Below are 776,093 nucleotides of genomic sequence, written 5' to 3' on the forward strand. Positions count from 1 at the left end.
TGTTCGGGTACCGGCTGCTGTTCGACGTCCGGATCGTGCCGGAGCAGGGCATCGACGCCTCAGGCAGCGTGGACAAGCCGATCGTGCTCGGGGACGGCGTCTTCCAGCTCTCGGACAGCACGGGGGAGAAGGGCCCGGAGGGCGCGGTGAACACCCTGGTTGTCAGCCGCGTCGGCGACCACTACGTGTTCCTGTCCGGCAAGCTCGAACTGCTCGGCATGAGTGCGATGATCAGGGCCACCGCCAAGGAAGGCGGCTGGGAATTCACCTGGCGGGCCGCGGCTTTCATCTTCACCAACTCGGTGTCCTGCCTGCTCAAGGACGGCGCGTTCGCCGCGGCAGTCGGCGGGATCCTGTCGTTCCGGGTGAAGACGACCCAGCCGGTGAAGGTCGGCGGCATCGTGATCATCCCGGCCGGACTGGACTTCTGGGTCCGCTTCGAGATGACCGTCGCGATCGCGATCAACCCGGACTTCAGCTTCGCCGTCAGCGGTTCCTTCAAGTTCGGCAGCCAGACGCTGACCCCGGACCGGTTCAACCTCGACGCGCTGCGGGACTGGAAGAAGCTGGAAGCCGCACTGGTGGACTACTTCGCCACCCAGCCCGGCAAGATCTTCCACGAATTCGCCGCCAGCGCCGAGAAGTGGGCGAAGGCGGTGGGGGAGGGCCTGATCAAGGGACTCGACGACGTCGCGAAGATCCTCAAGGAGGCCTTCGGGGTCGCCGCGTCCGAGGCAGCCCGGTTGCTGAAGCTGGCGGGCTACACCGCGGAGAAGGCGGTCGAGGCGCTGCACCAGATCTGGAACATGACCAAGGACCAGGTGACCAAGGCGCTGCAAGCGGCGTGGAACCTCACCGCGGGCGAGGCGAGGAAGATCGTGGACAAGGTGTGGGAGCTGTTCAAGTCCTGCGCGCTGGAACGCGCGACGAAGATGCTGTGACAGCGAGGTGACCACGGGTGGCGTACAACCTGACGTACACGTCGAAAGAGCGTCCCGCCGCGCCGTTCGCGGCGGTGCCGAACTACAAGAAGGACCTCAGCGGACCGGCGCAGCCGCCCAACACCGGTGTGCCGATGACGCGGCACCACATCATCCCCTACAGCACGCTCAAGAACTACTGGAACGCGCTGCTCGCCCAGGGCCGGTTCGGCGATCTGCGGCTGGTGCTGGGCGAGATCGCCAGGACGATGGGCCGCTACCGGCTGAACTTCAACGACGCCGAGCGCAGCGGGGTCGCCGAGCTCGCGCGGAGCATCAGCACCGAGACCCACGATCCCGGTGCGACGGGCAAGCCGAAGTTCTACGACGGGCTGATGCAGGTGTACTGCTGGCTGCCGGGAAACCTGTTCCTCGGGCCGAAAGCCCGATCGGACGACCCGGGCGAGGGGTTCGACCGCGCTGCCGGTCTCCTCGGCCTGTCCTGGTACGGCCAGCTGGTGCGGGCCTACGACAGCATGCAGCGCTACACCACCGATCCCTCCGGTGGCAACGCGGTCGCCAGCGCGCTGTGCCGGACGGTCAAGCGGCAGGACTACGCGCCGGTCGACGCGAAGAGGTGGACCCTCTCGCAGGGCACCTACCGGATCACCGGTTGACCACCGGTCCCGGCGGGCGGATCCAGTAGGTGCCCTGCCAGAACCCGGCAACCGGTGGGTACTCGATCGGGAAGCGGGCGCAGGGCTGCACCGACGTGCCGTGCGCCGGATCGGAGATCTGCAGCTCGCGCCGCCCGGCGTGGTAACCGGTGACGAGCACGAAGTGGGCGACGTCGGATGCCTGGACCTGGACCCCGACCGGCAGCCCCACCTCGATCTCCGCGGCCAGCCGGGCGAACCCGGGATGTCCCGGACTCCAGTGGTCGAAGCAGCCCACCACCGCCAGCGCGTCCTCCAGCCGAGCGAAATCGCCGCCGGGCGACGGCCCGGCCGGCCGCGGAGTCGCCTCCGCCACGACCTCCTGCGACCACCCGCGGGCACCGAAGTACCAGCCGAGCGAGCACGCCACCGCGGCCCAGCACCAGTCCGCCCGCCGCTGCCGTTCCACCACCAACGCCAGCACCCGCTGAGCCGACGCTGTCCGGCGCTCCCGCGTTCGCTCCGCCGCGGGATCGACATCCGTGGGCTCCACCCGCAACCGCATGCCCACTTCGTAGCGCCCTCCGCGAAGATGCGCACGCTCCCGGCCACGTCCACGGCCGTCCTGGTGGTGCCGGGCTGTCACCGCCGACCACCAGGCACCGTCGTCCTTGGATCTGATGTAATGGCCCTCTCGGAATCAGCAACTGTTTCGTTGATGGTCGAGGGGAGTGTTGTGGTGAGCAGGCAGCCGGATGTGACGCTCACGCAGTTGCGGTACTTCGTGCAGGCCGCGTCCTTGTTGAGCATGACGAAGGCCGCCGAGGAGCTGCGGGTCGCTCAGTCGGCCGTGTCGACGGCCGTCGCTCAGCTGGAGAAGCAGGTGGGCACGCCGCTGTTCATCCGGCAGCACGCGCGGGGGCTCGTGCTGACCGCGGCGGGCGAGGAGTTCCTGCGGGACGTTCGCGGGCTGCTCGCGCACCTCGGCGAGGTGCTCGACGCCGCGCGGGGCCGCGGTGACGACGTGCGCGGGCACATCCGGCTCGCGTGCATGGTCACGCTCGTGCCGTTCGTGATGCCCGAGCTGCTCGCGGAGCTGAGCTCGGTCCATCCCGGGCTCGACGTCGAGGTGCTCGAACTCGAGGCCGCCGCGGTGAGCGCCGCGCTGCGCAGCGGCACGGTCGAAGTGGCGGTGACCTACGACCTGGGGCTCGGGCAGGGCGTGGTGCGGGAGGTCATCGCCGAGGCGCCGCCGTACGTGATCCTGCCGCCCGGGCACCGGCTCGCCGCGCTGCCGGAGGTGCGGCTGCGCGATCTGGCCGAGGAGCCGATGGTGCTGCTCGACCTGCCGCACAGCCGCGAGTACTTCCGCGAACTGCTGGCCGCCGCCGGAGCGCCGCCCCGCATCGCCTACCGGTCGCACAACGTCGAGGCCGTTCGCGGGATGGTCGCCCAAGGACTGGGCTTCTCGCTGCTGAACCAGCGCCCGGGGCTGGACGGGACTTACGGCGGCGGGCGCGTCGAATCGCGTGCCATCGCCGATGACGTGCCGTCGCTGTCGGTGGTGGTGGCGTGGATGGAGTCCGTGCGCCGCACCGCTCGGGCCCGCGCGGTCACCGACAGCGCCCGCACGGTCGTCGAGCGGCTGCGCGCGGCGAACGGGCAGCTGGGCAAGAAGCGCCGCGCGCCGCGGTCCTGACGCCGGTGCATCGGATTTGCCGATGCATTGGACCTGTTATCTCTGTTTGAGTGATTTCCGGTGAGGTCATAGCGTCCCCTCCCAACACGTCGAGGACATCGGCGCTGTTCACGGCAGGGGCGCGCAGCGCCGTCCTGCCGCCGTCCCCGCGACGACCGCTGGAGGCCCCGTGTCCGGACCTGCACCACGTTCCGCCGCCGATGCCGCGCTCGACGCGGCCGTCCAGGCCGATCCCGCGACGCTGCGCCGCAGCGTCGCGGCAGGCGCGATCGGCGTTTTCGTCCACTGGTTCGACTGGGCCGTCTACGCCTACCTCGCCACCACCATCGCAACGGTGTTCTTCCCCGCCGAGAACGAGGTCGCCGGCGTGCTGTCGGTGTTCGCCGTGTTCGCGGTGTCCTTCGCCATCCGCCCGCTGGGCGCGCTGGTGTTCGGGCCGCTCGGCGACCGCATCGGCCGCCGCCGCACGCTGTCCATCGTCATCATCGTGATGTCGCTGGCCACGCTCGCGATCGGCCTGCTGCCCGGGTACGCGACGATCGGGATGGCCGCGCCGGTCCTGCTGGTCGCGATCCGGCTGGTGCAGGGCTTCGCGGCGGGTGGCGAGTTCGGCAGCGCGGCCAGCTTCCTCGCCGAGTACTCGCCGCGCGCCCGGCGCGGTTTCGGCGTCAGCTGGCTGGAAGTCGGCTCGCTGCTCGGATTCCTGTCCGGATCGTTCGCCTTCTACCTGCTGTCGGTCTCGCTGACCCCGGAGCAGATCACCGACTGGGGCTGGCGGATCCCGTTCCTGATCGCGGCGCCGATGGGCGTGATCGGCTACGTCATCCGCACGAAGATCGAGGACACCCCGGAGTACCGGGTGCTGGAGGCGACGGACTCGGTGTCGCGCAGCCCCGTCAAGGAGCTCTTCCGCGTCAACGGGCGGCAGCTGCTGCAGGCCGCCGGGCTCATGACGCTGATGCACGTGCCCTTCTACGCGGTGCTGACCTACCTGGTGACCTACCAGACCGACCACCTGGGGCACTCCGCCGAGAGCGCCGCGCTGCTGTCGACCTTCGTCTCGCTGCTCGGGCTCGTGCTGGTGCCGGTGTTCGGCCGGTTGTCCGACCGGATCGGCCGCAAGCCCGTCCTGGTCGGCGCCGCCACCGCGCTGCTCGTGGTGGCCACGCCCGCCTACCTGCTGATGCAGACCGGGATGCTCGGCACCGTCGTCGCGGGGCTCGTGCTGGCGGTGATCCTCTCGGCGATCCTCGGCAGCTACGCCGTGTGGTCCGCGGAGATCTTCCCGACCCGGACGCGGCAGAGCGGGTTGTCGATCGCCTACAACATCACCGCCGCGCTGTTCGCGGGCACGGTGCCGTTCCTGATGACGGTCCTCATCTCGGCCACCGGCAGCCTGCTGGTCCCCGGCCCCTACCTGATGGTCGCCGCGGCGATCGGGCTCGTCGCCGCGCTGAGCATGCGCGAGACGGCCGGGAGCAGCCTGCTGCAGGCGCAGGACATCGACGCCGCACCGGCCGGAACCCTCGCGGGCAAGGGCGATTCCTGACGATCGCGGGCGTGCGCCTGTCGCGCGCCCGCACGGCCGAGTGCATCTGCCATAGCGATGCAGATCTTCAAAAAGATGTTCTGGTCTGTTGCAGCGGATTCGCCCAGACTCGGATCACCGGCGATCACGCCGCGATCCGCCGGAGCGAGAACGCCGGGACCAGTGGAACGGAGGTTCACATGTCGCAGCACGAGACCGAGGTCCTCGTGGTCGGCGCAGGACAGGCCGGGGTGGCCATGAGCGAGCACCTCGGCGCCCGCGGCATCCCGCACCTGGTGCTGGAGCGCCATCGCATCGCGGAGCGCTGGCGCACCGGGCGCTGGGACTCGCTGGTCGCCAACGGCCCGGCCTGGCACGACCGCTTCCCGGGCATGGAGTTCGCCGACGTCGACCCCGACGGCTTCGCCTCGAAGGAACAGGTCGCGGACTACTTCGCCGACTACGCGGAGAAGATCGGCGCGCCGATCCGCTGCGGCGTGGACGTCCGCAGCGTGCGGAAGAACGCCGGGCGCCCCGGCTTCCGCGTCGAGACCTCGGACGGCGTGATCGACGCCCGCTACGTGGTGGCGGCGACCGGGCCGTTCCAGACCCCGGTGATCCCGCCCGTCGTCCCCGCGGACGCGGACGTGACCCAGCTGCACTCCAGCTCCTACCGCAACCCGCAGCAGCTGCCCGAAGGCGCGGTGCTCGTGGTCGGCGCCGGGTCGTCGGGCGTCCAGATCGCCGACGAGCTGAGGCGCTCCGGACGGCAGGTCCACCTGTCGGTCGGCCCGCACGACCGGCCGCCGCGCCGCTACCGGGGTCGCGACTTCTGCTGGTGGCTCGGCGTGCTCAACAAGTGGGACGCCGCGGCGCCGCCGCGCGGGGCGGAGCACGTCACGATCGCGGTCAGCGGCGCGCAGGGCGGCCGGACCGTCGACTTCCGGGAGCTCGCCGCCAGCGGCATCACGCTCCTCGGCATGACCCGCAGCTACGCCGACGGCCGGATGCACTTCGCCGATGATCTGCGCCAGAACATCGCCAACGGCGATGCCAACTACCTGAAGATGCTCGACGAGGCCGACGACTACATCGAGCGCAACGGGCTCGACCTGCCCGCGGAACCGCAGGCCCGCACCTTCGGCCCCGACCCGGACTGCGTCACCGACCCGATCGCCGAGCTGGACCTCGCCGCAGCCGGGATCACCTCGATCATCTGGGCGACCGGTTTCCGGCCCGACTACGACTGGCTGCAGGTCGGGGCCTTCGGCGAGGACGGCAAGCCGCAGCACACCCGCGGCGTGTCCGCCGAGCCGGGAATCTACTTCCTCGGCCTGCCGTGGCTGTCGCGGCGCGGGTCGAGCTTCATCTGGGGCGTCTGGCACGACGCCGCCTACGTGGCCGAGCACATCGCGATCCAGCGCAGCTACCTCTCCTACCGCACCGAACCGACCGAGACGACCGGAGCCGCCTGATGCCGACGCACACCCGCATCCGCCCGTTCAACACCCGCGACACCTATCCCGAGCAGAACCTCGACAACGACCTGTGCCAGGCCGTGGTCGCGGGCAACACGGTCTACGTCCGGGGCCAGATCGGCCAGGACCTCGACACCAGCGAATCGGTCGGCATCGGCGACGTCGGGGCCCAGGCCGAGCAGGCGATGGCCAACATCGACATGCTGCTGCGCGAGGCGGGCAGCCGGATGGAGCACCTGGTCAAGCTGACCATCTACCTGGTCGATCCGCGCTACCGGGAGACCGTCTACCGGACCGTCGGCCGCTGGACGAAGGGCGTGCACCCGATCTCCACCGGCGTGGTGGTCTCCGCGCTGGCCCGCCCCGAGTGGCTGTGCGAGATCGACGCCATCGCCGTGATCCCGGAGGACGAACGATGACACCCCTCGTATCAACCGGAGTCCTGCTCAACCGCACCTCAGGGGACCGTGAAGCAACCCGGCCACGAGAAACCCCCGAAACGCAAGATCACTCCTGGACGCAAGCACCACTGAAAATCGCGGAGTGGCGGGATTGCGAGGCGGGACAGTGACCTTCTCGATCGCAGCCAGGCAGGACGGCCGCTTCGGCATGGCCGTCAGCTCGTCCAGTCCCGCGGTGGCCGCGCGCTGCCTGCACCTGCGGCCGGGCGTCGGCGCCGCCGCCTCGCAGAACATCACCGATCCCCGCCTGGGCGGGCGCATCCTCGACCGGCTGGCCGTCCACGGCGACGCTCCGCGCGCTCTGCGGGAGGTCGGCGGGGACGCGACCGATCTCGCCTACCGCCAGCTGTCGGCGGTCGGGCCGACCGGGCCGACCGCGTGGTTCAGCGGCGAGCACACCCTCGGCACCCACGGCGCCGCCGTCGGTGCGCACTCGGTGGCCGCGGGGAACCTGCTCAGCAGCACCGAAATCCCGGCGGTCATGGTCGCGGCCTTCGAAGCCGCGACGGGCGAGCTCGAAGAGCGCCTGCTCACCGCGATGCAGGCGGCGGTCGCAGCGGGCGGCGAGGCGGGACCGGTGCACTCCGCGGGGCTCGCCGTGGTGGCGGCCGACGTGGAGTGGCCGGTGACCGACCTGCGCGTCGACTGGGCCGAGGACCCGATCGACCGCCTGGCCGAAGCACTGGAGATCTGGCTGCCGCAGCGCGACGACTACGTCCGCCGCGGGCTGCAGCCATCGGCCGCGCCGTCGTACGGCGTTCCCGGCGACCTGTAGGAGGAATCGCATGCCGAGCGAGAAGGACGCGGTCCGCGCCGCGGTGGACCGGGCGGCCGCCGACCTGGTGGAGCTGTCGACGACGCTGCACGCCCGGCCCGAGACGGCCTGGGAGGAGCACTTCGCCGCCGCGGCGGTCCCGCAGCTGCTCGACCGCCGCGGCTTCACCGTGACACCGGCCTACCTGGGGCTGGAGACCGCGTTCCTCGCCAGCTACGGCTCGGGGCCGCTGCGGATCGCGCTGTGCGCCGAGTACGACGCGCTGCCCGGGCTCGGGCACGCCTGCGGGCACAACCTCATCGCCTCGTCGTCGGTCGGTGCCGCGCTCGGGCTGGCCGAGGTCGCCGACGATCTCGGCCTGACCGTCGAGGTCTACGGCACCCCGGCCGAGGAGGGCGGCGGCGGCAAGATCGAGATGCTGGACCGCGGCGCGTTCCGCGACGTCGACCTGGCGATGATGGTCCACCCGGCGCCGGTCGACGTCGCCGAGGCGCGGCCCTTCGCGGTCAGCCACTCCCGGATCTCCTACACCGGCCGGTCCGCGCACGCCGCGGCCTACCCCGAGGACGGCGTGAACGCCGCGGACGCGTTCACCGTCGCCCAGGTCGCCATCGGCCTGCTGCGCCAGCAGCTGCCGCCGAGCTCGCGGGTGCACGGGATCGTCACCTCCGCCGGTTCGGCGCCGAACGCGATCCCGGAGTCCTCCTCGGGCCGGTGGTACGTGCGCGCGGAGACCCTGGCCGAGCTGGCCGAGATCGAGCCGAAGGTGATGCGCTGCTTCGAAGCGGGCGCGCTGGCGACCGGAACCGCGCTGGAGGTCGAGGCGGAGAGCAAGCCCTACGCCGAGTTCCGCACCGACGAGCGCACGCTCGCGGCCTACCGGGCCAACGCCCTGCGGCTGGGGCGCGAGTTCGCCCCGGACGGGCTGGCCGGCCGGATGAACCGGGCGTCGACCGACATGGGCAACGTCTCGCAGGTCGTGCCCGCGATCCACCCCTACATCGGGATCGGCTCGCTGCCCGCCACCAACCACCAGCGCGAGTTCGCCGCGCACTGCGTCGGTCAGCAGGCCGAGCGCGCCCTGCTCGACGGAGCGACAGCGCTGGCCTGGACCGGGGTGGACCGGGCCCGCGACGGCTCCTGAGGAGATCTCCATGCCCGATCCGGCCACGCGGTCCGAGCACGACATGCTCGGCACCGCCGCCGTGCCCGCCGAGGCCTACTACGGCGTGCACACCGCGCGTGCCCTGACCAACTTCCCGATCAGCGGCGAAACCCTGGCCGCCCGGCCGCACCTCGTCGTGGCGCTCGCCGCGGTGAAGCAGGCCGCGGCGGCGGCGAACACCGAGATCGGGGCGCTGCCGGAGCGGATCGGTTCGGCGATCGTCGCGGCGTGCCAGGAGATCCGGGCCGGGCGGCTGCACGACCAGTTCGTCGTCGACCTGGTCCAGGGCGGGGCGGGCACCTCGACGAACATGAACGCCAACGAGGTGATCGCCAACCGGGCGCTGGAAGTCCTGGGCCTGCCGCGCGGCGACTACGCGACCGTGCACCCGCTCGACCACGTCAACCTCGGGCAGAGCACCAACGACGTCTACCCGACGGCGGTCAAGCTGGCCCTGGACGCGCACCTCGGCGAGCTGCTGGCCGCGCTGGCCGTCCTGCGGGCGGCGTTCGAGGCCAAGGCAGCGGAGTTCGCCGACGTGCTGAAGATGGGGCGGACCCAGCTGCAGGACGCCGTTCCGATGACGCTCGGCCAGGAGTTCGGCGCGTTCGCGGTGACCCTCGGCGAGGACGAGACCCGGCTGTCGGAGGTCCGGCTGCTGCTGCACGAGCTCAACCTCGGCGGCACGGCCATCGGCACCGGGCTCAACGCCCGCCCGGGCTACCGGGAGGCCGCGCTGGCGCACCTGCGCGACATCACCGGGATCGGCACGCTCGTCTCGGCCACCGACCTCGTCGAGGCCACCCAGGACGTCGGGGTGTTCGTGCAGCTGTCCGGCGTCCTGAAGCGGACGGCGGTCAAGGTCTCGAAGATATGCAACGACCTGCGGTTGCTGTCCTCCGGTCCGCAGGCCGGGTTCGGCGAGATCGCGCTGCCCGCGCGGCAGGCGGGTTCGTCGATCATGCCGGGCAAGGTGAACCCGGTGATCCCGGAGGTGGTCAACCAGATCGCCTTCGACATCATCGGCAACGACGTGACGGTGACCCTGGCGGCCGAGGGCGGCCAGCTCCAGCTCAACCCGTTCGAGCCGGTCATCGCGCGGGTGCTCAGCGCCGGGATGGGCCACCTCGCCGCCGGGCTGCGGGTGCTGGCCGAGCAGTGCGTGGCGGGGATCGAGGCCCGCCGGGAGCACCTCTCGGCGATCGTCGCGAGCTCGGCCGGGCTGGTGACGGCGCTGAGCCCGGCACTCGGTTACGAGACGGCGTGCGCGCTCGCGGTGGAGGCGCACCGCGATGGCCACCCGGCGCTCGACCTGGTGCGCGAGCGGACCGCGCTCACCGAGCACCAGCTCGCCGCGCTGCTCGCCCCCGACGTGCTGACCGGCCGGGAGCGCGCCCGGTCGAGGTGACCTCGCATGCCGCCGATTGACCACTATCCAAAGTGGTAGTCATCGCTGAGGTGGCGGGCATGATGACCACGGTGTCCTACGTGGAACGACGCCCGCCGGGACGGTGTAGGGGATTTCCTTAGCCGCGTCGGGGATTCGCTGAGCCCCGGGAGGGGAACCCCCAGTTGTTGCCCCGGTCACGCGAAATTAGCGTACCGGGCACGCCGACGACCGCCGGCCCGGTCCTTCGCCGATCCCCGGCGGGCCCGATGAGATCACCGAACTGCAGAGGGCGCTTGCCGATGACCGACGAATTGCTCCCCGAAGCGCGGAAGTCGTACCGGTACCAGTGGTACGTGGTGGCGGTCTGCATGATCGCCTACGTCTTCTCCTTCGTCGACCGGCAGATCCTGTCGCTGATGATCGAGCCGATCAAGCGCGACCTCGGCCTCACCGACACCCAGTTCAGCCTGCTCAACGGGCTGGCCTTCTCCCTGCTGTACTCGTTCATGGGGCTGCCGATCGCGATCCTCGCGGACAAGCGGTCCCGGCCGCTGATCATCTCCATCGGCATCGCGTTCTGGAGCCTGGCCACCGCGCTCTCCGGCCTCAGCAAGGGATTCGTGCACATGTTCCTGGCGCGGATCGGGGTGGGCGTCGGCGAGGCCGCGCTGTCGCCCGCGGCGTACTCGATGTTCAGCGACATGTTCCCGAAGAACAAGCTCGGGCGGGCCTACGGGATCTACTCGCTCGGCTCGTTCATCGGCGGCGCCGCCGCGTTCATCATCGGCGGCTACGTCATCAACCTGCTCAACTCCGTGGAGACCATCGTGCTGCCGGTGGCCGGTGAGGTGCGGGCCTGGCAGCTGACGTTCCTGATCGTCGGGCTGCCCGGTCTGCTGCTGGCGCTGCTGGTGTTCCTGACGGTGCGCGACCCGGGCCGCCGCGGCCTCAAGCACGACGCCGACGGGGGAGTGCAGAAGGTCGCGCTGCGCAACGTGTTCGGCTTCCTGTGGAGCCACCGCACGACCTTCGCCACGCACTACCTGGGCTTCTCCCTCTACGCCCTGGTGCTGCTGGGCATGATGGCCTGGACCCCGGCGTTCTACATCCGCGCCTTCGGCCTGACCTCCACCGAGGCGGGCTACCTTCTGGGCGTGGTCGTGCTGGTGGCCAACGGCAGCGGCGTGCTCTTCGGCGGCTACCTGATCGACCTGCTGGCCAAGCGCGGGTACTCCGACGCGGCGATGCGCGCCGGGGTGATCGGCGCGGTGGGCATGACGGTCCCGGTCATCGCGTTCACGCAGGTGGGGAACCTGTGGGCGTCGCTGGTGCTGCTGGCGGTGGCGATGTTCTTCGCCTCCTTCCCGATGCCGGCCTCCACCGCGGCCATGCAGGTGCTCAGCCCGAACCAGATGCGCGCCCAGGTCTCGGCGATGTTCCTGCTGATCTCGAACCTGATCGGCCTCGCGCTGGGCACCACCCTGGTCGCGCTGGTCACCGACCGGGTCTTCGGGGACGAGAAGATGGTCGGCTCGTCGCTGTCCATCGTCTACGGCATCGCCTCGCTGCTGACCATCGCGCTGCTGTGGCGCGGCTGCAAGCACTTCCGGCAGAGCCTCTCGCGTGAAAAGCTGCTCATCGAGCAGCGCGAGACCGTGCAGGCCGGCTGAGTTCCGACACGAGAAGGGTTCGACGAGTTGAGAATCGCAGTCCTCGGAGGCGGGCACGGGTGCTGGGCCGCAGCAGCGGAACTCGCCGAGCAAGGCCACGACGTGCGGTGGTGGCGGCGCGACGCCCGAGCGCACGAGGCCCTCCGCGCGGCAGGCGCCGTCACCGTCCGCGATCACCGCGGCACCCGGCAGGTCCCGGTGGGCGACGCCGACGGCGCGATCCGGCCGGTCACCGACCTCGCCGAGGCGGTGCGCGAGGCCGCGCTGATCGTCATCCCGCTGCCCTCGACCACCCACCAGGACCTGGCGGCGCGGCTGGCCCCGCTGCTGGCCGACGGCCAGGTCGTCTTCCTGCCGCCGGGCACGCTCGGCTCCGTGCTGTTCGCCAAGGCGATGGCCGGGGCGGGCAACTCCGCCGAGGTGGCGTTCGCCGAAACGGGCACGCTGCCCTACTTGGCCCGCAGGCACGGCGACACCGAGATCGTGATCAGCTGCTACGCGACGCGGCTGCCGACCGGGGTGTTCCCGAGCCGGCTGGCGGACAAGGCGTTCGGCGTGCTGCGCGAGGCCTACCCGAGCGTCGAGGCCGCCGAGGACGGGCTCAGCGGGGCGCTGATGAACGCCGGGCCGATCATCCACCCACCGCTGATCATGATGAACGCCGGGCCGCTGGAGCACTTCGAGGCCTGGGACATCCACAACGAGGGCACCCAGCAGTCGATCCGCCGGGTCACCGACGCGCTGGACGCCGAGCGCGTCGCGCTGCGCGAAGCGCTCGGCTACCGCGCCCCGCACTTCCCGCTGGCCGACCACTACGCCACCGACGGCGAGGAGTGGATGTACGGCCGCGCCGCGCACGAGAAGCTGACCGACAGCGGCGACTGGCGGGAGAAGATCGACCTGCTCAGCCACCGGTACATGCTGGAGGACACCCGGCTGGGCCTGTCCCTGCTGGTCTCGGTCGGCCGGTGGGCGGGCGTGCCGACCCCGGTGGCGCAGGGCCTGCTGAGCATCGCATCGGCGATCACCGGGCGCGACCTCTACGCGGAGGGGCGCACGCTGGAGAGCCTGGGCCTGGCCGGGCTGTCCCGGGACGAGTTGGCTCAGCTGCTGGTGGAGGGGTTCGAGTCGTGACCGACGAGATCGCGGTGATCGGTGCCGGCCGGATGGGCGAGGGCATCGCGCTGACGTTCCTGGCGGCGGGCCTGCCGGTGGTGCTGGCCGACGTCAAGGAGCGCACCGACGACGAGCGCAGCGCCTACTGCGGGCGCGTCCGCGACCGCCTCGCCGAGCAGCTGCGCGCGAAGGTCGGCGACGACGCGGCACTGGCCGGGTTGACGGTGTGCGGCCGGGAGACGGCGGAGCTGTCCGGCGCGGCGGTGGTGTTCGAGGCGGTGCCGGAGGTCATCGAGGTCAAGCGCGAGGCGCTGGCCTGGGCCTGCACCCGGGTCGGCGAGTCCGCGGTGATCGCATCGACCACCTCGACGTTCCTGGTCACCGAGATCGCCAAGCTGGTCGACCGGCCCGGCCGGGTGGTCAACGCGCACTGGCTCAACCCCGCCGACCTGATGCCGCTGGTGGAGGTCAGCCGCAGCGACGACACCGACCCGGACGCGGTCGCGACGCTGACCGGTCTGCTCGAGCGCATCGGCAAGGTCCCGGTGGTGTGCGGCCCGGCGGCGGGCTACATCGTGCCGCGGCTGCAGGCGCTGGTGATGAACGAAGCCGCCCGCATGGTCGAGGAGGGCGTGGCCAGCGCGGCCGACATCGACCTGGCGGTCCGGGCGGGCCTCGGCCCGCGCTTCTCGGTGCTCGGCCCGCTGGAGTTCATCGACTGGGGCGGCTGCGACATCCTCTACTACGCCTCCCGCTACTTGAAGGGCGAGCTCGGCGAGCGCTTCCAGCACCCGGACGTGATCGAGCGGCACATGACGACCGACCGCCGCGGCCTGCAGGACGGTGCCGGTTTCTACGACTTCGACCCCGCCGGAGTCCCGGAGTACCGGGCAGCGCGCATGCGCGAGTTCCAGGACGTCTTCGGCCTCCGCGAGCCTCACCTGCGCAACGGCACCCCAGTCCCGACCAAGCAGGAGGACTGAACCTCGGGTGACGCGGCGAGATCGGTGTCGCGGGCGCGGTTCAGGCGGGTATAGCCTGGAAGGCTTCCTCACAACGCCGAGCCGTCATCCGGGAGAGGGGCAGCTGGGGACATGCCGAACGCGGAACGGGCCGACTTCGCCGGGAACAGCGATGCGGAGCTGCGGGAGGTGACCGTCGGCGAGCTGGATCCGCACGACGGCACCATCTCCGTCGTCGACTACGACCCCGGCTGGCCCCGGCTCTTCCAGCGGGAGGCGAGCCGGATCGCGGCTGCGCTGGGGGACATCGCGTTGCGGGTCGAGCACGTCGGGTCGACCGCGGTGCCGGGACTGCCTGCGAAGCCGGTCATCGACGTCGTCCTGGTCGTGCCGGACTCCGCGGACGAGCGTTCCTACGTGCCTGCGCTCGAATCGGCCGGCTACGTGCTGCGGGTCCGGGAACCGGACTGGTGCGAGCACCGGCTGCTGAACGGCCCGGACACCGATGTCAACCTGCACGTCTTCAGTTCGGGCGAGCCGGAGATCGGCCGGATGCTGCTCTTCCGCGATCGGTTGCGGGCCAGCGACTCCGATCGCGATCACTACGCGCGAACCAAGCGCGAGCTGGCGCGACGCGTGTGGCGGCACGTGCAGGACTACGCCGATGCCAAGACCGCCGTCGTGCAGCAGATCATGCGCCGGGAGCCCAGCCAGCGCCGTTGAACCCCTTTGGCGCGGCGAGGTTGTCAGGGGCGCGGCCGGATGCCCCAGACGTCCTGGAGGACCTGCGGGGTCAGGACGTCGTCGGGCGCGCCTTCGGTGATCAGCCGTCCGGTGCTGAGCACGAGGCAGTGGTCCGCGCGCTCGGCTTCGGTGAAGTCGTGGGTCACCTGAACCACTGTCGTGCCACGGGTTTTGGCGTGCTCCAGCGCGTCGGCGATCAGCCGTCGCGCCTCTGCGTCCAGTCCGGTGGCCGGCTCGTCGAGCAGGAGGAGCCCGGACTCCTGGGCGAGGCCTTGCGCCAGCAGCGCGCGCTGCCGCTGGCCGCCTGACAGCGAGCCGAGCCTGCGGGCGGCCAGCGGGCGGAGTTCCAAGCGGGCCAGGCATTCCTCGACGACGGCCCGGTCGTGGGCGGTCAGCCGCCGCCACGGGCCTCGGTGCGCCCACCGCCCCATGGTGACGGTGTCGCGGACGCTGATGGGCAGCGAATCCGACACCGCGCTGCGCTGCGCGACGAACGCGGGCCGTTGGCCGGTCATGCCCTCGACGGTGCCCGCGGCCGGGCGGAGCACACCCGCGATCGCGCTGAGCAAGGTCGACTTCCCGGATCCGTTCGGCCCGATGATGGCGGTCGTCCGTCCGCGCGGGAGTTTCGCGCTGAGACCGCGCAGCACCGGTTCGCGCGTGTAGCCGACGGTCAGGCCGCGGATGGTGATCTCCGTTCGATCGCTGGCGATCGTCACTGCACTCCTCACGTGGTGTTCGACGTCACCGCCATCTTATCGAAATTGAAAACCATTTGCGATAGTGTCCTCGGTCATGGATTGGCTGTTCGTCCCGTTCGAGGTGTCCTTCGTGGCGCGGGCGCTGTGGGCCGGGGTGCTGGTCTCGTTGATCTGCGCGCTGGCCGGTACGTGGGTCGTCCTGCGCGGCATGGCCTTCCTCGGCGACGCGATGTCGCACGGAATGCTCCCCGGCGTCGCGCTGGCTTCGCTCTTCGGCGGGAACCTGCTGCTCGGCGCGGCGCTGAGCGCTGGTGCGATGACGCTCGGCGTGACCGCGCTGAGCCGGTCTTCGCGGCTGTCGCAGGACACCGCGATCGGGCTGCTGTTCGTCGGAATGCTGTCGCTGGGCGTGATCGTCGTGTCGCACTCGCAGTCCTTCGCGGTCGACCTGACCGGGTTCCTCTTCGGCGACGTCCTGGCGGTGCGCCAGCAGGACCTCGGATTCCTCGGGGTCGCGCTGGTCGTCGCCTTCGCGGTGTCCGCGCTCGGCCACCGGTCGTTCGTCGCGCTGGCCTTCGATCCGCGGAAGGCGCACACGCTGGGCCTGCGGCCCCGGTTGGCGCACGCCTGCCTGCTGGGCCTGGTCACGCTGGCGATCGTCGCCTCGTTCCACGTCGTCGGAACGCTGCTGGTGTTCAGCCTGCTGATCGCGCCGCCCGCGGCGGCCGTGCTCTGGGTGGACCGGATTCCCGCGATCATGCTCGGCGCGGCCCTGCTCGGCACGACCGCGACGGTCATCGGGCTGGTGGCGTCGTGGCACTGGGGCACCGCGGCCGGAGCGACGATCTCGGCGGCCGCGGTCGGGCTGTTCTTCATCTCCGCGCTGGCCGCGGAAATCCGCCACCGCGCGCAGCGGCTGTCGGCCACCTCGCGGGTGGACGCAGGAATCGAAAGGTGAACGTGAACCGAATCGGAAAGAAGACCGTTGCCGCAGTGGGGTTCTCGGTCGCGAGCCTGCTCCTCGGAGGGTGCGCGAGCGGCGTGCCGGAACCGCCTGCCGAGGTGTTGCCGCACGGCTACGTCGAGGGCGCGGAGGAGGCCGCCGAGGCGCAGTCGCGCCTGGTTATGTCCGATGTGGACTCCGGGACCGTGCGGGTGCTGGACCTGATCACCGGTGATGTGACGGACGTGGGGCGGGCGTCCGGCGTCGAGGAGGCCACCGGTGACGGGAGGTTCGCCTACCTGGCATCGGGCGGGCAGGTGCGGATCGTCGACAGCGGTGCCTGGATGGTCGACCACGGCGACCACGTGCACTACTACCGCGCCGCCGTTCGCGAGGTCGGCGCGATCCCGGGGCCGGGGCTGGTGGGCGCGCACAGCGATCCCGCGGTCGTAGCGGTGTCCTTCGGCGACGGCCGCGCGAGCCTGCTGGACCGCGCCGAGCTCGATGCCGGCAGGATCGCCGGAACCGGCACCGTCGAGGGCGTCGCGCGGGAGGCGGCGGTGGTGCCCTACGACGGTCACCTCCTCGTGCCGGTGGAACAGCCGGGCCAGGTCCAGGTCCGCGACCGGGACGGGCAGCCGGTGACGACCATCGACCAGCCGTGCCCGAGCCCGGCCGGTGCCGCGGTCACCCGGCGAGGCGTCGTGTTCGGCTGCGCCGACGGCGCACTGCTCGTCACGTCGGACGACGGAACGTTCGGCGGAGCGAAGATCCCCTACCCGCAGCCGGTTCCCGAAGCGGAGCGGGCGCGGGAGTTCGACCACCGGCCGGGCAGCGACGCGCTCGCGGCGAAGGCCGGGGAATCCGGCGTCTGGTCGCTGGACGTCGCGCACCGCACGTGGACGTTCGTCGCCACCGGCCCGACGCTGGCGGTCAGCGCGGTCGGTGCCGGTGCACCGCTGCTCGCCGTGACCCCGGACGGAGCTCTGCGCGCCTTCGACGGTGAAACCGGCCGGGAAACGGCGGCGGTCCAGCTGCTGAGCGCGCCGGATGGTGCCGCGCCGACGATCGAGGTCGACACCACGCGGGCCTACGTCAACGACGCGGGCGTGGTCCACGAGATCGACTACAACGACTCCCTCCGCCAGGCCCGCACCTTCGAGCTCGGCGGCCGGATCGGGCACGTGGTGGAGACCGGGCGATGAGCGCGGCAGATCACCGCGGTGTTCGGAGGCTGCTCGTCGCCGTGGGAATCGCCGTCCTGCTGGTGCTCACCGGCTGCACCGCCGCGGGCCAGGACCGGTCCGGCGTGGTCGTCACGACCAACATCCTCGGTGACCTCACCCGGCGCATCGTCGGCGGCGAAGCCGAGGTGACGGTGCTGATGAAGCCCGACGCCGATCCGCACTCGTTCGCGATCTCGGCGCAGGAGGCGGCGAAGCTGGAGCAAGCCGGTCTCGTCGTCCACAACGGACTGGGGCTGGAGGAGGGCATCGCGCGCAACGTCCGGGCAGCCGAGTCCGCCGGGATCCCGGCGGTCGCCGTGGGCGAGCGGGTCGATCCCCTCGGCTACACCGCGGCGGACGCCGACGGGCAGCTCGACCCGCACTTCTGGACCGATCCCCGGCGGGTGAGCCGGGCGGTCGACGTGATCGCCGAGCAGGTCATCGCCCACGTCGACGGCGTGGACCCGCAGGTCGTGCGCGCCAACGCCGCGCAGTACCGGAGCGAGGTCGACCGGCTCGACGCGGAGCTGGGTCAGCGGTTCGCCGCCATCCCGGCCGAGCGGCGCAAGCTGGTGACCAACCACCACGTGTTCGGATACCTGGCCCAGCGGTACGGCTTCGAGGTCATCGGTGCGGTGGTGCCCAGCGGGACGACGCTCGCCTCGCCCAGCGCATCGGACCTGAAGTCGCTGGCGGACACCATCCGCGCGGCGGGCGTGCCCGCGATCTTCGCCGACTCCTCGCAGCCGGACCGCCTCGCGCAGGTCCTCGCCGACCAGGCCGGACTGCACGTCGAGGTGGTGCCGCTGTTCTCCGAATCGCTGAGCTCGCCGGGGCGGGGCGCGGGCGACTACCTGGAGATGATGCGGTCCAACACCGATTCCATCGTCCGGGCGCTCGGCCAGCGCTGAACCCGATTTCGTCAATCCACAGTGGAATGGTGATGATGAGTACCAGTTTACGCAAGAAGATCACGGCCGGGTGCGCCACCGCATCCCTGGCGGTCGTGCTGGCGGCCTGCGGCACCGCCGCGCCCCAGCCGGAGGCGGCCGCGGTCGTGGCCGATCCCATCGCCGTCACCTACGACGGTGGCGTGCACGTCCTCGACGGCAAGACGCTCCAGGTCGTCAAGGACCTGCCGCTGGCCGGTTTCAACCGCCTCAACCCCGCCGGTGACGACCGCCACGTCCTGGTCTCCACGACGACCGGTTTCCGCGTCCTGGACGCCGTCGGCGCGGTGCTCACCGACGCCGAGTTCGCCGGTGCCAAGCCTGGCCACGTCGTGCGGCACGCCGGCAAGACGGTCCTCTTCGCCGACGGCACCGGTGAGGTCACCACCTTCGACCCCGCGGAACTCGGCGACGGCCTGCCGCCGACCGAGGTGTACCGGGCGCCGGAAGCGCACCACGGCGTCGCGATCGAGCTGGCGAACGGCGAGCTCGTGATCACCGTGGGCAACGAGGAGGAGCGGCGCGGCATCGCGGTGCTCGACGCGGCGCGCGAGGAGATCGCGCGCAACGAGGACTGCCCCGGTGTGCACGGGGAGGCCACCGCGCAGGGCGAGACCGTCGTGGTCGGCTGCGAGAACGGCGCGCTGATCTACCGCGACGGCGCCATCACGAAGGTCACCAGCCCCACCGAGTACGGCCGGATCGGCAACCAGGCCGGTTCCGACGCCTCGCCCATCGTGCTGGGCGACTACAAGCAGGACGAGCACGCCGAACTGGAACGCCCCGAGCAGGTCGCGCTCATCGACACCGCCAACGGCACGCTGCGGCTGGTCGACATCGGCACCAGCTACACCTTCCGCTCCCTCGCCAGGGGAGCCGCGGGCGAGGCCCTGGTCCTGGGCACCGACGGCCGGATCCACCAGATCGACCCGGTGACCGCCCAGGTGACCCGGTCCATCCCGGTCCTGGACCCCTGGCAGGAGCCGCTGGAGTGGCAGCAGCCCCGGCCTGCGATCTTCGTCCGCGGCGGTACCGCGTACGTCACCGATCCGGGCAAGAAGGAGATCCACGCGATCGACCTCGCCTCGGGCCAGCGCCTGGCCACCGGGAGCCTGCCCGCCACCCCGAACGAGCTCAGCGGCGTCCAGGCCTGACGTCCTCCGGGACCGCACCGGGATCCGGGGAACGCCACCAGGTTCCCCGGATCCCGGTCTGGTCGGCGTGGCCGACCGCGGCGGGAGGACTTCGCGGCAACGGCCTCAGATCAGCGGCGATCGCGTGGTGAAGTTCTGCCCGTCGTCGTCGGACACCACCAGCTCGGATTCGGTCGCGACGAACAGGCGTCCGTTGGCGAAGGTCATCGCCTGCGGTGGGCCGGGGAGCTGACCGCGCGGCGTCCAGGTCGTTCCGCCGTCGGTGCTGAGGTGGACCAGGCCCCGCACGTCGATGCCGTAGGCGCGGTCGGGAGCCGGCCAGTCGGCGAGCAGCAGCAGCGGGCCGCCAGGGGCGGTGGTGAAGGTCCGCCCGCCGTCGGTGCTGCGAGCCAGGCCCTGCTCGGTGGTGGCGAGCAGCTCGTCGGGATCGGTCGGGCTCACCGCGAGGTCCGCTGCGGCCAGCTGGGCGCGGCGGTCCCAGGAGAGGCGGTCTTCGCTGACCATGATCTCGCCGGTCGTGCTGCTGTAGCCGTAGACGCGGCCGTGCTCGGCCTGCAGGGAGTGGAAGTCGATCTCGCCGTGCAGGGACAAGGGGTGCCAGCTGACGCCCCCGTCGGTGCTCTCGATCAGTCCGAGGTTCTTCGGCATGCCGGTGTCGGCCGGATCGGGGTGGCCGCTGCCGAGGAACCGCCCGGGGCCGGCGACGACGAAGCCCATGATGTCCTGCCGCCGTTCGCTGACCCGTTCGGGAACGCCCTCCGCCGGGATGCGGAAGAGGCCGTTGTGCGTGGCCGCGTAGAGCTCGCCGTCACCGGGATCGACGCCCAGGCCGTGCACGTGCAGCATCGTCTCCGCCTGCGGGGCGGTGGAGGTCTGCGGGGCGTCGCGCGTACCCGACCAGACTCCGGCGACGACGATTCCGATCAGCAGCAGCGCGGTGACCGAGAGGACGACCGTTCGGCGAGTGCTCTGCCGGGTGCCGATCTGTGCCGGTGCGCGCCGCTTCGAGGCCATGCTGCCCCCTGTTGCTCGGTTCGTCCGGGCGGTGCCCGCTTCCGGCACGAATATACTATCCACCTTAGTACTTGATCTGCATGGCCCATCGTACTAGCGGTAATAGTATTGAGGTGCCCGGCTCGAGCCCGTCGCTACCCGAGGTCCCCAGGTTCCGGTCAGTGGACGTAGTCCTCGCCGCTGGCGCGGACGGTGACGTCGCTGATGCTGATGCCCCAGGGCTGGTCGATGACGTGCACCACCGCTCCGGCCAGGTCTTCGGGCGTGATCAGCCAGTACTTGGCCGAGTTCACGTCGGTGCTCTCGGGTGGGAGCGTGCCGTTGGTGAAGTGGGTGACGTTCTCGGCGAACTGCGCCGCCCGCTGGCCGACCAGGCCGACGATCGCGTTCTCGTTGACCACCGAGTCGCCCAGGTTGGTCCCGAAGATGCCGGTCGGCTTCACGGTGGTCACCTTGATCTTGCCCTTGGCCTCGATGCGCAGGGAATCCGACAGCACGGTCACCGCGGCCTTCGTCGCGCTGTAGACCCCGGACCCCTCGGTGCCCGCGTTGCCGTAGATCGAGGAGATGTTGACGACCTGGCCGCGCCCCTGCTCGATCATCTGGTCGTAGACCGCCGAGATGCCGTTGACGACGCCCTTGACGTTGATGTCGATGGCCCGGTGCCACTTCTCCCACGCGCGCTCGTGGTCGGCGAAGTAGGCCAGCGGCATCACGCCCGCGTTGTTGACGAGCACGTCGATCGCGCCGAAGGTCTCGATCGCGTGACGTGCGGCGGCCTTGACCTGCGCCAGGTCGGCGACGTCGGCGACCTGCGCGGTGCAGGCGAAACCGGCTGCCCGGATGCCGTCGAAGACCTGCCCCAGGTTCTCGGCGTCGACATCGATGCCGACGACCTTCGCGCCGCCGGCGGCGCACTTCTCCGCGATCAGCCTGCCGAAACCGCTACCGGCACCGGTCACCACGACGACCTTGCCCGCCAAGTGCTGCGACATGAATTCCCTCCACACCTGATCATCCGCCCGAGCTCCGCGACGGAAACGCTATCGCCGATATCGCGTTCCGGGCCCGTATTCCACTGTTCGAGGTAGTCCGCCGACGAGCCCGAGCAGTGGACCCGGAGGGCTTCCCGCCGGGAGGTCAGGACGAGTGGCGGGCGAGGAGGTCGTCGAGGCGGGTGCCGACGTCCGCGCAGTTCTGGCGCACCACCGAGAGGAACGCCGCGAGGACCGGTGAGGAATCGGTGGCGCGGAACGACATCTGCAGGTCCGGCAGCCGGAACCGGGGCGTGACGTCGCAGAACCAGATGTCGTCGCGGGCGATGAGCCGCATCCGGTCGGGGCCGAGGCCCACTCCGGCGCAGCAGGCGGCGAGCCCGGCGATGGTGTGCACGTCGCGCGCCATCGCGGCACCCTCGAGGGCGGCCGGGGCCAGCTCGAACAGCGGCCGCAGGTAGGAGCTCGCGGCGTCCGCGCTGGCGATCAGGGGCTCCTGGACCAGCTGCTCGACGTCGATGGACGGGAGCCCGGCGAAGGGGTGCGCCTTCGGGACCACGGCCACCAGGTGATCCGCGCCGATCGGCACGGTGATCAGGTTCTCCGCTCCGGCCCCGCGAGGGCCGCCGCGGCCGACGGCGACGTCCAGATCGCCGGCGAGCAGCGCGGCCGCGGAGGCGGGGCTGTCCAGCTCCTGGAGCGTGAGCCGGACGTCCGGGTGCGACCGGCGGAACCGGCCGAGCACTCCCGGCAGCGGGTGGAGCAGCGCGGAGCCGATGAACCCGATCCGCAGCCGTCCGGTCTCGCCGCGCGCCGCCCGCCCGGCGTCGACGCGGGCCCGGTTCATCTCCGCGAGCGCCGAGCGCGCCCGGGCGAGGAACGCTTCCCCCGCGGCGTTGGGGAAGACGCCGCGCGAGGTGCGGTCGAAGAGCCGCTCGCCGACTTCCCGTTCCAGGGCGGCGATCTGGGTCGACAGCGGCGGCTGCGCGATGCCCAGCGAGGTCGCGGCGCGGCCGAAGTGCTGGTGCTCGGCGAGCGCGAGCGCATAGCGGAGGTGACGGGCTTCCACGGAGTCGACGATACGTCAGAAGTATCGCGGGACGCTTCGTCAGATATGGCTGTGGATGACGCCGGGGTCGCGGGTGTGACCTGATCAGGTCAACGATCACCTACCCGGAAGGGCTCCACGTGAACCGCCCGTCCTCCTCCGAGACCGTCGTCGTCCTGGTGCACGGTGCCTGGCACAACGCGCTGCACTGGACCTCGACGCAGCGCGCCCTCGCTGGCCACGGCCTTGCCAGCGTCGCCGTCGACCTGCCCGGCAGCGGCCTCGGCGCGCCGGTGCCCAGCGGCTACCTCCAGCCCGGTCAGCCGGGGCTGACCAGTGAGAAGTCCGCGCTCGGCGACGTCACGGCGCAGCACTCCGCCGATGCCGTGATCGATGCGCTGGTCGCTGCTCGCACGCGGTACCGCAACGTCGTCCTCGTCGCGCACAGCGCCGGAGGTTCGGCCGCGTCCGCCGCCGCGGAGCAGGCTCCGGAGCTGCTCGATCACCTCGTGTACCTCTCCGCGTTCGTCCCCGCGGGCCGACCCCGGTTCAGCGACTACATCGAAGCGGAGGAGAACGCCGGTGCCATCCGGATCCCGCCGCTGGGCGATCCGGCCGAGCTCGGTGCCGTCCGGATCAATCCGCTGTCCCCGGATCCGGCCGCGATCGAGCTCATCCGGCTGGCGTTCCTGAACGACCTCCCGGCGACCAGCCCGGACACCTGGCGCCAGTTCCTGCACCCGGACCACCCGTTCTCCAGCATGACCACGCCGGTCCCGGTCACCGCCGGGCGCTGGGGACGGCTCCCGCGCTCCTACATCAGGCTGACCGAGGACCTGGCCCTGCCGCCCGTGACCCAGGACCTGATGATCGCGGAGGCGGACCAGGTGGTGCCGGACGACCCGATCCAGGTGCGCTCCTTGCCCGGCGGCCACTCGCCGTTCGCGACCAGGCCCGCCGAACTGGCGGCGCTGCTCGCCGAGATCGCGCTGGCAGTCCGGTGAGGATCGGCCGGAGGATCCTGCTGCCGGTCATCCTGTCCGGAACCTTCGTCCAGCTGTTCAGCGTGACGGTCATGCAGGTGGCCGTGGTGGACGTGCAGCGGGATCTCGGTGCCGGTGCGGGGGAGAGCCAGCTCGTGCTCGCCGGTTACACCCTCACCTACGCCTGCTCCCTGATCGTCTCGGCGCGGCTGGGAGACCGGTACGGCTACCGGCGGATGTTCGTCGCCGGGATGGCGCTGTTCACCGCCGCCTCCCTCGGATCGGCCGCCGCGCCGAGCGCTGGGGCGCTCGTGGTGGGCCGTCTCGCGCAGGGCGTCGGCAGCGGCCTCATGGCGCCGCAGATCCTGTCGATCATCCAGTCGGCGCTGCCCGCCGGCCGCCGTCCCGCCGCGTTGAGCGCGTTCGGCGCGACCATGGCGGCGGCTTCCATGGCGGGCCCGGTGCTCGGTGGCGTGCTGATGCAGCTCCACCCGCTGGGCTGGCGGGCCGCGATGTTGCTGGTGGTGCCCGTGGGCGTCGTCGCCCTGGTGCTCTCCCCGGCGCTGCCGCGCGTCGAACCGGCGCGCGAGGCGAAGCGCATCGATCCGGTCGGCGCGAGCCTGAGCCTGGCCGGACTCGTCCTGCTGGTGCTGCCGCTGACCGCGGGCCGGGACGCCGGCTGGCCGATGTGGACGTGGCTGAGCCTGGCTTCGGCGGTGGTGCTGCTGACCGGTTTCGCGGTGTCCCAGCGGAAGGTGGCGGATCCGCTCGTCCACCCGGCCACCTTCGCCGATCCCGCGACGAGGTGGGGCCTGGCGATCGTCCTCGTCTTCAACGCGGGCGTGCCGTCCTTCACGCTGCTGCTGTCGATGCACCTGCAGGGCGCGCAGGGCTGGAGTCCGCTGGAGGCAGGGCTGGGCATCATCCCGTACGCGGCCGGGGCTCTCGTCGGCAGCGGGTTCGCGAACGTCCTGGGCAGCCGCTTCGGCCCGTGGGCCCTCGCCGGGTCGGCGGTCGCGATGGGGCTGGCGGCCATCGTCGTGGCGGCGACCATCGACGGTCCGCGGTGGCCGTACTGGTTCGCGCTGTGCCTCAGCGGAATCGGCTTCGGGGTGTTCACGGCTTCGGCGTTCACCCAGATCATCGCCCGGGTCGGCGCCGAGGCCGCCACCTCGATCTCCGGCCTGCTCCCGACGGCGCAACAGCTGGGCGGAACCCTGGGCGTCACGCTCGCGGGCATCGCCTACTCGGCGGCGGAGCACGCGATGTGGCACGCGATGGCGTACGAGGCGGCGGTGTTCGCACTGGCCGCGATCTGCACGACGAGACTGGCCGGAGCGGGGGTCCGCGCTCTCGCCGGGCGATAGCGCCGAGCCGCGTCAGGGGCGGGAATCCGTTGCGCGCAGGGCCACTTCGGCTGCGCGTTGCATCGCCTGGCGGGTTTCCCGCGGCGTCTGGTCGAGGCCGAGGCTCGTGATCGCCGCGGCGTTGATCGCGCCCATGAGCGCACCGACGGTCGCCGCCGCCGATGTCGCGTCGAGCAGGTCCGGGTAGGCGCGGTGCAATGCGTCGGCCAGCCGGGTCTGGGCGCTGAACAGCACGTGCAGCATCCGGGCCTGCACCGCCGGGTTCGTGACCACGAGTTCGGCGCGCAGCTCCGCCAGCCCGCTGGGCAGCTCGGTCGCCGAGACGTTGGCGATCATGCTGTCGGCCGCTGCGGCGAGCACATCGCGGACGGATGACGCCGGGCCGCGGTCCTCGATCGCCCGCAGCGCGAGGCCGGTCCGGACCTCGGCGTCGGCCAGCAGCACGTCCTCCTTGGTGGGGAAGTGCAGGAAGAACGTGCGCTTGCTGACGTCGGCGGCCTCGGCGATCTCGGCGACGGTCGTCCGGTCGTAGCCGCGCTCGTCGAACAGCCGGATCGCCGCTGTCACCAGCGCTTGGCGGGTGAGCTGCTTCTTCCGTTCGCGTCGGCCGGCCTCCACGCACCGGACCCTACCTTGCCGAGCCATGGATTCACCAGGTATAAAAATGCACCAGGTGAACTGAATGAGGAGGATGCGGTGGCGGAGCTGGCGGGACGCGCGGTTCTGGTGACGGGAGCCGGCCGGGGAATCGGTCGAGCCGTGGCGCGGTACCTGGCCGCGGCCGGGGCGAACGTCGTGGTCAACGATCCCGGCGTCGAAGTGGACGGATCCGGGGGCGACGAGGGCGTCGCGGCCGCGGTCGTCGAGGAGATCCGCGCTGCGGGCGGCCGTGCGGTCGCCGACACCGGCAGCGTCGCGGACTGGGCGGCGGCGCAGCGCATGGTCGAGCTGGCCGTCGCCGAGTTCGGCGACCTGCACGCGGTGGTCAACAACGCCACCGTCCAGGTGAACAAGGGCGTGGAGCGGTTGGGCGAGGCCGAGTTCGACGACGTGGTGGCGGTCAAGCTGAAGGGCACGTTCGCGGTGACCCGGTGGGCCGCCGCGCACTGGCGGCGCCAGTACGACCGGGGAGCGCGCGTCGACCGGTCGGTCGTCAACACCGCTTCCGGGGCAGGGCTGCTCAACCCGCTTCCGGCGCAGACGAACTACGCGGCGGCCAACGCCGGGGTCGCGGCGATGACGACCGTGCACGCGCTGGAGCTGAAGCGGCTCGGGGTTCGGGTGAACTGCGTCAGCCCGTCGATGGTCCGCACCCGGCTGACGACCGGGGTGCCCGGCATGCAGCAGGCACCGGAGGCGGGGCTGGACCCGAAGGACCCGGTCACCGTGGCGCCGCTGGTCGCTCACCTCGTCGACCCGGACTGCGCGCTGTCCGGTCAGGTGCTCTCGGTGCGCGGCGGTTCGATCGCGGTCAACCACGGCTGGAGCGGTGGCGACCGGATCGACAAGGACGGGCAGCTCTGGACGACCGGTGAACTCGCCGAAGGCCTGGCGGGGCTGGACCTGGAGGACCCGTTCGACCGGCTGGCCACGGCCATCGGCGGCGCGCTGGGTGCCGAGGGCCGGGAGCGGTTCGAGGAGCTGGTGAACGCCAACCTCGACGCGGTGTGACGGGGCCCGTTGGCCCCGGGTCGACGGGCTCGTCCGTCAGAACGGCCGGTCGGCACGTGTGGCGCAGGTCAATGACGACCGCCCTGGGCGGACGGTCGATTCCGGACGATTCGTACAGTCGAGGCCAATGGCCCTCGTGCCGTATCCGCGGGGTGCGGGACGGGACGTCTGGTGAGCGGAGGTGGCGAAGTCGCTGCCACCCGGCACCGCGCTGAGGGTTGACGTCACACCCGCCGACACGAAAGTGCTGCCATGCTCGAATCGAACTCGTCCCGCTCCGCGGCGTCCCGCCGCACGTTCCTCGCCGCCACCCTGGTCGGCGGAGCGACGCTCACCGCCTGCGGAACCGCCGACGCGGAGGTGCAGAACATCGAAGAACACGGGGTCGCGCCGGAGGAATTCGCCGAATCGCACGAGATCGTCGTCGACATCCTGCTCTACGACGGGATGACGGCGCTCGACGCCATCGGCCCTTACGACCTGCTGAACTACGTCCCGAACCTGACCATGCGCTTCGTCGGGCTCACCGCCGAACCGGTGCTGACCGACTCGGGCCTGCTGCGCCTCACCCCGACGCACACCACGGCCGAGGCGCAGAACGCGGATGTGCTGCTCGTGCCCGGCGGGCCCTCCGCCAAGTCGATGACCGAGAGCCGCGTGCTCGTCGACTGGGTGAAGCAGTCGGCGAGCACGGCGACCTGGGTCGTCTCGGTGTGCACCGGTGCGTTGATCCTGGGCAGCGCCGGAGTGCTGGGGGGCCGACCGGCGACCACGCACTGGGTGGCGATGAAGGCGCTCACCGGTTTCGGTGCGGAGCCGCGTCCGGAGTCGCGCATCGTCCGCTCGGACAACGTGGTGACCGCGGCCGGTGTCTCGGCGGGGCTCGACGCCGCGCTGTGGCTGATCGGCCGGTGGCGCGGGTCCGCGGCGGCCGAAACGGCGCAGCTGTGCATCGAGTACGACCCGCACCCGCCGTTCGACAGCGGGCACTACAGCAACGCTCGCGAGGCGACCAGGACCGCTGCCGCCGACCTGCTCTCGCAGGCGCTGAAGCGCTGAGGCGATGACGGGTGCTCGCCCGGCAGCGAGCACCCGTCACCGGTCAGTCCAGGACCCGCCCGAGGAAGCCGCGCAGGTAGCCGGCGACGACGTCCAGGTGGCTCTCCAGCAGGAAGTGCCCGCCGTCGATCAGGTGCACCTCCGCGTCCTCGGCGTCACGGGCGAAGGCCTGCGCGCCCGCCGGGCCGAAGATCTCGTCGTTGCGGCCCCACACGGCCAGCACCGGCACCTCGCTGGTGCGCAGGAATTCGTGCAGCAGCGGGTAGAGCGCGCGGTTGTGCTGGTAGTCGTGGAACAGCGCCAGCTGGATCTCGTCGTTGCCCTCGCGGGAGATGCGGGCGAAGTCGTGCTCCCAGGTGTCCGGGCTGACCACGCTCGGGTCGGGCACGCCGTGCAGGTACTGCCAGCGGATGGCCTCGAAGCTCAGCGCGGCGCGGACGGCGGGCTCGGTGTCGGGGCCGGGGTTGGCCCCGTAGGCCCAGAGCCCGGCCCAGAACGAGTCGACGAAACCGTCCTCGTAGCCGTTGCCGTTCTGGGTGACGATGGCGGAGATCCGTTCCGGGTGCGCGAGCGCGAGGCGCCACCCGATGGGAGCGCCGTAGTCCTGGACGTAGATCGCGTAGCGGTCCAGGCCCAGCTGGTCGAGCAGCCCGGAGGTGAGCTCGGCGAGCGCGTCGAAGGTGTAGGTGAACTCGGCCGCGGAAGGCGCGGCGGAGTGGCCGAAGCCGAGGTGGTCCGGCGCGATCACGTGGTAGTCCCCGGCCAGCAGCGGGATGAGCTCGCGGAACATGAACGAGCTGGTGGGGAACCCGTGCAGCAGGACGATCGCGGGAGCGTCGGCGGGGCCGGCTTCGCGGTAGAAGATCTCGTGGCCGTCGACGACGGCGGTCCGGTGGTGCACCGAGCTCATTTTCTAACCCCTTTGAAGGTCTGATCCGGTTAGCTGCTCGCCATGCAAGCACGCGATCAGCTAACCTGTCAAAGGGTTCGATCCGGTTAGGAAGGAAGTGCCTGGTGGAAGCGCTGCTGGACCTGCTCAACAGCAGGCCGCTGATCAACGGAGCGGAACAGGACGCGCTCGCCGACCCGGCCGGAGGCAAGCGCTGGGCGCGGGAGCACGGCGGCGAGGGCAGCCCCGAAGAGCTGGCGCTGCTGCGCGAGGCGCGGGACGCCTTGCGGGACGTGGTGTGCGGAGAACGCCCGCCCACCGCGCTGAACCCGCTGCTCGAAGGGGTGCGCCAGATCCCGGAGGTCACCCGGGACGGTCTTCAGTGGACGGTCGAGTCGCCCCCGCACGCCCGCCTCGTCGTCGAGGTGATCCTGGCCTGGGCGGCCACCGAGCAGCAGCTGCCCGGCCGCCTGCGCCCCTGCGCGAACGAGAAGTGCCAGCTCTTCCTGCTCGACCGGAGCAGGGCCAACCGGGCCCGCTGGTGCTCGATGGCCACCTGCGGCAACCGGGAGAAGGCCCGCCGCCACTACAACCGAACCCGCTGACCCGCGTCGCCGGGCGCTGAGCGGGAGCCGTGGTCAGCTGGTGCGGTTGGCGTGCCACATGGTGTGCTCCCGGCTGATCGCCGATTCCGCGTCGACCACCTCGTCGGACCACTGCTGTTCGGTCAGGTCGCGGTCGAGCAGGTCGTGGACCGTCGCCAGTTCGTGGGAGGCCATCACGTACGCCGTGGCGGTCGTGCTGTGCTGGCGGGTGGCGCTCCACGCGGCGATCGCCGAGATCGCGGCGGCCACGATGCCCGCCAGGTCGAAGTCGACCACGCCGATCGCCTTGGCCAGCGCGCTGGCCACGCCGAGCACCTCCATGGTCAGCATGATCGTCCGGAAGATCCGCGCGCGGCGCTGGTGGAAGAGCGCCTTGGCGGCGTACCACTTCTGCTGGTCGTGCACGCGGCCGGTCAGGTAGGCCGCCTTGCGCTCGGCCAGCGGGGCGGCGCGGAGAGCGCGCATGTTGCCGGTGATCGCCGAGGAGGTGTTGGGCAGCAGCAGGACGCCGGGCTTGTCCTTCTGCAGGGCGCGGATGCGCGAGACGAACTCGTCGTCGGCGCCTTCGGAGCCCAGCGCGAACGGCGCGGCTCCCACGGCGTAGCGCCAGGTCAGGGTCTTCACCGACTCGGCGAGCGCCCGACCCTCGTACCAGACCCTGTCCGGCCGCGACCCGGCGGTGGCCATCTCGATCACCATCACCCCGACCAGCGCCAGCGCGGTCCCCAGCGCGAACACGTCGAAAGCGCCTACTCGCACGGAGAACGCGGCGAACACCGCAGCCGACACGGTCAGCAGCAACTGCGCGCGGACGCCCCGCAGGTAAGAGCGCTGCTGCCGCACCGAAGCCGTGTCCGCCGCCTGGAACAGCCCCGGGTAGTCGTCGTCGCTCAACGTCCGAAGCTGATCGGTACTCGACATGCGCACTCCATGACTCGGGAACCCCCAGTGAATCCTGGCCGAACCACCCACCGGAAGAGGCCGTTTCGGCACAACTCCCCGGACCGGGTGATCCAGGCGATCAGGTGCGGGAGTCGAGCCAGTCGCGGACTTCGCGGCGGAGCAGGAGGAAGCCCAGCACCGGCAGGGCGATCGCGCCCGCCAGGTAGACGATGATCTGGAAGGGCAGCAGCACGGCGAGCGGGGCGAACGACCTGGACGCCGCGGACAGCGCGGCCATCCAGATCACCGCGATGAACGCCATCCACACCAGGGCCACCAGGAGCACGAACCCGGTGAAGATGCTCATGATCTGCAGCATGAGCACCGCGACGGGGCCACCGCGCAGGGCGCGGCGCATCCACAGCACGAACGGGACCACCCACAGCGCCGTCAGCACGGTCAACCCGAAGACGGTGTCGAACGTCGGATTCCCGGTGATCGCGAGGAGGCCGCTGACCTCGCCGGGGCCCGCCCCGATCATCATGACCGCCAGCGGCACGATCAGGTAGGCGAGCTCGGCGCAGCCCCAGAACGAGGCGAACGCGGCCACGCAGGCGGTGACCACCTTCGGCCGGGGCGCGGGTTGCCGGGCGCTCGGTGGCCGCAGGCCGCGGGGGAGGGCTCGGGCGGGGACGTCGATGCGCGGGAACCTGCCGTTGAGCAGCTCCAGGTGCGGAGTCCAGTCCTGCTCGAACCAGATCAGGGCGCGGACGTAGCGGGAGCGGAAGAGCTTGCCGCGGACTCCTTCCGGCGGGTGCTCCGGCAGCCCCTTCGGGAAGACGTGGCCCACCGAGCTCCGGAATTCCTGGTACTGGTGCCGGTCCCTGGTGATGACGACCGCCAGGCGGCCGGGGGCGTTGCGCTGCACCACCTGGCGGACTTCCCACTCCAGGCTCCGGCCCGGTCCAGCGGCCAGCAGCACGAGGTCGGCCCGGTCGAGAGCGGCGAGGATCTCGTCCTGCCACTGCTCGTCGGTGGTGTAGGCGCGTTCGGCGCCGGTGCGCGGCAGCCGGTCGCCGGGCTGTCCGAGCGCGACCATCCGGCCGAACGGTGCGACGCCTCGGGCGATCTGCTGCTCTTCGGTGCGGACCTCGTTGACCGAGACCAGGAACTGGCGGAGCAGCAGGTGGCGGAGACGCAGCTTCGGCGTCCGCGCGAGGCCGCGGTCGTCGGAGAACGAGCGGAGGAAGAGCACGATCCGCTCGTCCGGGGCCAGGGCGCGCAGGCTCGGCAGGACCGGCGCCAGGTGCCGTCGGCCGCGGAGCACGGCCCACAGGCCGGTTCCGATCAGGGCCAGGCCCAGCACACCGCCGGCCACCTGCAGCCAGTCCGGCCCGACGCTGGTGAACGTGGGGGACAGGACGCCCATCAGCAGTGCGAACCAGCCGAAGGACTCCAGCCGCCGGCCGGTCGTCCGGGATTGCTCGATCTTCGAGACCTGCGCTGGGCCGTCCGCCACTGGTGCATCCTCGCCGGTTCGGGGACAAGAGCAGATCACCAGCGTAGCGAGATCCGGCCGCGCACAGGGGTGAATGCCGGAGCTCTCGCGCGGCGGATTCCCGCTGCACGGCTTGGGTTTCGGGCGAGTGGATGTTGTGCCCGCAACATCTCGGCTGCGCGAACCGGATGTCGGGAAGGGGCTGATCGGGCAGGTGTTGGCCTCCTGGGCTGCGGCGTATTCGATGCTGTCCACGATGATTGTTCCAGTGTTGCAAGAGATCCCTCGGGAACTGTCCTAAATGGTCTGCTGTCGCCAGCGGTGCGAGGAAGTGCCTCGCTGGAACATCGCGGCTCCACATCGGCATCGTGGTGATCGGCTTCGGCGGTTCTGCGGTCGGCGTATGAGGAACGCCACTCTCGGCGGCGCGCTCGTGGACGTGCCTTGCGGGCGCAGGCAGGGTGGTCGGCAGCACTGGCGCCCTGCGGGGTGTCGCGTCCGAAGCGTTGGCGCTCGCGAGGCGTCGTCGGGAGGTATGCACATGACCGAACCGGGCAAGGCCGATGAGTCGGCCGCTGAGAAGCCGGTGACCGGGGAGAACCCGGAACCGGACGGCTCGGCGCAGGCCGGGGACCAGGCCGGGGCCGCGCAGCACGACGCGTCCGACGAGGCGCCAGTGGCCGCTGAGGCCGAGGAGGCCCCGGTCGCTCCGAAGGGCAGCGGGAGCAAGAAGGGGCTGTTCGTCGGGCTCGCCAGCGGTCTGCTCGTGGGTGCTGCCGCCGCGTTGGCGTTCGCCGGGTTCGTCAAGCCGGACTTCCTGGTCGGGCCGGGCAAACCGGACGACACCGCGTCCGCGGTCACCGCCGCTCTGGCGGGCAAGGACGCCAGCGGTCTCGCGGCGAGCTCGTGCCGTGCTCCTGATGGGACGCTGGCCCCGCAACTCCCGCCGCAGGCGTTGCAGCTCATCCAGGCCGCGGAGCAGTCGGGCCCGTCGCGCTGGGCACTGGACAGCGAGGCGCTGGCGCCGGTCGACCTCACGATCGACGTGCAGGGCCAGACCCAGACCGTCCCGATCGACGTGGTCCTCGGCGTGACCGACGGCGAATGGTGCATGAAGGGCATCGCGGACCGGCAGCAATAGCCGCTCGGCGGGTCCGCCGCGACGGCGTGTGGTGGGCCTGCTGGCCGTGCGGCCCGGTGTCGTGTAGATTTAGTTCTGGTCGTAGTAGTTCTGTTTCGTGTTTTGCGCAGGCTCGCAGGATATCGATGCGGGTGAGCCGCTTTCTTTGGTGAAGCTGGAGTGAGCAGCCGTCTGAGACACCTCCGGCCCCGGCAGGCGCGCAAGGTGCCGCCGGTTCCTCTCTAGCTCTCAAGGAGATCGTCATGGCACAGGGAACTGTGAAGTGGTTCAACGCTGAAAAGGGCTTCGGCTTCATCGCCCCCGACGACGGCGGCCCGGACGTGTTCGTGCACTACTCGGCCATCGAGGCCTCGGGCTTCCGCGAGCTGTCCGAGGACCAGCACGTGACCTACGAGGTCACCCAGGGGCCGAAGGGCCCGCAGGCCGCCAGCGTGCGCGTCTGACCTGCTTGTTCTCCGCTGGCCCCCGTCCGGAACCGGACGGGGGCCAGCGGCGTTCGACACCGTTGGCGCCAGTCCGCGAGTGACCGTCCTGGCAGGCGGTGCCCCGCTCCTCATCGGACGATCAGCGTTCGCCGCGGCGGTGGCGGAAGTCATGCCGGGCCACCGCCAGGAACACCTCCGGCGGGTTCAGCACCCGCAGCGACCAGTGGTCCAGTCGACGCAGCGCGGTCTCCAGGCGGGAACGGGCCTTGCCGGTCATCGCGTGCTCCTCGTCTCGAGCGACGTCGCGCGGTGCTCCGGGTGGGCGGGCCGGTGCAGCAGCCACCAGATCGCGAGCAGGCACAGCGCGTTGAGTCCGAACAGGATGATCGGGACGGAGGTGGTGGAGGTGAGTTCGATGCCCACGCCGATCAGCGGCGGGAACACGACACCGCCCAGCATCGACGCCGCGATCACGTACGCACCGGCGCGCTGCGCGTCGGGCACCATCCGGTGCAGCCACGGCAGCCCGGTGGGGAAGACCGGTGCGATGAACAGGCCGAGACCGGCGTAGGCGTACGGCGCCAGCGACGGCACCACGGCCAGCGCGAGGCAGACCGCCATGCCGACGCAGCTCCAGGTGAGGATCCGCTGCTCGGACCACCGCAGCGCCAGCGGGGCGACGAGGAACCGGCCGATCGTCATCATCAACCAGTACGCGGCGGTGGCCGACGTCGCCGCGCTCGTGGTGTAGCCCGCGGCGATCAGGTGGGTCGGCTCCCAGCCGCCCGCCCCGGATTCGACGCCGATGTTGAGCACGTACAGGACGACGAACGCCCCGGTGATGGCGATGGTGCGGTTGCGCAGCATCGCGCCCCGGTCCGGCGCTGTGCTGCCGCCGCTGTCCACGCGCGTGTTGCGCACGCCGCGCAAAGCCGGGATCAGCGCCGTCGAGGCGATCGCGAAGGCGGCGAAGACGAGCGGATAGCTGTCCGGGCCGAGCTGGGCCAATGCCACCGGAGCGAGGATCGAGCCGACCCCGAAGAACGCGTTGAGCAGGTTCAGCATGGCCGGGCTGCGTGCGCCGAAGCCGATGGCGAACAGGTGGTTGAGGCCGTAGTCGATCGAGCCGTAGCCCAGGCCCGCGACGAAGGCGCCCAGGAGGGCCACCGGCCACGGCGGTGTCATGGCGAACACGACGGCGCCCGCGGCCATGGCCAGGTAGGAGCAGCCCAGCAGGAGGCGGTTGCCGATCCTGCCGCAGCACCGGTGGAACACCACCACGCCGAGCAACCCGCCGACGAAGTGGGCGCTCAGCCCCAGGCCGGCCACCGCGGGGGAGACCCCGTAGTTGGCGCGCACCGCCGGGATCGCGGGACCGTAGAGGGCCTGGAGCGCGCCGATCAGCACGAATCCGGCGAACGCTCCGGCGATCCCGACGCCGCTGAACAACCGCGGCCCGGCGTCCTCGTCTTCACCCACGGTGCACGGCCCCAGAGGTTGTGAACGGTCACGTGAACGTTCACGAGGATCCTGCGGGAGCCTGCCGATGTCAAGGTGCCGGGCGTTCCCGGGTGGCTGCGCGGTGTGCTGTGATGGGTGGATGGCGGCACCGGCGCGAAGGCCCACGATCAAGGACGTCGCGCGCGCGGCGCAGGTCTCGTACCAGACCGTCTCCCGGGCGATCAACGACAAGCCGGAGATCGACCCGGACACCAAGCGCCGGGTCCTCGACGTCGCCGAGCAGCTCGGATACCGGCCGAGCAGGCACGCTCGGGCCCTGGTCAAGCCCCGCCCGAGCACGCTCGGCCTCACCGTCCCGGACCTGACCAACCCCTTCTTCCCCGAGGTCGTCGCCGGCGTGATCGACTCCGCCGCGGCGAGCGGCTGGCAGGTCAACGTCGTCAGCGGCGCCGGGGGACCGGCCGCCGAGGCCGAACTGCTGCGGTCCTTCGCCGCGGAGGTCGACGCGCTGGTCGGCTACTTCAACCACCTCGACCGCTCGCCCGAGGGCCTCGACATCCCGGTCGTGCTGCTCGACGCCGAGGTGCCGATGCCGCGGTGCGCAGCGGTCGCGGTGAACGTCGACGCGGGCGTGCGGGCCGGAGTCCAGCACCTGCTGGACCGCGGGCACCGCCGCCTCGGCATGATCGACTGCTCGACCAGCTGCGACCGCCACCAGCGCCGCAAGTCCTTCCAGCAGGCCCTCGCCGACCACGGGATCGCGCTGCCCGCCGACGCGGTCGTCGACAGCGAGCAGTCGATCCCGGGAGCCGAGCGGGCGACGCACCAGCTGCTGGACCGCCACCCGGAGGTGACCGCGGTGTTCGCCTTCAACGACCTGACCGCGGTCGGGGTCGTGCGCGCCGCGCACGCGCGCGGGCTGCGGGTCCCGCAGGACTGCGCGGTGCTGGGCTTCGACGGGCTGATGCTCGGTGAGCTCATCACACCGCCGCTGACCACGCTGCACATCGACAAGCGGCGCCTGGGCGCCCTCGCGGTCGGCGAGGTGGAGCGCCTGCTCGCGGGCGAGCGGGAACCGGCGGAGGTCGAGTTGACGCCGGAGCTCGTCGTCCGCGAATCGGCCTAGTGGCCAGTTCGACCGGAACTCGCCGCCGGTTCGGCGCACGCAGCACGAGCTCGGGCTCGTTCACAGGGCAATTCTTACTGTGAACGAGCGCGTATCGCGGGTGGGACCGGGCAGAGTGAACAGCCGGAAGGGCGTCGCTTGCACGGCAGGGCGGTGGTTGCGCACGCTTCCGGGCATGGACGCAGCTGATCTTCGTACGCTCCACCGCTTGATGCTGGTGGCGCGACGGCTGGACGAGGAGGCCATCGCGCTGCAGCGCCAGGGCGTTCTCCCCGCCTACGCGCCGGCGAAGGGGCAGGAGGCCGCGCAGGTGGCCAGCGGCGCCGCCCTCGACCTGGACCGCGACTTCGCGTTCCCCACCTACCGCGAGCTCGGCGTGGCGGTCGGCATGGGCGTCGATCTCGTCTCCTACCTCGCCTCGCACCGCAACCTCTGGCACGGCGGGCTCTACGATGCGCAGGCCTCGCGGCTGGCGCCGCTGAACGCGGTCGTCGGCGGGCCGGTCCTGCACGCCGTGGGCTGGGCGATGGGTGCGAAGCTCGACGAGACCGGCGGTGCGGCCATCACGTACTTCGGCGACGGCGCCAGCTCGCAGGGCGACGTGCACGAGGCGATGAACTTCGCCGGCGTGTACCGGCTCCCGGTGGTGTTCTTCTGCCAGAACAACGGCTGGGCGATCTCGGTGCCCACCGAACGGCAGGTGGCCGGCGGCTCGGTGGCCGCTCGTGCCGCGGGCTACGGCATCGAGAGCCGGCGCGTCGACGGCAACGACGCGGTCGCGGTGTTCGATGCGACCCGCGACGCCCTGGAGCGGGCCCGCGACGGCGGCGGGCCGACGGTGATCGAAGCGATGACCTACCGGATGGGCCCGCACTCCACTTCGGACGATCCGGGCCGCTACCGGACGCTGGAGGACGAGCAGGCGCGGGCCGGGCGCGATCCGCTCGTGCTCGCCGCGCAGCAGCTCGCCGCCGACGAGGTCGCCGCGGCCGAGGAGAACGCCGCCGCCGTGGTGCGCGAGGTCCGGGAAGGCCTGATCGCGCTCGACGTGCGGCCCGGCGAGGAGCTGTTCTCGTTCGTCTACCGCGAGCCCACGAAGTCCCTGCTGGAGCAGCAGCGGGCGTGGAAGGAGCACCTCGATGCCTGAGCTGTCCCTGCAGAAGGCCCTCAACCTGGCCCTGCAGCACGCGTGCGAGGACGACGACCGGGTGCTGATCTTCGGCGAGGACGTCGGCACGCTCGGCGGCGTGTTCCGGGTGACCGACGGCCTGCGCGCCAAGTTCGGCGAGCACCGCGTGTTCGACACGCCGCTGGCCGAGTCGGGGATCATGGGCATGGCGGTCGGGCTGGCGATGCACGGCTGGCGCCCGGTGCCGGAGATCCAGTTTGACGGCTTCAGCTACCCGGCCATCGACCAGATCGTGAACCAGGTGGCGCGCATGCACTACCGCAGCCGCGGTGCGCTGACCATGCCGATCACGCTGCGGCTGCCCAGCTTCGGCGGGATCCGCGCACCGGAGCACCACAGCGAGAGCCTGGAGGCGCTGTTCGCGCACGTACCGGGCTTGAAGGTGGTGAGCCCGTCGACCCCCTCGGAGGGCTACCACCTGCTGCGGCAGGCGATCGCCGACCCCGACCCGGTGATCTTCCTGGAGCCCAAACCCCGCTACTGGCAACGGGAATCCTTCGACCCGACCGAACCGGTCGAGGTGCTGCCGCCGGGCACGAGCCGGGTGGTGCGCGGCGGCAAGCACGCCACGCTCGTCGCGTGGGGCGCGATGGTCGCGCGCTGCCAGCAGGTCGCCGAGCTCGCCGCCGAGGACGGGGTCGAGCTGGAGGTGCTGGACCTGCGCTGGCTCAAGCCGATCGACACCGACGGCCTGGCCGCGTCGGTGGCCAGGACCCGCCGCGCGGTCGTGGTCCACGAGGCCCCGCTGACGGCAGGGCTGGGCGCGGAGGTCTCCGCGCTGGTCACCGAGCGCTGCTTCGCCGACCTGCGCGCCCCGGTGCAGCGCGTCACCGGCTACGACGTGCCCGTCCCGTCGGGCGAGCTGGAGGACGAGTACCTGCCCAGCGTCGACCGGATCCTGACCGCCGTCCAGACCACCTTGGAGTACCGCCGTGGCTGAAGTGACCTTTCCCCTGCCCGACCTCGGCGAGGGCCTGATCAGCGCAACCGTGCTGGAATGGCTGGTGGCGGAGGGCGACTGGGTGGAGCGCAACGCACCGCTGGTCGAGCTGGAGACGACCAAGTCGGCGGTGGAGATCCCCTCGCCGCAGTCCGGCCGGGTCTCGCGACTGCACGTCGCCGAGGACGCGGAGCTGGAGGTGGGGGAGCCGCTGGTCACCTTCACCGTCTCCGACGACCAGGCGGGCATCGTCGGAACCGTCCCGGAAGAGCAGAAGCCGCAGCGGCGCGTCCGCCTGACCCTGCCGGAGGATTGACGGTGTTCGCCACGACCGGCGACGGCGCGAAGATCTGGTACGCCACGGCACCGGGACCGGCCCCGGTGCTGCTGATCCACGGCTTCGCCTCGGACAGCGAGAGCACCTGGGTGCGCACCGGCTGGGTGCGGGCCCTCGCCGACCACGGCCACGTCCTGGTCGACCTGCGCGGCCACGGGCAGAGCGATCGCCCGGCCTCCGGATACGCGCCGGGAGCACTGGCCCGGGACGTCCTGGCCGTGCTGGACGAAGCTGGTGCGTCCACTGTGGATGTGGTCGCGTACTCGATGGGCGGCTTGGTCGGGTGGGAGCTGGCCAAGCTCGCACCCGGCCGGATCCGCAGGCTCGCCCTGGGCGGGATCGGCGGCCGGGCGGCCGACGGCGACTCGATGCGCCGCGTGGCGGAGACGCTGTCGGCAACAGGCCTGGACGCGTGCATCGAGGAGGTGACGGGCCACCGGCTCGAAGGCCCGCCGCCCGCCCCGGTGATCTTCGCCGCCGGGGACCAGGACGAGGTGGCAGCCGACGCCCCTGAGCTCGCCGCAGCTCTCCACGCGCCGTTCGTCCCACTAGGACGCCGAAACCACTTCAACGCGGTGTCCAGCCGCCTGTTCAAGGAGTCCGCGACGACGTTCTTCGAGGGCTAGAGCAAGCCCGGCCACCGTGGTGCAGCCGGGCAACGCTCAGGTTCGCGCCAGGTGGTCGCGCTTGCGCGTGATCTCCTCGAACAGCTGCTGGAACGACGCGGCGAACTTGTCCACTCCTTCGCGTTCCAGCACTGCGGTGACGTCGTCGTAGTCGATGCCGGCCGCGGCGAACCGGTCGAGGCAGCTGCGCGCTTCGTCGACATCTCGCTCCAGGGTGTCGGCGATGCGGCCGTGGTCCTGGAAGTCCTCCAGCGTCCCGGTCGTCATGGTGTTCACGGTGTCCGGCCCGATGAGCTGCTCGACGTAGCGAACATCCCGGTACTGCGGGTTCTTCGTCGAGGTCGACGCCCACAGGCAGCGCTGCGGGCTCGCACCGGCGGCTGCGAGCTCCGCCCATTCGGCACCCGAGAACATCTCCTTGCAGCCCTGGTAGGCGAGCTTGGCGTTGGCGATGGCGAGGCTGCCCTTGAGCTCCTCGTGCCCGCCGGTGGCGTCGAGCCGGCGGTCGGCTTCGGTGTCGACCCGCGACACGAAGAACGACGCCACCGAGGCGACCGACCGCAGGTCTCCGCCGCTGTCCCGGAGCCGCCGCAGCCCCCGCAGGTAGGCCTCGCCCGCGGCGCGGTGCCGGTCCAGGGAGAACAGCAGCGTGACGTTGACCGGGATTCCGGCTGCGATGGTCTCCTCGATGGCCGGCAGCCCGGCCCGGGTGCCGGGGATCTTCACGAACAGGTTCGGCCGGTCGATCATCCGGTGCAGTCGTGCGGCTTCGGTGACGGTGGCCCGGGTGTCGTCGGCCAGGTTCGGGTCGACTTCGAGGGACACCCATCCGTCCCGGTTGTCCCGATCGCGGTCGAAGACCTCGCGGAGGGCGTCGCACGCGGACCGGATGTCCTCGCGCGCGATGGCCAGGAAGACCTCCTTGGGATCGGGCTCCACGGCCAGCAGCTCGCGGAGCTGGTCGTCGTAGTAGGTGCCCTCCGCGATGGCGCCCTGGAAGATCGTCGGGTTGGACGTCACCCCGGCCAGCCCGCGTTCGACGAGGCGGGCCAGGTCACCGTCGCGCAGGAACCGCCTGGACAGGTAGTCGACCCAGGCGCTCTGCCCGTGCTCGGCCAACGCGTGCAGTGGTGTCCTCATGGCATCTCCCGTACGAGTCGTGTCCACCGGACTACCCGGAAGATCCGTCGGCCACACCCGGTCGGTGGACACCAGCGGCGGCTGGGCCGATCCGGTGATCCTCGAAGGCGAAATCGATCTGCGGCCCTGCCCGATGTGTGCGTCGGCGAGGCGCCGGGTAGCGCTGGGCTGCCGCTGAACGTCGACGAGTGGAGGAGTGAGAAGCAAGTGGCCGCCACGCATCGTTTGCCCAAGCCCGTCAGCGAGGCCTGGCACTGGCAGCTCCACGCCGCCTGCCGGGACGTGAACGTCAGCCGGTTCTTCCACCCGGAGAACGAACGCGGCAGCGCGCGCGAGGACCGCGAGGAGCAGGCGAAGCTGATCTGCGCCGGGTGCCCGGTGAAGCAGCAGTGCCGTGCGCACGCGCTGAAGGCCCGTGAACCGTACGGCATCTGGGGCGGTCTCGGTGAGCGGGAACGACGTGAGCTGATCAATCGCGGCCTAGCCGCGTGAAACCGGGAGCGCCTCCGCGGTGGGTTCCCGCGCCGGTCGCGGGAGTCGCTCGGACCGGTGCTGGGTACAGCTCGGGTGGAAGCGGTCGACCGCCGGTGAGCAGGTGTTGCAGGTGAGGAACCGGATGGCGCGCGATACCAGGATCGGACCGTTGCGCTTGCGCCGCGGCGTGCTGGGCACGACGACGTGGTCGCTGCGGCTCGGTCGCTGGTCGTGGACCGGGCGCCGGCGTTCCAGCCGCGGATTCCGCAGGTCGCGCTTGCGCCGCTCGTCGTGACGGGTCGGCGGTGCGCGGTGAATCGTCCCACGGGAACGCGGGCGCAGCCCGGGTCTGCCGCGGGTTCCTCCTAGAACCAGTGCTTGCGTCCGGCGATGGCGTGACCGGTACCGCCGGCGATGGCCAGGACGGCGCCCACGACGACCGCGACGATGCCCAGGGTCCAGATGATCTGGATCCCGGTGAGGAAGCCGATCAGCAGCAGGATGATTCCCAACGTGATCATGATCGGGCCCTTCTCCTGGTGAGTTTCCCGGTGCCCTGGTGGTACCCGTCGGCGACGACATCCATCCGACCCGGCATCGTCCCCGACCGCAGCTATTCGCCGCCCTTCTGGACGTAGGCGTGGACGAAGTCCTCGGCGTTGTCCTCCAGGACGTCGTCGATCTCGTCCAACGTGGCTTCGGTGTCCTCGCTGAGCTCCTCCCGGCGCTGCCCGCCGACCGGCTCCGGCCCGGTCTCGGCGTCGTCGTCCTGGTGGTGCCGCTGATGGTTCTGCGTCTGGCGCATGGGCTCACCTCGCTCCCGGTGTCCTCCCACCGCACTACCCCGCTGGTCGGAGCGGTAATCCGTCGTCGGCCAGCGGGGGCCGGTGCTCAACCCGTTGTCGTGCGCAGGTTTGCCCTGCCTTCCCAGGGGGCAAACCTGCAGGCCCAGGATGTGAACCTCGAGGCGGTGCGCATGGCCGACTCGCGATCGGCTCCGGCGGCGGATCACCTCGTCCGCTACACCGAGACGTCTGCGGGGCTCATGCGCAGCAGGGTGTTCGGCTGCGAGCGCGTCGGCGCGCCCCCGGTGATCGCGCTGATGGGGATGGGCGTCTCCGACTACTTGATGCCCGCCATGCGGGCGTTGGCGACGTGGACGCAGGCGCACCTGGTCGATCTGCCCGGTCTTGGTGGCAGCGGGCCGGCTCGTCGGCGGTCGGACGTGCCGGGGTACGCCGCGGCGGTGGCCGACTGGATGGACCGGGCGCAGCTGCCTCCCGCGGTGTTGATCGGGAACTCCAGCAGCACGCAGGTGGCCGCGCACGCAGCGGCGATGCGGCCGGAGCTGGTCCGGCTCCTCGTGCTCGCCAGCCCGACCGTGGACCCCGCCTACCGGTCGGTGCCGCGCGTCCTCCTGCACTGGCGGTTGGACGCCCGCCACCCGATGCCGGGTCTGCAGCAGCAGCACACGCCGGACTGGGCACGTGCCGGGTTCGGGCAACTGCGGCACCTCCTCCAGGTGCACCTGCGAGACCGGCTTGAAGAGACCGTGCTCCGGGTGCGGGGCCCGGTGCTGGTGCTGCGCGGTGACCAGGACGGGTTGTCCACCGAGCGGTGGGCGCGAGCGCTGGCGGCCGCGGCCGCGGGCGGTCGCTTCGCGGCCGTGCCCGGTCCGCACAGCTTCGTCTGGTCGGCGCCGTCGGCGTGGTTGGAGCCGATTCGCGAGGCCGCGGCGTCCGTCCCGGGGCGCGGGGACACCGGAAGCGCACCGCGTTGACCTCAGACTGCTGCACCGTCCGGTGGTTGGTGGACGAGCCGTCGCGCGCGCATGCGCGGTTCGGCTCAGGAACGGGGTTTTGGGCGCTGCCACACGCGGGATGCGACCGCTTCCGCCAGGTTTCGGAGCGCTGCCACGGCTCCTCGTTGGTCGGCCGACCTCGCCGCCGGGCTGCCGCCGTCCTCCGCGAGTCGATCGCAGCGGTGGCTTCGGAGAGTGCTCAGCTGCTCGGTGAGCTCGTCGATCTCGCCCTGCTTGGCCGCGATGGTCCTCGCCAGTTCGTCCGCGTCGGCGGCGTGCGCAGCGGCTTCGTGCTCGAGCTCGATCACCCGGGTGTACAGGGCGATCCGGTTGTTCTCCAGCGCGGCCAGCAGCGCGGATCTGCTGTAGGGCCGGAGGACGTCGATGAGGTCGGTGTCGGGTTCCGCGGTCGGTCGGAGCATGATGCCGAGGCCGAAGACGGCGGGGATCAGCTCCAGGTGCCAGCCGGGTGCGGCGGCCAGGGTGTCCTCGACGGCGGTGAGGACGCCGTTGCGCTCGCCGCCGGCGTGCGTTGCCCAGGTGAAGGCGCCACGGCCGATGAATCCGGACGGGGTGAGCCCGTCGTGCCCGACGGTGGGACCGTCGGGGGTGGCCGGGTGCCGGTCCGCGGGGTCCAGATAGGACGGTTCGTAGTACATGTCGCGGCGCGCGCACGGCCACAGCAGGTCGTGGAGCACGACGACGGCGTCCGGCGCGTGGGTGGTGATCCAGGCGAGCTCGGCCCGGACCGTGGCGTAGTTGTGGTCCCCGTCCAGCACGTACAGATCGGCCACCGGCAACTCGGCGAGGACGGCCGGGGACGGTTGTCCGGCCAGGTGCAGGGCGCCGTCGTCGGCGATCGCGGCGCGGAGTTCCGGCGTGGGATCGGGTTCGACGCAGTGCACCGCGGTCGCGCCGAGCTCCGCGTAGAGGGAGCTGACCTGGCCGGACTCCACGCCCACTTCGACGACGGTCGAGATGTGCCGGTGGGTGAAGAGGTGCTCCAGGACTTCCCGGAACAGCGCCACGGAGTGCAGCAGCAGCGGCTGCTGCCGGGCGGTGCGGGCTTGCGCGTGCGGGTCGGTCCGGCTGCCCAGCTCGGGCCGGGTGCTCATCAGCGCCCGCCCAGCTGGCGGAGCGCGATCCGGGCCGCACCGGCCGCGACTCCCCGGAACCCCCGCGCCCGGTACTCCTCGCGGGCCCGGCCGGTGACCCGGGCCAGCCCCGATGCGGGGGTGAGCCGGGGCGCGAGGCCGGACATCGACTGCGGCAGCACGGCGAAGGCGATGGTGACCTGGGCGGAGGCGATCGGGCCTCCGGCGCGGTTGGCCAGCGGCAGCCAGATCGCCGCGTGCGGGGAGTGGAACTCGACGAGGTTCCCGCCCAGCCAGGTGCACTCGGCGAAGACGAGCCCGGCGAAGTCATCACCGTGCTCCCACCGCAGCACCCGGGGATTCGGGTCGCCGCTGACGAACGCGGTGACCTCGATCCAGTCCACGCGCACGATCGCGGGTCGTCCCGGGATGGCGAGCGAGATGTCGGTGGCGCCTTCGGATTCGAAGTTCAGCCGTGCGAAGGACAGTCCGTTGTGGTTGATCCGGACGCGCCGGCGCGGGCCGTCCCACCACTCGTCGTCGGGCGTGCGGAAGCGCAGCCGGGTTTCGGAGGGCTGCGACGGTTCGAACGCGCCCGCGTCGACGGCGCCGCTGCGCATCGCGCGCACGGCCGCGCTCAGGTGCGGGTCCGAGGCGGCGAGGAGCTCCGGCCAGAACGCGTCCCGCATGTCCAGGTCGTCGAGGTCCGGCGGGGACAGGTAGGGCACCGCCGGGACGAGGTCGTCGGGCAGGATGCGGGTGATGACCGAGGAGCCGAAGTTGTCCTCGTGCTGCCAGTTCCCGAAGACCGCCGCCTCGGCTTCGGTCGGGGCCTGCACCGCTGAGCACATGATCTCGGCCAGCCACCGCGCAGCGGCGCCGGTGGTGAGCTCAGGCCACGACCCGTCGCTGCGGGCGACGTAGCGGTTCCAGGACTCCTGGAACGCCGCGATGCCGTACTGCACCGCCCGCCATTCGAGGTCCTGGGCCGGGCTGGTGCTCTGCGCGCCGAGCTCCGGCGAGCCGTCGTCGGCGAAGTCGATCAGCGAGCCGCACCGGGCGCTGACGCACTGCTCGACCACCTCGGGGCTGCGGCTGAGCGCGTGGACGACGTCCTGCGGGTGCCCCATCTGACCGAGGTAGGCCTCGCTGCGCAGACCGGCCAGGTAGAGCCGGGTCGCCCGCTCGTTGGTGGCGAGGTAGAAGCCGCTGGGCCGGACGCCGGAGCCGCTGCGGCGCAGGACCTGGTCGAGCTGGAACTGGATGGTCCCGCCCCAACCGAGATCGACCAGCGGCAGCTCGGGTGCGTCCAGCGCACCGGCGCGGCGCAGCGACAGCAGCAGCCGTTCGCGCGCGGCGGTCACCGTGCTCGCCAGGCGGTTCGTCAGGTGCGGCGACTCGGTCAGCGCGACGGTGACGCGGTCGACGACGTCGGGGTGGTTGAGCAGCGTGCCGAGCTTGTCGGCCAGGGCCGGGACGTCGCCGGGGCGCAGCTTGAGCGATGCCAGCAGCTGCCCGACGGTGAGCCGGTAGCTGCGACCGATGAAGTCGCGCACCGACTCGTGGTCGAAGCAGTCCAGCGCCGCGATCGAGGTGACGTGCCGGGACAACCAGATCGGCTTGGCGGTCACGTTCCACCCGCGCACCCGAGCGGCGTTGTTCACCAGCTCGGAGAGCAGCTCGCCCTCGCGCATCGGGCACCACACCACCGGCGTGCCCGACTGGTGCGCCCGGCGGGCCACCCACTCGGCGAAGCCGGTCAGCACCGGGCCGAGCACCGAGGCCCCGTAGCGCCAAGCCGTCCGCACCGACGTGCCGACGTCTTCGGGGGCGGACAGCAGCGTCTTCGCACGCAGGCTGGTCAGGCCGAAGTCACCGTCATCGGCTTGCACGAGCGGGTGGAACGGGCCGAAGGAATCCACGGACTCGCCTTCGCGGTCCAGCACCCGCGCGAACTCCGCGTCGATGCGCCGGTAGTGCACGGTGCGCACCCCGAGCTCGCCGGGGACCTCGTGATCGGCGACCTCGTTGTCACCGACGTGCACCACCTGCTCCGGGCTCGTCCCGAGCTCGTGCAGCACGATCTTCCACAGGCCGGACCCCTTGTCCAGCCCGTGCTGGTGCGAGCGGAACACCCGTGCGTCCCGCAGCGGTTCCAGCTCGGGGCGGTCGAGGAGGTGCGCCAGCTGGTCCGCGGTGAAGTAGGTGTCCGACACCAGCACGATCGGGATGTCGTTCTTGTCCGCGACCTGGACCAGGCGCGCGACGTCGAGGTCGACGACCGTCACCGCGCGCTCCAGCTCGACCTCCGCGCCGACGAGCTCCTCCAGCGAAGCACCGGTGAACACCGCCTGCGGCATCTCCCGCCAGATGTCGAACAACGACACCTCGCCGCACGCCGAACCGCTGGCGTGCCGCGCCCGCTGCTCGGCCTCGATGCGCATGCGCCGGAACGTCGCGTCGGTGACCCACTCCGGGCAGCGGCCGTCGCGCCGCAGCCGCGCCCCGAGCATCCCGAACAGGTCGGTCGGCCGCGGCACGCGCCGCCACAGGATCGTGTCGAAGACGTCCAACGACAGCACCGAGCAGGAACCGTCGGAGAGCAACCGCTCCGCCCGCTCCAGCGGCACAGCGCCGGAGGCCCCCATCGCGTCAAACAAAGCTCTTGATCTCCATTCAGCGAACAACGTGGAAATCCCGGTGCGGGACAACGCCCCAGGATCTCCGCACGCCACATTTCCGGCGCGGTGAAGAGGAATTCACAGCAGGCCAGGCTTGCCGCCCCGCAACATCACGACCCGGACAGGGATCCTGTCCCCAGTGGACGGAAGCTGCTGGCGGAGCTGCGCACTGCTCCATCGCTTCCGTCTCGGTGCGCGTCCGGAGCCGGAGCGCAGTGACGACTCCACGGACGACCCGAGGTCGCCGCACCTCCGGCGACCGGCAGCGCAGCGGGTATTCGCGGAAGTGACACCCCGACTCCTCTTCGTGACGGTTTGACCCGTATGTCCTGTCTACATCAACTATCGCCCGAATGGTCTTGAATGTTCCATCGAACGGAGGTAACTCAGGTCACTCTCGATGCCCGCTGCGGCCCGGAAGAGCGCTGTGCACTGATCCAGTCACACAGTGGAGCCGGATCGCTCGAAAGCTCCTGGAACAGCGAACGGGGGTGTGGGAGGGCAACGCCTTCCCACACCCCCGGACTGCGTGGTCAGCGGTGTGCGCTGGGCAGCGGTACTTCGAGGCCACCGGCGAAATCGCCGTGCCATTCGGTTCCGTTCTCGAAGGCGGTGCCGTCGGAGCGGGCGACGTAGACCTGGGCGCGGCCGCCGCGGGTGAAGGTGATGACGTCGGCTTTGCCGTCGCCGTTGAAGTCGCCGACGCCGGGCCATTCGTCGTGGATCGAGAAGAAGTCGTTCCACCGGTCGTTGTTCTCGACGAAGCTCTCGCCGGTGGACAGCGACACGTAGACGTAGCCCTTGTCGCCGCGGAAGAACGTCACGACGTCGTCCTTGCCGTCGCCGTTGAAGTCCCCGACGGCGGGGATCTCACCGGCGGGGGAGAAGAGGTTGTGCCACTTCCAGCCGTCCTGGACGAAGCGTGTCCCGTCGGAGAGGGAGACGTAGACGGCGCCGCGGTCGGTGAAGGTGATGATGTCGGCCTTGCCGTCGCCGTTGAAGTCGCCAACGGCGGGTTTCTCGGTGCCGAGGGCGAAGCGGTCGTGCCACTTCTGCGCGGGCTGGAACTGGCTGCCGTTGGACAGCGAGATGAACACATCACCGTAGGTGCGGCCGGAGAAGGCGATGATGTCGTCCTTGCCGTCCCCGTTGACATCGCCGACGGCGACCTTCTGGTTGGACAGGCCGAAGTGGTCGTGCCAGCGCTGGGTGGGCCCGAACTTCTGGCCGTCGGAGAGGGCGACGTGGACGGGCCCGTTGTTGAAGGTGACGACGTCGCTGATGCCGTCGCCGTTGAAGTCGCCGGTCAGCGGGATCGCGCCGTTGCCAGCGAGGTTGCCGCTCCACTGCGAGGCGGCACCGAACTGCTCGCCGTCGGAGACCGCGACGGAGGTGGTGGTGCCCTTGAACGTGGCGATGTCGTCCTTGCCGTCGCCGTTGAAGTCGGTGACGGTGGCGTTGCGGCTGGTGGCCTTGACCGTGTTGGACACGGCGACCTGGGTGCCGTCGGCGTCGAGGACCGCAACGCGGTAGTGCCAGGTCTGCCCGGCGGGCAGCGAGGTGTGGGTGAAGCGGTTCTGGGTGGTCTCGCCGAGCAGGTTGCGGGCCTCGATGGCGACGTTAGGGTTCTGGGCGCCGTAGACGCGGTACTTGCCTGTCATGGCGGTCCAGGACAGGTTGATCGCGTTCTTACCGGCCGGAGTGGCCTGCAGCGCGACGACCTGGCTGGCCATCCAGTCATACAGGTCATCGGCCCGGGCAGCCGTCGCACCCGCCTGCTCGGTCGTTTCGCCGATGCATCCGGCCTGGTACGAGCCGCTGGCGACCGCGACGAGCTCCCCACCGCGCAACACGGGGCCGCCGGCGTCGCCCTTGCAGATGTTGGCCCCGCCGCTGCCCTGGAGGTTCAAGGCACCGGAGCTAACGGAGTCCACAGTGAACTCACCGGTGTGCGCCTGGGCGGGCACCCACTGATCAGCGGTGCGCCCAAAACCGGACACCTGCAGACCCTGCCCCGCGCTTGGCGCCGCTGAGGCCACCGTCACGGGCGCGACACCGGTGACAGGCTTGTCGAGGTGCGCGAGGACGAGGTCCCGGTCCTCACGCGGCACGATCCGGTCCACAACCCGCTCGTGCGTACCGACCGTTGCGGTGCTAGCCGTGTGCGGCGCACCGGACTCCACCTTCTCAGGCTTGCTCGGGATAGGGGCGAAGCAGGCCGCCGAGGTCACCACCCACTGCGGAGCCACCAACGCACCGGAACACGCCGCGTCATTGCTTCCGATGCGGATCTTGGCCAGGTACGGCTGAGCACCGGCATCAGCGGTGGTGCCACCGGACACGGCATACGCCGGAGCCGACACCAACGCGGCACCGGTCACGGTCACCGCCACGGCCGTCAACAGCCGCGCACGGAACGGGCGAATCATTGCTACTCCTTGCATGAAACGGACTTACGAGGCGTGCAGTTCGACGAGAGTCGCTGGATCACTGCTTTCACCCTCGCCTACCGGGGTGTATTCACCGGGACTGATGTCGACGGCCTCGGTCTTGCCGTTGCTCGTGATTCGCGCGGCAACGTTGTGACTACCACCTTGGATCGCGAAGACCCGGGGAATCTCCATGGTCAGCCAGCCCGACGCCCCGACGACCCGGAAGCACGAATCCCGGAGAGTGATGCTCTTGACCCGGATGACCGGGCCTTCGGCAGCACAATCGGCCAGCACGATTCCCCCGTCACCCTTCAGCAGCCGGATGCCTCTGTCTGCGAAAATCTGATCCGCGCCCGGGTAGTCGTACTCTTCCACTGCGGGTGGAGGGTTCACGGGTAATGCCGAACTTGCTGCATTGTCCTCGCTGCTCACTGCCGAAGCCGCGCTGGGAATGACGACCAGTGAGCTCAGTGAGAGAAGCGCGAAGAGTTTTAGTGCATGTTTCATCCAGGCCTCAAAGGTTGATCTGCGGTGTGGTGCTGTCGTGCAAAGGTGCTGCTTAGGTTTTTGGTCCACCTCACTGGTGTACTCGCTTACCTGGAATGCGGTATGAGCCAGCGCGGCCGAGTTCGCCTTGTTTATGCGTCTGCTGGATGCTTGCATCCGCGTCGCGCGCAGCGGCTGCGGAGAAGGCGGGATCGGCGTGCTTCGCAGCTGGCCGATCCCGCTGCCTCAGCGTCTAATTAGGGTCACGGGTCGTCATCGGTGTGTTGATCCTCCGCGGCTTTGCGGATGCGCTTCGCCCATCGGTCGGTGACGACGATCAGCGTGAGTCCGATGATTGCGGCGCAGGCTAGCGCAACCCATGTGACCCATTTTGGAATGTCAAATAGATTCAGTAAGATCGTCTGTGGGATGATAAGGAATCCGACCATCCTGCATGCCCACCAGCTCGGCGGGTACCTGACGCGTTCCATTAACGCGCGCCGCGCTCGATGCGCTTGGCCCATCGTTCGGTGAGAATAATCAGTCCGATCGCGATCAGAAGGGCGCAGATCGCGGTAGTCAAGGTGATCCACTTCGGTGCGCCGAATAGGGCAGGTAGCATGCCTTGCGGTGTGATAGCAAACCCGACCACCCGGCACGTCCACCAAATTGGTGGATACTTGACATCACGTCGTGGGGACTTGGAGTGAATCATCGGCGCGTTACTCCTTTCTGGCTCAACATACGAGAGAGGCCGTACTGATTCCGGCTCCGAGGAGGGAGACTGCTACCCCTGGGGCGGTTCCCGCTCCGGTAACTGCCAGTCCTATTCCGAAGCCTGTGACAAGGGTTCCAAGGCCATAGAATAGATATGTGCATGCGCTACTTACAGTCTCCTCCCTTTCTCTGATCTTTTCCCTTTTCTTCATGTCATTTATGGCTGCGCAGTCAACTTGAACTGTGGAACCGTTGAGCATCTCGTATGGCGGGCATCCGTCAGGTGAGTACGCGACGTTTCGGATGTCAGCGTCGGTGACAGGGGCTTCGTTGCGGAGGTTGTCGCCGTGGTACTTCGGTCGGAGTTCCGCGGTTTTGGCTTCCAGTGCTTGCCGGGATGCTTCCGCGGCTGCTGCTGCGGCCGCTGCGGAGCCGGCGTGCTGGTTGGCTTGCCAGGCGTCCTTCCAAGCCTGGTCGGCTGCTGTGAAGGCAGCGTTGGCATAGCTGCGAGCGTCGGTGGCCGAGCGGACGGCCACTACCGCGGACACCCCCGCTTTGCGGGCGCTCTGCTGGGCACTGGCCGCCGCGTCGCGTGCCGAGGCTGCGGCCTGTTCGGCCGAGGCACGTGCGGCATTCGCAGAAGTTTGTGCCTGACTGGCGTAGTCAGCGGCCTGGGCTGCCGAGTTCTGTGCCTGAGCAGCGTGCTCGGCGGCTTCGGCGGCGGCCTGACGAGCCTTCGCCGCGGAGGACGCAGCGGTGTGAGCGTCCTGTACTGCTTCGGCGGCGGCCTGCATGCCCCGGGAGACCAGCCGGTCCATGTCGGCCGCGTGCGCTGCAGCCTGCTCGTCGCGCTGCTTGAACAGGTACTGCTCGGAGAGCACGAACCTCTCGGTCCAGCCCGGTGGGCCCTGCAACGCCGCCTCGGCTGCGTTCTTGGTCCGGGGGCCACCGGCGGCCTTGATTCGCGCCGATGCGATCTCCATGTCCTTCGTACGGGCCGTGAACTGGCCTTCCCGCAAGAACTTCCGCCGGTCTTCCGGCGTGCCCTGCATCGCCGCTTCGGCTGTCTCGCGCACGGCGGGGCCGATCGCGGCAGCCTTGATCTGCATGACCTTCAGCTCATCCAGTTTGTCCCGGTTCGGGTAGTGCTGATTGACCAGGAACTCACGCATCTGAGCGTCGGTGCCGTTCAACGCGGCCTCGGCGGCCTGACGGAGCTCCTCAGGCTCGCCCATTCGAGCAATCTGGGCGACTCGTTCACGGTCGTCCTGGACCGCGGCGGCTTCACGCCCCGTGCTGAGCCACTGCCGGACATCGGTCTCCGTGCCGGATAGCGCTTGTTGCGCGGCCTTCGCGCTCCACGGACCGCCAGTGCTCAGGATGTTGACCGCAGCCTGCCTGCCGTTGCTCAGCAAGGTTTCGGCATCCGCATCGGGTGCGCTCGCCGTTTCCAGCAACCGCTGGATCTCGGCGTCGACCCGCTCTTGTTCGGCGGCATCCCAGGAGATGAGGTCCTGATTTTCCCGCCATGATGCATGCGCTTGCTTGGCGGCGTCGATGAGCACTTGGCCTTCTTGCTCGACTCGCTGGGTCTCAGCTTCCCGAGCCAACGCGACGACCTGCTTCGCCTGCTCAGCAGCGGCCACGGACGCCTCTGCCGCGACGATCGCGGCATCGGCATGCCTGGTCGCTTCGGCCGCCGCATCCGCAGCTTCTCCCGCGTGGTCGGCAGCTTCCTCAGCCGCCGTCGCCGCATTATTGGCGTGGCGGGCGGCCGAGTCCGCCGCTTCAGCAGCGGTGTTCGCCGCCGCGATCGACCGGCCGGCCAGCGCCGAGGCGGCATTCGCAGCCTGCCGGGCCCGGTTGGCCTGCGCTCGCGCTTCAGCACCAGCCGCCGCTGCGCGCCGTGCCTCAGCCTCGGACACCCCCGCATACCGCGCCGACGCTGCCGCGGCTTCGCCCGCAGCCGCAGCGTTGGCGGCCGCACTGGCCGCCGAACCTGCCGCACTCTGCGCCTGCGCTGCTGCGTTCCCGGCTTCGCGGGCTGCAACCGCCACCTGCGTGGCCTGAGCCGCCGCAGCCCGCGCCGCATGCGCGGCGTCACGCGCGGTTTTCGCCGCATTGGCGTCCATCGCCGCAGCCGAGGCCGCCGAGTACGCCCGTGAAGCGGCCTTGCCCGCCATGCTCGCCGCTGACGCGGCATTAGCCGCAGCGTTCGCGGCAACCCGTGCCGCCGCATCCGCCGCATTCGCCGCACTGATGGCAGTGCGTGCCGCTGCTGCGGCCTGCTTGGCCATGGACGCCGCTTCTGCGGCCGCCGCCGAAGCACGCCGCGCATCGCCTTGGGCCGCTTCGGTTTCCGCACGAGCACGTTCCGCGGCCCGTTTGGCCTGTTCGGCGGCCTTCAACGCACGATCAGTGGCCTGCTGCGCGGCCACCGTGTGCTCACGAGCCTGCCGCCCGGCTTCCTCCGCGCGCTCCACCAGCTCGGTTACCGTGGACTTCTCCACATCCCGGGTCTGCGCGATCTCCCAGTCGTAGTTGAGGAAACGCAGCAGCGCCTCATCGCTGTCGGCCTGCAGCGCCGCCTCGGCGGCTTCCTTCACGTACGGCCCACCAGCTGCTTTGGCCTGCACCACCCGCAGTTCCAGATCGGTGCGGTTCGGCTGCTTCCAGCCCTCCTGCAGGAATGCCTCCAGAGCTTCCCTGGAACCGTCCTGCAGCGCCGCCTCAGCCGCGGCCTGCACCTGCCCGCCACCGGCAGCCTTCATCCGGACGGTCTGGATCTCCAGATCCTTCAGGTAGTGCGGGCGAAACCCTTCCCGCAAGAAGGATTCCAACGCTTCGAGGGTGTTGGTCTCCAGGACTTCGTTGGCCGCGGCCTCGGTCGCTGGACCGCCCTGAGCCATCAAATCCATTACCTGCGCACGAAAGTCCTGATGCCGAGCTGACTCCACCCCGTTGTTCAAGAACTCCCGAAGCTCAGCGTCGGTACCCGCCAGCGCCGCACCAGCGGCCTCCCGGACGGCCGCCCCTCCGGTCAGCCACAACTGCATCACCGCAGCCCGGTCCTCCGGCGAGACCACCTGGGCCTGGGCCACAGCGACCGGCGCCGCACCGGACAGGCTCATGCCGAGACTGAGGACCACTCCACACACCACACCAGCGCGACCGTAACCACGGCCGCGTCTTAAGCGCGTCACGCCAACGACTCCCTCATCCCAGAAAGAAGAACACGAGGAAAAGATCGTTGATCAACCTACGTGGGCGGAATGGGTGATTCGAGCCTATCGCCCTTTTTATGGCTCTTGGCACTTTGTGTAACAAGTGATCGATATGTTACAAACCGACGAACTTTGGTGGCGGGGGCTTGGTGGGGTGAACCTCGGTGTCGCAGTTGGATTCACGCGGTACCACTGGCTGCTCTGCGTCGCTGCCCGTCTGTTGCGCCGCATCGATATGGGTGACCGGCCCGAACTCGCCGGGCTGCCCCATCGCCTGGTCGGCGGGCTTGATTGCCAGTCGGTGCGTGGTGTCGACCTGAGGTCGTTGTTCCGCAGTGGAATGTTATGATTCCGGCAAATGGGATATCGGTAGATCTGGTCGAAAGGGCGCGATGGGCCTGCTTTGGTGGCGAATCGTGGCGTGGGGGGCGGTCGTTGGAGCTTTGATCGCTGGTGCCTGGCTGGCTGCGCAAGCCATGGAGGGGCTTCTGTCCTGGGCCGCTCCTGCAGTCATGTGGAGTGCCGCCGTGGGCGCCGCGATCATCCTGGTCTGGGAGAGAAGGCAAGAGCGGAACTGATCGCGGATTCACGGTGAGCGCTGCTACTCGGTCCAGGAACGCCTTGGAAGGCAGCGGATAGGCTGCGGAGGCGATGCTGATGAGCAGCCATCGGGAGTCGGAGGAGGCCCGCCGTGTCGGATTTGGATCCTGTGCCACCGCTGCCCAAGACCGTGGATGCCAGGCAGCCGAGTGCTGCTCGGGCCTACGACTACTTCCTCGGCGGGTCGCACAACTTCGCCGCTGACCGGGAGTTCGCCGATCAGGTCCTGGCCATCGCTCCGAGCATCCCGGCCGTGACGCGGTTGAACCGGTCGTTCCTGCGACGCGCCGTGGTCTACTGCCTGGAGCAGGGCATTCGTCAGTTCCTCGACCTCGGTTCCGGCATTCCGACGGTCGGCAACACCCATCAGGTCGCCGAAGACGCCGGTGTCCCGGCTCGCGTGGTCTACGTCGACAACGAGCCGGTGGCCTATCACCACGCCCAGCACGTGCTGGGCGGGTCGGAGACGACGACGATCATCCAGGCCGACATGCGTGATCTGTCCGTGGTGCTCGGCCACCCGGACACGAGCAGGCTGCTCGACTTCAGCCAGCCGGTCGGGCTGTTGGCCGTCGGCGTGCTGCTGTACCTGGAGGATCCGCAGCCGGCGGAGCTGATTCGCGCTTACCGGCAGCACCTCGCGCCCGGATCGCTCGTCGCCGTGTCCACCCTGACCGACGAGCACGCCTCGCCGGAGCTGCGTTCGGAGATGGAAATGCTGCGCGGCGCCTACGAGGCCGCTGGCGAACCCGTGTACCCGCGCGACCACGCCGAGATCCTGCCCTGGTTCGACGGCCTCGACCTGGTCGAACCTGGTCTGGTCACGCTGCCCGAGTGGCACACCCGGGACCCGAAGGAGCTCGACGACGTGGCCAGGCCGCTCGGCTACGGCGCCGTCGCGCGAGTGCCCTGACGCGAGCCGCGCGCCCGCCGTTCACCGTCCACTGTGGTTAGACGGTCCGGGTGTGGTGGCGGCCCATCGGGACCATGAGCGGTTTTCCCGAGATCGGGTCCTCGATGATCAGGCAGTCGAGGCCGAAGGTGGCGCGCACCGATTCCTCGGTGAGGACCTGCTCGGCGGTGCCCGCCGTGTGGAGGCCGCCGTCGGCCAGGGCGATCAGGTGGTCGGCGTAGCGGGCGGCCAGGTTCAGGTCGTGCAGGACGAGCACGATCGTCGTGCCGCGCGAGCGGTTCAGGTCGGTGAGCAGGTCCAGCACCTCGACCTGGTGGCTCACGTCCAGGAACGTGGTCGGCTCGTCGAGCAGCAGCAGCTCCGTCTGCTGGGCCAGGACCATGGCGATCCAGACCCGCTGCCGCTGGCCGCCGGAGAGCTCGTCCACGGCGCGGTCGGCCAGCTCCACCGTCGCGGTCGCTTCCAGCGCCGCCGCGACGGCCTCGTCGTCCTCCCGTTTCCAGCGCGAGAGCACGCCCTGGTGCGGGTGGCGGCCGCGGCCGACCAGCTCGGTCACCGTGATGCCCTCCGGGGCCAGCGGCGACTGCGGCAGCAGGCCCATCCGGCGGGCCAGCTGCTTGGCGGGCATGCGGTGCACGAGCTTGCCGTCCAGCAGCACCCGGCCCGACTGCGGCGCCAGCAGGCGGGACATCGAGCGCAGCAGCGTCGACTTCCCGCAGGCGTTGGCGCCGACGATCGCGGTCATCTCGCCCGGCGGGATCGCCAGGTCCAGCGAGCTGATCACCGAGCGGTCGCCGTAGCCGATGGCCAGGTCTTCCACCGCGAGCGTGGTCACAGCGATCCTCCAGCGCGATTCGTGCGGACGATGAGGTAGATCAGGTAGGGGGCGCCGAGCGCACCGGTGACGACGCCGACGGGGTAGCGGGCGCCGAGCAGGAACTGGCCGCTGAAGTCCGCCACCAGCACCAGCAGCGCTCCGACCAGCGCGGCGGGCACCAGCAGCGAACCGCTCGGCCCGACGAGCCGGGCGGCGATCGGGCCTGCGAGGAACGCGACGAAGGCGATCGGGCCGGTGGCCGCCGTGGCGAACGAGATCAGCCCGACCGCGCAGACGATCACCACCACCCTGGTCAGGTCGAGGCGCACGCCGAGCGCGGCGGCGGCGTCGTCGCCGAGCTGCATGGTGGCGAGGCGGCGGGTCTGGGCCAGCAGCAGCGGCCCGAGCACGAGCAGGGCGCACAGGACGGGCACCACGTCGGACCAGGCGACGCCGTTGAGGCTGCCGGTCAGCCACCGCAGCGCCTGCTGGAGATCCCACTCGCCCGCTCTGCTGAGCACCCAGCTGATCGCGCTGTCCAGCACCGCGGCGATGCCGATGCCGACCAGGATCAGCCGTGTCCCGGCGACGCCGCCGCGGTAGGACAGCAGGTAGATGAGCAGTGCGACGCCGAGCCCGCCTGCGATGGCGAACACCTCGACGGCCGCACCGGACAGCGACAGCGTGACGATCGCGAACGCGGCGGCGGCGCTGGCGCCCGCGCTGACGCCGATCAGGTCGGGGCTGGCCAGCGGGTTGCGCAGCATGGTCTGGAAGGTCACGCCGCCGAGACCGAAGCAGCATCCGGCCAGCGCCGCCAGCACGGTGCGCGGCAACCGCAGCCGCCCGACGGTGAACGACGCTCCCGGCACCCGCTCGCCGAGGATCACGGCGAGCACGTCTCCCGGCGGGTAGAACCGCTGGCCGACCATGAGCGACACCGAGGCGGCCACCAGGACCAGCGCGGTGAGCACCGCGATCACGGTCCGCCTGCGGCGGGACTGCGCGATCCTGGTGCGGGCTACGAGTTCGACGGTGTTCACAGGGCTCGGACCTTCTGCCGGCGGACGATCCAGATGAAGAACGGTGCCCCGACCAGGGCGGTGATGATGCCGACGTCGATCTCCTCCGGCCGGGCCACCAGGCGGCCGACGACGTCGGCGACCGTCAGCAGCACCGCGCCGCCCAGCGCGGAGAACGGCAGCAGCCAGCGGTGGTCGACGCCGATCAGCAGCCGGCACAGGTGCGGGATGACCAGGCCGACGAAGGCGATCGGGCCCGCCGCCGCGGTCGCCGCGCCGCAGAGCACGACGGCGCCGAGCGAGGAGAGGGCGCGGATCAGCGCGACGCGCTCGCCGAGCCCGGCGGCCAGGTCGTCGCCCAGCGCGAGGGAGTTCAGGCCGCGCGCGGTGAGCAGGCAGATCACCAGGCCTACCAGCAGGAACGGCAGCACTTGCCCGATCCGGTCGAAGGACGCACCGCCGACGCCGCCGACCTGCCAGGACCGGAAGGTCGATGCGACGTCGTTGCGGGCCAGCACGACCGCGTTGATCAGCGCGGCCAGCGCCGCCGAGGTCACCGCACCGGCGAGCGCGAGCTTGAGCGGCGTGGGCCCGCCGTGCCCGAGCGAGCCGACGGTGTAGACGAACACCGCGGCGACGGCCGCCCCGAGAATGGCGACCCAGACGTGCGAAGCGGCGCTGACCAGTCCGAACGAGACCATGCCGGTGGCGATCGCCAGCGAAGCGCCCAGGTTCACGCCCAGGATCCCCGGATCGGCGAGCGGGTTGCGCGTCACTCCCTGCATGACCGCCCCGGCGATGCCGAGCGCCGCACCGACGAGCGCCGCCAGCACGGTTCGCGGAACGCGTTGCGCGACAGCGGCTTGCGCCAGCGTCCGGTCCGCGCCGCCCACCCCGGCCAGCACGTCGGCGGCGGTGACTCCGCGCGCACCGATGACCACCGACGCGATCGCGGCGACGAGCAGGGCCGCCAGCACGACGAGCAACCAGGCGAACCGCAGGCGGGTGGAGCGCGCCGTGCCGCTCGCCCGGTCGGTCGCCGCGGTCATTCGACCCGGTCAGCGGCCGCCGCGAGCTTGCTCGCGTACTCGTCGAGCACCCACGGCACCGACATCGGCGTCGGGTTGGCGGCGGTGCCCGCGGGCGAGCTGCCGGGCAGCATGACGACCGAACCGCTGGCCACGGCGCGCATCTTGGACAGCAGCGGGTCGGCGGCCAGCGTGCGGCCGACCTCCTCGTCGCCGTAGCCGACGACGATGTCCACGTCGTCGAAGACGTCGATCTGCTCGGCGCTCTGCCTGCCGGTGAACTTGTCGGTGCCCGCCGACGCCGCCGCGATGCTGCCCGGGGTGCGCATGCCGAGGTCCTCGAAGAACCGGGTGCGGGTGTCGTGCGCGGTGTAGTAGCCGATCTGGCTCAGGTCCGTGGTGTCGAAGTGCGTCATGAACATCGTGGTCTTCGACCGCAGCTGCGGGTACTTCGCCTTGACGGCGTCGATCTGGCCCTCGATGTCGCCGATCAGCCGCGCACCGTCGGCGGACCTCCCGATCGCCTTGCTGCTCAACGTGATGCTGTCGCGCCAGGAGGTGGCCCACGCCGTCTCGGGGTAGGCGACGACCGGGGCGATCTCGCTGAGCGTGGTGTACTCCTCCTTCGTCAGCCCGGAGTACGGCGCGAGGATCACGTCCGGCCGGGTGTCGGAGACCGCTTCGAAGTCGATGCCGTCGGTCTCGTCGAACAGCACCGGCGGCGGGGCGTTCAGCTCGGCGAGCTTGGCCTCGACCCACGGCAGCAGCCCATCGCCGTCGTCGTCGCCGAAGTTGGCCTTCGCCATCCCGACGGGCACGATGCCCAGCGCCAACGGCACTTCGTGGTTGGCCCAGGCCACCGTCGCGATCCGCTCCGGCTTCGCCTCGATCGTGGTGGCGCCGAAGGCGTGGTCGATCGTGACGGGGAAGGCGTCGCCGCCGGCCGGGTCCGGGGCGGTGCTGCCGGTGTCGTTCCCGCTCGTGGACGAACAGGCGCTGAGCGCCAGCGCGGCGATGACCGCGGTGGCGGCTGCCCGCAGGAGACGTGGACGCATGCGGAGAATCCCTTCCTTCGAGAGCCCGGAACCGCAGGTCAGAAGCACACCGGCCCGCGTTGTGTGCTTAGGCTAACCTAAATCGGAGCGCGATTGTGCATTCCGGCGAACCGGACGCTGTGATCTGCGTCCGGTGCGGTGGTCCGAGGGAACAGTCCTCTGTGGACTCGAAGGGGGTGCGGCGGAGCGCGCGCGGAATTCCCCGGGGAGGAAGAACCTCCTCCCACTCTCAACGTATAGCGCACCCCGGGGCTTGCGGCAAGACCCCGGGTGTGCTGCAGAATCTCCCGCCGAGGCCACGACCTGCGGAAATCGCGGGTTCGCGGTACTACTGGCCGGAACGCGACCTGGGAACGGCCCGGCTCGCCGACGGCCGCCTACTCGTACAGGAGAAAGCAGTGGTTGATACCGCAAGCGGTGCGGCGATGTCGTCGGGCGGTTGCGTGCTGGACCTCCAGGAGATCGATCGGAGCCAGCTCGCCGTCGTCGGGGGCAAGGCCGCGCACCTGGGGGAGCTTTCGCGGATCGACGGCATCGACGTGCCGCCCGGTTACTGCGTGACCGCGGACGCCTTCCGGCGGGTCGTGGCCGAAGCGCCGTCGCTCGAAGACGAGCTGGATCAGCTGTCGCACCTGGACCCGGAGGACCGGGGCGCGATCGGTGCGCTCAGCGCGGAGATCCGCGACGCCGTCGCGGCGATCCCCGTTCCCGCGGAACTGGCGGAAGCGCTCACCCGCCCGCTGGCCCGGCTCGGCGAGGACGCCGCCTACGCCGTCCGGTCCAGTGCGACGGCCGAAGACCTGCCGACGGCCTCGTTCGCAGGCCAGCAGGACACCTACCTCAACGTCGTGGGAACCGCGGCGGTCCTGGAGCGCATCAGGGCGTGCTGGGCCTCGCTGTTCACCGACCGGGCCGTGATCTACCGGCTGCGCAACGGTTTCGACCACCGCAAGGTGCAGATGGCCGTGGTCGTGCAGCGGATGGTCGCACCGCAGGTCTCCGGCATCATGTTCACCGCCGACCCGGTTTCGTCGAACCGCAAGATCACCAGCGTGGAGGCCGGTTTCGGGCTCGGCGAGGCGCTGGTGTCCGGTCTGGTGAACCCGGACGTCTTCAAGGTGCGCGACGGCGAGGTCGTCGACAAGACCATCGCCGCCAAGGCGCTGGCCATCCGCGCGGTGCCGGGCGGCGGGACGCGGCAGCAACCGGTCGAACCGGACGAGCAGGAACGGCCGACGCTGACCGACGCGCAGGTGGTCGCGCTCGCGCGGCTGGGCAGGCGGATCGAGGCGCACTTCGGCGCCCCGCAGGACATCGAGTGGTGCTCGGCGGGCGGTGGCTTCCAGATCCTGCAGGCCAGACCGGTCACCACGCTGTTCCCCGTTCCCGAAACCGGGGACGCCGACCGGCACGTCTACGTCTCCGTCGGCCACCAGCAGATGATGACCGACGCGATGAAACAGCTGGGCCTGTCGGTCTGGCAGCTGACCACGCCGCGGCCCATGGCCGAGGCCGGCGGGCGGCTGTTCGTCGACGTCACCGCGAACCTGGCCGCACCGGCCAGCCGCGACGGGCTCTTGGACGCCTTGGGCAAGTCCGACCCGCTGATCAGGGATGCGCTGCAGTCCGTCCTCGACCGCGAGGACTTCGCGCTGCCGCCGGCGGAGGAGAACACCGACGGCCCGCCGGTGTGGGAAACACCGGCGTCGGTGGAGGCCGATCCGGCGATCGTCGAGGAGCTCATCGCGCGCAGCGAGGAATCCCTGGCCGTCCTCGACCGCGACATCCGGGCGAAGTCCGGAGTGGACCTGTTCGACTTCGTCCTGGAGGACCTCCGGGAGCGCAAGCGGCTGTTCGACCCCAAGGGCCTCCAGGTGATCATGACGGCGATGAACGCCTCGTGGTGGCTCAACGAGAAGATGCACGAGTGGCTGGGGGAGGAGAACGCCGCCGACGTGCTCACGCAGTCCGCCCCGGGCAACATCACCTCGGAGATGGGGCTGGCGCTGCTGGACGTCGCGGACGTGATCCGCCGGCACCCGGAGGTGGTGGCCTTCCTGCGCGAGGTCGACGGCGACGACTTCCTCGACGAGCTGCCCGAACTCGCGGGCGGGCGCGAGGCGCAGGAGGCGATCCAGGGCTACCTCGACGAGTACGGCGTGCGCTGCGCCGGGGAGATCGACATCACGCGACCCCGGTGGAGCGAGCGCCCGAGCATCCTGGTGCCCGTGATCCTGGGCCACGTGGAGAACTTCGAGCCCGGGGTCGGCAAGCGGCGCTTCGAGAAGGGCCTGCAGGAGGCGTGGCAGAAGGAGCAGGAGCTGCTGGAGCGCGTGCGGGCCCTGCCGGACGGCGAGCAGAAGGCCGCCGAGACCAAGTCGATGATCGACCGGCTGCGGACCTTCATCGGCTACCGGGAGCACCCCAAGTTCGTCATGATCTGCCGCTACTCCCACTACAAGCGGGCGATGCTGGCGGAGGCCGATCGCCTCGTGGCGGCCGGTGTGCTCCACGACCGCGAGGACATCTTCCACCTCAGGTTCGAGGAGCTCCGCGAGGTCGTGCGCACCGGCGAGGTCGATTACCGGCTCATCCGCGAGCGCGCGGAGGCCTTCGACGGGTACCGGGCGCTCATGCCGCCCCGGGTGCTGACCTCCGACGGCGAGGCCGTCACCGGCTCCTACCGGCGCCGGGACGTGCCCACCGGTGCGCTCGTCGGGCTCCCGGTGTCCACGGGGATCGTGGAGGGGCGCGCCCGCGTCGTCCTGGACATGGCCGAGGCCGATCTCGAATCCGGCGACATCCTGGTCACCACCAGCACCGATCCCAGCTGGTCGCCGGTGTTCGTCACGATCGGCGGCCTGGTGACGGTGGTCGGCGGGCTGATGACCCACGGCGCGGTGGTCGCGCGTGAGTACGGGCTGCCCGCGGTGGTCGGGGTGGAGCACGCCACCCGGCTGATCCGGGACGGGCAGCGCATCCGCGTGAACGGCACCAGCGGGTACGTGGAAGTCCTGTCCGGCTGAATCGCAGCCCGGGACCCGGGGAAGCGGCGACCTCAACGTGCCCAGCCGGGCAGCCACACGTCGCGGTCGCGTCGGGCTTGGTGACCGGCTCGGAGGTGGTCGAGCAGGTCGGCGAGTGCGGGGTGGGCGTTGGTCTCGCGCCAGATCACGAAGAGCGGGTAGGCAGGCGTGGGGCCGACGATCGGGATCCGGCGCAGGTCGTAGCTCTCCGGCCAGAGGAATCTCGTTCCTTCGCCGATGAACGTCGCGAGTCGGTCGGACTCGGCGATCTCGGCGAGCAGCGCTTCGTACCCGAAGCTCGGTCCGACGGCATCGACGGTGAGCCCGAAGGCCTGAGCGAGGTCCTGGTAGAAGCCGATCGGTTCGGCGTCGACCATGCCGGGCATCCAGATCGGGTGTGCGACGAGATCTTCAGGGCTCAGGCGCTCGGCGTTCGCGAGCGGGTGGCGCGGGCCCACCAGGACGTGGATCCCGTCGTCGATCACGCGCTCCGCGCTGAGTCCACCGGGAACCTCCCGGTGGGTGTCCCGCAAGGATCTGAAGGTGGCATCGATGGTTCCGGTGGCGACTTCGGCCAGCGCGGCGTCAGCGGTCGAGTTGACCAGGGTCACGACGTCGAGCTCGATGTCCGGGTGCTGCTGGTGGAAGGCGTGCAGGGCGGTGCCGGGCGCCACTCTGCGGCTGACCACGTCAACGCGCAGCGCTCGACGACCGGGAGTGACCGCGGAGATCGCTCGTTCGGCGACGCGAAGGAGTTCCCGCGCATGCGGCAGGAAGGCCTGCCCGTCGACGGTCAGGGTGACGCCGCGCGGTGTGCGGCTGAACAGCCGGACTCCGAGTTGCCGCTCGAGGGTCGCGATCCGTTTCGAGGCCGCCTGCTGGGTGATGTCGAGCTCGTCAGCGGCTGCCTGGAACTGGCCGTGCTGCGCGATGGAATCGAAAGTGCGTACCGCGACTAGGTCCACGGTCGTGAACCGTAGCTGAACAACTGCTGGTTGTGGCGCGCCGTCGCCACGGTTGTTGGCCCGCAGCGAGCATCGCCGAGAAGCTCGTCGCGGAACAACGCGGGGTTGTTCGCGAAAGAGAGCGGAGTTCAGCGGAAATGGGACAGCGACGCGCCTCCTTGGGGCGTGAGTTCGGGTTTCTGTGGGGCGCCCACGCGGTCAGCTCGCTCGGCACCGGGTTGGCGTTCGGTGCCTTCTCGATCGTCGCGATCACCGTGCTGGAGGCGACCGCGGAGCAGGTGTCGATGCTGGCGGGCGCCGGGTTGGTGGTCGGAGCCGTGCTGGCGGTCCCCCTCGGACCGTGGCTGGAGACGCGCGCGAAACGGCCGGTCATGGTGGCCTTGGGGTTGATCCGGTTCGCGGTCCTGGCGTCGATTCCAGCGGCACACCTGCTCGGGGCGCTGACCTTCGCGCACCTGCTCCTGGTGTCGATCGTCACCGCGGCGGCGAAGATCGCCTTCGGGGCGGCCAGTGGCGCGTACCTGCGGAGCATCGTGCGGCCCGACCAGCTCGTGGCGGCGAACAGCCGCTTCGAATCGGTCACCTGGTCGACCACCGTCGTCGGGCCACCGGCCGGCGGAGTGCTGATCGGGTTGTTCGGGCCCGTCGTCACCGTCGCCGTCGACGCGGTCAGCTACCTCCTCTCGGCGCTCGGCATCGCAGCGATTGCGACGCCCGAGGAATCCGCGACACCCTGCTCGCGGAGTCGTCGATGGACTGACCTGTTCGAAGGCTGGCGGTACATCCTCTCCGTTCCCAGCCTGCGGGCCCTGCTCTTCAACTCGTTGCTCGTCAACGGCCTGATCATGGCCGCCGAACCTCCACTGGCAGCGCTCATGCTCGGTCACCTCGGGTTCTCGGCCTGGGAGTACGGGCTCGCGTTCGCGATCCCGTGTATCGGCGGCTTTCTCGGGGCGCGTTTTGCCCCGGCAGTGGTTGCCCGATTCGGTGAGTGCTGGGCGCTGCGCGTGATGGGGACGCTGCGGGCGTGCTGGCCGCTCGGCCTCGCGTTCGTCCAGCCGGGCTGGATCGGGCTCGCGACCGTCGTCGTCACCGAGACCGGGTTGATCGTCTGTTGCGCGCTGTTCAACCCGGTGCTCGCCGCACACCGGCTCAAGCGCACCGACCCCGCGCTGCAGGCCCGGGTTCTCACCGCCTGGTCGATCAGCAGCGCGATGAGCATCGCCGCCTTCACCTTGCTCTGGGGAGCCGTCGCCCATCTGCTCGGCGCGCGCGGAGCTATCGCACTGGCGGGGATCCTGATGCTCGCCACGCCGCTCCTCCTGACGCGTCGCGTCCTCCGGCTCGACATCCCGGTGGCGGGAGGCACTTCGCGAGAGCCGGTCGGCGCGCGAGCTCCTAGGAGCCCGAATCGACAACGTCGCTGAGGACTGCCGCACACGCGGCATCGCCCGCACTACCTTCTGCGCGTGGGACGGCCGCCGGTTCGGGACCTAGTCGTTCGAGGCCGGTTTCCACTCGTCGACGAGGAGTCCGAACAGGATCTCGTCCATGAACTCGCCCAGCACCCAGGCCGAGGAGCGCGTCACGCCCTCGCGGGTGAAGCCGTTGCGCTCGGCGGCGCGCTGCATCGCGACGTTGTCCGACAACGTCTCGATCTGCAGCCGGTTCAGGCCGCGCTGGGCGAAGCCGTAGTGGCACAGCACCGCGACCACGTCGGTGCCGTAGCCCTTGCCGCGGGCGGTGGGCAGCAGACCCATGCCGATGTGCGCGAAACGGCTGTGGGTGTCGATGCCCCACAGCGTCGCGGTGCCGACCAGCTCCTCGCTGTCCAGGGCCACCACGGAGAAGTGGACCAGGTCCTCCTTCTTGTCGTCCACCACGAACGGCGAGTGCTCGCTCGGGGCCGCGATCGGCCGCCACGGGCCGACCGCGGCCCGCGAGGAGTTGACCACGTCTTCTTGCAGACCGGCGTGCAGGATCGGGATGTCGTCCGCGCGCCGGGCCCTGAGCAGGACCTTGTTTCCCCTGAGCATGCGAGTTTCCTACCCGATCGGAGCAGTCGGTGGCAAACGGTTTGCGTGATCGCCACGGACTGCGACGTCCCAGGCGGGCCGGCCCGCGAGCCGGCCCGCCTGTCCGGTCAGGACCGGGACTTGGGCTGCGCGCGGTGATCGGCGGCGGTGCCGACGTCGGTCAGGTGCGGCCAGCGCGGTTCGTCGCCCTTCGGATCGTCGCCCAGGATCGTCACGCGGCGGCCGATCCGGCGTTCGGTGTAGTCGTTGACCGCGTAGTGCTGGGTGGCCCGGTTGTCCCACAGGGCCACCGCGCCCTGCGTCCAGCGGAAGCGGCAGATGTTCTCCGGCCGCTCCGCCACCGCGAACAGGTGCGCCAGCAGCGCATCGCTCTCCGCCCGGCGCAGCTGCGGGATGTTCATGGTGAACATCCGGTTGACGTACAGCGACCGCCTGCCGGTCACCGGGTGCACCCGCACCACCGGGTGCTCGGCCTCGAACTGGGTGCCGTTGGGGTGCACGAAGGCGTGCACGGCGGTGAGCCCGTCCAGGAGGTCGCGCAGCGGTGCGGAGAGGTTCTCGTAGGCCAGGTGCTGGTTGCTCCACATCGTGTCGCCGCCGCGCGGCGGGCAGTGCACGATCTGCAGGACGGAGGCGATCGGCGGGCTGGCGTTGAAGGTGACGTCGGTGTGCCAGACGTCGGCCTTCGCGCCCTGGTCGGAGTCGAGCACCACGATCTCCTCGTGCCCGTCGAGCTTGGGCAGGAAGGGGTGCACCTCCAGCTCGCCCAGGAAGCGGCCGAACCTCTTGTGCGCCTCGGGGGAGAGCTCACCGGCCTCCGGGAAGAAGAGCACGAGGTTGTCCATGAGCAGGTCGTGCAGCCGCCCGAAGGACTCCTCGGTCAGCTCCTCCAGGTCCAGGCCGCGCACCTCGGCGCCCAGCGCGCCGGAAACCGGGCGGACGTCGAATTCGGTCATTGGGTGGTCACCTCGTTCTTCTTTGACAGCAGGTGTTTTCGGGCAGGATGACGAGTGTTGCCGGGCAGTGCGGTCGGTTTCCGCCGTGGTTGTTGACGCCGTGAGCGGCGGGCAGTAAGGATGAGGAGGACGGAGGCGCTCGGGTGTTCACTTCGAAAGGAACCAGGTGTCCATGGATTCCGCAGGATCTCAGGAGGATTTCGCCGACGCTGGTCGCGAGCTGGCGAAACTCATCGATCTGGCAACGCCTTTCGCCATTCGCGTCGCGGTGACGATGCGGCTGCCGGAACTGGTGTCCGAGGGCAAGGCCGGGCTCGACGAGCTCGCCGCCGCCTCGGGTGCGCACCGGGGATCCCTGGACCGGCTGCTGCGCCACCTCGTCCACATCGGACTGTTCAGCGAACCGGAGCCGGGTGCCTACGGGCTGACGGCGCTGTCCCGCCAGCTGCTGTCCGAGGACGGCGCGTGGATCCGGAACTGGCTCGACCTGGAGGGCCCGGGCACCCGGATGGACCTGGCGTTCAGCGGCATGCTGCACTCCATCCGCACCGGCGGTTCGGCCTACGGCGCGGTGCACGGCACCCCGTTCTGGGACGACTACCAGCGCAACGACGACCTGCGGCGCTTCTTCGGCGACGTCATGACCGCCCACGCCTGGCAGACCGGGCCGGTGCTGGCCGCGGAGTTCGACTGGTCGCAGGTGCGGACGGTCATCGACGTCGGCGGCGGGCAGGGCGCGCTGCTGGCCGAGATCGTCCGGGCGAACCCGCACCTCGACGGCGAGGTGCTGGACCTGCCCGCGGTCGAGCCCGAGGCCGACCAGGCCCTGCGCGAGGCGGGCGTGGCGGAGCGGATCTCGTTCGTGCCCGGCAGCTTCTTCGACCCGCTGCCGCCGGGCCGCGACGTCTACGTGGTCTCCCGCGTGCTCACCGACTGGAGCGACGAGGACGCGGTGCGGATCCTGCGGCGCTGCGCCGAAGCCGCCGGGGAGGACAGCCGGGTGCTCATCGTGGAGGTCCTCGCCGGTGACTCCCACGCCAAGTACAACACCTCCTTCGACCTGCAGTCCCTGGTCCTGCTGGGCGGCCAGGAGCGCAGCGTCGCGGACTTCGAGGCGCTGGTGGACAAGGCCGGGCTGAACCTGACCGGGTCCCGCAGCTGGCCGGGCGGTCTCGTGGTCGTGGAGTCCAGGCCGCGGAAGTGACCCCGGCACGGCGTCGGCCCTCATGCCCACCTGGGCCGGCGCCGTGCGCGGGGATCCGGTAGCAACCCGAGCTGGCAGAGCCGGTCGAACGGCGTGAGCGGGTGCAGGCCGAGCCCGGCCAGGTTGTGCATCACGGTGAAGCTGAGCCGCTGGTTGGCCCCGGTGTTGCGCAACGCGCGCCTGCCGAGGGTGCGGCCCACCCAGGACAGGTCGGTCAGCATGCGCGCGGCGTTGTGGCTGATCTTGCCGATCTGGATCAGCTCGGGCATCCGCCGCTGCTGGTACTCGCGCAACGCGGTGTCCACATCGGACGCATCCAGGCAGCGTCCGGCGAGGCAGCCGCGCAGGGCGTCGGCGTCGTAGATGGCGCTGTTCATGCCCTGGGCCGCCATCGGGTGCACGGAGTGCGCCGCCTCGCCGATCAGCGCCATGCCGGGGGCGAACAGGCCGTCGGCGACGAACCGGCCGACCGGCAGCAGCTGCCGCCCGGCCAGGCTGCTCCGCAGCTGCTCCTCGAACGCCGCCAGCTCGGGCAGCTCCGCGATCAGCGCACCGGCCCAGCGCTGCAACCCGTCGTGATCCATCCCGCGCAGCTCGTCCGGTTCCGCCTGGACGTAGAGCCGGACCCGGTCGCCGGGCAGCGGATAGCGCATCCGCAGCCCGCGGTCGGTGACGTAGGCGGCCACCGCCGCCTCCGCGCCGGGCACGTCGGGGACGTCCAGGGCGACCAACCGGTGCGGGTAGTCCTTCCGGTTCGCCCCGATACCGGCCGCCTTCCGGAGCTTCGAGGAGACGCCGTCGGCGGCGATCACCAGCGGGGCGCGGAGTTCCCGGTCGGAACCGGCCTCCCGCACGGCCAGCCCGGTGATGCGCCCGGATTCGTCGCGGAGCGCTTCGCGGACGCTCACTCCCCGGCGCAGCGTGACGTTCTCCGGCAGGCCGTCGACGAGCGCACCCAGGATCGACTCGTGATCGGCGGAGAGCAGCCAGTTGGTCTCATCCGGCAACTGCGCGTAGTCCAGCGACATCCGGCCCCCACCGCCGCCCTCACCGGCGATGAGCGCGGAGAGCCGCACCGCGCCCTGCCGCTCCAGGAGCTTGGTGACGCCCCACTCGTCGAGGATCTTCAACGCCCCGGGCTGCAACACCTCGCCCTTCGGCACCCGGGGCACCTTGGGCTGCTTCTCGGCGATCAGGACCCGCAGCCCCAGCGAACCCAGCGCGTGCGCGGCCGCCAGACCGCCCACACCCGCACCGCAGACCACGACATCGGCGTCGTCCCGGGTGATCTCTTCGGGAACAGGGGCGCTCACGTCGGCTGGACCTCCATGTCATCGGTGGCGATCTCGTGCCGCGACCGCATCACGGCCTGAGTCCACAGGCTGAAGACGAGCACCAGCGCGAGCAGCGGCACGACCGCGGCGGCGGGCGCGGTGCGGGCCAGGACGGCGCTGGCGAGGACGAGTCGTTCGGCGACCAGGAATTCGTGCGCCCGCAACGCGCGGGCCTGCCCGAGAGTCGGGGCCAGCAGCGGCAGCGGCAGGACCGCGACCAGCCCGACGCAGGCCGCCGCACCCAGCAGAACCGGGAAGCCGGGCCGGTGCGGCAGCAGAAGACCGATCGCGGCGATGAGGATCGCTGCGACGTAGAGGACCACCGCCAACCAGGCCGCGAAGCGGACTCCGCTGCGCACGGGCACCGACCGGTAGCCCGCGGCCCGGTCGCCGTCCACGTCGCGCAGCGTGCCCACGAGGTTCGACGCCGCGTCGTGCAGCAGGAACACCGCGGAGAACGCGACCGCGGGCCAGCCGGGCAGCGGTGCCGCGACCATCGCGCCGATCAGGAAGCCCAGCGCGGTGATCAGGCCGCGCACCAGGTTCCCGGAGAAACCGCGCGCCTTGCAGTACCTGCTGTAGGCCACGATGCCGGCCAGCGCCAGCACGACCAGCACCAGCGTCCGCCAGTTCACCCACGCCAGCAGCGCCGCCGCCGCGACCGCGAGCCCGATGCCGCAGGCGAGCGCGGTCTTCGGAGCCAGCCTCCCGGACGGGATCGGGCGCTGCGGCTTGGCGATCCGGTCCAGCTCGCGGTCGAAGTAGTCACCGAGGTAGTGCCCGGCCAGCCAGCCGAGCGCGACTCCGCACCCGGCGACGACGAACGCGGCGAACCCGGCCGCACCACCGGCACCGGCGCCCGCGACGCCCACCAGCACCGGGTAGCACAGCGTGTACGGCCGCCAGGTCTGCACGTGCGCCCACAGGATCCGGCGCGCTGCCGCCCATCGGTCGCGCATGGCTACCGGTTCCGGTCGATGGCCAGCTCGGCGATGGCCAGCATCAGCTCGACCGCGGCCGTTCCCGGCAGGTCCGCGATGCTCTCGCGGGCCTGGGCGATCTCGTCGGCGGCGAGCTTGCGGCTGAGCTCCAGCGCTCCGGTGCTGGTCAGCAGCTCCCGCATGAGCCGGTGCGCGTCCGCCGCTGGCATCCGGCCCGACAGCGCCTCGGCGAACCGGGCGCGGTCGGCGTCCCCGGCGGCCTGGTGGCCGACGAGCACCGGGAACGTCGGGCGCAGGTTGGCCACGTCGCTGGTGCTGGGTTTGCCGGTCGTGGGGGAGTCCGCCAGGTACGGCAGCAGGTCGTCGTAGATCTGGAAGCCCAGGCCCAGGTGCTCGGCGTAGCGCGTGGTGGCCTCGACGTCCTCGGCGGCGGCACCACCGAGGACCGCCCCGGCCCGGCAGGCGCCCCGGAACAGCGCGCCGGTCTTGAGCGCGACCATCTCCCGGTAGTCCTCGACCGGGCAGTTCAGCTCGCCGACCAGCCCGGCCTCCTGCACCTGCCCCCGGCAGACGTCGGCTCCCGCGGCGGCCAGCACCCGGGCCGCTTCGAGCACGTCGGCGGGCGGCACCGCCGTGCACTCCAGCAGTGCGCTGACCATGTTCAGGATCAGGAAGTCACCGGTGACCAGCGCATCGGGCATGCCGAAGTGGGCGTGCACGGTGGGCCGGCCCCGGCGCAGCTCGTCGTCGTCGATGATGTCGTCGTGCACCAGCGTCGCCACGTGCAGGTACTCCACGGCCAGGGCGGCGGGGATCAGCCGGGTGCTGTCACCGCCGGTGGCCTCGGCCGAGGCGAGCAGCAGCATCGGCCGCAGCATCTTGCCGGGCGCCAGCAGCGCGTGGCCCGCCATCCGCTCGGTCCGCTCGGCGGCCGCCGACCACCTCTTGCGCATCTCGCGGTTGAGCAGGTCGGTGAGCTCGGCGGAGTTGAACTCGGCTGGTGCGGCGCGGGTTTCGGCGTTGGTCATGTCAGACCCGCTCGCCGTTCAGGAAGCGCCGGGTCAGGTCGAGCAGCGCTTCGTTGGCCTCCGGCGTGCCGACCGTGACCCGGACCCCGGCGCCGCTGGCGAGCGTTCGCACCTCGACGCCACCGGCCGCGCAGAAGCGCACGAACGCGTCGTTGTCGGCACCGAGCGGCAGCCAGTGGAAGTTGCCGTGGCTGCGGGGGACCGCGAGGCCGAGAGCGCGCAGCTGCTCGCCGACCCGGTCGCGTTCGGCGGCGACTTCCGCGCACTGCTTGCGCATGACCTCCTCGGCCCGCAGCGCGGCGAGCGCGGCGTCCTGCGCCACCGTGCTGACCCGGAAGAAGTACGAGCCGGGCCGGAGAGCGGTGACCACCTCAACGCTCGCGACGAGGTAGCCGACCCGGAGCCCGAGCAGCCCGTGGGACTTGGAGAAGGTGCGCACCACGCACACGCGCGGGTCCTCGGCGGCGAGCCGGAGGCCGTCGGCGGTCTCGGCGCGGTCGGCGAAGTCCACGTACGCCTCGTCGATCAGCACCAGCACGTGCTCGGGCAGGCGGTCCAGCAACGCCCGCAGCTCGGCGTCGCCGAACACGGTGCCGGTCGGGTTGTTCGGGTTGCACAGCAGCACGACCTTGGTCCGCTCGGTGACGGCGCCGGCCATCGCCGCGAGGTCGTGGGCGTCCTCGCGCAGCGGCACCGGCACCGCCTCGGCGCCCGCCGAGCTCACCATCAGCGGATACATCTCGAACGACGGCCACGCGTGCACGACCTCGCCACCGGCCGCCAGCGCGTTGAGGAACTGCTGCAGGAGCGCTCCCGAGCCGGGGCCGACGAACACCCGCGCGGCGTCGACGCCGTGGTGCCCGGCGATGGCCTGCGTCAGCCCGCTGGACATCGCGTCGAGCGTCAGGTTGACCCGGTCGGCACCGTCCACAATGGCCTCGTGGACTCCGGGCAGCGGGGCCGCGAAGTTCTCGTTCAGGGACAACTGGTGCCGGACGGTAGTCACAGGATCTCCGTTCATGACGTGCGCGTGCTGGTGTTGCGCGGGGAGAAGCCGATCCGGGCCGGGCACGGGGGAGGAGCGCCGGGTTCGCCGGGGAGGTGGCTCAGCGGTTCCCGGCCGGAACTCGCTGGGCAGGGCCGCGGCGCGCGCCGTTGCGCGGACCCGGGCCCGGTGGGAGTGCGTCGGTGGTGGGGAACCCGTGGCTTGCGATCTCCAAGTTCACTCCTCCCGCCCGGGTTGGTCCCGGTGTCGGAAAGCTCCTCCCGCCGGTGCGCTCCTGCTCTTCTGAGCGGTTGTCCGAACGGGTGGCGACGCGCTGCTTTGCGGGGCGGGCCAGGCGGATTCGTCTTCTCGTCGAGGACTTGTGATAGCGATCTTGATTACACCGGTCAGGTGGCGGCGTGTCAACGAGTCCGCCCGGGGGAAGGCCGTCGCGAACGCCGGAGCTGCCCGAAGGGGCCGAAAGTCCATCAACTTGACGACGTCTCTGGCCTGCGACGATGCGGTCGCGAGTCGCGGTCGGTCGATGATTCCGGAATCCGTTCTGGGCTGCGAGGTTCACCGCCTCGGCGCTCATTTGAGCACGTCGAGGGAGAAGGCTCGCGCTGCGCTCCCGGCGCTGGGAAAACGTGCGCGATACACGTCGGACTCGTGCGCGGCAGTGAATTGGCGAGTTCTCGACATGCCCGAAAATGCCTTGCTGGTAAGCGAATACCGGATTCCGGGCGCACCAGCGCCGATGCCGCACATCCCGGACGTCTCGGATCCGGGACCTGGCCGAGTCGGGAACGGCCGCGTAGGGTGAACCGCGAATCGGTTGAGACGCAACGCATCTCGCCTGCCGCCGGCGACCGCGACGCCGGGCGGGCAGGTCATCGCAGCGCTGGTGCCGCGGCCGCCCCCGAGCCGTTCCCGCGGCCGCCGTGCCCACTGACGAACGCCGAACACCACCACCGGGCTGGAGGAATCCGCATGACGACGGTGCAGGTCGACCCCGATCCGTTCACGGATGCGCTCGACGAGGCGATCTGCGAAGGCGCGGAGGCGCTGTTCACCGCCCAGCGCGCCGACGGCGTCTTCGACTACAGCGAGGACAACCTGACCTCGACGCTGGGCACGGTCGGCGCGCTGTCGGCGCTGCACTACGCCGACCCGGACGGCAGCGCCGACCTGATCGCGGCGGGGGCCGGGTGGCTCCGGCGCACCCAGAACGCCGACGGCGGCTGGGCGATGGTCCCCGGCCTGGCCAGCGAGGCCGGCCCGACGGCGGTCAGCTCGGCCGTGCTCCACCTGGTCGACCCCGGTGGCAGTGCGGACGCGGTGCGCGACGGGCAGCGCTGGATGAGCGACTTCGGCGGCCTGGACGCGATCCCGCACCCCGAGGTCGTCTCGTGGTGCCGGCAGTACTACGGCTTCGTCGGCTGGCTGGCCGCCGAGGAGATGCGCCGGTTCCCGCTGGAAGTGGCGCTGTGGCCGGGCCTGTACCGCAGGCTGTTCGACCTGCGCATCCCGATGGCCTTCGCGCTCGGCCTCGCCCAGGCCCGGCACAAACCGCTCACGCGCTTCCAGCAGGTGCTGGCCCGCTTGGGCGAACCGAATGCGCTGAAAGCGATCCGGCAGGTCTACGAGCACGAGGGCTCCACCGGCGCCTGGTGCGAGAACGCCTGGGTCACCGGCCTGGTCTGCACCGGACTGGCCCGCGCGGAACTGGCCCCGGACATGGTCGAAGCCGCCGTCGGCTGGTTCCGCCGCACGATGCACCCCGACGGCTGGTGGCAGACCGGCCCGCTCGACGCGGCGTGGACCATGTACGCCGCCCGCGGGCTCTCCGAAGCCGGATACGCCGAGGACCCGAGGCTGGCCGCCTCGGTCGACCTGTTCGTGCGCCTCCAGCAGCACCGGCCGTTCCTGGCATTCGGCTGCCCACCGGGCTATTGGGGCTGGGCCGGGACCGAGGGCTGGCCGTCGACCTTGGAGACGGGCGAGATCCTCTCCGTGCTGTGCCGCCTGCCCGGCGCGAAGCAGGCACCGGCGATCGAGCGGGGCGTGGACTGGCTGACCCGCGTGCAGGACACCCGCGGTTCCTGGGGCCTGTGCGTGCGCAACACGAAGGTCGCCAACAGCGGACCGTGCCCGATGACCACCGTGCAGGCGGTCGACGCGCTGCTCGACGCGGGAGTCCCGGCGGACGACCGCCGGGTGCGCCGCGCGCTGAAGTGGCTGGCCGGGGTCCAATTGCCGGACGGTGCCTTCGAATCCGTGTGGTACCGGCACCACACGATGGCCACCGCCGCGGTGCTGGAGACGTTCGCGAGAGCGGGCTCGGCGGACGGCGAGACCGCGCGCCGGGCCAAGACGTGGTTGACCCGGGCCCGGCGGCCGGACGGTTCCTGGGGCGACGGGCACGATGCGCCGGCCACGGTCGAGGAGACCGGCTGGGCGATCTCGGGCCTGCTCGCCGCGGGTGCCGATCCGGCCGACGTGCGTCCCGGCGTGGCCTGGTTGCTGGAGCATCGCGCACCCGGCGGCGGGTGGCCCGCGGAGAGCGTCCACGAGTACGTGCGCTTCGTCAGCCGGTACAGCAACCCCGCGTTCACCCAGGGCATGGCCCTGCGCGCACTCGGCCGCTACCGGCGGGCGGCCCGCGGATCCGACGTTGGAACGGAGCACTGATGACGACGCAAGAGGACTCCTTCACCGAGCACTACTGGCGGGACCCGCACGCGGCGCTGGCAGGCACCCGCGAGACCTGCCCGGTCCGCGAGGTCGACTTCGAGGGCGGCCGCACCTGGCTGGTCACCCGCTACGCCGACGTGCGGGCGTGGCTCGCCGACCAGCGGCTGGCGAAGGACTGGCGCTCCAGCCTGCCCGCCGAGGAGCGCGCCGCCGCGCCGCCCGGCCTGCCCGCCCCGATGTCGCACATGCTGACCTCGCTCGACCCTCCGGAGCACACCCGGCTGCGCAGTCTGGTCACCCAGGCGTTCACCGCGCGCCGGATCGCCGCGCTGCGCCCGCGCGTCGAGGCCGTCGCCGAGGAACTGCTGGCGGAGCTGCCCGAGGACGAACCGGTCGACCTCGTGGCGCGTTACGCGATCATCCTGCCGATGGTGGTGATCAGCGAGCTGCTCGGCGTCCCGGAGATCGACCGCGAGGAGTTCGCGCGGCTGTCCACCGTGCTGATCGACGAATGCCCGGAACCGGAGCTGCTGGCCGCCTCCACGCAGATGGCGACCTACCTGGAAGGGCTGGTCGCGGCCAAGCGCGCGGCACCCGACGAGGCGTTGCTGTCCGCGCTGATCACCGCCTCCGACGAGGGCGACCGGCTCTCCGACCTGGAGATCGTGGCGATGGCCATGCTGCTGCTCATGGCGGGCCACGAGACCACGGCGGTGTTCCTCACCAACAGCGTCCGCGCCCTGGTGAACGACGATTCCGCCCGCGAGCGCCTGGCCGACCCGGACTCGGTGCCGTCGCTGGTCGAAGAGCTGCTGCGCTGGCTCTCGCCCGCGCTCAACGCTTCGCTGCGCTTCGCGACCGAAGACCTGGAGATCGGCGGGGTCGCGATTCCCCGGGGCGCATCGGTGATGCTGTCGACGGGTGCGGCCAACCGCGATCCGGAGCGGTTCGCCGAACCGGACGTGCTGGACCCGGACCGCAACACCACCGGCCACCTCGCCTTCGGCTACGGCATCCACCGCTGCCTGGGCGCCGCCCTGGTCCGGCTGGAAGGCGAAGTGGGCCTGACGGCGCTGTTCAACCGCTTCCCGGAACTGCGCGTGGTCGCCGACCCGGCGGAGCTGACCTTCCGCCGCAGCGTCCACGTGCACGCCCCGCGCACGCTGCCGGTGATCCTCGGCCCTCGCACCTCGTGAACGTCAAGCAACGCTATAACGCCCCAAAGCGCTCACCGCACCGAACAGCGGAAGAACGGGGTGAAGGGCACCTTTCGCCGAGTATGTTGGTGAAAGGTGCCCTTCACCTCGGTGTTGGTGCTGCCGGTGCGACACCTCGTCCCGGAGACGAAGGTGCTGGAGCGTGCGCACGGTGAATCCGAGGACTTCCTCCGTGCGGGAGTTGGGCGAAGGCGTGGTCGCGCGGGCTGCCCGTCGCCATAATCCGGTGCGTGACGGGTGAACACGCGGATTACAGGCAGGTCCGGCTCAACATCACCGAGCTGGTGCGCGATGCCGGGGGAGCGGCTGGCGTGCCCGTTCCGGCATGTCCGGGGTGGGCGGTGCCCGACCTGCTCCGGCACCTCACCGAGATCGCGCACCTGGTGCTGGGCAAGCTGACCGGACGACCTCCGGCGGACCTCGGCGGAGCCGACCCGCTCCGCGACTGGGGCGAGGTCGGGCCGGAGCTCGAACGGGCCCTCGCGGAGCGAGGCGACGGAACCGGGACGCAGCTGGTGGCCGACGCCGTCGTCCACGAACTGGACCTGCGCTGCGCACTGGCGGCACCGCTGCCCGCGCGACACCCGGCCTACGCCTGCGCGTTCAGGTTCGGCATGGCGCAGATGGACCGGTCGATCCGGGAAAAGGGCCTTCCAGCGGTGACTTTCGCGACCGGCGAGGAGTCGTGGGTGCTGGGCGGCGACGATCCCGTCGCATCGGTGCGCGCCGAGCCGGTCGACCTGCTCCGGTCGTTGTGCGGGCGGCGGACGCACGAGCAGATCGCCCAGCTGGCGTGGAGCGCGGATCCCGCGCCGTGGCTGCCCGCCTTCACCTGGGGGCCGTTCACACCACCGGAGAACCCGGTCGAGGAGATGATCCGGGACCGCTAGTTGCCGCTGGCCAGGACGTTCGTCGTACCGAGGATGACGGCTTCGTGGCGAGTCGGGCTCGTAGACCTGTGCCTCACGAACCGGATGCATAGAGCACGGCGGTTTCGGCGGCGCGGTTGTGCAGGGACGTCCGCAGCCATTGCGGGGCAAGGGCCTCCGCGCGGGTCGCGAGCTGCCAGAGCGCCCACTCGGCGTGTCTGGGGTCTTGAAAGGTCACCTCCATCCGCAGCCAGCCGTCAGGATCTTCGTCCTCGGAACGGATGGCGAGCGCGGTGGCCGCCAGATCCTCGCGGCGCGCCGGGTCCAGCCGAACCAGCACGGTGATCTGGTCGTCCCCGTTGCGGAAGTGGAAGCTGCGTTCCTGCCAGACCTGGTCCAGATCGACCCGTTCGGGTCGCTGCGCTCGTTCTGCGAGCTCTTCGGCCGCCAGGATCCGGGAGAGCCGGTAGGTGCGGTCGGCACCGGCGTGGGTGGCGAGCAGGTAGCCCGTTTCGCGGACCGTGACCAGGCCGATCGGGTCTACGGTGCGCAGCTTCGGCGACCGACCGGCCGCGGCGTAGCGGATGCGCAGCTTGCGCCCGGCCAGCACCGCGCGCCGAACCTGGACCATCGTCTCGTCGGACACCTCCTCGGTGACAACGCGGCGCGAGAGCAAGTCGGCCTCGGGGTCGATGAGCAGGCGCTCGGTCAGGCCGGCCCCGGCGTTCTGCTGGCTCTGGGGCAATGCATCGATCACCTTGAGCATGGCCGAGGCGAGCGCGGATCCGAGCCCGAACGCCTGCGCTCCTCGCCGCGATCCGGCTACCAGCAGCGCGAGTGCTTCATCGTCGGTCAAGCCGGTGAGTTCGGTCCGGAATCCGGGAAGCAGCGCGAAACCCCCGTGCCGACCGCGCTCGGCGTGGACCGGGACCCCGGCCAGCGACAGCGCGTCGATGTCGCGCAGAACAGTTCGGGTGGACACCTCCAACTCGCGGGCGATCGCACTGGCGGACAGCCGTCCGCGCTGACGCAGCAACAACACCAGGGAGACCAGTCGGTCGGCGCGCACCCGCACAGTCCTATCAACGAATCACGACACGAGGTGGCGTGATTCGCCGGGAGCATGGTGCGACGACCACCGAACAGCCCGCGGCGGTCATGAAACGAGAGGGTTCAAGTGGGATCTCAGCTCAATCCGTGCATCACGTTCAACGGCAATGCGCGGCAGGCGATGGAGTTCTACCGGCAAGTCTTCGGGGGCGAGCTGGAGGTGGGAACCATCGCGGACTTCGGCTCGCCGGAGGCGCCCAACGCCGACAAGGTCATGCACTCCCGCCTCGACACTCCTGGCGGCTACACGCTGATGGCCTGGGACTTTCCTGACGACAGGCCAGGCCACCCGCCCTACCGGCCGGGGAACGACGTCGCGCTCTTCCTGGGCGGTGACGACGGCGAACTGCGCGACTTCTTCCACAAGCTGGCCGAGGGCGGCGTCGTCACGCTGCCGCTGGAGAGGCAGGTCTGGGGCGATGAGGCGGGCTCGGTCGTCGACAAGTTCGGGATCACCTGGATGTTCAACATCAGCGCCCAGCGCTAGCTGCCGCTGGCGCGGAACTTGTCGATCATCCGGCGGTCGCGCTTGGTCGGGCGCCCGGCTCCGCGCTCGCGGCGGGCCACCGGGTTGGCGACCTGCGGCGGCGGCGCCGGGGTGCGGTCGATGTAGCAGGTGATGGCATCGGCCGCTCCGACGCGGCGCTGGATCACCCGGACGACCTCGACGATCCGGGTCCGGTCACCGACGCGGGCCCGGATCTCGTCGCCGGGGCAGACGGTGGTCGCGGGCTTGGCCGGGCGGTCGTTGACGCGCACGTGCCCGCCGCGGCAGGCGGCCGCGGCGTCCGGCCGGGTCTTGGTCAGGCGGACGGCCCACAGCCAGCGGTCGACACGAGTGGATTCCACAGCAGCATGATGACACGCCGTTCAAGTTCATTTCCCGAGTGACCGGCCTTGTTGCATGTTGCATGCTACTCGATTTAGGTTGGCCCGGTGACCACGGAGCACCTCGACACCGCTCGGTGCGCGTCAGCCGAGGAGCCCGCGCAGGCGGTCGGCGACGCCGTGGTCGTGGAACTCCGACCGGCGGCGGGACTCCTGGTCGATGAGCAGGCTCGCCGTGTTGATGATGTGGCGGCTCATCGCCGCACCGGTGGCCGCCTCGTCGCCCGCCATGAACGCGGCGTAGATGTCGGCGTGGTCTTCGAAGCACTCGAGGGGTGTCCGGGACGTCGGAACGGTGCCGACGCCGCTTTCCAGGACCATGTCGCGCTGCTCGCGCAGGACCCCTGCGGCGCGGTCGTTGCCGCTCAGCTCCAGCAGGACGGTGTGGAAGTCGCGGTCGGTGCGCAGCGTGAGCTCCGCGTCCTCGGCGGTGGCCGCCTCGCGGAACCGGTCGTGGACCTCGGTGAGGCGGCGGCGGATGCCCGGGTCGTCCTGCGCGTGGCGCGTGGCGCGGCGGGCCAGCGGGACTTCGAGCATCAGCCTGACCTCGAAGCCCTGCAGGAGCGCCTCGACGGACGTCGCCACGATGCGGATGCCGCGGTTGCGCTCGATCTCGACGAGCCCGAGGCGGGCCAGTTCGTGCGAGGCCTCGCGGATGGGCGTCCTCGACACGCCGAGCTGCTCACCCAGCGCGGCGGCGCTGTACAGCCGGCCGGCCTCCAGCTCGCCGCTGGTGATCGCCGCCCGGAGCTGGTCGAGGACCCGACCGGTCATGCTGCTGACGTCGAGAGCTTCCACCCCGCCCATTCTGCCGGACGCATCCGCCGGTGAACGTCGAGAGGAATCAGATGGTCGAGAAGCGACGAGTCGCGGTCGTCGGCGGCGGCATCATCGGTGCCGCGGTCGTCCGGGAGCTGACGCAGCGGCTCCCCGGAGCCGAGATCGTGCTCTTCGAGAAGGAGCGCGAGCTCGCGGCCCACCAGACCGGGCACAACTCCGGTGTCGTCCACGCGGGCCTGTACTACGAGCCCGGCGGGCTGAAAGCGCGCCTCTGCCGTCGCGGTGTGCAGCTGCTGCAGTCCTACGTGGCCGAGCGCGACATCCCGTACGAGCGCTGCGGGAAGGTGGTCGTCGCCCTCGACGAGGCGGAGCGCGGGCGCCTCGAAGCCATCCACGACCGGGCGAAGCGCAACGGTGTTCCCGGCGTCCGGCTGATCAGCGGCGGCGAACTCCGGGAGATCGAGCCGGAAGCGCGCGGCATCGCGGCCGTCCACTCGCCGGACACCGCGATCATCGACTACGCCGCGGTCACGCGAGCACTCGTCGACGACGCCCGCAACGCCGGGGTGGACGTGCGCCTGGGCGTCGAGGTGTCGAGCATCGGGACGGCGCCCGCGGGCGTGCGCGTTCGATCCAGCCGGGGTGACGAGCGGTTCGACAACGTGATCGCTTGCGCGGGCCTGCAATCCGATCGGCTCGCCCGCCGTTCCGGCGCGGCGAGGTCCCCGTCGATCGTGCCCTTCTTCGGCCAGTACCTGGTGCTGGAGCCCCGTTTCCGCGACATCACGCGCGGACTCGTCTACCCGGTGCCGGATCCGAAGTACCCGTTCCTGGGCGTGCACCTGACGAAGCGCGTCGACGGCGCGATGACGGTCGGGCCCAACGCCTTCCTGTCCTTCTCGCGCGAGATCTACCGGGGGCTGGGCATCGACGTCCGCGACGCGCTGGAAACCGCCGCGGATCCCGGGTTCTGGCGCTTCGCCGCCGGAAACCTCGCCGGTGCGCGGCGGGAACTCCTCGGTGTGCTGTCGACGAAGAAGTTCATCAGGGACGCGGCTCGCTACGTCCCGGCGATCGAGGACGCCCGCTTCACGCGCCTGCCGCGCGGGATCCGCGCCCAGGCCCTCGCGGCGGACGGCAGCCTCGTCGACGACTTCGTGATCCAGCACGTCGGCCCGGTGACGCACCTGCGCAACGCTCCGTCGCCCGGTGCCACCTCGTCGCTGGCGATCGCCGAGCACATCGTCGACAACGTGCTCGAACGCCACGGGCTGGATGCTCGTTAGGCCCCTTTCATGTGGCCGTGTGCCACGGCGGGACATCTGGGCGGTTCTCCCGGTCGATCAAGGAATCGACCCGAGGCGCGCAGGAACATCCACCCGCAGAGCTCTCTGCCCGGCCGGTGCTTCCGGCTTCGCCGGAGGCCGGGCGCGCGCTCGGTGAGGTTCTGACCTGCGGAACCTGACGAAAGTAAGGCCGGGACCTGGCCGAAAGGGGATGCCGGTCGCTGCCGATCGTGCGCAGCGCGGGCGCGCTCGCCATTCCTAGCGTGATGAGCGTTGATCACGAGATGTGGATGGAGGTGCGCCGAGTGGTTCCGGCTGCACGTGCGAGCGAATCGGGAAGCGTTCTCTACGACGGCATCATCGGGTTCGCCGATGCCGTGCCCGGCCCGATCCAGTCGTTGTTCGCCGCCTACACGAAGGCCGGGCTGCTGGTGCTGGGCTTTCTGTGCCTGCTGGCGTGGTGGCGGGCCCGTGCGGGAGGGGACGGCCGCGCGGTCGCGGTGTCCCTGCTGGGCCCGGCGGCCACCGTGGTCGCCTACGCGCTCAGCGAGCTGGTGAAGGTGCTGGTCGGCCAGGACCGCCCGTGCCGCGGTCTGATCGAGGGCAGCACGGTCCTGCCCTGCCCGGAGGTGGGGGACTGGTCGTTCCCCAGCAACCACGCCACCATCGCCGGAGCCGCGGCCATGGCCTTGATCCTCGCCTGGCGCCGGCTGCTGCCGTGGGTGATCGGGCTCGCGGTGCTGATGGCCTTCTCCCGGGTCTTCGTCGGCGTGCACTACCCGCACGACGTGCTGGTCGGCCTGCTCCTCGGCGCGGCGGTGGTCTGGCTGGTGGTGTCGCTCCTGAGTTCGCCCGCCACGCGACTGGTCACCCGATTCCAGGACCACCGCGTGCTCGGTCGGCTGCTGGTCGCTGCGCCCGGCGTGACCGCACCCGAGGCGCCGACCCGCCCCACGACCCGGGAAGCGGGCGACACCCCGCACCGACCGACCCCGCCCGCGGAGCAGCCCACCGTCCGGATGCGGCGCCACTCCCAGCCCGAACCACCCCAGCGCCGCCGACGCTGAAACCCCGGAATCACCCGGGGCGGTGTCAATTTCGTACGAAATTGACACCCCGCCTGTCTCGGGAGGTGCCGCTAGTCGTCGATCAGGTCGGCTTCGTGGGCGATGATCGCGGCCTGCACCCGGTTGCGCACGCCGAGCCGGGTGAGGATGGTGCTCACGTAGCTCTTGATGGTGCCCTCGACCAGGAACAGCTCCCCGGCGATCTCCTGGTTGGACCGGCCCGCGCCGAGCAGCGCGAGGACCTGGCGCTCCCGGTCGCTCAGCGCGGCCACCGCCGCCCTGGCCCGTTCGGCGCGCAGCATCCGGTCGCCGCCGAAGTTGCTGATCACCCGGGCGGCTACCTTGGGCGACAGGTAGGCGGCGCCCTCCGACACGGCGCGGACACCGGCGATCAGTTCGCGGGGGTCGCCGGACTTGAGCAGGAAGCCGCTGGCCCCGGCGCCCAGCGCGCGGGCGATGTAGGAGTCCTCGGAGAAGGTGGTGAGCATGAGGACCGCGGTGTCCTTCGCCGACCGGCAGATGGCCTCGGCCGCGCCCAGGCCGTCCAGCCCGGGCATCCGGATGTCCAGGGCCGCGACGTCCGGCCGGTGGCGGGTCACCAGGTCGATCGCCTCGTGCCCGTCCGCGGCCTCGGCGACGACCTCGATCCCGGGATCGGTCTCCAGGATCCCCCTGATCCCGGTGCGCACCATCGCCTCGTCGTCGGCGACCACCACTCGAATCATCCGCACTCCTCAGGGCTTCCCGGTCGATGGTATCGGCGCGCGGCGGGAGGCACGGTGAGAGCACCGCGGTGGTTGTCCCGGGTCGTCGCGGCGCAGACCCGCGGGAACCTGGCGCTGTGGCTGGGACTGGCCGTGCTGGTGCTGGCCGAGCGCACCACGCAGGAGCAGGGCGGTGCCCCGTGGTGGCTGGTGCTCTGCGGGGTCGCCCTGCTGGTCGCGGCCGGTGCGGCGCTGCGCACCCGCCCGGTCCTGTCCTGGCTGGTGATCGTCGCGCTGGCGGTCGGGCAGTTCCACGGGACGGCGTTGGGGCCACCGGTCCTGCTGTCGTACCTGCTGGCGCTGGTCGTCGCCGGGCACGAAGCCGGCCGGGCGGTCGAGGACGTCCGGCGCCCGATGGCGGTCTTCGCGGTGGCCGCGGCCGGCGGGCTGCTGGCGGTGATCGCGCTCGGATACCTGCTGGACAGCTCGCTGCCCCGGGTGGCGAACGACCTGGTGCACGCGGTGTACGCGCTGGTGGTGCTGGTGCTGTTCGGCGTCCTGCCCTGGCTGACCGGTCGCTACCGCCGGCTCAACGCCGGCCTCATGGCGGCCGGTTGGGAGCGGGCGCGGCAGCTGGAGCGGGAGCGGGCGATCGCCGCCGAGCGGGAGCGGCTGCGGGAACGGGCCCGCATCGCCCAGGACATGCACGACTCCCTCGGCCACGCGCTGAGCCTGATCGCCTTGCGCGCCGGGAAGGCGGAGGTGGACCCGGCCGGGGACGAGCAGCTGCGCGCCTTCGCCGGACGCATCCGGAGCGCGGTGACGGCCGCGGCGGAGGAACTGCACACCGTCGTCGGGGTGCTGCGCGAGGAGGATTCGCCCGCGCCGACCGAACCGGTGCACGAGAGCGTCGCGGAACTGGTGGAGCGCACCGCGCTGTCCGGTGTGGACGTCCGGTTGGAGAGTTCCGGTGAAGAGGTGCCGCTGCGGGCGATCGCGGACCGCGCCGTGTACCGCGTGGTGCAGGAATCCCTGACCAACGCGACGAAGCACGCCTCAGGCGCACCGGTCACCGTGCGATTGGTGCACGGAGCGGACGAGACCACTGTGGAGGTGATCAACGGCCCGCCGCCGCCCGGCGTGCTGCCCGCTCCGAGCCGGGGCGAGCGCGGGCTGATCGGCCTGGCGGAGCGGATCCGGATCGCAGGCGGTTCCCTGGCCGCCGGCCCGCTGGACGGCGGCTTCCGGGTTTCCGCGACGTTGCCGCACGCCGATCCGGGCCCGCCGCCGGGCCCGGTGGTGCCGGGCGAACCGGCCCGGTTCGACGAGGAGCAGCGGCGGATCCGGTGGCGGATCGCCAAGGGCCTGGCCCTGCCGGTGGGGGTGAGCGTCGCGGTGGTCGTCGTGGTGATCGGCCTCTACGCCGGGTGGGTCTACAACTCGGTGCTGGCCGAGGACGCCTACGACGGGCTCGTCGTCGGCTCGTCCCGGCCAGCGGTGGAGGCCGTGCTCCCGGCGTTCGACCTGCGATCGCTGGAGATCGCAGCCGAGCCGCCGCGCCCCGCCGGGTCCGCGTGCGCCTACTACCTGACCAGCGACGTCGTCGTGCCCGAACCGCAAGAGGTGTACCGGCTCTGCTTCGCGGGCGAGCGGCTGGTGAGCAAGGACGTCATCCCGGTCGGCGGCTAGTGCTGTGACCGGGAAGGTCCACCGGGTTGCGGTGCTGGTCGCATCCGGGCTCGTAGTGTGGCCGGATGCCCGATGACCTCTTCGCCCTGTGGCCCCTCGCGCCTGCCTCCGAAGCCGACTGGCTCGCCGACCTCACCCAGGGGGACGGTCTCACCGGTTACGAGGCACCTGGGCGGCCCGACGCCGCCTGGGTGCTCGGGGGCATGTACGAACGCGGGAGCGCCGCGGGCGATTCGGTCAACGACGGCCAGGGCCGGGACGAGCACCCAGGCCCGGGATGGGAGCGACTGCGCTGGGCGGAGCTGGCCGCCCGCGTCGGTGATCCGGTCGTGCCCCAGGGCCTGTACCCCTGTTCTCGCTGCTTCCCCTCTGCGGAAGGGACGGGCATCCGGCCCGGCTCCATCGAGTGGCCCGCCGAGGGCAGCCTCGACAGGCCGACGTGGGACCAGCTGATCCGATTCCTCATCGCGCACAGCCCCCGGGGTGCGAACACGCCTTGCCTGGCCTACTACAACCCGATCGTCGCGCAGGACTTCGAAACGGGGCACCTCCGCACGGGTCGCCTCGGCGATGCCCAATCCCTCTTCGACAACCCGGACATCCCGCACACCCCGTCCAACCTGTGGGCCGCGGACCGCGCCTGGGTCGTCTGCACGGACTACGATCTCTGGGGCACCAAGGTCTGCGGCCCCCACCTGCTCGTCGAGGCCCTGCTCGCGGACACCGAGCTCGAAGCCGTCCGCCTGCCCTGGACCAGTTAGACCGGAGTCGGTGCCAACCCGGTGAGGGTCTCCTCTCGATCGGACGTGACGGCACGTCCGATCGAGACGGGTGACCACGAGCTCCGGCTGCTCAGGCCGTCGCCGCGGCCGCGGCCCGGCCGGCCTGGCGGCCGGAGAACAGGCAGCCGCCGAGGAACGTCCCCTCCAGCGCGCGGTAGCCGTGCACGCCGCCGCCACCGAAGCCCGATACCTCGCCCGCCGCGTAGAGCCCGGGGATCGGGTTGGCCTGCGCGTCCAGGACGCGGCCGGACAGGTCGGTCTGGAGGCCACCGAGGGTCTTGCGGGTCAGGACGTTCATCCGGATGGCGATCAGCGGGCCCGCCGCCGGGTCCAGGATCTTGTGCAGCGGCGTGGTGCGCGCGAGCAGATCGCCGGAGTAGGCCAGCGAGTTGCGGATGCCCATGATCTGCTCGTCCTTGGTGAAGTTGTTGTCCACCTGGCGGTCCCGCGCGATGATCTGGCGCTCCAGGTCGCCCGCGTCCAGCAGGTCCGCACCGGCCAGCCGGTTCATCCCGGCCACCAGCTCCGGCAGCGTCTTCGCGGTGACGAAGTCCTCGCCGCGGTCCTGGAACGCCTTGACCGGCGGCGGTGTCGAGTTCAGCATCCGGCTCGCCAGGTAGCCCGCCAGGTCCTTCCTGGTCAGCTCCGGGTTCTGCTCGGAACCGGAGAGCACGAACTCCTTGTCGATGATCCGCTGGTTGAGCACGAACCAGGAGTGGTCGTAGCCGGACTTCTTGATCAGCTCCAGCGTGCCGAGGGTGTCGTAGCTGGGGATGCCGGGGTTCGGGAACCGGCGGCCGCGCGCGTCGAACCACAGCGAGGACGGCGCGGCGAGCACCCGGATGCCGTGATCGGGCCAGATCGGGCTGTGGTTGGCCAGCCCCTCGGTGTAGTGCCACATCCGGTCGCGGTTGACCAGCCGGGCGCCCGCCCGCTCGCTGATGGCCAGCATCCGCCCGTCCACGTGCGCCGGAACGCCGGTCACCATGCGCTCCGGCGGCGCGCCCAGCCACTCCGGCCAGTTCTGCCGCACGAGGTCCTGGTTGCCGCCGATCCCGCCGGAGGTGACGATCACGACCGGTGCGCGCAGCTCGAAATCACCGACCCTGGTGCGGGAACTCGGGGTGCCGCGCGGTGCGTCGCTGGGTTCGAGGACACCACCGCGCACGCCGTCGACGACACCGCCGGTGACCGTGAGCTCGTCGACCTGGTGGCGGAACCGGAAGGTGACCAGGCCCTTCGCGGCGGCTTCGCGCACCTTCTTCTCGAACGGCTCCATCACACCGGGGCCGGTGCCGAGCGTGAGGTGGAAGCGGGGCACGGAGTTGCCGGGGCCGTCGGCGCGCTGACCTCCGCGCTCGGCCCAGCCGACGATGGGCACCCAGCGCACGCCCATCCCGTGCAGCCAGGACCGCTTCTCGGTCGCGGCGAAGTCGAGGTAGGCCTCGGCCCACTGCGCGGCCCAGTAGTCCTCGCCCAGCGGGTCGTCGGGGCCGCGGTCGAAACCGGCGTTGCCGAACCAGTCGGCGCGGGCCAGCTCCAGCGAGTCGCTGATTCCTGCCAGCCGCTGCTCCGGCGAGTCGATGAAGAACAGCCCGCCGAGCGACCAGAACGCCTGCCCGCCGAGGCTGGCTTCGGGTTCCTGGTCCAGGAGCAGGACTTTGCGGCCCGCGGCGGCCAGCTCCGCGGTGGCCACCAGTCCGGCCAGGCCACCGCCCACGACGATCGCGTCGGCGTCGGAACCTCCGGCGGGGCCCGGTGCGGCGGCTGCGGCGCCGGTGGGCAACGCCGCGCCGACCGCGGCCGCGCCGCCGCTGATGAGCACCGACCGCCTGCTGATCCGGCCGTTCCCGCGAGAGTCCATCGCATCCCCTGTTCGTGCCCGACGACGTGCCGCCGACCGCAAGTTACCTGCGGGTAAGACGTTGGTTACCATGCTGAACCCCCGCCGGGGGCAGTGGTGGTGGTGAGTTCTCCAGTCTTGGGAGGTCATCGTTGTGATCGACTCCAACGCGCTCGGACTGCGCTGGCGCGGCGAACCGCTCGACCAGGTCCTGGCCGCCGCCGCACCCGCGCTGGTGCCCACCGTGCTGGCGCGGCTGGTCGACGAACTCCCCGCCTACGCCGAGCTGCCGGAGGAGGAGCTGCTCGGCGACATCACCCGGATCATCCAGCGCGGCATGACGATGGTCGTGCGGATGCTGCGCGACGGCGGTGCGCCCGACCCGAAATCCCTGGCGGACCTGCGCGAAGACGTCCTGCACCGGGCCGAGGAGGGCGTGCCCATCGAGGCCGTGCTCAACGCGCACAACGTGGGCGTGCAGGTGGCGTGGGAGCACTTCAGCGCGCAGGCCAGGCCCGAGGACGTGCCTGCTCTGGTCGGCGTCGTGGAACTCGCACTGCGCTACCTGCGCGAGATCACCGCGGTGGTCTCCTCCGCGTACTTCCAGGAGCGGGACGTGTTCCTGGCCGATGCGCACGCCGCGCAGCAGGCCCTGCTGTCCGCGCTGCTGACCGGGGACGACCCGTCGGACGCGGCGGCCAGGCTGGGCATCCAGCCGGCGGCCGGCTACGCGGTGCTCGACGTGGAGATCGCCGAGCACCCGGACGAATCCGCACCGGGCACCAACGCCGACGTGGCGCGGTGGCGCAAGCTCCGCCGGTTCCGCGCCGAACTCGAACGCCGCACGTCGCAACCGCTGCTGTCCCGGCTCAACGGGCACGGCGGGATCGTGCTGCTGGCCTGCGACGGCGCCACCGAACCGGGCCTGCGCGTCCACGACCTGGTCATGGCGTCGGGCGCGGCGGCGGGCGCGGATGTGACGGTCGGCGCGGTACCGGCCTCGGTGCCCGGCATCCCCGAGGCCGCGCGCACCGCGCACGAGCTGCGGAGGATCGCGGTGGCCGGACGCCCGCCCGGCGTCTACACCCTCGCCGACCTCGCGCTGGACTACCAGCTCACCCGCCCGGGCCCGGCCCGCGAGGTGCTGGCGGGCAAGCTCAGCGCGATCGAGGACGAGTCGGACCTGCTGGCAACGCTGCGCACCCACTTCGCCACCGGTCTCAACCGCCGCCGCACCGCCCGCAGGCTGCACGTCCACCCGAACACCGTCGACTACCGGATGCGCAAGATCGCCGAGCTCACCGGCCTCAACCCGGCGGATCCCACCGATGCCACCGACCTGCGCGCCGCCCTCATCGCCCGCACGCTGCCCTGAGGCCTGCGCTGGCCCCGAGAGTCCTCTGTGGACCACTCGGTTTTCCCGCCCTGCCGCGGTGGAACACGGCCTCCGGTCGTGAGGAGCGGGTGATCCGGGAAACGGGGCTTGCGGGAATTCCAGCTCTGGTGCATACTTGCGGCGAACCTCGCGGATGTCGGCCCAGCCGCCCGCAAGCTTCCCCCTCTGATTCTTCCAGTCCCGGCGCAGTCCGGGCTTTTCTCCCCGGCGATCCGGATGCACCCGGACGCCCCTCTCCCCAGGAGTGCCCGAACCATGTCCTACCGAGGAATTCTCGACATCCGCGGCAAGTCCGCGACCCTCGGCTTCGACCCCGGAGGGGTCGACGTGCCGATGAAGCTCGTCCACGCGCACGGCCTTCGCCGAGGTGACGAAATCGTGCTGGACGGCGGAGAACTGGTGTCGCTCAACGGTGCACCGCCGGTGCGCGGGCGCCCCGAGTTCGACCGGCTCACGCCCGTGCACCCCGATGAGCGGCTGGTGCTCGAGAACAGCCGCCACCAGCTCGTCACCCGCGTGATCGACCTCGTCGCGCCGATCGGCAAGGGGCAGCGCGCGCTCATCGCCGCGCCGCCGCACACCGGCAAGACGACGCTGCTGCAGTCGATCGCGCACGCCGTGGCCACCAACCACCCGTCCGCGCACCTCATGGTGCTGCTCGCCGACGAGCGGCCGGAGGAGGTCACGGACATGCGCCGCACGGTGCGCGGCGAGGTGATCGCCTCGACGTTCGACCGGCAACCCGCCGAGCACACCCGCGCCGCGGAGCTGGCCGTCGAACGCGCCAAGCGCCTGGTCGAAACGGGCCGCGACGTCGTGCTGCTGCTCGACTCGCTGACCCGGCTCGGCCGCGCCTACAACCTCGCGGCCCGCTCGTCGGGGCGAGTCCTGTCCGGCGGTGTCGACGCCTCGGTGCTGCACCCGATGAAGAGGATCCTGGGCGCGGCCCGCAACATCGACGGCGGCGGCTCGCTCACCATCGTGGCCACCGCGCTGATCGGCACGGGTTCGCAGGCGGACGCGGTGTTCTTCGAGGAGCTGAAGGGCACCGGGAACTCCGATCTGCGCCTGGACCGCGTGCTCGCCGAGCACCGGATCTTCCCGGCCATCGACCTGCCGGGTTCGGGCACCCGCCGCGACGAGCTGCTCCAGCCGCCGCGGGAGCTGATCGCGATGGCCGGGATCCGGCGCGCCCTGGCGGGCCAGGACCCGAAGCGCGCGGCGGAGCAGTTCCTGGAGCAGGTCCGCAGGACGAGGTCGAACGCCGAGTTCGTCGCGGCGGTCTCGGGATCGCTGACCGCCCCGGCGGCGGCCGCCTAATTCATGATCGATCCGAATTCCGCCGCCCGTGGATGATCATTCTCGGATTCGTTTCCGCAGCTCGCCGACCCCGGGATGCGGCAATTCAGCGCTGGTTGGAGATCAATTTCCGGGAAGTTCGCGACATCGTCGGATGAGGTTACCCACCCCTGGCGGACCAAACCGGATCCCATGCGTCACAATTGTTGCGCATCCCGGATTACGCGTTTCCGGATCCCAGCTGCTCGCACTCATTCCGAGGTGGAGATCGTGCCCGATCACGTCGCGTCCGATGATGAACTCGTCCCGGTGCCCACCGGAGGCGGCCGGAGCTGCCCGATCGCGATCACCGAGGTGGCGGTGCGCGGCCCCTGGGGAACCCGGAGGACGGCCCGAGCGCTCCGCTCCACCGGCGTCGTCTCGGCCGACGTCGTAGCAGGCGCCTGACCACCGCGCCCCGGCTCCAGAACTCGTCCCGCCAGGAGTCCTCGCGCGAGTGAACCGCGATCTGCGCACGCTGAAAGCGGATTGGCCTTGATCTCCCGGGACTGCCCGCCAATACCTTCCCGCAGCGCTGGGCTCCGGTGGCGGAAGCCGGCCGGTTCTTCGTGCGCGCTCGGTCGTGCTCCGCGGCAATTCGGGCAGCAAGGCGCACGGGCGGCCTCCTGGATCGCCCGGTCCAGGAGGCCGCCCGGCGAGATCAGTCGGACGACCGGGTGGATTCCGCGTCCTGCCGGGGCTCTTCGTCGCCGCGGCGCAGTTTCCGGGCGATGAGCAGGGAAACCGGGATCCCGATCGCGAGGACCACGATCAGCACCAGCTGGTCGGACACCAGGGCCGATGCTCGCTGCACCCAGGCCTGGATCGTGAACTGGGCGTCGATGCTGACGATTCCGCTCAGCGAACCGGTGCCGTCGGTGGTGAGGAACAGCACGCCGAGGGCGATGAAGACCAGGCCGGACAGCAGTGTGATGCTGTGCACGCGGAGCGGGCCGAGCTTGAGCTCGCGGCCCCGCAGCCACTGGCGCCGCCCGAGGTCGAAGCGGTCCCACAGGGCCGCGATCACGAACAGCGGCAATGCCATGCCCAGCGCGTAGATGGCCAGCAGGATGCCGCCGTAGGCGGGGCTGGATCCGGTCATGGCCATGGTCAGCACGCTGCCGAGCAGGGGACCGGCGCAGAAGCCGGCCAGCCCGTAGACGGTGCCCAGCAGGTACACCGACAGCGAGGACGAGATCTTGATCCGCCCGCTCAGCCGCTGCGCCGCCGAGGAACCGAAGCCGAACCCGAGGATCTGGGCCAGGCCGAGCAGGATCATCATCGATCCGCCGATCAGCACCACGAGATCGCGGTTCTCGTTGAACACCGCGCCGACCGAGCCCGCGAACACGCCCATGGGGACCAGGGTGGTGGCCAGGCCGAGGTAGAAGATCGCCGTCCGCAGCAGCAGCCGGATCCGGTCGGCGAAGGCGTAGGCGAAGAACGAGGGCACCAGCATCGCCGAGCACGGGCTGATCAGCGACAGCACACCGCCGAGGAACGCGCCGAAGTATCCGATCGTCATACCTTGGCCCGCTCCGCTTCGATGACCGCGATGAACTGGTCCAGCGGCTGGGCGCCGAGAACCGGCTGGCTGTTGATGATGAACGACGGGGTGCTGGACACACCGAGGGACTGGCCCTCGAACGCGTCGGTCTGGATCTCCTGCATGATCGCCGGGTCGTCGCGGTCGGCGTTGAACTTAGCGATGTCCGGCACGCCGACCTCGCGGGCCAGCTCCTGAATGGTCTCCTCCGGGAACGACGGCTTGTCCCCGCCGTTGCCGCGCGCGTAGGCGGCGTTGTGGAACTCCCAGAACAGGCCTTGCCGGGCGGCGGCACGGGCCGCCTTGGCGATCTCCAGGGATTCCTCGCCGAAGATCGGGAAGTCGCGCCACTCCAGGCGCAGCACCCCGGTGTCGACGTACCGCTTGATCAGCTCCGGCTTGACGTCGGCGGTGAACTTCGAGCAGAACGGGCAGCGGTAGTCCTCGTACATGATCATCACCACCGGCGCGTCGGTGCGCCCCAGTGCGAACGGGTCGTCGGGCTGGCGCCGCTGCAACGCCTTCAACGCCGCGGTGACCTCGTCCTGCTGCGGCGCGGCGGCCTGCTGCGCCGGGTCCGGGGCCGGTTTGCCGCCGAACGCGCCCCATGCCAGCGCTGCGACGACGGCCACCACCAGCGCTGCGAATCCCCAGCGGAGCGCCGGCGAGCCTTTAGCGGTCATCACGCCCACCCTTTTCTATCCAAGTTAGTAGAACTCTTATCGTGCATAGTAGGCTCGTCGAGCCGGCCCGACGTCGGCACCCCCGGGAGAAGGAAGGTCCTGATGAGCGAGTGGACTGCGCGGCACTGGTCGGTCGCCGCGCTGGCTTCGGCGGTCGTCGCACTGGTGACCGGCGCGGTGACCGGCCTGGTGCCGAACCCGGTGTTCACGAGGATGATCGAGGCCCCGTGGTGGAGCTACCCGGTGTGGCTCGTCTCCGCGGTCCTGTCCGGGCTGCTGGTCGCGACCTACCTGGCACCCAGCGCGCAGTCCGAGGCCGAGCGCACGCGCGACCAGCGCCGCAACGTCGTCGGGGCGGTGCTGTCGTTCCTCGCCGTCGGCTGTCCCACGTGCAACAAGCTCGTCGTGCTCGCCCTGGGCACCAGCGGCGCGATCAGCTGGTTCGGCCCGCTTCAGCCGCTGCTGGCGATCGGCTCGCTCGCGCTGCTGGGATTCGCGCTGCGCGCCAGGTTGCGCTCGGCACGGGTCTGCCGGCTGTCCGGGGCAGGACGTCCATGACTTACGCTCCCGGTTCGGGAGGGGGAGTTGCGATGCGCAGCCTGGGGCCGCTCGAGTCGGCCGTGATGGATCAGCTGTGGTCGGCGGGGGATCCGCTGAGCGTGCGGGAGGTGCTCGACGGCCTCCGCGATCGCGGGCTCGCCTACACCACGGTGGCCACCGTGCTGGAGAACCTCCACCGCAAGCAGTGGGTCGACCGCGAACGGGTCGGCCGGGTGTGGTTCTACCGCCCGCACCTGCAGGCCAGCGAGCACGCCGCGCTGCTGATGCGCGAAGCGCTCGCGGCCAGCAACAGCCCGCGCGCGACGTTCCTCAAGTTCGTCGACGAGATCACCGAGGAGGAAGCCGCGATGCTGCGGGAACTGCTCGCCGAGGCACCGGAGGACTGATGACACCGCTGCTCATCGGGTTGTTCGCCTACGTCGCGGCGCTGGCGGTGCTGGGTCCCCGGCTGATCCGGGCCAGCCGCGGCTGGCAGTCCGCGGCGCCGCGGCTCGGTCTCGTCTTCTGGACCGCGCTGGCCACCTCGTGGGTCGTGGCGGTGATCAGCGCCGGCCTCGCCGCGATGGGTCAGCTCTCCGGCGGACACGGGCTGGCGGCGCTGCTGCACGCCTGCCTGCGCGCCCTGCTGACGATCGTCGGCGTGCACAGCCTCGCCGACGCGCCCGCCGCGATCGCACTGCTCGGATCCGGCGTGGTGATCGCGCGGCTGCTCGTGGTCGCCGCACGCCACGTCCGGCAGACCCGGCGGCACCGCGAGCTGCACCGCAAAGCCCTGAGCTCGTCGAGAACGGTCGTGCGCAACGGAATCCGCGTCGCGGTGGTGGAAGCCGAGCAACTCGCCGCGTACTGCGTGCCCGGGCGCTGCTCCACCATCGTGCTCACCACCGGCGCGCTGCGGCGCCTGGTCCCGGCCGAGCGCGACGCGGTCATGGCGCACGAGATCGCGCACCTGCGCGGCAAGCACCACCTCATGGCCGGCTGGGCGGCGATCCTCGCGCACGCCTTCCCCTTCGTGCCGCTGCTGAAGGCGGCTTCGCAGGAGATCGCCCGCCTGGTCGAGTGGATCGCCGATGATCGAGCAGGTCGCAGGCACGGGAACCGCGCGGTGGCCCGGGCTCTGGCGGTGATGGCCACGAGCACGGCCGCCCCGGTGCCGAAGGTGGCCCTCGCCGCGGCGGGTTCGGGTGTTCCGGAGCGGGTCCGGCGCCTGGTCCAGCCGAGGGTGGCGGTGCAGTCGGCGTGCTGGCGGATCGTCGCCGCGCTCGCGCTGCCCGTGGTGGCGCTCGTCGCGGCGGCGGCCGTGCTCGTCCCGTGCGCCACGGCGGACCCGACTCCCATCTGCTCCGGCCGCCCGAGCCTCTCCGTCTCCGCGGGGTAGAACATGCCGAAGCAGGGCGCAACGGCGTTGGTCGTGCCGCTTCCGGAAGCCGATCCGCTGCTGGCCGCCGTCGCGGACCGCTTCCCGGACGCGGTGCGCCCGCTGCCCGCGCACCTGACGCTGCTGTACCCGTTCCTGCCCGCCGGCGCGCTCGACGAGCAGGTGTTCGCGGCCCTGGACGAGGTGTTCGCCGATCAGCCACCGCTGCGGGTCGAGTTCGCCGAATGCCGCCGGGCGAGCGGGTTCGCCGCCCTGCTGCCCGATCCGGCGGACGGCCTGTCCGCGCTGGTCGGCGAACTGCGCCGCCGGTGGCCGGATCTGCTTCCCTACGACGGCAGGTTCGGCGCCGAGGTCGACCTGCACGTGACGGTCGCGCTGAACACCGCGGAAGCGACGGCCGATGCGGTGACCCGCGAGATCATCCCGGAGTTCACGCCGATCCGGGCGCACCTGCGCGAAGCCCGGCTCATCGCGTTCCATGGCCAGTGGCAGCTGCGCAGGCGCTTCGAGTTCACCGCCTGACCCCGGGGGGGGCGGTGTCAATTTCGTACGAAATTGACCGTCACCCGGGTGAACGTCAATTTCGTACGAAATTGACGCGGCCCACGGCACTCGGGCTCCTGGGGGTGGTGCTCTCGCTTGGTCGTACCGCGTTCGTGCGTCGCAGCCGACCTGGACTCGGTCGTTGACCGCGGACATTCGCGGCGATAGGACATGAGCAGGTCCCGTCGTGGCGTCCGCAGGAGGGCAGTCCGTGAACCTCACCGCTCATGCCGATCTCGTCCCGCCCCACGACGCCGAGCGCGCCACGCTGCTCGCCCGCGTTCACGACCCGGAATCGGGCGGGCCGTGCGTGGCCGCCGTGCGCGGTCGGACGGTGGTAGATCTGACCGAGGTCGAGCCGACGGTGTCGGGCTTGCTGGAACGTCCCGATGCGGTGCAGATCGTGCGCTCCCACCCCGGCGGACGCGCGTGGCAGCTGCCCGATCTCCTGCGGGCGACGCTCGACGGGCATCGCACCGAGGCCCACTTCCTGGCCCCCGTCGACCTCCAGGTGCTCAAAGCCGCTGGTGTCACCTTCGTGCGCAGCATGCTGGAGCGCGTCATCGAGGAGCGGGCCGACGGCGACCTGCGCCGGGCCGAAGCGATCCGCGCCAAGCTCGGCGATCTCGTCGCCGGGCGGATCTCGCAGGTGCGGCCCGGCACGCCCGAAGCCGAGCGGGTCAAGGAGGTGCTCGTCCAGGAAGGCCTCTGGTCGCAGTACCTGGAGGTCGGCATCGGCCCCGATCCGGAGATCTTCACCAAGGCCCCGGTGCTGTCCGCGGTGGGCACCGGCGCCGAGATCGGCGTGCTGGCCCGGTCGACGTGGAACAACCCGGAACCCGAGCTGGTGCTCGCGGTGACCTCCGCCGGAGTCCCGGTGGCGACCACCCTCGGCAACGACGTGAACCTCCGCGACTTCGAGGGGCGCAGCGCACTGCTGCTGACCGAGGCGAAGGACAACAACGCCTCCTGCGCGATCGGCCCGTTCCTGCGCCTGTTCGACGCGGACTTCACCCTCGACGACGCGCGGAGCGCGGAGATCTCCCTGCGGATCACCGGTGCGGACGGCTACCGGCTCGAAGGCGTCAACCCGGTCGCGGAGATCAGCCGGGACCTGCTGGACCTGGTCGGCCACGCCTGCGGGCGCCACCACCAGTACCCGGACGGGTTCGCGCTGTTCACCGGCACGATGTTCGCCCCGACCGAGGACCGCGACGTGCCGGGCCAGGGCTTCACGCACAAGCGCGGCGACGTGGTGCGCATTTCGTCCCCGGCGCTGGGCTCGTTGATCAACGCGGTGACCAGCGCCGAGGACGCCCCGGACTGGGAGTTCGGGATCCGCGCGCTGATGAGCAACCTGGCGGCCCGCGGCCTCCTGGGGAGGTGACCTACTTCGCCAGTGCGGCGTCGACGGCACCGGTGAGGTGCTGGTAGGAGTCGGGGACGAACTTCTTGCCGTTCAGGAAGAAGGTGGGCGTGCCGTCGACGCCCACGGCCAGCCCGTCGTTCCAGTCCTTCTTGACGCGGGCAGCCGTGGCGGGGCTGTTCAGGTCGGCCTGGAAGCGCTCGACGTCCAGGCCGATGGCGCGGGCGTAGTCCAGGAACACCGCCTCTTGGGACTCCTGCTTCTCGCCCCACGCCCGCTGGTTGTCGAAGAGCGCCCGGTACATCTGCTCGAACTTGCCCTGCGCCGCGGCCGCTTCGGCGGCTCGGGCCGCCAGGTCGGCGTTGCGGTGGCTGGGCACCGGGAAGTAGCGGATGACGTAGTTGATGCGCCCGTCGTAGTCGGCGCGCAGCTGCTCCATCGCCGGGTAGACCGCGCCGCACGCCTCGCACTCGAAGTCGAGGAACTCCACCAGGGTCACCTTGCCGTCCGCGGCGGTGGACAGCTGGTGGCTGTCCTCCCGGACCAGCAGCTGGGCTGGCAGCGGGCCGGGTTCAGCGGGGGCTGCCTCCGGATCCGCCGGCCGGTTCAGGAGCAGCAGCGTGAAGATCGCCACCGCCGCGACACCGATGACGACCAAGGTCAGTTGGAGGTTCCTGCTCATGGGCCACCCTTGCTCATGCGTGCAACTGCTGCGCCTCGTTGCGGCACTAACTTCGATAGTAGATGAGCGCTCCGGTGGCGTGGCGGCGACCTTCGCGCAGTTAAGTCCATTGTGGATTAGAATTCACGATACGTGGCCGTACTAGATGATCTAGTAGACAAGGCCGGGATGGTGTCGTAACCTTGCCGCGACCTTCCGCGGGTCGCTGTCGGTGACGGTTTTCGGGGGCCGTTCGGGTGGACCGCGGCTGCCAGGTGCTGTGCGCGCTGGCAGTGGGTCGTCGGCTGGGGGGTGCAACGCGAACGTGATGATCTGAAAGGCGGCACGTGCGACACGATCGGGCCAGCGGCGGTACCCCCGCATCCAGCCGCGAGGAGCGCCTCGCTTCCCGGGGACGCGTGCAGGAAGACCCGGAGGACCGGGTTCTGGAACAGCGTCCCGGCCTGCGGCCATCAGGTGTGGTCCGCTCCTACGTGACGATGCTGGGCGTCATGGGCGGAGCGCTCGCCGCGGCGAGCGTGGCCTCGACGCACGAAGCGCAGGCGTCCGGGCACCTCGAAGGACTCGACGGCGGCATCGCGCCGGTGGCCTCCATCGGTCACATCATCGCCGACGGGCCTGATCCGGCACCGGCCTCGCCCAACCTGCTGCCCGCGCAGTCGGCGGCCGGCGAGCACGACGAGCTGGCGGGCCTGAACAAGAGCCTCCGCCTCGACGAGGAGCGCGCGGCGGCGGAGGCCGAAGCGGCCCGCCAGCGGGAGGCCGCCGAGCGGGAGGCGTTGCGCAACCGCGTCGTGTGGCCGGTGGCGGGGCGGATCACCTCGATGCCGGGCGCGCGGTGGGGGACCACGCACTACGGCCTGGACATCGCCAACCGCATCGGCACCCCGATCTACGCGGTCAAGCGGGGCGTGGTGATCGACGCCGGCCCGGCCAGCGGCTTCGGGCTGTGGGTGCGGCTGCGGCATCCGGACGGCACCACCACCGTCTACGGCCACATCAACCGCACGCTGGTGAGCAAGGGCGAGAGCGTTGAAGCGGGCGAGGTCATCGCCGAGGTGGGCAACCGCGGCCAGTCGACCGGCCCGCACCTGCACTTCGAGGTGTGGGACGCGAACAGCCGCAAGGTGAATCCGTACACGTGGCTGCGGAACAACGGCGCCCGGGCCTGATGAGTCCTACCAGCTGAGCTGCTGGCAGCGGCTGGCCGCTTCGGCGGTCTCGACCTGCAGGGTCGCGTGCTCGAGCTGGTACTTCTCGGCCAGCAGGCGCTGCGCGGCCACCAGCACGGCCGAGGAGTCGGCGTCGGCGTCGACCTTCAAGTGCGCCGAGGCGACCTCCATCCCGGAGGTGAGGGTCCACACGTGCAGGTCGTGGGCCTCCTGCACGCCGGGCAACGTGCCGAGGTCGGTGGTCATCCCGGCGACGTCGATCCGCTCGGGGGCGTGCTGCAGGAGGATGCGCAGCGCGCCCTTGCCGAGGCTGAACGCCCTGGGCAGCACGAACAGGCCGATGGCCACACCGATGATCGGGTCGGCGTAGCGCCAGCCGAACAGCAGCGTCACGAGGCCGCTGACGAGCACGCCGATGGAACCCAGCATGTCGGCCATGACCTCCAGGTAAGCGCCTCGGACGTTGATGCTCTCCTCGGCACCGGAGCGCAGCAGCAGGAGCGCGGCGATGTTCATCACCAGGCCGACGACGGCGACGATGCTGACCGGCAGTCCCGGGACCTCCGGCGGCTCCTCGAACCGGTCGACCGCCTCGTAGAGCACCCATCCGGCCACCGCGAACAGCAGCACGGCGTTGAACAGCGCGGCGAAGACCTCGGTGCGGTAGAGCCCGAACGTGCGGTTGGCGCGGGCGCTGGCCCGTTGCGCGATCAGGATCGCGGTGATGGCCATGAGGATGCCGGACACGTCGGTGAACACGTGCGCGGAGTCGGACAGCAGCGCCAGCGACCCGGTGGAGAGGCCGACGACGACCTGCGCCGCGAAGGTGACCAGGCCCAGGCCCGCGGCGAGCCACAGCCGCCGGAGGTGCTTCGAGGAGGCGCTCGCCGCCTGGGCGGGCGATATCCCGTGTCCGTGTCCGTGCCCCATGTCCATCCCTTCCGTTGCCGTCATCCCGATACATAGTGACATGCGCATGAATGCACGACAAGGGGAGGGGAGGACAAGGGGCACGTGGTTCAGTCGGGCTGCTTCGGGGAGTGGGTGATGGATTTGCCGGTGAGGCTGAGGTGTGCTTCGAGGCGCATCCGCTCGGCGATGTGCGGGTAGTGCAGCTCGAAGGCCGGGCGCTCGGAGCGGATCCGGGGCAGCTCGGTGAAGTTGTGCCGCGGCGGCGGGCAGGAGGTGGCCCATTCCAGGGAGTTGCCGTAGCCCCACGGGTCGTCGACCTCGACGACCTCGCCGTAGCGGTAGCTCTTGAACACGTTGTAGAGGAACGGCAGCATCGAGGCACCCAGGATGAACGCGCCGATCGTGGAGATCGTGTTCAGCATGGTGAAGCCGTCGGACTCCAGGTAGTCGGCGTACCGGCGCGGCATGCCCTCGTTGCCCAGCCAGTGCTGGACCAGGAACGTGCCGTGGAAGCCGATGAACGTCAGCCAGAAGTGCAGCTTGGCCAGCCGCTCGTCCATCATCCGGCCCGTCATCTTCGGGAACCAGAAGTAGATGCCCGCGAAGGTCGCGAACACGATCGTGCCGTAGAGCACGTAGTGGAAGTGCGCCACCACGAAGTAGGTGTCCGACACGTGGAAGTCGACCGGCGGCATCGCCAGCAGCACACCGGTCAGACCGCCGAAGAGGAAGGTGACCAGGAAGCCGACGCTGAAGAGCATCGGTGACTCGAAGGTCAGCTGCCCCTTCCACATGGTGCCGATCCAGTTGAAGAACTTCACCCCGGTCGGGACCGCGATCAGGAACGTGGTGAAGGCGAAGAACGGCAGCAGCACCGCGCCGGTGGCGTACATGTGGTGCGCCCACACCACGACCGACAGGGCCGCGATGCCCAGCGTGGCGTACACCAGGCCGGAGTAGCCGAAGATCGGCTTGCGGCTGAACACCGGGAAGATCTCCGAGACGATGCCGAAGAACGGCAGCGCCACGATGTAGACCTCGGGGTGGCCGAAGAACCAGAACAGGTGCTGCCAGAGGATCACGCCGCCGTTGGCCGGGTCGAACACGTGCGCACCCAGGTGCCGGTCGGCCATCAGGCCCAGCAGCGCGGCGGTCAGGATCGGGAACGCCATCAGGATCAGCACGCTGGTCACCAGGATGTTCCAGGTGAAGATCGGCATCCGGAACATCGTCATGCCCGGCGCCCGCAAGCAGACCACCGTGGTGATCATGTTCACCGCACCCAGGATCGTGCCCAGACCGCCGACGAGCAGGCCCGCGATCCAGAAGTCGGCGCCGACGCCGGGTGAGTACACGGCGCTCGACAGCGGGGTGTAGGCGAACCAGCCGAAGTCGGCCGCGCCGCCCGGAGTCAGGAATCCGGCCACCACGGTGAGGCCGCCGAACAGGTACAGCCAGTAGCTGAAGGCGTTCAGCCGCGGGAACGCGACGTCCGGGGAGCCGATCTGCAGCGGCAGGACGTAGTTGGCGAAGCCGAACAGGACCGGGGTCGCGTACAGCAGCAGCATCACCGTGCCGTGCATGGTGAACAGCTGGTTGTACTGCTCCTGCGACAGGAACTGCATCCCCGGAACCGCGAGCTCACCGCGGATCAGCATCGCCATCAGGCCGCCGACGAGGAAGAACCCCATGGAGGTCACCAGGTAGAGGATGCCGATCTGCTTGTGGTCCGTGGTGCGCAGCATCCGCGCCGCGTACGAACCCTTGCGCGCTGGGCGGGGGCGCGCGGCGACCGGCCGCGGCACAACCGTTGTCATCCTCGTCTCCTGACTGCCCGGCGTCCGGGCGCTGCGTAGCGTCACTATATAACCTAGTACTATTGACCGTAGTATTACGGTGGTCCTCGTGAAACGAGCAAGTGCGGGGAAGCAGGCGAGCAAGGCGCTGGCGGGTGGCCGCGGGCTGCCGTGGACGGGCATCGCCGCGGTCGCGGTCGTGCTGGCGTTCGCGGGCGGCATCTTCGGCTACGTCTACGTCCAGTACGCGGACAAGGCCGAGCGCGACGCGGTGATGGCGAAGTGGACGCCCTCGGAGACCAATCGCGATCCGGCGCGGAACATCCCGGGTGTGGTCGTCGAGGAGTACGAGGCTGCCAAGCACGTCGATCCGGCGCAGCGGGTGAACTACGACCACAGCCCGGCTTTCGGCGGGCCGCACGACGGAATCTGGGCCGCGTGCGAAGGAACGGTGTACGACGTCCCGGTGCGGACCGAGAACCTCGTGCACTCCCTGGAGCACGGTGCGGTGTGGATCGCCTACGACCCGGAGCGGGTCGACGGCGCCGCGCTCGACGCCCTGCGCGCGAAGGTCGACGGGCAGCAGTACATGGCTTTGTCGCCCTATCCCGGCCTGGACCAGCCGATCTCGCTCCAGTCGTGGGGGCGCCAGCTGAAGCTGGCCGACGCCGGCGATCCGCGCATCGACCAGTTCATCTCCTCGACGCGGACCAACCCCTACACCCACCCCGAGGTCGGCGCGTCCTGCTCGGCGCTGGGGCCAGGCGGATTCGACCCCGACTCCCCGCCGCCCTTCGACCCGAACCCGCCGGGGCCGGACGCGGTTCCGATGGCCGCGGGCCGCGGTGCGGCGGGGCAGGAGGAACCGGCGTGAACTCGCTGCGCACCGCACCGCGCCCGGTGCAGATCGCCCTGGGCGCGGCGATGCTGCTGGCCGTCGGGCTGCTCGTGGCTTCCGGGGTGCTGTCCCTGCGGATGGGCGAGCCGGACGCGGCCGACCCGGTCGACGTCGGGTTCTCGCAGGACATGAGCGTGCACCACCTGCAAGGCGTGCAGATGGCCTCCATCGCGCGGGAGAAGAGCCAGGACCGGCTCATCCGCCAGCTGGCGTTCGACATCGAGACCACGCAGCTGGAGCAGACCGGCCGGATGAAGGGCTGGCTGAGCCTGTGGAACGAACCCGATCTGGCACCGGGCAACCCGATGACGTGGATGGCGGGCGAGCACGACCAGCACTCGTCGCAGCCGACCGCGATGCCCGGCATGGCGTCCGAACAGGACCTCGACCGGCTGCGCTCGCTCGACGGGCCGGAGTTCGACGCGTTCTTCCTCCAGCTGATGATCCGCCACCACCGGGGCGGTGCGCCGATGATGCAGTACGCCGCCGAGAACGCCGACCGCCCCCAGGTGCGCAACCTCGCCCAGCAGATGCTGACGGCGCAAACGGCGGAGCTCGACGTGATGACGCGAATGCTCACCGAGCGGGGCGCACGTCCGTTGCCGGACTGACGTGCGACCACCGACAGGTGGGGGACTCCCGCGATTTCAATTGAAATCAGACGTCTGATTTCAATTGAAATCGCGCAACCGCCCGACGCGACACCGGCGTGTCGGGCGGTTCCACGTGGTGGTCAGGACATCAGCCGACCGCTGGTTGCAGGCCGGGTGCGCTCAGCCGCCGGGTGCGCTGGAGCGCGGCGATGGCTCCCGCGCACAGCAGGCCGATGACCGACATCGTCAGCCAGGGCAGCGCGGGCAGTCCGGTCGAGCGGGCGAGGTCGAGCACGCTGCAAGACCGAGCGCCCGCCGGTCCGTCGCAATGCTTTTGGGTTAAGCGGCGCGCGGTCGGCACGGTGCGCCACTACTGCTATGAGCCTTAGTGGCCCATGCGAAGGATGATCGGCGGTGTCGCGCGAGGTGCGGTGGTGACTGATCGTCACCTCTGGGGTTGCTGGTCAGAAGCCGAACGCGAACGGGCAGGTGATCATCGCCAGCACGGGCAGCAGTGCGATACCGGCGAGCGTCGGCAGGGTGGCCGCGGTCAGGCCCGCCATGCCGGAGGTCAGGGCGCGCTTGGCCTTGCCCGGCGCCGACGGCAGGTCGCTGAGGTGGTGCAGCCGGAGGGCGACCGCGCTGTCGGCCATCCCCAGCGCGTGCGCGGGCATCGAACCGCCGCCGCGCCCGCCGGACATGTGCAGCAGCGCGGAGCGCACCGCACCGGGACCGTGCAGGTGCGCGGCCGAGCGATCGGCGGCCAGCTCGACGGCGGTGCGCACCAGCTCCGGGGAACGCCGCATCAGCGGGAGCCACGGGGCCGAGCGGGACAGCGCCTCGGCCAGGCCGACCAGCAGGTGGTGGCGGCCGCGGAGGTGCGCGCGTTCGTGCTCCAGCACCGCGGCGGCATCGGGGCCGAGGCGGTCGCGGACGCCGTCGGTGGCGACCACGAAGCCCGGAGCGCCCGCGACGCTGTAGGCCATCGGCTCGGGGTGCGGGAGCCACATGATCGGGAACGCGCCGGACTCGGGGCGCGCCGCGATGCGCAGCAGGTCGAGGTGGCGGCGGTGCTCGCGCCGCTGGCGCCGGGCGTGCCGCAGCAGTCCGATGCTCACCCGGGACGACAGGCCGGCGATCGCGGTGAGCAGCAGGAGTCCCGCGGCCAGGTGCAGCTGGGGTGCGGAACCGTGCTGCAGGGCCGTCCAGCAGTGGTGGAGCAGCTGGACGAGCAGCGGTGCCGGGCCGTGGGTGGGCAGCACCGTGATCGTCAGGGCCGCGGTCACGGTGACGAACGTGGTGGCGACCAGGCCGCCCCACGTCATCAGGACGAGCTGCGGGTCCATCCGCCGCTGCAGCATCCGGTTCAGCACCGCGGGGCCGAACCCGGCGACGAACGCCACGCCGAGCAGCAGGGCGACGGCGAGGATCATCGCCGGGGCCGCCGGCGCAGGCCGCGCCGCAGGGCGGCCGTCTCGTCGTCCGAGGCCGACTGCGCGAAGTGGAGCAGGACGGCTTCGGGGTCGCCGCTGGAGTCCAGCAGCTCGCGCAGCACGCGCGAAGCGGCCTCCTCGCGGCTCTCGGCGGGCGTGTAGAGGTAGGCGCGGTTCTGCAGCTCGCGGTCCGCCCAGCCCTTGCGGTGGAGGTTGTCCAGCACCGTCATCACCGTCGTGTAGGCGAGATCGCGCGTTTCGTTGAGCTTCGCGAGGACTTCGCGCACGGTCATGGGCGCTGCGGACGTCCACAGCACGTCCATCACGCCGTTCTCGAGCTCTCCCAGGCCCTGCATGCCACCTCCCGTCTCCGGGTGTCGAGGATACCGGGCCGGGGATGCGGGCCAGTGGTGGAGTGACCTGCGCCGCTAAGTACTATCCGATCTAGTAGTCAGATGGTCCTGCGGAGGTGGTCGAGATGTCGTTGCCCGGAGCCGGATCGCGGAGCGGCGGCGAGCGCGCGGGGGTTGCGCCGTGGACCTGACGGATCTGGCGATCTCCGGCCCGCTGCTGCTCGCCGCACTGCTCGCGGTGGTGGCCGGAGCGGTGTCGTTCGCCTCGCCGTGCGCGGTCCCGCTGGTGCCGGGCTACCTCGCCTACCTCGCGGGTCTGGTGGGTGTCCAGGCGCCTGCGGCCGACCTCGCGGAGCGCGACGAGCGCCGGCCGGTCGGCCGGTGGCGGGTCGCCGGTGCGGCGCTGCTGTTCGTGCTCGGCTTCACCGTCGTGTTCGCGGCGGCGACGGTCACGGTGCTCGGCTTCTCGGACGCGGTGCTGGCCAACGAACTGCTGCTGCAGCGGATCGGCGGGATCGTCACCGTCGTGATGGGACTGGTGTTCCTCGGCTTCATCCCGCCGCTGCAGTTCGGCTGGCGGGTGCGGCACACGCCGCGCCGCGACGGCCTGTGGGGCGCGCCGCTGCTGGGTGCCGTCTACGGCCTCGGGTGGACGCCTTGCCTCGGCCCGACGCTGACCGGCGTGATCGCGGTGGCCAGCGGGACCGACGTCGGCCCCGCCATGTGGCGCGGACTCCTGCTCGTGCTGGCCTACTGCCTCGGGTTGGGGCTGCCGTTCGTGGTGCTGGCGCTCGGTCTGCGCTGGGCGGTCCGGGCGGCGGACTGGCTGCGCAGGAACGTCCGCCGGGTGCAGCAGGTCGGCGGGGTCTTCCTCATCCTCATCGGGCTGGCGCTGGTGACCGGCCTGTGGGGCGAGCTGATCAACTGGATGCGCGGGCCGATCGCGGGCTTCACGCTGCCGATCTGATCGCGCCGGGGGCCGCGGACCGGTCTCGCGCTGGGGGTGAAGGTGGCGAGGGCCGGTCCGCGCCCGGTGGTCGCCGGGTTCTGGGGTCCGGCGAGCTCGTCAACTATCTCAGATAGTAATTTGCTTGACAAGATCCGCAGAGCTCAAGATCTCGCTGTGCGCAAGGGAAACTCAGCTACTGAGGTTGGTGGCGGGAAACGGGTTGCGATTCGAGCGGCTGCCGAGCCCGCTTCTCGCGTTCGAACCAGGGCTCCAGGCTCGTGTAGGCGTCGCGGAACTCGGCGTGGCGGCGGGCGTAGTCGCCGTGGCGGTCCGGGTCCGGCGCGAACTCGCGGTCCACCGTGGACAGATCGCGTGCGGCGCGGAAGTCGTCCACGAGTCCGGTACCCACGGCAGCGGTCACCGCCGCGCCGAGGCTGTTGGCCTCCTCCACGATGGTGCGCCTGCGCACGGTCGCGCCCCAGACGTCGGCGAGCACCTGCAGCCACAGGTCGCTGGCGGCTCCACCGCCGATCGCATCGACGCGGGTGACCGGGTGGCCTGCTTCGCGGAAGGCCTGGATGCAGGTGGCCAGGTTGAACGCCACGCCCTCCAGCACGGCCCGGGTCAGGTGGGCCTGGCCGTGGTGGCGGGACAGGCCGACGAACGCCCCGCGCGCCGCGGAGTTCCAGTGCGGCGAGCGCTCGCCGAGCAGGTGCGGGAGGAAGAACAGGCCGCTGGTGTCGGCGTCGGCGGCCTCGGCGAGCAGCCGGGCGAAGCGGTCCTGCTCGCCGGGGTCGGGCCGGAGCACGCCGGTGATCCACTCCAGCGATGCCCCGCCGGCCTGCATGGTCGCGGTCGGCACGTAGCGGCCGGGCACCACGTGGTCGAAGGTCATCGTGCGCATCTGCGGGTCGTGCAGCGGCTGGGACGCCGACATCGACACCCACGACGACGAGCCCAGGTAGGTGTAGGCGCCGTCCTCGGGATCGATGATGCCCGCACCCAGTGCGGCCAGGGGTCCGTCGCCGCCGCCCAGCACCACGGGAGTGCCCGCGGGCAACCCGATCTCCGCCGCGATCGCGGGCCGTACCTCGCCGACCTGGGTGGCCGAAGCGACGAGCGGCGGGAACAGCGAGCGGTCCAGCCGCGCGGCGTCGAGCACGGTCTGGGACCAGTCCCCGGCCCGCTGGTCGTAGGCGTTGGTGCTGGAGGCGTCCGACGGGTCGGTGCGCAGCACGCCGGTGAGCCGGTGCACGACGTAGTCCTTGGCCAGGCAGACGTGCGCCACCTGCGCGAAGTTCTCGGGCTCGTGGTCGCGGACCCACATCACCTTCGACAGCGAGTAGGTCGGGTGCACGCGGTGCCCGAGCAGGCGGTACATCTCGTACGGGCCGAGCTCCGCGTTGAGCCGGTCGGCCTGCTCGGCGCTGCGGTGGTCCGCCCAGATCAGCGCCGGGCGGATCGGGCGGTGCTGCCGGTCGAGCAGCACGGCGCCCATCATCTGGCCGCTGAACCCGACGGCCCGGACCTCGGCGGGCCGGGTGCCGGTCCGGGAGAGCAGGGCGGCGGTCGCCTCGCACACCGCGCGCCACCACGCGCGCGGGTCCTGCTCGGCGATGCCGCCTGCCCGGAAGTCGGTGCCGTACCGCGTGGTCACCGCGGCCACGAGAGTCCCGTCGGTCGTGTGCAACGACGCCTTGTTCCCCGTGGTTCCCAGGTCATGCGCGATGATCACGCCGCTTACCTCCCGCGCGCACGGCGGCCGCGGATCGGCGGCATCACCGGTTGGTCGTGTTGAGCTCATAATGTCGTCCTGTCATGACAGGAAGTCAAGAACTCGGCCGCGCGGAAGGTGCTGTAACGGTTCAGGCGTCGGTGACGCGCATCAGGGTGTTCGGGCCCGCGGTCGCCGAGCTCTCCAGGTCGACGTCGAACCGGCTGCGGTCGCCGCGGTGGAACGCCACGAACACCTCCACCGGGCGGTCGTCGGCGCCGAAGCTGGTGCTGCGCAGCAGGAGGACCGGATCTCCCTCCGGGATGTCGAGGTCGGCGGCCAGTTCGGCACCTGCCTTCGCCGCCTCGACCGAACGCCTGCCGCGCTTGAGCCGGACCCCGTAGTTCTGCTCGAGCAGCGTGTACAGCGACTGCGTGGAGAGGTCCTCGTCCTCCAGTCCCGGGGCGATGTGGTGCGGCAGGTGGGTCGCGGTGAACACCCAGGGCTCGTCGTCGACGAAGCGCAGGCGCTCGATGGCGATCACTGGGGTGCCCGGTTCGAGGTCCAGCGCCGAGGCGGTCTGCTCGTTCGCCGGCACGACCTCGATCCGCCGCACGTCGCTGCGCAGCGACGACCCGCGCGCGGCCACGTCGGCGTACAGGCCGGTGAGGGACTGGACGAGGCCCTCGGCGATCTTCGGCTTCGCGACGAAGGTGCCGCGGCCCTTGACGCGTTCGACCACGCCTTCGGCTTCGAGGTCGGACAGCGCCTGCCGCACCACCGTGCGGGAGACGTCGTAGGTCTCGCACAGCTCGTGATCGCCGGGCAGGCGGTCGCCGGGTGACATGCCGCGCCGCTCGATGTCGCTGACCACGATCTGCTTGAGCTGGTAGTAGAACGGCAGCGGGGACGAGCGGTCGATACGTGTCACCATGTCATGAGAGGATATCAGGAATCACCGCGCGTCGAGATCTCCGGCGCGGAATCCGCCCGGATCCGCACGCTTGGCAACCTGTCCGGACAGGATTACATTGCTCCCCGGCGCGACCGCCGCGCCGAATCGAGCGATCGGGAGCATCCGGATGGACGAACTGCTGCGACTTGACCGACTGCGCCGAACCGGGGTGATCGCCGTCCTGCGCGCACCTTCCGCCGACGTCGCGGTGCGCGCGTCCGAAGCGCTCATCGCGGGAGGTGTCACCGGCATCGAGATCACCTACAGCACGCCGGACGCGCCTGCCGCGATCGGGAAGCTCCGCCAGGTCCACGGCGATGCGATCCACCTCGGCGCGGGCACGATCCGCACCGCCGAGCAGGCGGAGGAGGCCGCGGCCGCCGGTGCGCAGTTCCTGGTCAGCCCCGGCACCGATCCGGCGGTCGCCCGGGCCATGCTCGGCACCGGCGCCGACGTCCTGCTCGGCGCCCTGACGCCGAGCGAGGTCATGGCCGCGCACCGGCTCGGCGCGCACGCGGTCAAGATCTTCCCGGCCTCGCTGGGCGGGCCCGCCTACTTGAAGGCGCTGCGCGGACCGTTCCCGGACATCGCGATGATGCCGACCGGCGGCGTCGCCTCGGGCAACATCGCCGACTGGCTCGACGCGGGTGCGGTCGCCGTCGGGGCCGGTGGTGAGCTCTGCCCGAAGGCGGCGATGCTCGCCGAGGACTGGGGCGAGATCCGGGCCATCGCGCGGAAGTTCGCGCTCGCGCACCGGGAAGCCGCCGCTCGCGCCTGATCCGCCGCGTTGCCGGGCGGACGAGGATCCGCTCTTGACATCCTGTCATTACAGGACGACAGTTAGCTCCACTTTCACCCCCGAGGAGGAATTCCCGTGCCGGAGTTCGCCGTTGCCCCGATCGACCCGATGTCGGTCACCTTCCAGCCCGCCACCGGCGGCATGAACCCGAGCGGCCCGGTGCTGAGCCGGCGCATGTCCGACCTGGAGGGCCTGTTCGCCGACACCGCCGCCTGGCAGGAAGCCCGCGACGGCGCCGACCCGGTGGTCTACGAGGTCGCGTCCTCCCCGGTGCCGGAGGCGCCCGGCGAACTGCCGCAGTCGATCACCACCATTCACCCGGGGACGGTCGGCGGCGAGTTCCACATGACCAAGGGGCACCAGCACCCGAACCCGCAGGGCGAGATCTACTTCGGACTGTCCGGCACCGGCGGCCTGCTGCTGTTCGACGGCACGACGCCGAAGTGGATCCCGATGGCGCCGGGCGTCATCGGCTACATCCCGCCGGGCTGGGCGCACCGCAGCGTCAACACCGGCGACGAGCCGTACCGGTTCCTCGCCGTGTACCCGGGCGACGCCGGGCACGACTACGGCTGGGTGCTCGAGCACGGCATGGGGTGGCGGGTGCGGCGCGGTGCGGCCGAGCCGCAGCTCGTGCCGTTCCGGTCCGAGCCCGTCGCGGGCTGACCCGAGAAAAGCGAACGAGGAGCTGCAATGGCGCGCATACGGTTCGTCTCATCCGGTGTCGCGGCCGCGATCGCGGTGGTCGCGGTCGGGGCCGGCCTGGTCGGCGGCAAGGCGGCCTTCGGGCCGGCCGCGGAAGGGACCGGCTCCGGCACGAGCGGGGTCGCGGGCACCCGGATCGACGTGATCACGAAGGCGACCGACTCGGAGTTCTGGCAGTCGATGCTGGCCGGTTCCGAACGGGCGGGCGCCGACCTGGGCGTGGAGCTGGGCCTGTTCGGCCCCACTTCGGAGACCGACATCGACCAGCAGGTCAGCCTGGTGGAGAACTCGATCGCCCGCGGGGCCAAGGCGATCGTGCTGGCCTCGAACTCCTCCACCGCGCTCAACGGCGCGGTGGACCGGGCCCGGCAGCAGGGCATCAAGGTCATCACGGTGGACAACTCGATCACCACCGCCTCCGAGGGCTTCATCGGCACCGACAACGTCAAGGCCGGGCAGCAGGCGGGGCAGCGGATGTGCGAGCTGCTCACCGCGCAGGGCAAGGCGGCGGGCAAGATCCTGCACGAGAGCTCGACCTCCGGCCAGCAGGTGCTGGCCGACCGGTTGACCGGGTTCCGCGCCGGGCTCGCCGAGAAGTGCCCGCAGGCGGCGGTCGTGCAGACCGCGGTCAACGACAACGACCTGAACAAGGCGGTCGGGCAGGTCAACGACGCGATCACCGGAATCCCGGACCTGGCGGGAATCTTCGCCGACAACAACACCTCCGGCACCGGTGCGGCGCGCGCCGTCGCCGAGCGGGGCGCGGCCGACCGGCTCGCGGTGGTGGCCTTCGACTCCGACCCGGCCGAGGTCGAGGGGGTGCGCACCGGTTCGATCGACGCGATCCTGGTGCAGAACCCGTTCTTCTTCGGCTACCAGGGCGTGGTGGAGGCGGCGATGTCCGTCGCGGGCAGCACCCCGCCGGTCGACCTCGACCCCGGTGCCGTCGTCATCGACAAGTCCGATGTGGACAAGCCGGAGTACGCCCAGCTGCTCGACCCGCCGAAGACCAAGGGCTGAGCGATGGCCGACACCGCAGTGATCAGCCTGCGCGGGGTGCGCAAGACCTACCGCGCCGTGACCGCGCTGGACGGCGTGGACCTGGAGGTGCTCCCCGGCGAGGTGCACTGCCTCGCCGGGGAGAACGGGGCGGGCAAGTCCACCCTGATCAAGATCCTCACCGGCGCGGAGACCCGGGACGCGGGGGAGTACCTGGTGTCCGGGGAACCGATGCGCCCGGTGCTCACCCCCGCGGTGGCGCGCGATGCCGGCGTCGGCGTCGTCTACCAGGAGCTCAGCCTGCTGCCCGAGCTCACCGTGTCGGCGAACCTGTGCATGGGGCGCTTCCCGTCCCGCGCCGGCTTCCGCGACCTGCGGCGGCAGCGCGAGATGGCCACCGCGATGCTCAGCCGGGTCGGGCTGGCCGAGCTCGACCCGGAAACCCGGGTCGCCGAGCTGCCGACCGCGACCCGGCAGCTGGTGGAGATCGCCCGCGTGCTCGGCCAGAACGCCAAGCTGGTGATCTTCGACGAGCCGACCACCGCGCTGTCCGAGCAGGAGGCGGCGGCGCTGCTCGACCGCATCCGCGCGCTGCGCGACGAAGGCGTGGCGGTGCTCTACGTCAGCCACCGCATGGAGGAGATGTTCGCCATCGGCGACCGCGTCACCGTCCTGCGCGACGGCAGGCTGGTGGCCACCGAACCGATGGCCGGGCACACCGAGGACACCCTGGTGCAGGCGATGGTCGGCCGCACCATCGAAAGCCTCTACCCGGGCGAGCGCGCCGGAACCGGTCAGGTCCGCCTGGAACTGCGCGGGGTGCGGCCGGTCGGCTTCGACGAGCCGGTGGACCTCTCGGTGCGGTCCGGGGAGATCCTCGGGCTGGCCGGACTGCTCGGCTCGGGCCGCAGCGAGCTGCTGCGCGCCGCGTTCGGCGCGGACCCGCTGCTGGCCGGCCAGGTGCTGGTGGACGGCCGGCCGGCCGACACCTCCTCACCGCGGGCCGCGGCGCGCAGCGGTATCGGTCTGCTGACCGAGGACCGCAAGGAGTCCGGGCTGATGCTCGGGCTGAGCATCGAGAAGAACGTGGCCATGGCCAGCATCGGCGCGGTCAGCTCGTTCGGCGTGCTGCGCCGCGGCAAGGTGCGCGAGCACGTCGCCGCCGCGGCCGACGGGCTGCGGGTCAAGTTCGGCGACTGGACCGACCCGGTGTCCTCGCTCTCCGGCGGCAACCAGCAGAAGACCCTGGTCGCCCGGTGGCGGGCCACCGGAGCCAAGGTGCTGCTGCTCGACGAACCGACCAAGGGCGTGGACGTCGGCGCGAAGGCCGACATCTACCGGGTCATCGCCGAACTGGCCGCCGCCGGGCTGGCCGTCGTGGTCGTGTCGTCCTACCTGCCGGAACTGCTCGGCTTGTGCGACCGGATCGCGGTGGTCCGGCAGCGGCGCATCGCCGGGTTCGCGGATCCGGCCGAGGCCACCGAAGAGGACGTGCTGCACCTCGCGAGCCCCGTCACCGCGCAGGAGGCCTCGTGAACCGCGAACCGTGCCCGACGAGAACACAGGAGATGCGATGACCGACGTCGCAAGCGCCCCCGCGCCTTCCGCGGCGGGCGGCAAGCGCAAGCGCAGGCCCAGGCCTCGACCGGCCGATTCGGAGATCCTGCGGCTGAGCCACCTCTTCGACCGCGGGTTCGGCGGCATCCCGGTGCTGCTGGCGATCGCGTTCGCGCTCAGCCTCGCCACCGACTCGTTCCTCACCGGCACGAACCTGGACAACCTGGGCCGCCAGGTGTCGATCTACGCGATCATCGCGGTCGGCCAGCTGCTGGTGATCCTCACCGCGGGCATCGACCTGTCGGTGGGCTCGGTGGTCGGGTTGGCCGGGGTGGTCGCCGCGACCGCGGTGTTCGAGACCTCGGGCGGCCTCCCGGTGGCGCTGGCCGTCGTCCTGGCGCTGGTCGTCGGCGCGGCGGCCGGGTTGATCAACGGAGTGCTGGTGGCGGTGCTGCGGATGCCGCCGTTCATCGTGACCCTGGGCATGATGGGCATCGCCCGCGGTGCGACGCTGCTGCTGACCGACGGGCGCACGGTGCAGCCGCTGCCCGCCGAGTTCACCGCGATCGCGGGCGGTTCGGTGTTCGGGGTGTCGAACCTGACCTGGCTGATGCTCCTGGTGACGGTGCTGATGGCCTGGCTGCTGCGGCGCACCGTGTGGGGCCAGTACGTCTACGCGGTCGGCTCGAACGCGGAATCCGCCCGGTTGACCGGTGTTCCGGTGCGGCCGGTGCTGCTGTCGGCCTACGCGCTGTCCGGGCTGCTGGCCGCCTTCGCCGGAGTCCTGCTGGCATCCCGGCTCGGCAACGGCGTGCCGACCTCGGGCACCGGCTACGAGCTGCAGGCCATCGCCGCGTGCGTCATCGGCGGCGCCAGCCTGTTCGGCGCCAAGGGCACCGCGCTCGGCGCCCTGGTCGGTGCGCTGGTGGTCGGGCTGCTCAACAACGGCGGCACGCTGCTGGGTGTGGACCCGTTCTGGCTGCAGATCGCGATCGGGGTGCTGATCCTGATCGCCGTGGGTGCGGAGAACCTGCGCGGCGGCGGGAAGTCGCGCCTGCCGGGGATGGCGGCGAGATGAGCGGCACGGTTCTGGTGACCTCGCGGTCGTTCGGCAGCGGCGCGGTGCCCTGCGCGGACGAGCTGACCGCGGCGGGCCTGCGGGTGGTCCGCGGGTCCACAGTGCACGATCCGGCCGAGCTGGCCGGCCCGCTGGCCGAGGCGGTGGCCTGGATCGCGGGCACCGCACCGATCACCGACGAGCACCTGGCCGCAGCGCCCCGGCTGAAGGTGATCGCGCGGTACGGCGTCGGGGTGGACAGCGTGGACCTCGCAGCCGCCGCCAGGCGGGGCATCACGGTCACCAACACCCCGGGGGCCAACAGCGAGGCCGTCGCAGATCTGACGATCGCGCTGCTGCTCGCGGCGTTGCGCGGTGTGGCCGCCGGGGACCGCGCGGTGCGCGCAGGCTCGTGGCGGACCCGGCGCGGCCGGGAACTCGGCACCCTGGTGCTCGGGGTGGCCGGGCTCGGCAGGATCGGCCGGGGAGTGGTGCGCCGCGCCCGCGGTTTCGGCACTCGCGTGCTCGGCCACGACCCGCACCTGGACCCGGTGGTGTTCGAGGTGCTGGGCGTGCGCAGCGCCGGGCTGACCGAGCTGGCGGCCGAGTGCGATGCGGTGACGCTGCACGCCCCGGGAGGGCAGCAGCTGGTGGACCGGGCCTGGCTGGAATCGGTGAAACCCGGCCTGATCGTGGTGAACACCGCGCGAGCCGACCTCGTCGACGAGCAGGCCGTGGCCGATGCCCTCCGGTCCGGGCAGCTCGCCGCGTACGCGGCGGACACCCTGGCGGGGGAGGCGGCGGGCGGGGCGAGCCCGCTGCTGGCCGCCGACCTGAGCGACCGCGTGGTGCTCACCCCGCACGCCGGTGCCCAGACGGTGGAGGCCGTGGACCGGATGGGCACGGGTGCGGTGCGCGCCGTGCTCGACGTCATCTCCGGCCGGACCCCGGAGAACCCCGTTCTGATCGAGGAGAGGACCGCATGACCGAGCTGAACGACGACGCGGCGATGGGCTTCGTCGGGGTGAGCACCGGGCAGTCCTCGATCCGCGAGGTCTTCCCGGCGTGGGCGCGCGTTCTCGGGCTGCCCTCGGACCGGCTGGTCGGCTTCGACCTGCCGGTCGGCGCGACCCGCGAGCAGTACCGCGAGACGATCAGCGCGATCCGCGACGACCCCGGCCTGCGCGGTGCCCTGATCACCACGCACAAGATCGGGGTGCACGACGCGGCCGGTGACATGTTCGCCGAGCTGGACGAGTTCGCGAACCTCTGCGGTGAGATCTCCTCGGTGTCCAAGCGCGGTGCCGCGCTGGTGGGGCACGCGAAGGACCCGATCACCGCGGGACTGTCCATCGAGGAGTTCCTCGCCCCGGACCACTTCGCCAGGACCGGCGCGGACCTGCTGTGCCTGGGCGCGGGCGGTGCGGGCACCGCGATCGCCTGGTACCTGGCTGGCCGCGACGACCGGCCGCGCCGGATCGTGTGCACCGACACCGATGAGCACCGCTTGGCCGAACTGGTCGAGGTGCTGCGCCGGGGCGGTCTGGACACCGGGAACGTGGTGACCGCGGTCGCCGGCGGCCCGGCCGACGAGCTGGTCGCGGCCTGCCCGGCGGGCAGCCTCGTGGTCAACGCCACCGGACTGGGCAAGGACCGGCCCGGCTCGCCGGTGTCGGACGCGGTCCGGTGGCCGCACCGCGCCGTCGTGTGGGAGCTGAACTACCGGGGGAGTCTGGAGTTCCTCGGCCAGGCCCGGGCGGGCGAGGAAGCGGCCGGGCTGACCGTGGTGGACGGTTGGCGGTACTTCATCCACGGCTGGTCGCAGGTGATCGCGGAGGTCTTCGACCTGCGGCTGGACCAGGAGACCGTCAGCGAGCTCGCCGCGGCGGCCGGGGCGGTGCGATGACGGTCCGCACCGTCCTCGGCGACGTACCCGCGCAGGAGCTCGGCCGCACCGACTACCACGAGCACCTGTTCCAGGTGTCCCCGTTGCTGCCGGGCGACGAGCTCGACGACGAGCAGTGCAGCGGGCAGGAGGCGCGGCACCTGCGCGAGGCGGGGATCGAGGCGATGGTCGAGGCGACGCCGATCGGCCTCGGCCGCGATCCGGCGGGCATGGCCCGCATCGCCGAGCGCACCGGCCTGCACGTCGTCGCGACCACCGGTGCGCACCGGCAGGCGCACTACCCGGACGGCCATCCGTTGCTGGCGAGCACCGAGGAGGCGCTCGCCCAGCGGTTCACCGCCGATCTCGTCACCGGGATGTCCGATGTGGACGGAATTCGCGCCGGGCTGCTGAAAGCGGGGATCGGCTACTGGTCGATCACCGCGTTCGAACACCGGGTGCTGGCCGCGGTCGCAGCCGCGCACGCGGCCACCAGGGCGCCGGTGATGGTGCACCTGGAGCACGGCAGCGCCGCGTTCGAGGTGCTCGACGAGCTGGGCTCCCACGGTGTCCGGGCCGACCGGGTGGTGCTCGCCCACGCCGACCGCAATCCGGATCCCGGCCTGCACGCCGAGCTCTGCGCGGCGGGGGCCTACCTCGGCTACGACGGCATCGCTCGGCACCGCGACCGGCCGGACTCGGTGATCCTGGAATGCCTGCTCGCCACCGCCGAACGCGGTGGTGCCCAGCGCCTGCTGCTCGGCGGCGACGTGGCCCGCCGCAGCAGGTACCGGGCCTACGGCGGGATCCCGGGCCTGGAGTACCTGCCGAAGCGGTTCCTGCCCCGGCTGGTCCGGGAAGGCGGCGCAGAACTCGCGGACGCGATCATGCGCGCCAACCCGGCCCGGTTGCTGGACTGGCACGCGTGAACACCATTCCGGCCGCGGCCGGAATGGTGTTCACAGTTCGGGCAGGCGGCTGATGTCGAGATCGGTGCCGGCGATTTCGGTGCGCAGCTCGTTGAGCCGTTGGTACTGCTCGACCGCCGAGGTGCGCTCGGCCGCGGCGAGTTCCAGCACGAGGGCGTGCAGGATGGTCAGGGGAGCGATGAGTTCGTTCGCCGCGCCCTCGGTGGAGTCGGGCAGCGGCAGCACGGTGTCGGCGCGGGTTTCCCCGGCCTCGTCGATGGCCTCGGTCAGCAGCACGCTGCGCGCGCCGATCCGGTGTGCGTGGTCGAGGACGATGCCGATCTCGCGGAACACCCGCAGCGGTGCGATGACGACTACCGCGTGCGCGGGCTGCAGCCGCAGGAGTTCGTCGGCGAGGCGGAAGCCGGTCGCGGTCCAGGAATCCGCCGGCTTGCCCGCGCGCCGCAGGCTCAGCGCCAGGTGGTCGGCGATGGCGGCGCTGGGACCGATGCCGTAGGCCCAGATGTGCTCGGCGTCGGTGAGCGTTGCGACGGCGCGCGTCCAGTCCGCGCTGTCGACGAGCGCGGGCACGTCGCCGAGAAGGGCCAGTCCGGCGTCGATCACGGGTTGCAGCACGCCGTGCTCGGAGTGCAGCCGCTGCACCCGGTCGTCGAGGACCTGCGCGGGATTGCGGCGGCGGGCCAGGTGGTCGACGAGGCTGCGCTTGAGGTCGTTGAGCCCGTCGAAGCCGAGCTTGCGCGCGGTGCGGATGACGGTCGCGTCGCTGGTGCCGGTGACTTCGCCGAGCTTGGCGGCCGAGGAGATCGCCGCCTCTTCGGGGTGGCGCTGCAGGTAGTCGGCCACCGCTCGTTCGCCGCTCGCGAGCTTGCCCGCCCTTCGGATGCGTTGCCCCAGCGACTCCGGGTGCGAAGTGTTCACGTCGCCCATTGTGCCTCCGCCCGGCTCGTGCCCTCGTTCGTCCGGGACTCGGCGCACCGGAATGCCCGTCGCCGGGCCGATCCGGTGGTCCGCGGTCACCGCGCCGCGGTGCGCGCGGTGGAGCCGCGGACGACGAGTTCGCTGGGGAACTGCTGCTTCCTGGGCGGCAACGAGCGGTCGTTGACCCGCTCCAGCAGCAGGTGCACCGCGGTGCGCGCCATCTCCGCGATGGGCTGCCGGACCGTGGTGATGTCGTAGGAGTCCCACGAGGTCATCGCGATGTCGTCGTACCCGATCACCCACACGTCCTCGGGAACGCGCCGGTTCAGGGACACGGCGCCGTCGACCGCGCCCAGCGCGGTCAGGTCGTTGGCGCAGAAGACGGCGGTGGGCGGGTTCTCCCTGGAGAGCAGTTCGCGCATCCCCGACCTGGCGAGGTCGTGGGCGAAGCCGCCGTCGGCGGTGAGCTCCGCCTCCAGCGGCCGGCCGAGTTCGGCCAGTCGGTCGCGGAATCCGCGCTCCCGGTGCCGGGACGTGCTCGGCAGCTCGGGACCGCGCAGGAAGCCGATCCGGGTGTGCCCGGTGGCGACCAGGTAGTCGGCGACCGCCCGGCCGCCGGCGAGGTTGTCGGTGGTGACCTGGTCGCAGTCCAGCGAATCCAGCCCGCGGTGCAGCAGCACGATCGGATCTCCCCGCCGGAGCGCGCCAGCGAGCCGCTCGGAGCCCTCGGTGACGGTGGTGAAGATCAGGCCGTCGACGGTGCCTTCGTCCAGGGCGCGCAGGGCGCTCTCCCCGCCGGGGTCGGGCGCGTTCCACAGCACCATCCGCTGGCCGGCCGCGTCCAGAGCTTGGCCGACCGCTTCCAGCAGTTGCGGGTAGAACGGGTTGGTGATGTCGGCGACCACGACGCCGATGGTCGAGGTGCGCCGGGTGCGCATGGTCCGCGCCGCGGCGTGCGGCCGGTAACCGGCTTGCTCCATCGCGGTCAGGACGCGTTGCCGGGTCTCCGGGGCGACCTTGTCGCTGCCCTGCAGGACCCGGGACACCGTCATCTGCGAAACGCCGGCCAGCTGCGCCACGTCCCGGCTGGTGACCATCGATTACCTCCAGGGCCTGGATCGAGGGAGTCCGAACTGCGGGTTTACGTAAACACCCTATCGGCCTACAGTGCGATGTGTACGTAAACATCCGAAGGGATCACGACAGCCATGGCTTTCGCGCTCAAGGCCCCGGCCACCAGCTCGGCGGCGACCACGACCTCGTTGCCCGACGTGCAGGAGAAGGTCGAGGCGATCGTCGCCGACATCCGCGCCCGCGGCGACCAGGCGGTTCGCGAGTACTCGGCGAAGTTCGACAACTGGCAGCCCGAGTCGTTCCGGCTGTCGGCCGCGCAGATCGAGGAGATCGTCTCGCGGGTTCCGCGGCAGGTGATCGCCGACATCGAGTTCGTCCAGCAGCAGGTCCGGTCCTTCGCCGAGCGGCAGCTGGCGTCGATGCAGGAGTTCGAGGTGGAGACCCTGCCCGGCGTCCACCTGGGGCAGAAGCACATCCCGGTCGCCGCGGCAGGTGCGTACGTGCCGGGCGGTCGCTACCCGCTGCTGGCCTCGGCGCACATGACGATCCTGACGGCCAAGACCGCCGGGGTGCCGCGCGTGGTGGCCTGCACGCCGCCGATCCGCGGTGCGGTGCCGGACGCGACCGTGGCGGCCATGCACCTGGCAGGCGCCGACGAGATCTACCTGCTCGGCGGCGTTCAGGCGGTGGTGAGCATGGCGCTGGGCACCGAGACCATCGCGCCGGTGGACATGCTGGCCGGTCCCGGCAACGCCTTCGTCGCCGAGGCCAAGCGGCAGCTGTTCGGGGAGATCGGCATCGACCTGTTCGCCGGCCCCACCGAGGTCCTGATCGTGGCCGACGAGACCGCCGACCCCTTCGTCGTGGCGGTGGACCTGCTCAGCCAGGCCGAGCACGGCCCGGACTCGCCCGCGGTGCTGATCACCACCTCGGAGGAGCTGGGCCGCTCGGTCGTCGAGCACGTCGACGGCCTGCTGCCGGAGATGCCCACCCGGGACAACGCCGAGCCCGCCTGGCGCGATCACGGCGAGGTCCACGTCGTCGAAAGCCTCGACGCCGCTTACGAACTCGCCGACACCTACGCCAGCGAGCACGTCCAGATCCTGACCGCGCAGCCGCGCGAGGCGCTCGCGAAGATGCGCAACTACGGTGCGCTGTTCCTGGGCGAGGGGACCTGCGTGTCCTACGGGGACAAGGTCATCGGCACCAACCACGTGCTGCCCACCCGCGGCGCCGCCCGCTACACCGGCGGGCTCTGGGTCGGCAAGTACCTCAAGACCGTGACCTACCAGGAAGTCACCGACCCGGCCTCCAGCGCGAAGCTCGGCGAGGTGTGCGGACGCGCGGCCCGCGTCGAGCTGTTCGAGGGCCACGCCCGCTCCGGCGACGTCCGGGCCGCCAAGTTCGGCGGCGCGCAACTTCCCTGGGCGCCCGACGCGTTCGCCCGCTCCTGACCAGCCAGCCCGAAAGGCGCACATGTCCTCCAACGCAACGGCGCGTGCCGGGGCCCCGTCGGCGTCGAGAACGCTGACGTCCAGCACCATCGGCAGCGTCATCGAGTGGTACGACTTCACCATCTACGGCACCGCTGCCGCGCTGATCTTCAACCAGCTGTTCTTCAGCAACATCAGCCCGGCGGCGGGCACGCTGGCCGCGTTCGGGACCTTCGCGGCCGGGTTCATCGCCCGCCCGCTCGGCGGGTTCGTGGCCGGCCACTACGGTGACCGGCTCGGCCGCAAGGCGACCTTGGTGATGACCCTGACGTTGATGGGCGGGGCCACCACGCTCATCGGCCTGCTGCCCACCTATCAGCAGATCGGCATCGCGGCCCCGGCGCTGCTGGTGCTGCTGCGGCTGGTCCAGGGCTTCGCGGTCGGCGGCGAGTGGGGCGGGGCGGTGCTGATGGCCGTCGAGCACGCGCCGGAGGGCAAGCGCGGGCGCTACGGCGCTTGGCCGCAAACCGGCGTGTCGGCCGGGCTCCTGCTGGGCACCGGCGTCTTCAGCGTCGTCTCGCTGCTGCCCGAACCGCAGCTGATCAGCTGGGGGTGGCGGATCCCGTTCCTGGTGAGCATCCTGCTGGCCCTGGTGGGCCTGTACATCCGGTTCCGGATCACCGAGTCCGAATCCTTCGTGGCGGCAACCGAATCCGGCGGACCGTCGCGCCGGCCGCTGGTCGAGGTGCTGCGCACGCACCCGAAGCAGATCCTGATCGCGATCGGGGTCCGCTTCGCCGAAGGCGGGAACTACTACGTGTTCACCGTCTTCATCCTCACCTACATCACCCAGCAGCTCGACCTGCCGCGCCAGGCCGGGCTGACCGGGGTGATGCTCGCGGCCGCGTTGAACATCGCCGCGCTGCCGCTGTGGGGTGCGTTGTCGGACCGCCTCGGCCGCCGACCGGTGTTCATCGGCGGTGCGCTGTTCATGGCCGCTTACGCGTGGCCGTTCTTCTGGCTGGTCGACACCAGGTCCCCGGCGTTGATCGCGCTGGCCCTGGCCATCGCGCTCGCGGTGCCGCACGGAGCGGTCTTCGCGCCCATCGCTGCGTTCTACGCCGAGCTGTTCGAGCCGCGCGTGCGGTACAGCGGGGTGTCCATCGGCTACCAGATGGGAAGCGTGCTGCTGGGTGGCTTCACCCCGCTGCTGGCGACATCGCTGATCCTGTGGTCCGGCGGGGCTTCGTGGAGCGTGGCGGCGCTGGTCGCGGCAGGGGCGCTCATCGCGGCCGCCTCGATGTTCGCTGCTCCGGAAACCTTCCGCCGCAGCCTCTTCCCGACCAGGAACGCGCCGGAGCGGCAAGTCGAGGCGTGAGGTTCCGTGAGCGTTTCGGGGCGCTATAGCACCCCGAAACACTCACGGGCCCGTGCTCGCCGGAAGGCGCTCCCTTCGGCCGCACCCCTGATATGAAGTATTTACGTTGTCCATTGTGCCTATGTGAAGTGAATGCTACGTTTCTGAACTGTTGGAGCCACTGCTCCCCGACCTCCTGCGGAGACCGTGATGAAACCAGTTCAGCAGTCGAGCGTCGCAGTCATCGGAGTGGGCACGATGGGCAGCCAGCTGCTGCACCGGCTCGCCGCCGACGGCCTCGCGGTGACCGGCTTCGAGCAGTTCGACATCGGCCACCAACGCGGCGCGGCCGGCGGTGAGACGCGCATCTTCCGCGTCGCCTACAAGGAAGGCGGCAACTACGTCCCGCTGCTGCGCGAAGCGCGCTCGGCGTGGCAGGAACTCAGCGCCCGCGCGGGTGTACCGATGCTCGAACCCTGCGGCGCGATGACCATCGGGTCGGCCGAGGACCCCGACGTGCGCACCGTGGCCGACGTGACCGAGCGGTGGGGTCTCGACGTCGAACGGCTCGACCACCGAGAGGCCGCCCGCCGGTTCCCGCAACACCGGCTCTTCCCCGACGACGTGGTGCTGCTCGACCGCCAAGGCGGCCTGCTGCACCCGCAGCGCGCGATCGTCGAAACGACCCTCCTCGCGGAGAAAGCCGGAGCGAGGCTCTACACCGGCACCACCGTCGAGGACGTCGTCGACGACGGCAACGGCGTCGCCGTGCACTTCCGCCGCGGCTCGGAGATCCAGGTCGAGAAGTTCGACCAGGCGGTCGTGTGCACCGGGCCGTGGATCACCCGCAGCGTGCCGGTGCTCGCCCGCGACATCGAGATCCGGCGCGCGGTGCTGTGCTGGTTCGAGACCGCGGAGAACTGGGATCCCGAGCGCTTCCCGGTGGGGATCCGGCGCAGCGGAGGGGAGAACACCTTCTCCTTCTTCCCCGACGTCGGCGGCGGCGTCAAGATCAACCTGCACGTGCCGAAGTCCATCGTGGACGACCCGGACCTGCTGGACCCGGTGGTGGCACCGGACTACGTCGCCAGGGTGTCCGCGGCGGTGTCGCGCTGCCTGCCCGGGCTGCCGCCGCGCCCCGCCGAGGTGCGGACCTTCATGGAGGGCTACACCGCCGACAACCACGGCATCATCGGCCGCGACCCGCACCGGCCGAACGTGCTGGTGATGGGCGGCTTCTCCGGTCACGGCTTCAAGCTGGCGCCGGTGTTCGCCAGGGCGGCCGCCGAGCTGCTCCGCACCGGCCGCACCGACGTGCCGATCGACCACCTGTCGCTGTCCCGCCTCCGCTAGAGCCGGATCGGTGCTCCTCCCCGTCCGCGTAGCGGTGGGGCAGCGCCACCTCGGCCACCCCTCGTCGAGCGGCTGGTGCCGCTCGCTCGACCGACCCTCGAGGAATGCCATGCTCCGCATCGGTATCGACGTCGGCGGCACGTTCACCGACGTGACCGCGCTGGACACGGCCACCGGCCGGTTCCACATCCACAAGCTGCCCTCCACCACCGACGACCAGTCGGTCGCCGTCGCCGACGGCGTCCGCGCGGTGCTGCGCCTGGCCGGCGCCGACGCCGCCGAAGTCGGCTACCTCGGCCACGGCACCACTGTGGCCACGAACACCGTGCTGGAATCCAACGGCGCCCGCACCGCGCTGGTGACCACCGCGGGCTTGCGGGACGTCCTGGAGATCGGCCGCCAGCAACGCCCCAGCCTCTACGACATGGACGCCGACAAGGCGCCGCCGCTGGTGCCGCGGTCCCAAGTGCACCCGGTGGTCGAGCGGATGTCGGCCGAGGGCAAGGTGCTCGAACCGCTCGACGCCGACGACCTCGCGGCGGTGATCGACCGGGTGCGCGCCGACGAACCCGAGGCCGTCGCGGTGTGCTTCCTGCACAGCTACCGCAACGCCCACCACGAGCTGGAAGTCGCCGAACGGCTGCGCGCGGCGCTGCCCTCGGTCTACGTCTGCGCCTCCGCCGAGATCGCACCGGTGTTCCGCGAGTTCGAGCGGTTCTCCACCACCGTGGTCAACGCCTACGTCGGGCCGAGGATCAACCGCTACATGTCGCGGCTGGCCGAGCGCATCCGGTCCACCGGGGTGCCGGTCGAGCCGAAGGTGATCGGTTCCAGCGGCGGCATGATGTCGTTGGAGTCGGTCGGCCGCTACCCGGTCACGACGCTGCTGTCCGGGCCGTCGGCAGGCGTGGTCGCCGCGTCGCAGGTCGCCGGGCAGGCGGGCTTCGAGAACCTGATCACCTTCGACATGGGCGGGACCAGCACCGACGTCTGCCTGGTGCGCGACGGCCGCGCGCTGGTGTCCGCGCAGCGCCGCATCAACGACCGGCCGGTGCGCACCCCGTCGCTGGACATCCACACCGTCGGCGCCGGTGGCGGCAGCATCGCCCGGGTCGACACCGGCGGGGCGCTGGAAGTCGGCCCCAGCAGCGCCGGGTCCCAGCCCGGTCCCGCCGCCTACGGGCGCGGCGGGACCGAACCCACCGTCACCGACGCCAACGTCCTGCGTGGACGGTTGAACCCGGAGCACATCCTCGGCGGTGCCCTCGCCGTCGACCACCAGGCGGCGATGCGGGCGGTCGAGGGCATCGCCGCCGCGATGGGCGTCGACCGGACGGTGGCCGCGCGCGGCATCGGCCGGATCGCGGCGGTCAACATGGCCGGTGCGGTGCGCAAGGTCTCGGTGGAGGCGGGCGAGGACCCGCGCGGCTACGTGCTGGTCGCCTTCGGCGGCGCAGGACCGCTGCACGCCGTCGAGGTCGCGCGCGAGGTCGGCATGAGCACCGTGCTCGTGCCGCCGAACCCGGGAACGCTGTGCGCGCTCGGCCTGCTCGTCACCGACATCCGCACCGAGTTCGCCAGAGCGATGCTGGCCGACGCAGCTGCCAGCGACCTCGACAAGCTCAACGAAGCGCTGCACGAGGTGCACGGCGCGGCTCAGGACTGGCTGGCCGCCGAAGCACCCTCCGATGCGGACACCGCCATCACCGGCGTGGCCAGAATGCGCTACGCCCGGCAGAACTTCGAACTGCCCGTGCCGCTGCCGCAGCAGGTGATCGACGCGGCGCGGTTCGACGCCGCCGCGCTCGCCGAGCTCGTCGCCGCCTTCCACGACCAGCACGCCAAGAGCTACGGATTCGCCCACCGCGACGCCCGGGTGCAGATCGTGGAGGTGCAGCTGACCCCGACGGCGGTGGCGGACAGACCCGAACTGCCCGCCATCGGGGAGGGAACCGACCCCGCCGGTGCGCTGCTCGGGTACCGACCGGTGGACTTCGACGAGACCGGCGAGATCGACACCCCCGTCTACGACAGGTCGGTCCTGCGCGCGGGCACGGTGCTGCCCGGCCCGGCCATCGTCGAACAGCTCGACACGACCACGGTCCTCACCCCGGCCTCCACCGCGCGCGTCGACCGCTGCGGCAACCTCGTCATCGAACTGGAGCAGCGTTGAACACTCCCGACACGATCACCGTGCAGGTCATCGGCGCGTCCCTGGTGACCATCGCGGAGGAGATGGGCGCGGTGCTGCGCCGGGCCAGCTACTCGACCAACATCAAGGAACGCTCGGACTGCTCCACCGCGCTGTTCGACGAACACGGCAAGCTGGTCGCCCAGGCCGAGAACATGCCGATCCACATGGGATCGATGACCGGCCTGATCGACTCGCTGGAAGCCGCCGCGCTGCCCGTGCGGCCCGGGGACGTGTTCATCACCAATGACCCCTACCACGGCGGCGGCACCCACCTGCCGGACATCACGATGGTCAAGCCGGTCTTCGACGCCGGCGAGCTCATCGGCTACAGCGCCAACATCGCGCACCACTCCGACATCGGCGGCCGGGTGCCGGGCAGCAACGCCGGTGACTCGAACTCGCTGTTCCAGGAGGGACTGCGGATCCCGCTGGTCAAGTTCGCCACCGCCGCCGGGGTCGAGCGGGCACCGCTGGCGTTCGTCGAGCTCAACTCGCGACTGCCCCAGGAACGGCGGGGTGACATGCTCGCCCAGCTCGCCTCGGTGGAGATCGGGGAGCGGCAGCTGCGCGAGGTGCACCAGCGCCACGGCCGCGAGACCGTCCGCGCTGCCACCGCGCACCTGCTGGAGCACTCCCGGAAGCGGCTGTCGGCGGCGCTGCGCGCGGTCCCGGACGGCACCTACCGGTTCCGCGACCGCATGGACCCCGGCGACGGACCCGCCACCGAGATCGTGGTGGCCGTCACCGTCACCGGCGACCGGGTGGCGCTGGACTTCACCGGCACCGGCCCGCAGAGCCCGGTCGGCATCAACGTGGTGCGCCCGGCGCTGGAAGCCACCGTCTACTACGCGTTGAAGGCGGTGCTGGACCCGGGTATCCCGCCCAACGGCGGGTTCTTCGACGCCGTCGAGATCAGCGCGCCGCACGGCAGCATCGTCAACCCGGTCGAGCCCGCGCCGGTCACCGCCCGCACCGACACCTGCCAGCGGGTCGCCGACGTCGTGCTCGGCGCGCTGGCCGAGGCGGTACCGGAACGGGTGCCCGCGGCCAGCCACAGCACCGTCACGTACGTGACGTTCTCCGGGGAGCACGACGGGGAGTTCTTCGTCTACCCGGAGGTGGTGGCCGGCGGTGGCGGTGCCCGGACCGGCAAGGACGGCATGGACGCCGTCCAGGTGCACATCACCAACTCCTCGAACCTGCCCATCGAAGCGCTGGAGCAGGAGTACCCGCTGCTGGTCGACACCTACGAGCTGATCCCCGACTCCGGCGGCGCGGGCACCCACCGCGGCGGCCTCGGCGTGCGCCGGGACGTGCGAATCCGCTGCGACCACGCCGAGTTCTCCGCGCACGCCGACCGGCAGGCGTCCCGCCCGTGGGGCTTGCGCGGTGGCCAGGACGGCAGTCCCGGACAGTTCGTCATCAACCCCGGCCGCGCCGACGAGCGGCGGCTTCCGGGCGGCCGGATCTCCGGTGTGCAGCTGCGCGAAGGCGACGTGCTGCGGGTGGAGAGCCCGGGCAGCGGTGGCTTCGGCGACCCCGCGCAGCGCTCGCCCGAGCAGGTCCGGGAGGACCTGCGCAACGGCCGCATCACCGAACGAGCAGCACGCGAGCACCACGGATTCACCTCGGCCGACTGACTCCCGGCACTGATTGGAGTGCAGGAATGACGACGACATCGACCGTTTCCGCTCCACCGCACAGATCACTGGTCCGCAGGGTGACCTGGGCGACCTGGTCGGGCTGGGGCCTGGACGGCTTCACCAACCAGATGTTCCCGCTGGCGCTCGGCGGCATCATCGCCACGCTCGGCCTGACCACCGCTCAGGGCGGCCTGGCCACCTCCAGCGCGCTCATCGCCTCGGCGGTGGGCGGCGTGGTCGGCGGACGCCTGGCCGACCGGTTCGGCCGGGTCCAGGTGCTCGTGCTGGTGATCAGCGCCTACGCCCTGTTCACCGGACTGACCGCGACCGCGCAGAACTTCGAGCAACTGCTGATCTGGCGCACGCTCGAAGGGTTCTTCTTCGGTGCCGAGTGGCCGGTGGGCGCGGCGCTGATGGCCGAGTACGCCGCGCCGGAGCGCCGGGGCCGGGCGTTGGCCTGGATCCAGTCGGCGTGGGCGGTCGGCTGGGGCGCGGCCAACCTCGCCTACGTGCTCAGCCACGCGTGGCTGCCCGAAACCGTCGCCTGGCGGGTGATGTTCGCCGTCGGCATCCTGCCCGCGGTGGTGGCCCTGCTGATCCGCCGGAACTTGCGCGACGTGCCGACCGTCCGGGTGCGGCGCGAACCGCGGCAGAAGGGTGCGTTCGCCGAGCTGTTCGCCCCGGGACTGCGCAGGTACACCGTGCTGGGCACCCTCTTCGGCGCCACCGGTCTGGCCAGCACCTACGCCCTGCAGACCTGGATCCCGCTCTACCTGAAGGAAGAACGCGGTCTGAGCGTGAGCGGCACCGCGCTCTACATCTGGTTCATGATCGTCGGCAACTGGCTCGGCTACGTGCTCGGCGGGCACGTGCACGACCGGATCGGACGACGCTGGGCGTTCACGCTCTTCTACTCGGGTACAGCGGTTTTCGGCTTCCTGTTCATGGCCGTTCCGGTCCAGGCGCTCTGGTACGACCTGCTGCTCGCGGCTGTGGTCGGGTTCTTCGTCTCGGCTCAAGCATCGGGCAAGGGAGCCTTGTTCACCGAATTGTTCCCGGCGCGGGTGCGCGGGACCGGGGCGGGCATCACCTACAACGTCGGCCGCGGTGTCGCGGCGTTCAGCCCGGCCCTGATCGGCTGGGCATCGGACGGCATCGGGCTGGGCAGCGCCATCGTCGCGGTCCTGCTGGTCTGCACGGTGCTGACGGTCCTGTTCATCTGGCTGCTCCCGGAGACCAAGGGCCGGGTGCTCGACTAGGGGCTTCGCCGGAGCAGGAGGGAGATCGCCGGGCACCACCTGTCCGGTGCGAACTCGACACACGGAGGATTGAGAGCTCGATGGAGAGATTCCTTCCCGCGGCCAAGCGCAGGTCGCTCCCGGTCGCGGTGCTGGGTGCCCTCACCGCCGCCACCCTTCTGTCCACAGCGGCCTCGGCAGCCGAATCGTCCACCACCGCGGCTGATCCGGCCGCGACAGCGGAGCAAGCGCCGCGGACCGCGGTCGATCCGGCCTCGGCGGCGAAGCGAGTGGCGGCGCCGATCGTCACGGGTCCGGTGCCGGTGGCGATGCCTCCCGGCACCGACCTCGCGCACGACTACCCGCAGTTGGCCGCGGAACCGGGATTCGACCTGTCCGGGCGCGGCTACGTCGAGGAGGAGCACTTCTTCGAGGGGGAGGCGACGCGCTACGACACACCGCCGATGGCCGACGGCGTCGCGGTGTCCACCGGCAACCCGTACAAGACCCGGATGATCGTCCGGCGCCCGGACGACCCCGCGAAGTTCAACGGCACCGTGATCGTCGAGTGGGTCAACGTGACCTCGGGCTACAACCTCGACGTGCACTGGCAGGAATCCCGCGACTACCTGACCCGCGAGGGCTATGCCTACGTGGGCGTGTCGGCGCAACGCGTCGGCGTCCAGCAGGAGCCCTACGGCCTGACCGCGTGGAGCCCGACCCGCTACGGCACGCTCGACGTCACCGCGGGTGGCACGATCACCGACGACTCCTTGTCCTACGACATCTTCTCGCAGGCCGGACAGGCCGTTCGGACCAACCCCGCCGTGCTCGGCGGGCTGCGGCCGGGCACCGTGCTGGCCGTCGGGCAGTCGCAGTCGGCGTCGCGGCTGGCGCTGTACTACAACTCGATCCACCCGCTGGCCCAGGTCTACGACGGCTTCATGCTCTTCGTGGGCAGCGGCGGGCCGTTCCGGACCGACATTCCCGCGAAGCTGCTGCGCATCAGCACCGAGACCGAGGTCTTCTTGAACCGGGTGCCGCAGCAGGCGGATTCCGGGGTCTTGCGCTCCTGGGAGATCGCGGGTGATTCGCACGTCGACTACTGGTTCATGATGAACCGCATGCAGGGCGTCGCGCGCGACGGCCTGAAGCCGTTCTCGTTCACCTGCGACCGGCCGCCGCTGAGCCACGTCGACACCAAGAACGTGCTCAACGCCGGATACCACCACCTCGTCAACTGGGTCCGCCACGACAAGCAGCCGCCCATCGCGCAGCCGATCCGGACGACGCCCGCGCCGGACGGGGTGGCGATCCCGCGCGACGAGAACGGGCTCCCGTTCGGCGGCATCCGGTTGGCCGAGGTCGACGCGCCGACCGCGACCAACACCGGCGAGAACTCGGGGCAGGAACTCTGCCGTCTCTACGGATCGCACCAGCCTTTCACCGCTGAGAAGCTCGCTTCGCTGTACCCGACGCACGACGCCTACGTGCGGGCGGTGCGCGATGTGACGAACAGGAACCTCCGCGAGGGCTTCATCCTCGAGCACGACGCCGCCGAAACCGTCCGCGAAGCGCAAGCATCGCGCGTCGGCACGCCCAACCCGCTCCCGATCCCATGACCACAACCGCAAGGTGATCGAGAGGGCGCCGCAGGCTCCGCCGAGGCGGTGCCTGCGGCCTGGCAGCGAGATCTCGGCCTGGATCGAGGGCGTCAGGCGAGTTCGACGACCTCGCCTGACGCCCCGGCCGCGTCCAGCCTGCCGGAGCGTTCCTCCGCGAGCTGCACTTCACTGTCCACATCGGATTGTCCGGTGATGTCGCGGTTCTGGAAAGCTCCACTCGAGTCGGCTGTTCAGCATTGACTGCCTCTGTTTGGTGTGACTAAATATCGCTACCCGAACGGAAGGGCAGAAGCCGTGGTCGACAGCGCTCGTCCGGCCGAGCCGGCCGCCGATGGTCCGAGCCGGTTGGTGGGGGCGGAGATCAAGCGGATCCGCGCCGAACGCGGCCTGACGCTGCGGGATCTGGCGGAACGCTGCGGCTTGTCTCCGGGCTTCCTCTCGCTGGCCGAGCGGGGCATCAACTCGATCTCGCTGACCTCGTTGTTCGCGCTGGCCACCGCGCTGGACGTGGACGCGGTCGAGCTGCTGGGCACGGCCGGTCGCCGGAGCCGGCGCGAGTACTCGGTCACCCGGCACGACGACCCGGACGCCACGCGGGTGGTGATGGGCGAGCGGGAGCACCGCGTGCTGACCGCGGACCTGCCCGACCAGCACCTCGAAGCGCTGGTCACCAAGGTGCACCCGACCACCGAGCCATCACCGGTCACCCAGCACGACGGCGAGGAGTTCTGCTACGTGCTGCGCGGTGAGCTGACGTTCCTGCTGGCGGACGAGGCCGCGGTGCTCGCCGCGGGCGACTCGGTCCACTTCAAGTCCAGGATTCCGCACGCCATCCACAACCGCGGCACCGACATCGCCGAGGTCCTCTGGACGGTCGACCGCCCGATGCTGCGGCGACCCGACGGCACGACGCGCTGACCGCGCTTCGCCTCACCCCTTCCGCCGGTGCACGCCATCCATCGAAAGGCGGCCATGAGCGAGCAGACGAAGGTTTCCCCGAACGACCGAGGCTTCTTCGGCCACCCCCGCGGTCTGGCCACGCTGTTCTTCCTGGAGATGTGGGAGCGGTTCTCCTACTACGGGATGTCCGCGATCCTGCTCTACTACCTGTACGACCGGACCTCCGACGGCGGGCTCGGGATGGACAAGCCGACCTCGTCGGCGCTGGTGTCGATCTACGGTGCCCTGGTGTTCATGTCCGGCATCGTCGGCGGCTGGCTGGCCGACCGGGTGCTGGGCATGCGCCGCGCGGTCCTGCTCGGCGGCCTGCTGATCATGTGCGGTCACCTGGTGCTGACGGTGCCCGGCGGGTTGCCCGCGCTGCTCGTGTCGATGTTTCTGATCGTGGTCGGCACCGGGCTGCTGAAGCCGAACGTGTCCAGTCTGGTGGGGGAGCTGTACTCGCCGACCGACAACCGCCGCGACGCCGGGTTCTCCCTCTTCTACATGGGCATCAACCTGGGTGCTTTCCTCGCACCGTACCTGGTGGGCACGCTCGGGCAGCAGATCGGCTACCACCTCGGCTTCGGTCTTGCGGCCGTGGGCATGGCCGTCGGACTGGTCGCCTACGTCCGGGGGCGGGGGAGGCTGGGCCAGGCCGGGGACGTGCCGACGAACCCGCTGCGCGCCGGTGAGCGGCGCCAGGTGGGGATGCGCGCAGCTGCGGGAGCCGCGGTGTCAGCGGTGGCGATCGTGGCTCTCGGAGCCACCGGGTCCCTGACCGTCCAGGCGCTGATCAACGCCGTGTCGGTGCTCGCAGTGCTGCTGCCTGCCGCGTATTTGATCATGATGCTGCGCAGTCCGCACACCGACGCGGTGGAGCGGTCCCGGTTGATCGCCTACATCCCGCTGTTCCTCGGCGCGGTGTGCTACTGGGTCGTCAACGAGCAGTCCGGCTCGGTGCTGGCGCAGTTCGCCGACACGCGAACCGACCTGGAGATCTTCGGGTTCGCGGTGCCGTCGTCGTGGTTCCAGTCGCTGAACCCGATCGCCACCCTGGTCCTGGCACCGACCTTCGCCTGGCTGTGGATCAGGCTGGGTGACCGGCAACCCGCGACGCCGCGCAAGTTCGCCATCGGCCTGCTGCTCGGCGGGGCATCGTTCGTGCTGATGGCCGGGCCCGGCCTGCTGCACGGCGTGGATGCGCCGGCCAGCCCGTGGTGGCTCGTCGGGAGCTACTTCGTGGTGATCTGCGGGTCGATGTGCCTGTCGCCGGTGGGGTTGTCGGCCACCACCAAGCTCGCCCCGCGGGCCTTCCTGGCGCAGATGATGAGCCTGTGGTTCCTGGCCTCCGCCGCGGCCGAAGGCATCAACGCGCAGCTCGTGCAGTTCTACCGCGCGGAGACCGAAGTCGGCTACTTCGCCGGGGTCGGCGCGGCGGTGATGGCGGCCGGAGTCGTCATGCACCTGATGACACCGTGGGTGCAGCGGCGCATGGGTGGTGTGCGGTGAGCGGAAATCGGTCGAACCAGGAGGAGCGGAAGATGAGAGTGGCGGTCATCGGGAGCGGCATCGTCGGTGCGGCAGCCGGTTACGAGTTGGCGCGGGCCGGGGCGGACGTGGTCCTGGTGGACTCGCTGACCCCGGGCCGTGCGACCTCGGCCGGTGCGGGGATCATCTGCCCCTGGTCGTCTCAAGTGGACGATCCGGACTGGTACCGGTTCGCGGTCGCCGGGGCGGAGCACTACCGGGGACTGCTGGCGGCGTTGGCAGCTGACGGGGAGGTCGAGCTCGGCTACCGCCGGGTCGGGTCGCTGCGACTGGTCACCGACGACGAATCCGAGGAGGCCTTTCGGCGCGTGGCCGGGCGCGCCGCGGAGTCCCCGATGGCCGGCGAGGTGGAGCTGATCAGCGCACGCCGGGCCCGCGAGCTCTTCCCTCCACTCGAGCACGACGGCGCGGCGATCCACATCCCCGGAGCAGCGCGACTGGACGGGCGGTTGGTCCGCGATGCGATGCGCCGCGCCGCGGTTCGGCGCGGCGCCCGGATCGTCAACGGCACGGCCGCGATCGTCGCCGACAGCGCGGTCCGCGGCGTGCGGGTCGACGACGTGCTCATCGAGGCGGATGCCGTGATCGCGGCGGCCGGTGCCTGGTCGCCGCAGCTGCTGGAACCGATCGGCGTCCAGGTGCGGGTCGTGCCGCAGCGCGGGCAGATCACGCACCTGCGGCTGCCGGGAGTGGAAACCGCGAACTGGCCGGTCGTGCTGCCGCGGTCGCGGCACTACCTGCTGGCCTTCGACGACTCGCGGGTCGTGGTCGGCGCGACCCGCGAGGACGACGCCGGTTTCGACCACCGGGTGACCGCCGCCGGGATGGCGGAAGTGCTCGGTGAAGCGCTGTCGGTGGCTCCCGGACTGGCCGGTGCCACGCACGTGGAGACGCGCATCGGGTTCCGCCCGATGGGACCCGACATCCGACCCTTGCTCGGTGCGATTCCGCAGGTCGCCGGGCTGGTCGTGGCCAACGGGCTGGGAGCGTCCGGGCTGACGATGGGCCCGTACGCGGGTTCGGTCGCGGCGCGGTTGGCCCGCCAGGTCGATCCGGGGATCGACCTGGCGCCCTACGACCCGCTGCGCTGAGGGTTCGGCCCGCGGTTTCACCCCGCTGCTGGCGATGTCGCTGATCCTGTGGTGTCGTGGGTGTTTTGGGGCGCTATAACACCCCGAAACACTCACGGCTCAGCGCGCAACCTTGCCGTGATCGCCTGCGGTGATCGGCCGGATCAGCGGCGCGGGGCGGCCTCGGAAGGCCAAACAAGCCGCACGTTGCGGATCCGGGAGAACAGGGCGTGCGCTCCGTCGGCCGAAGCGCACCTCGCCCGGAGCGTGCCGTCGGGATCGAAGACCGACGCGCGCTGTTCGAACTCCAAGCCCCAGGCGTAGATCCCGCAGTCCACGCGGTCCCCGTGCTCCTCCACCAACGCGAACACCCTCGGCGGCGAGCTGTCGGCTTCCTCCTGCACCAACGCGGCGAACTCCGGCTCCGGCAACGAGCAGCTGCTCAACGCCTATGGCGTCAACGACCCGACCGTTCGTGACGAGCTCGTAAACCTCGCGGAAGCGTCGCGCGACCAAGGCTGGTGGACCCGTTTCAACAACGAGTTGCCCGACGATGTCCGGCAACTGCTCAGCATCGAGGGCGGGCTGGTCGCGCTGCGCGACTTCCAGACCCAGCTCGTGCACGGACTCCTGCAAACCGCCGACTACGCCCGCGCCGTCATGCATGCCGTCTATCCAGGTACGTTCGCCCCGGATGACGTGGAACGACGAGTTGCTGCCCGGATGGTTCGACAGCTGATCCTCGCCAAGGACGATCCGCCCCAGCTGCACTTCATCCTCGATCAGACGATCCTGGAACGGGTAGTCGGCCGGGCCTCGGTCATGCGAGACCAGTTGCGCAAGCTTCTCGACGTGGCTGAATCCCCGAATGTCACGATCCAGATCCTTCCCGAGGAGGTGCCGGGAACCCCAGGATTGGAGGGTCCGTTCGCTCTCTTGACCCTTCCGGATCCGATTCCGGACATCGGCTACACGGAAGGTCCGGCGGGTAGCCTCTACATCGAAGATCGCGAACAGGTTCGAAGCCGCACGCTGCGTTTCGGGATCCTCACCGAGCTGGCTCTCTCCCGTGCGGATTCCCTCGACGCGATCAGCAAGGCGGTGAAGAATCACCGGTGAACGACGGAGGTCATCGATGGCAGAGGTGAACCGCTCAGCCGAGTTTCAGTGGCGCAAGAGCAGCTTCTCCGGTGGTGGCAGCAACGGTGGGGGCCAGTGCGTCGAGGCCGCTGCGTTGCCGGATGGTCGTGTCGCGATCCGCAACAGCAACACGCCTGAGGACGGCGTCGTTCTGTTCACCCGTGCCGAGAGCTCGGCTTGGCTCCAGGGCGTCAAGGCGGGGGAGTTCGACGACCTCGGCTGACGCCAGTCGATCGGTCCTGAAACCGGCGATGCCCGCCTGCTCGTGCAGGCGGGCATCCGCGCGCTCGGGGTCAGGCGCCGAGGGTTTTCTTCAGCGCGGTCAGGCCGTCGGTGTAGATGCCGTGGAACAGGGCGATCGCTTCCTCGTCGGTCGCTCCGTCCGGGGTGAAGGTACCGGACCACTCCACTCGGCTCCGCTCGTCGGACACCGCGTGCACGGTGATCGTGGAGCGGTAGCCGGTGACGGGGAACGGGGCCTGCACGATGGAGTAGGTGTACGTGCGGGCGTCGTTGTCGAAGGCTTCGAGCCGTTCGACGATCACGCCGCCGTCCTCGTTGGTGAGGGTGCGGACGCGCCCGCCCTCGCTCGGCTCGCTCACCGGGACGTAGGGCAGCCAGTCGGGCAGCGCGTCGAAGCCTCCGATGAGCTGCCAGATGCGGTCGGCGGGGACGGGGATGTCGGTGGTCGCGGTGGTGGTTGCCATGGTGATCTCCTGATCAGGTTCAGGCGTGGGGGACGGGCGCGTGCTGCGCGATGAGGCCTTCGGCGCGCAGGGCTGTCCAGAACTCGGCGGGCACGGTCTCGGCGTGCGCGGCGACGTCCTCGGCGATGCGGCTCGGGCGGGTGGCGCCGGGGATGGTCGCGGCGACGGCGGGGTGGGCGAGGGAGAACTGCAGCGCCGCCGCCTTGATGCTCACGCCGTGCTGCTCGGCCAACGCCTTGATGCGCTCGACCTTGGCGATGATCGCGGCGGGGGCCTTCTGGTACTCGAAGTGCTGGCCGCCCGCGAGGATGCCGGAGCTGTACGGACCGCCGGCGACGATGTCGACGTTCTGGGCCTCGGCGGCGGGCAGCAGGCGCTGCAGGGCGCGCTCGTGGTCGAGCAGCGTGTAGCGGCCTGCGAGGAGGAAACCGTCGGGCTTCGGCTCGTCGAGGTCGAGCGTCATCTCCAGCGGCTCGACCTTGTTCACGCCCAGGCCCCAGCCCTTGATGACGCCTTCGTCGCGCAGCTTCTGCAGGACGCGGAACGCGCCGGTGCGGGCGGACTCGTAGGCGGCCACCCACTCGTCGCCGTAGAAGTCCTGCGCGACGTCGTGCACCCACACGAAGTCGAGGTGGTCGGTGCGCAGCCGCTTGAGGCTGTCCTCGATGGAGCGCATCGTGGCGTCGGCCGAGTAGTCGTTGGCGATCTTGTTGGGACGCCCGTGCTCGAAGATGCCGCCCTTCTCGCCCAGGTCGCGGGCGGCGGGGTCCTCGATCTCGTCGAGGATGATGCGGCCGACCTTCGTGCTCAGGACGTAGTCGTCGCGGGGGTGGTCGGCCAGCACCTCGCCCAGCCGGATCTCGGCCAGGCCCGCACCGTAGAACGGGGCGGTGTCGAAGTAGCGGATGCCGTTGTTCCAGGCGGCCTCCACGGTGGCCGCCGCCTCCTCGTCGGGGATGGCGCGGAACATGTTGCCCAGCGGTGCGGTGCCGAAGCCCAGCTCACCGGGCAGGTAGGACTTGATGGCCATGCTGTGGATCCCTCGAATTCCTTGCTGTGGCGGGAAATCGCGTCCTGTCGGTGCGCGGTCCGCCGGTTGACAAGTTCCAGGCTAGGAACGAAACTTGAGACTGTCCAAGACTTGCTTGGACGTAGTTGAGTCTTCAGAGGTCTTAAGATGTTGGACTTGCGGCAACTCCGCTACTTCGTCGCCGTAACCGTTGCTGCTGGCCGTGCCCGCGAAGCATCCGCTCGCCGACCAGGCGGAAATCGCGCCCGGTGACCTCGACGGCCTGCCGTGGATCGCGATCGAGAACGCCCAGGACCCCGCCTGGCGGGACACCTTCGTCGCGTCCTGCGCCGCAGTGGGTTTCACGCCGGACATCCGCCTCGACGCCGCGGAACCGCTGACCGCGCTCGGGCTGGTGGCCTCCGGGCTCGGGCTCGCGCTGGTGCCGAAGAGCATGGCGAGTGCGACCGCGGAGGACATCGAGGTGCGCGAACTCCCATGGCACGACGGTTGTGTCCAGCTGTGGGCCGCCTGGCACCACATCGACCTGCGCCCGGTGGTGACTTCGTTCCGCGCCACTGTTCTCGGCACGCGCAGCGCCGAATAGCCATTGTGGACGGTTCAAGGCGTCCTGGTCGATGGCGCTCCCGGCAGCGGGGCGGCCGGACGAGGTGGTCCAGTGCGGTGAGTTCGGAAGGCATTGTGATCGTTGACCTTTCGATCACAAGGCGACCACCCGCCGCTGTGAAACCAAACTCAGCCGCCACCCCACTCCGCTATCACCACCGAATCACCCTGCCCTGACCTGAAAGGAAGTCGCACGGGTGGAGAACCTCTGCCCGTGCGACCTCTGCGGTGAGCGTCAGTTCAGGGTGTCGGGGTCCGGGCCGGTGCGCAGGCCCCGGTCGAGACCGGCGATGGCGGTCATCTCGTCCTCGGACAGGGTGAAGTCGAAGACGTCGATGTTCTGCTGGATGCGGGCCGGGGTGACCGACTTCGGGATCACGATGTTCCCGAGCTGCAGGTGCCAGCGGATGACGACCTGGGCGGGCGACTTGCCGTACCGCTCCGCGATGTCGGTCAGCGTGCTCTCCTGCAGCATCGCGCCCTGGGCCAGCGGGCTCCAGGCCTCGGTGGCGATCCCGTGCTCGGCGTGCACGGCGCGCAGCTCGCGCTGCTGGAGGCCGGGGTGCAGCTCGACCTGGTTGACCACCGGGACCAGCGAGCTGTTGTCGATCAGCCGGCGCAGGTGCGCGGGTTGGAAGTTCGACACACCGGCGGCGCGGACGCGGCCGTCGGCGACCAGCTTCTCGATGGCCTTCCAGGTGTCCAGGTACAGGTCGCGCGCCGGGGTCGGCCAGTGGATGAGGTACATGTCCACGTGGTCCAGCCCGAGCTTGTCCAGGCTGCCGTCGAAGGCCGCGAGGGTCGAGTCGTAGCCCTGGTCGGCGTTCCACAGCTTCGTGGTGATGAACAGCTCGTCGCGGGCGATCCCGGACTCGGCGATGGCGCGGCCGACGCCGGCCTCGTTGCCGTAGATCGCCGCGGTGTCGATGGACCGGTAACCGGCCTGCAGGGCGGTGGTGACGGCGGCGGTGGTCTCGGCGTCCGGGACCTGGAAGACGCCGAAGCCGAGCTGCGGGATCTCGACGCCGTTGTTGAGGGTGACGTTGGGAACCATGATCTCTTGGAACTCCTGTTGATTCGGTGCGGATCGGGTCAGTGGTGGGCGGCAACCGGCTCAGCGTGCTCGGACGCCGGGACGGCGGTGGTGGCCCGGGTGCGGCGGTCGAGGAAGGCCGCGAGGAACGACAGCAGCAGCGCGGTGCCCGCGAGGATGGCCCCGACCCAGTTGGGCGAGGTGTAGCCGAACCCGGCGGCGATCACGACGCCGCCGAGCCAGGCGGCCAGCGCGTTGCCGAGGTTGAAGGCACCGATGTTGGCCGCCGAGGCCAGGGTCGGTGCGGCGGAGGCCTGGTCGAGGATCCACTTCTGCAGCGGCGGCACGGTCGCGAAGCCCAGGGCGCCGATGGCGGGCAGGGTGATCGCGGCCAGGAGCTGGCTGTGCGCGGTGACCGTGAACAGCAGCAGGGTGCCGGACAGGGCCGCGAGCGCGACGAACAGCATGGGCATCAGGGCCTTGTCGGCGAACTTGCCGCCGAGCAGGTTGCCCAGGAACATCCCGATGCCGAACAGCACGAGCAGCCAGGTCACGCCGCCCTCGGAGTAGCCGGCGACATCGGTCATCATCGGTGCGATGTAGGTGATCGCGGCGAACACGCCGCCGTAGCCCAGGACGGTCATCGCCATGGCGAGCCAGACCTGCACGTTGCGGAACGCGGCGAACTCGGTGCGGATGTTGGCGGCCTCGGGCTTGCCCTGCTCCGGGATGAGCGCGGCGACGCCCAGGAATCCGACCACGCCGAGCAGTGCGACGATGCCGAAGGTGACTCGCCAGCCGAAGGCCTGTCCGACGTAGGTGCCGCCGGGCACGCCGATGATGTTGGCGATGGTCAGCCCCATGAACATCAGCGAGATGGCCGAGGCCTTCTTCGCGGGCGCGACCAGGCTGGCGGCGACCACGGAACCGATGCCGAAGAACGCGCCGTGCGCGAACGAGGCGACGATGCGGCCGATGAGCATGACACCGAAGGTGGGGGCGGCGGCCGAGAGCGCGTTGCCCACGATGAAGACGCCCATCAGGAACAGCAGCATCTTCTTGCGGGACACCTTGGTGCCCAGGACGGTGAGGATCGGTGCGCCGACGAGGACGCCGAGCGCGTAGCCGGACACCAGCCAGCCCGCGGCGGGGATGCTGACGCCGAACTCACCCGCGACCTGCGGGAGCACCCCCATGATCACGAACTCGGTGGTGCCGATCCCGAAGGCCCCGATGGCGAGAGCCAGGAGCGCGAGAGGCATGTCGAGGCCTTTCCGGTAGGACTGCGTATGTGCCTTACAGGCGTCGACAATAGTTGCGCACGCTTGATATTTCAAAGTGGGTGTAGTGTGATGTGCGAGATAGTTGCATGCGCCTCATAGGCGTGCAAGCTTGTAATGTCCGTGTGGTAGGCCCACCGACAGGAGGTCCTCGTGGGACTCGCCGACGATGCGGTCGAGGTGCGCGCTCATGGCTGGCGCACGCTCGCCGCGCTGCACGGGGCGCTCGACGCGGCTCTGGAGAAAGCGCTTCAAGCCGGGCACGGCCTCTCGGTCGTGGAGTACGCGGTGCTCGACGCGCTCAGTCGCCAGGACGGCTGGCACATGCGCATGCAGCAGCTCGCCCGCGCCACGGCGCTCAGCGGCAGTGCGACGACGCGGCTGGTCAGCCGACTGGAAGACCGCGAGCTGCTGACCCGCATCCTCTGCAAGGACGACCGCCGGGGGATCTACACCGAGCTCACCGACGCGGGCCGGGCCCTGCTGGAGCGAGCCCGCCCGGCCCACGACGCCGCGCTGGAGGCGGCGCTCGCCGAAGCGTCCCGAACTCCCGAGCTCGCCCCGCTGGTCGATGCCCTCCACGGTCTGGCTCGGCCTGCGCAGGCATCCGGGTGCTGACTGCGTTCCGCGGAGTGTTCCGGCCGGTCTTCGGCGGTTCAGCCCGGTGCGGACGGTTGTCGCTGTTCGTCCAGCAGCTCCAGGAAGGCCCGGGCGGCGGGTGAGATCCCGGACGCGAGCGAAACCGCCTGGACCGTGCGGGATGCGAACCCCGACGTCGTGGCGCTATCCACAGTGGACATCCGGGCTGCGACCGCGGCGAAGACCACACCCAGGCCGAGTCCGCGCGCGACGAGCTGCTCCAGCATCGCCGTGGTGTCGGCCTCGAAGGCGACGGTCCGGGTGACTCCGGCCGCGGCGAACGCGGCGTCGTTGTGGCCCCGGATGCCCGAGCGCGGCGGCATGTCGACCATGTCCTCCTCGGCCAGCTGAGCGGGCGTGACCTCCGCGGAGCCGGCCAGCCGGTGGCCGCGCGGGACGATGGCGACGAGCTCGTCCTGGTTGAGCACGCGCCCGGCGAATCCACGGGGCAGCTCGCCCGGCCCGATGTCGACGAAGGCGATGTCGCTGGTGCGTTCGCGGACCTGCTGCAGCTGGTCCCGGACCAGGGAGGAGCGCAAGGTCACCCGGACGGCCGGGTGCCGCTCCCGGTAGGTGGCGAGCAGGCCGGGCAGGTCCACGGCGGTGAGCGGCGCGATGCTGCCGATGACCAGGCTGCCCCGGATCTCGCTGCTGCGGGCCACCGCCTCGCTGCGGGCGCGCTCGGCGGCGGCCAGCGCTTCCCTCGCCGGTCCGAGGAACCCCTCGCCGGCCGGAGTGATCTGGACGCGGCGGCTGGTGCGCTCGAACAGCCGGACTCCCAGCTCCTTCTCCAGCCGGGCGATCTGCTCGCTGAGCGCGGACTGGACGACGAAGCAGCGCTGGGCGGCCCGGGTGAAGCTGCCGGTCTCGGCGACCGCGACGGCGTAGGTGAGCTGGCGGAGTTCCACCGATCCATCGTGATGACCGATCGGTTCTATGGCAACAACCTGTTGGACCGATGGATGCGCACGGGGAGAGCATCGGCGGCAGGCCGGATCCGCCACCCATCCGCACTCCCGGAAGGAAGAACCGTGGCTCCCTCCGCTGCTCAGCAGCCGCCGCTCCAGAACGTCGCACCGGCGATCCGCCCGCGCACCGGCCCGGGGCGGGGGACGGTCCTGCTCCTGTCCGCAGCCGTCGGGCTGTGCGTGGCGAGCAACTACTACGCCCAGCCGCTGCTGGGCACCGTCGCCGGTGATCTGGGCATGTCCGCCACCGCGGCATCGCTGATCGTCACCGTCTCCCAGATCGGCTACGCGCTGGGGCTGGTGTTCCTGCTGCCGCTGGGCGATCTGCTGGAACGCCGCCGCCTGGTGTGCGGGCTGACCCTGGCGACGTCGGGTTCGCTGGCGCTGACCGCGATCGCCCCGAACGGTGCCCTGCTGCTGGCCGGTGCCGCGCTGACCGGCCTGCTGTCGGTCACGGCGCAGATCCTCGTGCCCTTCGCCGCGGACCTCGCCGCGCCGCACCAGCGCGGCCGGATCGTCGGAACGGTGATGACGGGTCTGGTGCTGGGCATGCTGCTCGCCCGCGCCGCGTCCGGGGCGCTGGCCACCACCGGGGGCTGGCGGACGGTCTACGGGGTCGCCGCGCTGGCCATGCTCGTCCTGACCGCGGTCCTGCACCGCGCGCTCCCGCAGCTCCGGGGAACTGCGGCTCTGCGCTATCCGGGACTGGTGCGCTCCACCGCCAGGCTGCTGGTCGAGGAGCCGGTCCTGCGGGTGCGCGCGGCGATCGGGATGCTGGCCTTCGCCTGCTTCAGCGTGCTGTGGACGTCGCTCGCGTTCCTGCTGTCCGGGCCGGACCATGGCTGGTCGGAGGCCGAGATCGGGTTGATCGGCCTGTTCGGCGCCGCGGGTGCGGTCGCCGCTCAGCTGGCCGGGCGGCTGGCGGACCGCGGGCTGACGACGCACACCACGATCGCCAGCGCGGTCGCGCTGCTCGCGTCCTGGGGGCTGCTGTTGCCGGGCGCGCACAGCCTCGTGCTGCTGATCGCCGGGATCGTGCTGCTGGACCTGGCGCACCAGGGCGTGCACATCACCAACCAGTCGCTGATCTACGCGCTGCGCCCGGATGCGCGCGGGCGCATCACCTCCGCGTACATGACCTGCTACTTCGCCGGTGGTGCGATCGGTTCCGCCCTGGCCGCGGTGGTGCACGCCCGAGCCGGGTGGACGGGGGTGTGCGCACTCGGCGCGGTGCTGGCGGTCGCGTTGTGCCTGGTCTGGGTGGCGAGCATCGCGCGCGTGCCGCGGACCGGGTCCCGGGAGCTGTGGTCGGTGGCGGGCGCGGTGTTCCTGGGCGCGAGCGTGCTGGCGCTCATCGCCGCGGTGCTGCGCCTCGCCCTCTGACGAGTGCGGCGTCCCCGGCCCGGCCGGGGACGCCGGTCAGGGCAGGATCGAGTCGACGTAGCCGCCGTCCACGCGCACCGCGCCGCCCGTGGTGGCCGAGGCGAGCGGCGAGGCGAGGTAGACGACCATGTTCGCGATCTCCTCCGGCTCGATCAGCCGCTGCAGGAGCGACTGCGGCCGGTTGGCGCGCATGAACTCGCGCTGCGCCTGGTCCCAGGGCAGGGACCGGTCGACCAGCTGGTAGACGAAGTCCTCCACGCCGCCGGTGTGGGTCGGCCCGGCGATGACCGAGTTCACCGTGACCCCGGTGCCCGCGGCGGCCTTCGCGAAACCGCGGGAGGCCGCGAGCAGCGCGGTCTTGCTCGTGCCGTAGTGGATCATCTCCTCCGGGATGACCACCGCGGAGTCGCTGGCGATGTTGAGCACGCGGCCCCAGCCGCGGTCGGTCATCGCGGGCAGCAGCAGGCGGGTCAGCCGCACCGCGGCGAGGACGTTGACCTCGAAGTAGCGCAACCAGTCGGCATCGGTGATCTCCAGCGGCGGGGTGGCGCCGAAGATCCCGAGGTTGTTGACCAGGACGTCGACTTCGCCCGCCGCCTCCACCGCGAGGCGCGCGCCGTCCTCGGTGGTCACGTCGGCCACGGCAGGGCGGACGTCGGCATCCGGGAAGTCCTGCCGGATGCGGTCGACGGAGTCGCCGACGGTGTTCTCCGAACGGCCGTTGACGACGACCGCCGCGCCCGCGCCGGCGAGTCCGCGTGCGATCGAGTAGCCGATCCCCGCCGAGGATCCGGTGACGAGAGCGGTCTTCCCGCTGAGGTCGATGTGCATGCCCAGCCCTTCCTGTCGGGAGAGTCCTTGGCCGGTGGCGTGGCGATTCTCCTCCTGGTCCGGGCCCGCCGCTGGCGATCTCAGCGCGGCGCGGAACCGGCGAAGTCGCGCAGGAGACCGCCGGTGATGTCCGGGCTCTCGAACATCGGCGTGTGGCCGACGCCGTCGAGGATCTCGATCCTGGCGCCGGGGATCCGCCGGTAGTCCTGCGCGGAGGACGGCTGCCACCGCCGGTCCTGGGCGCCGAAGATCACCAGGACCGGCAGGTCGAGTCCGGCGAGCCGGTCGGGGACGGGCCGTTCGGCCAGGAAGGCGTCCACTGCGGCGTCGGTCGCGGTGAGGCTGCGATAGGTCATGGCCCGGACGTCGGCGACGAGCTGTTCGGGGACCTGGACCTCGCGGGTGAACGCGGTGCTCAGCGCGCCGCGGAGCACGCCGTCGGTGCGCAGCCGCCAGAGCAGTTCCCCGACCACCGGCGTGGTCATGAGGTCGGCGGCGAAGCTCTCGCCGAGGAACGCCTCCGCCCGCGGCCCGGTGTCGACCAGCGCGACCGCCGCCACCAGGTCGCGGCGCTGCGCGGCCAGCGAGGTGGCGACGGCGCCGCCGGTGGAGTGGCCGACCACGGTCGCGCGGCGCACCCCGAGCCTGTCGAGCACCGCGCCCAGCCGGGCCGCCTGGTCCGCGATGCCGTAGCCGTCGCGCGGCTTGGCCGAACTGCCGTGCCCGAGCAGATCCACCCGCACCACGTGCAGGTCCCGCAACGCGGGCAGCACCGGTTCCCACCACGCCGTCGAAGCGGCCAGGCCGTGCAGGAGCACCACCGCGGGCGCATCCCGCGGGCCGTCCTGCACGACGTGGAGATCTCCGCCGGGGGTGCGCACGATGTGCTCACCGGCGGCTTCGGCCGTCTCCGAGCGCACTGACAGCGAGTTCCACGCCAGCAGGGCAGCGAGCCCGCCTGCGGTCAGCGCGGTGATCCGCCGCAGTCGGCGCCGGGGCTTGGTCGTCTCGTTCACGGTTCCTCCGTCTCGTCGGGCGCCACCACCCTCGCGGCGCTGGGTGCGGGAGGTCTTGGAGGAATGTCCGCGCCGCTGGCCTACATTCGAGGTGTGCGACCAGTTCGTGCGGGTTCCACCGCTGATTGGGAGATCGCGCGGCCACCGGGGGCGCTCGCGCTGCCCGGGGTCGACATGGCCGGGTTCGGCATCCGCGGTCCCGTCGAGGTGCGCGCCATCCCGCACCCGGCCGTCACCGTGGCCGTCGAGTTCGGTGACCGCTCGTTCGAGGTTCGCGGCGCACCCGGCCGGATGCGGTCGGAGAGCCTGGCCGCCGGGATGGGCTTCGGCGCGTTCCAGGTGCGCGCGGAAGGCATCGCGTGCGTCCAGGTCCGCCTGTCGCCGCTCGCTGCGGCTCCGATGCTCGGCGTTCCGCTCGCCGAGCTGCGCGGCGACGTCCTGAGCCTCGACGACCTGTGGGGCAGGGACGTGCGGCGCTTGCGGGAACGGCTGCACCAGGCCCGGACCTGGGCGGAGCGCTTCGCGCTCGTCGAGGCGGAGCTGTCCGGTCGCCTCCGCGCTGGACGGGCGGTCGAGCCCGAGGTGGCCTGGGTGTGGCGCCAGATCGTCGCCAGCCGCGGCCGGGCCGCGGTGGGCGAGCTCGCGGCCCGGACCGGGTGGAGCAGGCAGCGGCTGTGGTCGCGCTTCGGTGCGCAGATCGGTCTGACCCCCAAACGGGCCGCGATGCTGGTCCGCTTCGACCACGCCGTCCACCGGCTGGTGCGCGGGGACGGGCCTGCGCAGGTCGCGGCGGACACCGGCTACGCCGACCAGTCCCACCTCCACCACGACGTCCGCGCCTTCGCCGGGACGACCCCCGCCGCCGCGGCCGACGAACCGTGGCTGACCGCGGACGACGCCGCCTGGCCGGGGCGGGGCTGACCCTTGCTGCGCGCGGCGCGGGGAACATAGGGTGGATTGCGCGTAAGTGATCGATATAAGCTGAAAACAATCAGCTTGTGACAAGTGTGTGCAGTCTGGTCGGTGCGCGCGGTCGTGCGGGAAGGTGACTCATGGACGTAAGGACAGGTGTGCTCGGGTGCGGGCTCCGGGTGGGGATCGCCGATCACGCCCACCGTCCCGGCGAAGGATCGCGGATCGTCGCGGTGTCCGATCCGGACCCGGAGCGCGCCGCGGCCGCCGCGCAGCGCTACGACGGCGACGTCCGGGTGACGCACTCGTTCGACGAGCTGCTGGAGAGCGAGCTCGACGCGGTGTTCGTGGTCAGCCCCGACCACCTGCACGAGGAGCACGCGATCCGCTGCCTGGAAGCCGGCATCGCCGTCTACCTGGAGAAGCCGCTGGCGATCACCACCGAGGGCTGCGACCGCGTGCTCGCGGCGGCCGAGCGCACCGGCGGCAAGCTCTACGTCGGGCACAACATGCGGCACATGCCGGTGATCCGCACCATGCGCGACCTGATCACCTCGGGTGCGATCGGCGAGGTGAAATCGGTCTGGTGCCGCCACTTCGTCGGGCACGGAGGCGACTACTACTTCAAGGACTGGCATGCCGATCGCAGCAAGAGCACGAGCCTGCTGCTGCAGAAGGGCGCGCACGACATCGACGTCCTGCACTGGCTGGCCGGCGGCTACACCAGGCGCGTCAACGCGCTGGGCGCGCTGACCGTCTACGGCGAGATCACCGACCGCAACGAGCACGAGGTCTACAAGACGGGCCACGACTGGGCCGAGTACCAGCAGAACTGGCCGCCGCTGAGCCAGACCGGCCTCAACCCGGTGGTCGACGTCGAGGACCTGAACCTGGTCAACCTGCAGCTGGACAACGGCGTGCTGGCCAGCTACCAGCAGTGCCACTACACGCCGGACTACTGGCGCAACTACACCGTCATCGGCACCGAGGGCAGGCTGGAGAACTTCGGCGACGGCGAGGGCGCGGTGGTCAAGGTGTGGAACCGCAGGCACCGCGGCTACGCGCCGGAGGCCGACCGGGTGGTGGAGGTCGAGCGCGCCAGCGGCGGGCACGGCGGCGCCGACCCGCGCATCGTGGCCGAGTTCCTGGAGTTCGTCAGCGCCGGGGTGCCGACCGTCACCTCGCCGATCGCGGCCCGGGAAGCGGTCGCCACCGGCTGCGCGGCGACGGAATCCCTGCGCAGCGGCGGAGCACCGGTCGAGGTGACCGCACCGGAAGCCGCGCTGCTCGACTACTTCGCGAAGTCCAGCCGTTCCTGAGCAGCGCTGCGCCCGCCGGACCCGGCGGGCGCAGCACCCTCGGTGGCACCAGGTCGCCGGACGCCTCGGTGAGCTTGCTCCTGGTCCGTCGCGGCGTGGTGGAACACGTGCGACCCGGCCGCTCAAGCGTCCTCTGTGGAATTCCGGGGGAACTCGGCGGTTCGGAACGGGCCCCTCCGCGGTGGTGCGGTCGGGCGTCCCCCATGTCGGCGAATGTGCGGTGGTTCCGCCTGTTCGGCCGAGCCATCGCAGCGCGGTCGTGATCCTCTTCCGGACGTCGGGCCGCACGGTCGAGTCACGCGGGTCGACTCCTGCTCATCTCAGCCGAGGAAGGCCCGCATGTCCGGAAGCCAGAACGACCCAGCCGAGCGCGGAACCATCCAGACCTGGCTCCGCTCCGCGATCGGCGCAGTGCTGCTGTTGGCGCTGGTGGGAACGCAGTCCGCGCTCCCCCCGATCGGTTCTCCACCGGCCCAGGCCTCCGTCGCGGTGGTCGAGCCGCTGACGGACGAGGAATGGGCCCACCACGTCGAGGAGGTCCGGCAGCGCACGGACGAGGGCCTGGCGCAGGGACTGGCCACTGACGTGCAGTACACCACCGGCGGTGACCGGGTGCACTGGCTGCCCGAGCGGGTGCTGCTCCAGCGCGAGATCGTCGACGAGCTGTACGCGCGGGGAGCGGAGGTGCCCTCGGACGGTGCGGCGGTGTTCACCGGCGGCTTGCCCGGCGCGGGCAAGACCACCGCGCTCAAGCAGAACCCGCACATCGATCCCGACGACTACCTGGTCGTGAACTCCGATGACGTCAAGCAGGAGATGTGCGAGCGGGGGATGATCCCCGAGCTGCCGGGCCTGGCGCCGATGGAGGCGGCGGACCTGATCCAGGAGGAATCGTCGCTGGTCTCCAAGATGCTCGCCGATCGCGCCTACCGGGAGCGCAAGAACATCATCTGGGACATCACGATGTCCTCGGCCGGATCGGTGAACAAGCGGCTGGACGCGATGCGGGGGAGCGGCTACCACGAGATCAAGGCGCTGTTCCTGGACGTCCCGGTCGAAACCAGCGTGGAGCGGGTCGACCAGCGCCACCGCCGCGGGTACGAGAAGTTCCGCAACGGAGACCGCTGCAACGGCCGGTACGTGCCCGCCGAACTCATCCGCGAAAGTGCCGATCCGCAGTGGGGAAGCGTCAACAGGAAGGCGTTCGAGGCGACCAAGGGCCGATTCGACCAGTGGTTCCGCTACGACGCTTCCGGGAACGAGCCCGTCCTCGTGGCGGCGGGGGAGGGGAACCAGCCGGAATGAGCGAGGTGACCGAGCTGCTGGCCGGACTGCGCAGCGGTGCGCTGGGTCTCGATGAGGTCGTGGCGCGATTCCGGCAGCGCAGCTGGCCCGCCCCGCCACCGCCCGGCCGGCGCACCGCGGCGGATCCGGCGGAAACGACGCCGGGATCGTTCGAAGAGGTGGTGCTCGCCTACGCCCGGCGGGACATCACCGACGAGCAGTACGCCGCGCTGCTCGAAGCCGCCCGGTCGGCAGGCCGACCGGAGCAGGAACCCCCAGGTCGGTAGCAGTAGTCGGCTGGGAAGTGCCGAGCACCGCTGCGCCCGCCGAGTCCGGCGGGCGCAGCGGCGTTCGGTCACCTCAGGTCGGTGGTGTCGATGCCGATTCCGGACAGCAGTGCGGTGACCGGGCCGTCGGGTTCGGCCAGCAGTTCGGCGAGCAGGTGGTCGGTGCCTGCCGGAACCCTGTCCTCCCCGGCACGCCATCGGGCCTTGGTCAGCACTTTCTCGAGGGCCGGGTTCTCGGGGAACTTCTCGGCGTACGGGTGGTTCTCGGCCTCCGGGAACAGGTTTCGCGCGGCATCGGCCGCAGCGTGCAGCGTGAGCCCGCGGGCCCGCAGTCGTTCAGCTGCGGTGTTGCTCCCGGCCAGTTCCGGTGAGAACCGTTGCCCGGCGGTGGTGAGCTGTTCGTCCAGCGCGAGAACGGCCAGCAGCAGGTGCGCGGTCGTCATCTCGCCGTGCCCGAGCCGGACCGCCTGGCGGCGGGCTTCCATCCGGAGCGCCATGAACACCGGTGCGCCGTTGCCGAAGAGCTTGGCGACCAAGCGCACGGACATCTGGCCGCGCTGTCCGTCGAGCAGCCCCATCTTCCGCAGCGTTCGCGCGGTGTCGGTGTGGGGCGGTTCGCCGGGCTCGCCCGCGCTCGGGTGCACCCGCAGTCGCGCGAGTACGTCGCTGCGGTCGACGCGGCGTTCGCGAAGCGCCTCGTGGGCCCGGTTGTCCGGGGTGTGCAGCAGGCCCATCAGCAGGTGCGTGGTGTTCGCCCGCGGAGTTCCGTGCTCGTCGGCGTAGAGCAGCGCTTGCCGGAGAGCCGCGCGCAGCGCACCTGTCGGTGGCGGGACGTCGGAATCGGTCTGCCGCGCGGCCCATGCTGCTTCGCGAAGCAGTCCGGTCACCGCGAGGTCGTGCACCGGCTCGGCATCGTCGTCGTGCACCCAGTGGTCATCGATTCCCTTGGCCCGGATCACGCCCATCATCGATCCGCTGGCGCGAACGGTGGGCGCGAGAACCCCACCGGCTGCGGAATCGCCGTCCAGCAGCGCGGAGAGCACGTGCTCGGTTCCCACTTTGGGCTGGGTTCGCCGGATGGCTTCGCGGAAGGCGAGGGTCAGCGCTTCGGCGACATCGCGGGAGATTTCGGTGCAGGGCAGGGTCTTTCCGGACATGAGATTCCTCCTCGTCAACGGGTGGTGGTGGCCAGACCGCGCCGGCGGGCCTGCCGGTCGACCCACCAGGTGTAGAGCAGCGTCGTGATGGCTACCGGCAGGACGTCCCACAGCGCGTAGTCGCCGCCGGCCTGGTTGAGATCCGGCATGCCCTGGGTGGATTCGAGCACCATGAGGACGACGTTGTTCACCACGTGCAGCGCGATCGCGGCCTCCAGCCCGCCGGTGCGCAGGGTCAGCCAGCACAGCGCGATCGCGAACAGGAACATCTCGCCGAGCACCCAGGGCTCGGTGTGGTCGTGCAGCCCGGTGAACACCAGCGAGCTGATGACGACGCCCGGCCACGGGGTCCGCGTCCAGGAGGAGATGGTCTGCACGAGCCACCCGCGGCAGAGGTACTCCTCGGCGGCGGCCTGGAACGGGATCAGAGCCAGCGCCAGCACGAGCACCGCGAAGAAGGTCGGCCATCCCGGCCACGCCGCGGCGTCCCAGTCCGCGCCCCGGAGCAGATCGGCCCCGATCGCCAACCCGATCGCCAGCAGCGCCCAGCCCAGGCAGTGCAGCAGCCAACCCCACCGGAGCCGGCCGGCCACGCTGGACACCGACCCCGGCCGCCGCTTCCCGATCCAGCGGACGGTGAGCGCGATGAGGGGCAGCAGGGCCCCGATGGCGGCGAACCCGTACCCGAAGTCCCAGAGCGGATCGGCGAAGCGCAGATCGTCCCCGATCACGGGGTCGGAGACCAGCGCGAGCCCGATCACAGCCCCGAACAGCAGCATCGAGGTCACCACCGCCAGCACGAGCAGCAGCACCATCTCCACCCAGGGCCGCCACCAGCGGTGCGAGCCGGTGCGCCCGAGCAGGTGGTACGGCGTGCCGCTGCCAGGCGGGGAGTCCTGGGTGGTGGCCGGTTCGGTGAGCAACTGAATCATCCCTCCGCGTTCGTGTCACCTGCGAACCTAGGGATCGATCACCACCCGGACATGTGCCGATCGGCCACCCCTCCATGGCCGATCGGCCAAGGCTGCCGACCCGATCGGCTCGCCCGGTTGCCGGGATGAAGGACGTCCTTCACCCGACCCCGGGCAGGGCTGGGCGCCACCGCCTGCGCACGAGCATGATCACGGTGAGGACCCGGGAGCGCAGAGCGCCCCATTCCTTCCAGGCGTTTCCCGCCACTGCGCACCTTGTCGGCGCCCGGCCTCCGGGTGGCCCGCCGACCTGGTCGGTTTGGGAGGGTGTTTCCGGATCTAGGATGGTGGAGTGATCCGTGTGCTCATTGCCGATGACGAGAACCTCATGCGAGCGGGCATCCGGCTCATCCTCGCCAACGCCTCCGACGTCGAGGTGGTGGCCGAGGTGGGGGATGGCCGGGCTGCGGTCCGGGCCTGCCGGGAGCAGGTCGTCGACGTGGCGTTGCTGGACATCCAGATGCCCGGTGGTGACGGGCTCGGCGCTGTCGAGGACATCGCTCGCGAGTCGCCGAACACCAACGTCATCATGCTCACCGCCTTCGGCGAGGACGGGCACGTGGCGCGGGCGTTGCGGGCGGGGGCGAAGGGTTTCCTGCTCAAGGACACCGGGCCGAGCGAGCTGATCCGGGCCGTGCGGCTGGCCGCCGAAGGCGAGTCGATCCTGGCTCCGCAGATCACCCGGCGGCTCATCGAGCGGCACCTCCGCTCGGGCACGGACCGGACTTCGGCGGCGCGGCGCAAGATCGACCAGCTCTCCGAGGCCGAGCGCGAAGTGCTGCGCCTGGTCGGTTTCGGGCTGTCGAACGCGGAGATCGCGAGCGATCTCTACATCAGCGCGGGCACGGTGAAGGCGCACCTGAGCCGCGTGCTCACCAAGCTCGACTGCGCGAACCGGGTTCAGGCCGCGATCCTGGCCCACGACGCGGGTCTGCTCGCCGACCGGCCGTGATCAGCCGATCACCAGCGCGACGACCAGCATCACCAGCCCGATGACCACCGGCAGGACCGCCAGCATGCCCAGGCAGCCCGCCCCGAGCACGCGGGGCCACGTGAGGGCCTCCGCGGCGAGCGGCTCGGGTGGCGGCTGATCCGGCAGGACCGAAGGATCAGGCCGGTCGGTTCCGGCCGGGTGGGTGGGAATCGCCGCTGCGACGAGGAAACCGCCTTCAGGTGTTGGTCCACTGTGGAGGTTTCCGTCGAGCAGCGAGATCCGCTCGTCGAGCCCCACGAGCCCGCTCCGCGTTCCCGGTAGCCGCCGCCCGCCGGCCTGCGCGGGACCGTTGACCACGCGGACGTGCACGCGATCGCTCTCGACAACGATCTCGACGCCCGTGCGCGCGGTCGAAGCGTGCTTGTGGACGTTGGTCAGGCCCTCGCGCACCACCCGGTGCACCGCGCGGCGGGTGCGCGGGTCCGCGTGGTCGAGGTCCGCGCCGGTCCACCGCAGGTCGACGTCGATGCCCGCCGACCTGGATTCCGCGACGAGATCTTCGACGTCGGTCCGAGTGCCGATGCGGTCGTCGGGGCCGAGATCCGACTCCTCGGCCCCGCGCAGGACACCCAGGATCTCGCGGAGCTCGGACAGCGCACTGCTCGCTGTGGTGCGCAGGAGTACGGCCTGGCCGCTCAACTCGGGCGCGTCCTTGGCAGCGCTGAGTTCGAGCGCCCCGGCGTGGATCGAGATCAGGCTCAACCGGTGCCCGAGCATGTCGTGCATCTCGCCTGCGATGTGCCCGCGTTCCTCCACGCGAGCCTTGGCCGCGGTGAGCTGCTGCGCCCGCTCCAGGTACTCGTTGCGCTCCTGGAGCAGGCGGACCCGCGGACGCCGGTGACCGAGGAGCGCCCCGACAGCCGCGGGCAGCACCAGCAGGAGCACCGCGCTCACCGCATATCCGGCGACTACCTCGCCGAACCCGTTGAACTGGGCGGACTCGAACGCGAGCATGAGCGCGAAGTCCACGACGGCGGTGGCCAGCACGGCGAGCCACAACCGGCGAGCAGGTGCGATCCGCCGAGCGGCGGCGAAGGTGATGACGGGGAGGACAGCTGCGGCCCAGAAGTTGACACCGGCGAACACCGGCGCCGTGGCCAGCAACGTCGCGACCGGCCACCTCCAGCAAGCGTGAACCAGCAACGCGGTCCAGCACGCGAGCCCGATGGTCCAGCCGATGTGACCGAGAGGCAGGGGGAGCAGCGGAACCGGGAAGAGCCCGATGGCGAGCACCAGTGCGGAGAGCACGGCGTCGCGAACGAGCAACCGCCGAGGTGTCGTGCGAACCTGTTCCACCGCACCGGAAACCGCGCTGCGAAACCGGGCTAGATGCGGGGACAACGCGACCAACTACCTCACCTCTGGCTGCACGACCGGCCCAGCACCGGCCGGAGCCGAGTCTAAATGCCGCGAATCCGGTGCCGGTGCGCCGCTGTCAAGGCCGTGGACGCGGCGATCGGCCTGCGCATCCCGCTCTCGATTCGTTTTCCCCTGGTCAAGGACCGTGAGTGCTTTTGGGGCTTATAGCACCACAAAACACTCACGGCACTCGACCAGCACAAACGGTGGCCGGTCGACTGCCGCGGAGGACCGAAGACCGATCTCACCTGCCCAGTGCTCGCGAAGAACCCGGCGCTGCGGTGGGCAGCGCCGGGCATCGGGTCAGGACTTCGCGGTTGCCGGGTCGGCTTCTGCTACCTCGGCGGCGAAGTGGCAGTGGGAGGTGTGGCCTGCGCCCAGGTCGTGGGCCTCGGGGACTTGGGTTGCGCAGTCCGGTTGGGCCATCCAGCAGCGGGTGTGGAACGGGCAGCCGGGTGGCGGTGCGATCGGGGAGGGCGGGTCTCCTTCGAGGACGATGCGCTCCTGCTCCGGTTCGTCGTCGAAGCCGGGGCGCGGGATCGCCGAGAGCAGGGCCCGGGTGTACGGGTGCGAGGGGCTGTCGTAGACCGCGTCGCAGTCGCCTTCCTCGACGACCCGGCCCAGGTACATCGTCGCGATGCGGTCGCAGAAGTGCCGCACCACGTCCAGGTCGTGCGCGATGAACACCACCGTCAGCGACAGCTCGCGCTGCAGCTCGGCGAGCAGGTTGAGGACCTGCGCGCGCACCGAGACGTCGAGCGCCGAGACCGGTTCGTCGCAGATCAGCACCTCCGGGTTCAGCGCGATGCCGCGGGCGATGCCGATGCGCTGGCGCTGGCCGCCGGAGAACTCGTGCGGGTAGCGGTCGAGGTGGTCCGGGCGGAGGCCGACCTGTTCGAGGAGTTGCTCCAGCCGCGGCCGCAGGCCCGATTCGGGCACCGCGTCGCGGTGGATCCGGAACGGTTCGGCCAGGATCGAGCCGACCGTCTTGCGCGGGTTGAGCGAGGCGTAGGGGTCCTGGAAGACCATCTGGATGTTGCGGCGCATCCGGGTCCGCTCGGCGCCCTTCGCGCCGTGGACGTCGATGCCGCGGTAGCGGACCTGCCCGCTGGTGGGCTTCTCCAGCGCGGTGAGCAGCCGGGTCAGCGTGGACTTGCCGCACCCGGATTCGCCGACGATGCCCAGCGCCTCGCCCTTGCGCAGTCGCAGGCTCACGCCGTCGACGGCCTTGACGGTGTCGGTGGCGAGGCCGAACCGCCCACCGCCGCGCTTGCGGTAGTGCTTGGTGACGTCCTGCACTTCGAGGATGTTCTGCTCGGTCACGACGAGACCTCCGCCCAGTAGTGGCACCGGGTTTGCCTGCCGTCGTCGAGCAGCAGCAGTTCCGGTTCGACCGTCTCGCACTGCTCGCGCGCGATGGCGCAGCGCGGGTGGAAGCGGCAGCCCGCGGGCCGGTCGGTGAGGCTCGGCGGCAGGCCGCCGATCGCGGGCAGCGGCCCGCCGCGGTGCGAGCGCCGCGGGATGGAGTCGACCAGACCCTGGCTGTACGGGTGGACCGGTGCGGTGAACAGCTCGCGGATCGGCCCGTGCTCGACGACGCGCCCGGAGTACATCACCAGCGCGCGGTCGGCCATCCGGGACGCGACGCCGAGGTCGTGGGTGATCAGCACCAGCGCCAGCCCGCGCTCGGCCTGCTGCTCGGCGAGCAGGTCGAGGATCTGGGCCTGCACGGTCACGTCGAGCGCGGTGGTGGGCTCGTCGGCGATCACCACCTCCGGGTCCAGCGCCAGCGCCATCGCGATCATGATGCGCTGGCGCATCCCGCCGGAGAACTGGTGCGGGTAGTCACCGGCGCGGCTGGCCGCGGCGGGGATCCGAACCCGGTCCATCATCTCCACCGCCTGCTGCCAGGCCTGCCGCCGCGTCGCGCCGCGGTGCAGCCGGTACAGCTCGCCGATCTGCTTGGCCACCGGTTGCACCGGGTTCAGCGCGGTGAGCGCGTCCTGGAAGATCAGCGAGACGCGAGCGCCCGTCGCCGCGCGGCGCTGCCGGTCGGACATCGCGAGCAGGTCCTCGCCGCCGAGCTCGACGGTGCCGCCGGTGATCTCGGCGGGCGGGGTGTCGAGGATGCCCATGATCGCCTGCGCGGTGACGCTCTTGCCCGAGCCCGATTCGCCGAGCACGGCGAGGGTTTCGCCCGCACCGACGGAGAAGCTGACGTCCTGGACGGCGTGCAGCCGGCCGGCGGCGGTGTGGAAGTCGACGCTGAGGCCGCGCACGTCGAGGACCGCGGCCTGCTGCCGCTCCTTGGCGTTCACGATTTCCTTCCCTTCGGGTCGAGGCTCTCCCGCAGGCTGTCGCCGAGGACCACGAACGCCAGCACGGCGCCGGTCAGGAACAGCGCGGGGTAGATCAGTAGGTGCGGGCTGGCCTGCCACTGCGCCTGGGCGGTGGACAGCTGCAATCCCCACGAGATCGCGGGCGGCTGGAGCCCGATGCCGAGGAAGGTCAGCGCCGCCTCGGCGGCGATGATGCCGCCGATCTCCAGGGTTTTCAGCACGATCAGCGAGGTCAGCGCGTTCGGCGCGATGTGGGTGCCCATGATGCGCAGGTGGCTGCCGCCGAGCACGCGCGCGGCCTGCACGTACTCCAGGTTGCGGATCTTGAGCACCGAGCCGCGCATGTAGCGCATGCCGCCGGGCCAGCTGAAGACGATCAGCACCAGGCTCACCGTCCAGACCGTGCGCTCCTCGAAGAGGTTGAGCACCACGATCGCGGCGATGATCATCGGCAGCCCGAACACCACGTCGGCGATGCGCGAGACCACGCCGTCGACGACGCCGCCGAAGTAACCGGCCAGCGCGCCGAGCACCGCGGCGATCGCGAAGGTCGCGACCGTGACGATCAGGCCGATCGCGATCGACGGGCGGGCGCCGTGCACCACGTTGGCGAAGTAGTCGCAGCCCTGCATGTCGAAGCCGAACGGGTGGCCCGGCGCCGGGCCCGCGCCGCTGAGCCGCAGCTCGCAGTGCATCGGGTCGGCGGAGGTGAACAGGCTCGGCCACACCGCCATCAGCACGTAGCCCGCGGCGATCAGCGCCGCCACCACGAACAGCGGTGCGCGCAGCGGTTTCGGCAGCCGCCCGACCAGGGTGAACCGTCGGCGGGGTGCGGTGGGAGCGGGGGAGAGATCGGTTCGGTCAGCCATTGCGCACCCTCGGGTCGATGATTCCGTAGCTGATGTCCACCAGCAGGTTGACCAGCAGGTAGATCAGGATGATGAAGGTCGCCACGCCGACCACGATGGTGCCCTGCTGGGTCTGCACCGCCTGCACCAGCAGGCCGCCGATGCCGGGCAGGTTGAACACGCTCTCGACGATCACGGCGCCGCCGAGCATGGCCGCGAGGCTGAGCCCGAGGTAGGTGACCACCGGGATCATCGAGTTGCGCAGCGCGTGCCCCCACACCACGCGGCCCGGCGATGCGCCCTTGGCCCGCGCGGTCCGGATGAACTCCGAGCCCAGCGTGTCGACCAGGCTCGACCGGGTCAGCCGGGCCAGCGGTGCGGCGGCTTCCAGAGCCACCACCAGCGCCGGGAGGACGAAGCTCAGCGGCCAGCCCTCGGCGATGCCGGCGATCGGGAACCACTCCAGCTTCAAGCCGAACACCAGCTGCGCCATGAAGGCGATCACGAACCCGGGCAGCGCCACGAACAGCACCGTGAACGCCAAGGTCAGGTGGTCACCGGCGCGGCCGCGGTGCAGGGCGCCGAAGATGCCGACCGCGAGGCCGATCACCAGCTTGAGCACCCAGGCGGTCAGCGCCAGCTGCAGCGTGGTGGGCCACCGCTCGGCGATCATGTCCAGCACCGGGCGGTCGAAGAAGTCGGTGCCGAAGTCGCCCCGCAGCAGCCCGCCCATGTAGAGCAGGTACTGGGTGATCAGCGGCTCGTCCAGGTGGTACCGCTCGCGCAGCGCCTCCACCGTGGAGGGCGGCAGCGGGCGGTCGCCCGCCAGCGAGGCGATCGGGTCCCCGGGCATCGCGTAGACCAGCGCGAAGATCAGGAACGTCACGCCGAAGAGCACCGGCAGCATCGCCGCGATGCGGCGGATCAGGTATCCGAGCATGGTCGCGGCCTCACTCCTCGCGGCCGGGGCCGCACTCGAACGCGGTCAGGTAGTACTGGAGATCGCCGCCGAGCGTGCCCGGTTTCGCGCACGGCGCGTGCGCGGCGTAGATGCCCGGGTAGTAGAGCGGGATCCCGGGCATGTCCTCGAAGATCAGGTCTTCGGCCTGCTGCCAGTACCGCGCGGCCTGCAACTCGTCGCCGCTGCCCAGCGCCTTGGCGATCAGCTCGTTGGCGGCCGGGTTGTCGTACTGGGTGTACTCGTTGCCGTCGCCGCCTTCGCGGAACATGCCCAGGTACTGGTCGGGGCTGGGGTAGATGTCGCCCCACAGGCTCAGCGACGGGCCGGTCAGCGTGCCGCTGCTCTGCGCCTGGGTGAGCTGCGCGGGCAGCACCGGCCGCAGCCGGACGTCGGCGCCCAGCTCCTGCCGCAGCGCGTTGGCGATGGCCAGCGCGATCTGGGACATCTCGGTGCCGCCGCCACCGCCGGTGTTGGAGTACCAGATGAACACCGGTTCCTTGAACCCGCCCGCTTCGGCGACGAGCTGTCGGGCGCGATCCGGGTCGTAGGTGCAGTCCTTGCACGCGTCGGCCCGGTAGGCCGGGCCGACGGCCTCGACGATCAGGGAGCGCGCGGGCGTCGCCGATCCGCGCAGCAGGGCGCCGGCCATCGCGTCGCGGTCGATCGACAGCGAGATCGCCTTGCGCAGCCGCGGATCCTTCAGCGACTCGACGTACTCCGGGATCAGCATCTGGGTGATCTGGCGCTGCTGCGGGATCGCGAACAGGCCCTCGTCGCCGAGCTGGTTGCGGGCGTCGTCGAGCAGACCACCGGGCAGGTTGCGCAGCACGTCGAGCTGACCGGCCTGCACGTCGCGGTAGGCGGTGTCCTGCGACTGGTAGATCTTGAAGTGGATCTCCTCGGCCGCTCCGGGCGGCACCTCGCCCTGGTAGTCGTGCCAGCGCTTGAGCACGATCCGCTCGTTGCGGTCCCAGCGGACGAACTGGTACGGGCCGTTGCCGACCGGCGCCTGCGAGTAGGCGGTCGGATCGGCCAGGCCCTCCTTCGGGATCGGGCAGGCGGCGTAGGAGGCGATGATCTTCGGGAAGTCGTAGTCGGGCTGGGTGAGCGTGACCCGCAGGGTCAGCTCGTCGAGCACCTCCAGGCCGCGCAGCGTGTCGCGCTGCGGCTGGTCCTCGTTGAGCTCGGCGTAGCCGTCGATGACGCTGAAGGTGGAGCTCGCCTTGTACGCGTTGGGCCCGTAGGAGACCGCGTTCCAGGTGTCGGCGTAGGTCTGCGCGGTGATCGGCTCGCCGTTCTGGAACTCGCGGCCCGGTCGCAGCTTGATCGTCCACACCAGACCGTCGGTGGTGTCCACGCGCTCCGCGCCGCGCATCCGGATGTCGCCCGCGTCGGCGATCCCCAGCCCGGTCAGCGGCTCGCACAGTCCCATGTAGACCTGGCTGCCCGAGTTCTGCTGCGAGTTCAGCTCGTCCGGATCCGGGTACTGCGCGACCCGCAGCACCCGTCCGGCGTCGGTGTCGTGCGCACCGCAGCCCGCCAGCAGCGCCAGGCACGTCCCCGCGGCGAGCACCAGCCGCCTCCGGAGCTTCTGGGCCATCTGTCGCTCTCCCTACACTCAACCCTTGCGCATGTTTGCTCGTTAGTTGGTTTTATCGAGCAACTTCATGCAAGTTGGCACATTATTAACGTGCTTCGTGGTGCCTGTCACTACCCCAGTTCGCAATGCCTCGCCGTGCGTCCGCGGTCGTGACTTGACGTGCTCGGTGTGTCACGCACGGCTTTTGGCTGGTGATGACCCCCGTGGCGGGGTGGTGGAGCCACCTGAAGATCGTGTGATTGATACTGATCGATCGGATGCTTGTTGAATCACTTTTGTGCATCTAGTCTGGCGATGTGGCGCGCTGCGACGGTGCTCGCCACGGAGAACGACGGGTCTGGGAGGACTTGATGGCGTCTGGCGGATACCTCGTGGACGGCGAGATCGGCAGCCAGCCGGAGTGCTGGCTGCGCGCATCGGAGCTGGCCCAGGAGGTGGCTGGTGTGCTGCCCCAGCGCGGTGAGCGCGTCGCAGTGGCCGGGTGCGGCACGTCCTGGTTCATGGCCATGGCCTACGCGGCCCTGCGGGAGGCCGCCGGCGAAGGTGTCACCGACGCGTTCCCCGCATCCGAGATGCCGCTGGGCCGCTCCTACGACCGCGTGCTGGTGATCACCCGCTCGGGCACCACCACGGAGGTGCTCGAACTCCTGCGCAAGCTGCGCGGCACGGTGCCCACGGTCGGCATCACCGCGGTCCCCGGCGCGCCCATCGCGGAGGTCTGCGACGAGCTGGTCGCGCTGGAGTTCGCCGACGAGCAGTCCGTGGTGCAGACGCGGTTCGCGACGACCGCGCTCGCCCTGCTCCGCGCCTCGCTCGGCGAGGACCTGACCGGTGCTGTCGAGGACGTCCGCGCGGTGCTGGCGACCGAGCTCGGCGAGCTGCCCGCCAGCGAGCAGATCAGCTTCCTGGGCCGCGGCTGGACGGTCGGCCTGGCGCACGAGGCGGCGCTGAAGGTGCGCGAAGCCGCGGGCCTGTGGTCGGAGGCCTACCCGGCCATGGAGTACCGGCACGGGCCGATCAGCATCGCCGAGCCCGGCCGCACGACCTGGATGTTCGGCGAGGCGCCGACCGGGCTGGCCGCCGAGGTCGCCGCCACCGGAGCCGCCTACCTCGACAGCGGGCAGCACGACCCGATGGCGCACCTGGTGCTCGCGCAGCGGGTCGCGGTGGCCGCGGCGGTGAACCGCGGGCTCGACCCCGACCACCCGCGCAACCTGACCCGGTCGATCGTCCTGGACGAGGTGTGACCGAGCCGGTGATCGGCGTCGACGTCGGCGGGACCGGGACGAAAGCGGTCCTGGCCGACGCGTCGGGAACGGTGCTGGCGCAACGGCACCGCCCGACACCGCCGCGGGCCGAGCGGGTGCTGGAGCTGGCCTGCTCGCTCGTCGCCGAGCTCTCCGCGGACGCCGCACCGGCGGCCGTCGGGCTCGTGGTGCCCGGGATCGTCGACGAATCCCGGGGCGTGGCGGTGTTCTCGGCGAACCTGGGCTGGTCGGAGGTGCCGTTCCGGTCGCTGCTGGCGCAGCGGCTCGGGCTCCCGGTGGCCTTCGGCCACGACGTCCGGGCCGGAGCGCTGGCCGAACACCGGCTCGGCGCGGCGCGCGGTGCGGCGGATGCCGTGTTCCTGCCCGTCGGCACCGGCATCTCGGCGGCGCACGTGCAGGCCGGACGGGTGCACGCCGGGGGCGGGTACGCGGGGGAGATCGGCCAGGTGCCGGTATCCGGGGGCCGGTTGGAGGCGGTGGCCTCCGCGGCCGCGATCAGCAGGCGCTACCAGGCGCGCACCGGGAACCCGGTGGCGGGCGCGGCGGAGGTGGCGCAGCGGGTCGCCGCCGGGGACCCGGTCGCCGCCGAGGTCTGGGACGAAGCCGTCGACGCGCTGGGTGGCGCGCTGATCTGGCTCACCGCCCTGCTGGCACCGGAAGTCGTCGTGGTGGGCGGTGGTCTGTCGCAGGCGGGGCCGCTGCTGTTCGACCCGCTGGCGCGCCGGCTGGAATCCGACTGGCCCCTCGCGCGCGCTCCGCGGCTCGTGCCCGCCGAACTCGGCGATCGCGCGGGCAGCCTGGGCGCGGCGCTGCTGGCCGCCGACCTGGCGGCGAAGATCAACAGCACGGAAATGAGGTAGTAGCAATGCCTTTGGTCGGCACGGGAAGCATCGTGGAGACCGCCGTCCGCGCCGGTCGCGGGGTCGGGGCGTTCAACGTCATCGGGCTGGAGCACGCCGAAGGCCTGGTGGCGGGCGCGGAGCGCGCGGGTCTCGCGGTGGTGCTGCAGATCAGCGAGAACTGCGTGCGCTACCACGGCGCGCTGGAGCCGATCGCGCGCGCGACGCTGGCCCGCGCGCGCGAGTCGGAGGTGCCGGTGGCCGTGCACCTCGACCACGCCGAATCCGAGGAGCTGGTGGACGAGGCCATCGAGCTCGGGTTCGGCTCGGTGATGTTCGACGCCTCGAAGCAGGGCTACGCCGACAACGTGGCCCGCACGCGCGCCGTCGCGGCCCGGTGCCACGACGCCGGGATCTGGGTGGAAGCCGAACTCGGCGAGGTCGGCGGCAAGGACGGCGTGCACGCGCCGGGCGCCCGCACCGACCCGGGCGAGGCCGCCGAGTACGTCGCCGCAACCGGTGTGGACGCGCTGGCCGTGGCGGTCGGCACCTCGCACACGATGCTGACCCGCGACGCCGCGCTCGACTTCGGCCTCATCCAGCGGTTGCGCGAGGCGCTGGGCGTTCCGCTGGTGCTGCACGGTTCTTCGGGCGTGTCCGACGACGATCTGGGCACCGCCATCCGCAGCGGCATGACAAAGATCAACATCTCCACGCACCTGAACAAGACGTTCACCGAGGCGGTGCGGGAGGTGCTGGCGGGCAACCCGAAGCTGGTCGACCCGCGCAAGTACCTCACCGCGGGCAGGGACGCCCTGGCCGCCGAAACCGCGCGCCTGCTCGGAGTTCTGGCCGGATGATCATCACCGTCACCCCGAACCCGGCGCTGGACGTCAGCTACCGCGTGGCGCAGCTGAACCCCGGGCGATCCCACCGCGTCCGCGACGTCCACGAACGCGCCGGCGGCAAGGGCCTCAACGTCAGCCGGGTGCTGCACGGCCAGGGCATCCGCACGCTCGTAGTCGCACCCGTCGGCGGTGCGCACGGCGATGCGATCCGCGAGGATCTCGACGCCGCGGGGATCGAGCACCTCCTGCTGCCGGTGCCCGGGCCGACCCGCCGCACCATCGCGGTGGTCGCCGAGGAGGACACCTCGGGCGAGGCGACCCTGTTCAACGAGCCCGGCAGCCACCTCGGCGAAGCGGACTGGCAGCGGTTCCGGGCTCTGCTCACCACGCGGCTCGCCGGTGCCCCGGTGCTGGTGTGCTCGGGCAGCCTGCCGCCCGGATGCGGCGCGGACAGCTACGCGGAACTGGTCGGCGACGCCCGTTCCCGCTCGGTGCCCGCGATCGTCGACGCCACCGGGCCCGCGCTGCTCGCCGCCGCGGAAGCCGGGGCGGATCTCGTCAAGCCCAACGCGGTCGAGCTCCGCGAGACGACGGGCCAGGACGATCCGGTCACCGGGGCCCGCCAGCTGCGCGACCGCGGCGCGGCAGCGGTGATCGTCTCGCTCGGCCCGGACGGGCTGCTCGCGGTGACCGGTGAGGGAAGCTGGCGCGCCGCACCGCCTTTCGCGGTGAGCGGCAACCCGACGGGCGCTGGTGACGCGGCGGTGGCGGCGCTCGCCGCCGGGATCGCGGGCCAGCAGGACTGGCCCGAACGGCTGCGCAACGCCGTCGCGTGGTCCGCAGCGGCCGCTGCGGCACCGGTCGCGGGAACGCTCGACGGCGGCGTGCTGCGCGAGATCTCCGATCGCATCGCGGTCCAACCCGCTTGAACAGGAGCGCATCGATGGACCGGCACGCGCGGCTTTCCGCACTGCTCGACCTGCTCGGCGAACGCGGCAAGGTCACCGTGGAGGAGATCTCCACCGCGCTCGGCGCTTCGGCGGCCACGGTCCGCCGCGACCTCGACCACCTCGCCGAACAGCAGCTGCTGACCCGCACCCGCGGCGGTGCCGTCGCGCAGAACATCGCCTACGACCTGCCGCTGCGCTACAAGGCGGCCCGCAACGCCCGCGAGAAGAGTCGCATCGCGCGGGCGGCAGCGGCGATGGTCGCGCAGGGCTCGGTGGTCGGCGTCAACGGCGGGACGACGACCACCGAGATCGCGCGTGCCCTGGTGGCCCGCGCGGACCTCGCCGACGCAGGCGAGCGCACCTCGCTGACCATCGTCACCAACGCCCTCAACATCGCCAACGAGCTGGTGGTGCGGCCCCAGGTCAAGATCGTGGTGACCGGGGGAGTGGCGCGGCCGCAGTCGTTCGAGCTCACCGGGCCGCTCGGCACCCACCTGCTGGAGGAGATCACCCTCGACGTGGTGTTCCTCGGCGTGGACGCGGTCGACCCGGCCCGCGGTGCGTTCGCGCACAACGAGGGCGAAGCGAGCATCAACCGCCTCATGACCGAACGCGCCGAGCGCGTCGTGGTCGTCGCGGACGGCTCGAAGCTCGGCCGCACCGCCTTCGCCCACATCTGCCCGGCGGAGAGGATCGACATGCTGCTGACCGACTCCGCCGCACCCGCCGAACTCCTCGAACGCTTCGAAACCGCGGGAGTCCCGGTCAAGGCGGTTTGACCGGTGCAAACGGTCCGGCCGGTCACCGGGGCGGGACGTTCGGCGGGCATCGCGGCGTCCGTGGTGCTGAACCTGCGAGCCGGTCGACTCCGGCCTGCTGGACACCACGGTGGGCAACCCGCCCTACGGGGCGAGCAAGCGGGCGATGGACCGGATCACGCTGGCCGTCGCCCGCGAGCTCGCCCAGCTGGGAGTCAGCCGCAACGCGATCAACCCCGGGCCGACCGATACCGGCTGCGCGAATCTGGTCGTGTTTCTCTGCTCGGCGGAGGGCGGGTGGATCAACGGGCAGCTCCTCCACAGCGACGGCGGTCTCGGGTAGTCGAGCCGCCGCCGTCCGCCCTCCACCGTCGAGCTCGGCGGTTGCGCGGGGATCCGCTCAGGCGAGCAGCTCGCGCGCGTCCGCCCACATGCGCTCGACGATCTCGCCCGCCGGTGCGGTCGTGGCCAAGGACGCGCTCTGACCGGCCCAGTTGTTGGCCCGGTCGACCCCGGTCGCACCACCCCGGCGCCACTGGCCGACGAGTCGCCGCTGAACGGGGTAGTGGGCGGGCAGCGGAGCGTCGGCGGCGGCCCACGCCGTGACGAAGGGCGTGGCCACCGCACGTCCGAGCCTGCCGCTGTAGGCGCGGGTGGTGACCGTCCGCTCCGGCGGCAAACCGTCCAGGGCAGCCGACCAGTCGGCGTTGATGCCGGCCTCGGGCGAGCGCAGCAACGCGGTTCCCACCTGGACGGCGCTCGCGCCCAGCGCCAGCGCGGCGGCCACACCGCGGCCGTCGGCGATCCCGCCTGCCGCGATCACCGGAACGTCCAGGCGGTCCACCAGGTGCGGGAGCAGCGCGAACAAACCGACGTCGATCTGCTCGGCGACCTGCGGGTCGAAGCTGCCCCGGTGCCCACCGGCCTCCATGCCCTGGGCGACGACGGCGTCCGCACCGGCTTCCTGGGCGGCCAGGGCGTCGGCCAGGTTGGTCGCGCAGGCGAACCACGCGATGCCCTCCCGGTGCAGCCGCGCCACGAAATCGGGCTCGAAGAGCCCCATGATCGAGGAGATGACCGCGGGCCGGGCGGCCAGCATGGCCTCGCACTGCTCGGCGAAGACCGGGCCCGGTGCCCCGGTCTCGCCCGGTTCGCCGAAACCGGCCAGGAACCGCTCCGCGGCCTGCTGCCGCTCGGGCGCGTCGACCGGCTCGTCCGGGATCCAGATGTTGAGCTGGCACGGGCCGTCGGTGCCCGCGCGGAAGCTCTCCACCCACCTGGTGATGCGCTCGGGCTGGTCGAGAACCACGCCGTTGGCGCCCATCCCGCCTGCCTCGGCCACCGCGATCGCCAGCTCCGGCGGGCAGGCACCGGCCATCGGCGCTTCCAGGATCGGCGCGCGCAGCCCGAAGCGCTCGCAGAAGTCCTGAACCCGTTGCTGCGTCCGCTGTGCCACTGCTGTTCTCCCCGCTCTCGCCCTGGGCATCCGGTGCCAGGTGAACGCTAAGCTCTGCCTGGCATCGTGTCCAACGATGAGTGACGAACGCAGCCATCGTCATCCGCGAACCCAGGGGATGGGAGTGATCGCGTGGAGTTGTCCGACCTGCGGATCTTCGCCGCGGTGGCCCGCGCCGGTGGCATCACGCGCGCGGCCGCGGAGCTGCACACCGTGCAGTCCAGCGTCAGCGCCCGCGTGGCGGGGCTGGAACGGGAGCTCGGCGCGACGCTGCTCCGCAGGCACGCGCGCGGAGTCACCTTGACCGCGGCAGGGGAGCAGTTCCTCGACTACGCCCGGCGGATCACCGCGCTCGCCGACGAGGCCGTCCGCATCGCGCGGGACGAGACGCCGTGCGGTCCGCTGCGGATCGGAGCGATGGAGACCACGGCGGGAATCCGGCTGCCACCGGTCCTGGAGGCCTACACCGCGGCCTGGCCCGAGGTGGACCTGTCGGTGCTCACCGGGCCCACCGACGCGCTGGTGGCGCAGGTCAAGGACCACGCCCTCGACGGAGCGCTCGTCGCAGGCCCCGTCGGCGACCGGGAACTGCACGAGGAGGAGATCTTCACCGAGGAACTGGCCGTCATCACCGCCGCGCGCCACTGCGACCTCGACGATGCGCTGCACATCCCTCGACTGCTGGTGTTCCGGGCGGGATGCTCGTACCGGCGCAGGCTCGAATCCGTCGCCCGCGCCCGCGGTGCGGAGCCGAAGATCCTCGAATACGGCTCCGCGGAAGGCATCCTCGGCTGCGTGGCGGCAGGTCTCGGCATCACGATGCTGCCCCGCGAACTGGTGGAACGCTCCGGGCTGCGCCACCGGCTCCGCCTGCACCGGGCAACGCCGGTGCCGACGGTCTTCATCCGCCGCCGCGACGGGCAGGCCACCACGGCGCTGGAGGAATTCGCCCGCCACCTCCGCGAAACCCGCGAACCGGGGTCCCCGCAGATCGCCTCCTGACCGTCGGCGCCGATTTCGAAGACCGGACGGGTCAGTCGCTGGTGCGGCGGAAGACGGTTTCTCGGTGCCAGGCGAAGTAGGGTTCTGACTCCTGTCGGTGAGCGGTGCAGCGCCGTCCGTTCAGATGCAGGAGCTGGTCCCGGAACCTGCCTGCAGGAGCCATGTCCGGTGGGGCGGTTTCGACGTGTCCGTCGGCGTTCACGGTGATCCAGCCGGATTCGTAGAGGGCGTCGCAGCCGAGGCTGCATGCCAGCATGGCCACCTGGTGCAGGTCTTCGCGTTCGGAGTTGCTGCACACCGCTCGTTTCTTGATGTGCGCGGCGACCAGGAACGACATGGGGAAATGGTGTCCGCAAAGCGCGCATTCCGCTGCGTCACGGTCTCCTGCGAGCAAGCGCCGGAGCTGCGCCTGTTCTGTGCGGACCTTGACCTGGGCGACGGTGTCCAGGCCGCCGAAGTGCGGATCCTCGGCCACTCGGGTGCTGGTCGGGGCGTGCAGCGTCACCGCGGTCGGGTCCTCGGTGAACCGTGCGCCGGGCAGTGTGGCCAGGACAGCGCCGATGAGCGAGCACCGGTGGCCCAGTTCGTCGACGTGCAGGTGAACTGATCCACGGACGGCAAGCAGGTCGAGGCCCTTCTGGACTTCGCTGATCCTGAGGGACTGTCCGGATGGTGAACCATCGGTGCGTACCAGTGCTGCGTCGCCGTGGACGGCGAGGACGGTGTGCGACTCCTCGGATGCGGTTCGGATCTGCTCGCCCACGAGCGCTCGCAGCAGGGTCCGTGCACCGGGCAATGCGATATGCGTGCCACCGAGCCCGACCCGGGCCAGGAGCGTCTGGTGATCGGTGATGCCGCGCAGATGCTCTTCCAGCAGCAGGCCGACGACGTCTGCCCGGGTGGTGTCATCACGCAGGAGTTCGGCGGCCTGGTGGGTCAGGCCGGCGACCGCGGTGACATCGCCAGCGGTCGGGACATCAGCGAGTCCGTGCACTTCCCAAACCTGCGGGCTGGTGCGGAGGTGCCAGAACGGGTATTGCGGAGTGGTCTTGGAATGCTCGTGGCCGAACTCAGCGAGCAGAGCCCCGACCTCGCCGCGGAACTCGGGCCAAGACACGAGCCGGCATCTGCCATCGGCTACCCGACCGATCGCCCACAGCAGTGCCAGGGGTTTGTGCAGGCTCGGCCGTCCCTCGTGCCGGTGCAGGCTGAGCTTCCTCACCGCTGAAAGCAGTCCGTCGCGAGTGAAGGGGTTGACCGCCAGTGAGCTCGGGGTGTCCGGGGCTGCCAGGTCTGCGGCCAGCCTGGTCGCGTCACCGGGGCCGTAGCCTGGCACGGCGAGCAGGAGCTGGATCCGCTTGCGGTTGTTGCCCTCTTTCGTCGCTCCTGCGGGAAGTCCGACACGCCCTTGGGCGCTGGTGAGGTCCAGTCGCAGCCGGTCGATGTCGTCGACCGCGCCAAGATCCAACGGCCCGTTCACGAGGGCACGGTCCTTTTCGGGCAGGCCGGCCACCCGTTTGGACACGACCGTGGCGGAGAGCAGCACGGCATGCCGCGCGCGGAGCCTGATCAGCAGCAGCGTCAGTGCGGGAACGTACTGGTCATTGCGCGGCCGTTCGTTGCCCGCGGTTCTTCCTCCCGCGCTCTCCAGCACCAGGTTCAGGTGCGTCCCGTCGGTTTCCACGTCGAATTCGGCGTTCAACTCCACACCGTCATCACCTCGCGCGCGCACGCCAGGAGAGTCGCACACGTCCCCGACAGTTCGAAGGGCTGGACCACCGGGCCAGTTCACCGGTACGTGTGCGGTGGGCTCGCCTTCCACGCTCGGTCGAGGGAATCGTCCCAAGTGCCGTCCCGGTCGAAGCTGGCGGCCCGGCAGCCGCGGGACATGGGCGCCGCGGCACTGTGGCGCCAGGGAGAGCCCTCGATTCGGGCTATTGCGTGGCCGCAGTGCCGGCATACTGCGTGCCCCATCAATTCGTCAGCCAGTCGCTCGAACTGCGCGGTGCGGTCCGCGACCTCTTCTTCGACGCCCCGCAGCACCTCCTCGGCGCTGGAAACCCCCGCCGAGGAGATGATGTCGCGCACGAGTACCGCTGCTTCGGTGGCGATGTCGGCTCGGCGAGCGGCATCGACGAGGCTCTGCGCAGAACCGCTCTTCGGTGATTTGCGCACCGTCCGCTCGGCCAGGTGAACCGGCAGATGGCTCGACACAGATGACCGGTCCTCACCGGTCTCAGAATCCGTTACCGAGTCTCGCAGGCGTCTGCGGGCCACTTCGAAGGCCCATGCCTCGGTGGATGCCTTCTTGGCGACGTTGAAGTGAGTGCTGGTCGCCGCACCCATCACCGTGTGGAACTCCTCCATCAGCGCGCCCCAGTGGTCGCCGCCTGCGAAGTCCTCTGGGCACCAGCCGTAGTGACGCACGAGTTCGTCACGCACTTGATCGAAATGGTGAAGGCTCTTCCGCACGGGTCCGAACGTGTCGATGCGGAGGCCGACGCGTTCCGCCTTGGCCAGCAACTCCGGCTCCACACCTTCCCACTTCACGTGGCCGTCGCGTTCACAGGCGTAGTCGACCCAGGACCAGAACGCCTCGGCGTCCGCGACATCGGGAGCCTCTCGGTGGTGGTGCGGGCAGAGAAGGGCGAAGTTGCGCACATCATTGGAACCGCCGAGCGACTCCGGGACCACGTGGGCCCTCTCCACCGGTGTCTGCCAGCAGATCAGGCAGATCGGCTCCTCGAGACCGAGGTAGTCGGCGATGGCCCGGACCGGGGGTCTGGATCGGCGTCGGTGCGGGTGGCCGTCCCGGTTGCGCACGCGCAGCTCGTTGTGGTCGTAAGCGTGCTCGCGGTCCGGGTCTCGTATGTTCAGGACGGCAGGAACGTCCTCGCGTTGCGGCCCCGGGTTCCTCACCCGGAAGAGAGGCGTGCTGATCTCCGTGAGGTATGGACTGAGGAAGCTCAGCAAGAACTCGTGGATGATCTCGAAGGCATCCGCGTCATAGCCTCCGGCGGCGTTGCGGTGCCCTTGGACGTCGAGGTAGAGGCAGCGCGGGGAACCGGGTGCTGTTGCCGCAGCTTGCTTGAGAATCGAGAAGAGGCGGGTAGCGCACTTGGTGAAGTCCTCTTCGACCCGCATGTCGTGATAAAGCACGATCTTCTTCGTCGTTCCGCCTGCTTCCGATCCCTCGGGTGGGGTTGCGCCTCGCATGGTTCCGGAACCGGGTGAGCGCTGACCAGGAGTCGGCTTCTGCGGGCTGTCGTTCATGAGCGCACAGTAGGCGCGAGCCCGGGCTGCGGGAAGTCGCGGTCTGCGGTGGTGACGCCATGGGTTCGGTCAGGACTCCTTGCGCAGCGGTGAGAACCAGGCTGCGATGACGCCGAGGAGCAGGACGAGGACTCCGGCGGCGATTCCGGTCCGAGGGCTGGCCCCGGACATCGCCACCGCTCCGGCGAGTGCGGCTCCGGTCGGCATGCCGATTCCCCAGGACAGCATGCGGCAGGTCGTGTTGATGCGGCTCTGGAGTTCGTCGGGGCTGATCTGCTGGCGGTAGGTGATCGCGTTGATGACCACAGTGGAGTAAGCGGCTCCCCACGCGGTGGCCGACAGCGCCGCGGCGATCCAGTGCGTGCTGAGCAGCACGGCGCAGCCGCACAGCAGCGAGACGGGCAGTGCGCCGAGCGCCAGGCGGGCACCGCCGTAGCGCTGGTTCAGGCGCGGCACGATCCGCGAGGCGAGGAGCCCGCCGACTCCCCAGCCGCTGAACAGGACCGCGATGCGCCAGTCTCCCGACGGCGGCACGCCGAGGACGCGATCGGCCCACGGCACGAGCATGGCCACGTAGGCGCCGCTGGCGACCGAGTGGGTGGTGCCCACGAGGGTGAGGGCGCGGACCACCCGGTGGCGGGCGAGGAAGGCCAGGCCGGTGCGGATGTCGGCGAGGATCGAGGTCGTGGTCCGGCGGTCGGCGGTGTCCTTCGGCGTGGACAGCGGGCGGACGATCGAGCGGACCAGCAGTCCGGAGGCCAGGGCGGTGACGACGTTGACGGCGATCAGCGGCGCGGGCGAGACGATCGCGACCAGCAGGCCGGTCAGCGGCGGGATCGCCAGTTCGGCCAGCGTCGTCGCCGCGTAGACCTTGGAGTAGGCCGCGGTGAGGCGCTGCTTGCCGACGAGCGTGGGCAGTGCGCCGAAGTTGGCCGAGTCGAAGATGACAAACAGGGTCTGCACGCAGAATCCGACCACCAGCACGTGCGGTGCGGTGAGCACGCCGAAGGCCCAAGCCACCGGGATGGTGGCCAGCAGCGCGGCGCCGCCGAAGTCGGCGATCAGCATGAGTGCGCGGCGGTCGGCGCGGTCGGCCACCGCGCCGGCGATCAGGCCGAACAGCAGGTAGGGGAGCGCCTCGGCGACGGCGATGGCCGATGTCCAGCCGGGTGAGCCGGTGAGCTGGTAGACGAGGACGGGCAGGGCCACCGTCGCGACGAGGCTGCCCGTCACGGATGTCGCGCGCGCGGCCAGGTAGCGCCGGAAGTCCTGATCGATGTCGGCCTCGTCGATCGTGGTGTGGGACACCCGGGCAGTGTAATTGGTAATCATTTTCGTTTACGCAAGGGTCTGGTCGGTGGGATGCATCACGGGGGTGACTGTTGATCTAGTGATTGAAAATGATTGTCAGTTGCGGTTCACTGGGCCGTGCCGATCGGGAGGAGGTGAACGACATGGACGACGTGTTCCAGCGGGTGGAGGTCGAGCGGGAGCTCCCGCACAACTCCGCCAGCCACAGCAACGCCCTCGTGGAGAACCCCTTCGAGGACGACGAGTGACCACCCGCCGGTGCCGGCGCCTCGCGAGGTGCCGGCACCGGCTAGCAAACCCCGGAAAGGCAGGACCGATGGGACATCCCCGGCTCCGTCCCGGCTGCTCGGTGTTCACCGTCGAAGGCCGCGGAACCGTGCTGCGGGACGCCGCGGGGCAGATGTTCGACATCGCGCTGCCCGACGAGGCCGTGCGCAGCGCGTTGACCGGCGCGGAAACCGAGGCGCTGGCGGCATTCCGCAAGGCCGGGCACCTCGGTGAGCGCGCGAGGTGGCCCGAGGATCGCGCGCGGGTGGTCGTGCTCGCCGACGAGAGTGCTGCGCTGTGCGAAGCACTGCGTCGCGCGGGAGCGGAACCGGTTGCGGCGCCTGCGGATTCGAGCTTGGCGGACGTCCTGGGCGGTGATCCGGCAGCGGTGTGCGCGTGGTCCGATGGTCCTGCTCCCAGCGCGTGGCGTGAACTCGATGTGCTCGTCGACCACGGAGTGGCGTGGCAGCGCGCGAGCCGTGAAGGCAGGCACGTCCTCATCGAGCCGGTGGCGGGCGCCGTGCGGCACCGCGACGTCGTCGCTCGTCGGCTTGCCGCAGCGGGCTCGGGCCACCGCCACCTCGCGGAGTTCTGGGCGCAGCACGATGCCGGAACCGCGCTGCACGGCGAGGAGACCACCGATGCGGCGGATCTCGCGCTCGTCGTGGCGTTGCTGGTGACCGACCTCCGGGCGTGGGCGATCGGTTCGGACGCGGGCGGCAGCGCGTTCCAGCCCGAGCCGCTGCCCGCGAGCAGGCGGTTGCGCGTCGTCGGGCTCGACACCGGCGCGATCAGCGATCACCCGGTCCTGCCCGTTCCGGCCAGCGCACCGTGATCAGCGAACACCGCGTCGCCGCCGACGGTTGCCTGCTCGCCGCGACCGTGGTGCCGGCCGACGCCCCGGGACCGGTCGTCCTGCTGCGCACGCCGTACGGGCGGCACCACTTGCTCGGTGAAGCGCGGGGCTGGGCTTCGCGGGGCTTCACCTGCGTGATCAGCGACGTGCGAGGACGTTTCGACTCGACCGGCGAATTCCGGCCCTACGCGCACGAAGCAGCCGATGGTGCGGCACTGGTCGACTGGATCGCCGAACAGGACTTCGGCGGTGGCCCGCTGCTGACCGCAGGCGCGTCGTACGGTGCGCACTGCGCCGTCGTCGCTGCGCTGGCCAGGCCCGATGTGGTGCGCGGAGTGCTGGCGAGCGTCCCGGCGCTCGGGCTCGGTGAGACCGCGCGAGAACCCGGTGGCGCTGCCCGGCTCGCCTGCCGCCTGGGATGGTGGGCCGAACACGGCGGCACCGCTCGGCCGCGGGCAGCGCACGACCTCGACCTGCTCTCGGAACTCCCCGTCGCGGGGCTCGTCGAGCGAGCGCTCGGCACCACGCCGCCGGGCTGGGACGAGCTGTGGACGGCACCTCGCCGCGACGAGCGGCTGTGGGACGGGGTGCGCGGGCTGCGCATTCCGCTGCTGGCGGTCGGTGGCGTGCACGACTCCTTCGCCTCGCACACCGTCGAACTCGCCGAAGCCTGGGGCGGACCGACCCGCCTGGTCCTCGGCCCGTGGGGCCACGACCTGGATGCGCGCGAGCCCGGCGCCGCACTCGGCGGAGAGCGGATCGGCTCGCTGTACGTGCGGTGGGCGCGTCAGGTCTGCGGCGGAATCAGCGGGAACGCGGCCGTGATCGCCGTCGGACCGCACGGCCGGTGGCTGAACCTGACCCCCGATCGCACGAGATTCGCTTGCGCGGTGGTGGAAAGCGCCTTCACCGCCGACCCGGCCGCACCGTTCCGCTCGGACACCGCCTCCGCCGAACCCGGGAGCCGGGCGCTGGTGCGCACCGATCCGCTCCACGCGGGCGAGATCGCCGGAGGAGTGACCGTGACCCTCGACGCCGAGACCGACGCCGTCGACTCCGACTGGGTCGTGCGCATCGCCGTGGACACCGGTCAGCGGATCGTGCCCCTGGCGCACGCGATCAGCCGCTGCGAACACGCGACGGCACGTCGCGAAGTCGTGATCACGACACCGCCCGTCGGTGCCCGGATTCCCGCCGGTGCGCGGCTGGTCGTCGAGGTCGCCGGGCACCACTGGCCCGCGCACGCGCGAAACCCGCACACCGGCACCGATCCGGCCCACGCGACGGAACTCCTCGCCAGCGCGCGCCGCGTGCGCGCGGCGCACCTCGACGTGCCGTGGCGGCCGCCCGGAACCGGTGCGGTCCCGCCTGCCGATCTGCTCGAACCCGACCAGGAGGTCACCCCGGATGTCCGCTAGCCCGCCGATGCCGGTGGAGTCGCTGATCGACCCCGTCACCGGGATCGTGCGCCGTCTCGTCGACGTCGCGCCGGTGGAGGGCGCGCCGCCCCGCTACACGGGTGTCACCGCCGAAGTCGCCGACGCGCGCAGGCTCGGCGCGTGGCCCGCGGACCGCGTCAGCCTCGGCACCACCTTCGGAGCCCCGGAAGGCGCCCGCACCGCCGCGCTCGGCGAGGCCGTGGAGCGCTACTGCGGGAACCGCGTCGCACCGGACCTGCGGTCGGCGACCGCGGCGGAGCTGACCGGTGAGCGGATGTTCGGCCCGGACGACCTCCCGTTCTTCGCCCCGTGGCAGCACGACGCCCCGCGCTGGCCGTACCAGCGGTTCACCGACGACCTGCCGGTGAAGTGGGTGCAGGGCACCGAGGACGGCGAACCCTGCTGGCTGCCTGCGTCCTGGGTGCACCTGAACTACCACAGCGGCGAGCGACGTCGCGAGCCTCGCCTGCACCACCTGAACTACGCGGGCATCGCGACCGGCGCCGACGAGCGCGACGCGTTCCGGCGCGGGTTGCTGGAACTGCTCGAACGCGACGCGCTGGAGCTGTGGTGGCACCTGGGCGGTCCGTCGCGGGGGATCGACGTCGACTCGGTGCCCGGCCTGGCCGGTGAGATGGCGGGATCCCGGCTGGCGGTGCACCTGGTCGAGCTGCCGACCGAGCACCCCGTCGCCTGCGTGGCGGCCGTGGTGGTGGACCCGGTGACCGGGATCGTCGGCGGCGGTGGCGCGGCGCGGTTCGATCCGGTGGAGGCGTGCACCAAGGCAGTGCTGGAAGCCGTGCACACGTGGGTGTTCACGCTCGGCCTGATCGACCCCGGCGGCTGGGTCTTCGAGGCGATCCGCGCCGGGATCCTCGCCGAAGGGCTCTACCTGCCGTTCCGGGCCGACCGCCGCCACCTGGACGACGTCGGCGCGCACTTCGGCCGGGTCCGCGACCTCGGTGCGCAGGTCCAGGTGTGGCTGGACGAACGCGTGCAGGAGCGCTCGCTGCACCGGTTCACCGAGCCGGAGCAGGTGATCGGAGCCGGTGAACTGCCGCGCGGTGACCTGGATTCGCTGCTGGCGAGCCTGCGCGGCGCCGGGTGCCGGATCGCGCACGCCGACCTGACCACCGACGACGTGGCGCACACGCCGCTGCGGGTCGTGCGGGTGTGCGCCACGGGCCTGGTGCCGAACGCGCCCGCGGCCTTCCGGTACTGGGGGCTGCCGCGGTGGCGCGAAGTCATCGAAGCACGCGGCTGGGCTCCGGGAGCGGACCCGCTCAGCGGGCCGGACGGGCTCGTCGTCGAACCCCCGCCTTTCCTGTGAGCGCCCGAGAATCGTTGCGCCGGGCATGGCGCGGAGAACCGCCCGGTGCCACCGAACACGCGTTGCGGCCGGCGGAATGCCGGAGCTGGCCGGGGCCCGAAGTCGTGCTGGGCCGGTGGCCGCGCGGTGGGGTCGGCGCGTTGCTGGACCTCGCACTGGCTTCGTCACCGCGGCGAGCCGGGGGAGTGCAGCTGCGCCGCGTGCCTTCGGCGGGCGGGCGGTACCCGGTCGAAGCGCACGTCGTCCACCGCGGCACCGCCTGGCGGTACGACCCGGTGCGCCACGCGCTGGCCGCACCCGCGCCGTCCCGTCCGTCCACACCGGACCTGGCCGTCGTGCTGTCGGTGAACCCGGTGCGGACGTGGTGGCGGTACGGCCCGCGGTCATTGCCGGTGCTGCTGCTCGACCTGGGCCACGCGATCGGCGCACTGCTGGCGGCAGCCGCCGCGCTGGGGCATCCGGCACGAGCCACGACAGGCCTGGGCGCGGACGTGCTGGCGGAGCGGGCGGGCCTTCCGCACTCGGGCGGCGTCGTGCGCTGGCCCGGGTGCGCGCCCGAGTTCCCGCTGGCAGTGGTGGAGATCGATGCTGCCGTCACCGTCCCGTTGGCGACACCGGCCGAGCGCGCGCCCTTCCCGGAACCGCTGCTCGACGACGTCGTCGCGGCGCACGGTGAAGCGGCGTGGGATCAGCTGATCGCGGCGCTGGCCGAGTTCGGTGCCGGAACGTCGGAGCGGGCGTGGCAGTGGCACGGGCCCCCACCGGCAGCTCCCGACCTGCTGGCCCGGACGGCTGCGCCGTGGGAAGCGGTCAACCCGGGCCGCGTGCCGGCGGAACCGGCGAGCGCAGCTGCGCCGATGGCGGTGGGGCGGGTCGCGATGCTGGAAGTCGCGGGAAACGACCTGGTGGCAGACCTCGCGCCCCGTTCGTGCGGACAGCCGGAACTGCTGGGTGCGGGCGGGCTGCTGCTGGCCACCGGAACCGTCGACCCCGAGCCGCCGACGGCGTTCGCCGAACACCTCGGAGCCGGTCTGGCGGTGCACGCGGCCTGGTTGGCCGCCACCGGCCTGGGCCTCCCGGCGCGGCCGGTCGGCTGCTGGATCGACGCGGTCCTGCACTCCGCGGCGGGCCCGGCCCGCCTGCTCCACGCGCTCGCGATCGGCGGGCGGACAGACCTGAACCGCAGCTGAGGAGGACGGAACAGCATGATCATCCCGGGGTTGGCGTCGGTGACCTTTCGGCAGCTCGACCCGGCGCAGGTGGTGTCGGTGGCGCTCGACTGCGGACTGCGGGTCGTGGAGTGGGGCGGTGACGTGCACGTCCCCGCCGGCGCCATCGGCACCGCACGCGCGGTGTCCGCGCTGTGCGCCGATCACGGCATCGCGATCGGCACGTACGGCTCGTACTACAAAGCCGGTCACACCACCGAGGCCGACTTCGACGCGGTGCTGCGCACGGCCGCGGCGCTGGGCGCTCCGCGCATCCGGGTGTGGGCCGGAGTGGTCGGCTCCGCGGACGCCGACGCCGAGCAGCGCGCCCGCACCGTGGCCGATCTCCGGCGCTGCGCGGATGCGTGCGCGGCAGCGGGAATCCGGCTCACCGTCGAGCACCACGTCGAGTCGCTGACCGACGACATCGACTCGGCGGTGCGGCTGCGCGAGGAGGTCGGCCACGAAGCGCTGGTCGCGCACTGGCAGCCGCGCGAGCTGCCGGACGTCGCGGAGTGCGTGCGGGAAGTGCGTGCGCTGCTGCCGGACCTGGCGTCGGTGCACGCGTTCTCGTGGGGCGCGGACGGGTTCACCGAACGGTTGCCGCTCGCCGACCGCGCCGACCTCTGGGACGCCGTCCTGCGCGAACTCGCCGCTGACGGCGAGCGGCGGGAGGTGCTCCTGGAGTTCGTGCCCGGCGACAGCGCGACCGCCTGCCGCCGCGATGCGGCAGCGCTGCGCGATCGCATCGCGGCGGCCGTGGACAACTGAACATGAAAACGGTTACCGTCAGGTCTTCGACTCTTCCCAGGAGGAACCCAGTGCGCGCTGAGCGCAGCACCGCCCGAATGCTTCTCGCAGCCCTGCTGACCGCGCTGATCGGCCTCGCCGGCTGTTCGGCCGCTCCGGACGAGCAGCCCGCCGACGCCGCACCCGCCCCGGCTTCGATGATCGACCGCGCGGCGCAGCCGTTATCGGCGTCGACGACCATCACCGACCCGCACGGCCAGCAGGTGAGCCTGCCGAAGGCGCCGGAGCGGATCGTGTGCCTGAGCGGCCTCTGCGACGACATGCTCGTCGAACTCGGCATGACACCGGCAGGCACGAGCAACCCCGACCTGCTCGTGCACCCCGCGCTGATGGGGGAACGGGCCGCGTCGGTTCCGGTCGTGCAGGGCAGCTTCGGCTCCGAGGACGTCGAGAGCATCGCCGCACTGCGACCCGACCTCGTGATCGGGCTCTCCGGGGTGCACGACGCGTTGCGCCCCGCGATCGAAGGATTCGCCCCGCTGTGGCTGACCGAACCCGCCGACTGGCAGGAATCGGTCGAATACCTGCGGAACCTGGGATCGCTGACCGGGCGCACCGAACAGGCCGTGACCGCCGAGACGGCCTTCCGCGCCAAGCTCGCCGACGCCGCGCAGGCCACCCGGGCGAGCGGGCAGGCCAGCCGGAAGGTCGTGCTCATGTACGGCAGCGCCGAGTCCATCGGCGTGGACACCAGCGACTCGCTCAAGGGCGATCTGCTCGCCCAGCTGTTCAACTACCCCTTCCCGGCCCAGGGCGCCGACGTCGAGACGGCCAGCAACTACAGCATCGAGGAACTGCTGGCCAAGCAGCCCGACGTCGTGCTGGCGTACTCGCTGCTGTTCTCGCCGGAAGACCGCACGCTCAGCGCGCAGCTCGCCGGCAACCCGGTGTGGCAGCAGATCCCGGCGGTGCAGGAGCAGCAGGTGCACGAAGTGCACGCCAAGCTGTTCGGCTCCGGCCGCGGCACCCGGAGCCTGGCGGCGATCATCGACGAAGCCGTGGAACTGGTGCCCGCGACCCGATGAACGCACGATTCCGGTGCAGTGACTGGCTTCTCGCAGGTGCCCTCGCGGTGGTGCTGGTCGCCGCGTCGTTGATGCTCGGCGAGCCGTTCGTGGGCGTGAACCGCCTTCCGCACGCGCTGACCGCCGACGGCGGTGTCGAGCACACCGTGGTGGTGTTGCTGCGCGCACCGCGAGTGGTGCTCGCCGTGCTCGCCGGAGCCCTGCTGGGCGTCGCCGGCCTGCTGCTGCAGGAATCCCTGCGGAACCCGTTGGCAGTGCCGGAAATGCTCGGCGTCTCCAGCGGTGCGGCAGCTGCCGTGGCGGGATGCGTCGCGTGGGGAGTGTCGGTTCCCGGTGCGCCCCTCGTGCCCGCGCTGGCGGGTTCCGCGATCGGCGGTGCCATCACGATGCTGGCCGTGCGCGGGGTGCGCGACCGGGCGGCAGTGCTGCTCATCGGCGCGGCCGTCAGCGCGGGGCTGCACGCGGTGATGCTGACGGCGCTGTCCCTGTCGGACTCGCGCGACCAGGGCGTCCTGGTGCGCTACCTGCTGGGCTCGCTGGCCGGGACGACGTGGGAGACCGTCGCGACGACGGCCCCAGGACTGCTGATCGGCCTCCCGCTGGCCGCGCTGATGATCCCCTCGCTCGGCGTGCTGCGCCTCGGCGACGACACGGCCGCCGCCCTGGGCGCATCCCCGGTCCGAGCGCGCGCAGCGACGTTGGCCGTCGGCTGCCTGCTCACCGCCGTGGTGGTCGGGCCATGCGGACCGGTGGCCTGGGTCGGTTTCCTCGCGCCGCAACTGGGCCGCTGGCTGCGCCCGCGCGGCACGCACCGGTCGTGGCTGGCGTGGTCGGCCGCGCTGGGTGCGCTGCTGGTGGTCGCAGCCGACCTGCTGGCGCGAACGGTGCTGCACCCGGTCGAACTGCCGGTGGGCGGGCTGACCGCGGTCGTCGCGATCTGCACCGGGGTGCTGCTCCTGCTGCGCCGCAAGATGTCGGTGGTGGCGCGGTGATCCAGCGGATTCCCCGCACGCTGCGGCTGCTCGCGCTGCTCTGCGCAGTGCTGGCCCTGGCCCTGGCGCAGCTCGCTACCGGATCGACGGCTTCAGCCGCGGAAACCCTGGCCGCGGTGCTCGGCCACGCGGACCAGCTGACCGCGCAGATCGTCCACGACCTGCGGATGCCGCGGATGCTCGTCGGCGCCGGGGCGGGCATGTGCCTGGGCATGGCCGGTGTCGTGCTGCAAGCCGTGCTGCGCAACCCGCTGGCCTCACCGGACGTGACCGGAGTCGGCTCGGGCGCGGTGCTGGGCGCGGTCGCCGCGACGCTGATCGGCGGCGACTTCGCCGCACCCACCCGGATGATCCTGGTGGCAGTGGTCGGCGGCACGCTGGGCGGCGCCGTGCTCTGGCTGGTCGCGATGCGGGCAGGCACCGATCCGGTGCGGTTGGTCGTGATCGGCGTGATGGTCTCGGCTGCGTTCAGCGGCGGCAGCATGGTGCTGCTCACCGCGCGCCCGCAGCTGACCGGGTCGATGGCGCAGTGGCTGATCGGCTCGCTCAACGGGCGAACCTGGGCGCACTGGTCGGCGTTGTGGCCGTGGCTGCTCACCGCCGCGGTGGCCGGGCTGCTGGTGTCCGCGGTGATCCAGCTGCTGTCGGTCGACGACGACCACGGCCACGCCGTCGGCCTCGCGATATCCCCGTGGCGCAGCGCGGTCCTGCTGATCGCGGTGGTGCTCACAGCGGTTGCGATCGCCTCCGTCGGCGCGATGGCCTTCGTGGGACTGCTCGCCCCGCACGCCGCGCGCGCGTTGTTCGGCGCCGACCTGCGCTTCGCCCTGCCCGCGGCCGGAATGCTCGGAGCCGCCGCGGTGTGCGGCGCGGACGTCGTGGCCCAGACCGTCACGTCGTGGGCCGCGGACCCCTCCCGCGCAGGTGTACCCACCGGAGCGGTGACCGCGGTGCTCGGCGCGGTGGTCCTGATCCGGGTAGCCAGGCGAAGCTCGACCACCGGAGGGAACTGATGAGCGCCTTGCAGGCCAACGAGGTCACCGTCCGATTCGGCGATCGGGTGGTCCTCGACGGCGTCGATCTCGCCGTCTCCGACGGTGAATGGGTGGCGCTGGTCGGCCGCAACGGCTGCGGCAAGACGACGCTGCTGCGCGCGCTCGGCGGACTGCACGCCCCGGACGCCGGTGAGGTGCTCGTGCGCGGCCGGGCGCTGCGCGCGTTGTCCCGCCGCCAGATCGCCCGCGAGGTCGCGGTGCTGCCTCAGTCGATGCCATCGGTACCCGGTCTCACCGTCCGGCAGCTGGTGCGCCAGGGGCGGTACGCGGTGCGCGGGCCGCTCGGCATGCTCGCGGGCGGGGACGACGCGCAGGTCCGCGAGGCGATGGCGGTCACCGGTGTCGAACCCTGCGCCGACGAGCTGGTCGACCGGCTCTCCGGCGGCGAACGCCAGCGCGTGCGGCTGGCGCTGGCGCTGGCGCAGGACACCTCGATCCTGCTGCTCGACGAGCCGACCACCTACCTCGACATCGGCCACCAGCTGGAAGTCCTCGAACTGGTCCGCCGCCTGCAGCGCGAGCGCGGGCTGAGCGTGGTGACCGTGCTGCACGACCTGGAACAGGCCGCCCGCTACGCCGACCGCGTCGTCGCCCTGCGCGACGGCGCGGTCCACACCGAAGGCCCGACCGCCGAGGTCGTCGACGAGGAACTGCTGGCAGCGGTGTTCGGCGTGTCCGGGCGGGTCTGGCTCGACGAGCTCACCGGCAGGCCGCTGTGCACCTACGACTCGGTGCACGCCGAGCAGTAGCCCGGCGACACGTCCGGATGGCAGCATGTCCAGGCATGACGCGGTCGTTCACCCTGGTCCAGCTCCGCTACTTCTGCGCCGTCGCGGAGCTGGAGAACATGACGGCCGCGGCCGCCGCGCTCAACGTCACCCAGTCCACGTTGTCCTCCGCCGTCGCCCAGCTCGAACAGGTCATGGGCACACCGCTGTTCACCAGGCTCCCGCGCCGCGGACTGCGGCTCACCCGCGCCGGCCGTCGCCTGCGCGAGAGCGCACTGCTGCTGCTGGAGGACGCCGACCAGCTACCGGGCGCGGTCCGCGAAGAAGGCCCGGTGCTGGCCGGCGACCTCACCGTCGGCGTGTTCGGACCGCTCGCGCCGTTCCGGGCCGCGGTCATCCTGGAGGAGTTCGAGCGCGCGCACCCCGGCGTCACCCTGTCGTTCCTCGAAGGCGACCAGGAATTCCTCCGCCGGGCGCTGCGCGACGGCAAGTGCGAGCTCGCGCTGATGTACGACCTGGGCCTCGGCGGCGAACTGCCGCGCCGCGTGCTGCGACGAGTCCCGCCGCACGTCATCGTCTCCCCGGACCACCCGCTGGCCGCCACCCCCGAACAGCCGGTGAGCCTGCGCGAGCTGGCCGCCGAACCGCTGATCCTGCTGGACCTGCCGCACAGCCGGGAGTACTACCTCAGCCTCTTCAAACTCCTCGGCGTGGCACCGAAGATCCGCCACCGCGCCAGCGGGTACGAGACGGTCCGGGCGTTCGTCGCCCGCGGGCACGGCTACTCGGTGCTCAACCAACGGCTGCCGCACGACCTCACCTACGCGGGCAGCCCGGTCGTGCCGCTGCCCGTCGTCGAAGACCTGCCGCCGATCGAAGTGCTGCTCGTGCGGCCGGGCGGCACCCGGGCCACCCTCAAATCGAAGGCATTCGAAGAGATCTGCCTGCGCGTCTACGGCGTGACCACATGACCGGCGCACGCACGCCAAGCCACACCCCCGAGGCAGACCTGCCCCCGAAGTCGGCACCATCAAGCAGGAAAACGTCATGCTCGCCGGTGACCCGACCTCGGGCTGCCTGCGTTCGCCGTCGACCCGCAAGACCGGCTGATCGACAACCCGAGGTTCCTGCGCCGCGCAGAACGCAAGCGAGTACAGCGGGAACTGTCCCGCAAGCGGAAGGGCTCGAACAACCGCGCCTAAGTTTCCAGCATCCGGGATCTGAGCACGTCGAATTCGCACCCCGGCGCGTCCGGATCGAAGCCGTGCTCGATCAGCCAGCGCGAGGCCAGCAGGCTGCGCAGTGACCACCAGGCGCGGACCACGTCCCGGTCCACGCCAGGGCCGTAGCCGGCCAGCAGGTCGTCCAGGCGTTCCTCGTGCCCGAGCGTCAAGGTGGCGAGGTCGAACATGGCGTCGCCGGGGGCCGCCTCGGACCAGTCGATGACGCCGGTGACCTCGTCACCGTCGACGAACACGTGGGTGATCTGCAGATCGCCGTGGATGAACACCGGTTTCCACGGCCGGAGCGCGGCCCCGGCGATCTCGCGGTTGCGCCGGATCACCTCGGCGGGCAGGACGGCGTTGTCCAGCAGCCACGCGCACTCGCCGTCGAGCTCCACTACCACGTCGTCGACGCTGCGCCCCGGCCACGGCGGCAACGGTGCGTCGTGCAGCCTCCGCACGGCGGCACCCGCCGCAGCCCACGCCGCCGGCGATGCGGCCGACGGTTCGCCGAGGACGCCGAGCGCTTCGCCCGGCACGGCGGCGATCGCGAGCACAGGCGGCTCGTGCCAGAGGATCGGCGGGGTCGGTATCGGCGCCATGGCCATCGCCCGCACCTCGACGTCGGCGTGCGCCGGGTCGCCGTCGACCTTCAGGAACACCTCGCCGACGCGCAGCGTCGCGCGCTGACTGTGGGCGACGACGACTTCAACCTCTTCCACAATGGCCATCCTTGCGCGGATGGCAGCCGATGTCGCCAGATTTTGCAGGCGCCGGGACGCAGCCGGTCAAACCGGTCGTTTCCATCGACTGAGCCGATCGTGCAGTTGCGGTCGAATCTGTTGGACACCTCGCGTGCGGCTGCTGAGCATGGTCACACCTGCGACGCCTTCGTCGCCCCACCTCTCGTTGGGAGCAGCCAGTTGAGGACGAGCGAGCACGGCACCCGCGGCAGAGCCCCGACCCGCCCCACGGGCGTCCAGAAGCGCGTTCTCGCGGGTGGCAGCGTCGGGCAGTTCATCGAGTTCTACGACTTCACCCTCTACGGCCTGTCCGCCGTCACCCTCGCCGCGCTGTTCTTCCCCGGCGAGAGCCAGCTGGCGAGCATGCTGTCCACCTTCGCCACCTTCGGCGTCGCCTTCTTCGTCCGGCCCCTCGGCGGGCTCTTCTTCGGTGCGCTCGGCGACCGCATCGGGCGCCGCAAGGTCCTCTACACCACGCTGCTGACCATCGGTGGCGCGACCACGCTGATCGGCCTGCTGCCCACCTACACCACGATCGGCGCCGCAGCGCCCGCGCTCCTGGTGCTGTGCCGACTCGCGCAGGGCTTCTCCGCGGGCGGTGAGTCCGTCGGCGCCCCGGCGTTCGTGTTCGAGCACGCACCGCTGGACCGGCGCGGCTTCTGGCTCTGCATCACGATCTCGGCGACGGCACTGCCCTCCGTGGTCGGCGGCACCCTGATCTTCGTGCTCTCGAACGTCCTGAGCCCCGAGGACTTCCTGTCCTACGGGTGGCGCATCCCGTTCCTGCTGGCGCTGCCGCTGGCCTTCATCGGCCTGTGGATCCGCAGCCGGACCGAGGAGAGCCCCGCGTTCCAGCAGGTGCTCCGGAAGGCCGAGCACCGCGAGCACTCCCCGGTGCGGGAAGCCTTCCGCGAGAACAAGGTCCGCATGCTGCAGGTCATCTTCGTGATGGGCCTGACCGCGCTGGGCTTCTACTTCCTCAGCGGCTACTTCGTGTCCTACCTCCAGGAGACCGGCCTCAGCCGCGAGGCGTCCCTGGTGACCAACGCGGTCGCGATGCTGCTCTACGCCCTGCTGCTGCCCGTCGGCGGCATCATCGGAGACCGCTTCGGGCGCAAACCCATGCTGATCGCGGGCTCGCTGGCGCTCGCAGTGCTGGCCGTGCCGTCCTTCAGCCTGGTCACCAGCGGATCCCTAGGTCTCGCACTGCTCGGGCAAGCCCTGTTCGTGCTGTGCCTGATCACCTACGGCGGCGGCTGCTACGCGTTCTTCGTCGAGATCTTCACGACCCGGACGCGGTTCACCTCCGCCGCGGTGAGCTACAACGTCGCCTACGCGGTGTTCGGCGGCACGGCACCGTTCGTCGGCACCTACCTGGTCGGCAGCACCGGGTGGGAATCCTCGCCCGGCTGGTACATGGCCGCTGCCGCGTTGATCGTTCTCGTCCTGCTGGTCACCACCCGGGTGCCCGAGACCCGGCAGCGCGTCGATGCGGAGGTCGCCCGATGAACGCCGAAGCCTTCCTGACCGATTTCCACCAGGTGGCCGCGATCGGCGCCACCCCGGCCGGCGGCGTCGAGCGCCAGGCCGCCACCCCTGAGGACAAGCAGCTGCGGGACTGGTTCACCGCGTTCGCCGCAGAACGGGGCTGGCCGGTCCGGATCGACTCCATCGGCAACCTGTTCGCGCTCGTCGAGTGGCGGCCAGGCGCCGACTACGTCCTGGTCGGATCGCACCTGGACAGCCAGCCGCTCGGCGGCCGGTTCGACGGCGCCTACGGCGTCATCGCGGCCCTGCACGCGGCCGACCGGCTCGCCGCGCGGGTCGCGCAGGGCGAGCCGCCGAAGTACAACCTCGCCGTCGTCGACTGGTTCAACGAGGAGGGCAGCCGGTTCGCGCCATCGATCATGGGCAGCTCGGTCTTCGCCGGGCTGATGGACGAGCAGGAGATGCTGCAGGTCACCGATCCCGACGGCGTCACCGTCGCCGAAGCGCTGGACGCCATCGGCTACCGCGGCACCGATGAGCGGCCGAAACCGGCGGCCTACGCCGAGATCCACATCGAGCAGGGACCCGTGCTCGAACGCGAGGGCATCGCGCTCGGCGCGGTGGACCGCAGCTGGTACACCCAGAAGCTGGACGTGGAGGTGCTGGGCGAGCAGTCGCACACCGGCGCGACCGCGATGGCCGACCGCCGGGACGCCCTCGTCGCCGCGTCCAAGGTCGTGGTGCTCGTCCACGACGTGACCGACGACTTCGAACCGGAGTCGATCGTCTCCTCGGTCGGCTACCTGACGCTCGAACCGAACTCGCCGATCGTGGTGCCCCGCCGCGTCCACCTCGTCGCCGACATCCGGGCCAACGCGCCGGAGATCGTCCAGCAGGCCCGCGCGCTGCTGCTGGAGCGGATCGCGGTGGTGGCCCGCGAGCACGACCTGACCATCGACGTCCGGGACTTCGACGTCCGCCCGGTCCAGCACTTCCCGGAACAGGGCCTGGAGATCGCTGAGAAGGTGGCCGCCGACCTCGGGACCGGCATCCGGCGGATCAACACCATGGCCGGGCACGACTCGGTCGCCATGAACCGCATCGTGCCGGCGCTGATGCTGTTCATCCCCTCCATCGACGGCGTGAGCCACTGCGAGCGCGAGTTCACCAGCGACGACCAGATGGCCACCGGGGTCGACGCGCTCACCGAGGCGACCTGGGAACTGCTCAACGGCGAACTGGAGGCCGAGCGGTGACAGACCTCGTCCACCTCGACGCCATCGCCGCGCTGCGGGCCTTCCGCAGCCTGGAGCTCTCCCCGGTGGAACTCCTCGATGCCCTGGCCGACCGGACTGAGCGGGTCAACGGCGACCGGAAGACTGGCGTCAACGCCTTCACCGAGACCCTGTTCGAGGAGGCGCGCGCCGAAGCCGAACGAGCGGCTTCGGCCTACCTCCGCGCGGCCCGCACCCGGGAACCCACCGCGCCGCTGCTCGGGATCCCGGTGGCCACCAAGGAGAAGCACGCGCTCGCCGGTCGGCGGCTCGAGCAGGGATTGGTCGCGCACGCGGGACGCGTAGCCGAGGCGGACCACCCCGTCGTCGAGCGCATCCAGCGCGCGGGCGGGATCGTGCACGCGCGCACGACCACACCGGAGTTCAGCTGCGCCACGGTGACGCACAGCGCGATGTGGGGCGTGACCCGCAACCCGTGGAACCTCGACGCCACTCCGGGCGGATCCTCCGGCGGCGCGGGTGCCGCACTGGCCGCGGGCATGACGACGCTGGCGACCGCATCCGACATCGCCGGCTCGACGCGCGTGCCCGCGGCGTTCACCGGCACCGTCGGCTACAAGGCCCCTTACGGCCGGATACCAGGCCTCCCGCCGCTCAGCGCCGACTGGTACCGAGGGGATGGACCGATGGGGCGCACGGTGGCCGACACCGCGCTGCTCGCTTCGGTCATGTCGGGACGGCATCCCGCCGACCACACCTCGTGGGGGCCGGAGGGCGCGCCGATCGTGCTGCCGGAAGATCCGGTGGCCGCGCTGCGCGGTGTCCGCATCGGGTTCTCCCCGGACCTGGGTGCTTTTCCGGTCGACCCCGAGGTCGAGTCGGCCACCGCGGACGTCGTCGCACGGCTGGAGCGTGCCGGTGCCGTCGTCGTGCCGGTCGAACTGCCGTGGACGGGTGAGCAGGTGGTGCGCACGATCTTCGCCCACTTCGGTCAGATCCTGGCTCCGGCCATGGTGCGGGAATCCGGTGCGGTGGCGGAGCTGGCGCCGTACGCCCAGCGCTTCATCGCCGATGCCCGCCGAGCCGCTGAACGAGACGACCTCGTCGAGTCCCTCGTTCTCGATGCCGCCATGCAGGGCGAACTGGCCACCGCGATGGTCGACGTGGACGTGCTGCTCTGCCCGACCAACGCGGTCACGGCCTTGACGGCCGACGGCGACTACCTCGACGGAATCGACATCGGCGGAGACCACCGGAAGCACTACTGGGAAGCGCACCTGACCAGCCCGTTCAACGTCGCGAACCGATGCCCGTTGCTGGCGGTGCCCAGCGGCACGGCCAGCAACGGTGTCCCGACCGGTGTCCAGGTCGTGGGCCACCCGCACGACGAGCAGGCGGTGTTCCGGGTAGGCGCGGGCATAGAAGCCCTCGTGCCCCGGGAGCCTTGGCCGGACCCCATCGGCTGACCACTGCCACGACTGGACTTCGCCCGCGGCAGAAGCGATTTCGCATGAGATCGGCGATGTCGCCGGTGGGGGCGAGTGGCTGCTTTCAGCCGGAATCGCGGTCGCCCGGCACCGCGAGGTGGGATGAGTCGGACACGTGGCCGGACCCGTGGGAGCGCGTGACTCACCTGTCGAACCCAACTCGTACCGACCCGCGGGCTACCGAGGTGCCGATGGGCAGGTAGGGGAAGCCCACCCGACCGAACCGTTCAGAGAATCGCGCTGATCGGTTTGGTCGGGTGGGCGTGCGGGGGCGGCCGCCCGGGGTGGGCGGCTCAGGTGACGTGTGTTGCCTCCTCCGCCTGGCGTGGTCGCGGGATGAGCTGGTGGAGGAGGGCGTTGTGTTCGGTGCCGGTGGGCCGGCCGCCGGGTCTGGGTTTCCGAGCGGAGTCCACTGTGGTGGGTGGGGTGAACACGGGGCGGTCGTTCTCGATGGCGATCGCCCAGTGCTGGGTGTGGACGGTTCGGTGGTGGTGGCCGCAGAGCATGACGAGGTTGTTCAGCTCGGTCGCGCCGCCGTCGAGCCAGGACTGGACGTGGTGTGCTTCGGGAGTGCCGGGCGGGCGGTCGCAGGCGGGGAACGCGCACGTGCCGTCGCGCAGGAGCAGTGCGGCGCGCAGGTGGGGCGGCGCGGTGCGCTCGGCACGGCCCACGTCGAGGGGGAGTCCGTCGCTGTTGAGGACGACGGGGAGGATTTCGGCGTCGCAGGCGAAACGCCGGACGGTGGCGGCCGTGATCGGCTGCCCGGTGGCGGTCAGCGTGCCCGGCAGAACACCGCGACCGGTGTCCTGGAGCGTGCGGGTGAGGGTGTTGAAGTCGATGGTGATGGTGATGTGCGGGCGCTGACCGCCGGAGCGGGGCAGCTGGTCGGAGGCCAGGGCGATGTCCAGCAGGGCGTCGAAGGCGTCGGCGTTGCGCTGGCCGGGGCTGCGGAAGTCCGGTTGACCGTCCTCGGCGGGCAGGGGTGCGGCCAGCGGCTGGAGCGCGGCGCGGAACTTCGCGCCGGCCTCGCGGGAGAGCCGGGCGTTGATCACCGTCATCCCGTCGGCGTCGGTCCTGTAGTGCAGCTCCCGCAGGACGTGCTGCACCTGTTCGGTGCGGAAGGCGTTGTCCTCGTCGAAGTAGTAGCGGATCCGCTCGGCCAGTGTGGCCAGGTCGTGCGGACTGTGGTTCCGGGCGTGCTCGGTGAGCACTGCCTCGGCCTGGCCCACCTCGGCCGGGGTGCAGACCGGTGCCATGCGGCGCACGCCGTTGATGATGGTCCGCGCGTGGTCGACCGTGATCGCACCGGCGGTGATGGCCTCGGCGACGGCGGGCAGTTCCGCGGGAACCTGCTCCCCGGTGGCCGTGGTGCGTTCGGTGGCCGTCCGGGCCACCATGACCCGGCTCTTGGCCTCTCCGGCGGCGATGTTGAGCTTCTCCCGCACCCAGGTCTCGGTCTTGCGCGCGCCCTGCGCTGAGGGGATGCCCCGCTGCTCGGCTTCAGCGATGGCCCGCAGCTGAATTGCCACCGCGGCCCGCATGAGAGCCTCGGTATCGGCGATCACAGCCATCAGCTCGGCATCCGAGCACACCGGGATGGTCGACTGTGGACTCTCACCGTCCACACCCGACCCCGCCACCAACGCCATGACGTCCATGAGATCCACGATGCCAGCGTCGAACGCCTGTTTCACCACACGAACAGGTGTAAACCAAGGCCGGTGATCGGTAGCGCATGGGTCCTAGCCTGCCCCTGTGGCGTTCGCCCGTCCCCGGATTCCCAAGCCCTCGAAATCCCCGGAAGACCTGATTTCCATTCAAGTCGCGGGTCCCTTTCAAGGGAGGGGGCTCCGGGCGACGGCTGCTTTCGCAGCTGCACCGGAGAGCCGCGCCCCTGCTTCGGGCGGGCTAGGCGGTGGGGGAGTGCGTCGCGGGATCCTGCTGGCGCGCAACGGGTTCGGGTGACGTCCGGGTGTTCGGCCGGAGCATCTGCAGGACGACCAGCGCGCGAGCGGCTCGTTTGTCGCGCGCGATGATCGCTGTGGCGCCCGCGAGGACGGTGAGCACCGCCGTCGGTGCGAAGCGGAGGACGAGCAGGACCACGGCGACGGAAACGGGCGCGCCAACGATGCAGGTCAGGGCGGACATCACGCGTTCTCCCTCGGTCGGGCGCAGGGGCGCGCCGACGGCGCGTCCCAGCACCTGCTGAAGAGGAACGCCTGCACCTCCACGGCCAACCGGTCCCCCGTTTCCGGTCACCGAGTCAGGGACAGACGATCTCGGACATCGCCAGTGTGCCACCGCCCGCGCAGGCCGGGTACGTCCGATCGGCTGCATCGGAAGCGTACCGACTACACGCTTGTGCAGTGAACTGTCCGTGCGTACAGTCGGAGGTGGAGGTGCTCATGACCGAACCCGAAGACCTCACCGCTCGTGCGCGGATCCGGGATGCCGCCCTGCGGCACTTCGGCGAGCACGGCTTCGACCGGGCGACGATCCGCGGGATCGCCGAGACGGCCGGGGTGTCGTCGGGCCTGGTGCGCCACCACTTCGGTTCCAAGGAAGCGCTGCGCGACGCGTGCGACGCCCACCTGGCCAAAGCGCTCGGCAAGATCAACGACCAGGTCAGGGCCGACAGCGGCCCGGGCGAGGTCAACTACGTCGCGGTCGCCGGAGCGGTCTTCGGGCCCTACCGCGGCTACGTCCTGCGCGCCCTGACCGAGGGCCGCGCGGCGCCGGTGTTCGACGAGCTGGTGCGGCTCGGGGCGCAGTGGCTGGCCGAAGCCGACGAAAAGCGTTCCGACGCACCGGAAGTGTCGCGCAAGGCCAGGGCGACCGTGGGCGCGGCGATGGCGCTGTCCGTCTCAGTGCTCCACGAGCACGTGTCGCGGGGGCTCGGCGTCGACGTGTTCAGCCCGGAGGGCGCCGACCTGCTGGCACGGGCCCTGCTCGACATCTACTCCCACCCCTACCTCAGCCCGGAGGAAGCGGCCGAGTTGCGAGACCGCTTGCCGCAGGGCGGAAAGAGTTCCGGATGACGGCTCCCATAGAGATCCGCGGACTGGTCAAGACGTTCGGCCGCACCACCGCGCTGGACGGCCTCGAGCTCACCGTGAACGCCGGCGAGGTGCACGGGTTCCTCGGGCCGAACGGTGCGGGGAAGAGCACCACGCTCCGCATCCTGCTCGGCCTGCTGCGCGCGGACGCGGGCACCGCCAGGCTGTTGGGCGGCGATCCGTGGCGCGATGCGACAGAACTGCACTCCAGGCTGGCGTACGTGCCCGGGGACGTGACGCTCTGGCCGGGATTGTCCGGCGGTGAGGTCATCGACCTCCTGATGCGGGAGCGCGGCCCGGCCGCACGCGCGCGGCGGGCGGAGCTGATCGAACGTTTCGACCTGGATCCGCGGACCAAGGCCCGCGCCTACTCCAAGGGCAACCGGCAGAAGGTGGCGCTGATCGCCGCGTTCGCCTCCGGCGCCGAACTGCTCGTCCTCGACGAACCCACCTCAGGCCTGGACCCGTTGGTGGAGCAGGTCTTCCGGGACCTCGTGCGCGAACAGCGCGGCGTCCGGACGGTTCTGCTGTCCAGTCACGTGCTGACCGAGGTCGAGGACCTGTGCGACCGGGTGACCATCGTCCGCGCCGGGCACACGGCCGGCACCGGAAGCCTCGCGGAGCTCAGGCACCTGGCCCGCACCTGCGTCGAAGCCGAGATTCCCGGACCGCCCGACGGGCTCGCCGAGCTGCCAGGAGTGCACGACCTGCGCGCCGACGGCGATGTCGTGCGATTCGAGGTCGACACCGCGGCTCTCGGCCCGGCGCTGCGCCAGCTCGACGCGCTCGGCGTCCGCCGCCTGGTCAGCCGACCACCGACCCTGGAGCAGCTGTTCCTGCGCCACTACGAGAAGGCCGGGCAGCGATGAGCGCCGGGACGGCGAGCCTGGTGCGGTTGGCGCTGCGGCGCGAGCGCACCATCGCGCCGTGGTGGATCGCGCTGCTCATCGCGCTGGCCCTGGTACTGGTCTCCTACATCGAGCGGGCCATGCCAACCCCGGAGCTGATGGCCGAATACGTCGAGCTGATCAACCGCAACAACTTCTTCCGGGCGCTGGGCGGCGGATTCGTCATCTCCGACCTCGGCTACCTCGCGGCCTGGCGCAGCGGCGGGTTCCTCTACCTGTTCAGCGCGTTCGCCGCCGTGTTCGTGGTCGTCCGGCACACCCGCGCCGACGAGGACGCCGGGCGCATCGAGCTGCTGCGCGCGGGTGCGATCGGCCGCCGTGCCCCGCTGACCGCAGCGCTGCTGGTGGCGGGCGGGACCAGCCTCGCCGGTGGCGCGGCCACCGCGATCGCACTGATCGCCATCGGGATGGACCCGGCCGGATCGCTCGTCTACGGCGCGGCGGTCAGCGGGGCCGGAGTGCTGTTCGGCGCCATCGCAGCGGTGTTCGCCCAGCTCAGCCGGATGGCCCGCACCGCGCGAGCGCTGAGCTTGCTCGTGCTCGGAGTCGCCTACATCCTGCGCTACGCCGGTGATGCGTCCGGGCTGTACTGGATGAAGTGGGCGTCGCCGCTCGGCTGGATCCACGCGGTGCAGCCGTACTGGACCAACCGCTGGTGGGCGCTCGTGCTTCCGCTCGGGGTGAGCGCTGTCCTGGCAGCCATGGCGTACCGCCTGGTCGACCGCCGAGACCTCGGTGCCGGGTTGCTCCCGGAGGGCCGCGGGGCTGCGGCCGCACCCGGCCTGCGCGGACCGATCAGCCTGGCGTGGCGGCTTCACCGCGGTTTGCTGCTCAGGTGGGCCGTCGCGGTGGCCGTTTTCGCGGTCGGCGCCGGTGGTTTCAGCACGATGATGGACCAGTGGAAGCAGGCCCCCGGAACCACGACGGACAACCTGCTGCGCGGCTTCGGCGGCAGTCCTGGAGCCGATCTCGCCTCCTTCGGGCTGTGGGCCATGATCCTGATCTTCGCGCACGTCATCGCGCTGTACCCGGTGCTCGTGGTGCAGCGGATGCGCGCCGAGGAGCGCTCCGGCCGCGCGGAGCTCGTGCAGTCCACGCCGCTGACCCGAATCCGTTGGGCCGCAGGGCATCTGGTGGTGCTGAGCCTCGGTTCGGCGGTGCTGCTCGCGATCGCGGGTGGGGTGTTCGGCGTGTCCTTCGCCTTCTTCGTCGGCGATCCCGCGACCGACATCCCGCGCGTGTTCGCCGGAACGCTGGGCACCCTCCCGGCCGTCTGGCTGGTCGGCGCGATCTGCGTGCTCGCTCACGGCGCGGTGCCGCGGGCTTCCGCGGCGATCGGCTGGGCGGTCTGGGCAGCGGTGGCGGTGCTGGGGCGTGTCGCCGGTCCGCTGTACGGCGGTTGGGGTGGAACGCCCTTCGAACCCTTCCACCACATCCCGAACACGGTCGCCGGGGCCCCCTTCGACCCGGTACCAGCACTGATCATGCTAGTGCTGTCGGCGCTGCTGATCGCCACCGGCCTGTTCGCCCTGCGCCGCCGCGACTTCGGTTGAGCCGCGCCCCTCAGCGCAGTTCGCCGACGGCTCCGTAGCCGTTGGCCGGGCTTTCGCCGGTGTCCGACGGCCAGTGGTTGATCGGCGCGAGCCCGGGCTCGACCAGTTCGCAGCCGTCGAGGAGCGCGGCGATCTCGTCGCGGCTGCGCACCACCAGCGGCGTCGGCGTGCTGCGGTAGACGTCCTGACCTCGGTGGGCCTCGCTCTTGGTCATGGTGGTCATCGACGCGTGCGACAGGGCCACGAAGCTGCCCGGCGGGCAGGCGTCGCAGTAGGTGCGCAGGATCCGGTCGGGTTCGTCGGAATCGGGCACGAAGTGCAGGATGGCCACGGCCAGCACCGCCACCGGCCGGGAGAGGTCGAGCAGCCCGGCCACGCCCGGCGCGGCCAGGACCTCCGCCGGTCGGCGGATGTCGGCCTGGGTGACGCTGACGTCGGGCTCGTCGACCAGCAGCGCGCGGGCGTGCGCGACCGCGACGGATTCGTGGTCGACGTAGGCGATCCGGGCGCGCGGGTCGTGCTGGTGGGCGATCTCGTGGACGTTGCCGACGGTGGGAACTCCCGATCCCAGGTCGAGGAACTGGTCGATGCCCCGCTCGCACAGGTATCGCACCACCCGGCCGAGGAACTCCCGGTTCATCCGCGCGAACCGGCCGATCTCCGGGGTGACCGCCAGCGCCCGCTCGGCCGCCTCGCGATCGACGGCGAAGTTCGCCGCCCCGCCGAGGTAGTAGTCGTACATCCGCGCCACGTTGGGCACCGAGGTGTCCACCCGGGCTCCGGTGGTGCCGGGTATCGGGTCGTCGCGGTCGGGTCGGTCCATCGTCGGCCTCCAGCTGCCGGGTGTGCGACACCCTAGCGTTCGCGGGCCCGGTGGTGGCTCAGTTCGCCGCCGCGAGGCCGATCCGGTCGGCCAGCCGGGTGATGTAGGAGGTGACGACTTCGGCCGGCGCGTCCGGCAGCCCGAACAGGACCTCGGTCACGCCGCAGGCCGCCCACCCGGTCAACGTGTCCGGGTCGGGTTTGCCCGCCAGCGCGATGACTTCGGGTTCGCCGTCCCGGCCCGCTTCCTTCCAGAGCTCCCGCAGGCGGCGCACCCGGTCCTCGACGTCGCGTTCGCGCGGCGTGGTGATCCAGCCGTCCGCGTGCTGCACCGCCCAGGCGAAGTTGCGCTCGGTGCCGCCCGCGCCGAGCAGCACCGGGATGTGCCCCGCCCGCACGGGTTTGGGCCAGGCCCAGCTCGGGCCGAAGCTGACGAACTCGCCGCCGTAGCTCGCTTCCTCCTGCGTCCACAGCGCCCGCATGGCGCCGAGGTACTCGCGCAGCGCGGTCTTGCGCCTGCCGCCCGGGATTCCGTGATCGGCCAGTTCGTCGGTGTTCCAGCCGAATCCGGTGCCCAGTGCGACGCGCCCGCCGGAGAGGTGGTCGAGCGTCGCGATCGTCTTGGCCAGCGTGATGGGATCGTGCTCGGTGGGCAGGGCGACGGCGGTGGACAGCGTGATCCGGTGCGTCACCGAAGCCGCGGTCGCCAGCGCGACCCACGGGTCGAGGGTGCGCTGGTAGCGGTCGTCGGGCAGTTCCTCGGTGCCCGTGCCCGGGTGCGCGGCGTCCCGCCGCACGGGGATGTGGGTGTGCTCGGGGACGGCGAACGAGTGGAACCCCGCCTCTTCCGCGGCCCGCGCGGCTTCGGCGGGCGAGATGCCGCGATCGCTGGTGAACAGCACGACGCCGTATCGCACCGGCATTCCTCCGATCCCTGCTCGGTTTCCGGACCACGATTAGAACACGTTTCACTTCGTGGCGGAACGGCTGGACGTCAGCGGTCGGGGAGCGTGGCCAGCAGCTGGGCTTCGGTGGTCCGGACCTGGTCGGCCAGACCGGCCAAGATCGACTCCAGCCCGGTGGGGGATTCGTCGTCGGCCGGTGCGGGAACTTCCAGCGCGTCGAGTGCGGCTTTGAGCCGTTCGACGTCGGTGCTTCGGCCGAGAGCGGCGGTGGTGCCGAGCATCGAGAGGTCGCGCAGCGCGGCCCGGAAGCGGTCGAGTTCGGCGAGCTGGTCGTCGTCGAGCTTCTCGCGGTCGGGGGTGAGCTCGACGCGGGCTCGCGCCGCTTCCCGGTGCAGGACGAGCGTTTCGGTGTCGTGGCCCGGCTCGGTCATCGCCCGCAGCGCCCGCGCGGTCGTCGTGCGCGCGGCGACGATCCGGTGCCGCAGCGGTTCTGGGCGCAGGCCGGGGACCACGGCGAAGCCGACGAGGACGCCGATGAGCGCTGCGGTGAGCGTCAGCACCGCGTACTCGACCAGGGTGTGGACCGGATCGGTGTGCCGCAGTGAAGTGTTGAAGCCGACGGTCACGACCACCATGAACGTGTAGGCCAGCGAGGGCCGGGACATCATGTTCCACAGCGCGATGACGAGCGCCGTCAGCGCGACCACGGGCAGGTGGGGCGCGGGCACCACCAGGATGATCACGACGGCCAGCGCCGCGCCCGCGACCAGCCCGACGACGCGCGGACGCGCCTTGATCAGCGTCTCGCGCCAGCTCGCCTGCAGGATGCCGAACGTGGTCATCAGCGCGGTCGCCACCAGCGGATCACCGGCGGGCAGGTACGAGGTGATCACCAGGATCAGCAGGAGCCCGAAGGCCGTGCGCACCGCGTGCCGGACCTGGATCGAGCGCAGCCGCACGCTCGGCCGCAGAACGGACGTCCGCAGCCGGTCGGGCAGCGCCACCCGGGAGGTGTCCCGCTCGGTGATGGCCCGTTCGACGGCGTCGAGGGCCGCCGAGGCCTCGGAGCCGAACTCGACCGCTGCGGCACCGGCCTCGACCTGCGGTGCGGGACCGGGCTTCTTGGCGCGCAGCAGCTCGGCGAGCTCGTGGGCGCGGGTGCGCAGCGCGACCAGTTCCTCGTCCGAGGCTTCCACCTGTCCCGCGCGCTGGACCGCCTCGGCCGAGTGCAGGGCCAGGCGGTAGCGGGATGCGGCGCCGAGCGCGATGCCGAGCCAGCGGCGGCGGCCGTCGGCCAGCCACGTGTCGAAGGCCGTCGTCAGGGCGGGAGCCTCGGCGTCGAGGACGTCGGCGATCTTCTCCCGGGTCGCCTTGGACGGATCGCCGATCCCGAGCAGGACGCGCAGCACGACGGCGATCACCACCCCGGTCACCGCGGCGACGACGACCTGCCAGGGGCCGGCAGGCCCGATCAGCGCCATGCCGTAGGCGAACAGCGCGACCATGCCCAGCCCGAGGCCGACGGTGACGAAGCGCGGTCCGCGCAGCGGCAGCAGCGCCGCGACGAACACGATCAGCACGATCACGGCGATCGCGGCGGGCCGGGAGATCTCACCGAGCAGCCGCGGCACGATCGCCGCGAACAGCAGCAGCGGGCTCAGCGCGGCAGCCAGGCGGAGATCGGCGCGCAGCGGTCCGCCGAGGAAGGCGATGAGCGAGTACATGGCGACGAACCCGCCCACGACGGAGGCCGAGCCGGCGCCCACCGCGTAGCCGATGAGGAACGTCGGTGCCAGCACCACCGCGAACAGGACGAGCAGCAGCGGGCTCCCCTTCGCCGGGGTCGACGTGCCGTTGGTGGTGCTCATCTGCCTCCTCGCTCCGAACAGCGGTGTGCGGTCCGGAGGATCATGACGGCTCTCCCACCCGCGCACCACCGCACCGGTCTCGTGCTCGAACCCGGTGCACACCGTCAGCGGGTGGCTCGCGCCCGGTCTCGTCGAGCACGGAGACGTCTGAGCCGCAGTGCACCGCGCCGACCAGCTTCGCCGGGTGCGCGGCGGCCACCCGAGCGGTCCACCCGCGGCACCGCGTTCGGTAGGTTCTGCTCCAACTGGAGCAACGGTGTGAGGAGAACGCCAATGACGATGGAACCCGCCGACGTGGACCTGGACTTCGGGCTCGCGGACAAGGTCGCGGTCATCACGGGAGGGGCATCGGGCATCGGCGGTGCGATCGCGGCTGCCTACGCCGCGAAGGGTGCCCGGGTTGCCATCCTCGACCTGCAGGAAGAGGCGGCACGGGCCCAGGCCGACCGGATCGGCGGCGGCGCGCGGGGATTCGCCTGCGACGTCTCCGACGCGGCCTCGGTCGAGGCGGCGGTGGCAGCCGTGATCGACGCTTGCGAGCGCGTCGACGTGCTGGTCAACAGCGCGGGCGTGGCGCTGCTGGCGCCTGCCGAAGACCTGGGCCGGCAGGCCTGGGACAAGACGATGGCGGTCAACCTGACCGGCACGTTCCAGGTCTCGCAGGCGGTGGGCAAGCACATGCTCGCGGCGGGACGGGGGCGGATCATCAACCTCGCCTCCCAGGCCGGGAGCGTCGCGCTGGACCAGCACGCCGCCTACTGCGCGTCCAAGTTCGGCGTGATCGGCCTGACCAAGGTGCTGGCCACGGAGTGGGCCGGTCGCGGGGTCACGGTCAACTCGATCTCGCCCACGGTGGTGCTCACCGAGCTCGGCCGCAAGGCGTGGGAGGGGCCCAAGGGCGATGCGCTGAAGGCGGTCATCCCCACCGGCCGCTTCGCGCTCCCCGAGGAGATCGCGGCCACCGCGGTCTTCCTGGCCTCCGACGCCTCGGCGATGATCAACGGGGCCGATCTGCTGGTCGACGGCGGCTACACGGCGCGCTGACTCCCGGACCGGGCCACCGCCCGCGATGGCCCGGTTTCCGCCGGTTCCGCCCAGGACCGGCCGATTCGGCTGCGGGAGGCGAGGGCGGCGGCTGCCGGTGCGGCGTTACCCGCTCCGCTGCTCGGTCTCCCGTTTCCGGTGGTCGCTGGGCCGTGCGCCGCGCAGCCGCTTGAACGCCACGCTCAGCGCGAAAGCGTTGGAATAGCCCACTTTCCGCGCGATCACGTCCACCGTGCGGTCGGTCTTGCGCAGCAGGTCGGCGGCCAGCGCGATCCGCCAGTTCGTCAGGTAGGTCATCGGCGGTTCACCGATCAGCGCGGTGAACCGCCGGGCCAGCGCCGCCCGCGACACCCCCACCTTCGCCGCCAGCTCCGCCACGGTCCACGGGTGGGCGGGCGCGTCGTGCAGCAGCCGCAGCGCGGTGCCCACCACCGGATCGTCCATGGCGCGGCACCAGGCCGGCGCACCGGCGTCCGGATCGTCGAACCAGCTGCGCAGCGCGGAGACCAGCATCAGGTCCATGAGCCGGTCCAGCACGAGCTGTTGTCCGGGCCGGTCCCGGGTGATCTCCTCGGCGACCTGCTCCGGGGACGGGAAGGGGCGCTCCTGGGCAGGCACCACCAGCACCGCGGGCAGTGCCTGGAGCAGCTGCGCGCTGAGCTCTCCCTGGCGCTCGAATGCCCCGCTGAGCAGCACGGCGGCCCCGGCCGCCGGTGTTCCGCAGGTCCGGGCGGCCGCGCGCTCGCCGCCCCCGGTCGCCGAGCAGTAGTCGGCCTCGGTCACCACCGCCGACGGGCTGGTCGCCGGATCGTCGGCCACCGAGTAGGGCACGTCACCGCGGATCACGGCGATGTCGCCCGCTTCGATGCGCACCGGTTCGCGCTGGTCGGGGACGATCCACGCGGGACTGTTCAGCATCGTGGCCAGCGTCAGCGAGGCACCGCTGGACATCCGCAGCGCCCACGGCGGCCGGACGATCGCCTGCCGGAAGACGGCGCCGCGCGCCCGCACGTCCGCCAACAGCTCTGACACGGCGTCCATGCCCACAGCGTAGACGCACGAACATCGAGCGGAGCTCATCAGCCATGGATCGTCTCGATTCCCGCTGATTGGCTGGAGTCATGTCTGAAAAGCCGATTCTCGTCACCGGCGCGACCGGCAAGTCCGGCCGCCGGGTGGTCCGCCGGCTGCGCGCCGCGGGGCTGCCGGTTCGCGCGGCGTCCCGCGGCGGCGAGCACACCTTCGACTGGGCCGACAGCCGGACCTGGGATCCGGCCTTGGAGGGAGTCCGCGCCGCCTACCTCGTGCAGGTGGACGGCACGCGGTTCGTCCGCCCGTTCGTCGAGCGAGCGGTGCGGCACGGGGTGCAGCGGCTCGTGCTGGCCTCCGGTCGCGGCATCGACGACCCGGATTACGCCAACGACCCGGGCGGCGTTCGCGACGCCCTGCTCGACAGCGAGGCCGCCGTGCGGGAGAGCGGTCTGGAGTGGACGATCAGCCGGCCGGGCTGGTTCGCGCAGAACTTCAGCGAGGGCTTCTTCGCCGAGGCGATCGCCGCCGGTGAGCTGCGGTTGCCCGGTGGTGACGGGGCGGTCAGCTTCGTCGACGCCGAGGACATCGCGGCGGTCGTGGTCGCGGCGCTGACCGGGGCGGGCCACTCCGGCCAGATCTACGAGCTGTCCGGGCCCGAGCCGGTGACGTTGGCGGAGGCGGTCGCCGCGATCTCCGCCGCGGCCGGCCGCGAGATCCGCTACGTGCCGCTGTCCGTCGAGGACTTCGTCGCGGAACTGGTCGCTCAGGGGCTCCCGGCCTCGGAGGCAGCGGGATTCGCCGACGTCCTCGAACCGCTCCGCAACGGCACCGACTCCTACGTCTCCGACGGCGTGCAGCGAGCTCTCGGCCGCGCCCCGCGCACCTTCGCCGAATTCGCCGAGTCCACGGCCGCTGCGGGCGGATGGTCGGTCTGAGAATGCTGTCGGCATACATCAGGAGGGACACCCGCAGGCCGGGGAAGCCCCGACAAGCTCTGACCGCTGTCAGTACCCGGCGCCTGCTTCCTGCAGGGCCTTCCAGAATCCGTGCACGATCTGGTCACCGGGAAGTCCGAACGAGTTCAGCACCTCCGCCCAGGCCAGGGCATCGCCGGACTCCGTCAGACCGTCCATCACGCGCTGGTAGACCGCGTTGTCGTTGAGGATCTCCCGGGGCATCGGCGACGGGAACGCGGGCGGCCCCCAGGCGATCGGCGCGGCGGGCGGGAGCAGCAGGTCACCGGCGTCGGCGAAATCGGCGGGCCGGGCCCAGAAGTTCTGGCCCGGTGAGCCGTAGGCGCCGTGCGCGGTGGGGAGGCGTTGCAGCTGGCCGCTGAACGCCTGCGCGTTGGAGATGGGGTTCGCGGCGTGGCAGACCACGTCGTCCTCCCGGCAGATGCTCGCCACTTTGATGTCGCCGAACTCGCGCGGGCCGGGCGTGTGCATGCCCGGCCCGTCCGGCGCGACCGACATGATGCCGCCGGAGGGGCCCTGCACCGCGGTGTTCGTGACGTGGCGCCGCGGATCGGCGATCAGCACGGCGTTGACCAGCTGGTCCGGGACCTCGTCCCGCGCGGCCAGCAGCTCGGCGGCGTCACCGGAGATGAGCGCGCCGAAGGAGTAGCCGACGAGGGTGATCCGCGAACCCGGGCAGGCGCGGTGGAAGTCCCCGACCTTCCGCTCCAGCGCCGGGGCCGCCACCCGCCGCGTGTTGTCCAGGCTGTGCGGGTGCACGCCCGGGACGATCCCGTCGTCGTACCGGAACTTCTCGGCACGGGCTCCGGGCGGCACGGTCGTCCCGGCGTCGTCCCAGGTCCGGCCGGTCAACCCGCGCCCCCGGCCGTCGGTGAGGACGTACAGGTCGCTGCACCCGGCCGATTCCGGTGGAGCTGCGGAGGCGATCTCGACACCGCTCAACCCGGCGGCGACCAGCGCGGCACCGGACAGCGCCAGGCACGTCTTCTTCGCGAATCGCATGCGGCACCTCATCCATTCGCGCGGGCGCGCGATCCGGGAACGAGCACGGCGTGAGCATGCTCGCCCGGTGGTGATCGCGAGTCAACGCCAGATCGCCGGATTGGCTTGTTCCCGCCGCGGCGGGAACTTCAGCCGGCCAGGTGCGCGTCGAGCCAGGCGGTGATCTCGTCGAGCACCTGGTCCCGCTCCGGCTCGTTGTGCGATTCGTGGTGCAGGCCCTCGTGGATCCGGAACGTGAGGTCGGTGGATCCGGCGCGGTCGCGCACCAGCTCGCTGGCGGACGGCGGCATCAGCCGGTCGGCGCCGCCGTGCAGGACCAGCAGCGGCATGGTCAGCGACGGCAGGCGCTGCGGCATGTCCTCGGCGGTCCGCATGATCTCGACCGCGGTCCGCGCCCGCATCTTCCCGTTGTGGTTGAGCGGATCGGTGCGGAAGTCCCGCACCACCGCGGGATCGCGGCTGATGGTGTCGGCGTCGATGGTGCGCACGCCGAGGTCGGGCAGCAGCTTCGACAGCAGCGGCGCGACGATCCGCTCCACAGTGGACACCGGTCCGGCGTCGAGCGCGGGCGCCGAGATCACCGCGCCGCGGATCCGCTCCAGCGGCGTTCCGGTGAGGTACTGCAGCGAGATCAGCCCGCCCATGCTGTGCCCGTAGACGAACACCGGTGCGCCGCTGTGCCGGTCGGCGGCCAGCCGGGCCAGCAGGCCGACCCCGGAGACGGCGGCGGCCATGCCGCCGATGTTGCCGCGAGTGCCCGGCGACCGGCCGTGCCCGGGGTGGTCCAGCGCGTGGACGGCGTAGCCCGCCGCGTTGAGCCGCGCCGCGACGTGCCGGTAGCGGCCGCTGTGCTCGTGCAGCCCGTGCACCAGCACGACGACTCCGACCGGCTGCTCGACGGTCCAGCTCTGCCAGTACTGCCCCGAAGGCAGCCTTCCCTCGGAGTGGGCCGCGGCGGGCACCGCGCGGTCGTGCGCCTCGGTCATCGAACACCTTCCGCCTGATCGTGGGACTTCCCGCGCAAGCTTCGTCCGGTGATCGCTCCACGGCAACTCATCGTGCTGCTCAGCACGTCCTTGACTTCGTGCGCGCTCGAAGTTTCACGATCGGCTCCGGACCGCCGTGGACCGCACGGCGCCTAGCAGGAAGGCGAATCATTGTCCGCGAAGAAGGTTTTCGCCGTCGGCGGCGGCCTCGCCGTGATCGGACTGCTCGCACTGGCTCCCGGCTCGGTGCCCGCACCGCCCGCGGCGGCGTCCCCGGCCGCGGCGCAGGTGATCGAGCTCGACGTGGGCAACGACCAGTTCGTGCTCACCGACGTCGGCGAGCACGGGCTGAGCCTCGGCGACGAGTACGTGTTCTCCGACGTGCTGTACCGGAACGGGCAGCGGGTCGGCTACGACGGCGGCTCCTGCCAGGTGACGCACGTGGACGGCGAGCGGATCACCACCAACTGCACGCTGTCGCTCCAGCTGCCGGACGGCCAGCTCACCGCCCAGGCGGTGTGGGTCCGCGGTACCGACGGGCCGATGGCCGTCACCGGAGGTACGGGCGCCTACCGCAACGCCCGCGGTGAACTGCACGTCACCGACGTGCAGACGCCGAACGAGAAGTACCGGATCGTGATCACGCTCTGACTCGGTGAACCAGCCGGTCAGAGCTGGTGGCCGGCGCGGGCTGCGCTCCCGCGCCGGCCACCGGTGGTCGCACGCCGCCGCTGGATGATCCAGTTCAAGCGCCCGTGCGCCGCCATGATCCCGAGCACGACCAGCGCCGCGCCGACCGGCTGGTTCCAGGTGAGGGGCTCGCCCAGCAGCACGACCCCGAGGAGCACACCCACGACAGGTGAGAGGTAGGTGACCGCGGCGGCGTTGGCCGCGCCCCAGGCGGCGACGACGTTGTTGTTCCACACGTAGGCCAGCCCGGTGCCGAAGACGCCGAGGACGACCATGCTGATGACGACCGCGCCGCTGAGCCGGTCGACGGGCTCAGCGGCCACCCAGGGCGCCCCGACCACCATGATCACGGCTCCGATGAGGACCTGGACGAAGGCGAGCGCGGGGGCGGAGTGACCGCGGCCGGAGACGAAGCGGCGCAGGTAGGCGAATGCGAGGCCGTAGCAGGCGGTGGCGCCCAGGCAGGCCAGCTGGGGGAGGAGGTCGTAGTGCTCGCCCAGTCCGCGCCAGGGGCCGATGATCGCCACCACGCCCGCGAACCCCAGCAGCAGCCCGCAGGTGCGGTCCCGGTTCATCCGCTCGCCCGCCAGCATCGCGGCGGCGAAGAGCATCGCGACCAGCGGTGTGGTGGCGTTGAAGATGCTCGCCAGACCCGACGAGATCCGCTGCTCCGCCCAGGCGAACAGCGTGAACGGCACCACGCACAGCAGCATCGCGACCACCGCGAGGTGGCCCCACACGCGCGGGTCCCGCGGCACCGGCCGGCGGGCGACCAGCACGACCGCGCCCAGGGCCAGCGCGCCGAAGACCATCCGGGCCAGCACCACCTGCGCCGGGGACAGGTCCTCCAGACCGATCTTGATGAGCAGGAAGCTCGATCCCCACGCCACGGCCAGCAGGACGAACTGGACCACGACTCCCGCGAACATGCCGACTCCTCACGACGGGCACCCGCCACCAGCCAACCCCCGGAACGCTCGGCGAGCTGGCGGAATCCGGCCATCGCACTGGTCGGGGAGCGAAGCGGTCCGACCGGTCGGCTGATCAGCTTCCGCCGGCGACCAGACCCTCTGCGACGAGCCCGGCCTGCACCGCCTCGCCGAGCGCCGCGACCGCGCTCATCGGCCGGACCATCACGGTGAACTCCTCGATCAGGCCGTCGTCGTCGAGCTGGATCAGGTCGATGCCGTGGATCTGCTTGCTGCCGACCACTGCGCGGAAGATCAGCTGGTGCGTGTCGGCGGGCGCGCCCGCCGCAGTCTCCGCCGTGCCGTGCAGCTCGCCGACGTACCGGAACTCGTCGAACACCCGCAGGAGAACTCCGAAGACGCCGAGGACCGCGGTGCGGCCCTCGAACGGGGTGAACTTGACGGGGCTGAAGAACCTGGGTTCGGGGGCGAACAGCGGCTCCAGCCCCTCGGCGTCGCGCTGCTCGACTGCGGTGCGGAAGCGGTCGACGGTGTCCATCCGATCTCCTTGGTCAAGGATATGATTAGTCTTATTGTTGACTATAGTGAGATGCGCACCCGGCCCGGGAGGAAGTGACATGGCGTTGCGGCATGCGGTGCTCGCTGCGTTGCTGGACGGCGAGCTCAGCGGGTACCAGCTGGCCAAGGCCTTCGACGCGGGCATGGCGAACTTCTGGCACGCGTTGCCGCAGCAGCTCTACTCGGAGCTGGCGAAACTGGAGAGGGAGGGGCTGGTCGCGGGCCGCGAGGTGGTGCAGGAAACCCGGCCGAACAAGCGGTTGTTCACCGTCACCGAAGCGGGGTTCGCCGAGCTGCACCGGTTCGCCGGGGCGCCGTCCAAGCCCTCGTTCATCCGCGACGACCTCATGGTGAAGGTCGCGGCCGCGGACTCGATCGAAGCCGCCGAGCTGATCGGCCAGCTCGAAGAACGCGCGGCGATCGCCACCGCGAAGATCGAGCTCTTCGAAGCGCTCCTGCGCAAGATGCGCGGTGAGCTCGACGAAGCGGAGTTCCTGGCTCGCGGCGGGCGGATCGGTCCGTACCTGACGTGCTTGCGGGGACGGCAGTTCGAGCAGGGGAACCTGGACTGGTGCATTCGCGCCGCATCCGTCCTGCGGGCCAGGGAGGGCGCTGATGTTCAGCGGTGACCGCGACTGGGAAGCGCGCGGTCCCCTGCGATTCGTAGCGCTCGGCGACAGCCAGACCGAAGGCCTCGACGACGGTGACGACGTGGTGGGCTACCGCGGCTGGGCGGATCGCCTCGCCGAGCGCATCGCGACGGCGAACCCGCAACTGCAGTACGCGAACCTCGCGGTGCGCGGCAGGCTGGCCCACGAGGTGCGCGCGGAGCAACTGGCCCCGGCGCTCGCGCTGGCGCCCGACCTGGTCACCGTCATGGCCGGGGTGAACGACCTGATCCGCCCGAGATTCGACGCCGCGGCCGTGGGCGACCACATCGAGCACGTGCTCGGCGAACTCGCGGCCACGGGCGCCGCGGTCGTCACGTTCACCTACCCGGACCCCGGTCTGCGGCTGCTGGCCGGGCGCCTGCTCACCGCGCGGACCTGCGACCTCAACGACCGGATCCGCACCGCGGCGCACCGCTGCGGTGCCATCGTCGTCGACCTCTCCGCTCACGCCGTCACCTCGGATCCCCGGCTGTGGAGCGGCGATCGGTTGCACCTCAACGCTCTCGGGCACGCTCGGCTGGCCGGAGCCGTGAGTCACGCGCTGGAAATCCCGGGCAGCAGCGCGGACTGGAGCGCCCCCCTCCCCGCGCGGCAGCCGCTGTCCGCGCAGCACCGAGTCGCCGAGGAACTCCGGTGGGTGGCCGGTTTCGTCGGTCCCTGGATCGTGCGCCGAGTGCTCGGCCGGTCTTCGGGAGACGGCCGCAGCGCGAAGCGCCCGACGCTCGGACCTGTGCGCGCGGGCCCACCCGCGGCCGGAGCGGCGAACGCCGAACCCTGAACGAGAGCCGGAAGTTCTGGTCAGGCGGTCAGGTCGAGGGCGGCCCGGATGATGGTGTCGGTGTCCAGGCCGTGGTGGCGGTAGACGTCGTCGAGCGAGCCGGACTGGCCGAAGGACGTCACCCCGAGAGCCGTGGTGCGGACCTGGTTGATGGTGGCCAGGAAGGACAGCGCGTGCGGGTGGCCGTCGAGGACGGTGACCAGCGGTGCGGCCCGGTGCGCGGGGAAGAGCTGGTCGAGGATCCAGGATTCGGCGGTTTCCCGGCCCTGGCGAGCTCGGACGGCGCGGTGGAGCAGGTCGGGGCTGGTCACGCAGATGACGTCGGCGGGGACGCCGAGCTGGTCGAGCCGGGCTGCCGCGGCGAGGGCTTCGGGGACGACGCCGCCCATCGCGGCGATCGCGACCGCGGGGCGCTCGACGCGCCGGAGCGGGTAACCACCGGCCACCACCTGGCGCCTGCGGCGTTCGCGGGCCGCGGCGTCGTCCGGGACGGCCGCGAGGCCCTGATCGACCGGCCGGGTGGACAGCCGGAGGTAGGCCGAACCGCCGTCGGGCCTGCCGAGGCGGCTCAGCGCGGCCAGCAGTGTCCACTCGGTGTCGATGGCGAAGGCCGGTTCGTAGCTGGTGCACCCGGGCTGTTCGAGCCCGATCGACGGCGTCTTGATCGACTGGTGCGCCCCGCCCTCCGGCGCGAGCGAGACACCGGAGGGCGTGCCGACCAGGATGGACTGACCACCGGCGTAGATGCCGTAGGACCACGGTTCCAGCGCGCGTTCGACGAACGGGTCGTAGACCACCCCGATCGGCAGCAGCGGCCGTCCCCAGCGGCTCCACGTCGCGCCGAGCTCGCCGAGCAGCCCGGCCAGGTTGACCTCGGCGATGCCCAGCTCGATGTGCCTGCCGGTCGGGTGCTCCTGCCAGTGCAGGATGGTCTCCCCGTCGTCGGCGAACCAGTTCGTGCGCTCCACCGGCGACCAGACGCCGACCTTGTTGACCCAGGCACCGAGGTTCGTCGTGGAGCTGACGTCCGGGCTGACGGTGACGACGCGCTGGGCGACGTCCGGTGCCTGCCGGGTGAGGTCGAGCAGCACGCGGCCCAGCGCGGCCTGCGTGGTGGCGGTGCCGGTGGGCGTCCGGCCGAAGTCGGCCGGGACCGCGGGCGGCCGGGCCTGCGGCGGCTCCGGCCGGTGCAGTCGCCGCGCGGCCGCGGTGCAGAGCTCGTGCGCGGCGCTGCCCGCGGGGAGCGGCCGCCACGGGTCGTCGAGATCGGTGCCGAGCGCTTCGGCGAGTTCGCGCATCTGCTCGTCGTTGAGCAGCGAGGAGTGGTTCTGCGGATGTCCCCGGGTGGGCAGGCCGTGGCCCTTGACGGTGTAGGCGAACAGCACCGTCGGGCGGGTGTCGTCGATCGCCGCGAACGCCTCGTCGAGAGCGCCGAGGTCGTGTCCGCCGAGGTTGCCGAACGCCTCGACGAGCTCGGCATCGTCCACTGCGGTGAGGAAGTCGGCGACGGCGCCGGAATCCGGCCCGCCACCGGGCAGCCTGCGCCGCAGCTCGGCCGCGTCGCAGCGCAGCAGCCGCTGGTACTCGGGGTTGCTCATCGCGTCGATGCGGGCGCGCAGGTGCACGCCGCCGGGCCGGTCGAGCAGTTCCTCGAGCCGCTGCCCGTACTTGAGGGTGATGACCTGCCAGCCGGCCGCGGTGAACATGCCCTGCAGCTTCCCGGCGGCGATGTGGGGCACCACGCGGTCCAGCGACTGCCGGTTGAGGTCGACGATCCAGACGAGCTCGCCGAGCTCGGCGGTCACCGGGTCCAGCACCGCTTCCCAGACGGCTCCTTCGTCGAGCTCGGCGTCACCGATGAGCGAGTACTGGCGGCCGGTGCCGCCGTCGACGCACCGGCGCGCGATGGCGCCCCAGACCGGCGCGGTGGCGCCGATGCCGACCGAACCGGTGGAGTAGTCGACGGGATCGGGGTCCTTGGTGCGGCTCGGGTAGCTCTGCAGCCCGCCGAACTCCCGCAGCCGCGGCAGGTAGGAGGCGTCGAGCCTGCCCAGCAGGTGGTTGATGGCGTGCAGCACCGGCGAGGCGTGCGGTTTCACCGACACCCGGTCCTGCGGTCGCAGGTGGCGGAACCACAGCGAGGTCATGATCGACACCATCGACGCCGAGGACGCCTGGTGCCCGCCGACCTTGAGCCCGGTGGGATTGGGCCGCACCCGGTTGGCGTGGTGGATCATCGCGGTGGACAACCACAGCACGCGGTCGGCGACCTCGCGCAGGGCGTCGTGGTCGGTGCGGTGCGGATCGGTCACCGGGCTCGCCATGGGATTCCCTCCGTGCTGGATCGATTACAGTGGCGTCGTGGGGAGAACGGCTTCGGACGACTGGGGCGACTCGGTCGGTGCGCGGGTCAGGGAGCTGCGCCGCGGGCGCGGGCTCACCTTGAAGAAACTAGGCGAGCACGCCGGGCTCTCGCACGCGTTCTTGAGCCAGTTCGAGCGCGGCCTGACCACCGCCAGCGTGAACACGCTGCAACGCATCGCGGTCGCGCTGGGCACCACGGTGTCGGCTCTGCTGGCCACCCGCACCGAGCAGGAGATCGGCGTGCTGCGCGCGGGCGAGGGCGTCGCGGTGCCGCGGGCGGACGTGCCGGACGGCACCACGGTGCGCTCGCTGAGCCGCGCCGACTGGCCGGTGCAGCCGATCGAGTACACCGGTGGTCCGGTGGAGTTCGGCGACTACTTCGAGCACGTCGGGCACGAGATGCTGTACGTGGTGTCCGGGCGCATCGAGCTGGACTTCGCCGGTGGCAGGCGCGAGGAGCTCGGTCCCGCCGACGTGGCGACCTACCCGGGCAGCACGCCGCACCGGTGGCGGGTGCTCGGCGAGGAGCAGGTCCGGGTGCTGGTGATGGTCACCGACCGCTGAGCGCCGGGTTCAGCGCAGCAGCGGCACGACCTGCTCGCGGAAGCGCTGCATCTGCTCCTCGGCCATCGCGTAGGTGTGGCCGGGGAAGTGCGGGAAGACCACCAGGTGCTCCAGGCCGAGCGAGTCCTTGTGGTGCTGCACGGTTTCGGCGACCTCCTCCGGGGTGCCGACCGCCCACATCTTCTGCTCCGTCGACTGCTGGAGCGTCGGCACCAGCCCGGGTGCGGCGGGTTTGCCGTCCTCGCCCCGGTAGCCGCGGCTCCAGCCGAACGGGGCCAGCAGGTTCCAGAACTCGTCGTGGCCGGCACCGCCGATGCGCCAGGCGGTCTCGTGGTCGTCGGCGATGTGCACCGGCAGCACCAGGATCCGCTTGGCGCCGCTGGAGAGCGCGACGTCGTGGTGCTGCTGGTACAGCTCGGCGTAGCGCTCCCACTGGTCGCGGACGAACCCGTGGTACTGGTTCCACCAGACGCAGCCGTGGCCGACCTCGGCGGCGTAGCCGAGGGTGGGCGGGCTGGTGACGGCCTGCCAGATCTCCACCTCGTGCAGCGGCCCGGGCAGCAGCGTCAGGGTGTCCACCGAACCGTCCGGGCCGTGCGTGCCCGCGGGCGGCAGTTCGAAGAACTCGCCCTTGTAGGAGAAGGTCTCGTTGCCGAGCGCGGTGCGCACGACCTCCATGTACTCGGCGAACACCTTGCGGTTGTGCGCGTCGACCTCGTCGCGCTTGGCCCCCGATTCCAGGTAGCCCATGTCGGCCTGGTGCATGCCGAGGCTGCGAAGTTCGCGGGGGACGGTGCCGCGTCCGACGCCGAGCACCGCGCGGCCACCGGAGAGGTTGAGCAGCGTGCTGAAGTCCTCGGCCAGCCGCAGCGGGTGCCACTGGGGGACGATGTTGAACATCGCGCCGACCTGGATGCGCCGGGTCTTGGCGACCAGGTGGGACTGCAGCATCAGCGAGTTGGGCACGATCTCGTAGCCCTCGTGCTGGAAGTGGTGCTCGGCCAGCCAGTAGCTGTCGAAACCCAGCTCCTCGGCGCGCACGCCGAGGTCGACCAGGTGCTGGGTCGCCTGCCACACCTGCTGGCGGGTCGCGCGGCGCTGCCCGGCGGGCAGCGGGTTCCCGGCCAGCACGTCGGGCATCTCGACCGAGCCGAAGAAGAACACCCCGTAGCGCAAGGCGACCTCCAAAATGTAAGTGACATCAACATTTGTTGGCCCAGTGTCGCGCATATCCGTGCCGAGTCAAGCGCGGATTCCCGTTCTTGACTTGCTGGAACCGCAGGTGCACGATCGGTCCGAATGTTGGCTGCATCAACATTTCGTCACCGATCACGCGCCCTCCGCGCGCATCGGTGCGTTCCAGGGAGGCCGCCATGGTCGAAGACCCCGCCAGAGCCACCACCCCGCCCGGATCCTCGCGCCGGGTCGCCGTCGAGCAGAAGGGCATCGAACCGGTCCTCGACGGCGAACGGCACGGCACGCCGCTGTCCGCGTTCACCCTGTGGTTCGCCGGAAACCTCCAGTACTCGGCGCTGGCGGTCGGGGCGATCCCGACGGCCTTCCTCGGCCTGAGCTTCACCCAGGCCGCGCTCGCGCTGATCATCGGCACGCTGATCGGCAGCCTGCTGCTGGGCGTCGCGGCCACCATGGGCCCGCAGGCCGGAGCGCCGCAGATGGTGCAGTCGCGCGGCCCGTTCGGCTACTTCGGCAACTTCCTGCCGGTCGCGCTGCTGTTCCTGACCGGGTTCGGCTACTTCGCGGTGAACACCGTGCTCGGCACCTACATCGTGCGCGAGCTGTTCGGCATCCCGTTCCTGGCCGCGCTGGTCGTGGTGGCGCTGGTGCAGATCGTGATCGCCATCATCGGCCACGACTTCGTGCACCGCGTGGAACGTGCCCTGGTCGTCGTGATGGCCGTGCTCTTCCTGATCATCACCGGCTACGGCATCGCGCGCGGCGACCTCGGCGCCGGTGGCGATCCGGGCGCCAACACGCTCAGCGGGGCGATGCTGATGACCGTGGCGATCTGCTCGTCCCGCACGTTCGGCTGGGCGATCGGCGCATCGGACTACACCCGCTACCTGCCCCGCGAGACCGGTCGCCGCAGGCTGCGGTGGTCGGCGTTCGGCGGCGCGGCCATCGCCGGGCTGTGGATGCACCTGCTCGGCGCGGCGATCGGCACCGCCATCTCGCCGGACAGCCCGACCGACCTGGTCACCCAGCTCATCCCGAACGGGCTCGCGGTGCTCGCCCTGGTGGCGCTGCTGGCCTCGACGATCGCGGGCAGCGTGCTCGACATCTACTCCGGCTCGCTGGCCCTGCTGATGGCCGACGTCCCGCTGCGCCGCTGGGTTTCGGCGCTGCTGACCGGGATCCTGGGCGCGGCGCTGGGCTGGTGGGCCGGGCACACCGAAGGAGCGGTGTTCGGCAACTTCCAGAACTTCCTGTTCCTGGTGGGCTACTGGATCGGGCCGTGGCTGGGCGTGACGCTGGTGGACTTCCTGGTGCACCGCCGCGACGACGTGGACGTCGACGTCTTCTACGACCGCACCCGCCGGGTCCGCTCCGGGCTGCCGGCGTTCGCGATCGGCGTGGTCGTCTCGATCCCGTTCATGCACCAGAGCCTGTTCACCGGGCCGATCGCCGCCGCGTTCCCGCAGCTCGGCGACATCACCTACTGGGTCGGCGGCGCGGTGGCCGCGGCGGCCTACTACTTCCTCACCCGCACCCGGGAGACGCGATGACCGGAAAGCGCGGCCTGGGGCCGCTCTTCTACGGATCGGCCGAACAACCGTGGAGCCGCGGCGCCGCTGCCGGGGAGTTCGTCTTCCTCAGCGGGATCGACGGCGTGATCGACGACGAAGGCCGGACCGTCACAGGCATCGCCGGGCAGACCCGGACGACGCTGGACCGGATCCGCGCGCTGCTGGCCGATGCGGGTGCCGAACCCGACGACATCGTTGCGCTGGACCAGTTCGTCGCCGATCCGGCCGAACGCGCCGAGTACATGCGCGCCCGCGACGAGTGGTTCGCCGAGCACGCGCCGGGACTGCTCGACGAGCGCTCCTACGCCTCGCTGCTGATCTACCCGGCGCTGGCCACCCCGCAGATGCGGGTGGAGATCCGCGCAGTGGCGCACAAGAAGGAGGAACCGTGATCGTGTCCCGCGAGTTCGCCGAGCTGAGCGCCGCCGACGTGGGCGCCGCCCGCCCGTCGTCGGTGGCGGTGCTGCCGGTGGGTGCGATCGAGCAGCACGGCCCGCACCTGCCGCTGAGCACCGACGCGCTGGTCGCCGAAGCGGCGGCGCGCGCGGTGGTGGACCAGCGCGGCGAGGAGCTCGACCTGTGGTTGCTGCCCGCGCTGGCGTTCGGCCGGTCCGTCGAGCACGTCTGGGCGCCGGGCACGCTGTCGCTGTCGACCGCGACGTTCGCCGCGGTGCTCGACGACATCGGCCGGTCGGTGGCGGCCACCGGCATCCGGCGGCTGGTCTTCGTCAACGGCCACGGCGGCAACATCTCCGAGATCCAGACGGCGCTGCGCGACATCCGGTTGCGGCACGGGCTGATGACCTTCGCCACCAACACCTTCGTCCCGGTCGAGCGCGACGAGTCCTTCGCCGACGCGGAACTCGGCCTGGGCGTCCACGGCGGCGCGATGGAGACCTCGCTGGTGCTGCACCTGCGCCCCGACCTGGTCGACCTCTCCGCAGCGCGTCGCCGGATTCCCCAGCGCCTCAACGACAACGAGCACGTCCGGTTCGGCGGCAGCGTCGCCTTCGGCTGGCTCTCCGACGACTTCGGCCCCGACGGCTACCTCGGCGACCCGACCCGCGCGAGCGCCGAAGCCGGTGAACGGGGCTTCTCGGCCCTGGTGGCGGAGCTGGGCGACCAGCTCGCCGAAGTGGCCCGCTTCGACTTCGCCGACTTCTCGTGAGGGGATCAGCCATGCAGCACAGCGAATCGAACGGCCCGCTGGTCGTCGGGATCGGCGGCACGACCAGAGCGGGCTCCTCCAGCGAACGCGCGTTGCGCTTCGCGCTGGAGGTGGCCTCGGAACTCGGTGCGAGGACGCTGGTGTGCGCCGCGGCCGAGCTCGACCTGCCGATGTACCGGCCGGAGGATCCCGGTCGCACGCCCGAAGCGGCGCGGCTGGTCGAGGCGCTGCGCCGGGCGGACGGCGTGCTCATCGCCTCGCCCGGCTACCACGGCGCGGTCTCCGGGATGATCAAGAACGCCCTCGACTACACCGAGGACCTGCGCACCGACGTCCGCCCGTACCTCGACGGGCGGGCGGTCGGCTGCATCGCCACGGCGGCGGGCTGGCAGGCGTCGACCGCGACGCTGGCCCAGCTGCGCGCCATCACGCACGCCCTGCGCGGCTGGCCGACCCCGCTGGGAGTCGCGATGAACTCGGCGCTCCCGTGCTTCGACGACACCGGAACCCCGACCGGCCAGCCCGCGGACCAGCTCCGGGCGGTGGCCCACCAGGTGGTCGAGTTCGCCCACCACCACCTCCCGGACCGCCTGGCGTCCTGACCCGGGCGCTCACGATCGGGTGAGGGGTGAAGGGCACCTTTCGCCAAGTATGTGGGCCAAAGGTGCCCTTCACCTCGGTCAGATTCCGGCGACGAGGTTGAAGGTGCCGGTGAGCTGGTTCAGGACGACGAGCGCGACTGCGTCGGCGATCGTGCGTTCGGTCCAGCCGTGGGCGGTGAGGTCGGAGAGCTCGTCGTCGCTGATCGCCGCCGGTTCCGCGAGCACCTTGAGCGCGAAGGTGAGCAGTGCCGCCTCGCGCGGGTCGGTGGAGGTCGCCTGCCGGGCGAGTGCGATGTCGGTGTCGGTCAGCCCCGCCGCTTTCGCGGCTTCGGCGTGCGCGTTCAAGCAGGTCTCGCAGCCGAGCCACTCCTGGACGGCCAGCGAGATCTTCTCGCTGAGCGCGCGCGGCAGCTTCGTGCGCTTCACCGCCCTCGAGAACGAGAGGTAGCCCTGCAGGAGCGCGGGCGAGTGCGCCATCGTGCGGATCATCTCGCCCGCGGATCCGTGCCGGGTGATGATCTCCTCCAGCTGCTCGCGCGAAGCGGCGGGGGCGTCGATCGGTTCCAGTGCTGTCAGTCGTCGCATCACGCGTCCTCGCTCCAGGCGCTGCTCGGTGGTCCGGGCTGATACATATACCCCTTGGGGGTATGTCTCATCAAGTTGTCGCGTACCCCCAAGGGGTATGTTGTGGATCACGTTGCGCCGACGTGGACGGGTTGGCATAGTTCTCGGCATCGGGCACATACCCCCTGGGGGTATCGAGAGGGGATGGCGATGAACCAGTCGACGCACGCGGGTCACCACGACCACGCCGCAGCGCACCACGCCGGTCACCACGGCCACGCGGGTGCCCCGGAAGGGCTGCAGATCAGCAAGGACGGCTACACCTTCGCGCCGGAGACCGCCCGGCTGGTCGCCGGCGGAACCGCCGACTACCGGTTCCGCATCCTCGGACCGGACGGGGCGGCGGTGACCTCGCTGGCCGAGGTGCACGGGAAGCGGATCCACCTCATCGCGGTCCGCCGCGACCTCACCGCCTTCTGGCACCTGCACCCGGTCGAGACCGGCGGCGGGACCTGGACGGTGCCGCTGGAGCTGCCGGAGGCGGGGGAGTACCGCGTCTTCGTCGACTTCCAGCCCGAAGGCGCGGCCGGGCTCACGCTCGGCGCGGACCTGGCGGTCGCCGGTGACTACCGGCCGCGCCCGGTGCCGGAAGCGGCCGCGGTGTCGGCGGTCGACGGCTACGAGGTCGTGCTCGACGGCGAACTCCGGCCGGGCCAGGCACACCGGCTCGCCCTGACCGTGCACCGCGACGGTGCCCCGGTCACCGACCTGGAGCCCTACCTCGGCGCCTACGGGCACCTGGTCGCCCTCCGGCTCGGAGACCTCGCGTACCTGCACGTCCACCCGGAGGACGCGACCGGCCCCGGCCCGGAGATCGGCTTCCACGCGGCGGTGCCCGGCCCGGGGACCTACCGGCTGTTCCTCGACTTCAAGCACGCCGGAAAGGTCCGCACCGCCCAGTTCACCGTCGTCGCCGCGTGACCGGCCGCCAGCGGTGCGACCGCTCCGGGTGGTGACCTGGCCGGGTCACCACCCGGAACCGGCTCCGCGAGCGCTCAGGCGCGGGCGGTGCGGGCGACGGCGGGGATGATCGCCAGGGCGAGGACACCGCCGACGACCGCGAGCACCGAGTAGCTGCTGGCCGCGACGACCATGCCGGAGGCCATGCCGCCGCCCGCCCCGGCCAGTGCGATGGAGACGTCGATCTTGCCCTGGACCTTGGCCCGGGTGGCCAGCGGAACGGCGTCGGTGATGATCGTGGTGCCGCTGATCAGGCCGAAGTTCCAGCCGAGCCCGAGCAGCCCGAGCGCGAGCGCGAGCAGCCAGGTGGACTGCGGCGGTGCCAGGGCCGCGACCAGCCCGGCGCCGAGGAGGGTGATCCCGGAGGCGGCGGCCACCGCCAGCCGGCCGAAGCGGTCGACGAGCAGCCCGCTGAACGGGGACGGCAGGTACATCCCGGCGATGTGCACCGCGATGACCAGTCCTGCCGCGCTGACGTCGTGGCCGTGGTGCTGCATGTGCACCGGCGTCATGGTCATGATCGCGGCCATGACGATCTGGGTGATCACCATGACCGACGCGCCCAGCACCAGGTGCGCGCGATGCGGTGTCGCCGGATCCACGGATTCTTCCTGGGACCGCGGCGTTTCCGCGGCGAAGGCGCGCGCGGTGGTCAGGGGATCGGGGCGGAGCATGACCCACAGCACGACCGCGGCCGCCGCGTAGGCGACCGCCGCGAGGAGGAAAGGACCGGCCAGCTGCGGTAGCCCCAGGGAGGCGGCCAGCCCGCCCGTCGCGGTGACCAGGTTCGGCCCGGCGACGGCCCCGACGGTGGTGGCCACCAGGACGGTGCTCACCGCTCGGCCCCGCTGCTGCGGCGCGGCGAGATCGGCCCCGGCATAGCGGGCCTGGAGGTTGGTGGCGCTGCCCGCGCCGTAGACGAACAGCGAGAGGAACAGCAGGAACACGTTGCCGGTGCCGGCGGCGATCACGACGCCCAAGCTCCCCGCTGCTCCGGTGGCGTAGCCCATCGAGAGCCCGACGCGGCGGCCTAATCGCTGCGAGACGCGTCCGACGATGACCGCGGTGGCGGCGGAACCGATGGTGAACAGCGCACTGGGCAGCCCGGACAAACTGGTGCTGGCGAGCATCTCCTGCGCCAGCAGCGCGCCCACGGTGATGCCTGCGGCGAGACCGGCCCCGCTGAGTATCTGCGCGGTCACCAGCACGGTGAGAATGCGCTTCTGGGCAGGATGGGCTGCAACGGACACGGAGAGGCCTTTCCGCCTGGAACGTTCCCCGGTTCAGCGGGGTTTGGTCTGGGTGATGCGCCACAGGCGCCGGGGGAGCCCGCCTTCCTCGAAGGCGTGCACATCGGGCGCGGACCACCCCAGCGCGAGGGAATCGACCAGGTCGCGGTCGAAGAAGTGCACGGCGAAACCGCCGTGCTCGTAGATGTCGTCGCCGTGCGCGACACCGGCGCCGTAGTGGGCGTCGCCGGTGTGCCGCGCGGTGTACACCAGGGCACCGCCCGGGCGCAGCACGCGGTGGATCTCCGCGACCAGCGCGTGGATCTCCGCTGTGGACAGCGCCATGCACAGCAGCATGTGCGCGAAGACGCCGTCCACGCTTCCGTCCCGGAGCGGGATCGGGGTGCGGACGTCGTGCGCGGTCGTGGTGATGCGACCGGACACACCGCCTTCGCGCGCGCGGGAGCGGAGTTGCGCGAGGCCGTCGCTGCTGAAGTCCATGGCGTGCACGGTGAAACCGCACCGCGCGAAGTGCAGGCTGTCCCGCCCGTGCCCGGCGCCCAGTTCGAGGATCGCACCGCCGGTGGTGAAGAGCCCCGCCGCGTGCTGCGCGGGCTCGGACGGCTGGTCGCCGTACATGCCCGGATGGGCTCGGTAGGTGCTCTGCCAGTGCTCGTGCTGGAGGTGCCCGAGGTCGGCTGCCCTGGTCATGTCAGCTCGCCTCCACCGGCAGCTCGGCGAGCTGCCATTCGAGCATCCCGTCGGCCAGCGGCCGGGCGTTGCGGCCGTGCGCGGTCAGCAGCCGCACGGCGTCGTAGGACAGCACGCAGTAGCTCCCGCGGCAGTAGGCGACGATCTCCTGATCGGCCGGGATGTCGTCGAGCCGGTCGGCGAGCTCGTCCACCGGGATCGACACCGCTCCCGGGATGTGCCCGGCGGCGTACTCCTCGTGAGGCCGCACGTCGAGCACCACCACGTCGCCGAGCCGGGCGCGGCGCAGCAGCTCCTCCCGGCTGACGTGCTCGGTGCCCGCGGAGCCGAGGTGGGCGGCGCGAGCCGCCTCCACGTCGGGGAGGTGAGCGCTGGCCACGGTCCGCACCAGCGCGAACAGCGCGGCGACGTCGCTCCCGGCGAGCCGGTAGTAGATCTTGGTCCCCTCGCGGCGGGTGAGGACCAGGTTCGCCTGCTTGAGCGTCTGCAGATGCGCGGAGGCGGTGGTCGTGCCCAGCTGCGCGGCGCGTGCCAGGGCCTCGACGGTGCGCTCTCCCTGCGCGAGCAGATCGAGCAGTTCCAGCCGCTTCCCGCTGCTCAGCGCCTTGCCGACGCGGGCGAACTGATCGAACAGAGCGGTCTTCGAATCCCGATCGGCCATCGCTTCTCCAATCTTCCATGGAATAGCGTACAACGGTCGCTCGCTGCGCTGCGCAGGCGAGGGATCCCGGGTTCACCCGATTCGCTTACCCGGCGCGTTTCAAACCCGCGTTTCACCTGGTGGGGAGGTGAACACGGAGGGTGCGGGCGGGTGTCGGCGGGTGGTCGGCGGGCGGGCGTGACGGCGTGGTGACGGTGTGGTGACGGTGCTCTGTCGTACTCGGGCTCGGCGGTTGGTACCGCTGTTTGCACTGTCGTGAACGCGAACAAGGGGGAACCATGTTCGAACACCTCTCGGTGGAGCTGCTGCCGGAGCGCAAGGCACTCGGCGGCGGCTGGTGGGGCGGCTTCGGCGACATCGACCAGCACCTGGACGTGTGGCAGGACGTCGACGTCGACGTCTACAACGGCTCCTTCGCCGGTGATGTCGATGTGACCGCCTTCAACAACGCCAGCGTCGACCAGAACGCCCGCTGACCCGCACCTGGACGTTCTCGGCCGCCCACCGCAACCTGCGCGGTGGGCGGCCGAGGCGCGTCAGCGCTGCCGGAGGTCGGGCGGTGGCGGTGACCAGGCGGTGTGGAACGCCGCCCAGATCAGCGGTGTGCAGCGGAGATCGCCGGTCTCGATCCACCGGTGGGCTTGGGCGCGCTGCCACGCGTTGAGCGCGGCGACCGGGTCCGGTGACTCGTGCGCGGCGTTCACCGCGAGGATCGCCTCGGCCAGCACGCCCGCCGCGCGATCACCCAGCCCCGGGACGTAGCGCCGCAACCCGGCTTCGGTCGGCAGGGTCCAGCGCGTCGCGGTGACGTACTCCGCTCCGCGGTGCGTGAAGGCCGCGACCAGGCCGGTCGGTTCGGCGAAGCGCAGGTCACCGCCGGACTCGCACGCGACCAGAGCGACCCGGTTGGGCGCGCGCAGCGGTTCGGCCGGTCCGTGGCCGAGGACGATGTCGGCGGCGGTGAAGGGGCGGTGCCCGTTGACCGGTTCGGCGTGACCGGTGGTCCCGGCGCCGTCGGAGAGGTGCATCCGGGAGTCGAGGGCGTGCGTCGAGGCCGTCACGTGGCCGACGTAGAGGAAGCGCGACGCGCCGTCGAGCTCGGCGACCAGCCGGTCGCGGCCGAAGTCGTTGCGACGGAAGGCATTTCCGCCCGGGCGGGCGCGATCACCGAGCGCCGCGACCATCTCGGCCAGCGGTGATCCCGGTGCGACGGGGCCGAGCACGCTGCCCAGCTCGGAGGTCTCGCCGAAGCCCGGAACCGCGGGGTCGAGCGCTGTGACCACCGCGCCCCGCGGATCCCACGCCGAGACGGCCCTTCCGGCCCCGTTGCGCAGCGATGCGGGCAGCAGCGTGGAGATGTCGACCATGTCGGTCAACCGGTCGGTGCCGGAGGTGCCCAGCAGTTCCCACGGCAGCTGCGCGGTGGACGGCGAGGGCTGGATGCGCAGGTGCGGGCGGAATCCGCGGGATTCCAGCGCGTTGAGCTCCAGCCCGAGCCGTTGCGGGATGACGCACGAGGTCAGCGCGGTGGCGAGCCGCTGTTCGCGGGCCGGGTCGGTGAAGTCGCCGCCGCCGAGAGCTCGTTCGAGCGCTTGGTGGCCGGTTTCGGACGGCAGCGGCGAGGGCAGCGCGGCGCGCAGCAGTTCCAGACCGGGGGCGATGTGCGCGCGCGGCAGCACGACCATCCGGGGGTGCGCCGGAGCGTGGTCCCACACCCAGCTCAGGTAGAGCTCATCGGCGTCCACGTAGGTCAGTCGGGCGACCGGCCGGGTGGCGGCCGCCAGCCCGGCCAGCACTTCGCCGCCGTCCGGGATCGCGCGGACCTCCGGCGGGACCAGGTGCTCCGCTGCTCGCCAGTTCACCATCCCGCCACGACCTCCTCGGACCGGACGCGGATGCCGTAGCGCTGCTCGGCGCGGTCGATCCACTCCGAGAGCAGCACGTCCGCACCCGGGCAGGAGAGCACCCGCGGGGGCGGCTGGAACCGCACGGGAATCCGCGTCGCACCGGTGAGCAGCCCGGATGCCGCGGCGGGCAGCTCGATCCCGGAGCCGGTGGGAACGGTCGGCTGGATTTCGGTGGCCCACGGGGAGATCGCGGTGGCCGCGGGGGAGCGGAAGGTGACCGCCGCCGAAGCGTTCTCCGTCAAGGCCAGCAGCAGCCGGGTGTCGCGGAGCGCCGCGGCCAGCCGGAACGCGAGCTCGCGGGCCGGTGCGGCCACGGAGCCGACCCACCGCTCGCGCGTGGGACCCGGCGGGAACGTCTCGCGCAGCGCCTCGGTGGTCAGGTGCGCGGTGACCGCGAGGTCCAGCGCTCGGGCCAGCAGTGCCGCTCGGTCGTCCGGCGATGCCGCCGCCCGCTCCGCGTGCATCTCCGCGCGGCGGACGTCGACGCGGCACCGGTCCTGCGCGGTGAGCGCGTGCTCGCGGGCGCTGGTGTAGGCGTCTTCGGCGGCGTCGAAGTTCATCCGCACCGATTCGGCGTCGCCGAGCAGGCCCCAGGCCTGGAGGCGCTCCACATGCGCGCCGCCGGCCGGGAACTGCGTGATCGCTTCTCGCAGTGCTCCCGCCGCCTCCTCCGGGCACCCGCTGTGCAGCCGCACCGCGGCGATCCCGCAGCGACTGGCGGCGGCCCTGGTCGGCAGCCCGGCCTCGACGGCCAGCGCCTCGGCCGTCTCGAAACCGCGCCGCGCCTCTTCCAGCCGCCCGGCCTGCAACGACGTCCGGGCCAGGTTCTCCACGGCGAGCTGGCGGCTCGTCGCGTCGCCGGCGAGCTGGTTGATCTGCTCGGCCAGCGCGAGGTAGTCCTGCGCGGTGGCGTCATCACCGGTCAGCTGGGCGATGCCGGCGAGGTTCGGGTAGACCGAGGCCGACAGCTCCGGGTGGCTGGCCAGGGCCACTTCGAGGGCGCGTTCGCCCTCCTGCTCGGCTTCGGGCAGCCGCCCGGCTTCGAGGAAGATGCCGCAGCGCACGTTGTGCAGGGAGAACCGGAGCAGATCACCGTCATCACCGGAGATCAGCGCGGCGGCCCGGTCGGCGGACTCCAGCGCTTCGTCCAGCCTGCCCAGCAGGATGAGCGTCTGCGCCCGGGAGAGGTGCCCGTTCAGCACCGCGGAGCGGGTGCCGCGGCGGTCGCCGATCTCGGCCAGCACCCGCAGGCCGGTGCCGATCGCCTCCTCGATCCCGGCGATCGCGCCGCCGAGGTCCCCGCTCAGCTCGCGGGCCGCGGCGAGGTTGGTCAGGGCGCGGCAGCGCAGGTCGAGGCCCTCGGCGTCGACGTCGGCGACGCGGGTGAGCGCGATGGCCTGCTCGAAGAGCTCGGCGCTGCGCGCGATCTGCCCGGCCCGCAGGAGCTGCGCGCCTTCGTTGTTGTTGTCGCGAACCGGTTTCCAGCGTTCTCCGGTGGGCATCGGCCCCTGGAGAGCCGGTCCGGTCACGACATTCCTCCGGCGTGCGCGGCGGCCCGCTCGGCCAACGAGGCCGTGGCGTCCGCGAGCCTGCTGCGCGCGTGGGCGATCACGGCGGCGCGGACGTCCTCAGCCGGGGTGGGGACCGCGGTCGGTTCTGCGGTGATCCGCGTGTCGCGCACCGACAGCGTTCGTTCGGCTGTCGGCAGCAGGAGCGCGGTCGCCGGAAGCACCGCTTCGCCGGTGAACCGGTTCTCCACCCGCCGCAGCGGCACTTCCACGCCGAGCCGGGCCGGGCCGAACCTGGCGAGCAGGACGGGCGCGAGCGGCGGCTCGTGGTGGGGGAACTCGACCGTCGGAGCGGCCGGAACGGACACCGACAGCACGGTCTCGCCGCCCCGGCGGCCGATCGTCCACCCGGCGCCGCCCATCGCGTCGAGCGTTTGCGCGGGAACGTCCGCCCAGTTCAGCGAGCTGGTCCCGGTGGCGGCGGCCAGGTGGGTGCCACCGGCCGCCAGCGCCCAGTCGGCCTGACCGGGCACCCGCGCCGCGTCGAGCTCGACGCCGTGGTCCTCGGCGAGCGAGCGCAGCTCTTCGGCCAGCTCGATCGCACCGGCCGCGAAGACCGCGTGTTCGGCGAGTGCTTCCACCGCGCTCAGCGAGGCCGCGTCGAGCGCCCGCTCGACGCAGTCCTCGTCGTCGAGCAGGTGCTCCAGAGCTGCGGTGGCCACCGCCGTTTCCGCCGCGAGGAGTTCCCGGGACAGCGGAGGGATCGCTGCCTGCGCGGAGGCGGGCCACCACGCCGCCGCCCAGTTCAGCCGGGCGAGCCGGCGTGCCGCGGGCAGCAGCTCGGGCTCTTCCGGGGGCAGCGGGGCCTGAGTCGGGGCGTCGGCGAGCACGGCGTCGGCGATGTCGTCGCCGTAGATCTCCCAGAGCCATCCCGCGGCCGCGTCCGGGTCGTGGACCTGCGCGTTCGGGAACGCGGCGCCTGCGGTGACGTCCCAGCTCAGCAGCGCGCCGCGGGCCTCGACGAGTCCGGTCGTCGCCGGTTCCGGCCAGTCGGTGGCCTCCGCGAGCCGCGCCTGGTCGCCGCTGATCTCGATCCGGATCATGCCGCCCCCGCCGTCTCCCGGGTGAGCGACTGCTTCAGCCGCTGCCGGTGGTCCATGATGACCGACCGCAGCACCCCGTCGAGCAGGTCCCACACCTCGTGCGGTTCCAGCTGCTCACCGCGCAGCTCCCGGCCGTGCACCCGCACCCACAGCCTGCGCAGGTAGGCCTGGCGCACGGTGACGACGTCGGAGCGCAGGTCCTCGGGCACACCGCTGGCCGCGCCGGGCAGCCGCAGCACCCGGCGCACGTAGGCCTCCCGCTCCCAGCGCGAGCCCAGTCGCCGGTGCGCGGCGGTGGCCTGCGGCCCGCCCTCGGTGAGCCCGCCGCTGGCTTCGCGGCCGAGCAGCATGGTGAGGCGGCTCCGCTCCTCGCCCAGCTGCCAGGGGAGCGCGGAGCGGGAGATCTCGGCGCGGACGAGACCGGGCACGGCTTCCATGCTCTCCCGGTGGAAACTGCTGGTGAACGACGCGAAGAGCCGCTCGAAGATGGAGCGGTCGAAGGGCTTGGGGAGCCGGTTCTTCGACGCGTGGTCGCCCAGTCGCGGCGGCTCGGGCAGCGGCAGGTCGGTCAGCCCGTGGTCCCGGGCGGCTCCGCGCACGCCGAGTTCGGCGGACGCACGAGTGCCCGCGGCGGTCTTCAGGAGCCGGTCGAAGGCGTCGCCGTCGGCCTCGCCCGCACCGCAGCTGTCCAGGAAGTCCGCGACGGAGGTGGTCTCGCCGGGTTCGGGGCTCGGCGTCTCGCGCCACGCGGCGTCCAGCAGCTCGGTCAGCGCGTCGGCCTGGTCGGTCATGTGGCGGCGCAGCTGCGCGACCGTCATGTCCCCGGCCGCGTCGCGGATCTCCTGGACCACCTCCAGCGCGATCTGCCCGGCGTCGGCACCGGGAGCGCCGTGCGTGCGGGCCAGTTCGAAGCAGCGCTGGAAGTAGAGGTCCTGCGGGTTGCCCTCGGTGATCCGGGCGGCGCGGCGCGCGCGCTTCAGGGCCGCGAACCAGGCGGCCGTGGCGGTCAGGTCGGCAGCCGCGTCGAGGATGCGCTGCCGCAGTCCGGCGGCGTCGGCCTGGTCGATCCGGCCGCCGCCGAGGTGCGGGTTCTGGGCGGGCCGCAGGACCAGCGGGTCGAGGACGAGCTTCACGGTGCGGGCGAGCGGCCGGCCGCTGGCGTTGCTCAGCGCCGCCACGCCAGGGCCCAGCTCGGCCCACGCGGCGGCGACGACCCGGTCGCGAGGCACCGAAGCCGCTGGTCCCGCCGTCTCCGGCGCGTGTGTGCTCACCCGGTTAGTCTAGTGAAAGTTCTTCATCTTCGATGCCGGGCGCGCGACGTGATCCGCGCCTCCTCCGCGCGCGCATTGCTGTGATCGGTAGACGGCATCAGCGCAGCAGACTCGGCGTCGTCCGAGTCCTTGAAGCGGAAGGGTTGCTGAGATGGGCATCCTCAAGATCGTCAAGTGGGGAATGCTGGCGCTGAGCGTCGGTTTGACGGCGAAGTGGATCGTGTCGCTGAGCACGACGGGCGAGCTGGTGGGCGTCGGCATGACCGGCCCGATCATGCTGGTGACCGTCGTCCCGATGCTGTTCGCGACGGATCGATCGGTGGGCGGCGGGGTCAAGGCCAAGCAGTTCCGGGGCGCGGCGATCGGGATCGGCACCGTGGTGTCGGTCCGCCCGACGGGACTGCGGGTCAACGACCAGCCGCAGCTGGAGTTCGTGATGGACGTCGACACCGAGGACGGCACGACCTTCCGCGGTTCGGCCCGCCAGATCGTCCTGGTCCACGAGGCGGGTGCCGTCCAGGCCGGGGCGAAGATGCCGGTGCGGTACCTGCCCGGGTCGGCCGACGGCAAGGTCGTGCTCGCCACCGACGCCTCGCAGCAGGAGCTCCAGGCCGCGTTCAACCGGATCCGGGTCGCCACCGGCGAGATGACCCCGCGCCAGCTGGACATCGCCGAGCGCGGCGTGCCGGGGCGCGCCGTGGTGCTCTCCGCGCAGCCGACGGGGGAGATCCACCGCGACCGCGCGGTGATCCGCATCGAGCTGCGGGTGACCCGCGCCGACGGCACCACCTTCGACGTCGCGCAGGAGAAGGCGCTGGCGCCCGAGTTCCTGCCGAAGACCCAGCCGGGCATGGTGATCGACGTGATCTACCTGCCGCACGACGAGTCCGAGGTCGTGCTGTCGGTCCGCGCCAACGCCTGAACCGCTGCGGGACAACGGTGTCCTGGTGCGACTGTCTGCTGCGGACGGTCCGGGAACCGCGGAGCTCTCAGCGGAAAACGCCCTTCGGCGTCGCCCGGTGTTGCTAGCGTGACCGGCATGTTGATCAACGAAGCCCGCGGCTGCGCGGTGCGAACCCGATTACGCGTGCGCGAAGGCAGGAGGTGACCGCATGCCTCCCGGCTGCCCCACGCTCGACGGCCACGACGACCGGTCGATCGCGTTCCTCTTCGACGCCGTCGATCTCGGCGTGGACTACGCGAAGCTCGACGCGAACGGTTTCGTCCCGCTCGCGACGATCCTCGGCGCGGACGGCTCGAAGCACATCATGAAGCTCATCGGCGACGATGACGAACCGTGGACGCAGGAGCAGAGCGTGGCCCTCGGCCGCGAGAAGCTCCGCGACCTCGACGAGGACGCCCACTTCGTGACGCTGATCTACGACGGCTACTTCACCGGTGACGGCGGCCGGACCGAGGCGGTGTTCGTCGAGGGCCACCAGCTGGACCGCTCGCTCGGCGTGCTGATGTGCCAGCGCTACGAGCGGCGCGGCGACGAGGTCGTGCTGATCGGCAACCCGATGCTGCTCGACGACGAGCGAGAACCGCTGGTGTCGGCGGACCGCAAGCCGGTCGAGTACCCCAACCTCGGCCCGGAGGCCAAGAAGTTCATGCTCGACACGATCGGTGTCGGCATCGAGGACGTGGAACCGGAAGCGATCATCATGGTCCCGTTCGCCGCCGTCGAGGGCCTGGACGGCACGCGTGACATGTGGCGCCTGGTCGACGACGAGCAGAACCCCACGGTGGGCGGCGGACTGGACTTCGGCCACGAGCAGCTCGCGTCGCTGGACCCGGCGGTGGTCCGCTGCGCCGCGCTGGTCTGGGGCGGGGACTTCCCGGACGACCAGGACGAAGAAGGCGCGGTGTTCATCGAGGTCTACGAGCTCGGCCGCCCGGCCGGGTTGCAGCTCGTGCAGCCGTACCGCCGGCTCGACCACGACCGCATCGCGTACCTGGGCGAGCCGCAGATCATGGAGGAGACGCAACCGCTGGTGCGACCGGAAGAACCGCACCGGTCCGCGGCCTTCGCCCGGCTCCAGGAGATCGCCGCGCAGAAGCGCAGCTGACCACCGCGGGCCCGTGAGCACCGCCCAGGGCTCACGGGCATTCGCGGTCAGTCCTGCCGCAGTTCCCGGGTGAGCGCCCAGGCGTCGGCGACCGGCCCGAGGTGGCCCAGCTTGTCCGGGTTGAGCACGCCGCGGATGGTCTGGATCTTGCCGTCGAGCACGTCCAGGACCATGACGTTGAGGACCTTCCCGGCCCGGTCGCGCAGGACGGTGCCGGACTGGCCGTTGACCTCGTGCGGTTCGAAGGTCACGCCGATCCCGGACAACCGGGGGAAGACCGCGCCCAGCAGGCGGGCCACGTTCTCCGCCCCGGAGATGGTCGTGGCCACCTGCGGGGCCTTGCCGCCGCCGTCGCCGATCAGCTGCACGTCGGCGGCCAGCAGCTCCCGCAGCTCGCCCACGTCGCCGTCCTTGAGCGCGCCGAGGAACCGCGTCGCCAGCTCCTGCCGCTGGCGGCGGTCCGCGGCGAACCGGGGGCGGCCGTCCTGCATGTGCCGCCGGGCCCGCACCACCAGCTGCCGGCACGCCGCCTCCGACCGCCCGACCGCCTCGGCGATCTCGTCGAACCCGAAGGCGAACACCTCGCGCAGCACGAACACCGCCCGCTCCAGCGGGCTGAGCCGTTCCAGCAGCAGCAGCGCCATCGACACCGAGTCGGCCAGCTCCGCCGACCGGTCCGGGTCCTGGTACGGATCGCTGAGCAGCGGTTCCGGGAACCACGGCCCGACGTACTCCTCCCGCCGCACCCGCGCGGAGCGCAGCACGTCGATCGAGATCCGGGTGATCGTCGCCGACAGGAACGCCTTGGTCGAGGCGGGCCGGGTCGACGAGCCGTCGAAGCGCAGCCACGTCTCCTGCACCGCGTCCTCCGCCTCGCCCACGCTGCCCAGGATCCGGTAGGCGATCGAGAAGAGCAGCGGCCGCAGCTCCTCGAACTCCGCGAGCTTGTCCACCACGACTCCGTTCTTCGGTACGACTGATCATCACCCGTGGCACCGACGTCACCACCGGGTCCCGCCGCCGGTGTGGCGGACCGTCGGCGTGCCGCGCGCCGGCACACCGACGGTTGTGGAGAACTCCCGCGATTTCAAGGGAAATCGGATGTCCGACTTCCCTTGAAATCGCGGAGGAGGGGACGAACCCCGTGTCGGGCTCAGCCGAACTGGCCGGGTTCGTAGGAACCGGCCGGCTGCTGGGTGATGATGTTGAACCGGTTCACCATGTTCATGAACGAGACCAGGACGACCAGGGCGGCCAGCTGCTCCTCGTCGTAGTGCTCGGCGGCCCGCTTCCACAGCTCGTCGCCGACACCGCCGGCCGCGTCCGCGACCCGGGTGCCCGCCTCCGCCAGTTCCAGCGCGACGCGTTCGGCCTCGGTGAAGACGGTGGCCTCCCGCCACGCCGCGACCAGGTTCAGCCGCACCGCGCTCTCCCCGGCCGCGATGGCGTCCTTGGTGTGCATGTCGATGCAGAAGGCGCAGCCGTTGATCTGGCTCACCCGCAGCGCCACCAGTTCTTTCGTCTCGGCGGGCAGCGGCGATTCCTTGAGCGCCTGGCCCGCCGACATCACGTGCTTGAAGACCTTCGTGGTGATCGGGCCTGCCGCCTGGTAGTCCAGTCGTGCGTCCACGGTGTGCTCCTCGTGTCGAAGTGCTGTCACCACCCGAGACGGAACTGCGCGCCGTCCTGTGACATCGACGCGGGTGATGCACGTCTCAGTCGAATCTGTGCCGGTGAATTCTTGCGCGGAAGAGAAGTTGGCGGTAGCGTCTTCCGCGTAAGAGATTTGGTGGGGGTGTTTCGCCGCCCGCCCTCGCGAACAGGAGTCATCAGCCGTGGGCAACGTGAAGCTGAGCATCATCTACTACTCGTCGACGGGTACCGGCACCGAGATCGCGAACACGCTGGCCGCCGAGGCGGAGGCCGCGGGCGCGGAGGTCCGGCTGCGGCGCGTCGCCGAACTGGCGCCCGACGCGGCGATCGACAGCAACCCGGCGTGGCGGGCCAACGTGGACGCCACCAGCTCGGTGCCGGAGGCCACCGCCGACGACGTGGTGTGGGCCGACGCCGTGCTGTTCGGCTCGCCGACCCGGTTCGGCAACATCTCCTCGCAGCTCAAGCAGTTCATCGACACGCTGGGCGGGCAGTGGGCGCAGGGCCTGCTGGCGGACAAGGTCTACAGCGGGTTCACCTCGACCTCGACCACGCACGGCGGCCAGGAGTCGACGCTGCTGGCGCTGTACAACACCTTCCACCACTTCGGCGGCATCGTGGTGGCCCCGGGCTACACCGACGGCGCGAAGTTCGCCGACGGCAACCCCTACGGCACCAGCCACGTCGACGCGCAGGGCGCGAACAAGGTGGACGACACCACGCGCGCGGCCGCGGCCGTGCAGGCCCGCCGCGTGGTGAGCGTGGCCCAGGCGCTCAAGAACGGCCGCGCCTGACGAACTCCGGCCGGGCATTCGGTGGCGCGACCGGATGCCCGGCCGGAGCCCGCGCAGCAGCATCCCGTCAACCGCAGGAGGCGGTCATGTCGATCAGCACAACCGGCTTGCACCACGTCACGGCCATCGGCGGGAATCCGCAGCGCAACGCCGACTTCTACCTGCGCACCCTCGGGCTGCGCCTGGTCAAGACGACGGTGAACTTCGACGACACGGGCACCTACCACCTGTACTACGGCGACGCCGAGGGCCGGCCCGGCACGCTGATGACCTTCTTCCCGTGGGACGGCGTCGAGGACGGCCGCCACGGCGCGGGACAGGCCACGACCACCGCGTTCTCGGTCCCGGCGAACTCGATCGGCTGGTGGCAGCAGCACCTCGCGGCCGCCGGTGTGCCGACGAGCCGGATCACCAACTCCGACGAGGAGGACCGGCTCGCCTTCCGGGACCCCGACGGCCTGGGCATCGCGCTCGTGGCGCACCCGCAAGGCGACCCGCGAGACCCGTGGGACACCGCGCTGGTGCCGGGCGAGCACGCCGTCCGGGGCCTGCACTCGGTGACGATGACCGTGGCGCAGGAAGCCGCGACGGCCGAGATGCTCGTCGACGACCTGGGGCTGCGGTTCCGGCACCAGGACGGCAACCGCCTGCGCTTCGCCGCCGGTGACGGCGGCCCGGGTGCGCTGGTCGACGTGCAGGTCGAGCCGAGCGCCCCGCGCGGTGTGGTCGCGGGCGGCACGGTGCACCACGTGGCCTGGCGGGTTCCCGACGACGCCGCTCAGCGGGCGTGGCACGACGAGCTCGAGGACAAGGGCTACGACGTCACCGACATCCTGGACCGGCAGTACTTCCACTCGATCTACTTCCGCGAACCCGGCGGAGTCCTGCAGGAGATCGCCACCGACGAGCCCGGGTTCGGCGTGGACGAACCGCTGCTGGAACTGGGGCGCGCGCTGAAGCTGCCGCCGTGGCTGGAGCCCGACCGCGAGCAGATCCGGGCTTCGCTGCCCGCGCTGGAGCTGCCCGCCGAGAACAACCCCGAGCTCGCCGAAAGCCGTTGAACCGCCGGACTTCCCCGCCCGACGAGGGGCCGGGTGGGGAAGTCCGCGCCGTCGTCACATCCGCTCGGCGCCGGTCTTGATCGCCTCGCGGATCCGGTAGTAGGTGCCGCACCGGCAGACGTTGCGGATCTCGTCCAGCAGCTCGTCGTCGATCTCGCGGCCCTCCCGGCGGGCCTGGTTCACCTTGGCCACCGCCGCCATGATCTGGCCGGGCTGGCAGTAACCGCACTGCGCGACGTCGTGCTCGAGCCACGCCTCCTGCATCGGGTGCAGCTCGCGGCCGACCGTGGCGGGCAGGCCCTCGATCGTGGTCACCTCGTCGTCGGCGGACAGCTCGCCGACCGGTACCGCGCAGGGGTTGAACGCCTTGCCGTTGATGTGCGAGGTGCACGCCTTGCAGACGTTGATGCCGCAGCCGTACTTCGGGCCGCGGATGCCGAGCAGGTCGCGCAGGACCCAGAGCAGCCGCTCGCGGTCGTCGGCCTCGACCGTGACCGTCTCGCCGTTGACCTTGAAGGTGTGGGTGGGCATCAGCCGGAACCTCCTGGAGTGGATGAGGATTTCAACCTGGCGGCCGGGCTCAGTAGGTGTGGTCCAGGCCGTCGGTCGGCGAGGCGGGCACCGGCGGGATGAACGACTTCGGCTCGAAGTGCAGCGGGTCGTGGTGGTTGATCGGGAAGTACTGCGGCAGCTTGCCGACCGCCCTGGTGTAGGCGCAGGCCGTCGCGGCGAACGCGGAGGCGACCCCGGCCTCTCCCGCGCCACCGGGCGGGTTGTCGCTCGGCAGCACGAAGACCTCCATCTCGCGCGGGGTGTTCCACTGCCGCGTGTAGGCGGAGTTGTCCCAGCTGGCTTCGAGGAAGCGGCCGTCGGTGAGGTGGCTGGAGTTGGTCAGCGCCAGCGCGATGCCGTCGCTGATGCCGCCCTGCATCTGCGCCTCGACGCCCTTGGGGTTGATGACCAGGCCGGGATCGACGGCGAAGGTGACCTTCGTGACCAGCGGCCCGGTCACCGCGTCGCGCACCACGCGGTTGACCGTCTCCGGGCGGCAGTCGATCTCCACCAGGCAGGCCGACGCGCCCTTGTACTCCTCGTGGATCGCGATGCCCTGCGCCGTGCCGGGCGGCATCGGCCTTCCCCACTCACCGGCTTCGGCGACCTTCTGCAGCACCCGCTTGACCCGCTCCTTGCGCAGGTAGGCCAACCGGAACTCGTAGGGGTCCTTGCCCAGCTTCTTCGCGATCTGGTCGACGACCAGCTCGTTGGCGGCGCGGACGTCGGGGGAGTAGACGTTGCGGACCGCGCTGGTCGGGAACCGGTCGTGCGCGCCGGTCTCCATCAGCTTCTGGTTGATGACGCCGAAGTCGTAGGGCATGAACTGGGTGGTCTCGAAGATCGTCTCGGCCAGGCTGAGGTTGCCCGCGATCGGCAGCTTGCCCGCGGTGGCGGTGATCGCCTCGCCGAGCCCGTGGGTGAAGTCGACGGCCACCCCGGTGTGCCGGTGCTCGAAGCCGAGCACCTGCTCGCCCAGGTGCGCGACGCGGATCCGCGCCGTCACCATCGGGTGCGACCGCCCCTGCCGGGGCTCGTCGGCGCGGTGCCACATCAGCCGGACCGGCGCCCGGCACGCCCGCGAGACGATCGCCGCCTCCAGCGCGCCGTCGAAGAACAGCTTGCGGCCGAAGGAACCGCCGCCCTCCACGACGTTGAACGTCACCTTGCCGCTCGGGATGCCCAGCGTCGCGGCGATCTCCTGCTTGGCCGCGATCGGCGACTTCGCCGAGGCCCAGATGGTGGCGCGGTCCTCGCGCACGTCGGCGACCGCGGAGTTCGGCTCCAGCGGTGAACCGCTGCGGAAGTAGAAGGTGAAGTCGAAGTCCATCGTCTCGGCCAGCACCGGCAGGTGCGGCACCACCATCGGCAGCTCCGCCGACTTGATCTCCGCCCGGATCGAGTCGTCGGAGGCGCCCTCGGCGGTGCCGGGCTTCCACTGCACCCGCAGCGCGCGGATGGCGTCGATGCACTGGCCGAAGGTGTGCGCCCGGACGGCGACACCGCTGGGCACGATCTCGACGTGCGTGACCCCGTTCATGGCCTTGACCTCGGCGGAGTTCAGCACGCTCGCCGCGCTGCCGCCGATCGTCGGCGGACGGCAGACCATCGCGGGCAGCGCGCCGTCGACCTCCAGGTCCATCGCGAACTGCTTCTGCCCGGTCACCGCGGCGTAGGCGTCCTTGCGGTTCTGCGGGGTGCCGACCACGCGGAACTCCGACTCCGGCTTGAGCTGCACCTCGCGCGCGGTGGTCGTCGGCACCGCGGCCTTCGGCACGAGTTCGCCGTAGGGCAGCACCCGGCCGGTGCTGCCGATGATCTCACCGGCCCTGGTGGTGAGGTGCTCGACGGCGTCGCCGAGCAGCGCGGCGGCGGCCTCCAGCAGCGCCAGCTTGGCGAGCGCGGCCGCGACCCGGACCGGTGTGTACATCGCGAAGATGGTGTTCGACCCGCCGGTGAGCTGGTTGAACAGCAGTTCCGGCCGCGCGGGCGCCAGCGTGACGCGCACCTTCTCCAGCGGCAGGTCCAGCTCCTCGGCGATGATCATCGCGATGGAGGTGGTGATGCCCTGGCCCACTTCGGCGCGCGGTAACTCGAAGGACGCCGTGCCGTCCTCGTGCACCTCGACCTTGATCAGCTGCGAGGTCGGCAGCGCGGCCGCGGTGAGCACGTCGTTGAGGTCCAGCAGATCCGCGGGCACCGGCGCGGTGAGCGCGTTCGCCTCACCCGGCGAGCTGAGCAGCCCCGCGTTCGCGGCGGCGACCAGCCCGGTGCCGCCGATCAGGTAGCCGAGGAACTTCCGCCGGCCCATGCCTCCCGCTGGGGCTCCCGTCCCTGGCTGTGACATGCCGTCTCCCGTCGCGTCGCCGGATGAGATTTCACGCGAGCCGAGCGTGGACCGAACCACTCGCCGCTAACTGTTCAGATCTTGTACACCCCTGCGGCGAGATCCACCAGGGTGCGGCGCGATCGGTTCCCGGCTGCGGGAGCGGCGGCGGTGCGGACGTAGCATTGCGGCTGGAAGCGGCGGCGGGCGGAGGGTGCGCGATGACGGCGGCGGAGTTCTTCCAGCGGTACTCCCGGATTCCGGTGATGGCGATCCTGCGCGGGTACCCGCCGGAGCGCACCGTCGAGCTGTGCCGCCGAGCCTGGGAAGTGGGCATCGAACTGGTCGAAGTGCCGGTCATGACCGCCGGGCACCTGCCCGCGCTGCGCGCTGCGATCGCCGCGGGCCGAGAAGCGGGGCACCCGGTGGGCGCGGGAACCGTCATCGCGCCCGAACAGGTCGAGGAGGTGGCTTCGGCAGGCGCCGCGTTCACCGTTTCTCCCGGCTACGACCGGGAAATCGCCGGAGCGGCCGCTCGGCGCGGGCTCGCGCACCTGCCCGGGGTGGCGACCGCGAGCGAGATCACCAGGGCCGTGCGCGACGGCCACCGCTGGCTCAAGGCGTTCCCCGCGGCTCAGCTCGGTCCGGCGTGGATCACTGCGCAGCACGGCCCGTTCCCGGATGTCGCGTTCGTCGCGACCGGCGGGATCAGCGCCGCCAACGCCGGTGACTTCCTCGCCGCGGGAGCCCGCGTGGTCGCGGTCGGATCAGCCCTCGAAGACCCCGAGCAGCTCGACGCCCTGGCGGCCCTGGCCGGTTCGTAGGCGCACGACGTGGCCGCCCACCGCGCGCAGCTGCGGTGGGCGGCCAGAAGTCCAGAAGCCGGTCAGTGGGCGTTCTGGTCGATGTTGGCGTTGTTGAAGGCGGTCACGTCGACGTCGCCGTAGCAGGAGTCGTTGTCGACGTCGACATCGACGCTCTGATCCAGGTAGAGGTCCTGGTCGATGTCGCCGAATCCGCCCCACCAGCCGCCGCCGAGTGCCTTGCGCTCCGGCAGCAGCTCCACCGAGAGGTGTTCGAACATGCTTCCCCCTAGTTCGCGTTCAGACCTTCCAACAGCGGCACGAACCGCTGCCGTGAGTACGCCACAACGCCCGTCACCACCCCATCACGCAGCCGTCACAGCACCAGGCGGACGAGGCTCATCACGCTCCGTGTTCCCGTTCTGAGCAGCTGGAACACGGCTGCCGGAGCGCCCTTGTAAGCGGATCGGATGAACCTCGGTCCGCAGACCCGGCGTCGTCCGCACCGGACGGTCACTCCGGCCAGTCGGAGTTCTTGATCACCTCGACGAAGTCGCCGCGCTCGAACCCCGGGACGCAGTGCGCGAGGACGTCGGCCTTGACGTTGCCGAAGGTCGTCTCCGGGCGGTCGGCGATGCCGTCGGCGAAGGCGGCGAGGATCCGGTTCTTGAAGTCCGGCCGGGGGTGCGCCGCGACCACGGCGGCGCGCTGCTCGTCGGTGACCGCGTGGTAGCCGATGCCCAGGACGTCCAGTTCGACACCTCGCGTGACCAGCGCGATCTCCGGCGCCATGTGCAGCGGGATCTCGGGTGTGGTGTGCAGGGCGATGGCCGTCCACACCCGCTCGGCGGGCTCGCCGGTGATGCCGTGCGCGCGCAGGAACTCGCGGGCCTCGTCGGCGCCGTCGATCTCGAAGCGCTGGTCGGTGCGGCGGTACCGCTCGGTCAGGCCCAGGTCGTGGAACATGGCGCCCACGTAGAGCAGTTCGGGATCGAACCGCAGTCCCTGCTCGCGCCCGCGCAGCGCGCCCCAGACGAACACCCGCCGGGAGTGGTCGAACAGCAGCCCGGGTGCGGCCTCGCGCACCAGCTCGGTGGCCTCCCGGGCCAGCGGGCTGTCCGGGATCTGCACGCCCGCGATCGATTCCGCCATCCTGCGCTCCTCCTCGTTCGGCGACGGATCCAGCTTCGCCCGGACGGTTACCCTGGTGCCATGTCCTTCAAGCCAGAAGAACCACGGATTCGGACATGACCCGGCGGGTCGCGGTCGTGGTGTTCGACGGGGTGACCGCGCTCGACGTCAGCGGCCCGTACGAGGTGCTGCACCAGGCAGGCCGCCTCGGGCACCCGTACGAGCTGCTGCTGGTGTCACCGCGCGGTGGGCAGGTCGCCACCTCTTCGGGACCGGCGCTGGCCGGGGCCGTCGCGGCGGACGAAGCCGGGCCGGTCGACACGGTCGTCATCGCCGGCGGGGACCGGCTCGTCGAGCAGCCGCCGGAGCACGACCTGTTGGAGGCGGTGCGCGGGCTCGCCGCTCGGGCGCGACGTGTCGCGTCGGTCTGCACCGGTGCCTTCGTCCTCGCCGAGCTGGGACTGCTCGACGGCCGCAGGGCGACCACGCACTGGCGGCACGCCGCGGCGCTGGCCCGCCGCTACCCGCGGGTGCGGGTGGAACCGGACGCCATCCACGTCCGCGACGGCCGCTACCTCACCTCTGCGGGCATCAGCGCCGGGATCGACCTGGCGCTCTCGCTGGTGGAGGACGACCACGGGCCGGAGGTGGCGCGGGCCGTGGCGCGGGAGATGGTCGTGTTCCTGCAACGCCCCGGCGGGCAGTCGCAGTTCTCCACGGCCATCGCCACGCCACCGGCGCGCAACGAGCTGCTGCGCGAGGTGCTCGCGGCCGTGGTCGCCGACCCGGCCGCCGATCACAGCCTGCCGGCCATGGCCGCCGCCGCGGCCGTGAGCACCCGGCACCTGACCCGCCTGTTCAACGCCGAGCTCGGCACCACGCCCGCCCGCTGGGTCGAGCGCGTCCGCCTGGACCGGGCCCAGCAGCTGCTCCTCGACGGGCACAGCGTCACCTCGGCGGCGAGCCGCAGCGGGCTGGGCACCGACGAATCCCTGCGCCGCGCCTTCGCCCGCCACCTGGGCACCACGCCGACCCACTACCGCGAGCGGTTCGCCAGCACGCGGTGAGCCGTCAGAGCCAGCCAGGCAGGACGAAGATCGCGCAGGTCAGCACCGGGGCCACCGCGATCATGCTCATGCCCCAGACCATCAGGCCCTTGAACGTGGCATCGCGCTGCTCCTCCGGGGCGTTGGCGACCACCAGCGCGCCGCTGGTGGAGAACGGCGAGGAGTCCACCACCGACGACGAGATGGCCAGCGCGATGATCAGCCCGACCGCGCCGACCTGACCGGTCTGCAGGAACGGCACCGCGAGCGGGATCAGCGCGCCGAGGATGCCGGTGGTGGAGGCGAACGCGGACACCCCGCCGCCGATGAGGCAGATGACGAACGCGGCCAGCAGCGGAACGCCGATGCCGACGACCCCGTCGCCCAGGAACTCGATGGTTCCCACGCCCTCCATCAGGCTCACGTAGGTCACCACGCCGCAGACCAGCAGCACCGTCGGCCAGGCGATCTCGGCCACGCACCTCTTGGTGACCTCGGGCCACAGCAGGACGATGACCGTCGCGATGCTCAGCGACAGCAGGCCCACGTCGAACTCCAGCGCCAGCGCGCCGACGGCGAGCGCGAGCAGCCCGGCCAGCGTCGTGGTCCGCTGCGCGTTCAAGGTGCTGGTCCGGACCGCGGTCGTGGCGCCCGGCCCGCCGGGCTGTCCCGGCTCGGTGGTCACCCGGCGGCCCAGCAGCTTCCGGCCGCCGAACAGGGAGAACACCGCGACGCTGAGCAGCAGGTTGAACAGCATCGAGCTGATCCACAGCAGCACCGGATCGCCCGGCAGCCCGCTGCGCTCCACGACGCCGTTGGTGATGCTGCCGAAGATGCTGATCGGCGAGAAGCCGCCCGCGCTCGCGCCGTTGATGATGAGCAGGCCCATCAGCAGCGGGTTGATCCGGTAGCGGGTGGCGAAGTTCAGCCCGATCGGCGCCATCATGGCCACCGCGCCGGGGACCACCGCGCCGACCATCGTCAGCAGGCCGGTGATCACGAACATCACCCACGGGATCAGCGCTATCCGGCCGCGCACGGCCCGGACCCCGCTGTGGATGAGCCAGTCGACCGTGCCGTTGGCCTTGGCGATGGCGAACAGCAGGGTGACGCCGACCAGGGTGACGAACAGATCGCCCGGGAACCCGGCGAACAGGTCGTCGCTGGACTGGCCGAAGACGAACGTGCCGAGCAGGAAGGCGCCCAGGAACGCGACCGCTCCCATGTTCACCGAGCGCAGGGTCGCTAGGGCGAAGATCAGTACCAGGCCGATGATCGAGATTACCTGTGGGGACATCGACACTCCTCGAGGCTGACGGTGGCTCGCAGGGGGTGCGTTGGTGTGGCGGATCTCGTTGGTGCGGCGCGGGATCGCGCCGCTTCCGGTGCGCACGTCGACCGCTTCGCGCGGGTGGCCGGGCCCGCTGGGCGTTCGTCCTGGAGCACCACCTCCTCCTCGCTGCCGGCGCTCAGGGCCGCTCGGCCACCGCGTTGCGCAAGGTGCCGATACCGGAGATCTCCACCTCGACGTCGTCCCCGGGCGCCATCGGCCCCACTCCGGCGGGGCTGCCGGTGAGCAGCACGTCGCCGGGTTCGAGGGTGATCCAGCGGGTGACGAAGGCCAGCAGCTCACCGATCCCGAACACCATGTCCGCGACCGATCCCCGCTGGACGACCGCACCGCGCAGCCGGGTGGTGATCCGCATCGCCGCCGGGTCCGGCGGCTCGGTCTCGATCCACGGGCCCAGCGGGCAGAACGTGTCCGCGCTCTTCGCCCGCGTCCACTGGCCGTCGGCCCGCCAGTCGTGCGCGGTGACGTCGTTGGCGCAGGTGTGGCCGAGCACGAAGTCCGCGGCGCGATCGGCCGGAACACCACGAGCGGTCCGGCCGATGACCACGGCCAGCTCGCCCTCGTACTCCAGGCGCCGCACCTCGGGCGGCCGGAGGATCTCGTCGCCCGGGCCCACGATCGCGTTGGGAGCCTTGAGGAACAGCGCCGGCTGCTCGGGCCACGGCCTGCCCTTCTCGGCGATCTGGTCGGCGTAGTTGCTGCCCGCGCAGACGATCACGCGCGGCTCGCACGGCGCGAGCAGCCGGACCTCACCCAGCTCTCCGACGACCCGGCCCGGGACGCCGTCGGTGAGCTCGTGCACCAGGTCCCCGACGACGGCACCCCGGCCCGTCCGCCCGTCGCGGCGGTAGCGGACTAGTCGCATCGCGCCAGCGCCTCGCGCACGAGCTCCACCGGGTGCCAGGCGGTGCGGCCCGCGCCGTGGAAGATCTGCTGCCTGCACGACACACCGGTCGCGGCCACCACGGTCTCCTCGGATTCGGCTGCCAGCGCGGGGAAGAGCCGGTCGCCGCCGACGGTCATGGAGGTGTCGTAGTGCTCCGCCTCGAACCCGAACGAACCCGCCATCCCGCAACATCCCGCGTCGATCTCCACCACCTGCGCACCCGGGATCCGGCGCAGCAGCGCCATCGTGGCGGCGGTGCCGACCTCGGCCTTCTGGTGGCAGTGGCCGTGGAAGACGATGCGCCGCCCGGCGAGCCAGGAATCCGCGCGCAGCGCCAGCCGCCCGGCGTCGATGGCCTCGACGAGCAGTTCCTCGACCTGCTTGACCCGGTCGGCCACCGACGCGGCGCCGGGCAGCAGCGCGGTGTGCTCCTCGCGCAGCATCAGCACGCACGACGGCTCGCAGCCGACGATCGGCGAATCCGGCGCGGTGTCCCGGTGCAGCGAGGTGACCAGCGCGGCGGCCTTCTCCTTCGCGTCCGCCAGCATCCCCTTCGACATGCTCGACCGGCCGCAGCAGCCGCCTCCGGCCAGCTCGACCCGCCAGCCGGCCCGCTCCAGCAGCTCGATGCCCGCCCGGCCGATGTGCGGCTCGGTGTAGGTGGTGAAGGAATCCGCGAGCCAGGTGACCGCGCCGAGCGGACCGCCGGCAGCGGGCCTCCGCCGGAACCAGCGCAGCAGGTTCTCCCGGTGGAACACCGGCAGCGGCCGGGCCGCGGTGATGCCGAGCGCGCGCTCCAGCAGGCGGCGCAGGAAACCGATCCGGCCCGGCAGGTTCGACAGCGGCGCGGTGGCCGAGCCGAGCCGGTTGAGCGCGCGGATCGCGGAGAACGCGCGCGACCGCAGCGGCGTTCCGTGGATCTCGTGGTGGTGCGCCAGCGCTTCGGCCTTCAACGACGCCATGTCCACGCTCATCGGGCATTCGCTCTTGCAGGCCTTGCACATCAGGCAGAGGTCGAGGATCTCGTGCAGCCGCTCGTCGCCGAGCGCGGCGTGCGGATCCGGTTCCGACAGCGCCTTCACCAGCGCGTTGGCCCGGCCGCGGGTGGAGTGCTCCTCGCTCTTGGTCGCGATGTAGGACGGGCACATCACGCCCGCGGTCGACTTCCGGCAGGCGCCGATGTTCATGCAGCGGTCCGCCGCGCCGCGCATCCCGCCGACGACCTCGAACTCCAGCGAGGTCCGCAGCGGTGGGGCGGGTGGGAGGGCGTCGCGGTCGCGGAGGTTCTCGGTCATCGGCGGCGCGTCCACGATCTTGCCCGGGTTCAGCACGCCGTCCGGGTCGAAGAGCCGCTTGACCTCGCGCATCGCCTCGTAGAGCTGGTCGCCGAAGATCTCCCGGTTGAACTCGCTGCGGGCCAGCCCGTCGCCGTGCTCGCTGGAGTTCACCCCGCCGTACTCGGCGACGAGGTCCTTGACCGCCTCCGCGACGGTGCGCATCTTCGCGACCTCGGCCGGGTCGGTCAGGTCGACGAACGGGCGGATGTGCAGGCAGCCCACCGAGCAGTGCCCGTAGAACCCGGCCTCCATCCCGTGCTCGTCGAGGATCTCCTTGAACCGCTTCGTGTACTCGGCCAGGTGGACCGGGTCCACGGCGGTGTCCTCGACGAAGGCCAGCGGGCGGCGGGTGCCCTCCCCGGCGGCCATCAGCAGGCCCAGGCTGGACTTGCGGACCTTCAGCAGCGCGGCCTGCTCGGCCGGGGTGACCGCGCGCAGCGTGTGGTAGCCGTGCCCGCTGCGCTGCCACTGCCGGTCGAGCTGGTCCAGCTTGGCGATCAGCTGCGCCTCGTCGTCGCCGGTGAAGGACACGAACAGCAGCGCGCCCGGGTCGCCGACGAGGACGGTGCCGAGATCGGCGAACTCGATCTTCTGCCGGGACAGCTCCAGGATCGTGCGGTCCATCAGCTCGACCTGGTGCGGATCGCAGGCCAGCGCGTCGGTGGTGGCCGAGATGGCGCTCGCGGCGTCGGTGAAGTGCCCGACGGCGTAGACCGTCCGCGCGGGTTTGGGCACCAGGTCCACCAGCGCGCGGGTGGCGACGACCAGCGTGCCCTCCGCGCCCACCACGAACTTCGCCAGGTCGAACGGCTCGCCCAGCCGGTCCAGCCGGTACCCGCAGGCGCGGCGCCAGAACGCGGGCATCTTCTCCTCGATGACCGCGGCGTTGGCCTCGGCCAGTTCCGGCAGCGCCTGGTAGATCCGCCCTTCGAGGGTGTCGGCCGCGGCACGGCGCCGCCGCTCGGCCTCGCCGACGGGCTCGAACCGGGTGCGCGAGCCGTCGGCGAGCACCACCTCCAGCGCCCGCACGTGATCGATCGTCATGCCGTAGGTCAGCGACCCGCTGCCCGCGGAGTTGTTCCCGATCATGCCGCCGATGGTGGCCCGGTTGCTGGTGGAGGTGTCCGGGCCGAACATCAGCCCGTGCTCGGCGGCGGCCTGGTTGAGCTGGTCCTGCACCACGCCGACCTCGACCAGCGCGGTGCGCGCCACCGGGTCGATCTCCAGGATCCGGTTCAGGTGCCGGGAGGTGTCGAGCACCAGGCCGGGCCCGACGGTCTGGCCGACCAGGCTGGTGCCCGCGCCGCGCGGCACGATCGGCACGCCCAGCCCGGCGGCGATCCGCACCGCGGCGGCGACGTCGTCGGCGTGGCGCGGGAAGGCGACGCCGAGCGGCGTGATCGAGTACATGCTGGCGTCGCGGGAGAAGAGGTGGCGGGTGTAGTCGTCGAAGGCGACCTCGCCGTCGAGCGCGTCGCGCAGCGCGCGCTCCAGACGTGCGCCGAGGGTCTGCTGGGTGGTGGAGGCGGTCATCTCGGAACCCTTCCGTCCGGTGTCAGCGGTCAGGCGCGCAGCACCTCTAGTGCGGCCCGGATCCCGCCGGGGTCGACGGGAACCCCGGCCAGCTCGAGTCCCATTTGGACGCCCGAGAGGGTTCCGGCCAGCGTGAGGTCGTTGAAGTCGCCGAGGTGGCCGATGCGGAACACCCGGCCGCTGACCTTGCCCAGCCCGGCGCCCAGCGACATGTCGAAGCGGTCCAGGATGATCTGGCGGACCTTGTTCGCGTCGTGCTCCTCGTCCAGCAGCACCGCGGTCAGCGCGCTGGAGTGCTCGCGCTCGTCGGCGCACAGCACCTCCAGGCCCCAGCCGCGCACGGCGGCCCTGGTCGCCGCGGCGTGCCGGTCGTGCCGGGCGAAGACCGCGGGCAGCCCTTCGGATTCGAGCAGCGCCAACGCTTCTCGCAGCCCGTAGAGCAGGTTGGTGGGCGGGGTGTAGGGGTAGTACCCGCGCTCGTTGGCTTCGAGGAACGGCGCCCAGTTCCAGTACGACTTCGGCAGCCGCGCTCCTTCGGCGGCGGCGAGCGCCTTCTCGCTGATCGCGTTGAAACCCAGGCCGGGCGGCAGCATCAGGCCCTTCTGCGAGCAGCTGATCGTGACGTCCACGCCCCACTCGTCGTGCCGGTAGTCGATGGAGCCCAGCGAGGAGATGGTGTCCACCAGCAGCAGCGCCGGGTGATCGGCCCGGTCGATGGCCGCCCGGATCTCCGGCACCCGGCTGGTGACGCCGGTGGAGGTCTCGTTGTGCACCACCATCACGGCGGCGATGCGGTGCCGGGTGTCGGCGGCCAGCCGCTCGGCCACCACCGCCGGGTCGACTCCGTGCCGCCAGTCGCCGGGGACGAAGTCCACGACCAGCCCGAGCCCCTCGGCCATGTCGCGCCACAGGGTGGCGAAGTGGCCGGTCTCGAAGGCGAGCACGTGATCGCCGGGGGAGAGGGTGTTGACCAGCGCGGCTTCCCAGGCCCCGGTGCCCGAGGACGGGTAGATCACCACCGGGCCGCTGGTGCCGAACACCGGCTTGATCCGGCGCAGCACGTCGAGCGCGAGCTCGGCGAAGTCCGGCCCGCGGTGGTCGATGGTGGGTTGCGCGATGGCGCGCAGGACCCGGTCGGGAACGTTGGTCGGTCCGGGGATCTGCAGGAAGTGCCGTCCGGCTCTCATCAGTCCCGTCTCTCCGCGATTGTCAGTGGTGGTTGCGTCCGGGATTGAGCTCGCGTTGTGCGGTTTCTTGTGGCTGGGTTGCATCACGGTCCCCTTAGGTGCGGTTGAGCAGGACTCGGGGCTCATCGCACAGCCTTCTTTCCCCGCCGCTGTGCCGTGTGGTGGTACGCTGTGCCGATTTGGAGCGCGGCGAGAGTAGGCAGCCGGATGAACGGAGTCAAGACATGCGCAACGTCCTGAACGCGCTGCGGGTGCTGGAAGAAGTCGCCGCGCGCCAGCCGATCGGCGTCGGCGAACTGGCCAGAGCGCTGGACATGCCGAAGAGCACGGCGCAGCGCGCCTTGCTCACGCTCGGCGAAGCGGGCTGGATCCGCCCGGCGGAGGGCGAGGTCAAGCGGTGGGCGCTGACCACCAAGGCGCTCTCGATCGGCGGACGGGCCAGCGGCGACCTCGGACTGCGCGACGCGGCCCGGCCGATCATGGAGGACCTGCGGCGGCGCACCGAGGAGACGATCCACCTGACCGTCCCGGAGGAGGACAAGGTGGTCCTGATCGAGCGGCTGGAAACCTCCAAGCCGCTGCGCATCAGCATGTCGCTCGGGCACGCGCTGCCGCTGCACGCATCGGCCAACGGCAAGGCGGTCCTCGCGCACAGCAGCGCCGAGGTGCTCAAACGCCTTGCGATCGGCGAACTCCCGCGCTACACCGACAGCACGATCACCGACCCGGACCAGATGCTCGCCGAGCTGGAGCGGATCCGCCTGCGCGGCTTCGCGGTCAACCACGGCGAGTGGCGCACCGACGTCGGCTCGGTGGCGGCCGCGGTGGTGGCCGAACCCGAGCGGCCGGTGGCCAGCCTCAGCGTCAACATCCCGATGAGCCGCCTGACCGAGGAATCGGAGGAGGGTTTCGGCCGGGCGGTGGCGGAAGCGGCCGAGCTCCTCGCCGCCCGCCTCGGCTACGAAACGCAGTAGTGGCGCCGATCGCAGGAGCTCAGAACGACTTCACGGCCCGGTCGGTCGCCCAGGCCACGTGGCCGTCCGGTCGGATCAGCGCCGCGCGGACCGATGCCCAGTCCGGCCGGGTTTCGGCGAGCTCGTCCCGCCCACCGGTGAAGTCGAGCCGCACGTGGCGGCCGGGCCGCAGCCGCTCGAACAGGCACGTGCCGTCGCCGAACCGCAGGTTCGGGGCGCGCAGGCCGGTCAGCGGGTGCGCGCCCGGATCCGCCGGCGGGTAGCGCACCGCCAGGCCGGAGAGCCGTTCGGCCAGGGCGCGGGAGAACTCCGGCTGCTCGGCGATCAGCTTCGACAGCAGTGCGCGCAGCTGCTGGCCGTCCGGCGAGAACGCGGCGAACAGCGCGTTCTGCGCCTGCGTGCTCTCCAGCAGGTCGACGCCGACCGGGTGCCGCTCGTCGTGGTAGCTGTCCAGCAGGTCCTCGGAGGTCGCTCCCGATGCCACGGCGGCGAGCTTCCACCCGAGGTTCATCGCGTCCTGCACCCCGACGTTGAGGCCGACACCACCGGCGGGCATGTGCTGGTGCGCGGCGTCTCCGGCCAGCAGCACCCGGCCCGCGCGGTAGCGCTCGGCTTGTCTGCTGGCGTTGCCGAACCGGGACAGCCAGGCCGGTGAGCGCATCCCGTGGTCGGTGCCGGTGATCGCGGTGACCTTGGCCCGCACCTCGTCGAGGGTCGGCTCACCGGGCCAGTCGGTCCGCAGGTCGTCCGGGGTTTGCCCGACGAGCCGGTGCAGCCCGCCGGGCAGCGGCACGATCATCACCCCGCCGCGCTCGGTCGCCACGGTGGCGAAGTTGCCCGCCGGTGGTGCGTCCAGCACCACGTCTGCCAGCCAGCCGAGCATGGTGTGGGCGGTGCCGGGGAAGCCGATGCCCGCCGACCGCCGCACGGTGCTGCGGGTGCCGTCGCAGCCGACCACGTACCCGGCTTCGAGCGCGTATGCGCCGTCCGGCCCCTCGGCCTCGACCGTGACCGAGCTGCCGTTGTCGACGACCTTCGCGACCCGGTGTCCACGCAGGACCGTCGCGCCCGCGGCCCGCGCGTGCTGCTCGAACAACTCCTCGGTGCGGGCCTGCGGGATGGCGAGCGTGTACTGGAAGTCCGTGTCGAGCAGCCGGAAGTCGAGCCGGTCGTCGAGCATCCCGAAGTGCCCGCTGGGAATGCGGACGCCTTCGGTCAGGAACTGCTCGTGCAGTCCGCGCGAGGCGAGCAGCTCGATGGTGCGGGGATGGATGGTGAGCGCCCGGGAGCGCTGATCGGGAGCCGCTCGCGGTTCGAGCACGGTGACGCCGATCCCGGCCAGTCGCAGTTCCGCGGCGAGCCGGAGCCCGACCGGCCCGGCCCCGGCGATGACGACCTCGTCCATGGAACCTCCTCTTGTTCACTGACCAACACTAGTGGCTGTGTTGGTCAGTGAACAAGAGTGCGTTGTCCGTTGAACAAGCGAGGTCCGGCCGCTGCGGGCCGCCGCCCGGTTTAGGATCGCGGGATGAGCGAGCGGCAGCAGGAGATCGCCCGGGCGGCGCTGGAACTGCTGGAGGACAGGGGAGCGGAGGCGGTGAGCCTGCGCGCGGTCGCCGACCGGCTCGGCGTGCGGCTCAACACGGTGTCCTGGCACGTCGGCTCGAAGGCCGGGTTGCAGGACCTGATGGCCGACGAGATCGTCGGCGAGGTGTCGCTGAAGCGGTTGCCCAAGGAGTGGGAGCCGCGCGTGCGCGAACTGGTCCGCCGCTACCGCGCAGCGTTGCTGCGGCACCGGGACGGAGCCGCCGTCGTCGCGGGCACGTTCGTGGCCAGGCCGAACACCCTCGGGCTGTCCGACGCGCTGGTCGCGGCACTGCTCGGCTCGGGCTGCGGCGACGCCGACGCGGCGTGGACGGCGTGGACGCTCGTGTACTTCACGCTCGGCCTCGTGGCCGAGGAGCAGAGCGCGCCGGACGGCGATGGGGCGCTCGCCACCGCGGTCACCGCGGGCGCCTACCCGGCGCTCGCGCGCACTGTCGTGCACATCGGCGCCGGCAGCTTCGGCGAGCGGCACCGCTTCGGCCTGGACCTGATCCTCGACGGTCTGCGCGCTCGCATCCGCTGAGGTTCGGATCGGGAGCGAGCAAGACCGGTTGGTCCTGTGCGGATGGTCCCGGGAGCGGGGCCGTGGAACGGATCCACGGCCCCGCCCGCCCGGTTCACCGGCTGCGGTCGCCGCCGGTGGTCTGGCTGATCCAGTCGGCGTGGGCCACGACGCTGGTGTAGATGCCCGGCTTCTCCGTGCAGTTCTCGGCCTGCCCGCGGCTGGTCGCGCCGACGAGCGCGTAGCCGCTGCCGTTGCGCACCACGGCGGGGCCACCGGAGTCGCCGTAGCAGGCGCTGGCCTTGCCCTCCTGGTTGTCGATGCACAGCTCGCGCGAGGAGTCGAAGGGGTTGTCCGATCCGGTGCAGTTCGCCGGCTCGGTCGTGGTGGTCGTGAGCTCCTTCAGCTGCACCGGCGGTTCGCCGCACTTGGGTGTCGCGCACGTCTGCCCCCAGCCGAGCAGGTGCAGCTCGGTGCCGGTCTGCGGTGCCGAGCTCGCGATCTCGACCGGTTCGGCCTGGGCGGGCTTCGACAGGTGGACCAGGGCGATGTCGTAGCCGGCCTGCTGCTGCTTCGACTGCGGGTGGGTCACGAACTCGTCCGGTTCGACGAGCTCGCCGCCGCTGGTGCGATCGGTCGTGCCGATCCGGTACCGGACATCGCCCGGCTTCTTCCCGTCCACGCAGTGCGCGGCGGTGACCAGCCACTGCTCGTCGATCAGCGAGGCGCCGCAGTGGTGCTCGCCGTCGGTGGACTGCATGGACGCGACGAAACCGTACTCCTGAGTCGGCTGGGTACCTCCGATGATGAGCGGGGTGGCCGTGGCGCCGGCGACCGGTGTGGCGAGCGCCAGTCCGAAAAGCATCGCCGCTGACGCGAGAATTCCGCGGCGCAGAGAACCTCGGGGCACGTTCTCTCCTTCCAGGTCCAGCCCGGCGCCGGGGGAGTGCGCCGTGAGCTGGGGTTAGTCGGGTGTGCGGAGATACTGCCCAATGCGGGGAGTAATCGCATTACTCCGAACGGACTAATCGCGACGTGTGGTCGATCGTGTGCCGAGAGTGTGCGGCGGCAGTGGCTGGTGTGGCGAATCCCGTTGCGCGGCAAAGGATCTTCAATTTGTCCACTGTGGATGATCGGCCCGGTGGGGCCGGTTCGGTGTGCACCCGGTCGTGACGCGAAGTCCGCTCCGGTGCCCGGAATTTCACCGCACCGTCGCGTGAAGATCGGCGGGTGCGGTACCTGTGCTCAGCGGAAGCTCAGTGCGTCCGGGCGGAACGAGGCTCAGCCTCGGCTGGAAGGAAGGTCGATCATGGCTCCGTTGACGACATGGCTTCGCGCGCTCCCGGTGGTCCCCGCAGTGCTCGCGGCGACCGCGGGCGTCGCGGCCGCGCAGCAGGACGAGGTCGAGATCCGCACGTTCGCGGGCAAGTGCGCGGACGTGAGCGCCAGCAGCACGGCCGATGACGTGGCGCTCATCCAGTTCAGCTGCAACGACCAGCCCAACCAGCGGTTCACCATCGTCCCGGTGGGCCCCGACCTGGTGGAGATCCGGACCTTCGCGGACAAGTGCCTGGACGTCCGCGGCGCGTCGAGCGCCGATCTCGCGCCGATCGTGCAGTTCTCCTGCAACGGCCAGGACAACCAGGCGTTCAGGATCGCCGGCGTCGGCCCCGGACTGGTGGAGATCCGCACCGTCTCGGGCAAGTGCTTCGACGTGCGGGGCGCGTCGAGCGCCGATCTGACGCCGATCGTGCAGTTCTCCTGCAACGGCCAGGACAACCAGCACTTCCGCATCGTCTGACGGTGTTTATGCAGGTCATAGCGTTGTAGTCGAGCAGATCCGGACGGCGTGGGCGCGGGCGGTGTGCCACAGTGGCCAAGTGCGCGCGCCCGCGCGGCCGTCGCGGTGGCTGGTGGTGACGGGACTCGCGGTCCTCGCGGTGGCCGCCACGGTCGTGGTTCTGACCTGCTCGAACCCGGCCGCCAGGTTCGCCGACGACCTGGCGGCCGTGGTCGGCGCGATCGCGGCCACCGCCGCCTGCGCGGGGACCGGCTGGTCGCACACCGGGCCGGAGCGGAACTGGCGGCTGCTGATGGCCGCGGGACTCGGCGGCTGGGCCGCGGCGCACGCGATGTGGACGTGGCACCGCGCTGCGAACGGCGGGCCGGTCGCCGTGCCCGGCGCCGCCAGCGTCCTCTACCTGGCGCTGCCCGTCGGTGTGTTCGCCGCGCTGCTGGTGATCGCCCGCGCCGATCACGCCACGCTCCGGAGCTACGAGACCACCGAGCCGCCGCGGGTGCTGCTGCTCGACGGCCTCATCGTGGTGGCCTCGATCATCGCGGTCGCTCGCGAGGTCCACGCACTGGACCCGGGCCCCGACGGCTCTGCCGCGGCGGTGCTGGTGCGGGTCTCCTACACGGTCGGCGATGTCGTGCTGATCGTGCTCGCGCTGCTGATGGCCATCGGCTTGCGCAGCATGTCGCGGTCCCGGCAGGTCTGGCTGGTGCTCGGCCTGTGCGCCATCGGAGCCGGCGACTTCACCTACGCCTACAGCACGATCACCGACGCGGCGATACCCGACGCCGCCGAACTCGGCCACCTGGCAGGCATGCTCCTGCTGATCCCCGCGGCGCTCGGGCCCTCCCTGCAGCCCGTGATCCGGCGCCGCAGCATCTCGCTGGCGCTGCTGGCCGTGCCCTACGTCCCGCTGGCCGTGGTGCTGGGCATGGTCGTGATCAACGTGGCGGGCGGCAGCCCGTACCCCGACGTCATCTACGTGCTCAGCGTGATCATCGCGCTGGTCGTGCTCCGCCACATCAGCAGCCTGCTGGCGCTCTACCGGTCCCACCAGCGGCTGGCCCGGGCGATCCTGCGCGACCCGCTCACCGGCGTCGCCAACCGGGTGCAGCTGGCCGACCTGTTCGACGAAGCGCTGTCGAGCCCCCGGTACGAGGAGCGCGGGCTGATCTACGTCGACCTGAACGACTTCAAGGCGGTCAACGACGAGCTCGGGCACCGCGCGGGCGACGAGCTCCTGCGCATCACCGCGCACCGGTTGCGCCGCTGCGTGCGCGACGACGACACGGTGGCGCGCATCGGCGGCGACGAGTTCGTGATCCTCCTCATCCCGCCCCCGCCGGACCCCGAATCGCTCGTGCAGCGCCTGGCCGACGCGGTGGCGCAACCGGTCGCCCTGAACGGGGTGAAGGCGCCGGTGCGGATCACCGCCAGCCTCGGCTACCACCGCATCGCACCTGGTCAGCACCCCAGCGACGCGCTGGCGCACGCGGACCGGGCGATGTACCGGGACAAGCGCGGCCGGGTGGACTGAGGCGGCGGGCGCCACCGCCCCGGACACGACGACCACGTGCACGTCGCGGGCGGTTTCGACGGTGCGCGCGCTCCGCTCCGCGTGCAGCGGGGCTGCGGGCTGCCTTGCTGCGGAGATCGGGTCCGGCTCCAGTAGCGTGTGTCGCGCCGCGATGCCGTTCGACTTGTGAGGACCCGGTAGTGCCAGACCACGAGAACTCCATGGTCCGCCTGCGCGGGGTCCGGGTGCACAACCTGCGCGAGGTCGACGTCGACTTCCCGCGCGATGCGCTGGTCGCCGTCACCGGCGTCTCGGGGTCCGGCAAGTCGTCGCTGGCGTTCGGCACCGTCTACGCCGAGGCCCAGGCCCGCTACCTCGAATCGGTCGCGCCCTACGCCCGGCGGCTCATCGACCAGGCGGGCGCACCGGACGCCAGGGAGATCACCGGGCTGCCGCCCGCCGTCGCCTTCCAGCAGGCCCGCGGCGCCGTGCAGGCCCGCTCCACGGTCGGCACCGTGACGGCGCTGTCGAACTCGCTGCGGCTGCTGTTCTCCCGCGCGGGCACTTACCCGGAGGGCGCTGAACGGCTGGACTCGGACTCCTTCTCGCCGAACACCCCGGCGGGCGCGTGCCCGGCCTGCCACGGCCTCGGGCGGATCCACGAGGTCAGCGAGAACTCGCTGGTGCCCGATCCCGGCCTGTCCATCCGGGAGAAGGCGATCGCCGCCTGGCCGGGCGCCTGGCAGGGCAAGAACTACCGCGACATCCTGGCCACGCTCGGCTACGACGTGGACCGGCCGTGGCGCGAGCTGCCGCAGGCCGAGCGCGAGTGGATCCTGTTCACCGACGAGCAGCCCGTGGTCACCGTGCACCCCCAGCGCGAGGCGGGCCGCATCCAGCGCCCCTACCAGGGCACCTACCAGAGCGCCCGCCGCTACGTCCTGCACACGCTGGCGACCACCCAGAGCACGGCGCTGCGCAACCGCGCGCTGCAGCACGCCGAAGTGCTGCCGTGCCCGGCCTGCGGTGGTTCGAAGCTGCGGCCGGAGGCGCTGGCGGTGACCTTCGCCGGTGCCGACGTCGCCGAGCTCGCCGCCCTCCCGCTCAGCGTGCTGGCGGCCAAGCTGCGACCCGAGCAGGACGGTGAGGTCGCGCGCGTGATCGTCGCGGACCTGCTGGCCCGCATCGAGGCGCTGACCGAGCTCGGCCTCGGCTACCTCCCGATGGATCGCACCACCCCGACGCTCTCGGCCGGTGAGCTGCAGCGGCTGCGCCTGGCCGCGACGCTGCGCTCCACGCTCTTCGGCGTGGTCTACGTGCTCGACGAACCGTCGGCCGGGCTGCACCCCGACGACACCCGGGCGCTGCTGCGGGTGCTCGACCGGATCCGGGAGGCCGGGAACTCGCTGGTCGTCGTCGAGCACGAGCCGGAGGTGATCCGGCACGCCGACTGGCTGATCGACGTCGGCCCCGGCGCCGGCGAGCACGGCGGGCGGGTGCTGCACAGCGGGCCGCTGGCCGGGCTGGCCGACGCCGCGGAATCGGTCACCCGCACCCACCTGCTCGACCCACCGGCCCCGGTCGGCCGCCACCGCGTCCCGACCGGGCGGATCGAGCTGCGCGGCGTGAGCCTGCACAACCTGGTCGAGACCGATGTGGACTTCCCGCTCGGCGTTTTCACCGCGGTCACCGGGGTTTCCGGCTCGGGCAAGACGACGCTGGTCACCGGCGTTCTGGCCGCGGCGGTCCGGGACCACCTCGGCGCCACCCGCCCGGACGACGAGGACGAACCGGAAGAGCTCGTGGCGCGCCACGTTCGCGAGATCACCGGGCTGGAGGCGGTCAAGCGGCTGGTGGAGGTCGACCAGCGGCCGATCGGGCGCACCCCGCGGTCGAACCTGGCGACCTACACCGGCCTGTTCGACGGGGTGCGCAAGCTGTTCGCCGCCACCGCCGAGGCCCGCGAGCGGAAGTACTCGGCGGGCCGGTTCTCGTTCAACGTCGACGGCGGGCGGTGCGACACCTGCCAGGGCGAGGGCGCGGTGGCTGCCAAACTGCTGTTCCTGCCCAACAGCTACGCGCCCTGCCCGGTCTGCCGCGGCGCCCGGTACAACCCGGAAACCCTCGAGATCCACTACCGGGGCAGGTCGATCGCCGACGTGCTCGCGATGACCGTCGAGGAGGCCCGCGACTTCTTCGCCGACGTGCCCGCGGTGGCCCGCAGCCTGGACACCCTCCGCGACGTGGGGCTGTCCTACCTCACCCTCGGCCAGCCGGCGACCGAGCTCTCCGGCGGCGAGGCCCAGCGGATCAAGCTGGCATCGGAGCTGCAGCGAACCCGCCGCGGCCGGACCCTCTTCGTGCTCGACGAACCCACCACCGGCCTGCACCCCGCCGACGTGGAGGTGCTGATGCGCCTGCTGCACGCCCTGGTCGACGCGGGCAACACGGTGGTGGTGATCGAGCACGACATGTCCGTCGCCGCGGCGGCCGATCACGTGATCGACCTCGGCCCCGGCGGCGGTGACGAGGGCGGCGCGGTGGTGGCCGCCGGAACCCCGGCGGAGGTGGCGAATGCCGGGACCGGTCGCACCGCGCCGTACCTCCGCGAAGCGCTCGGCGACCCGAGCTGACTACAGGCGGCGCACGGCCTCGCCGATGGCGGCGATCCCCTCATCGATCTCGGTCGCCGTCCTGGCGGCGTAGCCGAGAACGAGCCCCGGCTCGTGCGGGTGCTGGCGGTGCCAGGACAGCGGCTGGACCTTCACCCCCGCCTCGAGCGCGGCACTGGCGAGCTCGGTGTCGGTGAACCCCGCGTTGAACGTGATCAGCAGGTGCAGCCCGGCGGCGGCACCGTGGATGACCGCGCCCGGCAGGTGGGCGTTGATCGCCCCGATCATGGTGTCCCGGCGTCGCCGGTGACGGGGGCGGAGGTGGCGCAGGTGGCGTTCCAGGTCGCCCGATTCCATCAGCCGCGCCAAGGTGAGCTGCGGTAGCGCCGCGTTGCCCAGGTCCGCGTACCGCTTCGCGGCCACGAGGTCGTCCCGATGGCGCCGGGGCGCGAGGACCCAGCCGATTCTCAGCGCCGGAGCCAGGAGCTTGGAGATGCTTCCGGCGTAGATGACCTCTTCGGCGAGCATCGAGCGGAGGGCGGGCACCGGCGGTCGGTCGTAGCGGTGCTCGGCGTCGTAGTCGTCCTCGACGATCAATCCGCCACCAGCGGCCCACCGCATGAGCTCGCGGCGCCTCTCGCCGCTGAGCACCACGCCGGTGGGGAACTGGTGCGCGGGTGTCAGCAGCACCGCGGGAGCACCCGAGGCGTGCAGGTGATCGATGCGCAGACCGTCGGCGTCGACCGCTGTCGGCGGGGTTCTCACCTGTCGGCTGCGCAGGTGCTGGCGAGCCCCGAGCGATCCGGGATCCTCCACCGCCACGTCGCGGATTCCCGAGTCGTGGAGCACCTGCGCGGTCAGGGTGAGGGCTTGGGCGGTGCCGGCGACGATGAGAACTTCGTCGGGATCCACCGAGATTCCACGAGTGCGGGCCACCCAGGTGGCCACCGCCGCGCGCAGCGCTGGCGTGCCGCGGGGATCTCCGTATCCGAAGCCGGAAGCCGCGAGCTCGCCGAGCGCGGTGCGTTCCGCGCGCAACCAGGCTGCCCGGGGGAAGGCCGCCAGGTCGGGCGTGCCCGGTGACAGGTCGATCCGCGCCGGTGCTGCCCGCAGGGAATCGAAGACGTCGGCACCGGGGGCGGCGGTGAACAACGCGTTCGCGGACGGGGTCGCGCCGGGAGCCGGTGGCCGGGACGCCGATGCGGGAGCGGCGACGACGACCGTCCCGTTGCGACCGCGACCGTCGACGTGACCGTCTTCGCTCAGCCGCCGGTACGCCTCGGTGACGACTCCGCGGGAGACGCGCAGTTCGGCGGCCAGCGTCCGGGTGGCGGGCAGCCTGCTGCCCACCGGCAGCCGGCCGTCGGCGATGGCGAGCCGGAGCCGGCGGGCCAGCCAGTCGGACAGCCCGCCCACCGGTGCGTCGTCCGCGTGCAGCTGCAGGAAGTCCGCACCCGGACTTTTGGACCTGTGCGAAGCGTCGTCATTGGACCTGGGCACCGGACCATTGTGGCGCGAGGGTGGGTGGTGCCGGAGGGAGCGGTCCGCGGGAAAGGGCGAAGCGTGATGACGATCGACTACGTGCACGGCTACTCGGAGCTGGAGGCCCGTCGGCTGGGCGACCAGGCCAACGCGCTGGCGGCGCTGCTGCACGAAGGCACCGCGTACCCCGCGGGGAGCCGGGTGCTGGAGGTCGGCTGCGGGATCGGCGCGCAGACCGCGCACCTGGTGGCCGGTAGTCCCGGAGCTCGTATCGTCGCAGTGGACGTCAACGAGGAGTCCTTGGCGCAGGCCCGTTCTCGCGTGGCTGCGACCTCGCCAGGGGCGGCGGTGGAGTGGCTGTGCGGCGACCTGTTCGACCTGCCCTTCCCCGAGTCCTCCTTCGACCACCTCTTCGTCTGCTTCGTCCTGGAGCACCTGCGCGATCCCCAGCGGGCTCTGGTGGAACTGCGTCGCTTCCTGCGGCCCGGGGGCACTGTCACCGCGATCGAGGGCGACCACGGATCGGCGCTGTTCCACCCCGACAGCGCCGCCGCTCGCGCCGCGATCGACTGCCAGGTCCAACTGCAGTCCACCGCCGGTGGCGACGCGCTCATCGGCCGGAAGTTGCAGCCTCTGCTCGCCGATGCCGGGTACGCCGGGATCACCGTTCAGCCGCGGCCGGTCTACGCGGATCAGAACCGGCCGGAGCTGGTCGAGGACTTCACCCGCAACACCTTCATCGCCATGATCGAATCCATCGGGGCCGACGCGCTGGCCGCCGGGCTCACCACCCCGGACGCCTGGCGCCGGGGCACCGCGGACCTCCACCGGACGACCGGGGCGGGCGGGACCTTCCACTACGCGTTTTTCAAGGCGACGGCCGTGAATCCCCTCAAGGCTCCTGGGGTGTGAAAGCACTGGAGGAAGTGCCACCTCGGGCTCAGGGCCTAGCTCCGGCGTGCAATGCCTGTGAGAGCGCGCTCATGCTGATCTCGACCGTCGCGCGGAGCTGTTCCTGGCTCGCCTTGGCTCTGCTCATCACGGCCAGCGACTGGTTGACCGCCGCGATGTGAACGGCGAAGTCGTCGGCATCGCTGTCGGCCAGCTTCGCGGCGTTCAGGGCCGTTCGCAGCCGCGCGCGCTGGAGTCCCAGTGCTTCGATCGCGCGTGCGGCGATGCCGGGGCTCAGCGCCGGTATCGCCATCGCGGTCTGGGCGACCAAACATCCGTCCGGCAGGTCCGGGTCGGCGATGCGCTGCAGCGTGACGTCGAAGAACTCCCGCACCGCCCGCAGCGGCTCGTCGGGCGCACGTGAGAGGGCCTGGTCGTACTTGGCCCCGTAGCGCGTGGTGTAGCGGTCCAGGCAGCGCAGGTAGAGCGATTCCTTGTCGCCGAGCGAGGAGTAGATGGAGCTGCGGTTCAACCCGGTCGCCCTGGAGAGGTCGTCGAGAGAGGTGTCGGCGTACCCGGCTCGCCAGAACTGGACCATCGCCGCATCGAGCACGACGTCCACGTCGAACTGCTTCTTCCCGGCCATCGCGCACGCACCTCGTTCTCGGGTCAAGCCGTTGTGCCCCGCCCAGCATATCTTGAACTAATCAGTTCAAGATGCGTAGGCTCGAGACATGACCGATGCCGCGACCACCGCGAACCGCCCTTGCGACCAGAGCTCGATCTCCGGGTTGCCGCTGCCCGACCTCGCGGGATTCACCCACCGCTGGGTCGACGCGGAAGGCGTCCGGCTTCATGCCGTGGAAGGCGGTCGGCCGACCGGCCCTGCCGTCGTCCTGCTCGCCGGCTTCCCGCAGACCTGGTGGGCTTGGCGCAAAGCGATGCCGGGCCTCGCCGAGCACTTCCACGTGATCGCGATCGACCTGCCGGGGCAGGGCCACTCCGACCGCCCCCACGACAGCTACGACACGCACACCGTCGCTTCGCGAGTCCAGGCCGCGGTGACCGCGCTCGACGTGCCGAAGTACTGGCTCGTCGCCCACGACATCGGGGCCTGGGTCGCCTTCTCGCTGGCCCTGGAGCACGAAGAGCGGCTGCACGGTGTCGCTCTGCTCGACGCCGGCATTCCCGGGATCACCCTCCCGGAGGCCATCCCGACGGACCCCGACCGGGCCTGGAAGACCTGGCACTTCGCGTTCCACCTGGTGCCCGACCTTCCCGAGACGCTGCTCGCCGGTCGCGAGCGTGACTACGTCGACTGGTTCTTGAAGGCCAAAGCGCTGTACCCGGACACGTTCGGCAGTGCCGAGATCGACCACTACGCCGCCGCCATCGCGGCCGAGGGCGGTCTCCGAGCGTCTCTCGCCTACTACCGCGATGCCGCGGAATCGGCGCGCAAGAACCACGACGCTCTTGGACGACAGCACTTGACCGTCCCGGTCCTGGGAATCTCCAGCTCCCACGGCTCGATCCCCGACATGGCCGCTTCCATCGGCCCCTGGGCGAACAACGCGACAGGCGTGGTCATCCCGCACGCCGGGCACTTCATTCCGGACGAGCAGCCCGGCGCAGTCGTGGACGCGTTGACCGCGTTCATCGGTCAATGCCCAGCCGGCGCAGCTCCACGTTGAGCGCCAGCCCCATCCGGTCACCCGCGGTGCGCGGTTGATCACAGCCCGCACGACTGCGCAACGAGGAGCAATCCCCTGCCGCGACAGGGGGATCGGTGCGCCGAATCGCCGTACGCGTTCGCGCCGAGCGCCGTCTTGTCCGCCGCCGCGGCGGAGGTGATCGTTGGTGGCGGCTGCTGCGACGCGGGAAGCGGTGATCACGATGAACGGTGCCCGGGAGATCGACCGGGCCGGGTTCCTCCGGCTGGTAGGACTCGGAATGGCCGCGGTCGGCGCGGGCGCGGCCCTGCCGGTGCGGGAAGCCACCGCTGGAGCCCCGCGCGCGCTCGCGGTCTACAGCGGCAACTTCAGCCCCGCCATCGAGCTGGCCGAGCTGAACCTCGCGGACGGCGAGCTGACCGGCACCGGCTCGGTGCCCGGTGTGGACAGTCCGGCCTTCCTGATCGGCAACGCCGACGGCACCCGGGTGTACGCGGTCAACGACATCGACGAGGGCAGGGTGACGGCGCTGTCGGTCGGCCCGGACGGCGGGCTCACCGTGCTGGGCAGCCAGCCCGCTCACGCGGTGATGCCCACGCACCTGGCGATCTTCCCCGGCGGGCAGCACCTGATCGTGGCCAACTACGGCAGCGGCAGCACCGCGGTCTTCCCGATCCTGCCCGACGGCGCGCTCGGCCCGCAGACCGATCTGGTGCAGTACGAGGGAAGCGGGCCGGTGCCCGGCCGCCAGGAGGGACCGCACGCGCACATGGTCGCGATCGCCCCGGACGGCCGCCACGTGCTGGTGCCCGACCTCGGCACCGACACCATCCACGTGCACGGCCTGAACACCGGCACCGGAAAGCTCGAAACGCTGGGTGAAGCGCGGTTGGCGCCCGGCGCGGGACCGCGGCACCTCGTCTTCCACCCGCGAGCCCCGTTCCTCTACGTGGCGAACGAGCTCGACTCCACCGTGACGGTCTGTGCCCACGACGGCGCGCAGGTGACCCCCGGGCAGGTGATCTCCACCGTTCCGCCGGGAGCGCCGGACAACTTCCCCGCGGAGATCCTGATCTCGGCCGACGGCCGGTTCGTCTACGTCTCCAACCGGGGGCACGACAGCATCGCCCGGTTCGCCGTGGAAGCGGCGGGGGAACGGCTTCGCCTGGTGGACACCGTCCCGTGCGGCGGCCGGTGGCCCCGGCACATCGCCATCACCCCGGACGGCCGGTGGATGCACGCGAGCAACCAGTACTCGAACACGATCACGGCCTTCCAGGTCGACCCGGACAGCGGCGCGCTGTCCCCGGTGGGAGAACCGTTCCCGACCCCGAGCCCGGTCTGCCTGCTCCACGGCGGAACCCGCTAGCGGCGGTCGGCCGCAGACCTCGTTCAGTCCAGGCAGAACTCGTTGCCCTCGACGTCCTGCATCACGATGCAGGACTCGTTCCCCTCGTCGGCGGGCAGCAGCCGCACGCGGGTCGCGCCGAGCGCGACCAGTCGCGCGCATTCGGCTTCGAGCACGGCGAGGCGCTCTTCGCCCACGAGCCCGATACCGGCCCGCACGTCGACGTGCACCCGGTTCTTGACGACCTTGCCCTCGGGAACGCGCTGGAAGTACAGCCGCGGGCCCGCACCGGTGGGATCCGAGCAGGCGAACCAGGAATCCCGCTCCTCGGCCGGCAGCGAGAGGTTGAAGTCGTCCCAGGTGGCGAAACCCTCCGGTGGCGGTGGGGCGACGTAGCCCAGCACCTCGCACCAGAACCGGGCGACACGCTCGGGTTCCGCGCAGTCGAACGTGATCTGGACCTGCTTCACAGACGCCATCGGCTCACCATAGTGCCCACCCGGCGCGGTCGGTGCGCCTAGTCGATGAACGCGCTCAGCAGCTCGTAGGAGCGGCGCCGTTCGACGTGGTCGTACACCGGGGTGGTCACCATGATCTCGTCCGCGCCGGTGGCGGTGAGCACGGCGTCGAGCTCGCCGCGCACGGTGGCGGGCGAGCCGACCACGACCTCGTGGCGGCGCGCTGCGAGCTCCTCCCGGTCGGCGGTGGTGCGGGGATGAGCGGCGGCGTCCTGCGGGCTGGGCAGGAGGATCCGGTTGCCGCGCAGGCGGCTGAGCACCTTCGAACGCGTTGACCCGGCGAGCCATTCGGCGTGCTCGTCGGTGTCCGCGGCGATGACGGACGCGCTGACGAGCACCTGCGGTTCCGACGCCACCGGCGAAGGCCGGAACGAGTCCCGGTAGCGCCGGACGGCGTCCAGCCCGCCCGGGTTGAGGTGGTGGGCGAAGGCGTAGGGCAGGCCGGTCGCGCCCGCGAGTTCGGCGCTGGCGGTGCTCGAACCGAGAACCCACACCTGCGGCCGGTTTCCGGCTGCGGGCACCGCGGTGACGGCCCCCGCCGCTGGTTCGAAGTAGCCGAGCAGCTCGTGCAACCGCTCGCCGAAGGGCGCGGAGGTCTGCGCGCCGCGAACCGCGGCGACGGCCTGCGGCGGACCTCCGGCGGCGCGGCCGAGCCCGAGATCGATCCGCCCCGGGTGCAGCGCCTCCAGCGTCCCGAACTGCTCGGCGACGATCAGCGGTGCGTGGTTGGGCAGCAGGACTCCGCCGGACCCGACCCGGATGCGGTCGGTGGCGTCGGCGATCCGGGCCACCAGCACGGCGGGAGCGGAGCTGGCGACGCCCCGCATGCCGTGGTGCTCGGGAACCCAGTACCGGTGGTACCCGAGCGAATCGGCGAACCGGGCCAGGTCGACGCTGTTGTGCAAGGCCTGCCGCGCCGTCGACCCCTGCACGATCGGCGAAGTGTCCAGAACGGACAACCGCATGTCGACTCCCTCCCGAGCGGGATCGTCCCAGATCCGCCTGCCGGCCGCGGGGCGGCAGAAGCCCGTGGAGACGGCCTCCACGGGCTTCTTCCTCCCGAGTGCTCAGTCCTCCGGCTGAGCCTGCCCGTCGCAGAACACCGCCTTGATGAGCCCGTCCAGCGCCGTGGGGAACACCGCCGCCGGGTCCGCTTCCCCGGTGGTCAGCGAGGCGGTCAGGGTCTTGGCCCCGTCGGGCGTGCTGATCATCAGCGCGCCGTAGCCGCCCGGGGCGCCGCCGTTGTGGTGCACGATGGTGCCGTGGTCCGGGCCCAGGTCCTGCACCCAGAGGCCGAGGCCGAGGCCGAGCTCGCCGTGCGGAGCGAGCATCTCGGCCAGCAGCGGAGCGGGCAGGAGCTCGCCGCGCAGCAGCGCCGAGATGAAGGTGCTGAGATCCCCGGCGGTCGTGATCAGGTCACCGGCACCGGCCAGCAGCGAGGGGTTCTGGCGGCTGACGTCGACCACCTTCCACTCGCCGGCGTCCTGGTAGCGGTAGTAGCCGCGGGCGTGCGGCCCGGGGAGGTCGGGCGAGGTGGCCGACACCGCGGTGTCCGACAACCCGAGCGGCTCCAGGATCCGCCGCTGCGCCTCCTCGGCGTAGGAGCGGCCGGTGAGCTTCTCGACCAGCAGCAGGGCGAGCGTGTAGTTGGTGTTGGAGTAGCTCTGGCCGGTCCCCGGTTCGAACCGCGCGGGCTTGGACAGCGCGAACCGCACCAGTTCTTCGGGCTTGTAGGTGTGGAACCGGTTGTCCACCCACGCCTTGCCCTGCGAGGGCAGCCCCATCACGAACGTCCCGTCGGCGTCGAGCTCGCCGGTGTAGTTGTACAGGCCGCTGGTGTGCTGCAGCAGCATCCGCACCGTGATCCGCTCGTCCAGCCCGAGCTCGGGCAGGTGACCGGCCACCGGGCTGTCGAGCTCGATCTCGCCCTCGGCCACCAGCTGGAGCACCAGCGTCGCGGTGAAGGTCTTGATGACGCTGCCCGCCCAGACCTGCCCGTTGGCCGGTGGCTTGGCGGTCCCGCCGAGCTCGCTCACCCCGGCGCTGCCTGCCCAGTCGCCCCGCTCGTCGTGCACGCGCATCTCGGCGCTGGCGAAACCGGCGTCGACGAGCGCCTGGACGGCTCGCTGCAGCTCCGGGCGGTCGGACTGGTCGACCGCGTTGCCGGGGAGGCTGTGGGCGGTGATGTCGCCGTAGGACGTGGTCGCGCGGATGTCGAGCTGGGCGGCGGCGCCGTCGGAGTTCTTGAGCGCGTTGCGGATCCGGCCGCAGGAGGTGCCGGCGTCCAGGCTGGCCGAGACTCCGCGGGCGGCGCCGACGGAGATGGAGCCGGATTCGGTGCGCAGCACGACCGCGCCGCGCACGGCCTCGGCGATGCGGATGTCGCCCTGCTGGGTGCTGATCTGCGCAGGGCCGTTCAGGCGGCCGACCGAGACGTCACCGGCGTGCGCGGTGAGTCGGAGGCTCGCGACCTCCTCGAGCGCGATCGCGCCGTGCGCGCCGTCGAAGGCGACGTCGCCGAGCCGCCCCGCGGTGTGCAGTTCGGCGGCGGCGGCCTTCGCCTCGACCTGCGATCCGGCGGGCAGCTGGACCGTCACCTCGACGGCCCCGGAAGGGCCGAGGACCTGGTTCCGCACCGGGGTCTCGATCCGCAGCACGCCGTCGCCGTACTCGACCGCGGTCTGCTCCGCCGCCTTCACGTCGCGGCTCCTCGCGGTGTTCGCGGGCAGGACCTCGACCGCGGTGTCGGCCCGGTCCGCGGCGATGAGCCGGACGCGTCCCGCGGGGACGTCCAGGACGGCGGAGATCGGGGCGGGGGTGTCGAAGTTCTGCATCGTGCTCTCCGTTCGGGCGGTCCCGCTGGCGGGGCGCTGGTGGTGGGTGCGATCGGTTGCCCGGTCGCTGGAACCACGTTCGCCTGCCGTGCTGACACCGGACGGCCACCGCGCTGACACGGCCGCTGACATGCCGCTGCCGCAGGCCGGACCGCCCCGGAGACCGGTGCGTCAGCGAGTTCCCGCCGGTCGCGGCGCGCTGCGGAACTCCAGGGCGGTGCGTTCGCCCGAGACCTCGGTCGTGCCCTGGAGCTCGAGGCCGGTTTCGGCTGCCAGCGCGGTCAGTTCGCCGACCGTGCGCTCCCGGCCGCCGAAGCACATCAGCATGAACAGGTTGATCGCGGTGCTCGTGCTCGGTCCGAGCACCGGCTCGATCACCACCACGGTCGCGTCCGGAGCCGCGGCCCGGCGGCACCTGGAGAGGATCTCCCGGGCCCGCTCGTCGTCCCAGTCGTGCAGGATGTCGGACAGGACGTAGGCGTCGGCACCCGCGGGCAGCGGGTCGAAGAAGCTGCCCGGGACGGCGTCGGCCCGGTCGCCGAGACCGGCTGCGGCGAACCGGTCGGCCGCCGCGGCGGCGGTCGGCGCCAGATCCAGGACCTGGCCGCGGACGGCGGGGTGGGCGCGCAGGATCGCCGCGAGCAGGTTCCCGTCACCGCCGCCGACGTCGAGGACGCGGGCGAAGCGGCTCCAGTCGAAGCGTTCGGCGATCTGCGCGGCCTGGGTCTCGAACCGCCAGGACATCTGGGCGTCGAACGAGCGGCGCAAGTGCGGGTGGGCGTCGAGGTCGGCCCAGAAGTCGCGGCCGTACCGGTGCTGGTAGGCGGGTGCGCCGGTCGTGATCGTCCCGAGCAGTTCGGCGAAGGCGAGTTCGGCGCGCCCGCCGGCGCTGTTGATGTCGAGCAGCGGCTTGACGCCCTCCGGCGCGTCCTCGCTCATCTGCCCGCCGAGCTCGGTCGGCCGGTAGCGGTCCGCTTCGAGCTCGAAGACCCCGGCGGAGACCAGGTGGTCGAGCATCAACCGCAGCGCGGGTGCGGAAGTCCCGGTCCCGGCGGCGAGCTGCTCGGCGGTCGCGCCCGCCCCGCCCGCGCGTTCCACCAGTCCGAGCGTCGCGGCCACCCGGATGGCCATCGGCGTGGCCAGTTCTGCCATGGCGAGTATCGACGAGTTCACCGCGCGAGGCTAGCGGAACCGGCACCGCACGTCCGCTGGTTTTCGGCCGGTTGCGCGGGGCAACCTGATCGGTACCGTCGGCGTCTTGTGGATGAATGGGGATCATCGGCGGAGAGGCAGTGATGTCGAGAACGAGCGGAGCGGCGGTGGCCGTCGCCGTGGTCGCGGTCGTCGGAGTGGCCGGTACCGCGCTGGCGGAGGGCGGCTGGACCGGTGAGGAGTTCCCGGGCAGGCCCGACATGGCGTCCTACGTGAGCACCGTGTCCAGCGGGGGCGGGGCGACCTGGGCCTTCGGCACCTACGGTCCGCCGGGTTCGCCGGTTTCCACCACCGCGCAGGGCTTCCGGCGGGACGACGGCGGGCGGTGGAGCGAGGTTCCGATGCCGAACATCGGGCAGGTCGCGTCCTCCGCGGTGACCGGCCCGGACAACGCCTGGGTGGTCAGCCAGTTCAGCAAGTTCAGCAGGGGCGCGACGCTGCACTGGGACGGGCAGGCGTGGACCGAGGTGCCGCTGGTGGTGCCGGACGCGCCGCGCATCTCGCCGCGCGACGTGGCGGCTGCCGGACCCGACGTGTGGGTCGTCGGCAGCGCCTACCGCGACGGTGAGGCCCCGCTCTCGCGGAGCTTCGCCCAGCGCTGGGCCGACGGCGGCTGGCAGGGCGTTGCGCTGCCGCCCGAGACCGATGAGCAGGTCTTCACCAGCATCGGCGGCGCGGCGGCGGACGACCTCTGGATGGCGGGCACGACCGCCGGGCGGCCGCAGCAGCTGGTGTCGATGCACTGGGACGGCGTGCGGTGGAGCCACGTTCCGGTGCCACCGCTGGACACGGGGCAGTCCGACTACCTCACCGTGCACGACGTCGCCGCCTTCCGGCCGGACGACGTCTGGCTGTCGGCGACCCGGACGCCCTACGACGATCCCGAGGCCAGCCAACCGGTCCTCGTGCACTGGGACGGCTCGGTGTGGACGCGGCAGGACCTTCCGGTGCCGGTCAGCGAGCTCGGCGAGCTCGTGCAGGCCGGGGGAGCGCTGTGGAACCTCTCCCCGGAGGCGCTGCTGCGCTACGACGGAACCGGGTGGCAGCAGGTCGACGGGCCGCGGGAAGGCGCGCTCGGCAACGGCGCCGAACTCCCGGACGGGCGCCTGGTCGGCACCGGCAGCGGCGGCGACTCCTACCAGCCCCAGCCGTTCGCCGTCGTGCAGAACTGAATCGCCTCGACGCCGAGGACCGCGGACCGGTCCTCGGCGTCACCTCACGACAACCAGAGCTCTTCGGCCCGCTTCTTCAGCGCGCGGGCGACGGAGTCGAACCCGGCTTTGATCCACGGGCCCATCGCCACCAGCATCGCCTCGGCGTGCTCGCGCCTGAACGCGTCGGTGGTGCGGTAGCTGCAGCGGTTCTCGCCGAGCGGCTCGATCCACTGGTCGCGGACCGCGAAGATGCCGGGGATCTCCTCACCGGTGTCGTAGCGCAGGTGGTGCGGCGGGGCGACGACGCGGATGTGCTCGCGGCTGACGAACGTGCCCGCCGTGCCGTCCGCGTTCGGCAGGGTGAGGTCGATCGGCGAGCCGACCTCCAGCGAGGTCTCCACGTGCACCGTGTACGGATTCCACCGGTCGTAGCCGGGAAAGTCGACGAGCACGTCCCACACGAACCGGGCGGGCGCACCGATCTCGACGGTGATCGACTCGATCGAGCGGGTCGGCGCCGGGCTGCTCATACCGGCCTGTGCTCCCCTCCGGTGACGTGCGGAGATCGTGCCGAACCGGTCGACCGCCCGGCCACGTCGTCGGGTTCGCGGACGTCGCAGGTGGCGCCGAGCGCTTCGCCCTCGAACATCATGCGGATCCTTCCTGGTAGAACGCGAAGTCCCGCGCCAGCTGCTCCGGGGAGAGCCCGAAGTCCTCGGCGGTGTAGGAGTGGACCGCGTGCCGTTCCCGGCGGTCGCGCTCCACGTAGGACTCGAATGCGGTGACGTCGGTGTCGTCGGCGGGCAGGCCCAGGGCCTCCAGCACTCGGCGTGCGCCGGTGACCGGTTCGGTCAGCATGGTGTCGAACCGGACGTCGACGAATCGCTCCGGGCGCTTCGCGCGCACTGCGCCGAACGCGCGCAGGCTGGTGGCGAACCGCTCGCTCCAGTACCGGCCGATCGCGGCCGGGTCGACCGCGTCGCTGTAGCGCGTGGACATCGCGTGCGCCATCGAGGCGTAGGAGGGCACCGCGCGCAGCGGCGAGCGGTGCGTCATGACGATCCGGCAGCCGGGGAAGGTGTCCAGCACGGTGTCCAGCGCGGCGAGGTGGTGCGGCGATTTCAGGATCCACGGCCTTCCCGCCCGTGCCGGATCCTGCCATTGCAGCACTTGCAACCACTGGCGCAGCTCGGCGTAGGCGTTGCGCTGGTCTGCGGCGCTCAACCAGTCGCCGTAGCCGGGCGCCCAGTAGATCGAGTCGAAGCTCATCGAGGCGAAGGACCGGTCGACCAGGATCACTTCCTCCTCCGGGGCGTCCCACTGGAGGGTGTGGATGTTCCCGAAGTCCGGTGCGAACTCCAGGAACGCCTCGATGCGTTGTCGTGCGAGGCGCTTGCGCTCGGGCCCGCCCGGCTCTTCGCCGGGCAGCGGGAGCGGGTAGGAGGCTTCCCAGAAGCGCATGGCGGTCAGCTTCGGCGACGACGCCAGCAGCCGGTGCAGCAGCGTGGAGCCGGTGCGCGGCAGGCCGCAGATCACCCCGGCCACCACCGGCTGAACGTCGAGGACCTCCGGGTGTTCGCGTTGCAGGGCCCGCAGCCGCAGCCGGTCCACCAGCAGCGCGGTGAGCTTGCGCCGGGTCATCTCAAGACCGGTCCCGGACAGCCGCGCCTCGCCGTTCAACGCGGCGACCAGCACCCGGAGCGGTTCGAGGAACCAGTCGTCGCCGAACTCGGACAGCCCCACCTCGTCCCGTGCGGAGGCCAGCAGCTCCTCGACGCGCAGCGCAGTTCCGCCTCCCCGCGATTCACAGTGGTGGTTGCGTTTTGGGGTTGACCTTGCGTTGTGCGGTTTCTTGTGGCCGGGTTGCATCACGGTCCCCTGAGGTGCGGTTGGGTAGGGGGTTGGCGCTGCGCTGCGCTGGGTTGGGCTGCGTTGGGTTGGGCTGGGCTGCGCTGGGTTGGGCTGGTCATGTCGGCATGTACTCGCCGCCGTTGACGTCGAGCGTGGCTCCCGTGATCTCGGAGGCGTGGCGGGACAGCAGGAACAGCACCGGGCCCGTGCAGTCCTCGTCGGCCGGGATGCGGCCGAGCGGGTTGCGCGCGGCGATCTCGTCGTAGACCTCCTGCTCGGAGATTCCCCGTTGCTCGGCGGCCATCTTCAGGTGGAGGCGCACGCCGGGGCCGTCCAGCCAGCCCATGACCGCTTGGTTGACCCGGATGCCGTGCTCGCCGAGCTCCAGGGCGAGCGAGCGGGTCGCCGCCGTCATCGCCGCTTTGGCCACCGCGTAGCCGCCGTCGCCGCGCGTCGGCTTGCGGGTGGCCATGGTGCCGATGTTGACCACCGATCCGCGGCCCGCCGCCGTCATCTGCGGGACCACGGCCCGGGTCATGTTCAGGGCGCCGAACAGGATGATGTCCATGGTGCGGCGGACGGCCTTCTCCGGGGTGTCGAGCAGGTCGGTGAAGCCGGGGTGGCCGTAGGCCGAGTTGACCAGCCCGGTGATCGTGCCGAACCGGTCGACGGCGGCCGCCACCAGCGCGTCCACCTCCTCGGGTTCGCGGACGTCGCAGGAGACGCCGAGCGCTTCGCCGCCGAGGTCGGTGATCTTCTGCACCTCCCGGTCGACCACGTCCGTCGACCTGGCCGCCAGCACGACCTTCGCGCCTTCGGCCGCGGCGCCCGCCGCCAGCCGGGCGCCCAGCCCCGGGCCGACGCCGGAGATGACCACCACTTCGCCGTCCAGCATCATGCGGATCCTTCCTGGTAGAACGCGAAATCGCGGGTCAGCTGCTCGGGCGAGAGCCCGAAGTCCTCGGCGGTGTAGGAGTGGACCGCGTGCCGCTCCCGGCGGTCGCGCTCCACATAGGACTCGAACGCGGCGGTGTCGGTGTCGTCGGCGGGCAGGCCCAGCTCGTCCAGCACTCGGCGTGCGCCGGTGACCGGCTCGGTCAGCATCGTGTCGAACCGGACGTCGACGAATCGCTCCGGGCGCTTCGCGCGCACCGCGCCGAACTCCCGCAGGCTGGTGGCGAACCGCTCGCTCCAGTACCGGCCGATCGCAACGGGATCGGCCGCGTCGCTGTACTGCGCGGACATCGTGCGCACCATCGAGGCGTAGGAGGGCACCGCGCGCAGCGGCGAGCGGTGCGTCATGACGATCCGGCAGCCGGGGAAGGTGTCCAGCACGGTGTCCACAGCGGTCAGGTGGTGCGGCGACTTCAGGATCCACCGCTTGCCCGCCCGCCCCGGGTCCTGCCACTGCAGCACCTGAAGCCACTGGCGCAGCTCGGCGTAGGCGTCGCGCTGGTCGGCGGCGCGCAGCCAGTCGCCGTAGCCGGGCACCCAGTAGAACGAGTCGAAGCTCATCGAGGTGAACGACCGGTCGACCAGGATCACCTCCTCCTCCGGGCCGTCCCACTGCACGGTGTGGATGTCGCCGAAGTCCGGTGACAGGTCGAGGAAGGCCTGCATCCGCTGCTGCGCGCGGCGCTTGCGCTCGGGCGCGTCCGGGCCTTCGCCGGGGAACGGGACCGGGTAGGAGGTCTCCCAGGACAGCGTGGCGGTCAGCTTCGGCGACGTGGCCAGCAGCCGGTGCAGCAGTGTCGAACCGGTGCGCGGCAGGCCGCAGATCACCCCGGCCACCACCGGTTCGACGTCGAGGATCTCCGGGTGCTCGCGTTGCAGGGCGCGCAGCCGCAGCCGGTCCACCAGCAGCGCGGTGAGCCTGCGGCGGGTCAGCTCCGCACCGAGCCCGGACAGCCGCGCTTCGTCGTTGAGCGCGCCCACCAGCACTGCGAGCGGTTCGAGGAACCAGTCGTCGCCGAACTCGGAGTGCCCCGCCTTGCTCTGCGCGGCGGCCAGCAGGTCGTCGACGTGCAGCGGTGCGGTCATCGGTCCGCCCCGGTGCTCGGCGGGATGCCTCCGGCGGCCAGCGAGTCCAGGTCCACCACCCGGCATCGCGGGACCGGGTGCTCATCGGCCCCGAGCCAGCGCAGCAGAGCGGTTCCGCTGCGGTGCTCGCAGGTGTCGATCCAGTTGCCGACGCCAGGATCGCGGGCCGCGACGACGATCGTCAGCTGCCCGTCGCGCACGGTCGCGGTGTGCTTGTTGACCGAGATCCGGCGGCGGTGGTCCAGCGACTCCATCCACCAGTTGTTCAGCTGGAAGTTCCAGTAGGGGCAGTCCGGCACCGCCACCTCGATCACCCAGGCCTCGTCCGGCCGCAGCGCCCAGTAGCCGTGCAGGTAGTGGATCTCCGGGTCGCCGCCGGCCCGCTGGAACATGTCCTGGCCGAAGTCCGGCAGCTCGTTGGGCCGGGTCATGAACAGCTCGGTCCAGCCGGCGAAGGTCGCCGCGGTGCCGTGCGCCGCCAGCGCCGCCCGGCGCAGCGCACCGGCCATGAACTCCGGTGTCAGCGGCGGTGGCCCGGCAGGCGCGCCGATCCGCTCGACGTGCCACTGGCCGGGTGTTTCGGTGGTGCGGTCCAGGTAGGTCTGGCGCACCACCAGGCCGGTGGAGTCGGGCGCGAGCGGGAGCCAGTTGCGGCCCTGCTCGGTCGCGCTGGCGATGATCTCGACGGTGCCGTCCGGTTCGACGACCAGGTCGGCGTCGGTCAGCTCGCCGGTGGAGGCCATGGTGCCGTCCTTGGCGTACCGGTTGGCCTTGGACCCGATGCTGAAGTACGCGATGCTGCCGCGCCGCCCGGTGATCCGGTAGCTGCGGTCACCGCGGATGCTGGCCGACAGGTACACGTTGTCCGGGTTGTCCGCGCCGATCTTGACCAGGTCCAGCTCGTGCAGCCGGGGGAAGTCCGGGTCGGCGTTGTCGACGCAGGTGTAGAGCATCTCGCGGGTGAGGCGGGCCAGGTAGCGCAAGCCCTCCGCGCGGTCCAGCGGGGTGTCCGGGGCGCTGTCGCGCAGCACCACCTGCCCGGCCTCCTCCAACGCCCGGCAGAACTCCGACCACTGTCCCGCCTCTCCGCGATGTTCAGTGGTGGTTGCGTTCTCGGGTTCATCTCGCGTTGTGGGGGTTTCTTGTGGCTGGGTTGCGTCACGGTCCCCTGAGGTGCGGTTGGGCGGGGCTGATGGCGAATTGTTCAACGACGCCTCCAGGTAGAACGCGTTCTAGCTTCACGCTACGCGAAGGCGGGGAGTGGTCAAGGGTCTCGCGGTACTCATCGGGCGGTTTCGCGGGCCGCGTTGGGGCGGAGCGGTTCGCCGCCGGATGTGGCTCCGTGGCCCGGGAACGGCGGTCCCGGGCCGCGGGGCTTTGGTCAGCGGTTGTAGACCGCGACGTAGTCGACGAGCATCGGGTGGCCGGGTTCGGTGGTTTCGGTCGGGGTGGCGAAACCGGCGTCCTTGTCCGGGAAGGCTCCGCCCATCGCCACGTTGAGCAGCAGGAAGAAGCCCTCGTGGGAGGTCATGTTCGCCCACGCCTGCGGGTTGATCTGCGACTCGCTGACCGAGTGGAACTGCTGGCCGTCGACGTACCAGCGCAGCTCCTCGACCTCACCGCTGCGGTCCCACTCGAAGCGGTAGGTGTGGAAGCCGCCCTGGCAGGTCTCGCCGGGGCAGGGGCTGCTGCCCGCGATGCCCTCGGTCTCGTTGCAGGAGCCGCCGGGGCTGACGTCGCAGTGCAGGACGCCGTGCGTCTCGTTCTTGCCGTTGACGTTCTCCATCACGTCGAACTCGCCGATCCCGGGCCAGTTCCAGTAGTTCCCGCGGTACGGCGAGCCCAGCGCCCAGAACGCCGGCCAGTACCCGAGCGCGGCCTCGCCGCTGGTGTTGGGGACCTGCAGGCGCGCCTCGATGCGGACCGCACCACCTTCGGCCGCCTTGAAGTCGGCGCGCTGCGTCTCGATCCGCGCCGAGGTCCAGCCGCCCGCGTCGTCGCGAAGCGGGGTGATCCGCAGGTTCCCGCTGCCGTCCTGGGCGAGGTTGGCCGGGTCGCCGGTGTAGGTCTGGATCTCGCCGGTGCCCCAGTTGGCCGGGCCGCCCGGGTAGGAGGTGCCGGTGTCGACGATCCAGTCCTGGGAGGGCGGGGCGCCCGCGGCGCCGGTGAAGTCGTCGCCGAAGGTCAGCGCCCAGCCCTCCTCCGGCGGCGGGATGTCCGCGGCGGCGGGCGGGATGGTGATGGCGGCGATGCTCAGGCCGATGGCCAGGGTGGTGGCGGCGATGCGGCGCCGCGTCTGCCGTGTTGTCACGTGGTCCTCCGCGGTGGTGTCCGGATGCGCACGGTGCGCTTCGGTGGAACACGGCTGACCGGCCGGGCAGCGTTCACCGGCAGCGCCGGATGCGGCAGGGGGCGCAGCGCCGCTGGGCCGAAAGGGCGTTGGTCCCGCCGTCGCGGGCGAGGCGTGCGAACCTGGGGTCTTCGGGATGCGAACGGGGTGCCGGCATGCGCAGGACGATCGTGCTGATGGCTGTCGTGGTGGCGTTGGCGCTGGCCGCGGTCGGTTGCGGGCCGCCCGCCGAGCAGGTCGGCTACCACGAGTGGAGTTCCGGGCCCGCCTTCCGCTCGGGCACGGCCGAGGGGGCCGACGTCGTCGGCGACGGCATCCGGATCGGCAACCCGGTCGGCACCGTCCAGCACCCGTCGCCGGAGGGTGGGAGCAGGGACTACGACTACGCCAGGTGGACCTCGCCGCCGCACCGGACCGGGTTCGCCGCCACCCAGCTGGTGACCTCGTGGAACGCCTCGACACCGCCGGGCACCTGGGTGCAGGTGGAGATGCGGGGGCGCACCGCGGGCGGCGCCGACACCGGCTGGTACGTCATGGGCCGGTGGGCGTCGGGAGACGCCGACATCCACCGGACCAGCGTCGGCGGCCAGTCCGACGCGCACGGGACGGTCAACGTGGACACCTTCACCGCGAACCCGGGCGAGACCCTGGCCGGGTACCAGTTGCGCGTCACCCTGCACCGCGCCGTCGGCACCTCGGCCTCGCCTTCGGTGTCGATGGTGGGCGCGATGACCTCGGCGGTTCCCGACCGGTTCGAAGTCCCGGCATCGGAACCGGGCGCGCGCGGCGTCGAGCTCGCGGTGCCGCGGTACTCGCAGAACATCCACAAAGGACATTTCCCGGAGTACGGCGGGGGCGGTGAGGCGTGGTGCAGCCCGGCCGCCACCGAAATGGTCGTGGAGTACTGGGGCGAGCACCCGTCCGAGCAGGACCTCGCCTGGATCGGCCCGGACCACCCCGACCCGGCCGTCGACCACGCCGCCCGGCAGACCTTCGACCACGCCTACGAGGGAACCGGGAACTGGTCGTTCAACGTCGCCTACGCCGCCACCTACGGCTTGAAAGCGCACGTCACCCGCCTGCGCTCGCTGACAGAGGCCGAGGACTACATCCGCCGCGGGATCCCGCTGATCACCTCGCAGTCGTTCCGCGCCGACGAGCTCGACGGCGCGGGTTACGACACCGAAGGCCACCTCCTGGTCGTCGTCGGCTTCACCGCGGACGGCGACGTCGTCGTCAACGACCCGGCGTCCGCCGACGATCCGGCGGTGCGCAACGTCTACCCGCGCAGGCAGTTCGAGAACGTCTGGCTGCGCACCAAGCGCCACGACGCCAACGGCGAGGTGGCCAGCGGTTCCGGTGGCATCGCCTACGTCATCACCCCGTGAGTCAGCGCGGGTTGCGCCAGCGCAGGGTGCGGACGATCTCGTGCGGCCGTTCGCGCGCCGCGCGGAGGGCGAGCTCGGTGGCCTCGGGAGTGCCCGCCCGGATCAGGCGGGCCCCGGGCACGTAGCGGCCGAAGGCGGTGGCGAACGCGGTGGCCAGCGCCTTCGTCGTGCTCGCAGGGCGCGGCACCCGCCACGCCCGGTGTCCGGTGGCGATCAGCCATCGCGGAGTGCCCAGCGGGCCCATCGCCTCCTCGAAGGCATCGGCCCACAGTCGCGCGGCGTCGTCGTCGACACCGCTGATCACCGCGGTCACGCCGTCGACCGTGGCCGTGGTGGTGACGACAGCGCTCCGCAGTTCCGACCGCCCCGAGGCGGTGAGCCCGGCGGCCACCGCGTCACCGAGCAGACCGACGGTCTGCTGCTGGGAACGGGTTCTCCCGCGTGCGAAGACGGTCAGCAGCCCAGCTGCCGCTCCGACGGCGCCCGCCAGCGCGACGGCGGTCGGCAGTTGTGCGGCCACCGAAGCAGCCGCTGTCGCCGCGCTGCCCAGCGCAGCCGTGCCCGCACCGGTGCGCCGCCAGCCCCGGCGCCGGACCCGCACCGCCCGTCGCCCGCGCCGCGGCGCGAACCGCAACTCGCTGGTCGCGATGCCGTCCGCTGCCACGGTCGCCCAGTCGCGCAGGGTTCCGGCGCGATCGGCGACCAGCGCCGCGCTCTCGTCGTTGATGACGGCGTGCTGGTGGGCGGGCGGCGGAGCCGCGTCAGCAGCGCGCGGGTGGACCTTGCGGGCACCTGTCACGATGCCGCCGTTGCCGTCCGGCCCCCACCAGCGGGCGTGGCGACGGCGGAACCTGCTCCAATCGCCGTGCGCCGTCGGGTGCGCGATGACCACGTCCCACAGCGACGCCACCTCCTCCGGTGCGTCCGGATCGATCCGCAGCGCCCGTCCGCGCAGCTGCGTGGTCGCGGTGGGGCTGGCGACCTCGGTGAGATCGACCAGCACGTTGAGGCCCGGGTAGTTCCAGCCTTCGCCCACCAGGCCGCGGGTCGCGACCAGCGTGTGCGCTGCGCCGTCTTCGAGCGCTGCCCGCGCGGCCCGAAGCCAGTGCGCCGGTTCCCACGCCGCACCGCGCCCGACGAGCTCGACGGCGGCGGGGATGTCGCAGCCGCGCGAATCGACCCACCGGCCGTCCGTTGTGGACAGGTTGATCGCGCGCTGGATCCGGTCGGCGCCGAGCGCGTCGCACCACGCGCCGCGCCCGGTCACGCAGATGACGCCGCGCTGCACCACTTCTCCCGCTTCGCACACCGCGGCGAGCACCCGTGCGGCGGTTCCCGCGTCGGTGCCCAGGGAAGCGCGGAGCGCGGCGGGCGGGCTCGTGGCCCGATCGCGTTCCACCGCGACCAGCGCCCGCATCCGGTCGCCGCGAACGGCGGCCTCGCGGGCGAGGACCTCACCGGCGGCGCGGCCCTTCGCCGAGGAGCGGGAGCACACGATGTCCGCGGTCGACCGGGTCCAGCGGATGCCCGCAGCGGTGACGGCGACGCCGTGCCTGCGCAGGATCCGCGTGAGCTCCTCGCGTGCGGCAGGAGGAACTCCGCCGTCGGGTGCGTGCAGCCAGGCATCGGCGAGCAGCAGCCGGTCGTCCAGCGACAGCGGTGCTGCGACGTCGGCCTCCGCCGGTGGGTCGAACCCGGCGGGCAACGCCATGCCCCGGGCGGACCACCACCGGGCCACCGCTGCGGCGAGCAGCGGATCGCGATCCCAGAAGTGGTCCCACGCGGCGGTCACGCGGTCCCGCGCATCGGCGGCCGCGGACTCGATGTGCGCGACCGCCCAGGTGATGAACGGATCCGCCAGCAGCACCGCGTCGAGCTCGGCGGCGAACGAATCGGACCAGGTGTCGAGGAACGCGGCTTCCGAGGGTTCCAGCTCGGCGACGCGCACCCCGTCGCGCCACGGCGCGACACCACCCTCCGCGACCATCGCCGCCAGGTGCAGCTCGGCGTCCACCGGGCCGAGCAGACCCGCGTAGTTCAGCTTCTCGCGGGCGGTGTCGGGATCGGGCAGCGTCGCGGTCAGGCCGATGACCGCCACCGGGTCCAGCCGCTCGACCAGCGCGTTCACCACCAGCGCCCACCAGTCGAGCAGGTGGTGGCACTCGTCGAGGACCAGGCAGCCGATGCCCAGCCCGGCGATCCGGTCGATGAGCGCGGCAGGCCCCGCGCCGAGCAGCTGCTCCGGGCCGAGCCCGGCGTGCTCGCCGGTGCTCAACGACCGGCGCAGCGCGCGCACGTGCCGGTTGAGCTCGCGCTTGGCGCGCGCCGGATCGTCCCGTTCGACCGTGCTGATCCGCTCCGCCGCTGCCTCCGCTCCGAGCTCCGCGGCGACCTCGGTGCTCCAGAGCCTGCGGGCGGCTGCGCGCAGGTCCTGCTCGGCCGCACCGGGATTGCCCAGCAGCTGGTAGGTCACCGAGTGCAGCTGCGCGGGGCCGTCGAGGTCGGTGCTGGCGAAGGTGTCCGGATCGGCGCCGAACAGCGCGGTGGAACTGCGCCACTGGTTGCGGATGGCGGTGGTGGGCGAGAGCACGAGGGTGCGCTCGCCGAGCCGGCGGGCCAGCTCGAGACCGATGAGCGTCTTGCCGGAACCCGGCGGCGCGCACAGGTGCCACCGCCGGTCGGTGACGTGCGAGCACAGCTCCAGCAGGTGCCGCTGCGACTTGCGCCAAGTGAACGCCGGCGCCAGGCCGGACCAGCCGGTCACCTCGGTACCCGCATCCGCATCGCGCCAGCCTATGCGGGTGGCGGAGGTGGACGGGAATCGAACCCGCCTGGCCGAGGTGCTCGGCCACGTCGGTTTTGAAGACCGCGGGGGCCACCAGGCGCCCTCACACCTCCAGCGCCGAGGATAGGGCGTCCGCGCGTTTGTGACAGAACCATGACATTCCGAGCACCGGGCGCGGACATCCCCGGACGATGCTGACCTGGTGGTACTGGATTCGCCGCGCCCGCTCCGGGCGGCACTGCCGCTGATGGCCTCGACCTGCGTCATCGGCCTCGGAGCGATCTGCGCGCTGTTCGTGTGGACACCCTCCGGCCAGCTGCTCGACCAGCAGCTCCTCGAAAGGACCGATCGGGGGAGCACTGCCTACTCCCGGGCGGTGGAGCTGCTCGCCGTCACCGGGGACCCGATGGTGCTGGCCGGACTGCTCGTCGCCGTGCTCGTCATAGGTGCGCTCGGCGGCCGGTGGCGGGCCGGGATCGCCGGTGCGGTCGCGTTCGCAGCGGCGATCGCGACCGCCAGGCTGTTCAAGCTCGTGCTGCCCCGCCCCGACCTCGACATCGCCGGTTCGACGACGCACAACAGCTTCCCCAGCGGCCACGTGACCGCCGCGGCCGGGCTGCTGGTCGCGTTCCTGCTCGTGCTCCCACCCCGGGTGCGGTGGTGGTTCGCCGTGCCCGGCGCGGCGGGTGTGGCCGCGGTCGGAGCGGCGACGGTGATCGCGGGCTGGCACCGGCTCAGCGATGTGGCGGGGGCAGTGCTGCTGGCAGCGGCCATCGGCTGCGTTGCCGCCTGGGCGACGGGAGCGCAGCGGAGGCCGGTGCGGGAATCGGACGAGTTCACCCGATCACAGCAGGGACATGAGCGTTCCGCCGCGGCTGTACAGGAGGACGAACGCCACTGCCACGACCGCGGTGGTGAGCGCGCCCAGCGCGGTCGTGCGCCACGAGCGCAGACGCCACGCGGATACCGCCACCAGCAGGACGAGCCCGACCACGATCTGGCCCCACCAGTAGGACGGCGAGGTGGTGTCGGCGATGTAGATCAGTCCGTAGGCGCCTTCGCCGATCAGCACTCCGCTGACTCCACCGCCACCCAGCGCCGCCTGCGTTCCTCGCCGGTGCCGCAGCCGGTGCGCGCAGAGCCCGAGCAACGGGCCGGCCACGACCGCCGCTGCGCCCCAGAAGATCAGCAAACCCGACGAGGACGGATATCCGCGGAGCTGGTTGGCGACGACGTACCCGATCAGCATGCACACCAGCACGAAGGAACCGGACGCGGCGGCCACTCCACCGCGAGGCGCGAGCAGCGCCACCAGGAAGGCCGTCAGCGCCCAGGAACTCGAGGAATTGGCCAGCGGGGCGAGCGATTCCGGCAACCACTGCTGCCCGAAGGCGGTCAGCGCGCCCAGGGCGAGTCCCGCTGCCACGGCGACGGCGAGCACGCTCAGATGCCGCTGGACGGCTTGGCCGGAGATCTCGGTTGCGCGCACGAGTGGCAGCTTTCCACGCACCGCCAGGCGTCGTGCAGGCCGTCCCCGCAACGGTGTCGGTGCGCAGGCGCGTGGCCGACGGGAGAGCTTCGGAGGCCGGTGTGATACTGAACGGCGTGCCCAAAGTGCTGCTGATCGAGGACGACCCGGCGGTGCGGCAGGGCCTCGAACTCGCGCTGACCAGGCAGGGGCACCGGGTGGACGCGGTCGGCACCGGCGAGCTGGGCCTGGAGCGGCTCCGCGCCGACCGGCCGGACGTCGTGGTGCTGGACCTGATGCTGCCCGGCATCGACGGCTTCGAGGTGTGCCGCCGCATCCAGGCCGAGAGCCTGGTGCCGATCATCATGCTCACCGCGCGCGGTGACGACGTGGACATGGTCGCCGGCCTGGAAGCGGGCGCGGACGACTACGTGGTGAAGCCGGTGCAGGCCAGGGTGCTCGAAGCGCGGATCCGCGCGGTGCTGCGGCGCGCGGGCCGGGAGCAGGAGTCCGCCGAGCAGCACGGCGAGCTGACCATCGACCGGGCGGGCCTGGTGGTGACCAAGCGCGGCGCCGGGATCGGCCTGACGCCGACCGAGCTGCGCCTGCTGCTGGAGCTGTCGGCGACCCCGGGCCGGGTGCACAGCCGCCAGCAGCTGCTGGAATCGGTGTGGGACCACGGCTATCTCGGTGATTCCAGGCTGGTGGACGCGTGCGTGCAGCGCCTGCGCGCGAAGATCGAGGACGATTCGGCGGCTCCGGTGTACGTGCAGACGGTGCGCGGGTTCGGGTACCGGTTCGGGCCGTTGTGATCCGGCTGTTCGGGCTGCGCACCCGGCTGCTGCTCGCCTTCGCCCTGCTGAGCGTGGTGACCGCGGCGGCGGTGGCCGGGGTGAGCTACGTGCAGGCGCGCAACCTGGTGCTCCAGCAGTCCCAGGACGCCTCGGTGCGCGCCACCACGACCCGGTTGGAAGCCCTGTACCCGCTGCGGAATCCGGCACCGGGACCGGCCGAGCTCGGCGAGATCGCCGATGTGGTGCGGGACCGGAACACCTCCGTGGTCGCGTTCTACGGCGAGGAGCACTCGCGCGCCGACTTCCCGCTGGAGCTGATCCCGGCGGATCTGCGGTGGGAGGTGGACCGCGGCAGGATCGTCTGGCAGCGGATCCGCCCGCACGGGGTGCCGGTGCTGGTCACCGGCGTGCCGCTGCTGATCGTGCACCCCGATGGTTCGGTGCGGCCGTCCGGGATCCAGGTCTACACCGTGCGCGATCTGATGGCGGAGCAGGAGAGCATCGATCAGCTCGCCAATCGGTCGTGGATCCTCGGCGGAGTCGCGCTGGGACTGGCGATCGTGCTGGCGCTGCTGGCCGCGCGTGGAGTGCTTCGCCCGGTCCGCGAGCTCAGCGATGCGGCGCAGCGGCTGGGCGGCGGCGACCTGGAGACCCGGATATCCGTGCGCGGCAACGACGAGCTGGCCCAGGTCGCGCGGACCTTCAACGACACGGCCGCGGAGCTGGAGCGGCACGTGACCCAGCTGCGCGAGATGAAGGCCGAGGCGCAGCGCTTCGTGGCCGACGTCTCGCACGAGCTGCGCACCCCGCTGGCCGCGGTGACGCCGGTGACCGACATCCTCGACGAGGACGCCGACCGGCTGCCCGACGAACTCGGCGCCGCCGCCCGGCTGGTCAGCCAGGAGATCCACAACCTGGGGCGGCTGGTGAACGACCTGATCGAGATCAGCAGGTTCGACTCCGGCACCGCGGCGCTGACCCTGGACGAGGTGGACCTCGCCGCGCTGGTCCGCGCGACGCTGCGCACCCGCGGCTGGAGCGACCAGGTGGAGGCCGACCTCCCCGAGGTCACCGCGGTGGTCGACCCGCGGCGGGTGGACGTCGTGGTGGCGAACCTGGTCGGCAACGCGCTGCGGCACGGCGCCGCACCGGTCTCGGTCCGGCTGCGCGCGGACCAGGACTGGGCCAGCGTCGAGGTCCGCGACAGCGGCCCGGGACTGGACCCGGAGGTCCTGCCGCACGTGTTCTCCCGCTTCTACAAGGCCGACGTGGCTCGCACGCGTTCTGAGGGCAGCGGCCTGGGCCTGGCGATCGCGCGGGAGAACGCGGCCCTGCACAGCGACGGCGAGCGCCGGGGCGACCTGTTCGCGGCCAACGATCCGGCCGGTGGAGCGGTGTTCACGCTGCGCCTGCCGCGCCGGGCCAGGGACGGAGGCGGCGAATGACGAGAACGCTGCGGACGATGCTCGTCGCCAGCACGCTGGCGGCGCTGGCGGGCTGCGGGGTGCAGCCGAGCGGGATCATCTACGGTTCCTCCCCGCCGAGCGGGGCGGTGGCCCCGTCGGCCCGCACGTCCCTGTACCTGGTCTCGGACGGGCGGCTCGCGATGATCGTCCGCCCGGCAGGACCGATGTCGCGCACCGAAGCGCTGGCGCTGCTGGCCCAAGGCCCGACGCAGGAGGAACGCGAACGCGGGCTCACCAGCGAAGTACCGGCCGGAGCCGCCCCGTTCTCGGTGACCGCGGACGTCTCCGGACGCACGGTGGTCACCGCGTCAGCGCCTGCCGGCGAACTGTCCGATCTCGCCGTCGACCAGATCGCGTGCACGGCCGCCCCCGAAGGCGGCCAAGTGCTGATCATCGGCGCCGGCGCTGACAAAGGCCCGGTGGTGTGCCCGCTGCGGTGACGCGCCAGGCGGTGGACGGCGTGGCCGGGACGCGGCGGCTGCGTCTCCACCAGTTCAGTGCCCGTGAGTGTTTTGTGGGGTTATAGCACCCCAAAGTACTCACGGGCACTGAACCTTCGCCTGCACAGCCCGCTGCGCGACATCCACAGTGGACAACTCCTCGCCCGGTCCGCTTTGTTCGTTCGATCACTCGGGCTCGATCGCCGGTGTGCTTAGGTTAGGCTAACCCAAGCGGCCGGGGGTGTGGTGCCGGTCGCGGGAGTGCTCACGACGGAGGAGGAGCTCGCCGGCATGGCTGGATCCGCGTTACCCCTCGAACTGCCCGCTGTCGCGGCCGAACCGTCGGCGCTGGCGTGGCCGGACGGCTCGGCGCGGGTGCTCGGGCCGCTGCCCGTGCCCGCCGAGCTGGCCGAGCGGTTCCCGGGTGATGAGCACCTGCGCGCCAGGGTGGCCGCGCACCGCCGGGCCGTGCGGCAGGTCGTCGAGGGCGCGGACGACCGGCTGCTCGTGGTCGTCGGGCCGTGCTCGGTGCACGACCCGGACGCCGCGCTGCACTACGCGCACGAGCTGGCTGACGCTGCCGCCGCGCACGACCGGGACCTGCTGGTCGTCATGCGCGCGTACCTGGAGAAGCCGCGGACGTCGGTCGGCTGGAAGGGGCTGCTGCACGATCCGCACCTGGACGGCGGGAGCGACCTGGCCGCGGGGTTGGCGATCGGGCGTGAGTTCCTGGTCCGCGCGGCGGCTTCCGGGCTTCCGCTGGCCTACGAGTTCGTGGACCCGCTCCTGGCTCCTTACGTGCTCGACCTGGTGTCGTGGGGCGCGTTGGGCGCGCGCACGGTGGCGTCCCAGCCGCATCGCCAGCTCGCGTCGGCGCTGCCGATGCCGATCGGCATGAAGAACGCCGTGACCGGGGACGTCGAGGTCGCGATCGCCGCGGTGCGCGCCGCGCGAGCGGCCCACACCTTCCCCGGCGTGGCGAGCAACGGAGCGCCCGCCGCGGTGGTCGGCGCGGGCAATTCGTCCTGCCACGTCGTGCTCCGCGGTGGCGCGCGGCCCAACTACGACGCCGGATCCGTCGGCGCGACGCTCGAGCAGCTGCACGCCGCAGGCCTGGGAACCGGCGTGGTGGTGGACGCCTCGCACGGCAACAGCGGCAAGGACCACCGGCGGCAGCCGGGTGTGATCGAGGACCTGGCGACCCAGGTCGCGGCGGGCAACCGCGGTCTGCGCGGGGTCATGGTCGAGTCGTTCCTGGGCTCCGGGAGCCAGGACATCGCGGCGAAACCGCTGCGCTACGGCGTGAGCGTGACCGACGGCTGCCTGGACTGGCCGACGACCGCGGAATGCCTGGAAGTCCTCGCCGAAGCCGCGCGCCGCAGGCGCAACCGGTGAGCCGCGACAAGCACTGACCGAAAGAGGTGAGCATGAACCCGTTCGACGATCCTGATGGCACCTTCCTGGTGCTCGTCAACGACGAGGAGCAGCACTCGCTCTGGCCCGAGTTCGCCGAGGTCCCGGCGGGCTGGCGGCCGGTGTTCGGGCCGGATGGCCGCGAAGCGTGCCTGGAGCACGTGCGGGCGAACTGGACCGACCTGCGGCCGAAGAGCCTGCGGGTGGCGATGGGGGAGGGGGCGGCGTGACGCGCGCGGATGCCGAAGCGGAGCGGGTGCAGCACCTGGAGCGGATCGAGGCCGTCCGGGCGGGCGAGCACGCGGAGAAGGTGGGCTACCCGATCCGGATCCGCCGGACCGAGGTGGTCCGCACCGAGATGATCAGCGCCGGGCTCATCCGGGTCACCTTCGGTGGCCCGGGAGCGGCGGGCTTCGAAGCGCACTCCCCGTGCGAGCACGTCAAGCTCATGTTCCCGGATCCCGACGGGCGACTGCGGCTGCCCGAGCAGAACGGGCTGCTGCTGCGCTGGCCCAAGCCGTCGCCGACGTCGCGGGAGTACACGGTGCGCCGCTACGACCCGGTGGCGGGCGAGATCGACATCGACTTCGTGCTGCACCCCGGCGGCCTGGCATCGGAGTGGGCGCGCACCGCCGCTCCCGGCGAGGTCATGCACATCGCGGGCCCGCCCGGCGGGCTGATCGTGCCGGACACCTACGACCGCTACCTGCTGGCCGGAGACATCACGGCGCTGCCCGCGATCGCGCGCCGGCTGGAGGAGCTGCCGCGCACGGCGAAGGGCTGGGCGTTCATCGAGGTTTCCGGCCCGGGGGAGGAGATCGAGCTGTCGGCGCCCGAGGACGTCGAGGTGCGGTGGCTGCACCGCGGCGAGCGGCCGCCGGGTTCCTCCGATGCGCTGGAGCACGCCGTCCGCTCGGTCGCGGTGCCCGCCGACGAGCGGGTGTACGTGTGGCTGGCCGGTGAGGCCGGTGTGCTCAAGCCGCTGCGCCGCTGGGTCAAGGGCGAACTCGGGCTGGACAAGCGGGATTACGACGTCACCGGCTACTGGAAGCGCGGCGTCGCGGACTTCGACGACGACCACGACAAGTGAGTTTCCAGGCTTGTTGTGCGTGGCGGTGCGGGTGGCGGAACCTCAGAGGCCGCCTGGACTGCGGGAGCCCGTTCTTATGTATTCCAATACACGGCGAACGGGCTGTCCTCGCCAGGCGACCTCTGAGAACCCGCGGCGGTGCGAGCTGCGAGGGTGGGTTATGCGCCTGCGGCGCATGCGGCACCCCGTCGACGTGCTGCCTCGGGCCTCGCGGTTGCGGAACCGCCGAGATGAAGGGCTCACTGAACTTCCTGGGCCGAAAGGCCCACCCGCGCCCGGTGTTTCGGCGCACCGGGCTTGTGGCCGCCGCGCGATGATGATTAAGGTTAGCCAACCCTAATTGCTCTAGTCAAGGATGAACGCATGCGCTCAGCTCGACCGCTCGGGCTCCTCGCGGCCCTCACCGTCGCCATCGGCGCGCTCGCCGGCTGCGGGGCCGGTGGGTCCACCACCGCCGCGGATGCCGAGACCCGCGTCTTCGAGGCCGACAACGGCCCGATCACCGTTCCCGCCAAGCCCCAGCGCGTGATCGCCACCGGCTACGCGGTGCCCGCGCTGATCGAGGCCGACGCACCGCTGGTCGGCATCTCGGCCTGGGCGCGCGGTGTCCCGATGTTCGCGCCGGAGGACGTCGCGACCTACGAGAAGCTGGAGAAGGTCGCGGGCGAATCGGCCGCGGAGACCAACTACGAGGCCATCGCCAAGGCCCAGCCCGACCTGATCGTGATCGGCGTGCCCACCCCGGTGCTCGGCGACGTCGACGTGCAGCGGCTCGAAGCGATCGCGCCGGTGGTGGCCATCGGCCCGAAGAACCCGGCGCAGTGGCGCGAACTGACCCGCAGGTACGCCGACGCCGCGGGCGCGCTGGCCAACTACGACGCCGCCAAGGCCGAGTACGAGGCCAAGGCCGCGGAGCTGAAGCAGAAGTACCAGTCGGTGCTGCCGCAGCTCAAGCTCGGGCACGTCGGCTCCTACGGCCAGGTGGCCAAGGGCAACTTCCAGCGCGAGTTCAACGACTCGTGGGGCACCAGCGTCGTCAACGACATCGGCGGCGACTACTACGGCGAGGTCAAGGTGAAGGGCGGTGGTGGACGGGACGTCAGCGAGTACCCGTCGATCGAGGAGCTGCCCGCCGCGTTCGCGGAGGCCGACATGATCACCTACTCGGTCAAGCCGGACGGGTCGGTCGCCCCGGCCGTGCAGTACGTGCTGGACTCGGAGCTGTGGAAGAACCTGCCCGCGGTGAAGGCGGGCAAGGTCTTCCCGATCCGCTACACCGAGGCGGCGACCTACCCCGAGGCGATGCAGACCCTCGGCTCGATCGACGAGTCGTTCGCCCCGCTGCTGGCGCAGTAATCCTCGTGAACGCAACGGAAACAGGCACGGCGCGCGGCTCGGCCGGGCGCCGTGCCGCGCTGCTGCTGGGCACCGGCGTCGTCCTCGCGGCGGCGCTCGTGCTCAGCATCGCCGTCGGCGCGCAGTCGCTGCACCCGGCCGACGTCTTGCGCGCGCTGGTGGCCTTCGACGGCTCGTCCGAGCACCTGATCGTCTGGGACATCCGAGCACCGCGCGCGCTGCTCGGCATCGGCGTCGGTGCGGCGCTGGCCGTGGCGGGCGGGCTGATCCAGACCCTGTCGCGGAATCCGCTGGCAGAGCCCGGAATCCTCGGCGTGACGGTGGGCGCCGGGTTCGCCGTGGCGGTGGGCTCGGCGCTCGGGATCGCGGTCTCCCAATTCGGCGAGCTGCTCGCCGCGGTGGTGGGCGCGGTGCTGGCCGCGCTGCTGGTCTACTCGGTCGGGCGCCGCTCGCCGCTGCGCCTGGTGCTCACCGGCGTCGCGCTCAGCGCCGTGCTGTCCGGGCTCTCGCTCGGCCTGCGCCTGCTGAACCCCGATGTCTTCGACCAGTACCGGTTCTGGGCGGTCGGCTCGCTGGCCGGTCGCGAGCAGGTGCCGCTGGAGGTGCCGCTCGTGGTGATCGGGCTGGCGCTGGTCGGCGCGATGCTGCTGTCCCGCTCCCTCAACGCCATCGAGCTCGGCGAGACGATCGCGCGCACCCTCGGCACCCGCGTCGCGGTGGTGCGGGTGGCCACCCTCGTCGTGATCACGGTGCTGACCGGAGCGGCGACGGCGCTGGCCGGGCCGATCCTGTTCGTCGGGCTGATCGTGCCGCACCTCGCGCGGCGGATGGCGCCGGGCTCGGTGCCCTGGCAGCTCGCCTACACCGCGGTGCTCGGTTCGGTGCTGATGCTGCTGTCCGACGTCGGCGCCCGCGTGCTGCTGCCGACGGGGGAGGTGCCGGTGGCGGTCGTGACCGGATTCCTCGGCGGGCCGGTGCTGATCTGGGCCGTGCGGCGGTACGGGGCGGTGACGCTGTGAGCACGATAGTGCTGCGTGCGCGCGGCCGGGCGCTGCGGCTGCCGCGCCGGACCGTGCTGCTGGCCGCGGCGCTGATCCTGGTGATCCTCGGCCTTTCGCTGCTGGGCCTGTGCTTCGGCGCGAACTGGCTGACTCCAGGAGAGGTGCTGGCCGCGCTGGCGGGCACCGGCGAGTGGAGCGTGGTCGTCGCGCAGTGGCGGTTGCCGCGCGTGCTCGCCGCCGTGGTGTTCGGCGCCGCACTCGGCGTGGCCGGGGCGATCTTCCAGAACATCACCCGCAATCCGATGGGCAGTCCGGACGTCATCGGCCTGGACGCGGGCGCCTACTCCGGCGCGCTGTTCGCCATCACCGTGCTGTCCGGGACTTCCGCGCAGCTGGCCGTCGGATCGGTGGCGGGCGGGCTGCTGGCCGCCGCCGCGATCTACCTGCTGTCGGCGAAGGGCGGGCTGTCCGGGCTGCGGCTGGTGGTCGTCGGCATCGCGGTGAACGCCATCCTCACCTCGGTGAACGCCTGGATCGTGCTGCGCGCGGAGCTGGAGGTGGCGATCGCGGCGGTCGGCTGGAACGCGGGCTCGCTCAACGGCATCGACTGGGCCGACGTGCACCTGCCGTTCGCGATCATCCTGGTGCTGCTGGCCCTGCTCACCACCCAGTCGCACGCGATGCACCAGACCGCGCTGGGCGATCCGGTCGCGGTGACCACCGGAGTTGCGCTGCAGCGGCACCGGTTGCTGCTGGTGCTGGTCGGCGTCGGGTGCACCGCGACGGTGACCGCGGTGGCCGGGCCGATCGTGTTCATCGCACTGGCCGCGCCGCAGATCGGCAGGCGGCTGGCCAAGGCCGCCGGTGTGCCGCTGCTGCCCGCGGCGCTCACCGGCGCGGTGCTGCTACTGGCCGCGGATCTGATCGCGCAGATGCTGCTGGCGCCCGTGTCGCTCCCGGTCGGTGTGGTGAGCACCGCGATCGGCGGCTGCTACCTGATCTGGTTGCTCACCAAGGAAGTGGAGCGAGCATGACTTCGCGACTGCGCGCGCAGGAGCTCACCCTGGGCTACGGCGACCGGGTGGTGTCCACCCGGCTCAGCCTCGACGTCCCCGACGGCGCGTTCACCGCCATCGTCGGCCCGAACGCGTGCGGGAAGTCGACCCTGCTGCGCGCCTTCGTCCGGCTGCTCAGACCGGCGGCGGGCGAGGCGCGCTTCGACGACCGGCCGGTCGGGGCCTACCCGACGAAGGAACTGGCGCGCTCGCTGGGTTTCCTGCCGCAGGACCCGGCGGTGCCGGAGAACATCCGGGTGGCGCAGCTGGTGGCCAGGGGCCGGTTCCCGCACCAGTCCTTCCTGGCCACCACCTCGGAGGACGACGAGCGGGCGGTCGCCGAGGCGATGGCCGCCGCCGGGGTCGCCGAACTCGCCGGGCGGCCGGTGGCCGAGCTCTCCGGCGGGCAGCGGCAGCGGGTGTGGGTGGCGGTGGTGCTGGCCCAGCAGACGCCCTACCTGCTGCTGGACGAGCCGACGTCGTTCCTGGACATCGCGCACCAGTACCAGCTGCTGGCGCTGCTGGCGAAGCTGCGCGACGAGGGCCGCACGGTGATCGCGGTGCTGCACGACATCAACCAGGCGTGCCGCTTCGCCGACCACCTGGTGGCGATGCGCGACGGCGCGGTGGTGGCCGAGGGAGCCGCCGCCGACATCGTCGACGAGTCGCTGCTGGCCGACGTCTTCGACCTGCCGAGCATCGTCGTGCCGGATCCGCTGACCGGAACGCCGATGGTCGTCCCGAAACCCTGAGACGCGCGGCGGAAACGGCTCAGAAGCGGACGGCTCTCCGCCGCGCGGTGTGATCGGCGCGACGACCCCTTGAGATTTGCTTAGCTTAGCCTAAGCTAACGATGACCTTGGTCGCTGTCCTCCAGGAGCCCGCGTTGAGCACTGCCAGCATCGAATCCCGCACCGCAGCCGGGGAATCGGCCGATCCGGTGATGGAGCTGACGCGGGCGCAGCTCGGCGTCTGGAACGCGCAGCGGCTGGAACCGGATTCGCCGCACTACGTCGTCGGCGACGTCGTGGAGATCTCCGGCCCGGACGCGGTCGACGTGGCCGCGCTGGCCGAGGCCGTCCGGGCCACCACCGACGAGGCGGAGAGCCTGCGGATCCGGGTGCTGGAGACGCCGGAAGGGCCGCGCCAGGTCGTCGACCCGATTCCGACCGAGCTGCCCGAGGTCGTCGACCTGCGCGCCGAGCCCGATCCGGCGGCGGCCGCGGAGGCCTACATCGCCGGTGAACGCGCGCGGCTGGCGGTGCGGTGCCGGGAGATGGTGGACCGCGAGCTCTACGCCCGCACCGTGCTGCGGCTCTCCGACCGCGAGGTCTGGTACACCCAGCTCGGCCACCACCTGGTCTTCGACGGCTACAGCGCGGCGATGCTCGCCCGCCGCACCGCCGAGCACTACACCGCGCTGGTGCGCGGGACCGACGTCGCGCCCTGCCCGTTCGGCCGGTTCGCCGAACTCGTCGAAGCCGATCGCGAGTACCTGGCCGGCGAGCGGTTCACCGCCGATCGCGACTACTGGCGCGACGTGCTCACCCCGCTGCCCGAATCGGCCACCGCCACCGACGCTCCGGTCGGGCCCGCGAGCGAGACGCTGATCGCCCGCGCCGTCCTGCCCGCCGCGGAAGTGGCGCGGCTGCACGAGGTCGCCGAGGCCGCGCGCACCAGCTGGGGCGAGGTGCTCATCGCCTGCTACGCCGCGTTCGTGCACCGGTTGACCGGCGAATCGGACGTGGTGTTCGCGCTGCCGCTGATGTGCCGGTTCGGCCCGGGCCTGCGCACGCCCGGAATGGCGGTGAACGTGCTGCCGCTGCGCGTTGCGGTGCGCGGCGGCGATCGGCTGCCCGAGCTCAGCCGCCGGGTCGCCAAGGCGATGCGCGAGATGCGCAAGCACCAGCGCTACCGCGGCGAGAACCTGCCGCAGGACCTCGCCGCGCCCGGTGCCGGGGCGCTGCTGCACGGCAGGGGGATCAACCTCAAGGCGTTCGACCTGGCCATCGACTTCGGCGGGTCGACCGGCGTGATGCGCAACATCGCCGGTGGACCGCCGGAGGACCTGGGCCTGAGCGTGCTGCCGACGGCCGACGGCGGGTTGCTGCTCGGCTTCGAGGTGGACGCCCGGACCACCACGCAGTCCGAAGTGGACGGAAGGCTCGCCGCGCTGCGCGCTCTGCTGGCCCAGCTGACCGGCGACGCCGCCCCGGCGGTGGGGCAGGTGGACCTGCTCCAGCCCGCGCTGCGCGACGAACTGCTGGGCGAGTGGGCGGTGCCCGCACTGCCGGGCTCGCCGGTCGACGTGCCGACCGCGCTGAACCAGCTGGTGGCCGAGGATCCGGCGCGAACCTTGCTGGTGCACGGTTCCGAGCGGCTGTCCGCAGCGGAACTCGCGGCCCGGGTGCACCGGCTCGCCCGTGCGCTGCGGGCGCGAGGCATCGGCGCGGACGACGTGGTCGCGCTCGCGATGCCGCGTTCGGTCGACCTGGTCGTGGCGCTGCTCGCGGCGCAGGACGCCGGGGCGGCGTACCTGGCGCTCGACCTCGCGCATCCCGGGCAGCGGTTGCGCGAACTGCTCGCCGACGCCCGCCCGGCGCTGCTGATCACCAGCGCGGACGTCGATCTCGGAGGCTCGGAGATCCGGTTGCACGACCCGGATTTCACCGCCGAACTGGCCGGGTACGCCGCTGCTCCGCTGGCGGCCGATGAGCTCGCCGCACCGCGGCATCCCGAGCACCTCGCGTACGTGATCTACACGTCCGGGTCGACGGGCCGCCCGAAGGGCGTGCTGGGCCGGGTGGGCGCGCTCGCCGGTCTGCTGCACCACAACCGCAGCACCGTCGTGGCCGACGCGCACCGGCTGGCGGGGCGGCGGCTGCGCACGGCCCACACCTACTCGTTCGCCTTCGACGCCTCCCTGGACCAGCTGTGCTGGCTGTTGTGCGGCCACGAGATGCATCTCTACGACGTCGAGCTGGCCAAGGACGCCGATGCGCTGCTCGCGGCGTACCGCGAGGACCGGATCGACGTCGTGGACACCACTCCGTCGATGGCCGCGCCGCTGGTGGACGCCGGTCTGCTGACCGGTTCCGGGCACCGGCCGTCGCTGGTCGTGCTCGGCGGTGAGGCGACTCCGGCCGCGTTGTGGCAGCGCGTCGCCGGATCCGCGGTGCCGGGGCGCAACCTCTACGGGCCCACGGAGGCCACTGTGGACGCCACCGCCGCGGTGATCGACGGCGAGGACCCCACCATCGGCTTCCCGCTCGCGGGCACCCGGATCTACCTGCTGGACGCGGCGCTGCGGCCGGTGGCGCCGGGCGCGGTCGGCGAGCTGTACCTGGCCGGACCGCACCTCGCGCGCGGCTACCTGAACCTGCCCGGCACCACCGCGGAGCGGTTCGTCGCCGACCCGTTCGGCGCGCCCGGCGACCGGGCCTACCGCACCGGCGACCTCGCCCGCTGGGTGCCCGGGCGCGGCCTGGAGTACCTCGGCCGCGGTGACGGGCAGGTCAAGATCCGCGGCTACCGGGTCGAGATCGGCGAGGTCGAAGCGGCGCTGGCCGAGCTCGCCGGGGTGAGCGCCGCGGCGGCGATCCTCAACACCGACGGCAGGCAGCCCCGGCTGATCGGCTACGTCGTGCCTTCCGAAGGCGCTGTGCTCACCCCGGATTCGGTGCGCACCGCCGTCGCCGAACGGCTGCCCGACGCGCTGGTGCCCTCGGCCGTGGTGATCCTCGACGAACTGCCGGTGACCATCAACGGCAAGCTGGACCGGGCGGCGCTGCCCGCGCCGCGGACCGAGTCGGGCCGGGCGCCGAGCACCGAGCGGGAACGCCTGCTGTGCGCGGTCATCGCGGAGGTCTTCGGCATCGACGAGGCCGGAGTCGACGAGGACTTCTTCAGCCTGGGCGGCGACAGCATCTCGGCGATCACGGTCAGCGCCCGGCTCCGGGAGAGCGGGCTGCACCTGCGGCCCCGCGACCTGCTGGCGCGTCGCACGCTCGCCGCGCTCGCGGCATCGGCGGAGTCGATCGCCGACGAACCGGCGCAGGCCCCCGACGACCCGACCGGGCCGGTGCCCGCACCGCCGATCGCGCGCGGACTGCTCGACCCGCACCCGGACATCGACGTCGTAGCGGGTTACGCGCAGTGGACGGCGCTGCACGTCGGCGCGGACCTGACGCTGGCCGACCTCATCACCGGTGTCCAGGCGGTGCTCGACCGGCACGACGCGCTGCGCTTGCGGGCCGGTGGCGCCGACGAGCTGTCGGTCCGCCCGCCCGGCTCGGTCACCGCGCACCGCATCGTCCGCGAGGTGCAGGCCGCGGATCTGACCGCGCTGGCCGGGGAACTCGCAGCGGAGCTGGACCCGCGCGCGGGCGAGCTCTTCCGGGTCGCGCTGGTGCGCACCGGAAGTGCGGACCGGCTCCTGGTGCTGGGCCACCACCTGGTCATCGACGGGGTGTCCTGGCGGGTTCTGCTGCCTGACCTGCACGCGGCCTGCCGAGGCGCCGAACTCGCCCCGGTGGGAACGTCCTGGCGGCGGCACGCGATGCTCCTGGCGGAACAAGGGGCGCAAGGCGCTCGCCGCGGCGAATTGGCGCACTGGCGCGCGGCGTTGGACGCATCCACCAGGCTGGGCAGCCGTGCGCTGGACCAGCGGTTGGACACCGTCGCCACGGGATTCCGCACCACGACCGAGGCGACGCCGCACGCCACCGAAGCGGTGCTGACCGCGTTGCCGGAGGCATACCGCGCCGGTGCCGACGAAGTGCTGCTGGCCGCGGTGGTCCTCGCACTGCGATCCCTGCATTCGCTGGACGCCGCGACCGTGACGATGGAGGGGCACGGCCGGGATCCGCTGGTCGACGGAATCGACCTCTCCCGCACGGTCGGCTGGTTCACCAGCGAACACCCGGTCCGAGTGCCCGCGGACGCGGTGGCCTCCGACGCCGATCTCGCCGACGCGCTCGCCGGCGGCCCGGCGCTCGGGCGATTGCTGCGCGCGGCCAAGGAAGCCAAGCGCGCGGTGCCCGGCAACGGCATCGGCTACGGCGTGCTGCGCCACCTGGACCCGCAGACCCGGGCCGAGCTAGGCGCGACGCCACCGCCGGACGTGCTGCTCAACTACCTCGGCCGGTTCGCACCGCTGCCCGGCGAGGGCTGGGAACTCCCCGAGGGCGACCCGTTCGCCGTGCTGGAGCCGCCGGGAAAGGCGCTGGAGCAGGTGCTCGCGCTGAACTGCTTCGTGCACGAGTCGGACGCGCCACGCCTCGCGGTCGAGTGGACGGCCGCCGGTCTGGTGCTGGCGCCCGGCGAAGTCGCCGAGATCCAGGGCGCGTTCGGCGCGGCGCTGGAGGCGTTGGCCGCGCACGCCGGGCGAATCGACGCCGGTGGCCTCACCCCGTCCGACCTGCCGCTGGTCGATCTGGAGCAGGCCGACATCGACGCGCTGGAAAGCGCCCGGCCGATCGCCGACGTGCTGCCCGCCAGCGCCCTGCAGGTCGGACTGTCCTTCCACAGCATGGTGCGCGCCGAAACCGACGCCGACGTCTACGTCGTGCAGGCGATGACCCACCTGGACGGTGAACTCGACCGGGAACGGCTGGCGGCCGCGGCGGCGGAACTGCTGCGCCGCAACCCCGCGCTGCGGGTCCACCTGCACACCACCGCCGCAGGCGAGGTCGTGCAGGTCGTGCCCGCCGACGTCGACCTGCACTGGCGCGAGGCCGACCTGTCCTCGGCCCCCGACGAGCTCGCCGCGCTCGCCCGCGAGGAGCTCGAGAGCCCCTTCGACCCGGCGCAGCCGCCGCTGATCCGGTTCCTGCTGTGCACGCTGGGCAGGACCGAGCACCGGCTGCTCATCACCAACCACCACGCGCTGCTGGACGGCTGGTCGATGCCGCTGGTCGGGCGGACCCTGCTCGCGATCTACGCCGAACTCGGCGGCGGCGACCCGGTGCCGACCGCGCCGCCGCTGGCGGAGTACTACCGCTGGCTGGCCCGCCGGGACGGTGGTGCGGCGCTGCGGGCGTGGCAGGACGAGCTGGCAGGCATCGACGAGGGCACCCGGCTGGCACCGGCGAACCAGACCTCCCGGGTCGGCCGTCCGGGCCGCGTCGCCGTCGAGCTCGGGGCCGCCTTCAGCGCCGAGCTGCGCGCGTTCGCCCAGGCCAGGGGCATCACCCTGACCACCGTGCTGCAAACGGCGTGGGGCCTGCTGCTGGGCAGGCTCACCGGTCGCCGGGACGTGGTCTTCGGCTGCCCGGTCTCGGGCCGGCCCGCCGAGGTGGACGGCGTGGCGGCGATGATCGGGCAGCTGGGCAACACCATCCCGGTGCGGGTCCGCCACGCCGCGAACGACACCGCCGCCCAGCTGCTCGCCGACGTGCACGAACGCAGCGTGCAGCTGGCCGAGCACCACCACGTCGGCCTGCCGGACATCCAGCGCGCCGTCGGCGCGGGCGAGCTGTTCGACACGATGCTGGTGATGGAGAACTTCCCGCTCTCCAGCCGCAACCGCACCCCGCTGGCACCCGGCCTGGAACTGTCCGGTGTGGACATCACCGACGCCACGCACTACCCGCTGACCGTGGTGGTCATCCCCGAGGACGCGATCACCATCGGGCTCGGCTACCAGCCGGAGGCCTTCGACGAGGCGACCGTCCGCGACTGCGGCCGCTGGCTGCTGGCGCTGCTCCGCGAACTGGTGGCCGACCCGGACCGGCCCGTCGCCCGGCTGCCGATGCTCGAACCCGGTGAACTGCGCGCAATCCTGCGAGCCGGGACCGGGGCGGCGCCCGAGAAGCCGCGCGGCGGCGTGCTGGAGCGCTTCGCCGGATGGGTGGCGCGCAAGCCGGACGCGGAGGCTGTGGTGTGCCGCGACCGGTCGCTGAGCTACGCCGAGCTGGACCGCCGCGCGAACCGGGTGGCCCACGCGCTGCTGGAGGCCGGAGTGCGGCCGCAGGACCCCGTCGCGGTGCTGCTCGGCCGGGACGTCGAGCAGGTCGTGGCCCTGTTCGGCGTGCTCAAGGCCGGTGCGGTCTACGTCCCGGTCGATCCGGCCTACCCGGCCGATCGGATCGCCTACCTGCTCGACGACGTGAAACCGGCAATCGCTTTATCCACATCGGACGTCCGGAGTGGACTCGCGGTGGATCTCGGAGCGCTGCTGCTGGACGAACCGCTGGGCGGGAGCGACGCCGACCCGGTGCACGCGCGCCGCGGCCTCACCGAGGACGCGCTGGCCTACATCATCTACACCTCCGGCACCACCGGGCGGCCGAAGGGCGTCGCGGTGCCGCACCGCGGCATCCCGGACCTGGTCGCGCTGCAGGAGGACACCTTCGGCATCACCGAGCACGACCGCTACCTGCACTTCGCCTCGACCAGCTTCGACGTGGCGTTCTTCCAGACGATGATGCCGCTGCTGTCCGGCGGAACGCTGGTGATCGCCCCGGAGGAGGTGCGGCTGCCCGGTGACGAGATCCTCGGCTACCTCGCCGAGCACCGGGTGAGCGCGCTGAACCTGCTGCCCTCCTTCCTGGCCGCGATGCCCGACGACGCCGAGGTCGACCCGGACGTGGTGTTCATGGTCGGCGCGGAGCGGCTCGACCCCGAGCTGGCGCGGCGCTGGGGCGACCGGCGCGCGCTGTTCAACTGCTACGGGCCCACCGAGGTCACCATCAACGCGGTGACCTGGCGCTACGACGCCGAGGACGCGGGCCCGCTGCCGATCGGCCGCCCCGACCCGAACGTGCGCGCGTACGTGCTGGACGGAGGCCTGCAACCGGTCGGGACGGGCGTCACCGGCGAGCTCTACCTCGCCGGGCCGGGAGTGGCGCGCGGCTACGTCGGGCGGCCCGACCTCACCGCGGCGGCCTTCGTCGCCGACCCGTTCGGACCGCCGGGCTCGCGGGCCTACCGCACCGGTGACCTGGTGCGGTGGCGGCCGGACGGGCAGCTGGTGTTCGTCGGCCGCGTCGACCACCAGGTCAAGATCCGCGGGTTCCGCATCGAGCTCGGCGAGATCGAGAGCACCCTCACCCGCCACCCCGACGTGCGGGCCTGCGCGGTGATCGTCCGGGAGGACGAACCGGGCCAGCGGCGGCTGGTCGGCTACGTGATCCCCACCGACGGCGCGGAGTTCGACGCCGCGCTGCTCCGCGAGCACCTCGCGACCCAGCTGCCGGACTACATGGTGCCGACCGCGCTGCTGCCGCTGACGGCGCTGCCGCTGAACACCAGCGGCAAGCTCGACCGCGCCGCGTTGCCCGCGCCCGGACCGCAAGCCGCCGCGCGAGAGCCCGCGACACCGGCCGAAGCGCTGCTGCTGGAGGTCTTCCGCGAGGTGCTCGGCACCGGCGCGATCAACCTCGACGACGGCTTCTTCGAAGTCGGCGGCGACAGCATCGTCGCGCTGCAAGTGGTTTCCCGCGCCAGGCGGAGCGGACTGACCCTGGGGCCGCGCGAGGTGTTCGACGGCGGAACCCTGGCGGGCATCGCCGCTCTCGCCGGCGTCCCCACGTCCCGGACCGAGGCCCCGGCCTGCGGTGACGCCCCGCTGACGCCGGTCATGCGGGACCTGCTGCGCCACGGCCGGGCGGCAGCGGGCTTCTGCCAGTGGATGGAGGTGTGCACCCCGGCAGGCGGCGACGAGGCGACCTGGCGCGCAGCGCTGGACGCCGTGCTCGCCCGGCACGACGTGCTGCGCGGCTTCCTGGCCGACGGCGCCGAGCCGGTGCTGCGCATCCCAGAACCCGGCGCGGTCACCGGCGCGGAAGTGCTCACCCGCCTGACCACGTCCGAGGACCCGCGACCGGTGCTCGATGCGCACATCGCCGAGACCCGGGCGGCGATGGACCCGTGGACCGGGCCGCTGGTGCGCGCGATCTGGCTGGACCGCGGCCCGGACGAGCTGGGCAGGCTGGTGCTGCTGGCGCACCACCTCGTGGTCGACGGCGTGTCCTGGCGGATCCTGCTCGACGACCTCGCCCACGCCTACGAAGCCGTCGCGGCGGGCGCGGAGCCGGAACTGCCCAGGCACGGCGAATCGTTCCTCGGCTGGGCGCGCTCGCTGCGCGAAGCGGTCGAAGCGCGCCGGCCGGAACTGCCGCACTGGCAGCAGATCGCTGCTGCTCCGGCGACGTCGCTGAGCGCGAAACCGCTGGACCCGGCGCGGGACACCGCCGCGACCCTGGTGCACCACGAGATCCGGCTCGACCCGCACTCCACCCGCGCCCTGCTCACCGCGCTGCCCGCCGCCTACCGGTGCACGCCCGACCCGGTGCTGCTCACCGCGCTGACCCGCGCGGTCCGCGCCTGGCGCGGGGGAGCGGCGGACCTGGTGGTCTCGCTGGAGAGCCACGGCAGGCCGCCGCACACCCCGGACCGGACCGGCCAGGTCGACCTCGCGCAGACCGTCGGCTGGTTCACCGCCGTCCACCCGGCACGCGTGAAGCTGCCCAGCGGTGGCACGCCGGAAGCGTTGAAGGCGGTCAAGGAACAGCTGCACGCCAACGGCGACGGCCTGGGCCACGGCATCCTCGCCGCGCAAGCCCCGGCCGTCCGGCCCCAGCTGAGCTGGAACTACCTCGGCGTCTTCCCGAACAGCAGCGGCGAGGCGCCGTGGCAGCGGCCCGCCGAAGCCGACCCGTTCGGTTCCGGGGGCGGCGAGGACCTCCCGCTGGAGCACCACCTCATGATCAACGCGCTGGCGCGGGACGACGGCGACGGCATCGCGCTCGGCATCCGGCTCAGCTGGCCCCGCGCGGTGTTCGACGACGGCGCGATCGCCGATCTCGCCAACTGCCTGCGCGTGGAGCTGCTGACGCTGGCCACCGACCCCGGAGCGGTCGCCGGAGCCGGTCTCACCCCGTCCGACCTCCCGCTGGTCGACCTCGACCAGACCGCGATCGACCGGCTCACCGCCGAGCACCGGGTGGCCGACGTGCTCCCGCTCGGACCGCTGCAGGAGCTCGTGCTGCAGCACTCCCGCAACCGCGCCGACGGCGCTGCCGACCCGTACGCGGTGCAGTCGGCGTTCTCCGTCACCGGCCCGCTGGACACCGACGCGCTGCACGCGGCGTGCGGTGACCTGGTGCGCAGGCACCCGAACCTCGCCGCGGTCTTCCCGGCGGACCTGCCGGTGCAGGTGATCCTCGCGGACCCGAAGCCGGACTGCCGCGCGGTCGAACTGGCCCCGGAGGAGGTGGAGCGCGCGCTCGCCGCCGATCTCGCGGAACCGTTCGACCTCGCGGCCGGGCCGCCGCTGCGCCTCACCGTGCTCCGGACCTCGCCGCACCAGGCCGAGGTGGTGCTGACCAGCCACCACGTGCTCTCCGACGGCTGGTCCGCGCCGCGCATGCTGCTGGAGCTGTTCGCCCACTACACGTCGCGAGTCCAGCACGGCGCGCCGAGCGCGCTGCCCGCGCCGGTGCCGTTCGCCTCCTACCTGCGATGGCGAGCGGCGCAGGACCACGACGCCGACACCCGTGCGTGGACGGCAGAGCTCAGCGGACTCCCCGAAGCCTCGGTGGGCCGCGAAGCGCTCACCGCGCCGGAGTTCGCGGAACCGGTGCTGTTCGACGTGCCCGCCGAGCTGGTCGGCGAGCTGACCGCGGCAGGAGCGGTGCGGGGCCTGACCGCGAACACGCTCCTGCAAGGGGCGTGGGCGGCCGTGCTGGCGGCGCGCACCGGGTGGACCGACGTCTGCTTCGGCGCGATGGTCTCGGGCCGGAGCGCGGAGGTCGACGGCGTCGAGGAGATCGTGGGCCTGCTGGCCAACTCGGTGCCCGTCCGGGCGCGCTTCGCGGGCACGCTCGCCGAAGCGCTGACCGATCTGCAGATGCGCCAGCAGGCCATGGCCGGGCACCAGCACGTCGCGCTGCCCGAGCTGGAACGGCTGCTCGGGCGAGGCCCGCTGTTCGACAGCCTCGTGGTGTTCGAGAACTACCCGGCCGACCCCGAGCGGTTGCGCCACCCCGCGCCGGGCCTGGAGATCACCGGAACCCGGTTCCGCGAAGCGACCCACCACCCGGTGACGCTCACCGTGCTGCCGGACGGCGAGGGCTGGACCGGCGTCCTCGGCCACCGGCCCGAATCCGTCAGCGCGGAGGAAGCCCGCTCGCTGAGCGCGGAACTGGTGACCGCGCTGAGCGAGCTCGGCGAGCACCTGGACTCCGATGCGTCCGCGTTCATCGACCGGCTGCGGGGAATCGATGGCTGAGCGCATCGGCGCGGCGCTGTGGCGCACCGCGTTCGTGCTGGTGTCCGGCACGTTCATGGCGACGCTGGACGCGACGATCGTCAGCGTCGGCATCAAGGAGCTGATCGCCGACTTCGACGCCCCGGTCACCGAGATCCAGTGGGTGACCACGGCGTACCTGCTGGCCGTGGTCACGGCGGTCCCGGCATCGGGCTGGCTGGCCGGGCGGTTCGGCGGCAAGCGCACCTGGATCGCCGCGGTGGTGCTGTTCCTGCTGGGCTCGGTGCTGTGCGCGCTGGCCTGGTCGGCGCCGAGCTTGATCGCGTTCCGCGTGCTGCAGGGCTTCGGCGGCGGACTGCTCCCACCGGTGGGGCAGGCGGTGCTGGCCCGCGCGGCCGGGCCCGAGCGGATCGGGCGGGTGATGAGCGTGGTCGCCGTGGTGCCGCTGCTCTCGCCGGTCCTGGGGCCGCTGATCGGCGGTTCGATCCTCGGCGTCGCGGACTGGCCGTGGCTGTTCTACGTCAACCTGCCGATCGGCATCGCCGTGCTCGTCCTCGCCCCGCGATGCGTGCCCGCGGACCCGCCCGCCGGGCAGAAGCAACCGTTCGACCTCCTCGGCGCGGTGCTGCTCTCGCCCGGTATCGCGCTGCTGGTGTTCGGGCTCGGTGAGGTCGGTTCGCGCACCGTCCCGGTCGGGATCGCGCTGGGCGCGGCCCTGCTGGGCCTGGGCATGCTCGCCGGGTTCGTCCGGCACGGCCTGCGCAGCACCCGGCCGCCGCTGCTGGACCCGCGGCTGTTCGCCCGGCCGCCGCTGGGCGCGGCCGCGCTCGCGCTGGTGGTGCTCGGCGCCTCGGTCTTCGGCACGATGTTCCTCCTGCCGCTGTACCTGCAGACCGGGCGAGGCCTGTCGTCGTGGGAGGCGGGCCTGCTGCTCGCGCCGCAAGGCCTCGGCGCAGTCCTCGGATCCCTGCTGGTCAACCGCCTCATCGACCGGAAGTCGCCGCGCGGCCTGGTGCTGGCGGGCATCGCGCTCATCGCGCTCGGCACCGCGCCGCTGACCGGACTCGCGGTCCTCGAAACCGACGCGCTGCTCGGATCGGCGCTGCTTGTGCGCGGTCTCGGCATCGCGATGATCGGAGCCCCGGTGATGAGCGCCGTCTACCGGCGGATGCGCCCACCGGAGCTTCCCGGCGCGTCGTGCGCGCTGAACATGCTCAACACCGTCGGCGGTTCGGTGGGGACGGCGCTGATCGCCGTGGTGCTCCAGGCGAAGCTGGCCGACCAGCCGGCTCCGCTGGCGTTCACCGGCACCTTCTGGTGGGTCCTCGGCTGCTGCCTGGTCGCGGTGCTCGGTGCGATCCTGCTCCCCAGCACGGCCGAACCGGAGCCGAGGCCCGCACAGCGCGCGTAGGCCGATCCGGTGCTGCGATCCTGAGCTGGTGGATTTGTCCGATCCGCGGAGGAGGTCGGATGCTGGCCGAGGAACCCGTGCTGGTCGGCGTGGACGGCTCCGAGCAGTCGGTCGCCGCGCTGGCGTGGGCGGTCGCCGAAGCCGCGCTGCGGCGGGCGGAGGTGCACGCCGTCGTCATCAACGACCACCCGTCCCGGGACAGCGCGGTCGAGCAGGTGGTGGAGGAGATCGCCGAGCGGTTCCGCGGCCCGGACACCGCGATCGGCGTGAAGATCGCCCGCGGTCGTCCGGCGGCCGAGCTGATCCGGCGCTCCGCCCGCGCCCAGCTCGTGGTGCTGGGCGCGAGGGGCCGCGGCGCGGCTGCCGGGATGCTGCTGGGCTCGGTCAGCACCAAAGTCGCCACCCACGCCCGCTGCCCGGTCGTCGTCATGCACGAGCACCGGGAGCGCGCCGGGCCGGTGCTGGTCGGCGTGGACGACTCCCCGCACGGTCAGCGGGTCCTCCGGTTCGCCTTCGACGTGGCCGCCGCCCGCCGGGCCGAACTCGCGGTGATGCAGGTGTGGGAGGCGCCCGGAGCGGAGTTCTCGGTCGTGCTGGCGCCGCCGGAGGAACTGGCCGAAGCGCGCGCCGCAGCCGAACGCAGCCTCGGCCACCAGCTAGCGGGCTGGCGCGAGAAGTACCCGGACGTCGTCGTGCGCAGGCACACCCCGCGCGGCCACCCGGTCGCGGCGCTGAGCGACATGGCGCACGAAGCCCAGCTCCTCGTCGTGGGCCACCGCAACCGCCGCGGCCCGCTCGCGGCCCTGCTGCTCGGTTCGGTCGCTTCCGGCGTCCTCCACCGCGCCCGGTGCCCGGTAGCGGTGCTCTGCGCCGACGCGCAATAGCGGCCTCATCCGCTGAGCCGCAGCGCGCCCGACGGGCACACCTGCACGGCCCGGGTGACGGCCTCGACCTGCTCCGCGGGCACCTCGGCCGAGAGCAGCTCGACGACGCCGTCGTCGTCCTGGTCGAACACCTCGGGCGCGTTCAGCACGCACATCCCCGCGCTGACGCAGACATCGCGGTTCGCCTCGATCCGCATCGCCTCACCACCTCACCGGGAGCGAGAGCAGGCCGTAGATGAAGTGGTGCGACCGGAACGCGACGTCCTCGAACGGCACCGCGAGCGCGAGACCCGGAAAACGCCGCAGCAGCGCGGGGAAGGCGATCTGCATCTCCATGCGGGCCAGCGGCGCGCCGAGGCAGTGGTGCAGGCCGTGCCCGAAGGCGACGTGCCCGGCCGCGGCGCGGGTGACGTCGAGCCGCTCGCCGTCGTCGATCGAGCGCGGATCGCGATTGGCCGTCGCCAGCACCGCAGTCACCGCGGCGCCCGCGGGGATCGCGACACCGTCGATCTCGACGTCGCACAGCGCGGTGCGGGTCACGCCCGCGGTCACGATGCTGAGGTAGCGCAGCAGCTCCTCGACGGCCGGAGCGACGGCCGCGGGGTCGTCGCGGACCAGCGCGAGCTGATCGGGATGGCGCAGCAGCGCGAGCGTGCCGAGCCCGAGCATGTTCGACGTGGTCTCGTGCCCGGCGGCGAGCAGCAGTTCGGCGATGCCGATCAGCTCGTCGGTGGTCAGCTCGTCGCCGTGCTCGCGCACCAGCATGCCGAGCATGTCCTCGCCGGGCCGCTCCTGCGCACGGGCGACCAGTCCGGCCATGTACGCGCGGCTCTCCCGGACGAGCTCGGCCTGCTCCTCCTCCGGCAGCGACAGGTCGACCTGCCTGCTGGTGCGCTCCTGGAACTCCGCGCGGTCGGCGTAGGGGACGCCGAGCAGCTCGCAGATCACCAGCGAGGGGATCGGCAGCGCGAAGTCGGCGACGAGGTCGGCGGGCGGGCCCGCCGCCACCATCGCGTCGAGGTGCTCCTCGACGATCTCGGTGATGCGCGGCTGGAGCCTGCGCATGCGACGCACGGTGAACTCCGAGGTCAGCATCCGCCGCAGCCGGGTGTGCTCGGGCGCGTCGAGGCCGAGCAGGTCGCCCGCCACCCTCCGCGCCCGCTCCTCCTCGGTGAGCGCCGACATGCCGAACTCCTCCTCGCGCGGCGCGATGCTGAACCGGGTGCTGTCGGCCATGACGGCCTTCACCGCGTCGTGCCGGGTGACCGCGTAGACGGTGCCGAAGATCGAGGGCAGGAGGCGGACGCCGTCCTCCTCGCGCAGCGCGGCCATCTCCGGCACCGGGTCGAAGCCGTCGCGGCGCATGTGCAGCGGGATGTCCGGCGCTGCGCCCATCGGGCACTGCTGGGCCGGTGCTCGGTCGTCGTGGTGCATCCGATCCGCTCCTTCGTCCGGGCGTGAGCTCTTCGCCATAAACTGTACTGACTAGTCGGTGTAGTTTCCAGGTGGTGCTCGCCGGTTGCCGGACGACGGGAAGAATGAGCGCATGGGTCGCACAACCGGACGGACTCCCGAGGCCACTCGGCGGCTGCTGCTCGACGCTGCCGCGCAGGTGATCAGCAGGCAGGGCGTCGGTGCGACGCTCGACGTCATCGCCCGCCACGCCGGGATCTCCAAAGGTGGCCTGGTGTACCACTTCGCGAGCAAGCAGGCCCTGCTCGTGGCGCTGGCCCAGGAGCAGCTCGACGACTTCCGCGACTGCGTGCGCGAGCAGATCGCCGATCCCGAGGGCACGCCCGGACGGCTCACGCGCGCTTATGTCCGGGCGAACCTGGGCCCGTTCGACGGCGATGAGATCATCGAGCGCTACAGCCTCGTCGCCCAGCTCCTCACGGTGCCGGAGATCCTCGAGATGTCCCGGGACGACGAGCGGCGGTGGCAGCGCGACATGGAAGCCGACGGTGTCCCTCTCGCGGCCCAGCGGGTGATCCTGGCGGCATCCGACGGAATCGCCGCCCGCCCCGTCTGGAACCCGCCGGACCAGGAGCCGGAGGTGCGCCGCGAACTCGAAGCTGCGCTGCTCGGCATGATCGACGCGGCCGTGGCCGGAGCGGAATTCCGCCTGTGACGGGCGATCCCGCCGACGCCGGGCGATCTCCCGCTGTGCCCGCACAAGCGCGCCCCCGGGTCAGCGGCTCGGGTTGTTCGCCAGGTAGTTCTGGAAGCTGGTCGCCAGCGACAGGAACGGGGCGTCTTCGCGAACGTAGGCGAATCCGGCTTGGTGGAACGGGTAGCGGCCCAGGTCGGTGACCTTCTTCGGCGCGAGCTCGCCGTCGATCCGGACCGCGCGGACCCCGGAGTCGTCGGTGATCTCACCTGCCTCGACGTAGCCGAACCCGCCGGGATCCGCCGCGATGGCGCCCAGCACCTCGGCGCTGCTGGGCAGCTCGCAGGCCGCCGCGTTCTCGCAGCCGGAACGGGTCGGCTCGGGATCGCCGAGGATCCGGTGCTCGAGGATGCGCCGTGCCGTGCTGTCACCGCGGTCGACGGGGGAGAGCGGTACGTCGTTGCCGCCGACCTGCGCCCACGAGGTGACGCGCCCGGCGTGGATGTCGTCGATCTGCTGCGCGGAGAGGTCGGTGACCCCGGTGGCCGGATTCACCGCCAGGGCGAAGATCTTCGAGGCGAACAGCTTCTCCCGGAGGTGCTGCACCCCGCGTCCCTTCGGGCCGTCGGAGACCGCCAGCAGTTCGGGGCCGCCGTCGAGCGGTTCCCCGCTGGTGACCAGCCGTCGCAGCCCTTCGGCCGACTCGCCGGTGTCGATCAGGATGCTGCTGTCCGGGCAGGCCGCGGTGTAGTCGTCGGCTGCCCGTCGCAGGATCGGGGCGTAGACGGCCGATCCGGCGACGACCAACCGGCCATCGGCGCACCAGAGGCGTTCCACGACGCGGACCGACGCCACCGCGGCCGGAGCCAGTGGAGCCATGGCGAGCACGCAGACCAGGGCGATCGTCTCCCGCAGGCTCCTGCGCCGAGCGGTGGTCCTGGCCCCATCGGTCATCTCGTCACCTTCCACGGCTCGGGATCGGTGACCAGTATCCCGGTGCCCGCGGCGAAGATCGTGTTCGGTGGCCGACGATCGCCTTAAATCCTGTCGGTGCAGCCGCCCGCACCGCCACGCAGAACAACCACCAACCGGTGATGACAAGTCCCTGAACGCACACAGCGGGCCCGCTGCGCGGCTCCAGTCGCGCAGCGGGCCCGGCCCCCCTTGTGCGTCACGCGGACCGGCCGATCCGCGCACCGTCTCAGCGAGCCGTCTCGCGGCTCGTCTCCTCGAAGCTCAGTCGTGCACGATGACGCCCCGGATGTTCTTGCCGTCCCGGAGGTCCTGGTAGCCCTCGTTGACCTGCTCCAGGCTGTAGCGGCGGGTGATCAGCTCGTCGAGCTTGAGCTTCCCGGCGTCGTAGAGGCGCAGCAGGCGCACGATGTCGTACTGCGGGTTGGCCGAGCCGAACAGCGTGCCCTTGATCGTCTTCTCGTTCAGCGTCAGGTCGGCGCCGGAGACGTGCACGGTGAGCTTGGCCGGATCGGCCAGCCCGGTGATCACCACGGTGCCGCCCTTGCCGATCGCGGCGGTCGCCTTGGCCACCACGGTCTCGTCGACGGTGCCGACCAGGATCAGCGCCGCGTCCGCGCCCTGGCCCCAGGTCAGCTCGGTGATCTTCGCCTGCGCTTCGTCGGCGTCGGCGAAGGCGTGCGTGGCGCCGAACTCCAGCGCCTTCTCCCGCTTGAACTCCAGCGGGTCGACCACCACGACGTACTTGGCGCCCGCCTGCACCGCGCCCTGCACGGCGTTGATGCCCAGCCCGCCGATGCCGTAGACGACCACGGTGTCTCCGGCGCGCACGTCGCCGGCGTTGACCGCGGTGCCCCAGCCGCTGGGCACCCCGCAGCCGACCACGACCGCGGTCTCCAGCGGCAGCCAGTCGTCGACCTTGACCACCGAGTGCTGCGAGATGGTGGCCCGCTCGGAGAACGTGCCGAGCATGCACATGGCGCCGATGTCCTCGCCGTCGGCGCGGAAGCGGAAGGTCCCGTCGGGCATCGAGCCCTGCAGGATCGTCGCGCCCATGTCGCAGAGGTTCTGCCTGCCGGTGGAGCAGTAGCGGCAGGTGCCGCAGTTGGGGATGAAGCTGCACACCACGTGGTCGCCCGGTGCGACCTTGGTGACGCCCGGCCCGACCTCCTCGATGATCCCGGCGCCCTCGTGGCCGCCGATGATGGGGAAGCGCGGCGGCAGGTCGCCGTCGGTGAGGTGCAGGTCGGAGTGGCACAGCCCGGCGGCGGTGTACTTGATCAGCACCTCGCCCTCCCGCGGCCCGTCCAGGTCCAGCTCGACGATCTCGAACGGCTTGCCGACATCCCGCAGAACTGCTGCCTTCGTCTTCACTTCCGGCCTCCGATCTACAGCGCGACGGTGACTGATCCAGCGGTCGATGGCTTGGGCTCCCAGTGCACGCCCGCGACCGCGTGGCGCGAAACCGCCGAACGGCAGCGCGATGCCGGGTTCGCGGTTCCGGGCTCCGGGGAGTTCTCCTCGCGGGCGGCCGGGGGCTTCTCGTCCGCTGCCACCTGGCCTCCTCACGTCGTCGTGACCCGGCCCAGGATCTCGGTCCGGGCGGGTGGTCAACTGTTCAACTTCTGAACACCTCAGCGCGGCAGGCCGAAGGCCCGCATCCGGCTGTACAGGGTGGTGCGGCTGATGCCCAGGCGCTGCGCCGCGTGCACCTTGTTGCCGCCGGTGACCCGCAGCGCTTCGGTGATCGCGTCGCGTTCGGCGCGCTCCCGCCCGCTGAGCCGGGCGGAGCGCCCGGTGCTGCGGTAAGCGGCGGGCAGGTCGTGGATGGTGATGTCACCGGCCGTGCGGTTCTCGGCGGTCGCGCGCAGAACTCCCCGCAGCTCCCGCAGATTCCCCGGCCACGGTTGTGCGATCAGCGCTTCGAGCGCGCTCGGCGCGATCCGCGCCCCCGGCCGGACTTCGGCGAGCATCGCGTGGGCGATCCCGGCGAACTCGTCGTCCCGGCTGCGCAGCGGCGGCAGGTCGACCCGGGCCGGGCAGATCGCGGCGGCGCTGCGCGCAGCGCCGGGCAGATCGGACTGCGGGGCGGAGGTGAGCACCACGCGCGGCCGCTCGTCGAGCCCGCGGACCAAGCGCGCGCACAGCGCGTCGGGCAGGAGCTCGATCCGCTCGACGACCAATGCCTCCGCCATCGCCGAGTCGAGCTGCTCGGCCCACGCCCGCTCGCCCAGCACGACCAGGTCCGCGGCGTCGATGACCGCCGCGCGCGCACCGGCGACCAGGCGCGCCGCGCGGGTGCGGCCGGAGCCCGGTTCGCCGGCGATGAGCACCGGTCCAGCGCTCGCGCGCAGCTCGGCGAGCCTGCTGTCCAGAGTGGACGAACGTGGCCCTGCGGTGCGGCGGCGCGGCACCCGCGTCCGCGCGCGGGGCGTCAGCTCGACGAGCACGCCGTCCGGGGTGCCGCCGACCTTGTGCGCGCGCAGGGTGACAGGTGCGCCGGAGCCCAGCACCAGCTCGCGGGCGAGATCCCCGGAGCCGGGCGCGGCCGACGCGATGTCGCGCAGGACGGCGTGATCCGAGGGGTCCAGGAGGTCGAGCGCCGCCCGGTTGGTCAGCACGAGCTCGTCGCCGAAGGCCACCAGGGCCCGGCACCGCCGCTGGGCGGCGTGCTGGAACGCCTGCAGCAGTCGCTTCTCCGCCTGCCGCGCGCCTTCCCACAGGCGTTGCTCGATGTCCTCCACCGCGCGTTGCATCAGCGGTGCGAACAGCGGGTTGGCCTCGGGGCCCACGCCGGTGATGTCCAGGACGCCTTCGATCCGCCGGGTGACCGGATTGCGGATCGGGTGGCCGTAGCAGCTGAACACCTTCAGCGCCTCGACGAAGTGCTCCCGACCGTGCACGGTGACGCCGCGCATGGTCTCCAGCGGCGTGCCCAGCGCGTTGGTGCCCGCGTTCTCCTCGGTGTACAGCGCGCCCGGGACCGCGCTGATCCGGTCGAGCGCCCGCTCGGTGCGCGGGTCGGTGAACCGGCGGTCCACGATCCGGCCGGTGCTGTCGGCGAGCGCGATGCAGAAGGTGGTCCCGGCCAGCCGGTCGGTGAGCTCGTCCAGCACCGGGGTCGTCGCCACCAGGAGCCGGCTGCGGGGGTCGAACTCGCCGATGCTCAGCCGGTCCAGCGCCGATTCCGGGCGCAGGCCGCTGAGGCTGGCGCGCCGCCAGGACGATTCGATCTCGGCGCGCGTCGCACGGCCGGCCTGTGCAGTGCTTGCGTTCACCGCGTCCTCCAGGCGATGCGCGGAGGTGGACCACCCGCGGTCCGGCCCACCCGGTTAACGGAAGTTAACGACGGATTATGTTCGACCGCTGACGCGGGGATCAAGCCCCTGCGTCCGTTTGCGCTTCCGCCGCACCGGTGAACTGCCCCGGGGTGTTGGTGCGAGCCGGTGGGCGCACGCCCCGTGAACAGGTGAAACCGCGGGCGGTGGCGGTCTCCGCGTGCTCGTCGATGGGCCGACCGGGTGATTGGTCGCGCGGCCGACTGCTCCTGTCGGCGTGTTCCTGATGGGCGACTGCGCCGGTGACGTCCGGTGATCCGGCCGAAACGGTCGAATCGTGCGTTCCGGCGGGGTGGTGGTGCGGCGCGCTGTTCCACATAGGACGGATATGGGTCTGATGTGGACGGACGAGGGGTCGATCGGGTCCGCGCCCGCCGGGGTGCGATCCGCCGGGGCGGCACCGAGTATCGGTGGTGCTGGCGTTCGCACTCCGGAGGTGGCCGATGGCACCCGAAGCAGAACTCGTCCTGATCGGCGGGAACGTGCTCACGATGACGAGCGACCACCCGCGCGCGAGCGCGCTCGCGGCGTCCGGGGGCCGCATCACCGCGGTCGGTTCGGACGAGGAGGTTCAGCGGTGGTGCGGGCCGGGTACCCGGGTGATCCGGCTCGACGGTCGCACCGTGCTGCCGGGCTTCGTCGAGGCGCACGGGCATCCCACCCTCGACATGGTCATCACCGGCCCGGACGTCCTCGACATCCGCCCGGTGACCTGCCCGACCGCCGAGGAGGTGCTGTCCAGGTTGCGAACGGCGGTGGCCGCCGCCGAACCCGGCACCTGGCTGGGCGCGTTCGGCTGGGATCCGCTGCTGCAGGAGGGCCTGCCGCCGATCGGCCGGGCGTTGCTCGACGAGCTCTGCCCCGGCAGTCCGCTCTCGGTGATGCACAACAGCGGGCACAGCGCCTGGGCCAACACCCCGGCCATCGAGCGCGCAGGCATCACCAGGAACACCCCGGATCCGCCCGGATCCCGGTTCGAGCGCGACGCGGCGGGCGATCCCACCGGCGCCGCCTTCGAGGCGCCGGCGACCGCGATGCTGCTCGGCGGCGCGATCCGCCCGCCCGGTGCGGACAACTTCACCGCCCTGATGGGCCACGAGCACGACCGGCTGGCGCGGGCGGGCATCACCACCGTCGCCGACCTGGGGTTCCGCCGGGACGCCCGCGAACGCGTTCAGGAGTTCTACCGCTCCGGCGCGGCGAAGGTGCGGATGCGCGTCTACGAGGTGAGCGTCCCCGAAAAGCGCACCGACGTCGTCCCCGGCGAGGACCGGCAGGACCCGATGTTCCAGCAGATCGGGATCAAGATCTGGGCCGACGGTTCCCCGTGGGTCGGCAACATCGCCACCAGCTTCCCCTACCTCGACACCCCGCAGACCCGCTCGATGGGGCTCGCCCCCGGTCACCGCGGCGGCACCAACTACACCCGCGGGCAGCTCACCGAGATCGTCGACGCCTACTTCCCGCCGGGCTGGCAGATCGCCTGCCACGTGCACGGCGACGAGGCGGTCGAGATGGTGCTGGACGTGTTCGCCGCGGCGCTCGACGCGCACCCGGAGCGCGCGGACGCGCGGTTGCGGCTGGAGCACTGCGGCGCCATGACCCCGGAGCAGTACCGGCGCGCGGCACGGCTGGGAGTCACCTGCAGCCTCTTCGTCGACCACCTGTACTACTGGGGAGACGTGCTGGTGGACGGGCTGTTCGGGGCCCGCGCCGAATCCTGGACGTGCGCGGGTGCCGCGATCGAGGCGGGCGTGCCGATCTCCTTCCACAACGATTCGCCGGTCACGCCACCGGAACCGCTGCGCAACGTCCAGGTCGCGGTGACGCGCACCAGCCGCAGCGGACGCGTCATCGGGCCGCAGCACCGGGTCACCGTCGAGCAGGCGTTGCGCGCCCAGACCGTCGATGCCGCCTGGCAGCTGTTCGCCGAGCACGACGTCGGTTCGCTGGCGGTCGGCAAGCGGGCGGACCTGGTCGTCCTGGACGCCGATCCGCACTCCGTGCCACCGGGCGAGATCGGCGACATCCCGGTCCGCGCGACCTACCTCGACGGTCGCTGCACCTTCCAGGCGTGACCGCCGATGTCCTCGCCGGAAACACCCGTCGCGCAGCGGTGGCCCGCGGCAGTGGCCGGCCACCACCACCGGCGCGCGTACGCGCTGGTGGGCCTGTCGCTGCTGTCCGCCCTCCAGGTGCTCGACCCCACGCTGAACTCGCTGGCGCTGCCCGAGGTCGCCGGGGAGCTCGGGATGGATCCGAGCGTGCGCGCTTTCGCTTCCAGCGTCGGGACGCTGCTGCTCGCGGCGGCCATGCTGGGCATCGGGATCCTCGGAGATCTGCGGGGGCGGCGCCGCGTGCTGCTGGCGGGCACCCTCGGCATGGCGGTCGGCGGGGTGGTGTGCGCCGCCGCCCCGGTGGCCGGTGTCTACGTGCTGGGCCGGGTGGTGATGGGGGTGAGCACGGCGGCGAGCTTCGGCATGAGCCTGGCGATCCTGCCGACCCTGTTCCGGCCGGAGGAGCTGCCGAGGGTGTTCGGCGCGTGGTTGGGCGTGCAGTCGGCGATCAGCGTGTTCGGCACGATCGGCAGCGGCGCCCTGCAGGCCGCGCTGGGCTGGCGCGCCACCTGCCTGATCATCCCGGTGCTGGCGGTGGTGTTCGCCGCGTTCGGCGCGCTGGCGGTGCCGGAGAGCCGGGCGGCGCACCCGCGGCGGTTCGACGTGGTCGGCGTCGTCCTCGCCGCTGTGGCGCTGATCTGCCTGATGGGCGGCTTCACGCTGGCGGGCGAACTCGGCTGGGGAAACCCGGTGGTGCTGGGCGGACTGCTGCTGGCGGTGGTGCTGCTGGCCGCGTTCGCCGTCTGGGAGGCGCGCAGTGCCGAGCCCGGATTCCCGATCCGGCTGTTCGCGGTGCCCGCCTTCACCGCCGCCTGCGTGGTGGGCATCGTGTTCAACTTCGCCAACGGCGTGATCGCGATGCAGTTGCCGACCGTGCTCGAGAGCGTGCTGGGCCGCAGCGCGTTCGTCGTCTCGATCGCGCTGACGGTCATGTCGGTGGGAATGCTGTTCGGCACCCTCGCGGCCGGTGAGGCGCAGAAGCGCTTCCGCCTGAGCGCCCGCACGATCTTCACCAGCGGTCTGCTCACGATCGCGCTGGGCGTCCTGCTGCTCGGGCTGGTGCGCACGACCACCGGCTCGTGGTACTTCGCGGCCTGCGCGTTCATCGTCGGTTTCGGGATCATGTGGGCGCAGAACTCCGAGTCGGCGGTGGTGATGTCGGCGGCGCCGAAGGAGATGGTCGGTTCGGTCGGTGCGGTGAAGCCCGCGGTCGGCCAGTTCGGCATGGGGCTGGGCCTGGGCGTCGTGGTGCCGATCGTCGTGGGGGTCCTGCGCTCGTCGGGGGCGACCGGGCGCGAGGGCATCATCGCGGGATTCACCGAGGTCATGCTCTTCATCGGGGGATTCATCGTGCTCTGCGCCGTCGGCGTGCACCTGCTCATGGCGCGGCAGCCGCACCTGCAGAGCTTCGGGTCACCGCCGACCGAGGACTGACCGGCACCCGCACCGCGACGGTCTTGACCGCCGTCGACCGGGTGCGTAGCTTGCGTCGAGCAAGCGCTTGGTCAGCTCTGGTGCCGGGAGAGCGGTGGGGTCGATGACGAGCCAGGAACAGGTCGCGGCCGGGGTGGAAACGGGCCGCGAGCACGCGCGGCAGGTGCGCAAGGTGGCGTTCTCCGGGCTGCTCGGAACCGTCATCGAGTACTACGACTTCCTGCTCTACAGCACGATGGCCGCGCTGGTCTTCGGCACGCTGTACTTCCCGGCGTCGAACCCGGCGACCTCCACGATCGCCGCCTTCGGCACGCTCGCCGCCGGATACGTCGCGCGACCGCTCGGCGGGCTGCTGTTCGGGCACTTCGGCGACCGGCTCGGCCGGAAGTCCGCCCTGGTGACCAGCATGCTGCTGATGGGCGTGGCCAGCGTGCTCATCGGCGTGCTGCCCACCTACGGGACCCTCGGGCTGACCGCGCCGCTCCTGCTCGTGCTGCTGCGCGTCGTGCAGGGCATCGCGGTCGGCGGCGAGTACGGCGGGGCCGCGCTGATGGTCATCGAGCACGCCGACCCGCGACGGCGCGGCGCGTGGGTCGGGATCATGCAGATGGGCTCCCCGCTCGGATCGCTGCTGTCCAACGGAGCCGTGGCGCTGGTGACCCTGCTGCCGAAGGAGCAGTTCCTGGCCTGGGGCTGGCGAATCCCGTTCCTGGCCAGCGCGGTGCTGCTGATCATCGGCCTCTACGTCCGGCTCAGCGTCGTGGAGAGCCCGCTGTTCCGCGAAGCGGTCGCGGCGGGCGCAGCCCGCAAGCGGGAACCGGTGCCGCTGGTGCGGGTGCTCCGGAAACCGCGCGCGGTGCTGCTCGCCTGCGCCGCGGGCATCGGACCCTTCGCGCTGACCGCCCTGATCGGCTCGCACAGCGTCGCCTACGCCTCCGGGCTGGGCTACGAGCTGCCGGACATCATGCGGGCGCACCTGCTGATCAGCCTCACCGGGCTCGTCGGCATCCCGCTGTTCTCCGCGCTGTCGGACCGGATCGGCAGGCGGCGGGTGCTGCTGCTCGGGGCGATCGGCGCGGTCGTCTTCGCCTTCCCGATGTACGCGCTGGTCGGCACCGGCTCGGTGGTGGCGATGACCGCGGCGCTGATGACCGCGCAGGTCTTCCAGAACTTGATGTACGCGCCGCTGGCCCCGATGCTGTCGGAGATGTTCGGCACCCGCGTCCGCTACACCGGCGTTTCCCTCGGCTACCAGATGGCGAGCCTGCTCGGCGCCGGTTTCACGCCGATGGTCGCCGCCGCGCTGGTGGCGGGCACCGGCGGGTCGAGCCTGCCGCTGAGCTGGATCATCGTGCTGGCGGTCGGGATCAGCATCACCGCCGTGCTGCTGATCTCCGAGACCAGCGGCCGCGACCTCCGCGACGAACCCGCGGGATGAGGAGGACGAGCAGTGGGACGCAACCAGCGGGCCGAGGTCCGGATGACACCGGAGGAGGTCGCGGGCTTCGTGTCGGCCCAGCGCACCGCGACGCTGATCACGCTCGGGCCCGGCGGGCACCCGCACGCGGTCGCGATGTGGTTCGCCGTCATCGATGGTGATCTGTGGTTCGAGACCAAGGCCAAGGCGCAGAAGGCGCTCAACATCCGCCGCGACCCGCGGGCCACGGTGCTCATCGAGGACGGTGAGACCTACGACGTGCTGCGCGGCGTCTCGATGGAGGGCCGGGCGGAGCTCGTCGACGACGCCGACGCGCTCTGGAAGGTCGGCGTCGACATGTGGGAGCGCTACCACGGCCCGTACGGCGAGGAGGTGAAGCCGTTGGTGGAGGCGATGCTCAACAAGCGCATCGCGGTGCGGCTGCACGTCGACCGCACGCGGTCCTGGGACCACCGCAAGCTCGGCCTGCCCCCGATGCCCCTCGGCGGCACGACAGCTCCCTGAAGCCTGCTCCAGCTGTCCGCGTCGGGCAGTGGTCCATTCACCCGGCGGGTTCGTCGAAAGACGGGCCCGCCGCTGGTGTTCGCGCGGTCAGGCCCCGGCCGGAGCGGTGCCGTCCCAGCGGTCGGCCCACTCGCTGAGCGCGGTGATGGTGCGTTCGAGGTCGCGGCCCTTGTCGGTGAGGTCGTACTGGACCTTGACCGGGATCGTGTCGAGGACCGTCCGCCGGACGATCCCCTCGGCCTCCAGCTCGCGCAGCCTGCTGGCGAGCATCCGGTCGGTGAGGGCGGGGATCGCATCGCGGATCTCGGCGAACCGGGAGGTGCCGTGCAGCAGCTGGCGCAGGATGACGCCGGTCCACCGGCGGCCGATCAGCTCGACGGCGTGGTGGTAGGCGGGGCAGAACTGCTCGCCCTGATCGTACGGGTGCGCCATGGCTCGACCTTACCACCGTGCCACCCACTATACATTGATAAGTGGCTTACTCTGTGCAACTCTGGTGCTGCGCCCGGCTCGGGCGCAGCACCAGAACCGATGCGCAGTGAGGTGGCGGAGAGCTATGACGACGTGGGCGGAGCGCTTGCGCAGCACGTTCCCGGGGCGGGTCAGGACCGGACCGGAAGTGGCGGCGGCCCCGGCCTGGGACCTGTACGCCCATCCGCGGGAAGTGCCTGCGGCGATCCTCTCCGCGCGCGATGTCGCCGACGTGCGGGCGGCGGTCCGCTTCGCGGGCGAGCACGACATCGCGCTGTCGATCCGCGGTGGCGGCCACAGCGGAGCCGGGTTCGCGGCGGTGGCCGACGGGCTGATGCTCGACCTCAGCGGTCTGCGGGAGGTGCACGTCGATCCGCAGCGCCGGATCGCCTGGGCCGATCCCGGCGCCACCTGGGGCGACTACGACGCCGCGACCCAGCGGCACGGGCTGGCCAGCACGGGCGGGATCGTCTCGAGCACGGGCGTGGCCGGGCTGACCCTCGGCGGCGGGGTCGGCGCTCTGCGCGGCCTGCACGGGCTGGCGGTCGACAACCTCCGCGGTGCCGACGTCGTGCTGGCCGACGGCACCGTCACGCGCGCCGATGCCGATCACGAGCCCGAGCTGTACTGGGCGTTGCGCGGCGGTGGCGGGAACTTCGGCGTCGCCGTCCGCCTGGAGTTCGCGCTCCACCCGGTCTCCGGGGTCACCACCGGCCTGCTGGTCTGGCCGCTCGACCGGGCGCAGCGGGTGGCCGCGGCATTCCGCGCCCGCGCCGATGAGCTGCCCGACGACACCGTGGCCGACCTGGTCTTCAAGCGCGACGACGGCGGTGAACCCGTCATCGTGGTCATTCCCAGGGCGGTGGGAGGCGCGGCGGAGGTGCCGCTGATCGACGACCTGCGCCGCGTCGCCACGCCGGTCGCCGACACCGTCGCGCCCCGCAGCTACACCGAGAGCCAGCGCTTCCTCGACGAGGGCGCGCGGTGGCGCCAGCGCGTGTACTGGAACACCACCACGCTGCGCCACCTCGACGAAGAAGTGGTCGGAGTGCTCGCCGACCACGCCAGGTCCGCTCCTTCGGCGGCGAGCGCGATCAACGTCGAGCACTACCACGGCGCGATCTCCCGCGCCGACCCCGCGAGCACCGCCGTGGGCTTCCGCCACGCCCGCTACAACGTGTTCGTGGAGGCCAAGTGGGACGATCCGGCGGCCGACGCCGAGAACCGCGCGTGGTCCAGGGAGCTCGTGGCGGCCCTCGAACCGCACTCGGCGGGCGGGGCGTACGTGAACTACCTGCCCCGCGACGCCGATCAGGCCCGGATCCGGAGCGCCTACGGGGCCCGCAACCACGATCGCCTCCGCGCGGTCAAGGCGGCTTACGACCCGGCAAACCTGCTGCGCGGCAACCAGAACATCCAGCCCGCGGACCACATCGGACGCTGAGCGGACGGTGTCGCGGGTGAATTCTCCGACTCTAGGTGATCGGCTGTTCCGGCGCGGTCGAGTGGCCGCGGCGAGTGGATTTCTGGCCGAAAGTACGAGGGAGCGGTCGCCAGCCTCGGCCGATCGGTTGATCAAGGTTGCCATTTCGGCCGATACGACAGGTGCGGCGAGTGGATAGCGTCGTCCTGGTCGGGGGACCAGACCAGGATTGAGGCGGATCACGATGACGTTTCCGGCCACCGCGCGCACCGATCACGAGCTGGGGATCGGCGCGATCCGGCGTGCTCGCGAGCTCACCGAGCCCGTGCTGCGGGAGCTCGTGGACCGGCTGGGGCCATCGCTGGGGGACGTGGGCAGGTACCACTTCGGCTGGCGGGCCGGGGGTTCCGGCTCGGCGGGCAAGGCCATCCGGCCCACCATGGCCGTGCTCGCCGCGGAAGCGGTCGGTGCCGAGGCGTCGGCCGCGGTGCCCGCGGCGGCGGCCGTCGAGCTCGTGCACAACTTCAGCCTGATCCACGACGACATCATCGACAACGACGAGCTGCGGCGGGGGCGGCCTGCGGTGTGGAAGGAGTACGGCGTCCCGGAGGCGATCCTGATCGGGGATGCGCTGCACTCCGAGGCCTTCGGCGTGCTGCTGAGCGGCGGTCGCCCCAACGCGGCTGCGGCGGCGGTGCGGCTGTCCACCGCGATGCGGGAAGTCGTCGTCGGGCAGGTCGACGACATCCGGTTCACCGAGCGCCCGTGGACGGGGGAGCGGGCGGTGAGCGTCGCCGAGTACCAGGCGATGGCGGAGGCCAAGACCGGTGCGCTGCTGGCCTTCTCCGCCGCGGCCGGCGCGTTGCTGGGCGGCGCGTCCGAGGCGGTCGCGGACTGCTTCGACCGCCTCGGCCGCCACCTGGGCCTGGCGTTCCAGTGCACCGACGACGTGCTCGGCATCTGGGGCGACCCGGCGAGCACCGGCAAGCCGGTGTTCGGGGATCTGCGCGAGGGCAAGCGGACCCTGCCGGTGATCGCGGCGCTGACCGCGGGCGGCTCGGCGGGCGAACGGCTGGGGGAGCTCGTCGAACGCGGCGTGCGCACCGACTTCGAGCTGCGCCTGGCGGCGGATCTCGTGGCCGAGGCGGGCGGTCGCGAGTTCGCCGAGCGAGAGGCCGCCCGCCATCTCGCCGAGGTCGACGACTGCCTGACCTCGGTGGCGATGCCGGCCGAAACCCGTGCCGCGTTCGACGCCCTGGCCCAGTCGTTGATCGGGAGGACCAGATGACCGAAGCGACCACCTGAGGACGGACTGGGTGCGCCGCGGGCGAGCGCCACCACCGGAACGCGGACCAGGTATGTCCTCTGAGGATCTTCACCGGGCCGGGTGCGGTGGGCGGATCAGGCCGCGCCGTCGTCGGAGTCCGTGCGGCGAGCCCGGGTGAGCTGGGTGCCCGTGGCCGTGACCTCGGCGGCTGCCTCGTCGTCCACGCCGTCGTCGGTGATGATCCTGTCGAGTTCGTCCAGGCGCAGCACGCGGTAGCGCGCGTAGCGGCCGAACTTCGAGCTGCCGGCGACGAGGACGGAGGTCGTGGCCGCGGCGAGCGCCGTGCGCTTGACGTCGATCTTGGCTTCGACCGGGGTGGTCACGCCGTGCGAGACGTCCCACGAACTCGAGGAGAGGAAGGCGATGTCCAGCGACAGTTCGCGCAGCGTCAGCGCCGCGAGGCGTCCCGCGGTCGAGCGGTTGGCCGTTTCCACCCGCCCGCCGAGGCAGATGAGGTCGACGCCCGGGTGGTCGAAGAAGTCGGCCACGGTCGCCAGGTCGTTGCTCACCACCGTCAGATCGCTCAGCCCGTCCAGGAAGGGGCGGATGGCCTGGAGCGTCGTGCCCGCGTCGAGGTAGATGGTCATCGAGTCGGACACCATCGTGGCCGCTTCGCGGGCCATGGCGGTCTTCCCGGTGCGATCGGTGACGGCCTTCTCGGTGCGGTCGGGTTCGTGCAGGAGCCGGGTGGCGATCTTCGCCCCGCCGGGCGTGACCTCGACGCTGCCCTGCTTCTCCAGGGTCGCGATGTCGCGGCGGATCGTCATGTGGCTGACGCCGAGGAGCTCGGTGAGCTGGCGGTAGCTCAGCACCTGCTCGTGCCGCAGGTGGCGGAGAATCTCCTGCTGTCGCTGCTCGGGGATGAGCGGCGGCCTTGCCATGGGTTACCTCCTCGCGGCGGTCAGTGTAGTCCGCTCGCCCCACGGGCTCGACCAGCGCCGGGCGAGCTCGGAGGTCGCGGCGGCGTCGAGTTCCCGGCGGGGGAGCCCGGTGGTCAGCAGGGCGATCCGGCAGGCCTCTTCGAGCTCGACGGCACGGTCGATGGCCTCGTCCGACGTCGAGCCCGCGATGACCGGGCCGTGGTTGGCGAGCAGCGCCGCGAACATGGCCCACGGGCTCGCGAGGAGGTCGTCCCCCAGGGCCGGATCGCCGGGTGCGCGATAGGGCAGCAGCGGTGTCTGGCCGACGCGCATCACGAAGTACGGGGTGAGCGGCGGGATCGCGCTGTACTCCGACCACGGTTCCAGGCAGGACACGGCGACGGCGGAAGCGGAGTGCACGTGCACCACCGCGCGGTGCGCCGGATCGCGCTGGTAGAAGGCGACGTGCAGCGGCGACTCCTTCGAGGGTTTGGCCCCGCCGAGGTGCTTTCCCGCCAGGTCGAGCACCGCGACGTCCTCCGGGCGCAGCTGCCCCAGCGGAACACCGGTGCCGCTGAGCAGGATCCGGTCGCCGTCGCGAACGCTGAGGTTTCCGCTGGTGCCGGGGCTCAGGCCCTCCTCGACGACGCGCGCGCCGGCGGTGAGCAGCTCTTCGAGCGCGCTCACGCGAGCCGGTCCCAGGCCGAGGTGAACAGGTCGTCGGGGCCGAAGTTGCCGCTCTTGAGCGCCAGCGCGATCTCGCCGCCGCTCGTCGTGGCCGAGCTCCAGCAGATGCCCGGCGCGATCTCCGGCCCGATGCGCAGCACGCCGATCCCGAGCTCGCGCACGACGGCGCCGCTGGTCTCGCCACCCGCGACGAGCAGCCGGGTGACCTCCGCGCTCTCGACGAGCTGCTGAGCGGTCCGGGCCAGCACGCGCTCGATCGCGGGCGCGACCGCCCGACCGTCGACCTCGGGCACGACGTCGTCCGGCTCGCGAGCGGCGTACACGACGGGTGTGCTGCTGCTCGGCTGGGCCCGCAGCCACGCGGTGATCGCCTCGGCCTCCTTCGCCGGTTCGCGCACCGCGGACCAGGGGTCGATCCGGCGCACCGGCTCGGTGCGGGCTGCGGTGTCGATCTGGCGGCGGGTGGTCGCCGAGGCGCTGCCGCACAGCACGACCTGGCGCCCGTCCGGGCCGGGCCGCCAGCTGTCCGGGGCGCTACCGGGACCGGGCAGGCCGCAAGCGAGGCCGGAACCGCCGCTGACCACCGGGCTGTCGGCGACCGCGGCTCCGAGCACCCGCAGGTCCTCGTCGTCGATCGCGTCGACCACGACGTAGCGAGCGGGTGCGGCTTCGATGGCCGCGCGAACGGCCTCCGGACCGCGGCGCACGGTCTCGTGGTGGATTTCCGCGACGGCGTGCGACGTTTGCGGCCGGAGCAGGTCCGCGACCCGCGAGCGGGTCATCGGCGTGAGCGGGTGGTGCCGCATCGAGGAGTGCTCCAGCAGGTCGGAGCCGACGAACAGGTGCCCGCGGTAGACCGTGCGCTCGTTGGCGGGCAGTGCCGGGGCGACGACCACTCGCCGCGCACCGAGCTCGTCGGACACCAGGTCCAGGACCGGGCCGATGTTCCCCCGCTCGGTCGAGTCGAACGTCGAGCAGTACTTGACGTAGACCTGCCGGGCTCCCCAGTCGCGCAGCCTGCCCAGCGCCGCGCGGGTAGCGGCCATCGCGTCCGGCACCGGTGCGGTCCGCGTCTTCAGCGCGATGACGACGGCGTCCAGGCCGGCGCGGGCCGAATCCCCGAGGTCGTTCCCCTCGATCGCCACTGCCACCCGGAAACCGTTGCGCCGCAACATGATCGCCAGATCCGTCGCGCCGGTGAAGTCGTCCGCGATTGCTCCCAGCACTCCCGCACCTCGTTCCGCCCCGCTGCCGGACCGGCCGACCACGGGACACTGTTTGTGAAAATTTGGTGGACGATTGTAAAAATTTAGAAGCTGTGTCAGAGTAGCGCCCGCCGCCGACCCGCAACAAGCAGGGGCGACGCGTCGCCAGATTGGAGCACCGGTGATCCATTCCCATCCAGCGCGGGAGCGCGGCCCCGTCCGGGTCGCCCTGACCGGCGCCAACGGCGGGTACGGCCGCACGCTGCTCGCGCAGCTCCAGCGCACGCCCGAGCTGGTCCCGGCGGCGCTCGTCGATCCGGATGTGGACGGGGTTCGCCGCACGCTGACCGAACTCGGCGAGGACCGCTCCGCGGTGGTCACCACCGGAGACGAGTTCCGCGAAGCCGTCGCCGAGGGCAGGACCGCGCTGCTCCGCGATGCCGACGCGCTCGACTGGAGCGAGGTCGACGTCCTCGTGGAAGGGACCGGGCAGGTTCGCGTCGGCACGGCCTACGCCGAGCAAGCGCTGGCCAACGGCACCCACGTGGTCATGATCAGCAAGGAGGTCGACACCGTGAGCGGCGTCGCGCTCGCGGTGAAGGCGGACGCGGCCGGGCTCCGCTACCTGCCGGGCGACGGCGACCAGCCCGCCAACCTGCTCCGGCTGGTCGACTGGATCTCCGCGGTGGGCCTGGAGATCGTCGCCATCGGCAAGTCGGGGGAGTACGACCTGGTCTTCGACCCGGGCACCGGAACCGTGGAGCAGGCCGGGGTGACGATCGGAGCACCCGGCCTCGCCGAGCTGCTCGACCTGGGCGCCGAGCCGCGGACCACGCTGAGCCGTCGCGCCGAGCTCGTCGCCGGGCTCAAGCGCACGGCCGCGGCGGACCTCTGCGAGATGACCGTCGTGGCGATGCGCACCGGCGCCGTGCCGGACGCGGAGAGCTTGCACTACCCGGTCGCTCGCATCGCCGAGCTCGCCGACGTCTACGCGGCGCACGAGGACGGCGGGATCCTGCGCCGCGACGGCGTCGTCGACGTGTTCTCCGCGCTCCGCCTGCCCGGCGAGGCGAGCTTCGCGGGCGGAGTGTTCGCGGTGGTGCGCACCGGCGATCCGGTGACCTGGGAGATGTTGCGGGCCAAGGGGCACGTCGTCAGCCGCGACGGCGAGTACGCCTGCCTGTACTGGCCGCACCACGCGATGGGCGTCGAAACGCCGCTGACCATCCACGCCGCCGTCAGCGGAACCGGCTCGTCGCCGCGCCCGCGGCCGACGACGCTGCTGGCGGCCCGAGCGGCCACCGCGCTCGAACCCGGCACGTCGTTCCGGGTGACCGGTCACCACCACGAGATCGACGGCGTCCGCCCGGTCATGGTGGAACCCGACGCCGCCCTCGCGCCGTACTACCTGCTCGGCGACGCCCAGCTGCGGAAGGGCGTCGGAGCGGGCGAACTCGTGCGCCTCGACGACCTCGAGCACCTCGCACCGGAACCGCTGTCGGCCTACACCGCCGGGTTCGCCCAGGAGGCCGGGGAATGAACGCCGAGATCATCGCGCTGATCGTCTTCGCGGCGGTGTTCGCCATCTCCGCGATCCGCAACGTGCACATGGGCGCGCTCGCCCTGGTCGCCGCCTTCGTCGTCGGGGTCGGCGTCGTCGGCGAGAGCCTCGACGACGTCCTCGCGGACTTCCCGGTCGATGCGCTGCTCATCCTGCTCGGCATCACGTACCTGTTCGGCGTGGCGCGGGAAACCGGCACGATCGACTGGCTCGTGGACCGCTCGGTGCGGCTCGTCGGCCCGCGGGTCGCCCTGCTGCCGTGGGCGATGTGGCTCATCGGCACCGGGGTCGCCTGCCTCGGCACCTCGCACGCCGCCTTCGCCGTGGTGCCGATCGCGATGTCCCTGGCCACGACGCACCGCATCAGCCCCACGCTCATGGGCATCGCCATGAGCTCGGCGATCGTCGGCGGCGCGCTGGCCCCGACGAGCATCAACGGCATCACGGTCGCCACCATCGCCGAGGACGCGAACCTGCCCTACAGCGCCGCGCTGATGTTCGGCCTCTCGGTCGGGGTGAACGCGCTGGTGGTCCTGGTCGCGTTCTTGATGTTCGGCGGCCCGGAACTGATCCGCCGATCGCGCCGGGACGCCGCGGCGCTCGAAGCATCCGCGACGGCCGCCCGGACCACACCCGCGCCGCCCATCACGCGCCTGCAGGTGACGGTCCTGGGCACGCTCGTCCTGCTGATCGCCGGGTTCGTCGTGCTGACGGTGCTCGACGTGGACGTCAACCTCGGCGTCGTCGCGCTGACCCTCGCGGTCGCGCTGTCGATCCTGGTGCCGGACGTGGGCCGCCGCGCGATCTCGAAGGTCGACTGGGGGACGATCCTGCTGCTCGGCGGCATCCTCACCTACGTGGGCGTGCTGACCCGGCTGGGCGCCATCGACCAGCTCGGCGAGCTGGCCCGGTCGGTGAACGTCCCGCTGATCGCGGCGATCGTGATCTGCGTGATCGCCGCCGTGGTCTCGGCGTTCGCCTCGACGATCGGCATCCTCGGCGCGCTCATCCCGCTGGCCGTGCCGCTGCTGGTGCCCGGTGGCGGGCTGGAGGTGACCGGCTTCATCTACGCGCTGGCGATCTCGGCGTCGCTCGTGGACTGCGCACCGTACTCCACCACGGGCGCCACCATCATCGCCTCGGCGCCCGAGGACCGGCGCCCGGTGCTCACCAAGCACCTCACGGCCTGGGGATTCGCGATGATGATCATCGGCCCGGCGGTCACGATCCTCACCATGGTGGTGCCCGCCCTGGTCTTCGCCGGCTGAGCGGGCGACCGAGCCGCTGTGCGGTCAGCGGCTCGGTCCTCCGCTCCCGGACTACAGCCGGGTGCAGGTGTCGATGTCCTGCTCGAAGTCGGCGATGGCTTCGGCGGTGAGCGTGGGCCGGGTGTCGTCGATCGCCTTCAGGTACTCCTCGGTCGTCGCCAGATCCCGGTCCTCGTGCAGGACGTCGCGCTCGAACGCGGCCTGGGCGCCTTGGCGGGCGGCGAACTCGATGTCGGCGGGGGTGAACAGCTCGGTTCGCTCCACCAGCAGGTCCAGGTCGACGTTGTCGCGGGCCGGGCCGAGGTAGCGCGACCAGATCGCGCGCCGGGCGGGCGGATCCGGCGGGCCGACCGGGATGATGTAGTCGAACCGGCCGGGGCGCAGGAAGGCCGGGTCCAGGGAGCTCACCGAGTTGGTGGCGCACACCAGCAGCCGGTGGTCGTGCTCCCGGAAGCCGGGGATCAGCTTGAGCAGCTCGTTGGTCACCCCGTGCGCCGGGCCGGCCGCCGGCGTCGTGCGGGTGCCCGCGATCTCCTCGACCTCGTCGATGAACAGGACCAGGTCGTCGAGCTCCTCCAGCTCGGTGAACACCTCCCGCAGCGAGGTGGCCAGGCCTTCGGGGGAGGCCGCGGCCAGCCGGGACGGGAAGAGCTCCACGAACGGCCAGTTCAGCCGGGAGGCGATCGCCTTGGCGAAGCTCGTCTTGCCGGTGCCCGGCGGGCCGAACAGCACGATCGCCTTCGGCGGCAGCACGCCGTGCCGCTCGGCCCGGTCCGGGTGGGAGATCGGCAGCACGACGCGGCGTTCGATGACGTCCTTCTCCCGCTGCATGCCCGCCAGCGCGGCCCACCTGCCCGGCGGCAGGAGCATGCCGCCGAGGTGCTCGAGCACGTCGAAGTCGGCGGGGTCGAGCACCTCGACCTTCTCGAAGTAGGTCAGATCGGTGCGCGGGCGATAACCGGAGTTCACCATCGCCCGGAAACCCGCGGCTCCCTCGGGAACCAGACTGGTGATGCGGTGCACGCCGACGCCGCGCAGCTTCTTCTCCAGCTCGGCCAGCAGCGCGCTGCCGATGCCGCGGTTGCGCCACCGGGCGTCGAGCGCGAACAGCGCCAGCCAGGCCCGCTCGCCCTCGACCTTGGCGGCGGCCATGCCGACGACTTCCTGCTCCACCACCGCGACCAGGGCCGGGTGCCCGGCCCGCGCGATGGACACCACTTCGGCGGCGGAGAAGACCGGCTCACCGGTCTCCCTGCTCTGGTCCCAGATGCGGATCACCTGGTCCAGGTCGTCGTCGTGGAAATCGCGCACCCGCCAAGCAGGCATGGCCCACCTCCCGCATCCGCCCGCACCACCCGGGCAACGCCCTCCCGGAAGCTGTTTCCAGCGGACGAACCCCGCGCGCAGCGCAGGACCTGCAACTGCACCGAATTCTCCGCCGCCGCAGCGGATCGTGGCAAAGAGACGTTTCCGCTCGCCCGATAACCGCCGCCTATCGAACGGGCAGCAGATGTCCACTCCGGACGCTCGGTCGGTGTCGACCGCGTTCGGCGGCACTAGCCCGCGGCGAGGCCGGTCCGGACGCGATCGGCGCCGGTGTAGACGTTCATGGACCTGCCGCGGAGGAAGCCGATCAGCGTCATCCCGGTGTCCGCGGCGAGGTCGACCGCCAGCGAGGACGGGGCCGACACCGCCGCCAGCACCGGGATGCCCGCCATCGCGGCCTTCTGCACCAGCTCGAAGGACGCCCGGCCGCTGACCATCAGGACCGAGTCCCGCAGCGGGAGCCGGCCGGAGCGCAGGGCATCACCGATGACCTTGTCCACCGCGTTGTGCCTGCCCACGTCCTCGCGCACGCAGGTGAGGTCGCCATCGGCGGTGAACAGCCCGGCGGCGTGCAGCCCGCCGGTGCTGTCGAACACCCGCTGCGCCGCCCGCAACCGGTCGGGGAGCGCGGTCAGCGTCTCCAACCCGATGCGCGGCGAGTCCTCGCCGAGTGGCCAGGTGGTCTTGGTGCGCACCGCGTCCAGGCTCGCCTTGCCGCACAGCCCGCACGAGGACGTCGTGTAGAAGTTGCGCTCCAGCGAAGCCTCGGGCAGCGCCACACCGGGGGCCAGGGCGACGTCGACGACGTTGTAGGTGTTGCCGCCGTCGGCGGTGGCGCCCGCGCAGTAGCGGATCCCGGCCACGTCCTCGGCCGAGCGGATGACGCCTTCGCCGACCAGGAACCCGGCCGCCAGGTCGAAGTCGTGGCCCGGGGTGCGCATGGTGATGGTCAGCGGGCGGCCGCCGACCCGGATCTCCACCGGTTCCTCGACCGCGAGGGTGTCCGGGCGGTGCGAGGGCACCCCGTCGCGGATGCGCAGCACGCGCCGCCGTGCGGTGACTAGTCCCATGGGAGCTCCTCAGGCCCCGGCCGGTTCCAGCCGGACCACGATCCCCTTGGAGGTGGGGGTGTTGCTGATGTCGGCCACGCTGTCCAGCGGCACCAGCACGTTGGTCTCCGGGTAGTACGCGGCCGCGGAGCCGCGCGTCGTCGGGTAGCCGACCACGCGGAAGTCGCGCGCCCGGCGTTCCACGCCGTCGTGCCACACGCTGACCAGGTCCACCTCGGCGCGGTCGGCGAACCCGAGCTCGGCCAGGTCCTCGGGGTTGACCAGCACCACCCGGCGGGCGTTGTGGATTCCCCGGTACCGGTCGTTGGGGGCGTAGGGGATGGTGTTCCACTGGTCGTGCGAGCGCAGCGACTGCAGCAGCAGGTGCCCCGGCGGCGCGGTCAGCATCTCGAAGTCGTTGGTGGTGAACATCGCCTTGCCGGTCGCGGTGCGGAATTCCCCGCTGTTGACCGGGTTCGGCAGCGCGAAACCGCCCGGTTCGGCCACTCGCGCGTTGAAGTCCTCGAAGTCCGGCACCACGCGCGAGATCCGGTCCCGGATCGTGCCGTAGTCCGCCTCGAACTCCTCCCACGGGATCGCGGGGTTCGCGCCGAGCGTCCGGCGCGCCAGCCGGCCGATGATGGCGACCTCGCTGAGCAGCGCGTCCGAGGCCGGTTCCAGGCGGCCGCGGGAGGCGTGCACGGCGCTCATCGAGTCCTCGACGGTGATGAACTGCTCGCCGCCGGCCTGGACGTCCCGGTCGCTGCGCCCGAGGGTCGGCAGGATCAGGGCCGTCTCGCCGCAGACGGTGTGCGAGCGGTTGAGCTTGGTGGAGATGTGCGCGGTCAGCCGGCAGCGGCGCATCGCCCGCTCGGTGAGCTCGCTGTCCGGTGCGGCGCGCACGAAGTTCCCGGCGACGCCGAGGAAGAACTTGGCGCGCCCGTCGAGCATGGCCCGGATGGAGTCGACCGAGTCCAGGCCGTGCTCGGCGGGCGGGGTGAACCCGAACTCGCGCTCCAGCGCGTCCAGGAAGGACTGCGGCATCCGCTCCCAGACACCCATCGTGCGGTCGCCCTGCACGTTGCTGTGCCCGCGCACCGGGCACGCGCCGGCACCGGGCTTGCCGAAGTTCCCGCGCAGCAGCAGGAAGTTGACGACCTCGCGAATGGTCGGCACGCCGTGCTTCTGCTGCGTCAATCCCATCGCCCAGCAGACGATGACGCTCTTGCTGGCCAGCACCCGGTCGCGGACCTGCTCGATCTCCTCGCGGGTCAGCCCGGTGGCAGCGTGCACCTGCTCCCAGGACAGCTCGCGGGCCTGCGCGGCGAACTCGGCGAAACCACTGGTGTTCTCGCGGATGTAGTCGTGGTCGAGCACGGTTCCGGGAGCGGCGTCCTCGGCCTGGAGCAGCAGCAGGTTCAGCGCCTTGAACAGCGCGAGGTCACCGCCGGGGCGGATCTGCAGGAACTGGTCGGCGATGGCGGTGCCGCGACCGATGACGCCGCGGGCCTTCTGCGGGTTCTTGAAGCGGAACAGCCCGGCTTCCGGCAGCGGGTTCACCGCCACCACCTGCCCGCCGTTGCGCTTGGTCTCCTCCAGCGCGGAGAGCATCCGCGGGTGGTTGGTACCGGGGTTCTGGCCGACGACGAAGACCAGGTCGGCCCGGTGGATGTCGTCGAGGCTCACGGTGCCCTTGCCCACGCCCAGCGTTTCCTGCATCGCCGAGCCGCTGGACTCGTGGCACATGTTGCTGCAGTCGGGCAGGTTGTTGGTGCCGAAGGCCCGCGCGAAGAGCTGGAGCAGGAACGCGGCCTCGTTGTTGAGCCGCCCCGAGGTGTAGAACAGCGCTTCGTCGGGGGAGTCCAGGGCCTTCAGCTCGGTGGCGAGCAGGTCGAACGCGGCGTCCCAGCCGATCGGCTCGTAGTGGTCCGATCCCGGGCGCTTCACCACGGGCTCGGTGAGCCTGCCCTGGTGGTTGAGCCACTGGTCGGTGCGGCCCGCCAGCTCGGAGACGGGGTGCTCGCGGAAGAAGTCGGCGGTGATGCGGCGAGTGGTCGCCTCGTCGTTGATGTGCTTGGCGCCGTTCTCGCAGTACTCGTTGAGGTGCCGCTGCTTCGGCCCGGGCTCCGGCCAGGCGCAGCCGGGGCAGTCGATGCCCTTCGCCTGGTTGACGTTGAGCAGCGTCAGCATCGTCCGCCGCGGTGAGGTCTGCGACAGCGAGTACTCCAGGGCGTGCGCCACGGCGGGCACCCCGGCGGCCCAGGTCTTGGGCGGCGTGACCGAGAGCTCGTCCTCGCTGGAACCGTCGAACCCGCTCATCCCGTGCTCCCTCGTCATTCGCCATCCGCGCTGGTCCAGCCAATGCCGCTCGCGCGCGGAAGTCAAAGAAGCGGGGTCGATCACCTGATAGGCGCCGGCTATCTCACGACGAAACCCACCACCCGGCCATCCGGCCGAGTGTCCGGCATCACGAGCCGACCACAGGAAGCTGACAAGTTCTTGATCTCGGTTCCCTAGCTTGACCGCATGATGAGCACGAAGGTGAAGGGCCTGGTCGCCGGGTGCGCGGCCCTGGCCGCGGGATCGCTGACCGTCCCGCTCGCCGCAGCCGGGTCCGTCGGTGAGCACCGCCTCGCCACCAGCGAGGCGGAACAGCAGGCGGTGCAGGACTACTGGACCCCGGAGCGCATCGCCGCGCTCACCGAGCCCTCGTCGGACAACCCGCCCAAAGCCGGGCCGGACGGCGCACCGTGGACGACGCCGAACGCGCTGTCCAGGACCGTGGGCCGCCTGTTCTTCACCGACCACGGCGAGGACGCGAGCTGCACCGCGACCGTGGTCGAGTCGGCCAACCGCAGCACGATCGTCACCGCCGGGCACTGCGTCAACAACACGGACCTGCTCGGCGAGAACAACCAGTGGTCGCAGAACGTGCTGTTCATCCCGGGCTATCACGACGGGCAGGCGCCGCACGGCCGGTTCACCGGCCGGATCGCGATTCTCGATGAGACCTGGCTGCACAACGACCAGCAGCACGGCGAGGTGTACGACGCCTACGACCAGGCCTTCGTGGTGCTCAACCCGGACGAGCGCGGGCAGCGCGCCGAGGACGTCGTCGGCGCCGCCCAGCGCATCGGCTTCGGTGAGCCGGGTGCGGGCACCGCGACCTCGTTCGGATATCCGCGCGCGACTTCGGATCCGGCGCGCGAGGGCCTGCCCGAGTACATCGGCGAGCGGCTCGCCCACTGCCGGGGACCGGCGAAGGAGGAGCACGGCACTCCCGAGCACCCCGCGGCTGCGAACCAGTGGGGAGTGGCCTGCACCATGGGCGGCGGTTCCAGCGGCGGCCCCCGGTTCTCCGAACTGAACATGACGACCGGGATCGGCACGGTCGTCGGCGACAACAGCCACAGCGCTTTCTTCGACGGCGGCGGGAACCCGTGCCCGCCCGGCGAGCAAGAAGGATGCACCCGGTACCTGGTGGGCCCGCAGTTCACCACCGAGATCACCGAACCGCTCTACCGGACGGCCGGAGGGGCGTGGTGATCCACCTGAGAAGCACCGCCTATCACCTGGTAGAACCTGCCGGTTGACCTGCCGTCCCGATGGGTGGAGGCTGGTCGTCGAGTGGCTCGCCGCAACGCCGCCACGTCCTCAGTGGACAATGGTCGGCGGCACCACGACCGACGACCCGGCGCGAGGACTCCGATGGACCTGGCAACCTCCACCAGCGGCACGCCGACCCAGCTGGGATCCCCGCCGACCTGGGACCAGGCGCGGGAAGCCGCCCGAAGCGCCGCGCGAGCGCTCCCCGCCACCACCCGGGAACTCTCCGCAGCACTCGGCCACGTGCTGGCCGAACCGCTGACGGCCCGCACCGACCTCCCGGCGTTCGACACGTCCGCAATGGACGGTTGGGCGGTGGCGGGACCAGGCCCGTGGCGCCTGCGGGACGGGCGGGTGCTCGCCGGTGCTCAGGCCGAGCCGCTCGCGGACGGCACCGCGCTGAGCATCGCCACCGGCGCCCAGCTCCCGCCGGGCACGACGGCCGTGCTGCGCCGCGAGCACGGCCAGGTCGACCCGTCGGGCACCGCGCTGTCCGGCCGTTCACCGGCCCCGGGCCGCGACATCCGGCCGCGGGGCCAGGAATGCCGGCAAGGTCAATCGCTGCTCCCGCCCGGCACCGCGGTCACGCCCGCGGTGCTGGGCCTGGCCGCCGCGGCCGGGCACGACCGGATCGCGGTCCACCGCCGCCCGGTGGTGGAACTGCTGGTGCTGGGCGATGAACTGCTCGACTCCGGTCCACCGCGGGAGGGCCGGGTCCGCGACGCGTTGAGCCCGCTGCTGGAACCCTGGCTGCGGTGCGGCGGCGAGCTGACCGGCAGCCGCCGCATCCCCGACGACTTCGACCTGCTGCGCACCGCGATCGCCGGTTCGGCGGCCGACGTGGTGGTCACCACCGGCGGCACGGCGGCCGGTCCGGCAGACTTCCTGCACCGGGTCCTCGCCGAGCTCGGCGCCCGGTTCCTGGTCGACTCGGTGGCCGTCCGCCCCGGCCACCCGATGCTGCTCGCCGAGCTCCCGCCCGCGCGCGACGGGCGCGCCCGGTGGCTGTCCGGGCTGCCGGGCAATCCGCTGGCAGCTGTGGCCGGAACCGCGACGCTGGTCCAGCCGCTGCTGGAGCGCCTCAACGGCCGCGCGGAGGCCGAGCCGCGCGGGTTCACCGCCGCCGCGGACCTGCCGGGGCATCCGCGCGACACCAAGCTGCTGCCGGTCGAGCTCCGCGCGCGCACCGCGACCGCCCTGCCCTTCGGCGGCCCCGCGATGCTGCGCGGGCTGGCGCTCTCCGACGGTCTCGCCGTCGTCCCGCCCGGTGGTCTCTCCGCCGGATCGGCCGTCGAGGTGCTCGAAACGCCGCGCCCGTGGTGATCAGGCGGACGGTTCGACGGTCACCGCGACGTGCTTCATGATCGGCTGATCGCTCTGGGTGCTGTAGTCGCCGAGGGCGCACAGCACGTTCATCTCCGGCATGTAGCCCGCGGCGCAGCCGCGCGGGATGTCGTAGGGGATCGCCTGGTAGCGGTTCAGCGTGCGGGTGCTGCCGTCGCGGGCCGTGCTGGTGATGTCGACGCGGTCGAACTCGCCGATGCCCCGGTCGCGCATGTCCTCGGCGTTCATGAAGATCAGCGTGCGCAGGTTCTTGATGCCGCGGTAGCGGTCGTCGTCGGAGTAGATCGTGGTGTTCCACTGGTCGTGCGAGCGCATCGTGCCCAGCGCCAGCACTCCGTCGGCCGGGACGACGTCGGGCAGCTCCGCGGTGGAGAACTCCGCGCGCCCGGACGGGGTGTGGAAGATCAGCTCGCGGGCGGGCTGCCGGATGCGGAACCCCAGCGGCAGCCGGACCCGCCGGTTGAAGTCCTCGAACCCGTCCAGGACCTGCGCCATCGTGTCGCGGATCCGGTCGTAGTCCTCGACGTAGCGCTGCCACGGGGTGCGGCTGCCCGGCAGCGCCGCGGCGGCGAGCCCGGCGATGATGGCCGGTTCCGAGAGCAGGTGCGGTGAGGCGGGGCGCTTCATGCCGCGCGAGAGGTGGACCATGCTCATCGAGTCCTCCACCGACGTGGACTGCAGCCCGCCGCGCTGGTGGTCCTTCTCGGTGCGCCCCAGGCAGGGCAGGATCAGCGCCTGCTCGCCGTGCACCAGGTGGCTGCGGTTGAGCTTGGTGCTGACCTGCACGGTCAGCGCGCACTTGCGCAGCGCGGCGAAGGTGTGCGGCGTGTCCGGCGCGGCGAGCGCGAAGTTGCCGCCCATGCCGACGAAGACCTTCACCTCGCCGCGGTGCATCGCCTCGATGGTGCCGATCGTGTCCAGCCCGTGGGCCCGCGGCGGCTCGATCCCGCAGACCTCGGCCAGCCGGTCCAGGAACGCCTCGTCCGGGCGGTGGTCGATGCCGCAGGTCCGGTTGCCCTGCACGTTGCTGTGCCCGCGCACCGGCGACGGCCCGGCGCCCTCCCGGCCCAGGTTCCCGCGCAGCAGCAGCAAGTTCACGATCTCGCGGACGGTGTCGACGCCGTGCTCGTGCTGGGTGATGCCCAGGCACCAGCTGAAGATGCTCCGGTCGGCCTCGCAGTAGACGCGGGCGGCCGCGGTGATCACCGCGCGGCTGACGCCGGACTGGCGCTCGATCTCCGGCCACGGCGTGGCCTCGCACAGCGCGCGGTAGTCGTCGAAACCGGTGGTGTGGCGGTCGACGAACTCCGCGTCGACGGCCTTCGGATCGTGCTCGGCCTCCTCGAACACGGCCTTCGCCATGCCGCGCACCAGCGCCATGTCGCCGCCGATGCGCGGCTGGACGTTCAGCGTGCTGGTGCGGGTGGCCTTGAAGGTGGCCATCCGGGCGAAGTCGTGCGGGATGATCGTGCGCGTGGCCGCGGCCTCCACCAGCGGGTTGATGTGCACGATCTGCGCACCCCTGCGGTAGGCCTCGGCCAGCGAGGTGAGCATCCTGGGCGCGTTGGAAGCGGCGTTGACGCCCAGGATGAACAGGGCGTCGGTCATCTCCCAGTCCTTGAGGTCGACCGTGCCCTTGCCGGTGCCCAGGGACGCCTGCAGGGCCCGGCCGCTGGCCTCGTGGCACATGTTCGAGCAGTCCGGCAGGTTGTTCGTGCCGAACTCCCGCGCCATCAGCTGGTACAGGAACGTCGCCTCGTTGCCGAGGCGCCCGGAGGTGTAGAACGACGCCTGGTCGGGGCTGTCCAGCTCGGCCATCGCGCGGCCGAAGAGCGCGAAGGCCTCCGGCCAGGAGATCGGGACGTAGCGGTCGATTCCCGGGTCGTAGCGCAGCGGCTCGGTCAGCCGGCCCTGGTCCTCCAGCTCGAAGTCGCTCCACTCCGACAGCTCCGCGACGGTGTGCGCGGCGAAGAACTCCGCGCCGACCCGCTTGCGGGTCATCTCCCAGGTCACGTGCTTGATGCCGTTCTCGCAGATGTCCAGGTGCAGGCCCTTGGTGTCGTCCGGCCACGCGCAGCCGGGGCAGTCGAAGCCGCCGTTCTCGTGGTTCATCCGCATGATCGCCCGCGGCCCGTCGACCAGCTCGCGCTCGCGGACCAGGAACTCGGTCACGCTCCTGGCGGCGCCCCAGCCCGCGGCGGGGTGGTGGTAGGGCCGGAACTCCGGCTGCTCTCCGCTGGTCCGCTCGTCCATCACGCGCTCCTGCCCTCCGGCGTCCGACCCCCGCATCCCACCACCGCGAACGCACCTCGGCAAAGCGAGTCACGCGCTGCGCCGCGCCGGGCGTTCCGCGCACGATGGGGGAGCGCGACCACGGAGGAGGACCGGAGATGACCGAGCAGCTGCCGGAGCGGGCCCGCGCTCAGCTGGAGGCGGAACTCGCGACGCTGCGGGAGCGCCGCCGCTCGCTCGCCGCCGCGATGCAGGAGCAGGAGAGCGACGTCGGGGACCGCGCCGACGAGGCCAACGCGCTGGAGAGCGGCGACGACCTGGCCGCGGTCGACGACCGGATCAGGACGGTGAACGAGCTGCTGGCCGGTGGCCCCGAGCAGCCACCGGGCCGGGTTCCCGACGGCACCGCGGCCACCCTGCGGTTCGACGACGGCACCGAGCAGGCGGTGCGGGTGGTGGCGATCCCCGAGGAGATCGCGGCCGGTCAGCAGGACATCACCGTGACCACCGACAGCCCGCTGGGCTTGGCGCTCGCCGGGCGCCGCGCGGGCGACACCATCCGCTACACGACACCGGCGGGCGAAGTGCGCGCCCGAGTCGTCTCCCTGGACCTCCCCGGCGGCTGAGCCTTGGCCGCACCGACCGAACCGGAGGTGCTGACCTTCGGCCACGGCACCGCCGACGCGGCGACCATGACCGGGCTGCTGCGCGGCGCCGGGATCCGCGAGCTGGTCGACGTGCGCACCGCACCCGGCAGCAGGCGCAACCCCGACGCCGCCCGGGCGGCTATGTCGCGCTGGGTGCCCGAGCAGGGCATCGGCTACCGCTGGGAATCGCGGCTCGGCGGCTGGCGCCGGGCGCACGCGGACGGCCCGGACACCGCGCTGCGCAACCGCTCCTTCGCCGGCTACGCCGAGCACATGCGCACCGCTGGTTTCCGGGCCGCCGTCGACGAACTGCTCACCGGCGCGGCCGCCGAGATGACTGCGGTGATGTGCGCCGAATCGCTGTGGTGGCGCTGCCACCGCAAGATGATCGCCGACTACCTGACGCTGGTGCGCGGGGTGGCGGTCGGGCACCTGATGCACGACGGGAAGGTCCGCCCGCACCGCCCGAGCCCGGAAGCCCGCCTGCTCCCGGAACGGGGCGTGCTCATCTACGACGCTGGCCAGCGCCCGCTCGACGCCGGATGACGATCGCCGCCGCGATCCCGGCGGTGACGCCGATCAGCGTGTCGACCGCGCGGTCCCGGAGCATGATCAGCGGATCGGCCGGTGCGGCCAGGTCGGTCATCAGCATGATCAGCGGGGTGAAGAACCCCAGCGCCAGCCCGTAGTGGCGGGCCATGAACAGCTCGGTGGGGAACAGCAGGACCACCACGACGACGGCCAGCGCCGTGGCGGGCAGGTCGGGCAGCAGCACCAGGGCGGTGATCGCGAGCCCGGCGAAGGTGCCCAGCACGCGGTGGATCCCGCGGTGCACGATGCCGCCGATCCCGGGAGCCCACCGGTCGCGCACGCCGACGACCGCCAGCGGAACGGCCGCGGAGGCCATCGCCCAGTTGGCGTGGTCGATGCCGAGGAGCAGCCCGACCGCACCAGCGGCGGAAACGGCCACCGCGTAGCGGGCCGCGTGGACCAGCGCGCCCGGCCCGCGCTCCACCTGGCGGCGGCCGGCGGGCTCGCGGGAGCGCACGGCACCGGCGACGCTGACCAGCAGGCACAGCAGCGCGGTCGCGGCGCAGATCGAGATCGCCGCCCACGGCGCGACCCGGCCCGCGGGAACGGTCGCGGTGGCACCCAGCGCGAAGATCCCGAAGAACGGCCCGGCAGGCCGGAGCCCGAGGCGGTCGGCCAGCAGCGACCACGCCGAAGCGCACCCGGCCACGGTCACCACCAGCACCCACGCGGGAGCGTGCGCGCCGGCGAGCGCAACACCCGCGCTCACCCCGCTGAGCAGCACCGCGCCCGCCTGGGCCTGGTGCGCGATGCGCAGCCGGTCGGATTCGCCCCGGCCGTACATGCCGGTGAAGGACCCGAAGACGGCGTAGATGATCAGGTCGGGACGCCCGGCCACGAGCAGGGCGAAGCCGGGGACGAAGAGCGCGGCGGCGACCCGCAGCGCGTGCCGGTGGTCCTCCGCCGCGGGGCGGATCAGCACCTGGGCGGGCAAGCGAACCCTCCGATCGTCCTCCGCGGCGGTGCCGCGGCCGGAAGGCGGCGATGCCGCGACGGCGGCCCACCTCGGCCCTGCTCCTCGCCGTCGAGTCTGGCCGACCCCCGGCGGCCGCGTCCAAGCGGAAGTTCCGAGGCACCGATAGACCGCGCCTATCAGCCGAGATGGGCCCGGCGCGTGGTCGAATGGGCCATGCTCTTCCGCCAGCTCGAATACTTCGTCGCGCTCGCCCGCGAGCGCCACTTCGCCCGCGCCGCGGCAGCCTGCCACGTCTCCCAGCCGGCGCTGTCGGAGGCCATCCGCAAGCTGGAGCAGGAGCTGAAGGTGCCGCTGGTCCGCCGCGGGCGCAGCTTCGAGGGCCTCACCCCGGAAGGCGAGCGCCTCGTGCTGTGGGCGCGGCGCATCCTGGCCGACCACGACTCGCTCAAGCAGGAGGTCACCGCGCTGCAGACCGGCCTCACCGGGGAACTGCGGATGGGCGTGATCCCGGCGGCGGCGAGCACGGTCGCGCTGCTCACCGACCCGTTCTGCGCCGAGCACCCGCTGGTGCGCGTGCAGCTGGAGACGAGCCTGCGCTCCTCGGAGATCATCGACCGGATCCGCCGGTTCGAGCTGGACGCCGGGGTGATCTACCCGCACGGGCTCCACACCACCGATCTCGTGGTCACCCCGCTCTACGAGGAGCAGCACGTGCTCGTCGCCAGCGGCGAGCTGCTCACCGGCCACGCAGGCACCATCGGCTGGGCGGACGCGCTGGAGCTGCCGATGTGCCTGCTCACCCAGGGAATGCGCGGGCGCCAGCTGATCGACGACGCGCTCGCGGCCCGGGGCCTGGTGGTGGCACCGCGGCTCGAAGCCGACTCCGTGGTGTCGCTGCTCGCCCACGTCGGCACCGGCCGCTGGGCGAGCATCGTGCCGCACACCTGGATCCGCACCGTGCGCCCACCGGCCGGTGCGCGCGTGCTGGAGCTGCGCGACCCGTCGGTGACCGCCGAGATCGCGCTCGTCACCAGCGCGGTGGAGCCCGGATCGGTGCTCACCAGAGCCCTGGTGCAGGTCGCGCGGACCGTTCGCGCCACCGCCTCGTTCGACCACGGCACCGCGACCAGCTGACATCGGCGCGGCCTGTCGAGCGGTCGGGAACGCGTCTTGGACGCCGCGAGCACCCTCGCCGCAGAATCGGCTCGAGTCGTGATGTTGCCGGAGGTGCTGCATGCTTCCCGCGAATCGCGACCGCAGTGCGTGCGACGACGTTGTGGAGGACCGGCGTGGCGATGACGAGCGAGGACCCGTCCGGTGAGCCGCCGGAGCCGCAGCCGGTGCTGACCCCGCTGACCGGTTCGGCGATCTTCCTGGTGCTGACGATCAACGGCGGCGGCGAACCCGACGTGCGGGACCTGCTCGGCGACCTGGCCGGCCTGCAGCGCGCGGTGGGGTTCCGCTACCCGGAGGGCGGCCTGGCCTGCGTGGCGGGCATCGGATCGGCCGCGTGGGACCGGCTCTACTCGGGGCCCCGCCCGGCCGCGCTGCACGTGCTGCCCGAGTACGCCGGGCCCCGCCACCGGGCGGTGTCCACTCCGGGCGACGTCCTGCTGCACATCCGCGCCCGGCAGATGTTCCTGTGCTTCGAACTGGCCGCCCAGGTGCTGACGCGCCTGGGCGGCGCGGTCTCGGTGGTCGACGAGGTGCACGGCTTCAAGTACTGGGACCAGCGGGACCTGCTCGGATTCGTCGACGGCACGGAGAACCCCACCGGGCCCGCGGCGCGCACCGCGGTGACCGTCCCGGCCGCCGCGGACGCCCCGTTCGAGGGCGCCAGCTACGTGGTCGTGCAGAAGTACCTGCACGACCAGGAGTCCTGGAACGCGCTGCCGGTCGAGGAGCAGGAGCGGGTGATCGGGCGCACGAAGCTCGACGACATCGAGATGGACGACGCGGTCAAACCGGCCGACTCGCACGTCGCGGTCAACACGATCGTCGACCCGGACGGCACCGAGCGGCAGATCGTGCGCGACAACATGCCGTTCGGCCGCCTCGGCGAAGGCGAGTTCGGCACCTACTTCATCGGCTACGCCGCCGACCCGGCGGTGATCGAGCTGATGCTGGAGCGGATGTTCCTCGGCACCGCCGACGCCACCCACGACCGGATCCTGGACTTCTCGACCGCGGTGACCGGTTCGCTGTTCGTGGTGCCCACCGCGGACTTCCTCGACGACCAGCCACCCCCACCGGAGCCGGGCCGCGCGCCCGAAGCCGACGCGTCGTTGCGGATCGGCAGCCTGAAGGGACGACAGCCATGAACAACCTGCACCGCGAGCTGGCCCCGATCTCGGCGGCGGCCTGGCAGGACCTGGAGGCCCAGGTCCGCGACGCGTTCGCGCTCAGCGCGGGTGCCCGCCGGGTGGTGGACGTGCCGGAGCCGAGGGGACCGGAACTGGCCGCGGTGGGCACCGGGCACCTCGGCGAACCCGGCACCGCGGCGGCGGGAGTGCAGGTGCGGGTGCGCCGGAGCAGCCCGGTGGCCGAACTCCGGATGCCCTTCCGCGTCACCCGCGAGGCGGTGGACTCGGTGGAGCGCGGCGCCCAGGACGCCGACTGGTCGCCCGCGGTCGCCGCGGCCCAGCAGATGGCGATGGCGGAGGACAGCGCCGTGTTCGACGGCCTGGCAGCGGTCGCCTCGGACGGTTTGCGCAGCGGCTCGTCGCACGAAGCGATCGCGCTGCCCGAGGACGTCGCGGCGATCCCGGAAGCGGTGGCGCAGGCCCGCACCGCGCTGCGCTCGTCGGGAGTCGGTGGCCCCTGCGCACTGCTGCTGAGCCCGGCCGTGCACACCGCGGTCAGCGGCTCGGTGATCGGCGGACGGCTCGCGATCGAGGAGCTGTCGCGGGTGGTGGGCGGCGACGTCCTGTGGTCCCCGGCGCTCGACGGCGGCCTGCTGGTGTCGACCCGCGGCGGTGACAGCGAACTGGTCCTGGGCCGGGACCTGTCGATCGGATACCTCGGCCACGACGCGACGTCGGTCGAGCTGTACCTGGAGGAGTCCTTCGCCTTCCAGCTGCACACCCCCGAGGCGGCCGTCGAGCTGGCCCCAGCCGGAAGCTGACCGCGAGGAGCGCACCATGACCGAAGACCCGAACCCGGACCAGGGCTGGTACTTCAACCTGCGAACCCACCAGGTCCAGCACCACGACCGAGCGAGGGCCGACGACCTGCTCGGCCCCTACCCGGACGAGGAGACGGCCCGCCGGGCCCTGGAGATCGCAGCGGAGCGAACCCGCCAAGCGGACGCCCAAGACGCCGAGTGGGACGACGACGAGTAACACCGGCCCGGCATCCGCGAGTTTCGGGCGCTGATGCCGCTCAGCTCCACGCGAAGAGGTCCTGCCGCAGGCCCATCGCCCGGAAGAGGTAGTCGCGCGAGACTTCGAGCTCACTGCGCAGCCGGGGCAGGTCCGCGTCGAGCAGCCGCCCCCGCCACGGCCCCGGGCGCCTCGCACCGGAGCTGCAGTGCCCGCATCGCGACGGCGAATGCGGGCACTGCGGCGCGGATCCGGTCAGTGGAGGGTTTCGACCGCCGCTTTGCTGAACGGGGTGAGGTCGGGGATCCGGTCGGCGAGGACCTTCTCCGCCCACTGCGGGTCGGCGAGCAGGGCCCGGCCGACCGCGACGAGGTCGAACTCGTCCTGCTCCAGGCGGTCGAGGAGCCGTTCGATGCTCTCCACCGCGGCGGCCGTTCCGTTCAGCGATTCGGGGCTGAACTCCTTGTTCAGGCCGACCGAGCCGACGGTGATGACCGGTTTGCCGGTGACCTTCTTCGTCCAGCCCGCGATGTTGAGCTCGGAGCCGGAATCCGGGAACTCCGGCTGCCAGTAGCGGCGGCCGGAGGCGTGGAAGGCGTCGACGCCGGCGTCGGCGAGCGGGGTGAGCAGGGCCTCCAGCTCGCCGGGGTTCTCGGCGAGCCGGGCGTCGTAGTTGTCCGCCTTCCACTGGGAGAAGCGCAGCACGACGGGGAAGTCGGGGGCGACGCGTTCGCGGATGGCGGTCACGAGGTCCGCGGCGAACTTGGTGCGGGAGACCGGGTCGCCGCCGTAGGCGTCGGTGCGCTGGTTGGTGCGCTCCCACAGGAACTGGTCGATGAGGTAGCCGTGCGCGCCGTGCAGCTCGATGCCGTCGAAGCCGATGCGCTCGGCTTCCCGTGCGGCGCCGGCGAAGGCGCCGATGATGTCGTCGATGCCGCTGAGGGTCAGCGCCTCGCCCGTGCCGGGCGTTCCGTCGACACCGACCCCGGAGGGGCCGACGGGCGGCGCTTCGGGGAACGGCGGTGCGCCTGCGGGCCGCTGGACGCCCACGTGCCAGAGCTGCGGCATGATCTTGCCGCCCTGCGCGTGCACGGCCTCCACCACGCGGGCCCAGCCGGCCAGCGACTCCTCGCCGTGGAAGCGGGGGACGTCCGCGCTGAACCCGGCGGAGGGGTGGTCGACGCTGGTGCCCTCGGTGATGATCAGGCCGGTTCCCGCTGCGGCGCGGCGCGCGTAGTACACGGCGACGTCGTCTCCCGGGATGCCGCCGGGGGAGAACTGGCGGGTCATGGGAGCCATGACGATCCGGTTCGGCAGCGTTGCCGATCCCAGCGCGAACGGGCGGGACAGTAGCTGAGCTGCGCGGGTGCTCACGTTGGCGGTCTCCTGTCGGACGTGCCGGACTGAAACTGTACGAATCAAGAGTACAGTTTCAGAACGTAAGTGCAACTGTGAGAGTTGCTATTATGGGGTCGAGTAGCATCGGCGCTGATCGCGAACGGGGGTGGGGCCGTGCTGGACATCCGGTTCTCCCGCGCGCTCAAGATGATGCTGTCCCTCGCCGTCGCCGGTGAGCGCGGCACGGCGGCGATGAGCTCGGCCCACCTGGCCGACACCCTGGACACCAACCCGAGCCTGGTCCGCAAGCTCCTGGTCCCGCTGGTGGACGCCGGACTGGTCGTGTGCGCGAAGGGCCGCGCGGGCGGCGCGAGGCTGGGGCGCCCGGCGGAGGACATCACCCTGGCGGAGATCTACCGCTGCGCGATCGGCGACAAACCCCTGTGGGCGTGCTCGCCGAGCGGTGAGCACGTGTGCCTGGTGACGGCGAACGCGAGCGAGTACTTCGCCGCGCTCACCGCGGAAGCCGAACAGGCGGTGCTCGCCTCGCTGGGCGACCGCACCCTGGCCGACAGCCTCCGGGAGCTCCGCCGCCTCGACGAGAGCAAGCCCCGCCGCGCGCACATGGCCGACGCCGACTGAAACTCGTTCCTCCGGCCTGCGTCTGATCGGCTTCGCCACAGCTCCGCAACCGTGGCCGGCAGTCCTCAGTGGTATACGTTTTGTGCCTATGGCACAAGGAATTCCGTACTTGTGCGCCGCGGTGATCCGGTCGACGATCGCACCGTGGCCCCCGAAGGGCCACTCGTCCGGTGAGTTCCAGGTCGGAGGCGCGGTTCGGGCGCCGGTGACCGGACTCGTTTCCGCTGCTCGAACGGGAATTCGCGGTACAAGGTGATGAATGACGATGCGGGCGCCGCGACGGCGCTCCGGAACGAGCTGTCCCGGCGCAGGTGGCTGGTGCTCGGGATCCTGTGCACGACCCTGCTGCTGGTCGGCATGGACCTCACGATCCTGCACGTGGCGGTTCCGACGCTGTCGCAGCAACTCCTGCCCAGCGCGTCGCAACTGCTGTGGATGGTCGACAGCTACCCGCTGACGGTGGCGGCCTTCCTGGTCACCTGCGGCACGCTGAGCGATCGGGTCGGGCGGAAGAAGGTGCTGCTCGGTGGTTTCGCCGTGTTCGGACTGGCGTCGGCCGGTGCCGCCTTCGCCACGACTCCGGTGGCGCTGATCGGTTTCCGCGCGGCGCTCGGGTTCGGCGCGGCCATGATCGCGGCGGCCACGGTGGCCATCATCCGCATCACCTTCCCCGACGCCCGGGAGCGGGCGTTCGCGCTCGGCGTGTGGTCGGCGTGCCACAGCGCGGGCGCGGCCATCGGGCCGATCGCGGCGGGATTCCTGCTGGAGCACTCCTGGTGGGGGTCGGTCTTCCTGATCAACCTGCCGGTCGTGCTCGTCGCGCTGGTCGTCGGCGCGGTCGTCGTGCCGGAATCCAGGGACGAGGCGGTGCGCCGGTGGGATGCGCTCAGCGCCGCGATGTCGGTCCTCGGGCTGGGCGGGCTGGTGTACGCGCTGAAGCAGATCGGCGAGCACGGCGCGGTTTCTCCGCCGAACCTGGTCATCGGCGTGGTGGCGGTGGCGCTGCTCATCGCGTTCGTGGTGCGGCAGCGCAGGATCCGGGAGCCGCTGCTGGAGCTGTCGCTGTTCGCCGACCGGAAGTTCTCGGTCGCCACCGGGGCGATCCTGGCGAGCTTCGCCGGCTACATCGCGCTGATGTTCTTCGCCACCCAGCAGTTCCAGCTCATCTCGGGCTACTCGCCGCTGCTGGCCGGAGCGGCTCTGCTGCCGATGGCCGTGGCGAACGCCGTCGGTGCGGTCTTCGCGCCGAAGGTGGCGGCGGCCCTGACCGATCGCGTCGCCATCGCGCTGGCCCTGCTCGTCTTCGCGGGTTCGATGTCCGGCCTCGCCCTGTTCGGTTCCGGTAGCGGCTACGGCGTCGTCGTCGCGCTGCTGGCGGGCAGCGGGCTCGGGGTCGGGGTGGTGATGACGCTCGGCGCGGAGGTGATCATGTCGGCGGCGGCCCCGAGCCAGGCCGGTGCGGCGGGCGCGATCCAGGAGACGTCGTTCGAACTGGGTTCCGGCCTGGGCATCGTCATCCTCGGCACCGCGTTGAGCGGGATCTACCGGAACACCCTGGAACCGGTCGCGGGCGTGAGCCCCGAGCAGCACGCGGAAGCGCAGAACTCGCTCGGCGCGGCGGTGCGGATCGCGGGCGAGATGGACGAGCAGGTGGGTGCGGCGCTGCGAACGGCGGCGGTGACCGCGTTCGGCAACGGCTTCACCGCCGCTGCGCTCGTAGGCGGGGCGGTGCTGCTGGCGATGGCCGCGGTGTCCTGGCTCGCGCTGCGCGACCGGTCCGCCTCCCCGGCGGGCGAGGAGGCGGACCGGTCGTGATCAGCGCAGGGCGGCCTGGCTCGCGAGCGTGACGTCCGGGGTGAGCATCGCCCGGTCGAACTCGCGGAGCTGTTCACCGTCGGCCAGCAGGCGGGGCCAGTCGGGATTGGCCAGTGCTCCGCGACCCAGCGCGACCAGGTCGGCTTCGCCGCCGGAGAGCAGGGACTGCGCGAGCGCGGGCTCGTGCATCCCGCCGTTGGCGATCACCGGCAGGCCGGTGACCTCCTTGGCCAACCGGGTGATCGTCACGCCCGGGGCGAGCTGAGCGCTCTCGGCCCAGTCCCGGCCCTCGCTGGCCAGGTGGAGGTAGTCGGCGCCTGCGGCGGCGACGGCGCCGAAGATCACCTCCGCGTCGCCGGTGCCGCCCGGCCAGCGGTGCTCGAAGTCGTTGACCTTGGTCTGCGACAGCCGGATGCCCACCGGGAACTCCGGCCCCACGGCGGTGCGGACCGCCCGCAGCACCTCGGCGGCGAAGTGCGCCCGGTTGGCCACCGAGCCGCCGTACCGGTCATCGCGGAGATTGGTGTAGCCGGTGATGAACTGGTCGATGAGGTAGCCGTTCGCTCCGTGCACCTCCACCGCGTCGAACCCGACTTCGCGCGCTCGGGCCGCGGTCGCGGCGAAGCCCGCGACGGCCTGCGCGATCTCCTCCTCGGTGGCCTCCGCCGGAGTCCGGAACGGTCCCGCCCCGCCGCCGTAAGCGGGCATCTTCGCGCCCTTGGGAGCGACCGCGGAAGGCGCGATCGTCGGCCGGTCGAGCTGCGACAGGGCTCCGGCGTGCATGAGCTGCAGCGCGATCCGGCCACCGGCGTCGTGCACGGCGCGCACGACCTCGCGCCAGCCCGCTGCGTGCGCATCGGAGGTCAGGCCCGGCTGGTCCGGGTAGGCCTGGCTGTGCTGCTCGTCGGTGTAGGTGCCCTCGGTGGTGATCAGCCCGAACCCGCCGCGCGCGAATTCCCGGTAGTAGTCGGCCATCAGCGCGGTGGGCACCCCGTCTCCGGTGGTGCTGACCCGCGACATCGGGGCGACGACAGCGCGGTTGGACAGCTCGGTCCCGCCGATGCGAACCGGCGTCAGGGCAGGGTGGATCGACATCTCATTCCTCGTTTCGGTGAGCAGCGGCCGGGCTCGACGCCGCGGAATGATCCTCTTCTCCACGCATGCGCCAGGGCAAGTACGGTCTTTGAAGTGCCGTAGTGTCGGTTTGTATACCGTGAGGAGCGGGGCCCGTGCGGGAGAGCGTGTCGGAGATGCCCGAGTACTGCACCGTCGAGGCGGCGATGGAGGTGGTCGGCGGCAAGTGGAAGATGGCCATCCTCAAGCACCTCACCGACGGGCCGCACCGGTTCGGCGAGCTCAAGCGGGCGCTGCCGTCGATCACCCAGCGGATGCTGACCCGGCAGCTGCGCGAGCTCGAAGCCGACGGCATCGTGCTCCGCACGGTGTACCCGCAGGTCCCGCCGAAGGTCGAGTACAGCCTGACCGCGATCGGCACGAGCCTGGAGGACGTCGTCCGGCGGCTGGAGGAGTGGGGCGCCTGGTACCGGGAGCAGCGCCTCCCGTGATCACCGGTCGACGCCCCACAGCAGCTCGGCGAGCTCGGTCAGGTCGGTGACGCCGGTCAGGTCGAGCGGCGTCCGCTCGAGCACGTCGAAGTCGTGCAGGAAGGTGAACGCCAGCATCTCCCGCGGGAAGTCCGGCGTGACCGGCCAGTTCGCGCCGCGCAGCGCCGCCGCGAGCAGTTCCCGGTCGGCGCCGAAGGTGTCGAGGTGCAGCTGCACGAGGCCGTAGCGGAAGTCGCCCGCGTGCACGTCGTTGAAGTCGATCAGCCCGGTGACCTCGCCGCGCTCCGGGACGACGAAGAGGTTGCCCGCGTGCAGGTCGCCGTGGACGAGCTCGGGGCTGCCGTCCAGGAGCTCGACCGCGTCGGGCAGGAAGTCGTCGATGGCGTCGATGAGCCCGGGCGAGAGGTGCTGCCACCCGCGGTGGTCGGCGGCCGCCGCTGCCGCGCGCTCCCGCAGCAGGTCGACGAACGCGGCCGGGTGCAGGACTTCGCTGCCGGTGAGGGGAATCCGCCGCAGCCGTGCCAGCAGTTCGCCCACCCGCCCGGCCAGCACCAGTTCGGTGTCCCGGTCGGTCTCCGCGCTTCGCCACGGACTGCCTTCGGCCGCCGAGAGCACCAGGAACGGCCAGTTCCACCCGGCGGCGTCCGGCCGGAGCTCGCCGCGGCCGAGCAGCGCGGGAACGGGCAGCCCGTGCCCTGCGAGCAGCCGGTAGGCTTCGGCCTCGCACTCGAGGCTGCTCGGTCCGCACCAGAACTCCCCGTAGAGCTTCACCACGAGTCCGTTGTCGCCGACGAACACCGGGTTCGTGCTCTCGCCGGGGCTCCGGAGCCGGGTCGGCCGCGGGAGGCCGAGCGAGTCCAGGCCGCGCCGCACCCAGGGCGCCCAGAACTCGAGGTCGTTGCGGCGGTCGGCGTAGGACTCGTCCGACGTGATCTCGTCGAGGTCGGGCAGCACCTGTCGAGTCTAGGAGCCCGCCGCGCCCGTCCTCTCCCCGCGTGCGCAGTGCGTCGCCGGGTGCTTGCAGGCGGTGCTGATCGAGTGATGTGCTCGTGGTGCCGCCGCCGGCGGCACGCCCGAGGCGGGTGCTTTTGGCGGGACCCTACAAATCTTGGTCGCGAATGCTGGCGCGTTGCTCCTCTCGCAACCGGTCGGCATCAGGCAGGGTTGAGGTCAAGTTCGGCGACGTTCCGCTCCGGGTCGTCGCCTTTCTCGTGTTGTCGAAGATGTGAGGCTCGGTGTTCAGTCGTATCGCCATCGTGAACAGGGGAGAGGCCGCTGTGCGGCTGATCCACGCCGTCCGGGAGGTCAACGCCGAGGGCACGGCGTCGATCCGGACGATCGCGCTCCACACCGATGTGGACGCCACCTCCACCTTCGTCCGAGAGGCCGACATCGGCTACCTCCTCGGCCCGGCGTCCGCGCGCCCCTACCTGGACCTGGACGTGCTGGAGCGCGCTCTGCGCGAGACCGGCGCCGACGCGGTGTGGGTCGGCTGGGGCTTCGTGGCCGAGGACCCGGCGTTCGCCGAGCTCTGCGAGAAGCTCGGCGTGACCTTCATCGGCCCGAGCCCCGAGGCCATGCGCCGGCTCGGTGACAAGATCGGCGCGAAGCTCCTCGCCGAGGAGGCCGGCGTGCCGGTGGCGCCCTGGAGCCGCGGCGCGGTGGCCGACCTCGACGGTGCGCTGCGCGCCGCGAAGGACATCGGCTACCCGCTGATGCTCAAGGCCACCGCAGGCGGTGGCGGGCGCGGCATCCGCGTCATCCACTCCGAGGACGAGCTGGCGGAGGCCTACGAGCGCACCAGCCTCGAAGCCGAGCGCGCCTTCGGCAGCGGAGTGCTGTTCCTGGAGCGGCTGGTCACCGGTGCCCGCCACGTCGAGGTCCAGGTGATCGCCGACGGCCAGGGCACGGCGTGGGCGCTCGGCGTCCGGGACTGCTCGGTGCAGCGCCGCAACCAGAAGGTCATCGAGGAGTCGGCATCGCCGGTGCTCGGCGCCGAGCAGGTGCGCGAGCTCAAGGCCGCCGCCGAACGGCTGGCGCTGGCCGCCGACTACCGCGGCGCCGGAACCGTCGAGTTCCTCTACCAGCCCGCCGAGCGGCTGTTCGCCTTCCTGGAGGTCAACACCCGGCTGCAGGTGGAGCACCCGATCACCGAGGCCACCACCGGCGTGGACCTGGTCAAGGCGCAGCTGCACGTGGCCGCGGGCGGCAAGCTCGACGGCGAGATCCCGGCCGAGATCGGGCACGCCGTCGAGGCCCGCCTCAACGCCGAGGACCCGGACCGCGACTTCGCGCCCGCGCCCGGCCGGATCGCGCTGCTCGACCTGCCCGCGGGCCCCGGCATCCGCGTCGACACCGGGGTGAGCGAGGGCGACACCATCCCCGCCGACTTCGACTCGATGATCGCCAAGATCATCGCCTACGGCCGCGACCGGGACGAGGCGCTGGGCAGGCTGCGGCGCGCGCTGTCCCAGACGACCGTGATCATCGAGGGCGGCACCACCAACAAGAGCTTCCTGCTCGACCTGCTCGGCGAGCCCGAGGTGATCGACGGCAGCGCCGACACCGGCTGGATCGACCGCGTCCGCGAGCAGGGCCGCCTGGTGTGCGACAGCGGCTCCGGGGTCGCGCTGGCCGCCGCCGCGATCGAGGCCTACGAGGACGAAGCGCAGGTCGAGCTGCAGCGGCTGCTGTCCACCGCGCACGGCGGCCGCCCGCAGGTCCAGCACGAGGGCGGCCGCGCGATCGACCTCAAGCTGCGCGGCGCGAGCTACCGGGTGCTGGTCGCCCAGGTGGGCCCGCAGCGCTACCGGGTCGGCTTCGCCAACGGCGACGACGTGCGCATGGTCGACGCCGAGCTCGAGCGCTACGACGCCGCCACCGGCCAGCTCGTGGTCAACGGGCAGCGGTTCCGGCTGGTCACCAGCACGCACGGCCCGATCCACCTGGTCGAGGTGGACGGCGTGACGCACCGGATCAGCCGCGACGAGGGCGGCGTGCTCCGCTCGCAGTCGCCCGCGCTGGTGGTCGCCACTCCGCTGGAGGTCGGCGACGAGGTCGAGGCCGGGGCGCCGGTGCTCGTCCTGGAGGCCATGAAGATGGAGACGGTGCTGCGCGCGCCGTTCCGCGCCAAGGTGCGCGAATGCCTGGTCTCGGTCGGCAGCCAGGTGGAGACCGGTGCGCCGCTGCTGCGGCTGGAACCGGTCGAGGACGACGGCGAGGAGTCCGCGACCGCCGCGAGCCCGGCCGCCGACGTCGCGCTGCCGGAGGAGCCCACCGGCGTCGCGGCGGCGGACCGGGTGCGGCGCGGGCTGCAGGACCTGCGCAGCCGGTTGCTCGGCTTCGACGTCGACCCGCACGACCAGCAGCGCGTGCTGACCGACTACCTGGCCGCTCGCGCCGAGGCCACCGCCGACGGCGACCGCCCGCTGACCGGCGAGGTCGACCTGCTGTGGGTCTTCGCCGACCTCTCGGAGCTCAGCCGCAACAAGCCCGCCGCGCAGGACTCCACCGCCGACGTGCAGGTGCACAGCCCGCGCGAGTTCTTCCACAGCTACCTGCAGAGCCTCGACGTCGAGCGCGCCGGGCTCCCGGAGACCTTCCAGAACCGGCTCACCCGCGTAGTCGGGCACTACGGCGTCGACGGCCTGGACCGCACGCACGCCCTGGAAGAAGCGGTCTTCCGCATCTTCCTGGCCCAGCAGCGCGCCGCCTCCGACGTGGCCGTGGTGACCACGCTGCTGAAGCAGTGGCTCACCGAACCGGTGCCGCCGGCATCGTTGCGCGAGACCGTGGGCCACGCCCTCGAACACCTGATCGTGGCGACCCAGGTGCGGTTCCCGGTCGTCGGCGACCTCGCGCGCAGCCTGGTGTTCCGCTGGTTCGCGCAGCCGATGCTGCGGCGCGCCCGCGCCGAGGTCTACACCGACGTGCGCAGGCACCTGCGCCACCTCGACGAGAACCCCGCCGCGCCGGACCGCGCGGAGCGCATCGCCGCCATGGTCGCCAGCCCGGAGCCGCTGGTGCGACTGCTCGGCCAGCGGATGGACCGCAACGGGTTCGACCACGGGCCGCTGCTGGAGGTGCTCAGCAGGCGCTACTACCGGGACCGCTCGCTCGAGGACGTCCAGTGCCTGCGATCCGGGGACCGCTCGCTGGTCACCGCCGAGTACGACCTGGACGGCCAGCGCCTGCAGCTGGTCGCCACGGCCGCCGAGTTCACCGGCCTCGCCGACGCGGTGCGGGCCGTGGCCGAGACGGCGACCTCGTCGGCAGAGCTGGTCGCCGACGTCTACCTGGCCTGGAACGACCAGCCCGCGGACCCGGACGAAGCCGCCGCGGTGCTGCGCGAGGCGCTGGCCGCGCTGCCGCTGCCGGAGCGGCTGCGGCGGGTGACGACCACGGTGGCGGGCCGGCGCGGCACCACGATGCACCACCACTTCACCTTCCGCCCAGGCGAGGACGGGCTGGTCGAGGAGCGCATCATCCGCGGCCTGCACCCGCTGGTCGCGCAGCGGCTTCAGCTGCACCGGCTGGAGAACTTCGACATCACCCGGTTGCCGTCGGCCGACGAGGACGTCCACCTGCTCCGGTGCGTCGCCCCGGAGAACCCGGCCGACGAGCGCCTCGTCGCGATGGCCCAGATCCGCGACCTGACGCCGCTGCGCGACTCCGAGGGCCGGGTCGTGGCGCTGCCCGCCGCCGAGGCGGTGCTGGACGCCTGCCTGGACGCGATCCGCCGGGTCCAGGCCCAGCGCCCGGCCAAGAAGCGGCTCGACGCCAACCGGATCGTGCTCTACGTGTGGCCGTCGAGCGACATCGCCGAGCAGGCCCTCACCTCGGTGGCCGCGCGGGTCGCACCGCGCACCGCGGGCGCCGGGCTGGAGGAGGTCCTCTACCTCGGCAGGCAGCAGGACCCGGGCACCGGTGAGCTCGACGAGGTCGCGCTGCGGCTGTCCTACGGGGCGGGTGCCGGGCTGACCATCGAGCTCGCGGAACCGCCGACCGAGCCGATCCAGCCGCTGGACGACTACGGCCAGAAGGTGCTGCGCGCCCGCCGGCGCGGGAACGTCTACCCCTACGAGCTGGTCGACGTGGTGGCCGGCGCCGACGGGACGTTCGTCGAGCACGACCTGGACGACACCGGCGCGCTGGTCCCGGTGGACCGGCCCAAGGGGCTCAACGAGTCGGGCATCGTGGCCGGTGTGGCCAGCACGCCGACCGAGCGCTACCCGGAGGGCATCAAGCGCGTGGTGCTGCTGGGCGACCCGACCAAGGCGCTCGGCGCGCTCTCCGAACCGGAGTGCTCGCGGGTGATCGCCGCCCTGGACCTCGCCGAGCGCGAGGGCGTTCCGGTGGAGTGGTACGCGCTGTCCGCGGGTGCCCGGATCTCGATGGACTCCGGCACCGAGAACATGGACTGGGTGGCCGCCGCGCTGAAGCGGATCGTGCACTTCACCCAGGACGGCGGTGAGATCAACGTCGTGGTGGCAGGCATCAACGTGGGCGCCCAGCCGTACTGGAACGCCGAGGCCACGATGCTGATGCACACCAAGGGAATCCTGGTGATGACACCGGATTCGGCGATGGTGCTCACCGGCAAGCAGTCGCTGGACTTCTCCGGCGGTGTCTCGGCGGAGGACAACTTCGGCATCGGCGGCTACGACCGCGTGATGGGCCCGAACGGCCAGGCCCAGTACTGGGCGGCCGACCTCGCCGGCGCCCGGCGCGTGCTGATGGGGCACTACGACCACACCTACGTGGTGCCGGGCGAGACCGGGCCGCGCCGCGCCCGGACCGCCGACCCGGTCGACCGGGACGTCTCGGGCTTCCCGCACGCGGTGGTCGGCAGCGACTTCACCACGGTGGGCGAGATCTTCTCGGCGGAGACCAACCCGGGCCGCAAGAAGCCCTTCGACATCCGCACGGTGATGCGGGCCATCGCCGACCAGGACCACGCGGTGCTGGAGCGCTGGGCGGGCATGGCGGACGCGGAGACGGCCGTGGTGCAGGACGCGCACCTCGGCGGGATGCCGGTCTGCCTGGTCGGGATCGAGTCGCGGTCGGTGCCGCGCCGCGGCTTCCCGCCCACCGACGGCCCGGACACCTACACCTCCGGCACGCTGTTCCCGCGCTCGTCGAAGAAGGTCGCCAGGGCGATCAACGCGGCCAGCGGGAACCGGCCGCTGGTGGTGCTGGCCAACCTCTCCGGCTTCGACGGCTCCCCGGAGTCGATGCGCGCCCTGCAGCTGGAGTACGGCGCCGAGATCGGCCGCGCGGTGGTGAACTTCGAGGGCCCGATCGTGTTCTGCGTGATCTCCCGATACCACGGCGGGGCGTTCGTGGTCTTCTCCAAGGCGCTCAACCCGAACATGACGGTGCTGGCCGTCGACGGGTCGTTCGCCTCCGTCCTGGGCGGGGCCCCGGCCGCGGCCGTGGTCTTCTCGGGCGAGGTCGACGCGCGCACCGCGAAGGACCCGCGGGTGCAGGAGCTGGCGGCCCGGGTGGCCGCCGCCGCCGACGTCGAGCGCGCCACGCTGGCCGCCGAGCTGGCGGAACTGCGCTCGTCGGTGCGGGCCGAGAAGCTCGGCGAGGTGGCCGCGGAGTTCGACTCGGTGCACAGCATCCAGCGCGCGGTGGAGGTCGGGTCGGTGGACGCGATCGTCCAGCCGGAGCGGCTGCGCCCGGACATCATCGCCGCCGTCGAGCGCGGGCTGGCGAAGCAGGGCTGAACGCGGCCGGGCGAGCGACGGGACGCCCCGTCGCTCGCCCGGTGCGGTTCACCGCGAACGGATCAGCCCGCGGGCTTCGGGTCGAGGAAGCCGACCGCGCCCAGGACGTTGCCGCGGCGCGCCGCCGCGTCGTCCACCGGCTGGTCGGGGCGCCAGTAGGCGGCGGGCACCACGCCGGGCTCGACGAGGGTGTAGCCGGGGAAGAGCGCGGCGACCTCGTCGGCGTTGCGGATGTGCATCTGCGGGGTGGAGGTCTCGGCCAGCAGCGCGCGCAGTTCGGCGATCTCCTCGTCGGTGCGGCTCAGCTGGGCGTTGTTGGACACCGCCAGCGCGCTGCCCGGCACGCAGGCGTCCCGGTAGTGGGCCACCAGCGACGCGCCGTCGGGGCTCGGGATGATGTCGAGGATGCCGAAGGCCAGCACCGCCACCGGCCGGGAGAAGTCCAGCAGACCGGCCACTCCCGGGGCGTTGAGCACCGAGTCGGGATCGCAGACGTCGGCCTCGGTGACCGTGACCCGCTCGTCGCCGCCGAGCAGGTGCCGCGCGTGGTGGCAGGCGACGGCCTCCCAGTCCACGTAGGCCACCCGCGCCTCCGGGTTGTGGGCGTGGGCGATCTCGTGCACGTTGCCGACCGTCGGCACGCCGGAGCCCAGGTCGATGAACTGGTCGATCCCGGCCTCGGTGGTCAGGAAGCGCACCGTGCGGCCGAGGAAACCGCGGTTGATGTAGCAGTAGTCGCGTTCCGTCGGGGCGAACTCCAGGGCCCGCTCCGCGGTTTCCCGGTCGATCGCGAAGTTCGCCGATCCGCCGAGCAGGTAGTCGTACATGCGAGCGATGTTGGGGTTGTCCAGGTCCGCGTGCGAGACCCTGGCCGCCAACTCCGCGTCCCGGGAGTTCTGATGCATGTCGCCCACGGTAACCGGTCGGCTCCCGACCCGATGCGATTAGTCTGAACGGCCGATCGTGCTGGGCTCCGGGGATCAACCCGGGCCGGTCGTCTGCGGGATGTGCGAGGAGCCCGCCGGGGTGTGGATGAACGAGCCGGTCAGCTGCGGCGTCGCTTTCGCGCTGCCCGGCCCGGGATCGTCCGGCGGTAATTCCGTTGACGCCGGTTTCGGCGCGGAGGTAGCTTCGCCGTGCTTGTGCTGCCGTCGGTTTGGAGTAGGACGTTGGTCCGCTGAGGTCTGAGATGCCGTTCTGTCGTGGCTCGTGCTGAGCCCGATCCGGTGTGCGACTTTCCGTGCTGCGTGGCGTCGTCCTTCCCGTGTCCGGGCGTGGACGTCTCCCGCACCGCTGTCGCTCGCGGCGTCTCGAACGTGTTGTGCGCACCGTTCGATCCAGACCTCGGGAGTTCTCCATGTCATCTTCCGCACCCCTGTCCACCATCGCGAGTGCCTGCTGCGTCGAGCTCGGCTTCGAATGGCCCGACGGCAGTCGCGTCTTCGACGGTCTGCACGCGGCGTTCGGTCCCGGCCGCACCGGGCTGATCGGGCTCAACGGGTCCGGGAAGTCCACGCTGCTCAAGCTGCTGGCCGGTGAGCTGACCGCCACCAGCGGCGCGGTTCGCGTCTCCGGCGAAGTCGGCTACCTGCCGCAGAACGTCTCGCTCGACACCGGGCTGCGCGTCGACGAAGCCCTGGGCATCGCCGGGATCCGCGCGGCGCTGCGCGCCATCCACGCCGGTGACGTCCGCGAGGAGCACTTCGCGGTGGTCGGGGAGGACTGGGACGTCGAGGAGCGGGCCGTCGCGGTGCTCGAAGAGCTCGGTCTGGGGCACATCGGCCTGGACCGGACGATCGGCGAGGTCTCCGGCGGCGAGTCGGTGCTGCTGCGGCTGGCGGCGCTGCTGCTGGAACGGCCGGAGGTACTGCTGCTCGACGAGCCCACCAACAACCTCGACCTGCCCGCCAGGCAGCGGCTGTGCTCGGCGGTCGCGGCGTGGCCCGGGGCGCTGGTCGTGGTCAGCCACGACCGCGAGCTGCTGGCCCGGGTGGACCGGATCGCCGATCTGCGCGACGGCGAGATCAGCTGGTACGGCGGGAACCTCGCCGCCTACGAGGAAGCTCTCGCCGTCGAGCAGGAGGCGGCGCAGCGGATGGTGCGCGTCGCGGAGTCCGATCTGCGCAAGCAGAAGCGGGAACTCGTCGACGCGCACGTCAAGCTCGCCCGGCGCAAGCGCTACGGCCAGAAGATGTGGGACACCAAGCGCGAGCCCAAGGCGGTGATGGCCCAGCGCAAGCGCTCGGCCCAGGTGTCGGCGGGCAAGCACCGCATCATGCACGAGACGAAGCTCGCCGAAGCCCGGCAACGGCTGGCCGAGGCGTCCGGCGCGGTGCGCGACGACGATGAGATCCGGGTCGACCTCCCGCGCACGGCGGTGCCGCCAGAACGCACCGTGCTGAACGCGCGCGGTCTGCGCCTGCCCCGCGGAGCGCGGGTGCCGGGTGACTTCGACGTGCACGGGCCGGAGCGGATCGCACTCGTCGGGCGCAACGGTTCCGGCAAGACGACGTTGCTGCGCACGATCGCCGGTGAGCTGGAGCCGCTGGCCGGGGAAGTCGTCGGGCACGTTCCGCTGCGCTTCCTGCCGCAGCGCCTCGACGTCCTGGCGGAGCACGCGAGCATCGCCGAGAACGTGGCGCGGTTCGCGCCCGGATCGACCAACAACCAGATCCGGGCCGGTCTCGCCCGGTTCCTGTTCACCGGGGACCGGGCCGACCGGCAGGTGGCGACGCTGTCCGGCGGGGAGCGCTTCCGGGCGACGCTGGCCGCGCTCGTGCTCGCCGAACCCGCGCCGCAGCTGCTCATGCTGGACGAACCGACGAACAACCTGGACATGGCCAGCGCCCGCCAGCTGATCACGGCGCTCGACGCCTACGCCGGTGCGCTGATCGTGGCCAGCCACGACGTGCCGTTCCTCGAATCGATCGGCGTCACCCGGTGGTTGCTGCTCGACGGAGGGCTGCGCGAGACCTCGGCGGCGGAGGTGCGGAGGACGGCGATGAGCTGAGCGCGGAGTTCCCCGTCGCGACGGGAAGTTCACGCCTCCGGGCGCACCTGGACCGGGTGACTCGCGGTGCTGCCGGACGCCGGTTGGCGAATCATGCCAACCGGCATCCGGCGGAGCTCCAGGAGCGTGCGATGACCGAGGCCCAACCGCAACCGGTGGTGCACCCAACCACTCGCAGCTGCCCGTTCGACCCGCACGACGGGTTGCGGGAGCTGCGCGAGGAACGGCCGCTGGCACCGATGCGCTGCGACGGCGGGCGCCGCGGCTGGCTGGTGACCAGCCACGCGCTCGTCCGGGAGGTGCTGGCCGATCCGCGCTTCGGCTCGCGCTTCGATCTGGTCAAGTTCCCGATCATCGCCGGTGATCCGGAGCAGCAGACACCGGCGGGCCTGTTCAGCATGCTGGACCCGCCGGAGCACACCTGGTACCGGCGCAAGCTCTCGGCCGGGTTCGGCCCGCGCCGGATGCGGGCGATGACCTCGCGGATCGAGCGGATCGTGGGCGACCGGCTCACCGCGATGCGGCGCGCCGGTGGTCCGGCTGATCTGGTGCCGACCTTCGCGTCGCCGGTCACCAGCCAGGTGATCGGCGAGCTGCTCGGCATCCGGATCGCCGACGAGACCGCGTTCCGCCGCGCCACCGAGAAAGTGCTCGCGCTCGGCGGCGAGGACCGGAGCAGCGAGGGCTGGGCGGAGTTGTGCGCTGTGCTGGCGGACTTCGTGCACGAGAAGCGGCGGCGGCCGGGTGCGGACCTGCTCAGCGCGCTCACCGCCGATGACCAGCTCTCCGCCGAGGAGATCACCACGATGGCCGTGATGCTGGTGACCGCCGCCCAGGACGCCACCACCAGCGTGTTCGCGCTGGGGAGCTACGCGCTGCTGACCAACCCGGATCAGCTCGCGGCGCTGCGCGCCACTCCGTCGCTGATCGACGGCGCGGTGGAGGAGCTGCTGCGCTACCTGACGATCAACCAGTTCGGCTCGACCCGGGTCGCCCTGGCGGGATTTCGAGTTCCACGGCGAGTTCCTCCGCTACGGCGACCTGATGACGCTGTCGCTCTCCGCGGCCAACCGCGACCCGGCCCAGTTCCCCGATCCGGATCGGCTCGACCTCACCCGCGCGGCGAGCGGGCACGTGGCGTTCGGCCACGGCGTGCACCACTGCCTCGGCGCGCAGCTGGCCCGCATCGTGCTGCGCACCGGCTTCGCCGGGCTGCTGCGGGAGTTTCCCGCGCTGCGGCTTGCGGTCCCGGCCGCGGAGGTCCAGATGCGCGACGACTCGCTCAACTACAGCGTGCGCGGCCTCCCGGTCGACTGGGACTGACCGGCTACCCGCCGTCGCGGCGGACGCCGCGGAGCCGGTCGTTCGCCCGGTCGGTGCGGTGGTCGACCGGTGCGCTGCCGAACGCCCGGGCCAGCCCGGACTCCGGCATGGCCACGTAGATGCTCTCGTACGAGCGGGCCGGGACGAGGTAGGTCTCGTGCCAGATGCCGACGCGCCCGCCCGCCGCCTTGCTGCGGCGGTAGAAGTCCGTCCACGCCGGACGGTGCCGGCCGGCGGGATCCGATGCGTAGGCGTAGAGCTTCTCGGCCGATTCCCAGTACTGCACGGTGGTCACCAGTCGGGGCGGGCGGTACAGGATCCGGAAGGCGAGCAGGCCGCTGTCCGGGGCGGCCCGCAGCTCCGCGAGCATCCGGCGGAATGCGATGATCACCGGAATCCAGCTGCGCACCGCCGTGAGCTCGTTGATCCTCGTGCCGAGCAGGAACACCACGAGGTCCCGGTCGTTGGGTGCGGTGCGGCGGCCGGTCTGCGGTGCTTCGCCCATCTCGCGTCCTTTCGCTCAACCGGAACGGTACCGAATCCGCGCGTTCTCCGATCGATCCGGCGAACGGGAAAATCGTAAGAATCATTCAGTTTCGGCGGCATATTCCAGGACGACACCTGGTAGTAGGAGTCGAGTGGTGGGGGTCTGGGTTCCCCGGTATTGATGTGTGCGGAGATCATCCGAACGAGACGGGGGATTCGATGCGGATCGGCCGGAGCCGTGACCCGGTTTTCATTGCCGTGGTGGATGTTTCGGCCGAGTTCCCGGCTCCGGTGCCGGGCTTGCTCCGGCTCGGGGTTTCCCGCGTGGTCCGGTGTTTCGAGTCCGTTCCCGTTCGGTGAAAACATTTCTCGTTCTCCGCCGATCAATTCTCCTCCAGCACGAATGCGTTCGAGTGCTCTTTGCTGTCCGCGCCACCGCGCCCGACCCGAGGAATGGACGATGGTGAACCCGCAGAATCCTGCTTCCGGCAACAAGGTCGCGATCATCGGAATCGGCTGCCGCTTCCCCGGAGGAGCCTCCGACCACCGGTCGTTCTGGCAGAACCTGGCCGACGGCAAGGACTGCATCGTGCCGACCCCGGTCGACCGCTACGACGTGTCGACGCTGGGCAGCCGGGACAAGGCCAAACCGGGGAGGCTGGTCGGCGGGCGCGGTGGCTACATCACCGGTTTCGACGAGTTCGACCCGGCCTTCTTCGGGATCAGCCCGCGCGAGGCCGAGCACATGGACCCGCAGCAGCGCAAACTGCTGGAGGTCGCCTGGGAAGCGCTGGAGGACGGCGGGCAGCGGCCGGACGAGCTGGCCGGCCGCGACGTCGGCGTGTTCGTCGGCGCGTTCACCCTGGACTACAAGATCGTCCAGTTCGCCGACCTCGGCTTCGAGACGCTGGCCGCGCACACCGCGACCGGAACCATGATGACGATGACGTCCAACCGCATCTCCTACTGCCTGGACCTGCGCGGACCGAGCGTCTCGATCGACACCGCCTGCAGCTCCTCGCTGGTGGCGGTGCACCTCGCCTGCCAGAGCCTGCGCCGCGGCGAGAGCAGCCTCGCGCTGGCCGGCGGCACCCTGCTGCACATGACCCCGCAGTACACGATCGCCGAGACCAAGGGCGGTTTCCTCTCCCCGGACGGCAGGTCCCGGACCTTCGACGCCGACGCGAACGGCTACGTGCGGGCCGAAGGCGTCGCGGTGGTCGCGCTCAAGCTCCTCGACGAGGCGGTGCGCGACGGCGACCCGATCCACGCGGTGATCACCGCGAGCGGCGTGAACCAGGACGGCCGCACCAACGGGATCACGGTGCCCAGCGCGGAGGCGCAGGTCGACCTGATCGAGCAGGTCTGCGCGGAAGCCGGCATCGAACCGGGCGAGCTGCAGTACGTCGAGGCGCACGGGACCTCCACGCCCGTCGGTGATCCGATCGAGGCCAACGCGCTCGGGCGGGCGCTGGCGACCGGCCGCAAGCCGGGCCGGCGCTGCTACATCGGTTCGGTCAAGACCAACATCGGGCACACCGAGTCGGCGGCCGGGATGGCCGGGCTGATCAAGACCGCGCTGTCGCTGGCGGAGCGCAAGATCCCGCCGCACATCAACCTGACCCGGATCAACCCGGACATCGACCTGGCCGCTCAGCCCTACGAGATCCCGGACCGGCTCACCGACTGGCCCGAGCACGACGGGCCGGCCCGGGCCGGGGTGAACTCCTTCGGGTTCGGCGGCACGAACGCCCACGTCGTCCTGGAGGAGGCCCCGCCGCGGCCGGAACCCGACCGGCGACCGGCGCAGCGCGCGCACCGCATCCTCCCGCTGACCGCCCGGGACCCCGCGGCGCTGCCGGAGCTGGCGGGACGGCTCGCCGACCGGCTCGCCGAGATCGACCCGGCCGACCTCGGCCACACCCTGGCGCACCGCCGCCAGCACCACGAGCACCGGCTGTCCATCGTGTACTCCTCGCCGGAGGAACTGGCGCAGCGGCTGGCCGAGTGCGCGCGGGGCGAGGCGCACCCGCTGGCCCGCACCGGACAGCGGCGCGAGGAGAACCGGCTGGTGTGGGTGTTCACCGGGATGGGGCCGCAGTGGTGGGCGATGGGCAGGCAGCTGCTGGAAGGCGAGCCGGTCTTCCGGGAGGTGATCGAGCGCTGCGACCGCGAGATCGCCCGGATCGCGGGCTGGTCCCTGCTCGACGAGCTCACCGCCGACGAGGCCGACTCGCAGATGGCCGAGACGTGGCTGGCCCAACCCGCCAACTTCGCCGTGCAGATCGCGCTGGCCGCGCTGTGGCGGCACCACGGGGTGCGGCCGGACGCGATCGTCGGGCACAGCACCGGTGAGGTCGCGGCGTTCTACGAGGCCGGGGTCTACAGCCTGGCGGACGCGGTGCGGATCATCGTCCACCGCAGCAGGCTCCAGCAGAAGCTCGTCGGGACCGGCACGATGCTGGCGGTGAGCCTGACCGAGGCGGAGGCGCAGCAGCGGGTGCGGCGCTTCGGCGACCGCGTCTCGGTGGCCGCGATCAACGCCCCCGCCTCCTGCACCCTGGCCGGTGACGAGGACGCGCTCGCCGCGCTCGCCGACGAACTGACCGCCGAGCAGGTGTTCGCGAAGTTCCTCGGCGTCCGGGTGCCCTACCACAGCTCCCGGATGGAGCTGATCAAGGACGAGCTGCTGTCCTCGTTGGACGGACTGCGGCCCGGACCGGCGCAGGTACCGCTCTACCTGACCGGCCAGGAGGGCACCGCGCGCGGCCCGGAGCTCGACGCGGCCTACTGGTGGCGCAACGTCCGCGACAGCGTCCGCTTCCGCGCGGCGGTGGACCGCATCGCCGACGACGGGTACCGGCTGTTCCTGGAGATCGGGCCGCACCCGGTGCTGGCCCACTCGATCCGGGAATGCCTGCTGGACAAGCAGGTCGAGGGCGCCTCGGTGCCGTCCATCCGCCGCGCGGAGGACGAGGCGGAGCGGTTCACCGCCTCGCTGGCCGACCTGCACAACCTCGGCGTCGACGTCGACTGGGCGGTGCTCGAACCGCGGGGCCGGGCGGTGCCGCTGCCCGCCTACCCGTGGCGCCGCGACCGGTACTGGGTGGAGCCCGCGTCGGTCGCGCAGATCCGGCTCGGCCACCTCGACCACCCGCTGCTCGGCCGCCGCCTGTCCACCGCCGAACCGTCCTGGGAAGCGACGCTCGACGTCGAGCGGGAACCGTACCTGCGCGACCACCGGATCCAGGGCGACGTGGTGTTCCCCGCCGCCGGGTACCTGGAGATGGCCGCGCAGGCGGTGCGCGCGATGACCGGCGGCACGACGGTCGCGCTGGCCGGTGTCGAGCTGCGCAAGGCGCTGTTCCTGCCGGAGGACGAGGCCCGGCGGGTGCAGCTGTCGTGCACCGCCGACTCGGAGTTCGCGATCGCCACGGTCAACGGCGCCGACCAGCGCTCCGTGCACGCCACCGGCGTTCTGCGCACCGGCCGCCCGAACGGGAGCAGCGGGAGGCTCGACGCGGAGGCGATCCGCGCGCGCAGCCGGCAGCACCTCGACGGCCCTGCCTGCTACGCGGCGCTGGCCGGACTCGGCTACCACTACGGCCCCGCGTTCCAGAACATCGAGCAGGTCTGGATCGGGCCGGACGAAGCGCTCGCCCGCATCCGGCCGAACGAGGCGCTCACCGGTGAGCACCACTTCCACCCGGCGCTGCTGGACGCCTGCTTCCAGACCCTGCTGACGCCGCTGATCGGCGAGGACGCCCCGGAAACCGGCATCCGGCTGCCGCTGTCCATCGCCGAGGTGCGGACCGAGCCGATCGGATCGCAGCCGATCTGGGCGCACGCCAGGGTCGTGCGCCGCGACGGCGACGAGCTCATCGGCGACATCACGGTGCACGCCGAGGACGGTTCGGTGCTCGGCCACGTCGACGGCTTCCGCGCCGCCGACGTCGAGCAGTCCTCGGCCGGCGTCGCGACCGCCACCATCGACAACTGGCTGCTCGCGCCGAGGTGGGAACCGGCACCGGATCTCGCCGAGCACCCCGACGCGCCGGGCGATGTGCTGGTGCTGGCCGATTCGCAGGGCATCGGCGAGGAGCTCGCCGCGCAGCTCACCGCCCGCGGTGGCCGCTGCCACCTGGTGCGGCCGGGCACCGGCTACCGGCGCGGCGAGCGCGAATCGGTGGTGGCGCCGGACAGCGCCGGCGACCTGCGACGGCTGCTCGCCGAGCTGCCGTGCGACGCGGTGGTGCACCTGTGGAACCTGGACCGGCCGGACTTCGACGCCGCAGGCGAAGCCGAGCTGGCGCGTCAGCACACCGAGGGCACCTACTCGGTGATCGCGCTGGCCCAGGCCCTGGTCGCCGCGCAGTCCCCGGCCCGGCTGCACGTGGTCACCCGCGGCGCCCAGGCGGTCACCGCCGATGCCGAGGTCGAGCCGCTGGGCGCGCCTGCCTGGGGCATCGGCCGCGTGCTGTGGCAGCAGGAGCTCACCGCCAACCGCGGCAAGCTGATCGACCTGGACCTGGCGGGCACGGACGTGGCCGCCGACGCCGCCGCGCTGCTGCGCGAGATCAGCGCCGACGACGAGCAGGAGATCGCGCTGCGCGGCGACCGCCGCCACACCTGCCGGCTCCGCAGACCCGACGACCTGCTGAAACCGCTGCCGCTGCGATTGCGCCCGGACTGCGCCTACCTGGTCACCGGCGCGTTCGGCGCGCTCGGCCGGCTGGTCTGCCGGACGCTGGCCCGGCGCGGCGCCCGGCGGCTGATCCTGGTGGGCCGCACCGAACTGCCCGCCCGCGAGCACTGGCGCGAGCTCGACCCGGACAGCTCGATCGGCCGGAAGGTGGCGCTGGTCAAGGAACTGGAAGAGCTCGGCGCGCAGTCGCTCCTGGTGCCGCTGGACATCACCGACGAGCGGGACTTCGCCGCGTGGCTGGTCGGCTACCGGCGGCACGACCTGCCGCCCATCCGCGGCGTCTTCCACCTCGCGGGCAGCGTCGAGGACACGCTGCTGCCGGAGATGGACCGGCAGACCTTCGACGCCGCGCACGACCCCAAGACGGTCGGCGCCACCGTGCTGCACCGGCAGCTGCGCGACGACCCGCTGGACCACTTCGTGCTCTTCGCCTCCATCGCCGCGGTGCTCACCACGGCCGGGCAGACGAACTACGCGGCGGGCAACGCCTTCCTCGACGCGCTGGCCCACCACCGGCGCTCGCTCGGGCTCCCGGCGCTGAGCATCGACTGGGGGCCGTGGGCGACGGGCATGATCGCCGACCTCGGCCTGGTGGAGCACTACCGCAACAACCGCGGCATGAGCTCGCTGTCCCCGGAAGCCGGGATGGCGGTGCTGGAACGGGTCGTGGACCAGGGCCACCCGCAGCTGCTGGTGGCCACCATCGTCGACTGGCCGCTGTTCACCGCCTGGTACACCACACCACCGCCGCTGGTGGCCGAGCTGGCCGCCGAAGCGGCCGACGACGCCGGGGCGGCGGGCGGCTTCCTGGAGGAATTCCGCGCCACCGCACCGGAACAGCGGCGCGAACTGCTGACCCGGCACTTCACCGAACTGGTCGCGGGCGTCCTGCGGGTGCGGCCGGACCAGGTCGACGAGAACGCCGGACTGGGCGCGCTCGGCCTGGACTCGCTGCTGGCGATGGAAGTCCGCGCCCGCACCCACGCCGAGCTCGGCGTCGCGCTGCCGGTGGTGGCGCTGCTGGGCAGCTCACCGGTCGCCGACCTCGTCGCCCGGTTGCACGAACAGCTCGACGCGGCCGGGACCGGCACCGGGCCCGCCGCGGAGGTCGAGGAGTTCCGCGACCAGCGGCAGTACCCGCTGACGCAGAACCAGCAGGCGCTGTGGTTCCTCAAGCAGCTCAACCCGGACGGCTTCGCCTACAACATCGGCGGTGCGGTGGAGGTGCGCACCGAGCTCGACCCGGACCTGATGTTCGAGGCGTTCCGCGCGATGCTGGCGCGCCACCCGAGCCTGCGGGCCAACTTCGTGCTCGTCGACGGCGAACCGGTGCAGCGGATCTCCGAGGAGGTCAAGCCCGACGTCGAGCTGTTCGACGTCCAGGACCAGCCCTGGGCGGACGTCTACCAGCTGATCGTCCACGAGTACCGCAAGCCCTACGACCTGGAGAACGACCCGCTGATCCGGTTCCGGTTGTTCCGCCGCGGCCCGGACCGGTGGGTGATCACCAAGGCGGTGCACCACATCGTCTCCGACGCGATCTCCACCTTCACCTTCATCGAGGAGCTGCTCGCGGTCTACGAGGCGCTGCGCGCCGGGCGCCGCGCCGAACTCCCGCCGGTGACGGCCACCTACCTGGACTTCCTCAACTGGCAGAACAGGTTCCTGGCCGGTGACGACGCGCGGCGGATGCTGGAGTACTGGCGGCAGGCGCTGCCCGCCGAGCCGCCGGTGCTGAACCTGCCCACCGACAGCCCGCGCCCGCCGGTGCAGACCAACAACGGCGCCTCGGAGTTCTTCGTCCTCGACGAGGAGCTCACCGCCCGGGTGCACGCACTGGCCCGCGAGCACGACGTGACCGTGTTCGTGGTGCTGCTCGCCGCCTACTCGCTGCTGCTCAGCCGCTACTCCGGGCAGGACGACGTGATCGTCGGCAGCCCGGTCAGCGGCCGCACCCAGGACGAGTTCGCCTCGGTGTACGGCTACTTCATCAACCCGCTGCCGCTGTACGTGGACATGACCGGCGATCCGACGGTCGGCGAGCTGCTGGCCCGCACCCGCGAGACCGTCCTCAACGGGCTGGACCACCAGGAGTACCCGTTCGTGCTGCTGGTCGACGAACTCGGCGGCGCGCACGACCCGAGCCGCTCGGCGCTGTTCCAGGCGATGTTCATCCTGCTCGTGCACAAGGTGGCCACCGAGAAGTACGGCTACCGGCTGGACTACATCGAGCTGCCGGAGGAGGAGGGGCAGTTCGACCTGACGCTGTCGGCCTACGAGGACGAGGCCGACGGCCGGTTCCACTGCGTCTTCAAGTACAACTCCGACCTGTTCCGGCCCGGCACCATCAGCAGGCTGGCCGGGCACTACCGCAACCTGGTCGACTCGCTGACCCGCACACCCGCCGCCGAACCCGCCACCCAGCTCCAGATGCTCGACCCCGCCGAGACCGAACGGCTGCTGCACGGCTTCAGCGGCGTGGTCCGGCGGGCTGCCGACGACGTGCCGGTGCACCACCTGATCAGCCGGGCGGCCGCCGAGAACCCGGACGCGATCGCCGTTTCGATGCCGTCGGAGACGGGGGAGACGCGGCGGCTCAGCTACCGCGAGCTCGACCGCGACTCCCGGCGGATGGCGCACCGGCTGCGCGAGCTCGGCGTCATCAACGGCGCGGTCGTGGCGCTGTGCATGGAGAAGTCGCCGGAGCTGGTCGTCGCGCTGCTGGCCGTGCTGCACGCAGGCGGCGCCTACCTGCCGCTGGACCCCGGCTACCCGGCCGACCGGCTCTCCGACATGGTGCGCGACGCCGATGCCGTGCTGGCCGTCGTCGACGACGACCACCGGGACCGGCTCGGCGGCGCGGGCGTGGTGCTGACACCGGCCGAGCTGCTGAGCGCGGCCGGACCGCAGGCGGCGCACCGCCCGGTCGACCCGGGATCACCCGCCTACGTCATCTACACCTCGGGTTCGACCGGCCGCCCGAAGGCGGTGCGGGTCAGCCACCGCAACCTGTCCTCGGCCTACCACGCCTGGCACGCGGAGTACCGGCTCGGCGAGGACGTCCACGCGCACCTGCAGCTGGCGAGCCCCGCCTTCGACGTGTTCACCGGCGACCTGGTGCGGGCCCTGTGCTCCGGCGGGACCCTCGTGCTGGTGGACCGGGACCTGCTGTTCAACACCGCCCGGCTGCACGAGGCGATGCGCGCCGAGCGCGTCGACTGCGCCGAGTTCGTGCCCGCCGTCGTCCGCGGGCTGGTGGAGCACTGCGAGCGGGCCGGGCAGCGCCTGGACTTCATGCGGCTGCTGGTCGTCGGCTCCGACGCGTGGAAGGTCGAGGAGTACCAGCGGCTGCGCGCGTTGTGCGGCCCGGACACCCGGGTGATCAACTCCTACGGGCTCAGCGAAGCCACCATCGACAGCGCCTACTTCGAGGGGCCGACCGATCACCTGGCACCGGGGCAGCTGGTGCCGATCGGCCGGCCGCTGCCCAACAGCACGCTCTACATCCTCGACGAGCACGGCAGGCCGGTGCCGCCGGGCGTGCCGGGGGAGCTGTGGGTCGGCGGCGCCGGGGTGTCGCTGGGCTACCTCGACGAGGAGCTGACCGCGCAGCGCTTCGTCACCCGCACCTTCGGCGGCGAGCCGGTGCGGTTGTACCGGACCGGCGACCTGGCCCGCTGGGACGCCGACGGCATCGCGCACCTGCTCGGCCGCGCCGACTCGCAGGTCAAGGTCCACGGTCACCGCATCGAGACCGGTGAGGTCGAAGCCCGGCTGGCGGATTGGCCGGGACTCGCGCAGGCGGTCGTCACCGCCCGGGCGGGCGCCGACGGCAACACCGTGCTGTGCGCATACTGCGTGCCCGCCGAGGGAGTGGCGCTGGACGTTCGGGCGCTGCGCAGGCACCTGGCGGAGTACCTGCCGACCTTCATGATCCCGGCCCACCTCATCGAGGTCGGCGGCCTGCCGCTGACCACCAACGGCAAGGTCGACCTCGCCGCGCTGCCCGCCCCCGAGGTCGTCCGGGAGGAGACCGACGAGCCGCCGGTGACCCTGTTCGAGGAGCGGATGGCCGAGCACTGGAAATCGGTGCTGGGCCTGGACCGGGTGACGCTGCGCGACGACTTCTTCGAGGTCGGCGGCAACTCCATCCGGCTGATCGAGCTGATCCACCACCTGCAGCACGAGTTCAACATCAGCATCCCGGTCAGCCAGCTGTTCAAGGTCACCACCCTGCAGGGCATGGCGACCACGCTGGAGCACATCATCACCGGCCGGATCGGTGGCGCCCAGCCGTACCTGACCTTCAGCGACCTCGGCGCACCGCTGTTCTGCTTCCCGCCCGCCGGCGGGCACGGCCTGGTCTACCGCCGCTTCGCCGAGCACCTGCCCGGCCACCGGGTCGTGGCGTTCAACTACCTGACCGGTGACGACAAGGTGACCCGCTACGCGGACCTGGTCGAGGACCTCCAGCCCACCGGCCGGTGCGCACTGCTCGGCTACTCGCTGGGCGGGAACCTGGCCTTCGAGGTGGCCGGCGAGCTGGAGCGGCGCGGCCGGGAGGTCTCCGACGTGATCATCATGGACTCCTACCGGATCGGCGAGTCCTTCCAGCTGGGCGAAGAGCACCTCGAAGCGTTCGAACGGGAACTGGCCGAGCACCTGCGCAGGCACACCGGTTCGGAAGTGGTGGCGGCCGAAACCCGCGAGCAGGCCCGCGACTACCTCGACCACAGCAGCCGGACGCCGAACACCGGCACGGTCCGGGCCGCGGTGAGCGTGATCTCCGACGAGACCAAGGCCGCGCAGTACGCCACCGGTGCACCGGGCAGCTGGCACGGCAGCTCCGCCACGCGCAGCGGCCTGCACCGCGGCTCGGGCAGCCACGCCGAAATGCTCGACGAGACGCACCTGCCGGTGAACGCCGGGCTGGTGCGCGAGATCCTCTCGGGAGGTTCGGATCGTGAAGCGTGACGAGGACAAGACCGACCGGCCGAGCGTCATCATCATCGGCGGTGGCATCGCGGGCCTGGCGGCCGGCTGCTACGCGCAGATGAACGGGATGGACAGCCACGTCCTGGAGAAGCACGTGCTGCCAGGTGGGTGCTGCACCGCGTGGTCGCGCGAGGGCTACATCTTCGACTACTGCATCGAGTGGCTGATCGGTACCGCGCCGGGCAACGAGGCCAACCAGATCTGGCGGGAGCTCGGCGCGCTCGACGGCAAGGAGATCACCAACTTCGAGACGTTCAACCGGGTCGTCGGCGAGGACGGGCGGGAAGTCCGGTTCTACCACGACCCGGGCAGGCTGGAGCGGCACCTGCTGGACATCTCGCCAGGTGACGCGCGGCAGATCAAGTCCTTCTGCCGGGACCTGCGGCGGTTCCTGAACCTGGAGGTCTTCCCGTTCCTGAAGCCACCGCCGTTGAAGACGTTGCCCGAGAAGCTGGCCATGCTGCGCGAGGTGCTGCCGGCGTCCTTGCTGTTCTGGCGGACCTCGGCGACGCAGATGACCGACTTCAGCGGGAGGTTCACCGACCCGTTCCTGGGGCGGGCGTTCCCGAACGTCTTCTTCCAGGACCACGAGCGGTTCCCGCTGCTGCCGTACCTGTACAACATCGCCTGCGCCCACCACGGCAACGCGGGTTTCCCGGAGGGCGGCTCGCTGGGGCTGGCGCGTTCCATCGAGGATCGCTACACCGGGCTCGGCGGCGAGATCAGCTACCGCGCACGGGTCCGGCGAATCCTGGTCGAGGACGACCGGGCGGTCGGCGTCGAGCTCAAGGACGGCAGTCGCCACTACGCCGACCACGTCATCTCGGCCTGCGACGGGTACACCACGATCTACCGCTTCCTGGGCGGTGAGTACACCAGCCCGGCCGTGGACAAGCTCTACAGCGAGCTGCTGCACAAGCCCGGAGTGACGTACCCGAGCATGGTGTCGGTGTTCGTCGGCGTCGACGGCGAACTCCCACCGGACACCCCGCACAGCACCACCTACCTGCTGTCCGAACAGGACAGCGCGGCGCTGCCGGAGGTGATGCAGGACAGCCTCGTCGTCCAGCTGCGGTCGCGCTACTGGCAGGGCTGCGCGCCGCCGGGCAAATCGCTGTTCCACTGCACCTACTTCAGCGACTTCGGCTACTGGCGCGAGTTGCGCACCCGCAACCGGCGGGAGTACTGGGCGCAGAAGCGCAAGGTCGCCGATTTCGCCCGGGGTTTCCTGGAACAGCGCCACCCCGGGGTCGCCGGGCGCATCGAGGTCGTCGACGTGGCCACGCCGACGACCAACCACCGCTACACCGGCAACCACAACGGCAGCATCCTCGGCTGGATGGGCTTCACCGAAGCCGACGACCTGGCGACCGAGCTGGTGAACCGGCAGCGGATGCGGCTGCCGGGACTGGCCGGGTTCTCGATGGCCGGCCAGTGGGTCGGTGGCGGCGGGCTGATCAAGGCGGCTTCGAGCGGGCGGTTCGTGGTCCAGTTCCTGTGCGAGGAGCTCGGCATCCCGTTCCGGGCCTGGGAAAGTCGCGACGACGAACCCTGGCGGCCGGACAAGCTCGGCCACCTGCCGCAACTGGACGTCCGCCCGATGCAACTCACCGAGGAGGCCTGAACATGTCCCGGCAGAGCATGATCATCATCGGTGGTGGGCTGGGCGGCCTGTCCACCGGGTGCTACGCCCAGATGAACGGCTACCGCAGCCGGATCTTCGAGATGCACGAGATCCCCGGCGGGTGCTGCACCGCCTGGGACAAGGGCGACTTCACCTTCGACTGCTGCGTGAGCTGGCTGCTCGGCAACGGCCCGGGCAACGAGATGCACCAGATCTGGCTGGAGCTCGGCGCCCTGCAGGGCAAGCAGATGCGTCACTTCGACGTGTTCAACATCGTGCGCGCCCGGGACGGCAGGGCCGTCTACTTCTACTCCGACCCGGACCGGCTGCAGGCGCACCTGATGGAGATCTCCCCGTCCGACGCCCGGCTGATCCGGGACTTCTGCAACGGGTTGCGCCGGTTCCGCAAGCTGCTGTCGGTGTACCCGTTCCTCAAGCCGGTCGGCCTGATGGGCACCTTCGAGCGCTGGCGGATGCTGGCCTCGTTCGCGCCGTACTTCAACCTCATCCGCAAGTCGATCGGCACGCTGATGACGGACTACTCGGCCAGGTTCCGCGATCCGCTGCTGCGCGAGGCGTTCAACTTCATCCTCTACGAGAAGCACGCGGCGTTCCCGGTGCTGCCGTTCTACTTCCAGCTCGCCGCGCACGCGAACGGCTCCGCCGGGGTCCCGGAGGGCGGCTCGCTCGGGCTGGCGGAGTCGATCGAGCGCCGCTACCGCCGCCTCGGCGGTCAGATCGACTACAACGCGAAGGTCGAGGAGGTGCTGGTCGAGGACGACCGCGCGGTCGGCGTGCGGCTCAGCGACGGCCGCGAGTTCCGCGCCGACGTCGTGGTGTCGGCCTGCGACGGGCACACCACGACGATGAAGCTGCTCCGCGGCCGCTACCTCACCGACACCCACCGCGAGCTCTACACCAGCACGATCGACGAGCCCGGCAACATCTTCCCCGGGTACTTCGCGCTGTTCCTGGGCCTGGACCGGCCGTTCCCGGACGGCGAACCGTGCACCACGCACCTGCTCGACGAGGAGGTGGCCGCGCAGCTGACCGGCATCCGCCACCCCAGCATCAACGTCCAGTTCCGCAGCTCGCACTACCCGGAGCTGGCGCCGGCGGGCAAGACGATCGTCTACGCGACCTACTTCTGCGACATCGCGCCGTGGCGCGAGCTGGCCACCGGGCCGGAGCAGGCGACCCGGATCCGCAAGGGCGAGCCCCGGCACACCCTCTCGGTGCGGCGCGGCGTCGACTACTACGCCGCCAAGCGCCGGGTCAAGGACGTGATCGTGGACTTCCTCGACGGCCGCTACCCGGGGCTGAAGGACTCCGTCGTCGTCCGGGACATCTCCACGCCGCTGACCCAGGTCCGCTACACCGGCAACTACAACGGCACGGTGCTGGGCTGGCAGCCGTTCGTCGACGGCGGCGAGACGATGGAGAAGGTGATCAAGAAGCACGGGCCGCGGCTGCCGGGCCTGGAGAACTTCTACCTCTCCGGGGTGTGGGCGACCACGGGCGGCCTGATCCGGGCCGCCGCGGCGGGCAGGCAGGTGATGCAGTTCGTCTGCCGCGACGACGGCAAGGAGTTCACCGCCAGCATCGACGACAGCGCTCCGGAACCGACCCACCTGGTGATCCCGGTGGGTTCGGGGTCAGCCCGGACCGGTGATCTCCACCAGAGCGAAGCACTGATGTGATGCTGCGCCCCGGTGGGGCGCAGCACCGCACCAACGGTTCACCAGGCGATCGGCAGGGAGTTCAGGCCGTGGGTCAGGTGACCGGAGCGGAACTCCGGCTCGGCGGCCAGCTTCAGCCCGGGGAACCGGGCGAGCAGGATGGGCAGCGCGATCCGCAGCTGCAGGCGGGCCAGCGGCGCGCCGATGCAGTGGTGCGGGCCGTGCCCGAACGCGACGTGCCGGGACGGGGGACGGGTGATGTTGAGCTCGTCCGGTCGCGTGACGAAGTCCGGGTCCCGGTTGGCCGCGGGGAACGAGCACGTCACCAGATCACCCGCGTTGATCACGTGCCCGGCGATCTCCACCTGCCGGGTGGCCACCTTCGTCGTGCTGACGTGCGCGATCGTCAGCCACCGCAGCAGCTCCTCGATCGCCGTGTCGATGAGCTCGGGATCCCGCCGCAGCCGGTCGAGCTGATCGGGGTGCCGCAGCAGCGCGAGCGTGCCCAGCGACAGCATGTCGGAGGTGGTTTCGTGCCCGACCAGCAGGAGCAGGCTGACCATGCCGACGATCTCGGCGTCGCTGAGCTCGTCACCGTGCTCGAGCGTCATCCGCCCCAGCAGGCCGTCCCCCGGATCGGTCCGGTTGCGGACGGCGAGCTGGGCGAGGTACGCCTGCGATTCGGCGTGCAGCGCCTTGCGCTCCTCGTCGGAGAAGGAGGTGTTGAGGAATCCGTTGGTGTACCGGAGGAAGTCCTCCCGGTCTTCGACGGGGACGCCGAGCAGCTCGCAGATGACCAGCGAGGGCACCGGGATCGAGAACGAGGTGACGAGGTCCCCGGGTGATCCGGAGCGTTCGAGGGCGTCGAGGTGGTCGTTGACGATCCCGGTGATGCGCGGCTCCAGCCGGAGCAGCCTGCGGGGGGTGAACTCCGATGCGACCGTCCGCCGCAGCCTGGTGTGCTCGGGTGGATCGACGACGAGCACGTTGCCGGGCTGGAGCATCGTCGACCCCTTGCCGGGTTCCGCGGAACCGGGCGGGACGTTGCTGAAGCTCTCCCAGTCGGAGAGCACTCGCCGGACGTCGGCGTAGCGGGTCACCAGCCAGGTGTCCATGCCGAACGGGCTGGTGCTGCGCACGATGCCGTCGTTCTGCTGAATCGCATTCAGTTCTGGTACCGGGTCGAATCCGTTGCGCCGCATGTGGATCGGGATCTCCCGAGACCGTTGCATCACGCCTCCTCGTTGCGCTGCCGGGATGTCACGGCGAACATAGCGAACGCCGGGCGCACCGGCATCTACAGTGGACACTTCCGGGTAGATCTCGGCGCGATCGTTGAACATCCGCGGCGGAGCCGGTACGGCGAAACGGGCCACCGCGGTCGCGCGGTGGCCCGTTGCCGGTTCCGGCCGGCTCTTCTCAGGAGATTCCCGCCGTGCTGCGGGAGGTGCGGAGTCGGAGGCTGTTGGTGGCGACGAAGATGCTGCTGAAGGCCATGGCGGCCCCGGTGATCACGGCGTGCCCGTCGACGATGCCCTGAACGCCGAGTCCTTCGACGTTGATGAAGCCTTCGACCGCGGGCAGCTCGCCGATGCGTTGCTGGCCGCCGCGTCCGGGGACTCGGGATTCCGAATGATGACGGGGGTCACCGGCCCTCGGGTGAATACCCCCCTGCACGTATGGCCCTCCTGGTGTGCGAGGTGATCTGCAATCCGTAGTTCAGAGAGGTTGATGATTTCAGTGTTAATCGAAAAAATTGGCTGAAGCGCGAAAGGCCCTTGATCCACTCCGGAAACCGGGTCAGACTTCGGCTCGTGCCGACGACAGCCGACCTCGAGCAGCTGCTGCGCGAGGCTGAACTGCGCGTGACCCGCCCGCGGGTCGCAGTGCTGTCGGCGGTGCACGCCCACCCGCACGCGGACACCGAGTCGATCATCGGTGCGGTGCGGGAGGTGCTCCCGAAGGTGTCCCACCAAGCCGTCTACGACGTGCTGCGGGCGCTGACCGCCGCCGGCCTGCTGCGCCGCATCCAGCCGATGGGCTCGCTGGCCCGCTACGAGGCGCGGGTGGGGGACAACCACCACCACCTCGCGTGCCGGTCCTGCGGAGTGGTCGCCGACGTCGACTGCGCCGTGGGCGCCGCGCCCTGCCTGACCGCCTCCGATGCCCGGGGCTTCACGATCGACGAAGCCGAGGTCATCTACTGGGGCCTGTGCGCGGACTGCTCTCCCGGCACCGCGTAGTCCCGCGGTTCTGCTCCGGTTGAGGTGCGGGCGGTGCACCCGGCGTCCATCCTGGGGCGACCTCTTCGGCCAGCTCCTTGCGATGGAGGAGATCGGCATGTCCGCGACGATGATCGCGCTGTTCGGCGGCACCGGCCCCGAGTGGGAGGTCCGGGAGATCCCGGTGCCCGAGGCCGGGCCCGGTCAGGTGCTGGTGCGCGTGCGCGCGGCGGCGCTGAACAACGCCGACGCCCCGGTGCTGGCCGCCGCCGATCCGACCTCCGGTGGCACGGGCGAGCCGTACCAGGCCGGGTACGAGTTCGCCGGTGAGGTCTTCGCCGTCGGTGCGGGCGTCACCGGCGTCGTGGTGGGGGAGCGGGTGATGGGCACCCAGCCGCGCAGCTTCGCCCAGTACGTCCGCGCGGATCACCGGCACGTGCTGCGCATTCCCGGCACCGCCGGGTACGAGGAGGCCGCTTCGCTGCCGACCGGTCTGCTCACCGAGCACGGCGCGCTGCGCCTGGGCGCCTTCCGGGCCGGGCAGTCGGTGCTGATCACCGGTGCCACGTCGGCGATCGGGCTGCTCGGCGTGCAGATCGCCAAGGTGCTCGGTGCCTCGACGGTCGTGGGCACCACCCGGACGGCGTCGAAGGAGGCGCTGCTGGCCAGCGCGGGAGCGGACGTGGTCGTCGTGGGCCCGGGCGACGAGCTGACCGACGAGGTGCTGACGGCCACCGGTGGCGAGGGCGTGGACGTGGTGCTCGACCACGTGGGCGGACGGCTCTTCGCGGCCTGCTTGCCCGCCACCCGGGTCGACGGGCACCTGGTCAACATCGGCCGCCTGGACCGGGCGGAATCCACGATCAACCTGGACCACCTGTCCTACCGGCACCTGCACCTGCGCGGCGTCTCGTTCGGCTTCGGCCGCCCCGCCGAGCTGGGCGACGTGCTCGCCGGGCTCGTGCCGGAAGTGCTGCCCGCGGTGGCCGAGGGCCGGATCAGGCCGGTCGTCGACGAGGTCTTCCCGCTGGCGGGAGCCGCGGCGGCCCTCGACCGGCTGCGCACCGGCGAGGCGCTCGGCAAGATCGTGCTGGCGATGCCCTGAGCGCGCTGTCCGCCCAGCGTCCACCGACCGGCCCGGAGTGCGGGTTCGGCCCCGGGCGGGTGACGCGCGTCAGTAGTCTGGCCGATCGTGGACCGACCGACGTTGCCCGAGCACCTGCGACTGCTGCTGTCCGACGAACCCGTGCTGGACGTGTACGCCCACGGCCCGTGGCGGGTTCCGGACGGGTTGTACGAGGAGATCTGGGAGCGCGCGGAGGAGCTCAACCGGGATCCGGCCGCCGAGCGGCTGGCGGTGGAGCTGCCGGAGTTCTACGCCGAGGGGACCACGGTCGTCGGCGCCGAGCTGTGGTGCCTGCTGGAGTTCCTGCTCGGCACCGTGGCGGTGCGCGGCGGCAACGCCGCCGATGTGCAGTGCGAGACGCTGAGCGGGTTCGTGGCCCAGCCGTGGACGCCGGTGCGCAGCTGGTCGTGGAGCGCGCACGCGGCGGTGTTCCGGCTGCCCGCGGAGTGGCTGCTGACCGGGGCCGGCGACGACCCGGAGCTGCGGGAGGCGGCGTTCGACCTGGCCCGCCGCTGCCTGGACGTCTTCGCCGGGCTCGAACCCGTCGAGTCGCGCAGGCAGGCGCTGATCGCCCTGCACGACCTGCGCGCCGCCGATCCGGCGCTGGCCAAGCAGGACCTGCTCGCCCCGGTCGAGGCGCTGCGGGAGGCGTGGGCGGAGCGGGCGGACGAATCGGTGCTGGCGGCGCTGCCCGAGCTCGCCGGCCCGGCCGCCTACCTGGACTGGGCGTGCTCGGGGTTCCTGGCCGCGCACCAGCGGTTGCTGGAGCGGGTGCCGAGCGCGGTGGGCCCCGGCCCGGTGCCCGACGTCGGTCCCGGCATGGAGCACGAGGCCGTGCTGGCGCACCTGATGCTGCACGCGGATCTGGCGGAGGTGCCGGTGGAGCTGGCGCTGACCACCGGGCGCCCGGTGTTCGAGACCGTGCAGAGCATGTTCGCCGGTTACCGGGCGACCTTCAACGCCGACCGGTGGCACGGTCAGGTGCTGGCGTGGCTCGGGCGCGCGGTGCTGGCCGGTGAGGTGGACGTCTGCCGCGCCTGGCTCGACATGGCGATGCGGATCAGCGGCGTGGTGCAGGGGCTGCCGCACGGCGTGGTGACGCCGAACTGCGGTGTCCTGGTCCGCGACTTCCAGCAGCAGCTGCGGGTTCTCGCCCAGCCGCGCCGGGTCCGCAACCCGCTGGCGGCGAAGCTGGCCACCGGCGAGGACCTGCCGACGGCGCAGGAGGATCCGGCCGCCGAGCTGGTGGGGCAGCCGGAGCTGGCGGCGGCGCTGCGCACCGAGCTGGCCGGTGCCCAGGACGGCCGGCCGGTGCGAATGCTGCTGACCGGCCCGGAGAGCACCGGCCGCGGCACCGCGGTCCGGTTGCTGCGCGGCGCGCTGCTCAACGCCGGTGCGCAGCGGCAGGAGATGTGGGTGTCCGAGGCGGAGTTCGCCAGTCTGGACGTCAGCAACGCCGTCGTGCACCTGCAGCAGAAGACCTACGCCCTCGGCTCCCGGGATCTGCTGGTGCTGCACGGGCTCGACCGGCTGGCGGGCCTGGAGTGGTCCGGGGCGGCGTTGCTGGAGGAGCTGCGGCGGCTGCTGACCCGGGTGCCGGACCTGCACGTCGTCGCGGTGAGCCGGACCGGGGGAGCCGACCGGGTGGGCGAGGTGAATCCCGCGCTGCTGCAGCAGTTCCGGGTCGCCGCCACCCGGGCGTTCACGGAGGACGAACGCGTGGAGCTGTTCCGGCGCGCGGTGGCCCGGCGGGAAGCGGTGGTGGCCGACGACGCCGCCCGGGAGGGCGCGCGGCTGGCCGCGGCCGGGCAGCAGAACCTGCGCGGGGCGCGCCTGGTCGAGCACCTGGCCGAACGCGGCGTCGAAGCGGCCCGGGCCCGCAACAGCGGCCGCCCGCTGGAGGTGCTGCGCCGGGACCTGCCGGAGTCGCCGGTGCGCGGTGCGGATTTCGCCGACTGCGTCGGCCTGGAGTCGGTCCGCCGCGAGCTGGACCAGGTGCTGGCCGAGGTGCGGGCCGCGGAGCTGCGCCGGGAGGCCGGGATGCCGGAGGTGATCCGCCCGCGGCACCTGGTGTTCACCGGTTCGGCCGGGACCGGGAAGACGACCGCGGCCGGGATCCTGGGCCGGATGTGCGCCGATCTCGGCGTGCTGTCCTCGGGCCATCTGGTGGTGGTCGACTGCGCGGACCTGGCCGGGCGGCACCTGGCGGAGGCGGCCATCGGCGTGCAGCGCGCGATCGACCAGGCCTCGGGCGGGGTGCTGTGCATCGAGGACGCGGGCACGCTCGCCCGCCCGGGCATCGACCTCGACCACTCCCGCAACCGGGGTGTGATCGATGCGCTGCTGGCCGGTCTCCAGGCGCGACCGGACGACCTGCTGGTGGTGCTGTGCGGTCCGGACGCGGCGGTGAACGGGCTGCTCAAGGCGACTCCGGAGCTGGCGGTCCGCTTCCCGAAGGTGGTGCGCTTCCCGGACCTGACCGACGAGCAGGTCGTGGAGCTGTTCGAGCGCAAGGCCGCCGAAGCGGGCTTCACCGCGGCGCCCGGCGTGCGGCCGAAGGTGGCCCGGCTGGTCCGCGCCGCCCGCCGCACCGCGGCGATGACCAACGGACGCCTGGCGGTGCACCTGCTGGAGCGCACGATCTCCGCGCAGTCCCGGCGGATCCTGACCGGCCGGAAACCGCGCGCGGTGCACCGGATCGTGGCCGCCGACGTCCCGGACACCTCGGTGGACCGGGTGCGCACCGACCTCCCGGAGGACCCGCTGGCGCTGATCGACGACCTGGTCGGCCTGGAGTCGGTCAAGCGCGAGGTGCGGCTGCTGGTGGCGGAGGCCGAGGCGGACCGGCTGCGCCGCGGCGCCGGGCTGGCGCTGGGCTCGCGCATGCGGCACCTGGTGTTCACCGGCAACCCGGGCACGGCCAAGACGACGGTGGCCAGGCTGGTCGCGGCGGTGTACGCCAAGCTCGGCCTGCTGTCCTCCGGGCACCTGGTGGAGGTCTCGCACGCCGACCTGATCGCCCAGTACATCGGTCAGACCGCGCCGAAGGTCCGCGCCGCGGTGGACAGCGCGCTGGGCGGTGTCCTGTTCATCGACGAGGCCTACGCGCTGACCCCGCCGGACGGCAGGCAGTCCTACGGCCCGGAGGCGATCGCCGAGCTGCTGCGGCTGATGGAGGAGCACCGCGACGACCTGGTGGTGATCGCGGCGGGCTACGAGAGCCGGATGGTGGAGTTCCTGCGCACCAACCCGGGCCTGGCCTCCCGCTTCCCCTCCGTGGTGCACTTCCCGGACTACGCCGAGTCCGAACTCGTCGCGATCTTCGAGCGGATGGCGGGCAGCGCCGGGTTCGCCCTGGCCGACGGCGTCGGCGCGGAGGTCCGCGGCATCCTGCGCGCGGCCAAGCGCGACGAGTCCTTCGGCAACGGCCGCGTGGTGCGCAACCTGCTGGACCGGGCGATCGCCTTGCAGGGCGAGCGGATCACCGCCACCGAGCAGGACCCGGCGGAGGTCCGCCTGCTGCGCCCAGCCGACTTGGCCGGTGTGCGGGTCAGCCAGCTGGCCACCGGGGGCGATGCCTTCGGCCAGTACCTGTGAGCTGGTCGTACCTGAGGCCGGGCGCCCGCAGTCCAGGCGGGCGCTGAGGTTCCGCCACTTGCACCGCTACGCAGAACGAGCCTGGAATCTCATTGTTGGTAGAGGGCGCTGCCCTTGACGTACTCCTCGTAGGGGATGGTCCAGTCGGGGATGTCGCCGTCGGCGGTGGTCAGCGGGCGGTCCGAGCCGACGATCTCCACCGGGTCGCCGATCTGCACGAAGTCGAAGAACCACTTGCCGTTGTCCGGGGAGAGGTTCACGCAGCCGTGCGAGACGTTGGACTCGCCCTGCGCCCACACGGTGGCCGGGTTGACGTGGACGAACTCGCCGTTGTTGGAGATGCGCACCGCGTAGGGCAGGACCTCGTCGTAGTAGCCGGGTTCGCCCTTCTGCGGCCCGCCCCAGGTGTCCGAGCGCATCCGGGTGGAGGTGTGCTTCTCGAAGGCCACGTGCACGCCGTACTGGGTGGGGTAGACGCTGCGGCCGTAGGAGGCGGGCAGCTGCTTGATCTCCTGGCCGTCCTGGAAGACGGTGAGGGTGTGGCTGTTGACGTCGCCGACGGCGCGCTGGTCCCGTCCGATGCGGAACTCGGCCTCGTGGTCGGCGGTGCCCATCACCCCGCCGCCGGCGTCCACCCCGTAGAGCCGCGCGCGGACCCGGACGGTGGTGCCGGGCTGCCAGTAGTCCTTGGGACGCCAGTTGACCTGCTCGTCGCTCATCCAGTGGAACGAGCCCTCCGTCGGCACCGACGGTTCGACCGACAGGCGGCGCTCGACGGCGGCGCGGTCGGTCACCGGCTTGCTGAAGTAGATCGAGACCGGCATGGCGATGCCGACCTCGTCGCCCGCGGCGGGCCGGGTCCGGTCCACGGTGATCTCGTCGACCGGGGTGGCGGTGGTGAACGTCGAGCTGGTGGGCGGTGCCGGGATGCGCTCGGCGTCCTGGGCGCTGGCCCGCACCCGGTAGGTCTTGCTGAACTCCAGCGGCGCGGTGCTGCTCCACCGCCGGCCGCCGTCGGTCAGCTCGCCCGGCACGGCGGTTCCGCCGTCCGCGGTGACGGTGACCGAGGTGAGCACGCCGCGGTGGGCGGTGACCACCAGCGGATCGCTGGGCCCGACCTGCGCGGCCCCGTCGGGCACCGAGGTGGTCACCGAGGCGGCTGAGACCTTCGGGGCCGGTTCCGTGCACGAGGTCAGGGCGCACGCGAGCGCGGTCCCGACGATGAGTGGCCACCCCTTCGCGACCTGCATCCCGACCCCCGAACCTCGACGCTGCGGCTCCACGTCCTGACAACTGTCGGTGTCCGATCGGCACATCTCAACACGATCATGCCGCTGCGGGCCGTGCGGCCGGGTGGGCCCGGCGGAACTCCGATTCGCATCGCCATCGTGCCTGGTCGGACGTTTTCCCAGGTCAATATGGGTGGCGTAACTCTGGCGCAATGTTGCCCGGGTAGCGTGCGCGATCGTGGACGAGAGGGCAGGCAGGCGAATCCCGGCCGGGTGGAGCTCGGCGCGGCCGCGCGCCGAGCGGGCGCGGCAGGTGGCCGACGTGCTGCGGTACCAGATCACGGCGGGACGCTTCGCCGACGGCGTGCTGCCCGGCGAGCGGCAGCTGGGCGAGCAGTTCGGCGCTTCGCGCAACGCGGTGCGCGAGGCGCTGGCGCTGCTGCGGCGGGAAGGCGTCATCACGCGGCAGCGCGGAGGGGGGACCCGGGTCGTGCTGCCGAAGTACGGCCACGGGCTGGACCGGCTGGCCGGGCTGGCCGAGGCGATGACCGGGTACGGCACGATCACCAACGAGGTCCGCTCCGCCCGGGCCGTCGCCGAGCTGCCGGTGCCGATCGCCGAGCGGCTCGGGGTGGCGCCGTCGGCGGGCGGGGTGCACCTGGAGCGGTTGCGGTGGCTGGACGGTCTGCCGCTGTCGCTGGACACCACCTACCTCACCGCCGACATCGGCCACCGCCTGCTGGACTGCGACCTCGCCGGCCGCGACGTGTTCACCCTGATCGAGGAGACCACCGGAGGGCGGCTGGGGTCCGCGGAGGTGGCGGTGCACGCGGTCAACGCCGACCCGGACACCGCAGCGCTGCTCGGAATTCCCGACCACTCAGCGGTTTTCGCGTTGGAGCGGCTGACCCGCACCGCCGACGGGCGGCCGGTGGACGTCGAGTCGATCCGGATCCGCGCCGACCGCATGGCGTTGACCGCCACGCTGCACCGCGGCCGGAATTCACCTGCGGAGGAAAGGGATTGATGTCGATGATTCGGAGATCTCCCTCGGTGCCAACGCGTTCCGGTGCGATGTGATGGCGGAGTTGACGGTCCCGACGCTGGTCCTGCTCGGGCTGTTCGGGCTCGCCGGCGGCGTGGGCATCACCGCCGTGGGGCCCGGCGGGGTGCTGCCCACGATCGGCCTGTTCGCCCTGACCGGCCTGTCCCCGGCCGAGGTCGCCGGAACCGCCATCGTCACCCACGTCGCGACCGGCGTGCTGGCCACCGCCGCCTACACCCGATCGGGGCACCTGCGGGAGCCGGAGACCCGGCGCACCGCGCTGATCCTCGCGGCCACGGCTCTGGTGGGCACCCCGCTCGGCGTGCTGATCAACACCGGGGTGTCCGAGCGGATCTTCGGGCTGGTGCTCGGGATCTTCGTGGCGCTGGTGGCCGCGCTGGTCTGCTACCGCGAGTGGCGCCGTCCCGCGGGCACCCGCGCGCACCCGCCCGCGATGCTGATCGCGGGCCTGGGGTTCGCGGTGTCGGTCGCGGCGGGCATCGTCGGCATCGGCGGGCCGATGCTCACCGTCCCGCTGCTGGTGGCCCTGGGCGTGCCGGTGCTGGAGTCGCTGGCGTCGGCCCAGGCGCAGTCGATCGTCATCGCCGGTGCGGGCACCATCGGTTACCTGGCGGCGGAATCGATCAACTGGCCGCTGGCCGCGCTGGTCGGGATTCCCGAGCTCGCCGGTGTGCTGCTGGGCTGGAAGATCGCCCGTGCCCTGCCCGCGCGCGGTCTGAAGTACGGGCTCGTCATCACCCTGCTCGCGCTGGCGCCCTACCTCGCCCTGCACGGTGCGTGACCGGAAATCGGTTGCGCGGTGAAACGCGCATTCGGTTAGCAGTGATTCGGTGTTCGTTCAAGGAGTTGCCGAGAAGAAGCTGTCGTTTTCTTCTCGGGCGAGAAAGCTTCGACCGCGGCAGGCGGGCGAGACAATTCCGCGAAACGGAAGTTCAACAAAATGTTGACGTGAGTTGGATTCCGGACGTAGCTTGCTCCTGCCCGACAGCGCAGAAACGCCTGCGGCGCCGAGCTCTTCACCGGGGAGGAGGCATCGGAACCGGCCCACGCGGCCGGTTCACGCCGGGTAACGGCCGTCCCGCCGCGTCGGACACCACGCGACGGCGGGAGGGGTGGTGGATCGATCGGTGCCGCCGCCCCCGCGACCGACGCTAACAGTCCGGCCCCCGTCCGCGGCGGACCGGGGCATCCGTTTTCAAAAGGGGAACTGGGCATGGCAATCAATTCGCAGGGGACGAATCCGGCCCCGGCGGCCTGCCATCCGGTTGACGAGAAGCTGCCGGCCAAGCAGCTGATCCCGGCCGCCTTCCAGCACGTCGGCGCGATGTACGCCGGTGTGGTGGCGCCACCGCTGATCATCGGCCCGGCCTGCGGGCTGGACCAAAGCGACCAGATCGTGCTGATCTCGGTGAGCCTGCTGGTGGCGGGGCTGGCGACGCTGCTGCAGACGCTGGGCGCCGGGCGGTTCGCCGGCAACCGGCTGCCGTTCGTCAACGCCAGTTCCTCGGCCGGGCTGGCCTCCCTGCTGACGGTGGCGCACTCCGCGCCGGAGGGCCACCGCATCCAGACCGTGCTCGGCGCGGTCCTGGTCGGCGGGCTGTTCTGCCTGGCGGTCGGCCCGTTCTTCGGGCGCCTGATGCGCTTCTTCCCGCACCTGGTCACCGGCGTGGTGATCACGCTGATCGGCGTATCGCTGATGACCGTGCCCGTCGCCTGGGTGCAGGGCGGTGAAGGCGCGCCCGACTTCGGTTCGGCGGCCAACCTCGGCCTCGCGCTGTTCACGCTGGTGGTCATCATCGTGCTGCAGCGGGTCCTGCGCGGCTTCCTCAAGCAGATCGCGCTGATCCTGGGCCTGGTCGCGGGCACCCTGGCCGCCGCGCCCTTCGGCATGCTCGACACCAGCACCTTCGCGCAGACCTCGCTGTTCTCGCTGCCGATGCCGCTGCACTTCGGCCCGCCGGAGTTCCACCCGGCGGCCATCCTCGCGGTGTGCATCGTGATCCTGGTGGCGATGACCGAGAGCTCGGCCGGGATGCTGGCCATCGGCGAGATCTGCGACCGGGAGGTCGAGAAGCAGGTGGTCACCCGCGGCCTGCGGGTGGACGGCATCGCCACCACCGTCGGCTCGCTGTTCGGCGGCCTGCCCACCAGCGCCTTCGCCCAGAACGTCGGCGTGGTGTCGCTGACCGGGGTGCGCAGCCGGTTCGTCGTCGCCGTCGCGGGCGGTGTGATGGCGCTGCTCGGGCTGTTCCCGGTGCTGGGCGGCGTCGTCTCGCTGGTGCCGTACCCGGTGCTGGGCGGTGCCGGGCTGATGCTGTTCGGCAGCATCGCCGCCAGCGGCATCCGCACCCTCTCGCGCGCCCACCTGGAGCAGGGCCACAACATGTTCGTCGTCTCGGTCTCGCTGGCGGTCGGGTTGATCCCGCTGGCCGCGCCGACCATCTACCAGCAGTTCCCGCAGTGGTTCCAGACGGTGTTCGGCACCGGCATCGTCGCGGGAGCGGTGGTGGCCGTGCTGCTCAACATGATCTTCAACAGCCCGCTGCGGCCACCGGTCCCGCACCCGGCCGCACCCGCCAACGGCGGCTAGGCCGCTGGTCCCGCGGGAGGAACCGGTTCTGAGCCGTTGTCGTGATCCAGAACGCCTGTTCGGCCGATAGCTGCCGGGATACGCTTCCTCCCGCTGGGAGACGTGGCGTTGGGGAGATGAGTGGTGGCGGCGGTACCGCAGGAAGAGCAGGTCCAGGGGGTCGGCGATGCCGAGCTGATCGACGCCGTGCGCGGCGGCAACAGCGCGGCGTACGGGATCCTCTACGAGCGCCACGTGGGCGCGGCGCACGCGATGGCCAGGCAGGTCACCAAATCGCAGGCCGAGGCCGACGACGTCGTCTCCGAGGCGTTCGCCAAGGTGCTGGGCCTGCTGCGGGACGGCCGGGGCCCGACCGACGCCTTCCGCGCCTACCTGCTGACCGCCGTGCGCCACGGCGCCTACGACCGCGCGAACAAGGCGAAGCGGACGCAGACCGTCGACGACGTGGAGACGGTGCCCAACATCGACATCAGCCAGCCGTTCCGCGACGTGGCGGTGGAGAACGAGGAGCGGTCGCTGATCGCGGAGGCCTTCCGCAGGCTGCCGGAGCGGTGGCAGATGGTGCTCTGGCACGTGGAGATCGAGGGCGAGTCGCCGTCGAAGGTCGCGCCGATGCTGGGCATGACGGCCAACGGCGTGTCCGCGCTGGCCTACCGGGCGCGCGAGGGGCTCAAGCAGCAGTACCTCCAGGTGCACCTGATGAAGATGGCCGCCGAGCCCGACGCCTGCCGCTCGGCGATCGACCGGCTGGGCGCGTGGACCCGCGAAGGCCTGTCCAAGCGCGAGACGGCGCAGGTCAACAAGCACCTGGACGACTGCGACCGCTGCGCGGCGATCGCGGCCGAGCTGATGGAGATCAACGGGGCGCTGAAGGTGTTCATCGCGCCGATCGTGCTCGGCGGGACCGCGACGGCGACCGGCTACCTGGCCGCGTCGGGCAGCGGCCTGGTCGGCGCGGGCGTGATCGGGGCGGTGCGCTCGAACCCGCGCAAGAGCGCGGCGGCTGGCGGCGCGGTGCTGGCCGCGCTCGCCGCGCTGGGCATCGCGCTGGCCGCGAACCAGACCGACCCGCCGCCGCTGGCCGCCGCGCCCGTCGAACCGGAAACCCCGGAGCAGCAGCAGGTTCCGGCCCGGAACCCGCAGCCACCGGCGGTGGCGCCACCGGTGGCCCCGCCGCCCGCGGCGCCGCCGGAACCCGCACCGGACCCGGTTCCCGAGCCGCCGGTGGAGGAGAACACCCCGCTGCTCCCGCTGCCGCTGGTCCCGCCGGGCGGGCAGCACGTCGCCGACGTGCGCGCGGAGCTGTCCCTGCCGCTGTTCCGGCAGGTGGGCGCGGTGGTCGAGCTCGACGTCGACCGCGACCAGGTCCGGCTGGAGGCCGACGTGAACGCGGGGCAGCCGCGCTAGCGGCCACCGGGACCGGTGCGGTCGGCGCCGGTCCCGCCTAGTCCTCCGCCGGGATCTTCTCGTCCCGGTCGGGCGGAACGCCGTCGAAGCCGTTGGCCCAGTAGCGACCGCGCAGCGACAGGTCGAGGAGCATGCCGGTGACCTCCTCGGGCGAGAGCTGCGGTGGATCGGTTTCCAGCCACCAGCGCATCACCGCGATCTGCTCGCCCACCCAGGCGCGCGCCAGCACTTCGACGTCGATCCTCGGGGACACGCCGTGGTATTCGGCGCGCGCCTGGAAGATGTGCGCGGCTGCGGCGGTGCGCGCGTCGGTGAACTCCCGCAGCGCTCGCCCGTCGCCCTCGCCGCGCAGGACGACCCGGTAGACGTCGCGCTCGTCGAGCGCGTGGCGGAACAGCTCCAGCACCGGCTTGCCGGTGAAGCCCACCGACGAGGTCGGCACCAGCGGCAGCAGTCTCGCGTGCAACTCCTCCAGCAGGTCGGAGGTGACGCGGCTGAGCAGCGCGTCCTTGTCCGCGTAGTGCTTGTAGAAGGTCGCCCGGCCGAGATCGGCGCGCTCGGTGATGTCTTCCACCGTGACGTGGGAATAGCCGCGTTCCAGCACCAGGGACACCAAAGCGTCCCGCAGGAGGCGGCGGGTGCGGCGGCTGCGCCGGTCCTCGGTCGACATGGCAAGGCCTTTCGTGGTTCGGCGTTCCGGCCGATCAGCTTACCGGTCCATTGACAGCCCGTGCGTTTGTAGACATTGTGTCTCCTAATGGTCGACGCGACGAAGACCTTGGGAGTCGGCATGAACCTGGGCAGCTACCTCACCCGCAGCAGCAGCTTCTGGCCGGATCGGGAGGCATTGGTGTGCGGTGGCCGGCGGTGGACCTACCGGGAGCTGGAGGCGCGCACCAACCGGCTGGCTTCGGCGCTGCTCGCGCGGGGGATCCGTCCGGGGCAGGCGGTGGCCACCTTCGCCGGGAACTGCGCCGAGCTGGTGGAGACCGAAATGGCCCTCGGCAAGGGCGGTTTCCTGCGAGTGCCGATCAACACCAGGCTCGCCGCGGGCGAAGTCGGGCACGTCCTGGCGAATTCCTCGGCCCGGGTCCTGTTCGCCGATCCCGCCAGCGTCGAGGCGGCGCGCGAGATCGTCGACGGCGCCGGGCTGGCGTGCGAGGTGGTCGACTACGACGGCGACTACGCCGACCTCCTGGCCGCAGGCGGGGAGGGCCCGGTCGCGGTGGAGGTCGCCGAGAGCGATCCGGCGGTCCTCAACTTCACCTCCGGTTCGACCGGTTCGCTGAAGGCCGCGGTGCAGACGACCGGCAACCGGCTGGCGAACATGCGCAAGCGGCTGATGACCCCGGAACGCCGCCCGGAGGAGGCCGAGCGCTACCTGGCCGCTGGGCCGATCACCCACGCCACCGGGATGGGGCTGCTGGCGGCCTTCGCCCGCGGCACCAGCGTGGTGGTGCAGCCGCGCTGGGACGCAGGGGAGTTCCTGCGCCTCGTCGAAGCCGAGCGGATCACCTCCACGTTCCTGGTGCCGACGATGCTGAACCAGGTGCTCGGGCACCCGGATCTGAGCACTGCCGACGTGTCCTCGATGACCTGCCTGCGGATCGGCGGCGCACCCGTCTCGCCGCAGCGGCTGCGCGAGGCCGTAGCCGCGTTCGGACCGGTCGTCATGCAGGGCTACGGGCAGGTCGAGACCACCAGCGGAGTCACCGTGCTCACCGCCGAGGACGTAGTCCGCGGCATCGCGGAGGACCCGGAGCTGCTGTCCTCCTGCGGTCGGCCGGTCTACGACACCGAGGTGCGCGTGGTGGACGACGACGGCGACCCGGTGTCCGCCGGTGAACTCGGCGAGGTGGTGGTGCGCGGCCCGGACTGCGTCCACCAGTACTGGGGCGAGCCCGAGCTCAGCGCCCAGACCTTCCGCGACGGCTGGGTGCACACCGGCGACATCGGGTACCTGCGGGCGGATGGCTACCTGTTCGTCGTGGACCGCAAGAAGGACATGATCATCTCCGGCGGTTTCAACGTGTACTGCGGCGAAGTCGAGGCCGCGCTCTACGAACACCCCGCGGTCTCGGAAGCCTGCGTGGTCGGCGTCCCGGACGAGACGTGGGGCGAAGCGGTCAAGGCCGTCGTCGTGACCCGCGAGGCGGTGTCGGAAGCCGGGCTCATCGAGTTCTGCGCGGCGAAGCTGGCCCGCCACAAGCTGCCCAAGACGGTGGACTTCGCCGCCGGCCTCCCGGTGAACCGCAACGGCAAGACCGACCGGCGCGCGGTGCGCGACCGCTACTGGACCAGCAGCGACCGCAAGGTCCACTGAGGAGGGACAACCATGTCGTTCACGCTCACCCCGGCCTACGACGACGACCCGCGCCTGGCCGACCTCGTCGGGCGGTTGCGCCACTACCTGGACGGCGAGCTCGCGGAGTACGAGGCCGATCTCCGCCTCACCCCGGAGACGCGGCTGAGCCGCGACGTGCTGGAGCCGGTCTGGAAGCGCAGCCGCGAGCTCGGCTTCTACGGCATCCACCTGCCCGCGCGGTTCGGCGGGCAGGGGCTCTCGTTCACCGAACTGGCCGCGCTCAAGGAGGAGATCGGTGCTTCGGGGCGCGTCCTGTCGCACTCCGTGCTCGGCGACATGGGCGGGCCGCTGCGCGCCGGATCGATCTTCGAGTTCGCCACCGAGCTCCAGCTGGAGAAGTACCTGCTGCCGGTGATCCGGGGCGAACGGGCGTGCTGCTTCTCGCTGACCGAGGCGGACGCGGGCTCGGACGTGCGCGCGATGCGCACCACCGCGGTCCCGGACGGCGACGGCTGGCGGATCACCGGCCACAAGGTGTTCTCCTCCGCCGGGCCCTTCGCCGACTTCTCCGTGCTGGTGGCCCGCATGGCCGGTGCCGAGGAGTCCTACTCCGCGTTCCTGGTGGACCTGGACTCACCGGGGTGCGCCGTGCTCGACGGCCAGACCCCGATGTCCGGCCAGCACATCGAGAGCGACATCGTCCTGGAGGACTGCTACGTCGGCCCGGAGCAACTGCTCGGCCGCGTCGGCGACGGCCTGCGCGTGGGACTGGGCCGGGTCACCGCCAACCGGCTGCTGCACTGCCCCACGGTGCTCGGCAACGCGCGGCGCGCACTGCAGCTCACCGTCGATTTCGCCAAGAACCGGCACGCCTTCGGTGCGCCGCTGGCGGCGTTGCAGTCCGTCCAGCACAAGATCGCCGACCTGGCCACCACCTACTACGCCGCGCGGAGCATGACCTACGACGCGCTGGCCGCGCTCGACGCGGGCGCCAAACCGCGCACCGAGGCGTTCATGTGCAAGCTCTTCGTCGCCGAGAACGCCTTCCGCATCGCCGACGAGGCGGTGCAGATCCACGGCAAGGCGGGACTGGTGCGCGGCAGCGAGGTCGAGTGGCTGTTCCGCAGGCTGCGCATGTTCCGCATTCTCACCGGTTCCTCGGAGATCCAGAAGAACGGCATCGCCAAGGAGCTGCTCACCACCTGACCGGGCCACTTCACCTGGAGCGACGATGAAGTCCTCGAAACCCGACACCCCGGCCGGCCCCTCGAAGAAGCCTGACCTGCGCGCGTGGGCCGTCATGGCGATGCTGCTGGTCTTCATGCTGATCAACTACGCGGACAAGGCCGTGCTCGGGCTCGCCGCCAACCCCATCATGCGGGAACTGGGACTGAGCCACTCCGAGTACGGACTGCTGGCGAGCTCGTTCTTCTTCCTGTTCAACATCTCCGCGGTCGCCTTCGGTTTCCTGGCCAACCGGTTCCCGGCGAAGTGGCTGCTGTTCGGCATGGCGCTGGTGTGGGCGCTCACCCAGCTGCCGGTGGTCGCCGGGGCCGGTTTCGCCGCGCTGCTGGTCAGCAGGATCGTCCTGGGTGCGGCGGAAGGGCCCGCGCAGCCGGTCGCGATGCACGCCGCGTTCAAGTGGTTCCCGAACGAGAAGCGCAGCATCCCGAGCTCGCTGATCTCCGGCGGCGGCGGGTTGGGCGGCGTGCTGGCCGCGCCGCTGCTCACCCTGGTCATCATCAACTTCGGCTGGCGCTGGGCCTTCCTGTCGCTGTTCGTCGTCGGCGTCCTCTGGTGCGCCGTCTGGGCGGTGGTCGGCCGCGAGGGCACCGCCGACCGCGCGACCGCGGCGACCGGCGCGGAACCGGAGCGCGCGGAGGACTTCCGCGTGCCCTACCACCGCATCCTGCTCAGCGGGACTTGGCTGGCCGGATTCGTCGGCGCCTTCGGCGCCTACTGGACCTCCGCGCTGCTGCTCGCGTGGGTGCCGTCCTACCTCGAGACCTCGCTGGGCTACAGCGCGGTCGCGGCCGGTGCCATCGTGACCGCGCCCTGGGTGCTGAAGACCGTCGCGACCTTCGGGCAGGGTGCGCTGACGCAGTGGCTGATGCACCGCGGGGTGTCCAGCCGGGTCTCGCGCGGCGTTCTCGGTGGCTGCGCGGTGTTCCTGGCCGGTGCGGCGATGCTGCTGGCCCCGTTCGTGACGCACCACGGCCTCAAGATCGCGCTCATCACGGTCGCGTTCAGCATCGGCGCCGTCAAGTTCGCCATCGGCCAGACGATCAACGCCGAGATCACCCCACCGGCTCAGCGCGGCGCGGTGCTGTCGATGACCGTCGGGCTGGTGACGCTGGCCGGTCTCGCCGCGCCCTACGTGACGGGCCGGATCGTCGAATCGGCGGCCGATCCGGCGACGGGTTTCGCGATCGCGTTCGCCATACCGGGAACCCTGATGCTCATCGGCGGCCTGCTGGCCTTCGCCTTCGTCCGCCCCGAACGCGACGCGCGACGCATCGCCGCGCACGGGCGCCACGTCGACCAGCAGGCGCAGCTGAGCCCGACCGCGACCCGGCCAGGGGTGGGTGCGGGCGGATAGCACCTCGGCAGTTAGGTTAGGCATGCTTGACCGACCGATGTGGGGTGTTCGATGCTCTCCTCCGAGCCGCTGCTCGGCGCGCTCACCTGGCAACCGGACCGAGCGGACGTGGTGACCTGCGAGACGCAGCTGCGCGAGGTGGTCGAGCCGCCCGCGCCGGTGATCGCGGACAAGGGCATCGCCGGGATCGACGAGCGCAGCAGGGACTTCATCGCGGCCTCGCGGTTGTTCTTCCTGGCCACGACCGCACCGGACGGCAGCCTCGACGTCTCCCCGCGCGGGGACGAGGCGGGTGGTGTGCTGCTGTTCGACGACAACCGCACCCTGGCCTTCGCCGACCGCAACGGCAACCGCAGGCTGGACAGCTTCCGCAACATCCTCCGGCACCCGAGGGTGGGCATGCTCTTCGTCGTGCCCGGCCTCGACCACTCGCTGCGCGTCAACGGCAAGGCGACGATCGTGCGCTCCGCACCGTTCTTCACCGGTCTCGCGGTCAACGGCGTCGATCCGGCGCTGGCCGTGGTGGTCGAGGTCGACGAGCTCTTCGTGCACTGCGGCCGGGCGTTCCTGCACTCCGGGGCCTGGAATCCCGGCAGCTGGCCGGAATCCGACGCGGTTCCCACCGTCGGACAGCTGTTCAAGAGTCAGTCGGCCTTCGCACCGTGATCCTCCTCAGCGAACGCGCGGTCCACTGAGGAGGACCAGAACGGCACTAGGACTTGCGCTGTGCGCTCAGCGTTGCGAGCAAGGCCGCGGCCGCGGCGAAGCCCGCGCTGATCCACAACGCCAGGTATGCGTGGGCTGCCCCGCCCACCGCGAGCCCGGCCGCGGCCGGACCGGCGATGGCGCCCAGGTTGAACGCCGTGGTGGCCAGCGCACCGGCGATGCGCGGGGCCGATTCCGATGCCGAGGACACGATCGAGGCGATCACCGCCGAGCCCACCCCGAACGATCCGGCCCCGGTCACGAGCGCCAGCACGAGCACTCCGAGCAGGGTGTGCGCGGAGAGCGCGGCGAGCACCCACAGAGCGGTCACCACGACCGCGCCGCCGGTGACGATGCGCCGCGCGTACCGGTCGCTGCAGCGGCCCGCGATGGTCACGCCGAGGAACGAGCCGATGCCGAACAGCGCCAGCGCCGCCGGAACCCAGGCGCTCCCGGGTGCGGACACCGCCGTGGTGATCGTGCCCAGGTAGGTGAACCCGGCGAAGGTCGCCGCGTTGACCAGGATCCCGATGCCGATCACGACGAGGAGACGTCGCTGCGCCAGCACTCGCCATTCGGTCCACACCGGAGCGCAACCCCCGCCGCGCCCGGCGAGCGCCGAGGTCGTCGGCCACAGCACGACCAGCGCCACCGCGCTGAGCGCGGCGATCGCCCAGAACGCCGACTGCCAGCCCCACAGCTGCCCGACGACCGTTCCCGCGGGCACTCCGGCGATGCAGGCGATCGTCACGCCGGAGAGGATCACGGAGGTGGCCCGGCCCACCAGCGGTGGGCGCACCAGCACCGGCAGGCTCGCCAGCACCACGGCCAGGAATCCCGCGTTGGCCACCGCCGCCACCAGCCGGGTTCCCAGCAGCACGGCGAAGTTCGCCGTCATCGCACCGACGACGTGGCACAGGGCGAACAGCGCGAGGAAGCCCATCAGCGCCACCCGGCGGGGGACGGCGCTGGCGGCCATCGCCATCGTCGGGGCGCCGAGCACCATGCCCACGGCGAACACCGACGTCAACAGCCCGGCCTCGCCGAGCGAAACACCGCTGTCCGCGGCGATGTCCGCCAGCATCCCGGACAGCATGAACTCCGACGTGCCCTGCGCGAACACCGCGGCAGCGAGCACGAAAACCACGAAAGGCAACTGAACCTTCTCCCGAACTGCAGGCACACCCGCCGGGCACGGCGAACCGGCCGCGCGCGGGCGTGCGTGGAAGCGAAAAGACGATCCGCGGGCGAAGTCGAGCACCGGTGATCAACGCGAGAAGGCGTTGCACCGCGGCGTGCTGCTCCGCCGCTCAGCGCGAGTGCTGAGCGGCTACCGTCTGGACGCCTCGGGGGAGTTCACGCCGCAGACCATACAGCACCGGTCGCACCGGGTTTTCCGACTGGCCGACATCAGCGGCGGAGCGCGCGGGACTCCGCCGTTCAGCGGGACGCGGACGGCTATCGGACGGTTGTCCGGCGTTGTGCGGATGGGCATGCTGGCCGTACCGAGATCACGGCGCGACCCGGGGGTGGGCATGGTCGACTCCCGGCGGGGCCCCTCCGACCGCGGGTTCTGGACGATGCTGGAACCGTCCGAGCGGGAGCTGGTGCGGCGGGCCGGTGCGGCGCGGCGGTTCGACCCCGGCGAATCCCTCTGCCGGCAGGGCGATTCGTCCCAGCACGTCTACGTGCTGCTGGGCGGCAGCCTCGAAGTCGTCTCGGACGTCAGCACGGGCTACGAGAGCGTGCTCGCGGTGCGCGGACCGGGAGACATCGTGGGCGAATTCGCCGCGGTGGACGGCAGGCCGCGCTCGGCGACCATGCGGGCGCTCGAACGCGTCGAGGCGATCGTCGTGCCCGCCGACCGGTTCGCCGCGCTGTGCCAGTCCAGGCCCGGGCTGGCGTGGGCGCTGCTGCTCGTGGTCGTCGACCGGCTGCGGGAGATCAGCCAGCAGCGCGCCGAGCACGGCGGCCGGCCGGTCGAGCAGCGGCTGGCCGCGCTGCTGATCGAGCTCGCCGGCCGCTACGGCGTGTCCGCGGGGGAATCCGTCACGATCGCGATCCCCATCACGCAGAAGAGCATGGCCGGTCTGATCTCGGCGTCCCGGGAATCGGTGGTGCGGGTGCTTGCGGAACTGCGGCGGCAGCGCCTGATCGCGACCGCCCGCCGCCGGGTGACGATCCTGCGCCTGGACGCCCTCGAACGCCTCGCCTCCTGAGCGCGACGACGAGTCCGGCGCGGAAAAGCGCGAATGAGTCACGTGACGCACTGGGCGGCGCGCGGCTGCCGTACACCTCGTTCATCACCGTTGCTCGGAGGAGGTTGACGAACATGACGAGAACCCGTTCGCCGCGAGTCGACTCCCGAACGATCCCGGCCGCTGCGCTGCCGCAGCGCCGCCTTCGCTGGTGGGACCGGCCGATGCTGTTGTGCAGCGTCCTGTTCACCGCCGTCCAGGTGTGGGCGCTGGTCGTCCTGCTGGTGTCGGTCCAGCCCGATGGCGCGGTCCGGGTGGCCCTGGCCGCCGTGATGGCGGCTGCCATCACGGCAGTCATGTCGGCCTGGGGGAGGGCGCGCACGTAGCCGCGGATCCGAGGGGTGTTCAGCGGATACGGCGCCCAGAAGGGCGGGGAGCGGTGCGCGGGGCCGCGCCGCTCCCCGCCCGCACGTGCGCGGACGGCAGGACCGGTGCCGTCGCCAGGACGAAGATCGAACGGTCCTCCCGGCAGGTGCGCGTCGCGTACAGTACGTCCGGGATACCGGGTGACAGCGGTGCGATGTCCCGGGGCAGGCCGCCGGTGACACCGGCGCGCCGCGGTGGGGCGGTGTGCGGGTATCGCGGTGCTGGGAGGGGGTCTCATGCCGCTTTACTCCGAGGCGCTCTACCGGAGCGTCGTGCTGGTGGACGTCGCGCGCTTCACCGATGCGCGCCGGACCTTCCACGACCAGGTCGCGGTGCACCGGAGCCTCACCCAGCTGCTGGAGCAGGCCTTCGACGAGTCGGGCATCGAGTGGCGCACCTGCGACGTGGAGGACCGCGGCGACGGCAAGATAATCCTGGTGCCGCCCCACGTGCCGCAGGTGCGGCTGGCCGACCACCTCGGCAACCGGTTGCTCGCGGGGCTGCGCAGGCACAACGCGGTGCACTCCGATGCGGCGGCCATGCAGCTGCGGGTCGCGCTGCACGCCGGGCACGTCAAGGTCAGCTCCAACGGCAAGGTCAGCCCGGCGATCAACTTCGCGGCCCGCATCCTCGACGCGCCGGATGCGAAGACCTGGTTGGCGCAGACGCGCAGCGCGCTCGCGCTGATCGCCTCGGAGGACTTCTTCCGGGACGTGATCCAGCACGAGGCCGCCGAACCCGAGATGTTCCAGCAGATCTCGGTGGCGGTGAAGGAGACCAGCACCGTCGCGTGGCTGCGGCTGCTGGGCGCGGAGGCCAAGGCCTTCGAACCGGCCGCGCCGCGCGACGTGCTGGAGCTGCTGCCTGCCGGTGAGCTGGAGAAGCTCCGCGACCCGCTGGCCGAGCTCGACGTCGCGCAGCTGCCGACGCTGCTGCGGCGGGCCGCCGGCCCGGCCGTCCAGCTCCCCGGGCGCGAGGCCAGCGCGTGGGACGTCCTGGAGTACCTGACCGATGTCAACGCGGGCGCGGACGGCTTCCCACCGGCGTTGGCGTTCGTGGAGCTGCTGGCGCGGCAGATCGGTGACCGCGCGGTGCGCGCCAAGCTGGAGGAGTGGAGCAGCGCGCAGGCCCGGCGGCTGCTGCTCGACGCCGAACTCGCGGATTTCCGCGCGGCGCACGCGGAACCGGTCGCGGTCGATTCCCGGCTGCACCTGGTCGTGGTCGTCCAGCACGACGGGATCGACCCGGACCGCTTCGTGATCTCGCACTGGCGGCAGGACGATCCGGCGGAGTGGCCGCCGGTGCGCGGGCGCAGCCGCACGGCCCGGTTCGACGAGATCGAGTGGCACGTGGACGCGCTGGTGATCGAGGCGGAGCGGGCGTGGCGCGGTCACGAGGGAGCGGTGGCGCTGGAAGTCGTGCTGCCGCGGGCGTTGCTGAACCTGCCCGTGCACCTGTGGCACAAGGAGCACGACTCGGGCGTACCCCGCCCGCTGTGCCTGGACTACCCGATCGTGGTGCGCTCCTTGGAGCGGATGATGTCCGATCACTGGCACCGGGTGTGGAACCGGCGGTGGCGGACGATGAGCGAGGATCCGCGCAGCGCGGTGGTGCACTACGCCCGGCAGGCGGACCCGGACAGCCCGCACGCGGTGGAAGCCGTGCTGGAGGGGGAGGAGCGGTGCGCGGCCATCGTGCTGACGGCGGCCCCGTCGCGGGAACCGCGCCGCGGGGACGAGCTGATGTCGGCGCTGCGCTCCGGTTTGCCCGCGGTGTTCTGGCACCGCACCGACGCGGATCCGGGACGCGTGCGCGAGGTGGTGGAGTGGTTGGTCGACGAAGGCGGGCTGGGTGAGCTGCCGTCCCGCGCCCAGCGGATCCGGCGGGACGCGCACCGGGACTCCCCAACGCGATTCGACGTGAAGGTGGTGCAAGAGCTGGTGGTGATGTGGGATGATCCGAGCCGGTTGCTGAACCCCGATGAGCTCGCGGGCTGAAGCCGGGAGGTACACCGCGAATGAGCATCGACGAGCGTTCCGGTGATGCGGAACGAGGGCGGTCGGCGGGGTTCGGCACGCCGGACTGGTGGATCTACCGCGGCACCGGCAGGCCGTTGCGCGATGTCCGGTTGACCGATCTGCTGCCCGCACCGCCGCCCTGGCGGGACTTCCAGGGCGGTCCGCTGCCCGAGCGGGACCTGCCGCCCCCGGACGACGGCGAGACCCGGCGGCGGTTGGGCGCGGAGGCGTACCTGTCCGAACGCGACGTCGACGCGCACGAGGTCGACATGGTGAACTCGGCGCTGTACCTGCGCCGCCCGCTGCTGGTGACCGGTCGTCCCGGCACCGGCAAGTCCAGCCTGGCCTTCCGGATCGCCCGCGAACTGGGGCTCGGGCGGGTGCTCAGGTGGCCGATCACCAGTCGCACCACGCTGAAATCCGGCCTGTACGCCTACGACGCGATCGGTCGAGCGCAGGCCGCAGCGACGCGGCAGGCGGCGGCGAAGTGGGCTGCGGGCGGCGAGCACGAACCGGCCGCGGAGCCGCCGGTGGGCGACTTCGTGCGGTTGGGGCCGCTGGGCACGGCTTTCCTGCCGACCGGGCTGCCGCGCGTGCTGCTCATCGACGAGCTCGACAAGAGCGAGGTCGACCTGCCCAACGATCTGCTGAGCATCTTCGAGGACGGGCAGTTCACCATTCCCGAGCTGGAGCGGATGCGGGACCGGTCGCCGGAGGTGACCGTGCTGGCCGACGATCCCGGCACCACGGCCACCGTCGTCGACGGCCGGGTGAGCTGCCGCGCCTTCCCGGTCGTGGTGATCACCAGCAACGGCGAGCGGGAGTTCCCGGAGGCGTTCCTGCGCCGCTGCCTGCGGTTGACCGTCCGGGAACCGGGCGCCGAGCAGCTGGCCGCGATGGTGGCCGCGCACCTGGCCGGGACCGAGGACGGCCAGCGGGAGCGGATGATCCAGGAGTTCCTGGACCGCGGGGCCGACGGTGGTGGTCTTCCCGCCGACAAGCTGCTGGACGCGTTGTACCTGGTGACCTCGGGCACCTACCGCGACGACGGCGAGTCCTGGTCGCGGTTGCGGGATGCGCTGTGGCGGCAACTCACCTCGGTCACCTGACGTGCGGCGCGCGGATGGTGGTGCGGCAGCCGGTCCGGACGGGCGGGCGGAACCTGCGACCGCGCCGCTGCTGAGCGCCGGTGAGCTGGACTGGTCCGAGGTCGCCGATGCGGTCTGGTTGACCGCGGCGACCCAGCACGCGTGGGGGCGCAAGCGCGGTGCCGCTCCGCAGGACCCGGCCGACGAAAGTCCTCAGTGGACCGATGAGCGGCCGGCGGTCGCGGAGACCGAGCCGCGCGAGGAACCGCCGGAGCCGCCCGAGCCGCTCCCGCGCCCGCCGGAGGAGGTCGACCAGGACGTCGTCGCGGACGTGCTCCCGGACGAGGAGTGGTCGGTGCGCGACGGAGTTCCAGCCGACGGTGCCGGGCTGCGAGTGGTGCGCCGGGAGGTGGGAAGACCGGACTTCGTCCGGGCGCTCAGGCCGTTCAAGCGCGAGATCTCGTCCCCGCACGACGAAGACGCGCTTCTCGACGAGGACGCGACCGCGGAACGCGCGGTCGAGGACGGACTGTGGCTGCCGATGACCCGACCGGGCAAGACGCGCTGGCTCGACCTGACGCTGGTCGTGGACACCAACCCGTCCATGGCGCTGTGGAGCTCGACGATCAGCGGGTTCCTCAGCGCGCTGGAACGGCTGGGCGCGTTCCGGTCGATCCAGCGGCGGTTGCTGGAGACCGGTGCGACGCCGTCGCTGCGCGGCGGCACGCCGGACACCCCGGTGCGCAGCCCGGCGGAGCTGATCGACCCGTCCGGGCGGCGGGTCGTGCTGGTCCTGACCGACGGTGTCGCCGCGTGCTGGCGGCGGGGTTCGGTCGCGCCCCTGCTGGCCACGTGGGGCGAGTCGATGTCGGTGGCGGTGGCCCACCTGTTCCCGCAGCGGTTGTGGCACCGCGGCGGTCTGCGCCCGCAGCGCGCGAAGCTCACCACCCCGCGCGCGGCGGCCCCCAACCGGCAGTGGCAGGTGGAGCTGCCCGACGCGTGGCTGGATCCCGACCCGTCCCCACCGCCCGGTTCGGTAGCAGTGCCGATCCTGGAGCTGGAAACGCGCTGGCTGTCCCACTGGGCGCAGCTGGTCGCGGGGCAGCGCAGGCGTTCGGCGGAGGCCGTGGTGATGCTGGCCGGTCCGCTGCAGCCGGCCGAGGACGAGGCGCAGGTCCCGGGCAACGGTCGCGCGCGGTCCCCGCAACAGCGGGTGATGAACTTCCTCAGCACGGCCTCGCCGCCCGCGTCGCGGCTCGCGACGCTGCTGGCCGCGGTGCCGGTGAGCGTGCCGGTCGCGCGGGCGATCCAGACCGAGCTGGTGCCGGGTTCCGGACCGGACGACCTGGCCGAGGTGTTCACCAGCGATCTGCTGCGGCCCGTCGACGAGGCGGGTGGCTGGGAGAACGCCACGTTCGCCTTCGAGCAGCCGGTCCGGGAGGTCCTGCTCAGCGGCGCCCGGCGCTCGGAGACCGCGCACGTGCTGCGCATCGTCGCCGACCGCGTCCCCGGCGTCGCCCACCTCCGCGATGCGCTGGCCGACCCGGACCGGACGCCGAGCCCGCTCCCGGCCCCGGACTCGGCCGGTGACCTGGAGATCGAGCGCGCCGTGATGCGGGCCCTGTCGGGGCCGTACCTGGCCCGTGCGGGCCGGATCGGCAGGCAGCTCCGGGGCACCGCGAAGATCACACGTTCGGCGGAACGTGATCGCTTCAGTTCCGGGACCGGTGGGTCCGATGAATCCGTGAGTACCGCAGACACGACGGCGAGTGGAAAAATGTCAGGTCACAACAGCGAACCCGCGAGCGCCCAGCAGCACCCGGACCGCCTGCCGGAACCGCTCCGGGTGGTGCCGTTCGAACCGGCCGAGGGCGCCTCGGACACCTCCGGGCCGCCGTCCACTGTGGTCGCCCGGATCCTCCGCGAGCGGCGGTCCGACGACGTGCCGCCGATCTGGGGCGACGTGCCGCCGCGCAATCCGATCTTCACCGGCCGGGAGGAACCGCTGGCCGAGCTCGACGAGCGGCTCAAGGACGGCGGCACCACCGCCATCCTGCCCTCGGCGCTGCACGGCATGAGCGGGATCGGCAAGACCCAGATCGCCGTCGAGTACGTCTACCGCCACCTGTCGGACTACGACCTGGTGTGGTGGGTGCAGGCCGGGCAGGCCGCGCAGATCCGCGCCGGGCTGACCGAGCTGGCGCAGGCGCTGCAGCTGCCGGGCAGCTCCGAGGCCCACACCGCGGTGCCCGCGGTGCGGGAGGCGCTGCGCCGGGGCTATCCGATCCGCCGGTGGCTGCTGGTGTTCGACGCCGCGGAGAGCCCGGAGGACGTGCGCCCCTTCTTCCCGGCCAACGGGCCGGGCGAGATCATCATCACCTCGCGCAACCCGGACTGGGCGGAGGTCGCCGGTCCGCTGGAGGTCACGCTGTTCGAGCGCTCGGAGAGCAAGGCGCTGCTGCGCAGCCGCGGCCCGGAGATCACCGAGGACGAGGCGGACGCGCTGGCCGAGAAGCTCGGCGATCTCCCGCTGGCGATCGCCCAGGCGGCCGCGTGGCGCGCCGAGACCGGGATGCCGGTCAGCGAGTACCTGCGCGTGTTCGACGAGAAGGTGGCCGAGATACTCGACGTGTCCGCGCCGAACGACTACGAGGTGTCGCTGGCGGCGGCGTGGAACGTCTCGCTGGACCAGCTGGAAGCCCGCAACCCGGCCGCGCACCAGCTGCTGCAGGTGTGCGCGTTCTTCGCCGCGGAACCGATCTCCCGCAGCCTGTTCACCGGCGTGCGCGGCACGGCGGTGTCACCGGAGCTGGACGCGGCGCTGCGCGATCCGCTGCGGCTGGGCCGGGCGATCCGCGACATCAACAGGTTCGGGCTGGCCAAGATCGACCACCGCAACGACACGCTGCAGCTGCACCGGCTGGTGCAGCTGGTCCTGCGCGACCGGATGTCCCCGCAGCGCCGCGCCGAGGTCCGGCACGGCGCGCACCTGCTGCTGGCCAACCTCGACCCGGGCGATCCGGCCGATCCCGCGCAGTGGCCGCGCTTCCAGGCCATCCTCCCGCACGCCTACGCCTCGAACGTGCTGGAGTGCGAGGACCCCTGGGTGCGGCAGCTGGTCATCGACCTGATGGAGTACCTGTTCTTCTGGGGCGACCACCACGAGAGCGCCGCGCTGGGCCGCCGGGCGATGCAGGCCTGGTCCACGCAGCTGGAGGAGACCGACCCGCAGCTCATGCAGGTGGCCGCCAAGCTGGGGCCGCACCTGACCATCCTGGGCCGCTTCGAGGAAGCCGCCGAGCTCAACGGGCGGATGCTGGCCCTGCGCAAGCAGACCTCGGGGGAGAACAGCGAGGAGACCCTGGACGCGGAGCTCAGCGTCGCGTTCGACCTGAAGGCCAAGGGCGAGTACTCGCAAGCCCGGGACATGAACCTGGCGACCTACCAGAAGGCCAAGGCGCTCTACGGCGAGGACGACCCGGTCACCTTGTCCGCGGTGCACGACTTCGCGGTGACGCTGCGGCTGCTCGGCGACTACCGGGGAGCGCGGGAGCTCAACGAGGACACCGTCCGGCGGCGCGGCGAGGTCCACGGCTACGACAGCGCGCACGCCGTGAACACCCTGGGCGGGCTGATCCTGGACCGCCTCGAACTGGGCGACTACATCTGGGCGCACGCCGAGATGGAGCGGCTGTTCGCCCGCTGCCGCAAGCTCTTCGGCGAGGACAAGGCGATCACCCTGTACTGCCAGCACCGGCTGGCGGTGGCGGCCCGCAAGAACGGTGACCACCGAGGTGCCTTCGAGCTCTCCAGCGGGGCCCTGGACCTGTTCCGGTTCCGCTACGGCTCCGACCACCCGAACACGCTGGCCTGCGCGATCTCGCACTCCATCGACCTGCGGCACTACGGCGATCTGGCGAACGCGCGCAAGCTCGGCGAGGACACCTACGACCGGTACCGGCGCGGTCTCGGCGAGAACCACCCGCACACCCTGGGCGCGGCCATCGACGTCGCGGTGACGCTGCGGGCCCTCGGCGAGGTCGACGGCGCGCGGCAGCTCGACGAGGGGTCGGTGGAGCAGCTCGGCGCGATCTTCGGTCCGGAGCAGGCGCACTCGGTGATCTCGGTGATCAACCTGGCCAGCGATCTGGCCGCTCTCGGCGAGAACGAGGCGGCGCTGGAGCTGAGCACCGAGACCGCGCAGCGAGCGGGGCGGGTGTTCGGCCCCGATCACCCGACGACCATCGCCGCCACCCACAACCTCGTCCTGGACCTGCGCACGGCCGGGCGCGGTGAGGAGGCGGAGCTCAAGCACGCCGACGTGCTGTCCCGCTACCGGGAGGTGCTGGGTGAAAGGCATCCCGCGGTGATGGCCGCGGTCCGCGGCGACCGGGCGGACTGCGACATCGACCCCGTTCCGCTGTGATGGCGGTGGGCCGGCCGGTTCAGGCCAGGAACCGGCCGATCCAGTCGGCGAGCTCGTCCGGCGCGGGTGCCGCTGGAGACCGGAGTTCCCGGTGCACCGCGCGGATCAGCTCGGGGCAGGTCAGCAGCGCCCGGGCGGCCGGGCGCCTGCCGAGCCCGGACAGGGCGAGGCCGAGCCCGGTCCAGGACGCCGGGCGGTCCGGGTCCGCCGCCAGCTCCGCCCGGTACCCGCGCGCCGCCGCGGTGAGGTTCCCGGTGGCGTAAGCCAGATCCGCCGCGGTGGCGTCGGGAACGCTCGCCCACGTTCTGGAAAGAGCGGGCCGGGAACGGGAATCGACGTCCTCGACGAAGCTGAGGCGGACCAGGTCCAGGCGGGCCTGCGACCAGGCGCCGTCGGGCACCGGCGTGGGTGCCCGGTCGTCGGCGACCTCGACCCCGGCCACGCGCTGCCGCCCTTCCCGCCACGCGCGGGTCACCGCCGAAACGGTCTCCGGATCGGGGCGCACGTGCCGGAGGCGCCAGCCCGCGTAGTGGTCGGCGACCAGATCGGTGGCCTTGCCGGCGAGTTCGGCGGGCACCGGCTCGTCCTGCCAGGGCCCGAGCCGCTCGGCGATGCCGTCGGCGAATCGTCGCCCGGCCAGGGTCAGCGCCGGGTCGTGGCGCAGCACCTGGAGGGTGTTCCAGGTCGCTGCCCGCCAGTAGGCGAACTCGAACGCGGCGCGCCGGTCGAGCGGGTTGGCGCGCATCAGAGCGCGCCAGAGCATCGTGACGCCGAAGAACGCGTAGACGCCCTGCAGCACGCCGGCGACGGGGCGCGGATCGTCCCGCCAGGGCGTATGGAAGCGCAACCGGGGGTCGTCCTCGCGCAACCGGATGAAGTGCAGGAGGCCGCCCAGCCGGATGTGCTGGAACTCGTGGACGAGCATGCCCGCCAGTTCGACACCGTCGGCGGGACGGCTGACGATCGCGCTGCCGAACGCTTCGCCGGTGGACGCGCTCGGCATCCGGAACGGCACCGCGGGCCGGGGCACCAGCGAGTCCAGGCCGACCTGCAGCGCGGGGACGATGTCGGGCAGGTGCTCGACGAGCACCTGCCACGCCTCCGCCAGCAGTTCTCGCCAGGAGGTCGCCTCGGCGTCGCTGAGCCGCTGCGGCAGTGCCGGTTCATGCAGCCCGCGGTAGGGGTCGATGTCGTCCAGGTGCACGGAGAACACCTGGTCGTGCGCCCGCAGCGACACCTGCCGCATGCCCGACCAGCCCGGGGCGTCCGCGGCGGGATCGGTGGGCAGGCGCACGCAGGTGGTGTCGTCGCCGACTTCCACCCGGTCGCCGTCGCCGCGCACTTCGGCCACCGAGAACGGCGCGTCCGAGGGCAGGTGGGCGAGCCCGAGCGTGGGCAGGATCGCGCCGCCGCGCCAGACCGGCACCGACGCCCGGAACGGCAGGCCCGCGCGGATCGCCGCCGCGGCGGCGATCGCGTGGATGTGTCCGATGTGGACCCACAGCGGGCAGATCCCGGTGACCCGGTGGTGGAACAGGCGCGTGGTGTAGCCGACCCAGCTCCCCGTGTAGGGATGTGCGAGGACCAGGTCGAGCACGTCGGGGCGCACCGACTGGACGCGTTCGAGCAGTTCCCAGGCCCATTCGGGGGAAGGTAGCGGTTCGCACCGGTCGGGGACCTTGGCCGCCTCGTCCACCAGACCCCGCAACAGCAGCAGCCGACGGCTGCGTTCGGCGCGGCGCAGCTTGCGCACGGTGGGTGCCCCGCCAGCGCCCCGGGCGAGCTCGTCGAAGTCGGTCCAGGACAGGCGGTGCAGCGCCAGGTCTTCCGGGGAGTTCTCGTGGCCGACGGGCACGGCTGCTCCTTGGGAGTAGGACGCCGACCGCGGCGTCAGTCGACCCGCTCGCCGCCTCCGGCGGTGCCCTGCGACGTCACGCCGATGTCCGCTGCTTGTTGCACGACGTGCCGCAGCGACCGGTGCAGCGCCGGGTCGTCCGAGGCCCGCAACTTCGACAGCGGGACCGCTCCGAGGTCGACGAGCTCCGAGGAAAACCCTGGTCCGAGCTCGACTGGGAAGAATGCCATGTGACGACGCCTTCCTCTTGGCCAGCGCGTGCCGGGTGAGCACGTGCTGCCATGATCTCCCGGCCCCCCGGGATTGTGAAGAAGGTTTCCAACTCGTGGCGACTGTTGGAAACCCGGGCTTCCGGCCGCCCCGCCCGAAGACCGGCCACCACGATTGGTCCGAACGGGTGAGCAAGGTCCTGGCCCGGTCGACCTGGTCCAGGCGGCGATCCTGGCGCGCGGCATCGGGCCGGCCTGACCGCCATTCGTCCACAGTAGAGTTACACCTGCACCTCGGAGCGGTCGCCTGCCCAGAGGGTGTGGAAGGAGCCTTCGCGGTCGGTGCGGCGGTAGGTGTGGGCGCCGAAGTAGTCCCGCTGGCCCTGGGTCAGCGCCGCCGGGAGGCGGTCGGCGCGCAGGGAGTCGTAGTAGGCCAGCGCCGCCGCGAAGCCCGGGGTCGGCACCCCTTGGCCGGTGGCCGCGCCGAGGACCGCTCGCCAGTCGTGCTGAGCATCGGCGATCTCGGCGGCGAAGGTCTTGTCGGACAGCAGGCTCGGCAGGTCCGGGCGGGTGTCGTAGGCCGCGCGGATGCGGTCGAGGAACGCGGCGCGGATGATGCAGCCGCCGCGCCAGATCGCCGCCACCGCGCCCAGGTCGATGTTCCAGTCGTACTCGGCGCTGCCCGCGGCGATCTCGTGGAAGCCCTGCGTGTAGGACACGATCTTCGACGCGTACAGCGCCTGCTCCACCTGGTCGGCGAACGCGTCGGACTCGGCTCCGCTGAGCGGCACCGCGGTCGGCCCGGCCAGGTCGCGGGAGGCCTCGCGCAGCGCGGTGTGGCCCGACAGCGACCTGGCGAAGACCGCCTCGGCGATGCCGGAGACCGGCACGCCGAGTTCGAGGGCGAGCTGCACGGTCCAGCGGCCGGTGCCCTTCTGCTCGGCCCGGTCGGCCACCACGTCCACGAACGGCTTGCCGGTGGCGGCGTCCACGTGCGAGAGGACCTCGGCGGTGATCTCGATCAGGTAGGAGTCGAGCCGGCCGGTGTTCCAGGTGCGGAACACCTCGGCGATCTGGGCGGGGGAGTGCCCGGCGACGTCGCGCAGCAGCTGGTAGGCCTCGGCGATGAGCTGCATGTCGGCGTACTCGATGCCGTTGTGCACCATCTTCACGAAGTGGCCCGCCCCGTCGGGGCCCACGTGCGTCACGCACGGCGCGCCATCGGCGGCCTTCGCGGCGATCTTCTCCAGCATCGGGCCCAGCGACGCGTAGGACTCCGCGGAACCGCCGGGCATGATGCTGGGTCCGTGCAGCGCGCCCTCCTCACCACCGGAGATGCCGGTGCCGACGAAGTGGATGCCGCGCTCGCGCAGGTCGCGCTCCCGGCGGCGGGTGTCGGCGAAGTGCGCGTTGCCGCCGTCGATGATCACATCGCCGTCCGCCAGCAGCGGCGCGAACTCCTCGATCACCGCATCGGTGGGATCCCCGGCCTTGACCATGATCACCAGGCGGCGCGGGCGTTCCAGCGCCGCGACGAAGTCGGCGGCCGTTTCGGCGCCGATGAACTCGCCCTCGCCGCCGAACTCCTCCAGCAGCGCCCGGGTCCGCGACGCGGTGCGGTTGTGCACGGCGACGGTGTAGCCGTTGCGGGCGAAGTTGCGCGCCAGGTTACGGCCCATGACCGCGAGCCCCGTGACGCCGATCTGCGCTGACGTGCTCATGAGAGGTCTTCCGTTCTCGTTGTGCGGGGTGGGACCCGGTTGCGGGATGCGCGCGACGGGGCGGCCGCGACAATTCTCGGCCAGCGACCGCCCCGGCGCAGGGAACGGGCGCGCTCCCCACCTCCCGGCGACGTGCCCGCTAGCTCGTCCGGTGGCGCAACAGCGCGATGGCGAGCACGGCCAGCACAGCCGTGGTGATGGCCGCGGCTCCGGAAACCGCGTTCAACCCACCGGTGTAGGCCTCGCGTGCGAGGCCGAGGAGCTCACCGGCGAGCTCACCGGGTGCCTGCTCGGCGGCGGTGATCGCACCCGCCATCGTGTCGGCGGCGCGTTCGGCGGCCTCGGGCGGAATGCCCGCCGGCACCGAGCCCGCCATCTCGCCCCGGTAGGCGAGAGCGCCGAGGCTGCCCAGCCCGGCCGTTCCCACGGCCACACCGAGCTCGGTGGTGGTCTCCGACATCGATGCCGCCGCACCGGCCTTGCCGGGCGGGGCCGCACCGACCGCCAGATCGGTGCCGAGCACATCGGCGGGTCCGCTGCCGAAGTAGGCGATGGCCAGGCCCACCACCACTGCGGCCAGCCCGACGGGACCGCCGACCTGGGCCAGGACCGCGAACCCGGTGGCCGAGACCAGCAGCCCGGCGCCGACGACGTACCCGGGCCTGATCCACCGGGCGGCCACCGGTGCCAGCATCGAGCTCGCCACCAGCGCCGCGGCGGCGGGCAGCAGCCACAGAGCGGCCCGCAGCGGCGAGATCCCATCGGCCATCTGCAGGTACTGCGCGACGAACATGGTGATCCCGCTCGTCGTCGCCGCCCCGAGCAGCAGCATCAGCAGCGCCGTGCTGAAGCCCCGGTCGGCGAACAACCGGAGGTCGAACAGGGGATCGGCCAACCGCCGCTGGCGCCGCACGAACAGCGCCCCGGCGACCAGCCCGGCCAGCAGGGCGAGCACCGCCGTCGCGGTGCTGCCGCCCCTGACCAGCTCCTTGAGGGCGTGCACGGGCGGCAGGACGGTCGCCAGCGACAAGCCGACGCTGAGCAGGTCCAGGCGACCGGCCTCGGCGGCGCGCTGCTCGGGCAGCAGCGCGGGCCCGGCCACCAGCAGCAGCACCATCACCGGTACCGCAAGCAGGAACACCGAGCCCCACCAGAAGAACTCCAGCAGCGCACCACCGGCGACCGGCCCGACCGCGACACCGGCCATGAAGGTGCTCGACCACCCGGCGATGGCGATCCGGCGCTGCCGCGGATCACCGAACATGGTGCTGATCAGGGCGAGCGTGCTGGGCATCAGGGTGGCGGCGACGGCGCCCAGGAGCGCTCGGGCGGCGATGAGCATCCCGGCGCTGGTCGAGAACGCGGCCAGCACCGATGCCGCGCCGAACCCCGCGGCGCCGATCAGCAGCAGCCTGCGGTGGCCGATCCGGTCGCCGAGGGTGCCCGCGGTGAGCAGGAAACCGGCGATCGCGAAGCTGTAGGCGTCGGTGACCCACAGCAGTTCGACGCTGGTGGCGCCCAGCGCCGCGGTCAGGTGCGGGAGCGCCAGGAACAGCACGCTCATGTCCAGCGCGACCAGCAGGGTCGGCAGGCTCAGCACGGCCAGGCCCAGCCATTCCCGCAGGCCGGCCCGGGGCGGGGACGATTTCGTGGCAGAAGACGACATGCGTACTCCGTCGAAGCGGTGGCGCGCGAACGGCGCCACGCGGACCAGGACAGGTGGCTCCGCGGAACCACCGTGCGGTGCTTCGACGTCAGCAGGGGACGCGTGGAATCACCGGCCCTCGTTCGGCCGGTGCGGGGGCGACGCCTCGCGGCGTCAGCTCAGGCCACGACCCGCCCGCGACGCAGAAGCACAGGTCAGAGCCATGCCGTTGACCACGATCGCCAAGCTCGTCCTCCCGCTCTCAAACACTGGTCCGAGGTGCCAACATCGCACGATCACCGGCTGCCCCGCAACGCCTTTTCCGGCCGTGCGTCAGTCCTCGGGGAAGACCAGGCGCAGGACGTCGTCCGGGAGCCCGCGGCGCTTCCACTCCCTCGGGTAGCCGACCGAGACCTCCTCGAAGCGGACCCCGTCGTGGAAGGTGGTGCGCGGGATGTGCAGGTGCCCGTAGATCACCGCAGCCGCGCGGTGGCGCAGGTGCCAGTCGGCGGTGCGCACGGTTCCGCACCACTGCGCGAACTCCGGGTACCAGAGCACGTCCGTGGGTTCGCGCACCAGCGGGTAGTGGTTGACCAGGACGGTCGGCAACCGCGGGTCGCACTCGGCCAGCCGCCGCTCGCTGTACTCCAGCCGGGCGCGGCACCACGCGTCGCGCGTCGGGTGGGGATCGGGGTGCAGCAGGTACTCGTCGGTGCACACCACGCCCGCCTCGCGGGCGATGGCGAGCGCTTCTTCCTTGGTGGCCGCGCCTTCCGGGACGAACGTGTAGTCGTAGCCCACGAACAGCGGGACGACGGTGACCGGTCCGCCCCGGCCGGTCCAGACCGGGAACTCGTCCTCCGGGGTGACCACGCCGAGCTCGCGGCAGCGCCGCACCAGCTCGCGGTAGCGCGCTTCACCGCGCAGCTGCAGGGAGTCCCGATCGGTGGTCCACAGGTCGTGGTTGCCGGGCACCCACACGACCTTCTCGAACCGCTCGGCGAGCAGGCCCAGCGCCCATTCGATCTGGTCGGAGCGTTCTGCGACGTCGCCCGCCACCAGCAGCCAGTCGTGCTCGGTGCGGGGCCGCAGCTTGCGGAGGATGTCCGCGTTCTCGCTCATCGCCACGTGCAGGTCGCTGATGGCCAGGAGCTCACCGGTTGAGGAGCGCATGTGTCCGGACCGTAGTCGATCTCGCCCCCGAATGGTGGCGCGGTTCGGGCTGCGCTGGTGCGCGCCACGCGGTGCCGATCAGTCCGGCCGGGCGCGGGTTCCCGCGGTGAACCGCACCGCCGCGGTCACGAGGTCCTTCGTGACCGGGTGCCCGGGTTCGGCGAGGACCTCGGCGGTGCGGCCGCGTTCGACGATCCGGCCGCCGTCGACGATCACCACGCGGTCGCTGCGCCCGGCGACGACGGCGAGGTCGTGGGTGATGACCACGAGCGCGCAGCCGGTGTCGTCCTGGAGCTCTTCGAGCACGTCGAGCAGGTCGGCCTGGGTCGTGGTGTCGAGTCCGGAGGTGATCTCGTCGCAGATCAGCACCTCGGGCCGGGCGAGCGCGGCGCGCACGAGAGCCGCCCGCTGGAGCTCCCCGCCGGAGAGCTCCGCCGGCCGTCGGGATGCGCTGGCCTCGGTGACGCCGAGCCTGGCGAGTTCGCCGGCCGCCCGCCGGCGAGCCTCGGTGCGACCGGCGCCGCGCAGCCGTTCGGCGGTGCGGGCGACCTGGTCCAGGACCGGGGCGAACTCGTTGAAGGAGGCGCGGGCGTCCTGGAACACGTACTGGATGCGGGCCGTCTGCTCGGGAGTGCGTTTCCGCAGCAGCGGCGGCAGCGGGGTGTCGCCGAGGCGGATCTCGCCGCTGCGGTGCGGGTGGAGCCCGGCGAGGCAGCGGGCCAGCGTGCTCTTGCCGCTGCCGGACCGTCCGACCACGGCCAGCGTTTCGCCCCGGTGGACCTCCACGGTCACGTCGTGCACGGTGTCGACGCGGCGATGGCCCGCCACCAGACCGCGCACCGACACCACCGGGTCGCCGGGTTCCGGCGCTGCCCGCCCGGTTGCCGCGGGATCCGGCTGGGCGTCGATCAGGCGCCGCGTGCAGGGATGGCGGGGTGCGCCGAGGACTTCCTCGCACGGCCCGGTTTCCACGACCTCGCCGCGGTTCATGACCAGCACGTGGTCGGCCAGCGCGCGGACCAGGTCGAGGTCGTGGGTGAGCAGCAGCACCGCGATGCCCCGCGCGGCGACCGAGCGGAACTCCTCGACGAGCTGGCCGCGGATCACCGCGTCCTGCCCGGTGGTGGGCTCGTCGGCCACGAGTACCCGCGGCCGCCCGATGAGCTGGTGGGCCAGGACGACGCGCTGCTGCTGCCCGCCGGAGAGCTGGTGCGGGTAGCGGTGCAGCAGCTCCTCCGGCACCTGGGCTTGGCGCAACGCCTCCAGGACCCGCTGCCGCACGAGTTCCCGGCGTTCGCGGCGGGAACCCGCGCGGACGTGCAGCCGCGCGATCTCCCGCAGCACCGGGCCGATCCGGCGTACCGGGTTCAAGGCGGCGGAGGGGTGCTGCGGGATGTAGCCGATGGTCCCGGCGGCCGGCGGGTGTGCCGGATCGACGGTCTCGCCGGCCACCTCGATGCTGCCGGAGACCTCGGCGCCCGGCGGCTTCTCGCCGAGCAGCGAGAGCGCGGTGGTGGTCTTGCCGCTGCCGGATTCGCCGACGAGCGCGGTGATCCCGCCCTCGGCGAGGTCGAACGACGCGCCCGAGACGATCGCGCGGTCGGCTGCGGTGACGGTGAGGTTGCGGACGCTGACGACGGTCACCGGGCCTCCAGGAAGGTCGAACGGGGGTCGTGGTCGCGCAGCCACCGGTCGAAGGCCAGGTTCACGCCGATGGACAGCGCGACGACCAGCAGCGCGGGCAGCACCACGGCCCAGGGCTGGATGAACAGGCCGACCCGGTTGCGGTCGACCATGGCCGCCCAGTCGCTGGTCTGCGGGGACACCCCGACACCCAGGAAGCTCGCCGAGGCGACCAGGTAGATCGCGCCGGTGAACCGGGTGCCCAGGTCGGCGGCCAGGGTGCGGCGCATCGCGCGCGCCGCGTAGTGCACGCCGATGCGGATCCGGCTCTCGCCCTGCAAGCGCATCGCCTCGACGGCTGGCCGGGAGGACAGCGAGAGCGCGGCCGCGCGGCTGATGCGCACCACGTCGGGCAGGTTGATCAACGTCACGACACCGATCAGCACCCACGGCACGCCGGGCGCGATGGAGGCCAGCAGCAGGAGCATCAGCATCGACGGGACCGCCAGCAGCAGGTCGAGCGGTCGCATGATCGCTTCGTCGAGCGCACGGCTGCCGGTCATGCCGGCGACCAGGCCCAACGGCACCGCCAGCGCGTAGCTGCAGGCGGTGGCGGTGACGGCGGTGAGCACGAGGGACCGGCCGCCCAGCAGCACTTCGTTCCAGACGTCGCGGCCGACGAAGTCGGTGCCGAACCAGTGCCCGCCGCCGAGCAGGAAGGCCACGTCCTTGGTGGTGTCGTGAGAGGCCAGCAGCGGCCCCAGAACCGCCAGCAGCAGCGGGACGGCGACGAGCGTCGCGGGGACCGCGTACCTTCTCATCGGCCGGCCTCCGCGGCGGGGGCGAGCACCCGTGCTGCGATGTCGGCGGTGAGGTTGACCAGCACGGTCGCCGTCGCGAAGACCACCGCCAGCCCCTGGATCACCGGGAGATCGCGGGCGGCGACCGCCTCCGTCAACGTGGTGCCCAGACCGGGCACCACGAAGATGGCCTCGACGACGATCACCCCGCCGACGAGCCAGTCGGTGGTGCGCGCGAGCTGCTGGACGGCCGGTGCCGCGGCGTTGGGCAGCGCGTGGGCGAAGCGCACGCGCGCCGGTGAGAGGCCCAGGCGGCGGACGTGGTGCACGTAGGCCGAGCGCTGCGCGTCGATCATCCCGGCGCGGATCAGCCTGCTCAGCGAGCAGATCGGGCGGAGCAGCAGCACGAAGACGGGCAGCACGAGCACGGCCGGGTCGCTCAGCAACGACGTTCCGACCGCGGTGGGCGGGAACCACCGCAGCTGCACGGCGAACACGGTCACGACCAGGACGCCCATGGCGAACTCGGGCGCCGAGTACAGGCCGAGCGTGGTCCCGGTGACCAAGCGGTCCAGCAGACCGCCCTCCCGCCGCGCCGACAGCACCCCGAGCCCGATCGACAGCGGCACGAGCAGGGCGAGCGTCAGCGCGGCCAGCAGCAGGGTCGGCCCCGCGGCGGCGGCGATGATGTCCACCACCGCCCGCGGGCCCACCAGTGACTGGCCGAAGTCACCGCGCAGCGCCGCGAGCAGCCACTCGCCGAGCCGTTGCCACGCGGGCTGGTCGAGGCCCAGTCGCTCCCGCAGGGCCGCGATGACCGCTGGATCCGGGTTGTCCCCGGCGATCGTCACGGCCGCGTCGCCCGGCAGGGCCTCGGCCAGGGCGAACACCCCGGCCACGACCAGCAGGACCTGGACCGCGCCGAGGAGCGCTCGCCGCGCCAGGTAGCGCGGGATCGTCACGCCAACCACACCCCGTCGAAGCGGGCCCAGTCGAGGGTGTTGGCCGGGGCGCGGTCGTCGATGCCGTGCACGCCCGGCGCGGAGGCCACGATCCAGTCCGACACGCCCCACCACAGGAATCCGCCCTCGTGGAACAGGGTTTCCTGCATCTCGCGGTACAGCTCGGCGCGGCGCTGCTCGTCCGTCGTGGACTGCGCCTCGTGGTAGCGGGCGTCGAACTCCGGTCGCTGCCACCTGGTGTTGTTGGTGGTCGACGTGGTCAGCAGGCGCTGGGAGAAGTGCGACTCCAGCGGCATGCCACCGGAGCGGTAGCCGGCGAGCACGCCGTTGCTGGCGATGTCCGACCAGTAGGTGTCCTTGTTGCCGAGCCGGACCTCCAGGTGGAGGCCGATCTCCTTCGCCTGGTCGCTGATGGCCAGCGCCGCCTCCTTCAACCCGGTCGAGGCGTCGGAGGTGTCGAAGCCGATCGTCATCCCCTCCGCGCCTGCCTGGCGGACCAGCGCCCGGGCCCGGTCCAGGTCCTGGCGGCGCTGCGGCAGCGCGTCGGCGTAGTAGCGGTACCCCTTGCCGTAGATGTCGTTGCAGACCTGGCCCGAGCCCTGCAACACCGAGCGGACCAGCTCCTCCCGGTCGACGAGGTGGAACAGCGCCTGGCGCAGTTCGGGCCGGTCGAACGGCGGGCGGTCGACCTTCATCGCCAGCCCGTGGAAGTTGCTCAGCGGCAGCCGGTGCACCTGGACCTGCCCGCTGGACTCGTGGGTGCGCGCGCTGGTGGGGGTCAGGTCGTGGGCGTACTCGACCTGCCCGCCCAGCAGCGCGTTGACCCGCGCGGCCTCGTCGTTGGTGACCACGATCTCCAGCTCGTCCAGCAGCGGCGCGCCGTCCCAGTGGCCGGGGTTGCGCGCGGCGAGGAACGTGCGGCCCGGTTCGAAGGCGACGAACCGGAACGGGCCGGTGCCGATCGGGCGGTCGAAGTTCGCGGTGCCTTCGGGGATGATGTAGGCGCCGAGGGTGGCCAGCGCGTTCGGGAACTCCCCGTAGGGCCGCTGCAACCGGAATTCGACGGTGCGCTCGTCGATCTCGCGGCTGTTGGGCAGGTCGATCACCGACAGCGTCGACTTGGCGCGACGACTGCTGCCGGGCTCGGTGATGCGCGCGAAGCTGGCCAGCACGTCGGCCGCCCGCACCGGCCGCCCGTCGTGGAAAGCCGCCTGCCGCAGGGTGATCCGCCAGGTCGTCAGGTCCGCGCTCGGTTCCCAGCGCTCGGCCAGCCTGGGCACCGGGGACATGTCCGAACCGAAGTCGGCGAGCTTGTCGAACAGCGCCTTGGCGCGCGCGATCTCGACGTAGAGGTCGGTCTTGTGCGGGTCGAGCACCTCGGCCGCCCCGCCACCGGAGAACGCCGCCCGCAACCTGCCGCCGGGACGCGGGGGCCCACCGGCGGAGGTGGTGCCCGGTCCCGCACAACCGGACAGCACGGCAGCGGCGGTGAGTCCCATGAACCCGCGGCGGCTCAGCGCGGGCAGGTGCAATTCACGTCGCATGACGGGGTTTCTCCATTCGTTGCAGGGCGTGCAGCAGTCCGGCGCAGGGCCTGGTGGTGCGAACGATCGGGGTCGCCGGTCACGATGTCCGGGCGGACATCTCGGTGCGGCAAGCGGATTCGTCCGGCCCGGCGAGCCCGGGGGCGATGCCGCGGCGTCGGTCGAGCGCCGCGACCGCGAGTGCGGAGCCGGTTCCGATGAGGACGCACAGCAGCGATGGCAACCACGGCCACCGGCCGCCCGCCAGGTCGCTCGTCCAGCCGATGAGGGCGTTGCCGCCCGCGGCGGTGACCCCCGAGGCGAGGTAGAAGACGCCGAAGTAGGTTCCGGAGAGCCTTTCCCCGCCGTAGGACGGGATGAGCTCGTAGACGAACGGCTGGGCGAGCATCACGCCCAGCGACAACGTGAACGCCGTGATCAGCACCGGTGCCAGGCGCAGTGCGGTCTCGGCCGGGCTGGCGGATTGCGCGGGCTGGAGGACGGTCGCGGCCACCGCGGTGACCGCGAAACCGGCTCCCATCACCGCCAGGCCCGTTGCGATGCAACGGCCCCGGCTCCAGCGGTCCTTGATCCGCGCGGTGATCCGGACCTGCAGCGCCAGGCTCGTCGCGGTGGAGACCAGGAAGATCATCGACACGGCGGCGGGGGACCCGGTGGCGTGCTCGGCGTGCATCGGCAGCACCAGGTAGAGCTGGTTCTGCAGCACGAACATGCCGGTCAGCGCGCCGGTGAAGGCCAGGAACCGGCGATCGGTCAGCGCCCGGCGCCAGTCGGCGAACACCGAGGTCCGCGAGCGCTCGACCCGCCGCACCGGCAGCACCGCGAGCTGCGCGAGGGTGAGCAGCGCGAAGATGACCGCCGCCACGATCGCCGACAGCTGGAAGCCCACCAGCATCAGCGCGCTGCCCAGCAGGGGGCCGAGCAGCATTCCGGTGTTGGCGAAGACGTTGAAGAGCGAGAACGCCTCGGCCTTGCGATCCCCGGCCTCCTGCGCGATGTAGGCGCGGACCGCCGGGTTGAACAGCGCTCCCGCCAGGCCGCTGAGCACCGAGGCGAGCAGCAGCACGGGCAGCGATGTGCCGAAGGCGAACAGGCCGAAGCCGACGGTGCGCAGCGCGCACCCGGCGATGATCACGCCGCGGGCGCCGAGCCGGTCGGACGCGGAGCCCCCGAGCAGGAACAGGCCTTGCTGGCTGAGGTTGCGCACGCCCAGGACCACGCCGATCAGCGCGGCGGAGATGCCCAGCTCCTGGCCCAGGTAACCGGCCAGGAACGGGACCAGCAGGTAGAAGCCGGTGTTCACGCCGAGCTGGTTGACCAGCAGCAGCTGCACGGCCAGCGGGAAGCTCCGGATCAGGCGCCAGGTCGTCACGACGCGACTCGGTGGTGGCCGCCGCCGGCGAAGCCACCTGGTAACAGCGGGTTCACCGCACCGACGCGCACCGACCACACGTGCCCCACACCGACTCCCTCCGCGACCCCGCGTTGCAGATAGCGATGATAATCATTTTCAAAATGATCGGGCAACGGGGTTCTGGCGCGATGCGGTGGGGCTCGGCGCCCGCGGGGTGCGGAGCCGGGTCAGTGCTCGTCGTAGTGGTCGCCGTGAGCGGCGTGCCGGTGCCCGTCGTGGAGGTAGTCGACGTGGTCGCCGTGGGGGACGGCGGTGTGGCCGCAGCCCTCGCCGTGGGTGTGGTCGTGCGCGTCGTGCGTGCTGTGGCCCTGCGGCTCGCACTCGTCGTAGTGGTCGTCGTGCTTGCGGTGCAGGTGGCCGTCGTGCACGTAGTCGACGTGGTCGCCGTGGGGCACGGCGACGTGGCCGCAACCTTCGCGGTGGACGTGGTCGTGACCGGTGTGCTGCTGGTGCGCCGTGGTCATCGTCGCCTCCGGATGGATGAGCAGGTTCGACCGTTCGGTTCAAGCGTAGGTACGGATCGCGGGGCACGCATGAATGTCAGCGGCCGCCCCGGGCTCAGCCCGTCGCCGGGCACGCGAGCGCGACCAGCGGGGGAGCCGGGCGGGCGGACTGCGGGCAGTACCAGACCACGTTCGGGTCCACCGCGCCGTCGGCGTCGACGCGCAGGATCGCCACCGGCTTGTCCTCGGGGACGTTGCGGCCGAGGGTGCCGCCGAAGTCCAGCACACCGGTGGCGCCCTCGACCGTGCCCGAACCGCCCTCGTGGATGTTGTTGAGCTCGCGCCACACCGCGGCCGGGCTGACCGGGATGCCCGCTCCGTGCAGGTGCTGCACCGCGGTGATCATGGTCAGCGCCGCGTCGTGCGCCAGCGCGGCGTGGCCGTCCCGGGACCGGCCCTCGGCGGTGCGCTCGAACGGGAACAGCCGGAACAGCTCCCCGTAGAAGACCTGCTCGGCCTCGGTCAGCCGGGCTTCGGTGAGCGGGTCGTCGCTCGCCGGGCCGATCGCCGAGGTCTGGTACAGCAGCGGGATCTTGCGGTTGCGCTCCCGCATCGCGCGGTCGGCGACGTAGCGGGAGGTGTCGTGCCCGCCGAGCAGCAGCGGCGGATCGCTGCGGCAGCTGGTGCCGACACCGCCCAGGAACAGGTCGAACTCCGGCACCCCGCGCCCGGCGTAGTACACCAGCCCGGGGTGGCCGCACGCGGACTGCCCCGCCGACCACGCCCCGTCGGTGCTGAACGCCCGCGACTCCACCGCGAAACCCTCCGCGCGCAGAGCGGTCTCCACGTCCTGGCGCAGGTTGGCGCTGTAGATGTCGGTCGGGTCGTCGGAGTGGTAGATCCGCGCGCTGCGCTCGAAGGCACCCTGGCCGAGCACGTCGTTCTCGGCCAGGTGGGCGACCAGCGCGGCGGCGACCAGCGACTGACGCCGGTTCTGCGGCGCGACCTGGTAGTACATCGGGAAGTCCGCGGCCGCCCTGTCCGCCGTCAGCGGTGCGGCGACCATCGGCAGCCCGGCCCTGGTCAGCACGCGGATGGTCTCGTCGGTCTGGGTGCTGCTGCGATCCAGTCCGATCACCCCGACCAGCGGCGCCTCCTGGTCGGCGAACTCGCCCAGCCGGCGCGCCACCTCCGGGCCGTGCCGCATGTCCCGCCCGGCGTTGACCAGCAGCACGCGGACCAGGGGAGTGCCGCGCCGCTCCAGCGCGGCGTGCTGCGCGACCGCCACCCCGGCCAGCTCCTCCCGCTTGGCCACCAGACCGCTGGCGTCGCCGGACGAGGAGGTCAGCGCGCCGATGTAGGCGAGCGTGACGTACGGGCGCTGCGGTGTTCGCTCGTGCAGCTCAGCGGCGCGGCGGTTGTTGCCGAGGATCTGCGCGCGCACCGCGTCGAGGTTGGCGTCGGCCGGTTGCAGCAGCGGGTGCGAGCCGTCGGAGATCCCGACGCACTCGCCGCCGATCCGGGTCAGCGGCGGGGCCAGCCCGGGCCAGGCCTCGCAGTGCTGGTGGCTCCACGCCGCGTACCCGGTGGTCAGCGCGGCCACGACCGCGACCACCGCGCCGACCGAGGCCAGCCGGCGCGACCACCACGGCGGGCGGTGCATGCCGAAGGTGTAGATCGGCGGATCGCCCCGGTCCGCGGAATCGGGGATGCGGATCGGCAGGTACCAGGCGATCTCCTTGCGCTGCTTGCGCGCCAGGTCGAGCGCGTCGCGCCATTCCCGGTAGCCGTTGCCGGCCTCGGTCGGGCGGTAGGCCTTCGGGCGCCCTTCCCCGGAGTCCGGCGCGGTCCGGTACGGCGGCACGTAGCGGCTGCCGGTGATCAGCAGCAGCGGGTCGGAGCGGCCGGTGTCGTTGCGGACCTCGTTGATCAGGTCGAGCAGCCGGTAGCCCCCGTTGAACAGGGTGATGTGGTCCAGCAGCACGACGGCGTTGGTGGTGCGCCGCGCCGAACCGGCGTGGGAGCGCCGCAGGTCTTCCAGGAAGGCGTTGGTGAGGAACTTCAGCAGCTGCTCGGGCGACTCCCGCTGCCAGCCGCTGGCGCTGAGCCGTTCGGCGAACCCGATGAAGGTGCCGGGGTTCTCCGCGGCCAGGTACGGCTGCCGCAGGAACCACCGGAACTCCGCGCTCAGCAGCGGAATCCGGCCGCTGGACTTGATCCGGAACCACACCGGCGGCAGCACGCCGATCAACCCCGGTGCCCACCGCAGCCACGCCGGCAGGTCCTGCGCGCGCTGCTCCAGCGCATCGAGCGCACCCGACATCCGCTGGTCGATGCCGCGCTCGCGCAACTGCCTGCGCAGCACCCGCGGCGTGTTCTCGCCGCCCAGCCGCACCTCGTGCGCCATCAACCAGACGGCCAGCGAGAGCCGGGGGAAGCGCAACCGGCCGGTGCGGGAGTTGCGGGCCTGGGCGAGTTCGTGGGCGATGTCGACCAGCAGGTCGCGGACCTGCTCGACGTCGGCGTGCGTCGGTTCGGAGAGCCGCTCCGGGCCCGCGTCGCGCGGAAGCCGGATCGTCCCCTCCAGCTCCACCAGCGCGTGCGGGACGCGGTAGGGCCTCGCCTCGTCGAGCCGGTGGGAGATCGCGCGCAGCAGGCCCTCGTGCTCGGCGGGGCGCACCAGGCACAGCATCGGCAGGTCGGCGTGATCGCGCGGCTGCTTGACGTAGAGCGCGCTGATCAGGTCGAGCGTCGTCCGGGCGCCGTCGAAGGACGGCAGCTCACCGCTGTCGCGCATGATCACGCACCTCCCCGTGCACAGATCGCCGCAGCGTAGCCGCCGGTGATCGGGAGGGTGCCCGGATCCGGCGACCATCCTCCGCTCGGAGCAGCGCGCGGTCGTCCACTGTGCTCGGAGCCCGCATCGGGCGAGGTCGTGCGGGAGTGTCAGGGGTCGCAAGTATGTTCGTCGTGTCCGGCCGGTGCGGCTGGGCTTCCCCAATCCACAGGAGAGTGCGTGTTGCAAGATTGGGAGCGGTCGAGCACGACGCGGGTGGTCGCGCCCGCCCGGCCGCGCAAGCTCGCCAAGGTCCCGTTCGCGGAGCTGGCCGACGGCCGCCTGCAGGGCGTGGTGTCCAGCGGCTCGGACATCGAGCGCGTCTACGTCTCGTCGGTCGCCGCCGGGAGCTACGAGTTCACCTGCAGCACCAACAACAACCGGCCCTGCGGTGGTGCGCGCGGCTACTTCTGCAACCACATCCGGGCCCTGCTCACCGAGGCGGTGCTGCAGTACGGCGGCGAGCGGGTCGCCCGCTACCTGAAGGCCGAGGTCACCGACGAGGAGCTGACCGCGGACAGCATCACCGACGCCATGACCGGTGCGCGGCAGGGCGATGCCGGGACCGCGGCGCCGGTGTTCAGCCGGTTCCTGCGCCACCTGGCCTACCTGGAGCTGCCCCCGACGACCGCGCCGCTGCCGGAGATGCAGTGGTTCCCGCCGACCAGGGCGGTGGTGTGATGCGCGCCGATCTGCTGGCCGAACCCGTCGAGGGGGTCGACGAAGCCCTGGCCGCCGTCGACGCCGTCGACCGCGCGCTCACCGGCGGCCTGCTGCGCCCGGACGCCGCCGACATGGCCGAGTTCGCCCGGTCCGTCGCCGGCACACCGCTGGCCGAGAAGGTCGCCGAGGCCGCCGACAAGGCGGTCGCCGGAGCCGCCAGCGAGGAGCACTTCACCGCCCTCGCCGCCGCGCGCCTCGCGCTGCTGGGCTCCGCCCACGACGCCCTCGCAGCGCGCATCACCGAGGCGACAGGACGAGCCGGTGACGGCGAAACCGACTGGGTGCAAAGCGATTCGCCGTCGTTGAACCTGCTGGCCGCCGCCCGCTCCTGGCTCAGCGACCTGGCCCGCACCGGCTGGCGCGGCATCGACCACGACCTGATCTCCGGATCGGCGCAGATCATCTCGGCGATGCTCCCGGACCCGGCGCTGCGCCGGGCCGCGGCGCTCCTGGACGGCTTCGCCGCCGAGCTCGCGGCGTCCTGCCCCGGTGCTTCGCTGGAACGCGTCCCGGCCCGCCGCTGGGCGGACCTGTGGTCGCGGGGGATGCTGCTCGCGCTGCCGGGCGCCGCGGTGACGCCGGTGACCGGCACCGCCACCGGCCGCCTCCTGCCGGTCGGCATCGACGTGCAGGAACACGCCACCGCCGTGCAGGCGCAGGTCCACGCGGTCTTCGAGCCCGCCGACGGTTCCGCCTCGCGCCTGGTGCGCGCCAGCGCCTCGGTGTCCAAACCGGACACCGTCGTCGGGGCCGGTCTGTGGCAGCTGCTGCGACCGCACATGTCGCTGCTGGCCGCGTTCGGCGAAGGCCGCTCGATGGAGCTCACCGGGATGCCGGTCACCGCGGAAGGCGACCTGATCTGGAGCGACGAGCGCGCCCAGCCCGGTGAACCCGCCGATCCCTTCGTCACCGCCCGGGTCGCCCTGCAGGCGGCGACGGCGGCCGAAACCGCGCCGCTGGACCGGCATCCGGCGCGCATCGCGGTGCCCGTGTTCGTCGAGGGCTACACCGCGCGAACCGACGACGACGTGCTGACCTTCACCATCGCCGAGCACGACCTCGCGGTGAACACCGACCGCGTTCCCGCCGCGAGCCCGCTGACCGCGGAGGCGATCGCGGCGTCGAACGCCTGCATCGGCCTGCTGCGCTGGGACGCCGGGAGCTTCCACCTCCAGCCGCTCGCGGTCGAGACCACCAAGCGGAAGAAGGCCGTCGCGGTGCACGCCGGGGCGTGGGCGGGCGGCACGGCCGACAAGGCCGGTGCCAAGGCGGAGAAAGCGGCCACCGACGCCGCCAAGGTGCTGCGCGAGCGCGCGGGGAGGCTGCTGCGGAAATGACCGAGGAGACCTCCCACGACAACCGCCGCCAGGTCCTGTACTGGCGGTTGCTGGCCCGGCTCTTCGACCGCGAGGAGCAGGCGGGCCTGGAATCGGCGAGCCTGGCCGTCGTCGAGGACATCGGGCTGCCCGCGGCACTGCTGGACCCGCGCACCTCGGTCGACTCGATCGTGCAGCGCCACCCCGAACTGGCCGCCGAGTTCGACGGGCTGATGGCACCCGAGTCCACATCGGACGAACGGGATCGGGCCGCCGAGGTGCGGCGGGCGGCGCTGGTCTCGAAGGTGCTGCTCAACGTCTTCGACACCGGATCCGGCGCGGTCACCGCCGAGCAGCTCTCCCGCTGGCAGTCCGATGCGGGCTGGATGGAGCGCGCGCTGGGCTGCGGCCCCGGCGAGCTGCGCGGCGGTCGCACCGCCGGGACCGGCACGGGGCAGGGCGGCCCGACCCCCGACCTCTCCCGGCTGATCCCGGAGATCGGCCCCGAACTCGGTGCCATCGAAGCGGATCTGGTCGACCGCATGCAGCTGCGCGAGGTGCTGGCCGATCCCGACCTCGCCGCGCAGCTGACCCCGAGCATGTCGCTGATCGAGCAGCTGCTGCGGGACAAGGACAACCTGTCCGGGGTGGCGCTGGCCAACGCCAAGGACCTGATCCGGCGGTTCGTCGACGAGGTGGCGCAGGTGCTGCGCACCCAGGTGGCGCAGGCCCCGGTCGGCGAGCTGGACCGGTCGGTGCCGCCGAAGCGGGTCTTCCGCAACCTCGACCTCGACCGCACGATCTGGAAGAACCTCACCAACTGGGACCCGGAGGAGCAGCGGCTCTACGTCGACCGCCTCTTCTACCGGCGCACCGCCCGCAAGACGACGCCGCAGCGGCTGATCGTGGTCGTCGACCAGTCCGGTTCGATGGTCGACTCGATGGTGAACTGCACCATCCTCGCCTCGATCTTCGCCGGGCTGCCGAAGGTCGACGTGCACCTGATCGCCTACGACACCCGGGCGCTGGACCTCACCCCGTGGGTGCACGACCCGTTCGAGACGCTGCTGCGCACCCAGCTCGGCGGCGGCACCAACGGCGAGGTCGCCATGGCGCTGGCCCAGCCCAAGATCGCCGAACCGCGCAACACCGTGGTGGTGTGGATCTCCGACTTCTACGAGTGGTCGGCCGAACCGCTGTTCAACAGCATGGCCGCCATCCACCGCTCCGGAGCCAAGTTCATCCCGGTCGGCTCGGTGACCAGCTCCGGCCGCGGCAGCGTCAACCCGTGGTTCCGGGAGCGCTTCAAGGACCTGGGCGCACCGGTGATCTCCGGCCACATCCGCAAGCTCGTCGAAGAGCTCAAGACGTTCCTGGCCTGACCGCCAGACCTCCCCGCCGAAAGCACCCCAGAAAGGCCTTCCCACATGTCCGACCTGCTGCGCGCGCCCGCCGAGATCAAGTACGCCGAGGAGCTGGACTGGCTGGAGTCCGTCGACGACGGCCCCAAACCCTTCGCCTGGCGGCTCTCGCCGAAGATGGTCCGGCTGTTCATCCTCGGTTCCGAGCGCGCCGACGGCCTCGACCGGGAGGTCGCGCAGAAGTGGTTCGGCGACCGCAGCTTCGTCGAGCGCGCCATCGTCACGCTGGCCTCCGACCGCGGCCTGCTGCTCATCGGTGATCCCGGCACCGGCAAGAGCTGGCTGGCCGAGCTGCTGTCCGCGGCGATCAGCCGGAACTCGACGCTGGTCGTGCAGGGCACCGCGGGCACCACCGAGGACCAGATCAAGTACTCGTGGAACGTGTCCATGGTCATCGCCAAGGGCCAGTCGCGGGAGTCGATGATCCCCTCGCCGATCATGACCGCGATGGAGGCGGGCGCCGTCGGCCGGTTCGAGGAGCTCACCCGCTCCACCAGCGACGTGCAGGACGCGCTGATCTCCATCCTGTCCGAGAAGTACATCTCGGTGCCCGAGCTCGACGACGACAACATCGTCTTCGCCAAGCCCGGGTTCTCCATCATCGCCACCGCCAACAGCCGGGACCGCGGCGTCAACGACCTGTCCTCGGCGCTCAAGCGCCGCTTCAACTTCGTGCGCATCCCGGTGGTGACGAACAAGAAGAGCGAAGCCGAGATCGTCCGCTTCCGCACCGAGGAGCTGCTGCGCCGCCACCAGATCGAGCTGGACGTGCCGCCGACGCTGCTGGACGTGCTGCTGCGCAGCTTCGCCGACCTGCGCGATTCGGCGGCCGCGGCGGGCAGCGACGACGAGAAGCTGGAGTCCGCGCTGTCCACCGCCGAGCAGATCGGCGTGCTCGAGGACGCCATCCTGCACAGCAACTTCTTCGGCCAGCGCGAGCTGACCGCCCGCACCCTGGCGTCCTCGCTCGTCGGATCGCTGGCCCGCCGCGAACCGGAGGACCTGGCGATCCTCAACAAGTACCTGCACGGCGTCGTCGAACCGCGCAGCAAGGAGGAGGGCGGATCCTGGCCGGAGTTCCTGGAGGGCGGCCGCGACGCGATCGCCACGTTGTCATGAGCGGGGCCGACGAAGGCGCCTTCGGGGCGCTGCGGGGGCAGCTGCAGGAAGCCGCCGCGACGTTCGCCGACGGGCCCGGCGCGCTGGAGGACATCCTGCTGGGCATCGTCGACGACGTCGACCGGGCTTGCCGGGAACCGCTGGAGATCTTCCCGGTGTGCCACCACTCGCCGGCCTCGGCGATCGCGATGGCGCGGCGGCTGCGGCAGAAGCAGCCGAAGGTGATCTACCTGGAGCTGTGCGAGGACATGGCTCCGCTGCTGACCGAGCTGCGCAACTGCAAGCTCCCGGTGGCGGTGCAGGCCTTCGCCACCGAGGTCGACGGCTTCCCGCTGGAGTGGTCGCCGCTGTCGGTGGTCGCCCCGATCACCGAGGCCTCGGCGGAGTACCAGGCGATCGCCTACGCGCTGGACACCCCGGGAGTGGAGCTCGTCCTGGTCGACCGCTCCTCGGACCACGTCTTCCAGTGGGACGAGCGCCGGGCGGAACCGGCCGCGGAGGAGGCCGGTCTGCACGGTGACGCCGTCGGCGTGGAGCTCGGCGACCTGCGGCCCCGCTTCGCCGAGCTGGAGGAGCACCTGCTGCGCCACGGCAAGGTGCGGCACTGGTCGGAGTGGTGGCACCAGTACGTGGAGCTGCCGCTCGGCGACAGCGACCACGACACCTACCGGCAGGTGATGCTGCTGATCGGCAGCCTGTTCCGGCGGCTGGCACCGGGCGACGAGCACCGCGTGCGGGTCGACGAGGACCGCGAGCGCTACATGTGGACCCGGATGCGCGAGCACCTGGCCCGCACCGGCACCGATCCGGCGGACTGCCTCCACGTCTGCGGCGCGTTCCACGCGGCCAGCCGCGTGGAGGAGTTCGGCGTGCACGGCACCGGCGGCTTCGAGATCGGCCCGCGCACCGCGACCAAGTGGCAGCACGGCCTGATCCCCTCCAGCAACGCGGCGATCGAGGCGCAGTTCGGCCTGGCCTCCGGATCGGTGTCGATCGCGGCGACGGAGTGGGCGAAGAACCTCAAGCGCACCCGCGTGCAGCCGTTCCGGCTGGAAGGCCAGGCCGGGACCAGGAAGACGTCGAAGAAGCAGTCGGCGCCGCCCGTCCCCGAACCGGAATCCGCACCCGCGGACAAGCTCTCGGGCTTCCTGCGGCGCCCACCGGTGCTCGACCGCCTGGACGAGGCCGAACTGCTGGCCTGGTCGGTGGACGTCGTGCGCGCCGCGCGGCGCAACGGCTACCTGGCCTCCACGGCGGATGCCATCGCGGTGTTCGAGACGTCGATCCTGCTGGCCGGGATGCGCGACCGGGCCAAGCCCACGCCGTACGACTTCCAGGACGCCGCGATCACCTGCATCGAGAAGGACGTCGTGCCGGGCCGCCGCGACGTGCGCCGCCTCGTGGAGATCATGATGGGCGGCGACCGGATCGGGCAGGTCGGCTACGACTCGCTGCCACCGCTGGCGCGCGACGTGCACGACCGGCTCGCGCCGCTGAACCTCAAGCTCGAGCAGCGCGGCGTGCAGCGCGCGCTGCTGGACATCGCCTCCCAGCCGGAACTCGCGCAGTGCTCCGACGTCCTGTGGATGCTGCACCGGCTGATGCCGCGCGGCGCGGCGCGGCCGATCATGGGCGAGCGCAGCCTCGGCGAGAAACCCATCCAGGAGTCGTGGGACCTGGCGCTGGGCACGCACCAGCGGGCGCTCATCGAACTCGGCTACGAGGGCGTCAGCATCGAGCAGGTGCTGGAGCAGCGACTCCGCGCCGCGGCCTACGCCCCCGCGGCGACGGCGGCGACGGTGCTGGAAGCGGTCGAGGACGCGACGCTGTACCTGCGCAGCTCGCGTCTCGCCAACGAGCTGGGCACGCGGGCGCTGGAAGTCCTCGCCACCGAGCGCAGCGTCGACGGCGCGCCCGAGGTCCTGCGCCGCGTCCGCCGTCTCCTGGCGTTCTACCGGACCAGCGAACCGGTGCTGCCGCAGTGGATCGAGTCGTTCGTCAAGACCGGCTACGCCCACTACTGCACCCTGCTGCCGACGGCGTTCACCGACGAGGACGCGACCGTCGACCAGGTCGCGGCGATGCTGGGATTCCTGTTCAACATGGAAGCCCTGGCGCTGTCGCTGGGCTGCGACCGGACCCAGCTGGAGCTGGCGTTCGCCCAGTCCCACCCGGGGGAACCGGAGAAGCTGGCGCTGCTGTGGGCGGCGCAGGTGCAGCTCGGCGAGCTCTCCAGGGCCGATCTCCGCCGGCGCTGCGCCGAGCTGCTCGGCAACCCGCTGGTGGTGCCCGGCTATCCGCGCTACCTCAGCGGATTCCTGCACGCCCTGGAACCGGTGCCGAGCCTGGCCGACTTCGTGGTGGAGGCGGTGTCGAACGCCTTCCGCGTGCTGCCGGACCCGGTCCTGCTGCCGTGGCTGCCGAAGCTGATCACCACGTTGCGCTCGGGCGGAGCGGAGCTGGCACCGCTGCTGATCCGCGAAGCGGGCCGGATCTTCCCAGGCGCCCTCGCGGCGCTGGACGAGTGGACTCCGCCGTGGCTGGCCGAACCCGCCGAACCGGTGCTCCCGCCGCGCGGTGGCGGCGGTGCCGCGCTGCTGGCCGCCCACCCGGCGACCTGCGACGCGGTGGCGGACCTGCTGGGCTGCACCGGGCAGTGGCGGCAGCCCGAGCCGGGCGGAGCGCTGCTGCTGGACCGCCACCCCGGCACGGCGCTGGCCCTCCAGCGGCTGCTCGCTCTGTGATGCGTGGTGCCCCCGCTGCCGGGGGCACCACACCTCAGCTCTCGCCGGGGAGGGCGAGCGCGATGATCTGGGTGGTCAGCTGCGGGCCCCAGGTCATGCCCTCGATGTTGTCCACCGTGGACAGTTCCAGGTCGTGGAAGTCGACGATCAGCCGCTTGCGCATCGGCTGGACCGGCCGGTCGGCGAGGGAGTCCACGCGCTGGACGTCGGTGGCGCCGGTGGTCGTGGCCTCGAACAGCCGCACCTTGAAGCCGGTGCCCTCGACGTAGGTCCGCTCCAGCACGAGGAAGCGGTCCGGATCGTCCGGGTGGGCGAGGATGGCGGGAACCCCGGTGTCGGGCCGCCTGCCGCCCGGCGGCGGCGAGGTGAAGACCGGCTCGATCGGGTAGGCGTACTGGCCGAGCACCTCCCCGGTCCTGGTCTGCGCGGTGACCCGGGCCAGTGCGCCGCGCTCGGTGGTCGGCAGCGGGCCGTCCTGGATCAGCGGTCCTTCCAGGGCGCTGGTGAGCACCGATCCGGTCGGGTCGAAGGCGATGGCTTCCAGGACCAGGTTCCGCCGCGGCCCGCGCTCGTGCGGGGTGATCTCGTAGTTCGGCGGCAGGCGGTGCTCGCCGAGGTGCCGGTGAGCAGCAGCGGCGCGCAGCGGGCAGCCACGACCGGGATGCCCTCCATCGTGTGGCCGCAGTCGCCGATGTGGTTGATCCCGCGGGATCCCGGTCCGGTTTCGCGGCAGGTCGCCTGCTGTGCGCGTTTCGGGGCGTTATAGGACCCCGGAGCGCGCACAGCAGGTGCGGTTCAGCGGGTGGCCGGGGTCCCGGCGGCTGGCAGGTCCTGCTGGATCGCCACCCGGTAGGCGGCCAGGATCCGGTCGAGGCGATCGCGGGCGATCCGGGCCTCCCGCTCGTCGGAGCCGATGCCGATGTGCGCGCACACGGCCTTCGTCGCGCCCGGCTGGAACCGTGGCTGATCGACCTCGTCCATGCCCCGCATGGTGGCAGAGGCGCCTGATGGCGCGCCGACCGGCTGCCCCGAACAGGTTGCGGGGGGCCGGGTTGATCGTTCGACAATTCCCGCACTATTATCGTGCGGAAATTGTCGAACGATGAGAGGTGGTCCGGATGTCTCCGTCACGGGTGTACGAGCACCCCGCGACCGAGGAGATCGCGATCCCGCGCGTGCTGTTCGCGCTGAGCGAGCCGCTGCGGCTGTCGATGGTGCGGATGCTCGCCGAGCGCGGTGAGCTCGACAGCATCGAGCTGGGGCCGGACCTGCCCCGGTCGACGCTGACGCACCACACCGGGCTCCTGCGCGAATCCGGCGTCGTGTTCGTCCGCGCGGAGGGGCGCAAGTGCATGATCAAGTTGCGCCGCGAGGACCTGGACGCCCGCTTCCCGGGGCTGATCGACACGGTGCTGAGCGGATACCAGGACTCCGCGCCGGCGAAGGAGGACGCATGACACTCCTCGTGTCAACCGGAGTGCTGCTCAACCGCACCTCAGGGGACCGTGATGCAACCCGGCCACAAGGAACCCCCGCAACGCAAGATCATCCGAGAACGCAACCGCCACTGAAAATCGTGGAGAGGCGGAACAGGGAGAGGCGGGACCGCGCATGATCCGCCGGGTGTGGCCACTGGTGGCCGCCGCCGTCGCGTTGGGGATCGACGCCTACGTCCTCGCCGGAGTGCTGCCCGCGATCGCCGATTCGCTGGCCACCACCGCGGCCGCGGTCGGACTCGGGGTGACGGCCTTCACCGCCGCCTACGCGTTGGCCGGACCGCTGCTGTCGGGGATGCTGACCCGGGGAAGCACCGCCGGTGCGCTGCTGATCGCGCTCGGTGTGTTCAACCTGGGCAACCTCATCACCGTGCTCGCGCCGGGCGTCGAAGTGTTCTTCGCCTCCCGCGTGGTCGCAGGCGCGGGCGCCGGGGTGCTCACGGCGGTGGCCACGGCGACGGCCGCCGCCATGGTCGCCGACCACGAACGCGGCCGGGCGATGGCGATGGTGACCTTCGGCCTGTCCACCGGGACGGTGGCCGGAGTGCCGGCCGGGGTGATCATCGGTGACCGGCTGAACTGGCGGTGGACCATGGGACTGGTCGTGGCCGTCGGCGTCCTGAGCATGATCACCCTGGCCCTCCGGGCGCGGGTGATCCCGGCGCTGCCTGCCTCGCGCGGACCGGCCTTCGGGGTGCTGCGCTCGTCGCGGACGGTCATCGGGGTCCTCGCGGTGTTCCTGCTAGGCGGGGCCAGCCTCGGGCTCTACACCTACCTGCTGCCGATGGCCGAGGCGCGAGGGCTCCAGGGCTGGGGCTTCGCGCTGGTGTGGGCGTGGGGCATCGGCGGTGTCGCCGGCGCCGCTCTGATCGGCAGGCCGCTGGACGCCTTCGGGCCGCGCGTGCTGCTGATCGTCCTGCCCGCGGTGCTGCTGGCCGCGTTCGCGGCGATCTGGGTGTTCGACTCCCCGGTCGTGTGGCTGGCCGCGGCGGCCCTGTGGGGTGCGGCCGGGTGGTCGAGCGTGCCCACCTTGCAGCAGGCGCTCACCCGCGACCGGCCCGAGCAGGCCATGCCGGTCGTCGCGTTCCAGATGGCCGCGATGTACCTCGGCTCCGCCGCCGGAGCGGCCGCGGGCAGCAGCCTGCTCGCGGCCGGGACCAGTCCCGGCGACCTCGCCGGGTGGACGCTGATCCCCGCAGCGCTGGGGATCCTGCTCACCGGGTGGCTCGGCATCGGTTCGCCCCGGCTCCGGGCGGAGCACCGGAGCGCCGAACCCGCGTGCGAAGCCGCGGCCTAGCGAGCGCTCGCCCGGAAGGCGCGGGTGTCTCCCGCGCCTTCCGGGCGTTGTGTCCTGATTGGACAGAATGGTTCGTCGATCCTCGCCGAGGACGTCGGCCGCTGTGAGCGATCGAACACCGGTGCGCCCTCCTGGGAGCCGGTTCGCCCTGGCGGTGGAGTCCGCGGCGCGTGAGGATGGTCTGGCACGACGACCGCACCTCAGGAGAAGGCTGGTTCTCATGGACGCGCTCTACACCGCCGTCGCCACTGCCACCCACGGCCGGGACGGCCGCGCCGTCACCTCCGACGGCAAGCTCGACCTGCAGCTGGCCGTGCCGGTGGAGATGGGCGGCTCCGGCCAGGGCACCAACCCGGAGCAGCTGTTCGCCGCCGGGTACGCCGCCTGCTTCGCCAGCGCGCTCGGCCTGGTCGGCCGCCGGGCCGGTCTCGACCTCGGCGAGGCCGCGGTGACCGGCGAGGTCGGCATCGGCAAGCAGGGCGAGGGCTTCGCGCTCGCCGTGGTGCTGCGGGTGGAACTGCCCGACTCCGTCGACGAGGCCACCGGCCGCGACCTGGTCGAGCAGGCCCACCAGGTGTGCCCCTACTCGAACGCCACGCGCGGCAACATCCCGGTCGAACTCGTCGTCGAGTGAGCGCTCAGGCCGGGCCGAGCAGGTCCCAGCGGTTGCCTGCGATGTCCAGGAACACCGCGACCCGGCCGTAGGGCTCGGTGCGCGGCGGGATGGTGAACTCCACGCCCGCCGCCACCAGCCGCTCGAAGGTCGCGTCGAAGTCCGCCACCCGCAGGAAGAACCCCACCCGGCCGGCGACCTGGTCGCCGACCGCGGCGGCCTGCCGCGTGCCGTCCGCGCGGGCGAGCAGGACGCCCGTGCCGCCGCCGGGCGGCCGGACCACCACCCAGCGCTTGGGGCGGCCGTCGTTGGTCAGCGAAGGGGAGTCCTCGACCAGGTCGAAGCCCAGCACGTGGACGAAGAACTCGATGGCCTCGTCGTAGTCGGCCACGACGATCGTGACGAGATCGATCCGCACCGCACGATGGTAGCCCGATCCCCTCCCGTCGGATGACTGTCCTAAGGGGACGGAGTGCGATCAGGTGCGGAGTTCGTCGTCGGCGCGCAGGGCCGCATCGAGCAGGCACAGCCCTTCCTGCTGGAAACCGGCGATCAGCTCGGTCCAGCGGTTCAGGGCCGCACCGCTCTCGATCACGAAGCTCTGCGCCGCCGGGTTGAGGCCACCATCGCGGTGGACGATGCCGAACGGCGTGCGCAGCGCCGGGCGGGTCTCCACCACGACCGCGCCCGCGCGCGCTGCCGCGGCGGCCATGCGCAGCGGGAGGAACGCGCTGCCCGCACCGTTGAGCACCAGCGTCAGCTGCGCGTGGCGGTTGGGGACCCGCGCGACGATCCGGGGGACGACCGCCTCCTGGCGCAGCAGGGTCGTCACGAAGTCGTTCTCCCGGTGCGCCGAGCTGCTCACCACCAGCGGCACGTCGTCCAGCCGGGCGAGGTCGTGCGGCGCCGCCGGATCGGCACCGGTCGTGCCGGGCGGCATCACCAGCAGGAGCCGCTGGACGCCGAGGTCGACCTCGGCGAGGTTGTCGGCCGGGGCGGGGAACGTGGTGAAGCCGAGTTCGCAGTTGCCCGCCGCCACCTCCTCGCACAGCTCCGCCGCGCTCGCCTGCTCCACGAGGTCGATCCGGATGCCCGGGTGCAGCTTGGTGAAGGAGGCGCTCCACGCGGCGACCGCGTCGCTGGACATCTCCGGCATCGTGCCGATCGTGATCGACCCGACCTGCAGCTCGCGCGCACCGCGCATGATGTCGCGCGCCGCCAGCACGTCCCGCAGCACCTTGCGCGCCGGTTCGACGAGCAGCTCGCCCGCCGAGTTGAGCACCAGGTTCCGGCCCGTGCGGTGGAACAGGGTCAGCTTCAGCTCGCGCTCCAGCTGCCGGATGCTCTGCGACAGCGATGCCTGCGCGATGTGCAGCTGCTGCGCCGCCCGGTTCACCCCGTTGTGCTCGACGACGGCCAGGAAGTACTCCAGTTGACGGATCTCCATACCCGCATCGTCTCCCGGCCGGCGTCAGGAGCGGAACGTGTCGGGCAGCGTTCCGTCGGCGCCGACCTGCTCGATCATCGCGCGGCCGAGGTTGCGCTGGTGGATCGGCGAGGAGCCTTCGTAGATGCGCAGTGCCCGGACGTCGCGCCACATGCGCGGGACGGGGTGCGGTCCGACGATGCCCGCGCCGCCCAGCAGCTGGACGCACCGGTCGGCGACCGCGCTCGCCATCTCCGAGCAGTACAGCTTCGCGGCGGCGATCCGGTGCCGCGGGATCTCCCCGCGGTCGAAGGTGCGGGCGCACTCCACGACCAGCGCCCGGCCCGCCTCCAGCTCCGCGTAGCTCTCGCCCAGCGTCGAGCGCACCGCGCCGAGATCGGCCAGCGGCCCGCCGAACTGCTCGCGGCCGTTGACGTGCGCGGTGGTCTCCTCCAGCATCCGCGTGGCCTGACCGACGCAGGTGGCCGCGACGTGCAGCCGGGCGTGGTTGATCCCGCGCAACGCCATCGTCAGCCCCCGGCCTTCGACGTCGCCGAGGAGCCGCTGCGCGCCGACGCGCACGTCGTGGAAGCCGATCTCGGCCACCGGTGCTTCGGCGTGGCCGTTCATGTACCGGGGCAGCTCGGTGGAGATCCCGGGCGACCGGGCGTCGACGATCAGCGCGGAGACGCCCGCCGCTCCCGGTTCGCCCGGGTCGGTGCGCGCGAAGGTCAGGAACGCGTCGGCCCAGGCGCCGTTGGTGATGTAGCGCTTGCGGCCGTTGACGAGGTAGTCCCCGCCGTCGCGGATCGCCGTGGTGCGCAGGTGCGCCGCGTCCGAGCCCGCTTCTTCCTCGGTGAGCGCGAAGGCCATGACGAGATCCCCGGCGGCCATCGCGGGGAGCAGCTGCTGCCGCTGGGCCTCGGTGCCGTGATCGAGGATCGCCTGCGAGCACAACCCGATCACGGTGGAGAAGCGGGACCGGTAGACGCACGAGGCGCGGGTGAACTCGAAGGTCAGCCGGACCTGCTGCTCCATCGTCCATTCCAGGCCGCCGTAGCGGCGCGGGATCGAGATCCCGAACAGCCCGAGCGCGGCCATGCGGTGCAGGATCCGCTCGGGGACGGCACCGGTGCCGACCATCTCGGCTTCGGCCGGGATCAGCTCGTCGTTGGTGAAGTCCGCGATCTGCTGGAGGTGCGCGGAGAAGTCGTGGCGGAGCACGTCCTGGTCGATCAACGTGAAGTCCTTTCCTCGCTGGGCCGGGCCGTCGGTGCTGCGACGACGCGGCGGGTGGTGAGATCGGTGATGGCTTCGTCGGGGTAGCCGAGTTCGCGCAGCACCTCGGCGGTGTCCGCGCCTGCCTGCGGGGCGGCGGTGGAGGTGCTCCGGCGCCGCCCGTCCAGCGTGAAGGCCAACCCGGGGCTGGTGACGCGGTGGCCTCGCCGGTCGGTCACCTCGACCAGCACGTTCGAGCAAGCCACGTCCTCGTCGGCGGCGACCTCGTCGAAGGAGCGAACGGCGCCGCAGACGATGCCCGCCGAGCGCAACGCCGCGATGGCCTGCTCGCGGGTCATTCCCGCGAACGCGTTGTGCAGCGCGGCGAGCATCTCCGGCCGGTTGCGCACGCGCGCGGAGTTGTCGGCGAACCTCGGATCGTCGACCATGTCCGGCCTGCCCACCAGTTCGCACAGGGCCGCCCACTTCTCGGCGGTGTAGGCGGACAGCACGATCGCGCCGTCGGTGAGCGCGAGGACGTCGGCGGCGGGCGCGGCGTTGGCCTGCCCGTTGCCCCTCCGCCGGGGCGCGGCCCCGGTCAGCACGTACTCGCCCCAGGTGGCGGCCTGCGCCGAGATCACCGCTTCCAGCAGGGACGTCTCGACGTGCGCACCCCGCCCCGACCGCTCGCGTTCGAAGAGCGCGGCCAGCACTCCGGTGGCCAGCGCGTTGGCCGCGGTGACGTCGGCGACCGGGAAACCGACCCGCTGCGGCTCGCCGTCGGCGGCGCCGGTCGCGTGCATCAGCCCGTACTCGGCTTGGGCCGCGATGTCCAGACCGGGGCGTTCCCGGGACGGGCCGCGGGAACCGAATCCGGTCACGCTGGCGCAGATCAGGCGCGGGAAGTCCCGGCGCAGGGTCTCGGCGTCGATCCCGAGCTGCCCGGCGGATGCGGGGCGGAAGTTCTGCACCAGCACGTCGGCCGTGCCCAGCAGCCGGTGCAGCACGCGCCGCCCCTCCGGGTGGCGGAGGTCCAGCGCGATGCTGCGCTTGTCGCGGTTGTAGGCCTGGACCATCGCTTCGCCGAACGGGCCGATGCTCCTGGCCTGATCGCCCCGCAAGCTCTCGACCTTCAGCACCTCCGCGCCGAGATCGCCCAGCACCTGGGCAGCGCACGGCCCGGCGATGTACTGGCCCAGGTCCAGGACGCGAACACCCGTCAGCGGCCCCGTCATGGCGCACTCCGGTACGTGGTGGTGAGACGTTCCAGCTCGGCTTTGGCCCGCTCCGGGTTCAGCATCGCCCCGCCGAGAACGCCCAGGACGCACACGATCAGGCCGACGACGAGGAACCCGGTGGAGTAGCCCTGAGCCGGGGTGGCCGACCGGTCGACGATGAGCCCCAGACCGTAGGGCGCCAGGATTCCCGCGACGCTGTAGGCCGCGATGATGCAGCCGAAGAAGGCGACGCGCTGGCGCGCGGGCAGGAAGTCGGAGGCGCCCGCGAAGGCGACCGAGAAGGCGACGCTGTTGACCGAGAAGGCGAGCACGACGAGCACCACCTGCAGCGGGCCCGGATCCAGCTGGGTGAACGCGATCATCGAGAGCCCGCCGAACACCAGGTACGCGCCGGTGAGCTTTCCGCGGGCCAGGTGCGAGCTGCGCCCCCGGCGCAGCAGCCGGCCGGAGAGCGCGCCCGCCGACAGCAGCACGACCACGGCCGCCGCGTACGGGACGGCCGCCAGCACACCGATGGTGCCGGTGGGGTACCCCAGTCCTTCGGCCAGGTAGGCCGGGAGCCAGGCGACCTTCAACGAGGAGATCAGGTAGCCGGCGAAGGACAGCAGCACCAGTCCCCAGAAGCTGCGCAGAGCCAGCAGGCGGTGGAAGGGAACGGCGATGTGCCCGTTGGGATCCGGCGCGCGGCCCGCTCCGGCCCGGTCGGCGGGTTTGCGCAACGGCATCCGCTCCGCGTACCAGAACCAGGCGATCGTCCACACGGCACCCGCGGCGACCAGGACGGTGAAAGCCCCGTGCCACGACCAGTTCACGATGATCCACGTCAGGGCGGGAGCGGCGAGCAGCGGCCCGATCGACGAACCGGCGTTGACCACGGCACCCGCCGTCGCGCGCCGCTCCGGGGGGAAGCGATCGGCGATGACCGACTGGCAGAACGCGTGCGCGGGGCCTTCGAAGAAGCCCAGGGCGATGCGGGAGGCGAGCAGGACCCCGAAGGTGGTCGGCGAGGTCAGCGGCAGCATGCTCAGGATCCACGTGCACATCAGCAGCCCGGCGCCCCAGGTGTAGGAGATCTTGCGCAGCGCCGCCGTCAGCACCACCGCGCCGACCGCGAACAACCAGAAGAACGCGCTGCTGAGCAGGCCGTACTGCTCGGCCGTCAAACCCAGGTCAGCGCGGATCCGGCCGCTGGCGAGCCCGACGGCGGCCTTGTCGGCGAAGTTCAGCGTGAAGAACAGGAACAGGAAGAGCACGAGCCCCCAGCCCGTCGAGCGGTGCGGGGCACCCGGCGGCCCGCCGGTGCGGACGCGTGAATCGGAAAATGTCATGTGGTTCTCCTGTGCGGCTCTGCTCGACCTGAGCCGGTCGGCGAACCCCGGCCGCGACGGCTCGGGGCGCATGGTCCACATCACACCGCCGGCGCGGCGCGTTCAACGGCCGATGTGCGGACGGGGCGTTCGGTTCTGCCTATAACCGCGGCTCCTGTCCCTTGTGGGCTGACCGATGGTTTCCGGTATCCGGCTCTGTTGCGGCAGAATGTCGCCGCTGGGTGTTGCGAGGAGGGGTGGTCTGGTGCCGACGGCGACGTGGGAGCGGTTGCCCGAGACGCGGCGGGAAGCCGTGCTGCGGGCGGCCGAGGCGGAGTTCGCCGCGAACGGGTTCTCCGGTGGCAGCCTGAACGTGATCGCGCGCAACGCCTCGGTGGCGAAGGGCAGCCTGTTCCAGTACTTCACCGACAAGGCCGACATGTACGCCCACCTGGCGGACCTGGCGAGCCAGCGCATCCGGGCCGCGATGGAGCTGCGCATCGCCGAGCTGCGCTGGGAGGTGGGATTCTTCCCGGCGCTGCGGCAGCTCGCGCAGGACTGGGTGGCCTACTTCGCGGTGAACCCGCTGGACCGGGCGTTCATGGCGGCGGTGAGCCTGGAGCCGGACATGACCGCGCGTTCGGCGGTGCGCGAGGCGGCCAACAGCCACTACCTCGCGGTGCTGCGCCCGCTGCTGCGGAAGGCCCAGGACATGGGCGAGCTGCGCGCGGACGCCGATGTGGACGCGCTGCTGGCGCTGCTGCTGGTGCTCCTGCCGCACCTGGCCCTGGCCCCGTTCAACCCCGGTCTGGACCCGGTGCTCGGCCTGGGTTCCGGGGATTCCCGGCAGATCGGGGATTCGGTGGACCGGCTGGTGAACGTGCTGGTCACGGCCTTCGCCGCGCCTGGCGCGCAGCGCTGACCCGTTACTCCAACCGTGCGTTCGGGGTTGCTCCGGGCGGCCGCGCGCCCCTAATGTGACCACTGGTCATATGACCACCGGTCACACGGGAGGTCCTCCGGTCATGTCCGCACCGCCCCGCGTCTGCGTCATCGGTGCCGGTTCCTCCGGGATCGCCACCGCGAAGGTCCTGCTCGAACGCGGCATCCCGTTCGACTGCTTCGAGCTCTCCGACCGCATCGGCGGGAACTGGGTGTGGGGCAACCGCAACGGGGTCTCCGCGGCCTACCGGTCGCTGCACATCAACACCTCCCGGGAGCGGATGGCCTTCAGCGACTTCCCGATGCCCGCCGAGCTGCCCGACTTCCCCCGGCACGACCAGGTCGCCGCGTACTTCGACGCCTACGCCGACCACTTCGGGCTCCGCGAGCACATCACCTTCCGCACCGGCGTGCAGCACGTCGCACCGCTGCCGGGCGGCGGGTTCGACGTCGCGCTGAGCACCGGGGAGACCCGCCGCTACGAGGCGGTGTGCGTGGCCAACGGGCACCACTGGGACCCCCGCTGGCCCGAACCGGCCTTCCCCGGCGCGGATTCCACCGCGATCGAGCAGATCCACTCGCACCGCTACACCGACGAGTCGCAGCTGGTGGGCAAGCGGGTGGTCGTGGTCGGCATGGGCAACTCGGCGATGGACATCGCGGTGGACGCCAGCTACCACGCCGCGGCCACCCACCTGTCGGCGCGCCGCGGCGCGCACATCATCCCGAAGTACGTGTTCGGCAGGCCCTACGACCAGATCGCGGGCAGCGAGCGCATCCCGGGCTGGATCCGGTGGCCGCTGGCCCGGCTGCTGCTGCGGTCGGTCACCGGCCGGATGACCAGGTACGGGCTGCCCGCGCCGGACCACAAGTTCGCCCAGGCGCACCCGACGATGTCCAGCCGGGTGCTCGACCGCCTGGCGCACGGCGCGATCCACCCCAAGCCGAACATCGCGCGCCTCGACCGCTCCGAGGTCGTGTTCACCGACGGGAGCCGGGCGACGGCCGACCTGGTCGTGTACTGCACCGGCTACCGGATCAGCTTCCCGTTCTTCGACACCGGGTTCCTCGACCCCGGCGAGGACAACGAGGTCCGGCTCTACCAGCGGGTGTTCCACCCGAGGGTGCCGGGCCTGTACTTCATCGGCCTGGTGCAGCCGCTCGGGGCGATCATGCCGATCGCCGAGCGGCAGTCCGAGCTGATCGCCGACCACCTGCAGGGCACCTACGCGCTGCCCGGCAGGCTGGCGATGCTCGCCGAGATCGCCAAGCACCGGCAAGCCGTCGCGAAGCGCTACGTCGCCGCCAGGCGCCACACGGTCCAGGTCGATTTCGACGACTACATGCGCGAACTCAGCCGCGAACGCCGCCGCGGCGCCAAGCGCTGCGCACCGGAATCGCGCGCGGCGATGCGGGCGGTCAGCCGCACCTCCGCCTGACCGGACGAACGGTCCACTGTGGTGCTCGTGCACGGGGACCGAAACTTCGTCCACGCCGAGCATGGGAATGGGCCGACGAAACCTCTAGTGTTCCGCAACACGTGGTGTTGTCGCATCCGAGAGGTGGCCCGTGAACGTCGGATACCTGCCGTGGAACCGCCCCGAACCCGCCGCGAGCCGCCCGTGCCTGCGCGATGAGCGCAGCGACCTCACCTACGCGGAGGTCGGGCAGCGGGTCGCCGCGTTCGCCGAGGAACTCGCCGAGCGCGGCCTCGGTCCGGGCGACGTGCTCGGCATCATGCTGCCGAACCGCGTCGAGCTGCTCATCGGACTGCTCGCCGCCTGGCGCGTCGGGGCCGCGGTGACGCCCATCAACCCGGCCTTCACCGAGAACGAGGCCGGGTACCAGCTGCGCGACTCCGGTGCCCGGCTGGTGCTCAACGGCGGCCCGGACGCGCCCAGCGCCGGGCTCCCCGCGATCCACGTCGGCGAGATGCGGTGCACGGCGCGGGGAAACCTCCCGGAGCGGGCGGTCCGGCCGGAGGAGCTGGCGCTGCTGGTCTACACGAGCGGCTCCACCGGCCGCCCCAAGGGCGTGATGCTCGACCACGCCAACCTCGGCGCGATGGCTTCGGCCATGGCCGAGCACTTCCGGGCCACCGACGCCGACCACTGCCTGCTCGTCCTCCCGCTGTTCCACGTCAACGCGATCTGCGTCAGCTTCCTGACGATGATGCTGCGCGGCGGCCAGCTCACGGTGCTGGAGCGGTTCGACCCGAAGTCCTTCCTCGCCGCCGTCGAGCGGTACCGGCCGACCTACTTCTCCGCCGTGCCGACGATCTACGCGCGCTTGGCCGAACTCCCCGGCGAGTTCACCGCCGACACCTCGTCGCTGCGGTTCGCGGTGTGCGGTGCGGCGCCGGTGTCGCGGGAACTGCTCGAACACTGCGAGTCGCGGTTCGGGTTCGTGATGGTCGAGGGCTACGGGCTCACCGAGGGCACCTGCGCATCGGCGTGCAACCCGGTCGACGGCGTGCGCAAGCTCGGCACCGTCGGCCCGGCCCTGCCCGGGCAGCGCATCGCCACGATCTCGCCGGGAGGGGATCTCCTGCCTGCCGGGGCGGTCGGAGAGGTCGTCGTCCAGGGGGCCAACGTGATGCGCGGCTACCTGAACCGGCCGGCGGAGACCGCCGCGACGCTGGCCGGCGGCTGGCTGCGCACCGGGGACGTCGGCCGGATCGACGAGGACGGCTACCTCACCCTCGTGGACCGGCTCAAGGACATGATCATCCGGGGCGGGGAGAACGTGTACCCGAAGGAGATCGAGTCCGTGCTGCACGGCCACCCCGGGGTGCTGGAGGCAGCCGTGGTGGGCGTCCCGCACGCGGTGTACGGCGAGGTCCCGGTGGCCTGCGTCGTGCGCTACCCGGATGCGTCGGTGACGGTCGAGGAGCTGCTCGAACGCTGCCGGGCCGACCTCACCAAGATCAAGCTGCCGGTCGAGGTCCACCTGCTCGACGCGCTGCCGAAGAACCCGGTCGGGAAGATCGACAAACCGGCCCTGCGCAAGGCCCTCCAGGCCCGCTAGGGCCGCCCTGGTGGGCTACCGTCGGTGCGCGACAGCGGCGAGACCGACCCGGCGGTGGGGAGCGCGACATGAGCAGCCCTGTACCACCCCGGTTCCGCACCCCAGGGGGCCGTGGCGCAACCCGGCCACGAGAAACCGCGAAATCGCGGAGCGGCGGGACGGCGGTCGTGGTGGGTGGTGGGCCCAACGGGCTCGCCGCCGCCGTCGCCCTGGCCCGGGAGGGCGTGCGGGTCACCGTGCTGGAGGCGGCCGACGAGATCGGTGGTGGCACCCGCACCGCCGAGGCGATCGTGCCGGGTCTGCTGCACGACCAGTGCTCGGCGACGCACCCGCTGGCCGCCGGGTCGAGCTTCCTGCGCGGCCTCGACCTGGGCCGCTACGGCCTGGAGTGGCTGCTCCCCGAGATCGACTGCGCGCACCCGCTCGACGACGGCACCGCCGGGGTGCTGCACCGCTCCGTCGCCGAGACCGCCGCCGGTCTCGGCGCCGACGGCCGCTGGTGGTCGAGGTTGTTCGCGGGTCCGGCGGCAGGCTACGACGTGCTGTCCGAGGACATCCTCAGGCCGCTGCTGCGGATCCCGCGCCACCCGGTCCGGCTCGCCCGCTTCGGGATCCCCGCGCTGCTACCGGCATCGGTGATCGCGAAGGTCTTCTCCGGGGAGCAGGCGAAGGCGCTGTTCGGCGGAGTGGCCGCGCACGCCTTCCGCCCGCTGGACCGGCCGCTGAGCTCCAGCATCGGCCTGGGCATCCTGACCGCGGGACACCGGCACGGCTGGGCGGTGGCGGCCGGGGGTTCCCGGTCGATCACCGGTGCGCTGACCGCGCTGCTGCGCGATCTGGGCGGCGAGGTCGAGACCGGGGTCCGGGTGCGCTCCAGCGCGGACCTGCCGAGCAGCGACGTGACGGTCTTCGACCTCGCTCCGTCCGCGGTCGCCGACATCCTCGGCGATCGCCTGCCGGACCGCGTCGCCCGGGCCTACCGGCGGTTCCGCTACGGCCCGGGAGCGTTCAAAGTGGACTTCGCGGTCGAAGGCGGCGTGCCCTGGGCGTCCGAACCGGCGCGCCGGGCGGGCACCGTGCACGTGGGAGGTTCGTTCGCCGAGATCGCCGCGACCGAGCGGGAGATCCACCGGGGGCGGATGCCGGAGCGGCCGTTCGTGCTCGTCGGCCAGCAGTACCTGGCCGACCCGCAGCGCTCGGTCGGCGACGTGCACCCGGTGTGGACCTACGCCCACGTGCCCCACGGGTACTCCGGCGACGCGACCGGGGCGATCATCGCGCAGATCGAGCGGTTCGCCCCCGGTTTCCGGGAGCGGATCGTCGGCACCGCGGTGCGCACCACCGCTGAACTCGCCGAGCACGACCCGAACTTCGTCGGCGGCAACATCCTCACCGGGGCGAAAGACCTGCCCCAGCTCGTGTTCGGCCCCCGCACGACGCTCAACCCCTACGACGTCGGACTGCCCGGCCACTACATCTGCTCGGCGGCCACCCCGCCCGGCCCGGGAGCCCACGGCATGTGCGGCGCCCACGCCGCGGCCCGCGCGCTGAAGCACCTGCGCGGTCGCGGGCGGAGAGCCTGACAAGCCGGTGACCGGGCACAGCACGCGTTGTCCCGCTGTTCACCAGAAGCGGGTGGTGGGTCCTGCCTCGGCGAGGTCGGACCAGAAGTCGATCCGCGCGGTGGGGGAGGTCAGCGGGGGACCGGTGGGCGGGAGGAACTCGCGGGCGAGGTAGTCGGCCAGATCGGTGCCGTAGTAGATGACGTCGGTCTGGTGCACCGAGAACACCGGGCTCCCGGTGCCCGCCGGCGCGGCGGGCAGGAAGCGGTGGCCGTACACGGGCAGCAGCACCGGCACCCGGGCCAGGTGCTGCTCGGCCTGCTGGAGCGCGGCCGGTTTCGACGTAGGCCGGGGACCCCAGCGATCCGGCCAGAACGCGTTCTCGCGGACGTCGAAGAGCACGCCTTCCCGCGGCACCGACAGCCGCTGGCGCACCTCGTCCGGGTTGCCGAGCCAGTCCACCCAGCCCGGGCCGCGCGGCACCGCCCGCCGGAGCAGGGCCGCGTGGTCGGGGCCGAATGCGATGCCGAAGCGGTTTTCGACGGTCCGCAGCTGTTGCGCGGACAGACCCGGGCCGAGCGGGATGTCCGCACGGTGCAGGAGTTCCAGCGCTCGCTGGGAAATCGCGGTCATCGCCGTGCCGGTTCGGGCAGCATCGCGCGCAGCTTCGCCAGCGCCGTCAGCACCGCGTCGCGGTTGCTCGCCAGCAGCATCCAGCGGGGGAGCTTGTAGCCCAGCTCACGCCCGATCGGGGTCTGGCGCACGGTGCGGACCTGGGCGCCGACGAACCGCTCCAGGTAGTCCAGGTGGGCTTCGTTGGCCGCCCACAACCGGTGCCCGGCGCAGGGGGTGGTCAGGTAGAACGGCAGCCCGTAGAGCGCGTCGATGCCGTCGGCGGCCATGTCGCGGCTCAGCGGCCAGTGGCGGGTCACCTCCGGGCGGCCACCGCACGCGCAGCCGCGCGGCCGCGCGGACTGGGCGGGGCGCAGCGTGGTGGTGAACGACTCGCGCCGCCCGCAGTCGCGGCAGCGCTGCTCGACCGCGACCCGGCGGTCACCGACCGGAGCCGGCCGGTCGCCCTCCCACCGCTGGCAGCACGCGCACCAGTGCCCGGCCTCGCCGCCGGAGGTCGTCCACGCGCACTGCGCGCACCGCGGCACGCCGTGCCGGATGAGGGCGGGGCCGGAGCACCGCGGACAGCGGACCCACACCTCATCGCGCGGGACGGCCAACAGCGGTGCCGCCGCGGGAGTCGTGGTCATGCGACCATCATCGCACACGACTTCCCCGCGGCGGCACCGGTTTTTCCGCCGTCACCTGTGGACGGTCACGACCCGCTCGCCGAGCTCCGGGCGGCCGGTCGCGCGTCGCCGCCCAGCTTGACGCCCTTCGTCTCGGGCAGGAACCAGAAGGTGATCAGCGTCAGCACCCCGAGGAAGATCGCGTAGGCGTTGAACGCACCGGACAGGCCCTGCTCCGACAAGTAGGTCTGCACGTACGGCGCGGTGCCGCCGAAGAGCCCGACCGTCAGCGCGTAAGGCACGGCCAGCCCGAGCGCCCGGATGCCGGTCGGGAACAGCTCCGCGGTGATCGCCGGGCCGATCGCGTTGAGCACGCCGTTGAGCACCACGCCGATGGACATCGCGACGAACAGCTGCCAGACCTCGCCCTGGATCATCAGGTTCAACGGGTAGAACAGCACCAGGAACACCGGCCAGACGATCAGCAGCAGCCGCCTGCGGCCGATCTTGTCCGACAGCCAGCCCCAGAACGGCATCGCCGCGACGTAGAGCGCGGTGGCGGCGGCACCGGCCAGCATCGCGCCGGTCGGATCGGTGCCGCGCTGCGAGATCGCGAACGTCGGGGCGTTGACGGCCCACACGTAGTAGACGATCGTGCCGCCCAGGTTGATGCCCACCACCTGCAGCATCGGCTTGATGTTGGCCCGCAGCTGCCGCACCGTCGACCGCTTCGGCGCGGCGTCGCCGGCGCGGGACCCGTTGGCGGTGAAGATCTCGGTCTCGGTGAACTTCCGGCGCAGCACCAGCGCGTACAACCCGAGGAACCCGCCGAGCGCGAACGGGATCCGCCAGCCGAACCCGGCCATCTGCTCCGGCGTCAGCACGGCGGAGAGCACGCCCGCCAGCCCCAGCGCGAACAGCGTGCCGATCCCGCCGGAGACGTAGATCACGCTGGACCACAGCCCCCGCCGCTGCGGCGGCGCGACCTCGGCGAGGTAGGTCTGCACCGACGGCAGCTCACCACCGTGCGCCAGCCCCTGCGCCAGCCGCGCCAGCACCAGGATCGCCGGCGCGAGCAGCCCCACCTGGTGCGCGGTCGGGGCCAGCGCGATCACGAAGCACGAACCGGCCGACATGCCGATGCTCAGCGTCAGGACGGGTTTGCGGCCCACCCGGTCGGCCATCCAGCCGAAGAACATCCCGCCGACGGGCCGGGCCACGAAGCCGATGGCGAACACCGCCAGCGTGCTCAGCAGGTTCGACGCGGCGCTGCCGCCGGTGAAGAACTGGGAGGCGAAGAACACCGAGTACGTCGCGTAGACGCCCCAGTCGTACCACTCGATGGCGTTGCCCAGGCCGAGCCCGACCAGGACCTTGCGCCGCGAGAGCGAAGTGCTCATGCGCCCAGCCTTTCCGCCGCGAGACCGGCCAGCAGCGCGGCGGCGCGGCCGGTCGTCGAGCTGTCGAAACGCGCCATCGGCGAGTGGTTCGCCGCGGCCTGCTCCGGCACCGCTCCCGGCGCGTGCGCGCCCAGGAACAGCAGTGCGCCGGGAACTTCCTGCAGCACCCGGGAGAAGTCCTCCGAGCCCTGCGTGGGGTGCTCCTCGGCGCGGTGGTGCTCGGCGCCGAACAGCTCGCGCACGACGCCACCGGCGAACTCGGCCTCCGCGGCGTCGTTGACGGTGGCCGGGTAGCCCGCGACCAGCTCGACGTCGACCTGCACGCCGTGCGCGGCGGCAACACCGGAGAGGTACTGGGTGAAGACCTCCCGCAGCCGCGGCCCGGCATCGGGATCGACCGCGCGGACGGTCGCCTCGAAGTGCGCGGTGTCCGGGATGATGTTCGCCGCGGTGCCCGCCCGCAGCATGCCTACCGTGACGATCACCGGTGAGAACACGTTGAACGAGCGCGTCACCGCGGTCTGCAGCGTGCCGACCATCTCGGCGGCGGCGACGACCGGGTCCTTCGCCTCGTGCGGCGTGGCGCCGTGCCCGCCGGTGCCGCGCACGGTGACCGCCAAGGTGTAGGAGGCGAACAGCGTCACCCCGGCCCGGCCGGACACCAGTCCCGCGGGCAGCCGGTGCGGCACCACGTGCAGCGCGTAGGCGTGGTCGGGCCTGCGACCTGCCGCGTCGAGCACCCCTTCCTCGATCATGACCCGGGCGCCGTCGTAGCCCTCCTCGCCCGGCTGGAACATGAACACGACATCGCCGGAGAGGCGATCGCGGTGCGCGCTGAGCAGCTGCGCGGCACCGACCAGCCCGGCCGTGTGCAGGTCGTGGCCGCAGGCGTGCATCGCGCCGTTGGTGGCCGCGAAGTCCTCACCGGAGCGCTCGTCGATCGGCAGCGCGTCCATGTCGCCGCGCAGCAGCACCGTGGTCGGCTCGCCCGCCGCAGCGGGCCCGGTGCCGCGCAGCACGGCGGTCACCGAGGTCGTGCTGCTGCCGGTGCTGATCTCCAGCGGCAGGTCGCGCAGCTCCTCGAGCACGCGCTCCTGGGTGCGCGGCAGTTGCAGCCCGACCTCGGGAACCCGGTGCAGTTCTTCCCGCAGCCGGACCAGATCCGGCTGCAGCGACCGGGCGTCGTCCAACAGATCCAACGTGGTGCACCTTCCTGGTCTCGTCGTTGAGCTGGGTAGAGTCTGCGCACGCAGCCCCCACGGGCCGGAATTTCGCTGGATTCGCCCATCGGGCGCCGAGCATGGGGAAGAATCGTGCACGACGACTTCGCCGAAGAGGATCTGGCGCTCATCCACGCCCTGCAGCTGTGGCCTCGCGCTCCGTGGTCCGCGCTGGCTCCTGTGCTCGGCTCGTCACCGACGGCGCTGGCCCAGCGCTGGGCGCGGCTGCGCGCTGCCGGGCTGGCCTGGATCACCGCCTACCCGCTGCACGGCGAGCTCGCCGGCGGGGCCATGGTCGCGCTGGTCGAGATGAACTGCGCCCCGGGCGCGGTGGAGGAGGTGGCCCGCAGGCTGGAGCTGATGCCGCGGGTGCACAACATCGAGCACGCCGCCCAGGGCCGCGACCTGCTGGTGACCGTCTCGGCCGCGTCGTTCGAGAAGCTCTCGGCGCTGCTGCTCGACGAGCTGCCGAAGGTGCCCGGCGTGGCGTCGCTGCACTCGCACATCGGCGCCCGGATGCACATCGAAGGCAGCCAGTGGCAGCTCGACGCCCTGAACCGGGCGCAGCGCGCGGAGATCCTGCGCGCCGGGCGCACCGAGCAGGACCGGCCCAGCGAGCGGATCTACCTGCGCCCCGACATCTACGGGCCGCTGGTGGCCGAGCTCGCCCACGACGGCCGCGCCACCGCCGCCGAACTCGCCGGCAAGACCGGGCGGCCGACGTCCACGGTCCGCCGCCAGCTGTCGGCGCTGCTGCGCTCCCGGACGCTGCGGATGCGCTGCGAGGTCGCGCAGCTGCACACCCGGTGGCCGGTGGCGGTGATCTGGTGGTGCCGCCTGCCCAGCAGCGCCCTGGCCGGGACGGTGTCGCGGCTGCGCGAGGACTCCCGGGTGCGGCTGGTGATGTCGGTGACCGGATCGGCGACGCTGGTGATCAACGCCTGGACGGCGGACATGACGGACCTGCTGACCATGCAGGACCACCTGGAACGCCTGATGCCCGCGGGAGCGATCGTGAACAGCTCGGTGATCCTGCGCACCCGCAAGCGGGTCGGCTGGTTGATGCACCCCGACGGCCGGTGCACCGGTGAGGTCATCCCGCTGCCCGGCGACCTGCGGTCCGCCCCGAGCTGACGGAAGGCCCGTTTCCGCTGGTGGCGGCCCGTGAGTGCTTTGGGGTGCCATAGCACCACAAAGCACTCACGGGGGCTGAACAGCGGAAACGGAGCAGCCGGTAGTCCCGCCGCCGGGACGCGTCAGACGAGGTTGGCGCCGGGGCGGCCGTCGTCGATCACGAAGCGGGCGCGGTCGCGGATCGGCGAACCGGGCTTCTCGACGTGGTCCAGGACGCGGAAGTCCGCCGTCCACGCCGAAGGCGTGATCGTGTTGCGGACGTAGCCGCGGTGCCGGTTGATGAACTTGATGTGCGGGTTCTCCGCCAGCTGGACCGCATCGCCCGGGTTCTGCTCGACACCGTTTCCGTTGGAGGTGATCGAGGTGCCGACCAGCTCGGTGGCCACCGTCGCCGAGGCCGGGTCGTCGAAGTCGGCCTTGACGTCGCAGACGTAGTTGGCGTGCACGTCACCGGTGATCACCACCGGGTTGGAGGCCTTCGCCATGCGGTCGCGCACCAGGTCGCGCTCCGCCACGTAGTTGTCCCACGCGTCGTCGCTGAACGAGTCCTCCGCACCGGCGGTGAAGTCGCGCTGCGAGAAGAACACCTGCTGCGCCAGGACGTTCCAGCGCGCGGTCTGCCCGCCGAGGTTGCGCAGCAGCCAGTCGCGCTGCTCGGCGCCCAGGATGGTGCGCTCGGCGTCCAGCCGCTTGTCCTGGTCCTGGAAGTCGCGGTACTGGCGGGTGTCGAGCAGGTGGAAGTCCACCAGGTTCCCGAACGTCAGCCGCCGGTACAGGCGCATGTTCGCGCCCCACGCGTGCTGGGTCTCGCGCAGCGGCATGTTCTCGTAGTAGGCCTGGAACGCCTCGGTGCGGCGCTTGCGGAACACCGCCGGGTCCTGGTCGGGCTCGTCGTCGGGCTGGGACCGGCCGGCCGCCCAGTTGTTCTCCACCTCGTGGTCGTCGAAGACCACCACCCACGGGAACGCGGCGTGCGCGGCCTGCAGGTCCGGGTCGGTCTTGTACTGGGCGTGCCGGGTGCGGTAGTCGGCGAGGTCGAAGGTCTCGTGCGCGGGCGCGTGCGGGCGCCCGATGCTGCCCTTCGCGCCGCTCTCGTAGATGTAGTCGCCGAGGAAGGCCACCAGGTCGAGGTCTTCCCGGGCCATGTGCGAGTAGGCGCTGAAGTGGCCGACCGGGTAGTTCTGGCAGCTGGCGAAGGCGAAGGAGAACTCGTCGAGCTGCGCGCCGAAGCGCGGCGCGGTCTTGGTCCGGCCGACCGGGCTGAGCTCGTCGCCGGCGCGGAAGCGGTAGTAGTACTCGGTGGCGGGGTTGAGGTTGAACAGCTCGACGTGCACCGAGTGCGCCGACTCCGGCCGGGCCTGCGCGGTGCCGCTGGCCACGATCTTGCGGAAGCCCTCGTCCTCGGCGACCTGCCACTGCACCGGGACGACCCGGTCGGGCATCCCGCCGAGGCCGTTGTCGGCGAGCGGGTCCACCGCCAGCCGGGTCCACAGCACCACGCCGTGCGGCAGCGGGTCACCGGAGGCGACACCGAGCGTGAACGGCGACCGGATCGGCCCGCCCGCGCCGGGCAGCGCGCTCGCCGCGGTGCTGCCGAAGCCCGCGGTGGTCAGCGCCGCCGCGCCGAGCGCCGCAGTACCGGCTAACAGGACCTGGCGGCGGGACGGGTTCGCTCCGCTGGTGCCGGAGTTCGCTGTCATGGTTCCCCTCTGCAGTTGTGCGCGAACGAGCCGCGCCGAATCGGTCGAGCCGGGTGCACGCTAGAACCGCGAGATGACCGCCGGGCGAACCCGTGCTGGCCCGGCGGTGTACTCCGGGCGCACCACTGTCCGATGTGCACGGAGCGTGTCCGGGGAAGAACGCGCGGTGCCCGCTGTTCCGGTTCTCCCGAACGCATTCCCGGCAAAGCTGTGCGGTGGCGCGGCTCGTCCTCGCCTCCGCGGCGAGCGTCTCCCCGGTATCCGGTGGCTCACGCGAAGGTGATGTGCTTGTGCGAGTGGAATGGTTCGGCCAGGTAGCCGGCCAGGATCTCCCGCATGATCGCAGCGTCGCGGGGCAGTTTCTCCGCCAGGCGGGCCCAGCCGGTGAAAGCGATCTCATCCGGAAGTTCGACCAGCCCGGTGATCGCATCCCAGAAGGCGTCCCAGTTCATGCCGTACATGTGCGGGAATCCGAACGAGCGCTTCAGCACGAGGTGCAACTGGCCCGGCGTCTCGACCTCGGAGAGCACAACGATCATCGACGTTCCCGGGCCTGCCTGCTCGCTCATGGCCGCCAGAGTATGGAGCAGGGCTCAATGCTGCTCGCGCTGTCGAGGGATCTGCTGGCGTGGAGGTGGGCCACTGTCCGATGTGCACGGAGCGTGCCGGACAATCAACGCGCGGTGCGCACTGTTTCGATTCTGCGGGTAATTCTGCCGACGCGTTTTTCACGAACGCATTCTCAAAGTGCTGTGTGATGAATTCGTTACCGCTTCGAGAATCGTCCTCGAAGGTGCTTCCGGCCACCCTCTTTAGTCGGTGGTGCACCGCGAAAAACTGCTTGACCAGGTCAGATGCGGGCGTGGTACGACTACTCGCGAGCATCCGGGAATCGTGGAGTCGTCAGTGCCGTCCCGTATGCTCGGTGGTGAGGTTGTGCGGAGGGAGAATTCAGATGGAAAACACCGGGGGTTCGCTTGTGCGCCCGTTCCAGGTGGACCTTGGTGGAGTCGTCGATCTGCTGAGCAGGCACATTTACTCCGGTGCCGAGGTCTACTTGCGCGAGCTGCTGCAGAACGGGCGCGACGCGATCGCCGCTCGCACCAAGGCCGACGGCGGGCAGACCCGGGGCGGCATCGAGATCTTCCCGGTCGGCACGCTCCCGGAATCGCCGGAGGAGTTCGTCTTCCGCGATGCCGGGCAGGGGCTGGGCGCCGCCGAGGCGGGCGAGTTGCTGGCCACCGTGGGCAAGAGCTCCAAGCGCGACGACGTGCTCAACCTCCGCGACGAGGACTACCTGGGCCAGTTCGGCATCGGCCTGCTGAGCTGCTTCATGGTGTCGGACCGGATCGTGGTGCGCAGCCGCTCGGTGCACGGGCACGCACCGGTGGAGTGGACCGGCTCGGCCGACGGCACCTTCTCGATCCGGGAGCTCACCGAGGCCGAGGCGGCCGGGCTGGCGATCGGCACCGAGGTGCGGCTGTCCCCGCGCCCGGACGACGCGGCCCTGCTCGCCGAGGCGAAGGTGCTGTCGCTGGCCCGCCGCTTCGGCCGGTACCTGCCGGTGGAGGTGCGCGTGCGGCGTGCCGACCGGACCTGGGACGCGGTCAACGAACCGGCGGTGTTCCTGCCGCAGGAGCGGCCCGCCGACGAGCGCGCGGCGGCCGAGGCGCTGGCGGAGTTCGGCGCGGAGCTGACCGGCAACCGTCCACTGGAGACGATCGAGATCTCAGTGCCGGCCACCGGAACGCAGGGCGTGGCCTACGTGCTGCCGTTCGCGCCGCCGCCGGGCGCCCGGCGCAGCGGGCAGCTCTACCTCGGCCGGATGCTGCTGGGCGAGGACCTCTCCGAACTGCTGCCGGAGTGGGCCTACTTCGTGCGCTGCGTCCTCAACACCGAGGGCCTGCGGCCGACGGCGTCCCGGGAGCAGCTGGTCGCCGACGAGGCGCTGGAGTACACCCGGGAGGAGATCGGGAAGGCGTTGCGGCGCTGGATCGTCCAGCAGGCCACCACCCGGCCGGCCCGGTTCGAGCGGTTCGTCGCGGTGCACCACCTGGGCCTGAAGTCGATGGCGGTGCACGACGACGACCTGGCCGCCGCGGTGCTGCCGTGGCTGACCGTGGAGACCTCGGCCGGGCGGATGACCGTCCGCGACTACCTCGACCAGTCCCGCCACGTCCGCTTCGTGGAGACCGTCGACGAGTTCCGGCAGATCGCGGCGGTGGTCCCGGCCGACCAGCCGGTGATCAACGGCGGCTACACCTACGAGTCGGACCTGTTGCGGCGGCTGCCGCTGCTGATCGACGACGTCACGATCGAGCAGGTCCAGGCCAGCTCGATCCTCGACGAGCTCGCACCGCCGCCGATGGACGACCGCAGCAGCACCAGCGCCCTGGAGCGCCGGGCCGCGGCGGTGCTGGCCGAGCTGGGCTGCGACGCGCTGGTGCGCTCCTTCCGGCCGGACAACGTCACCGCGCTCTACGTCGCCGACGCCGCGGCCATCCGCCGGATCGAGCGCACCGAGGTGCGCGACTCGGCGCCGTCGGTGTGGGCCGACGTGCTGGGCGGGGTGGACGCGATCACCGCGGGCAAGCCCGGCCGCACCGCCCGCAGCACCACGGCGCAGCTGTGCCTGAACTGGCAGAACCCGATGATCCGCCAGCTGGCCAACCTGGACGATCAGCTGGTCTTCGACCGCAGCGTGCGGCTGGTCTACATCCAGGCCCTGCTGGCCGGGCACCGGCCGCTGTCCCGCAACGACCGAACCGTGATGACCACCGCGATGAGCGACCTGATCCAGCTCAGCGTCGGCGTCGCGAGCTGACCGCGGCCGAGGCCGCGCACCACTTGACCAAGAGGAGATCAAGCATGTCCGACACCGTGACCGAGATCGAGCGGCTGCTCGACGAGAGCGACATGATGCCCTACGGGCCGGAGGAATCGGCGATGGTCGCCGACGCGGTCCGGCTCGCCCAGGACGCCGGCGAGGAGGAGCTGCTCTACAAGGCGCGGATGCGGCAGATCGCCAGCGCGTCGATGATCGGCGACAGCGACACCATGTTCACCGCGTTCTCCTGGTGCCTGGGCCAGCACGACTCCGACCCGGCGCGGTTCCCGCTGGAGGTCGAGGACAACGACCTGCTCTGGTACTACAAGTGGACGGCCGAGGCGGTCGCGCTGAACCCGGCGTTCCCGCAGCAGCAGGTCGACCAGGTCCTCGACGACATGGAGCGGCGCTACCGCGCTGCCGGTGTCGGGCTCTCCGGCGTCTGGCAGGCGAAGTACTCCAACGCCACCACGGCGGGACGCTTCGAGGAAGCGGCCGGTTTCCGGGATGCCCGCGAGGCGCTGCCGCGCGACAACTACAGCCACTGCGAGGCGTGCGTCCGCAGCGACGACGCCGACTACTTCCGGGACTCCGGTGACGAGGCGACGGCGCTGCGGCTGTTCGACGAGATCATCGAGAACCGCGTCTCGTGCGGCTCGGAGCCGGAGCGCGCGCAGGGCAACGCCCTGCTGCCGCTGCTGCGCGCGGGCCGTGCCGACGAGGCCAAGTGGCACCACTTCCGCAGCTACCGCGCGGCGGTGGCCAACGCCGACGGGTTCGGCATCATCTCCGACCACCTGATCTTCCTCGCGGTCACGGGCAACACCGTGCGCGGGCTGTCGCTGCTGGAGCGGCACATCGGCGAGCTGCCGAACGACCCGCTGGACGTGTACAAGCGCTTCCACGCGCTGGTCTCCTACGGGGTGCTGCTGGACGCGGTGACTCGCAGCGGGCACGGCGAGGTCGAGGTCCGGGGCAGCGACATGCCCGACGTGGCAGCGGTCTTCGGCGTCGAGGCGCGGCTGCGCACGGCTGCCGAGCTGGCCGCCGAATCGTGGCGGGTCGCCGCTGAGATCGCCGAAGCCTTCGACACGCGCAACGGCAACCAGCACTACGCCGGGCAGATCACCCGCGCCCGGGCCCTGGCCGACGAGCACTACGACCTGCCGATCGAAACGCAGACGTTCGTGCCCACCGAACTCGCCGAGCAGGACGCGCCGAAGACCGCGGCGGACTACCTGGACCTGATCCGGGTGGAGAGCATGGTCAAGGAGGACCCGGCGGCGGCGCTGGCACTGCTCGACGAGATGGACGAGCTGCCGGAGCCGGAGCTGCTGCCCCGGTTCTACCGCACCGTCCTGATGATCTGCCGGGACCGGGAGGACTGGGACGGCGCGAAGGCGGCCGTCAAGGCCCACGCCGAGGCACTGCGCGCCCTGGGCAAGCAGCAGCTGGCCGACGTCGAGGAAGAACTCGGCCTGGCGCTGTACCCGCCGTTCGCCGGTGATGCCGAAGACCGGCTGCGCGCGGTGCTGGCCCGCGAGGACCTCGAACCGGCCACCCGCGCGGAGGTCCTGATCTCGCTGAGCGGGCTGCTGGCCGCCCGCGACCAGACCTCCGATGCGGTGCTGTCGGCCAGGCAGGCCGTCGAGCTCGCCACGCCGGACCAGCTCACCTCGGCCCGGTTCCTGCTGGCGCAGGTCCTGCTGCGGGAAGGCCAGACGGAGCCCGCGATCGACGCCCTGGATGCGCTGCTGGCCGCTGAGACCGACCGGAGCGCGCGGATCAAGGCGCTGGAGCTGCGGGCGCGGGTCGCGGGCAGCATGAGCGACTTCGCCACCGGTGTCCGGGTGGCCGACGAACTGCTGGACCTGCAGACCGCGATCGGCAACCGGGCCGGTGCGTCGTACGCGGCGATGCTGGCGGCGCACCTGTTCGACGATCTGGGCGATGTCGCGGAGGCGGTGAACCGCGCGCAGATCGCGGTGCGGCACGCCGAACTCGGCGACACCGCCGACCTCGTCAACGCCAACCGGTTCTGGCTGGGCCGGTTCCAGCTGCAGGCCGGTGAGCCGGACCTGGCGATGGAGTCGCTGGACGCGGCCGCGGCGGGCTTCGCGGGCAGCGAGGGGGCTGGCTCGTTCGCCCTGGAGGCGCGGTTCTGGCTGGCCGTGGCCGCCCGCCAGGCGCAGGAGCTGGGCACGGCCTACCGGGTGCTCACCGAGGTCGCGCACGTCGCGGAGGAATCCGGCGAGGAGGCGCTGGTGGGGCTGGCGATCCGGGCGCACTCGGCGTTGGGCGACCTGCTGGTGTCGGTGGACGACGAGGACGCCATCGAGAGCTTCGAGGCGATGCTGCGGCTGGCCCGCGCGCACGAGCTGCCCGAACAGGCCGCCCGGGCGCTGCACCAGCTGGGGCAGAGCAAGATCAAGTTCGTGGGCGAGGCCGGGCTGGCCGACCTCGACGCGGCGATCGAAGCCGGCCGGGCGGCGGAGGAGGGCTGGGACGTCGCGCCGGAGTGGTTCGTCGCCGACGTGACCGACACCAAGGCCCGCGCGCTGGCCGCGATGGGCCGCGAGGAGGAAGCGGTCCCGTTCGCGCTGACCGCAGCCGACGGCTACGCCGCCGTCGGGGACGCGGGTTCGGCTGCGATGGCGGAGCTGCTGGCCGCCCGCGTGCTCAACGACAAGGGGCGCGCGGAGGAGGCGGTCGGGCTGTACCGGCAGTCGCTGCAGCGGCTTCCGGTGGGCAGCCAGGCGCACACCGGGGTGTCGCTGGAGTTCGGCGAGGTGCTGGAGAAGCTCGGACGCACGGCTGAAGCCGCCGAGGTCCGCGCCGCGGTCGCCGAGTGATGACCGCGGGGTGCCTCCCGGCCGGCGGGAGGTACCCCGCGTCCACAGTGGATCTTGAAAGTGCCAGATGGCCAACGAGTTTGGCGTGTGGTTAGGATCAGTCCATGCCCAAGTACCTTGCCTCGACGGAGGACTTCTTCGCGCTGGCCAAACGTGCCGACAAGAATGCCCGCCTGCGCGTGGTCACCGGGGACTCCGACGCATCCCGGCTGGAGCCGGATCCCGAGGCGGTCGTCGGTGCGATCTCCTCACCCGGCAAGCAGTTCCTGGGCGGTGTCGTGCTGTGCGCGGTGAGCGTGCTCGCGGTGTACGTCATCACGTTCAACGCCTGGGACGACGAGGGCTTCTTCCCGCCGTTCTGGAACGTGCTCTGGACGCTGTTCCCGTGGTTCTTCCTGACCCCGGTCTGGCTCGGCTACGCCAAGTCGCTCCGGCGGCAGGCCTACGCCCGCAGGTTCGCCGCGGGCTTCGAGGAGTTCCGGGCCCGGGCGGTCCGCGTCGCGGGCACCGTCGAGAACGTGCACGTGATGACCAGCGAGAGCGGCCGGGTGATCAGGTTGGCCGCGGAGATCGGGTGCGGCGCGCAAGGCCCGCTCGTGGTGCTCACCACGCAGATCAGCCTGCTGCAGACCGAGGTGCCGAAGGTCGGCGCGCCCGCGCACGTCTGGATCGGACCGGACCAGCAGACCAAGGTCGTGCAGATCGCATCGGGAGTCGCCGAACCGCCGGAGCCCGGTGCGGACGTCGTGGATTCCTTGGCGAGGCTCGCGGAGTTGCACTCCAGCGGCGCGCTCAGCGACGAGGAGTACCAGAAGGCCAAACAACGACTGCTGGGCTAGGGGTGCACGTGGTGGACCGGGCCGGAAGACTCATCGAGCGGTACCGCGCGTTGGAGCCGGAAGACGACGAGAAGGCCGCGATCGTCGCTGAGCTCGACGGCGAGAGCGCACCCGGGTTCCTGGCGTCGGTGCTCGCCGACCCGGAAAAGCGAACCCTGGAGCGGTGGGCATGAGCGCCGGTGAGCAGCAGCGCCAGGCGGCGGGAACGCTTGCCGCGCCGAAGGATTTCAACGCCGCGAAGCGCCTCGTCCAGCGCGGGGCGCGAGTCCGCGTGGTCTCCAGCATCGGCGAGCCCGCGCAGCTGCCGAAGAACCCCGAGCTGATCACCGGCAGCTTCAAGACGGTCAAGCAGCCCGTCCTGACCGGCCTGCTCCTGATCGTCATCAGCGCGCTCGCGGTACGCCTGGTCACCGTGAACGCGTGGGACGACGAGGATTTCTTCCCGTGGTACTGGAACGTGCTCTGGACGGTTTTCCCGTGGGTCTTCCTGGCACCGGCCTGGAAGGACTACTTCGACAGGACGGTCCGGAGCTTCACCGCATCCCGGTTCGCCGACGCCTACGAGGCGTTCCGCGCTGAGGCCGTCCAGGTGCGCGGTACCGTAGCGGGCATCCGCGGCAAGCCCACCAGGTACCGCAGGGTCAGCAGGCTGGTCGTCGACGTCGCCTGCGAATGGCCGCCCGGAAACCGGATGTCGGTCGTGGCGCTGTCACCCGGCATCAACCTGCCGCACCACGAGGTCCCGGAGATCGGCGCACCCGCGTTCGTCTGGATCGGACCCGACGAGCGAACCCGGGTCGCCCAGATCCCGGCCCGAGGAACCTAGGAGTCCCGTGCTCGAACAGCAGATCATCCAGCGGACGCTGCGCGTGCCCCGCAGCACGGCGCCGACGGGGGATGGTTCCGCCGCCGCGCGGCAGCTGGACTCCGTCCTGGTGAGGGCCGGGTTCAAAGCCTCGCGCGACCTGCTGGAACACGTGTCCGGACTGGAGCCGGGCGCGGCCGCGGCCCTGGCCGCGCAGGTGGTCGGGGCGGTGCGCGAGCTGGTCGGCGACCACGTGCGGCACAACCCGTACTTCATCGACTTCCCGAACGGCGTGCCGGACACCGTGGAGTTCTGGGTGAGCTGCCTGCGGGACGCGTTCACCCCGGGCGATGCGACCGACGCCGAACTGCTCGGTCTGCTCAGCACCAGGCTGGTCGGCCTGCTGGACCTCCCGAGCTACGGCCGCTACCAGCACACCTACGCCGAGATGCTGGCCGCGCACGACGAGCTGATCCCCTCGGTCAAGGACCGCGTCACGATCGTGCACCTGGGCGATTCGTTCGACGACGAGGCCCGCGCGCTGCACCTGGCGCTGGCCGGGTCCACGACACCGCTGCGGGAGACCGACCGCGAGCTGCTCGCCGAGCTGACCGGGCACTACGCGCCGCCGGAGAGCATTCCGGTGCGGGAGAACCGGGCCGTGATCAACGCCGTGCGGCTGGCGGCAGGACTCCCGCTGCTCGAAGTCGACACCGTGGTGGACGTGCTGCGCACGGCGTGCCAGGCCAGCGGTGGAGACGTGACGCTGGTCGAACCGACCCGGTTCCGCAGCTTCACCCGGCGCGAGCGGCGGGTCCTGCTGGCCGCGCTGGACGAGGTCGTGACCGGCAACGAGGGCAAGCTCGGCGACATCGTCCGCTGGGCGGAGCGGTTCAAGCGGCTCGGCGAGCGGCTGCACCCGCACGAGCACCCGAAGTTCCCCGGCGCGCAGGACGTGTTCGCCGTCGCGCGCGGCCAGCGGACCGCGAAGTCGCTGACCGGCCGGGCGGAGCTGGCGTTCGCCGCCGGGGACATCCCCGCTGCCGTCGCGGTCCTGTCCGAAGCGCCCGGGCTGTTCATGCGGTCGCTGGACCGGTTGTTCCGCCAGGCCGCCGAACCGGACGCGGTGCTGGACGCCATGGCGAAGGTGCTCGGAGCCGTCTCCGGGCGCGTGCTGTGCTCGGTGCGCGAACACCTCCTCAACCGCAGCACGGTCGGCGGACACCGGGTGTTCGTCAACCGCGCCCGCCGGGCATGGGTCACCCCGGACGCGCGGGCGCCGCTCCCGCGCGAGGTGATCGAGCGGGCGAGCGCCCTGATCGACGCCGAACTGCGCACCCGGCTGCCCGAGGCCGAACGGCTGGTGGTCGACCCGGCAGTGCTGGACGTGGCGCTGCCGCTGTCCGGTGCGGCGAGCGAGGACGGGTTCGGAGTGCTGCCGCGCGGCTCCCGCAGCAAGATCGACGGGGAGCTGCTCCGGTTCTTCACCTACTGGCGGCAGACCCGCGAGGACACCGACTTCGACCTGGGCGGACAGCTCCTCGACGCGGAGTTCGGCTACCTCGGGCACGTTTCGTGGACCCGCCTCACCGACGATGCGGTGGTGCACTCCGGGGACCTCACCTCGGCGCCGGGTGGTGCGACGGAGTTCATCGACATCCCGCTGGGCTCGGTCGACGCCGCCTACGTGGTGCCGGAGGTCGACATCTTCAGCGGCGAGAACTTCAACCAGGTCGCCGAGTCGATGTTCGGCTGGATGACCCGCGACCGCGCGCAAGCCGGCGCACCCTTCGACGCGCGCACCGTGCGGACGCGCTCGGACATGCGCGGCTCCGGCCGCATCGCACTGCCGGTCGTGTTCGCGCGCGGGGCGGACGGGACGTGGACGGCGACCTGGCTGCACCTGTACCTGGAGAGCGACCGCATCTTCAACCAGCTGGAGAACAACAACTTCGCCACCGGTGCGCTGGCCCAGGCCCTGGTGCAGCGCGAGTACCTGACGGTGCGCCACCTGGTCGAGCTGTGGCGCGGGAAGTGCGGGTCGGTCACCACCTGGGACCCGGCGGCCGAGCTGGACGGACCGGTCACCTTCCTCGGGCTGCACCGGCCCGACGGCCTGCCCGCCGGTTCGACCGCGATCACACCGGACGGTCTGGTATCCTGATCTCGCGAGGCCATGGGGAACTTCCTTCTGATCACCATAGATTCCTAGTTCTTCCGCTCTCCTCGCGTCATGCGCAGACTGATGGCCTGTCCCGAGGGACAGGCCATCAGTGCATCTGGCGGGGGACGGGAATGCGACTGGAGCACACCGAGAAGCCGGTCACCGACGAGGAATTCGACGCCTTCGAGCGCTTCCTGGAGCGGATCCTGCCGGACGCCTTCAAAGACCACTACCGGATGAACAACGGCGGCTGGGTTCCCGAAAGCTCGGAGAACTCGCTGGGCGTGCACGGGTTCAACCCGATCAGCCGCGGAACGCTTCCCGTGGAGCGGTTGGTCGACGACATGGAGTTGCGCCACGACGGCTGCGTCGACGAGGTGCCCTTCTGCTACGACGCAGGCGGGAACCAGTTCATGCTGCAGCTCACCGACGGGCGCTACGGCGAGGTCGACCTGCTCCTGGCCGACGGAGGAGAACGCGAGCCGCTGGACCTGACCGTCGCGGAGTTCCTCCGGATCCTGGACGTCGACCTGAGCTGACAGGTGCTGCGCAACGGACGGCCGCGTTGCGGGCCGAACTGGTCGAGGCGGCTGGTTCGGCACCCCGAAAGCCGCGCACCGGAGAGTCGGCCTCCGCCTTCAACGGGTCGGCGTCCGCACCGGGGGCATCGGCCATGCGCGAGTGGGTGCGTAGCCGACCTTGAGATCGTGCAGCTGCGCAGCGAGCAGGTGGCTCGCAGCCCGGGCCGCGCCTCGGCGATCCGCCACCGGATGCGGACCGTCCAGGATGGACATCGTTCCGCGATAGGTCGCCAGGGCCTTGTCCGTCGCGGCCCTGGTCTGCTCCTCGGATGGTGCGCGGAAGAGGACCAGTACCGGCGGCTCCCGGTTCTCGGCGATGGCGGCGATGAGGCGGGCGTGGCCGTCCAGGATCGCGTAGCAGTGGAGTCCGCTGAACCACCAGAGCAGCACGGGCGGCAGGATGCCCTCCCGCGCTTGCTTCCGGTAGGCCTTCACCCTGCCGTCGTCGGGCGTTGGCAGCTGCCGAAGCGGCATGATCCCCCATGAGCCGGTGAACCAGTCGATGTAGCCGCCCGGGTGATCGTCGAGCAGCCGGGAGCGCCATTCGCGGGCCGGCCCGCCTCCAGTCCGCGTCATCCCTTCCCGGACGAGCTGACGGGAGAGCACCCACCGCCCCTCGTGGAGCGGGCCGAGAGGGGAGGAGCCCAGGGAGTCGGCGAAGCGATGCGCCCAGCGGGCGTACCAGGACGGTGCCCCTCCCTCGGCGACCGCGCGCACCTCGGTGGTGCGCAACGGGGCGATGGGTGATCGGTAGTGGTCCGTGCGGGAGTACTCGACGCCGCCCCGGTCATCGTCGACCGCGGCGAAGAGCACCGCATCCGGCCCCTGCGACAGGACCACCTGGTTCCCGTTCGCGACCTCCGGCCGCAGGCCCGGTCGGGGTGCCTGCGGCAGCTCCAGGTCCAGGCCGACCCAGTCGCCCTCGATCGGCGCTGTCAGATTCGTCCGGTCCACTGGTTCGATCCTCGTGCGCTGCAACTCGATGTGCGATCGTCCCGGGGGAAAGCGATGAGAGCCCGGGTGGGTGTTGCGCACCGCCCTGGTGGCTGGGCGGTGCGCAACGGGCTAGCCGACCGCGTCGCGGATGGTGTTGTAGAGGTCCAGAACCGCCGCGGCGAGGGGGATCAGTGCGATCAGCACCAGGTACTCGATGCGGTCCAGCCAGCGGGCGCGGATCGGGGCAGCGGCGCTCGGGCCGCGCCCGGCGTAGTACAGGCAGGCCACCCCGGCCAGCGCGGTTCCCGCGCCCACCGCGAGCAGCCAGTCGGCGTCCAGCGTGGACAGCAGACGGGTGCTCAGGCCGATCAGCAGGACCAGGCCGATGACGATCGTCGCCACCCGCTGCGCGGTGCCCGCGTAGGAGCGGGAGCGCAGCAGCCAGGCGATGGCCACCACCGCGACCAGGACCGGCGCCCACGGTGACGGATCGCCGAGCAGCACCAGGCAGCAGCCCGCCGTCACGATGCCGAGCGCGGTGACCAGGCCGGTCAGGATGTGGGTGGCCGTCGTCGTCGGGCCGAGCACCGCGGAGCCGAGCGTGGGCTGCTCGTCGGCGCGGAACGAATCCATGTCCGCGGGCACCTTGGGCATCGGCAGCCTGGCCAGCCGCAGCGAGATCATCGGCGCGGCCGCGGTCAGCGCCGCGGTCAGCGCCACCGCCACCGCCGCGATCCGGGGGCCGGGCAGGTCGAACAGCGGGACGCAGGCGGTGATCGCCGCGCCGAGCGCCGAGGCGGCGATGATCGGCGCGAACCAGGTGAACCGGTAGACCAGCATCGCCGCCGCGGTGGCGTAGACGGTGACCGCGGCGAGCCCGAGCGGAAGCGAACCCACCAGGGTGTGCGGCGGCAGCGCGGTGGCACCGGCCAGCAGCGCCGCCGGGACGCCGGCCGCGGCGGTCGCCGTCGCGGCGTCCACGTCGCCGCGAGCCCGCGACAGCGCACCGCCGGAAGCCACCAGCGCCACCGCGATCAGCGCGCACGACAGCGGCGCCAGCACGCCGCCGCTAAGCGCTCCGGCGACGAACGCGGTCGCCCCGGTGAACAGCGCGAGAGCCGCCAGCAGGCTGACCCGCCGCCCGGTCCGCGGGCGCCACGGGCCGGCGCGGGTCTGCGCCGCACCGGCGATCGCGTCCACCGCGTCGTCGAAGACCAGCGGTGCCTCCCGGCTCGGGCGGGGCTGCAGGGACAGGATCTCCCCGTCCTGCATCAGCGTCGCCGACACCGTCAGCCCCGGCGCCAGCGGAGCGCCGCCGAGGCGGGCCAGCACCCAGCCCGGGTGCTGCTCCGACCGCGGTGGCGTCCCGCTGAGCCGCACCAGCTGCGGGATCAGCTCGGCCACCGTGCACTCCAGCGGCAGCGCGACGTCCACCCGGGAACCGGGGGAGACCACGGTGACCCGCCGCGGTGCCGCCATCAGCCGAGCTCGCCGAGCACCGGCGTGAGCCGCTGCTCGGCGGTCTTGGCCAGCTGCTCCAGCGCGTCGTTGGCCGCCTCGGCGACCATTTCGCCGATGTCGCGGGCGTCGTAGCGGCGCAAGGCCTCCGGGTCGATCGCGATCTCGGTGAACCGGCCGGTGCCGCGCACGGTGGCGGTCACCTCGTTGTCGCGCGAGCAGCCGGAGACCAGCGAGGAGTCGATGTCCCGGCGAATGCGGTCGATCTCCGCCTGCTGGTGCTGCATCCGCTGCAGCAGATCGGTCATCTCGGGAAGATCAGCGTTCATCGGTGCGCTTCCGCGTTCAGGCGGCGACCGCGGCGGGCATGCCGCTGTCGGCGAACAGGTTGGACAGGGTCTGGCTGAGCGCGTTCTTGTTCTGCTCGGCGGAAGCTTCGAACTGCTGCTTGAGCTGCATCGCCTGCATGACCGCGTTCATGATGGCCAGCGCGATGGCCGCCTCCCGCCACGGCGAGCTCATGCCCTGCGCGGCCCGGATGCCGTCCATCATGCGCTGCACGACCTCCATCGCCTTCTGCAGGAAATCGGTCTTCTGCTGCTGCGCCGTGCCGCGGGCCTGCACCAGCGCGTCGGAGGCCGCGGTGAGCCGCTGGCTCTCCTTCTCCAGCGCCACCTTCAGGACGTTGGTCAACTGGTCGACGAAACCGTCCGACTTCTGCCGGCACGCGTCGTAGCCCCGCCCGTTCCAGGTCTCGCCCAACTGGGTCACGACCTGGTTCGTCGCTCCCGCCGCCGCGCCCACCTGCTGGGCGCACTGCGCGCAATCCCTGGCCTTGGACCGCAGTTCACCCGGGTCGCCGGTGACGTCGCTGACCGCTTGGGTGAGCAGCGTCAGGCCTGCCCTGATGATCGCGGTGACCAGACTGGTGTCCATGCCGCACCTCCATTCCCCGCGAGCGTAGGGCGGACGCGGTCGGCGGATGGACGGCAAAAGTACCCACCTGCGCGGATGCCGCGATGACGACACTTCAGGTGTTAGAACCTGTTGGTGGCCGGTCTGCGTGCGTGGTCACTCGGCGGAACCTGAGTGCTGCCCCGGACTGCGTGCCCCGTCCAATGCACGGCGTAGGGGCCGTCCTCGCTCAGAGAGCCACCCAGTGGCGGGCGACCGCTCAGTGGGTGCGAGCGGCTGCCGCCGCTCATCACAACGCGGACTGCATCCGCCGACAGGCTCTCACCCCGAAGTGGAGGCGGAAGTACTCGATGCGGACCCAACCGGCGCTGCGCGACCGCGCGCCCGAGCAGATCGTGCTGCAGGCCCCGCCCGGCGTGGCCAAGGGCGGCGGCAGCCAGTCCTGGATGCAGATGATGTTCATGGTGCCGATGATGCTGGGCATGGGCGCCATGTCGTTCGTCTACATCGGACGATCCGGCGGTCCGATGACCTACATCTTCGGCGGCCTGTTCGTGGTCGTGATGATCGGCATGATCACCATGTCGGTAGCGGGCGGCAGGCAGTCGGCCAAGGCCAAGATCAACGAGGAGCGCCGGGACTACCAGCGCTACCTCGCCGGGCTGCGCAAGCAGGTGCGCGAAACCGCCGAGGCCCAGCGGGCCGCGCTGCTGTTCACCCAGCCCGAACCCGAAGACCTGTGGACCATCGTGCCCACCCAGCGGCGCTGGGAGCGGCGCCGGACCGACGCGCACTTCGGCCAGGTGCGCATCGGACTCGGCCCCCAGCAGCTGGCCACCCCGCTGCGCGCGCCGCAGACCGCACCGCTGGAAGACCTCGACCCGGTCGCCTCCACCTCGCTGCGGCACTTCATCCGCACCTACTCGACGGTGCCCGACCTGCCGGTGGCCATCGCGCTGCGCGGCTACGCCCGCATCACCATCAGCGGAGCCCGCGACGAGGCCGTCGAACTGGCCAGGGCCGTGATCGGCCAAGCGGCCACCTTCCACTCGCCCGCCGACCTGCGCGTGGCGCTGTGCGTGGCGGCGCGCAACCGCGCGGACTGGGACTGGGCGAAGTGGCTGCCGCACGCCCAGGACCAGTCCGAAACCGACGCCGCCGGACCGGTCCGGCTGGCGGCAGCCGACATCGCGGCGCTCGTCGAACTGCTCGGCCCGGACTTCACCGAACGCCCGGCCTTCACCAGGGCCGACGCCGACCGCCCGCACCTGCTGGTGATCTCCGACGGCAGCCCCGTCCCGCCGGAAGCCGAGCGCCAGGGCGTCACCGTGCTCGAACTGACCGAGCTGCCACCCGACGCGGTGCGCCCGAACGCGCTGTTCCTGCACGTCTCCGACGGGCTGATGGGCATGCTGGTCGGCAGCGACGACGAGGTCGGGTTCCGCTACGTCGGCGAACCCGACCAGCTGAGCACCACCTCCGCCGAGGCGCTGGCACGCACGATGGCCCCGTGGCACGCACCCGGCTCGGCCGCCGCCGAAACCCCGATGTCCACCACGTTCGGCCTGGCCGACCTGCTGGGCCTCGGCGACCCCCGGGACACCGACCCCGCGGTGACCTGGCGGCCCCGCAGCGCCCGCGAGCGGCTGCGCGTCCCGCTCGGGCTGGATCCCGACGGGCTGCCGGTGGAGATCGACCTGAAGGAATCCGCCGAAGGCGGCATGGGCCCGCACGGGCTGGTGATCGGCGCGACCGGATCCGGCAAGAGCGAACTGCTCCGCACCCTGGTCACCGGCCTGGCCGTGACGCACTCCTCGGAAGCGCTGAACCTCGCGCTGATCGACTTCAAGGGCGGCGCGACCTTCGCCGGGATGAGCGAACTGCCGCACACCTGCGCGGTGATCACCAACCTCTCCGACGACCTCGCGCTGGTCGACCGGATGGCCGATGCGATCCACGGCGAGATGGTCCGCCGCCAGGAACTGCTGCGCACCGCGGGCAACTACGCCTCGGTGCGCGACTACGAGCAGGCCCGCGAAGCCGGTGCCGACCTCGCGCCGCTGCCCGCACTGCTGGTGATCATCGACGAGTTCAGCGAGCTGCTCTCCAGCCGACCCGAGTTCATCGACCTGTTCGTGATGATCGGCCGCCTCGGGCGCAGCCTGTCGGTGCACCTGCTGCTGGCCTCCCAGCGACTGGAGGAAGGACGCCTGCGCGGACTCGACGCGCACCTGTCCTACCGGATCGGCCTGCGCACCTTCTCCGCGTCGGAAAGCCGCACGGTGCTCGGCGTCCCGGACGCCTACCACCTGCCCGCGGTGCCCGGCTCGGCCTACCTCAAGAGCGACACCGACACCCTGCAGCGCCTCAAAGCCGCCTACGTCTCCGGTGAACTCCCGGCCAGGGCCGCGGCCGGTGCGGTGCCGGAATCCGCACCGGGCAGGCAGGTCATCCCCTTCGGCCTCGACCACGCGGAAGACCCGGCACCGCCCGTGGTGTGGCCGACGCAGCTGCCCGAAGCCGAGAGCACCGGCGAAACCATCATGAGCGCGATGGTCGACCGCCTGGTGGGGCAGGGGCCGAGCGCGCACCGGATCTGGCTGCCGCCCCTGGACGAACCACCGACCCTCGACCAGCTGCTCCCGGCCCTCGGGCTCGACCCGGAACGCGGACTGTGCCCGGTGGGCTGGAGCGGCAACGGGGGACTGGTCGTCCCGGTGGCCACCGTGGACAAACCGTTCGAGCAGCGCCGGGACCAGCTGTGGCTGGACTTCTCCGGCGCCGCGGGCAACGCCCTGCTGATCGGTGCCCCGCAGAGCGGCAAGAGCACCTTCCTGCGCAGCGCGATCGCCTCCCTCGCCCTCACCCACACCCCGGCGGAAGTGCAGTTCTTCCTGCTCGACATGGGCGGCGGCGCGCTGGCCGCCGTCGCCGGCCTGCCGCACGTCAGCGGCCACGCCGCGCGCCGCGACGAGGAGCGCTGCCGGCGCATCGTCGCCGAAGCCACCACGCTGCTGGACCAGCGGGAGGCGTTCTTCGCCGAGCACGGCATCGACTCCATCCAGACCTTCCGGCAGCGGCGCGCCGAATTCACCGAAGGCGGCGGCTCAGGACGCGAGTTCGGCGACGTGTTCGTCGTCGTCGACGACTGGGCGACGGTGCGCCAGGAGTTCTCCTCGCTGGAAGACCCGCTGATCCGGCTGGCCACCCGCGGGCTCGGCTTCGGCATCCACGTGATCATCTCCACCACCTGGTGGCTGAACCTGCCGACCCCGCTGCGCGACAGCATGGGCACCCGCATCGAACTGCGCCTCGGCGACCCGAGCGACTCGATGATCGACCGCCGCGCCGCGCAGAACGTCCCCGCCGGCGCGCCAGGCAGGGGACTGACGGTGGACAAGCTCCACATGCTCACCGCGCTGCCCCGAGCCGACGGCGACCAGCGCCCGGAAACGCTGGCCGCGGGCACCTCCGAACTGGTCGCCAGGGTCGGCCAAGCCTGGCCGGGCACCCCGGCGCCGCGCGTGCGGCTGCTGCCGCGCCAGATCGCCGCCGGCGAACTGCCGCTGCCCGCCGGGCGCGCCATCCCGCTGGGCCTGGCCGAATCCGACCTGCAACCGGTGTACCTGGACTTCGCCACCGAACCGCACTTCATCGCCTTCGCCGACGTGGAGAGCGGCAAGACCGCGCTGCTGCGCAGCATCGCGCACGGCATCACCCGCCAGTACACCCCCGAAGAAGCCCGGATCATCGCGGTCGACTACCGGCGCGGCCTGCTCGGCGCCATCGGCGAAGAACACCTGCTCGGCTACGCCGGATCCGAACCGGCGCTCGACGACGCCGTCGCCCAAGTCGCCCAAGCCATGCGGGAACGACTGCCCGGCCCCGACATCACCCCCGAGCAGCTGCGCCGCCGCGACTGGTGGCAGGGCCGCGAACTGTTCCTGCTCGTCGACGACTACGAACTCGTCGCCTCACCGGGCAAGGTCACCCACCCGCTGCTGCCGCTGCTCGACCTGCTGCCGCACGCCCGCGACATCGGCCTGCACCTGGTGCTGGCCCGCGGCAGCGGCGGCGCGGCACGAGCCATGTTCGACCCGGTGGTCCAGCGGATCCGTGAACTGGGCTCACCAGGACTGGTGATGTCGGGCAGCCGCGACGAAGGCGCGCTGCTCGGCGACGTCCGCCCGGGCAAGCAGCCACCGGGACGCGGCGTGCTGGTGCGCCGCCGAGCCGCGAACGAACTCGTCCAGGTCGCCTGGACCCCGTTCGGTGCGGGCACAAGTGCCGTCGCCGACGACGTCAGTTCTGCCGTGTGACGGCACCGCCAACATCCCTAGTGTCACAAGCGAAAGGAGGCGAAAACATGAGCACACCCCAGGGTGTCGTCGTCGACCGGGCCGTCATGAGCAAGGCGTCCAGCGACTTCGACGACACGGCGACGCGGATCCGCGAGATGATGGCCAAGCTCAACGCCGAGGTGGAGGGTCTGGTCGGCGCGACGCAGAACTTCAACGGCTCGGCGCGGCTGGCCTTCGACCAGAACAAGATGCTGCTCAACGACAAGATCCAGCGCGCGCAGAACGAACTCACCGTCATCGCGACGAAGTTCAACGAGGTCATGAACCAGCACGCCGGCTTCTCCGAGCAGCAGAGCACCCAGATCAACCAGACCACAGCCGCCCTGCACTCCGGCGGCGGCATCATCGCCGGCCTCAACGGCTGAGCACAGGGGAGCGAGCATGAGCTACGTGGGTGGACCCTCCAGCGACACCGTCGCGATGAACTTCGGCGCGGTGGACAACGCGGGCAGCACGCTGGTCCGCTACTCCGGTTCGATCAGCACCGCGCTCGGCGAACTGGACACCGCGCTGGGCCCGGTGCGCGAAACCTGGTACCAGTCGGGCAGCCAGTCCGGCGCCGACGCCCGCACCGCCGAAGCCAACCTCCGCAGCGCCCTCGGTGAGATGACCCAGATCATCAACAACCTGGGATCGCTGCTGAGCCGCTCGGCGATGGACGGAGCAGCCCTCGACAATTCGTTGGCGGCGAAGTTTCACTGAGCTGCACTCGTCTTGCGTGGCGGTGCGGGTAGCGGAACCTCAGAGGCTTTCTCGACTGCGGGATCCCGTTTTTATGTATGTCCAATACACGGCGAACGGGCTGTCCTCGCGAGAAAGCCTCTGAGAACCCGCGGCGGTGCGAGTTGCGAGGGTGGGTTATGCGCCTGCGGCGCATGCGACGGCTCATGCCGTTGTTGCCGGAGGCGTCGCGGCTGCGGTTCAGCGCCGAAAGCGGCTTCGCCGCTTGCTCGACGATGGCTGCTCTGACAACTCGCCTCGTCACTTTGACTTGCCTTGCGGCTGCCGGTCCCGGCCTCGTCCGGTTCGCGTCCGCGCCTCGCTGCCTGGGCTTTGGTGGTGGGACTGGTTCTGCAGACCGTCGTCCGTGAGTGGTTCGGGGCGTTATAGCACCCCGAACCACTCACGAACGCCCCGCATCGCCAGATTGGTTCTCTGTGGTCTGCGAGCGGATTTGCCGTGGTCCTCCGGATTTTCGGTGGTACCACCCTCAGTTGGTCTCCTTCGACACCGCGGGAAGGGTTGTCATGTCCAGCAATGGATCGTTCGCGATTCATCTGCAGTCGTTGGTGGAGTTCGCCTCCGAGCTCACCACCCAGCTGACCGGGATCGACCGGCCGAACGGGCACCTCGAATCGCTCACCGAGCGGGAACTCCGGCTCGGCGCGTTCAACGAAGCCGGATCGCTGTGGGAGAACCACTTCCTCGCCGTGGCCGAGATGCGCAACCTGGTCGGGCGCGCGCGGGAAGCGATCGACTTCGCCGAGCGGATCACCGGCACCGTGATGAACGCCTACGAGCAGCACGACGACCAGGTCACCTCGTCGCTGTCCGGCCTCGGCTCGGCCGTGCAGTCGGTCGACTTCAAGAGGGCGTGAGGCAGATGCGGGAACCGACGAACTTCTCGGCCTACAGCCACCAGCAGCTCGCCGCGATGCTGCAGTCCGGCGACGACGCCTCGGTGCGCCCGGCGGCCGACTCCTGGGACAGCGTGGGCGCCGCGCTGCACGAGCAGGCGGGCAACCTGGAAGCCAAGCTGGCGAAGTTCCAGGAGCAGTGGCAGGGCGGCGCCTCCGAGCAGTACCGGGTCATGATCAAGGACCTGGCCGGCGGGCTGCGCCGGATCGCCGACTCGGCGTTCGCCATCCGAGACCGGGTGCACGACTCGGCTGATGCGCTGGCCAAGGCCCGCGCCGAGATGCCGCCCTCGGTCGAGGTCGCCGAACTGCCCGCGGAGACCAAGCAGTGGGCGACCGCCTCGCTGCAGGTGCCCGCGGACGCCTCGCCCGCGATGGTGTCCCAGCTGCGCCAGCGCCAGGCCACCGCGGTGCAGGCGGTGCAGGAGCACCAGCAGGCGAGCGCGGCCGCGGACGCGGCGCACGGCAAAGCGATCGAGGTCATGACCGAACTCGGCGCGCGCTACCGGGCAGCCGATCAGAGCATGCCGCTGGCCACCCACGCGTCGGTTCCGGGAGTCCCGACGCCGGAGGACGGCTCGGCAGGGGACGCCGAGCCCGGCCACGGAGGCGGCGGCGAGGAACCCGGCCAGCCCGGCGAACAGGCCCCCCTGGTGCCCGACCCGGTCGAGAAGCAGCCTTCGACACCGCTGTTCGGCAACATGTTCACCGCCGGACTGGCCGCGGCCTCAGCCGCCGGGATGGGACGGCTCGGGACGTTCCGGCCCCCGAAGGTGCCCGAGTGGGGCAAGCCGAAGAACCCCGAGGAAGAGGACAACGCCAAGCCCGTCAAACCCATCAGCATGCCCGGTTCAGGAGGGATGTCGCTCGGTGGTCCGGGCGCCGGTGCGGCCGCACCGGTCGCCGCGGCAGGTCTGGGCGGGGCCGCCTCGGCCACCAGCGCGATGGGAACAGCGGGCGTGCTGGGGGCAGCGGCGGGAGCGGCGAACGCGGCAGGAGCAGGCGTCGGGCACATGCCGATGATGCCGATGATGCCGTTCGCCCCGGGGGCGCAGGACATGTCCGGGGCGCGCCGCATCCCGCCGTGGTTGGTGGAGACCGAAGAGGTCTGGGGCGAGTCCTCGGTGGTGACCCCCTCGGTCCTCGGCGCCGACCAGACCGACTGAAGGAGAACCGACCATGCCAGCGCTCACCGATCAGCAGATCGCCGAGCACGCCGCCAACGCCGGGTTCAGCGGCGACGACCTGCGGATCGCCGTCGCCGTCGCGCTCGCCGAATCCAAGGGCGACCCGGGCGCGATCGGCGACGTGTCCCTGCAGACCGAAGCCTTCGGGCCCTCGGTCGGCCTGTGGCAGATCCGGTCGGTGAACCCCGGCCACGGCAACGCCTTCGACCGCGCGCACCGCGACGAAGCGGCCAACGCCGACCCGGCGACCAACGCCCGCAACGCCTACGCGATCTTCCGCGAGCACGGGTGGGGCCAGTGGTCGACCTACACCGAAGGGCAGTACCGGCGGTTCATGGACCGGGCCCGCAACGCGACCTCCGGCGGAGCGGTCCGCGCGCGGCAGGCCTCGAACCCCAGGGGATTCCAGGGCGAGATCGCCAAGTTCTTCGACGCGGCGGCCAAACTCGTCGAAGGAACCCGGAAACCGCTGCTGAACGCCTCCCAAGCGCTGAACCACGGTGCCGCATCGCAGAACGCCTTCGGCAGGGTGCAGGCCTCCGCCGCAGCCGCAGGCGCGCACCAGGCCAACATCTCCAACACCTGCGAGAGCACCCGCCGGGCACTGGCCGACGACCAGAAGTTCCGCGACGACCTGGACTGGGCGGCGCGGATGATCCGGCAGCACGACGACCGCGCCGCACACGCCCAGCAGAGCCAGCGGTCCCTGATCGACCAGGTCTGAACCTTCTGAGGAGACACGGACATGACGCGGTTCGCGGTGAACCACACCGCCCTCGACACGGCGGCGCAGTCGCTGCCCGACCAAGTGACGGTGCTCGGAGAAGCCCGCCGCCACCTCACCGCGCGCACGCTGAGCACGAACGCGTTCGCGAACGTGCCCGGATCGCAGCACGCGCAGACCGGTCACCTCGGCAACATCCAGGCGGGCGACGAGAACCTGCGGGCGGCCTCCAGCCGGCTGACCGGGGTGATCGACGGGATCAAGTCGTCGAACGCCGCGGTCCGCCGCTGGGACGCGCAGAAGGCCGCCGAGATCAAGAAGCTCAACCCGGACCTCGTCGTACCGGTTCTGAACGGGGGAGCGGGCGGCTCCATCGCCGAGCGCAACTCCGCCAGCCGGGCCCGCATCGAGCTCGCGCGCGACGCGGCCGAGGAGGAGATGCGCAAGCTGCAGGGCAGCGTCGGCCCGGTCAACCGCGAGATGGAGATCCAGCAGCTCCGGGAGAAGATCGCCGCCTACGACGAAATCCTCAACAGCAACACCCAGATCCTCAGCTTCAACGGCGAAGGACGACTGGTTGCGCTGGTCGGCGACCTGAACTCCGACACCCGGTCGGTCGCGGTGCTGGTCCCCGGCATGAACACCGGGGTGGAGGACTTCGTCCGCTACACCAACACCGTCGGCAGCTTCGCCCAGGCCGACACCACCGGCGGCACCGCCGGGGTGCTGTGGATGGACGGTGACTTCCCGCAGGGCCTGATCCAGGCCAGCGGCGCGGAGGCGTCGCAGGAAATGGCTCCGAGGCTGGCCGATTTCGTCAACGGCGACCTGCGCCCCCAACTCGGCGAGAACACCAAGGTCACGGTGATCGGGCACAGCTACGGCGGGGCGACCGTCGGCCTGGCCGACGCCGCCGGAATGCGAGCGGACAACGTGGTCCACGTCGCCTCGGCCGGCATGGGCTCAGGCGTCACGGAACTGACCAACATGTACCCGGAGAACCGGTACTCGGTGACGATGGAACGCGACCCGATCCAGTGGGCGCAGGGCCGCGCCCACGGCCCGGACCCGGACGACTTCCCCGGCGTGACCCCGCTGCCGTCCAGCCGCGACAACGACGGCTGGTTCCTGCCGGACGTGGGCTCGCACAGCAGCATCCTGGCTCCCGGCACCGACTCCTGGAACGACATCAACAGCGTGGTCAACGGCTCCATCCGCACTTCCCAGGTGCTGCACTGAGCGCACCCCCCAGAACCGGCCGCTGAGCGATAATCCCCCGTCGCTCAGCGGCCGTTCCACTCCGGGGGCGGAAGATCTCGGACGGCACCTGTCCGCCGCGGCCGGTGGTCACCACCGATCGGTGGGTGGTGAACCTCCGCGATTTCGGTTGAATTTGGATCCTCGGCACCGCAGCCTTCGTCGAGAACGTGACAGATCCGATTTCAATTGAAATCGCTACACCACGCGGCGCAACCACCTACCGCTTCGAACCCAAACCCGGCCCCGCACCCCACCGGGCCACTACCTGCCAGGTCTCCCGGGTGTCACTGCCGAAGGGGTCGGTGGTGATACCCGGGAGACCTGGCGAGGTGCGGTGCGGCAAGGCACGGGGCCGGGTTGGGTTCAAAGCGGTAGGTGGCCATCTTGAGGTGTGTAGCAATTTCAATTGAAATCGGCCTCGTTCTCGACGGAACCTCCAGTCCCGCGGCCAGCCGATTACAGCCGAAATCGCAGAGGTTCACCGCCCCACCTTCGGTGAGAGGGTGCCAGGTTCACCGCCCGGATCCTGGGCAACTCCCGGTCAGTGCACTCCAGCCAACGTTGAGACCAGCGTCAGGCGTCGGATCCGGGACGCCAGCCGCGCTCCCGGCCCCGCCGGATGGTCTCCCGCACCACCACCGCCAGCGCTGCCGCCGCGATGCCGAGCAGAGCGAGCCAGCCCGGCAGCGGGGAGTGGTCGGGCAGCGGCGGAGGACCTGCGGCCGGGCGCACCGTCGGTACTTCAGGCGCAGGTGGGGGAAGCTCCAGCGCCGACGGATCATCGGCGAGCTCGGTGGTCACCGCAGAGCGCACGTCCAGCACACCCCACCCCAGACGGGTGTCGTAGCCGTTCGGCGGCCGGCTCGCGGTCCGGGCCAGGCGATCCGCGACCTGCTTCGCGTCCAGCTCGGGTCGGTAGGAGCGCACCAGGGCCGCGGCGCCGGCGACGTAGGCCGCGGAGAACGCCGGAAGGTCGACGCCCCAGCGATGCCCCAGACCACTCGCACCGGCCGAAGTGCCGACCAGATCAGCCCCGGGCGCGGCGATCGACAGGTGATCGCCGGCTTCGCCCTGCACCGCGGCACCCGATTCGTCGAGAGCGCCGACCGCCAGCACACCCGGAAGATCGGCCGGGTACGAGCGCGCCTCCGGTTCGTCGCCCACAGCGGGCGAGACGACCACTGCGTTGCGGGACAAGGCATCCCGCACCGCTGCCTCCAACGCCGGGCTCGTGCTGGATGCGGGCACTGCCACCAGGACGACCGTGGCGTTGGCGTCCACCGCGCGCCCGATCGCACCTGCCAGCGCGTTCGGTGACGGGGCGCCACCACCCGTGGTGGTCTCGGTGTACCTGATCCCGAGCAGCCGAGCCCCCGGTGCCATCCCCGCGAAAGCCGTGCCCGGAACCTGCTGCGCACCGACGATCCCCGCGGCGAACGTGCCGCGGCCATCGCAGTCGCCCAGATCCGAACCCGGCACCACCTGCCCCGGCGCGAACTGCGCGTTCCCCGGATCCATCCCGGTCCCCACGACCGCCACCAGCTGCCCGGAACCGTCGGCCAGCGGCCACATCTCCGACGCATCGGTGAGCCGCTGCGCCCAGCCCACCGGCTCCGAATACACCCCGGCCGGGGACGCGCACTGCGCGGAAGCCGCAGGCGCGACGGCGAAACCGCTGACCAGCACGGCGGCCACGAGTGCGGCCCTCACGACTGGGGAACCCACAGCGTGACCTGCGTGCCCCAGTCCGGACGCGACTCCACCCGCGCCGAGCCACCGACCTCCGTCATCCGCGCCTTGATCGACTCCGCGATGCCGAAACCCGGCTTGCGAGCCGGGTCGAACCCCGCACCGCGGTCGCGAACGGTCACCGCGATCCCGCCATCGCGTTCCGCCACCCGGACCTCCGCCTGATCGGTACCGCTGTGCTTCAAGGTGTTCCGCAGCGCCTCACCAGTGGCGTCGCGCACCGCGGTCCGCCGAGCTGCCGACAGCGTGTCGTCCACCTCCGCGCGGATCAGCTCGGCACGCAGCCGGCTGCGCGACAGGTCCTCGATCAGCGCGACCAACTCGGGGCCCAGCCGGGCGCGGCCGGCGGCGGGAGCAGCGGCCATGTCACGGCGGATCAGCGCGGCCTGCTCCTTGGCGGCCTGGCGCAACTCGGCGAGGCGGGCCGGTGCGGCGCCCTCGTCCGACCGGCTGCCCAGCGCGAACGCCTCCAACGTCGGCAGAACCCGGTCGTGCAAGTACCGGTTCAACACGTCCCGCTCGCAGCGGCGACCGTGCCGGTAACCGGCGCGGTGCGCGAGCCGGACGCTCAACACCAGCAGCACCATCAAGCAGAGCGAAGCGGCGAGGATCATCACGCGAATCTCCCGGATGTCAGGCCGACAGGCGGTCGGGGGCCGAGCAGGTGGCGAAGCCGTGCTCGATCGCATAAGCGGTCAGCGCGGGGCGGCGGCGCAAACCGGTCTTGTCCCGGATCCGGTCCAAGTAGGACCGCACGGTGCGGATGCTGATCCGCAGACCCACCGCGATGTCCTGGTCGCGTTCGCCCGCGGCGAGCCTGGCGAGCACCTCGGCCTCGCGGTGCGAGAGATCGATGCGGGCACCCGGAGCGCGCTTGAGCGGAGCCGTCTCGAGCACGACGTCCGCCAGCTTCGACGCGACGTAGCTGCGCCCGGCCGCGACCTCCCGGACCGCGTGCAGGATCTCCTCACCATCGGCGTCCTTGCCCAGGAAGCCCCGGGCCCCGGCCAGCATCGCGCCGAGCACCTCGGCACGATCGGTCTGCGCCGACACGACCAGCACCGGGTGACCCCGGCGCACCATCTCCATCACCGCGGCCGCACCCCGCACCCCAGGGATCCCGAGATCCAGGACGACGATGCTGCCCGGCCACCGGCTGCGGGCGGCGAACTGAGCGACCGACTCCGCGACCGCGTCCACCACGACGTCCGGGGCCTCCTCCAACACCCTGGTCACCGCTGCTCGGTACAACGGGTGGTCCTCCACCACCCCGACTCGGGTCTCCACCGGCTTCTTCCTCCCCGTCGGACTTCCGCATGCGACGCTATCGAGGTCCGGCCACCTGCGGTGGTGGCTGTTCGTACCCCATTGACAGGTCGATCCTGCGGCACCGGAGGCGCCTACCGATCACAGGTCACAGCTCGTCGGCGCGCACCAGACCGTCCTGGATCGCGCGAGCCACCAGCGCCGCCTTCGTCGGGGCCTCCCGGCCGACGTTGGCGTACTTCACCCGCACCCGCTCCAGGCAGGAGTTCACGCGGTGCACCGTCAGGTTCAACCGCCGCGCGACCATCTCCTTGGACTCGCAGTGGAACCACTCCAGCAGCACCTCGGCCTCCCGCGGCGACAACCGGGGACGGTGCGGGCGGTCGTCGGTGCCGAACGCACCGGACAGCGACGGCGGCAGGTACGGGGTGTTGCTCGCCGCCGCCTGCACCGCGGCCACCAAGTGGTCCTCGCCCTCGGCCTTCGTCAGATAGGTGAACGCGCCGATGTCCAGGCAGGTCAGCACCGTCTCCCGGTCCGCCCGCATGCTGTAGATCACCACCTGGCGCCCGGCGTCCACCAAGCGCTTGAGATCGCCGTAGGCAGGGCCGGTGACGTCGAGCTGCAGGTCGAAGATCACCACGTCCGCGGTCGCGCCGGGCTCCAGCCACGCCACCGACACCGCCGGGCCCGAATCGAGCACCTTGATCGGCGGATCGGCCAGCCCGCACCACGCGCGAACCCCCGCCACCACCGCGGGATGATCGTCGACCACCACTACCGTGATCACCTGCGTACCTCCCACGTCGCCTCGATCCACACCCGGTCACCGTCGACCACCGCTGATGTCGCCACATCCACGTCGGAGTGCGGGAGCGCGGGTTCGAGCGCCTCGCCGATCACGCTGACCGTGACCGCGTCCTCCGTGCCCGCCACCGTCAACCGCACCGTGCCGGTGGCCGTGGCCAGCGCGGTGACCGCGGGTTCGGTGAGCTTGCGGCGCACGTCCTTCGGGATCTCCGGGCGCTTGCCGGTCGCGGCGAACCGCACCGAAAGCCCCTGCCGCTCGGCCAGTTCGATGCACGCCCGCAGCTCGTGCAGCAGCGGATCGGGCACCGAGGCGTCCTCGGCGAACAGGCGCCGCATCTTGGCCGCCTCCACCGAACACCGCCGCCGCACCGAATCGTCGCCGGGGTCGAGGGTGCCCGAGGCCAGACCGGACAGCAGCGGGACCGTCGTGGTCTCCAGATCCGCGTACCGGTCCTTGCGGTCCCGGTGCAGCTGCCGAGCGACCTCCTCGGAAGTCCGCAGCTGCTCCTCCTCACGAGCCACGCGCGCCGAGGAAACCGCCAGCGCGCGCAGCACCACCGAGATCACCCCCACCGAGAGCTGGTAGGAGATGATCAGGGTGGTCGCGTTCACCGAGTCGGCGAACGTGATCGCGGCGTCCCCGGCCAGCCCGACCTGCACGAAGGTCACCACGTACTGGGCGATGAGCGTCACGGCGAAGACGAGCAGCCTGCAGTCGAGCAGGAACAGCACCAACGTCCAGCCGGCGTCGCCCTCCGACCAGTGCGCGAAACCGAGCAAGTCCTCAGGGCGAACCGACGCCGTCCCCAGCACGGACAACCCGAAGACGACCGCGATCAGCGGCCAGCGCCAGCGGCCGATCGACCGCCCCCGGCGCAGCGCGACCAGCACCACCAGGGTCAGCACCACGAACCCGCCCCAGGAGGCGAACTGGGCGGCCATCGGCCGGTAGGCATCAGGATGGGTCAGCAGCTTCGGCAGGTCCAGTAAGCACAGGATGACGAGGTTCATCACCACGGCCGCCCACTGCAGGCCGCGCAGGAACCGGGCCGCGATGTTCTCGGCGTCCCCGCCGAGGTCCTCCGGTGCGCCCAGCGGACAGGCCATCCGCACCCGGGTCCCGCAGCCGGGGCTGCTGGTCACCTCGGCACTGCCACCGGTGCGGCGCATGCGCTCCACCAGCGAGCGCGTCACGCCGTAGCGGTGCCGCGAGATGCGCTCCGGGTCGAACCCGAGCCCCGCGTCGACGACCTCGACGACGACGTCGTCGCCATCGCGGGAGACGATCACCTCGGCACTGTCGGTTCCGGCATGTCGCACGACGTTGGTCAGCGCCTCGCGCGTGCCGTGGCACAGAGCGGCAGCCTCGACCGTCGGCACCACCAGCTCGCCGGGGGCGGTCACGTGCACCGTCAACGGGGTCCTGGTGACGGTGTCGCGGAGCATGCCCACCAGATCGACATCTCCGCCGGAGACCACGGACCGGCCGCGGATCACCTCCAGGTCGCGGCTGGACTGCTCGGCGAGCCAGGGCTGCTTCTCGTGCACCACGCCGGCGCCCACCATCAACAACGTGGCCGAGGCGGTGTCGTGCAGTGCCGCCAAGTGCTCGCTCTCATCAGTTCGGCGTGCTTCGGCGACCGCTGCCTGACGGCGGAGCCGCTCACCGCGGGCGACGTGCTGATCAGCGGTCTGGGCGCTGCGCCGCACCAGCAGGTACAGCCATCCCGAGAGGGTGGCCTCCATGAGCATCCACAGGTGGATCGGCGCCGCGGTCAGCCAGTGGTCGGGCATGGCCAGTGCGGTGCCGACCAGGTGCGCGGCGGTGATCACCGGGATCGCCGCGGCCAGCGCCCGCACCCCGATGTGCCAGGGATAGGCGACGAGGATGACCGCCGATGCCACTCGCACCCAGGTGGTGCCCTCCGGACCGGAGCCGATCGGCGTCGTCCAGGCCTGGGTGAGGCCGATCGCGCACACCACCAGCACGTCCACGACCACCGGCCAGCGCCCACCGCCGCGAGTCATGCAGATCGCGTAGGTGACGTTCCAGGAGTTGAGCGCGACGACGATGACGACGGCCAGCCCGGGCGACAGCTCCGTCTCCATGACGAGCGAGGGCAGGCTCGCCATGGCCACCACGACCGCCCGCACCCACACCGCGTAGTGCAGCCCCAGGTGGACGAGCCCGCGTTCGGCCGACCCCATCAGCCTGCGATCACCTGCCGGGCCCGCCCCGGATCGAGGGCCGCGCCGGTCGGGAGCAGCGCGAGCACGGAGGCCGGTGCGGTGTGCCGCGGCAGCTCGCCGTATCCGAGCGCGGAAACCGCCTCATCGCCCGGGATCGGGTACTTCGCACCCGTGTCGGTGATCAGGTAGACCGCCCCGGCGTCGGTGACGATCGCACCGGATCCACCGGGGACGTAGACCTCGTTCGCCGTCTCCGGGGTCGGCGCGGCCACCGGGATCCGGCGCTGCGGCAGTTCCCAGCCGACGGTGACGTGCCCGTCGGAGGTGCAGACCGTGGCCGTTCGGCCGGGTGCCACCGGTTCCGGACGCTGTGCCGGGTACCCGTCCTCGCGGTGTGGAGATCGCGGGACGCGGCCGATGTCGGCAGTGGCGACCTCGATCCGGTGGGGGCGCTCGCCGGGGTAGGCGGCGGCGGTGCCCGTTGCTCCGAGCACCAGATCTGCCTCGGTCTCGGTGATCACGGCCAGGCCGTCGCGCTGGACCAGGTAGTACTCGCCGACCTCGGACAGCAGGACCTGCCCGACCAAGCGGGGCTCCGCGCCCACCTGGACGCCTGGAGCTCCTGCCCCGGGCACCTCGATGGGGCTCAGATCCCGGCCGGCCGGGACGGTGTTCAGCCAGGCGGGCGTTACCAGGACGTCTTGAGATCCGGCGTACCCGAGGGCCACCAGGGCGCGCTCACCGTCCAGCCGGTGCCGCTGACCTCCGGTCACCAGGAACCGTTCTCCGGAGGGGAGCCGCGCCAGCAGCGCGCGGCTCTCGGTGCCACCGGCCTTCGGTCCTAACAGGATGGTGGTGATCGGAGCGTCGCCGTTTCGGTCGACCCGGGTGCACGTGGTCCACGCCCCGTTGAGCAGGCGCTCCGGGCGTGGCAGTGAATCGGGCGCACCGGCGATGCCGACGGCCGCGCCTCGGGGAGCACCGGACAGCGATTTCGCGGGCACGGTGACGGTCTTGGCGCCGTCACCTCCGGCGAGCAACCGCGCGGAGGCGTAGTTGAGCACCGGGTGCAGCAAACCGTCCTCGCCCAGGACGAACCTGGTCCCGGTCTCCTTCTCGATGATCACCTGGCCGCCCTGCCGCCAGGCCTCCGCGCGCGTCGGGGCGAGCAGGCCGATGACACCGAACACCGCGGACACCAGGAGCGCGACCGCCAGTCCGAGCGCGGTGCCGAGCACGACGCGTTTGGCCGGCGCCACCGGGTGGTTGGCGTCAGCGGAAACGAGCGCGGAGACCAGCCGACGGCGCAAGAACCGGTAGGCCTGGATCTGATCTCGCTGTGTCCACACCTCGTGACCCCCGTACAGAGCATCTGATCGATGCGATCGTACTCAGTGGTACGACTTTTTTGTACGTGCTGGGTAACATTCGCCAATCTCGCAGCGATAGGACCGGTTCCGTTCTCCGTATCGTTGCGGAAAGGTGACCGCGGTGGTCTGCCGGTATTTCTACCGTGTTGGGCGCCGACGGTTCAGGCGCATGCTGATGAGTCCGCCGGGCCGCCCGTGGTCCGCCGGATGATCTCGTTGTGCTCGCTGCCCGTGGGGCGGCCGCCCGGTCTCGGTCGGCCGGATGGATCCACTGTGGATGGTGGGGTGAACAGCGGTCGCCCCTCTTCCATCCGGATGGTCCAGCGCTGGTTGTGGATCGTCCGGTGGTGGTGCCCGCAGAGCATGACGAGGTTGTTCAGCTCGGTCGCACCACCGTCGATCCAGCTGGTGAGGTGGTGCGCTTCCGGTGTGCCCGGCGGTCGGTCGCACGAGGGGAACGCGCAGGTGTCGTCGCGCAGGAGCAGTGCCGCCCGGATGTGGGGCGGCGCGGTGCGTTCGGCGCGGCCGACGTTGAGCGGGAGGTTGTCGCTGCCGAGGACGACGGGCAGGACCTCCGCGTCGCAGGCCATCCGGCGCACGTTCTCGGCGGTGATCGGCTGGCCGGTCGCGGTGAGGGTGCCCGGCAGGCCGTCGCCGCCGAGCGCGCGTGCGAGGTCGTTGAAGTCGATGGTCACCGCGATGTGCGGACGCTGCCCGCCGGGGCGGGGCAGTTTGTCGGAGGCGATGGCGATGTCGAGCAGCGCGTCGAGGGCGTCGGCGTTGCGTTGCGCGGGCGAGCGCGGGTCGAGCTCGCCGTCGGTGGTGGGGCGCGGGGCGGCGAGCGGTTGCAGGACGGCCCGGAATTTCGCCCCGGTTTCGCGGTCGAGGCGGGCGTTGATGATGGTCATGCCGTCGGCGGCGGTGCCGTAGTTCAGCTCGCGGATGACGCGTTGGGTTTCTTCTTCGCAGTAGGCGCCGTTCTGGTCGAGGTGGTAGCGGGTGCGCTCGGCCAGGAGGGAGAGCTGGTGCGGGGAGTGCTCGGCCGCGTAGCCGGCGAGCATGGTCTCGGCCTGCTCCAGTTCGGTGGCCGTGCTGATCGGCGCCAGCCGGCGGATGCCGTCGGCGATCGCGCGGGCGTGTGGCACGGTGATCGCGCCGGATGCGATCGCCCGGGCGGTGGCCGGGAGCTCGGCGGGCACCGGGGTTCCGTCGGGAGTGGTGCGTTCGGTGGCCAGGCGTGCCACCATGGCCCGGTTTTTCGCCTCGCCGCTGGCGATGTTGAGCATGCCCTTCAGCCAGGCCTCGGTGTTCCGGGCGCTCTGCGCGGTGGGGAGTCCGCGGTCTTCGGCCTCGGCGATGGCCCGCAGCTGGGTCGCCATCGCGGCCCGCATCGCGGCCTCGGAGTCGTGGATCGCGGCGATCAGTTCTTCGTCGGAGCGCGCGGCGACCGCCGGGTGAGTGTCCACACCCGGATCGGAGATCAACGCCAGCCCGTCCATGCCAACGACTATCCACAGCGGAAAACCCGTATTCATCGCTCGATCAGGTTCAAGAACGCTGAATTTCCAACGCTGTCAACGTGATAGGTGAACTTTCCGGCGTGATGCACGATAATTCGAGTGCGTGACGGCGACGACACGCCGAGTCGAGTGCGGTTTTCTGGAAAGAAAAGCGCCTGGGCAGCTGAACGTCAGCGAGGCATCCCGCCGGTGCTGGCGGCGAGCAGCGCCTGCGCCGCGACCTTCGCGTGCTGGAGGCAGTTCGCGTCGTTGAGCGCCATCGAACGGCTCGCCGCGCCGTCGACCAGGACGGCCAGTTGTTCGGCCAGCGCGGCGGGATTCGTGGCGCCCAGCGCACTGGTCAGCTCGGTGAGGCGGCTTGCCAGGCGGCGCTTCTGCTCGGCGGCGAATTCGTGGACCGGGCTGGCCGGGTCCGGGAATTCGGCTGCCGCGTCGATGAAGGGGCAGCCGCGGATCGGCTCGTGGTCTGGTGCCGCGAACAGGGCGAGGATGCGCTCTTCGGGTGTGAGGTCTGCGCGGTCGAACACGCCTTCCAGGGTGCGGTCGGATTCGACGAGTTCCCGGAGGTGGCTGACCACGAGGTCGTCCTTGGTGGGGAAGTGCGCGTACAGGGTGCGCTTCGAGACCGGGGCGGCGGCGGCCACCTGCTCCATGCTGGTCGCGTTGATGCCTCGTGCTTGGAAGAGCGCGTTCGCCGCGGCGAGGATGCGCTCGCGCCCGCCTCGTCCTTTGCGACGCTGGGGCGCCTGCTGCTCGGCCACCAGCTAAGTATACAGGGTCGTGTACTTAGTGGGCTCCCTTGTGCTAGCGTGCCGCAATGTAAACGATATCGTCTACTTAGTGGACCTGCGAGGAGCCCCGAAGTGACCACCATGGCCGAACGCGCCGAAGAACTGATCCGGAGCCGGCGAGCGGTGCGCTCGTTCCGGCCGGACCCGGTGCCCGACGAGACGCTGCGCGCGACCGGCTGAGCGAGGCGCTGCTCACCGCCCACGCCGAGCAGCGCCTCTCCGTGGACTTCCCGTACCGGGACGAGCTGTACAGCGAGGTGCACAGGACGCGCCGGGCTGCTTTCGGCGCCGCGATGTACGGCGCGCTGGGCATCGGCCGCGCGGACCACGAGGCGCGCGACGCTTTTCAATCCGAGAGCCTCCGCTTCTACGGAGCGCCGCACGTGGCCCTGCTGCTCGCGCCGTCCAACGCCGACGAGCGGATGGCCGCCGACATCGGCATCTACGGGCAGACGCTGCTGCTGTCGATGACGGCGTACGGGGTCGCCAGCTGCCCGCAGGGCATGCTCGGCTTCTACGGCGACGTGGTGCGCGACTGCCTGGGGATCAGCGACGGCAAGGTGCTCTTCGGCGTTTCCTTCGGCTACGCCCGGGATTCCGCGGCCGTCAACCACATCGAACCCGGGCGGGCGGAGCTCGGTGAGACGACGCGCTTCCACACCTGACCGCTGCTCAGTTCCGCCTGAAGAACTCGATCAGGCTCACCGCCACGTGCTTGCCCTCGGTCAGATCGGTGGCGCCCTGGAACCTGACGCGAACCCGCTTGACGTCGCTGACCCCGATGTTGACCTGTTGCGGGTCCGCGTGGTCGGTCAGCTGCACGGTTCGCGTCTCGGCCTTGCCGTCGACGGTGGTCGCGGTGATGTGCGCGGACGTCGGCCTGGCCTGGGTGTCGAACAGCTCGGCCTTGCTCGACGGGCCGATCGTCACCAGCATGCTCACCAGCCGGAACGGCTGGTCGAAGTCGAACTCGATCCAGGCGTCGGGCTCCGGGGCGCCCCAGTACTCGCCGTTGACCACGTCGATCGCGTTCGCGGCGGGATGACCGGGTACCTCCGCGCTGGCGGCGGTGCGCACCGGGCCGATGCGGGCCGTCCCGGAGGTCTTGTCGAGGAAGTCCTGCACTGCGTACTGGCCGAACGGGTAGAGCAGGATGCCGCCGACCACCAGGACCAGCAGCGCGCAGAGGACGATCAGCCGGCGCAGCACCTTGTGCCCGTCGACGTTCCGGGAACGGCGGGTGCGGCGCGGCGCCTTCTCCGGTTCGGGCGCAGAGGCCAGCGGCCGTGCGCAGCGTCGGCAGAACCGCCTGCCGGGTGGGTTGGGGGTGCTGCACGCGGGGCACGGCGGGCCGTCGGGAGCGGCTTCTTCCACCGGTGCGGTCGACTCGGGCCGTGGCGCGACCGGGACCGCCGGTTGCACGGCCGCGGGCTGGTCCGGCTCGGCCGGGATGCGTTGCGTCGGAGCGTCCTCGGCCGGTCGCTCGGGTTCCGCCTCCTCGGCTTTCGAGCCCCACCCCAGGTAGGTGCCGCACGTGCCGCAGAAGTCGTCGTCGCGGGCCACCTTCGCACCGCACGTCGTGCAGGAACGCATCGCACTACCCCCTCTCCTGCTGCGGTGGGCCGGGCAGCACCTCGACGGAGCAGCCGAGGTGCACCGGGCACACCGAGTTCACCAACGTCACGACCTGTTGCTGGTCGACCTGCGAACGGCCCGGCCACACCTGGACCACGGCGCGCGCGGTGGCAGCGCCGGGGAGGGCGTTGCCCGGCCGGGTGGACCAGGTGGCACCGGGGCCGTCGAGCACCCGGGCGTGCACACCCGCGCACAACCAGAGCACGTCCACGAGTCCGCGCGCGGTGCCCCGCCAGCGGTGTAGTTCGACGGCGCGCAGGAGCACCGCCCGGCGCAGGGCGGGCGGCCACCTCGGGTCGAGGTCGGCCGCCACCCACGTCGCCAGCCAGGACGTGAAGTCCTCGGGCGCCACCCGCGGGTCGAAGTAGTGCGCCACGTTGTCCAGAGTGGACAGTATCGGTGCGAGGACGGCGTCCAGGCCCGATGTCAACCGCTGGGCGAAGTCGTCGGCGGCGTACATCGCCGGGAGCAGACCGCCCAGCGGGTAGCGGCTGGGCAGGTCGGGGATCGCCCGGCGGCTCATCGCGGCGCCCCGCCTTCGGCCGGCCCGTCGGGCTGCACCAGGACCTGGTGCTGGTGGGAGAAGACTAGTGCGTGCGGGGCCAGTTCGACGCGGTCCACCGGCGCGCCCCGCTGCCCGGTGATCGGATCGGCGGGGAACAGCCGGACCTCGTCGATCAGCTCGACGCCTTCGACCCGCTGCAGCACGGCGTAGACCTCGCCGAGCTGCACCGGCCGCCCGAACGGCCACCCGGTGCCGTCGATACCGCCGCGCAGCGGGTTGAGGTAGCCGTAGAGCGCGTCCAGGGTGTCCCGGCGCACCCGGGTCGGGTCCGATCGCCCCGCGCGCATCCGCGCCACCACCGTGATTCCCTGGTAGAAGGGCGGTTCCACGATCAACCGGGTGCCGAGCAGCCTGCGCTCGTCGAGCCTGGCGGCGATCGTGGCCAGCATCTGCTCCGCCGGGATCAACTGCTCGAACCGGATCCGGTCGCCGGTGTCGGCCACGGCACCGGGCACCACCAGGACCCGGGCCGCCCCGGGCTCCCCGGCGGGCAGGCAGTGGATCCTGGCGGCGGCCGGGGCCGCCTGCCGCGCGATCAGCTCGTAGTCCTCGGCCGTGACGGCTCGCTCCTGCACTCGGAGCTGGTGCGGCGCGCGCACTTTCGCCTCCTCGACGGTCTCCCCGTCGACCCCGCCCGCGGCGGCTTCGCGGTTCTCGACGTCGGTGATGTAGGGGACCGAGCTGCGCAGGACCGAGATCGCGCCGCGCGCCACGTTGCCCGCCCGGCCGCCGCCGGTGCGGTAGCTGGGCACCCTGATCTGGGCGCCCCGCGCGGGCACCGCGCCGTACCGGCGCAGCGTTCCGTCCGCGGCGCGAACGGCCGGCGGGAAGCCGAACTCGCCGTTGGCCGGGTCGAGCGTGACGTGCCGGTCGGTGGGGCCGGAATCGCCGAAGTGCTCCACGACCTGCCAGTCCTCCCAGCCCTCGCCGTCGACGACCTGCACCACCACCGGTTCGCCGTCGGTGAGCACCGGGGCCCGGTCGAGCCGGAACCGCTGTCCCGCCACGCCAGCGGATTCGCCCAACGGCGCGTCGGTCACGGTCTCGGCGTGCTCGACCGCGGTGATGCCGCCGATCGTGAACGCCTCGGCGACCCGGATGGTCGGCGACTCGGAGTAGAAGGGCTGACCCTCCTCCGGGGCGACGACCCGGCAGCGCAGCCAGCCGGCGCGCGCCCCGGCCACCACCGAGGGAGCGTGCCCGGCGGGCACGTGCACCACCACTTCGCCGGGCCGGTTGAGCCCACCCGTGGTGTCCTCGAACACCGGGCACTCGGCCCAGCCGACCCCGTCCCACGACTCCCACACCAGCGGCGGTTGCCGCGGGTCGACACCGATGCCCTCGACCTGGCTGTCCAGCCGCAGCACGACCACGCAGCGGGGGACCGCGTTGCTCAGCCCGAGCAGCATCGCGTCGCCGACCGCCGGTTCCGGCTGGAAGCACGGCACGTCCTTGTTCATGTCCAGGTCGTCGGTCCGGTTCGCCTGCTCGCCGGAGGCCGGGATCGTCACCAGCGCGGTCAGCTCGCACGGCACGATGGGCAGGTCCTCGGTGGTGGCGAACACGACCGCGTCGCCGGTCTCCGAACGCGCGGTGGCGACCTCGGTCCCGCGCGGCAGGAGCACCACCTCGGGTTGTGCCGCCGACAGCCAGAACGTCACGTCGGCGCGGGCCGCCGCGGGTGGGAACAGGCGGATTCCCAGCAGTTCCAGGAAGGCGAGGTAGTTCTTCTCCGGCACCCGGTTCAGCCGGTAGACGAGCTGGTCCACCATGTGCGCGAAGGTCTCGATGAGGGTCACGCCGGGGTCGGAGACGTTGTGGTCGGTCCACTCCGGGGCGCGCCGCTGCACGTGGCGCTTGGCCTCGTCGACGAGGTCCTGGAACCGGCGGTCGTCCAGGTTCGGCATCGGCAGTGACATCAGCTCGCGTCTCCCGCCTCACCGCTGCGCGGAATCGTGTAGAAGGGGAACACGAGGTTCCGGGGGTCGTTGGTGGCGCGCAGCGTGTAGTGCACGTCGATGTAGAGCACGCCTTCTTCGACGCCGTCGAACGCGATCACGACGTCGGACACCTCGATGCGGGGCTCCCAGCGGTGCAGTGCGCTGCGCACCTCGTGGGCGATGCGCCCGGCGGTGGCGCCGTCGCTCGGCGCGAACACGTAGTCGTGGATCCCGCAGCCGAATTCGGGGCGCATCGGCCGTTCACCCGGCGCGGTGCCCAGCACGAGGCGGATCGCCTCCTCGATCTCCTGCTCCCGCTCCACCATGCCGATGCCGCCGGTCGCGTCGACGCGCAGCGGGAAGCCCCAGCCCCGGCCGATGAACCGGTCGCTCACAACCCGCCTCCGATCTGCACGTTCATCGCGCCGAGGACGACCTGCGCGCCGCAGGTGGTCTTGTCGCCGACGCGGGCCGCGGGCAGGCCGCCGATGAGCACCGCACCGCGACCTCCCGGCGGCCCGGGCAGCAGCACGTTGCCCGGGCCCAGCACGGCGTGGTGCGGTATCGGGCACACGTGCAGACTTCCCGTCACCGCGGCGGGTTTGCCGCCGATGAGCACGGTGGCCACCTTCGCGGCGGCAGCGGGCGGTGGGGTGCCGACGGCACCGCCGTGGGCGGTCTGGTCGCCGATCCGGGCGGCTGGTGGCATCGCGGGAGCTCCTCTCTCGGTGGGTATCGGGCGCTAGTTGATGTGGACCATGGCGCCCCGCAAGGTGGCCCTCGCGCCGCCGTCGATCTCCACGCCGGTGCGGCCCTTGACCGACACCGATCGGCCGGACAGGGTGATCTCCCCGGTGCCCGCGTCGAGTTCGATGCCGCTGGCGGTGAGCTTCACCGAGCTGAGCACCCGCCGCCCGCCCGGGCCGCGCACGCTGATCTCGATGGTGTTCGCCTTCTCGTCGAACCTGATGTCCAGCCGCTCGTTCCCGCTGGCCAGGCGGATGCCCGGCGGGCCGGTGGCGGAGTCGATCAGCTCCAGCCGGTGCCCCTTGCGGGAGACCAGCGACCGCCGGTTGACCTTGCCGCTGGTCCGGTCCACCAGCGGCAGGTCGTGCGGCGACGGGCTGTCCCGGCCGTTGTAGAGCCCGCCGAGCACGTACGGCCGGTCGAGGCTGCCCTGCTCGAAGCCCACCAGCACCTCGTCGTTGACGTCGGGGCTGAACACCCCGCCGCCGCCCTGTCCGCCCAGCTGCACGGTGCGCACCCAGTCGGTCACGTAGTCGGGGTCCAGCCAGGGGAACTTCAGCCGCACCTGGCCGCGCTGGCCCCGGCCCTCCTCCTTGATGTCGGTGACGATCCCGGTGGCCAGACCGGGGATCCGCGGGCCGCGGGCGGGGGCGCAGGCACCGGTGGCCAGGCCTGCCAGCGACCGGTCCGGGGAGGCGCTGACCAGCACCGTGGTGCGGTAGCCCTGACCGGGTTCCAGCACGTGGTGCACCGCTGTGGCGGTGTACTTGCCGGAGAAGGCGGTTCCGACGTTGCCCAGGGCGACCGGTGTTCCGGCGCGCAGCTTCGGATCTCCTTCGGCGACCGCTTCGAACTCCGCGAACCCGGCCCGCATCGATTCGGCCAGCGAGCGCGCCGCCGCGGTCGCCTCGGCCTGCGTGCCGTACGGCGTGTCGGTGACCAGCAGCTGGGCCTTGCGGCCGAACTTGCGCGTCGCGCTCGACGCGGTCAGACCCGGCCGCACGGTGTTGCTGGCCGCCGGGGATTCCTTGGCCAGCAGCGGGCTCTTGGTGGCCACGTTCCAGCCGCGCACCTCGACCGAGTCCACCTGGTCGGTGGCGGTGAGCGCGGCGCGCAGCGCCATCAGGTTGCGGCCGTACTCCAGCACGAACGGGCTCTTGGCCGCCGAGGTCGTGGGGGCGGGTGCGCCCGCTGCCGGGTCGAGCGCGGCGAAGTCGACGGTCCCCTTGCCGTCGACGCGCACCACGACCCCGTGCTCCTGGGCCAGGTCCTGGAGGAACTCCCAGTCCGAGACGTTCGCCTGGGACAGCTGCGGGTAGGTGATCGGCTTCGCCTTGATGCGGCCGGGGCGCAGCCCGGCGCCCGTCACGACCTTCCGCACGATCGCGGTGGCCGTCATGTTCCGGAACGCCACGACCTTGCGGCCCCGCATCAGCCGGTGCGCCTTGCTCGTGGCCCGCACCACGGTGAACGAACCGGTGCCGTCGGAGTCCAGCTCCAGCGCGGTGACCTCGCCCGCGAAGAGCTCCTCCGGCGCCCGGCTCCCGGTGGTGACCACCGAGACCGCCAGCGGGGCGCCGATGGTGATGCCGGTCGCGGTGAGCAGTTCGTGGTCCGGGTCCCGGAAGGTCAGGGTCGCGGTGTCGGGCAGGCCGACGTTCTCGTCCACCACGCAGCCGGTGAGCTGCTTCTGCCAGGCGGGCGGCAGCGGCCCGCCGGAGGTCACGACCGGGTCGGCGGCGATGGACCGCCCGGCGCCGTCGCCGCCCATCACGCACCGCCCGGCACGTCTTCGAGGGCCGGGACCAGCAGCTCGGTTCCCGGCGCGAGGACCATCGGGTCGTCGATGTCGTTGGCCTCGGCGATCACCCGCCACTGCCCGGCGTCGCCGTACTCGTTCCAGGCCAGCTGCGGCAGGCTGTCCCCGGCGACGACCCGGTGCGTGCGGCGGGCGTTGTCCGAGCCCGACGTCGGGTTCTGGCCCGGGGTGTCGGCGCCGGCCTCGTCGATGCTCAGCGAGCAGGTGGCGCGCAGCGGTTTCCCGTCGACGTCGAACAGCGAGTAGTCGACCGAGAAGCTCGACAGCACCCCGTCGAACGAGGTCGTCTTGGCGGTGCCCCACTCCAGCCGGATCCACGGGCTGGCGGGCTTCTTGGCCGCCAGGCTCTTCGGGGTGGGCACGCAGGCCAGCATCAGGTCCTCCACCTTCTTCTCCACCGAGCCGTCGTGGGTCGCGGTGGCGTCGAGGAACACCTCCAGGGACAGCGAGCGGGGTCCGCTGCCGACGAACTCGGGCAGCGCCGATTCGCTGGCCATCCGGGTGGGTTTGCGCCGCCACTCGGTGCTCTTGGTCAGCGACAGCCGGTTCGGGTTGAACTGGAACTTGACCCGCTTGATCGTGCCGCCGGGTTTCGCGCCGACCCGCGCGGGCGGTTCCATGATCAGCAGGGCGGCGCGGGCGAGGTTCTTTCCCGGTGCGGTGGCCATCACGCGGGTTCCAGTCCTTCGTGGGCGATTTCCAGCGTCTCGACGGCGGCTTCGGCGCTGCCCGGGTCGAACGACGGGCCCTGCCAGCTGACCGGCACGATGCCGAGGACCTGCCACCGGGCGATGGGGGTGAGGTCCGGTTTCAGCGCGACGATCTCGCCGTTCTTGCGCTCGGCGCGCCGGATGGTCTGCGCCAGCCACCGCGAGATCTTGGTGGTGTCCTTGGTGACCGGCCGGGTGAGGGTGATGTTGGACCAGGTGATGCGGGTGGGCAGCTGCCAGCTGAAGCCGTTGTTGCCGCCCTCGGCGAACTGCTCGACCTCCACCTGCGCGCCGAGCCCGCTGCAGGTGTGGAACCTGCCCAGGTCGTCGCCGGCGATGGTCAGCCGGAAGAACACGCTGGATGCGAAGATCTCCTGCGGCACCGACAACTCTCCTTCCTAGCGGCGGCGGTCGTGCAGCCGCCCGATCCGTTCCCTGCCGTGCCGGAACTCGGCGCGCAGCAGTCGCCCGACGGGCTCGATCAGCCGCCGGGCAAGCTCCTCGACGTCGGGTTCACCTGCGTTGCCCGGCTGCTGGGCCGGGGCCGGTTGCGCGTCCCGCTGGACGACGGTGACCGGCACTCCGGCGGGGATTCCCGGAACCTGGATGTCCGGCTGCCCGCTCGGCCGGTCGGCGGCCGCTGCCGCGCGTTGCACGGTCGGCACCGGGGGCGCTGGTGTGCTGGTCACGTGAGGTTCCGGGGTCGGCCTGCTCACCGGAGGGACGTCCAGCGGCTGCGTCGGGGGAGGCGTTGACAGGTGCGCCCGTTGCACTTCCGCCGGGCTGCGTTGCGCGGGTCTGATCGCGCTCGCGGGTGGCGGCGCGCCCCGCAACTGTGCCACTGGCGGGGCTTGGCGGACGGCTGCGGGGGCGGGGTCTCGAACGGTCCTGGTGGTGAGCTGGCGTGCTCCCAGCAGCGGCCGGACCCGCTGAACGTGCGACGTCGGCGCGGCATCGTCCGACTGAGCTCGGCGCTGGACCGCGGTCGTCGCGGGCTGTTCCCGGCGAGCTGATCGGATGCTCTCCCGAGGCGCGATGCCGTCGGCCGTCCGCTGGATCGACGGCATCGGAAGCGGATCAGGCGACTCGCTCGTTGTCCTGGACAGCTCAGCGCTGCCTCCGCTCGAGAGCGGTGTCCGCCGCACATCAGCGGTGCCCTGGATCGGCGAGTCCCCGGACGCGGGTGTTCGCGCACCAGGTGTCGTCAGCGGCGAGCGCTCCTGACCCCGGGCGCTGCTCGACGGCTCCGGATGCCGTGCACCACGCGGGTGGGAATGCCGCTGCACTGCTGGGAGTTCGACGTCCGGTGACGCAGTCGCACTGCGCGTGTGATCCGGAACCTGCTGAAGGACAGGACGTTCGAGTTCGGGAGCAGGACTTGGCTCGGCATCCCGTGATTCGGGTGTGCGGCGCGGCTGCTCCGAGCTCGTCGGGGCTCCGGGTTCGGTGGGCACCATCCGCTGGACCATCGGATGGTGCAGGTCAGGCAGCACGGGTTCGTCACGGTGGACTTCTGGAGCGGTCGAAGGACCTCCGGCGCCGGGAAGGTGCGTTCGGCGATCCGTGGAGCTTTCCGCGGACACCACCGGGTTCCCGGAACGGGGGAGCGGACTGCGCTGCACCACCGGGTGTCGCGTCTCGGGCAGCACGGGCTCGTCCAGGTGGACCTCTGGAACCGCTGAGGTGGCTCCAGAACCCGGAAGCGGTCTTGCCGAGCCGCCTGAACGCGCCGCCGGATTCCCGGATTCGGAGTGGAGCACGCGCTGGACGACTGCTTCCGGCGCTGAAGCCGGATGGTCGGGAGATGCTCGTCGTACGACCGGGCGCGCGACCTCGGGACTCGACGGGGCTTCGCCATCCGTGGCCGCCATCGATCGGCCGGTTTCGGGTTCTGCCGCTCCTGGCACCGGATCGGCGGAGCCGGGGAGGAGAGCGCGCTGCACCTCGGGACGGTCCGCTTCCCGAGCCGCGGAGTGCTGCCCGGGATCCGGAGTGCCCGGCAGATCCGGGTTCTCGCGCACCTGCTGCCCGGCTGATGGCTGCGCGCTGGGGGAGTCGGGGGCGCCGCGCGAAAGCCGTTGCACGGCCATCCCGGATTCCGCACTCGGACTGCTGTCCCGCACTGTCGTCCGATCCGGGGCAGCGGAGACAGGTGGTTCTGCCGCCGCCGACGACGAGCGCTGCACCGCGGGAGGAGCCCCCAGCAGCGGCGCGGGCTCGGGTGAATCCGGCGAACTCCCGGTGCTGACCGCGATCGCGGACTTCGGGAGCTCCGGGATCGGCGCACCGATGCCCAGCCGGGGAGCGGTTTCCGACGGTGGCCCACCGCTCGTCCGCTCCAGCACCGGATCGACCTTCCGCTGCACCACCGCAGGCGCGCTGGCCTGCACCTCAGGTGGCGCCGCGCCGCTCGTCAACGGCATGTCATCGGCCGGATGGCCGGAAGGAAGCACGACGGCAGTGGCGGGAAGACCGAGCAGCGGCTCACCAGGCGCAGGATTCCGCACGGGCTCGGCACTCCGCGCCTGGCGCTGCACTGCCTGCGGAGACGATGCGTCCAGCCGGGATTCCTGCGGATCGGCGCCGGGAAGCGGGCTGCTCACGGTCGGCTGCGAAGCGCCCGGCTCATCGCTGGGTCGCTGGCGCACCACGGGCACGGTCCGGACCGCGGGTGGCTTGGCGGACCGCGCGACGGTCAACGGCGGTGACAGCCGCCGGGGCTGCACGACCGGGACGAGATCCCGCTTCTCGGCGGGCTCACCAGAGTCGGCGGGCTCTTCACGGCGATGCCGCACCGGCAGGTCCCCGCTCACCGAACGCTGGACCGGCATCCCGACCGGCCGGATCAGCCCGTGCAGGACACCGGCCGGTGCGCCGGGGTCGAGGCGGTGCCCGAGACCGGTCAGCACGCCGTGATCGCGGAACGAGACCACCGAGCTGCGGAACCGCCCGGCCCCGGTCACGTCGCAGGACGCGCGCTGCACCACCGAGGGATCCCGGGCCACCCGGCGCCATCCGCCGTCCCAGTCGGGCACGGCGGCTTCCGGGACCGGCGGCGGGCTGTCGTCGCGCCTGCGGCGGAACAGGTCCAGCAGTCCCAACCGGTTCACCCCCCTTCGTTCACCCGGGTGTTGAGCTGCGCGATCTCGCGCACCCAGCGCCGGCGTTCGCGGTGGTCCAGGTCCAGGATCTCCTCGCGCGTCCAGTGGAAGTGGTAGGCGATGTACGCGACCTCCTCGTGCAACCGGTCGGCCGCGTACGTCACGATTCCCCCAGGCGCCCACCCGCCAGGTCCACCTCGAAAGCGGTGTCGCAGGACGGGCAGGTGACCCCGGCCCTGGTGTGCCCCTCGCTGTTGATCCGCCGGTAGAAGTCCTGCAGGAACGCCACGTCGGTGGCGTACATGTTCTCCACCACGCCCGCGTGCACGTCGGTGATCTCGCCCAGCCCGGTGATCACCTGGCTGAGCAGCACCACGCTCAGGTAGGCCGGGTTCTCCTTGACCCGCAGGTCGATCTGCGGCCGGAGCTCGTCCTTCGCGGTCGCCAGCCGCATCCGGCCGCGGCGGTGCAGCGTGCCGTCGGTGTGCACGTAGCCGCGCGGCAGCTCGAACTCGAACTCGTCGTGCTGGGCGGGCGCGGCCCTCGCCTGCCGGTTCTTGCCCGCGACCTCGTCGAGCTCGCCGAGCGAGGAGATGCGTCGCCTCATTCGACCTCGATCCGCTCGAAGACGATGGTGGCCTTCTCCGTCGCCGGGTTCGACTCGCCCGCGCTGACCTCCGGGCCGTCCCACTTGCTGACCCAGGCGTCGAACAGCTGCATCCGGCGCACCGTCTCGCCCTGCGAGTCCTGGATCTCGATGGTGAGGTTCTCCCTGGCGCCTTCGACGTCGCCGTCGAGCAGCGTCTTCTTGATCCAGTCGGTGAACGCCGAGCTCTTGTCCAGGCCGCGGGTGATGGTCACCTCGCCGCCCTTCTGCCCGCCGGGCTGCTTCTTGTAGATCCGCTCGCCGGTCGGGGTGACCTGCGGGGTCTCGACCACGTCCTGCTCGACGGTCAGACCGCTGATCTCCTTGACGGATTCCACCGTGATGCCGCCGAGCTGGACGCCGAACCGGTGGGTGGAGAGAGTGTCGCCCTGTGCCATGACTACCCGTCGCCTTCCGCGCTGTCGGGACTACTCGCTGACCAGACTGGTGCTGTCGGAGAACTGGGAGAGCCGGAAGATCACGAACTCGGCCGGTTTGACCGGCGCGACGCCGATCTCGCACACCACTTGGCCGAGGTCGATCGACTCCTGCGGGTTGTTCTCCCGGTCGCACTTGACGTAGAACGCCTCCGCCGCGGTGCGGCCGAACAGCGCGCCGTCGCGCCAGGCCTGGTGCAGGAAGGCGCTGATGTTGCGCCGGATGCTCGACCACAGCCGGTCGTCGTTCGGTTCGAAGACCACCCACTGGGTGCCGACCAGGATCGACTCCTCCAGGTAGTTGAACAGCCGCCGCACGTTGAGGTAGCGCCAGCCGGGGTCCGAGGAGAGCGTGCGGGCGCCCCAGATCCGGATGCCGCGCCCGGCGAACGCCCGGATGCAGTTCACGCCGATCGGGTTGAGCACGTCCTGCTCGCCCTTGCTCAGGTTGACCTCCAGGTCCACCGCGCCGCGGATGACCTCGTTCGCCGGTGCCTTGTGCACCCCGCGCTCGGCGTCGCTGCGCGCCCACACCCCGGCGACGTGCCCGCTGGGCGGGACCATCGCGTTGCGGCCGCTGGCCGGGTCGAACACCTTGATCCACGGGTAGTACAGGGTGGCGTACTTCGAGTCGTAGCCGGCCTGATCGGACCGCCAGGCCCGGACCTGCTGGGCGTTGAGCCCGGGCGGGGCGTCCAGCAGCGCGACCCGGTCGCCCATCTGCTCGCAGTGCGAGATCGCCGCCAGCTGAACGGTCTTCACGCCTTCGGCGTCGATCAGGCCGCGCTGGTGGGCGCTCATCAGGTCGGGCACCGCGACCATGGTGATCTCGTCGATCGTCTCCAGCCCGCCGAACCCGGTCCGCGCGGCGAGGTCTCCGACGTACTCCCTGGCGTCCACGGTGGCCGGTGCCGCCGGGCTCGGCGCGGCGGCGAGCGCGACCGACTGGTTGTCCGGGCGGGTCAGCGCCGCGCTGCCGCGTTCGGTGACCTCGATGAGCTTGGACCGCTCGCGCACCTGGGTGACCACGTAGCTCTTGACGTTCTTCTTGGTGGAGACGTCGAAGGTCTCCACCACCTTGCCGCCCTGGGCGACCAGCAGCCGGAACCGGTCTTCGGGCGGGTTCTCGCCCTCGGCGTCGGCGATCTCGACGGTCAGGCCGGCGCCCGCGCCGGGCAGCGCCGAGATCCGCAACCCGCCGATCTCCACCGGCGCCGGTGCCGCCTCGGCCGGTGCGGTGGCCGGCCCGCCGATGCGCACGACGTAGGCGGCGCCGCCGCCGTTGGCGAAGTAGCCGTGGACGGAGCGCCCGAGGTAGCTCTCGTCGAACCCGCCGAAGGTCTGGACGTACTGGTTCCAGTTCGTCACCAGCGTCGGCTCGTGGAACGGCCCCCGCGAAGCGAATCCGACGAAGGCGGCGACGGCGGTCCCGACCCCCTCGATCGGTCTGGCCCCGTTCTGGACCTCCTCGACGTAAACGCCAGGGGACAGGTACGACGGCATGTTCGCTCCTTCGTCTGAGGCGTGGCGTGCCTCCGAGCCTCGCGCCCCGCCTCGCGCGCGAACAGGTCCACGCGGCCCCCTCCGAGGGCAGCGCCCCTGCCTCTCCGGGCAACCGGGCGTTGCCTCTGGGCGCGGTTGCCCCCGGCTCTGCCCGTCCGGCCATTCCGCCCGCCGCGCCTGCGCGGTACCAGTGGTGTCGTGAGGAGAGACCCGATGCACGCGCAGCACGGCGACGCCGGACGGGAATCGGCAGCCCGGCCGCCGGCGACCCCGCAGTCGAACACCGTTCCCCGATCGGCGGCGCACGTCCTGCACCTCCAGCGAACCCTGGGCAACGCCGCCGTCGCCCGGATGATGGGCGAGGTGCGGAGATCCACCGTGCACGACGTGCTGCGCTCGCCGGGCCGAGCGCTGGAGACGTCCGTCCGCGCCGACATGGAATCCCGCTTCGGCGCGGACTTCTCCGACGTCCGCCTGCACACCGGTCCGACCGCGCAGCGCTCGGCGGCCGAGATCGGCGCTCGCGCCTACACCTCCGGCAACCACGTCGTGGTCGGCGAAGGCGGCGCGGACGGCCACACCCTCGCCCACGAGCTGACCCACGTCCTCCAGCAGCGCTCGGGCCCGGTCGCGGGCACCGACAACGGCGACGGTCTCGCGGTGTCCGACCCGTCCGACCGCTTCGAGCGCGAAGCCGAGCAGGTCGCCAGGCAGGTCATGGGCTAGTCGCCGAACTCCGACTCGACCAGCAGCCTGCCGAGCTTGGTGTACTCCTGGCGGATCGCCGTGATCAGCTCCGCCGTGCCCACCGGTTTCCCGCTCGCCGCGGCGAGGTAGGCGGCGGTGGTGGCGCACGAGCGGATGGAGCCGCCCGCGAGCTCGAACCGCTGCGCGCACGACACCAGGTCCAGGTCCGAGGCCCGGGGCAGTGCCTTGCCGAGGCAGCGGTCCCAGAGGGCTTCGCGCTGGGCGGCGTCGGGCACCGGGAAGTCGGCGATCACGTCCAGGCGGCGGGTGAAGGCCTCGTCGAGGTTCGCGCGGAGGTTCGTGGTGAGGATCGCGATGCCGTTGAAGGACTCCATGCGCTGCAGGAGGTAGGCGGACTCCACGTTGGCGTAGCGGTCGTGGGCGTCCTTGACCGCTGAGCGCTTGCCGAAGATCGCATCGGCCTCGTCGAACAGCAGGACTCCGTTGATCCGGGCCGCTTCGGTGAAGACGCGCTCCAGGTTCTTCTCCGTCTCGCCCACGTACTTGTCGACCACTGTGGACAGATCGATCACGTAGAGGTCCACGCCGAGATCCGCCGCGACGACCTCCGCCGACATCGTCTTGCCGGTGCCCGACTCGCCCGCGAACAGCGCGATCACCCCGCGGCCCCGGCCGCCTCCCGGGCGCATGGCCCAGTCGCCGAGCACGCGGTCGCGGTGGCGGGCGCGCAGCGACAGCTCGGTCAGCTGGTGGCGGGTCGGTTCGGGCAGGACCAGGTCGTCCCAGCCGACCGCGGGCGTGATGCGCCGGGCGAGGCGCTCCAGACCAGCACCGTTCTGCGCCCGCACCCCGGCCTGCACGTCCGCCAGCTCCACCGGGCGCGCGTCGAGCGCCGCGAGCTGCGAGGCGACCGACGCCGCTCGCCTGATCTGCTCGGGATCGAGCTGGTAGGCGGCCAGGGCAGCGGTGAACGCACTTTCGGGCACCGCGAGCGCCTGCCGCCACTCCCGGGCGCGTTCCTCGGCCCGAGCGGCTTCGACGCGGATCGACACCGGGGTCCGCCGCGACCAGGCCGGGTCCCAGCTCCGCGAGCCGTGCAGGAACAGCGGCACCTCCGCGGTCGCGGCGACGACCGCTCGCAGCAGCCGCGCCCGCTCCTGCCGTTCCGGTTCGAGCTTCTCCACCGGCCCGAGCACGATTCCGGCGCGCTGCAACCGCGCTTCCCGGACCAGCGCGGGGAGGACCGCCAGCGGGTCGGGCTCGTCGGCCAGCTCCCCGGCGTCGAGCACCAGTGCGGCGCGGCCGCTCACCGCCAGGGCGTCCACCGCCGTCCGGGCAGTGCCTTCCACGCCGTTGAGGTGCACGAACGCGACACCGGAGTCCAGCCCGGCACCGAGTCGCTCGGCCAGCGCGCCCGGCGCGACCGGATCGGTCCGGGTGAGGCGTGCGAGGTGGTTCGCAGCGGGGCTGTCGTCGCCGAGCAGGTGCGCTACCACGCGGTCGGGGATCCGCACGGTGCGGGAGAGGAACGGCCGATCGGCCTCCTGCACCTCCAGCAGACCGCCGGAAACCAGCGGTGCTCCCGCGGCGAACCGGAACCGGCCGTCGCCCGCCGATGGCGTGCCGCACAGCTCCAGCGCCAGCCCGGTCGTCGGGCGGCGGCGGGTCACGTCGTCGTTGAGGTAGCCGTAGAGCGGCTCGAAGCGGACGTCGACGTCGGGAGCCAGTGCCACCAGCAGCAGCTCCACGTCCAGCGCGGTGAGCCCGAAATCATCCGCCAGCCGGAGCAATGCCGGGACGGGCTCCGCGAGCACGTCGAGATCCGCCGCCACCGCCTCGGGCATCCGCCACGACTTCGCCGGAGTCGCGAGGATCCGCTCGACGGCTTCCGGCGTCAGGTAGAGGCCCCGGTGCGGGTCGTCCGGCTGCGGATCGCCCGCCCGCCGCGCCGCGACCAGGGTCCGGACCCGCTGCTCGACCACGTTCAGCCTCGCCCACAGGTACTTCAGGCCGGTCACGGCAGCGGCCCCCGGCGTCGCCGCTTCGGCTCCGGGCGCGGACGTGACGGCGCGAAACCTTCTCCCTCGGCCGTGCTCGGCCCGTCGTAGCGCAGCCGCCGCGGCGCATCCGAATCCGCCTGCAGCACCACGCCTTCGGTGACCGGCGGTCCCGCCGGTGTCCGGTCGCCCGCCAGCGGTGCCGTCACCTGGAGGTTGATCGACGGCTTGAGCTGCCCGCCGAGCGCCGACCACACGTCGGCCGCCGAACGGCCCTCCGCCATCGTTCCGCCCGCCTCGAGCGCCACCGTCAGGCCGAGCTCGGCCAGGGTCCCGGTCAGCCACGCCGCCGCCAGCGCGTCGTGGCCGACCACGCAGCGCAGGACCGCCGACAGCAGCCGGTGCTCGTCCTGGGGGCGCTTCGTCCACGCCGTCACCAGGTAGGAGAGCTGGAACCAGTGCGGCGCGCCCTGCCAGCCGGTCACCGCCCCGGACTCGTCGCGCCGCTCGAACTGGCCGCTCTGCCGCAATCCCGGTTCTTCCCTGATGTCGTAGAGGAAAACGCTGATCGTCGGCGCGTTGCGCTTGGCCGCCCAGTCCGTGGTGGGCGCTTCGAAACCGAGCTCGACGCCCGCGCCGGGCAGGTCGTGCGCGGCCAGCAGCCGGCGCAACGCCTCGTCGACCTCGTGGATCACCGGCTCACCTCCACTCCACCAGCTCGGGCGGTGCGAGGGGCGAGGCGACGACCAGGAACTCCGCGGTGACCGGGCTGAAACCCGGGCCGGACGCGGTGATGGTGCGCGGGCCGACCTCGTCGTTGGGCAGGATCAGCAGCTGCGCGGCGAACCGCCCGTCCGGGGCGGGCGAGGTCGGTGCCGCGGCGGCGGTGATGCCGGGCGACCACTCCAGCCGGACCGGCATCCCGGGCGGGAAGTCGACGCCGCGCACCGAGGTCACGAACCCGGGCTCGCCGATCGCCGGGACCGCGACGATGCGGGGTTGCAGCACCCGGTAGGGGGCGACGACGTGGTTGTCACCGGGATCGGCGTCCGTTCCGCCGGTCCGCAGCCTCGCCCGGATCTCCGAGGTCAGCGCAGCGTCCGGGGCCAGCACCACCTGCCTGGCGAGCACACCGCCCGGTGGCAGGTCGGGCAGGCGGCACTGCGCGGCCGAGCAGCCGGGCGGCACGTGCACCACCGGCACGTCTGGTGGCAGCGCCATGTCGAGCTCCAGCCCGGTCGCGGTGCTGCTGCCGGTGTTGCGCACGGTGAAGGTCACCCCGGTCCGACCGCCCACGTAGGACGTGCCGGGCCCGACGGTCAGCGCGAGCCCGGGACTGGCCGGTGGCGGGGGCGGCGGTGGAGGTGGTGGCGGCGCCGGGGTCGGCGTCACGACGATCACCGTGGTGTTGGTGTTGTCGCCCTGGTCGGTTTCCCGCACTGCGCTGGTGATGGTCCAGACGAGCCGGTGCTCGCCCACCACCACGGCGACGAGCTGCGCCGTGACCTCGACCGCATCGCCGGGTTCCAGCGTGCCGAGGGAGCACTTCTCGCCCTCGCAGGTGCCCTTGGACGACCACATGCCCGTCAACCGCAGGCCGGGTGGGACCTGCAGGGTCGTCTCGGTGTCCGCGGCGTCCGACGGCCCCTGGTTGCGCACCACGATCGCGACCGTGATGACCTCGCCGGGCTGGACCTGGGGCTGCTCGGGCGGAGCGTCGACGTCGAGGTCGACCGTCGGCTGCCAGGTGGGTTCCTTCTGCCGCCCGGGCAGCCTGCCGGTCAGCGAGCTCAGCTCGCCTGTGGCCAGGTCCAGCACCGACAGGTGTTCCGGCGAGTTCTCGTTCTGCACCGCGCGGTGCGACAGCACGAGCCGGCGGCCGTCCGCCGACCAGCTGACGTCCCTGGGCTGGAAGGGGGCGCCGCCGCGGGGCTGGTCGACGCAGCTGTTCTGCCCGCGCGGCAGCAGCACCTCGCAGCGGTCGCCGTCCAGGTGGAACCGGTACAGCCCGTCCTTCTCCCGGTTGAACACGATGCTGCGCCCGTCGGGGGCGAACACCGGGCTGTCGTCGACCACCAGGCACTCGCAGATCAGGTCGCTCAGATCCCGCTGCCCGCCGAACGTCCGGGCGTCGGCGAGCCAGACGTGGTTCTCCCGGCGGGCCGGGTCGGCATCGGTGGGCCGGCCCCGGCTGAAGGCGAAGTTGCGGCCGTCCGGCGACCACGCCGGCTGGGTGTCGTCCAGCTGCGGGTCCGGGTTCGCCAACCGCCTGGTCACCTCGCCGGTGCGGACGTTGACCACGACGATCCGGCTCGGCCCGGGGGCGTCCAGGCCGCCGGGAGACCGGCGGGCGACGGCGATCTCCTCGCCGTTGGGCGACCACGCGGCGTCGGTCTCCCAGTCGCCGGCCTGGCGGTCGGCGATCGGCAGCGGCCGCGGGTGGCCGCCGTCGGCTCCGAGAAGCCAGATCCGCTGGACGCGCCGCCCGTGGACGGTCTCGAAGCGGCTGACTGCGATCTGCTTGCCGTCCGGGGAGTAGCTCTGCCGCTGCGTCCACGGATCACCCTGCTCGGGCTTGAACAGCCGCATGGAGTCCTCGACCGCCTTGGGGTCCTCGGTCAGCACGTCCGATCCGAGGTCGCGCGGATCGGTGCCGTCGAGCTGGACGTCCTGCAACCGCGCGGTGTTGCGCAGCGGTGCGGTCGTGCGGGCCACCACCAGGTGCCCGCGCCACCAGGTCGGCGAGTCGACGCTGCGGTCCTCGTCCAGCAGCAGCTTCGGCGGGTGCGGGGAGTCGGCATCGGCCAGGTAGACGCGGTCGACGCCGTCCACCGCGCCGGAGCCGGAACGGGGGCTGAGGAACAGCAGGCCGCGACCGTCCGGCAGCCACCGGGGTTCCCGGGCCTGCCCGGGCAGCGGCGTTCCCGTTCCGGTGCCCCGCAGCACGCGCACGGTCTGCTCGCCGTTCACCGCGAAGGTGTAGGCGATCCGGTCCTCGTCGACCGGGTTCCAAGCCGGCTGGGTCGCGGCACCGGTCGGCTCCGCGGTCAGCTGCTGCTCGGCGCCGCCGCCCGCCGGGCGTGCGTGGATCTGCCACCGGCCGCTGGAGTTCGCGGCGTAGGCGATGCGCGTCCCGTCCGGGGAGAACGTCGGATTCACCTCATCGCCCGGAGCGCTGGTGAGGCGGTGCGCCCCGGTGCCGTCGGTGCGCACCAGCCACACGTCGCGCTGCCCCGGCGAAGCCGAGTCGAACGCCACCCAGCGGCCGTCCGGTGAGAGCTCGGGATTCGCCGCGTCGTGGCCCCGGGTGAGCCGCTCGACGTGCCCGTGGTGCGTGCGCAGGTACACCTGCGGCGCGGCCTCGTCGCGCAGGCTGGTGAACACCATCGTCCCGCCGCGGGCCGAGACGTCCTGGTCGAAGTGCTGGCGCTGCTCGCCGAACAGCGGCGCGGTCCCGCCGTGCGGGCCTGCTTCGGTGATGCCCAGGCTGCGGTGCCCGGTTCCGGAGAAGGCGATGCGGGCGGGCTCGGGCGCCGGCGGCCGGTGCGGGCGGGCCTCGGTGGCCGGGAGCGCGACCAGCCCGGACAGCACCAGGAGTACCGCGAGCAGGGTGATTCCGAGGCGCGTCGAGCCGCCGATCACGGTTGACCTCCGTCGCAGGTGAGGGGCTGTGCCCAGCATCCTGGCGCGGATCCGCGCCCGACCCCAGAAGCCGACAGGCAGTTGCGCGGGCAGCCCTTCGGCACTTTCGGGCAGCTCAGATCAGGCCGTGCCGCATGGCGTAGCCGACGGCGTGCGCCCGGTTGCGCAGCTGCAGGCGCGAGGTGACCTCCTGGAGGATGTTCTTCACCGTGCGCTCGGAGTAGGACATCTTGACCGAGATCTCCCTGGTGTCGAAACCGTCCGCGATGAGGCGCAGCACCTCGGCCTCGCGGGTGGCCAGCGTGGAGAGCGTGTGCCCTGCGGTGGCGACGCTGCGCTGCAGCTTGCCCACGTGGTCGAGCAGCCTGCCGACCATGTCGCCGGGCAGCACGCCCTCCCCGCGGACCAGCGCCGTGATCATCCCCACCAGGCGGTTCTGGTCGGCGTCGCGGCGGCGCAGGACCGCCGCCACCCCGCACTCGATGGTGGTCTGCAGCGCGTCCTGCTCGAACTCGCCGATGATCAGTCCGGTGCGGACCGACGAGGTGCGCTGCAGGCGGCGGAGCAGCTGACCGGAGGCGTCGTCGAGCCGGTCGACCACGACCAGCGACACCTCGGCGCGCTGCTCGTCGCTCGGTCTGAGCACCTCCACCTCGGGGCGCAGGCGCAGTTGGTGGGTGACACCGGCCTCGAGTATCGGATCGGATGCGTAGACCGCGACAGGGATCCTCGTCATCGCCTCTCCTCGCTAGAACGCCCGTGCACCCAGTGTTGCGCGTTCTCCGGCGGGACGGTCCGACCGTTCGGCCGCTCGCTGCGGTGCTCCATTTCGCGCTACCGCAGGGCAAATCGGGTGGTTCACCGGTGATATCGACGACAAGGTGGCGGATTGTGCTTGTGGTGCAAGGGGAATTCACGGTATTCGCGAAGGGCACCGGGTGATCGCCGCGCGGGCAGCAGCGTTGCCCCCGCGTTGCCCTCGCTGCTCTGCTCGCGGCGGGCGAACCCGGCTACCTTCAGCGCTGTGACGCCATATGCCGAGCTCGACAGCCCGCGGGTGGAGGTAAGCCCGGGCGGGGAGGCGACCACCACCCTCGCGGTGCGCAACAACACCGACATCGTCGAGGCCTACGAGTTCGAGGTCGTGGGGGAGTGCGCTGCCTGGGTGACGGTGGAACCCGCGCGGCTGCCGCTCTACCCGGGTGCGCAGGGCACGGTCACCCTGGTGCTGCGCCCGCCGCTGTCGGCCTCCGTGCGAGCCGGTGAGGTGCCGCTGGCGGTCCGGGTCGTCCCGGTGGAGCAGCCCGCGATGGTGGCGGTGCCGGAGACGACCGTCGTCATCGCACCGTTCTACCGGTACCGGGCCTCGCTCAGCCCGCAACGCCGGCGCGCGTGGCGCAGCGGCCGGTTCCAGGTGAACTTGCACAACCAGGGCAACACACCGGTCGCGATGCCGTTGGCGGCGACCGATCCGGCGGAGGACCTGCGCTTCAGCTTCGACGAGGAGAGCCCCGAGCTGGAGCCGGGAGAGCGCGCCGAGCTGCGCCTGCGGGCGCGGACGAGCGGCCTGCTCTGGTTCGGCAAACCGGTCGGCCGCCCGTTCCGGGCCACCGCCGCCGTCGAAGCGGAGGCGGCGGACGACCAGCTGCCGGAGGAGCTCGACGGCGAACTGGTCCAGCTGCCGCTGCTGCCGCGCTGGTTGCTCGCCCTGCTCGCCCTGCTGCTGGCGCTGATTCTGTTCTGGCTCACCCTCGGGCGCCCGACGGTGGTGACCGCGGCGCGGGAAGCCGCCGAGGAGAAGACCATCGAGCTGGCCAAGGAGGGCAAGCTGCTCGCACCACCGCCCCCGGAACAGCCGAAACCCGAGGTGCCGCCCGGTCAAACGCCCGGCGAGCAGCCCGGCGAAACACCCGGCGGGCAGCCACCGGGCGGCCAGCGGGGGAGCGGGCAGCAGGTCTCGCAGACCATCGAGGTGCGGACCAGCTCCGGCCGCACCGACAACGGCGTCTCCGAACGCGTCCCGGAGGGCAAGATGTTCTACGTCACCGACCTGGTGATGGCGAACTACCAGGGCGACGAAGGGCTGCTCACCATCGAGCTCGGCGACCGCACCATCACCACGATCGCGCTGGAGACCTTCCGCAACCAGGACCTGCACTGGGTGACACCGCTGGAGGTCACCAGCGAGGAGGTGGTCACGGTGACGGTGCGCTGCACCCGGCCGGGCACCCCGCCCTCCGGCAGGCAGGCCGACCGCTGCGTGGAGCTGGTCAACGTCAGCGGCGTGCTCCGCGACGCTCCCCGCTGACGCGGCCGGTCCGGTGCCGGGGAACTTCCCGGCACCGGACCGGTGGAACCTCAGCCGGCGACCTTGGTGCGCAACGGCAGCGGGAGGCTGAACCGCTGGGGCTCGGCAACGCCCTGCCCGGTTTCGACCCGGTCGAAACCCAGCCCCGCCAAGCGGTCGAGGAGGTGGGTGACCAGGACTTCCGGCACCGACGCCCCGGAGGTCACGCCGATGGTCTCCGCACCGGCCAGCCACGCCGGGTCGAGCTCGCCCGCGCCGTCCACCAGGTGCGCGGCCCCGGCCCCGGCCGCCGCGGCGACCTCCACCAGGCGCCTGGAGTTGGAGGAGTTCGGCGAACCGACCACCAGCACGACGTCGCAGCGCGGCGCGACGGACTTGATGGCGTTCTGCCGGTTCTGGGTGGCGAAGCAGATGTCGTCCGACGGCGGATCGGCCAGCGCGGGGAAGCGGTCGCGGAGCACGTCGACGATCTCCATCGCCTCGTCGATGGCGAGCGTGGTCTGGCACAGCCACACCACCCGGCCCGGGTCGGGCACCTCGACCGCGGCCGCGTCGCCGGTGGACTCCACCAGCCGGATCGACTCGGGCGCCTCGCCCATGATGCCGACGATCTCCTCGTGACCGGCGTGCCCGATCAGCAGGACGGTGTAGCCGTCGCCGGCGAACCGCACCGCCTCCTTGTGCACCTTGCTCACCAGCGGGCACGTCGCGTCGACCACCTCCAGCCGCCGGCCGGCGGCCGCGGTCCGCACGACGGGGGACACGCCGTGCGCGGAGAAGATGACGCGCGCTCCCTCCGGCACGTCCGCGACGTCGTCGACGAAGACCGCCCCGCGGGCTTCGAGCGCGGCGATGACGTGCGTGTTGTGCACGATCTGATGCCGCACGTACACCGGTGGCCCCCAGTTCGCGAGGGCGTTCTCGACCGTCTCGATGGCCCGGTCCACGCCCGCGCAGCACCCGCGCGAAGAGGCCAGCAGCACCTGTTTGGTCATCGGTCACGCTCCACTGCTTGGTCGGCGATGGTGCGCAGCGCCTCGGCCACCTCGGTGGGCAGGTGCGGGGTTTCGAGCGCGGCGAGCGCGGCGCGGTGGTGGTCGGTGATCAGGTTCTCCACCGCGCGGACCGTCCCGGTGGTGGTCAGGATCTCCCGCACGGTGTCCACTTCGGACTCGGTGATGTCCGGTTTGCCCCACAGCTGGCCGAGTTTCACCGCCTGCGGCGAACTCGCGGTGGTCAGCGCGTGCGCGATGAGCGCGGTGTGCTTGCCCTCCCTGGCGTCGTCGGTCACCGGCTTGCCGGTGAGCAGCGGATCGCCGAAGACGCCCAGCAGGTCGTCGCGCAGCTGGAAGGCCTTGCCCACCGGCATGCCGTAGTGGTGCAGCACCCGCGTCGTCTCGCGGGAGGCGTTGCCCGCCGCCGCACCGATCGACAGCGGCCGGTACACGGTGTAGTAGGCGGTCTTGTAGCGGATGATCATCTCGGCCAGGTCCGCGTCCGCCGACCGGGCGCCCGCCGAGTGCAGGTCCAGGTACTGGCCGATGGTGACCTCGTGCCGCATCTGCGCGATCTGCGGCAGCACCCGGCCCAGCTGCTCGGCGCTGAGCTGCCCGCAGGTGAGCTTGTCGGCCCAGGCCAGCGCGAGATCGCCGAGCACGATCGCCGCGCAGGTGCCGTACCACTCGCCGTCCTGCCCGCCGCGGTCCGGCCGCAGCCCGGCCATCACCCGGTGCACGGTCGGCCTGCCGCGCCGGGTGGCGGAGCGGTCCATGACGTCGTCGTGGATGAGGATCGCGGCGTGGAACATCTCCAGCCCGGCGGCCAGCCCGATCAGCGGTGCCCGGCAGCGCGGCTGCGGATCGGCGGCCAGCCAGCCCAGGGCGCACAGGACCGGGCGGATGCGCTTGCCGCCGGTCAGCACGAAACCTTCGATCACCTCGATCATGTCGTCGGAGTGCGGCTCGATCCCGCCGGCGAGCGTCGCGCGGTCGAAGAACCCCGCGAGCGCGGAGTCGACCTCGGCGCGGATCTCCTCCAGGTCCACCATGCCCATTACCGCTCCTTGGTCTCCTTGGCCTGGCGGCGCCGGACGTGCCGGTCCGGCGCCGCCAGGAAGCACGAACGTCAGACCCGGTCCGCGGCGATGAGCAGGTACTGGAAGGCGCCGCTGGTGTAGGCCTCGATGAACGCCTCCTCGATGCCCGTCACCAGCGGCGACCGGGCGCGCAGCCGCCAGTAGGGCAGCGTCGCCTCGGTCAGGTCCACCACCGCGGTGGGCACCAGCCGGTTCGCCGCCATCGCGCGGAAGTAGCCCGAGCGCGGGTGGATGTCGCAGATGTAGTGCGCGTTGATGGTGGACACCGCGCGCGAGGGCAGGCCGTAGACGTCGTTGTAGCAACCGGTGATCGTCACGTAGCGCCCGCCGCGCGAGAGCAGCCGCGAGTGCTCGGCGAACAAATCGGCCAGATCGGTGTACATGGTGGACTCGTTGTTCCAGATCGCCCGCATGCTGCCGGTCTCGAAACCGGTGTCGAGCATGTTGAGCTGGTGGAAGGCCACCCGGTCCGAGACGCCGCGCTGGTGCGCCTGCTCGTTGGCGAAGTCCACCTGCTTGCGGGAGATGGAGATGCCGTCCACCGAGCAGCCGAACCGCTCGTGGGCCATGAAGGAGCTGCCGCCGCGACCGCAGCCGGCATCCATGATCCGGTGCTTCGGCTCGACCTCGCCGAGGTGGCCGAGCAGCAGCTCGGCCTGCTTGGTCTCCAGCCGGTGCAGCTCGGCGGTGATGCGCTCGCGGGCGGTGGCCGGTTCGCCCTCGGTCACCGACCAGTCCGGCTCGCCGATGCCGTAGTGGTGGTGGAAGTAGCCGTCGACCTCGCCGAGCTCGATGTTGACCGGGTTGGCCTCCCGGTTCCAGTACTCCGCGACGCTGCCCTGGTAGATGCTGCCGGTGGTGGGGTTGTGCTGGATCGTGTTCGTCATCGAGCGGGTCCTCTCACGCGGAGTGTCGGGCGGTGGTGAAGTGCCAGTGGCGGCTTCCGGCGATCCAGGCCCACAGCCCGGTCAGGAAGCGGGCGACCACCGGGTCGGGGAGTGCGGCGGTGGTGCGTTCGGTGTCGTCCTCGAATGCGCGGATCAGCTCGTTGTGCACCTCGCAGGCCTTGATGAACGCCTCGTCGAGCGGGATGCGCTCCTCCGCGGCGATCACGGCGGGCAGGTTGAACGGCAGGCCGTGCTCGCGGATCTCCCGCTCGCAGGAGGCCAGGTCGTTGTGCAGGGTGGCGATCAGCGACGCCCGCGCCGTGCAGTCCTGCACCAGCGGGTGGGCGTGCAGCTCGTCGGGCAGCTCGTAGCCGTCGAGCACGTCGGTGAGGTCCAGGCACGGGCGGAACGAGTTCATCTGCCGGTTGGCCAGGTACTGCCACACCGGCGGCAGCCGGTTGACCAGCCGCCACCCGTTCTCGGCGTTGTAGCCGAGGTAGAGCTGGGCGATGTCGTGCCGGGTGCGCTGCGCCTGCGCCGGGCTGCTGATCCGCTTGAGGTCCTCGAAGGCCTCGTGCTGGGCGCGCAGCACCGGGTGGCCGGCGCGCTGCCGCTCCCACAGCCCCTGGTAGTCGGGAGTCAGGCACGGCGCGTCGATGGCCGACTGCGCCAGCGACAGGTTCGGCCCGATCGTCTGGTCCTGGGAATCGCGCTGGCTGTTGGTCTCGCAGAAGTAGTCGTCCACCGCGGTCTCGGCGACGATCATCTTGCCCGCCGCGGTCATCCGGTCGACGTCCTGGCTTCCCGGGTGGCACAACGTGATCCCGCGACCCGGGTCGTGCTTGTAGACGCCTTCGACGTTCGCCGCGCTGCCCAGCCCGAGCCCGGTCATCCACGCCACCACGCGGCTGTTGATCTCGGCCGCGGCCTCGGGCCGTTCGGGCGGGGCGGGCGGGCAGTGCAGGACGGTGGTCCGCCGCTGCGTTCCCGGAGCCGTGCACGCGCTGGTCCCCTGCACACCGCCGGTGTGCGGTTGCTGCACGGGAACCGGTGTTTCGTGCGCGATGAGCTCGATCATCAGGAGTCCGTCCGGCCGATCTCGACGTGCTCCAGCAGCCCGACCGCGTCCGGCACCAGCGGCGCGACGCTGTAGTAGGCCGACACCAGGTAGCGCAGGATGGCCTGATCGGTGATGCCCATGAAGCGCACGTTCAGCCCGGGCTGCACCTGGTCGGGCAGCTCGGCGGGCTGGAGCCCGACGACGCCCTGCTTCTCCTCGCCGCGGCGCATCGCGATGATCGAGGTGGTGTTGTGGTCGGTGAGGCCGATCTTGCCCAGCGGGAACACCGGAACTCCGCGCCAGGACAGCGCTTTCGACCCGTTTTCCTGCACGGCCGCGTCCACCGCCAGGCCCCGCCGGTTGCACTCCCGCAGGAACGCGGTGATCGCCTTCGGGTGCGCGAAGAACGCGTCCGTGGAACGCCGCATGGACAGCAGGTCGTCCAGGTCGTCGGGGGTCGGCGGGCCGGTGCGGGTGGCGATCCGCTGGTCGTAGGAGGTGTTGTGCAGCAGGCCGAAGTCCGGGTTGTGCAGCAGCTCGTGCTCCTGCGTCTCGCGGATCTCCTCGACGGTGAGCCGCAGCTGCTCCTCGACCTGGTTCATCGGGTCGTTGTAGAGGTCGGCGACGCGGGTGTGCACCTGCAGCACCGTCTGCGTCAGCGACAGCTCGTACTCGCGGGGCCCGAGCTCGTAGTCGACGAACGAACCGGGCAGCAGCGCCTCGCCGAGGTGCCCGGCCGACAACGCGATCTCGGCCTCACCGCGCCGGTTCTGCGGCAGCGAGCGGCGCCGCGCGAAGTCCTCCAGGTGCGCGCGCAGCCCCTCCTCGGTGTCGAGCAGCCCGCTCAGGGCGTCCCAGTTGAGCACCATGATCGTCCCGGAGGTGGCGCAGCGCAGCGTCGCCGACCACGTCGGGTCCTCCACCCCGACCGCCTCGTCACCGACCTGGTCGCCGTCGGTGATCACGCCGAGGTGGTCGACGGTGCCGTACTCGCCGGTGGCCAGCCGCTCCACCCGGCCGTGCGCGACGACGAAGACCTCCCGGATCGGGCTGCCCTCCGCGGCGAGCACCTCGCCCGGCGTCACCTGCCGGACGGTGAACATGCCCGCCAGTCTGGTCAGGACGTCCACATCGGCGTAACCGCGCAGCGCGGCGAGCTCGGTGAGGGTCTCCGGGATGATGCGGACGTCGGTGCCCTCCTGGACGAACGACACGCGCCCGCGCCCGACCTTGATCTGCAGCCGCCGGTTCACCCGGTAGGTGCCGCTGGAGACGGTCAGCCACGGCAGCTGCCGGAGCAGGTTCCGGGAGCTGATGGACTGCATCTGCGGCGGGGTCTTCGTCGTCGTCGCGAGCAGCCGCGCCGCGCGGGTCTGCAAGGATGAGAACTGTTCGGCAGCGGGTGAGGACACGTCACGAACCTCCCGTTGGTGTTCTTGCTCGGTGCGTTGGCGGACTTCCAGCGGCCGTGCCGCGGGCACGGTGGACCGGCTCTCCTTTCGCGGGAATGGCACGCGCTCCGGTCGATCGGCGGCGGTGCCGCCGCATTGCGCGTCGTGATGTTCTCGCCCGTTCGGCGAGCTGGCTGCGAACTTGATCGATGCCCGAGTCTATGGGCCGGTTTTTCGCCTAGATACAGATGAAAGGGTGACCCCCGTGCCGGTGAACATCACCCGAATCGCCGAATGATCACGACGCCCATTTCGGAATCCGGCGAAGGAATTCACGATTTCCGCAATTGATCCCGGGATAATGAGAGGTGTGATTCAGATCCTTGCGTTCCCCGCTGAACGGTGGCAGTCCACAGCGGAGCACCGGCCGCGCTAGTCGCGTTCGGACTTGCGGGCCGCCGCGTGCAGCCGGGCCTTGGCCGGATCGGTCGGGCGCGCCCGCGCCCGGGCCTGCCGGGCGGCGCCGTCCTCGGCCGGGGCGTGGCGGACGAACAGCGTCACGGTCACGCTGTCGTTGAAGCCGCACCGCCGCATGAGCTGGGCCGAAGCGGTGTTGGTCTGCTCGACGTCGGTGATCACCCGCGTCGCGCCCGCGGCGAACAGCGCCGCGCAGGACTCCTCCAGCAGCGTCCGCGCGAGCCCCTTGCCCTGGTGCTCGGGGTCGACGGCGAGCCACTCCACGTAGCCCCAGTCCGCCCGCTCGTCGTAGGACAGCGACCCGAGCACGAACCCGGCCACCTGCCCGCCGGCCTCGGCGACCCAGCACGCGTCCGGCTGGGCGTCCAGGTGGACGGCCGCGCTGGACAACGACCACGACGTGTAGGGCATCGCCGACACGTCGAACACCCGGTTGCCCAGCTCCAGCACCCCGGCCAGGTGCGGCAACCCCATCGGGACCAGTTCGACATCGCTCATGACGACCCCGATCCTCGCCCACCCACCAGCGCGACGCCACCTGCGGCCCCGGCCTGGTGCGACAACTGATCGTTGTCGATCCCGGCGCGGCGCTTGTTGGACGCCCGCGGCCGCCCCCGGTTCGAATGTCGCGGAAAGCCGTTCGAACACCGGGAGAGTTGGCATGGATCCCTTCGTCCACCTGCACGTGCACACCGAGTACTCGATGCTCGACGGTGCTGCGAAGGTGGGGGCGTTGTTCGCCGAAGCGCAGCGGCTCGGGATGCCCGCGGTGGGGATGACCGACCACGGGAACATGTTCGGCGCCGACGAGTTCTACCAGCAGGCCCGCAAGACCGGCATCAAGCCGGTCATCGGGATCGAGGCGTACCTGGCGCCCGGCAGCCGGTTCCACAAGAAGCCGGTGTTCTGGGGCGAGGCGAAGCAGCGCGGCACCGACGAGTCCGGTGCGGGCGGTGACGTCTCGGGTGCGGGCGCCTACACGCACATGACGATGCTGGCGCGCGACGCCACCGGGCTGCGGAACCTGTTCGCGCTGTCGAGCCGGGCGAGCTTCGAGGGGATGTACCGCAAGCCGCGGATGGACAAGGAGCTGATCGCGGAGTTCTCCGAGGGCATCATCGCCACCACGGGGTGCCCGTCGGGCGAGGTGCAGACGCGGCTGCGGCTGCGGCAGTTCGACGAGGCGCTGCGGGCGGCGGCGGAGTACCAGGAGATCTTCGGCCGGGAGCACTTCTTCCTGGAGCTGATGGACCACGGGCTGCCCATCGAGCGATCGGTGCGGCAGGGGCTGCTGGAGATCTCCGGGAAGCTGGGCATCCCGCCGCTGGCGACCAACGACAGCCACTACGTGACGGTGGACCAGGCGGATTCGCACGGCGCGCTGCTGTGCGTGCAGTCCGGCAAGACGCTCGGCGACGCGTCGCGGTTCAAGTTCGACGGCGACGGCTACTACCTGAAATCGGCCGGGGAGATGCGGGCGTACTGGGACTCCGAGGTCCCGGGAGCGGCGGACAACACGCTGCTGATCGCGGAGATGGTCGAGTCCTACGAGGACGTGTGGGGCTTCCAGGACCGGATGCCGCGCGTGACCGACGGCAGCGGCCGGTCCGAGCGCGAGCTGCTGGCCGCGGAGGTCGAGCAGTACCTGCCGTCGCGCTACCCGGACGGGCCGACCGAGCGGTGCCGCGAGCGGATCCAGGTCGAGCTGGACGTGCTGGCCGCCAAGGGCTACTGCGCGTACTTCCTGGTGGTCGGCGACCTGACGCGCTGGGCGAAGTCGCAGGGCATCCACGTGGGGCCGGGCCGCGGTTCGGCGGCGGGGTCGCTGCTGGCCTACATCCTGCACATCACGAACCTGGACCCGCTGGAGCACGGGCTGATCTTCGAGCGGTTCCTGAACCCGGAGCGCGACTCGCCGCCGGACATCGACCTCGACTTCGACGACCGGCGCCGCGACGAGGTGCTGCAGTACGCGATCGACAAGTACGGGCGGGACAAGGTCGCCCAGGTCATCACCTTCGGCAAGATCAAGACGAAGGCGGCGATCAAGGACGCCGCGCGGGTGCACCACGGCCAGCCGGGCTTCGCGATCGCCGACCGGATCTCCAAGGCGCTGCCGCCGCCGATCGCCGCCAAGGACATCCCGCTGTCGGGGATCGTGGACCCGCAGCACGAGCGCTACCCCGAGGCGGCGGAGGTGCGGGGCCTGATCGAGACCGATCCGTCGGTGTCGCAGATCTTCGACACCGCGCGCGGGCTGGAGGGCCTGATCCGCAACGCCGGTGTGCACGCCTGCGCGGTGATCCTGTCCTCGCAGCCGCTGCTGGGCACGGTGCCGCTGTGGGCGCGCGACGACGGGTCGATCATCACCGGCTGGGACTACCCGTCGTGCGAGGCCATCGGCCTGCTGAAGATGGACTTCCTGGGCCTGTCCAACCTCACCATCCTCGGCGACGCGATCCGCATGGTGAAGGACAACCACGGGGTCGACATCGACCTGTCCAGCCTGGCGCTCGACGACGCGAAGACCTACGAGCTGCTCGCCCGCGGCGAGAGCCTAGGGGTGTTCCAGTTCGAAGGCGGTGGCATGCGCGAACTGCTCAAGCGCATGCAGCCCACCGCGTTCCCGGACGTGGTGGCCGCGAACGCGCTGTACCGGCCGGGCCCGATGGAGGTCAACGCGCACCACGACTACGCCGACCGCAAGAACGGCCGCAAACCGATCGAGCCGATCCACCCCGAGCTCGGCGAGCCGCTCGCCGACATCCTCGCCGAGACCTACGGCCTGATCGTCTACCAGGAGCAGATCATGGCGATCGCGCAGGAGGTCGCCGGCTACAGCCTCGGGCGGGCCGACATCCTGCGCCGCGCGATGGGCAAGAAGAAGAAGTCCGTGCTGGACCAGGAGTTCGCGGGCTTCCGGGCCGGGATGCTCGCCCAGGGCTACTCCGACGACGCGATCAGCACGCTGTGGGCGACCATCCTGCCCTTCGCCGGATACGCCTACAACAAGTCGCACGCGGCGGGCTACGCCCTGGTGGCGTACTGGACGGCCTACCTGAAGGCGAACTACCCGGCCGAGTACATGGCGGGCCTGCTGACCTCCAACGGGGACAACAAGGACAAGATGGCCGTCTACCTGGCCGAGTGCCGGCGGATGGGCGTGAAGGTGCTCTCCCCGGACGTCAACGACTCCGCGGACACCTTCGCCGCGGTCGGCTCCGACATCCGCTTCGGCTTGAGCGCGATCCGCAACGTCGGATCCAACGTGGTGGCCTCGATCGTCGAGTCCCGGCAGGAGAAGGGCCGCTACGCCTCCTTCACCGACTTCCTGGACAAGTCCGAGATCCCGGCCTGCAACAAGCGCGTCGTCGAATCGCTGATCAAGGCCGGTGCGTTCGACTCGCTCGGGCACACCCGCAGGTCGCTGGCGCAGCACCACGAGAGCGCCGTCGACGCGGTCATCGGGCTCAAGCGGCAGCAGGCGATGGGCCAGTTCGACCTGTTCGGCGCCGACTCGGCCGGCGGCGCGGAATCCTCACCGCTGGCGCACCTGACGTTCACCGCCGAGGAGTGGCCGCGCGAGCAGCTGCTGTCCTGCGAGCGGGAGATGCTGGGCCTGTACGTCTCCGCGCACCCGCTCGACGGGGCCGAGCGGCTGCTGGCGCCCCACCAGGACACCGGCATCGCCGGCCTGCGGGAGCTCGGCGGCAAGGAGCAGATCAGGATCGCCGGGATGATCTCCGGCATCCAGCGCCGCATCAACAAGAACGGCCACCCGTGGGCCATCGTCACCGTCGAGGACCTCGACGCCGGTGTCGAGGTGCTGTTCTTCCCGAAGTCCTACGAGATGTTCGCCGACTGCCTGGTCGAGGACACCGCGATCGCCGTCAAGGGGCGCATCAACGAACGCGAGGGCACCATCAGCGTCTTCGCCTCCGACGCCGTGCCCGTCGACATCTCCGCCGCCGAGACCGATCCCGGCACCAACCCGCTGACGGTGGAGGTGGAGGCCCGCCACGTCGACCTGGACTACGTCCAGGAGCTCCGCGCGACGCTGCGCGCGCACCGGGGGAGCACCCCGCTGCGCGTCGTGATCAGGCACGGGCAGCGGCGAACCCGGCTGGCGGTGGACCGGTACCCGGTCGAGCCCAGCCCGGCCCTGTTCGGAGAGCTCAAAGCGCTGCGCGGAACGCGCGTCCTCGCCAGCGGTTCGTGAGGCTCGCCCCGTCGCCCCTTCCGGACGGATCCGGGGCAGGGCGCTCGTCGGCTGCCGCCGCGAGGTCGAGCGTGCGGACGTCCGCCGGTGGCAGCCACTGGCGTTGCGGGTCGAACGGCCGCAGGCGCGAGGTGACGTGGTCGATCAGCCGGGGCAGCACGGGGTGCCGGTTGCCCTGCTTCCACAGCAGGGAGTGCAGGTAGACGGGAGTCGGATCGACGATGGGGATCTGGACGATCTCCGGGTGCCACGGAACCCGCAGCAGTTCGCCGCCGAAGGTGAAGCGGTGCTCCGATGCGGCGAGGTAGTCCAGCATGTGGTCCAGGCCGAAGTTCGGGCCCGACGTGTCGATGGTGAGCCCGAATTCGCGGGCGAGGCAGTCGTAGAAGTCGGCCCATTCGCTGCCGGGTTCGTTGGTCGGCATCCAGGCGATCGAGTCCCGGAGGTGCGTCAGCCGCACCTGGCGCCGCTCGGCGAGGGGGTGCGAGCGGCCGACGAGGACGTGGAGGGGACCGAGAAAGGCGGGGAGGTGCTTGATGCCCGGATCGAGCGGGCCCATCACCCGAGCGACGGCGACGTCGATCGAACCGCTGATCAGCGCGGTCCGCCCGCTCCGGAGCCCGTTCGAGGTGATGATGTCGATGTCGACGTCGGCGTTGCTGTCGTGGAACCCCCTGACCAGTTCGGTCGCGGGGAGGCGGGTGTCGCTGACGTCCACCCGCAGCGGGCGGTCGCGGACCCGGATCGAGTCCACGGCCTGATCGGCCAGCGCCAGGAGGGCCCGGGCGTGGCGGAGGAACTCGGCACCGCTGTCGCTGGGCCTGGCCCCGGTCTGGGTGCGGTGCAGCAACGTCGTGCCCAGGGCGGCTTCCAGCTTCGCGATCCGCCTGGAGACGGCCTGCTGCGTGAGGTCCAGCTGGTCGGCTGCCGCACCGAAGTGCTGCTCGTCGGCCACGGCGACGAAGGCCCGCACCGCACCGAGGTCGAGTTCCATCCTGCCCCTCCCGTGACGACCGAGCACCGCTTCCGACCGGGCAACAGTACTCACGTGGCGGGCTGACGTCGGACGCCACCGTCTTGCGCTCGGGCGAGGAGCTCCACCTCGCCCCGGTGCTCGCGGACTGCTCCGTGCGGGTGACGGCGGCGCGAACCCGGCACGTCCGGCACGGCGCCGCCGGAGACTGGCGCCGCATCAGCAGTCCACCTGGGGAGGAAATCGCGATGGCTGATGGTTTTCCCGCTTGGTACCGGGCTTACGGCGACGGCGTCAACATCCGGACCCGTCCCGATCCCGGTGCCACCTCGGTCGGTCAGATGCAGACCGACGACCGGATCCTGGTCACCGCGCTGCCCGTCACGGGCGGCGCGTACGGCCCGCAGTGCGGCAGCCAGCCGGGCAGCCAGTGGTACCCGGTCGACCACTTCGGCCAGCGCCGCTACGTGATCACCGCCTGCCTGGAACGGGTCTGACCCGGTCGATCTCCTGTGGACGGTGATCCGCGCCGCGTGATCCGGATCGCAAGTTCTGCCCCGCCCGCGAGCGGGGGCTCCCGGGGCGGGGTAGAACGTGCCGGAGAAGCCGGTAGCAGGAGGAGGAAAACCGATGATCTTCATCACCGCGAAGTTCCGCGTCAAGCCCGAGGACGCCGACCGCTGGCCCGAGATCGCCCGCTCGTTCACCGAGGCCACCCGCGCCGAGCCCGGGTGCCTGTGGTTCGACTGGTCCCGCAGCTTGGCGGACCCGGCGGAGTACGTGCTCGTGGAGGCCTTCCGGGACGGCGAGGCCGGTGCCGCGCACGTCAGCTCGGCGCACTTCAAGACCGCGCAGCGGGAGCTGCCGCCGCACCTGGTGGAGACCCCGCGGGTCATCAACACGACGCTGGACCAGGACGACTGGTCGGAGCTGGGCGAGATGGCGGTGAACTGAGCCCGGACGCGCCTCTGCGGCCACCGCAGGGGCGCACCCGGTGCTTTCGCCCGGCGGAACGTCCACATGGGAATGCGCGAGGTGCGGCCTCGGTTCAGCGGGGCTGGAACGAGCTCGGTGCCGTTCCGGTCTGCTTGCGGAACATGGTGGAGAACGCCGCCGGGGTGTCGTAGGCGAGTTCCGCCGCGACCCCGGTGACCGTTCGACCGGCCGAGAGCAGGTGGATCGCGCGCAGGGCGCAGGCCCGCTGCCGCCACTGCTGGAAGCTCAGCCCCGTCCCGGCCAGGAACGCCCGGTTGAAGGTGCGGGTGCTCACGCCGAGCCGGGCGGCCCATTCGGCGGGCGATTCGCGGATGCTGGGCGCCGACTGGAACGCCTCGCAGAGCTGCCGGAGGTCGGCCCGCGCGGGCAGCGGGAGGTCGAAGGGCAGCGGCGCGAGGTTGCGGATCTCGTGCAGCACCAGCTCGACCAGCGCGCCGTCGCGGCCGTGCCGGTCGTACTCCGGCGGGACGTCGACCGCGGCGAGCAGCAGCTCGCGCAGCAGCGGCGAGACGTCCACGACCCGGCAGCGCGCCGGGAACCACGGCACCGCCGCGGGCTCCAGGTAGAGGCTGCGGGTGGTGACGCCGTCCATCAGCACCTGGTGGTCGGTTCCGGGCGGGATCAGCACCGCGCGCCGCGGCGGCACCGTCCAGCTCCCGTCCGCCGTCTCGACCTGCATGATCCCGATCGCGCCGTAGAGCAGCTGCGCGCGGCGGTGCCGGTGGTAGGCCAGCAGGTGCCCGGGCGGGTAGTCGGTGCCGATCGCCAGCACCGCGCGGTCGATCCCGTCCACCTCGTCCAACGGCACGTTGCGCACCGGGTCACCCTAACCGACCGGTGGCGTGAACTCGAACGTTCGTGGCGTGGCATCGATTGTGCGACAGCGGTGGCCGGTCCTAGCGTGGCCGGGTGCTCGTCTCCTTCCTCGTGCTGCTCGGTTTCGGCTGCCTGACCGGCGTGACCACGGTCCTGTTCGGCTTCGGCGGCGGTTTCATCATCGTGCCGGTGGTGTTCGCGGTCGTCGCCGCCGCCACGGGCGCCGACGCGATGCACACCGCGGTGGCGACCTCGACCGCCGTGATGATCGTCAACGCCTCCACGGCCACCCTCGCGCAGGCCAGGTCCGGACGCCTGCGCAAGGAACACCTCCACCCGCTGGTCGAGTTCATCGCGCTCGGCGCGGTGCTGGGCGCGGTCGCCGCCATCTGGGCCCCGGACGCCGTCCTGCACCTGCTGTTCATCGGCTACCTCGCGATCACGATCGCCGACAGCGTCCTCCGCAGGGGATTCCTCGACAACACCCGGCAGCGCGCTCGGGGCGAGCCGCTGGGCAAGGCCGCTTCGACGGCGGGCGGGGTCGGCATCGGCGCGGTCGCCAGCTTCCTCGGCGTCGGCGGCAGCGTCCTGACCGTGCCGCTGCTCCGGCGCCGCGGGCTGCCGATGGCCGATGCCGCCGCGATGGCCAACCCGCTCAGCATCCCGGTCGCGGTCGCCGGCACCGCGGTGTACGCCACGGCGACACCGGTGACCGCCTACCCGGGGCAGCTCGGCCACGTCAACGTCGTCGTCGCGGCGGCCCTGCTCTGCGGTTCGCTGCCGACCATCGCGGTGGTCAAGCGGCTGGTCGGCAAGATCCCCGACCGGGTGCACGCGATCGCCTACCTGGTGCTGCTGCTGATCGTGCTGATCGCGATGGTCGTGACCGCCTTCGCCTAGCGGCGGCCGAAAGCCCTTGCCCGGCTTGTGGTTCACACGAGGATCACCCGGCGCCCGCGGGTGTGGCCGGCCCGGCTGTCGACGTGCGCGGCCGCGGCTTCGGCGAGGGTGTAGGACTTCTCGACCGGGATGTGCAGCCTGCCCCGCGAGATGAGGTCGACCGCTTCGGCGAGCGCGTCGGGCACGCTCCCGGCCGTGTCGGAGAACCGGACGCCGAGCTTCGGCGCCTCCAGATCGGCGGTGGAGACCACCTTCCGCGGATCCCCGGTCAGCCCCACGAGCTCGCCGATCACGCCGGAACCGGCCAGGTCCAGCGCCGCGTCGACCCGGCCGAACTGCCGGACGCGCTCCACCCAGCCCTCGCCGTAGGTCGTGGCGAGGGCGCCCAAGCCCCGCAGGTAGTCCTGGTTCGCGGCCCCGGCCGTGCCGATCACCTTGATGCCGCGCTCGCGGGCGATCTGCAGCACCGCCGATCCGACGCCGCCGGACGCACCGCTGACCAGCAGCGTCTGCCCGGGCCGCACGCCGACCTCGCGGATGATGCGCAGCGCGGTCTCCACCACGGAGGGATATCCGGCGGCTTCCTCGAAGCTCAGCCCGTCGGGCATGCGGGCGAAGGCCGACAGCACGGCGAACTCGGCGTAGGTGTCCGGGCCTTCGCCGAACACGCGGTCGCCGACCTCGATGCCTTCGACGCCGTCACCGATCTCGTCCACCACACCGGCGGCGTCGATCCCGACTCCGGCGGGCAGCTCGATCGGATGGGCCTTGAGGATCTGGCCTTCGCGGATCCGCCAGTCGACCGGGTTCACCCCCGCAGCCCGCACGGCGATGCGCACCTGCCCCGGGCCCGCGTGGGGTTCCTCGACGTCCACCAGCTGCAGGACTTCCGGACCGCCGAACTCGGCGAAGCTCACTCTCTTCATGCCACCAACCGTAGCACTAACGGTTAGTGTTTTGAATCTGTTGTGGTTTTGCAGCTGATAGGCTCAACGCATGAGACCCGTTGTGTCGAGTCCTGCTCAACCGCACCGCAGAGGACCGTGATGCAACCCAGCCACCAGAAACCGCAGAACGCGAGATCGATCCGGACGCAACCACCGCTGAAAATCGCGGAGAGGCGGGACAGCGAGGCGGGACAGCCACCCGGACGCCGCGAGCGCAAGAAGGCCGCGACCCGCCAGAAGATCGCCGACACCGCCCGGCGGCTCTTCCTGGAACGCGGGTACGACGCGGTGGGCATCCGGGACGTCGCCGCCGAGGCCGACGTGGCCGTGACCACGCTCTTCTCCCACTTCGCCTCGAAAGAGGCCCTGGTGTTCGAGCAGGACGAGAACTTCGAGCACCGCCTCGCTCGCGCGGTCGCCGACCGCGCGTCGGACGAACCGCTCATCGCCGCGCTGCGCCGCGAGATGCAGGCCATGGTGCGGCACTGCGCGGCGGAGGACGCCGCACCGATCTGGCGCATGATCGACGGATCACCGGACCTGCGGCGCTACGAGGAGTCGATGCGGCTGCGCCACGCGGAATCGCTGGCCGCGGCCATCGCCGCCGATCTCGGCCTGCCGCGGACCACGACGGTGTGCCGGGCGATCGCGAGGTTCGTGGTCGACGCCCACCCGCTGGCCCGCGAGGCCGCCGATCCCGACACCGCGCTGGACGAGATCTTCGCGATGATCGAGGCGGCCTGGGCGGCCACCGGCCAGGCTGCCGGGTAGGGCGTTGGACGCGCGTCAGCTCGGGTACTTCCTGGCGGTCGTCGATCACGGCGGGGTGAACCGGGCAGCGGTGGCCCTGCACCTCGCGCAGCCCTCGCTGTCGCAGGCCGTCCGGTCGCTGGAACGCGACCTGGGCCAGGAGCTGTTCCACCGCATCGGCCGCCGCCTGGTGCTCACCGACGCCGGTCGCGCGCTGATCGGCCCCGCCCGGCAGGTGGTGCGGGGACTGGAGACCGCGCGGGCCAGCGTCGAATCGGTCGCCGGGCTGGCCTCCGGGCGGGTGGACGTGGCCGCGATGCCGTCGCAGGCGGTCGAACCGCTGAGCGGGATCATCCGGACCTTCGCCGAACGGCACCCCGGGCTGTCGGTGGCCGTCAAGGCGGCCTTCACCGCGGGCGGCGTGCTGGAGCTGGTCCGCAGCGGGGTGGCGGAGCTGGGATTGCTCGCCAGCACCGAACCGCTCGCGGAGGCAGGGCTTTCGGTGACCCCGCTGGGCAGGCAGCGCTTCGTGGTGGTGGCAGGCGCCGGCGGGCCGTTCGCGGAGCTGAGCGCGGTGCGGTGGGCGGACCTGGCCGGGCAGCGGGTGATCGCCGGCCAACCGGGCACCGGCATGCGGCGGCTCGTCGACGAGATCCGCGCGTCCGGCGTCGACCTGCGGCAGGTCGTGGAGACCGAGCACCGGGAGGCGATCCTGCCCCTGGTGCTGGCCGGAGTGGGCGTGGCGGTGCTCGCCGAGTCGTGGGCACCGCTGGCCCGCCGGGCCGGAGCCGTGGTGCTCGACCTGATCCCGGAGGCCCACCTGCACGTCGCGGTGGTCAGCCGCACCGATGCGCTCACCCCGGCGGCCGCGGCGTTCCTGCGCTGCTTATAAGCGCAACCTATGAGGCGGGCTCGGATTCCGTCTTGGACGCGGCACCGCGACCGGTGGTGGTATTCCGGCCATGGTTGCTCACCGCATCGCGCTCATCCCCGGCGACGGCATCGGACCGGAGGTGACGCCGGCCGCCGTCGAGGTGCTCGAGGTGGTCGGCCGGCGCCACGGCATCACCTTCGACCACGAGGAGTTCGACTGGTCCTGCGCGCGGTACCGCGAACTCGGGGCGATGATGCCCGAGGACGGCCTGGACCGGCTCCGCCACCACGACGCCGTCCTCCTCGGCGCCGTCGGCCATCCCGCGGTGCCCGACCACATCTCGTTGTGGGGACTGCTGATCCCGATCCGCCGGAGCTTCCGGCAGTACGTCAACCTCCGCCCGGTCAAGGTCTTCGAAGGCCTGGAGAGCCCGGTGCGGCGGGCGGTCGCCGGCGAGGTCGACCTGGTCGTCGTGCGGGAGAACGTGGAGGGCGAGTACAGCGAGATCGGCGGCCGGTTCAACCGGGGCTTCCCCGAGGAGATGGTCGTGCAGGAAGCGGTGTTCACCCGCGCCGGGATCGGCCGCGTGACCGACTTCGCGTTCGCCCTGGCCCGGCAGCGCCGCGGCGAGCTCACCTCGGCCACGAAGTCCAACGGCATCGTGCACACCCTGCCGTTCTGGGACGAGGTCGTCGCCGAGCGCGCCGAGTCCTACCCGGACGTCTCCTGGCGAGCCGAGCACATCGACGCGCTGTGCGCCAAGGTGGTGCTCGATCCGGCCCGCTTCGACGTGATCGTCGGCTCCAACCTCTTCGGCGACATCCTCAGCGACCTGACCGCCGCCGTGGCGGGCGGCATCGGGATCGCGCCGTCGGCCAACATCAACCCGGAGCGCGAGTTCCCGTCGATGTTCGAGCCGGTGCACGGCTCCGCACCGGACATCGCGGGCCGGGGGATCGCCAACCCGCTGGGCGCGATCTGGAGCGCCGCGATGCTGCTCGACCACCTCGGACACGCCGAGGCGGCGGCCGAGGTCGAGCAGGCCATCGCCGCGGTGCTGGCGAACACCGCGGTCCGCACGCCGGACCTCGGCGGCACGGCCACCACCCGGGAATTCACCAGCGCCGTGCTGGAATTCCTCGGCAGCTGATCACGACCGGGAGGAGAAGCGGATGGGCGTCCCGCTGCCCAGCACGTTCGCGCAGCAGACCGTCGACGCCGACGGAGTGCGCATCAACTGCGCGGTCGGCGGCTCCGGGCCGCCGCTGCTGCTCCTGCACGGATATCCGCAGACCCACTTGATCTGGCACCACGTCGCGCCGCTGCTGGCCACCGGCCACACGGTGGTGCTGACGGACCTCCGCGGCTACGGCGACAGCGACAAACCCGCACCGGGACCGGACGACGCCGAGTACTCCAAGCGCGCGATGGCGCGGGATCAGCTGCTGGTCATGCGGGCGCTGGGTTTCGAGCGCTTCGGCGTGGCCGGGCACGACCGCGGCGGCCGGGTCGGCCACCGGCTGGCGCTGGACGCACCTGAGGCGGTCTCGGCGCTCGCCGTGCTCGACATCGTCCCGACGCGCCACGCCTTCGAGCGGGCGGACAAGGACTTCGGGCTCGGCTACTACCACTGGTTCTTCCTCGCCGCGGGCGGCGGCATCCCGGAACGGCTGATCGGCGGCGACCCGGAGTTCTGGATCAGGGCGCGGATGTCGGCGCGCCACCACGGCGGAACGCCCTTCGACCCGGCCGCGATGGCCGAGTACGTGCGCTGCTTCTCCGATCCCGCCGCGATCGCGGCCTCCTGTTCGGACTACCGCGCGGCGGCCACCGTCGATTTGGAGCACGACGCGGCCGACGCGGACCGGGCCATCGCCTGCCCGGTGCTGGCGCTGTGGGGCGCGCACAGCTTCGTCGGCCGCCACTACGACGTGCTCGCGATCTGGCGGGACCACGCGGAAGACGTGCGCGGCCGAGCACTTCCGTGCGACCACTACGTCCCGGAAGAACAACCCGAGCGGACCGCCGCCGCCCTGCGTGCCTTCTTCGCGGGGTGACGGTCAGGCCGGTGGCAGGCCCAGCGCGCGCTCGATGGCCGCGGTGGTGGCCGCGGCGTGGCCGGGCAGTTGCCGGGAGAGCCAGCCGGCCGCCGAGTCGCGGAAACCGGTCAGGTCGCGCTCGACACCGGAGAGGAGGCGCCGGAGCTCATCCGCGGGCAGCTCGATCACCGGGCCGTCGTCCTGGCTGACGTCGCGGAAGATCCGGACGGTGTCGCCCTGCCGCTCGGCCCTGGCATCGGGATCGTGCCCGAACCCGGCGCTACCGCCGCCGTCGAGGACGTCGTACCAGTCGCGCCACTCCTCCAGACCGCTGCAGCACCCCGGCAGGACCGTGACTCCCGACGCGCTGTCGACGACCTCGAGTCCACCGGCGGCGAAGACGGTGTCGAAGGTGAGCAGGCCGTGCAGGAACGCGCCGATCGGGTCGGCGGGCCGGGGCGGGCGCCCGTCGGGCTCCGGGTCGAGGTCGTTGCAGCTGGCCACGCACATCAGCGCCGTGCCGATCTCGGCGGGCGTGAGTTCGCCGTTGATCGCGAAGAATCCGAACGGTTCGGCCTCGGCGGCGGGCCAGAGGGCGAAGCCGTCCGCTGGGCCGGCCTCCAGCACGGGCTGCATCGTGATCACCCGGTGAGTGTCGTGCGCGGCGATCCGCGGGGCAACCGAATTGACCGGCTCAGTCCCCGGCGCGGCCGAGCCTGCGGGCCAGTTCCCGGCAGCGGTCCCGGAACTCCTCGGGTTCCTCGACGGCGAAGTCCGCGTCGAGGAAGGCGAGGTTGAGCACCAGCCACTCGAAGGAATCGACCCAGGTGGTGATCCGGCAGCGCTGCGGGCCCAGCGGTTCGACGGCGCAGTCGGAGAACTTCAGCGCATCGGCGACCCGGGGCGCGGGCGCGTGGATGGTCACCACGGCCCGGTGCTTGGGCTCGGAGAGCTTGCCGCGCAGGTACTCGGCGGCCGATTCGGCGGGCAGCGGGCGCGGCTCGAACCGGGTGCCGGGGACGGCGATGCCGCTGATCCGGTCGAGCCGGAAGGTGCGCCAGTCCGCCCGGTCCCGGTCCCAGGCCAGCAGGTACCAGCGCAGGTGCAGGTGCACCTGGCGGTAGGGCTCGGCGCGGCGCTGGGAGGTGGTGCCGTCGCGGGTGGTGTAGCCGAACGTGACGTGCTCGTGCCGGGCCGCGGCGGCGGCCAGCGTGGCCAGCGCCTCGGCGTTGACCGGCGGAGCGGTCTGCGCGGCGGCTTCGAAGGTGGCGCGCACGGCGCCCGCCCGGGCCCGCAGCCGCTTGGGCAGGAACTGGTCGATCTTGCCGAACGCGCGGTCGGCCGCCGAACCGATGCCGCCGGTGTCCGGTGGCGCGCTGCCGGCCAGCACGCCGAGACCGACCACGGTCGCGACCGCCTCCTCGTCGTCGAACACCATCGGCGGCAGCGCCTGCCCGGCCGCCAGCCGGTAGAAACCGCCCGGGCCGGGCTGGGTGGTCACCGGGTAGCCGTAGTCGCGCAGCCGCTCCACGTCGCGCCGCACCGTGCGCGGGCTGGTCTCCAGCCGCGCCGCCAGCTCCGGGCCGCTGAAGCGGCGGCCGGTCTGCAGGTGGGCGAGCAGTTCGAGCAGGCGCCGGGTGACATCGCTCATGACCCCATCATCCGCGAATCGCGGTCAGGATCCGGCCACATCTGTTCGTAGCGTCGCGCCCATGAGCTCAACGATCCGCATCCGGGGCGCGCGCACGCACAACCTGAAGGCCGTCGACCTCGACCTGCCGCGCGGCGAGCTGGTGGTGTTCGCCGGGGTGTCCGGTGCGGGCAAGTCCTCGCTGGTGTTCGACACGATCGCCGCCGAAGCCGGGTACCAGGTCAACGAGAACTACCCGCCGTTCGTGCGCAACCGGCTGCCGCGCTGGAGCCGCCCCGAAGCCGAGCTGCTGGAAGGCCTGTCGCCGGTGGTGCTGATCGACCAGAAGCGCCTGGGCGGCAACGCGCGCTCGACGGTCGGCACCATCACCGACGCGTTCACCTACCTGCGGCTGCTGTTCTCCCGGGTGGGCGAACCGCACGTCGGCGAGTCCAACCACTTCTCCTTCAACGACCCGGCCGGGATGTGCCCGTCGTGCGCGGGCCTCGGGGAGATGCTGACCACCGCCACCGAACAGGTCCTGGACCTGGACCGCACGCTGGAGCAGGGCGCGATCCTGCTGCCCGGCTTCGGCAACGGCCAGTACTGGTACCGGCAGTACGCCGAGATCGGCGCCTTCGACCCGGCCCGGCCGTTGCGCGACTGGCCTGCCGCGGACCGGGAAGCCCTGCTCCACCGCGAAGCGGCGCAACGGCTGTCGCGGGACGTGCCGAAGGACTACGAAGGCGTCATCGACCGCTTCGAGCGCATCTACCTGCACACCGCCGACAACGTGTCCGAGCGCAAGCAGGCGGTGCTGCGCCGGTTCACCCGCTCGGCGAGCTGCCCCGACTGCGGTGGTGAACGGCTGCGCGAAGCCGCCCGCACCGCGCGCGTGCTCGGCCGCACCATCGGCGAGATGAGCCGGATGGAGATCGGTGAGCTGGCCGGGCTCATCGGCCAGGTGCGGGATCCGCGGGTGGCGCCGGTGGTGGCGGCGCTGTCGGACAAGCTCGGCGCGCTGACCGGCATCGGCCTGGGCTACCTGTCGCTGGCGCGGCCGACGACCACGCTCTCCGGCGGCGAGTCGCAGCGCATCAAGACGGTCCGGCACCTGGGCAGCAGCCTGGTGGAGATGCTGTACGTGTTCGACGAACCGACCGCCGGTCTGCACCAGCACGACGTGCAGTCCATGATCGCGCTGCTGAAGTCGTTGCGGGACAAGGGGAACACGCTGCTCGTGGTGGAGCACGACCCGGCCGTGATGCGCGCCGCCGACCGGATCGTCGAACTCGGCCCCGCCGCGGGCGGCGCGGGCGGGCGGATCGTGTTCGAGGGCACCTTCGACGAGCTGGCGACCGCGGACACGCCCACCGGGCGCGGCCTGCGAACGCGGTTCCGGGAGCGAGAACCGCGCACCTACAAGGGGAAGCTGCGCATCGACAACGCCCGCCGCAACAACCTGCGCGACCTCACCGTCGACATCCCGACCGGTGTGCTGACGGTGCTGACCGGCGTCGCAGGTTCCGGGAAGTCCAGCCTGGCGGCGGAATTCGTCGCGCAGCACCAGGCCACCGTCGTCGACCAGCGCCCGGTGAGCACCAACCGCCGCTCCTCGCCGCTGACCTACTGCGGGATCGCCCCGGCGATCCGGAAGCTGTTCGCCCGCCGCAGCGGCGCCGGCCCGAAGCTGTTCAGCGCCAACTCCGAAGGCGCCTGCCCGGCGTGCCGGGGCGCCGGGGCGATCTACACCGACCTGGCGTTCATGGAGGGCCAGGAGACGGTCTGCGAGGCCTGCTCCGGCCGCCGCTTCACCGCGGAAGTCCTCGCGCACACCGTCGACGGGCTGTCCATCGCCGACGTCGACGACCTGACCGTCGAGGAGGCCGTGCACCGCCTGCCCGAACCGGCGGTCGCCCGCGCCCTGCGCCAGCTGGTGGACGTGGGCCTGGGCTACCTGCGCCTCGGCCAGCCCCTGACCGACCTGTCCGGCGGTGAGTGCCAGCGCCTGAAGATCGCCAAGGAGCTCTCCGCGGCCGAGCACCCCACCAGCTACGTCCTCGACGAGCCGACCACCGGACTGCACCTGGCCGACACCGGAGTCCTGCTCCAGGTCCTGGACAGGCTGGTCGAGCGCGGCAACACGGTGCTGGTGATCGAGCACGACCTGGAGGTGATCCGCAGCGCGGACTGGGTGATCGACCTCGGCCCGGGCCCAGGCCGCCGCGGCGGCCGCGTCGTGTGCTCGGGAACCCCGCGGCAGCTCCTGGCCTGCGCCGAGTCGGAAACCGCACGCGCGCTGCGCGAGACCGCCTGACCGGATCAGTCCGGCTGCGCGGCGTGGAGTTCGGCGAAGGGCAGCAGCGAAGCGGCGGTGCGCGGCGGGTCTTCGAGGATGGGGGAGTGCCCGAGGCCCGGCAGCAGCTCGACGACGGCACCCGGCACGGCGCGGTAGTCGGCGGCCGAGGAGGACCGCCAGCGCTGGTCGTCCTCGCCGAAGAGCACCAGCAGGGGCTTGCCGAGCGGGGCCAGGCGGTCCGGGAGCGACCGCTGCTGCAGGTAGTCGTTGCCGCCCCGCATCGTCGCGGTGAAGGTGTGGAAGGTCATGGCGCGCACGTCGGCGACGAGCTGCTGCGGGATCTCGAAGCCCGCGCGGCTGAACGCGGGCTTCATGAACTGGCGGATCCGCGCATCGGTCAGCTCCGCCCACTGCGCGGGCTCGATGGCGAAACCCGTTGCGCTGAAGGCGTTCAGGCCGGGTCCGGTGTTGATCAGCACGAGCGCGGCCACGAGGTCGCGGCGGAGCTCGGTGAGCGCGGTGGCCACCAGGCCGCCGCTGGAATGGCCGACGACGACGGCACGCGCGACACCGAGCCGGTCCAGCACGGCGCCGACCCGGCGTGCCTGCTCGGAAGTGTCGTAGCTGCGGTCGTCCGGCTTGCCGGACCGGCCGTGCCCGAGCAGGTCGATCCGGATGACGCGGTGGGATCCGGTCAGCAGCGGAACGAGCGCGTCCCACGAGCGGCCGGAGGCGCCGGACCCGTGGATGAGCAGGAGCACCGGGGCGTCCGGCCTTCCGTCGTCCACGACGTGGATGTCGCCGTCGTCGAGCTGGATGCGGTTGACGTGCTCGGGCATCGTGCTGCCTCCTGTCGGTTGGTCCGCCGCTGCTGCTCCGCGCCGGGCAGGAACCTAGTGGTACGAGGTGGTCCGGTCCACGGTCGGCTCCCGCTCCGCCGGGCGAATGGTGGCCGGGTCGCTCCGGCCCGGCGCCGGGTCAGCGGCTGACGGCGGCGCCTGCCTCGGCCCAGTTCTCGCGCAGTCTGTCCAGGTAGGACTGGGCTTGCGAGCCCGGGGGAGTGCCCTTGGCGAAGGCCCGCATGTTGCCGGGGCCCGCGTTGTAGCCGAGCGCCAGGAGTTCGTCGGTGGTGTGCGCGCCCGACCGCTGCCCGGGGAGCGTCGCGGCGAGGTCGTGCAGGTACCACGCGGCCGCCCGGATGGCGAGGTCCGGATCGTCGGGGAGCTCCAGCCAGTCGCGATCGGCGAAACCGCGCTCGGCCTTGACCTCGTCGAAGGTGGCGCGGTGCATGTTGGCCACGCCCAGCGCGGCGTCCGGGTCGAGCCGCAGCCAGGCGCGTTCGGCTGCCGGGTCGTGCGGCTTGTAGGACTCGTTGAGGAGGATCGCCATCACCAGCTGCGGGTTCACACCGGCTTCCCGCGCGCGGGCGGTCACCTGCGCGGCGAACCGCGCCGGGTCCTGGTCCTGTCCGGCGGAGTCCGCGGACGTGGTGGTGGGCGGCGCGGCGGATTCGGCATCGCGCACCGGCGCGCACCCGGTCACCGCGACCACGAGAGCGCCCGCGGCAACCCACCACCACCAGTTCTCGCCCCTGCTCAGTCGCATGCGCACATTTGACCAGGCCAGGGTGCGCGTCCACCAACCAGCCGTGCACGACATCGGCGCCCGCTCCTCCTGACCCTTCCTATACCCGTGGGGGGTAGGGTATAAAGATCGGGCGGCCGGTGGTCGGCCGATCAGTCGTGGAGGAGGAGAACCGATGTCCCCGGACCGCTACCTGGACCGCGAAGGCGCGCGAATCGCCTACCAGCTCACCGGGACCGGAGCTCCGGTCGGCTACGCGCACGGCGTGCTGCTCAGCCGGGATGCCATCCGGCGCTTCGAGCTCTTCGACTTCGACGCCCTGGCCACCGGCCGCAAGCTGCTCACCTACGACCAGCGCGGGCACGGCCGGTCCACGGGGCGACCGGTGGCCGGGGACTACCGCTTCGAGCACGTCGCGGAGGACCTCCTCGCACTGCTCGACGCCGCTTCGATCGACCAGCCCGCCGACTTCGCCGGTTCCTCCCTCGGCAGCGCTGCCGTCCTGCACGCGGCGGTCGCGGCACCGCAGCGCTTCCGGCGGCTCGCACTGCTGATCCCGCCGGTCTCCTGGGAGAGCGGCCCCGCCCAGGCCAAGCAGTGGTACTTCGACACCGCCGACGACCTCGACCGGCTCGGCGCGGCCGAATGGCGGCGTCGGTGGGCCGCTGCCGAACCGCTGCCGATCTTCGCCGACTACCCGAAGTTCGACCTCACGCCCGACGTGCCGGACGAGCTGATCCCGGCCGCCCTGCGCGGGGTCGGCTCCTCCGAGCTGCCCGCACCCGATGCGATCGCCGCCCTGGACCACCCGGCGCTGATCCTCACCTGGGACACCGACCCGCTCCACCCGGTCTCCACCGCCGAACGGCTGCACGAGCTGCTGCCCAACTCCACCCTCCACGTGTCGAAGACCGCGGCCGACGTCAAGAGCTGGACGAATCGCGTGACCGAGTTCTTCTCCAGGTGAGGCCACCCGGCGTCAGGCCGCTGTCAGGACCTCCACCGCGTAGGGGACCGCGGCGAGCAGGACGCCGACCAGCAGCACGGCGGTGTCCGTCCGAGTCCAGGGCGCTGGTTCGGCCCAGGTGCGGCGGCGGGCATTGGCGAAGCCGCGGGCGTCCATCGCGATGGAGGCGCTGGTGGCCTCGCGCATGGTGGTGACCAGCAGCCCGAAGGTCACCGAGGCGGCGTGACGGCCGCGGGAGACCGGGCCGCGCCCGGGACCGAACCCGCGCGATCGGCGCGCCCGCGAGAGGTGCTGCCAGGTCTGCCCGAGCTGCTCGAACCGCTGCAGCGCCGCGGCGAAGGACACGACGAACCGGTGCGGCAGGCGGAGCCGCTGCCCGAGCTGATCGGCCAGCGCCATCGGCTCGATCAGCGGCGCGACGGCCACCCCGGGCAGCGCCAGCACGGCGATGCGCAGTCCCGCGGTGGCCGCGACGTCGAGGTGCCCGCCGCCGAGCAGCCACGTCGAGTAGGCGACCGAGACACCGCCGAGCACGACGGTGGCGAACCGCAGCGGATGACCGGAGCGGGCGGGCAGCATCAGCGCCAGGGCGAGCACGTAGGCGCCTGCGGTGATCACCGCGGTGAGCAGCGAACGCACCCCCAGCGAGGCGACGAGCGCCAGCAGCCCCACCGCGACCAGCACCAGCGGGTTCACCCTGGCCAGCACGCCGTTCACCGCACCCGTCCCCGGTGCAGCCGCGTCTCGCGGTCGGCGAGGTCGATCAGGGCCTGGTCGTGGGTGGAAGCGCCCGCGGTGGCGCCTGCGCGCGCGGCCGCCCGCACCCACCCGGCGATGGCCGCCCACGTGCGGCGGTCCTGCCCGACGGTCGGTTCGTCGAGCATCAACGCCCCGGGCCGGTGCGCGAGCGCGGCGGCCAGCGCCACCCGGCGCTGCTCACCACCGGAGAGCCGGTAGGGGTTGGCCTCGGCCAGCGAGCCGAGCCCGAGCACGTCCAGGACCTCCTCGACCGCGACGCCGGTGCCCAGTTTGTGCCCGGTGCGGGTGATCTCCTGCCGCACGCTGGTGGTGAGGAAGCCGTGCTCCGGGTTCTGCGGTACCCAGCCGACCGTCCGCGCCAGCTCGGCGGAGCGCATCCGGTGCAGCGGGACCGGCGTGCCGCCGATGCCGCCGCGATCGGGCCGGACCAGGCCGGCCAGCGCGGCGAGCAGGGTGGACTTGCCCGCCCCCGATGCACCGGTGAACACCGAGACCTGCCCCGGCAGCACCTCGGTCGACACCTCGTCGAGCGCCACGACCGGGGCAGTCCCGCGCATCCGGCGGGCCACCAGGTCCACCCCCAGGTCGCGGACGTCGAACCGCGGGCCGGGGGAGTCCGGTGCCACGAGCGCCGGGGGCACGTCGACCGGCTCGGGCGGCGGCAGGCCGGGCATCCACACCCCGGCCCGGCCGAGCTCCTCGGTGAGCTGCGCACGGCAGGTGCCCGGGTCGACGTCGTGCGCGATCCGGCCACCGGAGTCGAGGACGACCACGCGGTGGACGAGATCCAGCCACGGCCCGATCCGGTGGTCGACGACGACCAGCGAGGCACCGGTGCTCGCCACGACATCGGCCACGGCGGTGCGCACCCGGTCGGCGTTGTCCGCATCGAGCATCGAGGTCGGTTCGTCCAGCAGCAGCACCGACGGCCGCAGCGCCAGCACCCCGGCCAGGGCGAGCCGCTGCAGCTCACCGCCGGACAGCGCCGACGTCGGCCGGTCGACCGGGTGGGGCAGCCCGACCAGTTCCAGCGCCTCGGCGACCCGCCGCCAGATCTCCTCCCGCGCGAGCCCGCTGTTCTCCGGGCCGAAGGCCACGTCGCGGCCGATCCGGTCGGCCACCACCGCCGCCCCGGGGTTCTGCAGCACCAGGCCGATCTGGCCGTCGACCCGGACCTCGCCGCTCATCTCGCCCGGCAGCGCGCCGCCGAGCACCCCGGCCAGCGCGTGGATGACCGTCGACTTGCCCGCCCCGCTCGGCCCGGCCAGCAGGATCCGCTCGCCCGGCCGGACGTCCAGGTCCAGCCCGTCGATCGCAGGCGCGCGCCGCCCCAGCGGCTGCCAGCCGAAACCCCGGAGCTCCGCGCGGAGGTCCGTCGAGGTGGTCACACCGCGGTCCGCTCGTGGTGCTCCCGCCCGGCCCCGAACGCGTCCAGCGCCCCGGTGGCGGCCAGCCCGCGGACCAGCGCCCAGCTGCCGAACCCGGCGATGACCACGCCGGAGACCACGAAGAACCCGAGGTGGGCCAGCTGGTAGGGCAGCGCCCAGTCGGTGTAGTAGACCTGCCACTCGTAGAACGACTCGAACGCGGCGGCAACCGCGGCCGCCAGCGCGGCGACCAGCGGGCCGAACCGCTTCCACAGGAACACGGCCAGCACCAGCTCGACCCCGAAGCCCTGGATGGTCCCGGACACCACGGTCGACAGGCCCCAGCTGTTGCCCAGCAGCGCCTCCACCGAGGCGGCGACCACCTCGGTCAGCAGCGCGGCGCCCGGCTTGCGGACGACCAGCCCGCCGATCACGCCACCGAGCAGCCAAGCACCGCCGAACAGCCCGGAGCTCGGCGGGAACGCGAACGCGGACAGGGTGCTCAGCACCTGGTAGAGCTGCGCCCAGCCCCAGAACGCCACACCGATCGCCACGCCCAGCATGGCCACGGTGACGAAATCGATCGTCCGGTACCGGAAAGCGGCATCGCGCGCCACAAGAACTCCCTTCGCCGGTGCTAACCGGAGCAGGTTCGGAGGGTCTGCGGCTCAACCCGCACTCTCAGCGCCCTTCACCACGGCGCTCCCCTGTCAACGGCCACACACCCTACCTCCCACCCGGCGGGGTTCGACACCGGATGGGGGACGCCGGGTGCGGGAGAGCGGTCCGCAGTGGAGCGAACACGGCGAGTGGCGATCAGCGCGAGGCGCGGACGCGCGCCACCGGATTCCGCGCGGATTTCACGGCGCGCACGACGATTCCACCGGCGGTTCGCCGGGCGAACCGCCGGTGGAGTGCAATCGCGTTGCCGGTAGGTCGTTTTCGGGAATCCGCCGGGGCGGCGATCAGATCAGGTGGGTGTCGCCGGCCTGGACGACCTTCACCGGGCCGTCGTAGGCCTCGGCGGCTTCGCGGGCCAGGGCTTGCTGGTCGGTCCAGGGGGAGTAGTGCGTGAGCAGGAGGCGGCCGACTCCGGCGGCGCTGGCCGCCTCACCGGCTTGCTTGCCCGACAGGTGCATGCCGCTGGGCTGGTCCGGCGAGTCCAGCCAGGACGCTTCGGAGAGCAGGACGTCGGCTCCCGCCGCCAGCTTGCCGATGCCGTCGCAGGGGCCGGTGTCACCGGTGAAGGCGAACACGCGGCCGTCGGCTTCGATGCGCAGGCCCCACGTCGGGCACAGGTGGTCCATCGGCACCGCCCGGACCTCGAACGCGCCGATGGTGACCGGGTCGACCGGTGGTGGCCGGAAGTCGAAGATGTCGGACAGATCGGGGTCGCCGAGCTGTTCGGAGCTGGGTGCGTAGAGCGCGGCCAGCCTGCTCGGTGCTTCCGGAGGCGCGTACACCGGGAGGCGCTGCTGCTTCGGGTCGTACGGCTGGTTCGGGCGGAACCGGCGGTAGACGTCCAGCGGCGCGAAGTCCGCGCAGTGGTCCGGGTGCAGGTGCGTCAGGAACAGCGCGTCGACGTCGTAGGGGTCGACCCAGCGCTGCAGCGGGCCCAGCGTCCCGTTGCCGAGGTCGATCACGAGCCTGCTGTCACCGGATCGCAGGATGTAGCCGGACGACGGCGAATCCGGTGACGGTGCGCTTCCCGAGCAGCCGAGAACGATGAGTTCCACGCCGATCATCTCCAGCAGCGAGTCGGTGCGGCGGCGGTTCCGCCGGGTCGGAAAGTACCGGCGGCCGGTGCCGGTCACCCGCCGGAACCCTCGAACGGTCGAAGCCCGACGCGTGCGCGATCCGCCATTGGTGAATCCACAGTGGATGGTGATCGGGATTCGGTGTGCTGGAAGGCGTTTCGGTAGGTGTTCGGAGTGGTGCCGACCACGCGTTTGAAGCGGTCGCGGAACGCGGTGGGCGAGCCGAAGCCGACCTGGGCGCTGATCCGCTCGACCGGGTGGTCGGTGGTCTCCAGCAGGTGCTGTGCGAGGCGGATGCGGGTGCGGTGCAGCCACTGCAGGGGCGTGGTGCCGGTCTGCTCGCGGAAGCGGCGGTTGAGAGTCCGGGTGCTCATGCCCGCGCGGGCCGCGATGTCCTCCAGCGCGAGGTCGTGCGCCGCGTTGTCCTCCAGCCAGTTCAGCAGGGGCTCCAGGGTTGAGCCGCGCGGGGCCGCGGGCAGGTCCTGGACGACGAACTGGGCCTGGCCGCCCTCCCGCTCCAGCGGCATCACCGACAGGCGCGCCGCGTCGGCCGCGACCGCGGAACCGTGGTCGCGGCGGATCACGTGCAGGCACAGGTCCAGCCCCGCCGCCGCGCCCGCGGAGGTGAGGAACTGCCCGTTGTCGACGTAGAGCACGTCCGGATCCACGTCGATCCCGGGATGCCGCTCGGCCAGGAGCGGGGCCGCGCGCCAGTGGGTCGTCGCGCGCAGCCCGTCGAGCAGCCCGGTGGCGGCGAGGATGAACGCGCCGGAGCAGATCGAGGCGATGCGGGTGCCGCGCTCGGCGGCTCCCCGGAGCGCGTCCAGGACGGTGCCCGGGATCTCGGTGGTGGGATCCGCGCAGCCGGGCAGCACGATCGTGTCGGCCGTCTCCAGCGCGTCCAGTCCCCACGGTGCTTGCAGGGTGAACAGCCCCGCGCTGACGGTCGGGGCGGGAGCGCAGATCCGGAGCCGGTAGGCGGCGCGCCCGTCGGGCAGCCGGGTGCGGGCGAACACCTCGAGCGGCGTGGCCAGGTCGAACGGGATGACGTCGTCCAGCGCCAGGACGGCCACGGTGTGCATGGCGCGAATCTAGCCGCTCCCGTGGTTCTCGCCAGCGGCGCGCACTGCATCGCAGCGCTGGTCACTACGTTGGCGAAATTCCGCGGGAGGCTGGCAATCCAGCCACTTCCAGCACCTGCCCGCGCTGAATAGCGTCGGGTCCCGACCAGGAGGGCAGCAGGTGCCCTCGTTCCCCCGGAACCCGGAAGTGGCAGGACCGAGCATGTCCATCATCGCGCCGATGCTGATCGGTGTTGGCTACGCACTGCTGAACTCGTTCATCCGCGAACCGCACCGGCGCCGGTTCAACGCCGTGATGGTCGCCGGTGCCGGGGCCGCCTACATCAGCGGTGGCGGCTTCGGGGTCTGGGAGCTGGCCTTCTGCGCCGTCGTCGCCTGCTGCGCCTACCGGGGGCTGGAGTCCTGGACGTTCATCGGCATCGCCTGGCTGCTGCACACGGCGTGGGACGTGGCGCACCACCTGCACGGCAACCCGATCATCCCGTTCGCCGAGCACTCGTCCTTCGGTTGCGCGATCTGCGACCCGGTGATCGCGGTGTGGTGCTTGGCCGGCGGACCATCGCTCGTCGAACCCCTGCGCGCCCGCCTCGCCCGCAGGTCGAAGCCGAGCGCCCGCGACCGGTCGTGAGCGCACCGCGTTCCAGTCCTGCGGACAGGGGCGGAAATGCCGGTTGCGGGAACCGCTTCGCCTCCACCGGACTCGATGGTTCCGGATCGGTGGTGGCCGTTCAACCCCGTCCCGGTCCTGGTCGCGCCCAGCCGGCGATGATGTCGTGCCCCTGCGGGATGACGAGGTCGAGCAGTCCGGGGAAGCGGGTGTCGAGGTCGGTGCGCCGAAGCCGGTTCAGTCGCCTGGTCCCCTCGTCGCGCTGGTGGATCACCCCTGCCTCGCGAAGGGTCTTGAAGTGGCCGCTCTGGGTGGACTTGCTGACCGGCAGCGCGAACGTCGTGCAGGCCAGTTCGCCCTCGGGCTCGACTTCGGCGAGCCGCGCGATGATGGCCAGCCGGACGGGGTCGCCGAGCGCGGCCAGCACGGTCGTGAACTCCAGCTCGCCGGGGGCCGGGTGCACGAGCTTGGTCGCGGTCCTACTCGCCATGCCTCCCACCGTACCGAACATGTTCGGCATGTGCGAACATCTGCTATGTTCGGGAAACATGAACATGACGCGAGGGTGCGAATCGACCGACAGCAGGGCTCACGATGCGACTCGGCCGACACGCTCGGCAGGGTCGTCTGCCCGCGGCCCGCGGGCCGGTCGGTGGCGGTTCTGGGCCACGGCGTACGCGCTGCTGATCTTGTTGGCCGGAACCAATCTGCCCACACCGCTGTACCGCGGCTACGAAACCCGGTTCGGGTTCTCGCCGTTCGTCGTCACGCTGATCTTCGCCGTCTACGTCGCGGTCCTCATCCCGGCCCTGCTGGTGGCCGGCCCGCTCTCCGATGCGATCGGGCGGCGCCGGGTCCTGCTGCCCGCCCTCGCGCTGGCGGCGTTGGGGTCGCTGGGGTTCGCGCTCGCCACCAGCACCGGCTGGCTGTTCGCCGCCCGGATCTCGCAGGGCCTCGCCGTCGGTGCGGCGTCCGGGGCGTTGACGGCCGCGCTCAGCGAACTCGAACCCACCGGCAACCGCCGCAGAGCTGCGATGGTCACAACGGTGGCCTCGGTGGGCGGCTTGGGCCTGGGCCCGGTCTTGGGCGGACTGATCGCCGAGTACTCTCCGGCCCCTGACGTGGTGCCGTTCGTCGTCGAGATCGTGCTGCTCGTCCCCGCCGCCTTCGCGGTCGCGCGGATGCCCTCGACGCGGCAGGTGGCGCGGTGGCGTCCTCGCCGACCTCGGCTTCCGGCCACGATGCGAGGGGTGTTCGTGACCAGTGGGAGCGCCAACTTCCTCGCCTTCGCGGTGATCGGCCTGTTCCTCACCCTCATCCCGGCCTACGTCGCCGCGCTCACGGGCAGCACGAGCCCGCTGCTCGGCGGAGGGACCGCAGCCCTCATGCTGACCAGCTCCGTCGTCGTCCAGCTCACCACCTGCGGACGCGCGCCACGCCGCGGTCAGCTCGTCGGACTGCCGATCCTGGCACTAGGGCTCGGGCTCCTCGTGCTGGTCGGGATCGTCCCCTCGCTCGCGCTGCTCCTGGCGGCCACCGTTCTCGCCGGAGCCGGTCACGGGCTGGTGTTCCTCGGCGGACTCACCGCGGTGAACGACAACGCCCCGTCCTCCAGCCACGCCGAGGTGCTCTCCAGCTTCTACGTCATCGTCTACACCGGTGTCGGACTGCCCGTGCTCGGTGTCGGTGTCCTCGCCACCGCCCTCAGCCTCACCGCGGCTGTGAGCTGGTTCGCCGCGATCGTCGCCGTCTCGTGCCTCCTCGTGCTCGTCGCGCTCTGGCGCGCCGACCGCGATCCCGCCGCGGTTGTCAGCAATTAGCCCGCACACGCCCCAGCGCAGGACGCGCGATGTCTAGGTGTCGCGGGGGTGCGGGCGCGGGGTGAGCACGCGTTCGCCCGCCGCGCGGACGGCTTCGGTGACGATGCCGTGGTCCGGGGACAGGACGCAGACCGGGTCGGTGCGGGCCGGATCGCCGGTGAGCAGGTACGCCTGGCAGCGGCACCCGCCGAAGTCGATCTCGCGGCGCGGGCAGCTCCGGCAGGGCTCGGCCATCCAGCCGGTGCCGCGGAAGGCCTGGAACATCGGGGAGTCCGCCCAGATCCGGGACAGCGCATCGGTGCGGACGTTCGGGTGGGGCAGCGGCAGCACGTGCGCGGCCGGGCAGGGCAGGACGTCGCCGTCGGGCACCACGGTGAGCTGGTGCGCGCCCCACCCGCCCATGCAGGGCTTGGGGTACCGGCTGTAGTAGTCGGGGAGCACGTAGGTGATCTCCACCCGGCCCGCCAGGCGGCTGCGCGCACTGCGCACGACGGCCTCGGCTCGGTCGGTCTGGGCGCGGCTGGGCAGCAGCGCGGCGCGGTTGCGCAGGGCCCAGCCGTAGTACTGGGTGTTGGCCAGTTCGACGCGGTCGGCGCCGAGTTCCTCGGCCAGCGCGATGATCTCGGTGATCCGGTCGATGTTGAGGCGGTGCAGCACGACGTTCACCGTCAGCGGCCAGCCCAGCTCCTTGACCAGGTGGGCCGCTTCGACCTTGCGCTGGAAGGCGGGAACGCCCGCGATCCGGTCCGACGCCGCGGCCTCGTGCGCCTGGATGCTCAGCTGCACGTGGTCCAGACCGGCCTCCCGCAGCTGCTCGGCCCGCCGCCGGGACAGGCCGATCGCGCTGGTGATGAGGTTGGTGTAGAGGCCGAGCCGGCTGCCGAAGCGCACGAGGTCCACCACGTCGCGGCGCCGCAGGGGTTCGCCGCCGGACAGGTGCAGCTGCAGGACGCCGAGCTCCTGCGCCTCGCCGATCACCCGCTGCCACTCCGCGGTGGCCAGCTCGTCGGCGTAGTCGCCCATCCGGAGCGGGTTGGAGCAGTACGGGCAGTGCAGCGGGCAGTCGTAGGTGAGCTCGGCCAGCATCCCGTACGGCCTAGTCATCGCCGACCTCCACGTACCGCTTGCGGACGAGGCGGTCGAGGAACCGGGCCACCTCCTCCTCGGCCACCCGGTCGTAGCGGCCGCGCAGGTTCGCCACGATGTCGGCCACCGTCCGCCGCCCGTCGCACAGGTCGAGGATCGATGCCCCGGGCGGGTTGAGCACCAGCACCGCCTCCGGTCCGAGCAGCACGTGCTGGCCGCGCGACCTGTCGTAGGCGAGCCGCACGTGGGAGGCCAGCGCCGGGCGGCTGGCGGAGCGCACCGGCCTCGATCCGGTGGGAGCTCCCACCGCTGCTAGTCCTCGAGCAGCCCGACGTACATCGTCACCTCGGAGGTGCACTGCACCTCTTCGAAGTCGGGGTGCTCCCACTCGGCTTCCTCGAACTCCGGTGGCTCCCAGCGGAGAGCGGGGCGGGCGGTATCGGGTTCCACGGCTGACACCCTCTTCCTCTGCGCCGCGACGAGCCCGGGGAAGCGCCGGCGTCGAGGGGTGATCGCGGCTGCCCGGCGCCTCCCCGCCATACCGGGCCCATCGCCCCTGCAGGATAGCTCCGCGGCGCTGCTCCGGTCACCACCGCGTTGCCCGGAAGGGCAGGCAGGGGGCGGAATCCGGGTCTTCGGCCCTCACCTGCTCCGCAGTGCCACGCAGCACTCGCCGGGGTGCGGTTCGAGCACGGCTTCGGCGGTGCGGGCCTGCAACCCGGCGAGGAAGCCCTGCAGGAAGGCGTGGTTCAGGCCGCACACCAGCTCCGGCGACCGGGCGGTGAGCGGGTGGAACGGGCAGTTGCGCAGCCGCACGCACCCGGGTGCTTCCCGGTCCGGTTCGAAGCCGTAGCCGGCGAGCACCTCCGCGGCCCGGGTCAGCGCGCGTTCCGCGCCGAGCCTGCCGGGGCGGGTGCGCTCGCGTTCGGCGGTGCCGAGGCGGTGGCCGTGCTCGCGCGCCACGCGCAGCGTCGCTTGGGAGGCGTTCTCCGCATCGCCCTCGTCGAGCACGGCGTCGAGCAGGATGCCCGCGAGCAGGTCGTGCTGGCGGGGCGGGATGCTGATCCGGATGTCGGTGCGCGCCGGCTCGTAGACCTTCGGCGTGCGGCCGACCTTGCGGATGCCGCCGAGCGGTTCGTACCGCGCGCGCAGCAGGCCCGCGGCCACCAGCTTGTCGAGGTGGAAGGCGGCGAGCTTGCGGGAGATGCCGACCGCCGAGGCGGCCTCGTCGCGCCCCACCGGCCGCCGGGCGCGGCGGATGTAGTCGTACATCCCGCGTCGCAGCTCGTCCTCCAGCGCGGCCACCGCGGTCACCGCCGAACCGGCCTCATCCATGGCCCAACCCTAGCGCTCTCCGGCACATCCCAATGGGTGGAATCCGCGCTGTGATCCCACTGCCGGGAGCGTTGACCTCACTGCCGGAATAAGACTAACGTCGATTGGTGAAATCGAGGGCCGCACGGCCGCGTCGACGCGAAGGAAGACGTTGATGACATCCGCACCTGCCCTGCGCGTCGCGCACGAGCCCGCGGGCGAGATCGACCTCGGCGCCGCCGAGCGGGCTGCGGGAGACCTCCTGCGGGCGCTGGGCATCTCGACCGACTCCGAGAGCCTGCGGGGCACCCCGGGCCGGATGGCCCGCGCCTACGCCGAGCTGTTCACCCCGCGCCCGTTCGACCTGACGACGTTCCCGAACGACGAGGGCTACGACGAACTGGTGCTGGCGCGGGCGATCCCGGTCCGGTCGGTGTGCGAGCACCACCTGCTGCCGTTCGTCGGCACCGCGCACGTCGGCTACCTGCCGGGGGAGCGGATCCTCGGGCTGTCGAAGCTGGCGCGCGTCGTCGAGCACTTCTCCTGCCGCCCGCAGGTGCAGGAGCGGCTGACCAAGCAGGTCGCCGACTGGCTGTGCGAGCACCTGCGGCCCCAGGGCGTCGGCGTGGTCATCGAAGCCGAGCACACCTGCATGACGCTGCGCGGGGTGCAGGCCACCGGATCCAGCACGGTGACCTCGACCCTGCTGGGCACGCTGCGCTCCGACGCCCGCTCCCGGCAGGAGTTCTTCGCCCTCACCGGCGTTCACGCCTGACCTCCCGGCGCAGCAGGGCGTCGAGCGAGAACGGCCCGGCGCCGAGCGCGGCGACGAGGAGGAAGAACCAGCTGTACAGCGCGGCGGCCTCGCCGTAGTTCTGCATGGGCAGCAGCCCGCGCGGCTGGTGCACGGTGAAGTAGGCGAAGGCCATCGCCCCGGAGCAGATCAGCGCGGCCGGCCTGGTGCCCAGCCCGACCAGCACCAGCCCGCCGCAGACGAACTGGATCAGCCCGGCCCACCACCCCGGCCACTTCCCGGCGGGCGTGGGCACGCCGGCGCCGAGCACGCCGAACAACGTCGCCGCACCGTGCAGCACGAAGAGCAGCGACACGACGATCCGCGCGGCGGAGAGGGCGGCTCCGCCCAGCCGGTCCCAGGAATCCCGCACCACGCCCATCGCCCCCTTCCGGCCATCCACCGGCTAACCGCGCGCGACCACCACCAACCCTCGGACGCCCGGTGTCAGATCAGGTCGGTGATGTTGGTGCCCGTGCCGAGCAGTGCGCGGCCGAACGCCTCGGCGCAGATCGCCGGGTTGGCCATCGCGTGCCTGGCCGCGGTGTGGATGTCGCGCACGTAGCCCTGCAGCGGGTGCGAATCGGCCAGCGCCGACGATCCGGAGGCGGTGACGAGCTCGTCCACCGTCGTCAAGCACAGCTGCACCGCGTGCCCGGCGTGCTGCCGGATCCGGGCGCGGGTCGCGTAGTCGGGGTGGGTGCCCGCCGCGGCGTGGCCGTCGACGGTGGCCGCGGCGCGGTCGCCGATCATCTCCACCAGGTCGATGTTCGTCGCGGCGCGGGCGACGGCGATCTGGAACGCGGCCGAGTCGCTGCGCCGCTCGTAGCGGGTGCCGGGAATGCCCCTGTCCTCGGCGTGGTCGACGACGTGCTCCAGCACCGCCGAGGCGATCCCCAGGTACGGCGCGATCATGCAGGTGGTCAGCGTCGGGATCAGCGCGGACCGGTAGCGAGGTACATCGGTGCCGCGCACGCCGGCGACGGCGGGCCCGAGCGCGAGCACCCGGTGGTCCGGGACGAAGACGTCCGCACCGACGAGCAGGTGGCTCCCGGTGGCCCGCATGCCGAGGGTGAACCAGGTGGTCGAGACGGTCAGCTCGGCCGTCGGCACCAGCGCGAACCCGGGGCCGCCCACGTCCCGCGTGAACGCCAGCAGCGCCCACGTGGCGTGCAGGCAGCCGGACGCCGGTGCCCAGTTGCCGTTGAGGACCCAGCCGCCGTCGGTGCGGCGTCCCGTCCCGTGCGGCGTCAGCACCGAGCACACGTGGGTGTCCGGCCCGTCCGCGTAGACCTCCTCCTGGGCGGCGGGTTCGAACAGGCCGCTGACCCAGTTCGCCGTGCTGAAGATCATCATCACCCAGCCCGCCGACGGATCCGCCTTGGCCACCTCGCGGGTGGCCGCCAGGACCGTCGGCAGATCGCACTCCCCGCCGCCGAACCGGCTCGGCACGACGGCCCGCAGCAGCCCGGCCTCGGTGAGCGCATCGACCGTCTCGTCGGGAAGCCTGCGCTGCTCGTCGCCCGCCTGCCGGTGCCGTTCCAGGACCGGGCGGAGCGCGGCCGAGCGCCGCACGAGGTCCGGGTTCGAGATCAAGTTCGGTTCCTCCTGCACGTCGTGCCGAGCTCGGCGCACCGGCGCCACCCACCGCGATCGAGACTACGACCGGAGATCGGACCGGGACGGCCGGTCGCCGCGGTCTTGCCCGAATGGCGGCGTCCGGCCGGAAAATGGGATGCGGGGCGGAGATCGCGCTCGCTACGGTCGTGCCGTGGATGCCGACGGTCACTTCGGGGCGGACGTCGCGGCGGGCTACGACGAGATGTGGGCGGAGCTGTTCCGGCCGGACGCGGTGGAACCCGCGGTCGACCTGCTGGCCGGGCTCGCCGGTGGCGGACGGGCGCTGGAGTTCGGCGTCGGCACGGGGCGCATCGCGCTGCCGCTGGCGCAGCGCGGTGTCGAGGTGCACGGCGTCGACCTGTCGCGGGCGATGGTCGATCAGCTGCGCGCCAAGCCCGGCGGTGCGGCGATCGGCACGACGATCGGCGACATCGCCACCACGGAGGTGGACGGCACCTTCGCGGTGGTCTACGCGGTCTTCAACACGCTCACCAACCTGATGACGCAGGCCGGGCAGGTGGCGTGCTTCCGCAACGCGGCGCGGCACCTGGAACCCGGCGGCTGCTTCGTCACGGAGGTGGAGGTCCCGGAGCTGCGGAAGCTGCCGCCCGGGCAGCGGGTGGTGCCCTTCCAGACCAGCGCGACCGGCTGGGCCTACGACGTCTACGAGGTGGCCGACCAGCTGCTGACCTCGAACTACGTCGAAGTGGCCGACGGTCGCGGCGAGTTCCGGTCCTTCCCCAGCCGGTACGTGTGGCCCGCCGAGCTCGACCTGATGGCCGAACTCGCCGGGCTGCGGCGCCGGGAGCGCTGGGCGGACTGGGCTCGCCGGCCCTTCGGCGACGAGAGCCGCTACCACGTGACGATCTGGGAGAAGCCCCGCGGCTGAACGCCGGATCAGCGCGGGGCGATCTCGGTCGCACGCCGGCGGTGCCGCTGCGCGTCGTGCGGCCTGCCGAGCCCGGTGGCGAGCTTGCCGAGGTGGTGCGCGACGGGGCCCGCGGTGAGCAGGCCGCTGCCCGCACCGGCGAGCTCGCCCTCAGCGGGTTCCAGCGCCGCGTAGGTGCGCTCCATCATCGCCTGATCATCCAGCCGCACGGCGATCGTCGCGGTGAGGCACAGCCGCGCCTCGCGCAGCAGGTCGGGCGGTGATTCCGGGATCGCGCGCGCCGCCGCGACAGCCCCGTCGCGGTCGCCCGCGTCGAGCAGGCCGAGCGGGCGCACCCAGGGCAGGAAAGGGCCCCAGTCGGCTGCCAAGTCCACTGCGGACGGTCGGTCCTCCTGGATCCGCAGGCACAGCAGGGCGAGCGGGAGCGTGCCGCGCTCGACGCCCCACATCCCGGTGCCGCCGAGACGGGCGGCCGCGGCCCGGTACCCGGCTTCGGCCGCCGCGGTGCGACCGGCGGCCGCGTCGCGGACCGCCGCGTACCAGCGGGTGAACACCGCGACGAGCGGGAGCTCGTGGCGTCCGGCCAGTTCGTCGGCGGCCGCGGCGTGCCGGTCGGCGGTGCCGAACTCGGCCAGCGCCGAGTGCGCCTGCAGCAGGATCAGGTGGCCGAGCACTTCGAAGGTCACGAGTTCGTGGGCCGCGGCCAGCTCGACGAGCTCACGACCGGTCCGCGCGCGCTCGGGAGCGAGCCCGGCCCGGCCGAAGGTGTGCATGAACCGGCCGTTGAGGGCGAACGCGAGCAGTTCCGGGTCGCGCAGCCGGCGAGCGAGGGCCACGGCTTCGGCAGCGGCCTCGCGCCCGCGGCCCGAGCCGGTGCCGCGCAGCTCCATCGCCAGCGTGCCCAGCAGCCGCGCCCGCTCCGCCACCAAGTGCTCCGGCACGGCCTCGAGGGTCCGTTCGGTCACCGCCACCACCTGCGCGGACATCTCCGGGTCGTCGTTGGTCGTCCAGATGCCCGGCACGTCGAACGCCCCGATCACCCGCGCGGTCGACTCGGCATCGCCCAGCGCTTCGGCGGCGGTGATCGCTTCGGCGCGGTGCACCCGTGCCGCCGCCAGGTCACCGGTGATCGCCAGCGCCCGCACCAGGCCCATGACCAGGTCGAGCCTGCTCCGCGGCTCGGTCGCGCCGGAGCGGTCGTGCGCGGCGATCGCCGCTTCCCACAGCCGGGCCGCTTCGTGCGGTGCGAAGCGGCGATCCGCCCGTTGCGCGGCCAGCGCCGCGTAGTGCGCTGCTTCGGCCGCCGTCGCAGTGCTGCCCGCGAGGAGGTAGTGGTGCGCGATCTTCTCGACGTCGCCGGGGCGGGTGCGTTCGAGGGTTTCCGCGGCTTTGGCGTGCCAGTGGCTCCGCCGCGGCCCGGACACCTCGGCGTGCACGGTGTCGCGGACCAGGGCGTGGGCGAACCGCAGCTGCGAACCGGATTCGACGAGGAATCCCAGGAGAACGGCCGCATCGACGGCGTCCAGCACCGCTTCCTCGGCGCCGCTCAGCAGATCGATGTCGACGTCGTCGCCGATGACGGCCGCCTGCCGCAGGACGGTGCGGGCGGTGCCGGGCAGCGCGTTGAGCCGCTGCCGCACGACGTCGCGCACCCCGGCCGGGACCGCGTGCAGCGCCGCGTCCCCGTCGGTGTCGAACAGCCTGGCCAGCTCCCGGGCGAAGAACGGGTTGCCGCCGCTGCGCGCGTGGATGACCTGCGCGACCTCCTCGGGGACCTCGCGCTGCGCGGTGGCGCGGGCGAGTTCGGCGACGTCCGCGACGGCGAGCCCGCCGAGGTAGACCCGGGCCGGTTCGGAACCGGCGCTGCGGCCCAGCACGTCGGCCAGGCCGGGGGAGAGCTCGGTGCTGCGGTAGGTCCCCACCAGCAGCACCGGCTGGTGCACGGGTTCGGTGATCAGCGCGGTGAGCTGCGCCAGCGTCTCCTCGTCGGCCCGGTGGAGGTCGTCGAGGACCAGCAGCACCGGGTGCTCGGCGGCCACCGCCCCGATGTGGGAGACGATGCGGCGCCGCGCGTGGAAGCGAGCCGCCACGGCGTCGTCCGCCCCGGCGAAGACGTCCGGGACCGGGACGTGCGCGGCCGCCGCGAGGCCGTCCAGCAACTGGATCCACGGCCACGTGGCCGGTGCGCCCTCGTGCTCGGGATTGCGGCCCCAGGCGGTGATCCACCCGGCGGCGGCCCGGTCTCGCACGAGGGCTTCGACGAGCGCCGTCTTCCCGGCACCCGGCTCGCCCGCGACCAGCGCCAGCCGGAACTCGCGCCGGTCGGCGGCCTTCGCCGCGGCCGCGGTGAGCTCGCCGAGCTCCCGGTCGCGGCCGACCAAGCGCTGCTCGGCGACGACCTGGAACGCCGGGGCAGCCGACGGCGTGGCGCTCAGTCGCGGCGCTTGGGCGAGGATGTCGGCTTCCAGCCGGCGCAGGTCCGGTCCTGGATCCACACCGAGCTCGGTGACCAGTGCGGCCTTGGCGGTGCGCAGCGCTTCGAGCGCATCGCGCTGGCGCCCGGCCTGGTAGAGGGCGACGGCCAGCAGGTGCCAGGCGTGCTCGCGCCACGGGTGCTCCGCCACGTGCGCCCGCATGTCGGCGGCGACGCCAGGAGCGCGACCCACCGCGAGCCCGGCCTCGGCCCGCCGCTCCACCGCGAGCAACCGCAGCTCACCGAGGCGGGTCACCTCCGCGCGGGCCCAGTGCTCCTCGGCGAACTCGGAGTAAGCGGGCCCGCGCCACTGGTCCAGAGCCGCCTCGACGCGGGCCAGGGCGGCCTCCGCCCGGCCGTGCGCCAGCAGGTCGCCGGAGGCCGCCACCGCGGCCTCGAACTCCCAGGCGTCCACGAACTCGGCCCGCAGGGCGTAGCCGGGAGACTCGGTGACCAGCAGCCGGGCGGGCGTGCGGGGCGCGCGGCCGGGTTCCAGCGCACGGCGCAGCGTCGCGACGAACGACTGGACGGCACCCACCGCGCCGTCCGGCGGAACCTCCCACAGATCGGCGACGAGCATCCCGACCGGCACGACCCGGCCCCTGGCGATCAGCAGCCGGGCCAGCACCGCGCGGTGCCGGGGCCCGCGCAGGTCGATCGCGCCGCGCTCGTCCTCGGCGACGACCGGGCCGAGCACACCGAACTTCACCACCGCCTCGGCTCACCTCCACGACAACCCTAGATGGTTGATTCCACACCCGTTTTGCGTGGCGGAACCCCAGGAGTTCCCCGGACTGCGGGTGCCCGGCCTGATGTCCGACCAGCCCAGGGAAAAGGAAAAGACAAGGCCCGCCGCTCAGCGCGTGCTGATCCGCTGCTGATCGGGCTCGCGCAGGCTGCCACCAGCGACCGCCGGGCAGCGGCGGTCCCGGCGAAGGGCTCGACGTGGCACTGCGGATCGACGGTTTCGACTACCAGCGGGTTCCCGTGGCGGAGGAGGTGGCGCTCAACGTCGCGGTCGGCGGCACCGGCAGCCCGGTCGTGCTGCTGCACGGGTTCCCGCAGACGCACCTGATGTGGCGGCACGTGGCGGCCGACCTGGCGGCCGACCACACCGTGCTCGTCCCCGACCTGCGCGGGTACGGCGAGAGCGCCAAACCCGCCGACACCGGCGGCACGACCTACGCCAAGCGCACCATGGCCGCCGACGTGGTGGCCCTCGCCAGGGCTTTCGGCCACGAGCGCTTCGCGCTCGCCGGGCACGACCGGGGAGCGCTGGTGGCGATCCGGGCCGGGCTCGACCACCCGGACCGGATCAGCCATCTGGCCGTGCTCGACGTGCTGCCCACAGTGGACATGTGGGACGTGCTGAGCGGGACCTCCGCCGCGGTCGGCTTCCACCTCTACCTGATGGCCCAGCCGCCGGGCCTGCCCGAGCAGCTGATCGCGGGCAGCGCGGACGCGTTCTTCGGGCACTTCCTGGATTCCTGGGGCGCGAACCCGGAAGCGATCCCCGCCGACGTCCGGGCGGCCTACCTCGCCGCCTCCCGCGCGGCGATCCCGTCGATCGTCGCCGACTACCGCGCCTCGGCGTTCATCGACGTGGAGCACGATGCGCGGGACCGGGACGCGGGGAACCGGCTGCGGATGCCGGTGACCGTGCTGCAGCAGGACTGGGGCGCGGCGCTGGGCTACGACGCCGCGGCGCTCTGGCGCGGCTGGGCGAGCGATCTGGTCCACCGCACGGTGTCCAGCGGGCACTTCATGGCCGAGGAATCGCCCGCCGAGATCGTCGGCGCGCTGCGCGAGCTGATGGCGCGGTAGCCCGGCGGGTACGACTGGGGTCCGACCCCGGCTACGACTCGCGGACCACCGGGGAACCAGTGCTCGGGATGATGTTCGCGCAGGCACCGCGGACGTACGTTCTTGCTCGAAGGTGATCGCGGGCGACGGAGAACCGCGACGGCCACGACACGCGCCGCAGGCGCGGACAGGAGAGCACCCGTCATGCACGCCTTGGTCCAGCAGACCTCCCTCGCCCTCGACGACGGGATGTACCAGTTCGGGACGCTCGTGCTGATCGCCCTGCCGTTGCTGCTCTACGTGGGCCTGATCATCGCGGCGCTGATCAGCGTCCTCGGCTCGCCCCAGACCTTCGGGATGAAGGTCGTCTGGATCATCTTCGTCTTCGTGGCGCCGTTCCTGGGCAGCATCCTGTGGTTCGCCGTCGGCAGGGGCAACGCGCGGCGGATGGCATGAGGCGGTCCCGGCCGGCGGTCGTGGTGATCACCGCGGCCGCCGGCCGCCGCGTTCATCCGGCCGGCCGAAAATGATCTTGCCGCCGCCCCTCCGTGCGGTACGGTGGCGGTATCGAGCCCGAAGCGGTGTCGATGGTGTGCCGGGAAGCCTGGTCGGCGTGGTGGATGACCCTGTTCAGGAGAGGAACTGCCATGCCGACGAGACCGCGGGCGCGCACCACCGGACCCTGCACCGCTGGTCCGGCCACAGTTCTGCGGTAGCGGCGCGGCGTTCACCGAACGCCGGAATCGCCGCACGCCCCGCCTTCGCGCGTTCCCCGGCCACCGGCCGGTGCGCCCGGGCGACCGCTGCGGCGAGCCTTGACGGAGGAAAGGACTCGCAAGCATGGGGAACGCGGCTGCACGCACGGCCGTGGGGCCGATGGCGCTCGTCGCGATCGACCAGCACGAGGAGATCCCGCTGGTCCGGGACAAGCTCGCCTACCGGCTGCTGCCGCTGGGCGCGAAGACCGTCGCGGGGCTGAGCGCGTTGCTCCCGGTGCGCTGGGCGATCGCCAGGGCCGTGGAGAAGCAGGCCCCGGGGCTGTGGTCGAGCCTGCTGTGCCGGAAGCGCTACATCGACGACCAGCTGCGCACCGCGGCCGAGGACGGGATCGACGCCGTGGTCCTGCTCGGAGCGGGGCTGGACACCCGCGCGTACCGGCTGCCGGAGCTGGCCGCGATGCCCTGCTACGAAGTCGATCTGCCCGCCAGCACCGCCCGCAAGCGCGCGCTCGTGCAGAAGGTCTACGGCAAGGTCCCGGACCGGGTCGGGCTGGTGCCCGTCGATTTCGAGGACCAGGACCTCGGCGAAGCGCTCATTGCGCACGGCTGCACCGCCGAGCGGCGGCCGTTCTTCGTCTGGGAGGGCGTGACGCAGTACCTGACCGAGACCGCGATCCGCCGCACGTTCGCCTTCCTCGCCGATGCGCGGATCGGCAGCAGGCTGGCGTTCACCTACGTGCGCGCGGACTTCCTCGACGGCAGCGACCTCCGCGATTCCGCGGCGCTGCACCGGGAGTACGTGATCAAGCGCCGGTTGTGGAAGTTCGGCTGGGATCCCGGGGACGTGGCCGGGTTCCTGGCCGAGCACGGCTGGCGGCTGGTCGAGCAGGTCGGCAGGCCGGAGTTCGCCGCCCGCTACCTCAAACCGATCGGGCGGCCGCCGGTGGCGTCCGAAGTGGAGCTCACGGTGCTCGCCGAGAAGGTCTGAGCGAACTCAGGCCGCGGCTTCGCGCAGCGCGGGCAGCAGTTCCCGCTCGGCGAAGCCGAAGAATCCGCGCGGGTCGGCGTCCACGTCGATCTGGACGACCGCGAGATCGGTGAACCCGGCCTTCCAGAAGGCCGCCGCGGCCTCCACGATCGGCGCGACGTCCGGCCCGCAGGGGATCGAGTCCGCGACGTCCGCGGAGCGGACGAACTCGGTCGCCGCGGCGAACGCGGCCGGGCCGGGCAGCTCGGAGTTGACCTTCCAGCCGCCCGCGAACCAGCGGAACTGCTGCCGCGCCCGCTCGACGGCGGCGTCCCGGTCGGCCGCCCAGGCGATCGGCAGCTGCCCGATCTTGCGCGGAGCTCCACCGGCCGCGGCGCGGTCCCACTGCGCGCAGAGCCGGGTGCTGGGCTCGACCGCGATCATCGCGTCGGACAGCTCGGCGAACCGCCGCACCGATTGCGCCCCGGAGACGGCGGTGGCCACCGGCACGCGCTGCGACGGCAGGTCCCACAGCTTCGCCGAATCGACCCGGTAGTGCTTCCCGGCGTAGTCGACGTGACCACCGTCGAAGAGCGCGCCGATGATGTGCAGCGCCTCGGTGAGCATCTCGTGGCGCACGTTGACCGGCGGCCAGCCGCGGCCGACGACGTGCTCGTTGAGGTTCTCCCCGGAACCGACGCCCAGCACGAACCGGTCGCCGGAGAGCAGGCCGACCGTGGCGGCCTTCTGCGCCACGACCGCCGGGTGGTAGCGGATGATCGGTGCGGTGACGTAGGTCATCAGCTCGACCTGCTCGGTGGCCTGGGTGACCGCCCCGAGCACGCTCCACGCGTAGGGCGCGTACCCCTGCTCCTGCAACCAGGGGAAGTAGTGGTCGCTCATGACTTCGAAGTCGAACCCGGCCCGCTCGGCCGCCGCGGCCTGCGCCACCAGTTCCCGCGGGCCGGACTGCTCGGTCATCAGCGTGCACCCGAATCGCACCATGTCCACCAGGCTGGCATTCCGCAGGTGCCTCCGCTCGGCGACTGCAGGGGTGCATGTTGTTGCGCGGTGCGGGGAATCCGACTGGCGGTACGCGAACTCAGGAGGCGAGATGTCCCCGCACGAACTCCCGATCATCGACTACGACAACATCCCGGTCGGCTCGCTGCAGCACCGGATCCGGTCGCTGCCCGCCGATGAGATCAAGCTGCTGCTGGACCACGAGCGCACGCACAACGCCCGGGCGCAGGTCTGCGAGATCCTGCAGAACCGGCTGGACGAGCTGCGCTCGGGAGCTCGGCCGTCGGGCGGCGCGCAGGACGACGACCCCTTGGAGGCCGAGGACGCGGCGGCTGGTTCACCGGTGGATCCCAGCGGATCACCGGAGCCCGTGCACCCACCGCGCCACGGAATGGCCGGTCAGCCCGGGAAACCCGAGGGCGACCGGCCACGCGGGTGATGAGCGCGCCGCGGCGTCACCGCCGGCGCTTCAGCGTGTCGGGTGGGATCCGCGGGCCGGTGTGCAGCAGCGGGTCCGGCTCGCGGCCGGGCACACCCGAGCTCGGCCCCGTTCTCCAGACACCGTTGAGCACGCGGCGGATGCGCGGGAAGTGCGGCAGCGACATGGTTCCCTCCAGGTGTTGCGGTTCGTCCTCGCTCCCCGGGTAACCAGCGCGGCCGGTGCTTGAACCCGCTCCGTTTCCGCACCGGGGCCAGGGGTATCCGCCGATTGCGGGCGAGCGGCGCGACGGGGGATGGTTGCGATGCCGACAGGCGGGAGGCGGCGCCGGTGGTCGCGGCGGGGTGAGCGGGAAGCGACCATTGTGGACGAAGGGCAGGTCAGGCGGGCGGTTGCCGCCGCCGCGATCGGCAACACCGTGGAGTGGTTCGACTTCGGCGTCTACAGCTACCTCGCGGTGGTCATCAGCCAGGTGTTCTTCCCGCCCACCAGCCCGACCGCGCAGCTGCTGTCCGCCTTCGCCGCCTTCGCGGTGGCGTTCCTGGTCCGGCCGCTGGGCGGGTTCTTCTTCGGGCCGCTGGGCGACCGCATCGGCAGGCGAACGGTGCTGGCCACCACGATGGTGACGATGGCGCTGGGCACCGTGGCGATCGGGCTGATCCCCAGCTACGCGACCATCGGCATCTGGGCGCCGGTGCTGCTGCTGGTGGCCCGGCTGGTGCAGGGGTTCTCCACGGGCGGGGAGTACGGCGGTGCGGCCACCTTCGTCGCGGAGTACTCGCCGGACCGGCGGCGCGGATTCATGGCTTCCTGGCTGGAGCTGGGCACGCTGACCGGCTACTCGCTGGGGGCGGGGCTGGTCATCGCGCTCACCGCGGCGCTGCCCCCGCAGGACCTGCAGAGCTGGGGCTGGCGGATCCCGTTCCTGCTGGCCGGCCCGCTCGGCATCGTCGGCCTCTACCTGCGGTTCCGGCTGGGGGAGAGCCCCGCCTACCAGGAGAGCTCCGCGGCGGAGGACGAGCAGGCGGCGGCCACCTGGCGGAGCTTGCGCACGATCTTCGGCGACCACTGGCCGGCGATGCTCAAGTGCATCGGCCTGGTGCTGGTGTTCAACGTGACCAACTACATGCTGACCGCCTACATGCCGACCTACCTCTCGGCGGTGCTGGGCTTCCCGCACACCGGCGCGCTGGCCCTGGTGCTGGTGGCGATGGTGCTGGTGATGGGCCTGATCGTGGTGCTGGGGCGGTTCTCCGACCGGATCGGGCGGCGACCGATCGCGGCGCTGGGCAGCGCGGCCCTCATCGTGCTGGCCTTCCCGGCGTTCCTGCTGATCGGCGTGGGCAGCGCACCCGCGGTCCTGGCCGGGCTGCTGGTGATGGGCCTGGTCCTGGTCTGCTTCAGCAGCACCATGCCCTCGACGCTGCCCGCGCTGTTCCCGACCGAGGTCCGCTACGGCGCGGTGTCGGTCGGGTTCAACATCGCCGTCGCGCTCTTCGGCGGTACCACCCCGCTGATCTCCGAGGCCCTGGTGGCGGCCACCGGGATGCGGTCGGTTCCGGCGTTCCTGCTGGTGGTCGCCGGTGCGGTGGGCTTGGTGGCGGTGTGGGCCACCAGGGAGCCCGCCGGGCGCGCGCTGCCGGGATCCAAGCCCACCGCGACCGGCCGGCACGAGGCTCGCGAACGGGCCGAGGAGGAGCGCGAGGCGGAGTGATCCCGGTGTACTTTCCGTCGCTGCGGGTAGCCACGGGCTGCCCAACCCCGTTGGAGGGAAGTGACGGACATGCCGCAGCGAAGCTGGAACGCCAAGCAGGAACGGCAGTACGAGCACATCAAGCAGCAGGCACGCGAACGGGGCTCGAGCGAGGAGCGCGCGAGCGAGATCGCCGCCCGCACGGTCAACAAGGACCGGGCCCAGCAGGGCCAGACCGAGCAGAGCAGCCGGACCTCGACCCAGGACATCCCGCCGCAGCGGCGCGGCGGCCTGCGGTCGGGCAAGCGCCAGGGCCCGGGTGGGCGGACCAAGCAGCAGCTCTACGAAGACGCCCGCCGGGCGGGCGTCAAGGGCCGGTCCAAGATGACCAAGGCCGAGCTCGAGCAGGCGGTGAGCCGCAGCTAGCGGGTCCCGGACATCAGCTGCCCCGGTTCCCCGGCAGGTACTCCTGGAGCTTGGACTTCACGCCCTCGCGGACCACCGACCACGCCTCGGGATCGCCCTTGAGCAGCGAACCGGCCACCTTCTCCAGCTGGTCGAGGTCTGCTCGCGGCGGGATCGGCGGCACCGCCGGATCGGTGACGAACTCCAGCACGCACGGGCGGTCGGCGCTCAGCGCCTGCCGCCAGGCCGCGCCCACCTGACCGGGGTCGTCGACCTTCGCCGCCCGCAGGCCCAGCTGCTGGGCGATCGCCGCGTACCCGGCCTCCGGGAGGCGCTGCGACGGGATGAACTGCGGGGCACCGCTCATGGCGCGCAGCTCCCAGGTCACCTGGTTGAGATCGCCGTTGTTGAGCACCGCGACGACCAACCGCGGGTCCGACCAGTCCCGCCAGTAGTGCGCCATGGTGATCAGCTCGTTGAGCCCGTTCATCTGCATCGCACCGTCCCCGACCACGGCGATCACCGGGCGGTCCGGGTGCGCGAACTTCGCCCCCGTCGCGTAGGGCGCGCCGGGGCCCATCGTGGCCAGCGTCCCGGACAGCGAGGCGCGCATCCCGCGCCGGATCTTGAGGTGGCGGGCGTACCAGTTCGCCGCCGACCCGGAATCGGAGGTCAGGACGACGTCGTCGGGCAGCAGCGGGGAGAGCTCGTGGAACACCAGCTCCGGGTTGACCGGGTCGGCGTCGACGTGCGCGCGGCGCTCCAGCACCTCCCACCAGGCCGCCACGCCCTTCTCCACGGTCTGCCGCCAGGACCGGTCTTGCTTGCGCCGCAGCATCGGCAGCAGCGCGCTGAGCGTCCGCCGCGCATCTCCCAGCAGGTTCACCTCGAACGGGTAGCGCATCCCGATGCGGTTCGGGTCGATGTCGATCTGCACCCCGCGGGCCTGGCCGTACTCGGGCAGGAACTGGCTGTACGGGAAGCTGGAGCCGACCATCAGCAACGTGTCGCAGTCGCGCATGAGCTGGTAGGAGGGCTTCGTGCCCAGCAGCCCGGCCGCCCCGGTGACGAACGGCAGGTCGTCGGGCAGCACGTCCTTGCCCAGCAGCGCCTTGGCCACGCCCGCGCCGAGCACGTCGGCGACCTGCTCGACCTCCTCGGCGGCGCCGCGCGCGCCCTGCCCGATCATGATCGCGACGCGCTCGCCGGCGTTGAGCACGTCGGCGGCGTGCTTCAGGCCGGCCTCGTCGGGCAGCAGCGAGGCACCGGAGATGCCCATGCTGGAGGGCACCATCTTGAACTCGTGCTTCGGCGGTTCGTACGCCAGGGTCTGCACGTCGCCCGGGATGATCAGCGCGGTCACGGTGCTGCGCGCCAGCGCGGTGCGCATCGCCCGGTCCAGCACGTTCGGCAGCTGCTCGGGCACGGTCACGGTTTCCAGGCAGTCGCCCGCGACGTCCTTGTACAGCGCCATCAGGTCGATCTCCTGCTGGTAGGCGCCGCCCAGCGCGGTGCGGGCGGTCTGCCCGATCAGCGCGACCACCGGAACCCGGTCGAGCTTGGCGTCGTAGAGGCCGTTGAGCAGGTGGATCGCACCCGGCCCCGAGGTCGCCGCGCACACGCCGACCCGGCCGGAGAACTTCGCGTACCCGACCGCTTCGAAGGCCGACAGCTCCTCGTGCCGGGACTGCACGAACCGGGGCCGGTCCCCGGCGCGCTCCCACGCCGCGAGCAGGCCGTTGATCCCGTCCCCGGCGTAGGCGAAGACGTGCTCGACGCCCCACTCCCGCAGCCGGGCCAGGACGTGATCGGCAACCAGCACTCGGAACACCTCCTCGTGTCGCTGGGCGCTCCCGCTGCGGTACCCGGAACATCCCGCGCCCAACCCACCGCGACCCGGCACCGGGAAGTCCACTGTGGATATCTGGTGGCGGGGCCCCGGTGGGGCGGCGCCGCCGATACGATGGCGGTCCAGATCGCGATGGAGACTTGAACTCATGACACAGGCAGGGAGCTTCGAGCCGGAGTCGGAGCGGGTGATGCGGCAGCTCCGCGACGAGATCCTCGGCGGGATCCGGGCTCCGGGCAGCAGGCTCGTCGAGCGCGACCTGGCGGCCGAGCTGGGGGTGAGCAGGCTCCCGGTGCGCGATGCGCTGCGGTCGCTGGTGGCCGAGGGACTGGTGACGCCCCGGCCGCGCAGCTGGGCGGTGGTCCGCGAGTTCACCGCCTCCGACGTCGCCGATCTCAACGAGGTGCGCGGAGCGTTCGAAGCGCTGACCTTCAAGCTGGCCGCGCAGCGGCGGACCAAGGACGGCCTGGCCCGGCTCCGCGAGGTGCTGGACGCCGAGCTGGCCGCGGCGCGCGCGGGCGATGAGGTGCGGGCGCGGCGCGCGGCGGCGGACTTCCACGAGGTGGTGACCTCACTGGCGGCCAACGAGCTGCTCAGCGAGCTGGAGCGGGTCATGAGCGGGCGGATGCGGTGGCTGCTCGGCCAGCACGACGACCTGACGGCGATCGCCGAGCAGCACGAAGGCCTCTACTCGGCGATCGCGGACCGGGACGTGGCGCGGGTGGAGCGGTTGATCGCCGAGCACCTCGCCGCGGGCCAGGGCATGGCCGCCGAGCGCCAGCGCGCGGCGGAGTCCTGACGCGGGCTACCGGTCGATGCCGTGCCTGCGGGCGTGCAGCTCGCGGACCTCGTCGGCCAGCTCCGGGACGGGCCCGGCGACCGGGATCTCCGGTGCGATCGCGTTGACCGGCAGCGCCGCCACCGGCCCGGCGGGCAGCTCCCACTCGCGGTGCCAGGCGGTCAGCTGCTCGGTGCTCGTCGCGTAGACGATGCGCCCGAGCCCGACCCAGGCGTGCGCGGCGCTGCACATCGGGCAGTGCTCGCCGGAGGTGTAGACGGTGCTCTCGCGGCGCTCGGCGGGGGAGAGGTTCGCGGCCGCCCAGCGCGCGATCTCGAACTCGGGGTGCCGGGTGGCGTCGCCGCCCTTGACCCGGTTGCGGTCTTCGAAGCGCACCGAACCGGTCGCGTCGACGAGCACCGAGCCGAACGGCTCGTCGCCGTCCACCAGGGCTTCGCGGGCGAGCTCGACGCACCGCCGCAGGTGCGATCGGTCCTGCTCGCTGATGGTCTGCGGTTCGTTCATGCCGACCAGCCTACCACTTTTGGTATACCATTTCCGGCTGGCGGGCCGGTGGTGGCGGAGCACGGCCCCGCCACCACCGGTCCTCAGCCCAGCCGCGGCGGCCAGTTCAGCATCCGCTTCGGCCGCGGCGCGGCGTAGGTGCGGACCTTCGAGGTGCGCAGGCCCAGGCGGACGAGCGATTCGGCGATGGTCACCGCGGCCGTCACCCCGTCCACGACGGGTACCCCGGTGCGCTCGACCACTCGCTCGGCGAGCCCGGACATGCCGCCGCAGCCCAGGCAGATGACCTCCGCCCGGTCGTCGGCGACGGCGCGCGCCGCCTGCTCGGCGATCGCCTCCACCGCGGCGTCCGGGTCGCGTTCGAGGTCCAGCACGGCCATGCCGCTGGCGCGCACCGACGCGCAGCGCGCGCTGAGCCCGCCGACGTGCAGCCGCTCCTCGATCAGCGGGACCGTGCGGTCCAGGCTGGTCACCACCGAGTAGGTGCGACCGAGGAACTGCGCGGTGCTCGCGGCGGCTTCGGTGATGTCCACGACCGGGACGTCGAACAGCTCCTGCAGCCCCTCCCGGCCGTGCTCGCCGTAGCCGGCCTGGATGATGGCGTCGAACGGCTCCGGGTAGGCCCGCACCGTCTCCATCACCGCGATCGCGGCCAGGTAGCTCTCGTAGTTGCCCTCCACCGACTCGGCGCCGAAGGCCGGGGTGAGGGCCACGATCTCGGTGCCGGGAGACGCCGCACCGGCGGCCTGCGCACCGATGGCATCGGTGATGGCGGCGGTGGTGTTGACGTTCACGACCAGAATGCGCATCGTCCAACCTTCTTCGGGGAACTCGCCTGCCGGTGCTTCACTCGGCGGCCACCGCGATCGACTCGCCGTCCACATCGGAGGCTTCGGGATCGCGGTCGGCGATCACGGCGTAGATGGCGGCGCCGAGGATGGCGCCGATGAACCAGGAGAACCCGGCGGCCGCGCTGAACGCGGGGACCAGCGCCACCGCGACCGCGATCGCCGCGGACGGGATGAACGCCCAGATCGCCTTCGGGTTGTACCCGCGGCTGTAGTGGTAGTCGGAGTGCGCGTCCTCGCTGTAGAGCGCCGGGACGTTCACCCGGGTCTTCCGGATCAGCCAGTAGTCGGCCATGATCACGCCGAACAGCGGGCCGAGCAGCGCGCCGAGGCCGCCCAGGAAGTAGTTCACCACGACCGGGTCGTTGTAGAGGTTCCACGGCAGGATGACCAGTCCGATGATCGCGCTCACCAGCGCGGCCTTGCGGAAGTTCAGCTGCCGCGGGAACAGGTTGACCAGCACGTAGATCGGCGCCACGAAGTTGGCCAGCAGGTTCACCGCGATGGTCAGCATGATCAGCGCGAGCGAGGCGGCGGCCAGCAGCACCATGTTGGGGATGGTCTGCACGATGTCGGTCGGGCTGGTGATGACCTTGCCGTCGAGCTTGAACTGCGCGCCGCTGAGCACCACCACGATGACGGCGAAGAACAGCATGTTGACCGGGATGCCGATCAGGTTGCCGCGGTTGATCGACTGGCGGCTCTTGGCCGAGCGGGTGAAGTCGCAGAAGTTCAGCACGAACGTCCCGTAGATGACCACCCAGAGCGCGGCGCCCTGCAGGATCTGCAGCCACATCTCGCCGCCGGTGAACGGCTGCGCGTTCGACAGCGCGATCTCGCCGCCGGCGCGGACGAACATCCAGATCGCCAGCGCGGTCATCGTGATCAGGATGGTCGGCGCCGCGACCGCCATGTACTTGCGGATCACGTGCATGCCGTAGCTGGCGATGAGCACCTGGACCAGCCACAGCGCCAGGAAGGTGATCCAGCCGAGCGCCGAGAGCCCGAGGAACGACTGCTCCTCCAGCGCCTGCATCGACGGGAACATCGCCACCAGCAGGGTGCTCAGCACCTCGGAGGCCAGGTAGGTCTGGATGCCGAACCAGGCGATGGCCACGATGCCGCGGACGGCGGCCGGGATCTGCGCGCCCTTGGTGCCGAAGGCGATCCGGCTCATGACCGGGAACGGCACGCCCGTCTTGTGCCCCATGTAGCCGGACAGCGTCAGCAGCAGGAACAGCAGCAGCGAGGCGAGCACGAAGGCGGCCAGGATGCCCCACACGTTCAGCCCGAGCGCGAACAGCCCGATCGCGAAGGCGTAGTTGCCGAGGCTGTGCACGTCGTTGCCCCAGAGCGTGAAGACGTTGTAGGCGCCCCAGCGGCGCCCCTCCTTCTTCGTGGGCGCCAGGTCGTAGGTGTAGAGCCGGGAGCTCGTGGTGGTGGGCGCCTCCACGGCGGAGCCGTTGTCCGTGGCGGTCATCGGGCGGCCTCCAGGTGTCCTGTGCGCAACTGTCGACTTCCTTGTCTGGTGCCGGGCATCGGATGGGGTGGGTGCGGAGTGCCGCTCAGCGTTGGGCCCTGGTCCTCGGCGTGCGGTACCGCGCCGGGGAGGTGGTGCTCGAGGAGGACATGGGCTTCTCCGGTGGAGGAGTGCGACCGGTGGTCCCGCGGCGCCCAGCAGCGCTGGGCGGGGAGTCGCCGGGGCGACCTGGTGAAACTTCTATTTCGAATTGCGGAAGTATACGTTTATGATTCGAAAACGCTAGACCGATGGTCCAGGCGCGTCAAGGGTTTCGTTCGAGCGCTGCGAGTGCGGCCCGCGGGCTCCGGGTGGGCGATCCGGGCATCGCGCCGATGGCCGCCTGCCGGAATGGTGACCGCTGCGGGCCCGGGTGTCCACGAATCAGGTGCGGGTGCGGCCGCGTGTGCCGGACGAGGCTCCTGTTGCGGTATACCAAAATCGATCAACCTGATCCTGATGGCGAAGAATCATGCGTGTAACTGGGCTTGGGGTTCATGATTTGGTATACAGAAAATCCCGACGATGGACAGCAAGGAGCGCTCGATGTGCGTTGACCCCGTTCCGCCGCCCGCCGGCCACCTCACCCGCCGAGGTGTCCTCACCGCAGCGGCGGTGCTGGCGGGCACCACCGCGCTGACGGCCGCGCCCGGCACGGCGGCCGCCGCCCGGCGCCCGGCGCCGAGGGCTGGTGATCTGGTCATCGACGGCGGCACCCTGCTCGACCCGGCCACCGGCGCGGTCGTCGAGGACGGCGTGGTCGTCATCCGCGACGGCATCGTCCGCGCGGCCGGGGCCCGCGACGGCATCGAGGTGCCCGCGGGAGCGGCCCGCCTGGACGCGCGCGGTCGCTGGGTGCTGCCGGGCCTGGTCGACGCGCACATCCACTTCAACACCGTCGACGAGGCCAGCGACGCGGTCCGCAAGGGAGCCACCAGCGCCCGCAGCGGATCCACGAACTTCTACCAGGACATCGCCGTGCGCGAGCTCGCCCGCCAGGTGCCCGGACGGGCTCCGCGGTTGAAGGCGGCGGGCGTGTTCGTCACCCCGGACCTCGGCGACACCGTCCTCGCCGACCCCGACCTCACGGCGCTGGCCCGGCTGGCCGACGGCGTCCGCTCGCCGGAGGCGCTGCGCCGCGTCGTCGAGGTGAACCTGGCGCGCGGTGCCGACGTGATCAAGACCCGGGTCAACGAACGCGCCGGGCTGCCCGAGCAGGACCCGCTGACCCAGGTCTACTCCTACGAGCAGCTCTCGGAGATCGTCTCCGCGGCGGGCCGGCGCGGCAAGGGCGTGCTCTGCCACAGCTACAGCGAGCAGGGCTGCCACGACGCGGTGACCGCGGGCATCCGCTCGCTGGAGCACGGCGTCTACGTCGGCGAGCGGACGCTGCGGGAGATGCGCCGCCGGAACACCTTCTTCACCCCGACGCTGACGGCGATGGCCGGGCTGGCCGAGTCCTCGAACCCGGTCCTGGCCGAGCGCGGCCGCACCTACCTGCCGATCCTGAAGGACGCCGTGCGCGCGGCCCACGAGCTCGGCGTGCCGCTGGCGGCCGGAACCGACTCCTCCGGCGGCGAGGTCGACCCGATCGGCCGGGAGGTGCAGCTGATGCACGAGGCCGGCCTCCCGCCGCTGGAGGCGATCCGCACCGCGACGACCTCCGCGGCGAGCCTGCTCGGCGTGGAGCGCGAAGCGGGCCGACTGGCCCCGGGCTTCAGCGGCGACGCGGTGGTCCTCTCCGGCGATCCGCACACCGATCTCTCGGTCCTGCTGGCTCCGCTCCACGTCGTGCGCGCCGGTCAGGTCGTGGAACCCGCCTGACCGCGAAGCGCATGGTCCGCACGCGCTCCCGTGAGTGCTTTGGGGCGTCCCAGCACCCCAAAGCACTCACGGCTCGGGTGCTGAACCAGCACGGCCGCACCGTCAGCAGTGTCCACAGTGCACATGGGCGAGCGGGGTGCGCGGATGCCTGGCCGGTTCGGCGGGTTCGTGCCCGATTGCTCCGGAAGCGGTGCTCTGTCCGGGTGTTTGATCCGATCGTGATCCCCTTCGGCGGAGTGCGTCGTCGGACCTCGGGCGCATAATGGGGCCGACACGTGATCTTGACCGGATGGCTGGGGGCCGGACATGTCCGTCGAGAGAGCTCGCCTGAGCATCCCTGCCGGAACGCCCTGCTGGATCGAGCTGGTGACCACCGACATCCCCGTGGCCTGCGGCTTCTACGGGACGCTGTTCGGCTGGGAGTTCGAGGAGCACGACGATCCGCGGGAGGGCAGGCACGTGATCGCGCACCGGGACGGGTTCCCGGTGGCCAGCATCCGCGAGTCCGCGGACGGCCGGACGCGGTGGCGGCTGTTCCTGGCCACGCCCGACAGCGCGGCCACCGCGGCCGAGGCGGGCAAGCTGGGCGGGCAGATCACCGTGCCGCGCAGCCGGGTGCCGGGGCTGGGCGTCAAGCTCGTGCTGGCCACCCCGGCCGACGACGAGTTCGGCCTGCTGGAGCCGGACGCGACGTGGCAGTTCGACGTCGGCCTGCCGGGCACCCTGGTGTGGGCGGAGCTGGTCACCATCAAGGCGCAGGCGGCCGACCACTTCTACGGCGGCCTGTTCGGCTACACCGGCGAGCAGTTCGGCACCGACCACCTCTCCGACTACGAGGTCTGGTACCTGGGCGGGGATTCGGTGCTCGCCCGCGTCTGCATGATCCGCGACCACCTCAGCCCGGGCGCCCACGCGCACTGGCTGGTCTACCTCGGCGTGGACGAGGAGGTCGGCACCGACGAGATGGTGCGCACGGCGGTCGCCCACCACGGCCGGGTGCGCGTGGACCCCTACGACTCCAGCCTCGGCCGCGTCGCGGTGCTGCGCGACCCGCTGGGTGCGCGCTTCGCGCTCGTCGACCCGTCCCAGGCCACCGACTACGGCTCAGCGGGCAACGACGACCCCTACGACGACTGATCAGGCGGCGTTGCGCAGGAGGTCGGTGATCTCCGCCTGACCGCCGTTCTCGGCGTGGCGCAGCGCCGTCACGCCGTCGCGGTCGGGGAGCGACGGGTCGGCTCCGGCATCCAGCAGGATCTGCACGATCTGCTGGTAGGGGCGGGTGCCGTCGCCGAGGATGACGGCCTCCAGCAGCCCGGTCCAGCCGAGGTCGTTGACGTGGTCGACGTCGATCCCGGTGCGCACCACTTCCCGGACGTAGTCGACGTGGCCGCGCTCGCAGGCGGGGATGAGCGCGACGCCGCCGAACCGGTTGGTCACGGTGAAGTCGGGCCCGGCGGGCAGCAGCACCCGGAGCATCTCGACGCTGCCGGTCACCCCGGTGGCCAGGAACGGGCTGTCCCGGCGGTCGTCCTGGGCGTTCGGGTCGGCACCGGCCGCGACGAGCTCGCGGGCGACGTCGACGTGGTCGCTGAGCACGGCCAGCAGCAGCGGGGTGCGCTGGTGCGCGTCGCGGGCTCCGGCATCGGCGCCCGCCGCCAGCGCGGCGCGGACCTCGCCGAGATCGCCGGTGGTGGCCGCGTGCAGGAGTCGTCGGTCGGGCATGGGAGTCCTCTCCTCGACGGGGTGCGCAGCCGCCGGTGGCGGGGGAACCGGTGGCTGCGCGGACGGCACCGGAGTGCCAGGGAATCACACGGGTGGTCAGGCGGTCGGGGCGCCTGCGACGCGGCGCTGCCCGCCGTTGCGGCGCTGCCAGTCCCGGTAGACCTCGACGGCGTCGTCGCGGTGCTCGTGGCGCATCGGCAGCCGCCGGTCGCGCCAGTCCTTGGCGAACTCCGCGTAGAAGGTGTCGAGCTCGAAGTACTTGCGGTCGTCCACGTAGTGCGGCTCGTAGGCCTCGCGCGTGGTCAGGAACACGACCTCGTCCGGGCTGCAGTAGTACAGCGAGCCCAGGCACATCGGGCACGGGTGGGCGAGCACGTAGACGGTGGTGCCGGTGAGGTGCTCGCTGCCGGTCTTCAGGCACGCCTCCCGGATGGCCAGGATCTCCGCGTGCGCGGTGGGATCGCCGGTCTGCGCCACCTGGTTGGGGCTCTCGGCCAGGACTTCGCCGTCCTTGACGATGACGGTCGCGAACGGGCGGCCGCCCTCGGCGACGTTGCGCCGGGCCAGGTCGATGGTGCGCTGGATGGGGTCCACGTCGTCTCCAGGAATCTCAGAGCTTGTTTGTGGTTGTTCTGCGTGGCGGTGCGGGTGGCGGAACCTGAGTGCTTCCCCGGACTGCGGGTGCCCCTCCTGATGTATGACCGAATACACGGCGGAGGGGCCGTCCTCGCCCAGGGAGCCACCCAGTGGCGGGCCACCGTACCCGCGGCGGTGCGAGCTGCGTGCGTACTCAAAGCGGCTTCGCCGCTTGCACAAGCGCGGACGGCTACGCTGACAGACCGTCAGAACGGCTTGGTGGGCAGGTACTTGCCGTCCAGGGTGATCACGGCGCGCTCGCCGCCCTCGGGGTCGACGACCTTCCGCACGTCCAGCCGGAAGTTGATCGCGCTGATGATGCCGTCGCCGAACTTCTCGTGCACCAGGGCCTTGAGCGTCGTGCCGTAGACCTGGAGCATCTCGTAGAACCGGTAGATGGTCGGGTCGGTCGGGACGCCGCCCGGGATGGAACCGCGGGTCGGGATCGTCTGCAGCAGCAGCGCCGCGTCCGCATCGAGTCCCAGGAGCTCGGCGACGGCCTCGGCGGCGGGAGCGGGCAGCGCGTGCTGACCCAGCAGCGCGGCGGTCACGAACGCCTCGGAGTACCCGGCGGCGTCGGCGATCTGCCGCCACGTCAGGTCCTTGCGGGTCTTGGCCTCGACGGCGGCGATCGCGAGCTGCTGGCGGGCGGCGGGGTCGAACTGGGCGTGGATCATTCTGGTTTCCTCTCGAATCTGGTGCGGAAACGACCGCCGCGGCTCTCAGGCGGCCGGGGCGGGGACTGTCAGGTCGTGGCCGATCTCGGTCACGACGCCGGTGGCGATGTCGAAGACCCAGCCGTGCAGCGCGATCCGGCCGCTCGCGACGGCGCGGGCGACGGACGGATGGGTCGCCAGGTTCGCCAGCTGGGCGAGCACGTTGTGCCGCACGAGCACGTCGACCTCGTGGTTGCCGCCGGCGGCCGCGGCTCGCGCCAGCGAGGCATCGGCGTGGCGCAACCACGCGGCGGTGGTGGGCAGCGCGGAGAGGTCCTGGCGCTCGGCGAGGGCGGTCATCGCGCCGCACGAGGAATGCCCGCAGACGACGACGTCGGAAACCTCCAGCGCGTCGACGGCGTACTCGATGCTCGCGGCGACGCCGTCGGCCCCACCGGAGTGCGCGGGCACGAGGTTGCCCGCGGTGCGGATGACGAACAGCTCGCCCGGATCCTGCTGGGTGATCAGCTCCGGGACCACGCGGGCGTCGGAGCAGCCGATGAACAGCGTGCGCGGCCGGTGCGCGGTGGCCAGCCGGGCGAAGAGCTCGGCCTTGGCGGGGAAGACGCCCTGCTGGAACCGGCGGACGCCGTCCACGAGGTGCTGCACGGCCCCTCCTTCTGGTAGCTGGTGGATCGACACCACGACCATGCCTGAACTGGAGCTATAGCGTCCAATACGCAGTTGCCATCAAGACCATTGCTCTGGTCTATGGTTGGTCGCGTGACCGTTGAGCTGCGCCACCTCCGCTACCTGCTGGCCGTCGCCGAGCACGCGAACTTCACCCGCGCCGCCGAGGAGCTGCACATCTCCCAGCCGACGCTGTCGCAGCAGGTCAAGCAGCTGGAGAAGGCCTTGGGCGTGCAGCTGCTCGACCGGACCGGCCGCTCGGTGCGGCTGACCGACGCGGGCGCGACCTACCTGCACCACGCGCGCGAGGTGCTGCGCGACCTCGCGGCGGGGGAGCGCGCTGTGCTCGACGTGCAGGACCTGAGCCGGGGGCACCTGCGGCTGGCGGTGACGCCGACCTTCACCGCCTACCTGGTCGGGCCGCTGACCGGTGAGTTCCGGGCCGCGCACCCCGGGATCAGCCTGGACGTGCGGGAGATGACCCAGGACCGGATCGAAGCCGCCTTGCTCGCCGACGAGCTCGACCTGGGCGTGGCGTTCCGCGGCGATCACCTGCCGGGCGTCGACAGCGCCGCGCTGCTGACCGAGTCGCTCAGCCTCGTCGTCGGCCGCCGCCACCCGCTGGCCCGCCGCCGTCGCCCGCTGCCGGTGGCGGAGGTCGCCGCGCAGCCGCTGGCGCTGCTCAGCGCGGACTTCGCCACCCGGGGCCACATCGACGCCTACTTCGCCGAGCACCGGGCGCGGGTGCGGGTCGCGGTGGAGGCGAACTCCGTCACCGCGCTGATCGAGATGATCCGGCGGACCGACCTGGTCACCGTGCTGCCCGACGCCATCACCCGGGGGCACCCCGAGCTGCACCCGATCTCGCTGGACCCCGGCCTGCCGACCCGCACGGCCTGCCTGCTGCGCCGCGCGAGCGCTTACCAGAGCGCCGCTTCCCGCGCGTTCGTCCACATCGCCCGGCGATCCGCGCGCCCGTCGTGAGTCCGATGTGGACCTCCAGGGGTCAGCCGGTGTAGTCGTCGTAGAAGCCGCGCCCGGTCTTGACGCCCAGGTGACCCGCGTCGACGTAGCGCCGCAGGAGCTCGCGGGGACCGGCGGGCAGCCCGGGACGTTCGGCGGCGTAGTGGTTCTCGATGTCCAGCACCACGTCCAAGCCGACGTGGTCCATCATCCGGAACGGGCCCGCCTCGGTGCCCAGGTTGAGCTGCCACATCCGGTCGACGTCCTGCGGGGTCGACACTCCGTCGGCCACCACGGCCAGCGATTCGCGCTTGATGGCCGCCCAGATGCGGTTGAAGATGAACCCGGTGCACTCCCGGTGCGCTTCGAACGGGAAGACCCCGTAGCCCGGCAGTTCGCGCAGCAGGAGGTCGAGCACCGCGCGATCGGTGCTGCCGCTGGACATCAGGTCCACCGCCGGTTGCTGCGGCGGCATGTAGAAGTGCATGTTGACCACGCGCTCCGGGTGGCGGACCTGGTCGATGAACTGGCTGGTGGTGTACGAGGAGGAGTTGCTGGCGAGGACGGCGTCGTCGGCCACGAGCCGGTCGAGCTGACCGAAGACCTGCTTCTTCAGGTCCAGCCGCTCGGGCACGGCCTCCACCACCAGCCAGCACCCGTCGACCGCCGCGGCCACGTCGCCGGTCGCGCTCACCTCGCCCGGCGTGCCGCCGTCCACCCGCGCGGCGACCGCGGGCAGGTGCTCGCCGATGAAGGCCAGCGCCTCGTCACGGGGCCCCGGCGCGGGATCGGAGATGCGGACCCGGCCGCCGCGCGTGGCGAACATCATCGCGATGCGGCGGCCGAGGGTGCCCGCGCCGATGACGGCCACCGGGCGCTCGCCTATGTCGGCGGGGAGCGTGAAAGGCATGGCCCACTTCCTCCTCCGGTCCGGGTGCGCTGCCCTTCAGCTTCGCCGATGCCCGGACTTCCGCAAGACGAGCGCCCGGACGCGGCGGCTCAGAGCGAGTCGAGGAAGTCCACCGCGATGCTCCAGGTCTTGCGGGCCGCGTCGGCGTCGTGGTCGGGCAGGCTCGGGTCGGTGAAGAGGTGCCCGGCCCCGGGGTAGCGGAAGACCTCCACGTCCGCCCCGGCCCGCTGGATCAGCAGGTACCAGGAGTTCAGCCAGTCCTCCGACTCGAAGGGATCGGGGTCGGCCACGTGCAGCTGCACCGGCAGCGCGTCGACGGTCGCGCCTTCGGCGATGTCGGAGGTGCCGTGCAGGAGCAGCAGGCCGCGGGCCTTCTCGTCGGCCAGCGCGAGGTTCTGCGCCAGCGCAGCGCCCAGCGAGAAACCGGCGTAGACCAGCCCCCGCTCGCTGAGCGGCGCGGCGACGTGCACGGCCCGGCGCAGCAGTTCATCGCGGCCGATCTCGTCGCGGATGCGCATGCCCTCGTCGACGGTCTCCGCGGTGCGCCCGTCGTACAGGTCGGGGACGTGCACCTCGTGACCGGCCTCGCGCAGCCGGTCGGCGGCGGCGTGCACCGCGGGTCGCAGCCCGAACATGGAATGAAGCAGCAGGATGTCCACAGCAGGACATCCAATCAGCTCCGGCCGGAGCCGACCTCCGAGAGGTACCGCGCCGTGGCCGCGGAAGCCCCGGAGGGCGGTCGAATGTGAACCGGATCCGAACGCCGCGCTGAATGGGCGCGGTCAATTCGGTTAAGCGATGTGGACCGGTGCTCATCGGCTGATTCCGGACCGGAGATGTCGTGCATCACAACGGGTTCGGCCATTCCGGTGCCGCCAGCGCCAGCCGGTTTACCCAGGCGATTCGCCGGGTGTACGTTCCGTGGTGCCGCACCGCCGCGGCGTTCGGTCGGGGAAATCGGAATTTCGGGCCGGCGCGGCGGAACCCGCACTTCTGGGCGCTGCGCGGATATCGCGCGCCGGTTGTTCGCAACCATTCGGAAAATGTGCGGATCAGGAGTGGAATTGTGAAGAACGCCGTTCGCAAACCGCCCGGAACCGAGCGCGGCGCAGGTGCCTCGCCCGCCGCGGCGGGCGAGCTGGAACTGGCCTTCCTGCAGCCGGTGGTGGCGTCGGGCAAGTGGGGATCGGACAATCCCGGTGGCCTTCCGCTCGAAGCCGGAGAACTCGACCCGTCGGTCGCCGAGGCGCTGGGCGTCGAGCAGGCGCGCGCGGCCGCGGAGTTCGCCGCCCACCAGGGACTGGAGCACGCCGTCCCGGTCGCCAACGGCACGCGCGCCCTCGTCGTCGCGCTGATGGCGGCGAGCGTGCTGGCCGCGGGCACCGGCAGGCGTGCGCTGCGGCCGGGCGGGAAGGTGCTGGTCGCCGGGCTGACCTGGCAGGCAGGCGCGATGGCGCCGATCGACCGCGGGCTGGTCCCGGTGCTGGTGGACGTCGATCCCCGCACCGGTGTGGTCGACGCCGAGGTGATCGAATCGGCGCTGCGCGAGGATCCCGGGATCGTCGCCGTCGTGCTGCCGCACCTGTACTGCCGGATGGTCGACATGCCGCGGATCGCCGCGCTGTGCGAGGAGTTCGGCGTGGTGTCCGTTGAGGACTGCGCGCACGCCCACGGCGGGCGGATCGGCGGCCGGGCCGCCGGCGCGATCGCCGACCTGGCCACCTGGTCCTTCCAGGGCTCCAAATCCGTCAGCTGCGGGGAAGGCGGCATGGTCACCACGCGCCACGCCGGTCTGGTCGACCAGCTGGTGTCGATCGTGACGTGCGGTCGCCAGGTCGGTCGATCGCAGCGGTTCCAAGCGGGCAACGAACGCCTCGGAGCTCTGCAAGCAGCGCTGCTGCGCGCTCAGCTGCGCCGCTTCTACCGCGATCAGCTGCCGGTCAAGCAGCGCGTGCTGAGGGAGTTCGAGACCGTGCTCGACCGGATCGACGGAGTCTCCGCGCCGGACCCGCAACCCGCCGTCGACCAGCAGATCACCTACAAGGCCCTCGCCCTCTTCGACCCGTCCGCCTTCGGCCGCCGCACCGCTGAGGAGCTGGCCGCCGAGTACCAGCACCTGCTCGGCTGCGAGGTGACGACGCTCTACGACCCGCTGAACGACAGCGCTCTCTACCGGCCGGACACCGATCCCGCCAACCACTGGTCGCCGGAGTTCGTCGTCGCGGTCGAGCCGAGCCGGTTCGAGCTGCCCGGTGCGCGAGCGCTGCGCCGCGGCAGCATCGCCTTCGAGCACTCCGCGCTGCTCGACGAGGCGTTCCCCGGCCGCTTCCAGCGGGCCACCGAGCACCTGCGATCCACCACCGCGGCGTGAAGCCGCCGTCCACCCCGATCACCGGTGAGCTGAGGATCGACATGCCGTCAAGCGCACTCCGCGCAGCGCACCCCGACCCGACCCGGAACCCGGCCGACCAGGTCCAGGTGTGCATCGTGGGCGGATCGTCCGCGGTCGCACCCCGCCACGTCGAAGCCGCCACCGATCACCCCGCGACGTCCGTCGGCGCGCTGGTCGAACCGGACGAGACCAAGGCAGAACGCCTGCGGCAGCGCTACCCCGCGATCCCGGTCGTCGATCGCGCGCTCGCCGCGCCGCGCGGCGGCGCGGGGCTGGCGATCGTGTGCGCACCGGACGCCGTCCACGCCGAAGTGGTCACCCGGTGCCTCGACCTCGGGTGGCACGTCCTGTGCGAGAAGCCGCTGACCGACGACGCCGAGGCGGCCGCGCGCCTGTACGACCACGCCGAACGCGCGGGCCGCTACCTCGGGGTCGCCTACCAGCGGCGCTTCATGGTCGAGGGCCTGCTCGGCTGGATCGGGGACGGGATCACCGGTCGGCTGCACTGCATCAACGCCCGCTGGCTCCGCCGCGCCGGTCACCCCGAGTCCCGGCGCAGCCTCGCCCGGCGCGGCCACGGGGTCCGCGGCGACCTGATCCCGCACCTGCTGTCGCAGGCGCTGCCGCTGCTCGGCCCGGAACCGCTCACCGTGCAAGCGCGGGACTGGCAGGTCGGCCCCGGCTGGTCCACGGAGGACGTCGCCCGCCTCACCATCCGCAGCGCCGACCAGGTGGAGCTGCAGATCGATGCGGCCTACGACGCGCCGCACCTGGACAAGTCCGACGACTGCTGGCTGGAGATCCACGGCACCCGCGGATCCGTCCACGCCGAACTGCCCACGCACCAGGACGAGCAGTGGGCCGCGGCCCATCCGCCCACCTGCTACCCGCGCACCGGCGACCCCGTCGCGCTGCCACCGCTGCGCACCACCGCGCAGTGCCACCTGCTGCAACTCGACCACGTCGTGCGAGCACTCGCCAGCGGTCCGGCACCGGTCGAGGAGCGGGAGCGCGAGCTGGCGCTGGTGCGGGCCATGGCCGCCTCGCAGGCCTCGGCCACGTGGCAGGGCCCGATCATCCCGGTCTGACTGCGTCGCGCACCGCCCGGCCCGGGTCGCACCGGCCGAGCGCTGCGCGACGCCCACCAAGGAGGAAACCAGTTGCAAGGCCCGATCTGGCGCCGCCCTGCCGTGCTGGCGGTGGCGTCGCTGTTCTTCCTCAACGGCCTCGGATACGCCGCGCTGGCCTCGCGGCTGCCGGAACTCCAGCGGGCTCTGGGCCTGTCGGAGTCGCAGCTCGGGCTCGCGCGCACCGGATTCGTCATCGGCATCGTGGCGACGATGCTCGTCGCACCCCGGCTCGTCCGGCGCTACCGGGCGCAGCGCGCCGCCCCGCTGGCCGCCGGGCTCTACGTGATCAGCATCTGCCTGGCCGGATCAGCCTCGGGGACAACGGCTTTCGGCTTCTGGTTGCTGGCTGCGGGCGCGTTCAACGCGCTCGTCGACATCGGGCAGAACGTCCTGGCCGTGCGGCTGGAGAAGCTCCGGATGCTGGCGGACGGCGGAGCCCGCGCCAACAGCCTGCTCTCGCCGCTGGAGGGGTTGCAGGCCGTGGGCGTCGCCGCCGGAACGGGTTTCGGACTGCTGACCGCGGGGCGCATCCCGCTGGCGCACAGCTTCGCCGTCCTCGCGGTGGCCGGACCGCTGGTCGCGGCCATCACCCTGGCAGCACTGCGCACCGCGGGCCCGGCCGCACCCGGCCGAGTTCCGTGCGGTGTCCGGGCAGCGAGAACGGCCTGGCCGGCGCGGTTGCGCTGGCTGACCGCGATGAGCTTCTCCGCCCTCCTGCTGGAAGGCGCCCTGACGAACTGGATCGCGGTGCTCGTCGTCGGCTCGGGCGCCTCCCTGCTCACCGCCGGTCTCGGGCTCACCGCGTTCGCCACCGCGCTGTGCGCCGGCCGGCTCGGCTACGGAACCGTTGCCGCGCGCGTCGACCAGGTCGTGCTCGTCCGGGTCATGGGCGGGCTGGTGCTCGCGGGCATCGCCGGACTCGTCCTGCTCAGCACGGCGGCGGGAGCGGTGCTGGTCTCCGCCGCGGTGGCGGGACTCGGTCTGGCGAACCTGCACCCGTTCTGCACCGGAGCCGTCGGCCACGGCAGCGCGCCCGATGACGAGGAGCAGCAGCTCGGCAGGCTCAACCGCATCGCCTACACGGGCATCGCCGTCGAAGGCGTGCTCATCGCCGGGCTGACCGCACTGCTCGGTCTGCACGGCGCGATCGCGGTGGTGGGACTGCTCGCGGCCGTCTTCGTGTGCAAGGCGTCGATCTTCAGCGCCGAGCACCACTGGGCCGCCCCAGCGCCGGTCCGCTGACGGCTACGAATCGCGCTGCCTGGGAACGACCTCGCCGAGCTCGACGAGCAGCCCGCTGTGGCCGCGGACGAGGAACCGCTGCCGCAGCGCGCTCCCCGTCGCCGCCGAAGGAGCATCGGCGGACAGCAGCACGCGGCCGTGACCGGGCAGTCCGACCACGGTGTCGGTGCTGCTGAAGTTCAGCAGCACGGCCAGCTCCTGCGCCCGGGTGCTTCGCACGTAGCCGAAGCAGTGCTCGGCGCGGAGGTCGAGAGAGCGATATGCGCCGTGCCGCAGTGCGGGTTCGCTGCGGCGCAGGGCGAGCAGGCGGCGGTAGAGGTTGAGCACCGAATCCGGTTCGGCGAGCTGGTTCTGCACGCTGAGCCGCAGGTACTCCTCGCTCACCGGCAGCCACGGTGCGGCATCGGCCGGGCCGGAGTCGAAACCGCCGTTGCCCAGGGAGGTCCACGGCATCGCCGCCCGGGCCTGGTCCCGGCCCAGCGGGTCCAGCCACTTCTCCTCGGGGATCGGCAGATCGGCCAGGCCGAGCTCGTCGCCGTAGTACAGCGTCGGGGTGCCGCGCAGGGTCAGCAGCAGCATCGCCGCGATCCGCACGCTCTGCGGGCCGTTGCGGGTGGCCAGCCGCGGCCGGTCGTGGTTGGACAGCACGTAGTTCGGCCAGGCGCCCGCGGGCAGCGCCGCTTCCTGCTCCTCGACGCTGGTGCGCAGCGCCGCGGGTTCCCAGGGCGTTTCGACGAAGTTGAAGTTGAAGTTGAAGTGCGTCCCGCCGTCGCCGAGGAAGCGCACCCACGACTCCCACGGCATGGCCTCGATCTCGCCGATCGCGATCCGCTCCTGCCCGGTCCGGGCGCTGTGCTCGGCGAGCAGGCCGCGGATCTCGCGGATGTACTCGTGCAGGTCCGGGTGCATCCGGTCGTGGAGGTGCCACTGGGTGTCGAAGTCCGGGTCCTGCCGGTCGGCCGGGTTGGGCGCGGCGTCGACTCGGACCGGGTTGTCGGTGAGGCCGGGATCCTTGGCGATCATGTGCAGCGCGTCGATGCGGACACCGTCCACCCCGCGGTCCAGCCAGAACCGCAGCACGTCGAGCATCGCCGCCCGCAGCTGCGGGCAGCGCCAGTTCACATCCGGCTGAGCCCGGTTGAACGAGTGCAGGTACCACTGCCCGGTGAGCTCGTCGAACTCCCACGTGGAGCCGCCCTGCTCGCTCGTCCAGTTGCTCGGCGGCCGCCCGCCCGGCGCGGAATCGGCCCACACGTACCAGTCGCGCTTCGCCGCGTCCCGGCTCGAGCGCGCCTCGGCGAACCACGGGTGCTGGTCGGAGGTGTGGTTCGGGACGAAGTCGACGATCACCTTCAGCCCGCGCCGGTGCGCGGCGGCGATCAGGGCGTCGAAGTCGGCCAGCGTGCCGAATGCCGGGTCGATGTCGGCGTGGTCGCTGATGTCGTAGCCGAAGTCGACCTGCGGGGAGCGGTAGAGCGGCCCGCACCAGATCGCGTCGACGCCCAGCGCGTCCGCCAGGTAGTCGAGCTTGCCGATGATGCCGCGCAGATCCCCGACGCCGTCGGAATCGCTGTCGGCGAAGCTGCGCGGGTAGATCTGGTAGATCACGGCGCTGCGCCACCACGGCGCCTCAGTGTCCACATCGGACTTCTCGATCACGGTCGGGGTCTCCTTCCCGGTGGTGTCACACGCTGATCGATGCCTTGGCGAGCACGCCGCCGTCGCAGACGAGGTGGGTGCCCGTGACGTAGCTGGATTCCGGCCCCAGCAACCAGCGGATGGCCCGCGCGGGCTCCGCGGGGTCGGCGATGCGCCCGAGCGGGACCTCCGCGCACACCTGCTCCCGCATCGCCGCGCGCTCTTCGGCGGGCACGGCGGCCCACATCAGCGGGGTCTCGGTGGGACCGGGCACGACGGCGTTGACCCGGATGCCGTGCGGGGCGTAGTCCACCGCGAGGGCGCGGACCAGCGCGGACACGCCACCCTTGCTCGCCGCGTAGGCACTGGTCCCGCCGGCGGCGAAGCCCGCGAAGGCAGCCGGTGAGGAGCACAGCACGATGGAGCCACCGGTGCCCGCCTCCCGCATGCGCCCGAGCACGGCGCGCGCGGTCAGGAAGGACCCGGTGAGGTTGACCTCCAGCACCCGCCGCCAGTCGCCGACCGGGAGTTCGTGCGCGAGACCGCCGATGTCGACCCCGGCGGCGCAGACCAGCCCCGTGGGCGTGCCGGCCTCGCCGACCGCGGCGTGCACGGCGGCTTCGTCGGTGACGTCGCAGCGCGCCCCGACCGCCGATGCGGCTCCCGCGGCCCCGGCCTGCTCGGCGACCTCCTGCGCAGCAGCCTCGTCGGCATCCAGGACGACCACCGACTCGCCCGCCGCGGCGAGCAGCAGCGCGGTCCGGCGCCCGATGCCCGACCCGCCGCCCGTGATGAGCGTCAGCGCTGTCATGGTCGGAGCAGCTCCTCGGCGTCGGCGTACCGCGCGAGCCGGTCGGGATCCAGCTGGAGCCCGAGGCCGGGGCCTGCCGGGATCGGCAGCATCCCGTCGGCGTCCAGGCGGAACGGCTGCTCGGTGATGCCGTCGATGTAGGGCGAACCGGTCTTGTACTCCACGAGATCGGTGCCGGGCAGCGCCGAAGCCAGGTGCAGGTCGGCGAGCAGGCCGACCGCGGTGTTCCAGCCGTGCGGGATCAGCCGGACACCGTGCTCCTGCGCCAGCCAGCCGATCCGGCGGCTCTCGCTGAGCCCGCCGACCTTGGTGGTGTCGGGCTGGACGATGTCGAACGCGCGCTGCTCCAGGTACGGGCGGAACGCCTGGCGCCGCGTCAGCACCTCACCGCCGGAGACCGGCACGAGCGTCCGGCTGCGCAGCGCGGCGAAGTCCTCGACGGCGTCGGGGCACAGCGGCTCCTCGAACCACGCGACCTGGTGCGCCTGGAGCATCTCGGCGGTGCGCAGCGCCCACTTGAGGTCGCCGCGCCAGTAGGCGTCGCTGCCGCCCGCATCGACGGCCAGCAGCGCGTCGGGGCCGACGGCGTCCCGCGCCGCGCGCACGATCTGCTCGTCCAGGCCGGCGCTCACCCGGCCGAACGGGCCCCAGCCGATCTTGAAGGCGCGGAAGCCCTGCTCGGCGAGCCCGGTGAGGTTCTCGGCGAGCCGTGCGGGCTCGTCCATCAGCACCGAGGCGTAGGGGAGCACCCGCTCCCGGTGCCGCCCGCCCAGGAGACGGCCGACCGGCTGCCCGGTGGCCTGGCCGAGCAGGTCCCACAGCGCGATGTCGATCGCGCTGGTGGTGTGCGTGAGCGCGCCGCCGCGGCCGAGCCAGAAGGTGTGCTGGTGCAGGTGCTCGGACACCCGCTCCGGCTCCAGCGCGCTGTCGCCGAGGCACAGCGGAGCGAGCACGTCGAGCGCGGCGCGCACCAGGTTCTCGCTGGTGAAAGCGCTGCCCACGCCGACGAGCCCGGTGTCGGAGTGCACCGCGACCAGGGTGTGCACCACGTCGTCCGGCCGGAGCTCGACGCTCCACCCGCCCTCCGGCGTCGCGCCCCGCAGACCGGCGGCGCGGATCTCGCGGATCTTCACCAGTGCCTCCGTTTCGGTCGATGGTCGATGGTCGACCATTTAACCATCTCGGGTGCTCCGGATATAGTCCTGTTCGCATCCGAGCCGACCGAAGGGGCCAGTTCCACCGATGGCCAGAAACCTCCTGCCCGCCCTGCCCTCGACCTCGCGCCGCCACCAGGTCGCCGACGTGCTCCGCGCGGCGATCGTGGACGGCACGCTGCAACCGGGCGACAAGCTCACCGAGCGGGACCTCGCCGAGGAGCTGGACACCAGCCGCGCGCCGATCCGCGAAGCGCTGCGCCAGCTGGAGCAGGAAGGCCTGGTCGTCTCCTACCCGTACCGCGGCACCGAGGTCCTGGGCATCTCGCAGCAGGAGGTCACCGAGATCCTGGTCCCGATCCGCCTGACCCTGGAGCGCTTCGCGGTCCGCACGGTGCACCCGCTGCTCACCGAGGACGACTTCGCGCACCTGATGGCGCTCGTCGACCGGATGGCCCGGCTGGCCGAGACGGCCGACCACGCGGGCCTGGCCGACGCCGACGTCGAGTTCCACCGGTTCCTGATCACCAGGTCGGGCCAGCCGCACTGCCTGCAGCTGTGGAACGTCATCGAACCCCGCGTGGTGGCCCAGTTCCGCCGGGACGCCCCGGCCCACCCGTCCCCGAAGGCGGTGGCCGACCAGCACGCCCGCCTCCTCGAAGCCCTCCGCGCCGACGACGTGGAAGCGGCCTGCGAAGCAGTGGCGGCCCACATCCACGAGATCCCGGCGACCGGGGCGTAGCGGGCGCCGGTTCGCGAAACCCGTCGTCGGCGAACCCCGCGCGCCTGCGGGTTGGTCGGCGGTGCCGTGGTCCGCACATTCCCCCAAATGGTTCTTTGGGGGTTGGTGGTCGTCCGCCAGGATCGAGCTGTGGCAGAACAACGCTCTTTGGGCGAGCTTCGGGTGCTCGCGCATCCGTTGCGGCTTCGGATGCTCTCGCTGCTGACCGGTGTTGCGATGAGCGCAGCCGAGGTCGCGCGGGAGCTGGGGGAGTCGCAGGCGAACGCGAGCTACCACTTGCGGCGGCTGCACGAGGCCGGGTTGCTCGACGTCGTCGATGAGGTGGTGATCCGCGGCGGCCGGGCCAAGCGGTACCGGCACGATCCCGACAGCGGTGCGCGCTTCTTGGCCGACCCGGACGAGCAGCGGCGGCTGGTGAGCACGATGGCCGCGGACCTGCCCGGCCGCGCCCAGCGGTGGCCCACCGGTGCACCAGGGGCGCTGACCGATGCGCAGGTGTGGTTGGAGCCGGACAGCTGGCAGCGGGCGCTCTCGCTGGCGCGGGAACTCGGCGAGCTGCTGCACTCGGCCGCCGTGCCACCTCGGACACCGGGCGCCGAGCCGATCAGCGCGACCGTCGCGCTGTTCCCGGTCGAGCGCGGGGATGCCGGATGAGCGGCACCGGGCTGTCCCGGCCGCTGGTGCGGCCGGCCTTCCGCAGGCTCGCCGGAGGCCGGACCGCCGCCGAACTCGGCAACGCGGTCGCGCCGGTGGCGATCGCCTTCGCCGTGCTGGACCTGACCGGCTCGGTGGTGGACATCGGGATCGTGGTCGGAGCGCGTTCGCTGGCCAACGTCGTGCTGCTGCTGCTCGGCGGCGTGCTGGCGGACCGGCTGCCCAGGCAGGCGATCCTGCAGGGCGCCCAGTTCGGCGCCGCTGCCAGCCAGGCGCTGGTGGCGGCGAGCGTCCTCCTCGGATTCGCCTCCGTCCCGCTGCTGGTGCTGCTGGGCGTGGCCAACGGTGCCGCCGCTGCGCTGTCGCTGCCCGCGGCGGCGTCGCTCACGCCGAAGACCGTGCCCGCTCACCTGCTCGCCCCGGCCAACGCGCTGCTGCGGCTGGGGGTGAACGGCGGGCGGATCATCGGGGTGTCCGTCGGTGGTGCGGTGGCTGCGATCAGCGGGGCCGGTGTCGCGCTGGTCGTCAGCGCGGTCTCGTTCGCCGTGGCCGCCCTGTTCTTCCGCGGGGTGCGGTTGCCGCACGTCGCGGTGCCGGGGCGGTCGCGCCCTCTCGCCGAGATCCGCGAGGGGTGGCGGGAGTTCCGGTCCCGGCGCTGGGTGTGGGTGGTCGTCGGGCAGTTCATGGTGATCAACGCGGTCACCGCCGGTGCGCTGACGGTGATCGGGCCGGTGATCGCCGACGAGACGATCGGCCGGGCCGCCTGGGGGCTGGCGCTGGGTGCGCAGACGGCGGGCGCGCTCGTCGGCGGGATCGTCGCGGCGCGCTGGCAGCCGAAGCGGGCGCTGGGCTTCGGCGTCGCGATCGGGATTCTCGAAGCGCTGCCGCTGGTCGTGCTGTCGCAGCCGCCATCGGTGCTGTTGCTGCTGGCGGCCATGTTCGTGACCGGAATGGCGCTGGAGCAGTTCGGCGTGGCGTGGGAGGTCTCGTTGCAGGAGAACGTCCCGGAGGACAAGCTCGCGCGGGTCTACTCCTACGACATGCTCGGCTCGTTCATCGCACTTCCGGTCGGCGAGGTCGCCGCGGGGCCGCTCGCCGAACATCTCGGCATCGCACCGGTCCTGCTCGGCGGCGCGATCGCGGTGCTCGTGGTCACCGGCCTCGCGCTGGCCGTCGAGGACGTCCGGACCCTCACCCGGAAGACCACCGCTGACCGCTGACGTCAGCTGGAAACGCGATCAGCAGGAGGAGCCGGTGGACAGCACCGCGCGGCACGAGCGGGCCGAGCAGGTGGTGACCGAGCTGTGCGCGTGGGCGGACAAGCGGCCCGACGTGCTGGCTCTCGCGCTCGTCGGCTCCTACGCCCGCCCGCCGGGAGCGGAGACCGCCGAGTCCGATGTGGAACGAAGCTGATCGACGCCTGCGAGGACTGACGCGGGCTCGCGAGGTGGCGTCACGGGCTGCGGCGGGTGTCGAGCGGGACGCAGCCCGTCGCGTGGCCGCGTTCGTCGAGGAGCCGGCCGACGAGCTTCACCGGTCGCACCACGATACTGCGGTCGACGATGTCCAGGTGCGGCAGCCGCCGGCTCATGTGCGTCTCCAGGTCCTGGACGTCGGCCAGGGACCGCTGCCAGACCGCGATGATCAGGTTGTGCGGGCCTGCCGCCGAGGTCACCGCGCGAACCTCCGGGATGCGGGCGAGAGCGCGCGCGGTGTCGTCGAGGTGAGCCGGGGGCACGCGGGCGAAGAACCACGCGTAGACCGGCCAGCCGGACTGCGTCCGGGCCAGCTCGCAGCGCAGGCGGAGCTGCCTGCTGGCCAGCATCCGGGCCATCCGCCGCCGGACCGTGCTGGTGCTGGTGCCCGCCGCGTCGGCGAGCGCCGCGACCGGGGCCCGGCCGTCGGCGGCCAGCGCCACCGCGATCGCCCAGTCCTGCTCGGTCAGCGGGACCAGGCCGGACGTGCCGGGGTCCCAGGCCATCCGCGCGGCCTGGTCGTGGTCGAGCGCGCGCAACCGCCAGCGGCTGGCCTCGGTGTAGATCCGCACCGCCGGGTGGCTGCGCACCTGCTGGAGGTGGCCGACCCGGCTCATCCGCTCCAGCAGGTAGCTCGACAGCGCCTGCGGGTCCGGCGCGCTGACGGTGACCAGCACGTCGCGCCCGCCCGCGGTCACGTCGATGGTCATGGCCTGCGGGTCTGCGGCCAGCTCGCGCGCCACGTCCACGCCTCGCCCCGGTTCGCAGCCGAGCTCGACGAAGGCGGTGGCCTGAGCGGGAGTGGTCGGGGGATAGGCGGAGATCCAGGCCAGCCCGGTGCGCTCCAACCGCGCCCACCTGCGGGCGGCGGTGACCGGGTCGATGCCGAGCACGCCGCCGATCAGCGACCAGGGCGCGCGCGGGTTGATCTGCAAGGCGTTGACCAGCGCTAGATCAACTTCGTCCAGCTCGGCGTGATCCTGCATCAGACCGGTCTTCCTGCCGCAATCCTGCGTTCGGGGGAAGGTGAGCGTCCCATCGCTGACCCTTCCTGTCCAGGACGGACCGGGGAGGGGCGCAAGTGGGCGGTCAGGACATCGACGTCGTGGCACTCGGGCACGTGGTGCGGGCCGAGCAGCAGCGCTGGCAGGAGCGCCTCGTGCGGCTCAGCCGCAGCCTGCACGCGGAGCCGGAGCTGGCCTTCGCCGAGCACCGCTCGGTGGAGAAGGTCACCGAGCTGCTCGGCGCGGCGGGCTTCGCGGTGGAACCGGGCCCGGACGACGTGCCGACGGCGTTCACCGCGGTGCGCGGCGGCGGGGAGTTCACCGTCGGCATCTGCGCCGAGTACGACGCGCTGCCCGAGATCGGGCACGCCTGCGGGCACAACATCATCGCCTCGGCCGCGGTCGGCGCCGCCATCGGGCTGGCCGCCGTGGCCGACGACCTCGGGATCCGGGTCAAGGTGATCGGCACACCCGCCGAGGAGCACGGTGGCGGGAAGGTCCTGCTGCTGGAGCGGGGCGTCTTCGACGACGTCACCGTGGCGATGATGGTGCACCCCGGGCAGGCCGACGTGCACCCGGCGGCCTTCGCCAGCCAGGCGGTGACCCGGTTCGCGGTGACCTACGCGGGCCGGGCCTCGCACGCCGCCGCCGCGCCGCACCAGGGGATCAACGCCGCCGACGCCGCGGTCGTCGCCCAGGTGGCGATCGGGTTGCTGCGCCAGCAGATCACGGGCGACTGCCGGATCGGCCTGTTCGTGCGGGAGGGCGGCGCGGTCACCAACATCATCCCGGAGAAGGCGGTCGTGGACTGCGAGGTGCGGGCCTTCGACGTCGAGACGATGTCCGCCCTGCAGGAGCGGGTCATGGCCTGCTTCGACGCCGGAGCGCGGGCCAGCGGCGCGACGATGTCGGTCGAGCCCACCGAACCGCTCTACGCCGACCTGGTGCAGGAACCGGCGATGTCCGACCGGTTCGCCGCGCACGTCGAGGCACTGGGCCGGGAACTGCGCGAGACCCACGGCATGCGCGGCGGGTCGACGGACATGGGCAACGTCTCGCACGTCGTGCCCAGCATCCACCCGTCCATCGCGATCGTCGGCTGCGAGCACCCGCCGCACACCCGCGGCTTCGCCGCCGCGGCGGCGACCCCGGCCGGTGACGACGCCGTCGTGGACGGTGCCGCCGCGATGGCGCTGACCGCCGTGGACGTCGCCGCCGACCCGGTGCTGCGGCAGAAGTTCCTGGCCGAGCACGCCGCCCGCCTCCACCGGAGCTGAGCACGAGCCCCCGACGACGTGGCCTGCTGAAGGCCACCCGACCTCAGAACCTCTGGTCATCATGGAGGAAACCATGTCCGGCACGACGGCTGCGCGGGGAACTTCGCGCCCGGCCCGCGCATCGCGCAGCCGACTCGCCCTGTTCGTCCTGCTCGCGCTCGCCCTGACCGCTGCCGCCGAGGCCATCGGGAGCTACCAGATCTCCCTCGGGGTGGGCGCGATCACGCTCTTCCCGATCATCTGGGGACTGGTGCTCGGCGCGGTGGTGAGCATCCAGCGCTTCCGACCCGTCCCGGTGGGGCTGCAGAAGGCGTCGACCTACCTGGTGGAAGCGGGCGTGCTGCTGCTCGGCGTGCGCCTGGCCTTCGTCGTCGGGCACGAGCTGCCGGTGCTCGAGCAGGCCAGCGCCGCGCTGCTGCTGCAGGAGCTCGGCCACCTCTTCGGCACGGTCGTGCTGTCGCTGCCGCTGGCCGTGCTGCTGAGGATGGGGCGCTCCGCGGTGGGCGCCTGCTTCTCCATCGACCGCGAAGCCTCCTTCGCGATGGTCTCCGAGCGGTTCGGCCCCGACTCCGAGGAGTACCGGGGCGTGCTCGGGATGTACATCTTCGGCAGCGTCGTCGGAGCGCTCTACGTGACGCTGCTCGCGAGCTTCCTGGCGGGGACCGGATGGCTGGACCCGCTGGCGCTGGCGATGGGCACCGGTGTCGGTTCCGGCTCGGTCATGGCCGCATCGTCGGCGGCCATCGCCGCCCAGTACCCGGGGATGGCCGACCAGATCGTGGCGGTGGCGGCGGTCAGCAACCTGGTGACCACGCTGCTCGGGCTCTACGTCGGCATGTTCGTCGCGCTCCCGCTGGCCGACCGCTTCTACCGGCTGCTGACCCGCGGCCGCACGATCGCCGCGGCCGCGCCCCGGGTGACCGCGGTGCCGGAGCCCGGCGAAACCGTCCGGATCCGGCCGCTGATCGCGATCCTGCTCGTGCTGGTGGCGATGGTGGTCTCCAACGTCGTGCACACCGGCGGTCTCCAGCCGCGTTCGCTGCTCGGGTTCGCCCTGGTCGCGGCCGTGGTCCTGGCCGGTCTCGGCCTCAAGAAGCTGACCGGGCTGCCCGCGGTCGCGGGCACCTCGGTGCTGGCCATCCTGCTCACCTCGCCGATCTCGCCGGTCGCCGAGCCGGTGCTGTCGGTGATCGAGCCGATCGAGTTCCTGGCCATGGCCACGCCGATCCTGGTCTTCGCGGGGCTGAGCACCGGCAAGGACGTGCCCGCGCTCAAGCGCATCGGCTGGCGGATCGTCCCGGTGGGGCTGACCTCCTTCGCCGCCTCGTTCCTGATCTCGGCGCTGATCGCGCAAGCGCTGCTCTGAAAAGGGCGCGGTGCGGCGGATTTCACCGATTCGCCGGGTGTGCGGCGAGCGTGGTGCCGAGCAGGGTGGATGAGGCCGACGTGTGCCCGCTTACAGCGCCTCGACCCGAGGTGCGCCCCGCGCATACGTTCGGACCTCGGTGGCCGGGCGAGGGCCACCGCACACCGACGGAGGAACGAGGCGCAGATGACCACCGGCTCGACGGCGCTGGCCGCGCGGCTGCGCGAACTCGCGGCGCAGGCGCCCGACCGCCCCGCGGTCACCGACGATCACGAGACGCTGACCCGAGCGGAACTCGACCGGCGCACCAACCAGCTCGCGCGCCGGTTCGCCTCGCTCGGCGTCACCCGGGGATCGATGGTGTCGATCGCGCTGGTCAACCAGGTGCGGCACGTGGAGTGCTCGATCGCGGCGTGGAAGCTCGGCGCGATCCCGCAGCCGCTGTCGCACCGGCTCCCGCCCCGCGAACTGGCGTCGCTGCTGGAGGTCGCCGATCCGGCGCTCGTGGTCGGGCTCCCGCCGCAGGACCAGCGTCCGTGGCTGCGCGGTGACGAGGACGTCGCGGGCGAATCCGCCGCCGCGCTGCCCGACGTCGTCGGACCGGCGTGGAAGGCCCCGACGTCGGGCGGCAGCACCGGCAGGCCGAAGCTGATCGTGTCCGGGCAGCAGGCCAGCGCCGAGGGCGTGCTCGCCGGGATCGAGCACCTGCGCCTGGAACGGGACGGCGTCGTGCTCACCACCGCTCCGCTCTACCACAACGCGCCCTACATGTTCTCGCTGATCGGGCTGCTCCAGGGCAGCCACGTGGTGCTGATGTCGCGGTTCGACGCCGATCGCGCGCTGGGCCTGATCGAGCGGCACGCGGTCACCTGGCTCTACGTGGTGCCCACCATGATGGGGCGGATGCTGCGGCTGCCCGCGCAGCGCCGGGCAGCGGTGGACGTCTCCTCGCTGCGGACGGTCTTCCACGTCGGAGCGCCGTGCCCGCAGCACGTCAAGCGCGGCTGGATCGAGTGGGTCGGCCCGGAGAAGGTCCTGGAGGTCTACGCGGGCACCGAATCGCTGGCCAGCACGATGATCGACGGGGTGGCCTGGTTGCAGCGGCCCGGTTCGGTCGGCCAGGTGGTGGCCGGGGAGATCACCGCCCGCGACGAGGACTTCCGCGAGCTGCCGCCGGGCGAGGTGGGCGAGCTGTGGCTGCGCCGCAGCCCGGGCAGCCCGCCCGGCTACCGCTACGTCGGCGCCGATCCCCGGGCGCGCGAGGGCTGGGAATCGCTCGGCGACATGGGCCGCTTCGACGCCGACGGCTACCTCTACCTCGCCGACCGCAGCACGGACGTCATCCTGGTCGGCGGCGCGAACGTCTACCCGGCCGAGGTCGAGAACGCCCTGGCCGAGCACCCGAAGATCGCGTCGAGCGCGGTGATCGGGCTGCCCGACGACGACCTCGGCAACGCGGTCCACGCGATCCTGGAGACCACCCGGCCGCTGCCCGCCGAGGACCTGCTGGAACACCTGCGCGCCCGCCTGGCCCCGTACAAGATCCCGAGGACCTTCGAGTTCACCACCGACCAGCTCCGCGACGACGCGGGCAAGGTCCGCCGCAGCGAACTGCGCGCGACCCGGCTCAGGCGGGACCCACGGCTCCCCGGCGCTGCGGGCTGATGCTGGGCAGGTGTTCGCGGACCAGCAGTCCGCTCATGACCAGCAGCCACAGCGCGGTCAGCACGTTCGGGACGTAGGCGGCGAGCACGCTGTCGGGCGCCAGCACCCCGGCCCCGCCGATCACCGTGATCGCGCCGAGCACCCGGATCGCGGCGACGAAACCGGTGAACCAGCCCGCCCACGCCGGGAACACCTCGGTGCGCACGATGGCCACCGCGCAGGCGGCCAGCGGCAAGGCCAGGGCCAGCCCGGCGATCGCCCGCACCACCATGAGCGCGGAGTAGGGCACCGAGGCGAGCGCGAGCAGCATCGGGTGGGTGGTCAGCGCGTGGACCAGGCCGCCGAACATCGCGGTGGCGAGGAAACCGGTGGTGGCGGTGATCGCGAACCCGCCCAGCACCACGGCGGGCGCGTCGCTGTCGGGATCGGCCAGCCGGAACGCGGTGGCCAGCGTCGCGCCGAACCACATGAACAGCACGACGGCCGCCGCGGCGAGCACGACCGCGGTCAGGATCACGCCGCGGGAGAAGAACAGGTAGCTGGCGATCGCGTTGGTGGACTCGGTGATCCGCGGCGCGCCGCGGAGCAGGATGCTCGCGATGATGGCGAGCACGAGCGAAGCGAGCCCGGCCAGCCCGCCCCAGCGCATTTCGTGGCCGTTGCGCATCGTTTCCTCCAGCGGGAGCTCGACTGCGGAGAACGTTTCGACCGTCGCGGCCGGTCCCGGCGTTGTCACCGGGGCGAAAGTCCTCAATCGACGCGGTGACGTTGTGCTCTGGAGCCGACCCCCGCGGCCGACCACACTGGGCAGGTGGTGAAGCAGCGCGAACCCGGTCAGCGCCGGGTACCGGCACGGGTGGTGACCGGCCTGGCGCTGGTCGTGCTGGCCGTGGTGCTCGCCGTGGAGAACCGGGGCCTCGTCGAGGTCCGGCTCCTGGTCCCGGTGGTGACCCTCCCGCTGTGGACCGCGCTGGCCGGAATGCTCATCATCGGCGTCGTCGTCGGACTGCTGGTCGGCCGTCCCCGAAAGTGAGGCCCGCGCGATTACCGCGGCCCGTTCCGGGGAAGCCCTCTTCAGACACGCAGCACGACGCGAGGGGACCTCATGATGGAGATGCCGCTGGTCAACAACTGCACCGCTACCGAGTGCGCGTACAACGACCACCAGAACTGCCACGCGCTGGCGATCACCATCGGCGAACCGCGGCAACCGCAGTGCGACACCTTCGTCACGGCCTCGGTCACCGGCGGCGATCCGGACTCGGTCGCGCACGTCGGCGCGTGCAAGATGGAGGACTGCCGCTACAACTCCCACCTCGAGTGCCAGGCACCCGGTATTTCGGTGGGCCACGAGCACGACATCGTGGACTGCCTGACCTACCAACCCGCCTGAGCCGAGTCGGCGCAGATCAGTCCGCGAGGCGGGCGGGGAAGCCGCCGGTGGCGATCGGGCCCCAGCGCTCGGGGGTGACCCGGATCAGGGATTTGCCCTGCTTGCGCATCGCCTCGCGGTACTCGTCCCAGTCCGGGTGCTCGCCCGCGATGTTGCGGAAGTACTCGACCAGCGGTTCCACCGAGTCCGGTGCGTCGATCACCTCGGCCGTGCCGTCGACTTGGACCCACGGGCCGTTCCAGTCGTCGGAGAGCACGATCACGCTCACCCGCGGGTCGCGCTTGGCGTTGCGGGTCTTCGCGCGCTCCGGGTAGGTCGACATCACCAGCCGGCCCGCGTCGTCCACCCCGCAGGTCAGCGGCGAGCCCTGCGGACTGCCGTCGGTCCTGGTGGTGAGCAGGATCGCGCGGTGCCGCGGGCGGATGAAGTCCAGCAGTCCGGACAGCTCCACCCTCGTGTTGCTGGCGATCTGGGGCATCGCGGGAACCTCCTCGTGCGCGACCTGGGTCCGCGCCCATCTTGCCGTGCGTTCAGCGCAGATGCCGGAAGGCCGCCGCGGGGCGTGTTCGCCCCGCGGCGGCCTGGGTGCTCCGGTGCTCAGTCCGTGCCGGATTCGATCGCGGCGCGGTCCAGGTAGCCCGCTTCGGTGTCGTCGTGGGCGCCGACCGAGGCGATCGCCTCGGCGCCACCGGCCTGCAGCGAGCCGACCAGCTCGGTCTGGGCCGGGCCGACCAGGCCGAGCTGGGCGTAGGTCTCCAGCTTGGCGCGGGAGTCGGCGATGTCCAGGTTGCGCATCGTCAGCTGGCCGATCCGGTCCACCGGGCCGAAGGCGGCGTTCTCGGTGCGCTCCATGGACAGCTTGTCCGGGTGGTAGGAGAACGCCGGGCCGGTGGTGTTGAGGATCGAGTAGTCCTCGCCGCGGCGCAGCCGCAGGGTGACCTCGCCGGTGACCGCCGAGCCGACCCAGCGCTGCAGCGACTCCCGCAGCATCAGCGACTGCGGGTCCAGCCAGCGGCCCTCGTACATCAGGCGGCCCAGCTTGCGACCCTCGTTGTGGTAGTTGGCGACGGTGTCCTCGTTGTGGATCGCGTTGACCAGCCGCTCGTAGGCGATGAACAGCAGGGCCATGCCCGGGGCCTCGTAGATGCCGCGGCTCTTGGCCTCGATGATCCGGTTCTCGATCTGGTCGCTCATGCCGAGGCCGTGCCTGCCGCCGACCGCGTTGGCCTCGTGCACCAGGTCGACGGCGGAGGCGAACCGCTTGCCGTTGATGGCGATCGGGCGGCCCTGCGCGAAGGTGATCGTGACGTCCTCGGTGGGGATCTCGACCGCCGGGTCCCAGAACCGCACGCCCATGATCGGGTCGACGATCTCCACGCCGGTGTCGAGGTGCTCCAGCTGCTTGGCCTCGTGGGTGGCGCCCCAGATGTTGGCGTCGGTGGAGTAGGCCTTCTCCGCGCTGTCGCGGTAGGGCAGGCCGTGCTCCTGCAGCCACTCCGACATCTCCTGGCGGCCGCCGAGCTCGCCGACGAAGTCGGTGTCCAGCCACGGCTTGTAGATCCGCAGGCGCGGGTTGGCCAGCAGCCCGTAGCGGTAGAACCGCTCGATGTCGTTGCCCTTGAAGGTGGAGCCGTCGCCCCAGATCTCCACGCCGTCCTCGAGCATCGCGCGGACCAGCAGGGTGGCGGTCACGGCCCGGCCCAGCGGGGTGGTGTTGAAGTAGGTCCGCCCGGCCGAGCGGATGTGGAACGCGCCGCAGGTCAGCGCGGCCAGGCCTTCCTCGACCAGCGCCTCGCGGCAGTCCACCAGGCGGGAGGACTCGGCGCCGTAGGACTTGGCGCGGCCGGGGATGGAGGCGATGTCGGTCTCGTCGTACTGCCCGATGTCGGCGGTGTAGGTGTAGGGGACGGCGCCCTTCTCGCGCATCCAGGCCACCGCGACGGAGGTGTCGAGACCTCCGGAGAAGGCGACGCCGACTCGCTGGCCGACCGGGAGACTCGTCAGAACCTTGGACATGACTTAAGAGTATGCGATGGACTGCATGATTATGAAATCGGGGGTCGACTGTTGCCGTGACCTGCGGTGATGCCCGGGGTTGCGGGGCCTTCTGAGGTTCGCGGAGGCATTGCGGGGGCCGTCGGTGGGTATGTCCGGTTGGTGTCGGGACAGCCGTGGTTTCCGGGGGACGATCGTGGAATGCGACTGCCGGCGCGCCTGCAGCCTCTCCGCTGCGGTGCGCGGTCTGGCCGAAGCCGAGCTGCGGGGTGACGCCCGGATCTCCGACGTCGGCACCGACAGCAGGCGGGTGCGGCCGGGTGCGCTGTTCTGCGCCGTGCCGGGAGCGCAGCGCGACGGGCACGCGTTCGCCGCCGAGGCGGTCGCGGCGGGAGCCGGCGCGCTGCTGGTGCAGCGGTTCGTCGACGTGCCGGTGCCCCAGGTGCGCGTTCCCGCCGTGCGGGCCGCGGTGGGGCCGGTCGCCGCGCGAGTGCACGGCCACCCCGCGGATGCGCTCTCGATCGCCACGGTGACCGGGACCAACGGCAAGACGACCACCGCGCACCTGGTCGAAGCGGCGCTCGCCGCTGGAGGCCTGCGCACCGGCTTGAGCTCGACGGTCGAGACCCGCGCGCCGGGATGGCGCTGCCCGGCGGCGCTGACCACGCCGGACGCTGCGGAGTTGCAGCGGATGCTGTGCCGCATGCGCGCAGCGGGAGTTCAGGCGGCGGTCGTGGAGGTGTCCTCGCACGCGATCGACCAGCAGCGCACCGATCCGGTGCGGGCCGACGTCGCGGTGTTCACCAACCTGAGCCCGGAGCACCTCGACTACCACGGCACGGTGGAGCAGTACTTCGCGGCGAAGGCCGCGCTGTTCACGCCGGAGCGCTGCCGCCGCGCCGTGATCAACATCGACGACCGGTGGGGCCGGCGGTTGGCCGACCAGGCCCGGGTGCCGGTCGTGACCGTCGGGCGCAGCCCGCGCGCGGATGTGCGGGTGGCGGAGGCCGACGGGCTGCGCGTGGTCGTCCACGACGAGGGCGAACCGGTGGTGCTGACGGTTCCGGCGGCGACCGGGCGCCACGCCACCGGCCTGGCCGCGGCCTACGCGGCAGCTCGCGTGCTGGGTGTCTCCAGGCCGGCCGCGGTTCGCGGACTGGGAGCCGCGCTGCCGCCCGGCCGCTTCCAGCGGGTGGACGCCGGTCAGCCGTTCCTGGCCGTCGTCGACTTCGCGCACACGCCCGCCGCGGTGGCCGATCTGATCGCGGCCGCGCGCCGGACGAGCGGAGGGCGCGTGCACCTGGTCGTCGGCTGCGCCGGGAACCGCGACCGGTTCAGCCGTCCGGAAGTGGGGCGCGCCGCGCTGGCCGCCGACACCGCGGTCTTCACCGCCGACGATCCGTGCGGCGAGGACCCGGCGGAGATCACCGCGCAGGTGCTGACCGGCACGATCGGGCGCAGCGGTGGGGATTTCGTCGTGGAGCACGACCGGCGGGCGGCGATCGCCCTCGCCGTCGGCCGGGCGGTGCCGGGCGACGTGGTGCTCGTCGCGGGCCGCGGTCACGAGCGCTTCCAAACGGTCGCGGGGGAGCAGCACCCGTTCGACGATGCCGAGGTCGTCGCGGACGCGCTGGCCGCCGCGGGGTGGACGCGCGAGTAGCTCCCGCGAACGCGAGAGCTACTCGGAGGATTGATCACCCCGCGGGGTTCGCCCGGCTCAGGTGATCGGGTTGGGAGCTAAGAGCTCGATGGGCCGGTCACCAGCGGCCCCAGCGGCCCCAGTGGTGCCAACGGCCCCAGTGGTGCCAACCGCCCCACCAGCCGCCCCAGTGGCCCCAGCCCCAGCCCCAACCCCAGCCGCCGCCCCAGTGGCGGCTCGGATTGCTGAAGACCGTGCTGATTTTCATCGTGATCCCTCGAAATCCCGGACCGGAGCCCGGTTTCGGTGAAATTCCGTCGGATGATGCGCGCTGCGTGTGCAGCACCGGCGCACCTCCGTGACCGCCGCTTCGGACGGGCGGAAGCGTGCGAGAACGTGCTTCTCGGATCCAGCTGGATGCGCTTGCATGCGCACCGACCACGATAGAGCCGGGCGCCGCCGCGGAGGAGGGGTCTTTCGCCCCGAACACGTCGGGTAGCAAGCGGTTGCACTGCGCATTCGGAGAATCGTCCACTGCGGACCAGGTTGTTGCTGTTTCCGCAAGCGGATTTGCGGTTCGCGGTGCGCCGCTCGCATGGTGGTCGCGGAGGTGGTCGAGTTGACCGATCAGTTGGCGCAGGACTACGACGTGGTGGTCGTCGGCGGTGGCGCCGCCGGTGTGAACGGGGCGCTGATGCTGGCCAGGGCCCGGCGCTCGGTGGTGGTGATCGACGCGGGCGAACCGCGCAACGCACCCGCGGCGGCGGCGCACGGGCTGCTCGGACGCGACGGGATCAGCCCGGCGGAACTGCTGGAGCGCGGCCGGGAAGAGGTGCGCGGCTACGGCGGCGAGGTGATCTCCGGCGAGGTGCTCGCGGTGAACCGCGCCGCCGGCGGGTTCCGGGTGCTGCTGGCCGACGGGCGCTCGACGCGGGCGCGGCGGCTGCTGGTGACCACCGGACTGGTGGACGAGCTGCCCGACGTGCCGGGGCTGCGCGAGCGGTGGGGTCACGACGTCCTGCACTGCCCGTACTGCCACGGCTGGGAGGTCCGCGACGGGGCCATCGGCGTGCTGGCCACCGGACCGATGTCGGTGCACCAGGCGCTGCTGTTCCGGCAGTGGAGCGCCGACATCGCGTTCTTCACCCGCACCGACGCGCCGCTGGACGAGCAGGACGCCCGGAAGCTGATCGCTCGCGGGATCGAGGTGGTGGCGGGCGAGGTCGCCGGCATCGAGGTCACCGGCGACCGGCTCACCGGCGTGCGGCTGGCCGACGGCACCGTCGTCGCGCGCGGTGCGGTGGCCGTGGCGTCGCGGATGGTGGCGCGCGCCGGATTCCTGGCCGATCTCGGACTGCGGCCGCAGGAGCACCCCAGCGGCATGGGCGAGCACGTCCCGGCCGATCCCGGCGGGCGCACCTCGGTCCCCGGCGTGTGGGTGGCGGGCAACGTCACCGACCTCGCCGCCCAGGTCGGCAACGCGGCTGCGGCGGGCGCGACGGCGGCGGGCCAGATCAACGCCGACCTGGTGGCCGAGGAGGTCGACCGCGCGGTCGCCGGCCCGTTCTCCCCGGAGTCCGAATCGCGGATCTGCGAACTGGTCGCCGGAGACCGCCGCCACGGTCTCTGAGCGCGGGCGGTGCGGTGCCCGTAAGGGCACTTCACCGCGCTCGCCGGGGCCGACGGCCCGCTTCGGCGGCAGGCGGTGAACCCCGGGTGCCGATCATGACGTGTACGAGGCGTACGGAGCTTGACCGAGCCCCAACGGCACGGTGTCGGATCGCGTTGCAGAAGCGATCTCCGCTCCCGGCGCTGGCACCCCTGATCGGAGCACTGGATGACCGGAACGCCGCCGCAGCTGATCGCGGTGGAGGAGTTCTTCGCCGATCCGGTCTTCTCGCACGCGTCGATCTCGCCGGACGGGACGCGCATCGCCTACCTGGCGCCCGAGCACGGCAGGCCGAACGTGTGGGTGCGCGGGATCGACGAGGAGCACGAGGACGCGGTGTGCGTCACCAACGACGCCCGGCGCGGCATCAAGTCCTACTACTGGTGCGACGATCCGCGCTGGCTGCTGTACCTCCAGGACGTCGACGGCAACGAGGACTGGCACCTGCACCGGGTCGACCTCGACGCGCCGGGCGAACCGGCGGTCGACCTGACCCCGCTGCCACCGGGACTGCGCGTGTTCGCCGTCGACCCGGGCAAGCCGGCCCCCGGCGACGTGCTGGTCTGGATGAACCGGCGGCCCGAGGCCATCGACGTGTTCCGCATCGACGTCGCCACCGGTGAGGTGCAGCTGCACCTGGAGCAGCCCGAACCGGGCGGCACCGTCCTGCTGGACCGCGACGGCGAGCCGGCGTTCTGGGCGGTGCTGGCCGACGACGGCGCCTGCGAGTTCTCCGCCATCGACCCGGAGACCGGCCGCAAGCGGCTCCTGCGCCGCGTGGGCGGCCCGGAACACCCGCACGGGCTGCCGCTGCAGATGGTGACGCCCGACGGGACGGGCTTGCTGGTCGGTGCTTACCAGGACTCCGACGACCTGCGGCTGGTCCGCATCGACCGGGCGACCGGCGCGGAGACCGCGGTCGCGGCCGTGGCCGGGCACAGCCTGTGCACCGCGGGGCTGGCCGGACCGGGCGCGCTGCCGTCCACCGTGTTCACCAGCAGGCGGACCGGGGAGGTCATCGCGGCCCGCTTCGTCGGCGACCGCCCCCGGATCGAAGTCCTGGACCCGCACTTCGCCGAGGTCCACGCGGCGCTGTCCGCGCTGTCCGACGGCGTGCTGCACTCGGTGTCCTCGGACGAGACCGAACAGCGCTGGGTCGCCACCTTCATCCACGACCGCGACCCCGGCGCGACCTGGTTCTACGACCACGGCACGGGGGAGAGCCGGCTGCTGTTCCGCCCGCACCCGCAGCTGAACCCCGCCGACCTGGCCCCGATGGCGGCGGTGTCCTTCCCGGCTCGCGACGGGCTGCCGCTGACCGCCTTCCTGACGCTGCCGGTCGGCGTCGCACCGCAGGACCTGCCGCTGGTGCTGCTGGTGCACGGCGGACCGTGGTTCCACGACACCTGGTCCTACCACCCGACGGTGCAGTTCCTGGCCAACCGCGGGTACGCGGTGCTGCAGGTGAACTTCCGGGGCTCCACCGGATACGGGAAGCGGCACCTCACCGCCGCGATCGGCGAGTTCGCCGGGAAGATGCATGACGACCTCGTCGACGCCGCCGACTGGGCGGTGGCGCGCGGGTACGCCGACCCCGGCCGCATCGCGATCGCCGGCGGCTCCTACGGCGGCTACGCGGCGCTGGTCGGCGCGACGGCGACCCCGGACTACTTCGCCGCGGCGGTGGACTACGTGGGCATCTCCAACCTGGCGAACTTCATGCGCACGCTGCCGCCGTTCACCAGGCCTGCCATGACCAACAGCTGGTACCGCTACGTCGGCGACCCCGAGGACCCCGCCCAGGAAGCGGACATGCTGGCCCGCTCGCCCGTCACCATGGTCGAGCGGATCCGCACGCCGCTGCTGGTCGCCCAAGGCGCCGACGACGTCCGCGTGATCCAGGAGGAATCGGTCAACATCGTCGAGCCGCTGCGGGCGCGCGGTGTGCCGGTCGAGCACCTCGTCGCCGCGGGCGAGGGCCACGGGTTCGAGCACCCGGAGAACCAGGTGCTGCTGCACCGCGCGATCGAGCGGCACTTCGCCGAGCACCTCGGCGGCGGCCGCGGCTAGCGACCGTCCTCGGTGGACGCACCGGCCGGATCTGCCGGAAGTGCTGGCCTCCGCCGCACGCAGGGGGCAAGATCTGCTGGCGTCGCAGGACCTCGGGAGGAGAATCCGTGAGATCAGGTCGGTTGGGCCGCCGCGCGGCGGCGTTGGGGACAGCGGTGCTGGCCACCGCCGCGCTGTCGGGAGCACCGGTGAGCGCGGCACCCGCCACCGTGGACGTCCGGCTGATCGCGTTCAACGATCTGCACGGCAACCTGGACCCGCCGGCGGGTTCCTCGGGACGGGTCACGCTGCCCGACGGCAGCACGGTCGACGCCGGTGGCGCGGCCTACCTGGCCACGCACGTGGCCGCGCTGCGCGGCGAGGTCGGCAACTCGCTGGTGCTCTCCGCCGGCGACAACATCGGTGCCTCGCCGGTGAACTCGGCGCTGTTCCACGACGAGCCGACCGTCGAGTTCCTCAACGAGCTCGGCGTGGCCGCCTCCGTCGTCGGCAACCACGAGTTCGACGAGGGATACGCCGAGCTGCAGCGGATCCAGTCCGGCGGCTGCCACGCCGAGGACGGCTGCCAGTTCCGGGAGTCCTTCGGCGGCGCGGACTTCCCGCAGCTGGGCGCCAACGTCGCCTTCGAGGACGGCAGGCCCGCGCTGCTGCCGTTCAGCGTCGAGCGCGTCCAGGGCGTGCCGATCGGCATCATCGGCGTGACGCTGGAGGACCTGCCCGCGATGGTCACCCCGGAAGCGGTGCGGGGCCTGGCCTTCGGCGACGAGGTCGAGGCCATCGGCCGCACCGCCGACCTGCTGGACCGCGCCGGGGTCAAGGCGCAGGTCGTGCTGCTGCACCAGGGCGACAACACCGAGGGCGGCGGCCCCGACGACTGCCGCGTGACACCGGGGCCCGCCTCGGAGATCGCCGCGCACGCCTCGCCGAAGGTCGACGTCATCTTCACCGGGCACAGCCACCAGCAGTACAGCTGCACGATCCCCGATCCGGAGGGCAATCCGCGGACGGTGCTGCAGGGCGCGTCCTTCGGCAGGCTGCTGTCGGTGGCCGACCTGACGATCGACCGGAGCAGCAAGGACGTGGTGCGCGCGGAGACCGAGGCGCACAACCGGATCGTCACCCGCGACGTGCCCGCCGATCCCGCCGCGCAGCAGCTGATCGACGAGGCCACCGGCAAGGCCGCGCCGATCGCCAACCGCGAGATCGGCACGATCACCGGCGACCTGCGCCGCGAAGGCGCTCCCTCCGGCGAATCCCCGCTCGGCGACGTGCTCGCCGACGCGCAGCTGGCGGCGACCGAGGTCAACGGCGCGCAGATCGCGATGACCAACCCCGGCGGCATCCGGACCGACCTCGTGCACGCGTCCTCCCCGGCCGGCGAGGGCGACGGCGTGGTCACCTACGGCGAGGCGTACGCGGTCCAGCCCTTCGGCAACGTCATGCAGACCCTGACGCTCACCGGCGAGCAGCTGAAGAACGTGCTGGAACAGCAGTGGCAGCCCGAATCGACGCGCATCCTGCAGGTCTCGTCGACGCTGCGCTACAGCTACTCGGCCTCCGCACCGGTCGGGTCGAAGGTCTCCGCCATCACCGTCGCCGGGCAACCGGTCGACCCGGCCGCGAGCTACCGCGTGTCGGTGAACAACTTCCTGTCCGCGGGCGGCGACGGGTTCACCGAGTTCGCGAAGGGCACCGACCTCACCGGCGGCCCGGTCGACCTGGACGCCCTCGTCGACTACCTGGCCGCCCACCCGGACATCGCCCCACCACCGGCCGACCGGATCACCGCGACGCCGTAGCCCCGAACGGGGGAAGAGCGAAGGGCACCTTTCACCAAGTTAGTTGGCGAGAGGTGCCCTTCGCGCGTCCCCGGCCGGGGTCAGGAGCGCGCCGTCGGGGCGCTTCCGAACTCGGTGCGGAGTTCGCGGAGCTCGGCTCGCAGCTCGCGCACCTCGCCGAGCAGGTCCTGGACGGTGTCGTCGCTGTCCTCGCGCTCCTTGCTGACCTGCGACTCCATCGCCGAGACCGCGACCGCGATGAACAGGTTGAGCACCGTGAACGTGGTGACCGCGATGTAGCCGATGAAGAAGATCCAGGCCAGCGGTTCGGCGTCCATGACGCTGCGCGCCACCTCCGACCAGGCCTCGCCGGTCATCACCTGGAACAGCGTGAACAGCGACTCGCCGAGGTCGCCGAAGTACTCCGGCGCGACCTCGCTGAACAGCTTGGTGGCGATCACCGACCCCACGTAGAGGATCAGCACGAGCAGCGCGGCGATCGACGCCATCCCGGGCACCGCGGTCAGCAGGGCGCCGACCACGCGCCGCATGTTCGGCACCGCCGAGATCAACCGCAGCACGCGCAGGACGCGCAAAGCCCGCAGCACGCCGAAAGTTCCGGTGGTGGGCAGCAGCGAGACACCGACGATGACGGCGTCGAAGCAGTTCCACGGATCCCGGAAGAACCGCCAGCCGTGGGCGTAGAACCGGGCGGCGATCTCGATGGTGAACACCGCCAGCGCGATCCGGTCGATCGCGTGCAGCAGCCAGCCGTAGCCGGCCATCAGCGTCGCCGAGGTCTCGCAGCCGAGGGTGAAGGCGTTGACGAGGATGACCGCGATGATGACTCGCTGGAACGCCGGTGCGTCGACCAGCATGCGGACCCGTTCACGCGTGTTCACCGAAAGCTCCTGGCAGGACTGTGCTGGACGGAAGTCGATGATCAACTTAGCGGGCGGGTCCGGCGCCCGCTGCACACGGTGGCCGCGGTGTCACTCGGCGCACACCGGCCGCCGGGTCCCGGCACCCGTCCAGCACATCCGCCGCTAGCGCGCCCGCTGCTCGGCGGTCTCCTGCAGCCAGCTCTGGATGCGCCCGGTCCAGTCGGCCGACGGCGCTTCCTCGTGGCTCTCCCGGAACCGGGTCTGGTCGGAAGCGGCGATCCGGCTGAGCTTGTCGACCGTCAGCACCACGTCCACGCCCTCGGCGTCCGCGACGAAGGTCAGCCAGACGTCGTGGAGGTACTCGGCCAGCGGTGGCGGCGAGAAGAACTCGATCTCCTGGAAGAACGGCAGCTCCTGCCGCACGCCGTCGAGCCGGTCGGGCGCCAGGCCGGTGCCGCGGAACTGGATGCCGAGACGCCCGAAGGCGTCCAGCACCGCTGCCTGCGCGGGCAGCGGCTCGATCGCGAACGGGTCGAGATCGCTCCTGGTCGAGATCTCCTCCTTGCCGGGCTCCGAGACGCGCAGCTCGGTGTGCACGCCCAGGGCAACGCCGTCCAGGTTCATGCCCTGCACGTTGCTGATCGGCGCCTCCCACGGCATCGGGCACTCGAACGGGACGATCTTCTCCTCGCCGCTGCCGAGCTCGAAGCGCTCGGCTATCTCGGCGCGGTGGAACTCGACCGCGACGGGGTCGTCGTAGCCGTTCTCCACGTGCGCGGCGAAGCTCAGCGCGACGTGCTCGACGGTGATGTCCTGCTTGCCTGCCTTGATGCGGACGTCCCCGGTCACGGTCGCGCCGGGGTGCGCGTAGGGCTGGTGCAGCACGGTGTTCACCGCTGGCGCGCCGATCCCGAGCGCGCCCAGGAGCTTCTTGAAGACCATTCCTGCGGTTCCTTCCCTCGTCCTCGCCTGGTGCGGCTGGACGATCCACAGCGGAGGGTGGGCCGCTCGTCGTCCACGCACACAGCAACGGTCTGCGGATCGTCCTAGTTCCGGACGAAGCCGACGAAGATCGTGATCAACACAACATCACCCAATGGCGTGAACCGGGCATTCCTGGACGTGTGCCGCGGGGGCCGAGCGCGCGCCGAACCTTACCGCCGGAAGTGTGATCTGGGTCAAGTTCACTCGACGGCGAGGTGATCTGTCCGGGCTATACTGCGTGTCCCTTTTCTCCGCTTCATCTCGAGGAGTGACGGCTTCAGTGCCTGCGGCACAATCCCCCGACGGGGGAAGTACCGGGCCGGGACGTGGTCCCGGCCTTTCTGAGTTCGTGTGCGGTCGCCTGCGGGGTGGCCGGTGATGGAAATCCTGTTGGCCGTTCTGGGCCTGGTTTTCGTGGGTGTGCTGACGTTGGGGACGGGCTTGGCGGTGGCTGCCGAGTTCTCGTTGACGTCTCTTGAGCGCAGCACGGTTGATGCTCATGTGCATGCGGTGGGTGATAGGCGTGCGAGGGCGGTGCAGAAGGCGCATCGGACGTTGTCGTTCCAGCTTTCGGGTGCGCAGGTCGCGATCACGTTGACGACGTTGGTCACCGGTTATGTGGCTGAGCCGTTGATCGGTGAGTTGATCCGTCCGGTGTTGTTGGCGGTGGGTGTTCCGGTGTCGGCGGCGGGTGCGGTGTCGTTGACGTTGGCGATTTTGTTGGCGACGACGTTGTCGATGGTGTTCGGGGAGATGGTGCCGAAGAACCTGGCGATCGCGCGGCCGTTGCCGACGGCGCGGGCGGTGTCGGGGTATCACGCGCGGTTCTCGCAGGTGTTCCGGTGGTTGATCGATGCGATGAACAACAGCGCGAACTGGGTGGTGCGTCGTTTCGGTGTGGAGCCGCAGGAGGAGTTGCGGTCGGCTCGTTCTCCGGAGGAGTTGGGGTCGATCGTGCGTTCCAGTGCTGAGCACGGGACGTTGGATGAGTCCACGGCGGAGTTGATGGATCGCTCGTTGCGGTTTGGTGACCGCACCGCTGAGGAACTGATGACTCCGCGTGTTCGGGTGGAGGCCTTGCAGGTCGGTGACACGGTGATGGACTTGCTGGAACTGGCTCGGCGCAGCGGGTTCTCGCGTTTCCCGGTGCATGGTGGTGATCTGGACGACATCCACGGCGTCGTCCACGTCAAGAAGGCCTTCGGGCTGCCTGCCGAGGAGCGCGAGCGGGTTCTCGTCGGCTCGTTGACCCAGCCGGTCCCCACGGTGCCGGAAACCCTGGACGGCGACGCGGTGCTGGAAACCCTGCGCGGTTCCGGCCTCCAGCTGGCCGTGGTGGTCGACGAGTACGGCGGCTCGGCGGGCATCGTGACCTTGGAGGACGTCGTCGAGGAGATCATCGGTGACGTCCGCGACGAGCACGACCGGGGTGAACTCCCGACCGTGCGGCGGATCGACGACCGCACCTGGATCGTCTCGGGTCTGCTGCGGCCCGACGAGCTCGCCGACGCCACCGGCTTCGCGATGCCCGACGGCGACTACGAGACCGCCGCCGGGTACGTGCTCAGCAAGCTCGGCCGCATCCCGGTCGTCGGTGACGAGCTCACCGTTGACGGCTGGGTGCTGACGGTGTCCGAGATGGACCGCAACCGCATCGCCGAGTTCCGCCTCACCGGCAAGCCCGCCGACGCCGAGGAGGAAGAGCGATGAGTGATGGGTTCGCGATTCTGCTCGGTGTGGTGCTGTTGCTGCTGAACGCGTTCTTCGTGGGCGCGGAGTTCTCGCTGCTGTCCTCGCGCCGGGACCGCCTGGAAGCCCTGGCCGCCCAGGGCAAGGCACGGGCCCGCGTGGTGATCAACGCCAGCCAGCAGGGCTCGCTGATGCTGGCCAGCGCCCAGCTCGGCATCACCCTGTGCTCCCTCGGACTCGGACGCCTCGGCGAACCTGCGGTGGCTCATCAGCTGGAGATCCCGTTCGGTGCGTTGGGCATCCCGGAACCGGTGACCGGTGCGGTGTCCTTCGCGATCGCGTTGGCGCTGGTGGTGGTGCTGCACGTGCTGGTCGGTGAGATGGTCCCGAAGAACCTGGCCATCGCCGAACCCGAGAAGGTCGCGCTGTGGCTGGTCCCGCCGCTGGTCGGGTTCGTCAAACTCGCCCGCCCCTTCATCGCCCTGTTCAACATGATGGCCAACACCATCCTCAAGATCATGCGAGTCGAACCCAAGGACGAGCTCGACACCGCCTACACCTCCGCCGAACTCGCCGAACTCCTCGTCGAATCCCGCCGCGAAGGACTCATCGACCACTCCGAACACCGCCGCCTCGCCCAAACCCTCTCCTCCGCCGACCACACCGTCACCGACGTCCTCGTCCCGACGGCGGAGCTGATCACGCTGCCGCAGCGTCCGACGCTCGGTGACGTGGAGCGGGCCGTGGCCGAGACCGGGTTCTCCCGGTTCCCGGTGCGCGGGGACGACGGCGAGATGCGCGGCTACCTGCACGTCAAGGACGTGCTCGACCAGATCGGGCACGACGACGCCACACCCGTGGCGGCTTGGCGAATCCGACCCTTGCCGACGGTCTCGGCCGCGGCCCGGCTCGACGAAGCGCTCGCCTCGCTGCGGCGCTCCGGCAGCCACCTCGCCACCGCCGTGGACACCACCGGCGCACCCGTCGGCGTCGTCGCCATGGAAGACCTCGTCGAGGAATACGTCGGAACCGTCCGGGACACGACGCACGTGCGCTAGCCCGAAGACCGCGCCCGGGGCGCTGTTCCACCACATCTGAGGTGGGGCAGCGCCCCGGCTGGTTCTCACCGCAGCTGTGGTGGGTCCGGTGTCAGGCAGGCCGGAAGACGGGCACGGTTTCGCTGCCTTCGGCGTGGTCGAAGCCGACCGCGAGGGCGAGGCCCGTGGTCACGTCCTCGGGCGCGATGTCGACGATCCGGGCGTACAGCCACGGTCCTTCGGCCAGCTCCACCAGCCCGGCGACGATGCGCAGGTGCTCTCCGTCGACGGGGGAGCGGCCGTGCACCACGGTCCAGGTGACCAGCTGCGCGATGCCGCTCGCAGGAGTCCAGGACAGCGCGGTGCCACCGCAGGCCGAGCAGCTCTCGACGTTCGGGGCGCTGATCGACGAGCACGCATCGCACCGGCGCAGCAGCAGCTCCTCGCGGGCGGTGCCGTCGTAGAAGGGAGCGGATGCGGTGTCGCGGGCGACCGGGACGATCGGCATGCGGGGAGTCCTCTCGTCAGCTGTGCGGGTGCGGGCTGAGCACGAGCGTCGCGTGGTGGGCCAGCAGGCCGCCGTTGCCGCTGACCAGCACGACGTCGTTGCGCGGTGCCTGCCGCGGCCCGCCGTGCCCGCGGGCCTGGATGATCGCTTCGGACAGCGGGGTCATGCCCCACAGGTAGTAGGACGACAGCTGGCCGCCGCCGGTGTTGACCGCGAGCGAACCACCGGGACCGAGCGCGCCGCTGGCGGCGAAGGGACCGCCTTCGCCCTTGGCGCAGAACCCGTAGTCCTCCAGCGTCAGCAGCACGGTGTAGGTGTAGCAGTCGTACAGCTCGGCCACGTCCACGTCGGAGATGCCGAGCCCGGCCATCTTCAGCGCCGCGGGGCCGGCCTGGGCAGCGCCGCTGATCAGGCCGAACCGGCCGTCGCGGGGATTCGGGTGGCCGACGTGGGACTGCGCGAAGCCGAGCACGTGCACCGGCGGCTGGCGGAGCTGGGCGGCGCGGTCGGCGGAGGTGACCACGACGGCGATCCCGCCGTTGCTGACCAGGCAGCAGTCGAGCAGGTGCAGCGGTTCGGCGATCCAGCGGGACGCCTGGTGGTCGGCGATGGTGATCGGCTCGCGCAGCTGCGCCAGCGGGTTCATCGCCGCCCAGGCCCGTTGCGCGACCGCGATCGCGCCGAGCTGCTCGGAAGTGGTGCCGTAGGCCTCCACGTGCCGCCGCGCGGCCAGGGCGTACACGGCGTTGACGCTGGTCAGACCCGCTGCCGGGATCATCCCGGCGAAGCCGCTCGGCTGCGCCCTGCCCGCGTAGACGGCCCCGCTGCCCTTGCCCTCGCGCAGCGGGGCGTCGGCGAAGACGCACACGACGACGTCGGCCATCCCGGCCTGCACGGCCAGCGAGGCCTGCGCGACCATCGCGCCCGCCGAGGCGCCGAAGGCCTGGATCTCCGAGAGCAGGCGCAATTCCGGGAGCTGCAGCTGGGACTGCAGGTCGACGCCGACCTCTCCGGTGGTGCCGGGGTTGACGAACAGTCCGTCCACATCGGACAGGTCGAGGCCGGCGTCGGCGACCGCCAGCCGCACCGCGTCGGCGGCGAACCGGGCCGCGTCGCGGTCGTAGACCTTGCCCACCTCGGTGATGCCCAGCCCGGCGATCACCGGGCGCCGGGCGGCCGAGCCGGTCATCCTGCCTCCAGCAGCTCGATGTGCGGACCCACCCGCCATCGTGACGTCCGGAACGCGTGCGGCGCAAGGGTTCACCCGGTGGTCCGGAGGCCGTGTGGCCGCGCTCGACGGACCGGTGGGGGATCAGCCGGTGAGCAGGGGAGTCCACATCGGACGTCGGTGGTCAACGCAGGTGGCCGTAGACGATCAGGTTGTCCGCGTAGCTGCGCCGCGACTCGTCGAACGCACCACCGCAGGTGATCATCCGGATCTCCGGGCGCGCGACGTCGCCGTAGACGGCTTCGGTCGGGAACCGGTCCTTGGCGGCCATCTGCACGCGGTCGACCACGTAGGTCACCCGGGAGCCGTCCGCGCGGTCCACCTCGACCGGATCGCCGGGGCGGAGGTCGCGCAGCCGGTAGAAGACACCGGCCTCGCGGTAGGAGTCGACGTGGCCGAGCACGACGAAGGGCCCGACCTCACCGGCGCCCGGGCCGAGCCGGAACCAGCCCGCCTGCCCGGGCTGGTCGATCGGGGGCACCTCGGCCGAGCCGTCGGGGTTGAGCCCCAGCGGGATGAGCGAGGATTCGGCGTCGATGCTGGGCAGGCTGATGGCGCGCGGCCGCGGATCGCCCGGGACCGCGGCGGCGGGTGCTGCCGCGGGCGGTGCGGTGGAACGCGCGGCGACCGGCTGGGGGTCCGCCGCGACCGCGACCGCCAGCAGCACGGCCGACCACAGCAGGAGAATCGCGGTTCGCACGGCGGACCTCCACCCGTTCGGTCGAACGGGCCGGCGGTGCGCACCCATCGGGCCCGCACCGCCGACCCGGTCGGATCAGTCGCGCTGCTCGGCGTACCGGCGCCGGTGCAGGTAAGCACCACCGGCGGCCAGCGCGGTGAGCGCCAGCCCGCCCGCTGCCAGCAGCGGGGCGGAACTGTCGGTGCTCTCCTGCGCCATGGCGCCACCGCCCGCCTGGACGCCACCGGTCGGCTTCTGCTCGACCTGCGGCTGCTGGGTGGGCATCGGAGCCTGCGGCTTCTGGGTCGGTTTCTGGGTCGGTCGCTGCGTGGGCCGCTGCGTCGGCTGCTCCTGCTGTTCGGGCTGCTGCTGCGGCTGCTGAGCAGGCGGCGGGGCCTGCGGCGGCGGTGCGGCCGGCGGTGCGACCTCGGGCGGAGGTGCGACGGCCGGCGGCGGTGCGAGCTCCTCGCACTCGCCCGGCTTGCAGGGCGGTGGCGGCGGGCACTCCTCGGGCCCGCAGTCGTGCTGCGGTGGCTTGCTGCAGTTGTCGTCACCCGGCTTGCACTGGTCCTCGTCCACGGTGAGCACCGGGGACAGCGCCGGGCTCGGTGCCGCACCGGCGGCCAGTGGGGTCAGGCTGAACGACGCGCCCAGCACGAAGGCGGCGAGGCCGCCGATGCGTACTAGCTTTGCGGACACCTGAACCTCCTTTGATCAGTTGAGTGGAAATACTCGCTCAAAATCATTTGTAGAACGCCTCGTGAGATTTGAAAGGAGGCTGTTCGTACGGTAATCACCTATTTCGCGTTCGGCAGCCGCAGGAATACATGATCATACGATCGGGGTGGTGTTGATGTGTCCAATCGGGATTCAACATCACTGATCGTGAAAACAAGGTCGAAAACGAGTCGATCGCCGGGCTGGTTGTCGACATTTGTCGATCTGGATCGGGTGACATCACTACGGAAAGTGACACTGTCACTTTAGTTGCAGCGGCCGCTCGCCCGTTTTGGTAGATCGAATTGTTCGGCAATCCCCCTTTGTGGCCACCGGGGTGCCGAATTCGATCAGGGGTGCGCTGATCCAGATCTCGGGAAATTGCGATCAAGGCCGTGGTGAAACGATCGACCGCATTTGTTCTTGGTCTCGTCAATTGTCGATCGATCAATTATTCTCAAGGCGTGTTGATCGTCCACTGCGGACGGCCCGGACAGTGCCCGGCGCGGCCGATCCCGGCCGGGCTCAGTCGTCCAGCACCGACCCGGCGGTGCCCCGGTCGAGCCGCGACGGGGTGTCGCGCGGATGCGGGCGCGGCGTCAGGACCAGGTCGACCGGCCGGTCGCCGTTGGCCGCCCGGACCGCGTCGGCGACGAGCCCGTGGTCCGGCGACAGGGCGCAGACCGGATCGGTGCGCGAGGCGTCGCCGGTGAGCAGGAACGCCTGGCAGCGGCAGCCGCCGAAGTCGACGTCCCGGCGCGAGCAGCTGCGGCACGGCTCGCCCATCCAGTCGGTGCCGCGGAAGTGCTGGAACACCGGTGATCGCGACCAGATCCACTCCAGCGAGTGCTCCCGCACGTTCGCGCGCGGCAGCGGCAGCTCCTGCGCCGCCGGGCAGGGCAGCACGTCGCCGTTGGGCGCCACGGTGAGCTGGCGGTGGCCCCAGCCGCCCATGCAGGGCTTGGGGTAGCGGCTGTAGTAGTCGGGCAGGACGTAGATGATCTCCATCCGCCCGGCCAGCCGCTCCTTCGCGGCGCGCACCGCCACCTCGGCCCGGTCCAGCTGCGCCCGGCTGGGCAGCAGCCCGTCGCGGTTGCGCCGCGCCCAGCCGTAGTACTGGGTGTTCGCCAGCTCGATGCGATCGGCGCCCAGCTCTTCGGCCATGGCGAGGACATCGGTGATGCCGTCGATGTTCAGCCGGTGCAGCACGACGTTCAGCGTCAGCGGCCAGCCCAGCTCCTTCACCAGGTGGGCGGCGGCGATCTTGCGCTGGAAGGACGTGGTGCCCGCGATGCGGTCGGAGAGGCCGGCCTCGTGGGCCTGGACGCTGATCTGCACGTGGTCGAGCCCGGCATCCCGCAACTCGGTTGCGCGCTGCTCGGACAGGCTCAGCGCGCTGGTGATGAGGTTGGTGTACATGCCGAGTTCGTGTGCGGTGCGCACGATGTCCACCACATCGCGGCGCAGCAGCGGTTCACCGCCGGAGAGGTGCAGTTGCAGGACTCCCAGCTCGCGGGCTTCGGCCAGCACCCGCTGCCACTGCGCGGTGTCCAGCTCGTCCTGGTAGTCGGCCATGTCGAGCGGGTTGGAGCAGTACGGGCAGCGCAGCGGGCAGGCGTAGGTGAGCTCGGCGAGCAAGCCGAAGGGGCTAGGCATCCCGGACCTCCAGGTACCGCTTGCCGATCAGGCGGGTGAGGAACTGGGCGACGTCGCCGGGCGCCACGTGCTCGTAGCGCCCGCGCAGCTCCTGGACGATCTCGGCGACGCTGCGCCGCCCGTCGCACAGCTCGAGGATCGCGGCGCCGGTCGGGTTGAGCACCGACACCGCTTCCGGTGCCAGCAGCAGGTGCTGCTCGCGCACCCGGTCGAAGGTCACGCGCACGTGCGAGGTCAGCTCGGGCCGGCTGGACGGGTGCACCACCGGCATCAGGTCGGCTCGGGAACGTCGGGATACGCCCGGTCGATGCCGTCCAGGACGCTCCAGAGCACGTCGCACTTGAACGACAGGGCCTCCAGCGCACGAGCCTGCTCCGCTTCGGTGCGGCAGTGCTCGGTGACCACTTCCATCGCGTGCTCGGCGTCGCGGGGCGCCTGGGTCAGCCGGGACCGGAAGTAGACCAGGCCCTCGCGCTCGATCCACGGGTAGTGGCGTTCGAAAGCCGCGAGGCGCTCGGCCATCAGGTCCGGGGCGAACAGCTCGGTCAACGACGAGGCCACCGCCTCGACCCACGGCCGGGTGCGGGCGAAGTTCACGTAGGCGTCGACGGCGAAGCGGACCCCGGGCGCGACGTGCCGCTCGTCGAGCACCTCGGCGCGACTGAGCCCGACGGCCTCGGCGAGCCGCAGCCAGGCCTCGATGCCGCCTTCCTCGCCCACCCGGCCGTCGTGGTCCACGATGCGCTGGATCCACCGCCTGCGGACCGCCCGGTCCGGGCAGTTGGCCAGGATCGCGGCGTCCTTGCGGGGGATGTTCTCCTGGTAGTAGAAGCGGTTGGCCACCCAGCCCCGGATCTGCCGCGGGTCGAGCAGGCCCGCGTTCATCCTGACGTGGAACGGGTGCTGGTGGTGGTACCGCTGCGAATGGGCCCGCAGCGCTGCGGTGAAGCTGTCGGTGAGCGCGGTCACGATGTCAACCGCACCTCCAATCCGTCGGTCGCCACTTCCACGCCGTGCTGCTCGACGGTGCGCCGCTCGGTCGAATCGTCGAGCAGGACCGGGTTCGTGTTGTTGAGGTGCACGTAGATCTTGCGCTCGGCGGGCAGCGCGGCCAGCCGCCGCAGGCTGCCGTCCGGGCCGGCGATCGGCAGGTGTCCCATGTCGCGCGAGGTCTTGCCCGCCAGGCCGAGCCGGATCATCTCGTCGTCGTGCCAGCAGGTCCCGTCGACCAGCAGGCAGTCGCCGCCGGCCAGCTCGTCGAGCACCGCCGGGGTGAGCTCCTGCACGCCGGGCAGGTAGACCGCGGTGCGCCCGGTGTTCGCGTCGGTGAGCCGGTAGCCGACCACGCGGCCGTGCTCCCGGCCGGGTCCGAACCGGTTGCGCTTGTTCGTCGGCACGTCGAAGGCCCGGTAGGAAAGCCCACCGCCCAGCGGGGTTTCCGCGCCGGGCACGACTTCCCGCCAGGTCACCGGGCAGTAGGCCTCCAACGTGCGCAAGATCGCGTTGCCGCTGCACAGGGCTTCCCGCACCGCGGCGGTGGCGTGCAGCTCGACGGACTTCGCCTCGCGCAGCAGGAGCAGGCCGAGGGTGTGGTCCAGCTCGGCATCGGTGAGCAGCACCGCCTGCAGCGGGGTCGCTCGTCCCGCGCCCGGCCGCAGCGCGGGGAACGCCTCGATCTGGGCGCGGATGTCCGGTGAGGCGTTGAACAGGAACCACCGCTGGTGGTCGGCGCTCACCGCGATCGACGACTGGGTCCGGGCTTGGGCCGGACGGGAACCCGCGCGCACCGCGCGGCAGTTCGGGCAGCCGCAGTTCCACTGCGGAAAACCCCCACCGGCCGCCGATCCGAGCACCCGCAACCACATCCGCGGCTCCTCGCTGGAAGTTCGGGCGGGCACCGGAGCGCACGCCCGGCACCCGCGGTGCGGCTGCTAGTCGTCCAGCTGCGCGACGTACATCGTCACTTCGGCGGCGCAACCGACCTCTTCGAAGTCCGGTGTCTCCCAAGCGAGGAGTTCCGGCCGCGCGGCAGCGGATTCCATCATCTGACCCCTTTCTCTGCCGGATTCCCGGACGAGCGAGCCCGCCGGGAGTGCGAAGGTGAACAGGGAACCCCGTGGGGGTGCCCCGACCATAACGGGCGAGCGGCCCCCGACCCAGGTTCCCCACCCGACTGGCTCAGCGGCGCCGAGCGCGCCGGTCGTGCGCGGGAGGCGGGGAAAAGCACTGTGGTCAGGACTTATATCCGGCACAGTGTCTACTGTGGCTGATCGTGGAGGAGGAGGCCGCGACCGATCGGCGGTGATCCGCTGCTGCGGATGGAGGCCGGGCGGCCGCCGGTGTGCAGATTCGACCACCGTTCGGCGCAGCGGTTCGTGGTGAGCGGTTGCTACGTCAAGAGGACGATATTGCGCGATTCGACGCACGGGCCGGGTCCGGACGGGGGAGACGTGCTGCTCGAACCGGGTCACGGCGATCTGCTGCACGCGCCGAATCGATCGCACGGGCCGGGGAGCGGCCGCCGGAGGCGCTCTCGACGCCGGGCCGGATCGGGTTGACGGCGTCCTGCGCCTCGCGCTCGCGATGGGAACACCTGCGACGACGACTCTTCAGCAGCGGTCGGCGAGAAGTCGCCAGCGGTGTCCGGTTCTCGGGGTGCCGCACGTAGGGTCGGGCTGATCTTCGCGTGCCGACCGGGAGGCGACATGGGTGCTGCGCGCCGGAAACCGACCAGCGGATTCGTCGCGCGGGCGCTCGTCGGCGCTTCGGCGCTGCTCCTCGTGCTGCCGCCCGGCTCGGCCTTCGCCGAACCGCCGCAGGCGCTGCCGGGCTCGGCCCCGGAAGCCGACCGCACGTGGCAGCCCGCGTTCGACTACGACGGCGACGGCTGCTACCCGACGCCGGCGATCGGGCCGGACGGCACCGTGGCCGAAGGGCTCAAGCCGTCCGGGCCGCTCGACGGCGACTGCCACGACCAGTCCGACCTGGACAACACGAACTCCTACTCGCGCGCCAAGTGCGATCCGAGCGGCTGGTGCGCCTACCTCTACGACCTGTACTTCGAGAAGGACCAGGCCCTCGGCGGCGTGGACGACGTCTTCGGGCACCGGCACGACCTCGAGCACGTCGTGGTGTGGGTGCACGAGGACCAGGCGAAGTACGTCTCCACCTCCGCGCACGGCGACTACTCGACCTACCCGGCCGAGCAGGTGCACTGGGAGGGCACCCACCCGAAGATCGTCTACCACAAGGACGGGGCCAGCACGCACGCCTTCCGGCTGGCCAAACCCGGTGAGGAACCGGAGAACCACCACGGCACCTGGCAGTACCCGCCGCTGGTGGGCTGGGAGCACTACCCCGAGGGCATCCGCGAGAAGCTGACCTCGGCCGACTTCGGCAAGGCCAGCCTGGGGATCAAGGACGGCGCCTTCGAGGACAACCTGGCCAAGGCGAAACCGGACGGCATCCCGTTCGACCCGCACGGCTGACCCGGCGGATGCCCGGTTGCTGCCCTGGTCCTCCCGCACCGGTGTCCGGTTGACTGCCGGGCGGAGCGGACACCGAGGAGGGCGACCGTGGCGGTCAACGAGACCGGAGTGCGGACGGCGCACGTGGTGTGGGACTGGAACGGGACGTTGTTCGACGACGCCGACGCGCTGATCCAGTCCACCATCGAAGCGTTCGAGGTGACCGGGGCACCGCCGGTCACCGTCGAGCAGTACCGCAGGCAGCACACCCAACCGATCGATGTGTTCTACGACCGGCTGTTCGGCGCACCGGTGCCACCCGACGTGCGCAGCGCGCTGCACGCGGCGTTCCACGAGGCGTACTCGCGGCGCAGACCTTCGCTCGCCCTGGCGGTGGACGCCCGTGAAGTGCTGGACGCGATCGGCGCGCGGGGCCTGTCGCAGTCGTTGCTGTCGATGCACCCGCACGACCGGCTCACCGCGCTGGTCGACGGGTTCGGCATCACCGCGCACTTCGCCCGCATCGACGGCCAGCGCGGCCCGGACCGCGGTTTCAAGCGCGCGCACCTGGCCGAGCACCTGGCGGAACTGGGCTTGGCGGGCGGCGACGCGCTGCTGATCGGCGACAGCGTCGACGACGCGGTCGCCGCCGATGCGCTCGGAATGCGGTGCGTGCTCTACGCGAGCGGACTGCACGCCACCGAAGTGCTCGCCGCGCAGGGAGTTCCGGTGGTCACCTCGCTGCGCGAGGCGGTCCGGTTCGCGATCGAGGAGGCCCGGTGAGCGCCGAAGCGACGACCACGACCAGTGCCGGTTCGGTCGTGGCGGTGCTGCGATCCCGCTACGTGCCGAGGCTGCTGTCGGCCTCGCTGATCGGCAGGCTGCCGACCGGCATGGCTCCGCTGGCGATCCTGCTGACCGTCCGCGAGAACGGCGGCGACTACCGGCTGGCCGGTCTGCTCGCAGCCCTGTACGCCGGGAGCGCCGCGGTGTGCGGACCGGTGCTCGGGCGGCTGATCGACCGGACCCGCCAGGTCCCGGTGCTGCTGGCCAGCGCGGCGACCTCGACCGCGGCGTTCCTGGTGCTGGGCCTGGTCGACCCGGTCCGCTCGGTGGCGATCGGCGCGGTGGCCGCCGTGGTCGCGGGTGCGGCGACTCCGCAGCTGGAGCCGTGCTTGCGCGTGCTCTGGGAGCACGTCGTGGCGGGCGAGCACAACATCCGCGCGGCGTTCTCGCTGGACGCGGCCACGCAGGAGCTGATCTTCGTGTGCGGGCCGCTGGTGGTCCTCGGCGTGACCGCGTTCGGCGGGCCGTCCGCCGGCCTGATCGCGGCGGCAGCGGTGGGACTGCTCGGCGCTGCGTGGTTCGCCACCGCCCGCCCGGCCCGCGCCTGGCGCGGCACGCACGCGGAGCGGCACTGGGCCGGGCCGCTGCGCGGAGCGGGCGTGCTGCGCCTGTTCGCCGCGCTGATCTGCGTCGGTGCCACCATCGGCGCCTTCACCGTCGGCATCACGGGATACGCCGAAGTCGCGGGCAGTTCCGCCGCGGCCGGTCTGCTGATCGCGCTCAACGCGGCGGGTGCGCTGGTCGGCGGGATCGCCTACACCGCAGTGCCCGTGGCGCACCGCGAGGACCGGCGGCTGCTCGTGCTGCTGGCCCTGCTCGCGCTGGGCTACCTGCCGCTGGTGCTCGTGCTGAACGTGCCCGCGATGGCGGCGTTCGCGTTCCTGAGCGGGTGTGCGCTGCCACCGGTGCTGGCATCGGCCTTCGCCCTGATCGCGCGCATGGCCCCGGAAGGCACGCTGACCGAAGCGCACGCCTGGATGATCACCTCGTTCGGAGTCGGCAACGCACTGGGCTCGGCAGCGGCGGGCACGCTGCTGGACCTGGTCTCACCGGCGGCGGCGTTCGTCCTGGCGACGGCGTGCGCTTTCGTCGGCGCCGCACTCGCCATCCGCCGCCTGCTCACCTGACCCGAAGGTTCCGTGAGCACTTTCTGGGGCTATAGCACCACGAAGTGCTCACGGAACCTGCACCCGGCGGTCAGCAGCAGTGCTCGCCGCGCCAGGCTTCGCGGCCTTCCTTGACCGCCACCGCAGCGATGATCAGGGCGACGACCGGATCGGCCCACGACCAGCCGAACGTGCTGTTGAGCAGCAGCCCGACCAGCAGCACGCCGGACAGGTAGGTGCAGAGCAGGGTTTGCTTCGAGTCCGCGACCGCGCTCGCGGAGCCGAGCTCGCGCCCGGTTCGGCGCTGCGCGTAGGACAGCCCCGGCATGATCACCAGCGACAGGGCGGCGAGGACGATGCCGACCGTCGAGTGGTCGGCGGGTTCGGCACCGAGCAGTGCGCGGATCGACTCGACGGTGACGTACGCGGCCAGCGCGAAGAACGACACCGCGATCACCTTGAGCGCCGTTCGCTCCCGAGCCCCGGGGTCTGCGCCGGAGAACTGCCAGGCGACCGCGGCTGCCGAGGCGACCTCGATCACGGAGTCGAGCCCGAACCCGATCAGCGCGGTCGAGGACGCGACCGATCCCGCTGCGATCGCGACGATCGCCTCGATGACGTTGTAGGTGATCGTGGCGGCGACCAGCAGGCGCACCCGTCGCGCGAGCACTGCCCGGCGATCCGGGGTCGCGGTGTTGACCGGAGTCGCGCCGCAGCAGCCGTCCTGCTGCGCGGTGGCAGGGGACCGCGGGTCGCGGATCTCGCTCACCGGTTCGCCTTCGCCGGTGCTGTCGCGGGTTCGGTCTCGTCGAGGCACGGCTCGGAGGTGTCGACGGCGAGCACGACCTGCACCAGCTCGCGCAGCGCCCGGGCCAGGTGGTCGTCGGCCAGCGAGTACCGGACCTGCCGTCCCTGGTAGGTGGCGACGACCAGGCCGCAGCCGCGCAGGCAGGCCAGGTGGTTGGACACGTTGGAGCGGGAGAGCCCGAGCTGCTCGGCCAGCCGCCCGGGGTAGTCGTTGCCGTCGAGCAGGGCGACCAGGATCCGGCACCGGGTCGGGTCGGCCAGCGCCCGCCCGAGCCGGGCCAATGCCTCTTCCCGGGACTCGCACTTCAGCATGGGTGAAACAGTACACCGAACGCTGACATATCTGAATTCGCACGGGAGGGTGCTCGTCCGGGACGGTTCCCGCAGGGCGGGATGGGTCTGGTCTTTCGCTCGCCGGTCGCGCATTTTGGTATACCGAAGCACTTGTTCGTGATCCAGCAGAGGCGGATGGGCATGCGGAACGTTGCGAAGGCGGTAGCGGGAGTGGCGGCTGCGGTGGGGATCTTCGCGGTGGGGGCGTGCAGCGCTCCCGAAAGCGCTCCGCCACCGCCTGCCAAGGTCAGAGTGGGGTTGCTGCTGGCTGGCCCGCGCCACGACGGCGGGTTCATGGAGGCGGGCCACGGCGGGGCCAAGCGCGCGGAGCAGCAGCTCGGCGCCGAGATCACGGTGGTCGACCAAGTGGCCCCGAAGCAGCCCGAGCTGGAACGCGCGCTGCGGGAGCTCGCCGGCAGCGGGGTCGACCTGGTCGTGGCGCAGGGCGGGCAGAACAACGCGGCGGCGGAGGTCGTGGCCGCGGAGTTCCCGCGGACGAAGTTCGTGGTGACCCAGTCCGACGTCACCGGCCCCAACCTGGCGAGCTACGAGGTGCTGCAGGAGCAGTCCGCCTGGCTCGCCGGTGCCGCCGCCGGGCTGCTGACCGAGTCCGGCGTCGTCGGCCACATGTCGGGGATCCGCCCGGTACCGGGGCTGAAGGGCCGCGCGGCGTTCGTGGCCGGTGTCGCGCACACCAACCCGCAAGCCCGGGTGCTGACGAACTTCTCCGGAGATCAGGACGACGTCGCACTGGCCCGGCGCGTCGCCACCGCGGAACTCGACGCGGGCGCGGACCTGATCTTCACCATGCTCAACGCCGGGCGCCCCGGCGTCGCCGAGGCCATCCGGGCCGCCGGGAAGGGCCGCCAGTTCGGCAACGTCCGCGACTTCACCGCCGAAGACCCCGCCGTCTTCGCCGGTTCGGCCATCGCCGACTCGGGTGTGGCGGTCTTCCGCGCCATCGAGGACTTCGCGAACGGCAGGTTGCACGGCGGCGAGAACGTCCGCATCGGACTGGAGGCTCCCGACGCCGTCCGCCTCACCCTCGCCCCCGACGTCCCCGAGCACGTGCGCACCCAGGTCGACGCGCTGAGCCGGCGGATCGTCAACGGCGAGATCGAGGTGAGCACGAGCTACACCGGACCGGAGTTCCCGAACCCGTGAGCGCGGCAGCCCGCCACGAGTTGCCCGGGCAGGTCGGCGTGCCGACACTCGTCGCGATGACCTCCGGCGATCGGGTGGTGGCGGGATGCCTCGGTTCGGGTACTACGACGCGGTCGTCGTCGGCGCGGGTTTCGCCGGGCTCAGCGCCGCGCACGAACTGGTGCGCGCCGGGCTCTCCACCCGGGTGCTGGAGGCGCGCCCGCGCGTCGGCGGGCGGGTGCTGACCCGGTACCTGGCCGACGGCACGCAGCTCGACCTGGGCGGGCAGTGGATCGGGCCGACCCAGCTGAACATCACCGAGCTGGTGCAGCGCTATGGCGTCGAGACCTACCCGACGCCCGGCGAGGGCGCGATGATCGTCGACTACGGCGGTCATCGGCTCACCGGAACCCCGCCGGAGATCACCGAGCTGTTCGCCGAGATCGACGCCATGGCGCGGCAGGTCCCGGTGGCCGAACCGTGGAACGCGCCCCGAGCGGCGGAGTGGGACCGCTGCACCTTCGCCTCCTGGATCGCCGACCGGGGCTGCTCGCAGGTGGCGGCGAGGTTCCTGGACCGGGTGATCTCCGGCGGGCTGCTCGCCGGCAGCGCCAGCGAGACCTCGGTGCTGGAGACCCTGTTCTACATCGCCAGCGCGGGCGGCGTGGAACCGCTGCTCGGCTACGCGGGAGCCGCTCAGGACACGCGGATCGTGGGCGGTGCGCAGGAGATCGCCAACCGGATGGCGGCCGATCTGCCCGCGGGCACCGTGCACCTGAGCGACCCGGTCCTGCGCATCGAGCACGACGGGTCGGGGGCGCGGCTGGTCACCAGGCTCGGCGAGCAGTGGGCCTCGCGGGTGATCATCGCGGTGCCGCCGATGCTCGCCGGGCGCATCCAGTACGACCCGCCGCTGCCGGGGCTGCGCGAAGGCGCGTTCCAGCGGATGCCCGCCGGGACCGCGATGAAGGTGCACGCCGTCTACCCGGAACCGTTCTGGCGGGCGGACGGCCTGTCCGGCGTCGCCAGGTCCACCTCGGGCGTGCTCACCGAAACCGTGGACAACACGCCGCCGAACTCGCCCAGGGCGGTGCTGACCGCGTTCGCCTACGGCGAGGAGGCGATCCTGCTGCGCCGCCGCGATCCGGCCGAGCGGCGGCGGATCGTGCTGGCGCAGCTCGGCGAGCTGTTCGGCGGCCGGGCGCTGGAACCCGACGAGTTCGTCGAGTTCGACTGGCTGGCCGAGGAGTGGACGCGGGGCTGCTTCTCCGGGCACTTCATCCCCGGCGGCTGGACCTCGTTCGGCGCGGCGCTGCGCGCACCGGTCGGGGCGCTGCACTGGGCCTGCACCGAAACCGCGGTGCGGTGGAACGGGTACTTCGACGGCGCGGTGGAATCCGGCCGCCGCGCGGCGGCCGAGGTCGGCGCGGCGTTGTCGGGCTAGGCGGGAAGGCGAAGATCCCGCGGGATCCGGCTGGCGCCGCCGGAATCTCCGCGGGATCTCTGCGTACCGGGCCGGGCCCGGCGCGTCTCAGCCGACCTGGAGGTCGACGCAGTTGTAGAACGCGTTGCCGGTGTCGGCGATGTTCCACACCGCCAGCAACTTCTGCTTGCCGCTGACGCCACCGAGGTTGACGTTGTGCGAGAAGCTGTTCGGCGGGCGCTTGCCACCGTCGTCGAAGACCGCGACGCGGTTGCCGCCGATGAAGTACTCCCACGTGGTGGTGGCGTGCGAGGCGGTGATCGTCCAGTTGAAGTTCACCGAGTTGCCGACCCTGGTGGCCTGCCAGCCCTTGCTGTCGTCGTCGAGCTCGGAGAACCGGCCGTTGCCGCCGCTGCAGCTGGTCAGGCCCTTGGGGCCCTCGACGCTCTGCGGCTCCCACTTGATCTGGCCGCAGGACACGGTGCCCTGGGCGCACTGGGCTTGGCGGCTCGGCGGCGTGTTGATGTAGCCGTGCGCGCTGGCGGTCGAGGTGGGGATGGCCACCAGGAAGGGCGCGATCGCCGCGCCGACCGCCGCTGCGGCGAACTTGCGCTTCGATGTCATATCGACTCCCTTGTCGATCCGGCCGGGCTGTTCCCTGCCGGGCGGGCCCCCCGTGCTGGCGGCCGGCGAAGTGCGGGATTCGCCTTGGATAGGGGAGAGCAGCGGCGTGGTCGACGACCGCCGGTCGACCTGCCGACCCGAGGTTTCGGTGTGGTCTGGACCATAATGATCTGGTCGGAATCCGGTCAAGATGAACGAAACGGCCTCACCGCAAAGGACCAGGACCAATCCGCGAACTGGTCACCGGAAAACGCTGCGGCGGAGCGGAAATCACACCGCGCGCGGGCAAAGCGCGGCGTTGGCCTCAGGAATCGGCCAGCGGCGGCGGCGCGCTGCAGCGCAGCGCCGGAACCGGGCCGAGGTGGCGCTCGATCTCGACGTGCGCGTGCTGCCCGGCGCAGCCCTGCGACAGCCGGGACGAGGGCACATCGGCGGTCAGCACGTTGGGATTGCCGTGCGCGCAGAGGGTTTCGCCGGGACGTGCCGGATCGGGCTGCGGGTCGAACCACGCTCCGGTGGGCAGCACGACCACACCGGGCCGGACGTCCTCGCTCACGCGGGCTCCGGCCAGGCAGGCGCCGAGGTGGTTGAACACCCGGACCACGTCGCCGTCGGAGATCCCCCGCGCGGCGGCGTCCCGCGGGTGGATGCGGATCGCCTCGCGTCCCGCGACCTTGGCGCGCTGGCTGACCTCGCCCACGTCGCCCTGGCTGTGCAGCCGCGTCGGCGGCTGGTTGGCGATCAGGTGCAGCGGGCCGCCGCGCCGCTGCTGCGGGGGCAACCACGCCGGGTGGCCGGGGCAATCGGCGTAGCCGAAGGAGTCGATCGTCGCCGAGAACAGCTCGATCCGGCCGCTGGGCGTGGGCAGCGGGTTCCGCTCCGGGTCGGAGCGCAGCGCCGCGAGCGGCGCGCGGTGCCGGACATCCGGCATCCGCAGGTCTCCGGCTGCCCAGAACTCGGTGAACGGCGGGATGTCGTGGCCCTGCGCGATCAGCCCGGTGCGCCACTGCTCGTAGAGGTGCACCAGCCATTCGCGGGGCGAGCGGCCTTCGGTGAACTCCTCGTGGGTGCCCAGCCGCTGCGCGAGCCCGGCCAGGGTGGCGTAGTCGTCGCGGGCCTCGCCGACCGGTTCGAGCACCTGGTGCATCGCGATCAGGTGACTGTCGCGGTGCCCGGCGCCGACGTCCTCGCGCTCCAGCGCCGTGGTCGACGGGAACACCACGTCGGCGTGCCGCGCGGTGGCCGTCCAGTGCGTCTCGTGCACGACGACGGTGTCCGGGCGGCCGAACGCCCGCCGCAGCCGGTTGAGGTCCTGGTGGTGGTGGAACGGGTTGCCGCCGGCCCAGTGCACCAGCCGGATGTCCGGGTAGGTCAGGCGCTGCCCGTCGTAGTCGTACTCCCGGCCCGGGTTGAGCAGCAGGTCGGCGATGCGGGCCACCGGGATGAACGCCTGCACCGGGTTGCTGCCCATCGGCAGGGTCGGCGGCCGCACCGTGGGTGCGTCGTCGCCGACGTCGGCCATCGACCCGTAGCCGTGCCCGAATCCGCCGCCGGGCAACCCGATCTGGCCGAGCATCGCGGCCAGCGCGAGCCCCGCCCACACCGGTTGCTCGCCGTGCTCGGTGCGCTGCAACGACCACGAGACCGTGATCAGCGTGCGCCCGGCGGCCATCCGCTCGGCCAGGGCGCGGATGTCCGCGGCGTCGATCCCGCAGATCCCGGCCGCCCACTCGGCGGATTTCGCGATCCCGTCCCGATCACCGCGCAGGTACCCGGCGAACACCTCGAAGCCGGTGCAGCAGCGGTCCAGGAAGTCCTGGTCGTGGTGGCCGGCGGTGAGCAGGGTGTGGGCCAGACCGAGCTGGAGGGCGACATCGGTGCCGGGTGCGATCGGCCACCAGGTCTCGCCGGAGCGCGCTGGGGCGTCGCTGGCGAGCGGGCTGATCGCCACCAGGTCGGTGCCCAGGTCGCGCAGCACGGCGGATCCGGTGTGGCGGGTGATCCCGCCGGGGGCGATCGAGAGGTTCTTGCCGGGCAACCCGCCGAAGGCCACCACGAGGTCGGTGTGCTCGCGCAGCGTCGCCCAGCTGTCGGCGTGCTGCACCAGCGCGTCGACGCCGCCGATCACGTGCTGCAGCAGCACCTGGGAGGTGCCGTAGCTGTAGTTGTTGCGCGAGGCGGTGTAGCCGCCGATGGTGTTGTGGAACCGGTGCAGCTGGCTCAGCGCGTGGTGGAAGCGCCCGGCGCTGGCCCAGCCGCCGGAGCCGCCGTAGATCGCCTCGTTGCCGTGCTCCCGCCGGGTGCGCTCCAGCTCCCCGGCGACCAGGTCCAGGGCGGTGTCCCAGCTGACTTCCACGAACTCCTCGTCGCCGCGCGCACCGGTCGGGCCAGGGCCATCGGTGAGCCAGCCACGGCGGATCGCGGGCCGCCGGACGCGGGTGCGGTGCTGGACGGTGCCGGCGAGGTTGCCCAGCAGCGGCGACGGCGCGGGATCGGCGGGGTGCGGCTGGACGTGGAGGGTGCCGTCGGCATCGGTGGTGGCGCGGAAGGCGCCCCAGTGCGAGCTGCTCGGCCGCCAGGTCCGTTCGATGCTCATGAGCCCTCCCGCGTCGGGGTTCCACCGGTCGCTCTCCGTACACGGTAGCCCTTCGCCCGGCCGCCTCCGGCCGGATCGAGACCTAATCCACTCGTCGCGTTGGGGGATCGCCGGCTCGTCCCGCGCCGCTCGGGTTCGGTGGAGAGGCGGATCGCGTGATGCGCCGACACCGGTTTTGAAGTCCTTTGTGGAATGTGTTGGTTCCGGCTTAACCGACCTGAAACATTCTGGCCACAGTGGACTGTACGAGGTGGCTACCAGCATCTGGAAAGGGGTTGAGCGCCTCGGCCGGATCGGTAGTGTCCGGGTCGGAGAGATTGGTGCACCGGGTGTTTCACCGCAGGCAGTGGAGGAGTCCGATGGTCCACGTCATCGCCGACGACGCGGAGGCGCTCGCCGTCGCCGCCCGGCTGGGGGAGCGGTTCGCCGAAGGCGCCTCGCAGCGGGACGCGCAGCGCATCCTGCCGAAGGACGAGCTGGCGGAGCTGTCCGGGAGCGGGCTGCTCGGCATCACCGTGCCCCGGCGGCACGGCGGGGCTGAGGCGTCGCACCGGACCTTGGGCTCGGTCTTCCGGCTGCTGGCGGCCGGTGATTCGAGCATCGGCCAGATCCCGCAGAACCACTTCTTCTTCCTCAACGTGCTCCGGCACAACGCCACCGAGCGGCAGCTGGCGTTCTTCCACGCCGAGGTGCTGGCGGGCAAGCGGTTCGGCAACGCGCTGGCCGAGGCCGGGGCGAAGACGGCGCACGCCTTCGAGACCAGGCTGGTCGAGCAGCCCGGCGGGGACTTCCGGATCACCGGGACCAAGAACTACACCACCGGCGCCCTGTTCGCGCACTGGATCCCGGTGTTCGCCATCGACGACGAGAACCAGGTCAACGCGGCGTTCGTCCCGGCCGGTGCCGACGGGCTGACCGTGCTGGACGATTGGGACGGCATCGGGCAGCGCACCACCGCCAGCGGCACGGTGCTGCTGGACGGCGTCCGGGTGCCGCCGGAGCGGGTCGTGCCGCACTACCGGACCTTCGGCGGCGCCGAGATCTTCGGCGCCTACGGGCAGTTCCTGCACGCCGCGATCGACGTGGGCATCGCCGAGGCCGCGCTGCGCGACGGCGGGAGCGGGGTGCGCGAGCTCAGCCGCCCGTGGTGGGAGGCCGGTGTGGAGCGCACCGCGGAGGAGCCGCTGGTGGTGCAGCGCTTCGGCGAGCTCGCGCTGCGCGTGCGGGCGGCCAAGGCGTTGCTCAACGAAGCGGGTGATGCGCTCGACGCCGCGAGAGCGGCGATCGACTCGGGAGCCGACGACGCCGAGGACAAGGCGGCGGAGGCGTCGGTCGCGGTGGCGGCCGTCCGCGCGCAAGCCGACGACGCCGCAGTGTCGGTCTCCAGCGACATCTTCGCGCTCATCGGCGCCCGGGCCGCCCGGACGGGCCGCAACCTCGACCGGCACTGGCGCAACGCCCGCACCCACACCCTGCACGACCCGCGCCGGTGGAAGGTCCAGCACCTGGGCGACTACGAGCTCAACGGAACGCACCCGCCCCGCAACGGGATCGTCTGAGAACGAGGAGGACCACGTGTCGAGGGAGGATCTGGCGGCGCGGTTCCGCCCGGTGTTCGAGCGGATCGCCGACGGCGCGGCGGACCGCGAGCGGCAGCGCCGCCTGCCGCACGAGGAGGTGGGCTGGCTGCGGGCCGCCGGCTTCGGTGCCATCCGGGTGCCACGGCGGCTGGGCGGGGCCGGAGCCGGGCTGGACGAGCTGTTCGGCCTGCTGGTGGAGCTGGGCGAGGCCGACTCCAACCTGCCGCAGGCGCTGCGCCCGCACGTGCTGTTCGTGGAGGAACAGCTGCGGCAGCCGGCGTCGGCCGAGCGCGAGGAGTGGCTCCGGCTGGTCGCCGCCGGGACGTTGGTCGGCAATGCGATCAGCGAACGCGATCCGCACGAGGTGGGGCGGCTCAACACCCGGTTGTCGGAGAAGGACGGGCGCCTGGTGCTCAACGGCACCAAGTACTACGCCACGGGCAGCCTGTTCGCGGAATGGCTGACCGTGCGCGCCGAGCGGGCGCCGGGTGAGCTGGTCGTGGCGCGGGTCCCGGCGCACGCGGACGGGCTGGTCCAGCGCGACGACTGGGACGGCTTCGGGCAGCGGACCACCGCCAGCGGCACGGTCGAGTTCACCGACGTCGAGGTCGACGCGGCCCACGTCGTGCGGTGGGACCGTGGACCGGGCCTGCACACCGCGTTGGCGCAGCTCGTGCTGCTGGCCTCCCTCGTCGGCGTGGCCCGGGCGGCGGCGCGCGAGGCCACCGGGTTCGTGCGGGAGCGCCGCCGCTCGTACAGCCACGCCAGCGCGCCGCTGCCCAAGGACGATCCGCTGGTCCAGCAGGTGGTCGGCAAGATCCACAGCGCCGCGTTCGCCGCGCAGGCAACGCTGGAAGCCGCGGTCGCCTCGGTGCGCCGGGCGCAGGAGGGCGCGCAGGACGACGTCATCGCAGCCGAGGACGACGTGGCCAAAGCGCAGGTGGCCATCGCCGACGTGGTCCTGCGCGCCGCGGCGGAGCTGTTCGAGGTGGGCGGCTCGTCGGTGGTCAGCGAGACCCGGCAGCTCGACCGCCACTGGCGCAACGCCCGCACGCTCACCGTGCACAACCCGCTGATCTACAAGTCCCGGGCAGTGGGCGACCACGCGATCAACGATGCTCTCCCGGTGTTCGGCTGGACCACCGGAGCACCGGCCTGAACGCTCAGGCCTCGCGCCCGAAGTGCAGGTCGCGCGGGCGCAACGCCAGCGTCGCGCCCGCGCCGATCAGCCCGGCGAGCACGAGGTAACCGCAAGCCCACCACGGCGAGCCGCCGACGGCGAGCAGCATCGTGATCACCATCGGCGTGAGACCCGAGGCGTAGATGCCGGAGAACTGGTAGACGAACGACATCCCGGTGTAGCGCAGCCGCACCGGCGCGAGCTGCGCGTACAGCGTGCCCTGCGGGGCGTAGAGCACCGCGTGCACGACGCCCAGCACCAGCACGATCACCACTCCGATCAGCAGCGGATCGCGGGTCTGGAACGCGAGGAACGCGGGCAAGACCGATGCCGCGAACAGCACTGCGCCGAAGGCGTACGTGCGGCGAGGAGTCCACTGGTCGGCGAGTCGCCCGAACACCGGGATGAGCACGGCCAGCACGATCGAGGCGGCCATCACGGCCACGAGCACATCGGTGCGTGGCATGGCGAGCGTCGTGGTCGCGTAGGCCAGGAAGAACACCGCCCAGGTGTTGAAAGCCGCTCCTTCGGCCCAGCGCGAGAGCAGGCCGAGCAGCGTGTTGCGGCGGGCCGTGCGGTCGCGGAAGAGGTCCAGGAAGGGCGCGCGGGAGGTCTCCCGCGCGGCGCGCATCTGCTCGAAGGCCGGTGTTTCGGCCACCCGCAGGCGGATCAGCAGGCCGATGAACACCAGCACGATGCTGAGCCCGAACGCGATCCGCCAGCCGTAGCCGAGGAACTGCTCGTCGTCGAGCACGTTGCCGAGCAGCGCGAACAGCCCGGTGCCCAAGCCCAGCCCCAGCGCGAGGCCGACCTGCGGCCAGGCGCCGTAGCGGGCCTGCTTTCCCGGCGGCGCGTACTCCACCGCCATGAGCACCGCGCCCGCCCACTCGCCGCCGATCGCCAAGCCCTGCACGACGCGCAGCAGCACCAGCAGGACGGGCGCGAGCAGCCCGATGTCGGCGTAGGTGGGCAGCGCGCCCATCAGGGCCGTGGCCACGCCCATCAGCAGCATCGTGGTCACCAGCGTGCGCTTGCGGCCGATCCGGTCGCCGATGTGTCCGAAAAGGACACCGCCGAGCGGGCGGGCGACGAAGCCGACGAAGAACGTCGCGAAGGCCAGCACGGTGGAGACCGCCGGGTCGTCGGTGGGGAAGAACAGCTCGTCGAAGACCAGCCCGGCGGCGGTGCTGTAGAGGAAGAAGTCGTACCACTCGACGGTGGTGCCCATCAGGCTGGACGCGATCACCGTGCGGACGTCCTTGGCCGGAACCTGCCGGGTGCCGGGCGCCTCGACGTGCGAGGTCGCGGTCATGGTGCTGCCTCCTGCGGATGTGGGTGCGTGCCGGATCGGCTGGTGAGTGGTTTCAGGAGGCGGAACAGGCCGCGGACGTCACGCGCAGCAGGTCCACGTGGTGGCGGCAGGTCAGCAGCACCGGTCGGAGCACACGGCGACGCTATGGAGGCGGCCGAGGCGGTGTCAACGTCGCGGCAGGCCGGTTCCAGCCGATGAGATCACCGCGGTGGTCCGCCAGGTGGGATGGCCCGGCCGCCGGTTGACACCCGCGGCGCGGCTTTGCTGCGATTGATCCGTGCGAGCCGCGGCGCTGTTCACCAGGCGCCGGCACGTGGACTTCCACCGCGTGTCGGCGCAGGCCTGTCGTCCTTGACGGCAGTTCCCGCCCGCGCGGCGAGGCCATCTCTTCGTCCACAACGGACTCGACGGGTTCGCGACCACGTGCTGGGCCGGTCCCGCTTCCCCTGGAGTGACTGATGTCTTTGACCTTCCACTGGTTCCTGCCCACCTACGGCGACAGCCGGTACCTCGTCGGCGGCGGGCACGGCGTGGCGACCACCAACACCGCCACCGGCTCCCGGCCCGCGACGCTGGCCTACCTCGGCCAGATCGCCCGCAGCGCCGCGCAGCTCGGGTTCGAGGGCGCGCTGACGCCGACCGGTGCCTGGTGCGAGGACGCCTGGCTGTCCACGGCGATGCTGGCGGAGGTCACCGAGCGGCTGAAGTTCCTGGTGGCGTTCCGGCCGGGACTGGTGTCGCCGACGCTGGGCGCGCAGATGGCCGCGACGTTCCAGCGCCACTCCGGCCAGCGGCTGCTGCTCAACGTGGTGACCGGCGGTGAGAGCGCCGAGCAGCGCGCCTACGGCGACTTCCTGGACAAGGACGCCCGCTACGCGCGCTGCGACGAGTTCCTGCACGTGGTGCGGGGATTGTGGCGAGGCGAGCGGGTCGACTTCGAGGGCGCGCACGTGCACGTCGAAGGCGCCGAGCTCGCCCGGATCCCGGACCCGGTGCCCGCGCTGTACTTCGGCGGCTCCTCGCCCGCGGCGGGCACCGTCGCGGCCAAGCACGCCGACGTGTACCTGACCTGGGGTGAGCCGCCGCAGAAGGTCGCGGAGAAGGTCGAGTGGATCCGCGCGCTGGCGGCCGAGCAGGGCCGCACGCCGCGCTTCGGCATCCGGCTGCACGTGATCAGCCGCGACACCAGCGAGCAGGCCTGGGCGGAGGCGCAGCGGCTGCTCGACGCGCTGGACCCGGCGACCATCTCGCGAGTGCAAGAAGGCCTGGGGCGCAGCGAGTCCGAGGGGCAGCGACGGATGCTGGAGCTGCACGGCGGATCGACCGCGAACCTGGAGATCTACCCGAACCTGTGGGCGGGCGTCGGCCTGGTGCGCGGTGGGGCCGGGACCGCGCTGGTCGGCAGCCACGCCGAGGTCGCCGAGCGGATCGAGGAGTACCACGCGCTCGGCATCGACGAGTTCGTGCTCTCCGGGCACCCGCACCTGGAGGAGGCGTACTGGTTCGGCGAAGGCGTGCTGCCGATCCTGGAGCGCAAGGGCCTGTGGCGGCACCCGGCCGGGGCCGCCGATGCCGCGCCGGCGGGCATCCCGTTCGCGGGCGGCTCGCGGGAGCCCGCCGCGGCTTCCTGACCGGCGAGGTGGCAGCGGGCCCGCCGGGCGGCACCACGCCGCCCGGCGGGCCCTTTTCATGTCCACAAAGGACTATGTCCGGGTGCTGAGATCCGTTGACACCGCTGATCTTCTTTGGTGGCATTGATGCGTGTTCCCCGCAGACCGGCTGACCAGGCGCCGCCACGTCGACCTCGCTCGCGTCGGCGCGCAGTCCTGTCGCGGCTGCTGATCTCCTCCGCCGCCTGAACCGGGCGGCCGATCCCCGCTTTTCCCGCGAGCTGCCAGACGCAGCTGGCGCCGGTGCCGCGCGCCGGTGCCCCGTGCGCGACAGGAGATGAGCATGCCCGATGCCCACCGCGCCGAACCGCTGAAATTCGCCTACTGGGTGCCCAACGTCAGCGGTGGCCTGGTCACCAGCAAGATCGAACAGCGAACCGACTTCGGATTCGACTACAACCGGGAACTCGCCGTGCTCGCCGAGCGCAGCGGGTTCGAGTACGCGCTCAGCCAGGTCCGCTACGCCTCCAGCTACGGCGCCGCCCAGCAGCACGACCCGGCCGCGTTCAGCCTCGGGCTGCTGCTGGCCACCGAACGGCTGAAGCTGATCGTCGCCGCCCACCCGGGGCTGTGGCACCCGGCGGTCTTGGCCAAGTTCGGCATCACCGCCGACCTGCTGTCCCGGGGCCGCTTCGCGGCGAACATCGTCAGCGGCTGGTTCAAGGACGAGTTCACCGGCCTCGGCGAACCCTGGCTCGAGCACGACGAGCGCTACCGCCGCACGGAGGAGTTCATCCGGGTGCTGCGCGGCCTGTGGACCCGGCCGGACTTCGACTTCAGCGGCGACTTCTACCGGATCCACGACTTCAGCCTGCGCCCGCAGCCGCACCCGGTGCCCGGCCGTGCGCACCCGGAGATCTTCCAGGGTGGCAACTCGACCGCCGCGCGACAGGTCGCCGGCCGGGTCTCCGACTGGTACTTCAGCAACGGCAAGGACTTCGATGGCTTCACCGAGCAGGTCGCCGACGTCCGGGCCACCGCAGCCGAGCACGGCCGCACCGTCCGGTTCGGCCTGAACGGCTTCCTGATCGCCCGCGAAACCGAGGCGCAGGCGCGCGGCGTGCTGCGCGAGATCGTCGACAAGGCCGACACCGAGGCGGTGGAGGGCTTCCGCGCCGCCGTGCGGCAGGCCGGAAAGTCCACTTCGGACGGAAAGGGCATGTGGGCGGACTCCGGGTTCGCCGACCTGGTGCAGTACAACGACGGATTCCGCACCGGGCTGATCGGCACGCCGGAGCAGATCGCGCGCCGCATCGTCGAGTACAAGAAGCGCGGCGCGGACCTGATCCTGCTCGGCTTCCTGCACTACCTGGAGGACGTCGAGCACTTCGGCCGCCACGTGCTGCCGATCGTCCGCGAACTCGAAGCCGAACTCGACCGCACCGGCGACCCGCTCGGTGCCGGAAACGCACGGTGACCGGAGGCGCACGACCATGACCACGAGGAACTGGACCGACGCACGGCCCACCACCGCGGCGGAGTGGATCGAACGGGCCAAGGACGTCGCCGCCGTCCTGGCCACCGACGCCCTGGCCCGGGACCGGGCGAACAGCACGCCCTACGAGGAGGTGGCGCTGCTCAAAGACGCCGGGCTGGTGACGCTGCTCGGACCGCGGGAGCACGGCGGGGCCGGACAGAGCTGGGAGACGGCGTACCGGGTCGTCCGCGAGGTGGCCGGGGGAGACGGCTCGATCGGGCAGCTGCTCGGCTACCACTACCTGTGGGCCTGGGCGGCGCGGCTGGTCGGCACCACCGAGCAGATCGCCGCGGTCGAAGAGCTCTACACCGCGAGCAACCTCTTCTTCGGCGGGGCGGTCAACCCCCGCGACGACGACCTGGTCATCGCCGACGAAGGCGACCGGCTGGTCTTCCGCGGCCGGAAGTCCTTCTCCACCGGCGGCAAGGTCTCCGACCTGACGGTGCTGGAAGGCGTGCTGGAGGACGGCGGCGGGCACGTCTTCGCGATCGTCCCGTCCGGCCAGCAGGGCATCACATTCGGCGACGACTGGGACAACCTGGGCCAGCGGCTCACCGAATCCGGCAGCGTGCTGGTCGAGGACGTGCGGGTGCCGTGGACCTCGGCGGCGGGCTACGTGGACAAGGAGTTCCGCCCGCTGACCTACAACACGCTCAACGTGCCGACGATCCAGCTGGTGTTCGCCAACTTCTACCTCGGCATCGCCCAGGCGGCGTTGCGGGCGGGCATCTCCTACACCGCCCAGCGTACCCGGCCCTGGCCCTACGGCGGGGACAACAAGGAGTCCGCGACCGAGGAGTTCTACGTCCTCGACGCCTTCGGCGACCTCCAGGCCAAGCTGTGGGCCGCCGAAGCGCTGATCGACAAGGCCGGTGCCGTGCTGTCCGGGCTGCTGCACGCCGAGCGGGAGTCGCTGACCGAGCGGCAGCGGGGCGAGGCCGCGGTGCTGATCGCGGCGGCCAAGCAGCGCATCATCGACACCGGTCTGGAGGTCAGCACCCGGATCTTCGAGGTCACCGGCGCGCGGGCCACCGCGAACTCGGTCGGCCTGGACATCTACTGGCGGAACCTGCGCACGCACAGCCTGCACGATCCCGTCGCCTACAAGCGGGTGGAGGTCGGGCGCTACGCGCTGCTCGGCGAACTGCCCGAACCCACTTGGTACACCTGACCACCGAGGCGGGGGAGAGGTCGTGAGCGCGCAACCGGGCCCCACCCCGGTTGCGCGCTCACGAACCGCACCTCCGCGACCAGCAGAAAGCGACCGCAGTGTCCACTTCGCACCACCCGTCCCGCCGCAACAAGCACTTCCTCGCCCTGATCGGCACCCTGGTGCTGGCCCTCGCCGGCTGCGGGCTGGCCGGCGGGGCCGCCTCCGACGAGCGCACCATCAGCATCATCGCCACCGACAGCCCGCCGTACCACGACCCGCTGGAGATCGCCCGCGACCAGCTCGAAGCCGAGGGCTGGCGGCTCGACGTCCGGTACGTGACCGACATCGTGCAGCCCAACCACGCGGTCAGCGCCGGGGAAGCCGACTTCAACTTCTTCCAGCACGGCGCGTACCTGCAGACCTTCAACCGCGACAACGGAACCGACGTGGTGCCGCTGTTCTACGCCGTCGGCTCGCCCGCGGGCGTGTACTCCACGCGCTACGACGACATCTCGCAGCTGCCCGACGGCGCCCGCATCGCGCTACCGGTGGACCCGGCGAACAACGGCCGCGCCCTGCACCTGCTGGCCGGCGCCGGGCGGCTGAAGCTGCGCGAGGGCGCGCAGGTGGTGACCACCAGCCAGCGCGACATCGTGGACAACCCGCATCGCTACTCCTTCGTGGAGGTCGACCAGCAGACGCTCACCCAGACGCTGCCGGACGTCGACGCCGGGTTCCTGTTCTCCCGGCAGGCGATCGAGATCGGGCTGGACGTGGAGGGCGCGGCCCTGCTGCGGGAGGAGGACCTCGACGCCGTCCCGTACCGGATCGTCGTCGGCGGTCGCCCGGACGAGGTGGGCTCGGCCAAGGCCCGTGCGCTGCAAGCAGCTCTGCAGAGCCCGCGGGTCCGCGACTTCTTCAAGCAGTTCTACGGCGAGTGGGCTCCGCTGCCGTGGGCCGAGGACCCGCAGGCCCAGCTCGGGCAGTGGTGGAAGGACGGCGGACGTTGATCACCTTGCGCGGCGTCACCAAGCGCTTCACCGGCCCGGACGGCCCGCTGACCGCCGTCGACGACGTCGACCTGCACGTGCCGCGCGGATCGGTGCAGGGCATCATCGGGTTCTCCGGGGCGGGCAAGTCGACGCTGATCCGCCTGATCAACCTCCTGGAGCGGCCGGACTCCGGCTCGGTGGCGGTCGACGGCACCGATCTGACCACTGTGGATGACGTCGAGCTGCGCAGGCGGCGAGCCAAGATCGGCATGATCTTCCAGCACTTCAACCTGCTCGCCAACCTCACCGCGGCGCAGAACGTCGAGCTGGCCCTGCGCATCGCCGGAGTTGGCAAGGCGGCGCGCGCGGCGAGGGTGGCCGAAGCGCTGGCGGTGGTGGACCTCTCCGACAAGGCCGGTGCCTACCCGGCGAAGCTCTCGGGCGGGCAGCAGCAGCGCGTAGCGATCGCCCGGGCGCTGGCCAACGAACCGTCGGTGCTGCTGTGCGACGAACCGACCAGCGCCGTCGACCCGCGCACCACGGTGTCGGTGCTGAGCTACCTCAAGGAGGTCAACGAGCGGCTCGGCATCACGATCGTGCTGGTCACCCACGAGATGAACGTGGTGCGCGCGATCGCCGACGACGTCGCGGTGATGGACGGCGGCAAGGTCGTCGAACACCTGCGGCTGGACGGCTCGCCGCTGCGGCCGGAGACCGAGATCGCCCAGTTCCTGATCGACGACCGCATCCGGCTGCGGAGCTTGGAGGAGACCCATGTCGGCTGAGCGCATCCTCGCGGCGCTCCCGGAGATGGCCGAGGCGCTGGGCGAGACCGGGATCATGCTGCTGATCACGGTACCGATCGCGGTGCTGTCCGCGGTGCCGATCGGAGTGCTGCTGTGGTCGAGCGGGCCTGGCGGACCGAGCCCGTCACCGCGGCTGCACCAGGTGCTCAACGCGGTGGTGAACCTCGTCCGCTCGTTCCCCTTCCTCATCCTGCTGATCGCGATGATCCCGATCACCCGGCTGATCGTGGGCACCAGCGTCGGCACCCTCGCGGTGACCGTGCCGCTGTGCGTCAACGCCGTCGCCTACCTGTCGCGGTTCGTCGAGCAGAACCTGCTGCAGGTCAGCCCCGGCGTGATCGAGGCGGCGCAGGCGATGGGCGCGTCGAGGCTGCGCACCATCTGGAGCGTGCTGCTGGTCGAGGCGCGGCCGGGGCTGGCGGGCTCGATCACCATCATGGTGGTCAGCTTCATCTCCTACTCGGCGATCGCGGGCCTGGTCGGCGGCGGGGGCATCGGCGACTTCGCCATCCGGCACGGCTACTACCGCTACGAGACGGGCGTGATGGTGGTGGCGGTGCTGGTGATGATCGCGCTGGTGCAACTGGTCCAGCTGGCCGGGAACCTGACCGTGCGACGACTGGACAAGCGGCTGTGAGCGCCCGGAAGCGGCTGCGGCTGAGCGCTTTCGTCATGGCCACCACCTCGCACATCCTGGAAGGCCAGTGGCGGCACCCGCAGGCCCAGCAGCACCGCTTCGACGAGCTGTCGCTGTGGACCGACCTCGCCCGGCAGCTGGAGGCGGCCCGCTTCGACGCGATCTTCTTCGCCGACGTCGTAGGGCTCTACGGAAACTACCGCGGCAACTGGGACATCTTCGCCACCGAGGGCCTGCAGATCCCCTCGCACGACCCGTCGGTGATGATCTCCGCGCTCGGCGCGGTGACCGAGCACCTGGGCCTGGCCTGGACCAGCTCGGTGATCCAGGAGCACCCGTTCACCTTCGCCCGGCGCGCCGCCACGCTCGACCACCTCACCGGCGGCCGGACGGGCTGGAACATCGTCACCTCGGCGCTGGAGAACGCCCACCGCAACTTCGGCCTGCCCGGCCTGACCCCGCACGACGAGCGCTACCGGTGGGCCGACGAGTACGTCGAGGTGGTCTACAAGCTGCTGGAGGGCAGCTGGGAGGACGACGCGCTGCGGCGGGACAAGGCCGCCGGGGTGCACGCCGATCCGGCGAAGATCCACAAGATCCACCACCGCGGCGAGCGGTACTCGGTGGAGGGCCCGCACCTGGTGGCGCCGTCGGCGCAGCGCACCCCGGTGCTGTTCCAGGCGGGCACCTCTCCTGCCGGGATGGCGTTCGCGGCGCGCAACGCCGAAGCGGTGTTCATGTTCGCCGGTTCGCCGGGAAGCGCGCGCAAGATCACCACGACCGTCCGCGCGCAGGCCGCCGATCACGGCCGCCGTCCGGAGGACGTGCTGTTCTTCGCGGGGCTGTCCTTCGTGGTCGGCAGCACCGAAGCCGAGGCCCGGCGGCGCAAGGCCGACTTCGACGAGTACCTCTCGGTGGACGGCCTCGCCGCGCACATGCTCGGCGGAATGGGCGTGGACCTCGGCGACGCGCCGGTGGACACCCCGCTGAAGGACCTGCGCGTCGAGGGCGGCCGCGGCGTGCTGCAGGCCGTCATCGACTCCGTGCCGGGCGGCAACCCGACCATCGAGGACATGGTGCGCTACCGCGCGGAGCGGATGCGGCTGGTCGGCACGCCGGAGCGGATCGCCGACGAGCTGGAGCGCTGGCAGGAAGCAGGCATCGACGGGATCAACATCATCAACCACGTCATCCCGGGCAGCTACGCGGAGGTGATCGACGGCCTGCTGCCCGAACTCCGCCGCCGAGGCCTGGCGCAGACCGACTACACCCCGGGCACCTTCCGCGAGAAGCTGTACGCCGACGGCCCCCGCCTGAACCCGCGCCACCCGGCCGCCTCCTACCGCGCAGCCTTCCGCGACGCAGAGCGCTGAAACCTCACCACACGTCGTGCGGAGAGCGCGAACGGCTCGGTTTTCGCTGTGGAGGCCCGTGAGCGTTTTGGGGTGCTATAGAAACTGGTCGCACCACTGTTTTCTAGCGGCTTTGCTGTTCTGGCGGTTAGGGCGAGCTTGTGGTCTCCCTCTGCAAGGGAGGGGCTGTGTCCTCACCCCATCGACCTGGCGAATTCCGATCAGGCAAGGCAGCGTTGACTGCGTCGAGCCAGAGGTGCATTCGGTCGTGTGCGCGGGCGAAGTCTTGGTAGAGGCTGTGGCCTCGGCGCAGGATGGCGAGGTTGCTGGCTGCGTTGTGGGCGATGTGGTCGTGGTCGGCGATGTGGCCTCGTCCGTCTCTGGGGTCGATGAAGTGGACGGGTGCGCGTCGGGCGTGTCTGTTCATCATCGTGGCGATCCAGGCGCACGCTTCTTCCGGTGTTCGCAGAATGCGGTCGGGGATTCGGATCAGTCGGAGGGCTCGGCATGGCGGCGATCGCATCGCATCGCGGGTGAAGGCGATGTAGGTGTGCCAGTGGACGCCTCGGCAATGTTGCTGGTTCTGGCTGGTCATGGTGGATCTCCTCGTGGTGCAAGGTGATCGTTTTCTTGGTCGGATGGTCGTGGTGGCTGGCCTGTCGGTGCGTTACGGGGGTTCGCACCGACAGGCCATCCCTTCGCTGCCGGTGTCCGGGGAGGGGGCTCAGCGGCAGCGAGTATGAGGGGCTATTCCTTGAGCTCTTTCAGCAGTGCATTGCAGTCCTGGCAGGTGGGTGCGCGTATCCAGTCCACTTCGGATGGAGTAGCCAGGGCGTACGTGTCGCCGCAGAAGGAGTCATCGGCCGGGCCTTTGTCCAGTCGGCTACCGGCGAACGCGTGGCGGACCAAGCCGTAGTCGCTGGTCTCGTCTGGCACGGGCAGCCAGAAGTAGCGCAGCTCAATCTGGGGCATGGACACTCCTGTCGTCTGTGTGAGGTCGGTGCACCTAGGGGAGGGGTGGGGCCGGTTCGTTTTGGTGGCCGGAACCGGACCCACCTGTCCGCCGCGCGCCTCGCGGATGCAGCTGGCAGGCTCGGGAATCTGTCCTGATCTGCATTGCACGACAACAAGTTCACCGCAGCGCAAAGGACGTTCCCAGGGCTTCGGCGGGTCGCTTGCAGACGTCCTGCGCGGTCGCTAGCGTCCGCAAAACGTCCGAACTCGTACCGAAAACGTCCCTTCCCGGGGTGCCCAATGCCGAACGAACGCCTACAGTCCGCGATCCGGGCAGCGGGCCTGACCATCGACGATCTGGCTCGGGAGCTCCGCGTCGACCCGAAAACCGCGGGGCGATGGGTCACGGTTGATGGCCGTGTCCCCCACCCCGGCAACCGCCGGGACATCTCGAATCTCGTCGGAGTCGATGAGGTTCACCTCTGGCCATCATTGGCCGAGAATCTGCACGTCAAGCCGAACACCGACACCGAGCTGGTGCACCTGTACCCGTCCCGGTCGTCGATCCCGTTCACGCTGTGGACCGAGCTGATCGCCAGCGTCAAGGAGCAGATGGACGTCCTCGTGTTCTCCGGGCAGTTCCTGGTGGAGCAGCACGACATCCTCCCCGTCGTGCGCCAGAAGGCCGCCGAGGGCGTGAGATTCCGGTTCGCGGTCGGCGACGAGACTTCGACCGCGGTGACGCAGAGGGCGATGGAAGAAGGCACGACCGGCGGCCTCCAAGGGCGGATCCAGATGATGCGGCGCTACCTCGCCGAGGTGGCTGACCTCTCGAATGTCGAGGTCAGAACGCACGGGACGATCCTGTACAACTCGCTCTACCGGTTCGACGACAACCTGCTGGTGAACGGTCATGTGTTCGGAGGGCTCGCCGGTCAGAATCCCGTGCTGCATCTCCGCCAGCTCCCCGGTGGCCTCATGTGGAAGAACTACGTGCGCTCGTTCGACCACGCCTGGAAGCAAGCTCGACCAGAACTGTCCGACTGAGGAGGGGCGCCCCGTGGCCCGCATCGACTACTTCAACGACCCCAGTGCTCCGCCCGCGAATTCCGTGGTGCCATCGGTGACCGCAGCGATCCGGAACGGCGCTGGAGACGTGCTCCTCATTCACAAGGTCGACAACGACCTCTGGGCACTACCCGGCGGTGGGCACGACGTCGGCGAGTGCCTCACCGACACCGTCGTCCGGGAAGTTCAGGAAGAAACCGGGCTTGACGTCGAGGTCGTCCGCCTGGTCGGAACGTACACCAACCCCGCGCACGTCATGGCCTACGACGATGGGGAAGTCCGGCAGCAGTTCTCGCTCTGCTTCGAATGCCGCTGGATCGGCGGCGAACCCCGCGAGGACGGAAGCGAAACGAAAGAGGTCCGCTGGGTCGCCCCGGCGGACCTCGACGGCCTCAACATCCACCCGTCGATGCGCTTGCGCATCGACCACGCGCTCGATTCGGCTCGAACCAGTCCCTACCTCGGCTGAGCCGCGGCCAGCCGGCGTTCGGCCCGGGCAACGGCTGCACCGATCACCGGGCGGGCTTTGGTCCAGGTGCGGTGGACTGGATCGTCGGGCTGGTACCGGCTGAGGATCTCGTCCATGCGCTCGTCGTAGGTGAATCGCTCGCCGGCCGGGCCGGTGGTCAGGTCGGCGGTGACGAGCGCGTCGAGCAGCGGTGAGTCCTGGAACGGGAACTCGGCGAGTTCGTCGGACAGGCCACGCTCGGCGGCTTCGTATCGTGCTCCAGAATGGTGAGCGACCAGGTTCACGATGACCTCGGGCCAGTGCTGGTCGCGGAGGTAGCGCGCTCCGTCGAGCGGATGGAATCGTGTGTGGCCGATCTCGGGTGCGTACCCGAGATCGTGCAGCCACGCGGCCGCGATCAGCGTGTCTTCGTCCTCGGGGGCGACGGCGCGGCGCAGCTCGTGCGCACGAGCTGCGACGGCTTGGACGTGCTCCCAACGGCGCCCGAGCGGCTTGACCAGGTTCTCGGCGAGTGCGGCGGCTGCAGAGGAATCCGAGTCCATGTTCATCGACGTTACCGAACCTTCTCGTGCGATCGAGCGCTCTAGGGCTCTCCTGGGCTGGTTGTCGACGCGCCCCTGGCCAGCGCCTGGTGACTGTCCAACTGCTTGTCAATCGGAAGCAAAACACCCGTTTCTATGGCACCCCAAACGCTCACGGGGCCTGAGCAGCGGAAACGGATCCGATGGCGGGTCCGCGTGAAATCGGCATCGGGATGGGACGTGCGTTCGCCGTGCGTTCACGTCGTGGACGAATCGGGTGTCTAGGTTGCCGGGCATGAACGACGATCAGGCGGTGCTCGCGCGCCGGACGGTGTTGGGTGGCGCTCTGGCCGGGGCGGGGCTTCTCGCGCTCGGCGGGACGGCTTCGGCCGCGCGGCCTCGGCGGGTGCTGATTGCGACGAACGAGCCGTGGGGCACCTACCACGTCAAACCGCTGCTGGCCGAAGCCGACCGGCGCGGCTGGCAGCTGACGCAGCTGGTGCCCGATCGCACCGGGGTCGCTCCGGACGACCCGGTCCCGGTGGCGGTGCCCGGCGAGGTCTCGCGGGCGGATCTGCTGGTCGTGACGGGTGCGGAGGAGTGGCCCGCGGAGTGCGCGGCCCGTTTCCGGCGGCTGCCGCTGGCCGCCAGCTCGCTGGCCTACCTCAACCCGAAGGAAGCCGCCCGCGCTCGGTGGCTGCGGCCGCGGTTGCGCGCGATCACCGCATCGTCCCCGGCGGAAGCCCGCGCTTTCGCGGGCTACCTGGGAACCCGCCGCAAGGTTCGCGTCGTCGGCGCGCCGCAAGCGGACACATTGCCGACGCGAACTCCGGAACCGGGGCTGGTGCTCGTGCTCACCAGCGTCACCCATCCCGACGGCACCGGGGCGGCCGCGCCCGGCACCGAGCTGCTGCTGGCGGCGGCGGAGAAGCTGCAGGCCGCAGGCAAGCGCATCCTGGTCGGCCTGCACCCGCGGGAGGACCCGTCGCTGTGGAGCCGCTACGAGATCAGGGACGTCCCGTCGTTGCAGGCGTCGGCGCGGGCCGAGGCGGCGATCGGGATTCCCGGCACGGTGTTCCCGCTGATCGCCGCGGTGGGCACACCGCTGGTCGGATGCGTCGACCCGGCGCTGACCGTCCCGGAGCACCTGCTGGCGGTCTGCTCCAGCACCATCACCGACCCGGCGCCCGCGGTGTCCGCAGTGGACGGTGCGGAGCTGCCCGATGCGGCCGTGCTCGCGGACGCGGTCGGTCCCGTCGGCGGCTCCGCGGCCCGGCTGCTCGACGTCTGGGCGCGGGTCAGCCGAAGGTGATCCGGGCGGTGGCCATGACCTCCTCCGGCGCGGTGCGCACCGCCATGGCGCCGTCCGGCCCACCGGTGATCAGCACCGGATCACCGGCGAAGACCGGGCGGCGCAGCCGGTAGTCGACACCGGCGAGCTCGCGACCAGGTGCCCGGTGGCGGGCGAGTTCGGTCATCAGCAGCACCAGCAGCGGGCCGTGCACCACGAGTCCGGGGTAGGCCTCGACGTCGTGGGCGTAGGGCGCGTCGTAGTGGATGCGGTGCGTGTTGGCGGTCAGCGCGCTGAACTGGAACAGCCGCACGGGATCACCGGTGAATTCCTGCTGCCACGGTGCGCCGGAGACCGGGAACCCGGTGGGCCGGGCGGCGTCGGGGTTCTTGGCCGCGCTCTCCCCGCTGCGGTAGACGTAGTCCTGCTCGTCGACGAACCGCAGCTCGCCGTCCTGCCGGTACTCACCGCGGACCGTCACGAACGCCATCTCGCCCGACCGCCCCTGCTTGACCACGACATCGGCCAGCGACGTGGTGCGTTCGGCAGGCGCGCCCAGGCGCAGGGGAGCGGTGATGGTGAGCCGGCCACCGGCGAACATCCGTCGCCGGTCGGGCAGCGGTGGCAGGAAGTGGCCGTGCTCGGGGTGCCCGTCCGCGCCGAGCTCGGCGTGCCGCGGCCAGTCCAGGAAGTGCAGCCAGTGCCACAGCGGCGGCAGGACCTCCTCCGGAGCCGTCGTCCCCAGCGCCGCGGCCAGCGCGCGCGACGGATCGGCGGGCAGCGCGTCGGTCTCGACCAGCGGCTCCGGCCGCCACTCCCGCAGGTAGGTGTCCAGTCCCGGCACTGCTCCTCCTCGGTCCGCCGATTGGGCCGTACAAACTTCACGCAAGTCTCGGCCTCGTATGCCGCGCCGTCAACGTGCTCTCGTTGGGGCAGCCGGTTTCGGAGGGTCCTTGACCGCGCGGCGGATTTGGCCGTACAAAGATTGGCGGACAGCTCAGCGGCGCGCGCTGGCGGAAAGGGTTCCCATGGCATCCATCGCCGAATCCCTCGCGAACTGGGCGGCCGACCTCGAACCGGGCCCCGACGACCTCGCGCTGGCCCACCGCTCGCTGCTCGACACCGCCGCGGTCACCCTCGCCGCCAGGGACGACCCGCTGACCGGGATCGCCGCCGACCTGCCCGACGCCGCGCGCTGGGCGGCCATCGGCCACGTGCTGGACTTCGACGACCTGCACGTCGAGTCCACCACCCACATCAGCGTGGTGACCGTGCCGGTGGTGCTGGCCACCGGCGGTGACGCGCGGGCCTACCTGGCCGGGGCCGGTGTGATGGCCCGCCTGGGCAACGCGCTCGGCTGGTCGCACTACGCCGCGGGCTGGCACGCGACCTGCACGGCCGGAGCCCCGGCCGCCGCCGTCGCCGCCGGGACAGCGCTGGGACTGTCCGCCGGGCAGCTGGCGACGGCGATGGCGCTCGCCGTCCCCGCCGCCGGCGGCGTGCAGAACGCGTTCGGCACGCACGGCAAATCGCTGCAGGTCGGTTTCGCCGCGCAGGCCGGGGTGCGCGCCGCGCAGCTGGCGCAGGCCGGGGCCACCGCCGACCCCGGTGCCCTGGACGCCTGGCTGGAGCTGGTCGGCGGCAGCGGCGAGCTGGACCTGTCCGGGCCCGCCGTGCCGGGCGGCCTCGCGATCAAGGTCTACCCGTGCTGCTACGCGATGCAGCGGCCGATCGCCGCGCTGCGCGAGATCCGCCACCAGATCCGCGGGCAGGTGCGCGGAGTGCGGGTGCGCACGCCGCAGGCCACCGTCACACCGCTGATCCACGACCGCCCCACGACCGGTCTGGAGGGCAAGTTCAGCCTGCCCTACGCGGTGGCGACCGCGTTGCTGGACGACTACCCGGACTTCGCGGCCTTCACCGACGCGGCCGTCGGTCGGGCCGCGGCGCAGGAACTGCTGCGCGGAGTGGAGCTCGAAAGCACGCCCGGCGCCGACGGCCTGCTGACCGGCGAGGTCGACATCGAGGTGACGCACGACGGCCCGCCGCTGCACGTGCGGCTGGCACAACCACCGGGCGCGCCGTCGCGACCGCCGACCGACGCCGAACTGGCCGAGAAGTTCAAGGCCTGCGGCACCGACGTCCCGGCCCTGCTCGCCGGTGCCGACTGGACGGCGGTCCGGCAACTCCTGCGCAGGACCTTCCCGCGAGCCGACTGAACACCGATCCGGATTTCCGCTGGAACAGAGGAGAACCGGGAGACTGGGAGAGCAACGTCGTGAGCACAGTGGACATCCTCAGCGCGGACGAGAAGCTCGCCGTGGAAACGGTGCGGGACTTCATCGACAAGTCCGCGAAACCGGTGGTGCAGGAGCTCGAGCACGCCAACGCCTACCCGGAAGCGCTCATCGAGCAGATGAAGCAGCTGGGCGTCTTCGGACTGGCCATCCCGGAGGAGTACGGCGGAACACCGGTGTCCACGCCCTGCTACGTGCTGATCGTGGAGGAGCTGGCGCGCGGCTGGATGAGCCTGGCCGGTGCGATGGGCGGGCACACCGTGGTGTCCAAGCTGCTGCTGGACTTCGGCACCGAGGAGCAGAAGCGCCGGTACCTGCCGAAGATGGCCACCGGCGAGATCCGCGCGACGATGGCGCTGACCGAACCCGGCGGCGGCTCGGACCTGCAGGCCATGACCACCACGGCCCGCCGCGACGGCGAGGAGTACGTGATCAACGGCGGCAAGACCTGGATCACCAACGCCCGCCGCTCCCAGCTGATCGCGCTGCTGTGCAAGACCGACCCGGACGCCGAACCCGCGCACCGGGGCATCTCGATCGTGCTGGTCGAGCACGGCCCCGGCCTCACGGTGTCCCGCGACCTGCCCAAGCTCGGCTACAAGGGCGTGGAGAGCTGCGAACTGCACTTCGACGACCACCGCGCGCCGGTGAGCGCCGTGCTCGGCGGTGCGGAGGGCAAGGGCTTCGCGCAGATGATGAAGGGCCTGGAAACCGGGCGCATCCAGGTCGCCTCCCGCGCGCTGGGCGTGGGCCGGGCCGCGCTGGAGGACGCGCTGCGCTACGCCCAGGAGCGGGAGAGCTTCGGCAAACCCATCTGGCAGCACCAGTCGGTGGGCAACTACCTGGCGGAGATGGCCACCAAGCTCACCGCCGCCCGGCAGCTGACCCTGCACGCCGCGCGCGAGTTCGACGCGGGCCGCCGGGTGGACATGGAAGCGGGCATGGCCAAGCTGTACGCCTCGGAGGCCGCGATGGAGATCGCGCTCAACGCGGTGCGCATCCACGGCGGATACGGCTACTCCGCGGAGTTCGACGTGGAGCGCTACTTCCGCGACGCGCCGCTGATGATCGTCGGGGAGGGCACCAACGAGATCCAGCGCAACGTGATCGCCGCCCAGCTGGTCAAGCGCGGCGGCCTCGACGCGTGAGCCACCTCGCGGCGGGGTTCCGCTACGGTCTGTGGTGAGTACCCGGGAGGTGGTGGCGTGGCGGCGCGGACGGACGGCAGGGAGAGCGCGTACCTGCGCCTGGCGCGGGAGCTGCGGGCGGCGATACTGCAGCACGACTACCCGGAGGGCAAGCGCCTGCCCACCGAGGCCGAGCTCGCCGAGAGCCACCGGGTCAGCCGCCAGACGGTGCGCCGCGCCTTCCAGGACCTCGTCGCCGAGGGCATGGTCTACCGCATCCCGGGCCGCGGCACCTTCGCCGCGCCCCGCGAGGAGCAGTACCTGCGCCAGTTCGGTTCCATCGACGACCTGATGGGGCTGTCCATCGACACCACGATGCGGCTGCTCACCCCGCTGCACCGCAAGGTCGACCTCGACGCCGCCGGGCGGCTGCGGCTGGCCGCCGACCGGGTGCACGTGCTGGAGTTCCTGCGCCTGCACGACGACGTGCCGTTCTGCCTGACCACGGTGTTCCTGCCGCCCGAGGTCGGCAAGCTGGTCGAGTCGGTGCCCGAGCTCACCGAGGCCGGCGCCCGCAGCCGGGTGACCATCATCGGGCTGCTCGACGACCGGCTGAGCGATCCCATCGCCGAAGCCGAGCAGAGCATCACGGTCGGCACCGCGACGCCCGAGATCGCCGAGCACCTCGGCTGCGAACCGCACCGCTCGCTGCTGCGCATCGACCGCATGTACCAGTCCACCACCGGACGACCGGTGGAACTCGCGGTCAGCCACTTCCTCCCGGAGCACTACTCCTACCGGGTGCGCCTGCGCCGCAACGTCCGCTGAGGTCAGCTCGCCGCCGGTATCTCGGTCGGCTCCGCGGGGCGGTCCGGCGACCGCACCGGCAGCATCGCCAGCAGGCCGACCACCAGGATGAGCACGATGCCGCCCATCCCGGCGCGCTGGCTGCCGAAGAGGGTGATGAAGCCGCTGAAGGCCAGCGGGCCCAGGAAGCTCACCGCGCGGCCGGTGGTGGCGTAGAGGCCGAAGACCTCGCCCTCCTTGCCCGGGGTGGCGATGCGCGCCAGGAACGTCCGGCTGGCCGACTGGGTGGGGCCGAGGAAGATCGCCAGCGTCAGCCCGCACACCCAGAACGCCGCCTTGCCCGGCGGCAGCACCAGCAGCAGCACGCCGACCACCACCAGCCCGAACAGCGCGGTGACGATGACCGCCTTCGGCCCGAACCGGTCGTCGGCCCGGCCGCCCAGGAACGCGCCGAGCCCGGCCACCAGGTTGGCGGTGATGGCGAAGACCACGACCTCGCTGGGGGTGAACCCGAAGGTGCCCGCGGCGATCACCCCGCCGAAGGTGAAGATGGCCGCCAGCCCGTCCCGGTAGATCGCGCTGGCCACCAGGAACCCCAGCGTGCGGCGCTCCTCGCGCCACATCCAGGCCAGCCGCTTGCCGAGCACCACGTAGCTGCTCACCAGGGCGTGCCGCAGCGGTTCGCCGGAGGACGGGGCTTCGGGCACGAAGGCGAACAGCGGCACCGCGAACACCGCGAACCACACCGCCGCGAACAGCGCGACGGCGCGGATGTTCAGGCCGTTGTCCGCGGTCACGCCGAAGAGCCCGACGTCGGGCTGCACGAAGCCGATCAGCACGATCACCAGTGCGACGAGCCCGCCGAAGTAGCCCATGCCCCAGCCGAACCCGGAGATGCGCCCGATCGTCGCCGGTGTCGAGACCTGCAGCAGCATCGCGTTGTAGTTCACCGTGGCGAACTCGGCGAAGACGCTGGCCGCTGCCAGCAGCACCAGGCCCAGCACCAGGTACGACGGATCGTCCTGGACGAGGAACAGCCCCGCGGTGCAGACGATCACCAGCGCGGTGTGCACCGCCAGCCACAGCTTGCGCCGCCCGCCGGCGTCGCTGCGCTGCCCGGTCACCGGCGCGACCAGCGCGATGCACACACCGGCGATCGTCAGCGCCACGCCGAGCGCCGTCGAGCCGCTCTCCGGGTCGACGGCGACGCCCTCGGTCAGGTACACGGTGAACACGAAGGTCAAGATGACGGTGTTGAACGCTGAGGACCCCCAGTCCCACAGCGCCCAGCTGAACACCGCTCGCCCGCGCCGATGGACCGTCGGCGGGGCACCCGTTGACACGCCCACGCCAGGATCACACCAGCCCGTCACCGGTACAGCCACTCGAAGAAGCCCTTCTGAGCGGTGCCGACCCCCACCGGGGCGAACCCGGGCGCACGCGTCCCGCGAGCCACAGCGCGGTGCTTCCGCAAGAGTTCGCACCGCCGCCCCACCTGGCCCACGGGCCACCACCCGGACGGGCCGCGGACCTACGCTGGATCGGTGAATCGCAACACCACGAGCGGTCTGGTGCGTGCTTTCGAGCGCTGTTGCGCGGGCGTCCCGGACCGATGCGGATTCCGAGGGGGCGGACGATGCGAACCGATGTGGATGCGAACGGAGTTGCCAGCCGCCGAACGCTCGGCGTGCTGTTCGCCGTCATCACGCTGCTGACGGCCTTGTGCGCCGGGGCGACCACCGCCGCTGCCGCGCAACCGGCACCGGCCGGTGGACCGGACGCGGTGACGGTCCGGATGGTCGACTTCCGCCTGGAGCAGCCCACGTGGCTGCCGCCGGGCCGCTACACGTTCCGCGCGATCAACGCGGGAGCGGCACCGCACGCGCTGGAGATCAGCGGACCTGGCGTCGAGAACGCGCGGACACCGACGGTCCGGTCGGGCGATGCCGCCGACCTGACGGTGACCCTGGCACCCGGGGTGTACGACTTCTGGTGCCCGATCGGCGACCACCGGCAGCTGGGGATGCAGCTCTACGTCAGGGTCGGCTGACCGCGCCCCGGCGCTTCCAGGACTCGCCCCGCCGCCGCGCGCCCAGCCACCGCAGGCCGTTGCAGTAGATCCGCAACACCTTGCGCACCAACGGGTTCTGGGTGAGCCGGTGCGCCTGGTAGCGCCACGGCGGCTGCAACCCGCTGCGCGAGGACATCGCGAAGCAGAAGTCCACCGCGTTGCGGTCGGTGTAGCGGTCGAGGGTCTCGAACCAGGCCATGCTGGTGCGCGCGGCGGCCTGCACCACGCGCATCGCCGCGTGGCCCTCGCCGTCGAACTCCTTGAGCGCGTTGCCGGTCTGCTCGTTCTCGTGCAGCTTCTCGGCGAGCACCAAGGCGTCGATCATGGCGAGCCTGGTGCCCGAGCCGATGGTGAAGTGCGTGGTGTGCGCGGCGTCGCCGATCAGCACCGCGTTGGCGTGCCGCCAGGTCTCGTTGTGGACCTGCGTGAAGCGCTGCCAGGACGCGGGCCTGCCGCGCGCCGCGCTGATCAGCGCGTGCCCGGCCAGGTGCTCGTCGAAGATCTCCGCCAGCAACCGGGTGCTCGCCGCGTCGTCGAGCTCGTCGAACCCCAGCGCCCGCCAGGTCTCCTCCTGGCACTCGACGATGAAGGTGCTCACCCCGGCGCTGGAGGGGTAGGCGTGGAACCAGATCCAGCCGTGCGGGGTCGGCTCGTAGCCGAAGGTGAACTCGTCGAAGATCCGGCGGGTGCCCAGCCAGAGGTAGGGGTTGCTGCCCTGGCTCAGCTCGGTGCCGAACTGCTCGGCGTAGCGCTGCCGGTTCCGGCTGTTCGCCCCGTCGGCGACCACCACCAGATCGGCGTCGGCGAACTCGGCGATGTCGTCCACCGGGCGCTCGTGCCGCACGTCCACGCCGAGCTGGAGGGCGCGCCGGGTCAGCTCGTCCAGCAGCACCGCCCGGTTGACGCTGTAGCCGTACCCGCTGAGGTAGGCGCGCTCACCGTGGATCGCCACCACCTGCTCCTGCCAGACCGTCGAGGCCGCGCGGATGCGCTGCGCGCTCTCCCGGTCGTTGATGTAGAGGGTGTCCAGCAGGTCGTCCCAGTACACGACGCCCCAGCCGTAGGTGGCGCCGGGCGGGTCGCGTTCGAGGACGGAGATCTCGTGCCCGGCGTCGCGCAGCTTCGCGGAGATGGCGAAGTACAGACCGGCGGGCCCGGCCCCGACGCACACGATCTTCATGGAACCCTCCTGGCCGACGGCGCATGGCTCCCTGCGTGGTACCCCGCGCGGCACCCGCCGAACCTGCCCGCGAATGCTCCGTTCGGCCGCGGGGTGGTGCGTCCGGGATCTGGGAGCCTGGAGTCCGGTTTCGCGCGTGGAGGGGAAGTGCGGTGGCTGAGGCGTTCGACGGCAAGGTCGTGCTGATCACCGGCGGAGGCACCGGGATCGGCGCCGCGACGGCGGCCCGGCTGGCGGCGGAGGGAGCGCGGGTGGTCGTCACCGGCCGCCGGAAGGAACCGCTCGACGAGGTCGCCGCGACCACCGGAGCCCTTGCGGTGCAGGGAGATTCGTCGGTGGACGCCGACGCGCGCGCGGTCGTGCGGCGCACCGTCGAGGAGTTCGGCGGGCTGGACGTGCTCGTGGTCAACGCGGGCGGGCACGGCATGTCCGCGGTCGCCGACACCACCGACGAGGACTGGCGGCGCAGCCTCGACGGCAACCTCAACAGCGCGTTCGTGATGTGCCGCGCCGCGCTTCCGGCGCTGGTGGAGGCGGGTGGCAACATCGTGGTGATGTCCTCGGTCGCCGGGCTGTTCGCCGGACCGGAGGTGGCGGGCTACACCGTGGGCAAGCACGCGCTGATCGGGCTGACCCGCTCCATGGCGCGCGACTACGGGCCGCGCGGCGTGCGGGTGAACGCGATCTGCCCCGGCTGGGTGCGCACGCCGATGTCCGACCAGGAGATGGCCGATTTCGCCGCGGCCGCCGACCTGCCCGACCACGAGTCCGGCTACGCGGCGGTCACCGCGGACCTCCCGCTGCGGCGGGCCGCCGAACCGGCCGAGATCGCCGCCGTGTGCCGGTTCCTGGCCTCCGCGGAGGCGTCGTTCATCACCGGGGCGGTCATCGTCGCCGACGGCGGCGGCCACGCGGTGGACATGCCGACCGTGCCCATCGGCCGCGCGCTGTGAGATCGCTGCTCGCTTCCGGCGGGCGGCGGTCGTAGGCTGGCGGTGCACGGTTTCGCACCAATTCGCTCGTGGGGCCGTCAGTGGCCAGTCGTACGGCGCGCAGACGGGTGGGCAACCTGCCCGCCGAGCGCACGAGCTTCGTCGATCGTCGGCAGGAGTGCGTCGACGTCCGGCAAGCGCTGTCCAGCGCCCGGATGGTGACGCTGACCGGTGTGGGCGGCGTCGGCAAGACCCGGTTGGCGCTGCGGGTGGCCGCCCAGCTGGGGCGGTCCTACCGCGATGGCGGCTGGCTGGTCGAGCTGGCCGAGGTGCACGACGACGACCTGGTGGTGCACACCGTGGCGCAGACCCTGGGCATCCAGGACTGGTCGGCCCGCGGCGTGGAGCACGTGCTCGCCGACTACGTCTCCGACAAGGAGATCCTCGTCGTGCTGGACAACTGCGAGCAGGTGCTGGACGGCTGCGTCAAGGCGTGCGCAGTGCTGCTCGACGCCGCGCCCGAGCTGCGGATCCTCGCCACCAGCAGGCAGCCGCTGGAGGTCTACGGCGAGCACGTCGTCGTGGTCTCGACGTTGCCGGTCCCCGACGGCCACCACAACGGTGCGGACGCGGGCAACTCGGTGCGGCTGTTCGCCGAGCGGGCCTCGGCGGCCGGTTTCCAGCCCGCTGCGGCCGACAGCGGCGCGGTCGCCCAGCTGTGCCGGGAGCTGGACGGGATCCCGCTGGCGATCGAGCTGGCCGCCGCCCGCACCCGGTTCCTGTCGGTGGACGAGCTGCTGGCCCGCATCGGCGACCGCTTCCAGCTGCTGGCGGGCAACCGCAGCGCGCTGCCGCGGCACCAGACGCTGCGGGCCACCATGGACTGGAGCCACGAGTTGTGCTCGGCGGAGGAGCGGCTGCTGTGGTCGCGGATGTCGGTCTTCGCCGGTGGCGTGGACCTCGCGGCGGCCGAGGACGTCTGCAGCGGCTCCGGCCTCGGCGCGGAGGCCGTCCTGGAGCTGATGGCGGCCCTGGTGGACAAGTCGATCCTCACCCGCGAGCCCGGGCCCGCCGGAACCACCCGCTACCGGCTGCTGGCGACGGTCCGCGAGTACGGCCGGAGCCTGCTGGCCGACGACGAGCGGGCGCAGCTGCGGAGGCGGCACCGGGACCACTACCTCGCGCTGGCCGAGCAGGGCGCGCGCGAGTGGTTCGGCCCGGACCAGCTGGCGTGGCGCGCCCGCATCAGCGCCGAGCACGACAACCTGCGCGCCGCCCTGGAGTTCTGCGCGACGCAGCCGGGCCAGGTGCAGGAAGGCCTCCGGCTCGCCGGGGGGCTGTGGTTCTACTGGACGGCCTGCGGGCTCATCGCGGAGGGCAGGCAGTGGCTGGACCGCCTGCTGGCGCTGGACACCAGCCCGACCGCGCCGCGGGCGACCGCGCTCTGGGTGTGCAGCTGGCTGGCCTCCCACCAGGGGGACCTGGAGCGGGGACGGGCCACCGCCGAGGGGTGCAGCGCGGTGGCCGAGCACCTCAAGGACGCCGGGCTGGCCGCCTTCGGCCTGCACCTGCGGGGCGTCGACGCGATGGCCGAGGGTCACCTGGAGGAGGCCAGCTCGCTGACCACGCGGGCGTGGTCGTACCACCGCACGCGCCCGAAGATCACCAGCCCGATGGTGATGTCGCTGGTCCAGTCCGGGCTGGTGGCCTGCCTGCGCGGCGAGACCGACCGCGCCACCGCTTACGCGCAGGAGTGCCTGCAGCTCACCGCGAAGGCCGGCGAGCTGTGGACCAGGTCGTGGGGGCTCGTGGTGCGCGGGCTCGCGAGCTGGATGCGGGGCGATGCCGACGACGCCGTGGTGCACCTGCGGACCAGCATCGGCATCAAGTCCCGCTTCAACGACCTCTTCGGACTCGGGATGGCCGCGGAAGTGCTGGCGTGGTCGCACGTCTCGCGCGGCGAGCACGCCAGGGCGGCCAGGCTCTTCGGCGTCCTCGACCGCCTGTGGCAGCTGGTCGGGGTCCCGCTGATGGGCGCGCAGCAGCTGCTCGAGTACCGCAGCCGGGCCGAGGAACGGGCGCGTGCGGCGCTGGGGGACAGCGCCTTCGGCAAGGCCGTCGCCGAGACCGCGAACCTGTCGATCCTGGAAGGCCTGGCGGCAGCGGTCCGGGAGAAGCCCCAACCGTCGGTCGCCGCGCGGAAACCGCGGCAGGGACCGCTGACGCGCCGGGAGTTCCAGGTCGCCGAAGCCATCGCGCAAGGCTTGTCGAACAAGGAGATCGCCGCGCGGCTGGTGATCAGCCAGCGCACCGCGGAGGCGCACGTGGAGCACATCCTGACCAAGCTCGACTTCGGATCGCGCACCCAGGTCGCCGCGTGGATCGCCGGCCTGCCCGAAGCCGCCACCTGACTCACGCCTCCGGTCGCGGTGCGCCGGAACTCGCCCGGGTCAGGCCGCTGACGGCGTCCACCGCGGCGAGGCTGGACGAATGGACAGGCGATCGGGCGTCTCACCCATGGGATCGCCCGGGCGGACCGGGTTCAATCGGCACCATGAGCGCCACTTCGCTGACCGCCGAGGACATCGAGTTCCTCCGGCGCCCCCTGCACGGATTCCTCTCCGCGGCGGCGGGACCGCTCCCGCCGCAGCCCCGGCCGGTGTGGTTCGAAGCCACCGACGAGGGCACGATCCAGCTGTTCACCGGCCCGGACACGCTCAAGGTGCGCCGCTTGCGCCGCGATCCCCGAGCGTCGATCATCGTCGCCGCGCCGGTGGGGGAGCGCGAGCGCTGGGTGTCGGTCGCGGGCCGGGCCACGGTGGAACCCGACGGGGGCAACGACCTGTGCGCCCGCCTGTTCGCCCGCTACTGGGACGACCTCGACGACCCGGCTCGCGCCGAGGAGCTCGCCGGGATGCTCGCCGAGCACTGGGTCCGCATCGTCATCCACCCCGAAGTGGTGCGCCGCTTCCTGAACTGAAGGCTCACGGCGCGGCCAGGCCGATCCCGGCCGGCGCGTTCTCCTCGCCGCGCATCTGGCGCAGCACGGTCTCGTTGTCGAAGTAGATGCGCTCGGCGAGCAGCTTCCCCGGCTCCTCCGGGCGGAAGATGTAGAAGGCGGCCAGTTCGAAGGACACCGGCCTGCCCGACGGCTGCTCCCCGCAGTACTCGCCCCGGTGGGTGCCGTCGATCGTCACTTCCCGCACGGAGGCGCCGGGGGAGTCGTACTCGGCGTTCACCGTGACCCGGAAGTCCGGGATGGCCTCGTCCAGGATCCGGTAGAAGTCCTGCACCCCGGTGAACCCCGCGTACCGGGTGCTCAGCGGGACGACGTCGTAGAACGCGTGCTCGTCCTGGACGAAGGTGCCGTACACGCGCGGCCAGTCGTGCGCGTTCTCCGCTTCGATGTGCTCGGTGATCGTGCGGCGCTGGGCCTCGATCCGCTGTGCGTCGCTCATCGCCATGGCAACCCCCGCTGTGCCCGGCTGCGGTCCGACCTTGCGCACCCGAGACTACCCGCCGGGCCGCGGCAGCAGGCGCACCCGGATCCGGCCAGGGCACAAAGTCCCGGAATACGTACCCGCTACGTAGTACTCCCGTCGGAACCGGGGCCGGATCCGGCCAGTCTGGAGTCGTACCGAAAGCCACCCGACCCAGGACGCGACCCGAGATGTTCCAGCCCCCACCGAGCACCGCGACCCTCCAGCTCGGAACCCGCTCCCCCCACCGCCCGCACGTGTACCGGAACCTGTTCCTGGGAACGTGGATCTGCGACCAGCAGGGCACCAGGGCCAACCCCGGGCCCGACACCGCCCGCACGGTGCACCGCACCCACTCCGACGCGGTGCGAGCCGCGACCGGCCTGATCCCCGCGCCGCGGCTCGGCACCCGACCCGAGGACCGGGCATGCTGCTGAGCCGCTGCACCGCCGAAGAGCTCGACGCCCGCGCCCGCCGCGCCGAGCACCAGCTGACCCTCGCCCGCCAGGCCCGGCAGTGGCACCTGGCCGACCGCTACCGGTGCGAGATGCGCGCCGTGGCAGCGGAGTACGACCGCCGGACCGGCGAATCCGGCCTCGCGCCCACCAGGGCGATGCTGCGCGCCGAAGTCGGGTGACCCCGCCGGATCAGCGGAGGTAGACCCGGTCCGGGTCGACCTGCGCGCGCAGCAGGCCCAGTTCGGCTTCGGTGGGCGGCTCGACGGTGGCCAGCTCGTCGGCCACCGCGAGGTCCCAGCCGGTGGCCGCGCGGACCTGCTCGACCGTGACGCCCGGGTGCGTGGCGACCAGGCGCAGCTCCTCGCCGACGCCGTCGCGGGCCAGGATGCCGAGATCGGTGATCACCCGCGTGACGCCCGCCCCGCGCGGCCGGATCCCGTCGCGCAGCGCCCGGTCCGGGCCCGGCGAGGTGCAGAAGTCGAGCTCGGCGGGCAGCGAGCGCGGGTCGTGGCGGCGCATCACCACGAACACCTCGCGGGAGTTGGCCATCACCTCCATCGCGCCGCCCGAACCGGGCAGCCGCACCTTCGGCGCGTCCCACTCGCCGATCACCGACGAGTTCAGGTTCCCCCACCGGTCGATCTGCGCGGCGCCGAGGAATCCGACGTCGATGCGGCCGCCCTGCAGCACGTAGCCGAACAGCGCGGGCATCGACAGCACCGCCTCGGAACCGGTGATCAGCACCGAATCGGCGATGGTCTCCGGCAGGTGCGAGGGGTGCGCGCCGCACACCCCCGACTCGTAGACGATCTCGACGTCGGGCGCCACGGTCAGCTGCGCCAGCGACACCGCCAGCGTGGGCAGCCCGATCCCGGCGAACACGGTGTTCTTCCCGGCCAGCTCGCGCGAGGCGACCGCGGCGAGCAGCTCCGAGGACGTGACGGCTCCGGTGTTCAACTCGACTCCTCCTGCGCTGGCCGGCATCAGAGCCGACGTCCGTAGTTGACCGGCTCGCTCCACGCCTCGCCGACCGACAGCCGCTGCCGGGTCCCGGCACCCAGCTTGGCCAGGTACTCGGCGTGGTCGGCGGTGCCGCGGACCCACTCGTCGAGCCACCGCTGCAGCCGTTCGGGGTCCTTGCTGATGTGCGACCAGCCGCGGTAGAACTCGCCGTCGCGGTCGTAGTAGCCCTGCGCGAAGGCCGGGTGCGCGCCGTGCGGGCACTCGACCACCGCGTCCACCGCGTGCGCGGGCACGACCGTGCGGTTCGGGTCGGAGCGGACCACCTCGTCGGCCACCACCTCCTCGACCACCACGATCACCTTCCGCGCGGCGTAGGCGGCTTCGGCCTGGATGCCGGTCAGGCCCCAGATCTGGGTGTTGCCCGCCCGGTCCGCGCGCTGCGCGTGGATGATCGTGACGTCCGGGTTCAGCGGCGGCACCACGTAGATCTGCTCCGGCTCGCCGTCCGGGCCGGGGTAGGGCGAGGTGAGCTTGCGGATGCCGGGGTTGACCGACGGCACGTCGCTGCCCGCGTAGGAGCGCAGCGGGTAGAACGGCAGCCGCTGGGCGCCCGCCAGGTAGCGGCAGATCATCCCGTAATGGCTGTACTCCTCGTACTCCAGCGGCTCGGGCTGCCCGGTCTCGATGCGGCGGCGCAGCTCGCCGAGCGAACCGGCGGTGGAGTTGCCCACGAACGACGACACCAGCTTGCGCACGCAGCCACCGGCGATCAGCTGGTCGGTGACGATGTCGGCGGTCATCCGCGCCACCGTGAGGTCCCGGCGGCCTTGCCGGATGATCTCGTGCCCGGCGGCGGTCGGGATCAGGTGTGTGAAGCCCTCCAGCGCTACCGTCGCCCCGTCGGTGACGTGGGCGGCGATCGCCTCCCGCATCGTCGTGGTCTTGTCCGGCCTGCGGACCGGCTCGGCGACCGGCTTGTGCATCGTCGGGGCTCCTCGGTGCTCGGTTCGGGTCGAGCTCACGCTGCCAGCCGCCATTGATAGCTGTCCAATACTGAATTAGTGTCGGATCAAGAGCGTTCACTGATGAATCTGCCGAGGTCTGCCGTGGAACTTCGCTACCTGACCGCGTTCGTCGCCGTCGCCGAGGAGCTGCACTTCGGCCGGGCGGCAAAGCGGCTGCAGATGGCGCAGCCGCCGCTGAGCCAGCAGATCCGGCAGCTGGAGCGCGAGCTCGGCGTCCAGCTCTTCGAGCGCAACACCAGGTCGGTGCGGCTGACCAGCGCGGGGGAGTCGTTCCTGGAACCGGCCCGCGCGGTCCTCGACGACGTCGACACCGCGGTGCGCGCCGCCAAAGCCGCCGGCCGCGGCGAGTACGGGCGGGTCACCGTCGGCTTCGCCGGTGCCTCCAGCCACGAATCGCTACCGCTGCTGACCCGCGCGGTGCGCGCCGCGCACCCGGGCCTGGACCTGGTGATGCGCGGGCAGACCTACGCCAACGTCGCGCTGGCCAAGGTCGCCGACGGCTCGCTGGACCTGGGCTTCGTCCGGCTCCCGGTCAACCAGCCCGGCGTGCGGACCCGGGTGATCGAGGTGGAGGAGCTGATCTGCGCGCTGCCCACCGACCACCCGCTGGCCCAGCAGGAGCGCATTCCGATCGAGCAGCTCGCCGAGGAGCCGTTCGTCAGCTTCCCGGCCAACGCCGGGTCCACCCTGCGCGACGCGCTGGTCAAGGCGTGCGTGTCGGGCGGGTTCAACCCGAGGGTCGTCCAGGAGGCGCCGGACTCCTACACGATCCTCGCGCTGGTGGCCGCGGGCGTCGGCATCACGCTGACGCTGACCTCCTGCCAGCACATCCAGCAGACCGGCCTGGTCTACCGGCCGCTGGCGGGTGAGCCGACCCGGATGCACGCCGCGCTGGCCTGGCGCACCGACAACACCTCGGCGGCCCTGCGCACGGTCCTGGAGATCGCCGAAGAAGCGCTGCCCACCCCGGCCGAGCTCTGAACATTCCGGGCGAACGGGACAGGCCTGCTCGGTGACCAGGCAAGACGCCGCTGATTGAGAGGCGTGGCGTCTTGCTGTCGCACCGATTCTGTATTGGACAGTCTTGGTGTGAGGTGACACGGTTGCCCCCATCACATCGGGACGTGAGCGCGTGCTGAGCGCTCACCGGCACCGAAGCTTCAAGGGAGAATGCATGGGTGCGGTCAACGCGCGCGAGCAGAGCCGGACGGCCAACCGCGCCGGGATCGGAGCCTTCATCGGCTCGACCATCGAGTGGTTCGACTTCTACATCTACGGCACGGCGTCGGCCTTGGTCTTCGACAAGGTCTTCTTCCCGGAGCTCGACGGTGCCCTCGGCACTCTCGTGGCGTTCGCGACCTTCTGGGTCGGGTTCCTGGCCCGCCCGCTCGGCGGCATCATCTTCGGCCACATCGGCGACCGGCTGGGCCGGAAGAAGACGCTGGTCATCACGCTGCTGATGATGGGCATCGCGACCACCCTGATCGGCCTGCTGCCCGGCTACGCCCAGATCGGCGTGTGGGCGCCGATCCTGCTGGTGATCATCCGCATGGTGCAGGGCATCGGCCTGGGCGGGGAGTGGGGCGGCTCGGTGCTGATCGCCTCCGAGCACGCGCCCAAGGGCAAGTCGATCCTCTACGGCGCCTTCGCCCAGCAGGGCTCGCCGGTCGGCAACACCCTGAGCACGCTGAGCTTCCTGGCCATCAGCCAGCTGCCGGACGAGGCGTTCCTGGGCTGGGGCTGGCGCATCCCGTTCCTGGCCTCCGCGCTGCTGGTGCTGGTGGGCCTGTTCATCCGGATGCGGGTCACCGAGTCGCCGGCGATGGCCAACCTGATCGAGCGCAAGAAGGTCGCCAAGCTGCCGTTCTGGGAGGTCGTGCGCTCGCACCCGACGCTGCTCGCGCTGGGCATCGGCGCCTGCACGATCGGCCTGTCGGCCACCTACTTCAAGTCGACCTTCGCGCTGTCCTGGGCCACCAGCACCCTGGAGTTCGACAAGAGCTCGTTCCTGACCATCATCCTGGTCGCCAACATCGTGCAGATCTTCGCGCAGCCCTTCGGCGCGGTCATCGCCACCAAGATGCGCAGCTGGTCCCGCGCGGTGACGATCATGCTGCTGCCCGAGGTGGTGCTGCTGCCGCTGATGTTCGTGCTGATCAGCACGAACGACTACTACCTGGCGATGTTCGGCGTGGCGATCGCGACCATCCCGCACTGCCTGTACTACGCGGCGCTGGCGGGCATGCTGGCCAGCCGGTTCCCGGCGCACGTCCGCTACACCGGCATCTCGCTGTGCTACCAGCTGTGCGGCACGATCCTCGGCGGCACCACGCCGATCGTGGGCCAGTTCCTGCTGAACCTCTCCGGTTCCATCACCGCGGTGATCGCCTACGCGATCTTCCAGGTGCTGCTGACGCTGGGCTGCATGCTGCTGCTCCTGCGCCGCCCCAACTACGACGACCGCGCGCACGCCGGGAACGCGCGTGCCGAGGCCGTCCCGGCCTGATCCGAACCGGTGCGGCTTCCCGTGCGCGGGAAGCCGCACCGCACTGGAGGTTTCCATGCAGAACCCGCGCTGGGTGCGGCGGCCCGAGGGCTCCAACTGGGGCGAATTCGGTCCCGACGACAACCTCGGCCGGCTCAACCTGATCACCCCGGAGAAGGTGCGCGCCGGTGTCGCCGAGGTCGTGGAGGGCCGCAGCTTCTGCCTGCGCCTGCCGCTGGACCTGCCCGGCGGAACCGCCTTGAACCCCAACCGGTTCCCGCCGGTGCTGCGCCCGAACCTGCGCGCGGGCCAGGTCAACTTCAACTTCGGCATGGACCGGCTGCACCCCGGTCACACCGACGTGCTCTGCGACGACCTCGCCGTCCTGCACCTGCAGTACTCGACGCAGTGGGACTCCCTGGCCCACGCCGGGTCGATGTTCGACGCCGACGGCGACGGGGTGCCGGAACCGGTGTTCTACAACGGCTTCCGCGCCGACGAGCACGTGCTCGGGCCGTCCGGGGTGGACGACGCGGGAACGGCGTCGCTGCACGACCGCAGCACCTCCACCGCCGGTCCGCTCGGGATCGACCACATGGCTCGCACCGCGGTGCAGGGCCGCGCGGTGCTGATCGACCTGCGGGCCCACCTCGGCGACGAGCGCACGCTGGTCGGCTACCAGCAGCTCGCCGAGATCATCGCCGCCGACCGGATCGTGGTGGAGGAGGGCGACATCGTCTGCCTGCACACCGGTTTCGCCGAGCAGGTCGTGGCGATGGCCGGTGACCCGGACCCCGAGGTGCTGCACGGCTCCGGTGCCGTCCTCAACGGGCGCGACCCGGACCTGCTGCGCTGGATCACCGATTCCGGCCTGGCCGCGCTGGTCGCCGACAACTACGCGGTCGAGGCGTTCCCGGCCCCGGAAGCGCCGGTGCCCAACGCGGTGCTGCCGCTGCACGAGCACTGCCTGTTCAAGCTCGGGGTGCACCTCGGTGAGCTGTGGCGGCTCACCCCGCTCGCCGAGCACCTGCGAGCCCGCGGCCGCAGCCGGTTCCTGCTCACCGCTCCGCCGCTGAACCTGCCCGGAGCGGCCGGCTCGCCGGTCACCCCGGTCGCCACCGTCTAGATCAACGCGCCGGGACCTCCCGGTCGGCAAGGAAAGCACCGATGTCCAAGATCGCCAACTTCTTCACCGAGCTGATGCGCCGGTACCTGCCCGATCCGTTCGTCTTCGCGATCGGGCTGACCTTCCTCACCCTGCTGCTGGCGCTGACGGTGGAGGGCAAGGGCTTCATCGAGATCACCGAGGCCTGGGGCGACGGGTTCTGGAACCTGCTGTCGTTCACCACGCAGATGGCCGTCATCCTGGCGATGGGCTACGTGCTGGCCAGCGCGCCGGTCACCGACCGGGTGCTCGACGCGGTGGTCAGCCGGGTGCACTCGCCGCGCACCGCGGTGGCGGTGGCGACCCTGATCGGCTCCGTCGGCTCCTACCTGAACTGGGGCTTCGGCCTGGTCATCGGCGGGATCGTGGCGAAGAAGCTGGCGCTGAAGGTGCCCGGCGTGCACTACCCGCTGATCATCGCCGCGGCCTACAGCGGGTTCACCATGTACGGCCTCGGCCTGTCGGCGACGATCCCGCTGACCATCTCCACCAGCGGGCACACGCTGGAGAGCAAGATGGGCGTCATCGCGCTGGCCGAGACCATCTTCTCGCTGCCGATGCTGCTGACCGCGCTCGCGGTGCTGCTCACCCTGCCGGTCCTCAACGCGCTGCTGCACCCCAAGCCGGGGCAGCCGGTCACCGAGATCGACCCCGCGCTGCACGTCGAGAGCAGGAGCAAGGCGGTGGAGCCCGAGGACTTCGGCGCGGTCACGGTGGCCTCGCGGCTGAACAACAGCCGCGTCCTGAGCCTGCTGATCGGCGCGCTCGGGATGATCTACGTCGTCGTGTACTTCATCCACGGCGGCGCCGCCGACCTGGACCTGGTGAACTTCTTCATCCTGTTCCTGGGAATCCTGCTGCTGGGCACCCCGGCGGCCTACGTCGCCAAGCTCGGCGAGGGCATCAAGACCATCTCCGGCATCATCCTCCAGTACCCGTTCTACGCGGGCATCATGGCGATCATGGCCGCCTCCGGCCTGGTCGGCACGATCTCGCAGGTGTTCGTGGACATCTCCACCCCGGAGACGCTGGGCTTCTGGGGCCTGATCAGCTCCTTCGTGATCAACTTCTTCGCCCCGTCGGGCGGCGGGCACTGGGTGATCCAGGGGCCGTTCATGGTCGACGCGGCCAACGCGATCGGCGCCCCGATGCCGGACGTGGCGATGTCGGTGATGCTCGGCAACGCCTGGAACGACCTGGTGCAGCCGTTCTGGATCCTGCCCGCGCTGGCCCTGTCCCGGCTCCGCCTCAAGGACGTCATGGGCTACACGGTGATCATGATGTTCTGGGTCGGCCTGATCTACATCGCGGCGATCCTGCTGTGGGGATTCCTCGGCTGATCCGGGAGGGAGAACATGCCTTACTTCATCGAGACCTTCGACAAGCCCGACCACCAGCGGGTGCGGCTGGACCACCGGCCCGCGCACCTGGCGTTCCTCGAAGAGCACAAGGAGCTGCTGCTGGCCTGCGGCGCCAAGCTCGCCGACGACGGGGAAGCGGCCTCCGGCGGGGTCTACCTGCTGGACGTGGAAACCCGCGCCGAGGCCGAGGAGTTCATCGCGCGCGATCCGTTCACGCTGGCCGACCTGTTCGCCGAGGTGAAGATCGTGCGGTGGCGCAAGGCCTACCTGGACGGCAGGGGCTACCTGTAGCGCGCACCGTCCCGCCTGGCGGGGGGTCAGGCGGGACGGGCGCGGATGGCGAGGAAACCGGTCGGTTCCCGGGTGAGCCGCTCGTAGCGCTCCGGCGAGATCGCCGCGGCGGACTCGGCCGGACGCGGTTCCCGCAGGCGCTCGATGAGAAACCCGGCTTCGAAGAGCTCCTCGCAGGTCACCTCCAGCGGCGCGGTCCAGAACCGCACGTGCCACCCGCGGCTCCAGACCTCCTCGACCACTCGCGATTCGAAGTAGTTGCCGCCGTGCCGAAGCCAGTCCCCGGTCGGGTGCATCCGCGAGAGCACCAGCGCACCGCCCGGCCGCAGCACCCGCCGCAGCTCCCGGAGCGCGGCCAGCCGGTCGTCCAGGTACTCCACGGCGAGCGCGAAGAGCACCAGGTCGACCGAGGAATCCGGCAGCCAGTCCAGCGGTTCGGCCAGGTCGTGCACTCGGAACTCCGCCGACGGCACGCGCTGCGCGGCGAGCTCGACCATCCGCGGACTGATGTCGCAGCCGACCACCTGCGCCCCGCGCGCGACGAGTTCGGCGGCGTAGAACCCGGGCCCGCAGGCCGCATCGAGAACGCGCTTCCCGGCGACGTCCCCGAGCAGCTCCAGACAAGCCGGCCGGTCGTAGTGAGCGTTGTGGAACCCGTCCTCGGCGTGCTCGGCGAACTCGTCGGCGAAGCGCTCGTACTGCGCTTCCCGCCCCACGGCATCGGTCATTGCGCCGATCTTGCTACACCGGAGTTGCGCAGGGCCACCGGCTTTTCCGGGCTTGACCTTGACACCGGTGTCAGCGCCTAGTGTCGTCGGCATGGGCGAGGCAACAGTGCAGATCGGGGAGCTGGCGGCGCGCACCGGCGTCAGCAGGCGCTCCCTCCGGTACTACGAGCAGTGCGGCCTGCTGCGCAGCAGGCGCACCGAGGTCGGGTGGCGGGAGTACGACGAAGACGTCGAAACCCGCGTGCGCAACGTCCACGAGCTGCTGTCCGCCGGGCTGACGATCGAGGACGTCCGGCGGGTGGAACCGTGCCTGGACCAGGCCGATCACCTCCCCTGCGACGGGGTGGACGAGGCGCTCGAGATCCACGAAGCGCGGCTGGCGGTGCTCGACGAGCGGATGGCCAGGATCCAGGAGCACCGGGACAGGCTGGCCCGCCGGGTGGCGCGCCTGCGCGAGCAGCGGGAGGAGCAGCGGTGAAGATCGGTATCTCGACGTTCGCGACCGATGAGACCATCCGGCCGGACGCGCTGGCGAAAGCGCTGGAGGAACGGGGATTCGAGTCGCTGTTCCTGGCCGAGCACTCCCACATCCCCAGCGGCACGACGCTGCCGGACGGCTCGGCGCCGGGCCGCGAGTACTACCGCGGGCTGGACCCGTTCCTGGCGCTGACCGCGGCCGCCTCGGTCACCGAGCGGCTCCGGCTGGGCACCGGCATCGCGATCCTGGTGCAACGCGACGTCATCCACACCGCGAAGGAAGTGGCGACCCTCGACCTGCTCTCGGGCGGTCGGGTGCTCCGCGCCGTAGGCGCGGGCTGGAACGAGGCGGAGATGCGCAACCACGGCGTCGATCCGCGCACCCGCGGCCGCCTGATGGACGAGCAGCTGGCGGCGCTGAAGGAGATCTGGACCGAGGAGGAGCCGAGCTTCCACGGCGAGCACGTGAACTTCGGCCCGATGCACCAGTGGCCGAAACCGGTCCAGCGCCCGCACCCGCCCATCTACATCGGCGGCCACAGCCGCGCCGCGCGCCGCCGGGTGATCGAGCACGGCGACGGCTGGTTCCCGCTGGTGGTCGCACCGGAGGACGTCCAGGACATGCGCTCGCAGCTGGCCGCGCGAGGCCGAACCGGTGTGGTCGTGAACGTGCCCGCCGACGAGAACGACCTGGCAACCCTGGACCGGTTCGCCGAGGCCGGAGCCGACCGCGCCACGTTCCACCTGGACTTCATGCCGGAGCCCGCGGCACTGCACAAGCTCGACGAGCTCGCGGCCCTGATCACTCGCTACTCGGGGTGAGACGCCAGTGCGGTCGCCTGTGCGCGCTCGATCAGGGATGACAATCGTGCCTTGAACGGACGACAGCGGATGACTTACGGCACGGTCAAATCAAGAGTTGCGGTTTGATCGGACTTGATGACGACTTCTGCCGGGCTGCCGAGAACCGTGGAGGAATCAGCGGACGAGTAGTACAGGGCCTGCACGGAGTAGCGGCCCGGTCGGAGGTTCCAGCTGTAGCGGCCTTGCTGATCGGAGAACACGGCAAGCTCCGGGACGTACTGCGCCGGTTCATCCGCAGACGTCGGAACGACCGTGCATCCAGGACGAAGTGTTCCGTCGAGCGCGTGCACCACGCCCACAACATGCCCGTAGCGCGGAGCCAGACTGTTCGGCTGCACAGTGCTCGTGCCTCCTCGTTCTTGCGACTGGGAACCGGGGGTAGGCGGGACTGGAGTATCCGCCCCACGCTAGTGGCTCGTCTCAGAACGTTGACCCCGGAATCGATCTTCAACAGGGTAGGCGAGGCGATCCGCGAACAGGTCCTGATCATCGGGGGCTGCTGGCTGTGCCGTCACGGCGGCTTGGCCTGGCCGAGCTTCGTGCTCTAGGTCAGCCAGTCGAGAACCTGCTGGGCGTGTGCGTTGGGCGGGAAGACGGGGTAGAAGACGTGTTCGATGCGGCCGTTGGAGATCACCAGCGTGAGTCGCGAGTAGAGGCGGTCGTGGCCGGGGGCCTCGAAGGTCGGCAGCCGGAGTGCATCCGCCATTGTCAAGCGTGGATCTGAGAGCATCGGGAACGGCAGGTGCAGTCGTTCGACGAGCTCGGCTTGGTACTCCGCGTCCTGGCTGGACAGGCCGAAGACCTGTGAAACTCCGGCCTGTTGCAGATCGGCGAAGTGGTCTCGGAAGTCGCACGCCTCCGTGGAGCACCCGCGCGCTCCCGGGATGGCGTCCCACCCTTCAGGCAGGTCTGTGCCGGGACGCCCGGTCAGGGGGTAGCAGTAGATGATCGTCCGGCCGGGTGCGAGGGCACCGAGGTCGACGTCCTGCCCGTTGCTGGCACTCAGGGTGAGGGCGGGAAGCGACATGCCGGACAGGTGGTCGGCGGCTCCGTCGTCTTCGGGGACGGGCAGGCCCTCGGGGAGGGTGGTGTAGTCGGTCATCCCGTTCTCCTCGGTGAAACTTCGGGTGGCACCACGGTGCAGCCTGCGGATGAGCAGGTCGCGCCGGGCGGTGAGGGCGGCGATCGTGCGGTCCAGCTCGGCGATGCTGTCGCGATATGCGATCAGGGAGGTCACGCAGTCGTCGCTGTGCACGTGGCCGCTGCCCAGGCACTCGATGAACGGTCTCGCCCGGCTTGGCGGGATCCCGTCGGCGGCGAGCTCCCGGATCTCCTCGACCAGCCGCACGTGGGACTCGTCATAACTGCGGTAGCCGTTGGACCCGCGAAGGGGAGTCACCAAGCCGAGCTGCTCGTAGTAGCGGATCGCCTTGGCCGAGACCTGCGCTCGCTGTGCGAGCTCGCCGATGCGCACCATTCACCTCCGATGGCACGTTAAACCTTGCCCCTGGGGGCAAGGTCAAGGACGACCTCCGAATCAGTCAGAGGTGGGCCAGCAGGGAGGCGGTCAGGGTTGCTCGTTCGGGGAGGGTGGCCGCGATGATCTGCTCGTCCGGGGCGTGGGCTCCGCGGCCGACCGGGCCCAGGCCGTCGAGGCTCGGGACTCCCAGCGATCCGGTCAGGTTGGTGTCGGCTGCTCCGGCCGCCGGGCGTCCGGTGGTTTCCTGACCGACGGCTCGCGCGGCGCGGGTCAGCACGTCGGTGAGTTCGGTGGATTCCGGTTCTGTCCACACTGGACGGCTGGTGAGGATGTCCGCGGTGACGGTCGTGCCGGGGCGGACGGGTGTCAGGCGCTGCAGCGCCGCCAGTGCGGAGGTTTCGGTCGCGGTGTCGGTGAAGCGCAGGCCGATCTCGCACCACGCCTCGCCGGGCACCACGTTCGTGCGGCCGCCGCCGGAGATCGTGCCGAGGTTGCACAGCATGGCCGGGTGCTCGGCGGCGATCCGGCGCACGACCAGCAGCTGGTCGAGCAGCTCCTCGATCGCCGACGCGCCGTCCTCCGGGGCCAGCGCGGCGTGCGATTCCCGGCCCGTCACGCGGATTCGGACGCGGGTGCTGCCCCAGCGGGAGGTCTTGACCGCGCCGTCGGGGTGCGGGGGTTCGAAGCCCAGGGCCGCGATCGCGTCGCGGGAGTGCTCGGCGACGAGCTCGCGGGCCGAGGGGGAGCCGACTTCCTCGTCGGCGACCAGGATCATCGTGATCGGCCGGTGCGCGCTGCCGCGCTGGGCGAGGAGCTCGACGGCGGTCTCGAAGACGACGAGGCCGCCCTTCATGTCGTACACGCCTGGCCCGTGGATCCGGCCGTCCTGCTCCAGCCACGGCACCGGGCCGTCGAGCGCGCCGACCGGCCACACCGTGTCGTGGTGGCCCAGGCACAGGACCGGTCGTTCGTGCTGCTTGTCGCCGGTGCCGGGGAAGTGCGCGACCAGGTTGGCGCCGGTGGCGCTCGGGTGCCGCTCGGTGCGGGCGCCGAGTTCGGCGTAGCGCGGCTCCAGCAGATCGAGCAGCGCGTCGAGCGCGTCTGCGCCTCCGCTCGGCGTTTCCAGCTGGACGTAGCGGTGCAGCCGGTCGCGCATCGGCTGGATGGAGAGCGTCTGACTCACGGATACGAAACGTATATGCCCGAACTTGTCCGCACAAGACCGTTGACAAAAGGAAAATATGGACTCATCTTGTGCGAGTTACGTTTCATATGTTGGCGACTCGGGGCGATGGCGCCGATGCGCTGCGTGAAGGAGGGGTCGTGGGACGCGGACCGGCATCGGGGCTCCGGGCGGCCGATTTCGTCGTCCGGGACCTGGACACCGCCGAGCTGCAGCGGCAGGCCGCCGCGCTGTACCGGCGCGTTTTCGGCTACCGCGATTCCGACGTCGGGCTGAGCCCGCCGCTGCTGACGGCGCTGCTGCGCAACGGCGGTTCGGTCGTCGGAGCGGTGGCCGCCGACGGCGCGCTGCTCGGCTTCGCCTACGGCATGCGCGGCGGTGACGGCACGCGCATGTACCACTACTCGCAGGCCGCGGTCGTCGCGCCGGAGAGCCAGGGCCTCGGGCTCGGCCGCAGGCTCAAGCAGGCGCAGGCCGCGGTCGCCCGGGACACCGGGATGCGCTACATGCGCTGGAGCTACGACCCGCTGATCTCCCGCAACGCGCACTTCAACCTCGACGTCCTGGGCGCGGCAGGCCGCTGGTACGTCGACGACTTCTACCTGCACGAGCACTCGGACCGGGTCGTCGTCGAGTGGGACCTGGAGCGCTCACCCGCACCCTTCGCCCCTGCCGAGCCGAACCCGCCGGTCACCCGTGCCGAATGGGGAACCTGGCAGGACTTCGGCGCGCACGGCCGGCTCGTGCTCCCCTCGGACCCGGCGCTGCTCGAACCCGGCCGCGCCGCCGAGTTGCGAGCCGCGGTGCGCGCCGGGTTCCACGAGTTCCTGGCCCGCGGTCTCGTCGCCCGCTCCTGCCGTCAGGTGTCGGGGGAGACCTCGGTTTACTGGTTCGCCCGTAACCCGATCACCGGAGGCGACCATGACCGCGCATGACACCAACCGCGACCTGACCAGCCCGCGCCAGCGCTTCGACGCGCGCGTGCAGCGCCGTTCGGCCGCTGTGCTTCAGCAGCGGATCGCCGAGCAGGAGATCCGGTCGCTGGACGCGGCGATGGAGTCGATCGCCAGGGACGGCTCGGTGGAGCGGGCCGCCGCGCTGGTGGTGAAGGCGCGCCGCCGGTTCATCCTGGGCGCGGGCAAGTCCTTCGCCTACGCGTGCCTGCTGTCGGCCGACCTCGGCGCCTCGCTGTCGAACGTGACCACCATCGACGGCCGGATCGTGCAGGCCGTCGACGTGCTCACCGAGGTGCGCTCCAGCGATGTGCTGGTCGTCTTCTCGCTGCGCCGCTACCGCCGGGAGAGCATCGAGGTCGCCCGCCAGTTCGCCGCCTCCGGCGGCACCCTGGTCGTGGTCACCGATGCCGAGGACGCGCCGCTGGCCGCCGTCGCGGACGCGGTGATCGTGGTGCAGACCGAGAGCGCGTCCTATTCGGACTCCCCGACGGCGGTGGCCGCGGTGTCGCACGTGCTGGCCACCTTGATCACCGCCAGCGCCAAGGGCGCACAACGCCGCTTCGGCGAGCGGGACCGCTTCTCCCGCGCACTGGGCATCTACGCCGACGAAGCCGACAACCCCCGATCGGAGACCTGATGAAGATCGACAGCGCGACGCTGCACCGCGTCCGGCTGCCGTTGAAGCACAGCTTCCAGACCAGCTCGCACCGCAAGAGCCACCTGGAGCACATCCTGGTGCGGCTGGTCGACGAGACCGGAGCCGTCGGCTGGGGCGAGATCGCCTCGCCGAGCGATCCCTACTACGCCTCCGACACGGTCGGGACCAGCTGGCTGATCGCCACCGAGTACCTGCTGCCCGCCGTCCTCGGCCGCGAGGTCGAGCACCCGCGCGAGCTCGGCGAGCTGTACGGGAAGGTGCGCGGGCACCGCTTCGCCGCCGCCGGGATCGACGCCGCGGGCTGGGCGCTGTGGACCGCGCAGCAGGGGATCCCGCTGGCCGAAGCCCTCGGCGGTTCGCGGGAATCCGTGGTGGCCGGGGTGTCGCTGGGCATCGAGCCCACCATCGACGACCTGCTGGAGCAGGTGCAGCGCCAGGTCGACGCCGGGTATCCGCGGGTGAAGCTGAAGATCGCCCCCGGCTGGGACGTCGAACCGGTCAAGCAGGTGCGCGCGGCGTTCCCGCGGCTGAACCTGCACGTCGACGCCAACGGCGCCTACCTGGACGTCCCGGAGCACCGCGCCGTGCTGCGCGAACTCGACCACTTCGAGCTGGCGATGATCGAGCAGCCGTTCGCGCCCCGCGCGCTGCTGCCCTCCGCGCAACTGCAGGCGAGCATCGAAACCCCGGTCTGCCTGGACGAATCCGTGGACACGCTGGACGATCTGCGCACCGCGATCGCGCTGCGGGCGGGCCGCGTCCTCAACATCAAGGCGTCCCGGATGGGCGGGCTGACCACCGCGGTGGCCGCGCACGACCTGGCCCGCGACGCGGGGTGGCCGGTGTGGTGCGGCGGGATGCACGAGTTCGGCATCGGCCGGATCGCCAACGTCGCGCTCTCCAGCCTGCCCGGTTTCAGCCTGCCCTCCGACGTCTCGGCGTCGGAGAAGTACTACGCCAGCGATGTGGTGAACCCGCCGCTGGTCGCGCACGACGGGGTCGTCGCCGTGCCCACCACCCCGGGGCTCGGCGTCGAGGTCGATGAGGACTTCATCGCCGAGCACAGCCACCAGACCCACAGAAAGCAGTCCTCATGAGCGATGTGGACAGCGCCGGCGCTCCGCCGCGCACCGAGGCCCCGGTGTCCCGGGCCCGGAGACTGATCATCACCACCACCGCCATCGGCGGCCTCGTCCTGTCCGGCGCGCTCGGCCCGTTCGTCCAGGCCCCGACGTTGTGGGGACTGGTGCCGATCGTGCTCTACGCGGCGCTCGCGCTGCTGGGCATGGACATCATGGTGGCCACCGTCGTCGCGGTGGTCTCCGCGCTGCTGATCATGCTGCCCACCCCGGCCGCGGTCGGCGAGCTGCTCGGCGAATCGCTCGGCGACCAGGTCACCGTCATCGGCCTGGTGATCATGCTCGGTGCCGGGGTCGGCGAGATCCTGCGCAGCACCGGCATCGCGGCGACCATCGTGCGCGGTGTGATGCGCGTGGTCGGCGAGCGCAACCGCACCGCCGCGACGCTGGGCGTGATGGTCTCCTGCCTGCTCCTGGTCGCCAGCCTCGGCACCCTGGCCGGCGCGCTGGCGATCGCCGCGCCGCTGCTGCTGCCGGTCGTGGCCCGGCTCGGCTTCACCCGCTCGGCGACGGCGGCGATGATGTTCACCGGTGGTTGCGCCGGTCTGGCGGTGGCGCCCTTCGCCGGTTCCAACGTCGCGATCATGAGCGCGGCCGAGGTCGGCTACCTGCAGTACCTGCTCTACGGCGCGGGGCCGCTGGCGGTGCTGTCGCTGGTCGCGGGCCTGGTGATCGTGCCGTGGATGCAGCGGCGGACCGAGGGCACCGGCGACGACTACGACGCCGCCGACCTCGGCGCCACCGACGACGGGCCGAAGCGGCGCAGCGGGCGGGCGACCGCGGCGTTCGCCCTGGTCCTGGTCGCCAGCGTCGGCTACGCGATCGTCTCCGGCGCGGGCACCACGTTCCCGCTGCTCGCGCTGCCGGTGCTGGGCATCGTGGCCGGGCTGGTCGGCGGCCTGAGCCCGACCGGGATCGCGGTCCAGATGTACCGGGGCGCGGCCCGGCTGGTGAACGTGTTCCTGCTGTTCTGGCTGCTGGCGGTGCTGTTCGCCGGGATCGACGAGCTGCAGCCGTTCCAGGTCATCCTCGACACCTACGGCACGGACATGCGGGGCCTGTCGCCGTTCGCCTTCGCGCTGCTGATCGCCGCGCTCGGCTGGGTCGGAGTGCCCGGTGCGACCGCCGCGCAGGTGGTGCTGCTGGACAAGGTCTTCGGTGAGCTCGCGGCCAGCCTCGGCATCACCGCGGGGGCCTGGGTCGTGGTGCTGCTGTTCGCCTCCAAGGCCGACACCTACGGCCCGTTCCCGAACGCCAACATGGTCGGCTCGATGAGCCTGGCCCGCTCGACGAACCTGAAGAACATCCTGCTGACCGGCTTCGCGCTGCTGGTGCCGTGCTGCCTGATGTACGCGGTGATCCTGTTCTTCGAGACCAGCTGAGAGAGGAGAAGCGCATGTTCGACGTCGTGATCAACGGCGGTGAGCTGGTCGACGGGACCGGGGCGCCGCGACGGCCTGGCAGCATCGGCATCACCGGTGGCCGGATCGCCGAGGTGAGCTTCGGGAAGCTGACCGGGCGGCGGGAGATCGACGCCACCGGGCAGGTCGTCGCGCCCGGCTTCATCGACCTGCACTCGCACGCCGACTACACCCTGGAGGGCTCCCCGGCGGCCGTCACCCAGCTCCACCAGGGCGTGACGACGCTGGTGACCGGCAACTGCGGGCACTCGCCGTTCCCGTTCACCGACCTGGGCCTGATCCGCCGCGCCAGCATCATCGACGACCGCGCGCTGAGCTGGAAGTGGCGCGATGCGGCGGGATTCCGCGAGGTCGTCGAAGGAACGGCGGTCAACGTCGCGCTGCAGGTCGGCCACAACGCGGTGCGGCTGGCGGTGCTCGGCGACGCCGACCGGGCGCCGACGGCGGCCGAGCTCGAGAAGATGTGCGAGCTGGTGAGAACCGCCGCGCGGCAGGGAGCAGTCGGCTTCTCCACCGGGCTGATCTACGCCCCAGGAGTGTTCGCCGACACCGCGGAAGTGCGCGCTCTGGTCGCCGCGGCGGCCTCGGCCGGACTGCTGTACTCCACGCACGTGCGCAACGAGGCGGCGACGCTGCTCGACGCGGTTCGCGAAGCGATCGACGCCGCGGAACTCGCGGGCGCCCGCTTGGAGATCTCGCACCTCAAAGCGATGGGCCCGGAGAACCACGGCAAGGTCGTGGAAGCCCTCGCGCTCATCGACGCGGCCCGGCAGCGGGGTGTGGACGTCACCGCCGACGTCTACCCGTACACGGCTTCCAGCACCTCGCTGGTGTCGCGCCTGAGCCCGTGGGCGGTCGACGGCGGCAAGGACGCGCTCCTGGCGAGGCTGGCCGATCCGGCCGCCCGGGAACGCATCGCCGCCGAGCTGCGGGCCAGGTTCGGCCGCGACATCGACCCGGAGGGCCTGGTCATCGCCGATCTCCCGATCGGAGCGCGGAGCGCGGACATCGGGCTGTCGGTCGCGGAGATCGGCCGCCGGGACGGCGTGGACCCCGCTGAAGCAGCGCTGCGCGTGCTGGCGGCGCACGCGGCGAACGTGATGATCGTGAACCACGCGATGAGCGAGGCCGACGTCGACACCGTGCTCCGGCACCCGTGGGTGTCGGTGGCCAGCGACGGCTGGACCATGACCGAGCGCGGCGAGGGCCGTCCGCACCCGCGCAGCTTCGGCACCTTCGCCCGGGTGCTCGGCCGCTACGTGCGGGAACGCGGGGTGCTGTCGCTGGAGGACGCGGTGCGCAAGATGACGTCGCTGCCCGCGGCCAGGATCGGGCTGGCCGACCGCGGGGTGCTCGCCGCGGGCAAGGCCGCCGACGTCGTGGTGCTCGACCCGGCCGAGATCATCGACAACTCCACCTTCGAGCAGCCGTGGCAGCTGGCGTCGGGATGCTCGGCGGTGCTGGTCAACGGCGTGCCGGCGCTCCTCGACGGCAGCCCGACCGGGGAGCGCGGGGGAGCGGTGCTGACCTCGGCGTGAGGCTCCGGGATCATCCCCCGGACCAGGCGCTCAGCGTCCGGCGGGATTCGAAGCGCCGGCGGTCACCGGTGATCGGATCGGTGAACTCCAGCGCCCTGGCCAGCAGCTGCAGCGGGTCGCTGAAGTCGTCGGCGGCCCGCTGCCGCACCACCGGGTACAGGTCGTCGCCGAGGATCGGGATTCCCAGGCCGTTCAGGTGCACGCGCAGCTGGTGGGTGCGCCCGGTGCGCGGCAGCAGCCGGTAGCGGCCGAGATCGCCGCGCTGCTCGACGAGCTCCACCAGGGTTTCGCTGTTGGGCTCGCCCGGCACCTCCTCGGCGGCAAGCATGCCGCGCTGCTTGTGGATCCTGCTGCGCACCGTGCGGGGCAGCCGCAAGTCCGGGTCGAACGCGGCGACGGCCTCGTACTCCTTGTGCACCAGCCGGTCGTGGAACAGCGTCTGGTACGCGCCGCGGTGCCGCGGGGTGATCACGAACATGACCAGCCCGGCGGTCAGCCGGTCCAGCCGGTGCGCGGGGCTGAGCTCGGGCAGGTCGAGATCGCGCCGCAACCGGATCAGCGCGGTCTCCACGACGTGCCCGCCGCGCGGGGTGGTGGCCAGGAAGTGCGGCTTGTCCACCACCAGCAGGTGCTCGTCCCGGTGCACCACGTCGATCGCGAACGGCACCGGCACCTCGACCGGCAGATCGCGGTGGAACCAGATGAACGCGCCCGGGACGAACGGGCTGTCCGGGCCGAGCGGACCGTCGGCCCCGACGATCAGGCCTTCGCCCAGCATGGCCTCGATGCGCTCCGGCGGGAGCTTCGGGATCCGGTCGACGAGGTGGTCGCGGACGGTGCGCCAGTGCCCGTCGAGCGGGAGTCGCATCCGGACCGGATCCACGCCGTGCCGCTGCGGCAGCGGCGAGCTGAGCTTGCGTCGCATCGCGCCACCAGCCTAGCCGGTGGTCAAAGCGCCATCTTGAAACCCTCGTGCGACGCGGTGAAGCCGAGCCGCTCGTAGAACCGGTGCGCGTCCGCCCGCTGCTTGTCGGTGGTCAGCTGCACCAGGGCGCAACCGCGCCGGCGGGCTTCGCCGATGGCCCACTCGAACATCTCGCCGCCGAGGCCGTGACTGCGGTGCTGCTCGTGCACGCGGACCGCTTCGATCTGGGCGCGCAGCGCGCCGCGCCGGGCGAGGCCGGGGATGAACGTCAGCTGCATGGTCGCCACGACCTCGTCCCCGGCGGCCGCCACCAGCAGCAGCTGCGCCGGATCGGCGTCGATGGCCGCGAACGCGGCCCGGTACGGCTCCAGGTCGACGGCCGACTCCCGGGTCGCGCCGAGCTGGTCGGCGGCCAGCAGCTCGACGACGGCGGCCAGGTCGGCGCCGGTCGCGCGGCGCAGCTGGTAGGTGACCGGTCCGACGGGCAACGTCGCCAGCACGTTCAACGATCCTCCACAGTGGACTTCCGGGTTCGGGGTTCCGGCCCCGACTCTAGTGCGCCGGAACTGGCATGATCGCGGGAGCTACCGGGAGGAGGGCGGCGATGCCGGGGACCGCACCGGTCGCGGCGCGGCTGGCGGTGGCCGCGCTGTTCCTGGTCAACGGGGCGAGCTTCGCCAGCGTGGTGCCCCGCTACCCGGAAGTGCAGGACTCGCTCGGCCTGTCCAACGCCGCGCTGGGCACCGCCATCGCGGCGTTCCCGCTCGGCGCCATGGCGGCCGGTCTGCTCGCCGGTCCGCTGCTGGCCAGGTGGCGCTCGGCGAACGTCGCGGTGTGGTGTTCGGCCCTGCTCGCCGCGGACCTGGTCGCGATCGGGCTCGTGGCGAACTGGTGGCAGCTGGCCGGAGCGCTGTTCGTGGCGGGAGCGATGGACGCCGTGGTCGACGTGGCGATGAACGCGCACGGCCTGCGGGTCCAGCGCGCCTACGGGCGGTCGATCGTGAACTCGCTGCACGGGTTGTGGAGCGTCGGCGCGATCATCGGCGGACTGGGCGGGTCGCTGGCAGCCGGAGTCGCAGCACCGCTACCGCTGCACTTCGGCGCAGCCGCCGTCGTGCTCGCCGCGGTGGCCATCACCAGCAGGGCGTTCCTGCTCCCCGGGCCCGACGACTCCGCGCACCGGGGCACCCCGCGGGCCCGCCCGGGAAGACGAACCCTGCTGGCCCTGCTGGCGCTGGGCGCCCTGTGCGCGGCGGGTGCGCTGGTCGAGGACACCGCCGCGTCGTGGGGCGCCATCTACTTGCGCGATTCGCTCGGCGCGGCCGCTGCGCTCTCCGGCGGGGTGTTCGTCGCGCTGCAAGCAGCCCAGACCATCGGCAGGTTCACCGGCGACCGGCTGGTCGACCGCTTCGGCGCCAGCACCGTCGCGCGGGCCGGGGGAGCGCTGGTGGTCGTGGCGGTCGGCGGTGCGCTGCTGTGGCCGTCGGTCCCGACCGCGATCATCGGCTTCGCACTGGCCGGCTGGGGAATCGCCACGATCATCCCGGCCGGGTTCAACGCGGCCGACGCCGTACCGGGCCTGCCGCCGGGAGCGGGGCTGGCCGTCGTCGGCTGGCTCTACCGGCTCGGGGTGCTGGCCGGGCCGCCGGTGGTCGGCCTGCTGGCGGACGCGGTGAGCCTGCGGCTCGGCCTGGTCCTGGTACCGGCCGCGGGCCTGCTCGTCGTGCTGCTGGCCGGCCGCCTCAGCCGAACAGCTTGGCGAGGAACCACCCGACCCGGCTGACCTTGCGGACCCGCGGATTGCCCGCGACGCCGTGGATCTCCCACTGCTGCCCGCACACCTCGCAGCGCCAGAGACCCATCTGGCTGATGTCGGGTTCGCACGGGTGCCCTCGGCGACCTCTTCGCATGTCTTGATCACACCACAGCCGATCACGGCGGTGGAGTGGTTCGGACCGGGCGGATCGGGTGAAACCGTGACTTTTGGCCTTACCGAGCGTGCACGGCCCCGCCGTACCGTCGACGGCGGTACTCGTTCGGGGAGAGGGGCCGCAGGTGACGGTGCGAGAGATGGTCGACCAGATGGAACGGCGCTGGGAAGAGCTGATGACCCTGCGCGCCAGCCCGGACATGTACGGCAGCGAGAGCCTCGACGGCCAGCTCGCCGAACTGGAGCTCTGGCTCCTCCGCATGCAGCGCCTGACGGCGGGAGGTACCCGAGCCGCATGACCGGAGTCCGAATCAGCAAGTGAGCGTCCCGGTGGAGGAGTAGTCCGATGCCGTTCGTCGACATCAAGGTGATCGCAGGCGTGTTCAGCGCCGAGGAGCAGCGGCGGCTGGTCGAGAGCGTGTCCGAAGCGGTCATCGCCGTCGAAGGCGAAGCGCTGCGACCGGTGACGCACGTCGTGATCACCGAGACGCCCAGCGGCGGCTGGGCGATCGGAGGCCAGGCCATGACCGCCGAAGAGGTCAAGGCGAAGCGGGCCGCGGGCTGACCACGACCGCATGATTCGGCGGGCTGGCCGTACGTGACGTGATCGTTACGATACGGTGACGCGCATGTCTGCTCGTGGGCGATCCGACGACGACGCGAGCAACGGCTCGGCGCGCAACGAGATCACCGGCACCGTGCACGGCAACGTGGTGCAAACGCGCACGGTCAGCGGCGGAGTGCACCTCTACTGGCCGACGGGCGCAGCGTCGTGGCTGGTGGGGACAGCGGCGGTGTGCGCGGTGGCCGTCTTCAGCGTGATCAGCGCGGCGGTCGGCGCTGAACGCTGGCCGAGCGTCGCGGTGCCGGTGCTGGCGGCGCTGGTGCTCGTCTTCTGGTTGATGCGCCGTCGTGCTCGCGCAGCGGTACAGGCGGGGGCCGCTGTTCGCACGCTGCGCGACGAGATTCGGCGCCAGTGGACGCAGGAGGTGGGTACGCGTGGCCTGCGACAGCCGAGGCCGCTGCGGCTGAAGTGGCGCCGGACTGCGCGCCCGGTCTCGGTGCCGGACGACAGCGGGGACACCCTGGTGGACGGGCAACGATCGTCGGCATGGGCTCTGGCGGAGGCATTCCGCACGAACCACCGCCGCCAACTGGTGCTGCTGGGAGCACCGGGATCGGGGAAGAGCACCCTGGCGATCCTCGGCACGCTGGCCGTCATCGAGGACTCCCGGGAAGAAGATCCGGTGCCGGTCCTGCTGTCCGTGGCCGGTTGGGACCCGAGCGAGCCGGTGGAGGACTGGATCGCGCACCGGATCGTCGCCGACTACCCGATGCTGGCACCGCAGTCGCACCTGCCTGAGCTGGTGCGCCGGTTGCTGGCGGACCGGCGGATTCTGCCCGTGCTGGACGGGCTCGACGAGATGCCGCGCCCGCTGCTGGCGCTGGCGCTGGCCGATCTGGACCGCTCCGCTGGCACCGGCTTGCGAATGCTGATCACCTGCCGCAGCGCCGAGTTCGAGGAGGCCGTGTCCGGCGGTGGCCCGCTGGCGCAGGCGGTCGTGGTGGAAGTCGAACCCGTGGCGATCGACGACGTGGTGACCTACCTCCAGGAGCGGGAGGTCACCGGAGCCGACCGCTGGTCCCCGGTGGTCGACTCCCTGCGCACCGATCCGACCGGCCCGCTGGCCCGCGCGCTGTCCACCCCGCTGATGATCAGCCTCGCCCGGCAGGTCTACCGGAGACCCGGCAGCGAACCCGGGACGCTGGCAGGCTTCAGCACGGCGGACGAGATCGAGAACCACCTGCTGGAACAGTTCCTGCCCACGGCGTACCCGAAGGACCCGGACCGAGCCCGGCGCTGGCTCGTCTTCCTCGCACACCACCTGGAAACCCGCGTCGCGGACCCGAACTTCGAGTGGTGGCACCTCCCGCGCGCGGTTCCACGCTGGATCGTGGGATTCGTGGGCGGACTTGCGACAGCCCTTGCGCTGGTGATCCCGTTCTTGCTGGCAACAGCGTTCGTGGAATCGAGGTACGCAGACGAAACGCTGTACATCGGGTCAACCCTGAGCGTCTTGCTGGGTGCGGGTGTCGGCGTGCGGACGGCGCGCACGGCACACCCTCCGGTCCGACAGTCCCGCAACTGGGCGTGGACCATGCTGCGTGGTGTGAGCGGTGATCTTCTGGCCGCAGCCGTGGTCCTCTCGCTGATCCTCGCGGTGCGGTTGCTCGTCGACCACGTCGTGGCGTGGATTTCCGGTGACGAGCCGTCGTCCCTCTCAAGCCTTCTGGGATGGGGAGGGCCGATGGCCTTCGTCGTGGCGGGAACGGTGATCTTCTTCGTGGTCGCCAACGTCCTGGGGGTCAACCGGTCCGGGATGCCGCAGCGCAATGCGCCACGGGTGTGGACGCTGATCCCGGCACTGGTGCTCGGCACGCTCGCCGGATTGGTCTTCGTGCCCGTCGTCTACGTTGTGTTCTCCCTGTTCACAGCAGGACTCGGCGGAGATGAGATGTGGCTGGTCGCGGTCTACTGCGTGGCGCTGGCCGGGATTCCGATCGGGGTGGCACGAGGCTTGGCGGCACCGGTCCCGGACCGCTCTGCGGTTTCGTCGTTGGACGTCCTGCGGAGTGATCGCTCGACTGTGCTGACCACAGCACTGGCGTGTGGCGTCGCGCCGGCGATCGTGCTCGGCCTCCTGAACGGAGGGCTGCTTTTCACCACGAGTTTCTGGATGATCTCGCTCACGCTGGGCGTGATCGCTGTCGTGGTCTCCGTTTCGCTGGGCCCCGCGTGGCTGTCGTACTCCTTCGCCCGGATCTGGCTGGCTCTGCGGGGGCGTCTCCCGCTGCGGCTGATGGCGTTCCTCCAGGACGCCCACGCCGCAGGCGTTCTCCGGCAGGTCGGGCCCGCCTACCAGTTCCGGCACGATCTGCTCCGCAAGCACTTCGCCCGTCAGGCCGAACCGCCGGTCACCGGTCGTGGTGGCAGGTGCAGGGGTCCTGGCAGGCGTGGTTGAGGCCGGGCAGCGGGTAGGTGTCCACGCGTTCCGCCCGGCCGATGGTGAGCCAGGACAGGACTCCGCCCGCCGCGCACAGCGCCGCTGAGATCAGCAGCGCCGTGACGAAGCCGGGGCCGAGCGGGGCACCGGCTTCGGTGCGGGACAGTCCGGCGACCACCGGCAGCACCGCTACCGCGAGCAACCCGGCCAGCCGGGAGACCGCGTTGTTCACGCCGGAGGCGACTCCGGCGTTGTCCTCGCTCACCGAGGCGAGCACCGCCGACGTCAGCGGCGCGACCGTGATCGACAGGCCGAGGCCGAACACCAGCACGCCCGGCAGCACTCCGGTCAGGTAGGTGCTGCCCGGCACCGCCCAGGTCAGCAGGGCGAGGCCGACCGCGCAGATGATCGGGCCGAACGTCATCGGCAGTCGCGGACCGGTGCGCTGCGCGACCGCGCCCACGCGGCTGGACAGCAGCAGCATGATGATGGTGATCGGCAGCGTCGCGATGCCCGCGGCGAGCGCGCTGTAGCCCATGGACTGCTGCAACTGCAGCGACAGCAGGAACAACGCGCCGCTCAGCGCCGCGTACACGGTCAGCGTGGTGAGGTTGGCGCCGGTGAACTGCGCTGAGCGGAACAGCGACAGCGGCAGCAGCGGACTCGGGTGGCGCAGCTCGATCAGCGGGAAGGCCACCAGGCCCGCCGCCCCGGCCACGGCCGCCGAGGTGGTCAGCGGCGTCCAGCCCGCCGCGGGGATCTCGATCAGCGCGAACACCGCCCCGGCCAGCCCGATGGTCACCGCGATCGCGCCGAAGACGTCCAGCCGTCCCGCCGCCTGCGGGTTCCGGGTCTCCGGGACGTGCCGCAGCGCCAGCAGCGCGGCGGCCGCGATCGGCACGTTGATGAAGAACACCCAGCGCCAGGAGGCGGCGTCCACCAGCCACCCGCCGACGAACGGACCGATCGCCGAGGAAACGCCGGTCAGCCCCGCCCACCGGCCCACCGCCTCGCCGCGATCCTCCTGCCGGATGGTCGAGTTGATCAGCGCCAGGCTGCCCGGCACCAGCAGTGCTCCGCCCACGCCTTGCAGCAACCGCGCCACGACGAGCGCCTCGCCGGTCGGCGCGAACCCGCACCCCAGCGACGCGATGGTGAACAGCACCAGACCGACCACGTAGACCCGCCGGCGGCCGTAGCGGTCACCGAGCGCCCCGCCGAGCAGCAGCAGCGCGCTGAGGGTGAGCAAGTAGGAGTCGAGAACCCACTGCAGCACGCTGAGCTCGCCGCCCACCGCCCGACCGATCGCGGGCAACGCGACGTTGACGACCGAACCGTCCAGGAACGCCACCCCGGAGCCCAGGATGGTGGCGACGAGGATCCAGCGACCCGATCGCGAGCGCAGCGGCGCAGCAGTGCTCATATCGCCCGACGATAGGCCTTGGAGCCTGTTGATGGCTGGTCGGCGGACCATGCCGGACGGGCTTTTCTCGCGGCAGTTCAGCGCGGAGCGGGCGTGCAGGACAGCGGCAGGTGCTTGATGCCGTTGATGAAGTTCGACACCAGGTGCTGCACCGGCCCGGTCACCTGGAGATCGCGCAGCCGCCACAGCGCCTCGCGGTAGAAGGCGCGCAGTTGCAGCCGGGCGAAGTGCGCGCCCAGGCAGACGTGCGGGCCATCGCCGAAGGCCACGTGGGCGTTGGGGGAGCGGCGGATGTCGAAGCGGTGCGGTTCGCCGAACCGCTCGTCGTCGAAGTGCGCCGAGCAGTGGAACACCACGACCTTGTCGCCGGAGCGGATCCGCTGCCCGCCCAGCACGGCGTCGGCCGTGGCGGTGCGGCGGAAGCTGAGCACCGGCGGGTGGAAGCGCAGCGTCTCCTCCACCGCGGAGTCGAGCAACTCCGGCTCCGCCAGCAGCAGCCGGTGCTGGTCGGGGTGCCGGGCGAAGGCGAGCACGCCGCCCGGCAGGGCGCTGCGCACGGTGTCGTTGCCCGCCACCGAGAGCAGGAAGAAGAACATCTCCAGCTCGGCGTCGGCCAGCCCGCGCCCGTCCAGTTCGGCGTGGGCCAGCGCGGTCATCACGTCGTCGGCCGGGTTGCGGCGCTTGAACGCGGCGAGGTCCTGGGCGAAGGCGAACATGTCCGCGAGCATCGCCGGGGAGCGGGGGTTCACCGGCTTGCCGTCGGCGTCCAGCACGACCTCGGAGTGCTCCGGGTCCTGGTAGCCGATGACCCGGTTGGTCCACGCCAGCAGCATCCCGCGATCGGCTTCCGGCACGCCGAGCAGGTCGGCGAGGTTGCGCAGCGGGTAGTCGTCGGTCACCTCGGCGGGCAGGTCGCAGCCACCGCGCTCGGCCACCTCGTCGACCAGCAGCCGCGCCCGCTCCGCCACCGCCTCGCGGAACCGGTCGATGCGCCGCGGCGTGAACGCCCGGCTGACCAGCCGCCGCAGCCTGCCGTGCTCGGGCGGGTCGAGGTTGAGCATCATGCGCCGGATGAACGGCAGGTCCGCCGGATCCGGGTCGCGGATCTGGGTGGCGCCCAGCCAGGACGAGAAGACCTCGGCGGCCTTCAGCACCGCGACCACGTCGGTGTAGCGGGTCACCGCCCAGAAACCGGGGCCGCCGGGCCAGGCGCCGACCTCGCGCTCCTGCTGCCAGCTCACCGGGGCGTGCTCGCGGAGCCAGGCGAAGTCCTCGTGCGGCACGCCCGTGGCGTACCTGCGCGGGTCGAACACGTCCGGGACTTGGGTGGGCGCTGCCATCGCGACTCCTTCGCCGGGTCCAGGCACACTCTGGCCGCCGGGGCGAGCGGCGTCAACGCCCAAGATCGTCCACAGTGGAGTCCGGTCGCGGTACGGCGAGGCCGTCGGCGGCCAGCTGCGACGCCTCGGCCGCTGGAGCGTAGCGGTGCAGCAGGTCCAGCCCGATCCGCGCGCGGCGCACCCGCTCCCGTCCCAGCGCCACCGCGGTGGGCGTCAGGTGGCTGCCGCTGGGGTAGATGTTCGGGGCGTTGCGCAGGCCGAACTTGACGTGCACCGGCGCCGCGACGCGCACGATCTCGGCGATCTCGAAGTGCCGGACGAAACCGCCCAGGTCGTCGGGCGCTTCCACGTAGACGTCCAGCGGGAGCTCGGTGGCGGCGCGGATGGCGGCCAGCTGCCCGATGCTCAGGTCGGTGGGCACGTTGTAGGTGTCGGCGCCCAGGTCCTCGGCGATGCGCACCGCCGCCGGGTTCGCCAGCCCCATCTGGACGCTGATCTTGAACTGCAGGTCCGGCGGTAGATCTCCGGCCGCACGCATGGCCGATGCGGTCTTGAGCACGCCGAGGTCGGTGATCAGGACGCTGCGGATGCCGGCCTCCGCGGTCCGCTTGATGTCCTCCAGCACGTGCACGAGCTGTTCGGTGCCGCGCGCTTGCGCCGCCACCGGCCCGCCGCCCGCGGCGGTGGCCATCGGGCTGGTGTCCCAGCCGGCGACCGGCCGGGCGAACAGGCTCAGCTCGACCGAGCGCGCCGCGGCGGTGCGCGCCATCTCGCGCAGCTCCGCATCGGTGAGCAGCATCCCGCCGCTGCCCTGCGAGATCCGGTGCACCACGACCTGGCGGGCGTCGGCCTCGGCGAGCACGGCGTCGAGCACCTCGGGTCCTTCCGTGCTCGGGATCTCCACCCGGTACTGAGCGCCGTCCGGGAACCTCTTGGTGCTGGTGACCGGGGCGTCCTCCCGGGGAAGGCCTTGGGAGCGGAGGAAGTCCCGGGTCTGGCGCATTGAACCACTCCGTTCGAGATACCAAACGACGTTCGGAAAATCGTATGCAGCGCGGAATGGGGCGGTCAAGCGGAAGCTCCAGTTCGCGGCCGGTATCGGATACGATGTTCGAAATACCGGTCACGGCCGCACGCGGTCGGCGGGGGAGGAGCACCAGCGGTGGCACGAGCGGTACCAGCGGTGGAGCGAGCGTTCGACGTCCTGGAGCTGTTCCTGGACACCGACGAGCTCAGCGCACCGGAGATCACCGCGAAGCTCGGCCTGCCGCGCACCACGGTGCACGAGCTGATCGGCACCCTCGGCGAACGCGGCTACCTGATGCCCGCCGGTCGCGGCAGCAACAGGTTCCGGCTCGGCGTGCGCGGGTTCCAGCTGGGTTCGGCCTACGCCGAGCGCCTCGACCTGGCCCGGGAAGGCCAGCTGGTCGCCGAGGAGATCGCCGAGCGCTGCCAGGAAACGGTGCACGTCGGCGTCCGGGAGGGCACCGAGGTGCTCTACGTGGCCAAGGTCGACAGCAGCCACCCGGTCCGCATGGTCTCCGCGGTGGGGCGCAGGTTGCCGGCGCACTGCACCGCGGTCGGCAAGGCCCTGCTGGCCGCACTGCCGCGCGCCGAGGTCGACGAGCTGTACGGCAACCGCAAGCTCAAGGCGATGACCGAGCACAGCATCGCCACCCGCAAGGAGCTGCGCGCCGAACTGGACCAGGTCCTCGAGGCCGGGGTGGCGCGGGAGCACTGCGAATCCAACGAAGCGGTGGCGTGCGTGGCCGCTCCGGTGCGCGACCACACCGGCGACGTCGTGGCCGCGATCAGCATCGCGGTGCCGATCCTGCGCTGGAACGAGGAGACCGAAGCGGCCCTGCGCGACCTGATCGCGGAGGGAGCGCGCACCCTCTCCGAACGCCTCGGCCACGTGATCAGTGGCGGACGATGACCACCGGGCACTTGGCGTGCACGGCGCAGCGCTGGCTCACCGAACCGAGCAGCGCGCCGTAGAAGCTGCCGTGGCCCCGGCTGCCGACCACCAGCAGCTCGGCCCCCTCTGAAGCGTCCAGCAGCGCTTGTGCGGCGTGCGCGTGGGTGAGCTCGCGCTCGATCGGCACCGACGGCAGGTCCTCGCCCTGCACCTGGTCGACGGCGTCGTCCAGGGCCTTGCGAGCGGCGTCCTCGAAGTCGTCAGGTGGCATCGGGCCGCCTTCCCAGCTGTAGAACGCCGGGAACTCCCAAGCCCCGACCGCGTGCACAGTGGCGTCCAGCAGCGCTGCCTGCCTCACCGCCCACCGCAACGCGCACTTCGACGGGTCCGACCCGTCCACACCGACGACGACCTTGCGTTCGCTCATGGCACCCTCCGGGCCTGCTCGAACAGCGTTGCGGTTCCCATGGAAGTACGAACCGGCGGTTCCGTCCAGTCCGGGATCGGTGCGCACCGACTACACCCGGTGCGCACCGCGGCGGTCGCGGCGCACCTGCGCGTCGTGTCGATCTACCCACGTCCGGTCGACCACGAAGGTGTTGTGTTCTGGGCGAACCGGCGCGGAATCCGGGATCCGCAGGACGGGAAGTGCAGGCCTTACCCGGGTGGGTGCTTGTGACTCAACGTAGTGCGCGATACACCTGAGATCGCTGTGGCGAAATCTGGGAACGCCGTGGCGAGCAACCGTGACGCAACCCAGCCACAGGAAACCGCGAAACGCGAGATCGATCCCGGGCAAGACCATCACTGAAGATCGCGGAGCGGCGGACAAGGGAGAGGCGGACTGCTCATGACCACCACCGAGGAGAACTCCACCGGACGCTACCTGGTGCTGCTGGAGGACAACTCGACCATCATCGGAACCCGCGAACTGTCCCGGCTGACCGGCATCCGCTGCGCCAACACCGCCGATGCCGCCGGTGCGGCGCCCGGTGAGCTGTTCCGCAGCGCCGGTGGGATCGTGCTGCACGACCTCGGCGTCGCGTTGATCAGCGCGGACGACGACCAGTTCAACTCGCTGCGGCAGGCGGCGGGCGAAACCGGCCCGATCGCCGGGATCGAGGCCGAGCGCCGGGTGTTCGCCATCGGCGGCCCGTCCGCCGCCGCCGAGGACGGCGAGTTCACCTGGGGGCTGCAGGAGGTGCGCGCCGACCGCAGCCAGGCCACCGGCAAGGACGTCCGGGTCGCGGTGCTCGACACCGGTCTGGACCTCAAGCACCCCGACTTCGCCGGCCGCGACATCGTCACCGGCTCCTTCGTCGAGGGCCAGGACGTCCAGGACGGGCACGGCCACGGCACGCACGTGATCGGGACCTCCTGCGGGCCGCGGACCTCCGCGGAGGGGCCGGGCTACGGCATCGCCTCGGAGGCCAGCATCTACGCGGGCAAGGTGCTCGGCGACGACGGTTCGGGCACCGACGGCGGCATCCTGTCGGGCATCCAGTGGGCGATCTCCAACGGCTGCGCGGTGGTGTCGATGTCGCTGGGGGCGCCCACCGAACCCGGTGCGCCGTACTCCGACGCGTTCGAGAAGGTCGCGCAGCGGGCGATGGAGCGCGGCACGCTGATCATCGCCGCGGCGGGCAACGAGAGCCAGCGCTCGGCAGGCGCGATCGCGCCCGTCGGCCACCCGGCGAACTGCCCGTCGATCATGGCCATCGGCGCGCTCGACTCGCAGCTGCAGATCGCCGACTTCTCCTCCGGCACGGTCGACCAGATCGGGCAGGTCGACCTGGCGGGCCCCGGCGTCGACGTCTACTCAAGCTGGCCGGGCGCGGAGCGCTACCGCAAGCTCAGCGGCACCAGCATGGCCACTCCGCACGTCGCAGGCGTGGCCGCGCTCTACGCCCAGCAGTACCCGGAGCGGGCGTGGGGCCTGTGGGCGCGGTTGTCGCAGACGGCCCGCCGGCTGCCGCTGGCCGCCACCGACGTGGGCGCCGGGCTGGTCCAGGCACCGTGACGAAGGGGCTGCCTCCGGGCGAGGCGAATCGCCCGGAGGCAGCCCTGCGCACCGTCCCGCGCCGGTCACTCTCCGTCGTAAATGGCCTGCGCGGCGACCTTCGTGCAGTTGCCGAGATCTTCGGCCGCCGCAGCCGCCTGGTCGAGCGCGACGTGCGCCTCCGAAGGCTCGGTGCTGTTGGGTTGCTCGCAGGCGGCGGCCAGCCCGTCGAGCTGACGGGCGAGCCGCGCGCTGGTCGCGGTGATGAGCAGCAGCGCCTCCCGCGCCTCGACGAGCGCCTCCGGCGATGTGACGAGTTCCCGGGCGCTGCGCTCCAGCCGGTGACCGGCCTGCCCGATCAAGTCGGTAGTCGCCTCGACGTCCCGCCGACGCGGCGTGCCGCTGCTCATCTGGTCGCTCCCCACCGGATCCGGTCGGCGGCCCGACGTGCTCGAACCGTCACGCCGTCGGGTTACCCGAGCGGGTCGATCGACATTCCTCACCAGCGGGTGCGGAGGCTCACCGCGGCCACCGCGCTGATCGCGGCCGCGGCGACTCCGAACCGCCGCGACCCGGACACGGCCACCCGGCGGCGGAACACGTCGTAACCGGACTCCACGATGCAGTCCAGGATCTCCCCGTAGAGCGTGAACGCGGTGCGCACGCAGGGGCGCGAACGGGCCGACAGCAGCGCGATGCCGGGCTCGGCGCTCCGGTAGAGCGCGCGAGTGCGCGCCACCTGGTCGGCCAAGGCCTGGCGCACCCGGCCCTCGGGGCGGCCGGTGCGCCGGCACCACGCCAGCCGCTCGCGGTCCACGCCGAACGCGGCCAGCTCCTCCAGCGGCAGGTAGACCCGGCCGCGGTCGAGGTCCTCACCGACATCGCGCAGGAAGTTGGTCAGCTGGAAGGCCTCGCCCAGCGCGGCGGCGTAGGGGGCGGCCTCCGCGGCGGGCGAGACCGTGCCGAGCACCGGGAGGAGCTGGAGGCCGATCACCGCGGCAGATCCGTGCACGTAGGCGTCCAGCTCGGCACGGGTGGGGTAGTCGCGAACCGTCAGGTCCATCCGCATCGACGCCATGAAGTCGGTGAACAGGGCCGTGTCGATGGCGTGCCGCGAGGTGGTGTCGACCAGCGCGGCGATGATCGGGTTCCGGCTGTGCCCGGCCCGCAGCGCGGCGCGCAGCTCGCCGTCCAGCCGGTCGACCGCCTGCTGGCGCTCGTGCACCGTCCGCGGCCCCGTCTCGTCGACGATGTCGTCCACCCACCGCGCGAACCCGTAGAGCGCGTGCACGGAGGGTCGCTGAGCGGGCGCCAGCAGGCGGGTGGCCAGGAAGTAGGTGCGGCCGTGCTCGGCGTTGAGCGCCCGGCACCGCTGGTAGGCGGCGTGCAGGTGCTCCGGGATGCGGGCGGCGTCGAGCTCGCGGCGCGCTGCCGCCGACGACCTGGTGCCCGTGTCCATACCGGAAATCACAGCACACCGAGTGCGCAGGTGTGCGCACGGTGGCCGCTCGTGGTGAACCCCGTCACGTCCGGAGTCCGAAGAGGACAGTACCCGCGAGGTGCCCGGCTCAAACCCGGTCAGCCGAGCCCGCTTTCGTCGAGCGCTTCGTCCAGGCCGTCGAGCAGCACGACGCCGAGGGTGTTGGCGACCGAGCCGGTCGCCAGGTCGGTGCGCAACCGCTGCGCCAGGATCCGGACCCGCCCCGCGTCCGGCCGGTCCTGGCGGGTCGCCTCGCACAGCCGCTGGGCGGTCGATTCGATCTCGACGGTGTCGCCGTAGCGCGCGTGCACCGTCGGCAGCGCCAGCAGCACCACCTTGGCGACGCGCGTCAGCCCGGAGTAGTCGATGCGGTGCGGCGCCTCCTCGATCGCCGACCGCGCCTGCGGCACCGCGCCCTCGGGCGGCGCGTCGAGCACCGCCACCGACTGCGACCGGGACCAGGACGTGATGTCACCGCCGTGCCTGCCCGCGCAGATCAGCCCGGAACCGGTGAGCCCGGCCCGGGCCGGGGTGCCCAGCTGCCCGACCCCGCTGGTGGCGATCAGCTCGCGTTCCCGCAGCTCCGCCAGCACGTCGGCCAGCTCGGCCCACGACGGCTGGACGGCGGCCGCCTCGGCCGCCGCGCTGCCGAAGAAGTCCGCGACCTCCGGCCGGAAGCGGTGATCTTCGTAGAGGTACCGGAGGAAGGCGCGAGCGATCGACTCAAGCCGTGCCAAAACCGCCTCCAAAAGCGTGCTCGTCCGCGTTGTCCGGGCGAGAGGGAGGGAGGACCGCGGGGCTGTCGAACCGGCGATCGGCGTGTCACGTCGCCCCGGAAGCGCTCTCGCCGTCCCCAGTTCAGCGAATGCGCTTCGGCGACCGCCGGGCCCCGAACGGCCACAACGCATGGAAGCCTAAGCGGACCGATGGCTAGATCGCAGGGGACTTTTGTCACCCACACGCTGATTTTCGCGTTGCTGCCAGGAACTTTCGCGTCGCATCCGGTGCGTTCCGGTTGGTAACCGCAACCGCCCGCGGGCGTGGAGGGGGAACTTCACGGTGCCGGGCGAGGTGGGAAATGCGGTGGCGCTCTTCGCCCGAGGTAGGGGGAGTTGCCCACCTCGGGGGCAGCGCGGGGCCACCGGTCGCGGCCGACATCCACCCCTGCCACGACCGGCGGCCGTCTCGTGCGCGATCCCCTCTTCGTCGCGCACGCGCGCGGGCGCTCCAGAACGCCCACATGATCTAGACCGGCTCGGCCTCCAGGCGTGACGTGAGTCTGCGAAGAATTTTCACGCGGGATTCCCCGACCCGGTGCGCAGCCCGTCGAACGCGATCTTGGTCACCGCGTCGGCGACCTGCTCGGCGCGCAGCCCGCGGCTGGGCCGGTACCACTCGATGATCGAGTTGACCATGCCGAACAGCAGCCGGGTGGTCAGCGCCGGATCGACGTCCGGGCGGATGCTGCCCTCCGCCTCGGCCTGCTCGACCAGATCGCTGACGACCAGGTCGAACTCGCGGCGGCGGGCCAGCGCCTGCCGCTCGACCCGGGTGTTGCCGCGCACCCGCAGCAGCAGCGTGACGAACGGCAGCTCGGTCACCAGCACCTCGATGCTGCGCCGCACGACGTGCTCCAACCGGTCGATCGCGCGACCGGTCGTCGACGCCTCCTCCTCGACCACCGCGAACAGGGCGTCCAGCGCCCGGTTGACGCTGAGCCGCAGCAGCTCGTCCTTGCCCGAGACGTGGTAGTAGATCGCCGATTTGGTGATGCCCAGCCGCTGCGCGAGGGCCTCCATGCTGGTGCCCTCGTAGCCGCGTTCGTTGAACACGCGCACGGAGACGTCCAGAAGCCTGCCCAGGTCGTAGCCCGGTCGGCCCCGGCGAGTGCTCCGTCCAGCGTTGTCAGCCATGGTCCCGAGTATTTCAGTGCCGTATTCGATCCTGGTTTCGGTCTTCGTCTTGAAGCGGCGTAGCCGCTTAGCCCGCCCCGCAGCTTGCACCGCTGCGGGTTCTCAGGCGTCGTCTGGCGAGGACAGCCCGTTCGCCGTGTATTGGACATACACAAGAACGGGCTCCCGCAGACCAGGCGGCGCCTGAGGTTCCGCCACCGGCACCGCTATGCAGAACGAGTTCGTCAGACTTGCATTGACCGGCCGGTCGGTCAGGATTGGCGGCGGTCGACGATCCGGCGGAGTTTGCCCACGGAGCGCTCCAGGGTGTCCGGGTCCACCACCGCGATCTCGGTGCTGATGCCGACCCCGTCCTTGATCGCGCGCACCAGCTCGGCCGCGGCGGCCGCCCGCCGCGGCTCCGGGCAGTCGGTCCGGGCCTCCACGCGCACGGTCATCACGTCCATCCGCTCCTGCTTGGTGAGCACCAGCTGGAAGTGCGGGGAGAGCCCGTCGGTGCGCAGCACCAGCTCCTCGATCTGGGTGGGGTAGACGTTGACCCCGCGCAGGATGATCATGTCGTCGCTGCGACCGGTGATCTTGGCCATCCGGCGCATCGGCCGCGCCGTGCCCGGCAGCAGGCGGGTCAGGTCGCGGGTGCGGTACCGGATGATCGGCATCGCCTCCTTGGTCAGCGAGGTGAACACCAGCTCGCCCTCGCTGCCGTCGGGCAGCACCTCCTCGGTGAACGGGTCGATCACCTCGGGGTAGAAGTGGTCCTCCCAGATGTGCGGGCCGTCCTTGGTCTCCGCGCACTCGTTGGCCACCCCGGGGCCCATCACCTCGGACAGGCCGTAGATGTCGACCGCGTCGAGGTCCAGCCGCTGCTCGATCTCCTGGCGCATCTGCTCGGTCCAGGGCTCGGCGCCGAGGATGGCGGTGCGCAGCGAGGTGCCGCGCGGATCGATGCCCTGCCGCTCGAACTCGTCGATCAGGGTGAGCAGGTAGGACGGCGTGACCATGATGATCTCGGGCTGGAAGTCCTGGATGATCTGCACCTGCCGGGCGGTCATGCCGCCGGAGGCGGGGATGACGGTGCACCCGAGCCGCTCGGCGCCGTAGTGCGCGCCGAGGCCGCCGGTGAACAGCCCGTAGCCGTAGGCGACGTGCACCCGGTGCCCGGCGCGGCCGCCCGACGCGCGGATGGAGCGCGCGACGAGGTCCGCCCAGTTCCGCAGGTCCCCTTCGGTGTAGCCGACCACCGTGGGCTTGCCGGTGGTGCCGCTGGAGGCGTGCAGCCTGCGGATCTGCTCGCGCGGGACCGCGAACATGCCGTACGGGTAGTTGTCCCGCAGGTCCTGCTTGGTGGTGTGCGGGAACTTCGCCAGGTCGGCCAGGCTGCGGCAGTCCTCCGGGCGGATTCCGGCCCGGTCGAACTTCGCCCGGTACAGCGGCACGTTCTCGTAGGCGTGCCGCAGCGTCCACTGCAGCCGTTCCAGCTGCACGGCGGCCAGCTCGTCGGCCGAGTACCGCTCCGCGGCGTCGAGCTCGGCCGGGTCCGGTGCGGCGCCGAGCCTGCGCGGCGCGGAGTGCGCTTCGGTGGTCGCGGTCATCGCGTCGCTCCTTCGGGCTCGCCGGCCGGTGCCGGACCGATCGATCGGCTGTGCCCGCGGAACTCGGCGATCAGCTCCTCGCCGCGGTGCACGGAGACGTCGTAGATCCCGCTGCGCCCGTACCGGGTGCGCTCCACCGCGCTGGCGGTGAGCTCGTCGCCGAGCCGCGCCGGGCGGACGAAGGTGACGTCCGCGCGGGCCGCGACGGTGGTCGGGCCGTGGCTGTTGCAGGCGCACGCGAAGGTCGTGTCGGCGAGCAGGAAGAGGTAGCCTCCGTGGGCGATCCCGTGCCCGTTGACCATCGTCTCGGTGATGGTCATCCGGGCGCGGGCGGTCCCGCTGCCCACGTCGAGCAGTTCGATGCCCAGCGCCTGGGAGGCGCGGTCGTCGTCGAACATCACCTGGGCCGGATTGCGCCTCGTCGCGCTGGGTTCCTGCACTGTGCACCGCCTAGCTACCGAACGAACAGTCAGTAATTAATCCCGCTCGGTCCTGGCCTGTCAAGGACCATCGTCCGAAGTGGTCTTCCTGGTTCGGTCAAGGCGGATTTCGCCGTTTCGGGTGGTGTTCCCCGGGGAACGCCCGTGCTAGTTTTTCGAATGAACGGTCAGTAAAAGAAATCCGTGAACACGCTGCCCGCGGAACCGGGCTTGAGGAGGTCGGAGTGCATGGCTGCCCTGCGGAGCTACGTCAACGGTGACTGGCACACGCCGGCGGAGGACGGCGTGCCGTTGCACGACGCGGTGACCGGTGACGAGGTCGCACGCGTTTCCTCGGCCGGGGTCGACATGGCCGCCGCGCTGGCGCACGGCCGCGAACGCGGCGGGCCGGCGCTGGCCGAGCTGACCTTCCACCAGCGGGGCGCCCTGCTGAAGAGCCTCGCCTCGTACCTGCTCGAGCACCGGGAAGAGCTGTACGCCCTGTCGGCGCGCACCGGCGCGACGCTCGGCGACTCGAAGTTCGACGTCGACGGCGGCATCGGCGTGCTGTTCGGCTACTCCAGCAAGGGCCGGCGCGAGATGCCGAACAGCACCGTCTACGTCGACGGCGCGGTGGAGCCGCTGGGCAAGGGCGGCACCTTCGTCGGCCAGCACGTCTGCACCCCGCTGCGCGGTGTCGCGGTGCAGATCAACGCGTTCAACTTCCCGGTGTGGGGGCCGCTGGAGAAGTTCGCGCCTGCCTTCCTCGCGGGCGTGCCCACGCTGGTCAAGCCGGCCAGCCAGACCGCCTACCTCACGCACCGGCTGGTGGAGCTGATGATCGGCTCCGGGCTGCTGCCGGAGGGCTCGCTGCAGCTGGTGTGCGGCAGCGTCGGCGACCTGTTCGAGCACCTCACCGACCAGGACCTGGTGTCGTTCACCGGCTCCGCGGCCACCGGGCAGCGGCTGCGCGCGCACCCGGTGGTGGCGGCGAACTCGGTGCGCTTCAACGTCGAGGCCGACTCGCTGAACTGCTCGATCCTGGGCCCGGACGCGGTGCCCGGCACCGCGGAGTTCGACCTGTTCGTCAAGCAGCTGGTCACCGAGATGACGGTCAAGGCGGGGCAGAAGTGCACCGCGATCCGCCGCGCCATCGTGCCCGCGGGCCTGATGGAAGAAGTGGTGGACGCGGCCAAGGCGCGGTTGGAGAAGGTCGTCGTGGGCAACCCGTCCGCGCCGGGGGTGCGGATGGGTGCGCTGGCCAGCCTCGAACAGCGCGAGGAGGTCCGGCGCTCGCTGAAGGCGTTGCTGGAAGCCGGAACCCTCGTGCACGGCGACCCCGATCGGGTCGAGGTCGTCGACGCGGACCCGGAGCGCGGCGCGTTCCTGTCCCCGCTGCTGGTCCGCTGCGACGACCCGGACCAGCCGCAGCCGCACGAGGTGGAGGCGTTCGGGCCGGTCAGCACGCTGCTGCCCTACGAGAGCACGGAGCACGCGGTCGACCTCGCCCGGCGGGGCAGGGGCAGCCTGGCCGGTTCCGTGGTCAGCGCCGACCTCGGTTTCAGCTGCGCCGTGGTGCTGGGCGCGGCGTCCCGGCACGGCCGGATGCTGGTGCTCAACCGCGACAACGCCGAGGAGAGCACCGGGCACGGCTCCCCGCTGCCCGCGCTGGTCCACGGCGGACCGGGCCGGGCCGGCGGCGGCGAGGAGATGGGCGGGATCCGCGGCGTCCTGCACCACATGCAGCGCACGGCGGTGCAGGCCGACCCGGCGACGCTGACCGCGATCACCGGGCAGTGGGTGACCGGGGGCCCGCAGCTGTTCACCGACGTGCACCCGTTCCGCAAGCACCTGGAGGAGCTGAAGGTCGGCGACACGGTGATCGCCGGCCCGCGCCGGGTGACGCAGGAGGACGTGGCGCACTTCGCCGAGTTCACCGGCGACACCTTCTACGCTCACACCGACGAGGAGGCCGCCCGGGCCAACCCGTTCTTCGACGGCCGGGTCGCGCACGGCTACCTGGTGGTCTCCTTCGCCGCCGGGCTGTTCGTCGACCCGGAGCCGGGTCCGGTGCTGGCCAACTACGGGCTGGAGAACCTCCGGTTCCTCACGCCGACCTACCCCGGCGACGAGATCACCGTGACCCTGACCGCCAAGCAGATCACGCCGCGGGTCGGAGCGGAGCACGGCGAGGTCCGCTGGGACGCGGACGTGACCAACCAGGACGGTGCCTCGGTGGCCAAGTACGACGTGCTCACCCTGGTCGCGAAGCGGCCGGAGACCCAGGAGTGACCATGACGACCACGGTGCGGGCCGATCAGCTCGGGGACGCCGAGCTGCAGCGGCACTTCGACGAGCGGATCGCCCACGACCAGCGCATCGAGCCCCGCGACTGGATGCCGGAGGGCTACCGCAAGACCCTCGTGCGCCAGATCGCGCAGCACGCGCACTCCGAGATCATCGGCATGCAGCCGGAGGGCAACTGGCTGACCAGGGCGCCGAGCCTGCGGCGCAAGGCGATCCTGCTGGCCAAGGTGCAGGACGAGGCCGGGCACGGGCTCTACCTGTACTCCGCGGCCGAAACCCTGGGCGTGGACCGCCAGGAGCTGACCGAGAAGCTCATCGACCGGCGGCAGAAGTACTCGTCGATCTTCAACTACCCGACGCTGACCTTCGCCGACATCGGCGTGATCGGCTGGCTGGTCGACGGTGCGGCGATCTGCAACCAGGTGCCGCTGTGCCGCAGCTCGTTCGGCCCGTACGCGCGGGCGATGGTGCGCGTGTGCAAGGAGGAGTCGTTCCACCAGCGGCAGGGCTACGAGCTGCTGATGACGATGATGCGCGGCACCGCCGAGCAGCGGGAGATGGTGCAGGAGGCCACCGACCGGTGGTGGTGGCCATCGCTGATGATGTTCGGCCCGCCCGACGGGGACTCGCCCAACACCCAGCAGTCGATGGCGTGGCGGATCAAGCGGCACACCAACGACGAGCTGCGGCAGAAGTTCGTGGACATGACGGTTCCGCAGGCGGCGGCGCTCGGCGTCACGCTGCCCGACCCGGAGCTGCGCTGGAACGCCGAGCGCGGGCACCACGACTTCGGCGAGCCCGACTGGTCGGAGCTCAAGCGCGTCATCAGCGGCGGCGGGCCGTGCAACGAGCAGCGGCTGGCCAGGCGCCGGGCCGCGCACGAGGACGGGCAGTGGGTGCGCGAAGCGGCAGCCGCCCACGCCGCGAAGCAGGCCGCACGAGAGGAGGTCGCGCGATGAGTTCGGACGCCGAGGTGGGCGCGCCGCGTCCCTCGTGGCCGCTGTTCGAGGTCTTCGTCCGGGGCAAGCGGGGGCTCAACCACGTGCACGTGGGTTCGCTGCACGCGCCGGACGAGCAGATGGCGCTGCACAACGCGCGGAACCTGTACACCCGCCGCAACGAGGGCGTGAGCATCTGGGTGGTGCGGGCGGACGCGATCACCGCGTCCAGCCCGGACGAGAAGGACCCGTTCTTCGCGCCCAGCGGCGACAAGGTGTACCGGCACCCCACCTTCTACCGGATCCCCGACAACGTCCCGCACATGTGAGGTCGGCTCAATGTCGTTCGACAACGCCTACGAGGCGCTGACCGCCGCCGAACCCGACGGCGAGTCCCGCTGGGCCTTCGGCACCGGGTTCGACGATCCGCTGTCCGGTGTGGACACGACGCTGCCCGCCGGTGTCGACGGCGCCGAGTTCAGCCGCTACCTGCTGATGCTCGGCGACGACGCGCTGATCGCCTCGCACCGGCTCACCGAGTGGGTCACCCGCGCTCCGGAGCTGGAGGACGAGCTGGCGCTGGCCAACATCGCGCTCGACCTGCTGGGCCAGGCCAGGCTGCTGCTGGCCCGCGCCGGGCAGGCCGACGGCAGCGGCCGGGCCGAGGACGAGCTGGCGTACTTCCGCGACGAGCGGGAGTTCCGCAACGTGCGGCTGGTCGAATCGCCCAACGGCGACTTCGCGCAGACCACCGCGCGGCTGCTGGTGTTCGCCACCTGGCGGCTGGCGCTGTTCGGCCGGCTCGCGGAATCCCGCGACCCGGTGCTGGCGGCGATCGCGGCCAAGGGCGTCAAGGAGCTGACCTACCACCGCGACTACGCGGCGCAGTGGGCGGTGCGGCTCGGCGACGGCACCGAGGTGTCGCACACCCGGATGCAGCGCGGCCTGGACGAGGTGTGGCCGCTGGTCGGCGAGCTGTTCACGCCGCACGAGACCGAGCTGCGGATGGCCACGGCCGGGATCGGCGCCGACCCGGCGGAGGTGCGCGCCGAGTTCGACGAGGTGATCGACCAGGTCCGCACCGCGGCGGCGCTGCGGCGACCGGACGTCCCGGAGCTGGCCGGCGTCGGCGGGCGCAGCGGTCGGGACGGCATCCACACCGAGCACCTGGGCTACCTGCTGGCGGAGATGCAGAGCCTGGCCCGAGCACACCCGGAGGCGACGTGGTGACGAGCACGCAGCCCGGTCTCCAGCACGCCCGCGCAGTCGCCGAGTCGGTCACCGACCCGGAGCTGCCGGTGCTGACGCTGGCCGATCTCGGCGTCCTGCGGGAAGTGGAGCTGACCGAGGACGGCACCGTGGTCGTGTCCATCACCCCGACCTACTCGGGGTGCCCGGCGATGCGCGAGATGCGCAGCGACCTGAGCACCCGGCTGCGCGCAGCGGGCTTCGCCGAGGTCGAGGTGCGGACGGTGCTGGATCCGCCCTGGACCACGGACTGGATCAGCGCGGCCGGGCGGCGCAAGCTCGCCGACTACGGCATCGCCCCGCCCGGCGCCGCGCCGCACCGCGCCGCCGGTCCGGTGCCCCTGACGCTGACGCCTCCGAGTCCGCGGGTCAGCTGCCCGCAGTGCGGTTCACCGGACACGGAACGCGTTTCGCAGTTCGGCTCGACCGCGTGCAAGGCGTTGCGCCGGTGCCGCGCGTGCCACGAGCCCTTCGAGCACATCAAGGAGATCTGACGTGGTCCGTCCCGCCCCCGTCGAGGCCCCCGCCCCGCCCGCGGCCCGCCGTCGCACCGAGTTCCACCCGCTGCGCGTCAGCGGCGTGGAGCGGCTGTGCGAGGACGCGGTCGCGGTGAGCTTCGACGTTCCGCCGGAACTCGCCGACGAGTTCGCCTTCCGGCCCGGGCAGTCGCTGACGCTGCGCCGTCGCGTCGACGGCCGCGAGGAGCGCCGGTCGTACTCGATCTGCGCGCCGCGCGGTGCGGCCTTGCGGATCGGGGTGCGCCACGTCGCGGGCGGGCTGTTCTCCAGCTGGCTGGTGCACGAGGTCGAGCCCGGCGACGAGATCGAGGTCCTGCCGCCGACCGGTGGTTTCACGCCGGACCTGACCGCCCACGAGCGGCATGTGTGCATCGCGGCGGGATCGGGGATCACACCGGTGCTGTCGATCGCGGCCACCGTGCTGCGCGAGACCGATGCGACGGTGACGCTGCTGTACGGCAACCGCCGCAGCGGCACGGTGATGTTCGCCGACGAGCTGGCCGACCTGAAGGACCGCTACCCGAGCCGGCTGGAGCTGGTGCACGTCCTCTCGCGGGAACCGCGCGAGTCGGAGCTGTTCACCGGCAGGCTGGACGCGGCGAAGATCCGGTCCCTGCTGTCCACAGTGGTCGACGCCGGGGCGGTGGACCAGTGGTGGTTGTGCGGACCGTTCGGGATGGTCACCGATGCCCGGGACGTGCTGCGCGACAGCGGCGTGACCAGCGAGCGCGTCCACCAGGAGCTGTTCTACGTGGAGGACGCGCCACCGGAACCGGCGCACCACGAGGAACCGGCCATCGACGGACCCACCAGCGAGGTGACCGTCGTGCTCGACGGCCGTTCGACGCCGATGACGCTGCCCCGCGACGTGCCGGTCCTGGACGCGGCCCAGCGGGTCCGCCCGGACCTGCCGTTCGCCTGCAAGGGCGGAGTCTGCGGAACCTGCCGGGCCAAGGTCACCTGCGGTGAGGTACGGATGCGCCGCAACTTCGCCCTGGAGGACTCCGAGCTGGACCAGGGCTTCGTGCTCACCTGCCAATCGCTGCCGACCACCGACGAGGTGACGATCGACTTCGACGCCTGAGCCGGGTTTGCAGACTCGTTGTGCGTGGCGGCGCGGGTGGGGTGTGCGCCTGCGGCCGTTCCCGCGGTATAGCGCGGTGCTCGCCGCGATTTCGGTTGCCGGCCAAGAGGAACGGACTCGCTCGCAAGGTTCGTTCTACCTGGCCGTGTCCAGGAACGGGGCTCCGGCTCAGGACGCCTTGCGGGACCGGCGGCCACCGGCGGGTTTCTCCGCGGTGGCCTCGGCGACCGCGGACTCCAGCTCGGCGCGCTTCATCTTGGACCTGCCCTTGATCCCGAGATCCTTCGCGCGGCTGTCGAGCTCGGCCTTGCTCAGCTCGGAGAGGTCCTCCGCTCCGCTCGGCGCGCGGCCCTTGCGCGCCGCGTCGACGCTGCGCCGCAACGCCTCGGTGAGGTCGATGACGTCGGTCGGCTTCGGCGGGGCCTCGGCGGCCTCGATCTCGCCGCCGTGCGCCTTCTCGGCGAGCAGCTCCTCGACCTTCGCCGTGTAGGTGTCCTCGTACTCCTCGGGCTCCCACGGGCCGCTCATCGACTCGATGATGGTGGTGGCCATGGTGAGTTCCTTCGACGACGGTCCGGACTGCTCGGGCTGGTCGCCGACGAGGTCGGCGGGATCGCGGATCTCGTCGGCGAAGTACAGCGTGTTCAGCGCCAGCACGTCGGAGTCGGCTCGCACGGCGGTCAGGTACTGCTTGCCGCGCAGCACGAACGTCGCGATGCCCGCCTGCCCGGTGTCCTGCATGGCCCGCCGCAGCAGGTTGTACGGGCGGAAGTGCTCCTTGCTGTTCGGCGCCAGCCAGTAGGTCTTCTGGAAGTGCACCGGGTCGATCTCGGCGAGGTCGACGAACGTGGTGATGTCGATGGTGCGGGAGCGCCCGGGGGCGATCTCGTCCAGCTCGGACTGCTCGACGACGATCACCCCGCCCTCGTACTCGCGGCCCTTGACGATGTCGTTGTAGCCGACCTCCTCGCCGGTGCGCTCGTTGACCCGCTTGTACCGGATGCGGTCGGTGGTACCGCGCTCGTACTGGTGGAACTGCACGGTGTGGTCCTCGGTCGCGGCGTAGAGGCCGACCGGGATGGTCACCAGGCCGAAGTTGATCGACCCGGTCCAGATCTTGCGCGGCATGGCAGCCTCCCATCGCCCCCGCCGTCCACGATGCGGTCGCGGCGGCAAGATCGCAGAACTCGGTGTTTCCCGGTGCAGGTCACCGGGGAACGACGCGGTGCGTGCCGTCGGGGAGCCGCCGCGTCCGGCCGCGGTGGGCGAGCAGTTCGAGCAGCGGGACCGCCACGCGCCGGGAGGTGTCGAGCGCCTGCCGGGCCTGGCTGAGGGTGAACGGCTCGGGCAGCGAGACCAGCCGGTCCACGGCCGCCTGCTCGGCGTCGGGCAGCAGGACCAGTCCGGGAGCGATCCGGAGCAACTCGCCGACGCGTGCGGCCGCCGCCAGTTCCCGATCTCCGAGCCCCCAGTCCGCGAGCTCGGCGGCGGTCGGCGCGCGGAACGGGTGGTCGAGCAGCGCCTCGCGGACGGCGGCGACGGCGCGGTGGACGTGCTCGGGCAGCCGGGCGTGCTCGTGGTGCAGCTGTCCGGCTCGCAACGCGATTCCCGCTGTTGCCGCGACCTGCCCGACCAGCGCCTGGTCGGGCAGGCCCAGTGCCCGGCGAGCGGCTTCCACCGGCATCCCGGCGGCCAGCGGCTCGTCCTGCTCGTGCTGGGCGAGCAGCTCGACCAGCCGGGCGGCGAGTTCGGCGAGGTGCGCCTCGGAGATCAGCCACCGACCCGGCCGCGGCGGGCTCGCACCCATCGCGCGCAGCTCATCGGCCCTGATCACGCGGCGTCTGTCCAGCTCGGCGCGCCCGTCGGGAGAAGTGCTCATCGCCGCCAGCTCGGCGGCGCGGGCCCGCGCCGCACCGCGCCTGGTCAGCGCAGGCGGCCGCACGTCGAGCACGTGCAGACCACTGTGGATCCGGTGACCGCCCGGATCGCGCAGCAGCGCCCGGTCGCCGATGCGCAGCGGCAGCGGCAGGCGTGCGGTCAGCCGCGCGTGCACCGGGCCGAGCGGCCGGACCCGCACCGGGGTGGCGAGGGAGCCGATGTGCAGCACGAGTTCCGCGGGCCAGGCCGCCGGTGCCGGGTGGACACGGACGTCGAAGACCTCGGTGGTCGACCAGCGGCCCGGAGCGAGCAGCGCATCGCCGCGCCGGGCTCGTGCGCAGTCGACGCCGCGGAGGTTTACCGCTACCCGCGCCACGGCCTCGACCTGCGATTCGGGGGAGCCGAGGGCTTGGAGCCCGCGAACGGTGCAGTCGATACCGGCCGGATGCAACCGCAGGTGGTCGTCGATGCGCAGAGTCCCCGCGGTGAGCGTGCCGGTCACGACGGTGCCCGCGCCGCGCACGGTGAACACCCGGTCGATCCACAGCCGCACGTCGGCATCGCGGTCCGGTGGCGGGAGGCGGTGGAACAGGGCGCCGAGTTCACCCCGCAGTGCGTCGACACCGGCACCGGTCACGCCGCTGACCTGCACCGCGGGAATGCCTGCGAGGGTCGTCCCGGCGAGCCGGGCCACGGCCTGCTCGGTCGCCGCCGCCGGATCGGCCAGGTCGCTGCGGGTCACCGCGAGCACGCCGTGGCGGACTCCGAGCGCGTTCAGCGCGTCGAGGTGCTCGTCCGACTGCGGCATCCAGCCCTCGTCGGCGGCGACGACGAACAGCACCGCGGGTACCGGCCCGATCCCGGCCAGCATGTTCGGCACGAACCGCTCGTGCCCGGGCACGTCGACGAACGCGGCGGTGCAGCCGTCGGCGAGCCGCGTCCAGGCGAATCCGAGGTCGATGGTCAGCCCGCGGCGCCGTTCCTCGGCCCACCGGTCCGGGTCGGTCCCGGTGAGCCGGTGGACGAGCGTGGACTTGCCGTGGTCGACGTGCCCTGCGGTGGCGATGACGTGCACCAGTGCCTGTCTCCGAACCGGGTCGGCGGAAGGGCTCCGAACACGACCACTACGCCACGGCGTGCCCGGCCTCGCAAACCGCGCGAGTCAGGTCGCGGCCAGCACGGCACGGCGCAGGTCGTCATCGTCCTCGGGCGGGAGCGCGGCGAGATCGAGCAGGCAGCGGTCGTGCGCGAGGCAGGCCAGGACTGCCGGCTCCCCGGCTCGCAGCAGCTCGGCGAATCGTGCGGGCAGCACGACCGCGGCGCTGGGCAGTGCCACGCCGGGTGCGCCGCCGCCACCGACCGTCGCTTCGCTCGACTGCGCGGACGCGGGGACACCGGCTGCGCTCAAGGCCTCCGCCAGCCGCTCGGCCCGCCGCAGCAGGCTCTGCTGGTCGCGGCGCAGCGCCTGCTCGATCGGTGTGCGCGGACCGCGCAGCGTCGCTTCGAGCGCCGCGAGGGTCAGCTTGTCGACGCGCATCGCCCGGGCCAGCGGGTGGTGGCGCAGCTGCTGCACGATCTCCGCGCGGCCCAGCAGCAGCCCCGCCTGCGGCCCCCCGAGCAGCTTGTCGCCGCTGGCCAGGACCAGGTCGGCGCCGTCGGTCAGGACGCTCGTGGCGTCGGGTTCGGCGGGCAGCACCGGGTGCGGGTGCAGCAGGCCGGAGCCGATGTCGACCACCACCGCAGCGCCGATGCCGCGCAGCGCGGCGACCGGAACCGCCGAGGTGAAGCCGGTGATGACGAAGTTGGACGGGTGGACCTTGAGGACGAACCCGGTGTCCGGGCCGACGGCGGTCCGGTAGTCGTCGAGGTGGACCCGGTTGGTGGTGCCGATCTCCCGCAGCCGCGCGCCGGTGGCGGTGAGCAGTTCGGGGAGCCGGAAGCCATCGCCGATCTCGACCATCTCGCCGCGTGCCAGCACGATCTCGCGTCCCTGCGCCAGCGCGGTGGCGGCCAGCGAGAGCGCCGCGGCCCCGTTGTTGACCAGGTGAGCGGCCTCGGCTCGCGGCACGGCAGCCAGCAGCGCGGCCAGCGCCGCGGCCCCGCGCGGCCCGCGGCGGCCGGTGCTCAGGTCGAGCTCGACGTCGGTGGTGCCAGCGGCGTGCCCGAGAGCCTCGACGGCGGCGCGTGAAAGCGGAGCCCGGCCGAGGTTGGTGTGCAGCAGGACACCGGTGGCGTTGAGCACCGGGCGGCTGCTCGCCGCCGAATCCGGCAGCGCGGCAAGGGTTTCCGATATCACCGCGGAGACGGCGATCTCTCCGTCTCGCGCTCGCTGCTGCGCGGTGTGCACGGCCTGCTTGACCAGCTGGTGGCCGAGCCGGTACGCGGCGGCCGCCACCTCCGGGTGGGTCAGCACCCGGTCGGTGCCGGGCACGCGCTGCCGCGGGTCAGCCATGGTCCGCACTGTAGGGCCGCCCGGCCGGTGCGGCCCGGGGACGATCTGCAACAACATTCACTGTGACAATGAATATTGACAACTTCGGTAGGCTCCGGAACATGGCTCGCACGCGGGAAGCCGGCAGATGGCTCGACACCAGTGACGGATTGCGGCTGGCCGTGCGCGAGCACGGCGATCCGGCGGCGCCGACCGTGCTCGCGGTGCACGGCTACCCCGACGACCAGGCGATCTGGGACGGCGTGGCCGAAGCCCTCGCCGGGCGCTTCAGGGTGGTCAGCTACGACGTGCGCGGCGCGGGGGAGTCCGACAAGCCCCGCCGCACCGGTGCCTACCTGCTGGACCAGCTCGCCGACGACCTCGGCCGGGTCGCCGACCTGGTCAGCCCGGACCGGCCGGTGCACCTGCTGGCGCACGACTGGGGCTCGATCCAGGCCTGGCACGCGGTGACCGAGCCGCGGCTGGCGCACCGGTTCGCCTCGTTCACCTCGATCTCCGGCCCGTGCCTGGACCACGCCGGGCGGTGGATGCGCGAGAAGCTGCGGCACCCGACCCCGCGATCGCTGCGCAAGCTGGTCAACCAGCTGATCTTCTCCGGCTACATCGGCTTCTTCCAGCTCCCGGTGCTGCCGGAGCTGGCCTGGCGCACCGGTGCGATGCGCCGGCTGATCGGCACCCTGGAGCGCTTGGACCCGCGCGCCGCCCACAACCCGACGCAACCCGCGGTGTCCGACGGCGTGCGCGGCCTGGCGCTGTACCGGGCGAACATGCGCGAACGCCTGGGCGATCCGGGGGAGCGGCGCACGGACATCCCGGTCCAGGTGCTCGCGCCCACCGGCGACCCGTTCGTCTCCGCGCCGATGCAGACCGAGATCGCCCCGTGGGTGGCCAACCTGCGCATCCGCCGGGTCCCGGGCGGGCACTGGTTGCCGCGCAGCCGTCCCGGACTCGTCGCGCGGTGCGCCGCCGAGCTGGTCGAGCACGTCGAGGGCGGTGCCGAGTCGCGCGGTCTGCGGCGCAGCCGGGTGCGTCCGGGACGCCGCGAGTTCCAGGACCAGCTGGTGGTGGTCACCGGAGCGGGCGGCGGGATCGGCCGGGCGACGGCCGTGGAGTTCGCCGCCGCCGGGGCGCACGTGGTCGTCGCCGACATCGACGAGGCCGCGGCCGAGAACACCGCCGCGCTGATCACCCGCACCGGTGCCGGCGCCACGGCCCACCGGGTGGACGTCGCCGACGGCGCTGCGGTGGAGCGCTTCGCCGAGCAGGTTCGCGCTGAGCTGGGCACCCCGGACGTGGTGGTCAACAACGCCGGGATCGGCCTCGCGGGCGCGTTCCTCGACACCCCGGACGCCGAATGGGAACGGGCCATCGACATCAACCTGTGGGGCGTCATCCACGGCTGCCGGCAGTTCGCGCAGCAGATGACCGACCGCGGGGAAGGCGGCCGGATCGTGAACATCGCCTCGGCCGCGGCGTACCTGCCCTCCCAGCTGCTCCCGGCCTACAGCACCACCAAGGCCGCGGTGCTGGCGCTGAGCCAGTCGCTGCGCGTCGAGCTGGCGGCCGAGGGGATCGGCGTCATCGCGGTGTGCCCCGGGCTGGTCAACACCGGCATCACCACCAGCGCCCGCTTCGTCGGCGTCGACGAGGCCGAGCAGTTGCGGCGCAGGCAGGCCGCCAAGCGGCTCTACCAGCGGCGGAACTTCACCCCGCAGCGCGCCGCGGTCGAGATCCTGCGCGCCACCCGCCGCAACGCCGCGATCGCGCCGGTCACCGCCGAGGCCAAGGCCGGGCTGGTGCTCTCCCGCCTCACCCCGGGCCTGCTGCGCGCAGCGGCCAGGGCCGATCTGACACCGCGCTGAAGGAGGCCGGAGCATGTCCCACACCGATCCGGGCGAGCCGGACCGCGTCGTGCTGCAGGCGCGCGACGTGGAGTTCGACTGGTCGACGCTGCCGATGCACTGGATCCCCGGTGAGCCCTTCGCCACCCACGTGATCAACTTCCTGCACCTGGTGCTGCCCGAGGGCGAGCGCTGGTTCGTCGAGGTCTTCAAGCAGGCGCTGCCGCTGATCAAGGACGACCAGCTGCTGGAGGACGTGCGCGGCTTCGTCGGCCAGGAGGCGATGCACGCCGAGTCGCACCAGGGCGTGCTGGACCACTTCGACGCCCACGGCATGGACACCCGGCCCTACGTCGAGCAGGTCGGCTGGATGTTCCGCAAGGTGCTCGGCGACCGGCCCTACGGCGGCAGGCGCGCCGAGTCGTGGCTGGTGCAGCGGCTGGCGATGATCGCGGCCATCGAGCACTACACGGCGTTCCTCGGCCAGTGGGTGCTCGACGCGAAGGGCCTGGACGCGGCCGGCGCCGACCCGACCATGCTCGACCTGCTGCGCTGGCACGGCGCCGAGGAGGTCGAGCACCGCTCGGTGGCCTACGACCTCTACACGCACGTCGACGGCAGCTACCTGCGGCGCTGCCACGCGATGGTGATCGCGATGGTGGTCCTCGGCGTGCTGTGGGTGCGCGGCGTGAAGTACCTGATGGCCGCCGACCCGGTGCTGCGCGGCCGCCGCAAGCCGCGCTGGCGGGACATGCTGCGCACCGGCCGCCTCGGCCTCACGCCCAGCTACTGGCAGATGCTGCGCTCGATCCCCGCCTACTTCCGGAGGTCCTACCACCCGTCGCAGCACGGATCGACCAGCCAGGCGATCGCCTACCTGGCCAAGTCCCCGGCAGCGCAGGCGGCGGAGCACTGATGGCCGGAGCTCGTGCGGTGCCGCGGTCGCTCAACGGCAGCGGGCCGGACCGCTTCCTGTGGGCGCTGGACAAGGTGGCCGTCGGCATGGAGTGGTTGCAGCGCAACAGCCGCAGACGACCGGTCACGCCGGTGGACCGCGACCTCCGGCTGGAGGTCGCCGAGGTCCGGGCCGAGGCCGACGACGTGGTCGGCCTGCGGCTGGTCGGCGACGGGCTGCTCCCGGCCTGGCAGCCGGGCGCGCACCTGGACCTCGTGCTGCCGTCGGGGCGCACCCGCCAGTACTCGCTGTGCGGCCAGCCGGGCGACCGGCGCTCCTACCGGATCGCGGTGCGGCGCATCGCCGACGGTGCGGGCGGCTCCCGCGAGGTCCACGACGTGCTGCGGCCGGGGAGCCGGATCACCGCTCGCGGGCCCCGCAACGCCTTCCCGTTCATCACGGCGGAGAAGTACCTGTTCATCGCCGGCGGCATCGGCATCACGCCGATCCTGCCGATGGTGCGCACCGCGGCGGCGCGCGGTGCGGACTGGCGGCTGGTCCACACCGGACGGTCGCGGGAATCGATGCCGTTCCTCGACGAGCTGTCCGAGCTGGACCCGGCACGGGTGTGGATCCGCCCGGACACCGAGTTCGGCATCCCGGCATCCGGCGCGGAACTGCTCGAGCACACCCCGCCAGGTGCCGCGGTGTACTGCTGCGGGCCGATCCCGATGATCACCGGCGTGCGGGTGGACCTGCCGGGCAGCGCGGCCGATTCGCTGCACTGGGAACGGTTCTCGGCACCGCCGATCAACGACGGCAGGCCGTTCACCGTCGAACTCGCCCGCACCGGGCGCACCGTGCAGGTGCCCGCGGACCGCTCGGCGCTGGAGGCCATCACCGAGGTGCTGCCGCAGGTGTCGTTCTCGTGCCGCCAGGGCTTCTGCGGCACCTGCCACGTCCGCGTCCTCGACGGGGAGGTGGAGCACCGGGGCCGGGCGGCCGGTGATCACATGGCGATCTGCGTGTCCCGCTCCGAGGGCCACGTGGTGCTCGACCTGTAAGCGCGCCACTCGACCGGTTGCTTCAGCCGGTGGAATCGTCCTCGGTGTCGTGCGCGTGGGCCACGTGATTTTCAGCGCAGGATCGGTGCAGCGAGCGGAGCTGCCCGGCGGTGCGGCGTAGGGTCGGGACAGTCGATCTCGGGAGGATTTCGTGGCGCTCACCGGGCTGGTGGAGATCACTTCGGAAGCGGAATTGCGGGACGTGGTCGGCGAACCGCTGCCCAGGGTCCGGGACAAGGCGCGCGGCGCGCTGCACGAGGTGGACCGCCAGTGGCTGGCGGCCTCGCCGTTCTGCTTGATCGCGACCTCCGCCGCCGACGGCACCTGCGACGTCTCGCCCAAGGGCGATCCCGCCGGGTTCGTCCAGGTCCTGGACGAGCGCACGATCGCGATCCCGGAGCGTCCGGGCAACCGGCGCGCCGACGGCTTCCGCAACGTGCTGTCCAACCCGCACGTCGGGCTGATCTTCTTCGTGCCCGGTCGCGGCGACACCCTGCGCATCAACGGCCGGGCCCGGCTGGTGCGCGACGCGCCGTTCTTCGACGACATGGTGGTCAAGGGGCACCGGCCGGTGCTGGCGCTGGTGGTGGACATCGACGAGGTGTTCCACCACTGCGCCAAGGCGTTCCTGCGCTCCGGACTGTGGAAACCCGAGTCCTGGCAACCGGATTCGGTCCCGTCCCGGCCGCAGATCGCGAAGCTCCTGGAGCGCCCGGACGATTCGATCGCCGAACTCGAGCGCTACTACGGCCCCAGCTACGCCGAACGCCTCTACTGAGGCTTCCGCCAGCGGCCGTCTCGGTTGCAGATGCGGCACCGGCCCGTTCGCGCGGTGCGCGAAGCCGTCTTCCGGTGACCGGTTTGCACCCGTCGGCCATCGGGTTTCTCCTGGGAGCACGTGCGCAGGGAGGTATCCGATGGCGGAATGGCTCGGCTGGCCGGTGCTCCGGCAGCTGACCGGTGCGGATCCGCTGGGCAGGGGCCTGGCGGCCCGCTCGGCGCGCACCGACGCCCGGCGGGCGCGCACCCAGGACGCCGACGCGGTGGTGCGCTCGGTGTGCCCGTACTGCGCGGTCGGCTGCGGCCAGCGGGTCTTCGTCCAGGACGGCGCGGTGACCCAGATCGAGGGCGATCCCGATTCGCCGATCAGCCGCGGCCGGCTGTGCCCGAAGGGTTCGGCCAGCCGGGAACTGGTGACCTCGCCGCTGCGGCAGACCAAGGTCCGCTACCGCCGCCCGCACGGCACCGGCTGGGAGGACCTCGACCTGGACACCGCGCTGGACATGATCGCCGACCGGGTGCTGGCCACCCGGGCCGCCACCTGGCAGGACACCGACGTCGACGGACGTCCGCTGCGCCGCACGACGGGCATCGCGAGCCTCGGAGGAGCGACCCTCGACAACGAGGAGAACTACCTCATGAAGAAGCTCTACACCGCCCTCGGTGCGATCCAGGTGGAGAACCAGGCGCGCATTTGACACTCCTCCACGGTGCCCGGTCTGGGCACCTCCTTCGGGCGCGGCGGCGCCACCACCTTCCAGCAGGACCTCGTCAACGCCGACTGCATCCTGATCCAGGGGTCCAACATGGCCGAGGCGCACCCGGTCGGCTTCCAGTGGGTGGTGGAGGCCAAGCGGCGCGGTGCCACGGTCGTCCACGTCGACCCGCGCTTCACCCGCACCTCGGCGCTGGCGCACCGGCACGTCCCGCTGCGCGCGGGCAGCGACATCGTGTTCCTCGGCGCGCTGATCAACCACGTGCTGACCACCGGCGCGCAGTTCCACGACTACGTGGCCGCCTACACCAACGCGTCGATGATCGTCGGCGAGGACTTCCGCGACACCGAGGACCTGGAGGGCGTCTTCTCCGGCCTCGACGCCGAGGTCGGCAGCTACGACACGACCAGCTGGCAGTACGAGGGCAGCGCCGCGGTCCCGTCGGTCGGCGGGCACGGCCCCGAGGTCCCGACGAAACCGCACGGCCCCGAGACCACCGGTTCCGGCGGCCCGGTCTACCACGGCAGAGCCCGCACCGATCCGACGCTGCAACACCCGCGCTGCGTGTTCCAGCTGCTCAAGCGGCATTACGCCCGCTACACGCCGGAGCTGGTGGAGGAGGTCTGCGGCGTGCCGCGCGCGGACTTCGCGTGGGTCGCCGAGCAGCTGGTGGCCAATTCCGGCCGGGACCGCACCACGGCGGTGGTCTACTCGGTCGGCTGGACGCAGCACACCGTCGGCGTGCAGTACATCCGCGCCGCGTCGATCCTGCAGCTGCTGCTGGGCAACATCGGCCGTCCGGGCGGGGGAGTCCTGGCGCTGCGCGGGCACGCCAGCATCCAGGGCTCGACCGACATCCCGACCCTGTTCAACCTGCTGCCCGGTTACCTCCCGATGCCGCACGCCGAGGCCGACTCCGACGTGGAGGCCTACGTCGCGCCGGACGAGCAGGCCCGCGGCTACTGGGCCAACGTGCGCGCCTACCTGGTGAGCCTGCTCAAGGCGTGGTGGGGCGAGCACGCCACCGCCGACAACGACTTCTGCTTCGACCGGTTGCCGAGGATCACCGGCGATCACGGCACCTTCCAGACGGTGGTCGAGCAGATCGAAGGCCGCTGCCGGGGCTACTTCGTGGTCGGCGAGAACCCGGCCGTGGGCACCGCCAACGCCCGCCAGCAGCGGCTGGGCCTGGCCAACCTGGACTGGCTGGTGGTGCGCGACCTCAACCTGGTCGAGACGGCGACCTTCTGGCAGGACGGCCCGGAGATCGAGAGCGGCGAGCTGCGCACCGAGGACATCGGCACCGAGGTCTTCTTCCTGCCCGCGGCCGCGCACACCGAGAAGGACGGCACCTTCACCAACACCCAGCGGCTGCTGCAGTGGCACCACAAGGCCGTCGAACCCACCGGTGACCAGCGCAGCGACCTGTGGTTCTTCTACCACCTGGGACGGCGGCTGCGGCAGAAGGCGCAGGACGCCGAGCGCGACCGCCCGCTGCTGGAGCTGACCTGGGACTACCCGACCGAGGGCCCGATCGGCGAGCCCAGCGCCGCGGCAGTGCTGCGGGAGATCAACGGCACCGGCGCCGACGGCGCACCGCTGTCGTCCTACACCCAGCTGCGCGCGGACGGTTCCACCAGCTGCGGGTGCTGGATCTACTGCGGTGTCTTCGCCGACGGCGTCAACCAGGCCGCCCGCCGCCGACCGGGTGCCGAGCAGTCCTGGGTGGCCCCGGAGTGGGGCTGGGCGTGGCCGGCCAACCGCCGCCTGCTCTACAACCGCGCGTCGGCGGACCCGGACGGCCGGCCGTGGAGCGATCGCAAGGCCTACGTCTGGTGGGACGACCAGCGCGGCGAGTGGACCGGCCACGACGTGCCCGACTTCGACCGCACGAAGCGCCCGGACCACGTGCCCGCACCGGGGGCGACCGGCCCGGAGGGCATCGCGGGCACCGAGCCGTTCATCATGCAGAGCGACGGCCGCGGCTGGCTCTACGCCCCGTCCGGGCTGGTGGACGGGCCGCTGCCCGCCCACTACGAACCGCAGGAATCGCCGCTGGCCAACCGCGTCCACCCCGCCCAGCAGCGCAATCCGGCGCGGCAGGTGTTCGCCCGCCCGGAGAACCGCTACCAGCCCAGCGGACTGGAACCGGGCAGCGCGGTGTTCCCCTGCGTGTTCACCACGTTCCGGCTCACCGAGCACCACACCGCGGGCGGCATGAGCCGGTGGCTGGCGCACCTGGCGGAGCTCGCCCCGGCGATGTTCCTGGAGATCTCCCCGCAGCTGGCGGCCGAGCGCGGGCTGCGGCACCTGGGCTGGGCGACCGTGATCACCGCGCGCAGCGCAATCGAGGGCCGGGTGCTGGTCACCGCCCGGCTGCGGCCGCTGCGGCTGGGCGAGCGCGCGGTGCACCAGATCGGCATCCCGTGGCACTGGGGCCCGAACGGGCTGACCACGGGCGACGCCGCGAACGAGCTGATCAACGTGGCGCTGGACCCCAACGTGCACATCATGGAGACCAAGGCGGGAGCCTGCGACATCCGCCCGGGGCGGCGGCCGCGCGGCGCGGCACTGCGCCGCCTGGTCGAGGACTACCGCAGGCGGGCGGGGGTCACCGAGCGCACCGGCGTGGAGCACGCCGACGACCCGGAACGCGGAGGGAGATGAGCCCTGTGGCCCGGAACCGGTTGAGCGGACCGCTGGCCGACCCGGCGGGCGATGCCGGCTACCCGCCCGGTCACCCCGAGCGCGTCGGGTTCTTCACCGACACCAGCGTGTGCATCGGCTGCAAGGCGTGCGAGGTCGCCTGCAAGGAGTGGAACCTGCTGCCCGAGGACGGCCTGGACCTCACCGGCATGTCCTACGACAACACCGGTGCCCTGGGCGCCACCACCTGGCGGCACGTCGCCTTCGTCGAGCAGGAGTCCACTGTGGATCTGGGCATGCCCGGGATGGGTGGTGACCAGGTGCGATGGCTGATGTCCTCGGACGTCTGCAAGCACTGCACGCACGCCGCGTGCCTGGACGTCTGCCCGACCGGAGCGCTGATCCGCACCGAGCACGGCACGGTGCTGGTCCAGGACGACGTGTGCAACGGCTGCGGCTACTGCGTGCCCGCCTGCCCGTACGGGGTGATCGACATCCGGCCGGACACCGGCGGCGCGGCCAAGTGCACGATGTGCCACGACCGGCTGGGCGCCGGGCTGATGCCCGCCTGCGCGACGGCCTGCCCGACGGAGTCGATCCAGTACGGGCCGCTCGACGAGCTGCGCGAACGCGCCGAGCTGCGGGTGTCCGAGCTGCACGAGCAGGGGATCACCGGTGCCCGGCTCTACGGGCAGGACCCCGACGACGGCGTCGGCGGAACCGGTGCGTTCTTCCTGCTGCTGGACGAGCCGGAGGTCTACGGGCTGCCGCCGGACCCGGTGGTGACCACGCGGGACCTGCCGTCGATGTGGCGGCACGCGGCGGGCGCGGCGGTGACCGCGGTCGCGGTGATCGCCGGGTGCTTCCTGGGGAGGAAGCGGTGACGGCGGAGTCCTACTACGGCCGCCCGGTGCTCAAACCGCCGGTGTGGAAGGTGCCGGACGTGCCGCTCTACCTCTACCTCGGCGGCCTCGCCGGAGCGTCGTCGACCATGGCGCTGCTGGCCGATCTCACCGGCCGGGACCGGTTGGCCGGTGCCGGCCGGCTGGCCGCCGCAGTGGGCGCGACCGCCAGCGTCGCAGCGCTGGTCCACGACCTCGGGCGGCCGATGCGGTTCCTGAACATGCTGCGGGTGTTCAAGCCGACCTCCCCGCTGAGCGTCGGATCCTGGATCCTGGCGCCGTTCTCGGCACTGTCCGGCGCGGCGGCGGCCAGTGAGCTGACCGGCCGACTGCCCCGAGCGGGACGAGCCGCGGCGGCTGCCGCCGGTGTGCTCGCGCCCGCGATGACGACCTACACCGCGGTGCTGCTGGCCGACACGGCCGTGCCCGGTTGGCACGCGGCGTACCGGGAGCTGCCGTTCGTCTTCGCCGGGAGCGCGGTGTCCAGCGCCGGGGCCGTCGGGATGCTCGCCGCGCCGGAGGAGGCCGCGCCCGCGCGGCGGATGGCGATCGCGGGTGCGGTGCTGGAGCTGGCGGCGGCCCGCCGGATGCACCGCGGCGCAGGACTGGTCGGCGAGGTCTACCAGCAGGGGAGGGCCGGAACGGTGCTGCGCGCCGCCCGGACGCTGACCTGCCTCGGTCTGGGCGCGGCAGCGCTGGCCGGCCGGAGCAGGACCGCGCGCGTCGCCTCGGGGCTCTGCTTGAACGCCGCGGCGGCGGCCACCAGGTACGGGATCTTCGAGGCCGGTCGCGCGTCGGCGCGCGATCCCCGCTACACCGTGCAGCCGCAGCGCGCCTCCTGACCAGCACTTTCCACTTTCGGGGGAGATCTATACACCGGGTATATACACCGGATGTATAGTCGCTCGCATGTCGATCGGTCTCACCATGCTGGGGTTGCTGGAGGGTGGCCCCGGTTACGGATACGACCTCAAACGGGCTTACGACGCCGACTTCGGGCACGCCAAGTCGCTGGCCTACGGACAGGTCTACTCGACGCTGTCCCGGCTGCTGCGCGACGGCCTGGTCGAGGTCGACGGAGTGGAGTCCGGCGACGGGCCCGACCGCAAGCGCTACTCGATCACCGAGTCCGGCCGGCAGCGGCTGGAGGAGTGGCTGAGCACGCCGGAGAAGCCCGTCGCCGAGCTGCACAACACCCTCTACACCAAGATCGTCCTCGCGGTCCGCTCCGGTCGCGACGCCACCGCGGTGCTCGACGCCCAGCGCCGCGCGCACCTCGCCCGGATGCGCGAGCTGACCCGCCGCAAGACCGCCGCCGAACCCGGTGAACAGCTGGTGCACGACTACGCGCTGTTCCACCTGGAGGCCGATCTGCGCTGGCTGGAGCTGGCCGTGACCCGACTCGAACCGCTCACCAAGGAGGTCTCCCCGTGACCGAACCGCTGCTGTCCGGTGCGGATCTGCACCTGTCCTTCGGGCCCACCCCCGCACTGCGCGGCGCCGGGCTCTCGGTCGAGGCGGGGGAGGTCGTGGCGGTCATGGGATCCTCCGGTTCCGGCAAGTCGACGCTGCTGCACTGCCTGGCCGGGATCCGGCGGCCCGATTCCGGCCGGATCCGGTACCGGGGCACCGAGCTGACCGAGCTCACCGACGATCAGCGCAGCACCCTGCGCCGCGACGAGTTCGGCTTCGTCTTCCAGTTCGGCCAGCTGGTGCCGGAGCTGACCGTGCGGGAGAACGTGGCCCTGCCGCTGCGCCTGGGCGGCGCCAAGCGCCGGGCGGCCGAGGCGAAGGCCGCCTCCTGGCTGGCGGAGCTCGGCATCGCCGGGATCGCGAACTCCCGGCCCGGGGACATCTCCGGCGGCCAGAGCCAGCGGGCCGCGCTGGCGCGAGCGCTGGTCGCCGAGCCGACGGTGGTCTTCGCCGACGAGCCCACCGGAGCGCTGGACTCCGTCGGCGGCGAGCAGGTGATGGGCCTGCTCACCCGCGCCGCGCGGGACACCGGAGCAGCGGTGCTGCTGGTGACCCACGAACCGCGGGTGGCGGCCTACGCCGACCGGGAAGTCGTGCTCCGCGACGGCAGCACCGAACTCGCCGAGGTGTCCTGATGACGAACTGGCTGCAGGACCTGGCCTTCGGCTTCCGGCTGGCGTTCACCGGCCACCGCCCCTGGGGACGACTGGTGGTGACCTCGCTGGGCATCGCGCTCGGCGTCGTGGTGCTGCTCGGCGCCGCGTCGGTGCCCAACATCCACTCCGCGCGGATCGAGCGCGAGAACATGCGCGACCCGGTCGCCGCCGCGGACGCTCCCGGGGTCGGCGTGCTGGTCGCCAACACACCGGCGGTGCAGTTCGGCGACCGCTTCATCCAAGGGCTGCAACTGCAGGACCTGCGTCCGGACGCGCCGGTGGCGCCGGGGCTGACGCGCAATCCCGCACCGGGCGAGGCGGTGGTCTCCCCAGCTCTGCAGAAACTCCTGCAGAGCCCGGAGGGCGAGCTGCTGCGGCCCCGGCTGCCCGCCGAGATCACCGGGGTCATCGGCCAGGACGGCCTGGTCGGCATGAAGGAGCTGTTCTACTACGCGGGCACCGACTCGTTGTCACCGCGAAGCCACCAGGTGAACGGCGTCTCCGAGCGGTTCGGGGAGTCCACGACGGTCGAGGCGGAACTGGACGGCCACCTCCAGCTCGTGCTGGCACTGGGCGTCGCGGTGCTGCTGGTGCCGATCGTGGTCTACGTCGCGGCCACCGCCCGGCTCGCCGAGGCGGCCCGGCAGCGGCGGCTGGCGGCGATGCGGCTCGTCGGCGCCACCGGAACCCAGGTGCGCCGGATGGCGGCGGGGGAGTCCATGGCCGGGGCGGTGCTCGGAGTCGCACTGGGCTGGGTGCTGTTCGAGCTGGTGAAACCGGCGGTCGACGGCATCTCGATGGGCGAGTACTCGCTCTTCAGCTCGTACGTGCGACCGGTCTGGTGGCTGGCCGCGCTGGTCACCATCGGGCTCCCCGCGCTGGCGGCGCTGGTCACGATCGGCGCTCTGCGCCGCGGTATCGCCGAACCCCTGCAGGTCACGCGCCGGGCCACGGCGCGGCCGCGGAAGCTGCTCTGGCGAGTGGTGCCGGTCGTGACGGGCATGGCGGGCCTGGTGTTCATCGGTCTGGACGGCATCTCCGGTCAGCCGGCGCTCCAGCTGTTCATCGCGTCTGTCGTGCTGGTGCTCGCCGGTGTCCCGTTGGTGCTGCCGTGGTGCGTCGAGCGATTCGCGGGCCGGCTGGGCGGTGGTGGTTCCACTGCGTGGCAGCTCGCGGTGCGGCGGCTCCAGCTGACCAGCGGCACCGCTGCGCGTGCGGTCAGCGCCATCGCGGTGGTGGTGACCGGCGTGATCGCGCTGCAAACGCTCCTCGCAACCGTGATCGCCTCGGAACCGAGCCGCGCTCCGGGACCGGAGGCCAGCGCGGGCGGCCGGATGACGATCATGGGCGGGCTGCCGGAGGACCCGGCTGCCGTGCCGACGGCGGTGCGCGAACTGCAGGCGCTGCCCGGGGTTCTCGACGCGCGCGTGAACGACTCGTCCATTCAAGCCAGCGACGGCGAGTACTCCTCGTGGACCGTGCGCGTCGTGGACTGCGCGCAGATCCGCGAGCTCGCCCCGGTGCCGGACTGCGCGGACGGTGACGTCTTCGCCGCCGTCCCGGACCAGCGCGTCGATCATCTCGCCGGTGCGACGCTGCACCTGATCGACAGCTACTACGGCGCGACCAGCAGGCCGACCCGGGACCAGCTGGCCACCTGGAGCGTTCCCAGCACAGTGCGTCCGGTCGGGATCTTGCCGGACGGTGGACGGGAACTGCTGGTCACGCCCGCCGCGGCGGGCGGCCTGGCGGATCTCGCCCGGCAGGTCAGCATCGATGCCGAACTCGCCCCGTCGGTGGCGCCCGACGTCGTCGAGCGCGTCCGCAACATCGCTGCGGCGCACCTGATCGAACCGACGACCAGCAACGCGATGGGCTCGCCCAGGGCGGTACCGGAACTGGAGCGGGAGGCGGCGATGACCGCCGTCCAGGTGGTGCTGCTGACGGGAGCGCTGGCGGTGTTCGCGCTGATCGGGTGCAGTGTGTTCGTCTCGGCCGCCGAGCAGATCCAGGAACGGCGCCGACCGATGGCCGTGCTGGGCGCGGTCGGGGTGCCGCGCCGGACGATGGCGTGGTCCCTGCTGCTGCAGAACGCAGTTCCGATGCTGGTGGCCACCGCGCTCGCCGCGGTCACCGGTCTGCTGCTCGGAGTGCTGGTCGTGCTGGTCTCCAGCAAGGGCCCGGTCGTCGTGGACGTGCCCGGGATGCTCGGCCTGTTCGCCTTCGCGGCCGCGTCGGTCCTGGTGGTCACCGTGCTGACCCTGCCCGCGGCGACCCGGGCCGCCGCGCCGGAGGGGCTGCGCACGGAGTGATCGGGCGCGGGCGCGTCCACCGAGGGACGCGCCCGCAGGATCGACGATGTCCACAATTTCAGTGCTGACAGAAATAAATCCGGACATCGGTGCATGAACCGGAGGATGCGAAAACGCCGCGAGTCCTTGTGCTCGCGGCGTTTTCGGCTGCGTCCGGAACTGATCGGATGCGGTTGATTGCGCTCGGTACTCGCTCGATCGGGTGAGTCGTGGCTCATGTCTCACCCTGGGTGATCGGCTTTGGATTTTCCCCGCGTCGCACGATCAGGATCCGAGCTGCGGAAACGGCGACATCGCGCCGATCTTGTCGGCGTTTCTATGACGATGGCCACTCGCCGATGGTTTGGTCTGCGGAAACTCGCTACGTAGCGTGGCCCCTCGTCGGCACCCCCGAAGCCGACGCAGCAAGACCGGAAGTCCGCAGCGCCGAACCCTGTCCCGGCGGGCTTCTCGACCCCCGACACGCATCAGGGGCAGGGACCTGACCACCGCGGCGGCAGCACTCGCCGGGCCGACCCCGATCGGACCCGGCACGCCGCCACCGGTGCCAGCGCAGGCGTTGCTGGAGACGAAACATGGCAATCTCGCGAGGCAAGCACCGCAAGTCCGCCACCGGTCGCAACATCGCCCGCGTGGCGCTGGCCGGCGCGGTCGTCGCCGCCCCGTTCGCCCTCACCGCACCGGCCAACGCCGCGTCCGAGTCCACCTGGGACGCCGTCGCGAAGTGCGAGAGCGGCGGCAACTGGTCGATCAACACCGGCAACGGCTACTACGGCGGCCTGCAGTTCAGCGCCTCCACCTGGGCCTCCTACGGCGGCACCAGCTACGCCTCGAACGCCTCGCAGGCCACCAAGGCGCAGCAGATCGCGGTCGCCGAGCGCGTGCTCCAGGGGCAGGGCCCCGGCGCCTGGCCGGTGTGCTCGAAGAAGGCCGGCCTGACCAAGGGCGGCGGTGCCGAGCACCAGGACGTGGCCTCCGGCGGCACGACCAAGAAGGTCACCCCGAAGACCACCACCAAGACCAAGCCGCAGGTCAAGACCGAGACCAAGACGCAGGTCAAGAAGACCGTGTCGGTCGAGGGCGCCTACACCGTGCAGGCCGGCGACACGCTGAGCACGATCGGTGCGAAGGTCGGCGTCGAGTGGCAGTCGATCTTCGACAAGAACCGCGACGTGATCAGCGACGCGAACCTCATCTTCCCGGGTCAGCAGCTGACCGTGAAGTGACCCACCCGGTCCGCGCGACCAGGTGATCAACAAGGAACCCCGCCTGCCTCTCTCCGGCGGGGTTCCTTGTGCTTCCAGCGCATCTCACGGCTTGCGCCGGCGCATGTCGGAGCGGATGTCCCACGCGGTCCAGCCGATCCCGGCCAACGCGATCCCGCCCAGTGCGATCAACAGCAGCAGCTGCGTCATACCGACTCCTCCCCGCCGCCGGGTGCACGCCGAGCGTGAACGATCCTCGCGATGATCGCCGGTCGCGGACGGCCGGCGACGGACGCGCGAAGTCCCCGAATCGGGCGATTCCCCGGCATGTCAGGACCCCTGATCGCCCGCTCGCGGCCGGATCATGTGCGGCGAGCGGGTCCGGCTCACCGGCCGGGCTCCCGAGCCGACGGGGAAGGAGGGGCACCACGATGTCCACCGATCACCAGGCGGCGCTGGCGGAGCTGACCAGCGCCTTGCACAGCTGGGTGGGACCAGCGGCGATCGCCGCCGGTGTCCTGCTGCTGATCGTCGCGCTGTTTCGCCGATCCCGGGCGACACTGGCGAAGAAGCGACGGACGGCGCGCCCGAGTGCGGCCGAGTGGTGGTGACGCGCCGGTCCCGAGCCGACCTGGGAAGCCCGCCCGCGGCGGGTGCCGAGGGGGGAGGGGTGCATGGCCGAGACCACGCGGGACACCGGGGCGGTCGAGCCGACATCCGGGCAGCGGGCACCGGCGGAGCAGCAGCGCTGGCAGGTCGTGCCCGCGCCCGTGCCGCCGCCTCGCGGCGCGCACCGGCTCGATCTGCGGACCACCATCGCGATCGACCTCGGCCGGCTGGCCGCCGCGATGTCCCGGCGGCTCGGCATGGGCAGCGGCGCGATGATCGGCGGCAGGCTCGCGCTGAGCCTGCAGCCGCAGGCGCTGCGCCGACTGGCGGTGGGCCGCCGCGTGGTCATGGTGACCGGTACCAACGGCAAGACCACCACCACCCGGATGGTCGCCGAGGCGCTGCGTTCGCGAGCTCCGGCGGTCAGCAACGCCACCGGCGCGAACATGCTCGACGGGCACGTCGCCGCGCTGATGACGCAGCCCAACGCGCCGTTCGCCGCGCTGGAGGTCGACGAGCTGCACCTGGCCCAGGTCACCGCGCAGTTCGAGCCGGCGGTGATCCTGCTGCTCAACCTCAGCCGGGATCAGCTGGACCGGGTCGGCGAGATCCGCACGGTGGCCGAGAGCCTGCGCCGCGCCCTCGCCGAGGCACCCGGCGCACGGGTGATCGCCAACCGGGACGACCCCAACATCGTCTTCGCGGCCGCCGAGCACCCCGGCGTCACCTGGATCTCCGGCGGCTCCCGCTGGAAGGGCGACGCGCTGAACTGCCCGCGCTGCGGAGCGTTCCTCGGGGACGCCGACCAGGACTGGCGCTGCGAGTGCGGACTGGCCCGGCCCGAAGCGGACTGGACGGTCACCGCCGGTGCCGCGGTGGCCGCCGACGGCACCCGCCGCGAGCTCGACCTGGCGCTGCCCGGCCAGGTCAACCGGGTCAACGCCACTTTCGCGCTGGCGGCGGCCGGGCACCTGGGCTGCGACCCGAACGCCGCGGTGCAGCGCATCCAGCGGATCACCCAGGCCGCGGGCCGCTACGGGACCGTGCGGCTGGCCGGCCGCCCGGCGCGGTTGCTGCTGGCGAAGAACCCGGCGAGCTGGCTGGAGATGCTCGACCTGGTCTCCGCCGAGCACCAGCCGCTGGTGCTGGTGGTCAACAGCCGGGAGGCCGACGGCCACGACGTCTCCTGGCTCTGGGACGTCGACTTCGAGCTGCTGAGCGGGCGTCCGGTGCGGGTGGCCGGGGACCGCGCGCTCGACCTCGCCGTCCGGCTGCACTACGCCGGGGTCCGGGCCACCGTCGCCACCACGGTGGACGACGCCCTGACCGGGGCTGGCGACGGCGTTCCCGACGTCATCGCCAACTACACGGCGTTCCGCGATCTGCTCGCCCGGAGCCGATCGTGATGCGCGACCGGGTCCGGCTGGCGCTGGTGCTGCCCGACCTGCTGGGGACCTACGGCGACCGGGGCAACGCCATCGTGCTGGCGCAGCGGCTGAAGTGGCGCAACATCGACAGCGAGACGGTGACGGTGCTGTCCTCCTCGGAGGCGGTCCCGGAGTCCTGCGACCTGTACCTGATCGGCGGGGGAGAGGACGTCGCGCAGGTCGCGGCGGTGCGGTTCCTCCGCCGCGGGCGCGGCCTGGGCGGTCCGGTGGACCGGGGCGTCCCGGTGCTCGGCATCTGCGGCGGGTTGCAGGTGCTGGGCACCAGCTTCGTCACCGGCGACGGCGCGCGGCACGAGGGGCTCGGCTTCGTCGACGCCGATACCGAACCCGGGGACGGGCGCGCGATCGGTGAGATCACGACGCAGTCGACGTTGCTGGGCGTGGGGATGCTGACCGGGTTCGAGAACCACCTCGGCCGGACCCGGGTGGGCGCCGACTCGCGCCCGCTGGGGCGGGTCGCGCGCGGCGTCGGAAACGGTCACGACTCCGCCGAGGGTGCGGTGCGCGGCCACGTGGTGTGCACCTACATGCACGGTCCGGTCCTGGCGCGCAATCCGCGGCTGGCGGATCTGCTGCTGGAGTGGGCGATCGGCGAACCGTTGGAGCCGCTCCCGGATCCACCCGAGCTGCGCGCGCTGCGCGCCGAGCGGAGCAAACCGCACGTGCGCAACCGCAAGTGAGCCCGCAGCGCATGCTGGTGCTTGGAACCTGAGCGCTTCCCTGGACTGCGGGTGCCCTTCTGATGCACGGATCCGGCAACCTCAGCGGCGGAAGAGCCGGGCCAGCCGGTCGACCACGGGCTTCAGCTCTGGCGCCCGCAACAGCGCCAGCGCCGCGAAGCTGACGCCGAGCACCACGACGGTGTGAACGGTCAGCGAGATCCAGGCGTCCGCAGCGGGTCCGAGCGGCCCGAAGGCCCTGCGCGCGCCGGTCACGGCCGCGATCGAGCAAGCGCATCCGAGCGCAGTCGCGGCGGCGCTGCGCCCGATCCCGGCGAGCGTGCTCCCGGTCCGCAGCCTGCCGACCCGGCAGCGCAGCCAGATCTGACCGGCCACCGCGCCGACCGCGAAGCTCGCCGACATCGCCGCGGTCACCCCGACGACCAGGTCCTGCGGATCGGCGGTGGCCAGCACGAGGTAGCACAGCGCGCTGCGCACCACGACCATGATCACGTTGATCCAGGTCGGCGTGCGCGCGTCGTGCATCGCGTAGAACGCGCGGAGCTGGAGCATCGTGATGGCGAACGGGACCACGCCGATCGCGGCGGCGGCCAGGGCGTACCCGAGCCGGTCGGCGGCGGCCACGTCGCTGGCGCCCAGCGAGAAGAACGCCACGGCCAGCGGCCCGCCCGCGACCACCAGCAGCGCGCTGATCGGCATCAGCAGCACCGAGCTCAGCCGCGTGCCCAGCGCCAGGTCGGAGACGAAAGCGGCGGTGTCCTCCGCTGCCGCGGCCTTGCTGATCCGCGGCATCAGCGCGGTCAGCAGCGAGACCCCGAGAACTCCGTAGGGCACCTGGGACAGCAGCCAGGCGTAGTTGAACGTCGCGACGCTGCCCGGGGTGCCCTGCCCGGTCACGCGGGTGATCACCACCATGCCCGCCTGGCTGACCAGCGCGTACAGCACCACCCAGCCCGCCAGCCCGCCGAACTCCGCCAGCCGCCGGTCCCAGCCCCAGCGCCACCGGAAGCGGAATCCGCCGCGCCGCAGCGACACGACCATGATCAGCGCCTGGGCGGCGATGCCCAGCGCGGTGCCGATGCCCAGCACCAGCAGCTTCGGCTCGCCCATCCGCACCGGGTGGGTGGAGATCTCGCCGGGCACCAGCGCGTACACCACAACCGTGGTGATCACGACGAGGTTGTTGACCACCGGTGCCCAGGCGGGCGTGCCGAACACCCCGCGCACGTTGAGGACGGCCTGCAGCAGCGCGGACAGCCCGTAGCAGACGATGCCCGGCAGCAGGAGGTAGGCGAAAGCCGTGGTCAGAGCGGCGTTCGCGCGGGTGTCCGGGCCGAGGTAGAGCTCGGTGAGCAGCGGAGCGCACGCCACCGCAGCTGTGGTGGCCACGAGCAGCAGCACCCCACCCATGGTGATCATCCAGCGCGCGTACTCGGTGCCCTCGCGCTCGCCGCGCTGCTGCGCGCGCACCAGCAGCGGAACCGCGATGCTGGTGAGCACCCCGCCGAGCAGGAGTTCGTTGACCACGGTGGGCAGCGTGTTGGCCACCGTGTAGGAGTCGTTGACCACGCCGAGGCCGAGCACGGCGACCAGCAGGACCTTCGCCAGCAGCCCGCTGACCCGGCTGGTGGCGGTGGCCACCGCCATCGCGGCGCTCGCGCGGGCCAGCGAGGTGTCGCGCACCCGGGATTCGGACTGGTCGACCACGGTCCTCCCCGGCCTCGGCGACTTTCGCCGACCGTGCCACGGATCACCCGGCTCCGCCGGACGAGCTCGGTTCGTGGCAACCTGATCGCAGCGGTGCGGGAACGGGGGACGAGCGATGATCGTGGTCGGTGGGCTGCTGCTGGTGGCCGGTGTGGTCGTGGCGGTGGTGCTCGGCGGTGACGCGGCGGGCGGCTGGCTGCTTCCGGTCGGGTTGATCGCAGCTGGGCTGGGCATGCTCATCGCCGGTGCCGCGGCCGCGGTGCGGCGACGCGTCCCGCTGCTGGCGGCGGTCCGCGCGCATCGAGCGACGCCGGTGGGCAGTCCGGTTCGCCGGGCGCGGGCGGTGCCGGGGATGCTCGCGGCGACCGCCCGGGGCCGCAATCCGGTTCTCCCGCGCTACCAGCTGCTGCTGTGGCTGATCGCGGTCGGCTACGTGGTCTCGCCGATCGACTTCATCCCCGAATTCCTGCCGCTGCTGGGCATCGGCGACGACATCGGCGTGGGCGCCTGGCTGCTGACCAGCCTGTACGCCGAGTCGGGCAACTACATCGCGGCGCAGCAGCAGCGCGAAGTGGAATCGGAGTAGTCGTCAGGTCGTGCTCGGCTCGCTCTCCGCGGGAGCGCTGCGACGGCCGAACAGCCCGTGGTCGACGGACCAGCGACCGCCGTTGAACCCCAGGGCCAGGGCGGCCACCCCGATGGCCAGCGGCAGTTCGAAGCCTTCCGGCGAGAACAGCCCGTGGGGCAGGTGCACGAAGAGCACGGCGCCCGCCATGTTGATGGCGATCAGGATCCCGGCCAGCGGCAGCAGGAACCCGAGGATCAGCAGGGCGCCGCCCACCAGCTCCACCAGAGCGGCGAACCAGGCGGAGACCTGCGGCAGCGGGATGTTCATCTGGGCGAAGCCGTCGGCGACGGCGCCGATTCCGTAGTCGACCATCTTCTGCCAGCCGTGCGCGATCAGGATGATGCCGATGCCGAGCCGCCCGATGAAGGCGAAGAAATCGCGTACCACGTGCATGACGGGCCTCCTGTCCTGCCGCCGACCTCGCGCGGTGAGGTGCGCGCCCACCAGTCTGGTGGCTGCACCGGCCGCGGTCATCTCGGAGCGCTCGCGGCCCGTCAGTTCAGGAAGAACCCGAGGAATTCGTCGGTGAACACCGGATCCAGGTGGGGGCTCAACGCCGCGTAGAGCTCGAGGGGCACCTCGGGGAGCAGGTTGAAGTCCTCGTCGTGGGTGTCCGGCTCACGCGCTGCCTCCCACCGCATCACCGCGGTGATGGCGCCGAAGAACGCGCCGAGGTCGGGTGCGAGCGGGGTGTTGCGGTGCTGCACGCTCCCGAACACCGGGCAGGCCTGGTCGGCGGTGTCGGCGACGACGGCGTCGCCGTTGACGTCCCCGAAGACGATCCAGGACTCCTGCCACGCCGGGTTCGGCTGCGGCTGCCCGTTCGTCCAGGTCGTGGACCAGCCGTCCTGCACCTTCGCGAGCTCGTGGTGCGAGAAGAGCTGGAGACCGAGCAAACCGCCGATCACCGGAGCGTCTTCGAGCTCGACGGCGGCCAAGTAGTCGCCGAGCAGGCCAGGCGGCAGCCCGGGCACGTCCGCGGCGTTCGCGCGCAGAGCGATCCTGCCCAGATTCGCGTCGTTCCGCCCGAAGGCGTCGGTGAACTGGCGCAGCGTCGGAACGAGATCCACTTCCGGCATTCTGCCCCAACGCCGATCGGGGCCGGGCCCGGTGCCCGGCCCCCGATCGCGGGATCAGCCCTTGAGCAGCGCGCGGCCCATCACCATGCGCTGGACCTGGTTGGTGCCCTCGTAGATCTGGGTGATCTTGGCGTCGCGCATCATCCGCTCGACCGGGAAGTCGCGGGTGTAACCGGCGCCGCCGAAGAGCTGCACCGCGTCGGTGGTGACCTCCATGGCCACGTCGGAGGCGAAGCACTTCGCCGCCGCCGAGATGAAGCCGAGGTTCGGTTCACCGCGCTCGGCGCGCGCCGCCGCCAGGTAGACCAGGTTCCGGGCGGCCTCGACCTTCATCGCCATGTCGGCGAGCATGAACTGCACGCCCTGGAAGTCGGCGATCGCCTTGCCGAACTGCTTGCGCTCCTTGACGTAGGCCAGCGCGGCGTCCAGCGCGCCCTGCGCGATGCCCACGGCCTGCGCGCCGATGGTCGGGCGGGTGTGGTCCAAGGTGCGCAGCGCGGTCTTGAAGCCGGTCCCGGGCTCACCGATGATCCGGTCGGCCGGGATGGTGCAGTCCTCGAAGTACAGCTCCGCGGTCGGCGAGCCCTTGATGCCGAGCTTCTTCTCCTTCGGACCCACCACGAAGCCCGGGTCGTCGGCGTGCACCACGAACGCGCTGATGCCGTTGGCGCGCTTGTCCGCGTCGGTCACCGCCATCACGGTGTACCACTTGGACTCGCCGCCGTTGGTGATCCAGCACTTGCTGCCGTTGAGCACCCAGTGCTCGCCGTCGAGCCGGGCCCGGGTCTTCATCGCGGCGGCGTCGGAGCCCGCCTCCCGCTCGGACAGCGCGTAGGAGGCCATCGCCTCGCCCGAGGCGATCGAGGGCAGGACCTGCTTCTTGAGCTCCTCGGAACCGGACAGCAGGATCGGCATGGTGCCGAGCTTGTTCACCGCCGGGATCAGCGAGGACGAGCCGCAGACGCGCGCGACCTCCTCGATCACGATGCAGGTGGCCACCGAGTCCGCGCCCTGGCCGTCGTAGGCCTCCGGGATGTGCACCGCGGCGAACCCGGACTTGACCAGCGCATCGCGCGCCTCGCGGGGGAAGCGCTCCTGCTCGTCGACCTCGGCCGCGTGCGGGGCGATCTCCTTCTCGGAGAGATCGCGGACCGCCTCGCGCAGCGCGTCGTGCTCCTCGGCCAGCTGGTAGGTGCCGAAATCGGGGTTCACCGGGTGCCTCCTCGTTCCCGCCGCCGTGCCCGGTGGGGGTGAGTCCGTCGCGGGTCCGCGCAGGTTCGCGGACGTTGCTTGCGATCGCCATCGTAACGGCACTGAGTGCCACGAGCAACGCGGTCCGGTGCTATATTCCGGCCATGTCCCAGGCAGCGGCTCCAGCGCCGAAACCCCGTTCCGGCCGAACCGAGCACGGTCGGCGGCGGGTGCGCAGCGCACTGGCGCTGGCCGCGCTCGAACTGTTCGCCGAGCAGGGCTTCGAGGCGACCACAGTGGACCAGATCGCCGATGCCGCCGGTGTCGGCCGCCGGACGTTCTTCCGCTACTTCCGCTCCAAGGAGGACGTCGTCTTCCCCGGCCACGACGAGCGCCTGGCCGAGGTGGTCGAGCGGCTCGCCGGTGCCGACCCCGCGGCGGATCCGCTGCTGGTGCTCGGATCCACCGCGGAAGTGGTGCTGGAGATGTACCTGGCCGAACCGGAGGTCTCGCTCAAGCGGTTCGAGCTGACCCGCGAGGTTCCGGCGCTGCGCGACAAGGAGATCGCCAGCATCGACCGCTACCAGCGCGTGTTCGCCCGCTACCTGCGGGAGCGCTTCGCGGGGGAGCCCGGCGGGGACCTGCGGGCCGCGGTGGCGGCCGCGGCGGTGGTCGCCGCGCACAACCACGTGCTCCGGCAGTGGCTGAAGAGCGGGGGAGCGCTGGACGCCAAGCGGTCGCTGCGCGAGGCGGTCGAGCACGTCGCCGAGGCGCTGGCCGACCGGCGGTCCGCGGTGGAGCAGGTCGGCGAGGGGGAGAACGTGGTGGTGGGCGTCGTGCGCACCACGGCACCGACGGGCGTGGTGCTCAAGCAGCTCGAAGACGCGCTCCGCGAGCTCCGCTGATTCAACGGCACTCAGTGCCCATGCTTACGAAGCGCCGTGCACGTCAGTAGTGTCGATTGCTTCAGTGGTAACTGAATTTAACCGGTACCGAACAACTGCGGACCGCCTCGCGGAATGGATGTCGGATCATCGACCTACGGTGGCGGCCGTGACGTTCGAGGCTGACGAGATCCGCACGGATCGACTGCTCCTGCGGCGGGTTCGCGGCGACGACCTGCCCGCCGCGGTGGAGATCCTGTCCGACCCGGAGACCAACCGGTTCAACCCCTCCGGCGCGCCCTCGGCGGCGGAGGCGGGGGAGATGCTGGCGAAGTGGCAAGCCGATTGGGAGCGCGACGGCATCGGGTACTGGGCGGTGACGCTGCCGGAGTCCGGCGCGGTGATCGGGTTCGGCGGTCTGCGGTTCCACTTCGCGGGCGAGGAACCGGTGCTCAACCTGTTCTACCGCTTCAGCCCTGATCACTGGGGGAGGGGATACGCCCCGGAGATGGCCCGGGCAGCGATCGACCTGGCCGACCGGGGGTGCACCGACCGGCCGGTGGTGATCATGACCGACCTGCCCAACGAACCGTCCCAGCGCGTCGCGCGCAAGCTCGGCTTCGCCGTCACGGGCGAGCTCCAGTTCTCGGACGGTCCGATGCTGGTGTGGCGGCGCTGATCAGCAGCGGATGCCGGCCTCCAGCAGCCGGGGGCGCACCACGGCCCAGTCCGGTTCGAGGACTTCGGGCCCGCGGTCGCCGACGCCGACGTCCTTGAACCCGCTGGAAGTCGCCACGCACACCACGGGTCCGTCGAACTCCTCGCGCACCTGCCGGAACCCGGCGAGCCCGGCGGCCGAGGACAGCTCGTACCAGAGCCCGCAGCGGGCCAGGTCCCGCTGGGCGAGCGCCATCTCGGCATCGTCCACCAGGAGCGCCCGCCCGGCGCTCTCCTCGATCGCCACCGTCGCCCGGTACCCGCTCACGGCGGAGCTGATGGCGTAGGCGTCGGTCGGGGCCACCTCCACCGAGGTGGCCGGGAGGCCCTCGGCGATGGCGCGCGCCAGCGGTCCACCAGCTGCGGGTTCGCAGGAGAACGCGCGGGGCGTCGTCCCGGCGAGGCCCAGCCGCACGAGTTCGGCGAACCCCTTCCAGACGCCGAAGAGCAGCTCGCCGTACCCGGTCGGGACGAACAGCGCCGCCGGGACGCCGAGCTCGGCGAAGATCTCGTAGGCGATCGTCTTGTAGCCCTCGGGCCCGAAGGCGTGCCCGGTGTGGGTCGTGGTGACGTTGCTGACCGGGTGGAAGCCGGTTTCGGCGGTGATCCGGCGCAGCAGCGGCCATCGCGCGGCGGTCGGCACCGCCAGCACGACGGCACCGTAGGACCGGAGGAACGAGCTGACGGCGGGCGGCATCTCCGCGGAGGCCAGCACGATGCAGCGCAGACCGGCCCGGGCGGCGTAAGCGGCCGCGGAAGCGCCGTGGTTGCCGGAGGAGGCGACCACGACGCCGGGTGCGCCGACGCCCGCCGCGGCGCTCACCGCGACCCGGTTGAGCCGGTCCTTGTGGCTCCACGTCGGATTCCGCGACTCGTCCTTGACGAACACCCCGTGCCCGGGCAGCTCGATCAGCGGTGTGCCGCCTTCGCCGAGCCCCGGCGCGCGCAGCGGCGGCAGCAGGGGAGCCCACCGCTCCAGCCCGGGGCCGGGCGGCTGCTGGAACAGCCCGGCGGGCACCCGGTCGTAGTCGTAGTCGACCTCGACGGGGTAGGAGGTGGTGTCGGTGCTGGTCGTCGGGCAGCCGCTGGTCAGCGGCGGCCACAGCGGGTAGCGGACTCCGGGGTCGCCGAGCGAGCGCTGGCCGGTGGCCAGCGAATCATCGTTCACCACACCACCGGACCCTAGTCCAGGGAGCTGACGGCGCGGACGCGTTCGATCACCGGGGCGAAGGCGTCCATGTAGGGCCCGTGCACCGCGTAGTAGGTGAAGCCGTAGCGCTCGTGGTTGCGCAGGACCTGCTCGGCCATCTGCTCGACCGTGCCGATGAACGCGAACGGCGTCTCCAGCAGTTCGTCGGCGGTCATCATCGGACCGGTCCTGGCCAGGAACTCCTCGGCGGCGGCGCGGCGGTCGTCGGTGATCACCACGGTTTGCGTCAGGGCCTGCCACTGCACCTGGCCGGCGCGCTCGCCGGCGTGCTCGCGGGCGAACCGGATCCGTTCGTCGGTCTCGGCGGCGGTGCCGACGCGCAGCGTGCCGGGCGGTTGCCCGGGTACCTGGAAGGCGCCCGCGATGCCGATGATGTCCGCGCTGGCCGCGGCGATCCGCAGGATCCGGTCACCGGTGCCGCCGACGATCAGCGGTGGCCCGTACCCGCCGAAGCCGGTGCGCTGGACCGGGCGCAGCACGGAAACGCCGTAGTGCTCGCGGAGCGCGGCCTGCTGGGCGTATCCGTCGGCGGCGAAGAGCTCGGTCAGCTCGGCGATCAGCGCTTCGAGCCGGTCCGCGCGGCCGCCGAAGGGCTCCCACTCGATGCCGGCTTCGTCGAACTCCCACTTCATGTGCCCCGCACCGAGCCCGACCTCCAGCCGGCCGCCGCTGAGCAGGTCGGTGGTGGCGATGTCGCGGGCGAGCAGCGCGGGATTCCAGAAGGGCGCGTTGAGCACCAGGGTGCCGACGCGGAGCCGTTCGGTGGCCTGGGCCGCGGCGACGAGGGTGGGGAAGGGGGAGGCCATGCCGAGGTGGTCGGCGGCGAACACGGTGTCGTACCCGTACCGCTCGGCTCGGCGGCAGGTCGCGGCGAAGTCCTCGGCGGATCCCAGCTCGAAGACGTTGTACGCGAAGCGGAATTCAGGCATGGCGCTACGGTGCCGCAAGCCGTCGATCACGACCACCGGCTGCTGGCCGAACATGAATTTTTATTTCGTCTTTCATTTCAGTGTTGATCGAAATAAAGCATCAGAGCGACAACCGGCAGAACACCGCAACGACGAGGAGATCAAGCCGGGTTGTTCGTGCCCATGCCTCGCCACAGCAGGTCGATGAGCTTCTCGGTGGGAGCGCGCCAGTCGCTGCTCGGGTCGAGGAAGAACAGCCCGCCCAGCCCGCGGATGAGGGTCTCGGGTTCGAGGTCGGGGCGCACGGTTCCGGCCTGGATGTTGGCCTCCAGCAGGGTGGTGACCGCGCCGGCCATGGCTTCGTGGGCCTTCGCCAGCATCTCGCCGTGCGAGGAGGCAGCGGCGCCGAGCGCCTTGGCCAGGCCTCGTTTGGTCATCATGTAGCGGACCAGGTGATCGGCCGTCCAGGCGCGGAAGGCCACCTCGGGGGAGTGCTGTGCGAGCAGTTCCGGCACGACGTCGACGAGGTGCTGCAGTTCGCGCTGGTAGACGGCGATGACGAGCGCTTCCGGGTTGGGGAAGTGCCGGTACACCGTGCCCACGCCCACGCCGGCCTGCTTGGCGATGGCGTTGAACGAGATCTCGCCGGAGCCCGCCAGCGCGGTGGCGGCCGCGGTGAGGATGCGCTCGTGGTTGCGGCGGGTGTCCGCGCGCCGGGGGCTGACCGAGCCCGTCGTCATCGTCCCTCCCGGATTGCCGCGGTCTCCGGCGCTGAATGTAGTGCACGACCCGGCCGGGCTCCGGCAAGCTTCGGGTGAGGTGTTTGCCTACCGGATAAATATCCGCTAGCTTCGGTTCCGAAGCCGGGCGGTTTCCGGTCCGGCTCCGCTCTTCGCGTTCTCTCCCACCACGACCAACCCACGCCGCCGCGGACGTCCTGCGGGCGGTCCGCGGGAAAGGGAACCAGTGGACATCTCCATCGACATCAACGGCACGACCGAGCGGCTCAGCGTCGATCCCGGGGTGACGCTCCTGGATGCGCTCCGCGAGCAGCTCGACGTGACAGGCCCGAAGAAGGGTTGCGACCGGGGGCAGTGCGGTGCGTGCACAGTGCACGTCGGGGGCAAGCCCGTGCTCTCGTGCCTCACCCTCGCAGCGACCGTCAAGGAGCCGGTCACCACCGTGGAAGGCCTGGCCGAGGACGGCAGGCTGCACCCGGTCCAGCAGGCGTTCGTCGACCAGGACGCCCTGCAGTGCGGGTTCTGCACCTCCGGGCAGATCATGTCGGCCGTCGCGGCGGTCGAGCAGGACGTCGACGACGTCCGCGAGTTCATGTCCGGCAACCTCTGCCGCTGTTCGGCCTACCCGAACATCGTCGCGGCGATCGACCAGGCGAGGCGGTCCGATGCGTCCCTTTGATCTGACGGCACCCGCGACGGTCGAGGCCGCGCTGGCCGAGCCGGGCGCGTTCCTGGCGGGCGGGACCACGCTCGTCGACCTGATGAAGCTCAACGTCCTGACCCCGCAGCAGGTCGTGGACATCAACGAGCTGCCGCTGCGCGGCATCGACACCACCGATGGGCTGCGCATCGGCGCGCTGGAGCGGATGAGCGACGTCGCGGCGCACCCCGACGTGCCGCCGGTGATCTCCCGGGCGCTGCTGTTGAGCGCGTCCCAGCAGTTGCGCAACATGGCCAGCATCGGCGGGAACCTGATGCAGCGCACGCGGTGCTCGTACTTCCGCGATGTCGCGATGCCGTGCAACCGCCGGGAGCCCGGGAGCGGGTGTCCGGCGGTGTCGGGCGCGAACCGGATGCACGCCGTGCTGGGCACCAGCGATTCGTGCGTGGCGACGCATGCCAGCGATCTGGCCGTGGCGCTGGTCGCGCTCGATGCGGAGGTGCGGCTGGTCGGCGCTGACGGCGACCGTGCCGTGCGGTTGGCCGATTTCTACCGGCAGCCGGGGGATTCGCCGGAGGTGGAGACGGTGCTGCGACCTGGTGAGCTGATCAGCGAGGTCGTGGTGCCGCGGCTGGACTGGGCGTCGCGCTCGACCTACGTCAAGGTGCGGGACCGGCAGTCCTACGAGTTCGCGCTGTGCTCGGCCGCGGTGGCGCTGGACGTGCGGGATTCGCGCGTGGTCGATGCCCGGGTCGCGGTGGGTGGTGTGGCGTCGGTGCCGTGGCGGTTGCCCGCGGTGGAGGACGCGCTGCGCGGGAAGCCGGTGGCTGAGGAGTCCTTCGTGGACGCGGCGTCGCTGGCTGCTGACGGGGCGCGGCCGTTGTCCGGGAACGGCTTCAAGGTGCCGCTGCTGGAGCGGACCGTCGTCCGCGCTCTGCTCGAACTGACCGAAGGGAGCAGGCTGTGACCAGTCGGCTTGATGGCCCGCTGAAAGTCACCGGGCAGGCCAAGTACGGGGCCGATCACAACTTCCCGGGCATGGCCTACGGGTATCTCGTGCTGAGCACCATCGCGCACGGTGAGATCGAGACCGTGGACGTCACGGCGGCCAAGGGTGCTCCGGGTGTTCTCGGGGTGTACACGCCGTTCGACCGGCTGGAGCTGAGCACGGCTCAGTCCCCGCTGTTCGGCGAGACCTGGGTTCCGCTGCAGGACCGGGAGGTGGCCTACTACGGCCAGCCGATCGGGTTCGTGGTGGCCGAGACGTTCGAGCAGGCGCGGGATGCGGCGATGCTGGTGGAGGTCGGCTACCGCGCGCGGCCTGCGGTGACGTCGTTCGAGGACGGGCTGGCCACGGCCGAGGAGGCTCCGGGCACCGAGGATCTCGCGGTGCTGGCGGAGGGCGTGGAGTCCATCGAGGAGGCGCTGGCGGCCAGCAGCGTGGTGGTGGAGCAGACCTACCGCACGGCGACGCAGAACCACGCCGCGATGGAGCCGCACTCGGCGGTCGCGGTGTGGGATTCGGGTGTGCTGACCGTGTACAGCGGGAACCAGGCGTCCGATCTGCAGGCGACGGAGCTGGCCAGTGCGCTGGGCGTGGACATCGCGTCGGTGCGTGCGCTGAACCCGTTCGTGGGCGGTGCTTTCGGCGGCAAGGGGCGCACTTCGGCACCGGCGTTCCTCGCCGCTGCGGCGGCCAGGGTGCTGGGGCGGCCGGTCAAGGCGGCGCTGACCCGGGAGCAGGTGTTCACCGCGACGGCGGGCCGGGCGGCCACGGTGCAGAAGATCGCTCTCGGTGCGGCCGAGGACGGCACGTTGATCGCGGTGCGGCACGATTCGTGGTGCGCCACGGCCGCGGACCGCTCGTTCGTGGAGCCGACTTCGCACGGCACGTCGCGGGAGTGGTACGCGACGCCGAACTTGGCGCTGAGCCAGAAGATCGTGCCGTTGAACGTTCCGCCGACGACGTTCATGCGGGCGCCGGGGGAGGCGCCGGGGTCGTTCGCGCTGGAGAGCGCGCTCGACGAGCTGGCGGTGGCGCTGGGCATGGATCCGATCGAGCTGCGGCGGCGGAACAGCTCGATCGCGCCGCCGGGCAAGGACCTGCAGTGGTCGAGCAAGCACCTCGACGAGTGCTTCCAGATCGGCGCGCAGCGGTTCGGGTGGTCGCAGCGCTCGCCGCGCGGTCGCGAGGACGGGGACTGGCTGGTGGGCATGGGGGTGGCCACGGCGATGTTCCCGGCGTTGCGGTTCCCGGCGACCGTCGAGATCACCTTGCGGGAGGACGAGACCGCGGTGATCTCGACCAGCGGTGCGGATCCGGGCACCGGGCTGTTGACGGTGCTGGCGCTGGTGGGGGCGGAGTCGCTGGCTGTTCCGGTGGATCGGATCACGCCGCGGTTGGGTGATTCGACGTTCCCGTCGGGCGGTTTGTCGGGTGGTTCGACGGCGACGGCGAGCGCGGGTTCGGCGGTGATGGTCGCGGCTGTCGAGGTGATCGATGCGCTGCTGGCCCTGGCGTCGGCGCCGGAGGGGCCGCTGGCGGGGGCGGAGTTGTCCTACGAGGACGGTCGGGTGCTGGCCGAGGACGGCCGGTCGCTGAGCTTCGGCGAGGTGCTGCGGGCGGTGGGCCGCGAGTCGGTTTCGGCGACGGGTTCGTCGGCTCCGGGTGAGGAGTTGACGAAGCACTCGTTCAGCTCGTTCGGGGCGCAGTTCTGCGAGGTGCGCGTGCACAAGTGGACGTGTGAGACGCGGTTGTCGCGGATGCTCGGGGTGTTCGACTGCGGCCGGATCATCAACGAGACGGCGGCGCGCAGCCAGGCCTTGGGCGGGATGATCTGGGGTGTGTCGGCGGCGTTGCACGAGGCGCTGGAGTTCGAGGGCAGCGGGCGGCCGGCCAACGGTGATCTGGCCGGGTACTTGCTGCCGGTGAACGCCGACGTCCCGGAGGCGGATGTGGAGTTCGTGCGGTATCCGGACACCTTGCACAACCCGGTCGGGTCGAAGGGCTTGGGCGAGATCGGCACGGTCGGGGTGGCCGCGGCGGTGGCGAACGCGGTCTACAACGCCACGGGTGTGCGGGTGCGCCACATCCCGATCACCATCGAGGACCTGCTGGTGCGGTGAGGTCCTGGCGGGTACCGCCGCTGTCCGGCGGTGGTACCCGCGTCCGGTGGGTGCTGCGGGCCCGGCCGCAGCGCGTTTCAGGGGGACCGCCGGGAATCGGCTGTCCTGGCCGATCTGCTGCCAACCGACGACTGCGGGCGGGTCCCCGCATCGTCGAACGCGCCTTATGTCTCTTGCCGGGCTCCGGTGCCGGGGAAGAGGTGGCTTTCGACCATGTCGGCGAGTTCGCGGCCGTAGGGCCGGGGGTCGAAGTCGCGGTCGCGGGCGTGGCGCTCGGCAGCGGAGTCGATCGCGCCGCGGATGATCATGGCCATGACGTCGGGGTTGACGTCGTGCATCTGAGAACCGCCGCGTTCGCGGGCGAGCAGGCCCGCCAGGTCGAGAGGGAGCAGCTCCTGCGGCCAGCGTTCGGCGCTCTCGATGATCTCGCTGAGGCGCCGTCCGTCGGAGTGGCGGTAGGCGGTGCCGAGTTCGACGAGCGCGGCGATGTCCCGGGGGTTGTCGGCGATGAAGTCGATGTAGGCGCGGATGTAGGCGCGGATGCGTCCAGCCGCTGTGGTCTCGGCGCCGATGGCCTCGGCGACGACGTCGGCCAGGCGAGTGTTGACCTCGAGGACGACGTGGCCGACGAGGGCGTCCTTGTCGCGGAAGTAGTGCAGGATCGCGCCCTTGCTGGCCCCGATTCGCTCCCCGATGCGGATCAGCGAGGTCTGCGCCCAGCCCAGCTCGACGATGGTGTCGATCGCGCCGTGCAGGATCTGGGCACGTCGACCGCGTTCGGTGAAGGTCATTTCCTCGGGGGCTCGTTGCTTCCACATCGGCGTGAACTGGTCCTCTCGAAGACGGTCTCGGAGTGAGGGCGGGTACGACGGGCGAATTGTTTCCGACTCAACCATGTGATCACCGCGGAACCCGATCCGGCGAGTTCTGCGCGGCAGTTGCTGCCTGGACTGTGCGGCTGGACTCATTTCCGACCATCTGGTCTGATATCAGACTAGGTGGTCGTCGTGGGGTTCCGCGGTGGGCCAGGTGTCGGCGCGGCCGAGCGAGCGCCCGGCCGCGGCACGGGAGGTGGCTGCAGTGGGTGACGTGGTACGGACGGAGTCCGGCGCGGTGAGAGGGCGGTCGGAAGGCGGAGTGGCGGCCTTCCTGGGGATCCCGTACGCCGCCCCGCTGCACGGGGCGCTGCGGTTCCGGGCTCCGCTTCCCGCCCCTCGGTGGGACGGCGTGCGGGACGCGCGAGCGTTCGGGGTGTGGGTTCCGCAGCAGGGGATCCCACCCGCCGTGTCCGGACCTACCACCGGTGAGGTGCCCGAGGTGCGCGGTGCGGCGGGTCCGGACTGCCTGACGCTCAATATCTGGACACCGCGTTCCGGCGGCGGTGACGCGCTGCCGGTGCTGGTGTGGCTGCACGGCGGCGGGTTCATCGGTGGCTCGGCGAACACGCCCGGATTCGACGGTACGACTCTGGCCCGGAGCGGCGTGGTGCTCGTGTCGGTGAACTACCGGGTCGGCTACGAGGGCTTCGGCTGGGTCGAGGACGCTCCCTGGAATCGCGGGGTGCTCGATCAGCTCGCCGCGCTGCGGTGGGTGCAGGACAACATCGCCGCGTTCGGCGGCGACCCGGACCGCGTGACGGTGTTCGGCCAGTCCGCGGGCGCGACCTCGATCGTCACGCTCCTCGCCGGAGGCCGCGCGGACGGGGTGTTCCACCGGGGGATCGCGCAGAGCCCCGGCAACGTGTTCATCCCGCGCGAGGAAGCGCGCGCCATCTCCGGGATGATCACTGACGAGCTCGGTGTCCGCCCGACGGCCGAGACGCTCGCGACCGTCCCCGCCGAAGCGATCCACGCGGTGCAGTGGAACCCGGTGGCGGTGATGTCCGCGGATCCGAGCGCCTGGACCTACTCCAACAGTCCCTTCGGCGTGGTCCTCGACGGCGAGCTGCTCGGCGAGCTGCCGTGGACGGCGATGCGGCGCGGCGCCGGCCGTGCGATCGATCTGATCTGCGGCTGCACGGCCGCCGAGGCCCGCATGTTCACCGTGAACTCGGACCCGGCCGACGCTGATCCCGTCGGAACGGCCCGGGACGTGGGCCTGGACCCGGGCGCGGTGGACGACTACCGCCGCGCCCGTCCCGGCATCACCGACAGCGATCTGTCCACGTTGGTGCTCTCCGACGCGTTCTTCCGGCTGCCCGCGCAGTGGTGCGCCCGGGCCCACGCCGAGGCCGGGGGCCGCACCTTCCTGTACGAGTTCGCCTGGGTCGGTGACCCGGTGTTGGGCGCCTACCACGGGCTCGACCAGTCATTCGTGTTCGGTCTCCCGACCGGCCCGCTCGGCTGGGACCTCGGCGCTGGGCCGGGGGAGTTCGACGCGCTGTCCACGGCGATGCGTTCGGCCTGGACGCAGTTCGCCGCCACCGGGGATCCCGGCTGGCCGCGATACCGGCCCGAGGACCGGCTCGCCCAGATCTGGGACCTCCCGCCGACGGTCGAGGCGGACCCGACCGCCACCTCCGCCGCGATCTGGGAGCGACACCACCGCACGGCGACGGTCTACGAGTGAGCCGGACGCGCACGCGTACAGCGCGGTGTTCGTCTCCGCCCGGATCGCCGCGACCAGCCGGTCCGGCGTCGAGAACCTGGGCGCTTCGCACCCCGCCCGCACCGCTTCCTCCAACGCCGCATCGATCAGATCAGCCGGGTTGTGCCTCGTCGTGACCGCCCGGCGGGATCGCCTCTTCGGCGATCCCGCCGGGCCTTGCCCGAGTCGTACTTCACGCCCCCTTTCAGCGGTGGCGGTGGGCGGCGCGGGCGTGGGCCTGGGTGATCAGGTCGAGGGCCTGGGCCGCGGTTCGCGGTCCGGGGTTGAGGATCGAGATCCAGGACTGGGTCGCGTAGACGGGGTGGGGGAGGACTTCGTCGAGGGCGGTGTAGTCGAACTCGTCGTGGTGGGCGGGGTGCGCGGCGGGGCTGTGGCCGGTGAGCCGCTGGAATTCGGTGCGGCCGACGTTGATGTTGAGGCGGTAGACGCCGGGGCGGTCGAGGTCGGATTCGGCGTCGAAGGTGCCGTAGTCCTTGGTGACGATGGTGGCGAACGGGAACGGCCGGTCGGCGGGGTCGCGGCCGTCCGGGTCGTAGTGGAAGAAGGTGTCGCCCCAGGCGATTTCGGGGGCTCCGCTGGCCTCGTCGGCCGTTTCCGCTACGACGCCGGGCAGGCTGCTGGTGTGCTGGATGATGTCGGCTTCGGTCGGCCCAGTGCTCATGCCTTCAACTTTATCGTTGAACTGCTTTTTGAGACTTTTCCTGAGTCAGGCCGGTGATCGGGGAGAGAACTTTCAAATTGGGGTTCCGGTGGTCTGATCTTGCGCCAGGTGCCGGGTGAAGAACCGGGCTGCGGCGTCTCCCGCGTGCTGCGGGACGCCGGTGTGCCCGCCGGTGTTGGCGTGCAGCGTCTTCTCCGCGGAGCCGAAGGCGTCGAAGAGGTCCAGGGCCGACTGCCGGTCGTTGCCCTCGTCGTCCCACTGCAGCAGGACGTGCAGCGGAATGGTGACCTGCCGCGCCTCCTGGAACGTGGTGCGCGGCACGAAGCTCCCGGCGAACAGGACGGCCGCGGCGATGCGGGGCTCGGTCACCGCCAGCCGGACCCCGATGGAGATCACCCCTCCCGAGTACCCGACCGGACCGCTGATCTCGGGCAGCGGGAGGAGGGCGTCGAGGGCGGCCTGCCATTCCGGGACCGCCTCGTCGACCAGCGGGAGGATGAGCCGGTCCACGATCTCGTCGTCGACCGGTCCGCCGGCTTCCAGCGCCCGGCGCAGGTCGGCGCGGGCCTGCTCGGCGATGGCGGAGCGGGGCCGGCCACCGCTTCCGGGGAGTTCGATCGTGGCCGTGGCGAAGCCTTCGGCCGCGGAGTGCCGGGCCCGGGCCACCAGGCGGGGGTACATCCTGTGCAGTCCGCCGGGGTGGCCGAGCAGGACCAGCGGGGCCGGTGCGGATGTCGGTGTCCACAGGATGCCGGGGATCTCGCCGAGGGTGAATTCGCGTTCGAGGACGCCGTCGTCGAGGCGCTGCTCGGAGGTGAATCGCATGGTCGTGCCTTTCGGGAGTGCTCGAAGGCGCTCCCGGACGACCTATCGTCCGGCCGTGACCCCGGAGGGGAGCGCCCATGTCGATGCGTTCACGGGTACCACCTCCTCGTCGTCCGGCACGGCTTCCGGGAAAGTAGTAGCGGTCGTCGTGCTGCGGCAACAGGTTTTGCGATCGACTCCGCGGCCGGATGTCACGGAGTCGATCGCCGCGAGGCCGTGCGGTGGGGTGGGGGCTCAGTCGTAGCCGCGGATCAGGTGGCTCTCGTCGAGGTCGTCGAGTTCGGGCTCGGTGCGGTCCTGGGCGGGGAGGTGGAGCTCGTCGTGGTCCGGGACGAAGGAGTCGTAGCGCTGTTGAGCGGTGAGGGGGTCGGAAAGCGTCATGACCGGCTCCTTTCGGCGCGGAAGTGATTGCCCGATGGTGCTTCTCGGCGATCGAGATCGCATCGCGACCCGCTGAGGTGCTGATCGGAATCGCCCGGTCGAGCACTGTTGATCAGCACCGATATTGATCTCTGTGGCTTCAGTGTTGATCAAAATAAACACCACACCGGAACTCGCTTCAGTCAGGCACCCGAAAGATCGCCTCGACGGCGATCAGCTTCGCGGGGTGAGGCGGATTCCGCTGCGGTGGCCGAGGTAGCGGCCGTCCTCGACGACGGTGCGGCCGCGCTGGCAGACCCACGGGATGCCTGCGGGCTGCTGCATCGGGTCGGCGTAGTCGCCGCGGTCGCCGACGGTGCGGGGGTCGAAGGCGACCAGGTCGGCGATCTTGCCGGGGGCGATCTGGCCGCGGTCGGGGATGCCGAAGATCTGCGCGGGCAGCCCGGTCATCCGGTGCACGGCTTCGGGCAGGTCGAGGACTCGGCGGTCGCGGGTGTAGCGGCCGAGGACGCGGGGGAAGGTGCCGGTGAGGCGCGGGTGCGGTTTGCCGCCGGTGCCGGGTGGCAGGCCGTCGGAGCCGATCGCGGTGTGCGGGTCGGCCAGGGCGAGTTCGAGGTCGTCCTCGTGCATGCTGAAGTGGATCATCGCGGCGCGCAGGCGTTCGGTGACCAGGACGTCGATGAGCGCGTCGACGGGTTCGGCGCCGGTGGTCCCGGCGATCTCGGCGAGGGTGCGGCCTTCGTGGCGGTGGCTGGCGGTGGTGGCGATGAGGATGCGGTCCCAGCGGGTGGTGGCGTTGATCGTGGTGGCGAGCTCGTCGCGGCCTTTCGGGCTGGTCAGGCGGGCGAGGATGTCGTCGGGGTTGCCGGTGAGGTAGTGGGCGGGCAGCACGGCGGTGAGCATCGTGGAGGAAGCGGTGTAGGGGTAGACGTCCTGGTGGACCTGCTGGCCCCGGTGGCGGGCGCGGTCGAGTTCGTCGAGCGCGGCGCGCATGGTGCCCCAGTTGCGGGGGCCGGTGACCTTGAGGTGGGAGATGTGGGTCCGGCCGGCGACGGCGCCGATGCGCAGGGCTTCGCCGATGGATTCCAGCAGCGCGTCGCCTTCGTTGCGCATGTGCGTGACGTAGTGGCCGGTGCCGCCGAGGACGCCTGCCAGGTCGGTGAGCTCGTCGGTGGTGGCGAAGACGGCGGGCGGGTAGATCAGGCCGCTGGAGAGGCCGAACGCGCCTGCGGTCATGCCTTCGTCGAGCGCGTCGCGCATGGTGCGGCGGGCGTCGTCGTCGGGTGCCGCGTCGGTCATGCCGGTGGCGGCGATGCGGAGGGTGCCGTGGCCGACGAGCGGGCAGTGGTTGGTGACGTAGCCGGCGGCGTCGGTGGCGGCGAACAGGTCGTGGAAGCCGGTCCAGGTGATGTCCAGGGGTGGGAAGAGGCGTTGCAGGAAGGTGGTGAGGGTGTCGTGGTGGTCGTGGCTGCGCGGGGCGAGGCTGAATCCGCAGTTGCCGACGATCTCGGTGGTGATGCCCTGGTGGATCTTGGTGGTGTCGTGGGCGGGGAGCAGGGGTGCGTTGTCGGCGTGGGAGTGGACGTCGATGAAGCCGGGGGCGAGGACGAGGCCGGTGAGGTCGCGGCGGGGGATGTCGGGTGGGAGGGTGCCGGGGTTCTCGACGGCGGCGATGCGGTCGTCGTGGAGGAGGACTTCGGCGGGGCGCAGCGGGGTCGCGGTGCCGTCGGCGAGGTCGGCTCCGGTGAGCAGGAGTTCGGTTCGGGGCATGTGGTGGCCTCCGGGTGCGGTGGAATATCCGGTGTTGTGCGATGTTGTCGGTGGTAGTTGTCGATGTTGCGGGGTGTGCGGTGCACGGTGAGTACAAGGTTCCCGGTGGGAAGCTGGTCGTGGTCGATCTGGACGTGGTGGGCGGCCGGTTGTCCGGGGTGCGGGTGAGCGGTGATTTCTTCCTGGAGCCGGATGAGGCGCTGGAGGCGATCAACGGTGCGTTGGAGGGTGCGCCGGCGGATGCCGACGGGGAGGAGCTGGCCGCGCGGATCCACAGTGGACTTCCGGAGGGGGCGCGGTTGGTGGGCTTCGATGCGGCGGCGGTCGCGGTGGCGGTGCGGCGGGCGGTGTCGCGGGCGTCGGGGTGGACCGATCACGAGTGGTTGCTGGTGCACGACGGGCCGCAGACGCCGTTGATGCACATGGCGTTGGACCAGGTGCTGGCCGAGGAGGTGGGTGCGGGTCGGCGGTCGCCGACGTTGCGGTTCTGGGAGTGGGCGGCGCCGTCGGTGATCATCGGCAGTTTCCAGTCGGTGCGCAACGAGGTGGACCTGGAGGGTGCGCGGCGGCACGGGATCGAGGTGGTGCGGCGGATCACCGGTGGTGGGGCGATGTTCGTGGAGCCGGGCAACACGGTGACGTATTCGGTGTACGCGCCGGCGTCGTTGGTGGCGGGGATGAGTTTCGCGGAGTCGTACGCGTTCTTGGACGACTGGGTGCTGGGCGTGCTGCGGGAGCTGGGGTTGAACGTGTGGTACCAGCCGTTGAACGACATCGCCTCGGATGCGGGCAAGATCGGTGGGGCGGCGCAGAAGCGGTTGGCCTCGGGTGCGGTGCTGCACCACGTGACGATGTCCTACAGCATCGATGCGGACAAGATGGGTGAGGTGCTGCGGGTCGGCAAGGAGAAGTTGTCCGACAAGGGTGTTGCGAGTGCGAAGAAGCGGGTGGATCCGCTGGCGCGGCAGACGGGGTTGGCGCGCGAGGTGGTGATCGAGCGGTTGATCGCCGGGTTCCGGGACCGGTTCGGGTTGGTGGCGGGGCCGGTGACCGATGCCGAGCGCGCGCGGGCGCAGGAGTTGGTGGAGTCGAAGTTCGCGACTCGGGAGTGGTTGCTGCGGGTGCCGTGAGCGGTGTTCGCGGCTGGCCGGTGGTCGCCGCGTGGCTCGGCGACCACCGGTGGATGTCTCATCCCTGGTTGGCGAATTCCTGGTGGATGGCGGCCAGGAAGGTGGACAGGTGGGTGAACTCGGTCTGGTCGTGCAGCATCATCTCGTAGGCGAAGCCGAGTGCTTCGGCTCGTTGCTCGTCGGTGGTGTAGGTCTTGCCGCGGTCGAAGATGTAGCGGCTGCGCAGTTCGAAGCCGTCGGCTGTGGTGCGGACGAGGTGGAGCATGACGCCGTTGTTGATGCTGAGGTTGCCGCAGGCGTGGGCGCTGATGTCGGACTGGGCGAAGCGGTTGGTGTCGAAGCCCAGTTCGGAGGGGTGGCGGAACTGGATGGTGAGTTCCGAGCGCATGGGGCCGATGTATTCGATGATGTCGTGGGTGTTGCCGATGTAGCGGTCGACGTCGGCGATGTCGGGCCGGGTGAGGACGTCCTGGTCGCGGGGGATGGCTTGCAGGTGGTTGTAGGGGTACCACAGCGAGTAGCGCTCGGGTTCGACGGAATGCCACCAGAACCACCAGGTGAACATCTCCGGTGTGCAGCCGGGGAAGCGGGTGAGGCTGGTGACGTAGGGGTGGCCGTCGTCGGTGACGCAGAAGCCGGTCTCGACCTTGTGGTAGCCGGGGTCGAGCAGGGTGTTGAGGTCTTCGGGTGAGCTGGTGATGGCGGCGTCGGGGGGCATGGCGCGCTGGATGGAGGGCATCACGTCGTCGTGGAGCCACAGGTCGCCGTTGAAGTACTTGGCGTAGGGCTTGTCCTTGATTCGTTCGCTGTTGTGGCGGAACAGTTCTTGGGTGGCGACCGGGTAGTAGGTCACGGGAAGCATGGTGGTGTCCTTTTCAGTCGTCGCTGTCCGGTGCTGGGGTGTCTGAGGGAGTGGCGGGGCGGCGGCGCAGGCGGGTGAGCAGCAGGCGTCCTGCGGTTTCGCCGATGACGATGCCGAGCAGTCCGACCAGCGCGATCCACGGTGGGGCGGGGGTCGGTACGCCCATGAGCCAGCACAGGATTCCGGCGAGGATGCCGGCGCCGAGGGAGAGCGCGTAGCGGAGGACGAGGCGGTTCATGCGATGGCGTCGATGGCGCTGTAGCCGATCAGCATGCCTGCCAGTCCGGTCAGGGCGACCGGTGGGGGTGCCGGGGAGGGCACTCTGATCAGCACGTACATGATTCCGAGGATGATTCCGGCACCCAGTGCCTGGATGTACTCGAGCACCCTGCACCTCCTGTGGTGGGGACGTCTCCGGTCGGATGTCTACGTGCGGGCCGATTCCCAGCTGGTGGGTTCGGCGTCGAGTTCGATGTCGAGGGTTTCGAGGAATCGGGCGGTCATCATGTAGTGGCCCACGAGGAGGGTGACCGTGGCCGTTGCCTGCTCGCCCAGTGTCTTGAGGGCCTGGTCGAATGTGGTGGTGGCTTTCGGGGTGGCGTACAGCTCGTCGACGAATCGCAGGACGGTGGCCTGTTCCTCGGTCAGCTCGTCGAAGCGGCCGGCTTCCAGGGCGGTGACTTCGGCGTCGGTGACGCCGGCGGATTGGGCGATTCCGATGTGCTGCATCCGCTCGTAGGCGCTGTGGCTGAGCGCGCCGACTCGGAGGATGACCATTTCGCGGAGCTTGGGGTCCAGTGGGGATTGCGGGAAGGCTGTGCCCAGGGACAGGTAGCCGTCGGTGATTTCTGCCGTCGTGCGCAGCAGGCCGCGGGTCAGGTTCGCCGGGAATCGGTGGTACGCGGCGCGGTCGGCGTCGGGCATGGTGGCGGGGTTGGGGAGGTTGATGCGTGCCATGGTGGTTCACGCCTTCCGTGTCGGGTCGTAGCCGCTGTCGTGCGCGTGGCTGCGGGCGATGCCGACGGCGTCGGCGATGTGCATGCGCAGGGGGTCGCCGTGGCCGGGAAGGATGACCTCGGCGTCGAGGACTTCCAGGGCGTCCAGTGCGGTCAGTGCGTCGGGCGGTGAGTGGGCGAAGAACCAGGGGCACAGCTGTGGTCCGTCGAACTGCGAGGTCGGGTGTGCGGTGAGCAGGGCGTCTCCGGTGATGACCGCGTGGGAGTCGGGCAGGTGGAAGGCGGCGTGGCCGGAGGTGTGGCCGTGGGTGGGCACCGCGATCGGTCGTCCTGGGATGTCGAGTGGTCCGGCGCTGACGGGCTTGACGTCGTCGATCTGGAGGTCTTCGGTGGCGCCGACCTCCTGCACTTTTTCCCACCATTCCTGGGTTTGCGGCATCGGTCCTTTGTCGACGTCGTCGGCGCTGGCCTGTTCGAGGTATTCGCGCCGGGCGTGGTGGACTTCGATCGGGTCGGCGTAGACGGGGGTCCCGAACCGGCGGTGGAAGTTCTCGACCGCTCCCATGTGGTCGATGTGGGCGTGGGTGAGCAGGATCGCGCGGAGGTCTTCGGGTTTGCTGCCGATCGATCGGATGGAGTTCTCCACCGCGGGGACGTCGCCTGGCCATCCGCCGTCGATCAGCGTCAGGTCCGTGCCTTCGCGGAGGATGACCCAGTTGACGTCGGTTCCGCCGAAGCAGAACACGTTCTTGGCAGCTTCGTTCATGGCTTTTCCGCCCCTTGGCGATGTGCGTGCGGGTGGACGCCTGGCGGCTGACAACGCTGTGCAGGTGCTGCGTCGTCCCTGCGGGCCGTCATCGGCCGGCGTTCGGTGGGGGACGTTGACGCCGATAGGCGATTCGTGAGCCGCGCCAGTCACTATCGTCGTACAGCGCTTGGCGTTTCGCGACCTGTGGCCGCTGGGCTGGTCGGTGTTGCCCGGTGCCCCGGCACCGGGCTGGTGCCGGGGCTCGGGCTGGTTCGGGTGCCGATCGGCGGTGGGTGTTTGGTGTCAGGCCTTGCGGGGTAGGTTCACCAGGGGGCTGGGACCGGGGTGCGGTCGCGGTTGTCGGTCGCGTGCAGGTGCGGCAGGAAACGGGACAGGAAGGTCATCTCGTTGTAGCAGTGCCGCAGCATTTCCTGGGCGAACTCGTCGGTGAAGGTCTCCCGGAGCTGATCCGGTGTGGACGTTTCCGCGAGGTCGACGCCGAAGTAGAAGTGGCTTCGCAGGACCATGCCCCAGTCGGTGTCGCGGCCCAGGTGCAGCAGGCGGTTGCCCAGCACGCGGCCGTTGTGGTCGCGTTCGGGGTTGAAGCCGAAACCGATCCGTCCGCAGACGGCGGCGGTGATGTCGCCGTTGGCGCGCGCCGAGTGGTAGGTGCTGGGTGTGAAGAACTCCTCGGAGTCGCGGAACTGGATGGAGATCTGCTCCGCGGGCAGGTGCCCGAAGCGCTCCTCGGCGAGGTGGATCGAGCCGACGTGGGTGTTCTTCTGGCCTTCGGCCCAGTCGCTGGAGACGTGGTCGATGGGGTGCCACCAGGTGTAGCGCTGGGTGTCGGGGCGGGACCGGAACCACCACTCGAACATCTCGCCGGTGGTTCCGTGCAGGTCGGTGCGGCAGGCGACGTGCAGCACGCCGTCGGTGTCGCGTTCGTAGCCGGTTTCCAGCGGTGTCGGGGTGGGGTCGAGCAAGGAGTCCTGGTTGGGCAGGGGCATGGTGTTCCTTTCTGCGATTTCTTTCGTGGTCGGTGGTCAGTCCACGTGCCGGACGCCGAGCGCGACGATGGCCAGGGAGAGGGCACCGACGGCGGCGGCGGCGAGGATGCCGGGCATGCCGAGGGGGAACAGGGTGGCTGCGGCCAGTGCGGCGCCGAATTCGCGGCCGCCTGCGGTGACGCCGGAGGCCACGCCTTCCTTGCCCTTCAGCGCGCGGGCCAGTCCGGCGTGGGAGGTGGTGGGGACCATCAGTCCCCATCCGATGCCGGTGATGATCAGCGGGGCGACCAGTCCGGGGTAGCTGCCGGAGAGCAGTGGGATCGGGGCGATGCCGGTGACCAGCAGGGCCGAGCCGAGGATCATCGCGTTGCGGTTGCCCAGGCCTCCGATGATCCGTCCGGCGGCGAGCGCGGCGATGATGTTGCCGCCGGCCAGCGGTAGCAGTGCGATCCCGGCGATGAACGCCGACATGCCCAGTTCGTCTTGCAGGGCTTGGCTGAGGATGTAGAGGGTGGCGAAGAACGCGCCGGTGCCCACGACCGTGACCACGGCGTTGGCGCTGAACGGGACGTCGCGCAGCTGCGCCAGGGGCAGCATCGGTGTGGTCGATCGGCGTTCCACCCGGACGAACAGCCACCCCGCCGCCACGATGATGACGATCAGCAGGGCCACGCCGGGCAGGGGCAGGGCTGCCCAGTCGTGGGCCAGGAATGTGGCCGTGCCCAGCAGCACGATCATCGCCGCCAGTCCGGGCAGGTCCAGGCGGTGGCCGCCGCCCTGCAGCCGGGGCAGCACCGGTCGGCCGATCAGCCCGAACAGCACCGCCAGCGCGGCGACCAGTACGAACATGAACCGCCACGAGGCCACTGAGACCACCGCGCCGCAGATCACCGGCCCGATCGCCGCGCCCAGCGCGTTGGCCCCGGCCCAGATCCCGATTGCCCAGGGCAGCTTCTCGGGCACGTCCTGGTGGACGAACTGGATCAGGCTCAGCGCTGATGGCAGCACCAGTGCGGCGCCCAGGCCCTGCCCGAAGGTGCCGATCGTGACGACCTCGACCGCGGGTGCGGCGGCGGCCGCCAGGCTGGCGGCGGTGAACGTGCCGAGTCCGGCGAAGAACACCCGGCGTGCCCCGAACCGGTCGACGAGTGCTCCGCCGGCGAGGGTGAACATCGCGAATGCCAGCGTGTAGCCGGACAGCACCCATGCCAGCGCGGATTGATCGGCCGCGAAGGTGGTGCGGATCGCGGGGGAGGCGATGTTGAGCCCGGAGGTCAGCAGGATCACCAGCAGCGTGCCCAGGCTGGTGCTGGCCAGCACCAGTCCGGGTGAGCGTCGCCGTGGGGCGACGTCCGCGCGGGTGTCCGGTGGTGACGTGGTGGGGGCTGTTCCTTCGGCCATGTCTCCACCATAACTTCTATTTAGTTCGCGAACGAATTATGTGGCGCTTGTCGCGGGTATCGACGCTGGTAATCTTGGGAAACCTTCGGCCACGTGCGAAAGAGATGCAGATGGAAGACGCGATCGACAGGGCAGCGCGGGAATGGGCGTCGGCCTGGCCGCGGCTGGACACCAGCCCCAGCGACGTGCTCGCCCGCATCCAGCGGCTGAGCCAGCTCATCGACGAACAGCAGAACCGCCGCCTCCGGCGCCGCTCCGGCATGACCGTCGCCAACCTCGGCGACTTCGACGTGCTCCGGGCGTTGCGCCGCGCGGGCCCGCCCTACGCGCTCACCCCCACCCAGCTGCGGCAGGCCATGCTCGTCTCCGGCGCGGGCCTGACCGGGCGCCTCAAGCGGCTCGAAGACGAAGGGTGGATCACCCGCAGCGCCTCCCCCCAGGACGGGCGCTCGACCGTCGTGCGGCTCACCCCCGAAGGCGTCGCCGACCTGGACCGAGACCTCGACGACCACTTCGCCTTCGAAGCCCGCCTGCTCAAGTCGCTCAACGCCGGCGAGCAGCAGGACCTCGCGGGCAAACTCCGGCAACTGCTGCTCGCCCTGGACGAACACGCCGACGGCACGTCGTGAAGACCCTCGCTCCGCGAGGCGGCGCTCGGATGCTGCGGCGAAGCCTCAGGTGAGGAGTTCGGGGATGCCCGGGGTGCTGCGCTTGCGGCGGAGCCAGACCTTGCGGGTGCCGTCGGCGTAGAGCAGGACGCGCGAGAGCTCCCAGCCGGAGAACTCGGCGTGGATGCTGAGCTGGGTGGCTGCGCTCAGGCGGGTGACGCCGGGCGGCAGGCGCAGCGGGCGGTACTCCCAGTCGGGGTCGGTGTCGGTCCCTTCCGGGGATGGGGTCATGGTGTCACCACCTGGTATCCGGCGCCGTTGGCGGAGGCGATGTAGAGCGTTCCGGTCTGCGGGTCGACCGCGACGCTGTCGGGTTGGGCGATGGTGGGCAGCCGGTGGCGTTCGGTGGGTTCGCCGCCGGCGATGTCGAAGCCGACGATTTCGTTGGTCGCGGTCAGCGTGATCCAGGCTAGGTCGCGAGCGGGGTCGTAGGCGAGGCCGTAGGGCGCGCCGGGAACGGGGTAGCGCTGCTTCATCACCAGCGGATCGGTGCTGAAGGCGAGCAGTTCCTGGCCGCGGGTGTCGACGGTGAGGATGCGCTGGTAGCGGTCGGTGACGGCGTTGGTGGCGCCATCACCGGCGCGCAGACCCGCGCCCTTGGCGCCGGTGGCGGGGTTGATGGGGGTGACGGCGGTGGTGAGGCGGTCGAGGACGTAGAGGTCCTGGCCTGCGGCGAGGACCTGAGCGGGGCCCTGGAGGTTGTCGGCGGTGGCCGTGGGGGCACCGTTGCGCAGGACGGTGACGGTGGCGGGACTGCGCAGGGCGACGGCGGTGCGCTCGGCGTCGAGGTCGATGGCGTGGACGGGGCCGCCGGGCACGGCAGTGGTGCGGACTTCGGCGGTGCGCACGTCGAGGCGGGCGAGCTGATCGCTGTCGGGCAGGGCCGCGAGGAGCTGACCGTTCTGGAGGGTCAGCGAGGCCGGAGCGCTGGGCAGGGTGGCGGTGCGCTGCGCGCCGGTGGTGGTGTCGGTGAGGGTGAGGGTGGGGCCGCTGGCCAGCACGAGGGTGCCGGTGGTGGTGTCGAAGGCGGTGTGCTGGACGGGCGGTGCGGGGTGGACGGTGCCCGCGGGTGCGGTGGTGGCCGGAGGTGAGGTGGCCGGGGTGGCGGCGGTGAGGGTGTCGGTGACCTGGAGGGGGTCGCTGGGTTTGTCGGTCGCGCAGCCGGTGAGCAGGGTGGCGATCAGGCACGTGATGACCAGACGGCGCAACGAGGCCCTCCTTGGTGGTGCTGGCCCGCGGGTGGCGGGTGGTTGTTGCTTCCAGCATCCCTGATGGCCCGTGGCGCGGTCAGGGTTGGGGTGGGGTGTCCTGCGGTGCGCTGATGTCGTCGAGGGCGGCGCGGATGGCGGGGGGCAGGGTGAGCTCTTCGGCCGCGAGAGCGGTTTTGAGCTGTCCGGTGGTGCGGGCGCCGAGGACGGGGGCGGTGACGCCGGGGCGGTCGCGGACCCAGGCCAGCGCCACGTGGGCGGGTGGGGTGCCGAGTCCTTCGGCGGCGGTGAGCACGGCGTGCACGATGCGGGAGGCGCGTTCGGTGCGGTGGTGTTCGACGTAGCTGGCCAGCGGGCCTGCGCCGCGGGAGTCGGCGGGGGTGGAGTTGCGGTACTTGCCGGTGAGCACGCCGCGGCCCAGCGGCGCCCAGGCGAGCAGGCCGATGCCGTGGTGGGCGGCGGCGGGGATGACTTCGCGTTCGGTGCTGCGGTCCAGCAGCGAGTACTCGTGCTGGGTGGAGACGAGGGGGGTGCGGGTGGGGTGCGCGCGCTGGTGGGTGGCGGCGGTGGCCAGCTGCCAGCCGGCGTAGTTGGCGATGCCCGCGTAGCGGACGCGGCCGGTGGTGGCGGCGGTGTCGAGGGCGGCGAGGGTTTCGTCGAGGGGCACGGCGGGATCCCAGGCGTGCAGCTGCCAGAGGTCGATGTGGTCGGTGCCCAGGCGGCGCAGCGAGTCGTCGAGCGCGGCCAGCAGGGAGCCGCGGGAGGCGCCGCCGCCGAACGGGCCGGGTTTGCGGCGGGCGGCGGCGGTGGTGGCCAGGACGATCTCGTCGCGCGGGACGTGGTGGGTGAGCAGCTGGCCGAGGATGGTCTCGGCGTGGCCGTCCTGGTAGACGTCGGCGGTGTCGACGAGGGTGCCGCCCGCGTCGTGGAAGACCGAGAGCTGTTCGGCGGCTTGGTCGGCGTCGGTGTCCAGGCCCCAGGTCATGGTGCCGAGGGCGAGTCGGGAGACGCGGAGGCCGCTGCGGCCGAGTTGTCGGTGTTCCACGCTGGGGAGGGTATTCGGTGCGGGGGCGGGTGTCGGTGAGGTTGGGGCGGCGGGTCTGGCCGGTGGTGTGCTGGATCACAGGACCGGCTCGTTGCGGTGGGTGATCGGCTGGTCGCTGGGCCGGGTGATGGGGCGGGGATCGGGTGGTGCGGGGGATGCTGCAAGATTTGGGTCGGTCTTCCGGCTGCCCCATCGCCGGGGTGCGTGCCGGTTTCATCCCGACTTGTGCTGGAGTGGGTTTCGTTGTCGTGGTTGCAGGCCATGGTGCTGGCCGTGGTCCAGGGGCTGACCGAGTTCCTGCCGATCTCGTCGTCCGGGCATTTGCGGATCGTCTCGGAGTTGTTCTTCGGTGCCGACGCGGGTGCGTCGTTCACCGCGGTGACGCAGATCGGCACCGAACTGGCGGTGGTGATCTACTTCGCCAAGGACATCGTGCGGTTGGTGGCGGTGTGGTTCCGCGGGTTGTTCAACGCCGAGGTGCGGCGGACGCAGGACTACCGGCTGGCGTGGTACGTGATCGTGGGCAGCATCCCGATCGGGGTGCTGGGCCTGCTGTTCCAGGACTACATCCGCTCGACGTTCCGCAGCCTGTGGATCACCGGCGCGATGCTGATCGTGTTCGGCGTGCTGATGGGGCTGGCGGAGCGGTTCGGTCAGCAGCGCCGCAACCAGGAACGCCTGCAGCTGCGCGATGGCGTGGTGATGGGCTTCGCGCAGTCGCTGGCGCTGATCCCGGGTGTGTCGCGGTCCGGTGGGACGATCACGGCCGGTCTGACGCTGGGCCTGGACCGGCCGACGGCCGTGCGGTTCTCCTTCCTGCTGGCGATCCCGGCGGTGTTCGCGGCGGGGCTTTCGGAGATCCCGCACGTCTTCGAGCCCAGCGCGACGGGCTTGCAGCCGTCGGTGGCGCAGATGGTGGTGGCCACCGTGGTGGCCGGGGTGGTCGGGTACGCGGTGATCGCGTGGCTGCTGCGCTTCGTCGAGCGCCACAGCGTCTACCTGTTCGTCTGGTACCGGATCGCGCTGGGCCTGCTGGTGTTCGCGCTGCTGGGCTTCGGCGTCATGCAGCCGTGATCTGACCTCGACCCGGGAAGCGCGGTCCGTGCCGGTGGGCGCGGGCCGCGCTCCTTTTTCGGCGGCCACTACCCTCGCGGGCGTGGCGACTCTCATCTTGTTGCGGCATGCGCGTTCAGCGGCCAACGGTTCGGGGATTCTGGCGGGCCGGTCGGCCGGTGTGGGTTTGGACGAGACCGGGAGGGGGCAGGCCGCCGGTCTGGCGGAGCGGCTGTCGGGGGTGCCGTTGCGGGAGGTGGTGGTCTCGCCGCTGCAGCGGTGCCAGGAGACCGTGGCCGGCCTGGTGGCGCAGCGGGAGCTCTCGCCGGTGGTCGAACCGGATCTGGTCGAGGTGGACTACGGGCGGTGGACCGGCCGCAAGATCAGCGAGCTGACCGAGGAACCGTTGTGGCGGGTGGTGCAGCAGCACCCGTCGGCGGCGGTGTTCCCCGATGGCGAGGGCCTGGCGCAGGTGCAGGCGCGGGCGGTGGCCGCAGTGCGGGCGTGGGACCGGAAGCTGGCCGACGAGGAGGTGTGGCTGGCTTGCACGCACGGCGACGTGATCAAGGCGGTGCTGGCCGACGCGCTGGGCATGCACCTGGATGCCTTCCAGCGGATCGTGGTCGATCCGTGTTCGGTGAGCGTGGTGCGCTACACCCGGACGCGGCCGTTCGTGGTGAAGGTCAACGACACCGGCGGGGACGTCTCGGCGCTGGTGCCGCCGAAGGCCTCCGGTGCCTCGGATGCGGTGGTGGGCGGATCGACCGGGGCATCGGCATAGGCGCTCGGCGGCCGGGCGGTCGAAGCGGATCCGGCGATCGGTAGATATTCACATTCCTCCTGGACATCTGGTTAGGTCGTGTCAGCAGACGGAGAAACTGGTTGCCGAGCAGCAGGAGGTTTCTTGTCCAGCGATGCGCATTCCACCGGTGAGGACGCCGAGGTCCTCCAGATCGCCCAGATGGCCACGCTGTTCACGCCGTGGTCCTTGCGGCTGGCGGTGACCTTCCGGCTTCCCGATCTCGTGGCCGGGGGTTGCACGGCTCTCGGTGAGCTCGCCGAGCGATCCGGCACCGACCCCGCCGCGCTGCGGCGGGTGGTGCGGCACCTGACGAATCTGGGGTTGTTCCGCCGGATCGACGACGAGCACGTCGAGCTCACCGGTCGCGGTCGGGTCCTGTGCGCCGACCACCCGTCGCAGACCGCTCGTTTCCTGGACCAGAACGATGCGTTCGCCCGCCGCACCGACCAGGCCATCCCCGGCCTGCTGGAGTCGGTGCGCACCGGCGCGGCCGCGTGGGAGTCGCGCTTCGGCCGTCCTTTCTGGACTGATCTGGCCGCCGACGAGGAGTTCTCCGCTTCGTTCGACGCCGCGATGGCGGTGCACGCCGCCCGGTTCGCGCCGGCGATCGCCGAAGGTTACGGCTGGTCCGGGGTGCGGCACGTGGTCGACGTGGGCGGCGGGACCGGGCAGGTCATCGCCGAGCTGCTGCGCCGGTACCCGCATCTCACCGGCACGTTGGTGGATCTGCCCGGCACCGTCGAGCGTGCGGCGGCGAGCCCGGAGCTGGCCGCGCTGGCCGGGCGGTGCGCGGTGGTGGGGCAGAGCTTCTTCGAGGTGTTGCCCGACGACGGTGATGTCTACCTGCTGTCCAACATCGTCCACGACTGGCCTGATGAGGACAGTGTGGACATCCTGCGGCGGTGTGCGGCCGCTGCCGGTCCGGGAGGCCGGGTCCTGCTGGCCGAGCGGGTGGTGGCCGATACCGGCAGCGAGGCGTCGCGGCGGTTCGTCAGCCAGCGGGACATGGCGATGCTGCTGCTGATGGGCGCCGCGGAACGCGGTCTCGAGGAGTTCGGGGCCCTGGGTGCGGCGGCGGGCCTGAGATTGGTGAGCACGGTCTCGCTCATCGACGGGCAAGGCGTCTTCCTCCTGGAGTACGTGCCGGCTGCCTGAGCGCCGTGGCTCAGTGCCGCCACGTCACGTGCAGGGGCAGGCGGTGCAGTCCGATGGCCTGCAGCGGGTTCACGAAGCGGAGTTGCCCGCCGATGCCGAAGTCCTCGGTGCGCCGCAGCAGTTCTTCGAGGGCGATTCGTTGTTCCATCCGGGCCAAGGGCGCGCCGAGGCAGTAGTGGATGCCCTTGCCCAGCGCCAGGTGCCGGTTCGGGTCGCGGTCGATGCGCAACCGGTGCGCTTCGGGGAACTGGCGGGGGTCCAGGTTGGCCGAGGCCACCCACACCAGCAGGACCTGCCCTGCCGGGATGGTGCGGTCGGCCACCGTGACCTCCCGGGTGGTGCGCCGGGCCGTGGCCGGAAGCTGGCCGCGGTAGCGCAGCACCTCTTCGACCGCGGTGGGGATCGCCGCCGGGTCGGCCCGCAGCGCGGTTGCGGTGCCGGGGTGCGTGCTCAGCAGGTGGATCGCGTTGCCCAGCACCATGGTCGTGGTGATGTGCCCTGCGACCAGCAGGAATCCGCACACGCCGAGGATCTCCTCGTCGGCGAGGCGTTCGCCGTCGACCTCGACCACCGCGAGTTTGCTGACCAGGTCGGTGCCCGGCCGGTGGCGCCGCTGATCGATGATGTCGAGGAAGTACTCGTTCATCTCGCCGATCTCGGGTTCGATGGACAGCAGCATCTGCTCGGTCGGCACTATCACGGGTTCGTCGCCCCGGCCTTGGAAGAACAGCGCGTCGGCCCAGCGGCGGAACCGCTCGCGGTCGTCGAGCGGGATCTCCATGAGTTCGGCGATGACCATGAGCGGCAGCGGGTAGGCGAGTTCGGAGATGAGCTCGAAGCCCGGTGATCCGGCCACCGCGTCCAGCAGGTCCTGGGTGATCTGGCGGACGCGCGGCTCCAGGGCCTCCACCACGCGCGGTGTGAACGCCTTGCTGACCAGGCTGCGCAGCTTGCGGTGGTCGGGCGGGTCGAAGCCGTTGAACGCCCCCTTGGCCACGACGGCGAACTGCTCGGGCTGGGCGACCAGGGACCGCAGGTCCGAGGAGAAGGTCGTGTGATCGGCCATGATCGCTGCCGCGTCGGCGTAGCGGAAGACGTGCCAGTGCCCCAGTCCTTCGTCGTAGCTGATCGGTGCGCGCTCGCGCATCCTCGACCACCAGGAGACGAGCGCGTCGTACTCCGCCGGCTGGTCGCCCAGATCGAGCCCGGTGCGCTGGAGGTCCATAGGCATTCCTGTCCTCGAGAGGGAGCGGGGAGCGAATGGCGGCCGGACACCTACGCCATCCGGAACAATGCGTGGATTCTTTTGTTCGCACCACCAGCGCCGGAATGGGTCGGCATTTCGCTGATTTTCGCTGACTTTCACGCCGTCATGTCCGGTTCCGTGCGCCTGCTGGACCGATTGTAGCCGAAGCCGGATGGGCTGAAAGGGTGCGGCGAAGTGCGATGTGCACTCGATGAGAGTATTGATCAGGACATTGAATAATGGCAACAATGTATCCGGCGCAACTGTGCTGTCAATTCGGCAAACCGGGTTTCCGGGATGGGCCGGAGCGAGACCTTCCTGGTCGGAGTATCGATGTTTGCGCCACGGCCCGGGTTCCTGTCAGGTCCGGCCCTGCTCCCTCGTAATCCTTGTATTTGCCGTTTCCTGAGGAAAGGAGTTGAACAATGGTTACGACCTGGGTGTCCGACCGCGCGGAAGCTACCTGGTTCTCCGACCGCTCGGAGGCCACGTGGTTCTCCGACCGTACCGAGGCCACGTGGTTCTCCGACCGCGCTGAGGCCACGACGTGGTTCTCCGACCGCGCGAGCCACGCCCACGGGCTCTACGAGCTCGTGAGCTGCTGATAGCGGTCACGTTCCACGCGGGCCGGTCACCGCACCGGTGGCCGGCCCGCACCCGCGAGCACGGAAGGCTGGAGATTTGATCGCACTGGGAATCGCCCTGGTGGCCATCGCCGCGGTCGCGCACGCCGGCTGGAACGTCTGCGCGAAGCGGCTGTCCGACGGCGGCGCACCGTTCGTCTGGCTCTACAAAGTCGTCGGAAGCGTGGTCGTCCTCCCGGTGGGCATCGTCACCCTGGTGCTGACCTCCGGCGAAGTGCACTTCGGCTACTGGCTGATCGCCGTCAGCGTCGGTGCCGTGCTGCAGCTGTCCTACTACCTGCTGCTCCAGCGCGGCTACGCGACCTCGGACCTGTCGGTGATCTACCCGCTCTCCAGCGGGATGGCGCCGCTGTTCGCGGTCGTGGCGGCGATGATCCTGCTCGGTGAACGGCCCAGCCCGATGGGATTCCTGGCCGTGGCGGTGGTCATCGCCGGGGTGGTGGTGATCAGCGTCCACAGCTCGCAGGGCGATTCCCCCCGCGGCACCAAGCTCAACGGCGTGCTCTACGGGGCCCTGATCGGTGCCGCCAACGCCTTGGCGACGGTGTGGGACAAGCAGGCCGTCAGCGGGATGGCGCTGTCGCCGTTCCTGGTCTACTGGGGCATCTCGATGTTCGAGGTCCTGCTGCTGGCCCCCTTCGTGCTGCCCCAGCGGGACCGCCTTTCCCGGTTGTGGCGCCAGCACCGCAGGGAAGTGCTGATCGTCGGCGTCCTGGCCCCCACGGCCTACATTCTCGTGCTGTTCTCGATGAGGCTGGCGCCGGTGAGCGTGATCGCGCCGGCGAAGGAGCTGAGCATCGTGATGGCGCTGTTCGGCGCGTGGTTCTTCCTGAAGGAGCGGGAGATCCTGCGCCGATTCCTGGGAGCTATGGTCGTGATCAGCGGCGTGTTGATGCTGACGTTCTCGTGAGAACCACCTGCGCGCGGGCGCCCGCGATCCGGGATCGTCTCCGGCCGGAGAGCCGGAATGCGGGCGGTAATTCGGTCAATTCACTCGGCAAGTCGGTCTGATATGTCAACGCGAGCACGGGAGAATTATGTCTGGAAAAAAGGTCTTGGTCACCGGTGGTGCTGGTTTCATCGGCCGCAACATGATCCGCCAGATGGTCGCGGACGGATACGAGATCACATCCCTGGACAATTACAAGATCGGTGGTAAGGAATTCCTCCCGGTCGACGTGGCGCAGCAGGTCAACTGGGTCGAGGGCGATTCCCGGGACTTCGGGCTGCTCTCCGAACTGGTCCGCGGCAAGGACGGCGTCATCCACCTGGCCGCACCGTCGTCGTTCCTGATGTACGAAGAGGACCCCATCGACGGGGCGTCGGTGACCACCCAGGGCTTCCTCAACGTGCTGGAGGCGATGCGGCGCAACGACGTGCGCAAACTCGTCTACGCCAGCACCAGCGCGGTCTACGAGGGCAACCCGGTGCCCTACGTGGAGGGCATGACGATCGACCCGCCCGACCTCAAGGCGCTGTCGAAGAAGTGGAACGAGGACGCCGCCCACCAGTACTCCACGCGCTACGGGATCAAGGCCATCGGGCTGCGCCCGTTCAGCGTCTACGGCCACGACGAGTTCAGCAAGGGCGGCTACGCCAACGTCATCTCGCTGTTCGCCTGGGCAGCGGTCAGCAAGACCAACCCGGTCGTGTGGGGCGACGGGCAGCAGACCCGGGACTTCATCTACGTCGACGACGCGGGCCTGGCCTTCCAGCGCGCCCTGGAAGCCGACCTGGACACCCAGGAGTTCAACGTCGGCACCGGCATCGAGACCACCTTCACCGAGGCGATCGCGATGGTCGAGCAGGAACTGGGCGTGTCGCTGGCCCCGAAGTTCGTCGACGTGCCGATCGCCATCTACGCCCACCGCCTGCTGGCCGACACCACCCGAGCCGAGAACGTGCTGGGGTTCCGCGCGCGAACCAGCGTGCGCGAAGGCGTGCGCCGGGTCGTGGAGGCCACCAAGCGGGCGCAGCGGGACTGGCCGGAACTGGCAACGGCGCAGATGTACTTCGAAACCCTGCCCCAGCACTGACCGCGGCACCGGCCACCACCGGGGACGAGCAGCGGAGGCGCCGGCCGGCGCCTCCGCCCCGACCAACACCAGCAGCGCAGAAGCGGAGCCGATGAGCAGGGTACTGGCCCTCACCGACGCACCCGACGACGTCGAACGATTCTGCCGCGGCAGAGAACTGATGCTGTTCCGGATCGGGCAACTGCTGCCCGAGCAGCACGACTTCACCGCCTTCGAGCAGCAGTACCAGAAGCTGAAGTCCGCATGCGATCTCTCCACGATCGACCTGGTCATCGCCGAGTACATCGAGGCGCTGCCACTGCTGTACTTCATGCGCCGCGACGGATACCACTGCCCTGCGCTGATGATCCCGCACACCAACCCCTACCCGCTGAACATCCTCTTCTACTTCCTGCTGATCGCCCAGCACCCCCACCCCGGCGACCTGGTGATCTGCGGCTCGGCCAACGCCGCCAGCGCCTACCGGCACATCACCGGCATCCCCGCGGCCAACATCTGCACCTTCGGGATCAAGAACATCTACCGGCCGGGCGACCGCGACCGCGCCCGCAGCAACCTCGGCCTGCCCGCGGACCGGCCGATCCTGCTCTACACCGGGCGGTTCATGAACGACAAGGGACTGGCCCCGCTGCTGGCCGGCTACCACCGCCTCCGCGCGGCGGACCCGGAGCTGCTGCTGGTCATGTCCACCACCCACCTGGACACCCGCTACCACAACCAGCTGGCCGCGCAGCTGGAGCACGTCGTGCGCTTCCAGCGCCTGGACCGCGCGCAGACCGTGGACCTCTACAACGCCGCCGACGTCTACGTCTCCGGTGCCACCAGCATCTTCGAGACCTACGGCAAAGCCCCGCTGGAAGCGATGGCGTGCGGGCTGCCGGTGGTCGTGCCGCGCTTCGACGGATTTCCCTACTACGTCAACGACACCAACGGGGCGCTCGTGGACGTCGACCACCACCCGCAGCCGTGCTTCACCCCCTACGACTTCGCGGTGATGAACGTCGAGGACTTCACGGTCAAATGCCGGCAGGTGCTCGACCGCGGCACACCGCCGCAGCACCACGTCCCGGACTGGGCCACCTACGACCACACCATGGAGGTCCTCACCGAGCTGGTCGGCGAACTCCTGCAACACCCGCGCCGGACCGGCGAAGCCGAACCCTCCCGCAAGATCGACACCACGGCCTACCCGGACCCGGTGCGGCGACTGCTCGACCACTACGAGCTGACCTGCACCGACGACCTCGTCCACCGGGCGGGCCACCTCGGCCTGATCGACCGCAGGCAGCCCGGCGACACCGGCCTCCTGCGGGCGTTGCACGACGAGATCTTCCACACGATGCACGCCGAGACCAGCACCGCGACACCCTGACGCACCGCCGAATCCGCGAAGGACTGGCACCGATGACGATCCAACCCGACAGCACGGTGTGCCGGCGCTGCGGCATGCCGCTGGCCTACGACACCTACATCAACCAGACCGAGGGCAACCCGACCTCACCCGAACCCGGGCTGTGCGCGCATTGCGCCGGGGTGCAGACGGGTTCGGTGACCCCGGAACGCGTCTCCAGCCAGGACCGCAGCACCCAGCTGGAGATGATCTTCCGGATCTACCGGCAGAACCGCCGCTGGCCCCGCCTGCTGGCGCGTGCGGCGACGCGGCTGCACCGGCTGCTGCCCGCCGACACCGTCAAGCGCGCCGAACTCGTCAACAGCATCCCCACCCGCAGCAGCCGGTCCACCACCGACGCCGTGGTGCTCTACAGCGGCGGCAAGGACTCCAGCTGGATGCTCATGCAGCTGGCCCGGCAACGCGATCTGCGGGTCAAGGCCTGGATGCTCGACCAGGGCTACCAGTCACCCGCGGCGATTAGCAACGCCCGGGCGCTGTGCGACCGGCTCGGCGTGGAGCTGGTGATCTCCCGCCCGGAGCAGAACCCCATGAACACCCTGTTCCGGCTGGGCTTTTCGATGAACGAGGAAACCGACCCGAACCTGCTGCGCGCGGTGATGTCCTACGGGCCCGCCTGCTGGCCGTGCTTCTCCACCATCATCGCCCAGTCCACCGTGTACTGCCACGAGAACGACATCCCGTTCTGCTTCATCGGCACCCAGAAGGGCCAGAACCGCACGAACATGCGGGGCAAGCCCTACGTGCCGGGCGGGCCGCTGCCGCCCCTGGACGCCGCTGTCGAGGACATGGTCGCCATGCTGCGCGAGCACGCGGAGAAGAAGGCACCCGAGGCGGCCCGGCTGCTGCGGACCTCGCGGACCCGGACGGTGATGGTGCCCTTCTACGAATTCGTGCCCAAACCACCGCTGGAGCAGAAGCTGGCCGATCTGGAGGCCACCGGCTGGAAGGTGCCGCGCAACACCGGCAGCTGCAGCACCAACTGCATGATGAACGAACTGGGCTACCGGATCATGCGCAACCAGTACGGCTTCGACATCTACCAGATCGCCGAGGCCCACGAACAGCGGCTGCAGGACAACCCCGCCCCGGCCAACATCGCGGTGCTCGACGAGGAGGCGATCCGGCGCGGGGCCAAGCTCATCGACCTCACCCCGGTGGAATCCCGCAAGTGGGGCGTGGAGGAATGACCGGTGCACAGCGCTGAACCCGACTGGGCGCAGCTGCGCGCCGAGTTCGACCTCACCCCCGACTACGTGCACCTGGCGCTGTCGATGCTGACCGCCCACCCGCGCCCGGTGCGCGAAGCCATCGAACGCCACCGCCGGGGCCTGGACACCAACCCCGCCCTGTACTTCCACCGCCGCGACGAGCTGCACCGGGCGGTGCTGGAGCGGGCGGGCGCCTACCTCGGGGCGCACCCCGACGCCATCGCCCTCACCGAAAGCACCACGATGGGCCTGGCCGTGGTCTACGGCGGATTCCGGCTGAAGCCGGGGGAGGAGATCCTCAGCACCGAGCACGAGCACTACGCGGCCACCGAACTGCTCCGCTTCAAAGCCGCCAGCAGCGGCGCGGCGCACCGCACGATCCGGTTGTACGAGGACCCGCGGCAGGCGACGGTGGCCGAGATCGTCTCCGCGGTGCGCCACGGCCTCGGGGAGCGCACCAGGGTGCTGGCCTTGACCTGGGTGCACTCCGGGACCGGGGTGAAGCTGCCGCTGGCCGAGATCTCGGCGGTGGTGGCCGAGCACAACCGCCACCGCCCCGCCGACGAGCAGGTCGTGGTGTGCGTGGACGCCGTGCACGGCCTGGGCGTGGAGGACTTCGAGGTCGCCGACCTGGGCTGCGACTTCTTCGTGGCGGGCTGCCACAAGTGGTTGTTCGGGCCGCGCGGCACCGGCCTGGTGTGGGGCAGCGACCGCGGCTGGCAGGCGGTGGAGCCGGTCGTGACGTCCTTCGACGTCGAGGTTTTCTGGCCCTGGTACCTGGGGCGCCTGCCCGACCTCGAAGCACCGAAGGCCCGGATGTGCACGCCAGGCGGGTTTCCCGCCTACGAGCACCGGTGGGCGCTGGCCGAGGCGTTCGACTTCCACCTCGCCCGCGGCAAGAACACCATCAACGCCCGGATCGCACAGCTCAACGCCCACTGCCAGGCGCGGCTGGCGGAGCTGCCCGGGGTGCGGGTGCGCACACCCGCGGCGCCGCAGCTGTCCTCCGGGATGGTCTGCCTGGACGTGCCGGGACTGGATCCCGCCGAGGTGGTCGAGCGGATGCTGCACGCCGGGGTCATCGTCGGTCAGACGCCCTACCGCAGCAGCGCGGTGCGCATCGCCCCCGGAGTGCTCAACAGCGTCCAGGACATCGACCGGGCCGTCGACGCGCTCGCCCGCGTGATCGACGAGCACGGGCGCTGAGGCAGCGCCCGTGCTCGTTCGTCACCTGCCGCGCTCGGCGAGCACGTAGCGCACCGGGCTGGGGATGGCGATACCGCTGGTGGTGGGATCGCGGTGCGATTCGACTTCGGCGGCGATCTCCGCGGCGATCCCGGCCCGCTGGTGCTCGGGAACCTTCTCCCAGAACAGCCGCATGCCGTGGGTCCAGGTCCACGCGACGAACTCCTGGCCCGAGGCGGTGCGAATCAGCAGCTCCTCGTCGTGGACGGTGATCGTGCGGAAGCCGGCCGCGCGCAAGTCGTCGAGCACCTGCTGAGCGCCACCGAAGGCGTCCGACTGCGGGTAGACCTGGGTTCCGCTGCCGTACTCCGCCGACCACTTCGCGATCGTGCCGAGACCGAAGACCGCCGGTTCCGGGTGCTGCACGGACACCGGGGCCGAGACCGCCAACCGGCCGCCCGGACGCAGGAACCGGTGGTAGGCGCGGAAAGCCGCCGCGGTGTCGGGTACCATGTGGACGCTCATGCTGCCGATCACGGCATCGAAGCTCTCCGGCGGGAAATCGGGGTTCTGCCCGTCCATCGCCCGCACGCTCACCTGCCGCAGGCCGCGCCGGTCCGCCTCCTGACCGGTCGCGGCGGTCATCGCCTCGGACAGGTCGATGCCCACCACCTCACCGCCCGGACCGACCGCATCGGCAGCGGGGAACAACGCCGCGCCGCGACCGCAGCCGATGTCCAGGACGGACTGTCCCGCACCGATCCCGGCGAGCTCGACGAGTCTGCGGCCGACGGGCTGGAAGTACTCGACATCATCGTGGTCGTAGACCAGCGCCACCGCGTCGAAGGTGTTCCGCAGCGTTTCCTGGACACGGGCATCTGACATGCAGCAATCCCCTTGTCTGTGAAGAGCCTGGCACATCTGGCGGCCACTGCTGAAGCTAGTGACCGGCCAGTCGGGCAGGTACCACCCAGCGGAGGAATGTGCGCGCGAGCAACGTCAGGCCCGCAGGTGCACGACGTGGCAGCGCGCGTCGGTGGGCAGGATCCGCTGGGTGCCGCCGGTGAAGCGCACCAGGACCCGGCCGCTGCTGCCGGGGGTGACCTGTTCGACGATGCCGACGGGCCCGATCGGGCCGTAGAGGCGGACGGGGTCGCCGGGCAGCAGTTCGTCGGCGCGGACGCGTTCGCGGTTGATCGCCGCTGAGGCCGGGCGCAGCCAGCGGATCGTGGCGTACCAGGCGGTGCAGGTCAGCGCGGGCAGCGCGACGGGCAGCCACGGTGCGAGGTCGGTGAGGGCGAGCCCGGGAGCGGCGCCGGCCAGGGCCGCCCACAGCCCGGAGCTGATGGGGTGGCGGCCCAGTTGCAGCCAGCCGGTGGTGCGGATCGTGCCGTCGGGTCGCTGCCCGCGCGGTGGTGGCGGCGGTTCGTCGGGGAAGTCGAACTGGTCGGTGTCGCGGGTGGTCTCCGGGGCGCTCTTGCCCAGCGGTTCGCGTGCGTCGCTGATCGCGGCGATCTCCGTGGTGACCTCGGTCGGCGCGGGGTGGGTGCGCAGGGGTGCGTCGAAGCGGGCGGTGCCGGGGTTGAGCAGGGTGCGCAGCATCGCCACTTCGGTGTCGCGGCGGTGTCCGCAGACGGGGCAGCTCAGCGCGGCACCGGTGGGTGCTCGTTCGTCCGGTGCGGCGGTCAGCGGGCCGTGCCCGTGGGGGCATTGCGGTGCGTGGGGCCCGTTTTCGAGGATGTGCAGGGCGCTGGTCGGGGTGCGGTCGGTATCGGAGTTCACCATCGGGTGGTCCACCTCAGCTCGCCGTCGTCGTCGCGTTCGCAGCTGGCGGCCGCGCCGCTGGGGGTGCGGCCGGTGTCGCCTTCCTCGGAGCAGCGCTCGTTGCGGGTGACCACCGGAACCCGGTCCTCGTCGGGCTCGGTGGCGGTGGTCGTCGGTGCGGGGCTGGGCACCGGCCGCTCGACGGGTTCCGGGCGGGGGCTCGGCGGTGGGGTGCTCGTGCGCCGCGTGCTGGTCGGAGTCGTGGTCGTGGCCGGGGTGCGGCGGGATGTCGTCGTGGTCGGCTGGGCGCTGGTGGTGGGGGCCGCCGTGGTGCTCGGCACGGATGGCGCGGGTGGTGGGGGAGCGGCCACCGGGGGAGCGGGCTGAGCGAGTTCGGTGCTGGCCGGGCTCGGCAGGGCGTTGAGACCGGTGGTGGCGGTCGCGGCCAGCAGCGCGGCGGCCGGCAGCAGCCTGGCGGCCACCGGAGTGCGCCACCACCAGCGGCGCAGCGTGGCGGGGGTCTGGGCAGGCAACGGAAGAGCGCTCCTTGTCGCGTTGGTGCCGTGTTTTCCCCGACCGGCGGGGCGAATCGTAGCGAATTCGTCACGATTCGGTGTCCAGCGGGCAAACCGCGACCCCGCTCGGTGGCCTGTTTCCGGTGCGCACGGCAACGCCGGCACCCGAATGTGATCTGCACCTCGCGCGCCGCGGGAACCCCTGCCGCACACCGGGAACGCATGCCCGGGCACAGCCCGTGATCATCCCTTGTGGACGGTCCACAGGGGATGCGGCGGTCGCCCGCGCTCGAGGCGGTGTCGTGCCGGTCCGCGCTCAGACCGAAAAGCTGAGATCCCTGGCGGTCAGCGAAACCGGGCGCAACCGCAGCCACAACGCCCCGCTGCCGGCGGGATCGTCGTGCACGATGCGGCGGAACCGCCGATCCCACCGCGACTCGTCGGCGCCGAGGTAGCGGGAGAGCTTGCGCCGGCCGCGCGAGACGTCGAAGGGCACGATGTCGGCATCACCGCGAGCGGTGACCTGCCGGACCACGCCCGTGGCGAGATCGCACTCGTCGACGACCAGGGCGATCGCGGGATCCGCCCGCACCCGGCCCGGCAGCTTCGCCCAGCTGCCGGTGATGATCCAGAACGCCTGCTCCTCCCAGAGGAACCACGTCGGCCGCACGGTCGGCCCGTTGGTGGCCACCCGCGCGGTCAGCGGCCGCGCCAAAAAACCCGCCACGTCGAAGTCCGGCTCGATCCTGCGCTGCGCGTCGGTCTCCATCCGCACAGCATGAAACCTCCACCGCGCTGGAGGTCAACCCGCCCCGGATCAGCCGGCACCCGTCGGTGCGGCGGCGCCGTTCTTGCGCCGGTTGGCGTTGAAGCGCGCCTTCTTCTGGCGATTCCCGCAGGTGTTCATGTCGCACCACTTGCGGGTGCGGCTCTGGCTGGTGTCGAAGAACGCGGCCCGGCAGGTCGGCGATGCGCACAGGGCCAACTTCCCGTCCCGTTCGCCCGCGATGATGCTGATCGCATCAGCGGCGATCACGCCGAGAGCGTCCTCCACGCAGTCCGAACCGAGTCGCCACCGACGATCGCCGTCAGGCGTCAGGATCGCCGCGGCCCGTCCCTGAACGCTGCGGTCGTTGATGATCTGGAGGGCCGAGGCGGGAAGCGGGTCCTGGATCGCGGTCGCCGTCGCGGCGGCGTGGACGGCTTCCCGCAGCTCCCGGGCGAGTTCGAGCTGGGCGGCGGTGCAGGAGTCCACGGCCAGGCCGTGGATCGCCAGCCAGTCGACGAGCCGCTGCGGCACGGGAATGCGCTCCACGGGCTCACCGCTGCGCTCGGTCAGGGTCGCCGTGAAGCTGGTCGCCAGAACGCTGCCGAGGCGGAAGTCGGGGAACCCAGCACGCATGGAACCACCTTAGCCGGTTGCCCGTGGGAAGATCCACATGCTAGAACCACCTAAGCCGGTTCCGTGATGGTCAGGAGACCCCATGCCCCGCACCACCAGCGACGTGCAAGCATTCCGAGCCCGCGCGACTGACGCCGAGCTCGACGATCTGCGCGCGCGACTGGCCGCAGCTCGGCTGCCGGAGGCCGAGACCGTCCACCGCGCCGCGCCCGGCCCCCGCCGATGGGGCCAGGGCGTCCCCCTCGCCGACCTCGTCGATGTCGTGAACTACTGGCGCACCGGGTACCAGTGGCGCCCGTTCGAAGAGCGCCTCGACCGCATCGGCCAGTTCCGCACGACCATCGACGATCTGGGAATCCACTTCCTGCACCGCCGGTCCACGCGCCCGGACGCCACACCGCTGATCCTGACCCACGGCTGGCCGGGCAGCATCGCCGAGTTCACCGACGTGGTGGAGCAGCTGGCGGACCCCGACGACGCCGACGCGCCGGCGTTCCACGTCGTCGCCCCCTCGCTGCCGGGCTTCGGGTACAGCGGCAAACCGGCCACCACCGGGTGGGGAACCGAGAAGATCGCGGCCGCATGGGTGGAACTGATGGGACGGCTCGGCTACCACGAGTTCGCCGCCCACGGCGGCGACTGGGGAGGCAACATCACCACGGTTCTCGCCGGCAGGTTCCCGGCGCACGTCCTGGGCATCCACACCACCTTCGCCGAGGGGCCACCCGGGCTGACCACGGACGGGCTGACGGCCGACGAGCGCGCATGGGCCGAGGAGACCCGCGACTTCTGGCGCCACCGCGCGGCCTACGCCAAACAGCAGGCGACCCGCCCGCAGACCATCGGCTACTCGCTCGTCGACTCACCCGTCGGGCTCCTGGCCTGGATCCTCGACAAGTTCGCCGAGTGGACCGACACCGAGGACAGCCCGTTCGAGACGATTCCCGTGGACCGCGTGCTCGACGACGTCACCCTGTACTGGCTGACGCGGACCGGCGCATCGGCGGCCCGCATCTACTACGAGAGCCACAACTCGCTGGACCCCGAACTCCGGGTCGACGTACCAGCAGCGATCACCATGTACCCCCGCGACATCGAGAAGTGCCCGCGCCCCTGGGCCCAGCAGCGGTACCGGCAGATCGTCCGGTGGAGATCACCCGATGCCGGGGGGCACTTCCCGTCGCTGGAGGTTCCCGGGTACTTCGTCAACGACCTGCGAGAAGGCCTCGCGGCAGTGCTGGCCGCAGCTCGGTGACCCCTCAGCGGCCGGCGCAGGGCAGCCAGCGCCGCAGCGCCCTGCGCAACGCCTCCAGGGCCGGTTCGTCCAGGTGATCGGCGGCCCAGGCGACGTAGCAGTCCGGGCGCAGCAGCAGCGCGGCAGGTGATCCCGGCCGCGGGCGGGCGGTGACGACATCGAAGTGGTGGCGCCACTCGGAGGCGATCGCGCTCAGCGAGCCGTTGCCGGTCAGGTCCAGCAGCAACGGCCGCGCGGTCCTGGTCAGCTCCGCCAGCCGGACCGGCCCGGCCTCGGTGCGCAGGTCCAGCTCCGGGGCGAAGCGGCCGGTCAGCGGGTGCGCGGCGGGATCACCCATGTCGTAGCCGATGTCCGCGCCCGTGGTCAGCTCCGCCAGCCGCCGCACGGTGCCGGCCTCGCCGAGCAGTTCGGCCATCACCGCGCGCAGTCCGGTGACGTCGCTGCCCGGGGCGATCAGGGCCGCCTGCGCCTGCGCGTTGAGCACCATGCGCTCGGCGGCGGCCCGCCGCTCGGTCTGGTAGCTGGCCAGCAGGCCGGGCGGGGCGCTGCCGCGGATCTCGGCGGCCAGCTTCCAGCCCAGGTTGGCCGCGTCCTGCAGGCCGAGGTTGAGCCCGGGGCCGCCGCCGGTGGCGGCGTAGACGTGCGCGGCGTCGCCGACCAGCAGGACCCGCCCGTCACCGAACCGCTCGGCCACCCGGGTGTTGCCGCCGCTGAGTCGCCGCAGCACGTGCGGGCCCGCGCCACCGGGAGGGCTCAGCGGCACCTCGGCGCCCAGCACGCGGCCGATGCTGGCCCGCAGTTCACCCAGGCTCATCGGGGTCCCGGTGGCGGGCTGGTCCCACTCCGTGGTGCTGATCAGCGGTGGCTGGCCGGGCAGCGGCGCGTAGGAGAAACCGCCGGTTTCGGTGCGGTGCGGCAGGAACGGCGCCACCGCGCCGAAACCCGGCACCTGCAGGACACCGGTGGCCGGATCGACCCACTCCGGCGGAACACCGGCGTGCGCCGAGCGCACCGTCATGCGGTCGTAGGTGCGGCCCGGGAAGGCGATCCCGGCCAGCTTGCGGGTGCGGCTGTGCGCACCGTCGGCGCCGACCAGGTAGCGGGCCCGCAGCCGGTAGGTCCCCTCCGGTCCGGTCACCTCGGCGGTGACCGCGTCCTGGTCCTGGGAGAGGCCGACGAGTTCGTGCCCGCGGCGCACCTGCACCCCGAGCTCCGCGGCGCGTTCGGTCAGGACCTCCACGATCCGCCGCTGGGGGACCGCCACGGTGTGGACCGGGCTGTCCTCCAGCAGGCTCAGGTCCAGGCCCAGACCGCCGAAGGTGAAGTAGGCGGTGTTGGCTCGCGGCGGCTGCGCCTCACCGGTGAGGCGCTCGTGCAGCCCACGGTGGTCGAGCAGCCGCACGACCTGCCCGAGCAGCCCGTTGGCCTTGGGTTCGTCACCGGGTTCGGGCAGGCGTTCCAGCACGACGGGCCGGATCCCGGCCAGGCTCAGCTCGCAGGCCAGCATCAGCCCGTTCGGGCCGCCGCCGATGATGACGACATCGGTGATCACCAGCACTCTCCTCACGGTCACCGCGGACGGGCCCAGCGCCCGTCCGCGGCGCCAACCTAGACGAAAAAAATGCGTGCACGCAAATTTGCGTGGACGCAGTAAAGCTGGGAGGGTGGGCCGGTGACCACACGGCGGACAGGACTGCGCGAGCAGAAGAAGCAGGCCACCGAACGAGCCCTGCGCGAAGCGGCACTGCGGCTGGCGCTGGAACGCGGACCCGACAACGTCCGCGTCGACGACATCGCCCAAGCCGCCGGAGTCTCACCCCGGACCTACAACAACTACTTCTCCAGCCGTGAACAGGCCATCATCGCCGCCATCACCGCCCAGCGGCAGACGCGGCTGGCCGAGTCCGTCACCGGCCGGCCCGACGGCATCCGCCTCGCCGAAGCCATCACCGACTCGATCGTGGAGCAGTACACCGGCACCGGACACGACGAGATCACGCTGATCACCACCAGCCCCGCACTGCGCGAAGCGTTCCTGCACGCCACCACCGCCATCGAAGACCCCCTGGCCACCGCCATCGCCCACCGCCTCGGCGACACCGACCCGGCCACCGCCGCGGTGCTCGCGGCCGCCATCACCGCCGCGGTCCGCACCGCCCTGAGGCGGTGGCTGCAACCAGCACCCACCGCCGGCGGTCTCGTCATCCCCACCGGAGCGCTCCCGAACCTGCTCCGCACCGCGCTCGAGGTGCTCGCACCCGCACTCGACGCCGCAGAAGAACACCGACGCCAGCGCCGATGAGATGTGCCCCGAACCGGCCGTGGAACCCACCATTTCTTGAATGACCGGTCCAGTATGAGTAGGGTTGCGGCCATGGGCAGGGTGAAGGAGTTCGATCCCGACGCGGCACTGCGCACGGCGATGGAGCTGTTCTGGCGCCAGGGCTACGAGGCGACCTCGATGCAGGACCTGGTCGACCACCTGGGTCTGGGGCGCGGCAGCATCTACGGCGCGTTCGGGGGCAAGCGCGATCTGTTCCTGGCGGCGGTCGAGCGCTATGCGGACGACGCCCGCGCGGGACTGCTCGACCAGCTCTCCGCACCAGGCTCCTCGCTCGATGCCGTGCGCGCCCTGGTGCGCTGGTACGCGCACGCAGCGCTGACCGACGAGCAGCGCAAAGGCTGCCTGATCACCAACACCGCGATCGAACTGCCCGGCGACGCCGACGCCGGTCGCCTGGTGGAATCGGGGCTGGAGGTCGTGGAAACCGCTCTCACGGCCGCACTGATGCGGGCGAGGAGCGAAGGTGAACTGCCCGCCGACCGCGACCCCGCGGCGCTGGCGCGCTTCCTGGTGACGGTGCTCCAAGGCGTGCGGGTGGTCGGCAAGACCTCCCTGCGCCAACGCCTGATCGACGACACCGTCGAGCAGGCCCTCGCACTGCTCGGCTGATCCCGCCACCTCGTCCCCCGGGGACGCTCATGCCCAATTTCTGGACCGATCGTTCAACTAAAGGAATCGTGATCATGGTTTCCGCCGTTCCCACCGATGCCGAACTGGCCGCCACGCTCGACGGCGACTTCACCAGCGACCACGCCGAGGTCAACGGAACCCGCCTGCACCACGTCAGCGGCGGCACCGGCGACCCCCTCGTCCTGCTCGGCGGGTGGCCGCAGACCTGGTGGCAGTTCCGCAAGATCATGCCCGAGCTCGCCCGCCGCTTCCGCGTGATCGCGGTCGACCTGCGCGGCATGGGCGGATCGGCCAAACCCGAGACCGGCTACGACAAGAAGACCATCGCCGCCGACATCCACGCGCTCATCGGCCACCTCGGCCACCAGTCGGCCTTCGTCGCCGGGCACGACATCGGCGCCGCGGTGGCCTACCACCTCACCGCGGGCTTCCCGCACGCCGTGCGCCGGCTGGTCACCCTGGACATGGGCGTGCCGGACGCCTCCTGGCTGGCCATCCCGATGCTCCCCGCCAGCGACGAGCAGGCCGCCGCGCTCACCGAAGGCCGCGGCGGATATCCGTGGTGGTTCGCGCTCAACCAGCTCCGCGAACTACCGGAACGACTGCTCGACGGGCGATTCCGGCTGCTGATCGACTGGCTCTACGGCCACATGCTCCACGACCAGGCATCGGTCGACGAGCAGGCCCGCCGCATCTACGCCCACGCCTACGACAGCCAGCAGGCCATCCGCGCGGGCAACGGCTGGTACCAGACCATGCGCCAGGACGTCGCCGACCTGGCCACCTACCCGCCGGTGACCACACCGATCCTGACCCTCGCCGGCGAGGACAGCTACCCGGCGCTGCGCGAGCAGATGGCCGACAAGGGCACCGACGTGCGCGTCCTCGCCGTGCCCGGCAGCGGGCACTACATCCCCGAAGAACAGCCCGAATTCCTCCTCGCCCGCCTGGTGGAGTTCTTCGCAGGCCCCCACCGCACGACCCGGCCGGAAACCCCGGCCACCTGAGCGCCGACCGCGGTGCGGCGAGAAACACCCGCGCGAGCAGCTCCCCTCCAGCCACGGCGGGAGGGGAGCCCGGTGATTGAAACCTCCGGCGGGCGACATCGGCAGGGCGTGACGCTCTTCGCCGAGCCGGGCGACCCGGATCTGCGGGAGCGGGCGATCAGGCGGAGATGCGTGGTCGTTGCGGGGGAGCCTGGCCGGTGAGGACGGTGCGGCGCAGTTCGTCCAGCGACAGGCCCACCGCGTCGGCCAGGGCCGCGACGGTGAAGAACGCCGGCGTCGGGATCCGGCCCTTCTCGATCTTGCGCAGGGTCTCGGTGGAGATGCCCGCGGCCGCGGCGACCTCGACCATGCTGCGCTGGCCGCGCGCCTCCCGCAGGGCCTGGCCCAGCAGTTCGCCCCGGCGCAGCTCGTGCTCGGTGAGAGGTTCACGCACCATGACCGCGATACTAATATCGGTATAGTTATTGGGCCAGTTCCGCTGGAGCAGCACGTGATCGAGCTGAAGACCGCCACCGAGATCGACGCCCTGGGCGAAGCCGGGCGCGTCGTCGCCCGCGCACTGCACGCCGTGCGCGCCCACGCCCGGCCCGGGATCACGCTGCGCGAGCTCGACGAGCTCGCCCGCACCCTCCTCACCGAGGCCGGAGCCCGGCCGTGCCGGGCGCCGAAGCCGGGCGCGATCAGCACCTCGGTCAACGACGTCATCGCCCACGGCACCCCCGATCACACCCGGCTGGCCGACGGCGACCTGATCAGCATCGACTGCGCCGCGAGCCTGCACGGCTGGGTCGGCGCCGCCGCGATCACCTTCAGCGCCGGCCGGCCCCGGCCCGAGGACACCGCACTGGTGCGCGCCACCGAGCAAGCGCTCGCCGACGGCATCGCCGCCGCCAGGCCCGGAGCACGCCTCGGCGATGTCTGCCGCGCCATCGGCGTGCTCGGCCGCAGCGCCGGATACGGCATCCCCGCCGGACTCGGCGGCGCAGGAGTGGGCCGCGACAGGCGCGAAGCACCACCGGTCCCCAACGACGGCCACCCGGGCAAAGGCGTCCCGCTGCGCCCAGGACTGGTGCTGAGCATCGAACCGGTGGTGCTGGCGGGCGGCACCGATGCCACCACCACCGAGGGCTCGGTGGTGCGCACCGCAGACGGCAGCCGCGCCGCCCACACCGGGCACACCATCGCCATCACCGCCGACGGCCCGCGAATCCTCACCGCGCGCTGACACGCCACTCGGCGCAATTTCCCCACACCGTCGGAAAAGGGATTCCGGGCCGGGACTTTGGGCTCCCAGGTCAACCCGCCGAAGGTCCTCTCCGCGCCGCCGGGCCGATGATCAATCCCACATGCGACGCAGCGTGCACATCCGGATACTGGGAATTGCCGATCACGCCATCGCAGAATTGTCCCGAGGGAACATGAAAAGACACTTCGCCTTCGTCAGCGTGCCCGCCGCCGGACACGTCAACCCGACCCTGCCGCTGGTGGCCGAACTGCTGCGCCGCGGTCACCGGGTCAGCTACGCCGTGGGCCACGACATGGCACCGGCCGTGAAATCCACGGGCGCCGAGCTCGTCGAACTCCCCACCGAACTGCCCCAGATCGGCCGCGTCCCGTTCACCGAACGCATGGCGACGATGCTGGACTTCTTCTGCCACGACCTGCGAGCCAGCATCCCGGTGCTGCGGCAGCGATTCGCCGACGACCCGCCGGATGCGGTCTGCGCCGACGCGATGACCCCCTACGGCCGCATGATCGCCGAAGAGCTCGGGGTTCCCGCGATCGTGCTGATGCCCAGCATGGCCTCCAACGAGCAATTCTCGATGCTGGAGGCAGCACCGGCCAGCGAGGATTTCTCCACCGAGCTCTTCACCGAGATGACCAACCGGATCGGGCAGGTCGCCGCCGAACTCGGCGTGCGCCCGGTGCTGCCGCTCCAGGCGCAATCCGGCGAGCTGAACCTGGTTTTCCTGCCGCGCGAATTCCAGCGCGCGGGCGAGACCTTCGACGAGCGCTACCACTTCATCGGTCCGCTGCTGGGCGAGCGCGACCAGCAGCCCTGGCAGCCGCGCGACCCGCACGCCCCGCTGCTCTACATCGCACTGGGCACCGCCTTCAACAACCGGCCCGACTTCTACCGGATGTGCCTGAGCGCGTTCGGCGACAGCCCCTGGCAGGTCGCGATGTCCATCGGCCACGACGTCCAGGCCGGTGAACTCGGGCCGGTGCCCGGCAACGTCGAGGTGCGCGCGAGCTTCCCGCAGCCGGCGGTGCTGCGCCACGCCAGCGCCTTCATCTCCCACACCGGCATGAACTCCACCATGGAATCGCTGCACGCCGCGGTCCCGCTGGTGGCCGTGCCGCAGATGCCCGAGCAGGCCATCAACGCCGCCCGCGTGCAGGAACTCGGCCTCGGCCGCCACCTGGAACCGGCGACCGTCACCGCCGAGGTGCTGCGCGCCGCCGTCGAGGACGTCGCCTCGGACGAAGGCATCCGCGCCAACCTGGAGAAGATGCGCCGCGTCGTGCGCTCCAGCGGCGGTGCGACCGCCGGAGCCGACGCGCTGGAGAACCACCTCGCCTGAACACGTGGTGGTGTCGCCGGCCCCCCCCTCCCCCCCCGGCGCCACCACCGTTCACCGCGCAGCGGCGCGAGCGCGCCGCGGGCGGCGGTCCAGCCACCACTGGCTCACCAGCAGCGGAACCACCCAGCCCAGCCACGTCGACAACCCCGCGATGGTCGAGATGAAGTAGGCCATGTCGCCGCCGTAGGTCGTCGGCAGCTGCGGCGCCAGCAGCACCGCCCACAACGGCGTCCACACCCGGTTGGTCACCGTCGAGACCGTCAGCACGAACGAGCGGATCATCCACCGGCGGTGGTCGCCGAAGCGGCGGGCCCGCCCCGCCCGCCAGCCCGCCACCGTGCAGCCGAACCACACCGTGGCCAGCGTCAGGTTGCTGGCCACCGCCACCGGGCCGAACGGCGCGAACACCGCCACCGCCGCGGCCAGCACCGCCGCGGGCAGCACCCCGGCGAAGACGTAGGCCCTCCCGATCAGGCGGTGCGCCCGCGGATACCGCGCCCGGAACGCGGGCCAGACCTGGAAGCAGCAGCTCAGGATCGCCACCGTCCCGAACAGCACGTGCCCCACCAGCAGCGGGTAGTGCACCTCCATCCCCTCGGACAACTGCACCCGCGACAACGCGGGATCCAGCGTCAGGTACGGCGGCAGCGAGTAGACCACGAACATCACCGCCACCAGCGCCAGCGGCCCCACCCACGGTCGCCGCCACCACCGCACCGACGGCCGGTTCACCTCCGGCCGCTGCGTCACCGTGCTCACCTCGGAAACCCCCTCGCGTACGCTTCAACCAACTGCGTACACCGTATTGATCACCAAGGGAATCCGGTACCGCTCAAGGAGAAACCCGTGCATCTCGTTCGAACCGAACTAGTGCAAGCCGGTGTTTGCGGTGGTGCGCTAGGCTTCCCGGCACACGTGCACTAGTGCGACAACAGGGGAGCGCGATGCCCGCCGGACCACCACCCCCCTACCTGCGCATCGTCGCCGACATCCGCGCCCGCATCGACTCCGGTCAACTGCGCCCCGGAGACCGCGTGCCCTCCACCCGCCAGATCACCGACGAATGGGGCGTGGCCATGGCCACCGCCACCAAAGCCCTCGCCACCCTGCGCCGCGAAGGCCTCGTCCACCCCGTCACCGGCACCGGCACCGTCGTCGCCGAACCCACCCGGCGGCGCGCACCCCGCACCCGCACCACCGACACCCACATCGACCAGCAACGCATCGTGCACGCCGCCATCACCATCGCCGACGCCGAAGGCCGCACCGCGGTGTCCATGCGCCGCGTGGCCGCCGAGCTCGGCGCCGGCACCATGTCGCTCTACCGGCACGTCCCCGACAAGGACGAACTCCTGCGGCTCATGGCCGACGCCGCCCTCGCCGAAACCCCGCTGCCCGAACCCAGCCGCCGAAGCTGGCGCCGCAGCCTGGAAAAACTCGCCCGCCAGCACTGGGCCACCTACCGGCGCCACCCCTGGCTGGCGCCGATCGCCCTGACCTCGCTGGCCCAGCCGCCCCTGCTGCCCACCGGCGTCGAGCACCTCGAATGGCAGCTCACCGTCCTGAGCGGACTCGGTCTGCCCCGCAGCACCGCCCTGCACGTGGCCGTCAGCGTCAACGGCTTCGTCGGCGGCCTGGCCATGAGCCACGCCATGGAACGCGAGTACACCCAGGAAACCGGCCTCACCGTGCGGCAGCGCCACAACACCGACCGCCCCGAACTGCACTCCCTGCTCGGCAGCGGCCGCTACCCCGAACTCGCCGCCACCGCCGCCAGCGGCATCAGCCTCGACCTCGACCAGCTCTTCGAGTTCGGCCTGCAACGCCACCTCGACGGCATCGCCGCCCACCTCACCACCCGCAACCACCGCTGAACCCCGCGAAGGCGCGCACGTGGGGTGCCGCGTCACCAGGTGCACACGAGCGAGCGGAGCTCGAGCGCGGCTGCGCAGATCAGCGGGAGCTGATACAGATCGTCAACTGATCGACTCTCACGGGGCTGGTCACCGTGCCGGTCCTGCGTAGGGTTTCAAGGAGGTCGCAGTGCGGAATTCGCGCTGCGACACCGATTTTCAGGCGCATCCACGAGAGAAGGAAACCCACCCATGCGCGCCCTTGTGGTCGATCACGGCGAGGCCGGACCCGTCCGGTTCGCCGATGTCGATGAGCCCGTGCCCGCCAGCGACGAGGCGCTGGTCGAGATACGGCACATCGGCCTCAACTTCGGAGAGCTGAACTACGTGCACCAGTGGCCGGCCGGCGCTGTGCACGGCCACGACGCGGCCGGCGTCGTGGTGCGCGCCGCCTCCGACGGTTCGGGGCCACCCGAAGGCACGCGCGTCGCGCTGGGGATGTCCGCCCACGCGTGGGCGGAGCGGGTGGCAGTCAGGCCCGCTTCGCTCGGTACCGTCCCCGAGGGCGTGGATCTGGCCGACGGAGCCGCGCTGGGAATCGCCGGAGTCACCGCCCTGCGGGTGCTGCGCACGCGTTCCCTGCTGGCGCGCAACGTCCTGATCACCGGTGCCAGCGGGGGAGTGGGGCACTTCGCCGTCCAGTTGGCGGCGCTGGCCGGTGCCCGGGTGACGGCGCACGTGGGTTCGCCGGAGCGGGCCGCCGGACTCCGCGAACTCGGGGCCGACGAGGTCCTGACCGACCTGGCCGACGCAGCGCGCCGGTTCGACCTCGTCCTGGACACGGTCGGTGGGCCGCTGGTGGCCCGGTCGTGGAGTTGCCTCGCCGTGGGCGGCACCATCCATCTGGTCGGCTACTCCTCGGGGCAGGACACCACGTTCCCGTCAGGGACCTTGTTCGGCTTCGGCGAACCCCGCAGCATCGCCACCTACGGCGACATGACGCCGACCAGCGGGGAGCTGACGGACCTGCTGGGCCTCGTGGCCGCCGGGAGGCTCTCGGCACCGGTTGGACTGCGAGGCGTCTGGCAGGACGTGGCCGAGGCCGTCCAGGCGCTGTTCGCGCGGAAGGTGCACGGAAAGATCGTCCTTGACGTGGTCTGAGGCCTGTCGGCAGGAGTGGAACGATGGACGTGCTCGCGGAGGCCTTGCGCGTATCGGGTGCGCGAGGGGCGCTCGGGGTCGTGCTGAAGGCCGGCGGAACCTGGGGCCTGTGGCTGGACTCCGCTCCGGGAGCGGCGCTGCACGTGGTGTCCCGGGGCACGATGTGGCTCCACGTCCCGGGCCGCAAACCCCTGGAGGCGCAGGCAGGAGATGCCGTCCTGCTGCCGCCGGGCACCGCCCACGGGATAGCAGGCGGGTTCAGCGCGACGATGAATCCCTGCGACCGGAAGGCGACGGTCCAGGCCCTCACCGACGGCAGCGCCCTGCACCTGGGCTCGACGCCGGTGCAGACCGAAGTGCTCGTCCTGCGCTACGAGCAGGACCCGGAGGTGAGCACGCCGGTGCTCACCTCCCTCGCTCAGCCGATGCACGTCACGAGCGGGGAGAACGCACAGCTCAGAAAGACCGTCGAGCTCCTCACCGCGGAGCTCGCGCAGCCGCAGATCGGCACCACCGCCGCCGTCAACAGCATCGTCGACCTGCTGCTCATCCAGTTCGTGCGCGTCTGGCTGGCCCGCCACCCGGAGCAGCAGCCCGTCTCGTGGCTGGGCGCGATGCGTGATCCTGTCGTGCGCGATGCCCTGGCGCGTGTCCACGCCCGACCGGAACACCCCTGGACCACCGAGTCCCTGGCGGCCGCGACGGCGGTCTCCCGGACGACGCTGTCCAGGCACTTCCGGTCCGCCCTCGGACAGACACCGGGCGCGTACGTCACGCAGTGGCGCATGGACCTGGCGTCGGTCCGGCTCCGCGACACCGACGAGCCGGTCGAGTCGATCTCCGGCGCGGTCGGCTACGCCTCTCCGCACGCTTTCAGCCGCGCCTTCCGACGTGCCCTGGGCGTCTCCCCGGGCGAGTACCGCTCCCGGCTTCGCAAGGGGTCGCAGGCGGGCGACCACCGGCAGCGTTCGAGCGCGAGTGCCGGTCGGCCGACCGTCCACTTCGGAGACCAGGCCGCGACCGGCTCGACCTCGCCCGGGAAGTAACCGCGCACCGCCCCGGCGACCGACCTCACCCAGCCGGGCCGCGGCCTCATCGCGGCCGCGCGAGTACACGAACGCCGGGTGCGGAGGAGATCCGCACCCGGCGCCCGGTCGGTGCTCAGCGCGAGGCCATCAGCTCGTCGAAGGACGGGAACCGCTCCGCGGTGTCGGTGTCGCAGAAGTCGCCCACCCAGCCGTCCTCGTCGTGGAAGAAGCGGATCGCCACGAAATCCGGGCGCACCCCCATGTCGAACCAGTGCGTGGTGTTGGCAGGCACGCTCAGCAGATCACCCGCCTCGCACAGCACCCCGTAGACCTTGTCCTCCAGGTGCAGGTAGAACACCCCCGCACCGCGGGCGAAGAACCGGTCCTCGTCATCGTCGTGGGTGTGCTCGGAGAGGAACTTCTCCCGCGCCGCCCTGGCCTGCTCGGCCCACTGCGGATCGTCATCGCGCGGCGCCATCACCGCCGCGTCGACCTTGATGTAGCCCTCGGCGTCGATGACCCGGTCGACCTCCGCGCGGTAGGCCTCCAGCACCTGCTCCGAGCTGGCGCCCGCGGGCAGCTCCTTGAGCTCCCAGCGCTCGAAACGCACCCCGAAGGGCTTGAGCGCGGCGGCGATCTCACCGGGCTCCTCGGTGCGCAGCTCCACAGTGGCGGGATCGGTGTCGGGCCACACGGTCAGCAACGTCATGCCACAACCTCCTGAAATCCGTTCGCGGCCAAGGTGAACCGGAACAACCAGTCCAAGCACTCCGTGCGGTGCCGCGCCTGCACCAGGTCACGACCCCACACGTACAACCCGTGGCGGGCCACGATCACCGCGGGCGTCGCGGCATCGAAGCTCGCCTCGAAGGCATCGCCCAGCACCCGCATGTCCTGGCTGTTGGGCACCACCGGCACCGTCATCACATCGTCGTCGCGACGACCCAGGCCCTTGAGCATCTCCAGATCGCGCAGCACCACACCCTCCGGCCAGCGCTGCCCGGCCACCACCGCCGAGAGCATGTGCACGTGCACCACCGCACCCGCACCGGCCACCGCCGCGATCCGCGCGTGCAACCCGGCCTCGGCCGACGGGCGCTGATCCGGGTTCGGCTGATCGGGCACCGCCGCGCCCGCCTCGTCGACCACCACCACGTCCGAGGCGCTCAGCTCACCCTTGTCCAGCCCGCTGGCGGTCACCGCCAGCCGCAGCGGATCGCGCCCCAGCGTCACCGACAGGTTCCCCGACGTGCCGCGCATCCAGCCCAGCCCCGCCATCCGCGCCGACTCCGCGGCCAGCGCCGCCCCGGCCCGCTCCAGCTCGCCGCTCACACGATCACCTCAAGCTCCACCTCGTCGAAACCCGCCACCACCGGGTGCGCCCCGAAATCGGCGCCGGCGAACGGTTCCCCGTCGCGCGCCAACCCCACCGTCAGCCAGCCCGCCGCCGCGGCGGCATCCAGCTCGGCGGGCACGTCGGAGAAGAACACGACCTCACCCGGCACCGCACCCAGCCGCCCGGCGATCGCCTCGTAGGACGGGCGCTCCCGCTTCGGCCCGGCGTTGACCGTGTCGAAATGACCGGCGAAGAGCTCCCGCAGATCCCCCGCGGTGGTGTTGGAGAACGACGCGACCTGCGCGGCCACCGAACCCGAGGAGAACACCGCCAGCCGCGCGCCCCGGCCCCGCCAGTCCCGCAGCGCCGGAACCACGTCCGGGAAGTAGCCGGTGACCAGCTCGCCCCGCGCGTAACCGTCGGACCAGATCAGGCCCTGCAACGTCTTCAGCGGCGTGGCCTTGCGGTCGGCATCCATCCAGGAGTGCAGCACCGCCACCACCTCAGCGGTACCGGCCCCGGCATCCAGCCCCGCATCGGCCTTGACCTGCTCCACCGCCTCGGCCACCACCGGATCCGAGCCGTGCTCGTCGATCCACGGCCCCAACCGCGGCCGCGCGTAGTCGTAGAGCACCACGTGCACCTGGCTGGTGGCCGTCAGCGTCCCCTCGATGTCCAGCACGACCCACCGGGCCGCGACCTGCACGCTCACCGCGATCCCTCCCCGAAGTAGCCCGCCGCCAGCCGATCCGGGGTGAACGCCCCGCGATCGGTGACCACCGTGGAGACGAACCGCGGCTCGGTCACGTCGAAGGCCGGGTACAGCCCCCGCACCAGATCCGTGGCGCTGCGCCGCCCCAGCGTGTGCAGCACCTCCTCGCCGTCGCGGTACTCGATCGGCACGTCCGCACCGGTCGCCGAATGCGGATCCGGGGCGTGGCACAACGCGTGGAAGGGCACCCCGAAGGCCTGCGCGGCCACCGCGTGCTGCAACGTGCCCACCTTGTTGATCACGTGCCCGTCCATGGTGACCCGGTCGCTGGCGGTCACCAGCGCATCGATCTCCCCAGCGCGCATCAGCGACGCCGGCATCGCATCGGTGACCAGCGTGGTCTCCACGCCCATCTCGGCCAGCGTGTGCGCGGTCAACCGCGCACCCTGCAGGTAAGGGCGGGTCTCGGTGCACACGAACGACGGCTGCTTGTCCTGCTCCAGCAGCGCCTCCACCAGACCCACCAGGTACAGGTCGCCCCAGCAGTGCGTCAGCACTCGGGCACCCCGCGGCAGCAGCTCCGCACCGGCCCGGCCCATCTCCCGGCTGCGACGCCGGTAATCGGCATCACCGGCCAGCGCACCCGCCAGCGCGGCGGCGGCCACATCATCGCCGCCATCGGCCACAGCCGAGAGGACCCACTCCACGGCCTTGCGCGGCTGGTCGTTGGTGGGGCGGGTGGCGATCAGCCGGTCCCCGGCGGCGCGCAGCCGGGCCCGCGCGGTGTCGGGATCGGCGCCCGCGGACTCGCGGGCCGCCAGCACCATGCCCCACAGCACCGCGAAGTACGGGCCCGAGGACTGGGTCACCATGTCCTCGATCGCGACGGCGACCTCGTCAACGGTCCGGGCGTGCACCCATCGGTGCTCGAACGGGAACACCCTGCGGTCCAGGATGTGCACCCCGTCGTCGGCCAGTCGCACGCTGTCGGCCAGCGTCGGGGAGCCGGGGTGCGCGGAAGGTGGCGGCATGAATTCCTCGATGCGAAATGTGTCGTTCTTCGTTGCCGCCAGCGTAGTCAGCACCGCCCGCACCACCGCAAACCAACCCACATCGCGAGAGCCGCCATGACCGGTTGTTAGGGTGCAACCACCGCCTGTTCGGCTGATCCGGACCCGTTGCGCGCAGCCACCCCTCGCGCGCCGTCCGCGCAGCGATTCCCGCACCGGAAGGCAACCTCCGTTGATCGACTCCCGGCCCACCGGCACCGGCCCGGTCCTGCACGCCGACGACGTCGACGTCGTCCGCGACGGCAACCACCTGCTGCGCTCGGTGTCACTGCAGGTCCACCCCGGCCAGCACTGGGCGCTGCTGGGCGCCAACGGCGCGGGCAAGACCACCCTGCTCAACCTGCTCGGCGCCATCAACCACCCCACCCGCGGCAGCGTCACCGTCCTCGGCCACCAGCTGGGCCGCGTCGACATGCGCCAACTGCGCTCCTACGTCGGCCACATCAACCCCCGCCACCCCCTGCGAAGCCCGCTGCAGGTCCGCGACGTGGTGCTCACCGGCGCCACCAACACCACCGAACTCGTCCCGCGCTGGCAACCCAGCCCGCAGCAGGCCGAGCAGGCCGACCGGCTGCTCAGCACCCTCGGCATGAGCGAGAAGGCCCGGGCCCGGTGGGACACCCTCTCGCAGGGGGAGCGGGGCCGCACCCTCATCGCCCGCGCGCTGATGCCCGTGCCCCGCCTGCTGCTGCTGGACGAACCGGCCACCGGGCTCGACCTGGCCGCCCGCGAACAACTGCTGACCAGCCTCGACGACCTGCGCGCCGAACACCCGCAACTGGCCACCGTGCTGGTCACCCACCACCTCGAAGAACTGCCCGCCAGCACCACCCACGCCATGCTGCTGCGCGAAGGCCGGTGCCTGGCCTCCGGCGAGGTCGACGAGGTGATCACCACCGACCACATCAGCAAGTGCTTCAACCACCCGGTGCGCATCACCCGCACCGACGGCCGCTGGCACGCCCGCGCCTGACCCGGGCGCTTTCGCCGGCGTCAGCGCTGGGCGGGACCGTTGGGGCCGGAGACGGCTCCGAGCTGGGCGAGGCCGTCCAGGATGTCGGTGCAGGTCCAGTACTCGACGAACTCGCCGAAGGTTCTGCACCACGCACTATCTGCGTGACGCAGATATGTAAGCCGTAGGGAATGGTTCATATCAAGCCGAACTCGCGCGGAGGCGATCGCGGCGGTCACCGCGGCCGCCCGACGGCACCACGCCGCCTACACCCTGTTCAACCAGGCCCTCGACAGCTTCACCGACGACGAGCTCGCCATCGTCGAGCGGTACCTGGAACGCATCACCGAAGTCGGCAGCGAAGAGACCGAACGCATGCAACGCCGCTGATCCGCGCCGTGCCACCACCCTTTCAGCAGCGGCGGTGGCACGGCGCCCGGCTCACAACGCGTGCCCGCCTGCCACCTGCAAGACCTGCCCGGTGATCCAGCGCGCCTGGTGCGAAGCCAGGAACACCACCGCATCGGCGACGTCCTCGGGCTCACCCACCCGGCCCATCGGCACGATCGCGGTCACCGCATCGATCTCCTCGGCACCGATCCACCCCGTCTGGACCGGCCCCGGCGCGACCGCGTTCACCCGCACACCCCGAGCAGCCAGGTCCAGCGCCATCGACCGGGTCAGCGCCTCCAGCGCCGCCTTCGACGTGCCGTAACCGGTCTGACCGGGAAACGCCCGCGCCGCATCCGTGGTGATGTTGACGACCGACAACCGCGCACCCTCGCGGCGCGACCGCACCACCTCGGTGATCAGCACCGCCGGAGCGATGGCGTTGACCCGGTAGTGCCGCTCCAACGACCCGGCGGTCAGCGAATCGACCGAATCCGGCAACTCGCAGTGCGCCGCGTTGTTGACCAGCACGTCCACCGAACCGGCCCGCTCCACCACAGCCCGCACCAGCCCCCGCGGCCCGTCCGGCTCGGCCAGATCCGCGCTCACCGCGAACGAACCGTTGCCGAGCTCGGCAGCGAACGCGTCGGCCGCGCTGCCCGCGGGCGTGATGTGCGCCCACTCGACGTGTTCAGGCGCAGGGGAGTCCTGCGCGAGGTAGTGCACCGCCACGCGCGCGCCCTCAGCGGCGAACGCGCGGCTGATCGCCGCACCGACATTCCCCGAACCTCCGGTGACCAGCACGGTCCGACCGGCAAGACGGGTATCGACCATCATCGTCCTCCTCGAACAACGGGATGCTCAACCAGCGACCACCCGCCACCGAGGAGGCCCGCGCGCCCCAGCGAACGCACACCGAGAAGTACGGCAGAACACGATCCCGACCCGTCAACGCGCAGCACCCCGCCGGGCAGCACGCCTCGGACGCAGGGCAGGACGAGATCAGAAACGCATGCCCAGCACCCTACCCGGACCCGATCACCTCAGATGACCGGCCAGCAGCATGCAGAACGGGCAGCGGTATCCGGGAGGTTCGTGGTTGTACAGGGATCTCACCTCGAACTGCGGAAATGACAGCGGCCCCGGCACCGGCGCAGGATGCAGGTCTGCGCCAGGGCCGAGGCCACCGCTGTTGACGCTCGGGGTCAGCGCCGCTTCTTCGGCGGGTCCTTGCGCAACAGGTCCGGTCCGATGATCCGCCGCACCACGCGCCGCACCAGGCTGCGCTTCTTCACCGGAGCCGCCGGTGCCTTCGCGGCAGGCCGCGAGGCGGGCTTGGGCTGCGGCGGCGCGACGGCCGGCTGCGGCCCCGTCAACACCGGCGAGGCCGCCGGGGGATCGGGGTTGAGCCGCTTGGCGAACTCGGGCTGCTCATCGCGGATCGCGGGAATGTAGGGCTGGGTGACCTCAACCCGCTCCGGCGCGTCGGCCATCGTGGGTGGGGGAACCGGTCGAGTGGGAACGATCACCTCGTCCAACGGCAGCTGACCGACGATGCGAGTTGTCGGCGGCCCGGCATCCGGACGCGGCGCCTGCTGCGCCGCCGTCGGGAGCACCGGCTGGAACCACGGTCGAGCAATGTCGTCTTGAATAGTCATCCGTATCGACTCTGCGAGGGAGCAAACGGCCAGTGTCACCGGAACGGGGTCTTCCCGTTCCAGCCGATCAGACCCTACCGGTAACGGACAGATAAAGCACACCCCCGTGTTCCCTAGCTCTCCCCGGCGATCACGCCCAGTGCCGACTCCACCATTCAGCGCAATCAACTGCTCCGCCAGATGTGGTGCGTACAGCGGAATCCTGGCTCCACCAGCACAAACGGCCACCGGGCTGCCGCCGATCGTCCACACCGGAGCAACTCGGCTCGCGACCCCGCGCGCCGGTGCGCCTACGGTCGGAGACCGGGAGATCCACTCCGGTAGCGTGTCCGCAGCCGCCCGCTGGCCAGCGCGGGCACGAACGACGAGGAGGAACAGCCATGCCAGAAGGCGGCGACCGCCCAGCGCAGACCGAGCAGGAAACCGAACACCCCCACGACACCGAAGACCTGGTGCGGCTGGTGACCCTCATCCGCACCGAGCAGGGCTGGACGCAGACCAGGCTCGCCGACGCCACCGGCGTCCCCGAATCCGAGATCGCCCGCTTCGAAGCAGCCGAGATCGTGCCCGCCAAACCGATGGCGATGCGGCTGCTCGAAGGAATGGGCAGCATCGAGCCCGGCCTGTTCTGAACTGATCCGCGGGGGAAGGCGGGCCCGCACCGCGCGGATGCGGGCCACCGCCCGGCGCTCGCCGCCTAGCAGGGAGTCTCGTGGTCGCAGCGTTCCGCCAGCGGCTCGGGCAGCGCAGCCTGCCGCAACTGCCGGAACTCCGCGGCCAGCGTGCCCGCCGTCCAGTGCGCGTTGAGACCGCTGGGATTGGGCAGCACCCACACTTGCGCGCCCTCGATCAGCCGGTCCTGACGACCCACCGTCGCCCGCCGCTCACCGAAAGCCACCCGGTACGCGGTGATCCCCACCACCGCCACCCACTGCGGGCGGTACTGCCGCACCTTCGCCGCCAGCGCCACGCCACCGGCCCGCAGCTCGTCGTCGGACAACTCCGCGGCCCGCGCGCTGGCCCGCGCCACGAAGTTCGTGATGCCCAGTCCTAAACCCGGCAGCTCGCCCTGTTCGTGCGGCTCCAGCAGCCGCGGCGTGAACCCGGCGGCGTGCAGCGCGGGCCAGAAGCGATTGCCCGGGCGGGCGAAGTGGTGCCCGGTGGCACCCGACCACAGACCGGGGTTGATCCCGCAGAACAGCACCCGCAGATCGGGGGAGAGGACATCCGGGATCCTCGCCCCCTCCGCCGCGTCCAGTTCCTGCGCACTCGGACGGTTCCCCGACAAGTCCCACCTCCGGTACAGGCACCCGATTCACCCCGGACCTTAGCCGGGCACCCGCAACCATCCGCCCCCAACCCCGAAGCGCACCGGCGACGGCAACCGGGCGGAGGGGAATGCCCCGGGTTCACCCGGTCGCTGGTCCTGACCGTCGGATGATCCGGCCGTTCCCCAGGTCAAGATCGAGCTTCCCAGCCACACCGACCGGTTTCGTCACTGTGACGATCCTGGTTCGTGATCAGCGGCCGGCGTGCCGGTATCCAGCATCGACTCGACATGCCTTCGCAGCGCGGCATCGTCTTCAGCGCTGCCCAGAGCACCGGCGATCCGGCTCCTCAGCTCCGCCAGTTCCCGGCGCGCGGCCGCCTCGGCCTCGCCGCAGCGGGCCACCTCGCTGCGCAGGGAATCGAGCTGGCCGTGCAGCGGCGCCAGGTTGCTGGCGTAGTCGTGCGCGGCTTCGGCGAGCTGATCGGTCAGCTTCGCGATGCGCCGATCAGCGGCATCCTGGACGTTCTGCAGCCGCAGAGCGTGTTCCTCGGCTTGAGCGCGCAGCCGCTGCTCGCCGTTCTCGACCAGGGTGCCGCGCAAATCCTGACGAACTCGTTCCTCCTCGCGACGCAGCTGATCGAGCCGTTCAAGCCCGACAGCACGCTCGTTGGCCAGCGTCGCCTGCAGCTCGGTGATGCGGTCCTGGGCGGCGGTGAGCTGTGCGAGAGCCCGCTGACGGTCACTGCGAGCGTCCTCAGCCGCCTGCTGTGCCTCATCGCGCTCGGCGAATGCCCGATCACGCTCGGATTCCGCCCGGCTGGCCTGTTCCTCGGCGAGCGCTCGTTCCTGCCGGGCTTCCTCGGCCTCGCTCCGCGCCTGCTCAGCCGCCGAAACCGCCTGCTCGCGGGCGGTCTCGGCCGAGCGCGCGGACTGCTCGGCCTGCTGGCGTCCGGTTTCGGCGGCCTCGCGAGCGGCGAGCGCGGAAGCCAGTTCCCCGGCGGTGTGGGCCTGCAGGGCCGCGACCTCCTGGCGCACCGGATCCAGCGCGGAGTGCAGCACGGTCAGACGTTCGTCGAGGGTGTGCACGTCGAAGCGGGTCATCGGCTGATCCGGACCGTAGACCTGCACCCAGATCTCGCGGTGCTCGTCGAGCATCGCGCAGGTGATGGTCTTGGCGCCCCAGTTGCCGTAGCGGTCGGGATCGGCGGGGCAGTAGGGGGTCGGCCGCCCGCCCCGCGGCGGCAACGGCGGCAGCACCTGCCCGCAGTAGGCGCAGAAGGCGTCCTCCCCGGAGGCCAGCGCCCGCAACGTCACCTCCCGCCGCTGCTCCCGGCTGCCCCGGCGTGCAGGGGCAGCCGTCTGAACCTGCCCATCCCCATCTCCCAAGTGCTCCACCTCGACACTCATACAGCTCTGACCTGCACTTTCCTGTCACACCATGTTTCAGTTCCTGAACTCTAACATCAGATAGGAGGTTTTAATTGGAAACTAAGCAGAGTGTCGCAGCCGTTCGACTTCATATAAATAAGGAGGATTATGGATATAAACTCAAACGGTGCGGACGAGCTGTCGAACCCGACATCTCCGCGCTGGCTCAAAGCGCTTGGCGCGAGTGGGTGCCCTCTTGCCCCTGGCCGGATTCCGACCAGGGGCAAGCAGGCTTCGAGCGCCTCCCCGATCCGTCACCGTGACGAAACAACTTCGTATCCCGAGATCCGCAAACAACGCCATCGAAGGGTTCGCCGTGGTCGTCGAACGGATGCCGCAGGCTCAGCGCCGGGCGGCCGGTTCGCCGTGGTCCTCCCACGGCCGGGCGAGGGCGACCAGTGCCAGCGCGGAGAGGACGGCGAAGATCAGCACCACCGCGGCCATGGACATGGCAGTCGTGCTGCCCAGGAGACCCGGCAGCGGTGCGGCCACGGCGCCGAGCACGAACTGGGCGCCGCCGAGCAAACCGGAAGCAGCACCAGGGGCATCGCTGCCGACGGCGAGGACGATGGTGGTCGCCGCGGGCAGCACGATCCCGAACCCGAACGTCACGCCGAACAAGCAGACCCAGGTGACCGTGAACGTACCGGCACCGACGGCGAGCAGGCCCACCAGGACGATCGCGGAGCCCGTCATCACGGCCACGCCGATGACCAGCAGCGCGTTGAGCCGCGCACGGCCGGCCAGCCGTCCGAACAGGGCACCGGCGGCCACCGTGCCGACGGCGTTCGTGGCGAAGACGAAGCCGTAACCGGCGGGGGACAGGCCGTGGACGGTCTGGAAGACGAAGGGCGAACCGCTGATGTAGGCGAACAGCGCAGCCAGACCGCAACCGGTGACCAGCAGATAGCCGATCAGTTCACGGCGCCGCAGCAGACCACCCATCGCCACCACCACGGCCCGCAGGCCACCGGCCCGGCGCTGCTCGGCGGGCAGGGACTCGGGAATCCACGCCCAGACCGCGATCGACAGCAACAACCCGCTCGCGGCCAGTGCGAGGAACACCAGCCGCCAGGAGCCGACGCCCAGAATGAGGCCTCCGAGGACCGGCGCCAGCACCGGCGCGGTCATCGCGATCACGCTCAGCGCCGAGAGCTGGCGAGCTGCACGGGCGCCGGTGAACCGGTCGCTGATGACGGCCCGGCCGATGACCAGCCCCGCACTGCCTGCGATTCCCTGCAGCAGACGGGCGAGGTTGAACACCGCGATGGACGGTGCGAGCGCGCAGACCAACGACAGCGCCGTGAACAGGATCGAACCGATCAGAAGCAAGCGCCGTCGGCCCATCGCATCGCTGAGCGGGCCGAGAACGATCTGACCGATGGCCAGCCCGACGAGGCACGCCGTCAGCGACAGCTGGACGGCGGTTCCCGAGGTGCCGAACGAGACGAGGATCTGCGGAAAGCCGGGGGCGTACATGTCGGTGGCGAACGGCGATGCGGCCGAGAGGCCGCCGAGGGCGAGGACGAGCCGCCGGGTTCCGGTCCGCGACGTCGCGGAATCGAGGCTGGCGTTCATCGGGCACCGACGATCGTGTTGGGCATGCCTGCACTCTGCTGTAATAGGCTTGTGCCAGAAAACCATTACTACCGGGATGCTCTGCGTCTCGCGGCCGATCTCGTGAACCGTCCGGCGCTGAGCCCGGAGGACCTGGCCGACCGGTGGAACGAATTCGGTCTTGGCAGCCACGTCACGGCGTGCGAGGCCGATCTGGAGGAGATCTCGCGCTTCACGCGGCGGTGGACCGCCGTGATCGACGCGCGGACCGAAGAAGAACGTGTCGCCCTGCTCAACGACCTGCTCGCGGAAGCGGCCGCCTATCCGCGGATCACCGACCACGACGGTTCGGGCTGGCACCTGCACTACCGCGACGACGACGTCGCACTGGCGACGACGATCCGCGCCGTGACAACGGTGGCCGCGGCCAAGCACCTCACCGAGCACGGCATGCACCGCCTCGGCCGCTGCGCGCTCGCCGAATGCGCGCAGGCGTTCGTCGACCTCACCAGAAGCGGCCGACAGCGCTACTGCACCCGGGTGTGCGCCAACAGGGATGCCGTGCGGCGACATCGCGCCCGCCAGTACGGATCGTGAGCCTTCGGTGACCTTGGCGGTTCTCACCGCCGAATGACAGGCGTTCTCGAAACGCACCTGCAAGAGCACTCGGGCGATCCCGCACCTACCGGGCCGCGGTCGACTCCGGTCACCCCTGGTATCGGCCGCAGGCCGCAGCGCCCATCCCGGCACACCCGACCCGGCCGGCCTGGCTCTGTCCCCATTGGACGAACCGGCGCCGCCCTGCTGGCTGCCCCGGTCCGCACCGGCGTCGACCACCACCACGCCGGAGACCTGGCCACCGTCCGCGACGAACTGCGCACCAAGGCCACACGATCCTGGACGCCGTCGCGAGCCCAGCAGCGCGGCGCCGACATCGGCGCCCGGCTGGGCAAGGACGGCGACACCGACCAGGCCGTGCGGTACCTGCAGCAGTCGCACGACACCGGCGAGGCAACCTTCGGTCCGCAGGCCGGAGAACTGCTGGCGCAGCTGAGCCGGTGATCGCGGTCCTAGTACGTTGCTGGGCATGACCCGCACCAAGACCGAGATCACCGCGGAGCTGATCCGCGACCTGCTGCGCGATCAGCATCCCGATCTCGCCGATCTGCCGGTGGAGCTCGGGGCGCGGGGCTGGGACAACCAGCTGTGGCGCCTCGGCGACGATCTCGCGGTCCGGCTGCCCTGGGCCACGGAGTCCGCCGACGTCCTGCTGCGCAAGGAACACACCTGGGTGCCCGCACTCGCCCCGCAGCTGCCGCTGCCGGTTCCCGTCCCGCAGCGGCTGGGGGAACCCTCCGGACTGTTTCCCCGGCCGTGGATCGTCACCACCTGGGTACCGGGCGAGCCGGCCGACCGGGCTCCGGTCACCCGCATTGAGGACGCCGCCGAGTCTCTGGCCGCTTTCCTGACGGCGCTGCACCGCACCGCTCCTGAGGAGGCGCCCACCGGCCGCGGTCGTGGTGGACCGCTGGCCGAAGCGGCCGGGTGGGTCTCCGAACAACTCGCCTCGGCCACCGAACTCGGTCTGGTCTCCGACCCGGACGCGGTCCGCGCGGTGTGGGAGGACGCCCTGGCCGCGCCGGTCTGGACAGGACCGGCCCGGTGGCTCCACGGCGACCTGCACCCGGCCAACGTCCTCACCGACAACGGCACCATTTGCGGTGTGATCGACTTCGGTGATCTCTGCGCAGGCGACCCGGCCCACGACCTGTCCGCCGCGTGGATCCTGCTGCCCGACGGCGGAGCCGAGCACTTCCACCGCTCCTACCGGCCCACCGCGGATGCCGCGATGCTGCGCCGTGCCCGCGGCTGCGCGGTGATCAAAGCCCTGATGCTCATGCACGTCGGAGATGCCGGGGTGCACGGCCGTCCTGGTGGAAAGGCCACCTGGGGTCCACCCGCCCACGATGCGCTGCGACGGCTCACGTCCTGACTCCCGAACCGCCCGGCTCCGACCCCGCTGGCGGCCGGAGCCGGGCGGTGCCCGATCATGAAACCGCCGCGGACGCCGGGCGCGGCAGGGGAGAGGAGGTGCTCGTGACCAAGGCGATCGCCCCGCTGGAGGAGGAGCTGCGCAAGTCCGGCCAGGAGCGGTTCGCGGAGTTCCTGCGCATCTACGCGTCGCTGAACACCCGCCTGGCCTACGCCACCGACCTCGGGATCCCGCTGGACTGGGTCCCCGGTTACCGGCCACCGGATCCCACGCGGCGCCGGGGCCGCGCTCGCCGAAGCCAGCCCACCGGCCTGGAATGGCTGCCGTGGTGCCTGCGCAACGGGTTCACCTCCTTCGCCGAGATCCGCGTCGAGCACGTCGAGCGCTGGCTCGGCGAACTGACCGCCGCCGGCTACCGCGACGCCACCCGGGCGCGGATGCTCTCAGCGGTGTCGGCGTTCTACCGCAAGTACCTGCTGCGGGAAGGCCTCGCCGAGCACAACCCGGTGGCCCTGGTCGACCGCTCCGCCCAGCACCTCAACCGCCCCGCCGGAACCCCGTCGAGCACCGTGCTGTGGTCCTTCGAGGCCTGCCGCGCGCTGCTGCTGGCCTCCTACCTGCTCGTCGACCGCCACCGCCACGGACTCCGCGACCGCGCGATGGTCGAGATCCTCATCGGCACCGGGGTGCGCGCGGAGGAACTGGTGGGCATCGACATCGACGACTACCACCGGCCGGAACCCGGCGGGCCGGCCGCCCAGCGGGTGCACGGCAAAGGGGCCAAGGACCGGCGCGTGGCGCTGGCGCCGCCGGTCGCCGACGCCGTCGAGGCCTACCTCGCCGAGCGCCGTCCCGCCGCAGTGCCCGCGCGCACCGGCCAGGTCGGCACCCGGCCCCGCGAGCCGCTGTTCATCACCCGCACCGGGGCCCGGGTGCACGTCTCCCACGTGCAAGCCGTGCTGCGGCGGCTGTGCGCCACGTTCGCCCCGCCCGCCGACGCCCCACCGCCCCGGGCGCGCTGGCTGCGGGACCTGCTCGCCACCGAGCAGGCCGCGTTCATCGCGCTGCACCTCGAACCGCTGCGCGAGACGATCCACCCGCATTCGGCACGCCACTCCTACGCCACCCACGCCAAGAACCGGGGCGCCGAAGCCCGCCAGGTCCAGCGCGACCTGGGCCACGCCTCCCTGACCACCACGGAGGGCTACCTGCACGACGCGGAGAACCTCGCCCTCTCCGCCGCCCACGACCTCTCCCCAGCGCTGCACCGCGGCTGGCTCGCCTCGCGCTGACACCGGAAGAGCCCAGTCTGTCCCGGCACTGGACCAGAGAGGTTGCAGCGCCACGGCGAGCTGTGGGTCTACTCGAGCTCACGTAAGCGTCTGCTGGATCTCGTTGTCACCGGCGGGCTTCGCGGTCAGCTGGGCCAGCAGTTCCAGGGTGTCGGCGGAGCTGGAGCCTTCCTCGGCCGTGACCACCACGATGGACTGGTCCGGTGCTCGGGGGATCTGGAGGCCCTGCTGGGTGATGGTCAGGTCGCCGACCAGCGGGTGGCGCAGCCGGAAGGCGTCGCCCTGGCAGGGTTTGACCCGGTGGTCGCCCCACAACGCGACGAACTCCGGGCACTTCACCGACAGCTCGCCGACCAGCGACGCCAGCAGCGCGTCATCGGGGTGGCGGCCCGCCGCCAGGCGGAGGCTGGCCACCAGGCCGCGCGCCTTGCGCTCCCAGTCCACGTAGAGCTCGCGGGTGTGCGGGTCCAGGAACAGCATCCGGGCCAGGTTCGGTCGCTCGCCGGGACGTTCCGGTGCCGTCGGGTCGATGTGCCCGGCGAGCAGGGCATGTCCCCGGGCAGTCCACGCCAGCACGTCCGATCGCCTGCCGACCAGCAGCGCGGGCATGTCCTTCAACGACTGCAGCAGCTCGCGGGTGAGCCCGTCGACGCGTTCGGCTGGTGGGCGTTTCTGCCGGTGGTGGCGCTGAACCGCGAGTTCCCGCAGGTGGGCGCGTTCGTGATCGTCCAGGCGCAGTGCGGTGGCCAGTGCGTCGAGCACACCGTCGGAGGCGTTAACCGACTGGTGCTGCTCCAGCCGGGTGTAGTAGGAGACGCTGACCCCGGCCAGCTGCGCGAGTTCCTCGCGGCGCAGCCCGGCGACCCGGCGGTGACCGGGCGGGGTGATCAGCCCGACGTCCTCGGGCCGCAGCCGCGCCCGCCGTGCCCGCAGGAACTCGCCGAGGAGCCCAGAACCGCTCATGGCTGTCCCGCCTCTCCGCGATTCACAGCGGTGGTCGCGCCCGGGATCCATCTCGCGTTTCGCGGTTCCCGTGGCTGGTTCGCGTCACGTTCCCCTGAGGTGCGGTCGAGTGGTGCTCGTGACCGTGGCGCAGAGCTGCTCATGCTCACACTATGCCTTCCGCGCCGGTGGTGAACCTGACCCCGTCAGTGGTAGGCACGGCTTGAGCTGCGCGGTCACCTCGAGGTTCCCCAGTCACCGAAAAGTGCGTTCTTCCACGTCAGAGCACGCTCTCCTACGGTGTTCCAGTAACCGTCGGAGAGCACCACGAGGAGTACGCGCAGCATGCCCATCACCTTGGTCAATCCCAACGGGCTCCCGGAGGTCGACGCCTACAAGCAGGTGTCGGTCGCGACGGGATCGAAGCTGGTCTTCATCGCCGGGCAGGTCGCATGGGACGCCGACGGTGCCACGGTCGGCGAGGGTGATCTGGCCGCGCAGGTCGAGCAGTGCTACCTCAACGTCGCCACCGCCCTGGCCGGAGTCGGCGCGTCCTTCCACGACGTGGCCAAGCTGACCGTGCACGTCGTGGACTGGACTCCGGAGAAGATGCCCCAGTTCCTCGACGGTGTCTCCCGGGCCGCCGCGAAGCTGGGCAGCACCCCGGTCCCACCGGGCACGCTGCTCGGAGCAGCGGCCCTGGACGTCCCCGAGCACCTCGTCGAGGTCGAGGCCATCGCGGTCCTCGGCTGAAAGCCGCTCCGGTCGTGCCTGCCACTGGCAGTGGTACGCACGACCGGGGCTGGTTCACCGGTGACCGCGGCGCGCAGGCTGGAGGAGATCCCCGACGAGAACCTCCGGAGCAGCCATGCGTGAAATCGTGCTGGGTGATGTCACGGTCACCCGTGTCGTCGAGTACTACGGGCCGGTCGGGCTCTCGCCCGGCCAGTTCTTCCCCGACCTGCCCGCGCAGAGCTGGCGGGACCACGAGTCGTGGCTGGCGCCGGACTTCGTCGATCCCGCCGCCGACGTGTGCGTGTGCGCCGTCCAGACCTGGCTGCTGCGCAGCGAGGGCAGGACGATCCTGGTCGACACCGGCGTCGGCAACCACAAGGAACGGCCCAACGCACCGGTCTGGCACCAGCTCGACACCGACTTCCTCGGCGACCTCGCTCGCGCCGGGGTGCGGCCCGAGGACGTCGACCTGGTGGTCAACACCCACCTGCACGTCGACCACGTCGGCTGGAACACCCGGCTGCAGGACGGCGAGTGGGTGCCGACCTTCCCCAACGCCACCTACCTGATGGCGCGCGCGGACTTCGACTTCTGGAACCCCGCCGACGGCCACGACCCGGCCCTGGGCAGCGGCAACGAGAACGTCTTCGCCGACAGCGTCGCCCCGGTGCACCGAGCGGGCCAGACCCTGCTGTGGGAGGACGAGCACGTCATCGACGGCAACCTGCGGCTGGTCCCAGCGCCGGGGCACACCCCCGGATCGTCGGTGCTGAGCCTGGATTCGGGCACCGACCGGGCGCTGTTCGTCGGGGACCTGATGCACACCGCGGCGCAGTTCGTCGAACCCGAGGCCAACAGCTGCTTCTGCGAGGACCCGGCCGCGGCCAGGGCCACCCGCCGCAGGCTGTTGGAGCAGGCCGCCGACACCAAAAGCCTGGTGGTGCCCGCGCACCTCGGCGGGCACGGCGCGGCCGAAGTGGCGCGCGACGGCGAGAAGTTCGCCGTCCAGGCCTGGGCACCGTTCGACCGGATCTGACAGGAGGACCACCCGTGTCCGAGTCCTTCGCGACCACCACCGCCGGAGCGGTCCGCGGCAGCACCCGCGGCGGTGTGCGGCGCTTCCTCGACATCCCCTACGCCACCCCGCCCGGCCGGTTCGCCGCCCCGGTCCCGCATCCGGGCTGGGCAGGGGTCCGCGACGCCACCCGGCCCGGGCCGACCGCGCCGCAGCCGAGCCGGGACGGGTTCGCGGCGCTGGACATGACACCGTTCTTCGGCCCCGGATGGGTCCGCGGCGAGGATTTCCTCACCGCCAACGTCTGGGCCCCGCAGGACGCCCGGCGCCGACCGGTGATGGTGTTCGTGCACGGCGGCGGATTCATCTCCGGCTCGGCCCGTTCACCGCTCTACGACGGCACCGCTTTCGCCCGCGACGGCGTGGTGCTGGTGACGCTCAACTACCGGTTGGGCATCACCGGTTTCCTCGACGTGCCCGGTGCTGTGCGCAACCGCGGACTGCTCGACGTCATCGCGGCCCTGCGGTGGGTGCAGGACAACGTCGACGCTTTCGGTGGCGATCCCGGCAACGTCACGCTGTTCGGCCAGTCCGCAGGTGCCACGCTGGTCTCCGCGCTGCTGGCCGCACCCGAGGCGAGAGGGCTGTTCCACCGCGCGATCGTGCAGAGCGGCAACGCACTCGGCGCGTTCTCACCAGAGCAGGCCGCGGTGGTGACCCGTGCCGCGGCTACCGCCCTCGGCGTCGAACCGAGCCTGGCCGGGTTCGATTCCGTGCCCGACGAACGGCTGGTGGAGATCATGCCCGGGCTCACCGGCCTGGATCTGCAGACCGCGGGGGAGTTCGACCCGCTCGTCGGGCTCACCCCGTTCGACGTGGTGCTGGAGCGCCAGCCCGCCGACAGCGACCTGGCCGCGGTGGACCTGCTCGTGGGCTCCAACGCCGAGGAGGGCAACCTCTACCTCGCGCCGCAGGGCGATCTGATGGCCTCGACCACCGATGACCTCCGCGAACTGGCCGCCCGGGTGCACCGCGACCCCGAAGCGCTGATCGCGGCCTACCGCGCGCAGCGGCCGGGTGCTGGTCACGGTGAACTGCGGTCGGCGATCCTCGGCGACGCCATGTTCACCGCAGGAGGGCGCAGGCTGGCCGAAGCCCACGGCAACGCGCACGTCTACGAGTTCGCCTGGCGTTCGTCCGCTGTGGACGGTCAGCTCGGCGCTGCGCACTCCGTCGAGCTCCCGTTCGTCTTCGGTCTGCTCGACCTGCCGGTGTTGCGCGGCCCGCAGGCGCTGCTCGGTCAGGACGAGCCACCGGTGGCCTTGGCGAAGGAGATGCACGGGGCGTGGGTCTCCTTCGCGGCCACCGGTGATCCCGGCTGGCCCCGGTTCGGCTCGCGCGGCCGGATTCGGCGTTTCGACGCGGTTTCGGAGACCACCACAGCTCGTGATCTGTCCATGTGGCGACCCTGATCGTCTTCGTCACGGTGACGAAACAGCCTGTGGTGGGGGAACTCCCGCGCCACAGGCCATTGTCAGCGGGGGAGGTCGTCGCCCTTGTAGGTGGCGGCCTTGAAGGCGACCTTCAGCGGGGACCAGCCGTCCTTGGTGGTGTAAGGGCCACCGTCGGCGCCGTGGTGCCAGTAGCGCAGGCAGAAACCGCCTGCGCCGGTGAGCTGGCGCAGGTTGCCGTGGCTGACGTTCGGGTCCGAGCAGCCGGAGATGAAGGTCTCGTCGTAGCCGTACTTCTGGTGCGCGAAGTAGCCCTTGTCGATGCCGGAGTAGTACGAGACCGTCTCGTCCTCGATCGAGCCCACGAGGCTCCAGTCGATCCCGGCGGCCCACGGATCGTCCAGTCCGCGGTCACCTCGGCCCGGCGCGGACTCGTGCAGCTTCTCGATGAACCCGGAACCGCCTTCGTCCTTCGGGGTCATCTGGTTCCACTGCCGGGTGCACTTGTCGTTCGGGTCCGCGTCGGGGTTGCCGCACCCGTTGATCAGGCCCTGGTGCGGGGTGCCGAGGGTGACGACGTCCTCCACCGCCACCTTCGGCGGGAAGCCGCTCCAGCCCTCGCGCGTGCCCAGCACCGCGACGCGGGTGATCAGGCCGCCCATCGAGTGCGCGACGATGTCGACCTCCTCGCCCTTGCTGGTGTACTTCTCGTAGATGTGGTTGGCGAAGTCCTTGGCGATGTCCTGGATGGGGCGCTCGCGGGTGGCCTTGCCATCGCCGATCACGTCGTCGCAGTAGTCCGCGTCGCCCGCGTAGTAGCCGATCGTGCGCATGGTGGAACGGTCCCGGCCGCCCGCGTCCTGGTAGTAGGCCAGCGCTTCGTCCCAGGTCGTGACGTTGCACTTGGTGGGCGGATCCGGGTTGTAGCCGTGCACCAGCAGCATCGTCTTCGGCTTGGCCGCCGGTGCTGCCGCCTGGACCGCCACCGGTGCGCTGAGGGCGAGCCCCGCGGCGGCGATCACGGCGGCCACTGCGCGCCATCGTCGGTTGATCATCGAGCGCTCCCGTCGGTCGGCCTCAGCGGATCCCGGGCAGGGCGCACCTGGCCGGTCCGCCGACCCTAGGCACTCGAACCGGGCATTCGCGGACCAACGCGGTGGTTTCGCTCCACTCGGAGCAGCTGGTTGATCCGATCAGGCGAGCGGGGTCGGGCATCGCGTGCCGCATCGGCGGGGAAGTGCTGATCGCCGGTTGACGGTGAGCCGTGACCCGAATAGCGTGAACGCACGTTCATGAACAATCGTTCACAACGATGGGATGGTGCGGTGCGCATGACCAGGGACGCGGACAGGGCGGCGCTGGAACAGCTCGAGCAGCAGCAAGTGCGAGCGTGGGGCGCGGACGGGGCGGCGTTCGCCGCGACCTTCACCGAGGACGCCGACTTCGTCGACGTGATGGGCGGGCACCTGCACGGCCGTGCCGCCATCGCCGAGAGCCTGCAGCAGGGGTTCGACACCTTCATGGCCGGGACCCGGATGTCGGCTCCGCGGGAGCGCAGCGTGCAGTTCGTCTCGGCCGACCTGGCCGTGGTCATCAACAGCGGCAACTGCGTTCTGCAGCCCGGTGCGCGGGAATGCCGCACCGAGGACCTCTCCATCCAGACCAAGGTCGCCGTCCGGCAGGATGGGCGGTGGTTGTTCCGGACCTTCCAGAACACCCGGATCCGCACGTGAGATCCAGTCCGCGAGGGGAGAGCAGGTGCCGCGCACCGCAGCCGCGCTCCGGGACAGCAGCAGTCCCGATCTGCGCGATCACCTGATCGGCGTCGCCGAGCGGCTCATCGCCCAGCGCCGCACCGACAAGCTGACCGTGCGCGCCATCGCGCGGGAGGCGCAGGTCGCCGACGGAGTGCTCTACAACTACTTCACCGACAAGGAAGAGCTGCTCGCGCACGCGCTGCTGGCGCACATCGAAGCGGCCGAACGCGATCTGCCTGCTCCACCGCGGCCCGGCGAAGGCACGTTGGAGGCCAGCCTCGCCGGCTACCTCCGGCACATCCTCGACCTGCACGAGCGAATCCTGCCCGCGTTCGCCGGACTGCTGAGCCAGCCCAAGGTGCTGGCCCGGTTCAACGGCTGGCCCCGGTCGAAGAAGGGCGACGACCTGCGCCAAACCCTGACCGCCTACCTCGACGCCGAACAACGGCACGGCCGCATCCGCGCGGGAACCGACACCGGGGCGGCAGCGGCGCTGCTCGTCGGAGCCTGCTACGAAGTCGTGCTGCCCCGCCTGCTGCAGCCCGCCGCGGACGAACCCCTCGACGTCGCCGCGGAGTTCCTGGACAGCATCGTCGCGACGATCCTCGGCGGCATCCGCGCCTGAAACCGTCAGCGCTTGCCGGTCTTGCGGCGGATCTTGATCTGGCGCATGTCGGTCGCCGCCACGCGCAGGACCTGGTGCGGGTGGCCGTGGGCCTCCAGTGCGGCCAGCGCGCGGCGGGTCGCCACCTTCTCGTCGTCGTCATCGCCGACGGGCACCTGGCAGCGGAAGGTGAACACCGAGACGCTCGCGTCGTGGGTGAAGGAGCCCGCTTCGGTGAACGCGGCACCGGAAGCGGCGCGCACCTGCTCGCGACCCGCTTCGCTGATGCCGTCGAACTTCCCGCGGATGGTCACTCGGAACACGTCCGGTCCTCTCTGATGGCGTAGTCGAGCACGTTGTCGCCGAGCGCTTGCTCGATGGCCTCCAGCAGTCGCGAGGCCGCTTCGGCCAGCTCCTCGGGTTGTGCGCCCGCGGCCAGGCGCGCACCGAGCTCGGCGTAGACCAGCGAATGCAGGCCGCCGAGCTGGTGGGCCACCACGCGCGGCAGCGGATCTGCGGCGTCGGCACCGGTCTCCTCGGCGAGGACTTCGGCCAGCGCCTCGGTCATCTGCCCGCCCAGCGCCTCCAGGCGGGCCAGCAACGTGGGCGCGGCGCGCATCATGGCCAGCACCGGGCCGAATCCCGGCGACAGGCCGAGCTTGCGGTCCCGCCGGGCCACCTCCGCGCGCAGCTGCTCCAGCACCGCCCCGGCCGCGGACTGCCCGGCCGGCCGGGCCCGCACGATGTCGGCGAGCCGCTGCGGGGAGGCCTCCTCGGGAGGCAGGACGAGATCTTCCTTGGTGGGGAAGTAGTTGTAGACGGTGTTGACCGACACCTCCGCCGCTTCGGCGACCTCGGCGATGGTGACCTGGTCGAAGCCCCGCCGCACGAACAGCGCGGTGGCCACCCCGCTGATGTGCTGCCGCGTCCGGCGCTTCTTGCGCTCCCGCAATCCCTCGGTCACGAGAATGGACCCTACTCCATTTTTGGAGGCGACTCCAAATTGTTTCCGCGGCGCAGTCCCGAGGTGACGCTGATGGCGTTGGCGGCCACGATCGCCGCGATGCTCAACCACTGCACCACCTGCAGCGACTCGCCCAGCACCACCACGCCGACGCCTGCGGCCAGCACCGGGTTGACGCTCATGAAAACCCCGAACGCGGCAGCCGGAATCCGCCGCAACGCCAGCAGATCCACCAGGAACGGCACCGCCGAGGCCAGCAGGCCCGCACCCGCCGCGCACAGCAGAGCACCGGCGGTCGGCGGGTTGTGCAGCAGCACCAGCACGCCGACCGGCACGAACACCAGCCCGGAGATCCCGGCGGCCGCCGCCGAACCCTGCGCACCCGGCAGCTTTCGGCCCACCGCGCGGTTGAGCAGGATGTAACCGGCCCAGCACACCGCCGCCAGCAGCGCCAACCCGATGCCGACGTAGTCGGTGCTGGGCTGCGGGCGGGTCAGCACCACCACCCCGGCCGCGGCGATCACCGCGCAGGCCAGGTCCAGCCTCCGCCGCGATCCGGCCAGCGCCACCGCCAGCGGCCCCAGGAACTCCAGCGTCACCGCCAACCCGAGCCCGATGCGGTCGATGGCGGCGTAGAGCGAGAGGTTCATCGTCGCGAACACCGCCGCCAGCGACAGCACCAGCCGCCACTGCGACAGCGTGAACGCCCGCAGTCGCGGCCGCCCGACACCCAGCAGCAGCACCGCGGCGATCCACTGCCGCACCGCCACCACCCCGGCCGGGCCGATCACCGGGAACGCCATCGATCCGATCGCCGCACCCAGCTGGTTGGACAACCCGCTGCCGAGCAGCATCGCGAAACCCGCACCGCCACCGGCCTTCGCCGGGCCCTGCGCGGGAGCTGTCGTCGTGGTCTGCATGCGGCGAGCCTGAGCGTTGCAGGCGCATTCGCAAAATGCATGTGCGGCCGCAGCGATACGCTCTGGTCATGGATGTGGAGCTGCGGCAGCTGCGCTGCCTGGTCGCCATCGTCGACGCGGGCACCTTCACCGACGCCGCCATCGATCTCGGTGTCTCGCAGGCCGCGGTCTCCCGCACCCTGGCGGGCCTGGAAGCCGCGCTCGGCGTGCGGCTGCTGCGGCGCACCAGCCGCGAAGTCGCCCCCACCGCGGCAGGCACCCGGGTGCTGGCCCGCGCCCGCCGCATCCTGGCCGAGACCGAGGACCTGGTGCGCGAAGCCACGACCGGGCACAGCCACCTGCGCATCGGCTACGCCTGGTCGGCGATGGGCCGCCACACCCTGCAGTTCCAGCGCCGCTGGGCCCGGCTCTTCCCGGAGACCGAGCTGCAGTTGGTGCGCACCAACTCCGCCACCGGCGGGCTGGCCGAAGGTGCCTGCGACATCGCCGTGGTGCGCACCGAACCCGACCAGCGGCGCTTCAGCGGCGTGATCGTCGGGCTGGAGCGCCGCCACCTCGCCGTCGCCGCCGACGACCCGTGGGCGCGGCGCCGCTTCGTGCGCCTGGCCGAGATCAGCGACCGGACCGTGGTCATCGACCGGCGCTCGGGCAGCACGACCACCGACCTGTGGCCGCCGGAGAAGCGCCCGGCCGTGGAGTACACCCTCGACGTCGACGACTGGCTCACCGTGATCGCCACCGGCCGCTGCGTCGGCATCACCGCCGAGAGCACCGTGACCCAGTACCCGCGACCCGGAGTGGTGTTCCGCCCCGTGCGCGACGCCGCACCGATCCCGGTCCGCCTGATCTGGTGGCGCGAGGACCCGCACCCGCTCGCCGACCGCGCCACCCGCCTGCTCACCGAGCTCTACGGCACGACCGATCGGCCCTGACCCCTACACTGCGGGAATGGGCGACGAGCGTCGTCTCCGCCGCCTGGTGGTGGACGGGGACACCTGGCACTGGATCGTCCGGCAGCAGGTGCGGCCCAGCTACCCGGACTGCCGCCTGCTTCTGACCTTCTTCACCCCCGAGGGCCACCGCGGCGGCGCGCGACGCCGTCTGACTCTCGTCTTCGCCCCCGCACCGGACAAGATCATCTCGAACTCGCACTTCGAGTCGGGCACCGTGCTGCGCTTGCCGGGCCGAGAGCACCTCAACCTCCACGAGCCAGGAGTCGCGCGGCGCCTGCTGGACGCCTCGGCGCCTGTCCTGCAACAACGGCCGGGCGAGCGCACCGTCGAACTCGACGGCTGGCAGTACTTCACCGAAGCCGTCGGCTAGGGCCGCTCAACCCAGCAGCTCATCTCGGACGAACCGCACCCTCTGGTCCACAGTGGAGCGGGGGAGCCGGACGAGTTCGTAACCGCAGTCGGCGTAGGCGGCGGCCACGTGGTGGTAGGTGCTCTCGGCTTCGGCGAAGGACTGGCGGCGCTGGTCGTCCCGGCGGTAGATCTGCTGCCACGGCGGGGCGATGAGGACCCGGGTCCGGTAGCGGAAGCGGTGGGCCGCCTCGCGCACGTGCGCCGGAACGGGCAGGCCGGTCAGCCGCAGGTAGCCGATGAGATCGGGCAGACCGCGGTCGAAGAGCACCGGCCCGGTGGTGCGCTCGGCCTGGCGGTAGGAGCGCAGGTCCCAGGCCAGCATCAGCTCGGCGAACAGCTCCGGGTCCTGCCACGGCAGGCCGCGGCCGCCGATGGCCAGCTGATCGGTGATCACCGCCCGCCCCGCCTCCGGAGCGTGGGCGTGGCCTGCGGCGGCCAGCCGCTCGACCACCGTCGTCTTGCCCGCGCCCGGACCTCCTGTGATGACCACGAAACGTTGTGCCACGACACCCTCCCGGTGCACCAGTTGATGGGGACCTGCCGAGGGGATTGATTCCGCCTGAGACGGCGGGGAAGACCGGGCGCCGGAACCGGCCGAGGCTGAGAGCGGCTTCACGTCACTCTAGCGCGCCGGGCGAGGAGAATGACGGCAGCGGACGCGAACGAGGGGCAGCACGATGGCCGACCACGACACCACCGCACTCGACGACCCGGTGCGCAGCTCACTGCGCGGTCATCACGCCCACCTCGCCCGCCGGTTCGGCGCCGCCCTCACCTTCCCGCCCGCGGTGGCGACCTTCTCCGCGGTCGCCACCGATCCGGGACCGCAGGAATGGGCCGACCTGGCCCGGTTGCTCAGCCGCGGCGAGTTCGCCGACATGTTCAGCAGCCCGGCCGTCCCGCCGCCGGACTGGGAGCCGGTCTTCGAACTCGAAGCCCGCCAGATGATCTACACCGGCAACCGGCCCGGCCACGACGACGGCCTGGTCGAACTGGGCGCCGGGAACGCACCGGAGATGCTCGGCCTCGCCGAGCGGGCGAAGCCGGGACCGTTCTGGCCGCGCACCCACGAGCTCGGCACCTACCTCGGCATCCGCGAGCACGGCGAGCTGGTGGCGATGGCGGGCGAACGGCTGCGGCCGGCGGGCTGGACCGAGATCAGCGCGGTGTGCACCGCCCCGCGAGCACGCGGGCGAGGTCACGCCGCGCGGCTGGTCCGCGCCCTCATCGCGCGCATCACCGCCCGCGGCGAACGTCCCTTCCTGCACGTGGTCGAGGCCAACACCGGTGCGATGGCCCTCTACGAACGGCTCGGCTTCGACACCCGCAAGCACGTGACCTTCCGCGGCTTCCGCACGCCGTGATCCCTCACACCGGATCTTCGGCGGGCAGGTAGTCGGCCAGCAGACCGTCCACCGAGTACAGCAGATCGCGGCGCCCGCCGAAGAGCGCGTGCACGCGGGCGGCGTGATCGCGCATCGCGGTCTCGAAGTCCAGGCCCGCCAGCAGTGTCGCCGCGCCGTCGAGGAGCTCGGGCAGGTCGGCTTCGATGCGCTCGGCCGACATGCTCGGGGCGCGAGGACCGTCGTCGTCGACGGGATCGGGGGTGTTGCCCAGCATCAGGTAGCAGGGGAACCGCTGCAGGTCGGGCAGCACCGAGTGGAACGGCACGCCGGGGTTGAAGTAGTACTCGGCCCAGTCGTTGCCCGCCAGGGTGAGCCACGGGGTGCCCGCCGCCATCGCGGCGAAGGCGAACCCGGTGTGCGGCGAGAGCAGCATCTCGCAGCGCTGCAACGCCGCAAGCTGCCGCTCCAGCGGCACGTCGACCGCCCACACCACCTGCGGTGCCACCTCCGCCAGGGCCTCGAACTCCGCGCGGGTGAATCCGGTGCTGGTGCGGCCGTCCTCGACGTGCTTGCCGGTCAGGCAGAACCGGACCTGCGGCCAGCGCTGCGCGAAGGCCTCCAGGACGCGCTGCCACGACGTCAGCGACGGGTAGCGCCAGCGTTCGGCGCTGCCACCGGGCAGCACCGCGATCGTCGGGCCGTCGTGCTCGGGCAGCAGCTCGGCGGCCCAGTCGCGGGACTCCTGCGGCAGCGCCAGCTCCAGCTGGTTGCGGCGCTGGTAGGAAGGCCGGGGCGCACCGACCTGCGTGTGCCCGCGCGTGGTGCGGAAGTGCTGCGCGGAGAGCTCGTAGTAGCGCTGCAGGCCGGGGAAGAACTGGTGCTGCCAGCTCTGGTGGCCGCGCGGGTCGTCGACCACCCAGTCCCACTCGGCCGGGACGTGCGCCAGCATCCCGGCGTCGCCGGGCTCGAACACGTCGATGTCCACCGTGTACAGCTCGTCGACGGCCTCGCACCAGTCGGCCAGCTGCACCGCGGTCGCGGAGTTGAGCACCACGCCGATGCGCCGGTCCGGATCGGCCCGCCGGTACCCCAGGGCGTACTGCAGCGCCTCCACGGCGTGCCCCACCGGGTGGCAGTAGACGAAGTTGACCAGCAGCGATTCACCCACGCCCACCAGGTTAAGGCGCGCGGCAACAGGTTTTCGGCGCTCACAAACCGCCGGCGACGCGCAGCACGGCCCCGCTGGTGTAGGTCGCCTCCGGGCCCAGCAGCCACCCGATGGCCGGCGCGATCTCCTCGGGTTCCCCGGCACGCCCCACCGGCACGCGCGACACAGCGGTGTCGATGCGCTCGGGAACCCCGGCCCCGGCGTGGATGTCGGTGCGCACCAGCCCGGGCGCCACCGCGTTGACCCGCACCCCGTCCTGGGCGAGCTCCTTGGCCAGCCCGGCGGTGAAGGCGTCCACCGCGGCTTTGGCACCCGCGTAGTGGACGTACTCGTGCGGGGAACCCAGCGTCGCGCCGCTGGAGGAGACGTTGACGATCGCCCCGCCCGCACCACCGCGCCGGGTCGACATCACCTGCGCGGCGCGCCGCGAGCACAGCACGGTGCCGAGGAAGTTGACGTCGATGACCCGCCGAATCGCCTCCACCGGGGTGTCGGCCAGGTCGGCGATGTGCGCGGTCAGCCCGGCGTTGTTGACCAGCCCGGTGACCGTTCCCAGCTCAGCGGCCGCGTCGAAGAGCCGCTCCACATCGGACTCCCGGCTGACATCGGCCTGCACCGGGACGCAACGGACGCCGTGCGCGAGGGCCTGCTCGGCGACCTCCTCGGCGCCGCCGCGGTTGCCGAGGTAGCAGAGCACGAGGTCGTGCCCGGCCCGGGCCAGCCACAGCGCGGTGGCCGCGCCGATACCCCGGCTACCACCGGTGATGATCGTGATGGGACTCATCACCGGATCATGTCATGCAGTGCGCAAGCCGCTGCGGAGGACGACTCGGCGGGCACCGCTTCACCTCTGGTGATCCCTTTCCGAACGCGGAAGCGCACTGCAAGGCGCATCTGAGGTTCGACTTTGGAACATGGATACCGCGACTTTGGATACCCCGCCTTGCCAATTGTTGCGAACGGGTCCGGAAAAGGGCCTACCTTCGAATGCTTTCGGGATCGAATACCTGACTTCGATCACGTTTCCTGACACTCTTGCGATCGCCGCGGGAACGGCGCGCTCTGGTGGGAACTCGCGCGTCGGACCAGTTCAGGCGGGTGCCCGGGTCTGCTTCGGAGGGAGTCAGATCAAACGCCCGGTCGTCAGATGCGGTGAATCGCTACGGATCTTGGGGGTCCCATGAATGAGAAGTTCAAGGTCGAACCCGACGAGTTGCGCGGGTACGCGGAGATGCTGGATCGAAACGCCCAGCACTTCCTCGACATCCGTGAGTTCGCGGCCGCCAAGGGGGCCGACACCAGTGGTTTCACCGGGGTGCTGACGCTGTTGCAGCCCGTGGTGACCGCTGTCGGCCGGTTGTACGGTGAGACGCTCGAATTCGCCAACAAGCGCCTGACCGGTGTCTCCGATGCGCTCAACGAGTCCGTCGATCTCTACGAGGAGGACGATCGGGCCAACTCCGAGCGGATCAAGCAGGTCGAGTCCGTCATGAATGAAGCCGCCGGCCTCGGGGGGAGCAGATGAGCGGGTACGCCGATGTGCAGGACCCGGCCTCGGTGCTCAACAACTCCGCGCAGGACCGGCCCTATCGGCAGACCACCCGGGAACTGGTCGAGGCCGCCGGGTGGAGGCTGCGGAGCGTCAACTGGGTTTATGAGAAGGTCGCTGGTGAGGACCTGGTCGAGTCCCTCGTCCAGCCGTTGCTCGGAGACTTCGACAAGATCGATCAGAACGCGGCCGCCTGGGACGGTGTCGCCAAGGCACTGGACGCGGTGCGCAACAACCTCAACGCGGGACTGCAGCAGCTCGAACCGCACTGGGACGGCCAGGCCGCGCAGAGTTTCGAGCGGCACATCAGCGTGGTGTGGACGGTCGGCATCGAGGCCGACTCGCAGCTGGCGAACCTGATCGGCGGCCGGTTCAAGAACATGGCCGACACCTGCCGCAACATGTGCTCGCTCGCGCTGAAGCAGCTGGACAAGCTGATCGGCATCCTGATGGACGCGGCGGTCAAGGCCGCGTTCCCGCCTGCCTGGATGACGGTCGTGAAGATGGTGAAGAACGCCATCGACCTCGTCGACGCCATCCGCAAGATCATCATTAACGTCCGGCAACTCATCGAGGGTGTCAAGGCCATGGTCGACGGCGTCGTCGCGATGGGCACTGCGCTGGCCAGGATCAAGGATGTGCGCAGCGTCAACGACGCGGCGAATGTTCTCGACGAGACCCAGCAGGGCAAGGGGCAGTTCGACGACGGCAAGCAGGCCGCGGCGCAGGGCGCCAAGGACGCGGCCCGCGGTGCGTTCAGCGCGGTGAGGGCAGGCATCAGGCTCAGAGGCGAGATCAACGGTTTCACCGCGAACCGCGTGGCACCAGCCGGTGGTGGGCCGGGTCCCGGCGGTGGGGCTTGACGTGATGCGGGCGAGAACGACGAAAGGAGTGCAGCCATGACCAACCCGTTGGACAACCCGGAACTGCGCATGCTCGTCGAGCAGTTCGACGCGCTGCTTGACGAGAGCGAGCGAGTGGCCGCTGAGGTAGCCCAGGTCGACCGGACCGTTCCTGGCATCACAGACCAGGAGATGGCCGAGATCGAGGCGTACGCCCGCAGCCGCCAGGCCCCGCAGGAACTCCAGGAACTGCAGCGGCGCGTCGACGCGGGTGAGTTCTCCTGGAACGACGTCCGTTCCGGCGTCGCGATGCAGGACCCCGCCGTCGTGCAGGCGCTTTCATCCGGTGTCCCGAACCTGCAGGAGGCCTACACGGCGCTGCGGGAGGGCCAGGACGTCGAGGACGTCATCGCCTCCCGGCAACCCCGGGACGCTGAACCGAGGCCACCGGTCCAGGACAGGCAGAACTGGGAGATCTCGGCCGGCATCGACGACGACGATGACTGGCAGCCGCGATCGGGGCGTCGATGACCCGACACCGCAGGGGGTGCCTGCCCGGCGGTCTGCGCGTCCTGCTCAGCATCGCTGTCACGGCCTGGCAGCGCTGATCGCGCTACCGCTGGTCGCGGCGTTGTTGCCGGTGGTGCGGCACGTCGTGACCAGCGTGGCTCACCGCCGGTGGAGAAGCTGGTCGTACGAGAGGTGATCCTGGGCGCGGGCCACCTTCGCCGCCGATGTCGTCCGGTCACGCATCGGCCGCCCGACCAGGGACAGCGATGCGCAGCCGGAGGCACGATCTCGTGTCACCGTCCGCAGTGGACTTCCTCGCGCACCTGCTCCGATCGGTCAACGGCGCACCCGGTAGCGCAGGTGCAGCACCCGGTTGCCCTGGATCACCACGTCCGGATCCTCCAACAGGTGCTGCGCGCGGACCGACCCGAAGTAGCGCTTGCCGGACCCGAGCACGACGGGCACGACGTCCATGCGCACCTCGTCGACCAAGCCCGCGGCGAGCACCTGGCCACCGACGTCGCCAGCGGCGACCTCCACCACGCGGTCACCCGCGAGCTCCTGCGCCTTGGCCATGGCCGCCTCGACGCCGCCGACGAAGTGAAACGGCGCCTCGGGGTCCCAGCCCTCGGGCTCCGGCCGGTGCGTCACGACGACCACGTGGTCGATCCCGCCCGGAGGCTTCCCGTCCCAGCCGTCGGTCATGTCGAAGACGTGGCGGCCGACGATGGTCGCCCCGATCTGGTCCCAGTACGGCCGGGTGCAGTCGTAGGACGCCTGAGACACCTTCAGCTCGCCGCTCTCGTCCAACGGGACGTCACCGTTGGACAACCAGTCGAACAGCGCTCCCGGCTGGTCGTTCTCGTCCGCGACGAAGCCGTCCACCGACACCGAGCTGTACATGACCACCTTGCCCACGAGGCTCTCCTCTGCTTTGGGGTGCCCCCAAATTAGCGCGTCGTGAGCCGCCGCTCGGGTGAGAAATCAATTCGGCGGGCAGCGGCACGCCAGCACCTCACCTGCGGTGAGATCACTGGTCGCCGGTTTCCGGCGCATCTTGGCCGACCTCCCAGTGGGGGTTGGCGTCAGTGCCCTCGGTGTTGAGCAGGACCACCGTCGAGGCAGGACCGAGGCCGAGTGCAGCACGACGATCCTCGGCCTCCTGGCCGGAGAGGGCCGCGCGCAGCCCGGCCAGGGCCGCCGCACCGCACGGGCCTGCCGATACACCGGCCGCGCCGAGGTCGCGGGCGGCCGCGGTGGCCTCGGCGTCGGTGATGGCGACCGCGGCATCCACACCGTCGCGCAGGTGCGGCCACGCGAGGGAGGAGATGTTCTCGCTGACCAGCCCCGTCATCGCGGTCTCACCGGTTCGCACCGCGGTGGGACGCCCGCTCCGCAGGCTGTGCAGGACCGCTGCCGCGGCGGTGGGCTCGACCGTCATCAGCGATGCCGCCGGGGATGCTGCGGTGCGACTGCGGTAGTGCGTGACGGCTGCTTGCGCGAGCGAGCCCACGCCCGCGGGCACGGCGACGAGCCCGGCCGGACCGGCCCCGGCCGCGGTCAACTGCTCGTCGGTCTCGGCGAAGAGCGTGGAGTAGCCCTCGACGATCCAGGCCGGAATCCGCTCGTGACCGGGCAGCGCGGTGTCCTGCACGAGCACCGCGTCCTGGGAACCGGCCGCGTCCGCCGCTGCCCGCACGGCGGTGTCGTAGGTGTCGTCCACAACCGTGACCTGCGCTCCTTCGGCGGCGATGGCCGCCACCGCTGCCGGGTGCACGCCGCGGGGAACGAAGACGTGCGCGGAGTGGCCGAGCCGGCGCGCGATGTGGGCCAGGGCGCGGCCGTGGTTGCCGTCGGTGGCCGTGACCAGGCGCAGGCGGCCTGCCTGCTCGGCGAGCAGCCGGTGCACCGCCCAGGACACTCCCAGCACCTTGAACGCGGGCAGCCCGAGCCGGTCGGACTCGTCCTTGACGAACACCCGGCCGACTCCGAGTTCGGCGGCCAGCGACGGGATCTCGGTGAGCGGGGTCCGGACGTAGCCGGGCAGCGACGCGTGGAACCGGCGGACCTCGGCCGGGGCCGGCGCGCAGGTCCAGGACCGGCTTTCCGGGCGGGTGTACCAGGGCAGTCGTGCGATCTCGGAGGACATGCGGAAAGCATGCGCGACGACGAACACATCGGTCCAGCGAATCTTTCCCACCTATACTCATCAGGAAACCTGATGATTCGGGAGGAGCGCGTGCAGGACCTGCACCGGCTGAAGCTGCTGCGCGAGCTGAAGCACCGCGGCACCCTCGCGGCGGTCGCCGATGCCCTCGCCTACAGCCCGTCCTCGGTCTCCCAGCACCTGTCGCAGCTGGAGCGGGAGGTCGGCGTCCCGCTCCTGGAACCGGTGGGACGGCGCGTCCGGCTCACGGCACAAGCGGAGATCCTCGTCGGGCACGTCGAGGCCGTCCTGGAACGGCTCGAACAGGCCGAAGCCGACCTCGCCGCCTCCCTCACGACCGTCAGCGGCACCTTCCGCATCGCCGCTTTCCAGACCGCGGCGCTCACCCTGGTGCCCACCGCGCTGACCCTGCTCCGCGACACCCACCCCGGACTCCGCGTCCACCTGACCCAGGCCGAACCGGAAGAAGCGCTCCCAGCGCTGCTCACCCGCGACTTCGACCTGGTGCTCTCCGAGGAGTACCCCGGGAGCCCGATTCCGCGCCCCGCCGAACTGGACCAGCAAGACCTCTGCGTCGACACGCTGCGGCTCGCCCACATCTCGCTGGCGGATCGTGAACCCGGCAGTCCGCACGAGGCGCTGCGCGCTCTGGCGGATCAGCCCTGGGCCATGGAACCGGTGGGCACCCCGGCCCGGCTCCGCGCCGTGACCCTGTGCCGCGACGCCGGTTTCGAGCCGGACGTGCGGTTCGAAACCAGCGACCTGCTGCTGCACCTGCGCCTCGTCGAACAGGGCCACGCCGCCGCGATGCTGCCCGACCTGCTGTGGCACGACACCCGTCCGACGGTGCCGCTGCGCTCACTGCCCAGCGGCTGGCACACCCGCAAGCTGATCACAGCGGTGCGCCGCGGCGGCAGCGACCACCCCGCGATCCGAGCGTGCCGAGAGGCCCTGCACCGAGCGGCGGCCCGCTGCAGTTGAGGAACGGCCGCGGGTTCACAGCAGGGAGAGCTGCGCCGGTCGTTGGCGGCGGGTGGGGGTTTCGGCTTCGGTCACCGAGGCGCCGAGACCGTCCAGGAACGGCGAGCGGGAGCGGTCCTGGGTGCTGCCGCGGAGGGTGCGGCGGGCCGCGTGGGTGAGGTAGAGGTGGTCCTGGGCGCGGGTCATGCCGACGAAGAACAGGCGGCGTTCCTCGGCGATGTCGGCTTCGGTGGGTTCGGTGCCCGGCCAGCGCAGCGGGAGCAGGCCGTTCTCGCAGCCGATGAGGAACACCACCGGGAACTCCAGGCCCTTGGCGGCGTGCAGGGTCAGCAGGGAGATCGCCTCGGCGCGCGGGTCCAGGGTGTCGACTTCGGCGCCCAGCAGCACTTCCCGGCAGAACAGCGGCACGTCGTGGCCGCAGCGCTGTGCCAGCGGGCCCAACAGCTCTGCAGCGGTGTGGACGTCGGGGCGCTGGTCGTCGGGCACGGTGGCGGCGACGGTTCTCGCGGCGGTGCGCAGCTGGTCGGTGACCGGGCCCGTGCGGTCGGCGACGTGCAGCAGCTCGCGCACCAGCAACTCGACACCCGGGCGGGCCGACAGGCGGTCGTGGGAGCGCTTCTGCACCGGTAGCCCGCAGCGGGTCAGCTCGTCCAGGACTGCGCGGGACTGCGCGTCGGTGCGGTAGAGCACGGCGATGTCGTTGAACCCGATTCCGCCGGGTCCGTCGCCGGTGACGCGGCCGCTGTCGAGGGAGTGGAAGGACGCGCCGCCGATGAGCTGGTCGACGGTGCGCGCCACGAATGCCGCCTCGGCGCGTTCGTCGCAGGCCCGGTGCCTGGTGATGCGGTGGGCTTCGCGCGGTGCTGCGGCGTGCAGCGTGCGGTCGGTGACCAGTGTGGACGGTGCGATGGCGCGCAGCGCGCCGTCCAGGATGTGCGCGCCGCTGCGGTAGTTGCGGGTCAGGGCCAGCACCGGCGCTCCGGCGTAGTCCTGCTCGAAGCGCAGGAAGAAGCCGACGTCGGCGCCGCGGAAGGAGTAGATCGCCTGGTCGGGGTCGCCGATGGCGGTCAGGTTCGCCCCGGCCGGTGCGATCAGCCGCAGCAGACGGTACTGCAGTTCGTCGACGTCCTGGTACTCGTCGACGCTGATCCACCGGTAGCGCCGCTGGTACTGCTCGGCGATGTCGGGGCGGTCGGTGAGCAGCTCGACGGGCAGCGCGACCAGGTCGTCGAAGTCGACCAGCCCGGCCTCGCGCAGCGCGGCGAGGTAGTCCGCCAGCAGCGGGTCGGGAGTGCCGGTGCGGCGCGCCAGCGACAGCCGAGGGGCGGCCTGGCGGGCGCTGCGCTCGTCGCCGGTGAGGGTGGTGAGGACCTGGTGGCGGCGGGCGGCGTCGGCCAGGCCGAACTCGGCGGGCAGGCCGAGGTGTTCGTGCTGGTCGCGCAGGACCTGCAGGCCGAAGGAGTGGAAGGTGGCCACGGTCAGGTGCTGGGCGGGTTCGCCGATGAGGTGCTGGAGGCGTTCGGTCATCTCCTCCGCGGCGCGGCGGGTGAAGGTGATGGCCAGGCATTCGGCCGGGTCGACGTCGCGTTCCAGCACCAGGTGCGCCAGCCGGTGGGTGACGGTGCGGGTCTTGCCGGTGCCGGGGCCGGCCACGATCAGCAGCGGCCCGCCGGGGATTGCGGCGGCGGCGCGCTGGTCGGGGTCCAGGCCGGAGAGCACGCCTTCGCCGCTGGTGGCGGGAAGAACGGGTTGCGGGGTTTCATCGGCAGCCGGTGCGGCAGGCGTGGGCGCGGTGAGCGGTTCGGGTGCCGGGGTGAGCACCGCGTCGTCGAACAACGCGAGTGCGCCGGCATTGCGCAGGCGGGCGAGTTCGGCGGGCTGGAAGAGCCGGATCGTGCCGTACTCGCCGTCGTAGCCGGGATCGCGCAGCACCTGTCCGCCGCGCAGCCGCTCCACGGCTTCGGCCACCGCGGCATCGGTGCGGCGCAGCTCGTCGAGCGAAACGTCCTGCAGGATCGACAGTTCCGGACCGTGGGCCGCGGTCAGTTCGCTGATGCGCCCGAAGACCTTCTTGCTCTTCGGGCCCACGCCCAGGACTTCGCCGACGATCTCCGGCAGCGGGATGAGGTTGCGGAACTCCGCCGCGCCTGCGGGCCGGATGCCCGCGGGGCGGTCGGCCAGGGCTTCGACGCGGTGCAGCACGCCGACGGTGAGGGGCTTGCCGCATCCCGGGCAGTCGTCGCCGTGCGCGCGGGTCTCGCCCGGTTCCAGCCGCACCTGGCACTTGCGGTGCCCGTCGAGGTGGTACTTGCCCTCCTCCGGGAAGAACTCGACGGTGCCCGCGAAACCGTCACCGGTCTCCAGCGCGCGCTTGACCGCGAAGTAGTCCAGATCGGTGTCGAAGACGCTGGCCTCGCGGCCCAGCATCGGCGGGGAGTGCGCGTCGGAGTGGCTGACCAGCGTGTACTTGTCCAGTGCGGAGATCCGCCAGTTCATCTCCGGGTCCGAGGACAGCCCGGTCTCCAGGGCGAAGATGTGATCGGCCAGGTCGCGGTAGCAGTCCTCGATGGCGTCGAATCCGGCCTTGGAACCCAGCACCGCGAACCACGGGGTCCAGATGTGGGCGGGCACCAGGTAGGCGCCGTCGCCGGATTCCAGGGTGATCTCCAGCAGGTCGCGGGAATCCAGGCCCAGGATCGGGCGGCCGTCGGAGCCGAGGTTGCCGATGCGGCCCAGGCTCCGGTTGAACCTCTCGGCGGCGGCGAAGTCGGGCAGGTAGCACAGGTGGTGGACCTTGCGGGTGCGCTCGCCGCACTTGTAGATGGTCGAGATCTCCACCGAGAGCATGAACCGCACCGTGCCCTCGCAGTTGGCGGGCATGCCGCGCGTCATCTCCCGGTCGAGCTCCGCGCGCAGCCGGAACAGGCCCGGTTCGGCGGGTTCGAGGACTTCGCGCAGGTGGGCGAACCAGGCGGGGTGGGTGACATCGCCGGTGCCGACCAGGGTGATGCCCTTGCGGCGCGCCCACCAGGTCAGGTGCTCGATGTCGCAGTCCTTGCTGCAGGCGCGGGAGTACTTCGAGTGGATGTGCAGATCGGCGTAGAAGCGCACTCGGCGATCTTGCCAGCCCCCGCACCGCTGCGGTGCGGTGCCCCCGGCTCCGGGTGCCGCGAAACGCGCCGGGCCGCGCGGAAATTCCCTTGACTTACAGCATGGTCGAAGTTTCAGGATCGGGGCATGGTTGTCGACGAGAAGCGACGGAGTCGCGCCGGAGCGCGGGAGTGGATCGGGCTGGCCGTGCTCGCGCTGCCGCTGCTGGTGCTGGCCATGGATGTCAGCGTGCTCTACCTCGCCGCGCCGCACCTGAGCGCGGACCTGCGGCCGAGCAGCACCCAGGCGCTGTGGATCATGGATGCCTACGGGTTCCTCATCGCCGGGTTCCTGGTCACGATGGGCACCCTGGGCGACCGGATCGGCCGCCGCAGGCTGCTGCTGATCGGATCGGCCGCGTTCGCCGCGGCCTCGGTGCTGGCCGCGTTCGCACCCACCGCCGAGATGCTCATCGCCGCTCGCGCGCTGCTGGGGATCACCGGGGCGACGCTGATGCCCTCCACCCTGGCGCTGATCCGCACCATGTTCACCGACCCCGCCCAGCGGTCGGTGGCGATCGCGGTGTGGATGACGACCTTCACCGCCGGGGTGGCGGCCGGCCCGCTGATCGGCGGGGTCCTGCTGGAGGCGTTCTGGTGGGGTTCGGTGTTCTTGCTCGCCGTGCCGGTCATGGTGCTGGTGCTGGTGCTCGGGCCGTGGCTGCTGCCCGAGCACCGTCCGGAGGACGCGGGACGGCTGGATCCGGTCAGCGTGCTGCTGTCGTTGCTGACGATCGTGCCGCTGGTCTACGGGTTCAAGGAGATCGCCCACCGCGGTCCCGGTCTCCTGCCGCTGCTCGCGCTGGTGGCAGGTGCGGTCGCCGGGGTGCTCTTCGTGCGCAGGCAGCGGCGCATGAGCGATCCGCTGGTGGACGTGAGCCTGTTCGGCAACCGCACCTTCAGCGCGGCGCTGGTGCTGCTGCTGGCGGGCCTGCTGGTGGTCAACGGCGTGTTCTACCTGGTGCCGCAGTTCCTGCAGGGCGTTGCCGGGCTCACGCCGCTGCGGACCGGGATGTGGCTGACGGTGGTGGCCCTCGCCGCGGCGGGTTCCTCGCTGCTGGCGCCCGTGGTGGCGCGGTGGTGGGGGCCCGCGCGGGCGATCGCGGCCGGTGCGGTGCTCTCGGTGGTGGGGTTCGTGCTGTTCACCGCCCTCGACGGCAGCAGCGTGCCGGTGGTCGTGGTCGCCACCGCGCTGGTGACCGCCGGGCTGAGCCCGATGGGTGTGCTGACCACCGATCTGGTCGTGGGCAGCGCGCCACCGGAGCGGGCCGGGGCGGCCGCGGCGCTGTCGGAGACCAGCGGGGAGCTCGGCGTCGGGCTCGGCGTGGCGGTGATGGGCACGCTGGTCACGGCCGTCTACCAGGCGCAGATGTCGAACGCGCCGGGCCAGGCCGGGGAGACCCTCGCCGATGTCGTCGCGCTGGAGGGATCGCGACCTGACCTGCTCGAAGCCGCCCGGGAGGCGTTCACCAGCGGGATCAACGTCGTGGGCGGCATCGGCGCGGTGGTGCTGACCGGGCTGGCCGTGGTCGCGGTCGTGCTGCTGCGCCCGGCCAAGGCCTGATCACCAGTGCGCGGGGCGGTCCAGTCCGGCGGGGATCACCGTGGCCCGGTCGCCCTTGGCGGCGTTGACCTGGGCCTGGGTGAGGAAGAGGGCATCGGTGAGGTCGGCGCCGCGCAGGTCGGTGTCGCGGAAGTCCGCACCGATGACATCGGCCGATCGCAGATCCGCTCCGCGCAGGTCGGCGGCGATGAGCAGCGCTCCGCGCAGGTTCGCGCCCCGCAGCCGCGCGCCGCGCATCGAGGCGCCGAGGAGGTCGGCTCCCCGGTGGTTCTCGGTGCGTCCGCCGACCTCGGCGCGGACCAGTTCGCTGGTGCGCACCAGCAGGGTGTTGACGTCCTGACGCACTGCGGCGACATCGACTCCGGTCACCTCCTCGGCGGTGCCGCGGGTGAGCGCGTCGGTGTCGCGCAGCGCCCGGCGCAGGTCCTCGTGCACCGGTGCGGCGGCCTGCCGGGTCAGCGCGTCGGCCAGGTACCACAGCAGCTCGTGCAGCTGGCGCATCACGGCGAAGGTGGTGAACATCTGCCCGGCGCGCTGCGGCTCCTGCCGCCAGTCGCGGCCGCCGAAGGTCAGCTGGGAGACCTTCTGCCCGGCCCCGAAGCAGTCGAAGACCGTGCACCCGGAGAAGCCCCGCTCGCGCAGGTGGGCGTGGATGCCGCACCTGAAGTCGGCGAGCAGGTTGGTGCACGGCGTGCCGGCGTCCTTGTCCACGGCGAAGCCCGCGGAGGCGGAGAAGGGCAGGGCCACGCAGCACAGCCCGGCGCAGCTGCCGCAGTCGGCGCGCAGGCCGAGATCGGCGGGATCGGTGTGGGACAACGCTGATGTGCTCCAGGTGGACGGGTGGGTTGCTCCCATTGTCCCTGGTCCGGATGGCGGGGACCGCCTGGGGCGGGGTGCGGGCGCGACGACGCCGTGCAGCGGCTGACGACGACCGGGTGGTGGGGGGCCGCCCCCCGCGCCCCCCCCCCCGGGCCCG

711 protein-coding genes, 1 tRNA gene, 2 pseudogenes and 1 riboswitch (1 of these 715 running past the window's edge) are annotated in these 776,093 nt (G+C 71.6%); of the genes and pseudogenes, 375 read left to right on the top strand and 339 right to left on the bottom strand.

The genetic code is table 11. From position 1 onward, the window contains the following. Both OU416_RS00265 and OU416_RS00270 read left to right on the top strand, forming a co-directional pair. Nucleotides 1-941 carry the end of a hypothetical protein gene (locus OU416_RS00265; RefSeq protein ID WP_270924710.1) on the top strand. Its footprint begins 2,764 nt before the window's first position, so the window shows 941 of its 3,705 coding nt (coding positions 2,765-3,705); the start codon falls outside the window, past its left edge; its stop codon occupies nt 939-941. A 17-nt stretch (nt 942-958) separates the two neighbouring features. Beyond that, the gene (locus OU416_RS00270) at nt 959-1,597 is read left to right on the top strand and encodes a hypothetical protein (RefSeq protein ID WP_270924711.1); all 639 of its coding nucleotides are present in this window, start codon (nt 959-961) and stop codon (nt 1,595-1,597) included. Here the strand turns inward: OU416_RS00270 and OU416_RS00275 are convergent. Further along, nucleotides 1,587-2,141, bottom strand: a complete 555-nt coding sequence (locus OU416_RS00275) for a papain-like cysteine protease family protein (RefSeq protein ID WP_270924712.1) — start codon at nt 2,139-2,141, stop codon at nt 1,587-1,589. The two genes, OU416_RS00270 and OU416_RS00275, sit on opposite strands and share 11 nt — an antisense overlap. 174 nt (nt 2,142-2,315) lie before the next feature. Here OU416_RS00275 and OU416_RS00280 point away from each other — a divergent pair, with 174 nt between their 5' ends. The 11 genes from OU416_RS00280 (at nt 2,316) to OU416_RS00330 (ending at nt 14,543) form a co-directional block, all read left to right on the top strand. Continuing rightward, nucleotides 2,316-3,275 carry a LysR family transcriptional regulator gene (locus OU416_RS00280; RefSeq protein WP_270924713.1) on the top strand — a complete coding sequence of 320 codons (960 nt, stop codon included), beginning with the start codon at nt 2,316-2,318 and terminating at the stop codon, nt 3,273-3,275. Nucleotides 3,276-3,444: 169 nt separating this feature from the next. After that, nucleotides 3,445-4,824 carry an MFS transporter gene (locus tag OU416_RS00285; RefSeq protein WP_270924714.1) on the top strand — a complete coding sequence of 460 codons (1,380 nt, stop codon included), beginning with the start codon at nt 3,445-3,447 and terminating at the stop codon, nt 4,822-4,824. A gap of 179 nt (nt 4,825-5,003) precedes the next feature. After that, entirely contained in the window at nt 5,004-6,278 is a 1,275-nt protein-coding gene (locus OU416_RS00290) for a flavin-containing monooxygenase (protein WP_270924715.1), read from the top strand. After that, nucleotides 6,278-6,700 (top strand): RidA family protein, encoded by a 423-nt coding sequence (locus OU416_RS00295; protein ID WP_270924716.1) that lies wholly within the window; start codon nt 6,278-6,280, stop codon nt 6,698-6,700. The genes OU416_RS00290 and OU416_RS00295 overlap by 1 nt, the downstream gene beginning before the upstream one ends. Nucleotides 6,701-6,848: 148 nt before the next feature. Beyond that, nucleotides 6,849-7,517: a DUF1028 domain-containing protein gene (locus OU416_RS00300; RefSeq protein WP_270924717.1), complete on the top strand. Its 669-nt coding sequence runs from the start codon at nt 6,849-6,851 to the stop codon at nt 7,515-7,517. A gap of 10 nt (nt 7,518-7,527) precedes the next feature. Further along, nucleotides 7,528-8,661 (top strand): M20 family metallopeptidase, encoded by a 1,134-nt coding sequence (locus tag OU416_RS00305; protein ID WP_270924718.1) that lies wholly within the window; start codon nt 7,528-7,530, stop codon nt 8,659-8,661. Nucleotides 8,662-8,671: 10 nt separating this feature from the next. Then, nucleotides 8,672-10,090, top strand: a complete 1,419-nt coding sequence (locus OU416_RS00310; protein ID WP_270924719.1) for an aspartate ammonia-lyase — start codon at nt 8,672-8,674, stop codon at nt 10,088-10,090. Nucleotides 10,091-10,371: 281 nt separating this feature from the next. Beyond that, on the top strand, nt 10,372-11,742 hold the full coding sequence (locus tag OU416_RS00315; RefSeq protein WP_270924720.1) for a spinster family MFS transporter: 1,371 nt from the start codon (nt 10,372-10,374) through the stop codon (nt 11,740-11,742). A 27-nt stretch (nt 11,743-11,769) separates the two neighbouring features. After that, nucleotides 11,770-12,876, top strand: a complete 1,107-nt coding sequence (locus OU416_RS00320; protein WP_270924721.1) for an NAD/NADP-dependent octopine/nopaline dehydrogenase family protein — start codon at nt 11,770-11,772, stop codon at nt 12,874-12,876. Continuing rightward, complete coding sequence (locus OU416_RS00325) at nt 12,873-13,841, top strand: 3-hydroxyacyl-CoA dehydrogenase NAD-binding domain-containing protein (RefSeq protein ID WP_270924722.1); 969 nt, start codon at nt 12,873-12,875, stop codon at nt 13,839-13,841. Before OU416_RS00320 ends, OU416_RS00325 begins: the two co-directional genes overlap by 4 nt. Nucleotides 13,842-13,952: 111 nt before the next feature. Next, the gene (locus tag OU416_RS00330; protein ID WP_270924723.1) at nt 13,953-14,543 is read left to right on the top strand and encodes a GrpB family protein; all 591 of its coding nucleotides are present in this window, start codon (nt 13,953-13,955) and stop codon (nt 14,541-14,543) included. A 23-nt stretch (nt 14,544-14,566) separates the two neighbouring features. Here the strand turns inward: OU416_RS00330 and aztA are convergent, their stop codons facing one another. After that, nucleotides 14,567-15,283 (bottom strand): zinc ABC transporter ATP-binding protein AztA, encoded by a 717-nt coding sequence (gene aztA, locus OU416_RS00335; RefSeq protein WP_270924724.1) that lies wholly within the window; start codon nt 15,281-15,283, stop codon nt 14,567-14,569. 76 nt (nt 15,284-15,359) lie between these two features. Here aztA and aztB point away from each other — a divergent pair, with 76 nt between their 5' ends. The 4 genes from aztB to aztD are packed head-to-tail and all read left to right on the top strand — an operon-like array spanning nt 15,360 to nt 19,538. After that, complete coding sequence (gene aztB / locus OU416_RS00340) at nt 15,360-16,223, top strand: zinc ABC transporter permease AztB (RefSeq protein WP_270924725.1); 864 nt, start codon at nt 15,360-15,362, stop codon at nt 16,221-16,223. A gap of 2 nt (nt 16,224-16,225) precedes the next feature. Next, nucleotides 16,226-17,413 (top strand): hypothetical protein, encoded by a 1,188-nt coding sequence (locus OU416_RS00345; protein WP_270924726.1) that lies wholly within the window; start codon nt 16,226-16,228, stop codon nt 17,411-17,413. After that, nucleotides 17,410-18,345, top strand: coding sequence for a zinc ABC transporter substrate-binding protein AztC (gene aztC, locus OU416_RS00350; protein ID WP_270924727.1), 936 nt, complete (start codon nt 17,410-17,412; stop codon nt 18,343-18,345). Before OU416_RS00345 ends, aztC begins: the two co-directional genes overlap by 4 nt. Before the next feature lie 35 nt (nt 18,346-18,380). Continuing rightward, nucleotides 18,381-19,538: a zinc metallochaperone AztD gene (aztD, locus tag OU416_RS00355; RefSeq protein WP_372907212.1), complete on the top strand. Its 1,158-nt coding sequence runs from the start codon at nt 18,381-18,383 to the stop codon at nt 19,536-19,538. Nucleotides 19,539-19,643: 105 nt separating this feature from the next. Here the strand turns inward: aztD and OU416_RS00360 are convergent, their stop codons facing one another. The 3 genes from OU416_RS00360 to OU416_RS00370 all read right to left on the bottom strand — a co-directional run bounded on the left by OU416_RS00360 (nt 19,644) and on the right by OU416_RS00370 (nt 22,616). Next, nucleotides 19,644-20,552 (bottom strand): F510_1955 family glycosylhydrolase, encoded by a 909-nt coding sequence (locus OU416_RS00360; RefSeq protein ID WP_270924729.1) that lies wholly within the window; start codon nt 20,550-20,552, stop codon nt 19,644-19,646. 158 nt (nt 20,553-20,710) lie between these two features. Then, nucleotides 20,711-21,547 carry an SDR family oxidoreductase gene (locus OU416_RS00365; RefSeq protein ID WP_270924730.1) on the bottom strand — a complete coding sequence of 279 codons (837 nt, stop codon included), beginning with the start codon at nt 21,545-21,547 and terminating at the stop codon, nt 20,711-20,713. 145 nt (nt 21,548-21,692) lie between these two features. Then, nucleotides 21,693-22,616 carry a LysR family transcriptional regulator gene (locus OU416_RS00370; RefSeq protein WP_270924731.1) on the bottom strand — a complete coding sequence of 308 codons (924 nt, stop codon included), beginning with the start codon at nt 22,614-22,616 and terminating at the stop codon, nt 21,693-21,695. 119 nt (nt 22,617-22,735) lie between these two features. Between OU416_RS00370 and OU416_RS00375 the strand changes: the two genes are divergently transcribed. Both OU416_RS00375 and OU416_RS00380 read left to right on the top strand, forming a co-directional pair. Beyond that, the gene (locus OU416_RS00375) at nt 22,736-23,599 is read left to right on the top strand and encodes an alpha/beta fold hydrolase (RefSeq protein WP_270924732.1); all 864 of its coding nucleotides are present in this window, start codon (nt 22,736-22,738) and stop codon (nt 23,597-23,599) included. Continuing rightward, a complete protein-coding gene (locus OU416_RS00380; protein ID WP_270924733.1) occupies nt 23,596-24,945 on the top strand; it encodes an MFS transporter in 1,350 nt (449 codons plus the stop codon). Before OU416_RS00375 ends, OU416_RS00380 begins: the two co-directional genes overlap by 4 nt. Nucleotides 24,946-24,957: 12 nt before the next feature. On the opposite strand, the gene OU416_RS00385 is transcribed toward OU416_RS00380, so the two are convergent. Continuing rightward, the gene (locus OU416_RS00385) at nt 24,958-25,563 is read right to left on the bottom strand and encodes a TetR/AcrR family transcriptional regulator (RefSeq protein WP_270924734.1); all 606 of its coding nucleotides are present in this window, start codon (nt 25,561-25,563) and stop codon (nt 24,958-24,960) included. Between the two features lie 78 nt (nt 25,564-25,641). Here OU416_RS00385 and OU416_RS00390 point away from each other — a divergent pair, with 78 nt between their 5' ends. Beyond that, entirely contained in the window at nt 25,642-26,616 is a 975-nt protein-coding gene (locus OU416_RS00390) for an SDR family NAD(P)-dependent oxidoreductase (RefSeq protein ID WP_270924735.1), read from the top strand. A gap of 252 nt (nt 26,617-26,868) precedes the next feature. Further along, complete coding sequence (locus OU416_RS00395) at nt 26,869-27,675, top strand: DJ-1/PfpI family protein (protein ID WP_270924736.1); 807 nt, start codon at nt 26,869-26,871, stop codon at nt 27,673-27,675. A 43-nt stretch (nt 27,676-27,718) separates the two neighbouring features. Here the strand turns inward: OU416_RS00395 and OU416_RS00400 are convergent, their stop codons facing one another. Then, on the bottom strand, nt 27,719-28,585 hold the full coding sequence (locus tag OU416_RS00400) for an alpha/beta fold hydrolase (protein WP_270924737.1): 867 nt from the start codon (nt 28,583-28,585) through the stop codon (nt 27,719-27,721). 104 nt (nt 28,586-28,689) lie between these two features. Between OU416_RS00400 and OU416_RS00405 the strand changes: the two genes are divergently transcribed. Beyond that, complete coding sequence (locus OU416_RS00405; protein ID WP_270924738.1) at nt 28,690-29,169, top strand: CGNR zinc finger domain-containing protein; 480 nt, start codon at nt 28,690-28,692, stop codon at nt 29,167-29,169. 33 nt (nt 29,170-29,202) lie between these two features. Here OU416_RS00405 and OU416_RS00410 read toward each other — a convergent pair whose 3' ends face one another. Together OU416_RS00410 and OU416_RS00415 are read right to left on the bottom strand one after the other, a co-directional pair. Next, nucleotides 29,203-30,090: a DUF4231 domain-containing protein gene (locus OU416_RS00410; RefSeq protein ID WP_270924739.1), complete on the bottom strand. Its 888-nt coding sequence runs from the start codon at nt 30,088-30,090 to the stop codon at nt 29,203-29,205. Nucleotides 30,091-30,190: 100 nt separating this feature from the next. Then, nucleotides 30,191-31,570 (bottom strand): hypothetical protein, encoded by a 1,380-nt coding sequence (locus OU416_RS00415; protein WP_270924740.1) that lies wholly within the window; start codon nt 31,568-31,570, stop codon nt 30,191-30,193. Nucleotides 31,571-32,090: 520 nt separating this feature from the next. On the opposite strand from OU416_RS00415, the gene OU416_RS00420 reads away from it, so the two are divergent. Next, on the top strand, nt 32,091-32,690 hold the full coding sequence (locus OU416_RS00420) for a hypothetical protein (RefSeq protein ID WP_270924741.1): 600 nt from the start codon (nt 32,091-32,093) through the stop codon (nt 32,688-32,690). Nucleotides 32,691-32,932: 242 nt separating this feature from the next. Further along, nucleotides 32,933-33,133, top strand: a complete 201-nt coding sequence (locus OU416_RS00425; RefSeq protein ID WP_093356807.1) for a cold-shock protein — start codon at nt 32,933-32,935, stop codon at nt 33,131-33,133. Between the two features lie 121 nt (nt 33,134-33,254). Here the strand turns inward: OU416_RS00425 and OU416_RS00430 are convergent, their stop codons facing one another. Both OU416_RS00430 and OU416_RS00435 read right to left on the bottom strand, forming a co-directional pair. Further along, nucleotides 33,255-33,392, bottom strand: a complete 138-nt coding sequence (locus tag OU416_RS00430; protein ID WP_270924742.1) for a hypothetical protein — start codon at nt 33,390-33,392, stop codon at nt 33,255-33,257. After that, complete coding sequence (locus OU416_RS00435) at nt 33,389-34,594, bottom strand: MFS transporter (RefSeq protein ID WP_270924743.1); 1,206 nt, start codon at nt 34,592-34,594, stop codon at nt 33,389-33,391. Before OU416_RS00435 ends, OU416_RS00430 begins: the two co-directional genes overlap by 4 nt. A gap of 121 nt (nt 34,595-34,715) precedes the next feature. Here OU416_RS00435 and OU416_RS00440 point away from each other — a divergent pair, with 121 nt between their 5' ends. The 5 genes from OU416_RS00440 (at nt 34,716) to OU416_RS00460 (ending at nt 38,794) form a co-directional block, all read left to right on the top strand. Beyond that, nucleotides 34,716-35,702, top strand: coding sequence for a LacI family DNA-binding transcriptional regulator (locus OU416_RS00440; RefSeq protein WP_270924744.1), 987 nt, complete (start codon nt 34,716-34,718; stop codon nt 35,700-35,702). 211 nt (nt 35,703-35,913) lie between these two features. Beyond that, on the top strand, nt 35,914-36,849 hold the full coding sequence (locus OU416_RS00445) for a thiamine pyrophosphate-dependent enzyme (RefSeq protein WP_270925389.1): 936 nt from the start codon (nt 35,914-35,916) through the stop codon (nt 36,847-36,849). Continuing rightward, nucleotides 36,842-37,831, top strand: coding sequence for an alpha-ketoacid dehydrogenase subunit beta (locus OU416_RS00450; RefSeq protein ID WP_270924745.1), 990 nt, complete (start codon nt 36,842-36,844; stop codon nt 37,829-37,831). Before OU416_RS00445 ends, OU416_RS00450 begins: the two co-directional genes overlap by 8 nt. Then, on the top strand, nt 37,824-38,147 hold the full coding sequence (locus OU416_RS00455; RefSeq protein WP_270924746.1) for a biotin/lipoyl-containing protein: 324 nt from the start codon (nt 37,824-37,826) through the stop codon (nt 38,145-38,147). The genes OU416_RS00450 and OU416_RS00455 overlap by 8 nt, the downstream gene beginning before the upstream one ends. A gap of 2 nt (nt 38,148-38,149) precedes the next feature. Further along, the gene (locus OU416_RS00460) at nt 38,150-38,794 is read left to right on the top strand and encodes an alpha/beta fold hydrolase (protein WP_270924747.1); all 645 of its coding nucleotides are present in this window, start codon (nt 38,150-38,152) and stop codon (nt 38,792-38,794) included. Between the two features lie 36 nt (nt 38,795-38,830). On the opposite strand, the gene tal is transcribed toward OU416_RS00460, so the two are convergent. Further along, nucleotides 38,831-39,934, bottom strand: a complete 1,104-nt coding sequence (gene tal / locus OU416_RS00465; RefSeq protein ID WP_270924748.1) for a transaldolase — start codon at nt 39,932-39,934, stop codon at nt 38,831-38,833. 207 nt (nt 39,935-40,141) lie between these two features. Between tal and OU416_RS00470 the strand changes: the two genes are divergently transcribed. Continuing rightward, on the top strand, nt 40,142-40,426 hold the full coding sequence (locus OU416_RS00470; protein ID WP_270924749.1) for a WhiB family transcriptional regulator: 285 nt from the start codon (nt 40,142-40,144) through the stop codon (nt 40,424-40,426). A 347-nt stretch (nt 40,427-40,773) separates the two neighbouring features. Here the strand turns inward: OU416_RS00470 and OU416_RS00475 are convergent, their stop codons facing one another. Both OU416_RS00475 and OU416_RS00480 read right to left on the bottom strand, forming a co-directional pair. Continuing rightward, complete coding sequence (locus OU416_RS00475) at nt 40,774-40,929, bottom strand: DUF6131 family protein (protein ID WP_235863772.1); 156 nt, start codon at nt 40,927-40,929, stop codon at nt 40,774-40,776. Between the two features lie 92 nt (nt 40,930-41,021). Next, nucleotides 41,022-41,213, bottom strand: coding sequence for a ubiquitin-like protein Pup (locus OU416_RS00480; RefSeq protein ID WP_270924750.1), 192 nt, complete (start codon nt 41,211-41,213; stop codon nt 41,022-41,024). 171 nt (nt 41,214-41,384) lie between these two features. Here OU416_RS00480 and OU416_RS00485 point away from each other — a divergent pair, with 171 nt between their 5' ends. Next, nucleotides 41,385-42,188: an alpha/beta fold hydrolase gene (locus OU416_RS00485; RefSeq protein WP_270924751.1), complete on the top strand. Its 804-nt coding sequence runs from the start codon at nt 41,385-41,387 to the stop codon at nt 42,186-42,188. A 65-nt stretch (nt 42,189-42,253) separates the two neighbouring features. Here the strand turns inward: OU416_RS00485 and OU416_RS00490 are convergent, their stop codons facing one another. The 5 genes from OU416_RS00490 to OU416_RS00510 form a co-directional block, all read right to left on the bottom strand. Beyond that, nucleotides 42,254-43,324, bottom strand: a complete 1,071-nt coding sequence (locus OU416_RS00490) for a class I SAM-dependent methyltransferase (protein ID WP_270924752.1) — start codon at nt 43,322-43,324, stop codon at nt 42,254-42,256. Further along, nucleotides 43,324-45,963 (bottom strand): HAD family hydrolase, encoded by a 2,640-nt coding sequence (locus OU416_RS00495; RefSeq protein WP_333779611.1) that lies wholly within the window; start codon nt 45,961-45,963, stop codon nt 43,324-43,326. Before OU416_RS00495 ends, OU416_RS00490 begins: the two co-directional genes overlap by 1 nt. A gap of 554 nt (nt 45,964-46,517) precedes the next feature. After that, nucleotides 46,518-48,413 (bottom strand): FG-GAP-like repeat-containing protein, encoded by a 1,896-nt coding sequence (locus OU416_RS00500; protein WP_270924753.1) that lies wholly within the window; start codon nt 48,411-48,413, stop codon nt 46,518-46,520. A gap of 24 nt (nt 48,414-48,437) precedes the next feature. Then, nucleotides 48,438-48,923, bottom strand: coding sequence for a hypothetical protein (locus OU416_RS00505; protein WP_270924754.1), 486 nt, complete (start codon nt 48,921-48,923; stop codon nt 48,438-48,440). Between the two features lie 716 nt (nt 48,924-49,639). Continuing rightward, nucleotides 49,640-52,750 carry an ALF repeat-containing protein gene (locus tag OU416_RS00510; RefSeq protein ID WP_270924755.1) on the bottom strand — a complete coding sequence of 1,037 codons (3,111 nt, stop codon included), beginning with the start codon at nt 52,748-52,750 and terminating at the stop codon, nt 49,640-49,642. 784 nt (nt 52,751-53,534) lie between these two features. Between OU416_RS00510 and OU416_RS00515 the strand changes: the two genes are divergently transcribed. Beyond that, complete coding sequence (locus OU416_RS00515; RefSeq protein ID WP_270924756.1) at nt 53,535-54,356, top strand: SAM-dependent methyltransferase; 822 nt, start codon at nt 53,535-53,537, stop codon at nt 54,354-54,356. A gap of 37 nt (nt 54,357-54,393) precedes the next feature. Here the strand turns inward: OU416_RS00515 and OU416_RS00520 are convergent, their stop codons facing one another. From OU416_RS00520 to OU416_RS00535, 4 genes are read right to left on the bottom strand one after another with little or no spacing between them, the layout of a single operon-like run. Further along, nucleotides 54,394-55,191 carry an ABC transporter ATP-binding protein gene (locus tag OU416_RS00520; RefSeq protein ID WP_270924757.1) on the bottom strand — a complete coding sequence of 266 codons (798 nt, stop codon included), beginning with the start codon at nt 55,189-55,191 and terminating at the stop codon, nt 54,394-54,396. After that, nucleotides 55,188-56,216 (bottom strand): FecCD family ABC transporter permease, encoded by a 1,029-nt coding sequence (locus OU416_RS00525; protein WP_270924758.1) that lies wholly within the window; start codon nt 56,214-56,216, stop codon nt 55,188-55,190. Before OU416_RS00525 ends, OU416_RS00520 begins: the two co-directional genes overlap by 4 nt. After that, complete coding sequence (locus OU416_RS00530; protein ID WP_270924759.1) at nt 56,213-57,244, bottom strand: FecCD family ABC transporter permease; 1,032 nt, start codon at nt 57,242-57,244, stop codon at nt 56,213-56,215. The genes OU416_RS00525 and OU416_RS00530 overlap by 4 nt, the downstream gene beginning before the upstream one ends. After that, entirely contained in the window at nt 57,241-58,278 is a 1,038-nt protein-coding gene (locus OU416_RS00535) for an iron-siderophore ABC transporter substrate-binding protein (RefSeq protein WP_270924760.1), read from the bottom strand. Before OU416_RS00535 ends, OU416_RS00530 begins: the two co-directional genes overlap by 4 nt. A 398-nt stretch (nt 58,279-58,676) precedes the next feature. Here OU416_RS00535 and rph point away from each other — a divergent pair, with 398 nt between their 5' ends. Continuing rightward, nucleotides 58,677-61,304: a rifamycin-inactivating phosphotransferase gene (rph, locus tag OU416_RS00540; protein ID WP_270924761.1), complete on the top strand. Its 2,628-nt coding sequence runs from the start codon at nt 58,677-58,679 to the stop codon at nt 61,302-61,304. A 32-nt stretch (nt 61,305-61,336) separates the two neighbouring features. On the opposite strand, the gene OU416_RS00545 is transcribed toward rph, so the two are convergent. Continuing rightward, nucleotides 61,337-62,269 (bottom strand): LysR family transcriptional regulator, encoded by a 933-nt coding sequence (locus OU416_RS00545; RefSeq protein WP_270924762.1) that lies wholly within the window; start codon nt 62,267-62,269, stop codon nt 61,337-61,339. Nucleotides 62,270-62,406: 137 nt separating this feature from the next. Here OU416_RS00545 and OU416_RS00550 point away from each other — a divergent pair, with 137 nt between their 5' ends. Beyond that, nucleotides 62,407-63,696 (top strand): MFS transporter, encoded by a 1,290-nt coding sequence (locus tag OU416_RS00550; RefSeq protein WP_270924763.1) that lies wholly within the window; start codon nt 62,407-62,409, stop codon nt 63,694-63,696. Nucleotides 63,697-63,762: 66 nt separating this feature from the next. Here OU416_RS00550 and OU416_RS00555 read toward each other — a convergent pair whose 3' ends face one another. Further along, nucleotides 63,763-64,305: a GNAT family N-acetyltransferase gene (locus tag OU416_RS00555; RefSeq protein ID WP_270924764.1), complete on the bottom strand. Its 543-nt coding sequence runs from the start codon at nt 64,303-64,305 to the stop codon at nt 63,763-63,765. Nucleotides 64,306-64,412: 107 nt separating this feature from the next. Further along, a complete protein-coding gene (locus OU416_RS00560; RefSeq protein ID WP_270924765.1) occupies nt 64,413-65,261 on the bottom strand; it encodes a TauD/TfdA dioxygenase family protein in 849 nt (282 codons plus the stop codon). 172 nt (nt 65,262-65,433) lie between these two features. Between OU416_RS00560 and OU416_RS00565 the strand changes: the two genes are divergently transcribed. Beyond that, a complete protein-coding gene (locus OU416_RS00565; protein WP_270924766.1) occupies nt 65,434-66,465 on the top strand; it encodes a methyltransferase in 1,032 nt (343 codons plus the stop codon). A gap of 20 nt (nt 66,466-66,485) precedes the next feature. On the opposite strand, the gene OU416_RS00570 is transcribed toward OU416_RS00565, so the two are convergent. From OU416_RS00570 to OU416_RS00585, 4 genes are read right to left on the bottom strand one after another with little or no spacing between them, the layout of a single operon-like run. Next, nucleotides 66,486-67,778 carry an FAD-dependent oxidoreductase gene (locus tag OU416_RS00570; protein ID WP_270924767.1) on the bottom strand — a complete coding sequence of 431 codons (1,293 nt, stop codon included), beginning with the start codon at nt 67,776-67,778 and terminating at the stop codon, nt 66,486-66,488. Continuing rightward, nucleotides 67,775-68,758: a UbiA family prenyltransferase gene (locus OU416_RS00575; RefSeq protein WP_270924768.1), complete on the bottom strand. Its 984-nt coding sequence runs from the start codon at nt 68,756-68,758 to the stop codon at nt 67,775-67,777. The genes OU416_RS00570 and OU416_RS00575 overlap by 4 nt, the downstream gene beginning before the upstream one ends. A 2-nt stretch (nt 68,759-68,760) precedes the next feature. Then, nucleotides 68,761-69,768 (bottom strand): polyprenyl synthetase family protein, encoded by a 1,008-nt coding sequence (locus OU416_RS00580; RefSeq protein WP_270924769.1) that lies wholly within the window; start codon nt 69,766-69,768, stop codon nt 68,761-68,763. 1 nt (nt 69,769) lies between these two features. Beyond that, nucleotides 69,770-70,774 carry an aminotransferase class I/II-fold pyridoxal phosphate-dependent enzyme gene (locus OU416_RS00585; protein ID WP_270924770.1) on the bottom strand — a complete coding sequence of 335 codons (1,005 nt, stop codon included), beginning with the start codon at nt 70,772-70,774 and terminating at the stop codon, nt 69,770-69,772. A gap of 969 nt (nt 70,775-71,743) precedes the next feature. Between OU416_RS00585 and OU416_RS00590 the strand changes: the two genes are divergently transcribed. From OU416_RS00590 to OU416_RS00600, 3 genes are all read left to right on the top strand, one after another. After that, nucleotides 71,744-73,444: a prenyltransferase/squalene oxidase repeat-containing protein gene (locus OU416_RS00590; protein ID WP_270924771.1), complete on the top strand. Its 1,701-nt coding sequence runs from the start codon at nt 71,744-71,746 to the stop codon at nt 73,442-73,444. Further along, complete coding sequence (locus OU416_RS00595; RefSeq protein WP_270924772.1) at nt 73,444-74,643, top strand: cytochrome P450 family protein; 1,200 nt, start codon at nt 73,444-73,446, stop codon at nt 74,641-74,643. The genes OU416_RS00590 and OU416_RS00595 overlap by 1 nt, the downstream gene beginning before the upstream one ends. Nucleotides 74,644-74,894: 251 nt before the next feature. Then, nucleotides 74,895-75,554 (top strand): maleylpyruvate isomerase family mycothiol-dependent enzyme, encoded by a 660-nt coding sequence (locus OU416_RS00600; RefSeq protein ID WP_270924773.1) that lies wholly within the window; start codon nt 74,895-74,897, stop codon nt 75,552-75,554. A gap of 73 nt (nt 75,555-75,627) precedes the next feature. Here OU416_RS00600 and OU416_RS00605 read toward each other — a convergent pair whose 3' ends face one another. After that, nucleotides 75,628-76,602, bottom strand: a complete 975-nt coding sequence (locus OU416_RS00605) for a helix-turn-helix transcriptional regulator (protein WP_270924774.1) — start codon at nt 76,600-76,602, stop codon at nt 75,628-75,630. Between the two features lie 108 nt (nt 76,603-76,710). On the opposite strand from OU416_RS00605, the gene OU416_RS00610 reads away from it, so the two are divergent. Beyond that, on the top strand, nt 76,711-77,130 hold the full coding sequence (locus tag OU416_RS00610; protein WP_270924775.1) for a VOC family protein: 420 nt from the start codon (nt 76,711-76,713) through the stop codon (nt 77,128-77,130). Here OU416_RS00610 and OU416_RS00615 read toward each other — a convergent pair. Both OU416_RS00615 and OU416_RS00620 read right to left on the bottom strand, forming a co-directional pair. Beyond that, nucleotides 77,127-77,492, bottom strand: coding sequence for an RNA-binding S4 domain-containing protein (locus OU416_RS00615; RefSeq protein WP_270924776.1), 366 nt, complete (start codon nt 77,490-77,492; stop codon nt 77,127-77,129). The two genes, OU416_RS00610 and OU416_RS00615, sit on opposite strands and share 4 nt — an antisense overlap. 123 nt (nt 77,493-77,615) lie before the next feature. Next, nucleotides 77,616-78,329: a GntR family transcriptional regulator gene (locus OU416_RS00620; RefSeq protein WP_270924777.1), complete on the bottom strand. Its 714-nt coding sequence runs from the start codon at nt 78,327-78,329 to the stop codon at nt 77,616-77,618. A 50-nt stretch (nt 78,330-78,379) separates the two neighbouring features. Between OU416_RS00620 and lhgO the strand changes: the two genes are divergently transcribed. Further along, nucleotides 78,380-79,597: an L-2-hydroxyglutarate oxidase gene (gene lhgO / locus OU416_RS00625; RefSeq protein ID WP_270924778.1), complete on the top strand. Its 1,218-nt coding sequence runs from the start codon at nt 78,380-78,382 to the stop codon at nt 79,595-79,597. Nucleotides 79,598-79,863: 266 nt separating this feature from the next. After that, entirely contained in the window at nt 79,864-80,664 is an 801-nt protein-coding gene (locus OU416_RS00630) for a phosphatase PAP2 family protein (protein ID WP_270924779.1), read from the top strand. 71 nt (nt 80,665-80,735) lie between these two features. Here the strand turns inward: OU416_RS00630 and OU416_RS00635 are convergent, their stop codons facing one another. Further along, the gene (locus tag OU416_RS00635) at nt 80,736-81,389 is read right to left on the bottom strand and encodes a response regulator transcription factor (RefSeq protein ID WP_270924780.1); all 654 of its coding nucleotides are present in this window, start codon (nt 81,387-81,389) and stop codon (nt 80,736-80,738) included. Between the two features lie 54 nt (nt 81,390-81,443). Between OU416_RS00635 and OU416_RS00640 the strand changes: the two genes are divergently transcribed. Together OU416_RS00640 and OU416_RS00645 are read left to right on the top strand one after the other, a co-directional pair. After that, the gene (locus OU416_RS00640; RefSeq protein WP_270924781.1) at nt 81,444-83,057 is read left to right on the top strand and encodes a sensor histidine kinase; all 1,614 of its coding nucleotides are present in this window, start codon (nt 81,444-81,446) and stop codon (nt 83,055-83,057) included. A 65-nt stretch (nt 83,058-83,122) separates the two neighbouring features. Further along, nucleotides 83,123-83,818 (top strand): hypothetical protein, encoded by a 696-nt coding sequence (locus tag OU416_RS00645; protein ID WP_270924782.1) that lies wholly within the window; start codon nt 83,123-83,125, stop codon nt 83,816-83,818. Nucleotides 83,819-83,909: 91 nt separating this feature from the next. Here the strand turns inward: OU416_RS00645 and OU416_RS00650 are convergent, their stop codons facing one another. Beyond that, on the bottom strand, nt 83,910-85,703 hold the full coding sequence (locus OU416_RS00650) for an FAD-binding dehydrogenase (RefSeq protein WP_270924783.1): 1,794 nt from the start codon (nt 85,701-85,703) through the stop codon (nt 83,910-83,912). A gap of 133 nt (nt 85,704-85,836) precedes the next feature. On the opposite strand from OU416_RS00650, the gene OU416_RS00655 reads away from it, so the two are divergent. The 3 genes from OU416_RS00655 (at nt 85,837) to OU416_RS00665 (ending at nt 88,824) form a co-directional block, all read left to right on the top strand. Then, entirely contained in the window at nt 85,837-87,057 is a 1,221-nt protein-coding gene (locus OU416_RS00655; RefSeq protein ID WP_270924784.1) for a PucR family transcriptional regulator, read from the top strand. 276 nt (nt 87,058-87,333) lie between these two features. Then, the gene (rho, locus tag OU416_RS00660; RefSeq protein ID WP_270924785.1) at nt 87,334-88,398 is read left to right on the top strand and encodes a transcription termination factor Rho; all 1,065 of its coding nucleotides are present in this window, start codon (nt 87,334-87,336) and stop codon (nt 88,396-88,398) included. Nucleotides 88,399-88,647: 249 nt separating this feature from the next. Then, nucleotides 88,648-88,824 carry a hypothetical protein gene (locus OU416_RS00665; RefSeq protein WP_270924786.1) on the top strand — a complete coding sequence of 59 codons (177 nt, stop codon included), beginning with the start codon at nt 88,648-88,650 and terminating at the stop codon, nt 88,822-88,824. A gap of 253 nt (nt 88,825-89,077) precedes the next feature. On the opposite strand, the gene OU416_RS00670 is transcribed toward OU416_RS00665, so the two are convergent. Next, nucleotides 89,078-89,941 (bottom strand): cytochrome c biogenesis CcdA family protein, encoded by an 864-nt coding sequence (locus OU416_RS00670; protein ID WP_270924787.1) that lies wholly within the window; start codon nt 89,939-89,941, stop codon nt 89,078-89,080. Then, nucleotides 89,938-90,645: a DsbA family protein gene (locus OU416_RS00675; RefSeq protein ID WP_270924788.1), complete on the bottom strand. Its 708-nt coding sequence runs from the start codon at nt 90,643-90,645 to the stop codon at nt 89,938-89,940. Before OU416_RS00675 ends, OU416_RS00670 begins: the two co-directional genes overlap by 4 nt. 102 nt (nt 90,646-90,747) lie before the next feature. Between OU416_RS00675 and OU416_RS00680 the strand changes: the two genes are divergently transcribed. The 5 genes from OU416_RS00680 to OU416_RS00700 all read left to right on the top strand — a co-directional run bounded on the left by OU416_RS00680 (nt 90,748) and on the right by OU416_RS00700 (nt 94,514). Next, on the top strand, nt 90,748-91,203 hold the full coding sequence (locus OU416_RS00680; protein ID WP_270924789.1) for a hypothetical protein: 456 nt from the start codon (nt 90,748-90,750) through the stop codon (nt 91,201-91,203). 32 nt (nt 91,204-91,235) lie between these two features. Then, nucleotides 91,236-91,592, top strand: a complete 357-nt coding sequence (locus OU416_RS00685; RefSeq protein WP_270924790.1) for a BlaI/MecI/CopY family transcriptional regulator — start codon at nt 91,236-91,238, stop codon at nt 91,590-91,592. Next, nucleotides 91,592-92,584: a M56 family metallopeptidase gene (locus OU416_RS00690; RefSeq protein WP_270924791.1), complete on the top strand. Its 993-nt coding sequence runs from the start codon at nt 91,592-91,594 to the stop codon at nt 92,582-92,584. The genes OU416_RS00685 and OU416_RS00690 overlap by 1 nt, the downstream gene beginning before the upstream one ends. 3 nt (nt 92,585-92,587) lie before the next feature. Further along, nucleotides 92,588-93,106 (top strand): 2'-5' RNA ligase family protein, encoded by a 519-nt coding sequence (locus tag OU416_RS00695; RefSeq protein WP_270924792.1) that lies wholly within the window; start codon nt 92,588-92,590, stop codon nt 93,104-93,106. Nucleotides 93,107-93,338: 232 nt separating this feature from the next. Next, a complete protein-coding gene (locus tag OU416_RS00700; protein WP_270924793.1) occupies nt 93,339-94,514 on the top strand; it encodes a fumarylacetoacetate hydrolase family protein in 1,176 nt (391 codons plus the stop codon). 1 nt (nt 94,515) lies between these two features. Here OU416_RS00700 and OU416_RS00705 read toward each other — a convergent pair whose 3' ends face one another. Continuing rightward, nucleotides 94,516-95,175, bottom strand: a complete 660-nt coding sequence (locus OU416_RS00705; protein ID WP_270924794.1) for a DsbA family protein — start codon at nt 95,173-95,175, stop codon at nt 94,516-94,518. A gap of 398 nt (nt 95,176-95,573) precedes the next feature. Between OU416_RS00705 and OU416_RS00710 the strand changes: the two genes are divergently transcribed. Beyond that, nucleotides 95,574-96,347, top strand: a complete 774-nt coding sequence (locus tag OU416_RS00710; RefSeq protein WP_270924795.1) for a M23 family metallopeptidase — start codon at nt 95,574-95,576, stop codon at nt 96,345-96,347. A gap of 6 nt (nt 96,348-96,353) precedes the next feature. Here the strand turns inward: OU416_RS00710 and OU416_RS00715 are convergent, their stop codons facing one another. Continuing rightward, nucleotides 96,354-97,277, bottom strand: a complete 924-nt coding sequence (locus OU416_RS00715; RefSeq protein WP_270925391.1) for a cation diffusion facilitator family transporter — start codon at nt 97,275-97,277, stop codon at nt 96,354-96,356. Between the two features lie 89 nt (nt 97,278-97,366). Further along, the gene (gene ctaD / locus OU416_RS00720) at nt 97,367-99,076 is read right to left on the bottom strand and encodes an aa3-type cytochrome oxidase subunit I (RefSeq protein ID WP_270924796.1); all 1,710 of its coding nucleotides are present in this window, start codon (nt 99,074-99,076) and stop codon (nt 97,367-97,369) included. A gap of 88 nt (nt 99,077-99,164) precedes the next feature. Here ctaD and OU416_RS00725 point away from each other — a divergent pair, with 88 nt between their 5' ends. Both OU416_RS00725 and OU416_RS00730 read left to right on the top strand, forming a co-directional pair. After that, nucleotides 99,165-99,929 (top strand): DUF3105 domain-containing protein, encoded by a 765-nt coding sequence (locus OU416_RS00725; RefSeq protein WP_270924797.1) that lies wholly within the window; start codon nt 99,165-99,167, stop codon nt 99,927-99,929. Beyond that, nucleotides 99,926-100,564, top strand: coding sequence for a DUF305 domain-containing protein (locus tag OU416_RS00730; RefSeq protein ID WP_270924798.1), 639 nt, complete (start codon nt 99,926-99,928; stop codon nt 100,562-100,564). Before OU416_RS00725 ends, OU416_RS00730 begins: the two co-directional genes overlap by 4 nt. A gap of 130 nt (nt 100,565-100,694) precedes the next feature. On the opposite strand, the gene OU416_RS00735 is transcribed toward OU416_RS00730, so the two are convergent. The 3 genes from OU416_RS00735 to OU416_RS00745 form a co-directional block, all read right to left on the bottom strand. Continuing rightward, the gene (locus OU416_RS00735) at nt 100,695-100,841 is read right to left on the bottom strand and encodes a hypothetical protein (protein ID WP_270924799.1); all 147 of its coding nucleotides are present in this window, start codon (nt 100,839-100,841) and stop codon (nt 100,695-100,697) included. Nucleotides 100,842-101,010: 169 nt separating this feature from the next. Then, a complete protein-coding gene (locus OU416_RS00740; RefSeq protein ID WP_270924800.1) occupies nt 101,011-101,979 on the bottom strand; it encodes a M56 family metallopeptidase in 969 nt (322 codons plus the stop codon). Next, nucleotides 101,976-102,335 carry a BlaI/MecI/CopY family transcriptional regulator gene (locus OU416_RS00745; RefSeq protein WP_270924801.1) on the bottom strand — a complete coding sequence of 120 codons (360 nt, stop codon included), beginning with the start codon at nt 102,333-102,335 and terminating at the stop codon, nt 101,976-101,978. The genes OU416_RS00740 and OU416_RS00745 overlap by 4 nt, the downstream gene beginning before the upstream one ends. 178 nt (nt 102,336-102,513) lie before the next feature. Between OU416_RS00745 and OU416_RS00750 the strand changes: the two genes are divergently transcribed. Beyond that, nucleotides 102,514-103,299: a cytochrome c biogenesis CcdA family protein gene (locus OU416_RS00750; protein WP_270924802.1), complete on the top strand. Its 786-nt coding sequence runs from the start codon at nt 102,514-102,516 to the stop codon at nt 103,297-103,299. A gap of 175 nt (nt 103,300-103,474) precedes the next feature. On the opposite strand, the gene xylB is transcribed toward OU416_RS00750, so the two are convergent. Both xylB and OU416_RS00760 read right to left on the bottom strand, forming a co-directional pair. Then, entirely contained in the window at nt 103,475-105,016 is a 1,542-nt protein-coding gene (gene xylB, locus OU416_RS00755; protein WP_270924803.1) for a xylulokinase, read from the bottom strand. Nucleotides 105,017-105,146: 130 nt separating this feature from the next. Then, entirely contained in the window at nt 105,147-105,929 is a 783-nt protein-coding gene (locus tag OU416_RS00760; protein ID WP_270924804.1) for a GntR family transcriptional regulator, read from the bottom strand. Nucleotides 105,930-106,077: 148 nt separating this feature from the next. Between OU416_RS00760 and OU416_RS00765 the strand changes: the two genes are divergently transcribed. From OU416_RS00765 to OU416_RS00800, 8 genes are all read left to right on the top strand, one after another. After that, entirely contained in the window at nt 106,078-106,728 is a 651-nt protein-coding gene (locus OU416_RS00765; RefSeq protein WP_270924805.1) for a bifunctional 4-hydroxy-2-oxoglutarate aldolase/2-dehydro-3-deoxy-phosphogluconate aldolase, read from the top strand. A 96-nt stretch (nt 106,729-106,824) separates the two neighbouring features. Then, nucleotides 106,825-107,415 carry a glucose-6-phosphate isomerase family protein gene (locus OU416_RS00770; protein WP_270924806.1) on the top strand — a complete coding sequence of 197 codons (591 nt, stop codon included), beginning with the start codon at nt 106,825-106,827 and terminating at the stop codon, nt 107,413-107,415. Between the two features lie 27 nt (nt 107,416-107,442). Further along, nucleotides 107,443-108,474 carry an ABC transporter substrate-binding protein gene (locus tag OU416_RS00775; RefSeq protein WP_270924807.1) on the top strand — a complete coding sequence of 344 codons (1,032 nt, stop codon included), beginning with the start codon at nt 107,443-107,445 and terminating at the stop codon, nt 108,472-108,474. A gap of 3 nt (nt 108,475-108,477) precedes the next feature. Then, nucleotides 108,478-109,989, top strand: coding sequence for a sugar ABC transporter ATP-binding protein (locus tag OU416_RS00780; protein WP_270924808.1), 1,512 nt, complete (start codon nt 108,478-108,480; stop codon nt 109,987-109,989). 37 nt (nt 109,990-110,026) lie between these two features. After that, complete coding sequence (locus tag OU416_RS00785; protein ID WP_270924809.1) at nt 110,027-111,088, top strand: ABC transporter permease; 1,062 nt, start codon at nt 110,027-110,029, stop codon at nt 111,086-111,088. Further along, nucleotides 111,085-112,053, top strand: a complete 969-nt coding sequence (locus tag OU416_RS00790) for an NAD(P)-dependent oxidoreductase (RefSeq protein WP_270924810.1) — start codon at nt 111,085-111,087, stop codon at nt 112,051-112,053. Before OU416_RS00785 ends, OU416_RS00790 begins: the two co-directional genes overlap by 4 nt. Further along, on the top strand, nt 112,050-112,973 hold the full coding sequence (locus OU416_RS00795; RefSeq protein WP_270924811.1) for a saccharopine dehydrogenase NADP-binding domain-containing protein: 924 nt from the start codon (nt 112,050-112,052) through the stop codon (nt 112,971-112,973). The genes OU416_RS00790 and OU416_RS00795 overlap by 4 nt, the downstream gene beginning before the upstream one ends. Further along, nucleotides 112,970-113,881: a phosphotriesterase family protein gene (locus OU416_RS00800; RefSeq protein ID WP_270924812.1), complete on the top strand. Its 912-nt coding sequence runs from the start codon at nt 112,970-112,972 to the stop codon at nt 113,879-113,881. The genes OU416_RS00795 and OU416_RS00800 overlap by 4 nt, the downstream gene beginning before the upstream one ends. A 30-nt stretch (nt 113,882-113,911) precedes the next feature. Here OU416_RS00800 and OU416_RS00805 read toward each other — a convergent pair whose 3' ends face one another. Beyond that, a complete protein-coding gene (locus OU416_RS00805) occupies nt 113,912-114,799 on the bottom strand; it encodes a MurR/RpiR family transcriptional regulator (RefSeq protein WP_270924813.1) in 888 nt (295 codons plus the stop codon). A 95-nt stretch (nt 114,800-114,894) separates the two neighbouring features. Further along, entirely contained in the window at nt 114,895-115,896 is a 1,002-nt protein-coding gene (locus tag OU416_RS00810; protein WP_270924814.1) for a LacI family DNA-binding transcriptional regulator, read from the bottom strand. 111 nt (nt 115,897-116,007) lie between these two features. Between OU416_RS00810 and hisD the strand changes: the two genes are divergently transcribed. The 10 genes from hisD to OU416_RS00860 all read left to right on the top strand — a co-directional run bounded on the left by hisD (nt 116,008) and on the right by OU416_RS00860 (nt 130,297). After that, nucleotides 116,008-117,327, top strand: coding sequence for a histidinol dehydrogenase (gene hisD / locus OU416_RS00815; protein WP_270924815.1), 1,320 nt, complete (start codon nt 116,008-116,010; stop codon nt 117,325-117,327). A gap of 22 nt (nt 117,328-117,349) precedes the next feature. After that, on the top strand, nt 117,350-118,684 hold the full coding sequence (locus OU416_RS00820; protein ID WP_270924816.1) for an MFS transporter: 1,335 nt from the start codon (nt 117,350-117,352) through the stop codon (nt 118,682-118,684). Nucleotides 118,685-118,873: 189 nt separating this feature from the next. Next, complete coding sequence (gene solA / locus OU416_RS00825) at nt 118,874-120,016, top strand: N-methyl-L-tryptophan oxidase (protein ID WP_270924817.1); 1,143 nt, start codon at nt 118,874-118,876, stop codon at nt 120,014-120,016. Between the two features lie 109 nt (nt 120,017-120,125). Beyond that, nucleotides 120,126-122,189 carry a hydantoinase/oxoprolinase family protein gene (locus tag OU416_RS00830; protein WP_270924818.1) on the top strand — a complete coding sequence of 688 codons (2,064 nt, stop codon included), beginning with the start codon at nt 120,126-120,128 and terminating at the stop codon, nt 122,187-122,189. Continuing rightward, a complete protein-coding gene (locus tag OU416_RS00835; protein WP_270924819.1) occupies nt 122,186-123,850 on the top strand; it encodes a hydantoinase B/oxoprolinase family protein in 1,665 nt (554 codons plus the stop codon). The genes OU416_RS00830 and OU416_RS00835 overlap by 4 nt, the downstream gene beginning before the upstream one ends. Before the next feature lie 80 nt (nt 123,851-123,930). After that, the gene (locus OU416_RS00840) at nt 123,931-125,112 is read left to right on the top strand and encodes an MFS transporter (protein WP_270924820.1); all 1,182 of its coding nucleotides are present in this window, start codon (nt 123,931-123,933) and stop codon (nt 125,110-125,112) included. 80 nt (nt 125,113-125,192) lie between these two features. After that, nucleotides 125,193-126,713: an alpha/beta hydrolase domain-containing protein gene (locus OU416_RS00845; RefSeq protein ID WP_270924821.1), complete on the top strand. Its 1,521-nt coding sequence runs from the start codon at nt 125,193-125,195 to the stop codon at nt 126,711-126,713. Nucleotides 126,714-127,010: 297 nt separating this feature from the next. Then, nucleotides 127,011-127,634, top strand: a complete 624-nt coding sequence (locus tag OU416_RS00850; RefSeq protein WP_270924822.1) for a helix-turn-helix domain-containing protein — start codon at nt 127,011-127,013, stop codon at nt 127,632-127,634. A 54-nt stretch (nt 127,635-127,688) separates the two neighbouring features. Further along, a complete protein-coding gene (locus OU416_RS00855; protein ID WP_270924823.1) occupies nt 127,689-129,167 on the top strand; it encodes a peptide MFS transporter in 1,479 nt (492 codons plus the stop codon). 32 nt (nt 129,168-129,199) lie between these two features. Continuing rightward, a complete protein-coding gene (locus OU416_RS00860) occupies nt 129,200-130,297 on the top strand; it encodes an NAD(P)/FAD-dependent oxidoreductase (RefSeq protein ID WP_270924824.1) in 1,098 nt (365 codons plus the stop codon). A 143-nt stretch (nt 130,298-130,440) separates the two neighbouring features. On the opposite strand, the gene OU416_RS00865 is transcribed toward OU416_RS00860, so the two are convergent. Then, nucleotides 130,441-130,707 (bottom strand): hypothetical protein, encoded by a 267-nt coding sequence (locus OU416_RS00865; protein WP_270924825.1) that lies wholly within the window; start codon nt 130,705-130,707, stop codon nt 130,441-130,443. A 112-nt stretch (nt 130,708-130,819) separates the two neighbouring features. On the opposite strand from OU416_RS00865, the gene OU416_RS00870 reads away from it, so the two are divergent. Together OU416_RS00870 and OU416_RS00875 are read left to right on the top strand one after the other, a co-directional pair. Further along, nucleotides 130,820-131,395, top strand: coding sequence for a DUF5753 domain-containing protein (locus tag OU416_RS00870; protein WP_270924826.1), 576 nt, complete (start codon nt 130,820-130,822; stop codon nt 131,393-131,395). Between the two features lie 16 nt (nt 131,396-131,411). Continuing rightward, a complete protein-coding gene (locus OU416_RS00875) occupies nt 131,412-131,639 on the top strand; it encodes a DUF397 domain-containing protein (protein WP_270924827.1) in 228 nt (75 codons plus the stop codon). A 70-nt stretch (nt 131,640-131,709) separates the two neighbouring features. On the opposite strand, the gene OU416_RS00880 is transcribed toward OU416_RS00875, so the two are convergent. Continuing rightward, on the bottom strand, nt 131,710-132,123 hold the full coding sequence (locus OU416_RS00880) for an SRPBCC family protein (protein ID WP_270924828.1): 414 nt from the start codon (nt 132,121-132,123) through the stop codon (nt 131,710-131,712). 19 nt (nt 132,124-132,142) lie between these two features. Then, a complete protein-coding gene (locus OU416_RS00885; RefSeq protein ID WP_270924829.1) occupies nt 132,143-133,153 on the bottom strand; it encodes an aldo/keto reductase in 1,011 nt (336 codons plus the stop codon). 190 nt (nt 133,154-133,343) lie between these two features. Between OU416_RS00885 and OU416_RS00890 the strand changes: the two genes are divergently transcribed. Then, nucleotides 133,344-133,739, top strand: a complete 396-nt coding sequence (locus OU416_RS00890) for a LysR family substrate-binding domain-containing protein (protein ID WP_333779612.1) — start codon at nt 133,344-133,346, stop codon at nt 133,737-133,739. A gap of 255 nt (nt 133,740-133,994) precedes the next feature. Here OU416_RS00890 and OU416_RS00895 read toward each other — a convergent pair whose 3' ends face one another. Further along, complete coding sequence (locus tag OU416_RS00895; protein ID WP_270924831.1) at nt 133,995-134,813, bottom strand: aldo/keto reductase; 819 nt, start codon at nt 134,811-134,813, stop codon at nt 133,995-133,997. A 38-nt stretch (nt 134,814-134,851) separates the two neighbouring features. Then, on the bottom strand, nt 134,852-136,054 hold the full coding sequence (locus OU416_RS00900) for an MFS transporter (protein ID WP_270924832.1): 1,203 nt from the start codon (nt 136,052-136,054) through the stop codon (nt 134,852-134,854). A gap of 171 nt (nt 136,055-136,225) precedes the next feature. On the opposite strand from OU416_RS00900, the gene OU416_RS00905 reads away from it, so the two are divergent. After that, nucleotides 136,226-136,690, top strand: coding sequence for a MarR family winged helix-turn-helix transcriptional regulator (locus OU416_RS00905; protein WP_270924833.1), 465 nt, complete (start codon nt 136,226-136,228; stop codon nt 136,688-136,690). Nucleotides 136,691-136,728: 38 nt separating this feature from the next. Here OU416_RS00905 and OU416_RS00910 read toward each other — a convergent pair whose 3' ends face one another. After that, the gene (locus tag OU416_RS00910) at nt 136,729-137,619 is read right to left on the bottom strand and encodes a LysR family transcriptional regulator (protein WP_270924834.1); all 891 of its coding nucleotides are present in this window, start codon (nt 137,617-137,619) and stop codon (nt 136,729-136,731) included. 123 nt (nt 137,620-137,742) lie between these two features. Between OU416_RS00910 and OU416_RS00915 the strand changes: the two genes are divergently transcribed. Then, a complete protein-coding gene (locus OU416_RS00915) occupies nt 137,743-139,062 on the top strand; it encodes an MFS transporter (RefSeq protein ID WP_270924835.1) in 1,320 nt (439 codons plus the stop codon). A 36-nt stretch (nt 139,063-139,098) separates the two neighbouring features. On the opposite strand, the gene OU416_RS00920 is transcribed toward OU416_RS00915, so the two are convergent. Both OU416_RS00920 and OU416_RS00925 read right to left on the bottom strand, forming a co-directional pair. Further along, nucleotides 139,099-139,893 (bottom strand): SDR family NAD(P)-dependent oxidoreductase, encoded by a 795-nt coding sequence (locus OU416_RS00920; protein ID WP_270924836.1) that lies wholly within the window; start codon nt 139,891-139,893, stop codon nt 139,099-139,101. Nucleotides 139,894-139,973: 80 nt separating this feature from the next. Next, a complete protein-coding gene (locus tag OU416_RS00925; protein ID WP_270924837.1) occupies nt 139,974-140,909 on the bottom strand; it encodes an alpha/beta fold hydrolase in 936 nt (311 codons plus the stop codon). 93 nt (nt 140,910-141,002) lie between these two features. On the opposite strand from OU416_RS00925, the gene OU416_RS00930 reads away from it, so the two are divergent. From OU416_RS00930 to OU416_RS00945, 4 genes are all read left to right on the top strand, one after another. After that, nucleotides 141,003-141,830 carry a helix-turn-helix domain-containing protein gene (locus tag OU416_RS00930; RefSeq protein WP_270924838.1) on the top strand — a complete coding sequence of 276 codons (828 nt, stop codon included), beginning with the start codon at nt 141,003-141,005 and terminating at the stop codon, nt 141,828-141,830. A gap of 131 nt (nt 141,831-141,961) precedes the next feature. Then, a complete protein-coding gene (locus OU416_RS00935; protein WP_270924839.1) occupies nt 141,962-143,140 on the top strand; it encodes a Gfo/Idh/MocA family protein in 1,179 nt (392 codons plus the stop codon). Nucleotides 143,141-143,479: 339 nt separating this feature from the next. Next, complete coding sequence (locus tag OU416_RS00940) at nt 143,480-144,445, top strand: zeta toxin family protein (protein ID WP_270924840.1); 966 nt, start codon at nt 143,480-143,482, stop codon at nt 144,443-144,445. Beyond that, complete coding sequence (locus OU416_RS00945) at nt 144,442-144,711, top strand: hypothetical protein (RefSeq protein ID WP_270924841.1); 270 nt, start codon at nt 144,442-144,444, stop codon at nt 144,709-144,711. Before OU416_RS00940 ends, OU416_RS00945 begins: the two co-directional genes overlap by 4 nt. Before the next feature lie 68 nt (nt 144,712-144,779). On the opposite strand, the gene OU416_RS00950 is transcribed toward OU416_RS00945, so the two are convergent. Beyond that, complete coding sequence (locus OU416_RS00950; RefSeq protein WP_270924842.1) at nt 144,780-145,868, bottom strand: Clp protease N-terminal domain-containing protein; 1,089 nt, start codon at nt 145,866-145,868, stop codon at nt 144,780-144,782. A gap of 14 nt (nt 145,869-145,882) precedes the next feature. After that, nucleotides 145,883-146,800: a CPBP family intramembrane glutamic endopeptidase gene (locus OU416_RS00955; RefSeq protein ID WP_270924843.1), complete on the bottom strand. Its 918-nt coding sequence runs from the start codon at nt 146,798-146,800 to the stop codon at nt 145,883-145,885. A gap of 331 nt (nt 146,801-147,131) precedes the next feature. Here OU416_RS00955 and OU416_RS00960 point away from each other — a divergent pair, with 331 nt between their 5' ends. After that, nucleotides 147,132-147,791, top strand: a complete 660-nt coding sequence (locus OU416_RS00960) for a response regulator (protein ID WP_270924844.1) — start codon at nt 147,132-147,134, stop codon at nt 147,789-147,791. On the opposite strand, the gene OU416_RS00965 is transcribed toward OU416_RS00960, so the two are convergent. From OU416_RS00965 to OU416_RS00990, 6 genes are all read right to left on the bottom strand, one after another. Then, nucleotides 147,792-149,099: a sensor histidine kinase gene (locus OU416_RS00965; protein WP_270924845.1), complete on the bottom strand. Its 1,308-nt coding sequence runs from the start codon at nt 149,097-149,099 to the stop codon at nt 147,792-147,794. A gap of 396 nt (nt 149,100-149,495) precedes the next feature. Beyond that, nucleotides 149,496-150,515: an ABC transporter ATP-binding protein gene (locus OU416_RS00970; RefSeq protein WP_270924846.1), complete on the bottom strand. Its 1,020-nt coding sequence runs from the start codon at nt 150,513-150,515 to the stop codon at nt 149,496-149,498. Further along, entirely contained in the window at nt 150,512-151,510 is a 999-nt protein-coding gene (locus tag OU416_RS00975) for an ABC transporter ATP-binding protein (protein WP_270924847.1), read from the bottom strand. Before OU416_RS00975 ends, OU416_RS00970 begins: the two co-directional genes overlap by 4 nt. Next, the gene (locus OU416_RS00980; RefSeq protein ID WP_270924848.1) at nt 151,507-152,400 is read right to left on the bottom strand and encodes an ABC transporter permease; all 894 of its coding nucleotides are present in this window, start codon (nt 152,398-152,400) and stop codon (nt 151,507-151,509) included. Before OU416_RS00980 ends, OU416_RS00975 begins: the two co-directional genes overlap by 4 nt. Continuing rightward, nucleotides 152,393-153,319 carry an ABC transporter permease gene (locus tag OU416_RS00985; RefSeq protein WP_270924849.1) on the bottom strand — a complete coding sequence of 309 codons (927 nt, stop codon included), beginning with the start codon at nt 153,317-153,319 and terminating at the stop codon, nt 152,393-152,395. The genes OU416_RS00980 and OU416_RS00985 overlap by 8 nt, the downstream gene beginning before the upstream one ends. A gap of 10 nt (nt 153,320-153,329) precedes the next feature. Continuing rightward, entirely contained in the window at nt 153,330-154,940 is a 1,611-nt protein-coding gene (locus OU416_RS00990) for a peptide ABC transporter substrate-binding protein (protein WP_270924850.1), read from the bottom strand. A 350-nt stretch (nt 154,941-155,290) separates the two neighbouring features. Here OU416_RS00990 and OU416_RS00995 point away from each other — a divergent pair, with 350 nt between their 5' ends. From OU416_RS00995 to OU416_RS01020, 6 genes are all read left to right on the top strand, one after another. Next, nucleotides 155,291-156,187 carry an SIS domain-containing protein gene (locus OU416_RS00995; protein WP_270924851.1) on the top strand — a complete coding sequence of 299 codons (897 nt, stop codon included), beginning with the start codon at nt 155,291-155,293 and terminating at the stop codon, nt 156,185-156,187. Then, nucleotides 156,184-157,068 carry an ROK family protein gene (locus OU416_RS01000; RefSeq protein ID WP_270924852.1) on the top strand — a complete coding sequence of 295 codons (885 nt, stop codon included), beginning with the start codon at nt 156,184-156,186 and terminating at the stop codon, nt 157,066-157,068. Before OU416_RS00995 ends, OU416_RS01000 begins: the two co-directional genes overlap by 4 nt. Nucleotides 157,069-157,073: 5 nt before the next feature. After that, entirely contained in the window at nt 157,074-157,907 is an 834-nt protein-coding gene (locus tag OU416_RS01005; protein ID WP_270924853.1) for a class II fructose-bisphosphate aldolase, read from the top strand. After that, on the top strand, nt 157,904-158,824 hold the full coding sequence (locus tag OU416_RS01010; RefSeq protein WP_270924854.1) for a 1-phosphofructokinase family hexose kinase: 921 nt from the start codon (nt 157,904-157,906) through the stop codon (nt 158,822-158,824). Before OU416_RS01005 ends, OU416_RS01010 begins: the two co-directional genes overlap by 4 nt. A gap of 14 nt (nt 158,825-158,838) precedes the next feature. Beyond that, a complete protein-coding gene (locus OU416_RS01015; RefSeq protein WP_270924855.1) occupies nt 158,839-159,624 on the top strand; it encodes a DeoR/GlpR family DNA-binding transcription regulator in 786 nt (261 codons plus the stop codon). 109 nt (nt 159,625-159,733) lie between these two features. Then, nucleotides 159,734-159,946 (top strand): SDR family NAD(P)-dependent oxidoreductase, encoded by a 213-nt coding sequence (locus OU416_RS01020; protein ID WP_270924856.1) that lies wholly within the window; start codon nt 159,734-159,736, stop codon nt 159,944-159,946. Nucleotides 159,947-160,003: 57 nt separating this feature from the next. On the opposite strand, the gene OU416_RS01025 is transcribed toward OU416_RS01020, so the two are convergent. Continuing rightward, a complete protein-coding gene (locus OU416_RS01025) occupies nt 160,004-161,059 on the bottom strand; it encodes an NAD(P)H-dependent flavin oxidoreductase (protein WP_270924857.1) in 1,056 nt (351 codons plus the stop codon). A 132-nt stretch (nt 161,060-161,191) separates the two neighbouring features. On the opposite strand from OU416_RS01025, the gene OU416_RS01030 reads away from it, so the two are divergent. Then, complete coding sequence (locus OU416_RS01030) at nt 161,192-162,061, top strand: LysR substrate-binding domain-containing protein (protein ID WP_270924858.1); 870 nt, start codon at nt 161,192-161,194, stop codon at nt 162,059-162,061. Between the two features lie 31 nt (nt 162,062-162,092). Here OU416_RS01030 and OU416_RS01035 read toward each other — a convergent pair whose 3' ends face one another. The 3 genes from OU416_RS01035 to OU416_RS01045 form a co-directional block, all read right to left on the bottom strand. Further along, nucleotides 162,093-163,769 carry a hypothetical protein gene (locus OU416_RS01035; protein WP_270924859.1) on the bottom strand — a complete coding sequence of 559 codons (1,677 nt, stop codon included), beginning with the start codon at nt 163,767-163,769 and terminating at the stop codon, nt 162,093-162,095. A gap of 80 nt (nt 163,770-163,849) precedes the next feature. After that, a complete protein-coding gene (locus OU416_RS01040) occupies nt 163,850-165,334 on the bottom strand; it encodes an HNH endonuclease (RefSeq protein ID WP_270924860.1) in 1,485 nt (494 codons plus the stop codon). Between the two features lie 69 nt (nt 165,335-165,403). Beyond that, nucleotides 165,404-166,642, bottom strand: coding sequence for an MFS transporter (locus tag OU416_RS01045; RefSeq protein ID WP_270924861.1), 1,239 nt, complete (start codon nt 166,640-166,642; stop codon nt 165,404-165,406). 146 nt (nt 166,643-166,788) lie between these two features. Here OU416_RS01045 and amiA point away from each other — a divergent pair, with 146 nt between their 5' ends. From amiA to OU416_RS01100, 11 genes are all read left to right on the top strand, one after another. Continuing rightward, nucleotides 166,789-166,893: a streptamidine family RiPP gene (gene amiA, locus OU416_RS01050; protein ID WP_246025743.1), complete on the top strand. Its 105-nt coding sequence runs from the start codon at nt 166,789-166,791 to the stop codon at nt 166,891-166,893. Between the two features lie 68 nt (nt 166,894-166,961). Next, nucleotides 166,962-167,747, top strand: a complete 786-nt coding sequence (locus OU416_RS01055) for a hypothetical protein (protein WP_270924862.1) — start codon at nt 166,962-166,964, stop codon at nt 167,745-167,747. Then, nucleotides 167,744-169,186 (top strand): CocE/NonD family hydrolase, encoded by a 1,443-nt coding sequence (locus tag OU416_RS01060; RefSeq protein ID WP_270924863.1) that lies wholly within the window; start codon nt 167,744-167,746, stop codon nt 169,184-169,186. Before OU416_RS01055 ends, OU416_RS01060 begins: the two co-directional genes overlap by 4 nt. Further along, nucleotides 169,176-170,537 (top strand): YcaO-like family protein, encoded by a 1,362-nt coding sequence (locus tag OU416_RS01065; RefSeq protein WP_270924864.1) that lies wholly within the window; start codon nt 169,176-169,178, stop codon nt 170,535-170,537. Before OU416_RS01060 ends, OU416_RS01065 begins: the two co-directional genes overlap by 11 nt. Nucleotides 170,538-170,599: 62 nt before the next feature. Beyond that, nucleotides 170,600-171,727 (top strand): nitroreductase family protein, encoded by a 1,128-nt coding sequence (locus OU416_RS01070; RefSeq protein ID WP_270924865.1) that lies wholly within the window; start codon nt 170,600-170,602, stop codon nt 171,725-171,727. 15 nt (nt 171,728-171,742) lie between these two features. Further along, the gene (locus OU416_RS01075) at nt 171,743-172,516 is read left to right on the top strand and encodes a sugar phosphate isomerase/epimerase family protein (RefSeq protein WP_270924866.1); all 774 of its coding nucleotides are present in this window, start codon (nt 171,743-171,745) and stop codon (nt 172,514-172,516) included. Between the two features lie 50 nt (nt 172,517-172,566). Further along, the gene (locus OU416_RS01080) at nt 172,567-173,580 is read left to right on the top strand and encodes an ABC transporter substrate-binding protein (RefSeq protein WP_270924867.1); all 1,014 of its coding nucleotides are present in this window, start codon (nt 172,567-172,569) and stop codon (nt 173,578-173,580) included. After that, nucleotides 173,577-174,572: an iron ABC transporter permease gene (locus OU416_RS01085; protein ID WP_270924868.1), complete on the top strand. Its 996-nt coding sequence runs from the start codon at nt 173,577-173,579 to the stop codon at nt 174,570-174,572. Before OU416_RS01080 ends, OU416_RS01085 begins: the two co-directional genes overlap by 4 nt. After that, nucleotides 174,569-175,585 carry a FecCD family ABC transporter permease gene (locus OU416_RS01090; RefSeq protein WP_270924869.1) on the top strand — a complete coding sequence of 339 codons (1,017 nt, stop codon included), beginning with the start codon at nt 174,569-174,571 and terminating at the stop codon, nt 175,583-175,585. The genes OU416_RS01085 and OU416_RS01090 overlap by 4 nt, the downstream gene beginning before the upstream one ends. Beyond that, complete coding sequence (locus tag OU416_RS01095; protein ID WP_270924870.1) at nt 175,585-176,376, top strand: ABC transporter ATP-binding protein; 792 nt, start codon at nt 175,585-175,587, stop codon at nt 176,374-176,376. The genes OU416_RS01090 and OU416_RS01095 overlap by 1 nt, the downstream gene beginning before the upstream one ends. Nucleotides 176,377-176,411: 35 nt before the next feature. Then, nucleotides 176,412-177,326, top strand: a complete 915-nt coding sequence (locus OU416_RS01100; RefSeq protein WP_270924871.1) for a LysR family transcriptional regulator — start codon at nt 176,412-176,414, stop codon at nt 177,324-177,326. Nucleotides 177,327-177,553: 227 nt separating this feature from the next. Here the strand turns inward: OU416_RS01100 and OU416_RS01105 are convergent, their stop codons facing one another. Continuing rightward, nucleotides 177,554-178,309: a phosphotransferase family protein gene (locus OU416_RS01105; protein ID WP_372907274.1), complete on the bottom strand. Its 756-nt coding sequence runs from the start codon at nt 178,307-178,309 to the stop codon at nt 177,554-177,556. 192 nt (nt 178,310-178,501) lie between these two features. Here OU416_RS01105 and OU416_RS01110 point away from each other — a divergent pair, with 192 nt between their 5' ends. The 3 genes from OU416_RS01110 to OU416_RS01120 are packed head-to-tail and all read left to right on the top strand — an operon-like array spanning nt 178,502 to nt 182,510. Continuing rightward, complete coding sequence (locus OU416_RS01110; RefSeq protein ID WP_270924873.1) at nt 178,502-179,830, top strand: MFS transporter; 1,329 nt, start codon at nt 178,502-178,504, stop codon at nt 179,828-179,830. Further along, nucleotides 179,827-181,065, top strand: a complete 1,239-nt coding sequence (locus tag OU416_RS01115; protein ID WP_270924874.1) for a M20 family metallo-hydrolase — start codon at nt 179,827-179,829, stop codon at nt 181,063-181,065. Before OU416_RS01110 ends, OU416_RS01115 begins: the two co-directional genes overlap by 4 nt. Then, nucleotides 181,062-182,510 carry an amidase gene (locus OU416_RS01120; RefSeq protein WP_270924875.1) on the top strand — a complete coding sequence of 483 codons (1,449 nt, stop codon included), beginning with the start codon at nt 181,062-181,064 and terminating at the stop codon, nt 182,508-182,510. Before OU416_RS01115 ends, OU416_RS01120 begins: the two co-directional genes overlap by 4 nt. A 314-nt stretch (nt 182,511-182,824) precedes the next feature. Here OU416_RS01120 and OU416_RS01125 read toward each other — a convergent pair whose 3' ends face one another. Both OU416_RS01125 and OU416_RS01130 read right to left on the bottom strand, forming a co-directional pair. Then, complete coding sequence (locus tag OU416_RS01125) at nt 182,825-184,189, bottom strand: HNH endonuclease signature motif containing protein (RefSeq protein WP_270925392.1); 1,365 nt, start codon at nt 184,187-184,189, stop codon at nt 182,825-182,827. A gap of 250 nt (nt 184,190-184,439) precedes the next feature. Then, nucleotides 184,440-184,679 carry a hypothetical protein gene (locus tag OU416_RS01130; RefSeq protein WP_270924876.1) on the bottom strand — a complete coding sequence of 80 codons (240 nt, stop codon included), beginning with the start codon at nt 184,677-184,679 and terminating at the stop codon, nt 184,440-184,442. A gap of 257 nt (nt 184,680-184,936) precedes the next feature. Here OU416_RS01130 and OU416_RS01135 point away from each other — a divergent pair, with 257 nt between their 5' ends. Genes OU416_RS01135 through OU416_RS01145 form a run of 3 tightly spaced genes read left to right on the top strand, consistent with a single transcriptional unit; the run spans nt 184,937 to nt 188,048 of the window. Next, nucleotides 184,937-185,569: a TetR/AcrR family transcriptional regulator gene (locus tag OU416_RS01135; protein ID WP_270924877.1), complete on the top strand. Its 633-nt coding sequence runs from the start codon at nt 184,937-184,939 to the stop codon at nt 185,567-185,569. Next, entirely contained in the window at nt 185,566-186,456 is an 891-nt protein-coding gene (locus OU416_RS01140) for an ABC transporter ATP-binding protein (RefSeq protein ID WP_270924878.1), read from the top strand. The genes OU416_RS01135 and OU416_RS01140 overlap by 4 nt, the downstream gene beginning before the upstream one ends. Next, nucleotides 186,453-188,048 carry an ABC transporter permease gene (locus OU416_RS01145; RefSeq protein ID WP_270924879.1) on the top strand — a complete coding sequence of 532 codons (1,596 nt, stop codon included), beginning with the start codon at nt 186,453-186,455 and terminating at the stop codon, nt 188,046-188,048. The genes OU416_RS01140 and OU416_RS01145 overlap by 4 nt, the downstream gene beginning before the upstream one ends. 10 nt (nt 188,049-188,058) lie before the next feature. Here the strand turns inward: OU416_RS01145 and OU416_RS01150 are convergent, their stop codons facing one another. The 3 genes from OU416_RS01150 to OU416_RS01160 all read right to left on the bottom strand — a co-directional run bounded on the left by OU416_RS01150 (nt 188,059) and on the right by OU416_RS01160 (nt 191,643). After that, entirely contained in the window at nt 188,059-188,871 is an 813-nt protein-coding gene (locus OU416_RS01150; protein WP_270924880.1) for an SAM-dependent methyltransferase, read from the bottom strand. Between the two features lie 58 nt (nt 188,872-188,929). Continuing rightward, the gene (locus OU416_RS01155; protein ID WP_270924881.1) at nt 188,930-189,787 is read right to left on the bottom strand and encodes an LLM class F420-dependent oxidoreductase; all 858 of its coding nucleotides are present in this window, start codon (nt 189,785-189,787) and stop codon (nt 188,930-188,932) included. A 77-nt stretch (nt 189,788-189,864) separates the two neighbouring features. Continuing rightward, complete coding sequence (locus tag OU416_RS01160; protein ID WP_270924882.1) at nt 189,865-191,643, bottom strand: FUSC family protein; 1,779 nt, start codon at nt 191,641-191,643, stop codon at nt 189,865-189,867. A gap of 273 nt (nt 191,644-191,916) precedes the next feature. Between OU416_RS01160 and OU416_RS01165 the strand changes: the two genes are divergently transcribed. Then, complete coding sequence (locus OU416_RS01165; RefSeq protein ID WP_270924883.1) at nt 191,917-192,687, top strand: GolD/DthD family dehydrogenase; 771 nt, start codon at nt 191,917-191,919, stop codon at nt 192,685-192,687. A 105-nt stretch (nt 192,688-192,792) separates the two neighbouring features. On the opposite strand, the gene OU416_RS01170 is transcribed toward OU416_RS01165, so the two are convergent. After that, the gene (locus OU416_RS01170; RefSeq protein ID WP_270924884.1) at nt 192,793-193,728 is read right to left on the bottom strand and encodes an AraC family transcriptional regulator; all 936 of its coding nucleotides are present in this window, start codon (nt 193,726-193,728) and stop codon (nt 192,793-192,795) included. An 80-nt stretch (nt 193,729-193,808) separates the two neighbouring features. On the opposite strand from OU416_RS01170, the gene OU416_RS01175 reads away from it, so the two are divergent. Further along, nucleotides 193,809-194,654 (top strand): NAD(P)H-binding protein, encoded by an 846-nt coding sequence (locus OU416_RS01175; protein WP_270924885.1) that lies wholly within the window; start codon nt 193,809-193,811, stop codon nt 194,652-194,654. 69 nt (nt 194,655-194,723) lie between these two features. Here the strand turns inward: OU416_RS01175 and OU416_RS01180 are convergent, their stop codons facing one another. Both OU416_RS01180 and OU416_RS01185 read right to left on the bottom strand, forming a co-directional pair. After that, on the bottom strand, nt 194,724-195,695 hold the full coding sequence (locus tag OU416_RS01180; RefSeq protein WP_270924886.1) for a cutinase family protein: 972 nt from the start codon (nt 195,693-195,695) through the stop codon (nt 194,724-194,726). A 128-nt stretch (nt 195,696-195,823) separates the two neighbouring features. Further along, nucleotides 195,824-196,681, bottom strand: a complete 858-nt coding sequence (locus OU416_RS01185; RefSeq protein ID WP_270924887.1) for an alpha/beta hydrolase — start codon at nt 196,679-196,681, stop codon at nt 195,824-195,826. A gap of 171 nt (nt 196,682-196,852) precedes the next feature. On the opposite strand from OU416_RS01185, the gene OU416_RS01190 reads away from it, so the two are divergent. After that, nucleotides 196,853-197,332, top strand: coding sequence for an allene oxide cyclase barrel-like domain-containing protein (locus OU416_RS01190; protein ID WP_270924888.1), 480 nt, complete (start codon nt 196,853-196,855; stop codon nt 197,330-197,332). A 17-nt stretch (nt 197,333-197,349) separates the two neighbouring features. On the opposite strand, the gene OU416_RS01195 is transcribed toward OU416_RS01190, so the two are convergent. After that, on the bottom strand, nt 197,350-198,300 hold the full coding sequence (locus OU416_RS01195) for a DMT family transporter (protein ID WP_270924889.1): 951 nt from the start codon (nt 198,298-198,300) through the stop codon (nt 197,350-197,352). 115 nt (nt 198,301-198,415) lie between these two features. Then, nucleotides 198,416-198,838 (bottom strand): nuclear transport factor 2 family protein, encoded by a 423-nt coding sequence (locus tag OU416_RS01200; protein ID WP_270924890.1) that lies wholly within the window; start codon nt 198,836-198,838, stop codon nt 198,416-198,418. 79 nt (nt 198,839-198,917) lie between these two features. On the opposite strand from OU416_RS01200, the gene OU416_RS01205 reads away from it, so the two are divergent. Together OU416_RS01205 and OU416_RS01210 are read left to right on the top strand one after the other, a co-directional pair. After that, the gene (locus OU416_RS01205) at nt 198,918-199,487 is read left to right on the top strand and encodes a PadR family transcriptional regulator (protein ID WP_270924891.1); all 570 of its coding nucleotides are present in this window, start codon (nt 198,918-198,920) and stop codon (nt 199,485-199,487) included. Continuing rightward, entirely contained in the window at nt 199,474-200,307 is an 834-nt protein-coding gene (locus tag OU416_RS01210) for an SGNH/GDSL hydrolase family protein (RefSeq protein ID WP_270924892.1), read from the top strand. The genes OU416_RS01205 and OU416_RS01210 overlap by 14 nt, the downstream gene beginning before the upstream one ends. Before the next feature lie 20 nt (nt 200,308-200,327). Here OU416_RS01210 and OU416_RS01215 read toward each other — a convergent pair whose 3' ends face one another. Then, nucleotides 200,328-202,631, bottom strand: coding sequence for a transketolase-like TK C-terminal-containing protein (locus tag OU416_RS01215; RefSeq protein WP_372907273.1), 2,304 nt, complete (start codon nt 202,629-202,631; stop codon nt 200,328-200,330). Between the two features lie 37 nt (nt 202,632-202,668). Between OU416_RS01215 and OU416_RS01220 the strand changes: the two genes are divergently transcribed. Then, on the top strand, nt 202,669-203,235 hold the full coding sequence (locus tag OU416_RS01220) for a helix-turn-helix domain-containing protein (RefSeq protein WP_270924893.1): 567 nt from the start codon (nt 202,669-202,671) through the stop codon (nt 203,233-203,235). 9 nt (nt 203,236-203,244) lie between these two features. On the opposite strand, the gene OU416_RS01225 is transcribed toward OU416_RS01220, so the two are convergent. Continuing rightward, complete coding sequence (locus tag OU416_RS01225) at nt 203,245-204,411, bottom strand: LLM class flavin-dependent oxidoreductase (RefSeq protein ID WP_270924894.1); 1,167 nt, start codon at nt 204,409-204,411, stop codon at nt 203,245-203,247. A 197-nt stretch (nt 204,412-204,608) separates the two neighbouring features. Here OU416_RS01225 and OU416_RS01230 point away from each other — a divergent pair, with 197 nt between their 5' ends. The 4 genes from OU416_RS01230 to OU416_RS01245 are packed head-to-tail and all read left to right on the top strand — an operon-like array spanning nt 204,609 to nt 207,770. Then, nucleotides 204,609-205,979, top strand: coding sequence for a purine-cytosine permease family protein (locus OU416_RS01230; protein ID WP_270924895.1), 1,371 nt, complete (start codon nt 204,609-204,611; stop codon nt 205,977-205,979). Beyond that, nucleotides 205,976-206,392 carry a RidA family protein gene (locus OU416_RS01235; RefSeq protein WP_270924896.1) on the top strand — a complete coding sequence of 139 codons (417 nt, stop codon included), beginning with the start codon at nt 205,976-205,978 and terminating at the stop codon, nt 206,390-206,392. The genes OU416_RS01230 and OU416_RS01235 overlap by 4 nt, the downstream gene beginning before the upstream one ends. Then, nucleotides 206,389-207,168, top strand: coding sequence for a creatininase family protein (locus OU416_RS01240; protein ID WP_270924897.1), 780 nt, complete (start codon nt 206,389-206,391; stop codon nt 207,166-207,168). Before OU416_RS01235 ends, OU416_RS01240 begins: the two co-directional genes overlap by 4 nt. Before the next feature lie 11 nt (nt 207,169-207,179). Continuing rightward, complete coding sequence (locus tag OU416_RS01245; protein ID WP_270924898.1) at nt 207,180-207,770, top strand: NADPH-dependent FMN reductase; 591 nt, start codon at nt 207,180-207,182, stop codon at nt 207,768-207,770. 78 nt (nt 207,771-207,848) lie between these two features. On the opposite strand, the gene OU416_RS01250 is transcribed toward OU416_RS01245, so the two are convergent. Then, entirely contained in the window at nt 207,849-208,355 is a 507-nt protein-coding gene (locus OU416_RS01250; RefSeq protein WP_270924899.1) for a carboxymuconolactone decarboxylase family protein, read from the bottom strand. Between the two features lie 189 nt (nt 208,356-208,544). Between OU416_RS01250 and OU416_RS01255 the strand changes: the two genes are divergently transcribed. Then, the gene (locus OU416_RS01255) at nt 208,545-209,315 is read left to right on the top strand and encodes a hypothetical protein (RefSeq protein ID WP_270924900.1); all 771 of its coding nucleotides are present in this window, start codon (nt 208,545-208,547) and stop codon (nt 209,313-209,315) included. A 74-nt stretch (nt 209,316-209,389) separates the two neighbouring features. On the opposite strand, the gene OU416_RS01260 is transcribed toward OU416_RS01255, so the two are convergent. The 3 genes from OU416_RS01260 to OU416_RS01270 form a co-directional block, all read right to left on the bottom strand. Then, the gene (locus tag OU416_RS01260; protein ID WP_270925394.1) at nt 209,390-210,562 is read right to left on the bottom strand and encodes an MFS transporter; all 1,173 of its coding nucleotides are present in this window, start codon (nt 210,560-210,562) and stop codon (nt 209,390-209,392) included. A gap of 75 nt (nt 210,563-210,637) precedes the next feature. After that, a complete protein-coding gene (locus OU416_RS01265; protein WP_270924901.1) occupies nt 210,638-211,294 on the bottom strand; it encodes a class I SAM-dependent methyltransferase in 657 nt (218 codons plus the stop codon). 1 nt (nt 211,295) lies between these two features. After that, the gene (locus tag OU416_RS01270; RefSeq protein ID WP_270924902.1) at nt 211,296-211,955 is read right to left on the bottom strand and encodes an ArsR/SmtB family transcription factor; all 660 of its coding nucleotides are present in this window, start codon (nt 211,953-211,955) and stop codon (nt 211,296-211,298) included. 278 nt (nt 211,956-212,233) lie between these two features. Here OU416_RS01270 and OU416_RS01275 point away from each other — a divergent pair, with 278 nt between their 5' ends. Further along, entirely contained in the window at nt 212,234-212,431 is a 198-nt protein-coding gene (locus tag OU416_RS01275; protein WP_270924903.1) for a hypothetical protein, read from the top strand. A gap of 60 nt (nt 212,432-212,491) precedes the next feature. On the opposite strand, the gene OU416_RS01280 is transcribed toward OU416_RS01275, so the two are convergent. The 4 genes from OU416_RS01280 to OU416_RS01295 are packed head-to-tail and all read right to left on the bottom strand — an operon-like array spanning nt 212,492 to nt 217,744. Further along, complete coding sequence (locus OU416_RS01280; protein ID WP_270924904.1) at nt 212,492-213,820, bottom strand: CHAT domain-containing protein; 1,329 nt, start codon at nt 213,818-213,820, stop codon at nt 212,492-212,494. Then, on the bottom strand, nt 213,814-215,391 hold the full coding sequence (locus OU416_RS01285; RefSeq protein WP_270924905.1) for an ATP-binding protein: 1,578 nt from the start codon (nt 215,389-215,391) through the stop codon (nt 213,814-213,816). Before OU416_RS01285 ends, OU416_RS01280 begins: the two co-directional genes overlap by 7 nt. Beyond that, a complete protein-coding gene (locus OU416_RS01290) occupies nt 215,388-216,473 on the bottom strand; it encodes a hypothetical protein (RefSeq protein ID WP_270924906.1) in 1,086 nt (361 codons plus the stop codon). Before OU416_RS01290 ends, OU416_RS01285 begins: the two co-directional genes overlap by 4 nt. Next, nucleotides 216,470-217,744 carry a hypothetical protein gene (locus OU416_RS01295; protein ID WP_270924907.1) on the bottom strand — a complete coding sequence of 425 codons (1,275 nt, stop codon included), beginning with the start codon at nt 217,742-217,744 and terminating at the stop codon, nt 216,470-216,472. The genes OU416_RS01290 and OU416_RS01295 overlap by 4 nt, the downstream gene beginning before the upstream one ends. Before the next feature lie 151 nt (nt 217,745-217,895). On the opposite strand from OU416_RS01295, the gene OU416_RS01300 reads away from it, so the two are divergent. Further along, complete coding sequence (locus OU416_RS01300; RefSeq protein WP_270924908.1) at nt 217,896-218,666, top strand: hypothetical protein; 771 nt, start codon at nt 217,896-217,898, stop codon at nt 218,664-218,666. A gap of 190 nt (nt 218,667-218,856) precedes the next feature. Beyond that, complete coding sequence (locus tag OU416_RS01305; protein ID WP_270924909.1) at nt 218,857-219,813, top strand: hypothetical protein; 957 nt, start codon at nt 218,857-218,859, stop codon at nt 219,811-219,813. 47 nt (nt 219,814-219,860) lie between these two features. On the opposite strand, the gene OU416_RS01310 is transcribed toward OU416_RS01305, so the two are convergent. Beyond that, on the bottom strand, nt 219,861-220,766 hold the full coding sequence (locus OU416_RS01310; RefSeq protein WP_270924910.1) for an RNA polymerase sigma-70 factor: 906 nt from the start codon (nt 220,764-220,766) through the stop codon (nt 219,861-219,863). A gap of 200 nt (nt 220,767-220,966) precedes the next feature. Beyond that, nucleotides 220,967-221,443, bottom strand: a complete 477-nt coding sequence (locus OU416_RS01315; protein WP_270924911.1) for a carboxymuconolactone decarboxylase family protein — start codon at nt 221,441-221,443, stop codon at nt 220,967-220,969. A 205-nt stretch (nt 221,444-221,648) separates the two neighbouring features. Between OU416_RS01315 and wrbA the strand changes: the two genes are divergently transcribed. Together wrbA and OU416_RS01325 are read left to right on the top strand one after the other, a co-directional pair. Next, entirely contained in the window at nt 221,649-222,260 is a 612-nt protein-coding gene (gene wrbA / locus OU416_RS01320; protein ID WP_270924912.1) for an NAD(P)H:quinone oxidoreductase, read from the top strand. An 86-nt stretch (nt 222,261-222,346) separates the two neighbouring features. Then, a complete protein-coding gene (locus tag OU416_RS01325; protein WP_270924913.1) occupies nt 222,347-223,321 on the top strand; it encodes a ring-cleaving dioxygenase in 975 nt (324 codons plus the stop codon). Between the two features lie 54 nt (nt 223,322-223,375). Here OU416_RS01325 and OU416_RS01330 read toward each other — a convergent pair whose 3' ends face one another. Together OU416_RS01330 and OU416_RS01335 are read right to left on the bottom strand one after the other, a co-directional pair. Further along, nucleotides 223,376-223,852 carry a (2Fe-2S)-binding protein gene (locus OU416_RS01330; protein WP_270924914.1) on the bottom strand — a complete coding sequence of 159 codons (477 nt, stop codon included), beginning with the start codon at nt 223,850-223,852 and terminating at the stop codon, nt 223,376-223,378. Nucleotides 223,853-223,901: 49 nt separating this feature from the next. Further along, entirely contained in the window at nt 223,902-226,184 is a 2,283-nt protein-coding gene (locus OU416_RS01335; RefSeq protein WP_270924915.1) for a molybdopterin cofactor-binding domain-containing protein, read from the bottom strand. Nucleotides 226,185-226,420: 236 nt separating this feature from the next. Between OU416_RS01335 and OU416_RS01340 the strand changes: the two genes are divergently transcribed. Further along, on the top strand, nt 226,421-227,023 hold the full coding sequence (locus tag OU416_RS01340) for a bifunctional 4-hydroxy-2-oxoglutarate aldolase/2-dehydro-3-deoxy-phosphogluconate aldolase (RefSeq protein ID WP_270924916.1): 603 nt from the start codon (nt 226,421-226,423) through the stop codon (nt 227,021-227,023). A 62-nt stretch (nt 227,024-227,085) separates the two neighbouring features. Here the strand turns inward: OU416_RS01340 and OU416_RS01345 are convergent, their stop codons facing one another. Then, complete coding sequence (locus OU416_RS01345) at nt 227,086-227,283, bottom strand: hypothetical protein (RefSeq protein ID WP_270924917.1); 198 nt, start codon at nt 227,281-227,283, stop codon at nt 227,086-227,088. Between the two features lie 232 nt (nt 227,284-227,515). Further along, nucleotides 227,516-228,154, bottom strand: a complete 639-nt coding sequence (locus OU416_RS01350) for an HD domain-containing protein (protein ID WP_270924918.1) — start codon at nt 228,152-228,154, stop codon at nt 227,516-227,518. A gap of 95 nt (nt 228,155-228,249) precedes the next feature. Between OU416_RS01350 and OU416_RS01355 the strand changes: the two genes are divergently transcribed. After that, nucleotides 228,250-229,200 (top strand): GlxA family transcriptional regulator, encoded by a 951-nt coding sequence (locus OU416_RS01355; protein WP_270924919.1) that lies wholly within the window; start codon nt 228,250-228,252, stop codon nt 229,198-229,200. A 4-nt stretch (nt 229,201-229,204) separates the two neighbouring features. On the opposite strand, the gene OU416_RS01360 is transcribed toward OU416_RS01355, so the two are convergent. The 4 genes from OU416_RS01360 to OU416_RS01375 form a co-directional block, all read right to left on the bottom strand. Continuing rightward, nucleotides 229,205-230,476 (bottom strand): SLC13 family permease, encoded by a 1,272-nt coding sequence (locus OU416_RS01360; RefSeq protein ID WP_270924920.1) that lies wholly within the window; start codon nt 230,474-230,476, stop codon nt 229,205-229,207. A gap of 172 nt (nt 230,477-230,648) precedes the next feature. Beyond that, nucleotides 230,649-231,395: a fumarylacetoacetate hydrolase family protein gene (locus tag OU416_RS01365; RefSeq protein WP_270924921.1), complete on the bottom strand. Its 747-nt coding sequence runs from the start codon at nt 231,393-231,395 to the stop codon at nt 230,649-230,651. Next, nucleotides 231,386-234,286 (bottom strand): FAD-binding and (Fe-S)-binding domain-containing protein, encoded by a 2,901-nt coding sequence (locus OU416_RS01370; protein WP_270924922.1) that lies wholly within the window; start codon nt 234,284-234,286, stop codon nt 231,386-231,388. Before OU416_RS01370 ends, OU416_RS01365 begins: the two co-directional genes overlap by 10 nt. Nucleotides 234,287-234,315: 29 nt before the next feature. After that, complete coding sequence (locus OU416_RS01375) at nt 234,316-235,473, bottom strand: pyridoxal-phosphate-dependent aminotransferase family protein (protein WP_270924923.1); 1,158 nt, start codon at nt 235,471-235,473, stop codon at nt 234,316-234,318. A gap of 224 nt (nt 235,474-235,697) precedes the next feature. On the opposite strand from OU416_RS01375, the gene OU416_RS01380 reads away from it, so the two are divergent. Then, the gene (locus tag OU416_RS01380; protein WP_270924924.1) at nt 235,698-236,447 is read left to right on the top strand and encodes an IclR family transcriptional regulator; all 750 of its coding nucleotides are present in this window, start codon (nt 235,698-235,700) and stop codon (nt 236,445-236,447) included. A gap of 19 nt (nt 236,448-236,466) precedes the next feature. Here the strand turns inward: OU416_RS01380 and OU416_RS01385 are convergent, their stop codons facing one another. Further along, nucleotides 236,467-237,852, bottom strand: coding sequence for an FAD-dependent monooxygenase (locus OU416_RS01385; RefSeq protein ID WP_270924925.1), 1,386 nt, complete (start codon nt 237,850-237,852; stop codon nt 236,467-236,469). Between the two features lie 123 nt (nt 237,853-237,975). On the opposite strand from OU416_RS01385, the gene OU416_RS01390 reads away from it, so the two are divergent. After that, complete coding sequence (locus OU416_RS01390; RefSeq protein ID WP_270924926.1) at nt 237,976-238,575, top strand: TetR/AcrR family transcriptional regulator; 600 nt, start codon at nt 237,976-237,978, stop codon at nt 238,573-238,575. A gap of 94 nt (nt 238,576-238,669) precedes the next feature. Here OU416_RS01390 and OU416_RS01395 read toward each other — a convergent pair whose 3' ends face one another. Further along, nucleotides 238,670-239,419, bottom strand: coding sequence for a S1 family peptidase (locus OU416_RS01395; protein WP_270924927.1), 750 nt, complete (start codon nt 239,417-239,419; stop codon nt 238,670-238,672). 453 nt (nt 239,420-239,872) lie between these two features. Here OU416_RS01395 and OU416_RS01400 point away from each other — a divergent pair, with 453 nt between their 5' ends. From OU416_RS01400 to uvrA, 3 genes are all read left to right on the top strand, one after another. After that, nucleotides 239,873-240,355, top strand: coding sequence for an RICIN domain-containing protein (locus OU416_RS01400; protein WP_270924928.1), 483 nt, complete (start codon nt 239,873-239,875; stop codon nt 240,353-240,355). Between the two features lie 79 nt (nt 240,356-240,434). Beyond that, on the top strand, nt 240,435-241,886 hold the full coding sequence (locus tag OU416_RS01405; protein ID WP_270924929.1) for a GGDEF domain-containing protein: 1,452 nt from the start codon (nt 240,435-240,437) through the stop codon (nt 241,884-241,886). Between the two features lie 179 nt (nt 241,887-242,065). Then, the gene (gene uvrA / locus OU416_RS01410; RefSeq protein WP_270924930.1) at nt 242,066-244,498 is read left to right on the top strand and encodes an excinuclease ABC subunit UvrA; all 2,433 of its coding nucleotides are present in this window, start codon (nt 242,066-242,068) and stop codon (nt 244,496-244,498) included. Here uvrA and pdxR read toward each other — a convergent pair whose 3' ends face one another. After that, nucleotides 244,499-245,977, bottom strand: coding sequence for a MocR-like pyridoxine biosynthesis transcription factor PdxR (gene pdxR / locus OU416_RS01415; RefSeq protein WP_270924931.1), 1,479 nt, complete (start codon nt 245,975-245,977; stop codon nt 244,499-244,501). Between the two features lie 66 nt (nt 245,978-246,043). On the opposite strand from pdxR, the gene OU416_RS01420 reads away from it, so the two are divergent. Beyond that, nucleotides 246,044-246,871 carry a methyltransferase domain-containing protein gene (locus OU416_RS01420; protein ID WP_270924932.1) on the top strand — a complete coding sequence of 276 codons (828 nt, stop codon included), beginning with the start codon at nt 246,044-246,046 and terminating at the stop codon, nt 246,869-246,871. A gap of 28 nt (nt 246,872-246,899) precedes the next feature. Here OU416_RS01420 and OU416_RS01425 read toward each other — a convergent pair whose 3' ends face one another. Beyond that, a complete protein-coding gene (locus OU416_RS01425; RefSeq protein WP_270924933.1) occupies nt 246,900-247,496 on the bottom strand; it encodes a TetR/AcrR family transcriptional regulator in 597 nt (198 codons plus the stop codon). Nucleotides 247,497-247,584: 88 nt separating this feature from the next. Between OU416_RS01425 and OU416_RS01430 the strand changes: the two genes are divergently transcribed. Both OU416_RS01430 and OU416_RS01435 read left to right on the top strand, forming a co-directional pair. Continuing rightward, on the top strand, nt 247,585-248,541 hold the full coding sequence (locus OU416_RS01430; RefSeq protein WP_270924934.1) for an alpha/beta fold hydrolase: 957 nt from the start codon (nt 247,585-247,587) through the stop codon (nt 248,539-248,541). Nucleotides 248,542-248,707: 166 nt separating this feature from the next. Continuing rightward, the gene (locus OU416_RS01435) at nt 248,708-249,889 is read left to right on the top strand and encodes a lactonase family protein (protein ID WP_270924935.1); all 1,182 of its coding nucleotides are present in this window, start codon (nt 248,708-248,710) and stop codon (nt 249,887-249,889) included. A 23-nt stretch (nt 249,890-249,912) separates the two neighbouring features. Here OU416_RS01435 and OU416_RS01440 read toward each other — a convergent pair whose 3' ends face one another. The 4 genes from OU416_RS01440 to OU416_RS01455 all read right to left on the bottom strand — a co-directional run bounded on the left by OU416_RS01440 (nt 249,913) and on the right by OU416_RS01455 (nt 254,393). Then, the gene (locus OU416_RS01440) at nt 249,913-250,347 is read right to left on the bottom strand and encodes a VOC family protein (RefSeq protein WP_270924936.1); all 435 of its coding nucleotides are present in this window, start codon (nt 250,345-250,347) and stop codon (nt 249,913-249,915) included. Nucleotides 250,348-250,385: 38 nt separating this feature from the next. Then, a complete protein-coding gene (locus OU416_RS01445; protein ID WP_270924937.1) occupies nt 250,386-251,351 on the bottom strand; it encodes an LLM class flavin-dependent oxidoreductase in 966 nt (321 codons plus the stop codon). Nucleotides 251,352-251,453: 102 nt separating this feature from the next. Further along, nucleotides 251,454-253,220, bottom strand: coding sequence for a serine hydrolase (locus OU416_RS01450; protein WP_270924938.1), 1,767 nt, complete (start codon nt 253,218-253,220; stop codon nt 251,454-251,456). A gap of 171 nt (nt 253,221-253,391) precedes the next feature. Further along, the gene (locus OU416_RS01455; RefSeq protein ID WP_270924939.1) at nt 253,392-254,393 is read right to left on the bottom strand and encodes a methyltransferase; all 1,002 of its coding nucleotides are present in this window, start codon (nt 254,391-254,393) and stop codon (nt 253,392-253,394) included. 122 nt (nt 254,394-254,515) lie between these two features. On the opposite strand from OU416_RS01455, the gene OU416_RS01460 reads away from it, so the two are divergent. Continuing rightward, entirely contained in the window at nt 254,516-255,604 is a 1,089-nt protein-coding gene (locus OU416_RS01460) for a hypothetical protein (RefSeq protein ID WP_270924940.1), read from the top strand. Nucleotides 255,605-255,648: 44 nt separating this feature from the next. Here the strand turns inward: OU416_RS01460 and OU416_RS01465 are convergent, their stop codons facing one another. The 7 genes from OU416_RS01465 to OU416_RS01495 all read right to left on the bottom strand — a co-directional run bounded on the left by OU416_RS01465 (nt 255,649) and on the right by OU416_RS01495 (nt 261,788). Further along, complete coding sequence (locus tag OU416_RS01465; RefSeq protein ID WP_270924941.1) at nt 255,649-256,116, bottom strand: SRPBCC domain-containing protein; 468 nt, start codon at nt 256,114-256,116, stop codon at nt 255,649-255,651. After that, nucleotides 256,113-256,238, bottom strand: coding sequence for a hypothetical protein (locus tag OU416_RS01470; protein ID WP_270924942.1), 126 nt, complete (start codon nt 256,236-256,238; stop codon nt 256,113-256,115). Before OU416_RS01470 ends, OU416_RS01465 begins: the two co-directional genes overlap by 4 nt. Further along, nucleotides 256,235-257,329 (bottom strand): sulfotransferase family protein, encoded by a 1,095-nt coding sequence (locus OU416_RS01475; RefSeq protein ID WP_270924943.1) that lies wholly within the window; start codon nt 257,327-257,329, stop codon nt 256,235-256,237. The genes OU416_RS01470 and OU416_RS01475 overlap by 4 nt, the downstream gene beginning before the upstream one ends. Nucleotides 257,330-257,552: 223 nt before the next feature. Continuing rightward, entirely contained in the window at nt 257,553-258,335 is a 783-nt protein-coding gene (locus OU416_RS01480) for an SDR family oxidoreductase (RefSeq protein ID WP_270924944.1), read from the bottom strand. Further along, nucleotides 258,332-259,477: a sulfotransferase family protein gene (locus OU416_RS01485; RefSeq protein ID WP_270924945.1), complete on the bottom strand. Its 1,146-nt coding sequence runs from the start codon at nt 259,475-259,477 to the stop codon at nt 258,332-258,334. The genes OU416_RS01480 and OU416_RS01485 overlap by 4 nt, the downstream gene beginning before the upstream one ends. Further along, nucleotides 259,474-260,511 carry a DUF1214 domain-containing protein gene (locus OU416_RS01490; RefSeq protein ID WP_270924946.1) on the bottom strand — a complete coding sequence of 346 codons (1,038 nt, stop codon included), beginning with the start codon at nt 260,509-260,511 and terminating at the stop codon, nt 259,474-259,476. The genes OU416_RS01485 and OU416_RS01490 overlap by 4 nt, the downstream gene beginning before the upstream one ends. Before the next feature lie 347 nt (nt 260,512-260,858). Next, the gene (locus OU416_RS01495; RefSeq protein ID WP_270924947.1) at nt 260,859-261,788 is read right to left on the bottom strand and encodes a glycoside hydrolase family 16 protein; all 930 of its coding nucleotides are present in this window, start codon (nt 261,786-261,788) and stop codon (nt 260,859-260,861) included. A gap of 194 nt (nt 261,789-261,982) precedes the next feature. Between OU416_RS01495 and OU416_RS01500 the strand changes: the two genes are divergently transcribed. After that, a complete protein-coding gene (locus OU416_RS01500) occupies nt 261,983-263,215 on the top strand; it encodes a C39 family peptidase (RefSeq protein WP_270924948.1) in 1,233 nt (410 codons plus the stop codon). Nucleotide 263,216: 1 nt separating this feature from the next. Here the strand turns inward: OU416_RS01500 and OU416_RS01505 are convergent, their stop codons facing one another. Together OU416_RS01505 and OU416_RS01510 are read right to left on the bottom strand one after the other, a co-directional pair. Further along, nucleotides 263,217-265,979: a DEAD/DEAH box helicase family protein gene (locus OU416_RS01505; protein ID WP_270924949.1), complete on the bottom strand. Its 2,763-nt coding sequence runs from the start codon at nt 265,977-265,979 to the stop codon at nt 263,217-263,219. 38 nt (nt 265,980-266,017) lie between these two features. Further along, nucleotides 266,018-266,113: transfer RNA gene (locus OU416_RS01510), tRNA-Sec, on the bottom strand. 293 nt (nt 266,114-266,406) lie between these two features. On the opposite strand from OU416_RS01510, the pseudogene OU416_RS40250 reads away from it, so the two are divergent. Further along, nucleotides 266,407-266,745: pseudogene (locus tag OU416_RS40250) on the top strand (phosphatase PAP2 family protein); the annotation flags it as partial. A 99-nt stretch (nt 266,746-266,844) separates the two neighbouring features. Here the strand turns inward: OU416_RS40250 and OU416_RS01520 are convergent. After that, nucleotides 266,845-267,489: a DUF6518 family protein gene (locus OU416_RS01520; RefSeq protein WP_270924951.1), complete on the bottom strand. Its 645-nt coding sequence runs from the start codon at nt 267,487-267,489 to the stop codon at nt 266,845-266,847. Between the two features lie 116 nt (nt 267,490-267,605). On the opposite strand from OU416_RS01520, the gene OU416_RS01525 reads away from it, so the two are divergent. From OU416_RS01525 to OU416_RS01585, 13 genes are all read left to right on the top strand, one after another. Further along, nucleotides 267,606-268,280: a response regulator transcription factor gene (locus tag OU416_RS01525; protein ID WP_270924952.1), complete on the top strand. Its 675-nt coding sequence runs from the start codon at nt 267,606-267,608 to the stop codon at nt 268,278-268,280. Continuing rightward, nucleotides 268,280-269,707 (top strand): sensor histidine kinase, encoded by a 1,428-nt coding sequence (locus OU416_RS01530; RefSeq protein WP_270925395.1) that lies wholly within the window; start codon nt 268,280-268,282, stop codon nt 269,705-269,707. Before OU416_RS01525 ends, OU416_RS01530 begins: the two co-directional genes overlap by 1 nt. Continuing rightward, entirely contained in the window at nt 269,704-270,168 is a 465-nt protein-coding gene (locus OU416_RS01535; RefSeq protein ID WP_270924953.1) for a hypothetical protein, read from the top strand. Before OU416_RS01530 ends, OU416_RS01535 begins: the two co-directional genes overlap by 4 nt. Before the next feature lie 291 nt (nt 270,169-270,459). Continuing rightward, nucleotides 270,460-271,563, top strand: a complete 1,104-nt coding sequence (locus OU416_RS01540; protein ID WP_270924954.1) for a 3-deoxy-7-phosphoheptulonate synthase — start codon at nt 270,460-270,462, stop codon at nt 271,561-271,563. Between the two features lie 32 nt (nt 271,564-271,595). Next, nucleotides 271,596-271,811 (top strand): MbtH family protein, encoded by a 216-nt coding sequence (locus tag OU416_RS01545; RefSeq protein WP_270924955.1) that lies wholly within the window; start codon nt 271,596-271,598, stop codon nt 271,809-271,811. Then, nucleotides 271,808-272,671 carry a siderophore-interacting protein gene (locus OU416_RS01550; RefSeq protein WP_270924956.1) on the top strand — a complete coding sequence of 288 codons (864 nt, stop codon included), beginning with the start codon at nt 271,808-271,810 and terminating at the stop codon, nt 272,669-272,671. The genes OU416_RS01545 and OU416_RS01550 overlap by 4 nt, the downstream gene beginning before the upstream one ends. Nucleotides 272,672-273,034: 363 nt before the next feature. Then, on the top strand, nt 273,035-274,027 hold the full coding sequence (locus OU416_RS01555) for an ABC transporter substrate-binding protein (RefSeq protein ID WP_270924957.1): 993 nt from the start codon (nt 273,035-273,037) through the stop codon (nt 274,025-274,027). A 5-nt stretch (nt 274,028-274,032) separates the two neighbouring features. Then, nucleotides 274,033-275,046, top strand: coding sequence for a FecCD family ABC transporter permease (locus OU416_RS01560; RefSeq protein ID WP_372907272.1), 1,014 nt, complete (start codon nt 274,033-274,035; stop codon nt 275,044-275,046). Continuing rightward, entirely contained in the window at nt 275,043-276,062 is a 1,020-nt protein-coding gene (locus tag OU416_RS01565) for a FecCD family ABC transporter permease (RefSeq protein WP_270924958.1), read from the top strand. The genes OU416_RS01560 and OU416_RS01565 overlap by 4 nt, the downstream gene beginning before the upstream one ends. After that, on the top strand, nt 276,059-276,835 hold the full coding sequence (locus OU416_RS01570; RefSeq protein ID WP_270924959.1) for an ABC transporter ATP-binding protein: 777 nt from the start codon (nt 276,059-276,061) through the stop codon (nt 276,833-276,835). Before OU416_RS01565 ends, OU416_RS01570 begins: the two co-directional genes overlap by 4 nt. A gap of 191 nt (nt 276,836-277,026) precedes the next feature. Beyond that, nucleotides 277,027-287,316, top strand: a complete 10,290-nt coding sequence (locus tag OU416_RS01575) for a non-ribosomal peptide synthetase (protein WP_270925397.1) — start codon at nt 277,027-277,029, stop codon at nt 287,314-287,316. Then, nucleotides 287,309-288,706, top strand: a complete 1,398-nt coding sequence (locus tag OU416_RS01580; RefSeq protein WP_270924960.1) for an MDR family MFS transporter — start codon at nt 287,309-287,311, stop codon at nt 288,704-288,706. Before OU416_RS01575 ends, OU416_RS01580 begins: the two co-directional genes overlap by 8 nt. A 59-nt stretch (nt 288,707-288,765) precedes the next feature. After that, on the top strand, nt 288,766-289,590 hold the full coding sequence (locus OU416_RS01585; protein WP_270924961.1) for a universal stress protein: 825 nt from the start codon (nt 288,766-288,768) through the stop codon (nt 289,588-289,590). Nucleotides 289,591-289,595: 5 nt separating this feature from the next. Here the strand turns inward: OU416_RS01585 and OU416_RS01590 are convergent, their stop codons facing one another. Together OU416_RS01590 and OU416_RS01595 are read right to left on the bottom strand one after the other, a co-directional pair. Continuing rightward, nucleotides 289,596-289,787 (bottom strand): ferredoxin, encoded by a 192-nt coding sequence (locus OU416_RS01590; protein ID WP_270924962.1) that lies wholly within the window; start codon nt 289,785-289,787, stop codon nt 289,596-289,598. A 4-nt stretch (nt 289,788-289,791) separates the two neighbouring features. After that, nucleotides 289,792-291,024, bottom strand: a complete 1,233-nt coding sequence (locus tag OU416_RS01595) for a cytochrome P450 (RefSeq protein WP_270924963.1) — start codon at nt 291,022-291,024, stop codon at nt 289,792-289,794. Between the two features lie 112 nt (nt 291,025-291,136). On the opposite strand from OU416_RS01595, the gene OU416_RS01600 reads away from it, so the two are divergent. Continuing rightward, nucleotides 291,137-291,718, top strand: a complete 582-nt coding sequence (locus tag OU416_RS01600) for a TetR/AcrR family transcriptional regulator (protein ID WP_270924964.1) — start codon at nt 291,137-291,139, stop codon at nt 291,716-291,718. Between the two features lie 60 nt (nt 291,719-291,778). Here OU416_RS01600 and OU416_RS01605 read toward each other — a convergent pair whose 3' ends face one another. The 4 genes from OU416_RS01605 to OU416_RS01620 form a co-directional block, all read right to left on the bottom strand. Further along, nucleotides 291,779-292,651: a substrate-binding domain-containing protein gene (locus OU416_RS01605; RefSeq protein ID WP_270924965.1), complete on the bottom strand. Its 873-nt coding sequence runs from the start codon at nt 292,649-292,651 to the stop codon at nt 291,779-291,781. Nucleotides 292,652-292,933: 282 nt separating this feature from the next. Then, complete coding sequence (locus OU416_RS01610) at nt 292,934-294,043, bottom strand: NDMA-dependent alcohol dehydrogenase (protein ID WP_270924966.1); 1,110 nt, start codon at nt 294,041-294,043, stop codon at nt 292,934-292,936. Nucleotides 294,044-294,057: 14 nt separating this feature from the next. After that, nucleotides 294,058-294,225: a hypothetical protein gene (locus OU416_RS01615; protein ID WP_270924967.1), complete on the bottom strand. Its 168-nt coding sequence runs from the start codon at nt 294,223-294,225 to the stop codon at nt 294,058-294,060. A gap of 78 nt (nt 294,226-294,303) precedes the next feature. Further along, nucleotides 294,304-295,947, bottom strand: a complete 1,644-nt coding sequence (locus OU416_RS01620; RefSeq protein WP_270924968.1) for a sigma-54-dependent Fis family transcriptional regulator — start codon at nt 295,945-295,947, stop codon at nt 294,304-294,306. 503 nt (nt 295,948-296,450) lie between these two features. Here OU416_RS01620 and OU416_RS01625 point away from each other — a divergent pair. The 4 genes from OU416_RS01625 (at nt 296,451) to OU416_RS01640 (ending at nt 301,500) form a co-directional block, all read left to right on the top strand. Then, nucleotides 296,451-298,085 carry an amidohydrolase gene (locus tag OU416_RS01625; RefSeq protein ID WP_270924969.1) on the top strand — a complete coding sequence of 545 codons (1,635 nt, stop codon included), beginning with the start codon at nt 296,451-296,453 and terminating at the stop codon, nt 298,083-298,085. Nucleotides 298,086-298,091: 6 nt separating this feature from the next. Then, the gene (locus OU416_RS01630) at nt 298,092-299,558 is read left to right on the top strand and encodes an MFS transporter (protein WP_270924970.1); all 1,467 of its coding nucleotides are present in this window, start codon (nt 298,092-298,094) and stop codon (nt 299,556-299,558) included. Nucleotides 299,559-299,661: 103 nt separating this feature from the next. Continuing rightward, on the top strand, nt 299,662-300,996 hold the full coding sequence (locus OU416_RS01635) for an MFS transporter (protein WP_270924971.1): 1,335 nt from the start codon (nt 299,662-299,664) through the stop codon (nt 300,994-300,996). 12 nt (nt 300,997-301,008) lie between these two features. Next, nucleotides 301,009-301,500: a pyridoxamine 5'-phosphate oxidase family protein gene (locus OU416_RS01640; RefSeq protein WP_270924972.1), complete on the top strand. Its 492-nt coding sequence runs from the start codon at nt 301,009-301,011 to the stop codon at nt 301,498-301,500. Between the two features lie 87 nt (nt 301,501-301,587). Here the strand turns inward: OU416_RS01640 and OU416_RS01645 are convergent, their stop codons facing one another. Continuing rightward, the gene (locus OU416_RS01645) at nt 301,588-301,932 is read right to left on the bottom strand and encodes a winged helix-turn-helix transcriptional regulator (RefSeq protein WP_270924973.1); all 345 of its coding nucleotides are present in this window, start codon (nt 301,930-301,932) and stop codon (nt 301,588-301,590) included. Nucleotides 301,933-302,056: 124 nt separating this feature from the next. Here OU416_RS01645 and OU416_RS01650 point away from each other — a divergent pair, with 124 nt between their 5' ends. Beyond that, nucleotides 302,057-303,415 carry an FAD-binding oxidoreductase gene (locus OU416_RS01650; protein ID WP_270924974.1) on the top strand — a complete coding sequence of 453 codons (1,359 nt, stop codon included), beginning with the start codon at nt 302,057-302,059 and terminating at the stop codon, nt 303,413-303,415. 223 nt (nt 303,416-303,638) lie between these two features. After that, on the top strand, nt 303,639-304,682 hold the full coding sequence (locus OU416_RS01655) for a polyprenyl synthetase family protein (RefSeq protein ID WP_270924975.1): 1,044 nt from the start codon (nt 303,639-303,641) through the stop codon (nt 304,680-304,682). A gap of 113 nt (nt 304,683-304,795) precedes the next feature. Here OU416_RS01655 and OU416_RS01660 read toward each other — a convergent pair whose 3' ends face one another. The 3 genes from OU416_RS01660 to otnK are packed head-to-tail and all read right to left on the bottom strand — an operon-like array spanning nt 304,796 to nt 307,494. After that, entirely contained in the window at nt 304,796-305,602 is an 807-nt protein-coding gene (locus OU416_RS01660) for a DeoR/GlpR family DNA-binding transcription regulator (protein ID WP_270924976.1), read from the bottom strand. Nucleotides 305,603-305,605: 3 nt separating this feature from the next. Beyond that, nucleotides 305,606-306,268 carry a class II aldolase/adducin family protein gene (locus tag OU416_RS01665; protein WP_270924977.1) on the bottom strand — a complete coding sequence of 221 codons (663 nt, stop codon included), beginning with the start codon at nt 306,266-306,268 and terminating at the stop codon, nt 305,606-305,608. Then, nucleotides 306,265-307,494 (bottom strand): 3-oxo-tetronate kinase, encoded by a 1,230-nt coding sequence (gene otnK, locus OU416_RS01670; RefSeq protein WP_270924978.1) that lies wholly within the window; start codon nt 307,492-307,494, stop codon nt 306,265-306,267. The genes OU416_RS01665 and otnK overlap by 4 nt, the downstream gene beginning before the upstream one ends. A gap of 160 nt (nt 307,495-307,654) precedes the next feature. Here otnK and OU416_RS01675 point away from each other — a divergent pair, with 160 nt between their 5' ends. Both OU416_RS01675 and OU416_RS01680 read left to right on the top strand, forming a co-directional pair. After that, nucleotides 307,655-309,013 (top strand): homoserine dehydrogenase, encoded by a 1,359-nt coding sequence (locus OU416_RS01675; protein ID WP_270924979.1) that lies wholly within the window; start codon nt 307,655-307,657, stop codon nt 309,011-309,013. Beyond that, a complete protein-coding gene (locus OU416_RS01680; RefSeq protein ID WP_270924980.1) occupies nt 309,010-310,302 on the top strand; it encodes an SLC13 family permease in 1,293 nt (430 codons plus the stop codon). Before OU416_RS01675 ends, OU416_RS01680 begins: the two co-directional genes overlap by 4 nt. 51 nt (nt 310,303-310,353) lie before the next feature. On the opposite strand, the gene OU416_RS01685 is transcribed toward OU416_RS01680, so the two are convergent. From OU416_RS01685 to OU416_RS01695, 3 genes are all read right to left on the bottom strand, one after another. After that, nucleotides 310,354-311,628, bottom strand: a complete 1,275-nt coding sequence (locus tag OU416_RS01685; RefSeq protein WP_270924981.1) for an ATP-binding protein — start codon at nt 311,626-311,628, stop codon at nt 310,354-310,356. Between the two features lie 230 nt (nt 311,629-311,858). After that, on the bottom strand, nt 311,859-312,698 hold the full coding sequence (fdhD, locus tag OU416_RS01690; RefSeq protein WP_270924982.1) for a formate dehydrogenase accessory sulfurtransferase FdhD: 840 nt from the start codon (nt 312,696-312,698) through the stop codon (nt 311,859-311,861). 9 nt (nt 312,699-312,707) lie between these two features. After that, a complete protein-coding gene (locus OU416_RS01695) occupies nt 312,708-315,014 on the bottom strand; it encodes an FdhF/YdeP family oxidoreductase (protein ID WP_372907271.1) in 2,307 nt (768 codons plus the stop codon). 189 nt (nt 315,015-315,203) lie between these two features. On the opposite strand from OU416_RS01695, the gene OU416_RS01700 reads away from it, so the two are divergent. Both OU416_RS01700 and OU416_RS01705 read left to right on the top strand, forming a co-directional pair. Next, the gene (locus tag OU416_RS01700) at nt 315,204-316,223 is read left to right on the top strand and encodes a trypsin-like serine peptidase (RefSeq protein WP_270924983.1); all 1,020 of its coding nucleotides are present in this window, start codon (nt 315,204-315,206) and stop codon (nt 316,221-316,223) included. Nucleotides 316,224-316,385: 162 nt separating this feature from the next. Continuing rightward, nucleotides 316,386-317,606, top strand: coding sequence for a molybdopterin molybdotransferase MoeA (locus OU416_RS01705; protein WP_270924984.1), 1,221 nt, complete (start codon nt 316,386-316,388; stop codon nt 317,604-317,606). On the opposite strand, the gene OU416_RS01710 is transcribed toward OU416_RS01705, so the two are convergent. Further along, nucleotides 317,607-319,880 carry an FdhF/YdeP family oxidoreductase gene (locus tag OU416_RS01710; protein ID WP_270924985.1) on the bottom strand — a complete coding sequence of 758 codons (2,274 nt, stop codon included), beginning with the start codon at nt 319,878-319,880 and terminating at the stop codon, nt 317,607-317,609. Nucleotides 319,881-320,017: 137 nt separating this feature from the next. Here OU416_RS01710 and OU416_RS01715 point away from each other — a divergent pair, with 137 nt between their 5' ends. Beyond that, a complete protein-coding gene (locus OU416_RS01715) occupies nt 320,018-320,485 on the top strand; it encodes a GreA/GreB family elongation factor (RefSeq protein ID WP_270924986.1) in 468 nt (155 codons plus the stop codon). Nucleotides 320,486-320,488: 3 nt separating this feature from the next. After that, complete coding sequence (locus OU416_RS01720) at nt 320,489-321,052, top strand: DUF488 domain-containing protein (RefSeq protein ID WP_270924987.1); 564 nt, start codon at nt 320,489-320,491, stop codon at nt 321,050-321,052. Here the strand turns inward: OU416_RS01720 and OU416_RS01725 are convergent. Beyond that, the gene (locus OU416_RS01725; protein ID WP_270924988.1) at nt 321,012-322,031 is read right to left on the bottom strand and encodes an FUSC family protein; all 1,020 of its coding nucleotides are present in this window, start codon (nt 322,029-322,031) and stop codon (nt 321,012-321,014) included. The two genes, OU416_RS01720 and OU416_RS01725, sit on opposite strands and share 41 nt — an antisense overlap. Before the next feature lie 180 nt (nt 322,032-322,211). Between OU416_RS01725 and OU416_RS01730 the strand changes: the two genes are divergently transcribed. The 4 genes from OU416_RS01730 to OU416_RS01745 all read left to right on the top strand — a co-directional run bounded on the left by OU416_RS01730 (nt 322,212) and on the right by OU416_RS01745 (nt 325,354). Next, nucleotides 322,212-323,147 (top strand): LysR family transcriptional regulator, encoded by a 936-nt coding sequence (locus OU416_RS01730; protein ID WP_270924989.1) that lies wholly within the window; start codon nt 322,212-322,214, stop codon nt 323,145-323,147. Between the two features lie 161 nt (nt 323,148-323,308). Then, a complete protein-coding gene (locus tag OU416_RS01735; protein ID WP_270925399.1) occupies nt 323,309-324,334 on the top strand; it encodes a Dyp-type peroxidase in 1,026 nt (341 codons plus the stop codon). Beyond that, the gene (locus tag OU416_RS01740) at nt 324,331-325,137 is read left to right on the top strand and encodes a family 1 encapsulin nanocompartment shell protein (RefSeq protein WP_270924990.1); all 807 of its coding nucleotides are present in this window, start codon (nt 324,331-324,333) and stop codon (nt 325,135-325,137) included. Before OU416_RS01735 ends, OU416_RS01740 begins: the two co-directional genes overlap by 4 nt. 16 nt (nt 325,138-325,153) lie before the next feature. Then, nucleotides 325,154-325,354: a hypothetical protein gene (locus OU416_RS01745; RefSeq protein ID WP_270924991.1), complete on the top strand. Its 201-nt coding sequence runs from the start codon at nt 325,154-325,156 to the stop codon at nt 325,352-325,354. Nucleotides 325,355-325,588: 234 nt separating this feature from the next. On the opposite strand, the gene OU416_RS01750 is transcribed toward OU416_RS01745, so the two are convergent. Further along, nucleotides 325,589-326,707 (bottom strand): NADH:flavin oxidoreductase, encoded by a 1,119-nt coding sequence (locus tag OU416_RS01750; protein WP_270924992.1) that lies wholly within the window; start codon nt 326,705-326,707, stop codon nt 325,589-325,591. A gap of 138 nt (nt 326,708-326,845) precedes the next feature. Here OU416_RS01750 and OU416_RS01755 point away from each other — a divergent pair, with 138 nt between their 5' ends. Then, complete coding sequence (locus OU416_RS01755) at nt 326,846-327,313, top strand: RrF2 family transcriptional regulator (protein WP_270924993.1); 468 nt, start codon at nt 326,846-326,848, stop codon at nt 327,311-327,313. 255 nt (nt 327,314-327,568) lie between these two features. Continuing rightward, nucleotides 327,569-329,128, top strand: coding sequence for an MFS transporter (locus OU416_RS01760; RefSeq protein WP_270924994.1), 1,560 nt, complete (start codon nt 327,569-327,571; stop codon nt 329,126-329,128). Here OU416_RS01760 and OU416_RS01765 read toward each other — a convergent pair whose 3' ends face one another. Beyond that, nucleotides 329,129-330,223, bottom strand: a complete 1,095-nt coding sequence (locus tag OU416_RS01765; protein ID WP_270924995.1) for an NADH:flavin oxidoreductase — start codon at nt 330,221-330,223, stop codon at nt 329,129-329,131. A gap of 155 nt (nt 330,224-330,378) precedes the next feature. Here OU416_RS01765 and OU416_RS01770 point away from each other — a divergent pair, with 155 nt between their 5' ends. After that, entirely contained in the window at nt 330,379-330,693 is a 315-nt protein-coding gene (locus OU416_RS01770; protein WP_270925400.1) for a winged helix-turn-helix transcriptional regulator, read from the top strand. On the opposite strand, the gene OU416_RS01775 is transcribed toward OU416_RS01770, so the two are convergent. Beyond that, the gene (locus OU416_RS01775; protein WP_270924996.1) at nt 330,694-331,647 is read right to left on the bottom strand and encodes a phosphotransferase family protein; all 954 of its coding nucleotides are present in this window, start codon (nt 331,645-331,647) and stop codon (nt 330,694-330,696) included. Nucleotides 331,648-331,928: 281 nt separating this feature from the next. Here OU416_RS01775 and OU416_RS01780 point away from each other — a divergent pair, with 281 nt between their 5' ends. Further along, entirely contained in the window at nt 331,929-337,424 is a 5,496-nt protein-coding gene (locus tag OU416_RS01780) for an ATP-binding protein (protein ID WP_270924997.1), read from the top strand. Between the two features lie 62 nt (nt 337,425-337,486). Here OU416_RS01780 and OU416_RS01785 read toward each other — a convergent pair whose 3' ends face one another. After that, on the bottom strand, nt 337,487-338,329 hold the full coding sequence (locus OU416_RS01785) for an SAM-dependent methyltransferase (protein ID WP_270924998.1): 843 nt from the start codon (nt 338,327-338,329) through the stop codon (nt 337,487-337,489). A gap of 452 nt (nt 338,330-338,781) precedes the next feature. Between OU416_RS01785 and OU416_RS01790 the strand changes: the two genes are divergently transcribed. Both OU416_RS01790 and OU416_RS40360 read left to right on the top strand, forming a co-directional pair. Further along, nucleotides 338,782-340,434, top strand: coding sequence for an ABC-F family ATP-binding cassette domain-containing protein (locus OU416_RS01790; protein ID WP_270924999.1), 1,653 nt, complete (start codon nt 338,782-338,784; stop codon nt 340,432-340,434). A gap of 131 nt (nt 340,435-340,565) precedes the next feature. After that, nucleotides 340,566-341,876, top strand: coding sequence for a hypothetical protein (locus OU416_RS40360; protein ID WP_444420569.1), 1,311 nt, complete (start codon nt 340,566-340,568; stop codon nt 341,874-341,876). Here OU416_RS40360 and OU416_RS01805 read toward each other — a convergent pair. After that, entirely contained in the window at nt 341,762-342,262 is a 501-nt protein-coding gene (locus OU416_RS01805) for a DUF4188 domain-containing protein (protein WP_270925002.1), read from the bottom strand. The two genes, OU416_RS40360 and OU416_RS01805, sit on opposite strands and share 115 nt — an antisense overlap. A gap of 441 nt (nt 342,263-342,703) precedes the next feature. On the opposite strand from OU416_RS01805, the gene OU416_RS01810 reads away from it, so the two are divergent. From OU416_RS01810 to OU416_RS01820, 3 genes are read left to right on the top strand one after another with little or no spacing between them, the layout of a single operon-like run. After that, nucleotides 342,704-351,922, top strand: a complete 9,219-nt coding sequence (locus tag OU416_RS01810) for a non-ribosomal peptide synthetase/type I polyketide synthase (protein ID WP_270925003.1) — start codon at nt 342,704-342,706, stop codon at nt 351,920-351,922. Continuing rightward, complete coding sequence (locus OU416_RS01815; protein WP_270925004.1) at nt 351,912-353,567, top strand: phytoene desaturase family protein; 1,656 nt, start codon at nt 351,912-351,914, stop codon at nt 353,565-353,567. The genes OU416_RS01810 and OU416_RS01815 overlap by 11 nt, the downstream gene beginning before the upstream one ends. 2 nt (nt 353,568-353,569) lie before the next feature. Then, entirely contained in the window at nt 353,570-355,267 is a 1,698-nt protein-coding gene (locus OU416_RS01820) for a phytoene desaturase family protein (RefSeq protein WP_270925005.1), read from the top strand. Between the two features lie 38 nt (nt 355,268-355,305). Here OU416_RS01820 and OU416_RS01825 read toward each other — a convergent pair whose 3' ends face one another. Next, nucleotides 355,306-356,478 carry a cytochrome P450 gene (locus OU416_RS01825; RefSeq protein WP_270925006.1) on the bottom strand — a complete coding sequence of 391 codons (1,173 nt, stop codon included), beginning with the start codon at nt 356,476-356,478 and terminating at the stop codon, nt 355,306-355,308. Nucleotides 356,479-356,665: 187 nt separating this feature from the next. Next, the gene (locus tag OU416_RS01830; RefSeq protein WP_372907276.1) at nt 356,666-356,923 is read right to left on the bottom strand and encodes a hypothetical protein; all 258 of its coding nucleotides are present in this window, start codon (nt 356,921-356,923) and stop codon (nt 356,666-356,668) included. A 137-nt stretch (nt 356,924-357,060) separates the two neighbouring features. Here OU416_RS01830 and OU416_RS01835 point away from each other — a divergent pair, with 137 nt between their 5' ends. The 3 genes from OU416_RS01835 to OU416_RS01845 all read left to right on the top strand — a co-directional run bounded on the left by OU416_RS01835 (nt 357,061) and on the right by OU416_RS01845 (nt 362,191). Next, a complete protein-coding gene (locus OU416_RS01835) occupies nt 357,061-357,489 on the top strand; it encodes a Fur family transcriptional regulator (RefSeq protein WP_270925007.1) in 429 nt (142 codons plus the stop codon). Nucleotides 357,490-357,586: 97 nt separating this feature from the next. Then, complete coding sequence (locus OU416_RS01840) at nt 357,587-358,573, top strand: quinone oxidoreductase family protein (RefSeq protein WP_270925008.1); 987 nt, start codon at nt 357,587-357,589, stop codon at nt 358,571-358,573. Between the two features lie 87 nt (nt 358,574-358,660). Then, complete coding sequence (locus OU416_RS01845) at nt 358,661-362,191, top strand: AAA family ATPase (RefSeq protein WP_270925009.1); 3,531 nt, start codon at nt 358,661-358,663, stop codon at nt 362,189-362,191. 89 nt (nt 362,192-362,280) lie between these two features. On the opposite strand, the gene OU416_RS01850 is transcribed toward OU416_RS01845, so the two are convergent. Continuing rightward, on the bottom strand, nt 362,281-363,441 hold the full coding sequence (locus tag OU416_RS01850) for a L,D-transpeptidase (RefSeq protein ID WP_270925010.1): 1,161 nt from the start codon (nt 363,439-363,441) through the stop codon (nt 362,281-362,283). 217 nt (nt 363,442-363,658) lie between these two features. Between OU416_RS01850 and OU416_RS01855 the strand changes: the two genes are divergently transcribed. From OU416_RS01855 to OU416_RS01870, 4 genes are all read left to right on the top strand, one after another. Continuing rightward, nucleotides 363,659-364,447, top strand: coding sequence for a GntR family transcriptional regulator (locus OU416_RS01855; protein ID WP_270925011.1), 789 nt, complete (start codon nt 363,659-363,661; stop codon nt 364,445-364,447). 52 nt (nt 364,448-364,499) lie between these two features. Further along, a complete protein-coding gene (locus OU416_RS01860) occupies nt 364,500-365,267 on the top strand; it encodes a sulfite exporter TauE/SafE family protein (protein ID WP_270925012.1) in 768 nt (255 codons plus the stop codon). Nucleotides 365,268-365,699: 432 nt separating this feature from the next. Continuing rightward, nucleotides 365,700-367,076 (top strand): nucleobase:cation symporter-2 family protein, encoded by a 1,377-nt coding sequence (locus tag OU416_RS01865; RefSeq protein ID WP_270925013.1) that lies wholly within the window; start codon nt 365,700-365,702, stop codon nt 367,074-367,076. Nucleotides 367,077-367,199: 123 nt separating this feature from the next. Next, nucleotides 367,200-368,483, top strand: coding sequence for a sigma-70 family RNA polymerase sigma factor (locus OU416_RS01870; RefSeq protein WP_270925014.1), 1,284 nt, complete (start codon nt 367,200-367,202; stop codon nt 368,481-368,483). 37 nt (nt 368,484-368,520) lie between these two features. On the opposite strand, the gene OU416_RS01875 is transcribed toward OU416_RS01870, so the two are convergent. Further along, a complete protein-coding gene (locus OU416_RS01875; protein WP_270925015.1) occupies nt 368,521-369,153 on the bottom strand; it encodes a TetR/AcrR family transcriptional regulator in 633 nt (210 codons plus the stop codon). An 87-nt stretch (nt 369,154-369,240) separates the two neighbouring features. Between OU416_RS01875 and OU416_RS01880 the strand changes: the two genes are divergently transcribed. From OU416_RS01880 to OU416_RS01895, 4 genes are read left to right on the top strand one after another with little or no spacing between them, the layout of a single operon-like run. Further along, nucleotides 369,241-370,806: an AMP-binding protein gene (locus OU416_RS01880; RefSeq protein ID WP_270925016.1), complete on the top strand. Its 1,566-nt coding sequence runs from the start codon at nt 369,241-369,243 to the stop codon at nt 370,804-370,806. Between the two features lie 12 nt (nt 370,807-370,818). Further along, nucleotides 370,819-371,994 carry an acyl-CoA dehydrogenase family protein gene (locus tag OU416_RS01885; RefSeq protein ID WP_270925017.1) on the top strand — a complete coding sequence of 392 codons (1,176 nt, stop codon included), beginning with the start codon at nt 370,819-370,821 and terminating at the stop codon, nt 371,992-371,994. Between the two features lie 25 nt (nt 371,995-372,019). Next, entirely contained in the window at nt 372,020-373,387 is a 1,368-nt protein-coding gene (locus OU416_RS01890) for an MFS transporter (RefSeq protein WP_270925018.1), read from the top strand. Between the two features lie 51 nt (nt 373,388-373,438). Next, nucleotides 373,439-374,053, top strand: coding sequence for an MSMEG_1061 family FMN-dependent PPOX-type flavoprotein (locus OU416_RS01895; protein WP_270925019.1), 615 nt, complete (start codon nt 373,439-373,441; stop codon nt 374,051-374,053). 46 nt (nt 374,054-374,099) lie between these two features. On the opposite strand, the gene OU416_RS01900 is transcribed toward OU416_RS01895, so the two are convergent. Next, nucleotides 374,100-375,239 carry a Cmx/CmrA family chloramphenicol efflux MFS transporter gene (locus tag OU416_RS01900; protein WP_270925401.1) on the bottom strand — a complete coding sequence of 380 codons (1,140 nt, stop codon included), beginning with the start codon at nt 375,237-375,239 and terminating at the stop codon, nt 374,100-374,102. A gap of 388 nt (nt 375,240-375,627) precedes the next feature. Here OU416_RS01900 and OU416_RS01905 point away from each other — a divergent pair, with 388 nt between their 5' ends. The 5 genes from OU416_RS01905 (at nt 375,628) to fxsT (ending at nt 384,248) form a co-directional block, all read left to right on the top strand. Beyond that, complete coding sequence (locus OU416_RS01905) at nt 375,628-376,311, top strand: Crp/Fnr family transcriptional regulator (RefSeq protein ID WP_270925020.1); 684 nt, start codon at nt 375,628-375,630, stop codon at nt 376,309-376,311. A 113-nt stretch (nt 376,312-376,424) separates the two neighbouring features. Beyond that, nucleotides 376,425-376,676: a hypothetical protein gene (locus tag OU416_RS01910; protein WP_270925021.1), complete on the top strand. Its 252-nt coding sequence runs from the start codon at nt 376,425-376,427 to the stop codon at nt 376,674-376,676. 276 nt (nt 376,677-376,952) lie between these two features. Beyond that, the gene (locus OU416_RS01915) at nt 376,953-378,713 is read left to right on the top strand and encodes a VMAP-C domain-containing protein (protein ID WP_270925022.1); all 1,761 of its coding nucleotides are present in this window, start codon (nt 376,953-376,955) and stop codon (nt 378,711-378,713) included. Between the two features lie 20 nt (nt 378,714-378,733). Beyond that, entirely contained in the window at nt 378,734-379,843 is a 1,110-nt protein-coding gene (locus OU416_RS01920) for an AAA family ATPase (protein WP_270925023.1), read from the top strand. 1 nt (nt 379,844) lies between these two features. Continuing rightward, a complete protein-coding gene (fxsT, locus tag OU416_RS01925) occupies nt 379,845-384,248 on the top strand; it encodes an FxSxx-COOH system tetratricopeptide repeat protein (protein ID WP_270925024.1) in 4,404 nt (1,467 codons plus the stop codon). A gap of 19 nt (nt 384,249-384,267) precedes the next feature. On the opposite strand, the gene OU416_RS01930 is transcribed toward fxsT, so the two are convergent. From OU416_RS01930 to OU416_RS01985, 12 genes are all read right to left on the bottom strand, one after another. Next, nucleotides 384,268-386,103: an HEXXH motif domain-containing protein gene (locus tag OU416_RS01930; RefSeq protein WP_270925025.1), complete on the bottom strand. Its 1,836-nt coding sequence runs from the start codon at nt 386,101-386,103 to the stop codon at nt 384,268-384,270. A gap of 35 nt (nt 386,104-386,138) precedes the next feature. Beyond that, the gene (locus tag OU416_RS01935) at nt 386,139-386,333 is read right to left on the bottom strand and encodes a hypothetical protein (RefSeq protein ID WP_270925026.1); all 195 of its coding nucleotides are present in this window, start codon (nt 386,331-386,333) and stop codon (nt 386,139-386,141) included. A gap of 260 nt (nt 386,334-386,593) precedes the next feature. Next, nucleotides 386,594-388,033 (bottom strand): NADP-dependent phosphogluconate dehydrogenase, encoded by a 1,440-nt coding sequence (gndA, locus tag OU416_RS01940; RefSeq protein ID WP_270925027.1) that lies wholly within the window; start codon nt 388,031-388,033, stop codon nt 386,594-386,596. 139 nt (nt 388,034-388,172) lie between these two features. After that, on the bottom strand, nt 388,173-389,699 hold the full coding sequence (locus OU416_RS01945) for an MFS transporter (protein WP_270925028.1): 1,527 nt from the start codon (nt 389,697-389,699) through the stop codon (nt 388,173-388,175). Nucleotides 389,700-390,011: 312 nt separating this feature from the next. Next, nucleotides 390,012-390,851 (bottom strand): metallophosphoesterase family protein, encoded by an 840-nt coding sequence (locus OU416_RS01950; protein ID WP_270925029.1) that lies wholly within the window; start codon nt 390,849-390,851, stop codon nt 390,012-390,014. A gap of 78 nt (nt 390,852-390,929) precedes the next feature. After that, the gene (locus tag OU416_RS01955; RefSeq protein WP_270925030.1) at nt 390,930-392,495 is read right to left on the bottom strand and encodes an ABC transporter ATP-binding protein; all 1,566 of its coding nucleotides are present in this window, start codon (nt 392,493-392,495) and stop codon (nt 390,930-390,932) included. Further along, nucleotides 392,492-393,295 carry an ABC transporter permease gene (locus tag OU416_RS01960; RefSeq protein ID WP_270925031.1) on the bottom strand — a complete coding sequence of 268 codons (804 nt, stop codon included), beginning with the start codon at nt 393,293-393,295 and terminating at the stop codon, nt 392,492-392,494. Before OU416_RS01960 ends, OU416_RS01955 begins: the two co-directional genes overlap by 4 nt. After that, nucleotides 393,292-394,236: an ABC transporter permease gene (locus tag OU416_RS01965; protein WP_270925032.1), complete on the bottom strand. Its 945-nt coding sequence runs from the start codon at nt 394,234-394,236 to the stop codon at nt 393,292-393,294. The genes OU416_RS01960 and OU416_RS01965 overlap by 4 nt, the downstream gene beginning before the upstream one ends. Next, the gene (locus OU416_RS01970) at nt 394,233-395,780 is read right to left on the bottom strand and encodes an ABC transporter substrate-binding protein (RefSeq protein WP_270925033.1); all 1,548 of its coding nucleotides are present in this window, start codon (nt 395,778-395,780) and stop codon (nt 394,233-394,235) included. The genes OU416_RS01965 and OU416_RS01970 overlap by 4 nt, the downstream gene beginning before the upstream one ends. A gap of 79 nt (nt 395,781-395,859) precedes the next feature. Beyond that, complete coding sequence (locus tag OU416_RS01975) at nt 395,860-397,152, bottom strand: MFS transporter (RefSeq protein WP_270925034.1); 1,293 nt, start codon at nt 397,150-397,152, stop codon at nt 395,860-395,862. Nucleotides 397,153-397,361: 209 nt separating this feature from the next. After that, nucleotides 397,362-397,658, bottom strand: coding sequence for a hypothetical protein (locus OU416_RS01980; RefSeq protein ID WP_270925035.1), 297 nt, complete (start codon nt 397,656-397,658; stop codon nt 397,362-397,364). 94 nt (nt 397,659-397,752) lie between these two features. Continuing rightward, the gene (locus OU416_RS01985) at nt 397,753-400,434 is read right to left on the bottom strand and encodes a hypothetical protein (protein ID WP_270925036.1); all 2,682 of its coding nucleotides are present in this window, start codon (nt 400,432-400,434) and stop codon (nt 397,753-397,755) included. A gap of 219 nt (nt 400,435-400,653) precedes the next feature. On the opposite strand from OU416_RS01985, the gene OU416_RS01990 reads away from it, so the two are divergent. Genes OU416_RS01990 through OU416_RS02010 form a run of 5 tightly spaced genes read left to right on the top strand, consistent with a single transcriptional unit; the run spans nt 400,654 to nt 407,796 of the window. Continuing rightward, nucleotides 400,654-401,154, top strand: coding sequence for a hypothetical protein (locus OU416_RS01990; protein ID WP_270925037.1), 501 nt, complete (start codon nt 400,654-400,656; stop codon nt 401,152-401,154). Next, nucleotides 401,124-402,533, top strand: coding sequence for a hypothetical protein (locus tag OU416_RS01995; protein ID WP_270925038.1), 1,410 nt, complete (start codon nt 401,124-401,126; stop codon nt 402,531-402,533). Before OU416_RS01990 ends, OU416_RS01995 begins: the two co-directional genes overlap by 31 nt. Then, complete coding sequence (locus OU416_RS02000) at nt 402,530-403,894, top strand: vWA domain-containing protein (protein WP_270925039.1); 1,365 nt, start codon at nt 402,530-402,532, stop codon at nt 403,892-403,894. Before OU416_RS01995 ends, OU416_RS02000 begins: the two co-directional genes overlap by 4 nt. Before the next feature lie 45 nt (nt 403,895-403,939). Next, the gene (locus OU416_RS02005; RefSeq protein WP_270925040.1) at nt 403,940-405,052 is read left to right on the top strand and encodes an ATP-binding protein; all 1,113 of its coding nucleotides are present in this window, start codon (nt 403,940-403,942) and stop codon (nt 405,050-405,052) included. After that, the gene (locus OU416_RS02010) at nt 405,049-407,796 is read left to right on the top strand and encodes a DUF5682 family protein (protein WP_270925041.1); all 2,748 of its coding nucleotides are present in this window, start codon (nt 405,049-405,051) and stop codon (nt 407,794-407,796) included. Before OU416_RS02005 ends, OU416_RS02010 begins: the two co-directional genes overlap by 4 nt. Before the next feature lie 34 nt (nt 407,797-407,830). Here the strand turns inward: OU416_RS02010 and OU416_RS02015 are convergent, their stop codons facing one another. Both OU416_RS02015 and OU416_RS02020 read right to left on the bottom strand, forming a co-directional pair. After that, on the bottom strand, nt 407,831-408,529 hold the full coding sequence (locus OU416_RS02015; RefSeq protein ID WP_333779617.1) for an esterase-like activity of phytase family protein: 699 nt from the start codon (nt 408,527-408,529) through the stop codon (nt 407,831-407,833). 62 nt (nt 408,530-408,591) lie between these two features. After that, entirely contained in the window at nt 408,592-408,777 is a 186-nt protein-coding gene (locus OU416_RS02020; protein WP_270925042.1) for a hypothetical protein, read from the bottom strand. A gap of 137 nt (nt 408,778-408,914) precedes the next feature. Here OU416_RS02020 and OU416_RS02025 point away from each other — a divergent pair, with 137 nt between their 5' ends. The 3 genes from OU416_RS02025 (at nt 408,915) to OU416_RS02035 (ending at nt 411,223) form a co-directional block, all read left to right on the top strand. After that, nucleotides 408,915-409,253 carry an ArsR/SmtB family transcription factor gene (locus tag OU416_RS02025; RefSeq protein WP_270925043.1) on the top strand — a complete coding sequence of 113 codons (339 nt, stop codon included), beginning with the start codon at nt 408,915-408,917 and terminating at the stop codon, nt 409,251-409,253. Nucleotides 409,254-409,419: 166 nt separating this feature from the next. Beyond that, a complete protein-coding gene (locus OU416_RS02030; protein WP_270925044.1) occupies nt 409,420-410,589 on the top strand; it encodes an MFS transporter in 1,170 nt (389 codons plus the stop codon). A 220-nt stretch (nt 410,590-410,809) separates the two neighbouring features. Further along, nucleotides 410,810-411,223, top strand: a complete 414-nt coding sequence (locus tag OU416_RS02035) for an organic hydroperoxide resistance protein (protein WP_270925045.1) — start codon at nt 410,810-410,812, stop codon at nt 411,221-411,223. A gap of 4 nt (nt 411,224-411,227) precedes the next feature. On the opposite strand, the gene OU416_RS02040 is transcribed toward OU416_RS02035, so the two are convergent. From OU416_RS02040 to OU416_RS02060, 5 genes are read right to left on the bottom strand one after another with little or no spacing between them, the layout of a single operon-like run. Further along, a complete protein-coding gene (locus OU416_RS02040) occupies nt 411,228-411,620 on the bottom strand; it encodes a VOC family protein (protein WP_270925046.1) in 393 nt (130 codons plus the stop codon). 60 nt (nt 411,621-411,680) lie between these two features. Further along, nucleotides 411,681-412,649: a LysR family transcriptional regulator gene (locus OU416_RS02045; protein ID WP_270925047.1), complete on the bottom strand. Its 969-nt coding sequence runs from the start codon at nt 412,647-412,649 to the stop codon at nt 411,681-411,683. Between the two features lie 24 nt (nt 412,650-412,673). Beyond that, a complete protein-coding gene (locus tag OU416_RS02050; RefSeq protein WP_270925048.1) occupies nt 412,674-413,867 on the bottom strand; it encodes an acyl-CoA dehydrogenase family protein in 1,194 nt (397 codons plus the stop codon). Beyond that, nucleotides 413,864-415,081 carry a CaiB/BaiF CoA transferase family protein gene (locus tag OU416_RS02055; protein WP_270925049.1) on the bottom strand — a complete coding sequence of 406 codons (1,218 nt, stop codon included), beginning with the start codon at nt 415,079-415,081 and terminating at the stop codon, nt 413,864-413,866. The genes OU416_RS02050 and OU416_RS02055 overlap by 4 nt, the downstream gene beginning before the upstream one ends. Then, a complete protein-coding gene (locus tag OU416_RS02060; protein ID WP_270925050.1) occupies nt 415,078-416,412 on the bottom strand; it encodes an MFS transporter in 1,335 nt (444 codons plus the stop codon). Before OU416_RS02060 ends, OU416_RS02055 begins: the two co-directional genes overlap by 4 nt. A 244-nt stretch (nt 416,413-416,656) precedes the next feature. Between OU416_RS02060 and OU416_RS02065 the strand changes: the two genes are divergently transcribed. The 4 genes from OU416_RS02065 (at nt 416,657) to OU416_RS02080 (ending at nt 421,943) form a co-directional block, all read left to right on the top strand. Beyond that, a complete protein-coding gene (locus tag OU416_RS02065; RefSeq protein WP_270925051.1) occupies nt 416,657-417,313 on the top strand; it encodes a TetR/AcrR family transcriptional regulator in 657 nt (218 codons plus the stop codon). Between the two features lie 103 nt (nt 417,314-417,416). Further along, on the top strand, nt 417,417-418,772 hold the full coding sequence (locus OU416_RS02070) for a flavin-containing monooxygenase (protein ID WP_270925052.1): 1,356 nt from the start codon (nt 417,417-417,419) through the stop codon (nt 418,770-418,772). 130 nt (nt 418,773-418,902) lie between these two features. After that, on the top strand, nt 418,903-420,360 hold the full coding sequence (locus OU416_RS02075; RefSeq protein WP_270925053.1) for a class I adenylate-forming enzyme family protein: 1,458 nt from the start codon (nt 418,903-418,905) through the stop codon (nt 420,358-420,360). 170 nt (nt 420,361-420,530) lie between these two features. Next, on the top strand, nt 420,531-421,943 hold the full coding sequence (locus OU416_RS02080) for a phytoene desaturase family protein (RefSeq protein WP_270925054.1): 1,413 nt from the start codon (nt 420,531-420,533) through the stop codon (nt 421,941-421,943). Between the two features lie 39 nt (nt 421,944-421,982). Here OU416_RS02080 and OU416_RS02085 read toward each other — a convergent pair whose 3' ends face one another. The 4 genes from OU416_RS02085 to OU416_RS02100 form a co-directional block, all read right to left on the bottom strand. Then, nucleotides 421,983-422,555 (bottom strand): hypothetical protein, encoded by a 573-nt coding sequence (locus OU416_RS02085; RefSeq protein ID WP_270925055.1) that lies wholly within the window; start codon nt 422,553-422,555, stop codon nt 421,983-421,985. Next, complete coding sequence (locus tag OU416_RS02090; protein WP_270925056.1) at nt 422,552-423,184, bottom strand: hypothetical protein; 633 nt, start codon at nt 423,182-423,184, stop codon at nt 422,552-422,554. Before OU416_RS02090 ends, OU416_RS02085 begins: the two co-directional genes overlap by 4 nt. A 65-nt stretch (nt 423,185-423,249) precedes the next feature. Further along, nucleotides 423,250-424,563, bottom strand: coding sequence for an MFS transporter (locus OU416_RS02095; RefSeq protein WP_270925057.1), 1,314 nt, complete (start codon nt 424,561-424,563; stop codon nt 423,250-423,252). Next, nucleotides 424,560-425,762 carry a M20 metallopeptidase family protein gene (locus OU416_RS02100; RefSeq protein ID WP_270925058.1) on the bottom strand — a complete coding sequence of 401 codons (1,203 nt, stop codon included), beginning with the start codon at nt 425,760-425,762 and terminating at the stop codon, nt 424,560-424,562. The genes OU416_RS02095 and OU416_RS02100 overlap by 4 nt, the downstream gene beginning before the upstream one ends. A 114-nt stretch (nt 425,763-425,876) precedes the next feature. Here OU416_RS02100 and OU416_RS02105 point away from each other — a divergent pair, with 114 nt between their 5' ends. Then, complete coding sequence (locus tag OU416_RS02105) at nt 425,877-426,917, top strand: Lrp/AsnC family transcriptional regulator (protein WP_270925059.1); 1,041 nt, start codon at nt 425,877-425,879, stop codon at nt 426,915-426,917. Between the two features lie 122 nt (nt 426,918-427,039). On the opposite strand, the gene OU416_RS02110 is transcribed toward OU416_RS02105, so the two are convergent. Beyond that, nucleotides 427,040-428,617: an alkaline phosphatase D family protein gene (locus OU416_RS02110; protein ID WP_270925060.1), complete on the bottom strand. Its 1,578-nt coding sequence runs from the start codon at nt 428,615-428,617 to the stop codon at nt 427,040-427,042. A gap of 269 nt (nt 428,618-428,886) precedes the next feature. Beyond that, nucleotides 428,887-429,186 (bottom strand): barstar family protein, encoded by a 300-nt coding sequence (locus OU416_RS02115; RefSeq protein ID WP_270925061.1) that lies wholly within the window; start codon nt 429,184-429,186, stop codon nt 428,887-428,889. Nucleotides 429,187-429,572: 386 nt separating this feature from the next. Between OU416_RS02115 and OU416_RS02120 the strand changes: the two genes are divergently transcribed. From OU416_RS02120 to OU416_RS02150, 7 genes are all read left to right on the top strand, one after another. Then, nucleotides 429,573-431,441 (top strand): HSP90 family protein, encoded by a 1,869-nt coding sequence (locus tag OU416_RS02120; protein ID WP_270925062.1) that lies wholly within the window; start codon nt 429,573-429,575, stop codon nt 431,439-431,441. Between the two features lie 44 nt (nt 431,442-431,485). Beyond that, on the top strand, nt 431,486-434,296 hold the full coding sequence (locus OU416_RS02125) for a coiled-coil domain-containing protein (RefSeq protein WP_270925063.1): 2,811 nt from the start codon (nt 431,486-431,488) through the stop codon (nt 434,294-434,296). 104 nt (nt 434,297-434,400) lie between these two features. Continuing rightward, nucleotides 434,401-435,135, top strand: a complete 735-nt coding sequence (locus OU416_RS02130) for an SHOCT domain-containing protein (RefSeq protein WP_270925064.1) — start codon at nt 434,401-434,403, stop codon at nt 435,133-435,135. Between the two features lie 8 nt (nt 435,136-435,143). After that, nucleotides 435,144-435,308, top strand: a complete 165-nt coding sequence (locus OU416_RS02135) for a hypothetical protein (protein WP_270925065.1) — start codon at nt 435,144-435,146, stop codon at nt 435,306-435,308. Continuing rightward, nucleotides 435,305-435,961 (top strand): hypothetical protein, encoded by a 657-nt coding sequence (locus OU416_RS02140; protein ID WP_270925066.1) that lies wholly within the window; start codon nt 435,305-435,307, stop codon nt 435,959-435,961. The genes OU416_RS02135 and OU416_RS02140 overlap by 4 nt, the downstream gene beginning before the upstream one ends. A 7-nt stretch (nt 435,962-435,968) precedes the next feature. Next, a complete protein-coding gene (locus OU416_RS02145; RefSeq protein WP_270925067.1) occupies nt 435,969-438,104 on the top strand; it encodes a TerD family protein in 2,136 nt (711 codons plus the stop codon). Between the two features lie 131 nt (nt 438,105-438,235). Next, a complete protein-coding gene (locus OU416_RS02150; RefSeq protein ID WP_270925068.1) occupies nt 438,236-438,643 on the top strand; it encodes an SMI1/KNR4 family protein in 408 nt (135 codons plus the stop codon). 99 nt (nt 438,644-438,742) lie between these two features. Here the strand turns inward: OU416_RS02150 and OU416_RS02155 are convergent, their stop codons facing one another. The 4 genes from OU416_RS02155 to OU416_RS02170 form a co-directional block, all read right to left on the bottom strand. After that, entirely contained in the window at nt 438,743-439,639 is an 897-nt protein-coding gene (locus tag OU416_RS02155) for a hypothetical protein (RefSeq protein WP_270925069.1), read from the bottom strand. 111 nt (nt 439,640-439,750) lie between these two features. Then, on the bottom strand, nt 439,751-441,100 hold the full coding sequence (eccD, locus tag OU416_RS02160; RefSeq protein WP_270925070.1) for a type VII secretion integral membrane protein EccD: 1,350 nt from the start codon (nt 441,098-441,100) through the stop codon (nt 439,751-439,753). Continuing rightward, the gene (locus OU416_RS02165; RefSeq protein ID WP_270925071.1) at nt 441,100-441,408 is read right to left on the bottom strand and encodes a YbaB/EbfC family nucleoid-associated protein; all 309 of its coding nucleotides are present in this window, start codon (nt 441,406-441,408) and stop codon (nt 441,100-441,102) included. Before OU416_RS02165 ends, eccD begins: the two co-directional genes overlap by 1 nt. A 16-nt stretch (nt 441,409-441,424) precedes the next feature. Continuing rightward, nucleotides 441,425-442,015 carry a WXG100 family type VII secretion target gene (locus OU416_RS02170; protein WP_270925072.1) on the bottom strand — a complete coding sequence of 197 codons (591 nt, stop codon included), beginning with the start codon at nt 442,013-442,015 and terminating at the stop codon, nt 441,425-441,427. A gap of 329 nt (nt 442,016-442,344) precedes the next feature. Here OU416_RS02170 and eccCa point away from each other — a divergent pair, with 329 nt between their 5' ends. From eccCa to OU416_RS02205, 7 genes are all read left to right on the top strand, one after another. Then, a complete protein-coding gene (eccCa, locus tag OU416_RS02175; RefSeq protein ID WP_270925073.1) occupies nt 442,345-446,313 on the top strand; it encodes a type VII secretion protein EccCa in 3,969 nt (1,322 codons plus the stop codon). 47 nt (nt 446,314-446,360) lie between these two features. Beyond that, complete coding sequence (locus tag OU416_RS02180) at nt 446,361-446,720, top strand: WXG100 family type VII secretion target (RefSeq protein ID WP_093147030.1); 360 nt, start codon at nt 446,361-446,363, stop codon at nt 446,718-446,720. A gap of 16 nt (nt 446,721-446,736) precedes the next feature. Then, nucleotides 446,737-447,057, top strand: coding sequence for a hypothetical protein (locus OU416_RS02185; RefSeq protein WP_093147028.1), 321 nt, complete (start codon nt 446,737-446,739; stop codon nt 447,055-447,057). Nucleotides 447,058-447,602: 545 nt separating this feature from the next. Next, nucleotides 447,603-447,953 (top strand): hypothetical protein, encoded by a 351-nt coding sequence (locus tag OU416_RS02190; RefSeq protein ID WP_270925074.1) that lies wholly within the window; start codon nt 447,603-447,605, stop codon nt 447,951-447,953. Between the two features lie 5 nt (nt 447,954-447,958). Then, entirely contained in the window at nt 447,959-449,158 is a 1,200-nt protein-coding gene (locus OU416_RS02195; RefSeq protein ID WP_270925075.1) for a WXG100 family type VII secretion target, read from the top strand. 13 nt (nt 449,159-449,171) lie between these two features. Then, nucleotides 449,172-449,903 (top strand): transglycosylase SLT domain-containing protein, encoded by a 732-nt coding sequence (locus OU416_RS02200; protein ID WP_270925076.1) that lies wholly within the window; start codon nt 449,172-449,174, stop codon nt 449,901-449,903. Between the two features lie 21 nt (nt 449,904-449,924). Then, nucleotides 449,925-451,142: an alpha/beta hydrolase gene (locus OU416_RS02205; RefSeq protein WP_270925077.1), complete on the top strand. Its 1,218-nt coding sequence runs from the start codon at nt 449,925-449,927 to the stop codon at nt 451,140-451,142. Nucleotides 451,143-451,736: 594 nt separating this feature from the next. On the opposite strand, the gene OU416_RS02210 is transcribed toward OU416_RS02205, so the two are convergent. From OU416_RS02210 to OU416_RS02245, 8 genes are all read right to left on the bottom strand, one after another. Then, nucleotides 451,737-452,873 carry a S8 family serine peptidase gene (locus tag OU416_RS02210; protein ID WP_270925078.1) on the bottom strand — a complete coding sequence of 379 codons (1,137 nt, stop codon included), beginning with the start codon at nt 452,871-452,873 and terminating at the stop codon, nt 451,737-451,739. After that, nucleotides 452,870-453,526 (bottom strand): sensor histidine kinase, encoded by a 657-nt coding sequence (locus OU416_RS02215; RefSeq protein WP_270925403.1) that lies wholly within the window; start codon nt 453,524-453,526, stop codon nt 452,870-452,872. The genes OU416_RS02210 and OU416_RS02215 overlap by 4 nt, the downstream gene beginning before the upstream one ends. A 19-nt stretch (nt 453,527-453,545) precedes the next feature. Continuing rightward, nucleotides 453,546-454,199: a response regulator gene (locus OU416_RS02220; RefSeq protein WP_270925079.1), complete on the bottom strand. Its 654-nt coding sequence runs from the start codon at nt 454,197-454,199 to the stop codon at nt 453,546-453,548. Between the two features lie 127 nt (nt 454,200-454,326). Next, a complete protein-coding gene (locus OU416_RS02225; protein ID WP_372907270.1) occupies nt 454,327-454,968 on the bottom strand; it encodes a DNA-binding response regulator in 642 nt (213 codons plus the stop codon). Then, complete coding sequence (locus tag OU416_RS02230; protein ID WP_270925080.1) at nt 454,965-457,196, bottom strand: sensor histidine kinase; 2,232 nt, start codon at nt 457,194-457,196, stop codon at nt 454,965-454,967. The genes OU416_RS02225 and OU416_RS02230 overlap by 4 nt, the downstream gene beginning before the upstream one ends. Further along, nucleotides 457,196-458,527: a type VII secretion protein EccB gene (eccB, locus tag OU416_RS02235; RefSeq protein WP_270925081.1), complete on the bottom strand. Its 1,332-nt coding sequence runs from the start codon at nt 458,525-458,527 to the stop codon at nt 457,196-457,198. The genes OU416_RS02230 and eccB overlap by 1 nt, the downstream gene beginning before the upstream one ends. Nucleotides 458,528-458,709: 182 nt before the next feature. Beyond that, nucleotides 458,710-460,047 (bottom strand): HNH endonuclease signature motif containing protein, encoded by a 1,338-nt coding sequence (locus tag OU416_RS02240; RefSeq protein ID WP_270925082.1) that lies wholly within the window; start codon nt 460,045-460,047, stop codon nt 458,710-458,712. Between the two features lie 191 nt (nt 460,048-460,238). Continuing rightward, nucleotides 460,239-460,829, bottom strand: a complete 591-nt coding sequence (locus OU416_RS02245; RefSeq protein ID WP_270925083.1) for a TetR/AcrR family transcriptional regulator — start codon at nt 460,827-460,829, stop codon at nt 460,239-460,241. A gap of 251 nt (nt 460,830-461,080) precedes the next feature. Between OU416_RS02245 and OU416_RS02250 the strand changes: the two genes are divergently transcribed. Beyond that, the gene (locus tag OU416_RS02250) at nt 461,081-461,524 is read left to right on the top strand and encodes a nitroreductase family protein (RefSeq protein WP_270925084.1); all 444 of its coding nucleotides are present in this window, start codon (nt 461,081-461,083) and stop codon (nt 461,522-461,524) included. Between the two features lie 7 nt (nt 461,525-461,531). Here the strand turns inward: OU416_RS02250 and OU416_RS02255 are convergent, their stop codons facing one another. From OU416_RS02255 to OU416_RS02295, 9 genes are read right to left on the bottom strand one after another with little or no spacing between them, the layout of a single operon-like run. Beyond that, a complete protein-coding gene (locus OU416_RS02255) occupies nt 461,532-462,452 on the bottom strand; it encodes an NADase-type glycan-binding domain-containing protein (protein WP_270925085.1) in 921 nt (306 codons plus the stop codon). Between the two features lie 4 nt (nt 462,453-462,456). Continuing rightward, a complete protein-coding gene (locus OU416_RS02260) occupies nt 462,457-463,017 on the bottom strand; it encodes a phage tail protein (protein ID WP_270925086.1) in 561 nt (186 codons plus the stop codon). Beyond that, entirely contained in the window at nt 463,014-464,978 is a 1,965-nt protein-coding gene (locus OU416_RS02265) for a putative baseplate assembly protein (RefSeq protein ID WP_270925087.1), read from the bottom strand. Before OU416_RS02265 ends, OU416_RS02260 begins: the two co-directional genes overlap by 4 nt. Further along, complete coding sequence (locus OU416_RS02270) at nt 464,978-465,394, bottom strand: GPW/gp25 family protein (protein ID WP_270925088.1); 417 nt, start codon at nt 465,392-465,394, stop codon at nt 464,978-464,980. Before OU416_RS02270 ends, OU416_RS02265 begins: the two co-directional genes overlap by 1 nt. Next, nucleotides 465,391-465,708, bottom strand: coding sequence for a PAAR domain-containing protein (locus OU416_RS02275; protein WP_270925089.1), 318 nt, complete (start codon nt 465,706-465,708; stop codon nt 465,391-465,393). The genes OU416_RS02270 and OU416_RS02275 overlap by 4 nt, the downstream gene beginning before the upstream one ends. 33 nt (nt 465,709-465,741) lie before the next feature. Next, a complete protein-coding gene (locus OU416_RS02280; RefSeq protein ID WP_270925090.1) occupies nt 465,742-467,517 on the bottom strand; it encodes a VgrG-related protein in 1,776 nt (591 codons plus the stop codon). After that, entirely contained in the window at nt 467,517-468,233 is a 717-nt protein-coding gene (locus OU416_RS02285; RefSeq protein ID WP_270925091.1) for a CIS tube protein, read from the bottom strand. The genes OU416_RS02280 and OU416_RS02285 overlap by 1 nt, the downstream gene beginning before the upstream one ends. Next, a complete protein-coding gene (locus tag OU416_RS02290) occupies nt 468,233-468,658 on the bottom strand; it encodes a phage tail protein (protein WP_270925092.1) in 426 nt (141 codons plus the stop codon). Before OU416_RS02290 ends, OU416_RS02285 begins: the two co-directional genes overlap by 1 nt. A 15-nt stretch (nt 468,659-468,673) precedes the next feature. Then, nucleotides 468,674-468,964, bottom strand: a complete 291-nt coding sequence (locus OU416_RS02295; RefSeq protein ID WP_270925093.1) for a hypothetical protein — start codon at nt 468,962-468,964, stop codon at nt 468,674-468,676. A 1,104-nt stretch (nt 468,965-470,068) separates the two neighbouring features. Here OU416_RS02295 and OU416_RS02300 point away from each other — a divergent pair. Further along, nucleotides 470,069-470,311, top strand: a complete 243-nt coding sequence (locus tag OU416_RS02300) for a hypothetical protein (protein WP_270925094.1) — start codon at nt 470,069-470,071, stop codon at nt 470,309-470,311. Nucleotides 470,312-471,381: 1,070 nt separating this feature from the next. Here the strand turns inward: OU416_RS02300 and OU416_RS02305 are convergent. Genes OU416_RS02305 through OU416_RS02320 form a run of 4 tightly spaced genes read right to left on the bottom strand, consistent with a single transcriptional unit; the run spans nt 471,382 to nt 473,962 of the window. Beyond that, the gene (locus tag OU416_RS02305; RefSeq protein ID WP_270925095.1) at nt 471,382-471,540 is read right to left on the bottom strand and encodes a DUF6760 family protein; all 159 of its coding nucleotides are present in this window, start codon (nt 471,538-471,540) and stop codon (nt 471,382-471,384) included. Next, nucleotides 471,537-471,983, bottom strand: a complete 447-nt coding sequence (locus OU416_RS02310) for a hypothetical protein (RefSeq protein ID WP_270925096.1) — start codon at nt 471,981-471,983, stop codon at nt 471,537-471,539. Before OU416_RS02310 ends, OU416_RS02305 begins: the two co-directional genes overlap by 4 nt. After that, the gene (locus OU416_RS02315; protein ID WP_093147005.1) at nt 471,980-472,420 is read right to left on the bottom strand and encodes a phage tail protein; all 441 of its coding nucleotides are present in this window, start codon (nt 472,418-472,420) and stop codon (nt 471,980-471,982) included. Before OU416_RS02315 ends, OU416_RS02310 begins: the two co-directional genes overlap by 4 nt. 30 nt (nt 472,421-472,450) lie before the next feature. Further along, entirely contained in the window at nt 472,451-473,962 is a 1,512-nt protein-coding gene (locus tag OU416_RS02320) for a phage tail sheath family protein (protein ID WP_270925097.1), read from the bottom strand. Nucleotides 473,963-474,175: 213 nt separating this feature from the next. On the opposite strand from OU416_RS02320, the gene OU416_RS02325 reads away from it, so the two are divergent. Next, the gene (locus OU416_RS02325; RefSeq protein WP_270925098.1) at nt 474,176-474,688 is read left to right on the top strand and encodes an eCIS core domain-containing protein; all 513 of its coding nucleotides are present in this window, start codon (nt 474,176-474,178) and stop codon (nt 474,686-474,688) included. Here OU416_RS02325 and OU416_RS02330 read toward each other — a convergent pair. The 4 genes from OU416_RS02330 to OU416_RS02345 all read right to left on the bottom strand — a co-directional run bounded on the left by OU416_RS02330 (nt 474,685) and on the right by OU416_RS02345 (nt 481,045). Next, the gene (locus OU416_RS02330; RefSeq protein WP_270925099.1) at nt 474,685-476,688 is read right to left on the bottom strand and encodes an ATP-binding protein; all 2,004 of its coding nucleotides are present in this window, start codon (nt 476,686-476,688) and stop codon (nt 474,685-474,687) included. The genes OU416_RS02325 and OU416_RS02330 overlap by 4 nt on opposite strands. Next, nucleotides 476,685-477,362, bottom strand: coding sequence for a DUF4255 domain-containing protein (locus tag OU416_RS02335; protein WP_270925100.1), 678 nt, complete (start codon nt 477,360-477,362; stop codon nt 476,685-476,687). Before OU416_RS02335 ends, OU416_RS02330 begins: the two co-directional genes overlap by 4 nt. A 4-nt stretch (nt 477,363-477,366) precedes the next feature. Then, nucleotides 477,367-480,309 carry a hypothetical protein gene (locus tag OU416_RS02340; RefSeq protein WP_270925101.1) on the bottom strand — a complete coding sequence of 981 codons (2,943 nt, stop codon included), beginning with the start codon at nt 480,307-480,309 and terminating at the stop codon, nt 477,367-477,369. A gap of 115 nt (nt 480,310-480,424) precedes the next feature. Then, nucleotides 480,425-481,045 (bottom strand): helix-turn-helix transcriptional regulator, encoded by a 621-nt coding sequence (locus OU416_RS02345; RefSeq protein WP_270925102.1) that lies wholly within the window; start codon nt 481,043-481,045, stop codon nt 480,425-480,427. Between the two features lie 288 nt (nt 481,046-481,333). Here OU416_RS02345 and OU416_RS02350 point away from each other — a divergent pair, with 288 nt between their 5' ends. Further along, nucleotides 481,334-482,617: a COG1470 family protein gene (locus OU416_RS02350; protein WP_270925103.1), complete on the top strand. Its 1,284-nt coding sequence runs from the start codon at nt 481,334-481,336 to the stop codon at nt 482,615-482,617. Between the two features lie 50 nt (nt 482,618-482,667). Here OU416_RS02350 and OU416_RS02355 read toward each other — a convergent pair whose 3' ends face one another. The 6 genes from OU416_RS02355 to OU416_RS02380 all read right to left on the bottom strand — a co-directional run bounded on the left by OU416_RS02355 (nt 482,668) and on the right by OU416_RS02380 (nt 489,025). Then, entirely contained in the window at nt 482,668-483,612 is a 945-nt protein-coding gene (locus OU416_RS02355) for a 4-hydroxy-3-methylbut-2-enyl diphosphate reductase (protein ID WP_270925104.1), read from the bottom strand. Beyond that, nucleotides 483,609-484,670, bottom strand: coding sequence for a polyprenyl synthetase family protein (locus OU416_RS02360; protein WP_270925105.1), 1,062 nt, complete (start codon nt 484,668-484,670; stop codon nt 483,609-483,611). Before OU416_RS02360 ends, OU416_RS02355 begins: the two co-directional genes overlap by 4 nt. Nucleotides 484,671-484,741: 71 nt before the next feature. Beyond that, a complete protein-coding gene (locus OU416_RS02365) occupies nt 484,742-485,599 on the bottom strand; it encodes a geranyl diphosphate 2-C-methyltransferase (protein ID WP_270925106.1) in 858 nt (285 codons plus the stop codon). A gap of 13 nt (nt 485,600-485,612) precedes the next feature. After that, the gene (locus tag OU416_RS02370; protein WP_270925107.1) at nt 485,613-486,677 is read right to left on the bottom strand and encodes a family 2 encapsulin nanocompartment cargo protein terpene cyclase; all 1,065 of its coding nucleotides are present in this window, start codon (nt 486,675-486,677) and stop codon (nt 485,613-485,615) included. Then, on the bottom strand, nt 486,677-488,038 hold the full coding sequence (locus OU416_RS02375; RefSeq protein ID WP_270925108.1) for a family 2B encapsulin nanocompartment shell protein: 1,362 nt from the start codon (nt 488,036-488,038) through the stop codon (nt 486,677-486,679). The genes OU416_RS02370 and OU416_RS02375 overlap by 1 nt, the downstream gene beginning before the upstream one ends. 444 nt (nt 488,039-488,482) lie before the next feature. Further along, nucleotides 488,483-489,025, bottom strand: coding sequence for a GNAT family N-acetyltransferase (locus tag OU416_RS02380; RefSeq protein WP_270925109.1), 543 nt, complete (start codon nt 489,023-489,025; stop codon nt 488,483-488,485). A gap of 163 nt (nt 489,026-489,188) precedes the next feature. Here OU416_RS02380 and dnaE point away from each other — a divergent pair, with 163 nt between their 5' ends. Then, nucleotides 489,189-492,746: a DNA polymerase III subunit alpha gene (dnaE, locus tag OU416_RS02385; protein ID WP_270925110.1), complete on the top strand. Its 3,558-nt coding sequence runs from the start codon at nt 489,189-489,191 to the stop codon at nt 492,744-492,746. Here dnaE and OU416_RS02390 read toward each other — a convergent pair. Beyond that, nucleotides 492,703-493,740 carry a LysR family transcriptional regulator gene (locus OU416_RS02390; RefSeq protein ID WP_270925111.1) on the bottom strand — a complete coding sequence of 346 codons (1,038 nt, stop codon included), beginning with the start codon at nt 493,738-493,740 and terminating at the stop codon, nt 492,703-492,705. The genes dnaE and OU416_RS02390 overlap by 44 nt on opposite strands. Nucleotides 493,741-493,967: 227 nt before the next feature. On the opposite strand from OU416_RS02390, the gene OU416_RS02395 reads away from it, so the two are divergent. Further along, entirely contained in the window at nt 493,968-494,216 is a 249-nt protein-coding gene (locus OU416_RS02395) for an SH3 domain-containing protein (protein WP_270925112.1), read from the top strand. A gap of 133 nt (nt 494,217-494,349) precedes the next feature. Further along, the gene (locus tag OU416_RS02400; protein ID WP_270925113.1) at nt 494,350-494,673 is read left to right on the top strand and encodes a putative quinol monooxygenase; all 324 of its coding nucleotides are present in this window, start codon (nt 494,350-494,352) and stop codon (nt 494,671-494,673) included. A 94-nt stretch (nt 494,674-494,767) separates the two neighbouring features. Here OU416_RS02400 and OU416_RS02405 read toward each other — a convergent pair whose 3' ends face one another. Continuing rightward, a complete protein-coding gene (locus OU416_RS02405) occupies nt 494,768-495,532 on the bottom strand; it encodes an AraC family transcriptional regulator (RefSeq protein ID WP_270925114.1) in 765 nt (254 codons plus the stop codon). 92 nt (nt 495,533-495,624) lie between these two features. Between OU416_RS02405 and OU416_RS02410 the strand changes: the two genes are divergently transcribed. Continuing rightward, complete coding sequence (locus tag OU416_RS02410; RefSeq protein WP_270925115.1) at nt 495,625-496,431, top strand: sulfite exporter TauE/SafE family protein; 807 nt, start codon at nt 495,625-495,627, stop codon at nt 496,429-496,431. A gap of 32 nt (nt 496,432-496,463) precedes the next feature. Here the strand turns inward: OU416_RS02410 and OU416_RS02415 are convergent, their stop codons facing one another. Continuing rightward, entirely contained in the window at nt 496,464-497,357 is an 894-nt protein-coding gene (locus OU416_RS02415) for an NADP-dependent oxidoreductase (RefSeq protein WP_270925116.1), read from the bottom strand. A 120-nt stretch (nt 497,358-497,477) separates the two neighbouring features. Here OU416_RS02415 and OU416_RS02420 point away from each other — a divergent pair, with 120 nt between their 5' ends. The 4 genes from OU416_RS02420 (at nt 497,478) to OU416_RS02435 (ending at nt 501,059) form a co-directional block, all read left to right on the top strand. After that, on the top strand, nt 497,478-498,149 hold the full coding sequence (locus OU416_RS02420) for a TetR/AcrR family transcriptional regulator (protein WP_270925117.1): 672 nt from the start codon (nt 497,478-497,480) through the stop codon (nt 498,147-498,149). A 4-nt stretch (nt 498,150-498,153) separates the two neighbouring features. Continuing rightward, entirely contained in the window at nt 498,154-499,020 is an 867-nt protein-coding gene (locus tag OU416_RS02425; protein WP_270925118.1) for a LysR family transcriptional regulator, read from the top strand. Nucleotides 499,021-499,090: 70 nt separating this feature from the next. After that, the gene (locus OU416_RS02430) at nt 499,091-500,152 is read left to right on the top strand and encodes a tartrate dehydrogenase (protein WP_270925119.1); all 1,062 of its coding nucleotides are present in this window, start codon (nt 499,091-499,093) and stop codon (nt 500,150-500,152) included. A 22-nt stretch (nt 500,153-500,174) separates the two neighbouring features. Next, entirely contained in the window at nt 500,175-501,059 is an 885-nt protein-coding gene (locus tag OU416_RS02435; RefSeq protein WP_270925120.1) for an alpha/beta fold hydrolase, read from the top strand. Nucleotides 501,060-501,062: 3 nt separating this feature from the next. On the opposite strand, the gene OU416_RS02440 is transcribed toward OU416_RS02435, so the two are convergent. Both OU416_RS02440 and OU416_RS02445 read right to left on the bottom strand, forming a co-directional pair. Then, nucleotides 501,063-501,677: a hypothetical protein gene (locus OU416_RS02440; protein ID WP_270925405.1), complete on the bottom strand. Its 615-nt coding sequence runs from the start codon at nt 501,675-501,677 to the stop codon at nt 501,063-501,065. Between the two features lie 58 nt (nt 501,678-501,735). After that, nucleotides 501,736-502,692 carry a helix-turn-helix transcriptional regulator gene (locus tag OU416_RS02445; RefSeq protein ID WP_270925121.1) on the bottom strand — a complete coding sequence of 319 codons (957 nt, stop codon included), beginning with the start codon at nt 502,690-502,692 and terminating at the stop codon, nt 501,736-501,738. Nucleotides 502,693-502,753: 61 nt separating this feature from the next. Between OU416_RS02445 and OU416_RS02450 the strand changes: the two genes are divergently transcribed. Beyond that, a complete protein-coding gene (locus OU416_RS02450) occupies nt 502,754-504,988 on the top strand; it encodes an excinuclease ABC subunit UvrA (protein WP_270925122.1) in 2,235 nt (744 codons plus the stop codon). Nucleotides 504,989-504,993: 5 nt separating this feature from the next. Here OU416_RS02450 and OU416_RS02455 read toward each other — a convergent pair whose 3' ends face one another. Further along, on the bottom strand, nt 504,994-505,809 hold the full coding sequence (locus OU416_RS02455; protein ID WP_270925123.1) for an alpha/beta fold hydrolase: 816 nt from the start codon (nt 505,807-505,809) through the stop codon (nt 504,994-504,996). A gap of 139 nt (nt 505,810-505,948) precedes the next feature. Beyond that, entirely contained in the window at nt 505,949-506,575 is a 627-nt protein-coding gene (locus OU416_RS02460; RefSeq protein ID WP_270925124.1) for a transglycosylase SLT domain-containing protein, read from the bottom strand. 154 nt (nt 506,576-506,729) lie between these two features. Here OU416_RS02460 and OU416_RS02465 point away from each other — a divergent pair, with 154 nt between their 5' ends. Beyond that, on the top strand, nt 506,730-507,521 hold the full coding sequence (locus OU416_RS02465) for an alpha/beta fold hydrolase (protein WP_270925125.1): 792 nt from the start codon (nt 506,730-506,732) through the stop codon (nt 507,519-507,521). A 12-nt stretch (nt 507,522-507,533) separates the two neighbouring features. Here the strand turns inward: OU416_RS02465 and OU416_RS02470 are convergent, their stop codons facing one another. The 5 genes from OU416_RS02470 to OU416_RS02490 all read right to left on the bottom strand — a co-directional run bounded on the left by OU416_RS02470 (nt 507,534) and on the right by OU416_RS02490 (nt 512,486). Next, nucleotides 507,534-508,238, bottom strand: a complete 705-nt coding sequence (locus OU416_RS02470; protein ID WP_270925126.1) for an energy-coupling factor transporter transmembrane component T — start codon at nt 508,236-508,238, stop codon at nt 507,534-507,536. Beyond that, a complete protein-coding gene (locus tag OU416_RS02475) occupies nt 508,235-509,668 on the bottom strand; it encodes an ABC transporter ATP-binding protein (RefSeq protein WP_270925127.1) in 1,434 nt (477 codons plus the stop codon). The genes OU416_RS02470 and OU416_RS02475 overlap by 4 nt, the downstream gene beginning before the upstream one ends. After that, the gene (locus tag OU416_RS02480) at nt 509,665-510,264 is read right to left on the bottom strand and encodes an ECF transporter S component (RefSeq protein ID WP_270925128.1); all 600 of its coding nucleotides are present in this window, start codon (nt 510,262-510,264) and stop codon (nt 509,665-509,667) included. Before OU416_RS02480 ends, OU416_RS02475 begins: the two co-directional genes overlap by 4 nt. Then, a riboswitch (TPP riboswitch) is annotated at nt 510,254-510,366 on the bottom strand. (Overlaps the previous gene by 11 nt.) 246 nt (nt 510,367-510,612) lie before the next feature. After that, entirely contained in the window at nt 510,613-511,383 is a 771-nt protein-coding gene (locus OU416_RS02485) for an MBL fold metallo-hydrolase (RefSeq protein ID WP_270925406.1), read from the bottom strand. Between the two features lie 74 nt (nt 511,384-511,457). Continuing rightward, entirely contained in the window at nt 511,458-512,486 is a 1,029-nt protein-coding gene (locus OU416_RS02490; RefSeq protein WP_270925129.1) for a GlxA family transcriptional regulator, read from the bottom strand. 202 nt (nt 512,487-512,688) lie between these two features. Here OU416_RS02490 and OU416_RS02495 point away from each other — a divergent pair, with 202 nt between their 5' ends. Beyond that, a complete protein-coding gene (locus OU416_RS02495; protein WP_270925130.1) occupies nt 512,689-513,114 on the top strand; it encodes a DUF6010 family protein in 426 nt (141 codons plus the stop codon). Nucleotides 513,115-513,214: 100 nt separating this feature from the next. Here the strand turns inward: OU416_RS02495 and OU416_RS02500 are convergent, their stop codons facing one another. Beyond that, nucleotides 513,215-513,583 (bottom strand): ArsR/SmtB family transcription factor, encoded by a 369-nt coding sequence (locus tag OU416_RS02500; RefSeq protein ID WP_270925131.1) that lies wholly within the window; start codon nt 513,581-513,583, stop codon nt 513,215-513,217. A 202-nt stretch (nt 513,584-513,785) separates the two neighbouring features. Here OU416_RS02500 and OU416_RS02505 point away from each other — a divergent pair, with 202 nt between their 5' ends. After that, nucleotides 513,786-514,913, top strand: a complete 1,128-nt coding sequence (locus tag OU416_RS02505; protein WP_270925132.1) for an MFS transporter — start codon at nt 513,786-513,788, stop codon at nt 514,911-514,913. 33 nt (nt 514,914-514,946) lie between these two features. Here the strand turns inward: OU416_RS02505 and pqqE (OU416_RS02510) are convergent, their stop codons facing one another. The 4 genes from pqqE (OU416_RS02510) to OU416_RS02525 all read right to left on the bottom strand — a co-directional run bounded on the left by pqqE (OU416_RS02510) (nt 514,947) and on the right by OU416_RS02525 (nt 517,334). Continuing rightward, nucleotides 514,947-516,017, bottom strand: a complete 1,071-nt coding sequence (gene pqqE, locus OU416_RS02510) for a pyrroloquinoline quinone biosynthesis protein PqqE (protein WP_270925133.1) — start codon at nt 516,015-516,017, stop codon at nt 514,947-514,949. After that, nucleotides 516,010-516,279, bottom strand: a complete 270-nt coding sequence (gene pqqD / locus OU416_RS02515; RefSeq protein ID WP_270925134.1) for a pyrroloquinoline quinone biosynthesis peptide chaperone PqqD — start codon at nt 516,277-516,279, stop codon at nt 516,010-516,012. The genes pqqE (OU416_RS02510) and pqqD (OU416_RS02515) overlap by 8 nt, the downstream gene beginning before the upstream one ends. 32 nt (nt 516,280-516,311) lie before the next feature. Next, complete coding sequence (gene pqqA, locus OU416_RS02520; protein ID WP_270925135.1) at nt 516,312-516,449, bottom strand: pyrroloquinoline quinone precursor peptide PqqA; 138 nt, start codon at nt 516,447-516,449, stop codon at nt 516,312-516,314. Nucleotides 516,450-516,641: 192 nt separating this feature from the next. Beyond that, nucleotides 516,642-517,334 (bottom strand): helix-turn-helix transcriptional regulator, encoded by a 693-nt coding sequence (locus tag OU416_RS02525; protein ID WP_270925136.1) that lies wholly within the window; start codon nt 517,332-517,334, stop codon nt 516,642-516,644. Between the two features lie 154 nt (nt 517,335-517,488). Between OU416_RS02525 and folE the strand changes: the two genes are divergently transcribed. Continuing rightward, nucleotides 517,489-518,088: a GTP cyclohydrolase I FolE gene (folE, locus tag OU416_RS02530; RefSeq protein ID WP_270925137.1), complete on the top strand. Its 600-nt coding sequence runs from the start codon at nt 517,489-517,491 to the stop codon at nt 518,086-518,088. Here the strand turns inward: folE and OU416_RS02535 are convergent. Next, nucleotides 518,069-518,488, bottom strand: coding sequence for a DoxX family protein (locus OU416_RS02535; protein WP_270925407.1), 420 nt, complete (start codon nt 518,486-518,488; stop codon nt 518,069-518,071). The two genes, folE and OU416_RS02535, sit on opposite strands and share 20 nt — an antisense overlap. Before the next feature lie 65 nt (nt 518,489-518,553). Then, nucleotides 518,554-519,702 (bottom strand): acyl-CoA dehydrogenase family protein, encoded by a 1,149-nt coding sequence (locus OU416_RS02540; protein WP_270925138.1) that lies wholly within the window; start codon nt 519,700-519,702, stop codon nt 518,554-518,556. A gap of 226 nt (nt 519,703-519,928) precedes the next feature. Here OU416_RS02540 and OU416_RS02545 point away from each other — a divergent pair, with 226 nt between their 5' ends. Next, the gene (locus OU416_RS02545; protein WP_372907275.1) at nt 519,929-520,615 is read left to right on the top strand and encodes a class I SAM-dependent DNA methyltransferase; all 687 of its coding nucleotides are present in this window, start codon (nt 519,929-519,931) and stop codon (nt 520,613-520,615) included. Between the two features lie 8 nt (nt 520,616-520,623). Here OU416_RS02545 and OU416_RS02550 read toward each other — a convergent pair whose 3' ends face one another. Further along, on the bottom strand, nt 520,624-523,800 hold the full coding sequence (locus OU416_RS02550) for an AfsR/SARP family transcriptional regulator (protein ID WP_270925140.1): 3,177 nt from the start codon (nt 523,798-523,800) through the stop codon (nt 520,624-520,626). Between the two features lie 239 nt (nt 523,801-524,039). On the opposite strand from OU416_RS02550, the gene OU416_RS02555 reads away from it, so the two are divergent. The 3 genes from OU416_RS02555 (at nt 524,040) to OU416_RS02565 (ending at nt 526,598) form a co-directional block, all read left to right on the top strand. After that, nucleotides 524,040-524,912, top strand: a complete 873-nt coding sequence (locus OU416_RS02555; protein WP_270925408.1) for an alpha/beta fold hydrolase — start codon at nt 524,040-524,042, stop codon at nt 524,910-524,912. Nucleotides 524,913-525,095: 183 nt separating this feature from the next. Then, nucleotides 525,096-525,347, top strand: a complete 252-nt coding sequence (locus OU416_RS02560; RefSeq protein ID WP_270925141.1) for a PLD nuclease N-terminal domain-containing protein — start codon at nt 525,096-525,098, stop codon at nt 525,345-525,347. A 384-nt stretch (nt 525,348-525,731) separates the two neighbouring features. After that, nucleotides 525,732-526,598, top strand: a complete 867-nt coding sequence (locus tag OU416_RS02565) for an SAM-dependent methyltransferase (RefSeq protein ID WP_270925142.1) — start codon at nt 525,732-525,734, stop codon at nt 526,596-526,598. Nucleotides 526,599-526,604: 6 nt separating this feature from the next. Here the strand turns inward: OU416_RS02565 and OU416_RS02570 are convergent, their stop codons facing one another. Continuing rightward, entirely contained in the window at nt 526,605-527,579 is a 975-nt protein-coding gene (locus OU416_RS02570) for a TIGR03557 family F420-dependent LLM class oxidoreductase (RefSeq protein WP_270925409.1), read from the bottom strand. 112 nt (nt 527,580-527,691) lie between these two features. Between OU416_RS02570 and OU416_RS02575 the strand changes: the two genes are divergently transcribed. Beyond that, nucleotides 527,692-528,039, top strand: coding sequence for a hypothetical protein (locus OU416_RS02575; RefSeq protein WP_270925143.1), 348 nt, complete (start codon nt 527,692-527,694; stop codon nt 528,037-528,039). 16 nt (nt 528,040-528,055) lie between these two features. Here OU416_RS02575 and OU416_RS02580 read toward each other — a convergent pair whose 3' ends face one another. Beyond that, complete coding sequence (locus tag OU416_RS02580; protein ID WP_270925144.1) at nt 528,056-528,205, bottom strand: hypothetical protein; 150 nt, start codon at nt 528,203-528,205, stop codon at nt 528,056-528,058. A gap of 138 nt (nt 528,206-528,343) precedes the next feature. On the opposite strand from OU416_RS02580, the gene OU416_RS02585 reads away from it, so the two are divergent. Both OU416_RS02585 and OU416_RS02590 read left to right on the top strand, forming a co-directional pair. Then, nucleotides 528,344-529,753, top strand: coding sequence for an MFS transporter (locus tag OU416_RS02585; RefSeq protein WP_372907269.1), 1,410 nt, complete (start codon nt 528,344-528,346; stop codon nt 529,751-529,753). Nucleotides 529,754-529,822: 69 nt separating this feature from the next. Then, a complete protein-coding gene (locus OU416_RS02590) occupies nt 529,823-530,158 on the top strand; it encodes a plasmid stabilization protein (RefSeq protein WP_270925146.1) in 336 nt (111 codons plus the stop codon). A gap of 13 nt (nt 530,159-530,171) precedes the next feature. On the opposite strand, the gene OU416_RS02595 is transcribed toward OU416_RS02590, so the two are convergent. After that, nucleotides 530,172-531,959, bottom strand: coding sequence for a thiamine pyrophosphate-requiring protein (locus OU416_RS02595; protein WP_270925147.1), 1,788 nt, complete (start codon nt 531,957-531,959; stop codon nt 530,172-530,174). A 175-nt stretch (nt 531,960-532,134) separates the two neighbouring features. Here OU416_RS02595 and OU416_RS02600 point away from each other — a divergent pair, with 175 nt between their 5' ends. Beyond that, nucleotides 532,135-532,785, top strand: coding sequence for a GntR family transcriptional regulator (locus OU416_RS02600; protein ID WP_270925148.1), 651 nt, complete (start codon nt 532,135-532,137; stop codon nt 532,783-532,785). Between the two features lie 6 nt (nt 532,786-532,791). On the opposite strand, the gene OU416_RS02605 is transcribed toward OU416_RS02600, so the two are convergent. The 3 genes from OU416_RS02605 to OU416_RS02615 form a co-directional block, all read right to left on the bottom strand. Continuing rightward, nucleotides 532,792-533,289, bottom strand: a complete 498-nt coding sequence (locus OU416_RS02605; protein ID WP_270925149.1) for a nucleoside deaminase — start codon at nt 533,287-533,289, stop codon at nt 532,792-532,794. A gap of 83 nt (nt 533,290-533,372) precedes the next feature. Then, nucleotides 533,373-534,098 carry an aspartate/glutamate racemase family protein gene (locus tag OU416_RS02610; protein ID WP_270925150.1) on the bottom strand — a complete coding sequence of 242 codons (726 nt, stop codon included), beginning with the start codon at nt 534,096-534,098 and terminating at the stop codon, nt 533,373-533,375. A gap of 37 nt (nt 534,099-534,135) precedes the next feature. After that, entirely contained in the window at nt 534,136-535,617 is a 1,482-nt protein-coding gene (locus OU416_RS02615) for an NCS1 family nucleobase:cation symporter-1 (RefSeq protein ID WP_270925151.1), read from the bottom strand. Between the two features lie 564 nt (nt 535,618-536,181). On the opposite strand from OU416_RS02615, the gene OU416_RS02620 reads away from it, so the two are divergent. Beyond that, on the top strand, nt 536,182-537,480 hold the full coding sequence (locus OU416_RS02620) for an amidohydrolase family protein (protein WP_270925152.1): 1,299 nt from the start codon (nt 536,182-536,184) through the stop codon (nt 537,478-537,480). 306 nt (nt 537,481-537,786) lie between these two features. Then, nucleotides 537,787-538,617, top strand: a complete 831-nt coding sequence (locus OU416_RS02625; RefSeq protein ID WP_270925153.1) for a VOC family protein — start codon at nt 537,787-537,789, stop codon at nt 538,615-538,617. Here OU416_RS02625 and OU416_RS02630 read toward each other — a convergent pair whose 3' ends face one another. From OU416_RS02630 to OU416_RS02645, 4 genes are all read right to left on the bottom strand, one after another. After that, nucleotides 538,618-539,205: an ankyrin repeat domain-containing protein gene (locus tag OU416_RS02630; protein ID WP_270925154.1), complete on the bottom strand. Its 588-nt coding sequence runs from the start codon at nt 539,203-539,205 to the stop codon at nt 538,618-538,620. 96 nt (nt 539,206-539,301) lie between these two features. After that, entirely contained in the window at nt 539,302-539,799 is a 498-nt protein-coding gene (locus OU416_RS02635) for a nucleoside deaminase (RefSeq protein WP_270925155.1), read from the bottom strand. 248 nt (nt 539,800-540,047) lie between these two features. After that, nucleotides 540,048-540,518, bottom strand: a complete 471-nt coding sequence (gene cynS, locus OU416_RS02640) for a cyanase (RefSeq protein ID WP_270925156.1) — start codon at nt 540,516-540,518, stop codon at nt 540,048-540,050. A gap of 45 nt (nt 540,519-540,563) precedes the next feature. After that, entirely contained in the window at nt 540,564-541,166 is a 603-nt protein-coding gene (locus tag OU416_RS02645; RefSeq protein WP_270925157.1) for a carbonic anhydrase, read from the bottom strand. Between the two features lie 114 nt (nt 541,167-541,280). On the opposite strand from OU416_RS02645, the gene cynR reads away from it, so the two are divergent. Beyond that, nucleotides 541,281-542,171 (top strand): transcriptional regulator CynR, encoded by an 891-nt coding sequence (gene cynR / locus OU416_RS02650; protein WP_270925158.1) that lies wholly within the window; start codon nt 541,281-541,283, stop codon nt 542,169-542,171. 22 nt (nt 542,172-542,193) lie between these two features. Here the strand turns inward: cynR and OU416_RS02655 are convergent, their stop codons facing one another. Continuing rightward, complete coding sequence (locus OU416_RS02655; RefSeq protein WP_270925159.1) at nt 542,194-543,060, bottom strand: 3-hydroxyacyl-CoA dehydrogenase family protein; 867 nt, start codon at nt 543,058-543,060, stop codon at nt 542,194-542,196. Between the two features lie 89 nt (nt 543,061-543,149). Beyond that, nucleotides 543,150-543,719: a dienelactone hydrolase family protein gene (locus tag OU416_RS02660; protein ID WP_270925160.1), complete on the bottom strand. Its 570-nt coding sequence runs from the start codon at nt 543,717-543,719 to the stop codon at nt 543,150-543,152. A gap of 407 nt (nt 543,720-544,126) precedes the next feature. Here OU416_RS02660 and OU416_RS02665 point away from each other — a divergent pair, with 407 nt between their 5' ends. The 3 genes from OU416_RS02665 to OU416_RS02675 all read left to right on the top strand — a co-directional run bounded on the left by OU416_RS02665 (nt 544,127) and on the right by OU416_RS02675 (nt 547,824). Beyond that, complete coding sequence (locus OU416_RS02665) at nt 544,127-545,431, top strand: DegT/DnrJ/EryC1/StrS family aminotransferase (RefSeq protein ID WP_270925161.1); 1,305 nt, start codon at nt 544,127-544,129, stop codon at nt 545,429-545,431. A 41-nt stretch (nt 545,432-545,472) separates the two neighbouring features. After that, nucleotides 545,473-546,540, top strand: a complete 1,068-nt coding sequence (locus OU416_RS02670; protein WP_270925162.1) for a Gfo/Idh/MocA family protein — start codon at nt 545,473-545,475, stop codon at nt 546,538-546,540. Between the two features lie 72 nt (nt 546,541-546,612). Further along, the gene (locus OU416_RS02675; protein ID WP_270925163.1) at nt 546,613-547,824 is read left to right on the top strand and encodes an MFS transporter; all 1,212 of its coding nucleotides are present in this window, start codon (nt 546,613-546,615) and stop codon (nt 547,822-547,824) included. Nucleotides 547,825-547,827: 3 nt separating this feature from the next. Here the strand turns inward: OU416_RS02675 and OU416_RS02680 are convergent, their stop codons facing one another. From OU416_RS02680 to OU416_RS02690, 3 genes are read right to left on the bottom strand one after another with little or no spacing between them, the layout of a single operon-like run. Then, on the bottom strand, nt 547,828-549,483 hold the full coding sequence (locus OU416_RS02680; RefSeq protein ID WP_270925164.1) for an alpha-amylase family glycosyl hydrolase: 1,656 nt from the start codon (nt 549,481-549,483) through the stop codon (nt 547,828-547,830). A gap of 25 nt (nt 549,484-549,508) precedes the next feature. After that, nucleotides 549,509-550,273 carry an SDR family NAD(P)-dependent oxidoreductase gene (locus tag OU416_RS02685; protein ID WP_270925165.1) on the bottom strand — a complete coding sequence of 255 codons (765 nt, stop codon included), beginning with the start codon at nt 550,271-550,273 and terminating at the stop codon, nt 549,509-549,511. Then, nucleotides 550,270-551,406, bottom strand: coding sequence for a mandelate racemase/muconate lactonizing enzyme family protein (locus OU416_RS02690; protein WP_270925166.1), 1,137 nt, complete (start codon nt 551,404-551,406; stop codon nt 550,270-550,272). Before OU416_RS02690 ends, OU416_RS02685 begins: the two co-directional genes overlap by 4 nt. A gap of 109 nt (nt 551,407-551,515) precedes the next feature. Here OU416_RS02690 and OU416_RS02695 point away from each other — a divergent pair, with 109 nt between their 5' ends. The 4 genes from OU416_RS02695 to OU416_RS02710 all read left to right on the top strand — a co-directional run bounded on the left by OU416_RS02695 (nt 551,516) and on the right by OU416_RS02710 (nt 554,236). Further along, nucleotides 551,516-552,169: a GntR family transcriptional regulator gene (locus OU416_RS02695; protein WP_270925167.1), complete on the top strand. Its 654-nt coding sequence runs from the start codon at nt 551,516-551,518 to the stop codon at nt 552,167-552,169. A 129-nt stretch (nt 552,170-552,298) separates the two neighbouring features. After that, a complete protein-coding gene (locus OU416_RS02700; protein ID WP_270925168.1) occupies nt 552,299-552,823 on the top strand; it encodes an ArsR/SmtB family transcription factor in 525 nt (174 codons plus the stop codon). Continuing rightward, nucleotides 552,820-554,043, top strand: coding sequence for an MFS transporter (locus OU416_RS02705; protein WP_270925169.1), 1,224 nt, complete (start codon nt 552,820-552,822; stop codon nt 554,041-554,043). The genes OU416_RS02700 and OU416_RS02705 overlap by 4 nt, the downstream gene beginning before the upstream one ends. Before the next feature lie 34 nt (nt 554,044-554,077). After that, complete coding sequence (locus tag OU416_RS02710) at nt 554,078-554,236, top strand: hypothetical protein (protein ID WP_270925170.1); 159 nt, start codon at nt 554,078-554,080, stop codon at nt 554,234-554,236. Between the two features lie 40 nt (nt 554,237-554,276). Here the strand turns inward: OU416_RS02710 and OU416_RS02715 are convergent, their stop codons facing one another. Continuing rightward, on the bottom strand, nt 554,277-555,284 hold the full coding sequence (locus OU416_RS02715; protein WP_270925171.1) for an Lrp/AsnC family transcriptional regulator: 1,008 nt from the start codon (nt 555,282-555,284) through the stop codon (nt 554,277-554,279). A 95-nt stretch (nt 555,285-555,379) separates the two neighbouring features. On the opposite strand from OU416_RS02715, the gene OU416_RS02720 reads away from it, so the two are divergent. The 3 genes from OU416_RS02720 to OU416_RS02730 all read left to right on the top strand — a co-directional run bounded on the left by OU416_RS02720 (nt 555,380) and on the right by OU416_RS02730 (nt 559,610). Continuing rightward, nucleotides 555,380-556,579, top strand: coding sequence for an amidohydrolase (locus OU416_RS02720; RefSeq protein ID WP_270925172.1), 1,200 nt, complete (start codon nt 555,380-555,382; stop codon nt 556,577-556,579). A gap of 73 nt (nt 556,580-556,652) precedes the next feature. Then, the gene (locus OU416_RS02725) at nt 556,653-557,945 is read left to right on the top strand and encodes a DUF3100 domain-containing protein (protein WP_270925173.1); all 1,293 of its coding nucleotides are present in this window, start codon (nt 556,653-556,655) and stop codon (nt 557,943-557,945) included. A gap of 186 nt (nt 557,946-558,131) precedes the next feature. Further along, nucleotides 558,132-559,610 (top strand): AMP-binding protein, encoded by a 1,479-nt coding sequence (locus OU416_RS02730; RefSeq protein WP_270925174.1) that lies wholly within the window; start codon nt 558,132-558,134, stop codon nt 559,608-559,610. Here the strand turns inward: OU416_RS02730 and OU416_RS02735 are convergent. After that, nucleotides 559,573-560,346, bottom strand: a complete 774-nt coding sequence (locus OU416_RS02735) for a hypothetical protein (RefSeq protein ID WP_270925175.1) — start codon at nt 560,344-560,346, stop codon at nt 559,573-559,575. The two genes, OU416_RS02730 and OU416_RS02735, sit on opposite strands and share 38 nt — an antisense overlap. Before the next feature lie 75 nt (nt 560,347-560,421). Here OU416_RS02735 and OU416_RS02740 point away from each other — a divergent pair, with 75 nt between their 5' ends. Both OU416_RS02740 and OU416_RS02745 read left to right on the top strand, forming a co-directional pair. Continuing rightward, on the top strand, nt 560,422-560,643 hold the full coding sequence (locus OU416_RS02740; RefSeq protein ID WP_270925176.1) for a LapA family protein: 222 nt from the start codon (nt 560,422-560,424) through the stop codon (nt 560,641-560,643). 72 nt (nt 560,644-560,715) lie between these two features. Continuing rightward, the gene (locus tag OU416_RS02745) at nt 560,716-561,003 is read left to right on the top strand and encodes a DUF1540 domain-containing protein (protein ID WP_333779615.1); all 288 of its coding nucleotides are present in this window, start codon (nt 560,716-560,718) and stop codon (nt 561,001-561,003) included. Nucleotides 561,004-561,019: 16 nt separating this feature from the next. Here OU416_RS02745 and OU416_RS02750 read toward each other — a convergent pair whose 3' ends face one another. Both OU416_RS02750 and argG read right to left on the bottom strand, forming a co-directional pair. Further along, a complete protein-coding gene (locus OU416_RS02750; protein ID WP_270925177.1) occupies nt 561,020-561,481 on the bottom strand; it encodes a PPOX class F420-dependent oxidoreductase in 462 nt (153 codons plus the stop codon). Between the two features lie 119 nt (nt 561,482-561,600). Further along, the gene (gene argG, locus OU416_RS02755) at nt 561,601-563,019 is read right to left on the bottom strand and encodes an argininosuccinate synthase (protein WP_270925178.1); all 1,419 of its coding nucleotides are present in this window, start codon (nt 563,017-563,019) and stop codon (nt 561,601-561,603) included. Between the two features lie 175 nt (nt 563,020-563,194). Here argG and OU416_RS02760 point away from each other — a divergent pair, with 175 nt between their 5' ends. After that, nucleotides 563,195-564,658, top strand: coding sequence for a UDP-N-acetylmuramoyl-L-alanyl-D-glutamate--2,6-diaminopimelate ligase (locus OU416_RS02760; protein ID WP_270925179.1), 1,464 nt, complete (start codon nt 563,195-563,197; stop codon nt 564,656-564,658). Nucleotides 564,659-564,755: 97 nt separating this feature from the next. Here OU416_RS02760 and OU416_RS02765 read toward each other — a convergent pair whose 3' ends face one another. Beyond that, entirely contained in the window at nt 564,756-564,905 is a 150-nt protein-coding gene (locus tag OU416_RS02765) for a hypothetical protein (RefSeq protein ID WP_270925180.1), read from the bottom strand. A gap of 327 nt (nt 564,906-565,232) precedes the next feature. Between OU416_RS02765 and OU416_RS02770 the strand changes: the two genes are divergently transcribed. The 3 genes from OU416_RS02770 (at nt 565,233) to OU416_RS02780 (ending at nt 570,175) form a co-directional block, all read left to right on the top strand. Next, nucleotides 565,233-566,267: an NAD(P)/FAD-dependent oxidoreductase gene (locus OU416_RS02770; protein ID WP_270925181.1), complete on the top strand. Its 1,035-nt coding sequence runs from the start codon at nt 565,233-565,235 to the stop codon at nt 566,265-566,267. A 207-nt stretch (nt 566,268-566,474) separates the two neighbouring features. Then, complete coding sequence (locus OU416_RS02775; RefSeq protein WP_270925182.1) at nt 566,475-568,376, top strand: S9 family peptidase; 1,902 nt, start codon at nt 566,475-566,477, stop codon at nt 568,374-568,376. Between the two features lie 122 nt (nt 568,377-568,498). Continuing rightward, nucleotides 568,499-570,175 (top strand): bifunctional metallophosphatase/5'-nucleotidase, encoded by a 1,677-nt coding sequence (locus OU416_RS02780; RefSeq protein ID WP_270925411.1) that lies wholly within the window; start codon nt 568,499-568,501, stop codon nt 570,173-570,175. An 80-nt stretch (nt 570,176-570,255) separates the two neighbouring features. On the opposite strand, the gene OU416_RS02785 is transcribed toward OU416_RS02780, so the two are convergent. Then, nucleotides 570,256-571,056, bottom strand: coding sequence for an ion transporter (locus OU416_RS02785; RefSeq protein ID WP_270925183.1), 801 nt, complete (start codon nt 571,054-571,056; stop codon nt 570,256-570,258). Between the two features lie 144 nt (nt 571,057-571,200). After that, a complete protein-coding gene (locus tag OU416_RS02790) occupies nt 571,201-571,980 on the bottom strand; it encodes a sporulation protein (protein ID WP_270925184.1) in 780 nt (259 codons plus the stop codon). A 420-nt stretch (nt 571,981-572,400) separates the two neighbouring features. Between OU416_RS02790 and OU416_RS02795 the strand changes: the two genes are divergently transcribed. Both OU416_RS02795 and OU416_RS02800 read left to right on the top strand, forming a co-directional pair. Beyond that, the gene (locus OU416_RS02795) at nt 572,401-573,732 is read left to right on the top strand and encodes a hemolysin family protein (protein ID WP_270925185.1); all 1,332 of its coding nucleotides are present in this window, start codon (nt 572,401-572,403) and stop codon (nt 573,730-573,732) included. Further along, nucleotides 573,729-574,769 (top strand): hemolysin family protein, encoded by a 1,041-nt coding sequence (locus OU416_RS02800; RefSeq protein ID WP_270925186.1) that lies wholly within the window; start codon nt 573,729-573,731, stop codon nt 574,767-574,769. The genes OU416_RS02795 and OU416_RS02800 overlap by 4 nt, the downstream gene beginning before the upstream one ends. Nucleotides 574,770-574,860: 91 nt before the next feature. Here the strand turns inward: OU416_RS02800 and OU416_RS02805 are convergent, their stop codons facing one another. The 9 genes from OU416_RS02805 to pqqA (OU416_RS02845) form a co-directional block, all read right to left on the bottom strand. Continuing rightward, nucleotides 574,861-575,256 (bottom strand): Zn-ribbon domain-containing OB-fold protein, encoded by a 396-nt coding sequence (locus OU416_RS02805; protein WP_270925187.1) that lies wholly within the window; start codon nt 575,254-575,256, stop codon nt 574,861-574,863. Between the two features lie 16 nt (nt 575,257-575,272). Further along, the gene (locus OU416_RS02810) at nt 575,273-576,445 is read right to left on the bottom strand and encodes a thiolase family protein (protein WP_270925188.1); all 1,173 of its coding nucleotides are present in this window, start codon (nt 576,443-576,445) and stop codon (nt 575,273-575,275) included. 163 nt (nt 576,446-576,608) lie between these two features. Next, nucleotides 576,609-577,184 carry a class F sortase gene (locus OU416_RS02815; RefSeq protein WP_270925189.1) on the bottom strand — a complete coding sequence of 192 codons (576 nt, stop codon included), beginning with the start codon at nt 577,182-577,184 and terminating at the stop codon, nt 576,609-576,611. Nucleotides 577,185-577,259: 75 nt separating this feature from the next. Then, complete coding sequence (locus OU416_RS02820) at nt 577,260-577,862, bottom strand: hypothetical protein (RefSeq protein ID WP_270925190.1); 603 nt, start codon at nt 577,860-577,862, stop codon at nt 577,260-577,262. A 543-nt stretch (nt 577,863-578,405) separates the two neighbouring features. Continuing rightward, entirely contained in the window at nt 578,406-579,536 is a 1,131-nt protein-coding gene (gene pqqE / locus OU416_RS02825) for a pyrroloquinoline quinone biosynthesis protein PqqE (RefSeq protein ID WP_270925191.1), read from the bottom strand. Further along, entirely contained in the window at nt 579,529-579,807 is a 279-nt protein-coding gene (gene pqqD / locus OU416_RS02830; protein ID WP_270925192.1) for a pyrroloquinoline quinone biosynthesis peptide chaperone PqqD, read from the bottom strand. The genes pqqE (OU416_RS02825) and pqqD (OU416_RS02830) overlap by 8 nt, the downstream gene beginning before the upstream one ends. Then, on the bottom strand, nt 579,807-580,505 hold the full coding sequence (pqqC, locus tag OU416_RS02835) for a pyrroloquinoline-quinone synthase PqqC (RefSeq protein ID WP_270925193.1): 699 nt from the start codon (nt 580,503-580,505) through the stop codon (nt 579,807-579,809). Before pqqC ends, pqqD (OU416_RS02830) begins: the two co-directional genes overlap by 1 nt. Then, on the bottom strand, nt 580,502-581,401 hold the full coding sequence (gene pqqB / locus OU416_RS02840; protein ID WP_270925194.1) for a pyrroloquinoline quinone biosynthesis protein PqqB: 900 nt from the start codon (nt 581,399-581,401) through the stop codon (nt 580,502-580,504). Before pqqB ends, pqqC begins: the two co-directional genes overlap by 4 nt. 66 nt (nt 581,402-581,467) lie before the next feature. Next, nucleotides 581,468-581,581: a pyrroloquinoline quinone precursor peptide PqqA gene (gene pqqA / locus OU416_RS02845; RefSeq protein WP_235863879.1), complete on the bottom strand. Its 114-nt coding sequence runs from the start codon at nt 581,579-581,581 to the stop codon at nt 581,468-581,470. A gap of 660 nt (nt 581,582-582,241) precedes the next feature. On the opposite strand from pqqA (OU416_RS02845), the gene OU416_RS02850 reads away from it, so the two are divergent. The 3 genes from OU416_RS02850 to OU416_RS02860 all read left to right on the top strand — a co-directional run bounded on the left by OU416_RS02850 (nt 582,242) and on the right by OU416_RS02860 (nt 584,976). After that, nucleotides 582,242-583,024: an NPP1 family protein gene (locus OU416_RS02850; protein ID WP_270925195.1), complete on the top strand. Its 783-nt coding sequence runs from the start codon at nt 582,242-582,244 to the stop codon at nt 583,022-583,024. 87 nt (nt 583,025-583,111) lie between these two features. Further along, nucleotides 583,112-583,786, top strand: coding sequence for an HAD family hydrolase (locus tag OU416_RS02855; RefSeq protein WP_270925196.1), 675 nt, complete (start codon nt 583,112-583,114; stop codon nt 583,784-583,786). Further along, nucleotides 583,783-584,976: an MFS transporter gene (locus OU416_RS02860; RefSeq protein WP_270925197.1), complete on the top strand. Its 1,194-nt coding sequence runs from the start codon at nt 583,783-583,785 to the stop codon at nt 584,974-584,976. The genes OU416_RS02855 and OU416_RS02860 overlap by 4 nt, the downstream gene beginning before the upstream one ends. Nucleotides 584,977-585,046: 70 nt before the next feature. On the opposite strand, the gene OU416_RS02865 is transcribed toward OU416_RS02860, so the two are convergent. Beyond that, entirely contained in the window at nt 585,047-585,715 is a 669-nt protein-coding gene (locus OU416_RS02865; protein WP_372907207.1) for a cation transporter, read from the bottom strand. Between the two features lie 5 nt (nt 585,716-585,720). After that, nucleotides 585,721-586,074, bottom strand: a complete 354-nt coding sequence (cmtR, locus tag OU416_RS02870; protein WP_270925198.1) for a Cd(II)/Pb(II)-sensing metalloregulatory transcriptional regulator CmtR — start codon at nt 586,072-586,074, stop codon at nt 585,721-585,723. 162 nt (nt 586,075-586,236) lie between these two features. Between cmtR and OU416_RS02875 the strand changes: the two genes are divergently transcribed. Next, nucleotides 586,237-587,259, top strand: coding sequence for a BMP family protein (locus OU416_RS02875; protein ID WP_270925199.1), 1,023 nt, complete (start codon nt 586,237-586,239; stop codon nt 587,257-587,259). Nucleotides 587,260-587,344: 85 nt separating this feature from the next. Further along, nucleotides 587,345-588,682, top strand: a complete 1,338-nt coding sequence (locus OU416_RS02880; protein ID WP_270925200.1) for a flavin monoamine oxidase family protein — start codon at nt 587,345-587,347, stop codon at nt 588,680-588,682. Nucleotides 588,683-588,769: 87 nt separating this feature from the next. On the opposite strand, the gene OU416_RS02885 is transcribed toward OU416_RS02880, so the two are convergent. Together OU416_RS02885 and OU416_RS02890 are read right to left on the bottom strand one after the other, a co-directional pair. Beyond that, nucleotides 588,770-589,285 (bottom strand): lytic polysaccharide monooxygenase auxiliary activity family 9 protein, encoded by a 516-nt coding sequence (locus tag OU416_RS02885; protein ID WP_270925201.1) that lies wholly within the window; start codon nt 589,283-589,285, stop codon nt 588,770-588,772. 304 nt (nt 589,286-589,589) lie between these two features. Next, entirely contained in the window at nt 589,590-591,881 is a 2,292-nt protein-coding gene (locus tag OU416_RS02890) for a molybdopterin-dependent oxidoreductase (protein ID WP_270925202.1), read from the bottom strand. A 359-nt stretch (nt 591,882-592,240) separates the two neighbouring features. On the opposite strand from OU416_RS02890, the gene OU416_RS02895 reads away from it, so the two are divergent. Further along, nucleotides 592,241-593,440: an SfnB family sulfur acquisition oxidoreductase gene (locus tag OU416_RS02895; RefSeq protein WP_270925203.1), complete on the top strand. Its 1,200-nt coding sequence runs from the start codon at nt 592,241-592,243 to the stop codon at nt 593,438-593,440. Nucleotides 593,441-593,456: 16 nt separating this feature from the next. After that, on the top strand, nt 593,457-594,620 hold the full coding sequence (locus OU416_RS02900; protein WP_270925204.1) for an acyl-CoA dehydrogenase family protein: 1,164 nt from the start codon (nt 593,457-593,459) through the stop codon (nt 594,618-594,620). Nucleotides 594,621-594,624: 4 nt separating this feature from the next. Here the strand turns inward: OU416_RS02900 and OU416_RS02905 are convergent, their stop codons facing one another. After that, the gene (locus tag OU416_RS02905) at nt 594,625-595,953 is read right to left on the bottom strand and encodes an MFS transporter (protein WP_270925205.1); all 1,329 of its coding nucleotides are present in this window, start codon (nt 595,951-595,953) and stop codon (nt 594,625-594,627) included. A 458-nt stretch (nt 595,954-596,411) separates the two neighbouring features. Here OU416_RS02905 and OU416_RS02910 point away from each other — a divergent pair, with 458 nt between their 5' ends. From OU416_RS02910 to OU416_RS02940, 7 genes are all read left to right on the top strand, one after another. Then, a complete protein-coding gene (locus OU416_RS02910) occupies nt 596,412-597,584 on the top strand; it encodes an LLM class flavin-dependent oxidoreductase (protein WP_270925206.1) in 1,173 nt (390 codons plus the stop codon). Between the two features lie 322 nt (nt 597,585-597,906). Further along, nucleotides 597,907-599,040 carry a dimethylsulfone monooxygenase SfnG gene (gene sfnG / locus OU416_RS02915; protein ID WP_270925207.1) on the top strand — a complete coding sequence of 378 codons (1,134 nt, stop codon included), beginning with the start codon at nt 597,907-597,909 and terminating at the stop codon, nt 599,038-599,040. A gap of 16 nt (nt 599,041-599,056) precedes the next feature. Beyond that, nucleotides 599,057-600,271, top strand: coding sequence for an acyl-CoA dehydrogenase family protein (locus OU416_RS02920; RefSeq protein ID WP_270925208.1), 1,215 nt, complete (start codon nt 599,057-599,059; stop codon nt 600,269-600,271). 98 nt (nt 600,272-600,369) lie between these two features. Continuing rightward, nucleotides 600,370-601,263 carry a MetQ/NlpA family ABC transporter substrate-binding protein gene (locus tag OU416_RS02925; protein WP_270925209.1) on the top strand — a complete coding sequence of 298 codons (894 nt, stop codon included), beginning with the start codon at nt 600,370-600,372 and terminating at the stop codon, nt 601,261-601,263. Further along, nucleotides 601,260-602,030 carry a methionine ABC transporter ATP-binding protein gene (locus OU416_RS02930; RefSeq protein ID WP_270925210.1) on the top strand — a complete coding sequence of 257 codons (771 nt, stop codon included), beginning with the start codon at nt 601,260-601,262 and terminating at the stop codon, nt 602,028-602,030. Before OU416_RS02925 ends, OU416_RS02930 begins: the two co-directional genes overlap by 4 nt. Continuing rightward, nucleotides 602,020-602,688, top strand: coding sequence for a methionine ABC transporter permease (locus OU416_RS02935; protein WP_270925211.1), 669 nt, complete (start codon nt 602,020-602,022; stop codon nt 602,686-602,688). Before OU416_RS02930 ends, OU416_RS02935 begins: the two co-directional genes overlap by 11 nt. After that, a complete protein-coding gene (locus OU416_RS02940; RefSeq protein ID WP_270925212.1) occupies nt 602,685-604,061 on the top strand; it encodes an LLM class flavin-dependent oxidoreductase in 1,377 nt (458 codons plus the stop codon). Before OU416_RS02935 ends, OU416_RS02940 begins: the two co-directional genes overlap by 4 nt. 127 nt (nt 604,062-604,188) lie before the next feature. On the opposite strand, the gene OU416_RS02945 is transcribed toward OU416_RS02940, so the two are convergent. Further along, on the bottom strand, nt 604,189-604,635 hold the full coding sequence (locus tag OU416_RS02945; RefSeq protein WP_270925213.1) for a hypothetical protein: 447 nt from the start codon (nt 604,633-604,635) through the stop codon (nt 604,189-604,191). A 152-nt stretch (nt 604,636-604,787) separates the two neighbouring features. Beyond that, entirely contained in the window at nt 604,788-605,012 is a 225-nt protein-coding gene (locus OU416_RS02950; protein ID WP_270925214.1) for a hypothetical protein, read from the bottom strand. A gap of 282 nt (nt 605,013-605,294) precedes the next feature. Here OU416_RS02950 and OU416_RS02955 point away from each other — a divergent pair, with 282 nt between their 5' ends. Together OU416_RS02955 and OU416_RS02960 are read left to right on the top strand one after the other, a co-directional pair. Further along, complete coding sequence (locus OU416_RS02955; protein WP_270925215.1) at nt 605,295-606,041, top strand: helix-turn-helix domain-containing protein; 747 nt, start codon at nt 605,295-605,297, stop codon at nt 606,039-606,041. 13 nt (nt 606,042-606,054) lie between these two features. Further along, the gene (locus OU416_RS02960; protein WP_270925216.1) at nt 606,055-606,531 is read left to right on the top strand and encodes an NUDIX domain-containing protein; all 477 of its coding nucleotides are present in this window, start codon (nt 606,055-606,057) and stop codon (nt 606,529-606,531) included. Here OU416_RS02960 and OU416_RS02965 read toward each other — a convergent pair. Continuing rightward, the gene (locus OU416_RS02965) at nt 606,519-607,073 is read right to left on the bottom strand and encodes an HD domain-containing protein (RefSeq protein WP_270925217.1); all 555 of its coding nucleotides are present in this window, start codon (nt 607,071-607,073) and stop codon (nt 606,519-606,521) included. The two genes, OU416_RS02960 and OU416_RS02965, sit on opposite strands and share 13 nt — an antisense overlap. A 274-nt stretch (nt 607,074-607,347) precedes the next feature. Between OU416_RS02965 and OU416_RS02970 the strand changes: the two genes are divergently transcribed. Further along, nucleotides 607,348-608,364, top strand: coding sequence for a hypothetical protein (locus OU416_RS02970; RefSeq protein ID WP_270925218.1), 1,017 nt, complete (start codon nt 607,348-607,350; stop codon nt 608,362-608,364). Here the strand turns inward: OU416_RS02970 and OU416_RS02975 are convergent. Then, a complete protein-coding gene (locus tag OU416_RS02975) occupies nt 608,351-609,187 on the bottom strand; it encodes an FAS1-like dehydratase domain-containing protein (protein ID WP_270925219.1) in 837 nt (278 codons plus the stop codon). The two genes, OU416_RS02970 and OU416_RS02975, sit on opposite strands and share 14 nt — an antisense overlap. A 184-nt stretch (nt 609,188-609,371) precedes the next feature. On the opposite strand from OU416_RS02975, the gene OU416_RS02980 reads away from it, so the two are divergent. The 3 genes from OU416_RS02980 to OU416_RS02990 all read left to right on the top strand — a co-directional run bounded on the left by OU416_RS02980 (nt 609,372) and on the right by OU416_RS02990 (nt 612,595). Then, the gene (locus OU416_RS02980; protein WP_270925220.1) at nt 609,372-610,562 is read left to right on the top strand and encodes an MmgE/PrpD family protein; all 1,191 of its coding nucleotides are present in this window, start codon (nt 609,372-609,374) and stop codon (nt 610,560-610,562) included. 68 nt (nt 610,563-610,630) lie between these two features. Beyond that, on the top strand, nt 610,631-611,788 hold the full coding sequence (locus OU416_RS02985; RefSeq protein WP_270925413.1) for an acyl-CoA dehydrogenase family protein: 1,158 nt from the start codon (nt 610,631-610,633) through the stop codon (nt 611,786-611,788). Between the two features lie 57 nt (nt 611,789-611,845). Further along, nucleotides 611,846-612,595: a GntR family transcriptional regulator gene (locus OU416_RS02990; protein ID WP_270925221.1), complete on the top strand. Its 750-nt coding sequence runs from the start codon at nt 611,846-611,848 to the stop codon at nt 612,593-612,595. Nucleotides 612,596-612,597: 2 nt separating this feature from the next. Here the strand turns inward: OU416_RS02990 and OU416_RS02995 are convergent, their stop codons facing one another. Next, nucleotides 612,598-613,917: an MFS transporter gene (locus tag OU416_RS02995; protein ID WP_372907206.1), complete on the bottom strand. Its 1,320-nt coding sequence runs from the start codon at nt 613,915-613,917 to the stop codon at nt 612,598-612,600. 293 nt (nt 613,918-614,210) lie between these two features. Here OU416_RS02995 and OU416_RS03000 point away from each other — a divergent pair, with 293 nt between their 5' ends. Then, nucleotides 614,211-614,624, top strand: coding sequence for a cupredoxin domain-containing protein (locus OU416_RS03000; RefSeq protein WP_270925223.1), 414 nt, complete (start codon nt 614,211-614,213; stop codon nt 614,622-614,624). Here OU416_RS03000 and OU416_RS03005 read toward each other — a convergent pair. Next, the gene (locus OU416_RS03005; protein ID WP_270925224.1) at nt 614,611-615,825 is read right to left on the bottom strand and encodes an FAD-dependent monooxygenase; all 1,215 of its coding nucleotides are present in this window, start codon (nt 615,823-615,825) and stop codon (nt 614,611-614,613) included. The two genes, OU416_RS03000 and OU416_RS03005, sit on opposite strands and share 14 nt — an antisense overlap. Nucleotides 615,826-615,977: 152 nt before the next feature. On the opposite strand from OU416_RS03005, the gene OU416_RS03010 reads away from it, so the two are divergent. From OU416_RS03010 to OU416_RS03020, 4 genes and pseudogenes are all read left to right on the top strand, one after another. Beyond that, complete coding sequence (locus OU416_RS03010; RefSeq protein ID WP_270925225.1) at nt 615,978-616,778, top strand: SDR family NAD(P)-dependent oxidoreductase; 801 nt, start codon at nt 615,978-615,980, stop codon at nt 616,776-616,778. Between the two features lie 194 nt (nt 616,779-616,972). After that, nucleotides 616,973-617,296, top strand: a pseudogene (locus tag OU416_RS40255) (ATP-binding protein); the annotation flags it as partial. 1,491 nt (nt 617,297-618,787) lie between these two features. Further along, entirely contained in the window at nt 618,788-619,168 is a 381-nt protein-coding gene (locus OU416_RS40260) for a helix-turn-helix transcriptional regulator (RefSeq protein WP_408642282.1), read from the top strand. 143 nt (nt 619,169-619,311) lie between these two features. After that, entirely contained in the window at nt 619,312-619,737 is a 426-nt protein-coding gene (locus OU416_RS03020) for a pyridoxamine 5'-phosphate oxidase family protein (protein WP_270925227.1), read from the top strand. Between the two features lie 4 nt (nt 619,738-619,741). Here the strand turns inward: OU416_RS03020 and OU416_RS03025 are convergent, their stop codons facing one another. Continuing rightward, on the bottom strand, nt 619,742-620,215 hold the full coding sequence (locus tag OU416_RS03025) for an ester cyclase (RefSeq protein ID WP_270925228.1): 474 nt from the start codon (nt 620,213-620,215) through the stop codon (nt 619,742-619,744). Between the two features lie 212 nt (nt 620,216-620,427). Between OU416_RS03025 and OU416_RS03030 the strand changes: the two genes are divergently transcribed. Further along, nucleotides 620,428-620,673, top strand: coding sequence for a hypothetical protein (locus OU416_RS03030; protein ID WP_270925229.1), 246 nt, complete (start codon nt 620,428-620,430; stop codon nt 620,671-620,673). Continuing rightward, on the top strand, nt 620,664-620,873 hold the full coding sequence (locus OU416_RS03035) for a hypothetical protein (RefSeq protein ID WP_270925230.1): 210 nt from the start codon (nt 620,664-620,666) through the stop codon (nt 620,871-620,873). Before OU416_RS03030 ends, OU416_RS03035 begins: the two co-directional genes overlap by 10 nt. A gap of 10 nt (nt 620,874-620,883) precedes the next feature. On the opposite strand, the gene OU416_RS03040 is transcribed toward OU416_RS03035, so the two are convergent. Both OU416_RS03040 and OU416_RS03045 read right to left on the bottom strand, forming a co-directional pair. Then, a complete protein-coding gene (locus OU416_RS03040) occupies nt 620,884-621,678 on the bottom strand; it encodes a CoA-transferase subunit beta (protein WP_372907202.1) in 795 nt (264 codons plus the stop codon). Further along, nucleotides 621,678-622,640 (bottom strand): CoA transferase subunit A, encoded by a 963-nt coding sequence (locus tag OU416_RS03045; RefSeq protein WP_270925232.1) that lies wholly within the window; start codon nt 622,638-622,640, stop codon nt 621,678-621,680. Before OU416_RS03045 ends, OU416_RS03040 begins: the two co-directional genes overlap by 1 nt. 123 nt (nt 622,641-622,763) lie before the next feature. On the opposite strand from OU416_RS03045, the gene OU416_RS03050 reads away from it, so the two are divergent. From OU416_RS03050 to OU416_RS03070, 5 genes are all read left to right on the top strand, one after another. Continuing rightward, complete coding sequence (locus OU416_RS03050) at nt 622,764-623,663, top strand: LysR family transcriptional regulator (RefSeq protein WP_270925233.1); 900 nt, start codon at nt 622,764-622,766, stop codon at nt 623,661-623,663. A 193-nt stretch (nt 623,664-623,856) separates the two neighbouring features. Then, nucleotides 623,857-625,188 (top strand): MFS transporter, encoded by a 1,332-nt coding sequence (locus tag OU416_RS03055; protein WP_270925234.1) that lies wholly within the window; start codon nt 623,857-623,859, stop codon nt 625,186-625,188. Nucleotides 625,189-625,243: 55 nt separating this feature from the next. Beyond that, nucleotides 625,244-626,293 (top strand): cyclase family protein, encoded by a 1,050-nt coding sequence (locus OU416_RS03060; protein WP_270925235.1) that lies wholly within the window; start codon nt 625,244-625,246, stop codon nt 626,291-626,293. Between the two features lie 41 nt (nt 626,294-626,334). Then, entirely contained in the window at nt 626,335-627,672 is a 1,338-nt protein-coding gene (locus OU416_RS03065; protein ID WP_270925236.1) for a short-chain fatty acid transporter, read from the top strand. Between the two features lie 15 nt (nt 627,673-627,687). Then, entirely contained in the window at nt 627,688-627,984 is a 297-nt protein-coding gene (locus OU416_RS03070; RefSeq protein WP_270925237.1) for a YciI family protein, read from the top strand. A 26-nt stretch (nt 627,985-628,010) separates the two neighbouring features. On the opposite strand, the gene OU416_RS03075 is transcribed toward OU416_RS03070, so the two are convergent. Beyond that, entirely contained in the window at nt 628,011-628,712 is a 702-nt protein-coding gene (locus OU416_RS03075; protein ID WP_270925238.1) for a class I SAM-dependent methyltransferase, read from the bottom strand. 91 nt (nt 628,713-628,803) lie between these two features. On the opposite strand from OU416_RS03075, the gene OU416_RS03080 reads away from it, so the two are divergent. Both OU416_RS03080 and OU416_RS03085 read left to right on the top strand, forming a co-directional pair. Beyond that, nucleotides 628,804-629,190, top strand: coding sequence for a MerR family transcriptional regulator (locus OU416_RS03080; protein WP_270925239.1), 387 nt, complete (start codon nt 628,804-628,806; stop codon nt 629,188-629,190). Then, nucleotides 629,187-630,011 (top strand): LLM class F420-dependent oxidoreductase, encoded by an 825-nt coding sequence (locus OU416_RS03085; RefSeq protein WP_270925240.1) that lies wholly within the window; start codon nt 629,187-629,189, stop codon nt 630,009-630,011. Before OU416_RS03080 ends, OU416_RS03085 begins: the two co-directional genes overlap by 4 nt. 74 nt (nt 630,012-630,085) lie before the next feature. Here OU416_RS03085 and OU416_RS03090 read toward each other — a convergent pair whose 3' ends face one another. The 3 genes from OU416_RS03090 to OU416_RS03100 form a co-directional block, all read right to left on the bottom strand. Next, nucleotides 630,086-630,391 carry a peptidase associated/transthyretin-like domain-containing protein gene (locus tag OU416_RS03090; protein WP_270925241.1) on the bottom strand — a complete coding sequence of 102 codons (306 nt, stop codon included), beginning with the start codon at nt 630,389-630,391 and terminating at the stop codon, nt 630,086-630,088. Nucleotides 630,392-630,597: 206 nt separating this feature from the next. Continuing rightward, the gene (locus OU416_RS03095) at nt 630,598-631,527 is read right to left on the bottom strand and encodes a redoxin family protein (protein ID WP_270925242.1); all 930 of its coding nucleotides are present in this window, start codon (nt 631,525-631,527) and stop codon (nt 630,598-630,600) included. 67 nt (nt 631,528-631,594) lie between these two features. Beyond that, a complete protein-coding gene (locus tag OU416_RS03100) occupies nt 631,595-632,716 on the bottom strand; it encodes a M20/M25/M40 family metallo-hydrolase (RefSeq protein ID WP_270925243.1) in 1,122 nt (373 codons plus the stop codon). Between the two features lie 140 nt (nt 632,717-632,856). On the opposite strand from OU416_RS03100, the gene OU416_RS03105 reads away from it, so the two are divergent. Genes OU416_RS03105 through OU416_RS03125 form a run of 5 tightly spaced genes read left to right on the top strand, consistent with a single transcriptional unit; the run spans nt 632,857 to nt 638,428 of the window. Further along, nucleotides 632,857-633,651 (top strand): GNAT family N-acetyltransferase, encoded by a 795-nt coding sequence (locus tag OU416_RS03105; protein ID WP_270925244.1) that lies wholly within the window; start codon nt 632,857-632,859, stop codon nt 633,649-633,651. Further along, the gene (locus OU416_RS03110; protein WP_270925245.1) at nt 633,638-634,309 is read left to right on the top strand and encodes a MurR/RpiR family transcriptional regulator; all 672 of its coding nucleotides are present in this window, start codon (nt 633,638-633,640) and stop codon (nt 634,307-634,309) included. The genes OU416_RS03105 and OU416_RS03110 overlap by 14 nt, the downstream gene beginning before the upstream one ends. Next, nucleotides 634,309-635,427: an o-succinylbenzoate synthase gene (menC, locus tag OU416_RS03115; protein ID WP_270925246.1), complete on the top strand. Its 1,119-nt coding sequence runs from the start codon at nt 634,309-634,311 to the stop codon at nt 635,425-635,427. Before OU416_RS03110 ends, menC begins: the two co-directional genes overlap by 1 nt. After that, on the top strand, nt 635,424-636,851 hold the full coding sequence (locus OU416_RS03120) for a Na+/H+ antiporter NhaC family protein (RefSeq protein ID WP_270925247.1): 1,428 nt from the start codon (nt 635,424-635,426) through the stop codon (nt 636,849-636,851). Before menC ends, OU416_RS03120 begins: the two co-directional genes overlap by 4 nt. Nucleotides 636,852-636,865: 14 nt before the next feature. Continuing rightward, nucleotides 636,866-638,428 carry an N-acyl-D-amino-acid deacylase family protein gene (locus OU416_RS03125; protein ID WP_270925248.1) on the top strand — a complete coding sequence of 521 codons (1,563 nt, stop codon included), beginning with the start codon at nt 636,866-636,868 and terminating at the stop codon, nt 638,426-638,428. Between the two features lie 10 nt (nt 638,429-638,438). On the opposite strand, the gene OU416_RS03130 is transcribed toward OU416_RS03125, so the two are convergent. Continuing rightward, a complete protein-coding gene (locus OU416_RS03130) occupies nt 638,439-639,353 on the bottom strand; it encodes an RluA family pseudouridine synthase (protein WP_270925249.1) in 915 nt (304 codons plus the stop codon). A gap of 23 nt (nt 639,354-639,376) precedes the next feature. Continuing rightward, nucleotides 639,377-639,859, bottom strand: coding sequence for a GNAT family N-acetyltransferase (locus tag OU416_RS03135; RefSeq protein ID WP_270925250.1), 483 nt, complete (start codon nt 639,857-639,859; stop codon nt 639,377-639,379). 98 nt (nt 639,860-639,957) lie between these two features. Here OU416_RS03135 and OU416_RS03140 point away from each other — a divergent pair, with 98 nt between their 5' ends. Then, nucleotides 639,958-641,136 carry an MFS transporter gene (locus tag OU416_RS03140; RefSeq protein WP_270925251.1) on the top strand — a complete coding sequence of 393 codons (1,179 nt, stop codon included), beginning with the start codon at nt 639,958-639,960 and terminating at the stop codon, nt 641,134-641,136. On the opposite strand, the gene OU416_RS03145 is transcribed toward OU416_RS03140, so the two are convergent. Further along, complete coding sequence (locus OU416_RS03145; RefSeq protein ID WP_270925252.1) at nt 641,096-641,263, bottom strand: hypothetical protein; 168 nt, start codon at nt 641,261-641,263, stop codon at nt 641,096-641,098. The two genes, OU416_RS03140 and OU416_RS03145, sit on opposite strands and share 41 nt — an antisense overlap. Nucleotides 641,264-641,408: 145 nt before the next feature. Between OU416_RS03145 and OU416_RS03150 the strand changes: the two genes are divergently transcribed. From OU416_RS03150 to OU416_RS03160, 3 genes are all read left to right on the top strand, one after another. Then, nucleotides 641,409-641,582: a hypothetical protein gene (locus OU416_RS03150; RefSeq protein ID WP_270925253.1), complete on the top strand. Its 174-nt coding sequence runs from the start codon at nt 641,409-641,411 to the stop codon at nt 641,580-641,582. Between the two features lie 47 nt (nt 641,583-641,629). Then, nucleotides 641,630-641,848 carry a tautomerase family protein gene (locus tag OU416_RS03155; protein ID WP_270925254.1) on the top strand — a complete coding sequence of 73 codons (219 nt, stop codon included), beginning with the start codon at nt 641,630-641,632 and terminating at the stop codon, nt 641,846-641,848. Nucleotides 641,849-641,912: 64 nt separating this feature from the next. After that, a complete protein-coding gene (locus OU416_RS03160) occupies nt 641,913-644,306 on the top strand; it encodes an NACHT domain-containing protein (RefSeq protein WP_270925255.1) in 2,394 nt (797 codons plus the stop codon). On the opposite strand, the gene OU416_RS03165 is transcribed toward OU416_RS03160, so the two are convergent. The 3 genes from OU416_RS03165 to OU416_RS03175 form a co-directional block, all read right to left on the bottom strand. Further along, the gene (locus OU416_RS03165) at nt 644,260-645,711 is read right to left on the bottom strand and encodes an MFS transporter (RefSeq protein WP_270925256.1); all 1,452 of its coding nucleotides are present in this window, start codon (nt 645,709-645,711) and stop codon (nt 644,260-644,262) included. The two genes, OU416_RS03160 and OU416_RS03165, sit on opposite strands and share 47 nt — an antisense overlap. A 77-nt stretch (nt 645,712-645,788) precedes the next feature. After that, a complete protein-coding gene (locus OU416_RS03170) occupies nt 645,789-647,051 on the bottom strand; it encodes a cytochrome P450 (RefSeq protein WP_270925257.1) in 1,263 nt (420 codons plus the stop codon). Nucleotides 647,052-647,103: 52 nt separating this feature from the next. Next, nucleotides 647,104-648,054, bottom strand: coding sequence for a U32 family peptidase (locus OU416_RS03175; protein ID WP_270925258.1), 951 nt, complete (start codon nt 648,052-648,054; stop codon nt 647,104-647,106). A 159-nt stretch (nt 648,055-648,213) separates the two neighbouring features. On the opposite strand from OU416_RS03175, the gene OU416_RS03180 reads away from it, so the two are divergent. Next, nucleotides 648,214-648,987: an IclR family transcriptional regulator gene (locus OU416_RS03180; RefSeq protein WP_270925259.1), complete on the top strand. Its 774-nt coding sequence runs from the start codon at nt 648,214-648,216 to the stop codon at nt 648,985-648,987. Here OU416_RS03180 and OU416_RS03185 read toward each other — a convergent pair. Further along, nucleotides 648,971-649,396, bottom strand: a complete 426-nt coding sequence (locus OU416_RS03185) for a universal stress protein (RefSeq protein WP_270925260.1) — start codon at nt 649,394-649,396, stop codon at nt 648,971-648,973. The two genes, OU416_RS03180 and OU416_RS03185, sit on opposite strands and share 17 nt — an antisense overlap. A 423-nt stretch (nt 649,397-649,819) precedes the next feature. Here OU416_RS03185 and OU416_RS03190 point away from each other — a divergent pair, with 423 nt between their 5' ends. After that, the gene (locus OU416_RS03190) at nt 649,820-650,989 is read left to right on the top strand and encodes a S8 family peptidase (RefSeq protein ID WP_270925261.1); all 1,170 of its coding nucleotides are present in this window, start codon (nt 649,820-649,822) and stop codon (nt 650,987-650,989) included. 65 nt (nt 650,990-651,054) lie between these two features. Here the strand turns inward: OU416_RS03190 and OU416_RS03195 are convergent, their stop codons facing one another. The 6 genes from OU416_RS03195 to paaI all read right to left on the bottom strand — a co-directional run bounded on the left by OU416_RS03195 (nt 651,055) and on the right by paaI (nt 656,351). Continuing rightward, complete coding sequence (locus tag OU416_RS03195; RefSeq protein ID WP_270925262.1) at nt 651,055-651,378, bottom strand: hypothetical protein; 324 nt, start codon at nt 651,376-651,378, stop codon at nt 651,055-651,057. An 89-nt stretch (nt 651,379-651,467) separates the two neighbouring features. Further along, nucleotides 651,468-652,427 (bottom strand): phytoene/squalene synthase family protein, encoded by a 960-nt coding sequence (locus OU416_RS03200; RefSeq protein ID WP_270925263.1) that lies wholly within the window; start codon nt 652,425-652,427, stop codon nt 651,468-651,470. Nucleotides 652,428-652,546: 119 nt separating this feature from the next. Beyond that, entirely contained in the window at nt 652,547-653,185 is a 639-nt protein-coding gene (locus OU416_RS03205) for a hypothetical protein (RefSeq protein ID WP_270925264.1), read from the bottom strand. A 555-nt stretch (nt 653,186-653,740) separates the two neighbouring features. After that, entirely contained in the window at nt 653,741-654,361 is a 621-nt protein-coding gene (locus tag OU416_RS03210) for a TetR/AcrR family transcriptional regulator (protein ID WP_270925265.1), read from the bottom strand. A 251-nt stretch (nt 654,362-654,612) separates the two neighbouring features. Next, nucleotides 654,613-655,953 (bottom strand): phenylacetate--CoA ligase PaaK, encoded by a 1,341-nt coding sequence (paaK, locus tag OU416_RS03215; protein WP_270925266.1) that lies wholly within the window; start codon nt 655,951-655,953, stop codon nt 654,613-654,615. After that, nucleotides 655,950-656,351: a hydroxyphenylacetyl-CoA thioesterase PaaI gene (paaI, locus tag OU416_RS03220; RefSeq protein ID WP_270925414.1), complete on the bottom strand. Its 402-nt coding sequence runs from the start codon at nt 656,349-656,351 to the stop codon at nt 655,950-655,952. The genes paaK and paaI overlap by 4 nt, the downstream gene beginning before the upstream one ends. Before the next feature lie 270 nt (nt 656,352-656,621). On the opposite strand from paaI, the gene paaZ reads away from it, so the two are divergent. The 6 genes from paaZ to paaE are packed head-to-tail and all read left to right on the top strand — an operon-like array spanning nt 656,622 to nt 662,467. After that, a complete protein-coding gene (gene paaZ, locus OU416_RS03225) occupies nt 656,622-658,664 on the top strand; it encodes a phenylacetic acid degradation bifunctional protein PaaZ (RefSeq protein WP_270925267.1) in 2,043 nt (680 codons plus the stop codon). Between the two features lie 2 nt (nt 658,665-658,666). Then, nucleotides 658,667-659,638, top strand: a complete 972-nt coding sequence (gene paaA / locus OU416_RS03230; RefSeq protein ID WP_270925268.1) for a 1,2-phenylacetyl-CoA epoxidase subunit PaaA — start codon at nt 658,667-658,669, stop codon at nt 659,636-659,638. Beyond that, on the top strand, nt 659,635-659,946 hold the full coding sequence (gene paaB / locus OU416_RS03235) for a 1,2-phenylacetyl-CoA epoxidase subunit PaaB (RefSeq protein WP_093145906.1): 312 nt from the start codon (nt 659,635-659,637) through the stop codon (nt 659,944-659,946). Before paaA ends, paaB begins: the two co-directional genes overlap by 4 nt. Nucleotides 659,947-659,956: 10 nt before the next feature. After that, complete coding sequence (gene paaC, locus OU416_RS03240) at nt 659,957-660,847, top strand: 1,2-phenylacetyl-CoA epoxidase subunit PaaC (protein ID WP_270925269.1); 891 nt, start codon at nt 659,957-659,959, stop codon at nt 660,845-660,847. Then, nucleotides 660,841-661,359 carry a 1,2-phenylacetyl-CoA epoxidase subunit PaaD gene (gene paaD / locus OU416_RS03245; protein WP_270925270.1) on the top strand — a complete coding sequence of 173 codons (519 nt, stop codon included), beginning with the start codon at nt 660,841-660,843 and terminating at the stop codon, nt 661,357-661,359. The genes paaC and paaD overlap by 7 nt, the downstream gene beginning before the upstream one ends. A 1-nt stretch (nt 661,360) precedes the next feature. After that, complete coding sequence (paaE, locus tag OU416_RS03250) at nt 661,361-662,467, top strand: 1,2-phenylacetyl-CoA epoxidase subunit PaaE (RefSeq protein WP_270925271.1); 1,107 nt, start codon at nt 661,361-661,363, stop codon at nt 662,465-662,467. 168 nt (nt 662,468-662,635) lie between these two features. On the opposite strand, the gene ku is transcribed toward paaE, so the two are convergent. From ku to selA, 3 genes are all read right to left on the bottom strand, one after another. Next, the gene (ku, locus tag OU416_RS03255) at nt 662,636-663,595 is read right to left on the bottom strand and encodes a non-homologous end joining protein Ku (RefSeq protein WP_270925272.1); all 960 of its coding nucleotides are present in this window, start codon (nt 663,593-663,595) and stop codon (nt 662,636-662,638) included. A 79-nt stretch (nt 663,596-663,674) separates the two neighbouring features. After that, complete coding sequence (selB, locus tag OU416_RS03260; RefSeq protein ID WP_270925273.1) at nt 663,675-665,420, bottom strand: selenocysteine-specific translation elongation factor; 1,746 nt, start codon at nt 665,418-665,420, stop codon at nt 663,675-663,677. 87 nt (nt 665,421-665,507) lie between these two features. Next, complete coding sequence (selA, locus tag OU416_RS03265; protein WP_270925274.1) at nt 665,508-666,797, bottom strand: L-seryl-tRNA(Sec) selenium transferase; 1,290 nt, start codon at nt 666,795-666,797, stop codon at nt 665,508-665,510. A gap of 101 nt (nt 666,798-666,898) precedes the next feature. Here selA and OU416_RS03270 point away from each other — a divergent pair, with 101 nt between their 5' ends. From OU416_RS03270 to OU416_RS03335, 14 genes are all read left to right on the top strand, one after another. Continuing rightward, a complete protein-coding gene (locus OU416_RS03270) occupies nt 666,899-668,659 on the top strand; it encodes an SDR family oxidoreductase (RefSeq protein ID WP_270925276.1) in 1,761 nt (586 codons plus the stop codon). Between the two features lie 13 nt (nt 668,660-668,672). Beyond that, nucleotides 668,673-669,554, top strand: a complete 882-nt coding sequence (locus OU416_RS03275; protein WP_270925277.1) for a metal-dependent hydrolase — start codon at nt 668,673-668,675, stop codon at nt 669,552-669,554. Then, the gene (locus OU416_RS03280) at nt 669,554-670,597 is read left to right on the top strand and encodes a PDR/VanB family oxidoreductase (RefSeq protein WP_270925278.1); all 1,044 of its coding nucleotides are present in this window, start codon (nt 669,554-669,556) and stop codon (nt 670,595-670,597) included. Before OU416_RS03275 ends, OU416_RS03280 begins: the two co-directional genes overlap by 1 nt. 151 nt (nt 670,598-670,748) lie before the next feature. Then, nucleotides 670,749-671,375, top strand: a complete 627-nt coding sequence (locus tag OU416_RS03285; protein ID WP_270925279.1) for a pyridoxamine 5'-phosphate oxidase family protein — start codon at nt 670,749-670,751, stop codon at nt 671,373-671,375. A gap of 139 nt (nt 671,376-671,514) precedes the next feature. Beyond that, nucleotides 671,515-674,760: a formate dehydrogenase gene (gene fdh, locus OU416_RS03290; RefSeq protein ID WP_270925280.1), complete on the top strand. Its 3,246-nt coding sequence runs from the start codon at nt 671,515-671,517 to the stop codon at nt 674,758-674,760. Further along, nucleotides 674,757-675,623 carry a 4Fe-4S dicluster domain-containing protein gene (locus OU416_RS03295; protein ID WP_270925281.1) on the top strand — a complete coding sequence of 289 codons (867 nt, stop codon included), beginning with the start codon at nt 674,757-674,759 and terminating at the stop codon, nt 675,621-675,623. Before fdh ends, OU416_RS03295 begins: the two co-directional genes overlap by 4 nt. Continuing rightward, nucleotides 675,620-676,483 carry an NrfD/PsrC family molybdoenzyme membrane anchor subunit gene (nrfD, locus tag OU416_RS03300; protein ID WP_270925282.1) on the top strand — a complete coding sequence of 288 codons (864 nt, stop codon included), beginning with the start codon at nt 675,620-675,622 and terminating at the stop codon, nt 676,481-676,483. The genes OU416_RS03295 and nrfD overlap by 4 nt, the downstream gene beginning before the upstream one ends. Nucleotides 676,484-676,550: 67 nt before the next feature. Next, complete coding sequence (locus OU416_RS03305; protein WP_270925283.1) at nt 676,551-677,075, top strand: PadR family transcriptional regulator; 525 nt, start codon at nt 676,551-676,553, stop codon at nt 677,073-677,075. Then, nucleotides 677,072-677,749: an ABC transporter ATP-binding protein gene (locus tag OU416_RS03310; protein WP_270925284.1), complete on the top strand. Its 678-nt coding sequence runs from the start codon at nt 677,072-677,074 to the stop codon at nt 677,747-677,749. The genes OU416_RS03305 and OU416_RS03310 overlap by 4 nt, the downstream gene beginning before the upstream one ends. Then, nucleotides 677,749-680,082, top strand: coding sequence for an ABC transporter permease (locus OU416_RS03315; protein WP_270925285.1), 2,334 nt, complete (start codon nt 677,749-677,751; stop codon nt 680,080-680,082). The genes OU416_RS03310 and OU416_RS03315 overlap by 1 nt, the downstream gene beginning before the upstream one ends. A 575-nt stretch (nt 680,083-680,657) precedes the next feature. Then, nucleotides 680,658-681,308: a LysM peptidoglycan-binding domain-containing protein gene (locus tag OU416_RS03320; protein ID WP_270925286.1), complete on the top strand. Its 651-nt coding sequence runs from the start codon at nt 680,658-680,660 to the stop codon at nt 681,306-681,308. Nucleotides 681,309-681,718: 410 nt separating this feature from the next. Then, nucleotides 681,719-681,898: a hypothetical protein gene (locus OU416_RS03325; protein WP_270925287.1), complete on the top strand. Its 180-nt coding sequence runs from the start codon at nt 681,719-681,721 to the stop codon at nt 681,896-681,898. 63 nt (nt 681,899-681,961) lie between these two features. Next, nucleotides 681,962-683,302, top strand: a complete 1,341-nt coding sequence (locus tag OU416_RS03330) for a Mur ligase family protein (RefSeq protein WP_270925288.1) — start codon at nt 681,962-681,964, stop codon at nt 683,300-683,302. Then, nucleotides 683,302-684,024, top strand: a complete 723-nt coding sequence (locus OU416_RS03335) for a type 1 glutamine amidotransferase (RefSeq protein ID WP_270925415.1) — start codon at nt 683,302-683,304, stop codon at nt 684,022-684,024. Before OU416_RS03330 ends, OU416_RS03335 begins: the two co-directional genes overlap by 1 nt. Nucleotides 684,025-684,105: 81 nt before the next feature. Here OU416_RS03335 and murJ read toward each other — a convergent pair whose 3' ends face one another. Further along, on the bottom strand, nt 684,106-685,731 hold the full coding sequence (gene murJ, locus OU416_RS03340; RefSeq protein WP_270925289.1) for a murein biosynthesis integral membrane protein MurJ: 1,626 nt from the start codon (nt 685,729-685,731) through the stop codon (nt 684,106-684,108). A 115-nt stretch (nt 685,732-685,846) separates the two neighbouring features. On the opposite strand from murJ, the gene OU416_RS03345 reads away from it, so the two are divergent. Beyond that, nucleotides 685,847-686,317, top strand: a complete 471-nt coding sequence (locus OU416_RS03345) for a YkvA family protein (protein WP_270925290.1) — start codon at nt 685,847-685,849, stop codon at nt 686,315-686,317. 3 nt (nt 686,318-686,320) lie between these two features. On the opposite strand, the gene OU416_RS03350 is transcribed toward OU416_RS03345, so the two are convergent. The 3 genes from OU416_RS03350 to OU416_RS03360 all read right to left on the bottom strand — a co-directional run bounded on the left by OU416_RS03350 (nt 686,321) and on the right by OU416_RS03360 (nt 688,650). Beyond that, complete coding sequence (locus OU416_RS03350) at nt 686,321-686,752, bottom strand: DoxX family protein (protein ID WP_270925291.1); 432 nt, start codon at nt 686,750-686,752, stop codon at nt 686,321-686,323. A 101-nt stretch (nt 686,753-686,853) separates the two neighbouring features. Continuing rightward, on the bottom strand, nt 686,854-687,429 hold the full coding sequence (locus tag OU416_RS03355; RefSeq protein WP_270925292.1) for a hypothetical protein: 576 nt from the start codon (nt 687,427-687,429) through the stop codon (nt 686,854-686,856). 63 nt (nt 687,430-687,492) lie between these two features. After that, entirely contained in the window at nt 687,493-688,650 is a 1,158-nt protein-coding gene (locus tag OU416_RS03360) for an acyl-CoA dehydrogenase (RefSeq protein ID WP_270925293.1), read from the bottom strand. A gap of 143 nt (nt 688,651-688,793) precedes the next feature. Here OU416_RS03360 and OU416_RS03365 point away from each other — a divergent pair, with 143 nt between their 5' ends. Further along, on the top strand, nt 688,794-689,534 hold the full coding sequence (locus OU416_RS03365; protein WP_270925294.1) for a TetR family transcriptional regulator: 741 nt from the start codon (nt 688,794-688,796) through the stop codon (nt 689,532-689,534). 148 nt (nt 689,535-689,682) lie between these two features. Then, nucleotides 689,683-690,192 carry a GNAT family N-acetyltransferase gene (locus OU416_RS03370; RefSeq protein WP_270925295.1) on the top strand — a complete coding sequence of 170 codons (510 nt, stop codon included), beginning with the start codon at nt 689,683-689,685 and terminating at the stop codon, nt 690,190-690,192. Here the strand turns inward: OU416_RS03370 and OU416_RS03375 are convergent, their stop codons facing one another. The 3 genes from OU416_RS03375 to OU416_RS03385 form a co-directional block, all read right to left on the bottom strand. Next, nucleotides 690,193-691,398, bottom strand: coding sequence for a threonine synthase (locus OU416_RS03375; RefSeq protein ID WP_270925296.1), 1,206 nt, complete (start codon nt 691,396-691,398; stop codon nt 690,193-690,195). It lies immediately after the preceding gene. A 14-nt stretch (nt 691,399-691,412) separates the two neighbouring features. Then, nucleotides 691,413-692,369 (bottom strand): LLM class F420-dependent oxidoreductase, encoded by a 957-nt coding sequence (locus OU416_RS03380; RefSeq protein ID WP_270925297.1) that lies wholly within the window; start codon nt 692,367-692,369, stop codon nt 691,413-691,415. Between the two features lie 140 nt (nt 692,370-692,509). Next, the gene (locus OU416_RS03385) at nt 692,510-693,088 is read right to left on the bottom strand and encodes a TetR/AcrR family transcriptional regulator (protein WP_270925298.1); all 579 of its coding nucleotides are present in this window, start codon (nt 693,086-693,088) and stop codon (nt 692,510-692,512) included. 226 nt (nt 693,089-693,314) lie between these two features. On the opposite strand from OU416_RS03385, the gene OU416_RS03390 reads away from it, so the two are divergent. Genes OU416_RS03390 through OU416_RS03400 form a run of 3 tightly spaced genes read left to right on the top strand, consistent with a single transcriptional unit; the run spans nt 693,315 to nt 696,875 of the window. After that, nucleotides 693,315-693,767, top strand: coding sequence for a (2Fe-2S)-binding protein (locus tag OU416_RS03390; RefSeq protein WP_270925299.1), 453 nt, complete (start codon nt 693,315-693,317; stop codon nt 693,765-693,767). Continuing rightward, nucleotides 693,754-694,716: an FAD binding domain-containing protein gene (locus OU416_RS03395; protein WP_270925300.1), complete on the top strand. Its 963-nt coding sequence runs from the start codon at nt 693,754-693,756 to the stop codon at nt 694,714-694,716. Before OU416_RS03390 ends, OU416_RS03395 begins: the two co-directional genes overlap by 14 nt. Beyond that, nucleotides 694,713-696,875 (top strand): xanthine dehydrogenase family protein molybdopterin-binding subunit, encoded by a 2,163-nt coding sequence (locus OU416_RS03400; protein ID WP_270925301.1) that lies wholly within the window; start codon nt 694,713-694,715, stop codon nt 696,873-696,875. The genes OU416_RS03395 and OU416_RS03400 overlap by 4 nt, the downstream gene beginning before the upstream one ends. A gap of 164 nt (nt 696,876-697,039) precedes the next feature. Here OU416_RS03400 and OU416_RS03405 read toward each other — a convergent pair whose 3' ends face one another. Next, nucleotides 697,040-697,666: a TetR/AcrR family transcriptional regulator gene (locus OU416_RS03405; protein WP_270925302.1), complete on the bottom strand. Its 627-nt coding sequence runs from the start codon at nt 697,664-697,666 to the stop codon at nt 697,040-697,042. A 289-nt stretch (nt 697,667-697,955) separates the two neighbouring features. Here OU416_RS03405 and OU416_RS03410 point away from each other — a divergent pair, with 289 nt between their 5' ends. Continuing rightward, nucleotides 697,956-699,443, top strand: a complete 1,488-nt coding sequence (locus OU416_RS03410) for a carboxylesterase/lipase family protein (RefSeq protein WP_270925303.1) — start codon at nt 697,956-697,958, stop codon at nt 699,441-699,443. Nucleotides 699,444-699,666: 223 nt separating this feature from the next. Here OU416_RS03410 and OU416_RS03415 read toward each other — a convergent pair whose 3' ends face one another. From OU416_RS03415 to OU416_RS03430, 4 genes are all read right to left on the bottom strand, one after another. Beyond that, on the bottom strand, nt 699,667-700,143 hold the full coding sequence (locus tag OU416_RS03415) for a DUF6194 family protein (RefSeq protein ID WP_270925304.1): 477 nt from the start codon (nt 700,141-700,143) through the stop codon (nt 699,667-699,669). A gap of 72 nt (nt 700,144-700,215) precedes the next feature. Continuing rightward, nucleotides 700,216-700,968, bottom strand: coding sequence for a dienelactone hydrolase family protein (locus tag OU416_RS03420; RefSeq protein ID WP_270925305.1), 753 nt, complete (start codon nt 700,966-700,968; stop codon nt 700,216-700,218). 234 nt (nt 700,969-701,202) lie between these two features. Next, nucleotides 701,203-701,349 carry a hypothetical protein gene (locus tag OU416_RS03425; protein WP_270925306.1) on the bottom strand — a complete coding sequence of 49 codons (147 nt, stop codon included), beginning with the start codon at nt 701,347-701,349 and terminating at the stop codon, nt 701,203-701,205. Between the two features lie 213 nt (nt 701,350-701,562). Continuing rightward, a complete protein-coding gene (locus OU416_RS03430) occupies nt 701,563-703,119 on the bottom strand; it encodes an N-acyl-D-amino-acid deacylase family protein (protein ID WP_270925307.1) in 1,557 nt (518 codons plus the stop codon). An 80-nt stretch (nt 703,120-703,199) separates the two neighbouring features. Between OU416_RS03430 and OU416_RS03435 the strand changes: the two genes are divergently transcribed. After that, nucleotides 703,200-704,249: a lipoate--protein ligase family protein gene (locus tag OU416_RS03435; protein ID WP_270925308.1), complete on the top strand. Its 1,050-nt coding sequence runs from the start codon at nt 703,200-703,202 to the stop codon at nt 704,247-704,249. Between the two features lie 58 nt (nt 704,250-704,307). Here the strand turns inward: OU416_RS03435 and OU416_RS03440 are convergent, their stop codons facing one another. From OU416_RS03440 to OU416_RS03470, 7 genes are all read right to left on the bottom strand, one after another. Continuing rightward, complete coding sequence (locus OU416_RS03440) at nt 704,308-705,102, bottom strand: DAPG hydrolase family protein (RefSeq protein WP_270925309.1); 795 nt, start codon at nt 705,100-705,102, stop codon at nt 704,308-704,310. A 22-nt stretch (nt 705,103-705,124) separates the two neighbouring features. Then, nucleotides 705,125-705,349 carry a DUF1427 family protein gene (locus OU416_RS03445; RefSeq protein WP_270925310.1) on the bottom strand — a complete coding sequence of 75 codons (225 nt, stop codon included), beginning with the start codon at nt 705,347-705,349 and terminating at the stop codon, nt 705,125-705,127. After that, nucleotides 705,346-705,498, bottom strand: a complete 153-nt coding sequence (locus OU416_RS03450; protein WP_270925311.1) for a DUF1427 family protein — start codon at nt 705,496-705,498, stop codon at nt 705,346-705,348. Before OU416_RS03450 ends, OU416_RS03445 begins: the two co-directional genes overlap by 4 nt. Before the next feature lie 39 nt (nt 705,499-705,537). After that, nucleotides 705,538-706,068, bottom strand: a complete 531-nt coding sequence (locus tag OU416_RS03455; RefSeq protein WP_270925312.1) for a carboxymuconolactone decarboxylase family protein — start codon at nt 706,066-706,068, stop codon at nt 705,538-705,540. 6 nt (nt 706,069-706,074) lie between these two features. Continuing rightward, the gene (locus OU416_RS03460) at nt 706,075-706,833 is read right to left on the bottom strand and encodes an MBL fold metallo-hydrolase (RefSeq protein ID WP_270925313.1); all 759 of its coding nucleotides are present in this window, start codon (nt 706,831-706,833) and stop codon (nt 706,075-706,077) included. A gap of 305 nt (nt 706,834-707,138) precedes the next feature. After that, nucleotides 707,139-707,822 (bottom strand): DAPG hydrolase family protein, encoded by a 684-nt coding sequence (locus OU416_RS03465; RefSeq protein WP_270925314.1) that lies wholly within the window; start codon nt 707,820-707,822, stop codon nt 707,139-707,141. 36 nt (nt 707,823-707,858) lie between these two features. Beyond that, the gene (locus tag OU416_RS03470; RefSeq protein WP_270925315.1) at nt 707,859-709,223 is read right to left on the bottom strand and encodes an MFS transporter; all 1,365 of its coding nucleotides are present in this window, start codon (nt 709,221-709,223) and stop codon (nt 707,859-707,861) included. Between the two features lie 110 nt (nt 709,224-709,333). Here OU416_RS03470 and OU416_RS03475 point away from each other — a divergent pair, with 110 nt between their 5' ends. Next, nucleotides 709,334-709,852 (top strand): MarR family winged helix-turn-helix transcriptional regulator, encoded by a 519-nt coding sequence (locus OU416_RS03475; RefSeq protein ID WP_270925316.1) that lies wholly within the window; start codon nt 709,334-709,336, stop codon nt 709,850-709,852. A gap of 45 nt (nt 709,853-709,897) precedes the next feature. On the opposite strand, the gene OU416_RS03480 is transcribed toward OU416_RS03475, so the two are convergent. From OU416_RS03480 to OU416_RS03490, 3 genes are all read right to left on the bottom strand, one after another. Then, complete coding sequence (locus tag OU416_RS03480) at nt 709,898-710,122, bottom strand: DUF5703 family protein (protein ID WP_270925317.1); 225 nt, start codon at nt 710,120-710,122, stop codon at nt 709,898-709,900. Continuing rightward, on the bottom strand, nt 710,119-711,099 hold the full coding sequence (locus OU416_RS03485) for a hypothetical protein (RefSeq protein WP_270925318.1): 981 nt from the start codon (nt 711,097-711,099) through the stop codon (nt 710,119-710,121). The genes OU416_RS03480 and OU416_RS03485 overlap by 4 nt, the downstream gene beginning before the upstream one ends. Nucleotides 711,100-711,178: 79 nt before the next feature. Then, nucleotides 711,179-712,144 (bottom strand): aldo/keto reductase, encoded by a 966-nt coding sequence (locus tag OU416_RS03490; RefSeq protein ID WP_270925319.1) that lies wholly within the window; start codon nt 712,142-712,144, stop codon nt 711,179-711,181. Between the two features lie 243 nt (nt 712,145-712,387). Here OU416_RS03490 and OU416_RS03495 point away from each other — a divergent pair, with 243 nt between their 5' ends. The 3 genes from OU416_RS03495 to OU416_RS03505 all read left to right on the top strand — a co-directional run bounded on the left by OU416_RS03495 (nt 712,388) and on the right by OU416_RS03505 (nt 715,154). Next, nucleotides 712,388-713,218: an undecaprenyl-diphosphate phosphatase gene (locus OU416_RS03495; RefSeq protein ID WP_270925320.1), complete on the top strand. Its 831-nt coding sequence runs from the start codon at nt 712,388-712,390 to the stop codon at nt 713,216-713,218. A gap of 82 nt (nt 713,219-713,300) precedes the next feature. After that, nucleotides 713,301-713,978 (top strand): histidine phosphatase family protein, encoded by a 678-nt coding sequence (locus OU416_RS03500; protein WP_270925321.1) that lies wholly within the window; start codon nt 713,301-713,303, stop codon nt 713,976-713,978. Between the two features lie 123 nt (nt 713,979-714,101). Next, nucleotides 714,102-715,154, top strand: a complete 1,053-nt coding sequence (locus OU416_RS03505; protein WP_270925322.1) for a methyltransferase — start codon at nt 714,102-714,104, stop codon at nt 715,152-715,154. Between the two features lie 10 nt (nt 715,155-715,164). On the opposite strand, the gene OU416_RS03510 is transcribed toward OU416_RS03505, so the two are convergent. Further along, nucleotides 715,165-716,379, bottom strand: a complete 1,215-nt coding sequence (locus OU416_RS03510) for a cytochrome P450 (protein WP_270925323.1) — start codon at nt 716,377-716,379, stop codon at nt 715,165-715,167. A gap of 446 nt (nt 716,380-716,825) precedes the next feature. On the opposite strand from OU416_RS03510, the gene OU416_RS03515 reads away from it, so the two are divergent. From OU416_RS03515 to OU416_RS03540, 6 genes are all read left to right on the top strand, one after another. Then, a complete protein-coding gene (locus tag OU416_RS03515; protein ID WP_270925324.1) occupies nt 716,826-717,005 on the top strand; it encodes a hypothetical protein in 180 nt (59 codons plus the stop codon). Nucleotides 717,006-717,081: 76 nt separating this feature from the next. Then, nucleotides 717,082-717,954, top strand: coding sequence for an EamA family transporter (locus OU416_RS03520; RefSeq protein ID WP_270925325.1), 873 nt, complete (start codon nt 717,082-717,084; stop codon nt 717,952-717,954). A gap of 127 nt (nt 717,955-718,081) precedes the next feature. Further along, the gene (locus OU416_RS03525) at nt 718,082-719,080 is read left to right on the top strand and encodes an NAD-dependent epimerase/dehydratase family protein (RefSeq protein WP_270925326.1); all 999 of its coding nucleotides are present in this window, start codon (nt 718,082-718,084) and stop codon (nt 719,078-719,080) included. A 91-nt stretch (nt 719,081-719,171) separates the two neighbouring features. Further along, complete coding sequence (locus OU416_RS03530; protein WP_270925327.1) at nt 719,172-720,452, top strand: glycosyltransferase family 4 protein; 1,281 nt, start codon at nt 719,172-719,174, stop codon at nt 720,450-720,452. Nucleotides 720,453-720,484: 32 nt separating this feature from the next. Continuing rightward, a complete protein-coding gene (locus tag OU416_RS03535; protein ID WP_270925328.1) occupies nt 720,485-721,681 on the top strand; it encodes an adenine nucleotide alpha hydrolase family protein in 1,197 nt (398 codons plus the stop codon). Nucleotides 721,682-721,684: 3 nt separating this feature from the next. Next, on the top strand, nt 721,685-722,908 hold the full coding sequence (locus tag OU416_RS03540) for an aminotransferase class V-fold PLP-dependent enzyme (protein ID WP_270925329.1): 1,224 nt from the start codon (nt 721,685-721,687) through the stop codon (nt 722,906-722,908). A 21-nt stretch (nt 722,909-722,929) separates the two neighbouring features. On the opposite strand, the gene OU416_RS03545 is transcribed toward OU416_RS03540, so the two are convergent. From OU416_RS03545 to OU416_RS03565, 5 genes are all read right to left on the bottom strand, one after another. Then, nucleotides 722,930-723,772, bottom strand: coding sequence for a class I SAM-dependent methyltransferase (locus OU416_RS03545; protein ID WP_270925330.1), 843 nt, complete (start codon nt 723,770-723,772; stop codon nt 722,930-722,932). A gap of 114 nt (nt 723,773-723,886) precedes the next feature. After that, nucleotides 723,887-724,672, bottom strand: coding sequence for a hypothetical protein (locus OU416_RS03550; RefSeq protein WP_270925331.1), 786 nt, complete (start codon nt 724,670-724,672; stop codon nt 723,887-723,889). Beyond that, nucleotides 724,666-725,184, bottom strand: a complete 519-nt coding sequence (locus tag OU416_RS03555; protein WP_270925332.1) for a hypothetical protein — start codon at nt 725,182-725,184, stop codon at nt 724,666-724,668. The genes OU416_RS03550 and OU416_RS03555 overlap by 7 nt, the downstream gene beginning before the upstream one ends. Before the next feature lie 298 nt (nt 725,185-725,482). Beyond that, nucleotides 725,483-725,935: a pyridoxamine 5'-phosphate oxidase family protein gene (locus OU416_RS03560; protein ID WP_270925333.1), complete on the bottom strand. Its 453-nt coding sequence runs from the start codon at nt 725,933-725,935 to the stop codon at nt 725,483-725,485. A 48-nt stretch (nt 725,936-725,983) separates the two neighbouring features. Beyond that, nucleotides 725,984-726,568, bottom strand: coding sequence for a CGNR zinc finger domain-containing protein (locus OU416_RS03565; protein ID WP_270925334.1), 585 nt, complete (start codon nt 726,566-726,568; stop codon nt 725,984-725,986). A gap of 82 nt (nt 726,569-726,650) precedes the next feature. Between OU416_RS03565 and OU416_RS03570 the strand changes: the two genes are divergently transcribed. Further along, entirely contained in the window at nt 726,651-727,823 is a 1,173-nt protein-coding gene (locus tag OU416_RS03570; RefSeq protein WP_270925335.1) for an epoxide hydrolase family protein, read from the top strand. A 4-nt stretch (nt 727,824-727,827) separates the two neighbouring features. On the opposite strand, the gene OU416_RS03575 is transcribed toward OU416_RS03570, so the two are convergent. Beyond that, nucleotides 727,828-729,375 (bottom strand): FAD-dependent monooxygenase, encoded by a 1,548-nt coding sequence (locus OU416_RS03575; protein ID WP_372907201.1) that lies wholly within the window; start codon nt 729,373-729,375, stop codon nt 727,828-727,830. A 120-nt stretch (nt 729,376-729,495) separates the two neighbouring features. On the opposite strand from OU416_RS03575, the gene OU416_RS03580 reads away from it, so the two are divergent. The 3 genes from OU416_RS03580 to OU416_RS03590 all read left to right on the top strand — a co-directional run bounded on the left by OU416_RS03580 (nt 729,496) and on the right by OU416_RS03590 (nt 731,804). Beyond that, on the top strand, nt 729,496-730,125 hold the full coding sequence (locus tag OU416_RS03580; protein WP_270925336.1) for a TetR/AcrR family transcriptional regulator: 630 nt from the start codon (nt 729,496-729,498) through the stop codon (nt 730,123-730,125). 72 nt (nt 730,126-730,197) lie between these two features. Then, entirely contained in the window at nt 730,198-730,776 is a 579-nt protein-coding gene (locus OU416_RS03585; protein ID WP_270925337.1) for a TetR/AcrR family transcriptional regulator, read from the top strand. A 74-nt stretch (nt 730,777-730,850) separates the two neighbouring features. Then, on the top strand, nt 730,851-731,804 hold the full coding sequence (locus OU416_RS03590; protein ID WP_270925338.1) for an alpha/beta fold hydrolase: 954 nt from the start codon (nt 730,851-730,853) through the stop codon (nt 731,802-731,804). Between the two features lie 157 nt (nt 731,805-731,961). On the opposite strand, the gene OU416_RS03595 is transcribed toward OU416_RS03590, so the two are convergent. Then, nucleotides 731,962-732,240: a helix-turn-helix domain-containing protein gene (locus tag OU416_RS03595; protein WP_270925339.1), complete on the bottom strand. Its 279-nt coding sequence runs from the start codon at nt 732,238-732,240 to the stop codon at nt 731,962-731,964. A 54-nt stretch (nt 732,241-732,294) separates the two neighbouring features. On the opposite strand from OU416_RS03595, the gene map reads away from it, so the two are divergent. Then, a complete protein-coding gene (gene map, locus OU416_RS03600) occupies nt 732,295-733,029 on the top strand; it encodes a type I methionyl aminopeptidase (protein WP_270925340.1) in 735 nt (244 codons plus the stop codon). 193 nt (nt 733,030-733,222) lie between these two features. Beyond that, on the top strand, nt 733,223-734,389 hold the full coding sequence (locus OU416_RS03605) for a macrolide family glycosyltransferase (RefSeq protein WP_270925341.1): 1,167 nt from the start codon (nt 733,223-733,225) through the stop codon (nt 734,387-734,389). Nucleotides 734,390-734,440: 51 nt separating this feature from the next. On the opposite strand, the gene OU416_RS03610 is transcribed toward OU416_RS03605, so the two are convergent. Continuing rightward, on the bottom strand, nt 734,441-735,139 hold the full coding sequence (locus OU416_RS03610; protein WP_333779616.1) for a DUF2306 domain-containing protein: 699 nt from the start codon (nt 735,137-735,139) through the stop codon (nt 734,441-734,443). A gap of 194 nt (nt 735,140-735,333) precedes the next feature. On the opposite strand from OU416_RS03610, the gene OU416_RS03615 reads away from it, so the two are divergent. The 3 genes from OU416_RS03615 (at nt 735,334) to OU416_RS03625 (ending at nt 738,449) form a co-directional block, all read left to right on the top strand. Next, nucleotides 735,334-736,263 (top strand): TetR/AcrR family transcriptional regulator C-terminal domain-containing protein, encoded by a 930-nt coding sequence (locus OU416_RS03615; protein WP_270925343.1) that lies wholly within the window; start codon nt 735,334-735,336, stop codon nt 736,261-736,263. 231 nt (nt 736,264-736,494) lie between these two features. Beyond that, nucleotides 736,495-737,403, top strand: coding sequence for a zinc-binding dehydrogenase (locus OU416_RS03620; protein WP_270925344.1), 909 nt, complete (start codon nt 736,495-736,497; stop codon nt 737,401-737,403). Nucleotides 737,404-737,426: 23 nt separating this feature from the next. After that, on the top strand, nt 737,427-738,449 hold the full coding sequence (locus tag OU416_RS03625; protein WP_270925345.1) for an AraC family transcriptional regulator: 1,023 nt from the start codon (nt 737,427-737,429) through the stop codon (nt 738,447-738,449). A 115-nt stretch (nt 738,450-738,564) separates the two neighbouring features. Here the strand turns inward: OU416_RS03625 and OU416_RS03630 are convergent, their stop codons facing one another. Genes OU416_RS03630 through OU416_RS03645 form a run of 4 tightly spaced genes read right to left on the bottom strand, consistent with a single transcriptional unit; the run spans nt 738,565 to nt 741,510 of the window. Next, nucleotides 738,565-739,140, bottom strand: a complete 576-nt coding sequence (locus OU416_RS03630) for a 1,2-dihydroxy-3-keto-5-methylthiopentene dioxygenase (protein WP_270925346.1) — start codon at nt 739,138-739,140, stop codon at nt 738,565-738,567. After that, nucleotides 739,137-739,763, bottom strand: coding sequence for a methylthioribulose 1-phosphate dehydratase (gene mtnB / locus OU416_RS03635; RefSeq protein ID WP_270925347.1), 627 nt, complete (start codon nt 739,761-739,763; stop codon nt 739,137-739,139). The genes OU416_RS03630 and mtnB overlap by 4 nt, the downstream gene beginning before the upstream one ends. After that, a complete protein-coding gene (gene mtnC, locus OU416_RS03640) occupies nt 739,760-740,479 on the bottom strand; it encodes an acireductone synthase (RefSeq protein WP_270925348.1) in 720 nt (239 codons plus the stop codon). The genes mtnB and mtnC overlap by 4 nt, the downstream gene beginning before the upstream one ends. Then, complete coding sequence (locus OU416_RS03645; RefSeq protein ID WP_270925349.1) at nt 740,476-741,510, bottom strand: s-methyl-5-thioribose-1-phosphate isomerase; 1,035 nt, start codon at nt 741,508-741,510, stop codon at nt 740,476-740,478. Before OU416_RS03645 ends, mtnC begins: the two co-directional genes overlap by 4 nt. Nucleotides 741,511-741,721: 211 nt before the next feature. Between OU416_RS03645 and OU416_RS03650 the strand changes: the two genes are divergently transcribed. Beyond that, nucleotides 741,722-742,522 (top strand): ABC transporter ATP-binding protein, encoded by an 801-nt coding sequence (locus tag OU416_RS03650; RefSeq protein ID WP_270925350.1) that lies wholly within the window; start codon nt 741,722-741,724, stop codon nt 742,520-742,522. Nucleotides 742,523-742,702: 180 nt separating this feature from the next. Here the strand turns inward: OU416_RS03650 and OU416_RS03655 are convergent, their stop codons facing one another. From OU416_RS03655 to OU416_RS03665, 3 genes are all read right to left on the bottom strand, one after another. Then, on the bottom strand, nt 742,703-742,882 hold the full coding sequence (locus tag OU416_RS03655) for a hypothetical protein (protein ID WP_270925351.1): 180 nt from the start codon (nt 742,880-742,882) through the stop codon (nt 742,703-742,705). Between the two features lie 60 nt (nt 742,883-742,942). Further along, nucleotides 742,943-743,728 carry an SDR family NAD(P)-dependent oxidoreductase gene (locus OU416_RS03660; protein WP_270925352.1) on the bottom strand — a complete coding sequence of 262 codons (786 nt, stop codon included), beginning with the start codon at nt 743,726-743,728 and terminating at the stop codon, nt 742,943-742,945. 368 nt (nt 743,729-744,096) lie between these two features. Then, nucleotides 744,097-744,549, bottom strand: a complete 453-nt coding sequence (locus tag OU416_RS03665; RefSeq protein ID WP_270925353.1) for a hypothetical protein — start codon at nt 744,547-744,549, stop codon at nt 744,097-744,099. A gap of 380 nt (nt 744,550-744,929) precedes the next feature. On the opposite strand from OU416_RS03665, the gene OU416_RS03670 reads away from it, so the two are divergent. Beyond that, a complete protein-coding gene (locus OU416_RS03670; RefSeq protein ID WP_270925354.1) occupies nt 744,930-745,181 on the top strand; it encodes a helix-turn-helix domain-containing protein in 252 nt (83 codons plus the stop codon). 65 nt (nt 745,182-745,246) lie between these two features. On the opposite strand, the gene mug is transcribed toward OU416_RS03670, so the two are convergent. From mug to OU416_RS03685, 3 genes are all read right to left on the bottom strand, one after another. Then, nucleotides 745,247-745,837 carry a G/U mismatch-specific DNA glycosylase gene (gene mug / locus OU416_RS03675; RefSeq protein ID WP_270925355.1) on the bottom strand — a complete coding sequence of 197 codons (591 nt, stop codon included), beginning with the start codon at nt 745,835-745,837 and terminating at the stop codon, nt 745,247-745,249. A gap of 207 nt (nt 745,838-746,044) precedes the next feature. After that, nucleotides 746,045-747,127 carry a coiled-coil domain-containing protein gene (locus OU416_RS03680; RefSeq protein WP_270925356.1) on the bottom strand — a complete coding sequence of 361 codons (1,083 nt, stop codon included), beginning with the start codon at nt 747,125-747,127 and terminating at the stop codon, nt 746,045-746,047. A 462-nt stretch (nt 747,128-747,589) separates the two neighbouring features. Then, on the bottom strand, nt 747,590-748,825 hold the full coding sequence (locus OU416_RS03685; RefSeq protein ID WP_270925357.1) for a multidrug effflux MFS transporter: 1,236 nt from the start codon (nt 748,823-748,825) through the stop codon (nt 747,590-747,592). A gap of 24 nt (nt 748,826-748,849) precedes the next feature. Between OU416_RS03685 and OU416_RS03690 the strand changes: the two genes are divergently transcribed. Genes OU416_RS03690 through OU416_RS03705 form a run of 4 tightly spaced genes read left to right on the top strand, consistent with a single transcriptional unit; the run spans nt 748,850 to nt 752,089 of the window. Beyond that, entirely contained in the window at nt 748,850-749,401 is a 552-nt protein-coding gene (locus tag OU416_RS03690; protein WP_270925358.1) for a CGNR zinc finger domain-containing protein, read from the top strand. Nucleotides 749,402-749,434: 33 nt separating this feature from the next. Further along, nucleotides 749,435-749,866 carry a hypothetical protein gene (locus tag OU416_RS03695; RefSeq protein ID WP_270925359.1) on the top strand — a complete coding sequence of 144 codons (432 nt, stop codon included), beginning with the start codon at nt 749,435-749,437 and terminating at the stop codon, nt 749,864-749,866. Nucleotides 749,867-749,891: 25 nt separating this feature from the next. Beyond that, the gene (locus OU416_RS03700; protein ID WP_270925360.1) at nt 749,892-750,797 is read left to right on the top strand and encodes an aminoglycoside phosphotransferase family protein; all 906 of its coding nucleotides are present in this window, start codon (nt 749,892-749,894) and stop codon (nt 750,795-750,797) included. A gap of 47 nt (nt 750,798-750,844) precedes the next feature. Further along, nucleotides 750,845-752,089: a tyrosine-type recombinase/integrase gene (locus OU416_RS03705; RefSeq protein WP_270925361.1), complete on the top strand. Its 1,245-nt coding sequence runs from the start codon at nt 750,845-750,847 to the stop codon at nt 752,087-752,089. 78 nt (nt 752,090-752,167) lie between these two features. Here the strand turns inward: OU416_RS03705 and OU416_RS03710 are convergent, their stop codons facing one another. Next, nucleotides 752,168-753,052, bottom strand: a complete 885-nt coding sequence (locus OU416_RS03710) for a helix-turn-helix transcriptional regulator (protein WP_270925362.1) — start codon at nt 753,050-753,052, stop codon at nt 752,168-752,170. 324 nt (nt 753,053-753,376) lie between these two features. On the opposite strand from OU416_RS03710, the gene OU416_RS03715 reads away from it, so the two are divergent. The 3 genes from OU416_RS03715 to OU416_RS03725 all read left to right on the top strand — a co-directional run bounded on the left by OU416_RS03715 (nt 753,377) and on the right by OU416_RS03725 (nt 756,253). After that, the gene (locus OU416_RS03715) at nt 753,377-753,784 is read left to right on the top strand and encodes a RidA family protein (RefSeq protein ID WP_270925363.1); all 408 of its coding nucleotides are present in this window, start codon (nt 753,377-753,379) and stop codon (nt 753,782-753,784) included. 115 nt (nt 753,785-753,899) lie between these two features. Next, nucleotides 753,900-754,802: an MBL fold metallo-hydrolase gene (locus tag OU416_RS03720; protein ID WP_270925364.1), complete on the top strand. Its 903-nt coding sequence runs from the start codon at nt 753,900-753,902 to the stop codon at nt 754,800-754,802. Nucleotides 754,803-754,816: 14 nt separating this feature from the next. Beyond that, nucleotides 754,817-756,253 carry a carboxylesterase/lipase family protein gene (locus OU416_RS03725; RefSeq protein WP_270925365.1) on the top strand — a complete coding sequence of 479 codons (1,437 nt, stop codon included), beginning with the start codon at nt 754,817-754,819 and terminating at the stop codon, nt 756,251-756,253. A gap of 62 nt (nt 756,254-756,315) precedes the next feature. Here the strand turns inward: OU416_RS03725 and OU416_RS03730 are convergent, their stop codons facing one another. Next, nucleotides 756,316-757,287, bottom strand: a complete 972-nt coding sequence (locus OU416_RS03730) for an esterase/lipase family protein (RefSeq protein WP_270925366.1) — start codon at nt 757,285-757,287, stop codon at nt 756,316-756,318. Nucleotides 757,288-757,563: 276 nt separating this feature from the next. On the opposite strand from OU416_RS03730, the gene OU416_RS03735 reads away from it, so the two are divergent. Continuing rightward, on the top strand, nt 757,564-757,965 hold the full coding sequence (locus tag OU416_RS03735; RefSeq protein ID WP_270925367.1) for an SgcJ/EcaC family oxidoreductase: 402 nt from the start codon (nt 757,564-757,566) through the stop codon (nt 757,963-757,965). Nucleotides 757,966-757,990: 25 nt separating this feature from the next. Next, complete coding sequence (locus OU416_RS03740) at nt 757,991-758,614, top strand: TetR/AcrR family transcriptional regulator (protein ID WP_270925368.1); 624 nt, start codon at nt 757,991-757,993, stop codon at nt 758,612-758,614. A gap of 5 nt (nt 758,615-758,619) precedes the next feature. On the opposite strand, the gene OU416_RS03745 is transcribed toward OU416_RS03740, so the two are convergent. Genes OU416_RS03745 through OU416_RS03755 form a run of 3 tightly spaced genes read right to left on the bottom strand, consistent with a single transcriptional unit; the run spans nt 758,620 to nt 760,477 of the window. Continuing rightward, complete coding sequence (locus tag OU416_RS03745; RefSeq protein ID WP_270925369.1) at nt 758,620-758,916, bottom strand: DUF6204 family protein; 297 nt, start codon at nt 758,914-758,916, stop codon at nt 758,620-758,622. After that, nucleotides 758,904-759,557, bottom strand: coding sequence for a TetR/AcrR family transcriptional regulator (locus tag OU416_RS03750; RefSeq protein ID WP_270925370.1), 654 nt, complete (start codon nt 759,555-759,557; stop codon nt 758,904-758,906). The genes OU416_RS03745 and OU416_RS03750 overlap by 13 nt, the downstream gene beginning before the upstream one ends. A gap of 11 nt (nt 759,558-759,568) precedes the next feature. Beyond that, nucleotides 759,569-760,477, bottom strand: coding sequence for an EamA family transporter (locus OU416_RS03755; protein WP_270925371.1), 909 nt, complete (start codon nt 760,475-760,477; stop codon nt 759,569-759,571). A 68-nt stretch (nt 760,478-760,545) separates the two neighbouring features. Here OU416_RS03755 and OU416_RS03760 point away from each other — a divergent pair, with 68 nt between their 5' ends. Further along, nucleotides 760,546-761,409, top strand: a complete 864-nt coding sequence (locus tag OU416_RS03760; RefSeq protein WP_270925372.1) for a LysR family transcriptional regulator — start codon at nt 760,546-760,548, stop codon at nt 761,407-761,409. A 16-nt stretch (nt 761,410-761,425) separates the two neighbouring features. Beyond that, entirely contained in the window at nt 761,426-761,800 is a 375-nt protein-coding gene (locus tag OU416_RS03765) for a hypothetical protein (RefSeq protein WP_270925373.1), read from the top strand. 6 nt (nt 761,801-761,806) lie between these two features. On the opposite strand, the gene OU416_RS03770 is transcribed toward OU416_RS03765, so the two are convergent. Next, nucleotides 761,807-762,346, bottom strand: coding sequence for an AAA family ATPase (locus OU416_RS03770; RefSeq protein WP_270925374.1), 540 nt, complete (start codon nt 762,344-762,346; stop codon nt 761,807-761,809). A gap of 172 nt (nt 762,347-762,518) precedes the next feature. Between OU416_RS03770 and OU416_RS03775 the strand changes: the two genes are divergently transcribed. Further along, a complete protein-coding gene (locus OU416_RS03775) occupies nt 762,519-763,205 on the top strand; it encodes a GNAT family N-acetyltransferase (RefSeq protein ID WP_270925375.1) in 687 nt (228 codons plus the stop codon). 4 nt (nt 763,206-763,209) lie between these two features. Here the strand turns inward: OU416_RS03775 and OU416_RS03780 are convergent, their stop codons facing one another. Further along, entirely contained in the window at nt 763,210-764,355 is a 1,146-nt protein-coding gene (locus OU416_RS03780; protein ID WP_270925376.1) for a glycosyltransferase family 9 protein, read from the bottom strand. A gap of 40 nt (nt 764,356-764,395) precedes the next feature. After that, the gene (locus OU416_RS03785; protein WP_270925377.1) at nt 764,396-765,139 is read right to left on the bottom strand and encodes an SDR family oxidoreductase; all 744 of its coding nucleotides are present in this window, start codon (nt 765,137-765,139) and stop codon (nt 764,396-764,398) included. Nucleotides 765,140-765,535: 396 nt separating this feature from the next. Here OU416_RS03785 and OU416_RS03790 point away from each other — a divergent pair, with 396 nt between their 5' ends. From OU416_RS03790 to OU416_RS03800, 3 genes are read left to right on the top strand one after another with little or no spacing between them, the layout of a single operon-like run. Further along, a complete protein-coding gene (locus tag OU416_RS03790) occupies nt 765,536-765,880 on the top strand; it encodes a type VII secretion target (RefSeq protein ID WP_270925378.1) in 345 nt (114 codons plus the stop codon). Continuing rightward, nucleotides 765,877-766,767, top strand: a complete 891-nt coding sequence (locus tag OU416_RS03795) for a WXG100 family type VII secretion target (protein WP_270925379.1) — start codon at nt 765,877-765,879, stop codon at nt 766,765-766,767. The genes OU416_RS03790 and OU416_RS03795 overlap by 4 nt, the downstream gene beginning before the upstream one ends. A gap of 36 nt (nt 766,768-766,803) precedes the next feature. Further along, nucleotides 766,804-767,277 (top strand): hypothetical protein, encoded by a 474-nt coding sequence (locus OU416_RS03800; RefSeq protein ID WP_270925380.1) that lies wholly within the window; start codon nt 766,804-766,806, stop codon nt 767,275-767,277. 315 nt (nt 767,278-767,592) lie between these two features. Here OU416_RS03800 and OU416_RS03805 read toward each other — a convergent pair whose 3' ends face one another. Then, the gene (locus OU416_RS03805) at nt 767,593-768,174 is read right to left on the bottom strand and encodes a dihydrofolate reductase family protein (protein ID WP_270925381.1); all 582 of its coding nucleotides are present in this window, start codon (nt 768,172-768,174) and stop codon (nt 767,593-767,595) included. Nucleotides 768,175-768,286: 112 nt separating this feature from the next. Next, nucleotides 768,287-769,405, bottom strand: a complete 1,119-nt coding sequence (locus tag OU416_RS03810; protein WP_270925382.1) for a pyridoxal-phosphate dependent enzyme — start codon at nt 769,403-769,405, stop codon at nt 768,287-768,289. Between the two features lie 72 nt (nt 769,406-769,477). Here OU416_RS03810 and OU416_RS03815 point away from each other — a divergent pair, with 72 nt between their 5' ends. Beyond that, the gene (locus OU416_RS03815) at nt 769,478-770,404 is read left to right on the top strand and encodes a LysR substrate-binding domain-containing protein (RefSeq protein WP_270925383.1); all 927 of its coding nucleotides are present in this window, start codon (nt 769,478-769,480) and stop codon (nt 770,402-770,404) included. A 15-nt stretch (nt 770,405-770,419) separates the two neighbouring features. Here OU416_RS03815 and OU416_RS03820 read toward each other — a convergent pair whose 3' ends face one another. Continuing rightward, a complete protein-coding gene (locus OU416_RS03820) occupies nt 770,420-773,515 on the bottom strand; it encodes a UvrD-helicase domain-containing protein (protein WP_270925384.1) in 3,096 nt (1,031 codons plus the stop codon). A 126-nt stretch (nt 773,516-773,641) separates the two neighbouring features. On the opposite strand from OU416_RS03820, the gene OU416_RS03825 reads away from it, so the two are divergent. Next, on the top strand, nt 773,642-775,117 hold the full coding sequence (locus OU416_RS03825; RefSeq protein ID WP_270925385.1) for an MFS transporter: 1,476 nt from the start codon (nt 773,642-773,644) through the stop codon (nt 775,115-775,117). On the opposite strand, the gene OU416_RS03830 is transcribed toward OU416_RS03825, so the two are convergent. Further along, the gene (locus tag OU416_RS03830) at nt 775,118-775,933 is read right to left on the bottom strand and encodes a pentapeptide repeat-containing protein (RefSeq protein ID WP_270925386.1); all 816 of its coding nucleotides are present in this window, start codon (nt 775,931-775,933) and stop codon (nt 775,118-775,120) included. Nucleotides 775,934-776,093 lie beyond the last annotated feature (160 nt).

Origin of the sequence: Saccharopolyspora indica, from assembly GCF_027853965.1 — a bacterium.
GTDB classification, from domain to species: Bacteria; Actinomycetota; Actinomycetes; order Mycobacteriales; family Pseudonocardiaceae; genus Saccharopolyspora; species Saccharopolyspora indica.

Coding starts and splice junctions, on each gene's coding strand:
- OU416_RS03470 (WP_270925315.1), bottom strand. CDS start 709,223: ATGGCCGAAGGAACAGCCCCCACCACGTCACCACCGGACACCCGCGCG.
- OU416_RS02370 (WP_270925107.1), bottom strand. CDS start 486,677: ATGATCGAGCTCATCGCGCACGAAACACCGGTTCCCGTGCAGCAACCG.
- paaA (WP_270925268.1), top strand. CDS start 658,667: ATGACGACCACGGTGCGGGCCGATCAGCTCGGGGACGCCGAGCTGCAG.
- gndA (WP_270925027.1), bottom strand. CDS start 388,033: ATGAGCACGTCAGCGCAGATCGGCGTCACGGGGCTCGCGGTCATGGGC.
- OU416_RS03425 (WP_270925306.1), bottom strand. CDS start 701,349: ATGACGCTTTCCGACCCCCTCACCGCTCAACAGCGCTACGACTCCTTC.
- OU416_RS02310 (WP_270925096.1), bottom strand. CDS start 471,983: ATGAGGCGACGCATCTCCTCGCTCGGCGAGCTCGACGAGGTCGCGGGC.
- OU416_RS02265 (WP_270925087.1), bottom strand. CDS start 464,978: ATGTCACTGCCGATGCCGAACCTGGACGACCGCCGGTTCCAGGACCTC.
- OU416_RS01330 (WP_270924914.1), bottom strand. CDS start 223,852: ATGCCCACCCACACCTTCAAGGTCAACGGCGAGACGGTCACGGTCGAG.
- OU416_RS02415 (WP_270925116.1), bottom strand. CDS start 497,357: ATGAAGAGAGTGAGCTTCGCCGAGTTCGGCGGTCCGGAAGTCCTGCAG.
- OU416_RS03670 (WP_270925354.1), top strand. CDS start 744,930: ATGCCAGAAGGCGGCGACCGCCCAGCGCAGACCGAGCAGGAAACCGAA.
- OU416_RS00795 (WP_270924811.1), top strand. CDS start 112,050: ATGACCGAGCTGAACGACGACGCGGCGATGGGCTTCGTCGGGGTGAGC.
- OU416_RS00880 (WP_270924828.1), bottom strand. CDS start 132,123: ATGGCAACCACCACCGCGACCACCGACATCCCCGTCCCCGCCGACCGC.
- OU416_RS01470 (WP_270924942.1), bottom strand. CDS start 256,238: ATGATGTTCGAGGGCGAAGCGCTCGGCGCCACCTGCGACGTCCGCGAA.
- OU416_RS01145 (WP_270924879.1), top strand. CDS start 186,453: ATGAGCGCCGGGACGGCGAGCCTGGTGCGGTTGGCGCTGCGGCGCGAG.
- OU416_RS03210 (WP_270925265.1), bottom strand. CDS start 654,361: ATGGCTGACAACGCTGGACGGAGCACTCGCCGGGGCCGACCGGGCTAC.
- OU416_RS01355 (WP_270924919.1), top strand. CDS start 228,250: ATGACCCGGCGGGTCGCGGTCGTGGTGTTCGACGGGGTGACCGCGCTC.
- OU416_RS01450 (WP_270924938.1), bottom strand. CDS start 253,220: ATGCAGAACTTCGACACCCCCGCCCCGATCTCCGCCGTCCTGGACGTC.
- OU416_RS02020 (WP_270925042.1), bottom strand. CDS start 408,777: ATGGACGAGGTCGATCAGCCACGGTTCCAGCCGGGCGCGACGAAGGCC.
- solA (WP_270924817.1), top strand. CDS start 118,874: ATGAAACCAGTTCAGCAGTCGAGCGTCGCAGTCATCGGAGTGGGCACG.
- OU416_RS02185 (WP_093147028.1), top strand. CDS start 446,737: ATGAGCTACGTGGGTGGACCCTCCAGCGACACCGTCGCGATGAACTTC.
- OU416_RS02390 (WP_270925111.1), bottom strand. CDS start 493,740: ATGGAACTCGACCTCGGTGCGGTGCGGGCCTTCGTCGCCGTGGCCGAC.
- OU416_RS02765 (WP_270925180.1), bottom strand. CDS start 564,905: ATGAAAATCAGCACGGTCTTCAGCAATCCGAGCCGCCACTGGGGCGGC.
- OU416_RS01760 (WP_270924994.1), top strand. CDS start 327,569: ATGAATGACGATGCGGGCGCCGCGACGGCGCTCCGGAACGAGCTGTCC.
- OU416_RS03695 (WP_270925359.1), top strand. CDS start 749,435: ATGACAGGCGTTCTCGAAACGCACCTGCAAGAGCACTCGGGCGATCCC.
- OU416_RS03175 (WP_270925258.1), bottom strand. CDS start 648,054: ATGCGCCAGACCCGGGACTTCCTCCGCTCCCAAGGCCTTCCCCGGGAG.
- OU416_RS02880 (WP_270925200.1), top strand. CDS start 587,345: ATGCCTCGGTTCGGGTACTACGACGCGGTCGTCGTCGGCGCGGGTTTC.
- OU416_RS02695 (WP_270925167.1), top strand. CDS start 551,516: ATGGCCAGAAACCTCCTGCCCGCCCTGCCCTCGACCTCGCGCCGCCAC.
- OU416_RS01590 (WP_270924962.1), bottom strand. CDS start 289,787: ATGCGGATCGAGGCGAACCGCGATGTCTGCGTCAGCGCGGGGATGTGC.
- OU416_RS02240 (WP_270925082.1), bottom strand. CDS start 460,047: ATGGACGGGCTGGCGTTGATCTCCGATCCGGGTGTGGACACTCACCCG.
- OU416_RS02255 (WP_270925085.1), bottom strand. CDS start 462,452: ATGCGTTCCTGCACGACGTGCGGTGCGAAGGTGGCCCGCGACGACGAC.
- OU416_RS02535 (WP_270925407.1), bottom strand. CDS start 518,488: ATGGGCGTGGTGCGGGATTCCTGGGACCGGCTGGGCGGAGCCGCCCTC.
- OU416_RS01280 (WP_270924904.1), bottom strand. CDS start 213,820: ATGGTGAACTGGCGAGCAGCGGAGCACCTGGTCCCGCCGGAGGTCCGC.
- OU416_RS03070 (WP_270925237.1), top strand. CDS start 627,688: ATGCCTTACTTCATCGAGACCTTCGACAAGCCCGACCACCAGCGGGTG.
- OU416_RS01065 (WP_270924864.1), top strand. CDS start 169,176: ATGTCCGCTAGCCCGCCGATGCCGGTGGAGTCGCTGATCGACCCCGTC.
- OU416_RS01445 (WP_270924937.1), bottom strand. CDS start 251,351: ATGCGGTTGTCCGTTCTGGACACTTCGCCGATCGTGCAGGGGTCGACG.
- OU416_RS02630 (WP_270925154.1), bottom strand. CDS start 539,205: ATGCCCGACCGACGACTCCTGCACGCGGCCACCACCGGCGATCTCGGC.
- OU416_RS00780 (WP_270924808.1), top strand. CDS start 108,478: ATGGCCGACACCGCAGTGATCAGCCTGCGCGGGGTGCGCAAGACCTAC.
- OU416_RS02130 (WP_270925064.1), top strand. CDS start 434,401: ATGCCCAAGTACCTTGCCTCGACGGAGGACTTCTTCGCGCTGGCCAAA.
- OU416_RS01185 (WP_270924887.1), bottom strand. CDS start 196,681: ATGACCGAGGCGCACGACCGCGCGGTGCCCGCCGCGGCCCACTCCGAG.
- OU416_RS01150 (WP_270924880.1), bottom strand. CDS start 188,871: ATGGACCGACCCGACCGCGACGACCCGATACCCGGCACCACCGGAGCC.
- OU416_RS01545 (WP_270924955.1), top strand. CDS start 271,596: ATGAACCCGTTCGACGATCCTGATGGCACCTTCCTGGTGCTCGTCAAC.
- OU416_RS01875 (WP_270925015.1), bottom strand. CDS start 369,153: ATGTCGACCGAGGACCGGCGCAGCCGCCGCACCCGCCGCCTCCTGCGG.
- OU416_RS02055 (WP_270925049.1), bottom strand. CDS start 415,081: ATGACGGGGCCGCTGACGGGTGTTCGCGTCCTGGACCTGGGCCAGTAC.
- OU416_RS01765 (WP_270924995.1), bottom strand. CDS start 330,223: ATGTCGATCCACCCTGCCCTGACGCCGGTTCGCATCGGCGGGACCGAG.
- OU416_RS01485 (WP_270924945.1), bottom strand. CDS start 259,477: ATGACCGCACCGCTGCACGTCGACGACCTGCTGGCCGCCGCGCAGAGC.
- OU416_RS01200 (WP_270924890.1), bottom strand. CDS start 198,838: ATGGACACCGTCGACCGCTTCCGCACCGCAGTCGAGCAGCGCGACGCC.
- OU416_RS01920 (WP_270925023.1), top strand. CDS start 378,734: ATGAGCATCGACGAGCGTTCCGGTGATGCGGAACGAGGGCGGTCGGCG.
- OU416_RS01350 (WP_270924918.1), bottom strand. CDS start 228,154: ATGGCGGAATCGATCGCGGGCGTGCAGATCCCGGACAGCCCGCTGGCC.
- OU416_RS01175 (WP_270924885.1), top strand. CDS start 193,809: ATGTCTGAAAAGCCGATTCTCGTCACCGGCGCGACCGGCAAGTCCGGC.
- OU416_RS02950 (WP_270925214.1), bottom strand. CDS start 605,012: ATGCCCCAGATTGAGCTGCGCTACTTCTGGCTGCCCGTGCCAGACGAG.
- OU416_RS03550 (WP_270925331.1), bottom strand. CDS start 724,672: ATGGTGAACTCCGATACCGACCGCACCCCGACCAGCGCCCTGCACATC.
- OU416_RS00595 (WP_270924772.1), top strand. CDS start 73,444: ATGACGACGCAAGAGGACTCCTTCACCGAGCACTACTGGCGGGACCCG.
- OU416_RS00310 (WP_270924719.1), top strand. CDS start 8,672: ATGCCCGATCCGGCCACGCGGTCCGAGCACGACATGCTCGGCACCGCC.
- OU416_RS01710 (WP_270924985.1), bottom strand. CDS start 319,880: ATGGACGAGCGGACCAGCGGAGAGCAGCCGGAGTTCCGGCCCTACCAC.
- OU416_RS03380 (WP_270925297.1), bottom strand. CDS start 692,369: ATGCCTGAATTCCGCTTCGCGTACAACGTCTTCGAGCTGGGATCCGCC.
- OU416_RS03615 (WP_270925343.1), top strand. CDS start 735,334: ATGCCCGCCGGACCACCACCCCCCTACCTGCGCATCGTCGCCGACATC.
- OU416_RS03315 (WP_270925285.1), top strand. CDS start 677,749: ATGACGAACTGGCTGCAGGACCTGGCCTTCGGCTTCCGGCTGGCGTTC.
- OU416_RS02200 (WP_270925076.1), top strand. CDS start 449,172: ATGCCAGCGCTCACCGATCAGCAGATCGCCGAGCACGCCGCCAACGCC.
- OU416_RS02705 (WP_270925169.1), top strand. CDS start 552,820: ATGAGCGGCACCGGGCTGTCCCGGCCGCTGGTGCGGCCGGCCTTCCGC.
- OU416_RS00420 (WP_270924741.1), top strand. CDS start 32,091: ATGACCGAACCGGGCAAGGCCGATGAGTCGGCCGCTGAGAAGCCGGTG.
- OU416_RS02575 (WP_270925143.1), top strand. CDS start 527,692: ATGTCCCCGCACGAACTCCCGATCATCGACTACGACAACATCCCGGTC.
- OU416_RS00485 (WP_270924751.1), top strand. CDS start 41,385: ATGGCCGACTCGCGATCGGCTCCGGCGGCGGATCACCTCGTCCGCTAC.
- OU416_RS02445 (WP_270925121.1), bottom strand. CDS start 502,692: ATGAGCGATGTCACCCGGCGCCTGCTCGAACTGCTCGCCCACCTGCAG.
- OU416_RS02180 (WP_093147030.1), top strand. CDS start 446,361: ATGAGCACACCCCAGGGTGTCGTCGTCGACCGGGCCGTCATGAGCAAG.
- OU416_RS00990 (WP_270924850.1), bottom strand. CDS start 154,940: ATGGCCCAGAAGCTCCGGAGGCGGCTGGTGCTCGCCGCGGGGACGTGC.
- OU416_RS03700 (WP_270925360.1), top strand. CDS start 749,892: ATGACCCGCACCAAGACCGAGATCACCGCGGAGCTGATCCGCGACCTG.
- OU416_RS03045 (WP_270925232.1), bottom strand. CDS start 622,640: ATGCACAAGCCGGTCGCCGAGCCGGTCCGCAGGCCGGACAAGACCACG.
- OU416_RS00365 (WP_270924730.1), bottom strand. CDS start 21,547: ATGTCGCAGCACTTGGCGGGCAAGGTCGTCGTGGTGACCGGTGCCGGT.
- OU416_RS03280 (WP_270925278.1), top strand. CDS start 669,554: ATGGCCGGAGCTCGTGCGGTGCCGCGGTCGCTCAACGGCAGCGGGCCG.
- OU416_RS03815 (WP_270925383.1), top strand. CDS start 769,478: ATGATTCGGGAGGAGCGCGTGCAGGACCTGCACCGGCTGAAGCTGCTG.
- OU416_RS02610 (WP_270925150.1), bottom strand. CDS start 534,098: ATGCGCATTCTGGTCGTGAACGTCAACACCACCGCCGCCATCACCGAT.
- OU416_RS03560 (WP_270925333.1), bottom strand. CDS start 725,935: ATGGAGACCGACGCGCAGCGCAGGATCGAGCCGGACTTCGACGTGGCG.
- OU416_RS01265 (WP_270924901.1), bottom strand. CDS start 211,294: ATGACCAGGGCAGCCGACCTCGGGCACCTCCAGCACGAGCACTGGCAG.
- OU416_RS02750 (WP_270925177.1), bottom strand. CDS start 561,481: ATGCCCCAGATCGCCAGCAACACGAGGGTGGAGCTGTCCGGACTGCTG.
- OU416_RS03825 (WP_270925385.1), top strand. CDS start 773,642: ATGGTTGTCGACGAGAAGCGACGGAGTCGCGCCGGAGCGCGGGAGTGG.
- OU416_RS02150 (WP_270925068.1), top strand. CDS start 438,236: ATGCGACTGGAGCACACCGAGAAGCCGGTCACCGACGAGGAATTCGAC.
- OU416_RS01245 (WP_270924898.1), top strand. CDS start 207,180: ATGCAGCACAGCGAATCGAACGGCCCGCTGGTCGTCGGGATCGGCGGC.
- OU416_RS03590 (WP_270925338.1), top strand. CDS start 730,851: ATGGTTTCCGCCGTTCCCACCGATGCCGAACTGGCCGCCACGCTCGAC.
- OU416_RS02730 (WP_270925174.1), top strand. CDS start 558,132: ATGACCACCGGCTCGACGGCGCTGGCCGCGCGGCTGCGCGAACTCGCG.
- OU416_RS00510 (WP_270924755.1), bottom strand. CDS start 52,750: ATGAGCCTGTCCGGTGCGGCGCCGGTCGCTGTGGCCCAGGCCCAGGTG.
- OU416_RS03395 (WP_270925300.1), top strand. CDS start 693,754: ATGCGTCCCTTTGATCTGACGGCACCCGCGACGGTCGAGGCCGCGCTG.
- OU416_RS02585 (WP_372907269.1), top strand. CDS start 528,344: ATGCCGACAGGCGGGAGGCGGCGCCGGTGGTCGCGGCGGGGTGAGCGG.
- OU416_RS01180 (WP_270924886.1), bottom strand. CDS start 195,695: ATGCGATTCGCGAAGAAGACGTGCCTGGCGCTGTCCGGTGCCGCGCTG.
- OU416_RS01680 (WP_270924980.1), top strand. CDS start 309,010: ATGAACGCCGAGATCATCGCGCTGATCGTCTTCGCGGCGGTGTTCGCC.
- OU416_RS02945 (WP_270925213.1), bottom strand. CDS start 604,635: ATGACCAGCCAGAACCAGCAACATTGCCGAGGCGTCCACTGGCACACC.
- OU416_RS00810 (WP_270924814.1), bottom strand. CDS start 115,896: ATGGTCACCAGCCGGGACGTGGCGCAGCTGGCCGGCGTTTCGCAGATG.
- OU416_RS01165 (WP_270924883.1), top strand. CDS start 191,917: ATGACGATGGAACCCGCCGACGTGGACCTGGACTTCGGGCTCGCGGAC.
- OU416_RS01570 (WP_270924959.1), top strand. CDS start 276,059: ATGACTTCGCGACTGCGCGCGCAGGAGCTCACCCTGGGCTACGGCGAC.
- fdhD (WP_270924982.1), bottom strand. CDS start 312,698: ATGGGACTAGTCACCGCACGGCGGCGCGTGCTGCGCATCCGCGACGGG.
- OU416_RS02140 (WP_270925066.1), top strand. CDS start 435,305: ATGAGCGCCGGTGAGCAGCAGCGCCAGGCGGCGGGAACGCTTGCCGCG.
- OU416_RS00785 (WP_270924809.1), top strand. CDS start 110,027: ATGACCGACGTCGCAAGCGCCCCCGCGCCTTCCGCGGCGGGCGGCAAG.
- OU416_RS01595 (WP_270924963.1), bottom strand. CDS start 291,024: ATGCACCACGACGACCGAGCACCGGCCCAGCAGTGCCCGATGGGCGCA.
- OU416_RS01425 (WP_270924933.1), bottom strand. CDS start 247,496: ATGGCCGGGAAGAAGCAGTTCGACGTGGACGTCGTGCTCGATGCGGCG.
- OU416_RS03810 (WP_270925382.1), bottom strand. CDS start 769,405: ATGTCCTCCGAGATCGCACGACTGCCCTGGTACACCCGCCCGGAAAGC.
- OU416_RS02500 (WP_270925131.1), bottom strand. CDS start 513,583: ATGGCGAGTAGGACCGCGACCAAGCTCGTGCACCCGGCCCCCGGCGAG.
- OU416_RS00875 (WP_270924827.1), top strand. CDS start 131,412: ATGGCAGAGGTGAACCGCTCAGCCGAGTTTCAGTGGCGCAAGAGCAGC.
- OU416_RS00895 (WP_270924831.1), bottom strand. CDS start 134,813: ATGGTTCCCAACGTCACCCTCAACAACGGCGTCGAGATCCCGCAGCTC.
- OU416_RS03005 (WP_270925224.1), bottom strand. CDS start 615,825: ATGAAGATCGTGTGCGTCGGGGCCGGGCCCGCCGGTCTGTACTTCGCC.
- OU416_RS01715 (WP_270924986.1), top strand. CDS start 320,018: ATGACCGAGCAGCTGCCGGAGCGGGCCCGCGCTCAGCTGGAGGCGGAA.
- OU416_RS03515 (WP_270925324.1), top strand. CDS start 716,826: ATGGTTACGACCTGGGTGTCCGACCGCGCGGAAGCTACCTGGTTCTCC.
- OU416_RS00995 (WP_270924851.1), top strand. CDS start 155,291: ATGGCGTCTGGCGGATACCTCGTGGACGGCGAGATCGGCAGCCAGCCG.
- OU416_RS03335 (WP_270925415.1), top strand. CDS start 683,302: ATGCGCGACCGGGTCCGGCTGGCGCTGGTGCTGCCCGACCTGCTGGGG.
- OU416_RS00650 (WP_270924783.1), bottom strand. CDS start 85,703: ATGGACTCTCGCGGGAACGGCCGGATCAGCAGGCGGTCGGTGCTCATC.
- OU416_RS03415 (WP_270925304.1), bottom strand. CDS start 700,143: ATGAGCACTGGGCCGACCGAAGCCGACATCATCCAGCACACCAGCAGC.
- OU416_RS00820 (WP_270924816.1), top strand. CDS start 117,350: ATGTCCTCCAACGCAACGGCGCGTGCCGGGGCCCCGTCGGCGTCGAGA.
- pqqE (WP_270925191.1), bottom strand. CDS start 579,536: ATGCCTAGCCCCTTCGGCTTGCTCGCCGAGCTCACCTACGCCTGCCCG.
- OU416_RS03475 (WP_270925316.1), top strand. CDS start 709,334: ATGGAAGACGCGATCGACAGGGCAGCGCGGGAATGGGCGTCGGCCTGG.
- OU416_RS00450 (WP_270924745.1), top strand. CDS start 36,842: ATGCCTGAGCTGTCCCTGCAGAAGGCCCTCAACCTGGCCCTGCAGCAC.
- OU416_RS01255 (WP_270924900.1), top strand. CDS start 208,545: ATGAACCAGTCGACGCACGCGGGTCACCACGACCACGCCGCAGCGCAC.
- OU416_RS02360 (WP_270925105.1), bottom strand. CDS start 484,670: ATGGGCATGGTGGACCTGGAGGAGATCCGCGCCGAGGTCGACTCCGCG.
- OU416_RS02380 (WP_270925109.1), bottom strand. CDS start 489,025: ATGAGCGATGTCGAACTGGTCCCGATGGGGTTGCCGCACCTGGCCGGG.
- OU416_RS00775 (WP_270924807.1), top strand. CDS start 107,443: ATGGCGCGCATACGGTTCGTCTCATCCGGTGTCGCGGCCGCGATCGCG.
- OU416_RS01600 (WP_270924964.1), top strand. CDS start 291,137: ATGGGTCGCACAACCGGACGGACTCCCGAGGCCACTCGGCGGCTGCTG.
- OU416_RS03455 (WP_270925312.1), bottom strand. CDS start 706,068: ATGGCACGCATCAACCTCCCCAACCCCGCCACCATGCCCGACGCCGAC.
- menC (WP_270925246.1), top strand. CDS start 634,309: ATGAAGATCGACAGCGCGACGCTGCACCGCGTCCGGCTGCCGTTGAAG.
- OU416_RS02800 (WP_270925186.1), top strand. CDS start 573,729: ATGAGTGATGGGTTCGCGATTCTGCTCGGTGTGGTGCTGTTGCTGCTG.
- OU416_RS01360 (WP_270924920.1), bottom strand. CDS start 230,476: ATGTCCCCACAGGTAATCTCGATCATCGGCCTGGTACTGATCTTCGCC.
- OU416_RS03330 (WP_270925288.1), top strand. CDS start 681,962: ATGGCCGAGACCACGCGGGACACCGGGGCGGTCGAGCCGACATCCGGG.
- OU416_RS01040 (WP_270924860.1), bottom strand. CDS start 165,334: ATGAACGACAGCCCGCAGAAGCCGACTCCTGGTCAGCGCTCACCCGGT.
- argG (WP_270925178.1), bottom strand. CDS start 563,019: ATGTCCAAGGTTCTGACGAGTCTCCCGGTCGGCCAGCGAGTCGGCGTC.
- OU416_RS03185 (WP_270925260.1), bottom strand. CDS start 649,396: ATGAGCGAACGCAAGGTCGTCGTCGGTGTGGACGGGTCGGACCCGTCG.
- OU416_RS00275 (WP_270924712.1), bottom strand. CDS start 2,141: ATGCGGTTGCGGGTGGAGCCCACGGATGTCGATCCCGCGGCGGAGCGA.
- OU416_RS01605 (WP_270924965.1), bottom strand. CDS start 292,651: ATGACCGATGGGGCCAGGACCACCGCTCGGCGCAGGAGCCTGCGGGAG.
- OU416_RS02775 (WP_270925182.1), top strand. CDS start 566,475: ATGACCGGAACGCCGCCGCAGCTGATCGCGGTGGAGGAGTTCTTCGCC.
- OU416_RS02955 (WP_270925215.1), top strand. CDS start 605,295: ATGCCGAACGAACGCCTACAGTCCGCGATCCGGGCAGCGGGCCTGACC.
- OU416_RS02920 (WP_270925208.1), top strand. CDS start 599,057: ATGACCACGAGGAACTGGACCGACGCACGGCCCACCACCGCGGCGGAG.
- OU416_RS03595 (WP_270925339.1), bottom strand. CDS start 732,240: ATGGTGCGTGAACCTCTCACCGAGCACGAGCTGCGCCGGGGCGAACTG.
- OU416_RS00670 (WP_270924787.1), bottom strand. CDS start 89,941: ATGACGATCGGATACTTCGGCGCGTTCCTCGGCGGTGTGCTGTCGCTG.
- OU416_RS03405 (WP_270925302.1), bottom strand. CDS start 697,666: ATGACCTTCACCGAACGCGGTCGACGTGCCCAGATCCTGCACGGCGCG.
- OU416_RS01055 (WP_270924862.1), top strand. CDS start 166,962: ATGGGACATCCCCGGCTCCGTCCCGGCTGCTCGGTGTTCACCGTCGAA.
- paaB (WP_093145906.1), top strand. CDS start 659,635: ATGAGTTCGGACGCCGAGGTGGGCGCGCCGCGTCCCTCGTGGCCGCTG.
- OU416_RS00445 (WP_270925389.1), top strand. CDS start 35,914: ATGCTGGTGGCGCGACGGCTGGACGAGGAGGCCATCGCGCTGCAGCGC.
- OU416_RS00920 (WP_270924836.1), bottom strand. CDS start 139,893: ATGCACATCGACCTCAGCGGGAAGACCGCTCTCGTCACCGGATCCTCG.
- OU416_RS03605 (WP_270925341.1), top strand. CDS start 733,223: ATGAAAAGACACTTCGCCTTCGTCAGCGTGCCCGCCGCCGGACACGTC.
- OU416_RS02600 (WP_270925148.1), top strand. CDS start 532,135: ATGACACAGGCAGGGAGCTTCGAGCCGGAGTCGGAGCGGGTGATGCGG.
- OU416_RS01695 (WP_372907271.1), bottom strand. CDS start 315,014: ATGACGAGGGAGCACGGGATGAGCGGGTTCGACGGTTCCAGCGAGGAC.
- OU416_RS00935 (WP_270924839.1), top strand. CDS start 141,962: ATGGACGTAAGGACAGGTGTGCTCGGGTGCGGGCTCCGGGTGGGGATC.
- OU416_RS00760 (WP_270924804.1), bottom strand. CDS start 105,929: ATGGTGACACGTATCGACCGCTCGTCCCCGCTGCCGTTCTACTACCAG.
- OU416_RS01015 (WP_270924855.1), top strand. CDS start 158,839: ATGGACCGGCACGCGCGGCTTTCCGCACTGCTCGACCTGCTCGGCGAA.
- OU416_RS02195 (WP_270925075.1), top strand. CDS start 447,959: ATGCGGGAACCGACGAACTTCTCGGCCTACAGCCACCAGCAGCTCGCC.
- OU416_RS03125 (WP_270925248.1), top strand. CDS start 636,866: ATGTTCGACGTCGTGATCAACGGCGGTGAGCTGGTCGACGGGACCGGG.
- OU416_RS01985 (WP_270925036.1), bottom strand. CDS start 400,434: ATGCGCGACAGCGGTGAGCTGCCGTCCTTCGACGGCGCCCGGACGACG.
- OU416_RS00705 (WP_270924794.1), bottom strand. CDS start 95,175: ATGAGCAGGAACCTCCAACTGACCTTGGTCGTCATCGGTGTCGCGGCG.
- OU416_RS02890 (WP_270925202.1), bottom strand. CDS start 591,881: ATGAGCATCGAACGGACCTGGCGGCCGAGCAGCTCGCACTGGGGCGCC.
- OU416_RS01335 (WP_270924915.1), bottom strand. CDS start 226,184: ATGGGCCGGCGGAAGTTCCTCGGCTACCTGATCGGCGGCACCGGGCTG.
- OU416_RS00535 (WP_270924760.1), bottom strand. CDS start 58,278: ATGCGTCCACGTCTCCTGCGGGCAGCCGCCACCGCGGTCATCGCCGCG.
- selA (WP_270925274.1), bottom strand. CDS start 666,797: ATGGCTGACCCGCGGCAGCGCGTGCCCGGCACCGACCGGGTGCTGACC.
- OU416_RS02805 (WP_270925187.1), bottom strand. CDS start 575,256: ATGCCGATCGTCCCGGTCGCCCGCGACACCGCATCCGCTCCCTTCTAC.
- OU416_RS03040 (WP_372907202.1), bottom strand. CDS start 621,678: ATGCCGGCCAGCGCAGGAGGAGTCGAGTTGAACACCGGAGCCGTCACG.
- OU416_RS00360 (WP_270924729.1), bottom strand. CDS start 20,552: ATGGCCTCGAAGCGGCGCGCACCGGCACAGATCGGCACCCGGCAGAGC.
- OU416_RS02795 (WP_270925185.1), top strand. CDS start 572,401: ATGGAAATCCTGTTGGCCGTTCTGGGCCTGGTTTTCGTGGGTGTGCTG.
- OU416_RS00560 (WP_270924765.1), bottom strand. CDS start 65,261: ATGACCGAATTCGACGTCCGCCCGGTTTCCGGCGCGCTGGGCGCCGAG.
- OU416_RS01635 (WP_270924971.1), top strand. CDS start 299,662: ATGACGAGCCAGGAACAGGTCGCGGCCGGGGTGGAAACGGGCCGCGAG.
- OU416_RS02275 (WP_270925089.1), bottom strand. CDS start 465,708: ATGCCACCAGCCGCCCGGATCGGCGACCAGACCGCCCACGGCGGTGCC.
- OU416_RS03720 (WP_270925364.1), top strand. CDS start 753,900: ATGCGTGAAATCGTGCTGGGTGATGTCACGGTCACCCGTGTCGTCGAG.
- OU416_RS01210 (WP_270924892.1), top strand. CDS start 199,474: ATGTTCAGCGGTGACCGCGACTGGGAAGCGCGCGGTCCCCTGCGATTC.
- OU416_RS00955 (WP_270924843.1), bottom strand. CDS start 146,800: ATGATTCAGTTGCTCACCGAACCGGCCACCACCCAGGACTCCCCGCCT.
- OU416_RS02280 (WP_270925090.1), bottom strand. CDS start 467,517: ATGGGCGGCGACGGCGCCGGGCGGTCCATCGCCGCCGACCCGGTCGTG.
- OU416_RS01910 (WP_270925021.1), top strand. CDS start 376,425: ATGACGAGAACCCGTTCGCCGCGAGTCGACTCCCGAACGATCCCGGCC.
- OU416_RS03075 (WP_270925238.1), bottom strand. CDS start 628,712: ATGACCGATGCCGTGGGGCGGGAAGCGCAGTACGAGCGCTTCGCCGAC.
- OU416_RS02285 (WP_270925091.1), bottom strand. CDS start 468,233: ATGGCCACCGCACCGGGAAAGAACCTCGCCCGCGCCGCCCTGCTGATC.
- OU416_RS02395 (WP_270925112.1), top strand. CDS start 493,968: ATGGCTGATGGTTTTCCCGCTTGGTACCGGGCTTACGGCGACGGCGTC.
- OU416_RS01370 (WP_270924922.1), bottom strand. CDS start 234,286: ATGACCGCCTCCACCACCCAGCAGACCCTCGGCGCACGTCTGGAGCGC.
- OU416_RS03660 (WP_270925352.1), bottom strand. CDS start 743,728: ATGATGGTCGATACCCGTCTTGCCGGTCGGACCGTGCTGGTCACCGGA.
- OU416_RS03525 (WP_270925326.1), top strand. CDS start 718,082: ATGTCTGGAAAAAAGGTCTTGGTCACCGGTGGTGCTGGTTTCATCGGC.
- OU416_RS00950 (WP_270924842.1), bottom strand. CDS start 145,868: ATGTCCGGAAAGACCCTGCCCTGCACCGAAATCTCCCGCGATGTCGCC.
- hisD (WP_270924815.1), top strand. CDS start 116,008: ATGGCTTTCGCGCTCAAGGCCCCGGCCACCAGCTCGGCGGCGACCACG.
- OU416_RS03060 (WP_270925235.1), top strand. CDS start 625,244: ATGCAGAACCCGCGCTGGGTGCGGCGGCCCGAGGGCTCCAACTGGGGC.
- OU416_RS02495 (WP_270925130.1), top strand. CDS start 512,689: ATGTCCATCATCGCGCCGATGCTGATCGGTGTTGGCTACGCACTGCTG.
- OU416_RS02025 (WP_270925043.1), top strand. CDS start 408,915: ATGTCTCCGTCACGGGTGTACGAGCACCCCGCGACCGAGGAGATCGCG.
- OU416_RS01340 (WP_270924916.1), top strand. CDS start 226,421: ATGACGGCGGCGGAGTTCTTCCAGCGGTACTCCCGGATTCCGGTGATG.
- OU416_RS01325 (WP_270924913.1), top strand. CDS start 222,347: ATGTCGATCAGCACAACCGGCTTGCACCACGTCACGGCCATCGGCGGG.
- OU416_RS02400 (WP_270925113.1), top strand. CDS start 494,350: ATGATCTTCATCACCGCGAAGTTCCGCGTCAAGCCCGAGGACGCCGAC.
- OU416_RS00830 (WP_270924818.1), top strand. CDS start 120,126: ATGCTCCGCATCGGTATCGACGTCGGCGGCACGTTCACCGACGTGACC.
- OU416_RS02620 (WP_270925152.1), top strand. CDS start 536,182: ATGGACAGCAAGGAGCGCTCGATGTGCGTTGACCCCGTTCCGCCGCCC.
- OU416_RS02110 (WP_270925060.1), bottom strand. CDS start 428,617: ATGACAGCGAACTCCGGCACCAGCGGAGCGAACCCGTCCCGCCGCCAG.
- OU416_RS00885 (WP_270924829.1), bottom strand. CDS start 133,153: ATGGCCATCAAGTCCTACCTGCCCGGTGAGCTGGGCTTCGGCACCGCA.
- OU416_RS02085 (WP_270925055.1), bottom strand. CDS start 422,555: ATGACCGCGATTTCCCAGCGAGCGCTGGAACTCCTGCACCGTGCGGAC.
- OU416_RS00295 (WP_270924716.1), top strand. CDS start 6,278: ATGCCGACGCACACCCGCATCCGCCCGTTCAACACCCGCGACACCTAT.
- OU416_RS01300 (WP_270924908.1), top strand. CDS start 217,896: ATGGGCATCCTCAAGATCGTCAAGTGGGGAATGCTGGCGCTGAGCGTC.
- OU416_RS02260 (WP_270925086.1), bottom strand. CDS start 463,017: ATGAGCCGCCGGGCGATCCCCGACCTGCCCAGCCGCTACCCGCTGGGC.
- OU416_RS03035 (WP_270925230.1), top strand. CDS start 620,664: ATGCTGCTGAGCCGCTGCACCGCCGAAGAGCTCGACGCCCGCGCCCGC.
- OU416_RS02525 (WP_270925136.1), bottom strand. CDS start 517,334: ATGGATGAGGCCGGTTCGGCGGTGACCGCGGTGGCCGCGCTGGAGGAC.
- OU416_RS01135 (WP_270924877.1), top strand. CDS start 184,937: ATGACCGAACCCGAAGACCTCACCGCTCGTGCGCGGATCCGGGATGCC.
- OU416_RS03155 (WP_270925254.1), top strand. CDS start 641,630: ATGCCGTTCGTCGACATCAAGGTGATCGCAGGCGTGTTCAGCGCCGAG.
- OU416_RS00580 (WP_270924769.1), bottom strand. CDS start 69,768: ATGACCAACGCCGAAACCCGCGCCGCACCAGCCGAGTTCAACTCCGCC.
- OU416_RS01290 (WP_270924906.1), bottom strand. CDS start 216,473: ATGATCCGGATCGAGATCAGCGGCGACCAGGCGCGGCTCGCGGAGGCC.
- OU416_RS03460 (WP_270925313.1), bottom strand. CDS start 706,833: ATGAACGAAGCTGCCAAGAACGTGTTCTGCTTCGGCGGAACCGACGTC.
- OU416_RS00330 (WP_270924723.1), top strand. CDS start 13,953: ATGCCGAACGCGGAACGGGCCGACTTCGCCGGGAACAGCGATGCGGAG.
- OU416_RS03685 (WP_270925357.1), bottom strand. CDS start 748,825: ATGAACGCCAGCCTCGATTCCGCGACGTCGCGGACCGGAACCCGGCGG.
- OU416_RS01480 (WP_270924944.1), bottom strand. CDS start 258,335: ATGATGCTGGACGGCGAAGTGGTGGTCATCTCCGGCGTCGGCCCGGGG.
- OU416_RS01250 (WP_270924899.1), bottom strand. CDS start 208,355: ATGCGACGACTGACAGCACTGGAACCGATCGACGCCCCCGCCGCTTCG.
- ku (WP_270925272.1), bottom strand. CDS start 663,595: ATGCCGCGCAAGATCTGGACCGGGTCGATCAACTTCGGCCTGGTGACC.
- OU416_RS02205 (WP_270925077.1), top strand. CDS start 449,925: ATGACGCGGTTCGCGGTGAACCACACCGCCCTCGACACGGCGGCGCAG.
- OU416_RS02655 (WP_270925159.1), bottom strand. CDS start 543,060: ATGCCTTTCACGCTCCCCGCCGACATAGGCGAGCGCCCGGTGGCCGTC.
- OU416_RS01850 (WP_270925010.1), bottom strand. CDS start 363,441: ATGCAGGTCGCGAAGGGGTGGCCACTCATCGTCGGGACCGCGCTCGCG.
- paaZ (WP_270925267.1), top strand. CDS start 656,622: ATGGCTGCCCTGCGGAGCTACGTCAACGGTGACTGGCACACGCCGGCG.
- OU416_RS01100 (WP_270924871.1), top strand. CDS start 176,412: ATGACGCGGTCGTTCACCCTGGTCCAGCTCCGCTACTTCTGCGCCGTC.
- OU416_RS02615 (WP_270925151.1), bottom strand. CDS start 535,617: ATGACCGCCACGGACAACGGCTCCGCCGTGGAGGCGCCCACCACCACG.
- OU416_RS01375 (WP_270924923.1), bottom strand. CDS start 235,473: ATGAGAGCCGGACGGCACTTCCTGCAGATCCCCGGACCGACCAACGTT.
- OU416_RS00505 (WP_270924754.1), bottom strand. CDS start 48,923: ATGAAACATGCACTAAAACTCTTCGCGCTTCTCTCACTGAGCTCACTG.
- OU416_RS00740 (WP_270924800.1), bottom strand. CDS start 101,979: ATGATCCTCGCCGTCGCCCTGCTGCTCGGCGTGGCGTTCGTCGCCGGG.
- OU416_RS02045 (WP_270925047.1), bottom strand. CDS start 412,649: ATGGAGATCCGTCAACTGGAGTACTTCCTGGCCGTCGTCGAGCACAAC.
- OU416_RS03800 (WP_270925380.1), top strand. CDS start 766,804: ATGACCAACCCGTTGGACAACCCGGAACTGCGCATGCTCGTCGAGCAG.
- OU416_RS02905 (WP_270925205.1), bottom strand. CDS start 595,953: ATGACCGCGACCTCGCACGTCGAGGCGCCCGGCACCCGGCAGGTTCCG.
- OU416_RS02810 (WP_270925188.1), bottom strand. CDS start 576,445: ATGACCGGCTCGGCCGCCCGGCGCCCGGTGATCGCCGGGCTGGGCATC.
- OU416_RS00715 (WP_270925391.1), bottom strand. CDS start 97,277: ATGGGGCACGGACACGGACACGGGATATCGCCCGCCCAGGCGGCGAGC.
- OU416_RS01735 (WP_270925399.1), top strand. CDS start 323,309: ATGACGAGCGAGGACCCGTCCGGTGAGCCGCCGGAGCCGCAGCCGGTG.
- OU416_RS00395 (WP_270924736.1), top strand. CDS start 26,869: ATGCTCGAATCGAACTCGTCCCGCTCCGCGGCGTCCCGCCGCACGTTC.
- OU416_RS03200 (WP_270925263.1), bottom strand. CDS start 652,427: ATGGACACGGGCACCAGGTCGTCGGCGGCAGCGCGCCGCGAGCTCGAC.
- OU416_RS02625 (WP_270925153.1), top strand. CDS start 537,787: ATGTCCGTCGAGAGAGCTCGCCTGAGCATCCCTGCCGGAACGCCCTGC.
- OU416_RS02300 (WP_270925094.1), top strand. CDS start 470,069: ATGGTCGGGAGATGCTCGTCGTACGACCGGGCGCGCGACCTCGGGACT.
- OU416_RS03545 (WP_270925330.1), bottom strand. CDS start 723,772: ATGTCAGATGCCCGTGTCCAGGAAACGCTGCGGAACACCTTCGACGCG.
- OU416_RS01630 (WP_270924970.1), top strand. CDS start 298,092: ATGTCCTCGCCGGAAACACCCGTCGCGCAGCGGTGGCCCGCGGCAGTG.
- OU416_RS01655 (WP_270924975.1), top strand. CDS start 303,639: ATGACGTTTCCGGCCACCGCGCGCACCGATCACGAGCTGGGGATCGGC.
- OU416_RS01890 (WP_270925018.1), top strand. CDS start 372,020: ATGAAGTCCTCGAAACCCGACACCCCGGCCGGCCCCTCGAAGAAGCCT.
- OU416_RS03465 (WP_270925314.1), bottom strand. CDS start 707,822: ATGCCCCTGCCCAACCAGGACTCCTTGCTCGACCCCACCCCGACACCG.
- OU416_RS00425 (WP_093356807.1), top strand. CDS start 32,933: ATGGCACAGGGAACTGTGAAGTGGTTCAACGCTGAAAAGGGCTTCGGC.
- OU416_RS02685 (WP_270925165.1), bottom strand. CDS start 550,273: ATGACAGCGCTGACGCTCATCACGGGCGGCGGGTCGGGCATCGGGCGC.
- OU416_RS00860 (WP_270924824.1), top strand. CDS start 129,200: ATGAGAGTGGCGGTCATCGGGAGCGGCATCGTCGGTGCGGCAGCCGGT.
- OU416_RS01865 (WP_270925013.1), top strand. CDS start 365,700: ATGGCAATCAATTCGCAGGGGACGAATCCGGCCCCGGCGGCCTGCCAT.
- OU416_RS03030 (WP_270925229.1), top strand. CDS start 620,428: ATGTTCCAGCCCCCACCGAGCACCGCGACCCTCCAGCTCGGAACCCGC.
- OU416_RS02565 (WP_270925142.1), top strand. CDS start 525,732: ATGGGGAACGCGGCTGCACGCACGGCCGTGGGGCCGATGGCGCTCGTC.
- OU416_RS02605 (WP_270925149.1), bottom strand. CDS start 533,289: ATGAACGAACCGCAGACCATCAGCGAGCAGGACCGATCGCACCTGCGG.
- OU416_RS01010 (WP_270924854.1), top strand. CDS start 157,904: ATGATCATCACCGTCACCCCGAACCCGGCGCTGGACGTCAGCTACCGC.
- OU416_RS03665 (WP_270925353.1), bottom strand. CDS start 744,549: ATGACTATTCAAGACGACATTGCTCGACCGTGGTTCCAGCCGGTGCTC.
- OU416_RS01535 (WP_270924953.1), top strand. CDS start 269,704: ATGACGAGAACGCTGCGGACGATGCTCGTCGCCAGCACGCTGGCGGCG.
- OU416_RS03275 (WP_270925277.1), top strand. CDS start 668,673: ATGTCCCACACCGATCCGGGCGAGCCGGACCGCGTCGTGCTGCAGGCG.
- OU416_RS02060 (WP_270925050.1), bottom strand. CDS start 416,412: ATGACATTTTCCGATTCACGCGTCCGCACCGGCGGGCCGCCGGGTGCC.
- OU416_RS00790 (WP_270924810.1), top strand. CDS start 111,085: ATGAGCGGCACGGTTCTGGTGACCTCGCGGTCGTTCGGCAGCGGCGCG.
- OU416_RS02315 (WP_093147005.1), bottom strand. CDS start 472,420: ATGGCACAGGGCGACACTCTCTCCACCCACCGGTTCGGCGTCCAGCTC.
- OU416_RS03445 (WP_270925310.1), bottom strand. CDS start 705,349: ATGAACCGCCTCGTCCTCCGCTACGCGCTCTCCCTCGGCGCCGGCATC.
- OU416_RS00680 (WP_270924789.1), top strand. CDS start 90,748: ATGAGCGAGTGGACTGCGCGGCACTGGTCGGTCGCCGCGCTGGCTTCG.
- OU416_RS00980 (WP_270924848.1), bottom strand. CDS start 152,400: ATGGCTGACCGAACCGATCTCTCCCCCGCTCCCACCGCACCCCGCCGA.
- OU416_RS02745 (WP_333779615.1), top strand. CDS start 560,716: ATGATGGAGATGCCGCTGGTCAACAACTGCACCGCTACCGAGTGCGCG.
- OU416_RS03080 (WP_270925239.1), top strand. CDS start 628,804: ATGGGCGAGGCAACAGTGCAGATCGGGGAGCTGGCGGCGCGCACCGGC.
- OU416_RS02895 (WP_270925203.1), top strand. CDS start 592,241: ATGGTCCACGTCATCGCCGACGACGCGGAGGCGCTCGCCGTCGCCGCC.
- OU416_RS01140 (WP_270924878.1), top strand. CDS start 185,566: ATGACGGCTCCCATAGAGATCCGCGGACTGGTCAAGACGTTCGGCCGC.
- dnaE (WP_270925110.1), top strand. CDS start 489,189: ATGGATCCCTTCGTCCACCTGCACGTGCACACCGAGTACTCGATGCTC.
- OU416_RS01650 (WP_270924974.1), top strand. CDS start 302,057: ATGACGACGTGGGCGGAGCGCTTGCGCAGCACGTTCCCGGGGCGGGTC.
- OU416_RS02165 (WP_270925071.1), bottom strand. CDS start 441,408: ATGAACGCTGATCTTCCCGAGATGACCGATCTGCTGCAGCGGATGCAG.
- OU416_RS02935 (WP_270925211.1), top strand. CDS start 602,020: ATGTCGGCTGAGCGCATCCTCGCGGCGCTCCCGGAGATGGCCGAGGCG.
- OU416_RS01205 (WP_270924891.1), top strand. CDS start 198,918: ATGGCGTTGCGGCATGCGGTGCTCGCTGCGTTGCTGGACGGCGAGCTC.
- OU416_RS02980 (WP_270925220.1), top strand. CDS start 609,372: ATGGCATCCATCGCCGAATCCCTCGCGAACTGGGCGGCCGACCTCGAA.
- OU416_RS03765 (WP_270925373.1), top strand. CDS start 761,426: ATGGGCGACGAGCGTCGTCTCCGCCGCCTGGTGGTGGACGGGGACACC.
- OU416_RS00695 (WP_270924792.1), top strand. CDS start 92,588: ATGCCGAAGCAGGGCGCAACGGCGTTGGTCGTGCCGCTTCCGGAAGCC.
- OU416_RS02875 (WP_270925199.1), top strand. CDS start 586,237: ATGCGGAACGTTGCGAAGGCGGTAGCGGGAGTGGCGGCTGCGGTGGGG.
- OU416_RS01390 (WP_270924926.1), top strand. CDS start 237,976: ATGAGCGAGCGGCAGCAGGAGATCGCCCGGGCGGCGCTGGAACTGCTG.
- OU416_RS02355 (WP_270925104.1), bottom strand. CDS start 483,612: ATGACCAAACAGGTGCTGCTGGCCTCTTCGCGCGGGTGCTGCGCGGGC.
- OU416_RS00290 (WP_270924715.1), top strand. CDS start 5,004: ATGTCGCAGCACGAGACCGAGGTCCTCGTGGTCGGCGCAGGACAGGCC.
- OU416_RS02560 (WP_270925141.1), top strand. CDS start 525,096: ATGCACGCCTTGGTCCAGCAGACCTCCCTCGCCCTCGACGACGGGATG.
- OU416_RS02545 (WP_372907275.1), top strand. CDS start 519,929: ATGTGGGCGGAGCTGTTCCGGCCGGACGCGGTGGAACCCGCGGTCGAC.
- OU416_RS01960 (WP_270925031.1), bottom strand. CDS start 393,295: ATGAGAAGGTACGCGGTCCCCGCGACGCTCGTCGCCGTCCCGCTGCTG.
- OU416_RS02450 (WP_270925122.1), top strand. CDS start 502,754: ATGAGCTCAACGATCCGCATCCGGGGCGCGCGCACGCACAACCTGAAG.
- pqqE (WP_270925133.1), bottom strand. CDS start 516,017: ATGACTAGGCCGTACGGGATGCTGGCCGAGCTCACCTACGACTGCCCG.
- OU416_RS03295 (WP_270925281.1), top strand. CDS start 674,757: ATGAGCCCTGTGGCCCGGAACCGGTTGAGCGGACCGCTGGCCGACCCG.
- OU416_RS03145 (WP_270925252.1), bottom strand. CDS start 641,263: ATGCGAAGAGGTCGCCGAGGGCACCCGTGCGAACCCGACATCAGCCAG.
- OU416_RS01270 (WP_270924902.1), bottom strand. CDS start 211,955: ATGGCCGATCGGGATTCGAAGACCGCTCTGTTCGATCAGTTCGCCCGC.
- OU416_RS03055 (WP_270925234.1), top strand. CDS start 623,857: ATGGGTGCGGTCAACGCGCGCGAGCAGAGCCGGACGGCCAACCGCGCC.
- OU416_RS01660 (WP_270924976.1), bottom strand. CDS start 305,602: ATGGCAAGGCCGCCGCTCATCCCCGAGCAGCGACAGCAGGAGATTCTC.
- OU416_RS03325 (WP_270925287.1), top strand. CDS start 681,719: ATGTCCACCGATCACCAGGCGGCGCTGGCGGAGCTGACCAGCGCCTTG.
- OU416_RS03710 (WP_270925362.1), bottom strand. CDS start 753,052: ATGAGCGGTTCTGGGCTCCTCGGCGAGTTCCTGCGGGCACGGCGGGCG.
- OU416_RS00480 (WP_270924750.1), bottom strand. CDS start 41,213: ATGCGCCAGACGCAGAACCATCAGCGGCACCACCAGGACGACGACGCC.
- amiA (WP_246025743.1), top strand. CDS start 166,789: ATGGACGACGTGTTCCAGCGGGTGGAGGTCGAGCGGGAGCTCCCGCAC.
- OU416_RS01820 (WP_270925005.1), top strand. CDS start 353,570: ATGTCCCGGCAGAGCATGATCATCATCGGTGGTGGGCTGGGCGGCCTG.
- OU416_RS03760 (WP_270925372.1), top strand. CDS start 760,546: ATGGATGTGGAGCTGCGGCAGCTGCGCTGCCTGGTCGCCATCGTCGAC.
- OU416_RS01105 (WP_372907274.1), bottom strand. CDS start 178,309: ATGGCCATTGTGGAAGAGGTTGAAGTCGTCGTCGCCCACAGTCAGCGC.
- aztC (WP_270924727.1), top strand. CDS start 17,410: ATGAGCGCGGCAGATCACCGCGGTGTTCGGAGGCTGCTCGTCGCCGTG.
- OU416_RS01740 (WP_270924990.1), top strand. CDS start 324,331: ATGAACAACCTGCACCGCGAGCTGGCCCCGATCTCGGCGGCGGCCTGG.
- OU416_RS00550 (WP_270924763.1), top strand. CDS start 62,407: ATGGGACAGCGACGCGCCTCCTTGGGGCGTGAGTTCGGGTTTCTGTGG.
- OU416_RS00500 (WP_270924753.1), bottom strand. CDS start 48,413: ATGATTCGCCCGTTCCGTGCGCGGCTGTTGACGGCCGTGGCGGTGACC.
- OU416_RS01950 (WP_270925029.1), bottom strand. CDS start 390,851: ATGCGCTCCTCAACCGGTGAGCTCCTGGCCATCAGCGACCTGCACGTG.
- OU416_RS03795 (WP_270925379.1), top strand. CDS start 765,877: ATGAGCGGGTACGCCGATGTGCAGGACCCGGCCTCGGTGCTCAACAAC.
- OU416_RS00940 (WP_270924840.1), top strand. CDS start 143,480: ATGTCCGGAAGCCAGAACGACCCAGCCGAGCGCGGAACCATCCAGACC.
- OU416_RS01465 (WP_270924941.1), bottom strand. CDS start 256,116: ATGAGCAGCCCGGCGCCGACCCGCTCGATCGAGTCGATCACCGTCGAG.
- OU416_RS03630 (WP_270925346.1), bottom strand. CDS start 739,140: ATGACGTTGCTGACCGTGTGGCCCGACACCGATCCCGCCACTGTGGAG.
- OU416_RS01915 (WP_270925022.1), top strand. CDS start 376,953: ATGCCGCTTTACTCCGAGGCGCTCTACCGGAGCGTCGTGCTGGTGGAC.
- OU416_RS01430 (WP_270924934.1), top strand. CDS start 247,585: ATGACCGATGCCGCGACCACCGCGAACCGCCCTTGCGACCAGAGCTCG.
- OU416_RS00565 (WP_270924766.1), top strand. CDS start 65,434: ATGGATTCCGCAGGATCTCAGGAGGATTTCGCCGACGCTGGTCGCGAG.
- OU416_RS01805 (WP_270925002.1), bottom strand. CDS start 342,262: ATGGGCGAAGCACCGCAGACCGGCCGCCGCACCGCACCCAACGACCGG.
- OU416_RS01895 (WP_270925019.1), top strand. CDS start 373,439: ATGCTCTCCTCCGAGCCGCTGCTCGGCGCGCTCACCTGGCAACCGGAC.
- OU416_RS01840 (WP_270925008.1), top strand. CDS start 357,587: ATGTCCGCGACGATGATCGCGCTGTTCGGCGGCACCGGCCCCGAGTGG.
- OU416_RS03385 (WP_270925298.1), bottom strand. CDS start 693,088: ATGACGACGGGCTCGGTCAGCCCCCGGCGCGCGGACACCCGCCGCAAC.
- OU416_RS02320 (WP_270925097.1), bottom strand. CDS start 473,962: ATGCCGTCGTACCTGTCCCCTGGCGTTTACGTCGAGGAGGTCCAGAAC.
- OU416_RS01540 (WP_270924954.1), top strand. CDS start 270,460: ATGGCTGGATCCGCGTTACCCCTCGAACTGCCCGCTGTCGCGGCCGAA.
- OU416_RS02580 (WP_270925144.1), bottom strand. CDS start 528,205: ATGTCGCTGCCGCACTTCCCGCGCATCCGCCGCGTGCTCAACGGTGTC.
- OU416_RS02365 (WP_270925106.1), bottom strand. CDS start 485,599: ATGACGAACACGATCCAGCACAACCCCACCACCGGCAGCATCTACCAG.
- OU416_RS03480 (WP_270925317.1), bottom strand. CDS start 710,122: ATGACCCCATCCCCGGAAGGGACCGACACCGACCCCGACTGGGAGTAC.
- OU416_RS03305 (WP_270925283.1), top strand. CDS start 676,551: ATGTCGATCGGTCTCACCATGCTGGGGTTGCTGGAGGGTGGCCCCGGT.
- OU416_RS02970 (WP_270925218.1), top strand. CDS start 607,348: ATGAACGACGATCAGGCGGTGCTCGCGCGCCGGACGGTGTTGGGTGGC.
- OU416_RS00315 (WP_270924720.1), top strand. CDS start 10,372: ATGACCGACGAATTGCTCCCCGAAGCGCGGAAGTCGTACCGGTACCAG.
- OU416_RS00800 (WP_270924812.1), top strand. CDS start 112,970: ATGACGGTCCGCACCGTCCTCGGCGACGTACCCGCGCAGGAGCTCGGC.
- OU416_RS01935 (WP_270925026.1), bottom strand. CDS start 386,333: ATGGCATTCTTCCCAGTCGAGCTCGGACCAGGGTTTTCCTCGGAGCTC.
- OU416_RS00645 (WP_270924782.1), top strand. CDS start 83,123: ATGCCCGATGACCTCTTCGCCCTGTGGCCCCTCGCGCCTGCCTCCGAA.
- OU416_RS01885 (WP_270925017.1), top strand. CDS start 370,819: ATGTCGTTCACGCTCACCCCGGCCTACGACGACGACCCGCGCCTGGCC.
- OU416_RS01585 (WP_270924961.1), top strand. CDS start 288,766: ATGCTGGCCGAGGAACCCGTGCTGGTCGGCGTGGACGGCTCCGAGCAG.
- OU416_RS01555 (WP_270924957.1), top strand. CDS start 273,035: ATGCGCTCAGCTCGACCGCTCGGGCTCCTCGCGGCCCTCACCGTCGCC.
- OU416_RS00985 (WP_270924849.1), bottom strand. CDS start 153,319: ATGCTCGGATACCTGATCCGCCGCATCGCGGCGATGCTGCCGGTGCTC.
- OU416_RS03365 (WP_270925294.1), top strand. CDS start 688,794: ATGTCCCAGGCAGCGGCTCCAGCGCCGAAACCCCGTTCCGGCCGAACC.
- OU416_RS01575 (WP_270925397.1), top strand. CDS start 277,027: ATGGAGCTGACGCGGGCGCAGCTCGGCGTCTGGAACGCGCAGCGGCTG.
- OU416_RS01810 (WP_270925003.1), top strand. CDS start 342,704: ATGGTGAACCCGCAGAATCCTGCTTCCGGCAACAAGGTCGCGATCATC.
- OU416_RS03320 (WP_270925286.1), top strand. CDS start 680,658: ATGGCAATCTCGCGAGGCAAGCACCGCAAGTCCGCCACCGGTCGCAAC.
- OU416_RS03785 (WP_270925377.1), bottom strand. CDS start 765,139: ATGAGTCCCATCACGATCATCACCGGTGGTAGCCGGGGTATCGGCGCG.
- OU416_RS00945 (WP_270924841.1), top strand. CDS start 144,442: ATGAGCGAGGTGACCGAGCTGCTGGCCGGACTGCGCAGCGGTGCGCTG.
- OU416_RS01785 (WP_270924998.1), bottom strand. CDS start 338,329: ATGCATCAGAACTCCCGGGACGCGGAGTTGGCGGCCAGGGTCTCGCAC.
- OU416_RS03110 (WP_270925245.1), top strand. CDS start 633,638: ATGACCGCGCATGACACCAACCGCGACCTGACCAGCCCGCGCCAGCGC.
- OU416_RS00475 (WP_235863772.1), bottom strand. CDS start 40,929: ATGATCACGTTGGGAATCATCCTGCTGCTGATCGGCTTCCTCACCGGG.
- OU416_RS01385 (WP_270924925.1), bottom strand. CDS start 237,852: ATGGACGAGGTCGTCATCGCCGGGGCCGGGCCGGTCGGGCTCCGGCTC.
- OU416_RS02420 (WP_270925117.1), top strand. CDS start 497,478: ATGCAACCCAGCCACCAGAAACCGCAGAACGCGAGATCGATCCGGACG.
- OU416_RS01365 (WP_270924921.1), bottom strand. CDS start 231,395: ATGCGACTAGTCCGCTACCGCCGCGACGGGCGGACGGGCCGGGGTGCC.
- OU416_RS00675 (WP_270924788.1), bottom strand. CDS start 90,645: ATGACCGCTAAAGGCTCGCCGGCGCTCCGCTGGGGATTCGCAGCGCTG.
- OU416_RS01905 (WP_270925020.1), top strand. CDS start 375,628: ATGGTCGACTCCCGGCGGGGCCCCTCCGACCGCGGGTTCTGGACGATG.
- pqqB (WP_270925194.1), bottom strand. CDS start 581,401: ATGTGGTTGCGGGTGCTCGGATCGGCGGCCGGTGGGGGTTTTCCGCAG.
- OU416_RS03140 (WP_270925251.1), top strand. CDS start 639,958: ATGCCGGGGACCGCACCGGTCGCGGCGCGGCTGGCGGTGGCCGCGCTG.
- OU416_RS01880 (WP_270925016.1), top strand. CDS start 369,241: ATGGTCGACGCGACGAAGACCTTGGGAGTCGGCATGAACCTGGGCAGC.
- OU416_RS02440 (WP_270925405.1), bottom strand. CDS start 501,677: ATGCAGCCCGTGCTGGAGGCCGGCCCAGCGGACGGCTTCGCCCTCTGG.
- OU416_RS03535 (WP_270925328.1), top strand. CDS start 720,485: ATGACGATCCAACCCGACAGCACGGTGTGCCGGCGCTGCGGCATGCCG.
- OU416_RS00745 (WP_270924801.1), bottom strand. CDS start 102,335: ATGCAGGGCCTGGGAGAGCTCGAGAACGGCGTGATGGACGTGCTGTGG.
- OU416_RS03755 (WP_270925371.1), bottom strand. CDS start 760,477: ATGCAGACCACGACGACAGCTCCCGCGCAGGGCCCGGCGAAGGCCGGT.
- OU416_RS00900 (WP_270924832.1), bottom strand. CDS start 136,054: ATGCCTCTCGCGCTCCTGGCTCTCGCCATCGGGGCCTTCGGGATCGGC.
- OU416_RS02490 (WP_270925129.1), bottom strand. CDS start 512,486: ATGCACACCGTGGCCGTCCTGGCGCTGGACGACGTCATCCCGTTCGAC.
- tal (WP_270924748.1), bottom strand. CDS start 39,934: ATGAGGACACCACTGCACGCGTTGGCCGAGCACGGGCAGAGCGCCTGG.
- OU416_RS02670 (WP_270925162.1), top strand. CDS start 545,473: ATGCCGTCAAGCGCACTCCGCGCAGCGCACCCCGACCCGACCCGGAAC.
- OU416_RS00845 (WP_270924821.1), top strand. CDS start 125,193: ATGGAGAGATTCCTTCCCGCGGCCAAGCGCAGGTCGCTCCCGGTCGCG.
- OU416_RS01705 (WP_270924984.1), top strand. CDS start 316,386: ATGGACCTGGCAACCTCCACCAGCGGCACGCCGACCCAGCTGGGATCC.
- OU416_RS00590 (WP_270924771.1), top strand. CDS start 71,744: ATGACGACGGTGCAGGTCGACCCCGATCCGTTCACGGATGCGCTCGAC.
- OU416_RS03690 (WP_270925358.1), top strand. CDS start 748,850: ATGCCTGCACTCTGCTGTAATAGGCTTGTGCCAGAAAACCATTACTAC.
- OU416_RS03345 (WP_270925290.1), top strand. CDS start 685,847: ATGATCGTGGTCGGTGGGCTGCTGCTGGTGGCCGGTGTGGTCGTGGCG.
- OU416_RS00440 (WP_270924744.1), top strand. CDS start 34,716: ATGGCGGCACCGGCGCGAAGGCCCACGATCAAGGACGTCGCGCGCGCG.
- OU416_RS02850 (WP_270925195.1), top strand. CDS start 582,242: ATGGGTGCTGCGCGCCGGAAACCGACCAGCGGATTCGTCGCGCGGGCG.
- OU416_RS02325 (WP_270925098.1), top strand. CDS start 474,176: ATGCACGCGCAGCACGGCGACGCCGGACGGGAATCGGCAGCCCGGCCG.
- OU416_RS02125 (WP_270925063.1), top strand. CDS start 431,486: ATGTCCGACACCGTGACCGAGATCGAGCGGCTGCTCGACGAGAGCGAC.
- OU416_RS00685 (WP_270924790.1), top strand. CDS start 91,236: ATGCGCAGCCTGGGGCCGCTCGAGTCGGCCGTGATGGATCAGCTGTGG.
- OU416_RS00855 (WP_270924823.1), top strand. CDS start 127,689: ATGAGCGAGCAGACGAAGGTTTCCCCGAACGACCGAGGCTTCTTCGGC.
- OU416_RS02455 (WP_270925123.1), bottom strand. CDS start 505,809: ATGCCCGAGCACGTCAACCGCATCCAGCTCGACGACGGCGACATCCAC.
- OU416_RS03350 (WP_270925291.1), bottom strand. CDS start 686,752: ATGCACGTGGTACGCGATTTCTTCGCCTTCATCGGGCGGCTCGGCATC.
- OU416_RS00490 (WP_270924752.1), bottom strand. CDS start 43,324: ATGAGCACCCGGCCCGAGCTGGGCAGCCGGACCGACCCGCACGCGCAA.
- OU416_RS03730 (WP_270925366.1), bottom strand. CDS start 757,287: ATGATCAACCGACGATGGCGCGCAGTGGCCGCCGTGATCGCCGCCGCG.
- OU416_RS01420 (WP_270924932.1), top strand. CDS start 246,044: ATGACGATCGACTACGTGCACGGCTACTCGGAGCTGGAGGCCCGTCGG.
- OU416_RS00410 (WP_270924739.1), bottom strand. CDS start 30,090: ATGTCGAGTACCGATCAGCTTCGGACGTTGAGCGACGACGACTACCCG.
- OU416_RS01195 (WP_270924889.1), bottom strand. CDS start 198,300: ATGTTCGCGGGAGTCGTGGTCCAGTTCGTCCTGCTGGCCGTGGCGTGG.
- OU416_RS01980 (WP_270925035.1), bottom strand. CDS start 397,658: ATGACCACGGCGCACCAGCAGCACACCGGTCACGACCACGTCCACCGC.
- OU416_RS02465 (WP_270925125.1), top strand. CDS start 506,730: ATGTCCCCGGACCGCTACCTGGACCGCGAAGGCGCGCGAATCGCCTAC.
- OU416_RS01970 (WP_270925033.1), bottom strand. CDS start 395,780: ATGCGACGTGAATTGCACCTGCCCGCGCTGAGCCGCCGCGGGTTCATG.
- OU416_RS40260 (WP_408642282.1), top strand. CDS start 618,788: ATGGGCGCGCAGCAGCTGCTCGAGTACCGCAGCCGGGCCGAGGAACGG.
- OU416_RS01460 (WP_270924940.1), top strand. CDS start 254,516: ATGTCGAGAACGAGCGGAGCGGCGGTGGCCGTCGCCGTGGTCGCGGTC.
- cynS (WP_270925156.1), bottom strand. CDS start 540,518: ATGATCCACGCCCAGTTCGACCCCGCCGCCCGCCAGCAGCTCGCGATC.
- OU416_RS02345 (WP_270925102.1), bottom strand. CDS start 481,045: ATGACGAGGATCCCTGTCGCGGTCTACGCATCCGATCCGATACTCGAG.
- OU416_RS02070 (WP_270925052.1), top strand. CDS start 417,417: ATGTCCGCACCGCCCCGCGTCTGCGTCATCGGTGCCGGTTCCTCCGGG.
- OU416_RS02715 (WP_270925171.1), bottom strand. CDS start 555,284: ATGCAGGATCACGCCGAGCTGGACGAAGTTGATCTAGCGCTGGTCAAC.
- OU416_RS03120 (WP_270925247.1), top strand. CDS start 635,424: ATGAGCGATGTGGACAGCGCCGGCGCTCCGCCGCGCACCGAGGCCCCG.
- OU416_RS01790 (WP_270924999.1), top strand. CDS start 338,782: ATGTCATCTTCCGCACCCCTGTCCACCATCGCGAGTGCCTGCTGCGTC.
- OU416_RS02435 (WP_270925120.1), top strand. CDS start 500,175: ATGGGCGTCCCGCTGCCCAGCACGTTCGCGCAGCAGACCGTCGACGCC.
- OU416_RS03270 (WP_270925276.1), top strand. CDS start 666,899: ATGGCTCGCACGCGGGAAGCCGGCAGATGGCTCGACACCAGTGACGGA.
- OU416_RS03775 (WP_270925375.1), top strand. CDS start 762,519: ATGGCCGACCACGACACCACCGCACTCGACGACCCGGTGCGCAGCTCA.
- OU416_RS01945 (WP_270925028.1), bottom strand. CDS start 389,699: ATGTCGTCTTCTGCCACGAAATCGTCCCCGCCCCGGGCCGGCCTGCGG.
- OU416_RS03190 (WP_270925261.1), top strand. CDS start 649,820: ATGACCACCACCGAGGAGAACTCCACCGGACGCTACCTGGTGCTGCTG.
- aztB (WP_270924725.1), top strand. CDS start 15,360: ATGGATTGGCTGTTCGTCCCGTTCGAGGTGTCCTTCGTGGCGCGGGCG.
- OU416_RS03565 (WP_270925334.1), bottom strand. CDS start 726,568: ATGCGTGCTGGGTTCCCCGACTTCCGCCTCGGCAGCGTTCTGGCGACC.
- OU416_RS01095 (WP_270924870.1), top strand. CDS start 175,585: ATGAGCGCCTTGCAGGCCAACGAGGTCACCGTCCGATTCGGCGATCGG.
- OU416_RS03790 (WP_270925378.1), top strand. CDS start 765,536: ATGAATGAGAAGTTCAAGGTCGAACCCGACGAGTTGCGCGGGTACGCG.
- OU416_RS02000 (WP_270925039.1), top strand. CDS start 402,530: ATGACCGAGGAGACCTCCCACGACAACCGCCGCCAGGTCCTGTACTGG.
- OU416_RS01125 (WP_270925392.1), bottom strand. CDS start 184,189: ATGGACGTCATGGCGTTGGTGGCGGGGTCGGGTGTGGACGGTGAGAGT.
- folE (WP_270925137.1), top strand. CDS start 517,489: ATGACATCCGCACCTGCCCTGCGCGTCGCGCACGAGCCCGCGGGCGAG.
- OU416_RS01500 (WP_270924948.1), top strand. CDS start 261,983: ATGCGCAGGACGATCGTGCTGATGGCTGTCGTGGTGGCGTTGGCGCTG.
- OU416_RS01860 (WP_270925012.1), top strand. CDS start 364,500: ATGGCGGAGTTGACGGTCCCGACGCTGGTCCTGCTCGGGCTGTTCGGG.
- OU416_RS02010 (WP_270925041.1), top strand. CDS start 405,049: ATGAGCGGGGCCGACGAAGGCGCCTTCGGGGCGCTGCGGGGGCAGCTG.
- OU416_RS03065 (WP_270925236.1), top strand. CDS start 626,335: ATGTCCAAGATCGCCAACTTCTTCACCGAGCTGATGCGCCGGTACCTG.
- pqqA (WP_235863879.1), bottom strand. CDS start 581,581: ATGATGGAATCCGCTGCCGCGCGGCCGGAACTCCTCGCTTGGGAGACA.
- OU416_RS03165 (WP_270925256.1), bottom strand. CDS start 645,711: ATGAGCACTGCTGCGCCGCTGCGCTCGCGATCGGGTCGCTGGATCCTC.
- sfnG (WP_270925207.1), top strand. CDS start 597,907: ATGCCCGATGCCCACCGCGCCGAACCGCTGAAATTCGCCTACTGGGTG.
- OU416_RS00575 (WP_270924768.1), bottom strand. CDS start 68,758: ATGCGCGACCGATGGGCGGCAGCGCGCCGGATCCTGTGGGCGCACGTG.
- OU416_RS01825 (WP_270925006.1), bottom strand. CDS start 356,478: ATGCAACGGTCTCGGGAGATCCCGATCCACATGCGGCGCAACGGATTC.
- OU416_RS01115 (WP_270924874.1), top strand. CDS start 179,827: ATGAACGCCGAAGCCTTCCTGACCGATTTCCACCAGGTGGCCGCGATC.
- OU416_RS00400 (WP_270924737.1), bottom strand. CDS start 28,585: ATGAGCTCGGTGCACCACCGGACCGCCGTCGTCGACGGCCACGAGATC.
- OU416_RS03715 (WP_270925363.1), top strand. CDS start 753,377: ATGCCCATCACCTTGGTCAATCCCAACGGGCTCCCGGAGGTCGACGCC.
- OU416_RS03620 (WP_270925344.1), top strand. CDS start 736,495: ATGCGCGCCCTTGTGGTCGATCACGGCGAGGCCGGACCCGTCCGGTTC.
- lhgO (WP_270924778.1), top strand. CDS start 78,380: ATGGTCGAGAAGCGACGAGTCGCGGTCGTCGGCGGCGGCATCATCGGT.
- OU416_RS02460 (WP_270925124.1), bottom strand. CDS start 506,575: ATGCGACTGAGCAGGGGCGAGAACTGGTGGTGGTGGGTTGCCGCGGGC.
- pqqD (WP_270925192.1), bottom strand. CDS start 579,807: ATGCCGGTGGTGCACCCGTCCAGCCGGCCCGAGCTGACCTCGCACGTG.
- OU416_RS03530 (WP_270925327.1), top strand. CDS start 719,172: ATGAGCAGGGTACTGGCCCTCACCGACGCACCCGACGACGTCGAACGA.
- paaC (WP_270925269.1), top strand. CDS start 659,957: ATGTCGTTCGACAACGCCTACGAGGCGCTGACCGCCGCCGAACCCGAC.
- OU416_RS03160 (WP_270925255.1), top strand. CDS start 641,913: ATGTCTGCTCGTGGGCGATCCGACGACGACGCGAGCAACGGCTCGGCG.
- OU416_RS02725 (WP_270925173.1), top strand. CDS start 556,653: ATGTCCGGCACGACGGCTGCGCGGGGAACTTCGCGCCCGGCCCGCGCA.
- OU416_RS01075 (WP_270924866.1), top strand. CDS start 171,743: ATGATCATCCCGGGGTTGGCGTCGGTGACCTTTCGGCAGCTCGACCCG.
- OU416_RS01215 (WP_372907273.1), bottom strand. CDS start 202,631: ATGGCGAGCCCGGTGACCGATCCGCACCGCACCGACCACGACGCCCTG.
- OU416_RS01230 (WP_270924895.1), top strand. CDS start 204,609: ATGGTCGAAGACCCCGCCAGAGCCACCACCCCGCCCGGATCCTCGCGC.
- OU416_RS03585 (WP_270925337.1), top strand. CDS start 730,198: ATGGGCAGGGTGAAGGAGTTCGATCCCGACGCGGCACTGCGCACGGCG.
- OU416_RS02190 (WP_270925074.1), top strand. CDS start 447,603: ATGTCCAGCAATGGATCGTTCGCGATTCATCTGCAGTCGTTGGTGGAG.
- OU416_RS02095 (WP_270925057.1), bottom strand. CDS start 424,563: ATGAGCACTTCGCTCTCGCGGCGCAAGGTCCTGGTCGGGCTCGGCCTG.
- OU416_RS00765 (WP_270924805.1), top strand. CDS start 106,078: ATGGACGAACTGCTGCGACTTGACCGACTGCGCCGAACCGGGGTGATC.
- OU416_RS03130 (WP_270925249.1), bottom strand. CDS start 639,353: ATGCGACGCAAGCTCAGCTCGCCGCTGCCGCAGCGGCACGGCGTGGAT.
- OU416_RS00635 (WP_270924780.1), bottom strand. CDS start 81,389: ATGATTCGAGTGGTGGTCGCCGACGACGAGGCGATGGTGCGCACCGGG.
- OU416_RS01345 (WP_270924917.1), bottom strand. CDS start 227,283: ATGTTCGAACACCTCTCGGTGGAGCTGCTGCCGGAGCGCAAGGCACTC.
- OU416_RS02115 (WP_270925061.1), bottom strand. CDS start 429,186: ATGAGCGAGCAGGCAGGCCCGGGAACGTCGATGATCGTTGTGCTCTCC.
- OU416_RS01170 (WP_270924884.1), bottom strand. CDS start 193,728: ATGGACGCCGTGTCAGAGCTGTTGGCGGACGTGCGGGCGCGCGGCGCC.
- OU416_RS01160 (WP_270924882.1), bottom strand. CDS start 191,643: ATGAGCACCACCAACGGCACGTCGACCCCGGCGAAGGGGAGCCCGCTG.
- OU416_RS02170 (WP_270925072.1), bottom strand. CDS start 442,015: ATGGACACCAGTCTGGTCACCGCGATCATCAGGGCAGGCCTGACGCTG.
- OU416_RS01130 (WP_270924876.1), bottom strand. CDS start 184,679: ATGTCCGCCCTGACCTGCATCGTTGGCGCGCCCGTTTCCGTCGCCGTG.
- OU416_RS03420 (WP_270925305.1), bottom strand. CDS start 700,968: ATGCGATTCACCTCCGAGCAGCGCCTCGACGACGGCGTCCTCGAACGC.
- OU416_RS03430 (WP_270925307.1), bottom strand. CDS start 703,119: ATGCCCCGAACCGAACTCCTGCTCACCGGAGCCGACCTCGCCGACGGC.
- OU416_RS02965 (WP_270925217.1), bottom strand. CDS start 607,073: ATGGACTCGGATTCCTCTGCAGCCGCCGCACTCGCCGAGAACCTGGTC.
- OU416_RS03170 (WP_270925257.1), bottom strand. CDS start 647,051: ATGGCAGCGCCCACCCAAGTCCCGGACGTGTTCGACCCGCGCAGGTAC.
- OU416_RS02090 (WP_270925056.1), bottom strand. CDS start 423,184: ATGACCACGACTCCCGCGGCGGCACCGCTGTTGGCCGTCCCGCGCGAT.
- rho (WP_270924785.1), top strand. CDS start 87,334: ATGTCCTACCGAGGAATTCTCGACATCCGCGGCAAGTCCGCGACCCTC.
- OU416_RS01625 (WP_270924969.1), top strand. CDS start 296,451: ATGGCACCCGAAGCAGAACTCGTCCTGATCGGCGGGAACGTGCTCACG.
- OU416_RS02215 (WP_270925403.1), bottom strand. CDS start 453,526: ATGATCCTCGCCGCTTCGCTCTGCTTGATGGTGCTGCTGGTGTTGAGC.
- OU416_RS01745 (WP_270924991.1), top strand. CDS start 325,154: ATGACCGAAGACCCGAACCCGGACCAGGGCTGGTACTTCAACCTGCGA.
- OU416_RS00690 (WP_270924791.1), top strand. CDS start 91,592: ATGACACCGCTGCTCATCGGGTTGTTCGCCTACGTCGCGGCGCTGGCG.
- OU416_RS02230 (WP_270925080.1), bottom strand. CDS start 457,196: ATGGGGTCGGCCGAACGCGGGCTCGTCCACCTGGGGCTGCACTACGCG.
- OU416_RS03570 (WP_270925335.1), top strand. CDS start 726,651: ATGCCCCGCACCACCAGCGACGTGCAAGCATTCCGAGCCCGCGCGACT.
- OU416_RS40360 (WP_444420569.1), top strand. CDS start 340,566: ATGACCGAGGCCCAACCGCAACCGGTGGTGCACCCAACCACTCGCAGC.
- OU416_RS02885 (WP_270925201.1), bottom strand. CDS start 589,285: ATGACATCGAAGCGCAAGTTCGCCGCAGCGGCGGTCGGCGCGGCGATC.
- OU416_RS00630 (WP_270924779.1), top strand. CDS start 79,864: ATGAGCGTTGATCACGAGATGTGGATGGAGGTGCGCCGAGTGGTTCCG.
- OU416_RS03020 (WP_270925227.1), top strand. CDS start 619,312: ATGAGCGCCACTTCGCTGACCGCCGAGGACATCGAGTTCCTCCGGCGC.
- OU416_RS00530 (WP_270924759.1), bottom strand. CDS start 57,244: ATGACCGCGGCGACCGACCGGGCGAGCGGCACGGCGCGCTCCACCCGC.
- OU416_RS01645 (WP_270924973.1), bottom strand. CDS start 301,932: ATGGCGCACCCGTACGATCAGGGCGAGCAGTTCTGCCCCGCCTACCAC.
- OU416_RS03025 (WP_270925228.1), bottom strand. CDS start 620,215: ATGAGCGACGCACAGCGGATCGAGGCCCAGCGCCGCACGATCACCGAG.
- OU416_RS02790 (WP_270925184.1), bottom strand. CDS start 571,980: ATGGTCTTCAAGAAGCTCCTGGGCGCGCTCGGGATCGGCGCGCCAGCG.
- OU416_RS01305 (WP_270924909.1), top strand. CDS start 218,857: ATGCCTCCCGGCTGCCCCACGCTCGACGGCCACGACGACCGGTCGATC.
- paaI (WP_270925414.1), bottom strand. CDS start 656,351: ATGTTCGACGACGACCGCGCCTCCCAGGCGCTGGGCATCGAACTGCTC.
- OU416_RS01085 (WP_270924868.1), top strand. CDS start 173,577: ATGAACGCACGATTCCGGTGCAGTGACTGGCTTCTCGCAGGTGCCCTC.
- OU416_RS03645 (WP_270925349.1), bottom strand. CDS start 741,510: ATGCCGCCACCTTCCGCGCACCCCGGCTCCCCGACGCTGGCCGACAGC.
- OU416_RS02120 (WP_270925062.1), top strand. CDS start 429,573: ATGGAAAACACCGGGGGTTCGCTTGTGCGCCCGTTCCAGGTGGACCTT.
- OU416_RS01685 (WP_270924981.1), bottom strand. CDS start 311,628: ATGCCTGCTTGGCGGGTGCGCGATTTCCACGACGACGACCTGGACCAG.
- OU416_RS02910 (WP_270925206.1), top strand. CDS start 596,412: ATGTCTTTGACCTTCCACTGGTTCCTGCCCACCTACGGCGACAGCCGG.
- eccD (WP_270925070.1), bottom strand. CDS start 441,100: ATGGCGGCACCGCGGCGGGTCACCGTGGTCTCCCCCGGTTCCCGGGTG.
- OU416_RS03195 (WP_270925262.1), bottom strand. CDS start 651,378: ATGAGCAGCGGCACGCCGCGTCGGCGGGACGTCGAGGCGACTACCGAC.
- OU416_RS02590 (WP_270925146.1), top strand. CDS start 529,823: ATGCCGCAGCGAAGCTGGAACGCCAAGCAGGAACGGCAGTACGAGCAC.
- OU416_RS01275 (WP_270924903.1), top strand. CDS start 212,234: ATGTTCGAACACCTCTCGGTGGAGCTGCTGCCGGAGCGCAAGGCACTC.
- OU416_RS03625 (WP_270925345.1), top strand. CDS start 737,427: ATGGACGTGCTCGCGGAGGCCTTGCGCGTATCGGGTGCGCGAGGGGCG.
- OU416_RS01440 (WP_270924936.1), bottom strand. CDS start 250,347: ATGGCGTCTGTGAAGCAGGTCCAGATCACGTTCGACTGCGCGGAACCC.
- OU416_RS02770 (WP_270925181.1), top strand. CDS start 565,233: ATGGTGGTCGCGGAGGTGGTCGAGTTGACCGATCAGTTGGCGCAGGAC.
- OU416_RS00555 (WP_270924764.1), bottom strand. CDS start 64,305: ATGCTCAGGGGAAACAAGGTCCTGCTCAGGGCCCGGCGCGCGGACGAC.
- paaK (WP_270925266.1), bottom strand. CDS start 655,953: ATGACCGCGACCACCGAAGCGCACTCCGCGCCGCGCAGGCTCGGCGCC.
- OU416_RS01005 (WP_270924853.1), top strand. CDS start 157,074: ATGCCTTTGGTCGGCACGGGAAGCATCGTGGAGACCGCCGTCCGCGCC.
- OU416_RS01235 (WP_270924896.1), top strand. CDS start 205,976: ATGACCGGAAAGCGCGGCCTGGGGCCGCTCTTCTACGGATCGGCCGAA.
- OU416_RS03000 (WP_270925223.1), top strand. CDS start 614,211: ATGCGAACCGATGTGGATGCGAACGGAGTTGCCAGCCGCCGAACGCTC.
- OU416_RS03510 (WP_270925323.1), bottom strand. CDS start 716,379: ATGGACCTCCAGCGCACCGGGCTCGATCTGGGCGACCAGCCGGCGGAG.
- OU416_RS00430 (WP_270924742.1), bottom strand. CDS start 33,392: ATGACCGGCAAGGCCCGTTCCCGCCTGGAGACCGCGCTGCGTCGACTG.
- aztD (WP_372907212.1), top strand. CDS start 18,381: ATGAGTACCAGTTTACGCAAGAAGATCACGGCCGGGTGCGCCACCGCA.
- OU416_RS01380 (WP_270924924.1), top strand. CDS start 235,698: ATGCGCAACGTCCTGAACGCGCTGCGGGTGCTGGAAGAAGTCGCCGCG.
- OU416_RS01580 (WP_270924960.1), top strand. CDS start 287,309: ATGGCTGAGCGCATCGGCGCGGCGCTGTGGCGCACCGCGTTCGTGCTG.
- OU416_RS01395 (WP_270924927.1), bottom strand. CDS start 239,419: ATGCTTTTCGGACTGGCGCTCGCCACACCGGTCGCCGGCGCCACGGCC.
- OU416_RS02035 (WP_270925045.1), top strand. CDS start 410,810: ATGGACGCGCTCTACACCGCCGTCGCCACTGCCACCCACGGCCGGGAC.
- ctaD (WP_270924796.1), bottom strand. CDS start 99,076: ATGACAACGGTTGTGCCGCGGCCGGTCGCCGCGCGCCCCCGCCCAGCG.
- OU416_RS02005 (WP_270925040.1), top strand. CDS start 403,940: ATGTCCGACCTGCTGCGCGCGCCCGCCGAGATCAAGTACGCCGAGGAG.
- eccCa (WP_270925073.1), top strand. CDS start 442,345: ATGCGGACCCAACCGGCGCTGCGCGACCGCGCGCCCGAGCAGATCGTG.
- OU416_RS03735 (WP_270925367.1), top strand. CDS start 757,564: ATGACCAGGGACGCGGACAGGGCGGCGCTGGAACAGCTCGAGCAGCAG.
- OU416_RS01770 (WP_270925400.1), top strand. CDS start 330,379: ATGCCCGAGTACTGCACCGTCGAGGCGGCGATGGAGGTGGTCGGCGGC.
- OU416_RS01700 (WP_270924983.1), top strand. CDS start 315,204: ATGATGAGCACGAAGGTGAAGGGCCTGGTCGCCGGGTGCGCGGCCCTG.
- OU416_RS00305 (WP_270924718.1), top strand. CDS start 7,528: ATGCCGAGCGAGAAGGACGCGGTCCGCGCCGCGGTGGACCGGGCGGCC.
- cmtR (WP_270925198.1), bottom strand. CDS start 586,074: ATGCTGAAGTGCGAGTCCCGGGAAGAGGCATTGGCCCGGCTCGGGCGG.
- OU416_RS02430 (WP_270925119.1), top strand. CDS start 499,091: ATGGTTGCTCACCGCATCGCGCTCATCCCCGGCGACGGCATCGGACCG.